589 protein-coding genes, 13 tRNA genes, 2 rRNA genes, 4 pseudogenes and 1 other annotated feature (1 of these 609 running past the window's edge) are annotated in these 659,829 nt (G+C 44.7%); of the genes and pseudogenes, 368 read left to right on the top strand and 240 right to left on the bottom strand.

Annotated features, from left to right (window positions below; all coding sequences use genetic code 11):
* Positions 1 to 37 precede the first annotated feature (37 nt).
* Both M0C34_RS16105 and rrf read left to right on the top strand, forming a co-directional pair.
* Positions 38 to 2,925 (top strand): 23S ribosomal RNA (locus M0C34_RS16105).
* Between the two features lie 113 nt (positions 2,926 to 3,038).
* Positions 3,039 to 3,154 (top strand): 5S ribosomal RNA (rrf, locus tag M0C34_RS16100).
* A 262-nt stretch (positions 3,155 to 3,416) separates the two neighbouring features.
* On the opposite strand, the gene M0C34_RS16095 is transcribed toward rrf, so the two are convergent.
* Positions 3,417 to 4,394: an aldo/keto reductase gene (locus tag M0C34_RS16095; RefSeq protein WP_248712697.1), complete on the bottom strand. Its 978-nt coding sequence runs from the start codon at positions 4,392 to 4,394 to the stop codon at positions 3,417 to 3,419.
* Between the two features lie 19 nt (positions 4,395 to 4,413).
* Complete coding sequence (locus M0C34_RS16090) at positions 4,414 to 5,391, bottom strand: aldo/keto reductase (protein ID WP_248712696.1); 978 nt, start codon at positions 5,389 to 5,391, stop codon at positions 4,414 to 4,416.
* A gap of 103 nt (positions 5,392 to 5,494) precedes the next feature.
* Between M0C34_RS16090 and M0C34_RS16085 the strand changes: the two genes are divergently transcribed.
* The 3 genes from M0C34_RS16085 (at position 5,495) to M0C34_RS16075 (ending at position 7,949) form a co-directional block, all read left to right on the top strand.
* Positions 5,495 to 6,373 (top strand): LysR family transcriptional regulator, encoded by an 879-nt coding sequence (locus M0C34_RS16085; protein WP_248712695.1) that lies wholly within the window; start codon positions 5,495 to 5,497, stop codon positions 6,371 to 6,373.
* An 89-nt stretch (positions 6,374 to 6,462) separates the two neighbouring features.
* Positions 6,463 to 7,017, top strand: a complete 555-nt coding sequence (locus M0C34_RS16080; RefSeq protein ID WP_248712694.1) for a DUF1415 domain-containing protein — start codon at positions 6,463 to 6,465, stop codon at positions 7,015 to 7,017.
* 83 nt (positions 7,018 to 7,100) lie between these two features.
* Positions 7,101 to 7,949 (top strand): HDOD domain-containing protein, encoded by an 849-nt coding sequence (locus M0C34_RS16075; protein ID WP_248712693.1) that lies wholly within the window; start codon positions 7,101 to 7,103, stop codon positions 7,947 to 7,949.
* 48 nt (positions 7,950 to 7,997) lie between these two features.
* Here M0C34_RS16075 and M0C34_RS16070 read toward each other — a convergent pair whose 3' ends face one another.
* Both M0C34_RS16070 and M0C34_RS16065 read right to left on the bottom strand, forming a co-directional pair.
* Positions 7,998 to 10,151 (bottom strand): TonB-dependent hemoglobin/transferrin/lactoferrin family receptor, encoded by a 2,154-nt coding sequence (locus M0C34_RS16070; RefSeq protein WP_248712692.1) that lies wholly within the window; start codon positions 10,149 to 10,151, stop codon positions 7,998 to 8,000.
* A gap of 304 nt (positions 10,152 to 10,455) precedes the next feature.
* Positions 10,456 to 11,199: an Npun_F0296 family exosortase-dependent surface protein gene (locus M0C34_RS16065; protein WP_248712691.1), complete on the bottom strand. Its 744-nt coding sequence runs from the start codon at positions 11,197 to 11,199 to the stop codon at positions 10,456 to 10,458.
* A gap of 438 nt (positions 11,200 to 11,637) precedes the next feature.
* Between M0C34_RS16065 and M0C34_RS16060 the strand changes: the two genes are divergently transcribed.
* Together M0C34_RS16060 and M0C34_RS16055 are read left to right on the top strand one after the other, a co-directional pair.
* A complete protein-coding gene (locus M0C34_RS16060; RefSeq protein ID WP_248712690.1) occupies positions 11,638 to 13,284 on the top strand; it encodes a hypothetical protein in 1,647 nt (548 codons plus the stop codon).
* Positions 13,285 to 13,452: 168 nt separating this feature from the next.
* Positions 13,453 to 14,931: a phospholipase D-like domain-containing protein gene (locus M0C34_RS16055; RefSeq protein WP_248712689.1), complete on the top strand. Its 1,479-nt coding sequence runs from the start codon at positions 13,453 to 13,455 to the stop codon at positions 14,929 to 14,931.
* A gap of 65 nt (positions 14,932 to 14,996) precedes the next feature.
* On the opposite strand, the gene M0C34_RS16050 is transcribed toward M0C34_RS16055, so the two are convergent.
* From M0C34_RS16050 to M0C34_RS16040, 3 genes are all read right to left on the bottom strand, one after another.
* Complete coding sequence (locus M0C34_RS16050; RefSeq protein WP_248712688.1) at positions 14,997 to 15,473, bottom strand: DUF4442 domain-containing protein; 477 nt, start codon at positions 15,471 to 15,473, stop codon at positions 14,997 to 14,999.
* A 75-nt stretch (positions 15,474 to 15,548) separates the two neighbouring features.
* The gene (locus M0C34_RS16045) at positions 15,549 to 16,709 is read right to left on the bottom strand and encodes a BamA/TamA family outer membrane protein (protein WP_248712687.1); all 1,161 of its coding nucleotides are present in this window, start codon (positions 16,707 to 16,709) and stop codon (positions 15,549 to 15,551) included.
* A 139-nt stretch (positions 16,710 to 16,848) separates the two neighbouring features.
* Positions 16,849 to 16,924: transfer RNA gene (locus M0C34_RS16040), tRNA-Phe, on the bottom strand.
* A gap of 431 nt (positions 16,925 to 17,355) precedes the next feature.
* Between M0C34_RS16040 and M0C34_RS16035 the strand changes: the two genes are divergently transcribed.
* Positions 17,356 to 17,829, top strand: a complete 474-nt coding sequence (locus tag M0C34_RS16035) for an Lrp/AsnC family transcriptional regulator (RefSeq protein WP_455905856.1) — start codon at positions 17,356 to 17,358, stop codon at positions 17,827 to 17,829.
* An 89-nt stretch (positions 17,830 to 17,918) separates the two neighbouring features.
* Here M0C34_RS16035 and M0C34_RS16030 read toward each other — a convergent pair whose 3' ends face one another.
* Positions 17,919 to 18,641: a DUF3581 family protein gene (locus M0C34_RS16030; protein ID WP_248712686.1), complete on the bottom strand. Its 723-nt coding sequence runs from the start codon at positions 18,639 to 18,641 to the stop codon at positions 17,919 to 17,921.
* 338 nt (positions 18,642 to 18,979) lie between these two features.
* Between M0C34_RS16030 and M0C34_RS16025 the strand changes: the two genes are divergently transcribed.
* Positions 18,980 to 19,468 carry a hypothetical protein gene (locus M0C34_RS16025; RefSeq protein WP_248712685.1) on the top strand — a complete coding sequence of 163 codons (489 nt, stop codon included), beginning with the start codon at positions 18,980 to 18,982 and terminating at the stop codon, positions 19,466 to 19,468.
* Positions 19,469 to 19,516: 48 nt separating this feature from the next.
* On the opposite strand, the gene M0C34_RS16020 is transcribed toward M0C34_RS16025, so the two are convergent.
* Positions 19,517 to 20,548, bottom strand: coding sequence for a gluconeogenesis factor YvcK family protein (locus tag M0C34_RS16020; RefSeq protein WP_248712684.1), 1,032 nt, complete (start codon positions 20,546 to 20,548; stop codon positions 19,517 to 19,519).
* A 570-nt stretch (positions 20,549 to 21,118) separates the two neighbouring features.
* On the opposite strand from M0C34_RS16020, the gene M0C34_RS16015 reads away from it, so the two are divergent.
* Positions 21,119 to 21,194 (top strand) — tRNA-Thr (locus M0C34_RS16015).
* Between the two features lie 134 nt (positions 21,195 to 21,328).
* A complete protein-coding gene (locus M0C34_RS16010; protein ID WP_248712683.1) occupies positions 21,329 to 21,769 on the top strand; it encodes a tellurite resistance TerB family protein in 441 nt (146 codons plus the stop codon).
* Between the two features lie 30 nt (positions 21,770 to 21,799).
* On the opposite strand, the gene M0C34_RS16005 is transcribed toward M0C34_RS16010, so the two are convergent.
* Positions 21,800 to 23,257, bottom strand: coding sequence for a methyl-accepting chemotaxis protein (locus M0C34_RS16005; RefSeq protein WP_248712682.1), 1,458 nt, complete (start codon positions 23,255 to 23,257; stop codon positions 21,800 to 21,802).
* A 259-nt stretch (positions 23,258 to 23,516) separates the two neighbouring features.
* Between M0C34_RS16005 and M0C34_RS16000 the strand changes: the two genes are divergently transcribed.
* The 7 genes from M0C34_RS16000 (at position 23,517) to M0C34_RS15970 (ending at position 35,359) form a co-directional block, all read left to right on the top strand.
* Positions 23,517 to 23,592: transfer RNA gene (locus M0C34_RS16000), tRNA-Trp, on the top strand.
* A 411-nt stretch (positions 23,593 to 24,003) separates the two neighbouring features.
* Positions 24,004 to 25,041, top strand: coding sequence for a polysaccharide lyase family 7 protein (locus tag M0C34_RS15995; RefSeq protein ID WP_248712681.1), 1,038 nt, complete (start codon positions 24,004 to 24,006; stop codon positions 25,039 to 25,041).
* A 1,056-nt stretch (positions 25,042 to 26,097) separates the two neighbouring features.
* Positions 26,098 to 26,871, top strand: coding sequence for a hypothetical protein (locus M0C34_RS15990; RefSeq protein ID WP_248712680.1), 774 nt, complete (start codon positions 26,098 to 26,100; stop codon positions 26,869 to 26,871).
* A 9-nt stretch (positions 26,872 to 26,880) separates the two neighbouring features.
* Entirely contained in the window at positions 26,881 to 27,816 is a 936-nt protein-coding gene (locus tag M0C34_RS15985) for a MotA/TolQ/ExbB proton channel family protein (protein WP_248712679.1), read from the top strand.
* A complete protein-coding gene (locus M0C34_RS15980; protein ID WP_248712678.1) occupies positions 27,813 to 28,187 on the top strand; it encodes a hypothetical protein in 375 nt (124 codons plus the stop codon). The genes M0C34_RS15985 and M0C34_RS15980 overlap by 4 nt, the downstream gene beginning before the upstream one ends.
* Complete coding sequence (locus tag M0C34_RS15975; RefSeq protein WP_248712677.1) at positions 28,180 to 28,845, top strand: hypothetical protein; 666 nt, start codon at positions 28,180 to 28,182, stop codon at positions 28,843 to 28,845. Before M0C34_RS15980 ends, M0C34_RS15975 begins: the two co-directional genes overlap by 8 nt.
* Positions 28,781 to 35,359 (top strand): hypothetical protein, encoded by a 6,579-nt coding sequence (locus M0C34_RS15970; protein ID WP_248712676.1) that lies wholly within the window; start codon positions 28,781 to 28,783, stop codon positions 35,357 to 35,359. The genes M0C34_RS15975 and M0C34_RS15970 overlap by 65 nt, the downstream gene beginning before the upstream one ends.
* 670 nt (positions 35,360 to 36,029) lie before the next feature.
* On the opposite strand, the gene M0C34_RS15965 is transcribed toward M0C34_RS15970, so the two are convergent.
* Positions 36,030 to 36,611, bottom strand: a complete 582-nt coding sequence (locus M0C34_RS15965) for a hypothetical protein (RefSeq protein ID WP_248712675.1) — start codon at positions 36,609 to 36,611, stop codon at positions 36,030 to 36,032.
* Positions 36,612 to 36,903: 292 nt separating this feature from the next.
* The gene (locus M0C34_RS15960) at positions 36,904 to 37,683 is read right to left on the bottom strand and encodes a hypothetical protein (protein ID WP_248712674.1); all 780 of its coding nucleotides are present in this window, start codon (positions 37,681 to 37,683) and stop codon (positions 36,904 to 36,906) included.
* Here M0C34_RS15960 and M0C34_RS21320 point away from each other — a divergent pair.
* The 5 genes from M0C34_RS21320 (at position 37,583) to M0C34_RS15940 (ending at position 44,729) form a co-directional block, all read left to right on the top strand.
* Positions 37,583 to 37,984 carry an OmpA family protein gene (locus M0C34_RS21320; RefSeq protein WP_371923082.1) on the top strand — a complete coding sequence of 134 codons (402 nt, stop codon included), beginning with the start codon at positions 37,583 to 37,585 and terminating at the stop codon, positions 37,982 to 37,984. The genes M0C34_RS15960 and M0C34_RS21320 overlap by 101 nt on opposite strands.
* A 478-nt stretch (positions 37,985 to 38,462) precedes the next feature.
* Positions 38,463 to 40,175 carry an aspartate-alanine antiporter gene (gene aspT, locus M0C34_RS15955; protein WP_248711669.1) on the top strand — a complete coding sequence of 571 codons (1,713 nt, stop codon included), beginning with the start codon at positions 38,463 to 38,465 and terminating at the stop codon, positions 40,173 to 40,175.
* A 700-nt stretch (positions 40,176 to 40,875) separates the two neighbouring features.
* Complete coding sequence (locus M0C34_RS15950; RefSeq protein WP_248712673.1) at positions 40,876 to 42,462, top strand: bifunctional aspartate transaminase/aspartate 4-decarboxylase; 1,587 nt, start codon at positions 40,876 to 40,878, stop codon at positions 42,460 to 42,462.
* Positions 42,463 to 42,865: 403 nt separating this feature from the next.
* Entirely contained in the window at positions 42,866 to 44,323 is a 1,458-nt protein-coding gene (locus M0C34_RS15945; RefSeq protein ID WP_371923081.1) for an FAD-dependent oxidoreductase, read from the top strand.
* A 58-nt stretch (positions 44,324 to 44,381) separates the two neighbouring features.
* Positions 44,382 to 44,729 carry a RidA family protein gene (locus M0C34_RS15940; protein WP_248712672.1) on the top strand — a complete coding sequence of 116 codons (348 nt, stop codon included), beginning with the start codon at positions 44,382 to 44,384 and terminating at the stop codon, positions 44,727 to 44,729.
* A 69-nt stretch (positions 44,730 to 44,798) separates the two neighbouring features.
* Here M0C34_RS15940 and M0C34_RS15935 read toward each other — a convergent pair whose 3' ends face one another.
* Positions 44,799 to 44,972 (bottom strand): hypothetical protein, encoded by a 174-nt coding sequence (locus M0C34_RS15935; protein ID WP_248712671.1) that lies wholly within the window; start codon positions 44,970 to 44,972, stop codon positions 44,799 to 44,801.
* 213 nt (positions 44,973 to 45,185) lie between these two features.
* On the opposite strand from M0C34_RS15935, the gene M0C34_RS15930 reads away from it, so the two are divergent.
* The 4 genes from M0C34_RS15930 (at position 45,186) to M0C34_RS15915 (ending at position 49,996) form a co-directional block, all read left to right on the top strand.
* Positions 45,186 to 46,427, top strand: a complete 1,242-nt coding sequence (locus tag M0C34_RS15930; protein ID WP_248712670.1) for an imelysin family protein — start codon at positions 45,186 to 45,188, stop codon at positions 46,425 to 46,427.
* A gap of 78 nt (positions 46,428 to 46,505) precedes the next feature.
* Positions 46,506 to 47,909: a di-heme oxidoreductase family protein gene (locus M0C34_RS15925; RefSeq protein ID WP_248712669.1), complete on the top strand. Its 1,404-nt coding sequence runs from the start codon at positions 46,506 to 46,508 to the stop codon at positions 47,907 to 47,909.
* A gap of 10 nt (positions 47,910 to 47,919) precedes the next feature.
* Positions 47,920 to 48,891 carry an imelysin family protein gene (locus tag M0C34_RS15920; RefSeq protein ID WP_248712668.1) on the top strand — a complete coding sequence of 324 codons (972 nt, stop codon included), beginning with the start codon at positions 47,920 to 47,922 and terminating at the stop codon, positions 48,889 to 48,891.
* A complete protein-coding gene (locus M0C34_RS15915) occupies positions 48,881 to 49,996 on the top strand; it encodes a DUF1513 domain-containing protein (RefSeq protein WP_248712667.1) in 1,116 nt (371 codons plus the stop codon). The genes M0C34_RS15920 and M0C34_RS15915 overlap by 11 nt, the downstream gene beginning before the upstream one ends.
* A gap of 40 nt (positions 49,997 to 50,036) precedes the next feature.
* Here the strand turns inward: M0C34_RS15915 and M0C34_RS15910 are convergent, their stop codons facing one another.
* The 7 genes from M0C34_RS15910 to M0C34_RS15880 form a co-directional block, all read right to left on the bottom strand.
* Positions 50,037 to 52,082, bottom strand: a complete 2,046-nt coding sequence (locus M0C34_RS15910) for a methyl-accepting chemotaxis protein (protein WP_248712666.1) — start codon at positions 52,080 to 52,082, stop codon at positions 50,037 to 50,039.
* Between the two features lie 167 nt (positions 52,083 to 52,249).
* Complete coding sequence (locus M0C34_RS15905) at positions 52,250 to 53,158, bottom strand: DMT family transporter (RefSeq protein WP_248712665.1); 909 nt, start codon at positions 53,156 to 53,158, stop codon at positions 52,250 to 52,252.
* Positions 53,159 to 53,306: 148 nt separating this feature from the next.
* Complete coding sequence (locus M0C34_RS15900) at positions 53,307 to 53,942, bottom strand: GTP cyclohydrolase II (RefSeq protein ID WP_248712664.1); 636 nt, start codon at positions 53,940 to 53,942, stop codon at positions 53,307 to 53,309.
* A gap of 110 nt (positions 53,943 to 54,052) precedes the next feature.
* Positions 54,053 to 55,210: a BamA/TamA family outer membrane protein gene (locus M0C34_RS15895; RefSeq protein ID WP_248712663.1), complete on the bottom strand. Its 1,158-nt coding sequence runs from the start codon at positions 55,208 to 55,210 to the stop codon at positions 54,053 to 54,055.
* Positions 55,207 to 56,520: a DUF4056 domain-containing protein gene (locus M0C34_RS15890; RefSeq protein ID WP_248712662.1), complete on the bottom strand. Its 1,314-nt coding sequence runs from the start codon at positions 56,518 to 56,520 to the stop codon at positions 55,207 to 55,209. Before M0C34_RS15890 ends, M0C34_RS15895 begins: the two co-directional genes overlap by 4 nt.
* A complete protein-coding gene (locus tag M0C34_RS15885) occupies positions 56,517 to 57,446 on the bottom strand; it encodes an alpha/beta fold hydrolase (protein ID WP_248712661.1) in 930 nt (309 codons plus the stop codon). Before M0C34_RS15885 ends, M0C34_RS15890 begins: the two co-directional genes overlap by 4 nt.
* Positions 57,446 to 58,306 (bottom strand): virulence protein, encoded by an 861-nt coding sequence (locus M0C34_RS15880; protein WP_248712660.1) that lies wholly within the window; start codon positions 58,304 to 58,306, stop codon positions 57,446 to 57,448. The genes M0C34_RS15885 and M0C34_RS15880 overlap by 1 nt, the downstream gene beginning before the upstream one ends.
* Positions 58,307 to 58,615: 309 nt before the next feature.
* On the opposite strand from M0C34_RS15880, the gene M0C34_RS15875 reads away from it, so the two are divergent.
* Entirely contained in the window at positions 58,616 to 59,518 is a 903-nt protein-coding gene (locus M0C34_RS15875) for a helix-turn-helix transcriptional regulator (RefSeq protein ID WP_248712659.1), read from the top strand.
* A 15-nt stretch (positions 59,519 to 59,533) separates the two neighbouring features.
* On the opposite strand, the gene M0C34_RS15870 is transcribed toward M0C34_RS15875, so the two are convergent.
* From M0C34_RS15870 to M0C34_RS15845, 6 genes are all read right to left on the bottom strand, one after another.
* The gene (locus tag M0C34_RS15870) at positions 59,534 to 60,316 is read right to left on the bottom strand and encodes a heme ABC transporter ATP-binding protein (protein ID WP_248712658.1); all 783 of its coding nucleotides are present in this window, start codon (positions 60,314 to 60,316) and stop codon (positions 59,534 to 59,536) included.
* A gap of 8 nt (positions 60,317 to 60,324) precedes the next feature.
* Entirely contained in the window at positions 60,325 to 61,389 is a 1,065-nt protein-coding gene (locus M0C34_RS15865; RefSeq protein ID WP_371923080.1) for a FecCD family ABC transporter permease, read from the bottom strand.
* Positions 61,390 to 61,504: 115 nt separating this feature from the next.
* Positions 61,505 to 62,359 (bottom strand): heme/hemin ABC transporter substrate-binding protein, encoded by an 855-nt coding sequence (locus M0C34_RS15860; RefSeq protein WP_248712657.1) that lies wholly within the window; start codon positions 62,357 to 62,359, stop codon positions 61,505 to 61,507.
* On the bottom strand, positions 62,352 to 62,789 hold the full coding sequence (locus M0C34_RS15855; RefSeq protein WP_248712656.1) for an ExbD/TolR family protein: 438 nt from the start codon (positions 62,787 to 62,789) through the stop codon (positions 62,352 to 62,354). Before M0C34_RS15855 ends, M0C34_RS15860 begins: the two co-directional genes overlap by 8 nt.
* Complete coding sequence (locus M0C34_RS15850; RefSeq protein ID WP_248712655.1) at positions 62,786 to 63,526, bottom strand: MotA/TolQ/ExbB proton channel family protein; 741 nt, start codon at positions 63,524 to 63,526, stop codon at positions 62,786 to 62,788. The genes M0C34_RS15855 and M0C34_RS15850 overlap by 4 nt, the downstream gene beginning before the upstream one ends.
* Positions 63,527 to 63,530: 4 nt before the next feature.
* Positions 63,531 to 64,301, bottom strand: coding sequence for an energy transducer TonB (locus tag M0C34_RS15845; RefSeq protein ID WP_248712654.1), 771 nt, complete (start codon positions 64,299 to 64,301; stop codon positions 63,531 to 63,533).
* Positions 64,302 to 64,492: 191 nt separating this feature from the next.
* Here M0C34_RS15845 and hutX point away from each other — a divergent pair, with 191 nt between their 5' ends.
* Both hutX and M0C34_RS15835 read left to right on the top strand, forming a co-directional pair.
* The gene (gene hutX, locus M0C34_RS15840; RefSeq protein ID WP_248712653.1) at positions 64,493 to 65,011 is read left to right on the top strand and encodes a heme utilization cystosolic carrier protein HutX; all 519 of its coding nucleotides are present in this window, start codon (positions 64,493 to 64,495) and stop codon (positions 65,009 to 65,011) included.
* Positions 65,008 to 65,520 (top strand): pyridoxamine 5'-phosphate oxidase family protein, encoded by a 513-nt coding sequence (locus M0C34_RS15835; RefSeq protein WP_248712652.1) that lies wholly within the window; start codon positions 65,008 to 65,010, stop codon positions 65,518 to 65,520. Before hutX ends, M0C34_RS15835 begins: the two co-directional genes overlap by 4 nt.
* A gap of 368 nt (positions 65,521 to 65,888) precedes the next feature.
* Here the strand turns inward: M0C34_RS15835 and M0C34_RS15830 are convergent, their stop codons facing one another.
* Positions 65,889 to 67,520: a methyl-accepting chemotaxis protein gene (locus M0C34_RS15830; protein ID WP_248712651.1), complete on the bottom strand. Its 1,632-nt coding sequence runs from the start codon at positions 67,518 to 67,520 to the stop codon at positions 65,889 to 65,891.
* Between the two features lie 249 nt (positions 67,521 to 67,769).
* Entirely contained in the window at positions 67,770 to 68,804 is a 1,035-nt protein-coding gene (locus M0C34_RS15825) for a DUF2157 domain-containing protein (protein ID WP_248712650.1), read from the bottom strand.
* A gap of 172 nt (positions 68,805 to 68,976) precedes the next feature.
* On the opposite strand from M0C34_RS15825, the gene M0C34_RS15820 reads away from it, so the two are divergent.
* Positions 68,977 to 69,735, top strand: a complete 759-nt coding sequence (locus M0C34_RS15820) for a hypothetical protein (protein ID WP_248712649.1) — start codon at positions 68,977 to 68,979, stop codon at positions 69,733 to 69,735.
* Here M0C34_RS15820 and M0C34_RS15815 read toward each other — a convergent pair.
* Positions 69,732 to 70,628 carry a pyridoxal-phosphate dependent enzyme gene (locus tag M0C34_RS15815; RefSeq protein WP_371923137.1) on the bottom strand — a complete coding sequence of 299 codons (897 nt, stop codon included), beginning with the start codon at positions 70,626 to 70,628 and terminating at the stop codon, positions 69,732 to 69,734. The two genes, M0C34_RS15820 and M0C34_RS15815, sit on opposite strands and share 4 nt — an antisense overlap.
* 1,109 nt (positions 70,629 to 71,737) lie before the next feature.
* Between M0C34_RS15815 and M0C34_RS15810 the strand changes: the two genes are divergently transcribed.
* The 3 genes from M0C34_RS15810 to M0C34_RS15800 all read left to right on the top strand — a co-directional run bounded on the left by M0C34_RS15810 (position 71,738) and on the right by M0C34_RS15800 (position 75,738).
* Positions 71,738 to 72,298 carry a hypothetical protein gene (locus M0C34_RS15810; RefSeq protein WP_248712647.1) on the top strand — a complete coding sequence of 187 codons (561 nt, stop codon included), beginning with the start codon at positions 71,738 to 71,740 and terminating at the stop codon, positions 72,296 to 72,298.
* A 109-nt stretch (positions 72,299 to 72,407) separates the two neighbouring features.
* On the top strand, positions 72,408 to 72,878 hold the full coding sequence (locus tag M0C34_RS15805; protein ID WP_248712646.1) for a methyltransferase family protein: 471 nt from the start codon (positions 72,408 to 72,410) through the stop codon (positions 72,876 to 72,878).
* Positions 72,879 to 73,074: 196 nt separating this feature from the next.
* Positions 73,075 to 75,738 carry a family 14 glycosylhydrolase gene (locus M0C34_RS15800; protein WP_248712645.1) on the top strand — a complete coding sequence of 888 codons (2,664 nt, stop codon included), beginning with the start codon at positions 73,075 to 73,077 and terminating at the stop codon, positions 75,736 to 75,738.
* A gap of 19 nt (positions 75,739 to 75,757) precedes the next feature.
* Here the strand turns inward: M0C34_RS15800 and M0C34_RS15795 are convergent, their stop codons facing one another.
* Positions 75,758 to 76,252 carry a GNAT family N-acetyltransferase gene (locus tag M0C34_RS15795; RefSeq protein WP_248712644.1) on the bottom strand — a complete coding sequence of 165 codons (495 nt, stop codon included), beginning with the start codon at positions 76,250 to 76,252 and terminating at the stop codon, positions 75,758 to 75,760.
* 238 nt (positions 76,253 to 76,490) lie between these two features.
* On the opposite strand from M0C34_RS15795, the gene M0C34_RS15790 reads away from it, so the two are divergent.
* From M0C34_RS15790 to M0C34_RS15780, 3 genes are all read left to right on the top strand, one after another.
* Positions 76,491 to 77,792, top strand: a complete 1,302-nt coding sequence (locus tag M0C34_RS15790; RefSeq protein WP_248712643.1) for an anaerobic C4-dicarboxylate transporter — start codon at positions 76,491 to 76,493, stop codon at positions 77,790 to 77,792.
* 330 nt (positions 77,793 to 78,122) lie between these two features.
* Positions 78,123 to 80,012, top strand: coding sequence for a DUF294 nucleotidyltransferase-like domain-containing protein (locus M0C34_RS15785; protein ID WP_248712642.1), 1,890 nt, complete (start codon positions 78,123 to 78,125; stop codon positions 80,010 to 80,012).
* Positions 80,012 to 80,728, top strand: a complete 717-nt coding sequence (locus M0C34_RS15780; protein WP_248712641.1) for a 3'-5' exonuclease — start codon at positions 80,012 to 80,014, stop codon at positions 80,726 to 80,728. The genes M0C34_RS15785 and M0C34_RS15780 overlap by 1 nt, the downstream gene beginning before the upstream one ends.
* An 81-nt stretch (positions 80,729 to 80,809) precedes the next feature.
* Here M0C34_RS15780 and M0C34_RS15775 read toward each other — a convergent pair whose 3' ends face one another.
* Both M0C34_RS15775 and M0C34_RS15770 read right to left on the bottom strand, forming a co-directional pair.
* On the bottom strand, positions 80,810 to 82,387 hold the full coding sequence (locus tag M0C34_RS15775) for a BCCT family transporter (protein WP_248712640.1): 1,578 nt from the start codon (positions 82,385 to 82,387) through the stop codon (positions 80,810 to 80,812).
* 321 nt (positions 82,388 to 82,708) lie between these two features.
* On the bottom strand, positions 82,709 to 82,984 hold the full coding sequence (locus M0C34_RS15770; protein WP_248712639.1) for a DUF6471 domain-containing protein: 276 nt from the start codon (positions 82,982 to 82,984) through the stop codon (positions 82,709 to 82,711).
* 113 nt (positions 82,985 to 83,097) lie between these two features.
* Between M0C34_RS15770 and M0C34_RS15765 the strand changes: the two genes are divergently transcribed.
* The 13 genes from M0C34_RS15765 to edd all read left to right on the top strand — a co-directional run bounded on the left by M0C34_RS15765 (position 83,098) and on the right by edd (position 96,361).
* Positions 83,098 to 83,502 (top strand): DUF2170 family protein, encoded by a 405-nt coding sequence (locus tag M0C34_RS15765; RefSeq protein WP_248712638.1) that lies wholly within the window; start codon positions 83,098 to 83,100, stop codon positions 83,500 to 83,502.
* Complete coding sequence (locus tag M0C34_RS15760) at positions 83,499 to 84,194, top strand: PspA/IM30 family protein (protein WP_248712637.1); 696 nt, start codon at positions 83,499 to 83,501, stop codon at positions 84,192 to 84,194. The genes M0C34_RS15765 and M0C34_RS15760 overlap by 4 nt, the downstream gene beginning before the upstream one ends.
* 75 nt (positions 84,195 to 84,269) lie before the next feature.
* Positions 84,270 to 85,238, top strand: coding sequence for an ion channel (locus tag M0C34_RS15755; protein ID WP_248712636.1), 969 nt, complete (start codon positions 84,270 to 84,272; stop codon positions 85,236 to 85,238).
* 5 nt (positions 85,239 to 85,243) lie between these two features.
* The gene (locus M0C34_RS15750) at positions 85,244 to 85,891 is read left to right on the top strand and encodes a YjfK family protein (RefSeq protein ID WP_248712635.1); all 648 of its coding nucleotides are present in this window, start codon (positions 85,244 to 85,246) and stop codon (positions 85,889 to 85,891) included.
* Positions 85,892 to 85,902: 11 nt separating this feature from the next.
* Positions 85,903 to 86,316 carry a DUF350 domain-containing protein gene (locus M0C34_RS15745; protein ID WP_248712634.1) on the top strand — a complete coding sequence of 138 codons (414 nt, stop codon included), beginning with the start codon at positions 85,903 to 85,905 and terminating at the stop codon, positions 86,314 to 86,316.
* Between the two features lie 8 nt (positions 86,317 to 86,324).
* Positions 86,325 to 86,924, top strand: a complete 600-nt coding sequence (locus M0C34_RS15740) for a DUF1190 domain-containing protein (protein WP_248712633.1) — start codon at positions 86,325 to 86,327, stop codon at positions 86,922 to 86,924.
* 2 nt (positions 86,925 to 86,926) lie between these two features.
* Entirely contained in the window at positions 86,927 to 88,093 is a 1,167-nt protein-coding gene (locus M0C34_RS15735; RefSeq protein ID WP_248712632.1) for a glutathionylspermidine synthase family protein, read from the top strand.
* A 194-nt stretch (positions 88,094 to 88,287) separates the two neighbouring features.
* The gene (locus M0C34_RS15730) at positions 88,288 to 89,052 is read left to right on the top strand and encodes an exodeoxyribonuclease III (protein WP_248712631.1); all 765 of its coding nucleotides are present in this window, start codon (positions 88,288 to 88,290) and stop codon (positions 89,050 to 89,052) included.
* A gap of 186 nt (positions 89,053 to 89,238) precedes the next feature.
* On the top strand, positions 89,239 to 90,174 hold the full coding sequence (locus M0C34_RS15725; RefSeq protein ID WP_248712630.1) for a cation diffusion facilitator family transporter: 936 nt from the start codon (positions 89,239 to 89,241) through the stop codon (positions 90,172 to 90,174).
* A 333-nt stretch (positions 90,175 to 90,507) separates the two neighbouring features.
* Complete coding sequence (locus M0C34_RS15720) at positions 90,508 to 91,509, top strand: LacI family DNA-binding transcriptional regulator (RefSeq protein ID WP_248712629.1); 1,002 nt, start codon at positions 90,508 to 90,510, stop codon at positions 91,507 to 91,509.
* Between the two features lie 47 nt (positions 91,510 to 91,556).
* Positions 91,557 to 93,992, top strand: a complete 2,436-nt coding sequence (locus M0C34_RS15715) for a GH36-type glycosyl hydrolase domain-containing protein (protein ID WP_248712628.1) — start codon at positions 91,557 to 91,559, stop codon at positions 93,990 to 93,992.
* 5 nt (positions 93,993 to 93,997) lie between these two features.
* The gene (locus M0C34_RS15710; RefSeq protein WP_248712627.1) at positions 93,998 to 94,546 is read left to right on the top strand and encodes a gluconokinase; all 549 of its coding nucleotides are present in this window, start codon (positions 93,998 to 94,000) and stop codon (positions 94,544 to 94,546) included.
* Between the two features lie 3 nt (positions 94,547 to 94,549).
* Positions 94,550 to 96,361: a phosphogluconate dehydratase gene (gene edd / locus M0C34_RS15705; RefSeq protein WP_248712626.1), complete on the top strand. Its 1,812-nt coding sequence runs from the start codon at positions 94,550 to 94,552 to the stop codon at positions 96,359 to 96,361.
* A gap of 113 nt (positions 96,362 to 96,474) precedes the next feature.
* Here the strand turns inward: edd and M0C34_RS15700 are convergent, their stop codons facing one another.
* Both M0C34_RS15700 and M0C34_RS15695 read right to left on the bottom strand, forming a co-directional pair.
* Positions 96,475 to 97,899, bottom strand: a complete 1,425-nt coding sequence (locus tag M0C34_RS15700; protein WP_248712625.1) for a peptidoglycan DD-metalloendopeptidase family protein — start codon at positions 97,897 to 97,899, stop codon at positions 96,475 to 96,477.
* An 87-nt stretch (positions 97,900 to 97,986) separates the two neighbouring features.
* Complete coding sequence (locus tag M0C34_RS15695) at positions 97,987 to 98,436, bottom strand: Fur family transcriptional regulator (RefSeq protein ID WP_248712624.1); 450 nt, start codon at positions 98,434 to 98,436, stop codon at positions 97,987 to 97,989.
* Positions 98,437 to 98,892: 456 nt separating this feature from the next.
* On the opposite strand from M0C34_RS15695, the gene M0C34_RS15690 reads away from it, so the two are divergent.
* Positions 98,893 to 98,968, top strand: a tRNA-Phe gene (locus tag M0C34_RS15690).
* A gap of 100 nt (positions 98,969 to 99,068) precedes the next feature.
* Here M0C34_RS15690 and M0C34_RS15685 read toward each other — a convergent pair.
* Positions 99,069 to 99,632 (bottom strand): helix-turn-helix domain-containing protein, encoded by a 564-nt coding sequence (locus tag M0C34_RS15685; protein WP_248712623.1) that lies wholly within the window; start codon positions 99,630 to 99,632, stop codon positions 99,069 to 99,071.
* Positions 99,633 to 99,736: 104 nt separating this feature from the next.
* On the opposite strand from M0C34_RS15685, the gene M0C34_RS15680 reads away from it, so the two are divergent.
* From M0C34_RS15680 to bfr (M0C34_RS15665), 4 genes are all read left to right on the top strand, one after another.
* Entirely contained in the window at positions 99,737 to 100,930 is a 1,194-nt protein-coding gene (locus M0C34_RS15680) for a benzoate/H(+) symporter BenE family transporter (RefSeq protein ID WP_256469391.1), read from the top strand.
* Positions 100,931 to 101,006: 76 nt separating this feature from the next.
* Positions 101,007 to 101,693: a monofunctional biosynthetic peptidoglycan transglycosylase gene (gene mtgA, locus M0C34_RS15675; protein WP_248712621.1), complete on the top strand. Its 687-nt coding sequence runs from the start codon at positions 101,007 to 101,009 to the stop codon at positions 101,691 to 101,693.
* A gap of 443 nt (positions 101,694 to 102,136) precedes the next feature.
* Positions 102,137 to 102,616, top strand: a complete 480-nt coding sequence (bfr, locus tag M0C34_RS15670; protein ID WP_248712620.1) for a bacterioferritin — start codon at positions 102,137 to 102,139, stop codon at positions 102,614 to 102,616.
* The gene (bfr, locus tag M0C34_RS15665) at positions 102,616 to 103,083 is read left to right on the top strand and encodes a bacterioferritin (protein ID WP_248712619.1); all 468 of its coding nucleotides are present in this window, start codon (positions 102,616 to 102,618) and stop codon (positions 103,081 to 103,083) included. Before bfr (M0C34_RS15670) ends, bfr (M0C34_RS15665) begins: the two co-directional genes overlap by 1 nt.
* A gap of 44 nt (positions 103,084 to 103,127) precedes the next feature.
* On the opposite strand, the gene M0C34_RS15660 is transcribed toward bfr (M0C34_RS15665), so the two are convergent.
* Positions 103,128 to 103,799 carry an HAD family hydrolase gene (locus tag M0C34_RS15660; RefSeq protein WP_248712618.1) on the bottom strand — a complete coding sequence of 224 codons (672 nt, stop codon included), beginning with the start codon at positions 103,797 to 103,799 and terminating at the stop codon, positions 103,128 to 103,130.
* Between the two features lie 103 nt (positions 103,800 to 103,902).
* Complete coding sequence (locus M0C34_RS15655) at positions 103,903 to 105,276, bottom strand: pullulanase-associated domain-containing protein (protein ID WP_248712617.1); 1,374 nt, start codon at positions 105,274 to 105,276, stop codon at positions 103,903 to 103,905.
* Between the two features lie 226 nt (positions 105,277 to 105,502).
* Here M0C34_RS15655 and M0C34_RS15650 point away from each other — a divergent pair, with 226 nt between their 5' ends.
* Together M0C34_RS15650 and M0C34_RS15645 are read left to right on the top strand one after the other, a co-directional pair.
* The gene (locus M0C34_RS15650; RefSeq protein WP_248712616.1) at positions 105,503 to 106,546 is read left to right on the top strand and encodes an NADP(H)-dependent aldo-keto reductase; all 1,044 of its coding nucleotides are present in this window, start codon (positions 105,503 to 105,505) and stop codon (positions 106,544 to 106,546) included.
* A 32-nt stretch (positions 106,547 to 106,578) separates the two neighbouring features.
* Entirely contained in the window at positions 106,579 to 107,193 is a 615-nt protein-coding gene (locus M0C34_RS15645; protein WP_248712615.1) for a uracil-DNA glycosylase family protein, read from the top strand.
* Here M0C34_RS15645 and M0C34_RS15640 read toward each other — a convergent pair.
* The gene (locus M0C34_RS15640) at positions 107,190 to 108,020 is read right to left on the bottom strand and encodes an AraC family transcriptional regulator (protein WP_248712614.1); all 831 of its coding nucleotides are present in this window, start codon (positions 108,018 to 108,020) and stop codon (positions 107,190 to 107,192) included. The two genes, M0C34_RS15645 and M0C34_RS15640, sit on opposite strands and share 4 nt — an antisense overlap.
* A gap of 114 nt (positions 108,021 to 108,134) precedes the next feature.
* Here M0C34_RS15640 and M0C34_RS15635 point away from each other — a divergent pair, with 114 nt between their 5' ends.
* Positions 108,135 to 108,608 carry a YHS domain-containing (seleno)protein gene (locus tag M0C34_RS15635; RefSeq protein WP_248712613.1) on the top strand — a complete coding sequence of 158 codons (474 nt, stop codon included), beginning with the start codon at positions 108,135 to 108,137 and terminating at the stop codon, positions 108,606 to 108,608.
* Between the two features lie 36 nt (positions 108,609 to 108,644).
* Here M0C34_RS15635 and M0C34_RS15630 read toward each other — a convergent pair whose 3' ends face one another.
* Positions 108,645 to 108,944 carry a 4a-hydroxytetrahydrobiopterin dehydratase gene (locus M0C34_RS15630; protein WP_248712612.1) on the bottom strand — a complete coding sequence of 100 codons (300 nt, stop codon included), beginning with the start codon at positions 108,942 to 108,944 and terminating at the stop codon, positions 108,645 to 108,647.
* 39 nt (positions 108,945 to 108,983) lie between these two features.
* The gene (locus M0C34_RS15625; protein WP_248712611.1) at positions 108,984 to 109,907 is read right to left on the bottom strand and encodes a hypothetical protein; all 924 of its coding nucleotides are present in this window, start codon (positions 109,905 to 109,907) and stop codon (positions 108,984 to 108,986) included.
* A 289-nt stretch (positions 109,908 to 110,196) separates the two neighbouring features.
* On the opposite strand from M0C34_RS15625, the gene M0C34_RS15620 reads away from it, so the two are divergent.
* Both M0C34_RS15620 and M0C34_RS15615 read left to right on the top strand, forming a co-directional pair.
* Positions 110,197 to 112,395: a malate synthase G gene (locus M0C34_RS15620; RefSeq protein WP_248712610.1), complete on the top strand. Its 2,199-nt coding sequence runs from the start codon at positions 110,197 to 110,199 to the stop codon at positions 112,393 to 112,395.
* 42 nt (positions 112,396 to 112,437) lie between these two features.
* Entirely contained in the window at positions 112,438 to 113,061 is a 624-nt protein-coding gene (locus M0C34_RS15615) for a hypothetical protein (protein ID WP_248712609.1), read from the top strand.
* Between the two features lie 45 nt (positions 113,062 to 113,106).
* Here the strand turns inward: M0C34_RS15615 and M0C34_RS15610 are convergent, their stop codons facing one another.
* Positions 113,107 to 114,231, bottom strand: coding sequence for a DUF481 domain-containing protein (locus tag M0C34_RS15610; RefSeq protein WP_248712608.1), 1,125 nt, complete (start codon positions 114,229 to 114,231; stop codon positions 113,107 to 113,109).
* A gap of 164 nt (positions 114,232 to 114,395) precedes the next feature.
* Positions 114,396 to 114,866: a WbuC family cupin fold metalloprotein gene (locus M0C34_RS15605; protein WP_248712607.1), complete on the bottom strand. Its 471-nt coding sequence runs from the start codon at positions 114,864 to 114,866 to the stop codon at positions 114,396 to 114,398.
* A gap of 152 nt (positions 114,867 to 115,018) precedes the next feature.
* Between M0C34_RS15605 and M0C34_RS15600 the strand changes: the two genes are divergently transcribed.
* On the top strand, positions 115,019 to 115,429 hold the full coding sequence (locus tag M0C34_RS15600; protein ID WP_248712606.1) for a GFA family protein: 411 nt from the start codon (positions 115,019 to 115,021) through the stop codon (positions 115,427 to 115,429).
* Positions 115,430 to 115,436: 7 nt separating this feature from the next.
* On the opposite strand, the gene M0C34_RS15595 is transcribed toward M0C34_RS15600, so the two are convergent.
* Positions 115,437 to 116,456 carry a helix-turn-helix domain-containing protein gene (locus M0C34_RS15595; protein WP_248712605.1) on the bottom strand — a complete coding sequence of 340 codons (1,020 nt, stop codon included), beginning with the start codon at positions 116,454 to 116,456 and terminating at the stop codon, positions 115,437 to 115,439.
* Positions 116,457 to 116,693: 237 nt separating this feature from the next.
* Between M0C34_RS15595 and M0C34_RS15590 the strand changes: the two genes are divergently transcribed.
* Positions 116,694 to 117,566 (top strand): EamA family transporter, encoded by an 873-nt coding sequence (locus M0C34_RS15590; RefSeq protein ID WP_248712604.1) that lies wholly within the window; start codon positions 116,694 to 116,696, stop codon positions 117,564 to 117,566.
* Between the two features lie 77 nt (positions 117,567 to 117,643).
* A complete protein-coding gene (locus M0C34_RS15585) occupies positions 117,644 to 117,847 on the top strand; it encodes a hypothetical protein (protein WP_248712603.1) in 204 nt (67 codons plus the stop codon).
* Here the strand turns inward: M0C34_RS15585 and M0C34_RS15580 are convergent.
* From M0C34_RS15580 to rsmC, 4 genes are all read right to left on the bottom strand, one after another.
* Positions 117,844 to 118,122: a late competence development ComFB family protein gene (locus tag M0C34_RS15580; protein ID WP_248712602.1), complete on the bottom strand. Its 279-nt coding sequence runs from the start codon at positions 118,120 to 118,122 to the stop codon at positions 117,844 to 117,846. The genes M0C34_RS15585 and M0C34_RS15580 overlap by 4 nt on opposite strands.
* Before the next feature lie 75 nt (positions 118,123 to 118,197).
* On the bottom strand, positions 118,198 to 119,670 hold the full coding sequence (gene glgA, locus M0C34_RS15575; protein ID WP_248712601.1) for a glycogen synthase GlgA: 1,473 nt from the start codon (positions 119,668 to 119,670) through the stop codon (positions 118,198 to 118,200).
* A gap of 92 nt (positions 119,671 to 119,762) precedes the next feature.
* Positions 119,763 to 120,983 carry a glucose-1-phosphate adenylyltransferase gene (gene glgC / locus M0C34_RS15570; RefSeq protein ID WP_248712600.1) on the bottom strand — a complete coding sequence of 407 codons (1,221 nt, stop codon included), beginning with the start codon at positions 120,981 to 120,983 and terminating at the stop codon, positions 119,763 to 119,765.
* Positions 120,984 to 121,118: 135 nt separating this feature from the next.
* The gene (rsmC, locus tag M0C34_RS15565; protein ID WP_248712599.1) at positions 121,119 to 122,150 is read right to left on the bottom strand and encodes a 16S rRNA (guanine(1207)-N(2))-methyltransferase RsmC; all 1,032 of its coding nucleotides are present in this window, start codon (positions 122,148 to 122,150) and stop codon (positions 121,119 to 121,121) included.
* A 318-nt stretch (positions 122,151 to 122,468) separates the two neighbouring features.
* Here rsmC and dapA point away from each other — a divergent pair, with 318 nt between their 5' ends.
* Both dapA and M0C34_RS15555 read left to right on the top strand, forming a co-directional pair.
* Entirely contained in the window at positions 122,469 to 123,341 is an 873-nt protein-coding gene (gene dapA, locus M0C34_RS15560) for a 4-hydroxy-tetrahydrodipicolinate synthase (protein ID WP_248712598.1), read from the top strand.
* 84 nt (positions 123,342 to 123,425) lie between these two features.
* On the top strand, positions 123,426 to 124,250 hold the full coding sequence (locus tag M0C34_RS15555) for a diguanylate cyclase domain-containing protein (RefSeq protein WP_248712597.1): 825 nt from the start codon (positions 123,426 to 123,428) through the stop codon (positions 124,248 to 124,250).
* Positions 124,251 to 124,307: 57 nt separating this feature from the next.
* On the opposite strand, the gene M0C34_RS15550 is transcribed toward M0C34_RS15555, so the two are convergent.
* The 5 genes from M0C34_RS15550 to thiB all read right to left on the bottom strand — a co-directional run bounded on the left by M0C34_RS15550 (position 124,308) and on the right by thiB (position 129,740).
* Positions 124,308 to 125,813: a hypothetical protein gene (locus M0C34_RS15550; RefSeq protein WP_248712596.1), complete on the bottom strand. Its 1,506-nt coding sequence runs from the start codon at positions 125,811 to 125,813 to the stop codon at positions 124,308 to 124,310.
* Between the two features lie 270 nt (positions 125,814 to 126,083).
* Positions 126,084 to 126,422, bottom strand: a complete 339-nt coding sequence (locus M0C34_RS15545) for a hypothetical protein (RefSeq protein WP_248712595.1) — start codon at positions 126,420 to 126,422, stop codon at positions 126,084 to 126,086.
* A 66-nt stretch (positions 126,423 to 126,488) separates the two neighbouring features.
* Entirely contained in the window at positions 126,489 to 127,190 is a 702-nt protein-coding gene (thiQ, locus tag M0C34_RS15540) for a thiamine ABC transporter ATP-binding protein (protein ID WP_248712594.1), read from the bottom strand.
* Positions 127,184 to 128,746, bottom strand: coding sequence for an ABC transporter permease subunit (locus M0C34_RS15535; protein WP_248712593.1), 1,563 nt, complete (start codon positions 128,744 to 128,746; stop codon positions 127,184 to 127,186). The genes thiQ and M0C34_RS15535 overlap by 7 nt, the downstream gene beginning before the upstream one ends.
* A 10-nt stretch (positions 128,747 to 128,756) precedes the next feature.
* A complete protein-coding gene (thiB, locus tag M0C34_RS15530; RefSeq protein WP_248712592.1) occupies positions 128,757 to 129,740 on the bottom strand; it encodes a thiamine ABC transporter substrate binding subunit in 984 nt (327 codons plus the stop codon).
* A gap of 49 nt (positions 129,741 to 129,789) precedes the next feature.
* On the opposite strand from thiB, the gene M0C34_RS15525 reads away from it, so the two are divergent.
* Positions 129,790 to 130,602, top strand: coding sequence for a phosphotransferase family protein (locus M0C34_RS15525; RefSeq protein ID WP_248712591.1), 813 nt, complete (start codon positions 129,790 to 129,792; stop codon positions 130,600 to 130,602).
* A gap of 41 nt (positions 130,603 to 130,643) precedes the next feature.
* Here the strand turns inward: M0C34_RS15525 and M0C34_RS15520 are convergent, their stop codons facing one another.
* Both M0C34_RS15520 and M0C34_RS15515 read right to left on the bottom strand, forming a co-directional pair.
* The gene (locus M0C34_RS15520; RefSeq protein WP_248712590.1) at positions 130,644 to 131,486 is read right to left on the bottom strand and encodes a 23S rRNA (adenine(2030)-N(6))-methyltransferase RlmJ; all 843 of its coding nucleotides are present in this window, start codon (positions 131,484 to 131,486) and stop codon (positions 130,644 to 130,646) included.
* Positions 131,487 to 131,595: 109 nt separating this feature from the next.
* Positions 131,596 to 132,981 (bottom strand): aminotransferase-like domain-containing protein, encoded by a 1,386-nt coding sequence (locus M0C34_RS15515; RefSeq protein ID WP_248712589.1) that lies wholly within the window; start codon positions 132,979 to 132,981, stop codon positions 131,596 to 131,598.
* Between the two features lie 112 nt (positions 132,982 to 133,093).
* Between M0C34_RS15515 and M0C34_RS15510 the strand changes: the two genes are divergently transcribed.
* The 3 genes from M0C34_RS15510 to M0C34_RS15500 all read left to right on the top strand — a co-directional run bounded on the left by M0C34_RS15510 (position 133,094) and on the right by M0C34_RS15500 (position 137,247).
* Complete coding sequence (locus M0C34_RS15510) at positions 133,094 to 133,687, top strand: LysE family translocator (RefSeq protein ID WP_248712588.1); 594 nt, start codon at positions 133,094 to 133,096, stop codon at positions 133,685 to 133,687.
* A gap of 317 nt (positions 133,688 to 134,004) precedes the next feature.
* Positions 134,005 to 135,891: a DUF1800 domain-containing protein gene (locus M0C34_RS15505; RefSeq protein ID WP_248712587.1), complete on the top strand. Its 1,887-nt coding sequence runs from the start codon at positions 134,005 to 134,007 to the stop codon at positions 135,889 to 135,891.
* Positions 135,892 to 135,900: 9 nt separating this feature from the next.
* Positions 135,901 to 137,247, top strand: a complete 1,347-nt coding sequence (locus M0C34_RS15500) for a DUF1501 domain-containing protein (protein WP_248712586.1) — start codon at positions 135,901 to 135,903, stop codon at positions 137,245 to 137,247.
* 68 nt (positions 137,248 to 137,315) lie between these two features.
* On the opposite strand, the gene M0C34_RS15495 is transcribed toward M0C34_RS15500, so the two are convergent.
* Positions 137,316 to 138,533, bottom strand: a complete 1,218-nt coding sequence (locus M0C34_RS15495; protein WP_248712585.1) for a uracil-xanthine permease family protein — start codon at positions 138,531 to 138,533, stop codon at positions 137,316 to 137,318.
* 171 nt (positions 138,534 to 138,704) lie between these two features.
* Between M0C34_RS15495 and M0C34_RS15490 the strand changes: the two genes are divergently transcribed.
* Positions 138,705 to 139,040 (top strand): DUF2956 domain-containing protein, encoded by a 336-nt coding sequence (locus tag M0C34_RS15490; RefSeq protein ID WP_248712584.1) that lies wholly within the window; start codon positions 138,705 to 138,707, stop codon positions 139,038 to 139,040.
* Between the two features lie 12 nt (positions 139,041 to 139,052).
* Complete coding sequence (locus M0C34_RS15485) at positions 139,053 to 139,583, top strand: GNAT family N-acetyltransferase (RefSeq protein WP_248712583.1); 531 nt, start codon at positions 139,053 to 139,055, stop codon at positions 139,581 to 139,583.
* A gap of 70 nt (positions 139,584 to 139,653) precedes the next feature.
* Here the strand turns inward: M0C34_RS15485 and M0C34_RS15480 are convergent, their stop codons facing one another.
* The 3 genes from M0C34_RS15480 to M0C34_RS15470 form a co-directional block, all read right to left on the bottom strand.
* Positions 139,654 to 140,154 (bottom strand): hypothetical protein, encoded by a 501-nt coding sequence (locus M0C34_RS15480; protein ID WP_248712582.1) that lies wholly within the window; start codon positions 140,152 to 140,154, stop codon positions 139,654 to 139,656.
* Positions 140,155 to 140,196: 42 nt separating this feature from the next.
* Entirely contained in the window at positions 140,197 to 140,910 is a 714-nt protein-coding gene (locus M0C34_RS15475) for a glycerophosphodiester phosphodiesterase family protein (protein ID WP_248712581.1), read from the bottom strand.
* 82 nt (positions 140,911 to 140,992) lie between these two features.
* Positions 140,993 to 141,826 (bottom strand): ion transporter, encoded by an 834-nt coding sequence (locus M0C34_RS15470; RefSeq protein ID WP_248712580.1) that lies wholly within the window; start codon positions 141,824 to 141,826, stop codon positions 140,993 to 140,995.
* A 187-nt stretch (positions 141,827 to 142,013) separates the two neighbouring features.
* Between M0C34_RS15470 and M0C34_RS15465 the strand changes: the two genes are divergently transcribed.
* Entirely contained in the window at positions 142,014 to 142,604 is a 591-nt protein-coding gene (locus tag M0C34_RS15465; protein ID WP_248712579.1) for an NAD(P)H-dependent oxidoreductase, read from the top strand.
* Here the strand turns inward: M0C34_RS15465 and M0C34_RS15460 are convergent.
* Positions 142,601 to 143,485, bottom strand: coding sequence for a LysR family transcriptional regulator (locus tag M0C34_RS15460; RefSeq protein WP_248712578.1), 885 nt, complete (start codon positions 143,483 to 143,485; stop codon positions 142,601 to 142,603). The genes M0C34_RS15465 and M0C34_RS15460 overlap by 4 nt on opposite strands.
* A gap of 108 nt (positions 143,486 to 143,593) precedes the next feature.
* Here M0C34_RS15460 and M0C34_RS15455 point away from each other — a divergent pair, with 108 nt between their 5' ends.
* Positions 143,594 to 144,823, top strand: a complete 1,230-nt coding sequence (locus M0C34_RS15455; RefSeq protein ID WP_248712577.1) for an MFS transporter — start codon at positions 143,594 to 143,596, stop codon at positions 144,821 to 144,823.
* A 22-nt stretch (positions 144,824 to 144,845) separates the two neighbouring features.
* Here M0C34_RS15455 and M0C34_RS15450 read toward each other — a convergent pair whose 3' ends face one another.
* From M0C34_RS15450 to M0C34_RS15415, 8 genes are all read right to left on the bottom strand, one after another.
* On the bottom strand, positions 144,846 to 145,313 hold the full coding sequence (locus M0C34_RS15450; protein ID WP_248712576.1) for an SHOCT domain-containing protein: 468 nt from the start codon (positions 145,311 to 145,313) through the stop codon (positions 144,846 to 144,848).
* A gap of 407 nt (positions 145,314 to 145,720) precedes the next feature.
* Positions 145,721 to 146,491: a class I SAM-dependent methyltransferase gene (locus M0C34_RS15445; RefSeq protein WP_248712575.1), complete on the bottom strand. Its 771-nt coding sequence runs from the start codon at positions 146,489 to 146,491 to the stop codon at positions 145,721 to 145,723.
* Between the two features lie 35 nt (positions 146,492 to 146,526).
* Positions 146,527 to 148,998 carry an EAL domain-containing protein gene (locus M0C34_RS15440; RefSeq protein ID WP_248712574.1) on the bottom strand — a complete coding sequence of 824 codons (2,472 nt, stop codon included), beginning with the start codon at positions 148,996 to 148,998 and terminating at the stop codon, positions 146,527 to 146,529.
* A gap of 532 nt (positions 148,999 to 149,530) precedes the next feature.
* Positions 149,531 to 150,745: an organoarsenical effux MFS transporter ArsJ gene (arsJ, locus tag M0C34_RS15435; RefSeq protein WP_248712573.1), complete on the bottom strand. Its 1,215-nt coding sequence runs from the start codon at positions 150,743 to 150,745 to the stop codon at positions 149,531 to 149,533.
* Positions 150,746 to 150,752: 7 nt separating this feature from the next.
* Positions 150,753 to 151,763 carry an ArsJ-associated glyceraldehyde-3-phosphate dehydrogenase gene (locus tag M0C34_RS15430; protein ID WP_248712572.1) on the bottom strand — a complete coding sequence of 337 codons (1,011 nt, stop codon included), beginning with the start codon at positions 151,761 to 151,763 and terminating at the stop codon, positions 150,753 to 150,755.
* A gap of 14 nt (positions 151,764 to 151,777) precedes the next feature.
* Entirely contained in the window at positions 151,778 to 152,272 is a 495-nt protein-coding gene (locus M0C34_RS15425) for a phosphatase domain-containing putative toxin (protein ID WP_248712571.1), read from the bottom strand.
* 9 nt (positions 152,273 to 152,281) lie between these two features.
* The gene (locus M0C34_RS15420; RefSeq protein ID WP_248712570.1) at positions 152,282 to 153,076 is read right to left on the bottom strand and encodes a metalloregulator ArsR/SmtB family transcription factor; all 795 of its coding nucleotides are present in this window, start codon (positions 153,074 to 153,076) and stop codon (positions 152,282 to 152,284) included.
* Between the two features lie 605 nt (positions 153,077 to 153,681).
* Positions 153,682 to 154,896, bottom strand: coding sequence for a serine hydrolase domain-containing protein (locus tag M0C34_RS15415; protein WP_248712569.1), 1,215 nt, complete (start codon positions 154,894 to 154,896; stop codon positions 153,682 to 153,684).
* A 110-nt stretch (positions 154,897 to 155,006) separates the two neighbouring features.
* Between M0C34_RS15415 and M0C34_RS15410 the strand changes: the two genes are divergently transcribed.
* The 9 genes and pseudogenes from M0C34_RS15410 to M0C34_RS15370 all read left to right on the top strand — a co-directional run bounded on the left by M0C34_RS15410 (position 155,007) and on the right by M0C34_RS15370 (position 167,081).
* Complete coding sequence (locus M0C34_RS15410; protein WP_248712568.1) at positions 155,007 to 155,966, top strand: LysR family transcriptional regulator; 960 nt, start codon at positions 155,007 to 155,009, stop codon at positions 155,964 to 155,966.
* Between the two features lie 288 nt (positions 155,967 to 156,254).
* Positions 156,255 to 156,545 (top strand): annotated as a pseudogene (locus M0C34_RS15405) (YgiW/YdeI family stress tolerance OB fold protein); the annotation flags it as partial.
* 542 nt (positions 156,546 to 157,087) lie between these two features.
* On the top strand, positions 157,088 to 158,695 hold the full coding sequence (locus tag M0C34_RS15400) for a BCCT family transporter (RefSeq protein WP_248712567.1): 1,608 nt from the start codon (positions 157,088 to 157,090) through the stop codon (positions 158,693 to 158,695).
* Between the two features lie 507 nt (positions 158,696 to 159,202).
* Positions 159,203 to 159,442, top strand: coding sequence for an HP1242/YdcH family protein (locus M0C34_RS15395; protein ID WP_248712566.1), 240 nt, complete (start codon positions 159,203 to 159,205; stop codon positions 159,440 to 159,442).
* Between the two features lie 332 nt (positions 159,443 to 159,774).
* Positions 159,775 to 161,301 carry a sensor domain-containing diguanylate cyclase gene (locus M0C34_RS15390; protein WP_248712565.1) on the top strand — a complete coding sequence of 509 codons (1,527 nt, stop codon included), beginning with the start codon at positions 159,775 to 159,777 and terminating at the stop codon, positions 161,299 to 161,301.
* Positions 161,302 to 161,496: 195 nt separating this feature from the next.
* On the top strand, positions 161,497 to 162,267 hold the full coding sequence (locus tag M0C34_RS15385; protein WP_248712564.1) for a ribonuclease H family protein: 771 nt from the start codon (positions 161,497 to 161,499) through the stop codon (positions 162,265 to 162,267).
* 3 nt (positions 162,268 to 162,270) lie between these two features.
* Positions 162,271 to 162,627, top strand: coding sequence for a hypothetical protein (locus M0C34_RS15380; protein ID WP_248712563.1), 357 nt, complete (start codon positions 162,271 to 162,273; stop codon positions 162,625 to 162,627).
* 454 nt (positions 162,628 to 163,081) lie between these two features.
* Positions 163,082 to 165,760, top strand: coding sequence for a nitrate reductase (locus M0C34_RS15375; protein WP_248712562.1), 2,679 nt, complete (start codon positions 163,082 to 163,084; stop codon positions 165,758 to 165,760).
* 70 nt (positions 165,761 to 165,830) lie between these two features.
* Positions 165,831 to 167,081, top strand: a complete 1,251-nt coding sequence (locus tag M0C34_RS15370) for an EAL domain-containing protein (protein ID WP_248712561.1) — start codon at positions 165,831 to 165,833, stop codon at positions 167,079 to 167,081.
* A 54-nt stretch (positions 167,082 to 167,135) separates the two neighbouring features.
* On the opposite strand, the gene glgC (M0C34_RS15365) is transcribed toward M0C34_RS15370, so the two are convergent.
* From glgC (M0C34_RS15365) to M0C34_RS15340, 6 genes are all read right to left on the bottom strand, one after another.
* Positions 167,136 to 168,389: a glucose-1-phosphate adenylyltransferase gene (glgC, locus tag M0C34_RS15365; protein WP_256469281.1), complete on the bottom strand. Its 1,254-nt coding sequence runs from the start codon at positions 168,387 to 168,389 to the stop codon at positions 167,136 to 167,138.
* Between the two features lie 626 nt (positions 168,390 to 169,015).
* Positions 169,016 to 169,471, bottom strand: a complete 456-nt coding sequence (locus tag M0C34_RS15360) for a hypothetical protein (RefSeq protein ID WP_248712559.1) — start codon at positions 169,469 to 169,471, stop codon at positions 169,016 to 169,018.
* An 89-nt stretch (positions 169,472 to 169,560) separates the two neighbouring features.
* Positions 169,561 to 170,100 carry an acyl-CoA thioesterase gene (locus tag M0C34_RS15355; RefSeq protein WP_248712558.1) on the bottom strand — a complete coding sequence of 180 codons (540 nt, stop codon included), beginning with the start codon at positions 170,098 to 170,100 and terminating at the stop codon, positions 169,561 to 169,563.
* 127 nt (positions 170,101 to 170,227) lie between these two features.
* Complete coding sequence (locus tag M0C34_RS15350) at positions 170,228 to 170,794, bottom strand: NapC/NirT family cytochrome c (RefSeq protein ID WP_248712557.1); 567 nt, start codon at positions 170,792 to 170,794, stop codon at positions 170,228 to 170,230.
* 49 nt (positions 170,795 to 170,843) lie between these two features.
* On the bottom strand, positions 170,844 to 172,313 hold the full coding sequence (locus M0C34_RS15345; RefSeq protein ID WP_248712556.1) for a multiheme c-type cytochrome: 1,470 nt from the start codon (positions 172,311 to 172,313) through the stop codon (positions 170,844 to 170,846).
* Between the two features lie 128 nt (positions 172,314 to 172,441).
* Entirely contained in the window at positions 172,442 to 172,852 is a 411-nt protein-coding gene (locus M0C34_RS15340) for an NUDIX hydrolase (protein WP_248712555.1), read from the bottom strand.
* A 414-nt stretch (positions 172,853 to 173,266) separates the two neighbouring features.
* On the opposite strand from M0C34_RS15340, the gene M0C34_RS15335 reads away from it, so the two are divergent.
* Together M0C34_RS15335 and M0C34_RS15330 are read left to right on the top strand one after the other, a co-directional pair.
* A complete protein-coding gene (locus M0C34_RS15335; protein ID WP_248712554.1) occupies positions 173,267 to 174,382 on the top strand; it encodes a phosphoserine transaminase in 1,116 nt (371 codons plus the stop codon).
* Between the two features lie 79 nt (positions 174,383 to 174,461).
* On the top strand, positions 174,462 to 175,640 hold the full coding sequence (locus M0C34_RS15330) for a 3-phosphoglycerate dehydrogenase family protein (RefSeq protein ID WP_248712553.1): 1,179 nt from the start codon (positions 174,462 to 174,464) through the stop codon (positions 175,638 to 175,640).
* Here the strand turns inward: M0C34_RS15330 and M0C34_RS15325 are convergent.
* On the bottom strand, positions 175,637 to 176,308 hold the full coding sequence (locus M0C34_RS15325) for a trimeric intracellular cation channel family protein (RefSeq protein ID WP_248712552.1): 672 nt from the start codon (positions 176,306 to 176,308) through the stop codon (positions 175,637 to 175,639). The two genes, M0C34_RS15330 and M0C34_RS15325, sit on opposite strands and share 4 nt — an antisense overlap.
* A gap of 97 nt (positions 176,309 to 176,405) precedes the next feature.
* A complete protein-coding gene (locus M0C34_RS15320) occupies positions 176,406 to 177,110 on the bottom strand; it encodes an autoinducer binding domain-containing protein (RefSeq protein ID WP_248712551.1) in 705 nt (234 codons plus the stop codon).
* 154 nt (positions 177,111 to 177,264) lie between these two features.
* Between M0C34_RS15320 and M0C34_RS15315 the strand changes: the two genes are divergently transcribed.
* Positions 177,265 to 177,711, top strand: coding sequence for a DUF4902 domain-containing protein (locus tag M0C34_RS15315; protein ID WP_248712550.1), 447 nt, complete (start codon positions 177,265 to 177,267; stop codon positions 177,709 to 177,711).
* On the opposite strand, the gene M0C34_RS15310 is transcribed toward M0C34_RS15315, so the two are convergent.
* Together M0C34_RS15310 and M0C34_RS15305 are read right to left on the bottom strand one after the other, a co-directional pair.
* Positions 177,708 to 178,259 carry an acyl-homoserine-lactone synthase gene (locus tag M0C34_RS15310; RefSeq protein WP_248712549.1) on the bottom strand — a complete coding sequence of 184 codons (552 nt, stop codon included), beginning with the start codon at positions 178,257 to 178,259 and terminating at the stop codon, positions 177,708 to 177,710. The two genes, M0C34_RS15315 and M0C34_RS15310, sit on opposite strands and share 4 nt — an antisense overlap.
* A 208-nt stretch (positions 178,260 to 178,467) precedes the next feature.
* Entirely contained in the window at positions 178,468 to 178,914 is a 447-nt protein-coding gene (locus M0C34_RS15305; RefSeq protein WP_248712548.1) for a DUF6942 family protein, read from the bottom strand.
* A gap of 141 nt (positions 178,915 to 179,055) precedes the next feature.
* Here M0C34_RS15305 and olsF point away from each other — a divergent pair, with 141 nt between their 5' ends.
* Positions 179,056 to 180,789 carry a bifunctional ornithine lipid synthase OlsF gene (gene olsF / locus M0C34_RS15300; protein ID WP_248712547.1) on the top strand — a complete coding sequence of 578 codons (1,734 nt, stop codon included), beginning with the start codon at positions 179,056 to 179,058 and terminating at the stop codon, positions 180,787 to 180,789.
* Between the two features lie 221 nt (positions 180,790 to 181,010).
* Here the strand turns inward: olsF and M0C34_RS15295 are convergent, their stop codons facing one another.
* The gene (locus M0C34_RS15295; protein WP_248712546.1) at positions 181,011 to 182,165 is read right to left on the bottom strand and encodes an aminotransferase-like domain-containing protein; all 1,155 of its coding nucleotides are present in this window, start codon (positions 182,163 to 182,165) and stop codon (positions 181,011 to 181,013) included.
* A gap of 149 nt (positions 182,166 to 182,314) precedes the next feature.
* Between M0C34_RS15295 and M0C34_RS15290 the strand changes: the two genes are divergently transcribed.
* The 3 genes from M0C34_RS15290 (at position 182,315) to M0C34_RS15280 (ending at position 186,336) form a co-directional block, all read left to right on the top strand.
* Entirely contained in the window at positions 182,315 to 183,208 is an 894-nt protein-coding gene (locus M0C34_RS15290) for an AraC family transcriptional regulator (protein WP_248712545.1), read from the top strand.
* Between the two features lie 286 nt (positions 183,209 to 183,494).
* Entirely contained in the window at positions 183,495 to 185,411 is a 1,917-nt protein-coding gene (locus M0C34_RS15285; protein WP_248712544.1) for a methyl-accepting chemotaxis protein, read from the top strand.
* 88 nt (positions 185,412 to 185,499) lie between these two features.
* On the top strand, positions 185,500 to 186,336 hold the full coding sequence (locus M0C34_RS15280; protein WP_248712543.1) for a CvfB family protein: 837 nt from the start codon (positions 185,500 to 185,502) through the stop codon (positions 186,334 to 186,336).
* Positions 186,337 to 186,399: 63 nt separating this feature from the next.
* On the opposite strand, the gene M0C34_RS15275 is transcribed toward M0C34_RS15280, so the two are convergent.
* Positions 186,400 to 187,380, bottom strand: coding sequence for a DUF4382 domain-containing protein (locus M0C34_RS15275; protein WP_248712542.1), 981 nt, complete (start codon positions 187,378 to 187,380; stop codon positions 186,400 to 186,402).
* Positions 187,381 to 187,714: 334 nt separating this feature from the next.
* On the opposite strand from M0C34_RS15275, the gene M0C34_RS15270 reads away from it, so the two are divergent.
* Positions 187,715 to 188,623 (top strand): carbohydrate kinase family protein, encoded by a 909-nt coding sequence (locus tag M0C34_RS15270; protein ID WP_248712541.1) that lies wholly within the window; start codon positions 187,715 to 187,717, stop codon positions 188,621 to 188,623.
* Between the two features lie 60 nt (positions 188,624 to 188,683).
* Here the strand turns inward: M0C34_RS15270 and M0C34_RS15265 are convergent, their stop codons facing one another.
* The 6 genes from M0C34_RS15265 to lhgO form a co-directional block, all read right to left on the bottom strand.
* The gene (locus M0C34_RS15265; protein ID WP_248712540.1) at positions 188,684 to 189,640 is read right to left on the bottom strand and encodes a YbgA family protein; all 957 of its coding nucleotides are present in this window, start codon (positions 189,638 to 189,640) and stop codon (positions 188,684 to 188,686) included.
* A gap of 69 nt (positions 189,641 to 189,709) precedes the next feature.
* Positions 189,710 to 190,477 carry a S1/P1 nuclease gene (locus M0C34_RS15260; protein ID WP_248712539.1) on the bottom strand — a complete coding sequence of 256 codons (768 nt, stop codon included), beginning with the start codon at positions 190,475 to 190,477 and terminating at the stop codon, positions 189,710 to 189,712.
* Positions 190,478 to 190,534: 57 nt separating this feature from the next.
* Positions 190,535 to 191,008: a peroxiredoxin gene (locus M0C34_RS15255; RefSeq protein ID WP_248712538.1), complete on the bottom strand. Its 474-nt coding sequence runs from the start codon at positions 191,006 to 191,008 to the stop codon at positions 190,535 to 190,537.
* 188 nt (positions 191,009 to 191,196) lie between these two features.
* Positions 191,197 to 191,385 carry a hypothetical protein gene (locus M0C34_RS15250; protein ID WP_248712537.1) on the bottom strand — a complete coding sequence of 63 codons (189 nt, stop codon included), beginning with the start codon at positions 191,383 to 191,385 and terminating at the stop codon, positions 191,197 to 191,199.
* Between the two features lie 36 nt (positions 191,386 to 191,421).
* Positions 191,422 to 191,685 (bottom strand): GTP-binding protein, encoded by a 264-nt coding sequence (locus tag M0C34_RS15245; protein WP_248712536.1) that lies wholly within the window; start codon positions 191,683 to 191,685, stop codon positions 191,422 to 191,424.
* Complete coding sequence (gene lhgO / locus M0C34_RS15240; RefSeq protein WP_248712535.1) at positions 191,655 to 192,851, bottom strand: L-2-hydroxyglutarate oxidase; 1,197 nt, start codon at positions 192,849 to 192,851, stop codon at positions 191,655 to 191,657. Before lhgO ends, M0C34_RS15245 begins: the two co-directional genes overlap by 31 nt.
* A gap of 151 nt (positions 192,852 to 193,002) precedes the next feature.
* Between lhgO and M0C34_RS15235 the strand changes: the two genes are divergently transcribed.
* From M0C34_RS15235 to M0C34_RS15215, 5 genes are all read left to right on the top strand, one after another.
* On the top strand, positions 193,003 to 193,761 hold the full coding sequence (locus M0C34_RS15235; RefSeq protein ID WP_248712534.1) for a sulfite exporter TauE/SafE family protein: 759 nt from the start codon (positions 193,003 to 193,005) through the stop codon (positions 193,759 to 193,761).
* Positions 193,762 to 193,778: 17 nt separating this feature from the next.
* A complete protein-coding gene (locus M0C34_RS15230; protein ID WP_248712533.1) occupies positions 193,779 to 194,321 on the top strand; it encodes a lipocalin family protein in 543 nt (180 codons plus the stop codon).
* Positions 194,322 to 194,349: 28 nt separating this feature from the next.
* Entirely contained in the window at positions 194,350 to 195,087 is a 738-nt protein-coding gene (locus tag M0C34_RS15225) for a ferredoxin--NADP reductase (RefSeq protein WP_248712532.1), read from the top strand.
* Between the two features lie 243 nt (positions 195,088 to 195,330).
* On the top strand, positions 195,331 to 196,089 hold the full coding sequence (gene xdp1 / locus M0C34_RS15220) for an exosortase-dependent surface protein XDP1 (RefSeq protein ID WP_248712531.1): 759 nt from the start codon (positions 195,331 to 195,333) through the stop codon (positions 196,087 to 196,089).
* 141 nt (positions 196,090 to 196,230) lie between these two features.
* Positions 196,231 to 199,023: a tetratricopeptide repeat protein gene (locus M0C34_RS15215; RefSeq protein ID WP_248712530.1), complete on the top strand. Its 2,793-nt coding sequence runs from the start codon at positions 196,231 to 196,233 to the stop codon at positions 199,021 to 199,023.
* Positions 199,024 to 199,135: 112 nt separating this feature from the next.
* Here M0C34_RS15215 and ettA read toward each other — a convergent pair whose 3' ends face one another.
* The gene (ettA, locus tag M0C34_RS15210) at positions 199,136 to 200,800 is read right to left on the bottom strand and encodes an energy-dependent translational throttle protein EttA (RefSeq protein ID WP_248712529.1); all 1,665 of its coding nucleotides are present in this window, start codon (positions 200,798 to 200,800) and stop codon (positions 199,136 to 199,138) included.
* A gap of 272 nt (positions 200,801 to 201,072) precedes the next feature.
* Here ettA and M0C34_RS15205 point away from each other — a divergent pair, with 272 nt between their 5' ends.
* Entirely contained in the window at positions 201,073 to 201,984 is a 912-nt protein-coding gene (locus tag M0C34_RS15205) for a L,D-transpeptidase family protein (protein ID WP_248712528.1), read from the top strand.
* A 44-nt stretch (positions 201,985 to 202,028) separates the two neighbouring features.
* On the opposite strand, the gene M0C34_RS15200 is transcribed toward M0C34_RS15205, so the two are convergent.
* Both M0C34_RS15200 and M0C34_RS15195 read right to left on the bottom strand, forming a co-directional pair.
* Positions 202,029 to 202,292 (bottom strand): Lpp/OprI family alanine-zipper lipoprotein, encoded by a 264-nt coding sequence (locus tag M0C34_RS15200; protein WP_248712527.1) that lies wholly within the window; start codon positions 202,290 to 202,292, stop codon positions 202,029 to 202,031.
* A gap of 265 nt (positions 202,293 to 202,557) precedes the next feature.
* On the bottom strand, positions 202,558 to 203,538 hold the full coding sequence (locus tag M0C34_RS15195; protein ID WP_248712526.1) for a ChaN family lipoprotein: 981 nt from the start codon (positions 203,536 to 203,538) through the stop codon (positions 202,558 to 202,560).
* Positions 203,539 to 203,843: 305 nt separating this feature from the next.
* Between M0C34_RS15195 and glyA the strand changes: the two genes are divergently transcribed.
* Positions 203,844 to 205,097 carry a serine hydroxymethyltransferase gene (gene glyA / locus M0C34_RS15190; protein WP_248712525.1) on the top strand — a complete coding sequence of 418 codons (1,254 nt, stop codon included), beginning with the start codon at positions 203,844 to 203,846 and terminating at the stop codon, positions 205,095 to 205,097.
* Positions 205,098 to 205,435: 338 nt separating this feature from the next.
* On the opposite strand, the gene M0C34_RS15185 is transcribed toward glyA, so the two are convergent.
* Positions 205,436 to 205,768 (bottom strand): ribbon-helix-helix domain-containing protein, encoded by a 333-nt coding sequence (locus tag M0C34_RS15185; protein WP_248712524.1) that lies wholly within the window; start codon positions 205,766 to 205,768, stop codon positions 205,436 to 205,438.
* Between the two features lie 74 nt (positions 205,769 to 205,842).
* Positions 205,843 to 206,403: a DJ-1/PfpI family protein gene (locus M0C34_RS15180; RefSeq protein ID WP_248712523.1), complete on the bottom strand. Its 561-nt coding sequence runs from the start codon at positions 206,401 to 206,403 to the stop codon at positions 205,843 to 205,845.
* 342 nt (positions 206,404 to 206,745) lie between these two features.
* Between M0C34_RS15180 and nrdR the strand changes: the two genes are divergently transcribed.
* From nrdR to M0C34_RS15110, 14 genes are all read left to right on the top strand, one after another.
* Complete coding sequence (gene nrdR / locus M0C34_RS15175) at positions 206,746 to 207,195, top strand: transcriptional regulator NrdR (RefSeq protein WP_248712522.1); 450 nt, start codon at positions 206,746 to 206,748, stop codon at positions 207,193 to 207,195.
* Positions 207,196 to 208,326 (top strand): bifunctional diaminohydroxyphosphoribosylaminopyrimidine deaminase/5-amino-6-(5-phosphoribosylamino)uracil reductase RibD, encoded by a 1,131-nt coding sequence (gene ribD / locus M0C34_RS15170; RefSeq protein WP_248712521.1) that lies wholly within the window; start codon positions 207,196 to 207,198, stop codon positions 208,324 to 208,326. It abuts the gene before it with no gap.
* Positions 208,326 to 208,979, top strand: coding sequence for a riboflavin synthase (locus M0C34_RS15165; RefSeq protein ID WP_248712520.1), 654 nt, complete (start codon positions 208,326 to 208,328; stop codon positions 208,977 to 208,979). Before ribD ends, M0C34_RS15165 begins: the two co-directional genes overlap by 1 nt.
* A 66-nt stretch (positions 208,980 to 209,045) precedes the next feature.
* The gene (ribBA, locus tag M0C34_RS15160) at positions 209,046 to 210,158 is read left to right on the top strand and encodes a bifunctional 3,4-dihydroxy-2-butanone-4-phosphate synthase/GTP cyclohydrolase II (RefSeq protein ID WP_248712519.1); all 1,113 of its coding nucleotides are present in this window, start codon (positions 209,046 to 209,048) and stop codon (positions 210,156 to 210,158) included.
* A 104-nt stretch (positions 210,159 to 210,262) separates the two neighbouring features.
* Positions 210,263 to 210,727: a 6,7-dimethyl-8-ribityllumazine synthase gene (gene ribH / locus M0C34_RS15155; protein WP_248712518.1), complete on the top strand. Its 465-nt coding sequence runs from the start codon at positions 210,263 to 210,265 to the stop codon at positions 210,725 to 210,727.
* 21 nt (positions 210,728 to 210,748) lie between these two features.
* Positions 210,749 to 211,165 carry a transcription antitermination factor NusB gene (nusB, locus tag M0C34_RS15150; protein ID WP_248712517.1) on the top strand — a complete coding sequence of 139 codons (417 nt, stop codon included), beginning with the start codon at positions 210,749 to 210,751 and terminating at the stop codon, positions 211,163 to 211,165.
* A gap of 4 nt (positions 211,166 to 211,169) precedes the next feature.
* Positions 211,170 to 212,147, top strand: coding sequence for a thiamine-phosphate kinase (gene thiL / locus M0C34_RS15145; protein WP_248712516.1), 978 nt, complete (start codon positions 211,170 to 211,172; stop codon positions 212,145 to 212,147).
* 25 nt (positions 212,148 to 212,172) lie between these two features.
* Positions 212,173 to 212,652, top strand: a complete 480-nt coding sequence (locus tag M0C34_RS15140) for a phosphatidylglycerophosphatase A family protein (protein WP_248712515.1) — start codon at positions 212,173 to 212,175, stop codon at positions 212,650 to 212,652.
* A gap of 390 nt (positions 212,653 to 213,042) precedes the next feature.
* Complete coding sequence (locus M0C34_RS15135) at positions 213,043 to 214,638, top strand: ABC transporter substrate-binding protein (protein WP_248712514.1); 1,596 nt, start codon at positions 213,043 to 213,045, stop codon at positions 214,636 to 214,638.
* A 58-nt stretch (positions 214,639 to 214,696) separates the two neighbouring features.
* Complete coding sequence (locus M0C34_RS15130) at positions 214,697 to 215,707, top strand: ABC transporter permease subunit (protein WP_248712513.1); 1,011 nt, start codon at positions 214,697 to 214,699, stop codon at positions 215,705 to 215,707.
* A gap of 14 nt (positions 215,708 to 215,721) precedes the next feature.
* Entirely contained in the window at positions 215,722 to 216,624 is a 903-nt protein-coding gene (gene dppC / locus M0C34_RS15125; protein WP_248712512.1) for a dipeptide ABC transporter permease DppC, read from the top strand.
* 10 nt (positions 216,625 to 216,634) lie between these two features.
* A complete protein-coding gene (dppD, locus tag M0C34_RS15120) occupies positions 216,635 to 217,615 on the top strand; it encodes a dipeptide ABC transporter ATP-binding protein (protein ID WP_248712511.1) in 981 nt (326 codons plus the stop codon).
* A complete protein-coding gene (locus M0C34_RS15115; RefSeq protein ID WP_248712510.1) occupies positions 217,612 to 218,646 on the top strand; it encodes a peptide ABC transporter ATP-binding protein in 1,035 nt (344 codons plus the stop codon). The genes dppD and M0C34_RS15115 overlap by 4 nt, the downstream gene beginning before the upstream one ends.
* A 103-nt stretch (positions 218,647 to 218,749) precedes the next feature.
* Positions 218,750 to 220,279 carry an ABC transporter substrate-binding protein gene (locus M0C34_RS15110; protein WP_248712509.1) on the top strand — a complete coding sequence of 510 codons (1,530 nt, stop codon included), beginning with the start codon at positions 218,750 to 218,752 and terminating at the stop codon, positions 220,277 to 220,279.
* A 4-nt stretch (positions 220,280 to 220,283) separates the two neighbouring features.
* Here the strand turns inward: M0C34_RS15110 and dxs are convergent, their stop codons facing one another.
* Genes dxs through M0C34_RS15095 form a run of 3 tightly spaced genes read right to left on the bottom strand, consistent with a single transcriptional unit; the run spans position 220,284 to position 223,295 of the window.
* Positions 220,284 to 222,155: a 1-deoxy-D-xylulose-5-phosphate synthase gene (gene dxs, locus M0C34_RS15105; RefSeq protein ID WP_248712508.1), complete on the bottom strand. Its 1,872-nt coding sequence runs from the start codon at positions 222,153 to 222,155 to the stop codon at positions 220,284 to 220,286.
* A gap of 34 nt (positions 222,156 to 222,189) precedes the next feature.
* Positions 222,190 to 223,077: a (2E,6E)-farnesyl diphosphate synthase gene (gene ispA / locus M0C34_RS15100; RefSeq protein WP_248712507.1), complete on the bottom strand. Its 888-nt coding sequence runs from the start codon at positions 223,075 to 223,077 to the stop codon at positions 222,190 to 222,192.
* Positions 223,074 to 223,295 (bottom strand): exodeoxyribonuclease VII small subunit, encoded by a 222-nt coding sequence (locus tag M0C34_RS15095; RefSeq protein ID WP_248715646.1) that lies wholly within the window; start codon positions 223,293 to 223,295, stop codon positions 223,074 to 223,076. The genes ispA and M0C34_RS15095 overlap by 4 nt, the downstream gene beginning before the upstream one ends.
* Positions 223,296 to 223,542: 247 nt before the next feature.
* Between M0C34_RS15095 and pomA the strand changes: the two genes are divergently transcribed.
* From pomA to M0C34_RS15075, 4 genes are all read left to right on the top strand, one after another.
* Positions 223,543 to 224,307 carry a flagellar motor protein PomA gene (pomA, locus tag M0C34_RS15090; protein WP_248712506.1) on the top strand — a complete coding sequence of 255 codons (765 nt, stop codon included), beginning with the start codon at positions 223,543 to 223,545 and terminating at the stop codon, positions 224,305 to 224,307.
* A 10-nt stretch (positions 224,308 to 224,317) separates the two neighbouring features.
* Positions 224,318 to 225,229, top strand: coding sequence for a flagellar motor protein MotB (locus M0C34_RS15085; RefSeq protein WP_248712505.1), 912 nt, complete (start codon positions 224,318 to 224,320; stop codon positions 225,227 to 225,229).
* 145 nt (positions 225,230 to 225,374) lie between these two features.
* Positions 225,375 to 226,835, top strand: coding sequence for a tRNA uracil 4-sulfurtransferase ThiI (thiI, locus tag M0C34_RS15080; protein ID WP_248712504.1), 1,461 nt, complete (start codon positions 225,375 to 225,377; stop codon positions 226,833 to 226,835).
* A gap of 240 nt (positions 226,836 to 227,075) precedes the next feature.
* Positions 227,076 to 227,579 (top strand): glycine cleavage system transcriptional repressor, encoded by a 504-nt coding sequence (locus tag M0C34_RS15075; RefSeq protein ID WP_248712503.1) that lies wholly within the window; start codon positions 227,076 to 227,078, stop codon positions 227,577 to 227,579.
* A 42-nt stretch (positions 227,580 to 227,621) separates the two neighbouring features.
* On the opposite strand, the gene M0C34_RS15070 is transcribed toward M0C34_RS15075, so the two are convergent.
* Positions 227,622 to 228,026 (bottom strand): CBS domain-containing protein, encoded by a 405-nt coding sequence (locus M0C34_RS15070; protein WP_248712502.1) that lies wholly within the window; start codon positions 228,024 to 228,026, stop codon positions 227,622 to 227,624.
* 330 nt (positions 228,027 to 228,356) lie between these two features.
* Here M0C34_RS15070 and M0C34_RS15065 point away from each other — a divergent pair, with 330 nt between their 5' ends.
* The gene (locus tag M0C34_RS15065) at positions 228,357 to 231,065 is read left to right on the top strand and encodes a bifunctional acetate--CoA ligase family protein/GNAT family N-acetyltransferase (RefSeq protein ID WP_248712501.1); all 2,709 of its coding nucleotides are present in this window, start codon (positions 228,357 to 228,359) and stop codon (positions 231,063 to 231,065) included.
* A gap of 45 nt (positions 231,066 to 231,110) precedes the next feature.
* Here the strand turns inward: M0C34_RS15065 and M0C34_RS15060 are convergent, their stop codons facing one another.
* From M0C34_RS15060 to M0C34_RS15050, 3 genes are all read right to left on the bottom strand, one after another.
* On the bottom strand, positions 231,111 to 231,923 hold the full coding sequence (locus M0C34_RS15060) for an N-acetyl-ornithine deacetylase (protein WP_248712500.1): 813 nt from the start codon (positions 231,921 to 231,923) through the stop codon (positions 231,111 to 231,113).
* A 109-nt stretch (positions 231,924 to 232,032) separates the two neighbouring features.
* Positions 232,033 to 232,728, bottom strand: a complete 696-nt coding sequence (locus M0C34_RS15055) for a type 2 periplasmic-binding domain-containing protein (RefSeq protein ID WP_248712499.1) — start codon at positions 232,726 to 232,728, stop codon at positions 232,033 to 232,035.
* Positions 232,729 to 233,328: 600 nt separating this feature from the next.
* Positions 233,329 to 234,231 carry a LysR family transcriptional regulator gene (locus M0C34_RS15050; protein ID WP_248712498.1) on the bottom strand — a complete coding sequence of 301 codons (903 nt, stop codon included), beginning with the start codon at positions 234,229 to 234,231 and terminating at the stop codon, positions 233,329 to 233,331.
* A 215-nt stretch (positions 234,232 to 234,446) separates the two neighbouring features.
* Here M0C34_RS15050 and M0C34_RS15045 point away from each other — a divergent pair, with 215 nt between their 5' ends.
* The 4 genes from M0C34_RS15045 (at position 234,447) to M0C34_RS15030 (ending at position 240,330) form a co-directional block, all read left to right on the top strand.
* On the top strand, positions 234,447 to 235,235 hold the full coding sequence (locus M0C34_RS15045) for a (Fe-S)-binding protein (RefSeq protein WP_248712497.1): 789 nt from the start codon (positions 234,447 to 234,449) through the stop codon (positions 235,233 to 235,235).
* Entirely contained in the window at positions 235,232 to 236,725 is a 1,494-nt protein-coding gene (locus M0C34_RS15040) for a LutB/LldF family L-lactate oxidation iron-sulfur protein (RefSeq protein ID WP_248712496.1), read from the top strand. Before M0C34_RS15045 ends, M0C34_RS15040 begins: the two co-directional genes overlap by 4 nt.
* Positions 236,725 to 237,393: a LutC/YkgG family protein gene (locus tag M0C34_RS15035; protein WP_248712495.1), complete on the top strand. Its 669-nt coding sequence runs from the start codon at positions 236,725 to 236,727 to the stop codon at positions 237,391 to 237,393. Before M0C34_RS15040 ends, M0C34_RS15035 begins: the two co-directional genes overlap by 1 nt.
* Positions 237,394 to 237,498: 105 nt before the next feature.
* A complete protein-coding gene (locus M0C34_RS15030; RefSeq protein WP_248712494.1) occupies positions 237,499 to 240,330 on the top strand; it encodes an FAD-binding and (Fe-S)-binding domain-containing protein in 2,832 nt (943 codons plus the stop codon).
* 319 nt (positions 240,331 to 240,649) lie between these two features.
* Here the strand turns inward: M0C34_RS15030 and M0C34_RS15025 are convergent, their stop codons facing one another.
* The gene (locus M0C34_RS15025) at positions 240,650 to 241,360 is read right to left on the bottom strand and encodes an alpha/beta hydrolase (RefSeq protein ID WP_248712493.1); all 711 of its coding nucleotides are present in this window, start codon (positions 241,358 to 241,360) and stop codon (positions 240,650 to 240,652) included.
* Between the two features lie 610 nt (positions 241,361 to 241,970).
* Here M0C34_RS15025 and M0C34_RS15020 point away from each other — a divergent pair.
* Genes M0C34_RS15020 through M0C34_RS14995 form a run of 6 tightly spaced genes read left to right on the top strand, consistent with a single transcriptional unit; the run spans position 241,971 to position 249,845 of the window.
* Complete coding sequence (locus M0C34_RS15020; protein ID WP_248712492.1) at positions 241,971 to 242,366, top strand: hypothetical protein; 396 nt, start codon at positions 241,971 to 241,973, stop codon at positions 242,364 to 242,366.
* A 42-nt stretch (positions 242,367 to 242,408) separates the two neighbouring features.
* Positions 242,409 to 243,662, top strand: a complete 1,254-nt coding sequence (locus tag M0C34_RS15015) for a TolC family protein (RefSeq protein ID WP_248712491.1) — start codon at positions 242,409 to 242,411, stop codon at positions 243,660 to 243,662.
* Positions 243,663 to 243,670: 8 nt separating this feature from the next.
* Positions 243,671 to 245,308, top strand: coding sequence for an efflux RND transporter periplasmic adaptor subunit (locus M0C34_RS15010; protein WP_248712490.1), 1,638 nt, complete (start codon positions 243,671 to 243,673; stop codon positions 245,306 to 245,308).
* A complete protein-coding gene (locus M0C34_RS15005) occupies positions 245,305 to 248,427 on the top strand; it encodes an efflux RND transporter permease subunit (RefSeq protein ID WP_248712489.1) in 3,123 nt (1,040 codons plus the stop codon). Before M0C34_RS15010 ends, M0C34_RS15005 begins: the two co-directional genes overlap by 4 nt.
* A 58-nt stretch (positions 248,428 to 248,485) precedes the next feature.
* Positions 248,486 to 249,121 (top strand): copper resistance protein CopA, encoded by a 636-nt coding sequence (locus M0C34_RS15000; protein ID WP_248712488.1) that lies wholly within the window; start codon positions 248,486 to 248,488, stop codon positions 249,119 to 249,121.
* 55 nt (positions 249,122 to 249,176) lie between these two features.
* Complete coding sequence (locus tag M0C34_RS14995) at positions 249,177 to 249,845, top strand: cytochrome b/b6 domain-containing protein (RefSeq protein WP_248712487.1); 669 nt, start codon at positions 249,177 to 249,179, stop codon at positions 249,843 to 249,845.
* 70 nt (positions 249,846 to 249,915) lie between these two features.
* On the opposite strand, the gene M0C34_RS14990 is transcribed toward M0C34_RS14995, so the two are convergent.
* The 5 genes from M0C34_RS14990 to M0C34_RS14970 all read right to left on the bottom strand — a co-directional run bounded on the left by M0C34_RS14990 (position 249,916) and on the right by M0C34_RS14970 (position 256,074).
* Positions 249,916 to 251,724, bottom strand: coding sequence for an ABC transporter ATP-binding protein/permease (locus tag M0C34_RS14990; protein ID WP_248712486.1), 1,809 nt, complete (start codon positions 251,722 to 251,724; stop codon positions 249,916 to 249,918).
* Positions 251,725 to 251,971: 247 nt separating this feature from the next.
* The gene (locus tag M0C34_RS14985) at positions 251,972 to 252,289 is read right to left on the bottom strand and encodes a hypothetical protein (RefSeq protein ID WP_248712485.1); all 318 of its coding nucleotides are present in this window, start codon (positions 252,287 to 252,289) and stop codon (positions 251,972 to 251,974) included.
* Between the two features lie 5 nt (positions 252,290 to 252,294).
* Entirely contained in the window at positions 252,295 to 252,933 is a 639-nt protein-coding gene (locus M0C34_RS14980; RefSeq protein ID WP_248712484.1) for a hypothetical protein, read from the bottom strand.
* A 287-nt stretch (positions 252,934 to 253,220) separates the two neighbouring features.
* On the bottom strand, positions 253,221 to 255,188 hold the full coding sequence (locus M0C34_RS14975; RefSeq protein WP_248712483.1) for an alkyl/aryl-sulfatase: 1,968 nt from the start codon (positions 255,186 to 255,188) through the stop codon (positions 253,221 to 253,223).
* A gap of 214 nt (positions 255,189 to 255,402) precedes the next feature.
* The gene (locus M0C34_RS14970) at positions 255,403 to 256,074 is read right to left on the bottom strand and encodes a zinc metalloprotease (protein ID WP_248712482.1); all 672 of its coding nucleotides are present in this window, start codon (positions 256,072 to 256,074) and stop codon (positions 255,403 to 255,405) included.
* Here M0C34_RS14970 and M0C34_RS14965 point away from each other — a divergent pair.
* The gene (locus M0C34_RS14965; RefSeq protein WP_248712481.1) at positions 256,073 to 256,252 is read left to right on the top strand and encodes a hypothetical protein; all 180 of its coding nucleotides are present in this window, start codon (positions 256,073 to 256,075) and stop codon (positions 256,250 to 256,252) included. The genes M0C34_RS14970 and M0C34_RS14965 overlap by 2 nt on opposite strands.
* Positions 256,253 to 256,362: 110 nt before the next feature.
* Here M0C34_RS14965 and M0C34_RS14960 read toward each other — a convergent pair whose 3' ends face one another.
* Positions 256,363 to 256,920, bottom strand: a complete 558-nt coding sequence (locus tag M0C34_RS14960) for a VC2662 family protein (RefSeq protein WP_248712480.1) — start codon at positions 256,918 to 256,920, stop codon at positions 256,363 to 256,365.
* 154 nt (positions 256,921 to 257,074) lie between these two features.
* Positions 257,075 to 258,037 carry an AraC family transcriptional regulator gene (locus tag M0C34_RS14955; RefSeq protein WP_248712479.1) on the bottom strand — a complete coding sequence of 321 codons (963 nt, stop codon included), beginning with the start codon at positions 258,035 to 258,037 and terminating at the stop codon, positions 257,075 to 257,077.
* Positions 258,038 to 258,305: 268 nt separating this feature from the next.
* On the opposite strand from M0C34_RS14955, the pseudogene M0C34_RS14950 reads away from it, so the two are divergent.
* Positions 258,306 to 259,001, top strand: a pseudogene (locus tag M0C34_RS14950) (Rossmann-fold NAD(P)-binding domain-containing protein); the annotation flags it as partial.
* 185 nt (positions 259,002 to 259,186) lie between these two features.
* Here the strand turns inward: M0C34_RS14950 and M0C34_RS14945 are convergent.
* Positions 259,187 to 260,071, bottom strand: a complete 885-nt coding sequence (locus M0C34_RS14945; protein WP_248712477.1) for a LysR family transcriptional regulator — start codon at positions 260,069 to 260,071, stop codon at positions 259,187 to 259,189.
* 101 nt (positions 260,072 to 260,172) lie between these two features.
* Here M0C34_RS14945 and M0C34_RS14940 point away from each other — a divergent pair, with 101 nt between their 5' ends.
* The 6 genes from M0C34_RS14940 (at position 260,173) to M0C34_RS14915 (ending at position 267,072) form a co-directional block, all read left to right on the top strand.
* Positions 260,173 to 261,558, top strand: a complete 1,386-nt coding sequence (locus tag M0C34_RS14940) for an MATE family efflux transporter (protein WP_248712476.1) — start codon at positions 260,173 to 260,175, stop codon at positions 261,556 to 261,558.
* Positions 261,559 to 261,609: 51 nt separating this feature from the next.
* Positions 261,610 to 261,855 carry a hypothetical protein gene (locus tag M0C34_RS14935; protein WP_248712475.1) on the top strand — a complete coding sequence of 82 codons (246 nt, stop codon included), beginning with the start codon at positions 261,610 to 261,612 and terminating at the stop codon, positions 261,853 to 261,855.
* Between the two features lie 519 nt (positions 261,856 to 262,374).
* Positions 262,375 to 262,893 carry a TetR/AcrR family transcriptional regulator gene (locus M0C34_RS14930; RefSeq protein ID WP_248712474.1) on the top strand — a complete coding sequence of 173 codons (519 nt, stop codon included), beginning with the start codon at positions 262,375 to 262,377 and terminating at the stop codon, positions 262,891 to 262,893.
* Positions 262,890 to 263,933, top strand: coding sequence for an alcohol dehydrogenase family protein (locus M0C34_RS14925; RefSeq protein WP_248712473.1), 1,044 nt, complete (start codon positions 262,890 to 262,892; stop codon positions 263,931 to 263,933). Before M0C34_RS14930 ends, M0C34_RS14925 begins: the two co-directional genes overlap by 4 nt.
* Positions 263,934 to 264,264: 331 nt before the next feature.
* Positions 264,265 to 265,752, top strand: a complete 1,488-nt coding sequence (locus M0C34_RS14920; protein WP_248712472.1) for an L-fucose/L-arabinose isomerase family protein — start codon at positions 264,265 to 264,267, stop codon at positions 265,750 to 265,752.
* A gap of 159 nt (positions 265,753 to 265,911) precedes the next feature.
* Entirely contained in the window at positions 265,912 to 267,072 is a 1,161-nt protein-coding gene (locus M0C34_RS14915) for a PQQ-dependent sugar dehydrogenase (RefSeq protein WP_248712471.1), read from the top strand.
* 225 nt (positions 267,073 to 267,297) lie between these two features.
* Here M0C34_RS14915 and M0C34_RS14910 read toward each other — a convergent pair whose 3' ends face one another.
* Entirely contained in the window at positions 267,298 to 267,546 is a 249-nt protein-coding gene (locus M0C34_RS14910; protein WP_248712470.1) for a DUF3297 family protein, read from the bottom strand.
* 236 nt (positions 267,547 to 267,782) lie between these two features.
* On the opposite strand from M0C34_RS14910, the gene M0C34_RS14905 reads away from it, so the two are divergent.
* A complete protein-coding gene (locus tag M0C34_RS14905) occupies positions 267,783 to 268,091 on the top strand; it encodes a hypothetical protein (protein WP_248712469.1) in 309 nt (102 codons plus the stop codon).
* 141 nt (positions 268,092 to 268,232) lie between these two features.
* Here M0C34_RS14905 and M0C34_RS14900 read toward each other — a convergent pair whose 3' ends face one another.
* Both M0C34_RS14900 and M0C34_RS14895 read right to left on the bottom strand, forming a co-directional pair.
* A complete protein-coding gene (locus tag M0C34_RS14900; RefSeq protein WP_248712468.1) occupies positions 268,233 to 269,111 on the bottom strand; it encodes an NAD(P)-dependent oxidoreductase in 879 nt (292 codons plus the stop codon).
* Between the two features lie 381 nt (positions 269,112 to 269,492).
* Positions 269,493 to 270,077, bottom strand: coding sequence for a TetR/AcrR family transcriptional regulator (locus M0C34_RS14895; RefSeq protein ID WP_248712467.1), 585 nt, complete (start codon positions 270,075 to 270,077; stop codon positions 269,493 to 269,495).
* 277 nt (positions 270,078 to 270,354) lie between these two features.
* Between M0C34_RS14895 and M0C34_RS14890 the strand changes: the two genes are divergently transcribed.
* The 3 genes from M0C34_RS14890 to M0C34_RS14880 are packed head-to-tail and all read left to right on the top strand — an operon-like array spanning position 270,355 to position 272,441.
* The gene (locus tag M0C34_RS14890; RefSeq protein ID WP_248712466.1) at positions 270,355 to 270,969 is read left to right on the top strand and encodes a glutathione S-transferase family protein; all 615 of its coding nucleotides are present in this window, start codon (positions 270,355 to 270,357) and stop codon (positions 270,967 to 270,969) included.
* Positions 270,970 to 270,986: 17 nt separating this feature from the next.
* Positions 270,987 to 271,457, top strand: a complete 471-nt coding sequence (locus M0C34_RS14885) for a nuclear transport factor 2 family protein (RefSeq protein WP_248712465.1) — start codon at positions 270,987 to 270,989, stop codon at positions 271,455 to 271,457.
* A gap of 30 nt (positions 271,458 to 271,487) precedes the next feature.
* Positions 271,488 to 272,441: a pyridoxamine 5'-phosphate oxidase family protein gene (locus M0C34_RS14880; protein ID WP_248712464.1), complete on the top strand. Its 954-nt coding sequence runs from the start codon at positions 271,488 to 271,490 to the stop codon at positions 272,439 to 272,441.
* Here the strand turns inward: M0C34_RS14880 and M0C34_RS14875 are convergent.
* Both M0C34_RS14875 and M0C34_RS14870 read right to left on the bottom strand, forming a co-directional pair.
* Positions 272,438 to 273,400 carry an integron integrase gene (locus tag M0C34_RS14875; RefSeq protein ID WP_248712463.1) on the bottom strand — a complete coding sequence of 321 codons (963 nt, stop codon included), beginning with the start codon at positions 273,398 to 273,400 and terminating at the stop codon, positions 272,438 to 272,440. The genes M0C34_RS14880 and M0C34_RS14875 overlap by 4 nt on opposite strands.
* Before the next feature lie 31 nt (positions 273,401 to 273,431).
* Positions 273,432 to 274,661, bottom strand: a complete 1,230-nt coding sequence (locus M0C34_RS14870; RefSeq protein ID WP_248712462.1) for an ISL3 family transposase — start codon at positions 274,659 to 274,661, stop codon at positions 273,432 to 273,434.
* A 324-nt stretch (positions 274,662 to 274,985) separates the two neighbouring features.
* On the opposite strand from M0C34_RS14870, the gene M0C34_RS14865 reads away from it, so the two are divergent.
* The 3 genes from M0C34_RS14865 (at position 274,986) to M0C34_RS14855 (ending at position 277,267) form a co-directional block, all read left to right on the top strand.
* Positions 274,986 to 275,957, top strand: a complete 972-nt coding sequence (locus M0C34_RS14865) for a DGQHR domain-containing protein (RefSeq protein ID WP_248712461.1) — start codon at positions 274,986 to 274,988, stop codon at positions 275,955 to 275,957.
* Positions 275,958 to 276,923: a hypothetical protein gene (locus M0C34_RS14860; protein ID WP_248712460.1), complete on the top strand. Its 966-nt coding sequence runs from the start codon at positions 275,958 to 275,960 to the stop codon at positions 276,921 to 276,923.
* Positions 276,924 to 277,030: 107 nt separating this feature from the next.
* Positions 277,031 to 277,267 (top strand): hypothetical protein, encoded by a 237-nt coding sequence (locus M0C34_RS14855; RefSeq protein WP_248712459.1) that lies wholly within the window; start codon positions 277,031 to 277,033, stop codon positions 277,265 to 277,267.
* Between the two features lie 417 nt (positions 277,268 to 277,684).
* Here the strand turns inward: M0C34_RS14855 and M0C34_RS14850 are convergent, their stop codons facing one another.
* Positions 277,685 to 278,356 (bottom strand): transposase, encoded by a 672-nt coding sequence (locus M0C34_RS14850; protein WP_248712458.1) that lies wholly within the window; start codon positions 278,354 to 278,356, stop codon positions 277,685 to 277,687.
* Here M0C34_RS14850 and M0C34_RS14845 point away from each other — a divergent pair.
* The 5 genes from M0C34_RS14845 to M0C34_RS14830 all read left to right on the top strand — a co-directional run bounded on the left by M0C34_RS14845 (position 278,336) and on the right by M0C34_RS14830 (position 281,422).
* Positions 278,336 to 279,328, top strand: a complete 993-nt coding sequence (locus tag M0C34_RS14845) for a transposase (protein ID WP_248712457.1) — start codon at positions 278,336 to 278,338, stop codon at positions 279,326 to 279,328. The genes M0C34_RS14850 and M0C34_RS14845 overlap by 21 nt on opposite strands.
* 187 nt (positions 279,329 to 279,515) lie before the next feature.
* Complete coding sequence (locus tag M0C34_RS21315; protein WP_371923078.1) at positions 279,516 to 279,800, top strand: HNH endonuclease; 285 nt, start codon at positions 279,516 to 279,518, stop codon at positions 279,798 to 279,800.
* 76 nt (positions 279,801 to 279,876) lie between these two features.
* On the top strand, positions 279,877 to 280,356 hold the full coding sequence (locus M0C34_RS14840; protein WP_248712456.1) for a hypothetical protein: 480 nt from the start codon (positions 279,877 to 279,879) through the stop codon (positions 280,354 to 280,356).
* Between the two features lie 97 nt (positions 280,357 to 280,453).
* Positions 280,454 to 280,939: a hypothetical protein gene (locus M0C34_RS14835; RefSeq protein ID WP_248712455.1), complete on the top strand. Its 486-nt coding sequence runs from the start codon at positions 280,454 to 280,456 to the stop codon at positions 280,937 to 280,939.
* Between the two features lie 96 nt (positions 280,940 to 281,035).
* Positions 281,036 to 281,422, top strand: a complete 387-nt coding sequence (locus tag M0C34_RS14830) for a hypothetical protein (RefSeq protein ID WP_248712454.1) — start codon at positions 281,036 to 281,038, stop codon at positions 281,420 to 281,422.
* 468 nt (positions 281,423 to 281,890) lie between these two features.
* On the opposite strand, the gene M0C34_RS14825 is transcribed toward M0C34_RS14830, so the two are convergent.
* Both M0C34_RS14825 and M0C34_RS14820 read right to left on the bottom strand, forming a co-directional pair.
* Positions 281,891 to 282,190 carry a type II toxin-antitoxin system RelE/ParE family toxin gene (locus M0C34_RS14825; protein ID WP_248712453.1) on the bottom strand — a complete coding sequence of 100 codons (300 nt, stop codon included), beginning with the start codon at positions 282,188 to 282,190 and terminating at the stop codon, positions 281,891 to 281,893.
* Positions 282,187 to 282,429: a type II toxin-antitoxin system ParD family antitoxin gene (locus tag M0C34_RS14820; protein WP_248712452.1), complete on the bottom strand. Its 243-nt coding sequence runs from the start codon at positions 282,427 to 282,429 to the stop codon at positions 282,187 to 282,189. The genes M0C34_RS14825 and M0C34_RS14820 overlap by 4 nt, the downstream gene beginning before the upstream one ends.
* Before the next feature lie 442 nt (positions 282,430 to 282,871).
* Between M0C34_RS14820 and M0C34_RS14815 the strand changes: the two genes are divergently transcribed.
* The 6 genes from M0C34_RS14815 to M0C34_RS14790 all read left to right on the top strand — a co-directional run bounded on the left by M0C34_RS14815 (position 282,872) and on the right by M0C34_RS14790 (position 288,771).
* Positions 282,872 to 283,189, top strand: coding sequence for a hypothetical protein (locus M0C34_RS14815; protein WP_248712451.1), 318 nt, complete (start codon positions 282,872 to 282,874; stop codon positions 283,187 to 283,189).
* A 391-nt stretch (positions 283,190 to 283,580) separates the two neighbouring features.
* Positions 283,581 to 284,576 carry a branched-chain amino acid aminotransferase gene (locus tag M0C34_RS14810; protein WP_248712450.1) on the top strand — a complete coding sequence of 332 codons (996 nt, stop codon included), beginning with the start codon at positions 283,581 to 283,583 and terminating at the stop codon, positions 284,574 to 284,576.
* A 215-nt stretch (positions 284,577 to 284,791) separates the two neighbouring features.
* On the top strand, positions 284,792 to 285,340 hold the full coding sequence (locus M0C34_RS14805) for a histidine phosphatase family protein (protein ID WP_248712449.1): 549 nt from the start codon (positions 284,792 to 284,794) through the stop codon (positions 285,338 to 285,340).
* 129 nt (positions 285,341 to 285,469) lie between these two features.
* Entirely contained in the window at positions 285,470 to 287,335 is a 1,866-nt protein-coding gene (locus M0C34_RS14800) for a vWA domain-containing protein (protein ID WP_248712448.1), read from the top strand.
* Positions 287,319 to 287,897: a sigma-70 family RNA polymerase sigma factor gene (locus M0C34_RS14795; RefSeq protein ID WP_248712447.1), complete on the top strand. Its 579-nt coding sequence runs from the start codon at positions 287,319 to 287,321 to the stop codon at positions 287,895 to 287,897. Before M0C34_RS14800 ends, M0C34_RS14795 begins: the two co-directional genes overlap by 17 nt.
* Positions 287,890 to 288,771, top strand: coding sequence for a hypothetical protein (locus M0C34_RS14790; protein WP_248712446.1), 882 nt, complete (start codon positions 287,890 to 287,892; stop codon positions 288,769 to 288,771). The genes M0C34_RS14795 and M0C34_RS14790 overlap by 8 nt, the downstream gene beginning before the upstream one ends.
* A gap of 58 nt (positions 288,772 to 288,829) precedes the next feature.
* Here M0C34_RS14790 and M0C34_RS14785 read toward each other — a convergent pair whose 3' ends face one another.
* Entirely contained in the window at positions 288,830 to 289,561 is a 732-nt protein-coding gene (locus tag M0C34_RS14785; protein ID WP_248712445.1) for a siderophore-interacting protein, read from the bottom strand.
* 93 nt (positions 289,562 to 289,654) lie between these two features.
* Here M0C34_RS14785 and M0C34_RS14780 point away from each other — a divergent pair, with 93 nt between their 5' ends.
* Positions 289,655 to 290,086, top strand: coding sequence for a MarR family winged helix-turn-helix transcriptional regulator (locus tag M0C34_RS14780; protein ID WP_248712444.1), 432 nt, complete (start codon positions 289,655 to 289,657; stop codon positions 290,084 to 290,086).
* Between the two features lie 27 nt (positions 290,087 to 290,113).
* Here M0C34_RS14780 and M0C34_RS14775 read toward each other — a convergent pair whose 3' ends face one another.
* Together M0C34_RS14775 and M0C34_RS14770 are read right to left on the bottom strand one after the other, a co-directional pair.
* Positions 290,114 to 291,079: a magnesium transporter CorA family protein gene (locus M0C34_RS14775; RefSeq protein WP_248712443.1), complete on the bottom strand. Its 966-nt coding sequence runs from the start codon at positions 291,077 to 291,079 to the stop codon at positions 290,114 to 290,116.
* 33 nt (positions 291,080 to 291,112) lie between these two features.
* Positions 291,113 to 291,763: a MarC family NAAT transporter gene (locus tag M0C34_RS14770; RefSeq protein ID WP_248712442.1), complete on the bottom strand. Its 651-nt coding sequence runs from the start codon at positions 291,761 to 291,763 to the stop codon at positions 291,113 to 291,115.
* 235 nt (positions 291,764 to 291,998) lie between these two features.
* Here M0C34_RS14770 and secD (M0C34_RS14765) point away from each other — a divergent pair, with 235 nt between their 5' ends.
* From secD (M0C34_RS14765) to M0C34_RS21220, 3 genes are read left to right on the top strand one after another with little or no spacing between them, the layout of a single operon-like run.
* The gene (gene secD / locus M0C34_RS14765) at positions 291,999 to 293,822 is read left to right on the top strand and encodes a protein translocase subunit SecD (RefSeq protein ID WP_248712441.1); all 1,824 of its coding nucleotides are present in this window, start codon (positions 291,999 to 292,001) and stop codon (positions 293,820 to 293,822) included.
* Positions 293,816 to 294,727 carry a protein translocase subunit SecF gene (gene secF / locus M0C34_RS14760; protein WP_371923136.1) on the top strand — a complete coding sequence of 304 codons (912 nt, stop codon included), beginning with the start codon at positions 293,816 to 293,818 and terminating at the stop codon, positions 294,725 to 294,727. The genes secD (M0C34_RS14765) and secF (M0C34_RS14760) overlap by 7 nt, the downstream gene beginning before the upstream one ends.
* A 14-nt stretch (positions 294,728 to 294,741) precedes the next feature.
* Complete coding sequence (locus M0C34_RS21220; RefSeq protein ID WP_256469280.1) at positions 294,742 to 294,876, top strand: hypothetical protein; 135 nt, start codon at positions 294,742 to 294,744, stop codon at positions 294,874 to 294,876.
* 233 nt (positions 294,877 to 295,109) lie between these two features.
* On the opposite strand, the gene M0C34_RS14755 is transcribed toward M0C34_RS21220, so the two are convergent.
* From M0C34_RS14755 to M0C34_RS14730, 6 genes are all read right to left on the bottom strand, one after another.
* Positions 295,110 to 295,865: a DUF3943 domain-containing protein gene (locus M0C34_RS14755; protein ID WP_371923077.1), complete on the bottom strand. Its 756-nt coding sequence runs from the start codon at positions 295,863 to 295,865 to the stop codon at positions 295,110 to 295,112.
* A 121-nt stretch (positions 295,866 to 295,986) separates the two neighbouring features.
* Entirely contained in the window at positions 295,987 to 296,922 is a 936-nt protein-coding gene (locus tag M0C34_RS14750) for a LysR family transcriptional regulator (protein WP_248712439.1), read from the bottom strand.
* A 121-nt stretch (positions 296,923 to 297,043) separates the two neighbouring features.
* A complete protein-coding gene (locus M0C34_RS14745; protein WP_248712438.1) occupies positions 297,044 to 297,697 on the bottom strand; it encodes a DedA family protein in 654 nt (217 codons plus the stop codon).
* A 13-nt stretch (positions 297,698 to 297,710) separates the two neighbouring features.
* Entirely contained in the window at positions 297,711 to 298,802 is a 1,092-nt protein-coding gene (locus M0C34_RS14740) for a calcium:cation antiporter (protein ID WP_248712437.1), read from the bottom strand.
* 111 nt (positions 298,803 to 298,913) lie between these two features.
* The gene (locus M0C34_RS14735; protein WP_248712436.1) at positions 298,914 to 300,722 is read right to left on the bottom strand and encodes a mechanosensitive ion channel family protein; all 1,809 of its coding nucleotides are present in this window, start codon (positions 300,720 to 300,722) and stop codon (positions 298,914 to 298,916) included.
* 59 nt (positions 300,723 to 300,781) lie between these two features.
* Positions 300,782 to 301,855, bottom strand: coding sequence for an alpha/beta hydrolase (locus M0C34_RS14730; protein WP_248712435.1), 1,074 nt, complete (start codon positions 301,853 to 301,855; stop codon positions 300,782 to 300,784).
* A 253-nt stretch (positions 301,856 to 302,108) separates the two neighbouring features.
* Between M0C34_RS14730 and M0C34_RS14725 the strand changes: the two genes are divergently transcribed.
* The 6 genes from M0C34_RS14725 to M0C34_RS14700 all read left to right on the top strand — a co-directional run bounded on the left by M0C34_RS14725 (position 302,109) and on the right by M0C34_RS14700 (position 308,982).
* Positions 302,109 to 302,582, top strand: a complete 474-nt coding sequence (locus M0C34_RS14725; protein ID WP_248712434.1) for a DUF302 domain-containing protein — start codon at positions 302,109 to 302,111, stop codon at positions 302,580 to 302,582.
* Between the two features lie 315 nt (positions 302,583 to 302,897).
* Entirely contained in the window at positions 302,898 to 304,934 is a 2,037-nt protein-coding gene (locus M0C34_RS14720) for a methyl-accepting chemotaxis protein (protein ID WP_248712433.1), read from the top strand.
* A gap of 294 nt (positions 304,935 to 305,228) precedes the next feature.
* The gene (locus M0C34_RS14715) at positions 305,229 to 305,579 is read left to right on the top strand and encodes a hypothetical protein (RefSeq protein ID WP_248712432.1); all 351 of its coding nucleotides are present in this window, start codon (positions 305,229 to 305,231) and stop codon (positions 305,577 to 305,579) included.
* Between the two features lie 36 nt (positions 305,580 to 305,615).
* The gene (locus tag M0C34_RS14710; RefSeq protein WP_371923076.1) at positions 305,616 to 307,697 is read left to right on the top strand and encodes a protein-disulfide reductase DsbD family protein; all 2,082 of its coding nucleotides are present in this window, start codon (positions 305,616 to 305,618) and stop codon (positions 307,695 to 307,697) included.
* A gap of 3 nt (positions 307,698 to 307,700) precedes the next feature.
* Complete coding sequence (locus M0C34_RS14705; RefSeq protein WP_248712431.1) at positions 307,701 to 308,495, top strand: DsbA family protein; 795 nt, start codon at positions 307,701 to 307,703, stop codon at positions 308,493 to 308,495.
* Positions 308,485 to 308,982 (top strand): protein disulfide oxidoreductase, encoded by a 498-nt coding sequence (locus tag M0C34_RS14700; RefSeq protein WP_248712430.1) that lies wholly within the window; start codon positions 308,485 to 308,487, stop codon positions 308,980 to 308,982. The genes M0C34_RS14705 and M0C34_RS14700 overlap by 11 nt, the downstream gene beginning before the upstream one ends.
* 34 nt (positions 308,983 to 309,016) lie before the next feature.
* On the opposite strand, the gene M0C34_RS14695 is transcribed toward M0C34_RS14700, so the two are convergent.
* The 4 genes from M0C34_RS14695 to M0C34_RS14680 form a co-directional block, all read right to left on the bottom strand.
* On the bottom strand, positions 309,017 to 309,835 hold the full coding sequence (locus M0C34_RS14695) for a substrate-binding periplasmic protein (protein ID WP_248712429.1): 819 nt from the start codon (positions 309,833 to 309,835) through the stop codon (positions 309,017 to 309,019).
* A 90-nt stretch (positions 309,836 to 309,925) separates the two neighbouring features.
* Complete coding sequence (locus M0C34_RS14690) at positions 309,926 to 310,459, bottom strand: dihydrofolate reductase family protein (protein WP_248712428.1); 534 nt, start codon at positions 310,457 to 310,459, stop codon at positions 309,926 to 309,928.
* A 44-nt stretch (positions 310,460 to 310,503) separates the two neighbouring features.
* Positions 310,504 to 311,136, bottom strand: a complete 633-nt coding sequence (locus M0C34_RS14685) for a glutathione S-transferase (RefSeq protein WP_248712427.1) — start codon at positions 311,134 to 311,136, stop codon at positions 310,504 to 310,506.
* A 241-nt stretch (positions 311,137 to 311,377) separates the two neighbouring features.
* Positions 311,378 to 311,905, bottom strand: a complete 528-nt coding sequence (locus M0C34_RS14680; RefSeq protein ID WP_248712426.1) for an isochorismatase family protein — start codon at positions 311,903 to 311,905, stop codon at positions 311,378 to 311,380.
* Between the two features lie 374 nt (positions 311,906 to 312,279).
* Between M0C34_RS14680 and M0C34_RS14675 the strand changes: the two genes are divergently transcribed.
* Positions 312,280 to 312,519 (top strand): hypothetical protein, encoded by a 240-nt coding sequence (locus M0C34_RS14675; protein WP_248712425.1) that lies wholly within the window; start codon positions 312,280 to 312,282, stop codon positions 312,517 to 312,519.
* Positions 312,520 to 312,632: 113 nt separating this feature from the next.
* On the opposite strand, the gene M0C34_RS14670 is transcribed toward M0C34_RS14675, so the two are convergent.
* Entirely contained in the window at positions 312,633 to 314,093 is a 1,461-nt protein-coding gene (locus M0C34_RS14670) for a DUF3360 family protein (protein ID WP_248712424.1), read from the bottom strand.
* Between the two features lie 384 nt (positions 314,094 to 314,477).
* On the opposite strand from M0C34_RS14670, the gene M0C34_RS14665 reads away from it, so the two are divergent.
* Positions 314,478 to 317,057, top strand: a complete 2,580-nt coding sequence (locus M0C34_RS14665; RefSeq protein ID WP_248712423.1) for a DUF294 nucleotidyltransferase-like domain-containing protein — start codon at positions 314,478 to 314,480, stop codon at positions 317,055 to 317,057.
* A 335-nt stretch (positions 317,058 to 317,392) separates the two neighbouring features.
* Here M0C34_RS14665 and M0C34_RS14660 read toward each other — a convergent pair whose 3' ends face one another.
* A complete protein-coding gene (locus M0C34_RS14660; RefSeq protein WP_248712422.1) occupies positions 317,393 to 318,268 on the bottom strand; it encodes a LysR family transcriptional regulator in 876 nt (291 codons plus the stop codon).
* 129 nt (positions 318,269 to 318,397) lie between these two features.
* Between M0C34_RS14660 and M0C34_RS14655 the strand changes: the two genes are divergently transcribed.
* Entirely contained in the window at positions 318,398 to 319,468 is a 1,071-nt protein-coding gene (locus M0C34_RS14655) for a linear amide C-N hydrolase (RefSeq protein ID WP_248712421.1), read from the top strand.
* Positions 319,469 to 319,643: 175 nt separating this feature from the next.
* Here the strand turns inward: M0C34_RS14655 and M0C34_RS14650 are convergent, their stop codons facing one another.
* Positions 319,644 to 320,384, bottom strand: a complete 741-nt coding sequence (locus M0C34_RS14650; RefSeq protein ID WP_248712420.1) for a substrate-binding periplasmic protein — start codon at positions 320,382 to 320,384, stop codon at positions 319,644 to 319,646.
* A 195-nt stretch (positions 320,385 to 320,579) separates the two neighbouring features.
* Here M0C34_RS14650 and M0C34_RS21215 point away from each other — a divergent pair, with 195 nt between their 5' ends.
* The 3 genes from M0C34_RS21215 to M0C34_RS14640 all read left to right on the top strand — a co-directional run bounded on the left by M0C34_RS21215 (position 320,580) and on the right by M0C34_RS14640 (position 322,585).
* Positions 320,580 to 320,708 carry a hypothetical protein gene (locus tag M0C34_RS21215; RefSeq protein ID WP_256469279.1) on the top strand — a complete coding sequence of 43 codons (129 nt, stop codon included), beginning with the start codon at positions 320,580 to 320,582 and terminating at the stop codon, positions 320,706 to 320,708.
* Positions 320,709 to 320,876: 168 nt separating this feature from the next.
* A complete protein-coding gene (locus M0C34_RS14645) occupies positions 320,877 to 321,731 on the top strand; it encodes an alpha/beta hydrolase family protein (protein WP_248712419.1) in 855 nt (284 codons plus the stop codon).
* Between the two features lie 77 nt (positions 321,732 to 321,808).
* Entirely contained in the window at positions 321,809 to 322,585 is a 777-nt protein-coding gene (locus M0C34_RS14640; protein WP_248712418.1) for a phosphotransferase, read from the top strand.
* Between the two features lie 51 nt (positions 322,586 to 322,636).
* On the opposite strand, the gene yjeH is transcribed toward M0C34_RS14640, so the two are convergent.
* Positions 322,637 to 323,899 (bottom strand): L-methionine/branched-chain amino acid transporter, encoded by a 1,263-nt coding sequence (yjeH, locus tag M0C34_RS14635; RefSeq protein WP_248712417.1) that lies wholly within the window; start codon positions 323,897 to 323,899, stop codon positions 322,637 to 322,639.
* Between the two features lie 202 nt (positions 323,900 to 324,101).
* Between yjeH and M0C34_RS14630 the strand changes: the two genes are divergently transcribed.
* Positions 324,102 to 324,764, top strand: coding sequence for a YoaK family protein (locus tag M0C34_RS14630; protein WP_248712416.1), 663 nt, complete (start codon positions 324,102 to 324,104; stop codon positions 324,762 to 324,764).
* Positions 324,765 to 324,772: 8 nt separating this feature from the next.
* Here the strand turns inward: M0C34_RS14630 and M0C34_RS14625 are convergent, their stop codons facing one another.
* On the bottom strand, positions 324,773 to 325,648 hold the full coding sequence (locus M0C34_RS14625) for a LysR family transcriptional regulator (RefSeq protein ID WP_248712415.1): 876 nt from the start codon (positions 325,646 to 325,648) through the stop codon (positions 324,773 to 324,775).
* 135 nt (positions 325,649 to 325,783) lie between these two features.
* Here M0C34_RS14625 and M0C34_RS14620 point away from each other — a divergent pair, with 135 nt between their 5' ends.
* From M0C34_RS14620 to M0C34_RS14605, 4 genes are all read left to right on the top strand, one after another.
* Positions 325,784 to 326,200 carry a DoxX family protein gene (locus tag M0C34_RS14620; RefSeq protein WP_248712414.1) on the top strand — a complete coding sequence of 139 codons (417 nt, stop codon included), beginning with the start codon at positions 325,784 to 325,786 and terminating at the stop codon, positions 326,198 to 326,200.
* A 40-nt stretch (positions 326,201 to 326,240) separates the two neighbouring features.
* Positions 326,241 to 327,233, top strand: coding sequence for a glutathione S-transferase family protein (locus tag M0C34_RS14615; RefSeq protein ID WP_371923075.1), 993 nt, complete (start codon positions 326,241 to 326,243; stop codon positions 327,231 to 327,233).
* The gene (locus tag M0C34_RS14610) at positions 327,230 to 328,000 is read left to right on the top strand and encodes a DODA-type extradiol aromatic ring-opening family dioxygenase (RefSeq protein WP_248712413.1); all 771 of its coding nucleotides are present in this window, start codon (positions 327,230 to 327,232) and stop codon (positions 327,998 to 328,000) included. The genes M0C34_RS14615 and M0C34_RS14610 overlap by 4 nt, the downstream gene beginning before the upstream one ends.
* 117 nt (positions 328,001 to 328,117) lie before the next feature.
* Positions 328,118 to 328,624, top strand: coding sequence for a methylated-DNA--[protein]-cysteine S-methyltransferase (locus M0C34_RS14605; RefSeq protein WP_248712412.1), 507 nt, complete (start codon positions 328,118 to 328,120; stop codon positions 328,622 to 328,624).
* A 100-nt stretch (positions 328,625 to 328,724) separates the two neighbouring features.
* Here the strand turns inward: M0C34_RS14605 and M0C34_RS14600 are convergent, their stop codons facing one another.
* A complete protein-coding gene (locus tag M0C34_RS14600) occupies positions 328,725 to 330,713 on the bottom strand; it encodes a methyl-accepting chemotaxis protein (protein ID WP_248712411.1) in 1,989 nt (662 codons plus the stop codon).
* A gap of 416 nt (positions 330,714 to 331,129) precedes the next feature.
* Between M0C34_RS14600 and M0C34_RS14595 the strand changes: the two genes are divergently transcribed.
* A complete protein-coding gene (locus M0C34_RS14595; protein WP_248712410.1) occupies positions 331,130 to 331,597 on the top strand; it encodes a hypothetical protein in 468 nt (155 codons plus the stop codon).
* A gap of 10 nt (positions 331,598 to 331,607) precedes the next feature.
* Here the strand turns inward: M0C34_RS14595 and M0C34_RS14590 are convergent, their stop codons facing one another.
* The 4 genes from M0C34_RS14590 to M0C34_RS14575 all read right to left on the bottom strand — a co-directional run bounded on the left by M0C34_RS14590 (position 331,608) and on the right by M0C34_RS14575 (position 335,826).
* Complete coding sequence (locus M0C34_RS14590) at positions 331,608 to 332,321, bottom strand: hypothetical protein (RefSeq protein WP_248712409.1); 714 nt, start codon at positions 332,319 to 332,321, stop codon at positions 331,608 to 331,610.
* A gap of 56 nt (positions 332,322 to 332,377) precedes the next feature.
* Positions 332,378 to 333,952, bottom strand: coding sequence for an alkaline phosphatase (locus M0C34_RS14585; protein WP_248712408.1), 1,575 nt, complete (start codon positions 333,950 to 333,952; stop codon positions 332,378 to 332,380).
* Positions 333,953 to 333,956: 4 nt separating this feature from the next.
* The gene (locus M0C34_RS14580) at positions 333,957 to 335,489 is read right to left on the bottom strand and encodes an alkaline phosphatase (RefSeq protein ID WP_248712407.1); all 1,533 of its coding nucleotides are present in this window, start codon (positions 335,487 to 335,489) and stop codon (positions 333,957 to 333,959) included.
* Between the two features lie 187 nt (positions 335,490 to 335,676).
* Positions 335,677 to 335,826 carry a hypothetical protein gene (locus M0C34_RS14575; RefSeq protein ID WP_248712406.1) on the bottom strand — a complete coding sequence of 50 codons (150 nt, stop codon included), beginning with the start codon at positions 335,824 to 335,826 and terminating at the stop codon, positions 335,677 to 335,679.
* A gap of 254 nt (positions 335,827 to 336,080) precedes the next feature.
* Here M0C34_RS14575 and M0C34_RS14570 point away from each other — a divergent pair, with 254 nt between their 5' ends.
* The 13 genes from M0C34_RS14570 (at position 336,081) to pstB (ending at position 347,099) form a co-directional block, all read left to right on the top strand.
* A complete protein-coding gene (locus tag M0C34_RS14570) occupies positions 336,081 to 336,278 on the top strand; it encodes a hypothetical protein (RefSeq protein WP_248712405.1) in 198 nt (65 codons plus the stop codon).
* Between the two features lie 38 nt (positions 336,279 to 336,316).
* Positions 336,317 to 337,159: a signal peptidase I gene (lepB, locus tag M0C34_RS14565; RefSeq protein WP_248712404.1), complete on the top strand. Its 843-nt coding sequence runs from the start codon at positions 336,317 to 336,319 to the stop codon at positions 337,157 to 337,159.
* 27 nt (positions 337,160 to 337,186) lie between these two features.
* Complete coding sequence (locus M0C34_RS14560) at positions 337,187 to 337,678, top strand: P-loop nucleotide/nucleoside kinase family protein (RefSeq protein WP_248712403.1); 492 nt, start codon at positions 337,187 to 337,189, stop codon at positions 337,676 to 337,678.
* Between the two features lie 206 nt (positions 337,679 to 337,884).
* A complete protein-coding gene (locus tag M0C34_RS14555) occupies positions 337,885 to 339,174 on the top strand; it encodes an ABC transporter substrate-binding protein (RefSeq protein WP_248712402.1) in 1,290 nt (429 codons plus the stop codon).
* A gap of 82 nt (positions 339,175 to 339,256) precedes the next feature.
* Entirely contained in the window at positions 339,257 to 339,880 is a 624-nt protein-coding gene (locus M0C34_RS14550; RefSeq protein ID WP_248712401.1) for a helix-turn-helix transcriptional regulator, read from the top strand.
* Positions 339,877 to 340,332 carry a hypothetical protein gene (locus M0C34_RS14545; RefSeq protein ID WP_248712400.1) on the top strand — a complete coding sequence of 152 codons (456 nt, stop codon included), beginning with the start codon at positions 339,877 to 339,879 and terminating at the stop codon, positions 340,330 to 340,332. The genes M0C34_RS14550 and M0C34_RS14545 overlap by 4 nt, the downstream gene beginning before the upstream one ends.
* Positions 340,333 to 340,355: 23 nt before the next feature.
* Positions 340,356 to 340,895 carry a DUF924 family protein gene (locus M0C34_RS14540; RefSeq protein ID WP_248712399.1) on the top strand — a complete coding sequence of 180 codons (540 nt, stop codon included), beginning with the start codon at positions 340,356 to 340,358 and terminating at the stop codon, positions 340,893 to 340,895.
* 131 nt (positions 340,896 to 341,026) lie between these two features.
* Positions 341,027 to 342,736 (top strand): L,D-transpeptidase family protein, encoded by a 1,710-nt coding sequence (locus M0C34_RS14535; protein WP_248715643.1) that lies wholly within the window; start codon positions 341,027 to 341,029, stop codon positions 342,734 to 342,736.
* Between the two features lie 155 nt (positions 342,737 to 342,891).
* On the top strand, positions 342,892 to 343,458 hold the full coding sequence (gene mepK, locus M0C34_RS14530) for a peptidoglycan L,D-endopeptidase MepK (protein WP_248712398.1): 567 nt from the start codon (positions 342,892 to 342,894) through the stop codon (positions 343,456 to 343,458).
* A gap of 211 nt (positions 343,459 to 343,669) precedes the next feature.
* Positions 343,670 to 344,485 (top strand): phosphate ABC transporter substrate-binding protein, encoded by an 816-nt coding sequence (locus tag M0C34_RS14525; protein ID WP_248712397.1) that lies wholly within the window; start codon positions 343,670 to 343,672, stop codon positions 344,483 to 344,485.
* A gap of 77 nt (positions 344,486 to 344,562) precedes the next feature.
* On the top strand, positions 344,563 to 345,498 hold the full coding sequence (pstC, locus tag M0C34_RS14520; RefSeq protein ID WP_248712396.1) for a phosphate ABC transporter permease subunit PstC: 936 nt from the start codon (positions 344,563 to 344,565) through the stop codon (positions 345,496 to 345,498).
* Positions 345,498 to 346,340, top strand: coding sequence for a phosphate ABC transporter permease PstA (gene pstA / locus M0C34_RS14515; RefSeq protein ID WP_248712395.1), 843 nt, complete (start codon positions 345,498 to 345,500; stop codon positions 346,338 to 346,340). The genes pstC and pstA overlap by 1 nt, the downstream gene beginning before the upstream one ends.
* 9 nt (positions 346,341 to 346,349) lie before the next feature.
* The gene (gene pstB / locus M0C34_RS14510; protein ID WP_248712394.1) at positions 346,350 to 347,099 is read left to right on the top strand and encodes a phosphate ABC transporter ATP-binding protein PstB; all 750 of its coding nucleotides are present in this window, start codon (positions 346,350 to 346,352) and stop codon (positions 347,097 to 347,099) included.
* A 67-nt stretch (positions 347,100 to 347,166) separates the two neighbouring features.
* Here the strand turns inward: pstB and M0C34_RS14505 are convergent, their stop codons facing one another.
* Together M0C34_RS14505 and ygfZ are read right to left on the bottom strand one after the other, a co-directional pair.
* Complete coding sequence (locus tag M0C34_RS14505) at positions 347,167 to 347,379, bottom strand: DUF1289 domain-containing protein (protein ID WP_248712393.1); 213 nt, start codon at positions 347,377 to 347,379, stop codon at positions 347,167 to 347,169.
* 40 nt (positions 347,380 to 347,419) lie between these two features.
* Positions 347,420 to 348,364 (bottom strand): tRNA-modifying protein YgfZ, encoded by a 945-nt coding sequence (gene ygfZ, locus M0C34_RS14500; RefSeq protein ID WP_248712392.1) that lies wholly within the window; start codon positions 348,362 to 348,364, stop codon positions 347,420 to 347,422.
* Positions 348,365 to 348,520: 156 nt separating this feature from the next.
* Between ygfZ and M0C34_RS14495 the strand changes: the two genes are divergently transcribed.
* Positions 348,521 to 348,766: an FAD assembly factor SdhE gene (locus M0C34_RS14495; RefSeq protein WP_248712391.1), complete on the top strand. Its 246-nt coding sequence runs from the start codon at positions 348,521 to 348,523 to the stop codon at positions 348,764 to 348,766.
* Positions 348,738 to 349,160, top strand: a complete 423-nt coding sequence (locus M0C34_RS14490) for a hypothetical protein (RefSeq protein ID WP_248712390.1) — start codon at positions 348,738 to 348,740, stop codon at positions 349,158 to 349,160. Before M0C34_RS14495 ends, M0C34_RS14490 begins: the two co-directional genes overlap by 29 nt.
* 67 nt (positions 349,161 to 349,227) lie before the next feature.
* On the opposite strand, the gene nadB is transcribed toward M0C34_RS14490, so the two are convergent.
* Positions 349,228 to 350,838 carry an L-aspartate oxidase gene (gene nadB, locus M0C34_RS14485; RefSeq protein ID WP_248712389.1) on the bottom strand — a complete coding sequence of 537 codons (1,611 nt, stop codon included), beginning with the start codon at positions 350,836 to 350,838 and terminating at the stop codon, positions 349,228 to 349,230.
* A 198-nt stretch (positions 350,839 to 351,036) separates the two neighbouring features.
* On the opposite strand from nadB, the gene rpoE reads away from it, so the two are divergent.
* The 12 genes from rpoE to M0C34_RS14425 all read left to right on the top strand — a co-directional run bounded on the left by rpoE (position 351,037) and on the right by M0C34_RS14425 (position 360,327).
* Complete coding sequence (gene rpoE / locus M0C34_RS14480; RefSeq protein ID WP_248712388.1) at positions 351,037 to 351,615, top strand: RNA polymerase sigma factor RpoE; 579 nt, start codon at positions 351,037 to 351,039, stop codon at positions 351,613 to 351,615.
* Between the two features lie 23 nt (positions 351,616 to 351,638).
* The gene (locus M0C34_RS14475) at positions 351,639 to 352,175 is read left to right on the top strand and encodes a sigma-E factor negative regulatory protein (RefSeq protein ID WP_248712387.1); all 537 of its coding nucleotides are present in this window, start codon (positions 351,639 to 351,641) and stop codon (positions 352,173 to 352,175) included.
* Positions 352,176 to 352,186: 11 nt separating this feature from the next.
* Complete coding sequence (locus M0C34_RS14470) at positions 352,187 to 353,218, top strand: MucB/RseB C-terminal domain-containing protein (RefSeq protein WP_248712386.1); 1,032 nt, start codon at positions 352,187 to 352,189, stop codon at positions 353,216 to 353,218.
* Positions 353,196 to 353,651: a SoxR reducing system RseC family protein gene (locus tag M0C34_RS14465; RefSeq protein ID WP_248712385.1), complete on the top strand. Its 456-nt coding sequence runs from the start codon at positions 353,196 to 353,198 to the stop codon at positions 353,649 to 353,651. The genes M0C34_RS14470 and M0C34_RS14465 overlap by 23 nt, the downstream gene beginning before the upstream one ends.
* Before the next feature lie 209 nt (positions 353,652 to 353,860).
* Positions 353,861 to 355,666, top strand: coding sequence for a translation elongation factor 4 (lepA, locus tag M0C34_RS14460; RefSeq protein ID WP_371923074.1), 1,806 nt, complete (start codon positions 353,861 to 353,863; stop codon positions 355,664 to 355,666).
* Between the two features lies 1 nt (position 355,667).
* The gene (gene lepB / locus M0C34_RS14455; protein WP_248712383.1) at positions 355,668 to 356,582 is read left to right on the top strand and encodes a signal peptidase I; all 915 of its coding nucleotides are present in this window, start codon (positions 355,668 to 355,670) and stop codon (positions 356,580 to 356,582) included.
* 9 nt (positions 356,583 to 356,591) lie between these two features.
* Positions 356,592 to 357,266, top strand: a complete 675-nt coding sequence (gene rnc, locus M0C34_RS14450) for a ribonuclease III (RefSeq protein WP_248712382.1) — start codon at positions 356,592 to 356,594, stop codon at positions 357,264 to 357,266.
* Positions 357,263 to 358,162: a GTPase Era gene (era, locus tag M0C34_RS14445; RefSeq protein ID WP_248712381.1), complete on the top strand. Its 900-nt coding sequence runs from the start codon at positions 357,263 to 357,265 to the stop codon at positions 358,160 to 358,162. The genes rnc and era overlap by 4 nt, the downstream gene beginning before the upstream one ends.
* Positions 358,163 to 358,165: 3 nt before the next feature.
* On the top strand, positions 358,166 to 358,870 hold the full coding sequence (recO, locus tag M0C34_RS14440; RefSeq protein ID WP_248712380.1) for a DNA repair protein RecO: 705 nt from the start codon (positions 358,166 to 358,168) through the stop codon (positions 358,868 to 358,870).
* Between the two features lie 25 nt (positions 358,871 to 358,895).
* On the top strand, positions 358,896 to 359,636 hold the full coding sequence (gene pdxJ, locus M0C34_RS14435; RefSeq protein WP_248712379.1) for a pyridoxine 5'-phosphate synthase: 741 nt from the start codon (positions 358,896 to 358,898) through the stop codon (positions 359,634 to 359,636).
* Between the two features lie 4 nt (positions 359,637 to 359,640).
* Entirely contained in the window at positions 359,641 to 360,015 is a 375-nt protein-coding gene (acpS, locus tag M0C34_RS14430) for a holo-ACP synthase (RefSeq protein WP_248712378.1), read from the top strand.
* A 15-nt stretch (positions 360,016 to 360,030) separates the two neighbouring features.
* A complete protein-coding gene (locus M0C34_RS14425) occupies positions 360,031 to 360,327 on the top strand; it encodes a hypothetical protein (RefSeq protein ID WP_248712377.1) in 297 nt (98 codons plus the stop codon).
* An 88-nt stretch (positions 360,328 to 360,415) separates the two neighbouring features.
* Here M0C34_RS14425 and barA read toward each other — a convergent pair whose 3' ends face one another.
* Positions 360,416 to 363,193, bottom strand: coding sequence for a two-component sensor histidine kinase BarA (barA, locus tag M0C34_RS14420; RefSeq protein ID WP_248712376.1), 2,778 nt, complete (start codon positions 363,191 to 363,193; stop codon positions 360,416 to 360,418).
* Positions 363,194 to 363,287: 94 nt separating this feature from the next.
* On the opposite strand from barA, the gene rlmD reads away from it, so the two are divergent.
* The 14 genes from rlmD to rpoS all read left to right on the top strand — a co-directional run bounded on the left by rlmD (position 363,288) and on the right by rpoS (position 377,292).
* Positions 363,288 to 364,598 (top strand): 23S rRNA (uracil(1939)-C(5))-methyltransferase RlmD, encoded by a 1,311-nt coding sequence (rlmD, locus tag M0C34_RS14415; protein WP_248712375.1) that lies wholly within the window; start codon positions 363,288 to 363,290, stop codon positions 364,596 to 364,598.
* Positions 364,599 to 364,649: 51 nt separating this feature from the next.
* Positions 364,650 to 366,869 carry a GTP diphosphokinase gene (gene relA / locus M0C34_RS14410; RefSeq protein WP_248712374.1) on the top strand — a complete coding sequence of 740 codons (2,220 nt, stop codon included), beginning with the start codon at positions 364,650 to 364,652 and terminating at the stop codon, positions 366,867 to 366,869.
* 22 nt (positions 366,870 to 366,891) lie between these two features.
* Positions 366,892 to 367,704: a nucleoside triphosphate pyrophosphohydrolase gene (mazG, locus tag M0C34_RS14405; RefSeq protein WP_256469278.1), complete on the top strand. Its 813-nt coding sequence runs from the start codon at positions 366,892 to 366,894 to the stop codon at positions 367,702 to 367,704.
* Positions 367,705 to 367,838: 134 nt separating this feature from the next.
* The gene (locus tag M0C34_RS14400) at positions 367,839 to 369,470 is read left to right on the top strand and encodes a CTP synthase (RefSeq protein ID WP_248712372.1); all 1,632 of its coding nucleotides are present in this window, start codon (positions 367,839 to 367,841) and stop codon (positions 369,468 to 369,470) included.
* A gap of 64 nt (positions 369,471 to 369,534) precedes the next feature.
* Positions 369,535 to 370,836 carry a phosphopyruvate hydratase gene (gene eno, locus M0C34_RS14395; RefSeq protein WP_248712371.1) on the top strand — a complete coding sequence of 434 codons (1,302 nt, stop codon included), beginning with the start codon at positions 369,535 to 369,537 and terminating at the stop codon, positions 370,834 to 370,836.
* A gap of 142 nt (positions 370,837 to 370,978) precedes the next feature.
* A complete protein-coding gene (ftsB, locus tag M0C34_RS14390; protein WP_248712370.1) occupies positions 370,979 to 371,263 on the top strand; it encodes a cell division protein FtsB in 285 nt (94 codons plus the stop codon).
* Positions 371,264 to 371,289: 26 nt separating this feature from the next.
* Positions 371,290 to 371,994 (top strand): 2-C-methyl-D-erythritol 4-phosphate cytidylyltransferase, encoded by a 705-nt coding sequence (gene ispD, locus M0C34_RS14385; RefSeq protein WP_248712369.1) that lies wholly within the window; start codon positions 371,290 to 371,292, stop codon positions 371,992 to 371,994.
* Positions 371,991 to 372,470 carry a 2-C-methyl-D-erythritol 2,4-cyclodiphosphate synthase gene (ispF, locus tag M0C34_RS14380; RefSeq protein WP_248712368.1) on the top strand — a complete coding sequence of 160 codons (480 nt, stop codon included), beginning with the start codon at positions 371,991 to 371,993 and terminating at the stop codon, positions 372,468 to 372,470. The genes ispD and ispF overlap by 4 nt, the downstream gene beginning before the upstream one ends.
* Complete coding sequence (gene truD, locus M0C34_RS14375) at positions 372,471 to 373,526, top strand: tRNA pseudouridine(13) synthase TruD (protein ID WP_248712367.1); 1,056 nt, start codon at positions 372,471 to 372,473, stop codon at positions 373,524 to 373,526.
* Positions 373,507 to 374,262 (top strand): 5'/3'-nucleotidase SurE, encoded by a 756-nt coding sequence (gene surE, locus M0C34_RS14370; RefSeq protein WP_248712366.1) that lies wholly within the window; start codon positions 373,507 to 373,509, stop codon positions 374,260 to 374,262. The genes truD and surE overlap by 20 nt, the downstream gene beginning before the upstream one ends.
* Complete coding sequence (locus M0C34_RS14365; RefSeq protein WP_248712365.1) at positions 374,262 to 374,903, top strand: protein-L-isoaspartate(D-aspartate) O-methyltransferase; 642 nt, start codon at positions 374,262 to 374,264, stop codon at positions 374,901 to 374,903. Before surE ends, M0C34_RS14365 begins: the two co-directional genes overlap by 1 nt.
* On the top strand, positions 374,900 to 375,478 hold the full coding sequence (locus M0C34_RS14360; RefSeq protein WP_248712364.1) for a YqaA family protein: 579 nt from the start codon (positions 374,900 to 374,902) through the stop codon (positions 375,476 to 375,478). The genes M0C34_RS14365 and M0C34_RS14360 overlap by 4 nt, the downstream gene beginning before the upstream one ends.
* Before the next feature lie 4 nt (positions 375,479 to 375,482).
* Positions 375,483 to 376,286: a peptidoglycan DD-metalloendopeptidase family protein gene (locus M0C34_RS14355; protein WP_248712363.1), complete on the top strand. Its 804-nt coding sequence runs from the start codon at positions 375,483 to 375,485 to the stop codon at positions 376,284 to 376,286.
* A 55-nt stretch (positions 376,287 to 376,341) separates the two neighbouring features.
* Positions 376,342 to 377,292, top strand: coding sequence for an RNA polymerase sigma factor RpoS (gene rpoS / locus M0C34_RS14350; protein ID WP_248712362.1), 951 nt, complete (start codon positions 376,342 to 376,344; stop codon positions 377,290 to 377,292).
* Positions 377,293 to 377,386: 94 nt separating this feature from the next.
* Here rpoS and mutS read toward each other — a convergent pair whose 3' ends face one another.
* On the bottom strand, positions 377,387 to 379,960 hold the full coding sequence (gene mutS / locus M0C34_RS14345) for a DNA mismatch repair protein MutS (protein ID WP_248712361.1): 2,574 nt from the start codon (positions 379,958 to 379,960) through the stop codon (positions 377,387 to 377,389).
* 168 nt (positions 379,961 to 380,128) lie between these two features.
* On the opposite strand from mutS, the gene recA reads away from it, so the two are divergent.
* The 22 genes from recA (at position 380,129) to luxS (ending at position 397,960) form a co-directional block, all read left to right on the top strand.
* Positions 380,129 to 381,181: a recombinase RecA gene (recA, locus tag M0C34_RS14340; RefSeq protein WP_248712360.1), complete on the top strand. Its 1,053-nt coding sequence runs from the start codon at positions 380,129 to 380,131 to the stop codon at positions 381,179 to 381,181.
* A gap of 33 nt (positions 381,182 to 381,214) precedes the next feature.
* A complete protein-coding gene (locus M0C34_RS14335) occupies positions 381,215 to 381,664 on the top strand; it encodes a regulatory protein RecX (RefSeq protein ID WP_248712359.1) in 450 nt (149 codons plus the stop codon).
* Positions 381,665 to 381,805: 141 nt separating this feature from the next.
* Entirely contained in the window at positions 381,806 to 384,430 is a 2,625-nt protein-coding gene (gene alaS, locus M0C34_RS14330) for an alanine--tRNA ligase (protein WP_248712358.1), read from the top strand.
* 37 nt (positions 384,431 to 384,467) lie between these two features.
* Positions 384,468 to 385,682: an aspartate kinase gene (locus M0C34_RS14325; protein ID WP_248712357.1), complete on the top strand. Its 1,215-nt coding sequence runs from the start codon at positions 384,468 to 384,470 to the stop codon at positions 385,680 to 385,682.
* Positions 385,683 to 385,790: 108 nt separating this feature from the next.
* Positions 385,791 to 385,970: a carbon storage regulator CsrA gene (gene csrA, locus M0C34_RS14320; protein ID WP_137671596.1), complete on the top strand. Its 180-nt coding sequence runs from the start codon at positions 385,791 to 385,793 to the stop codon at positions 385,968 to 385,970.
* 278 nt (positions 385,971 to 386,248) lie between these two features.
* A tRNA-Ser gene (locus M0C34_RS14315) sits at positions 386,249 to 386,341 on the top strand.
* An 11-nt stretch (positions 386,342 to 386,352) separates the two neighbouring features.
* Positions 386,353 to 386,429: transfer RNA gene (locus M0C34_RS14310), tRNA-Arg, on the top strand.
* A gap of 46 nt (positions 386,430 to 386,475) precedes the next feature.
* Positions 386,476 to 386,552 (top strand) — tRNA-Arg (locus M0C34_RS14305).
* Positions 386,553 to 386,605: 53 nt separating this feature from the next.
* A tRNA-Arg gene (locus tag M0C34_RS14300) sits at positions 386,606 to 386,682 on the top strand.
* 47 nt (positions 386,683 to 386,729) lie between these two features.
* Positions 386,730 to 386,806 (top strand) — tRNA-Arg (locus M0C34_RS14295).
* Between the two features lie 46 nt (positions 386,807 to 386,852).
* A tRNA-Ser gene (locus M0C34_RS14290) sits at positions 386,853 to 386,945 on the top strand.
* A gap of 11 nt (positions 386,946 to 386,956) precedes the next feature.
* Positions 386,957 to 387,033: transfer RNA gene (locus M0C34_RS14285), tRNA-Arg, on the top strand.
* Between the two features lie 54 nt (positions 387,034 to 387,087).
* Positions 387,088 to 387,164 (top strand) — tRNA-Arg (locus M0C34_RS14280).
* A 263-nt stretch (positions 387,165 to 387,427) separates the two neighbouring features.
* Positions 387,428 to 387,757, top strand: a complete 330-nt coding sequence (locus M0C34_RS14275) for an OadG family transporter subunit (RefSeq protein WP_248712356.1) — start codon at positions 387,428 to 387,430, stop codon at positions 387,755 to 387,757.
* Positions 387,758 to 387,776: 19 nt separating this feature from the next.
* On the top strand, positions 387,777 to 389,552 hold the full coding sequence (gene oadA, locus M0C34_RS14270; protein ID WP_248712355.1) for a sodium-extruding oxaloacetate decarboxylase subunit alpha: 1,776 nt from the start codon (positions 387,777 to 387,779) through the stop codon (positions 389,550 to 389,552).
* Between the two features lie 12 nt (positions 389,553 to 389,564).
* The gene (locus M0C34_RS14265) at positions 389,565 to 390,698 is read left to right on the top strand and encodes a sodium ion-translocating decarboxylase subunit beta (protein WP_248712354.1); all 1,134 of its coding nucleotides are present in this window, start codon (positions 389,565 to 389,567) and stop codon (positions 390,696 to 390,698) included.
* Between the two features lie 480 nt (positions 390,699 to 391,178).
* Complete coding sequence (locus M0C34_RS14260) at positions 391,179 to 391,784, top strand: beta-phosphoglucomutase family hydrolase (RefSeq protein WP_248712353.1); 606 nt, start codon at positions 391,179 to 391,181, stop codon at positions 391,782 to 391,784.
* 9 nt (positions 391,785 to 391,793) lie between these two features.
* Positions 391,794 to 392,225: a YqaA family protein gene (locus M0C34_RS14255; protein ID WP_248712352.1), complete on the top strand. Its 432-nt coding sequence runs from the start codon at positions 391,794 to 391,796 to the stop codon at positions 392,223 to 392,225.
* Between the two features lie 34 nt (positions 392,226 to 392,259).
* Positions 392,260 to 395,103 carry a M16 family metallopeptidase gene (locus tag M0C34_RS14250; protein WP_248712351.1) on the top strand — a complete coding sequence of 948 codons (2,844 nt, stop codon included), beginning with the start codon at positions 392,260 to 392,262 and terminating at the stop codon, positions 395,101 to 395,103.
* A gap of 86 nt (positions 395,104 to 395,189) precedes the next feature.
* A complete protein-coding gene (gene gshA, locus M0C34_RS14245) occupies positions 395,190 to 396,767 on the top strand; it encodes a glutamate--cysteine ligase (protein ID WP_248712350.1) in 1,578 nt (525 codons plus the stop codon).
* Positions 396,768 to 396,771: 4 nt separating this feature from the next.
* The gene (locus M0C34_RS14240; RefSeq protein ID WP_248715642.1) at positions 396,772 to 397,398 is read left to right on the top strand and encodes a transglycosylase SLT domain-containing protein; all 627 of its coding nucleotides are present in this window, start codon (positions 396,772 to 396,774) and stop codon (positions 397,396 to 397,398) included.
* A gap of 52 nt (positions 397,399 to 397,450) precedes the next feature.
* Positions 397,451 to 397,960 (top strand): S-ribosylhomocysteine lyase, encoded by a 510-nt coding sequence (luxS, locus tag M0C34_RS14235; protein WP_248712349.1) that lies wholly within the window; start codon positions 397,451 to 397,453, stop codon positions 397,958 to 397,960.
* 88 nt (positions 397,961 to 398,048) lie between these two features.
* On the opposite strand, the gene M0C34_RS14230 is transcribed toward luxS, so the two are convergent.
* Both M0C34_RS14230 and M0C34_RS14225 read right to left on the bottom strand, forming a co-directional pair.
* Positions 398,049 to 399,332 (bottom strand): HlyC/CorC family transporter, encoded by a 1,284-nt coding sequence (locus tag M0C34_RS14230; RefSeq protein WP_248712348.1) that lies wholly within the window; start codon positions 399,330 to 399,332, stop codon positions 398,049 to 398,051.
* A gap of 72 nt (positions 399,333 to 399,404) precedes the next feature.
* Entirely contained in the window at positions 399,405 to 400,196 is a 792-nt protein-coding gene (locus M0C34_RS14225; protein ID WP_248712347.1) for a cytochrome C assembly family protein, read from the bottom strand.
* Between the two features lie 143 nt (positions 400,197 to 400,339).
* Here M0C34_RS14225 and ffh point away from each other — a divergent pair, with 143 nt between their 5' ends.
* Positions 400,340 to 401,740: a signal recognition particle protein gene (gene ffh, locus M0C34_RS14220; RefSeq protein WP_248712346.1), complete on the top strand. Its 1,401-nt coding sequence runs from the start codon at positions 400,340 to 400,342 to the stop codon at positions 401,738 to 401,740.
* A gap of 90 nt (positions 401,741 to 401,830) precedes the next feature.
* Here ffh and M0C34_RS14215 read toward each other — a convergent pair whose 3' ends face one another.
* The 4 genes from M0C34_RS14215 to hpf form a co-directional block, all read right to left on the bottom strand.
* The gene (locus M0C34_RS14215; protein ID WP_248712345.1) at positions 401,831 to 403,621 is read right to left on the bottom strand and encodes a bifunctional helix-turn-helix transcriptional regulator/alpha/beta hydrolase; all 1,791 of its coding nucleotides are present in this window, start codon (positions 403,619 to 403,621) and stop codon (positions 401,831 to 401,833) included.
* A gap of 113 nt (positions 403,622 to 403,734) precedes the next feature.
* A complete protein-coding gene (locus M0C34_RS14210; protein WP_248712344.1) occupies positions 403,735 to 404,172 on the bottom strand; it encodes a hypothetical protein in 438 nt (145 codons plus the stop codon).
* A gap of 259 nt (positions 404,173 to 404,431) precedes the next feature.
* The gene (gene aroF, locus M0C34_RS14205) at positions 404,432 to 406,435 is read right to left on the bottom strand and encodes a 3-deoxy-7-phosphoheptulonate synthase (RefSeq protein WP_248712343.1); all 2,004 of its coding nucleotides are present in this window, start codon (positions 406,433 to 406,435) and stop codon (positions 404,432 to 404,434) included.
* A gap of 16 nt (positions 406,436 to 406,451) precedes the next feature.
* Positions 406,452 to 406,579: a sequence feature (Phe leader region), on the bottom strand.
* Positions 406,580 to 406,666: 87 nt separating this feature from the next.
* Entirely contained in the window at positions 406,667 to 407,041 is a 375-nt protein-coding gene (hpf, locus tag M0C34_RS14200) for a ribosome hibernation-promoting factor, HPF/YfiA family (RefSeq protein ID WP_248712342.1), read from the bottom strand.
* Between the two features lie 488 nt (positions 407,042 to 407,529).
* Here hpf and M0C34_RS14195 point away from each other — a divergent pair, with 488 nt between their 5' ends.
* The 5 genes from M0C34_RS14195 to M0C34_RS14175 are packed head-to-tail and all read left to right on the top strand — an operon-like array spanning position 407,530 to position 415,012.
* Positions 407,530 to 409,302: an extracellular solute-binding protein gene (locus M0C34_RS14195; protein WP_248712341.1), complete on the top strand. Its 1,773-nt coding sequence runs from the start codon at positions 407,530 to 407,532 to the stop codon at positions 409,300 to 409,302.
* Positions 409,303 to 409,309: 7 nt separating this feature from the next.
* Positions 409,310 to 410,404 (top strand): microcin C ABC transporter permease YejB, encoded by a 1,095-nt coding sequence (locus M0C34_RS14190; RefSeq protein ID WP_248712340.1) that lies wholly within the window; start codon positions 409,310 to 409,312, stop codon positions 410,402 to 410,404.
* A 1-nt stretch (position 410,405) separates the two neighbouring features.
* On the top strand, positions 410,406 to 411,458 hold the full coding sequence (locus tag M0C34_RS14185; RefSeq protein ID WP_248712339.1) for an ABC transporter permease: 1,053 nt from the start codon (positions 410,406 to 410,408) through the stop codon (positions 411,456 to 411,458).
* A 9-nt stretch (positions 411,459 to 411,467) separates the two neighbouring features.
* Complete coding sequence (locus M0C34_RS14180) at positions 411,468 to 413,039, top strand: ABC transporter ATP-binding protein (protein WP_248712338.1); 1,572 nt, start codon at positions 411,468 to 411,470, stop codon at positions 413,037 to 413,039.
* Between the two features lie 35 nt (positions 413,040 to 413,074).
* Complete coding sequence (locus M0C34_RS14175) at positions 413,075 to 415,012, top strand: transglycosylase SLT domain-containing protein (protein WP_248712337.1); 1,938 nt, start codon at positions 413,075 to 413,077, stop codon at positions 415,010 to 415,012.
* On the opposite strand, the gene pdxH is transcribed toward M0C34_RS14175, so the two are convergent.
* Positions 415,013 to 415,666, bottom strand: a complete 654-nt coding sequence (gene pdxH / locus M0C34_RS14170) for a pyridoxamine 5'-phosphate oxidase (RefSeq protein WP_248712336.1) — start codon at positions 415,664 to 415,666, stop codon at positions 415,013 to 415,015.
* A 196-nt stretch (positions 415,667 to 415,862) separates the two neighbouring features.
* Here pdxH and M0C34_RS14165 point away from each other — a divergent pair, with 196 nt between their 5' ends.
* The 6 genes from M0C34_RS14165 (at position 415,863) to M0C34_RS14140 (ending at position 422,010) form a co-directional block, all read left to right on the top strand.
* Positions 415,863 to 416,882: a LacI family DNA-binding transcriptional regulator gene (locus M0C34_RS14165; protein ID WP_248712335.1), complete on the top strand. Its 1,020-nt coding sequence runs from the start codon at positions 415,863 to 415,865 to the stop codon at positions 416,880 to 416,882.
* Positions 416,883 to 417,176: 294 nt separating this feature from the next.
* Positions 417,177 to 418,010: an SDR family oxidoreductase gene (locus M0C34_RS14160; protein WP_248712334.1), complete on the top strand. Its 834-nt coding sequence runs from the start codon at positions 417,177 to 417,179 to the stop codon at positions 418,008 to 418,010.
* Positions 418,010 to 419,023, top strand: coding sequence for a low-specificity L-threonine aldolase (ltaE, locus tag M0C34_RS14155; protein WP_248712333.1), 1,014 nt, complete (start codon positions 418,010 to 418,012; stop codon positions 419,021 to 419,023). Before M0C34_RS14160 ends, ltaE begins: the two co-directional genes overlap by 1 nt.
* Before the next feature lie 15 nt (positions 419,024 to 419,038).
* Positions 419,039 to 420,310, top strand: coding sequence for a CinA family nicotinamide mononucleotide deamidase-related protein (locus M0C34_RS14150; RefSeq protein WP_248712332.1), 1,272 nt, complete (start codon positions 419,039 to 419,041; stop codon positions 420,308 to 420,310).
* 54 nt (positions 420,311 to 420,364) lie between these two features.
* On the top strand, positions 420,365 to 421,378 hold the full coding sequence (gene msrP / locus M0C34_RS14145; protein ID WP_248712331.1) for a protein-methionine-sulfoxide reductase catalytic subunit MsrP: 1,014 nt from the start codon (positions 420,365 to 420,367) through the stop codon (positions 421,376 to 421,378).
* A gap of 8 nt (positions 421,379 to 421,386) precedes the next feature.
* Entirely contained in the window at positions 421,387 to 422,010 is a 624-nt protein-coding gene (locus M0C34_RS14140; RefSeq protein WP_248712330.1) for a protein-methionine-sulfoxide reductase heme-binding subunit MsrQ, read from the top strand.
* Here M0C34_RS14140 and M0C34_RS14135 read toward each other — a convergent pair whose 3' ends face one another.
* The 3 genes from M0C34_RS14135 to M0C34_RS14125 all read right to left on the bottom strand — a co-directional run bounded on the left by M0C34_RS14135 (position 422,011) and on the right by M0C34_RS14125 (position 425,517).
* A complete protein-coding gene (locus M0C34_RS14135) occupies positions 422,011 to 422,970 on the bottom strand; it encodes a sensor domain-containing diguanylate cyclase (RefSeq protein WP_248712329.1) in 960 nt (319 codons plus the stop codon).
* A gap of 161 nt (positions 422,971 to 423,131) precedes the next feature.
* Positions 423,132 to 423,587: a lactoylglutathione lyase gene (gene gloA, locus M0C34_RS14130; RefSeq protein WP_248712328.1), complete on the bottom strand. Its 456-nt coding sequence runs from the start codon at positions 423,585 to 423,587 to the stop codon at positions 423,132 to 423,134.
* A 55-nt stretch (positions 423,588 to 423,642) separates the two neighbouring features.
* Positions 423,643 to 425,517, bottom strand: coding sequence for a hybrid-cluster NAD(P)-dependent oxidoreductase (locus M0C34_RS14125; protein WP_248712327.1), 1,875 nt, complete (start codon positions 425,515 to 425,517; stop codon positions 423,643 to 423,645).
* 165 nt (positions 425,518 to 425,682) lie between these two features.
* Here M0C34_RS14125 and dinB point away from each other — a divergent pair, with 165 nt between their 5' ends.
* Complete coding sequence (gene dinB, locus M0C34_RS14120) at positions 425,683 to 426,768, top strand: DNA polymerase IV (RefSeq protein ID WP_256469277.1); 1,086 nt, start codon at positions 425,683 to 425,685, stop codon at positions 426,766 to 426,768.
* 10 nt (positions 426,769 to 426,778) lie between these two features.
* Here dinB and M0C34_RS14115 read toward each other — a convergent pair whose 3' ends face one another.
* Complete coding sequence (locus tag M0C34_RS14115; RefSeq protein ID WP_248712326.1) at positions 426,779 to 428,242, bottom strand: aminoacyl-histidine dipeptidase; 1,464 nt, start codon at positions 428,240 to 428,242, stop codon at positions 426,779 to 426,781.
* 403 nt (positions 428,243 to 428,645) lie between these two features.
* Between M0C34_RS14115 and M0C34_RS14110 the strand changes: the two genes are divergently transcribed.
* From M0C34_RS14110 to M0C34_RS14085, 6 genes are all read left to right on the top strand, one after another.
* Positions 428,646 to 429,935 carry an NCS2 family permease gene (locus M0C34_RS14110; protein WP_248712325.1) on the top strand — a complete coding sequence of 430 codons (1,290 nt, stop codon included), beginning with the start codon at positions 428,646 to 428,648 and terminating at the stop codon, positions 429,933 to 429,935.
* Positions 429,936 to 430,031: 96 nt separating this feature from the next.
* Entirely contained in the window at positions 430,032 to 431,261 is a 1,230-nt protein-coding gene (locus M0C34_RS14105; protein ID WP_248712324.1) for an alpha/beta hydrolase, read from the top strand.
* Positions 431,262 to 431,335: 74 nt separating this feature from the next.
* A complete protein-coding gene (gene crl, locus M0C34_RS14100) occupies positions 431,336 to 431,731 on the top strand; it encodes a sigma factor-binding protein Crl (protein ID WP_248712323.1) in 396 nt (131 codons plus the stop codon).
* Positions 431,732 to 431,836: 105 nt separating this feature from the next.
* On the top strand, positions 431,837 to 432,946 hold the full coding sequence (gene proB / locus M0C34_RS14095) for a glutamate 5-kinase (protein ID WP_248712322.1): 1,110 nt from the start codon (positions 431,837 to 431,839) through the stop codon (positions 432,944 to 432,946).
* Positions 432,947 to 432,955: 9 nt separating this feature from the next.
* Positions 432,956 to 434,209: a glutamate-5-semialdehyde dehydrogenase gene (locus M0C34_RS14090; RefSeq protein ID WP_248712321.1), complete on the top strand. Its 1,254-nt coding sequence runs from the start codon at positions 432,956 to 432,958 to the stop codon at positions 434,207 to 434,209.
* Positions 434,210 to 434,276: 67 nt separating this feature from the next.
* Positions 434,277 to 434,804: a SixA phosphatase family protein gene (locus M0C34_RS14085; RefSeq protein WP_248712320.1), complete on the top strand. Its 528-nt coding sequence runs from the start codon at positions 434,277 to 434,279 to the stop codon at positions 434,802 to 434,804.
* A 4-nt stretch (positions 434,805 to 434,808) separates the two neighbouring features.
* Here M0C34_RS14085 and M0C34_RS14080 read toward each other — a convergent pair whose 3' ends face one another.
* Positions 434,809 to 435,486 (bottom strand): hypothetical protein, encoded by a 678-nt coding sequence (locus M0C34_RS14080; RefSeq protein WP_248712319.1) that lies wholly within the window; start codon positions 435,484 to 435,486, stop codon positions 434,809 to 434,811.
* Between the two features lie 353 nt (positions 435,487 to 435,839).
* Here M0C34_RS14080 and M0C34_RS14075 point away from each other — a divergent pair, with 353 nt between their 5' ends.
* A complete protein-coding gene (locus tag M0C34_RS14075; RefSeq protein WP_248712318.1) occupies positions 435,840 to 438,254 on the top strand; it encodes a beta-mannosidase in 2,415 nt (804 codons plus the stop codon).
* Here the strand turns inward: M0C34_RS14075 and M0C34_RS14070 are convergent.
* Entirely contained in the window at positions 438,251 to 439,105 is an 855-nt protein-coding gene (locus tag M0C34_RS14070) for a LysR family transcriptional regulator (protein WP_248712317.1), read from the bottom strand. The genes M0C34_RS14075 and M0C34_RS14070 overlap by 4 nt on opposite strands.
* Before the next feature lie 133 nt (positions 439,106 to 439,238).
* Here M0C34_RS14070 and M0C34_RS14065 point away from each other — a divergent pair, with 133 nt between their 5' ends.
* On the top strand, positions 439,239 to 439,961 hold the full coding sequence (locus M0C34_RS14065; protein WP_248712316.1) for an SDR family oxidoreductase: 723 nt from the start codon (positions 439,239 to 439,241) through the stop codon (positions 439,959 to 439,961).
* Between the two features lie 68 nt (positions 439,962 to 440,029).
* On the opposite strand, the gene M0C34_RS14060 is transcribed toward M0C34_RS14065, so the two are convergent.
* Together M0C34_RS14060 and exaC are read right to left on the bottom strand one after the other, a co-directional pair.
* Positions 440,030 to 441,370, bottom strand: a complete 1,341-nt coding sequence (locus M0C34_RS14060) for a family 8 glycosyl hydrolase (RefSeq protein WP_248712315.1) — start codon at positions 441,368 to 441,370, stop codon at positions 440,030 to 440,032.
* Positions 441,371 to 441,646: 276 nt separating this feature from the next.
* Positions 441,647 to 443,167 (bottom strand): acetaldehyde dehydrogenase ExaC, encoded by a 1,521-nt coding sequence (gene exaC, locus M0C34_RS14055; protein WP_248712314.1) that lies wholly within the window; start codon positions 443,165 to 443,167, stop codon positions 441,647 to 441,649.
* 244 nt (positions 443,168 to 443,411) lie between these two features.
* On the opposite strand from exaC, the gene M0C34_RS14050 reads away from it, so the two are divergent.
* The gene (locus tag M0C34_RS14050; RefSeq protein WP_248712313.1) at positions 443,412 to 445,184 is read left to right on the top strand and encodes a sigma-54-dependent Fis family transcriptional regulator; all 1,773 of its coding nucleotides are present in this window, start codon (positions 443,412 to 443,414) and stop codon (positions 445,182 to 445,184) included.
* 20 nt (positions 445,185 to 445,204) lie between these two features.
* On the opposite strand, the gene M0C34_RS14045 is transcribed toward M0C34_RS14050, so the two are convergent.
* Together M0C34_RS14045 and M0C34_RS14040 are read right to left on the bottom strand one after the other, a co-directional pair.
* On the bottom strand, positions 445,205 to 445,966 hold the full coding sequence (locus M0C34_RS14045) for a substrate-binding periplasmic protein (RefSeq protein WP_248712312.1): 762 nt from the start codon (positions 445,964 to 445,966) through the stop codon (positions 445,205 to 445,207).
* Positions 445,967 to 446,187: 221 nt separating this feature from the next.
* Positions 446,188 to 446,271, bottom strand: a tRNA-Tyr gene (locus M0C34_RS14040).
* Positions 446,272 to 446,438: 167 nt separating this feature from the next.
* Here M0C34_RS14040 and M0C34_RS14035 point away from each other — a divergent pair.
* A complete protein-coding gene (locus tag M0C34_RS14035) occupies positions 446,439 to 446,969 on the top strand; it encodes a VC2046/SO_2500 family protein (protein ID WP_248712311.1) in 531 nt (176 codons plus the stop codon).
* Here the strand turns inward: M0C34_RS14035 and purU are convergent.
* The 3 genes from purU to M0C34_RS14020 all read right to left on the bottom strand — a co-directional run bounded on the left by purU (position 446,966) and on the right by M0C34_RS14020 (position 449,874).
* Positions 446,966 to 447,802 (bottom strand): formyltetrahydrofolate deformylase, encoded by an 837-nt coding sequence (gene purU, locus M0C34_RS14030; protein ID WP_248712310.1) that lies wholly within the window; start codon positions 447,800 to 447,802, stop codon positions 446,966 to 446,968. The two genes, M0C34_RS14035 and purU, sit on opposite strands and share 4 nt — an antisense overlap.
* Before the next feature lie 28 nt (positions 447,803 to 447,830).
* The gene (locus M0C34_RS14025; RefSeq protein WP_248712309.1) at positions 447,831 to 448,292 is read right to left on the bottom strand and encodes a YchJ family protein; all 462 of its coding nucleotides are present in this window, start codon (positions 448,290 to 448,292) and stop codon (positions 447,831 to 447,833) included.
* 100 nt (positions 448,293 to 448,392) lie between these two features.
* Positions 448,393 to 449,874, bottom strand: coding sequence for a DUF3369 domain-containing protein (locus tag M0C34_RS14020; protein WP_248712308.1), 1,482 nt, complete (start codon positions 449,872 to 449,874; stop codon positions 448,393 to 448,395).
* A gap of 143 nt (positions 449,875 to 450,017) precedes the next feature.
* Here M0C34_RS14020 and cobT point away from each other — a divergent pair, with 143 nt between their 5' ends.
* From cobT to M0C34_RS14000, 4 genes are read left to right on the top strand one after another with little or no spacing between them, the layout of a single operon-like run.
* On the top strand, positions 450,018 to 451,061 hold the full coding sequence (gene cobT, locus M0C34_RS14015; protein ID WP_248712307.1) for a nicotinate-nucleotide--dimethylbenzimidazole phosphoribosyltransferase: 1,044 nt from the start codon (positions 450,018 to 450,020) through the stop codon (positions 451,059 to 451,061).
* Complete coding sequence (locus tag M0C34_RS14010; protein WP_248712306.1) at positions 451,045 to 451,845, top strand: adenosylcobinamide-GDP ribazoletransferase; 801 nt, start codon at positions 451,045 to 451,047, stop codon at positions 451,843 to 451,845. The genes cobT and M0C34_RS14010 overlap by 17 nt, the downstream gene beginning before the upstream one ends.
* 2 nt (positions 451,846 to 451,847) lie before the next feature.
* Positions 451,848 to 452,420, top strand: a complete 573-nt coding sequence (locus M0C34_RS14005; RefSeq protein WP_248712305.1) for a histidine phosphatase family protein — start codon at positions 451,848 to 451,850, stop codon at positions 452,418 to 452,420.
* A complete protein-coding gene (locus M0C34_RS14000) occupies positions 452,401 to 452,853 on the top strand; it encodes a lysozyme inhibitor LprI family protein (RefSeq protein ID WP_248712304.1) in 453 nt (150 codons plus the stop codon). Before M0C34_RS14005 ends, M0C34_RS14000 begins: the two co-directional genes overlap by 20 nt.
* Positions 452,854 to 452,866: 13 nt before the next feature.
* Here the strand turns inward: M0C34_RS14000 and M0C34_RS13995 are convergent, their stop codons facing one another.
* On the bottom strand, positions 452,867 to 453,961 hold the full coding sequence (locus M0C34_RS13995; RefSeq protein WP_248712303.1) for a ketoacyl-ACP synthase III: 1,095 nt from the start codon (positions 453,959 to 453,961) through the stop codon (positions 452,867 to 452,869).
* Between the two features lie 256 nt (positions 453,962 to 454,217).
* Here M0C34_RS13995 and M0C34_RS13990 point away from each other — a divergent pair, with 256 nt between their 5' ends.
* Positions 454,218 to 454,538: a hypothetical protein gene (locus M0C34_RS13990; protein ID WP_248712302.1), complete on the top strand. Its 321-nt coding sequence runs from the start codon at positions 454,218 to 454,220 to the stop codon at positions 454,536 to 454,538.
* A 144-nt stretch (positions 454,539 to 454,682) separates the two neighbouring features.
* Here the strand turns inward: M0C34_RS13990 and M0C34_RS13985 are convergent, their stop codons facing one another.
* The 8 genes from M0C34_RS13985 to M0C34_RS13950 all read right to left on the bottom strand — a co-directional run bounded on the left by M0C34_RS13985 (position 454,683) and on the right by M0C34_RS13950 (position 461,119).
* A complete protein-coding gene (locus M0C34_RS13985; RefSeq protein ID WP_248712301.1) occupies positions 454,683 to 455,555 on the bottom strand; it encodes a type 2 periplasmic-binding domain-containing protein in 873 nt (290 codons plus the stop codon).
* A 220-nt stretch (positions 455,556 to 455,775) separates the two neighbouring features.
* Positions 455,776 to 457,263, bottom strand: coding sequence for a carboxypeptidase M32 (locus M0C34_RS13980; protein ID WP_248712300.1), 1,488 nt, complete (start codon positions 457,261 to 457,263; stop codon positions 455,776 to 455,778).
* Between the two features lie 35 nt (positions 457,264 to 457,298).
* Positions 457,299 to 457,877, bottom strand: coding sequence for a DNA endonuclease SmrA (gene smrA / locus M0C34_RS13975; RefSeq protein WP_248712299.1), 579 nt, complete (start codon positions 457,875 to 457,877; stop codon positions 457,299 to 457,301).
* Between the two features lie 72 nt (positions 457,878 to 457,949).
* Entirely contained in the window at positions 457,950 to 458,093 is a 144-nt protein-coding gene (locus M0C34_RS13970) for a DUF3149 domain-containing protein (RefSeq protein WP_248712298.1), read from the bottom strand.
* Between the two features lie 68 nt (positions 458,094 to 458,161).
* On the bottom strand, positions 458,162 to 459,037 hold the full coding sequence (locus tag M0C34_RS13965) for a TraB/GumN family protein (protein WP_248712297.1): 876 nt from the start codon (positions 459,035 to 459,037) through the stop codon (positions 458,162 to 458,164).
* Between the two features lie 158 nt (positions 459,038 to 459,195).
* Positions 459,196 to 460,029, bottom strand: coding sequence for an SDR family oxidoreductase (locus M0C34_RS13960; protein WP_248712296.1), 834 nt, complete (start codon positions 460,027 to 460,029; stop codon positions 459,196 to 459,198).
* Positions 460,026 to 460,691: a PilZ domain-containing protein gene (locus M0C34_RS13955; protein WP_248712295.1), complete on the bottom strand. Its 666-nt coding sequence runs from the start codon at positions 460,689 to 460,691 to the stop codon at positions 460,026 to 460,028. Before M0C34_RS13955 ends, M0C34_RS13960 begins: the two co-directional genes overlap by 4 nt.
* 209 nt (positions 460,692 to 460,900) lie before the next feature.
* The gene (locus M0C34_RS13950) at positions 460,901 to 461,119 is read right to left on the bottom strand and encodes a DUF1127 domain-containing protein (RefSeq protein WP_248712294.1); all 219 of its coding nucleotides are present in this window, start codon (positions 461,117 to 461,119) and stop codon (positions 460,901 to 460,903) included.
* A 97-nt stretch (positions 461,120 to 461,216) separates the two neighbouring features.
* Between M0C34_RS13950 and M0C34_RS13945 the strand changes: the two genes are divergently transcribed.
* Positions 461,217 to 462,155: a LysR substrate-binding domain-containing protein gene (locus tag M0C34_RS13945; protein WP_248712293.1), complete on the top strand. Its 939-nt coding sequence runs from the start codon at positions 461,217 to 461,219 to the stop codon at positions 462,153 to 462,155.
* Positions 462,156 to 462,214: 59 nt separating this feature from the next.
* Here M0C34_RS13945 and M0C34_RS13940 read toward each other — a convergent pair whose 3' ends face one another.
* On the bottom strand, positions 462,215 to 462,955 hold the full coding sequence (locus M0C34_RS13940; RefSeq protein WP_248712292.1) for a DUF3108 domain-containing protein: 741 nt from the start codon (positions 462,953 to 462,955) through the stop codon (positions 462,215 to 462,217).
* A 126-nt stretch (positions 462,956 to 463,081) separates the two neighbouring features.
* Positions 463,082 to 465,745 (bottom strand): bifunctional acetaldehyde-CoA/alcohol dehydrogenase, encoded by a 2,664-nt coding sequence (gene adhE / locus M0C34_RS13935; protein ID WP_248712291.1) that lies wholly within the window; start codon positions 465,743 to 465,745, stop codon positions 463,082 to 463,084.
* A 568-nt stretch (positions 465,746 to 466,313) separates the two neighbouring features.
* Between adhE and M0C34_RS13930 the strand changes: the two genes are divergently transcribed.
* The 10 genes from M0C34_RS13930 (at position 466,314) to M0C34_RS13885 (ending at position 476,653) form a co-directional block, all read left to right on the top strand.
* Positions 466,314 to 467,942, top strand: coding sequence for an ABC transporter substrate-binding protein (locus M0C34_RS13930; protein WP_248712290.1), 1,629 nt, complete (start codon positions 466,314 to 466,316; stop codon positions 467,940 to 467,942).
* Positions 467,943 to 468,042: 100 nt separating this feature from the next.
* Positions 468,043 to 468,963, top strand: coding sequence for an oligopeptide ABC transporter permease OppB (gene oppB / locus M0C34_RS13925; RefSeq protein ID WP_248712289.1), 921 nt, complete (start codon positions 468,043 to 468,045; stop codon positions 468,961 to 468,963).
* A 9-nt stretch (positions 468,964 to 468,972) separates the two neighbouring features.
* Positions 468,973 to 469,881 (top strand): oligopeptide ABC transporter permease OppC, encoded by a 909-nt coding sequence (gene oppC / locus M0C34_RS13920; RefSeq protein WP_248712288.1) that lies wholly within the window; start codon positions 468,973 to 468,975, stop codon positions 469,879 to 469,881.
* Between the two features lie 15 nt (positions 469,882 to 469,896).
* A complete protein-coding gene (oppD, locus tag M0C34_RS13915) occupies positions 469,897 to 470,871 on the top strand; it encodes an oligopeptide ABC transporter ATP-binding protein OppD (RefSeq protein WP_248712287.1) in 975 nt (324 codons plus the stop codon).
* Position 470,872: 1 nt separating this feature from the next.
* Positions 470,873 to 471,862 (top strand): murein tripeptide/oligopeptide ABC transporter ATP binding protein OppF, encoded by a 990-nt coding sequence (oppF, locus tag M0C34_RS13910; protein WP_305883131.1) that lies wholly within the window; start codon positions 470,873 to 470,875, stop codon positions 471,860 to 471,862.
* Between the two features lie 1,001 nt (positions 471,863 to 472,863).
* The gene (locus M0C34_RS13905) at positions 472,864 to 473,265 is read left to right on the top strand and encodes a hypothetical protein (RefSeq protein ID WP_248712285.1); all 402 of its coding nucleotides are present in this window, start codon (positions 472,864 to 472,866) and stop codon (positions 473,263 to 473,265) included.
* A gap of 95 nt (positions 473,266 to 473,360) precedes the next feature.
* Positions 473,361 to 473,636: a hypothetical protein gene (locus M0C34_RS13900; protein WP_248712284.1), complete on the top strand. Its 276-nt coding sequence runs from the start codon at positions 473,361 to 473,363 to the stop codon at positions 473,634 to 473,636.
* Positions 473,637 to 473,753: 117 nt separating this feature from the next.
* Positions 473,754 to 474,557: a hypothetical protein gene (locus M0C34_RS13895; RefSeq protein WP_248712283.1), complete on the top strand. Its 804-nt coding sequence runs from the start codon at positions 473,754 to 473,756 to the stop codon at positions 474,555 to 474,557.
* Positions 474,558 to 474,888: 331 nt separating this feature from the next.
* Entirely contained in the window at positions 474,889 to 475,503 is a 615-nt protein-coding gene (locus tag M0C34_RS13890; RefSeq protein ID WP_248712282.1) for a hypothetical protein, read from the top strand.
* Positions 475,504 to 476,227: 724 nt separating this feature from the next.
* The gene (locus M0C34_RS13885; protein WP_248712281.1) at positions 476,228 to 476,653 is read left to right on the top strand and encodes a hypothetical protein; all 426 of its coding nucleotides are present in this window, start codon (positions 476,228 to 476,230) and stop codon (positions 476,651 to 476,653) included.
* Between the two features lie 29 nt (positions 476,654 to 476,682).
* On the opposite strand, the pseudogene M0C34_RS13880 reads toward M0C34_RS13885, so the two are convergent.
* Positions 476,683 to 477,234: pseudogene (locus M0C34_RS13880) on the bottom strand (IS4 family transposase); the annotation flags it as partial.
* Positions 477,235 to 477,378: 144 nt separating this feature from the next.
* Here M0C34_RS13880 and M0C34_RS13875 point away from each other — a divergent pair.
* Positions 477,379 to 477,987, top strand: a complete 609-nt coding sequence (locus M0C34_RS13875; protein ID WP_248712280.1) for a hypothetical protein — start codon at positions 477,379 to 477,381, stop codon at positions 477,985 to 477,987.
* 104 nt (positions 477,988 to 478,091) lie between these two features.
* Positions 478,092 to 478,529: a hypothetical protein gene (locus M0C34_RS13870; protein ID WP_248712279.1), complete on the top strand. Its 438-nt coding sequence runs from the start codon at positions 478,092 to 478,094 to the stop codon at positions 478,527 to 478,529.
* Positions 478,530 to 478,557: 28 nt separating this feature from the next.
* Here M0C34_RS13870 and M0C34_RS13865 read toward each other — a convergent pair.
* Positions 478,558 to 478,662 (bottom strand): annotated as a pseudogene (locus M0C34_RS13865) (IS110 family transposase); the annotation flags it as partial.
* 211 nt (positions 478,663 to 478,873) lie between these two features.
* Between M0C34_RS13865 and M0C34_RS13860 the strand changes: the two are divergent.
* Positions 478,874 to 479,368: a hypothetical protein gene (locus M0C34_RS13860; RefSeq protein WP_248712278.1), complete on the top strand. Its 495-nt coding sequence runs from the start codon at positions 478,874 to 478,876 to the stop codon at positions 479,366 to 479,368.
* A gap of 352 nt (positions 479,369 to 479,720) precedes the next feature.
* Here M0C34_RS13860 and M0C34_RS13855 read toward each other — a convergent pair whose 3' ends face one another.
* A complete protein-coding gene (locus tag M0C34_RS13855) occupies positions 479,721 to 480,704 on the bottom strand; it encodes a 3'(2'),5'-bisphosphate nucleotidase CysQ family protein (RefSeq protein ID WP_248712277.1) in 984 nt (327 codons plus the stop codon).
* Positions 480,701 to 481,708 carry an ecdysteroid 22-kinase family protein gene (locus tag M0C34_RS13850; RefSeq protein WP_248712276.1) on the bottom strand — a complete coding sequence of 336 codons (1,008 nt, stop codon included), beginning with the start codon at positions 481,706 to 481,708 and terminating at the stop codon, positions 480,701 to 480,703. Before M0C34_RS13850 ends, M0C34_RS13855 begins: the two co-directional genes overlap by 4 nt.
* A 272-nt stretch (positions 481,709 to 481,980) precedes the next feature.
* On the opposite strand from M0C34_RS13850, the gene M0C34_RS13845 reads away from it, so the two are divergent.
* Together M0C34_RS13845 and M0C34_RS13840 are read left to right on the top strand one after the other, a co-directional pair.
* Positions 481,981 to 485,181: a diguanylate cyclase gene (locus M0C34_RS13845; protein WP_248712275.1), complete on the top strand. Its 3,201-nt coding sequence runs from the start codon at positions 481,981 to 481,983 to the stop codon at positions 485,179 to 485,181.
* Positions 485,182 to 485,300: 119 nt separating this feature from the next.
* The gene (locus M0C34_RS13840; RefSeq protein WP_248712274.1) at positions 485,301 to 486,311 is read left to right on the top strand and encodes an MBL fold metallo-hydrolase; all 1,011 of its coding nucleotides are present in this window, start codon (positions 485,301 to 485,303) and stop codon (positions 486,309 to 486,311) included.
* Between the two features lie 168 nt (positions 486,312 to 486,479).
* Here the strand turns inward: M0C34_RS13840 and M0C34_RS13835 are convergent, their stop codons facing one another.
* Positions 486,480 to 487,859, bottom strand: a complete 1,380-nt coding sequence (locus M0C34_RS13835; protein WP_248712273.1) for a glycosyl hydrolase family 8 — start codon at positions 487,857 to 487,859, stop codon at positions 486,480 to 486,482.
* A gap of 384 nt (positions 487,860 to 488,243) precedes the next feature.
* Between M0C34_RS13835 and M0C34_RS13830 the strand changes: the two genes are divergently transcribed.
* The 3 genes from M0C34_RS13830 to M0C34_RS13820 all read left to right on the top strand — a co-directional run bounded on the left by M0C34_RS13830 (position 488,244) and on the right by M0C34_RS13820 (position 490,169).
* Positions 488,244 to 489,128: a WYL domain-containing protein gene (locus M0C34_RS13830; RefSeq protein ID WP_248712272.1), complete on the top strand. Its 885-nt coding sequence runs from the start codon at positions 488,244 to 488,246 to the stop codon at positions 489,126 to 489,128.
* Complete coding sequence (locus M0C34_RS13825; RefSeq protein ID WP_248712271.1) at positions 489,129 to 489,347, top strand: DUF6500 family protein; 219 nt, start codon at positions 489,129 to 489,131, stop codon at positions 489,345 to 489,347.
* A gap of 129 nt (positions 489,348 to 489,476) precedes the next feature.
* Positions 489,477 to 490,169 (top strand): cation efflux transmembrane domain-containing protein, encoded by a 693-nt coding sequence (locus M0C34_RS13820; protein WP_248712270.1) that lies wholly within the window; start codon positions 489,477 to 489,479, stop codon positions 490,167 to 490,169.
* A gap of 50 nt (positions 490,170 to 490,219) precedes the next feature.
* On the opposite strand, the gene M0C34_RS13815 is transcribed toward M0C34_RS13820, so the two are convergent.
* Together M0C34_RS13815 and M0C34_RS13810 are read right to left on the bottom strand one after the other, a co-directional pair.
* Positions 490,220 to 490,597 (bottom strand): hypothetical protein, encoded by a 378-nt coding sequence (locus M0C34_RS13815; RefSeq protein WP_248712269.1) that lies wholly within the window; start codon positions 490,595 to 490,597, stop codon positions 490,220 to 490,222.
* Positions 490,598 to 491,030: 433 nt separating this feature from the next.
* Entirely contained in the window at positions 491,031 to 491,918 is an 888-nt protein-coding gene (locus M0C34_RS13810) for an NAD(P)-dependent oxidoreductase (RefSeq protein ID WP_248712268.1), read from the bottom strand.
* A 439-nt stretch (positions 491,919 to 492,357) separates the two neighbouring features.
* Between M0C34_RS13810 and M0C34_RS13805 the strand changes: the two genes are divergently transcribed.
* The 5 genes from M0C34_RS13805 to M0C34_RS13785 all read left to right on the top strand — a co-directional run bounded on the left by M0C34_RS13805 (position 492,358) and on the right by M0C34_RS13785 (position 495,314).
* Positions 492,358 to 492,819, top strand: coding sequence for a pyrimidine dimer DNA glycosylase/endonuclease V (locus M0C34_RS13805; RefSeq protein ID WP_248712267.1), 462 nt, complete (start codon positions 492,358 to 492,360; stop codon positions 492,817 to 492,819).
* Positions 492,820 to 493,007: 188 nt separating this feature from the next.
* Positions 493,008 to 493,349 carry a PBPRA1643 family SWIM/SEC-C metal-binding motif protein gene (locus M0C34_RS13800; RefSeq protein WP_248712266.1) on the top strand — a complete coding sequence of 114 codons (342 nt, stop codon included), beginning with the start codon at positions 493,008 to 493,010 and terminating at the stop codon, positions 493,347 to 493,349.
* Positions 493,350 to 493,380: 31 nt separating this feature from the next.
* On the top strand, positions 493,381 to 493,665 hold the full coding sequence (locus M0C34_RS13795; protein ID WP_248712265.1) for a hypothetical protein: 285 nt from the start codon (positions 493,381 to 493,383) through the stop codon (positions 493,663 to 493,665).
* 409 nt (positions 493,666 to 494,074) lie between these two features.
* A complete protein-coding gene (locus M0C34_RS13790) occupies positions 494,075 to 494,605 on the top strand; it encodes a serine O-acetyltransferase (protein ID WP_248712264.1) in 531 nt (176 codons plus the stop codon).
* A 334-nt stretch (positions 494,606 to 494,939) separates the two neighbouring features.
* The gene (locus M0C34_RS13785; protein ID WP_248712263.1) at positions 494,940 to 495,314 is read left to right on the top strand and encodes a PAS domain-containing protein; all 375 of its coding nucleotides are present in this window, start codon (positions 494,940 to 494,942) and stop codon (positions 495,312 to 495,314) included.
* A gap of 191 nt (positions 495,315 to 495,505) precedes the next feature.
* On the opposite strand, the gene M0C34_RS13780 is transcribed toward M0C34_RS13785, so the two are convergent.
* Complete coding sequence (locus tag M0C34_RS13780; protein WP_248712262.1) at positions 495,506 to 495,874, bottom strand: winged helix-turn-helix transcriptional regulator; 369 nt, start codon at positions 495,872 to 495,874, stop codon at positions 495,506 to 495,508.
* A gap of 158 nt (positions 495,875 to 496,032) precedes the next feature.
* Between M0C34_RS13780 and M0C34_RS13775 the strand changes: the two genes are divergently transcribed.
* From M0C34_RS13775 to M0C34_RS13765, 3 genes are all read left to right on the top strand, one after another.
* Positions 496,033 to 496,707: a glutathione S-transferase family protein gene (locus M0C34_RS13775; RefSeq protein ID WP_248712261.1), complete on the top strand. Its 675-nt coding sequence runs from the start codon at positions 496,033 to 496,035 to the stop codon at positions 496,705 to 496,707.
* 46 nt (positions 496,708 to 496,753) lie between these two features.
* Positions 496,754 to 497,842: an alkene reductase gene (locus tag M0C34_RS13770; protein WP_248712260.1), complete on the top strand. Its 1,089-nt coding sequence runs from the start codon at positions 496,754 to 496,756 to the stop codon at positions 497,840 to 497,842.
* 328 nt (positions 497,843 to 498,170) lie between these two features.
* The gene (locus M0C34_RS13765; protein ID WP_248715640.1) at positions 498,171 to 498,965 is read left to right on the top strand and encodes a substrate-binding periplasmic protein; all 795 of its coding nucleotides are present in this window, start codon (positions 498,171 to 498,173) and stop codon (positions 498,963 to 498,965) included.
* Positions 498,966 to 499,043: 78 nt separating this feature from the next.
* Here M0C34_RS13765 and M0C34_RS13760 read toward each other — a convergent pair whose 3' ends face one another.
* Positions 499,044 to 499,502, bottom strand: a complete 459-nt coding sequence (locus M0C34_RS13760) for an invasion associated locus B family protein (RefSeq protein WP_248712259.1) — start codon at positions 499,500 to 499,502, stop codon at positions 499,044 to 499,046.
* A 59-nt stretch (positions 499,503 to 499,561) separates the two neighbouring features.
* The gene (locus tag M0C34_RS13755) at positions 499,562 to 500,800 is read right to left on the bottom strand and encodes a nidogen-like domain-containing protein (RefSeq protein ID WP_248712258.1); all 1,239 of its coding nucleotides are present in this window, start codon (positions 500,798 to 500,800) and stop codon (positions 499,562 to 499,564) included.
* Positions 500,801 to 501,093: 293 nt separating this feature from the next.
* Between M0C34_RS13755 and M0C34_RS13750 the strand changes: the two genes are divergently transcribed.
* Positions 501,094 to 501,660: an NUDIX domain-containing protein gene (locus M0C34_RS13750; protein ID WP_248715639.1), complete on the top strand. Its 567-nt coding sequence runs from the start codon at positions 501,094 to 501,096 to the stop codon at positions 501,658 to 501,660.
* Between the two features lie 73 nt (positions 501,661 to 501,733).
* Here M0C34_RS13750 and M0C34_RS13745 read toward each other — a convergent pair whose 3' ends face one another.
* From M0C34_RS13745 to M0C34_RS13715, 7 genes are all read right to left on the bottom strand, one after another.
* Positions 501,734 to 502,234, bottom strand: a complete 501-nt coding sequence (locus M0C34_RS13745; RefSeq protein ID WP_248712257.1) for an ureidoglycolate lyase — start codon at positions 502,232 to 502,234, stop codon at positions 501,734 to 501,736.
* 7 nt (positions 502,235 to 502,241) lie between these two features.
* Positions 502,242 to 503,246: an allantoicase gene (alc, locus tag M0C34_RS13740; protein ID WP_248712256.1), complete on the bottom strand. Its 1,005-nt coding sequence runs from the start codon at positions 503,244 to 503,246 to the stop codon at positions 502,242 to 502,244.
* Positions 503,247 to 503,401: 155 nt separating this feature from the next.
* Entirely contained in the window at positions 503,402 to 504,226 is an 825-nt protein-coding gene (locus M0C34_RS13735; RefSeq protein ID WP_248712255.1) for a MurR/RpiR family transcriptional regulator, read from the bottom strand.
* Between the two features lie 46 nt (positions 504,227 to 504,272).
* Positions 504,273 to 504,995 (bottom strand): amino acid ABC transporter ATP-binding protein, encoded by a 723-nt coding sequence (locus M0C34_RS13730; protein ID WP_455905859.1) that lies wholly within the window; start codon positions 504,993 to 504,995, stop codon positions 504,273 to 504,275.
* The gene (locus M0C34_RS13725) at positions 504,988 to 505,638 is read right to left on the bottom strand and encodes an amino acid ABC transporter permease (RefSeq protein WP_248712253.1); all 651 of its coding nucleotides are present in this window, start codon (positions 505,636 to 505,638) and stop codon (positions 504,988 to 504,990) included. Before M0C34_RS13725 ends, M0C34_RS13730 begins: the two co-directional genes overlap by 8 nt.
* Before the next feature lie 11 nt (positions 505,639 to 505,649).
* Positions 505,650 to 506,318, bottom strand: coding sequence for an amino acid ABC transporter permease (locus M0C34_RS13720; RefSeq protein WP_248712252.1), 669 nt, complete (start codon positions 506,316 to 506,318; stop codon positions 505,650 to 505,652).
* A gap of 57 nt (positions 506,319 to 506,375) precedes the next feature.
* Positions 506,376 to 507,161 (bottom strand): transporter substrate-binding domain-containing protein, encoded by a 786-nt coding sequence (locus M0C34_RS13715; RefSeq protein ID WP_248712251.1) that lies wholly within the window; start codon positions 507,159 to 507,161, stop codon positions 506,376 to 506,378.
* A 579-nt stretch (positions 507,162 to 507,740) separates the two neighbouring features.
* Here M0C34_RS13715 and M0C34_RS13710 point away from each other — a divergent pair.
* From M0C34_RS13710 to M0C34_RS13690, 5 genes are all read left to right on the top strand, one after another.
* Positions 507,741 to 508,466: a hypothetical protein gene (locus M0C34_RS13710; protein WP_248712250.1), complete on the top strand. Its 726-nt coding sequence runs from the start codon at positions 507,741 to 507,743 to the stop codon at positions 508,464 to 508,466.
* Positions 508,467 to 508,806: 340 nt separating this feature from the next.
* Positions 508,807 to 509,505 (top strand): spondin domain-containing protein, encoded by a 699-nt coding sequence (locus M0C34_RS13705; RefSeq protein ID WP_248712249.1) that lies wholly within the window; start codon positions 508,807 to 508,809, stop codon positions 509,503 to 509,505.
* 13 nt (positions 509,506 to 509,518) lie between these two features.
* Positions 509,519 to 510,226, top strand: coding sequence for a spondin domain-containing protein (locus tag M0C34_RS13700; RefSeq protein WP_248712248.1), 708 nt, complete (start codon positions 509,519 to 509,521; stop codon positions 510,224 to 510,226).
* Positions 510,227 to 510,302: 76 nt separating this feature from the next.
* Positions 510,303 to 511,004, top strand: coding sequence for a response regulator transcription factor (locus M0C34_RS13695; protein ID WP_248712247.1), 702 nt, complete (start codon positions 510,303 to 510,305; stop codon positions 511,002 to 511,004).
* Positions 510,994 to 512,487 carry a sensor histidine kinase gene (locus tag M0C34_RS13690; RefSeq protein WP_248712246.1) on the top strand — a complete coding sequence of 498 codons (1,494 nt, stop codon included), beginning with the start codon at positions 510,994 to 510,996 and terminating at the stop codon, positions 512,485 to 512,487. Before M0C34_RS13695 ends, M0C34_RS13690 begins: the two co-directional genes overlap by 11 nt.
* Before the next feature lie 103 nt (positions 512,488 to 512,590).
* Here M0C34_RS13690 and M0C34_RS13685 read toward each other — a convergent pair whose 3' ends face one another.
* Complete coding sequence (locus tag M0C34_RS13685) at positions 512,591 to 514,141, bottom strand: phospholipase effector Tle1 domain-containing protein (protein WP_248712245.1); 1,551 nt, start codon at positions 514,139 to 514,141, stop codon at positions 512,591 to 512,593.
* A 580-nt stretch (positions 514,142 to 514,721) separates the two neighbouring features.
* On the opposite strand from M0C34_RS13685, the gene M0C34_RS13680 reads away from it, so the two are divergent.
* The 3 genes from M0C34_RS13680 to M0C34_RS13670 are packed head-to-tail and all read left to right on the top strand — an operon-like array spanning position 514,722 to position 518,103.
* The gene (locus M0C34_RS13680; protein ID WP_248712244.1) at positions 514,722 to 515,384 is read left to right on the top strand and encodes a nucleotidyl cyclase domain-containing protein; all 663 of its coding nucleotides are present in this window, start codon (positions 514,722 to 514,724) and stop codon (positions 515,382 to 515,384) included.
* The gene (locus M0C34_RS13675; protein WP_248712243.1) at positions 515,356 to 516,099 is read left to right on the top strand and encodes a hypothetical protein; all 744 of its coding nucleotides are present in this window, start codon (positions 515,356 to 515,358) and stop codon (positions 516,097 to 516,099) included. The genes M0C34_RS13680 and M0C34_RS13675 overlap by 29 nt, the downstream gene beginning before the upstream one ends.
* Positions 516,100 to 516,141: 42 nt before the next feature.
* A complete protein-coding gene (locus M0C34_RS13670; RefSeq protein WP_248712242.1) occupies positions 516,142 to 518,103 on the top strand; it encodes a RecQ family ATP-dependent DNA helicase in 1,962 nt (653 codons plus the stop codon).
* Positions 518,104 to 518,142: 39 nt separating this feature from the next.
* Here the strand turns inward: M0C34_RS13670 and M0C34_RS13665 are convergent, their stop codons facing one another.
* A complete protein-coding gene (locus M0C34_RS13665) occupies positions 518,143 to 518,535 on the bottom strand; it encodes a ribosome recycling factor family protein (RefSeq protein ID WP_248712241.1) in 393 nt (130 codons plus the stop codon).
* Positions 518,536 to 518,985: 450 nt separating this feature from the next.
* Here M0C34_RS13665 and M0C34_RS13660 point away from each other — a divergent pair, with 450 nt between their 5' ends.
* Positions 518,986 to 519,366: a SpoIIAA family protein gene (locus M0C34_RS13660; RefSeq protein WP_248712240.1), complete on the top strand. Its 381-nt coding sequence runs from the start codon at positions 518,986 to 518,988 to the stop codon at positions 519,364 to 519,366.
* An 82-nt stretch (positions 519,367 to 519,448) separates the two neighbouring features.
* Here M0C34_RS13660 and M0C34_RS13655 read toward each other — a convergent pair whose 3' ends face one another.
* From M0C34_RS13655 to M0C34_RS13635, 5 genes are all read right to left on the bottom strand, one after another.
* Positions 519,449 to 519,751, bottom strand: a complete 303-nt coding sequence (locus M0C34_RS13655; protein WP_248712239.1) for an AzlD domain-containing protein — start codon at positions 519,749 to 519,751, stop codon at positions 519,449 to 519,451.
* The gene (locus tag M0C34_RS13650; protein ID WP_248712238.1) at positions 519,748 to 520,470 is read right to left on the bottom strand and encodes an AzlC family ABC transporter permease; all 723 of its coding nucleotides are present in this window, start codon (positions 520,468 to 520,470) and stop codon (positions 519,748 to 519,750) included. Before M0C34_RS13650 ends, M0C34_RS13655 begins: the two co-directional genes overlap by 4 nt.
* A 37-nt stretch (positions 520,471 to 520,507) precedes the next feature.
* The gene (locus M0C34_RS13645) at positions 520,508 to 521,332 is read right to left on the bottom strand and encodes an AraC family transcriptional regulator (RefSeq protein ID WP_248712237.1); all 825 of its coding nucleotides are present in this window, start codon (positions 521,330 to 521,332) and stop codon (positions 520,508 to 520,510) included.
* 182 nt (positions 521,333 to 521,514) lie between these two features.
* Positions 521,515 to 523,227 (bottom strand): cation:proton antiporter domain-containing protein, encoded by a 1,713-nt coding sequence (locus M0C34_RS13640; protein WP_248712236.1) that lies wholly within the window; start codon positions 523,225 to 523,227, stop codon positions 521,515 to 521,517.
* Positions 523,228 to 523,488: 261 nt separating this feature from the next.
* Entirely contained in the window at positions 523,489 to 523,950 is a 462-nt protein-coding gene (locus tag M0C34_RS13635; protein WP_248712235.1) for a DUF2846 domain-containing protein, read from the bottom strand.
* A gap of 281 nt (positions 523,951 to 524,231) precedes the next feature.
* Here M0C34_RS13635 and M0C34_RS13630 point away from each other — a divergent pair, with 281 nt between their 5' ends.
* A complete protein-coding gene (locus M0C34_RS13630) occupies positions 524,232 to 524,729 on the top strand; it encodes a fasciclin domain-containing protein (RefSeq protein WP_248712234.1) in 498 nt (165 codons plus the stop codon).
* Between the two features lie 61 nt (positions 524,730 to 524,790).
* On the opposite strand, the gene nifJ is transcribed toward M0C34_RS13630, so the two are convergent.
* From nifJ to M0C34_RS13615, 3 genes are all read right to left on the bottom strand, one after another.
* Positions 524,791 to 528,339: a pyruvate:ferredoxin (flavodoxin) oxidoreductase gene (nifJ, locus tag M0C34_RS13625; RefSeq protein WP_248712233.1), complete on the bottom strand. Its 3,549-nt coding sequence runs from the start codon at positions 528,337 to 528,339 to the stop codon at positions 524,791 to 524,793.
* Positions 528,336 to 530,030, bottom strand: a complete 1,695-nt coding sequence (locus M0C34_RS13620) for an NAD(P)-binding protein (protein WP_248712232.1) — start codon at positions 530,028 to 530,030, stop codon at positions 528,336 to 528,338. Before M0C34_RS13620 ends, nifJ begins: the two co-directional genes overlap by 4 nt.
* Positions 530,031 to 530,397: 367 nt before the next feature.
* Positions 530,398 to 532,806, bottom strand: coding sequence for a M48 family metallopeptidase (locus M0C34_RS13615; RefSeq protein WP_248712231.1), 2,409 nt, complete (start codon positions 532,804 to 532,806; stop codon positions 530,398 to 530,400).
* Positions 532,807 to 533,055: 249 nt separating this feature from the next.
* Here M0C34_RS13615 and M0C34_RS13610 point away from each other — a divergent pair, with 249 nt between their 5' ends.
* The 6 genes from M0C34_RS13610 (at position 533,056) to M0C34_RS13585 (ending at position 537,186) form a co-directional block, all read left to right on the top strand.
* The gene (locus M0C34_RS13610) at positions 533,056 to 533,439 is read left to right on the top strand and encodes a VOC family protein (RefSeq protein ID WP_248712230.1); all 384 of its coding nucleotides are present in this window, start codon (positions 533,056 to 533,058) and stop codon (positions 533,437 to 533,439) included.
* Positions 533,440 to 533,542: 103 nt separating this feature from the next.
* A complete protein-coding gene (locus tag M0C34_RS13605) occupies positions 533,543 to 534,226 on the top strand; it encodes a helix-turn-helix transcriptional regulator (RefSeq protein WP_248712229.1) in 684 nt (227 codons plus the stop codon).
* Positions 534,227 to 534,423: 197 nt separating this feature from the next.
* Positions 534,424 to 534,660, top strand: a complete 237-nt coding sequence (locus tag M0C34_RS13600) for a hypothetical protein (RefSeq protein ID WP_248712228.1) — start codon at positions 534,424 to 534,426, stop codon at positions 534,658 to 534,660.
* A gap of 83 nt (positions 534,661 to 534,743) precedes the next feature.
* On the top strand, positions 534,744 to 535,400 hold the full coding sequence (locus M0C34_RS13595; protein ID WP_248712227.1) for a Bax inhibitor-1 family protein: 657 nt from the start codon (positions 534,744 to 534,746) through the stop codon (positions 535,398 to 535,400).
* A gap of 59 nt (positions 535,401 to 535,459) precedes the next feature.
* Positions 535,460 to 536,206 carry an SDR family oxidoreductase gene (locus M0C34_RS13590; RefSeq protein ID WP_248712226.1) on the top strand — a complete coding sequence of 249 codons (747 nt, stop codon included), beginning with the start codon at positions 535,460 to 535,462 and terminating at the stop codon, positions 536,204 to 536,206.
* A gap of 56 nt (positions 536,207 to 536,262) precedes the next feature.
* Positions 536,263 to 537,186, top strand: a complete 924-nt coding sequence (locus M0C34_RS13585) for an arginase family protein (RefSeq protein WP_248712225.1) — start codon at positions 536,263 to 536,265, stop codon at positions 537,184 to 537,186.
* Positions 537,187 to 537,247: 61 nt separating this feature from the next.
* Here the strand turns inward: M0C34_RS13585 and M0C34_RS13580 are convergent, their stop codons facing one another.
* The gene (locus M0C34_RS13580) at positions 537,248 to 537,817 is read right to left on the bottom strand and encodes a lipid-binding SYLF domain-containing protein (protein ID WP_248712224.1); all 570 of its coding nucleotides are present in this window, start codon (positions 537,815 to 537,817) and stop codon (positions 537,248 to 537,250) included.
* Between the two features lie 164 nt (positions 537,818 to 537,981).
* On the opposite strand from M0C34_RS13580, the gene M0C34_RS13575 reads away from it, so the two are divergent.
* The 4 genes from M0C34_RS13575 to M0C34_RS13560 all read left to right on the top strand — a co-directional run bounded on the left by M0C34_RS13575 (position 537,982) and on the right by M0C34_RS13560 (position 542,259).
* Positions 537,982 to 538,980, top strand: a complete 999-nt coding sequence (locus M0C34_RS13575; protein ID WP_248712223.1) for an AraC family transcriptional regulator — start codon at positions 537,982 to 537,984, stop codon at positions 538,978 to 538,980.
* A 216-nt stretch (positions 538,981 to 539,196) separates the two neighbouring features.
* Positions 539,197 to 539,844 (top strand): tetratricopeptide repeat protein, encoded by a 648-nt coding sequence (locus tag M0C34_RS13570; RefSeq protein ID WP_248712222.1) that lies wholly within the window; start codon positions 539,197 to 539,199, stop codon positions 539,842 to 539,844.
* A gap of 448 nt (positions 539,845 to 540,292) precedes the next feature.
* Entirely contained in the window at positions 540,293 to 540,961 is a 669-nt protein-coding gene (locus M0C34_RS13565; RefSeq protein WP_248712221.1) for a tetratricopeptide repeat protein, read from the top strand.
* A gap of 338 nt (positions 540,962 to 541,299) precedes the next feature.
* A complete protein-coding gene (locus M0C34_RS13560; protein ID WP_248712220.1) occupies positions 541,300 to 542,259 on the top strand; it encodes a sensor domain-containing diguanylate cyclase in 960 nt (319 codons plus the stop codon).
* 3 nt (positions 542,260 to 542,262) lie between these two features.
* On the opposite strand, the gene M0C34_RS13555 is transcribed toward M0C34_RS13560, so the two are convergent.
* From M0C34_RS13555 to M0C34_RS13545, 3 genes are all read right to left on the bottom strand, one after another.
* Positions 542,263 to 542,790 carry a hypothetical protein gene (locus M0C34_RS13555; RefSeq protein WP_248712219.1) on the bottom strand — a complete coding sequence of 176 codons (528 nt, stop codon included), beginning with the start codon at positions 542,788 to 542,790 and terminating at the stop codon, positions 542,263 to 542,265.
* Positions 542,791 to 543,079: 289 nt separating this feature from the next.
* Positions 543,080 to 544,363 carry a hypothetical protein gene (locus tag M0C34_RS13550; RefSeq protein ID WP_248712218.1) on the bottom strand — a complete coding sequence of 428 codons (1,284 nt, stop codon included), beginning with the start codon at positions 544,361 to 544,363 and terminating at the stop codon, positions 543,080 to 543,082.
* A gap of 32 nt (positions 544,364 to 544,395) precedes the next feature.
* Positions 544,396 to 546,381 carry a thrombospondin type 3 repeat-containing protein gene (locus M0C34_RS13545; RefSeq protein WP_248712217.1) on the bottom strand — a complete coding sequence of 662 codons (1,986 nt, stop codon included), beginning with the start codon at positions 546,379 to 546,381 and terminating at the stop codon, positions 544,396 to 544,398.
* 222 nt (positions 546,382 to 546,603) lie between these two features.
* Between M0C34_RS13545 and M0C34_RS13540 the strand changes: the two genes are divergently transcribed.
* Positions 546,604 to 547,362, top strand: a complete 759-nt coding sequence (locus M0C34_RS13540; RefSeq protein WP_248712216.1) for a helix-turn-helix transcriptional regulator — start codon at positions 546,604 to 546,606, stop codon at positions 547,360 to 547,362.
* A gap of 555 nt (positions 547,363 to 547,917) precedes the next feature.
* On the opposite strand, the gene cspE is transcribed toward M0C34_RS13540, so the two are convergent.
* The 6 genes from cspE to M0C34_RS13510 form a co-directional block, all read right to left on the bottom strand.
* Positions 547,918 to 548,130, bottom strand: coding sequence for a transcription antiterminator/RNA stability regulator CspE (gene cspE / locus M0C34_RS13535; protein ID WP_248712215.1), 213 nt, complete (start codon positions 548,128 to 548,130; stop codon positions 547,918 to 547,920).
* A 328-nt stretch (positions 548,131 to 548,458) separates the two neighbouring features.
* Complete coding sequence (locus tag M0C34_RS13530) at positions 548,459 to 551,113, bottom strand: polysaccharide lyase 6 family protein (RefSeq protein ID WP_248712214.1); 2,655 nt, start codon at positions 551,111 to 551,113, stop codon at positions 548,459 to 548,461.
* A gap of 280 nt (positions 551,114 to 551,393) precedes the next feature.
* Positions 551,394 to 552,890, bottom strand: coding sequence for a sodium/proline symporter PutP (gene putP / locus M0C34_RS13525; RefSeq protein ID WP_248712213.1), 1,497 nt, complete (start codon positions 552,888 to 552,890; stop codon positions 551,394 to 551,396).
* A gap of 48 nt (positions 552,891 to 552,938) precedes the next feature.
* A complete protein-coding gene (locus M0C34_RS13520; RefSeq protein WP_248712212.1) occupies positions 552,939 to 553,646 on the bottom strand; it encodes an aldehyde dehydrogenase family protein in 708 nt (235 codons plus the stop codon).
* 1 nt (position 553,647) lies between these two features.
* The gene (putA, locus tag M0C34_RS13515; RefSeq protein WP_248712211.1) at positions 553,648 to 556,800 is read right to left on the bottom strand and encodes a bifunctional proline dehydrogenase/L-glutamate gamma-semialdehyde dehydrogenase PutA; all 3,153 of its coding nucleotides are present in this window, start codon (positions 556,798 to 556,800) and stop codon (positions 553,648 to 553,650) included.
* Between the two features lie 262 nt (positions 556,801 to 557,062).
* Positions 557,063 to 557,824 carry a helix-turn-helix domain-containing protein gene (locus M0C34_RS13510; protein ID WP_248712210.1) on the bottom strand — a complete coding sequence of 254 codons (762 nt, stop codon included), beginning with the start codon at positions 557,822 to 557,824 and terminating at the stop codon, positions 557,063 to 557,065.
* Positions 557,825 to 558,071: 247 nt separating this feature from the next.
* On the opposite strand from M0C34_RS13510, the gene M0C34_RS13505 reads away from it, so the two are divergent.
* The 5 genes from M0C34_RS13505 to M0C34_RS13485 all read left to right on the top strand — a co-directional run bounded on the left by M0C34_RS13505 (position 558,072) and on the right by M0C34_RS13485 (position 581,689).
* The gene (locus tag M0C34_RS13505) at positions 558,072 to 559,724 is read left to right on the top strand and encodes an ABC transporter transmembrane domain-containing protein (RefSeq protein WP_248712209.1); all 1,653 of its coding nucleotides are present in this window, start codon (positions 558,072 to 558,074) and stop codon (positions 559,722 to 559,724) included.
* A 1-nt stretch (position 559,725) separates the two neighbouring features.
* Entirely contained in the window at positions 559,726 to 561,765 is a 2,040-nt protein-coding gene (locus M0C34_RS13500) for an ATP-binding cassette domain-containing protein (protein WP_248712208.1), read from the top strand.
* A gap of 4 nt (positions 561,766 to 561,769) precedes the next feature.
* Positions 561,770 to 563,095, top strand: coding sequence for an HlyD family type I secretion periplasmic adaptor subunit (locus M0C34_RS13495; protein WP_248712207.1), 1,326 nt, complete (start codon positions 561,770 to 561,772; stop codon positions 563,093 to 563,095).
* Between the two features lie 12 nt (positions 563,096 to 563,107).
* Positions 563,108 to 580,885, top strand: coding sequence for a VCBS domain-containing protein (locus M0C34_RS13490; protein ID WP_248712206.1), 17,778 nt, complete (start codon positions 563,108 to 563,110; stop codon positions 580,883 to 580,885).
* Positions 580,886 to 581,074: 189 nt separating this feature from the next.
* Positions 581,075 to 581,689 carry a porin family protein gene (locus M0C34_RS13485; RefSeq protein ID WP_248712205.1) on the top strand — a complete coding sequence of 205 codons (615 nt, stop codon included), beginning with the start codon at positions 581,075 to 581,077 and terminating at the stop codon, positions 581,687 to 581,689.
* On the opposite strand, the gene M0C34_RS13480 is transcribed toward M0C34_RS13485, so the two are convergent.
* From M0C34_RS13480 to yidA, 17 genes are all read right to left on the bottom strand, one after another.
* Positions 581,662 to 582,924 (bottom strand): MFS transporter, encoded by a 1,263-nt coding sequence (locus M0C34_RS13480; protein WP_248712204.1) that lies wholly within the window; start codon positions 582,922 to 582,924, stop codon positions 581,662 to 581,664. The genes M0C34_RS13485 and M0C34_RS13480 overlap by 28 nt on opposite strands.
* Positions 582,875 to 583,546: a DapH/DapD/GlmU-related protein gene (locus tag M0C34_RS13475; protein ID WP_248712203.1), complete on the bottom strand. Its 672-nt coding sequence runs from the start codon at positions 583,544 to 583,546 to the stop codon at positions 582,875 to 582,877. Before M0C34_RS13475 ends, M0C34_RS13480 begins: the two co-directional genes overlap by 50 nt.
* Before the next feature lie 25 nt (positions 583,547 to 583,571).
* A complete protein-coding gene (gene phnP, locus M0C34_RS13470; protein ID WP_248712202.1) occupies positions 583,572 to 584,324 on the bottom strand; it encodes a phosphonate metabolism protein PhnP in 753 nt (250 codons plus the stop codon).
* Positions 584,321 to 584,929 carry a ribose 1,5-bisphosphokinase gene (gene phnN / locus M0C34_RS13465; RefSeq protein ID WP_248712201.1) on the bottom strand — a complete coding sequence of 203 codons (609 nt, stop codon included), beginning with the start codon at positions 584,927 to 584,929 and terminating at the stop codon, positions 584,321 to 584,323. The genes phnP and phnN overlap by 4 nt, the downstream gene beginning before the upstream one ends.
* Entirely contained in the window at positions 584,926 to 586,062 is a 1,137-nt protein-coding gene (gene phnM, locus M0C34_RS13460) for an alpha-D-ribose 1-methylphosphonate 5-triphosphate diphosphatase (RefSeq protein ID WP_248712200.1), read from the bottom strand. Before phnM ends, phnN begins: the two co-directional genes overlap by 4 nt.
* A gap of 4 nt (positions 586,063 to 586,066) precedes the next feature.
* Positions 586,067 to 586,768, bottom strand: a complete 702-nt coding sequence (gene phnL, locus M0C34_RS13455) for a phosphonate C-P lyase system protein PhnL (protein ID WP_248712199.1) — start codon at positions 586,766 to 586,768, stop codon at positions 586,067 to 586,069.
* Between the two features lie 26 nt (positions 586,769 to 586,794).
* A complete protein-coding gene (phnK, locus tag M0C34_RS13450) occupies positions 586,795 to 587,649 on the bottom strand; it encodes a phosphonate C-P lyase system protein PhnK (RefSeq protein WP_256469276.1) in 855 nt (284 codons plus the stop codon).
* Entirely contained in the window at positions 587,642 to 588,532 is an 891-nt protein-coding gene (locus tag M0C34_RS13445) for an alpha-D-ribose 1-methylphosphonate 5-phosphate C-P-lyase PhnJ (RefSeq protein ID WP_248712198.1), read from the bottom strand. The genes phnK and M0C34_RS13445 overlap by 8 nt, the downstream gene beginning before the upstream one ends.
* Positions 588,533 to 588,534: 2 nt before the next feature.
* Positions 588,535 to 589,629 (bottom strand): carbon-phosphorus lyase complex subunit, encoded by a 1,095-nt coding sequence (locus M0C34_RS13440; RefSeq protein WP_248712197.1) that lies wholly within the window; start codon positions 589,627 to 589,629, stop codon positions 588,535 to 588,537.
* Positions 589,629 to 590,228 (bottom strand): phosphonate C-P lyase system protein PhnH, encoded by a 600-nt coding sequence (phnH, locus tag M0C34_RS13435; RefSeq protein ID WP_248712196.1) that lies wholly within the window; start codon positions 590,226 to 590,228, stop codon positions 589,629 to 589,631. The genes M0C34_RS13440 and phnH overlap by 1 nt, the downstream gene beginning before the upstream one ends.
* Positions 590,228 to 590,689, bottom strand: coding sequence for a phosphonate C-P lyase system protein PhnG (gene phnG, locus M0C34_RS13430; protein WP_248712195.1), 462 nt, complete (start codon positions 590,687 to 590,689; stop codon positions 590,228 to 590,230). The genes phnH and phnG overlap by 1 nt, the downstream gene beginning before the upstream one ends.
* Positions 590,686 to 591,387: a phosphonate metabolism transcriptional regulator PhnF gene (gene phnF / locus M0C34_RS13425; RefSeq protein WP_248712194.1), complete on the bottom strand. Its 702-nt coding sequence runs from the start codon at positions 591,385 to 591,387 to the stop codon at positions 590,686 to 590,688. Before phnF ends, phnG begins: the two co-directional genes overlap by 4 nt.
* Before the next feature lie 9 nt (positions 591,388 to 591,396).
* Entirely contained in the window at positions 591,397 to 592,185 is a 789-nt protein-coding gene (gene phnE, locus M0C34_RS13420; RefSeq protein WP_248712193.1) for a phosphonate ABC transporter, permease protein PhnE, read from the bottom strand.
* Between the two features lie 69 nt (positions 592,186 to 592,254).
* A complete protein-coding gene (gene phnD / locus M0C34_RS13415) occupies positions 592,255 to 593,262 on the bottom strand; it encodes a phosphonate ABC transporter substrate-binding protein (protein ID WP_248712192.1) in 1,008 nt (335 codons plus the stop codon).
* Positions 593,263 to 593,289: 27 nt separating this feature from the next.
* Positions 593,290 to 594,114: a phosphonate ABC transporter ATP-binding protein gene (gene phnC, locus M0C34_RS13410; protein ID WP_248712191.1), complete on the bottom strand. Its 825-nt coding sequence runs from the start codon at positions 594,112 to 594,114 to the stop codon at positions 593,290 to 593,292.
* 281 nt (positions 594,115 to 594,395) lie between these two features.
* Positions 594,396 to 594,983 (bottom strand): sugar O-acetyltransferase, encoded by a 588-nt coding sequence (locus M0C34_RS13405; protein WP_248712190.1) that lies wholly within the window; start codon positions 594,981 to 594,983, stop codon positions 594,396 to 594,398.
* A gap of 369 nt (positions 594,984 to 595,352) precedes the next feature.
* Positions 595,353 to 596,180 carry a sugar-phosphatase gene (gene yidA / locus M0C34_RS13400; RefSeq protein WP_248712189.1) on the bottom strand — a complete coding sequence of 276 codons (828 nt, stop codon included), beginning with the start codon at positions 596,178 to 596,180 and terminating at the stop codon, positions 595,353 to 595,355.
* A gap of 250 nt (positions 596,181 to 596,430) precedes the next feature.
* Between yidA and M0C34_RS13395 the strand changes: the two genes are divergently transcribed.
* Entirely contained in the window at positions 596,431 to 596,919 is a 489-nt protein-coding gene (locus M0C34_RS13395) for a GNAT family N-acetyltransferase (RefSeq protein ID WP_248712188.1), read from the top strand.
* A 154-nt stretch (positions 596,920 to 597,073) separates the two neighbouring features.
* Here M0C34_RS13395 and M0C34_RS13390 read toward each other — a convergent pair whose 3' ends face one another.
* Both M0C34_RS13390 and M0C34_RS13385 read right to left on the bottom strand, forming a co-directional pair.
* Positions 597,074 to 598,105: a YcjF family protein gene (locus M0C34_RS13390; RefSeq protein ID WP_248712187.1), complete on the bottom strand. Its 1,032-nt coding sequence runs from the start codon at positions 598,103 to 598,105 to the stop codon at positions 597,074 to 597,076.
* Positions 598,102 to 599,517 (bottom strand): YcjX family GTP-binding protein, encoded by a 1,416-nt coding sequence (locus M0C34_RS13385; RefSeq protein WP_248712186.1) that lies wholly within the window; start codon positions 599,515 to 599,517, stop codon positions 598,102 to 598,104. The genes M0C34_RS13390 and M0C34_RS13385 overlap by 4 nt, the downstream gene beginning before the upstream one ends.
* 680 nt (positions 599,518 to 600,197) lie before the next feature.
* Between M0C34_RS13385 and M0C34_RS13380 the strand changes: the two genes are divergently transcribed.
* The 7 genes from M0C34_RS13380 (at position 600,198) to betA (ending at position 608,822) form a co-directional block, all read left to right on the top strand.
* Positions 600,198 to 601,913: a carbohydrate-binding module family 20 domain-containing protein gene (locus tag M0C34_RS13380; protein WP_248712185.1), complete on the top strand. Its 1,716-nt coding sequence runs from the start codon at positions 600,198 to 600,200 to the stop codon at positions 601,911 to 601,913.
* Positions 601,914 to 602,672: 759 nt separating this feature from the next.
* Positions 602,673 to 602,993: a hypothetical protein gene (locus M0C34_RS13375; protein WP_248712184.1), complete on the top strand. Its 321-nt coding sequence runs from the start codon at positions 602,673 to 602,675 to the stop codon at positions 602,991 to 602,993.
* Positions 602,994 to 603,090: 97 nt separating this feature from the next.
* Positions 603,091 to 604,005, top strand: a complete 915-nt coding sequence (locus tag M0C34_RS13370) for a hypothetical protein (protein ID WP_248712183.1) — start codon at positions 603,091 to 603,093, stop codon at positions 604,003 to 604,005.
* Between the two features lie 384 nt (positions 604,006 to 604,389).
* Positions 604,390 to 604,701, top strand: a complete 312-nt coding sequence (locus tag M0C34_RS13365; protein WP_248712182.1) for a DUF1330 domain-containing protein — start codon at positions 604,390 to 604,392, stop codon at positions 604,699 to 604,701.
* 255 nt (positions 604,702 to 604,956) lie between these two features.
* Complete coding sequence (betI, locus tag M0C34_RS13360) at positions 604,957 to 605,550, top strand: transcriptional regulator BetI (RefSeq protein WP_248712181.1); 594 nt, start codon at positions 604,957 to 604,959, stop codon at positions 605,548 to 605,550.
* Between the two features lie 47 nt (positions 605,551 to 605,597).
* Complete coding sequence (betB, locus tag M0C34_RS13355) at positions 605,598 to 607,052, top strand: betaine-aldehyde dehydrogenase (RefSeq protein WP_371923135.1); 1,455 nt, start codon at positions 605,598 to 605,600, stop codon at positions 607,050 to 607,052.
* Positions 607,053 to 607,124: 72 nt separating this feature from the next.
* On the top strand, positions 607,125 to 608,822 hold the full coding sequence (gene betA, locus M0C34_RS13350; protein WP_248712179.1) for a choline dehydrogenase: 1,698 nt from the start codon (positions 607,125 to 607,127) through the stop codon (positions 608,820 to 608,822).
* A gap of 37 nt (positions 608,823 to 608,859) precedes the next feature.
* Here the strand turns inward: betA and M0C34_RS13345 are convergent, their stop codons facing one another.
* The gene (locus M0C34_RS13345; RefSeq protein ID WP_248712178.1) at positions 608,860 to 610,020 is read right to left on the bottom strand and encodes a 3-phenylpropionate MFS transporter; all 1,161 of its coding nucleotides are present in this window, start codon (positions 610,018 to 610,020) and stop codon (positions 608,860 to 608,862) included.
* Positions 610,021 to 610,261: 241 nt separating this feature from the next.
* Here M0C34_RS13345 and M0C34_RS13340 point away from each other — a divergent pair, with 241 nt between their 5' ends.
* The 3 genes from M0C34_RS13340 to M0C34_RS13330 all read left to right on the top strand — a co-directional run bounded on the left by M0C34_RS13340 (position 610,262) and on the right by M0C34_RS13330 (position 612,417).
* Positions 610,262 to 610,978 (top strand): substrate-binding periplasmic protein, encoded by a 717-nt coding sequence (locus M0C34_RS13340; RefSeq protein ID WP_248712177.1) that lies wholly within the window; start codon positions 610,262 to 610,264, stop codon positions 610,976 to 610,978.
* Positions 610,979 to 611,078: 100 nt separating this feature from the next.
* Positions 611,079 to 611,945 carry a bifunctional transcriptional activator/DNA repair enzyme AdaA gene (locus tag M0C34_RS13335; protein ID WP_248712176.1) on the top strand — a complete coding sequence of 289 codons (867 nt, stop codon included), beginning with the start codon at positions 611,079 to 611,081 and terminating at the stop codon, positions 611,943 to 611,945.
* Positions 611,938 to 612,417, top strand: a complete 480-nt coding sequence (locus M0C34_RS13330; RefSeq protein WP_248712175.1) for a GNAT family N-acetyltransferase — start codon at positions 611,938 to 611,940, stop codon at positions 612,415 to 612,417. Before M0C34_RS13335 ends, M0C34_RS13330 begins: the two co-directional genes overlap by 8 nt.
* A 62-nt stretch (positions 612,418 to 612,479) precedes the next feature.
* On the opposite strand, the gene M0C34_RS13325 is transcribed toward M0C34_RS13330, so the two are convergent.
* The 4 genes from M0C34_RS13325 to M0C34_RS13310 all read right to left on the bottom strand — a co-directional run bounded on the left by M0C34_RS13325 (position 612,480) and on the right by M0C34_RS13310 (position 615,842).
* Complete coding sequence (locus tag M0C34_RS13325; RefSeq protein ID WP_248712174.1) at positions 612,480 to 612,686, bottom strand: cold-shock protein; 207 nt, start codon at positions 612,684 to 612,686, stop codon at positions 612,480 to 612,482.
* A 249-nt stretch (positions 612,687 to 612,935) separates the two neighbouring features.
* Positions 612,936 to 613,595, bottom strand: coding sequence for a tRNA-uridine aminocarboxypropyltransferase (locus M0C34_RS13320; protein ID WP_248712173.1), 660 nt, complete (start codon positions 613,593 to 613,595; stop codon positions 612,936 to 612,938).
* Positions 613,596 to 613,687: 92 nt separating this feature from the next.
* A complete protein-coding gene (locus M0C34_RS13315; RefSeq protein WP_248712172.1) occupies positions 613,688 to 614,053 on the bottom strand; it encodes a hypothetical protein in 366 nt (121 codons plus the stop codon).
* Positions 614,054 to 614,231: 178 nt separating this feature from the next.
* A complete protein-coding gene (locus tag M0C34_RS13310; protein ID WP_248712171.1) occupies positions 614,232 to 615,842 on the bottom strand; it encodes a glycoside hydrolase family 43 protein in 1,611 nt (536 codons plus the stop codon).
* A gap of 91 nt (positions 615,843 to 615,933) precedes the next feature.
* Here M0C34_RS13310 and M0C34_RS13305 point away from each other — a divergent pair, with 91 nt between their 5' ends.
* Positions 615,934 to 616,809 carry a helix-turn-helix transcriptional regulator gene (locus M0C34_RS13305; protein WP_248712170.1) on the top strand — a complete coding sequence of 292 codons (876 nt, stop codon included), beginning with the start codon at positions 615,934 to 615,936 and terminating at the stop codon, positions 616,807 to 616,809.
* 124 nt (positions 616,810 to 616,933) lie between these two features.
* On the top strand, positions 616,934 to 618,370 hold the full coding sequence (locus M0C34_RS13300; protein ID WP_248712169.1) for a DUF2867 domain-containing protein: 1,437 nt from the start codon (positions 616,934 to 616,936) through the stop codon (positions 618,368 to 618,370).
* A 107-nt stretch (positions 618,371 to 618,477) separates the two neighbouring features.
* Here M0C34_RS13300 and M0C34_RS13295 read toward each other — a convergent pair whose 3' ends face one another.
* A complete protein-coding gene (locus M0C34_RS13295; protein WP_248712168.1) occupies positions 618,478 to 619,530 on the bottom strand; it encodes an aldo/keto reductase in 1,053 nt (350 codons plus the stop codon).
* 165 nt (positions 619,531 to 619,695) lie between these two features.
* On the opposite strand from M0C34_RS13295, the gene M0C34_RS13290 reads away from it, so the two are divergent.
* Entirely contained in the window at positions 619,696 to 622,059 is a 2,364-nt protein-coding gene (locus M0C34_RS13290) for a helicase-related protein (protein WP_248712167.1), read from the top strand.
* Positions 622,060 to 622,078: 19 nt separating this feature from the next.
* Here M0C34_RS13290 and M0C34_RS13285 read toward each other — a convergent pair whose 3' ends face one another.
* Positions 622,079 to 622,615, bottom strand: coding sequence for a cytochrome b (locus tag M0C34_RS13285; protein ID WP_248712166.1), 537 nt, complete (start codon positions 622,613 to 622,615; stop codon positions 622,079 to 622,081).
* A 206-nt stretch (positions 622,616 to 622,821) separates the two neighbouring features.
* Between M0C34_RS13285 and M0C34_RS13280 the strand changes: the two genes are divergently transcribed.
* From M0C34_RS13280 to M0C34_RS13240, 9 genes are all read left to right on the top strand, one after another.
* Entirely contained in the window at positions 622,822 to 623,484 is a 663-nt protein-coding gene (locus M0C34_RS13280; RefSeq protein ID WP_248712165.1) for a SanA/YdcF family protein, read from the top strand.
* Between the two features lie 5 nt (positions 623,485 to 623,489).
* Positions 623,490 to 624,434 (top strand): serine protease, encoded by a 945-nt coding sequence (locus M0C34_RS13275; protein ID WP_248712164.1) that lies wholly within the window; start codon positions 623,490 to 623,492, stop codon positions 624,432 to 624,434.
* 77 nt (positions 624,435 to 624,511) lie between these two features.
* Entirely contained in the window at positions 624,512 to 625,558 is a 1,047-nt protein-coding gene (gene queA, locus M0C34_RS13270; protein WP_248712163.1) for a tRNA preQ1(34) S-adenosylmethionine ribosyltransferase-isomerase QueA, read from the top strand.
* Positions 625,559 to 625,599: 41 nt separating this feature from the next.
* On the top strand, positions 625,600 to 626,724 hold the full coding sequence (gene tgt / locus M0C34_RS13265; protein ID WP_248712162.1) for a tRNA guanosine(34) transglycosylase Tgt: 1,125 nt from the start codon (positions 625,600 to 625,602) through the stop codon (positions 626,722 to 626,724).
* Positions 626,725 to 626,828: 104 nt separating this feature from the next.
* Positions 626,829 to 627,167, top strand: a complete 339-nt coding sequence (yajC, locus tag M0C34_RS13260) for a preprotein translocase subunit YajC (RefSeq protein WP_248712161.1) — start codon at positions 626,829 to 626,831, stop codon at positions 627,165 to 627,167.
* A 27-nt stretch (positions 627,168 to 627,194) separates the two neighbouring features.
* Positions 627,195 to 629,048 carry a protein translocase subunit SecD gene (gene secD, locus M0C34_RS13255; protein WP_256469275.1) on the top strand — a complete coding sequence of 618 codons (1,854 nt, stop codon included), beginning with the start codon at positions 627,195 to 627,197 and terminating at the stop codon, positions 629,046 to 629,048.
* 49 nt (positions 629,049 to 629,097) lie between these two features.
* Positions 629,098 to 630,009 (top strand): protein translocase subunit SecF, encoded by a 912-nt coding sequence (gene secF / locus M0C34_RS13250; protein WP_248715636.1) that lies wholly within the window; start codon positions 629,098 to 629,100, stop codon positions 630,007 to 630,009.
* Positions 630,010 to 630,057: 48 nt separating this feature from the next.
* The gene (locus tag M0C34_RS13245; protein ID WP_248712160.1) at positions 630,058 to 630,429 is read left to right on the top strand and encodes a rhodanese-like domain-containing protein; all 372 of its coding nucleotides are present in this window, start codon (positions 630,058 to 630,060) and stop codon (positions 630,427 to 630,429) included.
* A gap of 2 nt (positions 630,430 to 630,431) precedes the next feature.
* Positions 630,432 to 630,701 (top strand): hypothetical protein, encoded by a 270-nt coding sequence (locus M0C34_RS13240; protein WP_248712159.1) that lies wholly within the window; start codon positions 630,432 to 630,434, stop codon positions 630,699 to 630,701.
* On the opposite strand, the gene M0C34_RS13235 is transcribed toward M0C34_RS13240, so the two are convergent.
* Positions 630,698 to 631,234 (bottom strand): hypothetical protein, encoded by a 537-nt coding sequence (locus tag M0C34_RS13235; RefSeq protein ID WP_248712158.1) that lies wholly within the window; start codon positions 631,232 to 631,234, stop codon positions 630,698 to 630,700. The two genes, M0C34_RS13240 and M0C34_RS13235, sit on opposite strands and share 4 nt — an antisense overlap.
* A 456-nt stretch (positions 631,235 to 631,690) precedes the next feature.
* On the opposite strand from M0C34_RS13235, the gene M0C34_RS13230 reads away from it, so the two are divergent.
* Positions 631,691 to 632,059 carry a 2Fe-2S iron-sulfur cluster-binding protein gene (locus M0C34_RS13230; protein WP_248712157.1) on the top strand — a complete coding sequence of 123 codons (369 nt, stop codon included), beginning with the start codon at positions 631,691 to 631,693 and terminating at the stop codon, positions 632,057 to 632,059.
* Between the two features lie 167 nt (positions 632,060 to 632,226).
* On the opposite strand, the gene suhB is transcribed toward M0C34_RS13230, so the two are convergent.
* Positions 632,227 to 633,030, bottom strand: a complete 804-nt coding sequence (gene suhB / locus M0C34_RS13225) for an inositol-1-monophosphatase (protein WP_248712156.1) — start codon at positions 633,028 to 633,030, stop codon at positions 632,227 to 632,229.
* 171 nt (positions 633,031 to 633,201) lie between these two features.
* On the opposite strand from suhB, the gene trmJ reads away from it, so the two are divergent.
* The 20 genes from trmJ to M0C34_RS13125 all read left to right on the top strand — a co-directional run bounded on the left by trmJ (position 633,202) and on the right by M0C34_RS13125 (position 650,428).
* Positions 633,202 to 633,933 (top strand): tRNA (cytosine(32)/uridine(32)-2'-O)-methyltransferase TrmJ, encoded by a 732-nt coding sequence (trmJ, locus tag M0C34_RS13220; protein ID WP_248712155.1) that lies wholly within the window; start codon positions 633,202 to 633,204, stop codon positions 633,931 to 633,933.
* An 88-nt stretch (positions 633,934 to 634,021) separates the two neighbouring features.
* The gene (gene iscR / locus M0C34_RS13215) at positions 634,022 to 634,495 is read left to right on the top strand and encodes a Fe-S cluster assembly transcriptional regulator IscR (RefSeq protein ID WP_248712154.1); all 474 of its coding nucleotides are present in this window, start codon (positions 634,022 to 634,024) and stop codon (positions 634,493 to 634,495) included.
* 36 nt (positions 634,496 to 634,531) lie between these two features.
* Positions 634,532 to 635,746 (top strand): IscS subfamily cysteine desulfurase, encoded by a 1,215-nt coding sequence (locus M0C34_RS13210; protein WP_248712153.1) that lies wholly within the window; start codon positions 634,532 to 634,534, stop codon positions 635,744 to 635,746.
* Positions 635,747 to 635,777: 31 nt separating this feature from the next.
* Complete coding sequence (gene iscU, locus M0C34_RS13205) at positions 635,778 to 636,161, top strand: Fe-S cluster assembly scaffold IscU (protein WP_248712152.1); 384 nt, start codon at positions 635,778 to 635,780, stop codon at positions 636,159 to 636,161.
* Between the two features lie 18 nt (positions 636,162 to 636,179).
* Complete coding sequence (gene iscA, locus M0C34_RS13200) at positions 636,180 to 636,503, top strand: iron-sulfur cluster assembly protein IscA (RefSeq protein WP_248712151.1); 324 nt, start codon at positions 636,180 to 636,182, stop codon at positions 636,501 to 636,503.
* Between the two features lie 12 nt (positions 636,504 to 636,515).
* Positions 636,516 to 637,034: a co-chaperone HscB gene (gene hscB, locus M0C34_RS13195; protein WP_248712150.1), complete on the top strand. Its 519-nt coding sequence runs from the start codon at positions 636,516 to 636,518 to the stop codon at positions 637,032 to 637,034.
* Between the two features lie 5 nt (positions 637,035 to 637,039).
* On the top strand, positions 637,040 to 638,893 hold the full coding sequence (gene hscA, locus M0C34_RS13190) for a Fe-S protein assembly chaperone HscA (protein ID WP_248712149.1): 1,854 nt from the start codon (positions 637,040 to 637,042) through the stop codon (positions 638,891 to 638,893).
* 1 nt (position 638,894) lies between these two features.
* Entirely contained in the window at positions 638,895 to 639,233 is a 339-nt protein-coding gene (gene fdx, locus M0C34_RS13185; protein ID WP_137672809.1) for an ISC system 2Fe-2S type ferredoxin, read from the top strand.
* Positions 639,234 to 639,244: 11 nt separating this feature from the next.
* A complete protein-coding gene (gene iscX / locus M0C34_RS13180; RefSeq protein WP_137672810.1) occupies positions 639,245 to 639,445 on the top strand; it encodes a Fe-S cluster assembly protein IscX in 201 nt (66 codons plus the stop codon).
* 43 nt (positions 639,446 to 639,488) lie between these two features.
* The gene (gene pepB, locus M0C34_RS13175; RefSeq protein ID WP_248712148.1) at positions 639,489 to 640,778 is read left to right on the top strand and encodes an aminopeptidase PepB; all 1,290 of its coding nucleotides are present in this window, start codon (positions 639,489 to 639,491) and stop codon (positions 640,776 to 640,778) included.
* A gap of 68 nt (positions 640,779 to 640,846) precedes the next feature.
* Positions 640,847 to 641,272 (top strand): nucleoside-diphosphate kinase, encoded by a 426-nt coding sequence (gene ndk, locus M0C34_RS13170; protein WP_248712147.1) that lies wholly within the window; start codon positions 640,847 to 640,849, stop codon positions 641,270 to 641,272.
* A 157-nt stretch (positions 641,273 to 641,429) separates the two neighbouring features.
* Positions 641,430 to 642,548, top strand: coding sequence for a dual-specificity RNA methyltransferase RlmN (gene rlmN / locus M0C34_RS13165; RefSeq protein WP_248712146.1), 1,119 nt, complete (start codon positions 641,430 to 641,432; stop codon positions 642,546 to 642,548).
* 22 nt (positions 642,549 to 642,570) lie between these two features.
* Positions 642,571 to 643,344: a type IV pilus biogenesis/stability protein PilW gene (pilW, locus tag M0C34_RS13160; protein ID WP_248712145.1), complete on the top strand. Its 774-nt coding sequence runs from the start codon at positions 642,571 to 642,573 to the stop codon at positions 643,342 to 643,344.
* Positions 643,334 to 644,308, top strand: coding sequence for a RodZ domain-containing protein (locus M0C34_RS13155; protein ID WP_248712144.1), 975 nt, complete (start codon positions 643,334 to 643,336; stop codon positions 644,306 to 644,308). Before pilW ends, M0C34_RS13155 begins: the two co-directional genes overlap by 11 nt.
* Positions 644,309 to 644,333: 25 nt before the next feature.
* A complete protein-coding gene (gene ispG / locus M0C34_RS13150; protein WP_248712143.1) occupies positions 644,334 to 645,425 on the top strand; it encodes a flavodoxin-dependent (E)-4-hydroxy-3-methylbut-2-enyl-diphosphate synthase in 1,092 nt (363 codons plus the stop codon).
* A 96-nt stretch (positions 645,426 to 645,521) separates the two neighbouring features.
* A complete protein-coding gene (gene hisS / locus M0C34_RS13145; RefSeq protein ID WP_248712142.1) occupies positions 645,522 to 646,799 on the top strand; it encodes a histidine--tRNA ligase in 1,278 nt (425 codons plus the stop codon).
* A gap of 13 nt (positions 646,800 to 646,812) precedes the next feature.
* Positions 646,813 to 647,448 (top strand): YfgM family protein, encoded by a 636-nt coding sequence (locus M0C34_RS13140; RefSeq protein WP_248712141.1) that lies wholly within the window; start codon positions 646,813 to 646,815, stop codon positions 647,446 to 647,448.
* Complete coding sequence (bamB, locus tag M0C34_RS13135; protein ID WP_248712140.1) at positions 647,441 to 648,631, top strand: outer membrane protein assembly factor BamB; 1,191 nt, start codon at positions 647,441 to 647,443, stop codon at positions 648,629 to 648,631. Before M0C34_RS13140 ends, bamB begins: the two co-directional genes overlap by 8 nt.
* An 84-nt stretch (positions 648,632 to 648,715) precedes the next feature.
* Positions 648,716 to 650,185 carry a ribosome biogenesis GTPase Der gene (gene der / locus M0C34_RS13130; protein WP_248712139.1) on the top strand — a complete coding sequence of 490 codons (1,470 nt, stop codon included), beginning with the start codon at positions 648,716 to 648,718 and terminating at the stop codon, positions 650,183 to 650,185.
* Between the two features lie 12 nt (positions 650,186 to 650,197).
* Positions 650,198 to 650,428 carry a zinc ribbon domain-containing protein gene (locus M0C34_RS13125; protein ID WP_248712138.1) on the top strand — a complete coding sequence of 77 codons (231 nt, stop codon included), beginning with the start codon at positions 650,198 to 650,200 and terminating at the stop codon, positions 650,426 to 650,428.
* A 41-nt stretch (positions 650,429 to 650,469) separates the two neighbouring features.
* Here M0C34_RS13125 and M0C34_RS13120 read toward each other — a convergent pair whose 3' ends face one another.
* Entirely contained in the window at positions 650,470 to 652,290 is a 1,821-nt protein-coding gene (locus M0C34_RS13120) for an alpha/beta fold hydrolase (RefSeq protein WP_248712137.1), read from the bottom strand.
* Positions 652,291 to 652,500: 210 nt separating this feature from the next.
* A complete protein-coding gene (xseA, locus tag M0C34_RS13115) occupies positions 652,501 to 653,883 on the bottom strand; it encodes an exodeoxyribonuclease VII large subunit (RefSeq protein WP_248712136.1) in 1,383 nt (460 codons plus the stop codon).
* An 87-nt stretch (positions 653,884 to 653,970) separates the two neighbouring features.
* Here xseA and guaB point away from each other — a divergent pair, with 87 nt between their 5' ends.
* From guaB to M0C34_RS13090, 5 genes are all read left to right on the top strand, one after another.
* On the top strand, positions 653,971 to 655,431 hold the full coding sequence (guaB, locus tag M0C34_RS13110) for an IMP dehydrogenase (protein ID WP_248712135.1): 1,461 nt from the start codon (positions 653,971 to 653,973) through the stop codon (positions 655,429 to 655,431).
* 72 nt (positions 655,432 to 655,503) lie between these two features.
* Positions 655,504 to 657,084 (top strand): glutamine-hydrolyzing GMP synthase, encoded by a 1,581-nt coding sequence (gene guaA, locus M0C34_RS13105; RefSeq protein WP_248712134.1) that lies wholly within the window; start codon positions 655,504 to 655,506, stop codon positions 657,082 to 657,084.
* 548 nt (positions 657,085 to 657,632) lie between these two features.
* Positions 657,633 to 658,475 carry a phytanoyl-CoA dioxygenase family protein gene (locus M0C34_RS13100; protein ID WP_248712133.1) on the top strand — a complete coding sequence of 281 codons (843 nt, stop codon included), beginning with the start codon at positions 657,633 to 657,635 and terminating at the stop codon, positions 658,473 to 658,475.
* Positions 658,475 to 659,410, top strand: a complete 936-nt coding sequence (locus M0C34_RS13095) for an aldo/keto reductase (RefSeq protein ID WP_248712132.1) — start codon at positions 658,475 to 658,477, stop codon at positions 659,408 to 659,410. The genes M0C34_RS13100 and M0C34_RS13095 overlap by 1 nt, the downstream gene beginning before the upstream one ends.
* Before the next feature lie 106 nt (positions 659,411 to 659,516).
* Positions 659,517 to 659,829 carry the 5' end (the start) of an MFS transporter gene (locus M0C34_RS13090; protein WP_248712131.1) on the top strand. 869 nt of this gene lie beyond the right edge of the window, so 313 of the gene's 1,182 nt are visible here — the first part of the coding sequence; its start codon is at positions 659,517 to 659,519; its stop codon lies off the right edge, out of view.

Raw genomic sequence — 659,829 nt, 5'->3', positions numbered from 1 at the left:
TTCAAGTGATTTAAGCGACAACATTTAGGTGTTGTATGGTTAAGTGACTAAGCGTATACGGTGGATGCCTTGGCAGTCAGAGGCGATGAAGGACGTGTTAATCTGCGATAAGCCATGTTGAGTCGATAAAAGACGTAATAGACATGGATTTCCGAATGGGGAAACCCACTGCATTTTATGCAGTATCGTAACGTGAATACATAGCGTTACGAGGCGAACCCGGGGAACTGAAACATCTAAGTACCCGGAGGAAAAGAAATCAACCGAGATTCTGGTAGTAGCGGCGAGCGAACCCGGATTAGCCCTTAAGCTGTTTAGAATTTAGTGGAACACTCTGGAAAGGGTGGCGATACAGGGTGATAGCCCCGTACATGAAAAAGACTTTACAGTGAAAACGAGTAGGACGGCACACGTGATATGTTGTCTGAATATGGGGGGACCATCCTCCAAGGCTAAATACTCCTGACTGACCGATAGTGAACCAGTACCGTGAGGGAAAGGCGAAAAGAACCCCTGTGAGGGGAGTGAAATAGAACCTGAAACCGTATACGTACAAGCAGTGGGAGCCCCTTCGTGGGGTGACTGCGTACCTTTTGTATAATGGGTCAACGACTTAATTTCAGTAGCAAGGTTAAGCGAATAGCGGAGCCGTAGGGAAACCGAGTGTTAACTGCGCGCATAGTTGCTGGGATTAGACCCGAAACCCGGTGATCTAGCCATGGGCAGGTTGAAGATTGGGTAACACCAATTGGAGGACCGAACCGACTAATGTTGAAAAATTAGCGGATGACTTGTGGCTGGGGGTGAAAGGCCAATCAAACCGGGAGATAGCTGGTTCTCCTCGAAAGCTATTTAGGTAGCGCCTCGGATGAATACTAGTGGGGGTAGAGCACTGTTAAGGCTAGGGGGTCATCCCGACTTACCAACCCTTTGCAAACTCCGAATACCACTAAGTACTATCCGGGAGACACACGGCGGGTGCTAACGTCCGTCGTGGAAAGGGAAACAACCCAGACCGTCAGCTAAGGTCCCAAAGTCATAGCTAAGTGGGAAACGATGTGGGAAGGCTTAGACAGCCAGGATGTTGGCTTAGAAGCAGCCATCATTTAAAGAAAGCGTAATAGCTCACTGGTCGAGTCGGCCTGCGCGGAAGATGTAACGGGGCTAAGCTATGCACCGAAGCTACGGGTACTTACTTTGGTAAGTGCGGTAGAGGAGCGTTCTGTAAGCCGTTGAAGGTGAATCGTAAGGTTTGCTGGAGGTATCAGAAGTGCGAATGTTGACATGAGTAACGATAAAGGGGGTGAAAAGCCCCCTCGCCGAAAGACCAAGGTTTCCTGTTCAATGTTAATCAGAGCAGGGTGAGTCGGCCCCTAAGGCGAGACTGAAAAGTGTAGTCGATGGGAAACAGGTTAATATTCCTGTACTTCGTATAATTGCGATGGGAGGACGGAGAAGGCTAGGCCAGCATGGTGATGGTTATCCATGTTTAAGGTTGTAGGCTGGACACTTAGGAAAATCCGGGTGTCTAAGGCTGAGAATTGATGACGAGTGTCTACGGACATGAAGTGGTTGATGCCCTGCTTCCAGGAAAAGTCTCTAAGCTTCAGATTATACGAAACCGTACCCCAAACCGACACAGGTGGTTGGGTAGAGAATACCAAGGCGCTTGAGAGAACTCGGGTGAAGGAACTAGGCAAAATGGTACCGTAACTTCGGGAGAAGGTACGCTCCCGACGGTGATGAGACTTGCTCTCTAAGCTGTTGGGAGTCGCAGATACCAGTTGGCTGCAACTGTTTATTAAAAACACAGCACTGTGCTAAATCGAAAGATGACGTATACGGTGTGACGCCTGCCCGGTGCCGGAAGGTTAATTGATGTGGTTAGCGCAAGCGAAGCTATTGATCGAAGCCCCGGTAAACGGCGGCCGTAACTATAACGGTCCTAAGGTAGCGAAATTCCTTGTCGGGTAAGTTCCGACCTGCACGAATGGCGTAATGATGGCCAAGCTGTCTCCACCCGAGACTCAGTGAAATTGAAATTGCCGTGAAGATGCGGTGTACCCGCGGCTAGACGGAAAGACCCCGTGAACCTTTACTACAGCTTGACACTGAACATTGACCCTACATGTGTAGGATAGGTGGGAGGCTTTGAAGCGTTGTCGCTAGATGATGTGGAGCCGACCTTGAAATACCACCCTTGTAGTGTTGATGTTCTAACGTTGGTCCCTTATCGGGATTGCGGACAGTGTCTGGTGGGTAGTTTGACTGGGGCGGTCTCCTCCCAAAGAGTAACGGAGGAGCACGAAGGTTGGCTAAGTACGGTCGGACATCGTACGGTTAGTGCAATGGCATAAGCCAGCTTAACTGCGAGACAGACACGTCGAGCAGGTACGAAAGTAGGTCATAGTGATCCGGTGGTTCTGTATGGAAGGGCCATCGCTCAACGGATAAAAGGTACTCCGGGGATAACAGGCTGATACCGCCCAAGAGTTCATATCGACGGCGGTGTTTGGCACCTCGATGTCGGCTCATCACATCCTGGGGCTGAAGTCGGTCCCAAGGGTATGGCTGTTCGCCATTTAAAGTGGTACGCGAGCTGGGTTTAGAACGTCGTGAGACAGTTCGGTCCCTATCTGCCGTGGGCGTTTGAGAATTGAAAGGAGCTGCTCCTAGTACGAGAGGACCGGAGTGGACGAACCGCTGGTGTTTGGGTTGTTATGCCAATAGCATTGCCCAGTAGCTACGTTCGGAACTGATAACCGCTGAAAGCATCTAAGCGGGAAGCAGGCCTTGAGATTAATTCTCACTAGGACTTTAAGTCCTCTGAAGGGCCGTTGGAGACTACAACGTTGATAGGCAAGGTGTGTAAGTGCTGTGAGGCATTGAGCTAACTTGTACTAATTACCCGTGAGGCTTAACCATACAACACCCAAGTGGTGTTGCTTATAGACATCTTATTTTTTATGACCAAGAGTACTTGTTATACTCGTGGGATGTTTTCAGCTTTTTCGAATGTTAAAGACAACAAGTTTTTGCCTGGTGGCAATAGCGTTGTGGACCCACCTGAACCCATGCCGAACTCAGAAGTGAAACGCAACTGCGCCGATGATAGTGTGGGGTCTCCCCATGTGAAAGTAGGTCACTGCCAGGCGCCTATTTAGAGAAAGCCTATCCTAACGGATAGGCTTTTTTTATGCCTGAGATTTAGTCGCAGGCTTTTAGTCACCGGCTACCATGCTGAGCTGATGGCCATGGATAGCCATGGGTAAGCATGCTTTTTCAGGCTGAAGAGAAAGCCGCTATGCTGCGCACCTATTTAGAGAAGGCCTATCCTAAGGGATAGGCTTTTTTTATGCTTGAGGTATCAGAATCAGCCAATGTGGGTTGGCGACCAGAGCGCATTAACTGTGGGTCTAAGGCGCTTTCAACAATTGTTTGATGTCTTGCATTTGCGCTGTAGTCAATGGGCCAAAGGCCATCGCTTCTGCGTTACTGATTACCTGTTCGCTAGTGCGAAACCCTGGGATTGGTAAGGTATGTTCACCTAGACCCCAAATCCAAGCTAGTGCACCTTGTGCAAGGCTTCGGCCTTCACTGCATAGTATTGATTGAATGGCCTCTAGTTTGTTTAATAGCTCTGGACAGGCTTTACCGTTAATAAAGTATTTGAGCCACTCCGGATTTACTCGGCGTATGTCATCTTGGTCTAATACCTTATTTTTCTGATACTTTCCTGACAATAGCCCCATTGCTAAAGGGCCTCTATTTATTGCTGTTTGTTTATGCGTCGCGCAAAAGTCCAACATGTCTGAGTTGCTATCTAGAACATTATTTTGAAATTGAAATGCTATACAGTGTTCAGCCAGCCTAAATGTTTGAGCTCGATTTAAGTAATCTGTACTCCAACCGTAGCTGCGTATTTTTCCCGCTTCAACTAGTAAGTTTAAACTCGTGATCACTGGGGCAATGTTTTCAGCCGGAAAATCATTAAGGTGCAGTTGATATAAATCGATATAGTCGGTGTTTAAACGCTTAAGGCTGGCTTCACAATGTTTGAATATAGCAGCCTGATCATGAAATTCGCCGCAGATGGTTTTGCTAATGGGGTCGAAGTCTACACCGAACTTAGTCGCTATGATAAGGTCTTGGCGTTTACCTTTTAAGGCGCGTCCTAGTACCTTCTCACTATGCCCAGCCCCATATACGGCGGCAGTATCAAAAAAGTTAATACCCACATCAAGCCCCGCGTGGATCGCTTTAATTGACTCATTATCATCGACGACTCCCCAACCACAGGGTTTGTGGTCAGGGTCATAAAACGGTCCGCCAATTGCCCAGCAACCTAGACCCATTGGACTGACTGCCCAAGGCCCTAATTGTCTCATATTCATAAGTGGATCCTCATTAGGCTTATCGGTTACCTCGTACCCAAGGGCTGACTTGCTGCTGATAGAAATCAGCCAGACGGTCATGAAAAACTCGCGGGAGTGGAGGGTGGCCGGCATAGGCTGCATTTTTCTGAATTTGTTGCGGCTTGCTGGCCCCGGTAATCACACTGGTGATTTGTGGCTGATCTAACAACCAGCGAATAGCACACTCGGCCAAAGCTAAGTCATTCGGCAAAAACGGAGTAAGTTGCTCAACTAAGCATAAGGCTTTTTCAAGAGGTAGCCCGGCAAAGGTCTCACCAACATGAAACGCTGCGCCATCACGGTTGTAATTACGGTGGTCTGTTTCAGCAAATTGGCGTTGGGCGGTAACGGCCCCACTTAATAAACCGCTGGCGTAGGGAAGGCGAGCAATGATGCCTACCTGATTTACGGCGGCTAGCGGTAACACTTCTGCTAAGGCCTCTTGCCTAAACAGATTAATAATTAACTGTAAGCTGGTTAGTTGAGGATCGTTTAAACAAAGCTTAGCTTCATCCATCGATTCTACACTTGCACCATAATGCTCTATCAGCCCTTGCTGCTTAAAGTCTTGCAGCCATGTAAATATCTCACCATCTTGCATCACCTCAAAAGGGATGCAGTGTAACTGAATTAATTTAACCGAGTCACAGCCTAAGCGTTGTAAGCTGGCTTCTATTCCTTGTTGTAGGCCTTTCTTGGTATAGCTGTTTGGATATAGGCTGCCATCTCTGCCGATCTTCGTGGCTATTGTGATGTCTTGGTGTTGTTGATAAAACTTACCCAATACTGATTCACTTAAACCCGCGCCGTAAACGTCAGCTGTATCGTAGAAGCGCACACCACTTTGGTAGGCTTGTTCAAGGATCGCTAGTGAGTCTTGTTCACTAATTGGTCCAAAGTCACCGCCTAATTGCCAACAACCTAAACCGATCTCGGATAAGGCTAGGCCGCTTTTACCTAATATTCTGCTTTGCATGCTTACATTCCAGTTTTTTGTTGTCATTAGTTTAGTGTACGCGTTTCAAGCCGTTTTATAATTCGCTATTATTAAGAATGATTGTTCAGAAAATTGGATTAATATGTTTAGTGGCGTGGTCGATTTTGTCACCGTGGTTGAAATGGGCAGTTTTACCGCTGCGGCTGACAAGCTACTCAGCTCAAAAGCCAGTGTTAGTCAAAGAGTCAGTGATTTAGAAACTCGCCTAGGCGTACAATTGTTATATCGCTCGACCAGAAAGCTGCGTTTAACAGAGGCCGGAGAAAGTTATTATCAAAGTTGTCGCCAAGGCCTTGAACACCTAGAGCATGGTGCTTTAGCCGCCCAACAGCTTCAACATCATTTACAAGGTAAAGTGACAATCAATTCGCTGGGGGGGATATTTGCCGAGCAATGGTTAGCTCCTGCACTATTGGCCTTTCGCCAAGAGCACCCGAATATTGAAATCGATGTAGATTTATCTTCTCAGCGAGAGGATTTATTGGCGTCTTCTTTCGATATCGTATTTCGTATGGGGGCGTTACCTGATTCAAGTTTGCAGGTACGGGTGCTTACGCAGTTAAATACCCATGTGGTAGCCAGCCCTGCCTATTTGGCTGCTCACGGGCGACCTTTGCACCCCGAAGAGCTTAAACAGCACCAATGTGTATGTGGCACCGTTTCACAATGGCCTTTTTATAAAGGTAATCAAAAGATCTTGATTCCAGTCAATGGATCGTTTTCTTGCCCTAACGGGCATATTTTGATGCAAGCCGCATTACGGGGTGTAGGTTTAATCCGTACTCATGATATGTATTTACGTGAAGCATTGAGTGATGGTCGCCTAGAAGCAGTGCTTGAAGACTGGCAAGTGGTGAGCCAGCCCTTATGGATGGTATTCCCGCCAGCGAAATTTCGCGCTAGGCGAGTAACGATGTTGGCCGATTGGTTAGCAAATTATACCAAACAACACCCGATTTAATGTTTTGCCATTAAGCCATGCTGCTAGGCTATTATAGTGGATAGAATGAAATTGGTCGTTCGGCTAGTAAAACATACACAGGAAATAAGATGGCAGAATCAGCCTTAAACGAAAGTGATTACCAGCAACATACTCAACAATGGGTAAAAGACTTCGTGGTGGAATACAATATTTGTCCTTTCGCTAAGCGTGAGTTAGAACGCGGCACGATTCGTTACCATGTAGCCACTAGTGATGATGTGGAGGTATTACTGCAGCAGCTGATCAGTGAGTGTCAGTTACTTGATGACCAAGCAGATATTGAAACAACACTATTTATCGTGCCCGCTTTAAAAGATTTTCATGATTATCTGGATATGTTGTATTGGGCTGAAAAGTTAGTCAGTAAACAGGGGTACGATGGGATTTATCAATTAGCGAGCTTTCATCCAGACTATTGTTTTGGTGGGGCCGAGCAAGATGATCCTAGCAACTATACTAACCGTTCGCCTTACCCAACCTTGCACTTAATTCGCGAGCAAACTATTAGTCGCTTGGCAAAACTACATCCCGATCCCGAAGGGATCCCTGAGCGAAATATTCAGCTGACTGAAGAAATGGGCAACACATCACTAAAACAGTTATTGGCGAGCTGTAAAGTGTAGTCTAGATTTAAAAAAGTAATTTATCCTTTTGAAATTAATAGAAAAATTAACTATTCTGTGCGACCAATCTTACAGGAGGTGATATGTCTTTAACAATAACTGCGGCCGAGAAGGCAATTTTAGAGGATTTAAGCATTCCTCCGCGGCCTCAGGTGTTATTAACTATCACTCAAGAAACAAAGAAAGCGGAACCCGATGTATCGGTGATTGCAGAGGCCATTGCGAGTGATGTAGGGATTTCTGGGGCGGTACTGCAAATTGTAAATTCTGCCGCATTTCGCCGTTTAAATGAAATTAAATCGATTCATCAAGCGGTCATGACCTTGGGCATTAACCGGGTGTTTCCTATTGTGAAAGCTGTCGCTTTGAAGGGGGCTATGCCGGCGTCCAAAACGCTAGATGCATTTTGGCTGGAGGCCAATTTACTCGCCAGTTGTGCTGCCGCTACTGCAGAAGAGTTGGGCTTTGAGTCGGCTAAAGATAACGCCTATATGCTGGGTTTGTTTCATCAGGCTGGGGTTCCCGCGTTGCTGCAATCCTTTCCTGAATATGAAAGTTTACTGGTTGAAGCGAATAGTATCGGCTGGGCTAACTTGGCTGATCAAGAGCGGATCCGTTACGGCACGACTCACGCTACCGTCGCCGCTCTAATTGCTCAGCAATGGAGCCTGCCAAAAGTAATGGTAGAAGCGATTTATTACCAACATGATAGTGATGGTTTATTTAATTCAGAAGAGTTGGCTAAGCCATCTTTGTTGATGTTGGCTATTCTTAAGATTGCCCGAATAGTAGCTTATCGTAAACTTGGCGTAGACAGTGAAGAGCAAGTTTGGCAGGACAGTTACGATAGTCTGTTAAACTTTTTAAATATAGAAGACCAACAGTTAGAAGATATATTGGCAGGGGTAAATAGTACGTTGTCTGAAGCATAAAAATACGCTACAGCGATTGCTGTAGCGTAGAAGCGTAGAGTTTTTCGCTTAGAACTTGTAAGCCAAATCTACCCCCCAGTTTCTGCCTGGTTGAGTGTAACGATCTAAACCTTGATAATCTGATTCTTTGCCATCTAAATCGGTATAGCTCCAGTATTTCTGGTCTAAAGCGTTAAACAGTCCGGCCCGTAATACTAAGTCGTTAACTGGCTGATAGTATGCGGTTAAGTCTAATAGCGCATGACCCGGTGAGTGGGCATTATCCTCTGATGACCAGTCTCCTGATTTTTTAGCGGCTACCATTGTTAGGTTAAGAGCGCTTCCCCATAACTGCTCGGCGTGGTCATAACCTAATCCCCAAACCGCCGTCAGCGGAGCCACTGAGTCTAAGGCACTACCATCTTCTTTGTTTTTACCTTGAGCGTAGGCCACGCTTAATCTGCTGTAGGTGCCTTCTGGCGCACCAATGGCTTCGTCTAACCAGTAGTTACCTTTAAACTCCACACCGTAAATTTCAGCTTCACCAATGTTCTCATTAATGGTGATGCCCGCTGGATAGCTAGGGTCGCTGTAATCGGTGATGGATTGAATAAAGTTTGTATAGTCATTGAAAAAACCCACCAATTCCATGCTTGATACTGCAGTATTCGCGCGTAAGCCTAGCTCATAGCTTTGGCTTTCTTCAGGTTTAAGGTTGGGGTTAGACAGCGTTGCGTAACCGTGACCACTATTGTCGAAGGCGTAATACAATTCCTCAAGGGTAGGGGCGCGGAAGCCTTCACTATATTGAGCAAAAGTACTGAATTGTTGATTCCAGTGATAAACCGCTCCTAAACGTTTGGTAAAGGCGTCACTGTTGTGTTCTTGAAAACCACTACTCGCATCTGGCGTGGCTTTGTAGTCATCGTAGCGCAGGCCGGCGGTGACCACTAAACGTTCATCAAGTAAGTACATGTGGTCTTGAATGAATATACCGCGCTTTTCTGCTTCAGCTTTAGGCACTTCTGGGGCACCAGGGTCCACGGTGCCGCTGTCGTAGTAGTGAGTGCGGTAGTCTAGTTCAAAGTCGCTATTAATCGCGGTTAAGCCGTAACTGATTTCGTGACTACTGTGATCAAATTCAAGTAGTTTATTGAATTGAGCATCAAACTGCAGCGAGCTGTCTTTCCCATTACGCTCGCGGTTACGGTTACCGTATAAATCGGTTGTATCATAATTGTTATGCTCTGATTGACTTTGTTGATGGCTAAGTTGCCAGAACAAGTCATCGAATGCAGTATTATTGGCTTGCCAAGCGTGGTTAATACCAACACGGCTACGCGTGTCTTTGTCTTCGCCAGTCACGTTTGTGTAAGTAAAGCCTGGAAATATACTGTAGCCTTCGTTGCTTAGTATATTTGAGTGAGTTTCACGCTGGAATAACTCGGCAACTAAGCCGAAGGCATGCTCAGCATTTAGGGCATAGTTGGTTTTAAGTAGTAGGTTATGAGAATCAAAGTCATAGGGGTTTGCCTGGCCGCGATCTCGACCATTTATGTCGGCGCCAGAAGAGTGCGCCTTTGTTTCGCTGCCATCACGATACGTATAAATCGCCAAGCCTTCCCATTTTTGATAGCGCTTGGCTAGCTCAATGGTGGCTTTGTAAGCTTCATTTGCGCTGGCGTAGCCAGTTTTTAGTGCAACATGATGGCTGTCGCCTTCTTCTAATAGATCTTCTGGGTTTTTGGTTCGCAGCAATACTGCACCGCCTAAGGCATCACTTCCGTAAAGGCTAGATGCAGGCCCTTTATTAATTTCAATGGCGCTTAAGGTGTCAATTTCGTATGAGTTTGGCCCCTTATTCATTACGTCGCCACCAGGGTTATAGGCTGTGGGTTGTTCAATACCATCCACCATCAACTTAATACGATTACCATCTAAGCCGCGAATATTAAAGCCGCTAGTGCCAAAGCGCCCTTGCCCAGTAGTGCTTACGCCGGGTTCATAGCGGACCGCGTCTTCTAAGCTTGTGGCCATTTGTTGCTCTAGTTGTTCGGCGCTTACTGCGGTGACGCTCGAGGATACATCCTTGATGCTTTGTTCGGTACGAGTAGCCGATACAACGACTTCATCAAACATGGTGCTAGTGGTTTCAGCATAAGCCCATGGGCTTAAGCTAAGAATTACGGCGTTGGCGATGAGTGTGCGATTGAGTGTTTTCATGGTGATCAGGCTTTGTCCTTATCCTGTTAAGATTAACAAAGCCGCATTATACATAACGCAAATGAGAATCAAACTCATTTGCATTAAATATTTCAATTTTTATTTAAATCAGTCGTTAATTCACTGTTAATACTGTGCCAATAGCTACCACTTTTAGGCGCAAGGGCTTGGAGGGCTGCTTCGGTATCAAAGGCGACTGGCTAGCCTCGCGCTTACATGCCAGCCTGTCGGAGGATTAGTGGATTAATAGGTGTCACTAAATTTTTATACAACTTCATACTCAGCCGACAAACAGCCCTTGTGGTTATTTTCTTCGCGTTGCTCTGATTCGGCTCAAGCCTAGCAACACAAGGCCTAAACCAATTAACCACCATGTTTTAGGCTCTGGCACGCTAGCAGGCGCTAAAGAACGACCGGTGATGGCCTCGCGCTGAATGCTGACAGTGTGGTTATCGGTTTCAAAGTTTCGACCAAAAAAGCTAATAGAGGTGATTTTATCTGCTTCTGATTCAGCAAATAGGTTGACATAACCATAGGGTTCTCGTTTATTGCCTTTAACGCTCGTTGGGCTACCGTAGTGTTCTGGCTCGAGTACCGCCGCGTCTAAAATTTGATTGGTCACAAACTGCAAGTTTTCAGATTGGGTCGTAATGCTCAGTTGATTGCCACTATCACCGGCACTCCACCAGAAGCCAAAGTATCCTACTGCAAGATCAAAACTTAGGGTAACAGCGCTGTTATTAGGGATGAATAGGTACTTACCTTCGCCAAACGCACCACCATATACGCCAAATTTTCTGATGCTGGCACTGCCTTTATTGACCGTGTATTTACCAAAATAAGTCTGGTAACCATTGTGTAAATCGCGGGTGGCTAGGTTGTCGAAATTTTCAGTTTGGCTTAGACCGTTAACTTGAGAGCTTTGGATAGCTGGCTTTTCTATCGTATAGATAATACCCGCTTGGCTGGTGAAGGATATCAGTACGCTAGCCAGTAACATAGGGTAAATGACGGTGGTTAACGTGTTTCTAATTATTGGTTTTAGCATAATGAATCCTGTTACTAAATGATGCCTTAATCGGCCTTAATACTGATCCTTATCTATTTTTATGCCAATGTTATTATCTTATTAAAATTCAGCAAGATACATCCTATTTTTCTGGCTTGAGTCAAAAATATTGCCTCAGTTAGAGGCTCTTTCGCATATTGCAACGTGTCGGTTTATTCATCAGCGAAGTAGTTTATTAGTGCGTGGCTATTTGTTGAGGATTCGATCCTTCAAAGCTGATTGTCACAATTTTTCAATCCCCCTTAATATCTCTCCCAACAGCGCGACATAACAGTTGTTCTTATGTCCTTCGCTTTAGGTACAGCTTTAAATTTTTGCTCAAGGCAAATTTAATTCAGCTTAACGGCAGAGTTTAGATGGAGTTAGCTAGGTTACGTTTTGTTGGTTTTCACTAATTATTTTAAATGTAGAGACAACATGAAAACTTATAACGCTTATACAATAACTCAAATATTTCATAAAGTTGCGTGGGCAGCGTTGATAATCGCTGCACCGATAGTGGTTGCACCGGTAATGGCTAACGATAGTGAACACACCGAGTTAGCGGAAACTAACCAGCAGCGCGATGTGTTTAAAACGCTGAATATTCCCGAGAAATTACCGGGTTTCGCATTAAGCTCTTTGGGCCAATCAGCTAACTTTATCGAGCACTTGGATAAAACGTATACGGTGGGCGATAAGGTTAAGAAATCAGAAGTGTTCTTAGTCACTAGCGAAGACGTTAAGGGCAATATTAAACTCAGTATCAAATATGACCCTAGCAAACTGGACGGTAGAAAAAAGGTATTAAAAGACCTAGAAGACCTCGCCTTAACTGAATACAAACTGCGTCAGCATGCCAGTATTTATGACCGAGATTCAGTCAAGCATACCGTCAATAAATTAGGCCAAGATGTGGTGAGGTTTAACTACTCAAAATACGCGCTGCCACAAGATATTGCTTACTTTCGTTTTATGAAAGTAGATATGTTTTTACAGCATGGCCAGGTGCAAAAAATGGTTATTTCTAATACTCAAAGCTTTAAGCACCCCTATGGTAAGGTTGAAAAATACCGGCAAGAAATACAGTTTAATCAATTAGATAATGGTCAGTACGTTATAAAAAAGAAAGAAGTGAAGGCAAGTGGTGTGTGTAAAGGTAAGCCCTGTGAACTGAATATGCTTATCACGCCAGTGGCTTTTTATCATGATGATCTAGGCGCCGTAGTTGAACAAGAACAAATGTTCACAGAGCTTAATCATCCTGATATTCGAGAGTCAGAAGTTAAACTGCATCGGGTATTTCCTATTATGGGAGACTTTGTAAAACGTAAAGGCATTGATACTCCGCTACCTTACGGTATCTCTGTGGCTTACCGTAACCAAGATATGAACGTCGACTTCTCTAGCTTTAGCGTATTTAACATACCGCACGAGATATTAGACTCGATTTTTGACCCTGAAAAGTCGCATGCCGAAGTGAGCACTGAAAGCTATACCCTGCGTGGTGATGTCTATATTTTGCCGTTTTGGAATGTGTTTGGTTTAGTAGGTAAGGTGAACGTAGACGCCGATGTTGATGCCCACTTCAATGGTATCGATCAGTGTTTGGGCGTGGTAATTGGCGACAAATGTTTAGGCGAACAGATTAACGTACCAGAGTTCAACTTTACTGTTCCACTGCACCTCGAGTATGACTTGTACGGTGTCGGTACAACCTTAGCGGTGGGTTATAAGGAATTCTTTGCATCATTAACAGGCACTTACACAGTGACTCAATTAGTAGGTGGTTCAGGCGATAGCGGTAGCTTAGTCACCGCTCAACCTATGCTGGGTTACCAATTACAACAATACCGCACCCAGTTTTTTATTGGCGCAGAATACCAAGGTTATTCAAATAGCATGACCGGTACCGTCATGATTGGTGACACTGAAATGGATTATGACGTGGGAGTTGATATTAACCAGTGGGCTTACCTTATTGGCTTCAATAAAGAAATTGGCAAACACTACAATCTAACCGGCATTATTAGTAAAGGTGAAGACCGTACCGCAGCCACCTTAAATTTTAGTTACCGTTTCTAAGTGAAGGCTTAGTAACGCATCAAACAAACCAAAGTGCGTTAGCACTTAGTTACCTCTTCTTTACTGCGACTGTTCATCTTAACGCTAAGCATACTTGTCTAGCGTTAAGCTAAGTCTAGAGCGCAGTAAAAGCCCCTAGCATTTGAGTTTTCGTCGGTTGGCAACGTTATGTATATCTCCACTTCTTGGTTTTTAACGCATTGTTATAGGCACGCGGTATTGCTGTTAATGGTGATTAGCTGTATTGCTTGCTCATCTGCACCACCACCACGGCCAGTCGATTTTGATAAAACTTGGCAGCCACAAACTGTGTTGTCTGAGGTGTATCTATTGCCCACTGCGCCTGAAGCATTGGCACGGCGGATTGAGGCTGTTCGCCAAGCCAAACATTATATTCAACTCGAGTACTTTACCTGGGACCATGATTTAGTGGGAGCATACCTTTACCGTGAATTACTCAATGCAGCAGATCGCGGCGTTAAAGTGCGCTTAGTATTAGATGACTTAATGGAGTTTGAAGATCGCTGGTTAGTTGAGTTGGCCGAGCACAGTAATATACACATACGAATTTTCAACCCTTTCGATAGCCGTCAATTAGGCTGGTTTAGTCGAGCATTTAATTTCCAAGTGGCTAAGCAACGGCTGAATCACCGACTACACGAAAAGTTCTTTAACGTTGATGGTGAAGTGATGATTCTTGGTGGTCGGAATATTGGAGATAGCTATTTTGGATATAGCAAAAAAGCCAATTTTTTTGACTTAGATGTTATGGTGAAAGGTGAAAGTATCAGAGAGTTTGAACGTAATTTTCAACGTCTATGGTCAAGTGAGCATGTTAGAGATGTTTGGCGGGTCATCAAAGCTACACCGAAAGCCAATCAAGCCACTTTTTTAGCTGACTATCTGTCTATCATAAAAAAGCGTCAGCCTGAATTACAACACATTGAGCAACAAATCAGGCAGTTAACATCCCCTGACTACAGTACAGCGGAAGTCATGCCGCTGTTCGATTCTTTAGATAAGTTAACAGACTCTCAGCCTTATCTTCGTTCGCGGATGCAATCGGTGCTAGGTGCTTGTTTAGCCAGTAGTAGCAGTATATTGATCTCTACTCCCTATTTAGTACCCAGTGAAGACAGTTTTTCCAGCTTGAAGGTTTTATCAGATAATGGCGTAGCACTGACTTTACTGACCAATTCTTCAGCGTCTAATGACTCACCCTTTGTTGGTGCCTATTACGCTAAACATCGAGAAGAGTTGGCTGGTCTCGCTCACCAACTATTTGAATACGCTAAACAGGCTGAACATCCGGATTACTACCATCAAGTAAAGACCTACTACCACAATAAGGCTTTCATTGTTGATCAGCGGCTAAGTTATATAGGCTCATCCAATTTTGACCCTCGTTCAAACTTTTTGAATATGGAGTTGGGATTGTTGATTAATAGCAGAACCTTTGCCCTACAGTTAAAGGCTTATCTATTAAAAAACCAGCAACAAAGATTTTGGCGGGTATCGCTTAATGAACAACAAGCGTTAGTGTGGCAAAAAGACCAGCAACTCACTAACAAAAACCCAGGGAGTAGTGCATTTAAGCGTTTATCAGAGAGGCTTTACCGTCTGCTCAACATCAAATACGACATATAGTTAGACATGCCGGTAAGGAGACCGGCAAAGTTGTCAAAGCGCTTGTCACTTGGCGTTAACCCTCGCTAAGGGACAGCCTTTAGTGAAAGAGTGAGTAAGAAGGTCGCAACGATGTCTTCACCACTTATTGATGGGCAGGTAGCATTAATTGTCACCGCTTGATTCACGCGCTCGCCACTCGCCATAGTTTGTTCTAACATTTGGTCTATTAACAAGCCATCTGTACAAGTGAAAATCACATCAGCTTCAGGGCGTTTTAAAAATTTACCTTCAACCTCCTTGAAGGCTAACGATACTTTTTTGCCATGTTGTTCAGCTTTGGCAATGGCTAAAAAGCCGCCTGCAACATCAGCGCCCACCGCTAAGGTTCCGAAATACATACTATTTAAGTGGTTTTTTGTTCTTCGTTTTAGAGGTATTTTCACCACCACCTTTTGCTCATCCATTTGCAAAATTTTGGGGCGACAATACCAAATCAATGGCACCTTAAACATGCCAAACAAGCTGAGCATTAAGTTGGCTTTGCGAATACTGGGTAGCATAACTGCTCCTATTTAAAGAGGTCTTACCAGTAGAGCTTGTTGTTAACAAAAAGTCAACAATTGGCTTAAGCTTGCTTAAAAATCAGACCAGCCTGCCCCCACAATAAAGTGTAAGGTGGTATCTTCTGGGCCACGGGCAACGTCGATACCAGTGCGAAGATTAAAGCGTCTTGCCATTAAATAGCGAAACCCAAGGCCTTTAGCATAACGATTGGGTGTATCTCCGAGGTTTTGTTGTGAATTGAAGGCTTGGCCTACACCTCCGAATACCACAGCAGACCAGCGAGCATCAAAGTCGTAACGCAGTTCACCTTGCAGGGTTGCCATACGTTCACCTTGATAGCGCATGGCGGGTATGCCGCGCATATCGATAAAAGGGAGGGCGTAGTAGGGCGTATCACCATGCGCACTAGCGGCGGATAAACGCATCGAGCCTTGAAAACTGTTACCTAAATAGCTAAAGCCAGAGAACTCACCAGAGGTAATGGCGTAGTCGCTATCCCCGCCAAAGTAGTCGGCATGTTTTGCATAGCTAACATTGCCGTATAAACCTTGGTTGGGGCTAAAGGAGTTGTCGCGAGTATCGTAGTTCAATAGCAAGCTTAAACCGCCATCTTTCATGCTTAACTGAGGGCTTAAGTAGTCGGGGAGATCGCCGATAGAAAAGGCACTATCACTATCCAAATAGGTATATTTTGCACCGGCAAACCAGGGGCTATCGCCTAAGCGAAAGCGAATTTGCTGCAGCAAGTAAGTGCCTTTTAAGTTTACTCTAATTGGGATATCGCCAATGATTCCATCGCTGGGTAGGCGAAAACTGTCTATGTTGGCATCTATCCCAGCTATAGCACCTATATAGCGAATGCTATCTTGTTTCCATATCCCCATGTGAAAGGCTCCCGCGCTGCGGGTACCGTTCTCGGTGGCCAAGCCTAACAAGCCAGACACACTAGGCGTAAGCTTTAGCGGTGCGTTAGGGTCTTCGTCTATTTGCTCGCTATTTTCTTGCGCTTCATTCTGATGAAAGAACGCTAAGACTAAACCTCCACCATAACCCACTGCAGGGTCGGTAATAATTATAGGCACGGGTAAAAATCCAACGGCGTTATCCATTAACCACTGACTCGCATCCATTCGACCATCAGTTGGGTCAACAAACTGCTCAAAAAAATCAGCCTGAGCATGTCCCATGGAAAGCAGCAGTGGTATTGATGCAAACAGAGAAGAGAGGCGCATATTTCATTCCTTGAAATCGTGGGCATGGGAAGAACCAATGGTGTTAGGTAGTTTAGCTAGCTGAGCCGTATAGCGATAGCGTAAAGTTATTTTAGTTCTGAAACGAAAAAAGCCTGCATAAATGCAGGCTTTTTAAAGGTGGTGCCCGGAGGCGGAATCGAACCACCGACACGAGGATTTTCAATCCTCTGCTCTACCGACTGAGCTATCCGGGCGACGGGCGCTATTAAACGAATTTTGGCGGTTTAAGTCAACCGAAAATGCTAAAAAAAATGAAATAATCGAGCATCGGCTAATTGCTATACAACAACTGCTAAAAGAATAAACAAAAAGGTGACCTAGGCCACCTTTAGTTAGTTTGGATACATGAGCAATGGGTTATTGCTTTGCTCTTAGTCGACACGGGGTAAATGCCCTTAAGAGTGGAGCTAAGCGTCTTGGTGAGAGCATTAGCGGCAAACAAGAGGATAATCCTGCTGCTGTTCCTGTGTATTTTTCACTAAACATAGTGTATTTAAATATAGAGGGTGAGTGTTTGCTAAAATTGTGCTTTATTATCTTTTATTGGCAATAATTGTTGATGATAGTTTGTTAATGAGGTGAAATAAGCTACGGGTGATGAAAATTTTAAAAAGGTAGTGCAATAATGCGTTTAGATCGAACAGACAAAAAGATATTAGACCTAATGCAAAACAACGGCCGGATCAGTAATTTGGAATTGGCCGAGCAGATTGGTTTGTCTCCTTCACCATGTTCACGACGAGTAAAGGCATTAGAAGATGCCGGCCTTATAGCCAAGCACGTTACCTTGCTCAACGAGAAGAAACTAAACCTAAACCTGACTGCTTATATTCATATCTCCATGGATAGGCATACACCTGAGCGGTTTGAAAATTTTCAAAAGATCATTAGTGCCTATGAAGAAGTGATGGAATGTGTATTGGTCACTGGAACCGATGCTGATTATCAACTAAAAGTAGTGGTTCCAGATATGGAGCATTACCAAGCTTTTTTATTGGGTAAGCTTACTCGAATAGAAGGGGTGACTGGTGTTCGCTCTAGTTTTGTTTTGCAGCAAGTGTTTAACCACACTGCACTGCCTCTGTCGCATATAAAATAACAGCGCCGAAGGCGCTGTTATTGTGTGCCATCATCGATACCAAAGGCTGGTGAAGCTAACATCGGTAGCGCTGCTTAAAACAGCGGATATTATTGAACTTGTTGGCGCTTTATAAAAGCTTGTTTACAGGCATCGTAATTGGCAATGAGCAAGTCGCTTTCAGCTTTTTCATAAGGCAGTAAGCTGCCTAAAATCATACGCTTTTGTCCGCTGCCAATGGCTTCACCATTCTCACTGATGGTAAATTTAAGCAGGGCGATACCGCGTTTCCCATTTGGAATGAACTCTCCCCCAGCAAACTCCAGGTGGGGAGAACTGCTAGGCAGTCGGTCAAAATGCAAACTCATGTTTTCGTAAATCACTAAGGGGCGTTTGCGGTTAAGCATTAAGCCTTGCTCTTCTAGAAGAGGGACTAAAATATGTGGGAAGTTACGCCCTGAAAAATACACATAGTCTTTCACTATGTCGCTAATGATAGCTTGGTCTTTTAGGTTGTCACCGCTGCGGGTTAATTGAAGATACTCTTTACCCTGTTGGTCAATCAACTGGCAGCTATCATCGTGTTGCTGAATACTGACTGGAACACCGTCGGTGACCATACCTGCAAAGGTAAATTGCATCTCTTGGCTAATGCCTAATTCACTCAGCATCACGGAAAACAATAAGTCACCTGGAACACAGAATCGTGATGAATCGGCGTCATGAATGGCGTTAAAGTCGTTAGCTACGCCTTTGGCGAAGTCACAGGCTTGTTGTCTACTAAACACAAACTGATTGTTTTCACGACTAAAATACTGGTTTAAATTGATCATTATTTTCACTTGCTAAACTCTGCGACCGGCGATTTTAGCAAAAATCATGCGATGTGTGGTCTTATCAGTATAAAAGTTTTTATTTATTTCTGATTACGATGATTATTCCGAACGAAAAAACACCATTTTTAGTAAGCGCTTCATTTCATTTAACTAATTTTATTTTTCAGTCTTTTCAATTTAAATTAATTGAGCGTTTTATCAAATAAAGGCTTTTAAAGTGGCTTGTTATCTCCTATCTTTATAACAGTAACCAAGGAAATAGGCTCTATTTGTCGTTATACAACATAGCGCTTCGCGAGTGGACGACTGGTTAGATTAAGCAGGGACGGTAATTGATGGTAAACAAACAAAGTTATCTCAAGTCGACTTTTTTCGGAGCGTTCATTCTGTTCGTTGGAGCAGCTATTGTGTGGGTGGCTTTTTTTGAGAAAAGTGCACCGCCGTTTCAACTGAGCTTCATTTTCCAGCGTGTTGATGGAACCACTACCCTGAACCTTGATTGTGAAAACCTCCATTATTCACTACGCCAAACTTCCCAAGGTAGCAACACAGCGAGCGAGTCGGTTCAGCAACTGTCTATGTTGGTTTGTTCAGATTTTTATGCGATGTTGCAACAAGTGCCCAAGCAATTTGCTTCCTCTTACCACGCTGAGCAAGGCGCAGGTAAAGCAATTACTTGGACACTAGGCGAGGAAGTCTGGCAATGGCATTGGCAGAATAAATACGAACCAGCCATGGGGCCTGTGTTTGTTCAGTTAGATGATTTAATTCAACGCATGCCTGATGCTGCACTTGCTGGGGGGACGAATAACAAGTTGCGTTAGTGTTGTTTGATAGTGAACACCCATGGGCAGCTTGATAAACAATCTATTTTAACCACTCATAATGCTTACATTACTAGTGGCAATGGTATTGCTATTGGGGGCTAGCTCCATTAAATAGGGCAATAGCGCCGCAGTTAATTTCTCTGAGTCGTGCCTTAAAATGGTACTGGTTTCGTCAATAAGATCCGCGTGTATAACTTGATAGCGTTCTTTTAGCTGGGCGATATCGTCTATTTCCACCACTTGGGCGCGTTCGAGGTTGTAGTTTGTGATCATCTCTTGGCTAGGCTCGTGGTTGTTAACCACCACTACATCAAGCGGGCGACCTAAATAGTGCTCTAACTCGTCAATAAACTGCTCTAATTGGTAACCATCGGTTTCGCCAAACTTAGTCATGATGTTACTTACGTAGACAAGCTTTGCCTGACTATTGATGATAGCTTGCTTAACACCGGGTACCAACAAATTCGGAATGATGCTGGTATACAAGTCACCCGGCCCTAAAATAATGGCTTTTACGCTATCTATTCGCTCAATAACGGGTGGGTAAACCCTTACTTGCTCAGCATGATGAGGAACCAAAAAGACATTGGCTATTTTTTCGCGTTGATCACCGCGTGGCAGGTCAATGGCACTTTCGCCAAAGATCCGCTCGCCACTGGTTAGCTCGGCCACTAACGTGGATTTATCAATGGTGACCGGCAGTATTTCACCTTCAACATCTAACATTTGCGCTAAACCCTGAATGCCTTCTGAAAACGAACCACTGTATTGCGATAGCATCGTTAGTAGCATATTGCCGGCACTATGGCCGGCCAGGCGTTTACCTTTGGTAAAACGTTTTAGTAATAGCTTTCGAGCGAGTTCTCGGTAGGGGGAAAGTGCCAATACACACTTTAAAATATCACCCGGTGGCAAAATACCTAATTCGTCACGTAAACGTCCGGTACTGCCGCCACTGTCGGTCATTGATACAATTGCGCTGATGGTTAGCGCGTCGGCGTCTCTTAAGGCTGATAGCAATACAAAATGGCCGCTTCCGCCACCAATTGTTGCAATAGAAATTGTATTCTTAACCACTATTCTCTCCGTGAGGTTTGCCCAGTGTAGCGGCATTGTTACCAGCCTAAATCAGTGTAGTACACTAAACAAAGTGCGAAGGCTTAGCAATGTTAGCTCTGTCATAGTCTTGCAATCAAACTGTCTCTGTTCGGCAGATAAGTCTTCTTATGAGCGCGTAGTCAAGTAGGTACTGGTATTCGCCAGTAAAAACCATAGCAGTACTTAAGAAGGGCTAAGCACATAAGCTTTATAGGTTGGTTGGTCTTAATTATTCATCGACGGCTAGCATACTGCTTTGTTGTATTTAAGCTATTAAAGGAGCAAGCAACTGGATATTGAGATGAAGCATGCCATAGCAGCGTTGTTGGCTTATGATTGCAGCGAGCATTATAAATGCCGCGCTTAAGTTTCAGTGGCTCAAGCGGGCGAATAAAGCAGAGTTTAGTGCTGAAAAAGTAGCTAGCTTGTATATAAAATTAGCACTTAAACAAATTCTACATTTTTTTTTGCCTCTAACGTTGACAAACAAGCCGAAAATCCGTTTAATAGCGCTCGCTCGATACAGCGTATCAGCAGTACCAACAGTGTGCCGATTTAGCTCAGTTGGTAGAGCAACTGACTTGTAATCAGTAGGTCGCCAGTTCGACTCCGGCAATCGGCACCATCCTTTTAAAGCCTCGTCTTATGACGAGGCTTTTTCATTTCTGCTTCCTGATAATAATTATTTCCAGTTGATTTGGCATTTTTCTGCGGCTGGTTTATGCTCGCTTATCTCGATATGTGTAAATAGGAAGGCCAATGCTTAAGGCTCTTAGAGAATTTTTACAAGCAACTGTTGATGGTACCGATAATGATAACGGGCCCAATGTTGAATTAGCCGCTGCCACTTTATTGGTGCAGCTAAGCCAAAGTGATAGCCAGCAAAGCAATGCCGAGAATGCAGTGATCTTGCGTAAAATAAAGCGTCTGTTTGAGCTAAGCGATCAAGAAGCTGAGCATTTGTTTATTCAAGCGCAAGCTGAAGCAAATCAAGCTATCTCAGTATTTGATTTTACGCGCCACGTTAAAGAGCTTGATTACCAGCACCGTTACCAGTTTACCGAAGCCTTATGGAAAGTAGCCTACGCCGACGGTGTTATTGATCCCCAAGAAGAAGCGCTGATTCGCCAAGTGTCTGACCTTATTTATTTAAGCCATAGTGACTTTTTAAAAGCCAAAATGTCTGCGCAAGACTGTTAGCTCCATTTTTGTAAGCCTTAGCTCGTTTACCTAGGCTTCTTGCTGAGCGACGGTTTGATGTAGCTGCGCCGCCATATCTTGCAGCTGATTGGCAATGCCGGTTAGCTGCTCGGTATTGTCGAGTAAGGCTGAGCTACTTTGTGAATTATGTTGGCTAAAGTCAGATACCTGAGAGCTCATCCCAATTATGTCAGCCACGGTATTCGCTTGTTGTTGCATCACCTCGGCCATTTGGCCAACGCCCTCTGAAATATCCTGCACTAGAGTGATAATGTTATGCAAAATTCGTCCGCTTTGTTCAACCACATGGTGCCCCTGTTGTACGTCGGCTGAACAGATTTCCAACAAACTACGTATTTGCTGGGTAGATTGACTACTGCGCTGGCTTAGCTCTCTTACTTGGTCTGCCACTACCGAGAAGCCACGACCTTGTTCTCCGGCTCTAGCTGCCTCAATGGCGGCATTTAAGGCCAGTAGGTTGGTTTGATTGGCAATATCACTGATGATCTCGGTAACGCTGTTGATCTGTTGGTTGCTAGTAAGGATTTTTTGCATCGAGTGCTCGGTTTGGCTAATTGCTTGCGCGCTTTGTTCAGCATTTCCGGTGGCTTGTTGGGATAAATCTAGCAATTGCAAAGTGGCTTGATTGGCCCGAGCCAGCACCGAACCCATCTGAGCAAGGTGTTGGTTAATGTGATTTATCGACTGATGTTGGTCAGCTGAACTTTGAGCTATTTGGGCAGCTTTACTGTTCATTTGCTGCACTGTGCTAGACATATTAGTCGCCGAGCTGACCAATTGAGTAGAGCTATCGCTGGCGTGTTCAACCACTTGCTGCAGTTGCTGTTTAGATTGCTCTGAAGCTTGCGCGATATTGTGGTTAGTTAACTGCGCTTGTTTAGCCTGAAGATAGGCCTGATCTTTTAAACGTAGCGCATAGTTTTGGCCAATCCACAGTAATAATAGCGGTAGCATAAAGCCTGAGAATAGCTCTATTGTCATGGCGCGCTCAGGCAACTGCATTTGTGGAAAGCTAGCACCTTGATAGTCTGCTAGCAGCATCACAAAGCCAATGCTAAACAAAATCCCGGTCCAGATATTTCCCCATAGCCGGTTGGTCGCCAAGTAGCTGAGCAGTGACAAGGTGGGTAGCCAATATAAGTGGGGTGAATCAAGCAGGCCACCTGATTGATAAACAATATTCATGGCGTGCAATACCATGCCGCTTAAGGCTAGGTTGCCTACCACTAGATAATGCCAGCCAGAACGCAATAACATACTGGCGAATAAGGTGATAACGATCAGTGCTAATGAGCTGATGATCAGCGCTTGGTGATCATATTTTTGCCATTTAAAGCCACTGTAAATACCTACCAGCAAACCAAAAAATAAATAAAATAGCAGCGTTTTAATCGCTTGTTGCTGGTCTTCTTCAATGATTGCGCGTGGTTTAAAAATATATCCGTATATTTCTACTGGGTTTAACATGTTTAGGCTCGTATTATTGTTAGGGTTTCAGCTACAGGTCTGTCCACTTGAGTGATGTTTTCGCCAATTTAACAAATTAGCAACATGGCGTGCGGGGAAGTGTGCGTTAGTTAAAAAATAAATCGTTGCCAATTTGTTTGATTTTTCAGCGTGAATGCGAGATTTTTAGTCAAATTGCTGGTTCTTTGTTCGCTTAATCAAAAGCGCGATATAAGCGCTTTACCTTTAAACTGGCTTATGTATAATTCGTTTCCGTTGCAGGGGCGTAGTTCCAATGGCAGAACGTCGGATTCCAAATCCGAATGTTGGGAGTTCGAATCTCTCCGCCCCTGCCAAATTTAAAGGCCAGCTTATTAGCTGGCCTTTTTCATTTCTGGCTTTCTATTTCCCGCTCTCAGGCTACCCTCATCAATTCCTAAACCCTTACTTTGTTAAAGCCTGCGATTCGGTTTATTGTGTAATCAGGTGAAAGTAGTGAAAACCAACACACTTATTCACAGAGCAAACAATGTCTATTGTGTTCACGTAGGGCTTGGTTTTTCTGATGAAGCCTTAGGGAAAGAGGCCGATAGGATTGATATAGTTAAATCAAAAGTGAATTTAATTTTACTCCGCCCCCTTTTTTACGCTAAATAAAAACAGAGCATAGAAAATGTGAGCAAGCATACACAACGTAGAGTGCTTACTTTTATTTTATTTTGACTGGCCTATTATGTATTACAATATTGCATAATGGAGACTTAAGGATGATTACAAAACACGTTGTGACAGGTGCTCTACTACTGTCTTTACCTATTGCTACTTTAGCTAACAATGGGGTGTCGTACCCTGTACCGGCAGATAAATTTGATATGCGTAATTGGAAAATCACCATCCCTTCAGACATTAATGAAGACGGCAGAGTGGATGAGATTGAAGGCGTTGCGATGATGAGTTTCTCGCACAATGATTTCTTCTTCTTAGATGCCGATGGCAACATGGTTTTTGAGGTGCATAACAAAGCAATTACCACTAAAAACTCGAAAAATGCGCGTTCTGAACTTCGCCAAATGCCGCGTGGTGCATTGTTTCATATTGATACCGCAGATAAGCTAAATCAATGGGCACTGACTAGTCACCCTGAAGCAGAAAGCTACAGTGCTGTAGGTGGCACCTTGGAAGCAAGCTTAAAAGTAAATCATGTTTCTTTAAATGCTAAGCATTCAGAAAAAGGGCCTGCTCACTCTGTCGTGGTTGGTCAGATCCACGCCAAGAAGCATAATGAAATCATTAAAGCTAAAACTGGCTTTGGCCATGGTAACGAGCCACTTAAGATCTTCTTTAAAAAACTGCCAGGCCATGAATATGGTTCGGTGTTTTGGAACTACGAGCGTAACTTAGCTAAAAAAGACTCAAACCGCATCGATATCTCACTTCCTGTTTGGGGTAACACTTGGGAAAATCAACACGACCCTGGTGAAGCTGGTATCGCTCTAGGCGAAGAGTTTAGTTACAAGGTCGTTGTTGAGGGCACTATCATGCACTTAAGCTTTGAAACTGCTCGTCACAAGCCAGTCACTTACGATATTGACCTAAGCAAAGGCTATGATGATAAAGATTTTGCGCGCGGTTATGCTGAAGATGATTTCTACTTCAAAGCAGGCGCTTATGGCCAATGTAGTGTACAAGACTCTCATCCAGTATGGGGAACCGGTTGTGCGGGTACTGGCGATTTCGCAGTTGATAAGAAAAGCGGCGACTACAATAGTGTTACTTTCTCTAAACTTAAGCTAAACGGTCATTAAAAGGGCTTTGAGCTCGAGGCCCCCAGAACTTATCCAGCCTCATTTTAATGGGGCTGGAAAGCGAGTGTAGTGTCTCTAAAGCTTGCCGCCAGTGCTCTTTTATAGACGAATCCCTCCGACCTAGGCAAATTTTAAAGGCCAGCGATTTAGCTGACCTTTTTCGTTTCTGGCTTTCTCTACAAAAATCTTTAGCGTCGCGTAAGGTATGCGGCTTGAATTTCTCATCGCCATCATCAGTGCTTACATTCTATTTTTTATTTAAGCCCTGGTGTGCCCCTATCATCATTTACGCGCTAGGGCTTACCTAAATGCCAAGAGCAAGGGTGCCTCTGCTTAAAGCACCTCAGAGCAGTATGAGGAATACTTACAATAAAGCGACTTACCTTAAAGACCGCATGGAGTTAATGCAGGGGTGGTCTGATCAAGTTAGTAAAGCTGCTGAGAGCAGCGAGAGTGTCATTGCCACATAATAAATAGCGAACTGTAGAGTTGAGTTGTCTATCAGGTTTGGATGTTAGTCCTTTTTATTACTTTCCGATACAGAAAGTGAAGACGCCCATAAACATTGGTGTGGTTGCATACTTGGGGGACCGATTGGGGACCAAATTGACATATGTGCTCTCAACCCAAGTGCACTTTCCTAATAGAATATAGTCGATTATTTTATACTTCGGTTCGGCCTTATTGATTATTTGGAATTATGAATGCTGTTTGCCCGCAACCGATGGGTAGGCGCACTTACCCTGCTTATCGAGATAGTCATAAGTTACATCCATATACGCACTATTTTAATCCTTCGATATTTAACGTGTATTTATCTTTGATTTTGATAGTAGTGCCTTAACGCAACCCAATAAGATGGAGACCTCAGCTTTAATGCTAATTATCTAACCGATAAGTATTTAAACGTCGTCTAATTCAGCACGTACCTTATCTATGAACAGAATTTCTGAACTATTGGTGGTTGACTGTTGGTTAAATGTTGATCAATGGTTGACTATTTTTTGAGCGGCTGTTAATAATTAAGGAGGTTGTCTACGGAAAGCAGGGAAGCTGATGAAACAACGTTACGTAGTATATGGACTCTTTCTAGTTTTTTTCACTGTGGCTACAGCGGAAGCAGCAGAGTGTCCTAGCAACAAAATAAAGAAGCTACGAGCAGAATGTCAAGAAATCCTCCGTGACATATCAGGTACACGTTCACTTGCTAGGCAAGCTGAAGATAAAGCATTTGAAGTCGGTCTAAAAGCGGGGGCTAAGGGAACATCATGCCTGATCAGCAGCGGTAAACTGATATCTTCATGCTACACAGGTTCTCCGTCTTGCCTCACTGAAATTGTTAAGGCTCCTAACACTGTGAAAAAGTGCGTGGATGCTATCAAGCTAATCGATACTTCAATTACTTATTACCAAAAGTCCAAGCTCTTTATTGGAACAGCTTTGGTTGCTTTTAGCGACCAAGGTGGTGACTCAATAATTAAGCAGCTTTCTGATTGTGGAGCTGCTGGGTGCGAGGATTACTCGACTTTGATTATACGTCTCAAAAATGACCAAGCGCGAGTTAGTAGGAACATCAAACGCCTAGAACGGTACAGAGAACTCTTGATGTCTTCCAAGACAAAGCTCGAGAAATGTGAGGCTAATAAAGGTAAAGGTTGTGAGAAAGCAAGTCCGAGTCTAAAGAATATGGATTCATTGGAGCCTCCAACTGATGATACCCAACCTGAAACAGTTCCTTTGGATCTAGCTCTGGTGTCTATATCTTCATCTTCGAAGTTTCAGAAAGCTGCCCCTGAGCTTTTAGCACCTCCTGCTGCAATAACAAAATAAGGGATTAACATGTTATCGAGAGTTTTATTTTTAATAGCAGCCTTAACCCTAGCAGTGTTTTGGGAAGTAATGAAAATTTTTGGTCAAGGGCAAGTATCTGTACTCGGCTCTTTAAGTAAATTGGAAGCTCAAGTTTTAGGGGGTGATAGCTGGGTCTTGTTTGTTAAATTGTTGCTTGTTTCGCTTAGTCTATATATGGCTCTGTTCGCGATTCGGTCTAGCGATAAACATGTTCATGATCTGAGGAAACTTCGAGAATCTTTTGAGTCAGTTTTTGCGCTTGATAAGTTCAAAAGTAGCAGTCTAATTGCCTGTCATGACTATGTCCCAAACGAGGGAGAGCAGGTGGTTGAAATAAAGACACTTCTGAACGAAAGCACTTACGACAAATTGGATAAGAATCATCACGAAGCTCAGAATATTGTAATAGCTATCCTCAAAACCTATCAGATCACCCAGCAGGTTAAGAGCTCGGAAGAGGAACTAACTCGTCGTACAGAGATGATACGAGATCAGTATTTCGGGAAGCTGGCATGGCCCAATTTCACAAGAATTGCGTTACCAATGCTAGGATTTCTAGGGACTGTTATAGGGATTATGATCTCCATGAATGATCTCTCCAAAAACATCAAAGAAGCCTTAGATAAAGAGACTTCCTCAGTTGATTATGAAACAATTCTGCATGCAATTATCGACTTGATTGGTCAAATGGGAGTGGCATTTGATACCACAGTCATCGCTCTTATCCTCACTTTTTTCGTACTTTCTCGAATAACAAAGGCTCAGACAAAGATGGAACTGGAACTAAACCAGATCATCAAGTCATTTGACCCTATTTTTCACCGATTAACTGTTCCAAATTGGTCCCGGATTACTGAAAGATATATCAAGCAAGCTTTTGCTAGAGCCCATACACAGCAAATTGACGATGATGGGCGCGGATGATGATAAATCGTCCTGACTGGGAAGATGACGATGACGCGGGAGCAGGACAAGATCTGTTTGCCACTGCGCTAATTGCGATGATCCTTATCACTGCAGCCTTTCTGATGGAAGTTGGCCAGCGCAAGGTTAAAGCCCCTGAACAGTTACCAGAAAGTGTGCTGCAAGAGTGGCGCCTTATACATAATTCGCAAATCTTTACGATGAAATTTGCAACAGAGCTTTGTATAACATCGAATAACTTTGAGTGGGAATATCCTATAGACGCTTACACGCCATTTGGTTACATGCGACTTGAGCCGCCTCAAGGCAATCCTGAAAAGACTGCTTTACAGCTATCTTCCAAGCCTACTTGGGTTGAGAGTTGTGAATAAATATAGGAAGCGAGCGGGGCTGGTAAACACAGCAGCGGGTGCTGATGCGAGTATGGATGTACTCGCTACTCTGTTTGTTAGTTTTGTGCTGTTGTTTGCGCTTGCGGTCCTACTTAGTGGTGGTAATAAGCTGCTCGCCAAAGAGCAGTATGTGATGGTTGAAATACTGCTTAGAAAAAATGACCACACAAACTCGTCGCCACCTAGTGGAGAGTTTCCGGCAGAGGATATGAAGCCCTATCCCATGCGCAGAGCACCCTTAGTAGAGCTCGCATGGCAAGAAAACGGTACGTTTATGAAGGGTCGGACTGTGGCGATGCCTCAGAAAGTGTCGCTAGAAAACCAATTTCGAGCCTATTCAAAGCAGAAAAACCGATATCTGAATGCGACGGCCACCGCGCACGAGATCGAGTTTAATTGTGGCGGCAGACAGGATGACTGTCGAAAATATGTAGTGATAATCTCGCAGTTAGCTCGCGGCACGTATCGGCTGGAAGTTTCAAGGGGTCTTTTTAAATACTTTGATAAATACTCCGTCACAATTGATGTCATCCACCCTTATCAAACAGAAACGATAAGACAGGAGCTTAATAATGTCAGCGGTAATTGGGAGGCTGCCCCTATTGATTTTACATTCAACCCTAAGGTGGGTTGGTAGTAATCCAATAATTCGATTTGTCTGGTTGATGGCACTATTCATCTTGTCGATAGAACAGGTTTGTGCCCAGGATAGTCAAAAGTCGGAGATCTCCTATGGGTTACTTGAGCTTATACAACAAGATACTAGTGATAATGGACTCACCGAATATATAGAGTTATTGTCGGTGCTTAAAGAACCGTGGAATACGCACGCCGCTCATGAGTTGTTAGTTCTTTCACTGCCAATACTTCCTGAAAAAAAAGATGGGGAAACTGTAGTATGGCCCGAGTCCCCAAGCGATTTGTTAGCAACGCTCAAAATCCAGCTAGATCAAACCGAGTCGTTAAGAAAAAAAGCAGAAAATATAACCGAAAATACTCTAAGGAGTCATGCTTATTCAGGCTTTATCAACTCGCTTTACGCATTGGCACGTGCGTATGCGACCAAAGAGCCTGCGGAATTGAACAAGGGCTGGCAACCGCTTCGTTCTTATATAGAAAAAGAGAATATTTGCTCGCCGGCTACGGTTGATAAAACGGATGCTTTAACGACGGCAATTATTAAAGCTTGCCCCAAGCTTATTGAACTTGACGTAATAGAAGATTTTGAGGCTCTGATTACTGATATTCGGCCGATTCTTGACGAGATGAATAAAGTTGTCGACATGCAGCTATATCAAGACGAGGCACTACGCAATCTGCTAAATCGATCTCAAAATAAAGAAGTAATCGAGAATACCCCAAGTAGTTTCGACGTCCAAATGGAACTGGAAGCAAAGCTACGTCAGGACTACTCTGAGATTCGACGCTCACTATTTATTTCCGCGCAATCTCTTTTGCGCCTAGATGTAACATTGGAACACTGCAAGCTCGATGTAGACTGGATGGAATTTCCTTTAACTGAGAGTTGCTGGAGTGAGGTGACGCAACATTGGAAGGTGCATTCAGCAGAGTATGATGTAATGCTTGACCAACTGATTCGTCACTGGGTTGGCCGTGGCGTAGAATCCTTATTGGTTTCCCAGATTACGGGATGTATCGAGCCCATTTATAGAGATGCTTCAAGAAGTACAGAAGAAACCCTGGAGAATCTCGCAGAAGGTCAATATTTCTGCTCTAGCCATCCAACTATCCGCAATTTAGCCAAATACTTTGATATAGATAATGTAGAGAGTTGGGCCCTCAAAAATTACCCGCTGGACTTGGCCAAGCACACACGCCTTGAGCTGCTCGTTCAATCCATTCAACCACTGCTGGACTGGATAAACAGTCGCCACGTTATCGGCACATCGTCTCTAGGTGATTTATTGTTGGTTTTTTCCTCGTTGGAATCTGAAAAAGATAGCGAGTTGCTGCATTGGACAGTGCAATTGTTGCAGGAAAACTCAGGGTTTGAAAAAAGTACCCTCAATAAACAGGCGCTACCAGTAGGGGTATCTGCAACACTGGCTTCCACTGTCGGTGATATTGAAGAGTTAGTTAATCAGCTCTCCTCGCCATGGGCTTCGGCCGACATACATATCGATAAAGTCCAACTGCGCTCATGGTTAAGCCAGTTAGACTCCCCAAGAAACCTTATCGGACTGCTCAAGCAGGCGGGTGATGAAGATTGGTCACAAGGAGTAATTGAACTCTGGCCTCAATCGGTTTATCTGCGCTTGCCTTGGGCGCAATCGGAGCCCAAAAACGGCACGTTCTGTAACATTAGTTGGCAAATCAATCAGGACTTGGTTGCGATTAAGGGCTGCCTTGAAGAGGCGACAACGGCTACTGCCGTGTCTGCCATAGATCCGCAGATTGATAATTGGTCGAAGAGGGTGGCAGCTGAATTCAAGGATCCAGTCCATGCCTCATTGCGTAAGTTCCTTGATAGCTTAGAGGCAAGCGAAATATCCTTTAATACTAATGGTATGGTGGTACGTTTGGCCGAGGATCCATTGATCACGGCGTTTGTAGGGAGGGATGGTTCGGTAGCTTTAGAAAATATGAATGTTGTCTTGTCAGCTGTGGCCAAGCGATACGTACAGGCAGGGATTCAGTCCATGCCATTTATTCATTTCAAATTCACTCCGCACGATAGTACAGACCAAGCTGAAGTGTACTGGACGTCACACCCGCTAGGGCGACAGTTAATGGGGACGGCCAAGCGAATGGGTTCAGTTTGGCAGTGGTCACCCAAGGCCAGTTCAATTTCGCTCCCAGGAATGGACGTAATACGTATTCGCGATGCTAAAATAGACACAGCAAAGGGCGAACTAAGCCTTGAAATAGAAAAGGCGATGTTGCCTTTAGGTACCGCTATTTACGATTTTCAGGTGGTGATTGATAAACAAGGACAGATTACAATTACAGCAGATCCCGACCGTATCGCTTCGCTGTATTACGACAAAGTGGTGGATATGGGGTTCAATTCTCTGGACCGTAACGCCTTAGGTATACAGTGGGTGACGTCACGGCAGTCATATGTTGTGAGTTTCACAGGTCCCATATCCTCGACAGATCACCAAATTGTGCTTGATGGACAGTTCGAACCCAATCTGCGTAGAGTATTTGAAGAGGAACTGGCTGGTACTATGAAGCGGGATGTGACCCAAATGCTGTCCCAGGTGGTTGACAAAGATCCTCTTCCCGTTGGCCCTTTATCTTTTCAGCAGTTCTGCACTGATGGTACCATCAGTTCCTGCAAGGTCACGATAAAAAACCATGTTGGTGCCAATACCTGTCAATTATTGTCCTGGAAGATGGATTCCAATACAGCATGTGCTAACAACAAAGAACTTGACTGTCTGAAGCAATCGCTTGAGCGAGTGAGTGCGTTCGCTAACTCTGTAGAGCCTAGCCAGCTCTGTTTTTATAGAGACAGCCTTTCCCTCCAAGGCAGTGCCACCTTCACTGTTAATGAACTCCCTTCTAAGTTCGATGCTGCGGTGGAGGTCGACCTTACCAGTGGCATAATCCGTCCGGAGAGTAACCTTGAATTACGTATCAATGAGGCGGTGCGACTGGGAGCAGATCATTTGTTGCCTAATGATCTTAAGGATAGTATTGATGACTATGTTGACCAGTTGAGTCAACTTTGTGAAAAGACGAAACAGTCTTTTTCTGCAGCACCAGAGCTTAGCGCCGAAGTGCAAATTAACGGTAAAAGTGGCTGTGGTCGAGCAGTCTGGACAGGAGATAACCTGCGACGTTCACATGACCTGACTATCATCTTTACTCCACAATCAGGAATCCTTTCCCCGTTTAAGCTTGAGGGTGCGACTTTTTCCCTTGCTGATGGGGTTCATTTAGAGCAAGCCCGTCTTACGCCAGAAGCTGCGATTCAGTCATGGATTTCATCACTTGTTCCTGCAGCATTTAAGACTAGTTCTTTACCAATTTACACGCAAATACTCAATGAGACACTGGTTCTAAGAACTGAGATACCACTGCAGCTAACAGAGCTTGGCTTGAAATTTTTAAATGTTCCAGTCGAGCTTCGAGTAAATGCAGATGGGATTCAACTTGATCAAAATCTGGAGCAGACATTAGTGGACGCATACATTGAAGCAATCAAAGCAACCGCGCCCATAAGCTTCAGTTTTAACAATGCCCAATTCACCATCAAGGATGCAACTCAAATTACCCCAAACAGATTAACACTGACTACTAACATGGAAATAGAGTTTGATGAAGTGTATTCCGTCGACGGTGTTCCTGTAGAAATCGACCTCCTAAAAGGCAGTGGAGCAATTGATATAGGCGCCTTGGGATATAGCCAACTCTGCCTCCAAATCAGTGAGAGATTAACTACGTTCGCAAAAGGGATAAATCTAGGGTCTTTCATAGAAACAGGTGAGCCCCGATTAAGCAATTGCAATGAAGATTCCCTGAAAGTTGAAATCGACCTCTATGCCAAGGTACTGAGCTATTCCCGCCAACCGATAGGTATTATTACTATTAGTGAAAAAGGCCCGACCATTCACTTTAATGGTGCTGTGACGATTCCATTGGGACCGTCCATTGCGATGGGGCCAGTAAGCCTAATGTCGCCGAAACTTACAGTGAGTGACGAGCCAGCACTGAGCTCTACGGTTTCCTGGTTGTCAGAGTCAAAAATTGTAGCAATAAACGCGCAGCTTAAGCTATTGGAGGAGGATGGCCGCGAAGGACTGGAACTTGGCGGGCCTATTAAGCTCGTGGATTTTATACCCGCTGGTAGAACGGATTCTCGCTTTATAGGTCAGACGCTGTCTTCAGGGATGGATATTGGGGGCTCATTACGCAAGATAATACGAGTTAATGGATGTCTTTATGTTGGCGAAAAGGAGGATGATTTTTGTGACGAGCTTGGCTACAAAATGGAACAGCTATGCCCTGGCGACTTTATTCCAGAACAAAACGGTATCGCCGCTTGCGGTAAGGGCCATCTGTTCCAGTTGATGCACGGTGATTATGGATTGGAGGTGACCGACAAAGGAAGAGTAAACGCCTCCACTAAAGTTAATTTTATTCTTTTTGATGTTGATGGTAAATTTTCGACCAAGGACAATTTCAGTAATCCAGCTCTTTCAGGAGAACACGGTATTGAAATCGCTAATATCGACATTAGTTCTGTTGAAGTTGAAGTTGGAACTACTGGAGCGAGGTTCTCGTTCAACTTTTTCGGTCAGCGTATTACTTTCTTGATTAAAGACCTTCACAGGATGAAGAAAGAGCACATAGAAGAAATGATCCTTCGTTTGCTTTTCCCGGACATAGATCTGGAAAAATTACTCGAAGCTCTACTCTCTGGGGACATAACGATGAATCCTTTTGCTGCGTTTGGCAATGGCGGTGGTGAGATGAACGCTGATGGTAATGACGGTGAAGGAAATATTGGTAACGCAGCAAACGGCTCTGGGGGGGATGTTAATGCTGCCGGTGAAAATAGTGGTTCTAGAACTGCTCAAACTTCGGATGAAGGCAGCAATGCAATCAAGGGGGCTTTTCAATGTGATATAGATGGAAACTGTGATGGCCCGATCGCCTGTTCAGTTAAACCTTGTGATGGCCCTGAGGTCTGTACCGAACTTCCTTGTAGAGATGATCGGCCAATTGTGCCAAAGCACCAATGGCGAAAAATTCAGCATAATACCCACCTTAGCCTTGGTCCAATTAAAGAGCTATCTGAAGGTACCATCGAAAGACTAATACCAAGAAGTCTGAAGCAGGACCTGCGGGAAAGAGATGATCCGGATACACCTGCCTATCAAAAGTTGGTCAAAAAATCTTCTTCAGGCATACACATTATGACCAGGGAGTCAGGCCCTACGCCATTTACTCTGAAAGTCAAAAAAGTAGGTACAGAAGGTGCTATTTTACACTTTGGAAATAACTCATGGTGGGCGCCAACAGAACTTCCAGATGGACAACCCTTGCTTGATCTGTCGAATGAATCTAACCCCTTGCTCGGTGTCGCTATTATTGATGACCTCTCAAAAGGACTACCGGTGATTCTCGAAAAGGATGGGACACTAAGGATAGTGGTGCTACATCAGCCGATCTCGGAAAAGGCTTTGCCCAAAGTCACATTGGGTGATTGGAGCGTACTTTTTAGAGAAGAAACTTTGCCCACTATACCTGAGTCAATCGACCACATTCCTCCTAGTATCATCTCCCTGCCTGATTGGTCTATAGATCAGCATGACCTTGACGAAAATCTGTTATTTGACGCTCAAGCGCACCGCGATGCTCAATTCCAAGGAGTATTAAAGTACTTCGCTTCATGCATGGACAGGACTCTATTTTATTCAGCCAAAATGCCACTTCCGGTCGATATTTATAAATACTGTGAGCTAAAGGGAGCGCCTGAGGAACTTAGTGAGACAAGCCTAGTTCAAAAACTCGAGTCTGGTGGCAGCTTAATTGTTTGGTCGCTGTCTACAATTGATGAGTCTTACAGGAGTTGCTATGCCTATTTACCGTCATATATAGATTTGTCCGACAAGCTTCTGACAATTTTACAAGAGGAAGGTTTGTGTGGATCGTCGACGATTGTCGATGTTACTGAAGAGGGGACACTATTATTGGTTAGTACTTCTCAGGACGGAGTTCAACAATCTAAGGCGTTGTATCTTCCTGAGGTGAAAGTGTTCGATATCACAATGGTATTCCCGAATGATAATAAAAAATATCTTCCAAAACATTACCATCTCCCTGCATTGAGGTTATTCAAAACCCCAGAGCAAGTACATTATTACACTGGTAATTCTTCGTGGGTATTGCGCGGCTCCAGTGGGACAATGTTGTTTCGTAACTATGGACCAAAAAATTGCGATGGTCACATCGGTGTGGTTGTAATGACAGGGACAAAATTCAAGACTTTCATTGATGCAAAGATGAAGATTCTCCCTCAAATGAATACTAATAAACTTTGTAGCAACGATTATTCAGCATGTGCACATCAAATAGCTATGGAATTTGTCGATGACAGTTACCCGTCAGAGGATTTACCCAATTTGGGTTTTCTTGAATTTCCGAGCAAATGGATATGCGAAGCGATGAATCCTTAAGTTGCTAGTAGGAGCAAGCTGTTTTTTACTAATCTAAAAAAGATTGAAAGTACAGTTAGGTATGTCTCAATTTTTATTGGCTTTGGCGTGTACAAGAGCTTGTTGGTGAAGTCACATGAAGTCTTTTTAGAAGTGTTGCGGACCATGCAGGTCGTGCCCGATTTCTTGAAGAACTATTCTACGCGTGGAATTTTATTGGGTTCCTGGGGGGAATACATTTAGCTCATTGGTTTCTTAAAGCCCTCACCTTGATCAGCCTTTGGGCTCCGAGCACCGTCTACACGCCCCAGAATTTGCGTCACCAGCGCAATAATCAAACTCTAAACTATAGCTGCCGTTTGAATTATTATCAGGATACTTTGATGTATCTGAAACCTTCCGGGCATAGTATTGGTATGGGTGGTTATTATTTGGTACCGACTGAAGGCCTTAAAGTCGTTCGCGCTCCGTCATGTAGAGGATTCGTTATTGAGCACCAGCCAGAATATGGTAGTTCGTGTAAGCTACTCCTATGGCGACCTTAATGAGAAATCTAAAGTTAATTATAAGACATCAGGTACCATTGATGCGATGCTGAGGTTTTAAAGCGAGCAAAGTGCCAGGCGGATTAGTCAGTGTTTTTGGGCTAATTTTACAGCCTAAAACACCTAAAAAGGCAGAGTCTACGCTGTTAGTTACTGCTTATCACCCGTTCCATATATTCTAGAGGCAGATCTGTTGCACCTCGCTTTGGAACATTGAGTCCCATAGGCTTGAGCTCATCAGCCACTTCTATCATAAAGGTTATACAATCATTCTTTGAAAGATCGTAGGAACGCAGTACTAAGTCGTTGGCGTCAGCCAGCCCGAGTTGCTGGAGAGGCGATTCGGTCAATTCAAAAGCGCGCTCGTAATCAGCCTTATTCACTTTTATACGCAAACAGCGTTGCATCGAGTTCGTGTATTTCTCCTTATTCAGATAGCCACTAACAGGGGTGCCAAAGTAGGACATCAATGCTGAGATGGATCCCGCGTTCGGAGTATGGCCGATACTGGTTAAGGTTACATCGCCGTTATTCTTAATATGGGTGAACGATACAAAGGCGTGCCCCGGTAAGTTCAGTTTGTTATCCGGGGAGGCACGAGCGCAAAGGGCAACCTCGTGGGTACCACTGGGGTCGGACTTGTTGGAAAGGTCTATTTCCTTTGCCGACAGGTTGGGGATATTGATTAATAGGCTGATAGTGAAGGCGTTGAATAGTGGTTTGAGCATGGTATTTCCTCGTAGGTTGTATGGCTCGTCGACATGCTCTGCTTAGAACATTGTAATTCCATGTTAGAAATTTCTGTGCAATAATTGACCAATAGACATGTAAAGGGATTTTTGGGTGGAAGTCAAGGTGGTACTGATGTCTTGTAACGTACTATTTTGGAATGTTATGGAATCATAGGCACAGTATCGAGATTGCTCGAATAGAAGCTACACTCATGATCGTGTTTCGTTGGAAACGAGTCATCGCACTATGGCTATATGCATATCACCTCCGCAAATACCTGCTGCGTTTTCACTTGGCAAAATGATTTTGCGCACCTACTTCAAAGTACACCATATGGTGAAGTATGCTTAAAGACGATTTTGATAAACACAGAGCACTCTCCAGTAAGAATAGAGAAAAAACGGACTTAAAAAGTACATTTGAAAAGCTTAGATATTTACGTTTTTTTTTAATTATACTTTTTTCGCTAGTGCTGCTATTTTGGATAGGTTGCTTTGTTCTAGCATGTGACTCAAACAGCGGCCGACTCTTTCCTTGTTTCAACTCGTGCGATAATTCATTATGTGCGGATAGCTCACTGCCGCCGTGTATAGCTCCTGATATCTGTGCAGATGGTTCGCAGCCACCGTGTGTCGTTCCTGATGTTTGTGCAAACGGTTCACAGCCACCGTGTATAGTTCCTGATACTTGTACAGATGGTTCACAGCCACCGTGTATAATTCCTGATACTTGTGCGGATGATTCACAGCCACCGTGTATAGTTCCTGATATCTGTGCAGATGGTTCGCAGCCACCGTGTGTCGTTCCTGATGTTTGTGCAAACGGTTCACAGCCACCGTGTATAATTCCTGATACTTGTGCGGATGATTCACAGCCACCGTGTATAGTTCCTGATATCTGTGCGGATGATTCACAGCCACCGTGTATAGTTCCTGATACTTGTGCTGATGGTTCACAGCCACCTTGCGTGTTTTGTCCTGCTACTGATCCGTGCAATGGATCAAACTGTTCTGTGCAACAGCTTAAAAAATACGAATCTTGTAGGCTCAATTTTGCTTTCGATAGCACCCTTCTCTCTGATGAAGAAAAGCTAAAAATCTTGAAGCTAAGATTGGGAGCAATAGACTTAACTCAGCTTTGTATTGTAGGACATACGGATGAGACCGGATTAGCTTCGTACAACAAATCTCTTGGTATTCGACGAGCACAATCGGTCAAAAATACAATTTGCGGCGGAGATGTTGATTGCAGAAATCGAGTAAGAGCTATTTCGATGGGAGAATCCGAACCTTTAATAACTGATTTAGTTCCGATGAGAGATGAAATTAATCGGCGTGTTTATATCAGGACTGATGGCAGCTGCCCCTAAGTTGCTGAGCATATTGTTTTGAACTTCTAATTTCTATTTCCTCTTAACTTGTAACAGGTGGCTTTAGTTATATCATACCGTTACACCTCCAAGATATTACGGAAACTTAGATAACTATTCAGATATGTATACCCATGTGACCACATTTGCCAGATCTTGGTTTCCGTATTCAATAGGGTGGATATAACGTGTTGAACACCAGCGTTTCATTCACTCTAGAGTTAATTGAACACAGTTCCCTGTCTACAGCACCTACAGAGCAAGCTGAGTAAAAGATAAAGAATGGGGAAAGCATATGAAGGATAGCGTCCTTCATTAGCGATTAACCTGATTGTATTTAGCACCTTATTATACCTCCATCGCAACAGGGCGATCCTAATCTAGAGGTAGATATGTTTAATTCACACATTCAACATGGTTTGCACATCAGCGTATCTACGTCGATTGCAGCGCCACAACATCAATGCGGGGGTGCACTATGAGCATCGCCCATCAGCTTATTCAAAGCTCTCCATATATCGCTTTATTCATCACTTTAGCCCTTGGCTACTTAGTGGGTAAAATTACCATTGGCCGTTTTGTGCTTGGTGGTGTAGCCGGTACTCTGCTTATGGGCGTATTGGTCGGTCAGCTAGGTGTTAGCATTGACCCTGGTGTAAAAAGTATCTTCTTCGCCTTGTTCATTTATGCTGTTGGTTTCCAAGGTGGGCCTCAGTTCTTTGGTGCCCTTAACCGCAAAACGGTTAACGTATTACTGTCAGCCGTTGTGATGACCACAGTGGGTTTGTTAGTGGTGCTTGGCGCGGCTTGGATGTTCGACCTTGACCGTGGTACAGCGGCCGGTCTTGCAGCGGGTGGGTTAACACAGTCTGCGATTATTGGTACGGCTGGTGATGCCATTGGCAAGTTGGGCGGTATTACCGAACAAGCAAAAAACATCATGCAAACCAACGTAGCAGTGGGTTACGCGGTCACTTACATCTTTGGTTCTTTGGGCCCAATTTTAATGGTCACTTGGATTATCCCAACCCTAATGAAATGGGATATCCGTAAAGAAGCACTAGAGTTAGCTGAAAAGAATAACGCCGGTAAAGCGGAGTTGGCAGCCGGTGAATTTAACGCCATTACTGCCTTAGATTCTCGGGCCTTTAGCATCAACGAAAGCAGCACACTATTAAATCAAACCATTGCACAAGCCAATGACAGCTTAATAGATACGGCTATCGAGTTGGTACAGCGTGACGGTCAACAGTTAGACGCTGATGAAACCTTAAGGGTTCAACAAGGTGACGTTGTTGTCGTGACGGGGCGTCGCACAGCGGTGAAACAACAAGCTAGCCAGTTAGGTGATGAAATTGAAATCCCACCTTCAGTAGAATTGGTGGAAGAGAATCGTCAGCTTATCGCGACTAACTCGACACTGATTGGCAAAACGCTCGGTCAAATCAAGCAGGCCGCTCAAAAATCACTGACCCGTGGCGTGTATGTGACTAGCATCACCCGTGGCGGTAACAGTTTAGATATTAGCGCAGACTTAGTGGTTGAGAAACACGACATTGTTCAAATCACCGGTAAAGCCGCAGACTTAAACCGTGTGGCAAACACCATTGGTCAGCGTTTGGGCTCAGCTTATGTGACTGACTTTGTATTGCTCGGTCTTGGCATGGCGGTAGGTTTATTAATCGGCCTGATTCATTTTAAAATTGCAGGTATTCCGGTCACTATCGGCTCAGGCGCAGGCTGTTTAATCTCGGGTCTAATGGTGGGATGGTTACGTAGTAAAAACCCTAAAGTCGCGGCGTTCCCATTGGGTGCATCAAACTTCATACGTGACTTTGGCCTAGCAGTATTTGTTGGTATCGTAGGCTTACAAGCCGGTCCTCAAGCAATTGATGCTATCCGTGAGCACGGTTTAACATTGTTGATGTTGGGTGCAGGTGTTACCTTAATTCCACAAATCGTTGGCTTCTTCTTCTCTTACTATGTATTACGAGTAAGAAATCCGATTGAAGCCTTGGCAGCAGTGGCCGGTGGTCGAAGTGCAAACCCAGGCTTTGCAGCGCTACTAGAAAAAGCAGGTAACTCAACACCGGTATTTGCGTTCACTGTGACCTATGCCATCGCAAACGTATTACTGACGTTATGGGGCCCGGTGATTATTGGTATCATCACCACGAACGTAGCCATGTAATGTAAAAGTTTTATGCTGAGTATCATGCTCAAGCACGAGAACACAGCAAGCGCCTTAGGGCGCTTGTTGTTTTTTTGCTTTATATAAGAGCTGGTAGTTAATTAATGATCTGGGTAGCAGTATTTTCAGCGCGGTGTGGTGTTCTCCTTTAACTGAGCCTACACATTGTAGGCTCAGTTAAACAAGGTTATTGTTCCGCGAATGGTGCTAGCGCTCGCTATAGCATTTCTCCCTTATATAAGATGTTGTGAATATCGCATTGGATAAGGCTTTAGTGGCCGTTTCGCCATGTATTCCATTTCTCTGATAGACACCCGCGGGCGAACTAGCTTTGCTTGATGGGCTAGGGCAAGCCTATGTAGACCTGCTATGCCTGAGCCACTTTTTTCAGTTATTTCACGGCTATGAAGCTAAATAAAACACGCACACAGAATTTTTAGCGCCAATCTATCACCCTGCGGTTTATTACCATACCTACCATTAGTTTTTACATATCAACGTCTTAAGTTATTTGTTTTGCCGCGTAATTCACATGGCGCGACGTAATCACACAGACATTATTGGCCGCGAACGGCCCATGAAGGATAGCGTCCTTCATCGGTGATTAACCCGATTTTCCTAACCCTCTTACTATACCTCCATCGCAACAGGCACTGGCCTGGCGAACACCATTAACATGTAAACTAAAAGGTAAATTAATATGTTAGATATCGACTTCTCTCAATTCGCAGACCTAAGCCCATTTGAACTAAAAGACAAATTGATTGACCTCGCGAACACGGTTCCTGACCGTGCATTATTAGACGCGGGTCGTGGTAACCCTAACTTCTTAGCCACCTTGCCACGTAAAGCATTTTTACGTTTAGGTGACTTTTCAATTGAAGAAGCAGAGCGTAACTACGCTTATTTAGATGGCGGCTTTGGCGGTATCCCTAACGGTGAAGGCATTGTTGAACGTTTTGATACCTTTGCAAAACAATATGGCACTAAAGATGGCGTACAGTTTTTACAAAAAGCCCTTAGCTACGCAAAAGACCGTCTGGGTATCGAGAAACACGATTTCCTTAACGAACTCGTATTGGCCTTCTTAGGCTGTAACTACCCAGTTCCTTCACGCATGCTTACCAACATTGAGAAAGTGGTTAAGCAATACATTGGTGAAGAAATGTACGGCTCAGTCCCCATGACCACTAACTTTGACTTGTTCGCGACTGAAGGCGGCACAGCGTCAATGACCTATACCTTCGCGACCATGTTCAACAATGGTTTGTTGAAAAAAGGCGACAAAGTAGCCCTTATTACGCCCATTTTCACCCCTTACTTAGAAATTCCTGAGTTGGCTGAATACGACCTAGAAATTGTTGAACTACGCCTAGACGAAACCACTTGGCAGTTACCTCAATCAGAAATAGAAAAACTGGCAGATACCGACATTAAACTCCTGTGTGTCGTAAACCCTGCGAACCCTGCATCAGTGAAAATGTCTGACGACACCTTGGCCCTGCTCACTGACTTTGTTAATCAGCAGCGTAAAGACTTATTCATTATTACTGATGATGTATACGGCACCTTTGCCGACGACTTTGTGTCGTTGTTCGCAACCTTACCTTACAACACCTTGTGTGTGTACTCGTTCTCTAAATACTTTGGCGCAACTGGCTGGCGTTTAGGCACCATCGGTATTCATGAAACTAACGTGTTTGACGATGCCATGCGTGCACTACCTGAAGCGCATCAAGAACGTTTAGATGACCGTTACAAAACGCTAACCCCAACCCCACGTGATATTAAATTTATTGACCGTATCGTTGCTGATAGCCGCGCAGTAGCGCTTAACCACACTGCTGGTTTGGCCTTACCACAACAAGTACAAATGGCCTTATTCTCACTGACTTGCCTAATGGACTTAGAAGATAACTACAAAGCGGCTTGTAAACGCATTATTCGTGAGCGTTACAAAACACTATACAGCGCCATGGGTTTAGAAGTGACCGAAGATAAAGACCGTGTTGATTACTACACCTTGTTAGAGCTTGACCGCATTGGTGGCCAACTTTACGGCGAAGACTTTGTACGCTGGTTTAAAGACAGTGGCAAAGGTCAGTACTTCTTGTTCCGTTTAGCCCAGTCTACCGGGGTAATTTTATTACCTGGTAAAGGCTTCGACACGGTACATGCCTCAGTACGTGTATCGTTAGCGAACTTAACTCACCATGAATACGAGTTAATTGGCCGCGAAACCCGCAAAGTACTCGACGAGCATTACGCTGAGTACAAAGCGCAGTAATCGCAAAGAAACAAGCGCCTGAGGGCGCTTGTTGTTCTCAACCTTCTCAATTTTTTCAAACGGTGTTAGCTACCATGAAAGGCATTATTGTTAGGCAATCACAAGCAAACAGAATGCAAGCTACGATAGCTTGAGGGGGCAATTTGACTCTCTTTGCTACGTCACTAAAAACGTTTAAAATGACTTCTGTGCTTGGTTCTTGCTCTCTCTTCTTTTTTACTCAAGCGCCAAGAATAACGACACCAAGCATCATAAATTACCCCATCCATTTTATTATCTTTCACTTTCTCTACAAAAATCTTCAGCTTAGCTCGGTGTAAACTGTTTGAATTGTATTTCAATGTCATTGATCGGCAGTTAGAATAATCACGTTATAGTTTTTTTATCTTGCGGATGAAATTTAGTGATACAAACTCACCCAGTGACAGCGAATAATTCAGCTTCGCTTCAGGTCGCCGTAGTAGGTGGTGGAATTGCCGGATCAGCGGCTGCACTTAAATTGGCCGAACTCGGCGCCAATGTTAGCTTGTTTGAGGCTGGCCCCAGTTTAGTTAATGGCCCGCCAGCTTGCCACTTACACGCCGGTGGCAATTTATATCGCGAGATATCTGATGAGCAATGTCTTAAGTTGCTAGAGCAGTCGATTAATACCTTGCGGGTGTTTCCTCACGCGGTCAATCTGCGCCCTACTGTGATTAGTGTGCCATTAAATGATCCTGGCGAGCCAGAAGCGCTCTTGCCTCGCTTGCGAAAAGTGCAGGCGCACTATGCCAATTTGATTCAACAAGACCCTCAAAATCAAAAGCTGGGCCCTGCCAAAGATTACTACCGCTTGTATAGCCGTGAGCAACTTGAAGCACTGGCCAAACGCGAACCGATGCAACAGCCGCAGAGTATGGATGACTGGATGATCCCAGTGGCCAAATACTTGGATTTATCGGCCTTTAAATTTCCATTTGTGCAGGTACAAGAGTACGGCTTAAGTTTGTTACGCATTGCTGCCATGGTGAAACTGGCCAGCGAGGGCTTAGACAATTGCCAAGTGTTTACCCACACTAAGGTTACCCATGTTGAGTTACTTAATGGCGACAAACCGCGTTGGCGAGTAGATTATCAAACAGAGCAGGGCAGCCAAAGTACCGAAGTGGATTACTTGATAAATGCCTGTGGTTACCGCAGTGGTAGTATTGATGACATGGCTAAGCTAAGCCGTCACCGTATGGTAGAGTTTAAAGCGGCCTATTTGGCCAACTGGCCGAGTCAAAATGGCCGTTGGCCTGAGTTAATTGTGCACGGCGAACGGGGCACGACTAACGGCATGGCGCAATTAACCCCTTATCCGGATGGTTTATTTCAACTGCACGGTATGACCGATACCATCACTTTGTTTAAAGGTGGCTTGGTTAAATCTAGCGAGAATAGTGCTCAACCTGAGCTTAGTCCCTTACTGACTCGCAAGTTAACCCAAGGCTGGCAAAGTGACGAAGTGGCGCAGCGCACTGCTGAGGCGGTAAAGCACATGTCGCGTTATCTGCCTAGCTTTAACAATGCCGCTGTGGCTGGCCGTCCATTATTTGGGGCGCAGCAGATTCCAGGTAGCGATCCTAGTTTACGCGCTGCCAGTGTCTCTTTTGATAAGGCCCATTATGCGCGTACCGAAATTGTTAAGTTTTCTTCGGCCTTAAGTGCCGCCGAGCAAATCATTGAGAACATTGCTGAGTTAGGTTTACTTCATGGTGAAGCCTTAGGTTCAGTGATGAGTGAATTACCAAGTACCCAACAATTGGGCTATTCGCAGGTACTTGAGTTAGCCGAACAATTGGCTGAGCAACGCAATTACCCGTTATCCTTAGCGCGTTAGCGCTATCTACTATTTGCACCAAGGCTAGCACTGCTAGCCTTTTTATTAAGGAGTTAGCATGTCTATCCAACACTTTGAAAGTAAAGCCAGAATGAGCCGAGCGGTGATCCATAATAATACTGTGTATCTTTGTGGTCAGGTTGCTAAAGACACTTCACATGGCATTGCTGAGCAAACACGGACCACGATTGAAAAAGTCGAAGAGCTGCTCGCCAGCGTAGGTTCAGACAAATCTAAGCTGCTAAGCGTAACGATTTATCTGCGCACTATGGATGATTTTGCTGAAATGAATAAAGTGTGGGATGCATGGATTAGTGACGTAACGCCACCGGCTCGGGCGTGTGTGCAAGCGCACATGGCACGAGAAGAAATTTTAGTTGAAATGTCGGTAACAGCAGCGGCTTAACCACACAGACTTCCTTGAGTGGTCAGCGAGTGCGGCTAGTGGGCGTTCACTAACCACTACAAGTTTATGTTACTGAATACTGTCTAATACTTGAGCGAATTTGGCTGGAATATAGCTGCGCTCTTTTAAGTTGTATACACTGTTTAACGAACAATTCGCTTTCATTGCAAATACTGAAGGCGGAATTCCCTTCTTACGTAATACCTTCCAAAACTGTTTTCCATTAAGTGTATTGATACTCATATCTCATCTCTACTGAGTCGCTGAATCAAGTGAACGCGAGCATTTAACAAAATTACTATGACAGCTTAATGACACTAAAAAGGCGTTTTTTTTAACCTTCCTCTGTAAACCTTATTTTTCTTTATTTTTAGAAAATAGGTTTTTTTTGTTTACTTGTTGTAAATAGTAAAGATAATGATAGGTATTCTCATTAGCGTAAATTTAAGGAAGACAATGCGCCTGATTAAAGTGGTATTAAGCTCGACGTTATTATTGGCAAATATTGCCTACGCAGATGTAAAACAAAATCAAGTTGTCGCTCATTATGCTGAGTTAGCTCATGCCGTGTTTAGCGACTCGCACAGCAGCGCTGTTAGCTTACAAAACGCAAGCCAGCAACTAATATCTGCTCCCTCAGCGCAACACTTAGCGGCTGCCAAGGCTGCTTGGAAAGAAGCGCGACGCTTTTACCAGCAAAGTGAAGTGTTCCGTTTTGGTAACCCTATTGTTGATGATTGGGAAGGGCAACTTAATGCCTGGCCATTAGATGAGGGCCTCATCGACTACGTGGCTGCCGATTACCAGTATGAGCTGGGTAATCCTGGCGCAACCGCCAATATTGTGGCTAATACCCATGTGCAAGTGGGCGAAAACACACTTGATTTAAGTGTTATTAACCCCGAATTACTCGCCTCATTAAATGAGCTTGCCGGTTCTGAAGCCAATGTAGCAACCGGTTATCATGCGGTAGAGTTTTTACTATGGGGACAAGATTTACATGGCTCTGATGCTGGCGCGGGTGAGCGAGCTTATACCGATTATGCCTCTGGCAGCGCATGTACCAACGGTAATTGTGATCGACGGGCCGCCTACCTAGCTGCGGTTACCCAATTATTGGTTGATGACTTAGCATGGATGAGTCAGCAATGGGCAAACGGTGGTGATTATCAGCAGCAATTGCTGGCAGAGCCGAGCGAGCAAGCCTTACGCCGTGTGATGTTTGGTATGGGGAGTTTATCTCTGGGTGAGTTAGCTGGCGAGCGTATGAAGGTGGCATTAGAAGCCAACTCTACTGAAGATGAGCATGATTGTTTCAGTGACAACACCCATAACTCTCACTATTACAATAACCGTGGTATTAGCAATGTCTATTTCGGTGAGTTTAAGCGCTTAAATGGCTCAATGCTAAACGGCCCTAGCTTGCATGATTTGGTCAAACAAAAGGATCCGGCAATTGCTAAAAACAACAAAATGATGTTTGAGCTGTCGATGTCCGAAACGGCCAAGTTAGTGGCGAGTGCTGAACAAAATGGGGTGTACTTTGATCAGCTTATCGCGGCCAATAATAGCGATGGCCATGCCTTAATTAACGGCACTATCTTAGCCTTGGTTGAGCAAACTCGCGCCATTGAGGCGAGCGCTAAAGTATTAGGCATTGAAAATTTAAACCCTGACACCGCAGACCACGAATTCTAAAAAGCCATCAATATCATAATAGGGAGCTTTTGCTCCCTTTCGTGGATCTTGTTTCAGCATTCTTGGGAGAGAGTGAGTTTGAAAAATAAGTTGATGAGTAAGCTGGTCTTAGTGGCGGCGTTAAGCGCCAATATTGTCGCCTTTGCCAACCCCAATAAGCCGGGCGGCGATACGACGACTATCCGAATTGATCGCAATGCGTTTTCTTTGCCTGCGGCTAATTTGAGTTTTGAAGGGCGTTTGAATTTTAGTACTGGCAATAGTTTCTTTCGTAATCCTTGGGTGGTTGCCCCCGCGACGACGATCGCTAGAGATGGCCTAGGGCCACTGTTTAATACTAACGGTTGCCAGAATTGCCACCTCAAAGATGGTCGCGGGCATCCTGCTCCGGTGGGGGCCGATAACGCTGTTTCTATGTTAGTGAGGATCAGTATTCCGGCAGTAACAGATGAGCAAAAATTACTGGAAGCCCAAAATGGTGTGGTGCCAGAACCTACCTACGGCGGCCAAATACAAGACCAAGCTATTCCTGGGGTAGCACCTGAAGCGCGAGTGCGTTTTGCCTATACGAAGCAAGCTTTTACTTATAGTGACGGCAGCCTACTTATGTTACGCAAGCCAGAATTGCTTGTCGATCAGTTAGGCTATGGGCCGCTGCATCCCGATACCTTGTTCTCGCCGCGGATTGCTTCGCCAATGATTGGCTTGGGGTTGTTAGAAAGCATTAGCGAGCAAGACATATTGGCCAATGCAGATCCTAATGATATTAACCAAGATGGTATTCGCGGTGTGGCTAACCGTGTCTGGGACCAACAGCAGCAAGCTTATACTTTAGGGCGTTTTGGCTGGAAGGCGGGGCAACCCAATTTAATGCAACAAAATGCCGCTGCCTTTAATGGTGATATTGGTATTACGAGCTTAATGTTCACGAACGATCACTGCACGGCCGCCCAAAAAGAATGCCAAGTGGCGACTTCTGGCGTCGACCCTGATGGTTCAGAGGTGAGTGATAAGCTACTTGGCTTTGTAGAGTTCTATACCCGCCATTTAGCCGTGCCTAAGCGCCGCATTAATGACAAAGAGTTGGTGCAACAAGGTGACCAGTTATTTAGCCAAGTTAACTGTGATAGCTGTCATAAACGCCGATTTACTACAGCCAAGCGAGCAAACTTGCCAGCTTTAAGCGAGCAAGTTATTTACCCCTACACCGATATGTTGCTACATGATATGGGGCCTGAACTGGCAGATGGTCGGGGCGAATACTTAGCCAATGGACAGCAATGGCGCACTCCACCGTTATGGGGAGTAGGGCTGACTGAAACCGTCAATGGCCACAGTCAGTTATTACACGATGGGCGTGCGCGTAATGTGGCTGAAGCGATTGTTTGGCATGGTGGCGAAGCCGAACCTGCTAAACAAGCCTTTGCCAATTTAAGCTTACAGCAGCGCGATGCGCTGGTGGCTTTTGTTAACTCACTCTAAAAGGCCAACTATGAATAAGTGTTTTTATCGAGCAATCACTCTCGGTGTTTTGGGGCTGGTAGGACTGAGCTCGGCGATTGCTAATACCGTCACTTTACAGCAACAATGGTTACAGCAAGAGCAGCAACATATTGTGGGTTTAAGTGCATACTTAGTATCAGAAGCGCGTGCCTACCAACAACATGTGACGGCTTACTGTGCCAAACCAAGTGATGATGGCTTACTAATAAGCCAAAGCTTGTGGAGACAAAATTATCTTGCGTATCTGCCGCTACAAGCTTCAGCACTTGGCCCTTTGGTTGATTTAAAATTGAACTGGGCCTTAAGTTACTGGCCTGACAAAAAAGATACTACTGGGCGTAAAGTTAAAGCGGCGTTAGCCGGACAGCAGCCTTTAAGCAGTACTCATAGCAATTTACGTAGCCAAGAGTTTCTATTGTTCGAAGCGCTTAGTGAGCAGCAGCGTTGCGTATTGCTGCCTGATGTAGTGAATCAATACGTGCAGGCGGCAGAGCAAGTAGCGAACAACCTACCTAGCGATCTGGCGACTATTAGCCCAGAACAGTTAAGCAGTGATGTACTGAACAGTTACCGCCTGCAAACCAGCATTATGCTGCGCAAGCTGCGGGCAATTTACTCAGCTAAGCACCAACGTTTACGCCCCTATCAAGGAGAGGCTTGGCGTGCCAAACTCAGTGCTCAGCTGTTAGCTGAGCAACTCACTGGCTTAGCGAGACGTTACCAGCGGTACCTAGCGATTTACCTAACCAGTATTGATGCAAACTTAGCCAAGCAAACCGCAGCGCAATTTGCTCTTTTAAGCAAGGCCATGCCCACTATTGAGCCCAATGACCAACACGCTCAGTTGAGTGATTGGGCTAAGGCTGAACCGATGTTGGCCAAGTTAGACCGTTTATTTGCAAATCAAGTACCGCAGGCTCTGTCGATAGAGTTAGGGTTTAATAATAACGATGGCGACTGAGTTGAACCGTCGTAAATTGTTGCAAAGAATGGCGCAGCTATCGCTAGGCGCCAGTTTGCTTAGTGCACCGGCGGTTGCTCATGCACTTCTTAAGCGCAATGATAGCGCTAGAGCTAATAACTATTTGTTACTTGGCTGCACTAAACAGCAGGATAAATACCAGCTTAGTGCGATGTTTAGCAATGGCGAATTACCTTACCAATTGGCTTTACCGGCCCGCGGTCATCATGTGGCTTTGGCAAAAAAAGACCACGGCCTCGCGGCCTGTGTTGGGCGAAGACCTGGTCATTATATTGTGCTGTTTGAGCCGCGAACCGGGCAACTATTAGGCAATATTACTCCACCCGCCAATATGCATTTTTACGGGCATGCTTGTTTTTCTGATGATGCCAGTAAGTTGTATGTCACGGCTGGTGACAGTGATACCAGCCAAGGGGCGGTGTTGGTGTATCAACAGCAAGCCGAGCGGTGGTCGCTTAGCCAGCGTTGGCCGATAGCAGGTTTGGGACCGCATCAGTTATTGATGTTGCCAAAGCAGCGCTTGGTCGTTGCCGTTGGGGGGATCCATACTCAAGGAAGGGAAAAGCTAAACCTAGAAACGATGCGCCCAGCCTTGGTTTATTTGGATAGCGAAACGGGCCAAGCTTTATTAACCAGAGAGTTGCCGGATAACCAACTCAGCATTCGCCACCTCTGTTACTCAACACATAGTGATACGGTGTGGTTGGCGTGTCAGGGGCAAAACCCTCAGCGTGAAGTTAGCTCTCTTGTCTATTCTCAACATGCGATGGAGCCTTGCATGGCTCTCGATGCCGATGCTGATTATTGGCCTCTGTTTAATCACTATATTGGAAGCATTGAATGTGTAGATGGCACGTTACTCGCCAGTTCGCCCCGTGGCGGTAAACTGGCGGTTTGGTCTGAAACTGAACGAGAACTAGCGCAGTTGATGCAAGTAGATGATGTATGCGGCTTGGCCACCCATGCTAAAGGTTGGGTGGCGTCGACCGGCCAAGGACAGTTGATTCAAAAAGCCCAGCCCATACAACGCCTGCAAACAGCTTTGCAATGGGACAATCACCTTAGCGTGCTAGACATCAGTTAACGCCAAGCATTACAGCTTGGTTTGCTTGTGAACAATAGCGCTAAGAGTTAAAGCGAATCACGTCCGTGTGAGGATCTACATAACTCTCTTGGGGGCTGCTGCTAACATAATTACTCTGTTTACCATGCGCTTCAAATATCTCCTCTAAGGCGTGTTTTTGGTCTGCGTTTGTTTGGTCAAATCGTACATGTATTTGTAGGTTTTGTTTATCATTGGCCCGCTGTTCAATAATATGTCCGGCGATATCAAACTGCTTGTTTTTACCTTTATGCAAATAAGCCAAATTAAGGAGTAGCGGCTGTTTGCTATGCAGCGCCAAATTACCCGGAACAACCACTTTCACCCCGCCCATACTAATATCTTGAGTTAATCCTTGAGCGCGTTTGGTGCCTTGGTTCAGCGTGAAGTGCAAACCGGTGTCTACTCTAGGGTGGCTGCGCTTCTCATTGTTTTGCCTGGTTTCTGCTTTTAACGTGGCATCGAGTGAAAAACGTTGTAGTAGATCGGTAACATTGCTGGACACTCGTGCCAGTTGTCCCGCTACTAAGGCGGACGTTTCAGACTTGTTGTGGCTTTCTTCGATAATAGTTTGTAGTTCTCGCTGAGTTTCTTTGAGGATATCAAGCTGCTGATTCTGATGTTCGACTTGTTCATCAATGCTTTGCTGAGCTTGTGCGACTAACTGTATTTTTTCTGTCACTTCAACAATACCTTGTTCAGTTTGTTGAGAGGTTTCTCGGCTCAGTTCAACTTTGCTGGTGACTTCTCCCATGCTATTCACTACCTGCTGTACACCCTCAGTGAGTTGAGTAATCAGCTTGGCTATCTCATCGGTAGAGCTGCCGGTTCTCGCCGCTAGGCTTCGAACTTCATCGGCGACTACCGCAAAACCACGGCCTTGCTCTCCGGCTCGGGCTGCTTCAATCGCTGCATTTAGTGCGAGCAAATTGGTTTGCTCTGAAATGGCACGAATAGCATCAACAATACCGTATACCTTTTCTGCCGTATTGCTAAGTTCCTGAATAAAACTACTGGCCTTAGTGGTTTCTTCAGAGGTCGTGGTCATCATCGTGATGTTCTCACCCACTAAGTGAGAGGCATTCGTTGATAATTGATTACACTGGGTCACCATGGTGAGGGTTTCAGCGGCAATTTCGCTCAATTTTGAGGTCGATTCTTCTAGAGACATCGAGTTATCGTACATATCTGAGAAGCGTTGTTGTTCGTTACGGTTAGCTTGGCTAATTTGGGTCGATAGCTCTGAAACCTGATTGGATGACAAATTAATACTGCTTGAGGCTTGTTGTATTTCATTCAGTGCTTCCTGCAGCGATTGGCGCATTAACTCGATATGGTGCGCTAACATGCCTAGTTCATTTTTACTAATGATCTGATTTAGCTCAGAAGATGACTTGAGGTCACCTCGACTGATTTTGCGACTTATCGCCACCAGCAAGTTAATTGGACGGGTGGTATCGCGAATCACTATCCAGGCCAGCAGTGAGCTTAATATCACCATGACCACCGCTAAGCTAATACTACTGTTTATTAGCTTGCTGAGTTTGTGTTCAGCATAATCGGCGTAAATTAATACCGCCTTGTTCATAGCGGCCATGCTTTTATGATTAGCGGCCAAGAAGGCTTCAGAATTGCTGGCCGAGGGGCTATTTTGCAAGGCTAAGGCCATGCGTAATTGTTCGTTCCAGAGCTTTTCAACCAGCTTGAGCTGATCGATAAAGGGTTGATGAGATGGCGCGGGTAAGTTGATTGCTTTTTTCAAGCCTAAGTCTGCATAGGTTTGCCCACCTTGCTGCAAGGCTTGTAAAGAATGTTGGTAGAGTTCTACGGTTTTATCGGCATTAAGAATACTTGGAAATTGCTGCTCCTTGGCGCTACTTCTATACAGTTCTTCGGCGGAGAATTTTTTAGTTAACATCCGCTGACGCCCGGCGATATTGACAATCAAGGCATCTGCATTATTTTGTTGTAATGAGGACGTTACTAGGACCACTTCCCCTAACATAGCTACCGCAAGAAGCAGTGGCAGTACTAACAGTTTGTAACGAATCGAAATAGAGCTAAGCATGAACGCAATCCCTGCTGACTAATAATTTAGTCAGTATAGCTCATATTATTAATCTTCTTAATTAGACCATAGAATGGTTTTTAGCAGGCTTAACGGCCTCGATATTAAGTAGAGAAGGTGTTGAAATCACCGCAAACACGCCGTTTTATACCGGTTTGCGGAAGGGATTAGCTTGAACTCGTGTGTTTGGCTGTCCATCGGCGGAATGGATTGCCTTTAGTAAATACCAGTAAGTTACCGAGCAGTACTGTGGCCACACCGCTTAATGCCAAAGGTGTCCATTGATAGCCTTCAAAAATAGTCGATAAACCTAAAGCCACGACCGGGAACAGCACGGTAGCATAAGCGGCTTTTTGCGGCCCCAAACGGCCAACTAATATAAGGTAAAAACTAAACCCGAGTACCGAGCCCACAAGGGCTAAGTAGATTAAGCTTCCCAGGTAAAGAGGGGCGCTGCTGAAAGCGAAATTTTCACCACTAAGTAGTCCCCACAACAGTAACAGTGCTGCCCCGTAGGCCATTCCGTAACCGTTTACTGATAAGACCGACAACCCCTGTTTTTGCTGCTTGGCTGACAACATGTTACCCAGTGAGAAGCAGTAAGTACCCGCTAGGGCCATCAATAAACCCAATAATTGTTGACCAGCGGTATCACTTTGCCGCATATCAGGATAGAACAGCATTACGATACCGATAATGCCAATCGCTCCGCCACTTAACAAACGTAAACTAGGGCGCTGGCGATGAAACAGCCAGCTGTTTGCCATGTTCATAATGGTAGCAATAGAAAAAATAATAGAGATTAAGCCGCTAGGAATGTACTGTGCAGCATGGTAGAACAGCATAAAATTACAACTAAATAAGCACAGGCCGAGCAATAAACAACTGAGATGTTGCTTCAAATTAAGCTGCTGTAAGCGGCCACTTAACTTCAAAAAAATCATTAATACCAGCGATGCCATAGCAAAACGATACATGATGGAGTTGGCAATAGGCACGTCGCCTATTTGATAGGCGATAGCCAACCAAGTTGTTCCCCAAATAAACACTGTGGCGAAATAGATAAAACTGATCATTGGTGAACCCCTCGTGAACGTAAATTTCGAGTATGACGAAAAATACAGTGTCTCAAGGCTTGGTAGAAAAATATTATAGAATGTTGCTGTGAGAGTGGTTTTTTTACAGATAACTGCGTTTATTTACCTAGCTCGGAGGAGCATGCTGCTAAGGCGCCACTATATCTTTAGTTAGTTTTAGACGGTGCTTACCGCGGCTGGCTTTGGTTTGTAGGTAGTAGTGGTTGTCTACCTTACGATATACCCCAGTACTTTCTACTTCGCTAACGGTAATGCCATTTTCTTCTAGCGCGGTTTGTTTACGCGGGTTATTACTGAGTAATTTAAGCTGAGCGACTCCCATGGCTTTGAGCATTTGCGCCGCTTCGCTAAAGTCACGTAAGTCGTCATCAAAGCCTAGCTGGTTATTCGCCGCGTAGGTGTCTATGCCTTTAATCTGTAATTGATAGGCGTCGAGTTTGTTGTATAAACCAATGCCACGGCCCTCTTGGCGCATATAGAGGATAATACCGCCTTGCTCGGCCATCTTTTCAATCGCTTCGTTGAGTTGCTCGCCACAATCACAACGTGAAGAGCCAAAGACGTCACCGGTTAAACACTCAGAGTGAATGCGAACCAATGGCGTAGCTTGTTGGCTATCGGCATTTTTAAAAACTAAAGCCACATGTTCTTTTTCGCTGTTTAGGTCGATAAACGAGAGCATTTCAGCGGGAATATCACTACGTCTGCCCACTTGAAAGGGCACTCGAGTACGAATGCTGCTAGTTTTTGTTGGTTGCGTCATCAATGGGCTCCATTACTACTGCCTATGGCGAGGGCGAAGTGTATAAATTCATTGTACCAAATGCAAAGCATTCCTAAGTGGAAAACTCGACAATCAGTAAGCCGATTTTATCAGAACGCCTCATCAACATTAAAATAGAAGCCACTCTCTCCGTCGCCAAAGCCCATATCTAAGCGTAAATTAACGCGGCTTTTCACTTCAAAGCGGTAACCTAATCCTACATTTGGAAGAATTTCATCACTGCTAAACAGGCTTAGTTGTGGCGCAATGGCTCCCGCTCCTAGCCAAAATACCATGCCATGACGGCCCGGTAAGTCCCACCGGTATTCAGCTTGGCTCATTACCATTTGTTTGTCGCGATAGCGGCCTGTTGTATAGCCGCGTAAAGCCGACCCCCCGCCTACGGTCGATAACATGTGCCACGGGGTGTCGCCATAGGTAAAGCGACTTTTAAATTGCCAAGCTAGCAAGCTGTCTCTGGGGCCAAGTTGTAGGTATTCACTGTAATTAAAACTCAGCGTTTGAAAATTGTCGCTGCTGCCAATGCTGGGGTGATAAAGCCCTAGGTCAAGTTGTAATAGTCGACCTTCATAGGGATTTCGTACCACGTCGCGAGTATCGAAGTTAGCTTGGAAGCTTACGCCCACGGCACTGGAACTGTCGTCTAGTAGGGAGCTATCCACCAAGCTTTCGCCATCATCTATATCGCTGGCCTTGGCATAGCTAAGGTCAAAGCCTGCGCCAATAAAGGCTGATTCAGATACTCGCTTTAGCAGCATCGGTCGCAGCGAGAGTTGGCGGTGATCAAAATTGACCCGGTTATCGTCTTGGCGATTTTGTTGGTAACCGATACCGTAATAGACATCGGGCGCATCGGCGATTTCTGCATCCACATAGACACGCCATTGGTCTTCTTTTAGAAAGCTGCGATTATCGATGACCACACCTACAGAGCCATTCACTGAGGCAAACCCATTAATCACCAAAGACGATGTTTGGCTAACGGTATCTTGCTCGTCAATTTGATATAAACCAATCGCAGAGATCCCCACACCTAAAGACATTTCAGGATTGTAAAAAGGCCCCGGCAACACGCTAAAATCGATAGCTTTAGTATTATCAAAACCGCCATCTGCACCTAGGTTTTCAAGAATATTGTCCACCCAACTAGCTTGGCTGGTATCATCTTGCGGGTTCGATACTGACAGATTGGCAAAGGTATTCAGGCTGAATAATAAGCTTAAGGCAAGGCCATATTTTTTTGTCATTGATGGCTAGTCTTACCAGAAATATGATTCTGTAGTTCTATTTCATCTTGTTGTTGATTGTACTGGCTAATTTCTATGAATTGCTGATTGCTGAAGCCATTTTGCCATAGCTGAGCAGGGATGTGCTCAAAATTGCCTTGAAAGTTTGGCGCCACCTCTAGCCATTGCTCGCTAACGTCAGCCAATTCAATACCGTGGATAATTGCAGGTAAGCTCAAGCTTAACATTGGAGCTTGCTGCTCATACAATGGCGCCAATAGCGGCCAATTTTCATCCTTGCTAGCCAATGTTTGTGGCACCAGATAAGGGACTTGTTGATAGTTTAAGAGGTAGTGGCGTTTTAACAGCATAAACTTATTAGGCAGAGGTTCTTCAGAGTCCCACCAAAGTCCATCCACAACGTCAAAAAAGGCGGTGGTTTGTTCTTTGGAGACGGGCTCTAGCAGTTCGATAGAGGCTTTCAACCAATGGGTCATGTGTTGGTTATACAACTCTTTATTCATGGTTAAGTTATTAATTACAAGGGCTAAGCCAATTTTTGCCCCCAACATATTAGAGTAAAGATCTTCAGGCGAGTAAGCCGATACCGCTTCCGACCAAGGTTTCCAACTACGATAGCCATGCCACTGGGCAATTTCATGGGCCTTAGCCATTGAAAAGGCCATTCGTGCGGCTAGTTGCGCCGCTAACTCCCAGCGCTGTTGCGGGGCTAAGTGCTCTATATCAAAGGCCTGAAAACGTAACTCTCTGGGGCCGATTTCTGGTGGCAACTCAATGCTAAAGGCTTCACCTAATTGTGGATAAATACGCTGAAATAAAGCAATGGTATTGTCAGCGGTATCGCGCACATGGGCTAAATCAATGAAGCCGCCACGTAGGGTGTAGATTTGACCGTTGTTCTCACTATTGCGGCGAGCATTGGGTTCGCCTCGTTGAAAGCTCCATGTTCCAGCTTCATAGGCATGAGGACCAATATCATCTACCGAGAGGGTGTTGGCGTAACGAAATAAGGGCACTTCTAAGCTACCGACTTTCACTTTTTGGTGATCGCCAAAAGCGCAGCAAGGGCGCACGTCTTCAGGCATACGAGCCAAACTAAATTGTTCGGGTATTTGCTCGGTAAGCAGCGCCATATCAGGCAGTTCATCTAACGCGCTGGCCACTGCCTGTTCGCTAGGGCGGCTGCGGGTCTGCCAATCTTTAGATGAGCACGATGCTAGCAACACGGTGATAAGGATAATGCCACCAATACGGGCTATGGGGCTGCTGTTTGGCTTTCTAATGCCACAATTTGAAATAGTCTTCATCATTGAATAAACAACTCGATTGCTTGGCTAACGGTATCGGGATATTCGTTGCTAATATTATGGGGAGCATCAGGAATAATCACCATCGGGGCATGTAAGTAGCGTGATAATTGCTTGCCTTGTTCAAGTGTAAACACTTGGTCGTTCTCTCCCCACACTAATAAGACTGGAGGCATATCTTCTGGCTTGACTTGTTGGCTTAAGGTATCGCGGTAACTCGGTAAACTATCGATTAACTGGCGTTTTTGCGGCTGCCAAGGGGCAAAGTAACGTTGATAAATTTGCTCATCTATCGCGTGTGGCAGAGGTGGGAAACGGGTAAATACCCCTTCAAATAAGCGGCGCATTTGCAGGCGGTTTTCAGGTACAAAAATATCTGCGGGTTGCTCAACGCTAAAGCGTTGGCTGAGCTCGGCTAAGTCTTGGTCGCTAATAAACGTACCGGGGCTGGATAATATCACCGCTTTCTGAATGTTTTGCTGATTAGCCATCATGTCATAGGCGACTAAGCCACCGTATGAAATACCGACTAAATGGTAGTGTTCAACTCTAAGCTGGCTAAGTAGCTGGTTAACGGCCGCTCGCTGGGTGGTGATGTTTGCAGGGCCATGGCTAACGGAATCACCAAACCATGCGAGGTCTGGTGCAATCACCTGGTAATGCTGGCTGAGCGCTAACATCATCGGTAACCACGTGGTGGTGGCTGTGCCGCCAAAACCATGCAGCATGACTAATGGTTGACCCTTTCCACCAATCCAGTAGCGTAATTGACCACCTTCAGATAATTGTATTTCGCTTTGAGTGAAATGCGCTTTGGTCAGTTGCTTATTATCTAACTGTTCTTTTACTGATAGAGCTGAGCAGCCAGTGATACTGAGTACTAATACTAAAGCCGCTGTCCATCGACTGAGCTGCAAACTACTATTCATTAGAATCGATACCCTAAACCAAGCATAAAGCTACTACGTTTACCAAAGCCCACTTCAACTAGGGCATCCATGTGTTCAGTAAGGGATACTTGGCCACCTAGTAAAGCATTCCACTTTTCTTCTAAATGTTGAGTCACTACAAATTTGCCACCAGACGGTAACGGCGGCGGCAAATTAATACCAATGTCATCGAGGTTACCGCTAAAGGTTTGCTCTACATTTTGGTACATGGCACCCGCCCAAATTTGAATATCACGACCTGAATGCTCAAACCTATAGCCAGCGCGGGGCGTAACGACAATCGAGCTTATTTCGCCATCAAGTATGTCAAGAGCGGTGTTGGTGTAGTTTACATCAAGCAAGGTAAACCAATTACCAACACCGCCAACCAAGGTGGTGCCAGCCCCGTAGGTTATACCGCTAAATTCTAAGCTAAAGTCGAACGGTTGGCCAATAGGTTTTCCGGCTAAGGCAAGCTGCACGTTGGCCACGCTGCTGCCCTTTGTTTGACCTAACACGCCATATACGTTCAAAAAAGGCAGCACCCATATATCACCACGTAGGGTGATAGTTTCAGATTCTTGTATGGCGTGACTACCGTTGATTGCTATTAAGTTATCGATGGCACCTAAACCGGAAAACGCCACATTATCGACGATTAATGGTTGTGACATGTTCATATAATTAATGCTAAACCCATAGGGTTTTGGTAGCTTATGTCCTAAGTCGATAGCCTCTTGGGCCCAGATAGGAAAGTACGCGTCGTATTGCTGATTGTTTAAATAAGTTTGTTCGACTTCTTCTGCAAAGCTGAAAAAGGACGTTAATAAAGCGGCAGCAGCAAAGTTTAATATCTTCATTTACAAGCTTGTCTCGGTAAATCGTTAGGTAAATATGTTAAGTCGCAGTCGCCCAAGCACCTTGTATGTAAGCAAGGTATTATCGTCCGTGGTTTGAAGGGGGGATACGTAGCAAAGAAATTTGTGCCTACGTATTACTCATACTCTAAAGGTCGCTAGAGTATTGCTCTTAAATTAATCGAAGCGGGATTATACCGAAAACCGCTGGTTAAATACTAGTAATTACTGAAATTCATATTTGCTCTGTCACTGCCAGTCGCGACTGTGCACGCCTAGTCAGCTAGCAAGGGGCAGCCATAAGGAGGTGGTATGCAATCTAATCATTCAAACCATCCGCTCATCCACAGCAGGCACGTTGTTGAACGCTTGAATCAGGCGCGTGCCGTATTACATAACAGTGTCAATTTGGGGCCGCAATTGGGTTTTGCTCGCTGGTCAAATTGTGACGATCGCACCTCTTACCTTAAACCTGAACACCATACTCTAAGTGTCTATGTCAGCGGAGGGTATAACACTAAGCGGCTGCAGGGTAAGCAACAGATCGCCGGTGGTGCACCGGGTAAGTTGTGCTTAATGCCAGCAGGTCACGAGTCCCACTGGCAAGTTGATGGAGCGCTGGGGTTTGTTCACCTGTATTTTTCTGACGATGATTTAAGCCGCAGTATTGAACATAATTGGGATAAAAATGCAGCAGATTTAAATTTGCGAGACCTCACTTTTATTGATGACCAAGCGGTAAACAGTTTAATTCAGCAGTGGCTCATTAAGCTGAATTGGCAAGATGATGGCGACCGTTTAGCTTTAGATCAAATTAGTCAGCTATTGCTGGGCCATATCGCTAAACAGTACTTAGATAAAAACCTGCCAAGTTTGGCCATAGGTGGTTTAGCACCATTTCAGCTACAACGCTGTAAAGACTATATTGAAGCGCATTTGGCTGACAACATCAGCTTACACCAATTGGCTCAACTGGTGGACTTGAGTGACTATCATTTTGCTCGAATGTTTAAGCAAAGCAGCGGTTATAGCCCTCATCAGTATTTAAGTATCCGTCGAATAGACTATGCGAAGCAATTGCTAGGCAAACCTACACTGAGTTTGACTGAGATTGCTTATCACGTGGGCTTTTCTTCACAGGCTCACTTTAGCGCGCGTTTTAAGCAATTAACCGGCTTTAGTCCCAAGGCTTACCGTAATAATGAGCGGGTCTAAGCTAAGCTTAAAGGCTTAAATAATCACTGGGAAGTCTTGTTCTGGGTGGCGTAAAATTTGTGCGTCATAATCAAAAACATGGTTGATATTAGCTTGCGTGAGTACTTGCTCTGGCTTGCCATCGGCACATATTTCGCCTTGTTTTAGCAGTATAATTCGTTGGCAATAACGCGAGGCCAAATTTAAGTCGTGAACCACACTTATTACTGTAGCGCCCTGTTGGCTTAATTGAGACGCATGTTCCATTAATACTTGCTGGTGGCTTAAATCAAGCGCACTGGTAGGCTCGTCTAACAACAAGATTTGCTGTTCGATGGGCGTTGTGGCCAGTTGTGCCGTCACGCGAGCATAGTGCACCCGTTGTTTCTCGCCCCCCGACAGTTGGGGGTAGGGCGTATCACGGTAATGCCAAATGTCCATCAAGTCTAGTTGCTGCTTAATCACGTGTTGCTGCTGCTGATAGCTCAAACTGCTGTTGATTAAACCCAGCGCCACCACTTCACTAACACTAAAAGCAAAACTTAGCTCTGAACTTTGTGGTAACACTGCTAAGTGGCGACTCAGCGCTGGTTTGTTCCAGGCTTCACGTGGCTGGCCAAGTATGTCTATTACGCCAGCATGTTGCGTTCTGTCACCACAAATCAGCTTTAATAAGGAGCTTTTCCCCGCACCATTGGCACCCAACAAGGCGGTATGTTGGCCTGCGCTAAAACTGACAGAGAGTTGTTTAAAAAGCCGCTTCACCCCTAGCTGTAGATCAATATTTGTTAGCTGAACACTGTTCATTGAATTTGTCATGTTAATCCTTAGGCTATTCGTTGGCGTTGTTGCAGCAGCAAGAAGATGAAAAACGGCGCGCCAACTAGCGCAGTGACAATGCCTACAGGTAGCTCGGCTGGGCTAATAACCAAACGGGAAATAATGTCAGCTAGCAATAATAAAGCGGCGCCAAGCAGAGCGCTGAAAGGAATCAGCCGCTGGTGATTTGGGCCCATTAGCATGCGAACTAAATGGGGGACCACTAAACCCACAAAGCCAATTAAGCCTGATACGGATACGGCAATACCCACTCCTAGTGCAGTGAAAAAAATAAGCTGACTTTTTAATTGCTGAACTTGAATGCCGAGGTGACCTGCTTCGGCTTCTCCAAGCAATAGTGCATTTAAGGCCTTAGCTTTGCGCATAAATACCACACACAGCACCGCTAAGGTGGCAAAAGCCAAAATGATGTTGCTCCAAGTGGCCCCTGCTAATGAGCCCATTTGCCATAGGCTTAAATCGCGTAGCATTTGGTCATTGGCTAAATAACTTAACAGGCCAATGCCTGCGCCTGACAAAGCGCCAACGGCAATACCTGCGAGTAGCATCATGACTACTGATGTGCCATTGGGGGTCGTGCCTAATCGGTATACCAATATGGTTGTGATGAAGCCACCAAGAAAAGCAAATAAAGGCACCGCAAGTGTATTGATCAGCTCTGGAAGTTGAATGTTCAGCATGCTTAATAACACAATGGCTATCGCAGCACCGGCGGCGCTGCCGCTCGATACACCAATAATGCCTGGGTCGGCTAAGGGGTTACGAAACAAGCCCTGCATTACCGCACCGCACATGGCTAAAATAGCGCCTACGGCAATGCACAATAAAGTACGTGGTAAGCGAATACCGGTGACCACGAGTTGGTAATGCGCTGGCGCATCACTGTGCAGCTCAAAGGGCAATAAAGCCGCTAAAGCGTCGCTTACCGGGATACTCATCGGTCCTTGAGTTACCGACAGCAGCGCGGTAGCAAGCAGCAACAGTAACGCCACTGGCATCAGCCAAACTGAAAATGCTGAACCTGGAGAAGAATTTTGAGAAAACAGAGACATCAATATAACCTACTAAAACACTAACATGAGCTTTACTCAGACTAGAGGTAATCTTTATTGAGTAACAATGGCTTGCAGCCATTGTTACTCGTTAAGGGCATCAAGCTGACAAGAGCTATTGTAAACGCTGGGTCAGTCGCACCGCTTCATCTATGCTTGCCAAGCCTAAGCCACCAATTAGTGCATGTCCATCAATAGCATAGATAGCTTTAGATTTTCCAGCGGGCGTTGCAGCTAATACCGGAAAACTCTTTAATACCCCAGCGATGCCACCTAACTTATCTAAGCTGCGTTGGCTGAAAAGCAATAGTTCAGGCTGTAAGGATAAAATCGCTTCCTCGGATAAAGGCTTGTAGCTATTAATGTGAGGCTTGGCTAAGTTTACTGCGCCGGCGAGCTCAATAATACTATTGGCGGTAGTTTGGTCGCCAGCGGCAAGCATTTTCTTTGCATCATGGCTAATAAAAAACAGGGTCTTAACCGCCTTGGCTGAAGCTGCTTGGTGTTCGAGCTGCGTGAGTTGTTCGGCGAGGTTTACTTGCAATGCTTGGCCTTGTTGCGGGTGCCCCATTAAGTTCGCTAACTGATCTATGCGCTGCTTGAGACTAGCAATGCTAGATTGGCTATTTAACTTGTGTACTGCAATACCTGCTTGCTCTAACTGAGCAATACTACTGTCGGGTCCGATATCCTCACTCCCTATGACGGCGTCAGGATTCAGTGCCAATAGTCCTTCGGCGCTGAGTTGGCGGTGGTAGCCTACTACTGGCAGTGCTGAGCCATTAGGTAATTGGCTGGTGGAGTCTACAGCGACTAGCTGCTGCTGGGCATCTAAAGCAATGATGATTTCGGTAATGTTAGCGCCTGCACTGATCACGCGGCTTAAGGGCTTTGCATCTAATGTGCTACTGAACAACAAAGCGAAGCCGACAATAGCGGATCCGAGCGGCGAGAGTAGGGGCTTATTCATGGTTTTTTTCCATTAAAATTTGGGTTGTTTCAATATTGAGTTGTTGCAATAACTCAAGCATTTTCAATAAATGCTCTACCGGTACCTGGCGTTCACTGGCTAAGCTGACACTGGGTTTTTGCTCCTCGGCAGTGCCCGGCTTGTGAACCTGTTGGTTTAGCGCTACCTCAAATTGTTTAAAGCTCTGATAGCGTTGTTCGCCTAGCCCCCAAATAGGGTTCCCTTGAAATAAGCTCAGTTGGATCTGCGCAGGTTCAGTGGCTAAACGGGTTTGGCCCCGCTCAGAAGGGGGTAAGCTCATATCCATTTGATAGACACGATTGTTGGCCGTTAACAATAAAAATACTAATACAATGAAGATGATATCCAGCAAGGCGGTTAAATCAGGCACCATGCTAAAGCTGCCATGCTGTTCTTCTAAGCGAATCATACCGACGCTTGCTCCAGGCTAGGGGTTAGCGCAGCGCTAGGCTGAAAAGCTGACAGAGTGCGAGCGTCGTCAGCTAAGGTATTTACCCCTTCTAGCATTAAGTTAGCTTGGTTAATCATGGTTTCTAGTTCATGAATAATGCGTTCTTTCCATAGGCTTAAACCATGAGCAAAAGCTAAAGCGGGAACTGTCACCAACAGGCCTGCGGCGGTTGTGTACATGGCGGTGCCTAAGCCTTGCGATAGCATGGCAGGGTTTACCGCCTGTTCACTGCTCGCTAAAGCATCAAACATTTCAATCAGTCCTAACACGGTGCCTAGTAAACCAAGCAAGGGGCTAATCAGGGCCAAAATGTGTAGCGCTTTTATCCCACGAGCTAGCTTTTGTTGTTGCTGACGTAACCACACCGCTGCGATCTCTTCGCGTAGTGATTTAGCTTGGTTTTTATGCACCAGCAGTAAGCAAATCGCTTTTCGAGCCAAGCAGCGAGAGCGAGAAAAGCAGGGGGCGTTCTTTGAGCAAGGTGACTGCTTGTTAGCGAGTAAATGGGTGGCTTGGCTTAACCAGTTTCGCTGATGGTTAGAGATATGCACAACTGCTAGCGTTACGATGCGTTCGACAATAATTGCGCAAGCCAATATGGAGCAAAATACAATTGGCCAGCGTAAATCACCAAGTTGCTCGGCTGTAATAATGTTGCTTACAGCGGAAAGCTGCTCAGAAGATAAAATTTGCATAGGGTTAACTCAGTTTAAATTTAATGGGAATAAGCGCGCGTGAAGCTTGCGCTTGGCCTTCTACGATCAGTGCTTTGAAACGCCATTTTTGCACTGCTTTGAGCGCGGCTTTATCAAGGCTTTTAACCCCTGAGCTGCTCGATATTTGCTGCTTGGTTTGCTGCCCTTTTTGGTCAATCCAAACTTCTACTAATACCGTTCCTTCTAAGCCTCGCTTTTTCGCTAGACGCGGGTAGATGGGAGCAGCAGGGGGCTGAGAAAATCTTGGTTGGCTATTCAGGCGAGGAACTTGCGATAAACCCTGTTCAGATTGAGGTTTGCTATCAAGTTGGCTTACTGATGCGTTTACAGCTTGCTCTTCAGTGATAGGCTGGCGCTTATCATCAGGCTTTGTTGCAGGCTTAATGGGGTCTGGCTGCGCCTTTTCTGTTTGTTGCGTTGGCGTCGATTGAGATTGGGCAAGCTGCGAGTCGCTGTTTGGTTGATCAGTTGGCTTTTCACTGTTCTCTTCCTTCAATGTTTTTGGCGCTTCAGTCAACTTCTCAGAACGAGGCTTAGTGGCTGATTTTGTTTTAACAGCAGCCGTCTCAGGCTTAATTTCTGTGGGCTCAGGGCTAGCCGTTGCCACTGAAGTATTGATTGCCATTACTGCTATACTTGGTGCAGATGCCTGCCCCCCAGAGCTTGGGCTAAATACCTCGTGTTTAGGTTGCTTAGATATAACGTAGCCATGAATAGCGGCTGAAATCAGCACGGCCAAACTAAGCTTCCTCATTCTTCACCCTTACACATTAATGCTAAAAACAGGTCTTAGAATAATCGTAAATTCAAACTTTGTAAATACAAATGATAATGATTTGCATTTGGTGTTTTGGTCGGTTAAGGTAATCTCAAGTTAAGTACTCCAACGCACTGCTGCGTTTAGGTAGATACGAAAAGAGTAACAATGATTGATAGGAGATTTTGATGGTGTTATCGCTGGCCGAGGTAATTGAGCAACACAGTGAACTTAGTGTGGCTCAGCTAGCTCAACAAGCTAAGTGCAGTGAAGCTGAAGTCGTTGCACACTTACCTGAACATTGGGCATGTTGGTTGCCACATGAGCAATTACAGTGGTTAATGTACGATTTACCTAGCTGGGGGCCGATGACGACCATCGTGCAAGTTGCTGGTTCGGTGTTTGAAATAAAAGACAACTTTCCATGTGGAAAGCCCGGCCACGGCTATTACAATCTAATGGATAAGCAAAGCCATCTTCATGGTCACCTTAAACTTGAAAATATCGCCAGTGTTGCTTTAGTGAGCAAGCCCTTGCGTGGGGTAGAAAGCTACTGTTTTCAGTTTTTTGATGATAATGGCGACACCATTTTTAAAATTTATTTAGGGCGGGACCGTAAACGCGTATTGTTGCCGAAACAAGTAGAGCGCTTTGAAATTTTGAAACAGAATATGGCCCTAACGGAATTAGAGAACACATCGTTATGATTGATAAGAAGCAACGTTTAGCATCACGCCTTGGCCCTGAAATTGCCGAATTTATTGCTAGCCAACAAAGCATTTTAATTGCTTCTATTGGGGAAGATGGCTTTCCACATAGTTCTTATTCTCCTTTTGTCAGTTATCAGGGAGCATTTTACATTTTAATCAGTGATATATCTAAGCACGCTGATTACCTGCGTGCTCACGAAAAGGCCGCTGTGATGTTGATCGCTGATGAAGTTGATACTAAACAGATTTATGCGCGAAAGCGGCTAAGTTATGACGTTATCGCCAAGCAAGTTGATAGTGAACCTCGTGAACAAGTATTGGATTTATTAGAGCAACGCCATGGCGAAATAGTGGGAAACTTACGCCAGTTAGCCGACTTTAGTTTATTTGCTTTATCACCCGTGAAAGGTCGCTATGTAAAAGGATTTGGTCAAGCTTTTGATATTCAGGGGCTTGATGATGTAGATTTTGTGCACTTGAAGGAAGGGCATAAAAAACGAGCCTAAGGGCTCAGGGTTTACACCCAATGGGGCTTAGCTGCCCTGGTACGTAAGTACTCTCTCCACACTCAGCGTAAGCTGAAACCTTGGGTCTTATTAGACTGTAGCTGCACTAGATTTAGTGCAGCTTTTTTTATGCTTTTTTTTGAGTCATTGGTTAGTCGTACTCTCTTTGCCTCAATACCGCGTAAGCAGAAAGCTAGGATTTTAGTAGACTGTAGCAGCACTAGATTTGGTGCTGCTTTTTTTTTATGCTTTTTTTGAGTCATTGGTTAGTCGTACTCTCTTTGCATCAATACCGCGTAAGCAGAAAGCTAGGATTTTATTAGACTGTAGCAGCACTAGATTCAGTGCTGCTTTTTTATAGTGTTTATTTAGCCTGAAACTTTAAAACGACTGAGTTGTTGGTTAAGTGATTCAGCCTGCTCTAAAGCTCTTTGGGCGTTGGCTAAAGATTCGGTAGAGTTTTCTAAGTTAATTCTAGTTTTGTCCGCTAGCTCATTTAAGTTACGGTCAATGTCTTCGGTTACATGGCTTTGTTCTTCAGTAGAAGTCGCTGTAGATGCAGATACCTCGCTCACTCTAGAGGTGGATTCAAGGATTTGATTAAGTGCCGTTAAGGTTTGATTCGCTAAGTCTACCGTTCCCTCGGCGACAGTAGATCCTTTGTTGATTGCTTCAACAGCTTGAGTTACTCCACTTTGTAAAGCTTCAATCATTTTCTGAATATCTTCAGTTGATTGTTGGGTTTTACTGGCCAAACTTCTTACTTCGTCGGCCACCACCGCAAAACCACGGCCTTGCTCGCCTGCTCGGGCTGCTTCAATCGCGGCATTTAGCGCCAGTAAATTGGTTTGCTCGGCAATGCCTCGAATAACATCTAGCACTGAAGCAATGCGGTCAGAATCTTGAGATAAACTCTCCACAACATCTGAGGCATTTTGCACGGTATTTGAAAGTAAGGTGATGTGCTCTACGGATTTTTTAGTAACATTTTGCCCTTGTTCAGTTTGGCTATTCACAGTATTTACTTCTTCTGCAGCATGGTTGGCGTTATTAGCCACCTCGCGAATAGCGGCTGCCATTTCGGTCACCGCTGTGGCGATCATTTCGACCGATTGGTTTTGTTCCTTACTGACTTCTGTGGTTTGCTCTGATTTTTGACTGATGTTAATTATCGACTCACTGAGTTCATTAGACAGCTTATTAACATTGTTGATTAGGCCTTCTAGCAACTCGACAAACTGGTTGAAGCTGTTTGCTAACTCGCCTATTTCATCTTGTCGTTGTACTTCTAATCTTTGGGTTAAGTCGCCGTCACCTTGTGAAATATCGTTTATTCGGGTGGTAATACGTGTAATCGAATCAACCAATATTTTAGGGCCGTAATAGGCCAATAAAATAGATAGAATAACGGCTGTAATGGCTACAATACTCAGTGCATTAAGTTGATTATGTACCGTGGCTTTAGACTCTCGTTCAATGTCATTAGCTAATTGCTCAGCGGCTTCAGTCGCTGTGTTGTAAAGATCTCTTACGCTGTCGAAACTACTGAGGCTGAGCCCTTTACTTAATTCGATAGCTTGTTTGGTATTGTTTGCTTTAAGTAGGGTAAACACTTCTGAACTGTGCTTTTCCCACTGACTAAATCGCTGCCCAAAGCTATCGAGACCTTGGGTAGCGCTAGGATAAGCACTCAGCAAATCTTTAAATTTCTGCATCCGCTGCTGGGCTTGTTGGGCATTCTCTTGATAACTGGCCAAAAAGGCTGCTCGCTCTTCAGGTTTTGCTTCAATGGCCTCAAGTTCGGCAACCCTGGCTTGATAGAGGTCGCGATCAGCATTAAGTACCGAAGCTAATGCTGGTAATATGTTTTCTTCTACCGTAGCTAAACTGATAGAAGTACTTTTCCCTACGTTAAATCCGATCAGCGATACTGTTATTAGCAGTAATGCATTTACCGCAAATATCAGTGAATACCTAAATCTTAAACTCTTAACATTCATGTTTATAACCACTCACACATTTCATTATTAATGACATTAAAGTAAATAAAACAAAGCCATACCCTCGTAACTTGACTATAAGTTTAGATTGTTTTTTTTAGTTAGTGGGTTTTGTTAAGAGCTTTTCTTGTGAAAAAACGAATGGCTGAGTGGCTTTAACCCTAAAGAGGTAATCCATTTGGCAGTACTGAAAAATGGGAATGTTCAGCTAGCGTTGGAAACGTTTAAGGGCTAAAACTATGTCTAGAATTAGTGCGCTTTACTGGCTAACAGCTCCTGCAAAGCAAGCGGCAAGTAGGCACGAAGTTTACTGCTTAAACTCAGTTGGTGTTTCTGCCAGAGGATCCCAAGGTAAACGATGGCTAAACCGATAATGGTGAGAGAGATTGGAAACAACCAACTGTCTTGAAATACACTATCGGCTAAGTGGTACAAGTAGGCAAAGCTGCCAAAGGCGGCAAATACCACAAACACTTTACGGGCCAAAATTACCCCACAGAGCATCATTACTAAGTTTGTCACAAAGTAGCCAAGTTTAGCCAGTTCACTGTTTGAATCTTGCATCGTGAGGCCACACCAAAAAGTCAATACGCCAAACAGGTAAAGCCAAAAAGCGTAGTCACCACAGTGGCGGCTGCGAATATCCACCCAAAAAGCAATGAGTATCATAGCCAAGCCAAAATAGAGCGACACCAAGGCCCTAAATAGGTAATCGGGGCGATGCCCCGTTAGCATTGCCGCAATATCCATACTCATATACCAAAGGGTTACGGCGATAGGTAATATCATGAAAGGGTAGCGATAATGCCAGCTAAGGATCAGCCCCACTACTAAGGTGGCTACTTCCATGTAAATCCATTGCCACTGGATATAGCGATGGTAATCCTGATATTGGCTAGATGACGGCCACCAGCCCATAGCCTGTTGTAAGCCATATATCGCTAGCGGTGTTAAACAAATAACAAAGGTGGCGCAAATGCCAGCAGGAATGACAAGCCCTTGATTCTTAAAGCGTTGGCACAGTATTAAGGCTAATACAGCATACCCCAAGCTAATACTAACGATTCCCCAACCACCAAAGCCTTCCCATGCAAGATTCATAAATAGTGTCATTGCGCCAATGGCAATTAAACCGCCGAAATAATACAGCAGATGGGTAAAGTTAAAACGCGGAGTATGGCTGTCTTGCTGCTGGAGAAACAGGTGCAAGCTATCGGCTTGTTGCTCACTAATAATGCCTGCTTGGGCGGCTTGCTTAAGAGCGTGTTGAGATATTCTAGCCATTGATTTACCAATCCTTTTCAACTTGGCTTTAGCTTGCCATTGTCGAGGCGTTAAAACCAAGTGTTTAGTCATAAAAATATCAGTGATGAAAAAATAGAACGGCCAAATTGAAATTGATAAAAGCCACTACACTTAAATAATGGTTAGTGATTAATCTGCAATTGGAGCCTTTATGAAGCGCTACTTATTACAGGTAATGATGACGGGTGTGTGGCTATTGGGGCATTCGGCGTCGGCCGAAGATCTGCTGGTGGGTAAAGTTTGTCCGGTGACTTATCAGCAACAAAACGTGGGTATACTGGTTTTCTCTAAAGCTTGGTACCACAGCGGTCGTCAGCAAGCTTCTTATATTGCCCGCGACAACGCGACAGGCGTTGGCATAGAAATACACCTATTCGCCAATACTGATGGAGAACTAGATTTAGATAATAAAGCACAATGCAGCCAATATCGGATCTTGCAAGTTCGCACCACAAATCGCCGTTTACTCGATGGTGAGCAGCGTTCACAAGTGGATGCTCCGAAGCAGTTACTGGAGCCATTTTATGATGCGGCACCGCTTGAGCATGGTTACGGGGTGCATGATACCCCAGAAGATAATCGAGATAAGCCTTGGCAGGGACGCCCTAAACGTTCATCGACCTTGGCCATTTACGACACGCCATTCGTGTCAGATGCCTTAGGTAAAGAAGGGCAAGATATTCAGGTTGAGTTTGAAACTTGCGTGGTCTGTCAGCGTGATGTGGGTTATGACAGCATTCTGTCTTGCGGGCGTTGGGGTTATGTTCGGGAGTTTTTAGATGAAAATACCGGCTGGGCAGAACCAGAGTTTAATGGAACCGAATGCCTAAATACGCCCACTGAAAGTTATCAAGAAACGGTCAATCTAGCTGAAGACTTCCAGTACAGCTATTGGTTAAATTGGCGCTAAGCACTTAACTGCGGATATTTTCGTTGGTAGCGCGCTAGCATACTTTGATTACCTAATAAGCCACCTTGGTGAATATACAGTGTTGGTGTGCTGTCAGTGTGGGCACCAAGATAGCTCACTAAGCATTGCCAACCAATAGGATCATATAGTAAGTCAAACTCTATCGCCGTTTGCTGATTTAATGCTAGCCAAGTTTGGTAATGCTCTAGGTAGAGTTTGCCAAAGTGAAACTTTTTGGCGCGAGGCAATATTGTAGGGTGTGTGCTGATATCGCTATTTAGCAGACTAAATTGTAAACGTAAATAATCTTCATCGCCTACGCAGGTGCAGCTAAGCACATGAATGCTTGGGTTAAACTTACAAAAATATTCACTGAGGAATAACGCTGTGGTGCCGGTCCCTGCGGGAAGCATTACATTTAAGCGCGCAATACCGTGTTGTAACTGCCATTGTTCTATTTCTTGCGCCAGTAGCACCACACCTTCTCTGGCGTATTCACAGCGTCCGCCTTCTGGAACAAACAATTGCTGCTCGGTTAAACAGGGTTTAACCAACTGCTGCATAAAGTTATCAAGGTTGGCTATTTGTTTACCCAGTAAGTTTCGCACCTCAATAATACGAGCACCTAGCTCGATGGCTGCTTGATAATTACCGCTAGGGTTTTGTCGCAGCCAGCTAGGAATATGATCAACGTAAAACTCACACTGCCAATTCTTCAGCTTTGCTAAGGCCGCGAGTGAATACAATGAATTGGCCTGTGGCGAGCCACTGCTTACTACTTGAGTGACTTGCGGCTGTTCATTTACTAAGAAGTGATAGAACTTGCGTGCTTTATTGCCAGAAAAGCGTTTATCTAGCAGATCGTCTCTTTTTACGAACACGGGGTGTCCCATAAACTGGACTGATTCAATGGGGGAGGGGCTAAACACATTTTCACCATGTTATGGGTTAAAACAGCATTGCAGTCAGTGTACGTAGGCTCGCTTGCGCTTTAAAGTACAAATCGCTGCTGTTTAACAAGTTTTATGGGGCTGAAGCGACAAACGGTCGAGTATCTCAGAGAAATGTGAAATTACTGTGACGGATTTTTATCTGCCTAAAAGATCTTAACTTTGTTGAAGTGATCCGCCGGCGATCGCTTGCTCAGCCCAATGGTGACGGCAAAAAGATTCATTTTGTGGACTAGCTGATAGTCATCACAAATAAAAATAGATGCCTTTGTTGAATTTTCACTTGCCATTAAGAGTAACAACTGCCGCTAAACCCATAAGCGATATAATCAACTGATTTTGGCCGCTTTAACCAAACAGCTTTTCCCACAAAAACAGTGCACAAAGCTGTGGATAAAATTCGCTATGCTATTTGTACTGTGGCTTACAGCGTTATCAATTTCAGCGTCAATAATGTCACCCAAAATTAGTAAAAAATTCTTTTTTGTCGCTTCTCTGTCAACTAACGTTGACTTTTTTTGCTTCGTAAAAATAAGTACAAAATTCGAAAGTTGTTTGTATGCTTGTTTTGACAGTTAAGCCTTAAAATTTGATAGCCCAAAACACACCTTTGGCCCTTTTTGGCTTTAACTGACTGATTAAGAAGCGATACTACGCAAGTTAAAAACATAACAAGGCCTTAGTTTTTGTAAGTCGAAGAACGCATTTAGTGCATCATGGTTACTTAATACTCTTTTTATTAGCGCTTAGCGCTGTTCTACTAGTATGTTTTCCTTTGAAGAATAAGCTTTTTATTAGTTAGCGAATATTTTCTATTAATTCGATTGATTGGTTACACAGGCTCAGCAAATGTTAATAACTTGGTCTTTTGTGCATAAGTTTACCGAAAATGGCTATCTTCAGTGGTTTTTCGGATACCGCAGAACTGCTGGGGCAGCGCTCGATCGTTGTTATAGGATCTTCTTTTTAACTTATGCTTCTTTGTGTTTGCTAGCGAGCAGATGTTGTTTGTTGCTTAACTCGGTTACATTATGTGGTTTAGAGGAGTGACAATGAAACACATTAAAAACCTGATTGCCCAAGGCAAGAGCAAACAAGAAATCTACGATTATGCGGTAGAGCAAGATTGGAATTTACGCCGAGTTACTCGAGTGTTAGCCAGCCAACCCGATAGCGAGGCACTTAACAAATATGCTAAACAAAAAGCACTATTGTTAGCGGTATTGCAGTTTATGGTGTTGAGTAAATTAGTATTTGGTTTAATGGCCGCAGAGCAAGTGAGTGTTCCTTTACTTATGGCCTTGTTGTTACCAGCGCTTATCCCTTTGCTGATTATATTTATGATTTTCAAAAATGCGCCAAATGGCTATTTGCTGTTAATGGTATTTGCAGGCTTTTCGGTTTATCAAAGTTTGCCTTATATTAATCAGTTAGAAGGCATCATAAATTTGCTACTAAGCGCGGTATTTGCAGGTTTTACTTACTATCTTAAAAGGCGTTTGTTTCCATTTCAAAATTTGTTTCACTCAGCCATTACCAGCCGCGGACATTACATTTTTCAAGTTGCGGAACCAAGCAACATTGACCCAGCAAAAGCTGAAGAGCATGATTAACTAAGGCTTGAGATTGTTTGGCTAATGTTTAACTTGCTGCAAGGTGAATAAACATTTTGGTTCTCGCATTGATGATTGCTTATCCTTTTTTCTCACACAAGGCTTCGTTATGCTAACACGCATGCAACTCTTAATTCCCCCTCCGGTTTGGTTAATGATGGCCATGGGCTTGGCTTATGTTTTTAGCTGGCTGAATCATCATTTTATCGCCATTTATTTTCCGCAGTGGCTGATAAGCTTACGCTGGGCTATTGTTACGCTGGCGTGTGGTATCGCCTCAATTAGCGTGTTTGGTTTTTTTAAGGCGCGAACCACTATTAACCCCCATCATCCTGAACGGAGTAAACACCTGTTGGTTGACGGCATTTATCGCTTTAGCCGTAATCCAATGTATTTAAGTTTGGTCATGTTATTGTTAGCGTGGTGCTTGCACCTGCAAGCAATACTGAGTCTTTTCAGTATTGCCTGGTTTGTTTATGCTATTAACCAATACCAAATAAAGCCAGAAGAGGTAGCGCTTCGTGAACATTTTGGTGAAGCCTATCAGCAATACTGTGGCAAGGTTCGTCGCTGGCTATAAAGTGGTTTTCGGTTTTAGCGGGTTTTATCGTTGCCGCTTATCTCAGATCAACTTGGAAAATTGGCGACTTCGGTTACACTACAAATACACATAATGTGATCTACATCTCCTTTTTGTCAGCTGAAAGGCTTTGCAGCCTTGCTGTTAAGCTGCGGACTAGGGATAACTAGCACAGTTTTTTTAGAGTAAGCTACTAATGGCTAATCCGATAACAGCGCGCAAAGCTTGGGTGAAGGGGTCTTTACCTCTGGCCGAATATGCCGCTTCTTGCACCGCAGCCCAGCTCCAGGGCTTATCTCCACAACTTCGTAACTTACGTCAAAATGGTGTTGACGCAATCGTTGTTCCTGTTCATTGGCGCTACATTGCTCCTTTTAGCGCAGAGCAATTAGAGGAAGAAGTTTATTGGTCTTCGTTGCAGCGTTTGTCTGCACATTTAGTCTCTCACGGCTTTAAGCTACAGTATCAATTGTTCTTTTCTTCTGATACTCAACAAGGCGTTGAGCAGCGTTTGCCCGATTGGTTTTGGGGTTCTATGCTGGCTATGTTGCCCGCTGAGCAAAGTGCAGATGCGATTAAATATGTAAACCAATACGGCCGCGATAATACCCAAAGCCCCAGTATGTGGGCAGAAGCTGGTTTAATCGAAAGCTTTAGTCAGTGGATGCGCTGTTTTGCTGAGCATATGAGTGAGTTTGCTCCACGCTGTGAAGCTATTTTGCTGGGTCTTGGTCCGAACGGTGATGCCTGTTTACCATGGGGCGAACGCGATGGTCAGCCTATTTATCAAAGCTTTAGCCCTACCGCATTAGCGGCTTTAGCGGCCGACATGCAACAGCAATATGGCTCAGAGCAAGCTTGGCTAAGTTTGTGGGAGCTTGGTGGCGATACCCCCTGGCAGCAGCAACTTAGCGAAAATCTAAGTCGGTGTTATCAAGCTAAAACTAGCAATACTTGCTTCAAAGAATTCAACACTTGGTATGCCAAAAACTGGCAACGCTATGTGGGTAACATGTTGGAACAGGCGCAAGCTTGCTTTATTAACAGCTGGGCTGATAGTCAGTTATGTTTGAACCTTCCTTTACCTGAGTTAACTGCCAGCGACCATCCTTGGTTAGGTTGTTTAACGGGCGTAAATCCACAGCCATGGCTAGACCGCCCGCAATTGTTAGATTATCAGATTGAGCAATTAGAATTCTGGCATAAACAGGCTAATGGCCGTTTGCTGATTGTAGCCACTGGGGCAGAATCGAGCCATGCTACTCGGGTGAACCAGGCCTTGCTGACGGCTATACGTAAGTTAAAAATACCCGCTTTGGTACAAAATGCTCAGCCGCAAGCCCTGTCTAGTCACCCTGGTTGGGATCAGTTGTATCACTCGGTACTTCACGGTAGCGCTTTTCAAGGCTGGATCTTCAACGATATGTCGCAGCTCAACGAGCAAGCGATAGTTAAAGGGCGTTTGTCGCAACTTAACAAGTTTAAATATCAAGTCGCTGAAACCAAACAGCTTGGTAAAAAGCAATTTAGAGTGATGGGTCCGCTTCACCTTAAAGTGGCTAATCAAAAACAAATGCTCGACGAAGAGAATTGGAAGCAGTTTGAAGCCCAATTACGACAGTTACGTAGCATTGGAGTTACCGCCATTTCTACCGACATTTGGTGGGGATTAGTAGAAGGTGATAAACCCGGTAAGTTTGATTGGAGTTACTACGATAGAGTGGTGGCCTTGCTGAAACGCCTAGGTTTGCAATGGGTGCCGATTTTGTCTTTCCACCAAGCGGGCGGCAACGTGAATGACGACTTCATGCAAGCTATTCCGCTTTGGTTATGGGGCCGGTTGCTAGAAAGCAATGACCAGCTTAACTCGGTACAAGATTTACAGTACGTATCAGAAACGGGCGATGCTTCCATGGAGTATGTCTCGTTATGGGCTGATGAGTTTGTGATGCCCTATTACCAGCGCTTTATGGAAGCGTTTAAGCAGCACTACATAAACCAAGCCGGTTTAATGGACGAGATCAACGTCAGCTTAGGCCCTGCGGGTGAATTACGTTACCCAAGCTACAATTCGCATGATTGGGGTAATTACCCTAACCGCGGTACCTTGCAGTGTTACAGTCGTTTAGCTAAGCAGGATTGGTTAAATTATCTGAAGCAAAAGTACCATAGTATTGCCGCGCTAAATGGTAGCTTTGGTTTTACTTGGGAAAGCTTTGAACAGGCCGACATTCCTGATGCAGAATGGCTATTTAGTCATAAGCGTTATATCCATAACGCGTGGGCGAGGGAGTTTCTTACTTGGTATCACAAAGCCTTAGTCGCCCATGGCCGTCGTATTTTTGAAAACGCCTTAAGTGTGTTTGACGATGACGCGTTTGGCCAAGTGCCTATTGGGATTAAGATCCCTGGTATTCATTGGGTAGTGAGTGACCCTGAATTACCACGTGCAGCTGAAATTACCGCCGGCTTAATTGCTGTGCATCCTACGTTAAGCAGCACTAATCAGCAGGAATACTTGGGTTTACTTAAAGCCCTGTTGCCTGAAGGTAAGCAGTCTAGAGCTGCAATCCACTTTACTTGTTTGGAGATGATCAACAAAGACTACGAAGGCTACTCGCGTGCCGCTGACCTCGTTGATTGGATGGCAGATGCCGCCGATGAATGCCAAGTATCACTAATGGGTGAAAATGCCCTTGCTGGCGAGCTTTATGGCGAACAAGGATGGAAGCAAATGGCGCGAGCCTTAACGCGTGCGCCGGGTTACGATGGATTAACCTTATTGAGAATGCAAAACTTCTTTGACGACGAGCCCACGCCAATGCGTGAGTTAAGAAAGTTAATTAACCGCATTTCTTAATGCAGAGTTAGTAAACCAACTAAGCGCAGTAATTTAACTGCGCTTTTTTTGTGCTTAATTGTTGTTGAACAGCCGTAGCAGTTTTGGCAAAGCTGACGTAGTGCTTATGGTGAACGTAAGGCCCAAAAGGTGCGGTGAAGTGATAGCCGTGTTTTAAGTAAAACTGAACAGCTTGAGTATTACTTTGGCGGGTGGCTAAATTAATGTGCTGGTAACCCTTTATCAGCGCTAGTATCTCCAGTTCTTTTAACACCCATTTACCCACTCCGCGTTGATGCGAGTAAACCCGTTTAATTTCACAAGTACCTGGTTGTAGATAACGAAACCCTCCGCAGGCTATGGCTATCCCGTTACGCTTTGCTAATAAAAATATCGCTTTCTCATCGTTAAATTCGCTTTCGTTAAAGTATTCAAAGGCGGGTGTACCACTTAACGTTAATAGTGAAGCCGACAAGGCACCAATTAGTTTTTGGCTCTGTTTGCTATTAGGATCTGCTTGGCAAATTTCTATCATTATTTTGTCAAAAATTTAATCATTACATACAGATAATTAATGCTAGTCTTACTAACAAATATTGCAGTTAAGTTAACGGCAGATGATATTTCCCTTACCAAATTATTGGTTATTAAGTCTGTTAAATTAATAAATTTTGGTGTTTAAGTCTGATTTTTGTTGTTTGTTTGATTTGATCATCTATTGGTTGGATTGAGTTTGAAGTAAAGTGCGTCGCAATTAGAGCTTGGGAGGATTTATGATAACAATTGAGTTGCTGGTGGTATTAGCGGCCATATTTATAGGCGCACGTTTAGGCGGTATCGGTATTGGTTTTGCTGGTGGCTTAGGGGTATTAGTACTCACCTTAGGCTTAGGTATGGCTCCGGGCACTATTCCTATTGAAGTGATCCTGATTATTATGTCGGTGATAGCGGCGATTGCGGCTATGCAAGTTGCTGGTGGCTTACAGTTCTTGGTGAATATTGCCGAGCGAGTGTTACGAAGCAACCCCAAGCAAGTCACCTTTTTAGCGCCAATTGTTACCTACATTATGACTTTATTTGCAGGTACCGGGCACACCGCATTTTCTACTTTGCCAGTCATTGCAGAAGTGGCAAAAGAGCAGGGTATTCGGCCATCTCGCCCGCTCAGTATTGCGGTAGTGGCCTCGCAAATTGCTATAACAGCTTCACCTATCTCTGCAGCCGTTGTACTGATGAGTGGCATGTTAGAAAGTAAAGGTGTGGGTTATATCAGCTTATTGATGATCTGTATTCCTGCTACGTTTATTGCCTGTATGATAGGTGCCTTTGTTGCTCAGTTTATGGGCAAAGAGCTAAAAGACGATCCTATTTATCAAGAACGCTTAGCGCATGGTTTAGTGAGCCGTCGTGATGCCACTAGTACAGAGTTACCTGCTGGGGCCAAGCGCTCAGTAATGATTTTTTTAGTTGCGATTGTGGCTGTGGTTTTCTATGCCACCGCCATTAGTGATGCGGTAGGGCTAATTGAGAATCCAAGCCTGCCTCGTAATGAAGCCATTATGGTGTTTATGTTAACCGCCGCCACCGCCATTGCGATGTTCTGTAAAGTAGATACCGGTGAAGTACTTAATGCCGCGACTTTTAAATCAGGCATGAGCGCCTGTATATGTGTATTAGGCGTAGCTTGGCTGGGCGACACCTTTGTATCGGGTCACATAGAAGAAATTAAATCGCTATCGGGAGGCTTGCTAGAAGGACATCCGTGGATGCTGGCGCTAATTCTATTCTTTGCCAGTATGCTGTTGTACTCGCAAGCTGCCACTACCGCTGCGTTAATGCCGTCGGCCTTTATGTTGGGCGTTAGCCCTGAGGCTGCCATTGCTTCGTTTGCGGCAGTAAGCGCGCTGTTTGTATTGCCTACCTACCCAACCTTGTTGGCGGCAGTTGAAATGGATGATACTGGCTCGACTCGCATTGGTAAGTGGGTATTTAATCACCCCTTCGTAGTGCCCGGTATTGTCACCATTGCTAGCTCGGTAATGATAGGCTTTGTCCTCGCTGAGATTATTTTGTAAAGCTCTCGATGTAAGCTTAGAGCGGCTAGCCAGATATCCGTGCCCATTACGGTTAATGCTTGTTTAGAATAAACATGCTTTAGCTATTATATTGGGCGCTTTGGGTTTGATGGTTTGGTTTTTCCTGTTTTGTGGCTAATTCTATTGGTTGAAAACAAGGCAATCGAACGTCCAACTAGACGCTATTTATCTTAGGTTTAGTCGGCGGCTTTTGGCGTGCAAATTGAACATTAATTATAGTGATTTGAGGGGCAAGCTAACTGCAACTCAGCCGCAGATGCCATATACTAACGGTTAACTATTTACGCTATCTTCAATATCGAGCGAATAATGAAAGTCGAGCTACTTGAGATTCGAAATTTCATCTGCCAATACCCGCCATTTGACAAGTTACCTGACGAAGCCTTAATCGAAGTGTCAAAAAGCGTCGAAATCTCATACTACCGCGCCGATAGCATGATCATTGAATTTGGCCATAAAATACATGATCTCTTTATGATCCGCAGTGGGGTCGTTGAGATATATCGTCGTACTGGTGAGCTTTATAACCGACTTGATCAAGGAGGCTTATTTGGGCAAATGGGACTATTAACTAACAATAAAGTCCGTTTTCCCGCTAAGTCTATTAAAGACACGCTGTTGTACTGCATACCGCAGCATATCTTTGAGGAGTTTTGTGAGCGCTATGATGTGTTTGCTGACTTTGTCGAAATTGAAGGGACTATTCGATTGCAGCAAGCAGTTGAAGAAAATAGCGACGATGCCAACTCACTCACCACCTCAAAGGTGAAAACTATACTCAGCGGCGAACCGGTGATGCTGGCATCTACCACGACTATTCAAGAAGTGGCCAAAATCATGTCTGAAGAAAATGTCTCGGCAGCGCTAATTAATAACCCTAATCTTGCTGATGAAGGGGGGGATAGCTTTGTGGGCATTATCACTCAGCGCGATTTATGCGCCAAAGTCATTGCGCAGGGTTTAGATGTTGATACCGAAGTGGTAGAGGTGATGTCTACCGAGCTTATCTCTTTAGATCATAACGCCTATATTTTTGAAGCCATGTTATTGATGCTTCGCTATAACGTGCACCACTTGCCCATTCTTAAGAATAAGCAACCCATCGGCTTGATTGAAGTTACCGATATCATTCGCTATGAATCTCAAAACAGCTTGTTAATAGTGAGCAGTATTTTTCAGCAAAACAGCATTGAAGATCTGATTTTATTATCGAGTCAACTTAAAGACTGCTTCGTGCGTATGGTTAACGAAGATGCTAATTCGCATATGGTGGGGCGGGCCATGTCGGAAATAGGCCGAAGTTTTAAGCAGCGTTTGCTTGAGTTAGCAGAAGAAAAATTAGGGCCGCCGCCGGTGCCTTATTGCTTCTTGGCATTAGGGTCTATGGCACGTGATGAGCAACTAATCGTAACCGATCAAGACAATGCCATTATTTTAAGTGACCAATATCAGGAGTCACAGCATGGTGACTATTTTAAACAGCTGGCTACTTATGTTTGTGATGGTTTAGCTGCTTGTGGTTACACCTATTGTACAGGCGATATCATGGCGACTAATCCTGAGTTTCGAAAAACCCAAAGCCAATGGGAAGAGTGTTTCTCTGATTGGATTGATAACCCCAATCCGCAGGCACTGCTTAATAGCTCGATTTTTTTCGATCTAAATGGTGTCTATGGCAGACCTAAATGGGCTGAACATTTAAATGCCTTCATCCTTAGAAAAGCCAAAAAGAACAATCGCTTTCTAGCTTGTCTTGCTAGAAATGCCTTAAACCGCACACCGCCACTCGGATTTTTTAAAGATTTTGTAATGGAAAAAGATGGTCGGCATAAAAATTCAATTAACTTGAAGCGACGTGGTACCGCGCCTTTAGCTGACCTTATTCGCGTGCATGCCTTGGCGATAGGTTCTCAATCGCAGAACTCCTTCGATCGCTTAGAAGACATTATTGAAGCGGGGATATTACCGCCATCAAAGGGTAAAGATCTTCAACATGCGATGGAGCTGATATCTTTAGTGCGTATTCGCCATCAAGCCTTAGACATAGAGAACGAACAAGAACCAGATAACAATATTGAGCCTGAAAATATGTCTGATTTTGAAAGGCGTAATTTGAAAGATGCTTTTCTAGTATTAAGTAGCGCGCAAAACTTTTTGAAGTTTCGCTATACGGCCAATAGTATGCAGCAGGGTAAATAATGCCCAATATCACTAATCAAGAAGTTTTAAATTGGCAAGCATTTTTAAAAATCAAGGCCTTGGAGAGCAAAGATAGCCGCTTACGTAAGTTTTATAATGTGGGCACTTACCAGGCGGAAACAAAGCTTAAGGATATTGATTTTGTCGCCTTAGATTTTGAAACGACCGGTCTAGATGCTAAAAAAAACAGCATAATTAGCATTGGCTTGGTGCCATTTACGCTACAACGAATAGCCTGTAGAGAGGCTAAACATTGGTTTGTCACCCCCCAAGACAAGCTCCAAGAAGACTCGATCGTCATTCATGGCATTACCCATTCTGATTTGCAGGGAGCGCCTAGTTTACTGCGTATTTTAGAGCAATTGTTGGATGAGTTAGCGGGTAAGGTTGTGGTGGTGCATTACCGCAGAATTGAGCGTGATTTTTTGCATGCCGCACTGCGTGGCTTGATTAACGAAGGCATCGTTTTTCCACTGGTAGATACCATGCAAATTGAGGCGGATATTCAAGCAGCTCGACCAAAAAAGATTATCGACTGGTTTAAAAAGCCTCAACCATTTTCAATTCGTCTTGCTAACAGCCGAGCGCGCTACAACTTGCCCATCTACCCTCCGCATGATGCGCTGACTGATGCCATTGCAACCGCTGAGTTGCTACAAGCACAGATCAATTACCATTTCAGCGCGGATACGCCAATTAACAAACTGTGGCTATAAGAGCGGCCGCTGCACAATATTGAAAATAAAAAAGCCGAGGACTCATCGTCACTCGGCTTTTATAGAGTAATGGTTAAGCGATTAACGCAACCGTTTTTCGGTACGTAAGCCCATTAGCAAGCTCACACACATCACCAGCAAAATAATGGTGAACGGTAAGGCCGTTGATATAGCGCCAGCTTGCAAGGCTTGAATGGCTTCGGTGCCACCCACCCATACTAGTGCCGCAGCAATTGCCCCTTCAATGGTCGCCCAGAATATACGCTGAGGAACCGGAGCATCAACTTTACCGCCTGATGTAATGCTATCAATCACTAATGAACCCGAGTCTGATGAGGTTACAAAGAACACCAATACCAACACAACGGCTAATAGTGACAAGATACTTCCCATTGGCAAGGCATCAAACATCTGGAACATAGCCAAGGGAACTTCTGTTAGGCCTTGCTCGCCTAAGGTACCCACTTTGTTGACGATTTGATCAATCGCAACGCCACCAAATACCGACATCCATAGCGTGGTAACAACCGTAGGTACAATAAGTACCGCAGTTACAAATTCACGAATAGTACGACCGCGTGAGATACGCGCAATGAACATACCAACGAAAGGTGACCATGAAATCCACCATGCCCAGTAGAAAACGGTCCAGCCATGCATCCAAGCCTGGTCATCACGGCCGATAGGGTTACTCAATGGGATAATATTCTCTAGGTAGCCCATAACGGTGGTCGGTACGGTTCCCATTGATACAGCAAAAGTAACCAAAGCAACAAATACTACCAAAGCAAGCGCAAGTAGCATGTTGATATTACTGATAACTTTTACGCCACCATCAATACCACGAACGACCGAAACCACCGCTAATAGGGTCACAAAAACTATGATGCCAATTTGCAGCAGTAAGCCGTTATCCATGCCAAATACATGGTGAAAGCCACTAGCGGCTTGTTGAGCCCCAAGCCCCAGAGAAGTAGCCAGACCAAATAAAGTGGCTAGCACCGCCAAAATATCCACAACATGCCCTGGCCAACCCCACGTGCGGTCACCCAGAATAGGGTAGAATACCGAACGCATTGAAAGTGGTAAGCCTTTGTTATAAGCAAAAAATGCCAGCGATAGCGACACGACACCGTAAATAGCCCATGGATGAAGGCCCCAATGAAACATGGTCGCACCCAGTGCGAGTTTGGCGGCTTCTGGTGTATTGGCGGTTACATTAAGTGGTGTTTCGTACCAACCTGTGAAATAAGCGACAGGCTCTGCAACACCCCAAAACATTAAGCCAATTCCCATACCTGCAGCAAAGAGCATGGCAATCCACGACATCATCGAATAATCGGTTTTGGCTTCATCGCCACCTAAGCGAATTTTTCCGTAGGGAGAGACAATCATGGCTAAGCAAAAAAGCACAAAAATGTTGGCTGACCACATAAACAAGCCGTCAAAGGCGCCAATGATTTGCCATTTGATCCCGTCTAAAGCGGCTTTTGAGACTTCCGGGTCAACCAGCAATATGGCAACTAAGAATACGCCTATCAAGGAAGCACTAATCCCAAAAACCGGGTTATGTACATCAAAACCCCACTTTTGAACGTTATCTTGTCCGACTGTGTAATCAGTATTATCGATACTATATTTATCTTTATTTGTATTCATTGGTCCTCGTTTAGAACAACTCCATAGGATTTTGTAAAGATAGTTTACATTATTAGACGATAATTTGCTGAGCACTCTGGAGGTAATAAGATCTCGTATTGCTGTTTAGCGCAAAGACAGCCGCTCATAGAGGTGGTTTTAGGCCCGATAGTGCCAAGAGTTTTTCGTTTTAATGCACTTTGAGATACCAGCGTCATAGGTCGATATTGTGCTGATTGCTCAATCACTAATGATATAGCGAACGATTAACGGTGATGGCTTCCACCAACTAAACATGCCGATGGGTTATAAGGTGCTGTGGATGAAGTAAACATCGTTTTACTATTTGTCTTTATTGGCGATGATGTCGCTCAGTGCCTGTGTTGGCATGTCTAAAATTTCTACTAATACAATAAATAAATCAGTGGGCAGGGTGCCTGCATACACCTTACTACGAAGATTACCTTCTTTCATTTCAATGTCTCGCTTGGCTAACTCATCCGACAAATATTTGTATTGAACCCCCTTTAATTGCATCGCCGATCGAATATATCGCTTAATACTGTCTTTATAAGGCTGCAAGGCTTGTCGATTTCTAATACTCTGTTCTGGGTTCATCGCTTTTTGACACTCATTCGACTGTAATCATATACAACGAATGTTAGTAAAACTTGACACAAGAGTCAAACCTGCTACATTTGTTAGCTATAACTAACACATAAGGAAACGTTATGTCGTGGAATTCAGCATCACTTGAATTACTTGCCCAGGCTCATCCTGATTGGACAGTAGATAATGACGGTGGTTGTTTGTGTATCACCAATGACGAAGGTATTGATGCCTTTGCTTACATTGGCGAGCAACAGATGCTTATTGAAGTTGTTTTATTTGGCTGCGATGCGGTAACAGACAGTGCCAAACTGAATGACTTGATTTTACGTACTCATCATTTACTGCCCTTGTCGGCGATTGGCATTAAGCACATTGGCGACAAAGATTACTACACCGCATTTGGTGCGCTTTCAACTAAGAGCCTCGATGCTGTAGTAATAGAAGAAATTGAAACCCTTTATTCGAATGTTAGTGAATTTATCGAATTGTATAGCGAATTTACCCAGTTGGAGACGTCAGTATGAGCTTAAAAAGAATTTGGAACGCACTTAGAGGCGCCACTAATGAAGGCCTAGAAGCTGTTGCTGATAGCCAGTCAATGCGTATTTTGGATCAAGAAATGCGTGATGCGAAAACAGAGTTAGAGGCTTGTGACCGAAACCTAACTACTATTATGGCTAAGCGCAAGTTAGCGCAAACCAAAGTAGAGAGCATTTCTGCTGACATTGATACTTACACTCAGCATGCCATTGCCGCGAGTGAAAAAGCTGATGAAGCTTTGGCCTTAGAATGTGCCGAGCGCGTGTCAAACTTAGAGGTGCAACTCGCTACCGAGCAAGAAATTTACAAGAGTTACTTAGGCACAGAAACGTCGCTTAAAACAAACATTGCTAAAGCGAAAGCCAGCGTAAAACGCTTAGGCATTCAAATTGATCAAGTAAAAGCGACAGAGTCTTTACAAAAAGCCCAAGTGGCAGGTTCTTCACACCATGTGGGTGCTAACTCTAAAGTGAAAACCGCCTTAGATAGCTTAGAGCGCATTAAAGAGAAGCAGGCTTTACGCAGTGCTGAGTTATCTGCCGCAGAAGAACTCGCCGCTGAAGATAGCGGTAGCAGCTTAGACGAGAAACTAAAGCAAGCGGGTATTGAGTCTGGCGGTCAATCTACTGGTAGTGATAAACTCAAGCAGATATTGGCCCAAAAACAGGCAAAATAAGTGCTGCTTTATAAAGTGCGCCGATTATTTTCGGCGCTTTTTTTTCGTGCTAATGGCACAGCAATAGCCCTCTCGGTGTTATTGTACGTTTTAATCTCATACTTCAGCTTATTGTTGGTAGGTGAGCACGCCTTAGTAAACAGTGAAACCTTTCTGTATTGGATGGTGGTGACTGCTTCTACCGTTGGTTACGGCGATTTTGGCCCTTCTACCCCTTTAGGGCGCTTAATTGTGAGTTTATGGGTGATACCTGTTGGCATCAGTATTTTTGCCATTGTTATCACCAAAGCCGGTTTTATTATCAACGATATTTATACTAAAGGAACACGAGGTCATCGCATGTTGAAGCTGACAAACCACACTGTCATTATAGGTTGGAACGGTGCTAGAACATTACGCTTAATTGAACTGCTAACCGCGGCAACTAACGGTTCTTCAGACTCGGTATTATTGTGTGTAGATAGTGATATCGAGAACCCCTTACCGGGTAAAGTTGAGTTTGCTCAAGTCGATTCTTATTCTCATGCCGAGACGATGGCGCGCACCAACATCACTGATGCGAGCCGTATCATTATTGATACCGACCAAGATGACGTCACCCTTACCAGTGCTTTATATTGTGCCAAACTCAATCCCAGTTGCCATAAAACTGCTTATCTACAAGATCAAACCATTGCTGATTTATTGCGTAGCCATTGTCCTAAAGTTGAAGTGATTCCTTCGGTATCAGTGGAGATGTTAGCGCGTTCAGCAATGGACCCTGGTTCTGCCCAAGTACACCAACAGTTGCTGGATACTACCCACGGTATGACGCAGTATTCGGTGCAGTATTTAGCCCTAGAACCGATTAAATTTGCCGATGCCTTTCACCATTTCAAAACTGATTTACAAGCGACTATCATAGGCCTGAAAGTGCTTGGCGACGCGCAACTACAACTCAACCCGAGTTTAGATTCCCAGTTAAACCAAGGCGACTCTTTGTATTATATTGCCGAGCGCCGCTTAACTGACGACGAGTGTTTTAATTTCAAGACAATTGGATAACAAGCATGTTTAAGTCTCTGTTTAAAAGAAATAAACCCGAACAAGATAAATACGCAGGTACGCCTAGCGTTATGGGCCTTAAGTTGGGCGGCAGTTTTGAGCTGGACGCCCTCGCACTGCGCTTGGTGATGGCAGACATGGTGGCGAGTAAAGTTGCAGAGACGCAAATTATTCAATCTGCTGGCATTGTTGATTTAGACGGTACCACGGTGTACCGCTTTTACACTGATGACGAAGGCTTTTTACAAGTGGTCGCTAATGGCGAAGGCGAAGCTGATGTGGTAGATGTTAAAATGTTCCATTACTACGACACCTTAGATATCGCTAACCAAAGCGAATGGGACCAGCTACTTAATACAAAAATTGGTGCAAGTACTTATCAGTTAGAAGGGCATACTTATCATCGAGTATGGACGTCTACCACTGATTACCATAATCCGGTGCATATGGAAGAAAAGACCTACCAAGACAATAGTGATTTTTCGACTACCGACCAATTCACCATGCTGTTTGAAAGAGAGTTGGCTAATGGAGAGATGGAATCACTGTTTTTGTCTGCCGAAGAAGTGCTAAATAATGATGCGCTGGAACGTTGTTTAGTAATAAGCACTGGCATGACTGTATCACCCACTCAAATTACTATTCACGGATAAAGGACCTGAAAATGGAATCGTCGGAATTACTCATCGCTGTTGCGAACTTTGCTATTTACTTCGCCGCATCAATTATTTTCTTAATGTTGTTTAAAGTTATTTACGTGCGTGTTACCCCTCATGATGAGTGGGAATTAATTAAAGAAGGTAAAAACACCAGTGCGGCTATTGCTTTTGGTGGCGCTGTATTAGGCTTTGCTTTGGCTTTGTCTGGTGCCGCCAGTAACTCAATTTCGTTTGTTGATTATGCCTTATGGGGTGTGATTGCGTTAGTGGCGCAAATTGCTGCATTTGTGATTGTTCGTTTTGTGTTTATTCCTGGCATTGTGTCGCGCATTGAAGCTAACGAAGTGAGCGCAGGCATTATGTTGGCCGCAACCAGTGTATCGGTAGGACTACTTAACGCAGCTTGCATGACCTACTAGGAGGCGCCATGAAACGTTCTAAGTTTATCAACTTGGCGGCGATGCGTAAGCTACCCGCAGCAAAGCCTTCGTTTTTAGTTAAACCCTTGGTCGTCGCTGTATCTGCCGCTATGTTGAGTGCCTGTTCAGAGCCTCAAGACGATGCGATAGTGATTGAGTCGGTCGATGACTGTGTGACTAAAACTACGCTTAATCAGCAGCAGTGTGTTGCGGTTTACCAAAACGCTGAAGCTGAAGCCGCGCGCACCGCGCCAAAATACAATAACCGCCAGGACTGTGAAGAGACCTTTGGTTATGAAGGCTGTCGCGCGAGTAGTAACGGTATATTCACACCGATTATGTATGGTTATCTGTTTGGTCGAATGATGGACACAAGTCGACCTTCATCGGTATACAAATATAACCAACGTGGTTCCTCTTACCGTGACTCAATTATTACCGCCGACGGTTCGGTGATTGGTAAAGCCGGTCAGAGAGGCTATAAAGTTAACCGTTCTGCTTATGACAGCAAACCTACCGTAACAAGAACGGTATCGCGAGGTGGGTTTGGCGCTAAAGCATCTGCTAAATCATCTTGGGGTGGTTCTAAATCTAGCTGGGGCGGTTAAACGTGCTGCGAGTTCCGATTCAAGAACGACTTAATTGGCAGCAACAAGCCAAAGAATACGGCTTTAACTACCACACCATGTACGGTGATAAGTACTGGGATGAGTCAGCTTATTATCAATTTACCCTAGAGCAAATCGAAACCGGTATTGAAGCGCCTACCGAAGAAATTCACCAAATGTGTCTTGAGGTAGTTGATAAGGTGGTGCACGACGAACAACTGATGCGCCGTTTTTGTATCCCCGAAAAACACTGGGACTTTGTGCGTCAATCGTGGGTAAACGGCGAGCCTTGTTTATATTCTCGTTTAGATTTTTGCTACGACGGTAAAGGTGACGCTAAGTTATACGAGAACAACGCTGATACCCCTACTTCGGTTTACGAGAGTGGCTTTTGGCAGTGGTTATGGTTAAAGGATAATGTTGACCAAGGCCGGCTGAACCCGGCGAGCGATCAGTTTAATAGCTTGCAAGAAAAGCTGATTAATCGCTTTAGTGATTTGCAGTATTTAACACCTGGTAGGCCGCTACATTTTGCCTGTTGTAAAGACACCGACGAAGACCGCGGTACCGTGCAATATATGGAAGATTGCGCCAAAGCCGCCGGTTTAGAGACCAATTTTGTTTTTGTAGAAGACATTGGTATTGATAAACAACAACGCTTTACCAACCTAAACGACGAAGTGATTAGCTGGATGTTTAAGCTCTATCCTTGGGAATTTATGTTTGACGAAGAATTTGGTGATAGTTTAGGCCAGCAAAATATTCGTTGGTTAGAGCCCGCTTGGAAAAGCATCATATCTAACAAAGCCTTGTTGCCAATGCTGTGGAAGATGTTCCCTAATCACCCTAATTTATTAGCGTCTTTTTTTGAAGACCAGTTATCACACGCTAACTTTAGTGCTGGCATTGTAAAGAAACCTATCTTCTCTCGCGAAGGTGCCAATATCTCGATATTACGGGGTGAGGATAAGATTGCTACTACCCACGGCCCTTACGGCGAAGAAGGTTATATCTACCAAGCTTTACATGAACTGCCTAAGTTTGGCGACAACTTCACCTTAATTGGTTCTTGGCTGGTCGACGACCAAGCCGCGGGTATCTCTATTCGTGAAGACAGTAGTTTAGTCACCCAAGATATGAGTCGATACCTGCCGCATATTATTTTGTAAGTTAACGCGAGTAGGCCGCTACATAAGGCGCGTATCTCACGCCTATTTGTTAAGTAGCCTGCTAAGCAATCCGCTAAGTTTTAAAGGTTTTTTACTGTGCTTTAAGCCTGCTACAATAGCGCTTATATTTAGCTCGTGACCAGCGCTTTAGGCTTGGACAGAGCACTACTAGTTACTATTTTAAGGAAGAGCGAATGCGCTTAGTATCGTGGAACGTGAATGGCATTAGAGCAGTAATGAAAAAAGAGTTTGTGGCCTCCTTAGACTCTATGCAAACTGATGTGTTGTGTTTACAAGAGACCAAAGCGCAAGACGACCAGGTCATGACAGCCTTAGCCGAGCTAGAGGGCTACCACATCTATAGTAATTCGGCAGTTAAGAAGGGTTACTCAGGCACCGCTATCTTAACTAAAGAAAAACCGATTAATGTTGAATACGATATGGGCATCGAAGAACACGACCAAGAAGGTCGAGTGATCGCCGCAGAATATCAGCAGTTTATTTTGGTGACGGTGTATACACCCAATTCAGGCAGTGAACTTAAGCGTTTAGCTTATCGCCAACAGTGGGACGCCGACTTTTTAGCCTACCTCAAAGGCCTAGAAGCCCGTAAACCAGTACTGGTTTGTGGTGACTTAAACGTAGCCCATAAAGACATTGATTTGGCGCGACCTAAGCCTAACTACAACAAAAGTGCCGGCTATATGCAGGCCGAAATTGACGGTATTGATAACTTAACTGCAGCAGGCTTTGTTGATACCTTCCGCTTAGCGAAACAAGACCAAGTTAAATACAGCTGGTGGAGCTACCGAGCAGGAGCTAGGGGCCGTAACATTGGCTGGAGAATAGACTACTTCTTGGTAAGTGAAGCCTTTGCCAGCCAAGTCACTGATGCCGACATACTTAACGATATCATGGGGTCAGATCACTGCCCGGTTCAGGTTGATATCGCGCTATAAGTTCAGCGGGTTAGCGTTAGTTGAAAGTGAGCGGTGTTAATGTCGCTCAATTTTCTATTGGCTCTAATTCCGTTAATAGTAATAATTATCAATTAGTTAATCAGCTTAAGTGTTGCTTCATTGCTCGTATTTTTTGTCGAGAATCGGTAGACTGCGCAATTAACTTGCTTGATACCGGACATTATTATGGGACAGCTTGAAGTAAAAACTGTTCGTAAAGCCACATGGATAGGCTCTATTGCCAACGTGCTGTTGGCAATATTAAAAATTACGGTAGGTAAAATTACCGGAAGCCAAGCGCTGGTAGCAGATGGGGTACACAGCTTCTCTGATTTAGTGACCGATGCTGCCATATTATTAGGTTCTCGTTACTGGGCGGCCCCAGCAGACAAAGAACACCCCTATGGCCACGGTCGCTTTGAAACCCTAACCAATGTTTTCATTGGAGCCATATTAGTCATAGTGGGTTTAGGCATTGCTTGGGATTCAATTAATTCATTTTCTGAAGAAACCTCTAATCCTGGAGCATTAGCGTTATGGGCTGCAATTATTTCAATTGTAGTGAAGGAGGCTTTATATCGTTGGACCTTAGTTCAAGCTAAAAAGGTGAATAGCCGAGCGTTACATGCCAACGCTTGGCATCACCGTAGTGATGCTTTAAGCTCGTTACCGGTGGCTGTTGCAGTGCTGGCTAACTACTTTTTCCCGCACCTACATTACCTCGATCAAGTAGCTGCTTTGCTGGTGACGGCGATGATCTTAAAAGCCGCTTGGGAAATTATCTGGCCAGCGTTACAAGAGATCACCGAGAAAGAAGCCGACGAACAATTAGATCATAAGATTCAAAGCCGTGCCGCATTAATCCCAGATATTAAAGAAGTGCATGCTATCCGTAATCGTCGAGTAGGTAGCGCCATATTGGTGGATTTTCATCTGCTAGTAGACCCCCTTATGAGTGTGGAACAGGCCCATACTATTACAGAAGAATTTAAAGATCATTTAATGCAAGAACTCGACGAAGTCGTCGATGTCATCATTCACATTGAGCCGTTTAATTGTGCTGAACGTTTACTTAACCCTTGTTGTGATGAATGTGATGATGAAATGGCGCTAAGTAATTAATACGGTTCGAAACTAAGCAGGAAGCCTTGACGTCGTTTTCAGCGATTGTTCGGTGAAACCTTCTAAAGCAGATAAGAGAAGAGCGCTAAGGCGCTCTTTTTTTGTTTTACATTTACCCGCTAACTTAGTTTGAGTATGGATCGGCGAGCCAATTAAACCCTAAGGATTTTGATTATCGAAAACAGCCAACAGGATGAAACAAACCGAGCCCACATTTACTTTGTTTCATAGTTATTTGGAATCGGTTCCATTTTGGTTTTCCTTCGCTTGTTCCTCCTATTCAACTGCCGCAATCTACTCTATATCAGCGAAAGCAAAAGAGGCTAGGAAGTTGTGGCTACAATCAAAGATGTCGCAAAATTAGCAGAGGTAGGGGTAGGCACGGTCTCTCGGTGCTTATCTGGCAATGGGGGCGTGTCGGACAAAGCGAAAACTAGAATTACTCAGGCGATGGCGCAACTAAACTACCGCCCAAATAGTATGGCGCGAGCGCTATCTACCCGTCGTTCAAACATTATTGGTGTGTGGTTGCCGTCTTTATCTGGGCCGTTCTACCACAAAATACTCCGCAGTATAGAGCAAGAGCTACGTAGTCACGGAAAGCACCTGATTTTAGCCAACGCAGAAGGGGCTAACAGCCAACAGGAGCGTCTTGAACATCTTAACTATCTAATTCATCGAGAATGCGATGGTGTATTAATGGTTTGCCCTGAAATTAGTGATGAAGCGCTGCTCAACGCGCAGGCGCACTATCCAGCCTTAGTGTTTATTAATCACCATGTGCAAGCCCTCGCGGGGCACTCTTTTAGTGTTGACCACTATGCGGGTGGGCGATTAGCGGCCGCAGCGTTATTAAGCTTGGGTCACCGTAATATTGCCTGCGTAAGTGGTCGGTTAAGCGCCCAAGATGCCTACCTTCGCCAGCAAGGGTTTTTAGATGAACTGGCGGAACAAGGCCAGCCTATAGCTGCCAACTTACTCATCGAAGGCAGTTTTGACTATCAGCGTTGCGCACACGCTATTCAGCACTTGTTAGACCAAGGTGAGACTTTTGATGCCCTATTTTGTGGCAACGACAAGGTGGCGTTAGTGGCTTTGTCGATGTTACAAGCCGCTGGAATCAAAGTTCCTCAACAGGTTTCTGTAGTCGGTTACGACGATGTCGATTTTGCTGCGTATACCACGCCAGCCCTGAGTACTGTTCGCATCCCCATCGAGGAAATGGCAAGCAGCGCCTGTAGGCAAATGCTTAATCAAGCTTACGGCTTAACTGGACAGATAAAGCAACATTTCAGGCCTGTTTTTGTAGAGCGGGCCAGCACTGCCAAGCGCTGATTGAATTAAGCCTGAAATGGCGCTATTAAAATAGTGAAGGACAATAAATGGCTAAATTTATAGAAAATGGGCAACGTTACCAGCTTGATGACCCATGCATCGCGCCTAACAGTGCAGGGTACTTATGGAATCGAAAAATGATGGTGCACATGAACTGCCGTGGTTTTGCAGTGAGCCAATATATGGATCCTGAACCACGAAAATATGCCCATGTGCCTAACCTAGCAGCGCAGAGCTTTATGCAGCCTGAACAGCCTTATTTTAGTCACCATCCTGGTCGTTTTTTCTATTTGCGAGATAATCAAAGCGGTGAAATGTTTTCAGCGCCGTATGAGCCGATGAAGGTTGCGCTAGATAAGTTTGCCTTTGAACCCGGTTTAGCCGATATCCGCTGGCACCTTGAAAAACTAGGCGTTGCGTTGGATATTTCCTTAAGTTTATCTGAGGAAGATGTGGTAGAGATTTGGCAAGTGAAGCTGAGTAACTTGACGAAACAGCCACGAGATCTGTCTCTCATTCCTTATTTTCCGGTTGGCTATGCTTCATGGATGAATATGGGCGGCCATTTTGATGCAGCTCTCAATGCTATTGTTTGCAGTAGCGTTACCCCATATCAAGTGGTAGCAGACTACTTCAAAAACCAACATTTTAAAGATATCACCTTCTTGGCTGCCGATCGCCAGCCCGATTTTTATGAAGTATCGCAAAGTGAGTTTGAAGGAGAGGGAGGCTTGCACAATCCTTCGGCACTGCAAGCAGGAAGAAATTTAGCCAATGGTGAAGCCCATTACGAGCTGCCAGCGGCGATTATGCAGTTTCATTATCCATTGGCCGCTAATCAGAGTCAGACGTTAAGGTTATTGTTTGGGCCAGCAAAAGATAAGGCCGAAATTAGTGCCCTTACTCAACGCTATTTATATCAACATGCTGGCGACCAGCAGGCCTACCAAGCTTATATAGCCCAAGGGCAAGGCTGCCTAAATGTAGAAACGCCAGACCAACAGTTTAATCACTTTGTTAATCATTGGTTGCCTAGGCAAATCTTTTATCACGGCGACAGCAATAGGCTAACCACTGATCCGCAAACCCGCAATTATTTACAAGATGCGATGGGTATGGTGTATCTAAACCCTAGCGCTACCAAAGCGGCCATTATTACCGCACTGCAGCAGCAAAAGTTCAGCGGGGCGATGCCCGACGGTATATTGCTCACCGCAGATGCCGAGCTTAAATACATAAATAAGGTTCCGCACACTGACCATCCGGTGTGGCTGTCTATTGTAGTAAATGCTTACCTGCAAGAAACCGCTGACTATGCCTTTTTGCAGTTACCCTTAGGCTGGGTTGATAAAGATGTGCAAAGCAGTGTATTTGAACACGTGAGCAAAGCCATGTTGTTTTTAAGTGACGCAAATGATGAACGCGGTTTACCCTATATTGCTCAGGGAGATTGGTGTGACCCCATGAACATGGTGGGTTATCAAGGTAAAGGCGTATCAGGTTGGTTAGCAGAGGCCATTTCTTATGCCTTACAGCTATGGGCTCCGATTTGTGAACAACAGCAACAGAGCGAATTAGCGACTAAATTGAGATTGCATGCCGAGCAGTTAAATAAACGGATCAATCACTACTTTTGGGATGGTGCGTGGTATGGGCGAGGCATTACCGATAATGGCCGTTTATTTGGCATTAACAGCGACAGCGAAGGCAAAATTTTTCTTAATGCTCAAAGTTGGGCCTTGCTATGTGGCGCGGCTAGCCAGCAGCAAAAGCAACTTATCCTACATGCTATTGACGAGCAGCTAGATACCCCATATGGCGTAATGATGAGTGCGCCAGCCTTTACCACAATGCATGATGATATAGGCCGGGTCAGTCAAAAATGGCCTGGCAGCGCTGAAAATGGGTCGGTCTATAATCACGCAGCAGCATTCTATGCTGCCTCGTTATACGCCAGTGATGAAGCCGATAGAGCGTTTGATGTATTACGCAAAATGATCCCCAGTAATCATCAAGACGATCTAAAGAGGCGGGGGCAATTGCCGGTTTATCTGCCAAACTATTATCGCGGCGCATATTATCAATACCCACGAACAGCAGGCCGTTCAAGTCACTTATTTAATACTGGCACTGGAGCTTGGTTTTATCAGCAGACCATAGAGAAAATGTTTGGTTTAAAGGGGTGTGAACAAGGCTTAGGTATATGTCCGCAGCTACCGAGTCGCTGGCATCAAGTGAGTATTGTTCGCCACTTTCGAGGGGCGTTTTTTCATATCAACTATAGCCGTTCTAAGGCCTTGAGCGACAACACCATCAAGGTACAACAAACTTGGCCAAATGCAGCGCAAGGCGCTCATTTAGTCTTAAAACAAACAGAAAGGGGCGTAGTCGTTAGTGGGTTTATGCAGGCCGAACATTACTATTTAACAGTGCAGTTAGCAGCAGGTGGTGTCACTGACACAGCCCCAACCGTGGCGGCTTAAATGATATGAAAGCTAACGTCGCTAAGGTGTATATTGTCATGGGCGTTTCAGGCTCAGGCAAGTCAAGTATTGGTCAAGCTTTGGCAGAGCGCTTAGGCATAGCGTTTATTGACGGAGATGATTTACACCCCAGTGATAACATCAAAAAAATGTGCCGTGGTGAGCCGCTTAATGATAAAGACCGCCAGCCCTGGCTTAATCGTATTCGCCAGCAGGCTAGGCAATGTCTCGCTGAGCAACACAGTGTCGTGATTGTGTGTTCTGCCCTTAAAAAGCACTACCGAGATACCCTACGTCAAGCAGGCCATGAGGTAGTGTTCATTTTTCTAGATGGCTCTTTCCAGCTAATTAGCCAGCGTTTAGCGGGGCGTAGCGAGCACTTTATGCCCAGTGAATTACTGGCCAGTCAATTTGCTAGCTTAGAAGTGCCATCTACAACAGAAACTGATGTGCTTAGAACTGACATCAATGGCTCTGTTCGCCAAATAGTCAGTCGTTGTATTTCAGCTATTGCGCGGAGTGAGCAAGCCCATCAACCTTTGCCAAGAGCGTAACCAATGAATCCAATTATTCAACAAGTCACTCAAGATATTCGCCAACGTAGCCTTGCTTTGCGCCAAGCCTACGTCTCGAGAATGCAAGCTCAAGCTGAGCAAGGTAGCACTCGAGCTAGTCTCAGTTGCGGCAATTTGGCGCATGCTGTAGCAGCGTGCAACAGCGAGCAAAAAGGCCAGCTATTGGATTTTACTCGGGTGAACGTAGCTATTATTAGTGCTTATAACGATATGTTAAGTGCTCATCAACCTTATGCGAGCTATCCGCAACAAATTAAAGAAATACTCATTAAATTAGGGCATAGCGGGCAAGTAGCCGGAGGCGTGCCCGCCATGTGTGATGGGGTTACCCAAGGCCAAGAGGGTATGGATCTATCGCTGTACTCACGAGATCTTATTGCCCAAAGCACCGCTATTGGTTTAAGTCATCAAGGCTTTGATGCCTGCTTGCTACTTGGCGTATGTGACAAAATCGCGCCAGGTCAATTAATGGGGGCCTTAGCTTTTGGCCATTTACCTACGGCTTTTGTGCCTAGTGGGCCAATGCCTTCGGGGATCTCTAACCAAGAAAAAGTGGCTATGCGTCAACAGCACGCAGCGGGTGAGCTAGGAGACCAAGCCCTACAAGACATAGAGTGTAAAGCCTATCATGCGCCGGGAACCTGTACTTTCTATGGTACGGCTAATACTAATCAGCTGGTGTTTGAAGCCATGGGGCTGATGTTGCCGGGTAGCGCCTTTGTTCCCACCAATTCTAATTTGCGTAATAAGCTAACCGATAAGCTCGCCAGCCACATGGTATCGATTGCTTTGGGGAGTGGCGATTATCGTCCTCTATATCGGATAGTCGATGAGAAGTGTCTAGTTAACGGGTTAGTGGCCTTAATGGCATCAGGGGGCAGTACTAACCATACGCTGCATATGATTGCGATAGCGCGCAGCGCAGGGATAATTCTAAATTGGGATGATTTTGCCAAACTGGCAAGCTGTGTGCCTCAATTAACCCGCATGTATCCTAATGGGCCGGCCGATATCAATGCTTTTGAACAAGCCGGAGCGGTTCCCTGCTTAATGCGTTTGCTCGCCCAGCGAAAGCTAATTCATATGGACGCCAGTACCATTTACGGCACGGTTAGCGACTACTTAAAGCAAGCTTGCTTGGAAGATAATCGCATAAGTTGGGTGCCAGTGCTCGCCTCTAAAGATCCTGCAGTGATTGCCGCCGACGATCAGCAGTTTTCCAATAGCGGTGGTTTACAGGTATTAGCCGGTAACCTAGGACGGGCAGTGATTAAGACCAGTGCTTTAGAGGCCTCGCAGCGAGTGATTACAGCCTCTGCTCGGGTGTTTGATAGCCAGCATGATGTTGCAGAAGCTTATCAAAAAGGAGAGTTTAACCAAGATGTGGTGGTGGTGGTTCGTTATAACGGGCCATCGGCCAATGGAATGCCAGAGTTGCATAAACTCATGCCGGTATTGGCTAACTTACAAAACAAGGGTTTTAAAGTTGCATTAGTGACTGATGGTCGTCTGTCTGGAGCATCAGGGAAAATCCCTTCAGCTATTCATTTAAACCCTGAAACGGCAAAGGGCGGTATATTGAGTAAGCTGCGAGACGGGGACATTATTCATTTAGATGCTAACCAAGGGATCTTAGATTGCAGGCTGACCGCGCAACAGCTACAACAACGAGAGTCGCAAGCTGATAGTAAACCAGACCAACATGTTGGCACTGGGCGTGAACTGTTTAGCCCATTTCGACGCTTAATTAGCAGTGCTGAAACAGGGGCCACGGTATTGTTTGACTCGTTTTAAGCTGAGGGAGGGCGGTTTATGGCAGCTAGATAGCTGAATGTTAGCTATCTAGCCCTTACAATCAATATAAAGCGATTTGGTTAAACGTACCGTTTTAAATAGTTCAGCTGGCCTTAACTAGACTCAATTAGCTGGTTCATATCAGTAATTAACTGATTGAAGGCGATACGGTCCTGCTTGTCGATAGCCGATGCCAACGGAATTTTAGCTTTCATCGGGTTGACTGCTCGACCATTGATGTGAAATTCATAATGTAAATGCGGACCGGTAGAACGGCCGGTATTGCCCGATTCGGCAATCACTTGACCACGAGTGACTCGCTGGCCTTTCCGCACTTTAAACTTATTCAAATGTAAGTAACGAGAGCGGTACTTACCACCATGCTGAATCACGATATATTTGCCAGCGTAAGGGTGGTTTTCGATGCGAGTGATCACACCATCACCGGCCGCTAATACAGGGGTGCCAATAGCTACACCAAAATCAGTGCCGTTGTGTGGCGAAATTCGGCCAGTAATGGGGTGCTTCCGACGGGGATTAAAGGGCGAACTAACACGTTGCTTACGTTTTAATGGAATGCGCATAAAGGCGCGGGCTAAACTTTCGCCCTCTTTATCGTAATAGTTACCGTTACTAAATAGGTAAGCGCTATATTCGTTACCACGATTAAAAATACGCACCGCACTTATTTCACTTTGACCGGTGAGCGCCCCGTCAATGTACTGGCGATTTCTTACTACTTGAAAGACGTCACCAGCCCTAAAGTCTCTCGAAAAACGAATCTTGTCTTGAAACATTTGGGACACTTGGTCGACTTCGTTGGCATTTAATCCTGCTTTGCGTGCCGAGACGTAAAAGCTACCTTCAATGGTGCCGCTAATGGCTTGTTTTTGCCATTGACCTTCAATAGTGACGGTTTCATATTCAAAGCTGGTGGCATCCACTCTTTTAAACACGATTTGCTGAGCAGGGTTAAAGGCCAACTGTAAGGCTTGTAACTCTTGCTTATCGTGGTCAATGGTAAATGTAAGTTGGTGTCCAAGGCTTAAAGTATCTAACGCTAGCACCGATATATCGGCTTCTAGTACTTGATACATGGTGGTTTGATCAATGTTGAAGCGAGTAAAGATTTTGCCTAAGGTATCACCTTTTTTTATCGTGTAGCGGTAAGTTTGTACACTATTTTCTAATGCATTACTGGGTTCGGCCGCAGCCTGTGGGGCATCATTTTCTTTAGTGACGCTTGGCTCAGCGTGTTGTTTAAACTGTTCAGCACTGGGTTCTGTTTGGGTCGTTTTACTCGCTAATTCAATCGTCTTGCGAGAGCTTGGCGCTAACTCAAATACTTGGGTGTCATTATCTTGATTAAAGCTGTTTTGCGGAAGCTCAATCAATTGACGTGAGCTACTGGTTGTTGACTGCTGCGTTGGCCAAATACTGGCTATGGTGATGACAGCACCACAAGCCAATATAAGCTGCCAGTGTTTACTGGGTAGCTTGCTAGGTCGGCCAAACATTTGGGCTTTACTGTTGAACATACTATCTATTACCTATCACACACTGTCTTAATGCAGCTGTTGTTTTAGTGTTATTGGTGATGAACAGAGTCTTTTTGCAAGTTAATGTCATGGTGTTTGCCTGTGTTGGCAACCAGAACATAATCCTTGAAACTCGTAAGTTTGTGGATGCAAACTAAATCCCTGTTTACCCGCAAAGTTATCCAGTTCAGTTTTTAGTTGGTTGGATAAATCAAGTTGAGTCACTGATTTACAATCGGTACATATTAATAGCGGCTTAGGCCCAAAAGACGTATCTTGTTGGCTAACCAGATAGCGGCTGCTGGATTCTAAGTGCTGAATGAAATGATGCTGTAATAAAAACTCCAACGCACGGTAAACGGTAGGTGGTTTAGTTTTCGGTTGCTGTTTTTGCAGCTCGGCTAAAATGTCATAAGCGCTTAAGGGCTCATTACTGCGGTGCAGTAAGGCTAATACCGCCTCACGATTAGGCGTAAAGTTAAGCTTAAGTTCGCTACAGTAATCACTAACGTGTTGTATGTATTCTACTGTAGACATGAATTTCCGATTGAGAACAGTGAGTTGGATGTAAACCTTCAGCAGGTCTACAAATTTGAGCGTTACATTATAACAATGAGCTTAAGTTGGCAAGTCAGCTTTGTCATCTATATAGCAATTTGTGAGTGCTGGCTCACTATTTAAGCGCTTGTAAACAAATGACTATTTTCATTTCTGGTGTAAATTAGGGTTAAGCCTATAGCGAGTGTTAAATCCTTATTCACTGCCGTTGCCGTTCTATTCCACTAAAATTGATTTGCAGTCTTCTACACTGGCAAATTCTAACAGTAACAAGAACCGCGCTTTGAAAGCGCTGAGAGACGTGCGGGTGTATTGGTTTAGTTTTACTCAGATTGAGTGAATTTCACCTGCTTTGCTTGCTTTGTAAGCACTCAGTGCTAATTTTATAAAAATCGGTTGACTTGTTTGGGCTAAAAACGTTTAATAGCCGCCGTTGCCCGGATAGCTCAGTCGGTAGAGCAGAGGATTGAAAATCCTCGTGTCGGTGGTTCGATTCCGCCTCCGGGCACCACCTTTAAAAAGCCTGCATTTATGCAGGCTTTTTTCGTTTCAGGTTTTAAGCCTAGCCTATCCCTCACACCGTTATTGGCCTCGACTTATCGTTGCAGTGATTAATTCACTGAGTAGTGGATCAGATCATTAAACACCACCGCTTGTTGACTGAGGTTGCGATAGCCATGTTCTTGGTCGCCGGCAAACCGTATTGCTTGTCCTTTGCTTAATGGTATCCACTGCCCTTTTATTAGCACTTCCATTTCACCGCTAATGACCACAATATGCTCGCTGACACCAGGTTCGTGGGCTTCAGATAAGCGCTCATAACCTGGTAATAAGGTTAACTCAAACATCTCAAAGCCATAATGGGGATCAAAGGGAAATAATGTGGCAACCAACATGCTGTCGCTGGCGGGCTGTTGGCGAAGCTGCTCGGCGCTTCTTACCTCTGAGTGTTGACTATCACTTAAGCTAGGCTCTATAAAATAAGATAGAGACGTATTAAACCCTCCGGCAATTTTCCATAAGGTTGCGATAGTTGGGCTCGACTCACCGCGTTCGATCTGGCCTAACATTGCTTTACTTACTCCCGTTTCTTGCGCCGCTTTGGTTAAGCTCCACTGTTTTTGTTGCCGTTTGGTTTTTAGCATTTGAGCGAGGTACTGATTGAGAGCTTGCACTTGAAGACCTTTGATTGACTAGTATTTAATTCTTGTATGTTATAGCGCACAAGTGCTAGGCTTGTCCATGTTGTGCGTTATAGCGCACGGGTGGGTTAAAGGTAATTGAGCTTGTTAGGGAGGGCTTTAGCTTGCGACGTTTAATAAGTTTGTCACATATATCAGCGGGCTTCATTGCGGTTTTAGTTGGCTATAGCAGTTCTGCTGTAATTATCTTTCAAGCCGCTGCCGCAGTCGGTGCAAGTGAACAGCAAATCGCCTCGTGGTTATGGGCGCTTGGTTTAGGAATGGGGTGCAGTAGCATTGGCTTGTCACTTTATTATAAGCAGCCGGTTCTTACCGCTTGGTCAACACCAGGCGCGGCTTTATTGGTAACCAGTTTATCTGGTTTGTCGATAAACGAGGCTGTAGGGGCATTTTTATTTAGTTCGCTACTTATTACACTTTGTGGCTTAAGTGGTTTGGTAGACAAGCTAATCAAATGGATCCCTCAGTCTTTGGCGGCGGCAATGTTGGCGGGCGTGTTGTTGCAGTTTTGCTTACAGCTGTTTACGGCTCTTGAGAGCCAATTACTATTCGTTGGGCCCATGCTCGCGTGTTACTTGCTGGTTCGCTATGCCCTGCCACGTTACGTGATGCTGATTAGCTTAATGCTTGGTTGTAGTATCGCTTATGCCTTAGGTTTGTTGGATGGTAGCAAATTGAGTTTGGATTTAGCCCGCCCAGAATGGATTAGTCCGGTATTATCATTTCAAGCGATGGTTGGGGTCGGGTTACCATTATTTATCGTGACCATGGCTTCGCAAAATATGCCAGGCATTGCCGCGTTGCATGCCAATGGGTATCGGCCTCCAATCTCGCCACTTATCTCTTGGACCGGCATTACTGGGCTGCTACTGGCTCCATTTGGCGGTTTCGCATTTAATTTGTCGGCCATAACGGCTGCAATATGTATGGGGAAAGACGCGGACGAAGACCCTAGCAGGCGTTATTGGGCTGCTGTTTGGGCCGGCGTTTTTTATGTTGCGGTCGGTTTATTGGGAGCAACTGTGGTAAGCGTATTCTCGGCTTTTCCTGAAGCATTAGTGATGGCGATAGCGGGCTTAGCTTTATTGAGCACGGTGGCCAATAGCTTGGCGACAGCTCTGGCTCAGCCTAACGGGCGAGATGCCGCTGTAATAACCTTTGTTGCTACAGCTTCTGGTTTTAGTATAGGAGGCATTGGTAGCGCCTTTTGGGGCTTGAGCTTGGGCTTATTGGTACATTATTTCGCCGCATATTTAGCGCGTTGTAAATGATTGAACGGCTTAATATCTTCATTTATTTAGTATAATTGGTTAACGTAGTGATACACGCTTAAAAATGGTTGCACAGATGCTAAAACGGCTGGGTAAAGGCTTGTTGTGGTTGTTTGTAGGTATAATGATTAGTGCTGAAATTATGGTTTTAGCACTGCGCTGGATAGACCCTCCTATTTGGGCATGGCGAATTCACCGAAGTATTGACCCTCCAAGTAGTTACCCTCAGCAAATTAACCATGATTGGCGGGGCATCGATGAGATCAGTCCAAATATGAGCTTGGCAGTAGTGGCTGCAGAAGACCAAAAGTTTCCCGTTCATTGGGGGATAGACTTCGCATCGATATGGCAAGCAGTGAAAGACAATCAGCAGGGCTCTAGGCTACGTGGCGCCAGTACCATCACCCAGCAAACCGCAAAGAATCTGTGGTTGTGGCCCAGTCAAAGCTATTGGCGTAAAGCACTAGAAGCGGGTTTCAGCTTAATGCTAGAACTTAACCTCAGTAAGTCTCGTATTTTGGAAGTTTACTTAAACATTGCCGAGTATGGGCCTGGTATTTATGGCGTAGAAGCCGCTAGTCAGCATTACTTTAAGCATTCGTCTAAACGATTAAGTCGTGAACAAGCGGCCAGTTTGGCGGCTTTATTGCCTAGTCCTTATCGCTATCAATTGTGGCCGCGTTCAGCCTATATCAATCAGCGCATTTTATGGATAAGCCAACAAATGCGCCAGTTAGGTGGTAACTATCTAGACTTGAAGTAATTCAATCAACATCAGCTAGAGAGCCGCTTGAAATAGCTGAACCGTATATTGTGCGGAGTGTTTCAAAACCAGTAATATCACAAATATGGATATAGCAATTAAGCCAGCTTTGGACAGGGTTTTTAAGAATTGAAATAGCATAATGACCTCACTTTTTGTTTAGCCATCCTTGGTGCTTATCTGTTTAAAATTATAAGTGATAGCGAACAGCAGAGAAACGGAAAAACTTGTTTTACATCAAACTGGCTTGCTGTTTTTTTGAACGTTTATTGATGGTGTGAGCCGCTTCAAAGTCATGATTATCGTCTTGTTTGGTGGTAAATAAAAATGATAACAATTATCACTATTGTTGCGTAAGTTGATGGAATGTAAATGTAATGTGTGTTTGCTGGTGCTTGGTATATACTCATTGATTAGATAATTGATGAGTAAGGAGCGTGCTAATGAAAGCTGAACCTACAATAATCGCCTTGTTAAATAAGGTGCTTACAAGCGAGTTAACCTCAATCAATCAATATTTTCTGCATGCCAGAATGTATCGCAACTGGGGCTTTGATGCGCTAAATGAAAAAAACTACAAAAAATCAATTAAGGATATGAAACAGGCCGACAAATTGATGGAGCGGATCCTGTTTTTGGAAAGTTTACCGCATGTACATATGCTGGGCAGCCTGCGTATCGGCGAGTCCACAGAAGAGATGCTGCAATGTGATATGGATTTTCAACTAGAGCAGTTGCCAATCCTCAAAGAGACGATAGCGGCTTGTGAAGCTGCCAGAGATTTTGTTAGCAGAGATTTAGTCGAAGATATTCTAAGTTATGAAGAAGATCACATAGATTGGATTGAAACCCAACAATATCAAATAGAAAAAATGGGTATAGAAAACTATTTAGCGGCGCAAATTACCGAAGGAGACGACTAATGAAGGGTGATAGTGAAGTCATAGATGCTCTTAATCGACTGTTAATGAACGAATTAACCGCGATGGATCAATACTTTATACACTCAAGAATGTATGAAGATTGGGGGATCAATAAACTTTATGAGCGCATTGATCATGAGTTTGATGATGAAAAAGGTCACGCATCATTACTTATTCAACGCATTCTTTTTTTAGAGGGAACTCCTGATTTGACTCAGCGAGAGCCACTGCGAGTAGGTAAAGATGTGCCAAGCATGTTAGAGAACGACTTAAAGGTAGAGTACGAGGTAGACGCTTTACTGAAAAGCACGATGGCTTTATGTGAAACTAAGCAAGACTACGTGACTCGGAATATGTTGCAAACATTGATCGACGATACCGAAATGGATCATGCTTATTGGTTAGAGCAACAGCTGGGAATGATCAAGAAAATTGGTTTAGAAAACTATATCCAAAGCCAGCTCTAATATCTAGTTAGGCCGACGGTGGATGCTGTCGGTTTTTGACAGTCTTAGTCTCGATGTTGGTGTGTTTGCCAATTTAGTATTGGCCAGCCTTTTTGTTTAGCTAAAAGACTAAGTTGAGGGCAAGGATTAACGGTGTAAGCTATGTCTACATGCTCTAGCATTGCTTGGTCGTTTATCGAATCGGAATAGAAATACAACGTAGTGTAGTGCTCGCGTTGTTCTGTTTGCCATTCTTGCAAGCGCATTACTTTGCCAGCTCTATAGCTGGCAATGCCTTCTATGTTAGCACTGTAGCGGTGATCATCCAGCACGAGATCAACACCAATACAGTGCTTAACTCCTAATAACTCAGCGGCAGCTTTTACGATGAAACTGACGGTAGCAGAGATAATTAAAATAGTTTTCTGCTGGGCCGTTAGCTGAGCTAATAATTGCTTGGCATCAGGATATATCAGCTGGCTTATATCTCGTTTAACAAACTCAATCACCAGCTTATCTATAAATCCTTTATCGAGGTGCTGTATGGGTTGCAGGCTAAATTGGATGTATTGCTGCAATTGCAATTCACCTAAGGCGTATAGCCTCATTAGCTCTGTATCTTTAGCGAGAAAACGGCTGTCTGTAATGAGACCTTTGTCCACTAGAAATTTGTGCCATAGCATTCCACTATCGCCAGCAATTAGGGTTTCATCTAAGTCGAATATATACAGTTCCAAAGCTTCCTCGGCTAAACGGCGTTACATGGCATGGACAGTTAATTAACACATTAAATCGTTTACAGCTAGGCAGAAAAAAGGCCAGCTTAGCTGGCCTTGATTGTTATGCAGTATCTTTCTTTAGATTTTCGGGTAAGCCGTCGGGTAGGGGGGCCCAACTGCGCTGTTGTGCTTCGCCATGAAGAACTTTGCGTAGTTTTTCATTCGCGGCTGCAGCGTAAATCTTCTCAGTTTTAATTTCTTCTTCTTTACGCTTGATGGCATCTTCCATATCAAACTGTAAATCTTTATAGCGCTTGCTTGTTGCTACGAAGACCAAACCAATCAATACCACTAGCACAGCGACTACGGCACCAAATAACCACCAAGCAATTCCTGACTGCTGAGGTTGACCGCTGCTTTCAGCTCGTTGTACTAACTCAACAATATGCGCACTCAACTTATTGTTTTGCTCACGCAGTTCGTCGCGTTGAGTTTGTAACTGGCTGAATTGTTCTTGCAGCTGTTTCTGTTGCCCAACATCGACATTGTTTTCAGTAATGGTTTTTTGTAGACCGAGCATTTGCTCATTAAGGCCTGCTAACTGCGTCTCTAATTGCTGATTGCGTTCAATCAGTTTTTGTTCCGCATTACTGCTACCAGCTTGCTCCACCTGGCTGTATAAGCTCTGGTTGGTTGCTGTTAGCGTTCTATTTTCATTACTAACTTTATCATTTAGTTGTAGTAAAGCTTGGTAATCAATCAGTTTACTATTTAAGTCATTCTGTAAACGCTGGTTGATTTTCTGCGTATCATTTAACGCAGATTGAAGTTTACTAATGGTTCGATTCTTCTTGTTTAAGTCGTCTTTGAGAACGGCTAAAGTTCGCTTCATCTCTGGGCTAGTCGTGCTTTTAGCTACCGCTTTTGGCTTAGGCTTAGGCTTAGGCTTCGCGACAGTTTTAGTTGCAGCAACCGTTGCGGTGGTAGCCGCTTTTGGCGCTTTTGGCACTGGCGGCGGCAATACCGCGCTAGCTTTTGTTGTGGTTGTTGCTTTTTTGGTTGTGCTTGCCGTATTGCTATATTTAGCGGGCAAAGACGTGTAGATCTTAGGGTCTTTCTCCACAATCCAAATGTTTAAGCCATGTTTACTTTTAATCCACTTCCACTCTTCAACACCCATATGGTGTGAAGCACCATTGGTAAGCGTGTAAGAAAATTGCTTAGCGTCGTTTCTTACTGGGATGGTAAATGCCACACCAAAGTCATCAAATTTGCTAGGCATTAATGGTGTATCGGGCGTAGTGCCCTTTCTTAAACGGAAATCGGTACGAGCGCCGACTTCTTTTCCGTTAACCATTTCTTCGCCAGCCCAAATGTGTAGGCCCCAACCATCGTAGTTGTTTGCTGTACTTTTGTAGTGCACGGTAACGTTAGCCGCAGTGGCAACTGTACTGATACACCAGAAAAGTAAAATAAATATGGATGCTCTTTGCACAATTACTCCATTAACTTGTTTAAGCTGCATGAAAGCATAATAACTAAAAAAACAGTAAAGAAGTAGCAAGTAGATCACCAATACAGTGTTAAATTTTAAAGAAAAATTGACACAGCTCCGATCTCTGAATCATTTCGGATAAAAATTGTACAATTTTTCATCTCTTTTAATTATGGGTTACGATGACTGATGATTCGCTTAGATTAAACCGATTGAGGAATAAGTAATGAAATATCGCCGTTTAGGACACTCTACTTTAGACGTCAGTGAAATTTGCTTAGGTACGATGACTTGGGGAGAGCAAAATACTCAGGCCGAGGCTTTTTCTCAACTTGATTTTGCGTTAGCTAACGGGGTTAATTTTGTTGATACCGCCGAAATGTATCCCGTTCCCCCTCAACAAACCACTCAAGGTGATACAGAAACCATACTCGGCCATTATATGAAGCAGCGTGATAATCGTGACGAGATTATCTTGGCGTCTAAAGTCGCGGCACCTTCTGGCAGTGATCGTGGCGGGTATATTCGTAGTGACATGACTTTAACTTGGAACAGCATTCATCAGGCGGTAGAAGATTCTTTGAATCGTTTACAGACCGACTATTTGGATTTATATCAGGTGCATTGGCCGGATAGGGCGACTAACTTTTTTGGTCAATTGAACTATTCACATAACGAGGATGCCGCTCAAACGCCGATTATTGAAACCTTAGAAGCATTAGCAGATTTGGTAAAAACCGGAAAAGTGCGCTACTTGGGAATATCTAATGAAACCCCTTGGGGAGCGATGCGTTACATTCAGTTGGCAGAAAAACACAATTTGCCAAAAATAGTGTCGGTACAAAACCCATATAATTTACTCAATCGTAGCTATGAAGTATCAATGGCTGAAATATCGCACCGTGAGAACCTACCGCTACTTGCTTACTCTCCCTTAGCGTTTGGTGCGTTGACGGGTAAGTATCTAAACGATCAATGGCCAGAAGGTGCTCGTTTAACCTTGTATAAACGTTTTGCCCGTTATGGCTCTGATCGAGCCCAGAAAGCTATTCAAGCTTATGTTGATCTTGCTAAAGAGTTCGGACTTAGTCCTGCCCAACTGGCTTTAGCCTTTGTCAACCAGCGTAGCTTTGTTGCCTCTAATATTATTGGTGCTACCAACCTAGAGCAATTAAAAGAGAATATTCAAAGCAGTCAAGTAGTCATTTCTGATGATATGGAGCAACGTATGCAAGAGTTGGGTGACGAACACCGTATCCCTTGTCCGTAAAGAATGACTGTAAAACTGAAGCGAGAACGACGATGAATAAGGGCGTAGACATTGACCCAATCCAGCCACTAACCGGGTTGTTAGCAGACATTCGAGCCTGTCGTTTATGCGCTAAGCAATTTGAACCTCGGCCGGTTATTCAGGCCTCGAAAGAGGCTCGCTTACTTATTATTGGTCAAGCACCGGGATTAAAAGTCCACCAAAGTGGAGTGCCATGGGATGATGTGAGTGGTAAACGCCTTCGTGAGTGGTTGGGCATTGATGAGGCAATCTTTTATAACCCGCAACATGTGGCGATTGTCCCCAGCGGGTTTTGTTACCCCGGTAAAGGCAAGCATGGGGATTTGCCTCCACCCAAGATATGTTTTGCCACTTGGCATCAACAGGTCTTGGCTGCGTTGCCAGAAGTGAAGCTTACCTTGCTCATCGGTCAGTATGCGCAAGCTCTTTATCTACCTAATGCCACTCAACGCAAACTGACTGATAAAGTTGCGAGTTTTGAACAGTTCAGCCAGCTGGGTATTTGGCCTCTACCTCATCCTTCGCCAAGAAATCGTCATTGGCTCGCTGCCAACCCTTGGTTTGAGCAAACCTTGTTACCCAAGCTAAAAATGGCGATTAGCGAGCTGTTGTTTAATAAGGCTTAATGTTCATTTAGTTGTTTTTCAAGCCATTGTTTGGGCGATAGTTCAATTCGACTCCGAAAGGCTCGGTTGAAACCCGATACGCTTTGGTAACCCACCGCCGTCGCTGTCCAAGCGATAGATTTACCACTTTTTAGTAGTTGTTGAGCATGGTTTATTTTCCAATCTACTAAGTAATCCCCTGGCGAGCTGCCAATCACTTTAGTAAAGGTTTCCATAAAACTGGTTCGTGACATGCCGGCTTGCTGGGCTAAGGACTCAATCGAATGAGGCGCCGCTGGACTAGCGTGTAGTAAGGCCAGCGCTAAAGAAAGTTTAGGGTGCATTAAACCAGCAATTATCCCTGTATCTGCTTGTTGTTGATTCAGATGATGACGCAGTAATAGGGTGATCAGAACTTCAACCAAGTGATCCATTATGACTAGCGCCCCTTCTTCTGGGGCGAACGCTTCAGCAAAGAGTAAATCGATGGTTCTAGACAATTGTGGCTGTTGCCCTAGCGCTAATACCAGTTGTGGAGGCAAGGCATTGGCTAAAGGGCTGCTAGTGTTGTTGCCATATCTTACGGTAGCGCACACCAGTTCAGCGGGTTGTTCATCATCGACTATCAGCCTATGTGCTAAGGGTTTAGGGAAAAAAATTAAACTTGGTTGGTCTACCGTTATTGTTTGTTTAGCATATTGAACTGATAGCTTTCCTTGTTTGAGCACATGAATATGACCCACCAACTCTTGGCTATTTTCAATGGTCGATAAACCACATAATTGACCAGAGTAAAAGACCCCTGCGGTTACCGAAAACTGTCGTAGTAAGGTGGATAAATGGTCCATCAATAACACTCCGTACTTTTCGCACCAACAAGCGGACGATTGTATCCCAATAGACCGGACTAAGGCGTTAAATTTTCATCATCGCAGTTAGCGGTTACTTTATGGAGAAAGACAATGAACAAATTGAAAGCAGCTATTCGTTATACCACTCTTGTTACGGCCTTGGCGTTTAGTGGATTGAGTTTTGCCGCTGATGTCGGCATCAGCGTGGATAGTAATGACTTGGCGATTAAGGGGTATGATCCGGTGGCCTATTTTTCTAGCGGCCAGCCCACACAAGGCACGGCTGATTATTCGGCAACTCACAATAACGCCATTTATCACTTTTCTTCTGCTAGCAATCGAGATGCATTTAAAGCAGAACCAGCCAAATACGCACCGCAATACGGTGGTTATTGCGCATTTGGTGTAGCCATGGAGAAAAAGTTTGAAACTGACCCAAATGCTTGGAAAATTGTCGACGGTAAACTTTACCTGAATCTAGATAAAAAAGTACAACAGCGCTGGTTGGAAAACACCCATGAATTGATTGTAGATGCTAACCAAAATTGGCCTGAAATAAAGCCGATTGATGCGGCTAAGTTATAGCTTTTAATTGCCACCGAAACAGAGCGCGTCGGTGGCTTAGTAGTATTGCTGGTAAAGCTCTTCTATTAGCTTAGCCAGTTTAAAGTCCCGTTCACTCACCCCGCCTAGTTCATGAGTCGTTAGGCTTATATCTACTTTGTTATAGCAATTGCTCCAATCTGGGTGGTGGTTTTGTTGCTCGGCGTAATCAGCCACTCTTCCCATAAATTCAAAAGCTTGAACAAAGTCTTTAAATTGGTAGTTGTTTGAAATGGCATTATCTTGGTATTGCCAGTTGGGTAAGTGTTTCAGAGCCCTCTGTATCGCTGGCTTACTAAGCACTTGTTGCTCTGCCATTGTCATCTCCAAAATGGTCGGTGTTCTATTGAGCCTAGGTTAGCTTGAGCGATATGCCAGTTTGACTAACATGGGCAATAGATAAATAGGCAACTGTATCGCCCCCATATAAATCATATATTCCGCCCCCAAAAAACTACCCGTAACGCTATAAGTGAGTAGTACATTGCGATTGGTAGCAGTGATAGCGCTAATTATTGCCAAGTCTTTTCCTTGTCGTAGATAAAGCCAAAAGCTACTAACAAATAGTAATGTGGATATGCTACTCGCAATTAGCAAATATTCTAATGCTAGGCTGGGACGGGCATTAAACACCTCTCGAAATGCCCCCATAAGGCCCAAAGGAAAGAAAAAAACCAATACGATGGTAAAAGGGCGAATTCGTATCAAGGCTTGTTCAATCAGTTTTGCCTTAATGAGCTTATGGCAAAGTAAGCTAACAATGATGGGAAGAAGGATAAAAATCGCTAAACGTTGACTGTATACCTGCAAATCCAGTGTTAGCTGCTCAGCGCCACTGAAGCGGCTAAAAATAAAGCCATTGAGCAGCAATATAAAAGGCATTAAAAGGGTCGACGCAATTGTCATCGCCATGCAGCGCTGCGCATCTAAACCTAAAGAACGCACAATGGCAGGGCTGGCGAATAAAGACCCGGTGGCGCAGGTAGCGGCTATTGCTAAATATAACTGGCTATTGATGTTTAGCAGCCAAACTAACAACATGACTAAAGCGGTAACCCCTAAAGTATGCCAAAGGGCGTATAGCCATACCGACACCTGGCACAAATCTTTTACTAAAGTCCCTATGTGTAGGCTGACAATGGTGAGCAACATTAAGCCAAACAATACGCTTGGTAAATAAGGCAGTAGCGCGTTTGAAAGCTGAGGGAAGCTAAAACCGATGATGACACAGCTTGCCAGTAATTGAGTTGAATATCGAGAAATTAGCGCTAGCAAATCCATGCCTCTTTATGTAGTTAAATCATAGTATTAGATATTGAATTTTAGTATGTTGAGTTTGACGCTTCATACGACTTTAAACAAGTGTTTGAAAAATGTTATCAAAGAGTTGTATGATTGCAAATGCGACATTTGGCCAATGGTAAAGCCATACTGATATGTGGGATGCTAGCCTGACACCTATTTTGTATCTTTTTTGGGGTGCAAATTTATCTTAATACAGGGTTACATTAACTAAAACGCTAAGCATAAGCTAATGCTAAATAATAACTATAAATTAAGGGAACAATTGATGAGTAAGCTGACCAACAAGGAATCCAACTATCTACCACTAAAACACTTTCAAGTATCAAGTTTGCTGTACCAGTTTATAAACCAAGATGTATTGCCTGGTACGGGTGTCAATGAAGCGGCATTTTGGTCTGATTTAGAAAGCTATTTATTGCAGTTTACCCCTAACAATAAAATACTTTTGGCTAAGCGTGATGCATTGCAGGCTCAAATAGATCAATGGCACGCTCAACACCCTGCGCCATTTTCCGCCGATGTTTATCAGCAGTTTTTACGCAGTATCGGCTATCTTGTGGAGCAACCCACTCATGTTAGTTTAGACACTTCAAAAGTTGACCGAGAGTTGGCTTTATTAGCGGGGCCCCAATTGGTGGTGCCGGTAATGAACGCACGTTACGCCTTAAACGCCGCCAATGCGCGCTGGGGCAGCTTGTATGATGCTTTATATGGCACTGATGTACTTGACCAAAGCGGTGAGTTGGCACCAGGTGCAAGCTACAATCCCGCTCGTGGGGCCGCGGTGATCGCCTATGGGCGCGCATTCTTAGATGAACACTGTCCTCTGGCGCACGGCAGCCATACAGACGCCACAGACTACAGGGTGTTGTCTGGAGGTTTACTGGTTTGTTTAAAAGATGGCTCCAATACCACCCTAGTCGAAGCTTCTCATTTTGCTGGCTATCAAGGTGAAGCCGAGCAACCCAAGGTTATCTTACTTCAGCAGCATGGCTTGCATATTGAGATTCAGTTTGATGCTGAGCACCAAATTGGTTCACAGGATACCGCAAACATAAAAGACATTGTCTTAGAGTCAGCACTGACGACTATCATGGACTGTGAAGATTCTATTGCTGCGGTTGATGCTGCAGACAAAGTTGCGGTATATAAAAACTGGCTAGGTTTAATGTGCGGGAATCTAAGTGAATCGCTGACAAAAAATGATAAGACAATCACTCGCCAGTTAGCGCCAAATCGTCATTACATTAATGCCCAAGGGCATGGCTTTAGCTTAAGTGGCCGTTCTTTGATGTTTGTGCGTAATGTTGGCCACTTGATGACCAGTGATTTGATGCTTGATGCTGACGGCAATGAAGTTCCAGAAGGGCTGCTAGATGCCGTGTTTACCAGTTTAATAGCTAAGCACGACTTGCTCGGAAATAGCCCTTATCGCAATTCGCGAGAAGGCTCTATCTACATTGTGAAACCTAAGATGCATGGCCCAGAGGAAGTGGCTTTTAGTAACCAAGTTTTTTCTGCGGTGGAAGAGTTATTAGGTTTAGCCGCCAATACCATTAAACTAGGCATTATGGATGAAGAGCGCCGCACCAGTGTAAACCTAAGTGCGTGTATCGCTGAAGCGAATCAACGGGTGGTCTTCATTAATACGGGCTTTTTAGATAGAACCGGCGACGAAATCCATACCAGTATGTGTGCTGGCGCGATGGTGGCAAAAGGGGACATTAAAGAAAGCGCTTGGATTAAAGCCTATGAACTTAATAACGTAGAGGCCGGATTAGAGTGTGGTTTACTCGGTAAGGCACAAATAGGCAAAGGCATGTGGGCAATGCCGGAGATGATGGCTGCGATGATGCAGACTAAACAAGCGCATCCAAAAAGTGGCGCAAGTACAGCTTGGGTTCCTTCGCCTACCGCCGCTACCTTGCACGCCATACATTATCATCAAGTCGATGTATTTAGTATTCAGCAGCAACTAGTTGCACAATTGAACCCATTGAATAAGCAACGCTTGGCTGATTTACTCACCCCGCCTTTGGCGATAGAAACCACGTGGACAGAGCAACAGCTAATTGCCGAGTTGGATAACAACATTCAAGGTATTCTAGGTTACGTGGTGCGTTGGGTTGAGCAAGGAGTGGGTTGTTCAAAAGTCCCTGATATTAACGGCGTAGGTTTAATGGAAGACCGAGCAACTTTACGTATCTCTAGCCAGCATGTCGCCAACTGGCTGAAGCATGAGGTGGTGAGTGAAGCTTTAGTTAAGCAACGTTTTGAAGTGATTGCCGCTTTAGTTGACCAGCAGAACAGTGGTGACCCTCTATACCAAAATATGGCTGGTAATGTTGCCGATAGTTGCGCATACCAAGCCGCGCTCGATTTAGTCTTTAAAGGTTGTGAGCAACCAAGTGGTTACACTGAACCGCTGTTACATGCTTGGCGACGTAAGTTTAAAGCAAGCTAGTCCCTCAAAAAACGCCCTATAGAATGCCCCCAATATTTGTATATGCAATTATTGGGGGCGTTCAATTTATATATCATAGTGCTTGATTTTCCTGCACAAACGGCAGCGAATGTTCAATTTGGCTTACTAGGTTTAGCTACCGTTATATCAAACGGTAACGCAATGATTGTAAACAACAAGGTTGAAGACCCTGCATTAGACATCGCCCGTGAACTAGCGAATGGATTGAGTAATAGTTATCGCGTTAAAGTGATTGACGATGATTCAAGAGTAGTAACCACGCCTGAAGTACCCAATATAATTAGCTTATACAGTGAATATGATTATATTTTGGATGTACGTACACTAAGCTGGAGTTCCATTTACTATCCTAGTGATTGGGATAACTACCGAGTGAGTTATCACGTTCATGCGCGCTTAATTGACCAAGAAAAAGGCAATGTTATTGCAGAAGAAGTTTGTAACAATATGCCCGAGTATGAAGATACAGGAAAAGCGCCGTCTTACGCAGAGCTGGAAAAGGGTGATGCCTTAAAGCGAGAGTTAGCACGATCAGTGGAATATTGTGTCGAGCATATTAGAAATTTGGCGAAGCTGAGTAATACCACTAATGCTAATACTGTAAAAGTAGAAGAAATTACGCCTACAGAAACCAAAACATTGTAATTTCTGGTTTGTTTTTCACATGGGGGGAGCAATTCTCCCCAAACATTAGAAGTCTAAGCCAATCCCAACGACAAGGCGGTAGTCGTTTTTAACGGGCGTAATGTCGTCAGCATCTGCTGTTGGCGAGTCGGTATAGTCCCAAATAAAGTCGATATCTAAATCTAAATCATCGGTAATATCAATAGCTAGATTAACCAAGTTATGATGTTGATAACCACCGGTTTTTTGTTGTGATAAGGTCATTTGATAGTCGTGGGTTAACTCAATATCTTTAGTGATATCTATTTCGAAATTAGAGCCAAAAGATAAACCCAAGCTGCTTTCTTTATCAGAATTGCCGGCGCTCACTTCTTCAAAGCGCGTTTGTTGCCAAGATGGACCAATTGATAGCTCCCACTTTTTATCGTCATCATCCACCGCTATATAACCTACCTGTGAGGCCAGCTGGGACTGTAGCTTGATGTTTTTAAGCGGCGCATGGTAAAAGTCGGCCAAAATGGGGCGAAAAAACCAATCATGATGCTTGTATAAATCGTGAGACAAGGTGATACGATGGTTACGTGCGGTGGTTTCACTGTTCGATTCAGAAATCACCCCAAGATAGGTAATGATCGTTCGATTTAATGCGGTTTTACGCTCGCTATTTAACTTACCATTGATTTCTAGGGTATTGGTATTACCACTCGCTATGTTGGCACTTAGGGTGGCTTTGTTTTCCCAGCGGTCGGCTTCGCTTTCGGCTACTCGATATACCGAAATTACATCGTAACGAGAGGCATGGTGCGTATCCTTGCCAACAATAGTAACTTTATCTTCATTCACCATTAAGCGGCCTCGTACCACGCCTAAACCCCGCAAGTTTACCTGATACCACTTTGCTGTGCGTAAGCGGTGGATGTCATCAATGTCTATGGTGAGATCATCGAGCTCGTCACTGTCGAACAATGCTTCCTTTTGGTATAGCTCTTCTAACTCTCCTTGAATCACTTCACCTGAATCTAGCTGGATCCAATCTTTATCTTCATCAAGATCGAGCGCACTGAAGTAGTCGTGCTGAAATTGCTCGCTGATCGACGGTATATTGTCCGGAAGGTCAGTTTGCTCGGTTTCTGCTCTCAATAAAGGGCTGAGAACGAAACTGAAGAGTAGCGGCAGAACAAAGGGGCGCATTAAATTTCCTGTACTCCATCAAGCAACATTGAGTTTAGTGCTTTGATAGTAGCGGCTTTTTATTGATTACGGAATATGCTGTTAAGCCAATTAGACTATTTGTTTGAAAAAGCTTTAGGCCGCATAGTCACCTAAAGCTCACTTTTTGTAATAGTTTTTGGTGACTATTTTACTTGGGCCTTACGCATCCATTCACGGTATTGATCGGCCTCTTCATCGCCTTCGGCGGGTGACCAAGGGGCAAAATCTTCCTTTGGGGTGGGGACGTAAGCGCCTTCTTTAATCTCTAAACCCACAGTTCCGGTTTGCATACAAGCATAACCATGCCAAGTGTTAGGTGGGATTTCAATCGCTCGGTTGGTGGCGGGTGACAAACTATGGCGCTGGGTAAGCTGGCCTTCATCATTAAAGATCAATAGATCTAATTGCCCTTTCAGGACCAAAAATAATTCCCACTTGTGGGCTTCGCTATGGCGATGTGGGCGCATGTAGGTATCTGGTTCGGTAGCGATGAATAGGCGCTGTACATTAGCGTCTAAGCTATCGTGCACATTGTGGTGGCTACGTTGGCGGGGCGCTGCTTTTGCATTGTCGCTAAAGGTCGAGAAATCCTTATCGCTAATGATTTTTAACATCGAAGCTATTCCTATCTAGAATGGTATTAGCGCTATATCTGGCGCTATAAATGAACTGACATAATGGTGGCACAATAAAGTTCACTCAACAATTGCTGATTTAAGGGGTAGAGTGAAGTATTAAGCCGATTGTTTACTGCTAGAGGAAAGTTATGACGATATATTCAGGGAAGTGCTTATGTGGCCAGATATCCTATCAAGTCACGCAATTGGAGCCGCGCATGGGGCATTGCCATTGCAGCATGTGTAGAAAGTTTCATGGCGCGGCATTTGCGACTTATGGCGAGGCGAAGGCTGAACACTTTAGCTGGTTGAGTGGTGTGGAAAAACTGCAACAATATAAAGCTCATAATGGCACCACTCGTCAATTTTGCGGGACTTGCGGTTCCAGTTTAACCTTCGCACCCGACAATGACGATGGCCAGTTTATCGAATTTAGTTTAGCGACCCTAGACACTGATATTGCGCTAAAACCCGATGCACATATCTTTGTTGCCAATAAAGCAAATTGGAATGACATTTGTGACAACTTACCACAGTTTAAACAAGGCAGGGTGGAGTAGAGCCCCGCTAGTTAACGGGGGGGTTGTTTAAGCTTTGCAAGTATTGATGGGGAGTAATACCGCGTAAACGTTTAAAGGCGCGGCAGAAACTTTGTTGATTGCTGTATGCTAGGCGCTCTGAAATGTCTTCAATCTGATAACCTTTGAACAGATACTGGATGGCCTCATTACACAATACATAGCTAGTCATCGACGAAAAATTCCAGCCATGGGCTAATAAACGACGTTGTAATTGTTGCCGAGACATATCCAAACAGTCCGCTAAAAAGGCCACACTCGGTCTACCGTAATAGCGCGAGAAGTTAATCAGGGAATAGAGTGATTTTGCCATGTCGTGCGGTTGTGGAATATTCACTAATTCATCTAACTGGGCGTCATTTAAGCGCAATGGTGCTTGCTTTTGCCATTGGCTTTCATTGTTGGGTGCGATCACAGAGTTATTAAGCCACACTTCGGTTTGCGCTGTACCGACATTTACCTTACAACCAAAAAATGCTTCTAATCGAGGTTTGTCCCTAGTAGGACCTGTTAAGTTAACTTGCAGTGGAACAAACTTGTCACCAAGATAATGGCGTAGCATGTTTACCATCATTAGGGCGACGCGAACACTGTCGTGCAAACGCCCTTGCTTGTGTACAAAAGGGTTAAGGTAACACCATTTAATAATATGACCCGATTGCAAACCGTGGAATGTACAACCTGATTGCAAACATGAGGTTCCATAGTTGATGCGACGAAAGGTGATCGCTAAATCAGGGGTATAATAAACCCAGTTGTTAAAGTGCTGAATATTCTCAAAGCGCAAGTAGGGAGATAACTTAAGCATAAATAGCGGGTCTTCGCTTAGCCGCTCAGCTAGCTCTAACCAGTGATTACACATAGTTTGAGGGACCAAGGACAGCGGTTCTTCCAGCAGTTTATCGGGGATCCCTAAGTCTTGACTGCTAATGCCGTATTCAGCCTTTAATCCATCAATGATCGGCTTGATAAAATTTAATCGAATAAACGAAATGTTAAAGTCTTTCATTACGTCTCACTTCTTATCTCTACAGTCTGAATCAATATTTGGGCCTTATGGATTCAAAGTGTCTATGTATGGCTATTGTAGGCTATCAACCAGGGTAATGGGTAAGATTTAATTGACGATCAAAGCCGAATGCTCAACGTTAAGGCGAGGGCGAGCTTTGACCCTGCCACCAACCAATAGTAGGCTGAAGCTTTGCGGAGAATGCTGAATCAAACGCTATGAGATGATAGGGATTGTATGAAACCATTGGATGTGTTTTTCGCCTTGTTGGTGGCAACTATTTGGGGGGTAAATTTTTCGGTTATAAAATTTGGCTTAATGGAGTGGCCGCCGGTGTTATTTTCGGCGCTGCGTTTTGCCGTTGTTGCTATCCCAGCGGTGCTAATTGTTCCTTTCCCAAAAACAGCAGTGCGTAACGTACTGGCTGTTGGTGTTTTTCTTGGCGTGATAAAGTTTAGTTTGTTGTTTATCGCTATGAAGGTAGGAGCTTCCGCGGGCTTAGCCTCTCTATTGTTACAAGCACAGGTGATGTTCACCATTTTACTAAGCTATATATGGTTTAAGGAAAAAATCACCGTTTACCAGCTGCTAGGGATCTTCATTGCCTGTGGTGGCTTCGCGTTATTTTTTAGCAACAGCTCGGAAAATTTAACGTTGCTTAGTATGCTCTTACTGCTACTTGCGGGGTTGTCTTGGGCGGTATCTAATCTTTTTATGAAACGAGCGGGTGGGGTTAATGTATTGCACTTTATGGTGTGGGTAAGCCTTGTTCCCCCCTTACCTTTGCTGCTGTTTTCTTATTTATTTGAATCAAAGCAACCAATAGCATTATTGCTGAACGCGCAATGGACTACTTGGTTGGCTTTGGCCTATGTCGGCTTTATTTCTACGCTGCTTGCGTTTGCTTTATGGGGGCGTTTGTTGACGAAATATAGTGCGGCAACAGTCACCCCTTTTGCTTTATTGGTTCCGGTGGTGGGAATGCTCACCGCCAGTTTGGCATTTAACGAACACCTAACGATTATAGAATGGATGGGAACCTGTTTAGTATTGTTGGGCCTAATCAGTTGTGTATTTGGAGCAAGCCTACGCACTTGGCTTGCGCGTTAGCCAATTCGCGTGATTAGCAATTGTAAGTAAAACCTTGAGGCTCTAAAGTGAGCATAAAAATAGCGTGGGATAATAAAATGTCAGGATTTAAAGAACTGAACAAGCGTAGTGCTAACTCGTTTCAGCAACAGCGCCAGGTGATTAAACAAGTACTAGCGGGTAAAACCAAATTGTGTGAAAGCTGTAAGCAACCTTTGTTTGTGGTTTTACCTAATCAAGAAAAAACACCCGGGGTCTATTGTGGCAAGGGCTGTACAGCGATTGAACTTGAAATATCTTAATCGCGGGGGCCTTTACGACGGTCCTGTTCGAGAAACTTAAGCCCTTCTTCAATCGCTACCTTAGTTTTTTCTACTAATAGCACCCGTTCTTCGTCACTAATTGCACTTAGTACATCAACGTCATGCCTGATGTAACGCGGTGGTAAGCGGTTAAGTACCAAGCAACATAAGTCTTGCAAGGTATCTAAATCACAGCGCTTTTGAATGTTTAAGGCATGTAGTTGTTCACCTACTAGGAACTCAGTAAAGTTATGAATTTCCTCTGATAAGCGCATGTAAATTCCTCAAATAAATGTATGTCTTCAGGTTACATAAGAATAGTCAGAGTCGCTAGACTCTGACAGATAATATTATGGTTGTTGAACCGGACTCACATTTAGCGCTTCATTATACAGCGCCTCGTATTGCCAAACAGACTCTTGCCAATGGAAGCGAGACTTCATTGCGCGGTGGCGCATTGCTTGAAATTCTTCGGGGTGCTCTAGATATAGCAACAATGCTCGGCGTAAGATATTGAGTAGATCTGCTGGCTCTGGATCATAGAAAATATGTCCGGTTGCTTGGCTTGGATCTTCATCATAATCGACAACCGTATCTTTTAAACCACCCACTCCGCGAACAATAGGTAAGGTCGCATAAGCCAAACTATACATTTGGTTTAAGCCGCAAGGTTCAAATAGAGAAGGCATCAGGAAGAAGTCTGCCCCTGCTTCAACTAAATGGGCTAGTTCATTACTGTAAGCGTGAATAAAGCGAAGCTTATCAGGCCATTGTTTTTCCAGCGCTTCTAGTTCGCCCACAATGCCACTATCACCGGTCCCAACAATCACAACTTGTACATTATGACGTAAAAACTGTTGTAGCGCTGGTAGCAATAAGTAGAACCCTTTCTGTTCCGTTAAACGGCATACCATCCCAAATATCGGCACATCAATCTGAGCAAGATTAGTTTTCACCTGCAAAGTATGACGACAGACCGCTTTGCCGCTGAGATCGCTGCTTGAATAATTGGTGGGTAATAAGTGATCAGTAGCGGGATCCCAATCAGAATAATCACAGCCGTTCAAAATGCCGACTAGGTCTGCTCTTCGCTGTTCGAAATAGTCACATAAACCGTGAGAGCCTAAGCGAGTGAGTAGCTCTTGTGCATAGTTAGGGCTAACAGCATTGATTTTGTCGGCGTAACGGATCCCTGCTTTCAGTAAGTTTAAGCAATTATAGCCATCCAATATTTGGTCAACTAGGCCATCAGCTAAACCTTCAAGAAGGTGAAACTGGTGTTTTTCAAAGATGCCTTGGAATGCGGCATTGTGGATAGTTAATACCGATTTACTATTACAAAAGAACGGGTGATGGGCATACTTTTGCTTGAGAAGATAAGGGATTAAAGCAGTGTGCCAGTCGTTACAATGAAAAATATCAGGCTTAAAGTCTAGTGCTTCAGCGACTTGAAAAACCGCCCTAGAGAAAAAAGAGAAACGTTCGCCATTATCATCATAGGCAAACTCGCCTTCGCTATATAATTGATCCCGTTCGAAATAAGCATGTTGCTGGATAAGATAAACGGGGACATCTTCAAGCATTAAACGATAAACAGAATATTCGATGTCATCATGATTAGTGTGTAAACGTAAGTCGAAGAGTTTTTCAGCTTCATCATGGCGCTTTAAGGTTTTATAGAAAGGCATGATAATTCTTACGTCTTGTCCATGTTCCTTTAGGGCAAGAGGTAAAGATTTAGCCACGTCAGCTAAACCGCCTGTTTTAGCAAGGCTTTCAACTTCAGAGGCTATAAATAATATCCTGACAGGATTGGCTGTCACAGAGAGCTCCTTAACTATTAAGGCACCTAGGGTGCCTTAAATAAGTTCATATTAGAGTAATTGCTTGTCTATTTACAAGGTGACTTGGTCAATTAAAAGCCAACTTTAGCGTTTTTCGGTATCACTACAATTCCTTCTGGAGATACCGTAAAACGTTTGCGATCTTCTTCTAAATTTTCTCCTATAATGGTTCCGGGGGCAATTTCAGCATTTTTGTCGATGATTGTTCGACGAATCTGACAGCCTTCGCCAATTCTACAATTAGCAATTAACACCGACTCGCTAATGACCGAGCCCGGGCGAACGTGGCTTCTGAAACCAAGTACACTGCGGTTAACCTCTGAACCTAAAACAAAACTACCCGCAGATATCAGAGATTGGCTGATACTTACTTTTTTGTCTCCTACATCCTTAAAGGTTGCTGGTGGCAATGGAGGGTAATGGGTGTGCAGTGGAAATTTAGGGTTGTATAGCGAAAATGGTGGCTCTTCATCTAATAAGTCCATGTGAGCCGCCCAATAGGCATCTAAGGTACCTACATCACGCCAATAGCCGCTAGTTGTCTCACCTGGTATGTCGTTTTGAGTAAAGTCGTAAGCGAATACATTACCCTTAGGGTAGAGCTTTGGAATGATGTCGTGGCCAAAATCATGCGTAGAATTGTCTTCTTTAGCATCATCGTAGAGTGATTCTAATAAGACTTTACGTTCAAATACGTAGTTGCCCATAGAGGCCAGTACATGGTCAGGGTCGCCAGGAATGGTTTTAGGGTTTACTTTAGGTTTTTCTTCAAAACCAATCATTCTCCCCTCTACGTCGACTTCGATGATACCAAATTGGTCGGCTTGCTCTTTAGGCACCTTAATGGCGGCTACAGTTAGGTCTGCTTCTTTACGGCGATGTTCATCTACCATTTGACGAACGTCCATCTTGTAGATGTGGTCGCTACCAAAAATACAAACGTGATCAGGCTCATTTATCTCAATAAATCGCGCATTTTGGTAAATGGCATCAGCGGTTCCGTCGTACCAGCGTTTACCCACTCGCATTTGAGCGGGAACCGCGTCAATAAAGCGGTCAGTAATGCCTGATAAGTGCCAAGCTTGGCGTAAATGGATATTTAGTGATTGCGATTTAAACTGAGTGAGAACATAAATCTTTAAAAAATCAGAGTTAACAAAGTTATTTAAGGCGAAGTCGATAAGCCGATAGCTCCCCCCAAAAGGAACCGCGGGTTTAGTGCGGCTATCTGTTAGCGGATAAAGGCGTGTGCCTTCTCCACCCGCGAGGATCATTGTAAGAATTCCAGCCATGGGACCTAGTACCTCTATTTAAATTTTAAGTTATGAAATCGTTTTCACGTAATCCGTCTAAGTTTCCAGATATTTGCTCTAATGTAAACAGCAGAATAGTCGTTTTAATAAATCCATAATGAAAATAGTGATTTTCTATATGCAACAACGCAAAATCTTGAATTTTTTGTTATCTAGCTTGCTTTCACAGCGAGAGAAGTGTTGCTTAATAATTGCTTCATACTGAAGAAAACTATTTGCCACTAACCATAATTCGCCGTTAGCGTTTAAATGCTGTTTTGCTTGAATAAGAAACGTTTCAGTTGTTTCATATTGCGTATCAATACCAGCATGGAATGGCGGGTTAGTAACGATAAAATCAAAGCGTTGACCCACCTCGCTTAATCCATCTGAAGCAAGTACTGTTCCATCTAGCGAGTTTGCTGCTAAAGTTGCTCGGCTGCTAGCGACAGCAAATGCACTAACATCGAGCAGCGTGATATCGATTTCATAACGAAGTGCCAAGCTTGCACCAATAACGCCCGCGCCGCACCCAAAGTCGAGCACCGAGCCACGCATAGGCGGTAGTTGCTCAAGTAAAAGTTGGCTGCCGTAGTCTAGTTTCCCATGGTTAAATACGCCAGGCATAGATTTAACACTCAAGCTTTTATCGTCAGCGGGAATGGTGAACTCTGATTGCCATTGCTCGGCAACAAACGGAGGGGCCGCTTGGGTTAACTCTCCATGATAGAGCCCACAGCGGCGAGCACTATCAATTTTGTTCATCTTAACCCCAAATTCGGCAAGTAGTTTTTCACAACTCTTTACTCCGCCTCTATTCTCGCCAACCACAAAAATACTTGCGCCAATTTGCAGTTGCGGTAATAGCTGAGCAAATAGGTAGGCCGCTTCTTGTTTTGCTTTGGGCATAAACAACAGCAGGGCGTTGCTATCAGGGTTTATCACTGGGGTCGCTGAAAATTGGCTAGTGAGCCTACGGTGTTGATTAGCTTGGTAGTAGCGGTAGTGCCCATAGTGAGTACAGCATAGTTGTAAGGATTCAACCTGTTCTAATAGTGATAAAGGGTAGTTGTCGGCTAACTGACCTGCTACAACTAAGTGTTGTTGAGCAAATAAATTGTCATGACGGGCGAGTACTTGGCTGGTGGTATGTAGCGAGGTGTTCATAGTTAGGCTTTATCACGGTATTTAATGGTGGCAATAATAGGAAGTTTTCACAGAAAAGGCTATCTCATCGCAGTTACTATGGATTTATTTTTCAGGTTACTTGACTTTTAGTGCGTGCTAAGGAAACTAGCTAGTAAGATTTTCGTTGTTAAAGGACTGCACCGTGTTGCCACTTTCTTTAGAGTTGAAGAAGTATAAACGGCCCGAAATAAAAAACGGGTGGTTAATGGCTGGGTGTTATTAAAACGAAACAACATTTTTGAACCCGGCCACTGTGACCGGGTTTTTTTATTTTTGAAGTAAGTTGATGGAGCGGGCATGTTTAGAGGATCGATTGTAGCGCTAGTTACTCCCTTTACAGAAGGCGAGGTGGATTATGCGGCGATTCGCGAGTTAGTTGAATGGCATATTAATCAAGGGACTCACGGTATTGTACCAGTAGGTACGACTGGTGAAAGCCCCACCTTAAGCCATGACGAACATATCGCGGTGGTAAGAGCGGTAGTTGAACAAGCTAAGGGAAGAGTACCTGTTATCGCTGGCGCGGGGTCTAATAACCCGGTTGAAGCGATTGAATATACAAAGGCTGCTCAACAAGCTGGAGCCGACGCGACATTGCATGTGGCGGGTTATTATAACCGCCCAAATCAAGAAGGCCTTTACCAACACTTTAAGATGTTGCATGACGCGACCGATATTCCGATTGTTTTGTATAACATTCCACCTCGTGCGGTGGTGGATTTGAGCCCCGTGACCATCGCTAAGTTGGCTTTGTTACCCCGTATCGTCGGCGTGAAAGACGCTACCGGTGATTTATCACGACCGTTGTTTGAACGTCAATTAATCAGTGCTGACTTTTGTTGGTTAAGTGGTGAGGATGCAACCGCAGTCTCTTATAATTTGAGTGGTGGCCAAGGGTGTATCTCTGTCACCGCTAACGTTGCACCCAAGTTATGTTCGCAAATGCAACAAGCCACTTTAGATGGTGACTATGCGAAAGCGAGTGAGATTCAAGACAAGTTGATTCCTTTGCATCAGGCGATGTTTTTGGAGCCAAGCCCTGCCGGTGCTAAGTACGCCATGTCTTTGCTTAACAAATGTAAAGCCGAGTGCCGTTTACCCGTAACTGAGTTGTCTGACACCACCAAGAGCCGCATCCGTAAGGAAATGGAAACTCTTGAGTTGATATAGGCTTATCAAGCAACGTTAATTTAGGCTGAGCATGCTCAGCCTTTTTTGTGCCTGTTAAATAGCAAAACAATACTAGTAAGCGAAGTGAATAGCTTTGCTACACTCTATGTAAACACTGAAAAAGGACGTGGCGTGGCGGATGTAGATCTTGTGAGCTTTTTTCATAGTATTGTGGAAACGGATAGTGGTTATTGGTTGTTTCAGCCAAATGATGATCTCGTGACTGTACGTTACCCTTGGGTGGCCAATGAAACGGATAAAATGTCTTTAGAGCAATGGTTGCAGAAAATTGATATTCGGTGCCGGTCGGCTTTCCAGCAAGCGATGCATGCTAGCTTAAGCAATAACACGGCACTGGTTTGTCATTATTGCCATAGTGAAGATGAGTGGTTGCGCCTTCACGGTATGCCGGTTGAAATTCAGCAGCAACATTACTTGCTAGCCAGTGTATTACCCTTAACCATGCCGGTGATTAACGATGAGACTAAACTACGCGATCCGCAAAGTGGTTTGCTGTCTGCCCCTTTATTTCGTGAGTTGCTGATTCAAGCGATGCGTTTAAGCCAACGCAATCATGAACCCTTTGCCATTCTCACTTTGCATTACTCTAGCAATGACTCTTCGTTGGTGTGCGCTATTGTTGCCCAAGTTTTACAACAACAGTTGCGGCGTTCTGACAGTATCGCCCAATATAGTGATGGCGAGTTAATTGCTTTGTTATATGGGGCAAGCAGAGCCGCGGCCAACAGCGTGGCAGAAAAACTGACTTTACAGCTACAACAACAATTACAAGGCGTGTCTTTGGATAGTTTAAAAGTAGGGTGGGCCTACTATCCTGAGCATGGGGATAACGTAGATACTCTATTGGCTCATCGCTTAGATTCCGTAGAATTATTGTCGCCCTATTAATGTGTGGTTAAGCTTAAGCGTCGTCAGCGTTATCTGAGCGACGCTTAAGCTTAAGGCTTAACTTCCAGTTTTGGCATTGTGTGAGATGGTAGAGGTATTCTTCAGCATATTGAGATACAAATTATCTAGCTCCTCAGGGGTGACGACCAAACCGTTTGCATCACTAAATTCATTCACTATATTGCTTTCTGCAATGGTTTGGCTATCCATATAACTTGCCATGAAGTAATCACGCTTATCTGCTGATAATTCGCCATTAAGCAGGGCTAATTCAAGTCGGTCTACCGAGCTAACTTGTAACTCTGAAGCGCTGCTTTGCAGTACCACTTGAGCAGCCTTAGGCTGGGCATAAATAGTTTGATAAAAAACGCGACTATCAGCATGAGACAGCAAACGTAGCTGGCTACGTTGCAAGGCAAAATGCTCGCTACTGAAGCTATTACCATTATCTAAGCAGTAGCTGGCCGCGGAGTACTCGCTAGAGCAATTGCTGCTTAAATTAACCGAATCGATGGATGCCAAATCGGGCAATTCAAGGCTTACAGCTGAGCTATCTGAGTCGATGGCTACAAAGCTATCAAATTGCCATTGACTGTCTAATGTGCTTCCAGAAAAAAGCCCCACCCAGTGGCTGACTAAGCGGCTATTAGAGAAAATACTAAATTCGTCAACCTGCTCATATAAGGTTTGCCAGTGATAGCTATTGTTATTGTGGATGGCCAGTATTGCGCTACCGTCATCTAAACTAAGGTTAGATGCCGCTTGCCAATACATCGGTAGTAAGTCTTCACTAGTAAGCTCCACCGAGATGATATCGCCGCTGTCTTCGGTATCATAAATATACTGTGGCTCAATAAACCCGTAATAGGCGAGGTCAGTATGCTGTTGATTTTCGCTAGCATAGAACGCCGTGACCAAGGTGTTTTTAGTGGCCGGTAAAGGTGAGCGTACAGGGACGTGTGCCGATATTTCACTGCCAGCGACTAACTCTGCCGAGTAACTGGTTTTATAGTAGCTAACACCGCTTAATTGCAATGCGCTTAAGGCCGCGGTGTCAGAGGTATCAACCGTTGTGCGGTAGTCTTTTCCTTTATAGCAATCACTGCCCGTTTGCGCACTACGCACACTAAACACCGAGTCGGATAATAAAGACTTTTCAACACTTAACATGTACACATCGGGTTGCCCGGTAAAGTCTCGGTCAAGTTCTTCTAAAGATACGTACCCTTCATCGGGTACTAAAGCACTATTAATGGTGACAATTCCCGTGCTGGGAACATCCGCGGCAGGGATGGTGTGTTCGTCAATGATAGTGCCATCAGCATTGTGAAATAGAATGTTGTAACCAGTATTCGCAACGGAGGCGGTCATCACTCGGCTGTCATCTGTCTCTGAGGTTCCATAGATAATACAGCCAGATTTCATCTCACTTTCTTTTTGCGTTTGTAACTGAATAATTTGCCACTTGTATTTTGGGGCACTGGGTGCTGATGAGTCACCACCACCGCCACATCCAGATAACAATAAAGTGGCTAAAAAGGTTGTAGAAATTGCCTTGTTCAAGAGTTAGTCCTTAAATCTATAAGTCAAAAAAATGCTGCATAAGGTCTTTTAGCAAATTTTGAACCCGATTAGTGGTTATTTTTGAATTAATAATTTATTTATGATTTTTTTGCTGGTTTTTTGTACTAAGGTGGAGGCTGGTGAGAAGAAGAGACTCAATGATTGATAGACGTAAATGATCAGTGGGTTGTAGCGAAGGATGTTGGTGGAGGGGCGATGGCTAAACCAACGGGTTCTAGGTCCGATTTATTCTTGACTGTGGATAAGTGTTTAAGCTTTAGCTAACAGCTGTGGCCCGCGAGAACTTTTTTCATCCATATACTGAAAATACAAACGAATGTGAGTGGCCGCTTGATCAACACTTCTTCCCATCGCTTCGCGAATTTGCTTACGGTTAGCTTGCTTGGCATCGTCGCCATCACGCAATTGAGTTGCTGATTGGTTTGGCTGAACGTCATTACCGTTATACACCGCACTGCCTGGGCTAGACATTTGTCTACGCGCGGTATACTCGCTTAATGTTTGCCTAGGGGCGGTGTTTTCTATGCGGGTACGGGCAGCATAAGTAGACTCTAGCGAGGCCGCTTGTAAATTGTAATTAACTTGCATGATAAAGCCCCCTCTAAGCTTGAATAACAAGTATATCGGCCACTGTTACATGAGCTTTAGCCTTTCTCAGCTGCAGGCCAAGTAATGGGCTATATGACTATTGGCCGGGTAGTTCTGTAAGGTGTCTGTTTCAGCAAACTGCTGAGTTTTTCCTTGTTCGATAAAGGCTACACGCTTGGCAACTCTTGAGGCGTCTTGCCATTGGTGAGTGACCATTAACACCGCCAGCTGCCATTGTTCTGCTAACTGCTTAACTAACTCCAAGCACTCTAAACGCAGCATCGGATCGAGTGCGCTAAAAGGCTCGTCCAGTAATAAGATAGGTTGTTGCCTGACTAAGCAACGCGCTAATGCCGCTCGTTGTTGCTGACCACCTGACACTTGGTCTGGGCGTTTCTGAAGTAAATCTGCGATCCCCAAGCTGTCAGCCACTTCACTAATTTGCTGTTGTTGGTTTTTACTGGGTTTAAGGGAAGGGGCGATACCTAATGCAATATTTTGGGCAAGAGTAAGGTGGTGAAATAAATTGTGTTGCTGAAACAAACTGGTGACAGGGCGTTGAGCAATGGGTTGTTGTAATATGTTTTCCCCTTGCCAAATTAACTCGCCAGAAGTGGCGGGTACAAAACCAGCAATAAGCTCTAACAGCGTACTTTTACCACTACCACTCGCGCCTAACAGGGCCACCACTTCTCCTGCCGCCACGTCTAACTGGTAATTAAACAGCTGTTGTTCACGCTGGCAGCTTAGTTGGTTTATCTTCAGCATGGGCTTCGTCCTATGGTACGATCGAGTAGATAGAAAATACTGGTGCATAACAGCAACATAATCAGTCCGGTTGCACTGGCTAGCGCATATTGATAAGTGCCCAATTGTTGATATAACAACAGCGGTAAAGTGACGACATCCACACTGCCTATCAAGGCGATGACACCCATATCCCCCAAAGATAATACCATCGATAAACCCAGGGCGAGACTCAGTGGTTTTCGCAGCAAGGGCCAAGCAATAAAACGTATTTGACTAGACATTGGCAATGCTAAGCTGAGGTTGAGTTTACGGTATTGCTTCACCAAGTCATTGAGCGCTGGTTTTAAGCTACGAATAAAAAATGGCAGGCTCATCAAGGCATTGATTAGTGCGACTAGGGCTTGCGTATATTCAGCAATATCTGTTCGTCGAATTAGAAAGAAAAACAAGCCTGTAGTGATCACCATCGCTGGCGCAAGTAACATGACCGAGGCAAAGAGCTCTTGAATTCGATTGGTTTTACTGCGGCGCTGTTGGTTGAGGTTATGTGCGTAGTGGGCCAATAAGCAAAATCCCAACACCGTTACCCATAGTGTGCTTTGTAAGGCAATACTGAGTGACCAAGTAATACTGCTTTGCCATTGAGCCCAAGGCAGTTGGTGCCAATTAAGTGTAAATAGTGGGCTTAAAATCCCCAATGTTACTGATAGTATGAATAGATAATAGATGCTCAGAGCAACACGATAGAACATACAGAGGCCAGCAGAAGCGTTAATTTTTTCGATATAGGATTGCTTAAGGCGGGGCGCGTCTTCTTGTTCTCGGCCTAATAATAACCAACCTAAACTGGCGGCGATAATTAATTGCAACAGGGCACATTGCAAAGCAAATAAGGGATCAAAGTCGTAGCGTAAAGCCTGATAAATTGCCACTTCTAAAGTGGTGCTACGAGGGCCACCGCCTAGTGCCAATACAATGGTGAAACTACCAAAGCAAAGTAAAAATACTAAGCCAAATAAACCCGCTAGACGAGAACGGAGCAGTGGCCACTCTACATTCCGCCAGCGCTGTAAATCACTGAAGCCTAGTTGTTTAGCTTGCCGCCAATAGCTGGCAGGAATATCGTTAAATTGCAGGTAGCAATAGCGGGCAATTAACGGCATGTTCAAGAAGCTATGTGCGATTAAAATCCCAGGTAATCCGTATATATTCCATGAAAATGGGCTTATCTGTTGCCAAAACCCATTTGAGCCAAAGCTGCCTACGCACCCTAGAACAACTAAAATAACCGGGCTAACAAAGCATAAATTGGCTATTCGTAATTGCCAGGCCAACGACTTGGGTTGCAAGTAAAACCACGCTCTAGCAATCAGCACTCCGCCTCCGCACGCTAGCGCCGCAGACGCTAAGGCTTGCCAAAGACTAAAGCGTAAAACTCGCCATAAATAGGGGTCATTAAATGCTGCCCAGCTAAGCTGTTTAGCTTGTTCGGCTAAACCATAAAAAGCCACAGCCACAATCAAGGCGATTGTCGCTGTGGCGGCATAGCCTAATAGCGCTGCTAACTTGGGCATTATAAGTGGCTTATTGGCTTACTGCGTTCCGCCACTCTTTGGTCCATTGCTGACGTTGTTTACTGACTGTTTGATTGTCGATACTAAGAGGCTTTGGCATTATCAAGCTTGAAAATGCTTCAGGCAACTCTGCCTTTGGATTAACCGGTAGCATCCAATTGCTGGTGGCGATGATTTGTTGTGCTTCTTCACCAAGCAAAAACTGTAAAAATTGCTGAGATAATTCAACATTTTGACTGGTTGAGCTAATAGCCGCTACTTCTACTTGGCTCATATGCCCTTCGCTGAACTCAGCTGCTTGGTAGCGATTTTCTTGCTCTGCGACCATGTGATAGGCAGGGGAGGTGGTGTAGCTTAGTACTAAATCTGCTTCACCCTTTAAGAACATGCCGTAAGCTTCGCTCCAGCCTTTAGTCACTGTCACTGTTTTGGTTTTGAGCTTGTCCCACGCTTGAGTTGCTTGGTCACCGTATAAGGCTTTAATCCACAACATCAAGCCCTGACCTGGTGTGCTAGTTCGTGGATCCTGATACAAAATGGTGCCGTCAAAGTCGTTAATTAGCTCTTGCATAGAGCTTGGGGCTTTGGCTAATTTTTCAGTATTGTAGACAAAGGCGAAGTAGCCATAGTCAAACGGCACAAAGTTATTATCTTGCCAGTCAATGGCAAGCGGGGGCAGTGTTAATTGATGGGCTTGTACCGAATCAATAGCGTTGGCTTCAGGGATTAAGTTGGTGTCTAAGCCTAGAATAATGTCGGCTTTGTTGCGCTTACCTTCTAGTTTCAAGCGATTTAAAATAGCCACACCATCATCTAAACCTACCCACGAAATCGTGCAGTCACATTGGCGTTCAAAGGCTTTAGTTAGTGCTGGTCCAGGTCCCCAATCAGAAACAAAACTTTGGTAGGTATATACGGATAGTTCGGTTTTAGCTTGGCTATTAAAGCCTACTACACTCAATGCACAGCATGCTAGCCATAGCAGTTTTTTCATCTTACACTCCTTGATAATAATTTTTCTGTGACCACTTACGGAACTTAGTGTGCCGAGTTTTGCATTACCCGAACCAGTCTTAAGTTACCTAGAGTTACACCTTGGACCATTACTGAAAGCCGACCGTTTAAGCGGTGGCCATCAGCATTCTTGGTTACTTAAAACGCAAACCGAACTGTTAGTATTGCGTCTAAATCAGCATCAGCCTTGTTATGGCTTGGATTATCAACGCGAAAGAGAAGTATTACAACAGCTTAACTTAGTTCCTTGGGCGATCAAGTTACACCCATTGAGTAATAGTAGTCATTTTTTACTGTATTATTATCAACAAGGCGAGGTAGTGAGCCATAATCAATGGCGACAACCAGTGCTTTGGCAGCAGCTATTAATGATACTTCAGCAATTACCAAAAGCCGGTAAGGGCTTGCCACATTTTGATATGCTTGGTTACCTAACACATTACGTTTGTGATGTGACAAACGCTCAAGCACAAGGCTGGCGACAGCGGGCCTTACGTTGGATAGAACAGCAAAATTGGCCAAGCGCTACGGCCTTTAATCATCATGACTTACACCTTGAAAATTTGCTCGTTACGCCTCAGCAAAAACTGTTGGTATTAGATTGGGAGTATGCGGCTACCTCTATGCTTGGCTGGGATGCAGCCAGCGTGTCGGTGCGCTGTCCGGTGAACATTGAGCAGCGCCAGCAATTGCTCAAGCTATCCGACCTAGGTCTTGAACAATTTGCATTATTAGAAAAAGGTGTGACATTGTTAGACTTGGCCTGGTATTGGCAATATCAGGCTGAACAGCCACTATTGATGCCGCGTTCTTTGGCTTGGTTAGAAAGTATCAAGGTATAGCGCGCATTCAAGTGTCAGCTTAAATGCGCTGCAGGCGGGCTTTATTCTTCTACTAGCACTTCGGCGCGCCAATTGCCTTCGCCGTTTTCACCTAAGGTTTCGGCTAAGTAAGGTAACACCTCTTGCATTTCTTTCATCAAGGTCCACGGTGGGTTGATAACAATCATGCCACTGGCAGTCATACCAAACTCATCGCTGTCGTGCTGAATACCTAATTCAAACAGTTGAATATTGGTCATGCCGCTACGGATTAAGGCTTTTTCGAGCTTATCGATACGAAAGCGTTCAACGACCGGGTACCACAAGGCATAAGTACCAGAAGCAAAGCGTTTGTGAGACTCAACTAAAGTGCTTACCACGGTGCGATACTCGTCTTTCACTTCATAGGACGGATCAATTAATACTAAGCCTCGACGTTCTTTAGGGGGCATTAGTGCCACACAGCTTTGGTGGCCGTTTTCTTGGCGAATTTTACAGCGACGATCGCGTTGAAACAAACTACTTAAAGGCGCTTGCTCACTAGGGTGTAACTCGTGCAAAAACAGTCGGTCATCACGGCGCAGCATCATTTTAGCGATCCACGGTGAGCCCGGGTAATACTGGCGGGTTTTTTCTGGGTGCAGTTGGTTCACCAGTTTTAAATAGTTTTTTAGCAACTGCGGTAAATCTTCAGCGTCCCACAGTTTGCCAATGCCGTTTTCATACTCACTCTTTTTCTTAGCTTCAGGGCTATTTAAGCTATACGCACCGGCGCCAGCGTGAGTATCGATATAACAAAGAGGTTTATCTTTTTGAGTGAGATGAGTAAGAATTCGCTGTTGTACTAAATGCTTTAGTACGTCGGCAAAATTACCCGCGTGATAAGAGTGGCGATAGCTTAACAAAGTGTAGTCTCTGTATTGATAAGAAAGGGCATCAAACGAAAGCTGATGATAATGCGCTAGTCTAGGTACAGACTAGCGCAGATGCAAGTTTCTCACCCACTTTACTCGATTAGATGATTTGTGTGGGGATGCTGGGGCCGCAGTTTAGTAATATGGCCAGTTTAGCTAAGGCTTCATCTAGTAAAAGGTTTGATTCCGCCTGGCCTAATGACAAACGAACAGCGTTAGGGCTCGCTTGGTTATCAACCACAAAGTGTTCAGCCGAGGCCACTTCTACGCCTTGTTGCCTAGCCGCTTCTACAAATTGGGCGCAACGCCACCCAGAGGGGAGCTTCAACCAACAGTGTAAGCCGCCTGGTTGGTAGGTGTAATCTAAGCCCGCCATATGATGATGAAGCAACTGGGCCCGCTGGTTCACCCTGCGGCGCTGCTCGATGAGTGCTTGATCGGCATGGCCTGCTTGGATCCACTGAATGGCGATATCAACCAACAAGGGGCTAATATTCCACACACTTCCTCGAATCGCGCTGTTAAGTGCATCATTTAGGTGTTTTGGCGCGTGTAGATAAGCAAAACGTAAGCCCTTAAATGCTCCTTTAGAAAAACTATTTAGATAGATGACTTGCTCGGGAGCAATCTCAACCATTGACCTGGGGCGCTGATCTGGCAGTAAACCACATACGTCATCCTCAATAATGATCACTTGGTGTTGCTGACAAATCTCGATAATTTCTAGGCGCCGCTGCTCAGACATAATTGCGGTAGTGGGGTTTTGCAAAGTCGGGGTGAGGTAGAGGGCTTTGGGGTGAAACTTTTCAATATGATGCAACAGGTCGATTGGGCAGATCCCCTGTTGGTCTAGCTTCAGGCCCTTTAATTCAATCTTAAGCTGTTTGGCCAAGGTAATCAGACCGGGGTAACACAAAGATTCGCAAAGAACGCGCTCACCAACTAAATCCATAGCAATTAAACATAGGTGTAGGCCATGTTGTGCCCCATAGGAAAAAAACAACTGTTCAGGCTTAAAGTGAAAACCTTGTTGATTCGTCCAACTACACATCGCTTGGCGTTGGCTGATGATGTTTTGACTGAAGTCGTTATCTAGCAAGTCATCCAACTGTTCACCTGCTTGGCTATAGCCTTGCAGTAACTGACTTAAGTGCTGAGCCCTAGCTTGGGTAAACGCCGTATTTTGCCATAAGCCTATGTTTTGGTTATCCCCTTTTAGGCTTCCCCATTGCTGTTGGTAGTCAGGCATTTTTTTTACATAGCTTCCGCTACCGGTTCTAGATTCAATTATGCCTTGCTGCTCGGCTTGGGTATAAGCTCGGCTTATGGTGCCCACGGTGACTTCAAGCCACTCGGCTAAATGCCGTTGAGGAGGCAGTTTTTCTCCGGGTAGCAGAGAGCTACTGGCGACTAACTCTCTTAGCTGCTCAACAATTTGAGCGGCTTTATTTCCTTCTTTATTCAACTTGTTCCAAATTGTCATCATGACAATAAACCTTTTGACGCCGTTGTAAGGCTATATTAGCGTGTAACTTAGATGTTTGGCAGTGTTTTTCACAGTTTTTACTATATTGTATCGATACAATTTTGGAGGGGATATGGATATTGCTTTGTTTTCATCAATGATTATATTTGCAGTGGTTATGGCTGGAACGCCGGGGCCAAATAATATGCTACTGACTTTTTCTGGCGCCAATTTTGGCTTTAAGCGCACTTTGCCGCAAATGGCAGGAATTCCGGTTGGCATTGCTTCGATGATCTTGCTGATGGCTTTAGGTTTAAACTGGGTATTTCAGCATTACCCGCTATTGCAGTGGGGGCTGAAAATTTTAGGTAGTGCTTATTTATTGTACTTGGCCTACCGTATATTAGGCCAATCTACATTGGCGAAGCAAAGCATGGCGAAACCTCTCAGCTTTTTAGAATCATTGGGCTTCCAGTATTTAAACCCCAAAGCATGGATGATGACTTCATCGGCAGTGGCTAGTTTTGCTATCCCCGGTGAACACTATTGGCCATCTATCGCAGGCTTGGTATTGTCATTTTTTCTCGTCAATCCGGTGACCGCGACGGTTTGGGTTAGTTTTGGTAAGTTTATCGCCCGCTGGTTAAGCTCTCCGGTCGCTAGGCAAAACTTTAACATAACTATGTCATGCCTCACCGCTGGTTGTGTGCTACTGCTATGGCTGTAATGGTATAAAATGGCTATTCTGACAAATTTAGTTACATGGTAGGCTTTACAGGCAGTTAAATTGACTAAAAGATGCCAAATACATTGGGTTAACTAATTATCAAAAAAAGGTAAATTAAAGAAAAGTATAGCTTTATTTTTGAAAGTGGTTGTTTTTATAAGTTTCAATCCAACTTTCTTTGATTTTATTAGCCTCTACGTTTTTAGCGTAAAGCTTCGGTAACACCGTAGCAGAATTATGTGTTATCAAATTGTTGATTTTAAAGCCAAGTATCCCGAGAATTCGTTTGTTTATCAATTAATGACATGGATGTGTTAATGCGAAGTATTGTTGGTATCACCTTGCTTTTATCATTGTTAGCTTGTGGTGGTGGCTCGGAATCAGTCTCGGACGAACCTCAAAACCCTAATGTGGATATTGAGTTGAGCCAAACTGCCCGTAAGGGCCAGCCCGTAACATTAAAAGCAAAAGCTTCTGGTGTGGGTACTATTAGTAAAGTGGAGTGGCGCCAAGTTGCAGGGCCAAGTATCAGCTTTAATCAAAGCGATAGCCTAGAGTTGGAAATAACCCCCGCCAGTAATAACGCTCTGGATGCTGATACCTATACCTTTGAAGTAGCCATTACTAATGAGCAAGACAACGTTACTCGCCAGCAATTGAGCTTTGAAGTGAAACAAGCAATGAGCTCAGCCCAAGCAGCCCGCTTGCTGCATCAAGCTACGCTAGGCCCTAAAGGCATTGAGATAGAACAAGCAATCGGTATTAGTGAGCAAGAATGGTTAGACGAGCAAATGCAATTGCCGATTACTTTTCATTCGCCGTTGGTAAAAAACTACCCCGATAGAGAGGAGCCTAATCAAATCAATCGAGTGGACGCTTGGTGGAAGGCATCACTCAATGCGCCTGATCAGTTGCGTCAACGGGTGGCTTTTGCCTTAAGCGAAATTTTGGTGGTATCAGATAGTAATAATGCGTTGCGTGGTGAACCAGAAGGTATGGCTCATTACCAAGATATTTTACTCGAGCACGCTTTTGGTAACTACCGAGAGTTACTAGAAGAAGTCACCTTATCGCCAGTCATGGGGACTTACTTAAGTCACTTAGGCAACGAAAAAGCCGATGAAGAGTTAAACATTCGCCCTGATGAAAACTACGCGCGTGAAGTGATGCAGTTATTCACTATTGGTTTAGCGGAATTAAATCTTGATGGCAGCCCCAAGCGCGATGGCGAAGGCAATACGATTGCCACTTACGGTCAACCACAAATTGAAGGCTTTGCTAGAGTATTTACCGGCTGGACATTTGGCGCGAGCGCCCGCTGGAACCGACCTAGCCGTAACTATACGATTCCGATGGAAGCCTACCCCGATTACCACTCGCAAAAAGACAAAACCTTATTAAGTGGAGAAGTCATCGCCGGCGGACAAAGCCCAGAAGACGATATGCAAGCGGCGTTAGATAATTTATTTAACCACCCTAACGTGGGGCCATTTATTGGTAAACAGCTTATCCAACGTTTAATTACCTCTAACCCTACGCCGCAATACGTGGCGCGTGTAGCCAGTGTATTTAACAACAATGGCCATGGTGTTCGCGGTGATTTGGCGGCAGTAGTTCGCGCTATTTTGTTAGACGACGAAGCCCGCCAAAACTCAGGGGTAATAAGCTACTACGGTAAAGTGCGAGAGCCTTTATTACGCACTGTTCAATTTTGGCGTGAGTTAGATGCGGCTAGCCCTAGTGGTTGGTATTTCACTTGGTCGTTAAACGACAGCCATGGCCAAAGCCCTTTAGGTTCGCCATCGGTTTTTAACTTTTTTAGACCCGATTACCAGCCTGCTGATTTATTGGATTTGGACATCGTGGCACCAGAGTTACAAATTGCCAACGATGCCGCGTTAATTGGTCAGTTTAATAATCAATACGGTAATTTTCTATGGAATATTAAAGAAGAAGTGTCTGATCCTAGTGACAATCGTATTTTGTTAAGTATGCAGGCGCACGCTAACATTCTTGAGTTACAAGGTTTAGAAGCCTTGCTCGATTACTACAATACTGTGTTTTATAGCGGGGCGATGAGTACTTCTCAACGACAAACGTTGCGCGAAGTACAAGATATATGGTCGTCATGGGGGATTAATCATCAAGTCGCATTTTTGTTATTTACCGTGTCGGTTTCTCCCGACTATGTTATTCAGCTTTAGGAGCCTGAGATGAATTATAAAAACAGGCGAGAGTTTCTGTCGCTGTGCCTAAAAGGCGGCGTGTCAATGGCGGCATTAACTAGCATGCAGCTAAAAGCGATGACCGGTATGGCGGCGCCAGCGGCGAGTACAGGTGACTTTAAAGCCTTAGTATGCATTTTCTTAAAGGGGGGCAACGATTCGTTTAACATGCTGATCCCTCAGCAAGGTGACCCTTTATCAGCGTATTTAAATAGCCGGCAGAATTTAGCGGTCTCCGATGCTATAAGTATTGACCCAACTACAGCAGTAGCTGGTGGGGTAGGCTTACACCCAGCTTTGGCTCCTATAGCCCCGCTTTTTACTAATCAAAACTTGGCTGTGGTATCGGGGGTGGGGAGTTTGCTTGTTCCTATTACCTTGGAGCAATACAAGCAAAAGAGCGCGGCTATTCCCAATAATTTGTTTTCCCACAACGATCAGCAAGCCACATGGATGCAAGGGCGTGAAAAAGAAAGCCTAAATTATGGTTGGGGTGGGCGCATATTAGAACTACTTAACCAGCATGATACTTTTGGTTCTAACATCTCTTTGTCGGGCAATAATCTTTGGCAAACAGGGCCTAACTCGGTGCCATTTGCTATGAATAAATCGGGTATTACTCGAGTCAGTGCTTACAACAGTACTTCGCAGCGAACCCAGGCGTTTAGGCAACAGTTAGAACAAATGTTTAGTGAAGCAAGTCATCCTTTGGCAAAAAGCTACAGTGACAAATTGGCTTCATCGGTGGGTAATACCGAGCAGCTTAACCAAGCCTTAGCGGGGGCCAATGAGTTTACTGATGTGTTTAGTGACACAGAGTTATCTAGTCAGTTACAAGCTGTAGCAAAAACCTTGTCGGTACAATCTCAGTTTGGGGTTGGGCGTCAGGTATTTTTTGTCGGCATGGGCGGCTTTGATACCCACGATGATCAAAATGTTAATCATCCAGCCTTGTTGCAGCAGCTATCGCAAGCGATGGCAGAGTTTGATGGTGCTATGACAACCTTAGGTTTATCTAACCAAGTGACTACCTTCACTATGTCTGATTTTGGCCGAACCTTAAGCTCGAATGGTGACGGTACCGACCATGGGTGGGCGGGCAACCAGCTAGTGATGGGCGGCGCAGTAAACGGTGGTGAGATATACGGTTCGGTTATCGAACAAGCGCTGGATAGCGCCTATGATGTTGGCGGTGGCCGGATGATACCGCAAGTGGCCAACGAGCAATACTTTGCTAGCTTAGCCAGTTGGTTTGGCCTAAGTGATAGCGAAATTTTGGAGCTATTTCCAAGCCTGAGTAACTTTAACCAAACCCATTTATCAATGTTTAGTTAACTTGTTTCTCTACTCGTAATAAAAAGGGCCAGCAATATGCTGGCCCTGTTTAGTTATCAATAATCAGCTTATGCCTCTGTCGCTTTTTCTTCTTGGGGTAATACCAAGTTAAGAATAATCGCCACTATGCCGCATAAACCAACACCTTTTAAGGTGAATTCGCCTAAGCCTACAGCCATGCCTCCAATCCCAAATACTAGGGTGACTGAAACTATCACTAGGTTGCGTGGAATAGATAAGTCTACTTGCTTGCTAATAAGGGTGTTTAAACCAATGGCTGCAATAGCACCAAATAACAAACACATAATACCGCCCATTACTGGTACTGGAATAGACAATAGTAAGGCACCTGTTTTACCTACAAAAGCTAGGCCAATAGCAAATACCGCTGCCCAAGTCATAATCACTGGATTGTAAGTTTTCAATAAACTTACCGCGCCGGTTACTTCGCCATAACTCACTACGGGTGGCGCGCCAAAGCTGGCGGCGGTAATGGTGGCTAAGCCATCACCTAATAACGAGCGATGAATGCCCGGATTCTCTACAAAGTTTTTACCGGTAACGTTAGAGATAGCCAAAATATCACCAAAGTGTTCAATGGTAACAATCAAGCCGATAGGGGCAATAAACAAAATGGCTTGCCAATTAAACTCTGGTGTCACAAATTCAGGAATAGCAAACCAAGCGGCACTGGCTACCGAGCTAAAATCAACTAAACCAAAGAATAGGCTCAAAATGTAACCCACTGCCACACCGCTAATAATCGGCATTAATTTCAACATGCCTTTAGCAAAAATAGACACCACAATAGTGGTGAATAGAGAGGCTAAGGATATTAGCAAGGCCACATCTTGTTCTACTAATACCGCCGAGCCATCACCGGTTTTACCCAAGGCCATGTTTACCGCCACTGGTGCTAACCCTAAACCAATCACCATAATAACGGGACCAACCACCACCGGCGGTAAAAAGCGTTCTATTACTCTTACGCCACGTACTTTAACAATGGCACTAATAATGAGGAACATTACCCCGGCCGCCATCAAACCACTGAGTGTGGCAGGTAGTCCAAATTGTTGAATACCTAGTATAATTGGGCCAATAAATGCAAATGAGCTACCTAAAAAAATAGGGATTTGTCGACGGGTACAAATTTGAAATATTAAAGTACCAATACCTGCACCAAGCAAAGCGAGGTTTGGACTAATCCCTGTAAGTAGTGGAACTAAAGTAGTAGCACCAAATGCAACAAGTAGCATTTGTGCCCCCAGTAGAGGGGTATTCATTGGTTTCTCTCCCTGAATAAAAAAATTTCTTTAGTGTACGCTTAAGCGTGATTCAAAAAAATGATCAAGATAGTTACTCTGTGAAAAACTCAGTGTTTTAATAGAGTTGTGTGAAATCTTGGACTTGGCTAGCAGTTTGGTTCAAAGTAATACAAAAACCTAGGAGCGCATGTGGCCAAAGCAAATAAATCTCAAATATCAAATGAAACTGTCGCAACCGCTGACAGTATCGCCAAAGCAACCCAGCGACCCGGACAAAGCAAAGAGCAAACGAAGCTTATTTCTGCGGGTATTCAAAAAGGGATTGAGCAATACAAAAAACAGCATAAAGCGAAGATGCGAGAAGCTGACAAACAACGTAAAAAACAATCTAAGGTGGCTGTTAGTGTGCCGCATGAGCCTCAAACAACATCGCTTGAGTCGCCTCAGCGTCAATGGCTACCATGGGCGTTACTGGGTTTATCTTGGTTGGGTTTTATTGGCTATATTTATGTGAATGCCAGTTAATAGGAGATATGAATGCGAGGCCAACAGGTATTAATCCGCCCTTATTTGCCTGAAGACGCAGCTGCGCATGCTCAGGCTGTACGTGAAACCGCAGAAAATGGACAGCGTTGGCTAGAGTGGATGGAAGAAGATTATCCAGAAGATGAGAGCCGTTCTTGGTTAGCCTTGAGCCAAGCGGCTATTGCTAAGAACATCGCTTTTGACATGGGCATTTTTGCCAACCAGGGCGGGGCGTTCTTGGGGGCCATTGCGATAAACCGAATTGAGTGGAATTATCGCTCGGCCAATCTTGGTTATTGGGTTAGAGAAAGCGCCAGTGGAGCAGGTATTGCTACTGAAGCGGTAAGCTTGATGGCCGATTATGCCTTTAATGCCTTGCAGTTAAATCGGTTAGAAATGGTGATTGCTGAGCACAATTTTGCAAGCCGTAGGGTGGCAGACAAAGCCAATGCCCAGTTTGAAGGTCTAGCAAGAGCGAGAGTCGTCGAATATGGTAAACCAGTGCATGCAGCTATTTATTCGCTAATACCTAGCGACTTATAAATTCTGTGTTATTTAGCGTTGTTCTAATAATAGCCGTCCAACGAGACCACCTTTCGCCGGCAAAACTCGCTTAAGTGGTGTTGCTACTTTTTAGATTAATACGACTACGTTGATTGATAAACTTGAGCATCGACTTACCCAGTAACCATGGCAAGTCTTGGTTTACTGCTTGATAACCTAAATGGTTGGCGACATGATTGGTAAATTGGCTCCAACCTACATTGGCTAGTCGCCATGCAATACTTTTTTGCCTAGAAGCATCAATGAACAAGTGAACAATAGCACTAAAACGAGGTGACTCTAGGCTATCTAACCAAGAAAGGCGCAAGCTCTCGCGGGAGCTTAGATCTAAGTGCTGTATAAAATTTTCAGTTAACCTAAGATTCACAGCAGAAGTAATCGCTTGTAAGTTAGGAAAACAACTCGCTAATTGTTGATCGCTGATTTGGCAGTGAATCGCAATATTTTTCATTTCGATTTGCTGCCAATCCCCCTCCAATAAAAACGCCAATACTTGGTCAAGTATTGTTTCTTTAAGCTGCTGTTCCGAGACGACACTTAAGTGGGACATTTTTCGCTTCCTGCGATAGAGCGGAAGCGTTGTCGCATCACTCTAAGCTAATAAAAAACGCTCTGGATAATCACTTATCACCATATCTAACCATGGCATCAAGGTGGTTATTTCTGAGGGCTCATTTACAGTGTATGTAGACAAACGATAACCCGCCAGTTTGATTTCTCTAGCTTGTAATACACTTAGCTTCTTATAATCGCAATGACAAGCAACGGCATCGATATCTTTCAACTGTTGTAACCAGTGTTCTGGAATGTCTGTATAGAGTTGCGCAAGGTCTATTTCTGGTGCTTGGTGATGCAAAAATAGCAATACTTGATGATCAAAGCTTGATATCAGTAAATTGTTAAGCGGAAAGCTGCAATGCGCCAGTTCAGCTAACACCGCCTCAACTAACTGCTGACGAGGTTGCTGGTGGTACTTTAACTCTAGATTTAGCTTTAAGCCGAGTCTTTTCGCGTGCAATAAATACTCGCGTAAACTAGGAATGTTTTGACCACTAAACGACGGTGCAAACCATGCGCCTGCATCTAAGGTCTGTAACTGAGACAAGGTGTATTCGGTCGCTTTTCCACTGCCATTAGTGCAGCGCTCCAAGCTCTCGTCATGAAAAACAATCGCTTGATGGTCTTTACTTAGAAAAACATCAAACTCTACCCACTCCAAACCTAACTCAGCCGCTTTATCTAAGCCAGCCAGGGTGTTTTCGGGAGTGCTACCGGTTACGCCCCGGTGCCCTGCAATTATTGCCATGCTGATTCCTCTTCGTGCTCAGGCGCATGCCTTGTGCTAAGTTGATTTTAGCTTCGTAGCTTAATTGCAGTGTAATACAGTTTTATGACTCCTCCAATAAACTTGCTCCACAGTGTTTACAGTAGTCAGCATCGTGGTCGTGACCGGCTCTCTCACAATGCAAGCAGCGGTTGGCTTGTTGCTCTCTGCGCATCTCATTAGCTAGTTCGGCACCAACAATGCCCGTAGGGACGGTAATAATTGAAAAACCAGTAATCATTACCAAGGCTGCCAGTGCTTGGCCGAGCGGCGTTACGGGAGAAATGTCGCCATATCCCACCGTTGTGATGGTGACAATTGCCCAGTAAATACTTTTAGGAATACTGGTAAAGCCATTTTCAGGGCCTTCAATGGCGTACATGAGAGCGCCATAAATGGTGGTGGTTAAGCAAATACAGAATAAGAATACTAAGATCTTGCGTCTAGCCAGCATTAAGGCGCGCAGAAGTACATTGGCTTCGCTCATATACCGGACTAGTTTTAATACCCGTAAAATTCTTAGTATTCGTAGCAATCGAAATAGCAGCATCACTTGAGCTGGAGGGTAGATTAGCGCTAAGTAAGTGGGCAAAATAGCCAGTAAATCAACGACCCCATAAAAACTCTTTGCGTACTCTTTAGGGCTGGGAGAGCAGTACAACCTAGCTATGTATTCAAGGGTGAAGAACACCGTAAACACCACTTCAATCGTAATAAACCAAAAGTGATACTGCTGTTCTAAGGAGCCAACGGAGTTCAATATCACCACCAGTACACTGGTTAAAATGGCCACAATTAGCATTAAGTCGAAGCGTTTCCCCGCGCTACTATTGTAACCAAATATGATTTCGTAAAGCTTTTTTTGCATGGGGCTTTGAGTGGGTTTTTCGCTAGACACTGGCTCGTCCTTGAGAGGGGGATAGCCTTAGTATATCGAGTTTATTTGAAATTGGCAGCGAGCAGTTTCGGATTATATGTCTACTAAATCGAAGATTAGTGGCGAAAAGTTGAGGTTTTTGTTCTAATTATTTGTTGGTAAATTCATCTCATCAAAATCAATAGTCATTAAATGGGATGTCATTCTTATGAGTACAGTATTAACGCTTAAGTCGAGCATATTGGGAGAATATTCCAGTTCATCTGCTTTAATCGATCAGTTATCAGAGCGCTATTTGCAGCAGGGTGCCAAGCTTATTGCTCGCGATTTAGCCGCTGAAGCTTTACCCGTGTTAACCGGAGAAATTGCCACAGCATTACGCGGTAGTGACCATTTAAACCAAGCCCAGCAGCAAGCACTTAGCTTGTCGAACCTTTTGGTCGAAGAGTTACAAGCCGCTGATGTGTTGGTGCTTGCAGCACCCATGTATAACTTTTCCATTCCTACTCAGCTTAAAAACTGGTTAGATTTAGTGGCCCGTGCTGGTCTCACATTTAAATATACTGAACAAGGTCCGGTCGGCTTGGTCAATAATACCAAAGCGATTATTGTGACTACTCGCGGTGGTGTGCATAAAGATGCGGTTAGCGACACTCAAATTCCTCATCTAAAACTAGTTTTGGGATTTTTGGGCATTAGCGACGTTGAGGTGGTGTATGCAGAAGCTTTAAACATGGGTGAGCAGCAAGCTAAGCAACAGATGCAAGCCGCTAAAGAGCAATTAGCTGCCTTAGTTTAGCTGTCAGCTAATCTACAATTCTCTAGTACAAAATCTTTGAAACGTTGATTGGCGCGCGACATGTAAGCATCGCGTCGCCAAGCTAGCCCTAGTTCAAGAAAGAAGGGGGGATTAAAACTTAAAGAGTGCAGCGCGTCTCCGGGCTGTACCACCATGCTAAGCAGTGTTGTGATGCCAAAATCTCTGGCGACAATTGATTTGATCAGTGGGATCAGGTTGGTTTGAAAAGACACTTGAGGGACTTGCTGTTGCTCGCGGCTAATTTGTTCAATCACCTTGTGATGGAAATACCCTTCGCGAAATAACACCAGCTCGTGATCCAAAAACTCTTTGTGGCTGATACTGGATTGTTTACTAAGTGGATTATCTTGGCTGCAACAGGCTAATAATTCGCCTTTATAGATAGGCTCGCAATGCAATTCTGCGGGGACATCTTGAGTCACAACGATGCCTAAATCTAACTCCCCGCTCAGAAGTTTTTTTCTGACTAGCTCTGTGCCCGCATCCACTACTGACAAGTTAAGTTGTGGGTATTGGCTTTTAAAGCCCATCAGTAAGGGAGGGAAAAAGTATGAGCCCATCATGCTTGGAATACCAATCGTGACCGTACCACTGTCTAAGCCTTTAAGTGACTGCATCGCCTGCTCAGCATCTTCGGCTTGCTTAAGGAGTTGAACAGCGTGTTGGTATAATACCTTGCCTTCGGCACTTACAATGATCTTACGTTCGTTACGCTGCAGTAATTGCATCGCCAATTGTTGTTCTAGTTTTTTTATGGTGGCGCTGATCGCTGGCTGAGCAATACCGAGGTGTTTAGCAGCCGCCGTAAAGCTGCCCAGTTGCACTACGCTAACAAACTGCCGTAACTGTCGAAGTTCCATCTCACTGCCATCCATAAACAAAAGTTATGGTTACGATAATACTAATATATTTTATTTATTGGTAGTGTCGGCATAGCATGAGTACATCAAAGCTTAACGAGCGCCATAATGAATTATCCGCAAAACAGTAAAGGCTTTTGGAAAGTTACCGCTGCCGTATCGGCAGCCTCTTTGGTGACTTTTTTTAACCTCTATTTGGTTCAACCCTTGTTACCGATATTCGCCACTAAGTATCAAATATCGGCATTAGCCGCTAGCAGCGTCTTATCGGCTGCCATGTTAGGCATGGCGCTTGGCTTGTTGTTGTTGGCGTCATTATCTGATGCGATAGGCAGGCGTAAAATTTTGCTGAGTTCTATCATATTGGTGCCTTGTATTAGTTTAATTATCGGCTTAGCTCAGCCCGAGTCTTTTCACTATATTGTGGCCTTACGCTTTTTTCAGGGCCTTTTTTTAGCGGGCGTACCGGCTGTCGCTATTGCTTATTTAGCGGAGCAGTTAAACGCTAATGCCTTAATAAAATCAGTTGGCATTTTTATCGCTGCGAACTCCTTAGGAGGAATTGGTGGCCGTTTACTAGGAGGGTGGAGCGCTGATCTATTGGGGTCTTGGCAAATGGCCTTTGTATTAGTCGCAATGTTAAGTTTATTGATGGGTATTGCGGTGTGTTTTTTGTTACCCGCTGAAGCGCCTAAAGCCATTAGCCCTTGGCGTTTGCTGCACAGTTTAAGTCACTATAAACAGCATTTAGCTAATTCGCAGTTAGTCTGTGCTTACTTAGTGGGGGGCGTGGGTTTTGGCGTGTTTATCAATCAGTTTTCGTACCTGACTTTTATTTTGGCCGACGCGCCATACTCACTTCCTGCCAGCATAACCTCATTACTATTTTTAAGTTATTTAGGCGGTACTTTTACGGCATCTTCGGCGGGGCGTATTGCCCAACGCTACGGCGGAAAAAGCTGTATTTTGATCGGTTTGATGGTGATGGTTGCCGCCAGTGTTTTAAGCTTAAGTGGTCAACTTTGGGTGTTGCTACTGGCTATGGTGATTTCATCAATGGGGTTCTTCTTTAGCCATGCTCAAGCTAGCGCATGGGTAAACCAACATGCAACTAACGCTAAGGCAAGTGCTTCGGCCTTGTATACCATTAGTTACTATGTCGGCGCCGCCAGCGGTGGGGCATTAATGCAGCCGTTCTATAGTGCTTGGGGCTGGGCGGGAATCGTCGCGTTTAGCGTAGCCGCCTTGTTAGTGGTTGCTTGTGGCGCATGGATATTTCTTAAACCTAACAATCGCGCCAATCAAACCGCTAAATGGGGCTATATTGATCAGCGCTAGTGGAGCAGGCAAATCCTTGTTATTACTGCAGAATATTGCGTTGTTTTTCCAAATAAATCTCTTCGCTAATTAAACCTTGCTCAAATAGCTGTTTTAATTCGCTTAACTGAGCGGTTAAACTTTCTTGGCTAGTTTCTTGATCTTTGACTTGGTTAATCGCATTTGGTAGCAGGCGCTTTGTGTCGTTTACAATATTTTTAATCCAACCTCTTGGGTTGAAGGTTTTCTCTGTTTCCACCATCGGTTCACTTGGTGACATGCCGGGAGCAGAGTAAGTGCGTGTCCCTGTGGTATTAATGTCTACATGGGTAGAACTGTAATCGATGACTACTTTTGCTTTGGTTGTGCGTTTGTGAAGGTGAGCAACGGTTTGTAGATTGTTTTGCTCGTCCACCGTCCATCCGCGTCGTGTTAAGGAATCATAGATAGCGATTTTTACTGCTTCTGATGAAGCATTCGGGTCAATGATTTTAAAAGAAGTGGTATACACTTTAGCACTAACTAAAAGGGGAAAAAAACACACAAAAAGTAAAAAAAATGAACGGTTTAACATCGGAGTTATCATCCTTGGTTTTAAAATTCTCGTTAAGAATATAATTGTTTATATGTAACGCAATTATTTTTTTACATTTATCTGATGTTTGCGACAATTAGTTCATCTACTAAACTTTACTTGGTAACATCATGCAGTAAGGCTGCCACTATAGAATCGCGACTATTTGAATGTAGGTAAAATGAGATTTGACAGGTTTAGATGCTATTTATTTAGCGAGTGCTTACTTAGTTAACGAATAGCTATTATAGCTATGCTGTATGTGCAGTTGTAAATAAAAGCATGAGTAAGATTATCGATGAAAGGCGAAGCCTTAGCGTCGCCGTTTGACCTGGTGTTGACGGCTAAGGTTTGCTAGCAATAATGCTGTAAACCAAAGGCGATGGATAATGCTCGTGCTCATAAACAAATTCACCTGCTTTACGCTCTTTTAGATCTTCAAAGCAGTTGTAAGGGCTGTAATCGTATTCATCTAATTGTTCTAGATGTAATCCGGCTTTAATTAAGGCATTAACCACATCAGAGACGGGGTGTCCCCAAGTGAGCATGGGGCTAACTTCACCATCGTCGTTTTCCGTATAGGTACCTTCTTCGTCTAAATCGGCTTCTTCGCGGTGAAAATAACCATAGCCGCTTATTAAATCATGCACCGGGTGAAACTCGGCTAAACAGAGTTTACCGCCCGCTTTCAAACTGGCGGCGACCACTTGTGCCCAGCGGTTAATATCTGGCAGCCAACATAGAGCGCCATAAGAGGTAAATACCCAATCATGAATGGCTTGGGTATTCTCACCAAAATGATAAACATCGTCACAGATAAACTCTGCATTTAGCCCGGTTTTTTGAGCGAGTTCTTTGGCTTGTCTGATCGCTTCACTGGATAAATCTACCGCGGTAACCTGTGCGCCTAAACGAGCCCAAGACAGGCTGTCTAAACCAAAATGGCATTGTAAGTGTAAAAGTTTTTTACCTTTTACATCTCCCATTAATTTAAGCTCAATGGGCTTCAGTGAGCTTGCGCCAGTTAAGAAGCTGGCAACATCATAAAATTCAGAATCTACATGTAGCTCGGTGCGTTTATCCCAAGCGGCTTTATTTAAGGCTAAATAATCCATCTGATTGACTTCTTTGGTATTTGATAGGGCGCAGTTTACGTGACTTTATCGTTGAGGTTGAAGTCTAATAAACTGTCTTGTTGTTTTAACAGCATATCTTGTAAAGCGATTATACCCAAACAGACACCGGTAGGCCCTGTTACTGCAATGGCGGTATAGGGGTTGCTGACAAATATTTTAAATAGCTGGTCAAACGGTGTGTCTAAATTTACTTGGGTATGATCTTTTTGCATAACTTGGTGTACGCGTTTGTTGAGTGTGACTAAATCTCTATTTTGCTCCCCTTTAGTATTTAAATAGGGGCTAATGGCAGCGTTCACATCTTTAAGGTGCAATACTCCTAAGCAACGGCTATTTTCTATCACTAATAAATACCTAGATAAGTATTGCTCGAACAAATCTAAGGTTTCTTTTAATTGTGCGTCAGGGCCAATTTTAGGAATATCTCGACGCATAACCATCTGTGCGTCAACCACCTTTTCTACATGGATACATTGACCCAATTGGAGATACTTTCTATCTCTCGAGTTTGCCAAGGTATCTGCCAGACTAATAGGTTTACTAAACAAATAACCTTGAAGCATGTCAACTTTAAGTTTAGATAATAACTGCAATTCTTTTTCTGTTTCTACCCCCTCTGCGATCACTTTACCGCCCATTTTATGGGTGAGTTTACACAGCATGTCAATCATGGAGTATTCGTTGGACTCTTCGCTTAAACCCGATACAAATGAACGATCTATTTTTACAATATTAACCGGTATTTGCCGTAGATAAGAGAAGGAAGAAAAGCCGGTACCGAAATCATCTAGCGCGATAGCAATGTTATGGGCTTTAAGCTTATCTAACCATTTAGAGTGGTAATAAGAATCGTCAAAATAAGCAGATTCGGTCAGTTCAAGGGTGATTAAGCTGAGGTCTGTATCGCTATCTTCAAAGATGTTTAAGGTGTCTTCCAAACAACAATGAGATAAGCGGTCATTTGCCACTGAGCGATTAATCGACATGCCCAGCTTGGCGCTGCGATAGTGTTTTTGCAGGATCGGTAAATCGTTCAAGGCTTGCCGCGTGACGGCAGCATCTATTTTGTCTATCCAATTATATTCTTCGGCAATCTCGATCAGCTCTTGCACACTGTAGGGAATGTCAGTATCAAGTTTTATTCTAAATAGCGCTTCAAATTTTACGATGCTTAAGCTGGGCAGTGCCACGATCGGTTGATAATAGACTTCTACTTTGTTGGCATTTAGCGCTTTATTGAGCTCTGTGGCCAAAATAGATTTACGGCTAAAACGTTTGGAAAGCCTTCGGTCAAAGTAATACAGGGTCGACTCATTGCCTTGAGCATTGGCGATAAGAGCTTGGCTAGCATGGCTAAGCAATTGGGCTGGCGAAGAAGCATCAATTTGCAAAACAGAAGCGCCCGCATGGATGGTTGCAGACAAGCCGATATCTTCGTAACTGTTTTCTCCCTCTAATGCCGCTATCGCTTGCTTTAAGGTGAGCTCAACATGCTCCATTTTTTTCGGCACCACCCAATAAGCGGCAAACATCTTTGGGTTCAAAATGCCTAAGTGACCGTGTGTGTTTAGCTGATTGAAACGCTGAGCCGTTAGCCATTGTTGTGTCATAACGCTGGTTTGTTGAGCTAGAGTCAGGCTAAACACTAAGCAAATAATGGTATCTTTATTGTTTAGCGCTTTGTAAGCCGTGGAGAGTTGATTGGTAAATGCCTGTTTATCCGGTACATGAACCTTGGTGGTACTGTCGGGATTATCTTCATCCCACAAATCAGCGCCGGTCTCTAAACGATGGCTAGATGAAACATAAACATGGCTTTTGTCGGGCAGGTCGATACGCTGAATGCGCGTTTCATGAGCATATACTTCGCCTTGTTTACTTTTAGCCAGTAACTCGCCCTTCCATATTTTATGCGCATCTACATGTTGCCAAAGCTTTCTATAAAATGACGTATTGTAACGGCCACTTTTCAAAATCGAGGCTGGGCGTCCCAATAACTCGTGCTCTGGGTAACCGGTATTGCGACACATGGCGGCGTTAACCATTAATATAGAGTGGTTCTGGTCAGCGATTAAAAAGCCTTCATTTGATTTAGCAAATAAGCTTTTTAAAAATTCTAATTCCTGTTGTTTGGTAAGAAAAAACTGTTTTAACTCTATGGTACCGGTAACTTGGTGTTTACCTTTAGGCATTGCATGAATAATGATTTCTGCAATATAACGGTGGTTAAAAGTGTTTAATACCGCCGTTTGAGTGATGGATTCACCGGTGTCGATCACCTGTGTTATGTGCTTTTTTAGCAGCAGTAGCTGAGGTTTTTCAAAAGCGGCAAACAACTGAGACAAAGTAATGACCGATTGGTTTGGATAACCCAGCATTGCAATGAGCTGTTTAGGACACTGAAAACTGCTGCTATCAATGTTGATTGACCAAGCTTGTGGAGGAAAATCTTTGACTATTTGGAACAAGCTGTCATCGGTAACCATTGATAATACACCTTAATTTGACATATGAAGCAACAAAGCAATCGGTATTTAGTTTAATGTTAAAATATAACTAACAAGCTTGTTAGTTATATTGAGATATAGCAATTTATCCTAAATATCAGCAACTGCCCATTGTTTTTATCAAGCTCTCACACACGATGAGAGAGCGGGTTTAAACAAAAAACCGACCATATTGTCATTTAGATTTCAATTGTAGTGCTGGATAATTCAAGCCGTGCTTCAAGGTTGGTCATTTCACGCCTGCTAAAGCACTACTTTCCCCTCTAGCTTGCCGTACACTCTTTTAGTCTAGACCAATCAACAGGCAGCGATGCGCATTTAGTATTTTAGCCGAGGTTTTTTATTGCAAAACGATAAATTGAGCCCTGATACGAATGACGTTTGATACTTAATGTTCAACGTTCCTGTCATTACGGTGTCATGTGTATGGCGGCATTATCGTCGAGTATAGCTGCTCGCTTAGTTAGCTTGTAGGGTCAGCCATAGCGCTATGGCTGTTCGTTTTATATTTCTAGGTTTTTGGGGCTCGTTTGGGCAAACCGATACTAATCAAACTCGTGATGGCTAATAGAGTAAAGCTTACCCATAAACACGCCGCTATGCCGGCCATTTGAAATACCACGCCTGATAACAGGGTTCCAAGTAAACGCCCCATGGCATTGGCCATGTAATAAAAGCCCACATCCATTGAAACGCCATCATCACTGGCATAACTCACCACTAAATAAGAGTGTAACGAGGAGTTCACCGCAAAGACCACACCAAACACTAACAAGCCTACAATAATGGTGGTTTGTGGTTGCCAAGCAAGTTGCACTAAATACGCTAAAACACCGGTCACAACACTGAGTAATACTGCCCAACTAAGCGCAGAGTTTCGCCCCGGCACCTTGCCTGTCTTACTGCCGGTGATGCGTGGTGCAAAACCCTGAACCACTCCATAGGCGATTACCCAAATGGCCATAAAGCTACCTGTTTGAATGTGTGACCAATCTAGGCTAGCTGATAAATATACCGGCAGTGCTACTACAAACCATACATCGCGGGCGGCAAATAAAAATAATCGTGCTGCAGCCAGTATGTTGATTTGCCGGCTTTTAGAAAACAACTGAGAGAACGTGGGTTTGCTTTTAGCTTTGCCAAGATCTTTTGCTAGTAGCTGTAAACTCAGCATCAACACGATAAATAACACAGCCGCCATAGCCAGCATCGAATATTGAAAACCTATGGAATTAAGCAGTGCGCCACCTAAGAAAAAACCAAAGCCTTTTAATGCGTTTTTTGAGCCCGTGAGTATCGCCACCCACTTATACAAGCTGTGCTGTTGGTCTTGTTTTACTAAGCCTTTAATCGAGCTTTTGGCACTCATTTTATTAAGATCTTTGGCAATACCTGAGAGCGCCTGAGCGGCCATCACTAGAGGGATCGACAAATACTCAGAGGGCAGTCCCAATGCCAGCAGGGCAATAATTTGCATCGCCAAGCCGATATTCATGGTGTGGTTTAGGCCAATCCGCGCCCCTAACCAACCACCAATCAGATTAGTCACTACCCCGAATAACTCGTAAAACAAAAACAGCATAGCAATCGCAATGGCCGAATAACCTAACTGGTAGAAGTACAACACAACCAGCATGCGCAGTGCGCCATCGGTAATGGTGAAGTTCCAATAATTAAAGGTTACTAGCAAATACTGCTTGAGCTGTTGGGGTAGCGTCTTAATCATGAGTTATCTAGCCTTTATCTGCCAAACCAACGGTACGGATCAGCTCACTGGTACGGGTGGCGTAACCCATTTCGTTGTCGTACCAAGCGTAGATTTTAAGCATACGTTTGCCGACCATCATGGTTGATTTTGCATCTACGATACTAGAGCGTTGGTCGCCTTTGTAATCAATCGATACTAGGGGCTTTTCTTCATAACCTAAAATGCCTTTAAGCTCACCTTCACTGGCTTGTTTAAACAAGCTGTTTACTTCTTCTACCGTGGTGTCACGTTCAAGGGTAAACACCATATCGGTGAGTGACGCATTGGCCAACGGCACGCGCACTGCATGACCATTTAGCTTGCCGTCTAGCTCAGGAAAGATATCGCATATCGCTTTAGCGCTGCCGGTAGTGGTAGGTATTAACGACATGCCACAGGCGCGGGCACGGCGTAAGTCTTTATGCGGCGCATCTAGTATGGTTTGGGTATTGGTTAGGTCATGAATAGTGGTCATACACCCAGACTCTATGCCTAAATGCTGTTGAATGACCTTAATGACAGGGGCTAAGCAGTTGGTGGTACACGACGCGGCAGTAACAATTTGATGCAAGTTTGGCTCAAAAATATCGTCGTTCACACCCACGACAATGTTAGCTACGCCGTCTTCTTTTACTGGCGCTGATACCACCACCCGTTTCACACCTTGGGCTAAGTAAGGGGCTAATAATGCTTTTGAACGATGCACGCCGGTAGATTCCAGCACGACGTCGCAGCCCGACCAATCTACGTTGTTTAAATCTTTTTCTTGAAAGCACTTAATGGTTTTATTGTTAATCACAATGCCTTCTGCATTGTGTTCAACGCTATGATTCCAGCGGCCTTGCACCGAATCAAACTCTAGCAAGTGCCCTAACGTTTCGGCGTTACCGGCGACATCATTGATGGTGACAAACTCTAACTCTGGCCAATCGTAAGCGGCACGTAGCGCTAAGCGACCAATGCGGCCAAAGCCGTTAATTCCTACTTTAATTGTCATGTTAACGGTTACTCTTATTTGGCAAATTTCTGAATATATTCAAGCTGTGCGGGCACAGTGAATGCGTTAGGGCGTACCGCCTTAATCTTGCTGATGGCGTCGTCTAATTCAAAGCCCAAAGCAAGCATGATACGTGCTGCCACCATCCCGGTTCGGCCGCTGCCGCCTTTACAATGCAGCGACAAACTTACACCGCTGTTAATGAGCTGTACAAAGCGGGGTAATACAATCAAAAAGTAATCTTCCCAGGCTTGGTCTGGCACGGTGTCGTCTTCTAGGGCTAAGTGGAACCACTGCATATCGTAAGTCACCGCGTGTTTAGGCAGGTCGCTCACTTGGTTATCGGCCATTTCTTGCTTGGTCATCATGGTTAGAAGGGCAGGGCTGTTTTTGTAACATAGCTGCTGTAAAGACGTAGATAAATCAACACCTTTAGTACCCGGGCAGGGGGTTAAAAGCAATTGAGCGTTGTCGCTAACATCAACGGCAAAAATAGGATGTGAAGACATAGTGTTACCTTAATCTTGATTAATTAAACGGGTGAGTAATTCTGGGCTAGCCCATTCGCGGATACGCGATAAAGGCTGATTGATATAACTGGGGTTGGCCATACGTGTGGTAGACAGCGTTTGAGCCACCCATTCTGGCAACAGTGGATTTAAATGATAAAACACCTGCTGGCCTTGGCGAGTGGTAGACAACAGTTGGCATTCGCGTAATAGCGCTAAATGGCGCGATATCTTTGGCTGGCTTTCTTGTAAGGCAAAACACAGCTGATTAACACAAAGCCGCAGCTCATCTTCAATTAACATTAAAATCTGCAAGCGCGTATTGTCGCTAAATTGCTTAAAAACCTCGATAGGGGGTAATTGTAATGCGGCTGTGGGGTTGTGATTAAAGCGGACAAACTCGGCTAAGCGTAATTCAAGCTCGCTAAATACTTGCTCAAATAAAGCGGTGCCGGGTTCGGCTGCTGGATCACTTAAGTTCCAATGTAAAATAGCGGCACCATTAGGCAGCAAGGTGCATTCTTGTTTAGCGCTATCACATAGGGTGATAATAAAATCAAATCGCGCCGGTTGGCCATGCTGTTGTTGTAACTGAAGATCAAGCTGGTGGATGGTTTTACTGCTTAAGCCATCAATTGATAAGCCATGTGTTTCTAAAAGTCGCAGGGTTCTTGGATCTATGCCTTTTGGCTGAGTACCGGCACTATAAGCCACAAAATGCTGCGCATAGCGTTGGTTTACCAAAGCCTCGGCTAACTGGGAGCGAGCAGCATTGGCAGTACATAGAAATAACACTGATAACATAATTGAAACTATATATATGAAAATTCATATATATGATATTTCGTATATTTGTTTGGAGCAAGCCCTTACGCTAAATATTTTTCTGGTGTTTGTAGATTTTGCTTACAGTGTCATTTTTACAATCGGATGTAATTTTTGTAATTCAATAGCTTATCTATCCACGATAGTTTCTCGCCATAATGGTGGGATTTTATAACTCGTTTGGCTTAGTTTTATTACTTTGACGTTGGTGAGCATACAAAGTGCACAACCTAGCTCACCTTTGCCTCATTAAGTATTCGAGTGTCTATATTGGCACTCGTAATGAATTTTCCCCATTTATCTTTAGGTGGAGCTGGTAAGGCCTGAAAATTCTAGACACTTTATAGCCTCTCAAGACATTGTTGCTTCCAGTCGTCACTCGAAACTGTTCAGGGTTGGGTTAGGTAACTCACTTTTGCACCGAAACGAGTTGCAAGCGGTATCAGAGCGCACAGTAGACTTCTGATTTTGGAATACGTAAGCTAATGGTGAGCAAAAGGCGAGACCTGCCCCTGAAGAACGGGCGATAGAACTTCAATTATGACCATCGCCCGATGCGGGCGATGGCTTTTAACTAATTGATATTATTTAGCTCGTAGTTCATTAATGATGTCTACCGTATTGATTAGTTGCTTTTGTAGGTTAGGTGCAACTGTATTTGTGTACCAATCTGATAGGTAGATTACAGAATAACCAGATTCTAGGTCAGAAAAACCAGTTTGACCGAATGAACCGTGAGAATATACGATATTTTCGGCTTTCATTGTGTACGACTGCATGTCATACGTTGTAGGGCTTGCTGCAGCAAATACGTCTTTAATCAAAGGCGTAACATTAAGTACATCGTTAGATGAATTTTTTAATTCTGCATAAAAAGATTGTCCAGCTTTACCTTGTGCAATGTAGCTAGTGAATAACGCGTAGTCGTATGCACTGGTGTTGATACCATACGATGGAGATGTTGTGCCATCAGATGTTTTTGCGATTTGAATTTCATCATTACCGCCGTAGCTATTGTGTAGCTCAGCAAGTAATGTCTCAAATGGCTTACCTTCAACTTTAGCGATAATAAGAGCCAGTGTGTCAGTGTTTTGGTCTGTGTAATCCCAGTTTGTGCCACGCTCGCTTTGTGTCGCTTTAGCTGCTTTGATTGCATTTAAGTGACCAATTGGCTCACCTGCGTTCTGTAGACCAATCTCTTTTTCCCATTCGTAACCATTAGAGCCAGGAGTGTGATAGTCACTCAGTGGCTCGATGCCCGAATTCATTGTAGCCAACTCGGTGATAGTTGCCTCGCCAATAATAGAACCTTCTAGCTCTGGTAAATAAGTTTTCGCTTTCTCATCAAGAGAAACCTTGCCTGAATCAATCGCGTGGCTTAGTAAAACACCAACGTAAGACTTCGCTGCTGATTGCAAGTTATTTAACATGCCAGCCTTAAAGCCATTGTCGAAGTGCTCAGCTAGCACCTTGCCATCTTTCATCACTACGAATGCTTTTACTTGTGTGTCGATCAGGTCTTTACGTAGTTCCGGTGAGATTTCAAATCCACCTACACGTTCAATTTTAACAGGGTTTACTGATGCAGGTAGTTTGTGTACGCCATAACGTAAAAACTGTTCGATGTGTGCTGATGCATATGTGTAATAAGGCCATTGTTGGAATCCATCTGCTGGGATTTCCGCTACCGTGTAGCCTTCATAAAACTTAGATAGAGGCACTTCATCTGCTGCCGATGCCAATGTTATAGAGCCTATAGTTGTCGCTAATAGAATTGTGGCTAAGATTGGTTTTTTCACAATAAATACCTTTCGTTTGTAAAGGCAACCTGATGTGGAGCCTCTAAATTAAGTTGTTTGTGTTGACGTGTTCTATAATCGCACCATAACGAGAAAGCCTGCAGCACGAAATGACCCATATTTGGAGTGGTTGTATTGCTATGGGAAATCGAGAGGATGAAACAGTGCTAACATTTTCAAGTCACAACCTTGAGTGCTTTATCGCCGCTGCTGAAATGGGAACATTTAACAAAGCAGCTCGTAAGTTGGGCAAGTCTTCGTCTACAGTGAGTCGCTGGATAGGTGAACTTGAAGACGAGTTAGGGTATTTGCTTTTTGATCGTCAAAGTAATGGTTTAGTTGTTGTCCTAAGTGAAAAAGGCGAACTTTTACTTCCCAAAGCAAAGATTGCTATTGAATATCTGCAAAAATTTGAGAACCTTGCGCTTTCCATACACAGTGACTCTACACCTCTTAAATTAGCGATCAGTTTTGGTGAGTTAATAGATGGGGAAGGTATTGCCGATGTAATTAGTCGGTTGAAAACATCATGGCCTAACCTACAGATCTCGCTTAAAAATGCGGATATGACCCATATTCAGTTGGCTCTTGATAACAAACTCGTCGATTTTGCACTGGGTATTGTCGCTGATTCCCTTTATCCCAACGTGGGTGGAGCATTAGTTGGTGAAGAAAATACGACTTTGATTGCGCACCCCAATAATCCCTTGTGTGGCGAGCCGAACGTACAATTGGATATGCTGTTGTCGCAAACTTCTATTTGGTCTGCTCCTTATGAACAAACCCATAAATACGATACAGCCTTATTCAAAAGTCTAGAGATGATCGAGTGTAGTGATGCTAATACTGTGGTGTCACTGGTCAAAAGCGACCTAGGGATAGCATTGCTTCCGGAATACATCGTGCACCCAGCGATTCAATCGAAACAAGTGGTGTCGCTTAATTTTGATAAAAGAGAAATCGATCCGTCATTTCAGCTGATGCTGTACTACAGATTGGATTATCCCCACCGTGAAGTTATTGATGAGATCATTCTTGCCCTAAGGGATTGGTTTGGTTATACCAAGTAGCCACATTTATAGAATGAATTTATAGAATGGATTTATAGTATTTCGCGCATTGTATTCGTTTTTCGAATACTTTCTAGTTACACATTTTGTTACAGACTCATTAGCATAGACCTAAATCAAGACGTACTAGAAATGGAATTACTTCGTATCTATTTAAATTAAATAAGGTTTATCATGAAAAATAAATTATTGCTTTCAAGTGTGTTAACTCTAGTAACGCTAACCAGTGCTGGCTCATTTGCGCAGGGTGGGTTCTCTTCGGGTTAGGCGAATGCGTCTAATCAGTCATCATCGGTTGGTTTTAACGGCAATATTGCTAATCCGGATACGGTTAAGGCTGCGTCTGAAGCAAGAGACGATGCTTATGTGACTCTTACTGGCAACATCACAGAACAAATTGGTCATGAGCTATATACGTTTAGTGATGAGACGGGCCAAATTGTTGTGGAAATAGAAAACGAAGATTGGCACGGTATTAATGTGATAGCAGATACTAAACTTATTGTTCAAGGTGAAGTAGACCAAGGTTGGACAACAGTAAAAGTCGACGTAGACCGCATCAGAGTAGTAACTCAGTAGTTACCTTCTTTGAATCTATCGATTTCAACGTTGAATTGTTGTGGATACGTAAATTGTCCACAACTTTGCATGCTATTTTTAATAGCTGACATTATTTGAGTTCACTCAGCCCCTATAAAGTTTTTAACAAGTTTTGTCCAAATGTGAGTTACGGTTTTAGGCCAACACCGTTGTTCCACAACATGATTTACAGCCAAGACGAGATAGCATTAGTTAGGATAGATTTAAGCCCCATTTTTTAGTTACAGAATGTGTCGAACCCCGCTACAACATATCAGTCTGTTCTCTTGATTAGGCTACCGATGATTTCGCAATGCCTTACCGTCATTCCTTTTTGGCAAACAGAGAACTTCGATAGCGACTGGCTAACATCAATTAAGGGATCTCCATTTGGTGATAGAATGCGCCGCTTGCGGTTGAGCAAAGGCCATGAATCACTTATATCATGTATGTTTTTATGGCGTGGCTAGTCAATCAAGTTGTCATTGGATATGGAGTTGGTCGTACTATTCGTTAATTCGAATATGTGAACATCATAATTTATGGGTTTAAAATCAAAAAAGTACAGTATTGAATCTACTGACTATCAAGTGGGTCAAGATAACATCAGTAAATGGGGGATGGATGTCCATAACACTGTTTTTGTCGTCTCACTTGGCTTGTCTATTCTTTTCATTGTTACCCTTCTAGCATTACCGCCAGCAGATGCAAAAGCAGCCATTGATTTCATTAAGGGTGCTGCGCTGTCTAAGTTTGACTTCCTCTTTATGTGGGGAGCCAACATCTTGTTAGTTGTTGCCATTATTTTAGCGTTTTCACCTTTAGGTAAAATTCGCTTAGGAGGGGATCAGGCAACTCCTGATTATTCCAAAACATCTTGGATAGCAATGCTCTTTGCTGCAGGCATGGGCATTGGGCTGATTTTTTGGGGCGTTGCCGAGCCAACGGCATTCTTTACCAACTGGTTTGGTACGCCACTAAATGCTGAACCTTATACCGAGGCTGGTCGTGAACTGGCGTTAGGGGCAACTGTCTTCCACTGGGGCTTACACGCATGGGCCATCTATGGCATGACAGCCCTTAGCCTTGCCTACTTTGTTTACAACAAAGGCTTACCACTCTCTATGCGCTCTGTGTTTTACCCTTTGTTGGGTGACCGAGTTTGGGGTAAAACGGGTGACCTAATTGACGTATTAACAGTATTGGTTACTTTGTTTGGCCTAGCGACCTCTCTTGGTTTAGGGGGCGCACAAGCGGCTAGCGGTATCAGCCATGTTTTCGGAATCGAAAATAACCTCTATCTTCAGCAAGCCATTATTGTGTTGATTATGGGCTTAGCAATTGTTTCTGTTATACGAGGCATGGATGGAGGCGTTAAGTTTTTAAGTAATCTGAATATGGTGATTGCGTTTGTATTCCTTGGTCTGATTGCTGTTTTTAATTTCACCACCGTGTTGGATTCTTTGGTTACCGCTGTAACGGGTTATGTGAAAAACATTCTTCCGTTAAGCCAAACTTCTGGCCGTGATGATACCGCTTGGTTGCACGGTTGGACGGTGTTCTATTGGGCATGGTGGGTTGCGTATGCACCTCTGTTTGGTATGTTCGTTGCTCGCATATCTAAAGGGCGTACCGTTCGCGAGTTTCTTCTTTGTGTATTGCTTATTCCAACATTGGTAACAACGGCTTGGATGTCTGTATTCGGTGGCGTTGCGATTCAACAGGTGATCGATAAGGTGGGGCAACTAGGCCTTGATCAAGGCATTGCCGATGTCTCTCTAAGCTTATTCTATATGTTAGATGCGTACCCCTTAGGGAATGTTCTTTCTGTTATTGCTGTAGTACTGATTGTTGTTTTCTTTGTGACAACCTTAGACTCGGGTTCTATTGTTATTGATGGCATGACCGCGGGGGGTAAGTTAGAAGTACCGATCAAACAGAAAGTCGTTTGGGCTGTTATCTCTGGAGCTATCGCAATGCTTATGTTGTGGATTGGCGGTACTGAATCTGTTCAAACTCTGCAATCCATTACCATTATTGCTGCATTGCCGTTTACCATTATACTTTTGTTGGGCTGTGTTAGCCTGATGAAAGGTTTAATGACAGAAGTTGATAAACCCCAAGTATCAACTAACCAAGTTAATGAATGACGCTAGTTAGTCGTTAGCGCAATAACTAGACTTACAAATAAACTCTCTGGTACCTTGTGCTAGGGAGTTTTTTGTTTTTAAGGGGAGAGTATTTGAGCCACTGATGGTCACAATTTTTTCTCTAAATCTGCAAGGTACAGATTTAGTTGGCGCGCGTTACTGTACTGGGTATGGGTGGTTTTTCAAGGGCTCATAGCTAGGGCAAAGGCATCGGTTACTTTTTCTCTTTGGAGGCCTGCAAGTAAAGCTAAATACTGTACAGGGCTTTGTCCAAAAGTGAGGTAAAGGCGCTAAAGTGTTTTTTAGTGTCTAGCATTCACCCTGATTTTCATCTGCAGTCCAGCAGTATTAGCAAGATTGTCATAGGCCGCTCAACTTGCTTGCCATTAGCGTTATTAACCAATAAAAAGCGGTGTTTTTTCTACCTTTTGCTAACGTTAAATAGCAAACAGGTGGTAATAGCCACTTTACTATTGCTTATTGTAAGTTTAATTTGAAGGAGTTTTTATGTTAGGTGAAGATCATTCTTTAGCGAAAGAGTTTCCTGATTTACTCGATACCATTACCTCATTGGTAAAGCGCGACGAGGCTTTTGCTAAAGATACTAAACGCTACAATGCGTTAGATAAAGAAATCCGAGTATTGGAGTTAAATGGCGCACCAATCGATGATGAAGCTATGCATCAGCTCAAGCATGATCGCTCGGTATTGAAAGACTCTTTGTATCAACGTTTGAAAAAAGCCTAACTACTTTTCTAAGGCCTCGAATACGACCATCGATTGGGGGGCTGTTTCAGCTCAGCCTGATGGTTTGGTCGTGTTCGGCGTTAGCGATTATTTCTTTTGCAGGGGGGGGCTTTCTCAGTAGATTGGTTATTTGGTGAGTGATATATTATTTGCCAAGTTGAAGACTATCCCAGATAAGCTGCTGAGTGTTATTAAGTCACTCGGTGGGATCTTATTGTTGCAAAATTTGCCACCTCCCAAGTTTATGAGCAAGCCTTCGGTATCTATTCGCTTATAGTTCTACATTTAGCGGTGTATTAAATAAATGGAATTAACATGATAGTAAGATGTTTATGCTAGATAACCGAACGTTACTGGTGGTAACTGCTCTTATCTCCCTGGGGGCTGCCGTAGCATTGATCGCGCTATGGCGAGCACAGTCTCGTGCTAACGGGGCCGGCTTTTGGGCATTGGGAATGTCTTGTATTGCCGCCGGCAGTATCTTGATTTCCGGGCGCGGTAGCATTCCCGATTTTATTTCTTTGGTTATGGCCAATTCATTTTACGTACTGGGGTTTCTGCTGCTATTGCGCGGCTTACGTGTCTTTACTGGGCGACCTCCCATCGTGTTATTAGACTTTGGGCTTTTGCCATTGGTTGCAGCTCTGTTTTACTATTTTAATTACATTGAACCCAATCTAAATATTAGAATTGCAGTACTTTCAGCGGCCTTTGTTGTGATTTGCGCTGCGATAGTGTTTACCTTATTGCGTGAGAAAAATGTACCTTGGCGCTCTGCTGGGGTCGCCGTCGCCATTGTTTTTGCTTCATTTGGTATTATTCACGGCGGGCGGGGAATCGTTGCTTTGTTGTCCTCGCCAGGACAATCTTTTATGCATGCCAGTATGTCTTCCTCCATCGTGTTTCTTGGCGGTATCTTCATCATCGGTGGGATTGCAATAAGCTTAATATTGCTGACTTATGCGGTCCTTGAGTCTGAATTACGTATTTTTTCCCAAGCGGTAAAGCAATCCGCATCATCGATAATTATTACCGATAGTGACGGGGCTATAGACTACGTGAATCCTGCAGCAACAGAAAAATCCGGCTATCTTGCAAAAGAACTTATCGGCCAAAACCCGCGTATTTTGCAATCGGGTGAAATGGCTGCTGAAGACTACGCAGTGTTGTGGAGTTCCATCTCGGCGGGTGATACTTGGCGGGGAGAGTTTCATAACCGTAAAAAGAACGGCGAACTATTTTGGGAGATAGCCTCAATAGCACCGGTTACAACACGCAATGGTAAAATTAGCCATTTTGTGGCGGTGAAAGAAGATATTACGGCGCTAAAAGACGCAAAAAAACGCATTCATCACTTGGCTTATCATGACGCACTCACCGGTCTACCGACTCGCAAGCTGTCTATGGACCGTATGGAAAGCGCCTTAGCCCTCGCGCGCCGCAATAACACTATGGTGGCGGTGTTATTTGTTGACCTCGATGGGTTCAAAGCGGTTAACGATACACTTGGCCATGATGCTGGGGATCAGGTTTTAAAGATGACTACCGAACGCTTGTGTGCCTGCGTTCGAGAGGTTGATACGGTTGCACGCATCGGCGGAGATGAATTTTTGGTGATACTGAGTAGCGTTATTGAGCGTGATGCTATTGCTATTGTTACCGAAAGAATGATTCACGCCGTCGCTACCCCATTTACTATCGACTCGGTGGACGTGTGTATTAGTGCCAGCATTGGTATAGCCTTATACCCAGAGCATAGTGATAACCCTCAACAACTGGTTAAATTGGCTGACCGCGCGATGTACGCCATAAAACATCGCGGCAAAAACAATTATGCCTTCCTCGAAAGCAGTGCGTAGTGAGTGTGACTGGGGTGATGCCAAGTTGCTTTAGACTTCACCATCGATGATTGGCTGCTAGGTTAAAATAAGCAGGCTCAATTTGATTGAGCCTAGCGGCGCAACACTCAATAACTTGCCGCTTTAACTAACTTTCTCTTCATGATTAAGCGCCAGCTGGTTATATTAGCAAGCAAATATAAGAGAGAGTTCAGCATGGCTAAAAAGTACTACGTAGTTTGGCAAGGTCGTGAGACAGGCATTTTTACCGATTGGCCAACCTGTAAACGCCACATCGATAAGTTTGCGGGTGCACGTTATAAATCGTTTCCCACCTTAGCTGAGGCCGAAGCCGCTTTTGGTGGCAATGCGAGTAGCACGGTTAAAGCTGGAGCCACTGCCATTGCGCGTAAGCGCTCCTCTGGGCAAACTGTTAAGACCTATACGGCTGCAGAGGTAAATAAGTTAGCAGCGGAAGTGAAAATATTTACCGACGGTGGTTGTGAACCCAACCCTGGTAAAGCTGGGTCTGGCCTTGCGCTATATAGAGACAATCAAGTCGCTGAGTTATGGTATGGCTTGTATAACCCTAATGGCACCAATAATACCGCCGAGTTACATGCGCTAAATCAGGCGATGATTATGGCTGAAAAAGAGTTGGCTAAAGGCTTAAGAGTGGCTATTTTGTGTGACTCTAAATACTCGATTCAGTGTGTAACCCAGTGGGCCGCGGGTTGGAAGAAAAAGGGCTGGAAAAAGGCCAGTGGTGAGATTAAAAATCTTGAGTTGATTCAAGAAATGTTCGAGCGCTATGATGCACTCAAAGGCAAGCTGCAAGTATTGCATGTTAATGGCCACGTAGGGGTAGAGGGCAACGAACTTGCAGACCGAATGTCGATACATGCCATTGCAGAAAAGAACCCTGCATTTTGTGCTTATCCTCAACCTTTAGACCTTAAGGCTATCTTAGCTTTACGCGCGGGTTAGTGAATGAAAAATATCGATAAACAAGCCTCTGCTAGCGAGCAGCGATTAGTGAGCCTAACGGATATAGCCAACGTCGCGCATTTTCGAATTCAGCAAGATTTTGAAGATATAGACCCGGTCATTGGTATTAACCGTAGTATGCGTAAAAATGGTGTGCCAGCCGACTTAATGACGATAGATTGCCTGAAAACAGGCAAGCGCATTTTAGTGGTTTTACATGACCATAGTCCTGAGTTTATTTCTTACCAGTTTACCTTTAACCATCAAGATCCAGCCGGTGAGTTTAAAGAGATTTCTCAGGCTGGGGTTAATCAAGCAATACTTTACGACTGGATTAAGTGTTACTTCTCTGGGTCTTAAACTGAATGTGCGCCAAATAACTTACTCAGCCAGCATGGTGAATAATCACGCTGGCTTTTTTCATTCTCTCTGTGGATAAACAATCTTTTAGTCAATTTCCATAACACAAGGTTACAAGCTGGGGGGGGCTTTCGTTATCCCTCCCGAGTGGAGGTGTACGACCGACACGCTTATTTGCCGTAATAGCCCTGGTATTTGTTTTAATTACTGCGACTTTAGCCACACACATATCGGGGCTTTAGGTTCAAATTCGGGATCTGTTGCACCAACAGAGGGCGGCGTTGGGCTTGATGCTATATTGTAGCCTAAATTATGGGCTAAATAGTGGCTTTTTCTACTCCTTAAGTAATAGGTTTTTGCCCTGTTTTTATTGGTTCGTCTCTTGCTATGTACTCACTATAAATGCGGGCGAAATAGATCGACTCGCCTAGAAATTCGGTGAGGAGTATATAGCGTGTCTCAACAACAATCTCAGCAATGGATCAAAACCACCTGCCCCTATTGTGGTACCGGCTGTGGCGTAGAAGCTAAAGTAGCCAGTGATGGAAAAGTGACCGTAAGAGGCGATGCAGCGCATCCTGCCAATAGCGGCTTGTTGTGCTCAAAAGGCTCCGCGTTAGGTGAAACAGTGATTAAAGAAGGGCGCCTCCAACACGCTTATATTAAGGGCCACAAAGAGCCTTTAAACAAAGCCTTGAGCTTTGTTGCTGCAAGATTAAGCCACATCATTGCCGAACACGGTCCTGAGTCGGTGGCTTTCTATGTGTCAGGCCAACTGTTAACCGAAGACTATTATGTCGCTAATAAGCTGATCAAAGGCTTTATCGGCAGCTCAAATATCGATTCTAATTCACGCTTATGTATGTCTTCAGCGGTGGCTGGGCATAAGCGCGCCTTTGGTGAAGATGTTGTTCCGGGGAGTTACGACGATCTAGAACATGCTGAGCTAGTCACCCTTGTAGGCTCCAATTTAGCTTGGTGTCACCCGATTGTTTACCAACGCTTAAAGCGCGCCAAGGTGGCAAACCCTCATTTAAAAGTCGTGGTGATTGACCCTCGCCGCACCGACAGTTGCGACATCGCCGATTTACATTTGCCTCTGAACGGTGGCACTGACGTAGCTTTGTTTAATGGTTTACTTGCCTACTTAAGTGAGCATGGCAAGCTAAATACTGACTATATCAAACATTCAACTGAAGGCCTTGAAGCGGCGCTGCAGAGCGCGGTTGAAGACGCGGGTGATTTGCCCGCGTTAGCCCAAACCTGTGGTTTAGAGCCAGAAGCCTTAATACGGTTCTTCCAATTATTTGCCGATAATCAGCGTTGTGTCACTGTATTTAGCCAAGGGGTAAACCAAAGTAGCCAAGGTGTAGACAAGGTAAATGCGATTATTAACAATCACTTAGCTACTGGAAAGATCGGCAGGTTAGGCGCTAGCGCATTTTCTATTACCGGTCAGCCTAACGCTATGGGAGGGCGTGAAGTGGGTGCCTTGTCTAATTTGTTGGCAGGGCATCTAGACTATGTTCCGGAGCATTTAGCGGCATTGTCACAGTTTTGGCAAACCGAGCAGCTAAGCCAAAAGCCAGGGTATAAGGCGGTGGAGCTATTTGAAAAAATTGGCAGTGGTGAGATAAAAGCGGTGTGGATCATGGGGACTAACCCAGCGGTAAGTTTGCCCGAATCTGCCAAAGTGAGAGAAGCATTATTGGCATGTCCCTTGGTGGTTGTGTCAGATTGTATTGCTGAAACCGATACAACGCGTTACGCCGACGTATTGTTACCCGCAGCAGCTTGGGGAGAGCGCGATGGTACGGTAACTAACTCTGAACGGATGATCTCGCGCCAGCGAGCGTTTGTAAGTGCCGAAGGTGATACCAAGCCTGATTGGTATCTGCTGAGCCAAGTGGCAAAAAACATGGGTTTCGCCAGCGCATTTGATTATCAAAGTTCTGCTGACATATTTAGTGAGCATGCTGCGTTATCGGGCTTACTCAGTGACACCGGGGAGCGCCTTTTTAACATTAGCGGTTTAAGTGGTAAAGACCAGCAAGGTTTTGATCAATTGAGCCCGCAGCGCTGGCCAATTGCTTTGGAGACGAACACTGATAACAAAAGCTTATTTAGTGAGGGGCGTTTTTCTACTGCTTCTGGTAAAGCCCAGCTGATTGCCGTTACAAATCAATCGTTACAGCCGCCTAGCCAAGCCTTTCCCTTAGTACTGAATACCGGCCGTGTGCGCGACCAATGGCATACAATGACTCGAACCGGCTTGGCGCCGCAGTTAAGTAGCCATACTTCAGAACCCTTATTAGAGATCCATCCACAAGACGCGGCCAATCAAGGGCTATGTGATGGTGAGGTGGTAACTGTAAATAGCCAAGTAGGCGAGCTAAAAGTTCGCTTAAGTATTAGTGAGGGGCAAAAAGTGGGTTACCTATTTATGCCTATTCACTGGAATACGCAGTACTCCAGTGATGGACTGGTAAGTAACCTTGTGGCTAGTTCAGTAGACCCTATCTCCGGGCAACCCGAGAGCAAGTATACCCCGGTAAAAATCAGCGCTTGGGAATATGCCAGCGAAGCGGTATTGCTGACGGCTAACGCCTTATCCACTCAACAATGCCAAGCGTTACCGGTTGATTATTGGGTGAAACAAGGTTTGGGTGACGGCTATTTGTACCGCATTGCCGACACGTCTGAACCAGCAATGTTGGCCAGTAAATTAAAAGCATTCTTGTTATCGCAAGCCAAGTTACAAAGTTTGGATTTTGCCGATCAGGTTAAGCAGCATTATCGTTCTGCGCTAGTGGTGGAAGGGGAGTTGTTTTCTAGCTTTACGGCAGCAGCAAAAGGTCAGCTGGATTCTAGCTCTTGGTTAGAGTCTCTGTTGCAGCAGCCTATGTCGGACAATATTCGTCGAGGTGTATTGGCGGGAACGAGCCCAGCTCCCGATTTGGGTAAGATCGTATGTTCTTGCCATCAGGTTCGTCAACAAACCATCAGCGAGGTGATTGCTGAGCATGACTGCGACAGCGCAGAGCAAGTAGGCCGCCACTGTAAAGCGGGCACAAATTGTGGGTCATGTGTTCCTGAAATTAAGCGCATGATTAAAACGGTTAGCATTGAGTAGTTAATTACTCAATGCTTGGCGCGCTTTGTGCTTATTATTCACCTTTCGTTGATTAACTGCAGTGAACATAATGGGTTTTGATAAACAACATCATAAAGTTGTTAGTATTGAGTCGGCAATTAATCTCGCTAATCAACCAACTTTAGAGCCACTCAATTACTTTCCGCATTTTCAGCCCATCGTTTTTTTGCCTTCAGGGCAAATAGCGGGTTATGAAGCGCTAGCAAGAACCCATCAGCAACATAGCAAGGTAGTGAGTGCTGGCGAGCTGTTTTCTAACCATCGTTATTCGCTCAGTGAGCGACGCAACATTGACCGTGTTGTTCGTAAACAAGCCTTGGAGCAGTTTGCCGCGGCTGAGCAGGATGGCTTTCTCACGCTCAATATTGTGCCTGATTGGGTGGATATGTTGAGCAGCAAAATATGCACTCCAACCATAGCCATGATTGACGAAATTGGTATTGATCCCGCCAAGGTGGTGATAGAAATTACTGAGGCGAGCGGTAATATTGATAACCTACAGCGCGTGGTTAAAGCCTATCATCAGGCTGGCTTGAAAGTGGCGATTGATGACTTTGGTGCGGGCGCTTCGCAACTGGACAGAATTATTGCTTTAGAGCCTGATATTATTAAATTGGACATGCGTTTATTTAAAAATGCTACCAAAGGAGGCTTACCGGCAGATGTGGTGTTATCTGTTGCAGAGTTGGTGCAGCGGGTGGGCTGCGAACTGATTTGCGAGGGCGTAGAAACAGAGCAAGAGTTTCATTTTGGGGTAGAGTGTGGCGCGAGATATATGCAGGGCTGGTTATTTCATAAAGCCGAGGAACGTTTTTTACCTGCTCAAGATAGCCAAGCTAAGGTAAAGCAGTTGCTTGCTAGTTATTTGCAACGTAAAAGTCATCGAACCCTAGAGACGGTAAAACACAATGTTAACGTAAAAACGAGCGTGTTGGCCTTAAAACATTTAATTCAAAATGTTCAATCGGTGGCCAGTTTAGCTGCACAATTGGTCAATGTCGGTATCTTGAGATATTTCCTTTGTAAAATAGACGGCACCCAAGTATCGCCAAATTTTGATGTGACCGAGCAAGGCATTATTGAAGATAACCAATTTGTGGGTGCAAATTGGAGTTTTCGACCATATTTCCATGCGCTAATTGCGTTAGATTCAGTGAAACCACAACAGCTAATTTTGTCGAAAATCTATCGTGATTCAAGTAGTAAAGAAATGTGTAAAACCTTCAGTACCTACATAAGTAAAGACGTGGTGCTGTTGGTGGACTGCAAGGTGAAAGATGACACGCTATTTGTTGATTGAAAGGTCTTTAGAAAGTGAGAGCTAGCAAGCAGAGTGCTTGCTAGCGTTAATCATTTAGTCAAACATCTCACAAGAAATTAACGTGACGCCACCTTTTGAGACGGTAAAGCGACGACGATCTTCCTCTTCATCGAATCCAATTATAGTACCATCGGGCACAACACAATCTTCAGCGATAATGGCGCGTTTTATCTTACAGTTTTTGCCAACCACTGCGCCGTTAAGGGCTATTACTTCATCTAATTCTGAATGGTCTTCAATTCTAACGTCCAGCGATAGCAGTGAGCGGTTGACTCGGGCTCCAGATACTACTGCGCCAGCAGATAATACGGAATCTGTAGCATAGCCGCGGCGGTCATCGTCATTAAAAACAAATTTGGCCCCGGGACGTTGTTTTTGATCGGTAATGATCGGCCATTCTCGGTCGTATAAATCCAACTCGGGATTAGGGTCTACCAAATCCATGTTTGCCGCGAAGTACTCGTCAATGTCACCTACATCGCGCCAGTAGGCATTGCGGCCAGGGTGACCTTGATCCGCAAATACATAGCCGTAAACTTTGCGGTCTTTTAACATACTAGGGATAACATTGTGACCAAAGTCATGTGAGTAGCCCGGTTGTAATAGACCTTCGCGCAACACTTTATCAAGAATATCGATGTTGAAAATATAGATGCCCATAGAGACTAAGGCTAGCTCTGGGTTGTTAGGGTCAGATTTTGGATGCTCCGGTTTTTCTTCAAAATCTACTATTTTTCCTTCAGGGTCTAAACCCATTACCCCAAATGATGAAGCTTGAGAAAGCGGTTTGCGGATACAGGCAACGGTAACATCTGCGTCGTTTTCTGCATGGAAGTTGATCATCCGTGAGTAATCCATCTTGTAGATATGGTCACCCCCGAGAATTAGCACTCGGTCAGTGCTGTCGTTGTTAATGATGTCTAGGTTTTGGTAAACAGCATCGGCAGTGCCTCGGTACCAGTTTTCGCCAGTACGCTGTTGTGCAGGAATGATTGATACTCGTTCATTGAGGGCAGGATTAAGAATTTGCCAGCCTGACTGAAGGTGCATAATTAAGTCATGGGCCATGTATTGGGTTAGCACCCCAATGTTACGCACCCCAGAATTGATACAGTTTGATAAAGTAAAATCAATGATTCGGTATTTACCACCAAAAGATACGGCGGGTTTAGCCACTTTGTTAGTGAGTTCTTTAAGGCGAGTGCCTTTGCCACCGGCTAGCACTAGCCCAACTGTACGTCTCACTAATCTGTTACTAGAAACATGGGAATAGCGGTTTTCTGACATTTCGAATACTTCCTCATAGGCGAAAATAGAGTTTTCATGATAACGTTTTCAGGCTTAGATTATTAGCTACTCATTACAGTTTTGCTTTATTTAAGTCGATAATTTTATCAAAAAAAAGTATTTTTTATCAAATGGTGATCTTTGGCTTGTTTTTAAAATTATGGCGCAGTGTGGTTCTACCACTTAATTAATTATTTTTGGAGTTGTAATAAATATAAATTAATTAACATTAAAATAACTATTATATCAATTGTAGGTTTTGTGCTTGTGTAATTCATTGTAATCTTGGGAAAACACCAGAGGACCCATTGTTATATTTGTTCTTTCATAATACTTATTTGGCTCGGCTATAAATACTATTCGAAAAGGTGGGCTTGTTCAGCGTTAAATTGCATTAACCCCACATTAAATTGATCTCTTAGCGTCTTATGGTGAAACCCTAAGACTCGAGGCGAAGGTGGAAGTACGTCATGAAATGTCACTTGAGGCCTTATCGTGCCTTGAGGCCATGCCGTTTGGTTTAGATAATGAAATGTACGCTTGCCCGTAATGATGACATCAAGCTGGCTCCGGTTTAATCGCATTAGCGGTGCAAGTTGGTTTGCTACCTCAGTATCAGCATCATTCTAGGCTGCGACTTTAGCCTGCACATTGCCAAGAAACGTTTTGGTATTTTGACATCCCATAAGCTTAAATTGACTGAGAGCGCTGATGTTGTCTATTGCTAATTGTCTATTATTAACGCTGATGGCGATGTTTTGATAAAAAATAACCGGCTCAGATAAGTAAGCGTGCTCACCATTATTAGGCGAACTAACGATGGCATCAACAGCACTTAGTATTATCATTCTCTCTACACGACACTTTGAGTTTATAAGTTCATTGATTTTATAACTATAATTTTCAATTGCTTGCTGAATAATATCTAGTTGAATACCCGATACAGAACTTTTTATTATGAAGGTAGGTGTGGATTGACTGGTCGCTAAAGTGACGCCTTTAGCGACAGCTGAGCTTGGATAACTGGTGCTGACTATTTGCAGTATACTTAAAGGGCATCTAATAAATAATAATGGGCTCATAGTGAGTTGATAAGTTAAGCTTACTCGCAAGCATGGCAGCTAAGCTTAACTTTTCATTATGCGTTTGTACCGCGGTAAAAACAGCGTACCTATATGGGGGCAGACTCTTCTTTTTTAGTCGATAGTAACTGCTTCCAATGAATCACTCGCATCGGCAGTTCTGGAGAGGGTTTATGGTAATCAACGAGTGAAAGTAGATTTGTCATAGCGACTGGTTTTTTGTTTTTGATAAATACTCCTCGCACTAAAATACTGGCATACAGCGTACCGTGACCGATAAAGCGATGCTCAAAATACCAATACTTTTCATCCCAACCCAGTAATTTACTGTGTAACTCAATTTTGCTCATCGGCTTGATAGGTCGTATATACGTTACTGATTGCGCATTAACTACGCCTAACCAGCGTTTTTCAAACGCTACTGCGCCAAGCTTGGTTTTTAACATCATGTCGATCCGTCCTAAATCACCAAAACTAAAGTAGCGGGAGTTGGTGAGGTGCATATTGGCATCGCAGTCTAGAGGCAACGCTCGCAGTGTAATAAGGAAGTCATCGGTGGGATCTTGATGAGTTTTGCTGCCAAACCAATGGCGGATAAACATGCTTAATAGCCGGAAATAATGATTCATAATGGTCTTAGAAGAGGGTTTACATTTATTTAACATGTGTGGTCGGATGAGTAAAGCGGCAAGTTAAAAAAATGCCTTCTTAGCACGTCGCTGAGAAGGCATTATCCGAGCGCAATGGCGGGTAAATTCACTCTATTACAATGCGCTTATGAGTGAGACCTTGATGGCAATCTATACATGTTTCCCCGCGTTCCGCGATCTGTTGATGGTTTAGGCGGGCTCGTTGTGGTTGCTTAGTTAAATCGAAATTATCTCCCTGATGGCAATAACGGCAATTAGCCGAATCATTGGCTTGCATGTCGTGCCAAACGGTTTCAGCCAAAGCCGGACGGTGTTGTTCAAAATTTTCTTTAGTGATGGTGCCAAGCATCATGTAGTAAATATCTGCCGTAGCCGCAATTTTTACTTTTAACATTTCAAAGTACGGGTGGGGGACATGGCAGTCTGCACAGGTGGCGGCAATATTACTTCCGTCTCCATAGTGGCTTGACGCCTTGTACTCTTGAACAATGGTATCCATTTTTAGGTGGCAGCTAAAACAAAACTCGTTGGTACTCGATAGCACTAAGCTACCTTGCACCGTAGCTAAACCCAGCACCAGAATAAACACGCCAATCGGGATCCCAATGATGAGCGGCTTTTTAAGCCAAGCCCAAAGCCGTTGCCACCGAGTTGCCTGCTGTTTATTTGTCATATCAGCATCCTCTTAAAAAAGGTGGGAGCATCGATGCTCCCCCTAGTGGCTATTTGCTTTCGCTTAAGTAGCGAGCTTTAAAGGAGGCTTGCGCTTCTTTGCGGGCTTTCTTCACCTCTTCTGGCTCATTGCCGCTAAACCAAGCATGTTCTGGTCGCTCGAGTATTTCTGCCAATATTGCACGGGCTTTTTCAGCACCTTCGGTATTGCCTGCGTGTTCAGCTTTTTCTACTACTTCTAAGAACTGAGGCACTAATTCAATATAGAAGCGCTCTGCGACTTCGAACATACCATGCCACTGCACGTAGTCTGGCGCTTGCATCGCTGCACCGTGGCGAGCACGACGACCTTCATGGTGCCATAAGTAGAACCAAGTCCATTCTATCTCTTCATCGAAGGCGGTTTCGGTCAGCATTTTCTCACTCTTCAACACATCCATTAGGTCTTTACCTGGACGAGCAAACTTCTCATTGTATAAGTTAACTAAAGAGTCGAACTGCTGATAGAAGTTATCGATCATTGATTTAGTATGACAAGATTCACATACGTTCATCATATCGGCGCGACGAGCTTCCCAAGATTTCACTTCTTTGCCTTGGGCTTTCGCTTTTGCATCAATTTTTTCAGAAATTGCCGGGCGTAATGTCCAAGATATCCGGTCGCCTACATCGTGACTAACGGGAAGTTCGCGAGTGGCCGACATATGGCACGTGGCACAAGTAGGGGCCGCATCATAATCTTCACCAACAATCCATTTAGCGGAGTCTAAGTTCATACGGTTCACATTAGCGTAGAAGTTAATGCCGTGTTTTGACTCTTCATAGATTTCTTTTTGTGGATGGTCTGGGCCTAAGTGACACTTACCACAAGCTTCTGGTCGGCGAGCTTGTTCCATGGAGAACTCGTGGCGTTGGTGACACGCGGTACATGCGCCTAACGATCCATCTGGGTTGATCCTACCAATACCGGTATTAGGCCAAGTGGTTGGGTCCAAATCTCCATTTTCTAATACTTTTACTTCTGAACCATGACACTGCCAACAGCCATTTACTGCAGCAGGTGATTGACCATTAAAGGTAAGGGCGCCTTCTACGACTTCTGCAAGAAAGTTGTCTAAAGAACCGATGATTTGGGCCGCTTTAGCATGGTGGCTTTTAGCAAACTCATCAACTTCTTGGGTGTGGCAACTAGAGCAATCTTTAGGGGAGACTATCACCGCAATCGTGTGGCCTTCGTGGGTGATTGCGTCTTTGTCTTCGGGATTGGCTTGGTGGCATTCGTAACAACCTACGTTGGCTCCGTAGTGTTTAGAACGTCCCCATTGGGCGTAAATAGACGGGTTTTTGTCTTTATGGCAGCCTGCACACTCAGCGCTTTCTTGGCTAAGTTGTTTAAAGGGTTTTAACACCAAAGCTTTAGGTTCGGCATTACTGCTAAATGACAACACCAAACACAAGGCTGCTGCCATAGTGAGGATGGCGGTAATAATACGACTCGAACGACGGGGATGATGATCCATATTTGTACCCTCGGTTGCTTCCTGCTAGAAGTTCTTGTTGTTTGCTTTTTGAGCAAATTAACCATAGTAAAGTTATGGTTAAAAGGTGACGATCTAAATCAATTTAATGTGAATGATTTGTAAACTATTTAGCGGGGTAATTTGACGAGGTCTTTAAGCGCTTGATTTACTGAAGTAAATGCGATTGTCTCAAAAGGAAGGTTTTTTAAAGAATGCCACTGGTAAGCAGCCACGTCATCTTGGGCCTGCAATAACGGTTTACGGTTTAGCGTGCAGATAAAGAAGCAATCACAAGTATGGTAAAGCACATCGTTATAGCGATATTGATTTGCATAGGAGCCGAAGTAGCGGATCTGTTGGTTATCGAGGGTCAAACCTAACTCTTCATGTAACTCTCTGTGTAAACCTTGCTCTAAGCTCTCACCATACTCAATAAAGCCGCCTGGTAGATCCCAGCATCCTTTTCTTGGCTTAATAGCTCGTTCAACCAGTAGCAATTGTTGGTCGCAAATGACTAAGGCACCGGCGGTTGAAGCCATATTATGAAAATAGCTAAATTTACATTGTTGGCAGGCCCATTGTTTAATATCGACTTGCTTTAAGCTAGCTTGGGCGCATTGGGGACAATAACGAAAAGAAGACAGGGTAAACTCACAGCTATGGTCTGTTTATATCACCTAATATTAACGCGCTTTAGCTACAGGCGAAAGTACCCGGTCATCGCTTTAGTTTGAAATGAGGTGGTTTGGCTTATTTCCAGTTATAAGCACGGTTTTAGCTGTTTTTTGTGATGTTTATGTCTCAGTCTTTGTTTATTTTACGTTGATAATATTGAAGTTTTTTCTGAAGTGTAAAGTTGGTGCTAGGTCATTTTATAGGCAGGGACTCTGGCTTATACTGCCTTCAACTTAGTTTCTAATTTGCCTAATGGCACTCACCTACAAGGATAGTCAATGAAACCGCAGTTAAAACCCAATTGCCCAAATTTTTCTTCCGGGCCTTGTGCTAAAAGACCGGGTTATCAACTTAGCCAACTTAATATTGAGGCTTTGGGACGTTCACACCGCAGTAAAATTGGAAAGGCGCAATTAGCTGAAGCCATTGAGTTAACACATAAACTACTCGATCTCCCCGAAGGTTATCGAGTTGGTATTGTGCCAGGCTCAGATACCGGGGCAATGGAAATGGTGATGTGGTCACTATTAGGGCCAAAAGCGGTAGATATTTTTTCTTGGGAGTCGTTTGGCAAGGGCTGGTTTACCGATGTGACTAAGCAGCTTAAGTTGGAACAGGTTAATCACTACAGTAGTGATTACGGTTTGTTACCTGATATGACTCAAGCTAAGCCTGAAAATGACTGTATTTTCACTTGGAACGGCACCACATCAGGTGTGGCTGTTCCCAATGGCGATTGGATTGATCCGCAGCGCAGCGGCTTAACCATTTGTGATGCTACCTCTGCAGTATTTGCCATGGCTTTACCATGGGAGAAACTGGATGTTGTTACTTATAGCTGGCAAAAAGCCTTAGGCGGAGAAGGCGCTCACGGTGTGATCATTCTTAGCCCTCGTGCAGTGCAACGATTAGAGAGTTATCAGCCAAGTTGGCCAATGCCTAAAGTATTTAGATTAACCCAAGGAGGGAAACTCATTGAAGGTATATTCAAAGGCGAAACGATTAACACGCCGTCGATGTTATGTGTGGCGGACTATGTTGACGCCCTCCAATGGGTTGAATCGTTGGGAGGAGTCTCGGCAAGCATCAGCAAGTCTCAACAAAACCTCGAAGTCATAAAGCAGTTTGTCGATGATAACTCGTGGATTAGCTTTTTAGCTCAACAGTCTGACACCTTATCAAATACCAGTGTTTGCCTCACGTTGGATGCCAGCGTCGAACAGGTAAAAGCCATTATTGCCTTGCTTGACCAAGAGCAGGTCGCTTTTGATATTGGCGCCTATAGAGACGCGCCTGCTGGTTTGCGCATTTGGTGCGGGGCAACCGTTGAACAAGAAGATTTAAGCCGATTTATGCCATGGCTTGCGTGGGCTTATCGTCAGGTGTGTTTATAAATTTGAATTAATGAGTGAATCATTTTCGTGCTGCAGTTTGTCACGAAAACATCGAGTTTGTTGTTTAGGGAGAAACTGTATGCCGAATATTCGGACCATTAACAATATTCACCAACAAGGTTTAGCGTGTTTTGCTGAACACTATAAAGTTGCCGAAGGGCAAACTGCGCCTGATGCGATTATGTTGCGCAGTGCCAACTTACATGATTATGACTTCCCCACTGAAGTAAAAGCCTTAGCACGTTGTGGTGCTGGGGTTAACAATATTCCAATTCAACGCTGCACCGAGCAGGGTATCGTTGTGTTTAATACACCTGGCGCAAATGCCAATGCAGTAAAAGAGCTAGTATTAGGTGGAATGCTACTCAGCGCTAGAAATATCGCCTCAGGGCTTAGCTTTATTGGTGAGTTATCGCCAGAGCTTGATGCCAAAGCGTTGCAATTGATGGTTGAAGGTGAAAAGAAACGCTTTGTTGGCTCTGAGCTAACAGGCAAAACTTTAGGGGTAATAGGGCTAGGGGCGATTGGTGCCGAAGTGGCTCATGCCGCGTTAGCTTTGGGTATGAAAGTGGTGGGATTTGACCCCGCCCTCAGTGTCCAAGCTGCTTGGCGTTTATCTTCTGAGGTTGAATGTGCTGATGAGTTAAAAGACTTATTAGCGCTTAGCGACTACGTGACCTTGCATGTACCTGCTAATAAGCATACCCAAGGTTTGATCAATAGTGAGAATTTAACTGCCATTAAGCAAGGTGCGGTATTACTGAACTTTGCTCGCGGAACGATTGTAGATGAAGACGCCATACTGACCGCTTTATCGCAACAACAGCTGGCGCAATACGTGACTGACTTCCCTAGTTTAGCGCTACTCAATCATCCAAAGGTGTTGATGTTGCCGCATTTAGGTGCCAGTACTAATGAGGCTGAACAAAACTGTGCCGTGATGGCCGCAAGGCAGCTGATAGATTTTCTTGAAAACGGCAATATTCACAATTCAGTGAACTTCCCTAATATCAAGCTGAGTCGAACAGAGGGCTTTAGGCTCGCATTCGCCAATGAGAATGTACCTAAAGTTTTAAGCAATGTACTTGCCTTGCTTTCAGACATGGATATTAATGTTATCGACATGCTTAACAAAAGCCGTAACGATGTTGCTTATACCCTTATGGATATAGCAACGCCGGCCACTCAGAGTTTGCTAGATGCCATCGCTGGGGTTGAGCACGTATTTCATGTAAATGCGATTGGTGAGCATATTTAAGGCTTGTTGTTTTGTTTACGAATTTCCCGGTTTTGCAGTTTAGTTAGGGTGAAGCCGGGGAATCTAAGATCTAATTCTATCGCCAATATTCTCAGCAAGAAAGCGGCCCCGCTAGACAGTAGAATATTATGTATTTCACTAAGCCCCAGATAAGCGAGTGTCACATAACTTACGCTACCCAGTAGGCAAGCGGTGACATATATTTCAGGTTCAAAAATGACCAGCTTGGTTTGTAACATTTGGTCGCGGATCGCCGAACCTAAAGTAGAACTAATCACCCCCATTAAAATTGCCACTAAAGGCGCCACCTCATAGCTTAAGGCTTTACTGGTGCCCAATACTGCAAATAAAGCGATACCGGCGGCATCCATCCATAATAATATCCGGTCAATTTTAATCACCCAATGGGCAAAGAAATAGGTCATGACGGAGGCCACAATACAGACGCTAAGATAGCTAGGGTCGGCGATCCAAAAAATTTGCTCAGTGCGTAACAACAAATCTCGAATGGTTCCGCCACCAATACCGGTTACGATGCCGACAAATACAAAAGCCAGTATATCTAGTTCGCGTTTAGCGGCGGCGAGGGCTCCGGTTAACGCAAACACAAAAACGGCGATTAAACCAAACTGGTAAAGGGTGGCGTGAAAATCCAGATCTAGAGTCATTTTTGTGCATTAAAAAACAATGGTAATTGCGGCATAGTATAGTGCTAGTGACGCAGGGAGGTGTTGATATTTAGCAGATTTAATTCGCTATGTTGGGCTAAATTAGACCCATTAACGCAGCCTTAACTGTAGCTGCTGTTTTGTTGACTACGTCTAACTTGCGCATGGCTTGACTAATATGAAAGTTCACCGTGCGGGCGGCAATGCCCAATATTGTTGCAATTTCTTCGGCTGTTTTACCGTCGGCGGTCCATTTCAGCATCTCTAATTCACGAACACTTAATTCAGGTATCTCTAGTTTTTCAGCGGTAATTCTCGAGGCTAGTCCATGATGAGCCACTTGAGTTAACCACAATAATTGATATCGATAGCGGACTAGTTCCGCGGGCGTGAGCATTTCAGAGGAACGCGCCAGTGTCAGCATACCTACGGTCCCGTTAGCTTGCCTAGAAGATTGAGCCCAACCGTATTCTAAACCAAACGCACGAGCATCTTCCATCAATTCAGGAGTATGAGCGAACACTTGGTCGCTCCAAACTATCGGCAGCTGTGACGTCATACCATGATGTACAGTGGGGTCGACCTCTAAATAGTTTTTTTCTTGATAGGTATGTTGCCAAATAGTGGGGTAATTATTAAGCATCTCCGTTCGTGGGGCAGATAAGGGGTAGGGAACGCGTAAGCCATAAGCACAGAAATCGAAACCTAATGCATTAGTTATTTTGGATAGTTCGAGAAAAAAGGCGTCGCTAGAACCTTTAGTATCAAGTAAGCAGAACTGTTCTTCCAACCAAGCTTCCATCAGCGAGTTATCTTTTCCTAAATATGCAAAAATTGCGCATAATCATGTTTGTAGTTGTTATCTAGTATAGCGCAACTGTTAATGTTGACAATTGAAGCTTAAACACCAAAATGATTTGATGAGGGAGAGTTCAAATAAATAAAACAAAAAGACTATGAAAACACAGGCAAGTGTACAGAATACAATCAAATCATCGCGCTATCAGGTTGTGCCTAGTAGTGATGGTTTGGTTAGATTATCGATTGAGCAGCTCAATGTGCTCGCGTTTAGCCATATTATTTCTGGCTTAGATAACATCAGTGCGGAAGAATTTAATAGTGAACAGGCTATTTTTAGTGGCTATACCGAATGGCTATATGAAAATGTGTGTGCTATCACTCTTGGTTGGGATTGGCACTGGCAATGGAAGAATGGCCAGATGCAATGCCAAGTAAAAGGTTTTCCACGTAGTAACATCCAGCTGCAAGAAGATGGTTTTGATGTTAGCCCGCGCTGTAACGATGAGTTATTGCTTCAAGCCATTGGTGATATGGTTTGGCAGGCAACTACAGCGGAAGCGATAAAGAGTCGCTACCGCAAGTCGCCAATGAGCATGGATTAAGTTATATCAATGTAACAGGCAAATAAGGCATAACCGTTTACTACTTTAGGCGGGCCTGCACGATGGTAACGAAAGCCAGCATTACGCAGCATTCGTTCTATCCCCAATGGCGATACCGAAATTAAGCGTTTGGCACCGTGTCGTTTGGCGCATTCTATCGAGGCCGTTAACAATGCCAGCGCTTCACTTGACATCATTTGAGTAGGTGCTTGATTGGGGTTGTCGAAATCGACGGCGGCAAATCGCGACAATTCCCAAATGTCTGTTCGTTTTGGGCATGCTAAGCCATTTAATAACTCCGGAAATACTTCTTCGAGTAAATAGGGTTGGGTAGTGGGGAGTAATCGTGCGCAACCACTAATGTTGTTTTGGGTATTTTTACCTATCACGTAAACTGTGTCGTCGCGGTCAAATTGATCTTGCTCGATACCGTTAGGGGTGTCTAATTCCCAGCCTAGCATCTCCACAAACACTTTATGACGGTAGTGATTTAGGTGCTGAAATGTTGAGCTGGTAAGTTGGTCTGCAACGCCGTTAATAAAGTCCATGAGCATCTATCCCTTAAAGTGATGATGCTATGAGTACAATCCAGCTTGCTTATTATTTAAACTGTCAAACCTAACAGCTAGCTAATAGACGCAATTTCGGCTATGGTTTTGTTTTTGTTGGATTTATCAATTAGCGGCAAGCTTAATTTGGTCTTTTAAATGCGGGCTAATTAAGTTTATATATTTCAGTTGGCTAGGCTTTATTGGTTCAGTGTGGGTACAGTAACTGCCGGCAATCAGCGACTAAATTATTTGGAAATTGTCGGTAATCTAGGTAAGGCGTAAAAAGTCGGTTATTTGAAAAATAAATCCTTTTTCTTTGATGTATTGCACTGTCTTCTTGGAAGTATGCGCCAAATCGTTGCCAATTACTCTTTCCTGCGATGATGTGTTTACTGGCTGTCGCTAGTAATTCTTGGTTAAAACTAATCTGTTGTTCCGCTAATAAGTGCCTATGCAGGTAGCTTCTCCAGTCATCATCTGGGGCTGTTAATTTAGCGAATAGAGTGAGGATTTTTCGCCAATTATTATTATTGCTAAGTAATATTGCTTGGCTTAATTCAGCCCCTCTTAAATGCTGATAGTCATTCGGTAGCGTCGGCTTGTCACCGTTTAAATACAATACTACCTGAGGTTTTTTACTGCCTATTTTCATTAATAGTCCCTATCATTTTTCTTTGTGGGTCTAGCGCGTAGCTGCACTCTTTAATGAAGCATTGTCATGCTTTTGCCATAAAACTGTTGCCACTTTGTCATGTTCTACTTCTAGCCTAACGGCGAATATAGGGAGAGCACAATGATTTCAGCGCAGCAGGTACTTAATCAACATTACCCCAGTTTATCTCAGCATCCGCGACGTTATTCAATAGTTAAATGGTTTTTCAGCAAAGTTTTATTTGAAGACGAATTTCAGGCGTTTGGGGAGCAACATCCGCATTTGAAAGGCGTGGCATTTATTGACCAAGTATTTGCTGAATTGAACATTAGTTATCGGGTCAGTCAAAATGAACGAGAGCGGATCCCTAGTGAAGGGCGGGTAGTGATTATTGCTAATCATCCTATTGGATCTGTTGACGGTTTAGCGTTGCTGCACTTGGTTAGTCAGGTTCGCAAAGACGTTAAAATTGTCGCCAATGAAGTGCTCTCTGCCATTAAGCCTTTAGAGGATTTGCTATTGCCCGTTGATAACATGCGCGGCAATAGTCAGCGCAAACAGCTGATGGCAATTAAAGATCAGCTAGATAATGAAGGGGCGGTGATTATATTTCCGGCTGGTGAAGTATCGCGCTTGAAAGGCCATAAAATTCAAGACGGCAAGTGGTCTAAAGGTTTTGTGAGTATTGCAATTAAAGCGAATACACCTTTGTTACCTATTTGTGTAAAAGCCAAAAACAGCAAGTTGTTTTATTTCTGTTCCTTTGTTTATCGGCCCTTGTCTACCTTATTGTTAGTTAAGGAGCTATTTTTTCATCGGGATAAGGTATTTTCTATGGTGGTTGGCGAGCAAATACCCGTGAAAAGCTTTGGCCTAAGTGGTTTAGAACGCTCAACTCAAGCTCAGTTGTTAAAAAAGCACCTCTATAGAATTGGCAATAACAAGAAGGGACTATTTCAAACAGAAGCCGCTATCGCACATCCTGAACAACGCCTAGCGCTTAAAAAAGCCATAAAGCAATTAGAACATATTGGTGAAACACCTGACGGTAAACAGATTTGCCTGTGCTATGGTAACTCTCAACCAGTGCTCCTATCGGAATTAGGCCGGTTACGAGAGTTGTCTTTTCGAGCGGTAGGAGAAGGTACCGGTAGACGCACTGATACCGACAAATTTGATGCTAATTATATCCACTTGATCTTGTGGGACACCGAACACTTAGAAATTGCCGGTGCCTATCGATTTACTGATACAAAACGTTTAATCGAAGAGCATGGTATTGATGCGCTTTATAGCCAGTCATTATTTGAATACGATATTGATAGCTGTGATTTTTTACAATCGGGCATTGAGTTAGGTCGTAGCTTTGTTCAGCCTAAATACTGGGGTAAACGAAGCCTCGATTACTTGTGGTTAGGTATCGGCGCTTTTTTAGCGCGTAACCCACAATATCGTTATTTGTTTGGTCCGGTGAGCATCAGTGCTGCTATGCCTGAAGCGGGACGAGACTTACTGATTCATTTCTATCAAACTTACTTTCCCGCCACCAAGCGTTTTGCCTGCTCTCGTCAGCCTTATCAATTGGCTAAACAGAATACATGCAGTATCAATATGAGGTTTACCGGTGAGGACTATAAAACGGATTTTGCCCAACTGAAAAGCGCCTTGGCTACCATGGGAACAGCGGTCCCTACTTTGTATAAGCAATACACCGAGTTGTGCCTTGTAGGTGGTGTGCAGTTTATCGACTTCAATGTCGACCCCGAGTTTAATCAATGTATTGATGGTTTGGTATTAGTCGATCTACAGCAACTTAAAGAGAAGAAAAAGGCGCGTTATATTGATGTTCACCTTGATGATCAAGATTCGCCATAACATGAGTAGGCGGCTGTTTGGCCGCGTTGTTTTGCGAGGTGTCGCTTTGCAAAGCGTCCAAAATAGAGTGTTTGGTGCGTTCGCAAATAAGCTGGCTAGGTACATGGCATCGCAACGCTGAGCCCATCAGCTGAACTGACTATTTTAGGTGCTGAGATAATGCTCATCCCAGCAAACAATTATAAATCTTCAGCGACAGACCAAAAATATTGCGCTTGATGTTAGGTGTTTATTTGTTGCATCACCTTAGCCAAACCAATCACTGCTTGCTCTAATTGCTTGGGCTCTAGCGAGGTAAAATTTAACCGAATAGCTTGGTAATCTACTTTTAGCTTGGCGGGCCAAAACTCATCACCGGGCACTACTGCTACCTTTTGTTCGAGTGCGGCGGCTGCAATTTGATAAGCTTGGTGGTGTTTTAAGCGACACCAAATAAACATGCCTCCTTGCGGTATTTCGAAGTCTAGGTAGTGGGCTAAATGTTTGTCTAAAGCGGCTACTAAGGCATCGCGTCGTAAACAATAGTGAGCGGTTAGTTGTTCAAGGTGCCGCGTAAAGTCTGGGTGGCTAACGGTCGACAGCAACATTTTTTGCATGGGTAAAGCCGAGTGTAAATCGCTGGCTTGTTTTACTTTTTTCAAGGGGCCTAATAAGTCTTTTGACGCCATCACATAACCCACTCGCAGGCTAGGAGTCGCAATTTTTGAGAATGAACCAAGGAAGAAGGCTTCGCCTGCGCACAGCTCAGTAACGGTAGGTAGGGATTCTCCTTCAAAGCGTAACTCGCGATAAGGAGCATCTTCGACAAAAGCCACTTTATATTTGGCTAACAGCTCTGCCACCGCTTTGCGTTTGCTTAAACTCCAGCTGCGGCCGCTGGGGTTTTGAAAATCAGGTACTGCGTAAAATAGCTTAATGGGTGTCGATGCCAATACTTTTTCTAAATCGTCTACATCTGGACCATCTTGCTCACTGCGCACCGCCAGTGTTTGCGCTTCAGCCAAGTCGAAAATTTGTAACGCGCCTAAATAGCTGGGCGTTTCACATAGCACTCGGTCCCCAGGGTTTAAATAGCAACGAGCGATTAAATCTAAGGCTTGTTGTGAACCACTGGTGACAATGACGTCTTCAGCGAGTGCTTGGTGGTTAAGCAGCCACTCGCGTAGTTCTGTTAATCCCTCTGTCGCACCGTATTGGTAGATACTCGGTTGCTTAGCAAGCTCAATGGCTGCTTGTTCTAACATTGCTAGCGGGAAGCGACTCGCATCTGGTAGACCGCCTGCTAACGACAGCATACCCGGTTGTTGAATCACTTTTAGTATATTGCGAATGTAAGACTCTTTGGTCTGTTGTACCCGTTTACTTGGCTGTAGCATATATTGCTCTTTGTTGTTGGTATCAGGTGTCGGTAAGGCCTTATGATTACAGAACTGAGGGGCATTAAGCGTTAGTATTAATGTGCAAATACTTGTCCATTTGTGCTATTTTTTGTGAGTTGCGAGGCTAATAGCTTGGAGAGATCGTTATGTCATTGAATACCGATGTAAATCGACAAAGTCGTATCAATGATGTGCTGTATCATATTCATCAATCCATTGCCGAGCCGATGAATGCCAAACAGCTTGCTCATATTGCCGCTTATTCTCCGTTTCATTTCCATCGCTGCTTTAAGTGGGTAACCGGTGAAAATGTTAATGATTATATTAAGCGAACCCGTCTGGAGCGTTGCGCTAACCTATTAATTTTTTCGCCTCAGCTGACAGTGCAAGATGCTGCCCTTAAATGCGGTTTTCAATCGCCTTCGTCTTTTTCTCAAGCATTTAAAAAACTCTTCGGTCGCTCTCCAAAACAATGGCGTGCTGGTGGCTATGATGATTATAGTCGGGCGAACTATCAGCAGAGTTGGACTGAAGAGCTTAGGCTGCGGATGCGCCAAGCCGAACAACTCAGCTTGCCTGAGATATCTATACAGCGCTTAGAGGCGCAAACGGTTGCCTATGTCAGGCATCAGGGGTATGACCGCAGCATTCGTCAAGCTTATGAAAAACTGCAAGTATGGGCCGATGGTCAAGGTGTGGAATGGCGCCAAGATAAGTTGTTAGGTTTATACCACTCTAACCCTGATATTGTGCCAGCACCGCTTTGTCATTATGTTGCTTGCCTTGCGCTTGAACAGACTATTTTACGAAGAGGGCCGGTGAGTTGCTTAACCATTCCAGGGGGAATGCATGCAACGCTTCAGTTATCGGGTCAGTATGGCGATTTACTGCCTATTTTGCATAAATTTTATGTTGAATGGTTGCCCAAAAGTGGTTACCGCTTGGGGGATACGCCTGCTTTTGCACATTATCAACGGTGCCAATTTCTCGATCAAAATGAGTTATTCGACTTACAACTATGTGTGCCGATAATACTGTGATTTAGGGCTGTTGAGTGTTCTAAAGCAGTTGGTAGTTTATCTGTTCTCCCATAGTCTGCGCATTGTAGTCGCTTTATTTAAGACCTTGACAGAAGCTAAAGTAAGAAATAAGTATAAATATTTGTTTTGTATATATTTTATTCCTGTTTATCGTCTTGGTGTAACTGTCATTGTCATGTTCTTGTCATGTTTCGCTAATAAAATCTTCGCCCAATTTAGAGCCTAATAAGGCTCTCGTTAGGGATAACAGCAGATGCCTATTTAATGATCTGCTATTGGAGTTTTTATGCGAGTATCACGATTCTCGAGGTTATCAGCATTTTCATTGCTGGCAATAAGTGCTGTGCTCATTGTGGCTTTGTATTTTTCTTTAGTTAAAATATCTGCGTCTAATCAGCAATTACAAAACTACCAATCCCTTAATTCCCAGTTCAATAGCCAACTGGTGGGCAAAGTAAATAACTACCTCAATACGGGAAACACTTTACAGTTAAGTGAAGCCGAGACCTTATTACTAGAGTTGATTCAACGCGCTGAGCAGCAACAGCTTAGCGAGCTTTCTATGTTACTTAATGCGTTACTTACTGCGCTGCAAGAACGTTATTTAGCATTAGGTAAACTTAGTGGCAACGAACAAGGCTTATTGATAAATGCAGAGCGAGAAATGTTGGGGTGGGCCGATAGCACCGTAGATTACGGACTTAACGCCAACGGCAGTGATGCGGTCGCGTACATTCGACATGGCAGCGAGTTAATGAATGCCTTAGTCAGTTTGTCGATGCAACGCAGCCGTTATTTTTCTAGCCCTAGTGAGGTGAGTCAGTCAGCTTACAACGATGCGTTTAGTCAAGTACGTCAATACGTAGAAGCGATTAACGGTTTGCCGCTGCTGGGAATAATGCGTCGTGTTGAAGTTGATGAGTTTGCCCTTGGAGAGCAAGAAGCTGCCAGCGATTTAGCGGAAGAGCTAAAAAGTGAGTTGCTGAGCTTAAGCTTGCGTTATCCTCGAGAGCTGCAATCAACCAATGTGCTTATCGAAAAACGAATGAAGCTACGCAGTGCACTGACTGCCGATATAGAGCAGCTTACTCAACAAATATTATTCGCAGAACAAGGCGTTATTCGCTTACGTGACAGAGTAATGGATGGTGTGGAGTTTACTTTGTATAGCGTAGCGGGTTTAATTTTGTTGATTGCGCTAGTGATGCAGTTGGTCATGCAAAGTACCGTACTTAAACCGCTACGCGAGCTGCGCAATGGTTTTGCCTTGTTAGTTGAAAACGGCAGTATCGAGCGTTTAAATGTTCGTAGAAAAAACACTGAAATTGGCGAAATAGCCACTTTCTTTAATCAATTGTTAAGTAAACAAGAAAGCTTGGAAGAACTAAAAAACCAACAGCTTTCAGTCGTGTCTCGTTCGCTTGATTCGGTTTCCGAGCAAGTTAGGCAAGTTTATCGAAATTCAGAACAAACCGATTTACAGGTCTCTGAGTCGCAATTGCTAATGGAGCAATTACGCGATCTTACCGAGCAATTAAACCAAGTGTCTAGCGATGTTGAACACAACGCCAACGCCACTAAAAATGCGATGAATGAATCACAGCAAGATGTAGAGCAAGTGATAAGTGCCAGCATACGCACTCGCACCGCGGTGGTTGAAGGGCGCCAATCTTTAGCTACACTAGTGACCGCCGTGACCGATGTTAGTGCTATTTTGAACGTGATTCGCGGCATTGCCGAGCAAACTAATTTATTGGCCTTGAACGCTGCTATCGAATCGGCGCGAGCAGGGGAGCATGGTCGTGGCTTCGCTGTAGTGGCTGATGAAGTAAGAACCTTATCGATGCGCACCCAAACGTCACTTGAAGAAATCACCGGTATCCTTAACCAACTCAAACAATCGTCGGATAGTTTAGAGTCAAACATTGGCGGTATCCAAGAAGCCAGTGAGCACCAGCAGTTAATTTCCTCAAAGTTAATGGAAACCACTAGCCAAGTAAGAGAGCAGGCGAAAACTTCTGCGCAAGTTGCTCATCAGGCTAGCAAGTATATTCGCGAGCAAACTGAGCACGTAGGCAGCTTTACTTCTAAAATGAATACGGTGAAAACGCAGGTGGAGTCGGCCTATAAATTAGCCACTAAAATTGAGTCAGACGTGAGCCTACAGGTATCTACTATTGTGAATACACTGAAACCGGCTTAGCTAATAAAGCTAAGTGTTTATGGCTCTTTGCATGTTATACTTGCACATTGGCTCGCTGAGAGTCTGTTGAATCAGAAAGAGAATGAAAATGCTAGAAATTGGACGCCTTAATCAATTGGCTGTTATCGAAATAGCTGACATAGGTGCCTACCTCGATGGTGGCGAATTTGGCGATGTGCTGTTGCCGTCTAGAGAAATTGAAGCGGCCTTGTCCCTCGGTGATGAGCTGCAAGTTTTTGTCTATCGAGATAATGAGCGCAACTTAATTGCCACCCTCAAAAAGCCCTTAGTTCAAGTTGGCGAGTGCGCTAACTTGCAAGTTAAAGATATTAACGATGTGGGTATCTTCCTAGATTGGGGGCTAGATAAAGATCTGTTTTTGCCTTTTGCTGAGCAACAACAGCCTATGGAAGTCGATCGCCATTATGTGGTGTATGTTTATCTTGATAACGAACAACGGATTGCAGCCAGCAATAAATTGGATCGTTATATTGATAAATCTGATCATAACTACCAGCGTGGCGAAAAAGTTGATTTGTTGGTGGCAGGGCGCACCGAGCTAGGTTACAAAGTGGTGGTGAATAACCAACACTGGGGCGTGTTGTATTATGATCAAGTATTTAAACGGGTTCGTGCTGGATATGCATGTACTGGATATATTCAAAAAGTACGTGAAGACCAAAAGCTGGATTTAAGCCTTGAGCCGATCGGCGTGCAAAAATCTATTGATATTGGTGATGCTATTTTAGCTAAGCTAAAAGACGAGCAAGGTTATTTAGCCTTAAGTGATAAAAGTTCTCCTCAGGCTATTTCTGCAATTTTTGGCGTGAGTAAAGGAAGCTTTAAAAAGGCTATTGGTCGTCTTTACAAAGAAGGCCTAATTACCATCAGCAAAACCGGAATCGTGCTAAGCGAAAAAGACTAAATTTTTTTACTGCTGTGTTTAAAAAGCCTGCTTTGAAGCAGGCTTTTTTGTTACCAAGGGCTGCTAAATCGCTTCTACAAAATGGTATTCTGTATCTAGACCTTCAGTTACGGTTATTGTTTCCGCTTGCCCTATTGGGTCAGCGATGATGATCTCGTCATATAGCTCAGGGTCATCGTTCTGCGCACTACAACTGAATGCCACGACATACTCTCCTGCGGGTAAATGTGCAAAGCTATAGAGATAGTCATTTGAATCGTCATCTAAGCTCACCATTTTTGACGCATAGGGGGCACGCACCAATTCTGAAACATCAGTATCTATCTCAGGATCAAATTCATCACCGAGTATTTCTAACTCACCTATTGGCGCGGTATATAAATAAACAACATTGCCTTGATCTGCTAAACACTCGCCAGCAGAAAACAAGTTAGGGTCTACAGTGCCGCTAATTGAGCCAATGGTTGTATTATCAATAATGGTGACGCCATGTGGTTTTAAATTATAACTCTGTCCATTGGCGGTACTCACCAATGATTTACGCAGGTTAAAGTCGATGGTGTAGGCTTGAGTGCCTTCAGTAGTAACGGTAAAGCTTCCTAAGCGTAGCTTATTACTGGGTGTTTTAAGTGGAATGACGGCATTTGAATCTTCAAGCACATTACAAAATTCGCTGCTACCATTTTGGTTTTGTGGGCATTCATAAGTGTTTAGGATTAACTCGTTGTATTCTCCCACTGGCAGTTCAGCCTCACTGAGTACCAATAAGCTATCGCCGTTTTGGTAGTCTAATAAGTTAATGCTTAGTGGGTCGCCATTTTCATCTTCGAGCGGCAATTCTATATCATCTTGTCCGGTGCGCAGTAAGGTCATGGAGGCGTAGCTAACATTCACTTCTTGTGCGCTATCAACCGGGGCGTCGGCAATTGAAAATGAAACCTTGGCCGTGCTTGGAGGGGTAATATCAGAGCCTCCATCTCCGCCACAAGCGAGTAATCCAGTAATGGTTGACGCAACTAGTGACACTCTAAAAAAATTATTCATTGTTGATGCTCTACCTAAAATTTAAAAATTGAGAGGTCTAGATTTTTTATTTATTTTGCTTCGCCTGTAAGTATAGTTTTTTTGCGAGCAAGTGCATTTTAACACAGTAAACACTGGAATTATTGAGTGTGGATGAGGAAATAGAGTATAGAGCAGGGCATGAACAAGACGACAAAAGATAAACCTAATCATAGGTTTGGGCGAGCAGGTACGGTTAAGTATTTATCATGGGTAAGGCAGCTGCATATCTCCTGCGGCTGGCGCCAAATAAGCTTGTTCCACCATTGAGTTATGATAGTTTACTCAAACCTTATTCGTTTAGCTGATTATTGTTATGTCTAATATTCTTGTGGCTGGTTTGGTAAATATTGAAACCACCCTGAAAATAGAGGGATTTCCACAGCATTATTATCCCGTTACTTATCCATTTGATGGTATTCAAAGCAGTGTTTCTGGGGTTGGTTTTAATGTGGCCAAAGCCTTGGCCACATTAGGTAATCAAGTGGATCTTCTATCTCTAATTGGCGCTGATATGGCCGGTGACCAAATTCGGCACGCGGTTGCCCAGCTAAAGGGAGTTGATGCCCATTTTGATGTGTCTATGCAACAAAGCCCTCAGTCTGTCATTTTGTATGACGAGCAAGGGCGTCGGCAAATTCATGTTGACTTAAAAGATATTCAGCAGCGTGTTTATTCTGCATTGGCGTTTGATAAGGCGCTAGCCTTAAGTAAGGCGGTCGTGCTGTGTAATATTAACTTCTCTCGCCCTATGTTAAGCAAAGCTAAAAAGGCAGGTAAGTTAATCGCTACAGATGTGCATACTTTGGCTGATATCAATGATGACTATAATCAGCAATTTTTGTCGTCAGCCGACATCGTGTTTCTCAGTGATGAGCAGGTAAAAGGCGACTACCATAGCGTTATTTGGCAGATAGCAGAGCGTTATCAAAACCAAGTGATTGTAATGGGCTTAGGCAGTCAAGGTGCGCTGTTATATACCAAACAATCTGCAGAGGTTTGTCATTTTCCGGCGATGAATACGCGTAGTATCGTAAATACCATTGGCGCGGGAGATGCGTTGTTTTCTTGTTTTCTTCATTATTATTTAAAAGATAACAATGCTCATTCAGCCTTACAGCGCGCCATGTTGTTTGCTTCTTATAAAATAGGAGAGGCCGGAGCAGCTCAGGGCTTTTTGAATCAAACTGAGCTGGATAAACTCGCAGTACAATATTTGCAGTAATAATCACGAGATTAAAAAGGCAGTGCTAGCTTTAAGGCTAAGCCAGCACTGCCATGTTAGTTACAAGCTATAGCGTAATCTTAGTTTCTCAGGGTGAGGTGCTAAGTAGGCTTGCATCGCGATATATTTTTTTGGATGCTCGCGTTGGTAATGCTGGATTAAGCTAATAGGTACCAAAAGCGGGAGCAAACCTTGGCGGTATTGATCAATTCGGTCACTAAGCTCTTCTCGCTGTTGGGCGCTGAGGTCGCGTTTAAAGTAACCTTGTAAATGTTGCAGTACGTTACAGTGGTTTTTACGGCTGCAGTTGTGTTTCAAAATAGTCATAAAACCTTCAATGTATTCTGCAAAGCCATGTTGATTATTGTTACGTAAACCCGCCACAACAGGGCCTAGTTCACGGTACTTTTCAGGGTTGTGAGCCATCAATAAGTACTTGAATTTTGCATGGAAAGCTTGCACTTTTGCTACCGAAAAACCTTCATGTTCTAGGGTTTTCCACTCATGGTAAGCAAACACGCGGTTAACAAAGTTCTCGCGCAGCACTGGGTCGTTAAGTCGGCCGTCTTCTTCAATGGGTAACAAAGGGTAGGCTTGCATTAATTTTGCGGTAAACACGCCAACGCCAGATTTTTCAGCGTTGTTCTTGGCTGGAGAGTAAACACTGACACGTTCCATGCCACAGCTAGGTGATTTTGCGCATACAACATATCCGCTCAAGTGACCCAGTTGCGGTAAGCGTCGATCTGCGTAGTTGTTCATTTTTTCAGTGACATCAAAGCTACCGTCACTCGCTTGAATGCTTATGATATCTTCATTCTGTACTAAACGAATGGTTTTGCGCGGCGTACCCATCCCTATCGCCATTTCCGGACAAGTGGGTTCGAAATCAAAATATTCGGCCAATTCTATGCGGCAGAAACGTGATTGTTTGTGGCCGCCATCGTAACGAACTTCTTCACCTAATAAGCAGCTGCTAATACCGACTGATATATTGTCACTTGAAAATTTGTTCATAATGGCATCTCTTAATCATAATATTGAGTATAACGTTGCTCTGGCTAAAGCGATCATCCGGGATTAAAATTATTGCTTAAATGAGGGATCAAACAGTTGGTTTAGCTTGTTAGCCAAACGATAACCGGCTTTAACTATTTGTTCTTCTACCACAGGGCGATTTTTGTTGGCGTAACTATCAGCCAAGTTTTTAGTCGTATATTGATAGCTTAAGGGCACCAGCTGACGGGTTTGGTTTAGCCATTGCGGGTAACTTTCTTCAACCTTTGCTTGCGGGTAATCCCGGATCAATTGCTTGGCATATTGGGCAACTGACATTGCGTTTCTGTCGAGTAACTGTGAGTCCCATACCCGATGCAAATTAGAGGTCTTGCCGTACCATTTCACTCGGACTGTATTGCCGCCGCGATCTTTGGCGTAAGCCACATGTAAAGGTTGGTGAAGGTCTGCGACAAAATGAATATAAAACTTCAGGGCTTGTTGGCGCTTTTGGGGTGGCAGTGTAGTTTGGCTTAGTTGTTGTTCAAATAGTTGTAGTTGGCTCAGAATATCGCCTTTGCTGCTACGCTGGGCTTGTTGTAAGCTTTTGCCTTTTGGAATATTGATGTAATGCCAAGGGCCGGTGTGTTTCCAAGCATCGTTTTTCCTGACTTGGTCAGCCCACGTGGAGGCGTTTATCATTGATTTGCCGTTTAAAAGCATTGCGACCTGTTTGTTTGTTTCAGGGCTAAGTTGTTGCTGAGCAATATAAGCAACCAATTGATGCCCTAATACACCAAAAGCCCAGCTCTCAAAGCTCAGTGAAAATAAACTTAAGGCGATAACTAAATGGCGCAATCAGAACTCCTTTCTAACGAAGAAAGCGACGCTGTCGCCTGCTACTGATCCTTGTGTTTATAACAAATCTAAAACTGTCTCAGCCTTACTGACTTCAAAGCTTTTTGGCGGTTCAACATTGACCGAGGTAACGGTTAGATCATCAATTATCATCGCGTAACGCTGAGAGCGTAACCCGCCAAAGCTAGCGGTGTCCATGGCTAAGCCTAAGGCTTTGGTTAAGCTGCCATCTCCATCGCCTAACATCATAATGTTTTTAGCATTTTGAGCTTTACCCCAGGCATTCATTACAAAGGCATCATTGACTGAGACGCAGGCAATGATGTCGACGCCCTTGTCTTTAATTTGCTCGGCTAAACGAATAAAGCCCGGTAAATGGGCTTCTGAGCAAGTTGGGGTAAATGCGCCAGGTACCGCAAACAACACGACTTTTTTACCTGCAAATAGCTCATGAGTGGAATGATTTTGCATGCCGTCTTTATTTAGCTCTGCTAAGTCTGCTTCCGGTATGGTTTGTCCTACTTCTATCATGTGGTACTCCATTAATCGTTGATGCTTCGCAATGGTTAGCTAAGCACTAAACAGTCGCGTGAGCGAGTGGTTAAAGTGAATGATAGCCGCAACAGCCCAGTAGTTGAGAACTTAAGGGTTGCTCGCGTACAGCCAGTGTAGAGATCAGCTTAATACGATTGTCTGCTCCGCGAGTGATGCTAATTAAGCTAACAAGGCGGCTTGGTTAACGCGATAAGCTGACAGGAACTGCCAAGCCAGCCAGTCATAATCCCATCTTGGGTATGTTGTTTACTAAAAACGGCTTCAAGCCCACCGCTTGATTTAATTGTAGATTGTTCAGCAGGGATTAGCTGGGGAGTATTCAGGTAATCTGAACAGAGAGAGGTGTTTTTCATAGAGCTTAATCATCGCTTAGGGTCTAGAACACCGCGCTAGCTGCTAACCTGCGGCTTGTTTTGCTCGCCATGCACGAGCAAGCAATCATTTAAGGCATGTAGGTCTGTATCTTGATGCAGGCCTGTTTTAGTTGCCACAATCATATCTGCCATCGCTAATTGAGCCTGAAGGTTTTGATGTTCTTTATAACCTGAGTCAACAAGCTCTTGGGCGCTAACCAATGTGGCGCTAGCGCCTAGCTGAATGGCTCCTTGGCTGGCGAATTGCTCTAGTGGTTTTTTGTGTCTATCTTGTCGCAAATGTAAGCGCCAATAGGAAATGCCGACGTGGCCGCTGGAGATGGCGCGTTACATACATGGAGGCTACGAGGGCTTTGTGCAAACAAAAAGTCATGCACTAAACTGCCGTCATTCAATACGGCTTGCGCTCTAATCCCCGCAGGATAGGGGCTTAGGTCATGAATGGTTAAGCTAGGGCAATATTTTCTTACCCGTTGTAAGTAACCCGATTTAAATAAAGAGTCTTTAGTTTCGGCTAGTCCACTACGAAAGTGCTGTTTGGCCACTTTCCAGAAACCCGAAAATGTTAACATTTCTTGGGTATCTGCAAGGTTAAATGAACCCTTGTTGTAGCCCTCTCTCGACCAACCTTGCACTGCGTTAGGCCCAACAGTGACTGAACCATCAATCATTTTAGTCAGGTGGACCCCGAGAAAAGGCAGTTCAGGGTCGGGGATGGGATAAATGAGATGTTTAATTATTTGGTTATGCCGGGCTGCAAGTTGGTAGTATTCGCCACGGTAAGGAATAATTTGAAAATCAATATCTAGCTGTAACATTCGGCATAAGCGGTCAGCCATTAAGCCACCACAAGCGATAAGGTATTGGCTTTCTATTGTTTTATGCTGGGTGCTGATCGTGATTTTTTGACTATCTTCTGCTAGATCTACCACTTGATGTGAGAGTAGGATTTCACCGCCTAGTTGGGTAAATAAATCAGCAATTTTAGTGCAAATTTGTTGGTAATTTACAATGCCCGTTTCTTCAACCTTTATCGCCCCTAAGCCTGTGATGTTTGGCTCTATGTCATTGAGCTGTTGCGCATTTAGTTGCTGAATTTTGATGCCGTTGTCAATGCAACGTTGACTTAAGGCGTCCATGCGTTGTAGCTCTTTGGTGTTGCTTGCTACTAATAGCTTTCCGCATTGTTGGTAGGCAATATCATACTGCTGGCAGAATGCAATGGTTTGCTTTAAGCCTTGCTTGCAAAATTGCGCTTTTAAGCTGCCGGGCTGGTAATAAACACCAGCATGAATCACGCCGCTATTATGGCCCGTTTGGTGAAACGCTAATTGCGCTTCTTTTTCAATCAGCAGTATTTTGGCCTTAGGGTGCCGTTGTTGAAGCTGCCAAGCCGTTGATAAACCGACAATACCACCGCCAATAATCGTATAGTCATAACTCAAATTTCTGCACCCTTGGTTTGTTTAATTTGCTTAATCTGAACCATTGTTGCACAAAAAGAACAGTTGTTAGACTAAAGATAACAAATGCCTACTGAATTAACGATGAGTCAATGCTAAGGTCTGTTTAATCAATGATTTCAATGAGTATCCTATGGATTTTAGTCTTTGGCATGGAGCCTTATTGCTGACGGTTGGTGTGCTTGCGGGGGGGATTAATACCTTAGCGGGGGGAGGCTCTAATTTGACCTTACCTGCGTTAATGGTCATGGGGATGCCCGCAGAGCTGGCTAATGCAACCAATCGTGTTGGTATCTTCTTACAGTGTTTAACCGGTGTAGTGGGGTTTAACAAGCACGGTAAATTAGATACCCAAGATGTCGCTCCCATTTTATGGCCAACTTTAGTAGGGGGCTTGCTGGGGGCTGTCGCGGCGTCGTATGCGCCGTCTTGGATAATTAAATATTTATTGTTAGGCGCTATGCTTGGAATGGCGGCCCTTATGTTAGTAAAACCTGGGGTGGTTGCACCTGAGGCCGGCACGGTTGCCAAAAAAGTGAAAGATACGCCGTCGGCTAAATGGAGCTTAGGCTTGGCCGGGTTTTATGGTGGTTTTGTTCAAGCTGGGGTTGGCTTTATTTTGGTTGCAGCACTCGCTGGCAGTTTACGCTACGATTTAGTTAGGGCAAATGCGCTAAAACTGGTGTGCACCTTAGCGTTTACGAGTATTGCTTTGGTGGTGTTTATAGCGAGGGGGCAAGTGCTATGGTTGCCAGGTCTTGTACTAGCGGTAGGTTATATTATTGGGGCTCACTATGCGGTAAAGTTTGCCATTAATGCAGCGGCTAGCACGCTAAAGTGGTTTCTATTTGTTATGACCCTAATTGGTTGTATCGCGGCCTTATGGCTTTGAGTTATGGGACAATATAAATGATTAAATCAATGTTCATCTCTAGCGTTATTTTGATTTTGTCGGCTTGTAGTGGTAAGCCCGAAGGTATCGAACCCGTCAGCAATTTTAATCTAGATCGTTATTTAGGGACGTGGTATGAAATTGCCCGTTTAGATCACTCTTTTGAACGTGGCTTAAGCCATGTATCTGCCAGTTATACGCTGCGGGGTGATAGCCAGGTTACGGTATTGAATAAGGGCTTTTCGGCCCAAGAAAATCAGTGGTTTGAAGCTGAAGGTATCGCCCACTTTGTTGAGACACCTGATATTGCACATCTTAAAGTTTCATTTTTTAGGCCTTTCTATGGTGCTTATGTGGTGTTCGTTTTAGATGAGCTTGACTATCAATATGCATTGGTAGCCGGCCCGAGTAGAGAGTATTTATGGTTGTTAGCTCGAACACCTGAAATAGAGCATCAAACGCTAAGTGATTTGCTTCAACAGGCTAAAGCGGCGGGATATGACACCAGTAAACTGATTTTTGTTGACCATCAAAGTGAAACCATCGCAGTACATGAATGATTTGACACCTTAGTGATTAGGAGCTTTTATGTGGACAGAGGGCAAGGTTATACAACGTATAGATTGGAACGAAGAGCTATTTAGCCTGCGTATCCAAGCTGATATTTCTCCATTTACCGCAGGCCAATTTATTAAGCTGTCTGAAATGCGCGACGGTAAGCGAGTTGCTCGAGCCTACTCTTTGGTAAATCCTCCCAATACTGACTACCTTGAAATACTGGCGATTAAAGTAGAGGAGGGGTTACTTTCACCTAATCTTCATTGTTTAGCTGTTGGCGACACGATTGAAGTATCCACGACTGCTGCTGGGTTTATGGTGTTAGATGAAGTGCCAGCAGGCAAACACTTATGGCTTATTGGTACTGGCACTGGCATTGGGCCTTATTTCTCTATGCTTGAAACCCCTCAGCCTTGGCAACGTTTTGACAAAATCATCTTGGTTTACGGTGTCAGACAGGCCAAAGATTTGGCTTACCAAACATTGGTGAATGATTACCTGCAGCGCTACTCGAAACAGTTTGTTTATCAGCCTATGGTCACGCGTGAAGATCATGCCGGTGGAATAAGAAGCCGAATCCCAGAGGCCATAGAAAATGGCCTATTAGAGCAGCAAGTTGGCCTAACATTAGATCCTACCACCTCGCAGGTGATCATGTGTGGCAACCCAGCAATGATCACCGATGCGCAAGCCATACTGGAGCAAAAGGGGCTAAGTAAAAACTTACGTCGTAAACCAGGCCAAATTACTGTTGAACGTTACTGGTAGTGTGATTATTGAACAGTAATGTTAGTATAAGCGAAACACTTTTAAGCGTATTTACGGGTTTTTAACAGCTAGGTGTTTTTAAAAGCTACGTTTTTTGTCAGTATTCTTTACAGTCAACGTTTTTTTTTGAATTGTTTGTTTTTAAGTTGTTGTATATAAAGGTTTATTTTTGTTGGCTTGATATTTGCTTTGTTAGCGGTAAGTTAATCTTTTTATCTACAGAATGCTAAATTTGGAGGCGTTGTGTTTAAACAAATTTTATTAGTAGCCAGCTGTGCCATATCTTTATCGGCTTTTTCAGCAGAGCAAGTCTGGGACTTTGATGATGGTGTATTGAGCGGTGGCAATTCAAACGGTTACGGTAACACGATGACCCTTGATGGCTTGAGCATTAAAGGTTGGTCTGATACACGTCGACCTAACGACTCGCAGATTCTTTCTACTAAGCTTACCTACGATGATCGTTGGGGTTTGATGTCTCAAAATAGAGATGAGGGCAACAGCACTCCTGGTCATTCAATTGACAGCTATGGCAACGATTTTGACATGGTATTGTTAACTTTTGACGAAGCGGTCAATTTAGCTGGGTTTACTCTGGGGTGGGCTCAAGAGGATTACGTAGATCGTAACAATCAAGGTTCAAGCCATGCTGATGTTTCTGTTTTAGCTTATTCGGGTGACAACGCACCAGCACTTCATAGGAAGACTTGGGCAGATTTAGCCGGTTTAGGTTGGACTACTGAAGCTGAAGTCAGCAATGCTGATGCTTATGCTTACCAATCAATTACTACTAGTGCTTCATCTAAGTACTGGTTAATTGGCGCTTATAATCCAATATTTGGCGACTTAAATTGGTCTAGTAACAATGATGGCTTCAAGTTAGCTGGAGTAAGTGGAAACTCTGTACAGCCTGCTACCAGTGTGCCCGAACCAGGAACCGTGCTGCTGTTTGCTGCAGGCCTGTTTGGCTTAGCCTTACGCAGTAAGAAGCGCCAAGCTTAAAATTAAACTTCCCTGTTTAAACAAAAATACGAAATACTCTGTGTTTCGTATTTTTTTGTCTTTTTTTTACCTGCGGTTCATTAGATACTGTTGCGAGGTTAATTGATTAACCTCTGATGTAACAAGGAATCAAAGTTGATAATGAATAAAATCGTAATCGCACTCGCCCTAATAACCTTTAGCCAGCTTACTTTAGCCAATGAACAAATTAATGAATATGAATTAGCGGTAAAAGCTTATCACCTGGGGGATGAAAACGAGTCGTTTATTCACTTAAAAAACGCCCTGAAAGCAGACCCAGAACACCTATCATCCAAGCTATTACTTGCTAAAGTTTATTTCAATGCCAACAATCTTGCTTCGGCAGAAAAACAATTAAAGGACGCCTTAAACTTAGGGGCGGATATTAACTTAGTGTTGCCGCTGTTAGGTAACGCTTTGTTGTTACAAGGTAAGTCTTCAGAGTTACTCGGCTACGAAGAACGTGTCAACGAGTTCTCGCAAGCAACGCTATTTGAATGGAAGCTATTACGAGGTCGCATTTATCTACTTAACTCTCAAGTCGTCTTAGCGCGAAATGAGTTTGAACAAGCTATAAAGATATTGCCAAATAAACCAAATGCTATGAACACCTTAGCTACTTTGTTCCTGCGCCAAAAAGAATATGTACTGGCTGAGCAATGGGTTGAACGTTCTTTGTTAATTGATAAGCTTAATGAGCGTACTTGGTTGCTAAAGGGGGAGCTTGCAGCGAGTCAAGGCCAGTTGAGTGAGGCTTTGGCTAGCTATGAAAAAGCTTATAAGTTAGATCCTAACGATCCTAAAATTTTGCGCAGTCTGGTAATGATTCATTTGAAAAGTAATCAGATAGAGAAAGCCAAGCACTATCTAAAGAAAGTTCAAGAACAAACGCCTAACGACCCTACCGCCATTCTTATCAGTGCCACCTTATTGGCAGATGAACAACAGTCTGAACTCGCCGAGCAAACCCTCGCTGAGTTATCCCAAAAGGTCTCTGCGACGGAAAAAGGCGAGCTTACAGACACTACAACCCTATTATTCATCCAAGGCGCATCAGAATTTATTTTACAAAATGATGAGAAAGCTAAACAGTATTTAAGTCAATACTTACAACAAAAGCCAAGCGACTTAGGCGCTACGCGCATGTTGGCTAAAGTTTATCTGCGTTCAGGCGAACCTTATAAGTTGCAGTTGTTACTGCAAGATAACTTCGAATACATCATTCGTGACTTAGGCTTATCAGTTCAGTTGGTATATTTGTATATTGATGCGGGTCGCTTACGTGCAGCTGAACAAGCTTTTGACCAAGTTCGTGCCTATCATAGTGACTCAAATTATGTGGTGATTTTAGAGGCGGAGCTAGCTCGAGCAAATAGTGAATCTGAGCGTGCCTTATCCTTGCTGCAAAGCCTACCTTATAGCGAGGCAGATGCGCCGATAAAGTGGTTGCAGCTGAAAGGCGAGTTGGCCTTAGAAGTTGATGACTTTACGGAAGCTGAAAAAGTTGTTGAAGCACTCATTAGTCGAAACATTCAAACCAGTAATACCCAAAATCTGATTGCTGCTTACTATCTTAAAACACAACAGTTAGATCTAGCATTGCGCTATTTGGATGATGTATTAGCGCTCAGCCCTGAAAATATAGGGGCTCGTTTCAATAAAGCCGTTATTTTAAAAAACCAAGCTAAACCAGAGCAAGCCCTGTTGCTATTGGAACAAGTTTTAAAGACGCAAAATAATCATACACCTAGCCGCGTTCTAGCTGCGCGTACTCATATCCAACAACAGCAGTTTCCTGAGGCCTTAGCTCAATTGGATAAAGTGTTGCTTTATCAACAAGACAATAGAGTAGCGAGAGAGCTAAAACTAGATATTTATATGCAAACTCAGCAGTGGAGTTTAGCTTTAGGTGAAGTTGAAAAACTTAATCGAGAGTACATTCTCAATGAGCAATACTTATCTGCCTACGCAGAGGTATTAATTCGTTTAGAGCGTTATCAAGACGCTGAGAAACCGCTGGGTTTATTAGATAGTATGTGGAAAGCGCAACCCGCTAAGTTGGTTGTTTTAGCGCAGCTCCAAATTCAAGCCAAACAATTAGCCGCAGCAAAAAGCAGTTTAATCAAATCTCATCAGCTTGACCCTGAGCAAATGGCTACCTTGGTGTTACTGACCAAGGTAGAGTTGGCTCAACAGCAAATAGAAGAGGCCGAGACAACGGTAGCCAATCTAGAAGAGCTTTTTGGTGAAAGCAGCGAGCTACACGTTTTAAAAGGCGATATTCTGTTGCGTAAAAGCGTCAAGCTACAAGCACAAAAAGAATACCGTGAAGCGCTTAGGCAAAATGCCTTTAATCGCGAAGCGGTGATTAAGCTCTACCAGCTTGCTAAGCAAGATATTGAGACCGAGGTATTTCTTCAGCAACTAGAAGGCATTGTAGATGATAGCCCTGAAAAAGCTTGGCATCGTCGTCTATTGGCCGACAGTTATCTGCAGCAGCAAAACTATGCCAAAGCCCAGCGACACTATGAGGCTTTGCGATTGATCCCCGCGTTATACAACGAACCTGGCATTTTGAATAATTTGGCTAATATCTACGCCGCCAGTGATTTAGATAAAGCGCACGAGGTTATTGCTTTGGCTGTAAACCAAGGGGTTAAAAACGCTGCGGTGCTGGATACCATTGGCTGGATTGAAGTTAAGCGAGGCAATTTAGACCAAGGCTTAATACACCTGCGCGAAGCGTATACTATGGATTCATCTGATGCGGCTATTCGCTATCATATCGCTTTTGTCTTGGCTAAGTTAGGCCGTAATGCTGAGGCCAAACAGGAAGTTAAAGCCGCCTTAGAGCTAGACCAACAATTTTCTGAATACCAAGATGCTAAAGCACTATTGGATAGTTTAAGTTAGTGGTTTTTTGAGCAGACATAAAAAAGGTCACCTTAGGGTGACCTTTTGCTTATTACGCTGTACTCATTAGCAAATACAAACGACTTGATTTAAGCCATTTGATTTAAGCAATCTAGCTAATACGCTTGTATTTAATGCGATGAGGTTGTGCTGCTGCTTCACCAATGGTTTCTTTAAGCCAAGCTTCATACTCGGTGTAATTACCAGCATGGAAGTTAACTTGTCCTTCATCGCGGTAATCAAGAATATGAGTAGCGATTCGGTCTAAGAACCAACGGTCATGCGAGATAACCATGGCGCAACCAGCAAATTCTAGTAGTGCGTTCTCTAGCGCTCGCAGTGTTTCTACATCAAGGTCGTTGGTTGGTTCATCCAGTAGTAGCACGTTTCCGCCGGCTTGTAACAGTTTTGCTAAATGCAAACGGCCACGTTCACCACCCGATAGCTCACCTACACGTTTTTGTTGATCAGAGCCTTTAAAGTTAAAGCGGCCCACATAAGCGCGACTAGGGATCTCAACATTACCAATTCTTAGTATGTCAGAACCGCCAGACACTTCTTGCCAAACAGTTGCCTTGTCGTCCATATCATCACGGAACTGGTCGACACTGGCTATTTGAACGGAATCGCCTACCTCAACGGTTCCTGAGTCAGCCTGTTCTGCACCGGTTATCATCTTGAATAACGTTGATTTACCGGCGCCGTTTGGTCCAATAATACCGACTATCGCACCCTTAGGAATGCTGAAAGATAAGTCGTTAATCAACACTCGGCCGTCATAGGCTTTGCTGAGGTTATTAACGTCAATGACTTTATCCCCTAAGCGTTGCGCCGCAGGAATAAATAGCTCGTTAGTTTCATTACGGCTTTGGAAGCTTTGGGTGTTTAACTCTTCAAAACGAGCCATACGAGATTTGCTCTTACTTTGGCGACCTTTAGCATTTGAGCGAACCCATTCCAATTCTTTTTGAATTGACTTCATACGGGCTTTTTCTTGTGATGCTTCTTGGCTTAGGCGGTCTTCTTTTTGTTCTAACCAAGAAGAGTAGTTTCCTTCCCATGGAATACCTTCACCACGGTCAAGTTCTAAGATCCAACCTGCCACATTATCTAAGAAGTAACGGTCGTGAGTTACTGCTACTACGGTTCCTTCGTAATCATGTAAGAAACGCTCTAGCCATCCTACTGATTCCGCATCCAAGTGGTTGGTCGGTTCGTCGAGTAACAACATGTCAGGTTTCTCAAGCAATAAACGACATAATGCAACACGGCGTCGTTCACCACCAGATAGCTTCTCTATTTTGGCATCCCAATCTGGTAGTCGAAGCGCATCGGCGGCCCGCTCTAATTGATTCTCTAAACTATGGGCATCGTGAGTGGCTAGAATAGCTTCAAGTTCACCTTGCTCTTGAGCTAGGGCATCAAAATCTGCATCGGGCTCTGCGTAGGCGGCATAAACTTCATCAAGGCGAGTTTGGGCATTTTTAACAACAGCTACCGCTTCTTCTACAACTTCACGCACCGTTTTATCAAGGTCCATTTTAGGCTCTTGAGCTAAATAACCAATTTTGGTACCAGGGTTGGCGCGTGCTTCCCCTTCAATCTCGGTATCAATACCCGCCATAATGCGGAGTAAGGTGGATTTACCTGAGCCATTTAAACCCAACACACCAATTTTGGCACCAGGGAAAAAACTTAATGAGATATTTTTTAGAATATGCTTTTTAGGCGGTACGATTTTACCAACACGGTTCATCGTATATATGAATTGGGCCATTCGCCGTTCCTCTAGATTTTTCATTTGTTGTCGATGTGTTTAACGTTTACACCGATTCAGCAACTATTATTCTTCAGGCTTATGATACTGGCTTCGCCAAGGGATGCCAGTGTTTGCTCGCGCTTAATCGCTTTAGTTGTTTGATATAAGCGCTGTTCTGCAGCGATTTATATAAAAAATCCGTCGAGTTGCTTTGTGAGCACCAGCACTTTGTCGAAATAAGTCCCATTTAGTGTTATGTTGCGATTTCATTTATAGGATAAAAGTTATTCATGAAAAGATTGTTTGTTGCCTGTTTCGTCTTATGTTTGTCATGGTCGGTTTCTGCATTAACTTACGATTTACCCGCTGAGGGTAATCGCTTAATGGGGGGTAACCAATGGCATATCGTGCGCAAAGGAGAGACTATTGCGCATATCGCTGAACGTTATGAAGTGGGCTTTTTGGCAGTGATGGCAGCCAACAAAGGCGTCGACCCTTTCTTGCCTGAAGCAGGTACCGAATTACTGATACCTACGCAAATCTTATTACCCGATGTTGAGCGTAAAGGGGTAGTGGTTAACTTAGCCGAACTGCGTCTGTATTACTTTCGCCCTGATACTAATGTCGTTGATGTATTTCCGATCGGGATTGGTCGTATAGGCCGTGAAACCCCTGAAATGAGCACGCATATAAGCCAAAAAAGAGAGCAACCCACCTGGACGCCCACTCAGAATATTCGTAATGAATACCTAGCTAAAGGCATTACTTTGCCGGCGGTGGTTCAAGCGGGTCCAGAAAATCCCTTAGGTGAATATGCGCTTCGTTTGGCTTATGGCAATGGCGAGTACTTGATACACGGTACAAACAAAGAGTTTGGGGTAGGGTTACGGGTAAGTTCTGGTTGTATTCGTTTGTTTCCGCATGATATTGAATACTTGTTTTCTCAGGTCAATGTGCGAACACCGGTGCGAATTATTGATCAATCCATCAAACACTCAACCGAAACGAATGGTGAATACCTATTAGAAGTTCATCAGCCTTTAAACCGTTCACAAGAAGATATTTCGCAAGCGACGTCGCTAAAACTAAGTCGTGATGATATTAAGTTTATTACCCAAGCGGGAATTGATTCGTCAGTGGTAAATCAAGCCTTGAAAAATCAGCAGGGTATTGCATTGGCTGTGGGTGAAAAGCAGGGATAAAAAAAGGTGATACTGAGTATCACCTTTAAACCGTCGATTCTAACTTACTTAGTGTAAGAAGAAGCGATGTTGTCAATACGTTCGTTAGCACGCATTGCTTCTGCTTTCGCTTGGTCAGCACTCATTTGAGCTGACTTGATGTCACCACTCAAAGAGCTTTGCTCTGCACGAAGAGCTGCAACTTCGTTAGACAATGCGTCTACTTTATCGCTTAATGATTGTACGTTGTTTTCTAGAGCGGTAGTGTTAGAACAACCCGCTAGTAAAATAGTAGAAGCAATAGCGCCTGCAACTAAAAGCTTATTCATGGTAAGTCCGTCCTTTTTATTCAATTCTAACGACCGATGTCAGATCGTTGATTCGTTTAAGCAAAGCCATTCACTACAATGAGTGAGCCGCTGGTATGATTATGGCTCAATATTAGCAAGCTGCAAGCGTTTGTTGCTAAATCCGAAAAAAAATCATGGTAAATACAGGGATTTAAGAGTTACTGGCAATATATCATTAACAATTCATGCAATTTTATACTGTTGTTAGTGTTAGTTTCATTAGTTAATTTACGATACATAAGTTCTACTTTTTGCAGCTATTAATTTTATTTTTATTTATAGCACTGTATTCCGCCATTTGATGCTCTTGCTGCTGATAGCGAATAGGTAGTTGTTTTACCACAATGAGATAATCACCCTTGAGGGCCTTTTGCTGCTCATCTAACTGCGCAAACTCTGCTTGGTCAATCGCTACAATGGATGAAATCGTTTGATTGTTTAATCGTTGCTTGATTCGCGAGTAAGTGCCTTGCTGCATATCGACATGAAAATTTCCGGCAATGTGCATGACTTGTTTACTTGCGCCGTGGGCGAGTTCAGTGACGACTGATTCTGCCATCGTTTCATCCCACGCCAACATGGCTAAAAAATGGTTGTCTGCTTGCGCTTGGTCGCCATGGTGGCCATTGCCAAATAGCCGCTCTTTATAATCAGGGTCATCGCGAGTAAATGTTTCAGCTAGCATTGCGCGCTCGGCTGTTGGTAAGGTGTCAATATAAGTTTGACCTTGTTGACCAATGCAAGACACTAGCTTTTTGGGAGCATTGGCGGCGACAACCCTTAACTCATGTTGCTTGGCAAACTCGACCAAAGGTCGATAATCAGACGGGTAGTTAGGCCATGCGTTAGTTTGCTTAATTAACCAGGCTTCACCAATTTCGTTCGCTAGGTAGCGGTTCACTATGGCTTGTTGGCTGCGGTCAAATTGTTCCATCGACAAGCTTAAGTCATGCTGTTGCGCGTACAGGGATTGAAATAGTCGCAATTGGGCTAAATGGATAGCCGGCTGGCTATGAAATTCACCAAACAACACCACCGACGAGTTTGTTAGCAAATGGGCAAGTTGGTCGGTATTGTCAATCGTTTGCTGGTTTGTTGGATCATAGATGATGTAGTCATAGTAAGTATCCAACGCTGCGAGATGTTGTGCTTGCTTGGTCGGTGCTGAGCTACAGGCCGCTAAAGAAGTAAAGATAATAATTAAGCTAATAAGGCGAATAAACATAAAAGTCCAAAGTTACAAATGCATATGATAATCATTATCACTTAAGTTCTGTTCAACCGCAAAGTAATAACAAGGTTAACGTGAATTTATTTCATAAAGCTCAAAGCAAACGGTTAGAAAATTGTAAAATTTCAGCGTTAAGCTCACTATGCGAACTCAAACTAGCATAAAGGTTTATGTTAAGTTTATTCGATAAAACTAAACCTGTAGCAAAAAGTTTTACTGTGATCTGAAAAGGACTCAGGTTAGAATGCGCCTTCGAAAAATCACCCACCAACATGTAACAAAAGAGTCAGGAGATACTGATGTTAAAGCGTGATATGAATATCGCCGATTACGATGCCGAACTATGGCAAGCCATTACTAAAGAAGAAGTTCGTCAAGAAGAGCATATCGAATTGATTGCTTCTGAGAACTATGCCAGTCCACGAGTAATGGAAGCGCAAGGCTCTTACCTTACTAACAAGTACGCTGAGGGATACCCTGGTAAGCGTTACTATGGTGGTTGTGAGTACGTAGATCAAGCTGAAGTGTTGGCTATTGAACGAGCGAAACAATTGTTCGGCGCTGACTATGCTAACGTGCAACCGCATGCCGGCTCACAAGCTAACTCAGCAGTATTTATGGCGCTGTTAAAAGCTGGCGATACTGTGTTAGGTATGAGCTTAGCTCACGGTGGCCACTTAACCCACGGTGCCAGTGTAAGCTTCTCGGGAAAAATCTATAACGCCGTTCAATACGGAATTAATCCTGAAACTGGCGAACTAGATTACGCAGAAGTTGAGCGTTTAGCTAGAGAACACAAACCTCAAATGATTATTGCTGGCTTTTCAGCGTACTCAGGTGTGGTTGATTGGCAGCGTTTCCGTGATATTGCCGACGAAGTAGGTGCTTACCTATTTGTAGACATGGCCCACGTCGCTGGTCTTGTAGCTGCAGGTTTATACCCGAACCCTGTGCCAATCGCTGACGTAGTAACTACCACTACGCATAAAACCTTAGCCGGCCCACGTGGCGGTCTAATACTAGCTCGCGCCAACGAAGCAATAGAGAAGAAACTGAACTCTGCTGTATTCCCTGGCGGCCAAGGTGGTCCTTTGATGCACGTTATTGCCGCTAAAGCAGTAGCCTTCAAAGAAGCGATGGAGCCTGAGTTTAAGCAATACCAGCAACAAGTGCTAGATAATGCCAAGGCAATGGTTGCGGTACTTCAAGAGCGTGGTTACAAGATTGTATCTAACGGTACAGAAAACCACTTATTCTTGGTTGATCTCATTGATAAAGACATTACTGGTAAAGAAGCTGATGCAGCTTTGGGTCGCGCTAACATTACAGTGAACAAGAACTCGGTACCTAACGATCCTCGTTCACCGTTTGTTACTAGTGGACTGCGTATTGGTACTCCTGCGATTACTCGTCGAGGTCTTGATGTTGCGGCTTCTAAAGAGTTAGCCGGCTGGATCTGTGATGTACTCGATAATCTACAAGATGAAGCTGTGATTGAACGTGTAAAAGGCCAAGTGTTAGCACTTTGCCAGCGTTTCCCGGTCTACGCTTAAGTAAGCATGTAAACGTCAGGGATTGACGAGATAAAAGAAAGGAGGCTTTATGCCTCCTTTTTTGTATTTGTTTGTTAGTAAAACTACGGATTATTAAGACTAAATGTGAATAGGAACACAAACCAAGGAGGGATAGGCTGGGTTTTAGCCTGAGAATTAGACAGTTGGTACTGAAATTGCTCAGTTTTTAAGACCTAATTGATAAGTCAAATTACCAGCACCGTGGGTAATTTAAAATGAGAGATAAACACAATGGATATGAATCCAATTCAGACCGCAAAACGATTGATGATCATACAATTTGTCATCTGGGGTGGCTTTATGCTGCTAATTGTTACTTAAACGTAGTTATTGGCAATGGATTTGCCCATTTTGGGTTGCTTAGGCTTAGCTTTATTCAGCACTAATCGCTCACCTTGGTTTAAATAAGTGGTGCAGGCCACTCGTAGCAGCGACGTGAAATTGCCTACTTTTTCGTCACGCTGTAAAACTTCATGGTAAATTTGCGTCAAGAATGCCGCTAAGCTCAGATCGGCTTCGTTTGCTATTTGCTCGAGTAGCTGCCAAAAAATCGCTTCCAATCGAATGCTTGTGACCACGCCGTCAAGCCTAACTGAACGCGCTTTAAGCTCAAATAAGGCCGTTTCTGTCCCTGAATATATTTCACACATCGATGATATAACCATGATTAAGACTAGCCTCAATCATGGTCCATAATGGTAAATATTGCAGTGTCACTTTAGTCTTAATTTAACAATTTGTTAAACTGTGCAAGCCAAGCGGGGTGGGCTGGCCAAGCTGGAGCGGTCACAAGATTTTTATCACTGATAGCTTGGTTGACTTCAATGTCTGCGAAATCCCCTCCTGCAGCGGTCACTTCTGGCGCACAAGCTGGGTAGGCTGATATCTGTCTTCCGGCAGCGATACCCGCGGCGGTGAGTAACTGGGCGCCATGGCAAACAGCAGCAATGGGCTTATTGTTAGCGTCAAAGCTCTTTATAAGAGATAGCACTTTGGCGTTGAGACGCAGGTATTCAGGGGCTCGGCCCCCGGGTAATAGTATGGCATCAAAATCTACTTCTTCAATATCATCAAAATTACCGTTAAGGGTAAAGTTGTGGCCGGGTTTTTCGGTGTAGGTTTGATCGCCTTCAAAATCGTGAATCGCGGTTTTGATTTGCTCACCAGCTTTTTTGTCAGGGCAAACTGCAGTAACTTCGTGACCGACCATTTGTAAAGCCTGAAAAGGCACCATTAACTCATAGTCTTCAACAAAGTCACCCGCGATAATTAATACCTTACTCATAACTCACCTTTAACGTTTTGTTAACATTGGTGCTCATGATAGTTCTTCTATTTATCAGCGGGTAGTAAGGGAGTACTACTATGCTCTGCTTTGTCTTACGAATCTATCTAGCGCTTTTATTTTCAGTGGCTTAGCTAGCTCTTGGATTGCTAAGGTGGGCCAGAGAAAGGCCAGAGTTGAGAGCTAGCTCAAAGTTTTACTCAACATAAATCACCGTGCTTATTGAGCTAACTCCCTTTGGGTTTCTATTATCCCCTAGTAAGCAAGTCTTTATCTCAGCTAGCCTGTACCTTCTGTAACTAACCAGATAAAATCGAGCTAGGCTTAAAAAAGGTAATATTTATGTACTGTCCATTTTGCTCTGCTCACGAAACCAAAGTCATTGACTCTAGATTGGTAGCCGATGGCCATCAAGTGAGACGACGTAGAGAGTGCTTGGAATGCCATGAACGCTTTACCTCATTCGAAGTCGCTGAATTGGTGATGCCAAGAGTGATTAAAGGTAATGGAATAAGAGAACCTTTTAACGAAGAAAAAATGCGCGCTGGCATGATGCGAGCATTAGAGAAACGTCCGGTTAGTGTTGACGAAGTAGAGCAAGCAGTAAACAAGATTAAATCACAGTTACGCGCCACAGGTGAGCGCGAAGTAGAAACCAAGTTTATCGGTAACATAGTGATGGAGCAGCTTATCATGTTAGACAAAGTCGCTTATGTGCGTTTTGCTTCGGTGTATCACTCATTTGAAGACATCAAAGAATTCAGTGAAGAAATTGCGAAGCTGGAAAAATAGGTGAATTTTTCAGTGGCTGATAGCCAGTTTATGGCACGCGCAATTAGCCTGGCCAAACGAGGTTGCTATACCACGGCTCCTAATCCTAACGTCGGTTGTGTATTGGTGAAAAACGGCCAAGTAATTGGCGAGGGGTATCACCAAAAAGCTGGTGAGGGGCACGCTGAAGTCAAGGCGGTAGCGAATGCCAAAGCACGTGGCCATAGCCTACAAGGGGCTAGCTGTTACGTTACACTTGAGCCTTGTAGCCATGTGGGGCGAACACCGGCTTGCGCAACGATGCTCGTTGAATTGCAAGTTGCTGAAGTCATTATTGCCATGGTAGACCCTAATCCTCAAGTGGCTGGGCGTGGTATTAAACGCTTAGAACACGCAGGGGTAAAGGTTCGTACAGGGCTAATGGAACAAGCTGCGCGATCGCTAAACCCCGGCTTCTTAAGTCGAATTGAGCGCAAACGGCCGTTTGTTCGTTTGAAGTTGGCCGGTTCTATTGATGCTAAAACGGCATTGGCGAACGGTGAAAGCAAATGGATCACATCGGCCTATTCGCGCAGCGATGTGCAGCGTGAAAGAGCGCGTAGCCATGCAATTTTATCTACAGCCGCCACGGTATTGCGAGATAATGCCAGTTTAAATGTACGCCATGTCGAATTGGGCAGTTTAAGGCAGCAACTGGCAGCTAAAGATTTACGTCAGCCATTGCGGATTATTGTTGATCGCCAACAGCGCCTTTCTGCTGCGCCTAAAACACTTAATATATTTCAACACCCTCAATCTCTATGGGTTGCAGGCTTAGCATTACAGCCTGAACTTACAGCGGCTAAACAGCTCACCTTTAATGAAGAGGGTGGTTTGCTGAGTTTGTTAGAACAATTGGCCGAGGCAGAGATAAATGACTTATGGGTTGAAGCGGGGTCACAGTTTGCTGCGGCACTCATTAAGGCTGATGTCGTTGACCAATTAATCTGTTATCAAGCGGGTTTGTTAATGGGGGCCGATGCCAATAGCTTAGTTGAGCTAAAGGGCTTTACTAAAATGAGCGAGCTAAAATCTTGGATGTGCCTTGAAACTCGACAAGTTGGCCCTGATATTAAGACTATCTGGATCCCGCAATCACAGGGTGTGCAATAATGTTTACTGGAATCATCGAAGCCCTAGGAAAAATTAGCAGTATTGAAAAGCGTCGCGGCGATGTGCGTTTAAATATTGCCTGCGGGCACTTGGATATGGCTGATGTTAGGCTGGGCGACAGTATCGCGGTAAACGGTATTTGTTTAACCGTCGTTGAGTATGGCAGTGACTTCTTTTGTGCCGATGTCTCCACCGAAACGCTTAGCCTCACCTCTTTAGCCAAATGTAAGCAAGGCGATAAAGTTAATCTGGAAAAAGCGATGTTAGCCACTAATCGTTTTGGTGGGCATATTGTGAGTGGTCACGTTGATGGCTTGGCTGAGGTGGTAAATATATCTCCCAGCGCTCGAGCGATTAATATATGGCTTAAAGTACCTAGCGAGTTGGCGCGTTACATTGCTCATAAAGGTTCAGTAACGGTTGATGGGATTAGCTTAACGGTAAACGAAGTGCAGCAACAGCAGCTGCGTTTAACCATTATTCCCCATACCGCAGAGCAAACCACTATCTCTCAGTGGGCGCCAGGGCAAAAAATCAATCTAGAAGTGGATGTTATTGCTCGTTATGTTGAACGCTTGATTGGCTATGCGGAAGAAAATAAAGAATCTACAATTAGTACTGCTTTTTTGGCGCAGCATGGCTTTATGCGATAGGCGCAGCCAGCAGTAATAAGCATATATAATAATGAATAATACCCCTCAAGGTAAGAAAGGTTTGCTATGTCACTAAGCAGTATTGAAGAAATTATTGAAGATTTACGCCATGGAAAAATGGTGGTGTTAATGGATGATGAAGATCGTGAAAATGAAGGCGATCTGATTATGGCTGCTGATATGGTTACGCCTGAAGCGATTAATTTTATGGCAACTTACGGTCGTGGCTTAATTTGTTTACCGATGACCAAACAACGCTGTCAGCAACTCAAATTGCCATTAATGGTTGACGTAAATACCGAGCAATTTGCCACCAATTTCACGGTATCAATTGAAGCTTCTCAAGGTGTGACTACCGGCATTTCTGCTGCGGATCGCTCTCGTACCGTGCAAGCTGCAGTAGCGCGTGATGCAAAACCTGCCGATATCGTGATGCCGGGCCATATCTTTCCATTGATGGCACAAGAGGGGGGAGTATTAACTCGCGCCGGTCATACCGAGGCGGGTACCGATCTAGCGCGCCTCGCTGGCCGTGAACCCGCCGCAGTGATTGTGGAAATATTAAATCAAGATGGCACCATGGCTCGTCGTCCAGATTTAGAAGTGTTCTGCAAAGAACATGGCCTAAAAATGGGAACGATTGCTGACTTAATTGAATACCGTAACAATAATGAAACCACCATTGAGCGGGTCGCAGAATGTAATATGCCAACGCGCCACGGAGAGTTTAAACTGATTACTTACCGTGACACCATTGATGAAAAAGTGCATTTTGTTATGCAAGCTGGCGAAATTACCCCGCAAGACCCCACTTTAGTAAGGGTGCATCTTCATAACACCTTTAGTGATTTATTGGGCAGTGATCGCGCGGGTAAAATGAGCTGGCCTTTAGATAAAGCCTTAGAGAAAATTGCTAAAGAAAATGGCGTATTGGTTTTATTAAGCACTGATGACAATGCGGAAAACTTAGTTGAGCAAGTTAAAGCCTTTGCCTTACAAGATAAAGGTGAAACACCTAATCAGAAAAAGGTGAAAAGTGCTTCTCGTACCGTGGGTGTAGGGTCTCAGATTTTGGCTGATTTGGGGGTAAGCAAAATGCGTTTGCTGAGCTCTCCAAAACGCTACCATGCACTATCAGGTTTTGGTCTCGAAGTGCTTGAGTACATCGATCAACAATAACTCAGCGTATTTGTAACGAAATAAGATAATTTCATGTCTACCAAGTTAGTTGTGCTAGAATAGCGCGATTTTTTTGATGGACTCAAAGAAAAGGCAACAGTTTTATGAAAGTAATTGAAGCAAACCTAGCGACTCCAAACGCTAAAGTAGCCATTGTTATTGCTCGTTTTAATAGCTTTATTAACGAAAGTTTATTATCTGGAGCAGTGGATACACTTACCCGCCAAGGTGGAGTAAGTGATGACAATATCACGGTTGTACGTGTGCCAGGCGCGGTAGAAATTCCGCTAGCTGCAAAACGTATCGCCGCGACTAAAAAATACGATGCTATTATTGCTTTAGGCACCGTTATTCGTGGTGGTACTTACCATTTCGAATTAGTGGCCAACGAATGCCATAAAGGTTTAGCCCAAGTAATGATGGAGTATGACATTCCCGTTACTTTTGGTGTATTAACCACTGAGTCTATAGAGCAGGCGATTGAACGCGCCGGCACTAAAATGGGTAATAAAGGTACCGAAGCCGCCCTAAGTGCTTTAGAAATGATCAACTTAGTTGATCAGATATAAGAATAATTTGAGGATATCTCTGTGAAACCAGCCGCACGTCGTAAAGCTAGGCAATTTGCCACCCAGGCAATTTATCAATGGCAGGTGACCAAGGACAGCGTTGCTAACATCGAACATCAGTTCTTAACTGAACAGGACATGAGTAAAGCCGATGTACCGTACTTTTCTGATTTAATTTCAGGAGTAGTGGCTAACCATGAAAAACTTGATAAGGCGATGAGTTCTTCGCTGTCACGCAAGTTGGAAGAGTTAGATATTGTTGAACATGCAATTTTATTGATTGGTGTTTATGAGTTACTGATGGTGACAGATGTCCCACCTAAAGTTGTGATAAATGAAGCCATTGAATTAGCAAAATCATTTGCAGCAGAAGATAGCCATAAGTTTGTAAATGGCGTACTAGACAAGGTACTTCGCTTACAACAGTTCAAGTCGTAATTCTATGTCGTCTCAGTCACCGCTTGGTGAGTTTGATATCATTGAAAAGTACTTCCAGCAACGCAAATCACGCCAAGATGTTATTCTTGGCATTGGTGATGACGCTGCGCTGGTGATGCCCCCTGAAAATAGTCATCTCGCCATTTCTACTGACACCTTAGTTGAAGGCGTACACTTTTTTAAAGATATCCCACCTCGAGCTTTAGGGCATAAGGCCTTAGCTGTTAATCTGAGTGATATGGCGGCAATGGGGGCTGAACCTCGTTGGGCTACCTTAGCCATCACGCTGCCGGATGCAAATGAACAGTGGTTAGCGCAATTTTGCCGCGGTTTCTTTGATTTAGCTGAATACTTTAACGTTGACCTTATTGGCGGTGATACTACCAAGGGGCCGTTGAGTATTACAGTGACTGTGCATGGCGCCGTGCCTAGCGGTAAAGCTTTGCGCCGTAATGGTGCTAAGCCAGGTGATTGGCTATATGTCACTGGTAGTGTGGGTGATTCGGGCCTTGCCCTTGCACACTTACAAAATAAGCTACAGCTTAATCCACAGCAGTTAGAGTTAAGCTTAAAGCAACACTACTATCCTCAGCCGCGCGTTCTAGCCGGTTATGGACTTAGAGATATCGCCAGCTCAACCATCGATATATCAGATGGTTTATATAACGACTTGCAACACATTCTGAAGCAGAGTAACTGCAGTGCTACCTTAAAGCTTGATCAGCTCCCTATATCTGAAACCATGTGTGAAGCGGTTAGCGTTGACCAATGTTTTGCTTTTGCACTGAATGGTGGGGAAGACTACGAGTTGTGCTTTACTGTACCAGAGTCTAATAAAGGGTCGTTAGATACTTCACTATCCTACAGTGGTGTGCCTTATACGTGTATTGGCCAGTTAGCCCCCGGTAAAGGCGAGATCAAGTTGCTCTATCAAGACAAACCTTACCAGATAGAACATGCTGGTTGGGATCACTTTGTATAAACCTAAAAAGTAGAGAAAACCATTAATGGATAAGGCTTTAGCTAAGCTAAACTTACGTAATCCGCTTCACCTTTGTGCCGTTGGCTTTGGTAGCGGCTTAGCCCCTAAAGCGCCGGGTACTTTTGGTACTGTGGCTGCAATTCCGCTTTATTTACTTCTTTCAGGTTTACCTCTCTGGCAATACATTACGGTGCTATTCGTTTCTTTCGTATTTGGTGTATGGTGCTGCCAAAAAGCCAGTGACGCCATGGGCGTTCATGACCATGGTGGAATTGTTTGGGATGAGTTTGTTGGCTATTGGATAACCATGCTGGCGGTGCCACTTTCACCACTCAATGTATTGCTTGGATTTGTATTATTTCGATTTTTTGATGTATTAAAGCCTTGGCCGATCAAAATTTTAGATAAAAAAGTTCATGGTGGCTTCGGTATAATGATAGATGACGTATTAGCAGGGGTGTTTGCAGCAATTTGTTTGCAAGTTGTGCTGTTTGTTTTCGCCTAATTAATCATTCTCACCAATTTTCCTTTTTCTAATCCCTCAATTGTAGTTGATTCTGCTTATGTAAACATTACATAAGCTTATTCCTTTTTGCATAAATATGATCTTATAGCGAATCTCTAATCACTTTGACTGTGGCAGCTTCATTTTGTGTTATAAAATCCTGTCTATGCTATTTACACTGGCAGATAAAAATACTAGTTTATAACGGGCAAAAAGCGGATAAGACCTGATTTGATCTAACTCAGCTCACAAATTCACCTTTAATGGGGGTGTTTTTAAGAACAGGGTCTAGATTTATCAACAACAACAATTATTAGTCTATTCGCAAACACACCGAAAATGCAGTCATAACGGTTGCATACATGACAAGATGTCACACGGAGAACGATAATGAAAAAAGGATTAGCGAAGCTGTCTTTTGCACTAGTTGCAAGTGCGATTGCGGTAAGCGCACAGGCTAAAACACAAACATTTGTCTTTTGTTCAGAAGGCAGCCCAGAAGGTTTCAACCCTAGCTTATACACAGCTGGAACCACATTTGATGCGTCTTCTAAGACCATATTTAACCGTTTGGTTGAGTTTGAAGTAGGTACAACTAACGTTGTTCCAGGCTTAGCTGAGTCTTGGGAAGTTTCTGAAGATGGTCTAGAGTATACTTTTCACTTGCGCAAAGGCGTAAAATTCCATACTCAGAAAAAAGGCTTTAAACCAAGCCGTGACTTCAATGCTGACGACGTAGTATTCACCTTTGAACGTCAAGACGATCCAGAGCATCCATACCATAAAGTGTCAGGTGGTTCTTACGAGTACTACAGTGGCATGGGCATGAACGATCTTGTGAAAGAAATCGTTAAAGTTGACGATTACACCGTTAAGTTTGTGTTAAGCAAGCCTGAAGCACCATTTATCGCCAATATGGCGATGGATTTTGCATCGGTATTTTCAGCCGAACAAGCCGACGCAATGCTAGCGGCGGGTACGCCTGAGAAATTAGACCTTGACCCAGTGGGTACCGGTCCTTTCCAAAAAGTACAATACCAAAAAGACTCAATCATTCGTTACGTAGGTAATGCTGATTACTGGCAAGGCGCTCCAGCCATTGACCGTTTGGTATTCTCAATTACGCCTGATGCTTCAGTACGTTACGCTAAGCTTAAAGCTGGCGAATGTCATGTAATGCCTTATCCAAACCCTGCTGATGTTGAGCAAATGCAGAAAGACCCAGACATCAACTTATTAAGCCAAGAAGGTTTGAACGTTGGTTACCTCGCATTCAATACCCAAAAAGCGCCGTTTGATAACGTTAAAGTGCGCCAAGCGCTTAGCCTAGCGGTTAACAAGCAAGCGATTATTGATGCGGTATTCCAGGGTAGCGGTAAAATCGCTAAGAACCCAATCCCACCAACAATGTGGTCTTACAACGAAAAAGTTGTTGATTACTCTTACGATCCGGTAAAAGCCAAAGCATTATTAGCGGAAGCGGGTATTACTGACCTTAAGACCAATATTTGGGCAATGCCAGTTCAACGTCCTTATAACCCTAACGCGCGTCGTATGGCTGAAGTGATTCAAGCTGATTGGGCGAAAGTCGGTGTGACAGCTGAGATCGTTAGCTACGAATGGGGTGAATACCTTAAGCGTTCTAAGCAAGGCGAACACGATACGGTATTGCTAGGTTGGACCGGTGATAATGGTGACCCAGATAACTTCCTAAGTGTATTGCTAGGTTGTGATGCTGTTGGTGGCGGTAACCGTGCAATGTGGTGTCATAAACCATTCAATGACGTGATCATGAAAGCTAAGCAGATTTCTGTTCAAGCAGATCGTACACCGCTATACGAAGAAGCGCAGATGATTTTCAAAGAGCAAGCTCCTTGGATCACTATCGCTCACTCAGTGGCTTACAAGCCACTTCGTAAAGAAGTTCAAGGCTTTAAGATTGACCCTCTAGGCGGTCACCACTTCTATGGCGTGTCGCTAAAATAGTAATCCTTAAGGGGCTGGCAACAGCCCCTTTCCTTCCTTCAGACACAGAGCTGTAGTTATGTTTCAATTTATTATAAAAAAATTGATGTTGGTAATACCCACCTTCATCGGCATTACTCTTTTAACCTTTACGCTAATTCGCCTAATTCCTGGTGATCCAATTGAAGTCATGGCGGGAGAAAGAGGCGTGTCACCTGAGCGTCATGCTGCCTTGCGTGCCGAATTAGGCTTAGATCAACCCTTGTTGGTCCAATACTTTGATTATGTGAAAAATATTGCGAGTGGAGATCTTGGTCGTTCATTAATCACCAAGACACCTGTAACCGAAGAATTTATGACGCTATTTCCAGCCACGGTGGAATTGGCATCTTGCGCGGCATTATTTGCTATTTTGGTCGGGCTGCCCTGCGGCATTATCGCGGCGGTGAAACGAGGGTCCATATTTGACCACTCGGTAATGACCTTTTCTTTAACCGGCTATTCGATGCCCATATTCTGGTGGGCACTACTGTTAATGTTAGTGTTTTCAGTTCACCTAGGGATCACGCCCGTCTCCGGTAGGCTAGATGTTACTTATTGGATCGATGAAGTTACCGGCTTTATGTTAATCGATACCTTGTTATCAGGTGAAGAGGGCGCATTTGCCTCAGCACTGCATCACCTGGTGTTACCTAGTATTGTATTGGGCACTATTCCAATGGCAGTGATTGCCCGTATGACACGCTCTTCAATGCTAGAAGTGTTAGGTGAAGATTACATTCGTACTGCCCGTTCAAAAGGTATGGCGCCAATGCGAGTGATTGTGGTGCACGCTTTGCGTAATGCGCTTATCCCGGTGATTACGGTGATTGGCTTGCAGGTGGGGATTCTACTTTCAGGTGCCATTTTAACCGAAACCATTTTCGCTTGGCCTGGTATTGGTAAATGGCTTATCGAATCGATTGGTCGTCGCGATTATCCTGTAGTACAAGGTGGTATTTTAATTGTCGCCACCATCATTATTGTAGTTAATTTGCTAGTAGACATTATGTACGGCGTGGTTAACCCACGGATCCGTCATAGCAAATAACGGAGCATATTTTAATGTCAGAACAAACAACTAGCCCTGCTACTACAGGGCCACAAGTGCAAACCCCGCTGCAAGAATTTTGGGGTTACTTTAGCCAAAATACCGGCGCTGTGATTGGCTTGGTTTTCATTATTTGTATTTTAATCATCGCAATATTTGCCAGTGTGATTGCTCCGCATTCACCGGTTGAGCAATATCGTGATGCGCTATTATTACCTCCCGCTTGGCTAGATGGCGGAAATAGTTCTTACCTACTAGGTACCGATGATGTAGGCCGTGATATTTTGTCTCGTCTGATTCACGGCGCACAATTATCACTATTTATTGGTGTTCTCGTCGTGACCCTTTCTCTAGGCTTAGGCGTCATGTTTGGCTTAATCGCAGGCTTTTTTAGGGGCACCATTGAAACCGTGATTATGCGAGCGGTTGATATTATGCTGGCGATGCCAAGCCTGCTATTGGCGATTGCGATTGTGGCTATCTTGGGCCCAAGTATTTTTAATGCTGCGATGGCGATTGCCATTGTATCGTTGCCTCACTATGTGCGCTTAACGCGAGCCTCTACCATTGCCGAGCTAAACAAAGACTACGTAATATCTTCACGAGTGGCTGGTGCGGGTTCACTGCGTTTAATGTTTATTACTATTTTACCTAACTGTTTAGCCCCGTTAATTGTGCAAGCTACTTTAGGTTTTTCTAACGCTATTTTGGATATGGCTGCTTTAGGCTTCTTAGGTTTGGGCGCACAGCCGCCACAACCTGAGTGGGGAAGCATGTTGGCTGATGCCTTACAGTTTGTACAGCGCGCGTGGTGGGTGGTTACCTTCCCTGGCCTAGTCATTCTGTTAACCGTATTAGCCTTTAACTTAATGGGCGATGGCTTGCGTGATGCCCTCGATCCTAAGCTAAAGCAGTAGGAGATTAGTCGTGTCTTTATTAGAAGTTAATAACCTCACTGTTGAATTTGGTGATGGAGAGAATCCTTTTCGCGCGGTAGACCAAGTGGGTTACAGCGTAGAGAAAGGTGAAATTGTTGGCATCGTGGGTGAGTCCGGTTCCGGTAAGAGTGTCAGCTCTTTATCGATTATGGGCTTGATTGATTACCCAGGAAAGGTCACCGCTGATACGCTTAAGTTTGAAGGCCAAGATTTGTTGGCGATGTCAGAGAATAAGCGACGCGCTATCACTGGCGCTGAAATCGCGATGATCTTCCAAGAGCCTATGTCTAGCCTTAACCCTTGCTACACGGTTGAGTATCAAATCAGTGAAGCTTTAAAAATTCACCAAAGTGGTAATAAAAAGTGGCGTCGTCAGCGGGTTATCGAATTGTTAGACCAAGTGGGTATTCCTGACCCAGAGTCTCGCTTGAAAACCTATCCACACCAATTGTCTGGCGGCATGAGCCAGCGGGTGATGATAGCAATGGCGATTGCTTGTGATCCTAAATTGCTGATTGCCGATGAACCAACCACTGCCTTAGATGTGACCATTCAAGCGCAGATTGTGGACCTATTGCTCGATCTACAAAAGCAAAAAAACATGGGCTTGGTATTAATTACTCACGATTTGGCGTTAGTCGCTGAGTCTGCTCACCGAGTGATTGTTATGTATGCGGGTCAAGTGGTTGAATCTGGCCCGGCAGAAGAAATTTTCTCTAAACCTAAACACCCTTACACCCAAGCGTTACTGCGTTCACTGCCAGAGTCGTCGCTAGGTAAAGCGCGTTTAGATGCGTTGCCAGGTGTGGTACCAGGTGCATTTGACCGCCCAGTAGGCTGCTTGCTTAACCCTCGCTGCCCTTATGCAACAGAACGTTGCCGTAATGAGCGACCAAGCATGCAAGGCGAGGGCGTACGTCAAGTTCGTTGTTTTACGCCGCTAGATGACGCAGGGAGACCAAGCGCATGAGTGACACGATAATGAAAGCCGCAGCGCTAGACTCTCAGAAGGCTGAACCGCAACAGCAAGAGTCTGTGTTGTCGGTCAACGGGGTAACTAAACACTACCACGTGAAAGCCGGTATGTTTAAACCAGATGCTACGGTTAAAGCCTTAGATGGAGTGAGTTTTAAGCTTGAAAAAGGTAAAACCTTAGCGGTAGTGGGTGAGTCTGGTTGTGGTAAATCAACCCTTGCACGGGTACTGACCATGATTGAAACCCCCACTGCAGGAGAACTGTGTTTTGATGGAAAAGACATTCTTAGTCTAGGTAAAGATGCTGCCAAAGCTTTGCGCCAAAAAATCCAAATTATCTTCCAAAATCCCTATGGTTCGCTTAACCCTCGTAAGAAGGTAGGCACTATTTTAGAAGAGCCTTTGGTGATTAACAGCGACATGAGCAAAGCAGAGCGCAAGCAAAAAGCCTTAGCCATGTTAAGCAAAGTAGGGTTACGCCCTGAACATTATGATCGCTATCCACATATGTTCTCTGGCGGTCAGCGTCAGCGTATCGCCATTGCTCGCGGTTTAATGCTCGACCCTAAGGTTGTGGTTGCCGATGAACCTGTATCGGCCTTAGACGTGTCTGTGCAAGCTCAGGTGCTTAACTTAATGATGGATCTGCAAGAAGAAATGGGCTTAAGCTACATTTTTATCTCGCATGATTTATCGGTTGTAGAGCACATTGCTGACGAAGTGATGGTGATGTATCTCGGTAAAGCGGTTGAATATGCGTCTTGCGAAGAGTTGTTTACTAACCCTAAACACCCATACACCCAAGCCTTGTTGTCGAGTACACCACGTTTAGACCCCGCTCACCGCCGTGAGAAAATTAAGCTAGAAGGTGAGTTACCTTCACCGCTTAATCCGCCTAAAGGTTGTGCTTTCCATGCGCGTTGCCGTTACGCTAATGAGCGTTGCACGCAAGAACAGCCGGTATTGCTTAGTGCTGGGAATGCGCAAGTGGCATGTTTTGCCTTAGAAGAGGGGCGAATAGCCTAAGTACTTTGAAAATCAGTAAAAAGCGGGCTTGTCCCGCTTTTTTTATTGCTTCATCCCGTGTAACTTAGCTGAATTACCGAAAAGAGGAACTAAGGCGTTGCTATTGCTAGCTCTAGATACAGCGAAACTGAGATGGATGGTGCTCACCCTATTGCTTGGTGGCGTTAGCTGTTTGACATTCGCAGAGGCAAAATCGTTGGTCTGGGGTACTGCTTTTCAAACTAAGCCCAGTGTGATTGTTGATGAGCTTGATGCCAGTAGTAACTTTGTTAATCATTTACTGTTTGACCCCTTGTTTCTGTTTGACCAAAACGGCCAGGCTGGTGCGCGTTTAGTGGCTAGGTGGAAGATTATCTCGCCAACGCAAATTCAGTTTGAACTCAAATCGGGGATTAGCTTCCATTCGGGGAATCCACTAACAGCCGAAGATGTCGCGTGGACCTTTGATAAAATTAGCCAGCAATCGCACTTAAAAAGCCTATTCGCGCCGATAAAAAGCTTAAGGGCTATCAATCAACTCACCTTTGAAGTGAAAACATATCGCCCATTCTCACAATTGATTCAGCGTTTGAGCTATATATTCCCAGCGGATAAACAGCATTACCTTGCCTCTGATGATAGCGATGAAGTCACCGGTATTTCCGGTACTGGGCCGTTCAAGCTTGAGCGTTATGTACCAGGGATAGTCACCGAATTTTCTATCAACAAGGCGTATTGGCGAAAATCCCGGAGCAATATCACGCAGATAAAAGTGGTGCCGATTAAGCAATCTGAAATGCGTATGGCTAGCTTGTTCTCGCGAGATGTAGACGTGGTTGATCATGTGCCACAAAGCTATGTCGAATTACTCAGTAAAGACCAACAGTTATCGGTTATTCAAACAGAAGGGTTAAAGTGGTTAGCGATAGAGCTTAATCGAGGGCATCCTGCCTTAGCCAATAGAGTGGTACGCCAAGCGCTTAATTTGGCTATTGATAATGCTCGGCTGGCAGAAGTATTGGGTTCTTACACCTTAGTGTCTACCCAGTTAAGCATTCCCGGCCAGCCTGGTTATAATCCGCAGTTATTACCGCGTTATAATTTGTTACTGGCGCACCAATTGTTACAGCAAGCTGGCTATGACAAAGGTTTTAGCATCACCATGGCGGTGCCAAAGTTGCTATTTGAAGACCAAGCCAAAGTGGTTTCGCAACTGGTTACCATGCTAGACAGAGTTAATATCACGCTTAAGCCGCAGTGGTTAGACGAAGCGCAGTATCAACAAGCAATAGACAGTTGTGCCAGTGATTTAGTGTTAACCCGACGCCAAAGTGATGCTGGTAACGTATTAAGCATTGCCCGCGCTATCTATCTACAAGAGACTGACGGTGGCGCACCGTCCAGCACAACCTCATGCGCTGCTTACCAAAATGAGAACGTTGAGCAGTTGATTCTTGCGGCAGAGCAAGAGCTTGACGAGGTAAACCGGGCTGAAATCATTCAGCGCTTAGAACTGCAACTCTATCAAGAAGCGGTATTTGTCCCGCTGTATTGGCAGAGAAAAATATGGGCATTAAATCAGCGGATCAATCTCAAGAGTATTAATCGCGCCAATCCATTTCCATTGTTTGAACACTTAAAAGTGCTTGATTAGCGGTTTAGCTTTTTTGGCAGAAACGGTCTATTTTATTCTGAATACCGGCACTATCTAAACCTAACAATTGGTATATTTCATCTTGGCTGCCTTGCTCCACAAAGTGGTCGGGGAGGCCAATGTTAAGTACCTTAACGTGGTTCAGCTGCTGGGCGAACAAAAATTCATTCACCGCCGAGCCCGCGCCGCCTAATATGGCATTTTCTTCTAGGGTTACTAGCACATCATGGGTGGCGACTACATCGCGAATACAGGCCTCATCAAGTGGTTTAACAAAGCGCATATCCACCAGGCTTGCGTCTAAATGTTCGGCTACCGGAGCGGCTTTGCATAATAGGCTTCCAAAGTTGAGAATAGCGATTTTTTTACCTTCACGTAATACCCGTGCCTTGCCTATTTCCATCGCGGTCATGTCAGTATTAATTGGCGTATTGTCAGCACCACCACGCGGATAACGCACCGCAGCCGGCCCTTGGTGAAGGTGACCAGTATAAAGCATTTGGCGACATTCATCTTCATTGGCTGGCGCCATAATCACTAGGTTTGGCACCGTGCGTAAATAACTTAAATCAAAGGCCCCTTGATGGGTAGGACCATCTGCGCCAACAATGCCAGCGCGGTCTATAGCAAACAGTACCGGCAAGTTTTGAATGGCCACGTCATGAATAACTTGGTCGTAAGCGCGCTGTAAAAAGGTGCTGTAAATAGCCACTACTGGTTGGTAACCCGCAATGGCGAGACCAGCGGCAAAAGTAACCGCATGCTGTTCGGCAATCGCTACATCAAAGTATTGCTCAGGAAATTCTTTAGAGAAACGCACCATGCCAGAGCCTTCGCGCATCGCTGGGGTAATCCCCATCAACTTACTGTCTTGGGCCGCCATATCGCATAGCCAATCACCAAACACTTTAGAAAAGGTTGGTGCCGCGCCTTTACTTTTGGGCAGATTATTTTGGCTAGGATCAAATTTTGGGACACCGTGATAACCGATAGGATCTTGCTCAGCGGGTAAATACCCTTTACCTTTCTTGGTCATCACATGAAGGATTTGTGGGCCTTTAAGATCACGCATGTTAGTTAATGTGCGTACTAAGCCCTTCACATCGTGGCCGTCAATTGGGCCTATGTAATTAAAACCAAATTCTTCAAACAAGGTGCCAGGTACCACCATACCTTTAAGGTGCTCTTCGGCACGCCGAGCCAGTTCTTTAATCGGTGGCATACCGCTTAAGACTTTCTTGCTACCTTCTCGCAATGATGAGTAAAGCGAGCCAGATAAGATATTAGCTAATGAATTGTTTAGTGCGCCAACGTTCTCTGAAATCGACATCTCATTGTCGTTGAGAATCACTAGCATGTCGTTATGAATTGCTCCAGCGTGGTTCAGTGCCTCAAAGGCCATACCGGCGGTCATGGCTCCATCACCTATTACGGCAATCACCTTACGACCTTGCTGTTCTTTCTCGGCGGCGATTGCCATGCCTAATGCGGCACCGATAGAGGTGCTAGAGTGGCCAACACTTAATACATCGTAGTCACTTTCGCCACGCCACGGGAAGGGGTGTAAACCTTTAAATTGGCGAATGGTCGACATTTGTTCGCGACGACCAGTTAAAATTTTGTGTGGATAAGCTTGATGCCCCACATCCCAGACCAGTTTGTCAAAAGGAGTGTTGTAAACATAATGTAAGGCTACGGTTAGCTCTACCGCCCCCAAGCCCGAGGCTAAATGACCGCTCGACTGGCTGACACTGTTTAGCAGATATTGGCGAAGCTCATCACAAAGCTCAGGAAGCTGCTGCTGCTCTAGTTGGCGCAGTTGCGGAGGCAAATCAGCCTTAGCAAGTGTAGGGTAATCTTTAATATTCAGTGTCATATCAGATGCTTATCATTATTCTTATTGTTGACGACTAGTTGTTTCGATGTACGACATAATCAGCTAATAAGGCGAGTAACTCACCATTGTAAGGCAAACTCTCTAAAGCTTGAAGCGCTTCTTTACCAAGATTTTCCGCTTTATCTAGTGCGCCATCCAAGCCAAGTAAACTAGGATAGGTACTTTTGTTTAAGGCTTCGTCTGAACCTTGCGGTTTACCTAAGGTATCGGTATCGCTAATGATGTCTAAAATGTCATCTCGTACTTGAAAAGCTAAGCCTAGCGCATCGGCATAACGCGCTAAAGCCTGTTGGTGATCATCTTGCGAAATGTTGGCGCAAATAGCACCTAACATTACCGCAGCCTTAATTAAGGCCCCTGTTTTATGTCGATGAACCGTTTCTAATTGCGCCAAGCTAATCTGTTGGTTGGTTGCCGCTATATCTAGGGCTTGGCCACCACACATGCCATTGTAACCAGCGGCTTGGCTTAACACTCGCAACATCGCCACTTTTTGTGCATCGCTGACGGGAGCCTCGGCAATTAAGCTATAAGCCAAACCTTGCAGGGCATCACCAGCCAATATGGCGGTGGCTTCATCAAAGGCGATGTGGCAAGTGGCTTGGCCTCTGCGCAGGTCATCGTCGTCCATGGCGGGTAAATCATCATGAATTAACGAGTACGCGTGGATACACTCAACCGCGGCTGCAGCGGCATTTAGCGCCTCGCGCGGTGCACCGTTTAGTTGCCCAGTTAAATAAACCAGCAGTGGGCGAACCCGTTTACCGCCAAGCAATAAGCCGTGACGCATAGCGGCTAATAGGCGCGGGTCATTAACCTCTTGCTGTTCTAAAACGTGTTCGAGGTAAGTATTAACCTGCGATTGATAGTCAGCAATTGTGCTGGCTAGGCATGAATTCACTCAGCTGGCTCCTGCTCTAGTGGTTCTAAGGTATCGCCATTTGGGCCTTGGCGAAGAATATCCACTTGCTGTTGGGCTTGTTGCAACTTGGCTTGACCGGCATTGGCCAGGCTAATCCCGCGCTCAAATTGTTTGAGTGAGTCTTCTAGGCTTAATTCGCCCTGTTCAAGTTGTTGAACAATATCCTCAAGTTCGTCTAACGTTTCTTCAAACTTCATTTTTTCTGGTTTTTTTGCAACCACAGCCAAGGCCTCTCTGATGCTTCTGCTGGCGCAAAGTTACCTTAGCCACATAAGTAGGTCAAACTTGGGGCTCAAGTATTTTTATTTTGGTCGATAAATATATAAGAGCTAGCTGTGTCAAGATATTGATATGGGAACACAAATTACCTTCGATTCTGTTTTGGGAGTAGACTAGTATTAGTTTAATTAGAATCTCTAGGCTACAGGTTAAAAGGAATAGGCAGTGGACTTAGCAACGCTGATTGGGATTATCGGCGCCTTCGCATTTGTAATAATGGCGATGGTGATGGGGGGAGGGATCGAGATTTTTATCGATATCCCTTCGGTATTGATCGTTTTTTGTGGTTCGTTATTTGTTGTATTAATGAAATACAACCTTGGCCAGTTTTTAGGCGCAGTGAAAATTGCGGTTAAGGCCTTTGTATTTAAAGTAGACAAACCCGATGACTTAATTGAGCGTTCTGTGGAAATGGCTGACGCCGCCCGTAAAGGGGGCTTCTTAGCTTTGGAAGAAGCCGAGATCAGCAATCCATTTATGCAAAAAGGCATAGATATGTTGGTTGATGGCCATGATGCTGATGTGGTGCGCTCAACCATGGAGAAAGACATACTGCTTACCGCCGAACGGCATGAATTTGGCGCGGGTATTTTTAAAGCCATCGGTGATGTTGCGCCTGCTATGGGCATGATTGGTACGCTGATTGGTCTCGTGGCGATGTTGTCCAACATGGATGACCCAAAATCCATTGGGCCTGCCATGGCGGTAGCTTTGTTGACCACCTTGTATGGCGCTATCTTAGCTAACATGGTGGCCATTCCTATTAGTGAAAAACTGCAACTTCGAGCCGACGAAGAAAAGCTGAATCGTAGTTTGATACTCGATGCAGTATTAGGCATCCAAGATGGACAAAATCCGAGAGTGATTGAAGGGGTATTGAAAAACTACATTCCTGAAGGTAAACGCTCCTTGGGCACCACCGAAGAATAGGTAACGCACTATGGAAGAACCTTGCAAGTGTCCACCTGAAGGCTTACCCGCATGGATGGGCACATTCGCTGACTTAATGTCTTTGTTGATGTGCTTTTTTGTATTGTTGCTGGCCTTCTCAGAAATGGACGTGATGAAGTTTAAGCAAATTGCTGGCTCCATGAAATACGCCTTTGGCGTACAAAACCTGCTAGAAGTGAAAGACATCCCTAAAGGGACTTCGGTGATCGCTCAGGAGTTTCGCCCTGGCCGTCCAGAGCCAACCCCTATTGAAACCATCATGCAGCAAACCATCGACATGACGCAGGCCAAGCTTGAGTTTCATGATGGTGAAGAAGCCGATGCCGGCGGCCAACAAAAAGCAGCGGGTCAACAAACGGGTGGGCGAGCGTCTGCGACTCAAGCGCAGTCGGCCCAAAGCCAAGCTGAACAGCAAAGCCAACAAAATCAAACTGCCAAACGGATTGCTCAGCAGTTACGTGATCAAATTGAAGATGGGGCAATTGAAGTTGAGTCTCTAGGCCAGCAAATTATTATTCGAGTGCGCGAGAAAGGCGCTTTTCCTTCGGGATCTGCATTTTTACAACCTAAGTTTCGACCGGTAATTCGCCGAGTGGGTGAGGTGATAAAAGATATACCCGGCATTGTTACCGTATCGGGGCATACCGACAACCAGCAAGCCGAGTCAGAGCTATACCGGTCTAACTGGGATCTCTCTAGCCAGCGGGCCGTGTCAGTGGCGCATGAGCTGATTAAAGTGAAGGGCTTTGCTGAAGAACGATTAATCGTGAGCGGCTTGGCTGATACTCAGCCTTTGTTGAAAAATAATACCTTGGAAAATCGCCGCCGTAACCGTCGAGTTGAAATAGGTATTATGCAAGGTAAGGCTGCTCAATCTGGAGAAATTCAAGTCTCCGAGTAGCTCAGCATTGAGCCGTAACCCTGCGGGTTACGGCCACTATTTATCTATCACTTCACTTCGGTCCCCTCTGGTCTATAAACTAAATTGGCTCACTACGCTTTCTCGCGGTATAATTCGCGCCCAAATTTGTCGAGGCCGCTGAGTTATGAAGTTTATTGTTAAATTGTTCCCTGAAATTGCTATGAAGAGTAAGCCGGTGCGCAAACGCTTTAGCAAGATCCTTCAAAGCAATATTCGTAACGTAATCAGTCCCATCGATGAAACTATTCGGGTTCGTTTAGATTGGGACCGAATGGTAGTCACCTCACGTAATGACTCTGCAGAAAACCGCCAAGCGGTTATAGAAGCCTTATCTTCAACCCCCGGTATTGTGCATTTCTTAGAAGTGACTCAGCAAACTTTCACTGATCTGCATAATATTTATGAGCTCACTCATGATGTTTGGAAAGATCGACTAAAAGATAAAACCTTCTGTGTGCGGGTTAAGCGTAATGGCAAACATGATTTCTCATCCATTGAAGTTGAGCGTTATGTGGGGGGCGGCTTAAACCAACACTGTGAAAGTAACGGGGTTAAATTAAAGAACCCAGACGTTACGGTTAAGTTAGAAATCACCGATGATGTGATGTACTTAGTGCAAGCTAAACACCAGGGGCTAGGCGGATTCCCGATTGCGACTCAAGAAAGCGTATTGTCATTAATCTCTGGTGGATTTGATTCGGGTGTATCCAGTTATCAGTTAATCAAACGTGGCGCAAAGGTGCACTACTGTTTCTTTAACCTCGGCGGTCGAGCCCATGAGTTAGGTGTTAAGCAAGTCGCGCATCACCTTTGGAAACGCTTTGGTTCTTCGCATCGAGTTAAGTTTGTAGCGGTAGACTTTGATCCGGTGGTAAACGAAATTCTAGAGAAAGTCGATAACGGCCAAATGGGAGTGGTGCTTAAGCGAATGATGATGCGAGCCGCATCCAAGGTTGCCCAGCAATTAGATATTCCTGCATTAGTGACTGGAGAGGCTGTCGGGCAAGTATCGAGTCAGACCTTGGTCAATTTAAGCATGATTGACCGGGTTTCTGAAACCTTGATTCTACGTCCCCTAATTGCCACTGATAAACAAGACATCATCGACATATCTAAGCGTATTGGTACCGGTGACTTTGCTGAAACTATGCCAGAGTATTGTGGGGTTATTTCCAATAAACCTACAGTTAAAGCGGTCGAATCGAAATTATTGATTGAAGAAGAAAAATTCGATTTTGCTATCTTGGATAGAGTGGTTGAAGAGTCGCGAATTACTGATATTCGAGATATCGCCAAGCAAACTGATGAACAGGTTCATCAAGTTGATATTGCAGAGTTAGAAGATGATAAAGAAGCGGTTGTGTTAGATATACGCTCTCCTGAAGAGCAAGAACTTAAGCCGTTCGTCATGGAGAATGTAGCGGTTAAACATATCCCATTCTTTAAACTTGCCACCCAATTTGGCGACCTCGATCAAACCAAACACTACATGCTGTATTGTGACCGTGGGGTGATGAGTAAGTTGCAAGCGCTATACTTGCAAGATGCGGGCTTCACTAATGTGGGTGTGTATAGCAGTAAATAATGCTTATTATGCCGCTTAATGTCGGTGGGTCGGGGTTATTATCAGTCATAAATCCAGCGAATTCGCTGGATTTACTGTCTAAAAACAACAAAAAAGTCATTAAAAAATATAGTTTTTTGTACTTATTCAGCATTTCTTAAAGCTTTTAACAAAAGCCATAGTAAATTTCGGGCTTGCTCACACCCTTAGTCTCCATTTGGTATAAACTTAAAGTAGGTTTACAGCGTAAGGGGTCGATGTATGAGCGCTCTATTTTTAGTCACCGTTGTTGGTGAAGATAAACCCGGTAGATTAAATAGTTTGGCTGATTTAACTCACTCACATCAAGGTAAGTGGCTTAGCAGTCGAGTGATTAACTTAGACGGACAATTTGCCTGCATTTTTAAAGTCCAAATTCCTCAGAAAAATGAACAAGCCTTAAGGGATGATCTGGCCAATCTGCCTGATTTACAATTGAGCTTCCATGATTGCAAACCGGCACATTTAGTGAAATCAGCTGAAGTGAAATTAGTGATTGGCGCAGAAGATCGCCCTGGTTTAATTAATGATATCACTCGTCTATTGGTTGAACATGGTGTCAATGTCACTAAGCTAGAATGCCATCGAATGAGTGTGCCTGATGCCGGTGAAAATGTATTTACCGCTGAGCTAGACTTGATGATTCCAGACAGTGAGAACACCGCGGGGATTATTGCAGAAATTGAAGCCCTGCAACCTCAAATGGTGGTGAACCAACCTCATTAAACTGCAATGGGCAGCGAGCTGCCCATTTTACTGGCTTGCTATTTAGCGTAAATTGAATTCTTTTACGGCATTTAAAATACTACGGATACTGTATTGGCCGATAAATTTGCCATTTTGCACCACTGGCATCCTGCGGCGTTTGTCGTTAATCAGCTTTTCGGCTACTGCCAAAATATCCATCTCAGGACCAACGCTGTCCACTTCTTCGGTCATGAACTCTTTTACCATGCCACCAATTTCGCCATGGTAAGTCCCTTTCAAGATAGCTTGTAAACAATCGATTTCAGAGATGACACCTACGACTTCTCGTTGATCATTTAGCACGGTTGCTCCAGATACTTTTGCTGTCAGCATAATATCAATGGCATCAAATAATGAGGTGCTGGGTTTAACCGTAACCGGATTTTTAGTCATATGGTTAATGGCTTGAATAGAGCTTAAGGCCATGCCTTCTTCCTTAAAGTATGCTGAGTATTTTTAAGATATGAATAAAAAAACGCTTTTTGTCCAGAGCTTTGTATGAAAAAGCGGTTCAACTTAAAAAAACTAGATGAGGTTTATGTTTATTGTAGTTGTTATGTTGCAAAGCAGCCTTCTATTTGTGTTGATAATGTATGCTGGTCCAAGCTTTAGTGAAGATTACAGGCGAATGATTCATTTTTACTAGGCTGGTGGATAAATTTGCTACAAATTCTGTGAACTATTAGTGGTTTAGTCTACTATTTTTGACGTTACACTAATTCTATCTGGGCTAAATAAGCGACTGAGAATTCTCTAATGAGCCAACGAAAGCTGCACGACCTCTTTTCTCCAAAATCCATTGCTGTTATTGGTGCGTCAAATCGGCCTTTGCGTCCCGGCAACGTGGTCATGAAAAATTTAATGAGCGCGGGTTTTAACGGGCCAGTTATGCCTGTAACGCCAAAATATAAAGCCGTGTTAGGGGTATTGGCTTACCCCAGCATTGAGAAGCTTCCTCAGCGTCCCGATCTCGCGGTAGTGTGTGTTAATGCTAAACGATTACCAGAGGTGGTTGAGAAGTTAGGCCAATTTGGTTGTAAAACTGCGGTCATTACCGCGGGTGGGTTAGACGACGAGTTAGATGATAAAGGGCAGCCTATTGTTGAGCAGCTCACTCAGATTGTGCAACGCTATGGCATGCGAATTCTAGGCCCCAATAGCTTAGGGCTAATATTACCCCAGATTGGCCTTAATGCCTCTTTTGCTCATGCCGACGCACAGCCGGGTAAAATTGCTTTTGTGTCTCAGTCTGCCGCAGTGTGCACTACCGTATTAGACTGGGCTAATAATAAAGGCATTGGATTCTCGTCATTTATTTCTCTAGGGGATGCTCTAGATATCGATTTCGGTGAACTGTTAGATTACTTATCGCGGGATGCTAAAACCCAGGTAATCATGCTTTACATTGATTCGGTAAAAGATACTCAGCGCTTTATGTCGGCAGCCAGAGCAGCCTCGCGCAATAAAGCCATTTTGGTGATTAAGTCAGGGCGCAGTAGCTTAGGGGCGCAAGCTGCATCACTACATACTGGCGGCCTTGTCGGTAATGATGCGGTGTATGACGCTGCTTTCAAACGTGCCGGTATGCTGCGGGTAAAAGACTTACATGAATTGTTCGCCGCGGTGGAAACTCTCACCTATGCAAATCCATTGCGTGGGGAGCGCTTAGCCATTATTAGCAACGGTGGTGGTCCAGCAGTATTAGCGGTTGATGCGCTGATGGAGCGAGGTGGCAAGCTGGCCACCTTTTCGCCGCAAACCTTGGCGCAACTTGCCGAAGTATTGCCTTCGACTTGGTCTGGGCAAAACCCCTTAGATATAGTCGGGGACGCCGACCCAAGCCGTTACGCTAAAGCCTTAGATATTGTCGCTTCCAGTGGCGAGGCAGACGCGCTGTTACTGATGCATGCTCCCTCAGCATTAGCGGGTGCCGAGGATACCGCCAACGCCTTAATCGAGGTGATAAAGCATGACAGTAAAGCCAGGCGTCTTAATATCCTCACTAACTGGATGGGGGAGGCAACCGCTTACCCCGGGCGTGTCGCTTTCACCAAAGCGGGTATTCCAACTTACCGAACGCCTGAAGGCGCGGTGGGTGCGTTTATGCACATGGTTGAATTTCGCCGCAATCAAAAGCTATTGTCTGAAACGCCAAGCACTACCGATGAAGCCGCGGTTGATCAAAATGCTAAACTCATCTTGCAGCAAGCGCTGGAACGACACACTTACGTATTAGAAACCCACGAAGCCAAGCCCTTGTTACAAGCCTATGGTTTGCAAACGATTGACACTTGGTTAGTGCATGACGTTGAAGAGGCCATTTCTTGCGTTAACCAGATTGGTTACCCAGTCGCATTAAAGGTTCAGTCTCCTGATATTTTGCATAAATCGGATGTGCATGGTGTCAGTCTAAATATTAATAATCAGCAAGAGTTGGTTATTGCCGCTGAATCAATGTTAGCGCGGGTACAGCAAGCGTACCCACAAGCTAAGGTCGAAGGGATGATTTTGCAGCGCATGGCGCTGACCGCCGGGGCGCAAGAGTTGCGAGTCGCGGTAATTAACGACCCGGTATTTGGCCCTGCCATCTTTTTAGGTGAGGGGGGATCTGAGTGGGATGAAACTAAAGATGCAGCGGTGGCGCTACCGCCACTCAATATGGGCTTAGCGCGTTACTTGGTAATATCAGCACTTAAAGCCCAAAAAATTAGAGACCGCAGGCTACCCAATGGCCTAAAAATGGAAGCGCTTTGCAGCATGTTAACCCGCATATCCAATTTAATCATTGATTGCCCAGAGATCGCGAGGCTTGATTTAAACCCAGTTTTAGCGGCGGGCGACAATATCACTTTACTGGATGTAAATATGCGGCTGCAAGCGGTGGATGCTCGAGGTGCACAGCGATTGGCTATCCGCCCTTATCCCAAAGAACTAGAAGAATACTGTCAGACTAAAAGTGGTAACAGGGTATTACTCAGGCCGATTTTACCTGAAGATGAACCTAACCATTTGGCCTTTGATTCATCACTTACCGAAGAAGACCGTTATAAACGCTATTTTGGGGCTCGCGGCCAAATGACCCATGAAGAAATGGCCTTATTGACTCAAATTGATTATGCACGAGAAATGGCCTTTATCGCGGTAGACGAGCTAGCCGAAGATGACCGCGCTATCTTAGGGGTGGTGCGGGCCAGTATCGACCCTGATAATCTAGAAGCCGAATTTGCTATGGTGGTAAGAAGTGACTTGCAAGGCCAAGGCTTGGGCAAACAGCTGCTGCAAAAGCTCATCCGTTACTATCAGTCGATGGGTACGCAAACCTTAAGTGGCATTACCATGATCCAAAACCGTGGCATGGCAGGTTTAGCTAAACACCTTGGTTTTAGGGTGAAGTTTGAGCTAGAAGACGGAGTGATTGAAATGCACTTAGATCTACAAAATAAAGACCAGGACGAAGCCAACTAAGGCTTAGCTACTTAACTAAAATGTTAGCCAAGTAGCTAGATACGGCTAATAGCTCAATGCTACAAATTGTTGCATCACCGCACAGTTCGCATTGATGCGTTGGTCAAAGTCCTCTAAAGCTGGGGTTTCACTGCAGGCCCCTTGCTTGGCTCCTAATCTCACTAAGCAAGATTCAAACGAAGTATCGTAGTGGTTATGAATCAAGCCATCCTCTAGTGGGCAACCATCAATGCTATTGTCGGCGGCTAACTTAAAGTATTTGGCTAAGCTGTCGCGCAGGCCATAACTAAAAGTAGCGGCTGCTTGTTGGGGCTCAAAAGAATACACGTAACAACAGTGCTGCAAGACATCTTCATGGCAAGTTAAAATACCATCGCCACTGAGTTGTTTCAGTAAATCTTGTTGCGCCAGCAACAACACGCCTTCTGCAGAGGTGCCTTCGCCTGCGAAAGCTTTCCCTGCTTCAAATTCAAAACCTCGGTTAGGGTTTTCACCATACTGGTTAAAACGATGACCAGCTTTAAAACCGGTAGGGTTAACCAATGGCAATAGGCTTAAATTTACTTGTTTAAATACCTCACTGTTTAACGCCGACAGAAACTTCAGCATACCCCAAGGGCCGGCAGCTTCTTCGCCATGGAAGCCCGCACTAATTAAAATATTAGGCAATGTTGCTTGTGGTTCAGGCGATTGGTATAAATCGAGAGGGTAAGCCTCTATATGACCGAGAGTGTGTTTTAGCATACCTAAACGTTGCATTTGCTGACCGAGTAAGCTGTAAAACGCATCAATGTCGTTACTAGCGTAGCCAAACTGGGCAGACTGCCAGTGAAATTGTTGGAAAGAAGAACGGCTCAAATCTAAGCTCCTGCGCGATGTTAGCGAGTGAAAGGCTAACACTACCAGCAGTTTCGCCTAGGCTCTAGCCCTTTTAATCATGAGGCAAGATATGAAAGTTGGGGCGCGGTTAATCATCGTGTTCGGGGTGTAGGCTAATCACTCGATTTAATTCTTGTTCAAATAAACTAACGATGGCTTGATGCTTTTTATGTAAGTAGAGGTGACTTTGAATCTCTATATAGGGGGCATCGAGGCAGTGTTTTATGAGTAAACGTTGCTCTTCTGATAATAAAAAATGCACCGCGTCGTGGGTCGCTGCAAAATAGTCAGCTCTGCCTCGGCTGAGCATTTCTACCATCAATTCAGTAGACGGCACTTTACTGTAACCTACCTCTGAGAGTTGATAAAAAATGTCGAAATAAGGAATGCCATGGGTACCCACGGGTTGCAGGTTTTTAAGTTGAGCGGGGTCGCTAATACATTGTTGGTTAATATGTACCCACACCCATAACTTTGCGGTTTCTATAGGCACATTTACTTTTATCATCTGTGGAGATTCGCGTGAGGGGATATCGTAAGGAAAAGCCTCTGCATCTAGTTCTCCCATTATCGCCAAATGATGGGCGCGGGCTTCGGGCAACTCTATTACTTGTAGCGTAATATCTAAGTTGGCCGCAGCTTCATGCAGATAGTCTAACCATGGCTCTTCTTCGCTGTTGTCCATATCTAGATCTATCGAGCCGACCTTGAATGTAGCGGCAGCGTTAAGGCTACAGCTGAAAAACAATAATGCTAAGTTGGCTAGTGATAAATATTGTTTCACTGAAATCATCAATTCAACGGTTTTTTGTAAGTATAGAAGTCTATTGGTCTGAGGATGTAATTATTTTCAATAATCTTACCGCTTTTCAACTACTAAAAATATTCGGCGATGCGCAAATACTGGCTACGAATGTGCTCAATCAGTCGCTTTATTTTCTTCGGTTGTTGGCGGGCGAAGGAGTAAACCGCATAAATACCTAGTGCTTTAGCGGCTGGACTACTAATACTTCTTGTAAGCGCTAGGCGGCCAAATCTTCAAGCGCTAAAAATATTCAGCGATGTGCAAATACTGGCTACGAATGTGCTCAATCAGTCGCTTTATTTTCTTCGGTTGTTGGCGGGCGAAGGAGTAAACCGCATAAATACCTAGTGCTTTAGCGGCTGGCCTACTACTACTTCTTGTAAGCGCCCGGCGGCCAAATATTCAAGCACTAAAAATATTCAGCGATGCGCAAATACTGGCTACGAATGTGCTCAATCAGTAGCTTTATTTTCTTCGGTTGTTGGCGGGCGAAGGAGTAAACCGCATAAATACCTAGTGCTTTAGCGGCTTGGCCTACTAATATTTCTTGTCAGCGCTAGGCGGCCAAATCTTCAAGCACTAAAAATATTCAGCGATGCGCAAATACTGGCTACGAATGTGCTCAATCAGTAGCTTTATTTTCTTAGGTTGTTGGCGGGTGAAGGGGTAAACAGCATAAATACCTAGTACTTTCGCGGCTTGGCCTACTAATACTTCTTGTAAGCGTCCGGCGGCCAAATCTTCATGCACTAAGCAACGAGGCACGTAAATAATACCGTGACCGGCAATGGCTGCTTTACGCAAAGCCCGCGCATTATTGGTGCTAAAACCGCTATTGACGCGAACGGCTTGAGTTTTGTTTTGCTCGTGAAATAACCACTCTTCGGCGCCCCCCTCTTGGTAGCTATAACTTAAACAGCAATGTTTCGGTAGCTCTTCTGCTGTCCAAGGTGTTCCTCGCTTAAGTAAATAGCGAGGACTGGCGACGACGACCCAATGTGAGTCGATGATATGGCGAGCAATCAGTGATGAGTCGGGCAGGCTACCGGTACGGATAGCCATATCAAAACCGTCTTCAAGTAAATCGACAAAGCGGTTATCCATCGACATTTCAATGCTAATTTCTGGGTGAGCCTCACTAAAGCCTGCTAGGGCTTCGGCCAATAATAGTTCGCCTGAAATAGTGGGTACGCTGATCCTGATTTTGCCACTTAAGCTTTCTCCGTATTCAACTACTTCTGCAAAGGCTTCTTGGGCGCTCAGTGAAATATTTTTGGCTTGAGCAAATAGGGCTTGGCCAGCCTCGGTTAACGAGAGTTTTCGGGTGGTGCGGTATAAAAGTTGTACTGCTAGCTCTTTCTCTAAGCGGGCAACCCGTTTACTCACTACCGAGTTCGTGAGTTCGCGTTGTTCTGCGACGCGACTAAAGGAGCCTTGTTCAACCACATCAGCAAATAAAATCAGGTCATCTACATTTGGCATCTTTTGGAAATAATCTATTTCTTTATTTCTATATATGGATAAATTACCAAGGTGTAAGCTAAATGTTAAATAAAAGTTTAATTTTTACATCAAGGGTGTGCTGGGTTTCACGCTATGCACTAAGGTCTGATTCCAGCTTTACGCCACTTGACTAGAATGAACAGACTAAAGCATAGCGCTGTAGCAATTAATCGCTCAAGAGCCAGAGGTAAGGAATGACCCAAACAGGATTACGGATCTATCCAAGTAAACCCAACAAGGTGTATTTTTATGCCACCTGTTTATTAGACGTTCTCGACCCTGATGGCGGTATGGCGGCTGTTGAGTTAATTGAGCGCGAAGGCATAGAAATCATCTGGGTCGAAAAACAAAGTTGCTGTGGCCAACCCGCCTATACTTCAGGCTATCAAGACCAAGCAAAAACCGTGGCGCTAAGCCAAATAGCCTTGTTCCCTGAGGATCACCCTATTGTGGTGATGTCGGGCTCTTGCGCCGGCATGATGTTTAAACACTACCCCTCTCTATTTGCCGATGACCCTAGGCTGCATGCTCGGGCTCAAGCGTTTAGCGAGCGGGTGTATGAGTTTAGTGAGTTTTTACTAAGGGTGTGCCGAGCCACTTTACAAGATAAAGGCGAGCCTACCTCGGTGGTATTACATACCTCTTGCAGCGGTCGCCGAGAAATGGGTATTCATGTCAGCTCACAGGCTTTGCTTGCGCAGCTCAATAATGTGGAAATTAAAAACGCCGCCTACGAAACCGAATGTTGTGGTTTTGGTGGCAGCTTTGCGCTGCGCCATGCCGATATCAGCCAAGCTATGGTTGAAGACAAGGCCACTCACTTGAGCCAATCATCGGCCAAGCAACTGGTCAGTGCCGACTGGGGCTGCTTGGCCAATATTAACGGCCACTTGGCTTATCGTGGCGAAGCCGCTTCGTTTCAAGGTAAGCATTTAGCCAGCTTTTTGTGGCAACGCACCGCTGATGAAAGGGGCGAGCAATGAGCGTTCAACACTATCAAGCCAAGCAGTTTAAAAGCCAAGCTCGCGAAGCCTTAGCCGATCAACAGTTGCGCGATAACTTTCGTGGCGCAATGGACTACCTCCAACAAAAGCGTAAAGATGCCTTTAACGATCCCGATGAACTTGCCCAGCTGCGCTTACATGCCGAGAATATTCGCCAGCGTTGCTTAGCTAAACTACCCGAGTTATTGGAACAGTTAGAGCGTCACTGTGAGGCCAACGGGATTAAGGTGCATTGGGCTGAAGACGCCGCTCAAGCCCAACAACTCATTGCGGGCTTAATTCAGCAAGCGGGTGGCCAAAAAGTGGTGAAAGGCAAGTCGATGGTGACTGAAGAGATCGCTTTGAATCAGCATCTTGAAAGCTTAGGCATTGAATGTGTTGAAAGTGACATGGGCGAGTACATTGTACAGCTAGCAGAAGAAACTCCCTCGCATATCATTATGCCGGCGATTCACAAGAACAAGCAGCAAGTGGCCGATATATTTCAGCAACATATTAAAGACTTTAACTACACCTTATCAGTCGACAAGCTGATTCAAACTGGCCGCGAAGTATTGCGCAGCAAGTTTCAACAAGCCGATGTGGGCATTTCTGGGGTTAATTTTGCGGTGGCCGAAACGGGCACTTTGTGTTTGGTTGAAAACGAAGGCAATGGCCGAATGACCACCACCGTGCCGCCGTTGCATATTGCGGTAACGGGTATCGAAAAAGTGGTGGAGTTTCTCAGTGACGTGCCGCCGTTATTTAGCATACTTACCCGTTCCGCGACCGGCCAACATATTACCACGTACTTTAATATGATCTCTGGGCCTCGCCGCGCACCAGAGCGAGACGGCCCCCAACAAGTGCATTTGGTGTTGCTTGATAATGGTCGTTCGCAAGCTTACGCCGACGAGGCCCTACGTAAAACCCTGCAGTGTATTCGCTGCGGAGCGTGTATGAATCACTGCCCAGTATATACGCGGGTTGGGGGGCATGCCTACGGCACCACGTATCCTGGCCCCATTGGTAAAATTATCTCGCCACACTTGCAAGGTTTAGCCAATACCAGTGACTTAGTCACCGCCTCTAGCTTATGTGGGGCTTGTGAAGAAGTATGCCCGGTGAACATTCCCATCCCCAGTTTATTGCAGCGCTTACGCCGCGATGCCAAATTACCCACCGAAGCTGGCCAGCCTTCACTCAAAGGCCAAGCCAGTGCCGCCAGTGTTGTTGAGCATACTGCCTGGCGCGCTTGGGCATGGTTAAGCACTCACTCGGCCATTTACAACGTTTGTACCTCGCTTGTTTTAAGCTTAGCTAAGTTTATCCCCATACCAATGGGGGCGTGGACACGTTGCCGAGGCAAACCTGCCTTGGCCGAGCAGAGCTTCCATCAAGCAATGAAACAGCGTCAACAACAGGCTAACAAACAGCCTATCAGTCAATCAGCAGACCAAAGCAGTGCCAGCAATAAGGGATCAAATTAATGGTGATGACGGATTCTATGGCTAAAAGCCATATTATGGCGCGCTTAAAAGGGGTGAGTGCCTTAGCGCCTCAGGCCTCTACAGGTAGCCATCAACCGTGGCAAGCTCAATCAACTGAACAGCGGCTACAGCGCTTTAGTCAGTGTTTAGAGGCGGCGCACGCCGATGTACTTAGCATTACCAGCAGCAGTCAGCTTAGTGCTTGTTTAATTGAGTTAGCCGAGCAACATAACTGGAAAACCGCCATGCGTGGCAGCGGCGGAGAATGGGCAGAGCTGTTTGAACTCGCACTGGCCGGGCGAGTGCCGCTTAGCCCGTTTACGCAAAGCTTTGAGTGGCACAAACAAGCCCTGTTTAACCAAACTAGCGTAACGTTAACCGGCTGCGACGCGGCCATTGCCGATACTGGTACGGTGGTACTTAAACCGAGTGAAGCCGAACCCCGCAGCTTGTCGTTAATTGCGCCCTGTCATGTGGCGGTGATTAAAGCCAGTCAAATTATTGATAACTTCCCGCAATTAATTGAGCAGCAACAATGGTCACAAGGTTTACCCAGCAATGTGCTGCTTATTTCAGGGCCATCAAAAACGGCTGATATTCAACAAACCTTAGCCTACGGAGCCCATGGCCCCAGTCAGCTAATTATTATTGTGGTAATCAGCGAATAGCCCTGTGAAGCAAGCAGTGCTTTGTAAGGTATTCACTTTAGTTTTGCTGGCCGAGGAACATCTTCCCGGCCAGCAACTTTTTATAAATAGATTCAGGAATAAACCATGACTCAAACAACTAGCCCTGTATTAGAAGGATCTTACCAACAACTGTTTGAGCGCCTAGCCGAGCACTTTGAGCCCACGCAGCTGATCACCAGCGCTGCGCAAACGCTGGCTTATGGCACCGACGCCAGTTTTTATCGGCTTATTCCAAAGTTGGTGGTTAAGGTGAATCACCTAGAGCAGTTACAAGTGGTCATGGCCAATTGCGCCCAACTAGCCTTGCCTTATACCTTTCGCGCCGCAGGTACCAGTTTGTCGGGGCAGGCAATCAGCGATTCAGTACTGATTTTACTCAGTGATGATTGGCGCCAGCATGAAATATTGGATAATGGCGAAAAAATCAGCCTACAGCCTGGCGTCATCGGCGCAGATGCCAACCGTTACTTAGCACCGTTTCAACGCAAAATCGGCCCCGATCCGGCCTCCATCAATGCCTGTAAAATCGGCGGTATTGCCGCCAATAATGCCTCGGGTATGTGCTGTGGCACGGCGCAAAATTCATATCACACTATGGCTTCTATCACGGTGGTGTTTTCTGATGGTTCGGTATTAAATACTGGCGACCCACATAGCGTAGCAGCCTTTAAGCGCAGCCACGCTGGCTTGCTAGAAGGGTTGTTAGCGCTGGCGAAAAACACCCAACAAAACCAAGCTTTAGCCGACAAAATCCGCCATAAATACCGCTTGAAAAATACCACTGGTTACAGCCTTAACGCGTTGGTGGACTTTAGCGACCCTTTCGATATTTTGCAGCACCTAATGATAGGCTCTGAAGGCACGTTGGCTTTTATTGCTGAGCTTACCTATAACACCGTTATCGAGCATCCACACAAGGCGTCAACGCTGCTGGTATTTGCCGACAGCGATACTGCCTGTAAAGCGGTGCAGGTGTTAGCCGACCAACCCGTTGCGGCAGTGGAGTTAATGGATGGCCTCGCGTTAGCGTCGGTAGCCAATAAGCCGGGCATGCCAGACTTTATAGCCAGTTTAGATAAACATGCATGCGCTTTGTTAGTGGAAACGCGCAGTAGCCAAACCGATGAACTCAACCAGCTTTGTGAGCAAGTGATGGGCAGCTTGCAGAGTTTCTCTCGCATCGGTGAGGTAGCATTTACCACTAAATCCAATGAAACCGCCGCGTTGTGGGCGATTCGTAAAGGCATGTTCCCAGCAGTAGGGGCGGTGCGCGAAACTGGCACAACGGTGATTATTGAAGATGTTGCCTTTCCGGTAGCGCGCTTAGCTAATGGGGTCTGCGAGTTGCAACAACTATTCATTGAGCACGGCTACACCGAGGCGATTATCTTTGGCCATGCCTTGGCGGGCAACTTACATTTTGTATTCACACAAGGCTTTGATGACCCGGCAGAAGTGGCGCGTTATGGCCGCTTTATGGATGCTGTAAGCCAGTTGGTGGCGGTTAAATACCAAGGTTCGCTAAAGGCGGAACATGGTACGGGGCGCAATATGGCACCGTTTGTAGAGCTAGAGTGGGGCGCCGAAGGTTTAGCCTTAATGCAACAAATTAAGCAGCTGTTCGACCCCCAAAATTTGCTGAACCCTGGGGTTATCCTCAATAGCGATAGCCAAGTGCATTTAGCCAATTTAAAACCCATGCCAGCCGCCAATGAGTTGGTAGATAAGTGTATTGAATGTGGCTTTTGTGAACCCGTTTGCCCCTCTCGTAGCTTAAGTCTTAGCCCGCGGCAACGTATAGTATTGTATCGCGAGTTAAGTGAATTGCGCCGCAGTGGCAGTGATGCCCCGCGCCTGGCTGAGTTAGAAAAAGACTTTAAATATCTAGGCATAGATACCTGTGCTGCGGTAGGTTTATGTGCCGACCGTTGCCCGGTGGGCATTAATACCGGTGACTTAGTGCGGCAATTACGCGAGCAACAATATGCGAAGTACCAAAACATCGCCCGTTGGACAGCCGAACATTTTTCCAGTGTAGCAACCATGACCCGTCTAGGTTTAGGCACCGCCGAGCTGGGGCAAAAAGTACTGGGGTCGGGCGCGGTAAGCGCAATCAGTAAAGGTATTACCAACATATCGGCAGGCAAGGTGCCCACTTGGAATCCCGCTTATCCTACACGCGCCAAATACCAGCCACCACAAGCCCGTTTTCATAAACAAAAAGTGGTATATATACCGTCTTGTGCGGCGCGAACTATGGGGCCGCAAGCCGGCGCTATCGACCCTCGGCCACTGGTAGAGGTGACCTGCAGCGTGTTAGAAAAAGCCGGCTTTGAAGTGATAATGGCCGATAAGGGCGATGATTTATGTTGTGGCATGCCCTATCACAGCAAAGGCATGTTAGAGATTGCTGCCGACAAATCACAGCAGCTAGAAACGCTTATTTGGCAACTGAGCGAACAGGGCCGCTGGCCAGTGTTAATGGACACTAGCCCCTGCGCTAAACGCAGCAAAGAGCAGTTTAGCCAGCCCCTCGATATATATGAGCCAATAGGTTTTATTCACCAACACGCACTTAACAAGCTAGAGATAGCCAAGCTTAGTGAACCTGTAATGCTTCACCTTACCTGTAGTTCGCGCCGCATGGACATGCACGATCCGCTGCTCGATATTGCTAAACATTGTGCTGAGCAAGCCATATTACCTGAGCACATATACTGCTGCGGTTGGGCTGGCGATAAAGGCTTTACCACCCCAGAGCTAAATAAAGCCGCCTTAGCGCCCCTAAAAGCCCAAGTGCCAGAGGGCTGCACCCGTGGTTACAGCAATAGCCGAACCTGCGAAATTGGTTTGTCGCATCACAGTGGGGTGGTGTATCAATCGATATTGTACTTAGTGGATGAAGTGAGCGTGTAAGGCTTAGTAGCATCATATCACTGCGCATACCTAGTAAATATGAGTGTTATGCTCGCAACTTTAGTTTGGCAACAAGTTCTGCGGTAAGCAAAGCTTGTTGCCAACTTGGAAGTGGACAAAAGAGCGTTACGTTGTTAGTTCAAATACAGGCGACTCGGATTAGATTAAGTACGGTTGGATCGGAGTTAACGCCTCAAATAACGGGCGCCCAAAATTGCCCGAGCGCAGCGAGGCTTGGGCGTCCCTTTGATTTGTTGGTTATGTGAATATCGCACACAGTACTTAATAAGGCCCGCTTTTCACTGCCAGACTCTTGATACTAAATGAATTGATTTAGCCATTGTTTTGCATTATCCATAGCATCCAACCAATCCTCCTCTTCCATCATATGATCAGACTCGGGGTACTCCACCAGTTTTAGCTTATTTGGTGAGTCAGCATAATGAGGTACTAATTGATGATGAAGTGCTTTTGCGCTCGCTGGAGGAACGGTTGCATCCTTACCTGCAACAAGGGTTAGCAGTGCAGTGGGATGAATGTCTTCGGAAAACAAGTGTGGGCTTTCGGGAGAGTCACCCCAGTTAGGACTACCAATAAACAATGCCGCACATTTTATTCTTGTTTCCTCAACTATGACTTTATAACTAATAAACGCACCCATTGAAATTCCAACGAGGCCAAGCTTAGAAGGGATAATTAGATTTTGTTCATCTAATTCATCAATAAGTGAAGGGATCTCAATAGCTGTCTTTTTGACTACTTCAATAAAGCGCTGGTCAAAATAACCACTGTCATAAGCAAAGTAGTTATTAAAGTCAGGGTGTTGGCGATCACCATGCCCCCAACTATCAATCCCAATAAGCAAGAAACCTTCTTCGGCTAACATGTCCAGATCTGGTTTCTGAACATCTTTACTGGCAGAGAAGCCATGAAGAAAAAGAACGGTTCCTCGCTCTTTTGATTGCTCGATTGAATCTCTATAAACAAGCAGTAGTGGGATTCCGCTAATTGTTCTATTCGTAGTTAACATATTATCCAATTTGATTTGTTAAGCAATCTACTGTACCTGAACGCATTCACATAACGCCTTTGTCTAGCGAATCCCCTCATAATCCCGAGGAAAATCATAAAAGTAGACGCGCACTCCGTGGTTTGATCTAATGGAGACGTGAAGGGACAGCCATCTCTCATCAACTCAACCGGCGCACCTAAAATCCAGTAGCGCACTCTGAACGGATAACAAGACACTTATGATAAGTTATTCGAATAAACACATCAGGAGGATGACAAGACACCCATGATAAGTTAATAAGTATTCCTCTAGAAAGCAATGCAGAAGCACTTAATAAAACCATTAGTTTTGGTATGGAAAAAGCTGTGTTTGACTATGTTGTTCTTAAGAGGGCCTAACAAGCTTTGGGGAATAAATGCGTTATCCATTATTGATTATGCTTAAATTGTAGCTCTACCAAGCGTTGGTATAAGTCGCAGCTTTTCATTAACGACAAGTGATCGCCGGTGTCGACTAAACGGCTTTGATCCAATACCGCAATTTGGTGGGGATGCTGAATGGTGGAAAGGCTTGCTCGTGTACCTTAAACACTTTACTATCAATGCAAATCTTGCATCAGTTAGTTATTTTGCGCATATTTTTTCTGATTAGTTTATTGATTGCCAATCTTATCTCTACGCCAACCATGGCGATGGGAGAGGCATTCATGTCTACTATGATGATGCACCACAGCGCAATCAATACTGCCCACGATTGTCATTCGGCAGCTAGCGCTAAACAGCAAACTCAAGACCATCAATCAATGGACCATGCTCGCGTGGCGGTTGATGTTTGCGACAACAATGCCGCCGCCGAGCAATGTAAAATCCAATGCGAATTATCCGCCTGTAGTGCCACCCCTTTTGGTTTAACTACCCACTTTCCGCTACCTGCGTTCGCCAACGATGCTCCCGCTTTTAGCTATCTTCGTTTTTTCCCTACTAAACACCAAGAGTCGCTTTACCGACCTCCGCTTATTAGTTGATTTATACAAAATAAATCCGTAAATCACTAGTAAGGAATTTTTATGATACCCCGTTATATTGCAGGGTTGTTGATGCTATTTGTAATCGATGCATCAGCACAATCACTGCGTCTACAAGACGCTGAGCAAATAGCATTGCGGCTTGATCCCGCCGCCGAAATGTTTCAGCAGCAACAGCAACAGTTTGCAGCGCAAGCCATTGCTCAATCGCAGTTGGCCGACCCCATGTTAAAGCTTGGCTTGGGTAACTTGCCTATCGATAGCTTCGCTCTAGATCAAGATCCCATGACTCAAGTTAGTCTAGGTCTTGCCCAACAATTTAGCCGAGGAGATACCCTAAGCCTCAACGCTAATAGCTTTAATCAACGTAGTGAACAGAGCATACAGCTCGCCCAAAATCGCCAGCTGGAGCTTAGTCGTAACATCCGCAATATTTGGTTTGAGATACGTTTTGCTCATCAAGCCCAGCAATTGATTAAGCAAAATCAACGTTTGTTCAAACAGAATGTTGAACATGTACGAAGCCAATTTGAGTTAGGTTACAAACAAAGCCAAGATCTGATTCAAGCAGAGCTACAACTTAATAAATTTGATGAACAAATTGCCGCTTTTTATCAGCAAGAACAAGCTTTGCGCGGCCGTTTAGCCTCTTGGTTAGGTGCCCAAGCCTTCGATGCGTTTTCAGAGCAGCTACCTCATTGGGACGACAGTGTCAGTTACGCGATGAATGGCACTATCGAGCATTACTCTTTGCTGGGTTTACATCCTAAAGTACAGGCCGCACAAAAGAGTATTGACGTCGCCGAGAATCAAATAGCCATTGCCAACCAAGCCTATAAACCGGCGTTTAAAGTGGAAGTGGGCTATGGACATCGCCGTGCTACTGAAATGGATGGCTCACGTCGCAGCGATTTGCTCAGTGGGTTTGTCACTATGGATGTGCCTTTGTTCACTGATAAACGCCAGGACCAAGGGGTGATTGCAGCACAGCGCGGTAAGGGCATTAAAAGAGCAGAAAAAGACATACTCATGACCACCATGAACGGCATGCTCAATGGTGCGGTCGCCCGTTACAGTAATACCCATTCACGTATCCAACGTTATCAAACCACGCTATTGGAACAAGCCAAGCAAAATACCGCTGCAGTACTACAAGGCTACCAGTCAAATACCCTTAACTTTGAACAAGTGATTAAAGCGTTTATGGATGAATTAGCTTTAAGCCTAGAGTATCAGCAATTAACCAGTATCAAGTACAAGGCCTTGGCCGACGTGCGTTATTACCAAGCGAAATAGGAATATTCATGAACAAATTTGTATTAGGTATTCTCTGTTTGTCGCTTGGACTTGCGGGGGGGTACAGCCTTAGCCAATCAAAGCTACTCGGTGGCGTGCATGATTCAGAACCGTCGCTAAGTCAAACCGATGACCAAGCACAGCCATTGTATTGGGTGGCACCTATGGACCCCAATTATCGCCGAGACAAACCCGGTTTATCACCCATGGGCATGGACTTAGTGCCGGTTTACGAAGAGTCTTCAAGCTCCGACGCGCCAGGGATGGTAAGCATATCTCCTCGCGTAGAAAACAACCTTGGGGTTCGCACCCAAGTTGTCAGCTTAGAAAAATTCAGCCCTCAAGTTAAGGCTGTAGGTAGCTTGAGCTTTAATCAAGACACACTGTGGCAAATGAACAGCCGTATCTCAGGCTGGGTGGAGAAGTTGTATGTAAAAGCAGAAGGTGAACGGGTAACGAAAGGCCAAAAACTGTTGTCGCTGTATTCGCCAGAGTTACTCAAGGCGCAAGATGATTTACTCAACGCTTTTCGTTTAGGCAATAAAAACCTTATTCATGCCACTAAACAGCGCTTACAAGTGTTGGGGGTCAGCCAAGCGCAAATAAAACAACTAGAAAAAACCAAGAAAGTGAGCCAGTTTATCGACTTGTATGCACCAGACACCGGCTATGTATCAAAGCTTGGCGTGCGTGAAGGCGCGTTTATTTCGCCGGCAACCCAACTTATTGAAGCTGGCACTTTACACGATATTTGGCTTATTGCTGAACTGTATGAGTCTCAAGCTAATCTGGTGAGGGTAGGCGATAAAGCCGTTATGCAAGCCGGCAGCTTTGCTGGTGAGCAGTGGCAAGGCCAAGTCGATTATATTTACCCAGTATTAGATGCTAGTACGCGTACTCTACAAGTACGCATCAAGTTTGCCAATCACGATGAACGCCTAAAACCCAACATGTACGCGCAAGTTACTCTACAGGCAGAAGATGGCGACTACAGCTTATTAATACCCCGTGAGGCGGTGATACATGGTGGTGACTTTAGCCGGGTAGTGATGGCGCGCGGTGATGGAAAATACCAATCAGTTAAGGTGAAGCTAGGCCGAGAAAGTGGTGGCAAGGTAGAGATACTGGCAGGCTTACGCAAAGGCGATAAAGTGGTTACTAGTGCTCATTTCTTACTGGATTCAGAATCCAGTTTACGTGCTGATTTTAGCCGAATGGGGCCGCCCGATAGGCAGCCTACTAGCATTACCGTAGTTGCTAAAGTTGTAGCGATTAAAGCGCAAGCTTTAACGCTTTCTCATCCGCCAATCCCAGAGTGGAATTGGCCCGCGATGGTGATGGATTTCCCCATAGACCCCGCAATCATCCCTAGCCAACTGCAGGTTGGTCAAGGCCTTAGTGTTGAAGTCGAAAAGCAAGGTAATCAATATCCAATTGTGGCTTTAGAAATGGTTGAACTCGCTGAAAATGAGATGCAGGATATGAATAGCTCTGACGATCACAGCCAAATGGATCATAGCAGTATGAACCACGCTGCAAGCGGCGCTGAAGAAACCGCAACGGCCAGCGATTCCAACAACGACGATGAATTTGATTGGTTAGATTTAGAGAGTGACGATCTCAGTGATGCGGGAGACGCGCAATGATTAGACGCGTCATTGAATGGTCTATAGCCAATCGAGCGATGGTGCTATTGCTCACCTTAGTGGTGGTTATTTATGGGGGATTTGCCATTAAAAATACCCCCATTGATGCCATTCCTGATCTGTCAGATGTGCAGGTCATTATTAAAACCAGCTATCCGGGGCAAGCCCCTCAGGTGGTTGAAGATCAAGTCACTTATCCGCTAACGACTGCGATGTTGTCGGTACCCAATGCCAAAACGGTGCGCGGCTACTCCTTCTTTGGCGATTCTTACGTGTACATTATTTTTGAAGACGGTACCGATATTTACTGGGCGCGCTCGCGGGTATTGGAGTATTTATCCCAAGTTACCCCTAACTTACCAGCCAGCGCTAAACCTGCGCTAGGGCCAGATGCTACAGGTGTGGGGTGGATCTTTTCTTACGCCTTAACCGATCGTAGTGGCAATCATGATTTAAGCCAATTAAGGAGCTTGCAAGATTGGTTCTTAAAGTACGAACTGCAAACTGTACCGGGCGTATCTGAAGTGGCGACCGTTGGCGGCATGATTAAGCAGTATCAAGTGCAAATAGACCCAGACAAGTTACGCACTTATCAACTGCCGCTCTCAGCGATCACCCAGGCGATAAAGCAAGGTAACCAAGAAGCCGGTGCCAGTGTTATTGAAATGGGTGAAGCTGAATACATGGTGCGCACCAGTGGCTACATTTCTTCTATTGAAGATTTAGCCAATTTGCCCTTAAAGCTAAACGCTAACGGCACGCCAATACTACTGGGCGAAGTGGCGCATATCCAGCTTGGCCCACAAATGCGCCGAGGGCTCACCGAGCTAGACGGCGAAGGCGAGGTGGTGGGTGGTGTTGTGGTGATGCGCTTTGGCGAAAATGCTCGCGACGTTATTGCGGCAGTGAAACAAAAGCTCAGTGAGCTGCAACGCTCATTGCCAGAAGGTGTTGAGATTGTCACCACCTATGATCGCTCAGGTTTAATTGAGCGTGCGGTCGACAACCTGCAAGAGAAGCTTCTCGAAGAGTTTATTGTAGTGGTATTGGTTTGTGCTGCGTTTTTGTTCCATATACGTAGTTCTTTAGTGGTATTACTCAGCTTGCCGGTGGGTATTATCATCGCCTTTATTGTGATGCGCTGGCAGGGGATTAACGCCAACATTATGTCTTTAGGCGGTATTGCCATTGCCATTGGCGCAATGGTAGATGGCGCAATTGTGATGATAGAAAATGTGCACAAACACATGGAACGCACCCCGCTTACCAATAAAAACCGTTGGCAAGTGATTGGCAAGGCAGCAACAGAAGTGGGCCCTGCGCTGTTTTTCTCACTCCTTATTATCACTTTCAGCTTTGTACCTGTGTTTGTGCTAGAGGGGCAAGAAGGGAAGATGTTCTCGCCACTGGCCTATACCAAAACCTATGCCATGGCCGCTTCTGCGGGATTAGCGATTACGTTAGTGCCGGTATTAATGGGCTACTTTATTCGCGGTAAGGTGATTGCCGAAAATAAAAACCCTTTAAACCGTTTACTGATCGCTAGCTATAAGCCCTTACTGAGTTTGAGCTTAAAAGCACCCGTATTAGTGGTGGTCATCGCCGTGGCTTTAGTTGGTGTGGGTTTATATCCAGTAAATAAAATTGGTAGCGAATTTATCCCTCCCTTAGACGAAGGGGACTTAATGTACATGCCAACCACTTACCCCGGTATAAGCATTGGTAAAGCGCGCGAATTACTCCAGCAAACCAATAAGCTGATTAAAACGCTACCTGAGGTGGAACGAGTTTGGGGCAAAGTAGGGCGCGCTGAAACGGCCACTGACCCTGCACCTCTCACCATGATAGAAACCTTTATCACTTTAAAAGACAAGGCCCAATGGCGTGCAGGAGTTACTAGCGAAAGCCTGCGTCAAGAGCTTGATGCTTTAGTACAATTTCCGGGTTTAACCAACGCTTGGGTAATGCCGATTAAAACCCGTATCGATATGCTTGCGACCGGGATTAAAACACCGATTGGTATCAAAGTTGCTGGCGAGAAACTGGCAGTGATTGAAAATATCGGCAAGCAGATAGAGCTTATTTTACAACAGGTTCCCGGCACGGCCTCCGCTTATGCTGAGCGAGTCGCAGGAGGACGTTACGTGAAAGTAGATATAGACCGACAACGCGCCGCCCGCTATGGCTTAAACATTGCTGAAGTACAAGCTGTTGTTACGACCGCCGTAGGAGGGATGAATGTTACTCAAACCATTGAAGGCCTAGAGCGTTACCCGGTCAATATTCGTTACCCGCAGCGCTATCGCGACAGCGTAGAGCAAATGAAATTATTGCCACTGGTGTCGGCGAATGGCCTGCGCTTAACCCTTAACGATGTTGCCCGCGTTTATGTGGAAGATGGCCCCCCGATGATAAAAACTGAAAATGCCCGCCCCAATGGTTGGATTTTTGTTGATATTGATGGCCGTGATTTAGGCTCTTACGTAGCCGAAGCACAACAAGCAGTCGCTGAACAATTGGTGCTTCCAGCCGGGTATTCAATTAGTTGGTCGGGTCAATATGAATATATGGAGCGCGCAGCTGAAACCTTGCGGTTGGTGATTCCTGCTACCTTGGCAATTATTGTATTGCTGTTGTATATGGCGTTTCGACGGGTAGGTGAAGTGTTATTAATACTCGGCACCTTACCCTTGGCGATGATCGGCGGTATTTGGTTAATGTATTTATTAGGATACAACTTCTCTATCGCGGTAGGTGTTGGCTTTATCGCCCTCGCCGGCGTGGCGGTAGAAATTGGTGTGATCATGTTAGTTTACCTAAACCAATCATTGCTAGCCACCTTAGAAGAGCATGCTCAAATCACCAAGCAGCAATTGCGCGAGGCCATTATCAATGGTGCCGGATTACGAGTGCGACCGGTAATGATGACAGTCGCCACGGTGATCATCGGTTTAATACCCATTATGAAGGGTGAAGGTACGGGCTCTGAAGTGATGCAACGTATTGCCGCCCCAATGATAGGGGGGATGGCCTCTGCGCTGGTACTCACCTTACTGGTATTGCCAGCGGTGTACTACCTCTGGAAACGATTCAGCCTGCGTAAATTAATGCTCAATTAACTATTAACTCTATACATTAAGGGCATACGCAAACGCCTTGCCCAATAAGGAAAATGCCATGAAAAAACTATTATTAGCGATACCCGTTTCTTTAAGCCTTATCTTCTCGGTACCGGTCTTAGCACATTCTAAGCACTGTCAAGACAGCGAACTGGGCAGTGTAATGAAAGATATGAAAGACGACTTAAAAGCCTATGTAGATGCAGTAAAAGCAGATGATCAAACACTGATGCAACAGCAAATCGAAAAATTACTTAGCTCTGTAGCAAAAGCCAAGCAGCAGATCCCAATGAAGCTAAAAGGCGATGATATGGACCACTCCGCCATGGGGCATGACATGAGCGACAAGAGTGATATGGACCACTCCGCCATGGGACATGACATGAGCGACATGAGTGATATGGACCATTCCGCGATGGGGCATGACATGAGCGATATGAGTGATATGGACCACTCCGCTATGGGACATGACATGAGCGACATGGACCATAGCCAAATGGAAAACATGGCAGGAATGGATCATCAAACCCATATGCAACATACAGCGTATTTAGATGGGATAGAGCAGCTCAATGGCTACTTTGTACAGCTGCAGCAAGCTAACAATAAAAAAGAGATAAAAGCGGCCCTTAAGCGTATTAAGCAACATACCAAAGACAGCCACAAAAAATTTCGTTTAGACTGTGACAAATAAAGCCTAGCGCGTTACCGCTAATAGGCCTTGAGTATTCACTGAGTATGGAGCAGCCATGAGTAAGGTGCATAAAGTAAAAGTATGGGACGGCTTTGTGCGTTTTTATCATTGGCTGCAAGTGCTGTTGTTGGGGGGGCTTTGGTGGAGCGCAGAGCAAGCTGAAACAGAATGGCATATGGCCTTAGGGCTAATTTTTCTCTGTTTGCTGGTCACGCGGATTATTTGGGGGTTAATAGGCAGTAGCAATGCCCGTTTTAGTCAATTTGTCTCTCACCCTAAGCAGGTGTTCGCCGAGTGTAAGCAAGAACTTCGCGGTAAACCGGCGGAACACTTAGGTCACTCTGCGCTGGGTGGGTATATGATTATTGCCTTGATGGGGGGATTGCTACTACAAGCTATTAGTGGCCTGTTTATTAGTGACGACGTATTGGCTGAGGGCCCGTTATATCAATATATATCTGAAACCATGGCGAATAAAATCAGATCTATTCATCATGCTAACGTTGAACTGTTGCTGATATTGGTTGCTATACATGTGTTGGTCATACTCGGTTTTACCCTCAAAAAACGCCGCCTAATTAGCGCGATGATAAGCGGTTACCGCTTAACTACGTTAAATAAACAAGCGTTAACTCGCAGCGGTTGGTTAGGTTTTGTGTTGTATTTGGCCTTGCTGGCGCTAATGTTTAGGCAAAATCCAGAATACTTCGAGTACTTATTTTAGCCAGAGCAATGCACGGTTGGCTCCGTTCGCTGTAACTGATAGCTTCCTAAACTTAAGCCCTCTTAAGCCTTTATTGATTATGCTTAAATTGCAGCTCTACCAAGCGTTGGTATAAGTCGCAGCTTTTCATTAACGACAAGTGGTCGCCTGTGTCGACTAAACGGCCTTGATCCAATACCGCAATTTGGTCGGCATGCTGAATGGTGGAAAGGCGGTGAGCAATAATTAAGGTGGTACGGTTACGCATTAACTCTTGTAAGGCTTGCTGCACATGGTGTTCACTCTCGCTGTCTAATGCGCTGGTGGCTTCATCGAGTAGTAATATACTGGGATCTTTTAGTATGGCTCTGGCGATAGCAATCCGCTGGCGTTGGCCACCAGAAAGCCTTACTCCTCGTTCTCCAAGGTGGCTGTTGTAACCCTCGGGTAAGTTCATTATAAACTCATGGGCATGTGCTTTTTTGGCGGCCTCAATCACTTGTTGGTCGCTGGCTTGGGGGGTGCCATAACGAATATTGTGGTAAACATCACTGCTAAAAAGTGCTGGCTGCTGTGGCACCAATGCCATTTGTTGGCGAAGCGCTGTTGGGTCTAGCTGACGAATATCTACCCCACCCAGTGTCACCATACCGGATTGAGGGTCGTAAAAGCGTTGCAGTAGTTCAAACAGGGTTGTTTTTCCTGCGCCAGAGGGGCCAACCAGTGCGACGACTTTACCTTGTTCGGCGGTTAAACTTAGCTGCTCGGTGGCCGCTTGGTCTGGCCGAGAGGGGTAGTGGAAAGACACATTATTAAACGCAACTTCGGCCACTAGCCCAGCGGTTGAGGTAATGTTTTGGCTAGGCGCTACAATATGGCTGTCTACTTGAAGTATTTCAATGAGCCTTTCGGTTGCCCCGGCGGCGCGTTGCAATTCGCCTAATACTTCTGAAATAGTCGCCAGAGACGATGCCACCATAATGGCATAGAAGACAAACGCGGCTAAATCACCGGCAGACATTACCCCGTTGATTACATCGCTACCACCTACCCAAAGCATTCCGGCAATAGCACTGAATACAATAACAATCACGCCTGAGATTAAAATGGCCCGTTGTTTTACCCGCTGGCGACCTATCTCAAAGGCCTTTTCTACTTCGTTAGAGAACAACGTGCGTTCTTGCGCTTCGTTACTGTAACTTTGTACGGTTTTTATGTGCTCTATAGCTTCGCCTGCGTAGCTCCCTACATCGGCCATAGAATCTTGGCTTTGGCGTGACAGCGCTCTAACCCGGCGTCCGTATATTAATATAGGCACTAGAATAAACGGCACCGAGGCTAATACTATAAGGGTGAGTTTTATGTTGGTGGCAAACAGCATGATGATGGCACCGATACACATTAATGCACTGCGCATCGCCATAGAAAATGAAGAGCCAATAATGCTTTGTAGCAAGGTGGTATCGGTAGTGATGCGAGACATAATGTCGCCACTGCCGTTGGTTTCAAAATAGCTGGGGTGCAAGGTAATTACGTGGTTAAACACCGCCAGCCGTATATCGGCACTCACGCGTTCACCCACCGAAGACACTAAGTAAAACCGAAAAAATGTGCCGATGGAAATAAACACCGTTAGCGCAAGAATAAACTTAATCGCACTTCCCAACTGTTGTAGCGATTGTTGGGCAAAGCCTTCATCAATTAATATACGCACCCCGTACCCCACCGACAGGGTGAGCGACGCGGTAAAAATTAGCGCCAGCAGTGCCGCTGCTACTCGGCCCTTGTAAGGGCGAATAAATCGGACTAATTCAAACAAAATACGCAGGTTTTTGCCTTTTGCTGTGGCGTTAGTATCGCTTGTTTGAGTGCTTGCACTTGCGGTGGTTCGGGTTTGCATGGCTACGCCTTTATATTGCCCAGATACATTAGGGAGATGGTTGCCATTGAGTCTTACACTGCGAGTTAGGCAGCCCAGCTTCAATCAGTGGTCTTATTCTATAGCAATGGGAGCCATTGCCCAGAATAACAAGCCTTGGCTAAACTAAGTTGAAGGTTCCATCACTTGAAGAGCCACGCCACTCGCTTAAGTCATAGCGATTGGGGGGAATGCGCGAGTAGCAAAATGTGAATGCTAAGCTGTTTGGCTAAGGCATACCTAGCCACTGCTGAAGCAATACGCCCATGTAAAACTGATAGTTTACCGGGCTTCCTTCTTGGTAAAGAACATATTCACCATGAAGGAAATACTTGGTTATTTGACCATTGTGATTAACCATGATTTCACAGTCGGGTTGTACCATTATTGGTCTAACACGGCGAGTCCTTGTAGCAACCAAATTACTTATCCATTGGGTGATAAAAGTCCCTCTAACTCGCTTTAACTCGTCTTCAAACAAGGCTTGTTGAAACGAATCCAAGGTGATTTGATTTGGGGTATTAAACTCTTTAATAGTTATAGCCATAGTGCTCACCAGTTACCATTTTTAAAACTAGCCCAACAGGCATTGCCTGTGGCGTTAGTGCCTCCAGGATACTTAGTCCACCTTGTTTTGCTCCACGGTGGAAGTGACCAGCTAAAGTTGTATTCGGTAAAGCTATCTACAATGTCTTCATTGCCCTCAACATGAGTCCCGCTGAGATAACCTTTAGAGCCGTACACTTTTATTTTGTGGGCAAAGCTGCTGGCATTGTAGGGCAAGGCATTGGCGAGTTGCTTAGCAATGGGACCGACTTGCGCGGGGTTGGTGAGTCGGGTTGTTCTGGGGAGCCCGCTATTGCAACCCGATAAGTAAATACTGGCCTCGTCACACCAATTGAGGGTCTTGAGCTGGGCTGCCCATGTATTCACATCAACACGCGACATATCATTGATAGAGATAGGGTTACCGTGGGCAGTTATTTCTAGCGTTTTTAAGCAGGGGTGGTCTGGGTCTATGGTGAGCAGTTGATTAATTTTGGTAATTAAATCTGCCAGATTGTCATAACCTAAAATGACTTCCCAAGAGCTTGGGGCATTACGTACTAAGCGCGCCTCAATACCATCGTATTCATTTTGAGAGTCCCAGCCGCCAGTGTAAGGCGCGATTACGTTTAGTTCAGTTGGCATTAGTTAACTCCGTTTCCGCCTATTATTGTTGCTGTAACGATAATTGGAGTGGTAACTAATTTTAGTTCAGTGATGCTAGAGCGTAGCGCTAAGCGAGAAGAACAATGCTTGGCACGTAAACTTTCTGCTACATAAACGATGTTTAGAGCGGGTTATCCAGATAACACTAGCTCGTAATAATTGATGGCTAATCGGGGCAATTAGGGTAGCAGGTTATGAGAAAAATAAGGCCAGCAGTGCGCTGGTCTTATATTTTTAACCTTAGTTCGTAAGAGAGCGAGTAAAGCTTAAGGCGTAACAATATTAAACCAGAAGTTGAACTCATCTAGCATGGCCAAGAAGCCATCAAACACCGCTTTGTCGCCGTTTAGTTTGATATCACCATTGGCGATGGCGTCGTCAAAGCTAAGCTGTTTAAGCTGAATATTGTTCATAGTTTGCATGCTTAAACTCAGGCTCACATCGGCTTTAGCCGCTTGTTTTTGGGTGTGGTTAAGCACTGCGTTTTCTACGGTTAAGCTGTGGTGGCTATCGATATCGGTAAAGTCGATATTAATGGTGAACTGCTTGCCAGCCGCTTTGTCGGCAATTAAGCGCACCGCTAAATAATCAAACAGCATATCTGGAGTCATTGCTCTGATGGTGTCTGGGGTGGCAGTTTGGGTGCCGCCCGCACTCGGCACACCGTTGCGCAACTCATAAGCTCCTTGCAAGTAAACAGAGCGCCACGGGCCCGATTCAGCTTGGTAACCAAGCTGCTCGTAAGCGTCGGCTAATAGTTCTTTGGCGGCTTGGCTTTCAGGGTTGGCAAATACTGCGTGTTTCATCACTTCTGCAACCCAGCGGTATTCTCCTTTATCAAAAGATCCCTGAGCTTTTTCTAATACCTGCGCATCCCCCCCCATAAATTCAACGTATTTTTTAGCCACCATCTCTTGGGGTAAGTTATTCAGATCAGATGGATTGCCGTTGTACCAGCCCATGTAGCGTTGGTACACCGCGCGGCTATTGTGGCGTAAGGTGCCGTAGTAACCGCGAGTTGGCCAGTTGTTTTCAAGCTCTGGGGGCAGGGTGAGCATTTCGGAAATTTCTTCACCGTTGTAACCTTGGTTCATTAAACGAACCGATTGATCGTGGGTAAATTTGTAAATATCTCGCTGTTTTTTGAAATAAGGCACAATGTTGTCGTTGCCCCACAGCGGCCAGTGGTGGCTTTGAAACTTAACTTCAACCGTATCTCCCCAGCGCTCGATGGTTTCGTTTAGGAAGCTTGACCACTTAAGCGCATCACGCACTTGGGCGCCACGTAAGGTTAAAATGTTGTGCATGGTATTGGTGGTGTTTTCAGCCATCCAGAGGGCATTCCATTCACCAAACCAAGTATTCATTTCTGCTGGAGCCTCGGTGCCAGGAGTCATTTGAAACTCCATGGTTACTCCATCAATGGTGATCTCTTCACCGGTTTTGGTGACCTCGTGGGTAGGCAGCAATAAACCCGCTAACCCGGTAGAGGTGGTCATACCTAAGCCGCCATTTACGCCGCCCTTGGCATTGCGTGGTAGCAGCGCGCCATACATGTAAACCGCGCGGCGACCCATGGCATTACCGGCAATCACATTTTCTGATACCGCGTGTTCGGTAAAGTGTTCGGGCGCTAAGATTTGAACCTTACCTGCTGCGACCTCTTCTTTGGTGGTTAAGCCTGTGGCACCGCCGTAGTGGTCAATGTGGCTATGGCTATAAATAATCGCGACTACTGGGCGTTCGCCCAGTTTTTGGTTAACTAAATCTAGTGCTGCTTTGGCCGTTTCGGGCGAGATAAGGGGGTCAAATACTATCCAGCCGGTATCGCCTTTTACAAAGGTGATGTTAGATAAATCGTAAGAGCGTACTTGGTAAATATTCGGGGTAACTTCAAATAAGCCGTATTGGATCACCAGTTGGGCGTTTCGCCAAAGGCTGGGATTAACTGTGTCGGGGGCGGCTTTATCAACACTAATAAATTGTTTGTATTGTTCCAAATCCCACACTACCGTGCCGTCGGCAGATTTAATGGTGAGCGTATCTGGTTGGGCGATAAAGCCACGTTGAGCGTTTTCAAAGTCTTCGGTGTCATTAAAAGGTAGGGCTTCTAGTACGGCCGCATTGGCTTTCTTGGTGAAATCGGAAGCAGGTTTTGCTTCGGTTGCCGCTAATACTGGTAGCGCCAGCGCCCATGCTAGCGCACTGACAAAAGATACTATTAATCGTCGCATTGTGCCTTCCTTGGTGGTTGGGGGATAAATGGGTTTGAATAAGCGCGAATGCTAGCCTTCATTACGCTAAGCGATGGTTGTTGCAAGTAGGTCTGTTTATTAAGTGCTTCAATAGATACAAGTCATTGAGTATTGTTGTTGATAACCAGACCCGCAAGTTTTTATGAGAGATTAATACGCTTACAATTATTAAGCGTTTAACTTAATGTGTCACCTAAGCAAAGGCGCTAAGCTGTTGTTTGCGCCACGTTACCAGCAGCAATATCAACATAAACAAACCGGCTGACACGGGCTCACTCACACGGCTGGCTTCGGCCACGATTAATACAGGGGTTATGTCTATCCAAAAACTGCTATCGTCACTTTGTACCAGTGGACTACGGAAAATCCGTGTTACTTCGGGTTCGGTAATTAGCGTGCGATTATTCAAACCTGGGTTCATTAAATAGCTACCCGCTAAGTGAGGTAAACCTAAGTTATGACCCAGTTCATGTGCCAATAACTCCCCTCCATAACGCCCCGCCGCAAATGAAGACTCCACCACAAAATCATTGCCAAAATACTCACCACAACCAACGATACTTCTAGAAGTATTGTTGCCACAGGCGCTAATGGTGTCGATATAAAAGAAGTTAACCACATTGGCAGGCCCTAAATGTTGGTTAAATAGTTGGCTAACTTCAGCACCCGTGGTGATATCTAATAGTTCAGGAAAAACTAACTCAGTGGCTGTGCCAATTCTTATATCAATAATTCTGTTGCCAAAACTAGCTTGAGAGTAGATATCGTCTAGCGCGGCTTCATTGGTGGTGATAAATGCGGCATAAATAGAAGGGGCAATCAGTAATAAACAGCTACATAGAATCCCTCTTACAAAAGTACTCATGCTTTGTGCCTTATTATTGTTTGGCTTGTCATTAACTGTAGCAGAGCGCTGGGGAAAAGTGGTTGGATCAGATGTGTGTATCGGGGGGGGCAGTGTTATTTATGATGATTCGCCAAGTCATGATGAGGCTTCAGATGGGCGTTTGCTGCGCTATGTCTTGGTGTTGCTCATCCATTGATTGCCGCTGATGTAGGCGGGCTATATTTAAACACTTAGCAATGAGCGTGGTTAATGGTCTTGGCTATTAAGCCACGCTCATAGTGTTTTACTCTATATATCTAACTGAGCTTATTTAGCAAAGTTAAAGATAGGGAAACATTTGAAAAAGCCGTTATCTGCGCAATTAATTAAACCAATTTGCACACCATCAATTTCTTTCGTCATGTTAAATACACCTAACTGGAAGTTAGATTTATCTGAAATACTGGCGAAGCCTAGATCAGCTTTGGTGTAGCCTTCTGAGTAGTTTACTGCACTCCAGTTTAAGCCATTCACGTCATTAGTAATGTTTACTGCGGCCAAGTTAATACCTGTTGTAGTGCCGGTGTTCCAGTTAAATAAACCTAAAGAAGCACCTTTCATCTCTTCTGTTACTTTCGCGCCGCCAAAAAATAAACCAAAGTTAATGCCGGTAGTACGTTTAGTTTCAGACATGCCTAGCACTGAAAAATCTACCCCTTTCACTTCATCTACTTGTCCATGAAGAACCGACAAACGAACGCCTTCTACTGCATCCGATTTAGGGGCGTTGTAACCATTAATGGTTGAGAACATAACGGGAGAGCTTGCCAAAACAGGGGCCGATACTAGGGTGCTTAGGGCGATGGCTGCGATAATTTTTTTCAAAGGAAAAGTTCCATTATTGACATAGCGATTTCAAATAAGGCCATGTATTAGTGAGTTAAATTTTGCGCAGTATACCCCAGAACCTACGAATTGAAAGATGAGACTGCTTATATTAAGTATTCGTAGCATACCTGCGCGGCATAAACGAGCGCTGTTAATTCAGCGCTACTTTGCCGGGAGGTACGCCTATTACCCGTTTAAAGGCGCGTGAAAAAGCAGCTTCAGATTGATAACCCAGAGCGTCGGCTAACTCAATTAAGGGGACGCGTTGGTGTTTTAGTTTTTGCTGGGCCAACTGCATACGCCATTGTGTAAGGTAATTCTTAACGCTATTTCCCATTAGTTGGCTAAACCTTGCTGAAAAGCCAGAACGCGACATACCACATTGTTGCGCGAGGGTGTCTACTGTCCAGGCTTTGTCTGGCTGGTGGTGAATCGCCTGCAGGGCAAGGCCAATCTGTTTATCGCGCAATGCGCCAAGCCAGCCTTGGTTCGCTTGAGGCGAGTGCTCTAACCAGTGGCGAATTAACTGAATCACCAAAATATCGGCAAGGTGGGTAATAATGGTTTCGCCACCCGGTTTGAGTTGTTGAGCTTCAGAGGTGATCAGCGCCAAGCTGCTATTTAGCCAGGTTTGCTTAGTGCTTTCTAGTTCGTCTAAGATCAACAAAGGCGGCAGTTGTTGAATCAGTTGCAGTGCCGCTACCTGGTCAAAACCTACTACCCCACAGGTGACTTCTGTGCTTTCACCTTCGCCGCTAATCTCTAGTGTTTCATAGCGCTCGCTAACTCGTTTAACGCCCGCCTCAAACAGTGGGGTAGCCGCTAAACCTAGCTCGCTACTCATGCTATGGCCATGACCATGCGGCACCAGCACTAAGCTGCCCTGGGTGAGTAATACCGGTGCTTCATCATCAAGGCTTAACCAGCATTGGCCTTTATTAACGATATGAAACATCATTTTTCCGGGTAATACCGGCATCGCTAAAGACCAACGACCAAAAAGGCGAGAGCGACAATATAAGCTACCGTCTACTCGAAGTTGATGCAAAATCTCCCCTAAGGGATCGTTGGCCTCGGGAAAGTGGGGCTGAGTAACACATTGTGGGTCAATCATAGGCGTATACGGCCGATATAGACGAATAGTTAAAAATTGTAGTCAAAGTGGTATTAAACATCCAGTTTATTTCGCCAATACTAAGCTCGTGGATAAGCACCCACTTTTGTTAACTATTGCTAGGAGCAAACTAATGACTACATCTACCACCTTAATTGTTGGCGCAAACGGTAAAACCGGTAGCCGAGTAAACACGTTATTAAAAAATGCAGGTATGGCGACACGTGGGGTATCACGTTCAAGCTAACTTTCTTTTGACTGGCTCAACCCTGAGACTTGGCTAAAGGCTATGCAAGGCTGTGACTCAGCTTACGTGACCTACCAACCTGATTTGGCCGTACCCGCCGCCCAAGCCGCGATCAGTGAATTTATCAAGCTGGCCAAGCAAGCAGGCATTCGCCACATTGTATTACTATCGGGGCGTGGTGAAGAAGGCGCTCAACGCGCAGAGCAGCAGCTAATTGATAGCGGCTTAAGCTGGAATGTTGTGCGCGCCAGTTGGTTTGCCCAAAATTTTAGCGAAGGCTTTCTAATCGAGTCTGTGAACAGTGGCCACGTTGCCTTGCCGCGAGCTGACGTGTTAGAGCCTTTTGTTGATGTTGATGATATTGCAGAAGTGGCAGTCGCGTGTTTAAGCACTCCTGCATTACACAATCGTTTATTTGAAGTGACCGGGCCAGAGTTGTTGAGTTTACGAGAATGTGTGGCGCTGATTGCTAAGGCTAAGCAAAGCCCCATTGAATTCACCGAATTAACCGTGCAGCAATTTGTTGGAGCCTTAAAACAACAGCAATTTCCAGAAGATATGTTGTGGCTTATGAGCGAGTTGTTTACTGAAGTGATGGACGGTAGAAATAGCCATTTATGCCAGGGCGTAGAGCAAGCACTTGGCCGAGCACCAAGGTCTTTTGTCGATTATGTGAAAACGGCGGCTTTACAAGGGGCTTGGGGGGCAAACAAATAGTGCTCACTTAGCGCAAATATTGGCGTGACTGGTTTAGGTCAATATCTGTGAGCTCTTAGCAAGGCAACAGCACAAAAGGTTGAGTTAGACGCGGTAATTCATACTAGTAACACATGAGTTACCGCAAGCGCTTAAGTCACGCTCTTTAAGTTGGTCATTGAGTGGCAGCGGGGGCTGATATGCCATTAGCTATCATTACTGATTAGTTTAAGCAGCTCAGCGACTAACCAGGTGCTAAGTTTGCTATCTGGGCTATCGCAGCGCTTTACTATGCCTATTTCAAACTTCATATTAGCCAATAACGAATCACAGTGAACCACTTGAATGGCGCCTTCAATCCAGTCATTTTGGGCAATATGTTGCGGTACGATTGCCCAGCCTTGGTTTTTTGCGACTAATTCACTGATTAAATAGAAACTATCTACGTACCAGTGGCTTGGGCTTATTGGTGTAGAGCTGCCAAGGCCTTCACGGTTGCATTGAACAAGTTGTCGATACTTTTGCAAATGCTGATAACTAATTGACGTTAACTTGGTTAAAGGGTGCTGCATGCCAACAATCAGCACCAACTCAACGTAACCTAAAGAGCTAAACATTACATTATCGGGTAGGGCTTTTTGGCTAAGCATTAAACCAATATCTAGTTGTTTATTTTCTATCGCCGCTGAAATATCGTCTTGAGTGCCGTTGGTTACAGTAAGTTGTAAATAGGGGAACTGTTCGCCTATTCGCATAAACATTGAGTGAATGGCTTCAATGGGGATAGCTTCATCAATGGCAATTTTTAAGGAGATGGGCTCTTTATTCGCAGCGGTTAAAGCACGTGATTGTAGTCGGTGACATTGTTCTAGTACTAGCTGCGCTTCCGGCAGCATTTGTTGGCCAAGAGGCGTAAGCACTGGCAGCTTGGCACTTCGGTCATAAAGCTCGAAGCCTAAATCTGCCTCTAAGTTAGCAATAGCAGTACTCACCCGTGATTGCGCTTTGCCTAGTTTGCGAGCCGCGGCTGAAAATGAGCCCAATTGGGCTGCGCTGACAAAGGCTTGTAGCTGATCAATACTCCAATTCATGGCCATCCCTACTTATTATCTATCCGGTATGCGGATACAAGCTAATTATTAAGTATCTCAAAATCAAATATAATTGTCGTTCTTAATTCTGAGTGAATGGTATGTCGCAATCTATTTCAATCTCTAGCGAACAATCAGTTAGTGCCACTTTTTGGCGTTTCGCTATTCCGTCGGTAGCAGCAATGCTAGTGAGTGGTTTATATCAAGTTATTGATGGGATTTTTGTTGGCCGCTATATCGGCACTGAGGGGCTTGCTGGCATTAATATGTCTATGCCTATTTTGGCGATAGTGATAGGCGTAGGTTTAATGATTGGCATGGGGGGTGGCAGCCTACTGTCTATGTATCGAGGTGAGAAAAATATCACTGCGAGCAAATGTAGTTTGGCTTCAGCCTTACTACTGGTGGTGTTATTTGGCGTGTTACTCAGCTTGTTGCTGCAGTTTTCTGGGCCAACTTTAATCACTTTGCAAGGTGCCGCTGATGAGACTCAACTGATGGCGCATCAATATTTAAGGGTGATGTCAGCAGGTGCTGTGGTATCTATCGCGGCTAGCGCCTTGCCATTATTGCTAAGAAACGATGACAAACCTAATCTAGCCACGCTATTTATTGTGTTGGGAGCGTTGTTAAACATTGTTTTGGATTATGTGTTTCTTGCGCATTGGTCTTTGGGCTTACGCGGCGCGGCTATTGCCACCTTAATTGCACAGGCAACAACGAGCTTATGCTGTGTGTATTATTTCTTTTCGGCTCGTGCCAATACGCCGTTAAAGGGCAGTCGGTTTGAGTATGCTAGTGCTGTACGTATGTTACAGCTAGGTTCATCAAGCTTAATCATGTTTGCTTACTTTGGCTTTGTTATGGCCTTGCACAATAAGTTATTCATGACTTATGGCTCGGCAACTCACCTTGCGGCTTTTGCCATCGTCGGTTACCTAGCAAGTATTTATTACTTTTTTGCCGAGGGGCTAGCGACGGGCCTACAACCTCCAGTGAGTTATTACTTAGGTGCAAAGCAAGTCCACAAAATTGGCCAAACGGTTAAGTTAGCCTTTACGGTTACCGTGGGGTCGGGTGTTGCTATGGTCGCCTTGCTAAACCTGTTTCCCGATTGGTTCATCTGCTTGTTTATGAGCGATGATGAAGCGCTATTGCAAGCAAGTAGAACGGGGTTACGTTGGCATCTAGCAGGCATATTTTTAGACGGGTTTTTGTTTATTAGTTCGGTGTATTTTATGGCGGTGGGTGAAGCGAAAAAAGCATTGTTTGTATCCTTAGGTAACATGCTCATACAGCTTCCGTTTTTATGGTTGTTGCCACAATTTATGGGGATAGAAGGGATTTGGGTGTCAGTACCTTTATCCAACCTCGTGCTCGCTGCTGTGGTTTTACCGATGTTGTATTTAAATCTACGAGATATTAAGGCCAAGGCAGAGGTATGGGTGCCCATAAGCAGTGCGCCTGAAGTCACTCGTGTCACATAGCAATGAGCAAAGACATTATTAAGTAATTAGTTTAAAAAGGAACCCTTACAAATGACTGGGAAAAGTCTTGCCAATTATGAACAAGAGTTAAAATGGTTGGCGTTGGTATTAGGTATAATTAGCACAGTTGCAGCGGTACAAGACTGGTATCCACTTACAATATTTGTAAGCCTGCCATTTTGTTTGATATGGATTTATTGTGCTTGGCTGCATACCGAGCGGCAGCTTAAATACATTAATATCATCTTTTCTATTTTGTATGTGTACGGAATTATTCGTTACTTAGTTGTTGGCTAAATCACTCACATCTCATCATTTGCGGTGATCTTTTACAGGGGCGAGTTAGCTTTATTGCGGTGTTGCCCTGCTAAAAAGTGAATACCATTTAAAAATATTCTGATTTATATCAAATGCTAGCTTGGTTATTTAAGTAGTCTCTTGAGAGTTTTGAGTCTCAAGGAATAGAGCATGAGTAAATGTGGGCAGTGCCGCCAATTCACCCGAACAGCAGCCAATCAAAAAGATCTGTGTGGCGCGTGGGAACAACCTACTATCGCGACACGAGTTGCTTGTGACTTTTTCTCGCCTAAAAAACCGCTTAGGCATTTACAGGACAATAATATTACCACTAGGTAATGGGGTTGTTCAGGTTTCGTGCTTCTTTGCTTATCACTCCCTCTCAGTCAATTGTGCTTGTCATGACAATTAACAGCCTGATTTTTACTATATGTAGCAGACAGGAACTGTCCGATTGACCTAGGTAGAATGTTTATTCTACAATGCGGGTAGAGTAAACGTTCTACCTGGGTGAAGTTAATGATTCAACAGCAAATATCTGCGCGTTTAGAAAAAGCTTTCAGCATGTTTGGCTTTACCGAGCCAAACGTTGCCAAGCTTAGAGCCGCCTCTGGCGTGAGTTTAAGAACACTTTATCGTTATTACCCTTCAAAAGAGGCGATGGTAATTGCTGCGCTGCAGCACCGCCATCGTCGTTATATGGGCTTGCTAATACCTGAGCAGGCAGAGGCGGGGCCTTCCGCTATTATGACTATTTTTAAGCAGCTTGAAACGTGGATGAGTGTGGATGCGCCGCATGGTTGTATGTCTATGAGCGCGCTGGCCGCTTACCCCAAAAATCAGCAAATTATTGATGCGGTTAAACAGCATAAGCAAGAAATACAGACTCTATTGCTTGAGTTAAGTGGTTGCGAACAATTAGCCTTACAGCTATTTGTGTTACACGAAGGGGTCGCGATGTCTTGGCCTATTATTGGCAAACAAAGTACCCAAAGCGCTCAACTCACCGTGCAACAACTTTTAGGTAAACAGCGATGACGTCTCTCCCTACCACTATGCGTGGCGTGCAGCTAACCGGCCATGGCGATATTGATAAATTACGAATCGCGAGGGATATTCCGATACCTCCTTTAGGGGCTGGCGATGTACTGGTAAAAGTCGCTGCCGCCGGAGTAAACAATACCGACATTAATACCCGTATTGGCTGGTATTCAAAAAGTGATGCCGCTGATGATGCTAGTTGGTCTAGTGAAGCACTTTGTTTTCCGCGTATTCAAGGGGCTGATGTCTGCGGTTATATTGCAGCGGTAGGTGAACGGGTAAACAACAATAGGATCGGCGAACGGGTACTGATTGAACCGTGTTTAACCGAAGTAAACGGCAGCCAACTAGAGCAAGCTTGGTATTTTGGCTCAGAGTGTGATGGCGGCTTTGCTGAATATACCAAGGTAGCATCGCGCCATGCCTACAAGGTAACCAGTGACTTGTCTGATACTGAGCTGGCCTCGTTTCCGTGCTCGTATTCAACCGCCGAAAATCTACTCACTCGATCAGCGGTTAAAGCCGGCGAGCGAGTGCTTATTACTGGCGCATCGGGTGGGGTAGGTTCAGCGGCTATTCAATTGGCTAAAGCTCGCGGTGCTTATGTATTGGCGGTCACTAGCCAAGACAAACAGCAAATGATTAGTGAGCTAGGTGTAGATGAAGTATTGCTTAGAGAAAACAAGCTCAGTGAGAGTGTGCCAGCCAACAGCGTCGATGTTGTGATTGATTTAGTCGCTGGCAAGCAATTTCCGCAGTTACTAGAGGTGCTTCGTTCTAAAGGCCGTTATGCGGTATCGGGCGCGATTGGCGGAGCCATGGTAGAGCTAGATGTAAGAACACTTTACTTAAAAGACCTGAGTTTTTTTGGCTGTACTGTCATTGAGCCGCAAGTATTTGGTAATTTGGTACGGCTTATTGAGCAACAACAAGTACGTCCTTTACTCGCTCATACCTTTCCTTTAGAAGACATTGCGCTGGCGCAAGCTACCTTCTTAGAGAAAAAATACTTGGGCAAAATAGTGCTCAAAATATAGCTGGCTTGAAGCTCAAAATAATCTGCTCATCAAGCCTAGGCGTTAAACATAGCCCTGTAAATTGTCGCGGTGAATTGGTCAGCGCGACAATTTAGCCTTTAGCTGGCACACAGCAGAATCACAGCTTTATATTTCATTAGCCTTTCATGAATTTCGTAATTGGCTTTAGTTAACTGTTTTTCATGCTAACGAATATTGGTTTTTCCATGTAGCAAACACACAAGCCAGATCTTTGTTGATCGGGGTCAATTCACCTGTTACTGACTTCTCGCGCACACTGTAGATATTAAAAAACCAAGGTCTAAAGACCTAAGCACCCGTGGAGCGAGTGATGATTAATATCCCACAAGTAAAATTAGGTATTGTTGCGGTTAGCCGTGACTGTTTCCCACTGTCGTTGTCTGAACAGCGCCGTAAAGCGGTGGCTGCAGCTTGTGTTGAAAAAGACATTGAAGTGTATCAACTACAAACCATTATCGAGAATGAAAATGATGTTGTGACAGCCCTGGCCGAAGCGGAGAAATTAGGTATTAACTCGCTGGTTATCTATTTAGGTAACTTTGGCCCGGAAGGCCCATTAAGCATTATGGCGCAGCGCTTTGCTGGCCCAACCATGTTTGCAGCGGCGGCAGAAGAAGCAACCGCAGGTCTTAAAGATGCGCGTGGTGATGCCTATTGTGGTGTGTTAAACGCCTCGTACAGTGCCGGTTTACGTAATCTAGCGGTACATATTCCTGAGTACCCAGTAGGCACAGCAACAGACGTTGCTAACATGATTGGTGATTTTGTGCCGGTTGCACGTACTATTTTGGGTTTAAAAGGGCTTAAGATTTTTTCTTTTGGCCCTCGTCCACAAGATTTTGTCGCTTGTAACGCACCGATTAAAGCGCTGTTTGATCTAGGCGTAGAAATCATGGAAAACAGCGAGCTAGACCTGTTAGATATTTACCAAGCTGCTGAAGGCCATGCTGATATCCCCAAAATTGTTGCTGAAATGGAAACCGAGCTGGGCGATAACAACCCCTACCCAGATTTGTTACCTAAACTGGCACAGTATGAAGCAGCGTTGCTGGATTTTCACACGGCCAATATGGGCGCGTCTACCTTTGGCGTATTTGCTAACAAGTGCTGGCCGTCGTTCGAAAAATTCTTTGGTTTTGTGCCGTGTTACGTTAACGCACGTTTAGCCCAACGCGGGATCCCTGTTGCCTGTGAAGTGGACATTTATGGGGCATTGTCTGAGTACATGATCACTTGTGCCACCAATCACCCTGCCACCTTGTTAGACATTAACAACACTGTGCCGCAAGACATGGTTGAGGCAAACGCGTCAGTGATGGGTAACTATACCGCTAAAGATTTATTCATGGGCTTTCACTGTGGCAACACCGCACCAAGCTGCATGAAGAACTCGCAACTGCGTTTCCAAAAAATCATGCACAGTTTAATGGAGCCAGGTAAAGAGCCTGACATTACTCGCGGTACTTTAGAAGGCCAAATTAAACCCGGTGAAGTAACGCTATTCCGCTTGCAATCGACCGCTGATACCAAGCTACGTGCTTATGTTGCGCAAGGCGATATTCTCGATATCGACCCACAATCATTTGGCGCAATTGCTGCCTTTGGTATCCCTGAAATGCAGCGTTTCTACCGCCATGTATTAGTAGAAAAACGCTACCCGCACCACGCTGGTATTGCCTTTGGTCATGTGGCTAAAACGCTATATCAAACGCTTAACTTGTTGGGTGTCACCGATATTGATTACAACCAACCTGCCCAAGAGCGTTACCCGAACGAAATACCAAGTGTGTTTTTGTAAACACTTAAATCAGTAATGCAGCAGTAAAAAAGCCGACCTTAGTCGGTTTTTTTGTGAGTAGTTAATAAGGCATTGTCTCTATTTCTGTTTTGCGTTAGATCTATAGCTAAGCGATAAGTTCAACGGCTTAGCTAACACAATTGTTATGGGAAGTGTGCAATGCAAAACTCATCTATTTTTAGCCTTTTATGTAAAGTTGCGCTGTGTTGCTTATGGGTTGTAACTGGGTCCACTTCGGCTAATCAACAATCGCAACTATTCACTAGCAAGCACTACACGCTGCAAGTAGATAAGCTCGCTCAATTACCCGGTGCACCATGGGCTGTGGCGTGGCTAAACGCGTCCACTTTACTGGTTACCTTACGTCACGGTGAGTTACTCAGTGTTGACCTCAATAACATTCAATCAGGCCAGCAAGCGTGGCAAACTATTTCAGGTTTACCTGACATTTGGGCGCAAGGTCAGGGCGGCTTGTTAGATGTGGTTAAGGGCCCTGATAACTGGTTTTACTTTACCTACAGCAAACCACAAGACGGCAGTGGGGTCACCACCCTCGCCAAAGCAAACATTCAGCTAAATGAACTTGGCCAAGCGAAAATGAATTCTTGGCAGGATGTATTGGTCACTGACTCTGCTAGCTCTACTAACCGTCATTATGGTAGCCGCATAGCGTTTGATGCCCAGCAACATGTCTATTTCTCTGTTGGCGACCGAGGTGATAGAGATAACGGCCAAAATACTCAGAATCATGCCGCGACGATATTGCGTTTAAATCTAGACGGTAGCGTGCCTAGTAATAATCCATTTGTGGGTAACAGCAAAGTAGCCGACGCCATTTATAGTTATGGCCATCGCAACCCGCAAGGCTTAGCGTTTGACCCCAAGCTCAATCGCTTGTGGGCAATAGAGCATGGACCACGTGGTGGCGACGAGCTTAATTTAATTGAAGCTGGGGCCAATTACGGCTGGCCGCTTACCTCGCACGGTAAGGAGTATTGGGGGCCGATAAAGGTGGGTGACGCTGAAACCATGCCGGGCATAAACTCGCCACACAAAGTGTATGTTCCGTCTATTGCCCCCGGTTCGTTGCTCCGATATTCAGGGACTGCTTTTCCGGCTTGGCAGGGAGATTTATTCAGTGGCGCCTTAAAGCTGCAGCACCTTAACCGCATCATCATGAACCCGCAAGGCATGCCAGTGGGAGAAGAACGTTTGTTAGAAGGCTTGGGCGAGCGTATTAGAGCATTAACGGTTGACCCACTGGGAAATATTATCTTCACTGGCGACAGTGGCAATTTATACAAAATGCGCCCCAAGTAATGGTTGCCCCTAGAGCATCAAAGCGCAGTAGTTAGGGAGCGCTGCGTAAGAGTCTTTTAGTAAAAAAGAACATCACCAACCCGGTGTTAGCCTGTAATAGCGCGAAGATGGGGAAAAGAAGACATCTAGCGCGAAGCAAAAATAACCAAGGCTTTTTTGCTTCGCTTGCTGATACTTTACTATGCTCAGTTAGGCTCTAAGAGGAAGCCAGAAGCACTACAGTACTTAGCAGTAATAGGCTTCAACCGTGCCTTTTAAGGTTATCAAAAGCGGTTGACCGCGACGGTCTAAGGCTTTAGGTGAAGGGATCTTAACCCAACCTTCACTGATACAATATTCTTCTACATCGGTGCGCTCTTTACCGTTCAAGCGAATACCAATGTCGTGTTCGAAAATTTCTGCCACATGATGTGGGCTGCGGGGATTACCTGAGAGGCGATCCGGTAAAGCGGGTTGCGAGTTCGTGTCGGTCATGTTGCTGGCCTGAATTTATAAAAAGTGCGCCATTGTAGATAATATATGGCTAGCGCTCAACAACTGCAGCAGAGTTTAGTGGCCATTACTTAATGGTAAAGAGGGTTGTCTAACAGTACCTAGATTATTGCGTCGGCCTTATAAAAATGAGCCTACACATTAACGCTAGCTGGTTTATTATGAAGGTACCTTAGACAGTGTAGTGTTTTGAACATGCTAATAAATAGAAGGTGTTAATGGAGCAATGGTTAAAGCAAAAAGTGGCGTCGTTTGAATTGAAGGTTTTTAGCGCTGCCGAGCAGAAAAAACCAATACACACCTATCGGGGAACAGGGCGTCAATGGCACCAGTATTTATCATTATCTGTGGCGACCAGTTTTGAGTCTGCCAATGCTGATTTGAGTGGTATATGGAAAGAGCTGATCACAAACAAAAGTGCAGAGTTTAAAGCTAAGGTCGAGTTTCTAGAATGCATCATAAAATGGGACGACACAATGCTAATGAAGTGGCCGTACTTGGTACACATAAAGGTGAAATACCGCTAAGTAAGGGTTTCTACCTAAACATAAAAGCGTTTTCCGACGAGCACGTTACTTATAAAGATTAAGTGAGTGCTGTTGAAACGCCACCCTACTGCAGTGAGGCTGGTTGATCAGCCTAAACACCACAGTAAGGCAGTACTCGAGTTACTTCTCTAATTTAAGGAAGTAGTCGAAGATTTCAGGCACATTACCGTTACCTAAGCCAGCATCAAGTGCAGCGCTAAGGTTAGATGAAGAGCCTTCAGCAATCTTAGATTGAGTACCTAGGTCTTCAACCATTTGTAAGAAGTAGCCTAAATCTTTATTGGCATTAGCAATTGAGAAACCTAGGTCACTTACGCCGTCTACTGCGTAGTTTTTACAAAACTGCATGAACGGTGAGTTAGACGGGCCAGTAGACATAATGTTGAACAGTTGTTGACGATCTACGCCTGCAAGTTCAGCTACGGCAAAGGCTTGTGACATAGCACAAACGGTAGTCATACCCATGAAGTTGTTAATCAACTTAGTGGTGTGACCGGCACCCAGAGCGCCCAAATAGAATACATTCTCGCCTTGCTGATCAAGAACTGGCTTCACCTTGTCGAAGGTAGCTTGGTCGCCAGAAGCCATGATGTTTAGTAAGCCATCTTTAGCGTGTGCAGGAGTACGGCCTAGTGGCGCGTCGATCATGCCTGCGCCTTTCGCTGCAAGGTCTGCACCGATTTTGCGAGTAGATGCTGGGATAGAGGTGCCAAAATCAACCAATACCGCGCCTTCTTTAATACCCGCTAAAATACCGTTGTCGCCATATACTAGCTTTTCAACAACAGCTGAAGTGGTAAGACAAAGCATAATAATGTCACTGGCTGCTGCCAATTCAGCAGGTGAAGAAGCTTCGGTTGCGCCACGAGCAACAACAGCCGCAACGGCTTCTTTGTCGAGATCCATTACAATCGGCTCGTAGCCTTTCTTTTGTAAGTTTTCAACCATGTTGCCGCCCATAAGGCCAAGGCCGATGAAACCGATGACTGGTTTTGACATACCTAACTCCTAAAATACTATTGTATGATTATATTGCCGAGCATAATATAAGACTGCTTATATTTATGCAATCGATGATTGAGAGAGAGAAGCGTGAAAGTTCAGAAATGATAACTAGGTCAGCTTTAGCTAAAGGGCTAAGTGATGTTGAGTTAACCCTTTTACGCTTGAGAGCACTTAGTTAACGCTGGCTTTTTGTCTGTATTTTAAAGTGCTTAGGACTCATTATTTAGAGACTAATACTATTACAAATAGACAAATAGACAAATAGACAAATAGACAAATAGACAAATAGACAGCTGGTTAAGGTGCGAACGGTGTCATAAGCCCTCTATAGCCTGGTTGGCATCGTCGCCTTTGCACTTTGGCTTAAAGCGGCCGTTAGGCTGCCTTTGCAAAGGGCGCGAGTAACACTTGTGCCACAGCTTTAGCATGCATCGCCGAGTCGTAATCGTTTGTGGTATGCGCACCTACAATCGCGCCGTCGGCCAAAATGGCCAGTTGCTTGGCGGTGGCGTGGCTATCGCTTAACTTTAGCTTAACCAACTGTTGCTCTATGAGTTTTATCACCAAGTTTTTGTGCTCCGTGCAGGCTAAGTGAACCGGGTCGTCGTGGCGCGGGTATTCTGCCGAAGCATTAATAAACATGCAGCCAAAAAACGCATCTGAATTTATCCAATCTGCCAAGGCATCAAAAAACGCCATGATGCGAGTAAGTGCTGGTGGGCAGTCTTGTGCGGGTGCTAAGCGTTCAATGTTATTGGCGAGTAATGCTAAAAGCTGCTGATCACGGCGATTAAGGCAGGCAACAATCAGCGCTTCTTTCGAGGCAAAGTGATTGTACAAGGTTTTTTTTGCCACGCCCGATGTCGCCAAAATAGTGTCGATGCCAGTGGCTCGAAAACCGTGTTGGTAAAACAACTGTTGTGCGGTGTCGATAAGGTGATCGCGTTTACTGCTAGCCATAACTTTTCCTATTAGTTCTCACAAAGTATACCGCTCTGTCTCCTTTGCTCGCAAACATTGTTTCCTCCTTTTTAATTGAAAAGTTATTTTCTTTTTAATAAACAAGTGGTTATTTTCAATCTAAACCTTCATTAAGCCATTATCGATAATTAAATGTTGACGTAGACAGACTTGTCTCCTAAATTGATTATTAGGTAGACAGACCTGTATACTTATTCCAAGGGATTCAATAACAGGGCTGTTAAACGGATTACTTAATCATTAGCAAGGACATCTCATGTTAACACTTTACGATTTCGAACTATCGGGTCACGCCCACCGTGCCCGCTTAATGCTAGGTTTATTACAGCTCCCTTATGACAAGGTTATAGTGAATTTAGCCCAAGGCGAGCATAAGCAGCCAGCGTTTCGCGCGATAAACCCTTTCACCCAAGTCCCCGTATTAGAAGACGATGGCTTAGTGATTCGCGACTCCATCGCTATTATTACGCACTTGGCCAATAACTATGACCCCAGCTGGAACCCGCAATCTCGAGATCTACAGGCGCAAATTCAACAGTGGTTAGCCTTAGCTGCCCGTAATTTGGCTGAAGGCCCAGCGCGTGCTCGCTTAATTACCGTGTTTGGCGCTAAGTTTGACCAAGCCGCGACGATTGACGCTAGCCACAGCATGTTGGCGGTCATCGATGTATTGCTTGAAGGAAAACAGTGGATGGTCGGCGAGCGTGCCACCATTGCCGACGTGGCTTGTTACTCCTACATTGCCCACGCACCCGAGGGCAAAGTTGAATTGGATAGTTACAATAATATTCTTCGTTGGTTGAACAACGTAGAGCAGCTAGACGGTTTTGTGGCTATGCAGGCTACACCACTAAAAGTTGAAGCGCTTTAATCCCTTAAGGAATACTCATGACAGAAGCTCGATTACCACTGCCGCCATTTAACGCAGAGACGGCCGCGCAAAAAGTACGCATGGCTGAAGATGGTTGGAACTCTCGTAACCCCGAAAAAGTCGCGTTGGCCTATACCCTAGATAGCCAATGGCGTAACCGTGACCAGTTTGTAAATGGTCGTGACAAGATCCAGGCTTTTCTGCAAGCAAAGTGGAATAAAGAACAACAATATCGCTTGATCAAGGAACTGTGGGCTTACACCGATAATCGCATTGCAGTGCGCTTTGCTTATGAGTGGCAAAACCAAGCTGGCCAGTGGTTTCGTTCTTATGGTAATGAAAACTGGCAATTTGATGATAAGGGGTTGATGCAAAGCCGTCATGCCAGCATTAACGATTTGGCGATTAGTGAAGAAGAACGCTTATTTCATTGGCCGCAAGGGCGTAGGCCTGACGATCACCCAAGCTTAAGTGATTTGGGTTTATAGCAAAAGCTCACGGCAACAAGGGAGGTGTTTATGGCTGTTTTTCATCAAGGTGAACTAAGCGTGCAGCAACGGGTAGGTGTAGCGGATATTGCCAAAGCCATCGGCGATAAAGCGATTCGCGCCTACATGCCCGAGCAGCACCGCACGTTTTTTAGCCAGCAGCCCTTGTTGTATGCCGGCGTGCTAGACAACCAAGGCCACCCCTGGGCCACCCCTATTTTGGGCGAGCAAGGTTTTGTAAGCTCGCCCAATTCCACCACCTTATCTATAGAAGCCAGAGCACTTATCGAATACGCGCAAGTCGCTCAGTTGTCGGTGGGTGATAGCATAGGCTTGTTGGGCTTGGAACTGACTACTCGGCGGCGTAATCGAGTAAATGGTTTAGTGGCTTATACAAGTGAACAAGCACTGCGTTTTGAGGTACAGCAAAGCTTTGGCAATTGTCCCAAGTACATTCAAAAGCGCGAGTTAAAGCCAAGTGTTTTTAACCAAGCTTTTGTGCCAAAGGCTGCAGACTTTCGCGAGCTGGCAGTAAGTGATGTAGTGCTTGAGCAGGTGTTAAGGCATTGCGACACCTTTTTTATCGCCTCTAGAGCTGCTGCGTTAAATCGTGGAGATAGCGATGGCGTGGATATCTCTCACCGTGGCGGTAAACCGGGCTTTATCCATGTGCATAAGGGAAGTAACGGTAAAATGCCAAGCCTAGTGTTCCCCGATTTTTCGGGTAACAATTTATTCAACACCCTCGGCAATATAGTGGCCGACCCAAGAGTGGGTTTGTACATACCAGACTTTGAAACCGGCTGTAGTTTTTGGATTAAAGGTAAGGCCTCAATCATTTGGGATGTGTCGCAGCTAAAACCTTACCCGGGAGCACAACGTTTTGTGCAAGTTAGCATTGAGCAAGGCCTAAGCTTAACCACGCCTACCTTAGTACAACATTCAGATATAGAGTTTTCACCAGCTTTGCATAATTTGTCTTAAACCATGTCTAGTGGGCTAGCCACGCCATCGGCCCCCATATTAAGTACATGGGTATAAATCTGAGTGGTTCTAATATCACTGTGACCTAGCTGGGCTTGAATGGTGCGAATATCTGTACCTCGTTGCAATAAATGCGTAGCAAAAGAGTGGCGCAGGGTATGGCAAGTGATGGGTTTACGAATGTGAGTTTTTATTCTGGCAGCCTTAAGCGCTTTTTGAATACCGCTTGGGTCTAGATGATGGCGGCGAATGCAGCCATCGTTGGGATCTCTACTTAAAGAGTGCGAAGGAAACAAATAATGCCAAGCAAAGTCGTGTGGGGCCGCCGGGTACTTCTTAGCAAGAGCATAAGGTAAATATACGCCGGCATATTCGTTTTTTAGCTTGTCACTCTGATAGTACTGATAGGCAACAGTAATTTGCTTTTGTATTGCCGCAACCAGTGACTTTGCCAGTGTCACACGCCTATGCTTACCTCCTTTGGCGTCCCATACTTCAATACCGAAATAGTCAAAATCAATATCTTTAATACGTAAACGTAACATTTCGGTTTTTCGCAGGCCGCTACCATACATGAGTTGAGCCATTAATACGTGTGGTGGGGAAAGCGCATCTATTAATGCGGTAACCTCGTGGCGAGTGAGTACAACAGGCAGTTTGGCTTGACGCTTGCTATGGCGAAAGTCTAATTGAAGTGATAAAGGCTTATTAACAAGCTCTTTATAAAGAAAGACCAAAGCGTTTAGTGCCACTGCTTGGCTTTGCGGAGCCAAGTTCCTTTGATTGGCTAAGTGGCTGAGGAATTGCTCAACTTCATGATTATGTAAGTCGCTAGGGTGTTTTTTGTGATGAAATAAAATAAAGCGTTTTATCCACTGTCGGTAGCTACGAATAGTGGATTCCCTAAAGCGCTTAGTTCGCATTTTTTCTTCTATATAGCTGAGATAGGGCGAGCTCATAGCAATCCTTGTTACTGTTTTTTATGGCTCTTCACCGTTCTTGGTGGAAAGTCATATCAAGCCCTCCAAAGTGAAATAGAATGGCTCGCTTAAAGCGCTCTTTGTTTCTAAAGCCCATTGCGCGTATTTTTAGGCGCTGAATGTTTCCATTTATCGCTTCCGCCAAGCCATTTGATACCTTATAACGCATCGCATTGATGATGCCGTTTAAGTGCGTTTTCACGGTTTCTGCTGCTGTCATCATGGGCCTGATTTGACTGACCTCTATGAGTGCTAACCAATCATTCCAAGCTGCCTTGGCGTTAGCTGCATGGCCATACCAAATGGCTCTTGCTTGCTCTTTAAATATCCAGCTCAACCCTGTGTTTTGCATCATTTTGGCCAGCGCATTCACTCTTTCTCTCAATGTCCCATGCAGGTGGCTGTTTCGTTTTAACCATCCATATCGTGTTTGGTGGCATTCTCTTTTTAAGTGGTGGGGCAACTCCATGAGTTCGCTTTTTCTCACTTCATTAACCGCTTTAGTAAGGACCTTTGCGATATGAAAATGGTCTATGGCTATCATCTGCTTAGCCCGCTCACCAAAATAGTCATAGGCTGCGCTTATATACGCTCTACTCATGTCCATTGATATAGAGCGCGTATCCACTTTTGATTCAGGGGGCAATGCCTTAAAGCAAGCTGATAAACTCTGGCCTGTTCGTCCATCCTCAACCGATATCACCTGGCCATCACGATTAGATAATACCGTCACATAGTCATGGCCTTTCTTAAATGCCGTTTCATCCACCAGTAGGTCTTGGTAGTTGATGGAGGTCCTGGCGGCCTGGCCGCGTTGAACGGCTCGTGCCATAATGCGGTCAATGGCTCCCCAACTAAGCCGATAGGTTTTACTCACTTCGTATAAGGAACTGACTTTAAGCATGTCTATAACGCGAGCCTCAAACAGCTCTGTGTAGCGGCTCTTACTCGTGGCCCAAGGCACTTGAAGTGTTTGCACTCCATGCTCTGGGCAATCAGCTCGAGGTACTTCAGCTTCAATGCGTGTTTCAAACTGACAGGTATCTAAATGTCGCCAAACCCGCCGCCGAGTATCGTGGCGACGAACAGCCTTACCGCAAGAGGGGCAAGCCGTTAATGAAGCTCGGTCATAGTCAACGCGTACGGTGATAGTTTGGGTAGACTCATTGAGTTCAACCGATGAAACAGTCCAAGGATGAGTTAATCCAAGAATAGATTGATAAAGCGTGGTGTCTTGCATAGTAGCGAGGTATTAATGAACGTTTACTTATTATCTCGCTCATTAATGTTTGTTGAAAGTGTTTCCACTACATTCGGTGAAGAGCCTTTTTTATACAGTGTTGTTGCAATTCCTACTTTCTGCAAGTGATTGCATACTTTCATGCTGATGTTTTTGTTATTTTTCGAGCTAGGTGGCTGATACAGCTTAGGAAAGGTGATAACCTTGTTTTTATCAAATGTATGATAAGAGGAAAAATTCCTTGTTTAAACAAGGAATTTTTCCTATTAATAAGCTGTTAGCATTCTAAATTAGCAAGTTGCAATTATAACCAAAGGAAAAACGATGACAGATAGAGAAAGCTTTGGCAGTGTGAGCCTTGTACGGCAAGGAGAGCATAGGTTTTATTCTTTTACCATGCCAAGTGATGTACTTGCAGAGACATGTTTTGTCGTGAATCGTGATGAAAATCCTATCGAGGGGTTTCAACGTGAGTTAGATAAAAAAAGAGCCTCAGAAATAGCGAGTTATATTGATTCTGGCTTAGGTACAATTCCTAGTTCAATTGTACTTTCAGCCCAAGAAGACAGTGGTTTTATATACGATTCCAAAAAGAAATCGGTTAGTTTTGATAAAATTAGTAAAGCATTTTTAATTATTGATGGTCAGCATCGAGTTTATGGTTTTAAGCTTGCGGAAACCGCGCTTAGAATCCCAGTTGTCGTTTACGAAAATCTTTCCAAACGTGATGAGTCTAGATTGTTTATTGATATTAACTCTAAGCAAAAAGGGGTTCCTACAGAGCTACTGCTAGACATAAAAAAAATGGCAGAGTATGAGAGCGATACAGAACAATACCTTAGGGAGCTGTTTGACATATTTTTAAATGAAAATGACAGTGCGCTATACAATAGGCTGTCAGCATCGAAAAGAGTGAAGGGAAAAATAACCCGGTCTGTTTTTAATACAGCTGTTAAGCCATTGGTGAAAGTATTTGGTAACAAAAGCCCTGATGAAATATATGAAATATTTAATTCCTATTTAGTGGCTTTTAATGAAGGTGTTTTAGTCCCCCATCATTTAGAAGAGCAAGCGTTTAATACAACAGTATTTAAAGCGATCTCAGGTTTCTTTCCGATAATTACAGCAAGAGTAAAAGATAGATTTGGAGCAATCTATTCTGTTGATAATTACTATGAATTTACTCAAATTACTGGTCAACGGATAAAGCCTGCCAAGATTGAAAATCCTACGAATGCATATAAACCTATTGTCGATCACCTAGAAGAGTCATTAAAGCAGGAGTTTACTCTATAGATGACGCCTGAAATTAAAATACTTCACCAACTTTCTATGAATGAAATATTTGAAGTAAACTCTTCAACCGAGTCGGATTTAAAGGCTTGGGTTGCGAATGGCCACTATCTTCTTTCGAATACATTAGTACCTTCTGCAAGAAATAGAGCTGTTGAATTTGAACTTCGATTTCAGCAAAAAGAAATTCTCCACATATCATTAGCAAATGACAGCAATAGGTTTGCTCAAGCGGCTATAGAATCAATGTGGAGCATAGGAAAAGTTAGCCAATTACCTAAAAGTACAAGTTGGGCTTCAGTTCAAATGTATTATGCGGCTTTTTTTTCAGTACACGCTATATTGCGTATTTTTGGTCAAGCTTGTAGCCAGTTGGAAAATGACCATGTTGACAAAGTATTGGAAATAGCGAAGACAACTCAGCTTGATGGTGGCGTTACAAGTATAGAAAATGGCTTTTATTTTTCTTCAATTTCTAATAACGAAATGAAATTTAAGAAATTAAAAGATTCCCATGCTGATACATGGTCATCATTTTCAGGGTTGCTAATATGGTTGATTGATAATGTTTCTAATACGACAGGTTTAGGGGCGCATAAATCAGAAGCGATAACATTAATATCAAATATCAAAGCGGCAATACATAAATCTGGTGCAGCTAAAGGTAATTGGCCTTCTCAAGTTAGAAATAAGGTTAATTATCAACACACTCATGGCGTATGGTACCCCTACAAAGGTGCAATACATGATCAAGAAGCAGTTCTGAGAAACTCAGAATGGATGAAAAATCCTAGCAGCTTTGATTTGAGTATTAATGGTAATGATATTTCACTTTTATATAGTTTAAGTAACTCTATATTATCGTTGATGTATCACTTAATGAAATATGGCTATGACCGCTCAGGGAAGGTTTCACTGCCCTTAAAAAATGGTACATTTCGATTAATTAACCAGCTTCAAGCCGCCTAATGCTAACAAGGCGCTGCTGTCGGACAAATTTTACGCTGAGCTCCAAATTTGCCGCAGAGCGCGGCGTTAGTTGCCAATCATTACTGAAACTGAGGATGTAAATAGTTTTGAATAAATTCACTGGAATTGTACTTTTTTTGGTAGCAATGTTGTTAACAGTTTTACTTTTAGCGATATTCATTTTTATGGGTACAATTTTTTCTGAATATGATTTCTCTACAGGGGTTTTATTTGGGCATGTGCTTTATTGGGTAATACCTTTAATCCCGCTTGCTGCAATGACTTTTGGAAATTATTTAATATATAAACAGTCATTATTAAAGTTCAACGGTAATGTTAAATAAACGGCAACTAACAATCGCATGCACAGCGACAATTAAACGTCGGCCGGTTTTTTGCGAAAAGCAAAGACTGCAAAAAAGCAGTCCAACATTCAATTGCCCGTGATGCGGGCGTTGATATGATCCCCACTGTCAACACGCACGAGTCTATTCCTACCGATTAATACCGGCATAGAAAACCTGAATGAGAGACCTTTGGCAAGTAAGTGTCGGCGGTTGACCTTGCTGATATAAAAGAGAGGGCGAGTTGGTTATCGCAACTCTTCGTTATGTATTGTTTGCGCCTGTAGTTTATTTAGCAGCCTTGCCTCAGTCTATGTGCGCGAGTTTACATCGCTTAACGCCCTCGAGGGTTGCTCTCACCGCTGCCGCCGGTCTTACTCATTCAAGTTGTTTTAACCTGTTAGCTTGTTTCTATTTCTACCCTATATGTTGGCTTTGTGGGTCAAAGCGTTGGGCAATGTCCCAGATGTAACCCAATAGCTCTCTGGCTACTGCGGTCACCACTTTGTTGTGTTCTTTGCCACGATGTTTGAGTTGGGCAAAGCGTCGGCATAATCGAAGCTGAGCCTCCCATGAACGCTGCTGTAAATTCAGTGATTGGTCTTGTTGTCTAATCTGTAACTCGCGGGAGACTTTGGGGGCAAAGCGATAGGCCCAGGCGGCTTCTATTAGTATTCGCCGAGCATGAGTATTACCACACTTGGTAATTCCACCTTGCTTTTGTCGGTTCCCACTGGAGTACTCTGATGGGGTTAAACCGACAAAGTTCATCAGTGAACGCGGGTTAGCAAAGCGGCGCATATCTCCCAGTTCGGCGACTAAAGTAATGGCCGATAAAAACCGTATGCCTCTGAGTACCGTTAAATATTGCACCAGTGGATACCAACACCAGTCTTGGGCAATCATTTGTAGCTCGTGCTCAAGATGTTGCAGCCGCTCATAGCGCTCGGTAACAATGTTGATGTAGTGCTGAAAGGTGAGTTTTTTAGCAAGAAATAATGGACACCCATGAATTTGACGATTTAATTTCTCTCTTCTAGGCTTAATTTCACTAGAAGGGGAATAGCTATGACTCGCGCTCGTGACCAACAAATTTGTTTAGACAGCACGCCTTATTATCACTGCATTTGTCGCTGTGTTCGACGCGCCTATTTGTGTGGGGAAGACCGGGAAACAGGGGCAAGCTTTGAGCATCGAAAACAATGGATAGTGGATAAGTTTACTCAACTAGCCCAAGTGTTCTCGGTTGAGGTTTGTGCCTATGCAGTAATGAGCAATCACTACCACTTGGTATTACGAGTAAACCAAAAGCAGGCAGAGCAGTGGAGTTATCGCGAGATAAATACCCGATGGAAGCAATTGTTTGCAGGCCACAATGTGGTAGAGCAATACCTTAGTGACCCACAAGCCAAAGATGAAAACTACCCTAAGTCTATAGAAAAACTGGAAGACTGGCGTAAACGCTTATTTGATATCTCTTGGTTTATGCGCTGCCTAAACGAGCACATAGCTCGCCAAGCGAATAAAGAAGAACAATGCAAGGGCCGATTTTGGGAAGGCCGTTTTAAATCTCAAGCCTTATTAGATGAAGCCGCCGTACTGGCTTGTATGGCCTATGTAGATTTAAACCCAGTCAGAGCCCAAATGGCTGATACCCCAGAAGAGTCTGACTTTACCAGTGTGCAACTGCGCATGCAGGCGCTAAAAACCGCTAAATCAGAAGAAAACCTACAACCCTCAACGGTGTTACCTTTTTCCGGTTATAAAGCCCATGGTGACCCCAGCCCCGGTTTACCCTTTAACCTTTATGAATATCTAGAGTTAGTAGACTGGACAGGCCGTTGTGTACGCGCCGATAAACGCGGGGCAATACCCGCCAATATATTACCAATAATGACACGGCTTAACATTAATCAGAAAGACTGGCTAAGTGTGGTGAAAGACTTTAACCGCCACTTTATTAGCGCGGCTGGCTCAAATAAACATCTGCAACAACATGCTAGCCAAACAGGCCGGCGCTGGTACGCCACTCATAGTAAATTACAACTCTGCGACAGCTAGCGTAGCCCACATAAAACCTACCAACGCATCTCTTCAGCTCAATTGAGGGCTTAGCGGTGGCTGCATTTTGCCACTTAAAGCCCAATGACCTTATCGCATGTTTCTTTAGTTGCTTTACGCCTCAAAAAATCTAACAAGCACCCAAAAACTTTTGCTTAAGGGTTATTGTTAATCAAAACAAGATAAATTGGATGTCCTGTTATTTTTTATTAAACCTTGGAGCAAGTCTACTGATTCAGAGCGTATTGATCCCTTTAACGGACTACTTTTAAGTCCAACTTTGGATAAACTATTTGATCGTGGCTATATAAGCTTTACAGATGATGGGAGCCTAATTATCTCGCCACTGTTAGGCGAGCGGGATATCAGTCAGCTAGGAATCACAAGTTCAATGAAGCTTTACAAAGTAGAAGCAGGCTGCCTTCCGTATTTAGAATTCCATCGGGAGGCAGTGTATGTCAATCAAATCTAACAAGCGCAGGCTGTCGGAACGTCTTTCCGCTGCGCTCCAGTCCGTCCGCAGCTGCGGGCGTTAGGCATCAAATTAAATGAACATCATCGAAGAGTTTGAATCCAACGGAATAGAGTGCAATCTCGGCGCTAGTAACTGGCACGTAGATCACGGCACTGCCGCAATCTATCCTCCGGCCACCGATGAAATGATCGAGTGGGCTTGCCTCGAAGCTAAAGCGGAATTTCCCCCCGCACTTGTTTCCCTTCTGAAAAGCACAAACGGATGCTTCTTCAAGAAGCTTACGCTATTTGGCATTCCCGTGAGTTTGTTCGAAGGTAAAGGGCTATCGAGAGGGCAGCTTCAGCCTCAGTCGATTACGACAGCGAATCGAGCATGGCGAGTCAACTACAAAGCACCGAATGAGGCCGTAATGGTTGGCTCCATACAGGGATGGTCAGAGAACACAGGGTTGTTCATGATGCCTTCTGGGCAATGCGTGAAAATCAATAGTTCAGGTATTAGTGCGCCATTTCAGCTCACTGAAAAATTGCGTGCGTTGGCGGAAAATGCCTAACAATGAAGCTCACTAACTCGTCGCTTCGCTCCTCGGGGACAAAGGCCACAGCGCGGCAAGCCGCTAGCCTTTGCCCGTGGCTGCGGCGTTATATTTTATGAATGATATCGTAGAAAGCTACCCTAAATGGAAAAAAGTGCTCATCATTGGCTGGGTACTTGTTATTACTGCTTTGATTGTTGGTCCGCCAGCTAGCATCCCGCTCTTCATAATTGGCGGTGTTATGGTGGTCGTTGGTGGTAATTTAAAAAGGCGCGCGCTACCGCCACCAGTTCCTCTCTCTCAGAAGCCAGCAAAAACCAAAGTGATTTCAGCAGGTATACCGGCAATACTAATTTTGTCAGTCTCAGCATTTACCGGCATGGAGAATGCACTAATCTATGGTATTGGCTTGTTACTTCTGGCATATGCCATTATTGGCGTAGTTGAGCTTAAGTTTGGAACCTTTATTACGCCTATGGCTGCTAAGTGGGATAGTATGGCATCTTGGAAAAAAGCGCTAATTTCAGTAGCTGTAATAATTGGTTCATTAGTCGCTGCAGTTGCGCTGATGCCGTTGGCTGCGCAGATACTGTATACATAAATATAACAAGGGTAGGCAAAATCGCCCGCATAAAACGCGGGCTGGACTCGCGAAAAACGCTCGCCTTTGCTACCGGCGTTATACGTATAGGTGAAAATGTCAGGCTATAGATGGGGCTGTTTAGCTTGTGGTCAAGGTAACTCAGCAAATGAAAAGTATTGTGAATTTTGTGGGGCAAGCTCAACGGCAACAAGTTGGGAGCTAGATGCTCATGAATTTGCTATGAATCACCTTAAAAATAACGAGGGAGAATCTAAATGTAGCTCCTGTAGTTGTTCGTCGCATAGAGTTAAATTTAGCGAAGAGCCTTTTGAATATTTTGAATCTCGTCAGAGACCTTTAATCAGAGCTATGTTTGTCATCTCAACATGTACTTCTTGTGATCTCGAAATTAAAACCGAATATGCGGTGCCAACATTTCGTAAATTGTATCGCTGGATTGCTGGTAAGGATATAGAGAGTGAGTGGTGGCTTAAAAGGTAAAATACGTATAACACATTTGAGCCTCCGGGTAGTCAATAGGCGAGCCTAACTTATTTGACTGCTCTTGCAGTCAAACTAAAATCAATCAACAAATTCATCTACTTCGTCTGTCAGTTAGCTGTCAAATCATCGTTTACAGCAAACACATATAGAGGCTCTCTTAGTGCGATCTTATCGCTGCCTGGGCTATCCAGTCCTTTGGAGTGTCAGGGGCACTAGACATTTATCGGTTAACCCTAAGATGGCACTATTCAAGGCAGAGGTGCTTATGGCACAGCTAGTGTCAGGCTCATTTAAGGTGTAAACGACTTTGTTGATTGTATTCATTAATGCGCGCCAATAAGGTGTCTAATCAAGTCGATGTAGCTTAAATAGCATGTGGCATAGTGATGATGGTGAGAAAACGGGGTTCGCGTCTACTATATTGAATTTCCAAGGAATTATGAGGGGATTCGCTAGAACGCGGCGTTATGCGCCAAAAATAGGGGAGATGTCCATACTTTTGTGCAGAATTCTCATTATCTGTATTTGTTGGCTACCTGTTTGTTTGTAAAATATTACGTGGCTACCTTGGAGAAATTTTCGATAACCATTTCTAATTTCATCACAGCCTTTACCTATATCGGGATTTTCCGCTAACAACCAAAAAGAATCATCAAACTGTTTAAGGTAAATATTTCGCTGCTCTTTTCCCCAACGACGAGCCGTAAATATAGCTACATCCTTAAGATCGTTTTTTGCTGAAATCGTTAATGTAAATGGCTTCATTTTGAATTTTCGTTATCAAGTTCATTAATAAATGAATCTAAATCGTAATCAGCGACTCCGCTTTCTTCTCCTTCAATAAGAGAGTTACGTAATGTATGCAATTTTGTTTCTTGTGTTTCCAATAAACGTAACGCAGATCGAATAACCTCACTGGTTGAGCCGTATCTTCCGGATTGAATTTGTGAGCTAATAAAGCCTTCAAAATGATCACCTAAAGTAATACTTGTGTTTTTAGCCATTGTCTTAACCTTAAAATACCAAATAGTATGGTGATTATGGTATAAAGTTCAAATTAGTCAAGTCACGCATAACGAATAAGAATAGGTGTCGCGCAGCCGACACCTTATTTGGGTGTTGAACAAGCCCGATGCTCCTTTCTATAGTAAATAACGGTGTTGATGTTGGCGGGGCCAAGGCCTTGTTAGTTTTCGCAAGGCGAGTTTAGCTAAGACGGGGGGAACGGCGTTAAGCCCTTACCCGTTTGGCGTAGTGCTAAGTTGTTATTTTTTGTGTGTTTTCATCCTCATGTTAAGCCCTGCCATTATACTTATACTGTTCGCCTTTCGGCTAGCTCGTCGTTTAAAAGGACAAAAAACAGTTGGCTTTTGCTCCTTCGTTGCCATTTTAGCCAACAATTTTTTGCTTGTTATTTGGGCGTTACGCATCTTTGGGAATTGTGTTATGAATGAAGCAGACTGGAAAATCTTCAAGCTTATTAAAGATAAAGCCATAGAGAAGTTCTGCGATGATTCGCTTTTAGAATGCAGTGAGCAGATTAACAAATCTGGAGAGAGCGCTCACAATAAGTATCTAGCGCTTTATCGACTTGTTAATGAAAGAGATAAGCAAATGGCTCAGTTATTTGATGCTCACAGTAGGTCGAAAGCGTCTATGCAGCTTATGGCAATTAGAGGCCAAGGCTTAGCAGAAGAAGACTTGCTTAAACAGCTTTCACAAGCGTTTTTGGCGCAAACAGATCCTAAAAAGCATGACTGGTAATGCATATCCAGACAATTAACCCCGCACTACGGCTCTTGCCCTGAGTAATACCAATGAGTGCATCTCTATTGGATGGTTTTTTGCCTTTAAAGCTCACCATCCTTCCCTGAAAATTAGCCTCTAGTCCTGTTAAAGTGTTGCTTTAGCCAAATTTATTACAGAATATTTGCAGATTGAGGGTTTCTTAAGCTTGATCGCAGTGGCATAAGACCACATACTCTTTTACCATTCAGCGGATCCAGTTTATGGAAAAATTGGCATTGGTCGTTCAAGCATCTCGGTTTTATAAAGCGTGAACTCGTTCAACACCTCCAGTTTTCTACTTCGCTATACCCACAATCAATATAAAGAAAAGGGCTTTATAAGGCCTCAACATAAGTAGGAACACAACATGGCAGCATTTGGCACGGTTTTTATGCCACAAATGGCAATAGCTAAATATGAAGACCAACAATGGACTGACAGCGAAATTGTTTCGTCAGACAGCATTAGCTTGCACCCCGGCGCTCACGTACTTCATTACTCGAGCACTTGTTTTGAAGGGCTTAAGGCTTTTCGCCATGAAGATGGTAGCGTGTGTATCTTCCGTATGGACGCCAACATAAAACGTATGGCGCAATCGGCTGACCTACTGAGTTTGCCAGCTTTCAAACCCGAGTTACTTGAGCAAATGGTTACCGAACTGGTAAACAAATTTGCTGACCAAGTACCCGCTGCTCCTGGTTCTATGTACATTCGACCTACCTTTATTGGTACTGAGCCTGCGATTGGTAAAGCGGCCGCTGCGACTAACTCAGCATTGCTGTATGTATTGTTATCGCCAGTCGGTGATTACTTTGCCGCGGGTGCCAAACCTTTGCGTTTATTATTAGAAGAGAATGGCATGCGCTGTTCTCCGCATATGGGCATGGTTAAATCAGGCGGTAATTACGCCAGCGCACTCGGGCCCATTAGCAAGGCTCGTACCGAAGTAGATGCCGACCAAGTATTGTTCTGCCCAGGTGGCGATGTACAAGAAACCGGCGCGGCTAACTTTATTTTGATTGATGGCGACGAAGTGATCACCAAAGCGTTAGACAGTAGCTTTTTACACGGTGTAACCCGCGACTCTATTCTTACTTTGGCACGTGACCTAGGTTTAACCGTAAGCGAGCGCCAACTTACGGTAACAGAGCTACTAGAGCGTGCTGCTAAACCAGGTTGTGAAGCGGCTCTATCGGGTACCGCCGCGGTACTGACTCCAGTAGGTACGTTAATTCACAACGGTGAAGAGTATACCGTTGGCAATGGTGAAGCCGGTGAAACTACCTTGAAACTACGCCAAGCCTTAAATGATATACAGTGGGGCAAAGCGGCAGACAGCCACGCTTGGTTAACCAAAGTTTAAATCTTTACGCTAACTGCATTAGTGTTTGAGAATGATTAAATCAGCCCGCTAGATGCGGGCTGATTTTTTTTGCAAGATACACTTTTTTGTATTACTACCGCTGAGCCTGAAATTCGGGCTTAGCGGTATGTCAATTTGGGCCACAAAGCGCATCTCTTAGTTGGCCTTTAGCTTAACCAGTAGACGTATTTAGATGACTAGTGGAAATGGTATTTATGGAAATACTCTTGGTTCGACATGGGAGACCTTCGGCCGCCGTTTATCCGCGTGTAAATGCCAGTGGCTTTGTTCGTTGGGTGCGGCGTTACCATCACTCTGGGATCGCTAGCGATAGCTTTCCCGAAGCGCAGCGACTTAGTGATTACTCTGACTACTATGTTGTTTCAAGTGACTTAAAAAGGGCGATGGAGTCAACCCTGATCTTTTTGAATCAGCGGCCTACAGAAACCTCAAAAATATACCGTGAAATGGAAATTCCACGTTATAAGCTCCCTTTGGTGCTAACCGCGTCTCATTGGCTGTATCTAAATCGTCTGCTGTGGACGCTAGGCTTTAAAGGTCCGTTTGAGTCTTATAGCGAGGCGAAATACAGAGCGCAAGAAGCGGCGCATCAGCTCGTGAGTTTAGCGGAAACGCATAACAAGGTGATGTTGTTTAGCCATGGCTATCTCAATTTTCATATTCGCCACTACTTGTGCAAAGCGGGTTGGCAGTTAACTGAGAAAAGTAGTCAGCATTGGGGAATTACCCGATTACAGCGCTAGCCATCGCGCTTTTAAAGCGCTTTAGGCCTTCGTTTTAAAAAAAGTTAAAAATAATGACATTTTTTTAGCCTCGTTTTTTGATTGGCTGCGATTACCTCGTTGAGATTGACTTAAACAAGGTATTCAATAATGAAAAATTCGACTTATATTGCTTCTGGTTTTGTTTATTCACCGATTGCTCGCTCGGTAGCTATAGGCTTAGCGCTTTCTACATTGGTCGCTTGTGGCTACACCGGTACCAGTGAGCAAACCCAAGCCGAGCAGCCGCATAAGCAAACGCGCCCAGTGCAGCGCCCTCAGCAAGATGCGTCAATTCAAGCGGTGCATCCTATCGCAAGGCTTGAGCAAGAAAGTGCAGTGGCAGCCCATCGAAGCAATGCGAAAGTCGCCAAAATGTCGCAAATGGCGGTGAGCCAATATCACAATAACGATGCCTATTATCATCAAGCGACTAATACTGAAAATTACCAAAAGCTGAGTGACTTATCGGTGGTGTCGGTCGCAGAGCAGCCGGTGTCTACTTTTAGTGCCGATGTAGATACCGCCAGTTATGCCAATATGCGTCGCTTTATAAATAATGGCCGGCTGCCACCCAAAGATGCGGTGCGAGTAGAAGAGCTCATTAACTACTTCTCTTACGATTACGCTAGCCAAGTTGGAGATAGCTTAAACGCCGATAAGCCGATTGCGGTGAATACTCTACTTACGGCTTCACCCTGGAACAGCAATAATCAGTTGATTAGAATTGGTGTGAGTGCGTATCAACCGGACATGAACATTCGCCCGGCGGCTAATGTAGTGTTTTTGGTGGATGTATCAGGTTCGATGCAGTCACAAGAGAAACTGCCATTATTGAAGCAATCAATGTTGTTAATGCTTAATCAGCTAAAAGCAAATGACAGTGTCGCCATTGTGACCTATGCCAGCGGAACAGGCATTGCCTTGCCAGCCACAAAAGTGAGCGACAAACATAGCATTGAAAATGCCATCAACAATTTGCGGGCTGGCGGCTCTACTCATGGTTCTGCAGGCATTGAGTTAGCTTATAACCAAGCGCAGCAAGGCTTCATTGAGGGCGGGATTAACCACGTTTACTTAATGTCAGACGGTGACATGAATGTAGGCATTACCGACATAGACGCGCTAAAACACCGGATTAGTCAAAAGCGTAAAGCAGGCGTGCAGTTCTCTACGATAGGGTTTGGCCAAGGTAACTATAACGACCACTTAATGGAGCAGCTAGCAGACAACGGTAATGGTGTAGCGGGTTACATTGATACCCTGCACGAAGCGCAAAAACTACTGGTTGACCAACTTGGCAGCAGCTTGCATACCGTGGCTCATGATGTGAAATTTCAGGTAGAGTTTAACCCGAGTATGGTGTCAGAATATCGCCTGTTAGGCTATGAGAATCGCCAATTGGCGCGTGCCGATTTCAATAACGACAAGAAAGATGCTGGCGATATGGGCGCTGGGCACAGTGTCACCGCCATTTATGAAATTACCCCGGTAGGTAAGCCCGGTTTGATTGACCCTCTGGTATTTCAACAAGCTAAACAAAACAAAATGGCTCAGCGGCCAGTAAATGAAGCCTTAGTAGAAGTACGAGTGCGCTATAAAAAAGCCCAGTCGGAGGCCTCGGCTAAATATACTCAGCGTGTGCATAACAACGATTTTGTTAGTTTGGCGAACATTAACACTGATGATAGCTTTGCCATCGCAGTAGCGGCTTTTGGCCAAAAGCTTCGTGGTAACGAACAATTAGATGATCTGTCTTATTCCTCAATTATTGATTGGGCAAACGCAGGAAAAGGCCAAGATCAGTTTGGTTATCGTGCAGAGTTTGTTAAGTTAGCCAGATTAACGAATACCTTAGCTCAGCAATCTAACTCGGCCTTGCCTGTTCAATTGCCAGAGCCTGAGTATGCGGTGCAACCATTACCGGTCACCTTACCAGCAAGGATTGATAACCAAACTCATGAGCTTAGTCAGTGATGAACAACTGATGCTTGATTACGGTCAACGTGGTGACAGTGCCGCGTTTGACCGTTTGTATCAGCGTTATCGACAACCCTTGTTTGCGTTTATCTGCCAGAAAATGCCAGAAGCTGCATGTAATGAAGTATTTCAAGAGGTGTGGGAGTCTATCATCAGCCAAGCGAGTGCTTATCAGCTTCCAAGTGAAAAAAATCGAGATAACTCGGCTTCAACCACTCGGCATTTTCGTGGCTATTTGTATACGATTGCACGGCGAAGAGTGGCTGATTATTGGCGCTCAAAAGACCGCCATGAAGATCATCCTGAACAAGATGTTGACCAGCTGCATTCCCGATCTACGCCTGAACTAGAGCATCAACAAGCTGTCGATCAGCAAGCCATCTTAGGCTGTGTATCGTTATTGCCAGCCAAACAGCAAGACGTATTTATGTTGAAGCAGTCTGGCTTAGCGGTAGCCGAAATGAGCCAAGTATTAGATGCCTCCTTTGATGCTATAAAAAGTCGTATTCGAGTTGCTTACCAACAGCTACGCGATTGCTTGGAGAAACACCATGGTTGATGACCCTAACAAGCATCATTCAAATGATGAACAGCCTAGCGAACAGCAACTTGATCAAGCCTATCAACAGGCGACGGCCAAGTTTGAGCCCTCAGCACTGCTAGATAAACGCATTCAACGCTTGGCAAAACAACAGGCCGAGCACATCCTAGATGAAAACCACAAAACCAAGCGTTCTTACTCTTGGGCGAGCGCTCCTTGGTGGGCTAATGCAGCATCATTGGCGTGTGTGGGCGTGTTAGGCTGGTGGCTGTTTAGTGAAACGATGGTGCCGCCCAGTGAAATGAGCTATCAAAGTAATGTGCAGTTAATGAGTCCGCCCATACAGCGTGATGAACTCGCGGTCGAAGAGCTTGAGCAGCAAAAGCAAGAGCTAGCTGAAAAGCTATTACGTAAGCGAGAGGTGGATACCCAAGCTTTTGAGCAAGAGCGAAGACAGTTAGCCAAACAGAAGGCAATGCAACAACCAACTATGCAGGCTGAAACAATACAAAGGCAAACTGAGCTTGCTGCTAAGTCTGCTGAGCAGCATTATGCTCTTGAGGAGCTGCCAGCTACATTTTCATCTTTGCCGAGTGATGAGATGTCTGATGCTGTTGCTATTGCCGCAAGCGATGCTGTTCTGCAGTGTGTGGAGCAGGCGCTAAGCGCTTACTCATTTGAGCAGTTGGAATTACAACTCGCCCAAACCTTGCCAGAAGATGCCAAGCAAGCACTTACGCTGCCACCACGCTGGTTAAGCTGGCAACAAATACAATGGAAGTTAGTGACTGTTGAAAGTGGCTGGCTGATAGTGGGGGATGGGCTCGACGTTGATTCATCACGTATCTACCGCTTGCCAAGTACCTTAGAAGAAAGCTGTAAATCGCCCTAAGCGCTAGTCATTGATTTACAGGCTCAGTGAATAACTTCAATAGAGTAAAAGGAAGCGGCTACAAAGGAGCCGCTTTTTTTTGTGCGCCAAAGCGATCAGCATCTACGCCTTGTTTCCAATAACCTACTGCAAAGGTATTTAGGCGATCAAAACCTAGGTGTTGCTGCAACATTGGCCGTAAAGAGCGGATCTGTGAGGCTTCTAAGCCCATAAATATATGACTATCGCTAGCCATTCCTGCGGCGATTGTTTGCACTTGCTCTGCAAAGCTAATACTTGCTTCATCTTCAATATACCAGTGGGTGTTCTCCGCAGCGTGATAGTCTAGTTCTATAATGTCGGCACGAGTGGGAACGGCGATTATTACTCTAATGTCGGCTTTGGGGGCAAGCCTTGGCACATAGCCATTAATGGCGTTTACCGAGGTAATATCCCCCAGTAGCAGATAACTGTGATGATTAAACTGGCTCAGCTTTAGTTGCCCAGGACCAGCAATGCTTAAGTGCTCACCTAGCTTTGCTTGGCTCGCCCAGTTAGTTGCTGGCCCGCTGTGCCGATTTATTACAAAATCTAAAGCAAGCTCTTGGCTCGCCGAGTTAAACCAACGAATGGTGTAGGAGCGCATTTTAGGTTTTGAATTATCGCTGTTTGGCAATATCACCTTCACATGTGCCCCTTCCTTAGATTCAGGAAAGCGTTTAAGACTGCTGCCTTTCACTACAATCCGCAGTAGGTGAGGAGAGAGTGGGATAAGCTGTGATACCTGAACGGGATACATTTTTGGCTTCATCGTTACTCCTAATGACTTGTACATTGTTTAATAGGTTGATAAAATCAACTATATTTTTAAAGGTAGACTTAGTCAACTATTATTTGAGGTCTTATGAAACAGCAATCAATTTCTGATTCGGTTTTTGCTCTGGTTCAAGCATATCGAATCGCTATGCGCTCTGGCTTAAAAGCCCAACAACTAGGCTTAAATGCAATGCATGTGAGTTGTTTAAGTTTTATTGCCGCGAGTCACCATTGCACGGCTAACGACATTGTTAATCACTTTTCTCGCGATAAAGCGCAAATCGCCCGTTTGCTAAAAGAAATGATTGAAAAAGATTGGCTGAGAAAAACCGCCAACCCAGAAGACAAACGCAGCCAGCTTTTGTCTCTCACCAACGAGGGACAAGCGCTGGCAAGCTTAATTAAAGAGACCCAAAGCAAAGTGCAAAGCCAAATGTGTCAAAACCTGAGCGATCAGCAAATTGAGGAATTTGAGAAGCTAGCAAAGCTTATGGTGAATAACCTAAACCAAGTGACTTAAGCTGCACTTTGTTGACCAAGTACCGCCTTAGATCCATTTCTTCACTTTAAAAATGGCAAAGAATGATGCGGCAATCACTGCCATGCCACTTAAGGTGAAGTAGTAACCATAGGTGAACGCGAGCTCAGGCATGTTCTCAAAGTTCATGCCGTAGATCCCAGCGATAAAACCTAAGGGAACAAAGATGGCGGTAATCATGGTGAGTACTTTCATGGTGTTGTTTAGGTCGTGAGTGCTAATGGAAATATGTCCGTCTAATAAGTCGCCACACAGTTCGTAATACATTTTAGACAAACCATATATGCGCTTACTACGCTCATATAGTTTTAGCCATTCATGTTGGTCTTTGGTTGATTTTGTCGAAAAGTACGCCAGTTCATCGGAGCTTAGGCGATCAACAACATTTTGATTAAACTCTAAAACGCGATTAAGTTTGCGGAAATGGTATCGATAATTAAGCAGCTTTTTCAGGCTGTTAACTTTATCACCGGCGAACAGTTCATCTTCTACTCGTTCGATTTCTTGGTCAAAATCTAATAATCTATGTAAGTAGTTTTTCACTACGTTTTGCATCAGCGCTACTGCCAAGTGCTCGGTAGTTTTGCTGTTCTCTTGGCTTAAGCTAGCTTGCAGTATTTCAATGGCTTGCGAGGGCTGCGGGTGTAGGCTAACAATTATTTGTCTTTTACAAATTATACCAATGTTTTGTGCGCGTAGTTCATAGTCATCGGCTAGGCTAATTGCTTCTTTAAACAAGATTAAGGTACTGTCTGGAAATGCTTCGGCTCTGGCTGTTTGTTTTTGTTGGAAGTAGCTGGCAACCGCCAACTCATGACAACCAAGGTGAACTAACTGCTGTTGCAGCTCCTTAGATACTTCACCCGAAATATCTATCCACAAAAATTCATCTACGTCTGGGTTAAAGCTGGTGACTAGCTCAAGACCAGCTTGTTTATACACACCGGCCGTTTTTTTAATTACTTTTATACTCATTGACTATCTCTTTATTTGGTAGGCGATTATGGCTTACAGTGCCAGCTCCATGGTTTGATAAACTTCGGTAAGACCGTTTACACAAAACTGAGTACCCATACATACCAGTAAAAAACCCATTATTCGTGTGAAGGCGTCGATGCCATTTTTGCCAAGCAACTTAAGTGTTGGATAAGCCATGCTTAACACCACCCATGCCACAATAGCGACACCAATAAAGCCAGCTACGCTACCTAAATAGACGCTAAATTTGTCAATATCTTCTGGCAAACTAGCTATTTCAGACGCACCACTAATCACTAGCGCCATGGTTCCTGGCCCACACATAGAGGGAATGGTGAGCGGAACAAAAGCAATAGAATCTTGCGTCGAGAGTTCTACTGTTATGGGGGGGGCTGGGAATAGCATCTTAAAGCCAATTGCACCAATAATGAGTCCACCGCCTAAACGTAAACTAGGCATCGAAATACTAAATAATTCCAGTATTGATGAGCCGATAAAAAAAGTGACAGTAAGCGCTATAAACAAAAATAGACTGGCCAACCTGGCTTGTTGGCTTAAGTACGTCTTGCCATGCCCTTTGCTTAAGCCAAGTAACAATGTGGCAGCCATAGGCGGGTTTATCATGGGTAATAGGGCCAGCATGGTTAAGCCAGCTACGGTAAAAACAGTTTCTACCTGCATTTAAATTTCTCTGTTTTGTTGCTTCAATTTTTAAGCTGTTAAGAGGGGATAAGGGCTGGCATTGTTGTTTAGTTATGCAAATAAGGCGATGTATTTGAGTGATTCGTTTTTGTTCACCTTTCTGGCAACTATTCAGGATAGTAAACAACATTAATGAATCACTGAAATACCTCTTCAATCCGGCTTGTTAGCGATAAATTAGCCGCATATCAACTTCCTGATCTTTGAGATTTAAATGCGCAAACAGACAAGAGCCCTTAATCGCTACTCGTTGTGGCACTACTTGGTCATCTTAATTAGCCTTGGCTTTTTGATGCTAAATGCCTTACCCAACATTTATGTCGAACGGCCAGTGATTAAAGTCAGTACTAATCCGCAAGTGGCACCTAGCGAGCTAGTAGGTACTCAGCTTTACCAGTGGTTGAATGAGGAAGGTATAGAGATAAGTTTTGCTGAAGTGAGTGATAGCCAGGCTACGCTCACTCTGGCCAATACCAGCGAGCAGCAGCACGCTCAAGTAGTATTAAGCAAGCATCTCGGAGAGCATGCTGAAGTAGTTATTGCTATGCAGTCTAGTGGGCCAGCATGGTTAGCGCGCTTAGGTTTATCACCTTTGCAACTTGGCTTGGATTTACGTGGTGGTGTGCAATTCTTACTAGAAGTTGATACTCAACAAGCTATTAATGAGTCTTTGGCACAGCAACGAGGTGAACTAAATACGCTACTACGAGAACAAGGTGCGCGTGGCGCACGAGTGTTAAGTAATGAGCAGCAGCAACTTGAACTAAGTTTCCCTCCTAGAGTGTCTGAGCAGACAATAGCAGCACTTAATGCCTTTCAAAGCAACTTCCCAGAGCATGAAGTAAGGCAGCAACAAGCGGGTTTGTTCACCATTAACCTAGCTGGCAATCAAGATTTTCATCAAGCGTTGATGATGCAAAATTTGCAAACCTTGAGAGATCGCGTAGCAGCCCTTGGCATCACCGAGGCTGTAGTGCAGCGCCAAGGGCATAACTTTATAAGAATTGAACTGCCTGGCGTACAAGACCCAGCGCAAGCAAAACGCGTTATCGGCGCCACTGCTACCATTAGCTTTCATTCACTTAGTGCTAACGGCGATGTCCATCAAAACGCTTCTGGCGACCCCATCAGCATCAATACTAGGCCCATTTTAACCGGCCAAAGTATCAGCAATGCTAGCGCTCAGTTTAGTGAGTTTGGCATGCCAGAAGTGTTGATTAACTTAGACAGTGTTGGTGGTAACCGGATGTCTGATTTTAGCCGACAAAATATTGGCCAGCCAATGGCCACGCTTTATACCGAATACTTAGAAAATCACGCTGGAGTATTGGAGCGGCATAGCAAAGTTATTAGCGTTGCTACCATTCAGGCGCATTTAGGCTCGCGCTTTACAATTACCGGTATGGACAGTGTACAGGCCACCCAAGAGCTTGCCTTGCTACTTAAAGCAGGCAGCTTGTCGGCACCTATTTCTATTGTAGAAGAGCGGCTATTGGGCCCTAGTTTAGGTGAGCAGAATATTACTAATGGTTTTGCGGCTCTTGCTCTTGGGATGGGCTTAATGCTGGCCTTTATGTTGGTGTGGTATCGAGGCTTGGGCTTAATTGCCAACATCGCATTAGTGCTTAACTTGGTTTGCTTAATCGGTTTGCTTTCTTTGGTGCCGGGGGCCGTACTCACTTTGCCGGGCATTGCAGGCCTTGTGCTTACTATTGGTATGGCAACCGATACTAATGTACTTATTTTTGAACGGATAAAGGAAGAAAGGCGCCGTGGCTTAAGTGAAGAAATGGCGGTGCATTATGGCTATAAAAATGCCTTTAGCACTATTTTTGACGCCAACTTCACCTCACTGATTATTGCAGCAATTTTGTTTTCGGTAGGTTTTGGCCCGATTAAAGGCTTTGCCATTACCTTCGGCCTTGGCTTGTTAACCAGCATGTTTACCGGCGTGTACGTGTCGCGCTCTTTGGTTAATTTACAACTTACTTGGCGCCGAAAAGCTGCGCTAAGACAACTACAGGAGCTTGCATCATGAAAGCTTGGATAAACCGTTTTTCGCTTACAGCATTTCGCCAAGGGGCTTTGAGCCTGTCGGTGGTTTTGGTGCTGGCTTCTATAGTGGGTTTGGCCACTAAGGGGATTAACTTTGGCGTCGATTTTACCGGTGGTGTAGTGACCGAATTGGCGACTCAGTTTCCGCTAGAGCAACAGCAAATGGCTGAGCAGTTAGATCTATTATTGGTAGATGGCTATTCAATGAGTCGTTCTGGCGCAAATCATTGGATTGTTCGGCAGGGTTTGGAAATGAGTGAAGCGGTTACTGCCAATTGGCATCGCCAGCTCCCTTTGGCTTGGCAAGTAGAGGTGCTTGGTAGCTCGATTATTGGTCCGCAGGTGGGCAGTGAGTTGTTTGAAATGGGCGGTTTGGCAATTTTTGCTTCATTGCTGGCGATGATGATCTATTTGTCGTTCCGCTTTGAGTGGCGACTAGCCTTAGCGTCAGTGATTGCGCTTTTTCACGATGTATTGCTGGTATTAGGTTTGTTTGCCTGGTTACAGATTGAATTCGACCTAACGGTAATGGCAGCTGTTCTGGCGGTGATTGGCTACTCCCTGAATGACTCGATAGTGATTGGCGACAGGATAAGAGAGTACTTACGGGCCAGCAGCAAAATAGAACTCGATACCCAAATTAACCGTGCTTTGGCGTCGACAATGACCCGCACTTTGGTGACATCGGGTACTACTTTGTTAACCGTTGCTTGTATTTGGTTATTGGCTGGCGCTCCGCTACAAGCTTTTGCTACCGCCTTATTTAGCGGGATTGTTATAGGCACCTTTTCCTCGGTAGGCATTGGTGCCACCTTGCCAAAAGTATTGGGCTTACAAGCGTCTGACTATCAGCTTATAGAGCCAACTAGAAATGGCCGAGTTGGCTAAAGATTGGAGGATAAATGATGAAACAAAGCTATTTTATTGCCTTTATGTTGTTACTTTTTATTGTGTTACCAAGACTGACGCATTCTTTAGTCAATCCTGACCCTAGCCTAGGTAATGAGTTGAGCATTGAGCTAATTCAAGAAAGCTAGTTTTAACTAGGCTTAGATTCTTTCATTAACGGCACCCTTTGGGTGTCATTTTTTGTTGGGTATTACTTAGCTGTAGTACGCCTAATTGAAAGTAAAGCGAGCTGGTTTAAATGAGTGAGAAAGTAATGGTATTGGCAAGCAATGAGGCCGAGTTTATTTAGGATTTATTACCAAAGGGAAGGTGGAAAAAAGTGAACTCAAGTCGTCCGTGACTGTTAGATGGCTAGTGTTAATTAGTAATGAAAATGTAGGGTGAAGCCGTAGTAGGATTCTTTAGCGCGAACCTCACTTGGCGTTTGCACTGGATTGCTGGTGTTAAAAGTAATACCTGTTTTTATGGTGTCATTCCCGGTAACTCGGTTAATCCCCTTACCAATACTTTCTACTGGGTCCAGTAAAAACAAGGAGGCGTTCCCCAACCTAGTAGACCCCATTACTTCACCGCCACCGGCGCGAATGCGCTGCTCGGTTTGATAGGCCCATTCACCATATAACCAGCCACCGATGGGAGTAACAATTAGATCTTGAATAGATGGTACTTCGGCAAAGGCCTCAATACCATATTCCCAGTAAAAGGTGCTCATGAGGGTGGTATAGAGAAAGGAGTTAAACTGGTCATAACCGCTTTTTCGGGCTACTTGATAATACACCCCGCCAAAGTAAGGGTGGCCAATGTAATTTATTGCCCAATGGTCGTCGTCCCATACCGGACCTTGTCTTACATTGTCCCACCATTTCTGCGCCATGTTGCCGCGGCCTATTTCTGATTTATCCCAGTTGGTCACGGACTCTGGCATTAGGTATAAAGCACCAATTACGCCTGCTCCAGGCCCAAACATTAACTTAGTTTGTGACCATAGACGCTCTTGGTCTTCACCATTTGCAGCGTTAAATAAGGTAACTTCAGGAAATAGATTACTTGAACTGCTTTCGGCAAAACTAGTGGTGCTAAATGTTAAGGCAAGGGCCGCCGCAACAGGCTTTATCATGGTTTCTCCTCTTAATAAAAAGAAGAGAATGTTAGTGACTAAGTCATAAAGCTCACCGGTATATCAAAAATTCACATGTGCATTTCATAGCGCTTGGCTGCGGTGTTTGCTGAAAAAATACTTAGCTCTCGGGTTGCTCAAAATTATTAAAACAGCTGCTAAGTATTTGATGGATTAGTTGGCTAAGTGGCGAGCCGCGTCGGGTCTGCAAGTAGTTCCCTACAATTGATATCTCGCGTTGGCTATGAGGAGTGTTACTAGGGAGTGGATAGCATTTTAGCTTAGGGTTATTGTAAGTGATAAAGCTGCTAGAGAAAGTTATGGCGTCTGAGCGTTTAAGTTTTTCGGTGATTAACTCAATTTCATGAGTATCTAAGATAACCTGAGCTGAGTAGCCTTTTGCTGCGTAATTCTGATGTAAAGCTGAGTGCTTTGAACCTTGATTTTCTGGAGCCATACGTACAATAGGCAGGTGGTGAATATCGGCAAGTTCTGAGCTTTGGCTGAGTACAGGGTGAGCTTCTCTTGCTACAATCGCTAATTTAACGTTTTTTAAAGTATGGGAGTATACCTCTTTCGGTAAGCTGAGCTCGCCGATTTGCAGAATGCAGTCTAGCTTGGCATTGAGCAGGTAATTTAAGCTATTTGAGTTAACAAAAACTAGCTTAAATTGTGCTTTAGGCAGAGCCTTTTCTAAAGCCTGATAGATCTCAGAGCCAAATACTTCTAGCAAAATTGGGGTGAGGGCTATGCTTACCTCTTCATCAAACTCCAAAGGATTAAAGTTTTGGTAAGTTTGAATCACTTTACTGATAGGCAGCAGCATGTCATCGGCGGCTTCTGCTAACTTTTCTGCTAACTCCGAGGGCTCTATACCGTGGGCTTTTCTTATCACTAATTGCTCGCCGAAGATTTCTTTTAGCTTGGCTAAACCTCGGCTGACACTGGGCTGAGAAATGCCTAAAACTTTGGCTGCTTGGTGGGTATTCTTGGTTTCTACAACTACCTTGAGCAATTTTATGAGATTTAAATCAAGATCGGCCAGTTGTTTATCCATGTTTACCCTGCTGGTTACAAAAATGTTAGCGCAATAGGGTGATAGTAAACACGAATAGCCAGCTTAGCAATGCTAGTGCAATAGGAAGAAGAGGAAAGCAATCCCTTGCTATCAATAGTTTTTACAAAGACTTAATCCGCTTACCTCGGCTGCTTAGGCGATACAGTATACCCACAATCGCCACTAACATAAGCACTAGGCTACTGAGGATAAAAATCCGAGTGAGTAGATGTTGGTAAGCATATACTAAAGGGTTAATGGTGATCCACTTGCCTACTAGTAGCAGTAGGCAAACCCACATTAAGGCACTGGTAAGGCTCATCAATACAGTTTTTGAAGATTTAAACTCTGCTGCTCCCATTAGCATTGGCGTAACAACGCGTACAAAAGGAATAAAGCGAGAAACCAGCAGGGCGATAAAACCAAAGCGCCTTAACAAGGTGTTTGCCCGCTGCATGGTATCGCTAGGAACTGCTCGCTTAGCATGGCTCATTAGCTTGGTTTTTTGCAAGTAACGGCCTTGTAAGTAAGCTATACAGGTTCCCAAACCCGCTCCTAAACTCAGTAATGCAAAGGTGCTGGTAAAATCTAGTATGCCTAAACCGATAAGGGTTCCAGCAAATAGCACTAAGCTATCGCCGGGTAGTGGCAGAAATACAAAGCTAGATTCAATAAACAAGATCATGAACAGCAAAAACAATAACCAGTTTGTTGAGCTAATATCTCGTAATGATTCAAAGTCGCTGTTATAAATCATCGACAATAATTCAAGCATTTAGCACCTCTTCTTATACAAAAATCAGTACTAGGTACATGGTGAACAGTATTAAGTGAGAAACGCCATTAAGCACGTTGGTTTTAGCGCTAACCACACTCACAGAAGTGGCCAATAAGGTGGCAATAAGCAGGGTAGTATCAATTGCCCCTAAGCCAAGGGTAATGGGTTCTGCCATCAAGCTTGAAATTACTAATACCGTTGGCACGGTGAGTGCTATGCTGGCCAACACTGAACCAAAAAATAGGTTCATGGCACGCTGTAATTGGTTTTTCATGATGGCTTTAACCCCACCAAGGCCTTCTGGCGCTAGCACTAACAGCGCAACAATTAAACCACCTAGTGCCGCTGGCGCACCAAGGTTGCTAATGCCGTGGTCGATAGGCATGGCTAAGTTTTTAGCCAGTAAGATAATCACCGCTAGATAACCCACTAGTAGTAAGAAGTGATAGAGATTGCTCTTTAATGGGCCGTGCGCTTCGTGTTCGTCTTCATTTTTAGCATCTACAAAGAAGTAGCTATGACTTTTGGTTTGGGTGTAGAGGAAAACAGCATACAAGGCTATCGACACGACAACCAGTGCGATGGTGAAAATGAGCGGCATTGCACCCGCGCTGTTAGTGGGAATAAAGTTAGGCAAAATTAAACACAATACCGACAGTGGAATAATGGCCACCATATAGGAGGTAATGCCTTCACGGCTAAAGGTTTGAGTATGGTAACGCAGCCCGCCTAATACTAAGCCAATACCGAGTAAACCATTAAGTACTGCCATAATCACCGCAAACATGGTGTCTCTGGCGAGTACCGGGTTAGCATCTCCGGTTAGCATCACCGATGAAATCATCACAACTTCAAGAATAATAACCGAGAGAGTCAGCAATAAGGTGCCGTAGGGGTCACCTAGTTTTATGGCTAAGGCATCTGAGTGACGAACTACCGCAAAGATAGCTGCCAATACAATACCGAACAGTACAAGTGTAGTGAACGAGTAAGCGACAATGCCGCTAGTGGTTGCAAGAAAGCTGTCGCCACCTAGCTTAAGAAAAACAACAAGTAGCATCCCAAAAATTAGTATGTGTTCGCGTTTCAAGAAAGCTGTCATGGTGTTGTTCCAAATAGAAGTTAAGGATAAATATTTGACTTCTATTTTGCCTATATGGGGCAATGAGTATATGTATTTCAGCAATTCATATACTCGTCTTTGCCTACATATTTAGTTGAATTGGCTGTCTTTTCTTACTGCCGATGTGGGGACAGGAAAGATAGAGGTGTCTTTAATTTCATAACGGTAGCTGTAACTAAAGTTAGGGAAGGGGAAGCTTTCCTCTTCATGCCACTTTTGCACGGTTTGTTGTGCTTTAAGAACTTGTTCTGCTTCAATAGTTTTAAGCTTACCGGCATATTGGTGCTGAGTTGAAAAGGCCAGTTTTGCGCCAACTTGATCAACAGCTTTGTACAGCATAAATAATAAATCTTCTTGTAATGCCATAAACTCATCGTGATCGCGGCAGCGAATGTACAGTACGATCGAGACTTTAAGTGAATAGCTTCCTAGCCCCATAAATCTAACGCGAGTTGGCTCTTCTTCTACTTTGGGGTGACGCAAAAAATCACGCCGTAAATTCACCAGTAATACTTGCAGTTGCTCTACACTTATTTCGGGTCGAAGTCTAAGTACGTGCTCCATACGCCGTTTATCTCGCCTTTCTAAATTATCGATTTCCATGTTGGCAAATTCAGAGTTAGGTATGGTAATGACTGAGCGCTCTAAAGTCCTAATTCGAGTAGCTCGCAAGCCAATATTTTCGATAACGCCGTAAAGGTTTTTGTCTCCATAGCGACATAGCTCGCCGATTTTTATACCGCCATCGGCGTACAAAGTTAAACCATTGATTAAGTTTTCAAGCAATGGACGAATAGCTAAGGCAATGGCTAAACCACCCACACCTAAGCCCGCCAATATGGGAGAAATCGATACCCCCATAAACTCCAGTGCGTAGAGGCCAAGCAGTACAATGGTAATGCCACCTAGTATTTTTGCCAGTACCAGAATAAGTGAAGAGTCTGGAGAGGTTTCTTGATATTTTTTGGTGGAAATGACTATCGCGAAATAGATAAAAACTGACAACACAAACCATGCTATAAACACGAACTGAACGATAAGTATTAAGCTTGAGCTAAGCTGATACACTATCCCGTATAGCCAAATCCCATCATCTATTATTTTACTAAAGAGCATCATCCACAGGATGTTAAAGATTAGCGCTAGTTGCTTGCCAAATTGCCAATGACGCTCTGTATCATCAAATCGGGCATTCCACCATTTGCCAAACAAAATACTTAGTTTGGTGACTTTTATACTAATTAACGATAAGCCTAGCAGCATCATCCATTGCCATGCTGGAAGCCCTGCGACTAGCTCTTGGCTCCACATAGGGAGGGCCGATATAACACTACGCGATATGAGTGGGCCTGGGTTCAAAATGAACTCTTCATAGAGGTCGTGATGATTGGAGACTTGTTGTTCGCTAATGGTAATCAAGTAGTACTGATGTGATAAGCGGTTCACCGACAAGGCGGAAAATAAATATTGACCTGCTCTTACTCCCTCAAGTTGTTTTTCTATGACTAGGTCAGTACCGCCAATACGCCAGCGAGAATTTAGCCCGCCCTCATCAACGGGCAAGGGCGTAAATTTTGTAGATTCATTTAATTCAAGGCGGTTAAGTATTTCCCTCAATAGTACGATTTTCTCCATCACTACCACGTTGCGATTACGATTGGCAGTGCTGGATAAGTCGAGAGTTTTACTGGCTTGATAAAAGGCTAGTTGCCCTTCTAGTGAGTTGAACTGTTCGGTTCGCCAAGCGCTAATGACTTGTTTCGAGCTGTTGAGAAAACTGTCTACAGTTTGCTGAGGTGATGACAAATCGATACTACGTTGCGTTGGGTTCTGTTGTTCAGTTGCCATTGCCGAAAATGAAAGGCCTATTAAAGCAAAAAACAATATTAAGCGTGTCATATTAAGCAATGTCCTTTGTAACAGGTAATGGCGAGCCCCTTACGGGGCTCGATAGCTATTTAGTTAAGGTGTGTATTAAAAAAGGCGTTTAGTTCGGCTAACGCATCATCTGATTCGGGCAAATTGTGAGCTAGCCCGAGTAAGTAGTCGGCGTGAGACTGCCCGTCATAGATATGCAAATCGGCGCTGACTCCGGCCGCACGAAGCGCGCGGTGCATGCGAACGGTATCGCTAAGCAGTAAATCACGAGTGCCTGAAATTAGCAGCGTTGGTGGAAAGTTGTTTAGCTCTCCATACACGGGAGATATCAAAGGGTTTTCCAAGTTGTTGTTAGCGGCGTACAAGTCGAAAGTACTTTGAAGCAGACCTGCGCGGCGACCTAGTGGATCTAGCCCTTCTAGGGTTAACCAACTATCGCTGGTGTGTGCAAGATCGGTAGCGGGAGTGCCAGCAAAGAGTGCTCCAGGCATAGGTAGCCCTTGTTCTTTCAGCCGCAAAGTGGTGGTTAGGGTTAAATTACCGCCGGCCGAGGTACCAAATATTACGGTTTTGCTGGCTTCTTGCTTACTGGTGATATCTTTCCATACTGCAACTGCATCGTCGATGGCTGCCGGAAAGGGATGAAGAGGCGGTTTACGGTAATCTACCGAGATCACTTTTACACCTAGGCCGTTTGCCATCCATATTGCTTCACGTAGGGCTGCTTCTTCGCCACCAAAGACAAATGCTCCGCTATGCAAATGCATAAAGTAGTGGTCGGCATAGCGTGGATTAATGGTTGCAGGGGTCACCACAAAGGTCTCTACGCCTGCAATGGAGTTTTTCTCAACACTTACGTCGAGCTCTTTAGCCGCTTTTAATGCAAGCTGGGCAGGTTCTTTATTCGCGAACTTTACAGCCTTTAGCCATTCCTCTGTAGATTCAGGCGTGGCTGGCATTGCTTCACCCACTTGGCGCTTATCAATCACTGACTCTAGCGTGCTAGAAATACCAACCGGATTAGGGATGTTGTGGTGGTGAATGGCAGCGCTAAGCTGCGCACTTAGCGTGCTAGCCAAAATGCTCGGGCTCGCCACTAATAAGCCAATGCCCGCTGCGAGTAGTGTGCGTTTAAATGTTTTTGATTTGATCATTGCGTGCACTCCAGTCGTGACTTTATGGCTGGCCTTTGCATTGTCCAGCAGTTATGGGCAGGAGAATAGAGCGAATACCTAATGAATTGGGGAATTATAGAAATTCATTTTTGTTGTTTTGCTAGCTCCAACCTGCATTAAAGGCATACTTGTAGAAATGCAAGCTTAATAATGCACTAGACTTGTTGATGAGTTGCAATACAGCTAAAGGGTTGTTTTGTAGTTGTTTACCAATTAATGAGGATGAAAGCGCATGAGGAAATTTGAGCAAGCGGCAAAATTGAGAACAATAACTTTTTTGCTTATGTGTTGTAGCGTATTCGCAGCAGATGCTAGTAGCGATGGTGTAATCAGTGTCGCTAGCCAACATAATGTGGCGCAAACGGCTGAACGTATGTTGCAGATCCTTGAGAAAAAAGGCATGACCGTTTTTAATCATGTGAAACATTCGCAAGGTGCGGCTAAGGTAGATATTGAGCTGAGAGATACCGAGTTGCTGATTTTTGGCAATCCTAAAGTAGGTTCACCACTCATGAAATGCCAACAGCTGATCGCGCTAGATTTACCGCAAAAAGCCTTAATCTGGCAAGATGAAGCTGGCAAGGTGTGGATTTCTTATAACGACCCTGAGTATTTGGCCAAGCGTCATCAAATGAATGGCTGTGAGCCGGTATTAGCTAAAGTGGCTGGCGCCTTAGCTGGTATATCTAAAGCCGCGGCAAACTAAGCGGCGTTAGTTGGTGTTATCTCTTGTTAAATAAGCAAGCCTAATGAGGCTTGCTTGGTACGTTTTTTTGCCTACCTTTGCACCTTTTTTCGTAAATTCATCAACAAATTATCAGTGCTTTTTGTGACACTTATCGCGGACTAAAATATTGAAGAAACCGCCATAAAGTGCCTGTGCTGGGCCATTGTTGATATAAAACAAACAAATCTCCTATCCGCTAAATCGGTCGTTTACTTCACTAATCGAATTATTTAGATTACTTTTATAGATATCTTGTTGACTTTTTAGTCAGCCCGTTTGTTAAAAGGAGTTAACATGATTAACGGATTTAGGAATAAAAGTATTTCGCTGCAACTACAGCTGATCATTGGGCTGGTCGTTTTGCTGGGTTTAGCGGCTATGGCGAGTTTGGTTTATAACAAAGCATCAAAAGCCTTGTTTGAACAAGCGATGGTAAATCATGAATCTAAGGTTCAAGCCGTGGCTTCATTGGTGGCGGGTCAGTTTGCTTCTTACCTAGAGCGGGCGCATGACTTAGAAGCTTCATTTCGTAATGGCTACGTAAATGGCTTGGCAGTGGCTAACCGTGAAGTAGATTTTCAGCAATTTAAAGTAAAAGACCTGCATGTGCGAGGCGCGTCACTCGTGGGTAATAGCCGCTACGTAGACCGATTTACCCAAGATACTAGCGCAGTGGCGACGTTGTTTAGTGCGTCTGGTGATGATTTTGTGCGGGTGGCCACCTCGCTAAAAGATAACCAAGGCGAACGGGCTGTTGGTACGCGTTTAGGCACCAATCACCCAGGATATAGCACGCTAATCAGTGGTAAACCTTATCATGCTAAGGTGTCACTGTTTGGCAAAGAGTACCTCACCTATTATTACCCGCTTAAAAATGAACAAGGTAAAGTCGCCGCTTTAAGTTTCATTGGTGTGCCCATCGACAGCGTCACTACAGAGATTTTTAGTAATCTTTCGCAAATTAAATGGGGTGATACTGGTTACACCATCGTGGTAGATAACAACCCTAACAATTTACTTGGAGACTACCTGCTTCACCCGCAAATTGAAGCGGGAAATTCGATTATCGATCGCACAGACTTTAATGGCGATAAACCTTTTGCCGTGCTATTTGAACAAAGCAGCGGCAGGCTGATATATCCTTATCAGTATCAAGGCACGGTGGGTGACAAATACTTAGTATTTGCAGATGTACCCGGCTGGAACTGGAAGGTATTAGGCGGCACCTTTGTTAGTGAGGTCACCAAAGCTAGCCACGACTTGTTGGTTATTATTCTGCTGGTATCGGTCTCTCTGGCGGTTTTTGTCGTGATTGCACTGAGCCTATTTGTTCGCCGTATGACCAAACCTATTGAAGAGTTAAGCGCTAATATGCAGCGTATGGGGGCCGGGGAGGTCAGCGTTAAAATTGCCCAGGGTAACCACCAATCTAACAATGAAGTGCAGCGCCTTACCGCGGGTGTTAATCAAATGGCGAGCAAGCTTAATGTATTGGTGGGCAATATTCGCGCTACCAGTGAAGACTTACAGGGCAAATCTACCAGTGTATATTCAGATGCAGAAAGCAGTTTGGTGCAGTTAGATAACCAGCAGGCTCAGGTGGACCAAGTGGCTGCCGCCATTGAAGAAATGTCATCTTCGGCGGCGTCAGTCGCGGAGCAAGTAGAAGATATTGCCAATAGCGTAAGGGCTGCTGATACCAATAGTCAGCAAGGGGCAGAGTTGGTTGAGCGAATGGTGAGCGAGATCGATTTACTTAATCAGCAGTTGCATTCTTCTGCTGAAGCCATTGAGTTAGTGGGCAAAGAGAGCAACAACATCCAAGATGTGACTAAGATGATCAATGACATTGCTGATCAAACTAACTTATTGGCACTGAATGCCGCTATTGAAGCAGCGCGAGCTGGCGAGCAAGGGCGTGGTTTTGCGGTGGTAGCCGATGAGGTAAGAACCCTCGCTCAGCGCACTCAAGAGTCGGTTAAAGAGGTTGAAGATATAATCGGTAAACTACAAAGCAGCACCAATAATGCCGTTACCTTGATGGGCGAGAGTAAAAAACGCGGCGAGTTTTTCACCGAGCACGCCGCTAAAACCGGCGAAGCGCTAAACGGAATTACCCAGCAAGTGGCAACGATAGCGAGTCAATCTGAAACCATCGCCGCCACTACCGAGCAGCAGTCGCAAGTGTCCCAAGAAATTGCCGCTAATGCATCGCAAATTAGCTCTCTCACCAACGATAGCCGGGATACCGCCGCGCAAACCGCCAGCAGTGCGACCCATTTGCAAAGCTTGTCTTTAGAGCTTCGTCAACAAATGGCGCAGTTTAGCTAAGTGCTTATCACTCGAGTAAGTACTGCTTGCTCGAGTGACTTCCTCTTTCAATACTTACAGGCCTAACGCTGATACCTGCATGAGCTAACCTAGCGCTGAAAAAGGTCTGTATAGGCAGGTGTTTAAGCTCATCGCTAATGGCATTATTCAACATCTCTCCGATCACTAAATAAGCAGGAAATTTAATGCGTGGTTTCCTGTTCTAATCTCATTAAGCGCAATAATCTACGGGTTTTGCTTGTAATCAATCAGTGGTATCAGTAAAAAGTAGTCATTACATCGTTAACCCAAATTATGTTGTTTAAACAAAGCCAATATAAAGCCCGAGTGAGTTTACTGCTATTAGCCGCGTTGCTAGCTGTGTGCGTGGCTAAAAATGTTGGGCTTAACTTTGCTTGCCCCAATGCGCACCTAGTTAGCAATGACCCGCTAAGCAGCCAATTGCACAGCAATGAGAGTTGTCAGTTTGCCGAACATTTATTAAAGCAACATGTGCAAACCCTAGAACAGCTGTTTGTGGTGGTTTTATTTTTGTCGATAAGTTGGGTAAGCGTGCTTTGCGTTACTTGCTACCGACCATTGGTTAAACCCAGTATTCCGCCGCCGCGGCGACTGTATCTTAGAGAGTGTCATTTTCGAGAGTAAAAACGAACGCATTTTTCGCGTTTACTTTTTTAATTTTTGGAGATGATATTGAACACATTACTACGAATAGCGCTGCTATTTAGCTTATGTTTATCTAGTTTGGCTTTTGGCCAAAGTAGCGGATGGTTAAGCTCGCCACAGCACCCGCCTGCCCAAGTGCGGCTAATGTTAACCGGAGAACTAGACGCCGACAGCAAGCGTTTACCAGCAGTGCTGCAGGTGAAACTCGCTGATGACTGGAAAACCTATTGGCGCTCACCCGGTGAGGGAGGGATCGCCCCCAGCATTAGTTGGCAAGGCTCTACTAACTTTGAATCTGCCGAGTGGTTTTGGCCAGTGCCAGAGCGCTTCTCACTACTCGGCTTGCAAACCTATGGGTACCAGCAGAATGTCGATTTTCCGCTACTGCTCACCCTTAACTCATTAACCGAAGCCACCACGCTGCGAGGCGTACTCACCTTATCCACGTGTACCAATGTTTGTGTGCTCACCGATTACCCGTTTTCGCTGGCTTTTACGCCAACCAAGCTGCGAGTAGACAGCGAAGCGATGTACTTCTACAACAAAGCGAAAGTGGCGGTACCACTAGTGCTTGATGGCAGTGCTAGCGAGTTTATATGGGATGCAAGCCAACAGCGTCTGCAAGTAAACCTTGTTAGTGATGCGCCGTGGCAGCAGCTCCAAGTAGTGGTAGATGGTGACCCCGACACCACCTTCAAGTTACTTAACTTGGAGCCTCAGTCAGATGGTTTAAGCGCGTTTTTTAGCGCTGAAAATTGGCTAGGTGAACCACAGCTGTTGAATAAAACACTGAGCTTAACGGTTTTTGATAAACAGCAGGCTTTTGAATATCAAGCAGAGGTACGAGCAGGCTCGGTAGTGCTTGAGTCGGTATCTTGGCTTAAATTATTGGTGTTTGCCTTATTGGGCGGCTTAATTCTTAATATTATGCCCTGTGTATTGCCGGTGCTTGGCATGAAACTTAGCTCGGTTATTGCCGCACCTCATCAACAGCAAGGGACAATCCGTAGGCAGTTTATGGCCTCTGCTGCCGGCATTGTTGTGTCGTTTTGGCTATTAGCTGGCTTCGTCTTGCTGCTCAAGTTTAGTGGCCAGGCGGTGGGCTGGGGCGTGCAGTTTCAGCAGCCCTGGTTTATTGCCTTTATGGTCTTAGTGACCAGCTTGTTTGCCTTTAACATGTTGGGCGCGTTTGAAATAAGCCTACCTTCAACTTGGCAAACCCGGCTAGCAAGCATCGGTGGAAATGGCTATGTAGGGCACTTTCTACAAGGCATGTTTGCTACCTTGTTAGCAACACCATGTAGTGCGCCGTTTTTGGGTACCGCAGTGGCTTTTGCGTTAGGGGCTGACAGCGCAAGCTTAGTGGTTGTGTTTACCGCATTGGCGATAGGCATGGCCTTGCCTTGGTTATTAGTGGCTACATTTCCTAAGCTTGCTCAAGTCTTGCCTAAACCGGGTAAATGGATGGGCTTGGTGAAACTGATATTTTCACTGATGTTATTTGCCACCAGTTTATGGCTAGTAAGCTTGCTGGCTAATTTTGTGGCGATGCCAATAGTGTTGAGTTTGATAGCAGTATTGGTGCTGTTATTCATCTTGTTTGTAGCCAAGCAACACGGCGCTAAAGTATTGCTGATAAGCCTAAGCGCTATGGTGTTATTGGGCGGGGGAATCGCTTTAATAGGCGCAATGACCAGTGAACAATGGGCTAAGGCTTTACCTACCGATCTAGTATGGCAGCCGCTTCAGCATAGCAATATTCAGCAGCAAGTCGCTCAGGGCAAAGTGGTGTTTGTTGATGTGACAGCAGATTGGTGTATTACTTGTAAAGCCAACAAAGTGGGAGTGACCTTACAAGATCCTACTTATAGTTTGTTAAAGCAGCCGTCTACCCTATTAGTTAAAGGTGATTGGACAAAGCCCTCCGCGGTGGTGAGCGAGTTTTTACAAAGCTATCAGCGCTTTGGCGTGCCATTTAATATTGTATACGGCCCCGCTGCCCCAGAGGGCATAACGCTTCCCGTAATCTTAAGCCACCAAGCGATAGAGCAAGCCTTTGCTCAAGCCGCTGGTGCCGCTGGTCTCATTCAGGAATAAATAATGATTAACACGACGATTCAATACACGGTTCATCGTTTTCGCCCTTGGCTGTTTAGTCTGTTACTTATCGGCATGTTTAGCCCTTACGGGCATGCTGAAACGTCCAGTTTTAGCGACCAACAGCGCGCCGAACTAAAAGTGCTGATCCGAGATGCCATGGTGCAAGATCCCGAGATTTTGCGTGACGCCATTATAGCTTTTCAAGCCTACCAAGAGCTGCAACAGCAACTAGGCGTAAGCGGAGTAATCAAACAGCAAGCCAATAACTTGTTTACTAACTCAAATGACCCATGGATGGGCAGTGATAACCCGACAATTACCCTTGCTTATTTTACCGATTTTAACTGTCCATACTGTAAGCGGGTAGAGCCTTCATTAGCGAAGTTAGTGGAAGAGTTTCCGCAGCTACGGGTGGTGATTAAAATGGTACCTCTCTTGGGGCCTAGCTCTGAAGAAGCGTCGTTATTTGCGCAAACCATATGGTTAGAGCAGCCGCAGAAATTTATGGACTTGCATACTAAATTGATGGCTAGCCCAAGCCGTTTAACGAGTGAGTCAATTGCCAACGTCGCTAAGCTTACTGGCAATCAACAATGGTTAACGGCCGCTAAGCAGAACCCACAAGCTAAACAAATCTTAGATGACAATCTGCAGTTAATGACCCAGTTGAACATTGGTGGTACACCAAGCTTGGTATTTAGCGACAGCTTGATCCCTGGTTTAGTGCCTTATGAGCAAATTAAGCAACAGATTGAGCTTGAGTTAAAAGGCTTGGAGGCCGCAAATGAAGAGTAAACTTTGGAGCGGCTTAAAACAGCTATTGTCCATGCTGTTTTTTGTTACGGTGGTGAGTATTGGCGTTGATTTGTGGCGTTCTCAAGATGTGCCAGAGGGCGAGCTGCCGCAGTTAAGCGCGCTGAGCGTAGCGGGAGAACACATAGATTTACAAGCCTTAAGTAAAGACCAACCGGTGCTCCTGTACTTTTGGGGCTCGTGGTGTGGGGTATGTAACTTTGTGAGCCCCGCAGTAAACACGTTGTCTAAGCATTTTAATGTGGTCACTGTCGCGCTGCGCTCGGGCGAGCAGGCAAAAATGCAAGCTTACTTAAACCATCATAACTATCAGTTTAATGTAGTGAACGACCCGCAATCGAAACTGGGTGCACAGTGGGGCATTTCGGTAACGCCTACTTTAATGGTCATAAAAAACGGCGAGTTAAAACACTATACCGCTGGGTTTACTACCTTACCCGGTATGTGGTGGCGAATGTTAATGGCCTAAGCGTATAGCCATAAGTTGTTACTCAACGCCGCAGCTAATTAGCTGCGGCGTTGCTGTTTTTAGGTGCGGAAAAGTCATGAGTAATTAACTCTGCTTGATCAATGATATCTTGATAAGCTCCCGATTCTTTTAGCTTTTTTAAGCCACGGTTAAATGCGGCTAACAGTTGCTCGCTACGAGACGGCTGGTGTTTAGAAAAAATAACATGGGTGTAGGTTTGTTGGATGGGCTTAGGGTGGTGAGTGAACAAAGCCGCTTGTTCTGCCGAGAAGTGTTGCTTGATCAGTTGATGACCCACGTGCACGTCGGAGGGAAACAAACGGATCCGATTTATTAGCATTTTCTTCAGGTTTAATAAATCTGAAGAAACATATTCTACATCTATTTCACCTTTCTCTGCCGCTAAATCAAATTCATAGCCATAGGTGTATTGTTCACTCGCGCCTATTTTAAGCCCCTTGAAATCACTCACAGTTTGCCAATCAAAAGGGGCGCTTTTTAAATGAAAAATAACCTTATTGTGCCAAAATACAGGGTCACTAAATAATACTTGCTGGCCTTTAGCCGGCGTTTTAGCCCACGTTAATGAGCCATCGGCTTGGCCCTGTTCCACATACATGTAAGCTCTTGCCCAGGGTAAAAACTCATATTGTACTTGATAGCCTTCAAGAGCAAAGGCTTGGCGAACTATCTCAGAGTAAAAGCCTTGATGCGGTAAAGATTGCGAGGTAAAGGGAGGCCATTCTCCGTTAGTAAGGGTAATGATTTCACTACTTTGGGCAGAGTTAACCACCGCACTTAAACTGATAAGTGCAGCAAAATAAAGCCTGCGATAGCAATATTTAATAGCCAAACTGAGTCCTTACTAAGCAAGATTAGTGAAGCCCATTGGCACTAATTAAAACATCAATTGCCTACCATTTGTAGTTTATTTTTTAACCAGTTATTGTTCGCGAATATAGTGGCTTTGCACGAGTTGGTCTAACAGCACGCTGGTTGATTGATGTTTAAACGCTTTGCTCATCGGTAAATCACCAAATAGCGGCGCTCCGCCACCTAGCAATATAGGGAAGCGAGTCAGAATCATTTCATCGATTAAGTCATTAGCTAAAAATTGCTGAATAGTCAGGCCACCATCAATATACAAGTTGTTATAACCTTGTTGGTTGAGTTGTTTGACTAATTGCTTTAGTTCGCCGTTTATTAGTGTTACTTCGCCAGTAAAGCCTTCTGGTAGGCTTGTAAGGCTATTGCTTAAAACCATAACGGGTTTGCTGTAAGGCCAATCACAATCAAAACTCATTACCTTCTCAAAGGAATGTCGGCCCATCACGAGGGCATCAATTGAGTCGATGAACGGCTGATAACCGAGATCTAAACCTTGGGGGTTGGGCACACTGTCTAGCCAGTCTAAGCCCTGATCCTTATCAGCGATAAAACCATCTAAGCTAACGGCAATAAAAACGAAATTAGGCATAGGCTCTCCAGTCAAATTGACTATGTTTGTAAAAATAGCTGTTATTAAGGAAAGCGTATTTCTTGCTGGCTGTCTAACCACGTTGGGTATTTTTGCATGATTGAGCGAAACAATGCCGAATCAATAAAGTGTTTTAGCCATGCTTGTAAATAAGGGTAAGGCGCTTGCTCAAACCACCTAAGATCTACTGAGGCAAACTGACGAATAAACGGCAAAATGGCCATGTCGGCAAGGCTTTGTTGCTCGCCCATTAAACAGCGTGTTTGGCTTAGCTGTTGTTCAATTTTTTGTAGAAATGCTTCACCTTGTTGGCGGTAATCTTGGGGGCTTTGCTCTGGAAAACGTACCGCATATTTGTATTTATCTAATAAAGGTTTGAACTGCTTATCGTTTTGCTCAATCCATTGCAACATGCTTGGATAATCTGGCGCTAACCAAGCTTGCGGGTCGGCTTGTTGTAAGGCCCACAGCATAATATCAACGCTCTCATCAATCACGTTGCCTGATTCAAGCTGCAGCACCGGCACGGTGCCTTTAGGTGAAATGTCTAGCATCTCACTGGGTTTATGTTTCAGGATGATTTCTCGCAGCAGTACAGGGGTATTACTCACCGCAATGGCTAGTCGAGCACGCATGGCGTAGGGGCAACGACGAAAGGAATAAAGTGTAGTAGGCATAATGGTTATAAGTCATCGATTTATGCAGACCATACCCAGTTCAAGGTTTTCTCGCAAGGCTTTGCTTATACCCGCTTGCTAATAATTGATACTAGGCAGTGGCTTAATTATTGGCCTTATGAGCGCAGAGCGACTCATTGAACGTTCTCTTGATGAACAGGCGTTCGCCGCTTTGCAGCAATCTGGTCATACGATGCGAGAAAACTTGAGCCGGATTGGGTTTTAACGCGGTCGATAAACGTTAAAGTAAAGCGACCGCCTCTGCGCAGCTCATTACTAGGGGAGGGTTGGGAGCAATTAATTGTGGCCAGTTCCAATTAAAATGCTTAATCAGCTGCTCGGCGCTGGCGTGTGGCCTATCGGCGGTGGTGTGGGCATCGGCAATCACCGTGCTGGCTAAGCCTTGGGCAATGCTGCCTTTAATGGTCGAGTCTACGCAAAAATCGGTAGCGCAGCCGCAAATAGCTATGTGCTCTACCTTTAGTTTGGCTAATTGTAGGCTGAGGTCGGTATTGATAAAGGCATCGCAGCAGGTTTTGGCGATCACCAAATCGGTGTGCTCAAGGCATATTTGCGGGATGAACTGCCAGCCATGGCTGTTTGGTAAAAAATCGGCAGCGTCTTGGTGCTGAATATGAATAACAGGCAGCTGCTTTTGCCTAAAAGACCATGCCAGTTGGTTAATATGCTTGATGACTTGATCTGCTGCAAAGCGCTTAGCGCCTTCAAAGCAGGCATTTTGCATATCTATAATGAGTAAAGCCTGCAAATGTCTCTCCTTGATGACTTAACATCTGTAATGCCGTTAAAAATACCGCAATTACTGTTAGGGCACTAGTACTGCATCCCCCTCTTTTACCCCAAACTAGGGTTCTTTAGTTCATCCAGCTCGGAGTAAGGGACTCGCGGTTTGCTCTAAGGCTTACAGAAGACTAAAGCCAAAGCACTTTGTATCAATGACCAGCAAACACTGTTTATGGTTGATTGATGTTTTGCTGAGGATTTTTAGCCGTTCTTTGTAGGCAAATCAATGTGAAGGCGGTGAAAATCATTAATCTAGCAGGCAAGTGTATTGAATAGCAGTGATCTTGATTGAACGGTGGTGTCAATTGAGAAAGGAAAGCAACGAGGTAGATTTAAACAATGGATGGTTTAGCAACAGTGGTTCGTAAATTTCTAGTGGTTGTATCGTTGGCACTGTTTTGCCACAACGCGTTGGCCCTAACTCCAGAGCTAATCAGCGACAAAAGTGCCCGTTGGGAGTTTAACCAAAATACCAATGATCAAAGTATTACCAGCCTATGGACCCAAACCTTAATCGACGGCAGCATCATGGCGGTGTATTACGATGAGTATGCTGACTCACTGAGCTCGACGTTTTAAGGCTAATACAGTAACACCAGCCTGCGCGTTGCAAACCATCAAACAACAAGCCCTGGTTGAATAGAAAAGCCTAGGCCCGCGTAAAGCGGCCTAGGCTTTGTTGTTACAAGCGTTTATGGATTGATGAGTGCCGGAATACCCGGCAACTGGCCAACCGCTGCCAATGAGCCGACACAGATGACAAATGCCGCACCTGGGATCAGGTATTTGTCTTTAAACGACAGCTCTTTAGCGCGTTCGTGGTCACCAATTAAGCCCATGTTATCAAGCAGCATGGTGCTGGCCCAACCAAACACAGGGTTTACAAAAGCACAGGCAAAAATACATATACCAGCACTTAACGAGTCTTTATGCTTATGAATCATTTGCATGCCAGCTTCTAATAAAGGTAAGAATACCCCCACAATTAGCGCAACACGTAGAACCGGCTCCCACATGGCTAAATCCATTGGGTAACCTAGCACTGATGCCAATACACAAAGAAAACCGGTAAGCAAAGCGCCACCAGGAATCGGGCGTTTAGCAATGGCGGCAGGGATCATATAGGTTCCCCATGATGACGCCAGATTACCGCCACCTAATAGCGCACCAACACCTTGGCGAACCGAGGCGCCCATCATGGTATCGTCTACGTCCATTAAAACGCCTTTGGCTTCTTTGGGGTAGTTAAGCTCTTGGAATACTCGGTGACCCAAATAGTCAGGTGACCACATGGCCACTGCGAGTAAAGCAAATGGTGTTACTGCAATAAAATGGCTCAAGGTTGGCCAGCCTAGTTGCCAACCGGTATCTTCACCCCACCAGTAAAAAGGGCTAAAGTGCGGCAGGCCCGGCTCTGTAGTAAAGGCAAAATCGGCCCCTAAAACATAAGCCACAATACCTGCAATGGCAGAACAAAGTGGAATCGCCAACCAGCGTTTATTCACTTTAGCCAAATAGGCGTAAATCAACACTGTAACGCCAATGACTGCAAACGAGATATACCCCTGATCACTGGCCGATGCCCAGCTCTCGGTTTTATTGATTTGCCCAATCAAGCCAACAGCGCCTAGGTAAATCAGTAAGCCCCCTCTAACACCCACCCCGGTAAGGGTCATTAACTTAGAGCCCCCCTTGGTAAAGGCGAGTAATAAGCCGAACACACACACCATTAACCCCAAGGCGAGCGGGTGCCCTCCTGCCGCTGCAATTAGCGGAATTAGCGGAATCATTGGCCCGTGAGTACCGGCGAGGTTGGCGTTAGGGTTTAAAATGGCCGAAAACAAGATAACAAATAGCGCACCGGCAATGAGCAGCTCGTAACGTACGTTTTCAGCAACAAATTCGGCGGAAAGGCCAAACTGAGCCGCAAATGCTGCCACCATGGCGGTAACCATAACCACTTTACCGATGGTAGCGGCAAGGGCGGGTACCCAATCTTCTATCTCAATACTGTAGTCACGAAATGGCAAGTGAATGCCCCAGCGACGAAAGCTCATGATTTTTAGATCGTGATTAAGAAACTCCTCCCTACTGTCAAACTCCTGGGCCTTGCGGCGCATATCGCGGTAAAATTTTTGTTTACTTTTAGACATCTAAGCACTTCCTGTGTGTATTTACGGGGTTTACACTGCGCGGTAGCACCCACTTAAGTTCTGTATGCTCACCTTCGGCAAACACGAGACGACATCCCAGACGTTACAGAGCACCTTTAAACAAGCAGAGTTCAAAGAGGGGTCATGGCAGTTTGATTTTCCCGTAAGGGTAAAAGGTGCAATTTGCACCTGAATATAGAATCCCTTTAGATTTTTGTGAGTGTAAAAGAGCTTAAAAGAGTTAATTTTGATTTAGATAGGGTTATTGGTCGTTGTTCTTTGTTTTTGTATAGGCTTTGATGGTATTTATGATATCGCGCACCTTAAACTAACAGCGATGACTCTGAAAGTTACTCTGTAAAATCAACCCTATAGTCGACTGATATGAAAATTTCTGAACATGCTGATCGCACCGAAACATTATTTGGCCTAAGAGCCGAAGAAATCCATAAATGGATAGATGGATTTTTTGATCATGATGGCTTTGACCATTATATGCGCATGGGCAAGATAGCCAGTTACGACCCTTACGACCATCGCCGCTTTCGCCATTGCAAAGAAGCGCTAGAAGAGGCCTATCAAGAATTTGGCGAAAAATACTCACGTCAGCAAATAAAAAATGTAGTAGAAACCCACATTAAAGACGATTACGACGGCTACCTACCCAGCAGAACGGATTTTGAAAATGGTACCTTCACCGCTAAGTACCACGACGCTCAACACAGCGAAGAAATGGGCTCCATCCTCAGTGCCCAAGAGATGGAAGACTACTTTAACGGCATGGCGGATCGCAGCACCCCCGGTAACAGCTTTGTTAGCAGCTTTGGTTTTCGTATTGTTATCCCAACATTGCTGGCTATTTTACTGTTTATTACCGCCATTGTTTTTGTGATTGTCCCGCAGGTAGAAGGGTCGATGATGAGCCAAAAAAAACTGATGATTAAAGAGCTAACCTCATCGGCGGTAAGCATTGTAGAGCGATATATTCAATTGCAGGAAAGCGGCGAGCTAAGCCTAGAACAAGCCCAAAGCAAAGCCGCAGAAGAAGTAAAAGCAATGCGTTACGGCGAACAAAACAAAGACTACTTCTTTATTACCGACATGCATCCACGCATGATCATGCACCCCTACAGGCAAGACCTAAAGGGCAGGGATCTTACCCGCTACACCGACAGTGAAAACAAAAGTGGTAAGCTGATTTTTGTTGAGTTCACCCAACTGGTAAAAGACCAGCAAGAAGGCTATCTAGAATACTTATGGCAGTGGAAAGATGACCCAAACAAAACCGCCCCCAAGCTGAGTTATGTGCATGGGGTAGCACAGTGGCAATGGATCATTGGTACTGGGGTGTACTTTAATGACGTGCAAAAAGAAATAGACAAGCTAGAGCAAGCCCTGTTCACCACCTTTATGCTAATCACCCTAGGGCTGGTGGCCATCATGTCCTATATCATTGGTCAAAGTAGAACCATTGAAAATAGAAAAAAGCGGGCCGAGGTGGCGCTTCATGAAGCTAAAGATAGATACCGAGCACTGGTTGAATCATCCAATGAAGGTTACATGCTTGAAGCCGATGGCGAAGTGCTTTATGCCAACAATCGGCTACACCGTATGGTGGGCTATTCAGACTCTGAACTAAAAGCAGACAGCATTTGGAACATGCTGTTTCCTGTTTGTGCGCAAAATGCCCGTGTTTTAGCGCACCTAGTACAGCTATTTAAGCACCAGGCCGAAGCCAGTGAGTTTGAAGCGCAACTGCTTACCAAAAGTGGAAAACAGCTCGATATAATTCTTAGTACCTCAAAAATATTCCTCTCAGAAAAAAGCGGGCATGTTATTTCGTTTCGCCCTATTACCCGCAAAATCTATGGCGGGAGTGTTGGGCTAGTGAAAAAAGTCACCGACTATCAACTGCTCACCAGCCGCATTGTTGAGCAAATAGCGCAAAGTAATACTCAAGGCCATGTGGTTGAATCGCTAAACCACATGCCAGAGCTTATCCGTGAAATGATTGATGCGGGTTCTCGGCCAGATAACCTGCGTCGCGCCATTGGCAGCGCTTATGATGCCGCCATTTGCCGATTTATTGATCTCAGTATTGAAGAGTTAGGCGAGCCGCCGGTGCCTTTTTCGTTTATTTCTTTTGGCAGTAACGCCCGTCACGACATGACGCTGTTTTCTGATCAAGATAACGCCATCGTGTTTGAAGCCCCAGCACCAGAGCGACGCAAGTCAACCCAGCGCTATTTTTTGCATCTGGCTGAAAGAGTATGCGGTTTGTTAAATCAGGCGGGGTACAGTTATTGTGAAGGGCTAATCATGGCCACCAATCACCGTTGGTGTTTAACCGTAGAAGAATGGCAAAACAACTTTGAAAGCTGGATCAATAGTGCCACTCCTAGCACAATTTTAGAGCTAAATGTGTTTTTTGATATTCGCTCAACCTATGGCAAAAAAGCCTTGGTTGACCAGATCCAGCAGCACATTAATCAGCTTATCCGCCAGCATCCCTCATTTTTAAGCACTTATGCCAAAAACTGCCTGTCTTACAAGGTTCCGTTAAATAGTTTTAAGCAGATCAAAACCGAAAGGCACGACGGTGAAGCCTCAATCAATCTTAAAGCGTGCCTGCGGCCAATGGAAATTTTTTGTCGCATCTATGCGCTTAAACACGATATTCGTGAATCAAACACCATGGTAAGGCTTAAAAAGTTGGCGGCGGTAAAAGAAATCGACCCGCAAAGCTTTAAAGAAATGGTATATATTTTTGATCACATTTGGCATCTGCGCTTCATGAACCAAATAGTAGAATACACCGACCTTCGCGAAGTGAACGACGTACTGGCCATTAACAGCTTAACCGAGCTAGAGCAGCAAAATTTAAAAAACGTGCTGATGAAAATATCGCTATTTCATAACAAAATTAACCAAGACTTTTTTGGCAGCTCTGCGGGTAAGCTGTGATAGCGCTGGCTAGTAAACCACATTCAATACCGTGCTTAACTAATTGACGATATGCCCCAAATCCGCAAGGCCCTGCTTCATACAACTACACAAAGATGAGTAGCCAAGCCTTTGTGTTTTTTGATAAGTTTATTGATAGAACGAATGGTGGTGGGGATGGTGCCATGGAACACAGGCTCATCTCTCGAATTATCAACACAGTAATCGTGTATCAAGCGAAGTAAAAGAGTACTAATAAGCCACCTATAATAATATCACTGTAAATTATAAAGTTAGTAATGGGTGGCTTGATATGGCTTGGGCAAGCCCCTCCATCTTATGGTAAGTCGATTATGCTAATGGCTCGGTAAAGCCTGTACCGCTTCGATAAACATTTGCATGGCAGGGTTAATGGCTTTTTCTTTCTTCCACACCAGTTCTGCATTCCAATTTGAAAAGGGTTCACTGGGAGCTTGATTGATAACAACTTCGCCATCTGCAAGCGCATCTTCGCAAACAAACTTAGGTAAATGTGCCCAACCTACACCCGCTTTAACTAAACTTAATAATTGAGTTGCGTTATTACATAACATAAAGCGGTGACTGATTACGTCGGCATCACGCATACCTATATCCTGTAAAAAGGAATAACTTAATTGTAGTTTATCGCGTAAATCCCTTGGTTGCGCCGGGTTAGGTAGTTCCCAACGGGCTGGCACAACTCTAATCACTTCAAAGCTATAAGCATTGGCGTGGGTAATTTCAGTAGGAACGTTAATCGTTGATAGCATGATGCCAATATCAGCTTTACCCGACATTATCCAACCTCTGATCTGTAAGGTATCACCATTTAACACTTTTAAACTGAGATAGGGGTAGGCTTGTAGCAGAGCTGATATCTGATTGTCTAATGCAGACTCTACTAAGCTAGTATCGATGGCGATCGTGAGCCTTTCTGGGATCCCCTGCAATAAGCTATCAACCTTAGCGTCAAAATGACTGGCCTCAGATAGCATCGATTTAGCAAAGTTATATAACTGCTCACCATGCTCTGTGACTTCTAGTGAACGTGGATGGCGCACAAATAACGTGAGTCCAGTATCAATTTCTAAATTATTAACCTGCTCTCGTAATGTCGAAACATGTTTACCGATATGACGTGCAGCCTGGGCGACACCTCCTTGCTCAACGGTAGCAACAAATGCGTGCAGTTGCTCTAGTGACACAGCCATAGTCAACTCCTTTATGAGAGAGGGTTAATACCTACTCTTAGCCACTTTGAGATTAGCAGTTTTAATCGATAATGAATACATCAAAGAGCAACACACTCTTAATTGTCACTAACCTTATTGGGGCTACTTATGAAAAACTTCAAACTAAATAAAATCGCACTTGTTGCAATTACAGCAATCTCAATGGTTGGCATGGCACAAACAGCCAATGCATGTTCACGCATCACCCTTGATACACCACATGGTATGTCAACGGTTCGTTCACTTGACTGGGGTCAACAGCTGGGTAATACCACTCAAGTTAACCCAGTCGGCATTGAGCGCAGCACTGAAACACCTAGCTATAAGCATGCGATGCAGTGGACCACTAATTATCATGCGGTTGCACAAATGGAATACGATGTTTTTGGCGGAGTGACTTCTGACGCGATAAACTCACAGGGCCTTGCTGCATCATTGCTTTATATGGCTGATAGCGCAGCCTTCATCGAAGACTACCAAGACACAGGTGCGCCAGCGGTTAGTTTCATTGATGTGATTGCATACATTACAGAAACTTATGCTACGACTGAACAAGCTGTCACCGCGTTCAATAACAACGAATGGCAAATAGCGTGGAAAGATGGCTTACATGGCACCGAGCATGGTTTGCATATCTCTATCCACGATAAGTCTGGCGATATTGCTTTATTACAGCTAAACAAAGGCGGAAAGATGGTTGTGCATCGCGGTGATGAAAAATCAGATTTGCGTGTTATGGCAAACTCTCCATTACAACAAGATCACCGTGACTATGTTGCTAAGGTTGATTTAGCTGACTTAACGGCTAAAAAAGTGCCTACATCAATTAGCTCGCTAGACCGTAACTTACGTGGCTTATTCCACACGACACACGTAAAATTTGAGGAAGGTAAAACTTGGCCACAAACTCGCGGTAAGCTATTAAGTACCTTCAACGCGGGTAACTTAGTTCCTCAAGATTTGATTGACCCAACTAACGGCGAGACTTACGCATCTTGGACTCAGTTTGTTTATAACCATGAAAACGGTGACTTCTTGTTTACCAATTACGACACTCGCGAGCAGATTGGCTATAACTTTAACGACACGTTGTATTTCTCTGAAACAATGTGTGCAGATACCGTTAAGCAGGCATCAGAAGGTAAAAGCACGGTTACATTTTCACCTTGTTCTAAGTAAACCGATTGGGTGTAACAACCCGCTAAAGCAGTGAATACCTAAAACCCTTGGCCTTATAGCCAGGGGTTTTTATTGATATATATGGGATAAAAGGGGTCAGAGTCTGGGGATCCCTCAAACTCTGCCCCCTTTTATTACTCACAGAGTAAGACGGTAAACTCGCTAAGGTTGAGACTTATTGCTGAACAGTATCATTTGCTTCAAGCTGAAAATACTGTTCTATCCATAGTGTTTCATCGAGCGTAATTTTTCTGGCGGCTTGGTAGAGTTGCGTGAATGGCTCTTGTTTGTGGCTAAGTTTTGACAAGCCTAAGTAGATATCATTAACCCCAAAGGCTGTGGGCAGGGGCTCAACATTGTAAACGCGGCTTTCCCGCATCAGCCACTCAACCATCCTTTCAGGTGCGACAAAGCCATCTAAGCGCTTACGAGAAACAGCCTGCAATAATAGCGTTAATGAGGTCCGTTCTTTAACTAAAAAAACGCCTTGTTGCTCACCTTGGTGAAACAAAGGGTGGGTTTTAGCATTGTTAAGTTTGCCTAACGTTAATCCTGACAAAGACTCAAGCTCCCCATTAAACTCAAAATTACGTTCTGCATTGGCGAACAAGGAAAACCTGAATTGATTAATGGGCTCAGTGGGGTAGTGCAACCAAGCTTGGCGCTCTTTGGTTTTAACTACGGGCCAAATGGCATCAATTTCTCCATGTTCTACTCTTGATTGGGCTCTTGCCCAATTACTCAGCGAAAACTCTACCCGAACTCCACTTTGCTTAGCTGCTTCCTTGATGGTTTCAACAAAGATACCAGTCAAGGAACCATCGGGTTGTTTGATGATGTAGGGCGGTACCACAAAACTAGCTATGGTTAATGTTTCTGAGTTCTGTTCTGCTAAGAGAGTTGTTGAATAACTCAAGACTAGCAACATAAAACCAATAAAAACTGAACTGTATCTCAATATCCTACCTAACTTGTTACGTTTGGTGCTCCTAGCAAGTGTAGCCAAATAAAGGGGGGAGAAGGCAATTTAAGTCAAATAAAGGAATAAAAGGGTCAGAGTCACTTTAACTTGCCTACACTGAGTTAAGTTGATTGGTTTGGGTAATAAAAAATGGCTCGAAAACTTCGTGTTTCTTATCCCGGTGTGGCCGAGCACACCATTCAGCGAGGCAATAATCGCCAAGTTATTTTCGCCAGTGATGAAGATATGCAAGCCTATGTTGCTTGGTTGAAGCAATAGGCCAAGCAGTATCAAGTGGCTATTCACTCTTGGGTGTAAATGACCAATTATGTTCATTTACTCTGCTCACCTGCTACTGTCACTGGTATTTCAAAAATGATGCCATCGCTAGGGCATATGTATGTGTTGCACTTTAATCAATATCTTACATATCGGAGATAAAATTCAATGGCACGTACAGAACAAAGAGAGATAGCCACTAAGAATGGGCATACCGTGTCTTCTACCTTTTATTTCCCTGATATTGAAATGAAAGGTGCCATTCTTATTGTGCCGGCAATGGGCGTTACACAAGCGTTTTATGCGCCATTTGCGGCATGGTTAACCACTCATGGCTATATGGTTGCAACGTTTGATTATTCTGGAACGGGCTTATCTCAAACGGGTCATTTAAGGGATGCAAGAGTCACCATTACTGATTGGGCGGATTTTGATTGCACAGCAATGGTCGAGGCAATGTCGAACAAGGCAAATGGCACACCACTCTATTGGATTGGGCATAGTCTTGGTGGGCAGCTTATTGGCATGATCTCTAATCTCCACCTTGTGACTAAAGCCTTTAGTATTGCCAGCGGAAGTGGTTACTGGCTTGATAATGTGCCTTCGTTAAAATGGCGTGTATGGTGGCTTTGGTTTTTTGTTGTTCCATTAACGACCCGAATTTACGGGTACTTTCCTGGCAAACGATTGCGTAAGGTAGGGGATTTACCCAGCGGAGTCATTAATCAATGGCGTAAATGGTGTCTGAACCCTCATTACATGGTGGGTGCTGAAGGCCAAAAGACACGTGATAAATATCGATTAGTCTCTACACCCATTTATTCTTTCTCTTTTACCGATGATGAATTGATGTCCAAAAAGAACATCGACTCTCTGAATAGTTTTTATCCGGCCTCAACAATACAAGTAAATCGTATTACGCCCGAAGAAATAGGAACACAACGCATAGGGCATTTTGGTTTTTTTAACGTGAAGTTTGAGCAAAGTTTGTGGGCATCTCATTTGTTGCCAGAACTACACTAGCCTCATTATTGGCTATATCGAACAAGTGACTCGCTCGCTTTTTTCCGCTGGGTTGGTCTTGGTCGTAAGGAATAAACATGAACGCGCTAAGTGGTGGCAGGGCGTCTGCCATTTATCTAGACAATGATGTGGTTTATCGGCCTCTCAATGTATGGAGTTCTACTATTCATAAGTTGTTGGCCCATTTAGAGCATGTTGGTGTCACCGAGGCTCCAACATTCATTGGTATTGATGGCCCCAACGAGAAGCTGAGCTTGGTTAAAGGTAAAACATATAACTACCCTTTAACGGGGGCCATTGCCTCTTTAGAGGCTGTAGTGTCAGCCGCTAAATTGCTACGAAAAATTCATGATGCATCTGCCTCATTTCTCATCCACCATGACCCCGCTGAGCTAGTTTGGATGCTTCAAGCTAAGCAACCCTATGAGGTGATTTGTCATGGTGACTTTGCCCCATACAATGTGGCGCTATCGGGTAATAAGGTGGTAGGGGTATTTGATTTTGATACCGCCCATCCTGCACCACGGATATGGGATTTAGCCTACTCGACGTATTGTTGGTCACCTTTCAAAACACAAGAAAACGACAAACTGGGTAGCATTGAAGAACAAATAATGAGGGCCAAATTGTTTTGTGACTGCTATGGCGCGTCTCTCGCACAGCGGGAGCAACTTCCTGAAGCGATGAAGCAGCGTTTGAATGCCTTGGTTGATTTTATGCGTCAAGAAGCGAACAAGGGTAATCAACAATTTATTGCGAATATTGAACAGCAGCATCATGTGGCGTATTTAAATGATATTGAGTATATCGATAGCCACCAGCAGCAACTGCGGCGATCATTGTGCAACTTATGAGGCCTTAATCTCCCTTTGAGGGGATCTCTTTCACACCTTTACAGGGCGGGTTTAAGCAACTGTTTTGTGGCTAATAAGTGCTAGCCTTCGCCATTTAAATACCAATAAAGCCAGCAAAAATACGCCAATGCATACCAGCGCACTGCTACCAATAAACACGAGAATAAGGCTACAAAAAAGGGCTGAGAATAACGCAGCAATGCGGGCGCGGCCCTTCAGTAGTTTTACCCCAGCAAGGGCGGCGGCGAGGTATATCACCACAAACAGGCCGTTGGCATACTCTAATAAATAAGCGAATGAAAAATCCCAGTAATCGCGCGCTAGCAATACCATGGCGATAGCGCTTATTACGATACAGGTGGCGACAATAGGCGAGCCATTGTTGCTTTGTTTTCTTAAGATGTGGTTTGGTCCTTTGGCCTCGGCGGTACTGTAGAGCATGTTAGCAAAGCTTATTAGATATAAATTTACCGCACAAAAACAGCCTGCAAACCCTACAGCTGCTACCAAGCTGGCCGCCCAGGTGCCACTAGATAAGGCGGCAATATGGGTAATAGACAATAAGTTTTGTTGCTCATCGCCGTAGGCGTTCATCACCACGACCGCGTAACTCACCAGCACATAAACCAGCGCGGCGCAGCCCACGCCAAGTAGCACCGATTTAGCAAAATCACGCTCTGGATCTTTAAACTGTTTGGCCACATGGCAAATTGCCTCTATGCCCACAAAACACCAAAACATGATTGCCATTGATTGGCCAATAGCACTCAATGAAAAGTGGGTGCTTTGCAGCTGCTCCACAGGAAAAGGGGTGGTGCTTATTACTTTAAAACACACCCATAAAATGGTGCTTATTAGCGCTAGGCTCAGTATGGCTTGCACGCTGGCTGAGGTTTCGATGCGGGCTAGGTTCATTACAAATACTAAAGCTAGCATGGCCAATTCGATATACAGCAGGGGGAGGCCAAGCCCACCAAAAATTTGGGCGAAGTAGCTAGCGCCAGCAATAAATACCACTGGTGGGCCAATTGGGGCAATAGACAAATACACCCAGCCAATGGCTTTTGCGGCGTCTTCGCCAAAGGCTTGTTGTACATAATGGGCGGTGCCACTTTCGTGCGGGTAGCGTTTGCCCAGTGCGCCAAAGGTAAACACCACGGGTAGCATGGCAATAATCATTAGCAGCCAAGCTAATAGGGAATACACGCCAGAGGCACTTGCGGCGAGGGCTGGGATAATCAGTACGCTAGAACCTAATAATGCCGATACCAGCAAACTTGCGCCCTGAATGACAGATAAACGTCCTTGTGCCACTTTTACACCCTTAGATCTGCATGCGAACTTAAGGCGCCTAATTTAACAAAGTTTTTCATTAATAACGATGCTTAAGTACACGCTTTTAACGCCATGATGGCGGGGCTATTTGATGAATGCTTGCTTCGGCACGGCGAGTTTATTTGATAAACTCTAGGCTGACTTATGGCTTTAATGCCACCTCGTCTTTTAAGGAAGCTTTGTGATTTCTAAATTGCCCCGTTGGGTAGAATATGGAACGTTTTTGCTGGCGTTGATTGCTGGCTTTGTTAACGCGGTGGGTTTGTTAGGCTTTAAGCACCAATCTGTCTCGCATTTATCGGGTACGGCCACCTTGCTGGGTACTGGCGCTATAAGTTCCAGCTTGAGCGATGTATTTCACTTGTTTGGCGTGCTGCTGAGTTTTTTAATTGGCGCCATCATATCAGGCTATTCATTACGCGGCGGGGCGCTAAAGTTAGGGCGTAACTACAGCGGTATATTGTGTTTAGAAGCCGCTTTTCTATGTGGTGCAAGCTACTTGTTAAGCCATGATTCTTTTTACGGGATCTATTTAGCGTCGGCGGCGTGTGGGCTACAAAACGCGCTGGCCACCACCTATAGCGGTGCGGTTGTGCGAACCACCCATGTTACCGGTATATTTACCGACTTAGGCATTATGCTGGGATCTGCGCTGAGGGGCGATCCCTTTGATAAAAGGCGCGCCTTATTATTTGTGCTGATTGTGCTGGGCTTTATCGCAGGCGGCACCTTGGGGGCTTATGGATATGCCCACTTGGCATTTTTGTCTTTGTTTATTCCGGCTGGCGTGTGTTTGTCGTTGGCGCTGCTCTACTCAATCTATAGTGCCAAGGTTAGCCATTAAACCGCTGGCTAACAGTGCTGCTTTAAATGGGCAATAAAAGCACTGATTTTTTTAGTGAGATATTGGCGATGTGGGTAAATCACATAAACCCCAACATCGCCACTGCTGTAATCGTCTAGCAAGCTAACTAAGCTTCCCTTGGCGAGCTGCTGCTGTACTGCAAACTCTGGCGATAAACACACCCCTAGGCCTTGCTCTGCGGCAGCGGCGGCAGCCAAAGCACTATTTACGCTTAGTATGGCGTTCACCTTAATGCTGTGCTCTTTGCCTTGATGGCTGAACTGCCATTTGTTCCCGCCACGACGGTTACTATCTACAATACAGGGCCGCTTAGCTAACTGCTCTAGGGATGAGATAGGCTGGTGACTAAGATACTGAGGGCTAGCCACTAATACTTGCTTAAAGCGAGTAACCTGCCTAGCAATCAGGTTGGAGTCTTCTAGTTGGCCGATGCGAATAGCAAGATCAAAGCCATCTTCAACAATATCTACGTAACGGTCGTTTAGTACCAGCTCTACCTTTAGCTGGGGGTGAGCTTGCATAAAGCTTGGCAATACACTCATTAAATTGAGCTCGGCAAAGGTTTGCGGGGCACTAATCCGTAAACGTCCCGACAATTGGTCATTTTGCTGCTGACTCAATTGGTTTAAGTCATCCACTTGTTCAAGAATAATCCGAGCTCGTTGATAGGCCTCTTTGCCTGATTCGGTGACCGATAAGGCGCGGGTGGTGCGGCTAATTAAGCGGCTGTTGAGTTGCGCTTCTAGCTGATTAACTTGCCGGCTTACGATGGCCTTAGTTTTTCCTAAATGTTTAGCCGCTAACGTAAAACTGCCGTGTTCGACTACCGCAACAAAACTTGTATAGAGTGCCAGCTGATTCATGCTTATGTCCTATTGTTTACTTTTGGTAAACAATGTGTCGATAGTTTTGGGTATTGTTTACACATTAATTCGAGACGATACTTTTTGCAAGCCAGCAAACTTGTTAGGCGCTAATCATTTTCAAGGAGAGTCATCATGAATCAGCAATCCCAATACGCCGCCACCTTATTACGACTTAGTCTGGCACTCATGTTTTTAGCCCACGCGTGGTTAAAGTTAGTGGTGTTTACCCCAGCAGGCACCGCTCAGTTTTTTAGCTCACTGGGTTTGCCCGGCGCTTTAGCTTACCTAACCATTGCAGCAGAATTACTCGGCGGCATAGCACTGCTAGTGGGCTTTAAAACTCGCTTAGTTGCAGCAGGCCTGATACCTGTGCTGTTGGGAGCCTTGTTCATGGTGCATGCTGGTAATGGTTGGTCTTTTTCAAACCAAGGCGGTGGTTGGGAGTACCCACTCTTTTTAGTGATGGCCTCGTTGGTACAAATTTTGTTGGGTGATGGCGCGTTTGCCTTTAAACCTAAAGCGATCTTTACCAAGGCGGTTGCCGCTTAATTGTTGATAATTCACCAGCCCTAATCTGAGCCTAGGAGTCATGATGTTAGTGAATGGTATTTGGCAAGCCGCCTGGAACCCTTATCAAAAAACCGGAGAGAACGGCGACTTTATTCGTCAAACTTCAAGCTTTCGCCATTGGGTAACGGTAGATGGAAGTGCTGGTCGCACTGGTAGTGCGGGCTTTAAAGCTGAGGCGGGGCGTTACCATCTTTATGTGGCGCTTATCTGCCCTTGGGCCAGCCGAGCACTGCTGGTGCGTAAGCTGAAAAAGCTGGAAAAGGTCATTAGCATTAGCATTGTGGACCCACGTTTAACGGATCAAGGCTGGCGCTTTGTGACTAAAGAACAGGGCGGTTTGGCTGGGGCCACTGAAGATCACCTCCATCATAGCCAGTTTATTCACCAGCTATATACCAAGGCCGACCCAGCTGTATCGGGCAGAGCGACCGTGCCGGTGCTGTGGGATAAACACACCAATACTATTGTGAATAATGAATCAGCCGACATCATTGAAATGCTTAACAGTGTCTTTGACCAATGGGGGGATGCCAGTGTTAACTTGCGCCCAGCCAGCTTAATTGAGCCATTAAACCAGCTTAACCCGTGGTTATACGAGCAGGTCAATAATGCGGTTTATCAGGCTGGTTTTGCCCAAAGCCAAGCGGCCTATGAGGAAGCGGTAACTAAGCTATTTTCTGCCTTAGAAGAATTAGAACAACGCTTTGCCGATGGTAGGGCTTATCTGCTGGGCGATAGCTTAAGCGAAGCAGATATTAGGTTGTTTGTTACTTTAGTGCGCTTTGATGCGGCCTATGTAGGCGCGTTCAAATGTAACCTAAAACAGATTGCAGACTTACCATTTCTTAACCGCTACTTACGGCGTATTTATCAGCTAGAAGGGGTTGCCGATACCGTGAGTATTGAGCACATTAAACAAGGCTATTATTCAGTAAAAGCGCTTAACCCAAATGGAGTGGTGCCAGTAGGCCCTGAACTGGCGTTTTTAAAGCCAAGTAAGGAGGCGTTATGAGCCAGCTTGCACCGGTTCTATTTTTGTCTCATGGCTCACCGATGCGGGTATTAGAGCAAAGCCCAGCGAAGCAGTTTTTGCAAGATTTACCCGCGCAACTAAGCCCGCCAAAAGCCATAGTGATTGTGTCACCACACTGGGAAACCGAAGGCGTGGCCTTCACCCAGCAAGAGCGACTCGACACCATTTATGATTTTTGGGGCTTTCCTGCAGCGTTGCAGCAAATCACTTACCCTGCGGCTAGCCCAAGTTGGTTACATCAGTTGCTTAAGCAAACCTTGCCGCAGGCTGAGCCATTAAATCGGGGCTTAGACCACGGTGCGTGGTCGGTCTTACATTTGATGTACCCTCAGTTAGAAGTGCCTGTAGTGGGCTTAAGTTTACCCACCAATGCCAGCTTGGCGGAGCTATTGGCGCTGGGCGAACAACTGAAAGTGTTGCGCCAACAAGGCATCATGCTCATCACCACCGGTATGGCTACTCATAATTTGGCCGAGCTGGCATATAATGGCGAGCCAGAAGCGTGGGCTAGCGAGTTTATAGAATGGCTGCAACACATGGTGCAGCAGCATAATTTAACGGCCTTATTACGCTATCGCGAATTTGCCCCCGGCGCGCAGCGCTCGCATCCACGCGACGAACACCTGAGGCCACTGTTTGTTGCTCTGGGTGCCAGTGGCGCGCAGCCAGCAACGCTTATTCATGACTCGTGGGAGTTGAAAAACGGCAATAACTCGAGTTGGGCGTGGGGAATGCCAAATGAATAACCGCCGCATGGTTTTCGGCGGTGAGCGTTAAGTTTAATGTGACGGTTTGTGGCACAATCATTTTATCTCAGCTTATTGAACGTAAGCTTGTTTGACAGATTATTCTGAGGGCCGACGATGAACATCAATATTCAGTATTTTAAGCATCCCTACGCTGAATTTGTGCTGGGCTCTTATGCTGGTCAGCTGTGCTTGTGTGATTTTCGCTACCGGACAATGCGCGAATCTGTCGATAAGCGAATTAAAGTGGGCCTTAAGGCTGAATTTGTTGAGCAAAAAGACGATGTCTTAGAGCAAGCCAAGCAGCAGTTAGAAGAGTATTTTTTGGGGGAACGGCGCGAGTTTGACCTTCCATTGTTAATGGTGGGTAGTGATTTTCAGCAATCAATATGGCAAGCACTGCAGGGCGTTAGCTATGGTGAAACGGCCAGCTACCTCGACTTAGCCGTGATGATAGGCAATAAAAACGCGGTGAGGGCAGTAGGCACTGCCAATGGCGCTAACGCGTTGGCTATTATCATCCCCTGCCATCGTATTATTGGTAGCCAAGGTGAGCTAGTGGGTTATGGGGGTGGGTTGCCCTTGAAAAAGCGCCTGTTAACGTTAGAACAAAACCTGTTTTAATGGCCGCCAGCTCAGGATTGAAAATAGGCATTAAAAAACGCGACTTTTTGGGTCGCGTTTTTTGTATCTAAGCCTTAAATTGCCATGTGTCACTCGTCGCTTAAGCCAACTTAAAGCCCGATAGCGCGTTTAGCTGTTGCTGAGATTGCTGTTGTAAAGATTCACTCACTTGCTGAGTTTGCAAGGCATCACTGCTAGCGAGTTCACTAAGCGCTACAATTTTTTCTACATTATTCGCCACTTGCACAGCAACTTTATGTTTATCTTGGGCATTGTTGGCAATCGCTTCACTGCGCTCTTGCACCGCACTTAATAATTGGGCCACTTGTTCAAGTTGTTGAGAGCTTTGCTTGGCTTCGTCAATACAGCTGCCTACCATGCTTTCGCCTTGTACCATCATGTCCATGGCCTGCTGAGCGCGGCCTTGCAATTGTTCTATCATGCTGAGAATTTCTAAGGTAGCTTCGCGGCTACGAGTGGCTAAGCCGCGCACTTCATCGGCCACTACTGCAAAGCCACGGCCTTGCTCGCCAGCCCGTGCTGCTTCAATGGCAGCGTTTAACGCAAGTAGGTTGGTTTGCTCGGCAATGCCTTGGATAACATCAACAATACGGTTGATATCATCACTTTGTTGTTTCAGTTCGCTTACCTGTTGGCTGGCTTGAGTGACGGTGGTTTGTAGCTGGCTGGTGGTGCTTAAAGTAGATTGTGCCGCTTGATGGCTTTGCCCCGTTAGCTGATTGACTTGGCCTATGTCGTCTCGACTTTGTTGGGCTTGCTCTGCGACTTCACTTACGCCCACTTCCATTTGGCTAACTGCCACCGCGACGTGATGGCTTTGGTCTTGTTGTTCTTGAATGATTTTGTGGGAATGCTCGCTGGTGCTTAGGCCTGTTTCTGCGCTCGCCGCTAGTTGTTTAGCATTGTCACTCATTTGGCTTACTACTTGGTTCATTTGCACACTTAAGTGATTTAACTGCGTCGCTATTTGGCCAAATTCATCGTGAGATTGGCTGTTATCTTTAGCACTGAAATCACCATCGACCATGCGTTTAATTTGGCTAAGGGTTTGGCCAAGGGGAATGCGAATTTGTCGGCTTACGTTCCACGCCACTAATACGGTGACCAATACTGAAACTAACAACACCACCACGGTTTGAATCATCGCGCTACTGGCGCTGTCTTGTGCTTGTTGGTGAGCCGCCGCAATAATGGCGCTAAGCTGACTTGAGATACTGTCTAGTTGCTCTAAGGCTTGATCAGTTTGTTGATTGAGCTGCACCAGCTGTTGGTTTTGGCGAGTGATCACTGCTTGTTGATTTTTCAGGTTATCAAACAAACCGTTATTGGCAAAGGCTTGAGTGAGCAGTGCAAAATAACTGGCCAGTTCTTCGGCACTGTCGGGGTCTAGCTTAATGAGTTGCTGGTTTTTTTCTTGTAGCGATTTGTAATAGCTGTTGATGACACTGAATTGTGAAGCGAATTGCGCTTCGTTTTGTGCGTAAAATAGTTTTTCTAAAGATGCTGAAAAAGCGCCCACATCTGCCTGCATGCCGGTAACCACCCACTCTGCGTTTTCTTCAACCATTTCTACCAAAAACTCGGTATCGTCTTGGAAGCCCGCCCACTGTTTGGTGAAGTTTTGACGCTGGCTTGCCAATATTGCTTGCGCCTGCAGCGCCTGGGTACTGAGCGATAGCTGAGCTTGGCTAGTGGTATTAATCGCGCTGACTTGCTGGTCTAGCGTGGTGAGCCCGTTGATGATTTCAGGAAAGGGGCTCGCCAGTTGCGATAGCGAATTGATGCGTTGGCTATAGCTAGAAAATAGGCTGGCTACCTCTTGTTCTAGCGCTTGAGACTGCTGATCATTTTGGCTACTACTGTGTAACCCTACTTTACGGGCTGAGTTTAATAATAAGCCTGACAGCTGATTAACTTGTTCGGCCATGGGGGCAAGCCTGCTCACCGTTTGATCTAACTGGCTTTCCAGTTGTCGCATATTTAGCTGGCCAATTAAGGCTACTACTAGTAGCAACGCAAGCAGCACCGCAAAGCCTAGCCGCGTTCTGCTTACAACTTGAAGTTTCATTTTACTTTTCCCTGTTGTTGGTTTGCTTTCCCTAGACATTTGGTTTTTATATGGCGCAGCTTCTTAGCTGTGCTTGCTTTTTAAGCTATTGATTTATATCTAAAGTTAACCGCTTTGTTATTTATATAATTATCACAAATAGTGGGTGTTTGGCCAGATATAAAATGGTAAATCTAATTAAATGTAGTGGATAAGTTTACACTTTTTGTTTGTTATGGTGTGTAAATCTTGTCGCTATGCTTTGCATTAAGACCGGTATTTTTGGCGACTTAGTTGTAAACCAGCTTGTTGCGAAGCTCTAACCTTGCCGTATCTGGTACTTCTGCTGTTGGCTACTATAGTTAACCACAAAGCACTTAATAGAAATGTGTTTAATTAGAATACCTTAATAGCGATATCTTCAGGGTTAAGGAACAATGATGAAGAGATTACTGATTGCTCTACTGGGTTTAGTACTGCCTTGTTATGCCTTTGCTAACACTTGTTCAAGTGAGGGTTTTGAACAAGCCACCAAGGCGAATGCGCAAATGTTGACTGATATGCAGCTATTGTCTGGTCAATATGTTGCGGTGTGCTCTTGGAATTACACCATGTCTAATGCTGAAATATGTCGCTTGTTTACCGACAAGTTGAGCCAGCTTGATGACCTGAATGATCAACCATTACAGAGCGTATTAGCTTCAGCCGAGAAGGCTGCTGATCGCTGGTACAGTGTACATGAGCAATGCGCCAGCGACGGCAACAGAAAAAATTCGAGTGCGGCATTTTCTGCCTATGAAAATAGTTTTAGTCATTACGAACAGTTCGCTAAGGAAGTGGAAACGACCTACAACCTGACATGCCGCACTCAGATTGTAGATAGCATCGACAAATACTGTCAGTAGCCTGTATCGCTTAGTGGGCGTGGTTAGCGTGTATTTGATTTCCGTTGGCGTCGTATACACCTGATGCGCCATGTTCAATAAAGCCTTGGCGGATCATTTTGGCGAGAAAGGGGTCACTCTCACTGTCGCCAACATCGGCGTAATCAATTGACGGGTATTTCATCCACTTGTCCAGTTGCTGCTCTATTTCGTGACTACCTTGGTTAATGCTCTCGAGCTTCATCTCAAGGCTTTTATAACCTTGTTTGGTGAGTAGGCGTTGCGGTAATTGATACTCTGGCAGCCATTCTAGTTCTATGTAAGTGTCACCCATTTTGCCTTGGTAATACTCGATGGTTTGGCCATCTTGTTGGCGTGAATCGACCTTGTTTAGCGCCGCCAACCACTTGACGGGTACCAACTGTTCAATACTTTGCCAAGAGCGATTGATATTTAGGCTGCTTAAGTCACTGGCAGGGTAATAAACGGTGCGTTGGTCAGCGGTAAAAAACCGATAAAAATGATGACGCCCGTTATTGCGCTTTTGCCACATTTCTGCGGTGTTTTTCTGTGGGTAAACCGTCATTACGTGGTCTGCCGCTCGAGTAAAAGTAAAGCGGCTAGTGCTACGCTCGAAACCTTGTTTGGCGGTTCTTGAGTATTCTGCTGAAACCTGAGGTAGGGCAAATACACTACTGCTAATAAAAGCCAACAATACACTGAGTAACCCGTTTTTTAGAAACATTTTAGATCCTTAAAAGGGGGCAACGCCCCCTTGTTTTGCACATTACTTAAATCATGCTATTGCGCTGCATTGGCGCGCTCTAGCAAGTTGCCTGCGTAGTTCATGATGTGGAATATTTCGTTTTGCTCTAGGGTGCTACGAACTAAACTAGATGCAGGGCCTTTGGCGTAAACCGGAACATCTTCACCGGCATGGGTTTCACTGCCAGTAGGCACAATGGCTTGCTGTTGAAAATCGACACCTTGTACTGCTACTTCAGTGAGGTCTACACGTTCACCATCTGCAAAGCTGGCGCTTGCACCAGGGCCATTGGTGTAACCAAGTGTGGTATAGGGTTTATCGTCTGCTGCGGTTTGTAGGCTACCATCTTGGTTTTCTACTAAACCCAAAATCGGATTACCACGGCGGGGGTAGCCAGCAATGGTAAATACGTGAGAGTGGTCAGCGGTAACAATGATAAGGGTATCGTCATCACTTGTAAGCTTATCAGCCATGGCAACGGCGTCTGAAAAGGCCAGTGTATCTTTTAGTGCTCGGTGAGCATTGCCGCCGTGGTGGGCGTGGTCGATACGGCCTGCTTCAACCATTAAGAAAAAGCCGTCTTCGTTGTCTTGCATCACTTCAATGGCTTTTTCGGTCATTTCGGCTAACGAAGGCTCGCTGTCTGCACCATATTTAACCCGATCTGCTTCGTAATCCATATGTGAGCTGTTAAATAAACCCAGTAGTTTAGAGGTGTTACTTGGATCTACAGCAACAAACTCATCGCGGTTGGTCACGTAACTGCCTGTTGGGTTTGTGGTTTGCCACACTTGCGTTAAGTCTTGATCGGCGCGACGCCCACCTGTTTCAGGCAAGGTGAAGTTACGTTGTCCGCCCCCTAACACTACATCTAATCCGCCACCAATATCGTAATTTATCATTTGCTGGGCAATGTCTAGGCAACCAGCGGCTGTTTCAGTGTCATTCTCCCAGCCTCGCTCTGGTACTCTTGAATATGTGGCGGCGGGGGTTGCGTGGGTAATACGCGCGGTAGAGATTATCCCAGCTTTCATGCCGGCCATTTTAGCTAGGTCTAGTGCGGTGGTAAGCTCTTTGCCTTTTGAACTGTCGCAATCACTGCGGTTAGCTGTTTCAGCAATGTTAATGCCGCCCGCGAAGGACTTCACACCAGTCATCATTGCGGTCATAGTACCGGCAGAATCTGGCGTTTGGGCATCAGTGTTATAGGTTTTAGCAAGGCCTGTAAAGGGGAAGTGCTCAAAGCTAAGCTTGTGCTCTTCGCCGCCATTGGGGTTAGTTATTTGGCCTTCTAAAATGCGCGCGGCTGTTACGGTAGACATGCCCATGCCGTCACCCACAAACAAAATTACATTTTTGGCTTTACCTTTGCCTGTGCTTAGCGCTGTGGCAGCGGTGTCTTTTTGCCAAGCGCTGTTGGCTGAGGCGACAGAATCTACACCCGCATTGTACCAGCTGTTTATAGCGGCAGGGTTGCCACTTTGATTGACGGGTGCTGTCCACTCGCCACGTTTTGGCGTAGCCACTTGCTTGTCATCATCATTGCTGCAAGCACTTAATGTTAAGGCTGCGCTTACCGCCATTGATAAGGCTAAATAATTAAGTTTCATGGTTTTACTCCTTACCAACGTATGCATTGCCACCCAAGCTGGCTGCTTGGTTAATGGCGTGGAAAATAACACTTTGTTCAATCGCACCTTGAATCAGGTAAGACTGCGGGCCCATGGCAAATACTGCGACATCTTCCCCGGCGTGGGTTTCGCTACTCGTGGGCACGAGGGCTTGTTGTTGATAATCAATAGCGCTGGTGTTTAGCGCGCTTAAGTCGCCACGAACGCCAGCATCAAAGCTTGCGCCAACACCAGGACCGTTGGCGTAACCTAGGGTGGTATATGGCTTATCATCGTTAGCAAGGCTGGGGTCATCTGACCCTACGCCAACCACTAAGCCAAGAATGGGATTGCCCCGTTTAGGGTAGCCAGCCATAGTAAATACATGCGAGTGGTCGGCGGTGACGATGATTAAGGTATCATCTAACTCACCAGCCGCGGTGAGTGTTTCAATCGCACTGGTTACTGCGTTTGAGTACTCGATAGTATCTTGCAGAGAACGGGCTGCATTGCCGCCGTGGTGAGCGTGGTCAATACGACCTGATTCAACCACCAAGAAGAAGCCTTGCTGATCTTGTTGGCTGTTGGCATTGAGTAATACTTCAATGGCTTTTTCGGTCATGGCACTCAACGAAGGTTCATCGGCGTCGTCACGATCTGCTTCATATTCCATGTGTGAGCTGTTAAATAAGCCCAGCACTTTGCTCGTTGTATGGGTATCAATGGCGTTGAAACCTTCACTGTTCCAAACATATTGCCCCTTACTGTTAAAGCTTTGCCAGTCTTCGATAAGGTTGTTGCCATCGGTGCGACGCCCATTGCTGCCTTCTGGGCCTTCTACGCTATCGGGGATGAAGTTGCGACGACCCCCACCCATTATCACGTTTATGTCGGCCGCTTGATGGATCAGTTGGTAAGCAATATCTGAGACTTTTCCTTCACATTCTTCGGGGACTGACGCTTCCCAGTTGCGGTCTGAAATATGGGCGTAAGTTGCCGCTGGCGTGGCGTGAGTAATGCGCGCCGTAGAGACAACCCCGGTTGCTTTGTTTTGCAAAGTGGCGAGCTCTAATGCGGTAAGTAGGCGTTCGTGGCTGACTTCACAATCACCGCGGTTGATATTGTCTGATACTCCAATCATGCCCGCTTTCGTTTTAGCGCCACTCATCATCGCTGTCATGGTGCCGGCAGAATCAGGTGTTTGCTGATCGGTATTGTAGGTTTTAGCTAGGGCGGTGTGTGGGAAGGTTTCAAAGCTAAGGTAGTTTTCTTCCCCCCCCTGATTGTCAACCTTACTTTGTCCTTCAAGAATTCGCGCCGCTGTTTGAGTTGAAATACCCATACCGTCACCCACAAAGACAATTACGTTTTTGGCTGTGGTGCTTGCGGTAGAGGTGGTCGCTCTGTCACTTACTACGGTCGCGGCTTGGCTGTACCAAGCGCTATTTGTTTGATATTCGGGAAGAGCGGCAGCATGAGAAGCGCTGGCAAGAATTACGCTGATAGCAGCGGCACTTGCAGTGACCATCCTTTTCATTTGTTTTTCCTTTAGAGTCATATTTAAGAGTATCGTTGTGCGATAGCCCGTGAATACTGACGCCTAAATATGACCAAAATATAACAATTAAATGAAACAATTAGTGCAGCTAAGGCTACTAATTTGTGCGGGCTTATCAGCGAACAATTAGAGATGGACTCGGTGGGTTTAACGGCAACAAACGTGACTAGCTGACACCTTGGTTTCGATTTTCTTTACATTCTGCTGGAGTATTGGCGGGACGACCTTTTGTGGTGATGGCAGTAAGGGTTGATTTAATTGAGCGTTTTATAGTTAACTGAAGGCCATTAGTTAACTGCGCTGCTATCAGAGGCATAGAATCGCCAGCTAAAGTCATTGAAAATCAAATATAAGAAAGCCATTTTTGTTAAAGATAGCAGTGGTGTTTTTTTCTTACACTAATGTAACGGCAAAGCATGCGGCTGCGCAGTTTAAGCCTTTGCCGATGCCACCAGTCACTTATGGTGCGAACAGTTATGGGCAGCAAAATGTGCAGCAAAATGTGCAGCAGGCAGTACCTGTAAAATCGCGATGAATGGTGACTAAACAAGCACCTTGCAGTATTTGGTCATGTTCGCCAATCAACATGGCATGCTGTGGGTGGGTTTAGATACCGCTAGCGGTTATGGCGAACATGGGCTCAATCGCTTGGGGTGCCAGTTGGGCGTTGTTGCGCAATCGGATGATGGTGAAGTTCACACCCGTGACTTGGCAACGGCTCATTATCTTGGGGCTAGAGTGACAATGGTAGTTACTCACTCCATATAAATATTGGGCGTAAGCCATTATGAAGGGAAGAAAAAAGCATGGAATGGAAGCCGAAGATCTGGATAGTTATTGTATTGGGTATTGTTACCCAACCTTTGGTATTTCTTTACCTGAATAAGGGAAAGCTGTTTTTCTTATATGCGGCGTTAACAGCGTTTACTGGTGTTACCGATTGGTATTATGGCTCACATTGGGGACTGTCATTTGTCCTTATCTGTCCGGCTCATGGTTGTTGGATAGCTAAGTATTCTAAACGTGTATTAGTCCGCTCTTGGTATTCTCGATGGTGGGGATTAGTGGCGGTTAATATGCTGGTGTTGTCTTCAATTACCTTGTGCCGAGCATTTGTTATTGAGCCTTTTACTATCCCGTCGGCGTCGATGAGCCCTAGCTTGACGGTTGGAGACTTTATTGTTGTAAAAAAAACAGGATATGGAACCTATGGCGCTTTTGGCTTAAGCTTCTTAAACGGCGATATTGATGACTCAGCGCTGATGCGAAGAGGTAATATCTACGTCTTTTATCCACCAGATATACAGAACCCTTTTGTATTCAGGTTGATGGGGCTTCCTGGTGACACTGTTTCTATTAATGGCAGTGATATTATAATTAATGGCACTCCTTTAGAAACCACGCTGATCGCTAGCTCTTTTGAATCAAGAGTGTATGAGGAAACTCAAGGAAATTATTCATATTCTATTAAACGAAATTTGGGTAATCGTCTTCCGGTAGAACGGGAATTTACAGTGCCCGACAAAAGCTACTTTTTTGTGGGTGATAACCGCGATAATGCCTACGATAGTCGATTTTTTGGTGTGGTAACGAGTGATAGAATCATTGGTGAGGTTGCTTATGTTATGAAACCAACTAAGCCCTTGTGAAATCTCCCCTATTTGAAGAGATATAATATGCAAACCGTTGGAAAATTAGTCTTTTTCTGTGGAAAAATGGGCGCGGGTAAGTCGACCTATGCCAAGCAGCTGGCTGACCAACATCGGGCGGTGTTAATCAGTGAGGATGAATGGTTGGCAGTGCTTTATCCGCAGCAGATAGCCAGTTTTGAAGACTATTTACGATACTCGGCCTTACTCAAAAAACTGATTAAACCGCATGTTCAACACATATTACGTAGTGGCGCTGATGTGGTGATGGATTATCCCGCTAATACTCGAAAACAGCGCGCTTGGTTTAAGCAGTTATTGTCTGAAGTAAAGGCTTCTCATCAATTAATTTATTTGAAGGCCGACGATGATTTGTGTTTAAGCCGTATTGCGCAACGCGCCATTGAGCAGCCACAGCGCGCAGCATTCGATAAGCCTGAAGTATTTCATCATGTTACTCAGTACTTTGAAGTACCCAACTCAGATGAAGGCTTATGTGTAGAGACAAAGTCTACTTAGTTTTCGTCACTTGTGAGCTGAGCCGTTGAGGTGGTAAAGGTAAAGTGACAAAGTCATTTGAGAAAAACACTTTTTACAAACTAAGCTTAAGTGATTAACTTATATCAGTAAAAGTGCGCCTATTCGCTTCGCTTGTTTTATGAGAGCTCGATATTGTGGCCAAGTTTCACTGGTATAACAGGCTTCCCCCTAGGAGTAGTGACGCAATGTGGAGTAGTTCGAAGCTAAGAATATTTAGAGCTATATTGTGCGGCGTGCTTTTTTGCCATGTGTTGGGTGTGAACGCTGATGTTGCTCAAGCTGAAGGAAACGCTGAAACGCTTTCGTTAACACTGGTATTAATGCCGAGTAGCGGTAAACAGCGCCAAGCGTATAAGCAGTTAATTGAACGTTTTGCTCTTCGTTACCCGCAAGTTGATGTAGACACCGTGGTGTATGAGAATGAATATTATAAAGCAAATATTGAAGACATCCTTAGTAGTAATCATGGTGAAGGTGATTTGTTTTTTTGGTTTGGTGGTGAGCGTTTACGCCGTTTAGCCAAGCATCAGTTGCTACTTGATATGTCAACTTGGTGGCAGCAAGGGCAATGGGATCGCCAGTTTTCTGTGCCGCTTAAGCAAGCTGCGCAGTTTGAACAAGCCTATTACGCGCTTCCTATCAATTACTATCAATGGGGGTTTTACTATCGCGAGTCTACCATGCGTTATTATCCCAATACCTTTGATAGCTGGCCGAACATGCTAAATACCTGCAAGCAGTTGGCCGCCAAGGGGCAGCATTTGGTTACCATAGGGACTAAAGAGTCGTGGCCAGTGGCCGCATGGTTTGATTATCTTAATTTGCGCATTAACGGCCTGGCTTTTCACCACGCTTTATTAGCCGGAGAAATACCTTTTAGCGATGCTCGGATCAAACAGGTATTTAATTATTGGCAGCAAGCGATTGACGCCCAGTGCTTTGTGCCAGATAGTCAACAATGGGGGTGGAAGCAAGCTCTTCCGGCTTTGTATCGCGGTAAAGCGGCCTCAACATTAATGGGGAACTTTTTTATTGCCACTGTCCCAGATAGGGTGAAAAACGACCTGAAGTTTGCGGCTTTCCCGCCTCTAATCAGTACGAATAAGCGTTATGAAGAAGCCCCCATAGACGTAATTGTTGCGCATCAACACGCTAAAAATAACCCTGCTGCATATTGGTTTTTAGACTTCTTAGTGAGTGACGGTGCATTGGTTGAACTGAACCAGCAACTAGGGAAAATTAACCCATTACAGGGCCATACAATGAGTGAAGATCGCTTTATTGCGGAAGGAGAAGCCTTGCTGGCCGATGCACATGGCATTACGCAGTTTTTCGACAGAGACAGCCCAAAGGCTTTTGCCCTTCCAGCAATGGACATAATGGTCGAATTTTTAGACCAACAAATTTCAATGTCGCAAGCTTTGCAGCGCTTAGAGACACTTCGTGTCAAGGTATTCGAACCATCGCAGCGCTAGCTATTGGTATTTATAAAGCCTCAGCTTTACAAAGCTATAGGCAATGACAATAATGAGACTATTCAAGTCTCAGGAATTGCCAATGAAAACCACAGACAACATCTTGTATCGTATTAAAAGTCAGGGGACTCAAACGGTGAAGATGTTAGCCGAGCAATTGGCCATTACCACCATGGGGGTTCGGCAGCACTTACAATGCCTTGAAAAAGAGGGCTTAATCGAGCACTTCGATAAGAAAGTTAAGGTTGGCAGGCCGACTCGTTATTGGCAGCTTACCGATAAAGGCCACGGTCGTTTTCCTGATTGCCATAGCGATTTGAGCGTTCAGTTATTAGGGGCGGTAAAGCAAGTGTTTGGCGATGAAGGTATGGATCAATTGATCAGCCATCGTGAGCAGCAAAGTTTTGCTACTTACCAGCAAACCTTAGCCGGTTGCACTGATATCGGTGAAAAGCTCGAGCTACTTAGTCATAAACGCAGTCATGAGGGGTACATGGCTAGTTGGCAACAACAACAGCAAGATTATTTATTTGTAGAAGATCATTGCCCGATTTGCGTAGCGGCTACCGAGTGCCAAGGATTATGCCGTTCTGAACTAGACATGTTGCAAAAACTGTTTGTTGAGTGCGAAGTAGAAAGGACCGAACATATTGTTGCTGGTTCGCGCCGGTGCGCTTATACATTAAGGCCTTTAAATAAATCATGAACAAAGCTTTGGTTTTTAGCTCTTTGCGTATCGCGGCATTGCTACCGTTGTTATTTAGCCCTCAGCTTATCGCTTGCGAGTTATCCAGCATTCCGGCTAAACAACAACAGCATGGCTGTGGCTGTAACTATTATTTTCCCGCTAAGGCTCCGCTTCGTCCTGCTATTGTGTTGCAAACGCAACTTGATGGTACTCAAGCAATGATGATGCGAGAAGGTGCTTTAATTGAGCTATGGGGGGCCCAGCCTAAGCCATTTTTGATAGAGCCAGGGACCACCAGTATGCAGGCTTATCGTTATCAAAATACCGCGATTAAAGTGGAAAACACCGAACGACCAGGTTGTACTTTTGGGCAACAAGGTTGTGAAGTTATTGGTTATTTGAGTCAGATATCGATGGCTGATAACTACCAACAATGCCAGTGGCTGATACAAGGCGATTGTGGCTGTTAACCCTTAACCCTAGGTAGCGTTAAATGACATTTCAACATGTATTAGATTTTTGGTTTGAAGAACTATCACCGCAGCAATGGTTTAGTGTGGATGATCAGGTCGACCGGCTGATTTCTGAGCGTTTTGAGGGTTTACTTAAGCAAGCCTGTGCCGGAGAGCTATTTACTTGGCGTGATACTGCTAAAGGCAGTTTGGCTGAAGTGATTGTATTAGATCAGTTCTCAAGGAATATTTATCGAGGTTCGTCAGCAGCGTTTTCCCAAGATGGTTTGGCCTTAGCGTTAGCGCAAACAGCGCTTGAAAAACAGTTTGATCGCCAACTAAGCCTAAATGAACGTGGCTTTATGTATATGCCGTATATGCATAGTGAGTCTTTACTTATTCACCAACAAGCAGAGCGCCTATTTAACCAACCGGGCCTAGAAAATAATTACCAGTTTGAACTTAAACACAAAATTATTATTGAGCAGTTTGGTCGCTACCCTCATCGTAATGCTTTATTAGGTAGGCCATCTAGTCAAGCTGAGCTGGAATTTTTGGCAGGCCCTAACTCATCTTTCTAAATGTTCTCAATGGCTTAGTTTAATTATTGTCAACGCGACATGAAAAATTCACTTATTTTTATGCTGTAACCCCAAGCGAGAAACTATGCTTAAAGGGTGTTGTATCTAATTTAGGTGTGCCAGTGAGTCGTATGTTGTTAGGCATTATAAGTGCTTTGTTTTGTATTAATGTTGCTGCTGCAGTAGATATACTGGGGCCTAGCGAACAGCCAAGTAATGTTTTTAAACAAGCGAATAGCCAACCAAGAACGGTTCAAGTCAACAGCCAACAGCCTACGGCTGAAGCGACTGAATTAGCAGTCGGTGAGCGCTTATTAAGCCGACTAAATTGGCCTAATAATACGTCGCGCTTAGTGACAAATGTTGATGACTATCAGGTTATTTACCCTGAGTTGCAGCGATCAATACAGCAATTTCATCCTCAGCCACTTTGGTATGGCTATGCGAAAGCGCGTAATGCCCGTGACCAAATACAATGGCTGTTATTAGAGTTGAGTTTAGCGGGTGGACCGGACGCATTAGCGTCTTGGTTGTCACAAATCAATGCTATCGACAGCAGTAACCCACAGTGGGATCGCCTTTATACGGATGCTTTTTTAGGTTTAATGGCATTTTACCAGCAGTTAATCGGCTTAGATTACGCTCAGAGCATGGCCTTAAGCCATATTAACCAGCTTTCTTTGCAATTACTCATTGATGAACCATGGTTAGCTAGCTTAAGTCATGAGCGGGTTTACCAGCAACTCGCAGGTTTGCGTGGTGATCTAGATATAGAGCGGTTGCGCTTTCGCCAGCAAATGTTGCATTGGTTGAATGTGGAAAAGAATCGTGCGCCAAGCGAAGCAATAGACTTTGGGCCGTTAATTCGCTTAGGTTCTAATGATTTTAGAGTGCCTAAAGTGAGGCAACGCTTATTAGAGTTTGATCCGCGCAATCATTTTTTGGAAGTTGATTTACCCTTGATGGACACTGAAACAGTGGCGGCATTAAAACGTTTCCAGTTACAGCATGGTTTAAAAACGGATGGAATAGTGGGTAAAGATACCCTGTATTGGCTTAATTTTAAGCCCATTGACCGCTCTAAAATGTTGGCTAAAAACCTCTTAAGAGAGCAGTTGTTGAAAGGGTACATGCAGGCGTCTGCGCAGCAGCGAATAGTGGTTAATGTTCCAGCTTATCAAATGAGTTATATCAATCAAGGCAGTGAATTGTTTCAGTCTAAGGTTGTGGTGGGCCGAGCCTCACGGGCCACCCCTTTGTTGGTTAGTGAAATTAGCAGTGTGGTGATAAACCCCTATTGGAACGTGCCCAGAACTATCGTACGTAAAGATATCATTCCTAAGCTTCGTCAAGATCCCAGTTATGTTGAGCGCAAACGTTTTGAGTTATTTGATTATGACGGGCAAGCGATACCCAGCGAACAAGTTGACTGGACTCTGGTTAAGGATACTGGTGCGTTTCCTTATCGAATGCGGCAACGTCCGGGGCCTGGCAATGCTTTAGGTGGTTACAAGTTCCATTTCGACAATCAGTTTGCAGTGTATTTACACGATACTTCTTCACCTGAGCTTTTTTCTGAATTTCAACGTGATTTTAGCTCTGGCTGCGTAAGAGTAGAAGCGGCAGAAGTATTAGCGGAGCAATTGCTAAAACAAGCGGGTTATAGTGAGTCGTATAAACAGAGGATTGTGGCTAAAGGGAAACCTAAGTGGGTTAGGTTACGCCAAAAAGTACCTGTTTATTTGGTTTACTTCACATCTTGGTTTGATGAAACCGGTGGTCTTCATTATCGAAAAGATATTTACAATTTTGACCCTAGTGTTAAACAACTCTCTAGCTAAAAAATTACTCTTTTAAACAGTTGCTTAAGTTATTTCTATGTAGCATTTTCGCTAGTTGATAAGTTTCACTTTTAGCGTATTGTTTGCTTTTCACCCATTTCGTCGGTATTTTACACCAAATTGATTGTTTTTTGATCCATTTGAGGTGAGTGTAAATGTTAGACCGAAAGCTAAAAAGGCGTTCGTTGTTGTTGGGATTAGGCGCTGGATTTATCGGTCTTGGAATACCCAAAACTTATGCAAGTTCAAGTATATCTAGAGATATACCGGGTAGTCGAATTCTTAGTTTAAACAATTTGCATACCAATGAGAGTTGCGAGGTGTGTTTTTGGAAGGATGGACAGTTTCAAGACAAGGAAGTGAAACAGTTAGATACCTTATTACGTGATTTTAGACGTAACGAGTCGATAGAAATGGATAGAGCCTTGTATATGCAAATGGCTTTACTGCAAGACCGCTTAGGTGGAGAGGTTCTCTTTCAGATAATCTCCGGTTATCGCTCTCCTGCTACCAATGAAATGTTACGTGGTAACGGATCTGGAGTGGCTAAGAAAAGTTTCCATATGACTGGCCAAGCCATTGATATAAAAGTGAAAGGTGTATCTTTAGCTAAAGTACATAAAGAAGCTTTAGCGCTTGGGCTTGGCGGCGTTGGCTATTACCCAAGTAGTGGCTTTATTCACATTGATACTGGTCATGTGCGTAGTTGGCGTGGTTCATAGTTAACTAATACGCAGAGAAAGGATTCTTTGCGTGTGTATTTTGTAGTGCGTTAGCCTGTTTTTATATTTGTTTGCCAATTATTTGTCTGCTTTATCATGTAAAAACCTCCTTAAAATATCTCATTGTAATCTTAGTGTCATATTTGCTTGTTTCAATGCGTCTCGACTTAGACAAGTTGTTTGTCATTATTCAATCGCATAGAGAAGTATTATGAGAATTAAGTTCATTTCCGCCTTAAGTGCTGCATCAATGCTATTTGCAGCCAATGCATTTGCTAGTAATACCGTTACCGTTTCAGGTTCCACCTCCGTATCAGGAATAATGGAGGTATTGGCTGAGAAATACCAAGCCACTCAAAAAGACGTTGTTGAAGTACAAAGTACCGGATCATCTGCGGGTATTCGTGCAGCAAAAGAAGGCACGAGCATGATTGGTATGTCTTCGCGTGAGGTCAAAGATGGTGAGTTGAACGCTGACACTAAAGAATTAGTGATGGCAATGGATGGCATTGCTGTTGCGGTAAATACTGCAAACCAAGTCAGTGACCTTACTATCGAGCAAGTTAAAAAAATCTACATGGGTGAGATTAACAATTGGAAAGAGGTCGGCGGTGCTGACCAGCCCATCGTTGCGGTGACTCGTGAAGTAGGTTCTGGTACCCGCGGTGCATTTGAAGACATCATGGGTTTAACCCAAAAAATAAATGGCATCACTGTTACAGCTATCTCGCCTCGTGCCCAAGTTGCCAGTGGCAATGGCGCTATCAAGACACTAGTGGCCAATAATCCTTTCGCTATTGGATTTATTTCTCTGGGTTCAGTTGATGAATCGCTTACTGCCGTAGCCATTGAAGGTGCCGCAGCCACTAAAGCTAATATTCAAGCTGGTTCTTACGGGATTGCTCGTCCATTTGTGTTGCTAGTAAACAGCCAGCCTGCACCTGAAGCACAACAGTTTGTTGACTTCATTATGGGACCTGATGGCCAAACTATCGTAGCTGAAGAAGGCTACATCGAAGTTAACTAAGCTCTCCTTCGAGAATTATTGAAAGAGGCGTCACAGAGCGCCTCTTTGCCGCGTGTTGATTTTGGAATAAATATAGAATGAATCAAGCAATAGCTGCCCCTGCTCACGAGTTTGAGTTGAAGAATAGCCAACTATTAGATGCTTTGAGCCAGTCGGCCCATCGCGTTGATTGGGCTGGCAGGTTTTTTAATTTTTTGTTTTTGCTTAGTGCCCTTATTGGTGTGCTATCGGTAGTCACTATTGGTTACTTTTTAGTGCAAGAAGGTTTACCGGCCATTCAGTTTGCCGGCTTAGGCAATTTTTTATTGGGCACAGCTTGGTACCCACCGGCTTTATACGGAATTGGTGCGATGATCGTTGCATCGGTCGTTTCAGCCTTAGGGGCGGTGATCATCGGTGTACCGGTGGCGTTGCTGACTGCGATTTTTTTGGCAGAAGTGGCACCCAAATGGTTAGCGAATGTGATTCGACCAGCCGTTGAGTTATTGGCGGGTATTCCTTCAGTGGTATATGGCTTTTTTGGCTTGGTGATTATTGTGCCAGCCATAGAGAGCACCTTTAATATCCCCGCAGGAAGCACAGTCTTAGCGGCTATTATTGTGTTGGCGGTAATGATTCTACCTACGGTAATTACGATTACTGAAACCTCAATTAGAGCCATACCCAAGACATATAAAGAAGGCTCTTACGCCTTAGGCGCTTCGCCAATGTTCACTATTTTTAAGGTGATGTTACCTGCTGCTCGTTCTGGCATTTTGGCCGGTATTGTACTTGGCGTGGCCCGCGCTGTAGGTGAAACCATGGCAATTATTATGGTGATGGGTAATTCACCCGCAATGCCGGGTTCGTTGTTAGATTCGGCGCGTTCATTAACCGCCAATATAGCCTTGGAAATGTCTTATGCAACAGGCATTCATGCTAGCTCACTTTACTCAACCGGTATCGTATTACTGATTTTTGTCATGCTGCTGAATGCAACATTATTAGTGCTTAATCGTAAGAGGGTTAAATAATGCGTCGTCGTATTGAAGACTTGGCTGCCATAAGCCTTATTTGGGGTGGGGCTGGGATGACAATCTTGTTCTTAGTATGGATGTTATGGCACATATTGAGTAACGGCCTTAGCCATGTAAGTTGGGAGTTTATTAGCTCAGCTTACACCACCGTAGGGGAAGTATCGGGCATTTTCTCGATGATTGTTTCTACCTTGTACATGGTGGTGTTATCGATTTCGATTGCCGCGCCTATTGGCATCATGACGGCGTTGTATTTAACCGAATATGCCAAGCCTGGCAGCAAACTGGTGAAGGTAATTCGCTTTTGTACTGAATCATTAGCCGGGATACCGTCAATTATTTATGGCCTATTTGGTATGACCTTCTTTGTGGTTACCTTAGGTTTAGGTTTCTCTATTTTGTCTGGCGCGCTGACCTTAGCCATTTTAATCTTGCCAGTTATTATTCGCACCACCGAAGAAGCCTTGATCGCGGTGCCACAAGCTTATCGTGAAGCCTCTTACGGCTTGGGAAGCTCGCGTATTTACACCATTTGGCGTGTCATTTTACCTTCTGCGATGCCGGGTATTGTCACCGCCGTTATTTTAAGTACTGGCCGCATCATTGGTGAGTCGGCACCGGTGTTTTTAACCGCTGGTATGGTGACGAGGATCCCTGAGTCGGTATTAGATTCAGGGCGAACCTTAACGGTCCACTTGTATAAACTTACCCAAGAATTGTTCACTGTGAATGAATGGAATCAGGCTTATGCTACAGCCACCGTGTTAATTTTTTTGGTGCTAGCCATTAACTTGCTAACGAAATTGATCGCCAGTCGATTCAACAAAGCTTCTTACTAAGAGATTGATATGAATAAGTTTGATGTTAAACAGCTTAATTTACATTACGGTGATACCCACGCATTAAAAGGGATCAATTTACCTATTCCAGAGAGAAAGGTAACAGCCTTGATTGGCCCATCCGGCTGCGGTAAATCTACTTTGTTACGTACTTTGAATCGTATGAACGATTTAATTGAAAATGTGCATATTGATGGGGATGTTATGCTCGAAGGTAAAGATATTTACCAAGACCGTAATGTTGCCGCTTTGCGCATGAAAGTGGGCATGGTATTTCAAAAAGCCAATCCCTTCCCGATGAGCATTTATGAAAACGTAGCCTATGGATTACGTGCTCAAGGGATCCGCAATAAACAAATCCTCGATGATACCGTTGAATCGGCCTTACGCAGTGCTGCGCTGTGGGATGAGGTGGCAGATCGCTTGAATAGCCCTGCTTTTGGTTTGTCGGGTGGGCAGCAGCAACGTTTATGTATTGCCCGTACGATTGCGATTCAACCTGATGTTATTTTGATGGATGAACCCACTAGCGCACTGGATCCCATCGCTACCCATAAAATTGAAGAATTGATGGATGAATTACGCAAAAAATTCACCATTGTGATTGTGACTCACTCGATGGCACAGGCGAAACGTATTTCGGATAAAACGGCATTTTTCTGGATGGGGGAGTTAGTAGAACACGGTGACACCGCACAAATTTTTAGTGCTCCGCAAGATGAACGTACACGTGGTTATGTGAATGGTGACTTTGGTTAGCTAGTCATTGGATTAAGAAAACAGCGCGGCTTTTGCCACGCTGTTTTCTTATTTATACCTTGTAGGGTTAACGGGAGCATTTTGTGGCGCTAAAGTGCCAAGGCTTCAGTTGGCTTTTGCGTTGCTCACAACGTTGCAAAATGGCATTTTTGCCATCTTCATCCAAGGTGGTCCAGGCACAAATTTCTTCTAAATGACGGAAACAACCTACACATACGTCATCACCGTCTAAGGTACACTGACGAATGCAAGGAGAGTCGCTAATGTTTGAGTTACTCATATTCCTGCTGGTTCCTATCATTAGACCACACTAAAAACCGCTAATCTTGCAGGCTATAGGGTAGCTGGGCGATGGTATATAAGCTTTGCTCATCTCCGGCTAAACGAAATTTGGCTTCAGTATCGGTATCGTTATTTAAGACTGCTAACAGTTCTATATAGCCAGGCTCTAACTGTACCGCTTGTAACACCGTGCCTTTACCACGCCAGTTCTCGCCCATTTGCTGTTCAAGGCGATCGCCTGCTTTAGGTACGGTTGAGCCATGGCCGGCTAAGCGCAAAGATGCGCGTTTGTTGGCGCCTCTATATTTGGCCCTAGCAATGGTCTCTTGGCCTGTATAGCAGCCCTTAGAAAAGCTAATGGCGTCAAGGTACTGTAAGTTTAATGCTTGCGGAATAAATTGCTGAGTGGTGGCCTGCTCTAGAGTCGGAAGGCCCGAAACGATTTGTAGCGCACGCCATAACTCATTAGCGTCTAAGTCACTTGCTGGGGCGTCTGCTCCCCAGTTTTCTGACTCGGTTATCACCAAGTAGCGACGCTTTGGACCGTCAATATGTATACAAACACCTTGCTCTATCAGGCCGCCGTGGCTGGCGATATCATCGCCAAATTTGGCGGCGATGTAATGAGGGGCTTCGCTTCCCATTACCGCAATAGTGTGCAAAGAGGATTCAGTCTCTATGTTTACCTTAGAAAATACCGCGTATTTTTTCATCTGGTTGAGTTGTGACTCGGCCAGGGATTTTGGTTGTAGGTAGAGGTAGTCACTTTGAAGACGCAGTAAGCGTAATACAGACCACATTTTACCGGTAGGGTCACAGTGTGCAGCCAAGGTTTGTTGGCCTGGCGCTAAGCTATTTACATCACAGCTCAACTGGCCTTGCAGGTAGCTCTGTGCATCGTCACCACTGACTCTGACAAGGTGCCATTGATCAAGAGGTTGAACTAAAAGTGGAGGTAGGGTGCATAATGTTTGTTGAGACATAGTCGACTTCCATTGAGAGCTAGGTCAAGCTTATTAAGATGTAATTTTGTTGCTGAAATGGTATCTTCGAAGACACGCTTTCATCAACTTATAACTGGATAATTTATTAGGCGATAGCCGTATTTACCAGTGTAACTCATGTAAACAAGGAACAACATGCAGGAAAATAAATCACGTTTAAAATGGGCCTGTCGTCGAGGTATGTTAGAACTTGACGTGTTATTTATGCCCTTTGTAGATGAAGCTTATGATGATTTAGGTGATGAACAAAAACTAACGTTTAAACGTTTACTGGCGTGTGACGACCCGGATTTATTCTCTTGGTTTATGGGTCACAAACAATGCGAAGATAAGCAACTAGCTGATATGGTTGATGTCATTCTTAAACGCGTCAAAGTATAAATTTGCGGCGACTCGCTCTCGCACTTATCTAGCGCTTATTGCGAGCTGTGCGACCTTACAGCTAGTGTTGCTATGGTGTTTTCCACAATTACTGCCTTTATCGGCGTTTTGCTTGGTCGCGATTGCAAGCCTGTTGTGGCACTGGAGGCACTATCAGCCAGAGATGTGTTTTAGTGCCGAACAATTAGCCTTTAAGCATGCAGACGAGTGGCTAGGGTATCGGTGGTTGGCTAATTCTCGAGTGGCTTTGGGCTGTTGCTTGGTGGTCGCTATTCGGCAAGATAAGCTCGCTATTAAAGTCATTTTTGCGGATAGCATCAGTGACGATATTTATCGCAAACTCTGCTTCATTATTAATTTTCCTAAACAAGCTAGCGACCTTGAATCTACCTAAAAATGCTTTGCTAGGGTCAATAGACGCAGAAGCAATACTACTTTACTAGCATTGCTTCTTGGTTGGCTTACAGCTCGTTATCTTCTAAGTAGAAGGTATTAGGGTCTAAAATGGTAGGCTTAATGGTCTCAAGCTTTTCTGGATAATCTAAGTTGTAATGTAATCCACGGCTTTCATGGCGGCGCATCGCGCAACCTACAATCAATTCAGCCACCTGCAATAAGTTACGTAACTCTAGCAAATTATTGCCTACTTTAAAGTTTGAGTAATACTCAAAAATCTCTTGTTGCAATAATTGAATGCGGCGCATAGCCCGCTCTAGGCGTTTGTTTGTTCTAACAATTCCCACGTAATCCCACATGAATAGTCTTAACTCGTGCCAGTTGTGATTAATAATCACTTCTTCATCTGAGTCACTCACTTGACTGTCATCCCATGGTTCTATTTCAGCCGTTAGCTGAACATCGTTTAAATGCCGTTTAATGTGTTCGCTAGCAGCATGCGCAAATACCACACACTCAAGTAGAGAGTTGCTCGCCATACGATTGGCACCGTGTAAGCCGGTATAGGCCACTTCACCTATGGCGTAAAGATTGGCTAGATCGGTTTGGCCTTCAAGGTTGGTGACAACACCACCACAAGTATAATGCGCAGCCGGTACTACAGGGATAGGCTGGGTGCGAATATCTATACCTAGCTCTAAACAACGCTTTAAAATGGTAGGGAAGTGCAGCTCGATAAATTCATCATCACGGTGACTGATATCGAGGTATACACAATCGGCTCCTAGGCGTTTCATTTCGTAATCAATAGCGCGGGCGACGACATCTCGAGGTGCTAATTCTTCCCTAGAATCGAAATCGGGCATAAAGCGGCTACCATCAGGGCGTTTTAATAAAGCACCTTCGCCTCGCAGCGCTTCGGTTAATAGGAAATTACGCGCTTCTGGGTGGAACAAGCAAGTGGGGTGAAATTGGTTAAACTCCATATTTGCCACGCGACAACCCGCTCGCCAGGCCATCGCGATACCGTCGCCACTGCTGACATCAGGGTTACTGGTGTATTGGTATACTTTACTCGCGCCACCTGTCGCCATTGCCACAAATTTTGCTTTTACTACTTCTACTCGTTCTTTATTTCGGTTCCAGACGTAGGCGCCCACGACTTTTTCTTTACCTGCTTGCTCTTGGGTTATCAGGTCTACCGCATTAAAACGCTCTAATATGGTGATGTTTGGGTGGCTTAATACCGCTCTTACCAAGGTTCGTTGAACGGCTTTTCCGGTAGCGTCTGCGGCATGCAAAATTCGTCTACGGCTGTGCCCACCTTCGCGAGTAAGATGATACTGAGACTCGCCATTTTTGGCGGTTTCTTGATCGAAGGGAACCCCTAGATTAATCAGCCAATCGATACATTTTTTGCTGTTTTCTGCAGTAAATTTAACCGCGGCTTCATCACATAAGCCATCTCCGGCGATAAGAGTATCATTGACATGTTCTTCTACACTGTCATTCTTATCAAATACAGCGGCTATCCCTCCCTGGGCATAATAAGTTGAACCTTCTTTTAGAGGTCCTTTGCTCAAGACGTGGACTTTGGCATAATCGGCGAGGTTTAATGCCATGGTTAAGCCTGCAGCGCCACTGCCTATTATTAGAACATCGCTAGTGTATTCCATAGATGCGCTCTTATATGATGTTTAAAAAGATTTGAGTATATAATAGTTTAACTGAAACTTACTCAAGTTTGCACTGTCTCACAGAGGCGCAAAATTTTATTTAGTTAAAAGAGAACTTTTTTGAAAACAAGTAGTCTGAAGAGATGTGCCGCAAAAAAAGTTACCAAAACTTCCTATTTAAGGAGACGGTAGCTTCAGATGTCAGAGCAATGGACAGATCAAGCGTTGGTTGAACGAACGCAGCGCGGTGATAAAGCAGCATTTAACTTGTTGGTACAAAAATACCAACACAAGGTCGCTAACCTAATATCACGTTATATCGTGAATCATGGTGATGTTCCTGATGTAACGCAAGACGCGTTTATTAAGGCTTATCGTGCTTTACCTAACTTTCGCGGAGAAAGTGCGTTTTATACTTGGTTGTATCGTATAGCGGTTAATACAGCTAAAAATCATATTGTTGCCCAAGGGCGTAGGCCCCCAGCAAACGATGTAGATGCAGATGAAGCTGAGTTTTATGATGGTGGAGAAGCACTAAAAGAAGCTGACACGCCAGAAACTTTGCTGTTATCAGAAGAAATAAAAGAGGTAGTCTTTGCTACAATAGAAGGACTACCCGATGATTTGCGTACTGCAATAACGCTTCGTGAAATAGATGGTCTAAGTTACGAAGAAATTGCAAGTGTTATGGATTGTCCTGTTGGAACCGTGAGATCACGGATATTCCGAGCAAGGGATGCAATTGAAAAACGGATCCAGCCGCTGTTAAGCAGGTAACTTTTTGGGGATTGATAACGAATATGGCAAATAAAGAGCAGCTATCAGCATTGGTTGATAATGAATTAACTGATGCAGCTTTGTTAGAACTGTTAGCCAATGAGCCGGAGCATTCCGAACAGTGGAGTAATTACCACTTGATTGGTGACGTCCTTCGCGGTGAAACGCCTAAATATATTGACTTAGATATCGCGGGCAATATCGCTCAAGCGCTTGAACAAGAGCCAGCAATTGTTGCGCCTAAACCCCAAGTGACAGAAACTAAAGCCCCCTCTGGTAAAGTGGTTAGTTTCTTTAAATACGCGGGTCAATATGCCATTGCTGCTTCGGTTGCCGTTGCGGCGATTGTTGGTGTGCAACAATACTCGTACAACGATGGTGATGCGACGCAGCCATTGCCGGTATTTAGTACAGTACCTGTTGGCGGTTCGGTTGCCCCGGTAAGCTTGCAGTCTAATCCTTTACCTCGGGAGTTAACTGAGGCTGAAGTGATAGAGCAACGTAAGCGCATCAGTGCGTACCTTCAGGATCATCGTTTTCAGCAGCGAATTGTAGAGTAAAAATATAAGCTATGCGTTTTAACCAATTTTGGATGCCAGTAATTGTATTACTGGCATCTTTTTCTGTTTTTGCCGAGGATACAGAAACGTCTGTATCTTCTTCTATTCCTCAAACCCAAACCGCCTTAAACCTACTTAAAGAATATCAGCAGTCATTTCATCAACGTAATTTTGAGTTAGCGTCAATCACTGTGCGCCAAGGTCATATAGAGCCAAAGCGATTAATTCACGGCGTGGTTGATGGTCTTGAGCTTGCGCACCGGGTGTATTTGAACGGCCCAGCGAATGAAGCCGTTTACCGAGATGGCTCAGTGGCTTTTTTTGAGCCGGGACAAACCCCTTATAGTTTGGCGTCAACCCGTTTGCCGGGCATGTTCGGTAATTTAGCTGCGGTAGATATAGACAGTTTAACCGCTAATTACGATTTGGTCATTGCTGGAAAAAGTAGGGTGGCAGGTCGCCCTGCTCAAGTCATGCGAATTGTGCCAAAATCAGCTGATCTTTACGGTTTGTATTTTTGGATTGATTATAGTTCTCAGCTTCCTTTGCGGCTTGATATTGTTGATCAAAATGGCGAGTTGGTTGAACAGCACATGGCGGTCACTCTGGCAGAATTTGAACATCCTACAGAATGGATGAAAGAGTTAGCCAGTCTTGAATTACCCAGTAAAGTAGCAGGAAAAGACGCGGTTCATGATGTGACTCATGATATTAATTGGCGTCTAGGTTGGCAACCGAGTGGAATGCAAGTTGCTCAAAAAGAACAACATTCGCTGGCAATTTTGTCTGAATCAGTAGACTACATAAAGCTCAGTGATGGTTTATTTGATATCTCTGTTTACGCCAATGTCATTGGCCAAACCAATCCTTTACGTGAGCAGTTAGTCCGTCAAGGGGCCACCAGTTTACATACCGTAGTAAGAAAAGGCGTTGAGATTACCGTGGTGGGTGAAATCCCTCCGGAAACGGCCTCTAAAATTGCGGACTCGGTGAAGATTGGCCCTTATTTGGAGACCCCAAGTGAGCCAACACAACAACCCTAAATTGATTATTGAAACCGCTAAAGTTGTTGGTTTTAATCAAGGCCAAGCGTTGGTTGAGTGCGTGAGTAAAAGCGCTTGTGGCAGTTGCGGTAGCGCTGAGCATTGTGGAAATAGCGCAATAGCAAAAGCGTTCCCAACGAGAACGCATCAGTTAAGTGTCGAAATCACTGAAGAAGTCAAAGTCGGGGATAGTATTGAATTGGGCTTAAACTCAAAAAATATGCTCAATAGCGCCTTGTTGGTTTATTTACTGCCCTTGTTACTGTTGATTGCCGGCGCTGGAATGGGTAAAGCCACTCAAGTAAGTGAAGGGGTCGTGATCATCACTTCACTATGCGGCTTGTTGATTGGCTTTGTGATGGTCAAGCTCTATACAAAACGTTTTATGGGGCACGCCAGTTATAAGCCTAAGATGATTCGACGAAGCCAATAATTATCAGCATTTGTTATGCGAATCATCCCAGCGCCCTTCTTCTAGGGCGTTTTTTGTTTTTACGCTAATAACAGAGTGCTGAAAATATAGCGCATTTTTTTTGGTTCTTGGCGGATTGTGGTAGTATCCGCGTCAACGATATAATGCACGATTGCTGCATTTTTAAGAAAGGCGAAATGAAATTTTGTCGCCATTGATTTTACAAAGGTATGCCCTTGATAAATAAGAATATTCGTAACTTTTCGATTATTGCCCATATTGACCATGGTAAATCGACGTTATCAGATCGACTTATCCAGCATTGTGGTGGCTTGAGCGCGCGCGAAATGGAAGCGCAGGTTTTAGACTCTATGGATTTAGAGCGTGAACGCGGAATTACCATTAAAGCACAAAGTGTCACCTTAGATTACACCGCAAATGACGGTGAAACCTATCAGCTTAACTTTATTGATACCCCAGGACACGTTGACTTCACTTATGAAGTTTCACGTTCTTTGGCGGCTTGTGAGGGTGCTTTACTGGTTGTTGACGCGGCGCAAGGTGTAGAAGCGCAAACCTTGGCCAACTGTTATACCGCCATGGAAATGGAGCTGGAAGTCATTCCAGTGCTCAACAAAATTGATTTACCGCAAGCTGACCCTGACCGAGTCGCAGAAGAAATTGAAGATATCGTAGGGATTGATGCCACCGACGCTACCGTATGTTCGGCTAAAACGGGCTTAGGTATCGGCGATGTACTCGAAACTATTGTTCGAGATATTCCGCCACCAGTTGGTAACAGCGAAGGCCCATTGCAAGCACTGATTATCGACTCTTGGTTTGATAATTACCAAGGTGTTGTCTCTTTGGTTCGAGTCACCAATGGTGAGTTGAAAGCTGGCGAAAGAATGGTCGTTATGTCTACGGGGCAATCCCATGTAGTTAACGAAGTAGGGATTTTCACTCCTAAACAAACCAGTACAGGCATCCTAAGAACCGGTGAAGTGGGCTATATTGTCGCCGGTATTAAAGACATTTTAGGCGCGCCGGTAGGTGATACATTAACCACCTTAAAAAATGGTTCTACCGAAGCCTTACCGGGCTTTAAAAAAGTGAAACCACAGGTTTATGCTGGTTTGTTCCCTACCAGTTCTGATGATTACGAAAACTTCCGTGATGCCTTAGGTAAACTAAGCCTAAACGACGCTTCATTGTTTTATGAGCCAGAAAACTCAACCGCACTAGGTTTTGGTTTCCGTTGTGGTTTCTTGGGCATGCTGCACATGGAAATCATTCAGGAACGTTTGGAGCGTGAATACGATCTTGATTTGATTACTACGGCACCGACCGTGGTGTATCAGGTTGAAATGAACAACGGTGACGAGTTATTTGTAGATAGCCCCGCCAAATTGCCGCCTACCAATAACATTGCCGAAATTCGTGAGCCGATCGCTGAAGTTAATATATTGGTGCCCCAAGAGTATTTGGGTAACGTGATTACCTTGTGTGTTGAAAAACGTGGTATGCAAATCAATATGGCTTATCACGGCAAGCAAGTCGCTTTAACCTATGAAATCCCAATGGCCGAAGTGGTGTTAGATTTCTTTGATAAGCTAAAATCAACCAGCCGTGGTTACGCTTCGCTGGATTACAACTTCAAGCACTTCCAAGCTGCCAATATGGTGCGAGTTGATATTATGATTAATGGCGATAGAGTAGACGCTCTTGCGCTAATTACCCATAAAGATCATTCGGAATCACGTGGCCGCCAAGTGGTTGATAAGATGAAAGAGCTTATTCCTCGTCAGATGTTTGATATTGCTATTCAAGCCTCAATTGGCATGCATATTATTGCTCGTTCAACGGTTAAACAGTTACGTAAAAACGTTATCGCTAAGTGTTATGGCGGCGATGTGAGCCGTAAGAAGAAACTACTAGCGAAGCAAAAAGCGGGTAAGAAACGGATGAAGCAGGTGGGTAACGTAGAAGTTCCCCAAGAAGCATTCTTAGCTGTTCTACATATTGGAAAGGACTAACATGGCTACACTATTTCCGCTGATTTTGGTTATCGCTACCTTTATAACTGGAATCATTTGGGCTTTAGATAAATTTCGTTGGGAAAAGCAGCGTGAGCTTAAACTGCAAGAAGCTCGCAGTGCTGCTGGTGGAAGTTTACCTAGTGACGCAGAAGAGAAAATTACCGCGCCTGCAAGCTGGATAGAAAATGGACGCTCGGTGTTTCCGGTCATTGCGATTGTAATGATTTTGCGTTCGTTTATTTACGAGCCTTTCCAGATTCCATCAGGTTCAATGATGCCCACCCTATTGGTTGGTGACTTTATCTTGGTGGAAAAATTTGCTTATGGTTTAAAAGATCCGGTTACACGCAGTACTATCGTTGAAACTGGATCGCCTGAACGGGGTGATATTGCGGTATTCAAATACCCGCTGGACACCCGGGTAGACTACATTAAGCGGATTGTTGGTTTACCAGGTGACCGCGTTATTTACCGCAACAAACAATTGTTTATCGAGCCAAAGTGCCATGATGAGCCCTGTAGCAAAATGGCGGCTGTTCCTCTAAGTATTGGTGAGCAAGGGAAGTTTTGGGATGGGGTGATTCCTTTACAAAATTATACTGAGCAGTTAGCTGATTTTGAACATGAAATATTGGTTAACCCAGCAAGACCAGAAAGAGTATCAAGTTATTATCCCCAATCGGGCACCGCTCAAGATGAATGGATAGTGCCGGCCGGCCATTATTTGGCTTTAGGTGATAACCGCGACAACAGTATGGATGGTCGGTTTTGGGGCTTTGTGTCTGATGACAACTTAGTGGGTAAAGCCGTAGCTATATGGATTAGCTTTGAATTTGAGCGCGCCGAAGATTCAATATTGCCAGGATGGATACCAACGGGTGTTCGATTCAATCGCGTTGGCGCGATTAAGTAAAGGTAGATAATGAATAGTTCAAATCCTGAACGCTTACAACGAGCGATCGGTTATCAATTTAAAGATGAGAGTTTGTTACACCTAGCACTCACTCATCGCAGTGCTGGCGGCGTTCATAATGAACGGTTGGAGTTTTTAGGTGATGCGGTACTAAGCTGGGTGATTGCTGATGAGCTTTATCGTCGTTTTCCTCATGTATCAGAGGGTGATTTAAGCCCGATGCGCTCTACTTTAGTAAAGGGCAAAACCCTCGCGGAATTAGCGCGAGCCTTCGAGCTAGGTGATTATATCAAGTTAGGCCCTGGTGAGCTGAAAAGTGGCGGTTTTCGTCGCGAATCTATTTTAGCCGATGCTGTTGAAGCAATTATTGGCGCAGTGTATTTGGACAGAGGTGCCGACCAAGCGCAGCAGTTACTGCTTACTTGGTATAACGAGCGCTTAGAAAACATTGAGCCAGGACTGAGCCAAAAAGATCCTAAAACCCGTTTACAAGAAATTTTGCAATCGCGTAAACAAGTACTGCCTGATTATCAAGTCGTCGAAATAAAAGGCGAGGCACATAATCAACAATTTACGGTTAGCTGTAAGGTGGAAGGTTTAGACCAACCCGTTATCGGCACTAGCACTAGCAGGCGTAAAGCAGAGCAAGTAGCTGCTGAACTTGTTTTGGAGCGTTTAGTATGAATTATGATACCCGCTGTGGTTTTGTGGCGATTGTTGGTCGACCCAATGTCGGTAAATCTACCTTACTGAATAACCTATTAGGTCAAAAGGTGAGTATCACTTCGAAAAAGCCACAAACGACTCGACATCGAATTCTGGGGATCGACACCGCTGGTATTTATCAGACTATTTTTGTTGATACGCCTGGCTTGCACGTTGAAGAGCAACGAGCGATTAACCGTTTAATGAACCGCGCAGCCACCAGTTCTCTGGGTGATGTATCGATGGTTATTTTTGTGGTTGAAGGCACTAAGTGGACAACTGATGATGAAATGGTGTTGGGTAAACTGCGCCACCTAAAAGTACCGGTTGTGCTGGCGATTAATAAAGTGGATAACGTTCAAGATAAAGAAGAGTTATTCCCGCACATGCAGTTAATGAGTGAAAAATTTGATTTTTCACACATTTTGCCTATTTCTGCCAAGCAAGGTAAGAACATAGAACAATTGCGCGGCTGGGCTCAACAAACACTGCCTGAAAATGTGCACTTTTTTCCAGAAGATTATATTACTGATCGTTCATCTCGCTTTATGGCGGCTGAAATTGTCCGTGAAAAGCTGATGCGCTTTACCGGTCAAGAGTTGCCTTATTCTACTACCGTAGAAATAGAGCAGTTTAAGATGCAAGAGAATGGTGTATATCAGATTAACGCGCTAATTTTGGTTGAGCGACCTAGTCAAAAACGAATGATTATTGGTAATAAAGGCGAGAAGCTAAAAACCATTGGCAAAGAAGCGCGCTTAGATATGGAAAAATTGTTCGACAATAAAGTGTTTCTGGAAATGTGGGTGAAAGTGAAGTCTGGCTGGGCTGATGATGAGCGAGCCTTACGCAGTTTAGGTTACGGAGACGAGTAAAACTTGTCTGCTCAGCCGATGACTCCGGCTTTTGTTATCCATACGCGTCCATATCGCGAAACCAGCTTATTGGTTCAGTTGTTTACCTTTGAAGCTGGCAAGGTGAGTGTGGTCGCCAGAGGGGCAAGAGCCAAGCGCTCCCGCTTGAAAGGCATTTTGCAACCCGGTGTTCCGCTGCTGGTTGAGCTTTCAGGGAAAGGGTCATTGCTTAACCTAAAACAAGCTGAAGCGAGTAGTTTAGCTTTTCCTTTGTTTGGCGAGCATTTGTATAGTGCCTTGTACCTTAATGAGTTGCTATACCATTTGTTAGACGAGAATACTGCCTATCCTTGCTTGTACCAGAAATACCAACAAAGTCTAGTCGCGCTAGCCAAGCAGCAACCCTTAGAGGTCTGTTTGCGAGAGTTTGAGTTAAGTCTATTAACTGAACTAGGGTTTGCCTTAAGTGAACCAGAGAGGCTTGCTGAAGGCCAACATTATCAGTATCGTTTAGATCAAGGTTTTATAAGCTCTGCTCAGTTGGCTAATGCTAGTTTTAGTCGAGAAGATATTTTGATGCTGTTAAGTTTTGATGAAACCAACGCAGCACACTTAGTATGCGCCAAACGATTCTGTAGAATTGCCATTGCTCAATTGTTAAATGGTAGAGAGTTAACGAGTCGCGCATTATTTAAACAAATTAAAGTTACCAATAGAACGGTTAAATAACCGTATTGTTGAAAAAGGAAATCTCGTGAGTGAAATTTTATTAGGCGTTAATGTTGACCATATTGCTACTTTACGCCAAGCGCGCGGCACTACTTATCCTGACCCAGTGTTAGCGGCAGGTATTGCAGAAATAGCCGGCGCTGATGGCATTACTATTCATTTAAGAGAAGATCGCCGCCATATTGTAGACCGTGACGTAGCCATAATGAGTCAGACTGTGCAAACCCGACTTAATTTGGAAATGGCCGTCACTGATGAAATGGTCGACATTGCCTGTGAGCACAAACCTCACTTTGTTTGTTTGGTGCCTGAAAAACGCGAAGAACTGACTACTGAAGGCGGTTTAGATGTCGTGGCTAATTTGGATAAAATCACCGCCGCGGTAACTAAACTGAAAGACGCAGGGATTCTAGTATCACTATTCATTGATGCTGATGATGACCAAATAGATGCTTCATTGGCTTCAGGTGCTCCGTTTATTGAGCTGCATACTGGCCATTACGCAGATGCAGAAAACGAGTTAGCCCAACAAAGTGAATTGAAAAAAATTGCCGCAGCGGCAAGTTATGCTAGTGATAAAGGACTTAAGGTCAACGCTGGGCATGGCTTACACTACCATAATGTACAACCTATTGCGGCAATGCCTGAAGTTATCGAGCTAAATATTGGCCATGCGATTATCGCGCGTGCGGTGTTGGTAGGAATGAATCAGGCCGTCAGTGAAATGAAAGCATTGATGGTACAAGCGCGTAAAGCTGAAGGCTAGATTAATGGCCATTGTAGGTTTAGGGACAGACATTGTGCGGGTAGCTAGAATTGCTGAAAGTAAGCAGTTCTCTGGCTTAGCGAAGAGGGTCCTTACACCTACAGAAATGCAGCGTTTTGAAGGGCATAGCTCAGCAGCGCGATTTTTAGCTAAACGTTTTGCTGCTAAAGAAGCAGCAGCCAAAGCCCTAGGCACGGGTATCGCTAAGGGCGTAGGCTTTCAGCAAATTGAAGTAAGCAATGACCCCTTAGGTAAACCCATATTGATATTCAGCGGTGCTGCATTAGCCTTAGCTGAACAGCTTGGTGTTAGTAAGCAGTTTATAAGTATTAGTGACGAGCGTGACTATGCCGTAGCAACGGTAATTTTAGAGCGCTGAAGTAGGAGAATTGAAGTGATTGAGCGTTATAGAGTACAGCTAGATTTATTTGGCTTAATGAAACTGCTTGCTTTAGTAGGTTTTGGTGTGGGTGTAATTGCAGGTTTAGCCTTGTTAATCTACACCATCATGAATGGCGGGAATTTAATACAGGCATTGCTGCCGATGATTATTTCTCCCTTTAGTAACGCTTTTGTAACGGCCATCTTTGGCTTGATTAGCTACCCGTTTTATAACTGGTATTGTAAGCGTAATCGAGGCCAAGTATTGACGGGTCGGTTCTTGATGGACGAAGCCCCTAAAAACGATTAATAGCGTTTGCACCGAATAAAAAAGCCGCTCCATTCTATGGAGCGGCTTTTTTATGGTGTGGCCATTAGCGCTTGTTGAACTGTATAGGCTAATTGAGCTGCTCAAATAACTGCTTGCTGGCCTTTTTCACTTTCGCGATTTCGTCGGACAGCTCTAACAGCTCAGGCTCTACAAGGTCTACATTTGCATGCTGGTTTAATGTTTCCTCAATAGTGGCCGTTAGCGCCACTAAGTGTTTACAACCACTATAGGCACAGCCCCCGCGGAAACGGTGTATCAAGCTAAGGAACGTTGCGCACTCTAGCGCTTTGTTGAGGACCTGATCGATACCCTGTTGCATCTCTGGAAAGCTGTCTAACAACATTTTTAGCATATCAATGGCAAGCGCTTGATTGTTGTTGGTTCGGTTTAAAGCAAGCTGCCACGATAAGCTGTCACTTTCAAACTGAATATTGTTAGAAGGGTTTAGCGCGGGATTGGATGCATCAAGCACTAGTGTTTCAGCGTTAGGTTGCCAACGGTGAATGATTTGTTCTAACGACGATTCATCGATCGGTTTGGCGAGGTAGTCATCAATGCCTTGGCTGAGTAATTGTTGTTTCTCTCCGCTTAAGGCATGAGCAGTAACGGCAATGATAGGCGTTTGTTGATTATGACTTTGCTCGCGGATTTTTTGGCTCGCACTAATGCCATCTAAAATAGGCATTTGAATATCCATTAATATTAAATCATACGCTTTAGATTCTGCCCGAGTAATCGCTTCTAAGCCGTTAGTGCAGGTATCTACTTCTGTCACTAACTCGTTAAGCATGGCTGAAATAAGTTTGAGGTTAGCGGCATTGTCATCAACCGCTAAGATCTTAAGAACGAGCTTGTCTCGTTGAACGGCATTATTTGGAGTAGATAGTTGAGTGTTTTCGGTACGTTCGCCCACTAAGGCCTGAGCCAATTTACGGTGATTGACCGGCTTAGTTAAGCAATGGTAAGCACCTGCATTTAATACTTGCTGGTGAATATCAGGATCACTAGAGTTGATCAGTACTATCACATTTCGGTTTTCATTGGCCGCTTGTTGTATTTTGCTTAATAAAGGGGTTAAGTTTTGCCAATCACTATGGCCAATAATTAAGTGGCTTGGATTTTGATTTAATGCCTCTGACCACTGTTGGTTATCACGAGCGCTGAATAATTGCATCTGCCACTGTTGGCTTAAACCTTCTATGACTTCTCTGCTAACGGCATGAGGCTCGTACAGCACTACCGAGAGTTGATTTAACGCTTGCAGCGGTAATGGTGCTCCCAGCACCATATCTGCTAACTCTAAGTGGATGTTGAAGGCAAATTCTGCGCCTTGTTCAGACTCAGAGTTGAGCTTAATATCGCCGCCCATTTGTTGCACCAGTTTTTGGGTGATCACTAAACCTAAGCCGGTTCCACCATATTCACGGTTTATACTGGTATCCGCTTGTTTGAAGGCTTGGAATAGTTGTGATTGCTGTTCTTTAGATATACCAATTCCAGTATCTTGAACCAAGGCATGAAGAATGACTTGCTGCCCTTGCTGTTTTACCAAACCAATTTTTACAGTTATTTGTCCTTTATGGGTAAACTTTATCGCATTGCCCAATAAGTTGGTAAATACCTGTTGCAAGCGCAGCGGGTCGCCACGTAAGCCTTCAGGTACATTGGGTTCTATCAATAGATTGAGTTCAAGATTTTTATCCTGAGCGCTAGGACCGAGTAGGGTGACTACGTCGTTAATGGTATCGCGGAAGTTGAACTCAATTCTGTCGAGTTTTAATTTGCCGGCTTCTAGCTTGGAAAAGTCTAAAATGTCATTAATGATTGCTAATAAATTATTGGCAGATTTTTCGATAGTTAACAAATAGTCAGCTTGATTATTGTTGAGTTGAGTTTTGAGTAACTGGCGAGCGAAACCAATGACACCGTTTAACGGGGTGCGTAGCTCATGACTCATGTTAGCCAAAAACTCTGATTTTGCTTTGGCGCCTTGCTGAGCTTCTTTTTTGGCAATGTCTAACTCAATGTTTTGAATTTCAATTTGCTCTAGGGTTTCGCGCAAGTCACTGGTGGCTTGGTCAATACTTTGGTGCATCTCTTCATGGTATTCAGCCAGCGATTTAGCCATAGAGTTGATACCGTGTTTTAACAGCCCTAATTCACCGGTATAACTGCCCTCAACTCGCGCATCTAAACGGCCTTGGCGGATCCTATCTACGATACTAACCATATTGGTAATCGGTTGGGTTACTTGTTTACTCAGCTGGAAGGCAAATAACACACTAATCAGCACACCAAACAATACAATGAACAGTGCAACCGTGGTATCTCTAAACTGTAATAACAAGGCTCGGTCTTTGTTATATTGCATAGAAATGTAACCCAGTAATTCGGGTTTACCATCGCTGAATGCAGCAAAGCTACCCTCGGCTTCTGCCCAAATCGGCGCCCTCAAAATGATTCGGTTCGGATAGATTTCTACTTGGGTAGATTGCGGTAGCGGCAGTTCAGGATCACTTTGTAACAGGCGGATATTACGATGGTAGTTACTGGTAACAAAAAGCTGGTTATTTTGGTCATAGACCGCAATACTTTTTATTAGAGGCGACATCTTGCGATGAGTCACGCTAATCAGCGATTTAACTTTTTCTCTGTTATACCTGCTGAGGCCAACTTCACTGGCTATTGCCAAGGGCTCGATGACATTGACCCCTTGCTCAATAACAAAGTTATCTAGTTGTTGGTTACGATTAAACGTAAAATAGCTGGCCAGCAAGATGCCCACAAATAAAGTGGGTATGATGGTGAGGATATATACACGGGCGCGTAAGCCATACTTGGTCATAAACGTTTCTTATGGGAAAATGACATGGTTCCAATTGCTTATGATGACATAAGCCCACCCTTTTTTGTATTCACTGGTTAAATAAGTCCCCCCTATGGCTCAATTTTTTAAAGCAAAACCAAAATCTATTCGCCTTAAGGCGATTACCGACTGCACGGTTACTCAGTTAGACCATCATTTGCACGGGGTTGTGAAGGCCGGGCGTGAGACTTATTTTGTGGCTGATGCCTTACCCGGGGAACAAATCAAGATTCAACCCGCGGGTAAATCAGGGCCGGCTAAACTGCTGAAACGTTTAACCGATGCTGAGCAGCGCATTGTCCCTCGTTGTCAATTTTACCGCGACTGCGGTGGGTGTAGCGTCCAGCATTTGACCGCGCAAGATCAACGTTCATTTAAACAAACAGCGGTCGCTTCACTCATTAGTCGATTGTCGGCTTATGAAGATTTGCCTGAAGTAGAGCAGGAGGCAGATCAAGAATGGCACTACCGCAGGGTGAGCCGTTTAAGTACTTGGTTTGACAATAAACAGGGGTGGTTAGTGGGCTTTAGGCAAAAAGCCAGTAAGCAGCTCACGCCGATCAGCGAGTGCATGGTACTCACAGAGCGCTTATCGTGTTTGATTGTGCCTCTACAACACGCATTACGTAGTTGGCCTAAAGCTGTGGGTTTGGGTCACATTGACTTAATAGACTGTGAACCGATGGTGGTGTGTCGCATACGGCTAACCAAAGCGCTAGCGAGCAAATGGGTGGCAAGCTTAAGCGCCCTGGCGGAGCAATTAAATATTGCCCTATTGTTGGTGGAAGCAGACAAACAGCAATGGTTACGTGGCGAGCAGGCATTTTATCAATTGGATGAGCAGCAACTTAAGTTGGCGTTTACGCCGGGTGACTTCATTCAAGTGAACGCATCGATGAATCAAAAAATGGTCAATAAAGCGATTGAATGGCTTGAACTTGGTTCTGAAGATGTGGTGCTTGACCTTTACTCGGGCATTGGCAATTTTAGTTTGGCAATGGCTCAACATTCCAAGCAAGTTATTGCCGTGGAGGGCGTTGCGCAGATGAGCGAACAGCTGCTAAGCAACGCCAAGCTTAACGGCTTAACCAATATATTGGCTTATACTGGCGATTTAGAGGATCCCGAAACCGCCAAGCATTGGAAAAATGTTAAAGTGAGCAAAGTATTATTAGACCCCGCTAGGGCAGGAGCAAAGCTGGCCATTTCTGAGGTTGCAAAGCTTAGCCCAAGCACCTTAGTATATGTGTCTTGTAATCCGGCGACTTTAGCTAGAGATGCTAAAGTATTAAATCAAGCAGGGTATAAACTGGTCAAGCTCGCACTCATTGACATGTTTGCTCATACCGAGCATGTAGAAACAATGGCGCTGTTTACGCGGTAACAGCGTGAAACCGGTTTGACTGGCAATAAAAATTAACGGAAGAGAAGTCGTATGGTTTCGGTTAGAGAAACACATCTCAATCAACAATTATTATTTGATGAAAATCAATGGGTTGCCAGTTTGGATGTGGCGAGTGATGAGCAGCAAAAATTGTTTGAAGTCAGTAATTTCTTCCGCGAACTCGATGCCGATAAACAACAAATCCATTCTTGCCTAAATAAAGGTAAGGAAATGGTAGAGATTTTAGTCACTCTCAATATGGACTTACCAACCCTTAAAGCTGCTTTATTATTTCCCTTTGTAGAATCGGGTTTAATTGCTAAAGATAAGCTCGCTCAGCAGTTTTCTGAAGAGGTCGTAAAACTACAGTTTGACGCGGCGCAAATGGACGCGATGAAAGTGTTGCGTACTGGGCAAAACAAAAGCTTGTCAGCAGGTCAAATTGACAATGTAAGACGCATGCTATTGGCGATGGTAGGAGATGTTCGGGCAATCGTAATTAAGCTTGCAGAACGAATTTGTTTCCTGCGCGAAGTTAAAAATGAAAGTGAAGATATTCGCGTGCTGGCGGCGAAAGAAAGCCAAGACATTTATGCGCCATTAGCGAACCGCTTAGGGATTGGCCAATTAAAGTGGGAGTTAGAAGACTTTACTTTTCGCTACCTGCACCCAGATACCTACAAGCTGATTGCCAAACAGTTAGATGAGAAAAGGATTGCCAGAACAGACTACATAGAAGACTTTGTTAACAAGCTTCAGCAAGATATTAGCGCGGCAAATATTAAAGCTGAAGTTTATGGCAGACCTAAGCATATCTATAGTATCTGGCGAAAAATGCAAAAGAAGGATTTATCCTTCGATAAACTGTTTGATGTAAGAGCGATTCGTATTGTTGCTGAAAAACTTCAAGATTGTTATGCAATACTTGGGGTGGTTCATACATCTTGGCATCATATCCCCAGCGAATTTGATGATTATGTCGCTAATCCAAAACCTAATGGTTATCAGTCAATCCATACTGTGGTGGTAGGCCCTGAAGGGAAAACTATCGAAGTGCAAATCCGCACTAAGCAGATGCACGAAGAATCTGAGTTGGGGGTGGCCGCGCACTGGAAGTACAAAGAAGGCGGCAGTGGCGGTAGAACTGACTTTGAAGACAAAATTGCTTGGTTACGCAAGTTACTCGCATGGCAAGATGATATTGCCGAGAATGGCTCTATGCTTGAAGAGCTTCGCTCGCAAGTGTTTGATGACCGCGTTTATGTATTTACCCCGAGCGGCGAAGTGATCGACCTGCCCGCCGGTTCTACTCCCTTAGATTTTGCTTATTACGTGCATAGCCAAGTGGGGCATCGTTGTATTGGTGCTAAAATTGGCGGGCGTATTGTGCCGTTTACCTATCAATTAAGTACCGGCGAGCAAGTTGAAATTATAACCCAAAAAGAATCCAGTCCCAGTCGCGATTGGCTTAACCCAAATTTGGGCTATGTGAAGTCATCACGAGCGCGTACCAAAATTGCCACTTGGTTCAAGAAACAAGATAAAGATAAAAACCAAGTTGTAGGTAAAGACTTACTTGAAGCCGAGCTAAGTAAACATGGCTTTAAAATGAGTGATGTTGAAAGCTGTGTTGAACGTTTTAATGTGAAGACATTAGATGATTTACTGGCTGCCATTGGGGCCGGCGATGTGCGCTTAAATCAATTGGTGCACTACTTACAAGCGACCCTAAATAAACCTACTGCTGAAGAGCTTGATCGACAAGCTTTAGAAACAATCACCAAAAAAGCCGAACATCACGGTCAAAAGAAAAAACGCGCTAAAGATGCCATCGTTGTTGATGGTGTGGGTAACCTAATGACCCATGTTGCGCGTTGTTGTCAGCCTATTCCTGGTGATTCAATTAAGGGCTTTATTACCCAAGGTAGAGGGATTTCAATCCACAGTGTTGATTGTGAGCAGTTAGCTGAGTTGGTCAGCCGCACACCTGAACGAGTGATAGACGCAGTGTGGGGTGGAAAGGATTCGGGAGGCTACAATTTAACGATTCGAATCGTTGCGAATGATCGAAGTGGTTTGCTGCGTGACATCACTACAGTATTAGCCAATGACAAAGTGAATGTGCAGGGCATGCAAAGTAACTCCGATACCAAGAGTCAAACCGCGACCATCGATATGGATATCGAGATATATAACTTAGAAACCCTGTCTCGGGTACTGTCAAAGATTAATCAGCTCAATCACATTATTGAAGCGCGTCGTTTACGTTAAGCTTAGGGACACTAACAGCCATATGCTGCAACCGCCTTATACAATTGATACCTTGTTGACCATAATGGCAAGGTTACGCGATCCAGAAGGGGGATGCCCTTGGGATCTAAAGCAAAGTTGGCAATCTATCGTTCCCTATACTGTCGAAGAAACTTATGAAGTGGTAGAAGAGATCAATCTGGCTTTAGAGACGGGGAATTTCAACGAGGTTAAGCTCGAACTGGGCGATTTATTGTTTCAAGTGGTTTATTACGCTCAATTTGCACATGAACAAGGCGATTTTCAGTTTGCTGATGTGGTTGAAGGAATATGTGAAAAGCTGATCCGCCGTCACCCGCATGTGTTTGCTGAGCAAGCCTTTAGCAATGAAGCTGCCGTAAAGGCTAACTGGGAAGCAGAAAAAGCCAAAGAACGCGCGAGTAAAGCAAAAACTAAGCTCAGTGTATTAGATGATGTTCCGATGGCTTTGCCGGCCTTGAGCCGCGCGCAGAAGCTACAGCAACGCTGTGCCAGTGTGGGTTTTGACTGGCCAAGTGTCGAACCGGTGCTTGACAAGGTTCAAGAAGAACTGGAAGAAGTTCAACAAGCGATTAGTTCAAAAAAACAACAGGATATTGCCGAGGAAATTGGTGATTTGTTGTTTACTTGCGTAAATTTAGCCCGAGCTTGTGAATTTGATGCCGAAGACTTACTGCGCCAAGCCAATCAAAAATTTAGTCGTAGATTCCGCTCTGTAGAGGACCTAGCAAGGCTTGATGGTAAAAAATTGGAACAAATGAACCTCCAAGAAATGGATTCTTTGTGGGATAAAGTGAAAGAAAATTACAAAAATTGATTTACAACAAAAACACGAAAACTTAGTCTTGTTAGAGTGACATTGATTGTGGTGTTAAAGAGGCTTTGCTATACTATGCCCCCGTCCAAGTATCGCAGATACGCCCTTAACACATCCAACTTCTCAGGTTCGACATGACAACAAAATACATTTTCGTCACTGGTGGCGTAGTATCCTCTTTGGGTAAAGGTATTGCCGCTGCATCGCTGGCTGCCATTCTTGAAGCTCGTGGTCTTAAAGTGACCATTATGAAGCTTGACCCTTACATTAATGTAGATCCAGGCACCATGAGTCCGATCCAACACGGTGAAGTGTTTGTGACAGAGGATGGTGCAGAAACAGATCTCGATTTAGGTCATTACGAGCGCTTTATTCGTAACAAAATGACCAAACGTAATAACTTCACTACTGGTCGGGTTTATGAAGATGTATTGCGTAAAGAACGTCGTGGAGACTATTTAGGCGCTACCATTCAGGTTATTCCGCACATTACTAACGCCATTAAAGAGCGCATTGTAGCTGGTGGTGAAGGTGTTGATGTAGCGATTGTAGAAATCGGTGGCACCGTAGGTGACATTGAATCTCAGCCTTTCTTAGAAGCTATTCGTCAGTTAGGTACAGAAATTGGCCGCGAGCGCGCCATGTACATGCACCTTACTTTAGTGCCTTATTTGGGCGCTGCTGGTGAAGTTAAAACGAAGCCGACACAGCACTCAGTGAAAGAACTTCGTTCGATTGGTATTCAGCCTGACATTCTAATTTGTCGTAGTGACCGTGCTATTCCGGCTAATGAACGCGCTAAAATTGCTTTGTTCACTAATGTGCCTGACCGAGCGGTTATCTCGCTGAAAGACGTAGATAGTATCTATAAAATTCCTGCGCTATTAAAATCACAAGGTTTAGATAACTTAGTGACCGAGCGCTTTGGCATTGACTGCCCTGAAGCCGATTTATGCGAATGGGAACAAGTAATATATGAAGAAGCTAATCCTACCAATGAAGTGATCATTGGCATGGTAGGCAAATATGTTGAACTGCCAGATGCTTACAAATCGGTTAATGAAGCACTTAAACATGCTGGGTTGAAAAACCGTTTGAGTGTGAAAATTCAATACGTAGACTCTCAAGATCTTGAAGTAAAAGGTACTGATGTACTAAAAGACTTAGATGCGATTTTGGTCCCTGGCGGTTTTGGTGAGCGTGGCGTTGAAGGTAAAATTTTAGCCGCACAGTTCGCTCGAGAAAACAAAGTGCCTTATTTAGGTATTTGTTTGGGCATGCAAGTAGCGTTAATTGAATACGCACGCAACGTTGCCGGTTTAACTGATGCGCATTCTTCAGAGTTTAACCCAGAGTCTTCAGCGCCTGTTGTCGGCTTAATTACCGAGTGGATCGACGAAGACGGTAAAGTAGAAGTGCGTGATAGCAAGTCTGATCTTGGCGGCACTATGCGTTTAGGTTCGCAACTATGCCACCTAACTAAAGGCTCTAAAGTTGCTGATTTATATGGCAGTGTAGAAATTTACGAACGACACAGGCACCGTTACGAGGTGAATAACACCTTGTTACCTAAGATTACCAAGAAAGGTCTTAAGGTTACTGGCCTGTCGTCAGACAAGAAATTAGTGGAAATTATTGAGAACCCTGATCATCCTTGGTTTGTGGCGGCTCAATTCCACCCAGAATTTACGTCAACGCCCCGCGACGGACACCCGTTGTTTGCTGGTTTTATTAAAGCAGCTGGCGAATTTAATAAAGCTCGCTAGTATCTATTAGCGGGTCGTAATTTTAGAAAGTTTGTAGTTTGTTTATTTATAGAGGAAATTAGTAATGTCTAATATCGTAAAAGTACTTGGTCGTGAAATCATGGATTCACGCGGTAACCCAACTGTAGAAGCTGAAGTTCATCTTGCTGATGGTTCTTTCGGTATGGCTGCTGCTCCTTCTGGCGCATCAACTGGTTCTCGTGAAGCATTAGAATTACGTGATGGCGATAAAGCTCGTTACTTAGGCAAAGGTGTATTAAAAGCTGTTGCTGCTGTAAACGGCCCAATCGCAGAAGCATTAGTAGGTAAAGATGCTTTAGCCCAAGCTGAACTTGACCAAATCATGATCGACTTAGATGGCACAGAAAACAAAGCTAAATTTGGCGCAAACGCTATCTTAGCTGTTTCTTTAGCTGCTGCTAAAGCTGCTGCTGATTCTAAAAATGTACCACTATACGCTCACATTGCTGACTTAAATGGTACTTCTGGTGTTTACTCTATGCCTCTTCCAATGATGAACATCATCAACGGTGGTGAGCACGCAGATAACAGTGTAGACATCCAAGAATTTATGATTCAACCTGTTGGCGCTGCAAACTTCCGTGAAGGCCTACGTATGGGTGCTGAAGTATTCCATAGCCTAGCTAAAGTACTTAAAGCTGACGGTCACTCAACAGCTGTTGGTGATGAAGGTGGTTTCGCGCCAAACCTAGAGTCAAACGAAGCTGCACTTGCTGCAATTAAAGTTGCTGTTGCAAACGCAGGTTACGAGCTAGGTAAAGACATCACTTTAGCGATGGATTGTGCTGCATCTGAGTTTTACGACAAAGAAGCAAACATCTACGACCTTAAAGGTGAAGGCAAGAAATTCACGTCTGAAGAATTCAACTTCTTCTTACAAGAACTTACTCAACAATACCCAATTGTTTCTATCGAAGATGGTCTTGACGAGTCAGATTGGGATGGTTTCGCACACCAAACCAAACTAATGGGTGATAAAATCCAATTGGTTGGTGACGATTTGTTCGTAACTAACACTAAGATCCTTAAGCGTGGTATCGACAACGGCATCGCTAACTCTATCCTAATTAAATTCAACCAAATCGGTTCTTTAACTGAAACTTTGGCTGCAATTAAAATGGCTAAAGACGCTGGCTTCACTGTTGTTATCTCTCACCGTTCAGGCGAGACTGAAGATGCAACTATTGCTGACCTAGCTGTTGGTACTGCTGCTGGCCAAATCAAAACGGGTTCATTGAGCCGTTCTGACCGTGTAGCTAAGTACAACCAACTTCTTCGCATTGAAGAAGCTCTAGGTTCAAAAGCACCATACAACGGTCTTAAAGAAGTTAAAGGTCAAGCTTAATTCATAAATTAGCTTAATCTACACTTTAAATCCCCAAGCACTTAGTGCTTGGGGATTTTTTTTGCCAAGGATTTGGATAAATCGCTTAGTGCTTATGGAGTAACATTCGGCTTTGTGGGATTATCTCTGTCAGGGAGGAGCCATGCGTTCGTTTAAAATTCTACTAATACTGATTGTTTTGCTTTTGCAGTACCAGCTGTGGTTCGGCAAAAACTCAATAAATGACTATTTTTCTTTGCAGGATCAGGTAGCTAAGCAGCAGTTGGCGAATCAACAATTGGCCCAGCGAAACGGTGTATTACAGGCTGAGATTGGTGATTTACGTAATGGCCTAGACGCAGCAGAAGAACACGCAAGAAACGAATTAGGAATGATTAAACAAGGTGAAACCTTCTATCGCATCATTCCTTCCTCTGACACTGAATAATGGTTGGCCTCGAGTATTAATAATTAATGAGTTCTCACAGTAAGCAATATACTGCTTTGCTCCCAGCGGCAGGTATTGGCAGCCGCATGCAAGCAGATATTCCTAAGCAATATTTATACTTAGCGGGCAAAACAATTCTTGAAACGACGGCGTTGGCATTTTTGTCCCACCCTAGAATTGCGCAAGTAGTCGTGGTTTTGCATCCCGATGACCAGTGGTTTAGCGCCCTGGAGATAGCCCATTCTGGTCGAGTAAGCGTTGTGCAAGGCGGTGACGAGCGCGCCGACTCGGTATTAGCGGGTTTGCAAACTATAACCGACGATTGGGTGCTAGTGCATGATGCGGCGAGACCGTGTATCACCCATGATGATATCAGTACACTTATCGAGACGGTTGAACAAACCAATCATGGTGGCATTTTAGCTTGTCAGGTTCGCGATACAATGAAGCGAGGGGCTGCAGGTAAAGTTGAGCATACGGTATCCAGAGAGCAGCTTTGGCATGCCTTAACGCCACAGATGTTTCAAGTGCAAACCCTAAGGCAGAATATTTGTGATGCCTTGGCGGCAGGTGCCAGTATCACCGATGAAGCGTCGGCCATGGAATGGGCTGACCACACAGTGAATTTAGTGGAAGGCCGTAGCGACAATATAAAAGTCACTTGTCCTGAAGACTTGGCGTTAGCTAGGTGGTACTTAAGCCAACAACAAAATAACGAGGTAGTAGGATGAGCATTCGCATTGGGCACGGTTTTGATGTGCATAAATTTGGCGGTCAGGGACCGTTAGTCGTCGCGGGTGTGGCGATTCCTTATGAGCAAGGTTTTATCGCTCACTCTGATGGTGATGTGGCTTTACACGCCCTGTGTGATGCGCTACTGGGTGCTTTGGCTTTAGGCGATATTGGTCATCATTTTCCCGACAATGATCAAGCCTATGCAGGAATTGATTCTCGTATTTTACTGCGACAAGTTATGGCGCAAGTTAGTCAACGTGGTTACCAGTTAGGCAACGTGGATTTAACCATCGTCGCTCAAGCGCCGAAAATGGCTCCTCATATCGAAAAAATGCGGCTAAATATTGCTGAAGATTTAGCGGCCGATATTGGTCAAGTGAATGTTAAAGCCACCACCACCGAAAAGCTGGGTTTTGAAGGGCGAAAAGAAGGTATTTCTAGCCATGCTGTCGTTCTACTGGAGGCTTGCTAAATGAGCGACTATTCAACAATCATCTCTGAGCTGAATTATTTGCACGGTAAACCCTGTTGCACAGGGGAGTTAAAGCAACAGGCGGTCGACTTTCGAGTTGATGAAGTGTTGCCGTTTGAATTTAGCGGTGACGGTGAACACATGATGGTGAAAATTGAAAAAACCGGCGAGAACACCGCTTGGGTCGCAAAAATGTTGGCTGAAGCCTGCGAAGCGAGTCCAAAGGTGGTGAGTTATGCGGGTTTAAAAGATCGCCACGCGGTTACCACCCAATGGTTTAGCATTCAGTTACCAGGGAAGGCTAATATTCAGTTAGCCGAAAATTTGGGTGAAGGGGTAAAAGTAATCGCTACTGCTCGGCATAACCGAAAACTAAAACGTGGCGCCTTATCGGGTAATCATTTTGTTATTCGCCTTCGTAATGTATCTGATATTGAGCAAGCTTTACAGCGAGCTGAGCACGTAGCCAACGAAGGTGTCCCCAACTATTTTGGTTCACAACGTTTTGGTCGCGGTGCTAGCAACATAGATAACGCGTTAGCTATGTTTGCAGGCAGACGTGTTAAAAGTCGAGAAAAGCGCAGCATGTATTTGTCAGCAGCTCGTAGCTTGGTGTTTAACCAAGCCATTAGTCAGCGGATAGAGCAGCAGTTGTTTAAGCAGGTGCTTGATGGTGATGTGATGAAGTTTGCTACTAGTAATGCCTATTTTGTGGCAGAGCAAGCTGACCAAGCCATTCTAGAACGTTTTGAACAAGCAGAAATTGAATTATCAGCTCCAATGGTCGGTAAGGGCGAGTTGGCCTGCCTAGATAAGGCATTGGCATTTGAAACATCTGTGTTGGCAAGCTATCCGGAGATTGTCAGCGGATTGTCCGAGGCGGGACTGAAAATGGAGCGTCGTGCTTTAGCACTTAAGCCACAGCAATTTAGCTATCATGCCGACGCGAACGACCTCGTGCTTAGCTTCTTTTTAACGGCGGGTAACTACGCCACCAGTATTCTACGCGAAATTGTAAATTGTGAAGGCGAAAGTAATGACCATATTAGTGAGTAATGATGATGGCGTGCATGCGCCTGGCATCATTTGCTTGGCTGCCGCATTAAAAACCTTAGCGCCAGTACTAACGGTGGCGCCCGATCGAAACTGTAGCGGTGCTAGCAGTTCATTGACCCTAGAAAACCCGCTTCGTATCGTCTATTTGGATGAGCAAACTATTTCGGTGAAAGGTACGCCAACTGATTGTGTGCACCTTGCGATTAACGAACTGGTTGATGAATTGCCAGAGATTGTTGTCGCCGGGATTAATGCCGGCGCCAATTTAGGGGATGATGTGCTTTATTCGGGTACTGTTGCTGCCGCTATGGAGGGGCGTAACTTAGGCCTGCCAGCTATTGCTGTTTCCCTAGTGGGTCACGAGGGTAAGCATTATGATAGCGCCGCGAGTGTTACCTTGAAGTTATTAGAGCAACTTAGGGAGCACGCGCTACCGAGTAATCAAATACTTAATGTGAACGTACCCGATTTACCCTTGGCCGAGATTAAAGGTTTTAAAGTGACACGGCTTGGCAGCCGTCATCGCGCTGAAGTTATGGTCAAGCAAAAGGACCCGCGGGGACATGACATTTATTGGTTGGGACCACCTGGCGAGATGCAAGATGCCGGGGAAGGAACTGACTTTGCAGCTGTTGCTAAAGGGTACGTATCCATCACTCCTTTAACAATTGATATGACAGCTCACAGCTTTATTGGCAAACTAGACTCTTGGGTCAAGGATTGGGAGGCAGAGTAATGCAAATTGGCGAAAGCCCTAATAGTTTGAAATTGGTAAGTCAATTACGTCAGCACGGGATTCAAAATTCTGCGGTATTGAATGCGATTGCAAAACTACCGCGGCAGTATTTCATCGACGAAGCACTGGCTCATCAAGCTTGGGATAATACGGCTTTGCCTATTGGTCAGGGGCAGACGCTTTCTCAGCCCTACATCGTTGCCAAAATGACCGAGATTCTGCTGCAAACGCAACCTAAAAAAGTGTTGGAAATTGGTACCGGGTCTGGCTACCAAACGGCGGTGTTAGCTTCCTTGGTGGATCAGGTGTATTCAGTTGAGCGGATTAAAACCCTGCAGTTTCAAGCAAAAAGGCGTTTGAAGTTACTGGATTTACATAATGTTGCTACCAAGCACGGTGATGGGTGGCAAGGCTGGGCAAGTAAGGGGCCGTTTGATGCGATTTTGGTTACGGCCGCTGCCAGCGCTGTTCCTTCCGCCTTAATCGAGCAGTTAAGTGTTGGCGGGAGAATGATCATCCCCGTTGGCGAGCAACAACAGCAACAAGCTCTTATTCTTATCGAAAAACAAGCACAGGGTTTTACTCAACAACATTTAGAGCCAGTGCGTTTTGTTCCTTTAATTAATGGTGAATTAGCGTGAAAATTTTTAGTGCCTTATACGACAAAGTGATGACCTGGTCAGAGCATCGCCATGCCGTACGTTACCTCTCTGGGATGAGTTTCATTGAGTCTATCTTTTGGCCGATACCGGTAGATGTGATGTTAGCGCCAATGGCCTTATCCCGTCCTAACAAAGCTTGGCACTTTGCTATGTTAGCCACTATTTTCTCAGTATTGGGCGCAATGCTTGGATACGCTTTAGGCCAGTTTTTTTATGAACCCGTGGTAGAGCCACTGATTAATTCGTTTGGTTATCAGCACAAAATGGAAGTAGCCTTTGAATGGTTTGAACGTTGGGGAGTATTGGTTGTTTTTGTCGCTAGCTTCACACCTATTCCCTATAAAGTTTTTACCCTAACCGCTGGAATACTCAATATGGCTTTTATTCCATTTGTGCTTATTTCTTTGGTTGGCCGAGGTCTACGTTTTTACCTTGTGGCAGGTTTAATGAAGTGGGGCGGTGCTAAAATGGAAGCGCAGTTGCGCAAATACGTTGAAATCCTAGGGTGGTTAGTCATCGTGCTAGCAGTGGTAGCTTATTTACTATTACGCTAACTAGATGATATACCTGCGTTATATAACGTTTTTATTTATGCTTAGCTTACTACATGGATGTAGTCGAGAGGGGGGCCCCGCCCCGGTTACTGACGCAGGTACCTATAACCAAAAAAACCGTGGGGTTATCAGTTCTGCCAGTTATAAAGTTAAAAAAGGTGAGACTTTATATTCGATTGCTTGGCGTGCAGGGCTTGACCCCGAAGATCTGGCAAAAAGAAATAATATCTCAGCGCCCTACACAATCTTTGTTGGTCAAACTATTAAATTGAAGACGACTGGAGTTAAGTCCGGTCAGAATGTTACAAACAAGCATAAAACTGCGAAGGTGCAAGTTAAAGATGTTAAGAAATCGTCAAAAAAACTTGAATCAACGTCAACAAAGGCATACGCTGAAACCTCACCTAAGGTTGTTGCCAAGCAACACACTGGCCCAGTAAAAGGCTGGGTTTGGCCAACTAAAGGTAAGGTTATCAAAGGCTTTTCAAATCAAGCTAATGGTAATAAAGGCATAGATATTCGCGGTAGTCATGGTCAAAAGATTATCGCGTCAGCTCCTGGTAGAGTGGTATATGCGGGGAGTGCCTTAAGAGGTTACGGGAAACTTATAATAATAAAACACAATGACGACTACTTGAGTGCTTATGCCCACAACAGTCGATTACGTGTAAAAGAAAAACAGCAAGTAGCAGTAGGACAACATATCGCCGATATGGGCGATACAGGAACAACCGACACGCGATTACATTTTGAAATCCGTTTCAAAGGAAAGTCAGTAGATCCAAGTAAGTATCTACCGGCACTCTAGCCTAGATTGCACACAATAATAATAGCAATCAGGTCTTGTTCAGGGAGGTTATGCTATGACCCAAGTAAAAACTGCTGTAAAACTAAAAAGTGTTTCAACGAACAGCGCAACTAAAGCTAAAGTTGATAAAAGCGCTAGTAAAGACGATATCATGCAAGCCGATGTATCAAAGAGCTTGGATGCCACCCAACTATATCTTGGCGAGATTGGTTTTTCGCCCTTGCTCACCGCAGACGAAGAAGTGCTTTACGCACGTCGCGCCCTCAGAGGCGATGATGCTGCTCGCAAAAGAATGATTGAAAGCAATCTACGCTTAGTGGTTAAAATTGCAAGACGTTACAACAATCGAGGCTTAGCACTGTTAGATTTAATCGAGGAAGGGAACCTTGGTTTAATTCGAGCAGTTGAAAAGTTTGACCCAGAGCGAGGCTTTCGTTTCTCTACTTATGCCACTTGGTGGATCCGCCAAACTATTGAACGAGCGATTATGAATCAAACTCGTACTATTCGTTTGCCTATCCATGTGGTTAAAGAACTGAATGTTTACCTCCGTACTGCGCGTGAATTAGCTCACCGCTTGGATCATGAACCTACCGCAGAAGAAATTGCAGAAACATTAGACCGCCCAGTTGAAGACGTAACTAAAATGCTGCGTTTAAACGAACGGATTAGTTCTGTGGATACGCCTATAGGTGGGGATAATGACAAGGCGCTATTAGACATTATTTCTGATGAAAACGAGCATGGTCCCGAGCATAGAACTCAAGACGATGATATGAAAAATAGCATTGTTGAGTGGTTGGGAGAGCTAAATAGTAAGCAGCGTGAAGTGTTGGCTCGTCGTTTTGGCTTATTAGGATATGAGGCTTCAACCTTAGAAGATGTAGGCCGTGAAATTGGACTTACCCGTGAGCGAGTAAGACAAATCCAAGTCGAAGCGTTGCGTCGCCTTCGAGACATATTGTCTTTACAAGACCTATCTATCGACGCTTTATTTAAAGTGTAATAGTTAAACAAGCAAAAAAGGAAGCCTAGGCTTCCTTTTTTATTATCTAAAATCAGCTATCAGCTATCAGCTATCAGCTATCAGCTATCAGCTATCAGCTATTAGCTTGGAGCTTTAAATTAAATAATAAATCTAATGCTGCTTTAGGTGACAAGTCATTGGGATCCAAGTGTTTAAGTTGTGTCAGCACCGGGTGTTCAGTCTCTTGCATTAAGTCCATCGCTAATTGAGCGCTTAGGTCGCCGTCTGCTTCAATGCCTTTAGCGGGAGTGGGAGCATTGGCTTCGAGTTGTTTTAGCTTACTTTTAGCTTGAGTAATTACCGATTTTGGTATGCCAGCCAGTGCAGCAACTTGTAGGCCATAACTTTTACTGGCCGCCCCATCTTGTACTTGATGCATAAAGGCAATAGTGTCTTGATGCTCAACAGCATCTAAGTGCACATTTGCCACTCCTTGTAGCAGTTCTGGTAGTTGGGTCAACTCAAAATAGTGAGTAGCAAACAAGGTTTGAGATTCAAGCTTGTTGAGCGCTTTGGCTACCGCCCAAGCGAGCGACATTCCGTCATAGGTGCTGGTTCCACGACCTATTTCATCCATCAGAACGAGGCTATGTGGCGTCGCATTGTGTAAAATGTTGGCGGTTTCAGTCATCTCTACCATGAAGGTTGAGCGGCCACTGGCTAAATCGTCTGAGGCTCCAATTCGGGTAAATATTTTGTCGATAGGGCCCAGTTCAGCGGCTTCTGCAGGCACAAAACTTCCCATATAAGCCATTAAGCAAATCAGGGCCGTTTGGCGCATATACGTTGACTTACCGCCCATGTTCGGACCGGTTACTATCAACAGTTGGCGCTGCTGGTTCAATTTAACGGGGTTAGCGATAAAAGGCGTGTCGTTGACGTGTTCAACAACGGGGTGACGGCCACCTTCAATATTAATACCGGCTTGGTCAGTAAAGCTTGGTCGCACGTAATTTAAGGTTTCGGCACGTTCAGCTAAACAACACAGCACGTCTAGTTGTGCAATGGCCTGTGCGCTGCGCTGCATTTGGCTCAAGCTGGGTAATAATAAATCGAGCAGTTGGTCATACAGTTGTTTTTCAAGTGCTAGCGCTTTACCTTGGCTAGAGAGTACTTTTTCTTCGTGCTCTTTTAGCTCAGCGATAATATAGCGTTCCATATTTTTCAGCGTTTGCCTGCGAATATAGTGCTCTGGCACTTGTTCTGAATGTAGTCGGCTAACTTCAATATAAAAGCCATGCACTTTGTTGTAGCCAATCTTTAGATTAGCAATGCCCGTTTGTTCCCGCTCGCGTTGCTCGATGCCTTTCAAGAATTGGGTGGCACCGTCACTTAAGTTGCGCCACTCATCAAGCTCCTGATTGTAACCCTCTGCAATCACGCCACCATCACGTATTAAAACCGGAGGGTTATCGATAATTGCCCGTTCTAATAGGCTTAGTGTTTCAGGAAACTCGCCAATACTTTTAGCGATTGAACCGAGCGCGCTGCAATGAGCTAAGTCGCTTTGTAGGTCTGGCAGAAGACTAAATGCGTTACGTAAGCGTGCTAAATCACGGGGGCGGGCAGAGCGTAGTGCTAAGCGAGCCAGTATTCGTTCGATATCACCAATGGATTTGAGAATGCCTTGGATTGGCGTATACAAATCTGCTGCCAATATTTCTGCAATACAATCTTGGCGGTCAATCACTTGTTGTTGGTTACTTAAAGGTTGGTGTAACCAGCGGTTCAGTAAGCGGCTTCCCATAGACGTTGAACTATGGTCGAGAATTGAGCTAAGGGTGTTTTCAAAGCCTCCCGCTAGATTGCGCGTGAGCTCGAGGTTTTTACGGCTGGCGGCATCAAGTTGAATGAACTGGTTTTGGCTCTCGACGATAATGGCATTAATGTGAGGCAGCGCGGTACGTTGAGTATCTTGTACGTATTGCATCAAACAACCGGCAGCGGCGAGGGCCAATGGGTACTCACTTACGCCAAAACCATCTAAATGACGGGTGCCAAACTGCTGATTCAAGGCTTTTTGGGCGCTGGCTAAATCGTATTCCCATTCGCCTCGACGACGTAAACCTTTGTAGCTTTGCAGGGCAGGGAAGAACTCAAAATCATCTGGGTATAGCAATTCTGCAGGATTTAGACGTTGCAGCTCGGCTTGTAGCTGTTGCTCACCAATAAATTGGTTAATGACAAAGCGACCACTGGCTATATCTAAGTAGGCTAAACCAATTTGTTGCTGTTGGTTGATCACGCTCACCAGCAGATTGTCTTGTTTTTCTTCTAATAAAGCCTCGTCGCTGACAGTACCAGGGGTGATGATTCGCACAACCTTACGTTCAACCGGCCCTTTACTGGTTGCGGGGTCACCTATTTGTTCACAAATGGCAACAGATTCGCCTAATTGGACCAAGCGAGATAAATAGTTCTCAGCTGCGTGATATGGAATACCTGCCATAGGGATAGGGGTACCCGCCGATTGACCACGCTTGGTCAACGATATGTCCATTAACTCTGAGGCGCGTTTGGCGTCATCGTAAAACAGTTCGTAAAAATCACCCATTCTATAGAACAATAGAATCTCAGGATGCTGGGCCTTTAACGTTAAGTATTGGCGCATCATAGGAGTGTGCTTTTCTAGATTAGTTTCAGTCATTAGGCTTATCGAATTGTTTAGTAATGGTTAAACGAAGCAGCAAGGATAAAAGCTGGCAGCCGAATAGGCAAAACTCTTTTATTAATTTTTTGGAATAAACTTGATACTGTATGAATACCCAGTATACTACTGGTCATTAAGATAGTTAAAAGCACCTACGAGGGCGATATGGATCAGAACAAACAAAAGGCATTAGCTGCGGCCCTAGGCCAAATTGAAAAACAATTTGGTAAAGGCTCAATCATGAAGCTCGGCGATAACCGTACCATGGATATTGAAACGATTTCTACTGGTTCTTTGTCGATTGATATTGCCTTAGGCGCTGGCGGCTTGCCTATGGGGCGAGTTGTAGAGATCTATGGCCCAGAAAGTTCAGGTAAAACCACCTTAACTTTAGAAGCCATCGCTCAAGCACAAAAAGTAGGTAAAGTTTGTGCCTTTGTTGATGCTGAGCACGCCTTAGACCCTATTTACGCCAAAAAATTGGGTGTTGATGTTGACAACCTTTTGGTGTCACAGCCTGATACTGGGGAGCAAGCCTTAGAAATTACCGATATGTTAGCTCGCTCTGGTGCCGTAGATATGATCGTTATTGACTCGGTAGCAGCACTGACTCCTAAAGCCGAAATTGAAGGCGACATGGGCGATAGTCACGTAGGTTTGCAAGCGCGTTTAATGTCACAAGCACTACGTAAGCTTACCGGTACCTTAAAGCAAACTAACTGTATGTGTATCTTCATTAACCAAATTCGTATGAAGATCGGGGTTATGTTTGGTAATCCAGAAACCACCTCTGGTGGTAATGCATTGAAATTTTACGCGTCAGTTCGCTTGGATATTCGCCGCATTGGCGCCGTGAAGAGCGGTGATGAAGTAGTGGGTAATGAAACACGCGTTAAAGTGGTTAAAAACAAGATTGCTGCGCCATTCAAACAAGCTGAATTCCAAATCATGTACGGTGAAGGTTTTAACCGTTATGGTGAGCTGGTTGACCTTGGTGTAAGAGAAAAACTGGTTGATAAAGCCGGCGCTTGGTTCTCCTATAAAGGTAAAAAAATTGGTCAAGGTAAGGCTAATGCTTCTACTTACTTAAAGGAGCACCCAGAAATGGCTCAAGAAATTGAAATGACTATACGTAAGAATTTGCTGACGCCTGAAGTGGTAGAAGAAACGATAGATGCAGCCACCACTGAAGACGCACCAGTGAATACTGAAGCGTAATTAGAGAGGGGAGCCGAGAGGCTCCTTTTTGTTATGACCAATCGCAGTGCGCTTAATAGTGTAATTGACCTTTTATCCCGACGCTCATATAGCCAACAGCAGCTGTTACTAAAGCTACAACAAAAAGGCTACCCTGAGAGCGAAATTGCAGATGCTCTTGAATACGCTCTGCAAAATGCGTGGCTTGATGATAGAAATTACGCTATGCAGTTAGTCCGTTCCCGCTTGGAAAGAGGCTATGGACGTAATTATCTGCAACAATACTTAATGGCTAAGGGGATTAAAAAAGACATAGCCAGTGAAGTGTTAGCGCTTCCCGACTGGGACTGGTATCAATCCCTCTGCTTAAGCTTCGAGCGTAAATACAAGCAAGGCCTTCCTAATGAACGCAGTTTGCAACAAAAATGTACTGCCTACCTTTATCGCCGCGGTTTTGAATTTGATTTGATCAATATTCTGTATAGCGAGCTCAAACATCAATAACTGTTGAACACTTTGCCTGCATGGATCTGCGTGCTATATTATCGCGATTAATTAGAGTTTCACCTTTTTAAGCGCTTGTCGACGAGTAATCCTCATTTTACCGCTAAGTCGAGTTGCTACAAACCCCCAGGAAAGAGTTTCATGAAGATGACTTCAGCTGAAGTAAGAGATGCATTTTTAAGCTTCTTTAACAGCAAAAATCACCAAATCGTTGCTAGTAGTTCGTTAGTTCCCCACGACGATCCCACGTTACTATTTACCAATGCGGGTATGAATCAATTCAAAGATGTATTTCTTGGCATTGATAAGCGCAATTACACTAGGGCCACTACGTCACAACGCTGTGTTCGTGCCGGTGGTAAACACAACGATTTAGAAAATGTAGGCTATACCGCTCGCCACCATACTTTCTTTGAAATGTTGGGTAACTTTAGCTTTGGAGATTATTTCAAAGAAGAGGCGATTAGCTATGCGTGGGAGTTTTTGACCGACGTAGTTAAGCTTCCTAAAGATAAGCTGTTAGTCACCATCTATGAAACTGACGACGAAGCGTTTGCACTTTGGGCCAACAAAATTGGTGTACCAGAAGATCGCATCATTCGGATCGGTGACAAGTCGCCTGAGAAAAAGTTTGAGTCAGATAACTTTTGGCAAATGGGTGACACCGGGCCGTGTGGTCCGTGTACCGAAATATTCTATGATCATGGTGAGCATATTTGGGGCGGTCCTCCAGGGTCTCCAGAAGAAGACGGCGACCGTTTCATTGAAATTTGGAACGTGGTATTCATGCAGTTTAATCGCCAAGCTGACGGTACCATGGAAGCTCTACCAAATCCTTCGGTAGATACTGGCATGGGTCTTGAGCGTATTGCGGCTATTTTGCAAGGTGTTCATTCAAACTACGAAATCGATATCTTTCAAAATCTGATCGCTGCGGCTGCCAAAATCATTGGTACTAGCGACCTAGAAAACAAGTCTTTGCGGGTTATTGCTGATCACATCCGTTCTTGTGGTTTCTTGATCGCCGATGGCGTCATGCCGGCTAATGAAGGCCGTGGTTATGTATTACGTCGTATTATTCGTCGTGCTGTTCGCCATGGTAATAAGCTTGGAGCAACTGAAGGGTTCTTCTACAAGTTATTCCCCGCTCTTATTCAAGAGATGGGCGAAGCTTACCCAGAGTTGAAAACGCAACAACCCGTTATTGAGCGAGTTTTGAAGCTAGAAGAAGAGCAATTCGCTAAAACTTTAGACCGTGGCTTACTGATTCTTGATGAAGCGTTAAACGAACTAAAAGGCTCAGTAATTCCTGGCGATTTAGTATTTAAGTTATACGATACCTACGGTTTCCCTGCCGATTTAACCGCAGACATCGCTCGCGAACGCGAACTGAGTGTTGATGAAGCTGAGTTTGAAGCAGCTATGCACGCTCAGCGACAGCGAGCCAAAAAGGCCAGCAATTTTGGTACTGATTACAACGATAATTTGATCATCGATAGCGAAACCGAATTTTTAGGTTACCAGCACTTAGATGCAGAAGTTCAAATTGTCGATATCTATAAAGATGGCGAATCTCAGCAGTCACTTGCTGGTGGAGATCAAGCCATCATTGTGTTGGATAAAACGCCGTTTTATGCCGAATCGGGCGGCCAGGCAGGTGATGCCGGCGAGTTAATGTACGAGGGCGGCAGCTTTGTGGTTGAAGATACCATCAAAGTAGGCAAAGCCTTTGTGCATAAGGGGTATGTGCAGGGTGGTGACTTATGCTTGAATAAAGTGGTTACTGCTAAAGTTGATTCACGTCGTCGTTGGAATACCGCGCTAAACCACTCTGTGACGCATATATTGCACGCAGCATTACGTCAAACCTTGGGTGAGCATGTTACCCAGAAAGGTTCGTTGGTAGAGGCGCAACGTTTACGTTTCGATTTCTCGCACTTTGAAGCCATATCGATGAATTCTATCCGTCAAGTTGAACATCTTGTTAACCAGCAGATCCGTCGTAATTTACCAGTGATTACCAAGGTTATGAACTTGGATGAAGCTAAACAAGCCGGTGCGATGGCTTTGTTTGGTGAGAAGTATGATGATGACGTGCGTGTTGTGAGTATGGGCGATTTTTCTACCGAACTATGTGGTGGTACTCATGTAAACCATACCGGTGATATCGGATTTTTCAAGATTACCAGCGAAGCGGGTATCGCTGCAGGGGTTCGCCGAATTGAAGCAGTAACTGGACAATTCGCTATCGACCTCATACACCGTATTGCCGAAGAAATGGAAAAGGCCGCCAATTTAGTGAAAGGCGACCAGTTCAGTATCGGCGAAAAAGTGATGCAGTTAGTCGACCGGAATAAGATGCTTGAAAAAGACGTTGCTCAACTAAAAGCCAAGCTTGCCAGTGCAGCCAGTAATGATGTGTTAGATCAAATACAAACCATCAACGGTGTGAAAGTATTGGTTGGCTTCCTCGATGGCGTTGAAGGTAAAGCACTCCGCAGCAGTGTCGATGAGCTGAAAGTTAAACTGGAAAGTGGCGTGGTGTTATTAGGCGCGGTAAACGACGGTAAAGTAAGTCTGATTGCCGGTGTAACCAAAGATTTAACCAGTCGCGTTAAAGCGGGTGAGATGGTGAATATTGCGGCTCAGTGTGTCGGCGGAAAAGGTGGCGGTCGCCCTGATATGGCGCAAGCTGGCGGCAATAACCCAGATGGGTTACCTAACGCGCTCGAGCAGGTAAAACAGTGGTTAACAGAGAAGCTTTAAGCAATAAGCATTAAGTGTTAAGGAAAAAGGAAAGCAAGTGGCACTAATTGTTCAGAAATATGGCGGTACCTCGGTAGGGACGATTGAACGTATTCAAGCAGTCGCAGATCGTGTTATCCGCAGTAAAGAAGCAGGGGATGACGTTGTGGTCGTTCTCTCTGCAATGTCTGGTGAAACTAACCGTTTGTTAGGTTTAGCGCAAGAAATTGACGAGAACGCCAGTGAGCGCGAAAAAGATGTGTTGGTATCTACTGGCGAGCAGGTAACGATTGCCTTGCTAAGTATCGCGTTACAGAAGAAAAACTGTGATGCGGTGTCAATGACTGGCGACCAAATTCGTATGCATACCGATAATTCACATGGTAAGGCTCGCATCACCAGTATTGATGACCAAAACATCCAAGCGCATTTAAAGCAAAACAAAGTAGTGGTTATAGCGGGTTTTCAAGGTCGTAGCCCTGAAAACCATATCACTACCTTAGGGCGTGGTGGTTCTGATACCACAGCAGTGGCGATTGCAGCGGCGCTTAAAGCGGACGAATGCCAAATTTACACTGATGTAGATGGTGTTTATACGACTGATCCGCGGGTTGAACCTAAAGCCCGCCGCTTAGAAAGCATTACTTTTGAAGAAATGCTTGAAATGGCCAGCTTAGGGGCTAAGGTCTTACAGATCCGTGCCGTAGAGTTTGCGGGTAAGTACAATGTTCCACTGCGTGTATTATCGAGTTTCACAGAAGGTAATGGCACTTTAATTAGTTATGAGGTTAATAAAATGGAGTCACCGGTTATTTCAGGCATCGCGTTCAATCGTGATGAGGCGAGTTTAACAATTTTGGGTGTGCCTGATAAACCGTCTGTCGCTGCATCTATTTTAGCCCCTATTGGTGACGCTAACATCGACGTGGATATGATCATCCAAAACTCGATGGGTGATAACACCGCAGACTTTACTTTTACCGTGCACCGTAACGACTATAAAAAAGCTAAAGAATTACTGGAAGCCACGTCTGAGCGTTTAGGTGCACGTGAAGTGCAAGGTAAAGATTCGTTAGCTAAAATATCAATTGTAGGCGTAGGGATGATGAATCACCCTGGTGTCGCAAAAACGATGTTTGAAACTTTGGGTGAAGAAGGCATTAATATGCAACTTATTTCTACTTCTGAAATCAAAGTATCGGTCGTGGTTGATGAAAAGTATTTAGAGCTTGCAGTGCGTGCTTTGCATAGTGCTTACAACCTAGAGCAATAATAATGACTCTGCGACCGAAACAAGCTAGTCTATACGCTGAATACTAAAAAAATAATAGCTTTCTAAAGTCGCTAGAGAACAAGAATACGAATTTAAAGGAGATAGTTAATGCTAATTTTGACTCGCCGTGTAGGCGAAACGTTGATGATTGGGGACGAAGTTACTGTTACAGTATTAGGCGTGAAAGGAAACCAAGTACGTATTGGTGTTAACGCACCTAAAGAAGTTTCTGTGCACCGTGAAGAAATTTACATGCGCATTCAAGCTGAGAAAAATGCTAGCGCCTAGTTTCATATCGCTATAGCAAGATTTTACAAAAGGAAGCCTCTTGCTTCCTTTTGTTGTTTATGAAGTCTGTAAGACTTTTGTTGCTCTGTTCTTGCAGCCTATGATCACTATTTTGCTGGTTTTTATTTATTCGGTGCTCATGCAGTGTATGCTGTATTTTCGTACTTATTATGACTAAAAATACAGTCATCTGTTCGAAAGCTGAACGAACAAATGAAAAGTGACAAAAAAGGTTTGACTATATTTTCGGAAGCAGTAATATCTGCATCCGAAATCGCGGTGAGGTGGCCGAGTGGCCGAAGGCGCTCCCCTGCTAAGGGAGTATAGGGTTTGTAGCCCTATCGAGGGTTCGAATCCCTCCCTCACCGCCATCGATTTCAACGCGCGTGTAGCTCAGCTGGATAGAGTACCTGGCTACGAACCAGGCGGTCGGAGGTTCGAATCCTTCCACGCGCGCCATATTAAAAAGGTGAAGCATCGCTTCACTGTTTACAAAGTGTTTTGTGCGCGTGTAGCTCAGCTGGATAGAGTACCTGGCTACGAACCAGGCGGTCGGAGGTTCGAATCCTTCCACGCGCGCCATTATTTAAAAAGCTCATAGTTAATGTGAGCTTTTTTTATTGAGTGTTACCTGTGCGCGTGTAGCTCAGCTGGATAGAGTACCTGGCTACGAACCAGGCGGTCGGAGGTTCGAATCCTTCCACGCGCGCCATATATTTAAGGGAATGATTCGTCATTCTTGTTACAACAAGTTTTTGCGCGCGTGTAGCTCAGCTGGATAGAGTACCTGGCTACGAACCAGGCGGTCGGAGGTTCGAATCCTTCCACGCGCGCCATTCTTCTTAAATTTGCAGCAATGCAGGTTTTCTGAAGCGAAGTCGAGGTGAGGTGGCCGAGTGGCCGAAGGCGCTCCCCTGCTAAGGGAGTATAGGGTTTGTAGCCCTATCGAGGGTTCGAATCCCTCCCTCACCGCCATCGATTTCAACGCGCGTGTAGCTCAGCTGGATAGAGTACCTGGCTACGAACCAGGCGGTCGGAGGTTCGAATCCTTCCACGCGCGCCATTTTTTATTTGAAGCTTTGCCTATTGTCATCTAGGCTTGTGTCATACCCAATACGCGCGTGTAGCTCAGCTGGATAGAGTACCTGGCTACGAACCAGGCGGTCGGAGGTTCGAATCCTTCCACGCGCGCCATTTTTCTGCTTCTCATTCAATGCCATCTAACGGCAATCCAATATTCACTCCTTATTCATCTTCAATTTCTAACTCTTGTGATCTCAATGGCTACTTTTGGCTTCGCTAAACTGCTAAATTACATATAGATGTTTGTTGACTGAGCTGTGTTAACGGTCTGTTAATTGATTGTTGCGCGCCGGATCTTTCGCTATATACAGGCTAATGTCCCGGCTTATTGCAGTTTTTGTCATTGATAATATAAAATTAACAACCCTATAGTTTTGAATATTTATTCAAAATTCCAGTTTGATTTTTATTGGTTAGCATGTAATTCTTACGCCAATCTTAAAGGACGTGGATTAAATATTATGACGGATATGACTGCGCTGTTAATAGAAGCGGCTTCATTGATGGGGATCGGGATGGTCTCTGTATTCGCTTTTCTATCATTGCTAATTGTTGCGGTAATGGGCTTAGCTAAACTTGCCCCACCAATCGCAGAATTACCTGAATCTAGTCAATCTTCAACTACTTCGACCCAACCAGCCAATAATGCGACTGTTTTAGCAGCTATCACAGCTGCTGTTCAACAGTACCGGAAGGCCCAATAACTAAAGAGGATTTAACGCAATGTCTAAACCACTTGCATTAACCGATGTTGTATTGCGCGATGCGCATCAATCATTGTTAGCAACCCGCCTTCGTATCGAAGATATGTTGCCTATTGCTGAGCAACTCGACCAAATTGGTTACTGGTCTTTAGAAACATGGGGTGGAGCAACTTTTGATGCATGTATTCGTTACTTGGGCGAAGATCCTTGGGAACGTTTACGTGAGCTTAAAAAAGCGATGCCAAACACTAAACAGCAAATGCTATTACGCGGTCAAAACTTATTAGGTTACCGCCATTATGCTGACGATGTGGTAGAGCGTTTTGTTGAGCGTGCAGTAAAAAATGGGATGGATGTATTCCGTATTTTTGATGCGATGAATGATCCTCGCAATTTCCAAACAGCGGTTAAAGCAGCGTTAGATTGCGGTGCTCATGCTCAAGGCACCATTTCTTATACGACTAGCCCGATACATACTACTGATAACTGGGTAGACCTTGCCAAGCGTTTAGAAGACCTTGGGTGTCACTCAATTGCTATCAAAGATATGTCTGGTCTATTAAAACCTTACGAAGCTGAAACCTTAATTAAGCGCCTTAAGGCTGAAACTGATGTAGAGATTGCTTTGCACTGTCATGCGACTACCGGCTTGAGTTTACCCACTCATATAAAAGCCATTGAAGCAGGCGTTGATATCATCGATACCGCCATTTCGTCAATGAGCTGTACTTATGGTCATAGCCCTACAGAAACCATCGTAGCGATGTTAGAAGGTACAGAGCGTGACACAGGCTTAGATCTAGGTAAGCTTGAGTCTATTGCTGCTTACTTCCGTGAAGTTCGTAAGAAGTACGTTAAGTTTGAAGGTAGTTTAAAGGGGATCGATTCGCGTATTCTTATCGCGCAGGTGCCTGGCGGCATGTTAACCAACATGGAAGGTCAACTGAAAGAACAAGGCGCGGCCGATAAGCTTGACGAAGTATTAGCTGAGATCCCTAAAGTACGTAAAGATTTAGGTTACATTCCGTTAGTAACGCCTACCTCGCAAATTGTTGGCAGCCAAGCGGTACTTAACGTTCTCACTGGTGAACGCTATAAAACGATTACCAAAGAGACTGCCGGTATATTAAGCGGTCACTATGGTAAAGCACCGGGCGAGCTGAACGCTGAATTACAGGCTAAAGTGTTAAACGGTGAAGAAGCAATTACTTGTCGACCGGCAGACCTTCTAGAAGCTGAAATGGAGCGTTTAGAAGCTGAAATTAAGCAACATGCCAAAGATAAAGGCTTTAAGTTGGCTGATGCGGTCATTGACGATGCACTAACGTATGCTCTGTTCCCGCAAATTGGTTTGAAGTTCTTAGACAATCGCGGTAACCCTGAAGCCTTTGAACCGGTACCAAGTGCCGATGATCTTAAACCTGCTGCTGCGGTTAAGCCGGGTGCAGTAGAAACCTACTCGGTACGAGTAGACGGTCAATTGTATACGGTAGATGTTGGGCCTGAAGGCTCAATTGACGGCGTAGCGCCAGCGGCTAATGCAGCACCTGCCGCAGCCCCAGCTAAATCAGCGGGTGGCAAAGGAGAGGCTGTACCGGCTCCTCTAGCGGGTAACATCTTCAAGGTACTGGCTAAGCCAGGCGCTAGCGTACAAGAAGGTGATGTATTGCTGATAATGGAAGCAATGAAAATGGAAACCGAAATTCGTTCCGCTAAAACCGGAGTTATTGATGAGGTTCTGGTTAAAGAAGGTGATGCGGTTGCGGTAGGTGAAGTCCTACTTAGCATCGCGTAAAGGAGCCGAAACGTGGAAGGATTAAAGAAGCTTTGGCTTGAAACAGGCATCGCTAATTTCGAGGTGGGTCAGTTGGTGATGATGGCCGTTGGCCTGTTATTACTCTATTTGGCAATTGTTAGAAAGTTTGAGCCGTTGTTATTGCTACCGATTGGCTTTGGTGCAGTTCTCGCAAACATACCCAATGCGGGTTTCAATGATGAAGGCGGTTTGCTTTACTACATTTACCATGTTGGTATCGAAACGGGGGTGTTCCCACTACTGATCTTCATGGGGGTTGGTGCACTAACTGACTTTGGTGCGCTTATTGCGAACCCCAGAATGTTGCTATTGGGAGCTGCTGCGCAGTTTGGTATTTTCGCCACACTATTTGGTGCGATTGCGCTTAATGTGATTCCTGGTTTTAATTTCACCTTAGCCGATGCTTCTGCTATCGCCATTATTGGTGGAGCGGATGGCCCTACAGCCATTTTCTTGGCGTCGAAATTAGCGCCAGACTTGCTCGGTGCAATTGCCGTAGCGGCATACTCATACATGGCGTTGGTGCCGATTATTCAGCCTCCAATTATGAAAGCTCTTACCAGCAAAGAAGAGCGCGAAATTCAGATGGAGCAACTTCGTCCAGTAAGCATGCGTGAGAAAATCATTTTCCCTATCGCTGTGCTTGGCCTCACCATCTTATTCTTACCCGCAGCTACCCCACTAGTTGGGATGTTTTGTTTAGGAAACTTGATGCGTGAAAGTGGGGTGGTTGACCGTTTGAGCAAAACTGCACAAAATGAGTTGATTAACATTGTCACCATTTTCCTCGGTTTGGCGGTGGGTTCTAAGTTGTCTGCTGACAAGTTCTTAACCGTAGAAACTTTGGGTATTCTTGGTTTGGGCGCGGTGGCTTTTGCGATTGGTACTGCCTCTGGCGTATTGATGGCGAAATTAATGAGTCGAATGAGTGGTGGTAAGATTAATCCATTGATTGGCGCTGCTGGTGTATCGGCGGTTCCTATGGCTGCTCGTGTGGTAAACAAAGTTGGACTTGAAGCTAACCCTCATAACTTCCTGCTAATGCACGCTATGGGGCCAAACGTGGCTGGTGTGCTTGGTAGTGCGGTTGCTGCCGGTGTGCTGCTTTCGTTAGTGGGTGGCTAATTGCCGCAATGACATCACTTAAAAAGCTTGCTTCGGCAAGCTTTTTTTTTGCTTTAATGAGTAAGCCAAATCATTAAACTGAAAAAACCAATGAGTAGGCTACTCACGCCAATTATCCAATAATAGCCTTTTCTCCCTTGCTTAAAACTTAAACCGAAATGGAATAAAAATAGTGTCCAAAGCAAAGTGAGTAACAAAGGAATTAAGAAGAAACGAACCATAGTATTTCCACTGTCCACTTAAGTAATTGAGCTATTGGTAGTTTACCTGCTGAAGCAATTGTTGCGAAGCGCTTTAAGCGGCTTCTGCGTTAACCTTCAAAGAACAATCAAGCAACCCCCCAGTATTCGTGATCAGAGTTGAATGAGGTTTTAATATAAGTTTAGCTCAAACCAAATTTAGTAAACTATTGTTTATGGTTATTGGTATGATGCTGGCTGAATCGGCAGATGTTTAGCCCTAGTAATCAAAGAGTACTCAATGAATATCCAACAATACCAAAACTACCAAGCCTTTATTTTTGATATGGACGGAACGCTCATCGACTCTATGAAGCAACACCAATCTGCTTGGGAGTTTGCTTTACAGTTATTCAATATTCCTTATACCGCCGAACAAATGTTAGCCATGAGTGGCATGCCAACGGGGCTATCGGTTGAAAAACTGCTGGCGGATGCCCATATCACTAATGTTGATGTTGCTGCGGTGGTTGAAACTAAAGAACAGCATTACCACCAATTAGTGAATAATGAAGTGCTTGCCACGCCTTTGATTGAGGTGTTTGAGTACTACCTCGGTAAAAAGCCAATGGCGGTAGGTACTGGTGCGAGTCAGCAACAGGCCCAATTGCTGTTAGCTAAGCTGGGGATTGCCGACAAGTTTAAGGCGATTGTTGGGGCTGATTTAGTCGCAGAGCATAAACCGGCACCCGATACCTTTTTGAAGTGTGCCGAATTAATGCAGGTGCCGCCGCAAGCTTGCTTAGTATTCGAAGATGCTGACGCTGGAGTCGCTGCTGCGCAGGCGGCCGGCATGGACGTCATCGATGTAAGAGATTTGTGGCCAGCGAACTATTTTGTTGAGTAGGCCGTTCTATTGTTAGTCTTACTGTTTGTTAGTGCATTTGTGTCGGCCACGTTGTTGCCGGGCAGCTCCGAAGTATTATTACTCAGCTTAGCGACGCAAGTGCCAGAGCAATGGTTGAGTTTGTTGGTGGTGGCCAGTGTCGGAAACACCATTGGCGGTTTAGTCACTTTTGCGATGGGCTGGGGCGCATTTAATTACGGCAATCGACGGTTCACGTGGTTACCTAATATTAGTGAACAAACCAAAGCAAAGCCTTGGTTGAGTCAATACGGTGCTTGGAGCTTATTAATGAGTTGGGCCCCGGTGATTGGCGACGCATTGTGCTTTATTGCTGGCGCTGCCAAGCTTTCCGTTTGGCAATGTACGTTGGCGATGTTGATTGGAAAAACGATTCGTTACACTCTGCTATTGCTGCTCGGCAGCTCGATAGCCAGTATTTAATTGCCATTATTTTAGATATAGAGAGGTCAGTATAGTGCTTAGATGGTTAAGTGTGCTTAGCATTTTGAGCTTAGTGGGGTGTACCCAGGTAGATTCCAAGCAAGATACCCTGCTACCAAAAGGCATTGAGCTAATTGAGGCATCACAGGCCAATAATAGTGACATTCAAATTGCGTATAAAAAATATCGTTTAGCCAATGGCTTAACCGTATTGTTATATCAAGACGATAATGCGCCACTAGCGCATGTAGATGTGACTTATCATGTAGGTTCTAATCGTGAAGAACCCGGCAAATCTGGCTTTGCTCATTTCTTTGAACACATGATGTTTCAAGGCTCTAAACACGTCGGTGACCAAGAACATTTTCGCATTATTAACGAAGCCGGTGGAACCATGAATGGCTCTACCTCTAAAGATCGTACTAACTATTATCAAACCGTGCCGGCAAACCAACTGGAAAAAGTACTGTGGTTAGAAGCGGACCGGATGGGCTTTCTATTGGATGCCGTAAGCCAGAAGAAATTTGAAATTCAACGTGACACAGTAAAAAATGAACGCGCTCAGCGAGTTGATAATGCCCCTTACGGTTTGTTGTCGGAGCGGGTTGATGAAGCCTTGTATCCGCGTGAACACCCCTATTCATGGCAACCAATTGGTTACGTCGAAGACCTTAATCGGGTGGATGTTAATGACCTAAAAGCGTTTTTCTTGCGGTGGTATGGACCTAATAATGCAGTATTAAGCATTGGCGGTGATATCGATGAACAGCAAACGCTTGCCTGGATTAACCAATACTTTGGCAGTATTGCTAGCGGCCCTGACGTTCCTCCTATCGAGCCGCAACCAGCACAGCTAAGCGAAACGCGTTATATCTCTCTAGAAGACAGAGTGCACATTCCGCTGCTTTACATTAGCTACCCCACCGTATACGCAGGCGCTGAAGACGAGGTCGCCTTGGATATGTTCTCCGAAATTTTGGGTGGGGGAAAAAGCTCTTTGCTATACCAATCTTTAGTAGAAAGCGGCAAGGCTTTATCGGCTGGTAGCTCTCACTATTGCCGAGAGATGGCCTGTACCTTGTCGATTTATGTAAGAGCCAACCCACAAGCAGGTTTAACCTTGGCGCAGCTACAAAGTGAGGTTGACCAAGCGATTAATGATTTTGCGGCTAGAGGGGTAAACGCTGACGATTTACAACGGGTGCGTGCTTCACTCAAAGCGTCAACCATTTATAGCTTAGAAAGTGTCTCTGATGTGGTGACCCAACTGGCGTTTGGCGAAACGTTCTTTGGCCAACCTTTATATATCAGCCAAGTGCTAGAACAGTTCAAAAATGTAGACGATAAACACGTACAGCAGGCCTATCAACACTACATATTGAATAAACCTAGGGTAGTAATGAGTGTGGTGCCGAAAGGGCAAACTCAGCTTGTTGCTGGGCGAGACAATTATCAACCAGAACCGAGGGTGCTGCCAGAGTATCAACATCTTGATGACCAGCAGCTAGCGTTGCGTGAAGTGCATGATAAGTTTGATAGAAGTGTTGAGCCTGCGTCAGGCCCCGCAGTGACGGTTAAACTGCCCGAGTTATGGCAAACCACGCTAAGTAATGGCTTACAAATATTAGCGACCTCAGAGCAGCATACGCCGACCGTTACACTGCAGTTTAGAATGCCCGGTGGCAGCATATCAGAACCTGTAGGTAAAGAAGGTTTAGCTAAATTAACTGCCCAAATGCTGATGCAAAGCACCCAGCAATCCAAAGCCGCCGATTTAGCCGATCAGCTTGAAGAACTAGGGGCATCGGTGAGTTTTAGCGGTGGTTTGTATAGCCAGAACATTAACCTGACCTCGTTAACTGAAACTTTGCCTCAGGCTTTAGATATTTTACAACAACGCTTACTTACCCCAGCGTTTGATCAACAAGAATTTGCCCGAGAAAAAGCGCGTCATTTACAAAGTATTGAACAAAAGTTTAATCAACCAAGTTGGTTGGCCAGTATCGCTAGCCAACGTTTGTTTTTTGGTGAAGGTAGCCGGTTAGCAACATCGAGTGCTGGTAGCCGAGATAGTGTAGCGTCCATCACTCTTGACGATGTTAAACAGTTTTGGTTAGGTCATTATCAACCCAATGGTAGCCAACTGGTAGCGGTGAGCAATTTAGGCCAAACAGAGCTAGAGTTGGCACTTGAAGTGCTTCAGCAATGGCAAGGCCAGGCCAGCCAAATAGCTTCTTTGGCAACGAAACCATCCGCGACGAGTAATACTATTTACCTGTTAGATAAACCTGGTGCTGTGCAGTCGGTTATTCGTATAGGTCGCTCAGCGATGCCTTACGATGCAACCGGTGAATACTTTAAAGCGAATTTGATGAACTTTAACTTTGGTGGCAATTTTAATAGTCGCATCAATATCAATTTACGTGAAGATAAGGGTTACACCTACGGCGTAAGTAGTGGCTTTGGTGGTTTTAAAGACAGTGGAAGCTTTGTGATTTCTACCGACGTGCGTCAAGACGCTACCGCGCCAGCGATTAAAGAATTACTCTTAGAGTTAGCGGCATACTCAAAGAGCGGCCCAAGCGAACAAGAGCTGGCTTATATGCGCAGTGCGGTTTCGCAGCAAGAGGCACTAGCTTATGCCACCCCTTCGCAAAAGGCCTCATTTCTGATGCAAATGTTGGCCTTTGATTTAGGGCCTGAATTTGTCGCCACCCAGAACCAAATTACTGCCAGTATTAGCCAAGCAGAGTTACAGCAACTCGCCGCTAAGTATTTTTCGCCTGAGCAAATGATTGTGGTCGTGGTGGGGGATAAACAGCAGCTGTTACCAGAATTAAAGAAAATAGGTATGCCAGTTCAAGAACTTGCATTGTAAAAGCACTTACGCCGATGGTGGCAAAAAGCCAGTGAACTCGCTATGCTTTGCCCCATTACGCGTTATAACAACATAGTGAGTTCAACTTGACTCAACAATTTACGACTCGGCTGACGCAATTAAGCGCAGCATTAGCAGATACCGGTGTGCTAGGCATAAAGCGCGGTATTGAACGTGAAGCATTACGTATTTGTGAGCAGGGGAAGTTAGCGCCTAATGGCCATCCTAAAGCTCTTGGGGCAGCCTTAACTCACCCCTTAATTACGACTGATTACGCCGAAACCTTACTCGAGTTTATTACGCCAGTTTCTGATAGCGTAGAACAGGTGTTATCAAGGCTTACGGATATTCACCATGAAACGCTGAAACAACTTGATGGTCAGCGCTTATGGCCCTTAAGTATGCCTTGTTATATCGGCAACGACCGAGATATTGTCTTGGCTGATTATGGTCAATCAAATATTGGTAAAATGAAACATGCCTACCGCCAAGGCTTACATCACCGCTATGGCAGTGCCATGCAGGTTATTTCTGGGGTTCATTATAATTTTTCATTACCTCTAGAGTTTTGGCAAACCCTGCAGCAGGTTGAAGGTGATACACAAGTTCTATCAGCGTATATCTCGCAGCGTTATATGGGGCTAATCCGTAACTTTTACCGTTTCGGTTGGATAGTGGCATATTTGTATGGTGCTTCACCGGCCTTATGTGGTTCGTTTATGAACGCTGGCGAAAGCGAACTAGCGTTTGAGAGTATGGGCCGTGGCACCTTATACCTCCCTTACGCTACCTCATTACGTTTAAGTGATTTGGGTTATACCAGTTCGGCGCAAAACGCGTTATACGTTAACTACAATAGCGTTAGTGAATATGTGAAAAGTGTTCGCAAAGCCGTTAGTAGTCACTCAGATGAGTTTGCTAAAATTGGCGTTAAAGTGGATGGTGAGTACCGCCAGTTAAATGCCAATATATTACAAATTGAAAATGAACTTTACGCACCGATCCGCGCGAAACGCGTGGCCAAGCCTGGGCAAACTCCCTCACAAGCTTTAGCAGAAGATGGCATTGAGTACATTGAAATTCGTGCCTTGGATGTTAACCCGTATAGTGCTGTCGGTGTCACGGAGTCACAAGTGCGGGTTATTGATAGTTTGTTACTCGCCTGTGTATTAATGGATTCGCCAGAAATGGATCAAGCTGAGTTGCAGCAATGCCGAAATAACTTTAACTCGGTGGCGATTCAGGGGCGTAATCCTGAGTTAGCGCTTAGCATTGGGCAAAGTACCAAGCGGCTACCTGAACACATCGACACGCTGCTCGCTCAGATGGCGCAAGCTGCCGAATTACTCGATATACAACGCGAGAGTCGTGATTTTTCTGATGCCTTAGACGAAGTATTCGCTGATGTTGTCAACGACAATACTTATTCTTCGCGCTTTTTGCGGTTATTAAAAGAGCAAGCCGAAGACAACAGTGGCTTAGGCTTGCAATGGGCTGCACAGTATCGCGATGAGATGCTTGGTCATTCGAGTATTAACTGGCAAGCTCATGACTTTAGCGCGATGGCTGAGCAAAGCTTTATTGATCAACAAGCAATAGAAGCCAGTGATGACCTCGATTTTGATCACTTTTTAGCGAAGTATTTTGAGAATGCCAATAAATAGGGAAATGATTGTTGTTAGGGTTGCCAGGGTAGTGTTGTTAGTTTCTGGTTTAGCTATTTTGGCTGGATGCAGTAGCGCACCGCCACAAGACCCTGAAAACTTGTGTAGTATTTTTGAAGAAAAGCGAGATTGGTATAAATCGGCCAAAAAAATGAACAAGAAATGGGGAACACCGGTGCATGTTCCCATGGCGATGATGTATCAAGAATCAAGCTTTAAACATAATGCTCGGCCACCTATGCAATATTGGTTAGGTTTTATTCCGGTAGGGCGAGCAAGCAGCGCTTATGGCTATAGCCAAGCTAAAACCATGACCTGGGATGATTATGTCAAAGAGACCGGTAACTCTTGGTCTTCACGCACCAATTTTGATGATGCTATCGATTTTATGGGTTGGTTTACCACCAAAACACACACCATAAACGGTGTTTCTAAATGGGACGCGCGTAATCAGTACCTCAACTACCACGAAGGGTGGGGCGGCTATAAGCGCGGTACGTATCGACAAAAACAATGGTTAGTGAAAGTTGCTGGTACCGTAGACCAACGTTCTAAACGTTATGCGGCACAGTATAATAAGTGTAAAGACGATCTAGATAGTAGCTGGCTTTGGCGGCTATTTTTTGGTTGAATACATCCAATTATGTAAGCCCAGTTCCGCTGGGAGATGAAGAGAGAAAATCATGCCTTTATTAGATAGTTTTACCGTTGATCACACGCGCATGCACGCACCTGCGGTTCGAGTAGCCAAAACCATGTCTACGCCGAGCAAAGATACCATTACTGTTTTTGATTTACGTTACTGCGTACCTAACGAAGAAATATTGTCAGAGAAAGGGATCCATACCCTAGAGCACTTATATGCTGGCTTTATGCGTCAGCATTTAAACTCTGCCGATGTAGAAATCATTGATATTTCACCAATGGGCTGTCGTACCGGCTTTTACATGAGCTTAATTGGTAGCCCTAACGAACAGCAAGTAGCAGAAGCATGGTTAGCGTCGATGCATGACGTATTGGCTGTCGCTAATCAAAGCGACATCCCTGAGCTTAATGAGTACCAATGTGGCACTTACTCTATGCACTCGCTGGATGAAGCCAAAAGTATTGCTAAGAACATCATTGATCGCGGTATCAGCGTAAACCAAAATGACCAACTGGGTTTGTCTGATGAGATCTTAGGTAAGCTGTAAACGGACTGCTTAAGGTAAAAAACCAGCAGTATGCTGGTTTTTTTATCGCTGCAATAAAGCACCTTGCGGTTCAGCGGTTTTTCACCCCTTATTGCTTTTCTTTAGGCTTGGTGTAAAACGCCGGCATCACTCGAGCGAGGCTCACTGTATTGTTCTCTGTTTCCACAATTTCGATGGGGTAGCCCGCGAGGCGAAGACAGAGATTGGCGTCTGGAATGTCTTCCAAATGCTCTACGATCAGCCCATTAAGCGTTTTAGGACCATCGGTGGGCAGCTTCCAGGTCATTTCCTTATTCAGGTCTCGAACGTTTACCGTGCCTTCAACTAAATAACTACCGTCAATTTGTGGGTGAATTTCATCGCTCAGTGCGGGCGCGATACTGGTGGTGAAATCACCAACGATTTCTTCCAGAATATCTTCTAGGGTGACTAAGCCTTGAATATCGCCATATTCGTCCACGATTAAACCAATGCGTTCTTTGCGGCGTTGAAACTTTAATAGTTGAACGTTAAGCGGAGTGCCTTCAGGAATGAAGTAAATTTCTTTAACTGCTCGTAGCATGGAGGTCTTATCAAACTGCTCACGCGAAAGCAGGCGTAAGGCGTCACGCGAATGAACAAAACCCACCGAATCGTCAATGGTATCGCGGAACAACAAGATTTTAGTGTGAGTGCTTTGGGTTAGTTGGCGTAGAATACTTTCCCAATCATCGTTGATGTCGATAGCCGCAATTTCATTTCGCGGGATCATGATGTCGTCTACCGTCACTTTCTCAAGATCGAGAATACTTAACAACATATCTTGGTGGCGCTTGGGTATCATCGTGCCCGCTTCGTCTACAACCGTGCGTAACTCATCTGAGTTTAAGGCCTCTCCATCTTTGTTTTCAGGGTTTACGCCCAGCAGGCGAAGTAAACCATTGGTAACCCCATTAGTGGCCCATATCACTGGAAACAATAGCTTCATCAACGGGCGTAACAACAATGATGCAGGAAACGCTATTTTTTCAGGATAGAGCGCGGCCATGGTTTTTGGTGTGACTTCGGCAAAAATAAGAATCACAAAAGTAAGGGCAAGAGTAGCAATAGCGACACCTACATCACCAAATAAACGTAATCCAATAATCGTTGCGATAGCCGAGGCAAAGATGTTCACTAGATTGTTACCGATAAGAATCAGGCCAATTAAGCGATCTGGGCGTTGCAGTAGTTTGTCGACTCGTTTGGCTGCATTGTGCTTCGTATTAACTAGATGCCGCAGACGGTAGCGATTAAGCGACATCATGCCAGTTTCAGAGCTAGAAAAAAATGCAGAGCAAATAATGAGGAACACGAGCAGTAATAATAAGCTACTCGTAGAGATGTCGTCCAAGCAGGAGAATCCTTGATTAGTATAAGCCCTCTAATTTATATGTTGGCTCAAAGGGCTGTCAAGGTGAGTTTGCTAGCTAAGGATAATTTCCTTAACAAAGCGTGAACCAAAATAAGCTAAAGACAGCAATATCGACGCAATTACCGTCATTATTACCACTATCTTGCCTCGCCAGCCCCGATAGTGGTGACCCCACAATAAACCCGCGTAGATCAGCCAAGCAACAGAGCTAAAGATAGCTTTATGGCCTCTACCGCCGGTAAAAAAGTCGGTCAAGAAAAAGAAACCACTGAGCAGTGAAACACTCAGTAAGATGACACCAACTCGAATCAACAAAAATAGTTGTTTCTCAATACTCATTAACGAAGGCATTGCCGGGTGAATAGCACCGGGTTTATGCCGTTTTAAGGTCCAGTCTAAATAAGCCATTTGCAGCGCATAAAGACTCGCTATCATCAATACCGTAAAAGCAGCTAAGGCGACACTGATGTGGATTAATACTTCGGGTTTAAGCTCCAGATGAATAATGTAATCGCTGGGGATCATTACCGCTAGCAGCATGGTGATAATCGAGAACAGGTAAACCACAGGGAGAATAAACCACAACTTAAAATGTTGGGTCAAAGAGGTGACAGTGATGGCGATCAGCAAGCTCACTAAACCTGCCACATTAAAAATACTTAAATCTTGCCCTTGGGCTAAAAATAAATGTTCAGCAACCCAAACGCCATGCAGTACAATGGCGCAGCCTGCGCTGAGCCATAACCATTTATTAGGGCCACTTTGTTTGTTTACTAAACCGGTAATACAAACATAGGCGGCTAACAGATAAAATATGGTGGTAGGAAGTACCAATACATTCATGATTTTAAGTTAACTAACTGATTGTTGGACATTCAGTATACTCGGCCTAATCAGCTAGAGCTAGAATTAGCTTTTAGAATCTCGTTGCTAAGGTATAATGTGCCGGCTGAACTATGCTCGCTATATGATCAACAGGAAATAGCATGTTTGAAAACTTATCTGATCGACTCTCGAAAACATTAAAGAATATTAGTGGCCGTGGCCGCTTAACTGAAGACAACATCAAAGATACGCTACGTGAAGTTCGTATGGCTTTGTTAGAAGCCGACGTAGCCTTGCCGGTGGTTCGTGAGTTTGTCAAAAAAGTAAAAGAACGTGCGCTGGGCCAAGAAGTCAATAAAAGCCTTAGTCCTGGTCAAGTATTCGTTAAAATTGTCCAGCAAGAGCTTGAAGCGGCTATGGGCGACTCTAACGAAAGCCTAAATTTAGCGACTCAGCCTCCGGCGGTGGTGATGATGGCTGGCCTGCAAGGGGCTGGTAAAACTACTTCTGTAGCCAAACTCGCTAAGTTCTTAAAAGAGCGTGAAAAGAAAAAAGTGATGGTAGTGAGCGCCGATATTTATCGCCCCGCTGCAATCAAACAGCTTGAGACCTTAGCGACTGAAGTTGATGCCATTTTTTACCCGAGTAATGAAAACCAAAATCCAGTCGATATTGTCAACGGTGCTATTGCAGAAGCGCGTAAGCAATTTGCCGATGTATTGTTAGTGGATACTGCGGGTCGTTTGCATGTTGACGAAGACATGATGAGCGAGATAAAGGCCTTACATGAAGCAGTCACGCCGGTAGAAACCTTATTCGTGGTTGACGCCATGACGGGGCAAGATGCTGCAAACACCGCTCAAGCCTTTAACGAAGCGCTGCCATTAACCGGTATTATCTTGACTAAAACCGATGGTGACGCACGTGGTGGTGCTGCACTATCGATTCGTCATATTACTGGCAAGCCGATTAAATTTATGGGTGTGGGTGAAAAAACCGACGCGTTAGAACCGTTCCACCCTGATCGTATTGCATCTCGTATTTTGGGTATGGGAGATGTTCTCTCTTTAATTGAGGAAGTAGAGCGTAAGGTTGATAAAGACCAAGCTCAAAAGCTAGCCAAAAAAGTTCAAAAAGGTAAGGGCTTCGATTTAGAAGATTTCCGTGAACAGCTAGTACAAATGAAAAGTATGGGCGGCATGATGGGCATGATGGATAAATTGCCTGGTATGGGCCAAGTTCCTGACAATGTTAAAGATCAAATGAATGATAAGCTAACCAATCAAATGGAAGCGATCATCAATTCAATGACGCCTGGTGAACGCAAACGTCCTGAAATTATTAAAGGCTCGCGTAAGCGTCGTATTGCGATGGGGTCAGGTACTCAGATTCAAGATGTGAATAAGTTGCTTAAACAATTTACTCAGATGCAAAAAATGATGAAAAAAATGTCGGGTAAAGGTGGCATGCGTAAGATGATGAGCCAAATGAAAGGCATGATGCCTCCGGGTGGAATGGGCGGTATGGGTGGAATGGGCGGTGGTGGCCGCGGTCGTTTCTAACTATATTTCAGGTCATTTAATTCTCAAAGCCCAGTAGAAAACTGGGCTTTGTTGTTTTAGAACGCGGCTATCAGCATAAAAGGGGGGCGCTTAAGCTAGACAGGTTTGGGGTCGTTTAGCACTGCGCTTTATATTGTTTAGCACTTGCTCCCAGCAGTGATAGATAAGCAAATGACCATGTGCTGGTAATTCATGCAGTTTTGCATTGGGTAGGGCGCTACAAAGTAAGCGAGCTAGTTGAATCGGCACATGCTGATCTTGAGCCCCATGCCAAATACTGATGGGGGAGTTTATCTCAGACAGATTCAGCGACCAGTCTTGGCTGAGTAAAGATAATTCATTGGCAAATGCTGATGGTCCTTGTCGCATTGCCTCCCTAAAAGCTAATAGAAAGTTGCTGGTTACTTCCGGTTCAGAAAGGGCCGCAGCATCACTTTCGCATAAAAATGGATAGACCTGATCGAAGTAGCGCTCAGGGTCACTCATTACATTACGAGCAAGAAAGGTTAGCAAGGGGTGCATTATATTCGGTGCATTTAAGCCAATATAGGCAAGCAGCTTGTTGCTTGCTTTTACCCCGTGCAAAAGTTTTATGGGTTGGTAAGGGGTCACGCTGCTAATCAGCGTAGTATGAATCACCCGATCAGGTGCTAATGCTGCTAACGCCAAGGCAAAAGGCCCTCCTCCGCAAAAACCGGCAACACAAAACCGATCTAACTTTAGATGGTCAGCCAGACGTAAGCTATCTTTAGCAGACTGTTGTAAACTCGGCTTATAATTTGTGCTGGCTAAACCAAAACCTGCTCTGTCAGCGGTGATGAGCCTTACCCCTTGTTCGAATACTGTATTTTTATTTGGGTGTTGTTGTAAGCGAGAGCCAGTGCTGGGGTGAAACATTAACACGGGTAAGTCAGAGCTTAAGCCCACATCGCTATAGGCATGTTGGCGGTCATCTAAGCGCAGTTGCTGATGGTAACATGGCGCACTAAGGTGCTGTTGTTGCAATAAGCTGGGCGTTAACTGAGGTTTAGCAGTTTTGGTGCTACCATGGGTTAAAGCCAGTTTTATTAGCTCACTTTGTCGGTGGCAAGCGGTTTTAGCAAAGATAGCCTTTAGTTGAGTTCGCACCGTATTGATTGAAATGGTGTTGTTGCTAGCTATCTGACTGAGGGTGCGCTCCTTTAGAAGTTGAGCCATGATGCGTACTTCAGCCGGCGTTAATCTATAACGTGCAGCGAAACTGTCTAAATCAACCTCCACTAAAGCTTCTGCGCAAGCGATTAACACCAGAACCTGGCCACCTTGCTGCCATACATCAACCACTCGAGATAAATTTAAGCTAATGCTGTTTGGTTGGAAGCTTTCTCCCACCTGTAAGCTTATCGAGCTATGTTTAGGGTTTGGAGCGCACAGTTGCTCCATTGCTTGGTTAAATTGGCGTTGAACTTGCCGTTGCGCCATGACGACTTTGGCATCACTGACTTTTAACGACGTGGTTTTTTCAAGCGTATTACGTGCTTGCTGGTTGGTTTGCAGTACTTGCCCTGTTGATGAAAGCAACAAGGCCGGAAGAGGGAGTTGTTCAAACAGCTTGTTTTGCAAAAGCTGCTGGTCTTGGCCCTTCGCGATTTGTTGGCAAATGTGAGCACTGCGCTCAAGGTGTGCGACTAGTTCGTCTAACACTTTGTTTGGGGATGGCACCACACAAGTACTTAGTTGTCCTTCGCTCCCCAACATGGCGTGTTCGCCAGTAAGTTGTTGAGCCTGTAGAGGAAGGTATTCTACCAGCTGCTCCAATAGCTCCGGCCATTGAGCAGGGTTTAAGGAGGTATCGTAAATTTTGCCTATTAGAGTTTCGGGTAACGGTTCCGTGTTACGCATAACGTCATTGTTATCCAATTAAAATGACAAGCAGATTGTAAAATAACGTTAACGGCATGAGGGCGAAAAATAAAGCGAAAGCGGTGCCTAATCGGCATAGATTAGCATCTAGATCAATTGCTGCTGAGTGTTTGGCCGCCTTGGTTTATCATCTCTAAATGTACTAAGGTCGACAAAGGGCTTATTTCTGTTTGTCCTGCGGGGGCCGACATCAAGTATGAATGGCTTATCGTTTTATTCGGTAAGTGTTGATCGATGGTTTGGCCTGCAATCGCCATCACCACTATTGGGGATTTGCTGTACTCAGGGTAAGCGGTGATATTGAGCGAAGCTTTGCCAAATTTATTTGACGTTGCGCTAGGTTCGTCAAGGTCGCAAATAAAATTGTTGTTGCGGTCTAGCCAGACTTGAGCATTTTCGAGTTTGCCATCAATGGCTATGATTTCCAGTTTTGATGGGATGGTTGGCTGCTCAAGCTGTTCACGTTGGTCAGTACTAACCAGTATCGCCCCCCCTAGGGCGAGAGCCAAAGGATATAAGATGTTCATCATCGTCCCTTTATTAGTCATTATCTAAAGACGTCAAACCCATTGAACTAATATATAAAATCGTCCGTTTTGCTACATCACCCATATAGGTGAAAAGTAAGCGAATGGTTAAATAATGTGGCTTTAATCAGTTTTCGGGGGGGAAGGTATCAATGATAGTCGCTGGGTGGTGGGTAGGGCTGTCTTAGGGGGAAAGATTCGCGGCCTCGGTGAAATACCAAGGCCGCGTATTTAGCGGTAGTTTTCTGTTAACTCACCAGCTTTAATAAAGCGCTGACATTAGTTGTTGTAACTGATTAAAGTCGAGAGATTTATCCGCGTCTACACTGGCGTCGCTAGGTGAAGGGTGGGCGCAAAGCACGATACCGTCAGCACCTAACAATTTGGCCGCTTTAGCCATTGGGGCTACCGCACTTAAATCTTCAACGGCTTCGCCTGGATTCACTACAATAGGTAGGTGGGTGCGTTGACGAAGTAAGCTAATAGCACCTAGATCCAAAGTAAGCTTGTTTTTACCTTCTAGAGTTCTCACTCCGGCTTCACATAAAATGACTTGCTGATTACCTTGCGCCAAAATGTAGTCTGCGGCATGCAGCCACTCATCTATCGAAGCCATATTGTTGCGCTCTAGCAGAATAGGGCGCGTTGATTTACCTAACTCTTTTAATAGGTTGAAGTTCTTCATATGGCGAGAGCGAACATGCAAAATATCAGCTTTAGCAGCTAACATGACTACTTGGTCTACCGCACTGACTTCGGTCATTGTGGGTAACTTGTATTTTTTACCCGCAACGTTTAGGTAATTTAACCCTTCTTCACCTAAACCTTTGAAGCTATAAGGAGAACTGCGAGGCTTGAAGCAACCTGCGGCTAATACAGCCGCACCACTTTCTTTAGCTGCGCCCGCACAATGGAGTATCTGTTGCTCTGACTCAACCGCGCCTGGTCCCGTGAAGGTAATAAATCCACCATCACCTATTTTTACATCACCAACACGGACTACGGTGTTACTTGATTTATGAGAACGACTTGATAGGGCTCCATCAGCTTGCACGGTATTGATTAAGCTAGGCGCTTCATTGCCGGTCATCTGCTGATGGGCTAACGCTTCGAGCGGAATTAAGGTGGGGTCTACATTTTCACTTGGGTAGCAACCTAAGACTTTGATATAGCGAGTTAAACGGGTTAACTCGGCCAAAGCAGATTGCATTTGCGCAGATTTCACATTGGCGGATACGTCAACATAAAACATCTCTTCCCAAGGATTACCCTGTACTGGGCGAGATTCTAGCTTACTCATGTTGATATCATGCTCTCGCAATACCAACAACGCTTCAACCAACGAGCCTGCCTGTTGTGCAGTAGACATGATAAAGGTCGTGCGAGCTGGCACTTGTTCAGCAACATCGACCGGTTTACGAGATACCACAATGAAACGAGTATAGTTTTGTTGCTGATTGGCAATGTTTGTTTTTAGCGCTTGTAGGCCATACATTTCGCCGCCGACCTGACTACCAATCGCACCAACCGTTAAGTCGTCGCCGCTGGCGACCACTTCCATTGCTTTTGATGAACTATCAACAAAATCAACTCGAGTGCTTGCTAAAGTTCGTAGGTAAGCACTGCATTGCGCGTAAGGTTGAGGGTGCGCATACAAGGTCGTAATGTGTTCTAAATTAGCGTTAGGGTGTGCTAAAACACAGTGGTCGATAGCTATCGATAACTCACCCACAATAGACAAACTGGTATGCTGCATGACGTCGTAAACTTCATTAATACTGCCAGAGCTAGTATTTTCAATCGGCAACATACCGTAATCAGCTTGGCCAGATTCAACGGTATCTACAATGTCTTGGAAGCCACTACAGCCAAACTCAACAATTTGTTTTTTGTAACGAGAGAAGTATTGATGGGTGGCAATATTACTGTATGACCCTTTATTACCCAAGAATGCGACACGTACCGCCGGCGTATGTTTATCAGGGTTAGTAATACCTTGCAGAAAGGCTTGTTGAGAGAGCACCGAGTCTTCAATAATTGTGTGGTAAAGCTGCGTTACATAGTGCGCATCTAAGCCTAATTCGCGGCCTTTATTGATCAGCTTTACCAGCAATAGCTGCTCGCGCTCTTGGTCGCGAATAGCTTTGGGGTTTTCTATTTTGCTTTTAGCCACTTCAACGCTGAGTTGGCGACGCTCAGTGAGTAAAGATAATAGCGATTGATCGAGCTCTGTTATTTTTGTTCGGATCTGCTCTAAGTCTGCCATGTTGTATTCCCTGTCTATAAAAAAAGCCTCCTAAGAAGGAGGCTTTATGAATTCTGTGTGTTTTCTTTTTTACACCAATTCCGTCCGCCTCCCTATAAGGGTGGAATAAAAAAGAAACCAAACAAAAATCGGGTGTTGAATATTTTCATGCGATCAGACTAAAAAGCAATCATGTTAAAGTCAAGTAATACCAAGAGATTAATCCTTGGTATTACTTTTATTAACTAAGCCTTATGCGGCTTGTTCATCCTCTGGATTAGGCTCGCCGTCATCAATTTCGGCAGGCTCTCTTAAGAAATCTTTCCCTGAACGGCTAGAGCGGTGGGCATTAGGCTTGTCTTGGAAACGGTGCAGTTGTCGCTCCAATTTCTGTCCTAAGTTATTAATCGCCACACTCAGGTCTTGGTGCTCATCGCTGGCAAACAGTTGTCCGTTTGGCAGGTTAATCTTCGCTTCTACTTTTACCTTCTTGTTGTCGGTGGTAATGATCACTTTTGGTGAGATGAGCGGAATTTGATTTTTTTCCAATTTTTCAAAGCGCGCGGCAATGTGCTCACGAATGGTTGGGGTAATAGAAATATTCTTGCTGGTAATATCAATAATCATAAGCCTCCCAAAGACTCTGTAGTAATTATTTCAAGTTCAGAATACGATCTCTAAAAATAAAAAACCAGTTCTAGATCACTTTTTTATAAGCCTTAAAGTTTCCTCAAGCTTGAATGTGACTATCTAGCGAAAAGTAGGATAAATAACACAATAATGCTTGAATCCGAAGGCTTTATTCGGCACATTTGAAAAGATAACAAGGCAAGTTACTGGGTCACTTCGACCGCGAACTAAATCGCCATTCGCCTTTGTTGCGTCTGTTAATCTTCTCTGTGTTGTTTATTTCTTCACTCTTTTTGGTTGTCTCTTCTATATTAGTTCATTTATCAGCCAAACTTATCATTAGCCATGCCACTGGGTCATTTATTCGGTGATTTCAGTGTAAATTTGCTCAATAGCGCTTTATCTTTTAGTTTCGAGTCGGTTATAACTAGTAGGTATATAAGTAAGTTAATGATTCGATTCATTCAAATAAGGAAGCGCTCATTATGAAACGGCTGTTATCGGCAATTTGTCTTTTGGTTTTTGGCTCCGCTCATGCCGAAGAATTTAGTCGCTCCCATGCCTTGGTGATGCATGGTGAACCAGCTTTAGCGGCAGATTTTACTCAGCTCCCTTATGTTAATGCTGATGCGCCAAAGCAAGGAACGATTACCCACGAAGCACAAGGTACCTTTGATACTTTTAATGCTTTTATCGTAAAGGGAAATCCGGCCGCGGGGATAGGGCAAATATACGATACGTTATTAACCGCAAATGACGATGAAGCCTTTGCTCAATATGGCTTGTTAGCCGAGAGTATAGACTTAGCAGACGATCGCTCTTGGGTACGCTTCAACTTACGTCCTGAGGCGCGTTTTCATGATGGTCAGCCGGTGACCGCCGAAGATGTTGTTTTCACTTTTAATTTGTTGATGGAAAAAGGTGCGCCATTCTATCGGGCTTATTACGGCAGTATCAAAGAGGCCGTAGCCGAATCTACATTGAGTGTTCGTTTTAGTTTTGTCGATGGTACCAACCGAGAGTTACCGCTCATCTTGGGGCAATTACCGATTTTTCCAAAACACTTTTGGCAGCAACACGATTTTGCTAAAGCCGACCTCACCATCCCCTTAGGTTCGGGACCTTACCAAATAGACAAATTTGATACCGGACGCTCAGTCAGTTATGCCTTAGTGAAAGATTACTGGGCCAAAGACCTACCGGTTAACCGCGGCCGTTATAACATCGCTACCGTCAAATATGAGTACTACCGCGACTCCTCAGTGGCTTTAGAGGCGTTTAAGTCAGGACGAATAGATTACCGAATAGAAACCAGCGCTAAAGATTGGGCTACTGCTTATACCGGGCCGATGTTTGACAAGGGCCAAGTCCATACCGATACCCTAAAAAATGAAAACCCACAGGGCATGCAGGGTTTCGTATTTAATACTCGTCGCCAGCTATTTAAGCAGCCAGATGTGCGCAAGGCGATTGGCTTATTGTTTGATTTTGAGTGGACTAACGAGCAATTGTTTTATGGTGCCTATAAACGTACTGATAGTTATTTTGCAGCGTCAGAACTTGCTGCCACTGGCTTGCCTCAAGCGGGTGAACTCGCCTTACTTGAAAGGTTTAAAGAACAGCTTCCAGAGCAACTATTTACAGAACCGTTTAGCTTAGATAAAACCCGTGGTGACGGTAATATTCGCCCGCAAATGCGTGAAGCCTTAGCCTTGTTAAAAGGAGAAGGGTGGACCTTAAGTAAAGGTAAGTTAGTCGATAGCAACGGCAAGCAAATGCATATTGAATTTTTACTTTACCAAAAAAGTTTTGAGCGGATTGTTTTACCTTATACCCGTAACCTTCAAAAAATAGGTATCAGTACCGAAGTACGCGTGGTTGATGTATCTCAATATGTAAATCGAGTGCAACAATTCGACTTTGATATGGTGGTAGGCAGCTTTGGTCAATCATCCTCACCGGGTAATGAACAACGTGACTTTTGGGGGAGTAAAGCCGCTGAGCATGTCGGGTCGCGTAATATCATCGGGGTGAACAGTCCGGTAGTCGATAAGTTGATTGAAGCAGTGATTGCCGCCGAAGACCGCCAAGCGCTAATTGATGCTACTCGAGCTTTAGACCGAGTATTACTGTGGTCGTATTATGTTGTGCCACAGTGGCACTTAAATGCTTGGCGTGTCGCTTATTGGGATAAACTCAAACGACCAGAGCGTAATCCTAAATTCGCTTTAGGGTTAGATAGCTGGTGGGTAGAATAAAACCTCAATGACTAGCTACATTTTTCGTCGTTTATTACTGATGATCCCTACTTTGCTAGGGATCATGACGCTCAACTTTTTAATCATTCAATCTGCGCCTGGTGGGCCAGTTGAACAAGCGATAGCCAAAATTCAAGGTATTGATACCTCGGCCACGCGACGGGTTGATTCTGGGGTCGATACTGAAATCATTCAAAGTAATACTGGTGCAGGTGGTTCTAGCCAATATCGCGGTGCTCAGGGCTTACCTGAAGAGTTAGTGAAAGAACTAGAGCAATTGTACGGTTTTGATAAGCCATTACACGAGCGTTACTTTGAAATGCTGGGTAATTATTTGCGCTTTGACTTTGGCGATAGTTTTTATCGCGACAGTAGCGTGGTGGAGTTAATTCTAGAAAAAATGCCGGTGTCTATTTCGCTAGGTTTATGGACTACCTTACTGGTGTATGGCATTTCGATTCCTTTGGGGATCCGCAAAGCGGTGCGTCACGGCAGTCGCTTTGATGTGTGGAGTTCAACCTTAGTGACTGTGGGGTTTGCTATTCCTAACTTTTTATTTGCTATTATGCTGATTGTTTTATTTGCTGGTGGCAGTTACTGGGATTGGTTTCCGCTACGCGGTTTAACATCGGCCAATTGGGAAGAGCTAAGCCTATTGGGTAAAGTAGGTGATTACTTCTGGCATTTAGCATTACCGGTAACCGCTATGGTCATTAGCAGTTTTGCTACCCTTACCATGCTCACCAAAAACTCCTTTTTAGATGAGATAAATAAGCAATACGTACTGACGGCGCGAGCCAAGGGCTTAAGTGAAAATCGCGTGTTATATGGCCATGTATTTCGCAATGCCATGCTGCTGGTTATTTCTAGTTTACCGGCGACCTTGATCAGTATCTTCTTAACCGGTTCTTTCATGATTGAAGTAATATTCTCCTTAGATGGCCTAGGTTTATTAGGCTTTGAAGCGGTGGTGAATCGCGATTATCCGGTCGTATTTGGCACCTTGTATATGTCTACTTTGATTGGTCTTATCTTGAAGCTGATTAGTGATATCACCTATACCATGATTGATCCTCGAATTAACTTTGAGGGGAGGCATTAGCATGGGGCTGGTTGCACAGTGGAAACGGGCTAAAGCCAGTCCGATTAACCAACGCCGCTGGACGCAGTTCAAGGCCAATCGTCGCGGATATTGGAGCTTCTGGCTGTTTCTATTACTGTTTATCGGTAGCTTGTTTGCAGAATTTGTGGCCAACGACAAGCCAGTATTAATTCGCTATCAACAGCAATGGATGATGCCCATTATTACCGAATACAGCGAGCAACAGTTCGGCGGCGATTTAGACATTGAAGCTGATTATTCAGATCCATATATTCAAGAACTTATCGAGCAACAAGGAGGCTGGATGTTGTGGCCGCCAGTGCGCTTCTCGTTTGACACTATTAACTACAACCTAAACGTACCATCGCCTTCACCACCAAGTTCTATCAACTGGCTAGGTACCGATGATCAAGGCCGCGATGTATTTGCGCGGTTGTTGTATGGCTTTCGTTTATCGGTACTTTTTGCCATGGTGTTAGCGGTGAGTAGCTCAGTGATTGGGGTCGCGGTCGGTGCTATGCAAGGGTATTTTGGTGGGCGAGTGGATTTATTGGGCCAACGCTTTATTGAAATATGGTCTGGTATGCCGCAGATGTTTTTACTGATTATCTTGTCCAGCTTGGTACAGCCAAGCTTTTGGTGGCTACTGGGCATACTATTGCTGTTTAGTTGGATGAGTTTGGTGGATGTGGTGAGAGCCGAGTTTCTTCGGGGCCGAAATTTGGAGTATGTGAAAGCTGCTCGCGCCTTAGGAGTTGGTGACCGCGCTATTATGGCCAGACACATTTTACCCAACGCTATGATCGCCACCCTTACCTTCATGCCGTTTATTTTTATTGGCGGGCTCACCGCCTTAACCGGGCTTGATTATTTGGGGTTTGGTTTACCGCCAGGTTCCCCTTCACTGGGTGAAATGGTCGCACAAGGTAAAAACAACCTGCAGGCTCCTTGGTTGGGTATCACGGCATTTTTCTCTATGTCGATAATATTAATTTTGCTGGTGTTTATTGGTGAAGCCACTCGTGATGCTTTTGATCCACGGAAACGAATTTAGGTAGCTGAAATGAATAAGTTATTAGAAGTTAAGCAGCTATCGGTGTGTTTTGGCTTGCCTGAGCCGGTGGTAAAACAAGTGAGTTTTGATGTTTATAATGGCGAGACGCTTGCGCTAGTAGGGGAAAGCGGCTCGGGGAAATCGGTCACGGCGCTATCTGTGTTGTCGTTACTGGGGGAAAATGCTGAGGTAAGTGGTGATATTTTACTCCAGCAACAGTCGGTATTGCATCAGCCTGTTAAATTGTTACAAGCCTTACGTGGCGACCAAATCGCGATGATTTTTCAAGAGCCGCTTACCTCCTTAAATCCTTTACATTCGGTAGAAAAACAGATCAGTGAAGTATTGTGTGTACATCGCGGCATGCACAAGCAACAAGCCAGAGAGCGAGTGCTGGAGCTACTGGACTTGGTTGGCATTGTTGAACCCGACAAACGGCTGGCGAGTTTTCCGCATCAATTGTCAGGGGGGCAGCGACAGCGCGTAATGATCGCTATGGCCTTAGCTACCGAGCCTAAATTACTGATAGCTGATGAGCCAACTACTGCATTAGATGTCACTATTCAGCAGCAGATTTTAGAATTGTTAAAGGAGCTTCAGCAGAAGCTAGGCATGGCGATCCTGTTAATTACCCATGATTTGAATGTGGTACGTGGGTATGCAAGTCGGGTTGCAGTGATGAAGGCAGGAGAGTTGGTGGAAGTTAATAACTGCCAAGCGCTATTCGCCGCCCCGCAACATGCTTATACCAAGATGTTATTGGATTCTGAGCCGGTCCGCGGTCAGCTTCCACAGGCAAAACAAGAAATGTTGTTAGAGGTAAAAAAGCTCAAGGTGTGGTTTCCGATTAAACGTGGTTTTCTGCAACGTACGGTTGATCATATCAAAGCGGTAAACGGCATTGACTTTCACTTAAAACGCGGCGAAACCTTAGGCATCGTTGGTGAAAGTGGCTCGGGTAAAAGCACGCTTGCCCAAGCAGTATTAAGGCTCACTGATAGTGAAGGGAGTATTGCCTTCAAACAAGAGTTCATTGAACACTATAGCGTTAAAAAAATGCGCCCCTTACGTCGTTTTATGCAAATTGTGTTTCAAGACCCATTCTCTAGCTTAAGCCCTCGGATGTCGGTGTTACAAATTGTTGGTGAGGGCTTAAATCTACATTTCGATTTGGATGAGAAGCAACTAAAACAACGCGTCACCGAAGCCTTACAAGATGTTGGTTTAACGCCTGAGATTATGCATCGTTATCCTCATGAGTTTTCTGGTGGCCAGCGTCAGCGGATTTCTTTGGCTAGAGCGTTGGTATTAAAACCAGAAATACTGATCCTTGACGAACCCACCTCGGCATTAGACTGTACGGTACAGAAACAACTCTTAGACCTGCTGCGAAATTTGCAATTAAAATATAATCTTAGCTACTTATTTATCAGCCACGACTTAGCGGTAATTCGTGCGTTAAGCCATCGCGTAATGGTCATGCAGCAGGGTGAATTAGTAGAACAAGGGGAAACGGAGCAACTTTTTTCGCAGCCTAAGCAAGAATATACTCGCCGATTAATCAATGCTGCGTTAATCTGAATATCAGTAGTCCAATAGATCAGGCGCCATCGCTAATGTTTCATCGATTATGGCATGTTTTTGTTTGTTTAATCTGCGGGGGAAGTTTGAGCTTAGCTCAAGCTGCTGACTTAAGTTCTCAGCAACAAGCTTATAACGATATAAGAAAGTTGCAGCGTGCGGAGAAATGGCCCCAAGCAGATAAGCAAATGAGCAAACTCAGCAATTACGCTCTGTCTGATTATCTCCAGTATTACCAGCTGCGTGGTCAAATCAATAACTTACCTGTATCGCAGGTTGAGCAATTTATTGGCGCTAATCCCCAGTCATATTTAAGTAATGCCATTCAGCGACGTTTCATGTATGAATTAGCCAGACGAAAACAATGGCGAAGCTTGCTAGATTTTTATCCTCAAATCCCTAGTAGTGTCGATTTACAGTGTCATCATTATTACGCAAAACACCAAACCGGCGATGTGGCAGAGGCATGGAAAGGGGCTGAGAGCTTATGGCTATATGGTCGCTCTAGGCCGAAAGCCTGTGATGCTTTATTTGAGCGTTGGCAGAAAGCCGGCAATCTTAGTGATCAATTGCGCTGGCAACGCATGCTACTCAGCTTTCAAGCCAATCAGCCCAGCTTACTTAAGTATCTGGCTAAGCCACTATCTGGTGATAAGAAAAAAGATGGGCAATTATTGGCGAATGCTTATCGCTCACCGATGCAGGTGCTTAGCTCTGGTCAGCTTAATATAATGCAGCCTAGCCGCCACCAAGCTATCGCCTTACTGGCCATTAGAAAGTTGGCTCGCAGCGACTTAGATTCTGCCGTTGAGCACTTAGAGCGCTGGTCTAAACCCTTAAGTCAATCGAGTGATTTGTATACCAGTGTTGAGCGATATTTAATTCGCCGCGTTATTAGCGAACCCACAGATCCTTTACTTAAGTGGGCTGACAGACAATTAAGACTAAATCCTGATAAAGCCACGATCGAACGGCGTATTCGTTTGGCGATTGCTGAGCAACAGTGGGCGCAGATAAGCCAATGGATCGCTCGGCTTCCTAGTGCGAGTCAGCAACAAGAGCGCTGGACATACTGGCAGGCACGCTCACTTATCGCAATGGGACAAACAAACTTAGCCACTCCGACACTAGAACGTTTATCTGAAGAAAGAAGTTATCATGGTTTTCTGGCTGCGCAATTTTTGCAAAAGCCTTATCAGTTAGCCGAGCAAAGCCACCAAACCAGTGCCGATACCTTGATTGAATTAAACAAGCATCCGGTGGTTCTCAAAGTGAAAGAGTTATTAGCCCTTGAAGAGTATTATTCTGCGAGAACCGAGTGGGATACTATGCTGCGTCGCTCTAGTTTATTACGCCAGCTCGACCTAGGAGTATTGGCGTTAAACAATGATTGGCAAGATTTAGCAGTACAAGCAGCCATTGTGGCTAAACAATGGGACCAACTGGAAATGCGCTTTCCGTTAAGCTTTGATAAAGAGTTTGAATACTTTGCGCATAAACGCCAAGTGGAAGCTAGCTTATTGTATGCCTTAGCTCGCCAAGAAAGTGCCATGTATCCGCTGGCTCAAAGCCCAGTAGGCGCGCGCGGTTTAATGCAGTTAATGCCCGCTACTGCTAAAGAAACGGCAAAGAAAATTGGTTTTAAATATAAATCGCGTAGTCAATTGTTTAAACCTGAAGACAATATTCGTTTAGGTAGTGCTTATTTCGATGGTTTAATGGATCGCTATAGTGGTAACCGTATTTTAGCCGCTGCGGCTTATAATGCGGGTCCACACCGAGTAAGCCGTTGGCTGACTGAAAGAGGCGATGTACCAGCAGATGTTTGGGTAGAATCGATACCTTTTAAAGAAACTCGCCACTATGTGCAAAGTGTCTTGGCTTATCAAGTTGTTTACCAACATAGGCGTAAGCAACAGCTTACGCCGTTTCTTACACCTCAAGAGCTGAATTACCCTTATGGTCGCCCTTAATTAAGGGCTAAGGCGATCAGCTTTCCAGCCTTTGGCGTCACAGGTGTAACGAAAACGATCGTGCAGACGGTCGGCTTTGCCTTGCCAGAATTCGATACTATCGGGAATAACTCGATAGCCACCCCAAAAATCGGGTAGCGGAACGTCTTTATTGGAAAATTTTTGTTTGTAGTGCTCTACTCGCTGCTCTAACAAGCTACGTTGCGCAATCACTTGGCTCTGCTGGCTGGCCCAAGCGCCAATTTGACTACCACGCCCACGGGTATGAAAGTATTGGTTTGATTCTTCATGGCTAACACGTTCAACTCGGCCTTCAATTCTTACTTGGCGTTGCAGTATGTTCCAGTGGAAGGTTAAACAAGCCACTGGGTTTAAATCTAGCTCTTGGCCTTTCCTACTGGTGTAATTGGTATAAAAAACAAAGCCTTTTTCGTCAAAGTCTTTCAGTAGAACAACCCGTGCAGAGGGCCTGCCATCGGCTCCGATAGACGAAATAGTCATCGACTCTGGAAGTACAATGCCTGATTTTTCAGCTTGTTTAAACCAATCTCCAAATAGGGTGAAAGGATCTTCATTACCTTTAGGTTCAGGCAGTGACAGTAACACTCCTTGGCCTAAGGTTAAGGCGCAACGCAACTTACTAATGAGTGACATAATCAATTTGCTTAATTAGTTGATGCAACGAACAAAAATTGTCGATAGCAGTAAAAATGAATACAAAAATTTAGATCATAGTTTACACTCTGTAGCACGGTTTCACTATCAAGTTTTGCTCCGTCTTGGTATAGTTTTGCCAAGATCGTGTTTCAGGTTTTGTTCTGTTTTTACAGATGATAAGAGGGTAAGTAATTTGGCCACAATTAAAGATGTTTCTCAGTTGGCGAATGTGTCGATTTCAACAGTATCTCGAGTAATTAATAACACTGCTCAGGTCGCACCGGAGAAACGAGAGGCCGTTGTTAGAGCAATGGAAGAACTTCATTATCGCCCTAACAGTTTTGCTCAAGCGCTGGTCAGTAAGCGTTCAGATTGTATTGGTTTAATTGTAGGTGATTTAGGCGGTGGTCCTTTCTTTGTGCAAATGATGAAAGGAATTGAAGAGATCGTCGATGCTTCTGATCGATACACCATTGTTATGTCGGGTCACCATAGCGCTGAAAAAGAACGTCATGCTATTGATATTTTGCTGCAGCGCCAATGTGACGCCGTGATTATCCACTCAATGGCCTTAAGCGATGATGAACTAAGAGAAGTGGCTGACTGTGATACGCCATTTATCTTTATCAATCGCTTAATTCCAGGTTTGGAACATCGCTGTGTATATTTAGATAATCATGAAGGATGTTATAAAGCGACTTCATTTTTATTAGAAAAAGGCCATAAAGATATCGCCTTCATTACCACTGATGATTTGTCATTTTCTGATGGTGTTGAACGTTTGTCTGGCTATCGCTTTGCCATGGAAGAAACCTCAGGTCCGCTTAATGAGCAGCTAATTGCTCGTGCTTATCCCGACGAAGTGGGGGGCAGTCAAGCTGTTGATAAGTTGTTAGAGCGTGGCGTTGAGTTTAGCGCAATTGTAGGATACAACGATTCTATGGTTGCTGGCGCACTGTCAGCACTACGTGATAAAGGGTTTGATATTCCAGGACAAATTTCCGTAGTGGGTTATGACGATAACCACTATGCACGCTTTGTCCACCCGAAGCTAACCACGGTGCGTTACCCCATTGAAGACATGGGTAAGCGAGCTGCGCAGTTGGCAGTAGATATTTTGGATACCAAGGGTCAAGAAATAGGGCCTAATATAATGGACTTGAAATTCCATCCTGAATTGATCGTTCGAGATTCTGCTGCCAATAAATCGTGATCTAATTCAAGTAATTACTATCTAGGCTGCTTGCAGCCTTTTTTTGACTTGTCTTGAAACCGTTTTCTGGTATCGTTTTCACATCGAGTGCAACTGTTAGCCGCATTTGAAGATTGAGTTTGAGATGACTTGATTGAAACTTTCCCGCTGTAATAAGGTTGTTAGATTTATTTAGCTTTTTCTAAATATCGACAACTTTAAAAAACTTGCTGTTACGACCTAATTTATTAGGTCGTTTTTTTTGCCTACGATTCACTGCATAATAGCCTTAATACTCTTTAACAGGGAAAGTACGTGATAAAGCGAATTAGTATTGTTGGCTGTGGCTGGTTAGGGTTACCGCTGGCAAAGAGTTTATTGCAAGATGGCTACCATGTGCTCGGCTCTAGGCGTGAGCTCAACGCGCTAGCAGAGCTAAGCGATCAGGGGATAGAAGCCTACCAATTGGATCTCATTCCACATATTGTTTCCAACGACATTCGCGCATTACTTAAGTGTGATTTGTTGCTTATAAACATTCCTCCTGGCCGAAAAACCAATACAGCAGAATTTCACATTGCTCAAATAAAGGCTTTATTACTGGCTGCTAAACAGCAGCAAGTAAAAAAAATACTCTTTATATCATCGACTTCGGTGTATGGTGCTCAACAAGGGGTGGTTGATGAAGTCACTACGCGACATGCCGAAAGTACTTCAGGAAAAGCCTTGAAACACATTGAAGATGAATTACTAAATAGTCGTGATTTTCAAGCCAGTGTTTTGCGTTTTTCTGGCTTAGTCGGCGGTCATCGTAAACCGGGCCGCTTTTTGTCCGGTAAAACCGTCAGCGGCCCGTTAAGCCCCATTAACATTATTCACCGCAGCGATTGTATTGGACTGATTAGCCAACTCATTAAGCGAGATGTTTGGGGCGAACAATTTAATGCCAGTGCTGATCTGCACCCCAGCAAGCAAGCATTTTATAGTTTGGCTGCCGAACAGCTTGGGCTGGCGCCGCCAAACTTTGTAGAAGGCGCTAGCAGCACTAAAGTGATTACCAATCAAAAAATAAAAGCGAGTTTAGCTTATCAATTTCACTATCCTGATCCGATGAAATGGTTGCAGGCTAATATTCAAGAGGCAGAGTAATGAGCGATTTTAGAAGTGATACCGTCACCCAGCCAACCCCAGCAATGCGCGAGCTAATGAGCAAAGCGGCAGTGGGGGATGACGTCTATGGTGATGACCCAACGGTCAATCGCTTACAAAGCTATGCAGCTGAGCGAATGGGGAAACAGGCGGCGCTATTTTGCAGTTCGGGTACCCAAGCAAACTTATTGGCCATCATGGCGCATTGCCAGCGCGGTGACGAGTATATTTGTGGTCAAAATGCTCACAACTACAAATATGAAGGCGGGGGCGCTGCGGTATTGGGCAGTGTGCAACCGCAGCCCGTAGAAAACAACGCAGATGGTAGCTTGTGCTTAAATAAGGTGAAAGCCGCGATTAAAGCAGACGACTTTCATTTTGCTAAGACCCACTTACTATCCTTAGAAAACACCATTGGTGGTAAAGTTCTGCCGATGGACTATGTTGCTAGTCTTCGCCCCTTTGTCGAGGAGCATCAATTAGCATTGCATTTGGATGGCGCTCGAATTTTCAACGCAATTGTAAAAACCGGTCAAGACGAACGTCACTTAGTCGATCCCTTTGATAGCTTTACTATTTGTTTATCTAAAGGCTTAGGTGCGCCGATTGGTTCTTTGTTGTTAGGCAGTGAAGAACTTATCGCTAAGGCAACGCGCATTCGTAAAATGCTCGGTGGTGGTATGCGCCAAGCAGGAATTATTGCCGCGGCGGGCCACTATGTCTTAGAAAACAATGTGGCACGTTTAGCGGATGATCACGCCAATGCTCGGTATTTAGCCGAGCAATTGGCTAGCATTGAAGAGCTTGAATGTGATGCCAGCGCGGTGCAAACCAATATTGTTTATGCCAGCTGTCGAAAGCAGCAATCAGTGGCCTTGGCTGCCGAGCTAGCAGAGCAAGGCATTTTAATGACAGCCGGTTCGCCAATGCGCTTTGTTACCCATTTAAATGTAAACCAACAAGACATTCAGCGCTTGGTGGTTGCAGTTAAAAAATTCTATGCAAGTCACTAACCTTAGGAGGCAATCATGAAAATTGAGATGCTAAGTACTGGCGATGAAGTCCTTCAAGGCGACATTGCCGATACGAATGCCGCCTGGTGTGGTCAAGTCTTAAATGAAATGGGTTTAGGCTTTAGTCGTCGACAAACGGTAGCTGATCAGCTTGATGATATTGTAGATGCGCTCAAGCAAGCGGCTCAACGCAGTGACTGGGTGCTGGTAAATGGCGGTTTAGGGCCAACCTCTGATGATTTAAGTGCCGAAGCAGCAGCCAGCCTCACCGGAAAACCTTTGCAGTTGAATACTGCGTGGTTAGCACAGTTACAGCAGTGGTATCAGTCACAAAATATAGTGATGCCTGAGAGTAACCTTAAGCAAGCTATGCTGCCTGAAGGGGCTGAATTAGTGGACAACCCAATCGGTACCGCATGTGGCTTCATTGTTGAGCATGCTGGCGCCAAGCTACTGTTTACCCCCGGTGTGCCTAGTGAATTTAAAAAAATGGTTATGCAGCAGTGGCTACCTCAATTACAAGCCTTAAACCCGGAATCTAATGGCGAAGTGAAACGTTTTTATACCTTTGGCTTGTCAGAATCTTCTCTGAGTGACCGTTTTGATCAACTAGAATTACCTAAAGGTGCACGCCTAGGCTACCGCTCCGCGAGACCTTCAATTGAAGTGAAGCTGTTCTACCCATCTAAAACGCAGCAGTTTGATCGACTGATTGAAAAAATACGTACCGAGTTAGCGGAGCACGTATTTACTGAAGATCAAGCCAATTGGGCTTTGCACTTACAGCAGATGATGATCGCCGCCGGCAAAAAACTGGTATTAGCTGAATCGTGCACCGGGGGGATGTTGGCCTCTGAGTTGGTGGCTGTGGCGGGGAGCTCTGCTTATGTTGAGCGTGGCTTTGTTACCTACAGCAATTTGGCCAAGCAGCAAAGTATTGGTGTTGCTGGATCTGTTATCGAACAGTTTGGCGCGGTTTCCATTGAGACTAGTCAGGCCATGGCCTTAGGTGCGCTCAAACATAGTGATGCAGATATCGCTTTATCAGTCACTGGCATTGCAGGGCCTAGCGGTGGCAGTGACGAGAAACCTGTGGGCACTGTGTGCTTTACCCTTGCGGAGGGCGAGCACTGCATTAGTCAGCAATTATTAATGAGTAACCGTTCTCGTTCTGTTGTTCGAGTCATGTCCACTGCAGTTGCCATGGATATGTTACGTCGCCATCTTACCGGTGTACCAGTCGTAGGCGAATATCAACACCTCAAGCGGATCGCTAGTAGAAATTAGCCAGTCACGAAATTAATTTGGCACTAGTGTGGTCTGTTACAAAAAGGAGATGCTATGTGGTTGAAATTTAAACGTGAATGGGAAGAGCCGGAATCAGCGGTGACTCCTGAGAACTTATTCAAGCAACGCCGTAATATTATCAAAGGCTTAGGGGTAGCAGGGGCAGGCAGTGTACTGTCTACTGCTAGCCATGCTGCGTCATGGTTTGGTAGTGACGATGACGAAGATAATAACGCTGCGATTGTACGTAGGGCATTGCAAAAAACAGATATACCTCCCTTACACAGTGATGCTTTAACCCCCGAATCTAAAGCTATTTCTCATAATAACTTTTATGAATTTGGTACTGCTAAAGACGACCCTGCAAAAAATAGTCGTCAGTTTAAAGCCTCACCTTGGAGTATTACCATTGATGGCGAAGTAGAAAAGCCGGTGACTTTAGATCTTGATGACGTGATGGCCAAAATGGCATTGGAGCAACGTATCTATCGTTTACGCTGTGTTGAAGCTTGGTCGATGGTGATTCCATGGGTAGGGTTTAGCTTGGCAGATCTGCTCAAGTCAGTTAAACCTTTGTCATCGGCTAAATACGTCGCTTTTGAAACTCTCTACGACCCTCAGCAAATGCCCGGTCAAAAAAATCGATTTTTAGGGGGCGGTATTAGCTACCCCTATGTAGAAGGTTTGCGCTTAGATGAGGCGATGAACCCGCTGTCCTTCATGGCTGTAGGCATGTATGGCAAAACCTTACCGGCACAAAATGGTGCACCGCTGCGTTTAGTTGTGCCGTGGAAATATGGTTTTAAGAGCATTAAGTCGATAGTGCGGATTCATTTTTCCGCCACTCAACCTCCTACCACTTGGAATCTTTTAGGCCCTCACGAGTATGGTTTCTATGCCAATGTTAATCCGCAAGTGGATCACCCTCGTTGGAGTCAAGCTTCAGAGCGTAGAATTGACGATGCGGGCTTGTTGGGGCGCAAGCGTATCGATACTCAAATGTTTAATGGCTACGGTGACCAGGTGGCGCATTTGTATAAAGATATGGACTTAAGGCGCTTTTATTAGGGGGGCATGTGAACAAGTCGATAAATAGATGGTTAGCTAGCCACCAATGGCAAACGCGTACAGTTTTACATCTACTGTTATTAAGTCCGTTGATTTATTGCATATTGGCGGTGCTTAATAATTGGTGGGGCGGGGATCCAGTGCAGGCTATCATCCATTATTTAGCAAATAGTGCGCTAAATATACTGATCATTACCTTATGTTTAGCGCCGCTGTCTAAGCGCTTTAAGCTACCAAGCTTATTGGCTTTTCGGCGATTAATTGGTTTATATGTCTTTGTTTATGCCTTGCTGCATTTAGCCGCTTACCTTTTAATAGACCTGGGCTTAGATTGGTCACTGTTTTGGCAAGAAACCCTCAAGCGCCCTTACATCTGGTTAGGAATGCTGAGCTTTGTATTGTTATTCGCGATGAGTATCACTTCGTTTAAGACACTACAGCAAAAGCTGGGGCGTCGTTGGTTGCAACTACACGGTTTTATCTACCCTATTTCAATATTAGTGGTGATTCACTTTTGGTGGTCGTTAAAATCAGGGTGGATAGAGCCCGTTATCTATTTAGTGATAGTTGCTGGGTTGTTCTCATTGCGTAAAACGCCAATACAACGGTGGTTGCAAAGCTTTGCAAAGTAACTAATTGTCAGTGCCCCATAAACAATAATTGTTCTTTCCATCGTGTTTTACTCGATACATGGCTTGGTCGGCGCGATGCAGTATTTCGCCAAACTCTTCATTGTGACGGTGAAAGCTGCACATTCCAATGCTTAAGGTTACCGAGACTTCAATATGGTTGTATTTGAAAGGCAGGCTAAAGCTTGCTAACAATTGTTTGCAAAGTTGTTCTAACTTTTCAGGGTCGCTAAAGGGAATTAATAAGGCAAACTCATCCCCACCAATACGGCCTGTTTGGCCTTGCTCAGGGCAATTACTTTGGATTTGTTCAGCGCAAGCTTTAAGGATCCTATCGCCGGCTGTGTGCCCGTATTTGTCGTTTATCGGTTTGAATTTATCCAAATCTATAAACATTAGGGTACCGCCTTGATTACCTATAGACTGGCAGTAGTTATCAAACTCGCCCTCAAATGCGTGTCGGTTTAGTAAACCGGTTAGGGTATCTTGGTGGGCCAACTTAGATAAGCGATGCTGGTCAATACGTAATTGGGTAACGTCGATATGGGTTCCAATAACCCTTAGCGGATTGTTATTGGTATCGTATTCTCGAATCGTGCCGCGATCTTTTATCCAGCGGGTGCTGCCGTCTTGGTGAATCATGCGGTATTCAATCGCGTATTCATCGTTGTCACCCTGAATCATCGAGTCAAATGCGCTAATGGCTAACTCTCTATCTTCAGGATGAAGGTTAGACTTCCAGTTTTCGTATAATGCTTCTTGTTTACTCGGCGATATACCGCAGATCTCTCCATATTCAGCGTTATATAGGCTGAGCTTTCCACTGGGAACATCTTGCTCCCAAAGCACTAGGCCACTATCGTCTAGGGAGATTTTAAGCAGATTTTTAGCTTCGTTTAATTGGGCTTTCAATTGCCGATTTTGCTCACGCAATTCGGCGATAATCTTGTCGCTTTCATCCATAAATACGGCTTAGATTTTTGTTATACAATTGTTAGTAGCTTATCAAAAAAAACTCGCGGTTTCCTACCCTATTTTGAACGTTCGTTCCATATAATAAGGCGAAACACTTTATTATCGTGTATCGCCTTGTTTACAACGTTACTGTAAGGTTCAGCCGAGGCTTACCAAGAGCCGACGCTAGGCATAGATGCCCAAGGTTCTTGTGGTGCTAAAGATTTTCCTTGTTGCAGTAACTCAACTGAGATCCCATCAGGTGAAACGATAAATGCCATGTGGCCATCACGGGGTGGGCGATTAATGGTTACTCCCGCATTTTGTAGCTTTTCACATAAGCCGTAGATGTCCTCTACCGCCAAGGCTATATGGCCAAAATTGCGCCCACCGCTGTAGCTTTCTTGATTGCCATCTTCGTCTGGCCAGTTATAAGTTAGCTCTAGGCAAGGTGCGTCTTCAGCTTTGACGCGTGCTAGATCTTCATCTGCTGCCAAATAGATCAAAGAGAAACGACCTTGCTCACTCTCATAGCGGCGTGCTTCAGACATGCCTAACAAGTTACAATAAAAATTCAGTGAGTCATCGAGATCTTTCACTCGTACCATGGTGTGAAGAAACTTCATTTGGGTATTCCTATTGGTTAAAAATAATGACTAATTATGGTTGCTAACTAAGTATTTAATCTTGAGTAATACACACGTCGCTAGAGGGAACACAGCTACAGCTTAAAATATAGCCTTGCTGCTTCTCTTCTTCGGTTAAGCCGCTGTCTTCAAGTACATTTACTTCACCGCTTTGTAGCATTACCTTGCAGCTACCACAAAATCCTCCGCGGCATGAATAACTGAGGTTCAGGCCCGCTTGTTCGGCTTGTTCTAATAGGTTTTGTTGATTATTCCCTTCAAGGTAAGTATCCCAACTATCAAATAAGATGTTGACGGTTTTGGCTTCTATCGCTTCATGGTGTTGCTGGCCAAAACTCTCTTCGAAGTAATCTGATTCGTGCACCCCTAAGGCTAACAGTTGTTCTTTAGCACTTTGCATAAAGGCTTGTGGACCACAAACAAAAACCGCTCGTTGTTCTAAATCTTCGATATCCATTAGCATGCCGCGATTTAATCTACCTTGGTAACCTTGCCTGTGGCTGCTCGCTTGTTGAGTTAGGGTATAACGTAGGCTGCATTTTTCCAGTTGTTGATTAATCAGCGCTAACTCTTGTTCAGCAATCAGATCTTGTTCGGTGTGGGCGCTATGTAAAAACACGATGTCTTTTTCAATGTTCATATCGCTTAAGTAGCGAAGCATAGACAGCATTGGAGTCACACCGCTGCCCGCCGAGAGCAGCAATAGCTTTTGGTTCCGAGTTTGCTCTAAATGAAAATCTCCGCTAGGCGCATGGGCGTTTAAGTTCATACCTGGCTTAAGATTGTCGTGTAGCCAGTTAGATGCTTGGCCATTCACCACTCGTTTTACGGTGATAGCCAAACGCTGTGGGCGGCTTGGTGAGCTAGACAAGGTATAATTACGACGCACGGGTTTACCGTTTATCTCAAATTCAAAACCTAAGTATTGGCCTGGTTTATATTCACTCGTTAAGTGTTTAGGAAGCTCAAAAACAAAGGTCTTTACATCGTGAGTGTCTAGTTTTACTGCTAAACATTTTAAGCTAACCGCTTCACCTTGCTGCCATTGGTGTTGGCTGGTTGCTGGCGCTGCGCGTTTCTCTGCATTATCAGGGTAAACGTCTGCCTTGCGGGTTTCTAATATTTCAATGGTATCGTAAAGGCTAATTTTGCCACTGTTTAGGGCCACCGCATTTTGACCAAAATAAACATTGCCGTCTTCACCTTGGCGGTATTTAGCGAAAGTACTTAGTGGTTCTTTGTTCGGATGAAATTGGCCTGTAGCTTGGTCAAGCGTGGTGAAAACGCAGCGTGAACAGGGGTTTTGTACCTCAAACTCCACGTCGCCAATGCGGAAGCGCTTCCAACCGTCTTCAGCAAAAGCCTCGGTATTTTTAACCACTAAGTTAGGGCGAAATTGCGCCATGCTATGGTGAGCGCTAGAACGCAAATTTAGATCCTCTAAAGAGGCTTCTGAAATGAGCAATAACGGGTAGCCGTCGGCAAACGCTACTTGGCTATCTTTGTGTTTCACTTTGCGTGTGGATTGTTCACCAAAAAACACCAAGTGGCAATGCTCACCGAGATACTCACTAAACCAATTATCGTAGCTGTTATGGCAGTGCTGTGCTTGCACGCTGTCTTTCCAAATCATTACGGTGCGGTAATTATCAGAAAAATCAGCATAGCGTAAGTCTAAGGCAGGCATATTTGGTGCGCGTAAATGCAAACCTGAGCGATTAAGTGCACTATGAATTTGAGCCAGTTTAGGGTGAGTTCGCGCTGTGATTTGAACGCCGTCAGGCTGACAGACAACAAAACGCCTATCAAAGGCTAAACCATGTTCTTCAACATAAGCATGATTTAGGTGGATCCCCGCAGTAGATTTGATCGGGTAAATACTCAGTTGACTAACACGTGCATCACTCACAGCTAAGACTTCCTTAATCGAAATTCGTTTTTCAATATTACTCAAGCTGTTGCATTCAAGCTACAGCTAATTAGCGTATTAAGCAGTGAATATTGTTGTTCTCTAGCTTGGCATTTTTCGATATCAACTTTATACTGTCTGTATGTACAGTAAAGGTGTGCCACATTGACAGCATTCGCATCAACTCAGCGCAAGATTATTCACGTAGACATGGATTGTTTCTATGCCGCTGTGGAAATGCGCGACCAGCCAGAGTTAAGCAACGTTCCGCTTGCTGTGGGGGGGATGCGAAGTGGTCGCGGAGTGCTTACTACCTGTAATTATCTTGCGCGACAATATGGTATTCGCTCTGCGATGCCCACCCACAAAGCCTTGCAATTGTGCCCTAAGTTAGTTTTGGTGCCACCACGTATGGCGGCTTATCAGGAAGCAAGCAAACAAGTACAAGCTATTTTTCATGGTTACGCTGACGCAATAGAGCCATTATCGCTAGATGAAGCCTATTTAGATGTGAGCAATAGTGAGGCTTGCCATGGTTCTGCCACGCTTATTGCCGAGCAAATCAGACGAGACATTGTTAACAAAACCGGCTTAACGGCTTCTGCAGGCGTTGCGCCGATTAAATTCTTGGCCAAAATTGCTTCCGATATGAACAAACCAAATGGTTTGTTTGTGATTAAGCCTGAGCAAGTGAGCGAGTTTATAGAAACCCTTGCGCTCGAAAAAATATCGGGGGTGGGCAAAGTCAGCATTGAGAAGCTACACCATCAAGGCCTTTATACTGGTGGTGACATTCGCCGTGCAGAGCGAGATAAGCTGAAACAACTTTTTGGCAAATTTGGCGATATGCTGTGGATGCGCTGCCAAGGCGTAGACGACCGTGAAGTGAGTAATGATCGTAAACGGAAATCGGTAGCAGTAGAGCGTACTTTTGCACAAGACGAGGGTAACCCAGCTGTTTTAATTGAGCGTTTATTGGCTCTACTGCCAGAGCTAAAAAGGCGCAGTGAAAATCACCTAAAACAAGCCAAAATGAATAAACTTGGGGTGAAAGTTAAATTTGCTGATTTTCAGCAAACCACGAAAGAGCAGCAATGCCAGCATATTGATGAGTCAACCTTGCTTGAATTATTTGAAGAGGCGCTAGCGAGAGGAAAGGGTAAAGCAGTGCGTTTGATTGGTTTACATATTGGTTTAGCCCATGAACAACAAAACCAGTCACCACAACTGGCTTTGCCGTTTGAGCCATAAAAGGCTGTGTTTAAGCTTTAGCTGGGATGTTGTTTAATACTGAAAGTAATAGCTGCCAGTATTTTTCTACTGCGGCAATTTCTACTTTCTCATCGGGGCTATGCGGGAACTTAATGGTAGGGCCAAATGAAGCCATGTCCCAATTAGGATAAGCGCTTTTGAATAAACCACACTCTAAACCTGCGTGTATCACCATTACATTAGGGCATTTGCCAAACAATTCTTGGTAGCTTTGTTGGACCACTGTTTTCATTACTGAGTCGTTTTCTGGCTTCCAGCCAGGATAAGCCCCAGAGAATGTTACTGTGGCAGACGTTAGGCTAAACAGTGAGGCAAGGCTTGCTTCTACCTGAAGACGACTTGAATCTATCAATGAGCGCACCAGGATCTTAATATCAATGCTCTCTTCTGACTGGCTAATTACCCCTAAGTTGAGGGAGGTTTCAACTACACCGACAACGGTTTGGCTCATGCTTACTACGCCATTGGTACAAGCATTTAGACTGGCGATGATTTGTTGTGATAGTTGATTGGTCAAGCTTTGACTTGGTCTATCAATGGCTTCACAGCTAAGCGCTAAGTCTGTTTCTACCAAGCCGAACTCATTGATGAGCTGTTCACGTTGTTCGGCCATGAACGCGGATAAATCGGCTTGTTGTTCGGCCTTGTAAACTAATGTGCAGCTTGCTTCGCGAGGAATGGCGTTACGTAAGCTACCGCCTTGAATTTCACACAATGTAGGTGCAAAACCTTGCTGTTGCATAGCGGCTACAATACGCACCATTAATTTGTTAGCGTTAGCGCGGCCGGTATCAATGTCGCAACCAGAGTGGCCACCTTTTAAACCCTTCAGTTGCAGTTTAATGGCGAGCTGTTGAGGAGTCGTTGCTTGGTATTCAGTGGCGAAGCTGGCACTAGTATCACCGCCGCCAGCACAGCCCATGTAAACTTCACCTTCTTGCTCAGAGTCGGTATTAATCAGTAGTTGACCCTCTAATACGCCGGCTTGCAATCCGAAGGCGCCGGTCATTCCTGCTTCTTCATCGATGGTGAACAGTGCTTCAATCGGGCCATGAGCAATATCACTGCTGGTTAATACGGCTAAGATAGATGCGCCACCAATACCATTATCAGCGCCCAAGGTGGTGCCTTCTGCTGTTACCCATTCGCCATCAATGTAGGGGCGGATCGGGTCTTTAGTAAAATCGTGCTGAGTATCATTATTTGCCTGCGGCACCATATCAAGGTGAGCTTGCAAGATAACGCCTTGTTTGTCTTCCATGCCTGCGGTGGCAGGTTTTTTGATGATCACGTTACCAGTGGCATCTTGAAAATGCTCAAGCTTGTGCTCGGCTGCTAGGGCCATAACCCAATCAATCATTGCTTGTTCATGTTTAGATGGGTGAGGTATCGAACAGATTGTTTCGAAATGCTGCCACAAACTCTGTGGTTGAAGAGAAGATAGTGTAGACACAATGCCACCTTATAAACTGTATTTGTAGAATCAATGCAACTGTATCAGCTCAAAATCGTGAATATAAGCCTATTTAATCGGTTTTACGCAGAATATTTGTTTAGAAACAAGTATTCACTCACTTTACACCCCGTGGCTCCTTGAGCCCTAGCATGATAGTGCCTTCCAATAAAACAAGAGCGTTGGTAGAAAAACCAAATATGTGTTCAATTTTAGTCAATGTTAACGTTGTGAGTTGGTATTTTTAGTTTATTTTGCTGATCTAGCGCAGTTTGGCGTCAACATACTGTGGCATCTTGATTAGGCCGCGAATATAATGCCCGCGATCGTTACTGCCATCACAAAAGGAAATTTTGGCAGTGGCCTACATTACCTAGAGTTTGTCCAAGGAACATACACCACCATGTTAGAAAAATTATTTAAACTAAAGGCTCATGGCACGAATGTGCGAACTGAAGTTGTAGCAGGTATGACAACCTTCTTAACCATGGCCTACATTATATTTGTTAACCCTAGCATGTTAGCTGCTGCAGGCATGGACCAAGGAGCAGTGTTTGTAGCGACTTGTTTAGCCGCTGCAGTGGGTTGTTTCATCATGGGCTTTTATGCCAACTACCCTATTGCTCAAGCCCCAGGCATGGGATTAAACGCATTTTTCACCTACGGTGTTGTGCTTGGCATGGGCCATACTTGGCAAATCGCCTTGGGTGCGGTGTTCTTATCGGGGGTTATCTTCATTTGTTTGAGCTTATTTAAGGTTCGCGAATGGATTATCAACTCTATCCCACAAACTTTGCGTGTAGGTATTGCTGCTGGTATTGGTTTGTTCCTAGGGTTTATTGCATTGAAAAACGCCGGGATTGTGGTCGATAATCCAGCAACATTGGTTAGCCTAGGACACCAAAACCCACACCAGATGATTTTAGCCGCGCTAGGTTTCTTCTTAATCATTGGCCTTGAATACCGCAAAGTAAAAGGCGGTGTACTGATTTCAATTTTGGCCATCACGGTTTTATCTATCGTACTGGGCTACACCCAATACGGCGGCATCATCTCTATGCCTCCAAACCCTGCGCCGACGTTCCTACAGTTGGATATCATGGGTGCGTTAGATGTCACAATGATCAGCGTTATCTTTGCCTTCTTGTTTGTCGATTTGTTTGACACCGCTGGTACCCTAACTGCAGTGGCTCAACGCGGTAATTTACTTGACGAAAAAGGCCGTTTACCTAATTTGAAAAAAGCTTTATTAGCCGATTCAAGCGCAACCATTGCAGGCTCATTATTGGGGACTTCAAGCACCACTTCTTACATTGAAAGTGGCGCTGGCGTAGAAGTGGGTGGCCGCACGGGTCTTACCGCTGTGGTAGTGGGTTTGTTATTTGTGTTGGCGTTGTTGTTCTCGCCATTGGCAGGAATGATCCCCGCCTATGCAACCGCTGGCGCGCTATTTTATGTGTGTACGCTAATGTTATCTGGCCTAGTCAATGTTGATTGGACCGACTTAACTGAAGCTGCGCCAGCAGCAATTGTGGCTATTTTAATGCCGCTGTCTTTTTCAATTGCCGACGGTATTGCTTTAGGCTTTATTTCTTATGCGGCCATTAAGCTGTTAGCGGGTCGCCATAAAGATGTTCCGCTAAGTGTTTGGGTTTTAGCTGTTGTATTTGTACTTAAGTTTGCTTTCTTCTAAAGCCAGTTAAATCGCTAAACTACCAAGGCCGTCACCGTGTGACGGCCTTTTTTTATGGTATATTTTGCTCACTGATAAATATTTAGGCTTATTGTTGTGAAAGAAAATCTATCTGAAGTGTTGTTTAAGCCGCGGATAAATGTGGTTGAGACCTCGTGTGTTTCCAACTCTTTAGCTGCCCAGTCTACCGCTGATGGTCAAGAGGATGGGCGTAACTGGTATCGCTTGTTACGCAGAGAATACTGGGCGTGGCTAGGTTTAGATCCGATTGAAACAGAGCAACTATTTGCCAATATAGCGATGAGTGATAAACCTCGCACCAGTGAGTTGCTCGATACCGTGGCAGGCTATCAGCCTGGCAACTGGAATTACGAGTGGACTCAGCGCGCTGTTCGTCATCAAACCAAGGCAAAAAAGGCTGGCGACGAGGGGGACAAAGACTTAGCGTATAAAGAGTTCTTGAATGCCAGCTATAGTGCCACTATTGCCGCTTATCCTCATTTCAAAGGTGATGATATCGCTGCCACAGCTCAAGCGTTAGCGCATGGTAATTTTGTATCCGCTATGGAGCACAGTGATTACGTCTGTAAAACCATCGAAATCCCTATTGATGGTAAAAAAGTGTCCTGCTATTTGCACTTACCCGATACCGACTCGGTGAAACCAGTGGTATTAGTTAGCGGTGGTTTAGATACCATTCAAACCGAGCTATATCCCCTGTTCGAACGTTTTCTCGCCCCTGCTGGTATTGCGATGTTGTGCATTGATTTGCCTGGGGCTGGCCATTGTATTAATTGGAAGTTACAGCAGGACAGCAGCCGCATTCATCTCGCAGTATTAGATTACCTCCCCGAGGTGCCTTGGGTTGATCACGCTCGAGTCGCCATGCTCGGTTATCGCTTTGCCGGAAATGTTGCCGCTCGCTTAGCGTTTATCGCGCCTGAGAGATTGCGAGCGGTGGTTACGATTGGTTCTCCGGTCGATCGTTTGTTTAGTGACATCCAACGTTTTCAATCGTTACCGCAGATGTATAAAGACTGCTTAGCTAACCGAAGTGGGGTGAATGCAGCCAACACCGAAAGCTTATTTTATCGTTGTTTGCCTTTATCGTTAAAAACCCAAGGAATACTGGGAGGCCCTAAAACTCAATTACCGATGTTTGTCGTAGGGCGAAAAAATGACCCCATTTGCCCCGAAGCTGATGTTTCTTTGTTAAATATGGCATCGCCTTATGGTGAAGTTGAAATGTTAAGAGAAGTCGATTCCTTACAAAACTACAACCAAATCTTCACCAAGGTCACGCTATGGCTACAAAAGCAATTGTGATTTTATTTAATTGTGTTCATTATGGGTAAACGAAACGTTACTTAAACATTAATCACTATGGAGAGATTAAGCGCATGGAAGTGACTTGGCCAAGCCATGGAAAGTTAAATACTAAATTTACCGCCATAGGGCCGTATTTTCGTAAAGAACATAGCAGTACAGAGATGTATTTTTTTGACTGTCTAGCTACCTGTGTTAGTTCAAAGCCAGCCGCTGAAGAACGTGAATTTTATGGCTGGTGGCTCGAGCTGCGAGTTAATGAAAGTAGTTTTGAATATCATTATTGGTATGGGCTATACGATAAACAAGGCGAATGGCAGGAAGGTGCTATTCCCCGGAAACATCAAAAAGATGTTCAACAGTCTCTAGATGTGTTCTACCAAAAGCTGGTAGATGCGCTCGACAAACTAGAGTTGAATGTTAGTGCTGCTCCGTCTTTATCCCCCAATTTGGCTCTTCCGGCAGCTTAAGCCCAAGAGTTCCGCAAAAAAATGGCGCACAGGCTCTGTGCGTCAGATTATTATCAGGTAGAATACTCGCTTTGCGTTTTAGCCGAGTTGGAATAGAAAACAAGCATGTCGAAGCAAACCATTGTAGTTAAGTTGGGCACCAGTGTGCTGACGGGTGGCACCTCTAAACTTGATCGCGCCCATATGATTGAGTTGGTGCGGCAGTGTTCGTTGTTGCGAAAAGCAGGCCATCAGCTGATTGTGGTTACTTCTGGCGCGATAGCGGCGGGGCGCGAACACTTGTCACTGTCTCACGCAAATATTGCTCCTACTATCGCTAATAAGCAAATGTTGGCTGCCGTTGGCCAAAGTCGTTTGATTCAAACGTGGGAAAGCCTATTTGGCATTTATGATCTTCATGTCGGGCAAATGCTATTAACTCGTGCTGATTTAGAAGACCGCGAACGCTTTCTAAACGCTAAAGACATGCTTAAAGCCTTGTTAAATCATGGCATCGTACCGATCATTAATGAAAACGATGCCGTGGCTACTGCAGAAATAAAAGTCGGCGATAACGATAATTTATCAGCATTAGCCGCTATTTTAGGCGAAGCGAACAAACTATTATTACTCACCGATCAGCCCGGTTTATTTACTGCTGATCCACGCAGCAACCCAGGGGCGAAGCTCATCGAAGAAGTGGCGGAAATTAATGCTTCAATTCGCGCTTTAGCGGGAGATAGTGTGGGGGGCTTAGGTACCGGTGGTATGGCTACCAAGCTGCAAGCCGCTGAAATTGCTGGCCGAGCCGGCATTGAAGTAGTGATTGCCGCAGGTCACAGTGAAAATGTTATTACCCGTTTAATTGAAGGGCAAAGTGTAGGCACGCGGTTCCCTGCTACCAATACACCGCTAGAAAACCGTAAACAATGGATTTTAGCTGGGCCGCCTCCACACGGAGAATTGGTATTAGACGACGGCGCTTGTAAAGCCGTAGTAGAGCGAGGCTCTAGCCTGTTACCAAAAGGGATTATTGCCATTAAAGGCGAGTTTAATCGGGGTGACGCAGTGCGCTTGGTGAATGCTCAAGGGCTGGAGATAGCTCGTGGTATTTGCCGCTATCAAGCCACCGACATGAATTTAATTAAAGGCCTGCATTCAGAGCAAATAGATAAGACTCTGGGCTATGGCTACGGATCAGTTGCGGTTCACCGTGACGATTTAGTATTGAAATAGGAATATCTAATGAGTTTACAACAACTAGGTCAACAGGCTAAACAAGCCAGCTTTGATTTGGCCACCTTAAGTACTAGCCAAAAAAACGCAGCCTTGGCGGCCATTGCTGATCAGCTTGAAGCTCAGCAAGAAAGCATTTTGGCGGCTAACAAAATTGATTTAGACGCAGCTCGCCAATCGGGTTTATCTGACGCTTTACTCGACCGCTTAATGCTAAACAGTGAGCGACTAGCCGGTATTGCTAGCGATGTTCGCAACGTTATTTCGCTGAACGATCCTATCGGTAGCGAAATGGATTGCCGCGTATTAGAAAATGGCCTGCGCTTATCGCGCCGCCGTGTGCCGCTTGGCGTAGTAGGGGTTATTTATGAAGCCCGCCCTAACGTAACTATTGATATCGCAGCGCTATGTTTAAAGACCGGCAACGCCAGTATTTTGCGTGGCGGTAAAGAGACCTTCCACTCAAACATGGCCTTGGTTGAGGTGATTCAATCAGCACTTAAACAAAGTGGGTTACCAGCAGCGGCTGTGCAATACATCGCCAAACCAGACCGTGAGCTGGTGGCCGAGTTATTACGTTTAGACGAATATGTAGATATGATTATTCCTCGTGGTGGCGCTGGTTTGCACAAAATGTGTCAAGAGAACAGTACCATCCCTGTGATCATTGGCGGCTTTGGTATTAGCCATATTTATGTAGATAACTCGGTTGATGTGGCTGCTGCTCTCAATGTTATTGAGAATTCAAAAGTTCAGCGTCCATCGGCATGTAATGCCTTAGACAGCCTGTTAGTTGACCAAAACGTAGCTGCCGAGTTGCTGCCAATGTTGGCCGATTGCATGAACAATTCATCGGTTAAGTTAGTGGCTACCGAAAATGCTATGGCTGGCTTAGCAAATGCCAAAGATTTGCAAGCGGCAGGCGACGGTGACTTTGATACCGAATGGCTAAGCTACACCTTGGGCGTAAAAGTGGTGGCAGATGTAGAAGAAGCGATTGCTCACATGCGTACCCATAACGCTAGCCACTCAGATGCGATATTGTCGAATAACTTAAATGCCGTAGAGCGTTTTGTGAATGCTGCGGGTTCTGCCGCGGTATATGTAAATGCCTCTACTCGCTTTACCGACGGTGCCCAGTTTGGTTTAGGTGCCGAAGTAGCAGTATCTACCCAGAAGCTACATGCTCGCGGCCCTATGGGCTTAGAAGAGTTAACCTCTTACAAGTGGATTGGTGTTGGCGACATGTTAGCTCGCCCTTAAGCCGCTATTCACTTATGCTAAAAGCCTGCTTTGCAGGCTTTTTTGTTTTTGGCGTGGGAGTAAAACGATGACTCGACAGCTTTGGTTAATTCGCCATGCTAATTCCAGTTGGGATGACCCAAGTTTAAGTGACAAACAACGCCCCTTAGCAGAGCGCGGCCAAAAAGCCGCACAGCTTATGGCAAGCCACTACGCTAGCCAGTTTTCTCAGCTTGAATCAGTACATTACTCACCAGCACTGCGTGCCCAGCAAACTTGTGAATACTGGCTAGCACAGCGCAGCCAATACCTTAAAGGTAGAGAAGTAGAAGTTGACCTTCAAACTTGTTGTGAAAACAGCCTATATACTTTTCGCTGGGCAGATTTGCTGGTACATATTCAAAGCTTGCCTAAGCAAATAAACAAAATTGCGCTAGTAGGGCATAACCCAGCCTTTGAAGACCTCGTTAACTACTTAACGGGTGAAGACTTAATCAAGTTTCCTACCGCCAGCCTAGCGGTAATTGAGGCTGAGTTAGATTGGCAAGATTGGAGTGAGCAAAGCGCCTATTTAAGTTTGTTTGATACGCCAAAATTTTTGGTAGCAAGGTTGTAGGCTATCACTCATTTAAAGCGCTTTTTAAATTGCGTAAAGCTACTACCTCAATAAGCCTTGGTAGATGTTTTGCTAATCTGGCAATGAACTTTAAGTGGTCTTTATATAAGTCTAATTTATCCTTATAAAAACCACCTGCAATAATTGGCTTGCCCGAAGGTAACATCAATGAGCCCATTGTCATTATTGATGCGTGGCTATAACCATTATAAAAATCCTTTGCTTGTTTGAGCCACTCATAGCCTTCAATTAAGCCTAAAGTATCAGCGTTTAATAAAACAATATCGATGGCCTTATGAGCTTTGGTATTTTTATTTCCTTGCAAATAAGACTTATAAAAGTCGACTGGTTCTGCTTTTTTACTCTTACTTATTAAAACATTGCTCTCTGCACTAAGTAGAATTGCTAAACATAGAGATTCATAGGAAATCCTCATGGTATTTCCAGACGCATTAATATGCCCTTCGATCAAAAGCCTTGTTGCTGTAACAAGGGACTCTACGGTCATAAATGTAAATTCCTGCACCCATTTGTATTTTTGTTTTTCAGGCTCACTAAAATAGTGCTCAAAGCAAGATTCACTTTGCTCAAGCAAATTAGTTATCACCGTAATTTCTGAATCGAATATTGAGCAAAACTCTGCTACTGAACGATCTGTTACTAAAATATCGCGGATACCCAAATCTCCATTAGCAGTTTTCCTACTCTCACTTTTTTGATAAAAGCTAGGCTATCACCTTTCCTAAGCTAAACCAGCAACCTAGCACGAAAAATAATAAAAATATCAACATGAAAATATGCAGACGTCAGTGAGAAACAGTAACTGCCATTTGCAGGTGTACAAGCGCAGTGTTTTTGTGGGTGAAGTTATAAGCACAAAGTTATAAAAACGCTATAACGCTCTTGAAACTTTATCAGCCAACACCGGTAATTTTTGATACCTTCCACAAAGCATTTCTCTATCACTTGTTCCTGGTATCTGCACTACGTAGGCTGCATATAAACCCTATGTTGTAATGCTTAGTGAGTGCTTAAATGACGCAGATAATCCTAAACCAACCATGGCTGTTAAGTTCTGCTAATTACCCAGAGATTAAGGTAGCTTGCCAGATTCCCGGTGATAACCATTCGGCATTGCTTGAGGCGGGTTTAATTGCCGATCCTTACCAAGCCCGTAATGAAGCAGATGTTCAGTGGGTGGGTGAGGCTAATTGGACGCTATCTACTCGCTTTGAGTTAAGCGCTTCGCAGCTCGACAGCGACTTTATCGATTTACAACTAGGGCGTGTAGATACCGTTGCCGATATCTATATTAACCAGCATTTAGTTGCGCAATGCGACAATATGTTTCGTTTGTGGTCTTTTAATATTAAGCCTTATTTAAAGGCTGGCAGTAATCAGCTGCAAGTACGGTTTTCCCGTTCTGATTTAGCCGCAAAGCAACGAGCAAGTACTTTACCCTTTGCCGTCCCATCTTCCATGGGCAACAACCAAATTCCTTATATGAACAGTTTACGCAAGTCGCAGTGCCACGCTGGCTGGGATTGGGGGATTTGCTTGATGGTGAATGGTATTTACGATCCAGTGGAAATTAAGTTCACTAACCAAGCTCGATTGTTAGCTGTGCAGGTTGAGCAGCAGTGGCATTACAACAGTGTGGATGTAGTGGTTAAGGTTAGTCATGACTCATCTTGCCGCTCACCAATTGATATTCAATTTGCAGAGCATGCCTTGCAAATACAGCCCTCAACTGAATCATCCATTACGGAGGCGCGATTCCACATTGCGGAGCCACAGCTATGGTGGCCAGCTGGTTATGGTGAGCAGCCTTTGTATTTGCTGCAAGTTACGTTAGCTGAGCAGCGCATTGATAAGAAAATTGGCTTGCGAAAACTAGATCTAGATACGCGAGCCGATAGCCATGGTTCTGCAATGACCTTTGTGATTAACGATTGCCCCATTACCGCCAAAGGCGCTAACTGGATCCCGCTTGATGCGATGCCATCTAGGCAAACAGCAGAGCGTTATCGCCATCTATTAACTGATGCTAAAACCGCCAATATGAATATGTTACGGGTTTGGGGCGGCGGCCAATACGAGGCTGACGAGTTTTATCAACTGTGTGATGAGTTAGGCTTAATGGTGTGGCAAGACATGATGTTTGCTTGCTCATTGTATCCATCTACCGATGACTTTGTGGCCAATGTGCAGCTAGAGTTAAGTGACCAAATTCAACGTTTACGCGACCATAGCTGCATTGTGCTGTGGTGTGGCGACAACGAAGTGATTGGCGCAATTAACTGGTACCCAGAATCCAAAGCTAATCGAGAGCGCTATGTGGTGAATTACGACAGGCTTAATCGCGCTATTCAACAGACGGTAGAACAGCATGATGCTAGCCGGGTATTTTGGCCTAGTTCGCCCTGTAATGGCGCATTAGATTATGGTGATGCGTGGCATGATGACAGTAAAGGCGATATGCACTTCTGGGATGTTTGGCATTCGGGTAAATCTTTCTCTGCTTACCAACAAATTAAGCCTCGTTTTTGCTCTGAGTTTGGCTATCAATCTTGGCCTTCATTGGCCGAGGTGAAAAGTTTTGTGCCCAAAGGTGACTGGAATATTTGCTCACCCACTTTTGAAGCTCATCAAAAGAACCCTAGTGGTAATAGCATTATTACCGAGATGTTTACGCGGATGTTCCGCTTTCCGGCAAACTTTGAACAAATGCTTTATTTGAGCCAAGTGCAACAAGCATTGGCGATAAAAACGGCCTGTGACTATTGGCGAGCCAATAGCCCCCAATGCAGAGGCATGCTGTATTGGCAGCTTAATGATAATTGGCCCGTGAGCTCGTGGTCGAGTATTGAATATAGCGGTCGTTGGAAGCAGCTTCATTACCATGCGAAGCGTTTTTTTGCTCCTCAATACCCGAGCTTTATTGAGGATGAGCAGGGTTTGGAACTGCGAATTATTAACGACAGCCCCAAAACCAAGTCTATTAAGGTGTACCTTCAGCGAGTGAACTGGCAAGGCAAGGTGGAATTTAGCGAGCAGTTGGCCTTAAGCCTTGAGCCAGATGCCAATGTGTCAGCGTGGCAATGTGCTAAAGCGCAACTTGATGAGTGGCGTACGCAAGGCTTTTTGATTGTTTCACTCACATGTGAGGGTTCTCGCGTTCAAAATACTTGGGTAGGGGATAACTACAAAAACTTACCTTTAGCTAAGGCTAAAGTCTCTTGCGCGGTGGATGAAAGTACTAGAACCATTATTTTGTTAGCAGATAAGCCGGCGTTTTTTGTTCATTTAGAAAGTGATGCTCCGGGTCGCTTTTCTGATTCAAGCATTACTTTGTTGGCTAATCAGCCGCAAACTATCAAATATTTGGGTGATGACTTTGCATCAATGGTGAGTAGTTTGCGGGTTTATCATCTGGCGGATAGCTATTAGCTCGTTTTGTCATGGCTTGACCATGTGTTTGCCGCATCAATTAATGCGGCCAGCGCAGGTTTAGCACTGGCACTGGCTTTAATACACAAGCCAATGCTGCGATACATGCGCGGCGCTAGTAACTTAACTTGTTGTAAATCGGCTGAGGTTTCTAATACGCCTGTAGGCAAGAATGAGATGCCTATACCGGCGCTGACCAGGTGTTTTACTTGGGTTTTATGTTGGGCTTTGGCTACTAGGTTTACTGCAAAACCTTGTGAGGCCAGTAGGCTCAAGGTTTGCTGGTGAGCTTCGCAGGCCACACATTCAATAAAGTCGTAGTTGTTTAGCGCGGCAATCTCTACTTGCTGCTGCTTGGCGAGTTCGTGCTGCTGAGGCACACACAATACGTAATCTTCATCCCACAGTGGAATGAACAATTCATCTTCCTGCTTTAATACATCAAGGCTTAACCGAGCTTGCGCTTGAGTATCTTGAACGTCCAATAATTCAAATTTAAACAAGGGCTGTTGTTGCTTACAGTGAGCAATGAACTTAGCCAACAAGCTGGGGCTAATATCGTGAAAGTTAGCTAGCTTTAGCGGCAAACTAGCAGGGAGATTGGCAAATAAGCTAGACATTTTATTCAACTGGCCCAGCGCTTGAACAGCTAAAGGGTATAGGTGGTGGGCTTGGTCGGTTAAATCAACCCCGCGCTTATGGCGAATAAATAGTTGAACCTCTAGTTCAGACTCAAGTTGCTTAATCGCCGAAGATAGCGATGGCTGAGAGACATAACAACGCTCGGCAGCGGCTGTCATCGAGCGCTCTTCAAAAACAGCCACAAAAAATTTAAGTAAACGCACATCCATAACTATTACCTATGATAACCAGAGGAAAACGGTATTTTACACCTATATATAGCAGAACTATAGTGAGCGCCAATAAAGCAGCAGGCGCAAATGTAGCGTCTTGTGGTGGGTTATTTATGTATTGGAGAATCTTATGTCTAAGCCTTTAGTTGTTATTACTGGTGCCAGTTCTGGAATTGGCGAAGCATGTGCAAAAACCTTGTCGGCTGCGGGTCACCCGCTGTTATTGGTAGCGCGTCGTATTGAGCGATTAGAAGCGCTAAACCTGCCAAATACCCTTTGTCGTAAAGTAGATGTCACTGAACTTGCCGACTTTGAGCAAGCAATTAAAGATGCCGAAGCCTTGTATGGCCCAGTAGATATGTTGTTAAACAATGCCGGAGTCATGCTATTGGGAGCGGCTCACGAGCAAGCTCCTAGCGAGTGGAAAACCATGTTGGACGTAAACGTTATGGGCTTACTTAATGGTATTCACTTGGTATTAGCAGGCATGAAGCAGCGCCAGCAAGGCACTATTATCAACGTGAGTTCAATTGCTGGGCGTAAAACCTTTCCTAGTCATGCTGCGTATTGCGGTACTAAGTTTGCGGTACACGCGATCAGTGAGAACATTCGTGAAGAAGTCGCTGGTGATAATGTGCGGGTAACCGTCATTGCCCCTGGTGCAGTAGAAACTGAATTACTTAGCCATACCACTAGCCAAGAAATTAAAGACGGCTACGAAGTATGGAAAGAAGAAATGGGCGGCGTATTAAATACCCAAAACATTGCAGACGCTGTAGCTTACGCTTATGGCCAGCCGCAAAACGTGTGTATTCGTGAAGTGGTGCTAGCAGCCACTGGTCAACCTGCTTAGGCATGAAGGTAGCAAATATAAAAGAGAGCCTAGGCTCTCTTTTATATTATGTAGGGCTGAATGATGGCTTAATGGGTGGCGTCAGTGGGTCCGTAAATTTGGTATTCGCCGGCCATTTGTAATACCGAGAACATGTGCAATAAACCGTCATAATAGCGCCATTTACCGGTTGGCGTCGCTTGCTTCCATAAGCGCTGGGTAAAGTCTTTAGCATCTTGGCTATCAGTGATCATTGCCGCGGTACCATTCATGGCATTTTGACCAGAACTGCCCCATTCAGAAACGATTTTTCCATCCATTTCATGTACCGCATAGTTTTGACCTTTACGTTTGTATTCGTCAGCGTAAAAGCTAATCATTCGGTCGGCTAACTCTTGCTGTCTTGGGTCTGCATTAAACCAGTGATGGTCCATGGCTATGTTGCCAATAACACGAAAGGCGTCGTAACCTGATTTGTGGCTAATGTCGTTAAATGAGGTTTTTTGAGGTGTTCCATCAAATGCTGCATACTCAGAGTACAAACCGGTTTCTGGGTGAGACGCATTGTATAAGTAGTCGCGGCTAACTTTGGCTGCGTCAGCCCACAGTTGATTATCTTCATCAGCCCAACGTGCAAAGAGTTCATAAAAGGCTGCGACGTGATAAGAAGGGTCAGTATATAGGCCTAAGCTTTTCTCAGTGACAAATAGTATCTGTTTTGCTTCACGGTTGAACATGGGCACTTGAGAGTTGGTTTCTTGCTTGTTCACCATCGCTTGCAGAATCACATTCGCTTCATCTTTGTATTGAAAAACACCATCGCCAGCGCCCCAGCGGTGTTCAGCAAACATTAGCGCCATGGCAAAATAAAGCTCACCATCGGGTGCAGGGTTGTTATCTTTGCGGGTAAAAGGGGCTTTAGCTTCTAGATGCCAAGCAAAGTAGTCTTGGTACCACCCGTCTTGATGTTGCATGTAAGTTTTAGAAAACTTCCATAGTTTATTGAACATGGCCTGATCGTCCATTTGTACGGCGATCATCATGCCGTAAGACATGCCTTCAGAGCGAATGTCGTTACTGCCAATGTCTTTAATAAAGCCCATATCTTCCCCTACAGGAAAAAATACCGCTTTGCCGCCTTCATCTCGCGAGTCAGAGTAAAACAACTGCTGGTAAGTATCGTTAACTTTTTTGGTGACTTGCTCAGGCGTAGCGATGCCTAACTCAACAAAGGCATTGCGGTATTCTCCGCTGTAAAAAGCACCCGGCGCGGTGCTTGTTGCCTTGCTAGGCTTTGCCATGTCTACTGAGTTGTTTGCGGTACTGTCTGCAGAAGAGGCACATGATGCTAAACCTAAAGGTAATGCACAAAAGGCAAGGGCTCTCACCGTATTTACAAGTGCACTACTGTTAGTACTGAAAATATTCATTGTCATAATCACCTTAGTTAGCTTTTTCTCTGAATTTGAAGCTTGTTACGAGACCCGTTGGAATGGTACGACCTCGCATAACCGTTTTAGGCTAGATGAACCAAGAAGGGGCTCATACTGTGATTTTAGGTAATTCACTGTGAAATCTAGATAATTTGCGCAATATCGCATAACGCTAGTTACGTTTTTTAACTCAGATGATTGTAGTGGGGTATTTGCGTTGTTATAAAACAAAGAGAGGCCTCCCTCTCTTTATTTAGTGATGAGTTGGTAGGCTTAAAAGAAGCCTAATGGATTGATATCGTAACTCACTAATAAATTTTTAGTGTTTTGATAGTGGGATATAGCCACTTTATGAGTTTCACGACCAATCCCCGAGCGCTTATAACCACCAAAGGCTGCATGAGCGGGGTAGGCGTGGTAGCAGTTAATCCAAACTCGCCCCGCTTGAATATTGCGGCCCATACGCTGTGCTAAGTTCATATCGCGGGTCCATACACCCGCTCCCAAGCCATATTCACTATCGTTGGCTATTTGTAGCGCTTCAGCTTCATCTTTAAAGGTAGTCACAGAAATCACTGGTCCGAATATTTCCTCTTGGAATATTCGCATGTCATTGGTGCCTTTTAGAATTGTCGGGCTAACGTAGTAACCGTTATTGTGCTCTCCGCTTAAGTTGGCGGTAATCCCTCCTGTTAATAACTCAGCCCCTTCGTTTTTGCCAATTGCTAAGTAGCTCATAATTCTATCGAGCTGCTCTTTCGATACTTGTGCGCCGACTTGGGTGTCGGTGTCTAGAGGGTCTCCTTGTTTAATGGTTTTTACTCGCTCTAAAACCCGCAGCATAAATTTGTCGTAAATAGATTCTTGAATAAGGGCGCGAGAGGGACAAGTACATACTTCGCCTTGATTGAAAAAGGCCAGTAGTAAACCTTCAATGGTTTTGTCTAAGTACTCATCTTCATGCTCCATAACATCGGCAAAAATAACGTTAGGCGATTTACCACCCAGCTCTACCGTAGAAGGGATTAATGAATCCGCTGCACATTTCAATATATGTTGGCCAATCTCAGTGGAGCCAGTAAAGGCAAGTTTAGCTATTCGCGGGCTAATGGCTAACGCTTGGCCTGCCTCTTCACCAAAACCATTCACTACATTAATCACCCCTTTGGGCACTAAATCTTCAATCAGCTCCATTAATACCAATATTGAAGCGGGAGTTTGCTCGGCAGGTTTTAGCACCACACAATTGCCAGCAGCTAAGGCTGGACCTAACTTCCAGGCGGCCATCAGTAATGGGAAGTTCCAAGGGATGATTTGGCCCACAACACCTAAGGGCTCAGGGAAGTGATAACTGACCGTTGTTGCATCAAGATCAGCTGCGCCACCTTCTTGGGCGCGTATACAGCCCGCAAAATAACGGAAGTGGTCAACCACTAGAGGTAAATCAGCGTTTAAGGTTTCTCGAATAGCTTTACCGTTTTCCCAAGCCTCAGCAACGGCTAAATACTCGAGGTTTTGCTCAATTCTATCGGCAATGCGCAGTAACATATTGGAGCGCTCGGCTACTGAAGTATTGCCCCAGCTTTCTCGGGCTGCGTGAGCGGCATCAAGTGCTAGGCCAATATCGTGAGCGTCTGATCTTGCCACTTTACAATACACCTCACCGTTCACCGGTGAGCGGTTGTCAAAGTATTGCTTGTTTTGTGGCGCAACCCATTCGCCACCAATAAAGTTGTCGTATTGCTCTTTAAAAGTAATGAGTGAACCTGCTTTACCTGGTTGTGTGTAAACCATAGTTGAGTTCCTTTTCTAGTTGTTATTAAAATGTTTCATTGTTGGCGTGTGTGTTACACGCTAGACTCCTATATAGCAAGGCTTGCACCAAGTTGGGTTGGCTTATTGTTAATGAAATGTAAAGCTATGATTGTTAAGACAAACAGATTTTTGGGGTGTGGATGTCTTCGAGTAAGTGCTCGTGGCGGAGTGTCACACTGTTATATTTTGGCACAGTAGATGTGTTACATATTGGAACAGTACTATGACCGCTCGTGCGTTACTTTCTACTACTCTTGATGCTTCTTGGTCACGCAGTCAAAGCGCTGGCTTATCAGAATGGCACTCTCCAGAAGAGTTACGTTTAGACAAAAGCCAACTGCAGCAACGATTACATAAACATCGCGGCCTTATTGAGCTGGTTGACCGCTATGCGTTTCCCTTATTTGAGCAATTGATGGCTCATCGCTCTAGCAGGTTGATTTTGTCTGATATCGACGGTTTTGTGATTGATTTCTGGGGCGCAGAAAAGTACGCCGACAAATTAGCCAATATTGCCTTAGAAACAGGGGTTAATTGGTCTGAAAACTACAAAGGTACTAACGCAATAGGGACAGCTATTGCAATGCAGCAGCCAGTATCGGTGATTGGTGAACAGCATTTTATTAAGCATCATCGTTTTATGAGTTGCAGCGCCAGCCCCATTTTTTCACCTAAGGGAGAAATGGTCGCAGTGTTAGATATTACCAGCGAACAACATCGGCATAATCAGCAAACAATGTTGTTGATTAGCAGTCTTGCTCAACAAGTGGAAACGGCCATGTTATGCCAGCTTCCAGATAGCCATTACCGTATTGATGTTGCGCCACAAGCGCATTTACTTGATTCGGGTTGGCAGGGCATTGTGGTCGCGGACAGTGAGGGCAAAATTTTGGGTCATAACCCGATGGCTCAACAACTCATAAAAAGAATGAAGATTGGAGAAAGCATTGATTTTCACCTAGGTGAACAGTGGCACCAAAGTGCATCCAATAAGCAGACAAAGCTGCATTTACAGACCAAAGCATTAAAACCTGCCCATTCGGTTGTGTCATCGGTGAAAAACGCCAGCAACCCTAGCTTATTGGCCGCAGATGATGCGCGAATGCAAAAAGCTTGGTGGCATGCCAATAAAGTTATCGCTAAGTCGATCCCTTTACTGATCTTGGGAGAAACAGGTGTAGGTAAAGAGCAGTTTGTTAAGCGCTTACATAAGTATAGTGGGCGTTCTCAGCAGGTTCTCCAGGCGGTAAATTGTGCTGCGCTGCCTACTGACTTACTAGAAGCTGAATTGTTTGGCTATCAGGCTGGTGCGTTTACTGGGGCTAATCCAAAAGGGTATTTGGGCAAAATTCGTCAAGCGGATGGTGGCTTTTTATTTCTAGATGAAATTGGAGAAATGCCTCTGGCTGCCCAATCCCGTTTATTACGCGTATTGCAAGAAAGAGAAGTGGTGCCAGTGGGCGGGAACCAATGCTATCCGGTGAATATTCAAGTGGTGGCCGCCACCCATGTTGATCTTCAGCGACAAGTTAAAAATGGGCTATTTAGAGAAGACCTCTATTACCGATTAAATGGTCTACAAATAGTGCTTCCGGCTTTACGGGAGCGTTCAGATATTAATGCCTTGGTATCAGAGCTACACAGTAAATATAGCGTAGCGCAAACGATATGCAGTGAACTCAATGCCTTATTACTTGGCTATGACTGGCCAGGAAACCTGCGAGAGTTAGATAACTTTATGCAAGTAGCTTGTTTAATGTCTGAACATAAAAATGTTTTGCAGTGGGATGATTTACCTGAGTCACTCCAGCTGAAATTAAGTGCAATGACGAAGCCATCGCAGCCCGATAATTCCAATATTAAGCAATGCATTGATGATAATATTGCGCGGGTATATCAGCACTGTAAGGGGAATATTAGCAAAAGTGCAGAACAGCTTGGTATTAGTCGAACCACCTTGTACCGAAAATTAAAAAAGCTTCAGCTGATACGCTAGGCTAGGTACAAATAAGCGGTTTAACGTTGCTGTTCAGCATTAGGTAGGTACTTCTCAATAATATCTTGCAGTTCGCCGCTGTCTCGCATTTTATTAACGATGTCGCTAACTTGAGCAACAATTTGATCGCCATTCTCAATATGTGGTGCGATAGAAATGGTGATCATAGATTGCTTTTCACTGATAAGCATTGGCTCGGATAAGGCGATATCTTCATCTGCTGCCATCACTAAGGTGGCATATAAGTTACCGGCAAAGGCATCTATTCTGCCCGCTTTGAGCATTTGTATACCTTGGTAGTAATCCTTTACGGCGATAAGTTTTATGCTGTTATTAAGCACTAAGTCGTGAAATTTTTCACCGTACACTTTGCTGGCGCCGCGCACCGTAGCCACTCTTTTATCAATAATGCTATCCCAGTTTAACGGTGAGTTTTGCAAGGTTACCACTGCTGTTTCAAAGGTTCCGACAGACGTGGGTTGATAGATGTGCGGTTTGAAGTTTGCACTAGGGAAGAGGCAGGCGATGATGACTTCATTTTGGTTGTTATTGAGTATGCGAGCCATTCTCGGGTAGGGAACAAGATTAATATCTATTGGGTTTTGGCCTAACTCTTCAGCGACACGACGTAAGATATCAGCATAGTATCCGGTTATACCATCATCACTTTGATAAGCTGCGGGGGTGAAATTAATCGAGTAATAACTGAACGTTTCAGCTTCTGCTTTGGCTCCGACACTAAAGACGATTAACAATAGCGATACTATTAGCCTGTTTCTCATGTATTCTCCTGCTGGTATTTCTCAATTACTCACACTTAATATTAATCGATAATAGAAAAATCACCCTACCCAATAAGGGGTAGGCTGCTTGTTGTGCCTGTGAAGGCTATGAATACGGGTCTGGTGAGGATGGCTTAGATAAGTTACGGCGATTATTATTTAAGATGCTTGGGCGAGCAGGTATAAAAAAAGACACCCTAAGGTGTCTTTTTTTAACAATATGGTGGAGGGAGGTGGATTCGAACCACCGAAGCTTTCGCGACAGATTTACAATCTGTTCCCTTTGGCCACTCGGGAACCCCTCCTACTTGTGGAGCGGGATATTACCAGAACTTGTGGGGCTGTAAAGTAAAAAAAGAGACATTTTTACCTTAAGTAGACTGTTTGCTTATAATCTGCGCATTTGCTCGGTATTTACTAAAGATTTACCGCGAGTACCCGATAACGGTATTAGGATTAGAAAGGGGCAAGCATGTTAGTTGAGCAAATTAGAAGTAACAGCTTATGTGATGAGTTACAGCTAGGTGATAGTTTAAACCGTTGTACCAACCATGGTGAACATGCTCGCTTTCATTTGCTATTAAGTATGCTGAGCCCAAACGTTTGCGATCAAGCGCAGTTCTCATTACAGAAAAAAGCCCACGAGCAAGTTCAACAGGATCTTCGTACTAAGTTTCAATTACATCCAAACCGTCCATTAGCAGCGCAAGCTGATGAATTTGATATTCAGGCAAATTGGAGTAAGCATTTACATAGTGGGGCTGTTGAAGCTATTCGTTTAGAGCAAGCCTTACATGGTTACGCAGCTTACGCTGACGATAGCGTAGACGGTATCTCTGAAGAAGTGATGAACAACGTCGATCTATTAACCCGCTTAAAGCACGGAGTGGGTAGCAAGCCATTACAGGCAATACCCGATGTTGAGGTGAAAGGCGCTGATATGTATCACGTACTAAGTGACTTCGATTATTCGAAGCCACTTAAGGTGCAGCACTTTAATTAGCGAAACACCACGGTACGATTGCCGTAAACAAATACTTTTTCATCTAATACTTGCTGTAGAGCTTTACTTAATACCGCTTTTTCGACATCACGACCAGCCTTGGCCATTTCTTCTGCCGTGTAACTATGGTCAACATGAATAACATGTTGTTCAACGATAGGGCCTTCATCTAAATCATTATTCACAAAGTGGGCGGTGGCCCCAATGATTTTCACTCCACGATCATAAGCTTGCTGGTAAGGCTTTGCGCCAATGAAGGCTGGCAGGAATGAATGATGAATGTTTAAGATTTTATTGTTAAAGGCTTCAACAAAAGTTGGCGTTAAAATACGCATGTATTTAGCCAATACCACATAATCTGGTTGGTATTGCTGAACGGTTTCTATCACCAGTTGTTCATGCTGTTCACGGCTAAGGTCTACGTGACTAATATGATGGAAAGGAATGTCGAATTTTTCTGTTAGCGCGCGCAGGCTGTCGTAGTTGCCTACGACAGCGGCAATCTCTACATCCATATCGCCGTATACAGCCTTCATCAGTAAGTCACCCAAACAATGCGCTTCTTTGGTTACCATGATGACAATACGCTTACGGCCGGCACTTTCTAAGCGGCGACTGCTATCTTGTGGTAAGGCACTATCAAGATCTGCTAGTAGTGTCTTATCGTTAAAGTAGCCTTCTAAAACCGTGCGCATAAAAAAGCGGCGGGCGTCATTATCAACAAATTCGTTGTTCTTGATAATGTTGAGTTGGTGCTTGGCACAGATGTTAGTAATGCTTGAAATCAAGCCTTTTTCATCTGGGCATTCAGTTAAAAGGATTTTTCTTTCCATTGTATTTTCGATTTATTCAGTTTTAAAGTTAGGATTTGTTACAGCACTGTTTTAGCTTTTTCCCACTGCCACAAGGGCAAGAGGAATTGCGGGCCAAAGGCTTTGGCGAAAATTCACCATCGGTATAAAACCAACAATTATCCGCTTTGATAAAATTAGAGCGCTCGTGCAATATTTGTAGCTGTCCATTTTCGCGGTAATAGGCTTTAAATTCCACTATTCCGCCTAGCGCGTTGCTAAAGTCACAGCTAAGTATAATTTGTAGCTTCTCCCACTGATTGACGTCATCTTGGTTAAATGCGGTTGGCATTGTTCCTTGACGAAAATCGGGGTGATGAGTCTGCCAAAGATAATTTGCATCACTAAGAGTGAAGGCCGTATAACGAGAGCGCATAAGCTGCTCACAGCTAGCTGGCGTGGATAATCCACTAATATAAGGCTGGCAGCACTGATGATAATCACTACCGCTGCCGCAGGGGCAAAGTAACACCGGAAGACCTCAAATTTGACTAAGGGCGAAGTGTAACAAGAAGCAAGCAATAACACAGCTGAAAATTGGTTACAGTTTACACATTGCTTGATTTAACGCGCTAAATGCCGAGGACCTGTAAAGCAAACAGAACTAATTTAGGGTCAAATTTAACCGCAGAAGCCTGTTTCAGTTTTTCGGCCAGCTCTGGCTGCTGCTGGTGCTGCAGAGCAAATGCTGCTAAACCCGTGATGCGCGCATAGGGATGGATGCTCTCTCCTGCTAAACCAAGCGGTTTGCCACTGCCATCCCAATGCTCACGGCATTGATTGGCAATGATGACGCTCGCATCAATGGCACGCTGAACATGAGGATCTTGCAATTTTTCTGGTAGCCCGCAGTGTTCTTCGATGCGTTGCCATATATCTCTATTCAGAATATTACAATTGAGCAGTAGATCGGGTAAGCCAACATTTGCTAAGTCATAGAACCACGCTGAGGCCTTTAAGTCGATGATTTGCTCTGCCGTTAATGCTAGACATGGCGCCAGTTGTTCGCACAAGCTTTGCATTGCCAGCTGTTCATCACAAGGCCGTTGTTTAGCTTGCATCATACTTTGATAAAGCATCTCGACCAGCTGTAACTGACCATAGGCGAGTTGTTTCTGTAAGTGACGGTTTTCTAAGCGTACCGAGGTATTTTGTAAATAATACTCTAAAGGCTCAAACTGCGGCGGAGTGGTGTGTGGCCAACCTTCAATGTAAAACAGTAAAGGCTCACTTTGAGGGTTGGCTAAAAAAAACAGCGCGTTAGTGTCGCCGTAACTATGCTGCTGGCTTTGTTGAGCTTGGCTTATTAGCGCCTGAAGACGATTGGGTAACTCTTTTAAGTGACGGGTATCTTTTAGATAATCGAGTTTACCAATGCTATCTAATACGCATAAGCGGTCTCTATATGAACTGATCGCAAGGCCATGAATTAGCGCTGGCTTGGTGCCGGTCTCGGCGGCTAGTTTACGCAGTTCATGTAGGGTGGTGTGAGCCAGTATTTGTTCATTTTCACCCGTTGCCATTTGATGAGAGGAGTTAATCACCGCGCGTAGCTTGTTGTGTTGTGAATGTAATTCGGAGATCTCTTGATAGGCACGCAGTGAAGCACACATTAAGGTATCTAAATTGACATCACTTAACTCAGTTTTGTTTTTATAGTCACTGACATCATAACGGCGAATTACTTCGCGAATAGGGGCTAAGCCGGGTTGTCCGGTGCGTAAAATAAGGCGAATTTGATGGTTGTTTAGTCGTTGACGAATATCATCTATAAGCAGTAAGCCTGCGTCATCGCTCTCCATTACCACATCTACCAAAGCAATTGCCACATCAGCGTGATTGCTGAGCAATTCAAAGGCTTCTGCGGCGTTATAGGCATCTATAAAACTGAGTTTACGTTGTTGATAAGAAAAATTGTTTAGAACCAATTTAGTCACGGTATGCATCTCACTGTCATCATCTACGATGAGGACTTTCCATGGCTCTAACTCTGGTTCATCAACATCAAGTTCGTTATCGTCATCCAAAATGAACAGTTCGGCATTACTACTCATTTATACTCTCCAATCTTACCCGATGAATGCTCTATTATTCAGTATAGGAAAGCTCAACGTTTGTAACAGGATATTTATGTTAATTATGCCAAGCAAACAGGCTAAGCTAGTGGCATCATATTTTTGTCGCTAGGAAGTTGATTTTGCATCATAAATTTATTATCGAACCGTTAGATTCAGGTTTGGCTGAGGCCCTTAACAATAAAATTGATAGTAAAACTAAGCCTCAAGGGGCTTTAGGGCAACTAGAAGCACTCGCTTGCCAAATTGGCCAAATTCAAGCGACTTTAGAGCCAGAGATTCGTAAACCTAAGATGATTGTATTTGCGGCTGACCATGGCATCGCAATGGAGGGGGTGAGCGCCTTTCCACAAGCGGTTACTGCGCAAATGGTGGAAAACTTTGTGTCTGGCGGGGCAGCGGTAAATGTATTTTGTCGCCAGCATAATTTGGCCTTTGAAATTGTTGATGTAGGTGTCGCTCAATTAATCTCTGAAGAGGGGGTTGTGTGTTGCAAAGTTGCTGCAGGCAGTAACAGCTTTTTAGATGGCGATGCGATGACTCAAAGCCAATGCTTACAAGCGATAGATGTTGGCGTAGAGCGAGTGGCTCAGGCCGCTAGAGATGGCTCTAATCTATTAGCATTTGGTGAGATGGGTATTGCCAATACCGCCAGTGCTGCGGCCCTAATGGCGGGGTGCTTAAAGCTAGATGTGGCGCAGTGTGTCGGCCGAGGTACAGGTCTAGATGATCAAGGTCTACAGCATAAAACACGTGTGCTAGAACAAGCCTTAGAGCGACATCGGGGCGATTTTGACTCACTACAATGGCTGGCTAAAGTGGGTGGGTTTGAAATCGCAGCGATGGTAGGCGCATTCTTAGAAGCGGCACATCGGCGAATGGTGATATTAGTCGACGGATTTATTTGCTCAACGGCTGCGCTAGTGGCCTCGCAAATAAACCCCTTAGCTAAACATTATATGGTGTTTTGCCATCAAAGCGCAGAGCAAGCGCATCAGGATTTGTTAAAGAGCATGGAAGTAAAAGCACTCTTAGATTTATCATTACGCTTAGGCGAAGGAAGTGGGGCGGTATTAGCTTATCCCTTAGTATGTTCGGCCACCGCTTTCTTAAAAGAGATGGCTTCGTTTGATTCAGCAGGAGTCAGTCGTGAAAGCGAGCAGTAGGCTCAAGCAAGAGTTAAATTTATTTTTTAATGCGCTCAGCTTTTTTAGCCGTGTTCCAGTACCAGCATGGGTGGAATATAGTGCGACAAGCTTAAGTCATTGTGTGCGTTATTTTCCCTTAGTTGGTTGGTTTATAGGCTTACTCAGTGGGCTGGTTATTATTGGTTTAATGCCTGTTTTCGGCGCGCCCTTAGCGGTGTTATTGTCTATGGTGATTAGCTGTTGGGCCACAGGCGCATTTCATGAAGATGGCTTTGCCGATTGCTGCGATGGCTTTGGTGGGGGATATAGCCCCGAGCAAATTTTGATGATCATGAAAGATTCTCGTTTAGGTACCTATGGCGTGTTGGGCTTATGTTGCATGTTGGCCATTAAGTTCACTGCGCTATTAGGCTTAAGCCAGTCGTTCAGCGCGGTTAACTTACTCTTTACGGTATTTTTAGCCCATACTTTGAGTCGTTTTAGTGCGGTATTATTGGTTTGGCGGCTTAATTACATAAGAGAGCCTAGCGAGCCCAGCAAAGCCAAAGCGGTGGCGCAAAACCTTGCCATAAAAGATGTATTATTGGCTTCTGTATGGGTGGTGGTGCCCGCGTTGATGATTCAGCTTAATGCTTTACTGGTAGCGCTGGTGAGCACGATAGTGATTACTATTTTATGGGCTCGTTACCTTAAGCTTAAATTAGGTGGATATACCGGTGACACGCTTGGTGCTCAACAGCAGTTAAACGAAGTGGGTATTTACTTATCTATAACTGTTGCTGCTAACTTGGCTTGGCTCTAAGTATGGCTAAAGTATTATTGGTTCGGCATAGCCCACCGCTGATTGAAGCCAATCACTGTTATGGCCAACTGGATGTCGTAGCTGAACCCGTCCAGTTGCAAGCTTGCATAGAACGTTTATCGATAAAACTGACGCCATATAAGCCTTTTACTGTGCTGTCTAGCCCTCTAAAACGGTGTAGCCAACTCGCCGAAGGACTCGTTGACCAGGTGACATTTAATGGGGCTTTAAAAGAGCTTGATTTTGGCGCTTGGGAAGGGCGCAGTTGGAATGATGTGCCCCAACAAGCCTTGCAAGCTTGGGCTGACAATCTGCTTGATTATCGACTTGGTGAGTTTGGCGAAACGGTCAATGAGTTTAATCAACGTGTCAGCAGGTTTTGGCAGCTATGCCAAAACTTACCGCTAGATTCCTGCTTGGTTTGTGTCACTCATGCGGGGGTTATTCGTACTATTATTGGACTGGTGGAAAACCTCGATATTGAGCAAGTGATGTCGTTACCGATTAATATGGGCTCGGTAACTTGTCTGAAAATTCAATCCTCAGGAGTGAAAATTGAATACCAAAACTGTTAGCCTTTTACTGAGTATTTTTGTTGGTTTTAGTTTGCCAGGGTACGCGACCCAAAATGACACAGGCATAGTGGCTGGAAAAACAGTCCAAGCTAATAAACCTAAAGTGGACATTGTCGGTAAGTGTTGGCAGCGAGAGACTCGGCCTGAAGTGAATAAGTGCTTGGAAAACAGCCTTGCTCAATTAGACCATCTCGTTCGGCAACGTTTGGTGGTGTTAAATCAACAGGCCTCAGAGTTAGAGTTTATTAGTGAAGGCGCTAAAGGGGTGGTTGATGCGCTCAATAATGCCAAACTAGAATACAGTTCTTTTAGACTCGCTTTATGTGATTGGGAACGCTTAATGATGGCTGGTGGCAGTGGTGCAGGCAGTCAATATTTAAGTTGTGAAATACAGCTGACTCAACACTGGTTGAGCCGGCTGCATCAATGGTAAGCGATCAGGCCTATTAAGCTTCAGCTTGACGGGCTTGTTTACAGCCTTCAATCGCAGGTGCAATAATTTCTAACGCGCTTTTATCACATGGGCTTAGGCTTGCATCAGATTGTTGTAATGGGGTAACCCGTTTACCCCAACGTATTGCTGCTGCACCCCAAGTCAACCCTGCACCAAAGGCAGCGAGTAAAACATTATCTCCTGGTTTAATTCGGCCTTGTTCTAAGGCTTCACATAGCGCTACCGGAACTGTCGCCGCTGAAGTATTACCGTATTTTTCGATATTCACCATAATGTTTTCGTAAGGGGCATTGATACGTTTAGCCAAGGCATCAATAATCCTTAAATTGGCTTGATGCGGTACGATGAAGTTAACTTCATCGTTGGCGATATTGGCTTGCGCTAATACGTTAGTCGCAGCTTCGCCCATACCTTTAACGGCTCGTTTGAAGATTTCAGGGCCTTCAAACTGGAAGTTATACAGTGTATCAACCCCTGAAAAACGTTTGCGATTGGTGCCGAAATCAGAAATTGACAGGATTTCACGTTTTTCACTATCACAACCTAATTTAGCCGCTAGAAAGCCTACTTTGTCAGCGTCATGATTGGCTTCCAGTATTACCGCGCCTGCGCCATCACCAAACAATACTGCAGTATCGCGTTTGGTCCAATCAAGTAGTTGGGTTAATCGTTCAGCACCAATTAACAAGATGCGCTGCATTGCTCCGGTCTGAATAAGTGCAGAAGCTGTTTGCATGCCGTAGACAAAGCCACTACATGCAGCGTTCATATCAAATACAGCGGCATTATCAGCTTTAAGCAGTTGTTGTACTCGGCTGGCGCTACTGGGCACTGACGTACCGGGAGTACAGGTACATAAAATAATCGCATCGAGTTGATCCACGCTAAGGCCTGCCGCCGCTAAGGCATGCAAGCCGGCTGTTGCAGCCATTTCAGCGATATCAACGTGTGAGACACAACGCTCTTTAATTCCGGTTCGGCTACTGATCCACTCATCAGATGTGTCGAGAAAAGTACTTAAATCGTGGTTAGTTAGGCGTGTTGTAGGCATACATTTGCCCCAACCGGTAATTTCAGCATTATGCATAGTTAGCTTATAACTCTGTTTTATTGAAGATGAAGGATTATGCCTTATGCTTGGCAAATAACCAAACCAGAACAATATTTAGACTTAAAGGTGAAGTTTAAGAGGTTTTGTTTGAAAATTCAGTTTTAACTGGTATTAGTCATACTTATTGTGCGATAATTGCACCGAATTGATGGACTCGACCTGAAAATTTCAAGGTCAACTTATGTAACAGGGATGCTCAATAACTCTCTGGTTTATGTAAATAGGGTCTGTTATGACAGCGCACAATCACCATTCTACAATATCGTCGCCAAACGCGACTAATTTTGAAACGTCAGGTTTTAACGAAAATACACGTTTTTTTGAGCTTACTATTGATTTGTATGCCGACTCTTTGAGTTTGTTGGCTTTTGGTGGTGATGTTATTGGTAATCTGCCTCCTACAAAGCTCGTTGCCGTAAATGGTGAAGTAGACGACTTAAAAGGTTTCTTCTCCGCGATGTTTGTTTGGACTTTTTCACATATTAGAGAGCTTGACGCACCATCGCCAGTTGAGCCACAAGATTGGCTGCTATTAGATGCCAATGAGTTTTGAACGAATACTCTGCTCAAGTTTAATCACCGCGACCCCTGATAAAGACATTTAGCCAGTTGATAAACACCTTGGCTGACTTCAAGGCCAGTGATGCTACATTGAGCTGAACAACACGCCTTAGGCTAAGTGCTTTAGATAGTATTGCTAGTAATCGAGAGGGTCTACCCAAAGTTGCTGGTTGTCGTATATGGGCTGAGCGCTAAGTTGGTCATTTTCAATTTTAAATATCGTTTTATTTTTAAGATCTGAACGTCGTATATTATCAGCGTGGTAACGATTAAATAAGGCGGTAAACTCACCGTTATTATGTAGTTGCCAAAGGCCTTTCTCTATACGCTGGCGTAACCTTGGTTCACTGGGTGACACAAAGAGAAACACCGGTAAAGGTAGATGCAGCGCTTTGGTTTGTTCAATGATCATATTCGGGTATATAGATGCTCTTTCTTCATATTCATAATAAATCTCATTAATACCACGAATGAAATAATCAAAGCGTTGATGATTTAACATGCCAAATAAGCCTTCGTATGAACTGCTAGTCACCACTGTAAAGTCTTGCTTTTTCAGTACTTTGGTTGTTGTCCACTGAAGGCCTAACCCAGCTCTTAGCTGTTTCAGTTGCTCTAGTGAGTCTAGTTGTTCAAATCGGTGGGCGTTTTCATTATGAATAAGTAGGCGCCGATAACCGAGTAAGCCTTTTAAGATAGGGAAATAAATCGGCTCTATGCTTCTTTCCCATACCTGAGAGCTAGGGGCTGAATAGATATTGATAAGCTTACCCTCATGTAGCTCTTGCAAGGCTCTTTTGCGCCTTAACAGCACTGGGGAAAAAACAATTTCATACTCGCCATATTCTGCGCGAGTGGCTTCTAATGCGGCGGTAACCACTTGCAGCGGATAAGCATCTCGTTTGTCTAATTCAGAATGGGCTTGATTATATCTGACGATGTCTACAGCCATGGCGCTCAATGGCTGTAAGATTATGCAGAACAACAAGATATAGATATATCTACTCATTAAGCGTCTCATTAAAGTGGCTATTTAATATTCTCAGTGAGTTAAATCACAATAAGTATAGCTGACATTTTTGCTGTTTTTTTCTTCGGTTGATGAATCAATTGTCGTCACAGAGAAATGCTTGGTTGGGCGGTGTGCATCGTTGGCAGTGTTAAATGCGAGGGGGATAGCTTATAACTCGGTGCTTGGCGGCCAAAACCAAGCACCAAATTTGTCATGCTTATAGGTATCTTGTATGTAAATGTTGTTCAAAGTAGCGAGTATTTAAGGTTTCCCCAGTGGCACGACGGACCAGCTCATCGGTGTCATGAATACTGGCTTGTGACCAAACATTTTGACGTAGCCAACTAAATACTTGTGAATAGTCTCCTGCTGCCACGGCGGCCGGGGTCTCGGGGTGCGACTTTACTAGAGCTGCATGAAATTGCGCAGCATACATAGCGCCGAGTGAATAAGAAGGGAAGTAACCAATTAACCCAGCTGGCCAGTGCACATCTTGCATACAACCGTGTTGGTAATTCCCCTTGGTAGATAGCCCTAAATACTGCTGCATTTTTTGATCCCAAAGCTCGGGAATATCTGCCACGCAGATATCACGATTAATCAAATCTCGCTCTAATTCGTAACGTAGCATGATGTGAGCTGGGTAGGTCAGTTCATCGGCATCTACCCGGATATAACCTGGTTTTACAGTTAAGTAGTGCTGTTTTAGCTCATCTAACTGCATCGGCTGTTTTTGGCATAAATGGGTGTTAACCAGCGGAAGTAATTGTTCTACAAAGGCTTGGCTGCGCCCCAACTGCATTTCAAAGAACAAGCTTTGGCTTTCATGGATCCCCATAGAACGGGCTTGGCCAAGCGGTAAGTTGATATAATCTAGGGGTAAATTTTGCTCATAACGGGCGTGACCCGTTTCATGCACTATGCCCATCAGTGAACGCGTGAAATCTTCCTCTTCATAACGGGTAGTAATGCGAACATCACTGGGTACGCCACCACAGAACGGATGTGCACTGACATCTAAACGACCGTGGTTAAAATCAAATTGCAGTTTTTCCATTATCGCCATACCAAGCTGCTTTTGCTGCTCGGTAGGGAAAGGCCCGTTAAGCTGTAAAGTAGGCCAAGAAGCCTGCTTATCAACTACTTTTTGTATCAGTTGAGGGAGCCAAGCTTGCAGTTCGCCAAAGACCTTATCTAGGCGATGCATTTGCATGCCAGGTTCATACAAATCGAGCATAGCATCGTAGGGTTTAAGGCCGGTTTTATCTGCTCTAATCTGCGCTTCTTCAATGGCGAGTTGCATCACCGCTTGCAGGTTCACTTGAAAAGACTTCCAATCGTTCGCGCCACGTTGATCACGCCATGCATGTTCACAATGGGCTGTGGCCAATGATTTAGCCTTGACCAAGTCTGCAGGTAAAGCGGTATCGTTGTACCAGCTTCGCTCCATCTCGCGTAATGAGGCTTGCTGTAAGGGAGTTAAGTCTTCTAACTTAGCGGCGCTCAACCAATCTTGCATTTCTGGGCGAGTGGATTTTTCATGCATCAATACCGCTAACTCAGCTAAGGCATCAGCGCGAGCCTGATTCCCCCCGTTGGGCATCATGGTGGCTTGATCCCAGCCACATATCGAATTTAAGTGAGATAACTTAGACAGGTGCTGAAAGTGGTCGCTAAGTTGTTGGTAAGCGCTTTGCTTAGTCATGCTAGATCCTTGTTCGAATACTTAATCGAAAATTCTTATTGGGCGAGGCGTCTTGCATGACGCTCGCGATTATCAAGCTTTTGCTGTTCGCTTTTCTTAAGCAGCACGTAAATCGCACCGGTTCCGCCGTGCATTGCTTGCGCGCTATGAATAGCTAATACCGCATCAATTTGCGGTAGCCACTGGCTTACATAGCTTTTGAGTAAAGCGGGTGGTTGGCTGTTGTGACCTTTACCGGTAATGATTAAGGCACTACGAATATTGAGTTGCTGACACTGCTGAATAAAGCTAACTATTTCGTTGCGCGCTTGTTCTAAACGAAATTTATGCAGATCTAGTTTGGCTTGGATTTCGTATTTTCCCAGCCTGAGTTTTTTATGCACTCCGTACTGCAAACCAGATTTTTTAAAATCAACCACATCATCTGGGTGCAATAAGACCACATTCTCCAGTGACAAATAGTCTTGGCTTGTGGCTGCAGCTTGCTGAGCCGCCTGCTGACGAGCCTGTTTCGCCGCTTCGTTTAAGCTGCTCGCGCTAGTGCTTACCGCATCTTGCTTTAAAGGTTTAATTCCAGCGACTTCTTGCTGAAACAGATCAAATTCATTAGACATAAAGAAACTCCTAAACAACGAAGTTCCTTCTTTATAGATGAGTGCAGCCAGCGGTGCAACCGCTGCGTTTGCTTATTTTTGTGGGGGCTCGCTTTGACGAATTTTTTTCAAGAAGTAATACGTATAAAAACCCATCAAGCCAATCGTAATTGCAATCACTGTAATAGACATTAAACCAATGCTGTTGCCAAATAATAAGTCGAGCCATAGATCCATAGCTAATACTCCATATCGCGGGGTAGAATTAGCATAATTTACTCAATAAATAATCAAATTGATGTTGGTCAATTTGTCATCGGATCAACTTCACGTATTAAATAACCTTGTTGCGTTAAGGAGCTTAGCAGGCCTTGTTCACCGTAAAGGTGCATGGCTCCTACCACCACAAAACTGGTGGCTTCAAATTGGGTAAGTTGCTTCATCCAAGCGCGGTTGCGCGCAAATAAAATCTTATCTAACACCATGTCGGCATCATGCTGAAACATGGGGTCATCGCTGAGTAAGGCAAATAGCTGTTGGTTATCGCCATTGTTCCAATGGTTGACGAGTTGTTTAAATAGGGCTGGCACTTGCTCAAAATCGTCCAGTGTTTGCTCCAATAAAGGCACTTGTATTGAAGCTAGACTGCTCAGAGCGTCTATTTGTTGTTGAAAACTTTCTAGCTCTACTATCGGCGTTTTGCTTGCTTCAGCCCGTTCTATAAAATGTAAGTCTAAGCCAAGTTGAGGTTCAAAATCTAAGCTTTGCATTTGCAGCTGGCTAAGAATTATCGCCACGTACCAGGCCTGCATATTGTCAAACATGGCCGCCGATATACCCAATTGTTGGCTGCGCTTAGCTAATAACTGTTGATATTTAGGGCTTAAGTCTTGGCTAAGGAATCGCTGTTCAGGCTGTTGGCTATGGGCCTTTAATGCTTGCTGATCTTGTAGACTAATATTGGTGACATCGGTTTCGATAATCAGTCGTTGGCTTTGCTTAAAGGCATCGATAAAAGTGGCCGGAAGAGGATAGAAATCTTCAGTGCCTAGATGAATTGAGCCAAATAAATACAGCTTTTTTTGACCTTGCTCAGCGAGCCACAAAGAAGGTTCTGCTTGTAAGTTACTGCTAGATAGAATTAATAAAAGTGAGCTTAAACGGCTGATCCAAGGTTTCATAGCTGATCCGCTAAGGTAAAAGTACGCTTACTTTAGCACGTCATTTACTTCTATCCATCGCTGCATTGGGTTTTATCGTTAAGGATGTCACTACTACGCCAGTGTGCCGGTAAACGATAAGAAGCGTTTTGACCGTATGTTAGCCGCCGATATCGGGTTTAGCTTTTTCTTAAAATTATATCGAGTAAAGCCACTGGCAAAATACGTCGTAAGATGGCAAATAAGTGGGTAGGGAAGGTGACATAATAGCGGGCCTTTGGCTTAGGCGCTTCAAGGGCATGAATAAGCGCCTTAAAAACAGCGCTGGGTGGTAAGGTAAATTGGCTGCTAGGTCCTTCTTGCTCAAGACGGTCTATGGTCAGTTGGTAGGCAAGTTGATGACGCGTATTATCACTATCAATATGCTGTTCAAAGGCCGCTTTGGCGTTTTTCCTAAACAAACTAGTAATAGGCCCTGGTTCAATTAAACAGACTTTAACAGGGGTATCAGCCAGCTCTAACCGCAAGGTGTCGGTATAGCCCTCTATGGCAAACTTGCTGGCGTTATATGCTCCACGATATTTCATGGCGACCAAACCCAATACAGAGCTGTTTTGAATGATGCGTCCAGTTTGTTGTTCTAACATATGGGCAATGGCTAAGCGGCTGAGATGGTGCCAGCCAAAAAAATTGCTTTCAAATTGTTGGCGTAAGGCATCTGTTGGTAGATCTTCAAGCGCGCCTGGTTGGCCATAGGCGCCATTGTTGAACAGCTGGTCTATTTTTCCCCCTGTTAGCTGTAAGGCTTGATTCCAACCTGATTCGATAGACGATGGCTGGGCTAAATCGATCTGTACACAGCTTAAGCCCAAGCGCTTCAAGCGCTCTACGTCGGCAGCCTTTCTGCAGGACGCAATTACTTGGTAACCGCGAGCGTGCAGTTGCTGAGCGCAGTATAAACCGATACCACTGCTACAGCCGGTAATCAGGATCGTTGAGCGGGTTTGTTTCAAGCGCTCGCCTGTTTTTTCTCAAAAGCCTTATCAACCAATTGGTATTCAATTTGTTCAGAGACAACTTGATAGTCTTGAATAAACTGGCAGCCTAAAGCAAATTCATCCCGTTCATTAGGGGTGTTTTTAATCTGACAAGTTAACAGTACCGGTTCTTCACGTTTAGGAAAACGGGTTTGTAGCTGAAGATTTTTATCTTTAAGCACATTGATATTAAATTTGTGCGCTGCCGTTGGGACAAATTTGCAACCGCGCTCAGAAATATCCTTTAGAACACCCCGAATGACATGTTTAGAATCCAAGTGTAAGGTAGCCGGTTGATAGCATTCATAACGGTCAAACTTACGCAGCGGCATGCTCATTACATTGAGGGGGTATTGTAAAATCATCCATCGAGCGGGCTCGTTAATCAGTGTCACAATTTCAGAACGGAAAGCAATCAATTTGCCGTCCCAATGAAAGCGAGCATTCACTTCACAGCCTTCGCTGATAATGTTTATTCCCGAGCTTTGATCACCACCATTAAGACGGCAAATAATGTAGCTCTTTTTGTCTACGCCTATCCAGTAACCCTTGAAATCGGCAGCCTTTTTAAAGCGGGTGGTAATGCTTAAGTTTATACCGCAATTAGGCGGTACTTTGTGAAACTGTACTTGATCCATAGACGTAAAACATCAAATCCATTGGTGCGGTAGCAAAGGGGAGATCACCCAAACGGTGATCTAGTGCGGTGATTCTAGCGGAAAATAAATGAAAAAAACATATTAGAAGGCAGTTTAAAGGGCTTCAGCGGGCTGTATAGCCCCGACTAAAGCAGAGTTAGGTTGATAAAACAAAGCATTACATTTTTATCAACCTCAAGCATTCCACATTAAACTTTCCAAAATGGCTTACTCGCTTCGTGCAGCGCATCATTGCGATTAATGCCAATGTCTTTAAGCAAATAGTCAGGGAGTGACGCGAGATGCTTGCGGGTTTTTCTACGTAGCAGCATGGCGTTTAAGCTTTTGATATAGCGACTTAGGTTTAGCCTGATTAAACTTAAGTGAACAGACGTGAGCTTGGTGTTGTAGTGGTTTAGCGTTCTCATAACTTAACTCCTTTTATCGGTTGACGGTTAAAATTTACGCGATTTTAGGCTAAGCTGACAAACGACTAAAATTGACTTACGGTTAAGGAATACTTAAGTGAAGGATCGTTTGCCTCCGCTACAAGGCTTATATTATTTTTATTTAGCCGCGGAAATGGGCAGCTTTAAAGCGGCTGCCGCTAAACTGTATGTTACTGCTGCCGCGATGAGTCAACAGATCCGCCAGCTCGAGGACCGTTTAGATGTGCGCTTATTTGAACGGCAACATCGCAAGGTCGTGCTCACGGCCGAAGGTATCACCTTGTACCACTATGCAAAACAAGCCTTCCTTAGCTTGCAGGACGGGGTAAGACAAATAAGCCAAGACCCTGACCCAAGCCGCTTATCGTTGTCGGTGCTGCCATCATTTGCTCAACATTGGCTGGTGCCGCGCTTAGGTGATTTTAGCCAACAGTTTCCCGATTTATCGGTAATGTTGATGCCAAAAAACGCATTGATTGATTTTAGCCAAGACAAAGTTGACTTATGTGTACGTTATGGCCTGGGCGATTATCAAGGTTTGCGCTCTGTTAAGCTGATGGATGATCATCTATATCCGGTGTGTCATCCCCTTTATCTACAGCAGCATCCGGTTGAATCGCTAAACGACTTGCGTAAACATACCGTGATTGATGATGCGAGACCTGATATGAATTGGCAGTACTGGCTAGAGCTCGCTGGGTTTGATTCTAGTGTGGCTAAGGCCAACTTACTTTATCAAGGTGCTCATGTGGTGATTGAGGGCGCGCTGGCAGTGCAAGGCATCGCTTTAGTACGGCACAGCTTAGCGTGGAAGTATATACAGCAAGGCATGTTGGTGAAGTTGGGTGATGTAGAGGTGAGGCCGCGATATGGCTATTACTTGGTCGCGCCAGAGCCCTATTTCAAACGGGACAAAATTCAGCAGTTTAGTACTTGGATCCATCAGCAAGCAGAACAATTTTGGCAGCAAAGCCAAGAGCAGCAAGATAGTAGTCGCATTGTTGTGGCAGAGTAGGCCAAGTGCATACTTGGCCATACATGCGAGTTGCTATAAGCGGACGAACGTCGCTAGGTTCAAAAAGCTTTAGCGGTTTGATTGGCTGGAATAGCCGGTTCTACAGGGCCTTTGATATCGATGCGGGTGGCTTCTAAGGTTGCCCAGCTTTTGCCATTACGAATGATTTCGGCTTTGACTAAGTGGTAATCAAGCTCAGGGGCAAGCCATAACCAAGTACTCCGCCCTTCACGTTTCTTTTGCTCCACTTTTAAGGCGTAAAAACTCCCTAAGATAGTGTCTACCGTTTCTTCACCTACCACGGTAAAGCGGTAGTTATCCACTTCATCAATCACATTGTAATGGTAATCCATATCGGTAGAACCATTTTTTAAGTCGTTTTGTAATTGAATAGAGAATCCGGCGGCATCCATTAATTGATGTACGTCTTCAGGAGCCTCAAAATGATGGCGTTTACCATCTATCTCAACAATTAAGCCGCCTTTTCGGTCAGGGTGCCCAGTGGCGTGAGTCGTAGAGAATAAGCTACTCTGTTTAAGCACAAAACCTTTGGTTTGCACATCCCCCTCGTGGTAGGTGAAACGAGAGGTATCATCGTACTTTAACCCCCCAGCGAGGGCGGTGCCGATGCTCTTAATTTGAAAGGTATCATTGCCTAAATCGATTAACTGACGATAACCTTTAGCAATCGGTATTCCCTTAAAGTCTGCACGATACTCTGCCTCAAAGGGTAACACCTCCGCCAAACTGGTACCGCTAAACAACAAAGCCGAAAGCGCAATAGCTTTTGTATACCGCATAACATTTACCCTCAACACATCTTCAACTAATTATAGCCGCCATAGTATGACAAAGCTTAGCGCTAAATTGAAAATAAAAAAAAGGCCCCGTAAACGGAGCCTTATGTTTTAGCGCTTAGCTAGCGATTAAGCTTTAGCTTTAGTCGCTTTTTTAGCAGGTGCTTTTTTAGCTTCAGCTGCTTCACGTTCTTCGGCTTCAACATACGGGCGACCGTAGTATGAATCGATAAGAACTTGCTTCAACTCGCTGATTAATGGGTAACGTGGGTTTGCGCCAGTACATTGGTCATCAAACGCGTCAACCGCTAATTCATCAACTTTAGCTAAGAACTCAGCTTCTGGTACACCAGCCGCTTGAATTGATAGTGGAATATCAATTTCAACTTTAAGTTCGTCTAACCAAGTTAGCAATGCGTTTAGCTTGTCTTCAGTGTTACCTTCACGGAAACCTAAGTGCTCAGCAACTTCAGCGTAACGAGCACGTGCTTTCGGACGGTCGTACTGAGAAAACGCAGTTTGTTTAGTTGGTGTATTCGTTGCGTTGTAACGAATTACGTTAGTTAGCAATAATGCGTTAGCTAAACCGTGTGGTACGTGGAACTCTGCACCCAATTTATGCGCCATAGAGTGACACACACCTAGGAAAGAGTTAGCAAACGCGATACCAGCGATAGTGGCAGCATTGTGAACTTTCTCACGAGCAACTGGGTCAGCTTTACCATTTTTGTAAGAGCTTGGTAGGTATTCTTTAAGCATTTTAAGCGCTTGAAGAGCCTGACCGTCTGAGTATTCGTTAGCGAGTACAGAAACATAAGCTTCCATAGCGTGAGTAACCGCATCGTAACCACCAAAGGCACATAGTGACTTAGGCATATCCATTACTAGGTTAGCGTCAACAACCGCCATGTTAGGTGTTAGTTCGTAATCAGCTAATGGGTATTTTTGGCCAGTAGCATCGTCAGTTACAACAGCGAACGGTGTCACTTCAGAACCCGTACCAGAAGTAGTAGTAATACATACTAACTCAGCTTTAGAACCCATTTTAGGGAACTTGTAAATACGTTTACGGATGTCCATAAAGCGCATTGACAGGTCTTCGAAATCAGTTTCTGGGTGCTCGTACATTACCCACATGATTTTCGCAGCGTCCATAGGTGAACCACCACCAACCGCTAGGATAACGTCAGGCTGGTAGCTGTGACATGCATCAGCACCTTTCTTAACGATAGTTAGCGTAGGATCAGCTTCTACTTCGTGGAAAATCTCAACTTCCATGCCTTTATCTTTAAGGATAGCGCGTAGGTCGTCAATGTAACCATTGTTGAATAAGAAACGGTCAGTCACGATAAGTGCGCGTTTCTTGCCATCTAGGTCATCCATAGCGATTGGTAATGAACCACGACGGAAGTAAATTGATTTAGGAAGTTTGTGCCACAACATATTCTCAGCTCGCTTAGCAACAATTTTCTTGTTGATTAAGTGTTTTGGCCCCACGTTTTCAGAAATCGCGTTACCACCCCATGAACCACAACCTAGCGTTAATGAAGGTGCTAGTTCGAAGTTGTAAAGGTCACCAATACCACCGTGTGAAGAAGGCGTATTAATAAGAATACGTGCAGTCTTCATTTTGTCACCGAAGTAAGCAATACGATCTGCATTTGCGTCTTGGTCAGTGTAAAGCACTGAAGTATGACCAACACCGCCGATGTCTAACACGATACCTGCTTGGCGAACTGCGTCTTCAAAGTCTTTCGCTTTGAACACACCTAGCGTAGGAGATAGTTTCTCATGAGCGAACTCATCATCGTAAGATGCTTCTAGGCCTTCACCGATAAGGATCTTAGTTGATTTAGGTACAGTAACACCCGCTAGCTCAGCAATTTTGTATGCTGGTTGACCAACGATTTTAGCGTTAAGTGCGCCATTGATAAGCAATACTTTACGTACTTTATCAGCGTCAGACTTGCTTAGTACCGCTGCGCCGTATTTAGCGAAACGCGCCATTACTTCGTCGTATTTTGACTCAACGATAATTGCAGCTTGCTCAGAAGCACAAATTACGCCGTTATCAAAAGTCTTAGACATTAAGATAGAAGAAACTGCACGTTTAACGTCAGCTGTTTCGTCAATCACTACAGGCGTGTTACCAGCACCAACACCAATCGCAGGCTTACCTGATGAGTAAGCAGCTTTAACCATGCCTGGACCACCAGTTGCAAGGATAAGAGAAATGTCTTCGTGCTTCATTAATGCATTAGACAATTCAACAGAAGGAGTATCAATCCAACCAATGATGTCTTTAGGCGCGCCAGCTTTAATCGCTGCGTCTAGTACTAGCTTCGCGGCGAAGTTAGTAGAGTTTTTAGCGCGTGGGTGTGGCGAGAAAATACAACCGTTACGCGTTTTCAAGCTGATTAACGCTTTGAAAATTGCAGTAGAAGTTGGGTTAGTGGTTGGTACGATTGCACAAACGATACCAACTGGCTCAGCGATAGTAATAGTACCGCCTTCGTCGTTGCGGTCAATAACACCACAAGTTAGTTCGTCTTTATATTTGTTGTAAATGAACTCAGAAGCGAAGTGGTTTTTAATCACTTTGTCTTCCATGATACCCATGCCTGACTCTTCAGCGGCCATGCGGGCTAGTTCAATACGTGCTGTAGAAGCTGCGAGTGACGCTGCGCGGAAAATTTTATCCACTTGTGCTTGGTCGAATGTTGCGAATTCAGCTTGCGCTGCCTTCACTCGAGCAACCATTGCGTTTAACTCATCTATATTACCTACAGGCATCCTGTTCTCCTCATTTAAACTAAAACTAATTAGTAAACCGTTACTGACTATCAAAAACTGAATCTTGAAGACTATTAATAGCCGCTTTAGTGGTTTAGTAATTAACTTTCACTAGCGATTATAATAGCCCTTTAGTGGTACCACTTGATCCAGATCATGTGTTGCTAAGTTACAAATGTAAAAAAATCACTAAATAATTACAGTAATATTTAGTGATTAATGCAAAATTTAACCAAATGATGTAAATTTTTTACCAATGCGTATTTGTATTACAAGAAAAGGCATATTTTATATTTAGTCTATCATTTAATGATAAATGCTAATGGTTGTTAGAGGTTAGCTTAACTTAGTGAAATAACAAAAAAAACTGTTAATTGCTTGAGCATAATCGGTTATTTGACCCGATGTTTTGCAACTTTATATTTGTTGTTTTTTCAATTCGGGTGTAGCATCTGGCGTTGATGTGTATTTTATTAGAATATTGTACTGATTTAATATTCATGTAAAGTGAATGGAAATTTCACAAGCGGGCTAAGCATTGGTTCGATGTGTCAATATGGAGATGAAAATGAAAACTGCTCAAACCCTCATTAGTAGCGTAGTTAGCGCTGTAATTTTAGGTTCTTTTGCTACAGCTACCCTTGCTGCTGATGTTCCGGCGGGTACTAAACTTGCGCCAGTTCAAGAATTGGTTCGCGGTAACGGCACAGAGCCTGCCTCTCTGGACCCTCACAAAACTGAAGGTGTACCAGAATCTAACGTGATTCGTGAGTTATTAGAAGGCCTAGTAAACCAAGATGGCGATGGCAATCTAGTTCCAGGCATAGCAGAATCATGGGAAACTGAAGACAACAAAACTTTCGTTTTTCACCTACGTAAAGATGCGCGTTGGTCAAACGGCGATAAATTGACCGCTCACGATTTTGAATATAGTTTCAAACGTGCCGTTGACCCAAAAACGGCAGCGCCTTACTCGTGGTATCTAGAAATGACGACCATGGTAAACGCAGCAGACATCATCGATGGTAAAAAAGATGCCTCTGAGTTAGCGGTTACAGCTTTAGATGACTACACCCTAGAAATTAAACTTGAGCAAGCGTTGCCATACTTTGTAGCAATGACCTCTCACACGACCTTGAAGCCAGTTCACCGCGCAACGGTAGAAAAATTTGGCGACAAATGGACACTACCCGCTAACTTCGTGGGTAACGGTGCTTATAAAGTGGCCGAGTGGGTAGTGAACGAAAAGATCGTAATGACGCGTAACGAAAACTACTGGGATAACGAGAATACCGTTATCAATAAAGTCACCTACTTACCGATTGAAAACCAAGTTACCGATATGAACCGCTTCTTAGCCGGTGAAATCGACATGACTTATGAAATGGCTAACGAGCACTTTAAGCGTATGCAAAAAGAGCAGCCAGACTCGTTGAAAGTAACCCCTTACTTATGTTCTTACTACTACGGCTTTAATAACAAGAAAGCACCATTTGATGATGTGCGTGTGCGTAAAGCCCTTTCTTATGCCATCGATCGCGATGCGGTAGCTAAGTTTATCGTAGGTAAAGGTGAACTACCGGCTTATAACTTCGCGCATCAAAAAGTAGCTGGCCTACAAGTTGATACGCCAGATTACGCTACTTGGACACAAAAAGAGCGTAATGCTAAAGCGGTAGAGCTGTTAGCTGAACTGGGTTATGGCAAAGACAAACCTCTTGAGTTTACCTTGCTGTACAACACCAGTGAAAACCATAAGAAAATCGCTATTGCGGTTTCTTCAATGTGGAAGAAAACGCTGGGTGTTAAAGTTAACCTAGAAAACCAAGAGTGGAAAACCTTCCTCGATAACCGTCGCAACGGCAACTACGACGTAACACGTGCTGGCTGGTGTGGTGATTACAACGAAGCGTCAACCTTCTTGTCACTGATGCAAAGCAATAACGGTAATAACGACCAATTCTACAATAGCCCTGCTTATGATGGCTTTATGAATGGTGCTATGGCGGCGGTTGATGATGCAGTTCGTGGTGACAACTACCGTCAAGCTGAAGCGCAGCTTGCACAAGATATGCCTTTGGCACCTATCTATCACTATGTAAATGCGCGTTTGGTTAAGCCTACCGTTGGTGGCTACCCAATGAACAACGCTGAAGACAAAATTTACACCAAAGACCTATACATCATTGCTAACTAATTGATGTTTGTTAAATAAGGCACCTTTTAATCGAGGTGCCTTATTTTGTTGTTACTAAGCTTACTTAAGTAACGGCAACCAAGAGAAGCTGGAAAATAGTATGATTAAGTTCATCTTAAAACGAATGCTAGAAGCAATTCCAACCTTGTTGGTATTGATTACTATCACCTTTTTTATGATGCGTTTTGCCCCAGGAAGTCCTTTCTCAGGTGAACGCTCACTACCGCCTGAAGTGCTGGCCAATATTGAAGCTAAATACGGTTTAGATAAGCCGGTATTAGAACAGTATTTCACTTACTTAGGCAATTTGGCGCAAGGCGATCTAGGCCCGTCATTTAAATATAAAGACTACACCGTGAATGAACTGGTCGCTCAGGCTTTGCCGGTGTCAGCTAAAATTGGCTCAATCGCCTTTATCTTCACGGTATTAATGGGGGTATCGGTAGGTACCTTAGCGGCCCTAAAACAAAATACATGGATGGACTTTACCATTATGTCCACGGCAATGGCCGGGGTGGTGATGCCTTCCTTTGTATTAGCCCCCACGCTGGTGTATATCTTCGCCATTAAGTTGCAATGGCTGCCCGCCGGTGGTTGGAATGGAGGCCAGTGGCAATACATCATTTTGCCGATGCTAGGTATGTCACTACTTTATGTCGCGTCTTTTGCGCGAATTATGCGCGGCAGCATGATTGAAGTATTAAGTTCTAATTTTATTCGAACGGCCAAAGCCAAAGGGTTGCCTTATGGCTACATTGTTACTCGCCACGCGCTGCGCCCTGCGCTGTTGCCTGTTGTGTCTTATATGGGGCCGGCATTTGTGGGCATTATTACTGGTTCGGTAGTGATTGAAACCATTTTTGGTTTACCGGGCTTTGGTAAGTTGTTTGTGAATGGCGCACTTAACCGAGATTATTCATTAGTGTTGGGCTTAACCATTCTTATTGGTTCATTCACCATCATTTTCAACGCGATTGTAGACATACTTTATGCCTTCATCGACCCGAAAATTCGCTACTAGGAGGCTGCCATGTTAAATAATCAACAGAACAGCGAAGCGCTTAGCGAGTTTGCTGATAAGTTAGAAATTGAAGGCCGCAGCTTGTGGCAAGATGCTCGCATGCGTTTTATGCGTAACCGTGCTGCCATGGTGAGCTTAGGCATACTGGTCTTCATTACCTTATTGGTTGTGTTTGGCTCTTACCTAAGTGAATTTGCCTATGACGATACCGATTGGGGCGCCATGCACCAAGGGCCGTCTATTGAAACTGGCCACTACTTTGGTACTGATTCACTGGGCCGTGATATGTTTGTACGTACCTTATTAGGGGGGCAAATATCATTGCTAGTTGGTGTGATGGGGGCATTTGTAGCCGTACTTATTGGTACGCTATATGGTGCAACGTCAGGCTTTTTGGGTGGAACCGTTGACCGCGTAATGATGCGCTTGCTGGAAATCCTTTACGGCATTCCTTTCATGTTTTTCGTGATTTTGTTAGTGACCTTTTTTGGGCGCAATATCTTCTTAGTGTTTGTGGCCATTGGTGCGGTGTCTTGGTTAGACATGGCTCGTATTGTACGCGGTCAAACACTTAGCCTGAAGAACAAAGAGTTTATTGAAGCTGCCGAAGTGTGCGGTGTGTCAAAATGGAAAATCATCACTCGCCACATTGTCCCTAATGTATTGGGCATTGTTGCGGTTTACGCCACTTTATTAGTGCCACAAATGATTCTTACCGAATCGTTTTTAAGCTTTTTGGGCTTAGGGGTGCAAGAGCCAATGACATCTTGGGGCGCATTGCTGCAAGACGGTTCTCAAACCATGGAAATTGCTATTTGGCAGTTACTATACCCAGCAGCATTTATGGTGGTAACACTATTTAGTTTTAACTATGTAGGCGACGGTTTACGTGATGCCTTAGATCCGAAAGATCGGTAGGGCAAGGGTACAACAATGAGTTTATTAGACGTTAAAGACCTTCGGGTAGAGTTTTCTACTCCTGAAGGCAGTGTAACTGCAGTGAATGATTTAACCTTTTCACTGAACGCAGGCCAAACCTTAGGCATTGTAGGCGAGTCAGGTTCGGGTAAAAGCCAAACCGCTTTTGCTTTAATGGGGCTGCTGGCAAAAAACGGTACCATTACTGGCGAAGCCTTGTTTAACGGTCAGCAAGTGCTTAACTTGCCAGAAAAAGCGCTAAATACGATTCGTGCTGAGAAAATCTCGATGATTTTCCAAGATCCAATGACTTCGCTTAATCCCTATATGAAAGTGGGTGAGCAGCTCAAAGAAGTATTGCGTTTGCATAAAGGCATGACTAACCGTGAAGCCCATGTTGAAGCGGTACGCATGCTAGATGCGGTAAAAATGCCCGAAGCCGAAAAGCGTATGGCTATGTACCCGCATGAGTTTTCTGGTGGTATGCGCCAACGGGTAATGATTGCTATGGCCTTATTATGCCGCCCGCAATTGCTCATCGCCGACGAACCAACAACGGCATTAGACGTTACAGTACAAGCACAAATCATGACCTTATTAAACGAGCTAAAAAGCGAATTTAATACCGCCATTATTATGATTACCCATGACTTAGGTGTTGTCGCGGGTATTTGTGACAAGGTGTTAGTTATGTACGCAGGCCGTACCATGGAATATGGCACCGCGCGCGATGTATTTTATAAGCCAAGCCATCCTTATACCGAAGGTTTGTTAAAAGCGATCCCTCGCTTAGATACGGAAGGCGCAATATTGCCCACCATTCCGGGCAACCCGCCTAACTTGTTAAAATTGCCACAGGGCTGTCCGTTCCAAGAACGTTGCCACAGAGTGAGTGATATTTGTCGCCAACAAAGCCCGGCGCTTAGCACCTTTGGTAGTGATCGCCAACGCGCCTGTCATGACGACTTCCATTTACCGGGAGGTCAATAATATGAATGACAAACCATTATTACTCGACGTGGTAGACCTAAAAGTTTACTTCAAAATTAAAAACGCCAAGTCTTTACCATGGACACCCGCCGCCACGCTAAAGGCGGTTGACGGTGTCTCGCTAAAGCTATACCAAGGAGAAACCTTGGGCGTAGTGGGTGAGTCTGGTTGTGGTAAATCTACCTTTGCTCGTGCAGTCATTGGCTTAGTGCCAGCTGAAGCCGGTAAAGTAGTATGGCTAGGCCAAGACCTAACCAAGCTGCCACACAAAGAGTTACGTGAGAAGCGCAAACAAATCCAGATGATCTTTCAAGATCCTTTGGCCTCACTTAACCCACGTATGACCATTGGCGATATTATTGCCGAGCCGCTAGAAACCTTTTACCCCAAGCTGAGTAAAGCCGAGGTAAAGCAGCAGGTAAAAGAAATGATGACCAAGGTAGGTTTACTGCCTAACGTTATCAACCGTTACCCGCACGAGTTCTCTGGTGGCCAGTGTCAGCGTATTGGTATTGCTCGCGCGTTAATACTTAAGCCAAAAATGATCATTTGTGATGAGCCAGTATCGGCTTTAGATGTATCTATTCAGGCACAAGTGGTTAACTTGCTTAAAGAGCTACAAGCAGAAATGGGGCTAAGCCTTATTTTTATTGCCCATGACTTATCGGTAGTTAAGCACATTTCTGATCGTGTATTGGTAATGTACTTAGGTAATTCGGTTGAGTTGGCGACCTCGAAGGCGTTATTCGAAAACCCGACTCACCCCTACACCAAAGCGCTGATGTCTGCTGTACCGGTGCCAGACCCCGATCTAGAACGCAATAAAACCATTCAGCTGCTAGAAGGTGATTTACCCTCGCCAATTAGCCCGCCGTCGGGCTGTGTATTTCGCACCCGCTGTCCAATGGCTACCGAGCAATGTGCCAATGTGAAACCGCAGCTAGAAGGTTCAGACGAGCACGCGGTAAGTTGTATACACACTTCGGTGTAAGAGTTTTTTGCCCACTAACAAGCCAGACAATCGTCTGGCTTTTTTTTCAAAAATGTAAATGTACGGCGCAGAGCTAAGCAGCACTGGCTTCTCTGCTCAAACACATTTTGTCCCATTGTTTGCTTGGCATGTAGTTTAATAACAGCTTAAACACCCGCCATCACCCTTAGCAAAGCTAATCGTTTTACTCAGTGCTTCTGCCATACATGCGGAAAACTGAACGTTTAGGGCTGCACACTTTTTCACTGTGATTATCTACAGACCCAACATTTCTCAAGCTACTTGTGTCAAAAAGGTCTACAAAATTTGAACACTGACTATTGATAAAATTAAAAGAAAACCTCAAAGTAGACAATAAGTTAAAGAGAGAGCATCGCCAGACTGGCGACTTTGCGCTAGGTCACACTTTCTATGATAGGAAGCGTGCTCATTGAATGGGATAGGAAGCACGTGCTTCCTACTTAGCGTTATATGGCTCAGGAGAGTCAATGAAAGTCACAGTGCTACTAATGATTTCGGTAATGACTTGCTCGTGTACAGAGTTAAAAAATGATCGTTGTTTGGATCAAGGTGGCAGTTTTAACTATGACAAGTGCGAGTGTGACTATGAGAAAAGCCATAAATTCAAGGAATATCACCAATGTTAAAGAAAGCTTGGGTGATTGTTGGGTGCACTCTTGGTTTTATTGCGGCATTTGTCGTCATGTATATTTCGTGGCAACACAACTCTCAGTGTGAAATCCACTGTGAGGGTGTAATCAACTGGAGTTACTGGTTGTTGCTCGGTGGAGTAAGTTTTGCTCAGGTGTTTTTGTTCGTTGCATGTGTCGTTTGGCTTGTGCGTATAGTCAGAGCCATATAACAATCACATCAAGTCGCCCCCTGAAAAGCGGGGGCTGGGACATCAAAACTACGCGGCGGTTAGTTTGGTGCTCCGCCCAAGTTTAACAAACCACCGCTAAATTTTGCTGCCTCTTACGCGGGCGTTACATGGACTAAGAATGTACATCATCATTTCAAAAGACTTTAGAGAGTTTGTCGCAGGTATCTTTGCGGTGGAGTCTCATGCGAATGACTTCCGACAGAAGATTTCTGAGGGGGAACTTTCGAAACTTAAATTTGAAGACGTCCCACTGAGTTACCCTCTTTATATCTCGGAGGACCACGAGGGGTTTTCATATCATTCAGAGGAAAGCGCAAAGGAGCTAATGGCAGACTTTACGCAAGAAATGCATAAACGTGACGAAGAATGGTGTTATACGAACTTATATCGCGTAAGTGAGGATTTCATGCCCAAAATGCCAGGGAAAAACTATATGGGTCTTATTCCGCACCATCATGTAGACAATAATACTCTGAAAAGCATCAAGGAAAATGGATTTAACTCGCTATGGGATCTATGAAACCAAAAACATGTAACAAGCGCAGGCTGTCGGAACACCTTTCCGCTGCGCTCCAAGTCATCCGCAGCTGCGGGCGTTAGAGCTCAATTAACCCTATGCAATACAAAAAGAAAATCGTGCTGCACTGCCCAAATGGCTACAAGCAAGAGCTGGATGGCATGGTGGAAGACTTCATAGCACGTGGTGTCTCCTTTGTCGGTGTTGTTGGTAAGGATTGTTCACTAGTCGAAGACATCATTGACGAATTGGTTGTTGGTGACGGTTCTGATGAACGTCGCTACATTCTTACATCGTGCCATGAGGGCGAGTCCGTCGAAGATGCAATTGAATTTGCCAATAGCCTTACATCAGAGTTCGAAGGCGAATCTTAGCTTGTTGAGCTCTAACAAACAAATTAATCAAGTACTCCTCGCGGGGACTGGTGCCACGACGCGGCGGAGCCGCTGGCCATTGCCCGTGCTTACGGCGTTAGCCCTCAGAAGGAAACCATGCACAATCTAAACATAGTAATCATTTCGATAGTCCTTACGCTTTTCCTTTCTTCTTGCAGCCAAGAGGAATTGAGTGAAAGGTTTATCCCAAAAGAAGAGTCCAGCTTTGCTGAAGATTACTTATCGAAATTACGAGGTAGAGACTTTACGTACGTCAAAAGCATCTTGAGTCCAGAACTAGAAGCTCAAGTTACCGATGAGCTACTAGAGGAAATAGCGGGATATTTCAGGCAAGGTGAACCATTGTCAGTAAAAATAATTGGTTCGCAGGTCAATGTGTTTAAGGGGCAATGGCAAGGTAACTTCACATTCGAATATAAGTTCGAGAGCGGTTGGAATCTCGCCAATACTGCACTGAAGAAAACTGATAGCGGTTATCAAGTTATAGGCCTAAACGTATACCAAACTGAAACATCTCAAAAAGAGCTCAACGCTTTTGGTTTGTCTTCAAAGTCAGGAATGCAGTATTTTGTGCTGTGTGCAGCTGTTTTAGTACCGCTCTTTATTTTATTCACTCTAATTGTATGTATGCGTACGCCTATTGAACGAAAAAAGTGGTTATGGGTTATCTTTATTCTACTAGGGTTTGGCGCAATAGAGGTTCATTGGACAAATGGCGCGTATGCTTTTCAATTAGTAAGTGTTCAGTTGTTCGGTGCATCTGCAATAGCTAGCGGCCTAGCAGCACCGTGGGTTTTGTCTGCTTCAGTCCCACTAGGAGCTATAGTGTTTTGGCTATGTCGAAAATCACTGTTCGAAAGGGCTAACAAGTCAAGTCAGCAGAACGCCAGCGATGCTTGAGGCGTTAAATGTCACAGGAATCCGAAAGTATGAAGGAATATGACGTTTGGGTTGATTCAGAGTCAGTGACACTATCTACAGTTGAAGGAATCAAGTGGTAACAGGATAAAGAACTGCTCGGTAGGGATGCAAAGTTATTACACAAGTTCACAGCGTGTACTCCCGAAGAGGCACATGCAATTTATCATTTGAGAATGGGTTTTGAGCCTTATAAGCCTATGGGCGAACCCGTTCTGTGTCCTAAGGGGGGCGAGTCATATTTTTATCCAAAAAGTTCCGGTGTTTGTCCAAATTGTGGCGTTAGGTCTCACTGTTACCAACAAGGATGTACATGTATAAATTTATAATAGTTTTAACAAGCTTTTTGCTAATCAGTTGCGCAAATACTCAAGACTCAAGTTTTAGGCCTCAAGCTATCGAGACAAAAGGAACTTATGTTCATAGTGTTACTTCCACGGAGTACCCTGAAATTCTGGCTGGCTTTAAACTTGTTTCTGTAACTCAATATAATAAAACTGGAACTGATATTGGTGTTGCTTACAATTACTTTTCAGATACAACACCTGTCGCACTAACTGTTTATAGCTACCCTGCACCAGACTTTATTTCAATTGGTTCACCAGATGACGTTGTCGAGGGTATGAGATTTCAACTGTTTATGAACAGGTTTAATGGCACAAAAAACTATATCCTAAAGAACAAAAGTAATGCTGAATTAACGTCTGAAGGTCCATTTGACTTGTCACAAGACAACTTACAGCCTCCAGGTATGGTTGCTGAGTTTAAATATTCTGAACGGTTTGCTGGCGAGTTTATGGATTTACGCTCTTCCTTGTATCTGTTTCAAGTTGGTGAGTCACTATATAAATATCGAATTACGTACCCTGAAACTGTAAATGTCGATTCACAAATAAGTGAGTTTATGAATCAACTTGAACTTAAATAAAGACCTAACAAATAAAAATAGGTGTCGCGCAGCCGGCACCTTATTCGGGTGTTGAACAAGCCCGATGCTCCCTTCTATAGTAAATAACGGTGTTGATGTTGGCGGGGCCAAGGCCTTGTTAGTTTTCGCAAGGCGGGTTTGGCTAAGACGGGGTGAATGGCGTTAAGCCCTTACCCGTCTGGCGTAGTGCTAAGTGGTTATTTTTTGTGTGTTTTCATCCTCATGTTAAGCCCTGTCATTATCCTTATACTGTTCGCCTTCCGGCTAGCTCGTTCGGCTAAGGCCTGTGCAGTGCATGGGTGTTGGCTACAAGGGCATAGCTGAGTAGCGATATTGTTATTGTTGTCGGCTTGGAGCGCGATAAGTTTTGCAGCAACATCAGCCCAATGTAAAAAGCCCAGCGTCATAAACCACACAAAGACGACTAGCCAAGCCTTTGTATTTTTTGATAAGTTTGTTGATAAACGAATATGGATGAGGATAGTGCCATGAAAATCTGGCTCATCTCTCTAATTATCAACACAATAAGCGACATCGGTAGTCTTTTTGTGAACGTCTAGTCCTATGAAAAACGTGCTAGATGTAGACATGTTTATCTCCTGTTCTGTTATGACTTTGCATCTAACAGTGTGGCTTTAGTGTGACTAACCCACGGTAAACGCAGGAGGTCGACACTTTCACCTGGGGATCATTATGTCTAACTGCATTATTACTGGATTAAGCATTGGAAAGTATCCTAATTGAAACTACACATGAGATTTCTGGAAAGACTGCTTTGATTGAACAGTCAGATAAAAGCACTTGGCTATATCTGTGTAGTAGTAAAGGAATAGAAAGAGATGCTTTTGTTTTCTCCTCAATTCAACCAAACGAAGTGCTTGATCGCACAGAAATCGAATCAGGTAAACCGCCAACCCTTATAAATAAGTTTGCGTCCCCTAATTCGGTCATACGTATTACTTCTAGCGATCAGTTTGAACTCAATTGGGCACCTAGTGGAGATTCAGTTGCTGTAATGTTCTTAGGAGAGGCAGTAGCGATGATTGTCGCAAATGAACCTAAGAGCTTTTCTAAAGCACTAGTTGGAACAAGTGGTTTTGGTCGTGAGTGGAATGAGGCAATATACAAAGAGTGCTTTGCCCACAGTTAACAAGTACGGGTTGCGGATTCGTGACCTCACCGTAACCTACCCAACCAATACCAGCCATAAGAGGCGACTTCTCTAAACCAAGTGTTTCTATATCCAGGATCCGTGACAATGAGCGGTGTACAGCCTGTTGGTAACACACTGGCTAGCTCAGATAAGAACTGATTATGACTACGTGGTGCATTGTAATCTTTGAACTCGAAGGTGCGTTCATACAAGGAAATGGAACGGCCTTTTATTGAGATAGATGCACGCAAGGTCATCATGCGTAATTGCTCACGCACATCCGCCCAATCTACCAGCACCACAGGCATGGGATTAGCGCCGCAAATCTGCCGAGCATGCCATTGGTATATCGCTAAACGCTCACGATTTAAATGATGATTACCGAGCAAACGGTCCATGCGTTTAATGCAGTGTTTAGGTGAGACCCTGCTGGTTATATTGCGCCCGAGTTCAGTGAGAGATAATTTGTCGCCATCCAAGAGTGATGTAGTGGCAACCATCAGAGAGTTAAGGCGTTTTTTGTGAATATTAGGGCACAGCTCAATAAGCATTTGGTGTAGAATTTGTATTTCGCGCATCCCGACTGTCTCCGTGCAGGTTTGATAGAATTTGTTTTTGGCGAAATTAATTAGATTAAACAACGGGGGGCGCGTCTACTTATATGAATCCCAAAGGGTTATGAGGGGATTCGCTAGAGCAAGGCGTTACATTTCGGTAGAGATATGAAGGATAAACTAGAATCATTGCCAAATAGCTTTATGGCGTTTAAAGAATACGCCATGGGGCTGTTGGGGAAGTACTCCTCTAAAGAAGAGGATGGTGCGTTGCTTATAGGTAATGATACTTCAGTTGCTCCGTTGTATTACAAGGCGATAATTTGGCTGCCAATAAGTAGGCATTCTATTGCAAGGTATGAGCAAATCAACGAAATTGAAATCCCTTCATCGATTAAGGAGCTCTTATCTATCGCTAATGGGTTCGAAGTTCTTGGCTTGAGAGTTTGTGGCTTGTCAAAATCTATGCTCGAAGCTCCGCCCACGATAGATAGAACCCCAAAGAATAGTTGTTTAGACCTATGTAATCATACTAAGCATGCTTCCATTGGTAAAAACGGCTATTTTTGTTTTGGCTCTGCGCATTGGAGTCAAAACGAAAACGTAAATTATTTCATAACACCTGAAGGTGAGTATGTCGCTATGCTTAAAAAGGGTAAAGAAGTCGGCCGCTGGCATAGCCTTGAATCATTTATTTCAGGTGCGGTATCTCAAGCTATTGAGTTTGATAAAAATCCCGAGGCCAATTTTGAAAAAACTTGGTGGAAAGTATGGTAAAAAATGTAACAAAAACCAGCACCGGAAAACCAAAAGCGTCGTTCGCTTCGCTCTCTATGCTTTCGTTTTCCGGTGTGGTTAGCGTTATGCATCAGGAGGTTTAATTGAGCACTCGAGAAATTGGTTTAGCAACAGTTAGCCAGAAAATTATTAATCTTGGTGGAGTTAATGTATCTGAGATAAAAGAAGGTAATAAACGCTTCATTAGCTTTACAGCTTTAAATGGTAAAAAATATCAAGTATCTACTAGGGCTAAAAATAAAGGAACATGGCAAACAACAATTAATTATGGTGAAGTTTGTCGTGAAAATGTAAATGAAACTAAATTTTGGGTATTTGTCGATATCTCGTTAAATGAACCAAAGTTTTATATAACTCCATTATGGTGGATTCAAAATGATATCCATAAAGTTCATTGTGAATTTTTAGAAAAACACAAAGGTCATCGTCCAAGTAATAATGATTCAACTCATCATTCAATATCCAAAAAACGTATTGAACAGTGGGAAGGGGCTTGGAATCTCTTAGGGTTAAATGCATAACAAACGACTATGGTGTCAATAAGTTAGATTAAACTATTTTCGCACCCCATAAGGCGTCATCTCGTAGCATTGCGTTTAGGATGGTTACCCTCTTTCTTACGCATGCAATGATGGCTACTTTTTTAGGTTTTCCTCCATCAGCCTATGGCATACGAAACAATGGTAAGGATTTTTATGGAGCTTAGGCAGCTGATGAACGGTTGGTGGGTGGAGTACAAATGCAGTTAAAATGGCATAACAAGACAAAGCATCAGACTCTGCAACTTGTCACACCTTTTGCACTCGCAAAAGCTACACCAAATGACTACGCTCGCTGTTTGCAGCGTTAAATTTCTAAGGCATATATGCGAGTATTTCGAACGATTTCTAAAAAGAAGCATGATGAGCTTGTGGGAATTTTTCCTGTTTTAGATACCGATGAATATGGAAAGTTAGAAGAATGGGATTTTGTTGCCGTTACAGTGTTTGATCATTGGTTACATCGAGATGACGCTATTCGTTATATTGATAACCGTACGTTAGATGAGCAAAAATACTTTGATTGTAAATGGGCAAAATTTAATGAATTACTCGCCTCAGAACTAAATCCATATTTAGTCAAATACAGATCTGCTGGCAGAGTCGTTTTTAAAGAACCTAAAAGTATCGAGCTGTTGACTAAGCGCCTTGACCTAACTAAGAATCAATCATTTATTACTCTCGCTTTTCCAGAGCAGAGAGCGGTTTATGAACAACATTATGACGATACTCATTTATTGTATTTTGAGTGCCATGATAACCTTAAACCATTACTGGAACTTATTGAAAAGTCAGGGCTTTATACCTTGTCCAGAATTTAACAAAGCAAATCAATTAGAGATATTACGGCTTGTCATTGTTTTTGCGAAACAAAAAGCCAGCAAAAACACGGCCAAACCTACGCGCTGTGGTAAGCCCTAGTGATCTAGCCACGTAACGTTTCTTACTAAACGGCTTTTCGCACGGCACCGGAGACAGTCCCTTATCATCAATAATTTTAGTCCACTTCAGTAGCGGCAATTCTGACTATTTGATACATCCTTTGATTCGAAACACCTTTGCATCAGTGACCACCCAATAGATTTATGTGTCTAAAATTTGTTAAGCCTTTAATCATCTACGCGAGTGTTTGCTGCGGCTCTCCTGCTTATTTAGCGGGTGATGAGCGTAGACTTACACATCACTAAACTGTCGATTTAGGTCAAGCTTTAAGATGTGTTTAGCCAGTTGCGAGTTGCTGGCATACAGCACACCACGATGATTCATAAAGCTATTACCCTGCTGATTTAGTGCTAGCGCTTGGCCAAAACTGTCACTCACCCATGCATGGCTCCCTAAGGCGATACAGGCGGTGGCGGCAAAGTCCCAAATACTGCCGCCCCCGTCGGCGCGTTTAGCCAGTTTTAGGTAAATGGCATCACTGCCTTCTAGTACCGAGCAAGCGTTTACTACTGCGCCAGCACTGCTGATGACTTGGAACTTGTCATACGCTAGCTGTGTGGCAAGTGCACTGAGTTGCGCTTTTAAGGAGTTAAAATAATCGAGGTTTACGCTGCTTCTATCACAGTAAAAAAGCAGCTGTGAAGGCTTGTAATCTGCTGGCGCTGTCATCAAGCCTTGCTGTGTAACATTTTGTTGCAGTTTACCGCTTTGGTGCTGTTTAAAGCTCTGATAATCTTGGAGTTCGGGGTTAAAATAAGCATGGTACAAAATACCGCTAAAGGGTAAATACACCACGCCTATCAGTGGCTGGCCCTGTTGGTTAACCAGGCCGATAGATACTGCATAGCCTTCGCTTCCTTCGATGAAGGGTAAAGTGCCATCTAATGGGTCAATCGCCCAAAAAGCTTGGCGAGTCAGCCTGGGGTGATTGTCTAGCCTAGTTTGTTGGGTGTTCTCTTCAGCCAATATTGCCAGTTGGTATTGCTCAACGGTGCTGTTTAACTGGGACAGAATAAGTTTTTCACAGTGAATATCTACTTCGGTAACCACTTGGGCGCTGAGGCTTAGGCTTGATGATTTATGGCTTACCTTGAGTTGCTCGCGCGGGTAGTGAGCAATGTAGTGACCAGCTTGTTGTGCTGCATTTATCGCAAGCGCGCTTAAGTGCTTAATGCTTGCTGTTGAGAACGGGCAGATAACGGGTAGGTTATTCATTGGCGTTGCTCTGCCAAGTAGTGTAACGCTAGCTGAGTTTGTTGCTCGCTGTAGTCATTTAGCTTCCAATGTCCTGGGCTCCAGCCTTTTAAAAAACGCTGAAAATCGGCCCAGGCTAAGGGGTAGCGAGCACGCCATTGTTGCTCGAGTACCGCAAAATCGAAGCCTGTTAGTGAGGCGCTGGTTTGGTAGTGCTTAATGGCCTGCTGTAGCTCTGCGAAATAGATATCCAGTATTTCATCCTGCTGGTCAAAGCACTGTTGCTGGCTTAGGCAACTGCCCATAAACAACGCCAGATCTTGCATGCCACAACCCTTACCCACATATTGAAAGTCAACAGCAGCAACGCGGGTGGCTGGCGCATTAAAGCAGAAATTTGCCAGTTTAGCATCACCATGAATAAGGCAATGGTAGTGGCTATTATGCAGGGCTTGGTCAATCGCTTTCGCGGCGTGTTTCAGTGGTTCATTTGCCATGGCGGTATGTTCATCAGGGCGAGTGGCGAGGTGCCAGTAACCACCTTGTGGCCAAAGATGTTGGCCATTACTTTGCAAAAAACGACCATGAAAATTAGCCAGCCAACCAATACATACCAAGGCCTGTTGATAACTGACGTGTTGTTTAACTTGAGTAAAGCCTTGGTTATGCAAATCTTCTAGCACTAACCATTGTGCTTCTGGGCTACTGTTTAGGTCTATCAGTGATGGAACAGGGCAGCGTTTATCGCAGTGTTTTGCATAGTGTTGATACCAAGCCGATTCAACCTGATAAGAATGCACTTTACGCTGATGAGATAAGGGCGTATTCCAGCCGCGTGGATGGTCAGCCTCGCGAGGGTAGCTAATACTTTTTACAATTAAGCTTGGGTGTATGGCCTGGTTAAAATGAATGCGTAACAACTCACCATAACCGCCCCATAGCGTTTGGATTAAATGGCAGTGTTCAAGCTGTGTTGCTTGGTTGAGTTGGCAAAGTTTGTGTTGTTGTTCTGTTGTTAAAGGCATGAAGTGTATTCGCAATAAATCCTGTAGTAATGTTACGCCAAGTTGATGTGATAAAACGTCATTCTTCTTATTATTTTTACCATTTCATTGCGGCGGTGTGTTCGTATAATATACAAGCTTGTATTTGTCGAACAATAATATTGACCAACTTATCAAATTTTGTTTTTATAATTCAATATCAATGAGTTTATGTGACCATTTCGGCATAGAATTTTCGGCAAATCTTTTATCATATGGCCGTACAAATTTTGCCTAGGAGGGCGATTGTAGCCATGCCCCAAGCAGATAGCTTTTCTAAACGATTAATGCTCGATTGGCAAAGAGCGCTTCACGGTGAAGCGAGTTTTAGCTTTTACCAATGTTCTGATGCTGAAAATTTAGCCCGGTGCGCTTCAGATTTTGCCAATCAGCACGCCGTTCCTCTCTATATGATCTCGCTTAACAACCTGAGTGCTTATTCACCTTATGGTGCGTTGTTTTCTCTATTAGCGAGTCGTTTTGCCGAGTCTGACTACTCCGCTGAAGACTTATCTCAACACGTCACAGATTATGTTCCTTTGCAGAAACACATATGCTCAATGCTGAAGGGCGACAGCTATCAGCGTAGCGAGATGTTGCTAGTTGATGACTTATATTTTGAGCAGCAATCTATAGAGAAGGCGGTCCTTGGCTTAGTACGCCTATTACTTAAAGATCCTTGTGTCGTGGTTCTTACTGGTTGGCACTTTGCGTCAGCATCGGCCATTAAGCTGTTTAAATCTTTAGTCACCAGTAAACTTAATATCCCGCTAATGGCAATGATATCGGTTGATACCCAATATGCTTTAGCGAACCGACAAGATGACGAGGCATGGGAAGCTTTTCTAGACTGGTTAGACGACACCACCTTGTTACATGCTGTGCCGCCGAGCCAAGCCCCGTTGATGGTTGATTGGCAATACCGAGATTGTGTAAAAAGCGCCGAGATTTTAGTGGCCGAAAACAAGGCGTTTATGGCTTGGCCTGAAGCCGAAGCCGCTGCACGTTTAACCTTAGAAAGTAGTGACTTAGATATTTCGGTAAAGGCAAGCTTGCAGCTATCGCTGTCTGAGGCTTTGTTATATCAGGGCGAACTCAACGCCGCGGTCTCTGAGCTGGAGTTATTGCAAGTGTTTCAAGAGTCCTTGAACACGACTTATAACAAAGTACATTTATTAAACTTACTCAGCGTTACTTTGGTGCAGCAACAAAGCTTTGAAGAAGCCATGCAATGCTCTGAAGCGGCCTTAGAGTTAGCCGGGCAGGCGTCTAATGGGCACCTATTGGCCCAATCTTTGTTTGTTAATTTTTACGCCCACGACAAATCATCAACGCCACTACAATTAGACGAGTTTGAGTATCTAGATAAAGAGTTACAACTCTATGAAATGAATTGCTCACGACTGTACGCCTTACGCAATTATTACACCTATTTACGTTTTTACGACCAGTTAGATTCTAGTGTGGCTTTGTCGTTCACCCAAGAAGCCGTGGCTTTGGCGCGTCGAATTGGCCATCGCCAAGGCATTGCAGCGAGCTATCACAGTAAAGGTATTATTTACTCCTACATTAGCCGTTACCACGGCACCTTTCGTTGCTTTGGTGTTAGCTCACGCATTCGTGAAGAATTAGGCGAAGCCAGTGAGCGGGTGAGAATGTACAACGGCACTGGCTATTTCAATACCTTGTTAGAAAAATACCCTGAAGCACAGCTGCAGTATTTAGCCGCCTATAATATTGCCCGCCATACCGGTGATTACTCTGAAATTGTGGTTACGCTATACAATTTTGCTTGGTTGTATTTTTGTACCCGTGATTATCAGCAAGCCTGTGATGTGCTTGAACAATTAGTGAGAATATGTCGAATTAGGCAAATGACTCACTTTCCATTTCGTAACTTGTACGATGTATTTAGTTTAAAGGGCTTTTGCCATTCTAAACTCGGTGAGCCAGCCCGTGCGCAGCAGTGTTTAGAGCGAATGCATGGCCTACCGTTTAAGCCCTCGGGCACTGGTGAGTTTTTAAAAGCCTTGTTACAAGGGACGTTGGATGCAGCAAATGGGCGCTTACAAGACGCGCAGCAAATTTTTGAACAAGCGCCAGCGTTATTGGGTGAAGTGGTAGATATGGACAGCCGCTTGTTGCCGCAATGCAATACCGAGCTATTAGAAGTTTATAGCCGTCAAGGTAAGTGGCAAGACTGTGAGCACCTATTAAATAACAGCTTAGCCATGTGTGAAGTATTGATTTTGCCGCGATTTACTGAAATTTTCAGTGGTATAAAGCAGACCATCGACCAGCGTAAAGCCTTTTACGCCAAAGATATCGGTAAGTATCAGTTAGCGCCTGTGCAACTAAATTTGCAGGATTTAGTGCGTAATGCCAAGCAAGATACTCAACTGCGGCAGGTGCAACAACGTTTGCGCGAGATGCAGCTAATTAGCCGTATGCAGTCTTTACCTGAGCGCTTTGAAAGCACCATGGACTTGGCTATAGAAAGCCTTAAATTGGTATGCGGTAACTTCACTGTGCAAGTTGGCATGATTCACCACCTCACCGCAGAAGGGTGGGAAGAGTGGGCCAATGTCGGCAAGGTTTTGGCTAATGAGCAAACCCAACAATATTTAACACACATTAAAGACAACCATACTATTTGGGTAAAAAACAATTTTTGCTCTAAAGGTGAAGATGGTAAGCGTGCTACCTATAACTCGGTGGCTTGTTTACCGATATTTGTTGATGAGCATTTATACGGTGCGTTAACGCTGTGTAATTTTAATAGTAATCGCTATTTTGACCGCCAAGATCAAGACACGCTTAGTTTAATTGGCCGCCAGTTAGGTAGCCAATTACAACAGCTTAAACACCGTGAAAACCTACTAAAAATGTCGACGACAGACTCGTTAACCGGCCTGTTTAATCGCCAAGCTTTGTTAGCGCGCTTAGACCAAGAATTAGGGCAGTTTGAACAAAAAAATGGCACTTATCATTGTTCACTGGCTTATATCGATTTGGATAACTTTAAAATTGTAAACGACCTACTCGGTCATGATGTCGGCGATAAGGTGTTGGTAGAGTTTGCTAATTTGTTGGTTCACACTATGCGCGCCGGTGATATTGTTGCGCGCTGGGGCGGCGATGAGTTTGTGGTGGTATTTCCAAGCGCTAATCATGCCCAGGCCAAGAACACTGCAGAGCGCTTATTAGTTAATTTACAAAACAAAAACTACTTTAAGGCTGAGTTAGCTACTTGGGCTGACAAGCCTGAATTGGTTGATAGCCTACCCAATTTAAGTTGTTCTATCGGTATTACTGATTGCGGTGGCGTGGCTTATGCGGACTTAAATGAAGACTGGTTACTGAAACAGGCCGACCGTGCCTTATACCGAGCAAAAGCGGAAGGGAAAGGCCGCGTTAGCGTGATGAGCTTAAGCCAAGAGTATGAACTAGATTAAACCATTAGTTAGATTGGAGTCTAAGCGTTAGCCTGTGGCTAGCGCTTTTTTATTGCAATGACTAGGCCTTTCACCCTAGAGTGGCATTTAGTGTTAAGCAATATCAAAGGATACTGTGAGTGAAGTTATTGGTTTTATTGTTAGTGGTTGTCAGCGCGGGCTTTATTGCCGCCTGCAGTTCGCCAGATAAAGTGTATCAAAATAACCATATTGCACCGATTGAAAAAAATCCTTTTAAGTTTTTCTATGTTCGCTTTTTTGGTGAGCAAGAATGGGCAGATCAAGCCGCTCAAGCTTATCAAGTGCCTCGCCAAGCCGTCGACACCCAATTAATTAACAATAATGATGACGTAGGCAAAGTGACGTGGTTAGGTCATTCTAGCTTCTTGGTACAGCTCAAAGGTGTCAACTTTTTAACTGACCCGGTGTTCAGTGAGCGGGTTTCTCCTTTTAGTTTTGCCGGGCCGAAGCGTTTAGTCCCTTTTACTTTTAAACCCGAAGATCTACCTACCATCGATTTTGTTGTTATTTCACATAACCACTACGACCACTTAGATAAAGCGGCCATTAAGCACCTAGGTAATTCCACCCATTATTTTGTACCTCAAGGCCTAGGGGCATGGTTTGAAAGCATGGGGGTAGCTAGCAGTAATATCAGTGAGCTTGCTTGGTGGGATTCAGAGCAATTTGCGAATGTTCAAATAACGGCAACGCCCAGCCAGCATTGGTCTGCGCGGGGGTTATTTGACCGCAATAAAACCCATTGGGCTAGTTGGTTGATAGAGCTAGAAGGCAAGCGCTTATGGTTTGCCGGAGATACCGGTTATAACCCTTACGATTTTAAAGAGATTGGCCAATGGGCCGATGGCATTGATCTCTCTTTTATTCCGATTGGAGCCTATGCCCCTCGCGATTTCATGAAAGACCAGCATGTGAATGTTTCTGAAGCGATGAAAATACATCAAGATGTGCGCTCAAAACTGTCGATAGGCATGCACTGGGGAACGTACCCCTTAACTGCCGAACCTGTGATGGAGCCTGCCGAGCGTTTAGAAGCCTTAAATAAGCAGCAAACCTCAAGCGATGACTTTGTTAGCATGGCGATTGGCGAAACCATGTTGCTTGATTAAGTTTGCGCTTAGGTTTATGCCCGCTTAGCTGCGGTAAGCCCTCGTTTCAGGCTTACCGCAGGCTTTTGCTGTTAGCACTTAGCACTTAACTTCTAGCTCTTAACTTTTGGCTTACAGCTTAAGTTTTCTCGCTAGTATTTTATGGCGTATAGCGTCGTGTTGGTTGCTTTAATTGGCCGCTGGTTTGTAGGTATTGCCTGTTAATGTAAGGGCATATAGTGCTGACAAAGCCATACCGTAGTAATCGTTGTTCGCATTTTCGTAGCCGTTTGCACCAATATTCCACGGTAAACTGCCGTTAAGGGTTTCGTTTACCCAGTGGTTGGTGTAGTTATTGGCATTCGCTGGGTACCAGTCGTAGAGCATAGCCGCCACCGCAAAACCACCTGAAAACGAGCGACCGTTATAGCCAGCGCTATTGCCACTGGATTGGCTGATATCGGCTTCTATGCCACTAATGTCTCCGTTATTGGCATTGTTAACCAAATCGTTAATTAAACGGCGAGTCCAGTTTCGCGATGCGTCGGTGCCATACCAAGCGTAATCCATGGTTACGCGCCAAGGGATCCTCGAGGCGTCTGAACCATAATTGGTACTTCTGCCGGTAACGGCGCTGCCATTTAATTTCATCCAGTCGGGCACAAAGGTTTTATCGCCATTGGGACCGGCTTTTTGTTTGTCTAATAACCTGCTATATAAATCCCGTGCGGCCGAATTCCAGCGGTCATTGGTATTTTTAACACTGCTATCTAATGCTGCGACTTCAGCAAAGAAACGGAAAAAGGCAGGGATAGAGTACGAAGCATCTATTTCATCAGTACAGGGGTTGAAGTTAGATTTTTGATAAGGCTTCACCACCCAGGTACCGCCATCATCAGCGCACCAATGTAACCAGTTGTCGTGAAGTTCATTAACGATGTGAATGGCTTCAGCGCGGTAATCAATGCCGGTTCCGCTCCATTTATCTGCGGCCACAAAGAGCGCCATGGCGATATCAATGTCGCCGTCTGTAGCAGGGCCACCACCACCGGCGCCAAAGCAAGTTTGGTTTTGGCCAACGATGCCATAACATATTTGATTAGTTACTGGCGATGCGTTATCCCACACCAACCAAGGCATTAAGTCGGCATTGTTATCGTCTAAGGTCTTTTTGTAAAAACGGTAAAGCTTATCAAAGCGGGTTTTGTCATTACCATAGGCGGTAATTAACATACCGTAGCCCATGCCTTCTGATGCGGTAGCGTAGGCATCTTTACTGACATTTCCACTGCCATCACGCAGTGCACCGCCAGAACCCCATTTCACTCTCGCTTTGTCACTGCCAACATTTACGATGTAGTTATTGACGAAGCGATTGTAAATGGTATTGAGTTCTGATGCGCTGATAGCGGCGTTGTCGGGGAGTAAAATGCCCCCCCAATATCCAGAGCTTTGTAAGTTCTGCTTACTTAGGGCCGCGTTCGCGGAAAAGCTGGTACTGTTTAGCATTAGTGCGGTGCCGATGATGGCACAGCTAAGTAGTGGGCGCGTAGTCGAAAAAACTGTCATTGTTCATCCTTACCATTGATCATTGTTGTTTTTGTTGGCGCTAGCAGAAATAGTGTATATTTTGTGCTGAAGAAAAAGTGAGCAGGGCTGGCGTGAACTTTACTGAATGTGATCTAGGTGTGTGATTTGTGTTCATGGTTTTTTGCTAAGTTGTTGATAAAAAAGAGATGCAATGTTTCATGGCGTTTGTTTTTTTTGAGAGATGGGGCGTTTGGCTGAAAAAAATAGCTTACGCCACTGTTAAAAAAAATTAGTGAAATAGTGGGAGGTTGACGCTGATTTCAGTGAGCTTCAAACTAATTAACATACCTAATCAAAATGATTGCCTCCTTGGCGAGTGCTTGCTAGTATTTTTGCTTTCTGGATGAACAAAGGCGCGAATAGATGGAACTAAATGAGTTAAGTCACGGACAACGCAGTAGGCTCGCTTTTATTGATTTTAGTTTGGAATATTTTGGAGAGGTGAGTCGCGCTGATTTAATCAGTCGCTTCAAAACGGGCTTAGCGGCTGCCACCCGCGACTTAGCAAGCTACAAACAATTTGCGCCAAACAATGCCTTACTCGATCATAAAGCGCGTCGTTATTTGCGACGAGATCAGTTCAGCCCTTTATTTTCGCATAACCCCGAGGCAATCTTAACCGGCTTATCGCATGGCTTTGGTGATGGTTTATCTTTTCCTTTAGAGCCTAGTGCGACCTGTTTTGACGCAGTGCGGTTGGTTCACCCAAAGGCTGAATATATTGCAGCCATCATGCGCGCTATTCATCACCGAGTACCGTTGTTGTGTCAGTATTGGTCTATATCTTCAGGTGAAAGCACGCGAGAAATAGTGCCACACAGCTTAGTGAATAACGGCCACCGTTGGCACGTTCGTGCGTATGACCGCGTTAGTGGTAGTTTTAGAGATTTTGTGTGTACCCGTTTTACGCAATTAACGGTATTAGATCAGCCTATCTCAACCCTTGAAGCACGAGACTATGATAAGCAATGGAACCAAATCATAGAGTTAAATCTTATCGCTCATCCTAGTTTGGCTCACCGGCAGGCGATTGAGTTAGATTATGCAATGGAAGAGGGGAGCTTAACACTGGAAGTGAGGGCCGCTTTGGCGGGATATTTATTACGTCAGTGGAATGTAGATTGTTCAGCTGAACACGCTTTAAGTGGCGGCGAGTATCAATTAGCCTTAAGAGATTGCTCTGTTTTAGCCGGTGTAGAGGGCTTAGCCATTGCCCCTGGTTGGCAATCGCTAAAACAGGAATGCTAAATGAGAGCAAGTTTAAGGCAGCACATGCTTGCGGTGTGTGACAAGAAAATCGCCGCGAAAGGTGAAACGGTGGGTTTATCGTTTTATGCTTTTTTTGCCAACAAGAATGATAACCCAGAGTTACTTATGGAAGCCGCTAGCTGGTGGATCTCTACTCATCAGCTCGATCATTTTGAAAAAGCGCACAAAATTAAGGCCTTAATATTAGACAACCAATAAGTGTGCAGTGGCGTTGATTGGTGTTTCACGCTAGCGCTACCATCATGTGTTATAACGTTAGTGTTTAAACCCTTGAATGTGGAACTTTACATCACTAGAATGGCGACTGTTTTTTAATCTGTAGAGGTTATGGCGGTAAAGTTCGCCATATCTAGTGATATGTTTGGTTTTTTAGAAAAAGAGAAGGCGTTGTTAAGCTTCTCAAGTTGCTCGTCGCTGTTATTTGCACTGCTAGGCATTAGTTTAGGTATTTGGGCTAGCTCGTTAGTGATTGTGTTTGACGGCGCTTATTCATTGGTTAGCTTATTACTTACCTTAATATCTTTAGGTTCTTTGGCCTTAAAGAAACACCCTTTTTTTAACAGTAATCCTCATTCGGCTGCGATGATTGAACCTGCAGTCGTGGCGTTCAAAGGGTTTGCTATTAGCTTAATGTGTGGGTTTTCTTTTGTGTCTGCACTAGTTGCAATACGCCAGGGCGGTAGAGAAGTTGATACAGGCTTGGCTCTGGTGTTTGGGTTTATTAATGTGGTGGGCTGCGTATTAACCTATTGGGTACTCAGCCGTAGCGCTAAGCAATCGGCTTTATTAGATGCCGAAGCGAAACAGTGGTTGATGGACTGTGTAATTAGTGCGGCGGTGATGATTGGTTTTGTTATTGCTGTCATGCTCAACAAATTTGGCTTTGCTGATTGGGCGGTATATGCCGACCCTGTGATGGTGGTTGTTGCTTCGATGTATTTTATTTGGGTGCCATTGAAAATGACCTCTAAGGCTTTAAAGCAATTAAACCAAATTCACTGTGTTGAAGTGAGCTACTAAGTTAAGCTAGATATCACTATTGGCGGCCGCCAATAGTGATATCTGCAAGCTTAGCCTGCGTAGCAGCTATCCCAGTCGCCGTAGTTGGCATCGCCCGCTAAAATCTGTAATTCAGTGTCACCCAGTACACTTACAATCGCTTCTTTAGCGGTTTCAATCACGCTTTCAAGTTCTGCTTGCTCAGTAAAAAAGTTAATTGCAACGTGGTATTGCTCATTAAAATAGGCAATGAATAAATCCCAACCTTGCTGCTGTTGAGTGTTCACTAAGGCAGCATCAACCTCATCAAATTTTTCAATATCAGCAACAAAGCGGATCTCGGCACAGGTTTGTGCGAACGGACCTATCGCCATCTTTTTCAAGTGGCGAGCTTTGTGATGACTTTTTACTTCAGGTTTTGCCAATTCTGGCACGGTGATAAGGGTCATAATGATACCTAATAATATGTATTAAAGAGTGGCGAAGCGACAATAATTAACAGGCCGTTACGCTTGCCCGCGAGCTTAGTCTAGCTTGAGGTTTGGCGCAAGTGAAAGCTGACGCTAGCCCTCGGCGTATCAGTGCTATTGGCTATCTGTATAGTAATGCTTACAGGCATCTAACTTGGATTGCTCATACTTTGGCTGGGATGAGTTAGTATAAGGGGGTACTAGCAAAGTTGTTGTCAGTTTGAGCCGCTGAAGCTAGTCAAGATGACCTCAGCCCTACATGGATGAAGGCAACGAAATTACTTCCCTTCTTTGTCATTTATCAGTGCTAGATTGTCGCGCTCCATTTCATAATTTTTTTTGAGCTAAACATCACGTTCTCGCGTGACTCCAACCTAAGGCCTAGGGCCTTAGGTTTTTTTTTGCCAAATGATTAACCATTTTCATTATCAAATTGTTTGATCAACACCGAGGTATCACTGCGAGAATAGCCACGTTGCTGCAGCTTGGCGTACTCGGCATCCACTTGCTTGGCCAACGGCAGCTCAACCTTCAATTTTTCGGCCTCTTTAAAACAAATCGCTAAATCTTTGCGCATCCAATCGATGGCAAAGCCAAAATCGAATTGATTATCAGCCATACTGCTTGCGCGGTTCGCTAACTGCCAGCTACCCGCTGCGCCGTGCTGCAAAACATCTATAACGGTATTAATGTCTAGTTTGGCGGCTTTGGCTAACTGCAAACCTTCGGATAAACCTTGTAAAATCCCGGTAATACATAGTTGATTGACCATCTTGCAGGTTTGGCCATAACCGGCTGAGCCAACCAGGTTTATTGCCTTGGCGTAGCTGTTAAGCACCGGCTCCACTTGGTGTAAGGTCGTTTGCTCACCGCCAACCATAATGGTTAAACAAGCGTTGATCGCGCCCGCTTCTCCACCTGAAACCGGCGCATCTAAAAAGTGTAATTGTAATGCTTTAGCGGCGCTGTCTAGCTCGCGAGCCAGTTCAGCAGAGGCGGTAGTGTGGTCTACCAATAGGGTGCCGGGTTTAGCCGCCGACATAATGCCATTCACTCCAAGGTAGATTTGTTTCACGTCTTGATCGTTACCTACACAGGTAAGAACAACATCAGCCATCGCTGCCGCCTCAGCAGGGGTGTTAGCTTGAACGCCGCTGTATTTATCTAACCATGCTTTCGCAGTGGCGTCGGTGCGGTTGTATACCACCACCTTATAACCCTGAGTACTTAAATGACCCGCCATAGGAAACCCCATGGTACCTAGGCCAATAAATGCGATCGTTTGAGGGGCTGTGCTCATGCTGTTGTTCCTTTAGCTTATTGTTTATAGCAATTCCATGAATAATCTAAGCATTATTACAGATTAAAACGGATGCAAACAGGGTGATACATTTTGTCAATAGAGTAAGAAGCGACGGTAACTTATGGCGAAATTTCGCCATTTTCCTCGCTGATAGATGAACCTCATTACTCATTGAATGGGGTGACAGGCTACGTTGCGCTAACCATTGGCTAATGATAGTTGCATTGAATATCCTAATTTTCAATGGATTATCAATATTGAACCACAATGTTCACGGTTCGACGCCGCTGCGGGTATGACGACGTGTTGTTTGAGCTAATTAGTGGTGGTGTAACAAGTAAATAGTCAGAACATCAATCTTTTTAGCGGAGTACTGCGTATCTATATTCAACTACAGCAACCTATGGGCGGCGCTGAAAGGGATAATCGTTAACTTATGAACATATTTGTACTCGACTTAGATATTGAACGTTGCGCTCAATACCATTGCGATCAGCACGTAGTAAAAATGATACTCGAAAGCGTGCAGATGCTATGTACAGCATTAAATAAAAAAGGCTTTACTACGCCCTACAAGTCAACACACCTTAACCACCCCTGTGTGTTGTGGGTAGAGCAGTCATACGAGAATTTTATTTGGCTTAAACAGCTGACGCTAGCCCTTAATCGTGAGTATCGTTACCGCTATAACAAAACCGTTGATCACAAATCGATGGCGGTTTTGGCCCAGATTGACGATTTACGATTTATGAATCACGGTTTAACCGAGTTTGCTCAAGCCATGCCTAATGAATACAAAATTACCGGGGATGCGATTAGTGCTTATCGGCAATTTTATCGAGCAGAAAAAATGGGCTTTGCTAAGTGGAGTAAAAGGCCCATGCCGGCTTGGCTATAGACCTTGGTTTATGGGTATTTAACTCAGCGGATAGTGGCACTTACGCTTCGTCAAATACATTGTTCAGGTAGTGTTTGTTAAAGCGGCTACCCCATATCAGTGGTAAGCATGCTAAACTCAAGGTCTTTAACGGTGACCAGCATTTTGCTGGTCACCGTTTGTCATTTTATAGCTGTTTGGAATACCTAATGTCAGATAAGTTCTTTTTTAAAGGTCGCCAAGATGCGCGCGAGAATCATATTCAGTATGGTTATGAAACCAAGGCGCGCTTAAAAACCGGCAGTAAGAAGTCTCCTCTGTCATTAGTGGTAACGAGTGAGGCCCGTAAGCAAGAGGTAGACGCTATGGTAGCCGAAGCGCAGTTATATGCTGAAGTCATGGTTGATAGCAGTGAAGATGCGGTTGAATCGATCACTGAGCTTACAGTGCTGCTTGATAAGAGACAGCCGATTAAACTCGATAAGGTGCCTGCACGTAATGAGCCTTGTCATTGCGGTAGTACTAAAAAGTATAAGAAGTGTTGCGGGTAAAACGCGTTTTTATTTCTTGTAGAGGCCAATTATGAATTTAGATAAATCGACAAAACGTATCGCAAAAAGAGTTAAAAAAGGATTTCAGGGCTACCCGCTCATTTCACTTAGCTATTTTGGCGAAGCAACAACTAGGGCCAGTGAAGTTGTGATGGGCTTTGTTTCAGAAGAAGGTGTTGCCGCTCAAGAGCAAAAGTTTGCCAGTAAGGGCGATGCCAGAAACGACGAGGCTATTCAAACGGCATTACTAAAAGTTATTGAGCGCGCTGAGGCTAAAACCGTGATAGAAATTGCCGGTGTAAGCCTTATCAAATAAGCGTCATCAACCGAAGGTCGTCATCGAGGCTAAAGTCCTGGCATTGGTATTTGGTCTCTTTAGCTATTTTCTGCTCACTTACGCCTGCTAAACTTGATACGCAGACCTTATTCATCGCTGTCATTGCTGATGCCATTGGGTGTACAGCCTTGAGGCTTCAGCCATCTCTTGTACATTCGCTCAATGGAACAGAACCCTTGTTTTGTATAATGTGATCCTCTGAAATGTGCGCTAGACGCGTTCCTAAGTAAATGAAATTCATGATATATTTATGTCTAACTTTTATCATTTTAACCTGTTGTGATGAACCGTGTTAGCTTGATAATTCACTCAGTGTTAAGCATGAGGATTACTCCTTGTTGAAGCATATTGTGTGGCTTGATTATATTTGCCCTAGGAGTAACAGCGATTGGAAGAATTACATGACGATTATTTAGTTTATGTAGATGAACATGAGATTGAGTGTTTTTCGAAGATTAAGCGCTTAATTTGGTTAATGTTTAAAACAACGTTTATTGTCGTTCTATTTTATCGGCTATCTAATCACAAGGTAAAGTTAGTCAAATACAGTGCCATCCCGATATATAAAATTATACGTATCTTATCTGGCGTGCAAATCCCTAGAGCGGCAAAAATAGGTAAAGGATTATTTTTACCTCATTTCGGCACCATTGTGCTAAATAGAAAAGCTGTCTACGGGGAATATTTGACCATTTTTCATGGTGTCACAGTTGGAGCAAAAGGCGGTGCCAGCCAAGATATCAAAAGCCCAACAATCGGTAATCATGTGCGCTTGTCTGCGGGGGCAATTTTGTTGGGGAATATAACGATTGGTGACAACGTAACAGTAGGAGCTGGTGCCGTTGTGGTTAAAAACGTACCAGCAGACAGTGTAGTAGTGGGCAACCCTGCCAGAATAATTAACGAAAACATCTGTTAGTTAACCGCATTGTTATCTTTGTTAATGTTTTTGCTGTCACCGAGTTTTGGCTAACAACATGTGAGTGTTGGCAGCAGCAATACAGGCCGAGGTAATTACTCAGGTGGCTTTGCTGGCTGCATCTCGCGATAAAGTGTGGTGAAGCCATTTTTGAGGCCTATATTAGTGTTATTAAGCCTTAATGCACTGTGCATTCTGGTTTGTAAGTACATCAAAAAATTTAACTTCGTATGATAGAAAAGTGGAATAAACCCTATACTTTAAGTGGGAATGTAAGTCATGCCAGCAGTGGCTGGTTATAAGCTATAGGCTGCATCAATAATGTAAGGGGAATATGGGCATCGACAAATTACAGTTAATCAATACAAGAACCCATTGCATGGACCTATCCAGCGATCAAAGTATTGTCCACTCCTTAGACTTGAGTGGCACGATTATAGATGTTAACCCTGGTTGGTTAAAAGCAACAGGCTATGAGAGAGCAGAAGTAATAGGAAAACACTTTGTCGAGTTTCTTGATATGGAATCTTTGATCAAAGTACAAAAGAATTTTCCGTGTCTTAAAGATTACGGTTTTGTTGATAATGTACAGTTACATATCGTGCGCAAAGATCATGTGGTTATTTCAGTAAAACTAACAGGGACGTCTAAGTACAATGCTAAAGGAATATTTGAAAGGACATTTTGTGAAATGAAATGCGAAAGCTAAGCAGCACAATTACAGTGTTTAGCTTTAATCATTGCATTGGTAAATCCGCGAGAACAGTGTACCTACAACTTAGGCTATTGCGACTAATGAGTTCAAGCTACAAATTGTATATTTAGCTCGTAATAAACAATCGTGAACTTAACTCATTTGGTGCTGTATGCAGCAAGCTGTTTAGTGATCGAGCTGACTATCTATTCGTGAGCTTGCTGATATTGAGTTCCCCATGCACATAACAAATCTAAGGCTGGGTTTAATTGCTCTGCCAATTCAGTCGGGGTGTATTCTACGCGTGGCGGCACCTCAGCAAATACTTCTCGTTTAATCAGCTTATCTTTTTCTAAGTCGCGCAGTTGCTGAGTTAAGGTTTTTTGAGTGATTTTGGGGATCATTCGCTTTAGTTCACCGAAGCGTAGAGTCTTCCCGCGAAGTTGATACAAGATAATAACCTTCCATTTTCCACCAATCACCTCAATGGCAGTCGATACGGGGCAGTCGTGTTGCTGCGCTGTTTCAGAAAGTTCTGATTTTTTTTCTAGGCTCGAAGCCTCTGAATTCAACATTAGGCACCTCTAGGAAACTAAATATCTAATATGTGCGTACTTGTAGTTCGCAGCAAGCGTTCTTATAGTTACCTTAAGATACTATGTTTCGTTTGGATACAGAAGTTGTATTTTTTGACCAGATGAGAGTTTGTTTCACAACAACAAGGAAAAGCTTCATGCACGAAACCTATCAAGCTAATCAAACCATCGAGTTAATTAGTTTTAAGCTGTGTCCATTTGTGCAGCGCTCGGTAATCACCTTGCTGCACAAAGGCATTGATTTTAATATCCAATATATTGATCTAGCCAACAAGCCCGATTGGTTTTTAGCCTTGTCGCCCTTGGGAAAAGTACCAGTATTAAAATATGGTGAAGAAGTATTATTTGAATCAGCAGTAATTAACGAGTTTTTAGATGAAATCACTGCTGATTCGCTGATGCCTAGTGATCCGTTACAAAAAGCTAAAGACAGAGCGTGGATAGAATACTCTAGCCAAGTACTGATGGCGCAATACCAAGTGAGCTTAGCTAAAACACCAGCCGATTTTGATACCCGCTTACTCGGGTTAAATGACAAACTAAGCCGTTTAGAATCGCTTACCAGTGAACACGCTTACTTTAACGGAGCCAATTTAGCTCTAGTCGATACCGCTTTAGCCCCCTTGTTTACTCGATTTGCCGCGATTAAGCAGCTATTTGCTAAGGATTTGTTAGCTGACTTTCCTCGCTTAAAGGCCTTGGGTGAGCGCTTGCTCGCATTGCCTGCGGTGCAAAAATCAGTAGTAGAAGATTTTAACCAACTGTATGCCGAATACTTGCGCAAGGGTGAAAGTGTATTAGTCAGCGCCTAAACCAAGCAGCAGAATCACGCCTAATTAACGATTCAAAGGATCAACTATGTCACTAGAACACTTATTTTCACCGACAAACTTGGCAGAAATAGCACTAAAGCATCGCGTGGTAATGGCTCCGCTAACACGCTCTCGCTCTGCTCAACCGGGTGATGTACCGCAGCAGTTAAACGTGGATTATTACAGCCAGCGAGCCAGTGCGGGCCTAATTATCACCGAAGCCACTCAAGTTTCTCCGCAAGGTAAAGGTTACGCTTTTACCCCAGGGATCCACAGCGAGCAACAAATCGCGGGTTGGAAAACTATCACCGATGCAGTGCACGCTAAAGGCGCTAAAATTGTCTTACAGCTTTGGCATGTTGGTCGTATCTCTCACTCAAGCCTTCAGTTAGATGGTGAGCTGCCAGTGGCTCCGTCTGCGATAGCGCCTGAGGGTCAAGCTTTTACCGAACAAGGTTTTGTTGACTTTGAAACCCCTCGCGCCTTAGCAACGATTGAAATGCCATCTATTATTGAGCAGTTTACTCAAGCGGCTATCAATGCCAAACAAGCCGGTTTTGATGGTGTAGAAGTGCATGCGGCAAATGGTTATTTACTTGATCAGTTCTTAAAAGAGGGAAGCAATCAACGCACCGATAGTTACGGTGGCAGTATTGAAAACCGGGCTCGCCTAACCCTTGAAGTCACCCAAGCAGTAGCCGAAGTATGGGGCAGTGGTCGAGTCGGTGTGCGTATTTCACCTACCGGCACCTTCAACTCGATGTCTGAGAGTGAGCCACAAGCCTTGTTCAATTACTTAACCGAACAGTTAAGCGCTATGAACTTATCTTATCTACATGTGGTTGAAAACTTTGGTGGTGCGAGTAGCGAAGGTTTTAGCTTTGCGCAGCTGCGCAGCCGTTTTGCCGGCGCCTACATGGCCAATGGCGGCTATACGGCCGACAGTGCAGAACAAGCTATTGCAGAGGGTAAGGCCGATGTCGTGTCTTTTGGGGCTCCATTTATCGCTAACCCAGATTTACCCGAGCGGTTTAAGCAGGGCGCTACGCTTAATGAACTCGACCAAAACACCTTATACGGTGGCGGTGCCGAAGGGTATACCGATTACCCGAGCTTAGCCGCTGCCACGTCTTAGTACTTTTCATTTTTTGCGAAAAAGCATGAGCAATAAATGTTTCTGACAGTCCACATTCCCTGTGGTGTTTGGCCTCGCATGCGAGGCCTTTTTTTGGCCAATGCTAGTGAACAGCTAAGTTATGCCAAGGGGGCAGTAGATTGTTCTTTTTAATTTGCTGTCGGCTTGTTAAAGATCAACTTTGGTCTAATCCTCCCACTAGATAGAACAAACTCACCTATTATTTAAGATAACCGTACAGCGTTATTTGGGCTGTGCGCCAAAGCTTAGGTTTATCCGATATTTTGCTGTCATTGGCTGTTCAAAGGAGAATATTATCTTGGCAAAAATGGTTTTAGTGACGCTTGTTGCTGTGTTTTTAGGGAGCAGCACCTTGTTAGCTGATGAGGTGGAGAGCTCATCAACCATTACTTTGACAGCTTGTGGCCATCATGATTACGCACCGTGGAATTGGAAGAGAGGCAATCAAATACAAGGTGCCTGTGCCGAGGTCGCCAAGACACTATTTAAAGAGGTAGGGGTAGAGTTAGATTTAAGTTATCAAGGGCCGTGGAAGCGCTGTCAATTCTACATTGAAACGGGGCAGGTTGATGTTAACATTTGTTCTTTCATTAACGACGAACGTAACGCTTATTCTGCCTTCATCATGACACCTATGGGGATTAACGAAAATGCGGTGTTTGTCAAAAAAGGGGATGAATTCTCTTTCAACGCTTGGTCTGATTTAATCGGCAAAAAGGTAGGTTTAGTGCTGGGGGTTAGCTTAGGTAAACGCTTTGATAACTTTCTCAAAGCCAATAGCGAGGTTGAGAGAGTCGCCAGTTCTCGACAGAACTTTCATAAGTTACTACATCAGCGGATTGATTATATTCCAATGGGCCGGTCAGCCGGCTTAGCTATGCTATATAGTTATTCTGCAGAGGATAAAATAGTGGCTTTACCTACACGGATACTCAGCGGAGAGCTATATATATCTATGTCGAAAAAATCAGACTATTTGTATTTATTACCCGCGATTGAAAAGCAGATGCAACAACAAGGTTATTACCCTTGGGTTGAGTCTTTACTGGAAAAATACAGCCATATTTACGCCAAAGAAGCTAATTTTGAGCCGATAGAATGAGCAGGTAAACGGGGTTAACTAACATGGCTAATTAAGGATTTATTGATTACTAAAGAGCCTCGCATGCGAGGCCTTTTTTTAGTGTATTGACGAGTAAGCTTGTTTAAACCCGGTGAGAATAACCGGAAAAGCGGTTTGCTGTTGGTTGCTTTTAAGCAAGTAGGCCACAGACATTACTTTACCATTTTGCAAGTCATTGATGAGTTGCTGGTCAGCAATAACGTTTACTTCACATAACTTTTTATCACAGTTAGTAATAGGTAAATGTAAGGGCTTTTGCTCATCAAATTTTAAGCCAATACCTTTAGTTGGATCGGCTTGAGCACTGATCCGTATTTTTAAAACGGCTTGTTCTTGGTAATTGAAGTAACTCACGCCAGCGATGACATTGGCAGAGTCATTTTGCTGCTTCATTATCATTTGGGTGATAACGCAAGGTTTAGCTACTGGGCATTTTACCGTCCAAGCTTCAAAGTCTTTAGCTAATGCCGAGCATGACAGCAAAATGGCAAATATGGCTAAGCTCAATTTTTTCATGTGGTTATCCGTAACAACAAAAAAGGGAGAGAAATGCTCCCTTTTTATAAGGTTAACAATTACGCTGCTATTAACGTTTCTGGCATGGCGTTTTTACGCTTGCGAGAACCTAACAATAACATTGCTGCAATTAACATCAATAACCAAGTGCTTGGCTCTGGAACAGACGCGCCTGGTCCTGGTACAAACTCAACAATAGGTAATTGACGCATAGATACTGCACCCGTATCGGTAAAGGTTAAGCCTGTAACAAACGCTAAGGTATTGCTTGGGTCAACTTCGTTAGCGATATCAATGCCAGTAACACGGAAGCGGTCAACACCACCTAGGCCAAAATCATATGCGTCGCCAGCGGCTACGTTAGCGACTTGGTCCCAATCTAGGCCATTCCATAACCAAATGTAGAACATGTCATCATCAAAACCAGCAGGTAATACTACTGTTTGAATGTTTGGACCTTGGTCAACAATGTAGTCGTAACCTACGGCTACGTCTGGGTCAATAAACACCAATTCGTCAGCTTGTACATTAAAATCAAACTCCCAACCACCATCTACTACTACTGGCATAATTGGGTTCTCAGGTGTTGCACCGGGTAAGGCGCCTTCACGGATAGCAAAACGCCATACGCCATCTTCACCAGTATTTGAGCTAGATACTAGGTCTAGAATATCTTCACTAAAAGAGCCAGGCAGTGCAAAGAAGTTCTGGCCATCACCTGCATCATAACCCGCTTGAGCAGGCGTTCCGCCTAAGCCATTTTCGCCGCCTGATGCACTTCCGGTGGTCCACTGTAGTTGGTCGTAACGAAACTCAACATCGAAGTTACCCGCGCCAGTATCTGAGCGGTTAATCAACACTGCTTGGAAGGTATTGGTTTTGTCAGCAGAGTTACTGAAATAACCAACGCTGTCCCAAGTTACTGCCACTACGCCATCTGCGGGGCTACCCACATATACTTCACCGCAGCCATCACAGCGGGTATCAACATCGGCCCAAAAAGGCGCAATCATTGGCTGTTGAGCAATAGGAAATGGCTGTGGTGTAAAACCACCGAGACCACTTTCAAAGGTGATGTTACCGTTATTGTTGATGAAAAAATTATTATAAGTATTACCAAAATAATTAATTTCAAACGGTAAATCTAGGCTGTTAGTAGAACCGTCGTCATTGGGTTGCATGGCAAGTTCGCCGTAGCCAGCGTCTCCGCCGAAGCCATTTAGCAACGTCGCATTAGCCGCGAAAGAGCCCATTAATAGGCTGGCAGCGGTGATGACCGCCAAAGAAGTCTTTTGCACAAGTATATTCCTTCAAATGTGTTACAAAATGTTTAGTTAAGCGTTTGTTTTATAGTTCTTTTTCGCGTTTATATAAGCATAAAGCGTGCCTTTCTAATAAAGTGTTGTTTTTCAATGGTTTAGGTTTTTATGGGTGAGGTGCAATCAAAAAACTGTAAAATTTATCGACACAACTAACTATAAATAAAACATTCATTTGTAGTGCTGGTTTTTTAGCCAGCAGACGCGTAAGTTGCTTGTTGGCTAAATAGTTGATAAATTCGCCAACCATTTTTGTTTCAGCCTTGGTATTTATGCGTTTACTTAACTCAACCGTTCACCCTGATTTAGGCCTAGTCAAAGGCAAAGGCTTAGAGCGGATTGCTGCTCGAGCCATTGTGTTGCGCGGAGAAGAGATATTGTTGATGTATACCGAGCGTTATCATGATTACACCTTACCCGGCGGTGGGGTTGACCAAGGTGAAGACTTAATCACAGGTTTACAGCGAGAGCTAAGCGAAGAAACCGGTGCCTTAAATATTCGTGATATTGAGGCATTTGGCCGCTACGAAGAATACCGCCCTTGGCATAAAGACAATGCCGACTATTTACATATGATGTCGTATTGCTACCTATGCAATATAGACCATCAGCTGGGTAACAATGCCTTAGAAGAACATGAGATTAACAATGGTATGAAGCCTGTTTGGCTAAATATCCATGCAGCTATTCAGCACAATCTAGACACCATGGCAAATAACCCTAAGGCGGGCATGTCTGTGGAGCGAGAAACCTTTTTATTACAACGGGTGGTCGCAGAATGTTTAAGCGGTGAGCCTGAGGTGTATCAGGCATCTATAGGTGTTATGTTAAGCGCTTAACTTCAATATAGCGTCAGTTGTTAGGCTTGGCTTTCGCTAATCAACTAACATTTGCGGCAGTGTACCGCTACTGTTAGTTGATTAAGTGTAACTGAATAGCTTGCTCTAATTGCTGCTCTACGCAATTGGCTTCTTTACCACTGCGGTCTACTACTAAATAATCACTGCTGCTCTCAAGACTTATTAAGGGGTGATGCCACACCCCGCTATGGTAATTAACGCCTTGATGTCCTTGCGCCAAAAATGCCCGAATATTTTGCTGTTGCAGCTGACCTGCCTCGGCCACTACCACAACGTAAGGCCGAGCGGACAAGGGCATAAATAGTTGGCTGCCATAGGGGTGATGTTCCATCATCTTTATGGTTAAAGGTAAACTGAACGCTTGCCCCCTAAAGATGGAGGCAATCATTTTGCTTTGGCTACCGCTGCACTGCAAATCGGCTAAGTCATGATAGCGCTCTGTGCTGCCTCCATTTATAGTGAAATGCTTAGCGCCTTCGGTCTGGACTACGTCACCAAATGCGCTAAAGGCGCTTTGGCTAAGAGGCTCAATATTTAGCTTAATTATGTCCATGTGTTGGCTACGCTTTTCCCCAGAGTCTGACGCGGCTAATACCGCCATCGGGGAATATATTAACCCGAATATGGGTAATGCTGCCCAGATCATTGACCTGCTTAAAGTAATGGTCGTGATCAGCGCTTAAGGCTTGTGGCGTTAATAGCTCTTGCCAAAACATGCTTTGGCTAATCAAACTTAAATCATTTGGGTCGCTAATATTGGCAGCTTGAATAGACACCTTATCAGGGAAATTACCTTTAAAGTGGGTCGTGGCAATCTCTATTTCTTCTACGCTGCCAGTTTGCCCCAAGGCGATAATACACCAATCGTTGCCGGGTTCACGGCGGCGGCGGGTTTCCCAGCCATCCCCCATATTTACCCCTTTACCTGGTGCTAATAAGTTGCTTGGGGTGCCGTAGTGAGCATCATTAAAACCGACTACGCGACCGCCGTTAACTAAGGCCACTAAGTCGATTTTTTCGCCTTTGTTAAGATCTGCCTTTGGTAAGCCAAATACCCTTAATCTGGCAATGCCACCATCGGGGAAAATGTTCACCCTGATATGGGTAATGGTTTGATCGGTAGTGACTTCAAAAAACTGGCTGCTGTCTCCGGCTAAAGCGCTAGCGGGTAACAAAGCTTGCCATTGGGTGTTGGCATCGGGTAACGACTGTTCACTGTTACACACCTCTAAACTGACCGCCGGTGCAAAGTTACCGGTAAAAAAGCTAGTGTCTATTTGAATCCCTTTCACGCAGCCCTTAACACCAAGTTTTACGATGCTCCAATCGTGGCCCGCATCTCTGCGACGACGGCTTTCCCATCCGTCCATCCACTTACCGTTATCGTCATACTTATCAGGGTAAAACTCAGCGGGTAAATGATTAAGCATGCGATCGGCAGACGCAAAGAAATCATCGCTAACGGCGACTACTTTGCTGCCTAAACGGTGATCGGCTAGGTTGATAAATTGCTGAGTGAATGCCGGAGCATTGGGGCTAGCTTGGGCAATAATTACTTGGCTCATAGTTATCCTTACTGGTTCAAGTCTGTTTATGTTTAGTGCCAAAATACGCCGTTATTGAGGCGTTTGATTGCCTCTTTGATTTGCTGAATCAATCGTTTCATTGTGGCATGTAACTTGTCTATCCAAAGCGCCGCTTTAGTTAGACGGGTATTTATTTAATGTGATTCTAATTCGTCTAAGTGTTGGTAAGTTTCGCTTACCTGATTGCTATGGGTTTGTGCTGTGTGGGCCAAATAATCGTAGACCTTGTTACTTAAATGAGCGAGTAAGCTCATTGGCGCGGCGTAGCTGTCTAAGGCTAAATGGTTGCTCATTGGGCATACCAATAATTGGCTCACTTGCGACGCATAACATTGGCCGCTTTGGTCGGTAATCAATAAACAATTAAAGCCTTGTAGTTGCTCGATTAATGCGGCAAATATTTTTGGGCGACGGCGGATCCCAATCACAATCACTAAGTCTTCGGCGCTCAGCTGTAGCAGTTCTTCGCCAATGCTTTGCCCCGGCACTGGTAACAGGTTTACTTGAGAGCGGCACTGCATTAGTTGTTGGCGAAAATGCATCGCCAGCGGGTAGCTATTGCGATAACCAATAATGGTAATGCGTTTAGCCTCGCTAATTTGTTGTACTAAAGCCGCGCAATCTAATTGTTCCAGTTGCTTAAATACTTGCGCAATGGCTGCTATGTCGCCTTGCTGGCTTGAGTCACTGGGTTCACTGGTCAGCAAAGGCTGACCCCACTCTCGTTCTTGGCGTAATTCGTCACACACTTGTTGGTGGTCTTGGTAACCTAACTGGCGAAAGAAACGACTCACGCTGGCTTTAGATACTTGGCACGCACCGGCAATTTCAGAGGTAGACTGTATCAGTACTTTATCGGGGTGATGCTGCAGGTAGTCGGCCACTAAGCGCGCTTTGGTAGAAAGTTGCGGATAGTTTTCAACAATACGCTGATTAAACGCACACACCAATTTACTCATAACTCTGTTGATCCTTTGCTTAGTCGTTATCTATCTCTGGTGACGCTTACAATACCGCCGATATAAAGCTTTGCAGTTCAGCGGTTTGTGGCTGGGCAAATACTTGTTTGCTATCGCCCGTTTCCCACACCTTTCCTTGGTGCATAAATACTACTCTGTCACCTACGTCTCGTGCAAAGTTCATTTCGTGGGTGACCAAAATTAGCGTCATACCTTCTGCGGCAAGTTGCTCTAACACCTTTAACACTTCGCCCACTAACTCGGGGTCAAGTGCTGAGGTAATCTCATCACATAACAACACCTTTGGCGACATAGCCAACGAGCGGGCGATGGCAACACGCTGTTGTTGGCCGCCCGACATGCTGGTGGGGTATTGGTCAAATTTGTCGGCTAAGCCTACTTTTTCTAATACCGCTTCAGCTAAGGCTCGGCATTCTTCGGCTGTTTTCTTAAGCACCAATTTAGGGGCCAGCATAATGTTTTCACCGGCGGTCATATGCGGAAAGAGATTGAAGTTTTGAAACACCATTCCCACACTGCGACTCAGTTGGCGCAGTTGTTTTTCGTCTTCACTTACTGCCTGCTTATCTACAATGATAGCGCCACCTTGAAACGGCTCTAGCCCGTTTATGCAGCGTAACAAGGTGCTTTTACCCGAGCCGCTACGACCAATAATAGAGATCACTTCTCCGGCGTTTACTTTAAGGTCAACCCCTTTTAACACATGGTGTTGGCCATAATACTTATGAATTTTTTCAATACTAACCAGCGACATTGAGTTTTTTCTCCAGATACTTGCTGTACAGCGATAGCGGGAAACACAGTAAGAAATAAAGCCCAGCGACTAAGGCAAATACTTTAAATGGTTGAAAAGTTGCGTTATTCAGCATGGTGCCTGCTTTGGTGAGCTCAATAAACCCAATAATCGAGGTGAGGGCAGTGCCCTTAACCACTTGCACCGAAAAGCCAACGGTTGGGGCAATGGCTACTTTTAACGCTTGCGGCAAAATGATGTAACGCATAGTTTGAACAAAGCTTAAACCAACGGTTCTGGCAGCTTCCCATTGCCCTTTAGGTAAAGATTCAATACAACCACGCCAAATTTCACATAAAAAGGCACTGGTGAAGAGGGTTAAGCCTATAATCGCCGCCGTCCAAGCACTGACATCTATACCCAATAACGACAAGCCAAAGAAGGTTAAGAACAGCTGCATTAACAAGGGGGTGCCTTGAAACAACTCAACATAGCCTTTCACCAATACGCCCAGCAGTGGATTGCGATTTAAGCGCATAAAGGTTAACAGCAAGGCCACTAAACCACCGCTGGCAAAAGCGATAAGTGATAACAGTATTGTCCAGCGCGCGGCCAGCAGTAAGTTGCGCAGTATGTCCCAATCGGTAAATTGCATCATAATTGGGGCTCCTATAAGCTCGGGTTTCTAAACATGCGGCGTGCACCTAACTCAAAAAGTTGGCGCATGGCCACCGCCAGTAGCAAATAAATGAGGGTGACGACTAAATAAGACTCAAAGCTTAAAAAGTTACGCGACTGAATAAAGTTGGCGGAAAAGGTCAGCTCTTCTACCGATATTTGCGACACCACTGCCGAGCCCAACATCACAATGATGCATTGGCTAACAAGGGCTGGGTAAATGCGCTGAAAGGCAGTAGGTAACACCACTCGACTAAATATTTGCCAATAACTCAGGCCCAAGGTTCGCCCTGCTTCCCATTGGCCTTTAGGCGTGGCCTCAATGCCTGCGCGGATAATTTCGGTGAGATAAGCACCTAAGTTAATCACCATGGCCAAGCAACCTGCCTGCCATGCACTAAGCTTCATCCCAAGCGCCGGTAAGCCAAAAAATATAAAAAACAATTGCACAATAAATGGGGTGTTTCTAATTAACTCTACATAGCTACTAATGAGCCAGCGCAACCAGCGTTTTTGGCTTATTCGACCGGCAGCGCCTGCAGTACCTAGCAGTATTCCACCAAAGGTAGAATATAAGGTTAATTCAGCAGTCGTTAGCAAACCTTTACCTAACTCTGGTAGGTAAGGTAGCAAGCCTGAAAAATCCAGTTGATAACTCATTAGTGTCTCCAAGTTATACCAATTCTATTCATCGTGGTCGTTGATTAGTGAAATGGATTACAGGCCTGCTGGTAGTGAGGTTTTAAACCAAGCCAGTGAAAGCTTTTCTAAGTCGCCATCGCTTTTTGCTTTAGCAATTAGGTCATTCACTTTAGCCACCAAAGCCTCTTCACCTTTTAATACACCGACATAACACGGTGAATTTTTCAGCATGAACTTAGCGGCAGGTTTACGGGTAGGCACGCGTTTAGCGATTTCGGTTGCGACTAAGTTGCCGGTGGCAATGAGCTCAACTTGACCCGACAAATAAGCCGATAGGGTGGTGTTGTTATCTTCAAAACGCTTAATAGTGGTAGATTCATCAACCAATTTGCTCAGTTCGATATCTTCTACGGCCCCACGGGTTACCCCAATGGTTTTACCGGCTAGCTCAGCTGCGCTGGCCACTTTAATTTCTTCTGCGCCAAATACCCCAAGAAAGAACGGTGCGTAAGCATCACTAAAGTCGATAGCTTTTTCACGTTCAGCATTTTTACCCAAGCTAGAAATGACCAAATCAACCTTACGGGTTTGCAGGTAAGGGATGCGGTTGGCACTGGTTACTGGCACTAATTCAAGCTTTACACCTAGCTCTTTAGCAAGGTAGCTGGCCATATCTATGTCGTAGCCTTGTGGTTGCAAGTCACTACCTACCGACCCAAAAGGTGGGAAATCTTGTGGTACAGCAACCTTCAGTACGCCGCGCTCCATCACCGTTGCTAATTGGTCGGCTTGGGCAATGGTGCTGGCAAACATACTCAGTACTAATACGGTACTGGCGATGAGCGATTTTAGTTTAAACATAATGCTTCCTTAGCGATTGTTGTTGAAACGAATGAAACGATTGAATCTATGAGTTCTTGTTTGCAACAATTGAGCCTACAAGGAGTTAGCATGAGCACTTTATTTATTTTAGTTAAATAACAGTGGTTTATAGAGCTATCTAGGTGCTTGGTTGGGGGGAGCCAGCGCTCAAGGGTGTTGAAACACCCCTTTTTTGGTGCGAAATCCACCAACTATTGCTGTTGATTGGTGCACAAAATACCTCTAAAGGGGTGTTTCTGGCGGTATTTAGGTGAAGATCTTGAGGTAGAGTAGAGGAAGAGTGTGATTTGATTTAAGTTAGGTTGATCTAGCCTCCTTAGCATTACGTAGTCATATTAAGCAAAAATAACCAAGTGTTTTAGACGCCATTTTGTGGGAATAAATAAGGCTACAGGCTCAACGCCCAACTAAATTACGTCTTGCTCATGGCTAAGGGGATATTTCTATACACCAGTAGTGCAACATTCATTGAGTCATTTTTTGTTTAAATGTTTAAGCAACCTTATAGTGTCTTAAATATCCCAAGCAAATTCATCACAGCCTAAACGTGGAGAAAGGATGATGCGTAGATTTACAGCTCGGCTATCCCTTATCGGTTTGCCTATTTTACTCAGCCAGATAGTCGCTTGTGCGCCCACCAGTCAAACGGTGTATTTAACCCCCGAAGTTAAAGGTACCGTTGTGCTGTTTACCCCCGGCGAACAACCCGCATTTAGCCCCCTAGATAAGGTCAGTATTTACCATTCTTCGGCGCCGGTAAATTCGGTACTGTCAAACGAGCAAGGTAGCTATCAGCTTGCCGCTACCAGTAAAGTACAAACAAGCTTTATGAAAGGAGGCCACTCTTTTAATTACTACCCTGTGGTGATCAATAAAGGAGAGTTGAGTTACTCGGCACTGATCAAGGCCTCGACGAAGATGTTTGATCTAGAAAGTGTTCGCTTACATTCTGTTATCGTTAAAGATGAGTTAGAGGGCAAACCGCTGTTGGCGGAGTCAGGCCCCAATGCCCTCAAATATTGTAACTTGGACCACGCTAAACAACTGCGCCGAGAAGTCGCGGTTAATCAGCTGTTAAAGCAATCTTACTCACAAGCCAACCAGTTAGACTCATCTGTGAGTGACTACATTCAAGACCAGCAGCAACAAGGCTTGATGTGGGTTGAAAAGCTAAGACGTTCTTGCAATTGGGAGGACGAATCTGGATACCCACGGTACCGCGATATGAAAGATGCTAGAGACTATTTCGCTGAATCTGAAGCGATACTGATGAGCGAAGCCTGAGCCAAATTATTCGCTGTGACTTTCCTAAACGCTGCTGAGTTATCTCAGCGGCGTTTTTTTATAAAGCACAAATCTCAATAGAGTTATGAGCCTCAACGCTAATGCTCAAGCGGCATTTAGTCAGTTCCCTCCTTGCTCCCTGTTACGGTTAGAACATATCTTTAAGCGTCACATTGCTAATTTTTGCTTCTCTTAATAAAATTAATTTTGGTTTTATCTTGTTGTTCTTTAACAATTAATCTCACCGTGATGAAAATGTGATAACTCTGTGAATTGGCTGAGACATCTACTGCTTATGCTTGTTGTGACTGTTAAATAAGGACCGCAAAAGGAGCGAACCATGGATCTCAAGTCATCTTTGTTGGCAATGCCATTGATTGCCGTAAGTACCTTAAGCCAAGCTGCAATGGTAGACGTTAAAATCACTAACCTAACCCAGGGCATTTATTACACCCCGTTATTAGTTACCGCGCATACTGCCGACAACCATCTATTTGAAGTCGGCCAAGCATCTTCCACAGCTTTACAAGCGATGGCAGAGGGTGGTGACATCTCAGGCTTAGTGAGTATCGCCAATAGTATTTCAGCGGTGTCAGCAGAAAACCCAGCCGCCGGCTTATTAGCGCCAACCGATTACACCATGGTGACAGACATGGACACCGGCACCAATACCCACTTAAGCATCGTGGCGATGATGCTACCCACCAACGATGGTTTTGTCGGAGTAGATAGCTGGGAGATCCCTAGCGCTGCAGGTACCTATACCTTCTACATGAATGGCTATGATGCGGGTACCGAAGCCAACGACGAAATCGTTAATGGTGGCGGCGCACCGGGTGCCCCTGGTATTCCTGCTAACCCAGGTATGAATGGTGGTACTGGCGCAAGTGGAGTCACCAGCTCTTCAGCTAATACCAATATTCATATTCACCCAGGTAATGTGGGTGACCGAGATACAGCGGGTGGCATTAGTGATGTAGACAGCCGTATTCACCGTTGGTTAAACCCTGTGGCTAAAGTGGTTGTAACCGTTAAGTAATTAAGGAGGATCTATGGCTATCTTAAGATTAACCAAAAGAGCCTTGGCCGTAGCGGTATTGGCGGCAGGACTAAGTGCATGCGGCAGTGATGACGACACCATTGTTATTCAACCGGCAGATATTCTTGAATACGAAGTCACCGTATACAACGATACCTCAGCGCAACCCTTCTCACCGGTAATGGTGGGGATCCACAGTGCTACTTTAAGCTTATGGACGGTAGGTTTATCGGCGAGCGTACCTTTAGAAACTATGGCTGAAAGTGGCAACACCGCTGATTTAGCCGCCATGTTCACCGATGACCGTGTGGCGGTAACAGGGGCTGGTGTATTAATGCCGGGCAATGCCGAAACCATCATGATTAGCGCGTCAGAAAGCGTTGATATGAAGTTGTCGGTAGCCAGTATGTTGGTCAATACCAACGATGCCTTTACGGGTCTAAATGCAATGGATATTTCGGGTTTAATGGTCGGCGACAGTATGAGCTATGCTTTACCTGCGTATGATGCGGGTACCGAAGAGAATAGCGAAGCCATGGGCTCTATTCCTGGGCCTGCCGACAGTGGTGAAGGCTTTAATGCTGCACGAGACGATGTATTGAATAAAGTTTCGCGTCATCCCGGTCTAGTTACTCAAGCAGATGATTCAGAATCAGTTTTGATGGCTGAACATCGAATTGCAGGCCAAGTAGGGCGGTTAGTTATTACCCGTACCAACTAATACTGTTAGCTAAATATGCCCGTACCATGGTGCGGGCCTAGCTATTAGTGGCGGCTACTCAGCACAAGGAGCCTTTATGTCATCACGGATCTTGGTTATTGAAGACGACCACGATATTAATAATCTGATCAGCATGAACCTAAGCGATATGTTGTATCAGGTAGATAGTTGTGAAAATGGTAGCCAAGGTTTTGCCAAGGCTAGCCAAGATGATTACGACTTAATTGTGCTTGATTTAATGTTGCCTGGTATGGATGGCTTAGATATTTGTCGACAATTACGCGCTCAAAAGCTGAATACTCCGATATTAATGCTTACCGCCAGAGACTCGGAAGCCGACCGGGTGGTTGGCCTAGAAATGGGGGCCGACGATTATTTAACTAAACCTTTTAGTGTGCGCGAACTGCAAGCCAGAGTGAAAGCGATGCTGCGCCGAGTAGACATGTTGTTGCAAAGCCAGCAGCCAGCGCAACACAGTGTTATGCAGTTGCAAGATTTGAAGATTGATGTGGCTCGTCGCCAAGTATCAATTAGCGACCAAGCGGTTGAGCTTACCTCTACCGAGTTTGATTTGCTGTTTCATCTGGCTAAATCGCCGGGGCTAGTTTTTAGTCGCACCCAGTTGCTAGACCAAGTTTGGGGCTATAAACACAGTGGCTACGAACATACCGTGAACTCGCATATTAATCGCTTGCGTACTAAGTTAGAAAGCGATCCCTCTGATCCAAAGTACGTACTCACTGTGTGGGGTGTGGGGTATAAGTTTAATGATGTTTAAGTTGATTAGTTCGTTCTACAGCAAATTAATGTTGGCGGTAGTGGTGTGCTTTATTCTTGCCGGTGGCTTGTTACTGGGTTTGGCCCATCAAAGCTCTCAGCAATACCAAAATGAAATCGAACAGAAATTGCACCTGCAACTAGCCGAACACTTAGTACACGATAGCCAATTGTTTAAAGACGGTGAGTTAGACCCTAAAGGAATTAAACAAGCCTTTCACTCGATGATGATCCTTGGTCCAAGCTTTGAGTTTTATATTCTCGATACCGCCGGTAAGGTGGTCACTTATTCAGCCGATCCCAGTAAAATTAAACGTGAACAAGTCGATTTAACGCCGATACGCCAATTTATTACGGGTGATAGCGTGATGCCAATTATTGGCGATGATCCGCGTTCAAGCTCTCGCCGCAAGATTTTTTCGGTGGCAGAAATACATGAAGGGGCACAAGTTAAAGGCTATTTGTACATCATTATCGGTGGCGAGATTTACGACAGTGTGGCCGAGCTTTTACAAAGTAGCCACATAATGAAGTTAAGCCTGTTGGGTTTATTGTTTATCTTAGGGTTTAGCCTGTTAGTGGTGTTTCTCATTTTTGGTTTACTCACTAAACCGCTGCGTCGCTTAGCCAAAGATATTGATCAGTTTCAGCATGTTGGTTTAGAGAAAAGCTCTAACATTGCGGGGCACTGGCAAAATAATTCGCATGACGAAGTACAAAAGCTAGGGGCGGCGTTTAGTGATATGGCCACCACCATTAAGGGGCAATATCAAAAGGTTAAAGATACCGACCAATTACGCCGCGAGCTTATTTCTTATGTTTCTCATGATTTACGCACGCCGCTGGCATCCTTGCAGGGTTACCTTGAAACTTGGCAGCTTAAGCACCGTGATTTATCACCCGAAGAGGGCGAACAACTGATAAAAGTGGCGCTAAGCAGTGCTCGCAAAACCTCTAGCTTGGTAGAGCAATTATTTGAATTAGCCCATTTAGATAGTGACTCTGCGACCATCAATGAAGAGCCAGTAGCCATTGCCGAATTAGCGCAAGACGTGATTCAAAAACTCGCACTTGCAGCCCAGAAAAAACAGGTACTTATGCGGGTTGAGCCGCAAGACCCCTCATTATTGGCGTGTGCCGATATTCAAAAAATTGAGCGGGTATTCACTAATCTACTGGAAAACTCGATTCGCCATTGTAGTGAAGGCGATGAAATCAAGGTCGTGATTAGCCCAGTAGCGCACACTGAAAAACTGCAGATTAGCGTGAGTGATACAGGCACTGGCATTCCGGCTGATGATTTACCCTATATTTTTGATGCCCACTATCGAGCTGCTAATCGAGCTAAAGATCGCAGCTCACATGGCGGCTTAGGTTTAGCCATTGCCAAACGTATTGTGCAGTTGCACCGGTCTAGCATTAGCGTGAAATCTACCTTAGGCGAGGGCACTCGCTTTAGCTTTGATTTAGATAAGCCTATGTAGTTAATCTCAGCCTATATGGCTTGAGGCGACCAATATCCTTATGGATATTGGTCGCAGGGCTTATTGTTCAAGTAACGTTTACGCCATGTTTAACCATGATTAACTATTGCTTTACGACGCTAACCAGTAAATGGCCACTGTTATTGCTGTAAAAGCCATCTAGGTCATTAGCAAATAAACACAATTCTCCGGTGTCGCTGGCGGTATAAATCGTTTCATTGCCTATCACAAAGGCTTTGCTATCGTCTTCGTCAATATTGCCACACAAGGTGAACCACTGGGCCTTATCAGCCACAACACGTTTACGATGTTCCATCGAGGCGATGGGTATATTTTTAAAGAAGCTAAAGTGTTGTTTGGCTCTATCCCAGCCTTCACCGTCTAACTCTTTAATGGTGGAGTCGTTCCAGCGGGGGCCTTCCAGCACTTTTATTCGGTACTTATGGCCGCGTTCAACCAATACGCCACTATGGTTATTTTTACGGTGTGCGACGACTCGCGTGGTAATCGGTGTTTTTGCCATCACTAAGTTGGAGTAAAAACCTAACTCATGCACTGCAACACCGGTTGCCAAATTGGGGTTGCTCAGCCAAGGGCTAAACACTAAGTAGTGATCAACATTTTTTAATGAGTTGGGTCGATACTCTCTCATCCCTGCAATACGCTGGGCAACCGACAGGTGTACTTTAGGCGCTAACTCGGCCACTACTTTATCGTGTTGAATCACACAGCAACGACGATCATTATGCAGAAAGATGCTCGCTATATTTTGCTCTTGTTGGTGGTTAACACCAAACGGGCAAGGGTCTATTAGCAAGTCATCAAGGCCAATAGGCGCAGGTTTACCGGGGGGCAATAATGACCCATATTCAATTTGGCTTGGCGCTTTCAAGCTTATAGCTAAGTAGTCTAATTGCTCTATCCAATCCTTGGCGTAACACAAAGTAATGTCAGACAAGCCATCAAAGTTATAGCCACCGCCTACATCACTATGCGCACCACTAAACCATACCTCTTCTACTCGGTTCTCGTGGTTCATTAAGGTGGGTTGAAAGGCATCGCGTTTATCGTCGAGAGAGACTAAATGTAAGGCTTGTTTTACGGTGCTAGGCAGGGTGAAGCCGTCTTCAAATACCACTTTAGATTTGGGGCGATCATCTTGTTTAGTGTTCGGCAAGCCTATAGACGCTACCGTATCAAACACCAACTCTACGACGATTTTATCGCTGTCTTTTAAGTAGCCTTTATCCAGTAATACTTTAGCAAAGCGCCTCGCTAATGCTGCCCCACGGGAAAAACCAGTCAGCACCAGGTATTGGTGTTTGTCTGGATTATAGTGTTGCTTAAAGTCGTTAAGCGCGGCATTAATAATGGTTTTTACATCGCCTTTAGAGGGAGACAGGCCCTTGTTGATTAGCCGTTTGAAAAAGCCGCCTCGCGTGCCTACACCTTGATAGTAGAAAGAGTAACTGTCGTTTCCTAAGTTGGTTTTGCCGTTTTGTTTGGTTAGCTTACCACCTAGCATTAGGTGTAGTTTTAACACATTAGTAATACTGCAATCTTCAATCTCTTGTTTATAACCTTGGATGGCTTGGTCACCGTCTTCAGGTTCGTTACAGGTGCCATCAAAGTGAAAAAATAACAGTTTGTTCATGATGCTCTCCTTAACTTTTTTACTTATGTAGAGGGGAATAGCGGTATCAGTGCTTTGCTGGCTGTCCGAGCCCAGCGGTAAAGCGTGTTGTGAGTGAAACCTTGAACCCACCCGCAGTGTGGGTTTAGAGGGGGAGCAGTCAAGCGGCTAATAGCCGTGAAGATGATCGTTGAAACTATCGGGCAACTGCCATCAGTGCGGCAGTTTCTGGCCGACTTTTTAGCCAATAGTAGCTGCAGTTTGATTGCTTGATTCATCGCGAAGCTCAAGGTTGATTAAATCACGGTATTTTAGTGGCAAAGCACTGACTAGAGCGTAGTACAGCTAAAATTGCGGGGTGATTTAGCCCTTAAAAACCTTAGTGACAGTGTCCGCTGGCGTTTACATTGCGCTTATTGGGCTATGTGGCGCGAGGATATTATTGATGACGCATGTTGAAGATTTAGCGTGGCTCGGCAGTTTAGTTCGTCAGATATTGATATATTTATTGTTAGAGAAACGGTTACACTTAACATTGTAACCAAAATAGGTTACATTTTAAAATGTAACTAAATTGGGTTACTTTTTCAGAGGGCTAATTATGCAGCAAGTCGCAGTGCTTACCGGTGACTTGGTCGGTTCTAGTGAGCTAGACAGCCAACACTTTGCTACGCTAATACACGCCTTAAGCCGAACCTTGGCGGATCAAAGTGAACGCTACCAATGTCGCTATGAAATATTTCGTGGTGATGCATTTCAGTTGGTACTCACTAACCCAACTGTGGCGGTAGAGTGTGCGCTCAATATTCGTTTGGCACTTCGGTCTGTGCAAAGTCATGGTAAAAGCTATGATGCGCGTATTGGTATCGGCATTGGTGTGATTGACCCTTTGGCTGAGCTTATTTCACGCTCAAATGGCGAGGCTTTTGTGTTGTCTGGGCGAGGCTTAGATAGTTTAAAAAGGCACTATTTAGGGATTTTTAGTGATCGCCCTGTATTTAGTCAGCGCATGGATCTGCTCACCAAGTTTGCCGATTTACAAATTCAACAGCTCACCACCAAACAAGCGAATGCGCTGGCCCTATATTGGCATTTGCCAGAGCCTAGCCATGCAGCTCTCGCTAAGCAGCTTAATAGCTCGCGGGTTAATGCCACTAAGCTACTTAACCAGAGCCAGTATCAGCTGTTAGAAGAATATAAACAGTATTTTAAACAACTTATGGAAGAGTTTTACTATGGAACAACTGGCCCAGTTTGCCCTTAGCGTTGGCGTAGCTTACCTAGTACTTGAGTTTTATTGTTTGCCCTTGCAGTGGTCGGTAAGTATTCGCCGTGCAAAATTGGCTACACCGCGTTTATATTGGCGGGCGCTAATCATTAGCCTTACATTTGCCGCTATTGCTTGGTTTTTTGTCGGCGCTAGCAGCCAATTGCTGGTGGCCAGTATCGCCTTACTATTTGCCTCTTTTTTAATTAAGCTACTGAGTACCTATTTACCCGACACTGCGCGTTACTTTATTGGCAGCCAGTTGGCGCAAGTGCTGGTGTTTTTGCTGCTGGTGGTAGACCTTAGCCACGCTTGGCACATCGTTGAGCCGCTTCGTCAGCAGCTTATGCAGCCTAAGGTGATGGTGGTTGGGTTGGCGTATCTGATCATTTTAACTCCAACATCTAAGATACTTGCTTTAGTATTGCAGCGTTGGAGCCCTGTTACCCAGCAACCCGCACAAAACTTGCCTATGGCGGGTCAAGCAATTGGTATGGTTGAGCGTAGTTTGGTACTTACTTGTGTGCTGCTGCATCAATTTTCCGCAATAGGTTTTATAGTGGCGGCTAAATCGATTTTTCGGTTTGGCGATTTAACCGGCCAATCAGACCGACAACTGACCGAATACGTAATGTTAGGCACCTTATTAAGTGTGGCTATTAGCGTACTTACCGGCTTGGCTGCCCATGCTTTGTATCATGCGCTTGCATAAGCCTTATTTTATTATTCGCCACCACCCAATGAGACCATATCAATGAGCGATGCTTTATTAACCCAGTTAAGCCAAACCTTTGGCTTTACCAGCTTTCGTCATGGGCAAGCACCAGTGGTTGAACGTTTACTGGCGCAACGCTCCTGCTTAGCGATATTTCCCACCGGTTCGGGTAAGTCTTTGTGTTATCAGTTTACCGCCTTGCAATTGCCACACCTAACCTTGGTGGTTTCGCCCTTATTGGCCTTAATTAAAGACCAACTAGAGTTTTTGCAGTCTAAAGGGATTGCTGCTGCTAGTTTAGATTCCACCCTAAGTGCTGAGCAAAGCAAGCAGGTGATGAGCGACGTACGTAGCGGCAAAACTAAAATATTGATGGTCTCGGTCGAGCGTTTTAAAAATGAGCGATTTCGGCAATTTATTCAGTCAGTACCGATGTCGATGTTAGTGGTTGATGAGGCCCACTGTATTTCAGAATGGGGGCATAACTTTCGCCCCGATTATTTAAAGCTTCCTCAATATCGCCAAGAGCTAAACATTCCCCTCGTGTTGTTGCTAACGGCCACCGCCACTAAAAAAGTAAAATTAGATATGGCCGAGCGTTTTGCCATTGGTGAAAGCGACATTGTGCAAACGGGGTTTTATCGGTCAAATTTAGATTTAACTGTAGAGGCCTGTAGCAGCGCGCAAAGAAATCAGCGGCTAGCTAACTTCATTGGCCAACAGGTTGGCGCAGGCATTGTTTATGTCACCTTACAGCACACCGCCGAAGAGGTCGCTGCGTACTTGCAAAGCCAAGGGCTGAACGCGGTGGCCTATCATGCGGGCTTTGCCAATGAGCAGCGTCAACAAACCCAAAATGATTTTATGAACGACAAAGTGCAAGTGGTAGTGGCTACCATTGCCTTTGGCATGGGCGTAGACAAAAGCAATATTCGTTTTGTGGTTCATTATGACTTACCCAAATCGATTGAAAACTACAGCCAAGAAATCGGTCGAGCAGGGCGCGATGGCAATCGATCAAACTGCTTAACCTTAGCCAATTTAGATGGCTTAACAACCGTTGAAAACTTTGTATATGGTGATACGCCAGAACAAAGTGGTATTGAAACCTTACTAAATAATATTCGAACTGACAGTCAACTAGTAGGGAAAATAGACCAATGGGAAGTACAAATAAACAGCCTGTCTAGCCTAACTAATATTCGCCAACTACCGCTAAAAACCTTATTAGTTCAGTTAGAAATTCAAGGATTAGTTAAGCCTTTGTACGCCTATTACGCTGATTTTAGATACAAATTCTTACAAGACAAAAATGCAGTGTTAGCGCGCTTCACTGGGGAGCGTTTAGCCTTTATTCAAGCCATATTTCGCCATACACAGATGAAGAAGGTGTGGGGAACTCTTGATTTTAATGGTCTATACCATAGCTACCAAGCCGAGCGGTCACGGGTGGTTGCCGCCTTAGAGTATTTGGCTGAACAAGGCTTGATAGAATTAGAAACTAAGAAAATCACCGAAGTATATCAAGTAGAGACAGCAGGCATCGCCGATGCAAGCTTGGCTGAGCGTTTATCTAATTACTTTAATGACAACCAACAAAAAGAGATTAAACGTATTGCGCAGCTGGTGCGTTTTTTCGAATTAGACTCATGTTTAAGTTACCAATTGTCGCGTTACTTTGATGATCACAACGCCCCTCAGCAATGTGGCCACTGCAGCGTATGCCGCGGGCAAGCGGCTAAACTTAGCTATTCTAATCGCCCTATTGAGATCAATGACAGCCAATTATTAAGTGATTTACAGGCGCTAAAAGCGCAATGTGGGGGCAGCAAAACGCTGAGTCTGAGCCCAATTTTGGCGTGCCGCTTCTTAACCGGGATTACTAGCCCTTGGTCAACCAAACTTAAGTTACGCCAATTGGCGGGTTTTGGCCGTTGCGAACAACTTCCTTATGCTAATACCCTGCAGCAAGTGCAGCGTTTGTGGGGGCAATTAAGCTAGGGGCTAATGCAAAAAGTAGCGTGTTGAATGGCTGTACGCTTACAGCGAGTCACTATCAAAGCGTGCTTGCCTAGCCTCGGCTAAGGTGCAGTCGGTGATATGTATCAATTCAGCGAGGGTAATATTAGGGCTTTGGTCAATGAGTCGCTTAAGCCTCTCTTGTTTTGGCTCTTGTTGTTCTTGGTAGGCCTTTAGGTGTTCTTCAAGTTTTAGGCATAGGTAAGCCATAGCTTCTATGTCTAGCGCTTTCAGCTTGTTATTCAAGCTGATAATGGCCGGCTCTTCGCCGATCAGTTGCCAGTTTCTTGAGCGGCGAACACGCTTTATTAAACAGCCGCATTCTAGGGCCATTTGCTTTGCTATTTTAGTATTGTCGCCACCAATTCGACGAATCAAAGAGGGCAGTGGAATAGTTAAGTGCTTGTCGCTCATTCGCCGAATAGTGCACGCTCTTTGCTAAAACATCAAATACTAAGGCCTATTTGCGCTTCGCGATGGCCTCTACTTTGCCATGCTTCATGAAACGTTCCGCACGCGGGGTGCAGCGGGGGCTGGAGAACGGTAGCTCAAGCTGGAATTCAGCTGGCGCTTTGCAGATAAAGGCGGCGTTGTTGCCTAAATCATATTGAACCTTTCATGCGGGCGCCCTGATCGGCTTCCTATCTCTAAAAATGCGACCTAGCGAAAAGCGGCAGGTCGGTTGATGCTCTTTCTTTAACTTGTTGTCTACTTTGATGTTTTCTTTCAATTTTATCAATAGTCAGCGCTTACCTTTTATCTCAGGCTTTGACAAAAGACAAGCTTTGGATAAATACAGTGATTAAATGTGTCAATCTCTACCATACTGGTAGAGCAAGTTTAGCGTTAACAAGGAAGCATACAATGAGCATTCGTCGACATGGTATAACTGTAGGTATAGAGCGTGTAGAAACGCGTTTACTTGTGTCATTTCGAGCTTATGGCAAACTCACTCATCAAGACTACCAAGCAATTACTCCAATGCTTGAATCTGCCTTGGCCGAGGTGGATCACCCCCGTATTCGTGGCTTTTTTGATGCCAGCGAATTGGAAGGTTGGGAGCTACGAGCCGCTTGGGATGATTTAAAGTTAGGTTTAAAACATGGTAAAAGCTTTGAGAAAATCGCCATTCTGGGCAATCAACAGTGGTTAGAATTAGCCTCCAAAATAGGCCAATGGTTTATCGCCGGCGAAGTGAAAATATTTGAACAAGAGCAAGATGCATTGGTTTGGCTAGAGCAGTGAAAAAGTAACCAAATAGTTAAAGCTAGCGCAGTTTACGCTGGCCTTTTACCTTGCAGAGTAAACGGCCATTTTTCAGTGTGGGCTACTTAATAAGAAAGAATACCGCCATGCTCAGTACCGTGGTAATAAGAGCGTTGCGGGTGAATACCGCTAACACCGTGGCTAATATCGCCGCCAATAAATAAGGGTTAGTTAAGCCTACTGCCAGCTCACCTTCGCGCACAAATACAATGGGCGCAAAAATAGCGGTAAGCACAGCGGGTGCCGAATAGCTTAAAAATTGCAGTGCGGTCTTACTTAAACGTAAGGGAATTTTAGGCTCTAAAAACAAATAGCGGCTGGCAAATACAATGGCTGCCATGGCAAAAATACTCAACCAAATCATTGCGCCTCTCCTCGCCATTTGGCGTAAGCGGTGGCTAAACCCATTGCCAATAGCGCCGACACCAATAAGCCGCCGGGTATAGCAAACAACTCGCATACTACCGAGCTTACCAAGGCAATTAACACACATAACAAGCCTGAAGCCTGTTTTATATTGGGCACCACAATGGCAATAAAAGTGGCGGCTATGGCAAAATCTAGGCCCCAACTGTCGAGGTTTTCAATGCTTGCGCCCGCCACAATACCCACCGCCGAGGCGATGTTCCAACCGATATAAAAACTTAAGCCTCCGCCTAACGCATACCAAGGATCAAATTTTTTACCTTTGTCTTTATTGGCAATAGCGAACAACTCATCGGTCAGTAAATAGCCCAACAGTAAACGCCATTTTAAGGGTAATGGGCTTATTTTAGGGCGCATGGCCATGCTATATAAAAAGTGCCGTGAAGTGATCAATACCGTTGTGAGCAATATGCTCAGTAAACTAGCGCCTAACTTAAACATTCCAGTCGCCACTAACTGGGCGGAACCGGCGAATAAAATTGCCGACATAGCTTGGCTTTGCCATGGGCTTAAACCTGCTTCTACTGCGTATGATCCTGCTAAGATCCCCCAGGGGATTACTGCAATGGTAAGGGGTAATACGGCGAGAGTGCCCTTGGCAAAGGCTTTACCTTTGCTCGACCAAGATAAGTGGTGAATAGTGTCTGTTGGGGTCACAATGGTCCTTGAGTGAATGCTGGTAAGTGATGCTGGCCTAAGCCTGAAATTCTTTGGCGTAGCGGCCAGGCGTAATACCTAAGGCACGTTTGAAATGGCGACTTAAATGGCTTTGGTCATGAAAGCCACAATCTAGTGCTACGTCTAGCTGTTTTTGACCTTGGCGCAACAAGCGTTTAGCCAACCGTATTCGGGCTTGAATTTGATAAGCGTGCGGTGGAATACCGTACAATTTGACAAAACGTTTTGCTAAGTAACAAGGGCTAAGATTAACCAGGTTTGCCAGCTCGGTGAGTGATATATCGGCTTCAGGTTGTTCATCTAAAAACTGTTTGACCAAACTCAGGCTGTTTTTGGCAAAGCCGAGGGAAGGGCTGGCAGTGCGGCTTTTACTGTGCCGAGCCATTAATAAGCTAAGGCTAGAATAGACCATACTTTCGCGTAACAAGCGGTTGCTTGATTGCTCAAGGATTGCCATGGTATTACGCAGCGAGTTTGCTAGCACCGCATCTTGTACCACTGCTTGGTTAAAGTAGGGCGCGCCTTGCTGCTTAATGCCTAAGTCTTGGCTTAGCTGTTCAAACTGCTCGGGTGTAGGGTACATAGCTTGATACGACCAGCCGCCCTCAGAGGCTGAACAGCCGGTATGTACTTCGTCGGCGTTAACCAAAATAATGCTATTTTGCGGGGCGATATGGTTGCCGCCAGTACGGTAAAACTGTTGTGCGCCAGTTTTAATTACGCCAATGGTGTAGCCCTCGTGGCTGTGGCGCGAGAAGTGTTGCTTCTCATAGCGGGCATTTAATATCTCTATACCGCCAAGCTCTTCGGCAAGCTGATATCGTGCTTGTTCTATTGCCATATTGCTTACCTCCGTGTTAACGCTATTGATGGCTCATCATAACGTAGTTTACCCATAAGGTTTTGTACAAAATTGGCTTTTGGTCGTTTTGTTTAATCAGCCTTTAAGGTGGTTTTCTCGCCGCTTGCGGGCTGACAAACTCATTTATAGCACCTATAAATGACCACTCGCTATTTACCAAGTTATGACTGGTGGCTTTTAAAGCTTAGGTAGTCGCTCGCAAATAGATCTGACCTTAGGTCATCGATAAGTTGAAAAACCTGTTCTTCTTCAAGGCCAAAATTTAACAGCAGATCGCGGCCCCTCAATAAGGTACTTTCGATGTAGACAGAACCGGCGTATTGAACGCCGTGCTCTTTTAAGAAAAACTCATCGGCTCTGGATTTGGTTCGCGCGTAAGTTTCTAAAGAGGGGTATTTAGATAACATTAAACAAATCTTTCGCAAAGAGCCGGAATGGTCCACAGACACAAATACCGCTTTGGCTTGCTGTAGCTTTGCTCGCTCTTGAATACTGGGTTGCATTATGTCGCCATAGTGCACGTTTAAGCCTAGCTTTTTGCCGTTTTCAACGCAGCTAAATTCTGAATCAAAAGCGATGTAGGGGATTTGCGCCCTTTTAGCCAGCCTTGCCATTAGCCGGCCCACTTCATCAAGCCCAATGATGACTAATTGGCTATCATCGCTTTCAAGCGGTTTGCTCGATACAGCTTGTGTAGACTGCTCTTTTTGCAGTACCCGCTTAGCGAGATGATTACCCAATTTGTATATCCAAGGGGTAAGTACCATGCTGATGCTGGCAACCATAATCCCTAGTGCGGCATAAGCGCTATTTAGCACATTTAAACTTGCGGCAAGCCCTAGCAATACAAAGGCAAATTCTCCCACTTGGCCTAAGGCAAAAGCCGTCTTTATACTGGTGGCGTTGGTTTGGCTGTCACACCGAGCCAGCGTATAAAACACCAATAATTTAAGGCTAATCACTAGTATCAGCAAAATAACTAAGTCTTGGTAGTTGCTTAACACTAAATCGAGGTTTATCGACATGCCAACTGAGATAAAAAGCAAGCCCATTAAAATGCCTTTAAAAGGATTAATGATGTTTTCTACCGTAAAACGAAAACTAGAGTTAGATAAGCAAATCCCCAGTAAAAAAGCCCCTAAAGTAGCCGAAAGCCCAACTTCATCTACGATCCATACGGTGGCAAAAATAGACACAAAAAGGCATAACATGAAGCCTTCTTTACTATGCGCTTTGGCACTTAAGCGTAGCCCAATTGGTAGTAAATATAGCCCAATAGCTACAATGGACAGAACCACGAGAACCAGCAGCAGAGTGCTTAATAGCGCACCGTTTGATGCAGGGTTAGATTGATGGGCAAGAATAGGAAATATAGCCATGATGGGCACAATGCTGATGTCTTGCCCCATTAAATTAGTGAAGATGTTTTTGCCGTGAGAAGTATTGAGTTCATTGTTCTCTTTAAGCATGGTCATCACTACTGCGGTAGATGATTGACCAAAAATCAAACCCAGAGTAAAGCCTGTTTCCCAAGCAAAGCCTAAAATGTAACCCAATAATGAGAACACACTCGCGGTGACTAAAACTTGCCCCAAGCCCTGAATTATAAGGCTTCTCTTCATTCCCCATAGGTCGATAGGTTTAATTTCTAAACCGATAGTAAACAGGAATAATACTACGCCAAAGTCGGCAATTTGCTGAAGTAGTTCAACGTTCGTGGCGGCTACCAAGCCCGGGGTATAAGGCCCTAAGGCGATGCCGGCGATAATAAAACCTACCACTGTACCTAAACGGAGTGTTGAGGAAATCGCGATACATAAGGTGACCGTGGCGAGAACAAGCGTAGCAAATGGGAAAAAACTATCAGCTTCCATGAAAGACCTTTTTTGGGCTGCGCTAACTAACTGCTAGGGTAAACATTGTATTAGTTTAGGCGGAATAATCTACTCAAGCTTATGGTGGGATAAGACAGCAAAATAACGCATCGCGCTCACAGGTGGCTAAGCTATGGGGATGACAACAGAAAGTAAGCGAATGTGAAGCGAAAGACTAAATCAAAGGGAGCCTTAGGCGCTATAAACGTCATGACCACTCTGACCACTTATGCTATCAGTGTGGTAATGATAACTAGGGGGTTAAACGCTACACTTGCCTTTTGAGGCTAGCTTTAGTTTTGATACTTCCTTTTTCCCTGTCTCTTCATCAACTTGCTCTAATCCAGCACCGCCAACTAACACGCCAAATTTGATATATTGTTCGACGAAGTAAGATTTACCACCCTCAGTATCAAGGAGTAAATCATTAGGTGAAAACTCTGATTCAGTAGAAATTTTATGCTCGGTATTTGCTGCCACTTCATGATAGAAGAAGATGCCAGGCGCGGTTTCTCCGATACATTGGTCATCAATTAGTACATCTTTCTTCAGTGCCGCTCCCGCCATGGTGTTTCTTCGATAGACATAGATTACAGCGGTGTCCTCTGCGGGCTGACTAAAGGATAAAGCGGCTTGGTTTTTTTCACTCGACTCCATGGGTACTGAAGAACAGCCAGATAAAAAGGTGACAGTGATAGCCGCAGCCAATAACGAGTTTTTCATTTAGTTTCCTTTTTATTCACCCAAGTCACTTACTTTGTGAAGGTGCTTAATATTTTTAATGTTACTTTGGTTAATAGAGGTTAAGCATCTGATTGTAAATCGATATTTAATTTTCACAATGATGTTTTTTCACATTTTTATGATATATAAATTTTAGTAAAAAAGAGAAAACCCTAAAAACCGTATGTTTAGTGACTCGCTTTTGGGTGATCGAAAACTCAGGGCTCCTCGTTAATATTTGCGACCCAGCAAATGTAATTATGTCTTGAGAGGAAATTATAATGTTTAAGAAAATCGCAACAGTATTGTCTATCGTGGTGGCGAGTTTAGCGTTCAGTTCTATGTCTCATGCAAACCATCATGGTATGAAAAAAGACATCGTAGATGTTGCTGCCGAAAATGGTTCTTTTACCACCTTAGTGGCTGCAGTTAAAGCCGCGGGTTTAGTGGACACCCTCAAAGGTGAAGGACCGTTTACAGTGTTTGCACCAACAGACGAAGCCTTTGCCAAACTGCCTGAAGGCACTGTAGAAATGTTATTGCAGCCTGAAAATAAAGATAAATTGGTTGCTGTGCTTACTTATCACGTAGTGGCTGGAAAAGTGATGGCCGCTGATGTGGTTAACATTACTAGTGCCGCAACGGTCCAAGGGCAAGAAGTCATGGTGAAGGTTGATAATGGTAGCGTGATGATTAACGATGCCAAAGTAGTGATGGCCGATGTGAAAGCCAAAAATGGCGTGATTCACGTAGTAGATACGGTGTTACTACCTCAGTAAAAAAATGACATGTAAGGGTGTGGCTTTAAAGTCACACCCTTTTTTTGTTTAGGCCCCACGATTAGCTATCGCGGCGGGCATCTGGGTGATAATGGCTGGCGTCTCGATTAGCCATTTCTTCATAACTAGCCCATTTTTGTTGTGCCACTTGCTCTGCAATCTTAATTAAACGCTCGGCTTCTTGTGGGTTACTCTTGGCTAATATTTGGTAGCGGTTTTCTTGCTCACGGTAGTGTCTTAGCGGCAGGCTTGGCCTTAAGCTGTCTAAGGTAAAGGGGTTTTGTCCAGCTTTACGCAGTATCGGGTTATAGCGAATAAGGGGCCAGTGACCACTTAATACGGCATTTTGCTGTTGCTCTAGTCCTTTTTGCATGTCTATGCCATGGGCAATGCAATGTGAATAGGCAATGATTAATGAGGGGCCAGGGTAGGCTTCGGCTTCGCGAAAGGCCAATAGGCTTTGCTGAGGATCTGCCCCTAGGGCAATTCTTGCTACATATACATTGCCATAGGCGATGGCTTGCATAGCGACATCTTTTTTAGCCATAGTTTTACCGCCCGCAGCAAATTTGGCGACAGCGCCAAGCGGCGTAGATTTACTCATTTGTCCGCCAGTGTTGGAGTAAACTTCAGTATCCATCACCAAAATATTCACGTCTCGACCAGAGGCGAGTACATGGTCTAAGCCTCCAAAACCAATGTCGTAGGCCCAGCCATCCCCGCCCACTATCCATACCGAGCGGCGCAACAAATAGTCCAGCACCGACAGCAGCGGCTGGGCGTGTTCTTGGGCTTGAAGTTGCCGTTTAATCTTATTCAGCCGTTGCCGCTGTGCTCTTAATTGGCTCTCAAATTGTTGTGGGGCTTGCAGCACTTGTTCTACTTGCTCCTCTCCAATTTTAGTTTGCCACTGGCTTAACAGTTGCTTTGCTTGTCCCTGTTGTTGATCGGCACTAAGGCGCAGGCCTAAGCCAAATTCGGCGTTGTCTTCAAACAATGAGTTTGCCCACGCGGGGCCTTGTCCTTCGGCGTTTTTCGACCATGGGGTAGTGGGTAGATTGCCGCCATAAATAGATGAGCAACCGGTTGCGTTGGCCACTAACATTCGGTCGCCAAAGAGTTGGGTGGCTAATTTAAGATAGGGCGTTTCTCCACAGCCACGGCAAGCCCCAGAAAACTCAAACAAAGGTTCTAAGAACTGCACACCATGTACCGTAGAAAAATCAACTTTACTGCGGTCGTTAACTGGTAAGCTTTCAAAAAAGGCTAAGTTATCGCGCAGTGGCTGTTGTTGGCTGGGTTTATCTAGCATATTTAGCGCGCGCTGTTGCTGGTTACGCACTGGGCAGGCTTCAAAGCAGAGCCCGCAGCCGGTGCAGTCATCAGCATATAATTGCAAGGTGTAGCGGGTATCGGGGTAACCTCTTGCTGATAACGGGGCTGACTCAAAGCTACTGGGGGCTTGCTCCAAATACGCTTGATGGTAGAAGCGTGAGCGCAGCGCCGCGTGGGGACATACCATTACACAGTTACCACATTGAATGCAGGTTTCGCTATCCCATTGAGGAAGAGACGCTGCAATATTACGTTTTTCATATTGGCTAGATCCACTGGGCCAAGTGCCGTCGTCAGGCAGCTGTGATACCGGTATTTGATCACCCAAACCGCGGATCATTTTGGCCGTCACCGATTTAATAAAGGCGGGGGCATCGGCGCTTACTGCTGCGGCTAAACCCAACTCAGAGTCGGCTTCACCAATGGTGACTTGCCGCATTGCCGCGATGCTGGCATCGACCACTGCATGGTTGGCAGCCACCACGTTGTCGCCTTTGTTATGGTAACTTTTGCTGATGGCTTGTTTCATCGCGCTAAAGGCTTTTTCTAGCGGCATGATATGCGCTAAACCAAAAAAGCAGGCCTGCATAATGGTATTGATCCGCTGTCCCATACCGCCCGCTTTTGCGACGGCCGAGGCATCTATCGCATAGACTTTCAAAGCCTTATCAACAATGCTGCGTTGGGTATCATAGGTTAATGATTGCCACAATTGTTGGTCGTTCAGCGGGGTATTAATCAGCAATATGCCCTTGGGTTTTAGCTTATTTGCTAGCGCTATTTGCTGCAAAAACTGCGGCTGATGCACCGCCAGTAGCTCTGCTTGCTCTACCAAATAGGGGGCGTCGATTGCTTGCTGAGCAAAACGCAGGTGAGAAATAGTGGTAGAGCCGGACTTTTTAGAATCGTAAACAAAGTAACCCTGTGCGTGATAGTCCGCTTGTTGGTTAACAATTTTAATGGTGTTCTTGTTTGCGCCTACGGTGCCATCAGATCCTAAGCCATAAAATAGTGCGCTTTTTACGCCATCTTCGGGTAACACAAAGCTAGCGTCATAACTTAAACTTAAATTACTGAGGTCATCATTTATCCCCACGGTAAAACGCGTTTTGGTGTCGTTTTTGCTGAGTTCGTTAAATATCGCATCGACCATAGCGGGAGTAAACTCTTTACTGGATAAACCATAGCGGCCGCCAATGATATTAATGTGACGACGAGTGGGGTTGCCGTGAATAACTGACTCTACATCTAGTTGTAATGGCTCTGCATAAGCACCCGGTTCTTTGGTTCTATCTAACACGGCGATATGTTGTACCGATGCCGGTAACACAGCTAATAAGTGTTTGGCACTAAATGGACGGTATAAACGCACCGTGATCACGCCAATTTTTTCACCCTGTTGGCAGCGATAATCGACCAACTTTTTAACCGTAATACTGGCAGAGCCCATCACCACGATGACTCGTTCAGCATCGGTAGCGCCGTTGTAGTCAAACGGTTGGTAGTGTCGACCAGATATTTTGGCCAGTGCTAGCATGCTTTGGCTTACGATGTCTGGGGTGGCTTGATAGTAAAGATTGACACTTTCGCGCGCTTGGAAGTAGACATCGGGGTTTTGCGCAGTACCGCGAATTTTAGGTCGCTCTGGCGATAGCGCTCGCTCGCGGTGTTGCCACACCCAGTTATCATCAACCAACTCTCGGATATCTTCTGCAAACAAGGCGTTAATTTTGTTTACTTCATGCGATGTTCTGAAACCATCAAAAAAGTGCAGGAAGGGAACTCGGCTACGCAGGCTAGCAATATGCGCCACTACTGCCATATCTTGCGCTTCTTGTACTGATGCTGAAGCCAACAAAGCAAAGCCCGTTGCTCTAACCGCCATAACATCTTGATGGTCGCCAAATATCGACAAGCCTTGTGCCGCTAACGAGCGGGCCGCAACGTGAAATACGGTTGGGCTTAATTCACCGGCAATTTTGTACATATTGGGAATCATTAACATTAGGCCTTGAGAGGCGGTAAAGGTGGTCGCTAAGGCGCCACCCTGTAATGCCCCGTGCACGGTTCCGGCTGCGCCTCCTTCACTTTGCATTTCAAAGATTTCGGGAACTTGCCCCCATAAATTGACCAAACCTTGGTTGGCCCATTCATCGGCTAGTTCGGCCATGGTGGAGGAGGGGGTAATTGGGTAGATGGCGCACACTTCACTGAATAAGTAGGCGATGCGGGCTGCCGCTTCGTTGCCGTCTAGGGTTAGCATGCTAGTTGTCATTGTTGGTTCTCCACTACATCAGTCATGGTCATTGCACCACAGGGACATTGATTCACGCAGGCTTCACAACCGGTGCAGGTTTGGTAATCAATGGCATAACCTAAGCCCTTACCTTGTTTGCTAATGGAACGTTGTGGGCAGGCGCCATAACAACTGTCACATTCAAAACAATTACCGCAGGAGTAACAGCGTTGTGCTTCAAAGTGGGCTTGTTCGGCGTTAAGGCCTTGGGTGACTTCACTAAAATCATCAACCCGTTGCTGGGCTGCCAATTGGTGTTCGGCTGATGCTGGCGCATCTATTTGATACCAAAGGTGTAGTTTATCGGCTTTGATAATCTCAGGTTTATGCTTAGATGGTTGATTTTTGAGAGAATTTTCTTGAACAAACTGGCCTTGTTCCGATAACTTTGTCCCGGACAAACCTGGCTCGGTCAACCAATGATTAATGCAGCGGGCGGCTTTTTTACCGTGCCCCGTTGCCATGGTAACGGTACGCTGTGAGGGCACCATGTCGCCACCGGCAAAAATCCCTTCTGCGCCAGTCATCATCTGCGCGTTCACTACCACTACACCATCGTGATAGCGGATTTCAGCAATGTTATCTAGCAAGCTGGCATCTACCTCTTGCCCTATGGCTAAAATTAGGCTGTCGGCCTCTAGGGTTTCAAGCTTACCTGTGGGTTGGGGACGCCCTTGTTCATCCAATTCCATCTTTTCTACGGTGATCTGCTGGTTTGAGAAGTCTTTAATGGTGCGTAGCCAATTAATTTGCACGCCTTCTTCAATCGCTTCATAGGCTTCAAATTGATGAGCGGGCATATTAGCTAAATCACGGCGGTAGATGATTATCGGTTCTGCGCCGAGGCGCTTCGCGCTGCGGGCAGCATCCATGGCGGTATTACCACCACCATAAATGGCGACTCTGCGGCCTAAGTTTAGTGGGGTGCCTTGTTCAATGGCTTCTAGGTAGCTGACTGCATCTATAATTTTACTGGCTTGTTGGGCAGGAATATCAGTCTTTTTGCTTAGGTGGGCTCCAATAGCGACAAAAGCGGCATCAAATCCGCCTTGCTGTTTTTCTTCCAGTAGATTGTTTACATTGTGATTAAGGGTAATGGTTACGCCCATTCTGACTAAACGATAAATTTCGCCGTCTAGAATATCTCTTGGTAAGCGATAGGCTGGAATACCAAAGCGCAGCATACCTCCGGCGCTGCTGCCAGCATCTCTAATTTCTACGCTATGGCCTAGACGACATAAATGGTAAGCGGCGGATAAACCGCTGGGGCCTGCACCCACTACCAGTACTTTTTTGCCCGAACTCGGTTTATCGTGCTCTGGTACCCAGCCTTCTTGTAAGGCTAAATCACCTAAGTAGCGCTCGATAGCATGCACTGATACGGCTTGGTCTACTTCGCTGCGGTTACAGGCCGTTTCGCAAGGGTGATAACACACTCGCCCGTGCACGGCGGGGAAGGGATTGTCCTTAACCAGAATTTGCCATGCTTGTTTAAACTCGCCCTGTTGCGCCAAAGATAACCAGGCTTGGATATTTTCACCCGCAGGGCAAGCTGCATTACAAGGGGGAAGCAAGGATTGATAGATTGGCAGGTGACCAGCAATGGCGCCAGTACCGTGACTTTGGGTAAGGTCGGGGGGGGTAGACAGATCAACCGGTTTTGCTTTCATAGCGCGTCCTTAATCTTTGGGCATAGCTTGGCTGTGAGTAAATGCGCTGGCGCGCGATTCACAGTCAAAGCGTTGTTATGCCAAGGTGTTTGGAGCTTAACGGTTCAGCACCCAAACCAAATCATAAGAAAAGCAAACTACTAAAAATTTAGCATTGTTGCTCAATTTGCTGGGCGATTTAGATCAATGTTTAACCACTTATGTTAACTTGAGATCACAGTTATGAGAGCGACACCTTCCAACTATAATCGCGCGGGTGTGGCGCTGTATACAGCCAAAGTACTACCAATAGTTTTAGGCATTGGCAGCGTTTTTTGGCTTATCTAAGTGGTCATCATTGGCGGTTCATCGCTCTAGCGGCCGGTGATTAGCTCATCACCAAGCTGTCGGATGAGGATGTCGCTACTAAGGGCCGATGGTTTTGTGGTTGTGCTTCTATACATAGTTTACTCAGTTCAGCGCATAGCCAATAGTACTGGTACTTGGTGGCGTTAATACTTTGCTCGGCGATGAACAAATATTGCGATACAGGTGTGCTTGGCGAGTAATCTAATGTGCCGCCACTCCAGCTTTCGATAAACTCTGCGAGATTAGGGTATTTGGGATTGGCTAAGAGGATGTTTTTAGCCTCTTTAGACAAATGGTTCACTTCTAGGGCGCAACGCTTAGTTTGTTCAAACAGTCTTGATTGAATTTTTGATTGCCATTCTTCCTCTACATTTAATAGGGTTTCTAAAATAAAGTGATAGCGCTCTAGGTTGTTAATGATAGGTTCTAGTTTTACCATGCCCTGCAAGGCACTTAATAGGCTATCAAGCCGGGTCGCTTGCTGGTGAGGCATAAATGAACGCGACAGAAAAACACGATGATGCAATAGCTTATCAAAGTGCTTCAACTCGTTTTGCATCTGCTTAATGCTAGCGGTTGATTGGCTAATGAGATTGGTAATGTCAATGCGACTATTAGCGGCTAAATCAAAGTCTTTTGGGTCTACATTAAGGTTTGCCTCATAGTAAACTTTTACCAGCGAACTTAGCCTTAAGGTGTCTAACTGCTTAAAGTATTTATCTTCTTGCGCTTTAATCAGAGCGTGTTGGCTGTCTATTTGTTTTATACAGTCTGCTAAATCATTAGGTTTATTATCCACCAAGGTTGAAAGATGGAAAAAGCGGCCACTGTATATGTCACCAAAAAACGCTTTTAAGTGCTCAGCTGTTTGCTGTTTATGCTGTTCATTTTCAATCAGTTGGTCGTTGTTAACCATATGATTGCTGGGTTTTTTGATCCCTTGGATAGTGTAGAAAAAGGCACTGACAGACTCACATAAAGTGTCTATTTCTGTGATTAACTGGTCTGCTGGTAACTCACAACTAAAAATACCTTTGTCGTTACGCCGAGTGACAAATTTAATTCTATCTAAATCTGTTGGGTGGCTATCCCATGGGGTACTTTCTCCCCGATTGATTTGCTGTTCAATTTTACTGAGCTGCTCAGCGCTGGTTTGTTTGGCTAGATTAGCAATGGCTAAGGGGATATTAATCAGCAATTTGTTGTCGTTCCAAGCGAGCTTATTGATGTCTGCTATTTTTTGACTCGCTAGCGCGAGTTTGCGGAGTTCAATGGCTGTTTTTTCAAATTGCTCACTGCCAACAAAACGGCTCTCATAGCTGTCAGCATCAAACTCCATCGCTCTAGACATATATTGAGTTAAGCGGAAGTTAAGTTTAAATAGCGCACTAAAAATGAAACGAGTAAGGCCAATAGAGGTTTGGGCAGCAAAGATGGCTATATTCATCATCAATGGCATGTGCTCTTGTTCAGCCCATTTCTCTAGCCTTATGTCCCATTCGTCTGGCTCGTAAGCTCTGCTTTGAAACCAAGTATTTACAGTATGTACAATATAGCGAGTTTGCATCGCTTGAGATTGAGCGAAATGGCCAAACTCATGCGCCAAAATACCGCTGAGTTGCCGCATGTTCATACCGGTAAGTAAGGGCAAGCCTATGGTTAAACGTAGTTGGCCTCTTCGTAAACTGAGTAAACCATCGAGGCCGCCCGCAGAGGCGTTTACTTCAGTATCTAAGCAAATCTCGGCGGGTCGAGGTACCGATAATTTATCGCACATTACATAAACCAAGTTAAAAAGAGCGGGGGCTCTTTTGGCTTGTAGGCGATAACGTTTAGGTTCTTGATAACGCGCAAATAAGGGTTTTAGTAAGAATAGGAAAAGTACACTAACGATGAAATAGGGAACGATGAGTAGTAGTTTGCTGAAAAGCCCTCCTGACATATCGCCGATGTTGTTTACTAATACTGAAAAGTAAAAGATAGAAAAGGTAATTAAACCCAACAACATGGCCAAATAGATAAGCGGCGTAATCATTGTTACGAGCACGGTGCATATCAATCCGAAACGATATTCGCGGCTAACACTTGAACGTGGAAAGTCCCCGTTTAGCAGTTTCACAAAATCAGCTTTTAGTTTTGGGGATGGTTTATGCGCGTTGTTCGTGGCTTGCTCTTGATGGTCGATAGGGCGAGTTTGTGGAGTGGCCACTTCTCTGATCGCTACGCGCAAGCCATATTCGGTAAACACCTCGGATAAGCCTCTAGCTAAACTTAAAGACAGGTTTTCTTTAAGTACGTTTCCTTCTTGAAGATATTTTTGGGCAGCCGAAGGGGTAATATCTAAGGCCTTACAGAGTTTATCTACCAAGTGGTGGTCACGACTATTGCTATTCTGTGCTCCTAAACTCACTAATTCATACTTAGCCACTAACATTTCCTTATGTCATTAGTGATGCTTTTATCGCTAGGATTCTTGCAAATAAACCGCATTTATTCAAAGGTTTATCATTTTATTTGTGCCTCATAGCGCAAATAAAAAATATTAAATGTGGTGGTTTTATGGTGGTTTGAAGCGCGTGCTGAAAACCTACTGACAGTATGCTGTCAGTAGGGGGGCTTTATAGTGATTCTACCTACCAGCCAAGGGGGCTTAAGTAGGATTAGCAAGGAGATAGTTATGTTAGCTGTAGCACCGTTAGTATGGGGCGAAATTGCCGTCAGTGATATGGACCGCGCCCTCGCGTTTTACGCAGAGCACTTTAACTTACACTTTCGTCGCGAGAATATGGGCGATATGGACATGGCGATACTAGAAACGGAAGATCCAGAAGCCGCCAGCATTGGCTTATGTAAACATGAAATGATGAAGCCTAGCCTAGATGGCAGCACGGTATATTTGCACTTAAGTGAAAAACTCAGTCCCTTAGTCAATAAGATCAGCGATGCGGGGGTGCAAATGTTGTTACCCCTTACCGCCATTAAAGACGGCGAGCATGGGTACATTGCGTTATTTGTTGACAGTGAAGGCAATAAAGTGGGTTTGTGGTCTAAATTTCAGTAGACGTTGTCATCGAATAGCGATAAACAAATGCGGCGTAATATTTAGCTAGCCCAGCGTGTTGTGCTGGGCTAGTGTTGCTACTGTAGATAATTTAGGGAATAGCATGAGACGGGCAGACAGGCTTTTTCAAATAGTACAAATTCTGCGGATGCGGCGTTTAACTACTGCCCAAGATTTAGCCGAGCGCTTAGAAGTGTCTACTCGGACCATTTACCGCGACATTCAAGATTTATGCTTAAGCGGTATTCCAATAGAAGGAGAAGCAGGGGTCGGCTATTTGCTGCGCCAAGAAGTTAACGTACCCCCATTAATGTTTAACGAACAAGAACTTGAAGCGATACAAATAGGGATGCGTATGGTGCAAACCTGGGCAGGCAAAGAGATATCGTCAGCGGCTAAACAAGCGATGATAAAAGTTGAAGCGGTCTTACCTAAACGCTTACAAGCCTACCAATCACTAATGTTTGCTCCCGATTTTTACATCGACAGAGATGAATTCAAATATCTCGACGCTTTACGTATTGCCGCCCAGCAGCGCGAGTACTTGGAAGTGGCCTATCAAGATGCCAAAGCGGATTGCAGCAAACGGGTTATTCGACCACTGGCCATTTACTTCTGGCGCGGCACTTGGACATTATTGGCGTGGTGTGAACTTCGTGATGACTTCCGCAATTTTCGAGTAGACCGAATTACTCAGCTCACTCATCTAGAGCGGGTGTTTAGCCATACACCTGGTAAAGAGTTAGACGACTTTGTTGAAAAAATGGAGCAGCAAAAAGGCGAATAGCGCCAAACATCATTGACTTGGAGATTATTGCGCTTAGTCACTATTTTTAACAAAACTATCAATTTAATTTCCATCTTGCTGAATCATCGATAAACTACTGATGAATATAACAACATTGCCAGCAAAGCAATGACTACCCCAATCATCAGCCTCTTCAAACCTCTGGCTGTATGAGTTTGAGCAAATGGAGTTGAAACATGGCTAAACAATTTTGCACTCAGTGCAGTCAAGATACTGAACATAAAGAGATCATTAAACAGAAACCGTCTAAGTATGGCAGCAGTAAAATGGAGCAGTTTAAAGCCTTTATGGAAGGCTTTTTTGGCGGAACAGCCAGTGCGGTAGGGGCTTCACTCGATTTGATGGATAGATATGTAGAGTGCCAACAATGCGGGTATCGCACACTTGAAAATCATGGTGATGAGTTTCAGTGAGACTCAATGTAACTTGTTTGCGGCTAGTCAGCGGTAGACTGAATGATAAATATTTTTTAAGTCATTAATATAGGGATATAACAATGGAAGTAGGTGTATTTGAGCGCACAGAAACCACCGATAAACTAATCAGTGCTTCACTTTACAATTTTGTCATTGGGGCTACTTTGGTGTGGGGTTTTTTTGTCAATTGGCTAATGGTATTAAATATTCCCGCTGAATCCATCGCGGCGGTCAATCCTATTATCTTTTTTGTGGGCTACTTGGCGTCATGTTTCTTTGGCATCTACCTATTTAGCAAATCTGACAATCCTTTAGTGAGTTTTATTGGCTACAACTTTGTGGTTGTGCCGTTCGGTTTGATCATTAACCTGGTGGTGAGTCGCTACAATCCAGATATCGTGTTAGAAGCGATACGAGTGACCGGATTGGTGACCTTTGTGATGATGTTACTTGGGTCGATGTATCCTGCGTTCTTTAAAAAAATCAGTGGTGCTTTAACCATCGCCTTATTATGTGTGATTGTGGTGGAGTTGGTCGAGATCTTCATTTTTAATACTCACCACGGTATTTTGGATTGGATCGTCGCGTTAATTTTCTGTGGTTATATTGGTTATGATTGGGCAAGAGCAAATGCGATACCTAAAACCTATGATAACGCGGTAGACAGCGCTGCTGCCTTATATATGGATATCATTAATCTGTTTTTACGTATATTGCGTATTTTAGGCAGAAGGTAGTCTTCTTGAATATTCCGTCTAGTGCGCTTGATTCACTGATCTAATAGAGGAATATCTTGATGAACAAGGTAGCAATAGTTACCGGTGCGGGCAGAGGTATAGGGGCTGCAACGGCTATTCAATTGGCTAAACAAGGCTATTCGCTATGTATTAATTATCTAGCGGATGAGCAATCAGCCTTGGCGGTGGTATCGCAAATTGAAGGTGCTGGCGGTAAGGCCATAGCGGTCAGGGCTGATGTATCAGAAGAGGAGCAAGTACTCAGACTTTTTCAGATCGTAGACCAACAGCTAGGGGCTATAGATTTGCTAATTAATAACGCCGGAGTGCTATTTGCTCAAACGGATATTGAGGCCATGACCGCTGAAAGAATTAACCGAACATTAAAAACCAATGTTACAGGCTATTTCCTTTGCTGTCGCGAGGCGGTTAAGCGCATGTCTTATAAACATCGAGGCAAGGGCGGGGTGATTGTTAATGTGTCTTCGGCCGCTTCACGAATTGGCTCTGCCCATGAATATATCGATTATGCCGCTTCAAAAGGGGCTGTTGATACCTTAACAATTGGCTTAGCGATGGAAGTGGCAGAGCAGGGCATTCGAGTCAACGGCGTAAGACCAGGCTTAATCTATACCCAAATGCATGCGAGTGGTGGTGAACCTAATCGGGTAGACCGCCTAAAAGCGCAGCTACCCTTAAAGCGCGGCGGTACCCCTGAGGATGTAGCCGAAGCGATTGTTTGGTTATCATCTGACAAATCTAGCTATACGACAGGGGCCTTTATTGATGTTTCGGGCGGCAGGTAAGCTATGACTTATCATCTCCTCTTTTTGCCCACCATTGTTTGTCGTAAAGGAAAATTATGAAAAGAAGCTTTGATGTTATCGGGGCGCCATTTAACCACTTGGCTTGTGTTACCACCAAGCAAAATAGTGTCGATGGACTTCGCTCTGGTGGCAGGCAGTCATGGCTAGGGCTTAGCCAATGGACCGCGCTAAGAAACCAGAACTGGGCTTGCGACATTGAAGATTGTGGGGATGTAGCGGTTGATTCTGCGGTATTAGCCTTACTGGAGTCTGGCGCTAAACTCGAAGCGCTCAACCAATATTGTTGTGCTTTAAGTGCTAGGCTGATGAAGAGTTATCATGCTGGCCGCACTCCTATAACTATTGGTGGAGATCACTCGATTGCGGTTGCCACGCTGCAAGCTACCATGGATTATTATCAGAAGCAGCGGGGTAAAAAGGTGGCGGTAATCTGGGTTGATGCCCATGCAGACTGCAATAATAGCCTAGATAGTCATCTACATGGCAAACCTTTAGCTATGTTAATGAACCAATATTCCCATCATGGCTGGTCTATTGACTCTGCGCTCGCAGTAAAACCAGAAAATGTTTTTTATATCGGTGTACGAGACTTAATGCCTAACGAATACCGACTGATTAGTGATTTAAAAATGACTAACTATGATATTAGCCACATCGATAATTTGGGTATTAATGTAGTTATTCAAAAGCTTATGGCTCAGTTAGAGACTGACTTTGACCATATATATTTGTCTTTTGATTACGATGTATTAGATGGCAGTATTTTTCGAGCATGTGCTACCCCCAATGTTGGAGGTTTGAGTGCCCGTGAGGCCTTACATCTTGTTTCTGCTTTATCTTCAAGTCATAAATTTGTCGGGGCTGATTTTGTTGAATACTTGCCTGAACTTGATCATAACGGCGTATCTCAAGAACTTATGGTGAAGCTAATAGATGCAGTGTGGGGCTTTAGAACTTAACAAAGCTTGGCATATCAATCTGCCAAGCTGAGTATTGCTTTCCAAGGTGACTACTTGCTTGTTAGCCTTGGTTTAAGTCTTTATCTTTCCAAAACTTTGTTCCTTTAATTGTTGCCTCTAAAGATAGGCCTGCTTCGGTCATTTGATATATTTCAACGTCACCTATAGCGCCTTCTGATTCAGCTGAGCCACCTTTGTCACCCGCTTTTGCTGAAGCGTCGGCTTGTGCGCCAAATAACCAACCAGATTCAACAAACTTGTCATATGATTCGCGGGTTTTAAAAACCATGAGCGCTCTAAAATCTTTAACGCCGGCACCAAAACCTACGCCAGCTTCGCCCATCTTCATATAGGTGCGTTTGCCTGAGACATTATCTATAGCTACCCCATGACCGCCGCCAGCTGAGATAACAAACAGGTTGATGCCAGCGTTACTGAATACAGCATAACCAACTGAGCCACTAATTTTACCGGCTAGTTCAGCATTTTCTTTTTTAAAGTCGGCCAAGCTCTGCTGCACCATTTGGTTTGATTCGGCGCGTTCTTCTGCCGCACTTTTTGCTAATGCAGGGAAACTAATAGTGATGTTTAGCAGGGCGATAGCGAAAATTGCAGTTAATGATTTTGTCATTGGTTTTCCTAAGTAGGTGCTGCATTACAAGGCAGCATAATCAACAATGTGAAATACAACTCGGCCTTTCAACTTGCTGCTATTTTAAGCTTTACAGCTAATAAAATTGACATTTTACGAATAAGCGTGACACTTAGTGTATCTGTTCACGGATTGGATTTGTTTTGCAACAGTACCTATTTCAGTTAGCTGCGCTTAAATCGATAGTTGAATTAGCAGAGCTGCAAGGTTTAGATAAACACCGCTTATTAGCTGCTGCAGATATCTCACCCAGTGTGCTACGCCGCGATAGCGGATTAGTGAATCAATTGAACATTGCCAAATTTTTCACTGCGGTAGATCACTACGGTGAACAACCTTTAGGCAGCGCTTGTTGCGGTTTAACCCTAGCGTTGAGAAAGCAAGGCGCAGTGGCTGTAGCAATACAACATATGCCAAATTTAGCAGCGATGGTACTTATGCTTCAGGCCTTTTTAAATGCGCAATCTAGCGGCACATGTTTAAGCTTGAGTGAGCAAGGCGATCTAGTGCGGGTAGAGTTTTCATTAAAGTTTGCCGATCAATTAAATTGTGATGCTATGTATAGGGCTATGCTGTGTAATTTGTTTTCTACCTTTAAGCAATTACTTGGTGACTCATGGCACCCCAGAGAGCTTTGGTTGGACCATCCCTTTAGTCACGCCAATGAGCTGTCTGACTTACTTAAATGCCCGTTAAAAACCCAAATGCCCAGCAATGGAATTGTGTTTGATAAGCGCTGGTCACATGTTACTGGTGCTCAAGTATTTCCTATAAGCCGTGAGTTAAGTAAGCAAAATGCGGCAGCCATAGATCGTTTAGACAATATCGAAGACTTAATTTACCAACTGTTACCGGCGCTTATTTATGACGGCCGTACCAGCATAGAGCAAGTCGCAGAGTTATTTGGGGTACAAGTGCGGGTGCTACAAAAGCGCTTAAAAGCTAAAGACACCCGCTATTCGAGTTTGTTAGAGGACGCTAGGAAAACCATGGCAATTGATTATTTGCTCGATAGCCAACTATCAATTAGTGATATTTCATTGCAGTTAGGCTATCGAGAACCCGCCATATTTATTCGCTGTTTTAAGAAGTGGTTTAAGCAAACACCATTGCAGTGGCGTAAAATTGCAAGGGCCAATTAAGTTTAGTTATTTTTGTATTATGTTTTTTAATAATTACCAATTTGGTGCATAAAGCTAGCGTTTATCGCTTTATTTTGGTGAGTGTCATCGTCTAAATTCTGCTTGTTGCTTGAAATGCATGGCTTTTATATTTGGCACGCTAAATGCGACACTGATCACGAAAAGGGTGTTTTGAACTTAAATACCCCCCTAATCAGTAGCCAAAGGACAAACATCATGAAAACGTTTATTACTTGGTTTGTGGCATGCTCGAGTTTAATCTTGAGTGTTGTTTTTCAAGTACAAGCAAACACCGAACTAAGCGCTAGTAATTCATCGTTAAATGGTTGGTGTGCCAGTCTTAGAAAGCAGCAAAGTTGTTTGAATTTACATCTACAATTGGCTGAGAATGGCCGCGCAGATTCGGCTTATTGGGTTGCTAAGGCAAATGCTAGAGGCACCTTTGAAGACGCTGACTTCACTAAAGCAGCTGATTACTATCAGTTTGCGAGCAACCAACAACACCCTGATGCAAGTCGAGAATTGGGTTTATTGCATTACCATGGAGTGATTGGCCAACGTGACTTTGTTAAAGCGCAGGGCCTATTTGAACAAGCCGTTGCGCAAGGCAACGCTGAAGGAATATGGGCACTGGCAAGGATGTATCATTATGGTCGTGGCGTAGAGCAAAGCTACCAAAAGGCTTTTGAACTATTTACTTTAGCAGCAGAGCTGGGCTCTAAACCTGCGGCGAGTACCTTAGCTTATTACTACAAAGTGGGTTTGGCGACCGAGGTCAACCCCCGTTTGGCTAGCTATTGGGGTAATAAAGCCCGTGTTAAACGCCTAGTGACATGGAATCGCTCTATTCCCGATTATCGCTAAACCGATACCGCGTTCAAACAAGCCAGCATCGATTGATGCTGGCTTGTTGGTTATTAACGCTAGACATAAATTAAACATCAATTGTTCATCACATTGCAACCTTGGCCACTTTAACTAGAGAGCGAGTAATTTAGCTCGATAAATTAAAGATAAAGGATGCTTGCCAATGAAATTCACCCGCTTGGTTTTGTTACTATGCCCACGCCCTGCTACGGTCACCTTCTTTGATAACTGCGTTAAATAACCACTATATGCATAAACATGTTACTGCTAATGCTGATTAGCAGTAACTTTGTGATCTTGATAGCACTATTTTCAATTTTCCCTGCTAAGTTGATTCATCGCAATGAAGTAATTATTCACTATTTTCCATAGGCCTTAGTGTGGTAGCTTTGCGCCGGTTGTCTTTTTTGGTCATTAGGCAACGGTTAACAAAGGAAAATAAATAATGAAAAAATCACTCTATTGCTTAGTGGGTATTAGTGCATCGATGTTAGTCGCTTGCAGCAATACCAACGACGCACCTGTAAACTCATCTGAAACCTCTGCGATTGTGTGTTCTGGCTCTTGTGGCCAAGAGCAGTTTGATCTTGCCCAACAACTTCATACTGGTGATGGAGTCGAGCAGAATTATGATGCAGCTTTAGCCGCTTACTTAAAGGCTGCTAATTTAGGCAACGTACCTGCAATGACTCAAGCCGCGGTGTTATATAGCGAAGGCTTAACAAACCAAGGCGTTAACAAAGAAGCAGCGCTTCAGTGGTTAACCATGGCGGCTAAGCAACAAGATGGCGAAGCCCAGTTTTTATTGGCTGAGCATTATTGGAGCGAGCAAGATTATGGTCAGGCAGAGTTTTGGTATAATCAAGCTGCCTTGAATAAGCATAAAGAAGCGGCTTATCTGTTAGGTCTTTACTATTTTGAAGGCACTAATATGGAAGAAGACCCTGAGCAGGCTTATGTCTGGATGTCGATTGCGGCGTTGTTAGGTCACAGTAATGCACCTGGAGATCGTGATTTTCTAATTGGAGAAGAACTCGATATGACCCAAAAGAAAGCTGCTTGGGCAGAAGTCGCTAGACTCATCGAAACGATGGGCATTGAAGTGCCTTGGTAGGGGATGGTTAGTGTCATATTGACAATACTGACTGGTTAAAAAATACGGTGAGTGAACCGGGAATTTGGTAAGTTTGTGTACTAAGTAACCTGGTTTACTCGTTGTTATCTACTGATTGCCCCCGCTGGTTAACACTTCTGCTATACATTTATTTGCACTGCTTCGCTAATGAGTACTTCAGCGCTAAAGCCTGCTGTTATACTTATCTTTAATGAACCTTAAACTTGCCATTTTCCAACTTGAGATAGATACTAAAACTAATTGATAATTAAGATTAAATTAATGGATGTTGTTGTTATTCGTTTATCCATTCATGATTTCCAATTAAGAAGCATAGTATGCAAGCACCAGATACACCGGTTAACGAAGCGAGTAGGCTACAAACACTTAAACAATTAGATGTTTTAGATACTCAGCCAGAAGAACGTTTTGATCGTATTACTCGTATGGCAAAGCGCTTATTTAAGGTGCCTATTGCCTTAGTCAGCTTGGTTGATGAAAATCGCCAGTGGTTTAAATCCTGCTTTGGCGTTGATGCCACTGAAACGCCACGCGATATTTCATTTTGCGGGCATGCCATATTAGATAATACTACCTTCCAAATTCGCGATGCGCTTGAAGATAAGCGCTTTGCAGATAACCCATTAGTCACTGGTTACCCCTATATTCGCTTCTATGCTGGCCATCCTTTAAAGGCACCCAATGGCGATAAGTTAGGCACTTTATGCATCATCGATACTGAACCGAAAAGTCTCGACGCTGATGATTTATTAGCGCTGAGCGATTTAGCCGCAATGGTTGAACAAGAGTTAGCCGTTTTGCACTTAGCGGGTACCGATGAGCTAACCGCTATCTCGAATCGTCGTGGTTTTATGCAACTGGCCAAATACTCATTTGCTATGTGTAAACGACAACAGCTTCCCTTGGCCTTGGCTTATTTCGACTTAGATGCGTTTAAGCCGATTAATGATCAGTATGGGCATGCTGAAGGCGATAAAGCCCTAAAGTTGGTGGCAGAACAGATGCGACTTTCGTTGCGAGATTCTGATTTATTTGGTCGCTTAGGTGGAGATGAGTTTGCGGTATTGTTTACCAATACCCGTTTAGATCAAGCCAAAGAGGTGTTAGCTCGTTTTGCTGACGAGTTAAGCCAAACAGTGGCTGAGTTGAATGTAGAGTATTCTTTAAATTTTAGCTATGGCCTAGTGGATGTAGATTTTGAGCAGCAGTCATCGATGGACTGTGTTATCGAAGACGCTGATCAAATAATGTATCAGCATAAAAAGAGTAAGCGCTAAGATTTAGTATTTAATTAAGTGTAATCGCCGCCATGGGGGGAGCAGCTTCTGGTTGTCGAAAATAATGTAGGGCGCGTATCGCTGCATACACATTTTGGCAGCAGAGCGATAACAGGGCGGTGTGTTAATTATTAATAGCAACTGGCCGGGCAATAAGGCTTGTTGGTAATTAATTAAAGTGTGGTTTTCTTGGTTGAAGGCCACCATACCGGCTAGCCAAGCAGTAACGAGGCTCAGTAGCACTCCAATAATAACAATACTCAATATATTTAGAGAAATTAAGCCGCTTAACCATAGCCCTGCGATACAAATTGCTGTTGCAATCAACCCAAATAGGGCACCTAACAAACATTTTCTTACTATATCTGCTTGTTCAATAAAGGCTGTAGCATGCAATTGATGGGTGCTTACTTGCGCCTCGATATGAGACACAAATTTTATTTGTTTCAGGTCTAAGCCTAGTTCAAGCAAACATTTCTGTATCGCTTGTGCTGGCTGGTGGCTGTTTAGTAAATAATGAAGCTGGTGCATGCATTGCTCCAGTTAAATTTAACCCGTACATATCTTAACGTAGTCGCTGATTGATAGGATCACTTCGCCATTGAGTTATTTTGTATCAGCTTTGTGAGTGACTTGGCTGATTACTGACGCATATGCTTGTAATTTCAGCGCTAGAACGGCGTGTCCAAAGGCCGCGTTTCCGTAAATCAGAAGTGCTCTACAATTCAGGTTGTATTGTTTGTTCTTTTTGCTCACTACATTAAGGCTAAGCCAGTGGGCTTAGCCTTTTTAAGATTACCGTTTACTGCTCGCTTAACGCTTATGGGCAATCATAAGGAAAGCCTTGTTGATCGGTAAAAGACCAAGCTTCAACATTAATATGGTTAAAGTTATTACACATATCTGCCAACGGATAGGCCATTTCCAAATAACTGAAACTTCCCACATCGGCGCTGCCACTCAGAGTGAAGCTATCTTGTGACAGAATGCTAGTTTTACGGGTAAATAGGCTGCCAGTGATAACCATGTTGGCGCTATCAATACTACTGTCCATGGCGTAAACGTTAGTAAGGTAACTGTTTTCAGCCCATAGTGCTGATTTGCCTCTTAGTTCTAAATCAGTTATTGGTGAACCTTGGGTTCCTAATACGTCAACATCAACGCTGCCACCAGTTTCAATATTCACTTTGCTTGTGATGACGGTAGCGCCTATCAGTGATGAGCCCGCACCTACGTAGACTAAAGGACCGCTAAGCTGGTTCTCTACTGCGAGAGCAGCATTGGCAAACAAATCTACTTCATTAGTGACACTTAAATCGTAAACTTGTCCACCCGTTCCGGTGCCCATGTTTAAAGTATCGAGGCTGAGCGTGCCTTGACCTAAGTTTTTAAATCCTGAGGCATTTAATACTGTCATTTGAGCGCTACTAAGATTGGTGTATTCCATACTACTGGCAGTGTCTAATACAATGTCTTGGGCTTTTCCTATTGGTGAGAAGAAAAATAAACGAGAAGATAAGCTTGCTACGAAGCGCTGTCCTTCTACGCTGTCGTTATACACGATGGAAGAAGTTCCGGTAGACAAAAACTCACTGTTTACTGGGTAGCTATTATTTTCGAAGTAAACCGCGCTGCCAGAGTCGATAAAGGCAACACGATCGTCGTTAGCCTTACCTAAGATGTTAACCCCTTTGACGACCACATCTTGCTTACCAACGACTTTAATCATGCCTGCCACTTCGCCGCCCTGCAGCATAATGCTGTCGCGGGTGATTTGCAGTTCGCCGTTGTCATCGGCCGCGCAGGTACCGCTTAAGTTCAAGGTTATCCAACGTTGGCTGCTATCGGGCTCAGCAAAGTAATCAAGCAAGGCATCATCATCATCACTACAGTTGATCGCTATTTCGCTAAAACCGTTGTTAGGAGAAGATGAAAGGCTTAAGTTTTTGAGATACAAAAAGTTATCGTTCATTTCACTGGCTTTGATCGTTCCGCCAGCTTGAAAGGTGACAAGTTCGCTTGGTTCAGCAGCGGCCAAGGCGAAGCTGCTGTTAAAAAATAAAGCGCTGGCAATGATGGTAAGTGTGGTGTTTAGTTTATTCATTATTTGTTCCTTAAATTTTGAATTATTCTCGACTACTGCCATAGGGCTTGGTCAAATTTGGCACTATCAAAACTAGCTACTTCGGGCTCTACGCTGTCACAGACATCTCCAATACCATCGCCATCAGTATCAAGCTGGTTGGCGTTGGCCTGTTGCGGGCAGTTGTCGCTATTGTCTCCAACACCGTCATTATCAGCGTCGGTGCTTTCATTGGCATCGTTAGGGAAGGCATCCGCGTTGTCACCTATGCCGTCGTCATCACTATCTTTGGTTTCGCTGGCATCATTGGGGAAGGCATCCGAGTTGTCACCTATGCCGTCGTCATCACTATCTTTGGTTTCGCTGGCGTCATTGGGGAAGGCATCCGCGTTGTCACCTATACCGTCGTCATCGCTGTCTTTGGTTTCGCTGGCGTCATTGGGGAAGGCGTCTGCGTTGTCACCCAATTGGTCACCATCACTGTCTTTGGTTTCGCTGGCGTCATTGGGGAAGGCGTCTGCGTTGTCACCGACTAAATCTCCATCGCTGTCTTTGGTTTCGCTGGCGTCATTGGGGAAGGCGTCTGCGTTGTCACCGACTAAATCTCCATCGCTGTCTTTGGTTTCGCTGGCGTCATTGGGGAAGGCATCAGCGTTGTCACCGACTAAATCTCCATCGCTGTCTTTGGTTTCGCTAGGGTCACTGGGGAAGGCGTCTGCGTTGTCACCCAATTGGTCACCATCACTGTCTTTGGTTTCGCTAGGGTCATTGGGGAAGGCGTCTGCGTTGTCACCCAATTGGTCACCATCGCTGTCTTTGGTTTCGCTAGGGTCGTTAGGGAAGGCATCAGCGTTGTCACCGACTTGGTCACCATCACTGTCTTTGGTTTCGCTAGGGTCATTGGGGAAGGCGTCTGCGTTGTCACCCAATCGGTCACCATCACTGTCTTTGGTTTCGCTAGGGTCATTGGGGAAGGCGTCTGCGTTGTCACCCAATCGGTCACCATCACTGTCTTTAGTTTCGCTGGCGTCATTGGGGAAGGCATCAGCGTTGTCACCGACTTGGTCACCATCGCTGTCTTTAGTTTCGCTGGCGTCATTGGCGAAGGCATCAGCGTTGTCACCGACTTGGTCACCATCGCTGTCTTTGGTTTCGCTGGCGTCATTAGGGAAGGCATCAGCGTTGTCACCGACTTGGTCACCATCACTGTCTTTGGTTTCGCTAGGGTCATTAGGGAAGGCATCAGCATTGTCGCCTACTTCATCACCATCACTATCGGCGCTTTCATCAGCGTTATGCGGGAAGGCATCTTCGTTATCATTTACTCCATCATTGTCGTCATCCTCGTCGTCGGTAACTTTAATAATTTGTCCATCTTGCACAATGACCGTTTCATCCTCAGCCACATCAGCCAGTATGTCTTTAACATCGTTAAACTGTTCGGCGACGGTCTCTGGCTGGGCTGCTTCTGCTGCGCTAGCAGGCATGAGTTCAGCGGCTACCAGCAAGCCAGCTAATTGGGCAAGATCTGCTTGTTGATTGGCGATAAAGTCACCGAGTAGCACGGTATCTTCTTCTAGCCCTAGATCATTGGCTATTGTTTGACTCGCTTGACTTAGGCTTAAGCTTTCATCGTTGCGCATCGTGATATGCACAAGTGTAGAAAGGGGCGTTACTTCGGTTTGGCCAGCCGGAGCAGACATCATGTAACTGCTAGTAATTGCAGTATCGGGTTGATCTTCATCGATAGTTTGTCCAGCAATTGCTCGTACCACCACAGGGATGTCGTCAAGATTGCTTACGCCGGTAATATTGAGTTCTGCTGTACCGCCAGGGCCACTTATGGCACTAGGTTCTCCATCGTCTTTTACAAAATTTTGATTTAAATCGAGCCATATTTCAGCTTGCTGTAAATAGCCGTCGATAGCGGTAACTTCAAGTGTAAGCGGACCTACTGGCTGCTCGGGATCGCTCCCACCACAAGCACTCAGGCCTACCGCCATCCCAACCGCTAAGGCGAGAGGATGAAATTTTTTCATAATTGTCCCTTTACGAAGTAAGTTTGCCAAAGCAGGAAGCTTGGCGATTACAGGGTAGGACATACTCACAGAGCGTTTCATCCCCCATATAGGTGATGAAAACCTTAAAAAAACATAAAACTTGATTCAGATCAGTTGCCTAGGGAAATGACTACGCGGAAGCGGGTACATAGTTAAGAGGCTTGTGCTTTAATGGTATGTACACTGTATTAGGGATGGGAAATGTTAAAAGCGTCTTTAATTCAATCACCATTAATTGAGCATCGTCATCGAGCGGTGTTCTGTGTTAACTCACTGAGTGGGCTGGCTGACGCTTTATTAAAGAAAGTGGCGATTGAAGGTGTAGTGCTGTTGGTGTTGGATCAGACTGGCTTACCTATTTTTAACTACAGTAGGGGCTTTACTGAACAGCAGTTACTGTGTTACCAGCAGCATCGCGCTGATGATGTTTATATAAACGACTATCTACAACAGCCTTCATTGTGGGGCTCTCTCCAATACTTGCAGCAACGTTTGCCTCTGAGAAAGATTGATAACCCGGTATTTCTTGAGGTGATTTATCCCTCAGTGAGTTTTAATCATACCCTTTCTGGTTTTCGCTCCTTGGCTTATGGTCACCGCTTGCTATTGAGTTGTCATCGAGAACATCGGTTTTCGGTCAACGAGCAATACGATATGCAAAGTCTTTTTTCATTGTTGACGGATTGGGCAAACCAGCAATTGAGTCTTTACCATATGCAGCAAAGTTTGCTTAGATGCCGTGATGTTAATGTCGCAATGGAAGCGCTCACCGAGACCGAATGGCAAGTGTTACTGCTGCTTATCGAGGGCTACGATGGGGCCGAAATAGCTTGCTTGCGGAATAAGTCGAAAGAAACAATACGTAGTCAGATTAAGTCTTTATTGCGTAAAACGGGCTCACGTAATCAAAATCAACTGATCGCTCGTTACTTTACCGAACCTCATTTATTTCAAGGTTAATCAGGATATTATAGTGTTTTTATTTGATAGCAGATAGCGACTAGAGAGCGAGAGTTGTGTCTAAGTTGTTGCTTATGATGAGGAGGATTTTCATCAATTTATTTAGATCTTAACTCTCACTGAGAGGGTCTGCACTTATAGGGTTAAGTTAATGAGGCAAAAACCATATCGCAGATGTATTGCTGGTTGTTAAAAAAGTAATGTTAATGGGTTAAAGCTTGTTTTTGTTATTTGGCTTTGTAGCTTTCTTTACGATTATGCTGAAACCAAAATCTTTTACGACCTGTTGAACGAGCCATAATTGTCCTTATTGTTAATATCAGCGAGAAGACACCACAATATTGGGTACTTAAAGTGTGAGTTTAAGTGCTGATGCTTACGCTAAATGAATGTATTTATATGATATAACGAAGAGAATAAGAATCGCAGCGACATATACTAGAAGTAGATGTTTGAAATGGTTATATTTTCGCAGATACGGTATAAATGTGGTTAGTGAAAAATACGAGTAAGTAACGCAAATGGTGATTACACCATTTGCGCCTACTTTTGAAATTAAAGCGCTGTTACGTTAGCCGCTTGAGGACCTTTTTGGCCCTGCTCTACTTCAAAAGATACTTTTTGGCCTTCAGCTAAAGTTTTGAAACCTTCAGAAGCGATAGCACGGAAGTGAACAAATACGTCTGCACCGCCATTGTCTTGAGTAATGAAACCAAAACCTTTATCTTCGTTAAACCATTTTACTAGACCAGTTGTTTTATTAGACATTTTTGTGTCCCTTATATATTAATTAATAAATATTTCGCGATAATGCGATGCGCTCAAGCTTGAATTATTTAATGTGACGATAAAGCTAAGGGAAACACTAAGGATAACAACAATAACGAAGAGATTCTGAGGCTTTACTTTTACTTTTGGTTCACTAATAACTCTGAATTACAGAGCGAGATAGATACTACCTTAGTACTTCAAATTGTAAAGGTTTATTTTTAATTAACTTAACATTTAGCAAGCCACTGAATAGAGCAGCCGGTAATGGCTGCTCTGGGAGTAAAGCAAAAGGTGTAATGCGTGTTACTTGTGCCTAGTGAAGCGATTAATCTTCTCTGCTCATTAAGCGAACATCATCAAACAAACCTTCGCTGTTTGAGCTTGGGGTAGCCAAGTAAGTTAAGCTAAATTCATCGAGACGTACTTCCAACTCATCATCGGTGAATTGCTCACTGGCGTAGATTTCAGGATCGCTATTGCTGGTATCTATTTGCATAAACGCGAACACTTCAAGTGTGGTGTTGTCTGCTGAATTAAACGCTAACTCCACTTGTTTAAAGCAGGTTTTGACCGAACCTTGTGGAGCGTCATCCAAATCGCTAACATGAGAAAATGCTTCAGCGATTATTATGCCCGAGTCATCTTTTACCCCATAATGTAGGGTACTTAATGAGTCATCACCTTTGTTATCACAGTAGTAAAGTGAGTAGGACATGTTGGTATTGCTGGGTATATTAGCAACGGTTTGTGATAGGCCTGGGGTCGCGGTGAAGTCGTGGTTGCTGGCCGATGCCTTGAAACGAACTCGGGCAGAACCGCTAGATGATGAGCCTGTGTCAGTAAAGGCTGAATCCCCCGAGCTACCTACATCGCCTAAGCCCTCTGAATCACCTTCATGCTGCACCCAAACATTACTACTGCCACTATTGCTGCGAAATTCGCCTAAGTTGCCGTCTTCCAGATCGGTGGCCGTAGTCACGTGCTCAGGCAAGCTTAATATTAGCGTGCCGCTAGTACTATCACCAGAATTAAACTCGGCGCTTACCCAAGTATAATCACTGCTTGATTCCACACCTGATAGTTTTACCAAGTCGCCAATGGCCAGTTGATAACTGCCTTTAACGAAGGCTGATACAACATATGGCGTGTCGGTGCTTAAAGCTATGCTTTGACTCAAGCTACTCGCACCAGTTAATTTTGCGCTAGCACCACGTGAAAATGCATCAGTACCCGTTACTATTTCAGCGCCGCTGGTGGTCCAGTTAGCTAAGCCCTCATCAAACGCTGGGTTGTCTACATCAACTTCAAGCATAATGGCTTCAGGTTTGTTAAGACGATAGCTATTTGGACCTACATCAGCGTAATTAAGCGCTTGTAAGGCAACCTCGCTATCTAGTGCTTCATCAGCCCCAGCGCTGCTGACACCAGAACGAGTTTGACCGTCCATGTCGATACTCGGTGCGCTAAAATCACCGTTGTCGTAATCGCTTACTGCACTGATATCCGGTGTAGAATCTGAAGGGCGATACAAATTATCACTGCCGATTGCTAAGTTTGCACTATAGAATTCTATGCCTTCGGTACCCAGTGAGACTTGGTCATCATCAGAGAACGTTTGTCCATAAAAAATATTACCGGCTAGGCTTGAGTCGGGCATTATGCCGTTTTCTGCCTGAACGATGACAGGCCCAATTCCATGGTCAATCAGGTTATTGACTAAGTACACTTCTTTAGGCTGGTTCGATTTATTGCCACCATCAATATTTAAACTGTTAACGCTGTCTACGATGGTGTTATTGGCGATGTATACATTTTCAACTTGTTGGTAGCCGTTATCACCATCACCTGCACCGTCATAACCGAGTAAAACAATCCCCCCATGGTGGCTGGTGTTTTTATAACGGGCACTTTCAATATAGTTATTGGTAATGGTGTGGCCGTCATCAACAATTCTTAATCCTCCTGCAAAAGGGTAATCTTCACTAAGAATAAAGTTATTGCTGATGGTATTGGTATTACCATGACGGTTGGTTAATGAGCCGTAACTATTGCGAATAGTATTGTAAGCGATGACGTTGTTAGAGCCTTTGTTAGAAATAACTTCAGCTTCACCTTGGATCCGTTCGAAAACGTTTCGAACAATAAATGAGTTACCAGGGTAGTGGTGGGTGGCACTTAAGCCTGTTCTTATGGCTTCATAATCATTGTCGCTACTGCTAGCGTACATCTTATTGTCGGCAGGTGGGCGGTTAGCAATGTAGTTATTATAGACCACGATACCTTGAGCGAGTTCTGCTAGTTGAGTCTCTTCATCCCATGATTCATCTACCCAGCGGTTGAATGAAATCATGGGGTTAGCCACAGTTTTGCCACTAATAACGCTGTGATCTAACCAAATATCTTTACCATAAATATGTACTAAAATACCGTAATCATCTTGGGCTACAGCATTCAAAATGCTGATTTCGCTGATGCGACAATCAGAACACAAATCGTTAGTGCCAAAGCGAGTGGCAATTAAGTTACTGCCATATTCTACGCCATCAAAAATAAGTCCTTGCAGCTGGCTGTAGCTACCGCCCATGTTAATTGCGACTTCACCGCCTTTTAAAATAGCTTTCCCTGGGTTTTCTGCAGCAATTTTAATGGGCTTATCTGCGGTGCCAGAGCCACCAAATGTGACTTGGAAATCGCCGCTGTATTCACCATCTGCTAGGCAAAGCGTGGTACCTGCGTCCATTTCTGTAGACGTAGCGTCTGCGAGGCCTGATAGTGAATCGAATACTTGGCTACAGTTGATATCTTCAGTGCTTAAAACACCGTCAGGCAAACCGAAGCTAGGCTCACCTGAAGGATCCACTGGGTCTACAGGGTCTACAGGGTCTACAGGGTCAATAGGATTTGTTGTATCTGTACTACTGCTATTACATCCAACGAGAATTAAACCCAAAACTAGGGCTAGGCAGGTTTTACGGTACATAGAATGTCCTTTTCATTGTTAAATTTTTCAAGCGATAAATAAAACAGGGATATCTTACGTAAAAAACTGCGTAAAAAAGTGATCGTATTAATATAATTTAATAATACATATTAAGAGCGGGGAATTTAGGGGTATTTGTGGTTTCGATCAAACTAGGGCGAGACTTTCGTAGCTGATTTACTCTTGAGTATCATTTGTTTTTTTAGCTAAATGTAGAGGTGTTTAATGGTCATAAAGAGCAGTATCAAATAGGCGATACTGCTCTTTTGTATTACATGTATTAGTCTAGGCTAACTAATTGCTCTTCGTATTTATCATGTGTTTTTTGAACTGATGCTTCGGCACCGCCCGTGGCTTTACTGACAACAATAATGGCAATGCTTGCCAAGATGAAACCGGGAACAATTTCGTAAATGTCGAACAAACCCCCACTGAGTTGCTTCCAAACTACGACGGTGACTCCGCCTAACACCACCCCAGCCAAGGCCCCATTGCGATTCATATCTTTCCAGAACAAACTGAGCAATAAAGCAGGGCCAAAGGCTGCGCCAAAACCTGCCCAAGCATAAGACACTAAACCCAGCACCGAGCTTTCGGGGTTCATGGCCAATACCAGTGCCACAATCGATAAGGCCACCACCGCAAAACGTCCGATACGTACTATTTCTTGCTGGCTCGCTTGTGGACGGAAAACTTGTTTGTAAAAGTCTTCGGCAAGTGCTGACGATGAAACTAATAGTTGCGAATCGGCGGTGCTCATAATGGCGGCTAAGATCGCAGCCAGCAGGATACCAGCAATCACCGGGTGGAAGATGGCATTAACCAATAACATAAAAATGGTTTCGCCATCTTTTATGTTGCCACCTAAGTGAGAGTCAACGTATACCGTGCCCACCAAACCAATAAGTAATGCGCCTGCCATAGATAGGGCGGTCCAACTAACAGCAATGCGACGAGCAGTACCGATGTCTTTGTTGCTACGGGTGGCCTGAAAACGCGCCAGAATATGTGGTTGACCAAAATACCCCAAGCCCCAAGCCACCAAGGATATGATTGCAATTGCACTTAAAGGTTCGCCTTTAACATCGGTCCATAGGTTTAAAAGCTCAGGGTTTTTCAGCGTAAGGGCTTGGCTTAAATCGCCAAAAGAACCTTCCATTGCCGCAATTGGTACAATCATTAGCGCGGCTGACATTAACAAACCTTGCACTAAATCGGTCCATGATACTGCCAAGAAACCACCAAATAAGGTATATGAGACCACACATACGGTGCCTACTATGACAGCTGTGCTGTAGTCTAAACCGAATACAGTTTCGAATAATTTACCGCCAGCGACTAAGCCTGAACTGGTATAAAACAAGAAAAATAACAAGATGAAAAAGGCCGAAATTGACTGCAGTAGTTTTGATTTGTCTTCAAAACGGCGTGCCAAAAACTCAGGGATGGTAAGCGCGTTATCCACCACTATAGAGTAGGTGCGTAGGCGTTTGGCACAAATCAGCCAGTTTAACCAGGTACCGACTAGCAGACCGCCCGCTAGCCAAAATGATTCAATGCCGGCTGCGTAGGCGTAACCAGGTAAACCGAGTAGCAACCAGCCACTCATGTCTGATGCGCCAGCAGATAAGGCGGCTGGCCATGGACCTAATGTGCGCCCTCCTAAGAAGTAGTCTTCTGAACTGGAGGTGCGTTTATAGGCATAAATGCCAATTGATAGCATAACGATGAGATAGGCTATAAATGTGGCACTGATAGCAAAGCTATTTTCAATCATTCCTTTTTCCTTTTTTTGCTACTTTGAGCATTTTGGGTTTTATCGGTGTTAATCGCCGCTGCCTAGCTCTAGCAGACTAGCGTTACCGCCAACGGCGGTAATATTTATGGTTCGAGTGCGTTCAGTAATAAACCGCAAACAAAATGTCGCTTCACTCAAATGAGCAAAATTGAGTAAATCGGTTTCGTATACTAGCTGAGCTAGTTGTCCATCTCGCTCGGCCAATAACTGGTTATAGTGCTGGCAAGTTGTTTGGCTAGCCGCCAATGCAATGCCTGCAAGTTGGGGCTGCATGGCTAGTTGCTCACTGGCGTCAGCATCCAATTGGATAGCCACTCGGTCAGGGCAGCCTGCTCTTAACAGCTCACAGAGCAATATATCGAGGTCGGCCTTGGCACTTGGCGCAACACTGCAAATAATGGTATTGCCTGCCACTAGTGCGGCACTTATTAGCCCTGCAATGGCTACCGTATTTGCGGTTTCATCGGCGTGTATTAAAAAGGTACCTCGTCCAACACAATACAGCTCGTTGGTCTCGCCCGTTGGCCCTTGCAGTTGATGCTGCTTAGCGATAATCCTTGATGCTTGTTGGCATTGAAAGCGGATCATACTGGCACTTGCTGCAAAGTGCTCTGCGCGTTTTACTATTCGTTGTGCCCATCGTTCAAGAAGTTGGGCTCGTTGCGTAACACTTTGCTGCTGCCAATCTTCTAATAAGGAAAGGCTTTGGCTTAGTACTTCCATTGGCATAGTCATTTTATTGCACCTCGCTGGCTAGTGTTGGGGTGACGACAGCAATGGCGAAGCGATATAAATAATGGGGCCCGCCTGCTTTAGGGCCTGTGCCTGAAAGGCCTTGTCCACCAAAGGGTTGTACGCCAACTACCGCACCTACCTGGTCACGATTGATGTAGCAATTACCGACACGAGCACGCCGCTCAATGTGTTGATAAGTGCTTTCATTACGACTATGCACGCCTAAGGTTAACCCAAATCCACTTTGATTAATTTGATCAATCACCCTATCAAGTTGATTTGCTTGGTATTTAATCACATGAAGGATGGGGCCAAAGTGTTCTTGGTCGAGTTGCTCAATGCTGGTTATCTCAAATGCACTGGGTGCCACATAGGTTCCGCTGTTACATGAGGGCGATAACTCCACTTGATAAATCGGCTGGGCATGCTGTTGTAACCATTCGACATGGGCCAGTAATTTTTGCTGGGCGGCTAAATCAATCACTGGGCCAACATCAGTACTCAAACGTTCAGGGTTACCAATGCTTAGCTCTGCCATTGCGCCTTGAATAAGCTGCAGTATTCGCTCGGCAATATCTTGTTGTACATACAACACTCTTAAGGCTGAGCAACGCTGACCCGCTGATGCAAACGCTGAGCGAATAACATCTCGGACTACCTGCTCGGGTAGCGCGGTGCTATCAACTATCATGGCATTTTGCCCACCAGTTTCGGCAATAAATGGCACTGGCATAGCATCGCGTTTGGCTAGCAAACGATTTATTTTTTGCGCTGTAGGGGTAGATCCAGTAAAGGCCACACCAGCAATCCGAGGATCTGCGCTTAAGGCTTCGCCGAGCTGCGCTCCGCTGCCTAATACAAGTTGAATAGCATTGCTAGGTAAGCCTGTTTCCAGCAGCAGCTCAATGCAACGTGTGGCAATTAATGAGCTTTGTTCGGCAGGTTTCGCGACTACCGTATTACCGGCAACCAGCGCTGCTGATATTTGGCCAATAAAAATGGCTAAAGGGAAGTTCCATGGGCTAATGCATACAAATACGCCGCGCCCCCTGTATTGGGTCGCTTGAGGGTGGCCGTTAAAACTTAACTGCTCAGTGGCTTGACCAAAATTCGTAATGGCTTGCTGCGAGTAATAACGTAAAAAATCTACAGCTTCACGGATTTCATCAATACTATCTAAAACCGTTTTACCCGCTTCTCGGTGGCATAGGGCAACCAGCTCGTGGCGATGTTGTTCTAGTTTATCGGCCAGTGCTAGCAAGTACGCAGCACGTTGGTTTACGTCGGTATCACGCCAGCTAGGGTAGGCTTGCTCAGCAAAGCTAATGGCTTGTTTAGCTTGCTCGGCGTTAGCCCATTGCACGGTGCCCACCCTGAGTTGAGTATCATAAGGGGCATGGATTTGATGTAGCTCCCCACACTGTGCTTGGCCACCAATAATTGCTTGAGCATGCCAAAGGTGTTGCCCCAAAAATTGACTCACTTGCTGCTCAAAGGGCAGCCATTCGCTTTCAATATCGCTAGCGACACCCATTGAATTAAGGCGCTGTTCGCCGAATAAATGTGGAGGCGTAACAATCCGTGGATTGTGTAGGCAAGGGCGGGTGCGTAATTGATTAACTGGGTGTAGCGTTAAATCAGTCACCGGGCATCGAGCATCAACCAAGCGATGAACAAAGGAGCTATTGGCGCCATTTTCTAATAAACGACGTACTAAGTAAGGCAATAGATCTTGATGACTACCCACTGGTGCGTAAATTCGAATATCGGTATCTAACAACTCTTTTACATGGTGATACAAGGCATCGCCCATACCGTGCAAACGCTGGAATTCGTAATCATTATGGTTAGCCATCGCGGCGATTGCGGCTATGGTTTGCGCATTGTGGCTGGCAAATTGCGGAAAGATCAGGCCACGAATGTGTTCACTTAACAGCAAGCGTGCACAAGCCAAATAACTGACGTCAGTGGCTTCTTTTCGAGTATATACAGGGTAGGCGTGGTGGCCATGTTGCTGAGCCAATTTAAGCTCGGTATCCCAGTAAGCGCCTTTTACGAGACGCATTGGAATGATATCGCCTTGTTTTTTTGCTAAGGCCGCTAACCACGCTATAACTGGCAAAGCCCGTTTGGAATAAGCTTGTACCACTAAGCCAAATTTGCCCCAGCCCTTAAGTGCAGAATGCTGATATAACTTAGCAAACAGTTTCAGCGAAATTTCTAAGCGGTCGGCTTCTTCAGCATCAATGGTAATTGCAACATCTTGTTGGCGAGCATGAACTAATAGTGCGAGTAAGGTGTTAAACATTTCATTGATTACCCGCGCTTGATTGGCTGCTTCATAGCGAGGGTGTAAGGCTGACAATTTAATTGATACCGATGGCGCAAGACTTGCGTTAGATGCTTGTGGCTTATCAGTGGCGACTTGGCTAATAGCTTGGTGGTAATCGTTATAATACTTAAGCGCATCTTCAGCGGTAAGTGCCGATTCACCCAGCATATCAAATGAATAGCTAAAGCCTCGGCTGCGTGGTGTCTCGCCATTTTTCAGCGCTTCTTGAATATTGCGACCTAAGACAAATTGATGACCCATTATCTTCATTGCTTGGTGCATCGCTTGGCGAATTACGGGCTCAGAAAATTTGTTGACCAGTCGATTTAGCAACTTACTTGGCTGGCCCGCTTCTGGTTGATCTAAGCTAACCACTTTACCGGTTAGCATTAAGCCCCACGTCGAAGCATTAACAAATAACGAGTCAGAGTTTTTAAGGTGAGACTTCCAATCGGCCACGCTCATTTTGTCACGAATTAGGGCATCTGCCGTGGCGGTATCCGGCACACGCATCAAAGCTTCGGCCAAGCACATTAGTAAGATGCCTTCGCGAGTATCTAAGCTGTATTCCAACAGCAGGGCATCAATCATTTGTATCGCATTTTTATCGGATCGCACTCGTTCAATTAGCTGAGTCGCTAAACCCGTAGATTGGCTGAGTTCTTTTTCGCTGGGTTCAGCTAAAGGTAATAACTGATTTAGCCAAGTCGATTCGTCAATGCAATAAAGTGGCGAGATATACCGCCAAAGCTGTTCCTGTGGCTGATCAATAAAGCTAGCTTGCGTCATGAAATGAGCGTCGAGTTGCGGGGTGTTCAGCATGCTATGTCCTCGTTTTTCATCCTCTGCGAGGGACAGGGGATGTTACGGCTTTGTTATTAAGTGACCGATTGTAGAGTGCTTTACCTTTGGCGTATTTCGAAAAGCTCCGAAGTTTTTTAGAAACTCTCTGCCGATTAACACTTGTTCCAGCAAAGATTTAACAATCGACCGAATAATGACTTAGGTCGCTAAGCTACAGTAAGTGTAGTAAGTAACAGCAATGAACAGGGGGGATACAAATTATTGGTGCAGCTTATGGGTATTAACTGTTATTGCGTTTATAGCGCGCGGGAGACTGACCGAAAAAGGCACTAAAAGCGCTAGTAAAGCTACTTTGACTGGCAAAGCCACAGCTGTCGGAAATTTGCTGTAGGCTCAGCTTTTCCTCGCTAAGTAACTGTTTGGCCAATTCAAAGCGTTTACGTAACACGTATTGATGAGGGGTTATGCCATTTTGTTGGCCAAATAAACGGTAAAATTGGCTTTCGGCCAAGTAAACTGCACCCGCCAATTGCGCGACACTGATTTTTTGATGCAGGTGCTGATGAATGTAACGATCAATGCTATCCATTTGTAAGCGCAGCGTTCGTTGCGGTTTTGCTTGCGCCAACTGGTTTTGCAGCACACACACCAACGTATGGGCACAGGCTTCACCCAATAGTTGCTCTTGCGGCTGGCTTAGGATCTCATGACACAGTGCCCCGATGAGTATTTGAGATTGATTGGTAAGTTGAAAATAAGCTTTTCTTTCAAATAGTTGATTTACTTTATCTTGAAGGCCTTGTTCGGTGTTTAGCGGCAAGTTGACCACTAAAATTTGGTTGCGCCCTAAACCAGTAAAGGCATGCTCGGAGCTCGCTGGCACCAGACAGCCTTGGCCTGGGCCCACTAAATTACCTTGGCCTTGAATGTCGAATTCGGTTTGCCCCTGCAGCCCGATCACCACCTGATAGTAGTTGTGACTATGGTGGTGTGATTGGCTAGGTAACGCTAATACTTGAGCTAAGCTGGATGATGGATTCATATCTTTTTGATTAGCAATAACAAATAGATTTAAATGACAATATAACAGTCACGATTGAAGTCTTGAGCTAGTAGAGAGCTTGTTAATAGTGAATTATTTTACATGGTGTGTCAATTTTGTTATTAAAAGTTTGCAGGGCGTCTGGCTGTCAGTAACAAAAAAAACTCTAAAACAGAAAATATCAGATTATTTGCTAGGCTTATCAATAACTCATGGAGTGATTTATTGACGAAAGGAAGCAAGCTAAATGAGGTATGCCTTAAGCCTACTGTTTCAAAATCGGTCAGCAATTGATGTATTGCTTTCTTCTACCTTTATTAACCTACTTTCTTTAGCCTTACCTTTTGCTATGTTGCAAATTTACGACCGTATTTTGCCTAATCAAGGTTATGGTACTGCGAGTATCTTAATGTTGGGAGTGGCGGTAGCTATTCTGTTGGAGTTGGTATTACGCTATGTTCGTAGTTGGTTGCTAGCTTCTGCCGCGGCTAACTTCGAATTACATACTACTATTTCTGCGGTGAAAGCCTTGTTAGCCGCCAGCTACGGGCCAGTGGCTAAATTAGGCAGAGGTGGCATATTTAATGGCTTGAGCTCGATTGCTGGAATGCGAGACCTCTATTCTGGTCAAGCTGCTTTAGCGGTAATCGATTTTCCTTTTGTTATCATTTTTTTAGCCTTAGTTGCCTATATTGGCGGAACTTTGGTGTTTATACCTATTGCTGTTTGGGGCTTAATTAGCTTGGTTGTAGTGCTGATAGGAAAGCAATTAGCACAAGCAACCGAAGATTTAGCCCTCAGTGAAGCCGAACGCTCTCGTTTATTAATCAATGTGCTTTCTGGTTTAACTACGACTAAAGCTTTGGCTTTGGAAAATGGTATTTCTGCTTATTACCGCGAAATAAATTTCAAGCGTTTACAAAATCAACAGCGGGTAGATTGGTTATCCGCAAAATTACAGGAGCTAATTCAAGGTGCATCGCAAGGCACTACCTTGGTATTGGTATTGCTTGGCTGTTTATTAGTGCTAGACGGAGAGCTTACCACGGGGGGACTGGCAGCATGCTCAATTTTAGCCGGGAGGGCGGTTGCCCCTTTAAGTGCCATTATCAGTTTACGCTCTCGAATGGTAACGGCTAAGTCGGCTATGTCGCAGGTTAAGCAACTTATTGACTTAGAGAACGAGCAATTTACCGGAGAGCATCATTATCAGCAAAAACTGCCTAGTGGACCAATCGAGTTTTCGAAATTATCGGCGCAGTCCTCTGGGGCTTTGTTAAAAGCATGCCAATTCACCATACCAGCAAAAAGCCTCGTTGCGATTCAATCAAACCCTCTGACTAATGCCAGCTTAATGCTTAGCTTACTGGCGGGGTTTCATCAGGCTAGCGAAGGAGAGCTGAGTATTGCCGGCGTTGAGTTGAGGCTGCATGATAGTGATGAGTATCGACAGTCTGTGGTTTATTTGGCGCCTTGGCCAACCTTGTTTGCCGGTAGTTTACTCGAAAATATGACCCTGTTTAGGCCTGAACTAGAAGCAAAGGCAATGGTGGTGGCAGATGAGCTTGGTTTAAGTGCCGCTATCGCTTTATTGCCAGCAGGTTACCAAACTCGGGTTGGCGATAGTGGTAATCAAATGCTTAATAAAGGCGCCATTAAGTTAATCGCATTAGTCCGAGCGCTCGCTCAACAACCCTCTATTTTGTTACTTGATGAGCCGATGTTATCACTAGATGCCGATGCTCAGCAGCGGTTATTGGCGCTGTTGAATAAGGAAAAGCAGGCGATGACCGTACTTATCGCCTCCCATTTTGAGGATGTGAAACAACACTGTGATGTGCTGGTGAGTATCGATAAAAATGGTGCGGTGAGTGCGGTTGTACAAGCTGAGGGGGCTTAATATGAATAATCAAGTGAATGATTTGAAACCTCTTCTTGTTCAGCTGTTACAGCAGTTGGGTTTATACTCTCAAGCCAACAATGTGGCTGAAGACCCCCGCCAACAACACATAGATGTAGTGGCTTTTGTTGAGTCGCTTAAAAAGTATCACATTGGCTATTCAGTGCATCGGCATATCCCTTCATTGGTCGCTCAAGCCGCTCACCCTTTTGTACTGATATCTGAGCGACAAGCACCGATGCTGTTGCGTCGTCATGGCGAAGTGTTAGAGCAGTTTGAACAGCAGTGGCAGCCATGTGATTCAAGCATATTAAGTGATGATGTCCATTTAATTATGATTGAACAATTACCGCTGCAAGGTTCGTCGGCTAAAGCTTTTGCCGCGCAACTCAGTAAACGCAGTAAGTGGTATAGGCCGGTATTTTGGCTGAGTTTGTTGTCTAGCCTTACAGGTTTGGCGGTGCCTTTATTTACCATGGCCGTTTACGACAGAGTGATTGGCGGGCAGACCCCCGAAGTATTACCCAGTATCGCGCTGGGAGCAGCATTGGCCTTAAGTATTTTAGTGGCGGCTCGGTTAATTCGCGCCAAAGTGATGTCGTCGGCTAGTAACCGTATGGCTAGAGACCTATCAGAACTCACCTTCCAGCGCTTGTTAAGTATGCCTTTAACGGTGTTATCGCGAGTGGGTATTTCTAATCATATTGCTCGTATGCGCAACGCTGAAAAAGTAAGAACGGTGCTATCGGGGCCTGCGGCAGGAGGGTTAATTGATTTACCGTTTACTATTATAGCCTTGGCAGCGATTACCTTGCTAAGTGGGTGGTTAGTCCTGGTGCCTCTGGTTATGTTGGTGGTGTTTTATTTGGTGATGCGGTTGATGCGGGGGTATATACAAAGTGCTTCTCCTACAGTGTCCAGTGAATACCAAAACGTACTCAACGAATTATCTAAAAACCTATTGCAGTTAAAAGCTGCTGGCCACGTTGATGCTTGGACGACTAAATTTGCGCGACTGTGCCGGGAAAATAGTCGACAAAACTTCCGCTATGCAGCTCGCAATGGACTGATGGCGGCAGTGGCACATGCTTTGAGCTTAAGCACTGCCTTGGTTACCGTTTTTTGTGGCATTTTTTTGGTATTGAACCAAAGCATTTCGGCTGGCGCGTTAATTGCTTGTGTCATGTTAATTTGGCGCATTACTGGCCCCGCACAACTGGCCTTTAGCTCTTCACAAAAGTTCACCTTGTTACAAAACGCTGCCGAACAGTTTGACCGTTTCATGCAGGTTCAAACTGAAAATAGTGCATTGCGGCTAGACGTAGCAGATACCAATAAGCCACCTAGCTTGTCTTTTCAGCATCTTACTCTGCGGTATACCGCAGAGATGGAGCCCGCCTTGTCAGGTGTGGCGGCTGATATCGAAAGCGGAGAGTTAGTGGCGATAATTGGCCCTAATGGCTGCGGTAAAACCTCTTTGTTGCTATCGGCAATAGGAGTGATTGAAGCACAAGCTGGTTATGTTGCTTTAAACGGTAAAAATATTCGCCAATATGACCCAGAGTTATTACGAAGCTGGGTGGGATTTTGTCCCGCTGAACCTGACTTGTTCCCAGGTACTTTAGCTGAAAACTTAAGAGTGGCGCGAGCTGACGCCAGCGACCAACAACTGATTGATGCTTTGATAGCTGCTGGTGGTCAAGCCTTGTTTGATTCGTTAGATCAGCAACTGGATACGCAGATTGTTGGCGGGGATAGCGCAATGCTATCGGCAGTGGAAGGCAGCTATATCAGTTTAGCTAGATCATTGTTAAAGCAATCCACGTTCTTAGTTATGGACGAACCCTTAGCCAATCGAAACCCTCATGCTAGGCTGCAATTTATTTCTACGTTAAAAGCCTTAAAGGGGAAAGCCACCGTATTATTTAGTAGCCACGACCAAGAGTTAATTAAACTGGCCGATAAAGTCATTATTTTAGATAAAGGTGCTGCGGTATACGTTGGCCCAATCCCTCAACAAAATGCCGAAGCGGAGCAGTAATATTATGGATAAACGTCAATTGGCTAATCGAGTTTGGCCCGAGCATGAATTTACTGACGCAATTGAAGCGCCAACCGAGCGAAAACTGATCCGTCGTATCGGCTTATTTATAGCGTTTTCAGTGTTGGCTGTGCTGCTATGGTCGATTTTTACCACCGTTGAAGAAATTGCTAAAGCAAAAGGTCAAGTGGTCCCCCTCGGGCATAGGCAAGTGATTCAAAGCCAGCTCGGTGGAACATTAGCATCGGTTAGTGTTGAAGAAGGTGATGTTGTTAAAAAAGGCGATATATTAGCTAATTTTGTGGCTATTGATAGCCAATCATTGGAACAAGAGTTATCCAGTAAGCAAGCTAACTTAGAGCTGAGAATGGAGCGTTACAATGCCTTTGTTGAGCAACGTACTGCTGATTTCTCTGCTTTTGAAAGCGAATACCCTAAATTACTTAAGCAGCATATTTCGGCTCTAAAACGGATGAACGATGAGCTAGCCGCAACATCAGCGCTCAGTGAATCAGAAATCGCTAAATCTAAAGCGGAGCTAGCTGCGATAGAAAATGAAGTCCCGGCTTTGAAAGACCAAATTTCAGCCTCCCGCAAAACCATCAATATGATGAAGTCTCCTAGTGGTATTCAAGTGGTCTCTAAACTCCAAGTACTTGAAGCGCAACAAAAGTTAGATTCATATGTCCGCGAGCTTAAGTCTTTAGAGGGTAAGGAAGAAGTATTAAGCAAAAATCTCACAAATTTAACTAAGCAACTAGAGCAAAAAAACGCGGCTTTGTTTAATCAAGTGGGCGAAAAACGTGCTGATGCCCAAGCTGAATTATTGGGTATTGAGGCTCGCTTAAGATCTTCAGATTCTCAAGTATCTCAAACTACGGTATTAGCGCCAGTTGATGGCATTGTTCAATCGATACCCACTACGTCTTCAGGCAGTGTTATTGCCCCCGGTGGGACAGTGGCGGTAATAGTACCCACCACCAAAGAAGCATTAATTGAAGCGAAGCTTTCGCCACGTGACATTGGCTTTGTTAGTGAAGGGCAAACCGCAAGAATCAAAATAGATGCCTTTGATTACAGCCGATACGGTGCTTTAGACGGCGTGGTGCAGAGGATTTCGCCCTCTACTGACACTGATGAGAAAGGCGGTGTTTTTTATAAGGTTAAAATCAGTATTGAGAAGCCCTATTTTAACGATGATCCTGAGCGTTTTGGATTGATTCCGGGTATGACCGGCGAGGTAGATATTGTTACCGGTGATAAGACGGTATTCCAGTATTTGTGGAAACCGGTGTTTACCAACATCACGACAGCCTTTGGCGAACGTTAATCGAGGCAAATTATGACTCAAGACAAGCATGATAAATCATCGCGAAATGCTGATGAGAAGCGCGCTAAAAACAGCGCTGCCAAACCCGCCGACAAAGACAAAGGAATACAAAAAGCCAGACGTATCGATGAAGATGTAGCAAGGCTTAAGGCAAAAGAGTTACGTGATGTACAAACAGTAGGCTTAAGTAATCAAGATTTAGTTGCCGATAAATCAACTCATCAGCTATTGGCCGGTGCCGAGCAAGCTGATAGAGATCTTACGCTATTAGATGAGCCGCAAGCTGAAGATGCTCAGCCAGACCATGTTGCTGCCGAGCAACATACTCCCATCGAAAAAATTGATGCTGATAATTCAGAACTGTCAGCTGGAGCCGCGCTTGATCTTAAGGCTACTGCTGCAGAACATGCCCTAGGTAGTTCACCCCGCATTGGTCAAGGCGGGGGACTAAAGCCACTTGGCACTAATCAATGGTATTCACCTCATTCTTTCTTAAGCAATAGTGAGCTGGCCTCTAGTCTTCACAACGCTGAGTTCAAGCCTGTGCCTCATCACTTGCAAGCAAGTTTAGCTGTTAAGCAAATTGCTCAAGTCAAGCATCTTCAAAGTGGCGCAGCCCAGCCAATAGCCATGCATGCTGAAGGAAAGCAGCAACAAAGTGGAATAGTAAAAGAAGACCAAACTAGCACCGTATCGGGTGAGTTACATATTGCGGGTTTAGGATCTGCAAGCGCTACTTGGTCAGTAGAATCGGGAAGTGGTAAGTACGGTCAGTTAGTGGTTGATCCAGATACAGGTCAATGGCGTTATGTGTTGAATAACTCTTGCGTTGATACCAATGCACTGGCTGAATGCGAGCACCATACCGAGCAATTTCTCGTATTTGCCACTAACAATAATCATCAGCATGTAAAGATGTTGGTGTCGATTGAAGTTGAAGGCAGTAACGACTTACCGGTGATATCGGGTTTACATCATGCCAGCGTTGCAGAGATGGATAAATTAGCTAAAGTTGACGGGCAGTTGCTGGCGACTGATCCTGACCATAACGAACATTTGCAATGGGCATTGGCTAACCCGCACGGCCAGTTTGGCAGTTTAAGCATCAACGCTACCACTGGAGAGTGGCAATATCTTTTGGATAATAAATCTGCTGCGACCTTAGCCTTAACTGAAGGGCAACAAGTCGTAGAGCATTTTGTTGCAACAGTCACCGATAGCTCTGGTCAAGCAGTGAAACATGACGTTAGCGTATTGGTGACGGGCAGTAATGAGCAGGCCGCGATTAGCGGCAGCTTTAGTGGGATAGTCACAGAAGATAAAAATGTTCAAGCGGGAGAGCTACATTGTGCAGGGCTGCTGCAGATACAAGATCCCGATGCTCAACAAGCGTCATTTATTAGTGAGCAATTACAAGGGCAGTTTGGCCAATTTCAAATAGATACTGATGGCCACTGGACCTACTCAGTTGCCAATGCTTCAGCTGCCATTCAAGGCTTAAAAACCAGTGAGTCTCTCACTGACACTATGTTAGTACATAGCGTAGATGGCACAGAGAAAAAGATCACTATTACGATTAATGGCACCGACGATAAAGCTGTTATTTCAAATGCTCATTTAAGTTCTTCTGCAGGCTTGGATAAAGGTGCACCGTCACCAGATGGAGAAACCTACGCCTCTATCACTGAAGATATCAATGTATCCCATGGCAACTTAACTGCTGATGGCGCATTAACTATTACGGATGTAGACAATGGCCAAGCCCAGTTCAGCGCGGAAACCCTGCAAGGCCAGTTTGGTACTCTATCAATCAATGAATTAGGCCACTGGACCTATACCGCCGATAACTCTCAGCCGAGTATTCAAGGGCTTAAAACCGGTGAGTCAGTGACTGACACTGTGCTTGTACATTCTGTGGATGGCACTGAACAAAAAATCACAATAACTATTAATGGTACTGACGATAAAGCCATTATTGGTGGCACTTCAACGGCCAATTTAACCGAAGATAAAGACGTTCATGGTGGTCAACTTCGTGTTGATGGTGCGTTGACTATCACTGATGCCGATGCAGGCCAAAACCAATTTGCGGCCACCTCATTACAAGGGCAGTTTGGTACTCTATCAATCAATGAATTAGGCCATTGGACCTACACCGCCGATAATTCACAAGCCACTATTCAAAGCTTAAAAATCGGTGAATTACTAACTGATTCATTATTGGTGCATAGCGTTGACGGTACCGAGCAAAAAATCACTGTCACCATCAATGGTACTGACGATAAAGCCCAAATTGCTGGTACTTCAACAGCCAGTTTAACCGAAGATAAAGGCGTTCATAGTGGCCAGCTTCGAGTCGATGGCACACTTACTGTTACCGATTTAGACAACGGCCAAGCCCAGTTTTCAGCAGGTTCATTACAAGGTCAATTCGGCACTTTATCGATTAACAATTTAGGCCATTGGACCTACACTGCTTATAACTCTCAGCCGAGCATTCAAGGCCTTAAAACCGGTGAGTCCATCACCGATATGGTGTTAGTTCACTCGGTTGATGGCACTGAACAAAAAATCATTGTCACGATTAATGGTACTGACGATAAAGCCCAAATTGCTGGTACTTCAACAGCCAGTTTAACCGAAGATAAAGACGTTCATAGCGGTGTCTCATCACAAGAGCTTCGAGTCGATGGGTTGCTGACGGTAACCGATCCCGATGCAGGGCAAAGCCAATTTGCGGCCACCTCATTACAAGGGCAGTTTGGTACTCTATCAATCAATGAATTAGGTCACTGGACTTACACTGCGGATAACTCTCAAGCGACTATTCAAGGTCTAAAAACCGGTGAAGCCTTAACTGATACATTATTGGTGCATGGCGTTGACGGTACCGAGCAAAAAATCACCGTCACGATTAACGGTACTGATGATAAAGCCGTTATTGGTGGTACTTCCACTGCTAGCCTGACCGAAGATAAAGATGTTCATAGTGGCATCTCATCACAAGAGCTTCGAGTCGATGGCGCATTAATTATTACGGATGTTGACAGTGGTCAAGCGCTGTTCAGCGCTGAAACGCTGCAAGGTCAATTCGGCACACTGACCATCAATAATTTAGGTCATTGGACCTACACCGCAGATAATTCACAAGCCACTATTCAAAGCTTAAAAACCGGTGAATCACTAACTGATTCATTATTGGTGCATAGCGTTGACGGTACCGAGCAAAAAATCACTGTCACCATCAATGGTACTGACGATAAAGCCCAAATTGCTGGTACTTCAACAGCCAGTTTAACCGAAGATAAAGACGTTCATAGTGGCCAGCTTCGAGTCGATGGCACACTTACTGTTACCGATTTAGACAACGGCCAAGCCCAGTTTTCAGCAGGTTCATTACAAGGTCAATTCGGCACTTTATCGATTAACAATTTAGGCCATTGGACCTACACTGCTTATAACTCTCAGCCGAGCATTCAAGGCCTTAAAGCCGGTGAGTCCATCACCGATATGGTGTTAGTTCACTCGGTTGATGGCACAGAGCAAAAAATTACCGTCACGATTAATGGTACTGACGATAAAGCCATTATTGCTGGTACTTCAACAGCCAGTTTAACCGAAGATAAAGACGTTCATAGCGGTGTCTCATCACAAGAGCTTCGAGTCGATGGGGCGTTGACGGTAACGGATGCGGATAATGGTCAGGCACAATTTACCGCGACCTCATTACAAGGGCAGTTTGGTACTCTATCAATCAATGAATTAGGCCATTGGACCTACACAACCGATAACTCGCAGCCGACTATTCAGGGTTTAAAAACAGGTGAGTCAGTTACCGATACTGTATTTGTTCATTCGGTTGATGGCACAGAGCAAAAAATCATTGTCACGATTGATGGGACCGACGATAAAGCTCAAATCGCAGGCGCTTTTACTGCAAACCTCACTGAAGATAAAGACGTTCATAGTGGTCAACTTCGCGTCGATGGGGCGCTGACGGTAACGGATGCGGATAATGGTGAGGCACAATTTACCGCGACCTCATTACAAGGGCAGTTTGGTACTCTTTCTATCAATGAATTAGGTCACTGGACTTACACCGCGGATAACTCACAAGCGACTATTCAAGGTCTAAAAAACGGTGAAGCCTTAACTGATACATTATTGGTGCATAGCGTTGATGGCACAGAGCAAAAAATTACCGTCACCATTAACGGCACTGACGATAAAGCCCAAATTGCTGGAACCAGTAGGGCAAGCCTAACCGAAGATAAAGATGTTCATAGTGGCCAGCTTAAAATAGACGGTTCACTAACTGTTACCGATTCAGATAACGGCCAAAGCCAATTCGCTGCTACATCACTGCAAGGCCAGTTCGGTATCCTGAGTATCAACAATTTAGGGCACTGGATCTACACTGCCGATAACTCTCAGCCGAGTATTCAAGGGCTTAAAACAGGCGAATCTGTCACCGATGCAGTGTTAGTTCACTCGATTGACGGCACAGAGCAAAAAATCACTGTCACTATTAACGGTACTGACGATAAAGCTCAAATCGCAGGCGCTTCAACTGCAAACATCACTGAAGATAAAGACGTTCGTCAGGGGCAACTTCGTGTTGATGGTGCACTCAATGTTACCGATAGTGACAATGGCCAAGCCCAGTTCAGCGCGGAAACTCTGAAAGGTCAGTTTGGTACTCTAACCATCAATGAATTAGGTCATTGGACCTACACCGCCGAAAATTCGCAAGCGACAATTCAAGGGCTGAAAACCGGTGAAGCCTTAACTGACACTCTAGTTGTCCACAGCGTTGATGGCACTGAGCAAAAAATCACTGTCACCATTAACGGTACTGACGATAAAGCCGTGATTGCGGGCACTGCAACGGCCAGCCTCACCGAAGATAAAGACGTTCACTCGGGATTATTAAGGGTTGATGGTGCGTTAACCATTACTGATAGTGATAACGGCCAAGCCCAGTTCAGCGCAGAAACCCTTCAAGGTCAATTCGGTACGCTGACTATCAATAATCTCGGCCATTGGACCTACACCGCGGATAACTCACAAGCCACAATTCAAGGTCTAAAAACGGGTGAGTCGGTAACTGACACGCTGCTGGTTCACTCTGTTGATGGCACTGAACAACAAGTCACCGTCACCATTAACGGTACTGACGATAAAGCCGTGATTGCGGGCTCTGCAACGGCCAGCCTCACCGAAGATAAAGAGGTACATGCGGGACAATTGCGCGCTGATGGCGCATTAACGGTAACAGATCTTGATAACGGCCAAGCGCAATTTCAAGCCGAAAGCTTACAAGGTCAGTACGGTACTTTAACGCTGAATAGCCTTGGTCATTGGACTTATACTGCAGATAATTCAAAGCCGATTATTCAAGGCCTTCAAACAGGTGAATCATTAACAGATACGTTAGTAGTTCATTCGGTTGATGGTACGTCAAAACAAATATCAGTCACTATTAACGGCAGCGATGATAAAGCGGTCATTGCTGGCACGGCAACCGCTAATTTAACCGAAGATAAAGAGGTTCATGCGGGACAATTGCGCGCTGATGGCGCATTAACGGTAACAGATCTTGATAACGGCCAAGCGCAATTTCAAGCCGAAAGCTTACAAGGTCAGTACGGTACATTAACCCTGAATAACCTAGGTCACTGGACTTATATCGCAGATAATTCAAAGCCAACAATTCAAGGCCTTCAATCAGGCGAATCATTAACAGATTCGTTAGTGGTTCATTCGGTTGATGGTACCTCTCAACAAATATCAGTCACTATTAACGGCAGTGATGATAAAGCGGTCATAGCTGGCACTTCAACCGCTAATTTAACCGAAGATAAAGAGGTACATGCGGGACAATTACGCGTTGATGGCGCATTAACAGTAACAGATCTTGATAACGGCCAAGCGCAATTTCAAGCCGAAAGCTTACAAGGGCAGTACGGTACTTTAACGCTGAATAATCTTGGTCATTGGACTTATACCGCAGATAATTCAAAACCGGTTATTCAAGGTCTTCAAACAGGAGAGTCATTAACAGATACGTTAGTGGTTCATTCGGTTGATGGTACGTCACAACAAATATCAATCACAATTAACGGTAGCAATGACAAACCAATTGTAACGGCTTGGACTCAGTTAGCATCAGGAACAGAAGATAAACCTGTTACGATTAAAACCGCGGATTTACTAAAACATGCAACTGATGTAGACGCCACAGATATTCTTCAAGTCGATAATCTACATGCAACTAATGGCCATCTTACTGACAATAAAGATGGTAGTTATACTTTTACACCAGACAAAGACTTTAATGGTGAAGTTCGTTTAACTTATAATGTCATCGATGGGCATGGCGGTAGTGTAGGTACTCAAGCCAAATTTGATCTAGCAGCTGCTCCAGACCAAGCTGTTATTACTGACGCTCAGACAGACGATAACCTAAGAGGTGTGACAGAAGATAGAGGTTATATAGATACTCATTACAAATTACATTATAACGGTCAATTAAATATTCATGATCCTGATGTAGGTCAGGACCACTTTGATCCTAATATAGGCCCGCAAACTTATGAGGGTATCGGATATGACACGAAATTAGGTGGTCATGTAGTGCTAACACCAGATGGTCACTACACCTACACCTTAGATAATCGTAAAGTTCAAAACCTTGCTGAAGGTGAAGTAAAGCAGGACTCGGTCGTAATTCGATCTGCAGATGGCACGGCTCACACTATTGAACTTTCGGTTCATGGTACCAATGATAGGCCGACTATAGCAGCGCAATCACATTCCTTAATAGAAGGCGGTGCCATCCTACATGGGAAAATGGTTGGTCAAGATGTTGACACAGGTGCAGTACTGCAATATTCAGCACCAAAAATTGATGGTCTTATATTTAACTCTGATGGAAGTTATAGCTTCGACCCGAGTAATTCAAGTTATCAGTCATTGTCTGCTGGCACAACGAAAACTCTGACAATACCCGTTACTATCACTGACGAACATAATGCCCATTCCACCCAAAACCTTTCTATTATCATCACCGGAGTAAATAATGCAGCCGTCATTGGTGGCGTTGATACAGGGGATGTAAATGAGGCTACTGCAGGTCGAGATATGTCACCTGATTATGCGCAATCGGGTATGAGTCTTTTGGGGCGCAGCCCGCTTTATGCAAATGGTGCAATGACAATTACTGATCTTGATGCAGGTGAAGAAACCTTTAACTCTCGTGGTCTTGGATATAATTACACCGGTAAATACGGTGATTTAATGTTAAGAGAAGACGGAAGTTGGTCTTATTATGCAGACGCCGGAAACATAGGGATTAAAGGAGGACGTTCTACGTCTAGAGGCACCGAAATTGATCACCTTGGTGATGGTCAAACGCTCACAGACACAATCACTGTATATTCTAAAGATGGTACAGCTCACGATATAGTTATTACTATTCATGGCAGCAATGACCGCCCTTATTGCTCATCAGAAGTGACCCTCAATGTTGGCTCTGAAGATACTCGTCAAACTATCACAGCCGCGCAACTACTATCGAATACTGTTGATGTAGACCGCAATGATGCTGGTTTGCTCACTATTGAAAACTTACATGTAGATCACGGCTCTATAGCCATTAATCCTGATGGCAGCTATTTATTCACACCAGAAAAAGACTACAACGGTGCAGTTAAATTTAACTATGACATCAAAGATGGGCATGGCGGTATCACCCATACTCAGGCGAAATTGACCTTAACAGCCTCACAAGATGCAGCAACATTTACCGGTGATAGCACTGGCGATGTACATGAAGGGCATACTTTTACTGCTGTTGATGGAACGGTCAGTAATGGGTCTGTTGGGGATCGCTCTCCAGATCATCAACATGGCAATATTGGCAAACTTTGGAATGATGAAATCCATACCGACGGCCACCTTAATATCAACGATGCTGATAGCGGTGAATCTCATGCTCAAACGGGTATTTATCATGGTAATTTTGGCCAAGTCATATTACAAACAAATGGCGATTGGAGCTATTACGCTTCAATTGGGCAAGATGCAACGGGCAGAACAATCGATAAGCTCGGTCAGGGGCAAAGTCTAACCGATACAGTAACAATCAAGTCAAGTGATGGCACTCCACACAATATCGTTATCACTATTCATGGTAGTAATGACCGTCCTTATTGCTCGTCAGAAGTACAGTTAAATGCCGGAACAGAAGACACTCGCCAAACCATTACCGTAGCGCAGTTACTTACCAATACTGTTGATGTTGATAACAATGATATCGGCTTGCTCACGATTGAAAATCTACACCCCGATCATGGCTCTATTGCGACTAATTCCGATGGCAGTTTCAGCTTTACCCCTGAAAAAGACTACAACGGCCAAGTGCACTTCACCTATGACGTGAAAGATGGCCATGGCGGCATCACGCATACTAGCGCATCGACCACTCTTTCTGCGGTTAATGATAACCCTGATGTTTCACCGTTAGCCGACAGCATCAAAGAAGGCGCAAGTCATAACCTAGACTTGCTAACTGGCGCTACAGATATTGAGGGCGATACGCTACATATCGAGCAACTGACTTACTCTATCGATGGTGCTCCTAGCACAACACAATTACCATCAGGATTATCATTAGCCGCTGACGGTCATACCTTAATGATTGATGCCACAGACCCAGCCTATAATCATCTAGCCAATGGTCAATCACTTAAAATTGCAGTGTCATACCTTGTTAATGATGGTCATGGTGGTCAAAGCCAACAAACTGCAAACTTAACGATTCAGGGGACCGATGACAAAGCGACACTTGTGTCTAATGTTATTCAGCTAACAGAAACCCAAGCCCTCGATAGTCAATTTAAAACTTACAAGGGCAACTTACAGCTTGTTGACCCCGATACTGGTGATAAAACCCATTTCGCCCAACTGAGTGGAACATATTTAGGCCAAGGTTTTGCCCCTGGTAATCTCGATGTTTGGTCCGATGGCTCATATCAATTTAGGTTGGAAGGCGCGAGTAATCGCCATGCAGATGATCTTATCAGCAGCTTGCACACTGGTGAGTCGCTGGAGATCCCGTATGAGGTTAAAACTAGCGACGGTCAAACATTGACCATCATGGTTAAAGTAATAGGAGAAGATAACCAAGCCAGAATAGAAGTCGGCCGGTACTCAAGCTTTAATGAGCATGCTTATGAAGACAACCTCTCCCCAGGCAGTACGCCGAATCAGATTTACAGCGGCGGGAATTTACATGTTATCGATCCCGATCATGATCAAGCAGGCTTTATTGCACAAAATCTAACGACCCCTGAAGGTGGCCATTTCTTTATTAATGCCAGAGGTAACTGGGCTTACACCATAGACAATGACAAGTTGCAACATCTAGGTGCAGGTCAAAGTTATCAGAAAACCTTTACCGTTGAATCTATTGACGGTAGCGCACATCAGAATATTACAGTCACTGTCCATGGTACCAATGATGCGCCCGTGGTTTCAGCACAAGTACAGTTGGCTGCGGGCACCGAAGACACCGATATACAACTGAGTACAGCCGAGCTAATAGCCAATGCCACTGACGTTGATGACAATGATGCAGGCCAGCTCAGTATTGCCAATTTAACTGCAGATCATGGCACTATTACAGTTAATCCAAACGGTACGTTTACCTTTCATCCTCAGAAAGACTACAACGGTCAAGTTCATTTTAGTTATGACGTTAAAGATGCACATGGTGGTGTCACACATACGGGTGCAACGACAACATTAGCGGCGGTTCAAGATAGCGCAGTTATTACAGAAGTTAATACTGGTAGCATCATTGAAGACGGGCCTCATGGCAGCAATACTAATGGCACAGTAAATGAGATAGCCACAGGTACACTGAATGTTACAGACCCTGACAGTGGTGAAAATGCGTTTAGATACAGCCAATTCGGAGAAACAAAAATACACGACCCGTTCGGGGGTATGTTACGTATAGATAATGGTGGAAGCTGGGGTTACAGTGTAAACAACGCTAACCTTCAACACTTAGCTGAAGGTCAAACCGAAGTTGTTATATATCGAGTACATAGTAAAGATGGTACACCCTACGATCTTCATATTAATGTCACGGGGACTAATGATGCACCCACTGTAAACCAAGTGCATTTAACCAATGGTACTGAAGATGTCAGTTACCAAATGCAGGCAAGCCAGTTTGGTTTTAGCGATGTTGATTCAGGCGACACACTTCATTCTATAAGCTTAACCAATCTGCCAAGTTTAACTGAAGGTAAATTTGTTTTAGATGGACATGATGTATCAGCAAATCAGATTATCGATGTTGGAGATATCAGTAAGCTTCAATTTATCCCAGCTAAAGACTTTCATGGTGATGTTCATTTCAGTTATACCGTAAACGATGGTCATGTCGATTCAGCCCCTGCAACAGGCTCTTTAAATATTGCTTCAGTGGAAGATCTATTAATCGATAGTGGAGTTCGTGACTTAGGTGTAACGGATGAAGATACCTCCACTCACTTTACAGAAGCACAATTATTGGAACATTTATCTGATGTTGATGGCCCATTGCATGTAAGTGGCTTACCAACATCGGCACATGGTGCAGTCACAGCAAATGCTTCTGGAGGGTATGATTTTACTCCAACCCCTAATTACCACGGCCCTGCAGAAATTGACTACAAAGTCACTGATGGCTCGACTGAATATGCTAAAACAGCTCAACTATCTGTAACCCCAATCACCGATACAGCACAAGTCGGCCTTAGCATGACAGCCCAACAACAAGTGATGCAGTTAGGTACAGATGGTTCTGCCTCTGCAATGAACAATGGGGGGTTACAAACCGGCGACCAAATCAATAGTGTCGCGGTCGAGTTTAATGTTATCGGCGGCCCACAAGTCACATCGGGCTCAACGCATGGAGCCACCTACTTTAGTTATGCCAATAGTGAATCAGATAATGAAATGTATGCTTGGAAACCAAGCAATTTAACTATTGCGATCCATGGCACTGAATACGCTACAGGCATCGATACAACTCAAGATACTGCAACTCACCGCTATTCAATTTTATGGGATTCAAATACAGGGGTACTGCAAGTATTAGTGGATGGTGACGTTAAGTTTACTCATGCAAATGTCCATAAAGGCCAACCAATGAATGGTCATGGCACCCTAGCTATTGGACAAGATCAGGATGTGGTTCATGGTCAGAAATTTGTGCTTGAGGATGGCTCACATAAATCCCATGGTTTTGGTGTTAATGACGCATTTCATGGTCAAATTTTTAGTACATCAATGGTGACGAATCACCCTGTAGCCCCCGCTTCTCTTCAGCATGCTCCTCTAGCGAATACGGTTGATAAAGATAATGGCCTTGTTATTGATATGAGAATGTCAGCTTCAGGGCAGTTAGTTGATATGACTGGGCACCATCAGCTAACCTCTTTTGGATCGTTAACCTCACATACTGTGTCAGTTGATACAGGAGTCGCTATTCCTAATAGTGATTCTTTACTGAATCTTAGCCCTCATATTGTCGACCCCGTTGATCCCGACGACCATATTTCTAAGGTAGAATTACTAGGATTGATTTCAGGCACAGTCATCACCGATGGTACTCCTGGGCACAATCATGTTGTTTCATCAATGACGGATGCTCTCAATATTCAGGGCTGGGATTTAGATCATCTTACCGCGCAGTTACCTGGAGGCAATAATCATAACATGGACATTATTGTTCGTGTGGAGACTACCGGACCAGATGGCGCCACCTCAACCACAGAAGCACACCAGCCTTTAGTGCTTGATCCTACTAAACCGATTCCAAATGCCGTAATTAGCGGCGATGATAATAAGACAACCGATGAAGACACGTCGATATCAGGACAGCTATTAATTACAGATACCGATGCCGCACAAGCGCATTTTGATACTACGCCTATTGATGGCAAGTATGGCCATTTAACGATTGATTCAGACGGCCATTGGACTTATACACCAAATGCTACAGCCAATGCCTTAAATAAAACTGATCATGTACAAGATGCGTTAATTGTTACCTCACTTGATGGCACCCAGCATCAAATTGTCGTTAACATTGATGGCCGTGACGATAACCCAATCGTTACTGAACTTGCAGCACCTAAAACCGTTATAGAAGACGGTGGACATGACCATGTTCGCACTTCAGGAATGCTAAGTATCAGCGATCCTGATACCGGTGATACCCATAGCATTACTGAACAAACCGATGTATTGGGCACTTATGGACATTTTTCAATTGCGGCGAATGGCGGCTGGCATTATGAACTTGATAATGCTTTACCTGCAACTCAAGCCTTAACCGAAGGGCAACACGTTACCGAAACATTCAATGTAGTCGTTACCGATAATGAAGGTGGGCAAACAACTCACACCATGCACTTTGACGTTCAAGGTAGCAATGAAGCGCCAACAATTACAGCAAGCACAATTTCAGCTTATGAAGATACCGACTATCACTTTACAAAGGCGGATTTTGGGTTTACTGACAGTGATGGTGGCTCATTAGAGCACTTAACGATTACGGAGCTACCACCTAAATCTCAGGGAGAATTAAGCTTAAATGGTCACGCTATAACGGCTAACCAACAAATCAGTAATGCGGACATTCCTAATTTAGTGTTTACGCCAAATCTTAACTTTAATGGAAATGTAAACTTTAAATATAGTGTTAGCGATGGCCATGATAGTTCAGCAGAAGCTCAGGCAACTATTGATGTTGCTTCTAGAAATGATGCACCAACGATAACGCCAAACTCACTGAGCGGTACAGAAGATAATACTTATAGCTTCAACGAAGCTGATTTTGGTTTTACCGATGTCGATAATGGCGATACTCTAAATCACATTACTATTACCGATTTACCAGATATTGCAGACGGTAAACTTACTTTAAATGGTGTAGAAGTTACAACCAATCAACAAATTTCAGCCACTGACATAGGTCAACTTAAGTTTGAACCAAGCGCCAACTTCCATGGTGATGTAGACTTTGCTTATTCAGTCAATGATGGTCATGTGGACTCAGCACCAGCCAGAGCATCAATACATATCGCTTCAGTTGACGATCCATTAATCGATAGCGGTATGCGTGATTTAGGTACAACGGATGAAGATACCACCACACATTTTACAGACGCGCAATTACTCGCAAACTTATCAGATGCCGATGGTGCGTTACATATAAGCGGCGTGCCGACATCAACTCATGGCACAGTAACAGCGAATGCATCAGGAGGGTATGACTTTACCCCGAATGCAAATTACCATGGACCAGCTGAAATTGACTATAAAGTCAGTGACGGAACGACCGAGTACGCCCAAACGGCTCATTTAAGTGTGAGCTCAGTTACAGATGCAGCAACGACTTCCTTGTCTGCAGAAGTTCAACGTACAGCATTTGGCCTAACCTCATCATCTGACCATGGATATATCAAGCCACATGGCGATCAAATTGAATCTGGTGGTGATTTACACGCTTTTACGGCTGAATTCACTTATATCCATGATCCCAAAATCACCATTGGTACTTATCAAGATTTTGTTATGTTTCATGGGGTTAAACCTGATGGCACGCCTGATATGGATGGCGTTAATTTCGGCATGTGGACCTTTGGCGGTAATTTGAAGTTTACCAGTTCACATATCAGTGGTGATAACGGCAACCCTGGAGTCAATTTTAATGATGGTCAAGATCATCGTATAACCATGACATGGGATGGTAAAACAGATACCGCTCTACTTTATGATAACGGTGTTTTAAAAGTTACGGTTCATGGTTTTGCAGGAAGTGATCACATTGCGGCAAATCCATTTTTAAATGTAGGCAGTAAATACGTTCCGGGGCATTTTGCAGGACAAGATAAATTTCCAGGACGATTGCTCTCAACTAGTTTTGCCTCGCAAGCACTTACACCAGAACAAATTCAACATGGCCCAGTCTATGAGTCTGTTAGTAAAAATAATGGTCTATTAATCGACATTAGATCCGACAGTCATGGCCTTATATCAGACCAAACAGGTCACCATCAGCTTGATATTGCTGACTTACATACGTTTACAGGTGAAATGGTCAATACTGGCTCAACGGCTTTAGCGCCAGGCGATGTATTACATATGCACCTGTCAGTAGCGGCTCCTATAGATCATGACGATGTTCTCAGCAAGATAGAGATATTGGGACTTGCGAAAGGCACGATTCTTAGCGATGGTCATCATAGTTTAACGATTGGCTCAGCGGTGCAACATGCGGATGTTACCGGTTGGGATTTAGATAAAGTGACAGCAACATTACCTGCTCATGGCGATCAGAACATGCTAATGCAGTTAGTCGCAACCACGACCGGACCTGATGGTATAAGTACAACCGATAGTGCAAAACTGCCAATAATATTAGATGTTAACTCCCCGGTTCCTGATGCTGTTATTACCGGGGATGAACAACTAACCACAGATGAAGTCTCAACTGTATCGGGTCAGCTAACTATTACCGATACAGATCCATCGCAAGCACACTTTATTGCTGAAGTTATACCAAGTGCTCATGGTCAATTTACGATAAAAGCTGACGGAAGTTGGGAGTTCACCCCAAGTAAGCTGGCAGAAACCTTGACTCAAAACCATAACGCCACCGATATTGTTACCGTAAAAACTCTTGATGGAACAGAGCAACAATTGAGTGTAACACTCATCGGCAGCGACACTGCCCCAACAACCGTCACCACCGATTTAGGCATGGTTGAATCTGGTCATACTCATGACTTCCAAGCAACTGATTTACTGGCCAATGTTACTGATGTCGATACTAGTGCTGCGGGGTTATCGATTGTCGCAGGATCACTGCTCTCTCCCCATGGAACTGTGGTAACCAATCCTGACGGCAGCTATAGCTTTACTGCAAACCCAGGCTTTGTTGGTAACGATTTAGCCATTAGTTTCAAAATCAGCGATGGTCATAACACTATTGATGCCAACGCAATAATTGATGTCACGCCGTCTCTGGCAATTACCCGATTAGAGCGAGATACTGGGGTCAGTGACAGTGACTTTGTTACTAGCGACGGCCACATAATCTTATACGGAACTGGCGAGCCTGGTAGCACGATCCAGGGAAGTGGGATTCTCAGCGGTCCTAAAGCAATTGTCGATGCAAATGGTCATTGGAAAATGGATGTTAGCGCAACAGATCGCGCCGATGGTACCTATACGCTGACCGTATTTGAAGTAAAAGCTGATGGCAGCTATGCCCAAGCCCATCATAAAATCACTATAGATACTGCTAAACCAACGTTGTCTATCGACCCTATCTCCAATGACGATTGGGTAAATCATCATGACCATCAGCAGGATTTAACGATTACAGGCGCCACAACCCATGTGGCTGATGGCAATTCGGTTGATGTGATTGTCGCAGGTACACACTATAGCGCCAGCGTTAACAATAACCATTGGCAATTGGTCATTCCGGCAAATCAAGTTGCCAATATTAGCGACAATGCCTATCAAGTCCATGCAGAGGTTATCGCGACTGCAACTGGCGACACAGCTCAAGTTCAACGCCAGCTAGTGGTATCTGCCGATTTAAGTACTCTGGTACAAACTCAGGCAGTAGAAGAGGACAGTAAAACCACAGCAGCAGGGACGATATTTGCTGTAGGCGCGAGTGAAACTGTTACCACTGCAGGCATATTACAAGGCAACTATGGCACTTTACAGATGAATGCCGATGGTAGTTACCAATACACATTGGACAATAACGCAGCCGCTATTCAGCAAATGGGGCAAACAGATAGCCATGCAGATAACTTTTTCATCAGTTATACCAATAACCATGGCGACATCAAGCATGCCGTGGTCAATATTGGTATTCATGGCACCAACGACGCCCCCCTCTTAACGGGCACTTTTGAAATATCTCGTTCAATTACGACGGGCTCAATGACTAACACCCATTCCTTTGGCTATATCAATATTGATGACATCGATGCTGGTGATAACCTCAACATTGAATACGTTGATAGTCAGGGTGGACACCATCTATTGGATTTTACGTCAGGCAACAGTAATAAAATTGATGTACAAGGCATCGGTCATTTTAGTATCGATGCCGACGGACGTTGGGATTTTACTTTCAGTCACAGTGGTCCAGAGCGTGACAAGCTTGATCAAGAAGTTGCCGCAGGCAAGATTCACACCGAAACAGTCACCCTCAAAGTAACTGATGGCAGTGGGCAGAGCCGGGAAGAACACCTAACGGTGCATATCGGTGATGGTAAGACCGGACCACAGATTTTCGGAGCGTCCGAGTCTGTGGTTACCGAAGATAAAGTAACTCAATCCCACGGCTTGCTCGATTTATTGGTCGGCGACGTCAAGGTGGCCAACGGTGTCACGTGGGAATTGCAACCTGGGGCGCACCCTCAATACGGTGATTTAACATTAAACTCCGATGGTAGTTGGCAGTATCAAGCCAATAATGACTCAGCTCGTGTACAAGCCCTAGCTGAAGGTGAGCGACTTGAAGAAACAATAATGGTGACCGCTACTGATTCTCTTGGTCACAGCGTAGATCAAGCAATGAAATTGGTGATCATCGGTACCAATGATGTACCTGTTGTTGGACATGCCCTTGCTAATACGGTTGTTGAAGATCATCTGCTCACTCTGAGTAAAGCTGATTTACTTGCTAACGTTCACGATACAGACGCTAAAGATGTGCTTGATGTAAGCCATTTATCAATAGTCGGTGGTGGTACTATTACCCAACAAGGTGACCATTGGGTTATCAATCCTAGGGTAAATTATAATGGAGAATTACGCTTAAACTATACCGTGACCGATGGTCATGTAGATATAGATAACAGTATGGCGATTCATGTGTCGCCTGATGCCGATACTCCTACCATGATATTTACTAAGCATGTCGGTGATTTAGCTTCGCCACTCGATACTATGGCGATTTCGGGTAATGAAAATTCTGATTTAGCACTTAATATTAACGTATCCAGTCCTGATACAAATGAAACACTCACTGTTGAAATTACAGGCGTTCCACCAGGGGCTTCGCTATCTGCGGGGACTGAAAATAACGGCATATGGACACTACAACAAAGCGAGTTAACTAACCTCAAAGTTATTCCTGAAGCTGACTTTCATGGCCATTTTGATTTAAGTGTTTCAGCAATTAGTCGTGATGGCAGTGAACAGACTTCGGTTAGTCAAACTATTGGAGTTGATGTACTAGCGGCACCTGTACTCGCTGGAATAGGGCAATCAGATGCTCCACAAAGTGACACTGAAACAGATACGCTGACCTTTAGCTCAAGTGTTGATGCGGATTTCTCCGATGCGGTAAGCACTGGGATGAATAATGATCCAATAGCCCCGGTGGATCATTATTTCCAAATGTTGGGAATGAGCAGAGATGACACGCCGTTGGAGTCTTTAGCTGGCGACCAAACAGATATACTACCTGAATTTAACGTAGACAACCCTTTAGCTGATGCAGATGATTTAGCATTACAATCGTCGGATCCGTTTGACAATCCATTGGCTGAAGGTGAGGACCAACATCATCAACTTGATGATGTTCAAGACAATAATCATAATCATAGCCAACTTGTTGATGATAATACGGCTGTAGATAGTCATGATGATTTATTGCATCAAGCATTAAACGATATGCATAATCAGTGGTAAACCCGATTAGCTTTGTGTGTAAAATATACAGCGTAATGTTGACCTTACGCTAATATAATGCAATTTATGCTTTTGTAGTTTAATAATCCGAATCAGCGGTTTTTATTAGGTTTTTCTCTTGGCCTAAATGGCAGCTCATGGCAGAATGCCGCCTTATCTCTTCGATGTTATTTAGTTAAAGGACTCACCATGAAATTTCGCCTAGCTGTTGGCGCTGCTGTTTTCGCTTCTGTTGCTTTACCTGTTCAAGCTGATCTTATTGGTCTTACTCTTGCGAGTCACATAGCGCAAACCGATACCGACCCTAAAGCGTCTTCTGCGTGGCAGGGTGATATGGAGTTGCGTTTAAAGCACTTCGTGCCGCTCATTCCTAATGTTGCTATTGGCGTAAATAAACGTAAGCAAGGCGATGCGGCAGATGGTTCAAGTTACCAAGCGGAGTTGTACTACAACCTATTTGATACCGCAGGCTTATACTTAGACTTAGGCGCCGGTTATGAAAGCTGGGACAGTGCTGATAGCTTTTTAGCTGGTTCTGATGATGGCGAGCAAATCTATGCAGTTGGCCGAGTGGCATGGCGCTTCCCCGGCACTGGTTTGGGCGTAGAAAGTGATTTGAAATGGTCGGTGACTAACGAAGATTACAAAGCCAACCGATTCCGCGCCGGTCTTAACTATGAATTAGCAGATTTGGTCGTTAGCTCTATCGAACTCTCTGGTGGCTACCAATATGAAGATATTTCTACGCATAGCTACAATACCAGTAACAATGGTGCTTACTTAGGATTAGCGGTTAATTTCTGATAGTTAGTCGTATTGACGGCTTGTTGTAAGCAACAAGCCGTCATCGCCAGCAAGCCTAACAAAGCGCTGATACTGACCAAGGCAAAAATGGCTTGCTGCTGGCGTATCTGCCAAACAAAGGCGCCTAAAAAGGGGGCACACGCACTAGCCAGTAAATAGGGCACAGCCAAGTATCCAGATATAGCGCCAAAGTTTTCACTTCCTAATAATTGTTTCGTGAGTACTGGCCGCATAATGCTGGTGACCCCATAAGCGGCGCCTTGCAGAACGACAAAAAACCAAATCCAATGTGGCCAGTGCCCTAATAGCCACAATAGGCAGGCCGCCGTAAACATGCTAAAGAAACACAGCATCGCAATGACCTGGTTAGTCAGGTGCTTATCTAGGCTCATTATGACTATTCTGCCAAGCACTTGCATTGGCCCTATTATCGACATCACCCATACCGCATTAATGGGGGTAAAGTGGAGAGCATACATGCTGGGGAGCAGGTAATTTACCACCACGGTGTGGTTTAAAGCGCTCAGTGAAAACGCACTAGCAATTAGCCAAAAGCTCAGTGTTTTTAGGCTGGAAAGCGCAGTTGTCGGCAGGTTTTTATTTGTGGGTTCTATTGTTGAGTAATGGGCATTTTGTAGCGTATTTGCGCTAAACCACAGCAGCGGAACCGCCACTAAAATGATCATTAAACCCAAAATGCTGGTGGTCGACTGCCAGCCCACATGAGCGACTAAATAAAAGCAAACGGGAAAGCTTAAGGTGCCAGCAAAACCCGCATATAAGGTCACTTTAGTGATAGCCGATTTAGCCTTAGCCCCGGTGTAACGCGTTAAAAAAGCAAAACAGGGTTCATATAAACAACCAGCACTGGCTGTGCCAATCAAAGCCCAGCATAAATAAAACTGCCAAAGCTGTTGAATCTGACCTAACATCACTAGCCCTAAGCCGCCAACAATAGCGCTCAGTACTAACACTTTATTGCCTCTGCCTTGGTCAATCAAACGGCCTATAAGTGGTGAGCAGCAAGCCGATACCACCAGCGCCAAAGTAAAGGCTAAGGATAGCTCGGCCAACGATCCATTTAACTGCTTTTGCCAAGTGAGCAATAGTGCCGGAAAACTATAATAAAGACTGGCCCACAGCAGGGTTTGAGCGATGGCCATACCATGAATGGCAAAGGCCACTTTATGATTGCTTGTTGGCATTAAGCCGATTCTGCGCAGCATGGTTTTCATAGTGTTCTAAAAAGCTTAAGCAATCTTGCTGAAATAGCGGTAAGGCTTTGGCCAGTTGTTGGTGAGACCAATTCCACCACGCCAGTTTATCTAAACGCTGGCCCACATCAGCTTGTTCAAAACGCGGGCGCAATATCTTGGCGGGGTTGCCAACCACAATATGCCACGCAGGTACATCTTTAGTCACGATACTGCCAGAGCCGACAATGGCGCCATTACCAATGTTGACTCCGGGCATTATAATCGCGCCATGGCCTATCCATACATCGTGACCAATGGTGACTTTATTGTCGGCGCGCCATACAAATACTTGCTCGTCAACGCTGCTCGCCAAACCATACTTTTGTGGGCGGTAGCTAAAGTGATGAAGACTAGCGCGCCACCAAGGGTGATTGCTGGGGTTGATGCGCACACTTGAGGCAATTGAGACAAATTTTCCCACTTCACAAAGGGCTATATCCACATCATTTTGCGCGTAGCTGTAATCGCCAAATTCTACGTTGTCCAATAAACAGCGCTCACCAATTTCAGTCCAAGCGCCTAATTGGCTGCTGCTTACTGAAGAGCTTTCAGCTACCGAGGGCGCAGAGTGTAAGTTATTTCCTGGGGCAATAATGGCCATCTTAGTCTCCTTTAAATGGTCGTCGTTAAAGGCTGATTTCCAAGCCGTCATAAGCCACGCTCACGTTGCTGTTAAGGCAATCGGGATTTTGCATTAGGTAAAGGTCTAATTCATGGCCGATGTGGGTGAGTATCCAATCGCTATCTGGAAGGGCACTCGCGAGAGCCAAGACATCATCGAGATTGTTATGGTTACCAGAACGATGAGAGGGGGGAACACTGCAATCTATCACCAGATACTTAGGGGGATTGCGCAGTAGTTGTTGCCAGCTTTGTTCAGGAATACCTAAAGTGTCGGTGAGATAAGCTATTCGGCCTTGTTCACTGCTAAACAAATACCCTAAAGTAGGCTTTGAGTGGTTTAGGCTTAGCGGGGTAATGCTAATACCCGCTAACTTGAACGCTTGATTCGCTTGATTAGGCGGCAGAAATTGCAACAAACCGGGGTGTTTAAATAAATCATCACACCCGTCGGGATCGTCAGGTTGATAAACAGGGATCGGGTCAGCAACTCCCCAGCGTAACTCAAATAACGCTTGTACATGATCCATGTGATAGTGCGTCAGCAGAATGGCATCAATCGAGCCGGCTGGAAAACGGCTTTGTAGCTGAGGGTGATTGGCATCAATCAATAATTGTTGGCCATTAACCTCTAACACTGCCGAACACAAATGTCTGGCTTTAGCGGGGTCAAGGGTGGCCTGCTGACAAGCCGCACATTCGCAGCCATATAAGGGGCAAGCCTGTACGTTACCGGTGCCTAATAAAGTTAGCTTCATTGGATATATAACTCGGTGGTTTCGGCTTCAATGTATTTGAGCAGCTTGCTCACGGTGCTGTCTAGATTGCGGTTGTTGGCTAAACGCCAGCATTGTTTTGGCAGGTTGGTTTGGTATTGCTCATTGCGGCGTAAGCGGGCCTCAATGTCGAGCTGGCTCTCTCGCCCTCGCAGGCGTAAACGCTCGGCCAGAACTTCAGGACTGACCTCTAAGGCGATAACCCGTAAGCGCTCGCCAAATAGATCTTCAGCTAAATCAATGTGTTGGCGAGAGCCATTAAATAACACTGAAAAGCCCATGCTCAGCCAACTATTTACTTCGTTACCCACTGCATAATGAAAGCCATTCGCTTGCCAGTCCATGGCAAACAAACCGCTATCTTTACGCTGAATAAACTCTGGCACACTCAGCGCTATATGAGTTTCGCCACTGCCATCAACAGGGCGAGTGATATAGCGTTGAGCTATTAGCACATTACTGTCGGTTTGCAGCTGGTTGCGTAATGAGTTGATAATGCTGTCTTTGCCTGAGCCTGACGGCCCAACCAAATAGAACAGTTTGGCTTCGCTGGCTGCTTCCTTGTCATGGTTACTGGGAAATATCAAAATACTCGCTCTCCTTCGCGCCAAACTTGTTGCACCTGAAGGCGATCGTCGCTGGGTTTAGCCAACACTAAATCGGCTCGCTTACCCTCAAAAATGCTGCCTCTATCGTCCATTCCAAGAGTATTGGCTGGAGTAAGGCTTACCATTTGAATTGCCTGACAAAGATCGTAGTTGTTATCTTCCATATTGGCCACTTGGTAGGCTGCATCGAGCAAACTAGCGGGGTAATAGTCAGAAGATAGAATATCTAACACGCCTTCGCGAGCAAGCTCTGCAGCGGCAACGTTACCCGAGTGAGAGCCTCCGCGCACAATATTAGGCCCGCCCATCATCACTTGAAGGCCAACTTCGTGTGAGGCTTTGGCGGCCGCCACCGTGGTAGGAAACTCGGCCACCGAGCAACCTAAAGCGGCCGACTCAACCGCATGCGCTAGCGTGGCGTCGTCGTGGCTAGCTAAAGCAATACCGCGTTCACGCGCCGAGGCCGCAATGTGTTTACGGTTGGCATCAGACCATAGCGCTGAAGCTGCTGTTTGTTCGGCTTCAAAGCTGGCCATTTCTTGTTCGTTCAGCCCATATTTTCCCATGTAGTAGGTGCGATATTTTTCGCTATCAACAAACTGGCGCTGACCGGGGGTGTGGTCCATTAATGACACCATGGCTACGGGACCTTGCTCCACCAAAGTCTCAAAAATATTGGCGGTATCGGCATTGGGCAATTCACAGCGTAAGTGCAGTAAATGTTCGGCTCTATTTAGGCCCCGCTGTTGGCTGTTTACAATGGTGTGTAACATCCGCTCTAGGTTGGCTAAACGGGTGCCGTGGTCATTAATATAACCAAGGGCAATGGCATCTAACACGGTCGTAATGCCACTCGATACCATTAAAGCATCGTGACTAGCCATGGCCGAACCACCCGGCCAGCTAACCTTGGGGCGAGGGGTAAAAAATTTTTCTAAATTATCGGTATGCAATTCAATTAAGCCTGGTAATAGATAGGCCCCATCACCATTAATGGCACTGCAATGCGAACTTTGGGTATCGCTTAGCGCTACAATACGGCCTTCGCGCACTTCTAACGATCCCTTCACAATTTCGTGCTCTAGAATCATATTTACATTGGTGATAATCATGGTCTTATCCTGCTAGCTGAGACGGGTTTTGCATATTGTGTAAGCGGTCGGCGACTAAATCGCGTACCCATATATCGTGGAAGATACCTACAATGGCGGCACCGCGTTGCTTAGCGGCTAAAATGAGCTCAACCACTTGTTGGGCATTTTGCTTATCTAAGGACGCGGTAGGTTCATCGAGCAACAAAATCGGGTAATCTAGGGCAAAGCCACGGGCAATGTTTACTCGTTGTTGCTCACCACCCGAGAAGGTAGCAGGGGCTAAGCCCCAGAGGCTTTCAGGAACATTCAATTGACTTAACAATGCTTGCGCTTTGGGTTTGGCGAATTGTTCGCTAATGCCATTTTCTAGCATTGGCTGCATGACAATATCTAAGGCTGATAAGCGGGGGATCACCCGCAAAAATTGGCTTACCCAACCAATGGTGGCTCTACGTAAGGCAATAATGTCACGTGGCTGCGCCTTGGCCATATCTAACCATTGCTCGCCTTGGCGGATCAGTAGTTCACCGTGGTCTATCTGGTAGTTACCGTATAGCGAGCGCAGTAAACTGGATTTACCCGAGCCAGAGCAGCCGTTTAATACTAAGCATTCCCCAGCAAATATTTCTACATTTTGCTGGCGTAAAACCGGCAAACGCGCAGCCCCCTGATTATGCAATACAAAGGTTTTGTCGATGTCTTTAGCAATCATGAGTGGTGTCATGATGATTCCTTAAATGAGCGAGGCGGTTATTGTTGAAGAACGGATGAAACTAAAAGTTGGGTATAGGCATGGCTTGGGTCGTCTAACACGCGGTCGGTTAAACCGCTCTCAACGATCTGGCCTTGTTTCATCACAATAATTCGATGCGCTAGTAGGCGTGCTACGGCTAAATCATGCGTAACAATAACCACTGCAAGTTGCAGTTCGGTGACTAAGTTACGAATTAAATCTAATAAGCGTGCTTGTACCGATACGTCTAAGCCGCCCGTGGGCTCATCCATAAAAACCAATTTGGGGTGAGTGACCAAATTTCGGGCTATTTGCAGCCGCTGCTGCATTCCCCCAGAAAAAGTTAATGGCATGTCGTCAATGCGGCTCGGGTCTATTTCTACTGCATTAAGCCAAGTTAGCGCTTCTTGGCGAATCTCAGCATAGTTGCGCCAGCCTACCTCCATTAAGCGCTCACCAATATTGCCGCCAGCCGACACACGCGGGCGCAGACCATCTAAGGGGTGTTGATGTACTATGCCAAAGTTTTCTCTGATTAAGCGGCGTCGCTCAGCTTCGCTAATCTGATACAGCTCGGCTGTGTGGTTTGGCTCAGCTTGAAAATTAACGCTACCAGTTTGAGGGTTTAAGCGGCCAGACAGGGTTTTGAGCAGGGTGGTTTTACCCGACCCCGATTCGCCGACAATCGCTAACACTTCACCTGGGAATAGTTCTAGGTCTACCGCTTCAAAGCCTTTGCCTGGTGCGTAAAGCATGCTTAAGTTTTGCGCTTGTAATAGCGCTTGGTCTTGCCTTAGTGCATCGCTAAGCACAGTAGCTTGTGGGCTGTCATCAAGCCGAGATGTTGGCTTAATAGTGGCTAGATTAGTCATGGCTAGCTCCTTGGGCTGTAGACTGCCGCGTTTGGCAGAAGTCGGTATCTGAACAAATAAACATGCGCTGCCCTTGGTCATCGATTAACACCTCATCAAGGAAGGTATCGTGGCTACCACATAGGCTGCAGGGCTCATTCCATTGCTGAATACTAAATGGGTGATCTTCAAAGTCGAGGCTGTATACATCGGTATAGGGGGGAATGCAGTAAATACGTTTTTCGCGTCCTGCGCCAAAAATCATCAGTGCTTCCGATTGATGTAATTTGGGGTTATCAAACTTAGGGATCGGCGAAGGGTCCATCAAGTAGCGACCATGCACTTTTACCGGATAGGCATAACTGGTAGCAATATAGCCATACTTAACGATGTCTTCATAAAGCTTCACCTGCATAGACCCGTATTCTTCTAGGGCGTGCATTTTCTTAGTTTCAGTTTCGCGAGGCTCAATAAAGCGCAAAGGCTCGGGAATCGGCACCTGAAAAACCAAAATTTGCTCATTGTTTAAGGGCTGCTCAGGAATGCGGTGACGGGTTTGAATCACACTGGCGCTTTCAGTTTTCTCGGTGGTGGCAATGTCACACACTTTGCTAAAAAACTGGCGAATAGATACCGCATTGGTGGTGTCATCTGCGCCTTGGTCTATGACTTTAAGCACATCATTTTGACCCAAGATCGATGCGCTTAGCATGATCCCACCGGTTCCCCAGCCATAAGGCATTGGCATCTCTCGTCCACCAAAGGGCACTTGGTAACCAGGAATGGCCACCCCTTTTAAAATGGCACGGCGGATCATTCGTTTGGTTTGTTCATCTAAATAAGCAAAATTGTATTGTTGGTCATTGTGGCTTAGTGCGGCCGCTTGTTGGCTAAAGCTGGTCATGGCTACTCTCCTTGCTGGCGCATTTTGCGCAGCAGCTCTAATTCAGACTGAAAATCAACGTAGTGCGGCAATTTGAGGTGCGACACAAAGCCAGCGGCTTCTACATTGTCGGCGTGGGCCAATACAAACTCTTCGTCTTGGGCGGGGCCTACTGCGGGCTCGTTGTAGCGATCGCTTTGTAGTGAGCGATCAAGTAACGCAACGGCCATGGCTTTACGTTCGCTAAAGCCAAATGCCAAACCGTAGCCGCGGGTGAAGTGAGGTTCTTCACCTTCGGGGCTAACAAAGCCATTCACCATCTCACATTCGGTTAAGCAAATGCTGCCAATTTCTATGCTAAAACCGAGATCTTCTGGGCAAATCTCTATAGCCACTTCGCCGCTGCGAATTTCTCCTGCAAAGGGGTGGTTGCGCCCATAACCGCGCTGTGTAGAGTAGGCGAGCGATAGTAAAAAACCTTCATCTCCACGGCTCAGTTGCTGTAATCGAGCAGCGCGAGAGCAGGGGTAACTAATCGCTTGTTGAGTGATATCGGCGGGCTCTTCAGCGCCATCTTGTTCTGGCTTGGCTAAACCTTGCTGTTCTAACAAAGAAAACACTTTGGTAAACGGCGCGTTATCGCTAGGTAATGTATTAGCCGGTTCAGTAGAGCAGGTATCAACCCTAGCTATTGTTTGTTCAGTTTGCTGCTCGGCCAGTAGCGAAAAGTCGAGCAGGCGGTGGCTATAATCATAAGTGGGGCCAAGTTGTTGGCCACCCGGTAAATCTTTATAGGTGGCCGAGATTCGGCGCTGCACTTGCATCTTGTTGGTATCTAAAGGCTGGCAAGTGACCAGCAAGGGTAAAGTCGTGCGGTAGGCGCGCAGCAAAAATATCGCTTCAATTTGGTCGCCGCTAGCCTGTTTGATCGCCAGAGCGGCCAGTTCGCGGTCATAAATGCCGCCTTCGGTCATCACTCGCTCTACCGCCAAGCTTAGCTGCTGGCTAATTTGATCAACATTGAGCTCAGCGATACTACTATCGCCACGGCGGCGTTGATGTTGCAACTTATGCGCGGCGGCAATGGCTTTTTCGCCGCCTTTAACTGCTACATACATTAGATTAACTCCAGCTTAGTAGTGCGGCTGATAGCCACGAGAGATTGCTGATGGCAAAACATAAAATCCAGCCCTAAGGGGTAACGGCGACTGGGCTTTAGCAGGTAATCAATTAGGCTTTCGCTAAGCTGCCCTAGTTGTATTTCTAGACGTTGTTTAATTCCGGGTCCGCTTATCCGAAATACAGGGCCGGTATTAAAGCCCTCGGTTTGTACCAACAAGGTTGCACCATGTTCTGGGCTGCTATCGCACCCTGCTTTCAGTGCTTGTAAATTTACGCTTTGTTGGCCGCAAATAACCGCAAAGTCAGCCTGTTCAAGCGGCGTAGCGGCAATACTGTTATGAAACGCTAAGTTGTGTACTGCATGCTCAATACTATGTTCACTTGTTTTTGCCAACGCAGGGCTTAGGTACACCGCTGTTTGCTGGTCACATAGGCTCATAATGACTTGGCTGCTAGCGGCATTTAGCGGCGCAAAACCAGAGTGATGCGCTAACCGCACAAGGGTACCCGGCTCACTCAGTGCTTTTAATACTTCGCGAAAACACTGCTGGGCTTGATGTACGCTATGGTCAAAACCGGCTTCAATTTGTTGCATTAGTCTTCCCCCCTTACCACTGTGAAGAAATCCACTTTTGATTCAGCTGCTTGTTCGGCGGTTTGGCGTAGTGCCTGAAGCTGCAATTCAGCCAAGGGTTGAATCACTGTTTCTTGTAGGCCGGGGGCATACTCGCTGCTTTGCATTAAGGCATCGATGATGGCTGAAAGCAGTGCGTGTTGTTTCGCTCGCCCTCGTAAATAGCCATAACCCAAGGTGCCGTTCTCTAAACGCACAGTTGCGCGGGTAATGGTGGTATCACCCAAATTAAAACGTTCACCACTTCCCCCCACGCGGCCTTGTAGTCGTGCTAGGCCGACTTCTGGTTGGCGAATCACCTCGCATTGCGGATCTAGATTTAGCTGTTGCCAGCGGCGCGATAGCTCTGGATATGGGGCCTGGGCTAACACTGCCATCCAGTGCTGGCGGGCGGCCACGTTTACGGTTGTTGCGGTCGTCATAGTGGGTGCTCCAAGCTGAGCTCTACCAGTTCAGCTCTAATGTGAGAAATAGAAAATTCAAAAGGGACTTTTTGTTGATCTACGTTCACCGTTTGTAGGGTAAGCAGTGGGTTGCTGGCATCAATTTGCAAACAAGCGCAGTCTTGCTTATTGGGGCGTTGCGCACTCACCACGGTTTGCTGGCGGCGCAGCTCAATGTGGCAATGCTCGGCTAAAAAATGATGTAATGAACCTTGCTGATAACGGCTTAACACACTGTCGTGTTCGCCTACTCGCAGGTGATGAAACACAATGCTAATAGGCACTTGGTCGATAAAACGTAGCGTTTTCAGTTGAATGATCGGGCTGGCCAATTCTACGGCCAAGCCCTTGGCCACCTGAGTGTTGGCGTTAGTGCGCAGCAAGCTAAGTACTCGGCTATTGGGCTTTGCGCCAGCGTTAAGCAAGTTATCGGTAAACTTAGCGCCAGAATGCAGCGGATAGCGCACCGGTTTAGTGAGCACCATTACGCCTTTACCTTGTTGGCGTAATAACCAGCCTTTTAGCACTAGCTCGTCGATAGCCCGGCGCAGAGTATGGCGGTTTACTTGGTAGCGTTCAGCTAAGCGCTGTTCTGGCGGCAAGTACTGTCCAGCCTGATAAGCATGGCTAATTTCTTTTTCTAAGCTCAAGGCTATTTCTTGATAACGCGGCATCATTCAGCTCTCTTAGATAAACAGTTTTCTAACGCGTTGTGAGGCAACATCTAGCAGACTTACTGTGGCCACAATGATGATCATTACGGCACACGTTTGCGGGAACATAAATCCGCGGATGCTCTCCCACAAAATGACTCCGATACCGCCTGCGCCTACCATGCCAACCACGGTGGCCGAGCGAACATTGGATTCAAAGCGATACAAAGAGAAGGAAATCCATAGCGGTAATACCTGAGGAATAACCCCATAGACAATTTCTTCAAGTTTATTGGCGCCAGTTGCTCGCACACCTTCAACCTGGCCAGGGTCAATGGCTTCTACGGCTTCAGAGAACAGCTTGGCAAGCACCCCGGTAGTATGAATAAACAAGGCCATTACTCCCGCAAAGGGGCCAAGACCCACGGTGACCACAAACAACATGGCAAACACCATTTCGTTAATCGCACGAGCGGCATCCATGAGGCGACGCATAGGTTGATATATCCAAGCTGGAACCACGTTTTCGGCGCACATTAAGCCAAAAGGAACCGATAAGATAATCGAGAAAATGGTGCCCCAAATGGCTATATGCAGGGTGATTAGCATTTCTTCGAGGTAGTAGCTAATGTCGCTAAAATCAGGCGGAAAGAAATCACTGGCTAACTCGGCCATATTGCCAGCATCGTTGTAGATCTTCATTGGTGCAATTTCAGCGCCTTGCCAACTCCAGCTCAGGGCGGCGATGGCAAGGCCCCAAAAAAATAAGCTTAACCAAGCAGGCTTGCTAGCGGGGTTAAGGATTTCGGCTTCGGTATTCATGGTTTTTTCTCAACATGTCTAGATAAGTTGCACTAACAAAAACTGGGCCTAAGCCCAGCTTTATGCATGTTAGTTAGCCATCGCTGTAATCGCGCTTTGTTTACGGTTAAGGTCGGCGAGTTGTGCGTCAATTACCGCTAGCTCGGCCGCTTTTTCAGCCTTAGACATTTGGCTGTCGTTTTCTGTGTTGATGCGGTTTTTGAACAATACCAATTGGCGTATAGGCAATAGTTGCAGGTCACTAGACGCTTTGAAAGGGGCCCACTGCAGTGCTTCTAATACGGCAAGTTCTTTTGCGTCGCCCGTTGTGCCGTACTCCATAAAGAAGTCGTATAGTTCGCCTTTAACACTTTCTGGTAGGTTTTTACGCCAAACGATAGGGTCTGAAGGAATAAGAGGAGACTTCCAAATTACTTTAAGCTTTGCGAATTTTTTTGGCGCGGTAATTTCTAAACGATCCATGTTTTCGGTGTTACCGGTCGCTACGTCAACTTGCTTGGCTGCAGCGGCTAAGGCGTTGGCTTCGTGACCTGAGTTCATGCTGCGTTTAAAATCAGACACTGAAATGTTGTTTTGGGCAAATACATAGTACGAAGGCACTAAGAAGCCAGAAGTAGAGTTTGGATCGCCGTTACCAAACGTCAGCTCGCCACGTTTAGCAATAACGTCATCTAGACTGTTTAGCGGGCTGTCTTTATGCGTCACTAGTACACTCCAGTAACCAGGATTGCCGGTAACGTCTACGGTTTGAGCGAAGATTTCGCCGCCAGCGCGGTCTACTGCTTCCATGGCTGACTTGTTGCCATACCAAGCAATGTCTACTTTGTCGAAACGCATCCCTTGAATGATGCCAGCGTAGTCAGGGGCGAAGAAGGCCTTAACTTTAAAACCTGTTTTTTGTTCCATCGCTTCTAAAAATGGTGTCCAAGTGGTTTTTAAATTTTGCTGAGATTCAGTAGAAATAATCCCAAAATTGATGGTGTCCATCGCTTTTTCAGCAGCTGTTACCATGGTTGAACTCACTGCTGCGGCAACGACTGCCGTAGCAAAGGCTGTCCGCTTGATTAGCTTTAACATGCCATCTATCTCCTTTATAAAGTGGGGTTAGGCCATCTGTGGCCATAGTTGTTGTACTGCAAGGTCATTTTCTTCGGTGGTATTAAGCTCGGCTTTAGAACCATATAAAGCCGCCAGTGTGGCTTCATCGAGTTGTTCACTTGAACCGTCGTAAAAAACTTCGCCAAGCTTTAAGGCCACAACGCGTGGGCAATAACGTCTGGCGTAGTCAACTTGATGTAAGGTCACCACAACTGCGATGCCTTCTTGTTGATTGATGTCGCGAAGAATTTCCATCACGATGCGTGATGATTCTGGATCCAAGGAGGCGATGGGTTCATCGGCTAAAATGATTTTGGCTTGTTGCATTAAAGCGCGAGCAATTGCCACCCGTTGCTGCTGGCCACCAGAAAGGGTAGACACACGTTGCAGGGCAAATTGCTCTAGGCCTACACGTTTAAGAGCCGCTAAAGCTTGGCGTTTTTGCTCAAAGGTAAAGCGACCGGTTAGGCTGCGCCAGCTAGGGGTAACACTTAAGGCGCCAATTAACACATTGTGTAATACACTTAACCGGTTCACTAGATTGAACTGCTGAAAGATATAACCCATTTGGCTGCGACTTTGGCGTATGCCTTTACAAAACTTACCATTTCGCTGCACCGGCAAACCAAGGACTTCGATGTAACCTTTGCTGTTTTTATCGCTGTTTACTAGACCGTTCAAGTGGCGAAGTAAGGTAGATTTACCCGAGCCAGACGGCCCCAGTAATGCCACCATCTCGCCTTGCTCAACACTTAAGTCGACACTCTTTAAGGCATGGTTGTCTTCAAAGTGCTTATTCAATTGTTTTACTGCAATTACTTGATTGCTCATCACAAAATCCTGCGGTTGTTTTGAACAATAATTTAGGCTTGGAATATGACAATTAGCTTATCTAGATATGTCAGTTCAGTGACTTATTTATGGCAGTTCGATGACTAAATAATCGACAGAAAGAACAATAAATGCGCGTTTTATTTTGTGGGGTAGATAGTTGAAGGGTAAGCAAGGGTGAGGGAGAAGAGTTGCAGGGTCGAAAGATTTTAGTTGTAGCAATCTCTAGGTGTTGCGCAGTTGACACCTAGAGATTTTTTTTACTAAGGCTCGCTAGTTGTTCATACCTTGTTGAATGCTATACGGTCTTTTTCAGTCATCGCTCTCATTGTTTTACACGGGCTGCCCACGGCAATAACGCCAGCAGGAATGTCGTTAACAACCACACTGCCAGCGCCTATAATGCTGCCCTTGCCAATAGTGACGCCAGCACATACCGTAGCGTTAGCGCCAATCCATACTTCATCTTCAATGGTGATGGGGGCTGACGTGGTGATGCCTTGGATACGTTCCTTGGGGTCGATAGCGTGGCCGGCACAACTAATAACAACGCCTGGTGCAATACAAACACCAGCACCGATATTTACTGGCGAGGTATCGAGAATAACGCAGTTGTAATTAACAATGGCCATGCCATGAAAGTGGATGTTGAAGCCATAGTCACAACGAAAGGTCGCTTCAATAAATGCCATCTTGTTATAGGTGCCAAACAGCTTTGATAATATTTCAGCCTTTTTAGCGCTATCACTGGGTGGAGCTTGATTAAATTCCCAGCACAATTGTTTGGCTGGCAGTTGTAGCTCGATATCGGAATACTCAAACTGCGATGTATAAGCTTCGGCCTTGGTTAGTTTTTCTAATAAGCTCACTGTTATTCCCGTTTATTTGGTTGTTCGTCAGGACGTTGCGTTTGCAGGTACACTAAGAGAGAGTGGTTTTTAACACTACCTGAAAGCCCTTTCTTGGCAGATTGTATAGTATGGTTTCGAATATATGTAAGGAATATTTTAAGATTTTTCGTCTCTCGTCGAATATCAATCTGTTGATGTTGCTTTGTGGTTGTACTTGGCTTCAGCTAAGCTGAACGGCAGGGAATCGCCATAATCCATGCATAAAAAATGGCTATGATTGAATCCTATGGTGAGTGTAACGCTGAAGGAATAAGGCGAATTAAAGGATAAATTAGCAGCTAATGGCTAGCTGCTAACTGGGTGAGATGATTTGCTAAGCGTTATTGCTTAGTTTGCAACGGTGCTTAATGCTGCCAGCACGTTTTCTTCAATGGCTACGGCTACGCCATCTTCAAGATTAGTGGGGGCAATGTAGTTGGCCATGGCTTTAATTTCTTCATCGGCATTGCCCATGGCGACCGCTAAACCGGCATATTGCAACATGTGGCGATCGTTATCGGCATCACCGGCACACATAACTTGTGAAGCGTCTAAACCTAGAATTTTGGCCAGTTGTTCAACCCCGACACCTTTGTTGCTGTTGATGTGCAGAAACTCTAAAAAGAACGGGGCACTGCGAACCACCGTGTACTGCTCTCGTAACTCGGCGGGTAAGTTGGCAATGGCCTTGTCTAGCACGCTCTCTTCGGCAACAAACATAATCTTAGTTAGTGCGTCGTTTGCCTCTAAGTTGGCAAAGTCTACTTCGCTAACCTCCATACCATTGATAGATGATTCAATGTCTGTCCATGGGTTGTGATGCTGAGTAATCAAGCCATGTTGGGCTGAAAAGGCATGCACAAAAACACCGAGCTGTTTAGCTATTTTAGCCAAGTGGGTACCATCACTACCTAGCAAGGTGGTTTTGTGAATAATTTCACCGCTCCCCACACGCTGTACCAAAGAGCCATTGTATGAAATGACAAAGTCTTGGTCGCTGGTAAGCTCTAATTGCTCTAGGTAAGCACTAAGGCCTTGCAATGGGCGACCCGAAGCCAGCACTACTTTAACACCAGCTTGTTTGGCATCTTGAATAGCTTGGTGAGTGCGGGGGGTAATTTTTTTCTCGTCATTGAGAAGTGTGCCGTCCATATCTAGGGCGATAAGTTTAATCATATTTGGGCAGGCCTTAATTGACAGTATTGGTGGCTGAAGTAGCCAGCGAGCGTGATATGTAATTTGAAGCGGCGATTTTACAGCAAAAATGTGACATTGGCGCAATTTAAATCAATCTACTGCAAGATTTTTGCTGAAGCTAAATTTACCAATGGTGGGTTTGCGCTTAGTTGCTGAAGCTATCGTGATTTCGTGAGAGCATAGTGAATGGCTTGGGTTTGGCAACAGCGTTTGATAATAGGAAATATTAGTGTTTTATAAAGTAGAAAGTGCGACTGATATTGAGCAAGTCGCCGCGTTAGCTCGTGAAATTTGGCTAGAGCATTACACGCCCATCATTGGCGTTGAGCAGGTTGAATACATGCTCGAGACCTTTCATTCTGCTCAGCGAGTGGCTGAACAAATCGAGGCCGAGCAGTATCACTATTATTTCATTCAGCAGGCAGGAATAAATGTCGGATACATTGGCGTACAACGTAATGAGCAGCAACTTTTTCTGAGTAAAATTTATGTGCACTCAGCATACCGAGGACAAGGCTTTGCCAAGCAAGCCATGGCATTTATTCAAGACTTAGCGCGAGGTTTTGCCCTTAAACGTATCGAATTGACGGTGAACCGACACAACCATGGCACGATTGCCGCTTATCAAAAAATGGGGTTTGTTAAAGTCGCTGAGCAGTGCAGTGATATTGGCCAAGGCTACGTAATGGACGATTGGGTGATGGCTTTATCGCTGTAAGATATCGCTCCGACGATAGCTGCCCCAAACATTGCCTCTAGTTTGTTTAGCAAGCCCACAAGCACAGCAAATTATTGTTAAGTGTGTGCGGGCTTTAAAACTAAAAACGGTGATGAAGCCGTTGTTATCGAGGTAGTTTTATCTTTCGATGTTATTAGGTGCTGAGTTTTTGTTTTACCTTCTCAAGCAGCATGCCTTTTAGCTGTTTGGTTTTTGGCTTGTTATTCAAGGTCCAGGGTACTGGACGGCATTGTTCCATGGTTTTAAAGCCAAGCCGGGCGGTTAACAGGCCTGCACCAATACCTTGGGCGGCTTTGCCAGATAGTTTAGCGGTAAGCTCTGCCCCTAATAAATCGCTGCCAACATCGGTAATTACTTCACTGGCGGCGGCATAAATCATATTGGCGAACACCTTTTTAATCAGCCTAATTCGGCTTAGATAACCTAGCTCGATACCATAGATCTTGGCGACGGCTTCAATCATCTTTATGTTGCGCCAAAAAATAATCAGCATATCCACCATGGCCAGCGGGCTTATTGCAACTAGCACCGCTGCTTCGCCAGCCCATTTGCTAATGGCTTGTTTGGCGCGGTTATCTAGCGGCGTAAGCACGGTTTCGCTGTATAAGCTTACGATCTCTTGGCTGCTATGGCTGTCATTTAACCAATTTTTCCACGTGAGGTATTCTTGGCTATCATTTAGGCCCTGTAATGTGGCCAGTTTTTTACAATATGCTTTTGCCCTGCGGCTGTCGCCATCGTTTACGGCATCAGCTTGTAGCCAGTGTTCGCCTAGTTGGTGTTCTTTTTGGTAATGCTTTAAGCGGCGCAACTTTCGCAGTTCTTTTACCGCTATGGCCAATAGGCCAGCAACAATGCTGGCTAGTATTGCACTGTAAATGGCCGCTCTTATCGGTGAGGCTTGCCATAATTCGGCAAGGCTTAAGGCCATTTCAGTAATGGCCACAACAATTGCTGCGCTAAACCCATATTTAAGCCATGGGCTGGTTTTTTTGGGGCTTAAGTCGATGTCGAGAGCTTCATCGCTGGTGGGCTCTGGATCTTCTTGCCAAGCTTCGTTGCTCATCACTTGTTTCGCCGCCAATGCTTGTTCGCTAGGTTTGGTATTGGCTTTAAGCTCTGGGTCGGCATTAAGCACTTGGCGCTGTTTAATCGGGGCGGTCATTTAAATTTATCTCCTAGCAAAAACTCAATGGCTTGGTCGATGCGGATATGTGGTAAGGCACTATAAGGGTTAGCTTGCGGTGGCTGAAAAGGACTAAATTCGAAACCTTGCTGCTGCCAAAAATTTTGTTTAGGCAAGCTGCTTGGCACCTCACCAGGGAACAGGGTAGTTGGCTGCTGGTTGTTAGCATCACTTTGCAATATGCCCTTTAAAGCGTTAATAGATTCGCCATTTAGTTGAGCCTTACCGGTTTGAGTGGCTTTAATCGACGCCAGTGCTACGGTGCTGGTGTTAATACCTTCAAATTTAACGTGGCGTTTGCCCTCGGCCACCACTTCGCTTAGCAAACTCACTAAATGGCTATGTTGCTCTGGCGTAACATGGTCAGCCTTGGTTGCGGCAAATAGCAGTTTGTCGATGTTAGGTGAAAACAAACGGCGTAAGATGCCAGATTGCCCATAATTAAAGCTGTGCAGTATTTGGTTTACCGCTAACTGCATGTCACTAAAACTGTCGTGGCCGCTGTTTAGCGGGGTGAGGCAGTCTACTAACACGATTTGACGGTCAAATTTAACAAAGTGTTGCTGGTAAAACTGCTTAACTACATGCTCTTTGTAGTATTCAAAACGCTGATTTAACAGTGTTAGGGTGCTGTCTTTATTATTCGTTTTAGCGGCCGCTAGCGCTGGCGAAATGGGGAAAAAAGCCAATACTGGGGCACCAGCTAATTCACCCGGCAATACAAAGCGGCCTGGTTGAATATGATGCATACCTAATTCACGTTTACATTGATGTAAGTACTCGGTGTAGGCCTTGGCAATGTCGGCTATTTGAAGCTCGTTGGCGCTTTGCTGAATATCAAGCTGTTGGGCCAAACTTTGCCAGTGTTCGGCAAGCTGCGCTTTGCGAGAATCTTTCAAACTGAGCGCGATATGCTCACACCACTGAGCGTAATTCATATTTAATAGCGGTAAATCTAACAACCACTCGCCAGGATAATCAACAATGTCTAGGTTGAGCGTGGCGCTATGGTTTAGTTTGCGCCAAAACAGCGATTGCGGGGTATAACGCAGTTTTAAGCGTATTTCGCTCACCCCATGGGTGGGCGAAGGCCAGCAAGGTGGTTGGCTTTGCAGCGCGTCTATACCTCCTTGGTAGTCAAAACTGGCTAAGTGTAAATGCGGCTGTGGGATGCGTTTAGCACCTAAAAAGCGATGTTCTCGCGCTAATTGCCATAACGGTAGTTGGTGGTTTTCGGCACCCATTAATAGCTGATTAACTAAAGAAGTAATAAACGCCGTTTTACCCGCACCACTTAAGCCTGTAACGGCCAAGCGCAGATGCTGGTTCATGCTTAATTTAGCCAAATCATCAGCTTTACGTTTAATACTTGATAATCGGGAATGATTCATGGATGCAGCAACAGCCTTATTTAGTGTGACGAGTAATCAATATCGGGGCGAATAGCGCTTGATTCAAGTTTAGGCGATGCCGCCCAGGTTTTTTCAATGAATTGCGTAAGACTCAATGTAGCAAATATTGGTATGCGACAAGATTAAATTTTGTTCATTTAGCGGGTTACGCGAGCCAGTAACATGGCGTTGCCAAATAGCAGCCTCCATTCCACTAAGGTCAAATGCGTGGTGAAAACCCCCCGTTTAAAAGCCGATTTAATGATTTAAGCGGGTGCTTGTTACCACAGAATATAGCGACCATGTAAAATTATACTGGGCTTTGTTTTGCCCAGTGGCAATGTCAACCAGATATAAGGTTTATCAGACTGTTAGCTCACACTTTAGAATATTTGTTTTATAGTCGATTGACACTGAGTTATTAGTTAGTAGATTACATAAAGTTGATGTTTTTTTGATCAGTATCGGTTTCAAGCAAGCATCAACAAAAGAGTGACACACTCTACATTGATCACAAGGGCTGGTGATATTGCGCTGGAACGGTGGGGATCTCCACAATACAGAGTTATGTATTGATGCTCCCATTGTTTTGCAACTATAAATTAAAAGTAGACGTGCATTTTACCGATGGGTCTTTGTGTTCATTCAATATAGTAATCAAGGGAAAGGATATACTAATAATGAAACATAAGACAAAAGCGAATGCTATAAATACGTGCCTACTCGGCACCTCATTAGCCATGTTTTCACAACTGGCTAGTGCCGATGTGATCTTGCATGCATTTGATTGGCGGTATTCAGAAGTGGCAGCAAAAGCGGCTGAAATCGCAGAGATTGGCTACAAAAATGTATTGGTGGCTCCGCCGCTAAAATCTGATAGTAGCAACTCGCAATGGTGGGCGCGTTATCAGCCCCAAGATTATCGCGTGATTGATAATAATCGCGGTAATAAAGAAGACTTTCAAAACATGATTAATGCTTTGAATGCTCATGGTGTTAAAACCTATGCAGATATTGTTATTAATCAAATGGCCAATGAGCGCGGCAATTCTACTTACTTCCCCGGCTATGAAACTCTCAACGACTATTCGAACAACAGCGATTACTGGAACCGCCAAAAACTGTTTGGTGATTTGAGCAATGATTTATTTACACCAGGTGATTTTCACGCGGGTTTCTGTATTACTAACTGGACCAATGTTTGGGAGTCGATGAACGGCCGTATTTGTGGGGGCAATGGTGATCCAGGATTACCAGATTTAGATCCTAGTAACTATGTTCGTGAGCAGCAACGCAATTACGTTCAAGCAATCAAAAACATGGGGGTCAGCGGTTTTCGTATTGATGCTGCCAAACACATGACCACGTGGCATATTAACCAAGTTTTTGACGCTTCAATCAAACAAGACATGTACCTATTTGGTGAAATTATCACTGGTGCGGGAGCGGGTAATGCCGATTATGATACCTTCTTAGAACCGTATTTACGTGAAACATCACACAGTGCTTATGACTTCCCGTTATTAAAAACACTGCGTGATGCCTTTGATAGTAACGGTAGCCTAACGGCTTTAGCCAACCCTAAATCTTGGGGCGGCGCTATTGATGGCATTCGTGCATTAACCTTTACTATCACCCATGATATTCCAAGTAATGACGGCTTCCGCTATCAGATAATGAGTGAAGGCAATGAACACCTTGCTTACGCTTATATCCTTGGGCGTCAAGAAGGTGTACCGATGGTATTTAGTGATAACACCGGTGTTGATAATGGCCGTTGGGTAGATGACTACAAACAAGATAACTTGAAAGCAATGGTTAAATTCCATAATGGCGTTCAAGGTGCCGATGAAGAGGTATTGTATGCTGATCAGTGTGCTTTAGTTTTCCGTCGTGGTCAGGCTGGCCTAGTGGGAATTAACAAGTGTGGTTATAGCAAAGACATCAGTATTGATGCGGCTAATTTAAATCATGACAAAAGTTATGCTGATGTATTTACCGGAGCAAGCTTCCAAGTTAGCAGTAACAACTACACCATTAACGTTCCAGCTAGCTCAGCAAGAATGTGGTTAGTAGACTCGGTGATTATTGACCCAACCGACAATGTGAACGTGAGCTTCACCTGTAATAATGGTTATACCAACATGGGTGATAGTGTTTATGCCGTAGGCAACAATAGCGCATTGGGGAATTGGCAAGCAGCTAATGCCGTATTACTCAATCCAAGCAGCTACCCCACATGGACCGCGACTATCCAGCTACCTAAATCGACGGATATAGAATGGAAATGTATTATTCGAAACGAAAGCAACCCTAGCAATGTGATTCAGTGGCAATCGGGTGGCAACAACTCGGTTAATACTGGAACCGGCACATCAACCACGGGGAGTTTTTAATTTTCCCTAGGCTAAACAACACCAATAAACATACTTAACACGAGAGTATTTCAGCCTTTAGGTAGTAATACTAATCGGTTAAGCGTAATTAGTTGGTGAACAATGGTTTATTGATATCAACATCCGAGTGTCATTAATTGCACTCGGATTTTTTATAGGCTTTGTATGCTGCTTGTTGTACTTGCCATACTGCGTTATCAAACTGCTATACAAAAAGTTGAACACTGACTATTGATAAAATTAAAATAAAACATCAAAGTAGACAATCAGTTAAAGGAAGAGTGCTCGAAGACGAACAGGTTTCGCTAGGCCACGCTTTTTGCATAGTGCTTTGGTCATAAGGTGATATCTATCAAGGGGCCTATTGTCGTTTTCATATTATTGGGTCACTGATAGCTTGCTTCAATAATGTCATTTCTCCAGATGTGCAGGTCGTTGATTGATGTCGGGGAAAGTCAATTCAAGTAAAAGTAACAATAACAATGACACACATGCAGCTTAGAAAGCGCTCAAAACAGTAGTTACAGATCAGCTAGTTGGCTTAGGCAATGGACAGCAGTCCCAATCTCGACAACACCCTTCAACACACTCATTAGGCTTGAGACGGACGGTTACAAACCGTTTACCAATGAAGCAGATGATGCAGGAGGTTTTCCTCCAACGGTGTTATTTGATAAAGAGTGAACATAAAAACGGATTAACTCGCCTAGAAAATTTGGATTGAACGCCAAATCTACGCGCACTATTTGGAGATTTAGAGTGCATAACCTAGAAGAAATTAAACAACGTTCTGCGTCAGATAATGAGTTAGTTGTTTGCTATACCGACGCTATGGCGCTGCTCAGTATTTACGAGTTAAGTCATACGAAGGTGCTTGGGTGGGAAGGATGGATGAAGTATAAGAATGGTAATATTGGACACTCAAAAAAATATCAAGGGACGGTAGATTTATCTGCTTTGCCCAAAACATCAGCGATCACTCTTTGCAAGAGTACTATTATGCAAGCTTTTACAGAGTGGCAAGAAAAACCAGAAGCTAGTGAAGCAAGTCTTTTGTTCTGTATTACGACTAATACCTAATAAACAATGGATTCAAGCTCAAATGTCTTGCCTTTTGATTGGGCTTTGGGCTCATAAACTTGCCACAAAATATGGGCGTTAGCTTTAAGAAATGATTATGAATAAATATTTGGATAAAGGTAAAAGCTTCTTAAACACAGCAAGCTGTAAGCTTTCAAGTGAAGTTAGCTCTGGTTTAGGCTTTATTAAAGGCGCCATAGGTGATCTTCCGGTATTGATGTCTCTTGAGCGTTCTTCAAAATATGATTTGAAGTATGATGAGAAGCACTATTTTGTGATTCCTTTCAAGACGTCTGAAGTAGGTTTTTCTTTGCATACGATGCGCTATCTTCCAGATTCGGTCCCAGAGATTAACGATTTACCTAAGCGTCGGGTATTTCATTTTCCAAACCCTTATTATGAGGGTTGTTTACGCGAGCATATGCTTAATGGTGCTCGCGAGTTAGTCACTGAGCAGTCAGGTGGCGTGCCCAATACCTTAGCAAAGCTCGCTGATGATATTGATGCTCTAGATAATAAGTTAACTTACGGCATGCTGTTTGTAGGGGGGTTAGCTGCGATTTTCAATCCCGTTGTTGGAGTGGGTATCGCTGCTAAAGCCTTACTCCCTAGCGCTACAGTGCTACTCACAAAGTATGGACTAAGGCCAGTAGGCGAGAAGTTTAGTCAGTCTCAGCTTAGTAAACAGATCAAACAGGCAGAGCGTAGAGTGTTAAAGCAGTTCGCAGAGTCTAGTACCATAAAAGTGATAAATCCGATCCTTCAAGAGCTGGAGATTGCTTTACGTACTGACGCTGAAGAGCATGACCCTTTGACTGACCCTAATATGGCATCAGGCAGTATTCCCGAGTTAAATGGTGAACATTGGCGTGAGCTAACTGAGCGTGCAGTTTATCATGTATACAAAGATACCTACGAGACCCCGTCCAGACATAAAGCTGCGTCTCTTGGCCCCGAAGATATACGCTGGTTTGACGTACTATTTGCCTGTGTGAAAGCTGAAAAAAAGTAAGCTAGTCATCCTAGCTATTTTTGCTAGTTCTTCACAAAAAATGGCGAAGATGCATATATGTAGTTGTTGCGGTTTTGGAGAAGAATTGGAGCATTATTGATTGACTCGTTGTTCTTAGGTATTTTGGGCCTTGTTTTAGTTTTTCTCTTGAAGGTACCTTTGTTCAGTCAGGTAATTTGTGTAGCGTAAACTCTAACAAAGTAATTCGTCGGGCGCTGTCGTTATCTGACTCAGTAGGCGCTTTAGTCAAACTAGATAAGGTGTGTACTTACCATTTAATGGGTAAAAAGCCTCGGTAATACATAACTGAAATGAAAGCCATCGGCGTCAAGTTTACGCGCAAGAGCTTGAGTTACGTCGCCGCCACTGAACTTTGGAGTAAATATGTCTTTTGAAAGAATCATCGGATTAGACGTTATTAATGATGAGCAATACCAACAATATCGTAAAAATATGATGCCAATACTTCATTCATTTGGTGGCAGTTTTGGTTACGATTTTAAAATTGCAGAAGTCTTGAAATCAAAAACGGATGACAGCATAAATCGTGTGTTCACCATTGAGTTTCCTGATAAGCAAACGATGGAACGCTTTTTTAATGATTCCGCTTATCTTGCTGTCAAAAAACAGTACTTTCAAGATTCGGTAAAGTCGGTAACCACCATCGCTATGCATGAAAAAATATCTGATCAATAAATAAACAAGCGCCGAGCAACCCTTGGCTTCAGGGCATTTTTATACTCCCCTCTATCGCTCATAATGTATCCTCAAGTGGAGTGGTATCGGCTCCCTATTTCCCCCCGCTCAAAACGTCTTGTTTAAACCCAATTTACTGGCAACTCGGCTGGCTTAAAAGGCTTTAGCTCATTGACTAAGTTTTGACTTTTTTCAAGAGTCGTGTAAATTTATTTTTAATTGAACGTTCAATTAAGAAACATTTGAGTAACCGTTATGCCTAAAGTTGGAATGCCTGAAATACGCCGCCCGCAATTGGTAGACGCCACAATGGCGGTGATAAATGACGTGGGTTTGTCAGGGGCGAGCGTCACCTTGATCAGTAAAAAGGCCGGGGTGTCGTCAGGGATTATTCATCATTACTTTGGTGGCAAACATGGTTTATTAGAAGAAACCATGCGCACTGTATTGCGACAATTATCTACGGCGTCTATAGAGCATCTTCGCGCTGTTGACCCGAACAATGTTACTGCGCGAGTAAAGGCGATTGTTGCGGCCAATTTTGATGGCTATCAAGTTGAAGGCAAAGTGGTTAAAACATGGTTGGCGTTTTGGGCGCAGGCTATGCACGACGGCTCATTACATCGTTTGCAACGGGTTAATGAGCGGCGCTTATTGTCTCACCTGCGCTACGAGCTCAAACAAGTGTTGCCAGCTGATCAAGCGCTGTTTGTAGCGCAGGGCATTGCCGCGTTAATTGATGGCATTTGGCTGCGAGGCGCACTTAACCCTGATGGGATCTCTGCTGAAAAGGCCCAAGCGCTCATCGCAGACTATCTAGAAAAGCAACTCGCTCCTTACTTGAGCTAAGGTTTAGCTATCCATACTCCACCAATTATCAAGGCATTTTGATGAACATGAAGTCTCTTTACATCCATGGCAAAGCAACTGAGTCCTCGTCAGTAGAAAGCTTTATCACCCTTAACCCTGCAAACGGTGAAGTGCTGGCCGAGCTGGGGCAGGCATCTTCAGAAGATGTAGACCGTGCTGTAGCGTCAGCCCAACAGGGTTTTAAAGTGTGGTCTTTGATGAGTGGTATAGAGCGTGGGCGCATTATGATGCGCGCCGTGGCCATACTGCGAGAGCGAAATGATGAACTGGCCGCACTAGAGGTGAAAGATACCGGCAAGCCTATTCAAGAAGCGATTGAAGTAGATATTGCTTCGGGAGCGGATGTGATTGAATACTACGCGGGGCTGGCTGCTGCGATTCAAGGGCAACAACAAGATTTAGGGCACGGACAATTTTTTTATACTCGGCGTGAGCCGTTGGGTGTATGCGCGGGGATTGGCGCTTGGAATTACCCGATTCAGATTGCCATGTGGAAATCAGCCCCCGCCTTGGCCGCTGGTAACGCCATGGTGTTTAAGCCGTCAGAAGAAACACCGTTGTCGGTATTAAAGCTAGCTGAAATTTTTACCGAAGCAGGCGTGCCCGATGGTGTTTTTAATGTGGTGCAAGGTGATTATCGAGTTGGACAAATGCTATCTCGCCACCCCGATATTGCTAAGGTGTCTTTCACTGGTGAGTCTGGCACTGGCAAGAAGGTCATGGCCGATGCGGCCGCTACGCTAAAAGACATAACCATGGAATTAGGCGGTAAATCACCGCTGATAGTATTTGAGGATGCCAAATTAGATAACGCGGTATCGGGGGCTATGTTGGCGAATTTTTATACCCAAGGTGAAGTATGTACTAACGGTACCCGGGTGTTTGTACAGGACGCTATTTATGATGAGTTTTTGGAACAACTGGCGCTCCGCACTAGCAAATTGAAGGTTGGAGACCCGAATGATATGGCGACCCAAATTGGCGCGCTTATCTCTGCTGAGCATATGGAAAAGGTGTTAAGTTTTATAGACGCAGGCAAAGCGTCTGGTGCGCGGCTGGTGTGCGGCGGCGAGCGCGCAACAGCGAATGGGCTAGATAAAGGCTACTTTGTACAGCCAACTATTTTTGCAGATTGTAGTGACGATATGCCGCAAGTTCAGGATGAAATATTTGGCCCTGTTATGTCGGTTCTGCGCTTTAGTGATGAAGATGAGGTGATTACACGCGCCAACGCAACTCAGTACGGTTTAGCGGCTGGATTGTTTACCCAAAACCTTTCGCGTGCTCATCGAGTTATCGCCCAAATAGAAGCGGGCATTTGTTGGGTAAATACTTGGGGCGGCTCGCCAGCAGAAATGCCAGTTGGTGGCTATAAACAATCGGGTATTGGCCGAGAAAACGGTATTGAAACATTGAATCACTACACACAAAACAAGAGTGTGATGATTGAGCTAGGTGACCTTGAATGTCCTTATGAATAACCGTAACCATCAGAGATTTTAGCGAGTGCCTATATACGAGTTTTCAGCTTCTTCGCTGAACAAGGACGCAACATGAACACCACTTATGACTACATTATCGTTGGCGCAGGCTCTGCTGGCTGTGTATTGGCCGACCGCTTAAGCGCCTCAGGCGAACACTCGGTATTGCTACTGGAAGCGGGGGGCAGTGACCGAAGTATTTTTATTCAAATGCCCACGGCGCTGTCGTATCCGATGAACAGTGATAAGTATGCTTGGCAGTTTGAGACTCAGCCTGAAGCCGGGATCGATAGCCGCCGTTTACATTGCCCACGAGGTCGAGTATTAGGGGGAAGTTCTTCCATTAATGGCATGGTGTATGTACGTGGTCATGCCTGCGATTTTGATGAGTGGGTCGAGCATGGCGCAGCAGGCTGGAGCTATCAAGAGTGCTTGCCGTATTTTCGCCGCGCTGAATCGTGGATAGGCGGTGAAGATGCCTACCGAGGAGGCGATGGCCCCCTTGCGACCTGCAGCGGTAATAACATGACACTTAACCCTCTTTACCAAGCCTTTATTGAGGCGGGGCAACAGGCGGGTTACCCCACAACCGATGACTACAATGGCTATCAACAAGAGGGCTTTGGCCCAATGCATATGACCGTAGACAAAGGTGTACGAGCATCCAGCTCAAACGCTTACCTACGTGCTGCTATGAAGCGCAAAAACCTTACCCTTAAACAAGGTGTTGTAAGCCGTAAAGTGTTGTTGAAAAATAAGCAGGCGATAGGCGTAGAAATAGAGATTAGTGGGCGTATTCAATCGATTTACGCTGAACGCGAAGTCGTGCTGACGGCAGGTTCGGTGGGGTCTCCACAACTGTTGCAGTTGTCGGGTATTGGCCCTAAAGCAGTGTTAGCCAAGGCTGGCATTGCGCTAGAGCATGACTTACCCGGTGTGGGGGAAAACCTGCAAGACCACCTAGAGGTGTATTTTCAATATGCTTGTCACCAGCCGATTACGCTTAACAGTAAACTAGGGCTGATTAGCAAAGGCTTGATCGGAGCCCGCTGGATACTACGAAAAGATGGATTAGGGGCCAGTAACCACTTTGAGTCTTGTGCCTTTATTCGTTCGCGCGCCGGATTGAAATGGCCCAATATTCAATATCATTTTTTGCCTGCGGCCATGCGTTACGACGGCCAAGCGGCTTTTGATGGGCATGGTTTTCAGGTGCATGTTGGGCCAAATAAACCACAAAGCCGCGGCCGCATATGGGTGACGTCGGCAGATCCACAGGCAAAGCCCAATATTGAATTCAACTACATTAGCACTGAGCAAGATAAACAAGACTGGCGTGATTGTATTCGTTTAACTCGAGAAATATTGGCTCAAGCCGCTATGGATAGCTACCGAGGGAAAGAAATTCAACCTGGTGTTGATGTTAACAGTGATGAAGAGATCGACCGATGGGTTAGGCAAAATGTAGAAAGCGCCTACCACCCATCTTGTAGCTGTAAAATGGGGGCTGATAACGACCCCATGGCTGTAGTTAACAGCCACTGTCAGGTTTATGGGATCCGTGCTCTGCGTGTTGTGGACTCATCAATATTTCCCACTATTCCAAATGGAAATCTTAATGCGCCAACTATTATGGTCGCCGAAAAGGCCGCCGATGCCATTTTGGGAATTGCCCCCCTTGCGCCATCACATTCAGCCACTTGGATAGCACCTCATTGGCAAACCAAGCAGCGAGAGGGAAGTGCAGACCGACCAAGTTTCCCTGAGTAATACCGCTAATATAGCAATTGCTGCCTTAAACGCTGCCTTAAGTACTGCGCTTGGCGGCTCGACCATTGATAAGTAGCAACGGAATTGCTAAGGCTGATAAACTGGCCATCATTAAGAAAATACCAGCACCTAATGGTTCATATAAGGCACTGCTGATAAAGGTAAGCAAAGCGGTGCCCATGTTTAAGGCGATGGCAGAATACAAAGCCTGCAAGGGAATAGCTTGTGATTTTGGCGCTTCGCTGGCGATGTATTTAATCGCGGCGAGTTGAGTTAGCGCAAAGGTTAGCGCATGTAATCCTTGCGACAGCATCATTAATGATAAAAACTCGGTGCTACCAAATACACCCCAACGGATTACGCCCCCCACTGCAGCCAGTAAAAACATCTGGTTGGCATTCCAGCTTTTAAACCACTTGCTACCAAAAATAAGAATCGCCATTTCTAGTGCAACACCAATTGACCACAAATAGCCAATGGTAGATTCGGCATAGCCAATGCTTTTCCAATACAGGGTGCTATAGGCGTAATAGGCGGCGTGAGAGCCTTGGATTAACGCCGTTACCGCGATAAATTTTAGCGCGTGTTTTTGTTTTAGCACGGCCCATAAACGGTTGTTTACCGGCTCGCCGTCGTGTTCTTCATCGACCAGTGGTGCCGCAGGCGTTAATAAACTTAAGCCCCACATAAGCACCAATGACCCTAAGGTGGCGTAAAGAATAAGAGAGTGAGAAAAATAAGTAAGGCCAATGCCCAATAAGGTTGAAGAAACAATGAAGGCGATAGAGCCGAATACCCGTACGCGACCGTAGTCGAGTTGTAACTGGCTAACCCATTTGGTGGCTACGGCATCACCCAAGGGGATCAGCGTTGCAATAAAGAAGTTAGCGGCCAGAGTAAGAAGGGTTAACCAAAAGTAACCATTTAACCAGCATAGGCTGGCAACCACTAAGATGCTGGCAAAACTCACCCAGCGGATCCCTGGTAGCAAGTGTTTCGCTGATTTTATTCGTGGCATGAGCAACACATTACCCAGAAAACGGGCTAACATGCCAAAACCTAGCAATAGGCCTATTTGACTCGGGTCTAAACCTTCGCTTTCTAACCAGAGCGCCCAAAAAGGCAAAAATATGCCCCAGGCAAAAAATAAGCCTGAGAAATATAAACTAATCCAACTGGCCGCTTTGGGTTTAAACACGTTACCGAACCTTATACTGCATTTTGCCAGTATTATAGCGCTTATCGCTAAACAAAATAGCAGCATTTTTTGGCCGTTTACTAGTAAATTCCGTTTCGTTTGTTCACTCGGCCTTAAATGGTTTTAGCGGAGTGTCTCTGCTGGCGAGAGGCCAATTTTTTTGTAAACTAACATCGATTACTTGGTCTAGAATTTAAGTGAGGTATTAGCTGGTTGTGCAGTTTATTTGTAAAGGGGTTATGTGTTTAAAAATCTAAGCTTGGCTGTGGTTTTACTTACCGCTAGCAGTGCACTTAAGGCGACGGAATCGGTTCACTTCGCTGCCATAGAGCATTTGTTTGAGCAGAAGGTAGGAATAGCGGTATTAAATACGGTATATAACAAACTGGGCATAAGCCTAAAGGTATCTAGTCTGCCAGCTAAACGAGCGCAGTCTGCGGCGGTTAACGGTTTAGTTGACGGCGAAGTCATGCGAGTTTGGAGTTACGGTGAACAAACCGCCAATATGATCAGAGTTCCCACACCTTACTATTCGTTAGAGTCGACGGCGTTTTATCTAAGCACAAAGAAGGCTCCTGTGGCGACGTTATCTGATCTGCCTAACTGTAAAGTCGCTATTGTACGGGGGGTGAAACATAGTGCAGATCTTACCGCCACCTCAGATAAAGTTGTTGAACTAGACTCTACCGATAAAGCGTTGGGTTTTATGCTTAAACAGCGTGCCGATTTGGTATTAACTAATAAGCTTGATGGAATCGTTGCCCTACAGCGTATGGGAGTGGAAAAGCAAGTAAGTTATTCGCGCCCTTTAGCGTTTTTTCCTTTATATCACTACATTCACGAAAGCCGAGCAGAGTTGGTGCCTTTGGTTGATGAGGAGCTTAAAAAGCTGATTGCATCCGGTGAAGTCGCGCAAATCATTCTGCAAACAGAGCTACAACTGCAGCAAGCCAATTAGATTGCCCCATGGTTTCCCATTTTTGTTACTTTGCCATTATCGGGTCGAGCTGGAGTGGGTATTCAGTTAAAGTGTCTGGCAAAGCAAATAAGGAGTGACAATGGAGCAGCGGTCTTTGCAATCTCAGCGAGAGTATCAACAAATCAGCCAAGCCATGGCCTATTTGATTGATCACCAAGAGCAACAGCCTGAGTTAGCCGATTTGGCTAAAATCGTTGGTTTTAGTGAATCACATATGCAGCGCTTGTTTAGCCAATGGGTAGGTGTATCGCCTAAACGTTTTTTGCAATATCTTACTTTGCAAAAGGCGCGTGAGCAGTTAGCTGAGACGAGCTCAGTGATAGAGCTGGCTTACGATTTGGGCTTATCGAGTGGTGGCCGCCTTTACGATTTATTTGTTAATGTTGAAGCGGTCACTCCTGGCGAGGCTAAAACCCTAGGCCAAGGCTTGAACATTGTTTATGGCTGGGGGATCACTCCTTTTGGTTGGGCTTTTGTAGCCAGCACTGAGCGTGGCATTTGCCAGTTGAGCTTTTGTGAGGCGGATGCCGATAATACGCCTTTGCAAGAGCTTGTTAAGGCATGGCCAAAGGCCAATTTAGAGGTCAATAATATGCGTAGCCAAAGTCTATTAACGCGGGTGTTTACTCCGTATCAGGATAAACAAAAACCCTTGTCGTTATGGCTTAAGGGGACTAATTTTCAGTTGCAGGTGTGGCAGGCTTTATTAAAACTACCTTTTGCTAGGCTGTGCTCTTATCAACACTTAGCCCAGCAAGTCAGCACTGCTAATGCAACCCGCGCGGTGGCGAGTGCAGTGGCTAAAAACCCTATTGCTTTTATTATTCCTTGTCATAGAGTGATCCGTAGCAATGGCGCCTTAGGCGGTTACCGATGGGGTGTAGACCGTAAACACTTAATGATGGGCCGCGAGGCTGCACTTAAGGAACAAGTATTGAATGACTGAGTTAGTTAGATTACAAGCCTTGTCACACGCGCATATATCTCCCTTAATGGCCTTGCGAGTTGCCGATCAGCAACAACATTTTGTTAAGCCCATTGCTCAAATATTAAAAGAGTTAAGCGCTGGCCAAAGCGCGCATGTCATGTTGGTCGAACAGACGGTGGTGGGGTTCTTTGTCATAGATAGCGACTATCCTTATCAAGATGTATTTGCGCTTTCAGCAGGCTGCTTATTGCGTTCTTTTTTTGTAGGGAAAAACGATCAAGGTAAAGGTTATGGCTTTGCTGCAGGGGCGCAGCTAAAACGGTATTTGGCGACATTAAATGTTCAACAGCAACAACTCGCATTAACAGTAAATTGCCGTAATAAGGCTGCTCAGGCTTTGTATTTAGCTTGCGGTTTTGAAGACAGTGGAGTGTTGTATCAAGGAGGACCAGCGGGGCCACAACATATCTATTTTATGGATTTAGCTTAGCGTAGAACAGGGGGGAAGATAGGAAGCACAACCAATCCCATGGTTATGCTTCTTGAAGTTATTTATACAACTTCTACGTTGGCCGCTTGTGGGCCTTTTTGACCGTCTTCAACGTCAAATGCTACTTTCTGGCCTTCTTCAAGTGATTTAAATCCACCACCAAGAATCGCACGGAAGTGTACAAACACATCTGCGCCAGACTCTTGAGAAATAAAACCGAACCCTTTCTTTTCGTTAAACCACTTAACGGTACCAGTGCTTTTAGACATTGTGTCTCCTGAACAATTGAAATAATACTCTATTTTTTAGTTTGCTTGCCTTTGCAGAGCTTCATAATTTGTATAAATTATGCCCTGTCTTATCAAGCGGGAAACATCATAACAACAACTTACGTATTTGGCATAGTCTCAAATAATAGCAAAATGGCTTTTGCTTGATAACGTTTTCAACGGCGTGAGCTAACTCACGAAAGTGTTAGCTAAAATGTCGGGTAAATGGCATATAACTGGTGAAAAAGCCTACTGATGATTTCTTCCTGCGAGAGTTTGTTGAGTAAAAGACTTAAAGCGCTGTTCTAACAGTTTGGCATTATTGTGTTCACCGTTCATCGCTAAAAGCTGAGCCGCCACCTCGGCTGTGGCCCACTGTCCTTTTACCGGGCTAGAGCGCAAGCCATAACGTGAAGCTTGCTCGGGGTTAATCGAGATCACCGGAAATTGATCTAACCAAGGGCTTTGATGGAACATTTTTCGCGCTTCTCGCCAGCTGCCATCCAGCATAATAAACAAGGGTTTTTGGCCTTGCGGGGGGGCAATGTCATGATGAACACGCTGCGGCTCACTGAAATGGGCAGGGAAAACCACGTAAGGCTGCCATTGTTGTTGGTGACATAAGTTTAGTAAGGCTTGGCAAGGTTCGGTTCGTTGCCAAATAAATGCATGGGTATCAGGAATGATGTCGGCGATAAAACGGCCCGTATTGCTTGGGCGCAACACTTCCATATTGTGCATTAATAAGGCAAAACCACAGTGACTGGTTTGCAGAATAGCTTGGTCGCAGAAACAATGCTGTTGTGGCATTTGGCATGTTTCGCAACGGACTCGGCGCGCGCCTCTGCCTTTAAATGTGGTCGTTGCAGCGGCTTTTCGCTCGGCATAAAGAGATAAAAAACGATTCACTAGAATAGATGCCTGCATAAAAAGAGGCCGATTATAGCTGAGGCTGTTGCTTAACTCTATGGCGAGTATTGTCGAGCATGAAGCCAGCGTTTTTAACGAAACAAGTATTGTCTTGGGTAACCAAAGTAGCGGCGAATTCGGTGGTGTTGAAATAACAGAGCGCTAATAAAGTGGAATAGCGCGACGAGACCAAGAATCACTGCCATGCGCATCCATGGTTGGTCATAAGCGCTACGCAGCACATATATCTCGGCCAGCGTGTTTATCCATTCAGCAGTGAGCAGTAGCATAGCTAATTGGTTGAAACGTAAGCACATTGGATGGCGAATAAGTACGCTAAAAAAGCCCATGATACAAAGGCTAACGTAGATGTGTTGTTGGGCATGGTAGAAGTGAGCAGCACTTAGCAGAAAGCAAAAGCAAGATGGTGCGAGTAACAAACGGATTTTTGAAGTCATATTTTGCTGCTAAATGGTTAAAAATAATGCAGTGAGTGTGGCGTTCTATTGCTAGCAAGATACTGATTTAAATCAATTTAGAGATTCAAAATTGATGTGGAAGAGAAAAAGTAAGAGTTAGATCGCACTAGCCAAGTAGCTTGGCCAGTGCGCTGCTTTTGTTGCTAACCAGCTTGCGTCAATCTAGAACTTTGTATTCAAAGTAGTCAAAATCAGCGGGAATATGCTTGCCAGTTAAGTCGCAGGCAAATAAACCTAGCAAACTACCGGTGAAACGAAAGATGTCACCGCTGCCTTCATCAGATAAAAAGGTCGCGTTAAGGGTAGGGCCAATTTTTTGCCAGTTGCTACCATCTAATGAGTAGCTGAATTGATACCATTGCGTGTCCAGTTCTAGGCGCATATAAATGCGCTGGCAAGTGCCAACGAGTATTTCGTCGGTGTATTCTTGATATTCATCGTTGATATCACCCACTAGTTGCACGGTTTGTTGGCCCGCATCGTTGGCCGAGCTTTTTAAGAAGTAATGACCGCCACGCGAATAGTAGGCCACTAAACCGGCCATTTGTCTTGGCGATTTGGGCTCAAATTCTACTGCGGTTTCGCTGATGCAATTAAATGCGGTTAAACGCTGGGCTAATAGGCTTTGATTGTAGCGAGAGTATAGGTAATCTCGGCCAACCAAGCGCGCATAACCTGGACGCTGAGTTAAAGAGAACCACGATTCGTCAAAGGGGTCTTTTAATGACTGGTATTTATCTGCCAGCTTGGCATGCTCAAAATCATCTCGACTGGCTTCTTCAGCCCAAGGGTGAGCGGCTAATTTAGGCGCCTGAATTTCAATGCGAGGTGTGGTCCCCCCCACCACATATGGCCAGTTGTCACGCCACTCTACATTTTGTAATGCTGTTTCACGCCCTAAGGTACAGCGACCTTGGCCGTATTTTAGAGTATTCGCTTGATTGTCGGGATCGGCAATGGGGCGGCCGCATAAGTGCGATAGGAACCACTCATTGTTTTGGGTTTCAACTAAGAAGCCATGGCCCGCACGTTGTAATTCGGCATCATCTTGATGGCGAGACGTAAGAATAGGGTTATGTGGGTGAACCTCGTACGGTCCCCACACATTTTTGGCTCGACAAACGGTCACTGCATGGTCGTAAGACGTTCCGCCTTCTGCGGTAATTAGGTAGTACCAACCGTCTTTTTTTAGAATTTGTGGGCCCTCGGTACAGCCCAGCTTAGTGCCTTCAAAAATAATTTTGTCATCACCTACTAACTGACCTTTCTCTGGGTCAAACTCTTGTAAAATAATACCCCCAAAGAAATCAGTATTTTTACGGCCATCCCACACCATATTTAGCATATATTTTTTGCCATCGTCGTCATGAAATAACGAGGGATCAAAGCCGTAATTGCCAATTGAAACCGGTTTGCTCCACGGGCCTTTGATGTCTTCAGCGCTGACCACATACGCAGGGGTAGACATCCACGTACCGCCTCGGCAAGAGTGAACATTAGAGAAGCAACACCAAAACTTGCCATCGGCGTAGCTTAGTGCCGGCGCATATACGCCTTCAGAGTTATCCATACCGCGCATATCAAGATGCTCTACGGTGTTAAGAACATGGCCAATGATTTTCCAGTTAACCATGTCTTTTGAATGGTGAATCATAATGCCAGGAAACCATTCAAAGGTTGAGGTCGCGATATAGTAGTCATCGCCAACGCGGATAATAGATGGATCAGGTCTAAAGCCTGTAAGAATAGGGTTAGTTATAGTCGCCATAATCACTCCTGAAGTTAGTGCTGTTAATTTATTGCTTTAATGCCGGCTAATATGTAATGTTTAGACTGTTTTATATTAAATTATTGCTATTATGGCCGCGCACGCTCTCAGTTTTGAAAACATCCATCTTCCGCAAGGTAAGCCTTACTACCTTAGGCGTTTTCATATCATTGAAGAGCCTAAGTTAGTTATTCCTACTCATTTCCATATGTTGGGTGAAATTATGCTGTTTAAGAAAATAGCAGGGCAGGTAGGAATAAATGGGCAGACCGTAGAATTAAGTGACAATGCCTTGGTATTTATTCCTTCGTTGGGCATGCATGAAATGGAAATGGAAGGGGTTGAACGCGAGTTTAGTTTGCTGCAGTTTGAACACTATTTGTTTAGTGAGCTCAAACTGCTAGATATTAGCTCGCAATTAGAACAAGCCTTGGTGATTCAATTAAACGAGCAACAAGCCAGTTTTTTGCATAGCCAATTTGCATGGTTACAAAGTGTTGATGAAGACAGCGAAGGGCGAAACCTAGCTTACAGTTTATTACGAACCATTTTCTTGTTTTTGGCTCATCAGCGACAAGGCGCGCTATTTAACTCAGAGCAAGCTTCGGTAGCGCTTCGAGAAAACAAGGGTTTGTCTAAAATAGTTCCTTTGTTACATCACTTAGAGAACCAGCAAACCCTTAATTTAAGCTTGCAGCAGGCTGCGGATATATGCGGTATGTCTAAGTATCATTTCTCTCGGGTATTTAAGTCTTTATTTGACCAAAACTACAAAGATTACATTCTTAAACGCAAGATCAATACGGCGGTGGCAATGCTCAGTGACAGTAAACAGAGTATTACGCAAATTGCCTATGCGTGTGAGTTTTCAGATAGCGCCTATTTTTGTGCCAAATTTAAGCAGGTAATGGGGGTGTCACCAGGCAAGTTTCGCCAATCAACAGAAACGGTATTGTCTTTCCCTTAAGTAATTAGTGGCGAATCGTTTTTAAACGCTTATTCATTTAGTTACTTAGTCACGCGGCGTAGCCAAAATCGTCTACTCTAGAGAAGACGATTTAGCGTTATTCAAATGAAAGGGAAGGATCGCGATGCGAATATTAGTGATTGGCGCTTTGGGTACCATTGGTCGAAAGTTAGTACCCGCCTTGGTTGAGGCAGGCCATGAGGTTAATGTTTCTTCTCGCGACCCGCAAAAACAAGTACCTTGGCCAGAGCTAGCTTGCCCTCGTTTCACTTTAGATTTATTGGACGCAAAGTCATTACCTGACGCCTTGGTCGGTATTGAACTGGTGTATTACTTAATGCATGGCATGAGTGATGGACAAGCTCATAGTGAATTAGAGGCTGTAGCGGCGAAAAATTTGGCTAATGCGGCCAGTGAAGCAGGCGTTTCTCGGATTATTTATATGGGCAGCTTAGTGTCGGCTCAGCCTAAGTCTGAGCACATGCTAGCGCGTATTGCGACCGGTGAAGCCCTAGCTGCCAGCGGTGTAGCAGTCACTGAATTACGCGCTGGAATTATTATCGCACCGGGCTCGGCTGCCTTTGAAGTGATGCGCGATTTAGTCGGCCACATGCCGCTGGCTTTAGTCCCCAAGGCAATCGATACCCAAGCGCCGCCAATTGCTCTAGTTAACGTGCTTTACTATTTGGTCAAACTAGCCGATATGCCCGAAACCGCCGGTATGGTGTTAGATGCGGCTGGGCCAGAGTGGTTAAGTTATAAAGATTTGATGCTCAAAATTGCTAAACATTTAAACAAGTCGATAAAAATTATAGTGTTACCCGGCTTGCCAATTGGTTTAGCCTGCCAGGTGCTAGGGGTGATTACTTCGGTGCCTCAAAGTTTGGCTAAAGCGCTAATCGCCGGGTTAGCAGAACAATTGCAAGCTAAGCCTGATGAATTACGAGCATTGATCCCCCAGTCATTAATTGGCCTCGACCAAGCTATAGAAATGCTGCTAACAGAAGAGCAAGTGCAGACTTACCCTAAGCGCTGGCAAGATGGCGTACCTACCTTTCGTAACTTTTCTTCCCTGCATGGCTTTTATGTCAAGGCCGCCAAGAGAACCGTGACGGTAGCAGCTTCTCCAGCAGCCATTTGGCAAGTGATTAACTTATTGGGTGGCAAACATCGATACTTTTATTTAAATAGCCTATGGGCAATGCGCGAGTGGATGGACTTTGCCCTTGGCGGTAGCGGGCGCAATCATGGCAGAAGTGACGACGAAGCGTTAAAAGTCGGTGACCGGGTCGATTCGTGGACCATTTTGAGTGCCGAAGAAAACGATTGTTTGGTGATGCGTTTTGGCATGAAGGCCCCTGGCGGTGGAGGTATGCAAATTAGCATTGAGCCGATAAATGAAAACAACAGCAAGTTAGAAGTCGCGCTTTACTGGCATCCGGCAGGTTTTTGGGGTTTAGTCTATTGGTATTTCTTTGCGCCGTGGCATGGCTGGTTGCTTTACGGTATGACTAAAAACATGGGGCGCTTGGCCGAAAAGCTACAACAACAGTTGTCTTAATAATAAGCCACCTGGTAGGTGGCTTTTGTATATGTTTAGGCTTGCTTAGTTAGCTGTTCTGGTAATAAAAAGCCCCTCAAGTAAGGCGCTATTTAATGACAGGCTATTTAATAAGGTGCCGGGTAACGTTTAAAGACTTCGGCAATATCAGCTAAGGCTCGGCTGCTCAGAGGCTTGGCAAACGCCGCGATATCTTCTTCCAGTTGAGACATAGATGTCGCGCCAATAATGGTAGAGCTTACCCCGTTGACTTGGTCACACCATGCTAGTGCCAGTTGCGCGGGAGTATAACCGTACTGAGCTGCAATTTCGGCGTAGCCTGCCACCGCTTCATGGGCTAGTTTGGTATCGCGAAAAATGCCGTTACGTTGCATAAAGGTCCAACGGCTGCCAGCCGGAATCGCGCCATTGGCGTATTTTCCACTTAACATGCCACTGGCCAAGGGAGACCATGGCAGGTAGGCGATGTTTTCCTGTACGCAGTGCTCAATTAAATATGACCAGTCTTTAGCATGCAGTAAACTAAATTCATTTTGTATCGACACCATGCGCGGCAAATTATGTTGTTCACTCAATTTTAAATAAGTGCTAATTCCCCAAGTGGTGTCGTCGGACAAACCGCAGTGGCGAATTTTTCCTGCTTCAACACAGCGCTGTAAGCCTTGCAAAATATCTAACATTTGCGCTTGATGATCGGCGGCATCTAATTCAGTTGGCTGTATTTGGTTTGGCCAATGTTTGCCAAAATGTGGCGTTGGCCGATTTGGCCAGTGGAGCTGATATAAATCGATATAGTCTGTTTGTAATCTTTGTAGTGAAGCATCAACCGCTGCAACAATCGCATCGCCATTAATTGGCCCACCATTACGTACCCATGGTAAACCAGCACCGGCAATTTTGGTGGCGAGTATTACGTCTTTACGCTGTTGTTTATTGGCCGCTAGCCAGTTACCAATAATGCTTTCAGTTTTACCGTAGGTTTCTGCTGAAGGCGGCACGGCATACATTTCTGCGGTATCAATAAAGTTAACCCCTTGGCTAAGGGCATAGTCAATTTGTTGATTAGCATCGCTTTGGTTGTTTTGTAGGCCCCACGTCATGCTGCCTAAGCACACCCGTGACACCGACAAATTACTACTTCCGAGTTTTGAAAATTTCATATAAATTCCGTTAAACAACGTTTGCGAATAGGGCCTTAGCTTATGCTAAGCAAGAACAAATTTGCAAATTTACGTGAGCGAAAGCACTCCTTGCTGGTAGCTTGGTGCGTAGGGCGGTAATATCTCGCCAGTGAAATAACTTAGTGAATTTTTTTGGGAAGTCATGTGACCGCTGCGCGCTTAAATCCTTTACCCATCGATGCTATTCAGGCCGACTTTGTTGAAAAGTTGGCACGCACTCACCTCGTGGTTGAAGCCGCTACTGGGTCGGGTAAATCGACGCGTTTACCGCGCTGGGCTGCTGGCTTAGGAAAAGTGCTGGTGGTGCAGCCTAGGCGTATAGCTTGTGAGGCGTTGGCCAGTTATGTGGCCGAGCAAGTTAATCTTGTGGGCGAACCCTACCGCGTGGGCTATTCAATCCGTTTTCACTCTACGGTAAGGGATAACACCAACATTGCCTTTGTTACGCCAGGTATTGCTTTACGCTGGTTAGCTGAAAACCAACTGAGTGAATACGCGGTGATTATCATTGATGAATTTCATGAGCGTCGCTGGGATTCAGACTTATTATTGGCTTTAGTGAAACAAACCACGATTAGAGTGGTGGTTACTTCAGCCACCTTAGAAGGGACTAAGTTATGTGAATACTTAGCCGCTCAGCCGCTTAAAGCGGCAGGACGTGAGTACCCTGTGAGCCTAAGTTATGAAGCGCGAGAGTCCCATCATCTCCCCGATATACAGCGCATTTGCGATGCGGTGCAAAGCGCGGTCAATAAAGCCATGGCTAAAGATGATGGCGATATCTTGGTCTTCTTACCGGGGCGAGGAGAAATTCAACGCTGCCAAGCCAGTTTGGAACATGTAGACGCTGAAGTATTAGCGTTACACGCCACTATTAGTGCTGAGCAGCGCCGTTATATCTTGGATGACTCGACCAAGCATGCTAAACGGCGGGTAATTTTGGCGACCAACGTGGCTGAAACCAGCTTAACCATTCCAGGTATTAGTAGTGTGATCGATTCCGGCCTAGAGCGGCGCACTAAACAACGTGCTGGCCGTACTGTATTAAGTTTAGAGCGCATTTCACGCGCCAGTGCAGAGCAACGGCGTGGGCGTGCGGGTCGGGTTAGAGCGGGGCATTGTTATCGTCTATGGGGAGAGTTTGCGCCCTTAGAGGCGGTAACCCCGCCACAGATGCAGCGTGAAGAATTACTAGAGCCAATGTTATTTGCCGCCAGTTGTCAGTGCGCGTTGGCGCAGCTGTCTTTTTTAGAGCGGCTGCCTGAAAAATCATTGGCAATAGCGACAGAGCGTTTAACTAGCATGCAAGCTTTGGCCAGCCCAGATCGTTTATCTGATCACGGTAAGCGGCTACTTACTTTGCCCATTGATAGCTATTTTGCTCATCTCGTTAATTTGATGCCAGAGGCCGCAGAACGAGAAGCCATGTTAGATCTTGCTGCCGCTTTAAGTATTAATAAGGCGATTTTTCAACGGCCAAAATCGGAGCATGCTTTAAAGCGCCTTAATCAATGGCAACCGCAGCACTGCGATATGAGCATGTTGTTAGATTTAGTGCGGGGCAGAGCTTGGCCCGAAGAGCTAAGTATTAATCAAGAGGCCTTGGTGCAAGCTCAAGAGCTAGCCGAGCAACTGCGCAGCGTGATGGCCTTGACTGATCTGTTTGAAGCCACACCCTATAATCGTAATGCACTCATTTCGGCGATCTTGAGCGGGGCTAAAGAGTTAGTGTATCTACGCCGAGAAAAACGCACAGACGCTATGGGGAACGGTATTGCCGAATTACAACTTGGTCGAGATACGCTGTTGGCTGATGAGCAAGTTGCTGCGATAGCTTTTGATGTATTTAGCATGCCCGGACGCGGAATTAAGCAACTGATCAATATTGGTTTGTGCTTAGCGCCGGTGACCAATCAGCAGCTGGTAGATCACAAATTTGGCGAACTTGCCCCTGCCGGAAATATTGATCATCAGGGCGAGCAGCCTATGCAGCGCGTATACGCTGGTAGAGTGATTGGCACTGAATTGTTGGCGGCTAACCCTGAGCAGTACCGGCGTGGTTTAGCAATGCGCTTACTGGCAAATAGGCAAGCGAGGTTTAAGCAATTAACTCTGCAGCAAGACATAGATGCTTGGAACCTATGGACTAGCCTTGGTGAAAAACATGGGGGCGGTGAGGGGGAACCCGTTGAAGCCTTGACTTGGGTCTGTGAACATCTATGTGAGCTTGGGGTTGAAAATGCTGAAGATTTAACCCTAATAGAGCCTAGTGATATGCATTTTTCAGGGATACCTGAATGGCAGCGAGACGATTTTCAGCAGCGTTTTCCGCAGCATTTAGTGTTAGCCGAATTAAAACTGGATGTTGAATATCTTGGGCGTTCTAAGCAAGTGATTGTTCACTATCATTCGGGGACAAGAAAAGGCGGGCCAAAGCGCTGGGAATTGCCGAGCTGGAGTGGCTGGCGGGTCTTTTATAAAAAGGCCAGTAAACGGCTGGCCTTATAACCATTAGCTCGCGTAGATGCTATTTTGAGGTGATTCGTTTTAAGGTATCGTCTTTCACTATGAAGTGATGGTAAAGGGCTGCAGCAATATGCCCAACCAGAACAACGTAAAGCGCCTTACTGCCATAGTGGTGGATCAGGCCGGTTATTTCATTTAAACCTTCACTTTTTTCGCTGAAGCCAGAAATAACAAACCAATCAAAAAAGTTAATGTCATGCCCGCCAGACACAGACATTAAAGCACCTGATATTGGCATTACTAGCATCAGCAGGTACAAAGCAATGTGACCTAGGTGAGCTAATTTAAGCTTAAAGCCTTCGGCTATCGGCGCTGGAACCTGACTTACTCTGTGCCAAACAATTCGGGCGAAAACCGACACTAAGGCGAGGACACCTAACGCTTTGTGCAGGGCAAAAAATTCGAATTTCTCAGGGCTTCTAGGAAGGTAATCCATATATAAAGCGATAGCGATTAAGGCAATAAATAGCCCAGCCATCAACCAGTGAATCAGTTTACTCACTAAACCAAATTGGGTTTCATTGTTTTTTATAATCATTACGCAATACCATTAATTTTTATGCGGATAAATGTAATAGTTTAGTGGGTATTGTAAATCGACTTTACATAATTTTACGAAATGCAGCCAGCATGGATAAAGCGTTTTAATTTCACTTGTTTAGTGTGTTCGCTATTGCTAATTTGGTTGCGATAGGTGGCTATGCTAGCATGGGCCATTAGGGGTAATTGGACGGAGGTTAAGCATTGAAACGATTCCTTAGCGTAGTGTTGCTGATGGTTATCGTCGTGGTGCTTTGCCTCGTGGCCATCGACCGTTACATCTCTCAGCAAGTCTCTGGCCAATGGTATCGAGATATGGACCGCGTGCCCGCACAACCGGTTGCATTGGTACTGGGTACCAGCAAATATGTAGGTAAACGTCTTAATGCCTATTACCAATTTCGGGTTGAAGCGGCAGCAAAGCTTTATCACACGGGTAAGGTAAACGGGCTAATACTCAGTGGTGATAACGCCACACGATACTATAATGAACCCATTACTATGTTAAACGATGTATTACGTTTGAACGTACCTCGTGAGCATATTGCTTTAGATTATGCAGGCTTTAGAACCTTTGACTCGGTGGTTCGCGCAAAAGCGGTGTTTGGGCAGCAAGCTTTAGTGATTGTTTCTCAACAGTTTCACGTAGAACGGGCTTTATATATCGCGAATCAATATGGCATTGAAGCCTATGGTTATGTGGTTGATGATGCCCCATCTGAGTTTCATTGGCGAGTGCGGTTACGCGAAGTGCTGGCTCGGGCTAAAGCCCTGATTGATTTACATGTTCTCAACGCTCAACCGCATTTTTTGGGTGACCCTGAGCCGGTGCGTTTACGCGATCCTGAGTTAGATCTGAGTACCTAAGTATCATGGCGATAAAACAGTTTTTTGTAGGCTTAGCCTTAGTAGTGTCATATTTTACCCATGCCCAAACAGACTTGTCGGTTAGCCCGCGGGTGGTCGGCGGAGATGATGCTGCCGAGAATTACCCTTGGATGGCCCAGGTCTTTGTTGGCCATTCTCGATGCGGCGGGGTACAAATCGCTGATAATTGGGTGCTCACCGCTGCACATTGTACCTATCAAACTGATAGTGAAGACAAATACATCGACCCGTCCCAAGTGAGTGTGGTGCTAGGTGTTCAACAACGGGTAACAAGTAGCCATTCAAGAGCTATTTCGGTGAGTGAGATTTACCAACATCCGCTATATGTTAGCCCCAGCAGTTTTGGCGCTGCTTACGATTATGATGTGAGTTTGTTACGTTTAGCTTCTGCTCAACCCATTAGCGCGCCAGTACTTAATGCCAATCAAGTGAAGGATGCGGTTAATATTGGAGGATTAATGTCGCTGCTCGGTTTTGGCCGTATTAATACCGATCCGCTAAATTCTGTATACCCTGAGGTTCTGCAACAAGGCGCTTTGCGCTTGTATGACGCTGAAAAATGCGCCGAAGCTTGGCCAAGCTCTACGGTCACTGAGCGTATGTTTTGTGCCTATGGCACCAATCAAGATGCTTGCTCTGGAGATAGTGGCGGCCCGGTAATTATTAATGAGCCAAACGGTGTTCGTTTACTAGGCTTGGTGAGTTGGGGATCGATTGCTTGTAAAAATAAGCCCGGTGTTTATACCGATATTGGTAAAGTGTGTCTTTGGATTACTGATACTGCCAGTTTGGCGGGGGATAGTCGTCTTGAATGTACCCAAGCTGAGCCGCCGGCTTCTGGTGGTGGAGCTAGTTTTTGGTTGATACTGATAGGCTTGCCATTGCTATTGTCGCGTAGAAAGCTATCAAACGTGCATTTGCGGCGCTAATCCTTGCTATTACTGGACGCAATCTCTAAAATTGCCGGCTTGTAAATAAATCAAAATCCCACAGAGTTATTAGTCCCATGCGTGTTGCCGATTTTTCTTTTATTCTTCCTGATGAGCTGATTGCTCGATATCCAAAACAGCAGCGCCGGGATAGCCGTTTACTGTATTTGAATGGTAATTCTGGAGAGCTTAAACATCAGCAATTCCCCGATTTGCTTGAGCATATTAAACCAAACGATTTACTGGTATTTAATAATACTCGAGTTATTCCTGCACGCTTGTTTGGCCAAAAAGTCACTGGCGGTAAGCTGGAAGTGTTGATTGAACGAGTATTAGACGACCATCGAGTTTTAGCTCATGTTCGCTGTTCTAAATCACCTAAGCCCGGTACAGAGTTGCGCTTAGCTGATGCTTTTGATGCAACCATGCTGGCGCGTCATGATGCACTGTTCGAATTACGCTTTGACGACAGCCGCACAGTCTTAGAGCTGCTTGAAGCCTATGGACACATGCCGCTGCCCCCATATATTGACCGCCCTGACGAAGATGCGGATAAAGAGCGCTATCAAACTGTGTATAACGAAAGGCCAGGTGCTGTGGCGGCGCCTACTGCTGGTTTGCATTTTGACGATGCCTTGATGCAGCAGATTCAAGACAAGGGTGCCGATACGGCATTTGTTACTTTGCATGTGGGGGCGGGCACTTTTCAACCTGTTAAAGTGGATTCAGTCGACGAGCATGTTATGCACTCTGAATATGCCGAAGTCAGCCAAGAGGTCGTGTCTAAAATAGCGAAAGCCAAGGCTGCTGGTGGCCGTGTGATTGCGGTGGGTACCACCTCGGTTCGCTCGTTAGAAAGTGCGGCAAAAGATGCCAAAGCTAAAGGCCAAGCACTACAAGCGTATGCCGCTGAAACCGATATTTTTATCTATCCTGGGTATCAGTTTGAATTAGTTGACGCAATGGTGACCAATTTTCACTTACCAGAGTCAACCCTTATTATGTTGGTGTCGGCATTTGCCGGCAAAGACAATGTTACTGGCGCTTATCAAGCTGCTATCGACAATCAATACCGCTTCTTTAGTTACGGTGATGCGATGTTCATCACTCGTAAAGACGCATAACTTAACTACAGTCGGACTGTTTTTCCGATCTGAGGTGACACATGAAATATCAATTATTAGCAACCGATGGCAAGGCTCGACGTGGCCGTTTGGTGTTTGAGCGCGGCAGTGTAGAAACGCCGGCGTTTATGCCAGTAGGCACTTACGGTACCGTAAAAGGCATGACGCCGGAAGAAGTGAGCGCCACGGGCGCTGAAATATTACTAGGCAATACCTTCCACTTGTGGCTGCGCCCTGGTCAAGAGGTGATGAAGGCGCATGGCGATTTGCACGATTTTATGAACTGGCAGGGTCCAATTTTAACCGACTCTGGCGGTTTTCAGGTTTTCAGCTTAGGTGATATTCGCGATATTACCGAAGAAGGTGTGCATTTCCGTAATCCAGTGAATGGAGACAAAATATTCTTAACCCCTGAAAAATCAATGGAAATTCAAAATGATTTGGGTTCGGATATCGTCATGATTTTTGATGAGTGTACCCCCTATCCTGCTACAGAAGCTGAAGCGGATAAGTCGATGCGTATGTCTTTACGTTGGGCTGCTCGCTCACGCCAACGTCACGATGAGCTGGAAAACAACAACGCGCTATTTGGTATTATTCAAGGCGGTGTTTACGAACATCTACGCGATGTATCTTTAGAAGGCTTAACAAAAATAGGCTTTGACGGTTATGCTATCGGTGGTTTAGCGGTGGGTGAGCCTAAAGAAGATATGCATCGCATTCTTGATTATGTTGCACACAAGGTACCAGAAGATAAACCTCGTTATCTGATGGGCGTAGGTAAACCTGAAGATTTGGTCGAAGGTGTGCGCCGTGGTGTTGACATGTTTGATTGTGTAATGCCAACCCGTAACGCACGTAATGGTCATCTTTTTACCAGTGAAGGTGTGGTTAAAATTCGCAATGCACGTCACCGAGAAGACACTAATACGCTAGATAAAGAGTGTGATTGTTATACCTGTCAAAATTATTCTCGTTCCTACTTGCATCATTTAGACAAGTGTAATGAAATCCTTGGCGCTCGTTTGAATACCATTCATAACTTGCGTTACTACCAGCGAGTGATGGAAGCCATACGCGAGGCTATTGCTGCTGGTAAGTTAGACGAATTTGTAGCAGATTTTTACGCCAAATTGGGACGAGATGTCCCACCGTTGGTGGAATAATACCCGATTGACCAAGCAACACCTTGTTTTTGCTCGGTCAGTCTCCATTTAATAAGACAGTAGTGTCTTTTTTCGTAAATTTAAATTTTTTAATGAGGGTAACAATGAGCTTATTTATTTCTCCAGCATATGCCGAAGGCGGCGCAGCATCACCAGCCGGTGGCGGTATGGAACTGATTTTTATGATGGTTATCTTTGCGGTAATCTTCTACTTCATGATTTACCGTCCGCAATCTAAGCGTGTTAAAGAACATAAAAACCTTATGTCTTCATTGTCTAAAGGTGATGAAGTGCTAACAACGGGTGGTTTGGTCGGGAAAATCATTAAGATTTCTGAAGAGAACGACTACTTCCAGTTAAGCCTAAGTGATGACACTACCGTTACACTTAAAAAGGACTTTGTTTCAGCGGTATTGCCAAAGGGCACGCTGAAGTCTTTATAGTTACACTAGGTCACTAGGGATAAGATTTTGTTAAACAGAAACCCTTGGTGGAAGAATATGATGGTAATCGGTTTGATTGCCATCGGTTTTCTTTACGCCATGCCAAACTTATACGGTGAGGATCCAGCCGTACAAGTATCCGGCACTCGGGGCGCTCAGGTTGAGCTTGCCCAATTGGATGAGATTAGAAACTACCTTACCGAACAGTCTATCGACTTTCGCTCGGTTGGCTTTGAAGATGGTTTAGCTTTAGTGCGTTTACGCAATGATGCCGACCAGCTTAAAGTTAAAACGATGCTGAATGATCTACTCGGCGATAATTTTGTGGTGGCTTTAAACCTAGCCCCAGCAACCCCCGGTTGGTTAGATGCTATTGGCGCAGCGCCGCTTAAACTTGGCTTAGACTTACGCGGTGGTGTGCACTTCTTGATGGAAGTGGACATGGACGCGGCGATAAGCAAAGCACAAGAAGGCATGATTCAAGATTTTCGTAGTGACCTTCGTGAAGAAAAATTGCGTTACGCTGGTGTTCGCTCGCAAGGTGATGCCGTGGTGGTTCGTTTCCGTGATGAAGCAACCCTTGATAAAGCGATTAGCTTTTTAGACCGCAAATATAACGAGTATCAATTTAGTGATGTTAGCCAAGGCGATCAATTTCGCTTAAGCGCTAAGATGACTGAAGCGAAGCTAAAAGAAACACGCGAATATGCCTTGCAGCAAAACATCACCATTATTCGTAACCGAGTTAATGAGTTAGGTGTTGCCGAGCCTCAGGTTCAGCGTCAAGGTTCTGAGCGTATTGTTGTTCAGTTACCGGGTGTTCAAGACACTGCTCGTGCTAAAGAGATTTTGGGCGCCACAGCGACCCTAGAATTCAGAATGGTAAATACTGACGCTGATTTACGTGATGCGGCTTCTGGTCGTGTGCCTCCGGGTTCGCAACTGGCTAAGCGAGTTGATGGCTCACCAGTGGTGTTACGTAATCAAGTTATCTTGACCGGTGACCACATTGTGGGTGCGCAATCGGGATTTGATGAATACAGCCGTCCGCAGGTTAATATCAGCCTTGATAGCCAAGGTGGTAGTAAAATGGCTGCCTTTACCAAAGACAATGTGGGCCAATCGATGGCAACCTTGTTTATTGAGTATAAGCCTACTGGCAAGAAAGATGCTGAAGGTAAAAGCCAGTTAGAACGCCAAGAAGAAGTGATTAACGTAGCCACTATTCAGTCACGACTGGGTCGCAGCTTCCGCATTACTGGTATTGATTCTCCTTCTGAAGCGCAAAACTTAGCCTTACTATTGCGTGCTGGTGCCTTGATTGCGCCGATTCAAATTGTTGAAGAACGTACCGTGGGCCCAAGCTTAGGCCAAGACAACATCGACAAAGGCTTTATGGCTATCGTAGTGGGTTTGTTGTCACTGCTGGTGTTTATGCCTCTGTACTACCGTAAGTTTGGTTTAATCGCTAACTTAGCGCTTATTGCTAACGTAGGTATGATTATCGGCTTTATGTCAATGATACCTGGGGCTACTTTAACCTTGCCTGGTATGGCGGGTATTGTACTGACCGTGGGTATGGCCGTTGACGCCAACGTGTTGATTTTTGAGCGTATTCGTGAAGAGCTAAAAGACGGTAGAAGCCCTCAGCAAGCGATTCACCACGGTTATAGCAACGCGCTTTCAACCATTTCTGATGCTAACATCACCACCTTCATTACCGCGTTAATTTTGTTTGCGATTGGTACGGGTGCTGTAAAAGGCTTTGCGGTAACGCTAGCTATTGGTATTGCCACCTCGATGTTTACCGCTATTGTTGGCACCCGCGTGGTTGTTAACCTTGTTTGGGGCGGTAAGAAAATAGACAAGTTGTCTATCTAGGAGCAACGACGTGTTTTATTTATTTAAACCTAAAGGCACTGTGCCTTTTATGTCGCACCGTAAACCATTTATTTGGTTTACTATTTTGCTGATGGTGGCTTCGGTTGCAAGCTTAGCGATTAACAAAATTAATTGGGGCTTGGACTTTACTGGCGGTACTTTGATTGAGGTGGAGTTTTCACAAGCTGCCGACCTTAATCAAGTTCGTGATGTTATGGCCAATAATGAGTACCCGGATATTGTAGCGCAATATTTTGGCTCACAAACTCAAGTTCTGCTGCGCATGATGCCGCGTGAAGGTGTTGATAGCCAACACCTTGGCGATAGCATTATGGGTTTGTTGCGTTCAGAAGTTGATGCTAACGTTGAAATGCGCCGTATCGAATACGTAGGGCCTACTGTAGGTAAGGAGCTTGCCGAGCAAGGTGGCTTAGCCATTATTGCTGCACTAGGTTGTATTTTACTCTATGTGGCTATGCGTTTTGAGTGGCGGATGGCGCTAGGTGCTGTATTGGCCTTAGCACACGATGTCATTGCAACCTTGGGTTTGTTCTCATTCTTGCAGTTAGAGTTTGACCTAACGGTTATTGCTGCACTATTAACGGTGGTGGGTTACTCCTTGAACGATACAATTGTTGTATCAGATAGGATCCGTGAAAACTTCCGTAAGTTGCGTAAAGGCGACCCTGAAGAGATCATTGATGTGTCGCTAACCCAGACCCTGAATCGAACGATTGTCACCTCGTTAACAACAATTATGGTGCTCATATCGTTGTTCGTATTAGGTGGTGAGCTGATCCATAACTTTGCTACGGCATTATTGTTTGGTGTGTTCATTGGTACTCACTCTTCCATCTATGTTGCTAGTACGCTGGCATTGTATTTAGGCATTAAGAAAGAAGACTTTATGCCCAAAGAGATCGAAGAAAAAGAAGGTGCTGACCAAGACCCTATCGCATAACTATCTAAACCCGCTTCGGCGGGTTTTTTACTATTAAGGAAGAGATACATGGCCCATAATCCGCGTTTTCTGGCTTTAGTTGATGATTGCCGTAGCCGTATTAAAGAATGTGATGTTCACCAAGTTAAGCAATGGTTAGACCAAGGGCTTGATTTCAAGCTGATTGATAACCGCGAACAAGATGAATGGCAAAAAAGCCGTATTCCTGGTGCTCAATATATGGGGCGCGGCGTGTTAGAGCGTGATGCTGAAACAGCCATTCCGGACCTTGACAGTATGATAGTGATTTATTGTGGAGGTGGTTTTCGCTCCGCGCTGAGTGCTGATAACTTAGTGAAGATGGGGTATACCAATGTTATCTCTATGGATGGCGGGATTAGAGGCTGGACACTTGCTAACTATCCATTAGAGGAAGCATAAAGGTGACAGAAGCTAATCCAGTAATGATCTATTCATTTGATATAGGTGAAAAAAGCCATTATTTTTTACAGCAACGCGAGGCTGAACTAGCCTTTGAAAACGCAGAGTTGGCCGGCGAGCACCCTGAGTGGCGTGAGGCCAGCGAGTTAACCGAATTGTTGGCAATAAAAGATGCCTTATTAGGAACGTTTGTTAAACGCATTGCTTTTCTAGAGTTACAGTTAGAGCGCGCCGAAATGGACGCTGATAGCTTTGACCTAGGCGCTGACTAGTTTTCCATCTCCCAGCCTAGCTCTTGGTTAAACTTATCTAACATAGGTTTAACCAAGTCTATATCACTTTGTGGTACCGCTTCTAATTGGTTAATCCACAAGTCGCTCACTTCAAACATCGACATCATTTCTTGTTTTTGCTGCTTAGTTAAATCTGGATTATCCAGCAGCTGTTGCTTCATGGTTTTGTATTGTTGTATTTGTGCTTCGTTACCGTCGGCGCTAGCTGCCATAGCGGCGAATACAACTTGCTCGGTTGTTTTAGCCCATGTATCTATGGTTAGGTTGTTGCTTGCCAAAATGTTGCTGACTTCGGCGTTCATTTTACTATGCTTGAGTTGACTCGCCATTTCTTCAGCAAACTGACTAGGGTTGCTGATGTCTTGAAAGGTATTGTCTTGTTCAATTTTCTCTATTATGGGCTGTAACTGCTTACTTGCGGTAAACCATGCATTTAGTTGCTGCTCGGTGAGCTGATTGGCTAAGCTATGTTGGCAATATAAAACGAGTAAAAATACCCAGATGCTTCGCATGTGTTTTCTCTCTTGTGTGTGGTTCAAAAGCGGTAAGTAAGCACTATTCGATTTATGACATCGTTATCAACTATAGTTGAAAATTGTCGTATTTAAAGCAAATTGTCTGCTAAGCACTAATTTGAACTTTAGTGGTTTAGCACTGATAGCGCGGTGACTTTTAAATCTCTTGCCTTAGCTTAACGCAACTATTTGTTTATTATGCGTATTGTTTTCTTTGAGTCGCGAGGCCAACGCGTGATTTACCGCATCATTTAACGGGCGGGGGTTGATGGTGCTGGCTTAGCACTTGCAATGCGGGTAAGCAATTTGACTATTTGTGTGTTAGTGACTGCTAGCCAACTTGCCGCTGGTTAAATCTATAGTTTGACGCTTGATAGCTTCATGCTGGTTAGGTTTTAACTGAACATACTGACAGTCAAATTGAATACTTATCATTACATAAAGGAAAACAATATGGCTACCGTATATTTCTCTTCCCCGGTTATGCGAAAAAACAAAAAAGTAACCGCGGTTGCAGGTAAACGTGATGCGTTGTTAGGCTTAGCTGAAGACAATGGCGTGAAGATCCCCCATGAATGTAAAGACGGCCGTTGTGGCTCATGTTTAGTTGAAGTCACGCATTTAGATGGTGAACGCGTAAAAGGCGCAATGCTTACCGATAAGGAACGTGAAGGGCTAAAAAGTATCGGCAAGCTTTCGGATAAAGATGCTGAAAGAGCGTCTATTAGTGACTTGCCGCCAAAGTATCGTTTAGCTTGTCAGGCGATAGTCACTGACGAAGATTTATTGGTTAATTTCACTGGCGAGCCGGGTGGTGCCTAAGATATTGGCCGGGTAGGTTAGTCTTTTAGGTTTAGTTATGATTGAAGGCTAATGCTCATTCAATTAAAGATGCTTAGCTTGTTTATAGAATGGGTATCATTTATCGATAAAAAAACCAGCAGTGAAGGCTGCTGGTTTTATTATCGTTAACAATTAAAGCTGAGTAACTAGCCTTTAATTGCGTCCGTTAGGTGTGGGCGAATCGTTGAAAGCATGTGCTTTAATACTTTTGGATTAGCACATACAACATTACCACTTTGGTAGAAGTCGGTATTACCTGCTACGTCAGTGACAATGGCACCCGCTTCACGCACTAGTAACTCGCCAGCTGCGATTTCCCAAGGTTTTAAATTGAGTCGGAAGAAGCCATCGTAACGCCCTGCGGCCACGTAGGCGATATCTAAAGCTGGGCTGCCACTGCTGCGAATGTCATCACACTCAGCGAAGATAGCACCAAACATAGCGGTGTAGCTTTCGGTGTAGTGTTTACGTCGGTAAGGGAATCCACTTGCGATTAAGGTACCTTCTAGGTCTTTCGCTTTATTGACGCGCAAACGGTAGCCGTCTAATTGGGCGCTCTTACCACGAGAAGCGGCAAATAGCTCGTTACGTAGTGGATCGTAAACCACAGCGTGTTCGGTTTTACCGCGAACGCGTAAGGCGATTGAAATAGCAAAGTGAGGAATACCTTTGATAAAATTGGTGGTTCCATCCAGTGGGTTAACTACCCATTGATATTCGTCATCCGTGCCTTTGCTTAAACCTATTTTTTCAGAAACAAACGAGTGTTCTGGGAACGCGTTACGAATCGTATCGATAATGCTTTTTTCAGAAGCCGATGTCACATTCGTTACGTAGTCGTTTGCGCCTTTAGCGGTCGCTTCAACCTTGTCTAACTGTTCGTAAGCTTGAGTTACGACTTTACCTGCGTTTCGCGCAGCGCGAACCGCTATGTTTAGCATAGCATGCATGAATTACCACCAATTTGTAGAAAGAACATTTAATAACCGCCGGATTATAGTGAATACTCAATTTAAACTCAATTTATTATAGACAGTGTATTAAAAATTTTTCCAATCTAGATGCTAGTCGGGTCGCTATGTTACAATCTTGCGCATCAAAACTAGGGTGAAATTCAACAGATGTTAGATAATGTTCGAGTAGTGCTTGTTGGCACTAGTCACAGTGGCAACATTGGCTCAGCAGCCAGAGCAATGAAAACCATGGGCCTACGCCATTTATACTTGGTGGCGCCAGAAGCGGAGATAGATGGGAAGTCAGTTGCTCTATCGGCAGGGGCGTCGGATGTATTAGGCGGTACCACAATTGTTGATGATTTAGCTGAAGCTATTGCTGATTGTCAGTTGGTGGTTGGCGCCAGTGCTCGCTCGCGCACCTTAGATTGGCCAATGCTAGACGGCCGCGAAGCAGGCGTTAAATTAGCTAGCGAAGCCAAAACGGCTAATGTAGCTATTGTTTTTGGGCGTGAGAACAGCGGGTTAAACAACGCTGAGCTTCAGCAGTGCCACTTTCATGTTTGTGTTCCGGCTAATCCTGAGTACAGCTCTCTAAATTTAGCGATGGCTGTGCAGTTGATTAGTTATGAAGTGCGTATGGCGCATTTAGATCTAGAAAATACCCATCCTGAGAATGTCGTCGAAGACTACCCGCACGCTGATGATTTAGAGCGTTTTTACCAACATTTTGAGCAAAGCATTGCTGACAGCGGATTTATAATTAAACCTCATCCGGGCAAAGTTATGGAGAAAGTACGCCGTATGTTTAATCGAATTCGCATGGAAAAACAAGAGCTTAACGTTATGCGCGGGATCTTAACTGCGTTTGATAAGCATATCGAAAAAAGCGAAAAATAATCCTGAGTAAGTTACAAGGTTTTATACTTGACTAAAATAGTCGGATATGGAAAGATTGTGGGCAAGTTCACGCAATAAATGGTTGAATATGCGCTTAACTTCTAAAGGACGATACGCGGTTACAGCGATGCTGGATGTGGCACTTCATATGGAAGACGGTCCGGTTTCATTAGCTGATATATCTGAGCGACAAGGTATTTCACTGTCGTACTTAGAGCAGCTTTTCTCAAAATTACGCAAACATGGCTTAGTAAGCAGTGTTCGCGGCCCTGGCGGTGGTTACCGGCTAGGTATGGATGCTGACGATATCGCTGTGGGTATGGTTATTCATGCGGTTGACGAGTCGATAGATGCAACACGTTGTCACGGTACCGCAAATTGTCAAGGCGGTAAGCCTTGCCTGACCCACTCGCTGTGGAATGACTTGAGCGAACGTATTGCCGATTTTCTCGACAATATAAGTTTGGGCGGACTGATGCGTGAGCGACAAATAGTGAATGTTGCTCAAGGACAAGATCAGCTTAAAAAACTCGACTCAAACACGATACAAATTAGTTTATGATGCTCGCTTAGCGCAGAGTAGTAATGGAGAGCTTTAATGAAATTGCCAATTTATCTGGATTATTCAGCCACTACACCGGTTGACCCTCGTGTAGCTGAAAAGATGATGCAATACCTAAGTGTCGACGGTATATATGGAAACCCGGCTTCTCGCTCGCACCGTTTTGGGTGGCAAGCAGAAGAAGCTGTTGATGTGGCTCGTAATCAAATTGCCGAGTTAGTAAATGCTGACCCACGAGAGATCGTATTTACTTCAGGTGCGACCGAATCAAACAATTTAGCAATCAAAGGCGCTGCCCATTTTTACAATAAACGCGGTAAGCACATTATTACCTGTAAAACTGAGCACAAAGCTGTATTAGACACTTGCCGCCAGTTAGAGCGTGAAGGCTTTGAAGTGACTTACCTCGAGCCAGAAAGTAACGGTGTAATTAGCTTAGACAAGTTAACAGAGGCAATGCGCGAAGATACCGTGCTGGTTAGTATCATGCACGTGAATAACGAAATTGGCGTGATTCAAGATATCAATGCTATCGGAGAACTATGTCGCTCACGTAAAGTTTTATTTCATGTCGATGCTGCGCAAAGTGCAGGTAAAATCGACATTGATTTACACGCTTTGCCAGTAGATATGATGTCGTTTTCAGCACATAAAATGTATGGTCCAAAAGGTATTGGAGCTCTGTATGTTCAACGTAAACCCCGTATTCGCTTAGAAGCGCAAATGCATGGTGGTGGACATGAACGCGGCATGCGCTCTGGCACTCTGCCTACCCACCAAATTGTCGGTATGGGTGAGGCCTTTGCGATAGCTAAACAAGACATGGCTAAAGACAACGAACATGTTCACGCATTACGTGACCGTTTCTGGGCTGGTATAAAAGATATTGAAGAAACTTACGTTAATGGTGATTTTGACCAGCGTGTTGTAGGCAACCTAAATGTGAGTTTTGCATATGTTGAAGGTGAATCGTTGATTATGGCACTGAAAGATTTAGCCGTATCATCTGGCTCTGCCTGTACCTCTGCCAGCTTAGAACCTTCGTATGTTCTACGTGCTCTAGGGCTTGAAGATGAATTAGCACACAGCTCTATTCGTTTCTCATTTGGTCGTTTTACTACTGAAGAAGAAATTGATTATGCAGTTAAAGTTATTAATGAAGGAATAGGGCGCCTCCGCGAAATGTCTCCACTGTGGGACATGTTTAAAGACGGAGTTGACCTAAGTCAGGTCGAGTGGGCTCATCACTAAGCACTATATTTAACGGATTTGGAGAAGTATCATGGCTTACAGCGAAAAAGTAATTGATCACTATGAAAACCCACGTAATGTTGGGGCGTTTGAAGACAAAGAAGATAGTCATATCGGTACCGGTATGGTTGGCGCGCCAGCGTGTGGCGATGTAATGAAGTTACAACTAAAAGTTAGCGACAGCGGTATTATTGAAGATGCCCGTTTTAAGACTTATGGTTGTGGTTCAGCTATCGCTTCTAGCTCACTAGTGACAGAATGGGTAAAAGGCAAAAGTTTAGATGAAGCAGAATCGTTGAAAAACACTGATATTGCTGAAGAGCTGGCTTTACCTCCGGTGAAAATTCACTGTTCAATCTTAGCTGAAGACGCAATCAAAGCAGCGATTGCAGATTATAAGAAGAAAAACGCGTAGTAGTTTTAAGGATCCGTTATGGCTGTATCACTGACCGAATCAGCAGCAACCCATGTTAGCCAATTCTTAGGTAATCGTGGCTCAGGCTCTGGAGTACGCTTAGGTGTTAGAACCTCTGGCTGCTCCGGAATGGCTTATATTCTTGAGTTTGTTGACCAGCTCGCTGAGGATGACAAAGTGTTTGAAAGTCACGGTGTAAATATCATTGTTGACGAAAAAAGCTTACTTTATATCGATGGAACTCAGTTGGATTTTGTTAAAGAAGGTCTAAACGAAGGCTTTGTATTTAATAACCCTAATGTATCCGGAGAGTGCGGTTGCGGAGAGAGTTTTAGCGTCTAAATGGAACACGCTATGAATTATTTTGAATTATTCTCTCTAAGCACAACATATCAGCTAGACCTTCAAGGTTTAGCTGTTTCTTATAGAGAGTTACAACAGAAATACCATCCGGATAATTTCGCTGCTGATGCAACTGAAAATCAAGTTCAGGTTATGCAAAAAGCCGCGCAAATAAATGATGCCTACCAAACATTGAAAGATCCTTTGTCTCGCGCTCAATACTTACTGAGTCTGCAGGGCATTGAGCTAGGTGGCGAACAGCAGACGATTAATGACATTGAGTTTTTGATGAGTCAAATGGCGCTTAGGGAGCAGTTGGCGGAAATAGAAAACGCTGCCGATCCTGAACAAGCTATTGATGACTTTTCCAAACAACTCAAGCAACAGCGAAGTGACTTGAGCTCAAGCTTTGAAAAAGCCTACAATGAGCAAAATTTTACCTTTGCTGCCGAACAAGTTCGTAAGCTTAAATTTTATGCACGTTTGCAACAGCAGTTGCTTCAACTCGAAGAGAAAATCTTAGATTATTAATCTATATGGCATTACTACAAATTGCAGAGCCTGGGCAATCGGCTGTTCCTCACCAACATAAATTAGCAGTAGGTATCGATTTAGGTACTACTAATTCTCTTGTAGCTACTGTGCGCAGCGGAAAATCTGTTACTTTAGCCGACCATAGTGGCAATACCTTATTACCTTCGGTTGTGCGTTATCACGATAAAGGTATTGATGTTGGCCTCGCCGCTCGAGCACAGGCAGTTACAGATCCTCATAATACCATTACGTCAGTGAAACGTTTGTTGGGCAAGGCGAGCTCAGAGATAGATACTTCGACCTTACCCTATCTTTTTGCGGATAGCAGCTCTCCGCAAATCCAAACGGTTAGCGGTATTGTGAATCCTATTCAGGTGTCCGCAGAGATCCTTAAAAGCCTTGCCAAGCGTGCTAGCGAGTCGTTGCAGGGAGAGCCTGACGGCGTAGTGATTACTGTACCGGCCTATTTCGATGATGCCCAGCGACAAGGTACTAAAGACGCCGCTCAGTTAGCGGGCTTACATGTATTACGTCTGCTCAACGAACCTACCGCCGCCGCGATTGCTTACGGGCTAGACAGCGGTGATGAAGGCGTTATCGCTATTTATGATTTAGGGGGTGGTACTTTTGATATTTCAATTTTGCGTTTATCAAAAGGTGTATTCCAAGTATTAGCCACTGGCGGAGATTCTGCTTTAGGTGGCGATGATTTCGATGACGCTTTAGTTGAATGGATCGCTGAACAGGCCAAAATTACCGGTCAGCGATCTGCGCAATTGCAGCGCGAGTTGTCACGCGTCGCTAATCAAATTAAGGTGAGTTTATCTGATCAACAACAAGCCGAAGTTAGCCTAGCCACTGATGGCGTAAACTGGCAGGGGGCGATTACCCGTGATCAGTTTGATGAGCTCATTGCAGCGTTAGTTAAGCGTACGATTCGCGCGTGTCGTAGAGCCTTACGTGACGCCGAGGTTGAGCTTGAAGATGTTGGTAATGTGGTTATGGTTGGCGGGTCTACACGGGTGCCTAAAGTACGTGCCGAGGTGGCCAGCTTTTTCGGTAAGCAACCTTTAACTAACATCGACCCAGACCAAGTGGTGGCCTTAGGCGCTGCTATTCAGGCTGATACATTAGTGGGTAACAAAAAAGACGGCGAGTTGTTGCTACTTGATGTCACACCGTTGTCTTTGGGTATTGAAACCATGGGCGGCTTGGTTGAAAAAGTTATTCCGCGCAATACCACTATTCCGGTTGCTCGCGCACAAGAATTTACAACCTTTAAAGATGGCCAAACAGCCATGGCTATTCACGCGGTTCAGGGCGAGCGAGAGTTAGTGGATGATTGTCGCTCATTGGCTAAGTTTGCGCTGAAAGGGATCCCTCCCTTAGCTGCTGGTGCAGCGCATATTCGGGTGACCTTTCAAGTTGATGCCGATGGTTTGCTGTCTGTTACCGCGATGGAAAAATCAACCGGTGTTCAATCGTCGGTGGAAGTTAAACCGTCTTATGGTTTAGCCGACGAAGAAGTAGCCAGAATGCTTAAAGACTCTATCACCAACGCTAAACATGATGTCAGCATGCGGATGTTACGCGAGCAACAGGTGGAAGCCGCGCGTTTCATAGAAGATATGAGTGCAGCCCTCGCTGAAAGTGGATCTCGCTTGTTAGACGAAACAGAGCGTCAGCAAATAGAGCTAGCGATGCAAGCGTTGGCGACAGTAGCGGCTGCTGATAAGGTGCCTGCCATTGAGCAAGCCATTAAGCAACTCGATAGTATTAGTCAAGACTTCGCTGCAAGGCGAATGGATGATTCGATTAAACAGGCTTTAACCGGCCAGCAAGTAGATAGGATTTAAGATGCCTAAAGTGATTTTCTTACCCAACGAAGACTTATGTCCCGAAGGGTCTGTAGTAGAAGCAAAAGAAGGTGAAAGCGTACTAGATATCGCGCTGCGTGAGGGTATCGATATTGAACATGCCTGCGAAAAATCATGCGCCTGCACCACTTGCCACGTGATTGTTCGAGAAGGTTTTGATTCTTTAGAAGAAAGCGACGAGCTCGAAGATGACATGTTAGACAAGGCTTGGGGCTTAGAGCCTGAATCTCGACTTGGTTGTCAGGCTTTAGTAGCCGATGAAGATTTAGTGGTAGAAATCCCTAAATACACGATTAATATGGTGTCTGAACAACATTAAGGAAACTTGCTATGGGGTTGCGTTGGATAGATGTAGAGCAAATTGCGATAGAACTGGCCGAGCAATTCCCTGAGCAGGACCCAAAACAAGTTCGGTTTACCGATTTACACCAATGGGTTTGTCAATTGGACGATTTTGAAGATGAACCCCAACATAGCAATGAGCGCATTTTGGAAGCAATTATTTTAGCCTGGATGGATGAACTAGACTAAATTCCAGTGGCTTGTTGTCAATGAGTAACATGAGGAAGTATTGATGACCGCCGTTATGGACCTAGTATTATGTGCAAAACCCGCTGCTGCTCAATGGGGCGACAACGCCCTGATCAGCTTTGAAACGAATCAAGTTAATGTGCATGTTACTTCGCAAGGCGCATCCCGCCTACAAGATATTCAAAAAGCCGCGCGTAAATTAGATTCTCAAGGCTTAAAGCACCTTTCTTTTATTGGTGATAGTTGGGACTTAGAAGCCTGCTGGGCTTTTTATCAAGGCTATTACAATGCCAAGCAAGACAATCAACTTGATGTAGTGGTGCTTAGCGACGCAGACTTACAGCGTTTTAATGCGCTTAAAATTTCAGCTGATTGGACCCGCAAAACGATAAATTTGGGTCCCGCTGAAATCTACCCGCAAAGTCTCTGTGAGTCAGCAGCAAGCTTTTTAAGCGCTTTAGCGCCCGATTGTGTATCCCATACCATTATTTCGGGGGATGACTTATTAGCCGAGGGTTGGGTTGGTACTTATCAAGTGGGTAAGGGCAGTAGCCAAGCACCGGCGATGTTGCAGCTTGACTTTAACCCTTCAGGTAAGTCTGACGAACCAATAGCCTTCGCGTTAGTGGGCAAAGGTATTACGTTTGATTCAGGTGGTTACAGTATCAAACCCTCTGATGGTATGTCGATAATGAAAAGCGATATGGGAGGCGCAGCCACGGTAACGGGGGGCTTGGGTTTGGCGATTGCTAATGGCCTGAATAAGCGCGTTAAGCTGTTTTTATGTTGCGCTGAAAATATGGTTTCAGGTGAAGCTTACAAGCTTGGTGATGTTATCACCTACAAAAATGGTGTTTCGGTAGAAGTATTAAATACCGATGCGGAAGGGCGCTTAGTGCTGGCCGATGGTTTAATTGCCGCTAGTGAAGTTAAGCCTGACAAAATTATCGATGCCGCTACTCTTACCGGTGCGGCCAAGATGGCTTTAGGGCGCGATTACAACGCCGTATTCGGTTTTGATGATGATATGGTGCATCACGCTCTTCAGGCTGCAAAAGCTGAGCACGAAAAAGCGTGGCCGTTGCCACTTGAGCCTTTTCATAAGGGGCAAATTGGTTCTGCGTTTGCAGATATAGCCAATATTTCATCTGGCGAAGGGATGGCCGGGGCTTCAACCGCAGCAGCTTTTTTAGCGCACTTTGTTGAAAATGCGGAACAAAATTGGTTACATTTTGATTTATCTGGTTCATATCAAAAATCAGCCAACGCGCTTTGGGCAACGGGTGCGAAAGGTCATGGTATTCGCACCATTTCTAGGTTGTTAAGCGAGTAGAGCTAACTTATTATTCGATAACGATATCAATTGATTGGTATTAATTATTTATACAATGGAGCGAGTAAATGGCGTTAGAACGGACTTTTTCTATACTTAAACCTGATGTTGTGGCCAAAGATGCCATTGGTGCAGTTTATGCCCGTATGGAATCTGCAGGTTTACGATTGGTCGCAGCTAAAATGTTGCATTTAACACAAGAGCAAGCTGCCGGTTTTTATGCCGAGCATGATGGAAAACCTTTTTATGCTCCGTTAATTGAATTCATGACATCGGGTCCAATAATGGTACAAGTGTTGGAAGGTGAAAATGCCGTTCAGCGCTATCGGGATCTACTTGGCGCGACTAATCCAGCGGAAGCTGCTGCCGGCACCTTGCGTCATGATTTTGGTACGGCTATGCCGCCTAATGGTACTCATGGCTCAGATTCCCCCGAATCTGCCGCAAGAGAAATAGCCTATTTCTTTGATGACAATGAAATTTGTCCAAGATAGAACCAAAGGGGCTTAGGCCCCTTTTTACATTGCTGAATAAAAGGTATTACATCAATAGCTGCCAAATGGCCCTGAATACCGAGTTTAACTGGTATTTTGCCGTCATAATTTGTACAATTCGGCGCTTTTTTTAAATGGTCAGTCGTGGAGTTAAGCGATGAGTGAAACAAAAACAAATTTACTTGATTTTAACCGAGATGGATTACGTCAGTTTTTCGCAGAGATCGGAGAAAAACCATTTCGTGCTGATCAAGTAATGAAGTGGATTTATCACTTTGGTGTCGACGACTTCGATCAAATGAATAATATTAATAAAGTATTGCGTGAGAAGCTTAAAAAGGTTGCTGAAGTAAAAGCACCAGAGATAAGCACCGAACAGCGCAGTGCTGATGGCACGATTAAATGGGCCATGTTAGTTGCTGGTCAAGAAATTGAAACGGTATACATCCCTGAAGGAGACCGTGCGACGTTATGCGTGTCTTCTCAAGTGGGCTGCGCCTTGGAGTGTACTTTCTGCTCTACTGGTCAGCAGGGGTTCAATCGCAACCTAAAAGTATCTGATATCATTGGTCAAGTGTGGCGCGCAGCTCAAGTTATTGGCCATAAAGGCATTGAGGGCAAGCGACCTATTACCAATGTGGTAATGATGGGGATGGGTGAGCCTTTGCTTAATCTCAATAACTTGGTGCCTGCTTTAGAACTCATGTTAGATGACAACGGGTATGGATTAAGTAAGCGAAGAGTCACGGTGAGTACTTCTGGCGTAGTGCCAGCCCTTGATAAACTGGGTGACCAAATAGACGTGGCGTTGGCAATTTCTTTGCACGCTTCAAACGACAAGCTGCGTAGTGAAATTATGCCAATCAATGATAAATACAACATTGAATCGTTTTTAGCGGCGGTTAAGCGCTATATCGACAAATCGAATGCCAACCGCGGTAAGGTAACCGTAGAGTATGTTTTACTGAATGGTGTAAACGACTCAATGGAGCAAGCGCATGAGTTAGCCGAAGTTTTACGCGATACACCATGTAAAATTAACTTGATCCCATTTAATCCTTACCCCGGCTCACCCTTTACCAAGCCTAGCAATAGTAGAGTTGATCGTTTTTGTAAGGTGTTGATGGAATATGGCTCAACAGTAGTGGTTCGTAAAACCCGCGGTGATGATATAGATGCAGCTTGTGGTCAGTTAGCAGGTGATGTCGTAGACAGAACCAAAAGAACAATGAGAAAACGGATGCAACAACAAGAAATTTCAGTCACAATTCAATAACTAACCTTATCGAAGGACGGATATGAAACGCTGGTTGTACTTGTTTTTGGTAGTGCTTTCTGTGACAGGTTGTGTCACAGAAACCCGAGTGAATGGCCAAGAAGTAAACAATAAAGATAAACAACTTGATAAAGATGCTGCGGCCAAAACTCGCATTAGTTTGGCCTTGCGCTATCTAGAAGCTGGTGATGCAGAGCAAGCAAAACGAAACCTTGAATTGTCTCAAGAACTCGCCCCTAACCTCGTTGACGTATATATTGCTCAAGCACACTTCTACCAACAGGTAAGACAGCCTGATAGAGCCTTAGACGCTTATAAAAAAGCTAAGTCAATCGCGCCAAACAATGGCGATGTGTTGAATAACTATGGCGTTATGTTGTGTAAACAGAAGCACTATGATGAAGCCGATGCCTTGTTTAACCAGGCCTTGGCTAACCCTGAATACGTTCAAGTAGCGGGTACTAATGAAAATGCTGGCCTGTGTGCGTTGACCGCTGGGCATCTGGATAAAGCGCTTGAATACTTCAGTAGTGCTTTGGCTTATAACATTCGTAGACCGGCTTCTTTGCTTGGTGCCAGTGAGGTTTATCTCCAGCAAAATAAACCCGAGCAAGCCAGATTATACTTACAACGTTATGATAGTATGTCAGAAACAACGGCTAAAAGTGCTTTTGCTTGGATCAGAGTAGAAAGTGCCGCTGACAATTTCGCCGAAGAGGCCCGCTGGGGACTAACTTTGCAACAACAATTCCCTAAATCAGAAGAAACTAAACGATATATGGCCAATGACTACTAAAATTGAATTAGAGCCTACTGAGCTCAGTGAAGATATTGAAGTTGTAAGTCCTGGCCAGATGCTTCAGGAAGCACGAGTCGCCGCGAACCTGAGCCAGAATCAGGTTGCAGAGAGGCTGAAACTGCGCCTGCAAGTGGTGGTAGACATTGAGGCAGACAGTTTTGATGGTGGCTTGTCGGTAACTTTTATCAAAGGCTATTTGCGTGGTTACGCTCGACTAGTCAACGTGTCTGAAGAGTTAATTCTGTCTAGTTACGCACACTTAAATGACGCCCAAGAACAGCGTACTGAAATGCAGAGTTTTTCTGGCCGGTTTAAGCAAGAGACACATGATAGCCGATTAATGAAGTTTACCTATTTTGTCGCCTTTGGGATTGTTGTTTTATTGGTTATTTGGTGGTGGCAAGAGAAAAACCAACAAGAAGAATTTGCTCCTCAAACTAGCAGTAATGCCGTCACCGATGTTCAACCTTCAGAGCCAGTAGCTGAAGTGAACCTAACCGCTGACTTATCAAGTTCTGAGGCTGAGTCTGTCGTTGCAGTTGACGCGCTTGAGCCGACGGTTGTTAACGAAGACAGCAATGCGCCTCTAGACCTTCCATCGAATGCTGATTCAGCAGCGATTGCCGATTTACCGAGCCAAGCCAGCGAGCTTGATGCGCCCGCTGAAACGGTTGCTGAGCCCCTCGCCGAAGTCATTGTAGAAACACCAACGGAAGTGGCTGATTTACCGCTTAGCATGAGTTTTGAAAAAGAGTGCTGGGTAGAAATCCGTGATGCAACAGGTAAGCGATTAGTCGCGGCGATTAAGAAGGCGGGTGACAAACTATCAGTAACCGGCCCGGCCCCGTATAGTATCGTGCTAGGCACTTCTGTTGGGGTTAGCGTCAATTATGGCCAAGATAAAATAGACTTATCGTCATTTAAAAACGGTAAAGTTGTCCGTATGAAGATACCTAATTAACTAAATTTAAGACGTCGCGATTATTATGAACCAGCCAAGCCCAATTAAACGCCGTAAATCTAAGCAAATAATGGTGGGTAATGTTCCTGTCGGTGGTGATGCACCTATTTCCGTCCAGTCAATGACAAACACTCGCACCACTGATGTAGAGGCTACCGTTGATCAAATCAACCGTATCGCTGCAGTGGGTGGAGATATTGTGCGTGTATCAGTACCAACGATGGATGCAGCCGAAGCATTTAGACTCATAAAACAACAAGTGAATATTCCGCTTATTGCCGATATCCATTTTGATTACAGAATTGCCTTAAAAGTCGCTGAGTACGGTGCTGACTGTCTCCGAATTAATCCCGGTAATATTGGTAACGAGCAACGTATTCGCGCAGTTGTTGACGCAGCTAGAGACCGAAATATTCCTATTCGTATAGGCGTGAATGGCGGTTCTTTAGAAAAAGACTTACAAGAAAAGTATGGCGAACCCACCCCTGAAGCATTAGTTGAATCTGCGATGCGCCATGTAGATATTTTAGATAGGCTGAACTTCGACCAGTTTAAAGTGAGTGTGAAAGCTTCGGATGTATTTCTTGCGGTAGGTGCTTACCAAGGGCTTGCTTCTCGTATTGACCAGCCTCTTCACCTTGGAATTACCGAAGCTGGCGGCTTACGCAGTGGCTCGGTAAAATCTGCAGTGGGCTTAGGGATGCTGTTATCGCAAGGTATTGGCGATACTATTCGGGTATCACTGGCTGCTGATCCAGTTGAAGAAATAAAGGTTGGTTTTGATATCCTCAAATCTCTACGAATTCGTTCTCGTGGGATTAACTTTATCGCTTGCCCAAGCTGTTCACGCCAAGAATTTGATGTGATTGCAACGGTGAATGCCTTAGAGCAGCGCTTAGAAGACATTGTAGAACCCATGGATGTATCGATTATTGGTTGTGTCGTCAATGGTCCCGGTGAAGCGTTGATATCAGATTTAGGCATTACAGGCAGTCAAAATAAAAGTGGCTTTTACCAAGATGGCGTACGTCAAAAAGAACGTTTTGATAACGACAACTTAGTTGATGCGCTAGAAGCAAAAATACGTTCAAGAATAGCTGTGAAAAACATCAGCTGATAGCTTAACAGCAATAGATTAAATTTACCTAGATGGCTAAAGACCCTATAATCATGGGTCTTTAGTAGTTATTGACCTGTTTTATTCGAGATTATTGTGGCAAAACAAATACAAGCAATACGTGGCATGAATGATTGCTTGCCAAGTGATACACCCGCTTGGCAGAAAGTGGAATCGGTTATTCGCGAGGTCGTCGCCGCTTATGCTTATAACGAAATTCGAATGCCTGTTGTAGAAAGCACTAACCTGTTTAAGCGCTCTATCGGCGAAGTTACCGATATTGTGGAAAAAGAGATGTACACTTTTGAAGACCGCAATGGGGATAGCTTAACGCTGCGACCAGAGGGGACAGCATGTTGTGTTCGCGCGGGTAATCAAGCTGGCCTGCTATATAATCAAGAGCAGCGCTTGTGGTACATGGGACCAATGTTCCGCCATGAGCGTCCCCAAAAAGGCCGTTATCGTCAGTTTCACCAGCTAGGCATTGAGGCATTTGGTATGGCTAGTGCTGATATTGATGCTGAAGTTATTTTGTTGTCTGCACGATTTTGGAAGGCTTTTGGCCTTGAAAAACATGTGACTTTGCAACTCAATAGTTTGGGTTCAAATGAGGCCCGAGCTAATTATCGCGAAGCCTTAATTGCTTACCTTGAAGGACATAAAGACGCCTTAGATGAAGAATCTAAACGCCGAATGTATGATAACCCGCTACGGGTATTAGATAGTAAAAACCCTGAAGTACAAGCCGCTTTGGCTGACGCGCCAAGTTTAGCCGACTACCTTGATCAAGACAGTAAAACTCATTTCGAACAACTGTGTGCTTTGTTGGATAATGCAGGCATCGGCTATGAGCTTAACCCGCGCTTAGTGCGTGGGCTTGATTACTATAATCGCACAGTATTTGAGTGGGTCACGGATAGTTTAGGCTCACAGGGCACTGTTTGTGCTGGCGGCCGTTATGATGGCTTGGTTGAGCAATTGGGGGGCAAACCTACACCAGCCGTTGGTTTTGCCATGGGTATGGAACGCTTGGTATTGTTACTTGAAACTCTGGGTTTGTTGGGTGAATTACCATCAACTGCCGATGTTTATGTGATCAATGCTGGAGAAGGGACACTTGGGGCGGCGTTTTCATTAGCTGAACAATTAAGAGATGCGTTACCCTCGGTGCGGACCATGAGTCACTGTGGTGGTGGTAACTTTAAAAAGCAATTTAAGCGGGCCGATAAATCGGGCGCTAAAGTAGCATTAATCATCGGCGAAGATGAGTTAGCTAACCAACAAGTTACCGTGAAGTACTTACGACAAGATATTCAACAGCAATGCGTGGCTCAAGATGAGTTAGTTGCCTTGCTTAATACCGTATTAGATTAGTTAAGGAGACACAGTGGACATTTATTCTACTGAGGAACAGCAAGTTCAAGCCATTAAAGATTGGTGGAAGAAAAACGGAACATCAGTGATTGGCGGTTCAGTTTTGGGTTTAGCCGCAGTGTTTGGTTGGCGCTATTTTGGTGAGTATCAAGTTGCTCAGCAAGAGGCCGCTTCTGATGCTTATCAGCAAGTTGTGACTCAAGTGGCAGGAAACACCGCAGAGCTCGCTCCATTAGCCAATTATGTTGCGGCTAATCAGGGCGACAAAAACTATTCGGTGTTTGCATCACTACTTTTAGCTAAAGAATTAGTGGCTAAAGAAGATTTTACACAAGCGCAAACCCAGCTGAACTTAGCTTTAGAGGGCGCACCTGAAGAGCTGAAAGGCTTAATTTATACACGCTTAGCCCGGGTACAAGCTCAGCAAGCAGCTTTTACAGATGCTTTAGCGAGTTTAGCTTTAGTTAGTGAGCCAGCGTTAACGGCGACGGTTGAGATAATTAAAGGGGATATTTATCTCCAGCAAGGCGACACCGATTTGGCGCGCCAAGCTTATCAAGCTGCTGTTGCGGCGGGTGCTAGTGAAGTTGACCCAAGTGTAAATATGAAACTGAACGATTTAACACAAGTAGAGGCTACTAATGGCTAAAGCGTGGCGTGGTGCTAGCTTAGCTTGTTTGCTGCTTGGTTTATCGGCGTGCTCTTTATTCAACACTGAAGAAGATGTTGTGCAAATGGCACCGGTCCCAGAGTTTGCTAATCAGTTCACCGTTGCTACGCAGTGGGAGTCTCGGGTTGGTAAAGGGGTTGAGCAGTTCTTTTCCGCTTTAACACCGGTCGTGGCCTATGACAGTATATTTGCCGCTGCTCGTTTTGGCGAAGTTAGCGCATACGGTTTAGCAGGAAAGCGCCTTTGGGTAACTGATTTATCGAAAGTTGAAAGTAACAATCAGTTTTCTGGAAATACGCCAAATGCTCGTATTTCAGGTGGTTTAACTGCTGCTTATAAACGAATTTACCTTGGCACTGAAAATGCTGACGTATTTGCGCTAGATGCTGAAAGCGGCGATATAGTATGGCAAGCCAAGGTTGCGGGTGAAGTTATCTCAACCCCTGCGGTTGAAGACAGCGTCGTGGTTATAATGACCAGCAATGGCCATTTAGTGGCTCTTGATGCGCACAGTGGTGAAGTTAAGTGGGACTCGAAAATTGATCAGCCTGCTTTGTCTTTACGCAGTAAAGCGCCGCCAATTATTTCTAATGGCGCTATTATCCTAGGTCGCAGTGACGGTAAGATTGGTCTTTATTTGCTCGAGAACGGGCAATTATTGTTTGAAACCAAACTGGCGCAACCTAAAGGTTCAACTGAAATTGACCGCATAGTTGATGTTGATAGTAAACCCGTCTTAGTGGGGTCACAATTATATGCCGTGGCCTATAATGGTAACTTGGTTTCAGTTAACTTACGTACCGGTGAAGAAGAGTGGAAACGCAGTTATTCCGCTTACCAGAATTTAGCTGGTGCAGGCTTAAATCTATATGTAACCGATGCTAGCGATAATGTTTACGGCTTAGAGCGCAGTAATGGCGTTGAAAGTTGGACGCAAACAGCCTTATCGTATCGAATCGTGACCGCACCGGCGGTAGACGGCGGCTATATATTGGTCGGCGATAGCGAGGGTTACTTATACTGGTTAAACCGTGATAACGGCGAATTCGTCAGTAAAATGTTGGTAGATAAAAGCGGCTTATATGTTGCACCTGTGGTAACCTCCGACAAAATTATCATACAAGCACGAAATGGTAAGCTAATTGCGCTAGATCGCAGTTAAGTTTGTTATAATCGTGTATGAAAGGCTCATGGTTAATTAACCATGAGCCTTTGTCATGTCATATATTCATAAAAAGAGGCCCTTATGCTTCCTGTTGTTGCCCTAGTGGGACGTCCAAACGTTGGCAAATCTACATTATTTAATCGCCTTACACGGAGTAGGGATGCACTGGTTGCCGATTTCCCCGGATTAACTCGTGACCGCAAATATGGCCAAGCTAAAGTTGCCGAGCAGGAGTTCATTGTTATCGATACCGGCGGTATTGATGGCGATGAAGAAGGGATCGATGCAATGATGGCTCAACAATCGTTACAAGCGATTGAAGAAGCTGATGCTGTGCTCTTTTTAGTGGATGCGCGTTCGGGCATGACCGTGGCCGATGAGGCGATTGCCCACCACTTACGTAAGCAAGAAAAGAAAATTTTCTTGGTGGCTAATAAAACCGATGGCATCGACGCAGATGCCGCGTGTGGCGAGTTTTATGCGCTGGCATTAGGCGAAGTTCATCATATTGCCGCCGCTCATGGGCGTGGCGTAAATCTGTTACTTGAAGAGGCATTACGTCCGTTTGTCACTGAGCAATTAGAGAATCAAAGTGAAGAACCCGATTCTGAACTCGATGAACAGCGCGAGCTGAGTGAATCTGAGCTTGATAAGTTAGCCCAGCAGTTTGCAGACTTACCGATTAAACTGGCGATTGTTGGCCGGCCGAATGTGGGTAAGTCTACACTCACCAATCGTATTCTTGGCGAAGACCGTGTGGTGGTATACGACATGCCTGGAACCACCCGCGACAGCATCTATATTCCGATGCAGCGTGAGGATCAAGATTATATTTTGATTGACACTGCTGGGGTGCGTAAGCGCGGGAAAGTGACCGAAACGGTAGAAAAATTCTCTGTAATTAAAACCTTAAAAGCGATCGAAGATGCCAACGTTGTGATGTTGGTGATTGATGCTAAAGATGGTATCTCAGATCAAGATCTAAGTTTGCTAGGTTTTGTTCTTAATGCTGGTCGCGCATTGGTACTGGCTGTTAATAAGTGGGACGGCTTAGATAATGATCATAAAGAGCGAATAAAAACTGAATTAGATCGCCGTTTAGGTTTTATCGACTTTGCTCGCGTTCATTTCATCTCAGCCTTACACGGTACAGGTGTCGGTCATCTCTACGAATCGGTTCAAGAGGCTTATAGCAGCGCGACCAAGCGCGTGTCTACGTCATTACTGACTCGTATCATGCAAATGGCTCAAGATGACCACCAACCGCCGCTAGTGCGGGGGCGTCGGGTTAAGTTACGTTATGCTCATGCCGGTGGCTATAATCCGCCGCGCGTAGTGATTCATGGTAATCAAGTTAACTCGTTACCTGATTCATACAAACGCTATTTGATGAACTACTACCGTAAAGCATTGGAAATAATGGGGACACCGATCCGAGTCGAATTTAAAGAAGGTGAGAACCCATTCTCTGATAAGAAGTCAAAATTGACTATTGCGCAAGAACGTCGCCGTAAAAAAATGCAAAGTGTCAGTAAGTACAAAAAGAAATAACTGGAGTTAGCTATGAGTATTGAAATTGCTTGCCCTGAATGTGATGGCGAATTACAACACGAGCTTGATCATTGGGTATGTGGCGCTTGTCATCATAAATTTTTGCAACGGGTGCACTGTGACAAGTGTGATGCAGAATTAGAGGAACTGAAGGCGTGCGGTGCAGTGGATTATTTCTGTAATAGCTGTAACGAACTTAAATCGAAGCGTGCGGTTATTCGCCGCTTTGAAGCCATCAGTTAATAAGTACTAGGTGGCCTATGGCCACCTAGTACTTTTGCAGGCTAACGTTTGGCGATAGCCTCTAAGATATTAGGCCATTGCCGATAGATCATATAGTGGCCTTGATCAGGGTACACGGTGATGCTGGCATTTGCTGCTCGTTCGACAAAGCGCTCTGCTAACACCAATGGTATATGCTTGTCTTGCTCACCATGAAATAGCTGAGTGCTAAGCTTAACGTCTTCAATGTTGAACCCCCAAGGGGCCATGACTTGACGGACTTCATCAGAAAATGCGTTACCGCCCTGAGTTTTTGATTCCTTCAAGTAGCGGCCAAACTTATCTTTGAATTGCGGGCTTTCAAACAATTCAACGTCGGTGCCTTCCAAATCACGCGCCAACACTTTAAACAACTTATTCGGGTCTTTATGCAGGCCCTTGTCTAATATATTGGTGAATAAACGATGCATGCTTGGAAAGTCTCGGGCTAGCTTCATGTGCATTCGGTAGAGCTTTGCTGTGGCCTGATAATCGCTGTCGAAGGTGAGAGCGTCGCCGGAGCTGATGATTGTTAAGTGACTAATTTTTTCTGGTATCGTCGCGGCGCAACAAGCGGCGTACACCCCGCCCGTGGCATAACCAACCAGTTCCACTTTATCTAGATTCAAATGGGTTAACAGTGCGTTTAGATCTTCAGCCCATTTTAAAAAACTGTAGCCTTCGCAATAATCTGATCCGCCAAACCCCGGACGATCGACAGAAATTAAACGCAAACCTAATTGCTTAGCGATATCAATTTGGTCGAAAAAATTTTCTAGTCGACAACCTAAAATACTGTGGCAATAGACTAACGCTTTACCCTTAGGGTCGCCGTATTCTTGATAACAAAGCACTCGTTGATCCGCTAAGGTGAAGTATTTAGCGTCGCTATTTTGTATTTCAGAAAACCCAAAATGGCGACTATTTTGCGATAACATTCCCCAAGGTCCTGTTAACACTAAGCTAGCTAACTCACTTTGACTACTAACCCCTGTTTTTTTGAATACCGATTTTAATTGTGTTCTGACGGTATTGTAACTAACAAAGATTTTATCAGCGATATCGGGAGGCGACATGCCTTGAGCGATGTAATTGACTATACGCGCTTCTTTAGGGGTAAGGTGGTAGCCGTCGGCGAAGGCGCCTAGATCAAGCTCTACGTCGGGACGAGAAGGTGAAATAAATACCACCACGCTGGCATTTCGCTCTAGGGTGGGGTTTTGTAAGTGATTTACGGGGCTTAAAATCACCATGGTTTGAACTTCAGTTTCGCCATCAATTTGTATTGGTAAACCACGGCTGCTTGATTCATTTGGTCCCAATGAAGAGAGTTCTTCAATGTACTTTTTGAGTAATCGAGTTGACTCGCTCTGTTGGGTGACCAAATTTTTATCTTTTTGATATAAGCCTTGGCCTAATTGAAGGGTTTCTTCTGCTAATTCGTTAGTCAGCAACACTTCACTTTGAGCGTTTACTAAAATTACCCCCACCGGTATGTGATCGAGTAAAGAGTTAAGTGAGTGATTTTTTTCTTCAAGTTGATAAATGCGCTTGGCAATATTGAGGGCTTGGTTAAAGTGCTCTAATAACAGCTGATTGCGCTGCGAGTATTGGCTCTCGACAATTGATAGTTGTGGAGAGACGGCGTCTAGCATTTGGCTTAATTTTGCTGACGAAGGGTCGTTACTTTCAGAACGCTGTAGTTCTGGCATCATGTAGAGGTGCTCAAGCAAGTCTGGCCAATATTCAGGTTCTGCTGCTGCTCGGTATATCATACCGATTAGCTGTTCCCTATTATCGACGCTGGTTAGCTCACGCTCCTTGTTGCTATCCGGTAAGTTCATAGTATTGCTGCTAATTTTGTTTATTTAATGGCTAGTTAATTACCAAGAATATGCGCCGCGCCTCTAGTTGGGCTTGGTCGTCACTTGTTCTGAACTGCAAACTAACTAGGTATTCGTTTAGTCTGGGTAATACTAAGTTAATTTTCTTTAAAAACCCATTTATTTTGATGGGTCACTCATTAGATGTGAGCTGAGTGTTTAAAACAACAATTACTGGTGGTTTACGGTCGCTGTTAGGTTGCCATCTGAAAACTTCACGTTTATCACATCGCCTGCTTTTAGCTGCGACGCTTGTTTGACTAGCTGTTGTTGGTGAGTAACTAAGCTGAAACCTCTGTCTAAGACCTTCAAAGGGCTTAAGTTATCTAATTGGCGGCAAGCCCCTGCTAACAGATGTTGGTGCTGATTCAGTGTTGTTTGGCTGGCACTAATAAGGCGTCTTGTTTGCTCATCTATTCGCTGCTGCTGCTGAGTGATCTTTCTCTCCAATAAAGCGTGTTTTAAACGCTGCTTGAGTCCGGATTGACGCTCGCGGCCTTGTAACTGCTGCTGAGAAATGGCAAACCTTAAACGGTGTTCAAGTTCATCAAAACGCTGCTGTTGTTGCTCTAATAAGTGCAGTGGGGATAAGGTTGTGAGTGTGTTCTCAAGTTGGACTAAGCGAATCTGCTGACGCCTAAATTCATGCAATGAGAGCTGTACTAACTGTTGCTTGAAGTGAGTGATGCCTTGAGCAATGTGAGTGGCTTGTTGGCTTATCATTTCTGCAGCTGCTGACGGGGTGGCGGCTCGAACATCAGCCACCAAATCGCTAATGCTATCATCCACTTCATGACCGACGGCGGATATTACGGGAATACGTGAGTCGAAAATGGCTCTGGCTAGCACTTCATCATTAAACGCCCAAAGATCTTCTTTAGAACCGCCTCCTCGACCGACGACCAGTAAGTCGACTTCTTGACGTTGATTGGCGATTTGTATCATTTTTATAAGCTGCGGGACAGCAAGTTCACCTTGAACTGATACAGGATAAACTATTACCCGAATAGCTGGCGCTCGGCGGGCAAGTACCGACAAAATATCTTGCAGCGCGGCCCCGGATGCTGAGCTGATAATGCCAATGCTACTGGGGTATGCTGGAAGTGCTTGCTTTTCGGCTTCAGCAAATAAGCCTTCGCCGGCCAGCTTCATTTTGAGCTGTTCGTAAGCCTGTTGCATGGCGCCATCCCCTGCGGGGTGTATAGCTTCAACAATCAGTTGATAGTCACCACGTGGTTCGTACATGGTGATTTTTGCCTTGAGTAATACTTGCATGCCGCTTTCGGGTTTAAATACTACTTTACGGTTACTGTTTTTGAACATAGCACAGCGAACTTGCGCAGAATGGTCTTTTAAGCTGAAGTACCAGTGTCCCGAAAATGGTGTTGAAAAATTAGAGATTTCACCTTCTAACCAAACAGTACCTAGAGAATGCTCTAACAATCGCCTAACTTGCTGGTTTAATTGACTTACACTGAGGATATTTGCGGCTATTTGATTGGTTTGCATCAGTGCACTCGAGGCTAATTTGAAAATAATGTAAGAAAATAACATTTTTCAATTTACCTTGGCCAGCTTTATACCTATAATCCGACCGCAATATTTTATCCCTTTATTAACTGTATTTAGGCGAATGTTGCTATGTTGAGAATTTCCAAAGAAGCCTTAACCTTCGATGATGTACTACTACTTCCTGCCCACTCAGAAGTACTTCCAAATACCGCCAATTTGGCGACTCGTCTAACGAAAGATATCTCTTTAAGTATTCCAATGGTGTCTGCAGCCATGGATACCGTCACTGAAGCGAATTTTGCTATTGCCTTAGCCCAAGAAGGCGGCATTGGTTTTATTCACAAAAATATGAGCATTGAACAGCAAGCTGCCGAAGTTCGTAAAGTGAAGAAGTTTGAAGCAGGTATCGTTCTAGAACCTATCACGGTTACACCTGAGTTAACGCTGGGTCAAATTGCAGAGCTTCGCCAAATTCATGGCTTTGCTGGCTTCCCTGTCGTCACAGAAGCAAATGATTTGGTGGGTATTGTTACCGGTCGTGATTTGCGTTTTGAAACAGATTTTACTAAAACGGTTTCTCAGGTGATGACACCTAAAGAACGTTTGGTAACGACTACTGACACATCACGTGATGTAGTAGAAAAGGCAATGCACGAACACCGCATTGAAAAGATGTTGGTGGTTGATGAAGCCTTCAAACTCACCGGTATGATTACGGTAAAAGATTTCAAGAAAGCCGAGCGTAAGCCAAACGCTTGTAAAGATAGTTTTGGTCGTTTACGTGTTGGCGCTGCTGTCGGTGCTGGCGCAGGTAACGAAGAGCGTGTAGACGCCTTGGTTGAAGCTGGCGTAGATGTATTACTGATTGACTCGTCTCATGGTCACTCGCAAGGTGTGCTCGATCGAATTAAAGCCACACATGACAAATATCCAGACTTGCCTATAGTTGGCGGTAACGTTGCAACGGGTGCCGGCGCTATTGCCTTAGCTGATGCCGGTGTAAGCGCGGTTAAAGTGGGTATTGGCCCTGGTTCGATTTGTACTACGCGTATTGTAACCGGTGTAGGTGTTCCACAAATTACCGCAGTAGCCGATGCGGTTGAAGCGTTAAAAGGTCGTGATATTCCAGTTATTGCTGATGGTGGTATTCGTTTCTCAGGCGATATTGCTAAAGCATTAGTTGCCGGCGCTTCATGTGTTATGGTCGGTAGCATGTTTGCTGGTACGGAAGAAGCGCCAGGCGAAATTGAGCTTTACCAAGGCCGTTCGTTCAAATCATACCGTGGCATGGGCTCATTAGGCGCCATGTCTCAAGGTTCATCTGATCGTTACTTCCAAACCGACAATGCGGCAGACAAATTAGTACCAGAAGGTATTGAAGGTCGCGTAGCTTATAAAGGCCCAGTTAAAGCCATTATTCACCAGCAAATGGGCGGTTTACGGTCATGTATGGGCTTAACCGGTTGCGCTACTATTAGCGAATTAAACACTAAAGCTGAATTTGTTCGGGTGACGAGTGCTGGTATGGGCGAAAGCCACGTACATGACGTAACCATTACGAAAGAAGCACCGAACTACCGTATGGGTTAAGCCAAAACCGTTTTACTTCTACTAAGCGCCGAAAGGCGCTTAGTTCTATTAGCCAAATTAAAGTAAGTGATTATGAGCAGAGATATCCACGAACATCGTATTCTAATTTTAGATTTTGGATCACAATACACCCAACTTATCGCGCGTCGTATTCGCGAAATTGGTGTTTATTGTGAGTTGTGGAGCTGGGATGTAGACGAAGCTGACATTCGCGAGTTTGCCCCAAACGGCATTATTTTAGCCGGTGGCCCAGAAAGTGTTACTGAAAACAATTCGCCGCGTGCGCCTGAATATGTATTTAGCGCTGGTGTGCCTGTATTAGGTATTTGTTATGGCATGCAAACCATGTCTGAGCAATTAGGCGGCGCGGTTATACAAGGAGAGGGCGAGCGCGAATTTGGCTATGCTCAAGTAGAAGTTGTAGCTGCCTCCCCATTATTTAAAGCGATTGAAGATGCCGTTGCATCAAACGGCAATGCGCTGCTTGATGTTTGGATGAGCCACGGTGATAAAGTGTCGGCTATTCCAGACGGTTTCACCACTGTTGCACAAACACCAAGTTGTGAGTTTGCAGCAATGATGAATCAAGACAAACAATTCTACGGGGTGCAATTCCACCCAGAAGTCACCCATACGCGTCAAGGCTTGCGTATGTTAGAGCACTTTGTTAAAGACATTTGTGCTTGTGATGCATTGTGGACTTCGGAATCTATTATCGAAAATGCTGTTGCTCAAATTAAGCAACAAGTAGGCGATGATGAAGTGATTCTTGGCCTAAGTGGTGGTGTAGACTCTTCTGTAGTAGCGATGCTTATTCAGCGCGCTATTGGCGATAAGTTGACCTGTGTATTTGTAGATAATGGTTTGCTTCGTTTAAACGAAGGCCAGCAAGTTATGGATATGTTTGGTAACCACTTTGGTTTAAATATTGTTCATGTCAATGCTGAGCATCGCTTCTTGGATGCAATGGCTGGTGAGAGCGATCCTGAGAAGAAACGTAAAATTATTGGGCACGTTTTTATTGACGTGTTTGATGAAGAGTCTAAAAAGCTGAAAAATGCTAAGTGGCTTGCACAAGGCACTATCTACCCAGATGTTATTGAATCAGCGGCTTCTAAAACCGGTAAAGCTCATGTGATTAAGTCTCACCATAACGTGGGCGGTTTGCCTGATGATATGGAGATGGGCTTAGTAGAGCCTTTACGTGAGTTGTTTAAAGACGAAGTACGTAAAATTGGTTTAGAGCTAGGCTTGCCTTACGATATGCTCTACCGCCACCCATTCCCTGGACCTGGTTTAGGTGTCCGTGTATTGGGTGAAGTGAAGAAAGAGTACTGTGACTTGTTACGTCGTGCAGACGCTATCTTCATTGAAGAGTTACACAAACATGACTTGTATAACAAAGTAAGCCAAGCGTTTACAGTGTTCTTACCAGTACGTTCGGTAGGCGTTATGGGGGATGCTCGTAAATATGATTGGGTGGTTTCGCTACGTGCGGTAGAAACTATCGACTTCATGACGGCCCACTGGGCACACTTGCCTTACGATTTCTTAGGGCATGTGAGTAACAGAATTATTAACGAAATTGATGGTATTTCTCGTGTGGTATACGATATTTCAGGTAAACCGCCAGCAACCATTGAATGGGAATAAAATTCTCACTCTAAACTAGGCGCCTACAGGGCGCCTTTTTTGTGCTAACGACCTAAACAGCTAATCGGTAAGCATCAGCGAAAACAAATACAAAGTATCTCCTAGAAATACTCTAAGATAACTGTTCAATCACATGGCGCATATTGAGCGTATTTTCGTATAGAAGCGGACAATTTGCCAAGCGCAATTGATTGTCAGTATTTTTTTGCGAGCGGTTACCGATCATTTGAGTGTGTAGTTACTTAACCAAAGAAAATAAATTCCCAAGAGATAATCCCCTACCACTTCGCTCTATTGTAATAATTGACAGCATTCAGCATTGCATACTTCGTTCGTGAAGTATGCAATGCTCTGGCATGTTCATCGCTGGTTACTTAACAATATCTTTACCGTTTCTGTCATAGATCTATAGCTTACTGGTAGTGATGTTGTAAGAAGCCTTGTATATATAGAAATATGAGTAAAAGCACTTTGAGCAAAGGAAATGTTATGTCAGTGTTCAGGTGGAGAGTTTCTGAATGCAGGAGTGTTAATGAAAGGCAGGGAAGATGAAGCATAAGTATTATATTGATGGTAGGGAATTTAAGGTCGAACTTCAGTCAAAAGGCTGTTTTCATAAGGGGAAAGCTGAAGTCTTGTCGGAACGTTTTGCTGACTTAGCAAAACCAAAGCATTGGTATAAGGATGGATACTCACTTGTTAAAGCTGATGGTTTTTATGACCCAGAGCTTGTGTATCAATCTATACATGATGCTGTTAAAAGGATAATACATGGAGTCAATCCAAAAACTGATTTATCAGAGTTCACATTGGAAACATATCATCAATATGTGAATGACCTTGAACACGCTGAAGTGATAACAAAAACACGTAGATTGTATCCAAATGACTTTGGTTTTGATGTTCAAAAAGTAACAAATAGTTTCGCTAATTATATGGGAACCGAACTGGGTTTTTTGAACCCTGTTAGTGGTGTTGAACAATGGATTATAGTTCGTATAAATAGGCCGAATAGTGTTGGTTATAATCCGGCGCATAAAGATGTTTATGAAGTGTTCGATGAGCTAGGAGAAATTCCAAGAATGATCAACGTTTGGATACCTGTGTGCGGCGTTAATAGCGCCACTGGATTACCGGTTGCTGCTGGGTCTCATTTGTTGTCGGAAGAAAAAATTGCAAGATCAAAAGCCGGAAGTATGCTCAATGGTCAACAATACTCAGTTAATAGCATTCTTAGCTGGGATAATAATACAGATTTAATCAGTGCTAGTCCTAAACAAGACGAGTTTTTGATTTTCTCCTCACACTTGATACACGGATTAGCAGCAAATAGGAATGACAACGAGACTCGTGTCTCTCTAGAGTTTCGGCTTTATCATAGGGGTGAATAGTGTCGTGCAATCTAGGTTTTGGTGCTTGGCAAATTGGTGGTCAGCATTCTGTAAACGGAAGAGTTAATGGCTGGAATGTGGGCGACGCACAAAAGTGTATACGTTTAGTTCACAGCGCTATAGATATTGGCGTAACATTTTTCGATACGGCACAAGGGTATGGAGAAGGGAGGAGTGAACAGCTCATCGGTCAAGCAATCCAAAGTAATCAAGCTAGGGACAAGGTAACTATTTGTACTAAGATCCCGATCCCTGCAGACTGGACGGCAACGAGCGCAAATTATTCACATGTTGAAAACCTCATCATGAAAAGTTGTCAAAATCTACAAGTCGATTGCCTTGATATTTTATTATTACATAACCCCAAAAAAGAGGTCTTAATACCACAGTTGAAAGGCGTTTTAGAAAGCTTAGCTAAGCGAGGCCTTATCGGTTCTTTTGGTGTAAGTGCTAGTACCCTTGATGTTTTAAAATTTGCCTCTGAAACCGACTTTGGACATTATTTTGAGTGGAATTACTCTGTATTCGAAAGGCGTTTTGAGACTGATTTTGCAAAGATATTGAGGCAACGTAAACAATGCTTTATTGGTCGCTCCCCACTTTTTAGAGGTTTAATAACTGAAAGTTTTCTTAGGGATGGCCCCGCTAATTATTTTTCTGATGTGCGCTCACAACTACCTCAAGACTTATTAACTTGGTGCCATAAACAAATCTCAAAAATAGCACCTATTGCCGACTCAATGGACTTATCTGTTAGCGAATTAGCCATTGCCTATGCGTACAGCAACGATGACTTATTCTGTACAATTCCTGGTGTTAGCAAAACAGAACATATCAAGTCTATAGATAAAATACTCAACTTAAATCACACTACGATGCAAGCCATTAAAAACATCGATTTAGGTGATGAATTGTGTTTTCCTAAGTTTCTTTGATTTCAGTTGTTAAATGCAAACTGCATAAGATGGGCGTCTATTTGGCACTATTTAGGTACCTATTTCTCCAGTAAATGATTAGTGTTGAATCTACAGGATAGCGTTGTTGAACATTTTTGTATGGATACTGGCAATCTGCCAAGCCTTGTTAACTACCGGTAATATACTGCTGGTAGCCGTAACGGGCTTAATTGGTCAAGAGATAGCGCCGTCTGCGGTTTGGACGACTTTCCCGGTTGCTATGCAGTTTCTGGGTTTGATGTTGGCGACGATTCCTGCCTCGTTGATTATGGGAGTTACTGGACGGAAGAAGGGCTTTGTTCTTGGTAATTTGATTGGTATTTCCGGTGCAATCTTAGCCATTTTCGCCCTTACTCAGCAAAGTTTCTCATTGTTCTGCTGCGCTACCTTCTTACTCG

Source organism: Agarivorans sp. TSD2052 (genome assembly GCF_023238625.1).
Lineage (GTDB): Bacteria > Pseudomonadota > Gammaproteobacteria > Enterobacterales > Celerinatantimonadaceae > Agarivorans.
This window is presented reverse-complemented; position numbering and strand designations above follow the sequence as displayed.

Coding starts and splice junctions, on each gene's coding strand:
- M0C34_RS16095 (WP_248712697.1), bottom strand. CDS start 4,394: ATGAATATGAGACAATTAGGGCCTTGGGCAGTCAGTCCAATGGGTCTA.
- M0C34_RS16090 (WP_248712696.1), bottom strand. CDS start 5,391: ATGCAAAGCAGAATATTAGGTAAAAGCGGCCTAGCCTTATCCGAGATC.
- M0C34_RS16085 (WP_248712695.1), top strand. CDS start 5,495: ATGTTTAGTGGCGTGGTCGATTTTGTCACCGTGGTTGAAATGGGCAGT.
- M0C34_RS16080 (WP_248712694.1), top strand. CDS start 6,463: ATGGCAGAATCAGCCTTAAACGAAAGTGATTACCAGCAACATACTCAA.
- M0C34_RS16075 (WP_248712693.1), top strand. CDS start 7,101: ATGTCTTTAACAATAACTGCGGCCGAGAAGGCAATTTTAGAGGATTTA.
- M0C34_RS16070 (WP_248712692.1), bottom strand. CDS start 10,151: ATGAAAACACTCAATCGCACACTCATCGCCAACGCCGTAATTCTTAGC.
- M0C34_RS16065 (WP_248712691.1), bottom strand. CDS start 11,199: ATGCTAAAACCAATAATTAGAAACACGTTAACCACCGTCATTTACCCT.
- M0C34_RS16060 (WP_248712690.1), top strand. CDS start 11,638: ATGAAAACTTATAACGCTTATACAATAACTCAAATATTTCATAAAGTT.
- M0C34_RS16055 (WP_248712689.1), top strand. CDS start 13,453: ATGTATATCTCCACTTCTTGGTTTTTAACGCATTGTTATAGGCACGCG.
- M0C34_RS16050 (WP_248712688.1), bottom strand. CDS start 15,473: ATGCTACCCAGTATTCGCAAAGCCAACTTAATGCTCAGCTTGTTTGGC.
- M0C34_RS16045 (WP_248712687.1), bottom strand. CDS start 16,709: ATGCGCCTCTCTTCTCTGTTTGCATCAATACCACTGCTGCTTTCCATG.
- M0C34_RS16035 (WP_455905856.1), top strand. CDS start 17,356: ATGCGTTTAGATCGAACAGACAAAAAGATATTAGACCTAATGCAAAAC.
- M0C34_RS16030 (WP_248712686.1), bottom strand. CDS start 18,641: ATGATCAATTTAAACCAGTATTTTAGTCGTGAAAACAATCAGTTTGTG.
- M0C34_RS16025 (WP_248712685.1), top strand. CDS start 18,980: ATGGTAAACAAACAAAGTTATCTCAAGTCGACTTTTTTCGGAGCGTTC.
- M0C34_RS16010 (WP_248712683.1), top strand. CDS start 21,329: ATGCTTAAGGCTCTTAGAGAATTTTTACAAGCAACTGTTGATGGTACC.
- M0C34_RS16005 (WP_248712682.1), bottom strand. CDS start 23,257: ATGTTAAACCCAGTAGAAATATACGGATATATTTTTAAACCACGCGCA.
- M0C34_RS15995 (WP_248712681.1), top strand. CDS start 24,004: ATGATTACAAAACACGTTGTGACAGGTGCTCTACTACTGTCTTTACCT.
- M0C34_RS15990 (WP_248712680.1), top strand. CDS start 26,098: ATGAAACAACGTTACGTAGTATATGGACTCTTTCTAGTTTTTTTCACT.
- M0C34_RS15985 (WP_248712679.1), top strand. CDS start 26,881: ATGTTATCGAGAGTTTTATTTTTAATAGCAGCCTTAACCCTAGCAGTG.
- M0C34_RS15980 (WP_248712678.1), top strand. CDS start 27,813: ATGATGATAAATCGTCCTGACTGGGAAGATGACGATGACGCGGGAGCA.
- M0C34_RS15970 (WP_248712676.1), top strand. CDS start 28,781: ATGTCAGCGGTAATTGGGAGGCTGCCCCTATTGATTTTACATTCAACC.
- M0C34_RS15965 (WP_248712675.1), bottom strand. CDS start 36,611: ATGCTCAAACCACTATTCAACGCCTTCACTATCAGCCTATTAATCAAT.
- aspT (WP_248711669.1), top strand. CDS start 38,463: ATGAGCATCGCCCATCAGCTTATTCAAAGCTCTCCATATATCGCTTTA.
- M0C34_RS15950 (WP_248712673.1), top strand. CDS start 40,876: ATGTTAGATATCGACTTCTCTCAATTCGCAGACCTAAGCCCATTTGAA.
- M0C34_RS15940 (WP_248712672.1), top strand. CDS start 44,382: ATGTCTATCCAACACTTTGAAAGTAAAGCCAGAATGAGCCGAGCGGTG.
- M0C34_RS15935 (WP_248712671.1), bottom strand. CDS start 44,972: ATGAGTATCAATACACTTAATGGAAAACAGTTTTGGAAGGTATTACGT.
- M0C34_RS15930 (WP_248712670.1), top strand. CDS start 45,186: ATGCGCCTGATTAAAGTGGTATTAAGCTCGACGTTATTATTGGCAAAT.
- M0C34_RS15920 (WP_248712668.1), top strand. CDS start 47,920: ATGAATAAGTGTTTTTATCGAGCAATCACTCTCGGTGTTTTGGGGCTG.
- M0C34_RS15915 (WP_248712667.1), top strand. CDS start 48,881: ATGGCGACTGAGTTGAACCGTCGTAAATTGTTGCAAAGAATGGCGCAG.
- M0C34_RS15910 (WP_248712666.1), bottom strand. CDS start 52,082: ATGCTTAGCTCTATTTCGATTCGTTACAAACTGTTAGTACTGCCACTG.
- M0C34_RS15905 (WP_248712665.1), bottom strand. CDS start 53,158: ATGATCAGTTTTATCTATTTCGCCACAGTGTTTATTTGGGGAACAACT.
- M0C34_RS15900 (WP_248712664.1), bottom strand. CDS start 53,942: ATGACGCAACCAACAAAAACTAGCAGCATTCGTACTCGAGTGCCCTTT.
- M0C34_RS15895 (WP_248712663.1), bottom strand. CDS start 55,210: ATGACAAAAAAATATGGCCTTGCCTTAAGCTTATTATTCAGCCTGAAT.
- M0C34_RS15890 (WP_248712662.1), bottom strand. CDS start 56,520: ATGATGAAGACTATTTCAAATTGTGGCATTAGAAAGCCAAACAGCAGC.
- M0C34_RS15885 (WP_248712661.1), bottom strand. CDS start 57,446: ATGAATAGTAGTTTGCAGCTCAGTCGATGGACAGCGGCTTTAGTATTA.
- M0C34_RS15880 (WP_248712660.1), bottom strand. CDS start 58,306: ATGAAGATATTAAACTTTGCTGCTGCCGCTTTATTAACGTCCTTTTTC.
- M0C34_RS15875 (WP_248712659.1), top strand. CDS start 58,616: ATGCAATCTAATCATTCAAACCATCCGCTCATCCACAGCAGGCACGTT.
- M0C34_RS15870 (WP_248712658.1), bottom strand. CDS start 60,316: ATGACAAATTCAATGAACAGTGTTCAGCTAACAAATATTGATCTACAG.
- M0C34_RS15865 (WP_371923080.1), bottom strand. CDS start 61,389: ATGTCTCTGTTTTCTCAAAATTCTTCTCCAGGTTCAGCATTTTCAGTT.
- M0C34_RS15860 (WP_248712657.1), bottom strand. CDS start 62,359: ATGAATAAGCCCCTACTCTCGCCGCTCGGATCCGCTATTGTCGGCTTC.
- M0C34_RS15855 (WP_248712656.1), bottom strand. CDS start 62,789: ATGATTCGCTTAGAAGAACAGCATGGCAGCTTTAGCATGGTGCCTGAT.
- M0C34_RS15850 (WP_248712655.1), bottom strand. CDS start 63,526: ATGCAAATTTTATCTTCTGAGCAGCTTTCCGCTGTAAGCAACATTATT.
- M0C34_RS15845 (WP_248712654.1), bottom strand. CDS start 64,301: ATGAGGAAGCTTAGTTTGGCCGTGCTGATTTCAGCCGCTATTCATGGC.
- hutX (WP_248712653.1), top strand. CDS start 64,493: ATGGTGTTATCGCTGGCCGAGGTAATTGAGCAACACAGTGAACTTAGT.
- M0C34_RS15835 (WP_248712652.1), top strand. CDS start 65,008: ATGATTGATAAGAAGCAACGTTTAGCATCACGCCTTGGCCCTGAAATT.
- M0C34_RS15830 (WP_248712651.1), bottom strand. CDS start 67,520: ATGAATGTTAAGAGTTTAAGATTTAGGTATTCACTGATATTTGCGGTA.
- M0C34_RS15825 (WP_248712650.1), bottom strand. CDS start 68,804: ATGGCTAGAATATCTCAACACGCTCTTAAGCAAGCCGCCCAAGCAGGC.
- M0C34_RS15820 (WP_248712649.1), top strand. CDS start 68,977: ATGAAGCGCTACTTATTACAGGTAATGATGACGGGTGTGTGGCTATTG.
- M0C34_RS15815 (WP_371923137.1), bottom strand. CDS start 70,628: ATGGGACACCCCGTGTTCGTAAAAAGAGACGATCTGCTAGATAAACGC.
- M0C34_RS15810 (WP_248712647.1), top strand. CDS start 71,738: ATGAAACACATTAAAAACCTGATTGCCCAAGGCAAGAGCAAACAAGAA.
- M0C34_RS15805 (WP_248712646.1), top strand. CDS start 72,408: ATGCTAACACGCATGCAACTCTTAATTCCCCCTCCGGTTTGGTTAATG.
- M0C34_RS15800 (WP_248712645.1), top strand. CDS start 73,075: ATGGCTAATCCGATAACAGCGCGCAAAGCTTGGGTGAAGGGGTCTTTA.
- M0C34_RS15795 (WP_248712644.1), bottom strand. CDS start 76,252: ATGATAGAAATTTGCCAAGCAGATCCTAATAGCAAACAGAGCCAAAAA.
- M0C34_RS15790 (WP_248712643.1), top strand. CDS start 76,491: ATGATAACAATTGAGTTGCTGGTGGTATTAGCGGCCATATTTATAGGC.
- M0C34_RS15785 (WP_248712642.1), top strand. CDS start 78,123: ATGAAAGTCGAGCTACTTGAGATTCGAAATTTCATCTGCCAATACCCG.
- M0C34_RS15780 (WP_248712641.1), top strand. CDS start 80,012: ATGCCCAATATCACTAATCAAGAAGTTTTAAATTGGCAAGCATTTTTA.
- M0C34_RS15775 (WP_248712640.1), bottom strand. CDS start 82,387: ATGAATACAAATAAAGATAAATATAGTATCGATAATACTGATTACACA.
- M0C34_RS15770 (WP_248712639.1), bottom strand. CDS start 82,984: ATGAACCCAGAACAGAGTATTAGAAATCGACAAGCCTTGCAGCCTTAT.
- M0C34_RS15765 (WP_248712638.1), top strand. CDS start 83,098: ATGTCGTGGAATTCAGCATCACTTGAATTACTTGCCCAGGCTCATCCT.
- M0C34_RS15760 (WP_248712637.1), top strand. CDS start 83,499: ATGAGCTTAAAAAGAATTTGGAACGCACTTAGAGGCGCCACTAATGAA.
- M0C34_RS15750 (WP_248712635.1), top strand. CDS start 85,244: ATGTTTAAGTCTCTGTTTAAAAGAAATAAACCCGAACAAGATAAATAC.
- M0C34_RS15745 (WP_248712634.1), top strand. CDS start 85,903: ATGGAATCGTCGGAATTACTCATCGCTGTTGCGAACTTTGCTATTTAC.
- M0C34_RS15740 (WP_248712633.1), top strand. CDS start 86,325: ATGAAACGTTCTAAGTTTATCAACTTGGCGGCGATGCGTAAGCTACCC.
- M0C34_RS15730 (WP_248712631.1), top strand. CDS start 88,288: ATGCGCTTAGTATCGTGGAACGTGAATGGCATTAGAGCAGTAATGAAA.
- M0C34_RS15725 (WP_248712630.1), top strand. CDS start 89,239: ATGGGACAGCTTGAAGTAAAAACTGTTCGTAAAGCCACATGGATAGGC.
- M0C34_RS15715 (WP_248712628.1), top strand. CDS start 91,557: ATGGCTAAATTTATAGAAAATGGGCAACGTTACCAGCTTGATGACCCA.
- M0C34_RS15710 (WP_248712627.1), top strand. CDS start 93,998: ATGAAAGCTAACGTCGCTAAGGTGTATATTGTCATGGGCGTTTCAGGC.
- edd (WP_248712626.1), top strand. CDS start 94,550: ATGAATCCAATTATTCAACAAGTCACTCAAGATATTCGCCAACGTAGC.
- M0C34_RS15700 (WP_248712625.1), bottom strand. CDS start 97,899: ATGTTCAACAGTAAAGCCCAAATGTTTGGCCGACCTAGCAAGCTACCC.
- M0C34_RS15695 (WP_248712624.1), bottom strand. CDS start 98,436: ATGTCTACAGTAGAATACATACAACACGTTAGTGATTACTGTAGCGAA.
- mtgA (WP_248712621.1), top strand. CDS start 101,007: ATGCTAAAACGGCTGGGTAAAGGCTTGTTGTGGTTGTTTGTAGGTATA.
- bfr (WP_248712620.1), top strand. CDS start 102,137: ATGAAAGCTGAACCTACAATAATCGCCTTGTTAAATAAGGTGCTTACA.
- bfr (WP_248712619.1), top strand. CDS start 102,616: ATGAAGGGTGATAGTGAAGTCATAGATGCTCTTAATCGACTGTTAATG.
- M0C34_RS15650 (WP_248712616.1), top strand. CDS start 105,503: ATGAAATATCGCCGTTTAGGACACTCTACTTTAGACGTCAGTGAAATT.
- M0C34_RS15645 (WP_248712615.1), top strand. CDS start 106,579: ATGAATAAGGGCGTAGACATTGACCCAATCCAGCCACTAACCGGGTTG.
- M0C34_RS15640 (WP_248712614.1), bottom strand. CDS start 108,020: ATGGACCATTTATCCACCTTACTACGACAGTTTTCGGTAACCGCAGGG.
- M0C34_RS15635 (WP_248712613.1), top strand. CDS start 108,135: ATGAACAAATTGAAAGCAGCTATTCGTTATACCACTCTTGTTACGGCC.
- M0C34_RS15630 (WP_248712612.1), bottom strand. CDS start 108,944: ATGGCAGAGCAACAAGTGCTTAGTAAGCCAGCGATACAGAGGGCTCTG.
- M0C34_RS15625 (WP_248712611.1), bottom strand. CDS start 109,907: ATGGATTTGCTAGCGCTAATTTCTCGATATTCAACTCAATTACTGGCA.
- M0C34_RS15620 (WP_248712610.1), top strand. CDS start 110,197: ATGAGTAAGCTGACCAACAAGGAATCCAACTATCTACCACTAAAACAC.
- M0C34_RS15615 (WP_248712609.1), top strand. CDS start 112,438: ATGCAATTATTGGGGGCGTTCAATTTATATATCATAGTGCTTGATTTT.
- M0C34_RS15610 (WP_248712608.1), bottom strand. CDS start 114,231: ATGCGCCCCTTTGTTCTGCCGCTACTCTTCAGTTTCGTTCTCAGCCCT.
- M0C34_RS15605 (WP_248712607.1), bottom strand. CDS start 114,866: ATGTTAAAAATCATTAGCGATAAGGATTTCTCGACCTTTAGCGACAAT.
- M0C34_RS15600 (WP_248712606.1), top strand. CDS start 115,019: ATGACGATATATTCAGGGAAGTGCTTATGTGGCCAGATATCCTATCAA.
- M0C34_RS15595 (WP_248712605.1), bottom strand. CDS start 116,456: ATGAAAGACTTTAACATTTCGTTTATTCGATTAAATTTTATCAAGCCG.
- M0C34_RS15590 (WP_248712604.1), top strand. CDS start 116,694: ATGAAACCATTGGATGTGTTTTTCGCCTTGTTGGTGGCAACTATTTGG.
- M0C34_RS15585 (WP_248712603.1), top strand. CDS start 117,644: ATGTCAGGATTTAAAGAACTGAACAAGCGTAGTGCTAACTCGTTTCAG.
- M0C34_RS15580 (WP_248712602.1), bottom strand. CDS start 118,122: ATGCGCTTATCAGAGGAAATTCATAACTTTACTGAGTTCCTAGTAGGT.
- glgC (WP_248712600.1), bottom strand. CDS start 120,983: ATGGCTGGAATTCTTACAATGATCCTCGCGGGTGGAGAAGGCACACGC.
- rsmC (WP_248712599.1), bottom strand. CDS start 122,150: ATGAACACCTCGCTACATACCACCAGCCAAGTACTCGCCCGTCATGAC.
- dapA (WP_248712598.1), top strand. CDS start 122,469: ATGTTTAGAGGATCGATTGTAGCGCTAGTTACTCCCTTTACAGAAGGC.
- M0C34_RS15545 (WP_248712595.1), bottom strand. CDS start 126,422: ATGCAAGTTAATTACAATTTACAAGCGGCCTCGCTAGAGTCTACTTAT.
- thiQ (WP_248712594.1), bottom strand. CDS start 127,190: ATGCTGAAGATAAACCAACTAAGCTGCCAGCGTGAACAACAGCTGTTT.
- M0C34_RS15535 (WP_248712593.1), bottom strand. CDS start 128,746: ATGCCCAAGTTAGCAGCGCTATTAGGCTATGCCGCCACAGCGACAATC.
- thiB (WP_248712592.1), bottom strand. CDS start 129,740: ATGAAAAAACTGCTATGGCTAGCATGCTGTGCATTGAGTGTAGTAGGC.
- M0C34_RS15515 (WP_248712589.1), bottom strand. CDS start 132,981: ATGATGACAATTTGGAACAAGTTGAATAAAGAAGGAAATAAAGCCGCT.
- M0C34_RS15510 (WP_248712588.1), top strand. CDS start 133,094: ATGGATATTGCTTTGTTTTCATCAATGATTATATTTGCAGTGGTTATG.
- M0C34_RS15505 (WP_248712587.1), top strand. CDS start 134,005: ATGCGAAGTATTGTTGGTATCACCTTGCTTTTATCATTGTTAGCTTGT.
- M0C34_RS15500 (WP_248712586.1), top strand. CDS start 135,901: ATGAATTATAAAAACAGGCGAGAGTTTCTGTCGCTGTGCCTAAAAGGC.
- M0C34_RS15495 (WP_248712585.1), bottom strand. CDS start 138,533: ATGAATACCCCTCTACTGGGGGCACAAATGCTACTTGTTGCATTTGGT.
- M0C34_RS15485 (WP_248712583.1), top strand. CDS start 139,053: ATGCGAGGCCAACAGGTATTAATCCGCCCTTATTTGCCTGAAGACGCA.
- M0C34_RS15480 (WP_248712582.1), bottom strand. CDS start 140,154: ATGTCCCACTTAAGTGTCGTCTCGGAACAGCAGCTTAAAGAAACAATA.
- M0C34_RS15475 (WP_248712581.1), bottom strand. CDS start 140,910: ATGGCAATAATTGCAGGGCACCGGGGCGTAACCGGTAGCACTCCCGAA.
- M0C34_RS15465 (WP_248712579.1), top strand. CDS start 142,014: ATGAGTACAGTATTAACGCTTAAGTCGAGCATATTGGGAGAATATTCC.
- M0C34_RS15460 (WP_248712578.1), bottom strand. CDS start 143,485: ATGGAACTTCGACAGTTACGGCAGTTTGTTAGCGTAGTGCAACTGGGC.
- M0C34_RS15455 (WP_248712577.1), top strand. CDS start 143,594: ATGAATTATCCGCAAAACAGTAAAGGCTTTTGGAAAGTTACCGCTGCC.
- M0C34_RS15445 (WP_248712575.1), bottom strand. CDS start 146,491: ATGGATTATTTAGCCTTAAATAAAGCCGCTTGGGATAAACGCACCGAG.
- M0C34_RS15440 (WP_248712574.1), bottom strand. CDS start 148,998: ATGGTTACCGATGACAGCTTGTTCCAAATAGTCAAAGATTTTCCTCCA.
- arsJ (WP_248712573.1), bottom strand. CDS start 150,745: ATGATTAAGACGCTACCCCAACAGCTCAAGCAGTATTTGCTAGTAACC.
- M0C34_RS15430 (WP_248712572.1), bottom strand. CDS start 151,763: ATGACAATTAAAGTAGGAATTAACGGCTTTGGCCGCATTGGTCGCTTA.
- M0C34_RS15425 (WP_248712571.1), bottom strand. CDS start 152,272: ATGTCTTCACATCCTATTTTTGCCGTTGATGTTAGCGACAACGCTCAA.
- M0C34_RS15420 (WP_248712570.1), bottom strand. CDS start 153,076: ATGTTATCAGTGTTATTTCTATGTACTGCCAATGCTGCTCGCTCCCAG.
- M0C34_RS15410 (WP_248712568.1), top strand. CDS start 155,007: ATGACCCATATTTGGAGTGGTTGTATTGCTATGGGAAATCGAGAGGAT.
- M0C34_RS15400 (WP_248712567.1), top strand. CDS start 157,088: ATGGGTTTAAAATCAAAAAAGTACAGTATTGAATCTACTGACTATCAA.
- M0C34_RS15395 (WP_248712566.1), top strand. CDS start 159,203: ATGTTAGGTGAAGATCATTCTTTAGCGAAAGAGTTTCCTGATTTACTC.
- M0C34_RS15390 (WP_248712565.1), top strand. CDS start 159,775: ATGCTAGATAACCGAACGTTACTGGTGGTAACTGCTCTTATCTCCCTG.
- M0C34_RS15385 (WP_248712564.1), top strand. CDS start 161,497: ATGGCTAAAAAGTACTACGTAGTTTGGCAAGGTCGTGAGACAGGCATT.
- M0C34_RS15380 (WP_248712563.1), top strand. CDS start 162,271: ATGAAAAATATCGATAAACAAGCCTCTGCTAGCGAGCAGCGATTAGTG.
- M0C34_RS15370 (WP_248712561.1), top strand. CDS start 165,831: ATGGGTTTTGATAAACAACATCATAAAGTTGTTAGTATTGAGTCGGCA.
- glgC (WP_256469281.1), bottom strand. CDS start 168,389: ATGTCAGAAAACCGCTATTCCCATGTTTCTAGTAACAGATTAGTGAGA.
- M0C34_RS15360 (WP_248712559.1), bottom strand. CDS start 169,471: ATGAGCCCATTATTATTTATTAGATGCCCTTTAAGTATACTGCAAATA.
- M0C34_RS15355 (WP_248712558.1), bottom strand. CDS start 170,100: ATGAATCATTATTTCCGGCTATTAAGCATGTTTATCCGCCATTGGTTT.
- M0C34_RS15350 (WP_248712557.1), bottom strand. CDS start 170,794: ATGACAAATAAACAGCAGGCAACTCGGTGGCAACGGCTTTGGGCTTGG.
- M0C34_RS15345 (WP_248712556.1), bottom strand. CDS start 172,313: ATGGATCATCATCCCCGTCGTTCGAGTCGTATTATTACCGCCATCCTC.
- M0C34_RS15340 (WP_248712555.1), bottom strand. CDS start 172,852: ATGGCTTCAACCGCCGGTGCCTTAGTCATTTGCGACCAACAATTGCTA.
- M0C34_RS15335 (WP_248712554.1), top strand. CDS start 173,267: ATGAAACCGCAGTTAAAACCCAATTGCCCAAATTTTTCTTCCGGGCCT.
- M0C34_RS15330 (WP_248712553.1), top strand. CDS start 174,462: ATGCCGAATATTCGGACCATTAACAATATTCACCAACAAGGTTTAGCG.
- M0C34_RS15325 (WP_248712552.1), bottom strand. CDS start 176,308: ATGACTCTAGATCTGGATTTTCACGCCACCCTTTACCAGTTTGGTTTA.
- M0C34_RS15320 (WP_248712551.1), bottom strand. CDS start 177,110: ATGGAAGCTTGGTTGGAAGAACAGTTCTGCTTACTTGATACTAAAGGT.
- M0C34_RS15315 (WP_248712550.1), top strand. CDS start 177,265: ATGAAAACACAGGCAAGTGTACAGAATACAATCAAATCATCGCGCTAT.
- M0C34_RS15310 (WP_248712549.1), bottom strand. CDS start 178,259: ATGGACTTTATTAACGGCGTTGCAGACCAACTTACCAGCTCAACATTT.
- M0C34_RS15305 (WP_248712548.1), bottom strand. CDS start 178,914: ATGAAAATAGGCAGTAAAAAACCTCAGGTAGTATTGTATTTAAACGGT.
- olsF (WP_248712547.1), top strand. CDS start 179,056: ATGATTTCAGCGCAGCAGGTACTTAATCAACATTACCCCAGTTTATCT.
- M0C34_RS15295 (WP_248712546.1), bottom strand. CDS start 182,165: ATGCTACAGCCAAGTAAACGGGTACAACAGACCAAAGAGTCTTACATT.
- M0C34_RS15290 (WP_248712545.1), top strand. CDS start 182,315: ATGTCATTGAATACCGATGTAAATCGACAAAGTCGTATCAATGATGTG.
- M0C34_RS15285 (WP_248712544.1), top strand. CDS start 183,495: ATGCGAGTATCACGATTCTCGAGGTTATCAGCATTTTCATTGCTGGCA.
- M0C34_RS15280 (WP_248712543.1), top strand. CDS start 185,500: ATGCTAGAAATTGGACGCCTTAATCAATTGGCTGTTATCGAAATAGCT.
- M0C34_RS15275 (WP_248712542.1), bottom strand. CDS start 187,380: ATGAATAATTTTTTTAGAGTGTCACTAGTTGCGTCAACCATTACTGGA.
- M0C34_RS15270 (WP_248712541.1), top strand. CDS start 187,715: ATGTCTAATATTCTTGTGGCTGGTTTGGTAAATATTGAAACCACCCTG.
- M0C34_RS15265 (WP_248712540.1), bottom strand. CDS start 189,640: ATGAACAAATTTTCAAGTGACAATATATCAGTCGGTATTAGCAGCTGC.
- M0C34_RS15255 (WP_248712538.1), bottom strand. CDS start 191,008: ATGATAGAAGTAGGACAAACCATACCGGAAGCAGACTTAGCAGAGCTA.
- M0C34_RS15250 (WP_248712537.1), bottom strand. CDS start 191,385: ATGAAAAACACCTCTCTCTGTTCAGATTACCTGAATACTCCCCAGCTA.
- M0C34_RS15235 (WP_248712534.1), top strand. CDS start 193,003: ATGGATTTTAGTCTTTGGCATGGAGCCTTATTGCTGACGGTTGGTGTG.
- M0C34_RS15230 (WP_248712533.1), top strand. CDS start 193,779: ATGATTAAATCAATGTTCATCTCTAGCGTTATTTTGATTTTGTCGGCT.
- M0C34_RS15225 (WP_248712532.1), top strand. CDS start 194,350: ATGTGGACAGAGGGCAAGGTTATACAACGTATAGATTGGAACGAAGAG.
- M0C34_RS15215 (WP_248712530.1), top strand. CDS start 196,231: ATGAATAAAATCGTAATCGCACTCGCCCTAATAACCTTTAGCCAGCTT.
- ettA (WP_248712529.1), bottom strand. CDS start 200,800: ATGGCCCAATTCATATATACGATGAACCGTGTTGGTAAAATCGTACCG.
- M0C34_RS15205 (WP_248712528.1), top strand. CDS start 201,073: ATGAAAAGATTGTTTGTTGCCTGTTTCGTCTTATGTTTGTCATGGTCG.
- M0C34_RS15200 (WP_248712527.1), bottom strand. CDS start 202,292: ATGAATAAGCTTTTAGTTGCAGGCGCTATTGCTTCTACTATTTTACTA.
- M0C34_RS15195 (WP_248712526.1), bottom strand. CDS start 203,538: ATGTTTATTCGCCTTATTAGCTTAATTATTATCTTTACTTCTTTAGCG.
- glyA (WP_248712525.1), top strand. CDS start 203,844: ATGTTAAAGCGTGATATGAATATCGCCGATTACGATGCCGAACTATGG.
- M0C34_RS15185 (WP_248712524.1), bottom strand. CDS start 205,768: ATGTGTGAAATATATTCAGGGACAGAAACGGCCTTATTTGAGCTTAAA.
- M0C34_RS15180 (WP_248712523.1), bottom strand. CDS start 206,403: ATGAGTAAGGTATTAATTATCGCGGGTGACTTTGTTGAAGACTATGAG.
- nrdR (WP_248712522.1), top strand. CDS start 206,746: ATGTACTGTCCATTTTGCTCTGCTCACGAAACCAAAGTCATTGACTCT.
- M0C34_RS15165 (WP_248712520.1), top strand. CDS start 208,326: ATGTTTACTGGAATCATCGAAGCCCTAGGAAAAATTAGCAGTATTGAA.
- ribBA (WP_248712519.1), top strand. CDS start 209,046: ATGTCACTAAGCAGTATTGAAGAAATTATTGAAGATTTACGCCATGGA.
- ribH (WP_248712518.1), top strand. CDS start 210,263: ATGAAAGTAATTGAAGCAAACCTAGCGACTCCAAACGCTAAAGTAGCC.
- thiL (WP_248712516.1), top strand. CDS start 211,170: ATGTCGTCTCAGTCACCGCTTGGTGAGTTTGATATCATTGAAAAGTAC.
- M0C34_RS15140 (WP_248712515.1), top strand. CDS start 212,173: ATGGATAAGGCTTTAGCTAAGCTAAACTTACGTAATCCGCTTCACCTT.
- M0C34_RS15135 (WP_248712514.1), top strand. CDS start 213,043: ATGAAAAAAGGATTAGCGAAGCTGTCTTTTGCACTAGTTGCAAGTGCG.
- M0C34_RS15130 (WP_248712513.1), top strand. CDS start 214,697: ATGTTTCAATTTATTATAAAAAAATTGATGTTGGTAATACCCACCTTC.
- dppC (WP_248712512.1), top strand. CDS start 215,722: ATGTCAGAACAAACAACTAGCCCTGCTACTACAGGGCCACAAGTGCAA.
- M0C34_RS15115 (WP_248712510.1), top strand. CDS start 217,612: ATGAGTGACACGATAATGAAAGCCGCAGCGCTAGACTCTCAGAAGGCT.
- dxs (WP_248712508.1), bottom strand. CDS start 222,155: ATGACACTGAATATTAAAGATTACCCTACACTTGCTAAGGCTGATTTG.
- M0C34_RS15095 (WP_248715646.1), bottom strand. CDS start 223,295: ATGAAGTTTGAAGAAACGTTAGACGAACTTGAGGATATTGTTCAACAA.
- M0C34_RS15085 (WP_248712505.1), top strand. CDS start 224,318: ATGGAAGAACCTTGCAAGTGTCCACCTGAAGGCTTACCCGCATGGATG.
- thiI (WP_248712504.1), top strand. CDS start 225,375: ATGAAGTTTATTGTTAAATTGTTCCCTGAAATTGCTATGAAGAGTAAG.
- M0C34_RS15075 (WP_248712503.1), top strand. CDS start 227,076: ATGAGCGCTCTATTTTTAGTCACCGTTGTTGGTGAAGATAAACCCGGT.
- M0C34_RS15070 (WP_248712502.1), bottom strand. CDS start 228,026: ATGGCCTTAAGCTCTATTCAAGCCATTAACCATATGACTAAAAATCCG.
- M0C34_RS15065 (WP_248712501.1), top strand. CDS start 228,357: ATGAGCCAACGAAAGCTGCACGACCTCTTTTCTCCAAAATCCATTGCT.
- M0C34_RS15050 (WP_248712498.1), bottom strand. CDS start 234,231: ATGCCAAATGTAGATGACCTGATTTTATTTGCTGATGTGGTTGAACAA.
- M0C34_RS15045 (WP_248712497.1), top strand. CDS start 234,447: ATGACCCAAACAGGATTACGGATCTATCCAAGTAAACCCAACAAGGTG.
- M0C34_RS15040 (WP_248712496.1), top strand. CDS start 235,232: ATGAGCGTTCAACACTATCAAGCCAAGCAGTTTAAAAGCCAAGCTCGC.
- M0C34_RS15035 (WP_248712495.1), top strand. CDS start 236,725: ATGGTGATGACGGATTCTATGGCTAAAAGCCATATTATGGCGCGCTTA.
- M0C34_RS15030 (WP_248712494.1), top strand. CDS start 237,499: ATGACTCAAACAACTAGCCCTGTATTAGAAGGATCTTACCAACAACTG.
- M0C34_RS15025 (WP_248712493.1), bottom strand. CDS start 241,360: ATGTTAACTACGAATAGAACAATTAGCGGAATCCCACTACTGCTTGTT.
- M0C34_RS15015 (WP_248712491.1), top strand. CDS start 242,409: ATGATACCCCGTTATATTGCAGGGTTGTTGATGCTATTTGTAATCGAT.
- M0C34_RS15010 (WP_248712490.1), top strand. CDS start 243,671: ATGAACAAATTTGTATTAGGTATTCTCTGTTTGTCGCTTGGACTTGCG.
- M0C34_RS15005 (WP_248712489.1), top strand. CDS start 245,305: ATGATTAGACGCGTCATTGAATGGTCTATAGCCAATCGAGCGATGGTG.
- M0C34_RS15000 (WP_248712488.1), top strand. CDS start 248,486: ATGAAAAAACTATTATTAGCGATACCCGTTTCTTTAAGCCTTATCTTC.
- M0C34_RS14995 (WP_248712487.1), top strand. CDS start 249,177: ATGAGTAAGGTGCATAAAGTAAAAGTATGGGACGGCTTTGTGCGTTTT.
- M0C34_RS14990 (WP_248712486.1), bottom strand. CDS start 251,724: ATGCAAACCCGAACCACCGCAAGTGCAAGCACTCAAACAAGCGATACT.
- M0C34_RS14985 (WP_248712485.1), bottom strand. CDS start 252,289: ATGGCTATAACTATTAAAGAGTTTAATACCCCAAATCAAATCACCTTG.
- M0C34_RS14980 (WP_248712484.1), bottom strand. CDS start 252,933: ATGCCAACTGAACTAAACGTAATCGCGCCTTACACTGGCGGCTGGGAC.
- M0C34_RS14975 (WP_248712483.1), bottom strand. CDS start 255,188: ATGCGACGATTAATAGTATCTTTTGTCAGTGCGCTAGCATGGGCGCTG.
- M0C34_RS14965 (WP_248712481.1), top strand. CDS start 256,073: ATGCTTTGTGCCTTATTATTGTTTGGCTTGTCATTAACTGTAGCAGAG.
- M0C34_RS14970 (WP_248712482.1), bottom strand. CDS start 256,074: ATGAGTACTTTTGTAAGAGGGATTCTATGTAGCTGTTTATTACTGATT.
- M0C34_RS14955 (WP_248712479.1), bottom strand. CDS start 258,037: ATGATTGACCCACAATGTGTTACTCAGCCCCACTTTCCCGAGGCCAAC.
- M0C34_RS14945 (WP_248712477.1), bottom strand. CDS start 260,071: ATGAATTGGAGTATTGATCAGCTACAAGCCTTTGTCAGCGCAGCCCAA.
- M0C34_RS14940 (WP_248712476.1), top strand. CDS start 260,173: ATGTCGCAATCTATTTCAATCTCTAGCGAACAATCAGTTAGTGCCACT.
- M0C34_RS14935 (WP_248712475.1), top strand. CDS start 261,610: ATGACTGGGAAAAGTCTTGCCAATTATGAACAAGAGTTAAAATGGTTG.
- M0C34_RS14930 (WP_248712474.1), top strand. CDS start 262,375: ATGATTCAACAGCAAATATCTGCGCGTTTAGAAAAAGCTTTCAGCATG.
- M0C34_RS14925 (WP_248712473.1), top strand. CDS start 262,890: ATGACGTCTCTCCCTACCACTATGCGTGGCGTGCAGCTAACCGGCCAT.
- M0C34_RS14920 (WP_248712472.1), top strand. CDS start 264,265: ATGATTAATATCCCACAAGTAAAATTAGGTATTGTTGCGGTTAGCCGT.
- M0C34_RS14915 (WP_248712471.1), top strand. CDS start 265,912: ATGCAAAACTCATCTATTTTTAGCCTTTTATGTAAAGTTGCGCTGTGT.
- M0C34_RS14910 (WP_248712470.1), bottom strand. CDS start 267,546: ATGACCGACACGAACTCGCAACCCGCTTTACCGGATCGCCTCTCAGGT.
- M0C34_RS14905 (WP_248712469.1), top strand. CDS start 267,783: ATGGAGCAATGGTTAAAGCAAAAAGTGGCGTCGTTTGAATTGAAGGTT.
- M0C34_RS14900 (WP_248712468.1), bottom strand. CDS start 269,111: ATGTCAAAACCAGTCATCGGTTTCATCGGCCTTGGCCTTATGGGCGGC.
- M0C34_RS14895 (WP_248712467.1), bottom strand. CDS start 270,077: ATGGCTAGCAGTAAACGCGATCACCTTATCGACACCGCACAACAGTTG.
- M0C34_RS14890 (WP_248712466.1), top strand. CDS start 270,355: ATGTTAACACTTTACGATTTCGAACTATCGGGTCACGCCCACCGTGCC.
- M0C34_RS14885 (WP_248712465.1), top strand. CDS start 270,987: ATGACAGAAGCTCGATTACCACTGCCGCCATTTAACGCAGAGACGGCC.
- M0C34_RS14880 (WP_248712464.1), top strand. CDS start 271,488: ATGGCTGTTTTTCATCAAGGTGAACTAAGCGTGCAGCAACGGGTAGGT.
- M0C34_RS14875 (WP_248712463.1), bottom strand. CDS start 273,400: ATGAGCTCGCCCTATCTCAGCTATATAGAAGAAAAAATGCGAACTAAG.
- M0C34_RS14870 (WP_248712462.1), bottom strand. CDS start 274,661: ATGCAAGACACCACGCTTTATCAATCTATTCTTGGATTAACTCATCCT.
- M0C34_RS14865 (WP_248712461.1), top strand. CDS start 274,986: ATGACAGATAGAGAAAGCTTTGGCAGTGTGAGCCTTGTACGGCAAGGA.
- M0C34_RS14860 (WP_248712460.1), top strand. CDS start 275,958: ATGACGCCTGAAATTAAAATACTTCACCAACTTTCTATGAATGAAATA.
- M0C34_RS14845 (WP_248712457.1), top strand. CDS start 278,336: ATGACTCGCGCTCGTGACCAACAAATTTGTTTAGACAGCACGCCTTAT.
- M0C34_RS14840 (WP_248712456.1), top strand. CDS start 279,877: ATGAACATCATCGAAGAGTTTGAATCCAACGGAATAGAGTGCAATCTC.
- M0C34_RS14835 (WP_248712455.1), top strand. CDS start 280,454: ATGAATGATATCGTAGAAAGCTACCCTAAATGGAAAAAAGTGCTCATC.
- M0C34_RS14830 (WP_248712454.1), top strand. CDS start 281,036: ATGTCAGGCTATAGATGGGGCTGTTTAGCTTGTGGTCAAGGTAACTCA.
- M0C34_RS14825 (WP_248712453.1), bottom strand. CDS start 282,190: ATGAAGCCATTTACATTAACGATTTCAGCAAAAAACGATCTTAAGGAT.
- M0C34_RS14820 (WP_248712452.1), bottom strand. CDS start 282,429: ATGGCTAAAAACACAAGTATTACTTTAGGTGATCATTTTGAAGGCTTT.
- M0C34_RS14815 (WP_248712451.1), top strand. CDS start 282,872: ATGAATGAAGCAGACTGGAAAATCTTCAAGCTTATTAAAGATAAAGCC.
- M0C34_RS14810 (WP_248712450.1), top strand. CDS start 283,581: ATGGCAGCATTTGGCACGGTTTTTATGCCACAAATGGCAATAGCTAAA.
- M0C34_RS14805 (WP_248712449.1), top strand. CDS start 284,792: ATGGAAATACTCTTGGTTCGACATGGGAGACCTTCGGCCGCCGTTTAT.
- M0C34_RS14800 (WP_248712448.1), top strand. CDS start 285,470: ATGAAAAATTCGACTTATATTGCTTCTGGTTTTGTTTATTCACCGATT.
- M0C34_RS14795 (WP_248712447.1), top strand. CDS start 287,319: ATGAGCTTAGTCAGTGATGAACAACTGATGCTTGATTACGGTCAACGT.
- M0C34_RS14790 (WP_248712446.1), top strand. CDS start 287,890: ATGGTTGATGACCCTAACAAGCATCATTCAAATGATGAACAGCCTAGC.
- M0C34_RS14785 (WP_248712445.1), bottom strand. CDS start 289,561: ATGAAGCCAAAAATGTATCCCGTTCAGGTATCACAGCTTATCCCACTC.
- M0C34_RS14780 (WP_248712444.1), top strand. CDS start 289,655: ATGAAACAGCAATCAATTTCTGATTCGGTTTTTGCTCTGGTTCAAGCA.
- M0C34_RS14775 (WP_248712443.1), bottom strand. CDS start 291,079: ATGAGTATAAAAGTAATTAAAAAAACGGCCGGTGTGTATAAACAAGCT.
- M0C34_RS14770 (WP_248712442.1), bottom strand. CDS start 291,763: ATGCAGGTAGAAACTGTTTTTACCGTAGCTGGCTTAACCATGCTGGCC.
- secD (WP_248712441.1), top strand. CDS start 291,999: ATGCGCAAACAGACAAGAGCCCTTAATCGCTACTCGTTGTGGCACTAC.
- M0C34_RS21220 (WP_256469280.1), top strand. CDS start 294,742: ATGATGAAACAAAGCTATTTTATTGCCTTTATGTTGTTACTTTTTATT.
- M0C34_RS14755 (WP_371923077.1), bottom strand. CDS start 295,865: ATGATAAAGCCTGTTGCGGCGGCCCTTGCCTTAACATTTAGCACCACT.
- M0C34_RS14750 (WP_248712439.1), bottom strand. CDS start 296,922: ATGGATAAACAACTGGCCGATCTTGATTTAAATCTCATAAAATTGCTC.
- M0C34_RS14745 (WP_248712438.1), bottom strand. CDS start 297,697: ATGCTTGAATTATTGTCGATGATTTATAACAGCGACTTTGAATCATTA.
- M0C34_RS14740 (WP_248712437.1), bottom strand. CDS start 298,802: ATGACAGCTTTCTTGAAACGCGAACACATACTAATTTTTGGGATGCTA.
- M0C34_RS14735 (WP_248712436.1), bottom strand. CDS start 300,722: ATGACACGCTTAATATTGTTTTTTGCTTTAATAGGCCTTTCATTTTCG.
- M0C34_RS14730 (WP_248712435.1), bottom strand. CDS start 301,855: ATGATCAAATCAAAAACATTTAAACGCACACTACTCGCAGCGGGCATT.
- M0C34_RS14725 (WP_248712434.1), top strand. CDS start 302,109: ATGAGGAAATTTGAGCAAGCGGCAAAATTGAGAACAATAACTTTTTTG.
- M0C34_RS14720 (WP_248712433.1), top strand. CDS start 302,898: ATGATTAACGGATTTAGGAATAAAAGTATTTCGCTGCAACTACAGCTG.
- M0C34_RS14715 (WP_248712432.1), top strand. CDS start 305,229: ATGTTGTTTAAACAAAGCCAATATAAAGCCCGAGTGAGTTTACTGCTA.
- M0C34_RS14705 (WP_248712431.1), top strand. CDS start 307,701: ATGATTAACACGACGATTCAATACACGGTTCATCGTTTTCGCCCTTGG.
- M0C34_RS14700 (WP_248712430.1), top strand. CDS start 308,485: ATGAAGAGTAAACTTTGGAGCGGCTTAAAACAGCTATTGTCCATGCTG.
- M0C34_RS14690 (WP_248712428.1), bottom strand. CDS start 310,459: ATGCCTAATTTCGTTTTTATTGCCGTTAGCTTAGATGGTTTTATCGCT.
- M0C34_RS14685 (WP_248712427.1), bottom strand. CDS start 311,136: ATGCCTACTACACTTTATTCCTTTCGTCGTTGCCCCTACGCCATGCGT.
- M0C34_RS14675 (WP_248712425.1), top strand. CDS start 312,280: ATGGATGGTTTAGCAACAGTGGTTCGTAAATTTCTAGTGGTTGTATCG.
- M0C34_RS14670 (WP_248712424.1), bottom strand. CDS start 314,093: ATGTCTAAAAGTAAACAAAAATTTTACCGCGATATGCGCCGCAAGGCC.
- M0C34_RS14665 (WP_248712423.1), top strand. CDS start 314,478: ATGAAAATTTCTGAACATGCTGATCGCACCGAAACATTATTTGGCCTA.
- M0C34_RS14660 (WP_248712422.1), bottom strand. CDS start 318,268: ATGGCTGTGTCACTAGAGCAACTGCACGCATTTGTTGCTACCGTTGAG.
- M0C34_RS14655 (WP_248712421.1), top strand. CDS start 318,398: ATGAAAAACTTCAAACTAAATAAAATCGCACTTGTTGCAATTACAGCA.
- M0C34_RS21215 (WP_256469279.1), top strand. CDS start 320,580: ATGGCTCGAAAACTTCGTGTTTCTTATCCCGGTGTGGCCGAGCACACC.
- M0C34_RS14645 (WP_248712419.1), top strand. CDS start 320,877: ATGGCACGTACAGAACAAAGAGAGATAGCCACTAAGAATGGGCATACC.
- M0C34_RS14640 (WP_248712418.1), top strand. CDS start 321,809: ATGAACGCGCTAAGTGGTGGCAGGGCGTCTGCCATTTATCTAGACAAT.
- M0C34_RS14625 (WP_248712415.1), bottom strand. CDS start 325,648: ATGAATCAGCTGGCACTCTATACAAGTTTTGTTGCGGTAGTCGAACAC.
- M0C34_RS14620 (WP_248712414.1), top strand. CDS start 325,784: ATGAATCAGCAATCCCAATACGCCGCCACCTTATTACGACTTAGTCTG.
- M0C34_RS14615 (WP_371923075.1), top strand. CDS start 326,241: ATGATGTTAGTGAATGGTATTTGGCAAGCCGCCTGGAACCCTTATCAA.
- M0C34_RS14610 (WP_248712413.1), top strand. CDS start 327,230: ATGAGCCAGCTTGCACCGGTTCTATTTTTGTCTCATGGCTCACCGATG.
- M0C34_RS14605 (WP_248712412.1), top strand. CDS start 328,118: ATGAACATCAATATTCAGTATTTTAAGCATCCCTACGCTGAATTTGTG.
- M0C34_RS14600 (WP_248712411.1), bottom strand. CDS start 330,713: ATGAAACTTCAAGTTGTAAGCAGAACGCGGCTAGGCTTTGCGGTGCTG.
- M0C34_RS14595 (WP_248712410.1), top strand. CDS start 331,130: ATGATGAAGAGATTACTGATTGCTCTACTGGGTTTAGTACTGCCTTGT.
- M0C34_RS14590 (WP_248712409.1), bottom strand. CDS start 332,321: ATGTTTCTAAAAAACGGGTTACTCAGTGTATTGTTGGCTTTTATTAGC.
- M0C34_RS14585 (WP_248712408.1), bottom strand. CDS start 333,952: ATGAAACTTAATTATTTAGCCTTATCAATGGCGGTAAGCGCAGCCTTA.
- M0C34_RS14580 (WP_248712407.1), bottom strand. CDS start 335,489: ATGAAAAGGATGGTCACTGCAAGTGCCGCTGCTATCAGCGTAATTCTT.
- M0C34_RS14575 (WP_248712406.1), bottom strand. CDS start 335,826: ATGCCTCTGATAGCAGCGCAGTTAACTAATGGCCTTCAGTTAACTATA.
- M0C34_RS14570 (WP_248712405.1), top strand. CDS start 336,081: ATGTTCGCCAATCAACATGGCATGCTGTGGGTGGGTTTAGATACCGCT.
- lepB (WP_248712404.1), top strand. CDS start 336,317: ATGGAATGGAAGCCGAAGATCTGGATAGTTATTGTATTGGGTATTGTT.
- M0C34_RS14560 (WP_248712403.1), top strand. CDS start 337,187: ATGCAAACCGTTGGAAAATTAGTCTTTTTCTGTGGAAAAATGGGCGCG.
- M0C34_RS14555 (WP_248712402.1), top strand. CDS start 337,885: ATGTGGAGTAGTTCGAAGCTAAGAATATTTAGAGCTATATTGTGCGGC.
- M0C34_RS14550 (WP_248712401.1), top strand. CDS start 339,257: ATGAAAACCACAGACAACATCTTGTATCGTATTAAAAGTCAGGGGACT.
- M0C34_RS14545 (WP_248712400.1), top strand. CDS start 339,877: ATGAACAAAGCTTTGGTTTTTAGCTCTTTGCGTATCGCGGCATTGCTA.
- M0C34_RS14540 (WP_248712399.1), top strand. CDS start 340,356: ATGACATTTCAACATGTATTAGATTTTTGGTTTGAAGAACTATCACCG.
- M0C34_RS14535 (WP_248715643.1), top strand. CDS start 341,027: ATGTTGTTAGGCATTATAAGTGCTTTGTTTTGTATTAATGTTGCTGCT.
- mepK (WP_248712398.1), top strand. CDS start 342,892: ATGTTAGACCGAAAGCTAAAAAGGCGTTCGTTGTTGTTGGGATTAGGC.
- M0C34_RS14525 (WP_248712397.1), top strand. CDS start 343,670: ATGAGAATTAAGTTCATTTCCGCCTTAAGTGCTGCATCAATGCTATTT.
- pstC (WP_248712396.1), top strand. CDS start 344,563: ATGAATCAAGCAATAGCTGCCCCTGCTCACGAGTTTGAGTTGAAGAAT.
- pstA (WP_248712395.1), top strand. CDS start 345,498: ATGCGTCGTCGTATTGAAGACTTGGCTGCCATAAGCCTTATTTGGGGT.
- pstB (WP_248712394.1), top strand. CDS start 346,350: ATGAATAAGTTTGATGTTAAACAGCTTAATTTACATTACGGTGATACC.
- M0C34_RS14505 (WP_248712393.1), bottom strand. CDS start 347,379: ATGAGTAACTCAAACATTAGCGACTCTCCTTGCATTCGTCAGTGTACC.
- ygfZ (WP_248712392.1), bottom strand. CDS start 348,364: ATGTCTCAACAAACATTATGCACCCTACCTCCACTTTTAGTTCAACCT.
- M0C34_RS14495 (WP_248712391.1), top strand. CDS start 348,521: ATGCAGGAAAATAAATCACGTTTAAAATGGGCCTGTCGTCGAGGTATG.
- M0C34_RS14490 (WP_248712390.1), top strand. CDS start 348,738: ATGTCATTCTTAAACGCGTCAAAGTATAAATTTGCGGCGACTCGCTCT.
- nadB (WP_248712389.1), bottom strand. CDS start 350,838: ATGGAATACACTAGCGATGTTCTAATAATAGGCAGTGGCGCTGCAGGC.
- rpoE (WP_248712388.1), top strand. CDS start 351,037: ATGTCAGAGCAATGGACAGATCAAGCGTTGGTTGAACGAACGCAGCGC.
- M0C34_RS14475 (WP_248712387.1), top strand. CDS start 351,639: ATGGCAAATAAAGAGCAGCTATCAGCATTGGTTGATAATGAATTAACT.
- M0C34_RS14470 (WP_248712386.1), top strand. CDS start 352,187: ATGCGTTTTAACCAATTTTGGATGCCAGTAATTGTATTACTGGCATCT.
- lepA (WP_371923074.1), top strand. CDS start 353,861: ATGCCCTTGATAAATAAGAATATTCGTAACTTTTCGATTATTGCCCAT.
- lepB (WP_248712383.1), top strand. CDS start 355,668: ATGGCTACACTATTTCCGCTGATTTTGGTTATCGCTACCTTTATAACT.
- rnc (WP_248712382.1), top strand. CDS start 356,592: ATGAATAGTTCAAATCCTGAACGCTTACAACGAGCGATCGGTTATCAA.
- era (WP_248712381.1), top strand. CDS start 357,263: ATGAATTATGATACCCGCTGTGGTTTTGTGGCGATTGTTGGTCGACCC.
- acpS (WP_248712378.1), top strand. CDS start 359,641: ATGGCCATTGTAGGTTTAGGGACAGACATTGTGCGGGTAGCTAGAATT.
- barA (WP_248712376.1), bottom strand. CDS start 363,193: ATGACCAAGTATGGCTTACGCGCCCGTGTATATATCCTCACCATCATA.
- rlmD (WP_248712375.1), top strand. CDS start 363,288: ATGGCTCAATTTTTTAAAGCAAAACCAAAATCTATTCGCCTTAAGGCG.
- relA (WP_248712374.1), top strand. CDS start 364,650: ATGGTTTCGGTTAGAGAAACACATCTCAATCAACAATTATTATTTGAT.
- mazG (WP_256469278.1), top strand. CDS start 366,892: ATGCTGCAACCGCCTTATACAATTGATACCTTGTTGACCATAATGGCA.
- M0C34_RS14400 (WP_248712372.1), top strand. CDS start 367,839: ATGACAACAAAATACATTTTCGTCACTGGTGGCGTAGTATCCTCTTTG.
- eno (WP_248712371.1), top strand. CDS start 369,535: ATGTCTAATATCGTAAAAGTACTTGGTCGTGAAATCATGGATTCACGC.
- ftsB (WP_248712370.1), top strand. CDS start 370,979: ATGCGTTCGTTTAAAATTCTACTAATACTGATTGTTTTGCTTTTGCAG.
- ispD (WP_248712369.1), top strand. CDS start 371,290: ATGAGTTCTCACAGTAAGCAATATACTGCTTTGCTCCCAGCGGCAGGT.
- ispF (WP_248712368.1), top strand. CDS start 371,991: ATGAGCATTCGCATTGGGCACGGTTTTGATGTGCATAAATTTGGCGGT.
- truD (WP_248712367.1), top strand. CDS start 372,471: ATGAGCGACTATTCAACAATCATCTCTGAGCTGAATTATTTGCACGGT.
- surE (WP_248712366.1), top strand. CDS start 373,507: ATGACCATATTAGTGAGTAATGATGATGGCGTGCATGCGCCTGGCATC.
- M0C34_RS14365 (WP_248712365.1), top strand. CDS start 374,262: ATGCAAATTGGCGAAAGCCCTAATAGTTTGAAATTGGTAAGTCAATTA.
- M0C34_RS14355 (WP_248712363.1), top strand. CDS start 375,483: ATGATATACCTGCGTTATATAACGTTTTTATTTATGCTTAGCTTACTA.
- rpoS (WP_248712362.1), top strand. CDS start 376,342: ATGACCCAAGTAAAAACTGCTGTAAAACTAAAAAGTGTTTCAACGAAC.
- mutS (WP_248712361.1), bottom strand. CDS start 379,960: ATGACTGAAACTAATCTAGAAAAGCACACTCCTATGATGCGCCAATAC.
- recA (WP_248712360.1), top strand. CDS start 380,129: ATGGATCAGAACAAACAAAAGGCATTAGCTGCGGCCCTAGGCCAAATT.
- M0C34_RS14335 (WP_248712359.1), top strand. CDS start 381,215: ATGACCAATCGCAGTGCGCTTAATAGTGTAATTGACCTTTTATCCCGA.
- alaS (WP_248712358.1), top strand. CDS start 381,806: ATGAAGATGACTTCAGCTGAAGTAAGAGATGCATTTTTAAGCTTCTTT.
- csrA (WP_137671596.1), top strand. CDS start 385,791: ATGCTAATTTTGACTCGCCGTGTAGGCGAAACGTTGATGATTGGGGAC.
- oadA (WP_248712355.1), top strand. CDS start 387,777: ATGTCTAAACCACTTGCATTAACCGATGTTGTATTGCGCGATGCGCAT.
- M0C34_RS14260 (WP_248712353.1), top strand. CDS start 391,179: ATGAATATCCAACAATACCAAAACTACCAAGCCTTTATTTTTGATATG.
- M0C34_RS14240 (WP_248715642.1), top strand. CDS start 396,772: ATGATTGTTGTTAGGGTTGCCAGGGTAGTGTTGTTAGTTTCTGGTTTA.
- luxS (WP_248712349.1), top strand. CDS start 397,451: ATGCCTTTATTAGATAGTTTTACCGTTGATCACACGCGCATGCACGCA.
- M0C34_RS14225 (WP_248712347.1), bottom strand. CDS start 400,196: ATGAATGTATTGGTACTTCCTACCACCATATTTTATCTGTTAGCCGCC.
- ffh (WP_248712346.1), top strand. CDS start 400,340: ATGTTTGAAAACTTATCTGATCGACTCTCGAAAACATTAAAGAATATT.
- M0C34_RS14215 (WP_248712345.1), bottom strand. CDS start 403,621: ATGCGTAACACGGAACCGTTACCCGAAACTCTAATAGGCAAAATTTAC.
- M0C34_RS14210 (WP_248712344.1), bottom strand. CDS start 404,172: ATGATGAACATCTTATATCCTTTGGCTCTCGCCCTAGGGGGGGCGATA.
- aroF (WP_248712343.1), bottom strand. CDS start 406,435: ATGGCAGACTTAGAGCAGATCCGAACAAAAATAACAGAGCTCGATCAA.
- hpf (WP_248712342.1), bottom strand. CDS start 407,041: ATGATTATTGATATTACCAGCAAGAATATTTCTATTACCCCAACCATT.
- M0C34_RS14195 (WP_248712341.1), top strand. CDS start 407,530: ATGAAACGGCTGTTATCGGCAATTTGTCTTTTGGTTTTTGGCTCCGCT.
- M0C34_RS14190 (WP_248712340.1), top strand. CDS start 409,310: ATGACTAGCTACATTTTTCGTCGTTTATTACTGATGATCCCTACTTTG.
- M0C34_RS14185 (WP_248712339.1), top strand. CDS start 410,406: ATGGGGCTGGTTGCACAGTGGAAACGGGCTAAAGCCAGTCCGATTAAC.
- M0C34_RS14180 (WP_248712338.1), top strand. CDS start 411,468: ATGAATAAGTTATTAGAAGTTAAGCAGCTATCGGTGTGTTTTGGCTTG.
- M0C34_RS14175 (WP_248712337.1), top strand. CDS start 413,075: ATGTTTCATCGATTATGGCATGTTTTTGTTTGTTTAATCTGCGGGGGA.
- pdxH (WP_248712336.1), bottom strand. CDS start 415,666: ATGTCACTCATTAGTAAGTTGCGTTGCGCCTTAACCTTAGGCCAAGGA.
- ltaE (WP_248712333.1), top strand. CDS start 418,010: ATGAGCGATTTTAGAAGTGATACCGTCACCCAGCCAACCCCAGCAATG.
- M0C34_RS14150 (WP_248712332.1), top strand. CDS start 419,039: ATGAAAATTGAGATGCTAAGTACTGGCGATGAAGTCCTTCAAGGCGAC.
- msrP (WP_248712331.1), top strand. CDS start 420,365: ATGTGGTTGAAATTTAAACGTGAATGGGAAGAGCCGGAATCAGCGGTG.
- M0C34_RS14135 (WP_248712329.1), bottom strand. CDS start 422,970: ATGGATGAAAGCGACAAGATTATCGCCGAATTGCGTGAGCAAAATCGG.
- gloA (WP_248712328.1), bottom strand. CDS start 423,587: ATGAAGTTTCTTCACACCATGGTACGAGTGAAAGATCTCGATGACTCA.
- M0C34_RS14110 (WP_248712325.1), top strand. CDS start 428,646: ATGTTAGAAAAATTATTTAAACTAAAGGCTCATGGCACGAATGTGCGA.
- crl (WP_248712323.1), top strand. CDS start 431,336: ATGGAAGTGACTTGGCCAAGCCATGGAAAGTTAAATACTAAATTTACC.
- proB (WP_248712322.1), top strand. CDS start 431,837: ATGTCGAAGCAAACCATTGTAGTTAAGTTGGGCACCAGTGTGCTGACG.
- M0C34_RS14090 (WP_248712321.1), top strand. CDS start 432,956: ATGAGTTTACAACAACTAGGTCAACAGGCTAAACAAGCCAGCTTTGAT.
- M0C34_RS14085 (WP_248712320.1), top strand. CDS start 434,277: ATGACTCGACAGCTTTGGTTAATTCGCCATGCTAATTCCAGTTGGGAT.
- M0C34_RS14075 (WP_248712318.1), top strand. CDS start 435,840: ATGACGCAGATAATCCTAAACCAACCATGGCTGTTAAGTTCTGCTAAT.
- M0C34_RS14070 (WP_248712317.1), bottom strand. CDS start 439,105: ATGGATGTGCGTTTACTTAAATTTTTTGTGGCTGTTTTTGAAGAGCGC.
- M0C34_RS14065 (WP_248712316.1), top strand. CDS start 439,239: ATGTCTAAGCCTTTAGTTGTTATTACTGGTGCCAGTTCTGGAATTGGC.
- M0C34_RS14060 (WP_248712315.1), bottom strand. CDS start 441,370: ATGAATATTTTCAGTACTAACAGTAGTGCACTTGTAAATACGGTGAGA.
- exaC (WP_248712314.1), bottom strand. CDS start 443,167: ATGGTTTACACACAACCAGGTAAAGCAGGTTCACTCATTACTTTTAAA.
- M0C34_RS14050 (WP_248712313.1), top strand. CDS start 443,412: ATGACCGCTCGTGCGTTACTTTCTACTACTCTTGATGCTTCTTGGTCA.
- M0C34_RS14045 (WP_248712312.1), bottom strand. CDS start 445,966: ATGAGAAACAGGCTAATAGTATCGCTATTGTTAATCGTCTTTAGTGTC.
- M0C34_RS14035 (WP_248712311.1), top strand. CDS start 446,439: ATGTTAGTTGAGCAAATTAGAAGTAACAGCTTATGTGATGAGTTACAG.
- purU (WP_248712310.1), bottom strand. CDS start 447,802: ATGGAAAGAAAAATCCTTTTAACTGAATGCCCAGATGAAAAAGGCTTG.
- M0C34_RS14020 (WP_248712308.1), bottom strand. CDS start 449,874: ATGAGTAGTAATGCCGAACTGTTCATTTTGGATGACGATAACGAACTT.
- M0C34_RS14005 (WP_248712305.1), top strand. CDS start 451,848: ATGGCTAAAGTATTATTGGTTCGGCATAGCCCACCGCTGATTGAAGCC.
- M0C34_RS13995 (WP_248712303.1), bottom strand. CDS start 453,961: ATGCATAATGCTGAAATTACCGGTTGGGGCAAATGTATGCCTACAACA.
- M0C34_RS13990 (WP_248712302.1), top strand. CDS start 454,218: ATGACAGCGCACAATCACCATTCTACAATATCGTCGCCAAACGCGACT.
- M0C34_RS13985 (WP_248712301.1), bottom strand. CDS start 455,555: ATGAGTAGATATATCTATATCTTGTTGTTCTGCATAATCTTACAGCCA.
- M0C34_RS13980 (WP_248712300.1), bottom strand. CDS start 457,263: ATGACTAAGCAAAGCGCTTACCAACAACTTAGCGACCACTTTCAGCAC.
- smrA (WP_248712299.1), bottom strand. CDS start 457,877: ATGTCTAATGAATTTGATCTGTTTCAGCAAGAAGTCGCTGGAATTAAA.
- M0C34_RS13970 (WP_248712298.1), bottom strand. CDS start 458,093: ATGGATCTATGGCTCGACTTATTATTTGGCAACAGCATTGGTTTAATG.
- M0C34_RS13965 (WP_248712297.1), bottom strand. CDS start 459,037: ATGAAACCTTGGATCAGCCGTTTAAGCTCACTTTTATTAATTCTATCT.
- M0C34_RS13955 (WP_248712295.1), bottom strand. CDS start 460,691: ATGGATCAAGTACAGTTTCACAAAGTACCGCCTAATTGCGGTATAAAC.
- M0C34_RS13950 (WP_248712294.1), bottom strand. CDS start 461,119: ATGAGAACGCTAAACCACTACAACACCAAGCTCACGTCTGTTCACTTA.
- M0C34_RS13940 (WP_248712292.1), bottom strand. CDS start 462,955: ATGCGGTATACAAAAGCTATTGCGCTTTCGGCTTTGTTGTTTAGCGGT.
- adhE (WP_248712291.1), bottom strand. CDS start 465,745: ATGCCTGTAGGTAATATAGATGAGTTAAACGCAATGGTTGCTCGAGTG.
- M0C34_RS13930 (WP_248712290.1), top strand. CDS start 466,314: ATGAAAACTGCTCAAACCCTCATTAGTAGCGTAGTTAGCGCTGTAATT.
- oppB (WP_248712289.1), top strand. CDS start 468,043: ATGATTAAGTTCATCTTAAAACGAATGCTAGAAGCAATTCCAACCTTG.
- oppC (WP_248712288.1), top strand. CDS start 468,973: ATGTTAAATAATCAACAGAACAGCGAAGCGCTTAGCGAGTTTGCTGAT.
- oppD (WP_248712287.1), top strand. CDS start 469,897: ATGAGTTTATTAGACGTTAAAGACCTTCGGGTAGAGTTTTCTACTCCT.
- oppF (WP_305883131.1), top strand. CDS start 470,873: ATGAATGACAAACCATTATTACTCGACGTGGTAGACCTAAAAGTTTAC.
- M0C34_RS13905 (WP_248712285.1), top strand. CDS start 472,864: ATGTACATCATCATTTCAAAAGACTTTAGAGAGTTTGTCGCAGGTATC.
- M0C34_RS13900 (WP_248712284.1), top strand. CDS start 473,361: ATGCAATACAAAAAGAAAATCGTGCTGCACTGCCCAAATGGCTACAAG.
- M0C34_RS13895 (WP_248712283.1), top strand. CDS start 473,754: ATGCACAATCTAAACATAGTAATCATTTCGATAGTCCTTACGCTTTTC.
- M0C34_RS13890 (WP_248712282.1), top strand. CDS start 474,889: ATGTATAAATTTATAATAGTTTTAACAAGCTTTTTGCTAATCAGTTGC.
- M0C34_RS13875 (WP_248712280.1), top strand. CDS start 477,379: ATGAAGGATAAACTAGAATCATTGCCAAATAGCTTTATGGCGTTTAAA.
- M0C34_RS13860 (WP_248712278.1), top strand. CDS start 478,874: ATGCGAGTATTTCGAACGATTTCTAAAAAGAAGCATGATGAGCTTGTG.
- M0C34_RS13855 (WP_248712277.1), bottom strand. CDS start 480,704: ATGAATAACCTACCCGTTATCTGCCCGTTCTCAACAGCAAGCATTAAG.
- M0C34_RS13850 (WP_248712276.1), bottom strand. CDS start 481,708: ATGCCTTTAACAACAGAACAACAACACAAACTTTGCCAACTCAACCAA.
- M0C34_RS13845 (WP_248712275.1), top strand. CDS start 481,981: ATGCCCCAAGCAGATAGCTTTTCTAAACGATTAATGCTCGATTGGCAA.
- M0C34_RS13835 (WP_248712273.1), bottom strand. CDS start 487,859: ATGACAGTTTTTTCGACTACGCGCCCACTACTTAGCTGTGCCATCATC.
- M0C34_RS13830 (WP_248712272.1), top strand. CDS start 488,244: ATGGAACTAAATGAGTTAAGTCACGGACAACGCAGTAGGCTCGCTTTT.
- M0C34_RS13825 (WP_248712271.1), top strand. CDS start 489,129: ATGAGAGCAAGTTTAAGGCAGCACATGCTTGCGGTGTGTGACAAGAAA.
- M0C34_RS13820 (WP_248712270.1), top strand. CDS start 489,477: ATGGCGGTAAAGTTCGCCATATCTAGTGATATGTTTGGTTTTTTAGAA.
- M0C34_RS13815 (WP_248712269.1), bottom strand. CDS start 490,597: ATGACCCTTATCACCGTGCCAGAATTGGCAAAACCTGAAGTAAAAAGT.
- M0C34_RS13810 (WP_248712268.1), bottom strand. CDS start 491,918: ATGAGCACAGCCCCTCAAACGATCGCATTTATTGGCCTAGGTACCATG.
- M0C34_RS13805 (WP_248712267.1), top strand. CDS start 492,358: ATGAACATATTTGTACTCGACTTAGATATTGAACGTTGCGCTCAATAC.
- M0C34_RS13800 (WP_248712266.1), top strand. CDS start 493,008: ATGTCAGATAAGTTCTTTTTTAAAGGTCGCCAAGATGCGCGCGAGAAT.
- M0C34_RS13795 (WP_248712265.1), top strand. CDS start 493,381: ATGAATTTAGATAAATCGACAAAACGTATCGCAAAAAGAGTTAAAAAA.
- M0C34_RS13785 (WP_248712263.1), top strand. CDS start 494,940: ATGGGCATCGACAAATTACAGTTAATCAATACAAGAACCCATTGCATG.
- M0C34_RS13780 (WP_248712262.1), bottom strand. CDS start 495,874: ATGTTGAATTCAGAGGCTTCGAGCCTAGAAAAAAAATCAGAACTTTCT.
- M0C34_RS13775 (WP_248712261.1), top strand. CDS start 496,033: ATGCACGAAACCTATCAAGCTAATCAAACCATCGAGTTAATTAGTTTT.
- M0C34_RS13770 (WP_248712260.1), top strand. CDS start 496,754: ATGTCACTAGAACACTTATTTTCACCGACAAACTTGGCAGAAATAGCA.
- M0C34_RS13765 (WP_248715640.1), top strand. CDS start 498,171: ATGGTTTTAGTGACGCTTGTTGCTGTGTTTTTAGGGAGCAGCACCTTG.
- M0C34_RS13760 (WP_248712259.1), bottom strand. CDS start 499,502: ATGAAAAAATTGAGCTTAGCCATATTTGCCATTTTGCTGTCATGCTCG.
- M0C34_RS13750 (WP_248715639.1), top strand. CDS start 501,094: ATGCGTTTACTTAACTCAACCGTTCACCCTGATTTAGGCCTAGTCAAA.
- M0C34_RS13745 (WP_248712257.1), bottom strand. CDS start 502,234: ATGGACATAATTAAGCTAAATATTGAGCCTCTTAGCCAAAGCGCCTTT.
- alc (WP_248712256.1), bottom strand. CDS start 503,246: ATGAGCCAAGTAATTATTGCCCAAGCTAGCCCCAATGCTCCGGCATTC.
- M0C34_RS13735 (WP_248712255.1), bottom strand. CDS start 504,226: ATGAGTAAATTGGTGTGTGCGTTTAATCAGCGTATTGTTGAAAACTAT.
- M0C34_RS13725 (WP_248712253.1), bottom strand. CDS start 505,638: ATGATGCAATTTACCGATTGGGACATACTGCGCAACTTACTGCTGGCC.
- M0C34_RS13720 (WP_248712252.1), bottom strand. CDS start 506,318: ATGAGTTATCAACTGGATTTTTCAGGCTTGCTACCTTACCTACCAGAG.
- M0C34_RS13715 (WP_248712251.1), bottom strand. CDS start 507,161: ATGTTTAAACTAAAATCGCTCATCGCCAGTACCGTATTAGTACTGAGT.
- M0C34_RS13710 (WP_248712250.1), top strand. CDS start 507,741: ATGATGCGTAGATTTACAGCTCGGCTATCCCTTATCGGTTTGCCTATT.
- M0C34_RS13705 (WP_248712249.1), top strand. CDS start 508,807: ATGGATCTCAAGTCATCTTTGTTGGCAATGCCATTGATTGCCGTAAGT.
- M0C34_RS13700 (WP_248712248.1), top strand. CDS start 509,519: ATGGCTATCTTAAGATTAACCAAAAGAGCCTTGGCCGTAGCGGTATTG.
- M0C34_RS13695 (WP_248712247.1), top strand. CDS start 510,303: ATGTCATCACGGATCTTGGTTATTGAAGACGACCACGATATTAATAAT.
- M0C34_RS13690 (WP_248712246.1), top strand. CDS start 510,994: ATGATGTTTAAGTTGATTAGTTCGTTCTACAGCAAATTAATGTTGGCG.
- M0C34_RS13685 (WP_248712245.1), bottom strand. CDS start 514,141: ATGAACAAACTGTTATTTTTTCACTTTGATGGCACCTGTAACGAACCT.
- M0C34_RS13680 (WP_248712244.1), top strand. CDS start 514,722: ATGCAGCAAGTCGCAGTGCTTACCGGTGACTTGGTCGGTTCTAGTGAG.
- M0C34_RS13675 (WP_248712243.1), top strand. CDS start 515,356: ATGGAACAACTGGCCCAGTTTGCCCTTAGCGTTGGCGTAGCTTACCTA.
- M0C34_RS13670 (WP_248712242.1), top strand. CDS start 516,142: ATGAGCGATGCTTTATTAACCCAGTTAAGCCAAACCTTTGGCTTTACC.
- M0C34_RS13665 (WP_248712241.1), bottom strand. CDS start 518,535: ATGAGCGACAAGCACTTAACTATTCCACTGCCCTCTTTGATTCGTCGA.
- M0C34_RS13660 (WP_248712240.1), top strand. CDS start 518,986: ATGAGCATTCGTCGACATGGTATAACTGTAGGTATAGAGCGTGTAGAA.
- M0C34_RS13655 (WP_248712239.1), bottom strand. CDS start 519,751: ATGATTTGGTTGAGTATTTTTGCCATGGCAGCCATTGTATTTGCCAGC.
- M0C34_RS13645 (WP_248712237.1), bottom strand. CDS start 521,332: ATGGCAATAGAACAAGCACGATATCAGCTTGCCGAAGAGCTTGGCGGT.
- M0C34_RS13640 (WP_248712236.1), bottom strand. CDS start 523,227: ATGGAAGCTGATAGTTTTTTCCCATTTGCTACGCTTGTTCTCGCCACG.
- M0C34_RS13635 (WP_248712235.1), bottom strand. CDS start 523,950: ATGAAAAACTCGTTATTGGCTGCGGCTATCACTGTCACCTTTTTATCT.
- M0C34_RS13630 (WP_248712234.1), top strand. CDS start 524,232: ATGTTTAAGAAAATCGCAACAGTATTGTCTATCGTGGTGGCGAGTTTA.
- nifJ (WP_248712233.1), bottom strand. CDS start 528,339: ATGACAACTAGCATGCTAACCCTAGACGGCAACGAAGCGGCAGCCCGC.
- M0C34_RS13620 (WP_248712232.1), bottom strand. CDS start 530,030: ATGAAAGCAAAACCGGTTGATCTGTCTACCCCCCCCGACCTTACCCAA.
- M0C34_RS13610 (WP_248712230.1), top strand. CDS start 533,056: ATGTTAGCTGTAGCACCGTTAGTATGGGGCGAAATTGCCGTCAGTGAT.
- M0C34_RS13605 (WP_248712229.1), top strand. CDS start 533,543: ATGAGACGGGCAGACAGGCTTTTTCAAATAGTACAAATTCTGCGGATG.
- M0C34_RS13600 (WP_248712228.1), top strand. CDS start 534,424: ATGGCTAAACAATTTTGCACTCAGTGCAGTCAAGATACTGAACATAAA.
- M0C34_RS13595 (WP_248712227.1), top strand. CDS start 534,744: ATGGAAGTAGGTGTATTTGAGCGCACAGAAACCACCGATAAACTAATC.
- M0C34_RS13590 (WP_248712226.1), top strand. CDS start 535,460: ATGAACAAGGTAGCAATAGTTACCGGTGCGGGCAGAGGTATAGGGGCT.
- M0C34_RS13585 (WP_248712225.1), top strand. CDS start 536,263: ATGAAAAGAAGCTTTGATGTTATCGGGGCGCCATTTAACCACTTGGCT.
- M0C34_RS13580 (WP_248712224.1), bottom strand. CDS start 537,817: ATGACAAAATCATTAACTGCAATTTTCGCTATCGCCCTGCTAAACATC.
- M0C34_RS13570 (WP_248712222.1), top strand. CDS start 539,197: ATGAAAACGTTTATTACTTGGTTTGTGGCATGCTCGAGTTTAATCTTG.
- M0C34_RS13565 (WP_248712221.1), top strand. CDS start 540,293: ATGAAAAAATCACTCTATTGCTTAGTGGGTATTAGTGCATCGATGTTA.
- M0C34_RS13560 (WP_248712220.1), top strand. CDS start 541,300: ATGCAAGCACCAGATACACCGGTTAACGAAGCGAGTAGGCTACAAACA.
- M0C34_RS13555 (WP_248712219.1), bottom strand. CDS start 542,790: ATGCACCAGCTTCATTATTTACTAAACAGCCACCAGCCAGCACAAGCG.
- M0C34_RS13550 (WP_248712218.1), bottom strand. CDS start 544,363: ATGAATAAACTAAACACCACACTTACCATCATTGCCAGCGCTTTATTT.
- M0C34_RS13545 (WP_248712217.1), bottom strand. CDS start 546,381: ATGAAAAAATTTCATCCTCTCGCCTTAGCGGTTGGGATGGCGGTAGGC.
- M0C34_RS13540 (WP_248712216.1), top strand. CDS start 546,604: ATGTTAAAAGCGTCTTTAATTCAATCACCATTAATTGAGCATCGTCAT.
- cspE (WP_248712215.1), bottom strand. CDS start 548,130: ATGTCTAATAAAACAACTGGTCTAGTAAAATGGTTTAACGAAGATAAA.
- M0C34_RS13530 (WP_248712214.1), bottom strand. CDS start 551,113: ATGTACCGTAAAACCTGCCTAGCCCTAGTTTTGGGTTTAATTCTCGTT.
- putP (WP_248712213.1), bottom strand. CDS start 552,890: ATGATTGAAAATAGCTTTGCTATCAGTGCCACATTTATAGCCTATCTC.
- M0C34_RS13520 (WP_248712212.1), bottom strand. CDS start 553,646: ATGACTATGCCAATGGAAGTACTAAGCCAAAGCCTTTCCTTATTAGAA.
- putA (WP_248712211.1), bottom strand. CDS start 556,800: ATGCTGAACACCCCGCAACTCGACGCTCATTTCATGACGCAAGCTAGC.
- M0C34_RS13510 (WP_248712210.1), bottom strand. CDS start 557,824: ATGAATCCATCATCCAGCTTAGCTCAAGTATTAGCGTTACCTAGCCAA.
- M0C34_RS13505 (WP_248712209.1), top strand. CDS start 558,072: ATGAGGTATGCCTTAAGCCTACTGTTTCAAAATCGGTCAGCAATTGAT.
- M0C34_RS13500 (WP_248712208.1), top strand. CDS start 559,726: ATGAATAATCAAGTGAATGATTTGAAACCTCTTCTTGTTCAGCTGTTA.
- M0C34_RS13495 (WP_248712207.1), top strand. CDS start 561,770: ATGGATAAACGTCAATTGGCTAATCGAGTTTGGCCCGAGCATGAATTT.
- M0C34_RS13490 (WP_248712206.1), top strand. CDS start 563,108: ATGACTCAAGACAAGCATGATAAATCATCGCGAAATGCTGATGAGAAG.
- M0C34_RS13485 (WP_248712205.1), top strand. CDS start 581,075: ATGAAATTTCGCCTAGCTGTTGGCGCTGCTGTTTTCGCTTCTGTTGCT.
- M0C34_RS13480 (WP_248712204.1), bottom strand. CDS start 582,924: ATGAAAACCATGCTGCGCAGAATCGGCTTAATGCCAACAAGCAATCAT.
- M0C34_RS13475 (WP_248712203.1), bottom strand. CDS start 583,546: ATGGCCATTATTGCCCCAGGAAATAACTTACACTCTGCGCCCTCGGTA.
- phnP (WP_248712202.1), bottom strand. CDS start 584,324: ATGAAGCTAACTTTATTAGGCACCGGTAACGTACAGGCTTGCCCCTTA.
- phnM (WP_248712200.1), bottom strand. CDS start 586,062: ATGATTATCACCAATGTAAATATGATTCTAGAGCACGAAATTGTGAAG.
- phnL (WP_248712199.1), bottom strand. CDS start 586,768: ATGACACCACTCATGATTGCTAAAGACATCGACAAAACCTTTGTATTG.
- phnK (WP_256469276.1), bottom strand. CDS start 587,649: ATGACTAATCTAGCCACTATTAAGCCAACATCTCGGCTTGATGACAGC.
- M0C34_RS13445 (WP_248712198.1), bottom strand. CDS start 588,532: ATGACCAGCTTTAGCCAACAAGCGGCCGCACTAAGCCACAATGACCAA.
- M0C34_RS13440 (WP_248712197.1), bottom strand. CDS start 589,629: ATGTATGTAGCAGTTAAAGGCGGCGAAAAAGCCATTGCCGCCGCGCAT.
- phnH (WP_248712196.1), bottom strand. CDS start 590,228: ATGCAACAAATTGAAGCCGGTTTTGACCATAGCGTACATCAAGCCCAG.
- phnG (WP_248712195.1), bottom strand. CDS start 590,689: ATGACGACCGCAACAACCGTAAACGTGGCCGCCCGCCAGCACTGGATG.
- phnF (WP_248712194.1), bottom strand. CDS start 591,387: ATGATGCCGCGTTATCAAGAAATAGCCTTGAGCTTAGAAAAAGAAATT.
- phnE (WP_248712193.1), bottom strand. CDS start 592,185: ATGAATACCGAAGCCGAAATCCTTAACCCCGCTAGCAAGCCTGCTTGG.
- phnD (WP_248712192.1), bottom strand. CDS start 593,262: ATGTTAAAGCTAATCAAGCGGACAGCCTTTGCTACGGCAGTCGTTGCC.
- phnC (WP_248712191.1), bottom strand. CDS start 594,114: ATGAGCAATCAAGTAATTGCAGTAAAACAATTGAATAAGCACTTTGAA.
- yidA (WP_248712189.1), bottom strand. CDS start 596,180: ATGATTAAACTTATCGCCCTAGATATGGACGGCACACTTCTCAATGAC.
- M0C34_RS13390 (WP_248712187.1), bottom strand. CDS start 598,105: ATGACCGCCCCGATTAAACAGCGCCAAGTGCTTAATGCCGACCCAGAG.
- M0C34_RS13385 (WP_248712186.1), bottom strand. CDS start 599,517: ATGAATCATTCCCGATTATCAAGTATTAAACGTAAAGCTGATGATTTG.
- M0C34_RS13380 (WP_248712185.1), top strand. CDS start 600,198: ATGAAACATAAGACAAAAGCGAATGCTATAAATACGTGCCTACTCGGC.
- M0C34_RS13370 (WP_248712183.1), top strand. CDS start 603,091: ATGAATAAATATTTGGATAAAGGTAAAAGCTTCTTAAACACAGCAAGC.
- M0C34_RS13365 (WP_248712182.1), top strand. CDS start 604,390: ATGTCTTTTGAAAGAATCATCGGATTAGACGTTATTAATGATGAGCAA.
- betI (WP_248712181.1), top strand. CDS start 604,957: ATGCCTAAAGTTGGAATGCCTGAAATACGCCGCCCGCAATTGGTAGAC.
- betB (WP_371923135.1), top strand. CDS start 605,598: ATGAAGTCTCTTTACATCCATGGCAAAGCAACTGAGTCCTCGTCAGTA.
- betA (WP_248712179.1), top strand. CDS start 607,125: ATGAACACCACTTATGACTACATTATCGTTGGCGCAGGCTCTGCTGGC.
- M0C34_RS13335 (WP_248712176.1), top strand. CDS start 611,079: ATGGAGCAGCGGTCTTTGCAATCTCAGCGAGAGTATCAACAAATCAGC.
- M0C34_RS13330 (WP_248712175.1), top strand. CDS start 611,938: ATGACTGAGTTAGTTAGATTACAAGCCTTGTCACACGCGCATATATCT.
- M0C34_RS13325 (WP_248712174.1), bottom strand. CDS start 612,686: ATGTCTAAAAGCACTGGTACCGTTAAGTGGTTTAACGAAAAGAAAGGG.
- M0C34_RS13315 (WP_248712172.1), bottom strand. CDS start 614,053: ATGACTTCAAAAATCCGTTTGTTACTCGCACCATCTTGCTTTTGCTTT.
- M0C34_RS13310 (WP_248712171.1), bottom strand. CDS start 615,842: ATGGCGACTATAACTAACCCTATTCTTACAGGCTTTAGACCTGATCCA.
- M0C34_RS13305 (WP_248712170.1), top strand. CDS start 615,934: ATGGCCGCGCACGCTCTCAGTTTTGAAAACATCCATCTTCCGCAAGGT.
- M0C34_RS13300 (WP_248712169.1), top strand. CDS start 616,934: ATGCGAATATTAGTGATTGGCGCTTTGGGTACCATTGGTCGAAAGTTA.
- M0C34_RS13295 (WP_248712168.1), bottom strand. CDS start 619,530: ATGAAATTTTCAAAACTCGGAAGTAGTAATTTGTCGGTGTCACGGGTG.
- M0C34_RS13285 (WP_248712166.1), bottom strand. CDS start 622,615: ATGATTATAAAAAACAATGAAACCCAATTTGGTTTAGTGAGTAAACTG.
- M0C34_RS13275 (WP_248712164.1), top strand. CDS start 623,490: ATGGCGATAAAACAGTTTTTTGTAGGCTTAGCCTTAGTAGTGTCATAT.
- queA (WP_248712163.1), top strand. CDS start 624,512: ATGCGTGTTGCCGATTTTTCTTTTATTCTTCCTGATGAGCTGATTGCT.
- tgt (WP_248712162.1), top strand. CDS start 625,600: ATGAAATATCAATTATTAGCAACCGATGGCAAGGCTCGACGTGGCCGT.
- yajC (WP_248712161.1), top strand. CDS start 626,829: ATGAGCTTATTTATTTCTCCAGCATATGCCGAAGGCGGCGCAGCATCA.
- secF (WP_248715636.1), top strand. CDS start 629,098: ATGTCGCACCGTAAACCATTTATTTGGTTTACTATTTTGCTGATGGTG.
- M0C34_RS13245 (WP_248712160.1), top strand. CDS start 630,058: ATGGCCCATAATCCGCGTTTTCTGGCTTTAGTTGATGATTGCCGTAGC.
- M0C34_RS13235 (WP_248712158.1), bottom strand. CDS start 631,234: ATGCGAAGCATCTGGGTATTTTTACTCGTTTTATATTGCCAACATAGC.
- M0C34_RS13230 (WP_248712157.1), top strand. CDS start 631,691: ATGGCTACCGTATATTTCTCTTCCCCGGTTATGCGAAAAAACAAAAAA.
- suhB (WP_248712156.1), bottom strand. CDS start 633,030: ATGCATGCTATGCTAAACATAGCGGTTCGCGCTGCGCGAAACGCAGGT.
- trmJ (WP_248712155.1), top strand. CDS start 633,202: ATGTTAGATAATGTTCGAGTAGTGCTTGTTGGCACTAGTCACAGTGGC.
- iscR (WP_248712154.1), top strand. CDS start 634,022: ATGCGCTTAACTTCTAAAGGACGATACGCGGTTACAGCGATGCTGGAT.
- M0C34_RS13210 (WP_248712153.1), top strand. CDS start 634,532: ATGAAATTGCCAATTTATCTGGATTATTCAGCCACTACACCGGTTGAC.
- iscU (WP_248712152.1), top strand. CDS start 635,778: ATGGCTTACAGCGAAAAAGTAATTGATCACTATGAAAACCCACGTAAT.
- iscA (WP_248712151.1), top strand. CDS start 636,180: ATGGCTGTATCACTGACCGAATCAGCAGCAACCCATGTTAGCCAATTC.
- hscB (WP_248712150.1), top strand. CDS start 636,516: ATGAATTATTTTGAATTATTCTCTCTAAGCACAACATATCAGCTAGAC.
- hscA (WP_248712149.1), top strand. CDS start 637,040: ATGGCATTACTACAAATTGCAGAGCCTGGGCAATCGGCTGTTCCTCAC.
- fdx (WP_137672809.1), top strand. CDS start 638,895: ATGCCTAAAGTGATTTTCTTACCCAACGAAGACTTATGTCCCGAAGGG.
- iscX (WP_137672810.1), top strand. CDS start 639,245: ATGGGGTTGCGTTGGATAGATGTAGAGCAAATTGCGATAGAACTGGCC.
- pepB (WP_248712148.1), top strand. CDS start 639,489: ATGACCGCCGTTATGGACCTAGTATTATGTGCAAAACCCGCTGCTGCT.
- ndk (WP_248712147.1), top strand. CDS start 640,847: ATGGCGTTAGAACGGACTTTTTCTATACTTAAACCTGATGTTGTGGCC.
- rlmN (WP_248712146.1), top strand. CDS start 641,430: ATGAGTGAAACAAAAACAAATTTACTTGATTTTAACCGAGATGGATTA.
- pilW (WP_248712145.1), top strand. CDS start 642,571: ATGAAACGCTGGTTGTACTTGTTTTTGGTAGTGCTTTCTGTGACAGGT.
- M0C34_RS13155 (WP_248712144.1), top strand. CDS start 643,334: ATGACTACTAAAATTGAATTAGAGCCTACTGAGCTCAGTGAAGATATT.
- ispG (WP_248712143.1), top strand. CDS start 644,334: ATGAACCAGCCAAGCCCAATTAAACGCCGTAAATCTAAGCAAATAATG.
- bamB (WP_248712140.1), top strand. CDS start 647,441: ATGGCTAAAGCGTGGCGTGGTGCTAGCTTAGCTTGTTTGCTGCTTGGT.
- der (WP_248712139.1), top strand. CDS start 648,716: ATGCTTCCTGTTGTTGCCCTAGTGGGACGTCCAAACGTTGGCAAATCT.
- M0C34_RS13125 (WP_248712138.1), top strand. CDS start 650,198: ATGAGTATTGAAATTGCTTGCCCTGAATGTGATGGCGAATTACAACAC.
- M0C34_RS13120 (WP_248712137.1), bottom strand. CDS start 652,290: ATGAACTTACCGGATAGCAACAAGGAGCGTGAGCTAACCAGCGTCGAT.
- xseA (WP_248712136.1), bottom strand. CDS start 653,883: ATGTTATTTTCTTACATTATTTTCAAATTAGCCTCGAGTGCACTGATG.
- guaB (WP_248712135.1), top strand. CDS start 653,971: ATGTTGAGAATTTCCAAAGAAGCCTTAACCTTCGATGATGTACTACTA.
- guaA (WP_248712134.1), top strand. CDS start 655,504: ATGAGCAGAGATATCCACGAACATCGTATTCTAATTTTAGATTTTGGA.
- M0C34_RS13100 (WP_248712133.1), top strand. CDS start 657,633: ATGAAGCATAAGTATTATATTGATGGTAGGGAATTTAAGGTCGAACTT.